Consider the following 918666-nt stretch of genomic DNA (forward strand, 5'->3'; position numbering starts at 1 on the left):
CGGTTTTGCGCGCGAAGTCGCCGACCCCAGCCGCTCCGCCATGCTCGTCACGCTCATGGATGGGCGCGCGTGGACGGTCGGCGAGCTGGCGCGGCAGGCCGGGATCGCCCGCAACACCGCCAGCGGGCACGTGCGCCGGCTGGTCCGCGCCGGGCTCGTCACCGAGAGCCGGCAGGGCCGGCACTGCTACCTCACGCTGGCCGCGCCGCAGGTCGCCGACGCGATCGAGGCGATCGGCCTGGCGACCGGCACCCTGCCGCCGACGCGCAGCCTGCGCGGTCGCCGGTTCGACGACGAGCTGGCCGCCGGGCGCACCTGCTATCGGCACCTCGCGGGGCGGCTCGGCGTCGGCCTGCTCGACGGGGCAGTCGCCCGCGGACTCGTCACCGGCGACTGTGCGCTCACCGACCACGGCCGCGCCTGGTGCGAGGCGCACGCCATCGACACGGCGCCGTCGCGCCGCCCGCTGCTGCGGCCGTGCATCGACTGGACCGAGCGCCGACCGCATCTTGCAGGCGCCCTCGCGGACCGGCTGGCCGCGGCCGCCTTCGACCGCGGCTGGATCGTGCGCGGCAGCCACCCTCGGGCCGTGCGCTTCACGCCCACGGGCCGCTCAGCGATCGACGCCTGAGTTGGAGCATGTCCGACGACTGATTGAGTTTGGTACTAGATTCGACACCGACAATGGTACTGTTACTGGTATGCCAGCGCTGAATGTCCCTTTCACAGACGATGAGATGGAAGCAGTGCGCGCGGGCGCCGCCGAAGCCGAGCAATCGCTGCGCATGTTCGCTCACGACGCCGTCCTGAGCGCTGCCGATCAGCATAAGAAGCGTGTGCGCGAAGCGGCCGCCCTCATCGCGAGCCGGTCCAGCGAACTCAACCGTCGTCTCGCGTGAGCGACCACCTCGACCGTGAGGATGTCCTGCACGCGGGGTCGATCGCGGTCGGACACCGCCTCGACGTCCGTGACTACGGCCTCTTGGATGCGGCGGTCGCTCGTCCGCGCGCAACGGTGTTCGGCATCGACGCCTACGAGGGCGATTTCGAGAAAGCGGCAGCACTGCTGCAGTCGCTGGCCCGCAACCATGCGTTCGTCGATGGCAACAAGCGCACAGCGTGGGCCTCAGCTTGGGTATTCCTGCATCTGAACGGGCATGAGCTGGACCCTTCGTTCGATGTGGACGGCGCCGAAGCCTTCATGGAGCAGGCCGCCACGCACTCAGAAATGGAAGTCCCGCAACTCGCATCCCGTCTCCGTGGCTTCGCCCTGTCTGCCGACGACTGACCAACCAGCGGGCCGTTGGGGCACCACAGATCCCTTCCTGCCGTCCGGGCGCTCCGCGGTCTGCCCGACCGGCCACCGGCGCCCGCCGTCCTTCGCGTATTCCCGCCCCCAGGCGGGCGTCCACTGCTACCGTCCGGGTCACGACCCCTTCTGCGCCGGCGTCCTGCCCGAAAGGCGGTTCCCATGCCCGTCTACCAGTTCCGATGCGACTCGTGCGGGCCCTTCGACGCCGCCCACACCATGGCGACGGTCCCCGACGCCGACGTGTGCCCCGAGTGCCGGGCCCCGTCGCGCCGCACCATCACCTCCCCCGCCCTCGGCCGGGGCGGCTCCGCATCGATGCGCCTGCTCGACGCCACCGCGCGTTCGGCCTCCGAGCCGGCCGTCGTCACCGGTACCGCGCCCGGCCGCCGGCGTTCCCCCGGCACGCCGGTATCCACCGATCCGCGGCACCGCGCGCTGCCGCGACCCTGATCTGAGAAAGCGAGGAACCCGCCGTGCCCCAGAACCTCTTCCCCCTCGACTCGGCCAAGCCTTTCACCGACCAGCAGATCACCGGCCACAACCGCTGGCACCCGGACATTCCGCCGGCCGTCACCGTCCGCCCGGGCGACGAGTTCCGCGCCGACTGCCGCGAATGGTTCGACGGCCACATCCGCAACGACGACTCGGCCGAGGACATCCGCACCGCCCCGATGAGCAAGGTGCACGCGCTGTCCGGGCCGTTCCGGGTGGAGGGCGCCAGGCCAGGCGACCTGCTGGTGGTCGACATCCTCGAGGTGGGCCCCATCCCACAGGAAGATTCCGGCCCGCTCGCCGGCCAGGGCTGGGGCTACACCGGCATCTTCGCCAAGGCCAACGGCGGCAGCTTCCTCGTCGACCAGTTCCCCGACGCCTACAAGGCCGTGTGGGACTTCTCCGGCCGCACGGCCACCTCCCGGCACGTCCCCCACGTGACGTTCACCGGAATCACGCACCCGGGACTGATGGGCACCGCGCCGTCGGCCGGCATGATCGGCAAGTGGAACGCACGCGAGGCCGCACTGATCGCCACCGACCCGGATCGATTGCCACCGCTGGCCCTTCCTCCGGAGCCGCAGGACGCCGTCCTCACCACACTCTCCGGAGCCGACTTCGACCGCGTCGCCGCCGAGGCCTGCCGCACCGCGCCGCCACGGGAGAACGGCGGAAACATGGACATCAAGAACCTCACCGCCGGCAGCCGGGTGTTCTACCCGGTATACGTCGACGGCGCGAATCTGTCCGTCGGTGACCTGCACTTCTCGCAGGGGGACGGCGAGATCACCTTCTGCGGCGCCATCGAGATGGGCGGGTTCATCGACCTGCGCGTGGACGTGATCAAGGGCGGGATGGACACCTACAACATCCACGAGAATCCGCTGTTCATGCCCGGGAACACGCCGCCGCAATACTCGGAGTGGCTCGCGTTCTCCGGCACGTCCGTCACCCTCGACGGCGAACAGCGCTACCTCGATTCGCAGCTCGCCTACCAGCGCGCGTGCCTGCACGCCATCGACTACCTCACCACCTTCGGATACAGCCCCGAACAGGCGTATCTGCTGCTGGGCGCGGCGCCGATCGAGGGCAGGTTCTCCGGTGTGGTCGACATCCCCAACTCGTGCGCCACCGTCTACCTGCCCACCGCCATCTTCGATTTCCCCATCGCCCCGTCCGCGGACGGGCCGGCGACGATCGACCCGGGGATCGGTGCGCCGCGGGCCTGAACCGGACCACACGGTGACCGAACAGGCCGGCCCGGCCGCGCCCGCACCGGCCCCCGGAGTGGCAGGCCTGCGCCGGGCCGACCGCGACCCCGCGACGCGCTACCGCGGCCTGCGCCCGGCGCTGCGGCGAACTTTCATCGACGCCGACCCCGGCCGCATCCGTCTGCGCACCGCATGGACGACGGCGCTGGCCGTCCTCACCGCGATCGCGGCGATGGGCGCGGTGGCGAAGTCCACCCACCAGGGCCCGGAGCTCGTCACGGTCTCCGGGTTCATGGCGATGCAGACGGTGGCCCTCGTCAACGACGCGACGCTCCGGCAGCGGCAGGTGACGATGGCCCTGACGATCCTGCCGTCCGCCGCGGCGGCGACCATCGCCTCGGTGACCATGCTCAACCCCGTCTCCAGGGATGTGGGCATCGTGATCGTCGTGTTCTGCGCGGTGTGGCTGCGCCGCTACGGGCCGCGGGGCTCCGCGTGCGGGGTCATCGGCTTCTTCGCCTACTTCTTCACCATCCTCACGGATACGAAACCCCACGCCCTGCCGATGCTGCTCGCCGCGATCGCGGTGGGGGTCGGCTCCGCACTGTTCGTACGCACCGCCGTGGTGCCCGAACGCCCGCGCGCGCAGCTGCGCACCCTGCTGCCCGCACTGCGCGACGCCTCGACGGACCTGCTCGACGCGGCGGCCGCGGAGGTTCCGGAGTGGGCGACCGCGACGACGCTCGGTGCACGCTGGGACGCGCTGGGCCGGGCGGCGGCCGCCGTCTACGACTGGCAGGACCGGTTCGACACCCCCCAGCACACCGGTGTCACCGCGCGGGAACTCGACGGGATCGTTTTCGACGTGCAACTGTCGATCGAACACGCCGCGCAAGCCCTGCTCCGCGTCGGCGCCCAGGGTTCGCGCCCGGCCCCGCTGACCGCCTCGGTAAACGCGCTGCGCGCGGTGATGGCCACGGCGCCGGCCACCGCGGCCCGGTCCGCTCCGCCGGCTGCGTGTGCCGCGTGGGAGGCCATCGACGCCGCGATGTCGCTGCCCGCGGAGGCCGGCGACGCCGCGCGGGCGGTGCACCGGGCCGCGCAGGCGCAGGTCAGGCTGCGCTCGGTGCGGGTGACCCCCGGAAAGATGCGGCGCATTCTGCCCGGAGTCCACGCACCCGGGCCGGCGGTGCCCGAGGCGCCCCCGTCCCGGACCGCCGACGTGCCGGCCGCAGCACCGGCGAACTCTGCGGCACAGGTGCATTCTGCTGCCCCTCCCCACTCTGCAGCCCCGGCGAGCCCCGCGGCCCCGACCGGTCGGCCCGCACCGGTCTGGCGATCGTGGGACGCGGCCACCCGGGCCGCCGTGCAGTGCTCCGTCGCCGCCGCCGCGGCGGCACTCGTCGGGCGGGCCATCTCCGCGGACCGCTGGTATTGGGCGGTGCTGACCGCGTTCATGATCTTCTATGGCGCCACCACCAGCGGAGACGTGCTGGCGAGGGCCTGGCGGCGCATGCTCGGCACGGTGCTGGGCGTCGTGGCCGCACTCGTCATCGTCTACGCGATCGGACACCATCCCGACGTCCTGCTACCGCTGATCGCCGTCTACGCGCTGCTCGGCCAATACTTCGGCCCTCTCAACTACGCATACCGCATCTTCTTCATCACCCTGATGCTCGCCAGCCTCTACGAACTGCTCGGCATCTTCGACCTGCGCGTCATGGAGGTCCGCATCGACGAGACCCTCGCCGGCGCCGCCGTGGGCATCGCGGCCGCGTTCTTCGTGCTGTCGACCAGGTCCACGCCCGTTCTCGCCACGCGGATCGGCGACTACCTCACCCGGCTGGGCGTCCTGGTGTCGGATTGCGGCGCGGCGGTGCTCGACGGGCGCGCCCCGCGCGACCTGCGCGCCGCCACCCGGGAGCTTGATGCCGCCCTCGCCGCGGTGGGCAAGGCCGCCGACCCGCTGGAGACCGTCGGCAACCGGCGGCACCGCCGCCAGGCCGCGCGATGGAATCGACGATTGCAGGCGAACAGCCGGTTCGCCCACGAGCTCGTCGGTGCCGTCCTGCTCGAGGCCTGGCCCGACGGCACGGTCCGGCCGCCGGACCCCCCGGCCGCGTTCGAGCCGGCGCTGCACCGCGTGCTCGACGACATCGCCGCCGCCACACGCCGATTCACCGACGCAGACTCGCCCGCCGACGGCGACCCCCCGCCCGCAGCCTCGCCGGGCACCGACGCGGACCGGCTCGTCGGGGACGTGCTGCACGCTCTTCCCCCGGCGGGCCCCGGCGTAGACCCGGCCTACCGTGTCCGCAGTGCCGCCTACGCGCTCGGCGGCGTCGCCAGAACCCTGCCGGACGCCGAAGACGCCATCTTCCGCGCGTGATACACGCCGGTCCGGGCATTCAATCGAACGCGCCGTGCCGCCCCTCTCCGCCGGCGAAGCGGCCGGCGCCGTCGATCCCGTCGGCCGCCAGGGAGCGCATGCCGATGGCGAACTCCCCGGCCATCGCGTCGCGCTCGGACGAGCCCCACTGGGCCAGCACCGACGAGCGGTCGCCGCGCATGCACGTCTGCGGGAACTCGGCGATGCGCTCCGCCATGTGCTGCGCGTACTCGAGCGCCGTCCCGTCGGGCACCAGCCGATTGACCAGCCCCATGTACTCCGCCTCGGCCGCGGGCACGGGCCTGCCGGTGAGGATCATGTCCATCGCGCGGGATTGCCCGATCAGCCGCGGCAGCCGCACCGTGCCACCGTCGATGAGCGGCACGCCCCAGCGGCGGCAGAACACGCCGAACACCGCCGACTCCTCGGCCACCCGCAGGTCGCACCACGCCGCCAGCTCGAGGCCCCCTGCGACGGCGTATCCGCTGACGGCGGCGATCACCGGCTTGTCCAGGTGCATGCGGGAGATCCCCATGGGGCCGTCGCCGTCCGCGGCCAACCGGTTGCCGGACGGGGTGCCCACCGCCTTGAGATCCGCGCCGGCGCAGAAGGTGCCGCCCTCGCCGTGGAGGACGGCGACGCGTGCGTCGGAGTGCTCGAACGCGCGGAACGCGGCCGCCAGTTCCGCCGCCATCCGGCCGTCGACGGCGTTGCGCCTGTCCGGACGCGCCATCGTCACCGTCGTCACATGCCCTTCGGTATGCACGGTGATGTCGTGGAAACCCTGCGTGCCGCCGTCACCCCAGCGCCCGGCCACCACATTGTGGCCCGTCATGCCGCCGCCCGTCGCACTGCCGTCACCAGTCCCGCTGCCGTCGTCTGTCGTGCTGTCGTCATCCGCCATGTTCCTGCCGCCCGTCTCCGGTCCGCCCCCTGATTTCCGTCCGTCCAGCGTTGCTCGCCCGTCGCGGCCGCGCCTGTCACGCTTCGCCCTGCAACCGGGCCCGCAGCTCGCGCCGGAGCAGCTTGCCCACGGCCGACTTCGGTATCGCGTCGACGAAGCGCACCGACTTGGGCACCTTGTAGCCGGCGAGGTGTTCGCGCACCAGGCGCTGCAGCTCAGCTTCCGTGGCCTCCGCGCCGGGCACGAGCACCACGAACGCCGTCACCGCCTCCACCCAGGTCGCGTCCGGCGCGCCCACCACGGCGCATTCGGCGACCGCGGGATGGCGCAGCAGGGCATCCTCGACCTCGCGGGGGTAGACGTTGTATCCGCCGGTGATGATCATGTCGCTGCTGCGGTCCACCAGGTAGACGTAGCCGTCCTCGTCGGACCGGGCCATGTCCCGGGTGCGCAGCCAGCCGTCGGATGTGCGCATCTGCGCGTTGAGCCCGTCGGCGTCGTAGTAACCCTGCATCACGAACGGCGCCTGCACCTGCATTTCGCCGATTTCACCCGTCGGCACGGGAATGTCGGATTCATCGGCGATGCGCAGACGCACGTCCGACGACGGCCTGCCGCACGAACCCCACAGTCCGGCATTCCGGTGGTCGTCCTTGGTGAGCACGGTGATCGCCAGCGGCGCCTCCGTCTGACCGTAGTACTGGCAGAAGATCGGGCCGAACACCTCCATGCCCCGCTCCAGGACGGGCCGCGGCATGGGGCTCGCCCCGTAGATGACAGTGCGCAGCGACGACAGGTCGGCCCCCTCCGCGGCGCCCGAGTTGAGCAGCATCGCGAGCATGGTCGGCACCAGGTTCACCTCGGTGGCCCGCGTGCGAGCGATCGCGTCGACGAACCCGCGCGGTTCGAAGCCCGGCAGCACCGCCGCCATCCCCCCGCGCGCGAAGTAGGGCAGCACGAAGGTGCCGCTGGCGTGGATGAGCGACGCGGCGTGCAGCATCACCGAATCCGGCCCGGGGTCCAGCAGGTTGGCCAGGATGTTGTCGGCGATGGCGCCATAGGTGGCGTGCGTGTGCACGACGGCCTTGAGCGTGCCCGTCGTCCCGGAGGTGTACAGCAGCAGCATCGGATCGTCGGGCGCGATGTCCACCCGCGGCTCGCCGGCTGCGGCGAAGCGGATGTCCAGGACGTCGCAGCCGGCCCCGTCGGCGGGCAGGCAGTCGAGTCCCAGTGTGCGCAGCCCCGGCATCCGGGCGAGCAGTTCCGAGGCCCGGGCAGCGCTCGGTGCGTCGTGCACGATGACGGACACGTCCGCCTCGTCGAGCATCCGCGCCTGCTCGTCCGTGGCGAGCCGAGGATTCATCGGGACGCGTACCAGGCCGCACTTCATCGTCGCGAAGTCGACGGGCACCGTCCACAGGCTGTTCCCGTAGAGAAGGCCCACGTGCTCGCCCTTGCGCAGCCCGGCCTCGCCGAAGGCGGCGCCTATCCGGTTCGACAAGTCGTCCACCTGCTGGAAACTCAACGTCCTGTCGCCGAAACGCACCGCGGCGCCGTCCCCGTGTTCCGCCACGCCGCGCCGCACGAATTCCAGGGCCGGAGTCATCGTCACCTCGCACATTCTCGTCGGGGCCCGCACCGGCGGGCCGCGTCATCGCTCCACTATCCCGCCTGCCGCCGACTCCCGGTGCCGATTCCGCGACCTTCGCGGCGACGCCGAAAAGTGCGGCCGTCCCGGTCAATCGTCCGTCTCGCCGGACGCGGACACGCGTCTCGACTACTGTCCGACAGTATGGGCACATTCACCGAAGCCGAACTGACCGACGCCTTCACCGCCTTCCTCGCCGAGGTCGACGACCTGCACAAAGCCGGGCAGTGGGAACGCTTCGCCGACCTGTTCACCGACGACGTCGTCTACATCGAGCACGCCTTCGGGCGGTTCACCACGCGCGAGCAGGTGCGCGACTGGTCGGTGAAGACCATGACCTCGTTCCCCGGCAACCACATGACCGAATTCCCGCCGCTGTGGTACCTGGTGGACGCGGAACGCGGACGCATCGTCGCCGAGGTGGACAATCCGATGCGCGACCCCGGCGACGGATCCGTGCACACGACCACCAACATCTCCATCTACACCTACGCGGGTGACGGAAAGTGGTCCGGGGAGGAGGATGTGTACAACCCGATGGAGTTCGCGCAGATGGCCATGGGCTGGTGCGAGCGCGCCCAGGAGCTGGGCACCCTCACCGACGAGGCCCGCACGTGGATGGAGAAGATGCGCAAAGTGCTCCCCCGCTGAACCGACGGACGGAGGCCCGGCATGACGAGAGACGGGACGGTGCAGAACGCATCCGCCGCGACGCCGACCACCCTGGAGCAGGCCCTGCCGCACTACCGCAGCGCCTATCTGCTCACCGTGTCCGACGCCGCCCGGCCGCACGTGGTCGAGGTGACCGCGCAACTCACCGCCGGGCTGCTCGAGGTGCGCGGGCACGGACGCAGATCCATGTCCAACGCCGAGGCCCGGTCGGAGGTCACCGTGCTGTGGCCGGCCACCGACCCCGACGGCCGCGCGCTGATCGTGGACGGGCGCGCCTCCGTGGCCGAGGACCGGCTGTTCCTCACCGTCGCGCGCGCGATCCTGCACCGTTCCGGAGATGCGACGCGCGACGCGGCGCCGGCGGATGCGTGCGTTTCCGACTGCGTGGAACTGGGCTTCGCACGGGCGTGACGGCCGCGCCGCCCCGGGCGCATCACGGCCGATCGCACATCACGTCCCCTGGGGCATCACGATCCACAGCACCAGGTACAGCAGGACCTGCGGCCCGGGCAGCAGGCAGCTGAGCACGAACACCAGCCGCACAGTGCTCGCCTTCCACCCGAAGTTCTCCGCGATCCCTCCGCACACGCCGGCGATCATCTTCTGATCGCGGCTCCTCGCCAGTGTCACCATGGCCTCCTCGTCGACACGCGACTGCACGCTCCACTCACCGATCCAGGGTGTCCGCAGGCCGTTCCCCGCGCATCCGGGAACTCCCTGAATCGCGACCCCAGTCCCCCGCGCGGGCACGGATCCGCGCTCAGAAGAGCATCGGCTCCGGCTCGCGGTCCGCACGCGTGCGCTCCGTCGTCCCGGCCGCCCCCTCGCCCGGACCGGCGCCGCGCTCCGGTGCGCCACCGTGGCCGCTCACGAGCCTGTGCTTGTCCAGCAGCGGCGTCACGCGCTCGCGCAGCCAGATCTTGTACTCCACCGGCACGTACGCGCCCCGGCCATACAGCCGCCGGTAGCGTCCGACCAGCTTGGGGTGTTCGTCGGCCAGCCACTGCATGAACCACCCGCGCGTGCTGCCGCGCAGGTGCATGGGGATCACCGTGACGGACCGCGCGCCGGCCTCCGCGACGGCCGCGAACAGTGCGTCGAGCTCGCGCTGCCCGTCGCTGATGTACGGGATCACCGGGGCCACCATCACGTGCGGGGCGAATCCCGCCTCGCACACCGCGCGGATCAGCTCCAGGCGCGCCGCCGGCGAGGGCGTGCCCGGCTCGATGGCCTTCTGCACCGACGGGTCGAGCATCGCCAGCGACACCGCCACGGACACGTCCACCCGCTCGGAGGCCGCGGCGAGCAGCGGAAGGTCACGGCGCAGCAGCGTGCCCTTCGTGAGGATGGAGAAGGGCGTGCCGGAGCCGGCGAGCGCACGGATGATCCCCGGCATGAGCCGGTAGCGCCCCTCCGCACGCTGGTAGGGGTCTGTGTTGGTGCCCAGAGCCACCGGCTCGCCGTGCCACGAGCGCCGCGCCAGCTCGCGGCGCAGGACGGCGGCGATGTTCATTTTGACAACGATCTGGGTGTCGAAGTCCTTCCCCGCGTCCAGTTCCAGGTACTCGTGCGTGGGGCGGGCGAAGCAGTACCGGCACTGGTGCAGGCATCCGCGCATGGGGTTGATGGTCCAGCGGAACGGCAGCCGCGCCCCCTCCGGCACCTTCGACAGGGCGCTCTTGCACAGCACCTCGTGGAACGTGACCCCTTCGAACTCCGGCGTGGCGACGGTGCGCACCAGGCCTGCCCGCCCGAGCCCCGGCAGCGCCCCGTCCTCCACATCGAGCGTCTGTTCGATCCACCGCATGCACACAGTCGAACAGCTGTTTGGCGTCCCTGTCAAGCGTGGCGGCGGGTCCGCAGCCGGAACTACCCCGTGATCTCGCGGACCTGCGCGCTCGTCACCGCCGAGCCCGCGTGCCCGCCCCCGGTCGCCTGGATGGCCCTGTGCAGAGGCCGCTCGGCCAGCGGAGTCCCCACCGCCTCGGCGCGCAGGTGGGCCTTGAGCAGGTCGGCGAGCTCGGTCAGCGAGGCCGGGCCGTCCCCGGGCCCGGCGCCGGCCGCCGCGTCGTCCGCCTCGGGCTTGATCACCTCGTGGCGCGCGAGCGTGTCGGCCGCGCGCAGCCCCCGTTCCAGCGCCGCCACCGCGTCGATGGGCAGCTCGCGGCCCCGCTCCCCCGAATACACCGCGAGGGTCACGGCCACGTTGTCGGCGCGCAGCATCGCCTGTTCCACCCGCGACCGGTTGACGGTGATCGTCACCGAGTCCGCCGTGGCCAGGTCCACCACCCGGGTGGGTCCGGACCGCGAGGTGAGCACCGTGCCGTCGATCGACTGGTTGCGCCGCATCCCGGCGACGGCGATGACCACCAGCGGCACGGCGATCACCAGCGCGACGATCACACCCGCCCACCAGGTGAAGTTGATCCCGAAGAACATGCCCAGGATCACGCCGACGCCCACCGCGATGAGCAGCAGGCGCTGCAGCTTGGGCCGCACCTCTGCGGGCGCGACCAGGTTGATGTTGACGGCGCCGTCACCCAAGGCGATCACGCACCTCGGCCACGGCGGCGCCGAGCTCCACCGGCGTCTGCTCACCCGTCGACAGGTCCTTGACGCCGACGACGCCCTGCTCCAAGTCGCGCTCGCCCAGCACCAGCGCCAGCCGCGCACCCGACTTGTCGGCGGCCTTCATCGCTCCCTTGAGCCCGCGGCCGCCGTAGGCCATGTCCACCCGGACCCCTGCGGCACGCAGGTCGCGGCCCAGCACCGCCATCGTGCGCGCGGCGGCCTCGCCCAGCGGCACGCCGAACACCTCGCAGCGCGCACCGGCGCCGGCCACGGCGATCCCCTCGGCCTGCAGCGCCAGCATGGTGCGGTCGACTCCGATGCCGAATCCGATGCCGGACAGCTCCTGGCCGCCGAGCTGCGCCATCAGCCCGTCGTAGCGTCCGCCGCCGCCGATCCCGGACTGTGCGCCCAGCCCGTCGTGCACGAACTCGAACGTGGTCTTGGTGTAGTAGTCCAGGCCGCGCACCATCCGCGGGTTGAGCTCGTAGGGCACGCCCATGGCCTCCAGGTGCCCCAGCACCCGGTCGAAGTGCGCCTTGCAATCCTCGCACAGGTGATCGCGCATCAGCGGCGCGTCGGCGGTCATGGCGCGCACGTCGGCGCGCTTGTCGTCGAGCACGCGCAGCGGGTTGATCTCCGCCCGGCGCTTGGTCTCCTCGTCCAGGGGCAGCGCGAACAGGAAATCCTGCAGCGCCTGCCGGTAGCGCGGCCGGCACTGCGCGTCGCCCAGCGAGGTCATCTCGAGGCGGAACCCGCCGAGCCCCAGCGCACGGAAGCCGGCGTCGGCCACGGCGATCACCTCGGCGTCCAGCGCCGGGTCGTCCACGCCGATGGCCTCCACGCCCACCTGCTGCAGCTGACGGTAGCGGCCGGCCTGCGGGCGCTCGTAGCGGAAGAACGGACCCGCATAGCTCAGTTTCACCGGCAGCGCGCCGCGGTCCAGCCCGTGCTCGATCACCGCGCGCATCACCCCGGCGGTGCCCTCCGGGCGCAGCGTCACCGAGCGGTCGCCGCGGTCGTCGAAGGTGTACATCTCCTTGGACACCACGTCCGTGGACTCCCCCACGCCGCGGGCGAACAGCGCGGTGTCCTCGAAGACGGGCAGTTCGACGTGCCCGAAGCCCGCCAGCCGCGCCGCACCGGTGAGCGCGTCGCGCACCGCCGTGAACGCGGCCGAGTCCGGCGGGTAGTAGTCGGGGATCCCCTTGGGGGCGCGGAAGATGCTGCTCGAGCTCACTGTGGCGTAGCGCCTTTCGTGGAGAAGGTCGTGGGTGCGGGGCCGGATCAGCCGACGCTCAGGCCGGCCAGGAACGGGTTGGTGGCGCGTTCGCGCCCGATGGTGGACTGGCCACCGTGGCCGGGCAGCACCACCGTCTGCTCGTCCAGCGGCAGCAGCCGCGCGGCGATCGAATCGAGCAGCTGCTGGTGGTCGCCGCCGGGCAGGTCGCTGCGTCCGATGGAGCCGGCGAAGAGCGTGTCCCCGGTCAGCGCCACCGGCACCGGGCCCTGCTCGGTCTGCGCGGTGGTGAGGAAGTCGACCGAGCCCTGCGTGTGCCCCGGGGTGTGCAGCACGTCGAACGCCAGGCCGGCGAGCTCGAGATGGTCGCCCTGCACCAGCGCGATGACCTCGTCGGGCTCGGCGAACTCCGCGTCGCCGATGATCCGCGCCATGCCCGGCCCCATCCCGCGGCCCGGGTCGGCCAGCATGTGGCGGTCCTCCGGGTGGATGTAGGCGGGGATGGAGAACTCCGCGCACACCGGCGCGACGGACCACGTGTGGTCGAGGTGCCCGTGGGTGAGCAGGACCGCGACCGGCGTGAGTCCGTGCTGGGTGAGCACCTCGCGCAGCGGTTCCACCGCGTCCTGGCCGGGGTCGACGACGACGCACTCGCCGCCGTCGCCGGGGGCGACGAGGTAGCAGTTGGTCTGGAACATTCCGGCGGCGAATCCGGTGATGAGCACGGCGCCCTCCTCTCGCTGCCGGCCGGTCGGCCGGTGTTCTGCGGGCCGCCCGGCGGCGTGCTGCCCGACGGGGTCTCGGGGCCCAAGCCTATGCTGCTCGGCGGGGCCGCTCGACCCCGGACCGCCGGCGTGTGCGGGCCACCACCGCCAGCGGACCCCGCGACGGAAGGAGCCGCGATGCGCACGGTGCCGCGGCGTCGCGCACGGCCCCGCCCCCGCGCCGTCCCGGCCGCACCGTCCGTGGCCGCCGCCGTCCTCACCACCGCCGTGCTCGCGGCGGCGTGCTCGTCGGGCGGCCCGGCCGCTCCGGACTCCGCGGGCGCTCCGGAGCAGGCCGACGGCATCTCCTGCTCCTACCCGGACTCCGGATCCCCAGCGCGCCCGGTGGAACGCCCGGCGAGCCTCGGCGTCCCCGACGCCGGCACGCTCCCGGTGACGCTGCGCACCAGCGCCGGCGAGATCGGTGTGACCCTGGACCGCGCATCGGCCCCGTGCGCCGTGCACAGCCTCGCCTCGCTGGCCCGCCAGAAGTTCTATGTGCACACCCCGTGCCACCGTCTCACCACCCCGCCGGCGGCCGTGTTCCTGCTGCAGTGCGGCGATCCGACGGGCACCGGGGCGGGCGGCCCCGGCTATGCCGTGCAGGACGAGCCGCCTGCGGGGCTCGCCCCCGCGCCCGGCGCCACCGGCAAGGCCGTGTACCCGCGCGGCACGGTGGCGTTGTCCAACCACGGGGTGCCGGATTCGGGCGGCAGCCAGTTCTTCCTGGTGTACCGGGACAGCCCGCTGCCGCCGACGTACTCCGTCCTGGGGAGCGTCGATGCGGCGTCCCTGCCGGTGCTCGACGCGATCGCGGCAGCGGGCACCGACGGCGCCTCGTCCCCCGGCGACGGTCGCCCGCTGAAGCCGGTGATGCTGCGCTCGATCGTCCTGCCCTCCGGGTGAGGCCCTCCCGCCGCGCCACCGGCCGGGCCTACGACGCCGACGTCACCCGGTAGACGTCGTAGACGCCCTCCACGTTGCGCACCACCGCCAGCACGTGGCCCAGATGCTTCGGGTCGCCCATCTCGAAGGTGAACTTGCTGATGGCCACCCGGTCACCCGAGGTCGTGACGGCGGCGGACAGGATGTTGACCTTCTCGTCCGCGAGGACCTTGGTGACGTCCGAGAGCAGCCGATGCCGGTCGAGCGCCTCCACCTGGATCGCCACGAGGAACACCGACGACGAGGTGGGCGACCAGGACACCTCCAGGATGCGGTCGGACTGTTCACGCAGCGACGACGCGTTGGTGCAGTCGACGCGGTGCACGCTCACCCCGCCGCCGCGGGTGACGAAGCCCATGATCTCGTCGCCGGGCACCGGGGTGCAGCACTTGGCCAGCTTGGTCATCACCCCCTCCATGCCCGTCACGAGCACGCCGGTGTCGCTGCTGGCGGGCTTGTGCGCGGGCACCGTCGACGGGGTGGAGCGCTCGGCCAGCTCCTCCTCCACGTCGCCGATGCCGCCGAAGTGCGCGATCAGCCGGCTCACCACGTGCTGCGCGGACACCTGGTGCTCGCCCACCGCCGTGTACAGCGCCGTCACATCCTGGTAGCGCAACTCCTTGGCCACCGCCGCCATCGAGTCGGCGTTCATGATGCGCTGCAGGGGCAGGCCCTCGCGGCGCACGGCCTTGCTGATGGCCTCTTTACCCGATTCGAGGGACTCCTCGCGGCGCTCCTTGGCGAACCACTGCCGGATCTTGGCCTTGGCGCGCGGCGAGACCACGAAGCTCTGCCAATCGCGGCTGGGCCCGGCATTGGGGGCCTTGGAGGTGAACACCTCGACCACCTCGCCGTTCTCGAGCTGCCGCTCGAGCGCCACCAGGCGCCCGTTGATGCGGGCGCCGATGCACTTGTGGCCCACTTCGGTGTGCACGGCGTAGGCGAAGTCCACCGGGGTGGAGCCGGCGGGCAGCGTCACCACGTCGCCCTTGGGGGTGAACACGAAGATCTCGCGCACCGCCAGGTCGTAGCGCAGCGATTCGAGGAACTCCCCCGGGTCCGCCGCCTCCCGCTGCCAGTCGAGGAGTTGGCGCATCCACGCCATGTCGTCGAGCTCGGAGGAATCCTTGCCCGTCTTGGCGCCGTTCTTGCCGCGCAACTCCTTGTACCGCCAGTGCGCGGCGATGCCGAACTCGGCGGTGCGGTGCATCTCATGGGTGCGGATCTGCACCTCCAGCGGCTTGCCCTCGGGGCCCACCACGGTGGTGTGCAGCGATTGGTAGACGCCGTAGCGGGGCTGGGCGATGTAGTCCTTGAACCGCCCGGCCATCGGCTGCCACAGCGAGTGCACCACGCCGACGGCGGCGTAGCAGTCGCGCACCTCGTCGCACAGGATCCGGATGCCCACCAGGTCGTGGATGTCGTCGAAGTCGCGCCCCTTGACGATCATCTTCTGGTAGATCGACCAGTAATGCTTGGGCCTGCCCTCGACCACCGCCTGGATGCGCGAGGCCACCAGGTTGCGGCTCACCATGGAGCGCACCTTGGCCAGGTAGGTGTCGCGCGACGGGGCGCGGTCGGCCACCAGGCGCACGATCTCGTCGTACTTCTTGGGGTGCAGGATGGCGAACGCGAGGTCTTCGAGCTCCCACTTGACCGTGGCCATACCCAGCCTGTGCGCCAGCGGCGCGATGACCTCGAGCGTCTCCTTGGCCTTGCGGGCCTGCTTCTCCGGCGGCAGGAACCGCATGGTGCGCATGTTGTGCAGCCGGTCCGCCACCTTGATCACCAGCACGCGCGGGTCGCGCGCCATCGCGATGATCATCTTGCGGATGGTCTCGGCCTCCGCCGCCGCACCGAAATCCACCTTGTCCAGCTTGGTGACGCCGTCGACCAGGTGCGCCACCTCCTCACCGAACTCGGCGGTGAGCTGCTCGAGGGTGTAGCCGGTGTCCTCGACGGTGTCGTGCAGCAGCGCCGCGGTGAGCGTGGTGGTGTCCATGCCCAGTTCGGCGAGGATCGTGGCCACCGCCAGCGGATGGGTGATGTACGGGTCGCCGGACTTGCGCATCTGCGTGGCGTGCCGCTCGGCGGCCACGTCGTAGGCGCGCTGCAGCTGCGAGAGGTCCGCCTTGGGGTAGACCTCCCGGTGCAGGGCGGCCAGCGGCTCGAGCACCGGCGCGACCGCCGCGTGCCGCTGGCCGGTGATGCGCCGGGCCAGCCGCGCCCGCACCCGGCGCGAGGCGGACGCCGAGGCCCCTGGCCCCTGCGAGGCGACCGGCGCTGCCGCACCTGAGGCGGGTGTGCTCCCGGGCTTCGCCGCGCCCGACGCGGGCTTTCCGCCCGATGAATCGGCTGCGCCCGCCGGGTCGTGCGCGCCGCCGGCACCCGTGGTGCCGGACCGGCCCGCGGCGTGGTCCGGCCGCGACGCCGTCACGCCGGCATCGACCTTCTTGCCCACGAGGCCACCTCCTGCCCACCGGATCGTCGTGCTGCCACGACTCTATCGCTCAGACCGTGGTCAGGCAGTGCAGTCCCACACCGTCGAGGCGCTCCCGGCCGCCCAGCCCCGGCACCTCGGCGACCACGGCCACCGCTTCCACGATGGCGCCGCAGCGCTCGAGCAGATCCACCGAGGCCCGCAGCGTGCCTCCGGTGGCCAGCACGTCGTCGACCACCAGCACGCGGCGCCCCTCGAGCGGGATCGCCTCCGCCGGGACCTCCAGCGCGGCGCTGCCGTACTCCAGGGCGTATTCCTCGCCGTGCACCGGCGGGGGCAGCTTGCCCTTCTTGCGCACCGCCAGAACCCCGGTGCCCAGTTCCAGGGCCACGCCGGCCCCCAGCAGGAAGCCGCGGGCGTCGATGCCGGCGACGAGGTCCACCCGGCCCACCGCCGGCGCGGCCAGCGCGCGCATGATCGACCGGAGCGCCGGCCCGTCCGCGAACACCGGGGTCAGGTCGGTGAACAGCACTCCCGGCTGGGGGAAGTCGGGAACGTGGCGCGCGAGCCGCCCGATGCTCTCGACCGCCGCCGCCACCTCCGCGCGCGCATCGAGCGGATCCGGGGCTGTCACTTGAGTACCATCCACCGGTCCATGTTCCACCCGGCGCCCGCCCATGATGTCGTCGGGGCCCCCGCATGCAGGCCGCCGACGAAGGACGTCTGCCGGGGCGTGCGGTACAGCGGCAGCGTCGGCATCTCATCCCACAGGATCTGTTCGGCCTCGCGCGTCAGCCCCAGGGCGTCGGCGCCGTCCGGGGTGACCTGCAAACGCTCGACGATCTCGTCGAAGCGGCCGTGGGAGAAGCCGCCGATGTTGCCCGATGCGCCGGTGGTCAGCGCCGCCAGCCGCGCCACCGGGGTCGCCGGTCCACGCGGCGGACCCGCCTGCGACCCGCCCGTGCCGCCCAACACCGCGTCGACCGTGCCGTCCGTGAGCGCCTGCGGGGTGAACGCGGCCGCGCCGGCATCTTCGATCCGGATGCCGGCCGGCGCGCACGCCTCCGCCATCAGCGCCACCACGGCGGCCCGGCGCGCATCCGGCGCCCGGTAGCCGACGCGCACCGTGAGCCCCTCGAGCCCCGCCTTGTCCAGCGCCGCCTGTGCGGCCGCCACGTCCGGTTCGACGAACCCGCCGCCCGCAGTGCCCGCGACGAACCCGTAGGCGAGCGTGCCGGGAAGGGTGCTGCGCGAATTCTGCACCGGCGAAGCGTCGACGGCTTCCGCTTCCGACTCTGTGCCGCCTTGCTTCGGGCCGTCCGGGGCAGAGCCGTCGGCGGCAGAGCCGTCGGGGGCGGAGCCGTCGGGCGCGAACTCGGCGGCGATCCGCCCGCGCGGCACGCACGCGGCCACCGCCCGGCGCGCCGCTGCAGTGGCCAGCGGGCCACGGTCGGCGAAGACGAGCTGTTCGACGTCGTCGGTGGCGTGCACTGTCGTCGCGTAGCCGTCGCCCAGTGCCATCGCCTGCTTGGCGCCGGCCCCGGTGTCGACCACCTCCACCTCGCCGTCGGAGACGAGGGTGTTCACCGATGCGTTGCGCGGGTGGATCGCGATCCGCTCGGTGCGGGCCTCGTCCCCCCACCATGACGCGTTGGCGACCAGTTCGATGCTGCCGTCCTCGTCCACCGAATCCAGCCGGTACGGGCCCGACGACACGAACACGTCCGGGTCCACCGTGCCCGCAGTCAACGTGAAGGCGGTGTTCCAGTAGTCCGCGACGGTCCGCAGGACGTCGAGGTCCCTGTCCCGCACCGCCTGCACGATGTTCACACCGGCGGCCGCCGGCGCGGCAGGCGTCGCGCTCGCTCCGCCGTCCGCCCCGTCCGTGTCCTCCGCCCCGGCCCCCGGGTCGATCCCCGCGGCGCCCTGGGCGACGATGTGCGACGGGAGCATGCTCGTGGCGCCGAACGCGGACCGCCAGTCCGTCACGGCCCGCTCGCCCTTGTAGTGCACGACGGCGTCTCGGCTTCCCGGTTCGCAGTCGATCGCGGCGATCTGCTCCATCACCGGGTCCACCGGGGCGTCGAAGAGCGCGACCGGGGCGCCGTCCGCGCCGGGGACGGTGAACATTCCGCTCTGCGCCGCCCAGGCCAGCACCATGTCGTCGCAGACGACGGGCGCCCCGTCCGAGTACCGCGCCGCCGGGTTGATCCGGTACTGGATGCTCGAAGGGTCTCCGGGCACCGGGGTGACGGTGCCGAAATCGGTGTCCGCGATGGTCTCACCGTGCGGCCCCGGGTAGCTGAAGCCCGTCTGCACCCGGACGAACGCCTGCCGCGCCGCGGAGTCCGCGCCGGTGGTCGAGGCGACGTTGTAGGTGGGCACCGCGCCGTCGATGACGTATCCGATGCCCGCGGCCGGCGATCCGCCCGACGAGCACGACGCGACCAGGCCCACCGCCGTACCGGCCGCCACCAGCGCCGCGAGTGCCCTCACCGGCCGCCGCGCCCGCACGGTCAGCGCCGCTTCCGCCGCTTCGATGCGGGCCGCGCTCCCGGCCGCGGCTTCGTCGCCGTGCCGGAGACCCCCGCCCGCGGCCTGCCGCCGCCGGCCGCACCGCCGCCGCTCGCGTTCGCGCCGTCGCGCGCGACATCCCCGGAATCACCATCGGCGGAGTCGCCCTCACCGTCGGCGACGTCATCGTCGTCGGCCGCGGCGTGGCCCGCCGCCGCGCGCTCCTCGGCGCGGGCGCGGCGTTCGTAGACCTTCTTGTTGTGGCCCTTGATCTTCGCGTGCATCTCTTTGAACGTCACGAGCAGCGGCGTGGCCGTGCAGATGGACGAGTAGGTGCCCACGGTGATGCCGATGAGCAGGACCAGTGCCAGGTCCTTGAGCGTGCCGACGCCGAGCATCCACACCGCGATGACCATCAGAGCGAGGATCGGCAGAATCGTGGTGAGCGAGGTGTTGATCGAGCGCATGAGCGTCTGGTTGACCGCCAGGTTCGCCTGCTCCGCATAGGTGCGTCTGCGTTGGTGGAACAGTCCCTCGACGTTCTCCTCCACCTTGTCGAAGACCACCACCGTGTCGTACAGCGAATAGCCGAGGATCGTCAGCAGACCGATGACCGTCGCCGGCGACACCTCGAATCCGACGAGCGAGTAGATGCCTGCCGTGACGATCAGGTCCAGCAGCACCGCCAGCAGCGCTGCGAAGGCCATATCCCGTTCGAACCTGATGGCGATGTACACCCCCACCAGCACCAGGAAGACGACGAGGGCGAAGATCGCCTTCTTCGTGATCTCCCCGCCCCAGGTGGAGCTGACGGCCGAGACGCCGATCGTGTCGATCGTGGGCGTCCCGTCTGCGCCCACCGGTTGGAAAGCGTCGAACAGCGCCTGTCGGAGCTCGACGGACTGCGGCACGCTCAGCGTCTCCGCCTGGATGAGGAACGACGACGAGCCGCCCGAGCCGACCGTCTGCACCGACACCGGCTCGTTCCCGATGGCCTCTTCGAACACATCGGCGACCTCGCTGGTGGTGGCCTGCGGGGTGGTCGGGAAGGTGATGCGCGACCCGCCCTCGAAGTCGATGCCGAAGGTGAAGCCGCGGATCGCGATGCTCAGGATGCACACCAGCACCACGACGCCGGTGACGATGTAGAACTGCCGGCGCCGGGAGATGATCTGGAACGCTCCGGTACCCGTGTAAAGCTTGGAGAAGAACCCCCGGCCCCCACTCGAGGGCGGCGGGGTCTTGACCGCTGCGGTGGTGTTCTCGCCCATCTCAGCTCTCCTTCGCGGCCGCGGCCAACGCCGCCGCCTTGCGTTCGCGGGCCACGTCGGACATCGCTCCGAGTCCGTTCCAGCGGGGATTCGCCGCCCACTGCTTGGTGGACGCGATGTGCAGCAGCGGGTGCGTCACCAGGAACACCACGACTAGGTCGAGGATCGTCGTGAGGCCCAGCGTGAACGCGAAGCCCTTGACGTCGCCGATAGCAAGGAAGTACAACACCGCAGCGCCGATGATGCTCACCGTGTTGCCGGACAGGATCGTGCGGCGAGCGCGCGCCCACCCGCGCGGCACTGCCGAGCGGAAGCTGCGCCCCTCGCGTATCTCATCCTTGACGCGTTCGAAATAGACGACGAACGAGTCGGCCGTGGTGCCGATGCCGATGATGAGACCCGCGATGCCGGCGAGATCCAGGCTGTATCCGATCGATCTGCCGAGCAGCACCAGCAGGGCGTAGACGAGGATGCCGGACAATATCAGCGACAGCGAGATGAGCACGCCGAGCGCCCGGTAGTACGCCAGGCAGTACAACAGCACGAGGATCAGGCCCACCAGGCCGGCGATGAGGCCCGCCTTGAGCGAGGACAGCCCCAGCGTGGCCGAGACGGTCTTGGCGTCGGACTGCGAGAACGACAGCGGCAACGAACCGTACTTGAGCTGGTTGGCCAGCGACTGCGCCTCGGACTGCGAGAAATTGCCGTAGATGGACGTCGCGCTGCCCGCGGGCGTGACGCCCTGGATGACCGGCGCGCTGATCACCTCGGTGTCGAGGACGAAGGCGGCGCGCTTCTGCAGGTTTTCGCGGGTGAAGTCCGCCCACACCTGACTGGCGTCCGGCTTGAACTCCAGCGAGACGATGTAGCCGCCCTGCTGCTGGTCGAACTGCGACTGGGCGTTGGCGATCTGTTCGCCCTTGATGATGGCCGGGCCGAGCAGCAACACCTCCTGCCCGTTGGCGTTGCAGGCGACGAGCGGCAGCGTCGGGTCGTCGTTTCCGCGCAGCGGGTCCTCGCCGACGCACCCTGTGGCGGCGAGGTCGCTCATGGATTGCTGCTGCACCGCAGGGTCGGTGCTCTGCCGGGTCTTCTTGGCGGCCTCGATCTCCTCGCGGGCCTTGTCCGTCATCGCCGCCTCCGCCGGCGACTGCGCCGACACGCCGGGCGCGGTCGATGCATCGCCGCCCGAGGGTGCCGGCGTCGGCGCCGGGGCTTCCGGCGCGTCCTCCCCGGACGCGGGCGCAGGCGTGTCGCCGGGCGCGGCGAGCGGGTAGACGCGGTTCTGCGGGGCGGGGGCCCCGTCCGATTCGGCCGGCGCCCCACCGGACGTTCCCGGCGCGGGCACGGAGGGCGCGGACGGGTTCTCCGGCGCGGACGGGGCAGCGGGGTTCGCGGGAGCCGGCGGCGCCCCGGCGCCCGCGCCGACGGGCTGCGACTGCAGGACCGGTCGGATCGTCAACTTGGCCGTCTGCCCGAGGCTCTTGGCGGCCTCGCCGTCACTGCCGGGGACGGTGATGACGATGTTGTCGCCGTCCACCACCACGCTGGCGCCGGAGACGCCCAGCCCGTTGACACGGGACTCGATGATCTTGCGCGCCTGGTCCAGACTCTCGTCGCTGGGGCTGCTGCCGTCCGGCGTGCGTGCGGTGAGCGTGACGGACGTCCCGCCCTGCAGGTCGATACCCAGCTGCGGCGTCGGCTCGCGGTCGCCCGTGAAGAACACGAGCGCGTACAGCACTGCCACGATGACGCCGAACAGCGCAAGGTAGCGGGCGGGATGGAACTGCCCGGATTTTTTCGCCACGACGCGCGAATCCCCTCGGTGGTGTCGGTGGAACGGTGATGGTCTGGTTGTGCCGGGGCAAGCCGCACCCCGGTTCCCCCCTACCGAACCGGACGCGCCCCACGGCTACGCACCGGCGGACACCCCTGTGGCAATCTACTCGACTGTCCCGCCACGGGGGTGATCCGCGTTGCGCCACCGGTCAGATTGTCACGATTCGGCCACGTCCCCGTCGCGGCGGCCGCGGTCCGATCCGCGGCATGCCCCGTCGCCCTGCGCGTCGCCCGCGAAGTCCTCGGGCGTGAGGTCGTCCGCAGAGAAACCCTCGATGTCCTCCTCGGTGAAACCGTCCTGCGCATCGTCCTCGTCGGACTGGTCATACCCGGCGTCCGCGTCCTCGGCGGAGTGGCCGGTGAGGCGCTCACGGATGGCGATGCGCTCCCAGCGGGTGACGACGCCGGGCGCGATCTCGAGATCGACCGTGGTCTCCTGCAGGCCCGTGACCTCCGCGTGCATGCCCGAGGTGGTCATCACCTCGTCGCCGATGGCGAGGTTCGCCTGGGTCTCCTGCGTCTGGCGCATCGCCTTCTTCTGGCGGCGCGTCGTCAGGAACAACGGCACCATGAGCACCAGAAGGATGAGAATGAAAATGATTCCGTCCACGCGATCGACCTCGCCCAACTCTCGAAACGTCACTTCGTGCGCGTGATCGCACGAACCACCAGTGTGCCACCTGCGGCGTCGGCGCGCCGCCACGGTACCGCCGGATCACTCCGCGGGCCGCACCTCGATCCCGCCGTATACAAGCCCCTCCGGCGGAGTGAGACCCAGATGATGCCAGCCTGCCGCCGTGGCGACCCGGCCGCGCGGCGTCCGCGCGATCATGCCCGCCCGCACCAGGAACGGCTCGCACACCTCCTCGACCGTGCCGGACTCCTCCCCCACCGCCACCGCCAACGTGCCGACGCCGACGGGGCCCCCGCCGAAGCTGCGGACGAGCGCGGCCAGCACCGACCGGTCCAGCCGGTCCAGCCCGGCCTCGTCGACGTCGTAGACCTGCAGCGCCGCCCGGGCGACGGCCAGCGTGACCGTGCCGTCGGACCGCACGTCCGCGTAGTCGCGCACCCGGCGCAGCAGCCTGTTGGCGATGCGGGGCGTGCCGCGCGAACGGCCGGCGATCTCCCGCGCCGCAGAGGGCTGCAAGTCCACCTCGAGGATGGTGGCCGAGCGCCGCAGCACGTGTTCGAGTTCGCCCGGCTCGTAGAAGTCCATGTGGGCGGTGAAGCCGAACCGGTCGCGCAGCGGCCCCGTCAGCGCGCCCGACCGTGTGGTGGCCCCCACCAGGGTGAACGGGGCCACGTCCAGTGGGATCGACGTGGCGCCGGGGCCCTTGCCCACCACCACGTCCACGCGGAAGTCCTCCATCGCCAGGTACAGCATCTCCTCGGCGGGCCGGGCCATGCGGTGGATCTCGTCGATGAACAGGACGTCGCCCTCGACCAGGTTGCTCAGCATGGCGGCCAGGTCGCCCGCACGCTCCAACGCCGGCCCGGAGGTCATCCGCAAGGACGTGCCCAGCTCGGTGGCGATGATCATGGCCAGCGACGTCTTGCCCAGCCCCGGCGGGCCGGACAGGAGGATGTGGTCCGGCGTGACGGACCGCTTCATCGCGCCGGAGAGCACCAGGTGCAGTTGTTCCCGCACCCGCGGCTGGCCGATGAAGTCGTCGAGCGTCTTCGGCCGCAGACCGGAATCGGTGTCGCCGTCGCCGGAGACCATCGTCGCGCGCATCGTCTCGTCGGCGAAGGCCCCGCCGTCCCCAGGCCCAACGTCAATGGCCCCGTCGTTCAGTGGGCCGTCGTTCAGGGGGCCGGCATCGTATGCACCGGCATCGGGCCCGTATCCGTCCGCGCTCATCGCGCGCGCCCGAGCTTGGACAGCGCGCTGCGCAGCACCGCGGCGACGTCCTCCGAACCCGGGGTGCCGGTGGACTCGGCGAGCACCGCGTCCGTGGCCTGCTCGGCGCCGGCAACCGGGAAGCCCAGCCCCACCAGGCCGTCGACCACCTGCTCGCGCACGCCGGACAGCACGGGCGGCGGGACACCCGGCACCCCGGACCGCGCCGGGCCGGACACCGCGGCCACCTTGTCGCGCAGCTCGACGATCATCCGCTCCGCCGTGCGCTTGCCGATGCCCGGCACCCGCGTGAGCGTCTTGACGTCCTCGGCCCCCAACGCGGCGGCGAGCGCATCCGGCTCCAGCACGGCGAGGATCGCCATCGCCAGGCGCGGCCCCACCCCGGACACCGTCTGCACCAAGGCGAACAACTCACGTGACGGCGGGCCGTCGAACCCGTAGAGCATCATCGAGTCCTCGCGGACCACCAGCGTGGTGGTCAGCGTGGCCTGCTCGCCCCGCCGTAGCGTGCCCAGCGTGGCGGGCGTGGCGTGCACCCGGTAACCCAGGCCGCCCACGTCGATCACCGTGTGGTCGAGCCCCACGTGCAGCACCTCGCCGCGCACCGAGTCGATCATCGCGCGCCCGTCACCCCTTCATCGCTCGTCGAGACTGTCCATCCTTCGCCCGGCGGCACCGCCTGCTCGCGGCCGAACGCCCCGCAGGGCTCGCTGTCATCACGGCACCACTATCACCGCTGCGCCCCCGCCTGCCGCCGCGCGCGCCGCTCCCGTGCCAGCCGCGCCTTGAAGGCCTTCTCCTGCTCGCGCGCCCGCCTCTCCGCCTCCGCCATCCGGGCGATCATGGGCGCCCGCCAACAGTGGCAGATGGCCAGGGCCAGCGCGTCCGCCGCGTCCGCGGGCGACGGCGGCTTCTGCAACCCCAGGATGCGCGTGACCATGGCCGTGACCTGCGCCTTGCCCGCGGTGCCGTTGCCGGTGACCGCGGCCTTGACCTCACTGGGGGTATGGAAGCACACGTCGATGCCCCGGCGCGCCGCCGCCAGCGCCACCACACCCCCCGCCTGCGCAGTGCCCATGGCGGTGCGCACGTTGTGCTGGGCGAACACGCGCTCCACCGCCACCACCTGCGGTGTGTGCGTATCCATCCAGTACTCGGCGGCGTCCGCCACCCGCAGCAGCCGCCGGGCCAGGTCGAGGTCCGACGGCGTGCGCACCACATCCACGTCCAGCGCCGTGACCGCGCGCCCCGTGCCGCCCTCAACGAGGGACATGCCGCAGCGTGTCAGCCCGGGGTCGACGCCCATCACCCGCACGCGAGCACCTCGCTCACCCTGCCCACGCTCCCCTCGCCACCACACAGCACCGAACTACTGTTCGAGACACTAATGCACGACACCCCGTACGTCGAACACCGTCGACGTACGGGGTGTCGCGCGGGCCCGGTCCGATCCGCACGCGGGTTGATCAGTCCTCGTCGAGCGCCGCGAGGACCTCGTCGCTCAGGTCGATGTTGCTGTAGACGTTCTGCACGTCGTCGCTGTCCTCGAGCGCATCGATGAGGCGGAGGACCTTCTTGGCGCCGTCGACGTCCACCGGAACCGACACGGACGGCAGGAAGCTGGCCTCCGCCGAGTCGTAGTCGATGCCGGCCTCCTGCAGCGCGGTGCGCACCGCGACGAGGTCGGTGGGCTCGCTGATGATCTCGAAGGTCTCGCCCAGGTCGTTGACCTCCTCGGCCCCGGCCTCGAGCACGGCGAGCAGCACGTCGTCCTCACTCTGGTCGCCCTTCTCCAGCTGCACCACGCCCTTGCGGGTGAACAGGTAGGACACCGAGCCGGGGTCGGCCATGTTGCCGCCGTTGCGGGTCATCGCGGTACGCACCTCGCCCGCGGCGCGGTTCTTGTTGTCCGTCAGGCACTCGATGAGCACGGCCACGCCGTTGGGCCCGTAGCCCTCGTACATGATGGTCTGCCAGTCGGCGCCGCCCGCCTCCTCGCCGCCCCCGCGCTTGCGTGCGCGCTCGATGTTGTCGTTGGGCACCGACGACTTTTTGGCCTTCTGGATGGCGTCGTAGAGCGTGGGGTTGCCGGCGGGATCACCACCGCCCGTGCGGGCGGCCACCTCGACATTCTTGACGAGCTTCGCGAACATCTTGCCGCGCTTGGCGTCGATCGCGGCCTTCTTGTGCTTGGTGGTGGCCCATTTGGAGTGGCCCGACATGCAGTACGCCCCTTCCGAGGTTCCTCTAGCATCGGTTCCTCTCGCATGCGAGAGCAGCCGGAACCACACGCCAGGCGGTGGCCGACTGTGCTGACACTCGATTCTATGCGGCAGCCCGCACCATATCGACAAACAGCCCATGAATCCGGAGGTCGGCACCCATCTCGGGGTGGAACGACGTGGCCAGGGCCGTCCCCTGGCGCACCGCCACCGCCCGCTCCGCACCGCCGCGGCCCACCGACGCGAGCACCTCCACGCCGGGCCCGACACGCTCGATCCACGGTGCGCGGATGAACACGGCGCGCACCGGGTCCCCCGTGATCCCGGTGATGCGCAGGTCCTCCTCGAACGAATCCACCTGCCGGCCGAAGGCGTTGCGCCGCACCGTCACGTCCAGCGCGCCGAAATGCACCGCGTCGTCGCGCGTATCGAGCACCTCGGCGGCGAGCAGGATCATCCCCGCACAGCTGCCGTACACCGGGAGCCCGTCCGCCACCGCCCGCTGCACGGGACCGGTCATGTCGAACACGCGCAGCAGCCGGCTCATCGCCGTCGACTCGCCACCGGGAAACACCAGCCCCGACACGGAGCCGAGGTCCTCCGCCGTCCGCACCGGCACCGCCTCCGCACCGCACGCGCGCAGCGCCGCGAGGTGTTCGCGCACGTCCCCTTGCAGCGCCAGCACGCCGATCCGGGGTGCGGTCCCGCGGCTGCCGGAGTACCGCAGCGCCGCGTGCAGCGCGCCGCCGGTGCGCTCGGTCTCCGTCGTCGTGGTCATGCACGGTCCTTGTCGCTTTTCGCGCCGTCATTGTTGATGATCGACTCCCCGCCGCCGGGGGCCACGGGCCGCATGAGCCCCTCCTGCACCACCGCGGCAGCCAGCCTGCCGTCGAGAGTGAAGATGCGCCCCTGGGTCAGCGCACGGCCGAAGCCCGCCGACGGCGAAGTCTGGTCGTACAGCAGCCACTCGTCGGCGCGGAACGGCCGCAGGAACCACATGGCGTGGTCCAGCGACGCGTTGGCCGTCTCCCGGTCACGATGCGGGACCTTCGCCGAGTCCAGCAACGTCATGTCGCTCATGTAGGCGAGCGCGCAGATGTGCAGCACCGGGTCGTCCGGCAGGGCCTGGCGGTGCCGCATCCACACCCGCTGACGCGAGGCGGTGCCGGATGTCGCCGACTGCTCGGCGGGCACCATGCGCAGGTCCCAATCACCCCACTCCTGGCCGAACCACAGGCCGTCGTCCGGGTCGCCGCTGCTGCGCAGATCCGGCAGCTCCTCCGGCCCCGTCACGTCCGGCATGCGGTCCTGGTGCTCGAGCCCGTTCTCGTGGACGTGGAACGACGCGGACATCGCGAAGATCGTCTCGCCGTCCTGCACGCCGCTGACTCTGCGCATGCAGAAGCTGCGGCCGTCCTTGACCCGGTCGATCAGGTACACGGTGGGCATCGCCGGATTGCCCGGCCGCAGGAAGTTCGCGTGCAGCGAGTGCACCTGGAAGCGCGGATCCACGGTGCGTTCCGCCGCGACGAGAGCCTGCCCGGCCACCTGGCCGCCGAAAGTGCGCTTGAGGAGGGTGTCGACGACGGGCCCGCGGTAGATGTCCCGTTCCAGGCGTTCGAGATCGAGGACCGCGCGGATATCCGTCATTCGCCCAGCGTAGTGCAGGCCGGCCCGGGCCCGGCAGCGGGCGTCGGGTGATCGGCACGATGCACCCGACGCCCGCCGACGCGGCACGCAGGCCGGAGTCGGAGCCTCTCAGTTCACCAGCCGCGCTCGGCCAGGCGGTGCGGCTGCGGGATGTCGTCGACGTTGATGCCGACCATCGCCTCGCCGAGGCCCCGGGAGATCTTGGCGAGCTGATCCGGATCGTCGTAGGAGGCGGTGGCCTTCACCACGGCGGACGCGCGCTCGGCGGGGTTGCCGGACTTGAAGATGCCGGAGCCGACGAACACGCCCTCGGCGCCCAGCTGCATCATCATCGCCGCGTCGGCCGGCGTGGCGATGCCGCCGGCGGTGAACAGGGTGACGGGCAGCTTGCCGGCCTTCGCGATCTCGGCCACCAGCTCGTACGGCGCCTGCAGCTCCTTGGCGGCCACGTAGAGCTCGTCCGGGGCCATCGCGGTGAGCTTGGCGATCTCGGCGCGGATGCTGCGCATGTGCGTGGTGGCGTTGGAGACGTCGCCGGTGCCGGCCTCGCCCTTGGAGCGGATCATCGCCGCGCCCTCGGTGATGCGGCGCAGCGCCTCGCCCAGGTTGGTGGCGCCGCAGACGAACGGCACCGTGAACCGCCACTTGTCGATGTGGTTGGTGTAGTCGGCGGGGGTGAGCACCTCCGACTCGTCGACGTAGTCGACGCCGAGCGACTGCAGGATCTGCGCCTCGACGAAGTGGCCGATGCGTGCCTTGGCCATCACCGGGATGCTGACGGTGTCGATGATGCCGTCGATCATGTCCGGGTCGCTCATGCGGGACACGCCGCCCTGGGCGCGGATGTCCGCAGGGACCCGTTCGAGCGCCATGACGGCGACGGCGCCCGCGTCCTCGGCGATCTTCGCCTGCTCCGGGGTGACCACGTCCATGATCACCCCGCCCTTGAGCATCTCGGCCATGCCGCGCTTGACGCGCGCGGTGCCGACAGTCGACTCGGAACCGTTGGTCGAATTGTTCGCGGAGTTGGTCACGAAGTGCTCCCTGGTATGTCGTAACGGGGTGTCGGGTCCATCCTATGCCGAGCCCCCGGCACCCCGGTTGCGCGGTCGGGGCGCCGGTCAGCGGATGGTGCGGACCTCGCGGGGACCCCGGCCATCGAGGCAGTCGAGCGCGTCGGAAAGCAGCGCGGCGAGGTCCTGCGGGTAGACCGTGGCGCCTGATCCCGCCAGGTCCGCGAGCGCGCCGGCGGAGAACCACCGGTGCCCCAGGAGCGCGTCGCGCTCGAGCTCGGTGCGCGCCCCCGGCTGCGGTTCGAAGGCCTCCGTGCGCAGCACGAAGAAGTGCTCCTCCGAGTGCATCATCGACCCGTTCCAGGGGAACAGCGACAACCGGCGCCAGATCGGCCCGCACAGCTCCTCGGGCCGCACGCGCAGGCCGGTCTCCTCCCACAGTTCGCGCACCGCCGCCTCCCGCAGCGACTCGCCCGCCTCCACCCCGCCGCCGAAGGTGAACCAGAACGGCGCGTCGGAGCGGTGCGGGTCGCGTCCGCGGGCCAGCAGCACCCGCGCCGCGTCGTCCACCAGCAGCACCCGGGCCGAGACCCGATTGCCGTCGCCGGTGGATACGTGCGCATCCCGACCGCTCTCCGCGTCGTCGGCGCCGCTCGCCCCGGCGGCGGGGTGCGCGGACACCGCGTTGCGCAGCGACTCCTCGGTGATGTCGAAGTAAGCGGGCATCTGCGCGGTGCCCCCGAGCCGCAGCCACCGCACGAGCCGCCGGCCTTGCAGCGCCCGCGTGTCCCGGACTGCATCGTTGTGGAAGCGGCGGGCGATGAGCACGCGCGCATCGGCGTCCGCGAGCTCCGCCGCATGCACGGCGCGCACCGCCGAGGCGTCGACCCCCGCCAGCGCGCGGGAAAGCGCGTTCTCCGCCCGTTCCCGGTCGGACCTGTCGGCGCGCTCGGCCCGCAGCGACAGGTCCACGAGCGCCGCCGCCGCGCCGCCGCCGCGTGCCACGGCGGATTCAGTTCCCGCCGCCGGCTCGCCCCCCGCCGACGGCTCTCTGCCCGCCGACGGCTCTCTGCCCGCCGAAGACTGCTCGAGGTCGTGCGCGAGCGACCGGACGACGACGGAGCGCCGGGCGAGCGCCGCGTCGAGCGCCTGCCAGGCCAAGTCCGTGCGCACGTGCAATCGGTCGAGCCGGTTCGCCGTGCCGTATGCCCACAACGCGGCGAGCACCAGCAGCGCGACGACGAGGCCGACGACGGTGATGGTCAGTGCGGAGATCGTCATTCGCCCACCGCCCGCACGCGCCTGTCGCCCACCATGACGGTGTCATACACCCGCAGGATCTGATCGGCGACCACGGGCCAGTCGTAGCCGCGCACCACGCGGTCGCCGGCGGCCACCAGGCCGTCGCGCACGGCGGTGTCGGTGAGCACCCGGTCGATCCCGGCGGCCAGCGAACGCGGATCCCCGATCTCGGTGAGCACCCCCGCCTCGCCGTCGCGCAGCACCCGGCGGAACGCGTCGAGACGGCTGGCCACCACCGGGGTGTGCGCGGACAACGCCTCGACGAGCACGATGCCGAAACTCTCGCCGCCCAGGTTGGGCGCCACGTAGACGTCGGCGCTGCGCATGGCCGACGCCTTCTCCTCGTCGCTGACCTGACCGAGCAGGCGCAGGTGCCCGGCCAGGCGTCCGGCGCGGGCGCGCAATTCTTCCTCGTCGCCCCTGCCCACCACCAGCACCTGCAGGTCCGGATGGCGCTCCACCAGCGCGGGCAGCGCGTCCAGAAGCACCCCCATGCCCTTGCGCGGCTCGTCGTAGCGGCCGAGGAACAGCACCGTCCCGCCGCTCCGCGGATACCCGTCCAACACGGGGGCGTCCGCGAATGAGGACACGTCCACCCCGTTGGGGATCTCCACCGCGTCGGCACCGAGTGCCTGCACCTGCCAGCGCCGTGCCAGCTCCGACACGGCGATGCGCCCGGAGATCTTCTCGTGGTAGGGCCGCAGCACGCCCTGGAAGGTGGCGAGAACCAGCGACCGCGTGGTGGACGTGTGGAAGGTGGCGACGATGGGCCCCTCGGCCACCTTGAGCGCCAGCATCGACAGGCTCGGCGCATTGGGCTCATGCACGTGCAGCACGTCGAAATCGTTGTCGCGGATCCACCGGCGGATGCGCGCATAGGTGCCGACGCCGAAACGCAGCCGCGCCACCGACCCGTTGTAGGGTATGGCCACGGCGCGCCCGGCCGACACGACGTACGGCGGCAGCTGCACCGACTGCGAGGCCGGCGCGAGCACGCTCACGTGGTGGCCGCGCGCGAGGAACACCTGCGCCAGCTCGCTCACGTGCGCCTGCACCCCGCCGGGCACGTCGAACGAGTACGGGCAGATCATCCCGATGCTCAGCCGGCGCCCCGGATCCGTCTCGGCCACCGTCGCCTACCTGATGCCGAGCCGCGCGCGACGCTCGTCCGACAGGTCAGACCACCACAGCGGCTGCAGCATGTGCCAGTCGGCCGGGTGCGCGGCGATGTTCGCGGCGAAGACGTCCGCCACCGATTGTGTGGCCGCCTCCACGCCCCGGGAGGCATCGACGGGCGGCGCGATGGAGAAGCCCCAGCCGCCGTCGGTGAACCAGCAGTGCACCGGCAGCAGCGCGGCGCCGGTCTCCGCCGCGAGCCGGGCCGGGCCGGCGGGCATGCTCGTGCGCTCGCCGAAGAAGTCGACGGGGATGCCGCGGCCGGTGAGGTCGCGTTCGCCCAGCAGGCACACCACCTTGCCCTGCTCGAGCCGTGATCGCAGCGCACCGAACGGCGGCTCCTCGCCGCCACTGAGCGGGAACACCTCGAAGCCCAGGCGCTCGCGGTAGTCGACGAATCGCTGGAACAGCGATTCGGGTTTGAGCCGCTCGGCGACGGTGGCGAACTGCCCCCAGGCGTGCACAAGCCACACGCCGGCCACATCCCAGTTGCCGGAGTGCGGCAGCACCAGCACCGCGCCCCGGCCGGCGTCCATCGCGGCGTTCAGATGCTCCTGGCCCTGCACCGCCGAGTCGACGTCCGCCGCCATCCGCGCCAGGTCCATCGACGGCAGCCGGAAAGCCTCACGCCAGTACCGCGCGTACGAGCGGAGCGAGGCGCGGATCAGGGCGTCCGGCACCCGCTCGGGCGCCGAGCCCATCACCCGGGCCAGGTTGGCCCGCAGCTGGCCCTGCCCCGCACCACGCCGCCACGCCAGGTCGGCGCCCAGGTCGAAGCCGCCGCGCGCGACCCGCTCCGGCAACAGGCGCACCGCCCGCCAGCCTGCCGCGTACCCGGCGTCGCTGAACTTCTCCGAACGGCTCGTCTGCGCGGCCGGCCGCGACTGCGCTGCAGGACGCGGCTGCGCGGTCACGACTGTTCCTCCGGTGACGGGCGGTCGAGCGGGATCAGGTCACGTGCGCCGGGCGAGTTGCGCACCGACCGCATGCGCTGCCCCACGGTGATCACGCTGCCGACGGCGAGCAGCCACATGGCCGCGAAGAGGATCCACGGTTGGTCGAAGATCCCGGTGAAACCGGCGCCGACCAGCACGATGATGAGCCTGTCCGGCCGCTCGATCAGACCGCCGTCGCCGTGGAGCCCGCTGGCCTCCGCGCGGGCCTTCGCGTAGGAGATGACTTGCGAGGTGACCAGGCAGATCAGAGTGGCCACGAGCAGCAGCCGGTGCGCCGTCGTGTCGTCGAGGCTGTAGACCACCCACCATGCGAGCCCGGCGAAGATGGCGCCGTCGGCGATCCGGTCGCACGTGGCGTCGAGGACCGCGCCGAACCGGGTGCCGCCGCCCCGTGCCCGTGCGGTGGCACCGTCGAGCATGTCGAACATGACGAAGAACCAGATCACCAGGGCGCCCCAGAACAGGTGCCCCATCGGGAAGAGCGTCAGCGCCGCCGCGATGGACGCCACCGTGCCGGCGATCGTGATGACGTCGGGCGTCACGCCCATGCGCACGAGCTTGCGGCCCATCGGCAGCGTCACCTTGGACACCGACGCGCGGGCGAAGACGCTCAGCATGCGGACCATGCCTCGGCGAGCAGCGAGCGGGTGTCGCCGAGCAGTTGCGGCAGCACCTTGGTGCCGCCGACGACCGTGATGTAGTTGGCGTCCCCGCCCCAGCGCGGCACCACATGCTGGTGCAGGTGCGCGGCCAGCGATCCCCCCGCGGCGGAACCCAGGTTGATCCCCACGTTGAACGCGTGCGGGTGCGACACGGCGCGGATGGTGCGCAGCGCCTGTTGGGTGAACGCCATGAGCTCGGCGCTCTCGCCCTGGTCGAGGTCCTCGAGCCCCGCGACGTGCCGGTACGGCAGCACCATCAGGTGCCCCGGGTTGTACGGGTACAGGTTGAGCACGGCGTAGACGGACTCGCCGCGCGCGACGACCAGGCCGTCCTCATCGCGCATGCGCGGGATGTCGCACAGCGGGCATCCGCTGGACTCGCCGGGCGGGATGGTGGGCGCCTCGGCCACATACGAGAGTCGGTGCGGCGTCCAGATGCGCTCGAGCCGGTCGTCGTCCCCCACCCCCGTGGACCGGATCCCCGCGCCCCCGGCACCGCCGAGCGGGTCCGGACCGGCGTCCGCCGTGCGTTCGCGGCCCGCCGCCGGGCTCTCCCCCGTCACTCCGGGCCCTCCCCCTGCTCGAACGACGCCTGCATCGCTTCCGCCGTGGGCGAGGCGTTCTCGCGCCTGCCGACCCACCCGGTGATGAGCGCGACGGCGTCGTCCACCGGCACCCCGTTGACCTGGGTCCCGTCGCGGAAGCGGAAGCTCACGGCGCCCGCCTCCACGTCGCGCTCGCCGGCCAGCAGCATGAACGGCACCTTCTGCGTGGTGTGCGTGCGGATCTTCTTCTGCATGCGGTCGTCGGAGGTGTCCACCTCGGCCCGCACGCCGGTCTTCTTGAGCCGCGAGGCGATCCCGAACAGGTGGTCCTCGAACGCCTCCGCCACCGGGATGCCCATCACCTGCACCGGCGCGAGCCACGCGGGGAAGGCACCGGCGTAGTGCTCGGTGAGCACGCCGAAGAAGCGCTCGATGGAGCCGAACAGCGCCCGGTGGATCATCACCGGGCGGTGCTTGGCGCCGTCGGAGCCGGTGTACTCGAGCTCGAAGCGCTCGGGCTGGTTGAAGTCGAGCTGGATGGTGGACATCTGCCAGTTGCGTCCCAGCGCGTCCTTGACCTGCACGGAGATCTTGGGCCCATAGAATGCGGCCCCGCCCGGGTCCGGCACCAGCTCCAGGCCGGAGGCCTCGCCCACCTCGCGCAGGGTCTCGGTGGCCTCCTCCCACGTGGCGTCGTCGCCGACGTACTTGTCCGGATCCTTGGTGGACAGCTCCAGGTAGTAGTCGTCCAGGCCGTAGTCCTTGAGCAGGTCCAACACGAACTCGAGCGTGCGGGCGAGCTCGGCGCGCATCTCCTCGCGGGTGCAGTAGATGTGGGCGTCGTCCTGGGTCATCCCGCGCACGCGGGTGAGCCCGTGCACCACGCCGGACTTCTCGTACCGGTACACCGACCCGAACTCGAACAGCCGCAGCGGCAGTTCCCGGTACGAGCGGCCCCGCGAACGGAAGATCAGGTTGTGCATGGGGCAGTTCATGGGCTTGACGTAGTAGTCCTGCCCCGGCTTGCGCAGCGTGCCGTCCTCGTTGTACTCCGCGTCGAGGTGCATCGCGGGGAACATGCCCTCGCGGTACCAGTCCAGGTGGCCGGACACCTCGTACAGGTTCCCCTTGGTGATGTGCGGGGTGCTGACGAACTCGTAGCCCTCCTCGATGTGCCGGCGGCGCGAGTAGTCCTCCATCTCCTTGCGCACGATCCCGCCGCGCGGGTGGAAGACCGGCAGCCCCGACCCGAGCTCGTCGGGAAAGCTGAACAGGTCCAGCTCCGCTCCCAGCCGGCGGTGGTCGCGCTTCTCCGCCTCGGCGAGCAGCGCCAGGTACTCGTCCTGGCGCTCCTTCGACTCCCACGCGGTGCCGTAGACCCGCTGCAGGTCCTCGCGGCTCTGATCGCCGCGCCAGTAGGCGGCCGAGCTGCGGGTGAGCGTGAACGCCGGGATGTGCTTGGTGGTGGGGATGTGCGGGCCACGGCACAGGTCGCCCCACACGCGCTCGCCCGTCCGCGGGTCGAGGTTGTCGTAGATGGTCAGCTCCTTGCCGCCCACCTCCATGACCTCCGGGTCGTCGAATGGCGACATGTCGCCTGTCGATTTATCACTGATCAACTCGAGCTTGAACGGCTCGGACGCCAGCTCCGCCCGGGCGTCGTCGAGATCGTCGACGACGCGGCGGGAGAACCGCTGCGCCCCCTTGATGATCTTCTTCATCCGCTTCTCGAGGCGGGCGAGATCCTCCGGGGTGAACGGCTCGGCCACCTGGAAGTCGTAGTAGAAGCCGTTCTCGATGGGCGGGCCGATGCCCAGCTTGGCTTCGGGGAACTCCTGCTGCACCGCCTGGGCCAGCACGTGCGCGCACGAGTGGCGGATGACGCTGCGCCCGTCGTCGGTGTCCGCCGCGACGGCTTCCACCTCGACGTCGACGTCCGGCACCCAGGCCAGGTCGCGCAGCTGGCCGTCGCCGTCGCGCGCGACGACGATCGCGTCGGGGCCCTTGCCCGGCAGGCCCGCATCGTGGACCGCCTTCCCGACGGACGTCCCGGCCGGCACCCGGACGGTCGGGGCGGCAAGGCTGTTCACGGCTCCGGAAGACACGGCTGCGGGGCTCCTACTCGCTCGTCGCGGCGACTGCATACCCGGCAGCCGCCTATCCATACGATCGTATCGGTACTCGAGCGCGCCGCTGCAGGTGGCGCGCCCGAGTACCGTCCGCAGCGGATACGGCGCCGGTGGCGGGCGGACGTGGCCCGTCACCGGCGGCGGATGTCAGGCGGTGGCCACCGCGACGCCGTCGGACAGATCGTTGAGCTCGTAGGCGCCCTTGCCGTCGATCGACTCGCGGATGATGTCCGCGTGCCCGGCGTGGCGTGCGTACTCCTCGATGGCGTGCAGAGCCACCCAACGCAGCGGCCACGACTCGAGATCGTCGGGGAACCACGGCTGGTCCGGCACCGGGACAGGCCGCTCGAGGTCGGCCGTGGCCAGGTGCTCCTCCACCCAGTCCGCCTGGGCCCGCAGCCCGTCGATGAGCGTCTGCGCCGTGTCGCCGTCACGGATCGCGCCGGGCTGGATGCCGCCCGCCGCCCAGTCCGCGTCGTCGTACGCGCCGGCGTCGGGGACGAAGTCCGCGTCGAGCTGCGCCAGCAACCCCTTCGACGACACGAACAGCACGTGCCGGGCGAGCGCGCCCAGGCTCATCTTCGACGCGCTCGGGGTGGAGCGGATCTGCTCGTCGGACAGGCCGTGCAGGCTCGCCGCGATCTGCCGCAACTGTTGGGCGGCGAAGGTGGACAGCCCGTCGCTTTCGCTGGTGACGGTTCGGGTGAGGAACGGCATCATGCACTCCTTCAGCGTGGATTCCGAGGTGTCTCGGCTTCTGATTGGTCCTGCAAGAAACACTCTGGACCCCTTTCCGGACAGTATCGGTCCGTTGATTCGTGCGATCGTGGATCCATGACCGACACCGCCGCCCGCCTGCTCCGGCTCCTGGGTCTGCTCCAGGCGCGTCCGTACTGGTCCGGGGCCGAGCTGGCGCGCCGCCTGGAGGTCACCGACCGCTCGGTGCGCCGCGACATCGACCGGCTCCGGGGACTCGGCTACCCCGTCGAGTCCGCGCACGGGCGCGGGGGCGGCTACCGACTGGCCTCCGGGAGCGCCATGCCGCCGTTGGTGTTCGACGACGCCAGCGCCGTCGCGGTCGCGGTGGGCCTGCGGCTGGCCGCAGGCACGGGCATCGACGGGCTCGGCGAGGACTCTCTGCGCGCGCTCACCGTGCTCGACCAGGTGATGCCCGCCCGGCTGCGCCCCGTCGTCTCGGCCCTGTCCGGATCCACCTCGGTGCTCCCCCGCGGCCCGGAGACGGTGCGCTCCGAGGTCCTCCTCGGCTTCGCACGCGGCGCACGGGCCAAGGTTCGCGTGCGGTTCACCTATCAGGACCGCACGGGCACGGAGACCGAACGCGACGTGGAGCCGTACCACGTGGTGTCGCTGCACCAGCGTTGGTACCTCATGGCCTTCGACACCGGGCGCGGCGACTGGCGGACGTTCCGCCTCGACCGTGTCTCCGCAGATTCGCTGTACACGACCACCTTCGGCTTCACACCGCGCCCGGCCCCCGACCCCGACGAGTACATCCGGAAATCGGTCACCGGAGGCGCCGACGAAGTGGTGGCGCGGATACGGGTGGGGCTGCCCGCCGACGCGGTACGTCGGGTGGTCCCGACGCATGCCGGCACCGTCCACGACGACGGGCCGGAGCAGTGCCTGCTGACCACGCACACCCGCGACCTGCCCTGGCTCGCGTTCCAGCTCTCCGCGTTCGCGGCACCCGTCGAGGTGCTCGAACCGGAATCACTGCGGGAGACGATGCGCACCATGGCCGTGCGGCTCAGCGCGGCGGCGGAGGCGGGGTGACGGCGCGCATGGGAAGGGGTGCGCGGGAGGACGGTGTGTGCGGGGTACCGCCGTGGACCCGCAGACGAAAAAAGAGCGCAGGCCTTACGGCCTGCGCTCTTTCAGGAGTGGTCCCGGCTGGGTTCGAACCAGCGACCTTCCCGGTGTGAACGGGACGCTCTTCCACTGAGCCACGGGACCGCGAACGATCCCGCATCGGCGGGCCGTTCCGAGGAGGAACACTAACACGGTCGGATCCCGACGGTGAAATCGCCAGGCCAGCGCGCGATCCGGCCGTGGGCGCCGCCCCGCTTCGCACGCGCTGCGACCGTCGATGACCGTCATGGCCGGCCGTCGTCGCTACGCGCAGCGACCGGCGCCAGGCACACCTTCAGCAGGACCGGATCCCGGCGGGGATGACACTGCCACGATGCCGGGCACGGCCGGCCGACACCTCCACCACATGGCTTCGGACACGCCGTGACCAGTCGATTTGTGAATCCGCGACCGCGTCCATTAATGTTCTTCTCGCACCACGGAGAGCGCAGCTGGCGGCTGGGCCTCTCTTGGAGCGTGCGGACGTGGCGCAGCTGGTAGCGCACAACCTTGCCAAGGTTGGGGTCGCGGGTTCGAATCCCGTCGTCCGCTCGAGAGGGTCCGCAAACCCTCGCGGTGGAGTGGCCGAGTGGTGAGGCAACGGCCTGCAAAGCCGTGAACACGGGTTCGATTCCCGTCTCCACCTCGCAGTGAGGTCCCGCGCGATTAGCTCAGCGGGAGAGCGCTTCCCTGACACGGAAGAGGTCACTGGTTCAATCCCAGTATCGCGCACCACGAAGGCCGGGCACCCTTATCGGGTTCCCGGCCTTTCTGTCGTCGGCCGGGCTGTTGCCGTTCAGCACTTCCGTGTTGCTCGACGGGTCCCGTGGAGCACGCCGGTCCAGCGCCCTGGCGAGCGCCGGGTGCTCCTCGCGAACCCGGCCGCTCCCCGCGAGCAGATCTCCCCCTCGCGGGGCGGACTGCACGGCGCGCACCGAATCACCAGGGCATCCAGCCCAACCCGCACGCGCACCGTCGAACGGCACGCGAACCCGACGACATCCGGCACGCACACCGCAGGAGCGCACTCGATTCACCCGCGCACTCGCCCGCGCACGGACGACCCGCACTCACCACGCAGAACGGCTCGCGAGCCCGGGCCCGCCCACTCCCCTGCGATTCCCCCCGGCCCCCCACGGCCGCCGCCCCGCCCCCGCTTTGTGCGCCGGCACCCGCGTCCGCTAGTGTTCTCTTCGCACCACGGAGTGCGTCGGCCACGCGGTCGCCGCCGGCGGTGCGGTATGCGGACGTGGCGCAGCTGGTAGCGCACAACCTTGCCAAGGTTGGGGTCGCGGGTTCGAATCCCGTCGTCCGCTCCACAGCGAGAGCCCCGCGTTCGATGCCGGACGCGGGGTTTCTGCGTCCCCGGGTCGCGACGCTCCAGGCGCCCCGAGCCGCCGCTCTCCCGCCACGCCGTCACGTGTTGGACGAATGACCGGCTTTTTCCGGGCACTGTGACGCGCATCGCCCCCGCGGTGGTTCAATCGACGGGTGAGCACCCCGCCCCCACCCTCGAAGCCCTCGCCGTCGAATCCCCGACCGTCCACTCCGAATGCGGCTGTCCGCACCGGGCACGGCAGCCTCCGGCGCCCGCGTATCGCCGTCTCGGTCGCGTTCGGGCTCCAGGGGTTCACGCTCTCGATGCTGCTCACCCTGCTGCCGCAGTTCCGCGACAGGTACGGCCTGGACGATGCCGCGATCGTCGGCGTCGTGGTGCTCGCTTCGGTCATCGCCGGCGCGGGCAGCCTGCTCGCCGAGGCGCTCGCTGCCCGCACCGACAGCCGCGCGGCACTGCGCACCGGGTTCGCCGTCATCATCGCGGCCGTGCTCGCCGTGACGGTGGCACCGGGGCTCATCGTGTTCATCACCGGATTCGCCGTCTACGGCGTCGGCCTGGGCATGGTGGATGCCGCGACGAACATGCAGGGCGTGTCCCTCCAGCACCGCGCGGGACGGTTCATCATGTCGTCGTTCTATGCGGCCTGGAGCGTGGGCGCTATCGGCGGCGCCCTGTGGGTGGCAGCGTTCTCCGGCCTGAACCTGGGGCTGCAGGCCACGCTCTTCGCGGGCATCGGACTCGTCGCGCTCGCCGCGTTGGCCGTGTCGCCGCGGCTGTTCCGGCCCACCGACGGAGCGGCGCCGACGAAGAACGCCACCACGACGGACAATGACGCCCCGGCGCATCCGCGCATCCCCTTGTGGCCGTTCCTCGCGCTCGGTTGCGCGATGGCGCTGTTCTACGGGATCGACTTCGCCGTCGGCAACTGGTCCGCACTGTTCATGACCGACGTGGTCCTCGCCAGTTCCGGCACCGCCGCGCTCGCGATGGCCGCGTACCAGGTGGCCGCGTTGATCTCACGGCTCACGGGCGACCTGTGGGTGCGCCGGTTCGGCGAGATCGCCGTGGTGCGGGCCGGCGCCGCGGTGGCGATCGCCGGGCTGGCGCTCGTGGTGGCCGCACAGTCGATTCCCATGGCTCTCGCGGGCTTCCTCATCGTCGGCCTGGGCGCTCCGCTGGTGGCGCCGCTGTGCTTCGGCGCGGCGGGCCGGTTGGCCCCCGGACAGGCGGATGCCGTCATCGCCCGCATCAACCTGTTCAACTATGCGGGCACGATCATCGGCGGCGGCATCGTCGGCGGCGTGGCGGCGGTCAGCAACCTGCGGGTGGCCTTCGTGCTGCCGTTGCTGTTCGCCGTCGGACTCGCCGCGCTCGCCCCCGCGTTCCATCCGCGCCGCCGCACCGCCGGCACGGCGCAGGGCGCACGGACATCGCCATGAACCCCGTCGCCGGTGTGCTGCTCGCGGCCGGGCGGGGCCGCCGTTTCGGGCGGCCCAAGGCGCTCGTCAGACTCGACGGCGAGCCGCTGGTGGCACGCGCCGCCCGCACCCTCGCGCAGGGCGGTTGCGCCCCCGTCGTCGTGGTGCTCGGGGCCGCGGCGGACGAGGCGTCCGCCCTGGTGCCGCCGGACGCGCGCACGGTGATCGCGGCGGACTGGGCGGCGGGCCTCGCCGCGTCGCTGCGCGCCGGCCTCCGCGCCCTCCCCACGGGCGCCGGTGCTTCCACTGCGGCGCTCCTGCACCTCGCCGACCTGCCGGACGTGGGGCCGGACGTCGTCGCACGCCTGCTCGAATCCGCACAACACGCACCCGACCCGTCCGGCGTGCTGGCGCGCGCGACCTACGGCGGCCGGCCCGGCCACCCCGTCCTCGTCGGCCGTCGGCACTGGGCGGACCTGACCGCGTCCGTCACCGGCGACCGCGGCGCCGGCCCGTGGCTGCGCCGCCGCAGCGACGTGCGCCTCGTCGCGTGCGACGACCTCGCGACGGGCGACGATGCCGACACGACCGATGCGCTGCGGCGCCACGGCCGGGTCACCTAGGCTCGCACCGTGACCGCCCCACGCTCGCCCCAGGACCTCGCGCAGGCCCTCGACACCACCGGGTACCTCGCCGGGGAGGGCCTGTCGGTGGCGGCGTTCCTGGCGCTGGAGCTCCAACGCCCGCTGTTCTGCGAGGGCGAGCCCGGCACCGGGAAGACCTCGCTGGCCACCGCGCTGTCCGAGGCGCTGGGGCTGCCGCTGATCCGCCTGCAATGCCACGAGGGAATCGACGCCACGCAGGCGCTCTACGACTGGGACTTTCCGCGGCAGCTGCTGCACCTGCGCACGCTCGAGGCCGCCGGCGACCTGGACCCCGAGGCCGCCGAGCGCTCGCTCTACACCCGCCGCTTCCTGCTGGCCCGGCCGCTGCTGCAGGCGCTCACCGAAGCGCCGTGCGTGCTGCTGATCGACGAGGTGGACCGCGCCGACGACGAGTTCGAGGCGTTCCTGCTGCAGGTGCTCGACGAGAATACGGTGACCATCCCGGAGTACGGCGAGGTGCGCGCGGCAACTCCCCCGTTGGCGGTGCTCACGTCCAACCGCACCCGCGACGTGCACGACGCCCTCAAGCGCCGGTGCCTCTACCACTGGCTCGACCATCCGGATCTGCCCCAGGAGGTGGCGATCCTGCGGCGGCGGATCCCCGGCATCAACGCCGCCCTCGCCACACAGGTGGCCTCCGCCGTGCAGGCGCTGCGCCGCATGGAACTGCTCAAGCCGCCGGGAGTCGCCGAGTCGCTCGACTGGGCCCGCGCACTGTCCGCCCTGGGCAGGGACGCGCTCGACGCGCAGTCCGCCGCCGCGACGCTCGGAGCGGTGCTCAAATACCGCGAGGATCTCGACCGGGTGGCCCGTCAGGGACTCGACGCCCTCCTCGCTCGCTGAACCCCTGACCGCTCCACCCCTGACCGCCTAGCCTCGGGAAGAGGATCCCACCCCCTATCCGCGGGATTCGGGTGACAATGCACACATGGGCTGTGATGAACGGGCGGCCGACCCGCTGACGGGGGCCGTCGGCTTCGCGCGGGTTCTGCGCGCGGCCGGCGTGCCCGTGGGCACCGACGCCGCAGGGCGCTACCTGCGCGCGCTCGGCGCGGTGGACCTGGCCGAGCGGCGCCAGGTCTACTGGGCCGGCCGCGCCACGCTGTGCCGGGGCCCGGAGGACATCCCCGTCTACGACCTGGCCTTCCAGAGCTGGTTCGGCGACGCGCCGCCGCCGGGGGCGGCGCGTGGCGGGCGTGTCCGCGAGGCCCGGATCGCCGGGCTCTCGCCCGTCCCCCGTGGCGGCGCGGGCCGGGAGGACGAGGCCGACGGGGAGGCCCTGCGCGTCGCGGCCGGCGATACGGAGATCCTCCGTCACCGCGACATCGCCGAGCTCACTCCGGCCGAGCGCGCCCACCTCGACCGCATGCTCGCCGGGCTGCGTGCGGGCCCGCCGACCCGCCCCGCGCTGCGCCGACGGCCGGCGCGCACTGGACCGGTGGACCCCCGCCGCACGCTGCGGCGCACCGTAGCGGCCGGGGGCGAACCCGTCCGCCCCGTCCACCACCGGCGCGCCCGCCGCCCGCGGCGTGTGGTGCTGCTCATCGACGTCTCCGGTTCGATGCGCCCCTACGCCGACGCTCTGCTGCGCTTCGCCCACGCCGTCACGCACGGCGCGTCCGGCGGCGGCGCGCGCACCGACGTCGAGGTGTTCTCGCTGGGCACACGCCTGACCAGGCTCACCCGCGCCTTCGGATCGCGCGACGCCGAGACGGCGCTGGCCGCCGCGGGCCGCGCCGTCCCCGACTGGGCGGGCGGCACCCGTCTGGGCGAAACGCTCGGCGTGTTCCTCGAAAGACACGGGCGCCGCGGCATGGCCCGGGGCGCGACGGTGGTGATCTTCTCCGACGGGTGGGAACGCGGCGACTCCGCGCTGCTGGGCACACAGGTGGCCCTGCTCCGGCGGCTCGCGCACGCGGTCATCTGGGTCAATCCGCACGCGGGCGCCGCGGGCTTCCAGCCCGTGCAGTCCGGAATGGCGGCCGCGTTGCCGCACGTCGACCGACTCCTGGCCGGGCACAGCCTGGCCACCCTGCAGCGGCTGCTCCTGGAGGTGCGTGATGCGTGACGTGATCGACGAACTGGACCGGCGCTACCGTGCCGGCGAATCCGTGGGCCTGGGCACCGTGGTGGGCACCTTCAGCTCGTCGCCGCGCGACCCGGGCGCCGCCATGCTGGTGGCGCAGGACGGCACCGTCACCGGCAGCGTGTCCGGCGGGTGCGTCGAGGGCGCGGTGTATGAACTGGCCGAGCAGGCCATCGCCGACGGGGCCCCCGTGCTGCAGCGTTACGGGGTCTCGGACGAGGACGCCTTCGCCGTGGGGCTCACCTGCGGCGGCATCATCGATATCTTCGTCGAGAGGGTCGACGAGCGCGGATACGCCGAGCTGCGCGAGGCCATCGACGCGGTGCGCGGCGACGTGCCGCTGGCGATCGCCACCGTCACCGCGCACCCCGACGGAGCCTTGGTAGGGCGCCACATGCTCGTCTACGACGACGCCGTCACCGGCAGCCTGGGCTCGCAGCGCAGAGATGACGCCGTCGTCGACGACGCCCGCGGGCAGCTCGACAGCGGCCGCTCCGGCACGCTGCACTACGGCCCGGACGGCCAACGGCGCGGCGAGGGGTTGTCGGTGTTCGTCAACGTGTTCCGGCCGCCGCCGCGGCTGCTCGTGTTCGGCGCCATCGACTTCGCCGCCGCCATGGCGCGCATCGGCGCGTTCCTGGGCTACCGGGTCACCGTGTGCGACGCGCGGGCCGTGTTCGCGACGCACACCCGGTTCCCCGAGGCCGACGAGGTCGTCACCGACTGGCCGCACCGCTACCTGGCAGCCGAGGCCGCTGCCGGGCGCGTCGACCGGCGCACCGTGGTCACAGTGCTGACCCACGACCCGAAGTTCGACGTGCCCCTGCTCGAGGTGGCGCTGCGGCTGGACCTCGCCTACGTCGGGGCGATGGGGTCGCGGCGCACCCACGACGACAGGCTGGACCGCCTGCGCGACGCCGGCATGTCCGAGGACGAGCTGGCCCGGATGAGCTCGCCGATCGGCCTCGATCTCGGTGCGCGCACGCCCGAAGAGACGGCTGTGGCCATCGCCGCCGAGATCATCCAACTGCACTGGGGCGCCGCCGGCGCGCGGCTCACGCACTCGAGCGGGCCGATCCACGGCGGCTGACCCGCCGACCCGCACCGGTGGCGGCGGGCGACGCCGCAAAGGCGCGCGAGTTTCGTCAATCCGGTTGTCCTCTGACCCGATCCGGGGAAGAGTTGCACAGTGATACTCCTCACAACCGCGTCAAGCCGGAGGTTTCCATGCGCATCTCTGTTGTGGTCGACGGCACCAGATACTCCGACGATGTGGAGCCGCGGACCCTGTTGGTGCACTATCTGCGCGAGCGGATCGGCAAGGTCGGCACCGTGTCCGGCTGCGACACCAGCAATTGCGGCGCCTGCACGGTGCATCTGGACGGGCGCAGCGTCAAATCCTGCTCGGTGCTGGCGGTCCAGGCCGACGGGCACGAGGTGACCACCATCGAGGGGCTGGCGCAGGACGGAGCGCTGCACCCGGTGCAGGAGGCATTCCACTCGCACCATGCGCTGCAGTGCGGGTACTGCACGCCGGGGATGATCATGCAGTCCGTGGACCTGCTCGGCGAGAACCCCGATCCTGACGAGCAGCAGATCCGCGAGGGCCTCGAGGGCAACCTGTGCCGCTGCACCGGCTACCAGAACATCGTCCGGGCCGTGCAGGATGCGGCGGTCCGCATGCGTGAGGGTTCCGCCGCACAGACCGGAGGTGCCCGATGACCTCCGTCGCCGAACCCCAGGCCCACTCCGGTGAGATCGGCCGTTCGCGCACCCGCAAGGAGGATGCGCACCTGATCACCGGCCGCACCCGGTGGACCGCCAACATCACGTTGCCGGGCATGCTGCACATGGCGGTGCTCCGCAGCCCCGTCGCCCATGCGCGCATCACCGGCATCGACGTCTCCGAGGCGCGCGGGATGCCGGGGGTCGTCGCCGTCTACACCGGCGCGGACCTCGGTGAAGAGCAGGGCAGCCTGCCCAATGCGTGGCCCGTCACCCCCGACCAGAAGGCGCCTCCCGCCCCGCCGCTGGCGGTGGACACGGTGAACTTCGCCGGCGATGCCGTGGCCGTGGTCGTCGCCCGCAGCGACTACGAGGCGCACGACGCGCTCGAGGGCATCGACGTGGACTACGAGGACCTGCCCGTCGTGCTCGACCTCGAGTCCGCCGTCGCCGACGGGGCCGAGCTGGTGCATCCCGCACTGGGCTCCAACGTCAGCGCCGTGTGGTCGCTCGACTCCGCCCAGGCGGGCAGCGGCGACGATGTCGACGCCGCCATTGCCGAGGCCGAAGGTTCTGCGGAGCACATCGTGGTGCGCCGCACCCTGCACCAGCAGCGGCTCATTCCCGCGTTCATGGAGCCGCGCGCCGTCGTCGTGGACCCCACGGCCGAGCAGATCACGATGTGGTCCGCCACGCAGATCCCGCACATCCTCCGGCTCATGCTCGCGATGACGCTGGGACTGCCGGAGCACAAGCTGCGCGTCATCGCGCCCGACGTGGGCGGCGGCTTCGGCGGCAAGCTCCAGGTGACCCCGGAGGAGGTGCTCACCCTCGTCGCCGCCCGCCGGCTGGGCAAACCGGTCAAGTTCGCCGAGACCCGCGAGGAGGCGATGGCCACCGGCCACCACGGCCGCGCGCAGGTGCAAAGGCTCACCCTGGCGGCCCGGCGCGACGGCACCGTCACCGGACTCAAAGTGGACCTGCTCGCCGACATGGGCGCCTACCTGCGCATCCTCACCTCGGGCGTGCCCATCCTGGGCGGGTTCATGTACAACGGCATCTACAAGATCCCCGCCTACCGGTTCACCTGCACCAACGTGTTCACCAACAAGGTGCCCACCGACGCCTACCGCGGCGCGGGACGGCCCGAGGCCACCTTCGCCATCGAGAGGATGATGAGCGAGCTGGCCGCGGAACTCGGCATGGACCCGCTGGCCGTCCGGGAGAAGAACTGGATCCGGCACGAGGAGTTCCCTTACACCACCGTCGCCGGGCTCACGTACGACACCGGCAACTACGAGGCGGCCACTGCGAAGTCCCGTGAACTGTTCGACTACGACGCGCTGCGTCGCGAACAGGCGGAGCGGCGCGAGCACGGCGACGCCGTCCAATTGGGCATCGGGGTATCCACGTTCACGGAGATGTGCGGGCTGGCCCCGTCGCGTGTGCTCGGCTCGCTCGATTACGGCGCCGGCGGCTGGGAACATGCGTCCATCCGCATGCTGCCCACCGGCAAGGTCGAGGTGGTCACGGGCATTTCCCCGCACGGGCAGGGCCATGTCACCGGCTTCAGCCAGCTGGTGGCGGACAGGCTCGGCGTGCCCTTCGACGACGTCGAGATCATCCACGGCGACACGCAGGCATCCCCCAAGGGCCTCGACACCTACGGTTCCCGCTCGCTCACCGTCGGGGGCGTCGCCGTCGCACACGCGGTGGACAAGGTGATCGCCAAGGCCCGCCCCATCGCCGCCCACATGCTCGAGTGCGCCGAGGACGACCTGGACTTCGCCGACGGCGGTTTCCGCGTGCGCGGCACGGAGGCCGCCGTCGGCATCGCCGACGTGGCGCTGGCGGTCTTCGCCGCGCACGACCTCCCCGACGGGGTCGAGCCGAGCCTCGATTCGCAGGCCACCTACGACCCGGAGAACTTCTCGTATCCGCACGGCACCCACCTGTGCGCGGTGGAGGTCGACACCGACACCGGCCGGGTGGCGCTGCGCTCCTATGTGGCGGTCGACGACGTGGGCACCGTGGTCAACCCGATGCTCGTGGAGGGCCAAGTCCACGGCGGCCTCGCTCAGGGGATCGCGCAGGCGTTGTTCGAAGAGGCCGTCTACGACGATTCCGGGACTCTGCTCAGCGGTTCGTTCGCCGAGTACCTGCTGCCCTCGGCGGCAGACCTGCCCTCATTCACCACCGACCGCACCGAGACGCCCGCCACCAGCAACGTCCTCGGCGTCAAGGGCGTCGGCGAGGCGGGCACCATCGCCTCCACCCCGGCGGTGGTCAACGCGGTGCTCGACGCCGTCCGCCACCTCGGGGTGCAGGACATCGACATGCCGTGCACGCCGATGCGCGTGTGGAAGGCCATCCAGGAAGGTGCAGGTGCACGATGATCCCCTCCGCATTCGACTACACAGCGCCGGACACCGTCGACGACGCCCTGCGCGCCCTCGCCGACGCCGGCGACGACGCCAAGATCATCGCCGGCGGCCAGAGCCTCATGCCGGTGCTGCGCCTGCGCATGAACGACCCGGCGGTGGTGGTGGACCTGGGCCGCATCGCCGAGTTGCGCGGCGTGCGCGACGACGGCGACGCGGTGGCGATCGGCGCGATGACCACCCACCACGACGTGCTGCACGACCCGCTGGTGCGCGACCACGCCCGGCTGCTGGCCGAGGCCGCGGGCACCGTGGCGGACGCGCAGATCCGGCACCGGGGCACGCTCGGTGGGGCGCTGGCCCACGCCGACCCGGCGGGCGACCTCCTCGCCCCCGCCCTGGCGCTGGACGCGACGATGACCATCGCGGGGCCGCAAGGCCGGCGCCAGGTGCCCGCGGCCGAGTTCTTCAAGGACCTGTTCACCACCGCGGTGGGGCCCGACGAGATCCTCGTCGAGATCCGCGTGCCCAAGCACACGGGGTGGACGGGACACTACGAGAAGTTCAACCGGACCGCACAAGCCTGGGCCATCGTCGCCGTCGCGGCCGCGCTGAAGGTGTCGGACGGGCGTATCGCGGAGGCCCGGGTGGCGCTGACCAACATGGCGTCGGTCCCCGTGCGCGCCCGCGGGGTCGAAGAGGCATTGGTGGGCCGCCCCGCCGACGCCGCCACCATCCGCGACGCCGCCGCGCGTGCCGGTGAGGGCACCAGCCCCACCCCGGACGGCAACGCCGACGGGGAATATCGCACGCACCTGGCGCAGATCCTCACTGCCCGGGCGGTGGCGGCCGCCGCCGGCACGTGACCCGACCCCCGTTCCCCGGCCACGCCCGGTGCGAACCTCCCGCCCACCACCGTGATGCAAAGGAGAAGACCCAGTGGAACTGGAGCACTCGTTCACCGTGCCCGCGTCCGTCGACGAGGTCTGGCAGGCGCTGCTCGACCCCGAACGCGTGGCACCGTGCATGCCCGGCGCCACGCTCACCGGGGTGGAAGCGCAGACGTTCACCGGTAAGGTCAAGGTGAAGCTCGGCCCGGTGTCAATGCAGTACAAGGGCACCGGCGAATACATCGAGACCGACGAAGCCACCCACACCGTGGTGATCAAGGCCGCCGGCAAAGACGCCAAGGGCAACGGGACCGCGGCAGCCACCGTGACGCTGCGGCTCACCGGCGACGGGGAACGCACCTCCGGAGCCTCCACCACCGACCTCACCGTCACCGGGAAGCCGGCACAGTTCGGGCGGGGCATGATCGCTGAGGTCGGAGGGAAGATCCTCGAACAGTTCGCCGTCAATCTGGGCGACGCGCTCGCAGCATCCGACGGCCGAAGCTCCGAGGGGCAGGACGACTCCGAGGGGCAGGACTCCGTGGGCCCCGGCACCGCCGGCGACGCCGGGGGCGGTTCCACGGACGGCGGTGGCACGGTGGGCGCCGCCGGAGCGGACGCCGCCGCACCGGCCGCCCCGCTTTCCACCGGAGACGGCGCGGGCCCCGCCGGCCGCCCCGCCGCCGCGCCACGTGAGACGGAGGCGCTCGACCTGTCGGAGTTCGCCCGCGGCGCGGTGCTCAAACGTGCACTGCCGCTGATCGGGGCGGGCGCCGTCGCCGCGCTGATCGTGATGGTCATCCTGCGGTGCCGCCGGGGTGAGGACGACTGACGGGTGCCATGCTGGGCGGCATGACACTGCAGGCCGGATCCGGCATCACCCGCGCCGCGCCGGCGCACGCCGACGAGCTCGCCGCCCTCGCCGCGGTGACCTTCCCCCTCGCCTGTCCGCCCGGGGTCACCGAGGCGGACGTGCGCGTGTTCGTGGCCGAGCACCTGTCCGCCGCCCGGTTCGCCGAGTACCTGGCGGACCCGCGCCGCACCCTGCTGCTGGCGCGCGAGGGCGGGTCCGCGGTGGCCTACGCGATGCTCGTGCACGCTCCACCCGCCGACGCGGCGATCGCCCGGCTCATCACACATGTCCCGGCGACGGAGATCAGCAAGTTCTATGCCGACCCCGCCGCCCACGGCACCGGCGTCGCCGGCGCCCTCATGCGGGCGGTGCTGGAGTCGTGCCGCGCGCGGGGCGACGCCGGCGCATGGCTGGGGGTGAACCAGGAGAACACGCGGGCGCAGCGGTTCTACTGCAAGCACGGTTTCGCCGTCGCGGGCACCAAGACGCTCCGCGTCGGCGCGGACGTGCACGACGACTATGTGATGACCCGCACGGTATAGCAGCCGGACACCCGGCCGACGTCACCCCGCGGAGGCGACGCTGAACCGCGAGAGCGCCAGCAGCCGCGAGGTGGCGCGCAGGTACTTCTTGCGGTAACCGCCGGAGAGCATCTCCTCGGTGAAGATCTCGTCGAGACGGGCGCCCGCCACCGTGACCGGCACCCCCGCGTCGTAGAGCCTGTCGGCCAGCACCACGAGCCGCAGCGCCACGGCCTGGTCGCGGGCCGCGTGCACGCCGTCGATGAACACCGCGGACACGCCCTCGACCAGCTTCTTGTACCGCGACGGGTGCAGCTTGGCCAGGTGGTCGCACAGCGCGTCGAACTCGTCCATGCTGGCGCCCTCCGTGGCCTCCGCCAGTTCGTGCAGGCGGTCCGACGTCACCGGCTCGGGCGCCGGCGGGAGGTCGCGGTGGCGGTAGTCGGGCCCGTCGACCCGGATCGTCTGGAAGATCGACGACAGGCTGCGGATCTCGCGCAGGAAGTCCTGCGCGGCGAAGCGGCCCTCCCCCAGCTGGCCGGGCAGCGTGTTGGAGGTGGCCACGATCGACACGCCCTGCGCGGACAGCTCGGTGAGCAGGCGCGAGACGAGCATCGTGTCGCCGGGGTCGTCCAGCTCGAACTCGTCGATGCACAGCACGCTGTGCCCGGAGAGCTGCTCGACCGCGTTGTTGAAGCCCAGCGCGCCCACCACGTGCGTGAGCTCGACGAAGGTGCCGAACGCCTTGGGCGACGGAGCCGCGTGGTAGATCGACGCCAGCAAGTGCGTCTTGCCCACGCCGAACCCGCCGTCGAGGTAGAGCCCGGAGCCGGTGGCGGTCTTGCTCTTGCGACCGAACAGGCCCCGTCTGCCCTTCTTGTCGCCCAGGCCGCTCGCGAACTTCTCCGCCGCCCGCACCGCTTCGGTCTGCGACGGTTCCGCCGGGTCCGGAATGTACGAGGCGAAGCTGACGTCGTCGAACATCGCCGGAGGCGTGAGCTGGCCCACGAGCTGGTCCGACGGGACCTGGGGGTTGCGGTCGACGAGATGCTGGAGCATTTCGGCAGTTTAAGCGATGTGATGTGATCGACCTCGTGCACCGTGACAGTAATGCGATCCAGTTCACAGCCTTGGATGCTCCCGCCGGGGGCCATGCACCGTCCCCCGCCGGCCCGCTCTCCCCGGACCGGCTGGCCGCGCTGTACGCGTACCCGGAGGCGCACGGCCCCTGGATGCGGGTCAACTTCATCACCAGCGTGGACGGCGCCGTGGCCGTCGACGGCCGGTCCGGGGGGCTCGGCGGCCCCGGCGACCGCCGTGTGTTCGGCCTGCTGCGCGCCCTGGCCGACGTCATCGTGGTCGGCGCCGGCACCGTGCGGGCGGAGAACTACGGGGGTGCGCGGATCCCCGCCGAGGACCGCCGGCGGCGGGTGGCCGCGGGCCGGCCGGAGATCCCGCGGATCGCCGTGGTCAGCGCGACGGCGCGCATCGACCCGTCGCACCGGCTGTTCCACGACACCGCGGTCCCGCCCCTCGTCATCGTCTCCTCGGCGGCCGACCCGGTCCACGTGCGGGCGCTCGAGGAGGCGGGCACGGAGATCGCGGTGCTGCCGGACCGGCCCCGGGAGTCCGGTGCCGGGCCCGGCGCTGCACGGCCCGACGTGGCCGGCATCGCACCGATACTCGCCGCCCGCGGGCTGACCCGCATCCTGTGCGAGGGCGGCCCCAACCTCACCGGCCGGTTGCTCGCGGCGGGGGCGGTGGACGAGCTGTGCCTGACCGTGGCGCCGGTCCTCGTCGGGGGCAACGCGCCGCGCATGGCGGTGGGGCCGGCATCGACGCCCGCGCCGCTGACCCGCCGGCACCTCCTCGCCGGCGACGACGGCGCGTTGTTCACCCGCTGGACCGTCGCACGGGGCCGGGACGAGCGGTGAGGGCCGGCGGCTGGCACGCTCGTGGGGTGCGTCGATCAGACAAGTACCCGTCCGCCGGCATCGCCCTCGCGGGAGCGGCCCTCGCGGGAGCGGTCCTTTCGGGGTGCGCGGCGGGGCCTTCCATGCCCCCGGACTATGCGGTCGCCGGCCAGGCGCAGGGATCACCGGCCACGCCGACCACCACCGCGCCTCCCCCGCCGCCGCACGCCGGGGTGCCGCAGCAGCAGCCGCGCTGGCGGCCCTGCCGCACCGACCCCACCGTCGGGCTCCCCCCGGGCCCGGACGGCCTCGTCATCGAATGCGCGACGATCACCGGCCCGCTCGACCCTGCCACGTCGCAGTCGGACGTGGGCATCGACCTCACCCGCGCGCGCACCGCGGCGACCCCCCAGGACGCTGCCCCGCTGGTCCTCATGGCGGGAAGCGACCAGTCCTCGCGCAGCGCGCTCGCCGGCCTGGCGACAGGCACGGGCGGCGCGGTGGTCGACGCGCGCCCGGTGGTGGCCGTGGACCGCCGCGGCACCGGGCCGTCCACCGATCCCGCCTGCTTCACCGGCACCGACGCCGCCGACCTCACCGCGGCGGGGCGCGGAGGTGACCCGGTGGCCCGCGCGCAGTCCATGATGGACACCGTCAACCGCGTCACCGTCTCGTGCACCGACGTGCTGCGGCCCGCCGTCGACGCGTTCGACGCCGTGCACGCCGCCTCCGACATCGACACGCTCCGCAATTACTGGGGCGTCGACAAGATCGCGCTGCTCACCCTGGGCGACGCGTCCGACGTGGCATTGGCGTACCAGGCCAATGTGCCCGGCCACTTGGCGCGCCTGATCATGGACTCGCCCGGCCCGCTGCGCGTCGACGCCGCGACCACCGCCGAGCGCAGGGCCCAGGCCGATCAGGCGGCGCTCGCCCGGTTCGTCTCCGACTGCACGGCCACCGGCTGCGCAGCGGGTCCCGACCCGGCGCGCACCCTCGGCACGCTGCTCGACTCGGCGGAGATGGGCCTGATCCGGGGCGTGAGCAGCGGCTCGGTGCTCACCGTCGTCCGGCAGACGCTCGCCGACTCCGCGCGGCCGTGGGACCAGCGGGTGGCCCGGCTCGGCGAGCTCATCGGCGGAGCCGCGCGCGGCGAGGTGGACGCGTTGCGCGTGTTCGCCGATGCGCAGGCCGTCACCAGCGGCGAGTTCGTGGCGCAGTGCAGCGACGCGCCGCCGCCGGCCACGCCGGACCAGTCGCACACCGCGCAGACGGACTGGGCGGGCAAGTACCCCGTGTTCGGCGCGGACGCCGCCGTCCGGATGCTCACCTGCGCGTCCTGGCCGTCGCACCAGGAGCCGGATCTGCCCGAGGGCTTCGACGTGCCGGTGCTGCTGTTCTCCGGCGCGGCGGACACCGTGGTGGGTTCCGGCGCGGTGGATTCGGTGACCGCCGCGATCGCGCGCACCGGTTCGCCTGCTGCGACCGTGACCTGGGAGGGGGTGGGACACGGGGCACTGTGGGGATCGGGCTGCGCCGTCGAGCAGCTCGGCCGCTATCTCGACGATGCCGCGATCCCCCCGGGGGGCACCGCCTGCCCGGTCTGATCCGCGCCGCCCGCCGTACGGGGCGTGACGGTGCGTGACCGGCCGCGCCGCGGCGTCCCCCGCCTCTTACAGCGTGCGGCCTCGGTCACCGACGGGGTGTCCCGGCGCACCCCCGCGGCGATACGCGATACCGTGCACGCGTGCCGTCGACCGATCTCCTCCTGCCCCGCACCGCATGGACCCGCTCCGCGGCCATCAAGGCCGCGATGTGGCCGATCGCCGTGTTCACCGTGCTCCACCGCGTGCTGTCGCTGGCGGTGCAGGGGGCGCACACCGACGACTTCAACCCGGTCTACGACGCGGCATGGCGGTTCTGGCAGCACCTGCCCATCTACGGCGGCGACCTCGACACCGTCACCCCGCACTACCTGTACCCGCCGGGCGGGACCCTGCTGCTCTCCCCGCTGGGCCTGATCAACTACGAGTGGTCGCGGTGGCTGTTCATCGCGGCCAACGCCGTGGCGATCATCATCGCCGGCTACCTGCTGCTGCGGCTGTTCGACTACGGCATCCGGTCCGTGGCCGCGCCCGTACTGCTGTTCGCCATGTTCTTCACCGAGACCGTGTCGAACACTCTCATCTTCAGCAACGTCAACGGGATCGTTCTGCTCTGCGAGGTCCTGTTCCTCACGCTGATGGTCCGCGGACACCACCTGTGGGCCGGCGTGCCCATGGGCCTGACCATCGCGATCAAGCCGGTGCTGGCGCCGATCCTGCTGCTGCCGCTGCTCAAGAAGCAGTGGCGCCCGTTCGTCGCCGCTCTCGGCATCCCGCTGATCCTCAACGCCGCGGCGTGGCCCCTGATCACCGACTCGACCGAGTTCATCAACCACACGCTCCCCTACCTCACCGAGGCGCGCGACTACTTCAACAGCGCCCTCGTCGGCGCGGGCGCCTACTTCGGGGTCGCCGAGCCGCTCGTGTGGGTGGTGCGGATCCTCCTGGGGCTGACGGTGCTCGTGTCGCTGTATCTGCTCTTCCGCTTCCACCGCGCCGACGAACGGTTCTACCTGTGCACAGGCACCGGCGTGCTGCTCACGGCGTCGTTCCTGCTGGGGTCGCTGGGCCAGCAGTACTACTCGATGCTCGTGTTCCCGTTGATGATGACGGTGGTGCTGCGCAACTCCGTGGTGCGCACCTGGCCGGCGTGGGTGGCGGCCTACCTGTTCCTCAGCTTCGACAGCTGGTACTCGTCGCGGTTCATCATGACCGGCAAGACCATCGAATCGCTGCGGGCCACGTTCGGCTGGGCCCTGCTGCTCGTGGTCATCTTCACGGTGCTGCTCAACCGGTACCTCGCGGCCCGGGCGCAGGGTCGGCTCGACGGCGGCATCGACCCGCTCCCGCCGGACGGACCCGCCCGGAGTGCCTCCGCGCAACGTCGCCCTCACGACCGCGGAGACGAGCAGGACCGGGGCGCTCCGGCCGGGGCGCCTTCCGCGGACGGCGACGGGACGGACGGGCGGGACGAGAACTCCGGCGATGGCCCGGCGGGTGCGCAGAGTATTACCGTGGGGACATGACTTCCGGACAGTTGCCAGCCCCCCAGGTCGAGCGCTCCGATGCGGAGTGGCGCGCGCAGCTCACCCCCGACGAGTACGCGGTGCTGCGGCAGGCCGGCACCGAACGCCCGTTCATCGGCGAGTACACCGACACCACAGACGAGGGCGTCTACGAGTGCCGCGCCTGCGGCGCCGAGTTGTTCCGCAGCACCGAGAAGTTCCACTCGCACTGCGGCTGGCCGTCGTTCTTCGACCCCGCACAGTCCGACGCGGTGATCCTGCGCGAGGACGCGAGCATGGGCATGGTGCGCACCGAGGTGCTGTGCCGCAACTGCCACAGCCACCTGGGCCACGTGTTCACCGGCGAGGGCTATCCGACGCCCACCGACCAGCGGTACTGCATCAACTCGATCTCGCTGCGCCTCAAGCCCGCCTAGCCGGCCCGGCGGGCCGACGACGTGCGGGCCGTACGCCCAGGCCGCGGGCCCGTGCGCACGGCCCGCACGTCCGGGGCCCGCGAGGTCAGGGCAGGGCTTCGATGAGCCGGGCGGCCGGCACCCGCGGCCCGGTGAAGAACGGGACCTCCTCGCGCACGTGCAGCCGGGCTTCGCTGGCGCGCAGGTCACGCATGAGGTCCACGATGTCGGCCAGCACCGGCCCCTCGAACGCGAGGATCCACTCGTAGTCGCCCAGCGCGAACGCCGGGACCGTGTTGGCCCGCACGTGCGGGTAGGCGCGGGCGCCCATGCCGTGCTCCGCGAGCATGCGGCGCCGGTCCTCGTCGGGCAGCACGTACCAGTCGTAGGAGCGGACGAACGGGTACACGCAGACGTAGTCGCCCGGATCCTCGCCGGCGATGAACGCGGGCACGTGGCTCTTGTTGAACTCGGCGGGACGGTGCAGCGCGGCGTTGCTCCAGTACGGTGTGCTGGCGCGCCCCAGCGCGGTGGTGCGGCGCAGGTCCGTGTACACCTTCTGCAGGTCCTCGATGCGCTCGGCGTGGGTCCACATCATCCAGTCGGCCTCGGCGCGCATGCCCTGGATGTCGTAGAGCCCGCGCAGCTCGACGCCGCGCCCCTCGAGTCCGCCGAAGAACTCCTCGGCCTCGGAGATCGCCGCCGAACGGTCCTCCCCCAGCTCGCCCGGCGTCACATGGAACACCGAGAACATCAGGTAGCGGACGGTGGAGTTGAGCTTCGCGTAGTCGAGTTTCGCCATGCCCTCATCCTGCCACCGACGACGGCGAGGCGGCCGTCGCGGACGTCACACCGCGGGAGTCAGCGTGTGATGTCCCCCACGACCGATTCCGCCGCCGCGCGCGCCCCGCCTATGCATGCCGGCACGCCGACCCCGTGCCAGGCGCTGCCGGCGACGCCGAGCGCGGGCAGCCCCGCCACCGCCGTTTCGATCGCGGCGACCCTGTCCTCGTGACCTGCACCGTACTGCGGCAGCCCGCCGCGCCAGCGCTGCACGTGCACGTCCACCGGTGCAGCGTCGACGCCCAGCAGGGCGTACAGGTCGCCGCGTGCCCGGGCGACGAGGTCCCCGTCGGATTCGCCGACGACCTCCGCGGCGCCGTACCGGCCGTACGACAGCCGCAGCAACCGGACGCCCGCCTCGTCGACCGGGGCGAGGTGCGGCCATTTGTTGCTCGACAGGGTGCAGGCTTTGGCGCCCACCCCCCGTTCCCCGGTGGCGACCAGCACCCCCGACGCGTCGGGCAGCGCGGTATCGAAGGGCAGGGCGAGCGCGACGACGGCGGAATCGGCGAGGGGTATCCGCGCGGCCTCGGCCGCGGCCACGGCCGCCGCCGTCCGCAGCAGCCGCGCCGCCCGGGGCGCCGGCAGCGCCAGGATCACCGCGTCGACGTGCAGCACACGCCGGCCACGGTCCGACCCGGTCCCGTCCGCGGGCTCGACGACGAGCCGCCAGGCTCCGTCCGCCGATCCTCCGGCCCGCTCGACCGCGGTCACCGCCGTGCGCATGCGGATCTCCGCCCCGCTCTGCCGGGCGAGGGCGTCGACGAGCCGGGAGTACCCCCCGCGCAGCGCCCCGAACACCGGCCCGGTGCCGGCGGCCCGCCGGGATTCCTCCGCCGCGGCGGCCACTGCCCGTCCCAGCGACGGCGCTCCCGCGTCGAGCGCCCGGGCCAGGCCGGGCAGCGCCGCCCGCACGCCGATCGTCCCCGCCGACCCCGAGTACACCCCGCCCAGCAGCGGGTCGACGCACCTCTCCACCACCGCGGCGCCGTAGCGGCACCGCACCAGCTCCCCCACCGTGGTGTCGAAGCCGGGTGCCCACGACATCGGGGCCGCGTCGCGCCGCGCCGCCTCCGCGGCGGACGCGCCCAGCAGGCCGGACAGCGACGCCGGGTCGGCGGGGATCCCCATCAGGGTGCCCGTCGGCACGGCACGCAGCCGGCCCCCGGCGCGCAGCAGCGGGGAGCGACCCGCAGGGTGCACCACCTCGCCGTCCAGCCCCAGCTCCGCCAGCAGCGCCGGCACCTCGGGACGGCGGGCCAGGAAGGCCTCCGCGCCGACCTCCATGGGCACACCGGCGAGCGGAACGGTGCGGAGCTTGCCGCCGAGCCGCCCCGACTGCTCGAACAGCGCGATGCGGCAGGCGCCGCCCAGCAGCGAACGGACGCGGTGCGCCGCCACCAATCCGCTCACCCCGCCGCCCACGACGGCGACGCGCAGCGGCGCGCCCGCGCCCATTGCGACCGTGCCGGTTGCGGCTGTGTTCGTTTCCGCTGCGCCGTGGCGGTCCGCCATCAGTACTCGTGCACCCATTCCACGAGCCGGGTGAGCATGTCCGGATCCGTGTCCGGCAGCACCCCGTGCCCCAGGTTGAAGACGTGCCCGGCCGCCCCCGCCCGCACGGCCCGTTCGCCCGCCTCGAGCACCTCCACTGCCTTGCGGCGCACCGTCGGCGCGTCGGCGAAAAGCACCGCCGGGTCCAGGTTGCCCTGCAGGGCCTGGCCGCCGCCGATCCGCCGGGCGGCGTCGTCCAGCGGCACCCGCCAGTCCACCCCCACCACGTCGGCGCCCGCGTCCGCCATCTCCGCCAGCAGCTCCCCGGTGCCCACGCCGAAGTGGATGCGCGGGATGCCGGCCCCCGCCACCTCGGCGAACACCCGTTCCGAGTGCGGCTTGACGTATTCGCGGTAATCGGCGAGAGACAGCGCGCCCGCCCACGAGTCGAACAGCTGGACCGCGTCGACCCCCGCCGCGATCTGCGCGCGCAGGAAGGTGATCGTGTTGTCCGTCAACAGGCCCATGAGGGCGTGCCAGGTGTCCGGTTCGCCGTACATCAGCGCCTTGGTGTGCTCGTGGTTGCGGCTGGGACCGCCCTCCACCAAGTAGGACGCGAGCGTGAACGGAGCGCCGGCGAAACCCACGAGCGGCACGCGCCCCAGCTCGCCCACCAGCAACCGGATCGTCTCGGCCACCGGGCCCACCTGCTCGGCCATCAGACGCGGCAGCGCGTCGACCCCGGCGCGGGTGCGCACCGCCTCCGCCATCACCGGGCCCCGCCCGGCGACGATGTCCAGGTCCACCCCGGCGGCCTTGAGCGGCACGACGATGTCGGAGAACAGCACCGCTGCGTCCACGTCGTGCCGGCGCACCGGCTGCAGCGTGATCTCGCAGGCGAGGTCGGGGGTGAAGCACGATTCGAGCATGCCGATGCCTTCACGGACCCGCCGGTACTCGGGAAGCGAACGGCCCGCCTGCCGCATGAACCACACGGGGCGGCGCGAGGGCGTGCGCCCGTGCGCCGCGGCGATCAGCGGCGCGTCGGTGAGGTCGCGGCGGGCGGGGCCGGGCCGGCCCGCAGGCGGCGTCGCGGCGTCGGAAGCGGGGGTCGGGAACTCAGCCATGGTCACATCATCTCCCGGTATCGGTCGCCGCGGAAATCCGCGGCCGCGCTCGTCCCCCGCAAGGGTGCCACGCCGCCGGGCGGGGCCGGTGCACCGCGGATCACGGGGCGGCATGCGCGACGGATCCGTATACTCCACGGCGCGCCTCCCCGCCCGCCGGGTACAACGGGTTTAGCGTCCGGGGCGTGATGACTTCCGGACTGCAGGCGGAACCCGCGGTCTTTCGCGTCGCCGTCGACGCGATGAACTCCGCGTCGGTCCGCCGCGAGATCGCACTCGGACCGATCCGCCCACCCCAGCGCCTCGCCCCCTACAGTTACGCGGTCGGCGCCGAGGTGCGGCACGACGACGCCGACGCCGCCCCCGTGCCGGAACAGTCCGAGGGCGACGCGTTCGGCCGGCTGATCCTGCTGTACGACCCGCAGGGCGACGACGCCTGGAACGGCACATTCCGGCTCGTGTCCTACGTGCAGGCGGACCTCGACTCCGCCGTCGCCTCGGATCCGCTGCTGCCCGAGGTGGCCTGGAGCTGGCTGCAGGAGGCGCTGCAGCAACGCGGCGTCGTGATCAACTCGCTCGGCGGCACGGTCACCTCCACCACGTCGGTGCGCTACGGCGACATCGCCGGCCCGCCGCGTGCGCACCAGCTGGAGATGCGCGCCTCGTGGACTCCCGACCAGGCCGCGATCACCGCGCACGTGGAGGCCTTCTGCGAGCTGCTGGCGCAGGCGGCCGGCCTGCCGCCGGAGGGCGTCACCGATCTGGCAGGGCGCGGCCGCTCCTGAGCAGCGACCATTCCAGGAAGCGGGCCGCCTGGCGGACCACGGCCACCGTGCGCACCGACGGGAACACGTCGAATGCGTGCTGGGCGCCGGGGATCTCCGCGTACACCACCGGCTGCCGCGATTCGGCGCGCAGCTTCTCCGCGAAGATCCGCGCCTCCTGCGCCGGGATGAACACGTCGTTGCTCCCGTGCACGACGAGGAACGGCGGCGCATCGGCGTTCAGGTGCGCCAGCGGCGACGCGGCGCGGTAGGCGTCGGGGAACTGCGCCCCGCGGCCCAGGACGATGGGACTCAGCGGCGAGTGCACGCGTTTGCTCGTGGCGCGGATGCCGGTCTCGGCGGCGAAGTCGTAGACCCCGTACATCGGCACCGCGGCCTGCACCGCCACGTCCTGGTCCTCGAAGCCCGGCTGCAGGTCCGTGTCGTGCCCGGTGAGCGCAGTCATCGCGGTGAGGTGCCCGCCGGCCGAGCCGCCGGTGACGGCGATGAACTCCGGATCCGCACCCAGGTCCGCGGCGTTGGCGCGCAGCCACGCCACGGCCTTCTTCACCGCGATCAGGTGCTCGGGCCAGCGCGCGCGGGGCGAAAGCGGGTAGTTCACGGCCGCGCACACCCACCCGCGCGACGCCATCTCCTCCATCAGCGGGATGCCCTGCTGGTCCTTGTTGCCGATGACCCAGCCGCCGCCGTGGATCTGCAGCAGGATCGGGGCGCCGCCGGGACTGTCGCTGCGGCTGTAGACATTGAGGCGCGTGCGTTTGGAGCCGTCGCCGTAGGTGAGGTTGCGGCGGCGGAACACGCCGGGCCGCGCCATCCGGAACGGGTTGACCAGCGCCCGGTACGGGATCGCCGTGTCCACGGCGGGGATCTCGTCCAGGAGAGCGCGGTCCGCGTCGGGCAGGTCGGCCTCGAACGCGTCCTGCACCGCGCCGCCGGCACGGCGGCTGATCGCCAGCGACGCCCCGAACCCCGCGGCCGCGGCCGCCCCCAGCGCCAGGCCCGCCCTGTCCGCCCCGCCGCGCAGTCCGTGCCGGAGCAGGTGCTGCCCGCTGTCCACCGCCAGCGCCGCCAAGGCGTGCGGGGCCAGCTCCGCGCCCAGCCAGCCGCCGAACATCGCGAACACCGACGTCGCCATCTCCTTGGGCGGCGCGAGCACGTCCGCTGCCACCGCGGCCGCCGCCGCCTGCCTGATCAGATACCCGTTGGCCATGACCATGACGATAACGCGTTCCCGGCCGCGGCCGGTGCACTCGCCGCAGTGACCGCGGCACGGCGCCGCGCGGGCAGTGACCATACATTGCACACGTTGAATGTCGACCCATTACGATCGAAGCATGGAACGCCTCAGCGGCTTGGATGCCAGTTTTCTCTACCTCGAAACGCCGTCGCAGCTGCTGCACGTCTGCGGCCTGATCATCGTCGACGGGTCCACCGTCGAGGGCGGCTACACCTTCGACAAACTCAAGGACGAGCTGGCGTCGCGGATCAAGGCGATGCCCGGCTTCCGGCGCAAGCTGCAGGATTCCTTCCTCAACCTCGACCACCCGGTGTGGGTCGACGCGGACGACTTCGACATCGACCACCACTTCCACCGCGTGGCGGTGCCCGCGCCCGGCGGCCGCGAGGAGCTGTCCGAGCTGTGCGCGCAGATCGCCGGCAAGCCGCTCAACCGGACGCGCCCGCTGTGGGAGATGTGGGTGATCGAGGGCCTGGCCGACGGCAACGTCGCCGTCATGTCCAAGATGCATCACGCCACCGTCGACGGCATCACAGGCGCCAACATGATGTCGCAGCTGTGCAGCCTCACCCCCGAGGCCCCGCCGATGGATCCGGACCTGATCGCGCAGCGCGTGGGCGGGGCCGACACCCTGTCCCTGGCCGTCACCGGTATCGCCTCGGTGGCCCGCAGGCCACTGCGCCTGGCCAAGATCCTCCCGGGCACCATCGCGGTGGTGCCGCGCTGGATCAGCCGGGCTCGGGACGGGCGCGCCATGCCCGTGCCTTTCTCCGCGCCGCGCACCTCGTTCAACGGCACCATCACCGGGCACCGTTCCATCGCGTACACCCAGGTGCCGCTCGATGCGGTCAAGTCCGTCAAGAACGCCTTCGGGGTCAAGGTCAACGACGTGGTGCTGGCCATGGTGGCCGGGGCGCTGCGCACATACCTCGACGGCAACGACGAGCTGCCGGACACCCCGCTCGTCGGCATGATCCCGGTGTCGGTGCACGGCAAATCGGACCGCGCCGGCACCAACCAGGTCACCGGGATGTTCACCGACCTGGCCACCAACATCGCAGACCCCGACGAGCGCATCCGGTACATCGCCGAGCACAGCGACATCGCCAAGGAGCACAAGGACGCGATGAGCGCGACGCTCATGCAGGACTGGGCGCAGTTCTCCGGCGCCAACATGTTCGGCGTGGCCATGCGCGCCTACGCCAAGCTGCGCCTGGCCGAGCGCCACCCCGTGGTGCACAACCTGGTCATCTCCAACGTGCCCGGACCGCCGATCCCGCTGTACTTCCTGGGCGCCCGCATCGAGGCGATGTACCCGCTGGGGCCCGTCTTCCACGGCGCGGGCTTGAACATCACCGTGTTCTCACTCGCCGGTCAGCTCAACATCGGGCTCATCGCCTGCCGCGAACTCAGCCCCGACCTGTGGAGACTCGCGGAGAGCATGGACGGCGCGCTCGACGACCTCGTCGCCGCGGCCGAGGCCGGGCCGGCCCCCGTGGACGACGCGCCCGCGCAGCCCGCCGACACCCCGAGCTGATCGGAAACGATGCCGCAATCACCACAGGACAGTGACGCCCCGGCGGACGAGGACGCCGCGCCGCCCGCCACTCCGCTCCGGGCCCCGCGCGAGGGCGTCCCGCCGCTGCTGACCTCGGCCGCCGAGGTGGCGGCGTTCGCAGCGCGCCTCGCCGAGGGCACGGGCCCCGTCGCCGTCGACACCGAGCGTGCCTCCGGCTACCGCTACTCGGGCCGCGCCTACGTGGTGCAGCTGCGCAGGACGGGGGCGGGCAGCGCGCTCATCGACCCCACCGGGGCCGGACCGCTCGATGCCCTCGCGCGCGCCCTGAACCCGCTGGAATGGGTGCTGCACTCCGCCGACCAGGACCTGCCGTGCCTCGCCGAGATCGGCCTGCGCCCCGCGGCGCTGTTCGACACCGAACTGGCCGGGCGCCTGCTCAACCAGGGGAAGGTCAACCTGGCCGCGATGGTGGAACGCGAGTTCGGCCTGCTACTGGCCAAGCAGCACGGCGCCGCGGACTGGTCCCGCCGGCCCCTGCCCGCCGATTGGCTGAACTACGCCGCCCTGGACGTCGAGCTGCTCGTCGAGCTGCGCGACGCACTGGCCGAGCGGCTGCGTGCACAGGGCAAGGCGGAGTGGGCCCGCCAGGAGTTCGAGCACATCCGCACCGCGCCGCCGCCCGCGCCGCGGCCGGACCGGTGGCGCAAGACCTCCGGGATCCACAAGGTCCGCGGGCGGCGACGCCTGGCCGCCGTCCGGGCGATGTGGACCGCACGGGACACGCTCGCCGAGTCCCTCGATCGCGCCCCGGGCAGGGTGCTGCCCGATTCCGCCATCGTCGAGGCCGCGCGCGCCGACCCGGCCACCGTCGGCGAACTGCGTGCGCTCACGGTGTTCGGCGGCCCGCGTCAACGCAAGCGGTCCGCGCTGTGGCTGGGCGCCCTCGCGGAGGCGCGGGCACTGCCCGACTCCGCCCTGCCGCCGCAGCGTCCTGCCGGGGGCGTCCCCCCGGCAGGACGTTGGCCCGCCGCCCGCCCGGAGGCCGCCGACAGGCTCGCCGCCACACGCGAGGCCGTCGCCGCCGTCGCCGAGGCGCACGACCTGCCGGCCGAGAACGTCCTCGAACCGAAAGTGTTGCGGGAGCTGTGCTGGGACGGGAGCGAAAACCCCTCCGGCGACGGCACCGGCGCGGGGCCCGCGGCGCGCATCGACGCCCTGCTGCACGCCGCCGGCGCGCGCGACTGGCAGCGCGCCCTCACCGCGGAGGCACTGGCGGCCGCGTTCCGGCAGCACGCCGGACACTGACCGACGTCCCGGGTGCCCCGCCGTGCCCCGGGAGGGGCGTCAGCCGGCCGCGATGTGCCCGCGGCCGGTGTCCGTGGGCAGCGCCGCGGCGGGCGACCCGCCCAGGCCCAGGTGCGCGACCCACTCTGTGACCTCGCGCGCCACCGCCTCCGGCGTCAGCCCCAGGTCCGCCAGCACCTCGCCGCGGGAGGCGTGGTCGAGGAACCTCTGCGGCACCCCGATCGACCGGCTGGGCACGTCCACTCCGGCAGCACGCATCGCCGCGGACACGCCGCTGCCGATGCCGCCGTGCACCCCGCCGTCCTCGAGCGTGACCACCATCGCATGCGTCCGGGCGAGCGCCACCAGGGCCTCCGGCGTGGGAATGACCCACCGCGGGTCCACCACCGTCGCCGAGATGCCCTGCATCCGCATCCGCTGGGCCGCGTCGACGCCGATGGCGGCGAACGGCCCGACGCCGACGAGGAGCACATCCGCGCCCCCCGCCGCCGGCCCGCCCGCGGTCTCCCCGGTGCGTGCGAGCACGTCCACGCCGCCGATCCGTTCCAGCGCCGGCAGCTCGGCGGGCAGCGCGCCCTTGGGGAAGCGGACCACCGTCGGACCGTTGTCCACCGCCAGCGCCTCGTCGAGCTCCTCACGCAGCCGTGCGGCGTCCCGCGGCGCCGCCACCCGGATGCCGGGCACGATCCCCAGCAACGACATGTCCCAGACCCCGTTGTGCGAGGCGCCGTCCGACCCCGTGACCCCGGCGCGGTCGAGCACGAGCGTGACCGGCTGTTCCAGAAGCGCGACGTCCATCAGCAGCTGGTCGAACGCCCTGTTGAGGAAGGTCGAATAGATGGCCACCACCGGGTGCATGCCGGCGAGCGCCAGCCCCGCCGCCGACGCCACGGCGTGCTGCTCGGCGATCCCGACGTCGAAGAACCGGTCCGGGTAGGCGCGGCCGAACGCCGACAGCCCGGTGGGCCCGCCCATCGCGGCCGTGATGGCCACGAGGTCCTCGCGGGCCGCGGCCCGCTCGATAAGGTGGGCGGAGAAGGCCGACGTCCAGTCCGGGTCCGAGGCCGACTTGGCCAGCCCCGTCGCGGGATCGATCACCCGCACCGAATGCATCTGGTCGGCCTCGTCGTTCTCCGCGGGCGCATAGCCCATGCCCTTGCGGGTGACCGCGTGCACGATCACCGGTCCGCCGAACTCCTTGGCCATCCGCAGCGCGGACTCCATCGCCTCCATGTCGTGGCCGTCCACCGGGCCCAGGTATTTCAGGCCCAGGTCGGTGAACAGCACCTGCGGACTCACCGCGTCCTTCACGCCCGTCTTGACGCCGTGCAGCACCTTGTAGGCGGCCTCCCCCACCACGGGGACCCCGCGCACCAGGCGCCGGCCGTTCTCCAGCACCCTCTCGTATCCGGGCTGCAGCCGCAGGCCGGACAGGTGGGTGGCAAGGCCGCCTATGGTCGGCGAATAGGAACGGCCGTTGTCGTTGACCACCACCACCAGCGAACGGTCGACGCCTTCGGCGATGTTGTTGAGCGCCTCCCAGCACATGCCGCCGGTGAGCGCGCCGTCGCCGACCACCGCGACCACGGTGCGGTCGGCCTGTCCGGAGACGGCGAACGCCTTGGCCATACCGTCCGCGTACGACAGCGAGGCGGAGGCGTGGCTGGACTCGACCCAGTCGTGCTCGCTCTCCGCCCGCGACGGGTAGCCGGACAGCCCGCCCTTCTTGCGCAGGGTGGCGAAACCGTCGCGGCGGCCCGTGATGATCTTGTGCACGTACGCCTGGTGGCCGGTGTCGAAGATGATCGGGTCATGCGGCGAGTCGAAGACCCGGTGCAACGCCAGCGTCGTCTCCACGACGCCCAGGTTGGGGCCGAGGTGCCCGCCGGTGGCCGACACCTGCTGCACGAGGAACTGCCGGATCTCGTCGGCCAGCGACTCCAGCTCGCCGCCGCTCAGCCCGCGCAGATCTGCGGGCTCCTGCACGCGGTCGAGCATGCTCATCGTCGCCTGTCCTTCCCACGAATGCCTCCGTCCGGACGAACGTCCGGACGCCGCACTGCCCTGTACTACCCTGCGCAGCGTGTACTGCTCTGTTCCGCCGGGTCATGCGGGTCGCCGCACGACTCCATGCCCCGGTCCACGTCCGATCCAGTCTACGGAACACGCAACCGGAACCGTGCGCGCACGGACATGTCCTGCGCCACGGGCATGTCCCCGCACCCGCTCCGGGCACCGTGCCGCCGGATTCACGTTACCCACCGTCACGTCTCGACCCGTACGGTGCCGCATCCCCCGTCGTCGCGGCCCGTCGTGGCAGCGCGGACCCGCACCGGCGGATCAGCGCACCAGGAGCGCGAAGCTCTCGAAGTGGTGGGTCATCGGGAAGCCGTCGAACGCGGCCAGCTCCTCGACCCGGAAACCCGCCTCGCCGTAGAGCCCCAGGTCGCGGGCGAACGACGCGGGGTCGCACCCGACGTGGACGACCCTGGCGACGGCCGTCGCGGACAGCGCCCCGATCACCTCGCGGCCCGCCCCCGCACGCGGGGGATCGAGCACCACCGCATCCGGCGCGCGGCCGGCGCCCGCGAACTCCTCGAGCGCGTGCCCCACCCGCGTGTGGTGGAACCGCACGGCATCCAGATCGGCCAGCGCGTCCCGGCCGTCGCGCACGGACTGCGCGGACGACTCGACCACCTCGACGCGGCCCGCGTCGCCGACGTGGGCGGCCATCGCCGCCGCGAACACCCCGGCGCCCCCGTACAGGTCCCACGCGGTGTCGCCGCCGCGCAGGCCCGACCATGCGCCGACCAGGTCCGAGTACGCCTGCGCCGCCGCGGTGTGCACCTGCCAGAACCCCGTGGGCGCCAGCCGCCACTCGCGTCCGTCCACGCGTTGCACCGCGCTCCCGCCGCCCTCGACGATGTGCTCGGCGCGGCGCTGCGACCGGGCCGCCCGCCGCGCGCTCGCCCCTCTGCGCCCCGCCCGGCGGTGCGCGGCCCGGGTGAGCGGAGGCGGGGCGATTTCGACCACATGCCGGCGGCCGTCGTCGTCCACCGCCACGGCCAGTTCGGCGCCGGCCCGCCAGACGGTGTCCTGCAGCCCCTCGAGCGCGCCGGGGATCTGCTGCGGGCAGCGCAGGTCCGCCACCACCTCGGAGCCCCGGTAGCGGCGGTATCCGGCGCGGCCGGCGTCGTCCACCGACAGCCGGATGCGCGACCGCCACCCTGCGGCCGCCCCCGGATCCCCGGCACCCGTGCCACCGGCGCCCGGGTGCATCCCGGGCGCGGCGACCGGGTGCATCCCGGGCGCGGCGACCGGGTGCATCCCGGGCGCGGCGACCGGCAGGGGCGTCACCGGGACCTGCCGCGGCAGGTGCGCGATGCGGGCGAGCTGCTCGGCGAGGACCTCCTGCTTGAGCCGCCGCTGGGCGTCGGGGGCGATGTGCGAGAAGTCGCAGCACCCCGCGCCGGCGAGCGCGGCCGGGCAGGCGTCCGCCACCCGGTCCGGGGCGGCCTCCAGGACGTCGGTCGCCTCGGCCCGGCAGAATGAGCCGCCTTTGTCCTCGGTCACGCGCGCGCGGACCCGCTCCCCGGGCAGCGCGCGCCGCACGAGCACCACGCGGCCCTCCGAGCGGGCCACGAACACGCCCCCGTGCCCCACGGCGTCGATGCGCAGCTCGAGGATTCTCCCGGTCCAGTCCATGATCGATCAGTCCCTTCCGCGCCGCGACGCGCCGCCGGCCTGCCGGGGCGCATCGTCCGCCGCCGGTCCGTCGGTGAAGCCGCGCCGCACCGCCCCGGGCGCCGCGGTGCCGCGCAGACGCGACCGCACCCGGGCGGACGACTCGAGTTGCCAGGGCACGCTGGCCACGATCACGCCACGCTGGAACAGCAGCCGGCTCTTGAGCCGCAGCGCGCTCTGATTGTGCAGCACCTGCTCCCACCAGCGTCCCACCACGTACTCCGGGATGAACACCATGACGACGTCGCGCGGCGCGTCCCGGCGCAGCCGTTTGACGTAGTCGAGGACCGGCCGGGTGATCTCGCGGTACGGGGATTCGATCACCTTCAGCGGCACCCGGATATCGCTGTTCTCCCACTGCCGGACGAGCTCGCGGGTGTCCGCGTCGTCCACGTTGACGGTGACGGCCTCCAGGGTGTCCGGCCGGGTGACGCGCGCGTAGGCCAGCGCGCGGAGGGTCGGCTTGTGCAGCTTGGACACCAGCACCACCGAGCGGGTGCGGCTGGGCAGCACCGCGTCCCAATCCGAACCGGACAGCTCTTCGGCCACCGCCGCGTAATGCCGCTGGATGCCCCGCATCATGAGGAACAGCAGGATCATCAGGACCAGCGCGATCCACGCGCCGGCCGCGAACTTGGTGACCAGGACGATGACCAGCACGGTGCCGGTGAGGACCAACCCGATGCAGTTCACCAGGCGCGACCGGCGCATCCGCGCCCGCTCCCGCCGCGACTGTGCGTCCGCCAGCAGACGATTCCAGTGCAGCACCATCCCCGCCTGGCTCAGCGTGAACGAGATGAACACGCCGACGATGTACAGCTGGATCAACGCGGTGACCTGGCCGCCGAACGCGACGACGAAGCCGATGGCCGCGGCCGCCAGGAAGAGGATGCCGTTGGAGAACGCGAGCCTGTCGCCGCGGGTGTGCAACTGACGCGGCAGGTAATTGTGCTGCGAGAGCACCGAGGCCAGCACGGGGAAGCCGTTGAACGCCGTGTTGGCCGCGAGCATGAGGACCAGGGCGGTCGCGATGGCCACCACGTAGAAGCCGACGGGGAATCCGGAGAACACCGCCTGTGCCAGCTGCGCCATCATCGTCTTCTGCTGGTAGCCGTCGGGCGCGCCGACGAGCTGCTCCTCCGGGTTCTCCGCGATCTTCACGCCGGTCTTCTGCGCCAGCACGATCATCCCGATGAGCATGGTGATCGCGATCCCGCCGAGCATGAGCAGCGTCGTCGCAGCGTTCTTCGATTTGGGCCTGCGGAACGCGGGGACGCCGTTGCTGATCGCCTCCACGCCGGTGAGCGCGGCGCAGCCGGAGGAGAACGCCCGCGCGATGAGGAACACCAGCGCGATCCCGTAGAGGTGGCTGTTGTCGGAACGCATGCCGAAGTCCGCGGACTCCGCCTGCACGTCGGCGCCGAGGATGAACGTGTCCACCAGTCCCCACACCAGCATGATCAGGACCGAGACGATGAAGATGTACGTGGGGACGGCGAAGGCCTTGCCCGCCTCCCGCACGCCGCGCAGGTTTCCCGCCGTGAGCAGCACGATCGCCAGCACCGCGAAGATCACCTTGTGGTCGCCTATCACGGGGACCGCCGCGCCGATGTTCGACACGGCCGCCGCGATCGACACAGCCACCGTGAGCACGTAGTCCACCAGCAGCGCACTCGCCACCGTCAGCCCCGCGGAGGGCCCGAGGTTCTTGGTGGCCACCTCGAAGTCCCCGCCGCCGGACGGGTAGGCGTGCACGTTCTGCCGGTAGCTCGCGACCACCACGACCATCACGACGGCCACCGCGATGCCGATCCACGAGGTGTACGCGTAGGCGGAGATCCCGGCCATGGACAGGACCAGGAAGATCTCCTCCGGCGCATAGGCGACCGAGGAGACCGCGTCCGAGGCGAACACCGGCAGCGCAATACGCTTGGGCAGCAGCGTGGCCCCCAGCGTGTCGCTGCGGTACGGCCGCCCCAGGATCAGCCGTTTGGCGGCTGTGGAAATCTTGGACACTCGGGCCAGCGTATGCCCTCCCCACGCGCGGCGCGCCGCTAACCCGCCGCACCGTCTCGCGACCGGTTCCGGGCACCCTGCACCCCGGTGGCGGCCCGGGTTGTAGCGTTCGTGGAACACGCCGCGGCGGCGTGCGCCCGCGCTCGCCCGCCGCAGGACCGGTGCGCATCCGCGCCGGCCCCCCGCATCGCAGGAAGGGAGTCCGCCAGTGCACGTCGTCGTCATGGGCTGCGGCCGCGTCGGAGCCTCGCTGGCGGCCTCGCTGTACCGGGTCGGCCACGACGTCGCCATCATCGACCGCGATCCGCAGGCCTTCGACCGGCTCGCCACCGACTTCCCCTCGGAGCGGATCGTGGGGATGGGCTTCGACCGTTCCGTGCTCATCCGCGCCGGCATCGAGAAGGCCGACGCCTTCGCGGCCGTCAGCTCCGGTGACAATTCCAACATCATCGGCGCCCGCGTGGCACGCGAGATGTTCGGCGTCGACCGTGTCGTCGCGCGCATCTACGACGCCAAACGCGCGCGCGTCTTCGAGCGCCTCGGGATCCCGACCATCGCCACCGTCCCGTGGACCACCGACCGCTTCCTGCAGGCGATCACGCAGGATTCGCCGTCCGACAGCTGGCGCGACCCGTCCGGCAACGTCGCCGTGGTGGCCGTCAGCCCGCATGAGGACTGGATGGGCCGCAGGACCTCCGCGCTCGAGGACGCGCTCGGCGCCCGGGTCGCCTTCCTCATCCGCTACGGCGAGGGGGTGCTGCCCGACGCCCGCACAGTCCTGCAGGCCGACGACCAGGTGTACATCGCCGCCGTGGCGGGGCGCGTCGCCGAGGCCGTGGCGCTGGCCGAGGCACCGCCGCCCGCCGAGCTGTGACGCGCAGCCGCCGGATCCACCGACGCACGACAGACCGGAACGAGTGACGAGGGTGTCCCGATGAGAATTGCCATTGCCGGAGCGGGCGCGGTGGGCCGCGCCATCGCGGGCGAGCTCCTGATCAGCGGCCACAGCGTGATGCTCATCGAGCGCAAGGCGTCCGCTGTCACCCCCGAGGCCATCCCGGGTGCGCGTTGGGTGCACGCCGACGCCTGCGAGCTCGGCCGCCTCGAGGAGGCCGAGCTGCAGAACATCGACGTCATGATCGCCGCCACCGGCGACGACAAGGCCAACCTGGTCACCAGCCTGCTCGCCAAGATCGAGTTCGCCGTGCAGCGGGTCGTCGCCCGCGTCAACGACCCCCGCAACGAGTGGCTCTTCGACGAATCGTGGGGCGTCGACGTGGCGGTCTCGACGCCCCAGATGCTCGCCTCGCTCGTCGAGGAGGCGGTGACGGTGGGCGACCTGGTGCGGCTGATGACCCTGCGCCAGGGCAGCGCCAACCTCGTCGAGGTGACCCTGCCGGACGACACGCCCCTCGCCGGCAAGCCGGTGCGCAGGATCCCCCTGCCCCGGGACGCCGCGCTGGTGACGATCCTGCGTGGCGGCCGCGTCATCGTGCCGGAGCCGGACGACCCGCTCGAAGGCAGTGACGAACTGCTCTTCGTCACCACCGACGGCGTCGAGGACGCACTGCGTCAGGCCCTGGGACTTGGCTCGCCGGAGGGGTACGGTTCGCCGGCACGGTAGCCGGACCCCGGCGTGCCCCCTGCCGCGGGCCTCCCGCCGCCGGCCGCATCGTCGTCGACGGCGTCTTCGACAGTGTCCGCCGCCGACGGCCCATCACCGCTGACCTCACCGCCAACCTCACCGCCTGCAACGTCATCGCTTGCAACATCGTCGACGGCGATCCCGTCGTCGGGCGACTCCTCCTCCGGGGCACCGAGGACCTCGAACACCGCGGAGTCCGCGCGCCGGATCGCGTAGAACGTGACGAGCAGCGCGAGAGCCGCCAATGGCCACCCCATGGCGATGCGCGCGAAGGCGAGCCACCCCGTCTGGTCCGACTCGTAGAGCTGCGACTGCACCAGGTAGCGGGCGGCGAACACGACGGCCCAGCCGATCGTCGCGACGTCGTAGAGGGTGCGGGCCCGCCGCACGCTGCGCCAGCGCGACGACACGCCGTTGAGCCCGTTCCAGATGACCCCCACCAGCGGCCATCGCACCAGAACCGACACCAGGAACACGCCCCCGTAGACGAGGGAGGTGTAGATGCCGAAGAGGAAATAGCCCTTGGCGGTGCCGGTGCGGTGCGCGATGTACGCGCAAATGCCGACGCCGATGAACCCGGAGACGGCGGGCTGGATCTTCTCACCGCGGACGAGCCGCCACACGAGGATGGCCGCCGCGACTCCCAGCGCCGCGAACAGGGCCGGCTGCAGGCTCCAGACGGCGTTGACGGGCACGAAAACAAGGATCGGCAGCGTCGAGTAGACGAGCCCGCCGATCCCACCCATCTGCTCGAGAAGGGTCTCTTTGCGTTCCTGCTCCTGCGTCACCGTTCGAGGGTGCCACACATGCGCGCGCCGCGGCTGGCCGCCCGGCCGCGCCTCACGGCTCTCCCTGCAGCTCGTACAGGGGGTTGTAGAGCACCTTCGCGCCGTCGCGATCGCCGAGCCGCCCGCGCACCGACACGGTGCGGCCGGGTTCGATCCCGGGAATGCGGCGGCGGCCGAGCCACACGAGCGTCACGGTGTCGTGGCCATCCCACAGCTCGGCCTCCATGCCCGCCGCGCACCCGCGCGTACCCGCGGAGACCGTGCGCAGCCGGCCGACCATCGTGATCTCCTCGCCGCGGACGAAGTCCGTGCACGGGCGGACCCCCGCGGCCTCGGTGGCCGCGACCATCTCCTTGGTGTCGAGGTCGTCGATGTCCTCCGTCAGCCGCTGTGACAGCCGACGGAAATAGCCCTTAGCCGCGGTGGCCATGACGCGCTCCTGATGACGCTTCTCTCACGCGGTTCGCCCGCCTTGCACCGCCACCCTAGACCCGCCTGCGGGGCAGGTTCATCCGGGCTGGAAGATCGTCACGTGCCTGTGACCTACGACGCCCCGATCGCCGTCCTCCTGCCTGGTACGGGCTCCGACGACGACTTCGCCCGCCGCGCTCTCGCCCCCGCCGCCACGGCCCTCGGCGCCGGCCGCATCATCGCCGTCACGCCGCGCCCCGCGCTGATCGACGGTTACCACCGCGCACTCGACGAGGCGGCCCGTGCCGCCGGAGACGGCGGGCGCATCCTGATCGGCGGCGTGTCCATCGGCGCGATGGCGGCGGTGCAGTGGGCGCTGCGCTCGCCGGGGCGTGTGGCCGGGATCATCGGCGCGATGCCCTCCTGGTGCGGGCGGCCGGACGGCAACGTCGGTGCGGCGAGCGCCGCCATCACCGCGCAGCGCGTGGCCGCCGACGGGGTGGAGCCGACGATCGCGCAGATGCGGGCCACCTCGCCCCGCTGGTTGGGCGACGAACTCGCCCGCTCGTGGCGCGCCCTCGGGGCGGACCTCGCCGGTGCGATGCGCGCGGCGTCCGCCTACGTGGCACCGACGCCAGCGCAGATCGCGGGCCTCGATGCGCCGCTCGGCGTAGTGGGGGTCATCGACGATCCGCTGCACCCCGTCGAGGTGGCCCGCGCATGGGCCCGCGCCGCGCACCGCGGCGCGGTGTCGACCATCACGCTCGACGAGCTGGGCGCCGACCCGTCCGTGCTGTCGACGGCCGGGGCGGAGGCGCTGCGCCGCGCCGCGCGCACGCGGTAATCACCGCTGCACGAGAGGCTCGCCCGCGGCATGCCCCGTCCGGCCGTACCGCCCCGTAGCCCGATCAGGCGCCGTTGCCGCGCCGGAACTGCTGCATCGCCGAGCCGTTGGGGTTCTGCCGGGGCGCCTGCGGCGCGGCACCGTCGCCGCCGGCCTCCGCACCCCCCTGCCCGCCGTGGGACGCCTCGCGCAGCGCGTCACTCATCTGCTGCTGACGCTGCTGCAGCTGCTCCATGGCCGCGCGCTGCTGCTCCGCCTGGGTCTGCGCCGCGCGCTGCTGCTGGGCCTGGGCGAGCTGCTGCGCCAGCTCCTGGGGCAGCGTCACCGTCAGCGGCGAGCGCACCGGCATGGGCTCGGTGCCGCGGCGCACGACGGCGCCGCTGATCATCTCGCGCGCCACCCCGGTCAGCTCCGCGTCGTCGCCGACGGAGCCGGTGGGGCCGATGGCGACACCGCGCAGCATCCACCGCGGCCCGTCGACGCCGATGAAGCGCACGTCGCCGTTCGCCGAGGCCGCGTGCAGCTCGCGCCCCCACGGGCCCGTGCGCACCGAGGCCGTCGCGCCGTCGCCCCGCACCGATTCCGCCAGCTCGGTGATCACCGACCGCCACTGGCCCGGCGACTTCGGCGCCGCGAACGCCGCCATCGTCACCCGGCCGCCGCCCACCGTGACGAACACGCCGTTGACGCTGCCGTTGGGCGCCATCTCCACCTGCACCTGGCCGCCCTCGGGCACCGGGATGAGCACCGAGCCCAAGTCCAGCACCCGGGTCTCCGCCGCCAGCTCGTCGAGGCCCTCCACCTCGGTCTCATCGAACGGGCCGTCGCTGCGGTCCTGGGCCTCGGCCGGTTCGTCCTGCGTCGCACCGGGGGCGCCGTCCTCGGAAGCCCCCTGGTCCGCGGCGTCCGCGGCGGCCCGGGCTTCCGGCGCGTCCTGGGCCGGCGGGGCGTCCGGCGCCGTGCCGGCCTCCTGCTGCTTCGCGGGGATCTGCCCGGGCTGCCCGTCTTCCGTCGCCTGGGCCTCGTTCCGCTTCTTGCGCCCGAACACCGTCACACTCCCTGTTCCGTCGACTCGCCTGGGCCGTCGCCGCTGCCGGAACGTCCGTCCCCGAGCGCCGAGTGCCCTCCGCTCGATCCGTAACCGCCATCGCCCCGCGATGTCGCGTCCAGCTCGTCGACCTCCACGAAGTCGACCAACTCCACCCGCTGCACGACGAGTTGCGCGATCCGGTCTCCGCGCGTGATGTCTATGGCCGTCCGCCTGTCGTGATTGATCAGGCAGACCTTGATCTCACCACGGTAACCCGCATCGATGGTGCCCGGGGTGTTGACGATCGACAACCCGGTGCGCGCGGCCAACCCGGAGCGCGGGTGCACCAGTCCCACCGTCCCCACGGGCAGCGCCACCGCGATGCCGGTCCCCACCAGCGCCCGCTCCCCCGGCGCGATGCGGACGTCCGTCGCGGAGCACAGGTCCACCCCGGCGTCGCCCGGGTGCGCGCGGCGCGGCATCGGCAGCCCGGCGTCCAGGCGCCGCAGCCGCACGCGTCCCGGCGGCGCGCCGGAATCACCGGATCGCGGGGCGCCGGCGGGGTCGTCACGGCCGGCGGGGACAGCAGAATCAGTCGACACAGCCGGCCAGACTATCCTGGTGGCGTGTCCAACGCTTCACAGTCCACCGATACCGGCAGCCGGCCGGCCCCCGACGTCGTCTACAGCGAACGGCTGTGGATCCCGCTCTGGTGGTGGCTCATCGGCGCGGCCGTCGCCGCACTGCTCGGCTACGAGCTCCATCTCGCGTTCCCCTCGGTGCCCACCTGGGTGCTGATGGTCGCGATGCAGCCCATCTCCCTCGCCGCGGGCGCCTGGCTCAGCCGGTCGCGGCTCACCGTCACCGAGGACCCCGCCGGGCGCGAGTTCCACATCACCGGCCGCGCCCATCTGCCGCTCAGCGCGGTGTCCCGTGCGGTGGCGGTGCCGCGGTCGGCCAAGCGGGCCGCCATGGGACGCCAACTGGATCCGGCCGCGTTCGTCTTCCAGCGGCCCTGGGTGGGGCCACTGGCGCTGATCGTCCTCGACGACCCCGACGACCCCACCCCATACTGGCTGGTGAGCTCGCGGCGGCCCCACCGCCTCCTCGACGCACTGGGCGCGCCCCAGGCGTCGATCGAGGGCGACCGGACCGCACGCACGTCACCGGCCGAATAAGGCCCGCATCCAGGGGCCGCCCCCGCACGAAAGCGGCCGCCCCGGCGCATCTCGGGTTTCCGAGTCGCGCCGGGGCGGCCGTGCGTTTCCGCGCCGCGGGCCTCAGCCTGCGCAGTCGCGGCAGAGCAGCTGGCCGTCCGGGGTCACCTCCGCGAGCCGCGACCGGTGGTGCACCAGGTAGCAGCTGCTGCAGGTGAACTCGTCCTGCTGCCGCGGCACCACGCGTACGGACAGCTCCTCACCGGACAGGTCCGCACCGGGCAGCTCGTAGGACTCGGTCGTCTCCCCGTCGTCCACGTCCGCGGACGCGGCCTGCGCGTCGCCGCGACGGGACTTGAGCTCCTCCAAGGAGTTCTTTCCCACTTCTTCCGAGTCGCCGCGCCTCGGGGCGTCGTAGTCGGTAGCCATTGTTCCTTCCCCTGCCTCGCCGCACGGTGTCGCCGTGCCTGATGCTCGTGTCGAACGCGAGCGCCTTGTCACGCCGGGTTCGAACGCCTTGGCTGCATAACGTGCTGCTACCACGTTTTGTGCCCGCATATGTCCTGAGTCGAAAGTGATGTTCATCACATTCTCCACCTGCTCGACGCGGGCGTGCAGCACCCGGATCGGCCGGTCCGGGCGGCAAGACGATAGCGAACGCTCCCGCGCCACACTGCACCGCCCCCACCCCGTCCGGCCACGCGCGCCGGAAACCCCGCCGCACAGGGCGCCCCCGACCCGATCCGCCGGCGCCGGCGTGCCGCCCGTGCGAACGGGGTCGGTCCCGATCACCCCGGGTTCAGCGTGTGTCGCGCTGCCCCGGGCCCGCCCTCGCGCATAGGGTGGGTGACACCGGTCGCTGCAGGCGGGCCCGCCTGCAGCGCGAGCGCCGCCCGTCTCCGCCCCCTGCGGAGAACGACGATGCGCATACGGTGAACGACAACAGGAAGCCGCCCCCGAGGGCGCGAGGAAAGGCCCACAGCCCGTGGTTGCACTGATCACCAACGGTCACTCGACCGACTGGCGCGGCCGCCCGTTCCGGCACCGCAACCGGCTGCCCGCCCTCATCGTCGCCGTCGTCCTCGTGATCCTCGTCGCGATCGTCTGGACTGTGGCGTTCAACACGAACGGCAAGGATGCCGCGGCCGCCGCCTGCAATCCGCCGGACCCCGGCGGGGCCCCGCTCGGCCACAAGGCGGACGGTTCCCTGCGCGACGTCGACCCCGCGCCGCTCGCCGACACCCGCATCCGCGTGTTCAACGCCAACGGGCAGAGCGGCCAGGCCGCGCACGTGGCCGCGGGGCTGAGCGACATCGGCTTCCACCCCGCCGCGGACAACGCCGTCGCCAACGATCCCGTCTACCTCAACCAGACGCTGCAGTGCCAGGGCCAGATCCGCTACGGAGAAAACGGGGCGGCGACGGCCAGCGCGCTGTGGCTGGTCGTCCCGTGCGCCGAGCTGATCCGCGACGACCGCACCGACGCCACCGTCGATCTGGCCCTGGGCACGCTCTTCCACGATCTGTCCACCAATTCCGACGCCGAGGCAGTACTCAAGGCGCTGCGCGTCGCTCCGGGCGGCTCCGCCCCCGCGGTGGACCCGGCGCTGATCGCCGGTGCACACGACGTGCGCTGCTGATCTCCCGCGCTGCTCACCTCCCGCACAGCGGGACTCCGCGCCGGCCCGGGTCAGTCCGCCGGAATCGGGTCGAGCCCGCCCGCCTGCTCCAGGATGCGTCGCAGCGCCGCCGCGACCCCCGGCGCCGCGGCCAGCGTGACCGCCCCCTCGCCGCTGGTCGAATCGGGGCCCGGCACGTGCACGACCGCGCCCGCCTCGCCGGCGATCAGCGCACCGGCCGCCCAGTCCCACGGGCTCAACCCGTGCTCGAAGTGGGCGTCGACCTGTCCTGCCGCGACCATGCACAGATCCAACGCCCCGGCACCGATCCGCCGGATGTCCCGCACCTGCGGCAGCAGCTCCGCGAGCACGCGCCCCTGCCGCACACGCCGCGACCTCTCGTATCCGAAGCCGGTCGCCACCAGCGCCACCGCCGGGTCGGACACGGCGGTGACCCGCAGCGGTGTCACCGTCCCGTCGTCGTCCGTCACGTGCGCGCCCCCGCCCGCCGTGGCGGTGTAGAGCCGCCGGCCCGCCACGTCGACGACCGCCCCGGCCACCGACCGGCCGTCGATCTGCGCGGCCAGCGAGACCGCGTAGGCCGGAATGCCGTACAGGAAGTTCACCGTCCCGTCGATCGGGTCGACGACCCACCGCACCGTGCCCGGCAGTGCCGCAGCGCCGCCGGCCTCCTCCCCCAGCACCGCGTCGCCGGGGCGCAGCCGTGCGAGCATGGACCGCACCAGGTCCTCCGACTCGGTATCGACGACTGTGACCGGGTCGGTCGGCGTGCTCTTGGCGCGCACGGCTCCGCCGTCGCCGGCCGCACCCCGGCCCGGATGCCCCCCGCCCGGGCCACCGAACACCTGCGGCCTGCGCGTCCGTACATGCGCGGCGGCGGCCTGCGCCACGTCCACGGCCACCGTGAGCAGCGCACGCACCTCCGCCGCCGAGACGGCCGGGGCCGCCCCGGAGCCCGGTCCGTACCTGTTCTCGGGTCGATCCTCGAAGCCAGTCACCCCTCCATCGCAGCACACGGCACCCGCCGCGTCGACGCCGGTGCCGTATGCCCGCGGCGGGTAATGTGATGTCCGCGACTCGGTGCGGTGCGTCCGCCCCCCGCCGGTGCGCAGGCCTGTGCCGGGCGTGCGCACCCGGCCGGCGGGGCGTCGGCACGTACCGCGGACTCTGCGACGGGAAGGGATTGCCGTGGGCGTGACGCCGGAACTCGGTGCGGATCGGAGCGGGGACAGGCCGGGGGCCACGGCGCCGGCCTCCCACGAGGTCGCCTTCGGAGTCGACATCGGCGGCAGCGGCATCAAGGGCGCCATGGTGGACTTGCGCACCGGAGACTTCGTCGACGCGCGCATCAAGATCCCGACGCCGTCGCCCGCCACGCCCGACGCGGTGGCGGACACGGTGCGCACCATCGTCGACCGTGCCCAGTGGGCGGGCCCGGTGGGGATCACGCTCCCGTCGGTGGTGCGCGGGGGCATCGTGCGCACCGCCGCCAACATCGACCCGTCGTGGATCGGCGTTCCGGCCACCGCGCACTTCAGCGACGCGCTCGGCCTCGACTGCACCGTCCTCAACGACGCCGACGCGGCGGGCATCGCCGAGGACCGCTACGGCGCAGCCAGCGACGTCGACGGCGCCGTCATGCTGCTCACCTTCGGCACCGGGATCGGGTCGGCCCTGCTCAACCGCGGCGTACTCGTCCCCAACACGGAGTTCGGCCACCTGGAGGTGGATGGCAAGGAGGCGGAGCATCGCGCCGCCTCGTCCGTGCGCACCCGCAAGAACCTGAGCTGGAAGCACTGGAGCGCAGAGGTGTCGCGGGTGCTCGTCACGATCGAGCGCCTGGTCTACCCCGACGTGTTCATCGTCGGCGGCGGCATCAGTCAGGACTCGGACAAATGGGTGCCCCGCCTCACCAACGCAACCCCGGTGCGCGTCGCAACCCTGCACAACCGGGCGGGCATCGTCGGCGCCGCGCTGATGGCCGCGGCGCCGCAGGCGGTTCTCCGTCCGTAGCCCCGGTCCCCCGGTCCGTGGCCCCCGCCCGAGGCTGTCCGCCGCCACTGCGCGGGATTGCGGGCCCGGCCGGCGCAACCGCAGGTGCAACGCCGGATCCGCAGGCCCGACGTGCCGCTGCGCCGGTGCGCGGGTCACGTCCACGACCACCGGCCCCCGTCGATCGTTACAATGGCACACAGTCCGGCTCGTTCCGGAAGATCCGCTCAGACTCTCCGCCGGGCACCGCCGGTGTGATTTTGCACGACATCGTCATGAAAGGGCGTACGTGGTAGCCACCGATACCCGTCCCACACCCGACGGCTCTACGGAGTCCTCGGCACCGTCCGACGCCGACGCCGCACCAGTCAAGAAGGCCGCCAAGAAGACGGCGGCGAAGAAGACCGCCGCCAAGAAGGCGCCTGCCAAGAAGGCCGCGAAGAAGGCCCCGGCGAAAAAGGCCGCCGCCAAGAAGGCGTCCGCCAAGAAGACCGGCGCTGAGGGCGACGCACACGAGGTCGAGGACATCGATCCGGCCGAGATCCCCGTGGACGACGAGCCCGAGGAGCCTTCCGAAAAGGACAAGGCCTCCGGCGACTTCGTCTGGGACGAGGACGAATCGGAGGCGCTCCGCCAGGCACGCAAGGACGCCGAGCTCACCGCCTCCGCCGACTCGGTCCGCGCCTACCTCAAGCAGATCGGCAAGGTGGCGCTGCTCAACGCCGAGCAGGAGGTGGAGCTGGCCAAGCGCATCGAGGCCGGACTGTTCTCCACGCACAAGCTCGGCGAGTACAAGGAACGCGGAGAGCGCCCCACCGTCGCCGTGCGCCGCGACCTGATGTGGATCTCACGCGACGGCAACCGCGCCAAGAACCACCTGCTCGAGGCGAACCTGCGCCTGGTCGTCTCCCTGGCCAAGCGGTACACGGGCCGCGGCATGGCCTTCCTGGACCTGATCCAGGAGGGCAACCTGGGCCTGATCCGCGCGGTCGAGAAGTTCGACTACACCAAGGGCTACAAGTTCTCCACCTACGCCACGTGGTGGATCCGCCAGGCGATCACCCGGGCCATGGCCGACCAGGCCCGCACCATCCGCATCCCGGTGCACATGGTGGAGGTCATCAACAAGCTCGGCCGCATCCAGCGCGAGCTCCTCCAGGACCTGGGCCGTGAGCCCACGCCTGAAGAGCTGGCGAAGGAAATGGACATCACCCCGGAGAAGGTCCTCGAGATCCAGCAGTACGCCCGCGAGCCGATCTCGCTCGACCAGACCATCGGCGACGAGGGCGACAGCCAGCTGGGCGACTTCATCGAGGACTCCGAGGCCATCGTGGCCGTGGACGCCGTGTCGTTCACGCTTCTGCAGGACCAGTTGCGCTCGGTGCTCGAGACGCTGTCCGAGCGGGAGGCCGGCGTGGTCCGGCTGCGCTTCGGCCTCACCGATGGGCAGCCGCGGACCCTCGACGAGATCGGCCAGGTCTACGGCGTCACCCGCGAGCGGATCCGGCAGATCGAGTCGAAGACGATGTCGAAGCTCCGGCACCCCTCGCGCTCGCAGGTCCTGCGCGACTACCTCGATTGAGACCCTGGCAGGCCCGATGAGCGGGCCCGCCGCGGTTCCGGCCGCCGTCCCCTGCACGGGGCGGCGGCCGGAGTCGTCGCACCGCCGCCCGCGCACCGCCGCCCGCGCACCGTCGGTCACTCGCCCGCGGGTTCGGGAGCCCCGTCGGCTCCGGCGCGGCGGCCGCCGTCGCCGGCCGCTCCGGCCGTGCCGGTGCCACCGGAAAGCGGCTCGGCCTCTCCCGCCGGCTCCGACAGGTCCTCGGCCCGTGCGCGCCTGCGCCTGTTCCGCCGCCGCGCGGCCCTGTCCTGCAGCCCCCGCGCGGCGGGCTCTGCCACCTTGGCCAGCACCGGCCCCAGGACCGCCATCAACAGCACGTAGGCGCTCGCCATGGCGGCCAGCTCGCCGTTGACGGCCCCTGCCGCCACGGCCAGCCCCGCGATGACGATGGAGAACTCGCCGCGCGCCACGAGCGTGGTGCCGGCACGGAGCTGACCCATCCGGGCGACGTTGGCGTGCCGCGCGGCCACGACACCGGTGATGATCTTGGTCACGGTGGTCACGAGCGCCAGCGCCAGCGCCCAACCGAGCACCGGGGGGATCGTCGCGATGTCCGTGTTGAGCCCGAAGACGACGAAGAAGATCGCCGCGAACAGGTCCCGCAGCGGTTCGAGCAGTTTGGCGGCGTTCCGGGCGGTCACCCCCGACACGGCGATACCCAGCAGGAACGCGCCGACGGCCGCGGAGACCTGCAGAGCCTGCGCCAGCCCGGCCACCAGCAGCGCCGCGCCGAGCATCTTGAGCAGGAACGTCTCCTTGTCCGGGCTGGCGACGAGCGCGGAGACGAACCGGCCGTAGCGCAGGGCGATCACCATGACCACGCTCACGGCCAGCAGCGCGATGCCCACCGCCTCGAACCCGCCGAGCACGCTGACGCCGCCGATCACCGCCGTGAGGATCGGCAAGTACACCGCCATCGCGAGGTCCTCGAAGACGAGGATGGACAGCACCACCGGCGTCTCCCTGTTGCCGTAGCGGCCCAGGTCCAACAGCACCTTGGCGATGATCCCGGTGGACGAGCTGTATGTGACGCCGCCCATCACGAGGGCGCCGACGGGCCCCCACCCGAGCAGCAGCGCCAGCCCCGCCCCCGGGGCCGCGTTGAGAACCACGTCGAGCACGCCGCCGAACCATGAGCGGCGCAGCCCGGTCATGAGCTCGGCCGCCGAGTACTCGAGTCCCAGCAGCAGCAACAGCAGTACCACGCCGATGTCTGCGGCCAGGTCGCTGAAGTCGCCGATGTCGCCGAGCGAGATCAGCCCGCCGTTGCCGAAGGCGAGCCCGCCCAACAGGTACAGCGGAATGGGCGAAAGTCCGAAGCGGCCGGCGAGGCGCCCCACCACGCCGAGCACGAAGAAGACGCCACCGAGCTCGAGGAGCCCGAGCGTTGCGGCGTCCACAGGCGGCCTAGCCTCGGTGCAGGATCTTGGCCGCGGCCTCGATGCCCTCTGCGGTTCCGACGACGATGAGAAGATCCGCGCCGATGATCGTGAAGTCCGGCCGCGGCGAGGGGTATATCTCGCCGGCGCGCATGACCGCGACGATCGACGCGCCCGTCCGGGTGCGGATCTGGGTGTCGCCCATCTCGCGGCCGTCGAACGGCGAATCCTCCGGCACGGAGATCTGGCGGGTGGTGAGCCCCGGCAGGTCGCGGTGCTCATCGCGCAGCTGCTCGACCAGTTGGGGCGCGCCGAGCAGGTTGCTCAGCGTCGAGGCCTCCTCGGCCGTCAGCGGGATCGAGGCCATGCAGGCGTCGGGATCGTCCGAACGCGACAGGATCAGGTCCAGCCCGCCCTCACGATGCGTGACGACGCCGATCCGCCGCCGTGCTGAGACCTCGAAGTCCTTGCGGACGCCGATCCCCGGCAGGGGCGTGACTTCAACGTTCATCGGCTCACCCTAACGCAGCACAAGCGGCCGTCCTCGACGCCGGGGTACCGCCCGTCCGGCGGGCCGCCGGATTGCGCCGCACCGGTGCGGCCTGCGGCATCCACCTCGATCCTTCTCCGTCCGCACCGATCCTGCCGTTGACCGAGCGAAGGTGCACCCCCTCCCGGCAGTGCGCGTGCCCTGCCGGCCACCACGCCCGCGGGCGGATTTCGCTATCGGCGCAATCCGCGGGGCCGCGCACCTGAACAGCAGGTTCGGCCCAGGCGGGACGCGTGCGGGCATGCCCTCGGTCACACGCCGGTGCGTGCGGGAACAACGCGGACCTCCCACGCGTCTGGCACAGTGAACGGACAGAACGTCACAGCCGAGTTCGCGTTCACGCAACCGGATGGTCCCGGACCCGAAATCCATCGGGGTCGGGAACCCGCTGAGACGCACCCATCGGGTGTCGAGGACGGAGGAGTCATGACAGGCACACTGATCAGCACCCCGCTGACCGCCGCCGACCGCTGCGATCGCTGTGGTGCGGCCGCCAAGGTCCGCGTGACGCTTCCCTCCGGCGGCGAACTCCTGTTCTGCCGCCACCACGGAAACGAGCACGAGACCCGCCTCCGCGAGATCGAGGCCACCATCGACGCACAGCCCGTCGACGCCTGAGCCACGCGGCGGCACCACTGCCGGCCGACCACGCTTCCGCCCGGGCGGGACCGATCCTTCGGCCCCGCCCGGGCGTTCTGCATCCCCGGGCGTTCAGCACGCGGGACCGACGGCCGGGCGCGGCCGGCGGTCAGTGGTTGCGCAGGTGCGCGATCCGCGCCTGCAGCTGCTCTGCCGAGGCCAGTGCGGTGGGCGGGCCGCCGCAGACCCGCCGCAGCTCGCCATGGATGACGCCGTGCGGGCGGCCGGTGCGGTGATGATTGAGTCCCACGAGCGCATTGAGTTCGCGCCGCAGTTCCGTGAGCCGGCGCCGGGTGTCGGTGCCGCCGTCCCCCGCGGGAGCCGGCACGTCCGGCCCGGACCGGGCAGCGTCCGCCCCGGGCGCCGCCGCGCCCGCGGAGGATGACCGCTCGTCGAGCTGTTCGCTCTGCCGCCGCCGCAGCAGGTCGCGCATCTGGTCGGCGTTGAGGAGCCCGGGCAGCCCCAGGTAATCGGCCTCCTCGTCGGATCCGGCGAACGTCGCGGTGCCGAACGACGACCCGTCGTAAATGACCTGGTCGAGCTCCGCGTCGGCGCCGATGGACGTGTAGGCCTTCTCCTCCTCGCCCGGCTCGTCCTTCTGCTTGTTCGCGTCCGCCAGGAGCTGGTCGTCCAGCCCCTCCTCGCGGTGCGGCTTGCCCAGGACGTGGTCGCGCTGGGTTTCGAGCTGGCTGGCGAGGTCGAGGAGCACAGGCACCGACGGCAGGAACACGCTGGCCGTCTCCCCCGGCCTGCGCGAGCGCACGAAACGCCCGATCGCCTGGGCGAAGTACAGCGGCGTGGACGCGCTGGTGGCGTAGACCCCGACGGCCAGGCGCGGCACGTCGACCCCCTCGGAGACCATGCGCACCGCCACCATCCACCGGCTGTCGCCCGCTGCGAACTCCTCGATCCGCTGCGAGGCCGTCGGGTCGTCGGAGAGCACCACCGTGGGCGTCTCACCGCAGAGGGCGCCGAGCACCTTCGCGTAAGCCCGGGCGGTGGCCTGGTCGGTGGCGATGACGAGGCCACCGGCGTCGGGCATCCCGCCGGCGCGCAGCTGCCCCAACCGGGTGTTGGCGGCGGTGAGCACGGCCGGGATCCAGTCGCCCGCAGGGTCCAGCGCCGTCTTCCACGCCCGCGCCGTCTGCTCCGCATTGAGCGGCTCCCCCAGCCGCGCCGAGTACTCCTCGCCGGCGCTGGTGCGCCAGCGCGCCTCGCCCGAGTAGGCGAGGAATACCACCGGCCGCACGACGCCGTCCGCCAACGCGTCGGAGTACCCGTAGGAGTGGTCGGCCTTCGAGCGCATCAGGCCGTCGCCGTCCGGCTCGTAAGTGACGAACGGGATGGCGCTGTCGTCGCTGCGGAACGGCGTGCCGGTGAGCGCCAGGCGGCGGGCGGCGTCGTCGAACGCCTCGCGGATACCCTCGCCCCAGCTCTTCGCGTCGCCGCCGTGGTGGATCTCGTCCAGGATGACCAGTGTGCGCCGGTTCTCGGTGCGGACGCGGTGCCGGAACGGGTGCGAGGCCACCTGCGCGTAGGTGACGACCACGCCGTGGTAGTCCCCGGACGTCTGCCCCACCGAGTTGGAGAAGTCCGGATCCAGCGCGATACCGGCGCGGCGTGCGGACTCCGCCCACTGGTACTTGAGGTGTTCGGTGGGCGCGACCACCGTGATCTGGTCCACGGTGCGGTCCGCCAGCAGCTCGGCCGCCACGCGCAGGCCGAAGGTGGTCTTGCCCGCGCCCGGCGTGGCCACCGCGAGGAAATCACGCGGACTGGTCGTCAGATACCTGGTGAGCGCCCGGCGCTGCCAGGCGCGCAGCGCACCCTTTTCCACCCGGGCATCCGCGTTGGCCGCCTCCGCCGTTTCCGCATCCTGCACCTCGGAGACCCCTGTACCGACGACCAACTGCTGCCACACCTCTTCCGCATCGGCTCCCCCGCCGATGATGGAGCCTACCGCCCTGCGGGCCGCCGCGCGCGTGCGGCCGAGCGTGGTTTGCGGCACCTGTCGCGGTCCGGCAGCAGCCCGGTGACGCCCCGGCCGCGCCCCCTGCGGACGACACGCCGCCGACCTTCATGGCAGGTCCAGACCGGGGTCGGGGATGCTGGAGGGTGACATGGACGAACACGGACAGGCCGACGGCGCCCCCGCGCACGCGGCAGGATGGGCGCGCAGGGTGTGCCGCGGGGTCCTCGGCGCCCTGGCCACGGTGTGGCGGGTGATCGCACGCGTGTCCGTCAAATCGTTCACGGAAGGGATCTTCGGCCGGTCCGCACAGGCCGCGTTCTGGCAGACGTTGTCGCTGCCCCCGCTGCTGCTGGGGCTGCTCGGTTCGCTCGGCTACATCGGCGGGCTGTTCGGCCCCGACACGGTCGACCTCATCGAATCGAAGATCGTCACCGCAGCGCACACGGTGTTCACCGACAACGTGGTCGACCAGATCATCCAGCCGACCATCGTGGACATCCTCGCCCGCGGCCGCGGCGCGATCGTGTCCGTGGGCTTCGTGCTGTCGCTGTGGGCCGGCTCGTCCGCCATCTCCTGCTTCGTCGACGCCATCGTGGAGGCGCACGGCCAGAAGGAGGAGCGCCACCCCGTCTGGCAGCGTGTGGTGGCGCTGTTCCTCTACCTGTTCTTCCTGCTGCTCAGCGTGATCACGCTCCCGCTGGTGGCGCTGGGCCCCACCTACATCGCGCAGATCATGCCGGACTCCTGGTACGGGTTCGGCTCGCGGCTGATCGACATCGCCTACTTCCCCGCCGTGGGGGTGCTGCTGGTGGCGGGGCTGACCACCCTCAACAAGCTGGCCCTGCCCCGGTCGCTGCCGTGGCACCGGCTGCTCGGGGGCGCGGTCCTCGCCGGCGTGTTCTTCGTTCTCGCCAGCGCCGGGCTGCGCTTCTACCTGACCCTCGTCACCCAGACCGGCTACAGCTACGGCGCGCTCGCGACGCCGATCGCGTTCCTGCTGTTCACGTTCTTCCTGGGGTTCGCGGTGGTGCTCGGGGCGCAATTCAACGCCGTGATCCAGGAGTTCTGGCCCGCGCGCCGCACCCGGATCGACCAGCTCCGCGACTGGCTCAGCACGCAGTCCGACACGCTGGACGGGCTCTCCGGCGCGGCGGCGACCTCACCGCTGCGCCGCATCGCCTCCGCGCCCCGGCGCACCACTGTCCAGCGGCATCCCGCAGCGCGCCCCGAAGAACTCGCCCGCCCGCCGGTGCCGGACCGCCCGTCCCCCGGCGGCCCCCGCGCCGGCACGGCGCAGGGGGGCGAGGTGCGTCAGCTTCCCGACGGCAGGGTCTCGTAGACCTTCTTGCACTCGGGGCACACCGGCGAGTTCGGTTTGGGCGACTTCGTCACGGAGAAGACCTCGCCGCAGAGCGCCACCACCTGGGTGCCCATCACGGCGCTCTCCGCGATCTTGTCCTTGCGCACATAGTGGAAGAACTTGGGTCTGTCGTCGTCGGTGCGTTCGTCCTCGACGACCTCGGGCTCCAGCAGGCCGGTCTGCCCGGCGGTTTGAGTACTCACGCACTCCATGATGCCGGAAACCGCGCCCCGAGTACCAGCCCCGGCCAGTGCGCCCGCCGCCGCGCAGTGGGAGCATGGAGGCATGGCATACGACGGCGGCTACGAGGATGCGGGGCCCGGCGAGCAGTACCGCGGCGAATCGGGCTTCGACGGCACCGGGTCGGACCTGTCCTCGGCATCCGCATCACGCAGGCCGCCGAGGATCACCGAGGCCCAGGAATCGTTCGAGGCGCAGCAGCGCGTCCGCATACGCAAGTACGCGATCCTCATGGGCTTCCGCATCCCCGCGCTGGTGGTCGCGGTGATCGTCTACAGCACCTGGAACAACGTGTGGGCCGCGCTGATCATCGTCGCCATCTCCATCCCCCTGCCGTGGATCGCCGTGCTCATCGCCAACGACGCCCCGCCCCGGCGCAAGGACAAGCTGCGCCGCTACGCACGCCCGTCGCACGAGCGGCAGTTGGACGCGCGCACCCACCGCACCATCGAGGGGTGACCGCGCGGCCCGCGCCGTACGTTGCGCCGGGCCTCCTGAAACAATCCGTGCATGAGCATGCACACGCCCGGCGCCTCTCCCCTCGTCACGCTCGCACCGCGGCTGCGGGAAGCGTTCCTGGCGCAGGGCTACGACGCCGACACCCTTCTGGCGATACTCGGCGACGACGGGCATGACGCACTCGGCCGGGGCGAACCGGTACCGGTACGGCGGGCGGCCGCCGGCGCCGGGCACGCCAGCACGCTCATCCGCCTGCTGCTCGTCGGCGACGACTGCCCGCGCGGCGAGGCCGCCGCCGCCCTGGCCCCCGTCGACATCGACGAGGCCGTCGCGGCGGGCCTGCTGGAGGCCGACGGCGACAGCGTCCGGGCGGCGCTCGACGTGCGCCCGATGGACCTGGGGGCCGGGACCCGGTGGATGATCTCCGACCTCGACGGCAGCATGCGGGCGCGCGCCACCGCGCCCGACCACGTCCTGGGGGTCGGCCACGCGTCGCTGTCGCTGCTGCGCGCCACCCCCACGGCACCCGCGGACGCGGTGCTGGACGTGGGCACCGGGTGCGGCGTGCAGGCCGTGCACGCCGCCGGCTACGCGCGCCGCGTCGCCGCCACCGACGTGAGCGCGCGCGCACTGGAGTTCGCGGCGGCCGGCTGCGTCCTCAACGACGTCGACGTCGAGCTGCTCCGCGGCCCCTGGTACGGGCCCGCGGCGGGGCGCAGGTTCGACCGCATCGTGGCCAACCCGCCGTTCGTCGTCGGCCGCGGCACCGTCGATCACACCTACCGCGACTCCGGCCTGCCCCTCGACGGCGCGAGCGAGACGATGATCTCCGGCGCGCTCGCGCACCTGGCGCCGCACGGGGTCGCCACGATGCTCGCGTCCTGGGTGCACCTGCGCGGCGAAGATTGGCGCTCACGTGTGGCCGGGTGGCTGCCCGACGACGGGCTCGAGGCGTGGGTCGTCCAGCGCGACGTCGCCGACCCGGCGCTGTATGTGGGCACGTGGATGCGCGATGCGGGGCTCGACCCGCGCGACCCCGCACACGCGGCGCTCGCGGACGACTGGCTGGCGCACTTCGAGGCCGCCGGCGTCGAGGGCGTCGGCTTCGGCTTCGTCTATCTGCAGCGCACCGACGAGCCGACGTCGGTGACGGCCGAGGACCTGCGGCACGGGTTCGACGACCCGCTGGGCGACGAGGCGCTCGACCACCTGGCCCGCGCGGCGTGGCTGCGCCGCGCCGACGTGGCCTCCTCCCGCTTCCGGTTCGACGCGGCGACCGCACTCGAACGCGTGCTGCTCCCCACCGCCGCCGCCTCGTCGCCCACCGGCTCCCCCGGCGCCGCTCCAGGGCGGGACGCACCGACCGCGGACGAGGCCACGTGGCGTGAAGCGGTGACGCGACTGCACCGGGGCGGCGGCCCGCGCTGGCAGCACGAGGTGGACGAGGCGTCGCTCCAGCTGCTCACCGGCCTGGGCCGCGGCGAGCTGACCACGGCGCAGGTGGCCGGGCTGCTCGCCGCCGCCCGGGGAGCCGATGCCGACGCGCTCATCGGTGAGGCCACCGCGCTCGTCACCGCGCTCGTGCGGCATGGTTTGCTGCGGCCGGCCGCGGGGAACCCGTGAGCACGCCCCGCCGCCCGGCGGCGCGGGCGCGGCGGAGCCACCCTGAGAGCGCGCGCGTCCGTCCACATCGAACTCTCAGCAACTTCTCAGACAGTGCGCCGCAAACATGCAGGTCACAAGGCATGGGGCTGCGGAACGCCGGGAACTAAACCGCCCCCGCCGCGCGTTGAACGGTGTGAGACATCAACGAGGCAGGAGGCACCCCATGAGTAGCCCCGACACCGGCGTTTCCAAGACCCACCGCCCCCGCGCGATGAGCCGCGCGGATCTGGATGCCCAGAGCCCGTCGGCCGACCTGGTCCGCGTCTATCTCAACGGGATCGGCAAGACTCCGCTGCTCACCGCGGCCGAAGAGGTGGAGCTGGCCAAGCGCATCGAGGCGGGCCTGTACGCGCGGCACCTCTTGGAGACCCGCCCGCGGCTCGGTGCGGCCAAGAAGCGCGACCTCGCCACGATCGTGCGCGAGGGCCAGGCGGCCCGCCAGCACCTGCTGGAGGCCAACCTGCGGCTGGTGGTGTCGCTCGCCAAGCGCTACACGGGCCGGGGAATGCCGCTGCTGGACCTGATCCAGGAGGGCAACCTGGGTCTGATCCGCGCGATGGAGAAGTTCGACTACGCCAAGGGCTTCAAGTTCTCCACCTATGCCACCTGGTGGATCCGGCAGGCCATCACCCGCGGCATGGCCGACCAGGGCCGCACCATCCGCCTGCCGGTCCACCTGGTCGAACAGGTCAACAAGCTCGCCCGCATCAAGCGTGAGCTGCACCAGCAGCTGGGCCGTGAGGCCACCGACGACGAGTTGGCGGAGGAGTCCGGCATCCCCAAGGAGAAGATCTCCGACCTGCTGGACCACAGCCGCGACCCGGTGAGCCTGGACATGCCCGTCGGCACCGACGAGGAGGCCCCGCTGGGCGACTTCATCGAGGATTCCGACGCCACCGACGCGGAGACCTCCGTGATCGCCAACCTCCTGCACTCGGACGTGCGCTCGGTGCTCGCCACCCTCGACGACCGCGAGCAGCAGGTGATCCGGCTGCGCTTCGGCCTCGACGACGGGCAGCCGCGCACGCTGGACCAGATCGGCAAGTCCTTCGGCCTCTCCCGCGAGCGGGTCCGGCAGATCGAGCGCGAGGTGATGGGCAAGCTGCGCCAGGGCGACCGTGCGGAGCGCCTGCGCGCCTACGCCGTCTGACGCCCGCGGGCCCGGTGCCGCGGCGCCCCGGGCCTCCCCCAGCATCGGGGCGCATGGTTCCCGCCCCGATTCCGCGCGGTTCCCCTGGCCGCGTAGCCCGCCCCCTCGGCCTCCCTTCCGAGGGGGCGGGCGCCTGTCCGGCGCACCGCCACGCGCCGCGGGCCGGGACGGATCACCGCAGGCGCCGCGGCCCCAGGTCCACCGGGCGCGGCTCGTGACCGATGCGCACCTGCGTCTCCAGCACCGCCACGCCCTCGGCGGAGGCCAGGATCGGCTCGCACACCAGCTCGCGCACCTCGGGGATGTCGTCGATCAGCGCCGACACCCGGTGCACCATGTCCACCAGGGCACCCTTGTCCACCGGCGCCCCGAACCCGTAGCCGTGCAGCAGCGGCGCACCCTTGGGCGCGTCGATGAGCTCGAGGGCCTCGTCCTCGGTCACCGGCAGCACGCGGTAGGCACGGTCGCCCAGCAGCGTCGAGATGACACCGGCGAGCCCGAACGAGATCACCGACCCGAACGACGGATCGTCCTGCACGGAGATCACGCAGTTGATCCCCTTGGGCGCCATCTTCTGCACCTGCACGACGTCGCTGCCCGAGAGCTCCGACACGTCCGCGTAGGCGTCGCCCACCGCCTCGGCCGACGACAGGTCCAGGCGCACCCCCATCAGGTCCGGCCGGCGCCGCCAGTCCGCCGCGCGCGCCTTGAGCGCCACCGGGTAGCCGATGTTCTCCGCCGCCTCGCGCGCGGACGGGCCGTCCGCCACCTCCACGTACGGCACCACGCCGATCCCGTAGCAGGCCAGCAGCGACGTGGACTCGCTGTCGGTCAGCTGCCGCTGCCCCCGCTCGGCGAGCCAGCCGTGCACCAGCGCCCGGGCCCGCTCGGTGTCGATGCCGTCCGGCCGGGTCATCGTCGACACGGGCACGTCGAGCCACCGCGAATACCGCCAGGCTCGTGCCAGCGACGTGGCGGCACGCTCGGGGCCCGGGTAGGACGGGACGGAGCCGCGGGCGGGGTTGCCCCCGTCGTCGTGCACGGCGAGCATGTCCGGTATGCCCTCCTCGGCGAGGAACGTCGTCACTATCGGCTTCGCCGACTCCTGCGCGGCGTCCCGCAGCGCGGCCGCATACGGCTCGGGGGCCACCGCGATCGGCGGCACGAACACGGCCATCACCGCGTCCACCCACTCCGAACGCACCGCCGCGGTCACCGCGTCGGCGAACTCCTCCGGCGTCGCCCGGGCCCCCAGGTCCACCGGGTCCCCCGCGTCGAGCCCCTCGCTGCGCACCGCGTCCGCGGCAAGGACCCCGAGCGCGGTCGAGTTGCCGACGATCGCCACGCGCGGCCCCCGGGGCAACGGCTGGTAGGCCAGCACCTGGGCGCAGTCGAAGAGCTGCGCGATGGAGTCGACGTGGATCACGCCCGACTGCTCGAACAGCGCCCGCACCGTCGCGTCGTCGATCTCCACGCCGGTGGCCGCGAGCGCCGGCGGCACCGCGTGCCGGCCGCTCTTCACCGCCACCACCGGCTTGCCCCGCGCCACCCGGCGGGCGATCCGCGAGAACTTGCGCGGGTTGCCGAAGCTCTCCAGGTAGAGCAGCACCACGTCGGTGTCCGGGTCGGTGTCCCAGTACTGCAGCACGTCGTTGCCGGAGACGTCGCCGCGGTTGCCCGCCGAGACGAACGTGGACAGCCCCAGGCGCCGCTTGGCCGCGCCGTCGAGGATCTGGATGCCCAGCGCGCCCGACTGGCAGAAGAAGCCGATCCGGCCGCGCCCCGGCAGCACCGGCGCCAACGTGGAGTTGAGCCCTACCGCCGTGTCCGTGTTCGCCACGCCCAGGGCGTTGGGGCCCACCACGCGCATCCCGTGCGCCCGGGCGGCCCGCACCAGCCGGCGCTCCTGCTCCTGACCGTCCGGCCCCGTCTCGCTGAACCCGGCGGAGACGACGACGAGCGCCTTGACCTCCTTGGCCAGGCAGTCCTCGAACACCTCGTCCATCGCCTCGGCGGGGACCGCCACCACCGCCAGATCGAGGTCGTCGGGGATGTCGCGCACCGAGGCGTAGGCGCGCACGCCGCGGACCGAGCGGTGCTCGGCGTTCACGGGGAACACCGGCCCGGTGAACCCGGCGCCCAGCAGGTTGCGCAGCACCGCGTGCCCCACCTTGGACGGGTCCGTGGAGGCGCCGATCACCGCGATCGACCGCGGGGTGAGCACGTTGCGCACGCTGCGCGCCTCCGCCGCGCGCTCGCGGGCGTTGCGCACCGACAGCAGCGCCTCGGTGGGGTCGATGTCGAACTCCAGGTGCACCACGCCGCCGTCGTAGCTGCGGCTGACCTGGTAGCCGGCCTCGCGGAACACCGACACCATGTGCCGGTTCTCGGCGAGCACCTCCGCAACGAACCGTTCGAGCCCGTTCTCCGCCGCCGCGCCGGCGAGATGCTCGAGCAGCACCGGGCCCAGCCCGCGGCCCTGGTGGTTGTCGGCCACCACGAAGGCGACCTCCGCGGACTTGCCGTCGTCGACGTTGTCGAGCCCCTCGTAGCTGCCCACGGCGATGATCTTGTCGCCGAGCTCCATGACCATCCCCACCCTGCGCACATAGTCGAGATGCGTGAAGTGGCGGACGTCGCGCGTCGACATCGTCGGGTAGGGCCCGAAATAGCGCAGGTACCGGGTGCGCTCGGACAGCGTCGAGTGGAACTCGACCAGCTTGTCGCCGTCGTCCGGCGTGATCGGGCGCATGCGCACGGCCCGACCGTCCGACGCGAGGACGTCGGCCACCCAGTGCTCGGGGTAGTGGTAGACCTTCCCACTGGGGGCGGTGGCGTCGAGGTCTGCGGGTGCGGGCGTGTCAGTCTCGTGGGTCATCCGGGTCCAGTCCGAGTAGGGGGAATACGTTGTCGCGGGTGTCGGCGATGGCCGCGTCGATGCGGGCCAGGTCGCGCTCCGCCTTGTCGATCTGGGTCACCGCGCTCAGCGGCAACGGGTCGGACCGGCCGCTCCACGGCTCGAAGTCCACCTCGCCCCCGTCGCCCATCGTCTCCGGCGCCTCGGCGCTGAGCATGAGCTCCGGCGACGCCGATTCGGCGACGGCGCGCGCGGCCTCCCGCCACGGTTCCGGCGTGGGCGTGTCGACGGGGACATCGACGTCGAGGACCGTGGCGAGCAGGTGCGTCCACGACCGCGGCACCACCCTCGTGACGCCGTATCCGCCGCCGCCGGTGGACAGCCAGCGCCCCTCGCACAGCTCGTCGGCCAGGTCGCGGATCGCGCGGAAGGCCGCACGGTGCCCGTCGACGGTGAGGTTGAGGTCCGCCAGCGGGTCCTCACGGTGGCTGTCCACCCCGCATTGGCTGACGATGATCTGCGGGCGGAACGCGCGCAGCGCCCCCGGCACCACCGCGTGGAAGGCCCGCAGCCACAGCGCGTCGGCCGTGCCGGGGAGCACCGCCAGATTCACCGCAGACCCCTCCGCATCGCCGAAACCCGTCTCCGCCGGCCAGCCGGTGTTCGGCCACAGCGTCGCCGGGTGCTGGTGGATCGACACGGTGAGCACGCGCGGGTCGCCGACGAACGCGCGCTGCACGCCGTCGCCGTGGTGCACGTCCACGTCGACGTAGCCGATGCGGTCGAAGCCGTTGTCCAACAGCCAGGAGATGGCGATCGCACAGTCGTTGTAGACGCAGAACCCCGCGGCATGGTCGGACATCGCGTGGTGCATGCCGCCGCCGATGTTCACCGCCCTGCGCGCCGCCCCGGAGGCGATGGCCCGCGCCGCGGCGAGCGATCCGCCCGCCAGGATCGCGCTGGCCTCGTGCATGTGCGCGAACACCGGGTTGTCGTCGGTGCCCAGGCCGTGCTCCACCCGGCCGTGCGGATCGCGCACCGCCGCGATGTACCCGGGCGTGTGCACGCGCAGCAGCTCGCCGTCCGAGGGCTGCGAGGGGCGGAGCGTCTCCGCCCCGTCGAGCACGCCGAGTTCCCGGGCCAGACGCATCGTCAGGTCGAGCCGCGCGGGATTCATCGGGTGGGTGTCGCTGAGCCGGTAGGACAAGTACTCGTCGGTCCAGACGACCGCCGGCCGCCGGTTCCGGGCCGCCCGACCGGCGGCCCGGAACCGCCGCTCGCGCGCAGCGGGCCGGCCACGTCCGGCTCCGTGTGAGGTGACATGCACCCGACGCTACTGCCCGCCGGGCTCCGACGGGCACTGCGCGGCGGATCGCCCCGGCTGTGGCGTGCACCGCACGATCGCGGCGCACTGCGCGTCCGGCTCGCACCGCCCCCGACCGATCGTCCACAATGGTCACTCCCGTCGCAGCGGACGACGATAGACTGGCGAGGACGTGAGGGGACAACCTAGTGAAGGATCCGACAGAGTGAAAGATCTGGTGGACACCACGGAGATGTATCTCCGCACCGTCTACGAATTGGAGGAGGAGGGGGTCGTCCCGCTGCGCGCCCGCATCGCCGAGCGCCTCGAGCAGTCCGGCCCCACCGTCAGCCAGACCGTCGCACGCATGGAGCGCGACGGACTGATCCGCGTGGGCGCGGACCGCCGCCTGGAACTCACCGACTCCGGCCGCGAGATCGCCGTGTCCGTCATGCGCAAGCACCGGCTGGCCGAGCGGCTGCTGGTCGACGTGATCGGGCTCGACTGGGAGGAGGTGCACGCCGAGGCGTGCCGCTGGGAGCACGTGATGAGCGAGGACGTCGAACGGCGCCTGGTCTCGGTGCTGGGCCGGCCCACCACCTCGCCCTACGGCAACCCCATTCCGGGGCTCACCCAACTGGGCATGGAGCAGGCGGCCGTGACACCGCCGTCGGAGTTGACGCGGCTCAGCGAACTGCCGCAGGGCACGCCGACCGCCGTGGTGATCCGCCGCCTGGCGGAGCACGTGCAGGTGGACACGGAGACGCTCGGCGCGCTGCGCGATGTGGGCGTGGTGCCCAACGCGCGCGTCACCGTCCACGTGGACGGCGACGGCGTGCGCATCACCGCCGTCGGCCACGAGTCGTTCCGCCTGCCCGACGACCTCGCACACGCCGTCCAGGTGGAGAAGATCGCATGACCGGCGGTGACCGTCCGGCACCGATGCGCCTGCTCGTCACCGGCGGCGCCGGCTACGTGGGCAGCGCGTGCGCGACCCTGCTGCTCGAGCAGGGGCACCACGTGACCGTGCTCGACGACCTGTCCACCGGCAACCGCGATGCCGTGCCCGACGGCGCCGACTTCGTCGAGGGGGACACGGGCGCGGACGCCGCACGGGTGCTCGACGCGATGGCCGCGGACGGCCGCGGCCCGGCCGACGGCGTGCTGCACTTCGCCGCGATGTCGCTGGTCGGCGAGTCGGTGGAGGCACCGGCGCAGTATTGGCAGCGCAACGTGATCACCACGCTGGCCCTGCTGGACGCGATGCGCGCCGCCGGCGTGCCGCGGCTGGTGTTCTCCTCGACCGCCGCCACCTATGGCGAGCCGCAGCGGGTGCCGATCACCGAGGACGCGCCCACCGCGCCCACCAATCCCTACGGCGCGACCAAGCTGGCGATCGACCACGCGATCACCTCGTACGCCGCCGCCTACGGGCTGGCCGCGGTGAGCCTGCGGTACTTCAACGTGGCCGGGGCATACGGCGCCGCGGGCGAGAACCGCGCGGTGGAGACCCACCTGATCCCCCTCGTGCTCCAGACCGCCCTGGGCCACCGCGAGTCGATCTCCGTGTTCGGCCGCGACTGGCCCACCGAGGACGGAACGGCGGTCCGCGACTACATCCACGTCCTCGACCTGGCCGAGGCCCATGCGCTGGCCCTCGACCAGGCCACCCCCGGCAGCCACGCGATCTACAACCTCGGCAGCGGAGCCGGCTTTTCCGTCCAACAGGTGATCGACGCCTGCGCACGCGTGACCGGCCGCGACATCCCCGTCGTCGACGCCCCGCGACGCCCGGGCGACCCGGCGGTCCTCATCGCGTCGAGCCGCAAGGCCGTCGACGGGCTCGGCTGGCGCCCCTCGCGCACCGGCCTGGACGAGATCGTCGCCGACGCGTGGCGCTACCTGCAGGATCTGGGTCCGCGCGCACGGTCCGCGCCGCGGCAGCAGTCCCCGCAGCGGTAGCACCCGCACGCCGTCACGACGCCGCGCCCGCGGCGGCCTCACCGTCGCCGCGGGCAGCCTCCCCGTCCCCGTCGCGCCACGGCACGACGAGGCCCTCGGCCGCACTCGACTCCACCGCGTATCGGGCGAGTTCCCGGATCCGCTCCGGGTGCAGGCCCATCGCCAGCGCCTCGTCGAGCAGCCCGGCGAGGCCGTGCGTAGGGCACTCGGCCAGCGCCGTGTCCACCGCGACGCCCGCCATGGTGCCGTCCCCGGCCGCGTAGGCGGTGAACGCGAGCAGCGCGGCCGCCTCGGCGCGCAGCATCCCCTCGAGGCGGCGTGCGAGGATCCCCCACAACCGCCGCGCGGCCTCCGCCCGGCCGCCGACGGCCAGCCCCATCGCCGCGTCGCGGACCTCGGGGGACCCGAGCGCCAGCGCCGCCCGCGCCGCCTCCCCCACGTTCAGGTCGCCGCACCGCTCGACGCCCACGACGGCGGCGAGCACGTCGTCGAACTCGGCGGCCGGCGCCTCCGCACCGTCGATCCGGCGCTGCGTGAGCACCGTGCCGGCCAGGCGGCCCAGCTCGTCGAAGAGCGCGTCGCGCAGTTCCGGCGGATCCGGCGCCAGCACCGCCTCGAGCTCCGCGCGCGAGCCGTGGATGGTGCGCCCGTGGAACACGTGCGTGGCGTTGAGGTCGGACGCGTGCGGATCCGGCACTCTCCCGCACCTCTCCCCGTCCGGAAGCTCGGTCCATGGGGCGCCGTTCGCCACCGCCGAGGCCACCACGGCCCCCACCACGGCGATCGGCGACGCACCGAACCGCATGAGCAGCTGCTGGATCAGCCAGTCGTGACACGCCTCCGGAGCCGAGGGCCCCTCCCAGGCGCCGTCCACGATGACGGCGAGCACGTCGAACTGCTCGTCACGGCGCATGCCGCGCAGCCGGGCGGCGAGGTCGTCCACCGCCTCGGGATGCGCCAGCAGCACGGGCAGGTCCTGGCGCAGCGCCGCCACCACCTGGCGGCCGGACCCGCCGCCCAGCAGCACGAGGACGAGCGAGTCCTCCGGGACGAAGCCGAGCAGCCCGGGCAGCGCGGCGATGAGGTCGCCGGGGCCGCCGAGGCCGATCCGGTCAGGCAGCGGGGGCGTTGCGTCGTCGGGGCGCGGCGGGGTGTCTGATCTCCATGTCGTCATGCCCACCACAGTGCGGCACCGCACGCACGCCACCGCCCGCTCGGCCGAGCAGCCGCCTGGGGCTTTGCAGGAATCTGTGGACAACGGCGCCTGTGGAAAACCGGGAGCCGGCGAGGCCGCCTATCCGGCGCGCACGGTGTCTATCGCGTCCGCGAGCAGCCCCGAAAGGTCCTCGACAGACGGCGGCCGGCCGTGCTGGTTCATCCCGACCACGAAGATCCGGACGTCGTCGACCTGCGCGGCCAGCGTCGTCGACCGCTGCTCGATGGACGGTTCGCCCGCGCCGGACCGCACCCGTTGCTCGTAGGCCACCACTTCGTGGTCCGCGACGTCGGGGACGTCGAGTGTCGTGCGCGTGATCGCGGACTGCGCGCCGAAACGGGTGGACTCCACCTCCGTGCATCCGTCGATCCGCGCCCCGAACTCGGCGAGGTCCGTCGGCACCCGCTCGAGCTGCACGGCCATCGTCGTGTTGTCGGCCGCATTGGTGGCGGTGATGACCGCCAGGTCGTCGGCCTGCGGGGGCTCCGCGCTGGGCGAGCACCGGACGGGCCGGGTCCGCGCCCCGCGCTGCACGCCTGCCAGGTCCTCCGACGCCGACACAGCGTTGTGATGCGACAGGACAGTGGCGCTGTCCGCGAACCCCGCGGGGAAGGCCGCGGGCCGGGGCAGGAGCCTGTCCAGCGCGCCGGCCGGCGCATCGGGGGCCGACGTGGCCGCCTGCGGCGGCGTGGTGGGCGTCGCCGTCCCAGACGTGCCGGGAGCGGAGGTGCCGGGCGGCGCGGGAGACGTGGCCGACGGCGTCCGGGGGGCCGCACCGGCGCCCTCCGCCGGAAACGCCTGCCCGTTCACCGTCGAGCCGCAGCCGGCCGCCAGCAACGCCGCCCCGCAGCACAACGCGGCGACGCCGCGGGCGGCCCGGGCCGGACGCCCCGGACGCCCCTTCATGCGCCGAATGCCATCGACGGCAAAACCTCTCACGCGTTCCTCCGGCCAGTCGCGGTTCGCGGTCCACATCCAGTCCCCCAACCATAGGCACACGCCGCGCCCGCATCCGGCAGGACATCCCCGCGCCCCGCACACCGCACGCCCGACACCGCCGCACGGCACCGACCTCTACTATGGGCCCCGGGGATCGGGACCGGCGCGCAGCCGGGTCCCGACCGGCGCCGCGGCAGCAGACCGCGCCCGCCACCTGACACGCCGGGAGCCGTATCGGACCCGGTCACGGACGCGGAATGCGCCCCGCGCCGAGGAAGGGGATGAACGTGGATCAGGATTCCGGCATGTTCGAGCTGGAGTTCCCGCTGCCGGATGTCACCACGCCCGACGGCACCGGGCCGCTGTTGCTGCACGCCCTCGAGGGATTCACCGACGCCGGGCACGCCGTCCGCATCGCCACTGCGCATCTTCTGGACACCCTCGATTCCGAGCCGGTGGCCGCCTTCGACATCGACGCGCTGCTCGATTACCGCTCGCGGCGCCCGGTGATGACCTTCCGGGACAACCGGTTCACCGACTACGCCACACCGCGCCTGGAGCTGCACCGGCTGCTCGACGCCGACGGCGTTCCGTTCCTGCTGCTCTCCGGCCTGGAACCGGACCTCCAATGGGACCGCTTCACGCGGGCCGTGTGCACCCTCGTCGAGGAGCTCGGGGTGGAGCGCACCATCGGTCTCAGCGCGATCCCGATGGCAGTGCCGCACACCCGCCCCACCGGCGTCACGGCGCACTCCGGCAACAGCGCGATCCGCGGCGACTACCACAAGTGGGACGGTGAGATGTCGATCCCCGGCAGCGCCGCCGGACTGCTCGAGCTGCGCCTGACCGAGCTCGACCACCCCACCCTGGGCTTCGCCGTGCACGTGCCGCACTACCTGGCGCAGTCGGACTACCCGGGCTCGGCGGAGAAGCTGCTCGAGTGCGTGATGGAGAACACGGACCTGAAGCTGCCGCTGACCGAGCTGGGCACCGCCGCGGCGCGCGTGCGCGAGCAGATCGACGGCCAGGTGCAGGGCAACGAGGAGGTCGCCGGCGTCGTCAAGGCGCTGGAGAACCAGTACGACGCCTACGTCACCGCCGAGGAGCGCCGGTCCTCGCTGCTCGCCGAGGAGGGCGACCTGCCCAGCGGCGACGAACTGGGCGCCGAGTTCGAGCGCTTCCTGGCCGAGCAGCTCGGCGGCAAGCCCGGCGACCAGCCCGGCTCGCCGTTCGACCCGGGGCCCGGTTCCGGCCGCCCCGGCGACGGCAATGCAGGCGGCGCGGCGGACGGCGGGGCCGACGATGGCGGCTCCGGCGACGACGACACCGACTCCTGACCCGCCCACCGGCCGCGCACCCACCCCGGGCGGCGGCGCGCCGGACACCGCCTAGGCTGGACGGATGCTGCTCAGCGACAGGATCCCCGTAGACCCGCTCGACGAGGACGCACTCTACGAGCGGTTCGTCGAATGGGCCGAGGACTTCGGCATCGCGCTGTATCCGGCACAGGACGAGGCGGTCATGGAGCTCGCCTCCGGGGCCGGCGTGATCCTGGCCACCCCGACCGGCTCCGGCAAGTCGCTCGTCGCGGTCGCCGCCCACTTCATCGCGCTGTGCCAGGGCCGCCGGACCTACTACACCGCCCCCATCAAGGCGCTGGTCTCGGAGAAGTTCTTCGCGCTGTGCGAGGTCTTCGGCGCCGACAACGTGGGCATGATGACCGGCGACGCCGCCGTCAACGCGGACGCCCCCATCATCTGCGCCACCGCCGAGATCGTGGCCAACCTGGCCCTGCGCGGCGGTCCGGAGTCCGACATCGGCCAGGTGGTGATGGACGAGTTCCACTACTACGCCGAGCCGGACCGGGGCTGGGCGTGGCAGGTGCCGCTGCTCGAACTCCCGCACGCGCAGTTCCTGCTGATGTCCGCCACGCTCGGCGACGTGACGTTTCTGCGCGAGGACCTCACCCGCCGCACGGGGCGCAGCACCGCACTGGTCGCCGGGGCGGAACGCCCCGTGCCGCTGTCGTTCTCCTACGCGATGACGCCCGTGCACGAGACCATCGAGGAGCTCGTCGCGAAGGACCTGTGCCCGGCCTACGTCGTGCACTTCACCCAGGCGGCCGCGCTCGAACGCGCCCAGTCGCTCACCAGCATCAAGCTCGCCTCGAAAGAGCGGAAGGCCGAGATCACCGAGGCGCTGGCGGGATTCCGCTTCACCACCGCGTTCGGCCGCACGCTGCGGCGCCTGCTCCAGCACGGGATCGGCGTGCACCACGCGGGAATGCTGCCCAAGTACCGACGGCTGGTGGAACGGCTCGCGCAGGAAGGCCTCCTGGCGGTCATCTGCGGCACCGACACCCTCGGCGTCGGCATCAACGTACCCATCCGCACCGTGCTGCTGACGGGACTGTCCAAGTACGACGGCGTACGAACCCGCCACCTGAAGGCACGGGAGTTCCACCAGATCGCCGGACGCGCGGGGCGCGCCGGCTACGACACCGCGGGCACCGTGGTGGTGCAGGCGCCCGACCACGACATCGAGAACGCCCGGCTGCTCGCGAAGGCCGGCGACGATCCGAAGAAGCGCCGCAAGGTGCACCGCAAGAAGCCGCCCGAGGGTTTCGTGTCCTGGAGCGAGCAGACCTTCGACAAGCTCGTGGCCGCAGACCCGGAGCCGCTGGTCTCCCGCTTCGCGGTCACCAACGCGATGCTGCTCAACGTCGTCGCGCGGCCCGGGAACTGCTTCGACGCCATGCGCGCGCTGCTGGAGGACAACCACGAGCCGCGGGCCCGTCAGCGCAAACACATCCTGCAGGCCGTCCGGCTCTACCGGAGCCTGCTGCACGCGGGCGTCGTGGAACGCCTCGATTCCCCGGATGAGGACGGGCGGTGGGCCCGGCTCACCGTGGATCTGCAGGCCAACTTCGCGCTCAATCAGCCGCTGTCGCCGTTCGCCCTCGCGGCCTTCGAGCTGCTCGACCCCGAGTCCCCCGCCTACGCCGCCGACGTGATCTCGGTGGTGGAGGCGACGCTCGACGACCCGCGCCAGGTGCTGCGCGCACAGCAGCATGCCGCACGCGGCGAGGCCGTGGCCGAGATGAAGGCGGAGGGCATCGAGTACGAGGAGCGCATGGAGCTGCTGGAGGAGGTCACCTGGCCGAAGCCGCTCGAAGAGCTGCTCGCGCCGGCGTACGAGACCTACCGCGAATCACACCCGTGGCTCAGCGAGTTCGCGCTGTCGCCGAAGTCGGTGGTGCGCGACATGATCGAGAACGCGATGACCTTCTCCGACCTGATCTCGCGCTACGGCCTGTCTCGTTCCGAGGGCACCGTGCTGCGGTACCTCGCGGACGCCTACCGGGCGCTGCGCCAGACCGTCCCCGTGGAGATGCGCAGCGACGAGCTCGACGACATCATCGCATGGCTCGGCGAACTGATCCGCCAGGTCGATTCGAGCCTGCTCGACGAGTGGGAGGAGCTGGTGGACCCGTCCGCCCCCTCGCAGGAGGCCGCGGAGAAGGCCTTCCACGGCGAGACCACGCGCTCGATCACCGCCAACCCGCGCGCGTTCCGGATCATGCTGCGCAACGCCATGTTCCACCTGGTGCAGACGATCGCTCGCCGGGACTGGACGGCACTGGAGCAGTGGGAGTTCGATCCCACGGCCGACGAATGGGCCGAGGCGTTCGCCCCGTTCTTCGACGAGTACGGCGAGATGCTCACCGGCCCCGAAGCGCGCGGTCCTCAGATGTTCAGCGCGTCCGAGACCACGAACGAGGACGGCGAGCCCACCTGTCGCCTGCGGCAGACGCTCGACGACCCCGACGGCGACCACGGCTGGGCCCTGGTGGCCGAGGTGGACATGGCCGCGTCCGAAGACTCCGGCGAGGTGGTGCTGGACACCCTGTCCGTCGTCGCCGGGTGAGCGGGCGGGCGCAGGGCGCTACTCGGCGCCGCGCCGGCGGCTGATCCGCCGGTTCTCGGCGCGCACCCCGGCCTGTACGTCGCGTTCACGGCGCAGCCACTCCGGCCTGTCGGCGAGCAGCGCGTCGATCTGTGCGGTGGTGAGGGCCTCGTCGACTCCGGCGCGGGCCAGGCCCGCGATCGACACGCCCAGCTTCTCCGCGACGACCGGCCGCGGATGCGGCCCTTGCGCGCGCAGGTCCGTGAGCCACTGCGGCGGGTCCTGCAGCAGCGCAGCCATCTCCTCACGCGAGACCGTGCCGTCCCGGAACTCGTCGGGTGTGGCGGGCAGGTGGATGCCGAGCTTCTTCGCGGCCGTCGACGGCTTGAGCATCTGGGGTTTCTTGCGCGCGGTCATACCGCAGAGCTTATCCGCCCGCTTCGATCCCGCCCGGACGCCCGGCCCGGATACCCTCGCACCATGGCCGACATCGTCGTGGGGATCCTCGCCCTGATCGTGGGCGCCGTGTTCTGCTTCCGCGGGCTCGCCGCCATGCGTGTGGTCATCGCGCTGTGGGGCGGTTTCGCGGGCCTCTCGCTCGGGGCCGGCGTGGTGGCCTCCGCCACCGGCGACGAGTTCCTCGGCACCGGGCTCGGGTGGGCCGTCGGCATCGCCGTGGCGATCGTGTTCCTGCTGCTCGCCTACCTGTACTACGCGGTCGCCGTGATCGTCGCGATGGCCGCCGTCGGCTTCGCTCTCGGGGCCGCCGCGATGGTCGCGGCCGACGTGGAGTGGAACTGGGCCGTCATCCTCGTCGGCGTCCTGCTCGGGCTGCTGCTCGCCGGGGTGGCGCTCGCGGTGGACCTGCCCGCCGTCCTGCTGGTGGTGGTCAGTGTGCTCAGCGGCGCGGTGACCCTCGTCGGCGCGGTGATGCTGCTCACCGGCACCCTCGACACCGCCGACTTCCACCGGGCCGCCATCACCACGGCCATCGAGGACGGCTGGTGGTGGTTCGCGCTGTATGCAGCGCTGGTGGTGCTCGGCGGTGCAACGCAGGCGCGGGCGTACGGCCGCGCCCCCGTGATCCGGGAGCGGTGGCGCTCCGGCCGCCGGTGACGGGCCGGCGGACCCGCGCTCAGTCCTGGAACACCGCCGCCCGGCCCTCCTTGCGCGCCGCCGTGGCTTCCTCGAAGTTCCCGGTGAGCAGCCGGATCAGCAACTGCCCCAGGCCCTCCTGGTTCATGTGCTGCGCGAGGCTCCCGGCGTCCATGCCCGACCACAACGTGCGCTTGGTCAGCTCGATACCCGGTCTCGAGAACCCGGCGATGGCCTCGCCCATCGCGAAGCACGTCTCGAGCAGGTCGTCGGGCTCGGTGAGACGCGAGACCAGCCCGATCCGTTCGGCCTCCTCGGCGCCGACGTCGCGGCCGGTGAGCATGATCTCGGAGGCCCGCGAGGTGCCGATCGCGCGCGGCAGCAGATAGCTCAGGCCCAGTTCGCTGGCCGTGAGCCCGTTGTTGATGCCCGCGGCGCGGAAGTACGCGGCGGTGGAAGCCACCCGGATGTCCGTCGACAGCGCCATGCACAGTCCCCCGCCGATCGCCGCGCCGTTGATCGCGGAGATCACCGGCTGGTGCATCGACCGCAGAGTGGTCACCACCTGGTCGAGGATCTCCATCGACCGCAGCGCGACCGTGGCGCGGGTCAGCCCCTCGGTGTGCGGGATGCGGCCCGCCGACTGCTGGTCGGCGCCCGAGCAGAACCCCGCACCGGCCCCGGTGAGCACCACAGCGCGCACCGAGTTGTCGTTGCTGATGCGTTCGAGCTCGTCGCGCAGCGGAACCATGACATCGAAGGCCATGGCGTTCATGCGTTCGGGGCGGTTGAGGGTGATCAGCGCGATCTCCGGGCGTGGCCGGTCCACGAGAACGAATTCCATTCTCCGGACACTACGGGCGATCCCGCGGCGCGCGGGAGATTTCGCGGCCCGGCACGCCGCGGGGATCCGGCGGGACGCTCGCGCCCCGCCGGCCCCCGGCGCAGGAAGGTGCCGATGAGGAAGCGCAGCCGGTCTGCGGCGCGATAGAACGTCTCCAGGCCGTCCCACGCGAGCTCCGCCCCGTCGTCCGTCGGCACCCACTGGCACCACAGACCGGGCAGCTTCGGTTCGTCCACGCGCGGCACCCACGGTTCCGTGCGCCTGGACATGCCCAGCGCGTCCTGATTCAGCGGCAGCAGGTCCCGGCTGCGCGTCTCCAGGGTCCCCTACTCGTGACGGATGTTCGCGAACCACCGCAGGTGGTCGCGCTCGTCCTCGTTCCAAGGCGGTTCGACCGTGAACCGCCCCGTGAACTCCGTCGTGTATCCCATGTCCTGCCCCTCGGCACTACTACTGAGACGCACGCCGGGGCGGCCGCGGTTCCGTCCTCCGCACCGCCGGGAACGGCCCGGCCCCGGTATTCTGGCGCGGTGCCCGACTCCCCGACTCCCCCCGACGCCGGCGAGGCCGCGGCGCCGCGCTTCCGTCTCGCCTTCACCCCCGGTGCCACGCCCGGCAAGTGGGCCCGCGTGTGGGAACAGCGCCTGCCCGACGTGCCGCTCGAGCTGATCCCCGCGGCGAGCGCCGACGGCCTGGCCGCGGTACGCGCGGACGACGCCGACGCCGCACTGGTGCGCCTGCCCATCGACCGCGAGGGCCTGCACGCGATCCCCCTCTACACCGAGGTCACCGTCGTGATGATGCCCAAGGACCACGTGCTGACACTCGCCGAGTCGCTCACCCCGGAGGACCTCGACGACGAGATCGTCCACCACCCGCTCGACGACGTGCTCGACTGGAACGCGCCGCCCGGCACCCCGTCCTATCAGCGTCCCGCCACGATCCCGGATGCGCTCGCGCTGGTGGCAGCGGGGGTGGGCCTGGTGGCGCTTCCCCAGTCGCTCGCCCGCCTGCACCACCGCAAGGACCTCGTCTACCGCCCCTTGGAGGAGCCCGACTCGGCCACGCGCAAACGGGTCGCACAGTCCCAGGTGGCCCTGGTGTGGCGGGAGGACCGGTCGACCGAGCTGATGGACGAGTTCATCGGGATCGTGCGCGGCCGCACCGCCAACAGCTCGCGGGGCACCGGCGGGCCCGCGCGCCGGTCCGGCGGTCCCGCGCGGAAGGGGTCCGGAGGATCGGCCGGCGCCGGGGGGACGAAAGGTGCCAAGGGGAACGCGGGCGGCAAGGGTTCCGCCGGCGGCAGGCGCACCTCCGGGCCGCGCCGTGGCCGGCCGGCGGGCCGGCCCAAGCGCAGGCGCCGCTGATCGCTCGCCACGCAGCCCCTTTCGCGGCAGTCGCCAGCCCTGTGGACGCAGGTGCGGTTCAGTCGACCGCGTACGCCCGGCCGGCCGGTGCGCATGCCGCCAGTTCGACCGCCAGCGAGCGGAAATCGTCGTGCCGCCCCGTGGACTTGCGGTAGACCAGCCCGATCGTCCGTCCCGGCGCCGGGTCCGCGAACCGCGCCGTCGCCAATCCGGCGCGCGTGGTCTCCGCCGGCACCGCCGACTCCGGCACCAGGGTGACCCCGAGTCCTCCCCCGACGCACTGCACCACCGTGGCCAGCGACGTAGCGCGCGTGTCCCCCAACGCCGGCGTGGCGCCCACGAGCCGGCACAGGTCGAGCGTCTGGTCGCGCAGGCAGTGCCCCTCGTCGAGCAGCAGCAACGGCAGTTCGTCGAGCACGTCGGCGGACAAGTCGTCCCGGCCGGCGAGCGGATGCTCCTCCGGAAGGACGAGGACGAAGTCCTCGTCGAACAGGGGGATCTCCACCAGGCCCGCGGCGCCCGACGGCAGTGCGATCACCGCCACGTCGAGCGCGCCGCCCCGCAGGGCGTCGAGGAGCCGCTCGGTCTGGTCCTCCACCAGGTGCGGGTGCAGGTCCGGGTAGGCCGCCCCGAGCGCGGGCAGCGCCGCGGGCAGCAGGTAGGGGGCGACGGTGGGGATCATCCCGATCCGCAGTCCGCCCACCATTCCGCTGCCGATTCCCGCTGCCGCGGTGACGAACCCGTCCACCGCCTCCAGCGCGGCGAGCGCCTTGCCGAGCAGCTCCCGTCCCGCCTCGGTGACCAGGACCTTGCGGGTGCTGCGCTCCATGAGCACCACTCCGAGCCCCGATTCCAGCGATGCGAGCGCCTGCGACAAGGTGGGCTGACTCACACCCAGACGCTGTGCCGCGGTACTGAAGTGGCGATACTCGGCGACCGCGACGAACGCCCGCAGTTGCGCCACCGTGGGACGATAGGATTCATCAATCACAGCAATGAGTCTACATCAACCTAGAGGCTTTACCTTTTCTGGTTTCTGGTGCATAGTGGTGAAGGGAGTTCGGAGCAGGTCGGACGACCACAACGTTCTGCGGCGTGGATCACACGCCGTGGCGGGCCATCGTCCGCCGTTCCCGGACCTTCGGCCGGCGCACCCCACGCCGGCACCGACGCGGCGGACACCCCGCCGCACCACAACGACAAGGAGTTATCCCAGTGGCTCTCCTCACCATCGGCGACCAGTTCCCCTCCTACAGCCTCACCGCCCTCATCGGCGGCGATCTGTCGCAGGTCGACGCGCAGCAGCCCGAGGACTACTTCTCGACGGTCACCAGCGACGACTACGCCGGCAAGTGGCGCGTGATCTTCTTCTGGCCCAAGGACTTCACCTTCGTGTGCCCCACCGAGATCGCCGCCTTCGGCAAGCTCAACGACGAGTTCGCCGACCGTGACGCGCAGGTGCTCGGCGCCTCGGTGGACAACGAGTTCGTGCACTTCCAGTGGCGTGCGCAGCACGAGGATCTCAAGACCCTCCCCTTCCCCATGCTCTCCGACCTCAAGCGTGAACTGGTCGAGGCCACGGGTGTGCTCAACGCGGACGGCGTCGCCGACCGGGCGACCTTCATCGTCGACCCCAACAACGAGATCCAGTTCGTCTCCGTGACGGCCGGCTCGGTGGGGCGCAACGTCGACGAGGTCCTCCGCGTGCTCGACGCGCTGCAGTCCGACGAGCTGTGCGCCTGCAACTGGAAGAAGGGCGACCCGACGATCGACGCCGGCGAGCTGGTCAAGGAAGCACTCTGAGCATGAGCATCGACAACCTGAAGAACTCGCTGCCCGAATACGCCAAGGACCTCAAGCTCAACCTGAGCTCGCTGTCGCGCTCCACGGAGCTCAACGAGCAGCAGCTGTGGGGCACGATGCTCGCGGCCGCGGCCGCGAGCAAGTCGGCCACCGTGTTCTCCGAGATCTCCGATGAGGCGCGCGGGCACCTGTCGGACGCCGCGTTCGACGCGGCGCTCGGCGCCGCCACCATCATGGGCATGAACAACGTGGCCTACCGCGCCAAGTCGTTCCTCGGAAGCGACTACGCGCAGGTGAAGATGGGCCTGCGGATGAACATCATCGGCAATCCCGGCGTGGAGAAGGCCGACTTCGAGCTGTGGTCGCTCGCGGTCTCCACGATCAACGGCTGCCACGATTGCACGGCCGCGCACGACGCCACCGTCCGCAAGGAGGGGCTCACCAAGGAGCAGGTGTGGGAAGCGGTCAAGGTGGCCGCGACCATGGCGGGCGTCGCCCAGGCCGTCGAGATCGAGGCCGCCAAGTAGCGCACCAGCCCAGCAGCAACCGCCGCGCGGCGCCGCAGGCACCGGGAACGGCTCCGCACCTCACGACGGTGCGGAGCCGTTCCCGCTTTACTCCCCGCTGTCGCTCTCCCTGTTCTCGGGAACCCGCACCGCGATCTCCGCGCCCAGTTCGACGCCGGGCACCAACGGCAGCCTGTCCCCGCTCCAGAATCGCCCCGGGTCGTACCAGCCGGAATCGCGGCCGCGGCGCAGCAACCCCATCTGCTCGTAGGTGTGGGCGACGACCTGCGCACAGTACGCGCTCTCCCACGTCACGGCCGACGCCGCGCTGCCACCTCCACGGGAGGGCCGCCGCGGCACGCGGCCGCGGAACCACCGCGCGGCCAACCGTGCCGTCGACGGGAACGGCGTGCCGTCCAGGCGCGCGACGGTGCGCAGCAGCGCATCCTCCTGCGGCGCCGTCACCTCCACACTGATCTGCCGCAGCCACGCGCTCTGCCCGTATCGGTGTGCCCAGACCCGCACGGCGTCCCGCAGGTCGTGCAGCTGGACTCCGCGGTGCCGGGTGCCGGTCCACATGTCCGGGAGCGACTTGCCCATCTCCGCGTGCCACAGCAGCGGCGGCAGATCCTCGAGCACCACGGCCATGCCCACGTGGTTGACCGGGCTGTTGGTGAGCGCGCGGATCGCCTTGTCCGCGCCCGAGACGCCGCGGAAGATCCAGATGTCGCCGGTGCGGGCGGCGCCGGCGGCCTCCTCGAGGGTGATGCCGTTCGCGTGCAGTGCCATTCCGCGATCCTGCCATGGCCCCGGCCACGCCGGCGTCGCCCGGCCGCATCGCACATGCGGCATCATCGTGATCATCCCTCGATGACCGACGGGCACCGCAACAGGAGGACGGAATGCGCAAGGACACCATGTGGAAGGCGCTCGGGCTGGCGGGCGCCGCCGGCGTCGTCGCATCGGGGGTGCTGGTGGCCCGGTCGGAGAGGTCCCGGCGCGCCTACTCCCCCGACGAGATCCGCGAGCGCCTCCATCAGCGGCACGCGCGCGCGGCGGCGACGGAGACGGCCGGCGTGCCGCTCGCCGCCGAGCGCCGCCGGCCGCTGTCCACCGTCCGACGCGCATTGTCTTCCCTGCGCCGGAACCGTCGATAGCCCACGGCAGCAGGAACCGCATCCCCGGCGATCACCGGTCCCCGGTGATCACCCGCACGGGAACTTTGTGCGGGGCGCCCGACTCCTCCGGAGGCTCCTCGCCTGCGGCGGCCACGGCCTGCCGAATCGCCTCCGCGCCGAGCTCCTCCGGCTGCTGTGCGATGTCCGCGTTGATCGTCCCGGCGTCCACCGCGGCCAATCCCTGCGGTGTGCCGTCGAATCCGACCACTTTCACGTCCGTCCCGGCGCGTGCCCCCAGCGCCTTGACGGCGCCCAGCGCCATCTCGTCGTTCGCCGCGAACACGCCACGGACATCCGGATGCGCCTGCAGCAGGTTGGACATCACGTTGAGGGCCTTCGTCCGATCGAAGTCCGCGGGCTGCCGCGCCACCACCTGGATCTGCGGGAACTTCGCGATCTCGGAATTGAAGCCCTCGCCCCTCTCGCGCGCCGCCGACGTGCCCGGCGTTCCTTCGAGCACCACGACCGGGCCCGCACCCACCAACCGCGCCAGCTGCCGCGCCGCCAGGCGGCCGCCCTCGACGTTGTCGGACGCGACGGTGGTGACCACGATCCCGCCGCTCGGCGCGCGGTCCAGCGCGATCACCGGGATGCCCGCGGCGTTGGCGGCGTTGACGGACGGGACGATCGCGTCGGAGTCCACGGGGTTGACGACGATGACGTCGCTGCTGCGGGCGATGGCGTTCTGCACGTCGTTGGCCTGGCGGGTGGCGTCCGAGCCCGCATCGGTCACCGACAGCGCGACGCCCTGGGCCGCCGCCTCGCGCTCCGCGCCGTCCCGCACACCGACGAAGAACGGGTTGTTGAGCGTGGACAGCGACATCGCGATGCGCACCTGTCCCGCGCCGCCCGAGCCCTGCCGCGCGACGGCGCCCCAGATCGCGCCGATCAGCACGAGCACCAGCACGATCGCCCCGCCACGGCGCACCGCCTTGGACCGCAGGATCCCCCCGCCCGCACCGGAACGACGGCGGCGGCGCAGCGTGTCGAACAGCACCGCCAGCGCGATGACCGCGCCGATCACGAACTGCTGCCAGAACGCCGAAACCTCCAGGAGATTCAGTCCATTGCGGAGCACCGCGAGGATGAGCGCGCCCACCAGGGTGCCGATGGCGGTTCCCGCGCCGCCGACGAGGCTGGCGCCGCCGATCACCACGGCCGCGATGGCGTCGAGCTCGTAGCCCGTGCCGGCCTCCGGCTGCGCCGATGCCAGCCGTGCCGCCAGCAGGATGCCGGCCACCGCCGCGAACAGCCCGGACAGGGCGTAGATGAGCAGCTGCTGGCGCGACACGCGGATGCCGGACAGACGCGCGGCCTCCTCGTTGCCGCCGATCGCATACATCGCGCGCCCGGCGTAGGTGCGGCGCAGGATGAAACCGGTGAGCAGCGCGGCGGCGATCAGGACCAGCACCGGATACGGCAGGAAGCCGAACAGCTCGCCGCTGCCCATGGTCGCGACCCAGCCGCCCACCCCGATGGGCCGCCCGTCGGCGACCACCAGGGCAAGCCCGCGCGCCATCGACAGCATCGCCAGGGTGGCGATGAACGGCGGCACGCGGCCGGCGGTGATGAGCAGCCCGGAGACCACCCCCGCGACGGCGCCCGCCGCCAGCCCGGCGAGGACCGCCAGCCACAGCGGCACCCCGGCCGAGGTGACGGTCCACCCCATGACGATGCCGGACAGGCCGGCGACCGACCCCACCGACAGGTCGATGCCGCCGCTGACGATGACGAAGGTCATGCCGAACGCCAGCACCGCGACCACCGACGCCTGGATGCCGACGTTGAGCAGGTTGTTCGACGTCAGGAAGTCCGGGGATGCGATCGCGAGCGCCAGCACGAGCAGCACGAGCGCCGCGACCGGGCCGCCGGTGCTGCGCAGCGACACCGACGGCCGCCAGCCGCGGATCCGTTCCAGCGGACCGCGGTCCTGGTCTGCGGGCGGAACGGGGTCGTTCGGGTTCTCCGACACCGTCGTCATCCTTCCGTCACTGCGAGCGCCATGACCCGCTCCTGGGTTGCGTCGTCGCCGGAAAGTTCTCCGCGGATGCGCCCGTCCGCCATCACCAGTACGCGGTCGCTGAGCCCCAGCAACTCCGGCAGGTCACTGGAGATCACGAGGATCGCAGCGCCCTGCGCGGTCAGCTCGCCGATGAGCGCGTAGATCTCGGCCCGCGCGCCCACGTCGATCCCCCTGCTGGGCTCGTCGAGGATCAGCACGCGAGGACGGGCCATCAACCACTTGCCGATGACGATCTTCTGCTGGTTGCCTCCGGACAGCGTCATGGCGGGCTGGTCGACGCTGTGCACCTTGATGCCCATCCGCCGCACGGATTCGACGGCCTGCCGGCGCTGCTCGCGGCGGTCCACCAGACCCAGGCTGGTGCGTTCGGCCAGCGTGGCCAGGCACAGGTTCTCCTCGACGGAGGCGCCCAGCACCAGGCCCTGCCCGGCGCGGTCCTCCGGCACCAACGCGATGCCCGCCCGGTAGGCGGCGACGACATCGCCGCCGCGCACCGGCGCGCCCGCCACCGCGATGCGCCCCGCGTCGTAGTGGTCTGCGCCGAAGACGGCGCGCGCCACCTCCGTGCGGCCCGCTCCGACGAGCCCGCCGATGCCGACCACCTCGCCGGCGCGCACCTCCAGGTCCACCTCCTCGAACCGGCCGGCGCTGGACAGGCCGGTCACCTGCAGCACCGGCTCGCCGACGGGGTTGTCGCGCCGCGGATACTGCTGGTCGATGGTCCTGCCCACCATCAGCCGCACCAGTTCCTCCACGCCGGTGGACGCCGGCACCTCGCCCACCTTGCCGCCGTCCCGCAGCACCGTGACCCTGTCGCCGATGCGGGCGACCTCGTCGAGCAGGTGCGAGATGAACACGACGCCGACGCCGCGCGAGCGGAGGTCGTCGACGATGGCGAACAGCGCGTCGACCTCGCCCGCGCTGAGCACCGCGGTGGGTTCGTCCATCACGAGGATGCGGGTGTCGATGCTGAGGGCCTTCGCGATCTCCACCAACTGCCGCTGCGCCACGCCCAGGTCCGACACCGTCGCATCCGCGTCGATCGCCAGCCCGGCCTCGGCGAGCAGCTCCCGCGCCCGGCGGCGCATCGTCCGCACGTCGACGATCCCCAGCCTGCGCGGCTGACGCCCCAGGTAGATGTTCTCGGCGACGGTGAGCTGCGGGACCAGCGACATCTCCTGGTGGATCGTGGAGATGCCCAGCGCCTCGGCACCGCCCGGCCCGTGCAGGTGCACGGGCCGCCCGTCCACGCGCATCTCGCCGCTGTCCGGCCGGTGCACGCCCGCCATCATCTTGATCAGCGTGCTCTTGCCCGCGCCGTTCTCGCCGAGCAGCACGTGCACCTCGCCGCCGTGCACGTCGAAGTCCACCCCGTCGAGCGCCCGCACGCCCGGGTAGACCTTGCCGACGCCGCGCAACTGCAGGTGCACCGGCGACGTGTCGTCGGCGTCGCGTTCGAGCGTGTTGGGGCCGTCCGTCCGCCGTGCCCCTGCCCCGCGGCCCCACATCATGCCGTCTCCAGCTGCGCTGCGGTGGGCATGGCGGACTGCGCGCCCGCGCCCGTCACCGCGATCGCCGCCGCGCGCACGGCCCAGCGCACCGCGTCCTCCAGTGCCTCGCCGCGCACGAGGGCGTCGGTGAGCGCCCCGCAGAAAGTGTCCCCGGCACCGGTCGGGTCCACCACCGTGGGCACCCGCACCGCCGGCACGTGCACCCGCGTGCCCCCGTCGACCAGCGCGCCGTCGGCTCCGAGCGTCACCACCACCGCGCGCGGGCCGTCCACGCCCGCGGCCAGCGCGGCGGCGTCATCGACAGTCCGCGGTTCGGGAGCCCCGGCGATCGCGCCGAGCTCGGAACGGTTGACGATGAGCACGTCCACCCGCGCCATCACCTCCGGCGGCACCGGCCGCACCGGCGAAGGGTTGAGGATCACCCGGCCGCCGGCCTGCCGGACGGCCTCGGCCACCGCGTCCTCCGGAATCTCCAGCTGGCACACGACCGCGGCCGCCCGGGCCAGCAACTCCCGCGCCCCGCGCACGTGCGCGGTGGACAGCGAGCTGTTGGCCCCCGGCGCGACGACGATCATGTTCTCCCCGGACTCGTCGACGACGATGAGCGCCGCCCCGGACCCGCTGCCGGCGGTGGAGCCGAGATGATCGACCCGCACGCCCTGCGCGGTCAGCGCCTCCCGGATGCGCCGGCCCGCCGGGTCGTCGCCGACCCTCCCGACGAGCGCGACGCTGCGCCCCAGCCGCGCCGCGGCCACCGCCTGGTTGGCGCCCTTGCCGCCCACCGACTCGCCGGTGTCCCCGCCCAGCACCGTCTCCCCCGGAGCCGGCAGCCTGGGCACGTGCGCCGTCGTGTCGAGGTTCGCCGAGCCGACGACGACGATCTCCGCCGCCCGCTCCCCGGGCATGTGCTCGACCATGCGGTGGACCTCCTGGCTCACGCCGCGCGGCAGGTGCTCCGCGTCCGTGCGGCGTCGGTTGACGGGTCGGCCGTAGTCAAACACGGAACCGGCGCGCGCGGGCCACACTCGCGCCACTTCGCTCCGGCCGGGCCGGTTTCCGCTGCGTCGCACGCCGCGCCGATCACGTCACACGCGGGCACGGCCGATCATCGCCGGCCGTCCGGCACCGTTAGCCTGGAACGGAGATGACTCCGAAGCAACCGCCGCCCGCCGGCGCCTCAGTATCACGCCGCCGCCGCGGTGGACGGCGGCGTCGCGGCCCGCAGGGCCCCTCCGGCGCACCGGAGGCGCCGCAGCGCGACGACGGACCCGAGGCCACGGCACGCCGGCGCGCACTGCGCGCACGGCTCGACGCGGTGATGCTCCGCGACGAGCACCGCCTGCGGCGGCGCATCGACGGCGCACCCGCACTCGCCGAGCTTGCCGCGGTGGACGACCTGATCACCGCCTCGCAGCAGCGCGTCGAACGCAGACGCGCGTCGGCGCCCGCGGTCTCCTATCCCGAGGCGCTGCCGGTGAGCGCCCGGCGCGACGACGTCAAAAAGGCCATCGCGGAGAACCAGGTGGTCATCGTCGCCGGCGAGACCGGCTCCGGCAAGACCACGCAGCTGCCGAAGATGTGCCTGGAGCTGGGCCTGGGTGTGCGGGGCCTGATCGGACACACCCAGCCGCGCCGCATCGCCGCGCGCACCGTCGCCGAACGCGTCGCCGAAGAACTCGACAGGCCCCTGGGCGACACCGTCGGTTACACAGTGCGCTTCACCGACCACGTCACCGACGACACGTTGATCAAGGTGATGACCGACGGCATCCTCCTCAACGAGATCCAGCGCGATCGGATGCTGCGGCGCTACGACGTCCTCATCATCGACGAGGCCCACGAGCGCAGCCTCAACATCGACTTCATCCTCGGATACCTCAAGCAGCTGCTGCCACGGCGCCCCGACCTCAAGGTCATCATCACCTCGGCCACCATCGACCCGGAACGCTTCGCCGAGCATTTCGCCGTCGACGGCGCTGCGGCGCCCATCATCGAGGTCTCCGGGCGCACCTTCCCCGTCGAGATGCGGTACCGCCCGCTCACCGTCGAGCGCGGCACCGCCGATGCGCCGATGCTCGTGGATCGGGATCCGCTCGAAGCGATCGGCGCGGCGGTGGACGAACTCGTCGCCGCCGGGCCGGGCGACATCCTGGTGTTCCTCGCCGGCGAACGCGAGATCCGCGACACCGCCGACGCCTTGCGCGAGCGCCGATACCGGAACACGGAGATCCTCCCGCTGTACTCGCGACTCTCGGCCGCCGAGCAGCACCGCGTGTTCACCGCCCACACCGGCCGGCGCATCGTGCTGTCCACCAACGTGGCCGAAACCTCCCTGACCGTCCCCGGGATCCGGTACGTCGTCGACCCCGGCACGGCCCGGATCTCCCGGTACTCGGTGCGCACCAAGGTGCAGCGGCTGCCGATCGAGCCGATCTCCCAAGCCTCCGCGCGCCAGCGCGCCGGTCGGTGCGGTCGCGTCGCGGACGGCATCTGCATCCGTCTGTATTCGGAAGACGACTTCGAAGCGCGTCCCGCCTTCACCGAGCCGGAGATCCTGCGCACCAACCTCGCCGCAGTCATCCTGCAGATGACCGCGCTGGGCCTCGGCGACCTCGCCGCGTTCCCCTTCGTCGAACCCCCCGACCCGCGGGCCGTGCGGGACGGCCTGACGCTGCTCGAAGAGCTCGGCGCCATCGTCCGAGGCGGGCAGACCGGGCGTGGCGCGCAGCACCGGCTCACCGACACCGGCCGGTCGCTCGCGCGGCTGCCGGTGGACCCGCGGATGGGCCGCATGCTGCTCGAGGCGCAGCGCACAGGGTGCCTGCGTGAACTGCTGATCATCGTCTCCGCCATCTCGATGCAGGACGTGCGTGAGCGGCCCGCCGACCACCAGCAGGACGCCGACGCCCGGCACGCCAGGTTCGCCGTGAAGGGGTCGGACTTCCTGGCCCGGCTGCGGCTCTGGGACTACCTGCGCGAGCAGCGCAATGCGCTGGGCTCGAGCGCGTACCGCAGGATGTGCAAGGCGGAGTACCTGCACTTCATGCGCATCCGGGAGTGGCAGGACCTGCACGGGCAGTTGCGGCAGATCGCGCGCGAGATGGGCTGGCAGGCCAACGATGCGCCGGCGTCCGAAGACACGATCCACCAGGCGCTGCTGTCCGGCCTGCTGTCGCACATCGGCGCCCGCGACGGCGACAAGCGCGACTACCTGGGGGCCCGCGGCGCCCGGTTCGCCATCTTCCCCGGGTCGAGCCTGTTCAAGGGCCAACCGCGGTGGGTGATGGCCGGAGAACTCGTCGAGACCTCCCGGCTGTGGGCGCGCGAGGTGGCCCGCATCGAGCCCGAATGGGTGGAGAAGCTCGCGCCGGACCTTGTCAAGCATTCCTACTCCGAGCCGCACTGGTCGATCAAGCATGCCGCGCCGATGGCCTACGAGAAGGTGACGCTCTACGGCGTCCCGCTCATCGCGCGGCGGCTCGCACCGTACGGCCGGGTGGACCGGGAGGCTTCGCGCGACCTGTTCATCCGCCACGCGCTGGTGCAGGGAGAGTGGCGGTCCGACCACGCCTTCCTCACGCACAACCGATCGCTGCTCGAGGACGCGCTCGACCTGGAGGACCGGGCCCGCCGGCGCGACATCGTCGTCCGCGACGACGACCTGTTCGACTTCTACGACCGACGCCTGCCCGCCGACATCGTCTCCGGCCGCCATTTCGACTCCTGGTGGAAGAAGGCGCGGCGCACCGACCCGGCGCTCCTCGACTTCACCGCGGACACCGTCACCAACGACGACGCCGATACCGTCGCAGGCGCCGACTATCCCGACGCCTGGCTGCAGGGCGGAGTGCGCCTCGAGTTGGACTACCGATTCGAACCCGGCCACCCGGAGGACGGCGTGACCGTGCGGGTTCCCGTGGAGCTTCTCCCGCAGGTGCGCACGGCCGGGTTCGACTGGCTCGTGCCCGGCATGCGCGAGGAACTCGCCACCACACTCATCCGCTCACTGCCCAAACAGCTGCGGCGCGCGGTGGTCCCCGCACCCGACTTCGCCGCGGCGGCGCTCGCGCGCGTGCAGCCCCGATCGGAGCCCCTGGTCAATGCGCTGGCACGGGAACTCTCTCGACTCGGTTCGTGCCGTATCGCGCCGGAGGACTTCCGCAGCGCCGCGTTGCCCGACCATCTGCGCGTCACATTCGCGGCGGTCGACCGGCGCGGCCGTGAGCTCGGCCGCTCCAAGGACCTCACCGAGCTGCGGACCCGGCTGGCGCGCCACATCAGCGACACCGCTGTGCGCGACGGCCAGGAACACGCGCGGCCGGCCGCGACGGTGTGGACGTCCGAAACGCTCGGCGACGTGCCCGAACAGGTGACAAGCGAGGTGGCGGGCCAGAAGGTGGTGGGGTTCCCGACGCTGAGTGTCCGGGAACCGGCGACTCCGGCAGGTCCGGCTGCAGTGGCGGTCACGGTGGTGTCGACGCGCGCGGAACAGTCCGCCGCGATGCGCACCGGTACGCGTCGACTGCTGCTCAATGCGGTTCCGGGAGTGGGCAAGCGCCTGCTCTCGATCTTGTCGACGGCGGACCGCCTCGTCGCCGGGCAGTACCCGTTCGGCGGGCTCGACGGGCTCGTCGCCGACGTGCACGAGTGCGCCGTCGACGAGGCGATGATGCGGGCGGGCGGGCCCGTGCGTGATCCGGATGCGTTCGAGCGCTTGAAGAGCGCGGTCGGCCCCGCTGCGCGTGCCGCAGAGCCGGCCATCGTCACTGCCGCCGTGGAGATCGTCCGTCGCCGGGACGAGCTGCAGGTGAGGCTCGGCGAGGCGGCCGCGTCGACGGCGGTGTCCGAATCGACGGTGGACGACGTCCGCCAGCAGCTCGCCGACCTGGTCCGGCCCGGCTTCCTGCTGGAGGCGGGCAGTGCTCGTGCCGCCCAGATCCCGCGGTACCTGCGCGCGGCGACCCTGCGTCTCGAATCCGCACCGACCTCCGGACCGCGCGAACACCAGGGCATGGATACGCTGGATCGCGTGTACGGGGCGCTGGAACGCTATCTTGCACACTGCCCGCCGGGCTCCGCCGAGTCGCCCGCCGTCCAGGAAGTGTTCTGGATGATCGAGGAACTGCGTGTGGGACTCTTCGCGCAGAAACTGGGGACCGCTCGGCAGGTCAGCGAGAAGCGCATCCTGCGCGCCATCGACACGCTCCCCCGCTGACGACGCGCTGATCGCGTCACCGTGCGGGCGCGGGTTCCTCCGATGCGGCCCCGTCGGCCCCTTCGCGGTGCAGCCGCAGCTCTTCTATCGCGGTTTCGAAGTCCTCGGCCGAGCTGAACGAGCGGTAGACCGAGGCGAACCTGAGGTATGCGACCTCGTCGAGGTCACGCAAAGGGCCCAGGATGGCCAAGCCGACCTCCTGGCTCGGGACCTCCGGGGAACCGGTGGCGCGGATGGTCTCTTCCACCGTCTGCGCAAGCAGGTGCAGAGCGTCATCGTCCACGTGCCTGCCGCGGCAAGCGCTGCGGACGCCCCGTACCACCTTGGCCCGGCTGAACGGCTCCTTGACCCCGCTGCGCTTGACCACGTAGAGAACGGCGGTCTCCACCGTGGTGAACCGACGCCCGCAATCCTGGCACTGCCGCCGACGTCGGATCGCCTGTCCCTCGTCGGCTTCGCGCGAATCGACCACGCGGGACTCGGGGTTCCGGCAGAACGGACAGTGCATGGGGGCTCCTTCATCGCTGCTGCCCATGCGCGGCGCGGTCACACCGTCCCGGGGCCGTCCATCCTGGTGCGCGCGCATATCAGCTAGCGGTCACTTTCTCCACGCCGATGATACGGGAAAGCACGAAGGGGACCGACGCCACCGATCGTCCGGCCGCCACGATGCCGCAGGCCTCGCCGCCGCGCGGAGCGTCATCGTCCGTACGCCCACGGCACCACCAGACTCTGGCCGGCGTGGACGGCCGCACTGTCGAGCCCGTTGAGCGCGATGATGCGATCCACCATCTGACCGACAGGGACGTCGGGGGCCGCCTGCCGCGCAATCGAACTCAGCGTGTCACCGGACGAGACCTCGACAGTGTTCACATCGCCGGGCATCGTCGTGGCGCCGATCGACCGCACCTGCGCGGCAGCGAGAATGACGAGGGCGAGCAACACGGCGACCGCGACCGCCGCGACCAGCCCGCGCCTGTCGGCCACCCCCACTGCGGGGGCGTGCCCCGCCGTGGACATCCGCACGGCGCGCCGGGGAAGTACCGCCGGAGTCCCGGCGGGACGCCGCCAGACCTCCGACCTGTCGATCCCCCGCCGGCGGAGAGGCCGGCGAAGTTCATACGGTGCGCCCGCCACCTGTGCACGGGCCCCGCCCATCGTGCGCCCCGAAGCGCTCTGCCGCTCCACCACAGCGTTCATGCCAGCCTCCCGGTTCCGCCGCCGATGCGTCCGCACCGGCTTCTCCATGCCGCCGTCCCGGTCGCTCGTCTCCGCGCCCCACCGAAGCACCTTCGCGCGCCGGCGACGGTCATTAGTACATGTGTTCGCTCGCCTGTGCATGCTATCGCCCACTCATTCGATAGATCAAGGGTTCGACAGAATCCCGCTCGCGCAGCGCACGCGGGCTCGCCACGGCGCCCCGCCGAAGCAGGGGAAGGACCGCGCCGCGACGCGCGAGTCGGCCGGTTCGCGATTCCGTTCGATGTACACACGTTCGGGTTGTATCAACCCGAACCGACAAAACCACCCGCCCGTGCCCGCCACCTGCGCCGACCGCACCCTCGACCACCGCCGACGGACGCGGTCGGCACTGCGCGCCGCGCGAGACACACGTCGAACAGATGTTTGTCGATTCCGCCGATCGGCGCTACATTCGAATCACGCCGCAACCCCTGCGGGGAAGGGCTTCGCAAGGCACGGACGCCGCTGCGGGGGACGGGCCGGATCCCGAGCGGGGGCGCACCGGCGGATTGTCGCGATACAGCAGGGAGGACCAGGGCCGATGGCGAAGAAGGACTTCAATGTGGCACTGGACGGCGGGAGGCCGTCCATCGAGTCGCTCACCGACCGCCAGCGCAAGGTGCTCGAGGTGATCCAGACCTCGGTCCGCGAGCGCGGCTACCCGCCGAGCATCCGCGAGATCGGCGATTCGGTGGGGCTGGCCTCGACGTCGTCGGTAGCGCACCAGCTGCAGTCCCTGGAAAAGAAGGGGTTCCTGCGCCGGGACCCCAATCGTCCGCGCGCCGTGGACGTCCGCGGGGTCACGCCGCTCCGGTCGGCGGAGGATGCGCCGGAATCCGGCCCGGCGGCCGACGGCGCGGACGCGCCGCCGCGGCCCGAGCCCACCTTCGTACCGCTCGTGGGGCGGATCGCCGCCGGCGGCCCGATCCTCGCCGAGCAGAATCAGGAGGACGTCTTCCCGCTGCCCAAGGAGCTGGTGGGCAACGGCACGTTGTTCATGCTCAAGGTCGTGGGCGAGTCTATGGTGGACGCGGCGATCTGCGACGGCGACTGGGTGGTGGTGCGCCAGCAGAGCGTCGCCGACAACGGCGACATCGTCGCGGCGATGCTCGACGGCGAGGCCACCGTCAAGACCTTCAAGCGCGACGGCAAGAACATCTGGCTGATGCCGCACAACCCGCACTTCACCCCCATCCACGGCAACGACGCGACCATCCTCGGCAAGGTGGTCACCGTCATGCGGAAGGTGTGACGCTGTGACGAATTCCAGTGCGGCATCGCACGCGCCCCGGCCCGGTGGGTCGGTGGGCGCCGGGACGCCCGGCGCGGTCGCAGACGGCACCGGTTCCGGCGACTCGGCGGTGGACGTGATCGCGCGGGCGGCACGCGAGGGCCTGCCCACGGTGACGATCCGCCGCCAACTTCAGTGGCCGGACACCGACGCATCCGGACACCAGCACTTCTCCGTGGTGCGCCAGTGGGCTGAGGAGGCCGAGGGCGAGTTCCTCGAGTCCATCGCCCGGCCGGAACTACTCAAACACCTGCCGCGGGTGCGCTACGAGGCCGATTTCCGGCAGCGGATGTGGCTGCGCGAGAACCTCGAGGTGCGCTTCGCCGTCGTCGCCGTGGGCGCCTCGTCGGTCACCTACCGGTTCGCCATCATCGGCGCACGCGGAACGGCGGCCGACGGGACCATGATCGCCGTGCACACCGATGGCAGCGAGGGCGGCCCCGTGCCCTGGCCCGACGACCTGCGCGCCGCGTTCACCGGTTCCCTCCCCCCTGCGATCTGACAGCGCTGCGATCTGAACGCCGGATAGTCCGTCCCCCTGTCCAAACCGAGTCCGGGCGCGCCCGGCCTTCCGGACAGTGCCGCGCGCCCGGCTATCCCGCCAGCGCCGCGCGTGCGGCCTCCCGCGCTGCGGGCGCGCTCGGCGCCCAGGACCTCGACGCGTGAGCCGGTCTGGCGCGCGCAAAGGCCCCGCGCGCTAACCGCCCTGGGCGCCGTCCACGGTGTACGGCGCGAGGGCGGCGGCCAGCGCGCGGGGCACCTCCGCTCCGATCTCCGTGCCCTCGGCGCCGTGCCGCTCGGAGTCCACGGTGCCCTCGGCGTGGATGCGCGCCACGAGGTCCCCGCGCGAGTACGGCACGAGGACGTCGACGCGCACCCCCGGCCCCGGGAGCCGCTCGGTGAGGTGCGCCCGCAGCTCTGCGATGCCCTCCCCGGTGTGTGCGGAGACGAAGTGTGCGCCGTCGAGCACGCCGCGCAACCGCGTGAGTTCCACCGTGTCGGCCGCGTCGATCTTGTTCACCACCAGCAGCTCCGGCGGCGCGTCCGCGCCGGCCTCCCGCAGCACGTCGGCGATGACCTCGTTGACAGCCCGGATCTGCTCGAGCGGGAACTCGTCGGAGCCGTCCACGACGTGCATGAGCAGGTCCGCCCCCGCGACCTCCTCGAGCGTGGAGCGGAAGGCCTCCACCAACTGGGTGGGCAGGTGGCGCACGAAACCGACGGTGTCGGTGAGCACGGCCTCGCGTCCGTCGTCGAGCACGGTGCGCCGCGTCGTCGGGTCGAGCGTCGCGAACAGCGCGTTCTGCACGAGCACCCCGGCGCCGGTCAGCGCGTTGAGGATGCTCGACTTGCCCGCGTTGGTGTAGCCGACGATCGCCACCGACGGCACGCCGGTGGTGTGGCGGCGGTGGCGTTTGACGTCGCGGGCGTTCTTCATGTGGGCGATCTCGCGGCGCAGCTTCGCCATCCGCGAACGGATGCGCCGCCGGTCGGTCTCGATCTTCGTCTCGCCCGGGCCGCGCAGGCCCACGCCGCCGTTACTGCCCGCACGGCCGCCCGCCTGGCGCGACATCGACTCGCCCCAGCCGCGCAGCCGCGGCAGCATGTACTCCATCTGCGCGAGCGACACCTGCGCCTTGCCCTCGCGGGAGGTGGCGTGCTGGGCGAAGATGTCGAGGATCAGCGCGGTGCGGTCCACCACCTTCACTTGAACGACCTTCTCCAAGCTGGTCAGTTGCGCGGGGCTGAGCTCGCCGTCGCAGATCACCGTGTCCGCCCCCGTGGCCATGACCACCTCACGCAGCTCCGCCGCCTTGCCGGAGCCGATGTAGGTGGACGCGTCGGGACGGTCGCGCCGCTGGATCAGCGCTTCGAGCACCGTCGACCCCGCCGTCTCCGCCAGGGCGGCGAGCTCGGCCATGCTCGTCTCCGCCTGCGCCGCGGTGCCCTCGGTCCACACCCCCACCAGCACCACGCGCTCCAGGCGCAGCTGGCGCTGCTCCACTTCGGTGATGTCGGCGAGCTCTGTCGACAGCCCCTCCACGCGGCGCAGCGAGCTGCGTTCGGCCAGCTGCATCTCACCGAGCGAGGGCTCCTGCGCTCCGCCGCTGCTCGCGTGCACCTCGTCTGACACCGTCCGGTCCGGCTCGTCCGATCCCGTCATCACGCGGCCCCGGCGTCGACTGGCCGCGCGGCGTTCTGCGCATGTCGCCACCAGCGATCGTCGACGACCCCCGACGCCACGAGTACCGACGGCCCCTCGAGAACGGCGCGGCCGTCCACTCCGATCGTCACCGTCACGGCGCCGCCCGGCACGCCGACCTCGACGGTTCCGGCGGACACGTTCTCCGCGCGCAGCGCCGCGAAGGCCGCCGCGACGGTGCCGGTGCCGCACGAGCGTGTCTCCCCCACGCCCCGCTCGTGCACGCGCATGGCGACGGCGCCGGCGCGCAGCGGCGTCACCACCTCCACGTTGACGCCGTCCGGGAACAGTACCGCGTCGAAAGCGGGCGCGGACGCGATGTCGAGTTCCGCGAGCCCCGCCTCATCGAGCCCGGCCACCACGCTGACCAGGTGCGGGTTGCCCACATCCACCGCCACACCCGGCAGTGTCGTGCCGCCCGCACCGCCCAGGACCACCGAGGAATCCCCGAATCCCCTCACCGGGCCCATCTCCACGGACACCCGCGCCTGCGCTGCGAAGTCCCGCGGGCCGGCCATCGTCACCGCCCGAGCGCCGGCGCGGGTTCCGACAACGAAGGCGTCACGCTCCTCACGGCCCGAGGCGCACAGGTAGTGCGCGAACACGCGCACGCCGTTGCCGCACATCTCCGCCGCCGACCCGTCCGCATTGCGGTAGTCCATGAACCAGTCGTCCTCGCCGACCCCCTCGGGGAGACCGGGCGCGAGGACGCCCGCCGCCCGCAGCGCACCGGCACGTGCGACCCGCAGGACCCCGTCCGCCCCCAGCCCGCGGCGCCGGTCGCACAGCGCCGCCACCGCCGCGGGCGCGAGGTCGATCCGCGCGTCGTCGTCCGGCAGCACCAGAAAGTCGTTCTCCGTGCCGTGCCCCTTGACGAAGTCCATGGTTCACAGCGTAGTTCGCGTCGACGGAGGTCATGCGGCGCGGGATCGCCCGGGGATGGGAATCGCGCACGATCCGCGCTACGATTTCACTAGGCAATCGATAATTTTCACATTGTGGAAACTTAGGCGACATTCGCACCGTGCCGGAGCCCTCCGGACCGGACGCATCGACTGCCCCCGTCACCCCGAAAGCGAGGAAGCACCGTGACCGATCGCGAAACCATCGGCGGCATCCAGGTCGACCGAGTCCTCTACGACTTCATCAACGACGAGGCGCTGCCCGCCGCCGGCGTCGACAAGGACGCGTTCTGGCAGGGCACGGCGCAGATCTTCGCGGACCTCGCCCCGAAGAACCGCGCACTTCTGGACACCCGCGCGCAGCTGCAGAAGAAGATCGACGAATACCACGACGCGGCCCCGGGCCCGGTGGACCCGGCCGCGTACAAGAAGTTCCTCACCGACATCGGCTACCTCGTCGACGAGCCGGCGCAGTTCTCCATCACCACCGCCGACGTGGACACCGAGGTCACCGAGACGCCCGGCCCGCAGCTGGTGGTCCCGGTGCTCAACGCCCGCTTCGCGCTCAACGCCGCGAACGCGCGCTGGGGATCGCTGTACGACGCGCTGTACGGCACCAACGCCATCCCCGAGGACGGCGGGGCCGAAAAGGGCTCCGGCTACAACAAGGTGCGCGGCGACAAGGTGATCGCCTGGGCGCGCGGGTTCCTCGACGACGTGCTTCCGCTGGCCGAGGGCAGCCACGCCGACGCCGTCACGTACGCCGTGGACGGAGAGTCGGTGCAGGTGACGCTGGCCGGCGGGGCCACGACGGGCCTGCAGGACCCCGGCGCGTTCGTCGGCTACAGCGGCGACGCGTCCGCGCCGACGGGCATCCTGCTGCGCAACAACGGCCTGCATCTGGAGATCCAGATCGACCCCGCCGACCCGATCGGCAGCACCGACGCCGCGGGCGTCAAGGACATCTGCATGGAGTCCGCCGTCACCACGATCATGGACTTCGAGGACTCCGTCGCCGCCGTCGACGCGGAGGACAAGGTCCTCGGCTACCGCAACTGGCTGGGCCTGAACACCGGCACGCTCACCGAGCAGGTCACCAAGGGCGGCAAGACGTTCGAGCGCACCCTCAACCCGGACCGCACCTTCACCTCCCCCGGCGGCGGCGAGCTGACCTTGCACGGGCGCTCGCTGAACTTCGTGCGCAACGTGGGCCACCTGATGACGAACCCCGCCGTCGTCGACGCCGACGGCGCCGAGCAGCCCGAGGGCATCCTCGACGCCATCGTCACCAGCCTGTGCGCCATCCCCGGGCTGGGCGCGGGCAACGCGCTGGGCAACAGCCGCACCGGTTCGGTCTACATCGTCAAGCCCAAGCAGCACGGCCCGGACGAGGTCGCCTTCACCACCGAGCTGTTCGCGCGCGTCGAGCAGGTGCTGGGCTTGCCGGAGAACACGCTCAAGGTGGGCATCATGGACGAGGAGCGCCGCACCACGGTCAACCTCGCGGCGTGCATCAAGGCCGCGGCCGCGCGCACCGTGTTCATCAACACCGGCTTCCTCGACCGCACGGGCGACGAGATCCACACCTCGATGCACGCCGGTGCGATGATCCGCAAGGCCGAGATGAAGAAGTCCCACTGGATGACCTCATACGAGGACTGGAACGTGGACAAGGGCCTGGCCTGCGGTCTTCCCGGGCACGCCCAGATCGGCAAGGGCATGTGGGCGATGACCGAGCTCATGGCCGAGATGCTCGAGCAGAAGATCGGCCAGCCCATGGCCGGGGCCAACACCGCCTGGGTGCCCTCGCCCACCGGCGCCACCCTGCATGCCACCCATTACCACCGGGTCGACGTCTTCGCGCGGCAGAAGGAGATCGCCCCCAGCGTGCCGCGCGTTTCGGTGGACGACATCCTGCAGCTCCCGCTGGCCCCGGCCACCGACTGGAGCGACGAGGAGAAGCGCAACGAGGTGGACAACTCCTGCCAGTCGATCCTCGGCTACGTGGTGCGCTGGATCGACCACGGCGTGGGCTGCTCCAAGGTGCCGGACATCAATGATGTCGACCTCATGGAGGACCGGGCGACGCTGCGCATCTCCAGCCAGCTTCTGGCCAACTGGGTGCGCCACGGGATCGTCACGGCCGACTTCGTCGTCGAGTCGCTCAAGCGCATGGCCGCGGTGGTCGACCGCCAGAACGCCGGCGACGCCGACTACAAGCCCATGGCGCCGGACTTCGACACCAACATCGCGTGGCAGGCCGCCAAGGAACTGATCCTCGAGGGCCGGGACCCCAACGGCTACACCGAGCCGATTCTGCACCGCCGCCGCCGCGAGTACAAGGCCGCCAACGGCCTGTGACCGTCGCCTGACGGCCGAACCGGACACGTCGGCCCCGCATCGCCCCGCGGCGGTGCGGGGCCGACGCCTTCCAGAGCCACGACCGCCCCTGAGCACGCAATGCCGTTCGCCGGGCGTCACCCGGCGGCGAGCCGCGTGACCGCCTCCCGCAACAGCGGGATCACCGCGTCCCGCCGGTCCTTGCTGAACCGCGACGCGGGCCCCGACACGGACAGCGCGACGGGCGCGGACGACTCCGTCGCGGCGGCCACGCACCGCACGCCCATCTCCTGTTCCGCCTCGTCGAACGCGTAGCCGAGCGTACGGATCTGATCGAGCTGCGCGAAGAACTCGGCCTCGGTGGTGAGTGTGTTCGGGGTGTACTTGGTCATGGCGTTGCGCCGCAGGATGCCCCGGACCGCCTCGTCCGGCAGCCCCGCCACCAGCGCCTTGCCCACCGCCGTGCAGTGCACGTCCACCCGCCGGCCCACCTCGGTGAACATCCGCATCGAGTGCCGCGACGGCACCTGCGCCAGATACACCACCCGGTCGCCGTCGAGCATCGCCATGTTCGCCGTCTCGCCCGTCCGCTCCACCAGCGAGGCGAGCGTGGGCCGTACCCAGGAACCCAGCAGCCGCCCAGCGCTGTCGCCCAGGCCGACCAGCTTGGCTCCCAGCGCATACCGCCGGGACGGCTCCTGCCGGACGTATCCGGCGTCGCGGAGCGTGGCCATCAGCCGGTGGATCGTCGGCAGGGGCAGGCCCGTGCGTTCGGCCAGGTCGCTCAGTGTCGCGGTGCCGCCGCCGTCCGCCATCTCCTCGAGCAGCTGCAGCGCACGATCCACCGATTGCACGCGGCCGGGCGAGCGCACGGCCGCGCCGCCGGAATCAGGGTGCGCACCGTCGGTCATGGTCGCGATCCTATGCTCCGCCACACCCGGGCTCCGCGTTCCACTCGGCGACGGCCCTGTCCACCAGGCCGGGTGCGGCACCGTCCAGCCAGCGCACCCTGCCGTCCTTGCGGAACCACGAGCGCTGCCGGCGCACGTACCTGCGCGTGCCGGCTTCGGTGAGCGCCACGGCCTCATCGCGGTCGAGTCCGCCGTCGAGCAGCGCGAGCACCTGCTGGTATCCGATGGCACGGCGCGCGGTGACCCCCTCGCGCAGCCCCGCCCCGAGCAGCCCGCGGACCTCCTCGACCAAGCCTTCGTCGAACATCGCCCGGGTGCGCGCGGCGATCCGCGCATCCAGGTCCGCGGTGTCGCGGTCAATCCCCAACATGACGGTGCCCCACCGCGGATCCCCGATGACGGGCTTGGACGCGGCGTACGGGCGCCCGGTGATCTCGACCACCTCGAGCGCGCGGACGATGCGCCTGCCGTCGGTCGGCAGGATGTGGTCCGCGGCGTCCGGGTCGGCCGCGCGCAGCTCCCCGTGCAGCGCCGCCGCACCCGTCTCCGCGAGACGCGCCTCCCACCGCCGCCGCACCGCCGGGTCCGTGTCCGGAAAACGCCAGCCGTCGATGAGCGCCTGCACGTACATCATCGAGCCGCCCACGATCACGGGAACGCGCCCGCGCCCCCGGATCCGCTCGACGTCCTCGCGCGCGGCGCTCTGGTAGGCGGCGACCGACGCGGTGTCCCGCACGCCCAGCACGTCGATCTGATGGTGGACGATGCCGCGGCGCTGCGCGGGCGGCGTCTTCGCGGTGCCGATGTCCATGCCCCGGTACAGCTGCATCGCGTCGATATTGACGATCTCGCCGCCGAGCCGTTCGGCCAGCTCCAGTGCGAGGTCCGATTTGCCGGTGGCGGTGGGCCCGATGACCGCCACCGGTCGGGGGCCGACCGTCACACCGACCACAGCCCCGTGTAGTAAGCGACGCCGTACGGCCACTGCACGGACTGGTGGCCCGTCTGCACGCGGTCGTCGCCGACGAGGCCCGCCGCCACCTGCAGGGGCGCCCGCACATCGAGGCCCACCCGGGCGCACTGCCGCGGATCGAGGCGGATCAGCGCCGCGGCGTCGCCGTCCGTCAGCGCCGCGGCGACCTCGTCCGCCAGCGGCCGTGCGCGTTGGTCGAAGGCGCCGGGCGCCTTGGCGGTGAGCGTCGACGGCCCGTCCCCGATCACCAGCACCCCGGTGCGTTCCGGGCGTGCGTCGATCTCCCGCCGCAGCGCCCGCCCCGATTCCACGCACTTCTCCCGCGGTGCCGCACGTCCCACGCGCATGCCCCGCACCGGGTGCCGGGGACGCAACTCCGGCGCCACCGCGCCGCGCAGCCACCCGGCGATCAACAGCGGGAGCGCCATCGACGCGGCGGGTGCGGACTCCGCGCCGCCGTCCAGCGTCACCCGCACGTCCACGCCGAATCCGACGAAGCTGCCCGTCGACGGCGCCGCCGGGTAGCGGGAGATGCCGTCCTGGGGCAGCCCGTCGCCCGCCTCTCCCGCGCCGACGACGAACCATGCGTCCGCGCCGGCGGACATCGCGCCCACCGTCGCCAGCACACGCCCGCGCAGCTCCGGCAATGCGCCCTCGGCACCGCCCACGCGCGGAACCAGCAGCGGGGTCGCAGGGACTACGCACACAGAGGTCAGCACGATCGTCCACGCTAGCCGATCGTCCGCGTCCGCCCCGCGTGACGCCGCCGGCGCCGCCGACAGCGCCGCCGGCGGCGTCCCCGACGGAGCACTGGCGAGCCCCGGGTCGCGGGATCGTTGCGGGTTTCGATGGTCACCGAACGCGCGAACAGGTTGAATGGTCACCGGAAACCCCACCGGGCCGGGTGCGCGACGCATTCCGGCCGGCAGCATCGGCAGCCGTGACGCGCGGCAGAGACGAGGTCCCATGAACAGCAACGAGAACCCGTCCGGGACGGGCGAGGATCCGGGCGCGGCCGCCCGCCCCGTGCCGGGGCCCGGGCCCGCCCGGCCGCAGGCGCCGGGGCCGGACCGCGTTCCCCGTCCGGCACCGGTTCCCGGGCGCCCCGCGCCCACGCCCAACGCCGTCGCCGAGCACCTGCTGCCGCCGCACCCGAATCCGGAGGCGCACGTGGCGCACGTGCCCACGGTGCCCGCCAACGATCCGGCGAAGTGGGGCCGGATCGACGAGGACGGGGCAGTCTGGGTGCGCACCGCCGACGGTGAACGCAAGATCGGCGAATGGCAGGCCGGCGATGCGGACGAGGGCCTGGCGCACTTCGGCCGCAAGTATCAGGACCTGGCCACCGAGATCGAGCTCCTCGAATCCCGGATCGAATCCGGCACCGCCGACCTGGGCAAGACCCGCTCCAGCGCGCAGGCGTTGCTCGAGTCGGTGCCCACCGCCGCGGTGATCGGCGACGTCGATGCGCTCACCCGCCGTCTCGAGACCGTCTGCGCGCACTGCGACGTCGCCGTCGACGAGGCCCGCAAGCGTAAGGACGCCCGCCGCACCGAACAGATCGCGCGCAAGGAGGAGCTGGCCGACGAGGCCGAGAAGATCGCCGCCGAGGGCACCCAGTGGAAGCAGGCGGGCGACCGGTTGCGCGCGATCCTCGACGAGTGGAAGACGATCCGGGGCATCGACCGCAAGACCGACGACCAGCTGTGGCGCCGCTACTCCAAGGCACGCGAGGCGTTCAACCGCAGGCGCGGCTCGCACTTCGCCGAACTCGACCGCCAGCGCGCCGGCGCCAAGCACAAGAAGGAGGACCTGGTCCAGCGCGCCGAGGCGCTGGCCGATTCCACCGACTGGGGGCCGACGGCCGGCGCGTTCCGCGACCTTATGGCCGAGTGGAAGCAGGCAGGCCGCGCCCCGCGGGAGATCGACGACGCGCTGTGGGCGCGGTTCAAGGCCGCACAGGACACGTTCTTCGGCGCCCGCAAGCAGATGAACGCGGAGATCGACGCGGAATACGCGGAGAACGCGGAGGCGAAGGAGCAGCTGCTCGCGGAGGCCGAGCGCATCGACCCCGCCGCCGACCTGGACTCCGCTCGCGCGGCGCTGCGCGGCATCCAGGACCGCTGGGAATCGCTCGGCAAGGTGCCCCGGGACCGCATGCACGGGCTCGAAGCCCGCATCAGGGCCGTCGAGACCCGGGTGCGCGAGGCCGCCGACGCCCAGTGGCGCCGCACCGACCCCGAAGCGCTCGCACGCGCCGCGCAGTTCCGCGAACGGGTCGAACAGTTCGAGGAACAGGCGCGCAAGGCGGAGGCCGCGGGCCGCTCCGGCGACGCCGAGAAGGCGCGCGCACAGGCCCGGCAGTGGCGCGAATGGGCGAACACGGCCGAGACCGCCGTCGACGACCGCTGATCCGCCCACGCGAACGGCTCCGGCGCCCCCGCATGCATGTGCGGGGGCGCCGGACTTCGCACGGCCGACCCCGCACACGCGGCGCCGGTGCCGGCGGAATCAATCCTGGTAGGGGGCCTCGGGGCGTCCCAGCCGCGCCTGATTCATCCACGCGTCCTCGTCCTCGGCCGCGTGCTGTCGACGCTCCTCCTCCGCCGCCAGCTGCAGCGACGTCTTCGACCAGGCCACCCCCACCCACAGGTAGGTGAGCACCACCAGCAGAATGAGACCGGCGACGATGCCGACGCCCGGACCGGACAGGTCCGCCAAGGCGGCGTCCTGCGCGTCGAGGACCCCGCTGGGGGTCTGCCGCGACCAGATCGCCAGCACGCCGAGGAAGATCCCGACGGCGCAGCCGGCGGCCGTCACCCATGCCAGCGTCCACCGGCGCGTCAGCAGCGTGATCATTCCGGTGAACGCGCCGAAGACCAGGGCGAACCACACGAACAGCTGCGAGGTGATCGCGACCGCCTCCCCCTGCGCCGCATCGTCGTGCACCAGCACGTCCCACCCGTTGACCGAGCCGGTGTGCGGGAGCAGGAACGACGCCAGCAGCAGCAGGATGGCGACGGCGATGCCGACGCTGCGCATGCCGGGGTCGATCTCCCCGGCGACCTTCTTCTCGGCCTTGTCGAAGTCCTTCTGGAAGTGCTGAAGGTCCTCGGGAATCTGATCGCTCATCGCCCTGTCCTCATCGCCCTGGTCTCGGCCCTGTTCTCGTCGCTTCCCGGCCTCACGCCGGTACGGTCACCGCTGCCGCGCGCGGGCACGCCGACTCCCCATACTCCCACGCGCCTCCGTGCGGGGCCATGGCGCCGGAGCGCACGTCCGCTCACAGCCCGCAGCCGGGGCGACCGGCGCCGCCGGCGCGGCAGGCGCACCCACCGACGGCATGCCCAGCCCCACCCCCACCGGCGCGGTCTTCGGCGACCGGCCCGCCTCGTACGCGTCGCCCGCGCGCGTGCGCCTGTGTGCGCGCACACCGGAGTCCGCGATGAGATGGTGCGGTGCGGCATCGGTGACGGTGACGGTGACGAAGTCGCCGGGACGGATCGCCCCGGATCCCCCGTTCGCACCGGCCGCCTCGCCGCGCCGCGGATCGAAGTGCACCAGCCGGCCGTCGCGTGCGCGCCCGCTCATCCGCTCGGTGGCCGCGTTCTTGCGCCCCTCGCCCGCGGCCACCAGCAGCTCCTCCTCGCGCCCCACGCGGGTGGCGTTCTCCGCCAGGCTCACCTGCTCCTGCAGGGCGATCAGTCGCTCGTAACGCTCCTGCACGACGTCCTTGGGCACCTGGTCCGGCATGTCGGCCGCCGGCGTCCCGGGGCGGATGGAGTATTGGAATGTGAACGCGCTCGAGAACCGGGCGCGGCGCACCACCTCGAGCGTCTCCTGGAAGTCCTCTTCCGTCTCGCCGGGGAAGCCGACGATGATGTCGGTGGTGATCGCAGCCTCCGGCATCGCGGCGCGCACCCTGTCGATGATCCCGAGGAACTTCCGGCTCCGGTACGACCGCCGCATGGCGCGCAGCACCCGGTCGGAGCCGGACTGCAATGGCATGTGCAGCTGCGGGCACACGTTGGGGGTCGCGGCCATCGCGTCGATGACGTCGTCGGTGAACTCGGCCGGGTGCGGCGAGGTGAAACGCACGCGCTCGAGCCCGTCGATGTCCCCGCATGCGCGCAGCAGCGCCGCGAAGGCGCCCCTGTCGCGCGGGAGCGCCGGATCCGCGAACGACGCGCCGTAGGCGTTGACGTTCTGCCCCAGCAGCGTCACCTCCTGCACGCCCTGGTCCACGAGCGCGCGCACCTCCGCGAGGATGTCGCCGGGCCGCCGGTCGACCTCCTTGCCGCGCAGCGTCGGAACGATGCAGAAGGTGCACGTATTGTTGCAGCCCACGGAGATGGAGACCCACCCCGAATAGGGGGAATCCCGCCGTGCCGGGAGCGTGGAGGGGAACGCCTCGAGCGACTCGCGGATCTCCACCTGCGCGCGCTCGTTGTGCCGGGCACGCTCCAGCAGCGCCGGCAACGAGCCGATGTTGTGGGTGCCGAAGACCACGTCCACCCACGGCGCCCGGTCGACGACGATGCCGCGGTCCTTCTGCGCCAGGCATCCGCCCACCGCTATCTGCATCTCCGGATTCGCGTCCTTCGCCGGCCGCAGGCGCCCGAGGTTGCCGTACAGCTTGTTGTCCGCGTTCTCGCGCACCGCGCAGGTGTTGAACACGACCAGGTCAGCGGCGCCGTCGCCCGCCGATTTCACGTAGCCGGCGTCCTCGAGCAGGCCCGCCAGCCGCTCGGAGTCGTGCACGTTCATCTGGCAGCCGAACGTCCGGATCTCGTAGCTGCGGGCGTGCGGCCTCACCGACCGCACGCCCGTGCCGCCCGCGGGCGGCACCTGGTCGCTGGGAAGATCCGACATGACCCGTTGTTCCTCGTTTCCTGGTTTCCTCGATACCGACGGCGCCGGGCGGGCAGCCCCGCCGGCGGCCGCTTGCCGCGGCCGCACCCCGGCCGGCCGATGCGATTCGCGTGCGCGGTCCGTGCGCCGTCACGGCCGGACAGCCTCTAGTGTAAAGACCCATGACGACGACCGATCCGGCCACCGGTCCCGCAGGGGCCCCTCCGGCCACGCCGATGATCGATATGCGCTCCGTCGACAAGCACTTCGGCGACCTGCACGTGCTGCGCGGCATCGATCTGCAGGTGCCCGCCGGCCAAGTGCTGGTGCTGTTGGGCCCCTCCGGCTCGGGCAAGTCCACCCTGTGCCGCACGATCAACAGGCTCGAGACCATCGACTCGGGCACGATCAGCATCGACGGCACACCGATGCCCCGGGAGGGCAAGGACCTGGCGCGCCTGCGCGCCGACGTCGGCATGGTGTTCCAGCAGTTCAACCTGTTCGCGCACAAGACGGTGCTGCAGAACGTCATGCTGGCGCCCATGAAGGTCCGGGGCACGGACAAGGCCGCCGCCCGCACCCGCGCGCACGAGCTGCTGGCGCGCGTCGGGGTGGACAGCCAGGCGGACAAGTATCCGGCGCAACTGTCCGGCGGCCAGCAGCAGCGCGTGGCCATCGCCCGCTCTCTCGCGATGGGCCCCAAGGTGATGCTCTTCGACGAGCCGACCTCCGCGCTGGACCCGGAGATGGTCAACGAGGTCCTCGAGGTGATGGTCGAGCTGGCGCACGAGGGCATGACGATGATCGTCGTCACCCACGAGATGGGTTTTGCCCGGCAAGCCGCCGACCGGGTGATCTTCATGGCCGACGGCGCGATCGTCGAGGACACCACCCCCGACGCGTTCTTCGACTCGCCCCGGACCGACCGCGCCCGCGATTTCCTCAGCAAGATCCACGGACACTAGCGGACCGTGGGCGTCCGACCCGGCCCCCGTCCAGCCCCGATCCCCCGCACGACCGCGTTCCCCGCGGACGAGAGGCTCCTCATGCACCTGACACCACGCCGCCGCCGCAGGCTCGTCGCAGCGCTGGCAGCGGCACTGTCCGCCGTCATGCTCTCGGCGGTGGCCGGCTGCGGCAGCACCGAGCCGCGCGACCCGCTCGCGGATGCGCGCGACGGCCACCTCACCATCGGCGTGAAGTTCGACCAGCCCGGACTGGGACTGCGCGAGCCGGACAAGGAGATGACCGGCTTCGACATCGAGGTGGCCGAATACATCGCGCAGTACCTGGGCGTGCCGCCCGACGGCATCACATGGAAGGAGGCCCCCTCGCCGCAGCGCGAAACGCTGATCAAGAACGGCGAGGTGGACTTCATCGTCGCCACCTATTCGATCTCCGAGTCGCGTCTGCGGGCCGTCGACTTCGCGGGCCCGTACTACATCGCCGGCCAATCGCTGCTGGTGCGCAAGGACGAAACCGACATCACCGGCCCGGAGTCGCTGGAGAACGGCAAGAAGCTCTGCTCCGTCGCGGGGTCCACGTCGGCGCAGAACGTCAAGGAGATGTATCCGGGCGTGCAGCTGCAGCAGTTCGACAGCTACTCGTCGTGCGTGGAGGCGCTCTCGCGCGGCAAGGTGGACGCGCTGACCACCGACGACATCATCCTCGCCGGCTACGCGGCGCAGTACCCCGGCGAGTTCAAGCTGGCGGGCGAGGCGTTCACCACCGAGAAGTACGGGGTGGGCCTGGCCAAGGGCGAGGACGCGGCACGCGACGCCATCAACGATGCCATCGAGGACATGATCGACACCGGCGCGTGGCGGGCCGCGTTGGAGAAGACGATGGGCAAATCCGGCTTCCCGCTCCCCGACCCCCCGCAGGTGAACCGGTACTGATGACCCTCCGCCACCGCATCCACGTATCCGTCCAGGGAGGTGACCGGCAGTGAACTCGCTCTTCGACACGTACGGCGACGCGATGCTCGACGCGTTCTGGGTGACCATCCGGCTGACGTTCTGGTCCGCCATCGGCGCCACGGTCTGGGGGACGATCCTCGCCGGCATGCGGGTCTCGCCCGTCCCGGTGCTGCGCTTCGCCGGCACCTGGTACGTCAACCTGTTCCGCAACACCCCGCTGACGCTCATCATCGTCTTCTGTTCGGTGGGGTTGTACCAGAACCTGGGCATCCACTTCACCAGCGAGAGCTCACCGACGTTCATCCGCGACAACGGCTTCTGGCTGGCGGTGCTCGGTTTCGTCCTCTACACCTCCGCCTTCGTCTGCGAGTCGCTGCGGTCGGGCATCAACACGGTCCCGCTCGGGCAGGCCGAGGCCGCGCGGTCGCTGGGCCTCGGCTTCCGCCAGACCCTCACTCTGGTGGTGCTGCCACAGGCGTTCCGCTCGGTGATCGCACCGCTGGGCAGCGTTCTCATCGCGCTGGTGAAGAACACGACGATCGCCTCGGCGATCGGCGTGGCCGAGGCAGCGCTGCTGATGAAGGAGATGATCGAGAACGAATCGGACCAGTTGTTCTCCGTGTTCGGCATCTTCGCCGTCGGCTTCATGATCCTGACCCTGCCGATCGGATTCGTGTTCGGCTACGCGAGCAAGAAGTTGGCGGTGAAGCGGTGAGCAGCGAACCGAGCGTTCTGTACGACGTCCCCGGCCCGCGCGCACGGTGGCGCTATCGCATCGTCGCGGTGGTGTTCTGCCTGGTGGTGGTGGTGCTGGTGGGCCTCGCCGCCCGCACGCTCGCAGACAACGGCCAGTTCGAGGCGCGCAACTGGGAACCGTTCACGATCGGCACCACGTGGACGACCTACCTGCTGCCCGGCCTCAAGGGCACCCTGCTGGCCGCGGCGATCTCGATCGTTTTCGCCCTGATCCTCGGGGCGGTGCTGGGCATCGGCCGGCTGTCGGCGCGCCGCCCGGTCCGGTGGGTGTGCGGGGCGGTCGTGGAAGTCTTCCGCGCGATCCCCGTGCTCATCATGATGATCTTCGCCTACCAGGTGTTCGCGTTCTACGGCGTGTTCCCCTCGGGCCAGCTGCCGCTGGCCGCCGTCGTCGTGGGGCTGACGCTGTACAACGGGTCGGTGATCGCGGAGATCCTGCGGGCCGGCATCCTGTCGCTGCCGCCGGGACAGCGCGAGGCCGCGTCGTCGTTGGGTCTGCGCCGCGGTCAGACGATGCGCATGATCGAGCTTCCGCAGGCCGTGACGGCGATGCTGCCGGCGCTGGTCTCGCAGATGGTGATCGCGCTGAAGGACTCGGCCCTGGGCTATCAGATCGGCTTCATCGAGCTGATCCGCAGCGGCCAGCAGTCCGCGTCCTACTACCGGAACTTCTTCGCCGCGCTGATCGTGGTGGGTGTGATCATGGTGGCAATCAACTTCGCGTTGACGACGTTCGCGACGTGGCTCGAACGGCGCCTGCGCACCCGCGGCGCGGGTTCCGGCCGCGCCGCCGGGGCGCCGGCCGTCGCCGCGGCCGACGCGGACATGTTCGACGGGGCCCGGGTGTGGACGACTTCCCGGAGGAGCGCGGGGCCGGGCGGCGGCCGGACTGAACGCGCTCCCGCCCGCGCGGGCTGCTCAGCCGCCGTCGGCAGCGCGCTCCTCGGCGGCCGCACGCCATTCATCCATCACGACCCCGTAGGCGAGTTCGCTGCCGTAACCCTTGCGCGCGAGCATGCCGACCAGCCGGCGTTGCTCGCGCCGCGCCGCGTCCGCATCGTCCGCGACCGGCGCCCGCCGCCGCGACAACGTGCGCCGTACCAGTGCCGCGGCGCGGCCGCGCTCGTCGTCGTCGGAGATCTGGGCGACGGCCTGCTCGATCACCGCATCGTCGACGCCCTTCCGGCGCAGCTCCACGCCCAGGGCACGACGCGAACGGGCGCCGTCCCTGTGCCGGAAGTACACCCACTGCTCCGCGAAGTCGGCGTCGTCGAGCAGCCCTGCACGTTCGAGGTCGTCGAGCAGTGGGGCGACGACCGTGTCCGCGTGACCTTTGCGGTGCAGGCGTTCCGCCAGCTCGGCCCGGCTGCGCGCGCGTGCCGCCAGCAGGCGCAGCGACGCGTCGTAGGCGCGGTTGCGCTCGTGCCCGGCGCCGCCGTTCTCAGTGTGATTCTGAGACACCGCGCTCAGAAATCGACGGGCGTGACAGCCGCGTCCTCGTCCGTCAGGACGGCGCCGATGCCGAGCTTCTCCTTGATCTTCTTCTCGACCTCGTCACGGATGTCGATGTTCTCGAGCAGGAACTTGCGCGCGTTCTCCTTGCCCTGCCCCAGCTGCTCCCCGTCGTAGGTGTACCAGGAGCCGGATTTGCGGATGAACCCCTGCTCCACGCCCATGTCGATCAGCGACCCCTCCTTGCTGATGCCGCGGCCGTAGAGGATGTCGAACTCCGCCTGTTTGAACGGCGGCGCCACCTTGTTCTTGACGATCTTGGCCCGCGTGCGGTTGCCCACCGCGTCGCCGCCGTCCTTGAGCGTTTCGATACGGCGCACGTCGATACGCACCGACGAGTAGAACTTGAGCGCCTTGCCGCCGGTGGTGGTCTCCGGTGAACCGAACATGACGCCGATCTTCTCGCGCAGCTGGTTGATGAAGATCGCCGTGGTGCCCGAGTTGCTGAGGGCGCCGGTCATCTTGCGGAGCGCCTGGCTCATCAGCCGCGCCTGCAGGCCCACGTGGCTGTCGCCCATCTCGCCCTCGATCTCCGCACGCGGCACGAGCGCCGCGACGGAGTCGACGACGAGGATGTCCAACGCGCCGGAGCGGATGAGCATGTCCGCGATCTCCAGCGCCTGCTCGCCGGTGTCCGGCTGCGAGACCAGGAGGGCGTCGGTGTCCACGCCGAGCTTGCGCGCGTAGTCCGGGTCCAGGGCGTGCTCGGCGTCGATGAAGGCCGCGATGCCGCCCGCGGCCTGCGCGTTGGCCACCGCGTGCAGGGCCACGGTGGTCTTGCCGGAGGACTCCGGGCCGTAGATCTCCACGACACGACCGCGCGGGAGCCCGCCGATGCCCAGGGCCACGTCCAGTGCGATCGACCCGGTCGGGATCACCGCGACGGGCTGACGCGCATCGTCGCCGAGGCGCATCACCGAACCCTTGCCGAAGTTCTTGTCGATCTGCGCGAGCGCCAGCTCGAGCGCCTTGTCACGGTCGTTCGCCTGAGCCATCGTGCCTCCTTGTCGAACACGCCCCGCGGGCGTGTGCCTGTCCCTGTGCCGTACGTTCCCGGCCGTCCTCACGTGCCCCGCGGCCCGCGCCACCACCGATACCGCAAGGCTAAACGCCGACACCGACAGCTCCGCGCTCCACGCGCCGCATCCCGGCCGGGTTTGTGGAAAACCCGGCCGAACAGCCGAGGCTGTGGACGGCCGCCGAGTGAAGCGCGCCCCGGGCGCGCATCCGTGGTAGAGGAGCGCGCCGGAAGCGCACATACCGCTGTGCAGGTGTCCGCGCGGGTTCGCACCGCGTGCGCTGTAGAACCCGACTATATAAGAACGCGTGTTCGATGTCGATCATCGCGTCCGCGACACGCCGATGCCGCCGCACGGTCGGCGCACCGGCGCCGGATCACCCGCTCCCGCAGGCCGGCCGGGTGCTCACCACCGCGAACGCGGCACGTCGAAGTCCTTGCACAGCGCGCGCCAGACCTCCCGCGGCGCCACGCCGTCTTCGATGGCCTGCGACGCCGTGCGGCCGCCCAGATCGGTCAGCACGTGATCGACCAGCATCGACGTCGCGGTCAGCCTCCCGAACTCGTCGTCCACCAGTTCACGGAACTCCGAAAGTCGCACACCACACGGTAACCCGCTGTCCGGCCGGCGTCGCGGCCGCCGCGGGCCCCGCGGTCACCCCCGCCGCGCCGCGGCGCGCACGCACACCTCGACGGGGTCCACCGTGCGCTGCGCCCCGGCGCGCGCGCGTTCCACGGCGGCCCCGAACTGCTCGCGGCGCTCGAGGATCGCGAGCACCGCCGCCGTCAGTGCGTCCTCGGTGAGGGGGCGCACCGTCACGGCGATCCCCTGCCGCTCGGCCCGGCACGCGAGCTCCCATTGGTCGCCGCCGCCCGGCACCGCCACCACCGCGGCCCCCGCGTCGACGGCCTTGGCCAGCATCCCGTGCCCCGCGCCGCAGATCACCACCGCCGCCTCCCGCAGTGCCGCGTCCTGCCGGGTGCGGCCCGCGCGCGCCCACGCGGGCAGATCCTCCGGGATCTCGCCGAACGTGGTGATGACCACCCGTACGGCGCTGTCCCCCATCCGCTCGGGGGCCAGCGCGCGCAGGGCGACCTCCGCCATCGGAGTGTCCGCGTTGGTCGCGGTCGACGGGGCGACGAGCACCAGCGGCCGGTCGCCCGGCGGCAACTCCGCGTCCCCCTCCGCCGGATCCCACACGAGGGGGCCCACCACGTACGCCCCGTCGGGCCAGTCAGGCCTGTGCGGCTCAAGGGCCGGCAGCGTCGCGACCAGCCGCGCATCCGGGCCCGGCTCACGGCCGGGAAGCCCGATGCCGCGGCGCGCCGCCTCCCGCTGGCGCCGACCGCTGCGCAGCTGCGGGCGGGTGGCCGCGCGCAGCAGCGCGTCGCGCAGCCGTCCCCGCACGCCCTCGCCGGGCGCGAGCCCGCTGCCCAGTGGAGGCAGGCCCCGCGACGGAATGTAGAGCGGATGCGGGATCAATTCCACCCACGGGACGCCGAGCAGTTCCGCCGCCATGCCGCCGGCCACCGTGATCGTGTCCGCCACCACCAGGTGCGGCCGCAGCGCGCGCACGTCGTCCACGATCAGCGCCGCCATGCGGGCCGCACGGGCGTGCAGTTTGGTGCCTTCGTCCGCATCGTCGTCGTCCACGACCGGCGCGAGCCCCCGCAGGAGCGCGAACTCCACCGACTCGGCTCGCGCCGAATCCGCCCACCGCCGCCCGGTCATGAGCACCGGGTGCGCCCCCGCCGCCGCCAGCCTGCGGCACAACTCCATGGCGGGGATCGCATGACCGGCCTCGGGCCCGGCGATCACGACGATGCGGACACCGCGGGCCGTGTACGCAGTGGTTTCCGACACCGGCTCACTCTAGCGGCACCGCGCCGGCCGATCGCACGCCGCGCACAGCACCGGGCCGCCGGCACCGCAGCTCACCGGCGCCTGTCGGCAGTCGGGTCGGAGGAGCCCGAGAACATCTTCACCAGCAGGTAGACGCCCGCGGCGATCACCGCGACGGTCACCAGCCAGAACAGACCCTTGAGGATCACGCCCAGCAGTACGAACAACAGCCATACCGCGATGATCCCCGCCAGCACCTTCCAGAACATCTTCCATCCACCTCTGCTCTTCCGGCACCGGAGACTCCACCGCTCCGGCGACCACGACTCCAGCATGCCCGCTCACGACCGCCCGTCGGTACTCCCCGCTGCCGGTCCGGGGGAAAGATCAGGGACTTCCCCGAGCATCGCGGCGCGGCACCGGGGCTCCCGCACCGGCGGGCGCCCCGGTCCACATCCGCGCCGACGCAATATGCTGGGAACGTCCGCCGGGCCCGGCCCGGGCCCGGCGTCACGACAGGAGCCGACAGCTGTGACCCGACGAACCTTCACCGCCCCGCGCCTCACCGCGCGCGACCTGGCGCAAATCGCCGTGTTCGCGGCGCTCATCGTCGCGTTGGGCCTGCCGGGCCAACTGTCGATCGGTTCCTCCGGGGTGCCCATCACCCTGCAATCGATGGGCATCATGCTCGCCGGCGCGATCCTCGGCGCCCGCAAGGGCACGCTCGCCGTCCTCGTCGTCTTCGTCCTGTCCATCGCCGGTCTTCCGGTGCTCGCCGGCGGGCGCACGGGCCTCACATCATTGTCGTCGCCCACCGCGGGGTTCCTCATCGGCTGGATCCCCGCCGCGTTCGTCATCGGCCTGCTCACCGCGCGGATGATGCCCCGATACCGTTTCTTCACCGGCTTCGCCATCAACATCTTCGGCGGAATCGCGGTGATGTACGCGTTCGGCATCGCCGGAATGCTGCTGCGCACCGACCTGGGTGTCGGCGGCGCACTGCTGGCCAACCTCACCTTCGTTCCGGGCGATGTCATCAAGGCCGCCGTCACCGCAGCGGTTGCGGCACAGGTGCACCGCGCATACCCGGGCGTCATCCCCACGCCCGCGCGCCGCCGCCCCGACCCCGCGCTCGCCGCGCACTGACACGCATGGGTGAGATCCGGTTCGACGGTGTCCACCACACCTTCGGCGAGCGCCCGGTGCTCCGCGGCATCGACGTCACACTGACCGAGCACCGCGTCGGCATCGTCGGCTGCAACGGCAGCGGCAAGTCCACGCTCGCCCGCATGATCAACGGGCTGCAATCCCCCACGCGCGGCCGGGTGCTGGTCGACGGGCTCGACACGGCACGCAAGGCTGCGGCCGTCCGGCGGCGCGTGGGGTTCGTCTTCACCGATCCGGACAACCAGATCGTCATGCCCACTGTCGCCGAAGACATCGCATTCTCCCTGCGGAGAAGCGGGCTGGACAAGCACGCGCGACGCCGGAAGGTCGACGAGGTCCTCGACGTGTTCGGCCTGCACGATCACGCAGACCACCCGTGCCATCTGCTTTCCGGCGGGCAGAAGCAGCTGCTGGCGCTCGCCGCCGTCCTCGTCACGGAACCCGACATCCTCGTCGCCGACGAGCCCACCACACTGCTCGACCTGCGCAACGCCCGCAGGTTCGCCGAGACCCTGGCCGGTCTCCGCCAGCAGGTCGTGGTAGTGACGCACCAGCTGGAGCTGCTCGCGGACTTCGACCGGGTGCTCGTCATCGACGAGGGGCGCGTCGTCGCCGACGACGCGCCCGCGCCCGCGCTGCGCCACTACCGAGGCCTGGTGGGATGAGCGCCCTCGGCGTCTACATCCCGGGCACGTCCGCGATGCACCGGCTGCCCGCCGGCGTCAAACTCACCGGCCTCGTCGTCCTCATCGTCGCCATGTCGGTTCTCGTGCGCCGCCCCTGGGAACTGCTCATCCCCGCCGCGGTCGTGGCCGCCGTCGCCGTCGTCGCGCGGATCGGCCTGCCCACCCTCGTGCGCCAAGTGCGTCCCGTGCTGTGGATGCTGCTCGTCATCGCGGTGTTCCAGCTCATCCTCACCGACTGGCGACGGACCGTCGTCATCTGCGGGGTGCTGTTGCTGTCGGTGGTCGGCGCCGCGCTCGTCACCCTCACCACCCGCGTGACCGACATGCTCGACCTGACCACGCGCATCGTGGGGCCGCTGCGCCGGTTCGGCGTGGACCCCGACCGGGTGGGGCTGGTGCTGGCCATGACCATCCGGTGCATCCCGCTGCTGGGCGAGCTGGCCACGTCGGTCTCCGAAGCGCGGCGGGCCCGGGGGCTCGGCTTCTCTCTCCGCGCATTCGCGGTGCCGGTGGTGGTGGGCGCGCTGCGCCGCGCGGACGCGCTCGGCGACGCGCTCATCGCGCGCAGCCTCGACGACCCGGCCGCTCCCGCGCACGGAGCCGACGAGAACGGCACGAGCCGCTAGAACGACGGCGGTCCCGGTTTCCGCGGCGGTGCACCGCCGCGGAAACCGGGACCGCCGTCGCAGCCGGGTCTACGAACCCGTCTTGTCCCCGGTCTTGCCCTGGCCGATCTCCCCCTGCATCGATGCGCGGATCTCCTGCAGGCGGCTGTGGCCGGCCATCTGCACCGAAGCCTGCTTGACCTCCTCCATCCGGCCCTGCACCGAACCCTTGGCGAGCTCGGTGGAGCCGAGGGCGGTCGCGTAGCGGCGTTCGATCTTGTCGCGCACCTCATCGAGCGACGGGGTGTTCCCGGGCGCGGAGAGTTCGGTCATCGAGCGCATGGAATCGCTGACCTGCTCCTGCATCTTCGCCTGCTCGAGCTGGCTGAGCAGCTTGGTGCGCTCGGCCACCTTCTCCTGCAGGCGCATCGCGTTCTGCTCCACGGCCTTCTTCGCGTTGGCCGCCGCGCCGAGCGCATTGTCATGCAGCGACTTGAGGTCCTCCACGTTCTGCTCGCTCGAGACGAGCTGCGCCGCGAACGACTCGGCGGCGTTCTCGTACTCGGTGGCCTTCGCCTCGTCCCCCGCACCGCGGGCCTGGTCCGCCATCGCCAGCGCCTGGCGGGCATTGCCCTGCAGCTTTTCCACCTGCTCCAGCTGGCGGTTGAGCTTCATCTCCAGCTGGCGCTGGTTGCCGATCACATTGGCGGCCTGCTGCGACAACGCCTGGTGCTGACGCTGCGCATCCTCGATTGCCTGCTGGATCTGCACCTTGGGGTCGGCGTTCTCGTCGATCTTGGCGTTGAACAACGCCATCAAATACTTCCAGCCCTTGACGAATGGGTTGGCCATCGCTTAGTCCCCGTCTCCTCTAGGTTCAGTGCCGCCGCCGTGCGCGGTGCCGACGGTGGTCGTGTGCAGCGCCGCATGCACGGCGGGCCGGGTACCCCGGGGTGCGGCCGCCGCCATGCGCGGCGCCGGCCACGCCGGACCCGGAATGTCCGGTGCCCAGCATATGCACAACACCCCGCCTGCGCGCTACGCCGCGAACACCGGCACGTCGATCTTGCCCTGCGGGATGACCATCCTCGGCGCCGCTGCGCCGACGGCGTCCGCGGCCGCGTCGGCGGTCACCGGGACCGGCGCGTCGCCGGACATCGACACGCTCACCTCGAACAGCACATCGGAGATCGGCACGTCGAGCGCTTTGCAGATGGCGGCGAGCAGCTCGCTCGAAGCCTCCTTGCGGCCTCGCTCGACCTCGGAAAGGTAGCCCAGGCTGACCTGCGCGGACGTGGAGACCTCGCGCAGTGTGCGGCTTTGAGTCGTACGCCGACGGCGCAGACTGTCGCCGATGGCCTCACGCAACAGCAGTGTCATCTCGCCCTCCACTCTGGACCCTTTCACCTACTACAACGCATCCGCCGCGCCTTCCGTTCCCGCCGGCGGTCCGCCGGCGGTTCCGGGGGACGGGCCCGTCACCGCCTCGAGCAACGCCGCCAGCGCCTCGGCGACCGCCGCCCGCCGGATCTGCCACCGCGTGCCGTGCAGCCGGAGGCGCACCACGTTACTCGCCCCCCGGCCGGCGAGGCCCAGGAACACGGTGCCCGCCGGGTGTCCGTCCTGCTCCGCCGGACCCGCCACCCCGGTGAGGCCCATCCCCCAATCCGCGCCGCACGTGTCCCTCGCCCCCTCCGCCAGGGCCGCCGCGGCCTCACGCGAGACCGGTCCATGCGCGTCCAGCACCGGCCACGGCACCCCCGCAAGCCGCTCCTTGAGCTCCGTGGCATACACGATCAGCCCGCCGCGCAGGACCAGGCTCGCGCCGGGGACACCCGCGATCGTGGCCGCCGCCAGGCCCGCCGTGAGCGACTCCGCGGTCGCCACCGTCTCACCGCGCCCGGTGAGCGCCCGCACCAGCCCCGACGCCACAGTGCCGGGCACGAGCGGGTCTGCGGCAGGATCGCCCGTCACGACGCTGCCACGTCCTCGTCCTCGTGCCCCTCGCCGGGAGCCGCGGCGGCGGCGCCCGCCGTCCCGGGGTCCCCCGCTGGTCGTTCTGCAGCGCCGGCGCCGCCCGATCCGGCATGCGCCGCCCGCCCGCCGCGACGCAGCCGGACGGCCTGCACCACGTAGTCGATGCCCGTCGCCAGCGTCAGCGCCACCGCAATCCAGATGAGCGCCAGCAGGTACGGTTCCGCTGCCGCGGGGAGCGGAAGCAGGTAGAGGAAGATCGCGGCCACCTGCACGAGCGTCTTGAGCTTGCCGCCGCGGCTGGCCGGAATCACCCCGTGCCGGATGACGATGAACCGCAGCAGGGTCACCCCGAGCTCGCGTACCGCGATGAGCCCGGTGATCCACCAGCTGATGTCTCCGAGCGCCGACAGCCCCACCAGGGCTGCACCGATGAGGGCCTTGTCCGCGATCGGGTCCGCGATCTTGCCGAAATCCGTGATCAGCCCGCGCCGCCGTGCCACCTCGCCGTCGATACGGTCGGTGAGCGCGGCGATCGCGAACACCGCGGCCGCACCGATCCGCGCGGCGGTGTCATGCCCGTCGCCCAGGAACAGCACGACGAGGAACACCGGCACCAGCAGGATGCGCAGAACGGTCAGGATGTTGGCGAGGTTGACCACGGGCACGTCCGGGCGTGCGCCGGCCGGGACCGACACGCCGCCCGGACGCGGCGCCGGGGGCCGGGGCTGCGCCGCGTCGTCGGCCGTCATCCCGCGGCTCCCCGCACAACGCATGACCCGAACGGAATCGGGGGGTGGCGACGCGTCATCGGCAGCAGAACGGGCACGTCTCAGAGCCTATCGGGTGGGCCGGTCGCTACGCTGAGTGCATGACCACCAGTCGGCAGTTCCGCCGCGACGCCGGTGCACCCCCCGCCGCCGGGGGGTCCGCCGCGACGGCCGCGCAGGCCGGACGCCTGCATGTACGGCGCGCGGGCACGGCGGACGTCCCCGGCATCAAGCGGCTGGTCGACTACTACGCGGGCCGCATCCTGCTGGAGAAGAATCTCGTCACGCTGTACGAAAGCGTCCAGGAGTTCTGGGTGGTCGAGCACGACGGGGCCCTGGTGGGCTGCGGCGCGTTGCACGCGATGTGGTCGGACCTGGGCGAGGTGCGCACCGTGGCCGTCGACCCCGCGGTCACGGGCATGGGCGCGGGCCACCTGCTGATGGTGCGGCTGCTCGACACAGCGCGGGAACTGGGCCTGACCAAGGTCTTCGTCCTCACCTTCGAGGTCGACTTCTTCCGTCGCCACGGCTTCGAAGTGATCGAGGGGACCCCGGTGACGGCCGAGGTCTACGAGGAGATGTGCCGCTCCTACGACACGGGCGTCGCCGAGTTCCTCGATCTGAGCTTCGTCAAACCGAACACCCTCGGCAACACCCGCATGCTGGCCACCCTGTCCTGAGCTCCCGCCCCGGGGCCGGGGCCGCCCGGCGCGCACAGGGGCGTTCCCCCGAGGCGCAGGAGCAGCGCCCGGCCCTGCTCAACGCCCGGTGCCGTCGCCGTCCGGGTCCGGCGCGGCCTTGCCGGAACTGTTCGTAGCGGTCGGCCCGTCGACGGCGTCGGATCCGGTTCCCGGCGCCGGGTCCGCGGAGGCCGCCCCGGCGGCGGCCTGGTCCTGCCCACCACCGCGACGCGACTTGAGCAGGCTCGCCACGGTGGCGACGAGCAGCGTCGCCGCGATCACCCCGAGCGAGAGTCCGGTGGAGATCTCCGGCACGTGCACCGGCTCGCCGCCGTTGATGAACGGAAGCGTGTTCTCGTGCAGCGCGTGCAGGATCAGCTTGACGGCGATGAACGCCAGGATCACCGACAGACCGTGCGAGAGGTACACCAACCGGTCGAGCAGGCCGCCGAGCAGGAAGAACAACTGCCGCAGACCCATCAAGGCCAGCGCGTTCGCGGTGAACACCAGGTAGGGCTCCTGGGTGAGCCCGAAGATCGCGGGAATCGAGTCCAGAGCGAACAGCACGTCGGTCACACCGATGACGACCAGCGCCCCCAGCAGCGGCGTCGCCATCCGGTGCCCGTCCACCTTGGTCACCAGGCGATCGCCGTGGAATTCGGTGGTGGTGGGCAGCACCTTGCGGACCATCCGCATCACGCGGCCGCCGTCCGCGTCGCCGTCGTCCTCGGCCTCTTCGCCGGCGAGCGACTCGCGCATGAGCTTGAGCGCCGTGTAGAGCAGGATTGCGCCGAAGATGTAGAACACCCAGGCGTAGGCGTTGATCGCGGCCGCGCCGAGCACGATGAACACCCCGCGCAGGACCAGCGCGATGGCGATGCCCAGCAGAAGAGCCTTCTGCTGGAGCTCACGCGGCACGGCGAACTTGGCGAAGATGATGACGAACACGAAGAGGTTGTCCACCGACAACGCCTTCTCCGTCACATAGCCGGCGAAGAACTCCCCGCCGTAGGTTCCGCCCCACACCCACCAGACCACGAGACCGAACACGCAGGCCGCTGCGATGTAGACCAGGGACCAGGTCGCAGATTCACGCAGGCTCGGTGCGTGCGGGGTGCGGACATGCGAGTAGAAATCGAACACGAACACGCCGATGACGGCGATGATCGTGATACCCCAGACGAGCATGGAAACGTCCACGTCGATAGACCTCCGGTAATCCGTACAAGACTGCCGGAGGTCTCTCCCACCGCCGCGGCTCTGGGCTGCGGCGACCGATCACGCCGGTCCGCGTCCTGCGGCACGTGGGTGCCGAGGGTTGCGAACGTGCTGACGACATGGTCGCGGGTGCGGGGATACTCCCCTCCATCGGCTTCCGATCCTACAGGGTCCGTCGGCGACGGCGCGCACCACGGCGGCGGCCGGCGCCCCTGCTCAGTGCACCCCTTCGTGCACCGGTTCCTCCGCGGGTTCGGGGCCGCCACCCTTGATCGACCACAGCAGACCGTCGAGCTCGTCGGGCTTGACCAGCACCTCGCGCGCCTTCGACCCTTCGCTGGGGCCCACCACGCCGCGCGTCTCCATCAGGTCCATCAGACGCCCCGCCTTGGCGAACCCCACGCGCAGCTTGCGCTGCAGCATCGAGGTGGAGCCGAACTGGCTGGTGACGACCAGCTCCACCGCCTGGACGAAAGCGTCGAGGTCGTCGCCGATGTCGGGGTCGACGTCCTTTTTCTCGCCCGCCTTAGCGGCCGTGACGCCCTCGGTGTAGTCCGGCTCGGCCTGGTTCTTGGTGAAGTCGACGACAGCCTGGATCTCCTCGTCGGTGATGAAGGCTCCCTGCTGGCGCGTCGGCTTCCCCGCCCCCATGGGCAGGAACAGCGAATCGCCCATGCCGATGAGCTTCTCGGCGCCGGGCTGGTCCAGGATCACGCGCGAATCCGTCAGCGACGACGTACCGAACGCCAGCCGCGAGGGCACGTTGGTCTTGATGAGACCGGTCACCACGTCCACCGAGGGGCGCTGCGTGGCCAGCACCAGGTGGATTCCCGCGGCGCGCGCCTTCTGCGTGATCCGGACGATCGCATCCTCGACATCGCGCGGCGCCGTCATCATCAGGTCCGCCAGCTCGTCGACGATCGCCACGATGTACGGGTACGGCCGGTAGACGCGCTCGGACCCGAGCGGCGTGGTGATCTCGCCGCTGCGGACCTTCTTGTTGAAGTCGTCGATGTGCCGCACCCGGCTCGCCTGCATGTCCTGGTAGCGCTGCTCCATCTCCTCGACCAGCCACGCGAGCGCGGCGGCGGCCTTCTTGGGCTGCGTGATGATGGGGGTGATCAGGTGGGGCACCCCCTCGTACGGAGTGAGCTCCACCATCTTCGGGTCGATGAGGATCAGCCGCACGTCCTCGGGCCGTGCCCGCGCGAGCAGAGAGACCAGCATCGAGTTGACGAAGCTCGACTTGCCCGAGCCGGTGGCGCCCGCGACCAGCAGGTGCGGCATCTTCGCGAGGTTCGCGCTGATGTAGTTGCCCTCGATGTCCTTGCCCAGGCCGATCACCAGCGGATGCCGGTCCTTGCGGGTGGAGGGGGCCGCCAGCACGTCGGAAAGCCGCACGATCTCGCGGTCGGCGTTGGGCACCTCGATGCCCACCGCCGACTTGCCGGGGATCGGCGCGAGCAGCCGCACGTTGTCGGTGGCCGCCGCGTAGGCGATGTTGCGGTGCAGGGCGGTGATCTTCTCGACTTTCACGCCGGGGCCCAGCTCCACCTCGTACCGGGTGACCGTGGGCCCGCGGGTGAAACCGGTGACGGCGGCGTCGATCTTGAACTGCTCGAGCACGCCGTCGATCGCCTCGATCATCGCGTCGTTGGCCTTGCTGTGCACCGTGGGCGGGTCGCCCGCGATGAGCAGGTTGGCCGGGGGCAGCACATAGTTCTCGTCGCCTTCGCGGGGCGGGTCGGGGATCAGCGGGCCGTCGTCGTCCGCGTCGTCCGTCTCCGCGGCCGGCTGCGGCGCCGGTGCGGGCGTCGGCGGGGACGTGCCCGCGGCGGTGCCGCAGCAGCCTGCGCCGCCGCGCCGCGGCGCGCCCGCGGCCCGTGTCGCCGGCGGTGTCGAGCTTGAGGGTCGGCTGTTCGTCGTCGTGGGCGTGGGCCTCGTCCGCCGGGCCGCCCCCGTCCTCGGATTCGTCGAGCGGGTAGTTGTCGTAAGGCGACCGGTCGTACGGGGACGGGCCGTCGTCGTAGTCGTCGAACTCGCCATCGTCGTCCGGGCCGTAGCGGCCCCTGCGGCCGCCGGCCAGCGCGGCCGCGCCCGACAAGGCCTCGCGCACCGTGAGGCCCGCGATCAGCAACGCGCCGAAGACACCGATGATCACCAGCAGCGGGATCGACAACCACGCCGTGAGCCCCGTGGTGAGCGGGCCGCCGGCAGCGAACCCCGCATACCCGGCCGCAGCGGCGCGCCCCGCCGCATCGGCGGGCATCCCCGCAGCGACATGCCAGATACCCAGGACGGCCCCGGCGATGAGGATCGAACCGATGACCAGACGCGGACGCGCATCGGGGCGCGGCTCGGAGCGCATCAGCGCCACGGAGGCGCCGACGAGGATCACCGGCAGCAGCACCGCACCGGTGCCGATGACGTACCGGACCCCGGCGTCGACCCACTCCCCCACCGGACCGCCCGCGTCGATCCACGACGCCGCAGCGACCACCAGGGCCGCGGCGATGAGCGCGAGCGCGATGCCGTCGCGCCGATGTCCGGCGTCGATATCTTTGGCACGGCTCGCCGCGCGGGTGGTGGCGCCCACTCCGCGCGCCGTCGCCGACCACACCGAGCCGGCGGCCCTGCGCACCGCTCCGCCCGAGCCCTTCCGCGGGGCACCGCGGGAAGCGCCGCCGCGCGCGCCGGACCCGGACTTCGCCCGGCCCGTCGACGGACGGGAGGACGAACGCCCCGACGGCCGGGACCCCGACGCGCGGGCGCCGGAGGCCCGACCCTTCGCGCCGCCCGAGCGAGACGCCGGCCGCGTCGCATTGCGCGCGCCGGTCGACTTCTTTGCGGGGCTCGAGGTGCTCGACTTTCCTGCCATGCCACTCAGGCTAGTCGCAGAGGCCCCACGACACCCATCCGCAACACGGCCGGGGACGGATCCCACTGCCGCGCCGCGCCCGCCGCGACAGGCACGGCGGGCGCCTCCCCTGCGTATCGGCGCAGGTCAGAGCTGACTGACGGCGACCACGTTGGGGACGATCATCGGCCGGCGGCGGTACTTCTCCGCCACCCAACGGCCCACCACGCGCCGGACCGCCTGCGCGATGCGGTGCGTGTCCGTGATGGACTCCGCCGCGAGGTTGCCCAGCTCGGCTTCGACCAGCTTGACCGCCTCTGCAAGGGCATGCGGGTCATCGGAGAAGCCACGGCCCGAAAGCTGCGGGGTGCTCACGGCGCGGCCTGTGTCGCGGTCGACGACGACCGAGATCGAGATGAACCCGCCCTCGCCGAGCACAAGGCGGTCCGAAAGCGTGGATTCGCCCACATCGCCCACAGACAGCCCGTCGACGTAGACGTGCCCCACCGGCACCTGGCCGGTGATCGTCGCCGAACCGTCCACCAGGTCGACGACCACGCCGTCCTCGGCGAGCACGATCCGGTCCTCCGGCACGCCCGTCGCGGCCGCCAGGGCCGCGTTGGCCCGCAGGTGCCGCCACTCGCCGTGCACCGGCATGGCGTTGCGCGGCCGCACCGCGTTGTACAGGTACAGCAGCTCGCCGGCGGACGCGTGCCCCGAGACGTGCACCTTGGCGTTCTGCTGCGTCACCACCGTGGCGCCCCGCTTGGCCAGACCGTTGACCACCGTGAACACGGAGTTCTCATTGCCGGGGATCAGCGAGGACGCGAGCACGACCAGGTCCTCGCCGCGCACGTTGATCTGGCGGTGATCGCCGCGCGCCATCCGGGACAGCGCCGAGAAGGGCTCGCCCTGCGAACCGGTGGAGATCAGCACGAGCTTGTCGTCCGGCAGGCTCGCCGCGGTGTCGATGTCCACCTCGATGCCGTGCGGCACCGTGAGATAGCCGAGTTCCTCGGCGATGGCCATGTTGCGCACCATCGACCTGCCGACGAAGCAGATGCGCCGCCCGTACCGGTGGGCGACGTCCACCACCTGCTGGATGCGGTGCACGTGGCTCGCGAACGACGCGACGATGACGCGCTGGCGCGCCTTGCCGATCACCGTGTCGAGTGCGCCGCCGATGTCGCGTTCCGGCATGACGAAGCCGGGCACCTCGGCGTTGGTGGAGTCCACCAGGAACAGGTCCACGCCCTCGTCGCCGAGCCGTGAGAATCCGCCGAGATCCGTCAGGCGCCCGTCGAGCGGCAGCTGATCGAGCTTGATGTCCCCGGTGTGCAGCACGCGGCCCGCCGGAGTGTCGATCGCGACGGCGATGGCGTCGGGGATCGAATGGTTGACGGCGAACCGGCAGCGGAAATTGCCGTGCGTGGTCTCCTCGCCCTCGCTGATGAGCACCAGGTTGGGGTGCTGGGCGGTGCTCCCGGCACTTGGCCGACACCAGCGCGAGGGTGAACTGCGCGCCGACGATGGGGATGTCCTCGCGCAGGCGCAGCAGGAACGGGATTGCGCCGATGTGGTCCTCATGCCCGTGCGTGAGGATGATCGCCTCGATGTCGTCCGCGCGATCCTCGATGTAGGAGAAGTCCGGCAGGATCAGGTCCACACCCGGCTGCGCGTCCTCGGGGAAGAGCACGCCGCAGTCGACGATGAGCAGCTTGCCGCGATACTCGAACACCGTCATGTTGCGGCCGATCTCCCCGATGCCGCCGAGCGCGACGATGCGCAGCCCGTTCTTCGGCAGCTTCGGCGGCGAGCCCAGCCGGGTGGCCGGCGCCGTGCCGATCGCGCCCCGCGGGCCGTCGGCCTTGGCCTGCGGGCGCCCCGGAGCGCGGCCCTGCGGCTTACGTGACGGGCCGCCTCTTCCCCTGCCCTTTCCACCGGCGTTGGCAGGCTTGTTTCCGCCGCCGTTCCTGCCGCTCATGCCAGCACCCCCGCTGCGCGCATATCCGCCTCCAATGCCTCGATTTGCGGTGGTGTGGGGGGGATCTGAGGGAGACGCGGCTCCCCCACGTCGATGCCCAGCAGTCGCAGGCCCGCCTTGGACGCCGATACGCCGCCGAGGGCGCTCACGGCGTGCACCAGCGGAAGCAATGACGCGTTGATCTCCCGTGCGCGGGCCAGGTCGCCCGCGCGCACCGCGTTGTGCAGGTCTCGCAGCCGGCCCGCCGCCAGATGCCCGATGACGCTCACCATCCCCACCGCGCCCACCGCCAGCCAGGGCAGGTTGAGCGGGTCGTCGCCCGAATAGAACGACAGCGGCGTGTTCGCGATCAGGTCGGCACCCGCGTTGAGATCGCCCTTGGCGTCCTTGACCGCGAGGATCTGCGGGTGCTCCGCCAGCAGCCGGAGCGTGTCCGATTCGATGGGCACGACCGACCGCGGCGGGATGTCGTAGAGCATGATCGGCAGGTCGGTGGCGTCGGCCACCGCCATGAAGTGTTCGTACAGTCCGCGCTGCGGCGGCCGCGAGTAGTACGGCGTGACCACCAGCAGCCCGTGCGCGCCGGCCGATGCCGCATCGCGGGCCAGCTCCACGCTGTGCGCGGTGTCGTAGCTGCCGGCCCCCGCCACGACGCGCGCCTGGTCCCCCACCTCGGACAGGACCACGTCGAGCAGCTGCATCTTCTCGGCCTCCGTGGTGGTGGGCGACTCGCCCGTGGTCCCCGCCAGCACGAGGCCGTCGCAACCGCTGTCGACGAGGTGCCGCGCCAGCCGTGAGCCCGCCTTGAGGTCCAGCGTGCCGTCCGCGGCGAAGGGGGTGACCATGGCGGTCAGAACCGTGCCGAACCGGGCCTCGGCGGCGCGCGACGCGCTAGCAGTGCTCATGGCCGTCAACGCTACCCGGTCCGCCTACGGCGAGAGCAGGCACACGCCGCGCGCGATGCTCACCCCTCGAGCACGAAGGGGCTCGTGGCGACTTCCGTGCCGTCGGGCAGTGTGGAAATGTCGAAATCACCGAAGACGGTCGGCGCCATCGCGGTGAGCTGCCGCAGGCATTCGATGGCCAGCTGGCGCATCTCCACGTCGGCGTGCTCGGTGGCGCGCATGGCGATGAAGTGCCGCCAGCTCCGCAGGTTGCCGGTCACCACCAGCCTGGTCTCGGTGGCGTTCGGCAGCACCGAGCGCGCCGCCTGCCGCGCCTGCTTGCGCCGCAGGATGGCGTTGGGGACGTCCGCGAAGCGCTCCTCCAGCGCGTCGAGCAGTTCCGCGTACGCCGCCCGGCTCGCCTCCGTCGCACGCAGGAAGATCGCCTCGAGCTCCGGGTCGTCCCGGATGGCGGGCGGGGGCACCACGTTGGCGTCGTGCTCGGGCACGTATCGCTGCGAGAGCTGGGAGAACGAGAAATGCCGGTGCCGGATCAGCTCGTGCGTGCACGAACGCGACAGTCCGGTGATGTAGAAGCCGGCGGACGCGTGCTCGAACACCGACAGGTGGCCGACCTCGAGGATGTGCCGCAGGTAGCCGGCGTTGGTGGCCGTCCGCGGGTTCGGCTTGTCCCACGTCTCGTAGCAGGCGCGGCCCGCGAACTCCGCGAGCGCCTCGCCGCCGTCTGCATCGGTCTCCCACGGCACACCGGCGGGCGCGAAGAAGTCCGTCTTCGAGATCAGTTGGACGCTCAGCGGAACGGTTCGGGGCACGTGTCCTCCTCACGGGATCGGAGCCCAGCCTATCGGCGTGCACGCCGGGCACCGCACGCCCCCGGCGCGTTCGGCGCACGTGATCGGACGATTGTTGGCATGATGGGCGGCGGCCGCGGGCGGAGGGTCCCCGGCCGGTGCACGGTGCCGCCGCTCCGCAGCGGCGCCGGACGCGCGACACACGACGAAAGCAGGGGACGACCATGGCAGTCACGGGCCACTCCGAGATCGAGATCGCCGCCACACCGGCCGAGGTGATGAACGCCATCGCCGACGTCGAGGCACTGCCCACGTGGTCGTCGTCGCACAAATCGGTCACCGTCGAGGAGCGCTACGACGACGGCCGGCCCAAGCGCGTGCGCAGCACCATGAACGTGATGGGCATCAACGACGAGCAGGTGGCCGAGTACTCTTGGAACGGCGACGTATCCGTCTCCTGGTCGCTGGTCGAGAGTTCTCAGCAGAAGTCCCAGGAGGGCAAGTACGTCCTCGAGGCCGCCGGCGGGGGCACGAAGGCCGTCTTCGACCTCGCGGTGGAGACCAAGATCGCGATCCCCGGGTTCATCGTGAAGAAGGCGCAGAAATCCGGCGTGGAGACCGCCACCAAGGGCCTCAAGAAGTTCGTCGAGAAGGGCTGAGAAGCGCTGAACCGGCGCACTCCCCCGCTGGCGGCCGCTACCCGTCCATGAGCTGCGCGGCGACGGTGGCGCCCAGTTCCCAGCAGGCGTCGAGATCGTCCTTGCCGGGCTTCGCCGAGCACACCACGTACCCGGCCGCCTTGGTCCAGCCCATGCCTGCGGTGATGCGGTCCACCGCGGACTCGGCGCCCTCGGTTCCCTCGTTGCCGTGCACGTACAGCCCGTACGGCCGCCCGCGCGTGGAGTCCAGGCACGGGTAGTAGCAGGTGTCGAAGGCATGCTTGAGAGCGCCGCTGATGTAGCCGAGGTTCGCGGGCGTCCCCAGCAGGTAGCCGTCGGCGGCGAGCATGTCGGAGGGGGTCACGGCCAGCGCGGCCCGCCGCACCACCTCGACCCCCTCGATCTCCGGGTCGGTGGCGCCGCTGATCACCGCCTCGAACATCGCCTGCATGAACGGGGACGGGGTGTGGTGCACCACCAGCAGCGTCGAGCTCATGGCCTCACCCTAGTGGTGGACCGCCGGGAGTGCGCATGCCTACGGAATCGGGGTGCAACCGTGGGCATGCGCACACTGCCGAGGCCGCCCCGCGGAGCTCATGCTCAACCTTGGGAGCGTTCCGGGGGCCCGGCGGATTCGCCGGTGGCGTCCGCCTTGCGCTGCAGCCCCTCGAGCGCCACGGCCCGCTTCATAATCTCGCGCGCGCGCTTGCGGTCGCCGGCCACGTCGTAGGCGCGCGCCAGCCGGTAGTTGCTGCGCCAGTCGTCCGGGTCCGCCTCCCATTCGCTCTTGACCTGCGCGAACAGCGCGTCGGCGGCGTCCCGCTCGAACCGCCCGGACGGCCGCCGCGGCAGGTCGTCGGTGTCGAGCTCCCGGCCCTCCTCGGCAATCCGGTGCGCCAGGCGATCGTGCGCGAAGGCGGAGCGCAGCGTGGAGTAGATCATCCATACACCCAGCAGCGGCAGGATGAGCACCGCCACGCCCAGCACGACCATGCCCGCGCCGCCGTCGCTGATCAGCTCCACCGCGCGCCGGCCCAGCACGAAGAAATAGACGGCGAGCGCCACTACGATGACCGCGATGGCGGACTTGACCTTCACCGCCGCACCTCCATCACCGGCCGCGCCCGCCTCACAGGTCCAGCAGGTTCTCGAGGCCCACGGTGAGCCCCGGACGCGACTGCGCCCGCCGCACGCCCAGCAGCACGCCGGGGGCGAACGATCCGCGGTCGATCGAGTCGTGCCGGATGGTCAGCGTCTCGCCCTCTGTGCCCAGGAGCACCTCCTGGTGCGCCACCAGGCCCGCCAGGCGCACCGAGTGCACCCGCACCCCGTCGACGTCCGCGCCGCGCGCGCCCTCGCGCTCTTGACTCGTCGCGTCGGGCGACCGCGCGGGCAGTCCCGCCGCGCGACGGGACTCCGCCACCAGCCGCGCCGTGCGGTCCGCGGTGCCGGAGGGGGCGTCGGCCTTGTGCGGGTGATGCAGCTCGATGACCTCGACCGAATCGTAGAACCGCGCCGCCCGCTGCGCGAAGAGCATCGACAGCACCGCACCGATGGCGAAGTTGGGGGCGATGAGCACGCTCACCTGCGGCGCGTCCGCCAGCCATCCGCGAACCCGCTCCAGGCGCTCCTCGTCGAAGCCGGTGGTGCCCACCACCGCATGGATGCCGTGGGCCACCGCGAACTCGAGGGTGCCCATCACCACGTCCGGATGGGTGAAGTCCACGATGACCTCGGCGCCGGCGTCCACCAGCGCCTCGAGCGCGTCGTCCTTGTCGATGCGCGCCACGAGCTCCAGGTCGTCCGTCTTGTCGACGGCGTGGCAGATCGCCTGACCCACCCGTCCGTCCGAGCCCACTACGCCGACGCGAATTGCCACGTGTCCACCCTTTCCGTGCCCGGAGGTCCGGGCCGTGCCTCGATCACCACCTGCGTGGCCGCCGATCCCCCGACGAGCCTACGCAGTGCCCGCACGCCGCATGCACGCCCCTGCCGCATGCAGGCGGGGGCGTCGCCGCGGGCGCCTCATGGCGCCGGCGCCGTCCCGAGCACGTCGGTCAGCGCGGCGGGCAGTTCCGCCGCATCGGCGAACGGGCCCACCACCACCGCGCTGCGCGGCCGGCCCAGCAGATCCCGGGCGACGGACCGCACGTCCTCGCGGGTGACGGCCGCGATCCTGTCGAGGCTCTCCGACAGCGGGGTGTGCTGACCGCGGGCCAGCTCGGCCGCTCCGAGCCGGTTCATCCGCGCGCCGGAATCCTCCAGCCCCAGCACCATGCCGCCGCGCAGGGCGCCGCGGCTGCGCGCGCACTCGTCCTCGCTGAGCCCGTCGCGGCCGACGGATTCGAGGATCCGGTGCACCTGCACCGCGACCTCGGCGAGGTTGTCCGGCCGGCACCCGGCGTACACCGAGAACACCCCGGCGTCCGCATAGGTCTCGATGCCCGAATACACCGAATACGCCAGGCCGCGGGACTCCCGGATCTCCTGGAAGAGCCGCGAACTCAGCCCGCCGCCGACGGCGTGGTTGAGCACGGCGAGCGGCCACCGCAGCTCCGCCTCGCTGCGGCCGAAGGTGGGGATGCCGATGGCCAGGTGCACCTGCTCGCCGTCGTGCGGATGGACGACGAGTCTTCCGCCGTCCGCCACCGCGGCGCGACCCGACCGGATCGGCGCCGGGGCCGCAGCCTCCGCCGCGTCCCCGCCGGTGGCCGCCAGAGCGCGGCGGACGACGTCGTCGTGGTCGATACTCCCGGCGACGGCCAGCACCATCGACTGCGGCCGGTACCGCCCGCGGTGGAAGGCGCGGATCCGCTCCGCGGTCATCGATTCGATCGATCCGGCCGAGCCGATGACCGGCCGGGCCAGCGGGTGCCCGCCCAGGACAGCCTCCACGAGCAGGTCGCCGACGAGGTCCTCCGGATCGTCCTCGCGCATCGCGATCTCCTCGAGCACCACCTCGCGCTCGAGGTCGACGTCCGCCGGGGCGCAGGCGCCGCGCAGCGCGACGTCGGCGACGACGTCGATCGCCAGCGCGGCGTCCTCGTCCAGCACGTGGGCGTAAAAGCAGGTGTACTCCTTGGTGGTGAACGCGTTGAGCTCTCCGCCGACGGCGTCCATCTCCACCGCGACCGACTGCGCGGTGCGCGTCGGCGTCCGCTTGAACAACAGGTGCTCGAGGAAGTGGGCCGCGCCCGCCTCGTCCGGCCCTTCGTCGCGCGAGCCGACCCCCACCCACAGTCCCACCGCCGCGGAGCGGACGCCGGGCAACCGCTCGGTGACCACGCGCATGCCGGACGGCAGGACGGTCCGCCGAACGCCCTGAGGGGCCTCCCGGTCTTCGCCTGGGAGGCCCCTCAGGGCGTCTGTCGTCGTGCTACTCAGCGGAGGCCTCCGCCGTTGCCGCGTCGGCCGGCTGATCGGCGTCGTTCTCGTCCACGGGGACGAGGCTGATCTTGCCGCGGTTATCGATGTCGGCGATCTCCACGCGGATCTTGGTGCCCACGTTCACGACGTCCTCGACCTTGTTCACGCGCTTGCCCTGGCCGAGCTTGGAGATGTGCACCAGGCCGTCGCGCCCCGGCAGCAGCGAGACGAACGCGCCGAACGCGGTGGTCTTCACCACCGTGCCGAGGAAGCGCTCGCCCACCTTGGGCAGCTGCGGGTTGGCGATGGCGTTGATCTTGTCGATCGCCGCCTCCGCGGACGGGCCGTCCGCGGCGCCCACGTACACCGTGCCGTCGTCCTCGATGGAGATGTTGGCGCCGGTCTCCTCGGTGATCGAGTTGATCATCTTGCCCTTGGGCCCGATCACCTCGCCGATCTTGTCCACCGGGACCTTGACCGTGGTGACGCGCGGCGCGTACGGGCTCATCTCGTCCGGGCCGTCGATGGCCTCGGCCATGACGTCCAGGATGGTCAGGCGCGCGTCCTTGGCCTGGGTCAGCGCACCCGCCAGCACCTGCGACGGGATGCCGTCGAGCTTGGTGTCCAGCTGCAGGGCGGTGACGAAGTCCTTGGTGCCGGCGACCTTGAAGTCCATGTCGCCGAAGGCGTCCTCGGCGCCGAGGATGTCGGTGAGCGCCACGTAGCGGGTCTCGCCGTCCACCTCGTCGGACACCAGGCCCATCGCGATGCCCGCGACCGGCGCCTTCAGCGGCACGCCCGCGTTGAACAGGCCGAGCGTGGACGCGCACACCGAGCCCATGGACGTCGACCCGTTGGACCCGAGCGCCTCGGAGACCTGGCGGATGGCGTAGGGGAACTCCTCGACGCTGGGCAGCACCGGGATCAGCGCCCGCTCGGCGAGCGCGCCGTGGCCGATCTCGCGGCGCTTGGGCGAACCGACGCGTCCGGTCTCACCGGTGGAGTACGGCGGGAAGTTGTAGTGGTGCATGTAACGCTTGGACTTCTCCGGCCCCAGCGAGTCGATCTGTTGGGCCATTTTGACCATGTCCAGCGTCGTGACGCCCATGATCTGCGTCTCGCCGCGCTCGAACAGCGCGCTGCCGTGCGCCCGCGGCACCACGGCCACCTCGGCGGACAGCGAGCGGATGTCGGTGATGCCGCGGCCGTCGATGCGGAAGTGGTCGGTGATGATCCGGCGGCGCACCAGCTGCTTGGTGAGCGACCGGAACGCGGCGCCGATCTCCTTCTCGCGGCCCTCGAACTGCGGGCCGACGGCCTCGAGCAGCTCCGCCTTGATCTCGTCGGTGCGGTCGTCGCGCTCCTGCTTGCCGGCGATGGTCAGCGCCTGCGACAGCTTGTCCGCCGCGGCGGCCTCCACTGCCGCGAAGACATCGTCCTGGTAGGCGGGGAACAGCGGGTAGTCGCCGGTGGGCTTGGCCGCCGACGCCGCGAGCTCCTGCTGGGCGCGGCACAGCTCGGCGATGAACGGCTTGGCCGCCTCGAGCCCCTGGGCGACGACCGCCTCGTTGGGGGCCTGGGCGCCCGCATCGATCTGGCTGATCGCGTGGTCGCTGGCGCCGGCCTCGACCATCATGATGGCGACGTCCGCCGGGGTGGACCCGCTGGCGGGCGTGACGATGCGGCCCGCGACCACCATGTTGAACACGGAGTTCTCGAGCTGCTCGACGGTGGGGAACGCGACCCACTGTCCGGCCGGGTTGGCCTCGGAGGTGACGAGCGCGACGCGCACGCCGCCCACCGGGCCGGAGAACGGCAGGCCCGCGATCTGCGTCGACGCGGACGCCGCGTTGATGGCGACCACGTCGTACTGATCCTGCGGGTTCAGGCTCATCACCGTGATGACGACCTGGATCTCGTTGCGCAGGCCCTCGGTGAAGGTGGGGCGCAGCGGGCGGTCGATCAGACGGCAGGTGAGGATCGCGTCCGTGGACGGGCGGCCCTCGCGGCGGAAGAACGACCCGGGGATGCGGCCCGCGGCATACATCCGCTCCTCGACGTCCACGGTGAGCGGGAAGAAGTCGAGGTTGTCCTTGGGCTGCTTGGAGGCCGTGGTGGCCGACAGCAGCATCGTCTCCTCGTCCAGGTATGCCACGACCGAGCCGGCGGCCTGCTTGGCCAGCCGGCCCGTCTCGAAGCGGATGGTGCGGGTGCCGAAGGACCCGTTGTCGATGACGGCGGTCGCCTCGTACACGCCTTCATCGAGGTAATCGTTTTCGCTCATGAACTCTCTTCTCGTGTGGTGCCCACCCGCCGGCTCTGTGCGTGCGGTGGACAGGATGCTGCGCTTGCGCCGCCGGACGCCGCGTGCCGGATGCGGTACGTCGGATCCCGTGCACCCGGTGCGGTCGGAGCGGAGGTCGTCGATCGAAGCCGTCGGAGCCGGTGCTGCGCGCATTCCGGCACGGTGGGCAGCGGATGCCCGGCCCGTGCCCGGCGCGATGCAACGCGTCCGGCGGCCACTACCGAGGACCAGCCGCACGCACACGGGTGGATCCGGCGAACCGGAATGCCGGTGTCCGCCGCGCCGTGGGGATTCCACCCCCCGGCGGGCAACCGCCGCCGTCCGCTCCCCGCGGGGACCGTGCGGCCGGGCTGCCTGGTCGGCGACAGCGCTGGTGGCCAGTACTGGGTCGATGAAATTGTCGTCGGCTCGTAGCGTATCCAGGCCGACTCGTCATCGAGCGGCCACAACTTCCGGGTCCGTTCGCCGCGAGTCCGGCGCCGGCTGTCGCCGGACTCGGACGCGGCACGTGCCGGAAACCGGCCGAACCTGGTCCGACGTTACCACCGCCGCCCCCGCGAGGGGGACGGCGCGCCACGGACGGCGACACTCCCCGGTCCCGTGCGCGCCGGGAACGGCGCGCACGGGACCGCGGGCCCGCCACCGTGCGGCGGCGGGCCCGCGGCCTACGCGATCCGGCCGGGGAGGCTCAGCGGCGCAGCCCCAGACGCTCGATCAGCGAGCGGTACCGGTTGATGTCCACCTGCTGGAGGTACTTGAGCAGGCGGCGACGGCGGCCGACCAGCAGGAGCAGGCCACGACGCGAGTGGTGGTCGTGCTTGTGCTCCTTGAGGTGCTCGGTGAGCCCGACGATGCGCTTGGTCAGCAACGCGACCTGCGCCTCCGGCGACCCGGTGTCCGTCCCGTGCAGGCCGTACTCGGTGAGGACCTGCTTCTTCTCATCGGTGGTCAATGCCACGGAGATGCTCCTGATCACTATGGTCCGCGCACGTGATGCCGGCCTGCCGCGACACCCCGCTCCCCCTGCCTCCGGCCTGGGCGATCCGGGACCCCGCGCACGGTCCGGCGGCGCAGCCACCGCGAACCGCAGCCACGCCAGCGCGAGAGTCTACCACCGCGTCGCGCGGGCCCATCCGGCCCGTCGAGGCGGCTCAGCTCGAAGCGCCGTCCGCGGCGAGCGCAGTGCGCGCACGCTCCACGTCGCCGTCCATCGCCTCGATGAGCGCCTCGACCGAGTCGAACGGCTCCATCGGGCGGACCCGTGCGACGAAATCGACGGCGACGTGCTGGCCGTACAGGTCGACGTCCTTGTCCAGGACGAAGGCCTCGACCGTCCGGACCTGCCCGGAGAAGGTGGGGTTGGTCCCCACCGACACCGCGGCCGGGTACGGCACGCCGGCCGCGAGAGCGTCGCCGCCGGTGTCGTAGCCGTACCGGGTGAACCATGCGGCGTACACGCCGTCGGCGGGGATCGCGGTGAACGGGGCGCTGTCGACGTTCGCCGTCGGATAGCCCAGGTCGCGTCCGCGCCGCTGCCCCCGCACCACCACGCCCTCGACCCGGTGCGGGCGCCCCAACGCCGCACGGGCCGCCTCCACGTCGCCCGCCGCCACGCACGAGCGCACGTACGTCGACGACACCGTCACTTCGTCCTCCGAGAGCAGCGGCACGCCGCGGACGGTGAACCCGAAGCGCTCACCGAGCTCTGTGAGCACCGCGAGGTCGCCCGCCGCCTTGTGCCCGAACCCGAAGTTGTCGCCCACCACGACCTCGGCGACGTGCAGGCGCTCCACCAGCAGCTCGTGCACGAAGCGCTCGGGCGAGAGCTTCGAGAGCTCCTGGTTGAACGGCAGCACGAAGAACACGTCGATGCCGAGTTCGCCCGCGAGTTCGGCGCGGCGGGCCAGGGTGCTCAACTGCGCGGGGTGGCTGCCCGGCCGGATCACCTCGGACGGGTGCGGGTCGAAGGTCATCAGCACCGAGCGGATGCCGCGCCGCCGCGCCGCCTCCACGGCGGCGCCGATCAGCTCGCGGTGCCCGCGGTGCACCCCGTCGAACACGCCGATCGTGACCACGCACCGGCCCCAGTCCGCGGGGATGTCGTCGAGTCCTCGCCACTTCAACACGGCACGAATCCTACGTCGGGTCACGACCACCGCTCCCGCGGCCTGCGGTGGGCACGCGCGGCGCCACCGCATAGGCTCGACTCCGATGACCGACGACGCCATTGCACCCACTCCCGCCGACCCCGCCCTGCGGGCGCGCGCCGAGGACCCCGCGGCGCCGGAATCGCCCTCGGCCCGCGGCCGCACCGCCGCGGACAATCCGGCCGCCGCCCTCACGCCCGTGGCGCAGGACTACCTGAAGGTCATCTGGACGGCGACCGAATGGGACGACGAGCCGATGTCCACGAAGCTGCTGGCCGAGCGGTTGGGCTCCGCGGCGTCGACGGTGTCGGAGACGGTGCGCAGGCTCGCCGACCAGCACCTGGTGGACCACGTGCGCTACGGCGCGATCACGCTGACTCCGGCCGGCCGCGCCGCGGCGCTGGCGATGGTCCGCCGCCACCGGCTGATCGAGACTTTCCTGGTGCGCGAGCTCGACTACAGCTGGGCGGAGGTGCACGACGAGGCCGAGGTGCTCGAGCACGCGGTGTCGGACGTGCTGGTCTCCCGCATCGACGCCAAGCTGGGCCATCCCGAGCGCGACCCGCACGGCGATCCCATCCCCCGGGCGGACGGGACCCTGCCGCAGATCCCCGGCCTGCGGCTGACGGACCTGGCCGGCGGCGCGTCGGGGTCGATCACCCGCATCTCCGACGAACACCCCGACATGCTCCGCTACTTCGACGGACTCGGCATCGCGCCCGGCGTCGTGCTTCAGGTCCTCGAACACCGCGACTTCGCCGGCACGATCTCCGTGCGGGTGCACGGCTCCCGCGACGCCGGCACCGGCCGCACAGTCGAGCTGGGCCGCCCTGCGGCCGACGCGATCTGGCTGGTGCGGCAACCGGCGGATCCGCAGCCGTCCCGATAGCTCGGCCCGCGCCGGTCACCGCAGCATCACGGTCACCGCAGCGTCGCCGGGCGCACCACCATCACCGAGGCGGCGCGCCGCCCGCTCTCCTTGACCAGCGCGATCACGCGTCCGTCCGGGTCGACCACCCCGTAGGTGCCCTTCATCCCCACCGGCTCGAGCCACCGCCCCTGGCTGATCGATTCGGCCTCCGCCGCCGAGATATCGCGCAGGGGGAAGGCCGTGCGGACGGCGTCGTCCATGCCGAGCCCGATCGATGGCGCCGCCTGGACGTCGACGAGCGGGCGCGCGTCCTCGACGCGGAACGGACCCACCCGGGTGCGCCGCAGCGCGGTGAGGTGCCCGCCCACGCCCAGCGCGGCACCGAGATCGCGGGCCAATGCGCGCACGTAGGTCCCGGAGCTGCAGTCCACCTCCACGTCGAGGTCCAGCACGTCGCCGCTGCGGCGCTCGGCGACGATGTCGAAGCGCTGCACCGTCACCTGCCGGGCGGGGATGGAGACATCCGCGCCGTCCCGGATCAGCGCGTGCGCCCGCCGCCCTCCGATCTTGATGGCGGACACGCTGGAGGGGACCTGCTGGATCGTCCCCCGCAACCGCTGTGCCGCGGACTCGTAGTCGACGACGCCCACGCCGTGCGCCGGCGCGCCGCCCACCCGGTCTCCGGTGGCGTCGTCCGTGCTCGTCGCATAGCCCAGCCGAATGGTGGCGGTGTAGGACTTGGTGGTGAGCGCCAGCAGGCCCAGCAGCTTGGTGGCACGCTCGATCCCGATGACGAGCACGCCCGTCGCCATCGGGTCCAACGTCCCCGCATGGCCTACGCGACGCGTGCCGAACGCCTTGCGGCACCGCGCCACCACGTCGTGACTCGTCGCCCCCTCGGGTTTGTCGACGATGACGAGCCCGGCGTCCGCCAGGCCGGCCTGAGATTTCCCACGCTTGGACACAGCGCAGAATTACACCACGACGACAGCGGTGACCACCAACCCGCCGGCCGCGATCCACCGTCCGTGGAGCGTGTCGAGCCGTCCGCCGTCGACGGTGTGCCCGGGCACGAGGATGCGCGTGCAGAACGTCCCCGTCACGGCGCCGCCCTCGTCGGCCGGACCGTCGGCCGCGACGGTGATGTCGGCGTCCTCGAAACCGAGCCACCTCCGGGTCAGCGGGAACCACGCCTTGTAGGTGGCCTCCTTGGCACTGAAGAGCAGCCTGTCCCACGGGACCTGCGGATCCGTGGCGGAGTCGCGCGCGATGCGGTCCCGTTCCGCGGGCAGGCTCACCGACGCGAGCACACCGTCCGGCAGCGGGCCGTTCTGCTCCGCGTCGATGCCCACCGACCGCACCTGCAGCGCGAATCCTAGTGCAGCCGCGCGATATCCGGACGTGTGCGTCATGCTGCCGACGATGCCCCGCGGCCAGCGCGGCGCGCCCTTGTCGCCCTTGGGCAGGGCGACGGGCTCCACGCCGAGACGCCCCATGGCCGTGCGTGCGCAGTGACGGACGCTCGCGTACTCGGCACGGCGGCGTGCCACGGCGCGCGAGATCTGCTGCTCCTCCGCGGGGAACAGCGCGACGTCCGGCGGGTCCGCGAAAAGCTCGGCGGCCTCGATTCCCCGCGGCAGGATCTCCTCGATCATCCGCGCAGCCTCGCCTTGAGCCGCTCGAACTCGGCCTCCTGGCGTGCGCTGACCGGAAAGTGTCCGCCCCACTTGTTGAGATCGCCGGGGCCGTACCGCGGTTCGGGGAGGATCTGACGCAGCACCGGCTCCTGCAGGCCGCGCCGACGCCATTCACGCGGGTATCCCACCGACACCTCCTCGAATCGCACGCCGTCGTAATACGTGGTGCGCGGAATGTGCAGGTGCCCGTAGACGGCGCACACCGCCCGGTAGCGCCGGTGCCAGTCCGCCGTCTCGTCGGTGCCGCACCACATGGCGAACTCGGGGTGCATGAGCACGTGCGTCGGCTCGCGCACCAGCGGAAAGTGGTTGACCAGGACCGTCGGCAGGCCCGGGTCCAGCGCGTCGAGGCGGCGCCTCGTCTCGCGCACGCGCGCCGCGCACCAGGCCTCCCGGGTGGCGTACGGCTGCGGCGAAAGCAGGAATTCGTCGGTGGCGACCACGCCGCGTGCGCGGCCCTCCGCCAGCCCCGCGGTCTTGTCCGCCGCACCGGTGGGCAGCCAGCTGTAGTCGTAGAGCAGGAACATCGGCACGACGGTGGCCGGTCCGCCGTCGCCCTCCCACACCGGGTACGGGTCCTCGGGGGTGACGACGCCGATCTCCCGGCAGTCGCGCACCAGCCGCTCGTACAGGTCCACCCCGTGCAGCTGCACCGGGTCCTTGGCGGTGGTCCACAGCTCGTGGTTGCCGGGCGTCCAGATGACTTTGGCGAACCTGCCCGCCAACAGCTCGAGGGTCTCGGCCACCTCGTCGGTGCGCTCGGCCACGTCCCCGGCGACGATGAGCCAATCGTCGTCCGCGCCGGGCCGGAGCCCGTCCGTCACCGGCCTGTTGCCCCGGTGGCCCACGTGCAGATCACTGACCGCGAGCAATCGCCCCACGCGTCCTCCTCCGTTCGCCGTGCCCGCCTCGCGGGCTGTGCCTGTGCCGGCGCGCTACGCCGGGGCCGACCCGGGTACCGCCCACCCGCCCGACGCGGCCCGGGCCACGACCGCGCCGAGCCGCACCACGAGGAACGCCACCAGCCCACACCATATGCCGCGCAGGCCCCAGTCCCAGACGAGGGAGGCCCAGATGATCGGCAGGAAGCCGCCCAGCGCGCCGAGGAGCGTGGCCGTGCGCAGGAACCGCGCGTCCCCGGCGCCGAGCAGCACGCCGTCGAGCGCGAAGACGACGCCGCCCAGCGGGATCAGCGCCACGAACAGCCACCACACGCTCCCGATCCGGCCGAGCACAGCGGGGTCGTCCGTGAAGACCGCCGGCACCGCCGCGTACCCTGCCGCGAACAGCGCGGCCAGCAGCACCGAAAGCGAGGCCGACCAGCGCGTGATCCGCCAGGCGAGCGCACGGGCGCCCGCCACCCGGCCGCCGCCGAGCGCCGCGCCCACCAGCGCCTGTGCCGCGATGGCCAGCGAGTCGAGGACGAGCGTGAGGAAGTTCCACAATTGCAGCACCACCTGGTGCGCCGCGAGCGACGGTGCGCCGAACCGCGCCGCTACGGCGGCCGCGGACAAGAAGCAGGCCTGGAAGCCGAGGCTGCGCAGGATGAGGTCGCGCGCCATTCCCGCCTGCGCGCGCATCACCGTCCACCGCGGACGCAGGCCGATGCCCACCACCCGCCGTTCCCGCCACAGCAGGACCAGGAACGCGGCGGCCGCCACCGTCTGCCCGACCAGGTTGGCCACGGCCGAACCGACCAGCCCCAGCTCCGGCATCCCGGCCGCACCGAACACGAGAAGGGGACACAGGACGGCGGACACCGCGAACCCGGCGACCACGCACACGAGCGGGCGAACGGTGTCCTGCACTCCGCGCATCCAGCCGTTTCCTGCCATGGAAACGAGGATCGCCGGCACCCCCAGGACGGCGATCCGCAACCACAGCACCGCGTCGCCGGCGATGGCGGCGTCTCCGGCCAGCAACCGCAGCAGCGGCCCCTCCAGCGCGAACACCGCGGCCGCCAGCACCACGCCGACGCCGACCGCGAGCCACGTGGCCTGCACACCCTCCCCCACGGCCCCCGCGCGGTCGCCCGCGCCGTGCAGACGCGCCGCCCGCGCCGTGGTGCCGTAGCTCAGGAACGTCAGCTGGCTGCCCACCACGCTGAGCACCAGCGCGCCCAGCGCGAGCCCGGCGAGCGCGTCCGCGCCCAGCCGGCCCACCACCGCCACATCCAGCAGCAAGTACAGCGGCTCGGCCGCCAGCACGCCGAGCGCCGGCAGAGCGAGGGCGAGGAACCGGCGGACGGTCACGCGGCCGGGACCGCGCTCGGTCACCCCGCCGGAGACTCCTCCGGCGCGCGCATCCGTGGCCGGCGGTGCACCCGCGGCCTCGGACTCATCGGCCGAGGGCTGCACGCAGTTCCGCCAGCACGTCGTCGTGCGAGCCCGCCGCCGGATAGCCCGCAGCCGCCCGGTGCCCGCCCCCGCCCAGGCCCCGCGCCACGGCGGCGACGTCGACCGTCCCCCGCGACCGGAGCGACACCGACCACAGCCCGTGTGGAGCGCCGTCGTGCGAGGGCCTTTCCTTGAGCACCACGGCGACCTCGGCCTCGTCGCTGGTGCGCACGATGTCGATGACGCTCTCCACCTCTTCCCACTCCACACCGCGGGCATCCTCGAGGTGGATCGCCGTGTGGACCATGCCGAGACCCCCCACCGCCTCCCGGTCCAGGCGCGCGCGGGCCAGGACCGTGCCGAGCATCGGCAGCCAGGCGAACGGATGCGAATCCATCAGGCCCCGCAGCAACGCGGGGCCGTCGAATCCGGTCTCCAGCAGGTCGGCGGTCAAGCGCAGCGAGGCGGTGTCGGCCCGCCGCAGGCCGCCCGTGTCGGTGACGAGCCCGGCGTAGAGGCACTGGGCGATGTCGGCATCCACCGGCGTGCCCCACGCGCGCAGGATCCGTTCGACGATGACGGTGGTCGACTGGGCCTGCGGGTCGACCAGTGCGACGTCGCCGAATCCCGTGTTCGTGCTGTGGTGGTCCACCACGAGCGCGGTGCCGGAGGAGTCAAGCACACCGGCGAGTTCACCGAGGCGGTCGCTGCTGCTGCAGTCCACCGCCACCGCCACCGCACTGTCCGCGGGGACTTCCTCCGGCGGGCACAGCAGGTGCGTCCCGGGCAGCAGCGTCAGCGACCGGGGCAGCCGGTGGGGCGCCGGGAACGACGTGCGCACCGGTATTCCGGCACGCTCGAGCGCGAGCGCCAGCGCCAGCGCGCTGCCGATCGTGTCCGCGTCCGGGTTGACGTGCGAGAGCACGGTGACCGAGGACGCCGCGCGCAGCAAACGCGCCGCATCGTCGGCCCCCACCGGCCGCGCCACCTCCGTGCTCACGACTCAGCCCGCGTCGCCGGCCGGCCCGGCACCGTCCGCGGCGTCGTCGGTGTCCTCGCCGGCGGGACGGCGGTACGGGTCGGCGTCCCCGGCCGGGCGCGCACCGACCGCGCCGCGCGCCACCGCCTCGTCGGCCTCGCGCGCCCGCGCCAGCAGCTCCTCCATGCGCCGCGCGGTGTCCGGGACCGTGTCCGCCACGAAGGACAGCGTGGGCGTGAACCGCACACCCGTGCCCGCACCGACGAGGGTGCGCAACTGTCCCTTCGCCCGTTCCAGTGCCTCGGTGGCCGCCTGCACGTCGGGCTCCGCGTCCACCGACTCACCGCGCACGGTGAAATAGACGGTGGCGTCGTGCAGATCGTTGGTGACCCGTGTGTCGGTGATGGTGACGTACTCGAGCTGAGGGTCCTTCACCTCGTGTTGGATCGCCGTGGCCACGATCGCGCCGATCCTCTTCGCCAGCCTCCTGGCACGTGCGTGATCTGCCATCACCCTCACCCTTCTTGCGCTGAAAACCTGCACCACCGGGACGCCGGCGGATCGGACCGCCTCCGCGGCCGCGGTGTCCTCGATGTTCCACACCGGGTCCCTGATGTTCTACTCCGGGCACGGCGAAAGCACTACGCCGGCTCCGCTGGCGGTCGCCCGTGCCCCGCCCGGGAACGCACCGGTGCGGGTGCCGCGCCTCGCGCCACCCGCACCGGTCCCGTGCTCTATCGCCGATCAGTCCCGCGGCTTCTCCCGAAGCTCGTAGGTGTCGATGATATCGCCCACCTTGATGTCCGAGTACGACAGCGTCATGCCGCATTCGAACCCGTCGCGGACCTCGGTGGCGTCGTCCTTCTCGCGCCGCAGCGACTGGATGGTGACGTTCTCCGAAACCACCGCGCCGTCGCGGACCAGCCTGGCCTTGCCGTTGCGGCGCACACTGCCCTCGGTGACCATGCAACCCGCGATGTTGCCGACCTTGGACGACTTGAAGATCGCCCGGATCTCCGCCTTGCCCAGCTCGACTTCCTCGTACACGGGCTTGAGCATGCCCTTGAGCGCCGACTCGATCTCGTCGATCGCCTGGTAGATGACCGAGTAGTACCGGATGTCCACGCCCTCACGGTTGGCCAGCTCGGTGGCCTTACCCTCCGCGCGCACGTTGAACCCGAGGATCACCGCGTCCGAGGCGGCGGCGAGGTTGACGTTCGTCTCCGTCACCGCGCCCACGCCGCGGTCGATGACCCGCAGCTGCACCTCGTCGTCGATCTCGATACCCAGCAGCGCCTCCTCGAGCGCCTCGACGGTGCCCGAATTGTCGCCCTTGATGATCAGGTTGAGCTGGCTGTGCTCCTTGAGCGCCGAATCCAGATCCTCGAGGCTGATGCGCTTGCGGCCACGCGCGGCGAGAGCATTGCGCTTGCGCGCATTGCGCTTGTCCGCGATCTGCCGGGCGACGCGGTCCTCATCGACCACCAGCAGGTTGTCGCCGGCACCCGGGACGGAGGTGAAGCCCACCACCTGCACCGGTCGCGACGGCAGCGCCTCGACGACGTCGTCGCCGTTCTCGTCGACCATGCGGCGCACGCGGCCGTAGGCGTCGCCGGCGACGATCGAGTCGCCGACACGCAGCGTTCCGCGCTTGATGAGCACGGTGGCCACCGGGCCGCGGCCACGGTCCAGGTGCGCCTCGATCGCCACGCCCTGAGCCTCCATGTGCGGGTTGGCCCGCAGGTCCAGCGACGCATCCGCCGTCAGCAGCACGGCCTCGAGCAGCTCGTCGATGTTCAGGCCCTGCTTGGCGGAGATGTCGACGAACATGCTGTCGCCGCCGTACTCCTCAGGGATCAGCCCGTACTCGGTCATCTGACCGCGGATCTTGGCCGGGTCCGCGCCCTCCTTGTCGATCTTGTTGACCGCGACGACGATGGGCACCTCGGCGGCCTGGGCGTGGTTGATCGCCTCGACCGTCTGCGGCATCACTCCGTCGTCGGCCGCCACCACGATGATCGCGATGTCGGTGGCCTGCGCACCGCGGGCACGCATGGCGGTGAACGCCTCGTGGCCCGGGGTGTCGATGAAGGTGATGACACGGTCGTTGCCCTCCAGGTGGGTCTCCACCTGATAGGCGCCGATGTGCTGGGTGATGCCGCCGGCTTCGCCCTCACCCACGTTGGCCTTGCGGATCGTGTCGAGCAGCCGGGTCTTGCCGTGATCGACGTGGCCCATGACGGTGACCACCGGGGGACGCTGTTCGAGGTCCTCGTCGGTGCCCGCGTCCTCTCCGAAGGTGAGGTCGAAGCTGTCGAGCAGCTCGCGGTCCTCGTCCTCGGGGCTGACGACCTGGACGACGTAGTTCATCTCGGAACCGAGCAGCTCCAGCGTCTCGTCCGCCACGGACGCGGTCGCCGTCACCATCTCGCCGAGGTTGAACAACGCCTGCACGAGCGCTGCGGGGTTCGCGTCGATCTTGTCCGCGAAGTCCGACAGCGATGCGCCGCGGGCGAGCCGGATGGTCTCACCGTTGCCGCGCGGCAGCCTGACGCCGCCGACGGCGGGCGCCTGCATCGAGTCGTATTCCTGGCGCTTCTGCCGCTTCGACTTGCGGCCGCGACGCGGTGCACCGCCCGGACGCCCGAACGCGCCGGCGGTGTTGCCGCGCCCGCCACGGCCGCGGCCGCGGAACCCGCCGCCGCCACCGCCACCGGGGCGGAACCCGCCGCCGGCCCCGGGGCGACCGCCGCCGCCCGCACCGGGACGGCCGGGCCGCCCGCCCTGGGGGCGCGCCGCGCGCTGCGGCATCGCACCCGGGCTCGGACGCTTCGGCATCGACGCAGGCGACGGACGCGGACCGCCCTGGCCCGCGGGCGGACGGCCGCCAGCACCGCCCTGCGGCGGACGCGGCCCCCCCTGCCCCGGCCCCGGGCGGGGACCGCCCGGGCGCGGTGCCGGACGCGGCGCGGTCGAGTACGGGTTGTTGCCCACCCGCGGGGCGCGCGGACCCGGCTTGGGGCCGGCGCCCTGTTGACCGGCGGACGCCGCGGCGCCTGCGGGGTCGCGCGACGCGGCGGCACCGGCTTCGCATGCTGCTGCGCGGGCGCGCCCGGCTTGGGCACGGGCTTCGCATGCTGCTGGGCGGGCGCGGGCCGGCCCTGCTGCTGCTTCGGCGCAGGCTTGGGCTCCTGCGCCGCCGACTCCTGCCGCGCGGCGGGCGCCGCGGGCTTCGCCGACGGCTTGGGGCCGGGCTTCGGCGCCGACGACGACGGCGACGGCACCGGGGCGCCGCCCGGCTTCGGGGCCGCCGGCTTGGCCGCGGGGGCCGCACCCTGCGACGGCGCGGCCGGCTTCGGACCGGGCTTCACCGCCCCGCCTGCCGCCGCCCCGCCCGCGGGCGTATCGAATGATTGGCGGAGCCGCCGCGCGACGGGCGCTTCCACCGTCGACGAAGCGGACTTGACAAACTCGCCCTGGTCCTTAAGACGGGCGAGAACTTCCTTGCTTGTGACACCGAGTTCCTTGGCCAACTCGTGCACGCGGGCCTTGCCTGCCACTACTCTCCTCACTGGTGAGGCCGAGCGGCTCAGGCCCGCACGACCCCGGGTTACCGATGGACGTTCATCGCTGGTACTTCACGGTGTGCTCATGAGTTTCAGTCAGTCCTTCTCAAGAGGTCCTTCTTCTTGCCTTCGCGGCCGCGGCGGAACTCCTCCGCCCCGGCCACCCGGCGCCGATCGCCCGCGGGGTTCCGCGGTCACCGACCGTCCGCCCCGTCGCGCACCGGCACCGTCTGCGCCATGTACTCGACCAGCGGGCGCGTGTCCGGGTTTCCCCGTACACGCAAGGCCCGGGCGAATGCACGCCGCCGCTCCGCAGCGCGCATGCACTCCCAGGCGGGGTGGATCCACGCTCCGCGGCCCGGCAGCCTGCGCCGCGGGTCGGGGACGACGCTCGCGGCAGCCGCATCATGCGGAGCGCTCACGCCTGCTTTCGCCTCCCGCCCCGGACGGAACACCACCCGGAGCAGATCGGACCTGAACCCGCGACCACGACATCCCACACAAGTGCGCACCGGCGCGGCGCTCTCGCCACTCCGGTGCCGTGCTTCCGTGCCGAATCGGGCCATCAGAGAGTCTACCGCTCCGGATCGGTCAGTGGCGAACCCGGCTCGGATCCGCGTGCCACGCTCCCGTCCGGACCGGTGACCGGCGACGCCTCGGGCTGCTGCGCGCCGTCGGCCGGAACCGCAGGCTCGGCGTCGCTGCGGATGTCGATCCGCCAGCCGGTGAGCCGGGCCGCCAGCCGCGCGTTCTGCCCTTCTTTGCCGATCGCGAGGGACAGTTGGTAGTCGGGGACGACCACGCGCGCCGCCTTCGCCGCCGCATCCACCACCGTCACCGAGACGACCTTCGACGGCGACAGCGCGTTGCCGACGAACACCGCCGGATCCTCGTCGAAATCGATGATGTCGATCTTCTCGTCACCGAGCTCGCGCATGACGTTGCGCACCCGCTGCCCCACCGGGCCGATGCACGCCCCTTTGGCGTTGAGACCGTCGGCCGTCGCATGCACGGCGATCTTCGAGCGGTGCCCCGCCTCCCTGGCCACGGAGAAGATCTCGACCTCGCCGCGGTCGATCTCCGGGACCTCCAATGCGAACAGCTTGCGGACGAGGTTCGGGTGCGTGCGGGACAGGGAGATCTGCGGGCCGCGCTGCCCCAGCGACACGCCGACGACGTAGCACTTGATGCGGTCGCCGTGCTCGTACGTCTCGCCGGGAACCTGTTCCGCCTGCGGGAGGATGCCCTCCACCGCGCCGGTGTCGTCGCCGATGCGCACGACGACCATGCCGCGCGCGTTCGCCCCGGAATCGCGCTGCACCACTCCGCCGACGATCTCGCCCTCACGCGCCGAGAACTCCCCGTAGGTCTTCTCGTTCTCCGCGTCCCGCAGGCGCTGCAGGATCACCTGCCGTGCGGTCGTCGCCGCGATGCGGCCGAACCCCTCGGGGGTGTCGTCCCACTCCGAGACGAGGTTGCCGTCGTCGTCGGTCTCCTTCACGAGGACCCGCACGGCGCCCGTCTTCTCATCGATGTCGATGCGCGCATCGGGGTGCGCGCGGGTGTCGTGCCGGTCGGCCGTGTGCTTGTACGCCGTGAGCAGCGCCGTGCGCAGGGCGTCGAGGATCGCGCCGCGGGGGATCTCCTTCTCCTGCTCCAGCGCGTTGAGCGCACCCAGATCGATATTCATTTGTCCTTCTCCTTCGCTGCAGTGCCCGGAACGGCCCGCTGCGGGCCGTCGGGCGCCGTGTCCGCCGGCCCCCCGGAAAGCGCGATCTCCCGCGGGTCGGGCTTCGAGAACTCCACCTGCACGACGGCGCGGACGACGCGGTCCAACGTGATCGGCCGCACGGCCGGACCAGCGCGGCCGGGGACCACCAGGTCCACGACGGCGGGATCCTGCGCGGTGTCCAGCCCGCCGACGCGCCCGATCAGCGTCTCCTCGTCCGTGCGGACCTCCGCGCGGCGTCCGCGGGCGCGCCGCCAATGCCGGGGCAGTGTCAGCGGGCGGTCGACCCCCCGTGAGGTGACCTCGAGCGTATACGGGCTCCGCCCCGTGTCCGCACCGTCGAGCACCCCGGAGACCAGGTCGGTGAACTCGACCACATCGTCGAGCGACAGGCCGTCTTCCGCGTCGAGGATCACGCGCACCACCGACTTGGCGCCGGCGGCCGTGACCTCCACGTCCTCCACCTCCGCCCCATCGCGCCGGACGGGCTCGGTCAGCAGCGCCATCACCTGCTCGCGTGTCGGGACCGGCATCGTCTCGTTCTCCTCACTCGATACGCGCCGCGGCCGCCCGTCCAGGGTGCCGCGTACCGCGATCACATGCCGGACGCGGACGCGGCGGCGCGGTACACGCTACGGGTGTCCAGACTATCGCGCCAATACTGGCAGACTGTCCCGCGTGCGTCTGCTTCCCACACGAACCCCGCACGGCACCGCCGGAGCCCCCGGCACGCCGTCGCCCCACGTCACCGCCCCCGCACACCGGGAGTCCGCGGCCCCGAGACCGGCCGCCGCGGTGTCGAGGCGGTCACTGCTGCGGACCTCGGGCGCGGTGATGCTCGGCGGCGGCGCACTCGTCGCGGTGGGCGCCTCCACGGCCGCGTGCACCGTCGGCTCCCCTGCGCCGGAGGTGGATCCGCTCCAGGCGCTCGCCGATCAGGCCGGGGCCGACGCCGCCTACGCCGCACGGCTGGCCGCCGTGGATCCGGACCGCGCACAGGTGCTCCAGGAGATCGCCGCCGAGCGCCGTGCGCACGCGGACGCGCTCACCGCGGAGATCCGCCGCGCGGCCGGAACCACCCCCGAGGCCGCCGACGCGACCACGGCCGCCCCCGCCTCCGGTCCTTCCGCGCCGCCGCCGACGCTCGACGGAATGCGCGCGCAGCTCGCGGATTCCCGGCGCTCCGCCGCGGACACGGTGCCGGACCTGGCCGGATACCGTGCCGGCCTCGTCGGCTCCGTCGGCGCGTCCTGCGCCGCAGAACTGAAGGTGCTTATCCCGTGACCGAAACCTCCACCCCCACAAGCGCTCCCGTCACCGCCGCGGCGGTGACGGACCCCGCGCAGCTCACCGACGCCGACATCACCGCACTGACGTCCGGCTTGGGCGCCGACGACGCCGCTCTGTACGCGTACGGCACGGCCACCGCGTTCGCGCGGCCCGACCGTCTGCCGCAGATCGCCGAGCACGCCGCCGCGCATCGCGCCCGGCGCGAGGCGGTGATCGGGATCCTCACGGCCGCGGGCGCGCCGGTGCCGCCGTCCGCCGCCGGCTACACGCTGCCGTTCCCGGTGGACGACCCGGTGTCCGCGGCCCGCCTCGCCGTCGCGGCCGAGCACGATTGCGCCGTCGCCTGGCGCTCAGCGCTGGAGCACGCGGACTCCCCCGGCGTCCGCGATTTCTCCGCCACCGCCCTCGCAGACGCCGCGGTCCGGGCCGGAAAATGGCGCGTGGCGCTGGGGACCGTGCCCGCGACGGTGGCCTTCCCCGGCACACCCGACGCCTGAAGGGCACCCCCTGGAGTCCGAGGCGTCGCAGGTCGCGTCCCCGGCCCCGCCGGCTAGCGGCCTATCGCGGCGCGGATCTCCGCGGCGGCCTGCTCCGCGGGGATCGTGCGGGTCTCGCCGCTCATCCTGTCGCGCAGCTCGACCGTGCCCTCGGCCCAGCCGCGCCCCACCACGACGACCAGGGGCACGCCGAGAAGCTCGGCGTCCTTGAACTTGACGCCCGGCGAGGCCTTGCGGTCGTCGAGCACCATCGTGACGCCGGCCGCGTCGAGCGCGGCGGCGAGCTCTTCGGCACCGGCCTTCGCCTGCGCGTCCTTGTTCGCGATCACCAGGTGCACGTCGGCCGGGGCCGCCTCCGCCGGCCAGCGCAGACCCTTGTCGTCGTGATGCTGCTCGGCGAGGACCGCCACCAGCCGCGAGATCCCGATGCCGTACGAGCCCATCGTGGGCCGCACCGGCTTTCCGTTCTCCCCCAGCACATCCACGGCGAAGGCGTCGGTGTACTTGCGCCCCAGCTGGAAGATGTGGCCGATCTCGATGCCGCGCGCGGCGCGCAGCACCCCGCCGCCGTCCGGCGACGGATCGCCGTCGCGCACCTCGGCGGCCTCGATGGTGCCGTCGGCGGTGAAATCACGGCCGGCCACCAGGCCCACCGCGTGCCGCCCGTGTTTGTCGGCGCCGGTGATCCACCGGGTGCCGTCGGCGACCCGCGGGTCGACCAGGTACCGCACACCGTGCTCGGCGAGAGCCCGCGGGCCGATGTAGCCGCGCACCAGGAACGGATGCGCCGCGAAGTCGTCGGCGTCGAGCATCGCCACCTCGGCCGGTTCCAGCGAGGCCTCGAGGCGCTTGCCGTCCACCTCGCGGTCGCCGGGGACGCCCACCGCCAGCAGCTGCCACTCACCGCCCGGCTCGCGCAACTTGACCAGGATGTTCTTGAGCGTGTCGCCCGCGGTGACGGGACGGCCGTACTCATCCGCGACGCCGCCCGCACCGTTCGCCCAGTCGACGAGGGCCTCGATGGTCTCCGTGCCGGGGGTGTCCAGCACCCGCGCCGCGGGGGCGTCGTCCCACTCCCGCGCGGGCGGCGCAGGCGTGGTGACGGCCTCGACGTTGGCGGCGTATCCCGTCTCGGCGCAGCGCACGTAGGTGTCCTCACCGGCCTCGCTGACCGCGAGGAACTCCTCGGATGCGCTGCCCCCCATCGCGCCCGAGGTGGCCGAGACGATGACGTACTCGACGCCGAGGCGGTCGAAGATCCGCTGATACGCCCCCCGGTGGGCCTGGTACGACGCGTCCAGTCCCGCGTCGTCGAGGTCGAACGAGTACGAGTCCTTCATGACGAACTCGCGCCCGCGCAGGATCCCGGCGCGGGGCCGCTCCTCGTCACGGTACTTCTCCTTGACCTGGTAGAGCGTGACCGGGAAGTCCTTGTACGAGCTGTACTCGCCCTTGACCGTGAGCGTGAACATCTCCTCGTGCGTGGGGCCCAGCAGGTAGTCGGCGCCCTTGCGGTCCTGCAGCCGGAACAGCGCGTCGCCGTATTCGGTCCAGCGATGGCTGGACTCGTAGGGATCGCGCGGCAGCAGCGCGGGCAGCGAGATCTCCTGCGCGCCGATGCCGTCCATCTCCTCGCGGACCACCTGTTCGACCCTGCGCAGCACCCGCAGGCCCAGCGGCAGCCATGAGTAGACGCCCGGCGCGATCCGGCGCACGTATCCGGCGCGCACCAGCAGCTTGTGGCTCGCGACCTCGGCGTCGGCGGGATCGTCGCGCAAGGTGCGCAGGAACAGGTGGGACAGGCGAATGATCACAGGCGCCCAGCTTAGTAGGCGGGCGCGCGGGCCGCGCACCAGCCACCGGCGCGCCGCCGGACGCGCCGGCGGGTGCACTATCGTCATCACTCGTGTTCGTGCTCCTGCCCCCGTCCGAGACCAAGGCCCCCGGCGGCGACGGCCCCGCCCTGGACCTGTCGACGCTGTCCCTGCCCTCCCTGACCGATACCCGCAAACGCCTGGTCACGGCCCTGGTGGAGCTGGCCGACGATCCCGACGCGGCGATGGCGGCGCTCAAGCTCGGCCCGCGGCAGGCCGGGGAGGTCGAGCGCGACCGCCGGCTGTGGGAGTCGCCGACTTTGCCGGCCCTGGACCGCTACACGGGGGTGCTTTTCGACGCGCTCGACGCGCCGTCGTTCACGGACGCGCAACGCCGCCGCGCCGCCGCCCGCCTGGGCGTCGGTTCGGCGCTGTTCGGCGCGCTGCGCGCCGGCGACATGATCCCCGCGTACCGGCTCTCGGCCGCGTCGCGGCTGCCGGGGATGGGCACGCTGGCGGCGCAGTGGAAGCCGGATCTGGCCGAGGCGATCCGCGCCGCGGCGGACGGCGGTTTGATCGTCGATCTGCGCTCGGGCGGGTACCGGGCACTGGGCCCTGTGCCCGAGGCCGTGACCGCCACCGTGCTCACCGAGATGCCGGACGGCACCCGCAAGGTGGTGAGCCACTTCAACAAGCATCACAAGGGGCTGCTGGCCCGCGCGCTGGCCACCGCGCCGGCGGCGCCGTCCGACCTCGACGGGGTGGCGCACGCCGCGGAATCCGCGGGATTGCGCGCGGAGATCACCGGCGCGCGCGAGCTCGCCGTCATCACGGCCTGACGACCCGCACGGCCGGTATGCAGCCCCCGCCTCTCCGGTCGATCAAGCGCCGGACTGCTCCCGCTCGCCGACACGTGCACCGACGGCCACCACCGGGCCGATCACGGTGACCGCCGGCGGCCGCACCCCGGCCTCCTCGGCGCGTCGTGCGATCTCCACCAGCGGCGCCCGCACCACCCGCTGATGCGCCGTCGTGCCCTCTTGAATGATCGCCGCGGGCGTGTCCGCGGGACGCCCGGCCGTGATGAGCGCCTCCGCGAACTCCGCCAGCCTGCGCACGCCCATGAGGATCACCAGCGTGCCGGACAGCCTGCCCAGCGCGTCCCAGTCGACGAGCGAATCGGCGTGGCCGGGGGCCAGATGCCCGCTCACGACCACCACCTCGTGGGCCACGCCGCGATGCGTCACCGGCACATCCGCCGCCGCGGGCACCGAGAACGCACTGGTGATGCCGGGGACGACCGTCACCGGGACGCCCGCTTCCGCGCAAGCCAGCAGCTCCTCGAACCCCCGGCCGAACACGTACGGGTCGCCGCCCTTGAGCCGCGCCACGAACCGCCCGGCGCGAGCATGCTCGATCAAGAGCGCGTTGATCCGCTCCTGCTGCATCGACCGGCCGTACGGGAGCTTGGACGCGTCGATCACCTCGGTGCCCGGCGCCAGCTCCGCGAGCAGTTCGGCGGGGGCGAGGTGGTCGGCGATGACGACGTCGGCGCGCGCGAGCAGCCGCCGCCCGCGCACAGTGATCAGCTCGGGATCGCCGGGACCGCCGCCGATCAGCGCCACCCCCGCGGCAGTCGGTCCTTCGCCCGCGGCGGACAGGCCCGACTGCAGCGCGCCGCGCAGCGCCGTGCGCAGGGCGGCGGAGCGGCGGTGGTCGCCGTGCGCCACCACGCCGACGGTCGCGTCGCCGTGCCGCGTCGTCGCGGGCGTCACCGCGCTGCCCCTCGACCCCGCGTCCGAACGCACGCAGAAGATCCGGCGCTCCTCCGCCTCGGCGGAGGCGGCCTCATTGACCGCGGAGTCGTCGGTGGCCACGATCACATACCAGGCGTCGACGAGGTCGCCGTCGCGGTACTCGCGCGCCACGTGGCGCACCCGGCCCGCCGCCGCCAGCGCCTCGACCGCGGCGGTCACCCGGGGCGAGACCACCGTCACCAGCGCACCCGACTCGAGCAGCAGCGGCAGCCGGCGCTGCGCCACCGAACCGCCTCCGACCAGCACCACCGGCCGGCCCTGCAAATGCAGACCGGCCAGATAGGCCGCGCCGGCGGGCTCCACGCCGTGCCGGCTCACCGGGTCGCCGGACACAGGGTCGCCGGACACAGGCCCCTCAGACACCGGCGGGCTGGGCCGGCGTCGGCGCCGGCACGTCCAGCTGGAGCGCGGAGTCGGTCCACTTCCAGACCTCGTCGAACAGTGCTTTGTCGTCCGCGAGCGATACGCCCAGCGACGGCACCATCTCCTTGAGCTTGGACTGCCAGCCTGCAAACCGCTTGGGGAAGCACCGCTCGAGGACGTCGAGCATCGCGTGCACGGCCGTCGACGCGCCCGGCGAGGCGCCCAGCAGGCCGGCGATGGTGCCGTCCGCCGAGTTGAGGACTGCAGTGCCGAACTCGAGCGTTCCGCCCATGCCGTTGCGCTTGATCACCTGCACGCGCTGGCCTGCGGTGATGAGCTCCCAGTCCTCGGACCGGGCATCGGGTACGAAGGCCGCGAGCGTCTCGATGCGCCCCTCCTCGGACTTGGCGAGCTCGCCGATGAGGTACTTGGTCAGACCGAACTCCGTCAGCCCCACGCCCACCATCGACATGAGGTTGTTCGGCTTGACCGACAGCGGCAAGTCGGTGAACTTTCCGCTCTTGAGGAACTTCGGCGACCAGCCCGCGTAGGGGCCGTACAGCAGCCCGCGCTTTCCGCCAATCACGCGGGTGTCCAAGTGCGGCACGGACATCGGCGGCGCACCGACGCCCGCCTTGCCGTACACCTTGGCGGCGTGCTGGGCGATGAGCTCGTCGTTGCTGCAGCGCAGGAACTCGCCGCTGACGGGGAATCCGCCGTACCCCTTGGCCTCCGGGATGCCGGACTTCTGCAGCAGCGGGAGCGCTCCACCGCCCGCGCCGACGAAGACGAACCGCGCGTTGATCGAGTACTCCTCGCGGCTGCGCAGGTTGCGCACGCCCACCTTCCAGCTTCCGTCGGAGAGCTGCTTCAGCCCCGTCACCTTGGTACCGAAAGTGAGCGTGGCACCGTCGCGGCCCAGGTTCGCCAGCAGCTGCTTGCTGAGCGCGCCGAAGTTCACGTCGGTGCCCGCGTCGGTCCAGTTGATCGCGACCGGGTCGGAGAAGTCGCGGCCCCGCGCCATCAGCGGCAGGCGGCGCGAGAACTCGTCCTCGCTGGTGGAGAACTCCATGCCCTGGAACAGGGGGTGCCCGGCGAGGGCCTCGTACCGCTTGCCCAGGTATTCCACGTCGTCCGCGCCGTGGACGAAGCTCATGTGCGGGATGGGGTTGATGAACTCGCGCGGCTCCGGAAGGATTCCGCGCTCCACCGCGTAGGACCAGAACTGGCGCGAGATCTGGAACTTCTCGTTGACGCCGACCGCCTTGGTGATGTCCACCGAGCCGTCCGCCGCCTGCGGGGTGTAGTTGAGTTCGCACAGTGCCGAATGGCCGGTGCCCGCGTTGTTCCAGGGATCACTGCTCTCGGCGCCGGCGGCGTCGAGCTTCTCGACGAGCGTGATCGACCACTCGGGCTGCAACTGCCGCAGCAACACGCCCAACGTCGCGCTCATGATGCCCGCCCCGACGAGGACGACGTCGGTCTTCACTCCTTGGGGGCTGCGCCTTGCACCTGAGGGATTCGCCACGGGAACTCAACTTCCTCGGTCTGTGTGAGACATGGATCGTCCCCGAGGTTACTCGGGGGTCGCCGCCAATCCGAACCGGACCGCACCCGCAGGGCGACCACCATCACCCCCGGTGCGGCGGCACGCCCCGATAGCCTGAAGCCATGACGTCTGCTGCGTGGCACCCTGACGTGCTCGGCCCCGGCTTCGAGGCGCTCGGGATCCCCCTGGGCGACGACCCGGACGGTGAGGGCGAGATCACTGCGACCCTGGTACGCCGCCTCCCCGCGGAGTCGGGCGCCGCGCCCGCCGGCGCCGCCCCGCCGGGCGGGGGCGCGCCGTGCTGTACGTGCACGGGTTCACCGACTACTTCTTCCAGCGCCACCTCGCCGAGCACTTCGCTGCCCGCGGCGTCGCCTTCTACGCCCTGGACCTGCGCAAGTGCGGGCGCTCCCTGCGCCCCGGCCAGACGCCGCACTTCGCCCGCGACCTGGCGGTGTACGACGAGGAGCTGACCCGCGCCCTCGCACGGATCCACGCGGACACCGGCGCGCAGGTGCTGCTCATGGGCCATTCCACCGGCGGGCTGGTACTGCCGCTGTGGCTCGACCGCATGCGCCGCGACGCCGCACCCCCGCCCGCACCGGTCAGCGGCCTGGTGCTCAACAGCCCATGGTTCGACCTGCAGGGCCCGCCCTCTCTGCGTTCGGTGGGCACCGTCGCCGTCGACGTGCTCGGCCGCACGCGCCCGGCGACGATCATCCCCACCGCGCTGTCCGAGGTCTACGGCGCGGCGCTGAGCGCCACGCACGGCGGGGAATGGACCTACGACCTCGATTGGAAGCCGCTCACCGGCTTCCCGGTGACGGCGGGGTGGCTGCGCGCCGTGCGCCACGGCCACGCCCGCCTGCACCGCGGTCTCGACGTCGGCGTGCCGTCGCTGGTGCTGCGCTCGACGCGCAGCGTGTTCACCACCACCCCGTCGCCGGCGACCCGCTCCGCCGATACCGTGCTGGACGTCGACCAGATCGCCCGCTGGTCGGGCTGCCTGGGCGGGCAGAACACCGTCGTGCCCATCGACGGCGCGCTGCACGACGTCTTCCTTTCCGCGCCCGGCGTGCGTGCCCACGCCTTCCGCGTGCTCGACCGCTGGGCCGACGCCGTCCTCCCCGGCGCCGGCCGACCCCGCGCCGGTTCCGCCGACGCGGACCGCACCGCCCCCGGGACCGCGCCGGCCCCGGGGGAAAGCCATGACCGCCCCGCCATCCACGATCACACCGAGGAGAACGCCCGATGACCGATCCCGCCCCATCCTCCGCAGACGCCGCCGCCGCGAACCCGGCCCCCGCAGATACCACCGGCGCCGAGCACTTCGACGTCGCGGTGATCGGCACCGGCTCCGGGAACACCTTCCTGGACGAGCGCTACGCCCACCTGAAGGTCGCGCTGCTGGAGGAGGGGGTGTTCGGTGGCACCTGCCTCAACGTCGGCTGCATTCCCACGAAGATGTTCGTCTACGCGGCGGACGTGGCCGAGACCGTCCGTGGCGCCGCACGCTACGGGGTGGACGCACACGTGGACGGGGTGCGGCGGGCCGACATGGTCGGCCGGGTCTTCGGCCGGATCGACCCGATCTCCGAGGGCGGCCGCACGTACCGCGTCGAAGACTGCGACAACGTCACCGTCTTCGAGGGGCACGCGCGGTTCGTCGCCCCCCGGACCCTCGACACCGGCACGGGCAGCATCATCACCGCCGACCAGGTCGTGCTGGCCACCGGGTCGCGGCCGGTCATCCCCGACGCCATCGCCCGCTCCGGCGTGGACTACCTCACCAACGAGGATGCGATGCGTCTCGAGGCGACACCCGAGCACGTCCTCATCGTCGGCACCGGGTTCATCGCCGCCGAATTCGCGCACATCTTCTCCGGGCTGGGCTCGCGGGTGTCGATCATCGGCCGCAGCGGACGGATGCTGCGCCACCTCGACGACGAGATCTCCGCGCACTTCACCGGCCTCGCCGCGCAGCGGTGGGACCTGCACCTGTCGTCGCCCGTCCGGTCGGCGCAACGGCGGGCCGACGGCACCGGGGCGGAGGTGGAACTCGACGACGGCACGCTGTTGTCGGGCGACGCGCTGCTGGTGGCGGTGGGCCGGGCCCCCAACGCCGACCTCATCGGCGCCGCCGCTGGCGGGATCGATCTCACCGCAGACGGCCGGGTGCAGGTGGACGAGTACCAGCGGACCACCGCCGACGGCGTCTTCGCGCTGGGCGACGTGTGCTCGCCGCACCAGCTCAAGCACGTCGCCAACCACGAGGCGCGCGTGGTGGGCGACAACCTGCTGGCCGAGCGGGCCGCCGGGGGACGGCCCGCGGAACTGCGCGCCGCCGACCACCGCTTCGTGCCGTCCGCGGTGTTCACCCACCCGCAGATCGCGGCCGTCGGACTCACCGAGGCGCAGGCACGCGCGCAGCACGCGAACGTCACAGTCAAGGTGCAGCGCTACGCCGACGTCGCCTACGGGTGGGCGATGGAGGACGACGAAGGGCTGTGCAAGGTGATCGCCGACCGCGACACCGGCGCACTGCTGGGCGGGCACATCATCGGCGCCCAGGCCTCCACGCTGATCCAGCCGCTGATCCAGGCGCTGTCCTTCGGGCTGGGCGCCGCCGAGATGGCGCACGGGCAGTACTGGATCCACCCCGCACTCACCGAGGTGGTCGAGAACGCGCTGCTCGGCCTGGATCTCTAGCGGCGGGTCCCCCGGGCGCGGAGGGCGCCGGCCGCCGAGCGGCGGCCGGCGCCCGGCCACGCCTCACCAGGGGTTGCTGCGCAGGATGATCTCGGTGGCCAGCCCCGCCGCCAGCGCCTCGCCCCACTGTGCGGCGTCCCCGGACTGCGCGGCGCCCCGCAACTGCGCCCCGCCCCCGGCCGGCTCCACCACCCGGAAGTCCGAGTAGACGTGCCGCCCGCTCGCGTACGCCTGCGCCCGCGCCTCGGCCGTGGTGAGCACCAGCGTGGTCGCCACGTCCACGGCCGGGCAGCCCTGATCGAGCACCGCGCCGTCGGCGTCCGCGACGGCGGGGTGGCCGCCGTCGAGCACCACCAGGCTGCTCACCCGGCCGAAGTGCCGCGCGGCCGTCTCCCACGCGGCCGGCGCCGCGTCGCCCGTCCCGACGAGGTTCACCCAGTGCAGGCCGAGCTGGTCGAGCGCCGACGCCACCTCCTCGTGCGTGGGCGCCGGGGAACCCGTGTCCCACACGAAGCTCTGCAGACCCGAGGCCTCCAGCCGCTCGGTCAGCGGCGCGATCCGCGGCACCGGGGCGCCGTGCGCCTCGCCCGCGAGGATGAGCACGCCGGGCGCGCCGTCCGCCCCGCCGACGACTACCGTGCGGGGCTGCCCGCTGATCGTGATGCTCCGTTCGGTCATGGGAGACCACGGTACGCGGTGACAGCCTGCCCGGGGGCATGTCCCGGCGTGCGGCGCGCCACTCCGGCATACGCTCCGGATCCGTACCGGCGGGCGCCGGTGCACCGCTGCCGGGCGCGCACGTCCGCAGCCGTCAGGGCAGCGTGAGGATCTCCGCGCCGGAGCCCGTGACCACCAAGGTGTGCTCGAACTGCGCCGTCCACGAGCGGTCGGCGGTGACCACGGTCCAGCCGTCGTCCCACATCTCGTAGTCGACCCCGCCGAGGGTGATCATCGGCTCGATGGTGAAGGTCATGCCCTCTTCGATCACCGTGTCCACGTTCGGCTCGTCGTAGTGCAGGACCACGAGGCCGTTGTGGAAGGTGGGGCCCACCCCGTGCCCGGTGAAATCCCGGACCACCCCGTAGCCGAAGCGGTTGGCGTAGGACTCGATCACCCGGCCGATGATGTTGAGCTCCCGGCCGGGCTTGACGGCCTTGATCGCCCGCATGGTGGCCTCGTGCGTGCGCTCGACGAGCAGTCGCGCCTCGTCGTCCACCTCGCCTGCGAGGAAGGTCGCATTGGTGTCGCCGTGCACGCCGTCGATGTAGGCGGTGACGTCGATGTTGACGATGTCGCCGTCGGCGATCACCGTCGAGTCGGGGATGCCGTGGCAGATGACCTCGTTGAGCGAGGTGCAGCACGACTTGGTGAATCCCCGGTACCCGAGCGTGGACGGGTAGGCGCCGTGGTCGCACATGTACTCGTGGGCGATGCGGTCGAGTGCGTCGGTGGTGACGCCCGGCGCCACGGCGGCGCCCGCCTCCGCCAGCGCCGCAGCGGCGATCTTCGAGGCGGTGCGCATGGCCTCGACGGTGTCAGCGTCCTGCACCCACGGTTCGCTGCCCTCGCGCGCGGTGGGCTTCCACGCGTACTCGGGACGCTCGATGTCCTTGGGGACGGAGCGTACGGGGGTGGGGTCGCCGGGTGTGAGCGGTGCGCGTCGGGCCATGGTTGCGAGCCTATCGCCGCGCCGCGGTGGCGGGCGCACCGGAGGCTCCGCCACCATGGGGGCCGTGACCGACGCCCCGCTCGTGCGCAAGACCTCCACCACGCTGTCCGACGGCCGCGGCCTGCACTACTTCGACGACACCGAGCCGTACCTGTCCGGCCGCGCCACCCGAACCCCGCACGACCCGAGGCCCCCGTCCCCGCGCGCCGCCGCCGGCGAACCGCGGTGGGATGCGCGCACTGGCGAATGGGTGACGATCGCACCGGCCCGCATGGACCGCACCCACCTCCCCGCGCCGGGAGCGAACCCGCTGGCACCGTCGACGGCCCTGCGCAGCACCGAGATCCCCGCGCACGACTACGACGTGGTGGTGTTCGAGAACCGGTTCCCCGCGCTCCCCCGCTGCGAGGTGATCTGCTACTCGTCCGACCCGGCGGCCACCGTCGCGTCGCTGCCCGCGCGGCGGATGCGCACGGTGATCGAGGCCTGGGCGGACCGCACGGACGCGCTGGGCGCGGCGGACGGGGTCGAGCAGGTGTTCTGCTTCGAGAACCGCGGAGTGGAGACGGGCGTGACGCTGACCCACCCGCACGGGCAGATCTACGCGTACCCGTTCGTGCCCCGCGAGGCCGCGACGGTGCTGCACCGGGCACGCGAGCACCGCGCGGCCACCGGCGGGAACCTGCTGCGCGAGCGGATGCTCGGCGAGTTGGACGCCGGCGCCCGCGTGGTGGTGTCCGGACGGCACTGGGCGGCCTACGTCCCGCACGCGGCCCGCTGGCCCGTGGAGGTGGAGGTGGCACCGCTGCGTGACGTGCCGGACCTGTGCGCGCTCGACGACGACGAGCGCGCCGAGCTGGCCGTCCTGTACCCGGAGCTCATGGCGCGACTGGACCGGTACTTCACCACCGCCGACGGCACGCCGATCCCGTTGCCGTACATCGCCGCCTGGTACCAGGCCCCCGCCTCCGACCACGGCGGCGACTTCCGGCTGCACCTGCGGATCATGTCGATGCGCCGCTCCCCCGACAAGCTGAAGTACCTGGCCGGATCCGAATCCGCCATGGGCGCGTGGATCAACGATGCCGTCCCCGAGGAGATCGCCGCCCGCCTGCGGGAGGCGGCGCGGTGACGCCCCACGGCCCGGAGGGCGCGATGACGACGGAACCGCGGTCCGCCGCCGAGGGGGCGCGGCGCGCCGACGCGCTGTTCCGCCGGGTGTTCGGCGGTACGCCCCGCGGCGTCTGGTCCGCGCCCGGCCGGGTGAACCTGATCGGCGAGCACACCGACCACAACGGCGGGCTGTGCCTGCCGATCGCCCTCGGACACCGCACCTACGTGGCGCTGCGTGCCCGCGCAGACGGCGCGGTGCGCGTCGTCTCCGCCCAGCACCCGCACGACGGGCCCGCGACGCTCTCCTCCCCGGTCACGCCGGGACGCGCGGCCGCCGTGACCGGCTGGCCGGCCTACATTTTCGGCGTCGCCTCCCTGCTGCGCGCGCACCTGGGCGCAGCCGATCCGGCCGCAGCCGTGCCGGGCGCAGCCGTGCCGGGCGCGGACATCGCCATCGACTCGTGCGTGCCGCAGGGCGCCGGACTGAGCTCGTCGGCGGCCCTGGAATGCGCGGTGGCGTGTGCGCTGGCGGCCGTGGCGGGCGCGGACATCGGCGATCCGCACCTGCGCAGTGTCCTGGTCGACGTAACCCGGGCCGCAGAGAACGACGTGGTCGGGGTGCCGTCGGGCGCGATGGACCAGTCGGCCGCGCTGCTGGCGGCCGCCGGGCACGCGCTGCTGCTCGACGCCGCCGACGGAACCGCGACGCCGGTCCCCTTCGACACCGCGGCGATGGGCGCGTCCCTGCTGATCGTCGACACCCGCACGGCGCACGCCCTCGTCGAGGGCGGCTACGCGACCCGCCGCGCCGAATGCGCCGCCGCGGAGCGGGCCCTGGGGGTGCGCACGCTGAGCGGGGCGGACGATGCCGACGTGTGGGGCTCGCCGACCCGCTCCTGCGGGCCCGTGCGCGGCACGTGCTCACCGAGAACGCCCGGGTGCGCGCGTTCGTCGAAGAGCTGGCGGCGCCGGTGCCCGCGCCGCAGCGGCTCGGCGCCCTGCTCGACGCTTCGCACGCCTCTCTGCGCGACGACTTCGCCGTCTCCACCGACGAACTCGACTGTGCGGCGGACGCGGCGCGGGAGGCCGGAGCGTTCGGCGCCCGCATGGTGGGCGCGGGGTTCGGCGGCGCGGTGCTGGCACTCGTGCCCGCGGACGGCGCGGCGCGCATCGCCGAACGGATCACAGACGCCTTCCGCGCGGCCGGCCTGCCCGACCCCGCCTGCTACCCGGCGCACCCCTCGGCACCGGCCCGCAGCGAGCGTTGAACGGCGGTGCCCGCGCGGCCCAGCGGTGCCACGGATCCCTGGGAGCCGCCCCGGCCTCACCGGATCTGAATCAGTGCGGGTGACACGCGCGAATGGACATCTGCGCATCGCGGTCGGCCCCTGCCCGATCAGCCGCGGTCGACGCAACGCGTATCGGACGTTTGCGGTCCCGAGCACGGTTGACATGGTTGCCGCCACGGATCCAAACTAGGTTGACAAGGTTGACGCACGGGGGAGGCAAGGACACGTGGACACCATCGAACACGGCCCGCACAAGCAGACGGCCGACGAGTTCAAACGCGAACTGCGCCGGTACGTCGACGAGCGCATCGACGCGCTCCAGATCCCCACGGAGCACATCGACCTCCTCGACGCTCGGGCCGTCGCCGGCCATATGATCGCCTCGATACCCGCCCTGCACCTGCACCCGTACGACGAGGCCGCAGGCCCCTTCTACGACTCCGCAGGACTCGAGAAGTGGCTCGGCGTCAGCCGACAGGCCATCAACAAGAGGGTGCACAGCGGCACACTCATTTCCGCCCGGCTCGGCGGCGGCAAGCACGTGTATCCGGCATGGCAGTTCATGCCGAACGGGCAGGTGTACCCGGCGCTGCTGCCTGCGTGGCTGCTGCTGCGGAAGCACAGCGACGCGTGGACCGCGATCTTGTGGCTTTCCGCAGACGATCCCGAGCTGGACGGGCACAGCGCCGCCGACTGGCTGACCAGCGACCGCGACCCGGAACCGGTCTATGCCGCAGCCCGTGCCGACGTCGCCCGGTGGTCCGCGTGAGCCGCGACCAACCGGCGATCGAATCCCCACGGGGCCGGAACCTGGCCGGATTTCCCTGTGCCCGGATCAACACGGACGTCACCGTTTGGCGAGGCCACAATCGCCATCGCGGCCCCTGGTGGTTCTCCTCCGCAGGCGGACGTTTCGACTTGCCCGCACCGCATGGCACCTGCTACCTGGCTTATGACGAGCAGACCGCGGTCCGCGAGACCATCGGCGACAAGCTCGCCGCCCACCAGGTCATCACAGCCGAATTCGCGGCCGGACGGGTCGTCTCCGCTCTGCGGCTACCGCACCCGTTCTCAACTGCAGACACCTGCCACACGGATGCCGCCGGATACGGGCTTACGCGGGAACTGTGCACCATCACCCCCTACGACATCCCCCGAAAGTGGGCCGCCGCGTTCCGCGAGGCCGGCTACGGCGGTATCCAGTACCAAACCCGATTCACGACCGGTGCTGGGCCCAACGCCGCCGCAACCTTCGGAACCGCGGGGGAGGCGAACTGGGGCGCCGACCCCGCGCCCGCATCATTCTCGCGCGCCGCCCGGCGAGCCGGCATCGCCGTCGCAACCGTACCCGGCCGCGTCCGCATCACCATGCCGCCCGGGGCCTGAACGTCGGGAGGATGCTCCGACCTCCTCGCATCAAGAACGACCTCAGAGGCTACGACCACCCCGCATCGCCGGTCAGGCCATGTACCCGTCGGGCAGGCCCAGGAACATCTCGCGCACCACCGCGACGGCGTTGTCGGAACTGCCGCCGCCCACGATCAGCGACGCGAACGCGATGTCGCCGCGGTACCCGGCGAACCAGGCGTGCGACCCGCCCTCGTACTCGGCCTCTCCAGTCTTGCCGTACACCTCCCCCTGGTCGGCGATGCGCGATCCGGTGCCGCTGGTGACCACCTGACGCATCATCAGCCGCAGTCCGTCCACCATCTCGGGGGTGATCGGTTCTCCGGCGTCCTCCACCGTGGTGGGGTGCCCGCTGATGAGCTGCGGCACCGGCGTGGAGCCGTGGGCCACCGTCGCCGCCGCCAGCGCCATGCCGAAGGGGGTCACCAGATCGCGGCCCTGGCCGAAGCCGTCCTCGCTGCGCTGGACGATGTCCGCGGCGGGCTGGATCCGGCCGGTCAGCGTTGTGATGCCGTCGATGCCGTAGTTCACGCCGATGCCGTACATCGCGGCGGCGTCCGGCAGCGCATCGGCCTGCATGCGGCTCGCCAACTCGGCGAAGGTGGTGTTGCAGCTGGCCGCGAAAGCGGTGCGCATCGGCACCGTGCCCAGCGCGAAGTGCGCATAGTTGGGGATGGTGCGCGTCCCGATCGTCACCTCTCCCGGGCACGCGAGCATGGTCTGGGGCGTCGCCAGCCCCTCCTCGATGGCGGCGCCCGCGGTGACGATCTTGAAGGTGGAGCCCGGCGGGTACAGGCCCTGCAGCGCGATGGGCCCCTTCGCGTCGGCCGCATCGTTCTGCGCCACCGCGAGGATCTGGCCCGTGGACGGCTGGATCGCCACGAGCACCGCCGGCTTGTCGGTGATCCCGACCGCCGTCTGCGCGGCGATCTGCACCGACTTGTCCAGGCCCACGCGGACCGCGGGCGCGGGCACGGGGGCGGTCTCGGTGAGCACGTCCACCACCGCACCGTCGCGGTTGACGCTCACCACCCGCCAGCCCGGCGTGCCGTAGACGTCGTCGCGCACCACCGATTCCAGGTTGCCGACCACGTCGTTGGCCAGCAGCGGGTCCGTAGGGATCAGGTCCGGCTGCTCGGACAGCGCCACCCCCGGCAGCGCCTCCAGTTGCGGCCGCAGCGCATCGGCCTCGTCGGACGTCAGGCGCGTGATCGCGTAGTTCCCGTCCAGCGAGGACGCCTGCTCCGCGATGGACTGGGCCGACACCGACGGGTCGGCGGGCTTGAGCAGGCGTTCCAGCGCGGACGCCGTCGCCCCCAGCGCACGGCCTGCCTCCGTCGCGGACACCAGCACCTGCACGCTGATCCCCGGTTCCAGCACCGGCGCGCCGTCGTGCCCGATCACCGGCGCGCGCGGCGCCGCGATGGTGCGCAACGACATGGTCTGATCGCCGCCCAGCCCCGGGTTGACGGCGGCGGGAGTCCACCGCACCGCCCAGTCGCCCTGTGTGCGCACCAGGGGCAGCGTGCCCGTATACCGCCAGACCCGCCCCTGGGGCAGCGTCCACTCGTAGGTGTATTCGGCCCGCGCCGTCGCCCCCTCGGTACGCACCGCCCCGATGGAGGCGGTCATCGACTCGGCCTGCAGTCCGTCCCACGCCGCCGCGAGTCCCGCGCGCGCGTCGTCGGGCGCGTCGGTCTGCGCCGCGGCACGATCGACGTCGTCGTCCGCGAAGCCCGCCGCGAAGTCCCGGGCCGCCGAGCCCGCCGTCTCCGGACCGTCCGCGCACGCCACCGACCCCAGCAGTACCAGTACGGACGCGGCGCACGCCCCGGCCAGCCGGACACGCAACACCCGTCGGGGGCCGGCCGTCCGGCAGTGGTGAACAGTCATCGCGGCAATGATAAGTCGCCGCGCGGCGCCGCACCGATCCGCCGCCGCGCGCCGTCAGTCGATGAGGACCGTCGCGAACGTCGCCACCTGTCGGAATCCGATCCGGGCGTAGGAGGCCCGGGCGGGCGCGTTGAAGGAGTTGACGTACAGGCTGGGCGTGCGGCCGGCCGCACGCAACTCCGCGCACACCGTCGCAGTGCCCCGCGTGCCCAGTCCGCGCGCGCGTTCGCCGGGCCGCACCCACACGCCCTGGATCTGCCCCACCCGGTCCGAGTACGAGCCCACCTCGGCCTTGAACAGCACCCGCCCGTCGGCGATGCGCGCCCAGGCGCGGCCCGCGCGGATCGTGGCGGCGACGCGCTCCCGGTAGCCCTGGCCGCCGTCGTGCAGCCGCGGGTCGATGCCGACCTCCTCGATGAACATGGCGACGGCGGCCTCCAGGTACGGCGCGAGGTCGTCCATCGTCACCCGCCGCACCTCGGGGTCCGGCATCACCGCCGGGGCCCCGTCGAGCGCGAGCAGCGGCTGGTCGGAACGGACCTCGCGCGCAGGACCCCAGCGCGGCTCGAGCACCGCCCACATGGGGATGGCCAGCTCGCTGCGCCCCACCAGCGAGGTGCACAGGCGCGGCCCGCGCAGCGCCCGGTCCGCGAAGGCCTCGACATCGTGGCGGGTGCCGGCGAGCGGCACGAGGTTGCCGCCGGAGAAGCACAGTGCCCGCTCCGGGCCGCCCCGGGTCCACATCTCGCCGCCGAGGGCACTGCGCCCGAGGCCACGCTGTTGCACCCGCGCGGCGATCATGCATGCCGCCACCGGGTCCGCGCCGAGGGCGCGCACGACCGCATCACGTTCCCGCGTCCCCAGCACCCTGGTCCCCAGCAGCTTCAGCACCGGCCCACTCCGCCGCTCGCGTGCGGGCCGCCCGTCCGTTCGGACGGCCCCGTCCTGTCAACATTGCCACGCGCGGAGTCGATCCGCCCGCAAACCCCGCCCTGACGTCGCGGTAAGGCGACGCGGTGCGCTCAGGACACCGTGACCGACGGTCCGGTGCCCGCCGCTGTGCCGTCCTCAGCGCCGTCGCCCATCTCCTCGGCGATGCGCATGGCCTCCTCGATGAGCGTCTCGACGATCTGCGCCTCCGGCACCGTCTTGATCACCTTGCCCTTGACGAAGATCTGGCCCTTGCCGTTGCCGGACGCCACGCCCAGGTCGGCCTCGCGCGCCTCGCCGGGGCCGTTGACGACGCACCCCATCACGGCGACGCGCAGCGGCACCTCCATGCCTTCCAGGCCCGCCGTGACCTCGTCGGCGAGCTTGTAGACGTCCACCTGCGCGCGCCCGCAGGACGGGCACGAGACGATCTCGAGCTTGCGGGGGCGCAGGCCCAGCGACTGCAGGATCTGCGTGCCCACCTTGACCTCTTCGACCGGCGGGGCGGACAACGACACCCGGATCGTGTCGCCGATCCCCTGCGACAGCAGGGCGCCGAAGGCGACTGCCGACTTGATGGTGCCCTGGAACGCCGGGCCCGCCTCGGTGACGCCCAGGTGCAGCGGGTAGTCGCACTGCTCGGCCAACTGCCGGTAGGCCTCGACCATCACCACCGGGTCGTTGTGCTTGACCGAGATCTTGATGTCGTGGAAGCCGTGCTCGGCGAACAGCCCGGCCTCCCACAGCGCCGATTCCACCAGCGCCTCCGGCGTCGCCTTGCCGTACTTCTTGAGCAGACGCGGGTCCAGCGACCCCGCGTTGACACCGATGCGGATGGGGACGCCGGCGTCCCCCGCCGCCCGCGCCACCTCGCCGACGCGGCCGTCGAACTCCTTGATGTTGCCGGGGTTGACGCGGACCGCCGCGCACCCGGCGTCGATGGCGGCGAAGATGTAGCGCGGCTGGAAGTGGATGTCGGCGATGACCGGGATCTGGCTCTTGCGGGCGATCGCCTCGAGCGCGTCCGCGTCCTCCTGCCGCGGGCACGCCACCCGGACGATGTCGCACCCCGACGCCGTCAGCTGGGCGATCTGCTGCAACGTGGTGTTGACCTCGTGCGTCTTGGTGGTGGTCATCGACTGCACGGACACCGGGAAGTCGCTGCCCACGCCCACGCTGCCCACGTGCAGCTGGCGCGTCTTGCGGCGCGGAGCCAGGACCGCGGCCGGCCCGGTCGGCATTCCGAGACCCACGGGGCTCGTCACAACTATCATCCTCTCGAAGGTGAGCACCTGCGCTCCGGCTTGATCCGCCGGGGCTCTGCTCCGATTGTCCTCCACTGCGGCCGCCGGCTCCACGGTCGCCCGTGATGGTGACGTTCGCCACGTCCCGCGGCACGCTCGGCGCCGCAGGGTGCGGGCCGCTCAGAACACCCGGATCGGGTTGACGATGTCCGCCGTCACCGTCAACAGCATGAACCCGCCGAGCACCACCGCTATCGCCAGGGTGACGGGCATGAGCTTCATGTAGTCGACCGGAGCGCCCGCCGCCTTGCCCCGCATCCTGCGCACGGCGTCGCGGATCTTCTCGTAGATGACCACGGCGATGTGGCCGCCGTCGAACGGCAGCAGCGGCAGCACGTTGAGCAGCGCGAGGAAGAAGTTCAGCTGCGCCAGCAGAAAGACGAAAGCCTGCCACATATCACGTTCGACGAACTCGCCGCCGAGCCTGCTCGCCCCGACGACGCTCATCGGGGTCTCGTCGCTGCGGTGCCCGCCGAAGATCGACTCGACCAGGTTGGGCACGCGCGAGGGGAAGTCCAGCAGCGCGTTCCAACTGAGCACGGCGATCTCGCCGGTGAACTCGAGCGACCCGGGCACCGCGGTGAGCGCGTTGAAGTGCTCCAGCCCCGCCACCGACCGCCCGGCGCCGATCGCACCGACGGTCTCGCTGCGCTGCGCGCCGGTCGCGGGGTCGGTGACCTGCCGCTGCACCTGCTCGACCTGCACGGGGATCGTCAGCGTCTCGCCGCTGCGCTCGACGACGAACGGCACCGTGCCGGAGCTGTCCCGCACGGCGGCGACGAGGTCCGGCCAGGTCTCCACGGCGGTGCCGTCGATCTTCTTCACGACATCGCCGGATTCGAGCCCGGCCTGCTGCGCCGGCCCGGTGCCCGTGCAAGGCACCAGGGTGCCGTCGGCCCGCTGCTCCGGCGACGAGCACGACAACGTGCCCAGCTTCGTCTGCGGGGCGTCGATCTGCGGCAGCCCCGAGCCCAGCGCCAGCCCGTAGATGAGTACGAGGCCGATGAGGATGTTCATCACCACGCCGGCGAGCATCACGACGATCCGCTTCCACGCCGGGAAGCGGAACATGGCCCGGTCCGCCTCGTCGGGCGCGAGCTCGTCCATCGCCGTCATGCCTGCGATGTCGCAGAACCCGCCCGCCGGCACCGCCTTGAGCCCGTACTCCGTCTCCCCCCTGCGGAAGGAGAACACCTTGGGGCCGAAGCCGATGAAGTAGCGGCGGACCTTCATCCCGAACAACTTGGCCGCGCCGAGATGCCCGAACTCGTGCAGCGCGATCGAGACGCCGATGCCGAAGGCGAACAGGATCACGCCCAGTACGAAATCCACTGCCCGTCAGCCCTCCTGCCCGACCAGCGCGGCGGCGCGCCCACGCGCCCACTGCTCCGCGGCCAGCACCTCGTCGACGCCGGCCGGATCGGCCGCCCACCGGTCGCCCTCCGCGAGCACCTCGGCCACCGTGCCCACGATCCGCGGGAACCGTATGCGGCCGGCCAGGAACGCCGTGGCGGCCTCCTCGTTGGCCGCGTTGAACACGGCCGGCATGCACCCGCCCGCCATGCCCGCGCTGCGCGCCAACTCCACCGCGGGGAACACCGCGGCGTCGAGCGGCTCGAACTCCCAGGTGGACGCGACGGTGAAGTCGCACGCCCGCGCCGCGCCGGCGATGCGCTCGGGCCAGCCCAGCGCCAATGCGATCGGCAGGCGCATGTCCGGCGGGCAGGCCTGCGCAATCGTCGAGCCGTCGTGGAAGGTCACCATCGAGTGCACCACCGACTGCGGGTGCACGGTGACCGCGATCCGGTCGTAGGGCACGCCGAAGAGCATGTGGGCCTCGAGCAGCTCGAGGCCCTTGTTGACCATCGTCGCAGAATTGAGGGTGTTCATCGGGCCCATCGACCACGTGGGGTGCGCCCCGGCCTGCTCGGGTGTGACGTCCGCCAGCTGCTCCGCCGTCCAGCCGCGGAAGGGGCCGCCCGACGCCGTGAGCACCAGGGCCGCCACCTCGTCCGCGCGGCCCGCACGCAGGCACTGCGCCAACGCGGAATGCTCGGAATCGACCGGCACGATCTGCCCCACCGCCGCGGCGGCCAGCACCAGCGGGCCGCCGGCGATGAGCGACTCCTTGTTCGCCAGCGCCAGGCGCGCACCCGTCTCCAGGGCCGCGAGCGTGGGCCGCAGCCCCAGCGAACCGACGAGGCCGTTGAGAACCACGTCGGCCTCCACGGAGCGCACCAGATCCTCCGCCGCCGACGGACCCGACCGGACGGGGAAGCCCACGACATCGGCCAGGCGGGCCGCCGCTGCGGGGTCGGCCACGGCCACCTCGCGCGCCCCGGTGGCGCGGATCTGCCGGGCCAGCAGCTCGACGTCGGCGCCGCCGGCGGCGAGGCCCACCACCTCGAGCCGTTCCGCGGCCGCGGAGATCACCTGAAGTGCCTGGGTGCCGATGGAACCGGTGCTCCCCAGGAGCAGTACACGCGTTCTCGTCACCGCACCATTGTTCCCGACGCCCCGACCCGCGGCCACCTCCGGGCCCGGCGCACACTCCCCGCAGGCCGGCCCCGCTGTTTACGACCCCGTGTCGTATCCGGCCCCGGAATGTGCCAGGATTGGGGCCGACACAGTGACACCAGGAGGTTCGGCCGTGGCCACACAGCAGCAGGTGCATCCCTCCCTCGAGAAGGCCATCGAGGAATCCCGCATCGACCCCGCGGACGAGCCGTCGGTCGGCTGGGGCTGGCACGGCCAGGCCACCAAGACCTTCCGTATCGCCGGCTGGTTCTTCGCGCTGTTCCTGCTCCTGATGATCTTCAACAACATCGAGACGGCGACGGCCATCATCTACCTGTGCGTCTCCGCTGCGGTGGTCGTCGGTTTCCTGCTGATCGACATCTACACGCGGCACAACCGCTGGAACCGCTGACCGGTCTCTGACACCGTGCAGGACCGGCCCCGGAGCATCCGGGGCCGGTCCTGTCTCTTCTGCTCTACCTCTCCGTCGCGGCGAGCTGGCCGCACGCGGCCGCGATCTCCTGGCCGCGCGTGTCGCGCACAGTGCAAGAGACACCCGCCGCACGCACCCGCCGCACGAACTCGCGCTCGACCGGTTTGGGGGCCGCGTCCCATTCGCTGCCCGGAGTGGGGTTAAGCGGGATGAGGTTCACGTGCACGAGCGACCCGAGCGCGGCGCGGAGCTTCTTGCCCAGCAGATCTGCGCGCCACGGCTGGTCGTTGACGTCGCGGATCAGCGCGTACTCGATGGACACACGGCGTCCGGTGCGGTCCGCGTAGTACCGGGCCGCGTCGAGCACCTCCGCCACCGACCACCGATTGTTTACCGGGACGAGGGTGTCGCGCAGCTCGTCGTCCGGGGTGTGCAGGGACACGGCCAGCGTCACCGACAGGCCCTCGTCCGCGAGCTTGCGGATCGCCGGGGCCAGCCCCACCGTCGACACCGTCACCGACCGTTGCGACAGCCCGAAGCCGTCCGGCGCGGGGTCGGTGATCCGCCGGACCGCGGCCACCACCCGCTTGTAGTTGGCCAGCGGCTCCCCCATGCCCATGAACACGATGTTCGAGAGCCTGCCCGGACCGCCGTGCACCTCGCCGTCGCGCATCGCCGCCGCGGCCGCACGGACCTGATCGACGATCTCCGCCGTGGACAGGTTCCGGTCGAGGCCGCCCTGCCCCGTCGCGCAGAACGGGCAGGCCATCCCGCACCCAGCCTGGCTGGAGATGCACAGCGTCGCGCGGTCCGGGTACCGCATCAGCACGCTCTCGAGCAGGGTGCCGTCGCCCGCCCGCCACAGGGTCTTGCGCGTGGTGCCGTCGTCGCAGGCGATGTGCCGCACCGCGGTGAGCAGCGGCGGGAACAGGGCCTCCGACACCGATTCGCGCATCGCCGCCGGCAGATCCGTCATCTCGGCCGGGTCCGCGACGAGCCGACCGTAGTATTGGCGGGCCACCTGATCCGCACGGAACTTCGGCAGACCCAGCTCCCCCATCGCCGCCCGGCGACCCTCTGCGTCCAGATCCGCCAGGTGCGTCGGCGGAAGCCCGCGCCGCGGCGCCGAGAACACCAGGCGGACGGGCGTGCTGGCGCCCGCCGCTCCGGGACTGTCCGTCGTCGGCTCCGCCGGCCCCGGGGCGGCGGACTGCGCGTCCTGCGTGGATGGATGCTGCGTACGACCGGCCATGATCACCGATTGTCCCAGATCGCCGGCGGAATCGCCGCCCCGCCCCGTCTGACGCCCGACCCGCCCGGTGCGCCGAGAACCGTGCGCGCGGTGCCGCTGTGGGGGATCATCGGGGCATGAGCACCGACGACCAGTACGGCACACCGCCCACGCCGTCGACGGGTACCGACACTCCCCCCGCCGGCGCCGACGCCACGCCGTCCGCGGCGCACACGAGCCCCGCAGGCGCAAGCGCGACCGCCGCCACCACCGCGTCGGGTTCGACCAAGCAGGGACGCAAGCGCGTCGACCTGGCGAAGAATTCGCGCACCGCCCGCGCCTGGTCGGCGTGGATCGTCGGCGCGATCATCCTGATCTTCCTGCTCGTCTTCATCATCCAGAACTCCGACTCCACCCCGGTGCAGATCTTCGGGTGGGAGTTCTCGCTGCCACTGGGGGTGACGATCCTGCTCGCCGCGATCGGCGGGGCGCTCATCACCGCACTGATCGGCGCCGCGCGGATGCTCCAGATGCGCCGGGCGGCGCGCAAACAGCGCTAGACGCCACCGACGATCAGAACGCGAGTCCCAGCACCACCCACACGGCGACCGCCGACGGCAGCGCCGAATCGAGCCGGTCCATGATCCCGCCGTGTCCGGGCAGCAGCGCACCCATGTCCTTGATGCCCAGGTCCCGCTTGAACTGCGATTCCACCAAGTCGCCGAGCGTCGACGTCACCACGATGACGGCCCCGAGGATCGCCCCGACCCACCAGGCCTCGCCCAGGATCAACGTCACGGTGAGCACGCCCCCGACGACGCCGAAGAGCAGCGATCCGCCCAGCCCCTCCCACGACTTCTTGGGGCTGATCGCCGGGACCATCGGATGCTTGCCCAGCAGGACTCCGGCGGCGTATCCGCCCACATCGGAGCACACCACGCCGATCATCAGGCAGAACACCTTGCCGGCGCCGTTGTCGCCGTCGAGCACCAGCAGCGCGCCGATCGACGCGAACAGCGGTATCCAGGCGGCGACGAAGACGCCGACGGCCATGTCGCGCGTGTAGTTCCGGGGGGTCGCGTCCAGGCCGGCGCTCACCAGCCGCCAGATCATGATGACCAGCACGGTCACGGCGAATGCGCCGAACGTCGCGGACGCGCCGTACGGCCAGGTCAACCAGATCATCGCCTGGCCGCCGATCAGCAGCGGCACCAGCGGCACGTCTATTCCGCCCTGGCGCAGCCGTGCGCACACCTCCCAGGTGGCGATCGCGGCGGCGACGGCGACGACGGCCACCCAGGCGGTGGGCGCGAACAGCAGCACGCAGATGACGAGCGCGCCGAGCGCGACCCCGACGCCGATCGCCGCGGGCAGATTGCGCCCCGCCTTCGACGGCGGCTTGTCCGGCTGCTGCTGGGTGGCTTCGCCGCCTGCCGTCACTGGGCCTCCTGGTGTGGTCTGGTAGTCACGCATGTCGTCGAACCGCCCCGCGCACGGCGCACCGACGGCGGGACCGCCCGGCGCCCGCGCCGGTCAGACCTCCAGAAGTTCGGATTCCTTGTTCTTGACCATCTCGTCGATCTGGCCGACGTACCGGCCCGTCGTCTTGTCGAGTTCCTTCTCGGCGCGGGTGACATCGTCCTCGCCGGCGTCGCCGTCCTTCTGGATCCGGTTGAGCTCGTCCATCGCCTTGCGGCGCACGTTGCGCACCGCCACCCGGGCCTCCTCGGCCTTGGCCTTGGCCTGCTTGACGAACTCGCGACGGCGCTCCTCGGTGAGCTGGGGAACCGACACCCGGATGATCGTGCCGTCGTCGGTGGGGTTCACGCCCAGGTCCGAGTTGCGGATGGCCGTCTCGATCGTGCCGAGCATCGACACCTCGTACGGCTTGATGACGACCATGCGCGGCTCCGGCACCGAGATGCTGGCGACCTGGGTGATCGGGGTCGGGCTTCCGTAGTATTCGACGACGACCCGGGAGAACATGCCGGGGTTCGCCCGGCCGGTGCGGATGGAGCCGAGATCATCCCGGGCGACCTCGATCGCCTTCTCCATCTTCTCCTCGGCCTCGAAGAGAGTTTCGTCGATCACGGCATTCCTCCGTCGGTTATGGGTCTGCGCCGGGCGCCGGCCGGCACTGTCACTGCGCCGGCCTACGGTGTCCGTCCGGCAAAACTATCGCGCCCCGGCCATGCCGGGGGTATCGGCGGTCACGAACGCACCAATGTACCGATCTTCTCACCTGACACGGCCCGCGCGATATTGCCTTCCGTCAGGAGATTGAACACCAGCAGCGGCATGGCGTTGTCCATGCACAGGCTGAACGCCGTCGCATCCGCGACCTTGAGGCCGCGCACGAGCGCCTCCTCGTGGGTGATCTCGTCGTACATCGTCGCGTCGGGGTCCTGACGCGGGTCCGCCGAGTACACCCCGTCGACGGACTTGGCCAGCATCACCACCTCCGCGCCCACCTCGAGCGCACGCTGCGCAGCGGTGGTGTCGGTGGAGAAGTAGGGCATCCCCATGCCGGCGCCGAAGATCACGACCCGCCCTTTCTCCAGGTGGCGGACGGCCCGGCGTGGGATATACGGCTCGGCCACCTGCCCCATCGTGATGCCGGTCTGCACGCGGGTGTCGATGCCCCGCTTCTCCAGGAAATCCTGCAGGGCGAGCGAGTTCATCACCGTGCCGAGCATGCCCATGTAGTCCGAGCGCGACCGTTCGAGACCGCGCTGCTGCAGCTCGGCGCCGCGGAAGAAGTTGCCGCCGCCGATCACCACGGCCACCTGCACGCCGTCGCGCACGATCTCGGCGATCTGCGTGGCCACGGCCTCGACCACATCGGGGTCCAGGCCCACGCGCCCGCCGCCGAACATCTCGCCGCCGAGCTTGAGAAGCACGCGGCGGTAGCCGTTGGGGTTGTTCGCCATGCTCAGTCCTGACTTCTTCCCGGCCCCACGGACCTTCGAATGCGCAATCCCACCGGATACGCCGGGACGGGACCGTCCACGGGCCACTTGGGCCCGGGACGGTCCCGCCGGCGCATCGTCATCGGCCCCAGCCGATCAGGCCTGCCCCACCTCGAAGCGGTGGAAGGCCGTGACCTCCGCGCCCGACTCCGCGAGCACGGCCTTGACGGTCTTCTTCGAGTCCGACACGGACGGCTGCTCGAGCAGCACGACGTCCTTGAAGAACCCGTTCACCCGGCCCTCGATGATCTTGGGCATCGCCTGCTCGGGCTTGCCCTCCTCGCGGGCCGTCTCCTCGGCGATCCGACGCTCCTTGGCGACGGTCTCCTCGGGCACCTCGTCACGGGAGGTGTACTTGGCCTTCATGGCCGCCACCTGCATCGCGGCACCGCGCGCGGCCTCCGCCGCGGCATCGCCCTCGCCGGTGTATTGCACGACGACACCCACAGCCGGCGGCAGGTCGGTGCTGCGGCGGTGCATGTACACGGCCACCTGCCCGTCCAGGGAGGCGACGCGGCGCAGCTCGAGCTTCTCGCCCAGCTTGGCCGACATGGCCTGGACGACCTCGCCGACGGTGCTGCCGTCCAGCGGCAGCGCCTCGAGGGCGGCGACGTCGGCCGGACGCGCCTCCGCAGCGGCAGCGACGATCTTGTCCGCCAGCTCCTGGAACTGCTCGTTCTTGGCGACGAAGTCGGTCTCGCTGTTGAGCTCGATCAGCACGCCGCCCTTTTCGGCGACGAGCCCCTCGGCCGTGGCGCGCTCGGCACGCTTGCCCACGTCCTTGGCGCCCTTGATGCGCAGGAACTCGACGGCCTTGTCGAAGTCGCCGCCGTTCTCCTCCAGAGCCTTCTTGCAGTCCATCATTCCGGAGCCGGTGAGCTCCCGGAGCCGCTTGACGTCAGCGGCGGTGTAGTTCGCCATCGAGGCGAGCCTCCTCGGTGATTGGGCCCTCGGCCGGGCCGTGCGGGTCTCTACTGCTGGGCGTCGGCCGGGGCCTGCGCCGCCTCTTCGGCGGGCTTGCCGGCCTCGGCGGCGGGAGCGGACTCCTCGGCGGCGGGAGCCTTCTCTGCATCACCGGAGAGCAGCTCCTGCTCCCACTCCGGCAGCGGCTCGCCGGCTGCGGCCTCCGGCTTGTCGTCGCCGGCATTGCGGGCGGCGCGCGACTGCACGCCATCGGCCGCGGCCGTGGCGACGACCTTGGTCAGCAGCGCGGCGCTGCGGATGGCGTCGTCGTTGCCCGGGATAGGGTAGTCGACCAGGTCCGGATCGCAGTTGGTGTCGAGGATGGCGACGACCGGGATGTTGAGCTTGCGCGCCTCGGAGACCGCGAGGTGCTCCTTGTTGGTGTCCACGATCCACACGGCGGACGGGATCTTCGCCATGTCGCGGATGCCGCCGAGCGTGCGCTCGAGCTTGTTCTTCTCACGCGTGAGCATGAGGATTTCCTTCTTGGTGCGCCCCTCGAAGCCGCCGGTCTGCTCCATCGTCTCGAGCTCCTTGAGGCGCTGGAGGCGACGGTGCACCGTCTGGAAGTTGGTGAGCATGCCGCCGAGCCAACGCTGGTTGACGTACGGCATGCCGACGCGGGTGGCCTCCGCGGCGATGGACTCCTGCGCCTGCTTCTTGGTGCCGACGAACAGGATGGTGCCGCCGTGGGCGACGGTCTCCTTGACGAACTCGTACGCCTTGTCGATGTACGTCAGCGTCTGCTGCAGGTCGATGATGTAGATGCCGTTGCGGTCGGTGAAGATGAACCGACGCATCTTGGGGTTCCACCGGCGGGTCTGGTGCCCGAAGTGGGCGCCGCTGTCGAGCAGCTGCCTCATAGTCACTACGGCCATGGTGATGCCATTCCTTTGTTCACGGTTGCCGCGGCGACCGGCCGGTCGCCGCCCTGGCGCCCGCGGATCCACCGAACCCGCATCGGACGGACCTGGGATCCGTCCGCGCTGCGGGACCGTCGGCGGTCCTGGTACCGGCACCGGAGTGCCGGGGGTGCGGACGCGCGAAGTCAATCCGCCCGGGGACGGATCGCCGGTCCAGTGTACGTCGTCGGCGCCCCGGCAAGAAACCGAGTCCGCCCGGGCGCCGGTTGTCAACCGATCCGGTGTTCGATGGGGACGGCGGCCCGGTTGTCCACAGCCGCGCCCGGCGACGCCGCCGCGCTGCGCCCGCACCGTCGACACTGGGCGCATGCCCGCCCCCCGCAGCACGTCGCCGCCGCAGCACGCGGCCCCCCGCACCCCTGCACGCTCTGCCGGGCGGATCGCCGCGGCGCTGTGCCTCACCGCGGCATGCGCCGCCCCCGCGCTCGCGGTACCCGCCGCGCCGCCTGCGGCCGGCATCGACGGATCCGCGCAGGCGGTCACGCGGCCGACCGGAACCCGGCCGGCCGTCTACGACTGGCCCCTGGGGGGGGCTCCGGAGGTGACGCGGGGCTTCGACAAGCCGCAGTTCCGATACGGTCCGGGGCACCGCGGAGTGGACCTGGCCGCCGCCCCGGGCGTCCCCGTGCGCGCCGCCGGCCCGGGGGTCGTCGCCTTCGCCGGCCCCGTGGCGGGGCGGGGGGTGGTGTCGATCGACCACCCGACCGGGCTGCGCACCACGTACGAGCCGCTGACACCGGCGGTGCACGCGGGCGATCCCGTCACCACGGGCACGGTGATCGGCCGGCTGTCGGCGGGGCACACGGGCTGCCCCCGCGCAGCGTGCCTGCACTGGGGCCTGCGAGACGGCCGGGACTACCTCGACCCGCGTTCGCTGCTGGGCACGATCACCGTCCGGCTGCTGCCCGTGTAGCCGGCACTGCCGCGGCGTGCGGAGTCAGGCCCGGGGATGCGCCCTGTCGTGCACTGCCCGCAGCCGCGCCACCGACACGTGTGTGTACAGCTGCGTCGTGCTCAGGCTCGCATGCCCGAGCAACTCCTGGACCACGCGCAGATCGGCACCGCCTTCGAGCAGGTGGGTGGCCGCGGAATGGCGCAGCCCGTGCGGGCCCATGTCCGGCGCGCCCGGGATCGCGGCGAGCACCTCGTGCACGGCCGTGCGGGCCGCGCGCTGGCCGAGCCGCCCGCCACGCACGCCCAGCAGCAGCGCCGCGCCCGAGCTCCCCGCGGCCAACGCGGGGCGGCCGTGGCCCAGCCACTCGTCGAGCGCGGCCTGTGCAGGGGCGCCGTACGGCACCACGCGCTCCTTGTCGCCCTTGCCGATCACTCGCAGCACGCGCCGTTCCGTGTCGACCGCGTCGATGTCGAGGGAACACAGCTCGCCCACACGGATCCCGGTGGCGTAGAGCAGCTCGACGATGAGACGGTCGCGCAGCGCCACCGGGTCGCGTTCACGGGCGCCCGACTCGGCCGCGGCGAGCGCATCGGCCGCCTGCTCTGGCCCAGCACCGGCGCAGTGTGCGGTGCGGCCGCGGCGCCGCCAGGCGCGTGCCGTCGTCGCGAACCGACCAGGCCACGACGGGACGCCCACGACACGAAGGTCCGGGCCACCGACGTGCGCCGCGCGAGGGAACTGCGTGCCGCACCCGCCGACGCCGACTCCGCGAGCCACCCGCGCAGGTCCGCCAGCGACAGCGCGTGCAGCAGCGCGCGCCCGTCCACCGTGTTTCCGTCCCCCGTGCTCCCGTGGCCCGTGTTCCCGGCGCCGGAGGCCCCTTCGTGCGCCCGGACCGCATAGCGCAGGATCGACTCGACGTCGCGGCGGTACGCGCGGCGCGTATGCGGCGACAGGCCGCGCTCGAACTCGAGGTGCGCGCCGAACTCGTCCACGACACCGGTCAGGTACGCCGGAAGCGGCCCCGCGGCCGGGTCCCTCCGCGCCGGATCGGCATTCGAAAGTGACGCCATGCGCACAGCATGCCACCGGTGTCACGGGCGGGGCGGCGGCGGAGCACAATCGGCACAATGCCGCCGAAGACCACGCCCGCCGGGCCCGCACGCGCGATCCCGGTGCCGACCCTCCTGACGCTGGCCCTGGTGTCCGCGATCGCTCCACTGGCCACCGACATGTATCTGCCCGGGCTGCCGCAGGTGGGCGTCGACCTCGCCGCGGACGATGCGCTGGTGCAGCTCACGCTGATGACGTTCATGCTGGGGCTCGCGGCGGGACAGCTCGCCATCGGGCCGCTGTCCCGACGGCCTCGGGCGGCGCCGGCCGCTGCTCGCCGGGACGGTGCTGCTGGCGGCGGCCGGACTGGCGTGCGCACTGGCGCCGTCGATCACGGTCCTGGTCGTCGCACGGTTCCTGCAGGGTTTCACCGGCGGCATCGGCGTGGTGCTGGCGCGTGCGGTGATCGCCGACCGCACCTCCGGCGACCGCGCGGCCCGGCTGTTCAGCATCATGATGATCATCACCGGGGTGGCACCGGTGGTCGCGCCGCTGCTGGGCGGCGCGCTCGTCGGCCCCCATCGGCTGGCGCGGCGTGTTCTACGTGCTCACCGGCCTGGCCGTACTCATGCTGTTGTGCGCGTGGCGTTTCGTGCCGGAGTCGCTGCCGGCCGCCCGCCGGCATCCTGTCGAACCGCGCGCCGTGGGGCGGAGCATCGGCGCGGTCCTGGCCACACGCGTCTACCTCGGCTACGCCGCGACCTTCGCGGCGGCCTTCGGCGCGCTGTTCGGCTACATCTCCGCGTCCCCGTTCATCCTGCAGGGCATCATGGGCTTCTCCCCCGGCGTGTTCTCGGTGCTGTTCGCCCTCAACGCCGTCGGCCTCACCGGCGCGAACGCGGTCAATTCCCGCCTGATCGGGCGCTTCCGGCCGCACACCTTGCTGTCGTTTGGCGTCGGGTCGCTCGTCGCGGTCTCCGTCGCGATGCTCGCGGTCGTCCTGGCCGACTTCGACGCGCGGTGGCCGCTGCTCACCGTGATGTTCCTGCTGACCTGCTCGATCGGTTTCATCTTCGGCAATGCCACCGGGCTGGCCCTCGACGCAGTGCGGACCCGGGCGGGAACGGGCTCGGCGGTGCTCGGCGCACTGCAGTTCACCGTGGGCGCCGTCGCAGCGCCCGTCGTCGGCCTCGGCGGCGGGGCGTCGGCGGTGCCCATGGCGATCACCGTCGCCGTGTCCGCGTGCTGTTCGGCGGTGGCGTTCAGCACGACGGCGGCCGGGCGGGGACGCCGCCGCGCCCCCGCCCGCGGTTAGCGCGCGGCCGGTCCCCCGGCGCGCGCCAGCGCCCAATCCTCGCCTGCGCGGACCGCGAGCCCGTGGAGCTCGAGAACCGCCAGCGCGCCCATCGTCTGTCCCAGACTCACCCCGGCCTCGACGGAGATCTCCTCACTGGACCGGGCGCCCCGCGCGGGCAGACCGTCGTGGACGGCCAGCTGCACGGCGGTGAGTCCATCCGTCGGCCGTGCGGGCCCGCCGGCTCCCGGCGGGGCCCCGAGCGCCCCGAACGGACCCGCCACCTCCATCACGTCCTCGGCGTCCGCGGCGAGGTTGGCCCGGTCCTGGCGCAGGAGCATGTGGCAGCCGGCGGACGTCGCCGAGGTCACCGGACCCGGTACCGCCAGCAGGCTCCGGCACATCCGCTCCGCCCAACCGGCGGTGTTCAGCGCCCCGCTGCGGCGCCCGGCCTCCACCACCACGGTGGCGTCGGTGAGCCCCGCCACCAGGCGGTTGCGCGCCAGGAAGCGGTGCCGCCCCGGGACGATGCCGGGCGGATACTCCGAGAGCACCGCGCCGGACTCGGCGATCGCACGCAACAGCCGCGCGTGCCCCGCCGGGTAGGCGCGGTCGACGCCGCAGGCGAGGATCGCCACCGTCGTCCCACCCGCGCCGAGGGCCGCCCGGTGCGCCGCCCCGTCGATCCCGTAGGCGGCGCCCGACACCACCAGGTAGTCCTGCGCGGCGAGGTCCCCCGCGATCTCCGCGGCGACGTGCTCCCCGTACCCGCTCGCCGCGCGGGTGCCGACGATCGCCACGGCGCGCGATTCCAGGCGCCCGAGCGCCATGGCACCCACCGTCCACAGCGCCACCGGCGGCGATCCGTCCACGGCCGCATCCGGCAGCCCGAACTGCTGCGTCCGCAGCAGCGGCCACTCGTCGTCGTCACGGGTGACCAACCTCCCGCCGAGGTGCGCGATCGCCGCCAGGTCACGCTCGGCGGAGTCGACGGCGTACCGGGCGCGGGTCGCCGACGCGACCGCGTCCGGCAGTCCCGCGCGGGAGCGGACCGCCTGCGCGGCGGCCACCGGATCGCCGCGGTGCTCTGCTCGATGAACTCGAGCAGCGCGCCGCATGGCGCCTCCGCCACGCGGGACAGGTACGCCCACGCCGCCAGCCGCCGGCGTGCGGCCGGCCCGCCGCGGGGGAGCCCGCCGGGTCGGTGTCGAGGTTCATGCCGCGCTCCTGTCCCGCAGATACAGCGCCGTCGCGGTGTCGTCGGCCGTGGGCACCGTGTGTCCGGCCAGGTCGGCGAGGGTCCACGCGACGCGCAGGCACCGGTCGACGCCGCGCGGAGTCAGCCGGCCTCGCCGCAGAGCCGTCTCGATGGGCGCCCGCGCCGGCGCGGACGGCCGGAACTCCCTGCGCAGCGCCGAACCGGGCACCGCGCTGTTGGTCGTCCACCCTCGGCCCCGCCAGCGGGCGGCCGCCGCGGTGCGTGCCGCGGTGACCCGCTCGCGCACCCGGGCGGACGACTCCCCCGCCTCGTGCGTCAGCATTCCGCCCGTCGGCCGGCGCAACACCAGGCGCAGGTCGACCCGGTCCAGCAGCGGGCCCGACAACCTGCCGAGGTATCTGCGCCGGACGGTGGGGGTGCAGATGCAGTCGACGTCCTTCGCCGGCGCGCACGGGCACGGATTGGCCGCCAGCACCAGTTGAAACCGTGCGGGGTAGCGGGCTACCCCGTCGCGCCGGGCGATCCGCACCTCACCGTCCTCCAGCGGGGTGCGCAATGCCTCGAGAACGGCCGGCGGCAACTCCGGGCATTCGTCGAGGAACAGCACCCCGCGATGCGCGATGCTCACCGCCCCGGGCCGTGCGTAGCCGGCCCCGCCGCCGACCATGGCGCTGACGCTCGTCGTGTGGTGCGGCGCGACGAACGGCGGATGCACGACCCGCGGCGCCGCCGCCGTGAGCATCCCGGCCGTCGAGTGGACCGCGGTCGCCTCCAGGCTCTCCTCCTCCGTCAGCGCCGGAAGAATCCCCGGCAGCCGCTGCGCAAGAAGTGTTTTCCCCACCCCGGGGCTCCCGGTGAGCATGAGGTTGTGCGCCCCGGCCGCGGCGATCTCCAGCGCGCGGCGCGCCTCGAGCTGGCCGACGACGTCCGACAGGTCCGCCACCTCCGCCCGCGCCGGTGCGGGCGCCGGGCCCGGCGACGCGAGCGCGGTACCGCCCCGCAGCCACGCGGCGAGCTCGGCCAGATGCACGGTGCCGTGCACCGCGATGCCGCGCACGGCCGCGGCCTCGCCGAGGTTCTCCGAGGGGACCACGACGGCCCGGCAGCCCGCGTCACGCGCGGCGAGCACCGCCGGCAGCACCCCGCGGACGGCGCGGACGCGGCCGTCGAGTGCGAGTTCCCCCAGGAGCACCGTCTCGCGGAGTCGACGCGCGGGCAACCCCGCCTGCGCATTCAACACTGCGCAGGCCAGGGCCAGGTCGTAAAGCGACCCGACCTTGTGCAGGGTGGCCGGCGAGAGCGCCAACACCACCTTGGTGCGGGGCCACTGCTCCCCCGCGTTGGCCACCGCAGCGCGGATCCGGTCACGCGCCTCCTGCAGTGCCGTGTCCGGAAGCCCCACCAGGTGCACACCCGGCAGGCCGCCGCCGACATCGGCCTCCACCTCGACGATATGGCCCGCAAGCCCGGTCAACGCCACGGAATACGCCCGGCCGAGCGCCATCAGAGAGCACCTTGGTAGTGCTCGACATAGGCCGTGTCGTCGGTGACGACCACGCCGACCACGTCGAGACGCACCTCGTCGACAGACCATGCCTGCTCGCTGAGCCAGCGTGCAGCGAGCCGGCGCAACCTGCGCGCCTTCGCCACCGTCACCGCCTCCGCCGGCGCGCCGAACCCCTCGCCGCGGCGGGTCTTCACCTCGACGAACACCACCGCGTCACCGTCCATGGCGACGATGTCGAGTTCCCCTTCCCGGCAGCGCCAGTTCCGTTCGAGCACCGTCATCGCATCCTCTTCGAGGTACGCGGCCGCGACGTCCTCGCCGAAATCCCCCAGTTCACGCGTCGTCCATGCCGCCGCCCCCGGAGCGGGCGTGTGCCAGACGGCGCCGCCGATCCCGGGCGCCTTGCCGGTCACCAGCGTCTGTGTGCTCCCCCATGCCTGTGCGCGGTGCATCCGCCCCCCTCGTGTCGCACGCGGCCGGCGCGTGCGACGCCGGCCGGCGGCATCATCGGGCGATGCCGCCGACGACGATCCTGCCCGGACAGTCCCCCCGTTCCGGCGCCGAACGCGCACCCGGACGAAATCTGTGGAGTACCGATCCGGTTGTGGAGAACCCGGCCGTACGGGGCCGTTCGCGGGCGGCGCCGCGACGCCGATGTGGTATTGCCGGTGACCGCCCGGGGCACGGGGAGACCGCGCGGGGCTGTGGGGAGGACGGCGGGACGAGACCGCGCGGGGCGGCTACCGCCCGAAGTCGCCGCCTTCGGGCAGGTCGAGGTCGGGTTTGTCGACCTCTTCGATGTTGACGTCCTTGAAGGTGAGCACCCGGACGTTCTTGACGAACCGCGCGGGACGGTACATGTCCCACACCCAGGCATCCGACATCCGCAGCTCGAAATAGACCTCGCCGTCCGCGTTGCGGGGCAGCAACTCGACCGAGTTGGCCAGGTAGAACCGCCGCTCGGTCTCCACCACATAGGTGAACTGCCCGACGATGTCCTTGTACTCCCGATACAGCGAGAGTTCCATCTCGGTCTCGTACTTCTCGAGGTCCTCGGCACTCATGGGTGCTGTTGCGCTCCTCCCGTGACTCCGTTGCGGCGCTGCCGCCGGTCCGCCCGCGATGTGTACGGGCCCGGACCCCAGACTAGCCTTGCGCCGCCCGCGCTCCATCCACGGCGGACCCCGTGGCGCAGCGTGCGGCCGACGACGCGATGTTGGCGTAGGAGAAGCGGTGCACGCGGCTGGGCCCCATCTCTTCGAGCGCGGCGCGATGCGCCGCCGTCGCATACCCCTTGTGCACGGCGAAACCGTATCCGGGCACCTCCGCGTCCAGCGCGGCCATCGCCCGGTCCCGCGCCACCTTGGCCAGCACGCTGGCGGCCGCCACGCACGCCGACGCCCCGTCGCCCCCGATCACCGACAGCGACGCCGACGGCATGCCCGCGACACGGAAGCCGTCCGTCAGCACGTACCCGGGCGGCCGGCCCAACCCGGCGACCGCACGCCGCATCCCCTCGATGTTCGCGGCGTGCACGCCGGATTCGTCCACCTCGTCCGGACCGATGAACACGATGGCGTGCGCGACGGCGAGCCGCTGGATCACCGGGAACAGCTCCTCGCGTGTGCGCGCCGTGAGCTGTTTGGAATCGTCGAGCCGGGCCAGGGCGGCGTGGCGCCGCGGGCCCAGGATGCACGCCGCCACCACCAACGGCCCGGCGCAGGCACCCCGGCCGGCCTCGTCGACGCCCGCCACCGGCCCCAGGCCCGCCCGGTACAACGCGGCTTCCATCGCGCGCAGCCCGGATGCGCCGCGCACGACGGTCCGCGGCGGCCACCGACCGTCACGCCGGGCGGTGCGGCGTCCCGTCTCCGTCACGGCCGCCCCGTCATGACTGCCACGTCACGACTGCGGGTCGGGCGACGGGATCGAGCCGATGCGGCTGAACGGCAGAACGATCCAACGCGCCTTGCCGATGATGTTGTCGACGGGAACTGTCCCCGACGCGGCGTCGCCCATGTGATAGCGGGAGTCCGCCGAATCGGTGCGGTTGTCCCCCATCACCCAGACGTGGTCCTTCGGCACCGTCACGGGCCCGAAGTACGGCCCCTGGCAGGGAGAATCCGCTCCGGGCAGCGGCGACGGCGGATTCTTCACGTACGGCTCGTCGAGCAGCGTGCCGTCCACGGTGACGCCCTTGTCACCGGGGAGGCACTGCACCGTTTGCCCTTCCACGGCGATCACCCGCTTGACCAGGTCGTTCTCATCCGGCGGCACAAGGCCGATGAAGGAGCCGACCTCTTGCAGCCCGCGGATGAAGGTGTTGGACGATCGGTTGGAGTCGAAGTGCTCGTTCCACGACGGCGGCCCCTTGAACACCACCACATCGCCCGGGCGCGGGTCGGTGAAGCGGTAGGTGAGCTTGTCGACCACGATGCGGTCGCCGGTGCAGCCGGGGCATCCGTGCAGGGTGGTCTCCATCGATTGCGAGGGGATCAGGTAGACGCGGGCCACGAACGTCTGCAGCAGAACGCTGAGCACGACGGCCACGACGACGAGAATGCCGATCTCGCGCACCGCGCGGACGAACCGGCGCGGCTTCTTCTTGCCGCCGGAATCGCCGCCGGCGCCGGAATTGCCGCCGGCGCCGTCATCCGCCGCGCCCGGCGCTGCGGCGGGGCCTCCCTCGGCGTCGTCCGGCCGGTCCTGATACGCGCCATCCGCAGCACTCGCGTGCTGCGGATGGTCGTGTGGCCCGTTGCGGGCGGATCCGTGGGGCGTCGTTTCGTCGGTCACTACGACAGGCTAGACGACGCTCCGCCGGGGATCGGCGCGCGTCAGCGCTTCTCCTTGATCTTGGCGGCCTTGCCGTGCAGATCACGCAGGTAGTACAGCTTGGCGCGGCGCACGTCACCGCGGGTGACGACCTCGATCTTGTCGATGTTGGGGCTGTGCACCGGGAAGGTGCGCTCCACGCCGACGCCGAAGGAGACCTTGCGGACGGTGAAGGTCTCGCGGATTCCACCGCGCTGACGCCGGATCACGACGCCCTTGAAGACCTGCACGCGCTCCTTGGAGCCCTCGATGACCTTGACGTGCACATTGAGGGTGTCGCCGGGGCGGAAATCCGGGATGTCGTCACGCAGCGACGCGCTGTCGATTGAGTCCAGGGTGTTCATCGTCGATCCATCCTTGTCAGATGCGCTCGAGCAGAGGAACCCGGCGGCCGGGGCTCGACCGGTTCATGCTCCGAATCAGTATGTGCGCCGCCACCGCGTGCGCCGGGGGCCGTGCGTCCTGCAGATGCTCGAGACCTGCAGGCTGCGCGTCCGGTGGATGCGCCCCTTCGGCACGTGCGGCGGCGTGCGGCGGACGGGCACGCGGACGCACCGCACCCGCCGCAGGCAACCACGTCATTGTGCCAGAGCAGCCGCCCGCCCGCGAAATCGGCCTGTGCGGGACGCTGCGGCGGCCGGGCGGGCGCGATATGTTCCCGGCCGGAGCGGACCGGGATCGCGGTCAGCGCAGACCGGCACGGCGCAGCGCGTCGGCCATCGCGCCGCCGCCACCGTCACCGCCCGCGGAGCGCTTGCCCCGGCCGCGCCCCCATCGCGGTTGCCTGCGCGCTTGCCGCCGTCGCCTTTACCCTTGCCGCCGGCCCCCTTGCCCCCGGCGCCCTTGCCCCCGGCGCCCTTGCCGCCGGGCGCGCGGGCCCCTCCACGCGAGCCCGGCTCGTCATCGAGGCGCAGGGTGAGGCTGATGCGCGAACGCTGTTCGTCGACGTCGAGGACCTTCACCTTGACCACCTGCCCCGACGACACGACCTCGTGCGGGTCCGAGACGAACCGGTCGGACATCGCGGAGACGTGCACGAGGCCGTCCTGGTGCACGCCCACGTCGACGAACGCGCCGAAGGCCGCGACGTTGGTGACCACGCCCTCGAGGACCATGCCGGGCCGCAGGTCCGTGATCTTCTCCACGCCCTCGGCGAACGACGCCGTGACGAACTCCGGTCGCGGATCGCGCCCGGGCTTCTCGAGCTCGGCGAGGATGTCGGTGACGGTGGGCACACCGAAGCGCTCGTCCGCGAAGTCCTGCGGCCGCAGCCCCCGCAGCAGCGCGGACCGCCCCATCAATCCCGGCACGTCATGCCCGGTGGCCTCGAGGATGCGCCGCACCACCGGATACGCCTCGGGGTGCACCGCCGAGGCGTCGAGCGGGTCGGCGCCCGCGGGAATCCGCAGGAACCCGGCGCACTGCTCGAACGCCTTGGGGCCCAGCCGGGCCACGTCGAGAACCTCCTTGCGCGTGTTGAACGGGCCGTGGGCCTCGCGGTGCGCGACGATGTTCTCGGCCAGCGTCGTCGCGATCCCGGACACGCGGCGCAGCAGCGGCGCCGAAGCGGTGTTGACGTCGACGCCCACCGCGTTGACGGCGTCCTCCACCACCGCGTCGAGGCTGCGCGCGAGCTTCGTCTCGGACACGTCGTGCTGGTACTGCCCGACGCCGATGGACTTAGGGTCGATCTTGACCAGCTCGGCCAGCGGATCCTGGAGCCGCCGGGCGATCGACACCGCGCCGCGCAGCGACACGTCGAGATCCGGGAACTCGCGCGCTGCGTACTCGGATGCCGAGTACACCGATGCTCCCGCCTCGGACACCACCACCTTGCGCAGGGGCGCCGCACCGCCCGCCGCGGCGAGCAGCTCGGCTGCCAGCGCGTCGGTCTCGCGCGAAGCGGTGCCGTTGCCGATGGCGATCAGCTGCACGCCGTGCTTGTCGATCAGCGCCGCGAGCGCCGCCAGGGCCTGGTCGTGGCGCCGCTGCGGCGGATGCGGATAGACCGTCGCCGTCTCGAGAAGCTTGCCCGTGCCGTCGACGACGGCGACCTTGACGCCGGTCCGGAAGCCCGGGTCCAGTCCCATCGTCGCGTGATTGCCCGCCGGGGCCGCGAGCAGCAGGTCCTTGAGGTTCTGCGCGAACACGTCCACCGCGGCGGATTCGGCGTTCTGGCGCAGCCGCAGCCGCAGGTCGATGCCCAGCGACAGCATGAGTTTGGTCCGCCATGCCCAGCGGACGGTGTCGGCCAGCCAGCCGTCCGCCGCGCGGCCGCGCGCGGCGATCCCGAACCGCGCCGCGATGGCGGTCTCGTACACCGACACTGGCCTCGCGGCCGGGTCCGCCGCCGTGTCGGTCTCCCCCGGCTCCGGGTCGAGGGTGACCCGCAGGACCTCCTCCTTCTCCCCGCGGAAGACGGCGAGGATCCGGTGCGAGGGCAGCGTGGTGAACGGCTCGGAGAAGTCGAAGTAGTCGGAGAACTTCGCGCCGGCCGTCTCCTTGCCGTCGCGCACCGCGGTGGACAGGCGCCCGCGGCCCCACATGGTTTCGCGCAGTTCGCCGACCAGGTCCGCGTCCTCGGCGAAACGTTCCACCAGGATGGCCCGGGCCCCCGCGAGCGCGGCGGCGGTGTCGTCGATGCCCTTGTCCGCGTCGACGTACCGCGCGGCGGCCGTGTCCGGATCGGTGTCGGGGTCGGTGAGCAGCAGCTCGGCGAGCGGCCCGAGGCCCGCCTCCCTGGCGATCTGCGCCTTGGTCCGCCGCTTGGGCTTGTAGGGCAGGTAGATGTCCTCCAGCCGCGACTTGGAGTCCGCGGCGACGACGGCGTTCTGCAGCGCCGCGGTGAGCTTGCCCTGCGACGCGATGGACTCGAGCACGACGGCGCGCCGCTCGTCCAGCTCGCGCAGGTACCGCAGGCGCTCGTCGAGCCGCCGCAGCTCGGTGTCGTCGAGGCCGCCGGTGGCCTCCTTGCGGTAGCGGGCGACGAACGGCACCGTCGCCCCGTCATCGAGCAGCGCCACCGCCGCGGCGACGCGGGATTCCGCCACCCCGAGCTCGTCGGCCACCCGCACCGTCACCGTCGGCAGGCTGCACAGCGCGGCCGCGGCCTGCGCGGCCGGGTCGTGCGTCGCCTGCTCCCCCGTCGTGGCGGTCTGCGTCGTCTCGGGCGTGTCGGACACCGTCACCCGGGCCCCCTTCGTGTCGTCGGTCGTGTTCGGTCCGCCTCCGCCAGCAGGGCGTGGTCGGCCGGGCCCAGTTCCGCGGACTCGAGCAGTTCCGGGCGCCGCGCCGCCGTGCGCAGCAAGGACTGCTCCCGCCGCCAGCGGTCCACCCGCGCATGGTCCCCGGACAGCAGGACCTCCGGCACGTCCAGGCCCCGCCACGAGTGGGGGCGGGTATAGCTGGGCCCCTCGAGCAGCCCGTCGGAGAACGAATCGTCCTGGTGCGAACGCGCGTTGCCCAGCACGCCGGGGCGCAGCCGGGCCACCGCCTCGATCATCACCATGGTGGCGACCTCGCCGCCGATGAGCACGTAGTCGCCGATGGAGACCTCCTCCACCTGCACCCGCCGCGCGGCGTCGTCGATCACCCGCTGGTCGATGCCCTCGTACCGGCCGCAGGCGAAGACGAGGTGGCGTTCCCGGGCCCAACGCTGCGCCGTCGCCTGGGAGAACGGCCGGCCCGCGGGGCTGGGCACGACGAGCAGCGCGCCGTCCGGGCACACGTCGTCGAGGGCGGCGCCCCAGACGTCCGGCTTCATCACCATGCCGGGGCCGCCGCCGTACGGCGCATCGTCGACGGTGCGGTGGACGTCGTGGGTCCACTCGCGCAGGTCGTGCACGCGCACCTCGACGAGCCCGCGCGCCGACGCCTTGCCCAGCAGCGATGCGCGCAGCGGCTCGAGGTACTCGGGGAAGATCGTGACGATGTCGAAGCGCCCGGGCGACCGCTCCGAGGCCGCGCTGTCGTGTCCCTCGCCGCACGGACCCCCGTCGTGTCCGGGGGCCGTCACCGCCCGTCCCCCGGCGCCGCATCGGGCGCCGCCGAGTCCGCCTCGGAGAAGTCGAGCAGCCCCCTCGGGGGGTCGATGCGCACGAACCCGTCGGCGAGGGACACCTCGGTGACGATCGCGGAGACGAACGGCACGAGCACCTCGCCCGGATCTCCCGGGCCTGCGCTGCCGCGTCGCTCTCCGGCGTCCCGGCGGATCGCGAGGAGCTCGCCGCCGGCCGTGTGCACCACCTCGGCGACGACGCCCAGGCGGCCGCCGTCGACCAGCCGCGCCTCGAGCCCTTCGAGCTCGTGGTCGTAGAACTCGTCGGGGTCCGACGAGCGGGGAAGGTCGTCGCTGTCGACGACGAACAGCGTGCCGCGCAGCGCGTCCGCCGCCGCCCTGTCGGCCACCCCTGCCAGACGCAGCAGAAGCCGCCCGGCATGTTCCCGGGCGGCTTCCACCGTGTACTCCTGTGCCGCGGACTCGCGCGGGCGGCGCCCGCGCAGGATCGACCCGACCGCGAAGCGCTCGTCCGGCGCATCGGTCCGGATCTCGACGGCGAGCTCGCCGCGGATGCCGTGCGACTTGGCGACGCGCCCGATCACAAGCTCCATGACAGTGTCCGTCCTCTGCTGCTCAGCTCGTGCGTGCGCCGCTCCGCGCGGGACGGACCCGGCGGCCTGTGCGGTCCCGGCGTGTCTCAGCGGTCGGTGTCGACGACATCCACGCGGATGCCGCGGCCCCCGACGCTCGAGACGACCGTCCGCAGCGCGGTGGCAGTGCGGCCCCCGCGGCCGATGACCTTGCCCAGGTCGTCGGGGTGCACGTGCACCTCGACAGTCCGTCCACGGCGGCTGCTGACGAGGTCCACCTGGACGTCGTCGGGATTGTCCACGATGCCGCGCACCAGGTGGTCCACGGCGTCGGCGACGACCTCTGCGTTCACTTGTCCGCGGCCTCGCCGGCGTCGTCGGACTTCGCCTCGTCGGCGGGCGCCTCGTCCGCCGCGGCCTCGTCGGCCTTCTTGGCGGACTTCTTCTTGGCGGTCACGGCCTCGGTCACCGGGGCGCTCTCCGCCTCTGCCAGCGCGGCGTTGAACAGGTCCAGCTTGGAGGGCTTGGCCTCGGCGACCTTGAGGGTGCCCTCGGCGCCCGGCAGGCCCTTGAACTTCTGCCAGTCGCCGGTGACCTTGAGCAGGCCCAGCACCGGCTCGGTGGGCTGCGCACCGACGCTCAGCCAGTACTGCACGCGCTCAGAGTCGATCTCGATGATGCTCGGCTCTTCCTTGGGCTGGTACCGGCCGATGGTCTCGATGGCGCGGCCGTTGCGGCGCGTGCGGGAGTCGGCCACGATCACGCGGTACTGGGGGGTGCGGATCTTGCCGAGACGGGTGAGCTTGATCTTGACAGCCACTGCTGTGGTCTCCTTGGTGATGTCACGTGCAATTCAGCGGCGCCCCACGGCTCGGGACGCCCGGTTTTGCCTCTTTCCTGTGACCGCCGCGCGGCACGGAACCGGAAGCGGCGAGCGCCTGACATTCTGCCAGACCCCTCGCGACGGCAGAAATCCGGTGGCCCGTCGCGCTACGCGTGCACGCCGGGAGCGACCGGCATCCCGCCCGCGACGATGAGGGCGGGCGCGCGGAGCACGCCGGGGTCGTCGCGCGGGTCGGCGGGATAGACCACGAGGTCGGCCCGCGCATCATCGCGGTCCAGCCCGTAGAGCCCCGCATGCGACTCGTCCGCACCGGTGAGCCACCTGCGCCCGCGCCACGACGCCGCGGCCACCGCGGCCGCGTCGCCGAGACCGGCCGCGGCCAACGCCTCGACCTCGTCGACGATGCGGCCGTGGTCGATCATCCCGCCGGCATCCGTCCCCGCATACACCGGGATGCCCGCATCGAGCACCGAACGCATGGTTTCGCCCAGCCGCCCGTGCAGCGCCCGCATGTGCGCGGCGTAGACGGGGTACTTGCCGGCGCCGTCGGCGATGTCCGGGAAGTTGGCGATGTTGATCAGCGTGGGGACCAGCGCGGTGCCCTGGCGCCGCATCATGTCGATGGTCTCGGCGGTCAGCCCCGTGCCGTGCTCGATGCAGTCGATCCCCGCGCGCAGCAGGCCCGGCAATGCGTCCTCGCCGAACACGTGCGCGGTGACCCGCGCGCCGGCCGCGTGCGCCCGGGCGATGGCCCGGGCGAGGATGTCGTCGTCCCAGAGCGGGGCCAGGTCGCCGACGGAGCGGTCGATCCAGTCGCCCACGAGCTTCACCCACCCGTCGCCGGCCCGCGCCTGCTCCTCGACCGCGTCCGGCAGTTGCGCCGGATCGTCGAGGGCCAGCCCGAGCTCGCGCAGGTAGCGCTTGGGCCGTGCCAGGTGCTGCCCGGCGCGGATGATCCGCGGCAGCCCGGGGACCGCGTCGAGGCCCCGGGTGTCGACGGGAGCGCCGCAGTCGCGGACCAGCAGGACTCCGCGGTCGCGTTCGAGGCGTGCCTGCGCGAGGCATTCGTCGGGGCCGACGCCGCGGCTGCCGCGCCCGACGCCGACGTGGCAGTGCGCGTCCACCAGTCCGGGGAGCAGCCAGCCGCCGTCGCCGAGGTCGCGCGCCCCGGCGACCGGCGCGGTGGTGAGCCGCCCGTGGTGCAGATACCACTCGACGCGCTCACCGCCGGGGAGCGCGGTGCCCCTGATCCGCCACGGCCCTTCGTCGCCGAGGCCCGGCGCGCCGGGCCCGGTCACTTCGCCTTCCCGTCCTTCCCGGGCAGATCCAGCTGCGACAGGTCGATGCCCTCAAGCCCCGGGGGCAGCTTGTCGAGGCCCTTCGGCATCGACGACAGGTCCGGCATCCCGCCGGGCATCCCACCCGGCATGCCCGGGAATCCGCCCGGCATGCCGCCGGGGAAGCCGCCCTTGACCTTGGGCGGCGTGGGACCGCGCCCGCCCTTCTTGCCCTTCTTGCCCTTCTTGCCCCGCTTGCCCTTGCCCTTGCCGTGGCCGCCCGGGCCGCCCATGCGGCCGGCCATGGCCGACATCATCTTGCGCGCCTCGAAGAACCTCTCGACGAGCTGGTTGACCTCGGTGACCGTCACCCCGGACCCGTTGGCGATGCGCAGCCGGCGCGAGCCGTTGATGATCTTCGGGTTGTCGCGCTCGGCCGGGGTCATGCCGCGGATGATCGCCTGAACCCGGTCGAGCTGCTTCTCGTCGACCTGGCCCAGCGCCTCCTTCATGTCGCCGGCGCCGGGGAGCATGCCGACGAGGTTGGCGAGCGGACCCATCTTGCGGATGGCCATCATCTGCTCGAGGAAGTCCTCCAGCGTGAGCTCGCCGCTGCCGATCTTCTGGGCCGTGGCCTCCGCCTGCTGCGCGTCGAAGACCTGCTCGGCCTGCTCGATGAGGCTGAGCAGGTCGCCCATGCCCAGGATGCGGCTCGACATGCGATCCGGGTGGAACACGTCGAAGTCGCCGAGCTTCTCGCCGGTGGAGGCGAACATGATCGGGCGGCCGGTCACCTGCCGGACGCTCAGCGCGGCGCCGCCGCGCGCGTCGCCGTCGAGCTTGGTGAGGACCACGCCCGTGAACCCGACGCCCTCGCGGAAGGCGTCCGCGGTGCTCACCGCGTCCTGGCCCACCATCGCGTCAAGCACGAACAGGACCTCGTCCGGCTGCACGGCGTCGCGGATGTCCGCGGCCTGCTTCATCAAAACCTCGTCGACGCCCAGCCGTCCGGCGGTGTCGACGATGACGACGTCGTGGACCTTGGTGCGGGCCTCCTCGACACCCGCGCGCGCCACCGCGACCGGGTCGCCGACACCGGCCCCCTGCGCCTCGCCCTCGCTGCTCGCGCCGGGATGCGGCGCGTACACGGGCACCCCGGCCTGCTCGCCGACCACCTTCAACTGCGTGACGGCGTTGGGCCGTTGCAGGTCGCAGGCGACGAGCATCGGCGTGTGCCCCTGCTCGCGCAGCCACACCGCCAGCTTTCCGGCCAGCGTGGTCTTGCCCGCGCCCTGCAGGCCCGCGAGCATGATCACCGTGGGCGGCGTCTTCGCGAGGTTCAGCCGCCGGGTCTCGCCGCCGAGGATGCCGATGAGCTCCTCGTTGACGATCTTGACCACTTGCTGCGCCGGATTGAGCGCACCGGAGACCTCCGCCCCTTTGGCGCGTTCCTTGATGTTCTTGATGAACTCACGGACCACGGGGAGTGCGACGTCGGCCTCGAGCAGGGCCAGGCGGATCTCGCGGCAGGTGGCGTCGATATCGGCGGGCGACAGCTTGCCCTTGCCGCGCAGGTCCTTGAGCGACGAGGTGAGTCTGTCGGAGAGGGATTCGAACACCGGTTGCGCTCCCGTTCGCTTGCTCTGGTGGTGTATCGGGGTGCCGCACGCAGGACTGCGGCACCCCGACAGCCTAGCGAGTGCGCCGCCACCGCCGCGCGGGCGCACCGCGCGGGCCCGGAAGTACACCCCCCAGCGGAATCACACGGCCGGGCGGGATCACACGGCCGGGCGGGATCACACCGCGTCCGCGCCCAGCTCCCCGGTGCGCACCCGCACCACCTGCTCGACCCGGGTCACCCACACCTTGCCGTCGCCGACCCGGCCGACGTCGCCGTCACCGGACCGGGCCGCCGCGACGAGCGCGGCGACCACCGCGTCGACGGCGGTATCGGCGACGACCACCTCCACCTTGGCCTTCGTGTGCATGTCCACCGCGAACTCGCTGCCGCGGTAGAGCTCGGTGTGCCCCTTCTGCCGGCCGCGGCCCCGCACTTCGGTCACCGTCATCCCGTGCACCCCCGCGGCACTCAGCGCCGCCTCGACCTCATCGAGCGCCACGGGGCGGATGATTGCGGTCACGAGCTTCACGTGGACTCCTTCGTCGTGGCCCCAGGTCAGGGGTTCCGGAGGCGCCGAGGATACCGTCGCGACGACCGCCGCCCGACGCAGCGGCACCGCCGGCGAGTGCCTCACGACGGCCCGCGCCCGCCACCGGTCACCGCATACTCACGATCCTGCCCCGCTGCGGCCGGATCGGCACCCCGGACGCCGGACTCCGCGGCGGAATGGTCGATTCCGGCGTGCCCGGGGCTTGGCACCTGCCGGCCGGCGGTGCGGCCCCAGTCGTAGGCGGACTCGGCGTGCTGGCTCAGATCGATCCCGGCGATCTCGTCCTCCGGGTCCACCCGCAGCCCTATGCATGCCCGCACCGCCAGGGCGATCACCGTCGTCACGACGGCGGCGTAGACCATCACCGCCGCGGCTCCCACGGCCTGCCGCCACAACTGGTCGGCCCCGCCGCCGTAGAACAACCCGTCCACGCCGGTGGGCGCGGCGGACGTGGCGAACAGCCCCACCAACAGCGTCCCGATGAGCCCGCCGACCAGGTGCACACCGACCACGTCGAGCGAATCGTCGTAGCCGAGGCGGAACTTGACCCCTACCGCCAGGGCGCAGGCCGCACCCGAGACCACGCCGATCACCAACGCCCCCACCACGTCGACCGACGCGCACGCGGGGGTGATGCCCACCAGGCCCGCGACGACCCCGGAGGCCGCGCCCAGCGTGGTGTGGTGGCCGTCCCGGATGCGCTCGACCACCAGCCAGGCGAGCATGCCGGCGCACGCCGCCACGATCGTCATCACCAGCACCGACGCCGCCGCGCCGTCGGCCGCCAGCGCGGACCCGGAGTTGAACCCGATCCACCCGAACCACAGCAGCGCCACGCCGATCATCACCAGCGTCAGGTTGTGCGGCCGCGACGGGTGGGTACGCCACCCCCGGCGCACGCCCAGCACCGTCGCGAGCACCAGCGCCGCCACGCCGGCGTTGATGTGCACCGCGGTGCCGCCGGCGAAGTCGATGGCGTGCAGGTCCGAGATGATCCAGCCGCCCTCCCCTGACACGAGCCCGTCCGCGGCGAACACCCAGTGCGCCACCGGGAAGTACACCAGCACGGCCCAGATCCCCGCGAACACCAACCACGCGGAGAACTTCATCCGGTCCGCGACGGCCCCGGAGATCAGCGCCACCGTGATAGAGGCGAACATGAGCTGGAAGATCACGAAGGCCGCAGCCGGGATGGTGCCCACCAGCGGGGCGTCGCCCGCGCCCTCGGGGAGGATGCCGCCGAGCGCGGCGAAGTCGAGCGGGTCGCCGATGACTCCGCCGACCGAATCGCCGAACACCGCCGAGAAGCCGAACAGCACCCAGAGCACCCCGACGACACCGAGCGCGCTGAAGCTCATCATGATCATGTTCAGCACGCTGCGCGCCCGCACCATGCCGCCGTAGAAGAACGCGAGCCCCGGCGTCATGAGCATGACCAGTCCCGCACTGATCAGCACCCACGCCGTGTTCCCCGCGTCCGGCGACCCCGCGCCGACCGCCTGCAGCACGACCCCGTCCGGGGCGACCGCCTCCCACACCGATCCCGTCATCACCGACACGCGGACCACCGTCCCTCCCGGCCGGGACCGCGCCCGGCCGTGTCATGCGGAGGGGCCTGCCGCGGAATGCGCCACCGGCTACCGCAGGACGACCCCGACCCTCTTCTCCGTCGGGAACCATCCTGCGCAACCCGTGTTACGGGTTCGCAGGCACGATGTTGCGGCTGTGCAAACTCTGCGGCCCGCCGTGTTACGCCGATGTGACGCGCGGTCGGGTCACCCCAGCAGCGCGTCCACGAACGCGCCCGGGTCGAAGGGCGCGAGGTCGTCGGGCCCCTCCCCCAGGCCGACGAGCTTGACCGGCACGCCCAGCTCGTGCTGCACCTGGAACACGATGCCGCCCTTCGCCGTGCCGTCGAGCTTGGTCAGCACGACGCCGGTGATGTCGACGACCTCCGCGAACACCCGGGCCTGCGTGAGCCCGTTCTGCCCCACCGTGGCGTCGAGCACCAGCAGCACCTCGTCCACCGGCGCCTTCTTCTCGACGACACGCTTGACCTTGCCGAGCTCGTCCATCAGGCCGGTCTTCGTGTGCAGCCGGCCCGCGGTGTCCACCAGCACCGCGTCGACGCCCTGCTCGATGCCGCGCGCCACCGCGTCGAAGGCCACCGCGGCCGGGTCGCCGCCCTCCTTGCCGCGGACCACCTCGGCACCGACCCTGTCGGCCCAGGTCTCGAGCTGGTCGGCGGCAGCGGCGCGGAACGTGTCCGCCGCGCCGAGCAGGATGCGCCGGCCGTCCGCGACGAGTACCCGCGCGAGCTTGCCGGTCGTCGTGGTCTTGCCGGTGCCGTTGACGCCGACGACCAGCAGCACCGCGGGGCTTCCGCTGTGCGGCAGCGCGCGCACCGACCGCGCGTTGGCGGTCTGGAGCTCGTCCACCAGGACCTCACGCAACAGCGCGCGCGCCTGGTCCTCCGTCCGTACCGACCGGGTCGCCATCTGGTCGCGCAGCCGCGTGACGATCTTGTCCGTGGTGGCGGCGCCGAGGTCGGCGATGATGAGCGTGTCCTCGACCTCTTCCCAGGCGTCCTCGTCCAGGTCGCCGCCGCCGAGCAACCCGAGCAGCGACTTGCCCACCGCCGATTGCGAGCGGGACAGGCGGCCGCGCAGGCGCTCGAGCCTGCCATCGGTGGGCGCGATCTCCTCCGCGGGCGCCGCAGGGGCTGCGGGCGCTGCCGGGGCCTCGGGCGCGGCAAGGGGCTCGGGTTCTGCGGGGGCGGCCGGAGTCTCCGGTTCCGCAGTGGGGACGGGCGTCCCCACGGGCGCTTCCGGCTCCGCCGGCGCTTCCGCCGGCTCAGCGGGGGCCTCGGGCTCTGCGGGGGCGGTCGTCGCACCGTCCACCGGCGGTGCGGTCTCCACCGGCGGTGCGGTCTCCGCCGACGGTGCTGTCTCCTCCGCGGGGGCCGCGGGTCCTTCAGGGACAGCAGGCTCTACAGGAGCGGCAGGCGTAGCGGAAGCAGTCGACGCGGCCGGGGCGGCAGACTCCGGCGGAACGACCGGCGCCGGCGACTCCGGCCGCGCGGCGGGTTCCGGTTCCCGCGGACGCTCGGGCGCCGCGACGCCACCGGAACCCCCTGAGCCCTCGCTGAAGTCGAACCCGGACGAGGTCGTATACCCCCCGGGCTTCGCCTTGCGCTCCTCGATCCCGGCTTCCGGCGGCGGGGTGAAGCTGATCTGCCGGCGCCGGTAAAGCACCGCCCCGGCGACGATGGCGATGACGACCAGCGCCGCCACGACTGCGATGACGATCCAGAGTGCTGAGTTCACGCGCCCCATCATCGCAGCAGCCCCGGACCGGCGTCACATCCGCTCCGGCGCCCCGGCGCTCGCGCACGCACCCGACGCACCGACCTCTTGCATGCGACATTCGGTCACACTAAACTGTGTGACACAGGTAACGTTCCATCGATCGTTTCGGGAGGCCGGCATGACTCTCCAGGATTCCGACACCGCGGTGGACCGCCGCGCCGCCCACGCCCCCGGCCTGTCGCCGCAGTACCGGCGGATGCTGCGCACCCTTTCGGAGGGGTCGGTGGACAAGCATTTCCACCCGTACCTCGACATCGACTGGGACAACCCCGCCCTGGCGCTCGACCCGCAGGATCCGCGCTGGGTCCTCTCGCCTGCGATCGACCCGCTGGGCGCCACACAGTGGTACCAGGACCAGCCGCTGGACAGCCGGATCGCCATGGGCCGCTGGCGCCAGGCCAATGCGATCAAGGTCGGCGCATCGTTCGAGACCATCCTCATCCGCGGCCTCATGCATTACGTGACGGCACTGCCGAACAACTCGCCGGAGTTCCGCTACTGCCTCCACGAGATGACCGAGGAGTGCAACCACATCCAGATGTTCCAGGAACTCGTCAACCGCATCGGGGTCGACGTGCCCGGAATGCGGCCGGCGTTCCGGCGCGCGTCCCCGTTCATCGGCCTGGCCGGCGGATACGCCTACGTGGTCCTGTTCATCGGCATCCTCGGCGGCGAGGAGCCCATCGACCACTACCAGAAGTCCCTGCTGCGCCACGACGTCGAACTGCCGCCGCTGGTCCAGCGGGTCATGCAGATCCACATCGCCGAGGAGGCGCGGCACATCTCCTTCGCCGGCGATTTCCTGCGGACGCACATGCCCCGCATGGGCCGGGCGTCACGGGCCACGTGCTCGGTGCTCTTCCCCGTGGCGATGCGGTGGCTGGCCGGCGAGATCATGACCCCGCCCAAGGAGTTCGCCCGCAGGTTCGACATCCCCGACGCGGTCATCCGCGAGGCGTTCTGGGACAGTCCGCGTTCGCGTCAGATCATGTCCGGCTACTTCGACGACATGCGCACGCTGGCCGACGAGCTGGGCCTGATGAACCCGGTCTCCCGGCGGCTGTGGCGCGGGCTGGGGATCGACGGCCGCCGCGCCCGGTACCGCGGCGAGCCCGACCGGCGCGACTTCGCCGCCTGACCGCACGCCACCGGCGACGGTCCGGGCTGCTCACTCGGTCACGGGCACGTCACCCAGGTCCACCCCGCGCATGCGCTGGGAGATGACCTGGGTGATGCCGTCGCCGCGCATGCTCACCCCGTACAGGGCGTCCGCGATCTCCATCGTGGACTTCTGGTGCGTGATGACGATGAGCTGCGAACGCTCGCGCAGCTGCGTGAACAGGCTGATCAGGCGGTTCAGGTTGACCTCGTCGAGGGCGGCCTCCACCTCGTCCATCACGTAGAACGGCGACGGACGTGCACGGAAGATCGCGACGAGCATGGCCACCGCGGTGAGCGACTTCTCCCCGCCGGAGAGCAGCGACAGCCGTTTGACCTTCTTGCCCGGCGGGCGCGCTTCCACCTCCACGCCGGTGGTGAGCATGTCCTCCGGGTCGGTGAGCACCAGGCGCCCCTCGCCCCCGGGGAACAACGTGGCGAACACGTCGACGAACTCGCGCTCCACGTCCGCGTAGGCGTCGGTGAACACCTGCAGGATGCGCGCGTCCACTTCGTCGACCACGTCGAGCAGATCCTGGCGCGCCTTCTTCACGTCCTCGAGCTGCGTGGCGAGGAAGTTGTAGCGCTCCTCCATGGCCGCGAACTCTTCGAGCGCGAGCGGGTTCACCTTGCCGAGAGTGCGCAGGTCCTTCTCCGCCTGCTTGGCCCGGCGCATCTGGGTGGCACGGTCGAACGGCATCGGCGCCGGCGCCACCACCTGTTCGCCCCGCTCCCGCGCCTGCTCGTACTCGGAGATCTCGAGCTCGGACGGCGGCAGCGGAACGTGCGGGCCGTACTCGGACACCAAGTCGTCCGGTGCCATGCCGTTCTGTTCGAGGATCTGCTCCTCAAGCTGTTCGATGCGCAGTGCGATCTTCGCCCGCGCCATCTCGTCGCGGTGCGCCGCGTCGGTGAGCGTGTGCAGCGTCTGCGTCAGCTCCGTCACGCGCCCCCGTGTCTCACGCACGCGCTCGGACCGCTCGACGCGCTGCGACTCCAGGCCGTCGCGCTCCTGCGCGGCCCACGACACCTCCGCCGCGAGCCGCTCCGCGACCACCGCCCCCGTCTCGGAGACCGCTGTGGCGACGCCGGCAGCCCGCCGGCGCCGCAGCCGGGCCCGTTCGGCCCGTTCCCGCGCCTGACGTTCGGCCGCCGCCGCGCGACGCAACCCGTCGGCCCGCCCGCGCAACGCCGCCGCACGCTCTTCCGCGGTCCGCAGCCCCAACCGGGCCTCCACCTCCACCGCGCGCGCCTCCGATACCGCGGCCACCGCATCGTCCCGCGCCTCGGCCAGCGCGCCGTCGCCCGCCTCCTGCTCATCGTCACCGGGAACGGACTGTTCGGCAAGGCGCAGCCGTTCCTCCAGCCCGGTCAGCGCGGCGACCGTCTCCTCGCGGCCCGCCTCGGCCTCCTGCCGCTGCGTGCTCAGGCGTCCGTGCTCGGCCTCCGCGGCGCGGGCCGCCTGCCCGAGCCGGCCGAGCTGTTCATACACCGCCGACATGGACGCGTCCGACTCCGTCAGGGCCGCGAGCGTCACCTCGGCGTTCTCGCGCCGCACATCCGCCTCGGCCACCGCCCCGGCCAGCGCTGCGGCGAGCTCCTCGGCGCGCGCGGACGCGGCCACCGCGGCCTCGCCCGCCTCGTCCACCGCAGCCTGCACCTCGAGCATGCTCGTGGCCGACTCCGAGCCGCCCACCGACCAGCCGTGGCCCACCAGGTCGCCGTCGCGCGTGGCGACGCGCACCGCCGGCGACGCCTCGACCGTGCAGAAGGCCGCCGCCAGATCGTCGGCGACCGCCACCCGCGACAGCAGCGACCGCACCGCCGCGCCCAGGTCGCCGTCGACGTCCACCAGGGTCTCCGCCCACACCGCGCCCCCTGCGAGCGCGCCGTCGTCGGGCCCCGGGCCAGGCCCGGCCTGCGCCGGACCGGCGGCCGGGGTGATGAACGCGGCCCTGCCCGCCTCGCCTTCCTTGAGCGCCGCGATGGCGCCTGCCGCCGCGTCCGCGTCGCGCATCGCCACCGCTTCCGCCGCGGGTCCGAGCGCCGCAGCGACGGCCCGCTCGTACCCGGCCCGCACGCGCATGCGCTCTGCGAGCCTGCCCACCACGCCGTCGGCGGACCCCTGCGCGGCATCGGCCGCGTCGGTGGTGGCGGCCGCGTCGCCCGCGGCGTCACCGAGACCCGCCCGCTCGAGCACCCATGCGGCGCCGTCCTTGCGCGCCAGGCTCATTTCCAGGGCCTCGATGCGGGCGCGCAGCGAGACCACCTTCTGCTCCGCCTCCCGCTCGCCGGCGCGCAGCTCGGCCACCCGCGCCTCGGCCGCCTCATACTCCGCGGCGGCGTGCTCGTGCCGCTCGTCCAGGGCGGCCTCGTCGCCCTCCAGCTCGTCGGCCTGCGCCTGCGCCTGCGCGAACTCGTCGTGCGCCGCGGCGGCGCGCTCCTGCGCCTGCACCATCGCCTCGGTGAGGCGCGTCACCTCCGCGTCCACCGATTCCGTGCGGCTGCGCAGCGTGTTCACCTCGCCCACCAGGCGCGCGAGCCCCTCCCGCCGGTCGGCCACCGCCCGCACCGCCGCCACGTGGGCGCGCTCTGCCTCCGCGGCGACCTGTTCGCGCTCGTCCAGCGCCTCCCGCGCCGCGGCGAGCACGTCTGCCGCCGATTCCACCGACTGCTCCAGCTCGGCCTCCTCCTCGGCCGCTCGCTCCGCCTGCCGGTCGAGCTCGTCGGGGTCGCGTCCCGGTGCGTCCTGCTGTTCCGTAGCGAGAGTGGCCGCGCGATCGTGTGCGATCCGGACGGTGGCGTCGACCCGCTCCGCCAGCGCCGACAGGCGGAACCAGGCTTGCTGTGCCGCCTTCGCCTCCGGCTCCAGACGGGCGAGCGCCTCCTCGTCCTCCGCGAGCCGCCCGGCGGCGTCGTCCAACTCGGCCTGCGCGGCCTCGAGCTGTGCGCGCAGCTCGGCCTCCTGCGCGGCCCCCTGCTCCATCTCGGCGCGCCGCGCCACCAGGTCGTCCGCCGCCAGCCGCAGACGCGCATCGCGCAGGTCGGCCTGGACGGTCTGCGCCCGGCGCGCCACCTCCGCCTGGCGGCCGAGCGGCTTGAGCTGGCGGCGCAGCTCCGTCGTGAGATCCGTCAGCCGGCTGAGGTTCGCCTGCATCGAATCGAGCTTGCGCACCGCCTTCTCCCGGCGGCGGCGGTGCTTGAGCACCCCGGCGGCCTCTTCGATGAAGGCCCGGCGTTCCTCCGGACGCGATTCGAGGATCCCGGTGATGCGGCCTTGACCGACGATCACGTGCATCTCGCGGCCGATGCCGGTGTCGCTGAGCAGCTCCTGCACGTCCATCAACCGGCACGACGAGCCGTTGATCTCGTATTCTCCGCCGCCCTCGCGGTACACTCGACGCGTGATCGACACCTCGGAGTACTCGATGGGCAGGGCGCCGTCCGCGTTGTCGATGGTCAAGGTGACCTCGGCGCGGCCCAGCGGGGAACGCCCGGACGTGCCGGCGAAGATCACGTCGTCCATCTTGCCGCCGCGCAGCGCCTTGGCCCCCTGCTCGCCCATGACCCAGGTCAGCGCATCGACCACATTGGACTTGCCCGAGCCGTTGGGACCCACCACGCAGGTGATCCCCGGCTCGAACCGCAGCGTGGTCGACGAGGCGAAAGACTTGAAGCCCTTGAGCGTGAGGCTCTTCAGATGCATCCGCCACCGCTCCCGACGACGACGCACCCGCTCCCGACGATCATGGTCCTGAACCTTACCGGCAGGTACCCGGTGCGGCGGCGCTCATCGTTCGACGAACCCGTCGAGCCCGCCGCGCGGCGCGCCCCACGAGGCGACGACGTTGTCGACCCGGCCGGGCGTGCGGCCCGATTCGAGCAGCTCCAGCAGCCTCCCGCACGCGGCCGACGGCCCCTCGGCGACGACGAGCACGCGCCGGTCCACCGTGTTCGTGGCGCTGCCGACCAGCCCGAGCTCGAGCGCCCGCGACCGCGTCCACCAGCGGAAGCCGACCCCCTGGACGTCACCGTGCACCCACGCGGTCAGCCGCGCGGGGTCCGGTATCGGATCGGAGGTCACGAATCCACCTGGATCTCGAGGTCCACCTCGGCGCCCCGCTTGACGGTGCGCCCCACGGTGCACACGCGGTCCACCGCGCGCTCGACCACCACCAGCAGCCGCTCCTGCGCGTCGGGCGTGAGCTCACTGAGGTCCAGCTCGAGAACCTCGCTGAGCACCGGGTACCACTCGTTGTCCCGGTCCGCATCGCCGGACACGCGGACCGTGGCGTCGTAGTCGTCCCCCAGCCGGCGCGAGAGCGGCTTGTCCGAGCTCATCGCCGTGCATCCGGCCAGGGCGATCTTGAGCAGCTCGCCCGGGGTGAACACGCCGGGCACGTCCTCGGAACCGATGAGCACCTCGGCCCCCCGTGAACTGCGGCCGGTGTATCGCCTGGTGCCCGTGCGCTCCACCCGGAGTTCGGTGTGCGCGGGGGCGTCCTGTTCAGTCATGTCCGACATTGTTCCACTCCGGCGCCGTTCCACCTGTGCATGCCGACGCCGCGGCGCCGGGATCGGCATCGTCCATCGGCGCCGGTCACCCCGTCGCAGGTCAGTCCGGACGCGACGCGCGGGACACAGAGCCCAGGCGTGGCGCGATCCCGTCGGCCATCATCGTGATCTCCCGCTCACGGATACCGTTTGCGCGGGCCGACTCCTTCCACCCCGTCAGCGCACGCGCAATGAAGCCCATCCGTTCCCGAGCCTGACCGGGCGTCAGACCACATTACTCAGCGAACGCGAGCAGTGCGTCAATCTCATCCGGCAGACCGTCCGCGCCCATGATCGACGTCGACCGGTTCTGCCACGGGTCCGGGTTGGGATTCACATCGAATGCAGGACTCAGTGTCCAATGGCCTCGCGCGGCGAGGAAGCCGTGATTGCGCAGATGGTCGTCAGTGTTCCCCAGCGCCACGGAAGCGACGACGCGGTCGAAGAGCTCGCGGTGGTCCGCCTTCACGGAAAGTGAGAGGTCGCGGACGGCCTGGGCGATCTCGGCGTAGTCGCGACGGTCACCGTCCGACGCACTCACCGCGGTCATCGCGCTGATGTAGCCGACGCGATGTCCTTCGTCGGTACGGTCGAATCGCCGCAGCACGAGCACGCTGCGCTCTCCCCCTCGCGCGAGCCGTCGCGTCGGTGTCCGGACGCCTGCGGATTCCAGCAGATCCAACGCGGTCGCCTTCCAGGCCATGACATCCCACTGGTCGCTGCAATGCGGGAACTTCGCGATCGCCAGCGCGCCGTCGTCCAGGCGCACGGACGCTTTGGGGCGCGCTCCGCCCAAGCCGGTCGTGCCCGTGTCGAGCAGCTCCTTCACGGCGGCCGTCGGATCCTCGTCCGTGGCGAGCTCGTCGGAGGCGCGCAGCAACTCCGGGAGCGACACCAGCGGTGGAACATGCGACGGTGGGCCGACGAACGCCACGCTGCCGGCGACCCGATACCGCAGATCTCCTTGACGTGTGTCGTCACTGACTCCCCGGAGGAAGTCGAGGTCGTCCGCGGTGCCTCGTGAAATGCGCCTGGCCCACCACGACCGGTCCTCCCGCCCTGCCGGCGTAGACCTCGACGGTGGTCATCGTGCGCGCTTCTTCGCGAGATTGCCCGCTCGTAGCCGGCCGATGTCGCTGCCAAGCGGGTCTACCGCCTCGACGACCTGCCCGAGTACGCCGAGGGCGCGGAGCACCTGAGCGACGTTGCCGAAGCCCACACCTGCGTTGCCGGATTCGATCTTGCGCAGGGTGTCGCGGGTGATACCGGCGCGCTCCGCCACCTGCTGGGCGGTGAGCCCCAGCACCATGCGCCAACCACGCACATGCTCGCCGAGCTCCGTGAGCTCACGGTCGATCCGGTATCCAGCCTTGCCACACTCCTGATGCTATGACGAGGATGACAGGCGCAACTGATAGTTATGGCGAGAGCAATATTCGTACCGCCGGTCAGAGCCTCACGCACACGGTGCCGAGAACATCCGACTGTCTCCGCAAACCCATCGCACATGACCGGCTCGACAGACCTGAGGAGCCAAGCCGCAACGTGGAGTTGGTGCGCGGCGTCGGTGGCGATGACGGGCTGGTGATGGGCGAGCCGACTTCGCCGCAGAGGGAGCCTGCCCCTGCAGCTCTGGATCACCGACAAGTCGACATGATGGGGGCACGATTGCCGATGAGGCGGACATTCGTGCACGCCGGTGGCGCACTGACGGACTGTTGTGCGCTCACAGTGCGACAGCGTCTTCGAGGGCAGAGGCGAAAACAGTTGATGACGGCCCGAAAACAGGCCGCGTGAGCAGGTTGCCGTTCTTCGGCGTCATCCCGACGAGGGTGTCGACGTTGGAGCCGCAGTGCGCGGCGCCAATAGCGACGGAACCGAAACGCCTCGGGTCGGTCGCACCGAACTCGAGCGGGCTTGTGCCATGCGACGTCGCCCCTCCTCCTCGCTCAGCTCTCGAATCCCGGTCCTGACACGATTCCGAACTGCGCAACATGTCGGTGTGTATCGGTATCAATGGGACATGGCTCAATCCTCGTCTGGCCGAAGGCCTCCCGCCGTCACCGACCTTTCCGTAGCTGACGCAGCCAAGCGCAGACAGCATGCGTCGCATCGGACGCAGCGCGTGCGGATCCGGGGGCTTGTGCTGGATCCACCCGGCTCAGCCGGGCCGGTCGAAGTCTGCGTCCATCACCAGTCCGACTGGGAGCTGATTTACAGAAACCCCGCGATCCGCGTGAAATGCCTCGTCACGTCCTGCGACACTCTGCTCACGGCGAAACGGATGAGCCGCAGCGGGCTGAGGTTCCTCGCGGTCCGTACCGGAGGCTGCTCCCACAACCTGGTGGAGATGCGCGTGGGGCGGGGAGACGTCGAACAGAATCCGTCCGATCTCGTCGGCGGCGGCGGGCCGGAGGGCGATGAGCACCGCTGGATGAAGGGCCGACTGTTCTCGATCGCGCGGAGCCTGGGTGCCGAGGCAGTAGTGGAGCACTCGCTGACGCGCGCGGACGTATTCCTTCCAGACCACGACCTCGTCCTCGAGTACCAGCGATGGTGCACGGATTTCCGCGCGCGAACGGCGCAGCGCTCGTCGACAGGGGCAGCGCGCACTGTCTGGATGTTCCCCTGGCAGCCACCCGATGCGCGTCGGACCCGCACACTCCAATCGTTCAACAACGAAGTCTTCGAGCATGGCGGCATCTACGTGGCCGTGCGGAACAAAGACAACCCCAGTGAGTTGCAGAAGCCGTGGGAAGACGCCTCGCAGGATCGCACGGCGCGTCTCTACGCGAGCGGGTCGATCGCGGTGTTCGACGCCGACCGCGCAGCATTGGTCCGTAAACAACTCTCATTGGCAACGGTCCTCGCAGAGATCATGAGCGGCGAGCGAGTCCTGACCCACGCCGTAGTGCTGACGAAGAGCAGCGGACGTAGGACACGAAAGCGCGTCTGGGTGCTGCGCGACGACCTCGCCCACGCTGAAGCAGCGCGGGAGAAACGACGACGCGCCCTGTGCGAAGCCCAGGTCACGAAACAACAAGCGGAGCCGCCGATCGAGCAGGCGGTCCAGACAGACGGTGTTTCAGCCGCAGAGCAGCGACACCCACCGCCTCGCGTCGACGTGCAGGTATCAGCTACATCGGTCGGGCTCCCCGCCAGCCCGCCAGCGGCCGAGACGCCGAACGATGGCTGCAGCGCGTCCGAAGGAGCTGCCGGTGAGGCCCTTACCGTGAACAGCACGAACCTGGCCGCCCGGCCGCCGACGAACCAGCGGCCCACGACACGTGGAACATGGTGGAAATCGATCGCCGACTGGCTTCGCCGACCATGACGGACCGGCCGGACACCATCCACGACAGGAACTGGGACGAGGAGAGGCACGTGTCGCGCGACCTCGTTCGCCTCCGACCGCGGCGGATCAATGTCGTGGCGTTGCCGGAGGACACTGGCCCCAGAGCAGCGGCGTCAACTGTGTCTCAAGCACCCCCGCCGGCCCGAAGGCGCCATTCGCCGACCGCGACGGCGATCACGTCACGCCATTCCGCGACGGCGCATTCGGGCGCTCCGGGTCGCCCCGCCACGGCCGCTGTGCTGTCACGACGAACACGTGATAAGTGTCGCCGACCGGCTGCGACCGCGGGGGCCGAGCTCGTGCTCATGCCGGTCGAGGGTTCCGCGCACGAGCACACCGACCGACGAACACGTCGACGTGCAGCCGATCGGAGGTACCACCGACCGGCACGGCAGAATCGCGGGATGTGTCGCGATACGCCGGACAGCACTACTGGCGCCTCCCCTGTTCAGCCCGTGGTCCGCGCTGACACCTCGGGCAGAAGTAGCTCGAGCGGTTCATGAACTGCGCCCGTGCGATCGGCGTGCCGCACCGCTCGCACGGCTCCCCCGTACGCCCGTAGGCGTTGAGGCTCCGGGAGAAGTATCCGGACTGCCCGTTGACGTTGACGTAAAGCGCGTCGAAGCTGGTGCCGCCCTGCGCGAGCGCGTCGGCCATGACCGCGCGCGCGGCTTCGACGACGCGGGTGAGCGCCGGGCGGGTGAGTGTGTTCGCCGGCCGGCCGCCGTGCACGCGCGCCCGCCACAAGGCCTCGTCCGCGTAGATGTTCCCGATGCCGGAGACCACCGTCTGGTCCAGCAGCAGGCGCTTGACCTCGGAGCGCTTCGACTTGAGCACGCGCACCACAGCGGCGACGTCGAACCGCGGGTCCATCGGATCGCGCGCGATGTGGGCGACCGGTGCGGGCACCGCCGTGCCGTCCACATCGACGAACGGCGCAGGCAGCCACCAGCCGAACGTCCTCTGGTCGACGAACTCCACGCGCACCACGTCCCCCGGCTCCGGGCCGCCGCCCAGGTCGAGAGCGGCCCGCAGGTGCCGGTGCGCAGTGACACGCTCCGCCGGGGGCGCGGCCGGGGCCGCACCCACCGGAACAGGAACCTCCGACACTGGAGCATCCGCCACGGGGCCGCCTGCCGCGCTACGGACGAGCATCTGCCCGCTCATGCCCAGGTGCACGACCAGCGCGGACCGCCCGTCGTCTTCTTCGGAGCGACCCGGTACAGAAAGCGGCACGCCGTCCAGCTCCAGCCACAGATACTTGCCGCGGCGGCCCACGCCGGTGACGACGGCCCCGCCGAGCCAGGACGCCATCGCCTGTGCACCCGGCTCGAACCGCCGCGCCGTCCGCTCGCTGTGGACGGCCGCGGAGACCACGCGCCGCCCGAGCACATGCGGCGCCAGCCCGGCGCGGACCACTTCCACCTCGGGAAGCTCAGGCATGGCCCTCTGTCAGCCTTCGCCCACGCCGGCCTCGTCCGGTGCGGGGAACTCCTCGGTGATCCGGTTCCACGCCTCCGCGGCGGCCTTCTGCTCGGCGACCTTCTTGGTGCTCCCCACCCCCACGCCGAACGCGCGCTCGGCGACGACGACGGTGGCGGTGAACTCGCGCTGATGGTCCGGGCCCGTGCCCTCGATCTCGTACCGCGGCACGCCGAGGTCCTTGACTGCGGTGAGCTCCTGCAGACTCGTCTTCCAGTCCAGCCCGGCCCCCAGGCGGGGCGCCCGCTCGATGAGCCCGGCGAAGAGCCGCAGGACCATCTCACGCGCGGTCTCCAGGCCGTGCTGCAGGTAGACGGCGCCGATCAGCGACTCCATGCCGTCCGCGAGGATGCTGGATTTGTCGCGTCCGCCGGTGAGCTCCTCGCCCTTGCCCAGCCGCACATACCGGCCGAGCCCGCCCGGCCCCAGTCCGCGCGCGACCTCGGCGAGAGCGTTCATGTTGACGATGCTCGCGCGCAGCTTGGCCAGCTCGCCTTCGGGCCGCTCGGGAAAACTCCGGTACAGGTGTTCGGTGACGACGACGCCCAGCACCGAGTCGCCCAGGAACTCGAGGCGCTCGTTGGTGGGCAGGCCGCCGTGCTCGTGCGCGAACGACCGGTGGGTCAGCGCAAGGGTGAGCAACTCACCGTCGACATCGATGCCGACCGCGGTCACCAGTGGACCGTGGTCGGCATCGTGGGTCGACGCACCCCGCCGCGTCATACGGCCGAGGTGACCTGGCGCCCCTTGTACGTCCCGCAGGACGGGCAAGCCGTGTGCGGGGGGATCTTGGCGTCGCATCCACGGCCGGCGCAGGTGACCAGCGTGGGCGCGGAGGTCTTCCACTGGCTGCGGCGCGACCGGGTGTTGGAACGCGACATCCTGCGCTTGGGAACGGCCACGGCTTAACTCTCCTCGGTTCGGTGGTCTGTGTCTTCCGGGGCGCCGCGGCGGGGCGAACTCCGCCCGCGCTCCACGTCCCGGTCCTCGGGCTGCACCGCCGCATCATCGAACTTCGCGGCGAGGGCGGCCCAGCGAGGATCCATTGTGTCATGCCCGTGCTCGGGACCTGCAATCGCCAGGTCGATTCCGCACACGGAGCACAGTCCGGGGCAGTCGTCCCGGCACAGCGGCTGCAGCGGAAGCTCCACACCGACCCCGTCGACGACGGTCTGCGCGATGTCGATCAGGCCGTCGACGACGCGGGGAACCTCGTCCTCGTCGGTGGTCTCCTCGGTGACGCTGTCCGGGAATGCGAACAGCTCGGTGAGGTCGAGCTCCACCGGCTCTTCGACCGGTTTGAGGCACCGGGCGCACTCGCCGACGGCCGTTCCGGACACCGTGCCGGACACGAGGACGCCCTCCATCACCGATTCGAGGCGCACGTCGATGTCCAGCGGGGCGCCCTCCTCGATGGCGATGAGGTCCAGTCCCAGTCGCTGCGGCGCGCGTGCGGTCCGGTGCGCGGCCTCCATCTGCCCCGGACGTCGGCCCAGCGGCCGCACGTCGAAGACGAAGGGGCTGTCCGCGTCCGGGCGCGCGGCACCGTGCCCCTCGGTCGAGCGGGGGTCTTCAGGAACGTCGTTGCGGGGCACGAGCCTCTCCGTGGAATCAGGGGTGGAAGATTCTGGGTTTGGGGATATCAGGGGCGGGATCGATGCTCCGAGCGCTGGTGCTTCAGCGTGCCGGGCGTGGCCCGCGGGGAAGCGGCGCCGGACGTCGAACGCGGCCGGACCAGGCTACTCGATCCGCCCGGCCCGCGCCCGCGGGCACTGTGGCGCTAGCGGGTGTTGCCGTATCGCTGCCCCGCGCCGAAATCGGGCTGGCCGGTGCTGCGCAGCTGCTGACGGCCCCGCCCCACCGAGCGCAGCGTCCCGGAGAGCAGATCCTCGAACTCCGCCAGCTTGGTGTCGACGTACACGTCGCATTCGCCGCGCAGCCGCTCGGCCTCCTCGTGCGCCTCGTCGACGAGCCGGGCGGACTCGGCGTGCGCGGACTGGACGACCTCGCTCTGCGAGACCAACCGCTGCTGTTCGGCCGCGCCCTCCGCGATAGCGCGCTCGTACGAGGCGTTGCCGGCCTCCATGATCCTGTCGGCCTCGGTGCGGGCCCGTCCCGTCGTGGCCTCGTACTCGCGGCGCCCGGACTCCACGGCCCGATCGGCGTCCGCCTCCGCGGCGGCCACCAGCTCCGCCGCGTGCGCCCGCGCGTCCTCGACCATGCGGTCGGCCTGGTCCTTGGCATCGGCGACCATCCTGTCGGCCTGCTCACGCGCGTCGGCCAGCGTCGCGTCGGCGTGCTCGTTGGCCCGCCCGACCAGGTGGTCGGCGTTCTCCCGGGCCTCGCCGAGCATCCCGTCGCGCCGGTCGAGCACGTCCTGCGCGTCGTCGAGCTCGGGCGGCAACGCCTCCTTGATGTCGTCGAGCAGGTCCAGAACGTCACCGCGAGGCACGACGCACCCCGCGGTCATCGGCACCCCGCGCGACTCCTCCACGATCACGACCAGCTCGTCGAGCGCCTCGAATACCCGGTACACCCTTACCCCTTCTCGTCGGATCCCGTCCGCCTTGCCGCGCCGGTGTTCCCCGGTCCAGTCTGCCCGCATCACCGCCCCGGCGTGCGACGACGGCGCCGGTGTGTCGCGGCGCGCCGGCCGCCGGGGCCGCCTACCGGTGACGCGGCACGTCTGGCCCTCATGGTGCGAGATGCCTCACAGACCGCGGCCGGCGGCACCGTCAGCGCGCCGCGCGCTCCGCCAGCCGCCGGAGCAGCGTCGCGTGCACGTGGTCCGGCAGCATCCCCTCCACGTCGCCGCCGAAGGTCGCGACCTCCTTGACCAGCGAACTCGACAGGTAACCATACTGCGGGTCGGCGGGCACGAAGAACGTGTCCACTCCGGTCAGCGCCCGGTTCATCTGGGCCATCTGCAGCTCGTAGTCGAAATCGTTCGCGCCGCGCAGCCCCTTGACGATAGCGGTGACGGCGTTGTTCTGCGCGTATTCGACGAGCAACCCGTGCCAGGAGTCCACCCGCACGTTGGGCAGGTCTCGCACGGCGTCCTCGAGAAGTTCGATGCGCTCGTCGACGCTGAACATGCCCTGCTTGGACTTGTTGATCATCACTGTGATGATCACCTCGCCGAACTGCGCGGCGACGCGCCGGAAGACGTCCAGATGACCGTTTGTCACCGGGTCGAAGGACCCGGGGCACACCGCGATGCTCATGAGCCCAGACCGTAACAGGTGGCGATCTCGATCCGGGTCTCTCCGTAGCGTTTGACGGCGACATCGCCGTACCCCTCGGGCCACGGCGTCGCCGCACCGCGGGACGCGCGTTCCACGACCACGAGCGCCTCGGCCGCCAGCCATCCGGCCGCGAGCGCCTCGAGGGCCGCGGCGACCTGCGCGTCCGGCACCGAGTAGGGCGGGTCGGCGAACACCAGGTCGAAGCGCCGCGGCGCCGGCTTCGCCAGCGCCGCCGCGACGGTGGACCGGCGCACATGCACGCCCCGGAGCCCGGTGGCGGTGATGTTGGCCGTGATCACGCGCGCCGCCCGTGCGTCGGACTCCACCAACAGCGCGCCCGACGCCCCGCGTGAGAGCGCCTCGAGGGCCAACGCGCCCGAGCCCGCGTAAAGGTCGAGCACCTGCAAGCCGGTGAAGTCCACCCGTGCGTCGAGAGCGCTGAACAGCGCCTCACGGACGCGATCGGAGGTGGGGCGGGTGCCGGCCCCCGGCACCGCGAGCCTGCGGCCCCGTGCGCTGCCGGTGATGATCCGCATCAGGATTCGATCTCGACGAGCAGGTCGCCGCCCTCCACCTGGGCGACCTGCGTGATCGCGGTACGTGCGACGGTGCCGGCCACCGGTGTGGTGATCGCGGCCTCCATCTTCATCGCCTCGATGCTCCCGACGACATCGCCCGCCGACAGACGGGCCCCGGCCTGGACGGCCAGGGTGACCACCCCGGCGAACGGCGCCGGTACGTGGCCGTGGTTGCGCGGGTCGGCCTTCTCGGCGCGCGGGCGGGTGTCCTCGACCCCGCGGTCGCGCACCTCGACGGGGCGCAGCTGCCCGTTGAGCGTGCACATCACCGAACGCATGCCGCGCTCGTCGGGCTCGGAGATCGACTCGAGCCCCACGATCAGCGTCTTGCCCGGCTCGAGCTCGATCCGGTGCTCGACGCCCGGGATGAGCCCGTAGAAGAACTCCGCCGACGGCAGCACAGAGGTGTCCCCGTAGGCGGCGCGATGCTCGGCCAGTCCCCGGGCGGGCCCCGGGAACAGCAGCTCGTCGAGCATCGCTCTGCGCTCGGCCGGCTGCCCTTCCAGGGCTTTCCGCTGGTCGTCGGTGATCGCGGCCGCCTGCTCGGGCGCCGCGCGCCGACCGCCGAGCACGGCCGTGCGCAGGGGTGCGGGCCAGCCGCCGGCGGGCTCGCCGAGGTCGCCGCGGAAGAACCCGGTCACCGAGTCCGGGATGTCGAACGAGCGCGGGTCGGCGGCGAAGTCGGCGGCCGTGGCACCGGCGCCGACCAGCGCCAGTGCGAGGTCGCCGACGACCTTGGACGACGGGGTGACCTTGATCAGCCGGCCCAGCATCCGATCGACCTCGGCGTAGGCGGTCTCGATGTCCTCGAACCGGTCGCCGAGCCCCAGCGCCACCGCCTGGGTACGCAGATTCGACAGTTGCCCGCCCGGAATCTCGTGGGTGTACACCCGGCCCGTCGGGGCGGGCAGCCCGGCCTCGAACGGCTTATACACCCCGCGCAGCGCCTCCCAGTACGGCTCCAGCGCGCACACCGCCGCCAGATCGATACCGGTGTCCCGGTCGGTGTGCGCGGTCGCGGCGACGATCGCCGACAACGACGGCTGACTCGTCGTCCCGGCCAGCGGCGCCGCCGCCCCGTCCACGGCGGAAGCGCCGGCCGCCGCCGCGGCCAGATAGGTGGCCAGCTGGCCGCCCGCGGTGTCATGAGAATGCACATGCACCGGCACCTCGAACTCCTGTACGAGCGCTCCCACGAGGCGCGTGGCCGCCGCGGGGCGCAGCAGCCCGGCCATGTCCTTCACCGCGAGGATGTGCGCCCCGGCGGCGACGAGCCGCTCGGCGATGCGCAGGTAATAGTCCAGGGTGTACAGGTCCTCGGCCGGGTCGGCCAGGTCCCCCGTATAGGCGAGCGCGGCCTCGGCGACCGCGGTGCCGGTGGCGCGCACCGCGTCGATCGCCGGGCGCATCTGATCGACGTTGTTGAGGGCGTCGAAGATGCGGAAGATGTCGATGCCGGTGGCCGCGGCCTCGGCGACGAACGCGTCCGAGACGTCCGTGGGGTACGGGGTGTAGCCGACGGTATTGCGGCCGCGCAGCAGCATCTGCAGGCAGATGTTCGGCGCCGCCTGCCGCAGCCGGGCGAGCCTGTCCCAGGGGTCCTCGCGCAAGAACCGCAGCGCCACATCATAGGTGGCCCCGCCCCACGCCTCGATCGACAACAACTCCGGGGTCGTCCGCGCCACATGGCGGGCCGCCGTGACCAGGTCATCGGTGCGCACCCGGGTGGCCAGCAGCGACTGGTGCGCATCCCGGAACGTCGTGTCCGTCACCCCGAGTGCCGACTGGTCGCGCAGCGCCGCGGCGAAGCCCTCCGGCCCCAACGCGGCCAGGCGCTGCCGCGACCCGCCGGGCGGGTCCACCGGCACGTCGCAGACCATCTGCTCGGCCGCGGGCAGCTTGTCTGCCGGACGCACGCCGGCGGGCCGCTCACCATGGGGCTTGTTGACGGTGACATCGGCGAGGTACTCGAGGATCTTGGTGCCCCGGTCCGCCGACCGGCGGGCGGTGAGCAGCCCCGGATGGGCGACGATGAATCCGGTGTGCACCGCGCCGGCGGCGAAATCGGCGTCGGCGAGCATCGCCTGCAGAAACGGGATGTTCGTGGCAACCCCGCGGATGCGGAATTCCGCCAGCGCCCGCCGCGCCCGCGACAGAGCGCTCGCCCGGTCGGCGCCCCGGCAGGTGAGTTTGACCAGCATCGAATCGAAATGCGCGCCCACCTCCGCCCCGACCGAGGTGCCACCGTCCAGGCGGATGCCCGCCCCTCCCGGGGTGCGGTACGCGGTGATCCGGCCGGTGTCCGGGCGGAAATCGTTGGCCGGGTCCTCGGTGGTGATCCGGCACTGCACCGCGGCGCCGCGGATCCGCACCGCGTCCTGGGTCAGGCCCAGATCGGCCAGCGACGCCCCGGCGGCGATCCGCATCTGCGCGCCCACCAGGTCCACGTCGGTGATCTCCTCGGTGACGGTGTGCTCGACCTGGATCCGCGGATTCATCTCGATGAACACATACCGGCCCGCCGCGTCGAGGAGGAACTCCACCGTCCCGGCACACCGGTAGCCGATGTGCCCGGCGAACGCGACCGCGTCCGCGCACATCCGCTTCCGCACCGCCGCATCGAGATCCGGGGCGGGCGCTTGCTCGATGACCTTCTGATGGCGGCGCTGCACCGAGCAGTCCCGCTCGTACAGATGCACCACCGCGCCGGTGGAATCACCGAGGACCTGCACCTCGATATGCCGCGGATCGATCACCGCCTGCTCGAGATACACCGCCCCGTCCCCGAACGCCGTGGCCGCCTCACGCGACGCCGCCGCGGCCGCCGCCGGCAACCCCGCCGGATCATCGACCCGTCGCATGCCCCGCCCGCCGCCACCGGCGACGGCCTTGACGAACACCGGAAACTCCAGCGAACCGGCCTGTGCGGCGAGCGCATCGATATCGGTGGTCGGCGCGGTCGACGCGAGCACCGGCAATCCCGCGGCGCGGGCCGCGTCGATCGCCCGCGTCTTGTTGCCCGCCAGCCGCAGGATGTCCGCGTCCGGGCCGATGAAGACGATCCCCGCCGCCGCACACGCATCCGCGAGGCCGGGATTCTCCGACAAGAACCCGTAGCCCGGATACACCGCGTCCGCCCCGCACTCGCGGGCCACCCGCAGAATCTCGTCGACGTCCAGATACGCGCGCACGGGATGGCCCGGCACCCCGATCTGGTAGGCCTCGTCGGCCTTGAGCCGGTGCAGCGAGTTGCGATCCTCGAACGGATACACCGCGACCGTCTGCACACCGATCTCGTACGCCGCGCGGAACGCGCGGATCGCGATCTCACCGCGATTGGCCACCAGAACCTTTGTGAGCATGCCTGCAAACCTACCTTCCGTGCACCAGGCTCCCACCCCGCGCGCAGGAACCACAGCAGCTCAGGCGCGGAAGAGGAACTCGCCGCGCTCGGTCCCCTCCACCGTCGAAACCATCTCCGCCAGTCCGGGATGCCGGGTGAGTCCCGGATCACGCTGCACCATGTCCGCGGCGAACTCGCGGGCGTCGACGATCACATCCTCGTCCTCGAGCACCGACAGCAGCCGCAGCCCGCTGGTGCGGCCGGACTGCGCGGTGCCGACCACGTCGCCTTCGTGGCGCAGTTGCAGGTCCAGCCGGGCCAGCTCGAAGCCGTCGGTGGTGGCCGCGACGGCTTCCAGGCGCGCGCTCGACGGCGCTCCGGCCGGGCGCCCGCTGATGAGGATGCACAGGCCCGGGGCCTGCCCCCTGCCGACACGTCCACGCAGCTGGTGCAGCTGGCTGACCCCGAAGCGTTCGGCGTCGAGGATCACCATGACGGTGGCGTTCGGCACGTCCACGCCGACCTCGACGACGGTGGTGCTGACCAGGACGTCGATGTCCCCTTCGGAGAATCGGCGCATCACGGCGTCCTTCTCCGCGGACGGCATCCGGCCGTGCAGAAGTCCCACGCTCACCCGGGCCAGGGCACCCTGCACCAGCTTGTCGTACACGTCCACCACTGCGTTGGCATCGGGCTGCGGAGACTTCTCCGCGCCGGCGCCCGAGCCGCCCGGGGCCGCGGGCTCCGGGGGCGGTGCGGCTACGGCTGACGGTTCGGAGGGCGGGTCGCCGATCCGCGCACACACGATGTACGCCTGCCGGCCGTCCGCGACCTCCTCGACGATCCGCTCCCACGCGCGCTTGACCCACCGCGGGTTGTCGGGCATCGACACCACCGAGGTGCGGATCGGGGAGCGCCCGCGCGGCAACTCACGCAGCGTGGAGGTGTCCAGGTCGCCGAACTCGGTGAGCGCGACCGTCCGCGGGATCGGCGTCGCCGTCATCACGAGCAGGTGCGGAGCGAACCCGGCACGCGCCTTGCCGTGGAGGCGGTCGCGCTGGTGCACGCCGAACCGGTGCTGCTCGTCGACCACCACAAGGCCCAGGTCGAAGAACGTCACCGCGTCCTCGAGCAGCGCGTGGGTGCCGACCACGATGCCGGCCTCGCCCGAGGCGATATCCAGCAGCGCGCGCCGCCTCTCGGCCGTGGTCATCGACCCGGTGAGCAGAGTGACACGCGTGCCGTCCTCCGCCCCGTCGAGCTCGCCCGCGCGGGCGAGCGGACCGAGCAGCTGCCGGATGGACCGGGAGTGCTGCACCGCCAGCACCTCGGTGGGCGCCAGCATGGCGCACTGGTGGCCGGCATCGACCGCCTGCAGCATCGCCAGCACCGCGATCACGGTCTTGCCCGATCCCACCTCGCCCTGCAGCAGACGGCGCATGGGGACGGCGCCCTCGAGGTCGCGGCGCACCTCGGCGAGCACCTGCTGCTGCCCATCGGTCAGCTCGAACGGGAGTCGCGCGGTGAACGCGTCCACCGCCGCCCCGGGCCGCCGGGCGCTCGCCGGCGCCGTGCCGCGCTGCTCGTCGGCACGGCGCCGGGCCAGCATGAGCTGCATCGATGCGGCCTCGTCGAAGCGCAGCCGGCCGCGCGCGGCCTCCGCCTCGTCCTCCGACGACGGCCGGTGGATGCCGCGCAGCGCGGCATCGAGCGACATGTGCCCGTACCGGGCGACGATGTCCGGCGGCACCGGGTCCGACACCGGCTCGAGCTGATCGAGCACCTGGCGCACGCACCGCATGATCGTCCACGTCTGCGCTTTGGCGGACGCGGGATAGATGGGAAGCAGGGCGCGGTCGAGGTCCGCGGCGGACAGGCCGTCGCCCGAATCCTGCAGGGCCTCCGCCATCCGGGCGAGCGAACCGCCGCCCTGCACCCGCTGCCCCGGGGCCAGCAGCGCCCCGCCGCCGGCGCGCGCCTGCGCGGAATCCGGCAGCAGCAGATAGTCGGGGTGCGTCAGCGTCAGCCGGCCGTTGAAGGTGCCCAACTGCCCGGAGAACAGGCCGCGCCGCCCCACCGCGATGTGATGGCGCACCTTGTGCGGGCTGAAGAACGTCACGCCGAGGCGGTTCCGGCCGTCGTCGAGCACCGCCCGGAGCAGCTTGCGGCGCGGATCGCGGCGGATGGGTCTGATATCCGCCTCCACCACCCGCGCCGCGATGGTGACGTGTGCGCCGGAGGCGAGGTCCTCCGGCGCCATCAGGGAGCCGGCCCGCAGGTACCTGCGCGGATAGTGCCGCAGAAGATCCCCGGCGGTGCGCAGCTCGAACTGGTCCGCCAGCACCGCCGCCGTCGCGTCACCGAGCAGCAGGTCCAGCCTGTCCGTGAGCGTCGCCACCGCCGCCCCCTCCGTTCTCCCGCATCAGGATCCGCGGGGCCGTCACTCGACCCCGATCTGCAGCACGTCGCCCGACTGCAGACCCGGGAACACCGACAGCTCCACCGCCGGATGCCGCTGCTCCACGTGCGCGCGAGCAGCCGACACCAGCTCATCATCCGCCGCGGCACCGACAAGAAGCGTCACGAGTTCCCCGCCCGTGCCGAGCATCAAGTCCAGCAGGGTCGCCACCGCCGTCGACGCGCGGGGCTCGACCACCATCACCTCGCCGCCGATCACGCCCAGCGCATCGCCCGGTTCGCATGTGCCGGACCACGTCAGCGCGCGGGTGTCGGCGATGCGCAGGTGCGCGCAGCGCGTCGCGGCGGCCGCCTCCGCCATCGCGTAGGTGTCGTCGCTCGACGGGCGGTGCGGATCGTGCACCGCGATCGAGGCCAGCCCCTGCACCGCGGACGAGCACGGCAACGGCAGCACCTGCTGCCCCTGGCGCCGGGCGGCGGCGCTGACCACCACGAGGTCCTCGGAGCGCACGAGCCCGTTCGGCAGCACGAGGACCTCGCCGGCGTCGGTGTCGCCGACGGCGGCGAGCAGAGCGGAGCCCGAGGCGGAGCCGTCGACGGGCAGCACCCGCGCGCCCGCCGCCTCGAACAGCGGCACCGCGCCCGCGCCGTCGACCACCGCCAGCACCGCGCGCCCGGGGCGCAGACCCGTGTGCCGTCGCTGCTGCACGCCCAGATGGGTGATGCGGACCTTCCGGATCCGGCCGGCCTCGAGCCCGCAGTCCACGGCCCGGCCCGCGTCCTGCAGGTGCACGTGCACGGACCGGCCGCCGGTGCCGTCGCCGACGATCACCACCGAGTTCCCCGCCGCCTCCAGACTGCGGCGCAGCGTGGACACGGCGGCGTCGTCGGCGTCGTCGAGCAGGTACATCACCTCGTACTCGTCGGCCCCCGCCGCGCAGCCCTGCGCAGCGGGGGCCGCCGCCGCGTCGGACAGGTCCAGCCTGGTGATCGCGGCGCCGGAGCGCCCCAGTGCCGCGTCGACCGACCGGACGAACGTCGGCCGCTGCACCCGACGCCCCGACAGCGTCTCGGCCAGGCAGTCGAGAACCACCAGCAGGCCCAGGCCGCCCGCATCCACCACGCCGGCCGCCTCGAGGACGTCGAGTTGGCGTGTCGTCCTGCCGAGAGCCTCGTACGCCGCCTCGGCCGCGGCGTGCGCCGCAGCCGTGAGCGTCCCCTCCCCCGCGCACCCCTGCGCGGCCGCGTCGATCACGGTGAGCACAGTGCCCTCCATCGGCATGCTCACCGCGTTGCGGGCGAGCAGCGCCCCGTGCGCCAGCCCGGCGCTGAGCCCCCGGCCGTCGAGGGCGCCGGTCCGGCCGTCGTCGGCCGCCTCCTGCGCGAGACCCACGAGCACCTGCGACAGGATCACGCCGGAGTTCCCGCGTGCCCCGTCCACCGCTCCCGCGGCGAGATCCTGCAGGGCGGCCGCGGCCGTCGGCGCCCCGACGTCCCCCCCGGAGGCCCCGGAGCCCCCGGCGACCCGGCCGGCCGCGGCGGCGAAGGTGTGCATGATGTTGGTCCCCGTGTCCGAATCCGGCACCGGGAACACGTTGAGGGCGTCGATCTCGCCGCGCCTGCAGGTGAGCGCGTCCACGCTCGCGTCCGCCCAGCGCCGGACCGTCGCCGCATCGAATACGGGATCACGCACAGCCGGATTCCCCCTTCGCTGGTCCTGGCCGCGGGCCGCCGCCACCCGCACCGCAAGGCTAGCCGCGGCGGGCGCGGTTTGGCGCGGACGGCCGCGGGGCGCTATTCTTGCACGGTTGCCTCGACCCGAGCACGGCTGCGCGCCACCCGCGTGCAGCCGTATCGCACGGGGCCGCTATCCTCTTTGCCGGGAAGGCTCGACTGCTCCGCCGGTAGGAAGAGATCGACTTACCTGCTTGCAGGAAAGACCTGACAACAACCATCCAGACTATTCGAGGAGTTCGACGACTATGGCTGCCGTCTGCGACGTCTGTGCCAAGGGACCCGGCTTCGGAATGTCCGTCTCGCACTCGCACCGGCGGACCAAGCGCCGTTGGAACCCCAACATCCAGACCGTGCACGCACGCCTGGGCAACGGCACCCGTAAGCGCATGAACGTGTGCACCTCGTGCATCAAGGCCGGCAAGGTCGCGCGCGCCTGACCCGCACGTAGGCACCGACTCCCTGTGCCCCGGACCCCCGCCACCGCACGGTGACGGGGGTTTTTCCGTGCACGGGCGCGCTACTGCAGCGCCCAGTCAACGGGGGCGGCCCCCTGCGCGATCAGCAGCTCGTCGGCCCGGCTGAACGGCCGGGAGCCGAAGAACCCCCGCGACGCGGACAACGGCGACGGGTGGGCCGACTCCACCACGGGAACGTCGCCCAGCCACGGCGTGAGGCTCTGCGCGTCGCGCCCCCAGAGGATCGCCACGAGTGGCCCGCCACGTGCGACCAGCGCCCGGATGGCCTGTTCGGTCACCTCCTCCCAACCCTTGCGGCGGTGCGACCCCGCCTCGCCCGGCCGCACGGTGAGCACCCTGTTGAGCAGCAGCACTCCGTTGCGGCTCCACGGCGACAGATCGCCGCTGTCCGGCACCGGCAGGCCGAGGTCCTCGGAGTATTCGCGATAGATGTTCGTCAGGCTGCGCGGGATCGGCCGCACCGACGGGTCCACGGAGAAGCTCAGTCCCACCGCGTGCCCCGGCGTGGGGTACGGGTCCTGCCCCACGATGAGGACGCGGACCCGGTCCATCGGCTCCGCGAACGCGCGCAGCACCGCGTCGCCCGCGGGCAGGTAGCCGCGCCCATCGGCCAGTTCCGCGCGCAGGAACTCGCCTATCGCTGTGATCCGCGGGGCCACCGGCTGCAACGCCGGCACCCAGGTGGGGTGGACGAGACCGTCGAGCGGTTGCGGTGCCGCACTGCGCACGCCCGTCACCCGATCCTCCGCAGCGCGGTCCGGTAGTGCTCCGCGTTCGCCGCATACATGTCGACGTTCACCTGCAGGTGCCCCTCCGGCACCGTGAATCCCTCGCGGACGCGCGCGGGCACCCCCAGCGCCATCGAACGGCCCGGCACCACGGCGCCGAACGGCACCACCGCGCCGGCCCCCACGACGGATCCCGCGCCCACGTGCGCCCCGTTGAGCACCACCGAGCCGGACGCGATGAGCGTGTCGTCCTCGATCACGGCCCCCTCGACGTGGGCGTTGTGCCCCAGCACGCAGCGCGCCCCGATGAGCGTCGGGTCGACGGGCGTGCAGTGCACCACCGTCCCGTCCTGGATGTTCGTCGCCTCGCCCACCTCGATGCGGCCGTAGTCGCCGCGCAGCACCGCGTGCGGCCACACGGAGGCGCCGGCGGCCAGGGTGACCGCGCCGATGACCACCGCGTCCGGATGCACGTATGCGGACTGGTGGATGTCGGGGACTCTGTCGTCCAGTGCGTAGATCGCCATTGCAGCAATGTATCGCCTCACCGGCCGAAGGCGACCCACCCCGGTGCGCCGCCGTAGGCGGAGTCCCCGAAAAGCACCGCCGGCCCGACGGGCGTCCGGCCGCCGCCCTCGGGCGCGTCACCGGGGGCGTGCACCGTGCCCACCGTCCGCCACCCCTCCGGCAGCGGCCCGGCCGCAGGGAACGTCGCCGCGAGCGCATGGTCCTCGCCGCCGCCGAGCACCCAGTCCCGCGGGTCCGCCCCGAGCGCGTCCGCGGCGGACTGCAGGTCATCGAACCGTGCCCCGCCGCCGGCATCCCCCCGCAGACCGGCGGGATCGACGCGGAGCACCACGTCGGAGTCCTCCGCGATGTGCCCCAGGTCCGCGGCCAGGCCGTCGGAGACGTCGATCATCGCCGTGGCGCCCGCGGCCGCCGCCTGCGGTCCCGCCGCGTACGGGGGCCGCGGGCGCCGGTGCGCATCGGTCAGCCGCGCCGCCACCGCATCGTCGAGCGCCACGGCGCACCCCGGCGCACCCCACCCGGCCTGCAGCAGCGCCAAGCCGGCCGCGGAGGCGCCGGTGCCCCCGCACACCGCGAGCACGTCGCCCGGGCGTGCGCCGCCGCGCCGCACCGCACGCCGTCCGCCCAGGGTGCCGAGTGCGGTCACGCTCAGCACGAGCTGCCGGGCCTGCACCAGATCGCCGCCGACGATCGCCGCACCTGCGCGCGCCGCCTCCGCGCGGGCCCCCGCCGAGAGCTCCTCGAGCACCCGGACGGGCGTCGACGGCGGGCAGCCGAGCGCCACCAGGAAGCCGGTGCAGACGCCGCCCATCGCCGCGATGTCCGCGGCGTTCTGGGCGATCGCCTTGCCGCCCACGTCCGCGGGCGCCGACCAGTCCAGCCGGAAGTGCCTGCCCTCCACGAGCATGTCCGTGCACGCCACCACCCGCGAGTCCGTGGCGGCGAGCACCGCGGCGTCGTCGCCGGTGTCGACGAGCACGGTCCGATCCCCTGCGGGCGGGCGCTCGCCGACCAGCCGCCTGATGACGCCGAACTCCCCCACCTCGGCCACCGTCGCTTCGTCCACTGCTGTGCGCATCCCCTTCCATGACGGGCGGCGCCGGCGGGCATGGTGCACGCCGGGGTGACCCCGCCTACACGGGTACCGTGGTCGCCGGTCGCGATACTAGCCGGGGACCATGCGGTGCCCGCGCGGCCACCGATCGCCCGCCCCGCGCCGCACCGCCGGCCCGGGGCCCCGAGGATCCCCCGCACCCACGAGGAAACCCACGCACCCATGACGAAACCCGACGGCAGCCCTTCCCCCGACGACTCCCCGGACCCCGCCGGGACCCCGGCCGGGCAACCGGCGCTCGGGGAGCACCGCTTCCACCCGGCGGTGATCGCCACCGCCATCGCGTTGCCCATCGCGCTGATCGTCGGCATCGTCGTCGCCGGGGTGCTGGTGGCGGGCTCCGACGACGCTTCCGACGACACCGGGCCCGTCGCCGTCAGCGGCGCCGTGCCCGCCCCGGAGTCCGGATCCGACGCGTGCGCAACGCTTCTGGCGGCGCTGCCGGACACGCTCGGCGACTACACCCGCGCCGAGCTCGCCGAGCCGGCCCCGGAGGGCGCGGCCGCGTGGCGGCCGGACTCCGGATCCGACGATTCCGCGGACCCCGCCGCCGCCGAGCCGATCGTGCTGCGCTGCGGGCTGGACCGGCCCGCCGAGTTCCGCCAGGGCGTCGGCATCCAGCAGGTGGACGCGGTGCAATGGTTCGAGGTCTCCGGCGCGGAGATGGGACTCGCGTCGTCGACGTGGTTCGCCGTCGACCGCCCCGTGTACGTGGCGCTGACGCTCCCGAACGGCTCCGGCCCCGCCCCCATCCAGGAGATGTCGTCGCTCATCGCGCAGGCACTGCCGGCGCAGCCCATCGACCCGGCCCCCGCCGCGTCCGCGCCGCCCGCCGACGGAAACTGAGCACCCCGCCCGGCCGGCGCGGGCCGGGACGGACGGGGGTTGAGCGCGGGCAGATGGTCAGCGCAGGCCGGTGCCGCGCGCGGCGGCGGTGTCGATCATTGCGGTGAGCAGGTCGGCGTAGCCGGTGCCGGCCGCCGCCCACATCTTCGGATACATCGAGATGGCCGTGAAGCCGGGCATCGTGTTGATCTCGTTGATGACGGGCCCGTCCGCAGTGACGAAGAAGTCCACGCGGGCCAGCCCCTGGCAGTCGAGCGCCCGGAAGGCGCGCACCGCCAGGGCCCGGACCTCGTCCGCCACCGCGTCGTCGAACATGGCGGGGATGTCGAACTCGCAGACGTCGTCGAGGTACTTCGTGTCGAAGTCGTAGAACGCCCCGTCGTCGGCTCCCGCCGCATCGGCCTCGGCCTCCGGCATGCGGATCTCGGCCAGCACGCTCGCCGACACCGTCCCGTCCGCGCGCTCGAGCACACCGCATTCGACCTCGCGGCCGACGATCGCGGCCTCCACGATGACCTTCGGGTCGTGGCGCCGGGCCTCGGCGAGCGCCGCCGGGAAATCCTGCCATGACCCCACCCGCGTGATGCCGATCGACGATCCGCCGCGGGCCGGTTTGACGAACACCGGCAGGCCGAGGCGCTCGCGCTGCGGCGCGGTCAGGGCGTCCTCGCCGCGGCGCAGCACCACCTGGGTGCCCACGGGCAGGCCGTCCGCGGCGAGCAGCTTCTTCGTGAACTCCTTGTCCATGCCTGCCGCGCTGGCCAGCACCCCCGGGCCCACATATGGCACGCCGGCGAGCTCGAGCAGGCCCTGGATGGTGCCGTCCTCGCCGAACGGGCCGTGCAGGACGGGGAACACCACGTCGACCTCGTGCAGGATGTCGCCGGCCTCCCCGTCCGCCAGCGACAGCAACGCGCCTGCGCGGGTGGGGTCGGCGCTCAGGGCCACCGGGGTCCGGGTGGCGTCGACGGCGGGCAGGCTCCGCCCCCGGGGGGTCAGCTCCGGCACCGCGCCCTGCGTGCAGTCCGGACCCAGCACCCACCGTCCGTCCTCGGCGATCCCCACCGCGATCGGCTCGAACCTGTCGCGGTCGAGGTGCGCGAGGACGCTGCCCGCCGACACGCACGACACCGAGTGCTCGCTGCTGCGCCCGCCGTAGACGACCGCGACCCTTGTACGACGATTGTTCACGTCCAGCACCGTACCTGCCGCCCCGCGCGGTCCGTGCCGCCTATTCCGGCTTGATCCGCCGTCCGAGAAGCTGCACCAGCGCCTGCGACACCGGAACCTGCTCGTGGCACACCGAGTGCACGGCCTCGGTCAGGGGCATCTCCACCCCGTAGCTGCGGGCGAGCTCGAGGATCGACGAGCACGACTTGACGCCCTCGGCCACCTGCCCGTGCGTGGCCTGCTGCGCCTGTTCGAGGGTCTCCCCCCGGCCCAGCCGCTCGCCGAAGGAACGGTTGCGGGACAACGGCGACACGCAGGTGGCCACCAGGTCTCCGACGCCGGCGAGCCCGGCGAGCGTCTTGGGACGCGCGCCCAGCGCCACCCCCAGCCGCGTCATCTCCGCCAGGCCGCGGGTGATGATTGCCGCGGACGTGTTCTCGCCCAATCCGATTCCGGCTGCCATCCCGCTGCACAGCGCGATCACGTTCTTGCACGCGCCGCCCACCTCGCACCCGATCACGTCGGTGTTGGTGTACGGCCGGAAGTACCCGGTGGCGCACGCCCGCTGCACGGCGACCGCGCGCACCGAGTCGGGGCACGCGATCACCGTCGCGGTGGGCTGCTCCGCCGCGATCTCCTTGGCCAGGTTCGGCCCCGACAGCACGGCGACCCTGTCGGCCTCCGCGCCCGTGACCTCCGCGATCACCTGGCTCATCCGCATGAGCGTGCCGACCTCGACCCCCTTGGCCAGGCTGAGCAGCGTGGCCGAGGCAGGAAGATCCCCCGACCATGCGGCGAGGTTGCCGCGCAACGACTGCGACGGCACCGCGAGCACCACCACATCCGCGCCGTCGAGGGCCTCCGCGTGGTCGTGGGTGGCGCGCAGCCCCTCGGGCAATCGCACCCCCGGAAGATAGTCCGGGTTGACCCGTCGCTGCGCGACGGCGTCCGCGACGTCCGCACGCCTGGCCCACAGCGTGACCTCGGTGCCCGCGTCCCGCAGCACCTTCGCGTAGGCGGTGCCGAACGAGCCCGCCCCCATCACCGCTGCCTTGACCACCCGTCCCCGTCCTTCCTGGCGCGCCGTGCACGGCAGCACCGCGTGCGGGCCGCCGGCGGACGCCTTCGCCTCCCGACGTCCCTGACCGTACCGGCCCGGCGGCGCGTCCGTTCGGCGCAGATCCCGCAGTGCGGCCACGGCCCCGCATGCTGGCATGATCGGAACCATGCCGACGCACGCGATCGCCGCCCCGCGCGTGCACGTCGTCGTTCCGGTGAAGAGCCTCGCCGACGCCAAGTCCCGCTTGTCCGCAGAGGTGCATGAAGCGCTGCGCCGCGAGCTGGTGCTCGCAATGCTCCAGGACACGCTGCGGGCGTTGCTGGAGTCCCCCGCCGTCTCCGCCGTCACGGTCGTCACGCCCGACGCCGCGGCCGCCGCCGTCGCCGCCCGGTGCGGAGCGTGCAGCATCGACGAGCGGCGGGCGCTCGCCCGGGCCGGCGGCTCCGGCGCCGGACCGCCCGCCGGCCTCAACGCCGCACTCACCGGCGCGGCGTACCGGGTGCGTGACACCGTCGCACCGGACCACCTCGCTTTCGTGCAGGCCGACCTGCCGTCGCTGCGCTCCGGCGAGTTCACCGCGGCCGCCGCGTCGGCCATCGCATCGGCCAGCGCACCGGCGGGACCGCCGGGCGTCCCGCCTCGCACCGGAATCGGGCCCGGCCGGGCGTACATCGCCGACCGGTCCGGGGCCGGCACCACCGCAATGTTCGTGTGCGGTGCGGCGACGCGCCTCCGACTCGGCTTCGGCGACGATTCCGCACTGCGGCACGCGGAGCAGGGCGCCGTCGCCCTCCCGGGTGCGTGGCCGGGGCTCCGCGCCGACGTCGACACCGTCGCAGACCTGCGCCATGTCGGCCGGCTCGGCACCGGGGCGTCGACCGAGGCGCTCCTGCGACGCGTCGGCGTCCCGGGCGCGAAGTCGCGATGAACAGTGCGAAAAATCGGGCCGGGCATCATGCACGACGCGCCGCGATGCGGAAGGATCGACACGTGCACGACGAAACAGACGGGGCCCGGTCCGCCGGCGCCGGAACCACAGCCCTCGACCCTGCCGCCGCCGCGACGGGCACCGGCGCGCCCGCGGGCGATCCCGCCCCGGGCGCCCCGCCACCTGCGGCCACCCCGGCGGCGCCCCCCGCCGCGACCATGCGCACCCCCCGCCCGGACACCGACCTGCCGCACGACCGGTACCTCAACCGCGAGCTGAGCTGGCTGGACTTCAACTCACGGGTGCTCGCCCTCGCCGAGGACTCCTCGCTTCCGGTGCTCGAACGCGTGAAGTTCCTGGCGATCCACGCGTCGAACCTCGACGAGTTCTACATGGTCCGCGTCGCCGGACTCGGCCGCCGCGACGAGGCGGGTCTGCCCGTCCGCTCGGCCGACGGGCTGACTCCGCGGGAGCAGCTGCAGCTCATCGGTCGCCGCACGCAGGTCACCGCCACCACGCACGCGCGGGTGTTCCTCGACCACGTGCTGCCCGAGCTGGCAGACGCGGGCATCCACCTGACCCGCTGGGAGGAGCTCGACGACGACGTCCGCAAGGGCCTGTCCGAGTACTTCCACGAGCGCGTCTTCCCCGTGCTCACCCCGCTCGCGGTGGACCCCGCCCACCCGTTTCCCTACATCAGCGGGCTGAGCCTCAATCTGGCCGTGACGGTCCGCGACGGCACCACGGGCAGCGAGCATTTCGCCCGCGTGAAGGTCCCGAAGAACGTCGACCGTTTCGTGCCCGTCGGCACCGTTTCCGACGGCGGGTCCGGCCGCGGCGATGCGGTGACCTTCCTGCCCATCGAGGATCTCATCGCCGCCCACCTCGACGTGCTCTTCCACGGCATGCAAGTGGTGGAGCACCACGTGTTCCGTGTGACGCGCAACGCGGATTTCGAGGTGTCGGAGGACCGGGACGAGGATCTGCTGCAGGCCCTCGAACGCGAGCTGGCCCGTCGCCGGTTCGGTTCGCCCGTGCGCCTCGAGGTGACCGACGACATGAGCGAGCACATGCTCGAGCTGCTGCTGCGCGAGCTCGACGTCAGCCCCGCGGACGTCATCCGCATCCCGGGCATGCTCGACCTGACGGGACTGTGGCAGCTGCACGGTCTGGACCGACCCGCGCTCAAGGACGCCCCCTTCGTTCCCGCCACCCCGCCCGCCTTCGGGGAGCGCGAGACCGCCCGGAACGTCTTCTCGGCCCTGCGCCGCGGCGACGTGCTCGTGCACCACCCGTACGACTCGTTCTCCACCTCGGTGCAGCGGTTCATCGAACAGGCCGCGGCCGACCCTCAGGTGCTGGCGATCAAGCAGACGCTGTACCGCACGTCCGGCGATTCGCCCATCGTCGACGCGCTCGTCGACGCCGCGGAGGCCGGCAAGCAGGTGGTGGCCCTGGTGGAGATCAAGGCCCGCTTCGACGAACAGGCCAACATCCGCTGGGCCCGCAAGCTCGAGGAGGCCGGCGTGCACGTGGTGTACGGGATGGTCGGCCTCAAAACGCACTGCAAGACCTGCCTGGTGGTGCGGCGCGAAGGCTCGGCCATCCGCCGCTACTGCCACATGGGCACCGGTAACTACAACCCCAAGACGGCGCGGCTCTACGAGGATGTGGGACTGTTCACCGCCGATCCGGAGATCGGCGCCGACCTCACCGACCTGTTCAACTCGCTCACCGGGTATTCGCGGGTCAACCGCTACCGGAACCTGCTGGTCTCGCCACACGGGATCCGGCGCGGCATCGTCGAACGCATTGCAGCGGAGATCGACGCCCACCGTGCGGGGCGGGCCGCCGGCATCAGGCTCAAAGCCAACGCGCTCGTGGACGAGCAGATCATCGACGCGCTCTACCGCGCGTCGCAGGCGGGCGTGCCGGTGGACATCGTCGTCCGCGGCATCTGCTGCCTCAAGCCGGGCGTCCCCGGCCTGAGCGACAACATCCACGTCCGCTCGATCCTGGGCCGGTTCCTCGAGCATTCGCGCATCCTGCACTTCGTCGGCGCCCAGGAGTACTGGATCGGCAGTGCCGACATGATGCACCGCAATCTGGACCGCCGGGTGGAGGTCATGGCCCGCATCACCTCCGAGGAGCTCACACCGGTCCTCGGCAGCATGTTCGACCTGGCCCTCAGTGCGGACACCCGCTGCTGGGTGCTGGGCGCCGACGGCACGTGGAGCGCCTCGCCGTCCGGCGACACCGACGTGCGCGACTACCAGGAGACTCTCCTGCAGGCCAGCCGCAGCGGGCCGATCGACTGATCCCGCGCCGCAGGCCGGGCGGAGGGCCGGATGCCGCCGGGCACCGGACCATCGCGCACAATCGGACCGTGAGCATCCAGAGCGGCCCGGCACCGCGATCGAGCACCGTCCACGCGGCCGGCACGGTGTTGTGGCGGTACCGCGGGGACGGACCGAAGCGGGAGTTCGCGGTGGTGCACCGGCCCGAGTACGACGACTGGTCCCTGCCCAAGGGCAAGCTCGACCCCGGCGAGCCGGCGGCCGCCGCGGCCGCGCGGGAGACCGTCGAGGAAACCGGATACACCGCCGGCCTCGGACGTTTCCTGCAATCGGTGTCCTACCCGCTCAACGCACGCCGGACCAAGGTCGTCGACTATTGGGAGGCGCGGGCGGCCGGCGGCGGGTTCCGCCCCAACTCGGAGGTCGACGAGCTGCGCTGGGTGCGGTTCCGGGACGCCGTCGAACTGGTGACCCACGACCTCGACCGCGCCGTCCTCGCCCGGTTCCGTGCACGGCGCCCGGGCGACGCCATGATTCTTCTCCTCCGCCACGCCCGCGCCGGGCGCCGCGGAGCGTTCGACGGACCCGACACCGCCCGGCCGCTCGACGACAAGGGAGCAGAGCAGGCTCGCCTGCTCGCCGCCCAGACGGCCGCGTTCCGTCCCACGACCGTGCATTCCGCCGACCACGTACGGTGCGTGGACACCGTCGCGCCGCTTGCCGGACACCTGCACACCGACGTCGTCACCGAGCCGACATTGTCGGAAGAGGCCTACGCGCTCGATCCCCAGGCGGGACGACGGCGCCTGCGCGAGATCGCCGGAGCGGGCGGGGTCGCGGCCGTGTGCAGCCAGTCGGGGGTGATCCCCGACCTGCTGCGATGGTGGTCCGCCCGCGACGGGCTGGCGCTGCCGTCCACCGAAACCCACAAGGCCGACACCTGGGTGCTGACGCTGCGCGCCGGGCGGCTCATCGCCGCCGACCGGCTGCCGGCGCCCGCTCCCGGCCCGCGCTGACGGCGGCTACTTTCCGGCGGACTTCTTCGCGGGCGACTTGCGCGGCGTCGACTTCTTCGCGGCCGCAGTGGTCTTCTTGGCGGCCGTGGACTTCTTCGCCGCCGTGGTCTTCGTCGCCGTGGTCTTCGTCGCGGTCGACTTCTTCGCCGGAGTCGCCTTGGCGGCCGTGGATTTCTTGGCGGCCGTGGATTTCTTGGCGGCCGTGGTTTTCTTGGCCGCCGTGGTTTTCTTGGCGGCCGTGGTTTTCTTGGCGGCCGTGGACTTCGTCGCGGTCGACTTCTTCGCCGGAGTCGCCTTGGCCGCCGTCTTCTTGGCGGCGGCGGACTTCGTGGCCGCCGTCTTCTTCGCCGCCGTGGACTTCTTGGCCGCCGTGGACTTCTTGGCCGCCGTGGACTTCGTCGCGGTCGACTTCTTCGCCGGAGTCGCCTTGGCCGCCGTCTTCTTGGCGGCGGCGGACTTCGTGGCCGCCGTCTTCTTGGCCGCCGTGGTCTTCTTGGCGGCCGTGGACTTCGCCGCGGTCGACTTCTTCGCCGGAGTCGCCTTGGCCGCCGTCTTCTTGGCGGCGGCGGACTTCGTGGCCGCCGTCTTCTTCGCCGCCGTCGCCGACGTCGCAGGCAGCGTGGGCGCACCCGAGCCGCGTTTGACCGCGACCCCGGAGGAGCTCAGCTTCTGTTTGCCGGCAACGAGTTCCTTGAACTGCGCCCCGGGACGGAAGGAGGGAACCCGCGTGGCGCGGACCCGCACAGTCTCGCCCGTGCGTGGGTTCCGTGCGACACGCGGTGCTCGCGCACGCTTCTCGAAGACGCCGAAACCGGTGATGGTCACGTTCTCGCCGGCGTGGACCGCGCGGACCACCGCGTCGACGAATCCTTCGACCACCGCCGTCGTCGTGCGACGGTCCGTGCCCAGCTTGTCGACCAGACCATCGATGAGTTCTGCCTTGTTCATCAGAAAGACCTCCCCTGACCGTGGTCCCGTCTCGGACCGTTTGCACGCCACGATAAACCGGGTCCGCCGCGCCCGTGGGCTTCCGCAGCAAACTTGGTCCGGAATTCTAACGCGCAAATACGTTCTGGGCAGGTTCTCGGCGGTCTTTTCCTCCCGACCGGCCGCGGCCCGCGGCCGGTCTCAGCCGGCGGCGGGCTCCGTCAGCGTGCGCGGCTTCCACTGCGGGCGCTGACGTTCGAATGCGTCGATCGACTCCGCGACGCGCAGTGTCAGGCCGATGTCGTCCAGCCCCTCGAGCAGCCGCCACCTGGTGTAATCATCCAGTTCGAAGGGAACGACGAGGGTGCCCGCGCTCACGGTCTTGGCCCGCAGGTCCACCGTCAACTCCGTGCCGGGGTGCTCTTCGATGGCCTTCCACAGCAGTTCGACGTCATGCTGTTCCACCTCCGCCGCGACGAGCCCCTGCTTGCCGGCGTTTCCGCGGAAGATATCGGCGAAACGTGACGAGACGACGACGCGGAAACCGTAATCGGACAGCGCCCACACCGCGTGCTCACGCGAGGATCCGGTTCCGAAGTCCGGGCCCGCCACCAGTACCGAACCGCGATCGTACGGCGGCGTGTTGAGAATGAATTGCGGATCGCTGCGCCACGCCGCGAACAGCGCGTCTTCGAAGCCGGTGCGCGTGACCCGTTTGAGGTACACCGCCGGAATGATCTGGTCGGTGTCCACATTGGAACGTCGCAGTGGCACACCGATACCGGTGTGGGTGGTGAAGGGCTCCATCGTCTCGATTCCCGTCTGTGCTGTGCGTGCGGATCAGGGTGTGCGCGCCGGGCGCGCGGGCGCGGCTAGCCGAGGTCGGCGGGCGCGGAGAGCGTGCCGCGCACGGCGGTCGCCGCCGCCACGGCCGGTGACACCAGATGCGTGCGCCCTCCCTTTCCCTGCCTGCCTTCGAAATTGCGGTTGGAGGTGGAGGCGCACCGCTGGCCGGGCGAGAGCTGATCCGGATTCATTCCCAGGCACATCGAACATCCGGCTTGACGCCACTCCGCGCCCGCCGCGGTGAAGACCTCGCCGAGGCCCTCCTCCTCCGCCTGCGCGCGCACGCGCATCGACCCCGGCACCACCAGCATCCGGACGCCCTCGGCGACTGTGCGTCCGCGCAGCACGTCGGCGACCACGCGCAGGTCCTCGATGCGGCCGTTCGTGCACGACCCGACGAAAACGGTATCGACGGCGATGTCGCGCAGCGGCATTCCCGGACGCAAGTCCATGTACTCCAGGGCCGACGCCACGCTGGCCGCCTCGTCGGCGTCGACGATGGCCTCGGGATCAGGCACGGAGCCGCCCAGCGGCGCCCCCTGGCCCGGGTTGGTCCCCCACGTGACGAAGGGCGTCAGCGTTGCGGCGTCGATGCGGACCTCCTTGTCGAAGACGGCGTCGTCGTCGGTGCGCAGGCCCCGCCAGTGCGCCACGGCGGCGTCCCAGTCCGCCCCCTGCGGTGCGTGCGCGCGGCCCTCGATGAACGCGAAGGTGGTCTCGTCGGGCGCCACCATGCCCGCCCGGGCGCCGGCTTCGATGGACATGTTGCAGATCGTCATCCGTGCCTCCATCGACAGTGCCCGGATGGCCTCGCCCCGATACTCGATGACGTGCCCCTGGCCCCCGCCGGTGCCGATCTGCGCGATCACGGCCAGGATCAGATCCTTCGCCGTCACTCCGTCGGGCAGGATTCCGTCGACCGTGACCGCCATGGTCTTGAACGGGCGCAGCGACAGCGTCTGCGTCGCCATCACGTGTTCGACCTCGGAGGTGCCGATCCCCATGGCCAGTGCGCCGAACGCACCGTGCGTGGAGGTGTGGCTGTCGCCGCAGACTACGGTCATCCCCGGTTGCGTCAGGCCCAGCTGGGGTCCCACCACGTGCACGATGCCCTGCTCGATGTTCCCCATCGGATGCAGACGCACGCCGAACTCCTCGCAGTTGCGGCGCAGGGTCTCCACCTGCGTGCGCGAGGTGGGATCGGCGATCGGCTTGTCGATGTCCACCGTCGGCACGTTGTGGTCCTCGGTGGCGATCGTGAGGTCGGGCCGGCGCAGTTTCCGCCCCGCCAGGCGCAGGCCCTCGAACGCCTGCGGACTCGTGACCTCGTGCACCAGGTGCAGGTCGATGTAGATCAGGTCCGGCTTGCGCTGCGCGCCCTCGCCCTCCCCCTTGACGACGACGTGCTCGTCCCAGACCTTCTCCGCGAGAGTGCGAGGCGCCGACGCCCGAGTTGCTCCATCACTCATGCCACTCAAATCCCTTCAACGCGCCGTCCCGCGGTCCGGTCGTCCGGACCCCGACCGTGGTGTCTCAACATACGAGACGATAATATCGTTCTGTGAGACATCATAGCGGCATCGGCGTCCTCGACAAGGCCATGGGGGTCCTCCTCGCGGCGGCCGAACGCCCCTGCAACCTCTCGGATCTCTGCGAACGCACCGCACTGCCCCGCGCCACCGCCCACCGACTCGCCGTGGGGCTGGAGACGCACGGCATGTTGCTGCGCAACGGGGACGGACTGTGGCAGATCGGCCCCCGGGTGGGCGAGCTCGCGTCCGCGGTACAGGACCCGCTGGTGGACGCCGCCGCACACGTCCTGCCCCGGCTCCGCGACATCACGGGCGAATCGGTGCAGCTCTACCGCCGTGACGGCACCGAACGCGTCTGCATCGCGAGCGCTGAGCCGCCTTCCGGGTTGCGCGACACCGTCCCGACCGGCACCCGCCTGCCCATGACGGCCGGCTCCGGCGCGAAGGTGCTCGCGGCATGGTGCGCCGACCACGTGCGCAAGGATCTGCTCACGGGGGCGCGGTTCACCGAGCGGACCCTCGCCGAGGTCCGCCGCCGCGGATGGGCACAGTCGAGCGCCGAGCGGGAGCAAGGGGTGGCGAGCGTCGCCGCGCCCATCCGGGATCCCCGCGGCACCGTCGTGGCCGCGATCTCCGTGTCCGGCCCCACCGACAGGATCGGCCGCCGCCCCGGCACGCGCTGGGCGGACGACCTCCTCGCCGCCGCCGACGCACTGCAGCGCAGGCTCTGAGCCGCCCGACGCCGGTAACGAAGCAGTAACCGCGCCGATATACTCTTCGGGCGGCGCGGCTGCGGTGACGTCGCTCCAGTATCCGTACGCACCGAAGTGCAGTCAGGAAAGGACCCGCCCATGCCTATCGATGAGATCGTCGGCTCCAGTCTCGGCATCCCCTCCTTCTTCATCGTCAAGCTCGCTCAGCTCTCCGTGGTCATCCAGGGGCGGGCCGGGCTGGATTCGCTGCTGAGCTGATCGGCGCGCAGATCACCGCCCCCACCGGCCACGGCCGTTGGGGGCGTTCGTGATTTCGGGGGATCTCACCGATTGCGCATCCCCCGCAGCAGAAAGCGGGCCCACCCCGGAAACGAGGTGGGCCCGCTTGTGGTAGCCCCGACGGGATTCGAACCCGCGTTACCGCCTTGAGAGGGCGGCGTCCTAGGCCGCTAGACGACGGGGCCAGGAACTTGCCGTATCTTCATTTGTCACCAGCATTCCCGGCCGCGGCACCATCCGCACACAGAGCGAACCATCGCACTGCACTCGGTGGGCCCCAGCCAGTTTAACCGGCTCGAATCCGCTCTCCAAATCGCCTCCGCGCCGAAACCCTGCACGTGGCATCTCCGGGCCGTGACGCCCAGAGACGGTGGGAGCGAACTCGTCGCTGGGGTACCAGGACTCGAACCTAGAATGGCTGAACCAGAATCAGCTGTGTTGCCAATTACACCATACCCCATCACTTCGACCGGGCACGCGAACGATCCGGCCTTCGCCGGTCTCTCGCTCTCCCGCTCGAACGATGAGAACACTACCAGGGCCTCCCCCCGTTTACACAAATCGACAGGTGGTGGCGCCCGTCACCCGGCGGCGCACGGGGTCGGGCCGCGCCGTCGGGGCCCCGGCGGCGCCGGGGCCCCGACGGCGCGGAGGGTCATTCTTCCGCCGCGGCTGCCGCGAGTTCCCGAGCCGCCGCGAGCCGGCGCAGGCTCCGCTCACGGCCGAGCAGCTCCATCGATTCGAACAGCGGCGGGCTGATGTGCGACCCGCTCACGGCCACGCGGACCGGCCCGAAGGCCTTGCGCGGCTTGATGCCCAGACCGTCGACGAGCGCCCCCTTGAGGGCCTGTTCGATGGCCTCGGTGTTCCACTCCCCCAGCCCCTCGAGCGCGGCGGTGGCGGCCTCGATCACCGGCACCGCCTCCGCCTTGAGATTCTTCGCGGCGGACTTTTCGTCCACGACGAACTCGGCGTCCGGGGCGAACAGGAAACGCAGCAGCCCCCACGCGTCGGACAGGACCACGATCCGCGTCTGCACCAGATCGGCCGCCGCCCGCCACACGGCCTCGTCGACGTCCCCGGGGAGCTGCCCCGCTGCCGTGAGGAATGCGCGCAGGCGCTCCGCGAAGTCGGCCGGCTCGAGCAGCCGGATGTGCTCGGCGTTGATCGCGTCGGCCTTCTTCTGGTCGAACCGGGCCGGATTGGAGTTGACCGCACCGATGTCGAAGGCCGCGACCATCTCGTCCATGGAGAACACGTCGTGGTCGTCGGAGATCCCCCAGCCCAGCAGTGCCAGATAGTTCAGCAGCCCCTCGGGGAGGAAGCCGCGGTCGCGGTGGTGGAACAAGCTGGACTCCGGGTCGCGCTTGGACAGCTTCTTGTTGCCCGCGCCCATCACGAACGGCAGGTGCCCGAACCGCGGGGTGAACTCCGCCACGCCGATCCGCTGCAGGGCCGCATACAGCGCGAGCTGCCGCGGCGTGCTGGAGAGCAGGTCCTCGCCGCGCAGCACGTGGGTGATGCCCATCATCGCGTCGTCGACGGGGTTGACCAGCGTGTACAGCGGCACGCCGTTGCCGCGGGTCAGGGCGAAGTCCGGCACGCTCCCGGCCCGGAACGACACTTCCCCGCGCACGAGGTCGGTCCACGTCAGATCCTCGTCGGGCATCCGCAGGCGGACCACCGGCCTGCGCCCCTGCTCCACGAACGCCGCCCGCTGCTCCGCGGTGAGGTCGCGGTCGAAGTTGTCGTAGCCCAGCTTCGGGTCGCGGCCGGCGGCGCGGTGCCGCTCCTCGACCTCCTCGGGGGTGGAAAACGACTCGTAGGCGTCGCCCGACTCGACGAGCCGCCGCACCACGTCCAGGTGGAGGTCGCGCCGCTGCGACTGCCGATACGGCGCGTGCGGGCCGCCGACGTCCGGCCCCTCGTCCCAGTCGATCCCCAGCCACTGCAACGCGTCGATGATCGCGTGGTACGACTCCTCGCTGTCGCGCGCGGCGTCGGTGTCTTCGATCCGGAAGACCAGCTTGCCCCCCGTGTGACGGGCGTAGGCCCAGTTGAACAGCGCGGTGCGCACGAGCCCGACGTGCGGCGTACCGGTGGGCGAAGGGCAGAATCTGACGCGGACTTCAGACGGAGTGCTCATGCCCGGAAGCCTAGTCGGCGCATGTCAGGTCCCCCGCAGCCGCGCCCTGCGTCCGCCGGGCCCCGCTCTACCGTCATCCCTGCACCCGCGAAGTGCGGCCTTCCCACTCCTTGTCGCGCAGTGCGTTCTTGCGGATCTTGCCGGTCGAGGTCGTGGGCAGTTCCACCACAAACTCCACCGCCCCCGGCGCCTTGTACCGCGCGATGCGGGCCCGGACGTGGTCGATCAGATCGACTGCCGCCACGTCGGCCCCGTCCGCGAGCACGACGAAGGCCTTCGGCCGTTCCCCCCATTTCTCGTCGGGCACCCCGACGACGGCCACATCGCGCACCGCCGGGTGCGTCAGCAGCGCCTGCTCCACCTCGATGGTCGAGATGTTCTCGCCGCCGGAGACGACGACGTCCTTGGCGCGGTCGAGGATCTGCACGTACCCGTCGGGGTGCATGACCGCCAGGTCCCCCGAGTGGAACCATCCGCCGCGGAACGCCTCGGCCGTCGCCTCGTCGCCGCGGAAGTAGCCCTTCATCACGCCATTGCCCCGCATGACGATCTCGCCCATCGTGGCGCCGTCGCGTGGCACGTCCACCAGTTCGTCCCCCGGACGCTGTTCGACGACCCGCATCCGGTCCCCGCTCACCATGCCGATGCCCTGGCGCGCCATGAGCGCGGCACGCTCGTCCGCGGGCAGCCCCGCCCACGCCGGCTGCGGCTCGCACGACGAGTAGGGCCCGTACGTCTCGGTGAGCCCGTAAACGTGGACGACGGTGATGCCGAGGGCCTCGAACTTCGCGATGATCGTCGGCGACGGCGGCGCCCCCGCCGTCACCATCGACAACGCGCCGCCCATCGGGCGCGCGTCGGAGGACGCCGCCATCGTGTTGAGAACGGTGGGCGCACCGGCCATGCGCGTGATGCGTTCCTCGCCGATGAGCCGCCAGACGTCTTCGCCGCGCACGGCACGCAGGCACACGTGCGTTCCGGAGACCGCCGTGAGCGCCCACGTGGTGCACCAGCCGTTGCAGTGGAACATCGGCAGCGTCCACAGGTACCGGGTGAGCGGCGCGAGGTCCTGCGTGACCACCTCGCCCAGCGCGTTCAGATACGCGCCCCGGTGCGTGTACATCACGCCCTTGGGCCGGCCGGTGGTGCCCGAGGTGTAGTTGACCGCGATGGTCGCGGTCTCGTCGTCCACCTCCCACGCGTACGGCGCCGCCGGGGCCAGTGCGATCCAGTCGGCGTACGCCTCGACCCGGTCCGCACCCGGGCCACCGCCGGTCCGGAGTGCGCCGGGGCCGCCGCCGGCGTCCGGGTGCACCACGACGGCACCCACTCCGTCCGGGACCCCCGCCGCCACCACGGGTGCGAGCAGTTCGGCGTCGCCGAACAGGAAGCGAGCCCCGGAATGCTCGAGGATGTACCGGACCTCGGGCACGGCCAGCCGGGTGTTCATCATCACCAGTACGCCGCCGGCCAGCGGCACCGCGTAATGCGCGATCAGTGCTTCGGCACTGTTGGGCGCGAGCACCGCCACGGTCTCCCCGGCGGCGAGGCCCCGGGCGCGCAGGCCCGCCGCCAGGCGTTGCACGGTGTCCGCCATCTCACGATGGCTGAACCGCCGCGGTCCGTCGACGATCGCCTCGGCATCCGGGTGCGCCTCGAGCGAGCGCTCCAGGAATCGCAGCGGGGTGAGCGGTGTGTCCAGGCCGGCCATGACGACTCCTCGATCTCAGCGGGTGTTCGCTACCTGCACTGTGATCCTCGGCACGCGCATTGTCACCCCCCGGTCGGGGTCATTCCGAGCGGTCCGCTCCCGCCCGCGGCGCCACGCCGCTCAGGCCCGGTCGGCGACGGGGTTGCGCAGCAGGCCGATGCCGTCGACCGCCACGCCCACCGTCTGCCCGGCCGACATCGGCCCCACCCCGGCGGGCGTGCCCGTGAGGATGACGTCGCCGGGCAGCAAGGTCATCACGTCCGAGATCCAGGCGATGAGGGTCGGGATGTCATGCAGCAGCAGCGACGTGTTCGAGTCCTGCACCACCTCCCCGTCGAGCGTCGTGCGCAGGCGCACCGCGGAGGCGTCGAGGTCGGTTTCGATCCAGGGGCCCATGGGGCAGAACGAGTCGTGCCCCTTGGCGCGGGTCCACTGGCCGTCGTGGCGCTGCTGGTCGCGGGCGGTGACGTCGTTGGCGCAGGTGTACCCCAGCACCACCTCCAGCGCACGCTCGGCCGGCACCGACTTGGCCACCTGGCCGATGACGACGGCGAGTTCGCCCTCGTAGTGGACCTCCTGGGAGGTCGGCGGCCGGTTGATCGGCACGTCCGGCCCGATGATCGAGGTGGACGGCTTGATGAAGATCACCGGGTCCGCCGGTGGCTCGCTGCCCATCTCGGCAGCGTGGTCTGCGTAGTTCTTGCCGACGCAGATGACCTTGCTGGCGAGGATCGGCGCCAGCAGCCGGACCTCCGCCAGCGACCAGCTGCGGCCGGTGAACGTGGGGGTGCCGAACGGGTGGTCCTTGATCTCGTGCGCGCGCATCTCGGCGGGCACGCGGCCGCTGGTCATGTCCACGTCGCCGTCGTCGATCTTGACGAAGGCGACACCGTCCGTGCTGATCACTCGTCCCAGTCGCATGCGCTCATCCTAACGGCGTCCCACCGGACGGCGTACGACGGCGACGGCCCGCCCCCGATCGTGCCGGGGGCGGGCCGTCGCCGTGCCGCAGAAGCGGTCGCCGCGCCTCAGATGCGCGCGATGATGCGTTCGCCCGTCTCCGCGGTGCCCGCGGACCCCGTGCGCTCGCGCAGGTCCGCGGCGACGGCCTGCTCGATGCGTGCGGACTCCTCGGTGCGTCCGAGGTGTTCGAGCAGCAGTGAGGCCGACAGGATCGCGGCGGTGGGGTCGGCCTTGTCCTGACCGGCGATGTCCGGAGCACTGCCGTGCACCGGCTCGAACATGCTCGGATTGGTGCCTGTGGCGTCGATGTTGCCGCTGGCCGCCAGCCCGATGCCGCCACTGACCGCGGCCGCGAGGTCGGTGATGATGTCCCCGAACAGGTTGTCGGTGACGATCACGTCGAACCGTCCCGGGTCGGTCACCATGTGGATGGTGGCGGCGTCGACGTGCATGTACGCCCGCTCCACATCCGGGTACTCGGCGCCGACCTCCTCGACCGTGCGGGTCCACAACGTGCCCGCGTAGGCCAGCACGTTGTTCTTGTGCACCAACGTGAGGCGTCCCCGGCGCGCGGACGCCTTCTCGAACGCGTAGCGCACCACGCGCTCCACACCGAACCGGGTGTTGGTGCTGACCTCGGTGGCGACCTCGTGCGGCGTATCCACCCGGATGGCGCCGCCCGTGCCGGTGTAGGGCCCCTCGGTGCCCTCGCGGACGACGAGGAAGTCGATCGTCGGCGTCCCGGACAGCGGGCTCGTCACGCCCGCGTACAGCTTGGACGGGCGCAGGTTCACGTGGTGGTCCAGCGCGAACCGCGTATTGAGCAGCAGGCCGCGCTCGAGCACGCCGCTGGGCACGGACGGGTCGCCGATCGCGCCGAGCAGGATCGCGTCGTGCCCGCGGATCTCGTCGAGCACGCCGTCCGGCATGAGCTCCCCGGTGCGGTGATACCGCTGGGCGCCCAGGTCGTACTCGGTGGTCTCCACGCCCGGAACCACGGTACGCAGCGCCCCCAGGGCCTGGCCGACCACCTCGGGGCCGATCCCGTCGCCTGCGATGACGGCGAGTTTCATCGTTTCCTCACTTCGCATGGTCCGCGGAGCACCGGGCGGCGCGCCGCGTATTCGTCAGTAGGACACGCCGCCGGTCCGCGGCGGCAGCGGTGGGCGCGGGCCGGCCCCGCCGCGTCGTCAGGACAGCTCGACCTGCTCGACGCGGGAGGCGGACACGGCGTCCTTGAGGCCGGTGAGCACGTCGTCGGACGCCGTCTCGGAGAGCCGCAGGATGATCGTGGCACCGGTGCCCTCCGCGTCGTGCGAGAGGGCCGCGGCCTGGATGTCGATGCCCGCGTCGCCCAGCACCGTGCCGATCTTGCCCAGCGCGCCCGGGGCGTCCGCGTAGCTGATGAGCACGTTGTTGCCCTCGGCGCGGATGTCGAAGCTGCGGCCGTTGATCCTGACCAGCTTCTCCACCTGCTGCAGCCCAGTGAGCGCGCCCGCCACCGACACCACGCCGCCGTCCGCCGTGACGGCCTTGACCTCCACCACGCTGCGGTGCGTGCTGCTCTCGGTGTGCGTGTCCACGCTGACGGTGACGCCGCGCTGCTCGGCCATCTGCGGCGCGTTGACGAAGGTGACCGCGTCGTCGGTGATCGCCGAGAACATGCCGCGCAGCGCGGCGAGCCCGAGGATCTCGACGGTGGCGGAGGACAGCTCGCCGCGCACGTCCACCTGCACCGTGCTGGGCGCGCCCTCCGAGAGGATCCCGGCGACCAGGCCGAGCTTGCGCACCAGCTCGAGCCAGGGCGAGACCTCCTCGCCCACAGGGCCTCCGGAGACGTTGACGGCGTCGGGGACGAACTCGCCGGCCAGCGCCAGCAGCACGGACTTGGCGACGTCCGTGCCCGCGCGGTCCTGCGCCTCCGCGGTGGACGCGCCCAGGTGCGGGGTCACCACCACCTGGTCCAGGGCGAACAGCGGGGAATCCGTGCACGGCTCGGTGGCGTAGACGTCGAATCCGGCGCCGCGCACCCGCCCGGAGACGATGGCGTCGTGCAGGGCGTCCTCGTCGATGAGGCCGCCGCGCGCGGCGTTGACGATGATGGCGCCCTCCTTGATGCCCGCCAGCTGCTCCGCGCCGATGAGGCCCTTGGTCTCCGGCGTCTTCGGCAGGTGCACGGTGATCATGTCCGCGCGCGCGAGGAGCTCGTCCAGGCTGAGCAGTTCGATCCCGAGCTGCGCGGCGCGCGCGGCCGGCAGGTAGGGGTCGTAGGCGACGATCTTGGTTTCGAACGCCGCCAGCCGCTGCGCCACCAGCTGGCCGATGCGCCCGAGGCCGACGATGCCGACGGTCTTGTCGAGCAGCTCGACGCCGTTGAAGCTGCTGCGCTTCCACTCACCGTCGCGCAGCGTCTTGTCCGCCGCAGGAATCTGCCGCGCCGTGGACATGAGCAGCGCGATCGCGTGCTCCGCCGCGGAATGGATGTTGGAGGTGGGCGCGTTGACCACCATCACGCCGCGCTCGGTGGCGGCGGGGATGTCGACGTTGTCCAGGCCCACCCCGGCGCGTCCCACGATCTTCAGGTTGGGGGCCGCGGCGAGCACCTCGGCATCCACCGTCGTCGCGGAGCGCACCAGCAGCGCGTCCGCATCCGGGACCGCGGCGAGCAGCTCGGGCCGATGGGGACCATCGACCCAGCGGACCTCGACATCTCCCCCGAGCGCCTCGACGGTCGACTGGGCCAGCTTGTCTGCGATCAGGACTACGGGACGGCCTGACTGGGTCACGGGTGTGTCTCCCCTGCGGTAGTGGAATATCTGGACCGCCCCAGCTTACGGCCCCGTGGCCGCAGTCCCGACGTCGCATCCGGCGCCGCCCGCCGCCGCGCGCCTCTTGTAGCGGTGACACGGATTGTGCTCCCATACGATGGCACCATCCGCGACGAATGCGGACCGGTCGAGACGAGGGGATCACCCGTGCACGTTCTTTCCCGCACACACAACCCGCGCTTCCGCGCGCGCACGGCGCGTCCGCACCGGATGCGCAGGGCGTGGACGGCCGCGGCCGCGGCGGTCGTCACGGCGGCATCGGCGGTCTCGCTGGCCGCGCCCGCCACGGCCGCACCGGCCCAGGCGGTATTGGGCGGCGGCTCCGGGATCCTCCTGGTGGACGGGGCGGGCGACATCGCGGCATGCACGCTCACGACGATCGGGCAGGACGGCGGCGGCCGGCTCGTGGGCCTCACCGCCGGGCACTGCGGCGACCCGGGCGACGCGGTGGTGCCGGAGTTCGGCTGGGACGGCACACCGGTCGGCACGATCGTCGACGAGTACCCGGCGCTCGACGTCGCCGTCGTGCAGTTCGACCCCGCGTTGGTCGTCCCCGTCAACGAGGTGGGCGGCATCACGATCACGCGCACCGGCAGCCCCGTCAACTTTCCCGGCGTCGCCTGCAAGGACGGGCGCACCACCGGCGTCACGTGCGGCGTCACCTGGCTCACCGACACCGTGCGGCACGAGACCTGGACCCAGATCTGCGTCATGGAGGGCGATTCCGGCGCGCCCGTGGTGGTCGGCACGACCCTCGTCGGCATGGTCAACGCCTTCATCCAGGTGCCCTGCCTGAGCCCCACCGTGGGCACCACCATGGTCGCGGCGCTGGACGCGATCAACGCCGCCGGCGGTGTCGGCGCCGGGTTCCGGCCCATCTGACCGGCACGCACGGTCACGCACGGTCACGGACCGGGAACCTCCGCAAACGACGACGCCGCCCGCCCCCACTGCCGGGGGCGGGCGGCGTCGACTGCGCGCGGTGCGCCTGCGTCCGCGCGCGGAGGGGCGTCAGGCCGTCTCGGTGATGGGGCGGTCGACCCAGCTCATGAGGCTGCGCAGCTTGCCGCCGACGACCTCGATCTGGTGCTCGGCGTTCTCCTTGCGCAGCGCCTCGAGCTCCTTGTTGCCGCCCTCGACGTTGGCGACGAGGCGCTTGACGAACTCGCCCGACTGGATGTCGGCGAGCACCTCGCGCATGCGCTCCTTGGTGGACTCGTCGATGACGCGCGGACCGGACAGGTAGCCGCCGAACTCCGCGGTGTCGGACACCGAGTAGTTCATCCGCGCGATGCCGCCCTCGTACATCAGGTCGACGATGAGCTTGAGCTCGTGCAGCACCTCGAAGTAGGCCATCTCCGGCGCGTAGCCGGCCTCGACCATCACCTCGAAGCCGGTCTGCACCAGCTTCTCCGTGCCGCCGCACAGCACCGCCTGCTCGCCGAACAGGTCGGTCTCGGTCTCTTCCTTGAAGGTGGTCTTGATCGTGCCGGCGCGCGTGCCGCCGATGCCCCGGGCGTAGGACAGGCACAGCGCCTGGCCCTCACCCTTGGGGTCCTGCTGGACGGCGATGAGGCAGGGGACGCCCTTGCCGTCGACGAACTGGCGGCGCACCAGGTGGCCGGGACCCTTGGGCGCGACCATGCCGATGGTGATGTTCGCCGCCGGCTTGATCAGCTCGAAGTGGATGTTGAGGCCGTGCCCGAACAGCAGCGCGTCGCCGTCCTTGAGGTTGGGCTCGATGTCATTGGTGAAGATCGACGCCTGCGCGGTGTCCGGCGCGAGCAGCATGATGACGTCGGCCCACGCGCTGACCTCCGCGGGGGTGCCGACCGTGAGCCCCTGCTCCTCCGCCTTGGCCCGCGACTTGGACCCCTCCTTGAGGCCGATGCGCACGTCCACGCCGGAGTCGCGCAGGCTCAGCGAGTGCGCGTGCCCCTGGCTGCCGTGGCCGATCACAGCGACCTTGCGGCCCTGGATGATCGACAGATCGGCATCGTCGTCGTAGAAGATCTCGACTGCCACGTTGATTTCCCTTCATAGAGTGTTCGGCGGTGCTGCCAGTGCCGAGGACGAGCATTGTGCGTGCGGTGCGTGACCGGAGTCTCCGGCCGTGTACCGGTGAATCTATCGGGTCGCCGTGATCGACTTGGGGCCGCGGCCCACCGCGACCACCCCGGACTGGACGATCTCGCGGATGCCGTAGTCGTCGAGCATCCGCATCAAGGCCTCGAGTTTGTCGCGCGTGCCGGTGGCCTCGATGGTGAGCGCCTCCGGCGACGCGTCGATGACCTTGGCGCGGAACAGGCCCACCGCCTCGATCACCTGTGAGCGCACGGTGGCGTCGGCGCGGACCTTGATCATCACGAGCTCGCGGGCCACCGAGTTGGCCGGGTCCTGCTCGACGATCTTGATGACGTTGACGAGCTTGTTGAGCTGCTTGGTCACCTGCTCGAGCGGGAAGTCCTCGACCGTCACGACGATCGTCATCCGTGAGATGCCCGGCACCTCGGTGCTGCCGACCGCGAGCGAGGCGATGTTGTAGCCGCGCCGCGAGAACAGCGACGACACGCGCGCGAGCACGCCCGGCTTGTCCTCGACCAGGACGCTCAGCGTGTGGGTGGTGCTCACTTGTCGGTTCCCTCCGTCTCGGTCTGCGCCGTCTCGCCGCCGGCGGCGGTGAGCCGGTGCCGATCCTGCGCCTCGGCGGCCGCCTCGATGGCGGCCGGCTCCGCGGTCTCGTCGTCGTCGAACAGCGGCCGGATGTCGCGGGCCGCCATGATCTGGTCGTTCCCGGTGCCGGAGGCGACCATCGGCCACACCTGGGCGTCGGCGCCCACGATGAAGTCGATGACCACCGGGCGGTCGTCGATGGCGCGGGCCTGCGCGATCACCGCCTCGACGTCCTCCTCGCGTTCGCACCGCAGTCCCACGCAGCCCAGCGCCTCGGCGAGGGCGACGAAATCGGGGATGCGCCGCGAGTGCGTGGCCAGGTCGGTGTTGGAGTACCGCTCCTCGTAGAAGAGCGTCTGCCACTGGCGGACCATGCCCAGGTTGCCGTTGTTGATCAGCGCGACCTTGATCGGCACCCCCTCGATGGCGGCGGTGGCCAGCTCCTGGTTGGTCATCTGGAAGCAGCCGTCGCCGTCGATGGCCCACACCTCGGTGTCCGGCATGCCCATCTTGGCGCCGAGCGCCGCCGGGATGGCGTAGCCCATGGTCCCCAGACCGCCCGAGTTGAGCCACGTGCGCGGCTTCTCGTAGTGCACGAACTGCGCGGCCCACATCTGGTGCTGCCCCACGCCGGCCACGTAGACGGCGTCCGGACCGGCGGCCTTGCCGACCGCCTCGATGACGTACTCGGGGGACAGCGCGCCGTCGGCCGGCCGGTCGTAGCTCAACGGGTACGTCGCCCGCAGGCCGTCGAGGTAGGCCCACCACTCGGACAGGTCCGGCGCGGGCGCGGACGTGCGCTCCTCGCGGATGGCGCGCAGCAGCTCGACGATCACCTCGCGGCAGTCGCCGACGATGGGGACGTCCGCGTGCCGGTTCTTGCCGATCTCGGCCGGATCGATGTCCGCGTGGACCACCTTGGCATGCGGCGCGAACGAATCGAGCTTGCCGGTGACGCGGTCGTCGAACCGGGCGCCGAGGGTGACGAGCAGGTCTGCGCGCTGCAGCGCCGCCACCGCGGACACGGCCCCGTGCATGCCGGGCATGCCGCAGTGCTGGGGGTGGCTGTCCGGGAAGGCGCCGCGCGCCATGAGCGTGGTGACCACGGGGATGCCGGTGAGCTCGGCCAGCTCCAGCAGTTCCGCCGAGGCCTCCGCCTTGATGATGCCGCCGCCCACGTAGAGCACGGGCGCCTTGGCGGCGGCGATGAGCCGCGCCGCCTCCCGCACCTGCTTGACGTGGGGTTTGGTGACCGGGCGGTACCCGGGCAGGTTCATCTCCGGTGGCCAGATGAAGGTGGTCTGCGCCTGCAGCACGTCCTTGGGAATGTCCACGAGCACCGCACCCGGCCGGCCCGACGACGCGATGTGGAACGCCTCGGCGATCACCCGGGGGATGTCCGCCGCGTCGCCGATGAGGAAGTTGTGCTTGGTCACGGGCATGGTGATTCCCGCGATGTCGGCCTCCTGGAACCCGTCGCTGCCGATGAGGGTCCGCGCCACCTGGCCGGTGATCGCCACCACCGGCACCGAGTCCATCTGCGCGTCCGCCAACGGGGTCACCAGGTTGGTCGCGCCCGGCCCGGACGTCGCCATGCACACTCCGACGCGACCCGTGGCCTGGGCGAACCCCGTGGCCGCGTGGCCGGCGCCCTGCTCATGCCGGACGAGGACGTGGCGCACGCGCTGCGAGTCGAACAGCGGATCGTAGACCGGCAGGATCGCACCGCCCGGAATGCCGAAGACCGTGTCGACGCCGAGCTCCTCGAGCGACCGGACGACCGACTGCGCGCCGGTCACGATCTCCGGGGGCACGGTGCGGCGGCCGGAGACCGCCGCGGCGGTCTCCTGGGCGGCGACGAGCGTGCCGTCGGACGTCGAATCATCGGCACTGGTGGACGTGGCCTTCCGCGGCTGCGGCTGCGGCCGCGCGGTGGGTGCGCTCACTGCATGCTTCCTCTGGTCGGGCCCGCCGCGCAGTGTTTCCGTGCGCGGGGACGGGGGTGGTCGGTGCTGGGGACAACAAAAAACCCCCGCCAGCAGAAGCTGCTGTACGAGGGTGGCGCGTCGAAGCGGGAACGGCTCAGGTGACTGGTCGGTTCACGCTTGGCCGCGCCAGCCGATTACGAGCAATTCCGAGTGCTTCATGCCCATGACAGTATGCGCGCAGCGGGCGCATAGTCAACTCCAGCGGCATCGAAGGACGACCGGGCGTGCCGGACGCCATCTGCTACCGAACCCGCACGAGGGGTGTCCCATGGTGAGGGAGCCCGAGGCCGGGATGCGAGGATCGGGATCGTGTCGCCCTCGCATGACGTTCCCCCCGATGATACCCCGGCGGAAGAACAGCCCCCCGCCGCTCCCGCGCCCGCGGTGTTCCGCATCCCCGGCAGCGGCTACTTCGTCGTCGCCTGCCTGGCCGCCCTCATCCTCATCCCCGTCCTGAACTGGCCGGCCTACACGGGCTGGCTGCTGCTCATTCCGGTATTCCTCGCGTGGTGGGTGGCGCGCATGCGCACCACCGTCTCGCCCGCCGGGGCGGAGGTCCGCACCACCACCGGCCACCGATCCGTGCCGTGGGACCAGGTGCGCGGCGTCGTGTTCCCGCACCCGCGGGTGTTCGGCATCAGCTGGGCGCGCGCGTATCTGCGCGACGGGACGGTGGTGCGGCTGTCCGCCGTCACCTGGAACGACATCCCACGGGTCTCGCAGGCCAGCGGAGGGCGCCTCCCCGACCCCACCGTGCTGCGCTCGCAGGCGCCGGCCGACGACCCCGGCGACGACGCCCCGGCCCGCGCCGACCGGGTCGAAGAGGACCCCGAGTAACCTCCGCAGCGGGCCATCACACCCCGCGAGACGCCCCGGGTCCCGGGACGCCCCGGGTTCCAGAACGACGAGCCACGAGACGACGAGGTCGAGCATGCCACCACTCCGCTCCAGAACCACCACCGCCGGCCGCGGGGCCGCGGGCGCCCGCGCCCTGTGGCGCGCCACCGGAATGACCGATTCGGACTTCGGCAAGCCCATCGTCGCGATCGCCAACTCCTACACCCAGTTCGTCCCCGGCCACGTGCACCTCAAGGACGTCGGCGAGATCGTCGCCGAGGCGGTGCGCGCCGCCGGCGGCGTGGCCAAGGAGTTCAACACGATCGCCGTGGACGACGGCATCGCCATGGGCCACGGCGGCATGCTCTACTCGCTGCCCAGCCGCGAGATCATCGCCGACTCGGTCGAGTACATGGTCAATGCGCACACCGCCGACGCCCTCGTGTGCATCTCCAACTGCGACAAGATCACCCCCGGCATGCTCAACGCCGCGATGCGCCTGAACATCCCCACCGTCTTCGTCTCCGGCGGCCCCATGGAAGCCGGCAAGGCGGTGGTGGTCGACGGCGTGGCGCAGGCGCCCACGGACCTGATCACCGCGATCTCCGCGAGCGCCAGCGACGCCGTCGACGACGCCGGCCTGGCCGAAGTCGAGGCGTCCGCGTGCCCCACCTGCGGGTCGTGCTCGGGGATGTTCACCGCCAACTCCATGAACTGCCTCACCGAGGCGCTCGGCCTCGCCCTGCCCGGCAACGGCTCCACGCTCGCGACGCACGCCGCGCGCCGAGCGCTGTTCACGGACGCCGGCCGCACCGTCGTCGACATCGCCCGGCGCTACTACGGCGACGACGACGAGTCCGTCCTGCCCCGCTCCGTCGCCTCGCGCGAGGCCTTCGCCAACGCCATGTCGCTGGACGTGGCCATGGGCGGGTCCACGAACACCGTGCTGCACATCCTCGCCGCCGCGCAGGAGGGCGAGATCGACTTCGACCTCGACGACATCGACGCCATCAGCCGCCGCGTGCCGTGCCTGTCCAAGGTGGCCCCGAACTCCGACTACCACATGGAGGACGTGCACCGGGCCGGCGGAATCCCCGCGCTGCTGGGCGAACTGCACCGGGCGGGCCTGCTCAGCAAGGACGTGAGCACGGTCCACACCCCCACCGTCGACCAGTGGCTGGGCGCCTGGGACATCCGCTCCGGCACCGCCACCGACGAGGCGCTCGAGATCTTCCACGCCGCGCCCGGCGGGGTGCGCACCACCACGCCGTTCTCCACCGACAACCGGTGGTCGTCACTCGACACCGACGCCGCGGGCGGCTGCATCCGCGACCTCGCGCACGCGTACACCGCCGAGGGCGGGCTGTGCGTGCTGCGCGGCAACATCGCCGAGAACGGCGCGGTGCTCAAGACCGCCGGCATCGACGAGGACCTGTTCAGCTTCACCGGGCCCGCGCACGTCGTCGAGTCGCAGGAGGAGGCGGTCTCCGAGATCCTCAGCAAGAAGGTCATGCCCGGCGAGGTCGTCGTGGTGCGCTACGAGGGTCCGGCGGGCGGCCCCGGCATGCAGGAGATGCTCCACCCCACGTCGTTCCTCAAGGGGCTCGGTCTGGGCAAGGTGTGCGCGCTCATCACCGACGGCCGCTTCTCCGGCGGCACCTCGGGCCTCTCCATCGGGCACGTCTCCCCCGAGGCGGCTGCGGGCGGTGCCATCGGCCTGATCGAGAACGGCGATCAGATCCGCATCGACGTCGCCTCCCGCACGCTCGAGGTGCTCGTCGCCGACGAGGAGCTGGCCCGCCGCCGCGCAGCCATGGAGGCCTCCGAACAGCCGTGGACGCCCGTCGGCCGCGAGCGGACGGTCACCAAGGCGCTGCGCGCCTACGCCACGATGGCCTCGTCGGCCGACAAGGGCGCGGTGCGCATCGTCGACTGAGGCGCCGACCCCGGGACGCCGAAACGGCGCGCAGCCCCTCCCCGCCGGGAGGGGCTGCGCGCCGTTTCAGGCCACGGGCGTCAGCCGAAGGGGTTGGCCCCGTTGAAGACCACCCAGATCACCACGCCGGCCGCGACGCCGAGCAGAAGGAAAGCGAACGAGCCGAGGAACGGACGCCGGGTCCACCCCCGATTGACGTCCAGCGACAGCAGGCCCGCGCCGGTCAGGGTGACCCCCACGGCCACGGCGAGCAGCATCGTCTCGAACTCCACGCCAGAGCCGGCCGCCCCCGACTGATTGGTGAAGAACTGCAGGCCCGGCGTCGACGCCTGCATGAAGCACCACGCGTTGATGAGGATCGCCACCGCGCCCGCGGCCGCCAACGGCGTGAGGAACCCCACCACGAGCAGTGCACCCACCACCACCTCGCCGACAGGACCCGCGATCGAGAGCGCGTGCGCGTAGTTGAAGCCGCTGGACTCCAGCACGGTGCGGAACCCGTCCAGGTCGGGTCCGCCCCACTTGCCGGTGAGCTTCTGCAGCCCATGGGCGAACAGGATGCCACCGAGCACCACCCGGATCACCAGCAGGCCGATGTCGAGAGTGCCGCGCTTGGCCTTCACCGGGGAGTCCGTCAGCGCCTGGTCCATCGCGGCGGCGATGTCGGCGGGTTCACGCCGGGCGGGGTCCGGGGCGCCCGCGCTCAGTTCCTCGTACGAGGGGATGCGCGTGGTCTGCTGCTCGTCGCCGCCGGGGCCGAACACGTCGTCCTCGCGGCTGATCACCTGCCTGCGCGGGATCACCCGGGTCTCCGGGTCCGGCTCGTCCGCGCCGATACCGCCCCACCCGGGGCCGCCCGTGGCCGGCGGGAACTCGCCGGTGGGCTCGTCGAACGGGCTGGTGCCCACGCCCATGGCCGAGGTGTCCGCGCCGCCTTCCCGCGTCGCGGCCCCCGTCCGGGCGCCGCCCTGCTGCGGCGGCTGTGGCGCGGAGCCGCCGGTGGCCGGGATATCGCCTGCGTCGTTGCCGTCTGACGGCCGGGATGCGTCGTTCACAGCCCCACACTAGAACGCGCGCGCGTCCCCGTCGGGGACCTCGTGAGGGCGTGGCGGGCGGCGGACGGCCCGGCGCGGGCCCGATCGCCCGGGATTCCGTAAGGTTGGCGGGCGTGGAGTGGAACTCGTCGACGCGCCTGCGGTCCCTGAGGCCGGTGGCCACGGGGGCCGCCGCCGTCGTCGCGACAGTGGGGCTGCTCACCGGTTGCGCGCGCTTCGGCGGCGCGGAGACCGCACCGTTCCACGCCGTCCCGGAGACCGTGTCCGGCGCGGGGATCCAACCGGAACAGCCGCCCCCCGGGCAGGCCCCGCAGCCGCCCCCGCCGCCGGGGCAGAGCACTCCCCCGCCGCCGCCCGCCGGCCCCTGCGACGACCCCGACCCGTCCGTCATCGCCACCTGCCTCGACACCACCGGGGCCATGGTGATGCTGCCGGACGGCAGCACAGCGCTCGTCGCCGAGCGGACCACGGGGCGCATCATGACGGTCCCGCGCGACGGCGACCCCGCCGAGTACGCGCGCATCCCCGTCGACCCGGTCGGCGACGGCGGGCTCACCGGCCTGGCCCTGTCGCCCACCTTCGCCGAGGACCACCTCGTCTACGCCTACATCACCACGCCGCAGGACAACCGCGTGGTCCGCTTCACCCAGGGCGACGCCCCCAAGCCCATCCTCACCGGAATCCCCAAGGGGCCCACCGGCAACGCGGGTGACCTGGTCTTCACCGAGCCCCGCCGACTGACCATCCTCACCGGCGACGCGGGCGGCGGCGCCGATCCCGCGTCGCTGTCCGGCAAGCTGCTCCAAGTGCAGGACCCGGCCCCCGGAGCGCGGAACCCCACCGTGATCGCCGGCGGATTCGGCACCGCGGGCGGGCTGTGCCGCGACGCGCAGACCGGCGCGCTGTGGATCACCGACCGCGCGCCGACGATGGACCGGCTGCAGCGGATCACCGCCGACGGCTCGACGCCCACACTCGTGTGGTCGTGGCCGGACAAGCCGGGCGTCGGCGGCTGCGCAGCCGCGGACGGCACCGTGGTCACCGCCCTCGACGGCGCGAAGTCCGTCGCCGCGGTGACCGTGAGCAAGGAGAGCGGCGCCGTCACGGGCGACCCGCTGGTGCTCGCCGAGGACAAGTACGGCCATTTCGGCGCCGCGCTCATCGCCGGCGACGGCACCATCTGGGGCTCGACGGTCAACAAGTCCTCGGGCGGCGCGGTGGCCACCGACGACCGGGTGGTGGTCATCCCGTTCGCCGGCGGCGGGGGCAGCCGGGTCTGACCCGGGGCCGGCGGGCCCGGCCCGTCGACTCCGATCAGCCGTCCGCCTATGCGCAGGCCGCGAGGACGAGTTCCTGCACCCGGGCCGGGTCGGCCTGGCCGCGGGTGGCCTTCATGACGTCGCCGACGATCTTGCCCGCTGCCTTGACCTTTCCGCCCTTGATCTTCTCGACGATGTCCGGGTTTGCGGCGAGCGCCTCATCGACCGCCTTCTGCAGGGCGTCGTCGTCGCGCACCACCTCGAGGCCGCGGTCGGCCATCACCTGCGCGGGGCCGCCCTCGCCCGCCAGCACGCCGTCGACCACCTGGCGGGCCAGCTTGTTCGTGAGCTTGCCGTCGGCGACCAGGCCGATCACCTCGGCCACCTGCGCCGGGGCGATCGGCAGCTCGGCGAGCTCCACGCTCCGGGCGTTGGCCTGCTGGCTCAGGTACGACACCCACCAGGAGCGGGCCGCGTCCGCAGGGGCGCCCGCATCCGCGGTGGCCGCGATGAGGTCGAGCGCGCCGGCGTTGACGAGGTCGCGCATCTCCTCCGCGGAGAGCCCCCACTGCTCCTGGATACGGGCCCGGCGCAGCCACGGCATCTCCGGCAGCGTGGCACGAAGCTCCTCGACCCACGCGGCGTCCGGGGCCACCGGCTGCAGATCCGGCTCCGGGAAGTAGCGGTAGTCCTCCGCCGTCTCCTTGCGGCGGCCCTGACGGGTGCTGCCGTCTGCCTCCTGGAAGTGGCGGGTCTCCTGCGTCACCTCGCCGCCGCCGGCGAGCACAGCGCCCTGGCGGCGCATCTCGTACCGCACCGCCACCTCGACCGACTTCAGCGAATTGACGTTCTTCGTCTCGGTACGCGTGCCGAACTCGGCCGCGCCCTTGTCCATCAGCGACACGTTGGCGTCGCAGCGCAACGAACCCTGGTCCATGCGCACGTCCGAGACTTCGAGCGCCTTGAGCAGGTCGCGCAGTGCCGTCACGTAGGCCCGGGCCACCTCGGGCGCCCGCTCGCCGGCACCGACGATGGGCTTGGTGACGATCTCCACCAGCGGCACACCGGCACGGTTGTAGTCGATGAGCGAATGGCTGGCCCCGTGGATGCGCCCGGTCTCGCCGCCGACGTGCGTGAGCTTGCCGGTGTCCTCCTCCATGTGGGCGCGCTCGATCTCCACGCGGAACGTCTCGCCGTCGTCGAGCACGACGTCCAGGTACCCCTCGGTGGCGATGGGCTCGTCGTACTGCGAGATCTGGTAGTTCTTCGGCTGGTCGGGGTAGAAGTAGTTCTTGCGCGCGAACCGGCCCCACGGCGTGATCGCGCAGTTCAGGGCCAGCCCGATGCGCACGGCCATCTCGACGGCCTTGTTGTTGACCACCGGCAGCGCCCCCGGCAACGCCAGACACACCGGACACACCTGGGTGTTCGGCGCGGCGCCGAACGCGGTGGGGCAACCGCAGAACATCTTGGTGGCGGTGCCCAGCTCCACGTGGACCTCCATGCCCAGGACCGGGTCGAAGCGTCCGATCACGTCGTCGTAGGACATGAGCTTGGCGGCGGTGGCTGCAGTCATGGCCCGAGTCTATTCACCTGGCGGCGCCCTCCGGCTACCGGGCGCGCCCACCCCCACGGCGCGCCCGCGCGCTCAGCCGAAGAAGACCCGCGCCTCCCGGTACAGCTCCAGCGGCACCGTCTTGAGCTCGCGTACCGCCTCCGCCAACGGGGTGAGCTCCATCCGCGTGCCCCTTACTGCCGCCATCGTCCCGAAGCGGCCTTCGTGCACCGCGCGCGCCGCGTGCGCGCCGAGGCGGCCGGCCAGCACCCGGTCGTACGAACTGGGCGTGCCGCCACGCTGGATGTAGCCGAGCACCGTGGTACGCACCTCCACGCCGGCCGCCCGCTCGATCAGCGGTGCCATCTGCGCTGCCACGCCGGTGAAGATCTCGTGGCCGTACTCGTCGACGCCTCCGTCGCGCAGCACCATCCCGCTGCCCTCACGCGGAACCGATCCCTCGGCGACGACGCCGATCACGTGCCGGTCGCCGCGTTCGAAGCGGGCCCGGATCAGCCCGCAGATCTCATCGATGTCGAACGGGTCCTCGGGGATGGTGATGATATGCGCTCCGGTGGCGATGCCCGAGCGCAGAGCGATCCACCCGGTGTGCCGGCCCATCACCTCGACGAGCATGACCCGCCGGTGCGATTCGGCGGTGGTGTGCAGGCGATCCATCGCCTCGGTGGCGATGGACACCGCGGTGTCGAACCCGAAGGTGTAGTCGGTGCCGCCGATGTCGTTGTCGATGGTCTTGGGCACGCCCACCACCGGGACGCCCTCGTCCGAGAGCCACAGGGCCGCCTTGAGCGTGCCCTCGCCGCCGATGGGGATCAGCGCGTCGATGCGGTTGCGCTCAAGGGTGGCGCGGATGTCGCCGAGCCCCGCCCGCAACCGTTCCGGATGCACCCGGGCCGTGCCCAGGATGGTGCCCCCACGCGGCAGGATGCGGTCGAGACGCTGGCCGCCGGACATCTCCCGGTGACTGTCGGTGAGCAGGCCGCGCCAGCCGTCGTGGAAGCCGACCACCGTCGACCCGTACTGGTCGAGCGCCGCCCGGGTGATGCCGCGGATCGCCGCGTTGAGGCCCGGACAGTCGCCGCCGCCGGTGAGGATTCCGATGCGCATGGCAGATGACCACCTCCCGCTTCCAGCCTGCCAGGCCGGCGGCCGCTGCGGGGCGCTCGTGCGCGCGGCTTCGCAGCGCTGCCGCTTCAATCCAGCGATCCGGGTACGTTTCCGCGCGGCGGGCGTGCCTGGATCGCTGGATCGGGCGCGGGTGCTCCTCCTGTCAGTTGAGCGAACCGAACAGGTTCCCCAAGCTCCCCGCCAACTGGCACACCGAACCGGTGCAGATCGTGTAAGAGATGGTCACCGACGGGGCCTCGTCCTCGCCGGCGAGAGTCATCGTGCCGCCCTCGGGGACCAGCGACGATCCGCCGCCACCGCCACCGGCGTGCCAGCCGTCGCTCACGGCACCGCCGCCGCCACCGCCGTACCAGCCGCCTCCGCCGCCCCCGGCCATGTTGAGGGCGCTGACCCATACGCCTGCACCGCCGTTGCCGAACTCCCCGTCGTGGCCACGATGCTCGCCCAAACCACCGCCTGTGCCAGGGGCGTCGACGCTGGCAGCGGTGCCCGCGCCATCACCCGAACCATCCTCGCCGGCGTTCCCGCCATCACGGTCGGTTCCGGCTCCGCCACCGCCCGCCGCGACGATGAGCCTGGAATCCAGGGCGTCGGATATCCGAACATCGGAAGCACCGCCCCCACGACCGTTGCCGTAGCCACCGCCGTTGAATCCGCCGTCGCTACCGTTGCCTCCGACAAGTACCCGGATATCCGCGCCTGACTGCACATCGACCGTCCCGTCGACCTTCGCGCCGAGGCCCCCTGGATTATTCGTGCTCTGCCCCTGTCCCCCGATCGCCGTCACGTCGAGCTCACTCACCCCGTCCGGCACGTGGAAGGTCTGCGCGGCTCCGGTGTAGTCGAACTCGCACACCACCCGCGTGGAGGCGAGCGGCGGCGTGTACGCGGTGCAGTTGCTCGGCAAGGGAGCCGCCCCGGCAGCCCCCGGCAATGCCACCGCCGCGGCCCCCGCGAGCGCCATCGTCGCGAACCCCACTCCCGTCTTCGCGGCCGTCCTGCCGACCGATCGCCGTCGATGCATCACGTTCTCCTCACGCTTGGATTCCGATGGACCCCTTCACCATGTGCCGCGCGAGGCCGCGATACATCCGCCATATGGCGGATCTTTTCAACCTGTTTTCATCACGATCGAATAACGGAGCATCGGGAGCCGCTCACCTGCCGACCAAGCGGATAGTGCACGCCAGCACCCCGGATCGTGCAGAAAACGCTTGGTCGACGGGAAGACCGGACGCACTCACCCCGGGGTGACGACGCCGCTCTCGTAGGCCACCACCACGGCCTGGGCCCGGTCGCGCAGCCCCAGCTTGGCCAGCACCTTGCCCACATGCGTCTTCACCGTCTGTTCGGACAGGAACAGCGTCTGGGCGATCTCGCCGTTGGAGAGCCCGCGCGCGACGTGCTCGAGCACCTCACGTTCGCGCGGAGTGAGCTCTGCGAGCCCCGGGGGCAGGGACCGGGGCGCGGAGCGCCGACGTACCGATTCGCTGATCATCCGCCGGGTGATGGACGGGGCCAGCAGCGCGTCCCCGCCCGCCACCACCCGCACCGCCCGCACCAGCTCGTCGGCGGGCGCATCCTTGAGCAGGAACCCGCTGGCTCCGGCGCGCAGGGCATCGTAGACGTAGTCGTCGATGTCGAAGGTGGTGAGCATCAACACGCGCACCGGCGGGTCGAGGCGCGCGTCCATGATCGTACGGGCGGCGTCGATGCCGTTCATCTCCGGCATACGCACGTCCATCAGCACCACATCCGGCCGCAGGCGGCGCACCTCGGCGACGGCCGCGCGCCCGTCCGCCGCGTCGCCGACCACGCTGATGTCGGTCTGGGCCGCCAGCAGCGCGCCGAAGCCCTGCCGGACCATCGCCTGGTCGTCTGCGATGAACACCGTGATCGTCACCGGATCATCCTGCCTGACGCGCAGTCTCGGCGAGGGGAAGCGCCGCACGGACGACGAAGCCGCCGTCCTCGGCGGGGAGCGCCGACAGTGTGCCGCCCACCGCGGCGGCGCGTTCCCGCATCCCCGGAATGCCGTTGCCGCCGCCGGATTCCGTCGCCGGCGCGAGTCCCGGTCCGTTCACGATCTCCACCATCACTTCGTCGTCGTTCTCGTCCGCCCGCAACGAAATCCGCACCCGCGCCCCGGGAGCATGCCGGGTGGCGTTGGACAACGACTCCTGCACGATCCGGTACAGCACGACGCCCGCAGCGGTGCGGATCCGCGCGGTGTCGCCCGACTCCTCGTAGTGCGCGTCGATCCCCGCACGCCTGCTGCCCTCGACCAGTTCGCCGATCCTGTCCACGCCCGGCTGCGGCGCCCGTTCCGCCGTGTGCTCGTCGCTGCGCAGCACGCCGAGCATCGCACGTACCTCGTCGAGGGCCTCGCGCGCCGTGCCGGCGATCGAATCGAACTCGGCGGTCGTCGCCGGCTCGAGCCCGCCGAGCCGGTACTGCGCCGTCTGCGCCTGCACCACGACGAGCGACATGTGGTGCGCGACGACGTCGTGCAGGTCGCGGGCGATCCGTGCCCGCTCCTCCAGCACCGCCCTGCGGCTGCGCTCCGCCCGGCTGAGCTCCTCCTGCCGTTCGAGCTGACGCCGGGAGAGCCACAGCCGCCGCAGCAGGACGGTGAACACGAGGAGCGTGGTGAGCCCCACCACCCAGCCGAACCAGTCGGAGCCCGGCGCGTACACCGCGAAAACGATGACGGTGCCGACCCACACGGCGGCCACCCGCTCGCGTTGCTCCGTCAGACACACCGCTATGTACAAGGCAAGCAGGACGAGTATGTGCACCACCTGCCACGGCGGCCCGCCGGGCGCCTCGGGCGTGGGATCGAACGCCACCGGGATGACGATGGCCGCCGCGATCGAGATGCTCCAGCCCAGTACGGGATTGACGCGCACCAACAGGAAGGGGAACGCGGCGAGTGCGGCGATCACCGGTTGCAACGGCGGAGGCACCTGGTGGGTGAGATGCAGCGTCGGCCAGGCGACCGAGTAGAGGATCGCCGTGACCACCACGATGAGCGTGACCTCGCCGCGGCCCGCGAACGCGGCCCGCACGCGGCGCACGCCCCGGCGGGGCTTCGACGCCGCACGCTTTTCCGCGCGGCGCTGCAGGCGGAGTTCCTTGCGCGACCGGCCGTCGACCGCACGACGCCGCCGCAGGTAGCGGCGCCTACGATCGACGCCGCCCTGCTCACGTCCGCGCGCCCGCCGCCGAAACCTCACGCGCCCGAGTCTAAGTTCGGCGTCCTGCCCGCACATCACTCTCCGGTATCGGACCGCCCGGTACCGGAGAGTGACTCGGATGCGCCCGAGTCCCCCGCCGGTGCCGGCGGGAACGGTCCGTGTGCGTGATGTCCCCGTCTGCCACGCGTTCATAACGTCACCGTCATGACCACATCACTGCAGGCCACGATGCCCCGGGTACGGACGGTGCGCTCCGTCGCGGTGTTCCTCATCCTCGCCGCGGCCGCCACCGTCGCGCTCGCGTTCTCGATGCCGGCCCAGGCCGTGGGAGGCCCCGGCGCTGGCCCGGCACCGAGCGGAGCCGACGGCGCCGCCTCGGACGCCGGCCGCGCCATCGATGCGTTGCTGCACGCCGACGCACAGGACGCCCTGCACCGGATTCCCCCGGGATTCGCCGACTACGCGGGGTACCGGCCGGCCGTGGAGGACGGGTTGCTCGTGAACCCCGCCGGCGGCTGCTCCTCGCCCGTGCCGCTGCCCGCCGCGTTCGCCGGCGCCTGCCGCGCGCACGACCTGGGCTACGACCTGCTGCGCTTTGCCGACGCGCAGGGCGGACCGCTGGGCCCGTGGGCTCGGCGCGGCCTCGACGCGCAGCTCGCCGAGCGGTTCCACGCCGTCTGCGCACCGCACGACACCGCCTGCCGCGCGGCGGCCGACACGGCCGCGGCCGCCGTCGACGTCAACTCCTGGCGGCAGGGCTACGGCGTTCCCTTGCACGAGGACGTCGGGCTGTACGCGCTCGGCGGGGTCGGCGCCGCGGGCGCCCTGTTCGCCGCCGGATCCGGGGCGCTGGGGGCGGTACGCGGACCCCGACGCGCATCGGCTCTCCGGCGTGCGGGCGGCACCGGACGCGTGCGGACCGGCAGTCGCCGGGCGGCCCGCGCGGGCGCGGGGGTGACGGCATGACGGCCGCCCCAGCGCTGCACGTCGTCACGCCGGGCACCGTTGCGCGCACTCCTCGCCCCCGCGTCACGCGGACACGCGCCTCCGCCCTCGCCCGCGCGCTCGCCCCGCGGACGCGCACCGTCCTCGGCGGCTCCGCCGGCGCCGTGGCGGGCGTCTATCCGGGGGTCATGTCGCGCAGCGTGTGGGTCGAGGGCGTGACGGTGGGCGCGTTCGCGGTGATCGGCGTGGCGCTGGCCGTGCTGGTGACGTGGCTGTGGGCGCGGGCGATCCGCCGCCCGGGCGGGTCCCCGGGCCGCTCCCGCGCAGGAATAGCCACCGCCATCGGGAGCATCGGCGCCGTGACCGCTGCGGCGGCATGGTCGGCGCAGTGGGCCCGGGTGTCGACATCCGCAGTGGACAGCGGATCCGGCGGCTACTGGGCGGCGGTGTGCGTCGTCGCCGCGACCGTGTGCGCGGCGGCGCTCGGCGCTGTGCGGCTGGTCCGCGCCCGTCCACGGGCTGTCGCGGCGCTGGCGGTGGTGCTCGCAGCGTTCGGGTCCATCTCGGGCGCGTCAGCTCTCGACGGCCTGCACGCCGCCTCGGCCGCCCCGACCACGATGAGCACCCGCTCGGGCGGGCCGGGATCACTCGTCGCGTGGGACTCGCTCGGCGACCACGGGCGCAGGTTCGTCGGCGACACCTCGCATCCCGGGTCGATCCGCACCTACGCGGGTCTGGACTCGGCCTCCGACGTCACGGCCCGCGCCGCTCTCGCCGCCGACGACATGGTGCGCGCCGGCGGCCTGGACCGACAGGCCGTGGTGGTGATGGTGCCGACGGGCTCCGGCTGGATCGACGGCACGGCCGCGGCCGGGTTCGAGGAGCTCTTCGGCGGCGACGTCGCAGAGGTGGGGATGCAGTACTCGAGCACACCCAGCTGGGTGTCCTACCTTTTCACGCCCGACGACGCCGCCGCGGCCGCGCACGCGCTGATCTCCGCCGTCGCCGACCGCGTCCGCAGCGTGCCCGCGCCGCAGCGGCCGGAACTGTACGTCTACGGCGAGAGCATGGGCGCCGCAGCCGGCGCGCGGGCGCTCGCCGACGCCCCGCAGGCCCGCGGAATGGTGTGCGGGGCACTGTGGGTGGGGCCGCCGGCGCGCTTCACCGATCCGGTCCCCGAGCGCTCGAGCGTGGTGGTGAACGCCTCGGATCCGGTGCCCCGCTGGGACCCGGCGCTGGCGCTGCACCCGGCCGGGGGCGCAGCGGAGGCTGCGGCTCCGCCGTGGCTCCCCGGCGTGAGCTTCCTGCAGAGCAGCGTGGACGTGATCGTGTCGCGATCGGGCCCGCCCGGCACCGGCCACGTCTACGGGGACGGGCAGGTGCGCGGCCTGCCGACGTGCGGATGAGGCGGCCGCGGGGTCGCCCGCTACAGCTCCGGGTACGCGACTGCCCCGCGGGCGGCCTCGTATGCGGCGCCCACGCGGTAGAGCCGGTCGTCCGCCAGCGCCGGCGCCATGATCTGCAGGCCTACGGGAAGCCCGTCGTCGGCGGAGACGCCGGAGGGCACCGAGATGGCGCAGTTGCCGGCGAGGTTCGTCGGCAGCGTGCACAGGTCGGACAGGTACATCGCCAGCGGGTCGTCGACCTTCTCGCCCAGCTTCCACGGGGTGACGGGGCTGGTCGGCGACACGAGGACGTCGACCGATTCGAAGGCCTTCGCGTAGTCGCGAGCGATGAGCGCGCGCACCTTGAGCGCCTGCCCGTAGTACTCGTCGTAATAGCCGGCCGACAACGCGTAGGTGCCGATCATGATGCGCCGCTTGACCTCCGGGCCGAAGCCGGCGGACCGTGACGCGGCCATGACCTGTTCGGCGCTGTGCGCGCCGTCGTCGGACACGCGCAGTCCGTACCGCATGGCGTCGAACCGCGCGAGGTTGGAGGACACTTCGGAGGGCATGACCAGGTAGTACGCGGCCAGCGCGTGCTCGAACGCCGGGCACGAGACCTCGACTACCTCGGCCCCGAGGGCCTTGAGCTGCTGGACGGCCGCGTCGAAGGAGCTCAGGACTCCTGGCTGGTAACTGTCCGAGTGCAATTCGCGCACCACGCCGACCTTCACGCCCGCCAGGTCGCCGTGCGCACCGGCGCGCGCGGCGTCGACCACCGCCGGGGCCGCCGGGTCGATGGAGGTGGAATCACGCGGATCGTGCCCGGCGATCACCTGGTGCAGCAGCGCCGCATCGAGCACCGTGCGGGCGCAGGGCCCCGCCTGGTCCAGCGACGAAGCCGCGGCGACGAGCCCGAAGCGCGACACGGTGCCGTAGGTGGGCTTGACGCCGACGGTGGCGGTGAGCGCCGCGGGCTGACGGATCGACCCGCCGGTGTCCGTTCCGATGGTGAGCGGGGCCTCGAACGCTGCGAGCGCGGCCGCCGAACCGCCGCCGGAGCCGCCGGGGATGCGGTCGGTCCCCCACGGATTGCGCGTGGGTCCGAATGCGCTGTTCTCAGTGGACGAGCCCATGGCGAACTCGTCCATGTTGGTCTTGCCGAGGATCGGGATCCCGGCCGCGCGCAGCTTGCCGACCACCGTCGACTCGTACGGCGACACCCAGCCCTCGAGGATCTTCGACGCGCACGTGGTGGGCATGTCGGTGGTGGTGAGGATGTCCTTGAGCCCCAACGGCACACCGGCGAGCGGCGATGCGGGTTCGGCGCCGCCCGCGAGGTCGGCGTCCACCTGCCCGGCGGCGGCGAGGGCCTGCTCCCCCGCCACGTGCAGGAACGCGCCGACGGTGCCGTCGACCGACTCGATCCGGTCGAGGTGGGCACGGGTGGCCTCCACCGACGAGACCTCGCGCGCGTGGATCTTCGAGGCCAGTTCGGAGGCGGCCAGGCGGGTCAGGTCGGTCACTGCTCTTCTCCCAGGATCTGCGGTGCGACGAAGCGCTCGTCCTCCACGGACGGCGCGCCGGAGAGCGCCTCCGCGGCGGTGAGGCCCGGCGCGATGACGTCGGCGCGGCCCACGTTGGTCACGCCGGTGAGCTCGGACAATGGGGGCACGTCGGCCGTGTCGGCCCCGGAGACCGTTTTGACGTGGCCGAGGATGGCGTCGAGCTGGCCGGCGAACTCGTCGAGCTCGCCCTCGGTCAGGTCGAGTCGCGACAGCATTGCGAGGTGTGCGACCTCGTCACGGGAGATCTCCGGCACCCGATGCCCCTTTCCGGCCGACGCGGCGGCCTGCCTACCGGCGGGTCGGCTGCCGCCGTACGGCCCGTCGCTGACGGACCCGGCATCGATCCCGCCCGACGCTGGTTTCGCTCAACTCTACGGCCCGGATCCGGGGCGACGCGCACGGCCTCGCCGTCGCTCCCGCACCGCGGCCGCGGTGCGACAATGGCCCCGTACCGCAAGTGAACTGCTGAGGAGCCGGCTTTGTCGTACCTGTTGCGCGTGGTGCTCCCCGACCGCCCGGGCACGCTGGGCCTGCTGGCCCTGGCGCTGGGCGAGGCCGGGGCGGACATCCAGTCCCTGGACGTCATCGAGCGCAGCGGCGGCTACGCGGTGGACGACATCGTCGTGAACCTTCCCACCGGGGCGCTGCCGGACGTGCTCATCACCGCCGCGGAAGCGCTGGACGACACCGTCGTCGACGCCATCCGCCCGTTCGTCGGCAACCTCGACACCCATCGCGAACTGGAGCTGATCGAGCTGGTGGCGGGTTCGCCGCGGCGCGGGCTGCAGCGGCTCGTCGACGCCGCGCCCCGCGCCCTCCAGGTGCACTGGGCGGCGGTGCTCGATCACGGCGCCGGCGCTGCGGGCGCCGCACCGCTGTACGCGAGCCCCGGCACCCCGGAGACCTGGCCCGACGGCCCTGTGTCGGAACAGGTGGGCACGGCCCAGGTGGTCCGCACCGACGCGGACTGGGTGCCGGAGGTCTGGCGGGCCGGTGAGATCGCGCTCGCGGCCGCGCCCATCGGCGACGGCGGGGCCGTGCTGCTGCTGGGCCGCAACGGCGGCCCGCAGTTCCGCCCTGCCGAAGTGGCGCGGCTCGGCTACATCACCGGCATCATCGCCACCGTCTTGCAATAATCGCCGCCTTCCGGCGGGCGCCCGCCCGGCGTCCGGCGCCGCCGGTCACTGCTCCTGCTCCGGCGGACGCACCGCGTCCGGGCCGTCCGCGAGCAGTCGACGGAATCCGTCCGCGTCGAGCACGGGGACCCCCAGCGACACCGCCTTGTCGTACTTGGACCCCGGGGCGTCGCCCACCACCACGAACGCCGTCTTCTTCGACACCGACGAGGCCGCGCGCCCGCCGCGGCTCACGATCGACTCCTTCGCGCTGTCGCGGGTGAAACCCTCGACCGTGCCCGTGACGACGATCGACAGGCCCTCCAGCGTCCGGGCGATCGACTCGTCGCGCTCGTCGGCCATGCGCACCCCCGCCGCGCGCCACTTGTCCAGCAGTTCGCGATGCCAGTCGACGCGGAACCACTCGATGATGGCGGCCGCGATGGTGGGCCCCACCCCTTCGGTGGCGGCCAGCCGCTCCTCGTCGGCCTGGTCGATGGCCTCGAGGCTGCCGAACTCGGCGGCCAGGGCGCGCGCCGCCGTGGGGCCGACATGCCGGATGGACAGGGCCACGAGCACCCGCCACAACGGCTGGTCGCGCGCGGACGCGAGGTGCTCGAGCAGCGTGGTCCCCGTCGCCGACACGGCGCCGCCCTTGTTCGTGTACACCGTCGTCCGGCGCAGGGCGTCGGTGTCGAGGGTGAACAGGTCGCCCTCGTCTGCGATCACGCCCGCGCGCAGAAGGTCGGCGGCCCCCTCCATGCCGAGCATCTCGATGTCGAACGCGCCGCGCCCGGCCAGGTGGAACAGCCGCTCGCGCAGCTGGGCCGGGCAGTGGCGGGTGTCAGGGCAGCGCAGGTCCACGTCGCCGTCCTTGCCGGCGGCGATCCGGCTGCCGCACTCGGGGCAGTGCGTGGACATGATGAACACGCGCTCGTCGCCGCGGCGCGCGTCCGCGACGGGCGCGAGCACCTCCGGGATGACGTCGCCGGCCTTGCGGATCACCACCGTGTCGCCCACCCGCACACCCTTGCGGTCCACCTCGGAGGCGTTGTGCAGCGTCGCCTGCGCCACGGTGGAGCCCGCCACCAGCACCGGCTTCATCAGAGCGAAGGGCGTCACACGGCCGGTGCGCCCCACCCCCACCCGCACGTCGAGCAGCAGCGTGTTGACCTCTTCCGGCGGGAACTTCAGCGCGATGGCCCAGCGGGGCGCCCGCGCCGTCTCGCCGAACTCGTCGTGCAGCGCCATGTCGTCGACCTTGACGACGAAGCCGTCGATCTCGTGCTCGATGTCGTGGCGGTGCTGCGCCCAGTAATCGGCCCGCTCGAGCACCTTGTCCGCGCCGCGCACGCGGACGGTGTGGTTCGACACCGGAAGGCCCCAGGCCGCCAGCGCCTCGTAGGCGTGGAACTGCGACACCGGCGCGAAGCCTTCGCGGCGGCCGATGCCATGGCAGATCATGCCGAGCCGGCGGCGTGCGGTCACCGCGGGATCCTTCTGCCGCAGGGAGCCGGCCGCGGAATTGCGCGGGTTGGCGAACGGGTCCTTGCCCTCGGCCACCAGCGCCGCGTTGAGCTCCTCGAAGTCTTCGAGGCGGAAGAACACCTCGCCGCGCACCTCGAGCACCGCCGGCACGGGGAACTCGTCGGTGCCGGTGAGCCGGGTGGGGATGTCCTCGATGGTGCGGGCGTTGAGGGTGACGTCCTCACCGACCCGGCCGTCGCCGCGGGTCCCCGCCCGGGTGAGCCGCCCCTGCTCGTAGACCAGGTCGATCGCGACGCCGTCGATCTTCACCTCGCACAGGTAGTCGACGGCCTTTCCGGCCTGGGCCTCCGTGCGGTGCATCCACGCGCCCAATTCCTCGGCGCTGAAGACGTTGTCCAGGCTCAGCATCCGCTCGAGATGCTCCACGGGCGCGAACTGCGTCGTGAATCCGGCGCCGCCGACCAGCTGCGTGGGCGAGTCCGGCACCCGCAGGTCCGTGTATTGCTCCTCCAGATCGTTCAGTTCGTGCAGAAGTGCGTCGAACGCGGCGTCGGAGACGGTCGGCGCGTCCTTGACGTAGTAGCGGAACTGGTGTTCACGCACTTCGTCGGCCAACTCCCGCCAGCGCGCCCGGGCCTCGCCGGGCGTGGGTCCCTGCCCGGCGGCAGCGCCCGCGGCCGGCGCCGGTGCGGTGTCGGATGCGGTCTCAGCGTGGCGATCGGTCACCGGTCCAGGTTAGCGCCGGGGCGCGCCGCGGCACCCGTGGCGGCCGCCGCCCCGCCGCCGGCGTCCGCGCCCGCGGCGAGCACCGCGTCGAGCAACCCCGGAAAACGCGCGTCGAGGTCGGCGCGGCGCAGCGTGAGCACGCGGTTGCGGCCCTGCGGTTCGTTGCGGATCACGCCGGACTCGCGCAGCACCTTGAGCATGTGCGACTTGGTCGACTTGGGCACCGGCCCGCCGTCCGCCGTGCAGCGGGCCGCGGTCAACGGCCCCTGCTGCAGTTGCAGGACTATCGAGAGCCGGTCCGGCGCGCTGAGCGCGAAGAGCACGTCGCCCAGGTCGATCGCGTCGCGCGCCGGGTGCTGGAGATCGGTTCCGCCCACCATGGTTCCATCATAGTTGAACCAACGGGTCCGGTCGGTTAGCCTGAAACAGTTCGGACTTCTTCGAACCGAAGATCTCCCGGCACCGACAGCCTTCTCCCCATCGACGGAGGCCCCGTGACTTCACTCACCACCCGGAGCGACTCGCCCGCCGGTGCGCCGCCCGCGGCGCCCACGGCACCGCCACGCAGGCGGGCCGGGCTGGCCCTCTCCGGCACCGCGCTCACCGTCCTGCTCATGGCCGCCTCCGCGCCGTCGCCGTTCTACCCGCGGATGCAGGAGCGCTTCGGGCTCTCCCCCGTCGGCATCACGCTCGTCTTCGCGGTGTACGCGGTGGCGCTGCTCGCGACGCTGCTCACCGTCGGCTCGCTGTCGGACCACATCGGGCGGCGCCCCGTGATCACGACGGGATTCCTGGTGCTCGCCGGCGGCATGGTGCTGCTGTGGACGGCGCAGTCGTCCGCCGGCCTGTTCGCGGGCCGGGCCGTGCAGGGTCTGGCCAGCGGATTTCTGTTGTCGGCGCTGTCCGCGTCGATCAGCGACTTCGCCCCTCCCGTGCGCCCGATGCGTGCCGCCCTGCTCAATGCGGCCGCGCCGATGGTGGGCCTGTCGCTCGGCGCACTGTCCGCGGGAGTCGCGCTCGCGGTCTCCACGCACGCCGAGGCGATCGTGTTCGGCACCCTGGCGACCGCGTACTGCCTCGTCGCCGGGGCAGTGTGGCTGGTCCCGGAGACCTCGGCGCGCGTCGCAGGGTGGCGGCGGTCGCTGGTCCCCCGGATGTCCGTGCCGCAAGGCGTTCGCCGCCTGTTCCTCATCAGCATCCCGATCATCGTGGCCGGCTGGGCGACCGGCGGGCTGTTCTTCTCGCTGGGCCCCGACATCGCCGCCGAGCAGCTCGGCATCCGCGGCCCGCTCGCGCAGTCGGCCGTCATCGCCGTGCTCCCCATCGCCGGCATGCTCGCCGTGTTCGCCATGCACGCCCGCCCGCCGCGCACCGCCATGGTGTTCGCGGCCTGCACCCTGGGCGCGGGCACCCTGGTGAGCCTCATCGCGCTGCAGACCGGGTGGCTTCCGCTCTACGTCGCCGCCGTCGCCGTCACCGGCACCGGTTTCGGCACCGGTTTCATGGGGGTCATCGGCTCGATCGCCCCCGTCGTGCCGCCGGAACGCCGGGGCGCGCTCTTCGCCGCCCTCTACACCACCGCGTACCTGTCGTTCGGTGTGCCGACGGTGATCGCGGGGGCGCTGGTGTCGGCGCTGTCACTGTCCACCGCCACCGTCATCTACGGCATCATCGTCATCGCGGCCGCCGCGATCGCCGGAGTGAGCCGGGCCTTCGTCGTCCGCGACTGATCCCGTCCGCCCCTCCGAAGGTCCCGGCCGCCCCCTACAGGGCGTCCGGGTCGCCGGCGAACTCCGCGGCGATGCGCCCCGCCAGCGACAGCGCCGTGCGTGCCCATTCCGGGTCGGAGCCCGCCAGCCCGCACTCTGGGGTCACCAGCACCTGTTCGGCCAGGACCCGCCGCGGGAACCCCAGCATGTCGGCCAGCCGCACCGCGGGCAGGGCCAGCGGATGCCAGTCCGGCGGCGGCCCGCCGGGGCGCCGGGCGGGCACCAGGCCCAGCGCCAGCGTCCGACCGGAGTCGAGCCACTCCCCCAGCGTGTCCAGCGCAGCGGGATGCTCCGCGAACCCCGCGTCCGTCATCGGCACCGCCGCCCCGGCGACGGGCAGACCCCGGAGCAGCCCCAGCGACTCCAGGGGCGCGCCGGGCGCACAGCAGTGCACCAGCACCGGCGCTCCGCCGGCCGCACCGATCACGCCGTCCAGCAGGCCGCTCGCCTCCTGCTCCGGCAGCACCCGCACCGGGTCGAACCGCGTGGGCCCCGGCACCGCGCCGGCGAGCGCGTCCGGCAGCCGCGGCTCGTCCAGCTGCAGCACCGGCTCCATGCCGAACCGCCGGCGCACGGTGCGCACGTGCGCGCGCAACCCCTCGGCCAGCGACGCGCTCAGATCGCGCACGGCGCCGCGGTCGGTGAGCACCCGCCGCCCGGAGCGCAGCTCCAGCTCGACTGCCGCGGTGACCGGGCCGCAGGCCTGCAGCTTGATCGGCGCCCCGCTGCCGCGCACCCCCGCACGCTCGCAGGCCTCCTCCGCCGCGTCCAGGTCGCGGGCCAGGTGCGCCCGCGCCGTCCGCAACACCGAACCCGGGCGGTCGGCGAGCCGATAGCCGGTGACGGAGCGGTCCACCGGCAGGTCCACCAGCAGGGCCGCCGTGCGGCCGACCATGTCCGCACCGATGCCCCGCCCCGGCAGTTCCACCAGATGCGGCAACTCCCCCAGCTCGCCCACCACGGTGCGGGCCGCCTCGCGTTCGTCGGTGCCGGGCCACGAACCGACCCCCGTCGCCGCCCCTCCCGGCACCGCCCCCGGCAGAGTCTCCGGAAGCGTCACCGCGGCTCCGCCGCGGACGCCGCAGCCGTCGCGGGGGCAGCGGCGCTGATGGTGCCGCTGCCCAGCACCACGTCGCCCGCCGGGTCCGGCCGGTAGAGAACCGCGGCCTGGCCGCGGGCGACTCCGGTGAGCGGTTCCGCCAGGTCGATGCGGATGGCATCGCCGACGGCCTCGGCCTCGGCGCGCGCCAGCCCGCCGTGCGCGCGCACCTGCACGACGCACGCGAACCGCCCCTCCGGCGCGTTGCCGGTCCACCGCGGAGCGCGGGCGCTGATCGACCACACGTCGAGCTGTTCGGCCCCGCCGACGGACACCGTGCCCGTGTCCGGGTCGATCCCGGTGACGTACCGCGGACGCCCGTCGGGCGCGGGCCGTTCCAGGCCGAGCCCCCTGCGCTGTCCCACCGTGAATCCGTGCACGCCGTCGTGGCGGCCGAGTTCGGCCCCCGATTCCGCGTCGACGAGCGCGCCCGGCCGCACGCCGATCCGGGCGCCGAGGAACGCGCGCGTGTCCCCGGTGGGGATGAAGCAGATGTCGTGGCTGTCGGGCTTGTCCGCCACCGCCAGGCCGCGGCGCGCCGCCTCCTCGCGGATCTGCGGCTTGGGCGTGTCCCCCACCGGGAACATCGCGCGGCCCAGCTGATCGCCGGTGAGCACGCCGAGCACGTAGGACTGGTCCTTGTCGGCGTCGACCGCCCGCCGCAGCACCCCGCCCTCGAGCCGCGCGTAGTGGCCGGTGGCCACCGCGTCGAAGCCCAGGGCGAAGGCACGCTCGGCCACCGCCGCGAACTTGATCTTCTCGTTGCAGCGCAGGCACGGGTTGGGGGTCTCGCCCGCGGCGTAGGCGTCGACGAAGTCGTCGATCACCTCCTCGCGGAACCGCTCGGCGAAGTCCCACACGTAGAACGGGATGCCCAGCACGTCCGCGGCGCGCTGCGCGTCCGCCGCGTCCTCCCGCGAGCAGCACCCGCGGGACCCGGTGCGCAACGTGCCGGGCGCGCTGGACAGCGCCAGGTGCACGCCCACCACGTCGTGGCCGGCATCGACCGCCCGGGCCGCGGCCACCGCCGAATCGACGCCGCCGCTCATCGCCGCAAGAACCCTCATCGCACACTCTCTCGTCGTTCGCCCGCCGGCTCCGCCCCGCGCCGCCGGTGCCCGTCGGCCATACCCGCCGCCCGCGCCCGTTCCACCACCGCCGGCAGCACCTCCAGCAGCCGGTCGACGTCCGCCGCCGTCGAGGTGTACCCGAGCGAGAACCGCAGCGAACCGCGGGCCGTCGACGGGTCCATGCCCATGCCGATGAGCACGTGGCTGGCCTGCGGGACGCCCGCGGTGCACGCGGACCCGGTGGAGCACTCGACGCCGGCCGCGTCGAGCAGCATCAGCAGCGAGTCGCCCTCGCAGCCGGGGAAGGTCAGGTGGGCGATCGTCGGCAGATCCTCGGCGGCGCGCGCACCGTTGACGAGCACGTCCGGGATCCGCTCCCGCGCGCCGGCCACCAGCGCGTCGCGCAGAGCACCCAGGCGGTGCGCCTCGCCCGCGCGCTCGCCGCGGGCCTCCGCAGCGGCCGCGGCCATGCCGGCGACACCCGCGACATCGACCGTGCCGGAACGCACCTCGCGCTCGTGCCCGCCCCCGTGCATCAGCGGTGTGCACGGCACGTCCCGGCGCAGCAACAGCGCGCCGGTGCCCTGCGGCCCCCCGAACTTGTGCGCGGCGACGCTCAGCGCGGACAGCCCGGGGATCGCGAAGTCCACCGGCACGTGGCCCACGGCCTGGATGGCGTCGGTGTGCATCGGCACCCCGCACTCCGCGGCCACCGACGCCAGCTCGCGCACCGGGTTGACGGTGCCCACCTCGTTGTTGGCCCACATGACAGTGACCAGCGCGGCCTCGTCGGCGTGGGCGGCGAGTGCCGCGCGCAGGACCGACGGCAGGACGCGACCCTGGGCGTCCACGGGCAGCCAGGTGATATCGGCGCCCTCGTTCTCGGCCAGCCACTCGACCGCGTCGAGCACCGCGTGGTGCTCGACCGCGCCGGCGAGGATGCGGCGGCGGGCCGGCTCCGCGTCGCGCCGCGCCCGGAAGATCCCCTTGACGGCCAGGTTGTCCGACTCGGTGCCGCCGGCGGTGAAGAGCACCTCGGACGGGCGCGCGCCCAGGACCGACGCGAGCGCCTCGCGGGATTCCTCGACGCGGCGCCGCGCCGCACGGCCCGAGCCGTGCAGCGACGCCGGGTTGCCGACCCGCCCGAACGCCTGGGCCATCGCCTCCGCAGCGGCCCGGCGCATGGGGGTGGTGGCGGCGTGGTCGAGGTAGACCGGTGTGCCCGCGGACCGGCTTGCGTCCGGGGATACTGCGGGTGCGGCTGCGGCGCCAGCAGGCTGGGCGGGTGGCGTCGCGCCATCCCCGCCGCCGGCGCTCGGTTCGGACGGAATCATTGCCCGACCAGCATAACCGTGCGCGCTCCCCGCCCGCCGCCGCGGGCCCGTCGCCGCGTGGCCCGCGTCTCCCCCACCGAACGCTGCGGCCCCGCCCCCTGGCAACCAGGGTGCGGGGCCGCGGACGGTGCGCCGGGGATCAGCCCTTGTGCGCCTTGACGGCCTCGGTGAGCTGCGGGGCGACGTTGAACAGGTCGCCCACGATGCCGTAGTCGGAGATCTCGAAGATCGGGGCCTCCTCGTCCTTGTTGATCGCGACGATCGTCTTGGACGTCTGCATGCCCGCACGGTGCTGGATGGCGCCCGAGATGCCCAGGGCGATGTACAGCTGCGGCGAGACCGTCTTGCCGGTCTGGCCCACCTGGAACTGGCCCGGGTAGTAGCCGGAGTCCACGGCGGCGCGCGAGGCGCCCACCGCGGCGCCCAGCGCGTCCGCGAGCGGCTCGATGACCTTCTCGAAGTTCTCCGCCGACGCCACGCCGCGGCCCCCGGACACGACGATGGTGGCCTCGGTGAGCTCGGGGCGGTCGCCGCCGACGACCGGCTCGCGCTTGGTGATGACGGTGGCGTTCTCCGCGGCCTCGGGCACGGCGACGTCCTCGCGGGCGCCGGCGCCGGCCTGGGCCTGCACCTCCACCGACCCGGGGCGGACGGTGATCACGGGCAGATCGCCCGTGGCCTTGGCGTCCACCGTGAACGCGCCGCCGAAGATCGAGTGCACGACGGAGCCGTCGCCCTTGACCTCGACGACGTCGCCGAGCAGGCCGGAGCCGATGCGCGCGGCCAGCCGGCCGGCGACCTCCTTGCCCTCGACGCTGGCCGGGATGAGCACCGCGGCCGGGGACGCGGACTCGGCCAGCCCCGCGAGCACGTCGACCTTGGGCGTGACGAGGACGCCGTCGACGGTGTCGGACTCGGCGGCGTAGATCTTCTCGGCGCCCGCGGCGGCGAGCGCGTCCGCCAGCGCGTCGGTCGTGCCCGCGGGCCCGGTGACGACGGCGGCGGGCTCACCGAGCGCGCGCGCCGCGGTGAGCAGTTCGGTGGTGACCTTCTTCAGCGCACCCTCGGCATGTTCGACGAGGACGAGTACCTCTGCCATGTTCTTTATCTCCTTGACTGGTCTGGTGGTGTGGCGAGGGCCGGGATCAGATGATCTTCTGGCCGACCAGGTACTTGGCGACGTCGTTGCCGCCCTCGCCCTCGTCCGCGACCTTCTCGCCGGCGGTGCGCGGCGGCTTCGGAGTGGAGGCCGTCACCGCGGAGCCCGCGTTGGCCACGCCGACCGTCTCCGGATCCACGCCGATGTCGGCGAGGGAGAAGACCTGCACTTCCTTCTTCTTCGCGGCCATGATGCCCTTGAAGGACGGGAAACGCGGCTCGTTGATCTTCTCGGTGACGCTCACGATCGCCGGCAGCGCGGCCTCGAGCTCGAAGGTGCCCTCGTCGGTCTCGCGCTCGCCGGTGGCCTTCCCGTCGGCGATGGTGAGGCTGCGCATGTGCGTCAGCTGCGGGATGCCCAGGTACTCGGCGATGATCGCCGGCACGGCGCCGGAGCGGCCGTCGGTGGCCTCGTTGCCGGCGATGATGAGCTCGGCGCCCTCGATCTGCCCGATGGCGGCGGCCAGCGCCCAGGAGGTCTGGATGGCGTCCGAGCCGTGCAGGGCCTCGTCGTTGAGGTGGACGGCCTTGTCGGCGCCCATCGACAGCGCCTTGCGGATGGCCTCCGTGGCGCGGTCGGGGCCGGCGCACAGCACGGTGACCTCGCCGCCCTGCGCCTCCTTGATCTGGAGGGCCTCTTCGACCGCGCGCTCGTTGATCTCATCCAGCACGGCGTCCGCAGCCTCACGGTCCAGGGTGAAATCGCCCTCGGAGAGCTTGCGCTCGGACCAGGTGTCCGGAACCTGCTTGATCAGTACGACAATGTTTGGCATCGGTCTTCTCCGACCTCCTGTGGTGTCTGCGGTCACCCTCGCACCGCATGGTTGAACGCCTGCGCGGGCGTGCCGGTGGGGTGAAACTGCCACTGCCAGTTCTAGCGCATGTCACAGTCTTTCCGCCACGCAACCCCCATCCATATGTTACCGATGGGTAACATGATTGCAACCCCTGATCGCCGTACGCGCGACACCTTGAATCACCCGGAAGCAGAGGACCTACTAGCGTGCAACGAGTGACCGACTCTGCAGATGATGCGGCGCGCGCCGCTGCCGGCGACTCGCCCGCACTCCCGCTCACCGGCGAGCGCACCGTGCCCGGGCTCGCCGAGGAGAACTACTGGTTCCGCCGGCACGAGGTCGTCTACCTCGACCTCGTCGAGGCGTGCCGCGGACGCATCGTCGTCGACGCCGGCTTCGGCGAGGGCTACGGGGCGGCGCTGCTCGCCGACGTCGCCGCCGGCGTGATCGGCGTCGACTACGACCTCTCCGCCACCGCCCACGTGGCACGCCGCTACCCGGCCGTCCAGGCCACCCGTGGCAATCTCGCCGCCCTGCCCCTGGCCGACGGCGCGGTGGGCGCCGTGGTCAACCTGCAGGTCATCGAGCACCTGTGGGACCAGGACCAGTTCCTGCGCGAGTGCCACCGCGTGCTCGCGCCCGGCGGACGGCTGCACATCAGCACGCCCAACCGCATCACCTTCTCCCCCGGACGGGACACCCCGCTCAACCCGTTCCACACCCGCGAGCTCAACGCCGCCGAGCTGACCGCGCTGCTCACCGACGCCGGCTTCACGGTCGAGTCGATGCGCGGCGTGTACCACGGCCCCCGCCTGGCCGCCCTCGACGCCAAGTACGGCGGGTCGATCATCGACGCGCAGATCGAGCGCGCACTCGCCGGCGAGCCGTGGCCCGCCGACCTCTGCGCCGACGTGGCGGGCGTGGCCGCGGACGATTTCGTCCTGCGCGACGACGACAGGAACAACCGCGACGGCGGCGGCGACTACGACAGCGGCTCCCCGGGCAGAAGCATCGACGCCAGTCTGGACCTGGTGGCGACAGCGGTGAAGGCGCCGTGACGGGCGCCGGGGCGCCGGCGACCGAGCCGGGCATGTTCGCGCTGGTGCTGCACAGCCACCTGCCCTGGTTGGCGAACCACGGCCGCTGGCCCGTCGGCGAGGAGTGGCTCTACCAGTCGTGGTCGGCCTCGTACCTTCCCGTGTTCGACGCGCTCGGCCGCCTGGCCGACGAGGGGCACACGAACCTGCTCACCTTCGGCATCACGCCCGTGCTCGCCGCGCAGCTCGACGACCCCCACTGCCTCGCCGGCATGCACCATTGGCTGGGCAATTGGCAGCTGCGCGCGCACGAGGCCGCGCTCATCGACAGCGCGGCGGGGGCGCCCGGCACCGCGAGCAGCGTCGCCGCGCTGCGCGAGCTCGGCGCCCGGGAGCACCGCGCATCCGCCTGGGCCCTGGACCAGTTCGAATCGCGGTGGCGGCACGGCGCCTCCCCCGTGATCCGGCCGCTGGTGGAGTCCGGGGTGATCGAGCTGCTCGGCGGGCCGCTGGCGCACCCGTTCCAGCCGCTGCTGGACCCGCGCATGCGGGCGTTCTCCCTGGAGGAGGGCCTCGAGGACGCACGACGCCGCTGGAATCACCGTCCGCGTGGCCTGTGGGCCCCCGAGTGCGCCTTCACCCCCGGCATGGAACGCGACTACGCGCGCAGCGGAGTCGACCACTTCATGGTGGACGGGCCGTCGCTGCGCGGCGACACGGCGCTGGGGCGCCCCGTCCGCGGCACCGATGTCGTCGCCTTCGGCCGCGACCTCACCGTCAGCTACAAGGTGTGGTCGCCCAAGTCCGGCTATCCCGGGCACGGCGCGTACCGGGACTTCCACACCTACGACCACGACACCGGCCTCAAGCCGGCGCGCGTGACGGGCAAGACCACCGCGCCGCCGGACAAGAAGCCCTACGATCCCGACCTCGCCGCGGCCGCCGTCGACAAGCACGTCGCCGACTTCATCGAGGTGATCCGCGCCCGGTTGCGCTCCGAGTCGGAGCGCATCGGCCGCGACGCGCTCGTCGTCGCGGCCTTCGACACGGAACTGTACGGACACTGGTGGCACGAGGGGCCGGTGTGGTTGGAGAAGCTGCTGCGCGCGTTGCCGGAGGCGGGGATCCGCGTGGGCACCCTCGCCGACGCCCGCACCCAGGGGTTCGTGGGCGAGCCCATCGACCTGCCTGAATCGTCCTGGGGCTCCGGCAAGGACTGGCGGGTGTGGGCCGGGGACCAAGTGAACGACCTGGTGGCCCTCAACGCGGAGGTGGTGGCCGAAGCGCTGGCGCACGTCGACGCGCTGCCCTCCGGCCTGCGCCGCCGGGACCCCGTCGCCGACCAGGCGGTGCGTGAGGCGCTGCTGGCCATCGCCAGCGACTGGGCTTTCATGGTGAGCAAGGACACCGCCGCCGGCTACGCCCGCGACCGCGCCCACAAGCACGCGCACGCGATGCGGGAGATCGCCGCCGCGGCCGCCGCGGGCGACGACCGCCGGGCCGAGTCGCTGGCCGCGGCCTGGCGCCACGCCGACGGGCTCTTCGCCGACCTCGACGCACGACGGTTGCGGCGCACGACGGCGACCGCCGCCGCCCCGGCCGGGGCCGCACACGCACAGGAGGCGGCGCGGTGAGGATCCTCATGGTCTCGTGGGAGTACCCGCCGGTCATCGTCGGCGGGCTCGGCCGGCACGTCCACCATCTGGCGACGCACCTGGCCGCGCAAGGACACGACGTGGTGGTGCTCTCGCGGCACCCCTCCGGCACCGACGCGCACTCGCACCCCACCGTGGACCGCACCGCGGAGGGCGTGCGCGTGGTGGCGGTGGCCGAGGACCCGCCGCACTTCGTGTTCGGCGAGGACATGATGGCCTGGACCCTCGCCATGGGGCACGCCATGGTGCGCGCGGGCCTGGCCCTGGGCGCGGGCCTGCTGGACGGGCCGCGCGCCGGCGTGCCCTGGACCCCGCAGATCGTGCACGCGCACGACTGGCTGGTGGCGCACCCGGCGATCGCGCTGGCCGAACACTTCCGCGTGCCGCTGGTGAGCACAATCCACGCCACCGAGGCCGGGCGCCACGCGGGCTGGGTGTCGTCCAACATGAACCGGCAGGTGCACTCGGTGGAGTGGTGGCTCGCCAACGCCTCGGACTCGCTCATCACCTGCTCGGAGTCGATGCACGACGAGGTCACTACACTGTTCGGCCCGGACCTGCCGGCGATCGCCACGATCCGCAACGGCATCAATCTGCAGACGTGGTCGTTCCGGCCCCGTTGCCGGTCCGCCGCGTCCGAGGGGCCACCACGCCTTCTGTATGTGGGGCGCCTGGAGTACGAGAAGGGCGTGCAGGACGCCATCGCCGCCCTGCCCGCCATCCGCGAGGAGCATCCCGGCACCACGCTCACCATCGCCGGCGAAGGCACCCAGCACCGGTGGCTGGCCGACTGCGCGGACGAGCACGACGTGGCTGGCGCGGTGGAGTTCCTCGGCCGGCTCGACCACGACGAGCTCCTCGAACAGCTGCACGCCGCCGACGCCGCGGTGCTGCCCAGCCGCTACGAGCCCTTCGGCATCGTCGCGCTGGAGGCGGCGGCCACCGGCACGCCGCTCGTCGCCTCCACCGCGGGAGGCCTGGGCGAGGCGGTGGTGGACGGGCGCACCGGCTACTCCTTCGCCCCCTCGGACCCCGACGACCTCGCCAAGGCGGTGTGCCGGTCGCTGGAGGACCCCGACCGCACCCGGGACCTCGCACGCGCCGCGCACGTGCGCCTGACCACCGAGTTCACCTGGGAGCACGTCGCGGCGCAGACGGCCGACGTCTACGCGTCCGCCGCGTGGCACGAGCCGAAGCCGCTGGGCCGGCCGGTCATCGTCGCCCGGCCGCTGCCCGACCGGTGACGCTGCCCGACCGGTGACGATACCCAGGCGCGCGGCGGGGACCCGGTCAGCCGCCGAGGGCACAGTCAGCCGCCCGGCGCGGTGCGCAGAGCCTGCTCCACGGCGAGGGCGATGACCAGCTGCCCCGCCGCGGTGGGGTGGAACGGCGCCGGATCGTCGACGCCCTGCACGTACGGCTGGGCGCTGCAAACCCCGTGGCCGTCGAAATCGGGGGACGCGGTGCGGAACCCCGCGGCGGCGGCGGCCTTGGCCAGCACCTGGTTGAGCGCGTCGAGGTCGCTGTGCAGGGCCTCCACCTTCTCGTCGGTCACCCCGAGCCCCTTGAGGCAGCCCGTGCCCCCGGAGAACGGGTCGTAGTACTCGTTGATGATCACCGCGGGATGGCGCGGCAGCTGCTGGAGCTGCGCCGCCAGCTGCAGCAGGTCCTGGCTGAAGTCCGCCAGTTGCTGCTGGTAGTAGGCCTGCAGCGCGCTGCTGGCGCAGTCGCCGGTGCCCGCGCACAGGCGCAGCATCCACGACCAGTTCACGTCGTTCGCCCCGATGCTCACCACCACCAGGTCCGCCTGCGCCACCGCATCCGCGCTCACCTGCGGGGGGAGGCTCATCCCGCCCGCCTGCTGCGGCCCGAGCAGCCCCGCACGGATCGTCGCGCCCGAGCACGCGAGGTTGGTCACATCCCAGCCGTCCGCGCTCTCCAGACTGACCGCGAATGCGTTGCGGCTGCGCCCGCAGGCCGTATCCGCCGCGGTCGGGTTCTGCAGCGGCGGGTTTCCCAGGCCGGCAGCGGTGGAATCGCCGATCACCGCGACCCGGGAGACCTTCCCGCCCACGGGCCGCGGGGGCCCGGCCACGTCGGGCAACGGCACCGCCCCCGTGAGCGCGGTGAGCGAATCGACCTGCCGCAGCTTGTCCGGTGCGCTGTAGGCGGTGACCATGATCGCGCCCAGGTTGAGCCCCTCCGTCACCATCAGCCCCACCAGGATGATGACCACGCTGCGCCGCCACCCGCGCCGCGCCCACCCCGCCAGCGCGCCGAAGAGCACCAGCGCGGCCAGCCCGGCCACGACGACCTGCCAGACGAAGAACCGCTTCCACCCGTCCACCAGCGCGTCCTGCAGCCGCCCGGCGGCCGCGGCGGGATCGCCGACGAACTGGCTCAGCTGCGCCCCCATGGTGATCCGGTCGAGCGCCAGGCGTGGCCGCACGGGGCCGGCGAAATCGATCGCCGTGGGGATGCGCTGGCCGAACAGGTCCAGCTCGCCCGGCCCGGACAGTGACCACGACGGGGCCGTCACGCCCACCCGGACCGTCTGCCCCGCGGCACTGACCTGTTGCATCGGCGTCAGCCACAGCGACGCCGCGATCGCCCCCGCGGCGACCCCGACGATGAGCACGACCCAGGCCGCGGTGATCGCCGTTCGGCGCAGCACTCGCGACACTCCGCGCTCCTCTCCCGGCCGGGAGCACACCCGGCCGCGCCGCTCACCCCGCGGACTTCTTCCTTTCTATATCCGCCAGCGCCGCTGCGAGCGCGGCCCGCTCGTCCGCGGCGTCCTCCCAGTCCTGCACCCGGTTGCGCACCACGCGGGCGGGCGCACCGACCGCGATGGAGAAGTCCGGGATGTCCCCCTTGACCACGGCGTGGGCGCCCAGCACGCAGCCGCGGCCCACGATGGTCCCGCGCAGCACCGACACTTTGGCCGCCAGCCAGTTGTCGGGGCCGATCCGCACCGGCGCCTTCACGATCCCCTGATCCTTGATGGGCAGGTGGATGTTCTCGGTGACGTGGTCGAAGTCGGTGATGTAGCACCAGTCGGCCACCAGCGTGGAGGCGCCGATCTCGATGTCCAGGTAACAGTTGACCACGTTGCTCTTGCCGAAGACCGCCTTGTCGCCGATACGGAGCGAACCCTCGTGGCAGCGGATGGCATTGCCGTCGCCGATGTGCACCCACCGGCCGATCTCCAGGCGCGACAAGCCCGGCGTGGAGTGCATCTCGACGTTCTTGCCCAGGAACACCATGCCGCGCAGCACCACGTGCGGGTTGGCCAGGCGGAACCGGAGCAGCCGGTAGTACCGCACCAGGTACCAAGGGGTGTACGCCTTATTGCGCAGAACCCAGCGCAGTGAGTCCGCGGTGAGGAAGCGCGCCTGCTGCGGATCGCCGAGCCGCGTCCCCTGCCAACGCGTACGGAATGGTGCGCCCCACATGCTCGTCATGGTCCGCCAGCCTAATCCCACTGCCGCGTCCCGCCGCCACACGCCCACGTCCGAAGGCCCGCCCACCCGCGCGCGATAGGCTCACTGCGCATCGCCGCCGTCCGAGGAGCCCTTGCATGCCGCCATTGTCGCACCGCCCGGCCGCGCGTGCCGTCGTCTCCGCGGTGGCCGCGGCCGGCGTCGTCCTGCTGACGGGCGCGTGCGCCGGTGTGGCGGAACCGATCCCCGCCTACCAGGACGGATGGTCGGCGGTGCACGGCCAGGCGGACGGCTCCAACGCGGTGCAGGTGGACGGACCGCGCGCACCCGCATTCCAGTGGTCCCGCGACCTGGGCGCCCCACCCACGGGCTTCGCCGCGTCGGGCCCGGACGGGCAGCTCATCGTCTCCGCACGCACCGACACCGGTTGCCAGATGTTCGCGTTCGATCTGGACACCGGCCGCAAGCAATGGTGCGGCTGGCAGAACATCGGCCCCGGGTCGATGTCGCCGTTGGTGGACCAGATGGCGGGCGTGTACACGGGCAACATCGGCAGCGCCGACTCGTTCGACGTGTTCGGATCGGTCCGATGGCATACCCCCGTCATCGGCACGCCGCAGCCGCTCCAGTTGCTCGCCGACCGCGCCGTGCTCGCCGTCACGCACCTCGGGCAGGTCAACGTGCTCAGCACCGTCAGCGGACGCAAACTCGCAGGCTCCGTCGCGCTCGCACCGACGGACTGGCCGCCGCCGCCCGACCAGGGCCTGGAGGACTGCGCGACCGCCGGCCCCGGGTGCCCCGTGGCCTTCGCGCCGGCCGTCGACACCGGGACCGACGACTTCTACTTCCCCTTCCGCGCACCCGGCACGGACGGCGCGGTGCTCGTCGCGATGAACTACACGCCCGGCGCCGGGCACGGGGCGGACATCAACCGCGCGAACAGCGATGCCGACGCCGACGGGACCATCGCCGAGCTGTGGCGCTCGCAGCCCCTCCCCGGCGGCGTGTCGTCGGCCCCCGCTCTGTCCCCGGACGGGAGCACCGTCTACGTGCTCGACGGGCGCGGCACGCTGTGGGCGCTGCGCGCGCAGGACGGCTCCCCCCGCTGGCGGACGCCCCTGCACCTGACGGAGCCGTCCACCGTGTCGGTGTCGCCCGACGGGCTCGTGCTCGTCGCACCGCAACGGCCCAGGGGCACCGGGCCGGAAACCGATGCGGAAACGGGAACCGGAGCGGTGATCGCGGTGCGCGACGAGGGCGACGCCGCACGCGTCGCCTGGCAGCGCCCGGAGATCCGCGCCACCGGCCCCGTCGCGATCTCCGGCAACGGCTACGGCTACATGGTCACCGAGGCGGCCGAGGGACGGGCCGAGCTGACGGTCCTCGACCTGGGTGCCGGCCGCACGCTGTCCACCGCACCGCTGGCGCCGGGCACCGGGCCCGGCGGGGTCGTCGTCGTGACCAATGCCGGGCGGGTCGTCGTCATCGGCGCCGGCGGGCTCGTCTCCGCCTTCGAGTAGAACCGGCCGCGGAGCGGCACGGCCAGGTCAGCCCCGCCCCGTGCACTCCGGTCAGTTCCCGCCCACCGTCGGCTCGCACACGAACGCCGTCGCGGCCCTGCCGACGCGGGTCACCACCAGGCTCAGCGACCGCGTTCCGCGCGGCTTGAGCCTGCGGCGCAGCGCGTCCGGGTCGACGTCCACCCCGCGCACCAACACCTCGAGCGCCCCGCACTCGTGCGCGCGCAGCGCCTGCCGCAGCGGCTTGTCCGCGAACCGCACCTGCTCGAGTATCCGGTGCCCCCGCGCCCCGGCGGGCACCGCGTCGCCGGTGAGGTAGGCGATCCGCGGATCGAGTTGCCACAGCCCGTGCGCGGCGGCGTAGTGGCGGACGAGCCCGGCACGGACCACGGCGCCGTCCGGGTCGACGATCCACCGCCCGGGCGGGGCCTCCGGGATGCCGTCCGGCAGAGCATCGGTGTACTGCTCGTCCGCGCCGGCGCTGCGCAGCACCGTCGCCCTGCGGCGTACGCCATCCTCCGCAAGCGACTCCGACCACAGGCACGCCTCACGCACGCCGCCGTCGAGCGAGACCACCTCGACCTCGCCGCGCCAGCCGAGCGCCTCCGCATCCAGCCCCGGTGCGCACTTGATCACCAGGTCGCGGCCGGCGTACACGTCGATCAGTGCGGGCAGCGGCGGCATCAGGGCGGCCGGGTCGTGCTTCCGGCGCCCGCCCGCGCGGCGGGCCGGGTCGGCCAGCACCACGGTGCCCGCGGTGACGGGGGCCAGAGCGTCCGCCCGCAGCAGGGCGATATCCGCGCGGTCGCCGGCGCTGGTGCCGGCGACGGCACCCATGTTGTGCTGCGCCATCGCCAGCCGCACCGGGTCGATGTCGCTGCCGACGACGTACGCACACCGCCCGGCGAGCGCGGCCAGTTCGGCGCCCACCGAGCAGGTGACGTCGTGCACCCGCCGTCCGGCGAGCCGTCGCGCCCGCGCCTCCGCCACGGGGTGCGGTGTCGCCTGCTGCAGCGCGTCGTCGGTGAGCAGCCAGCGGTCCGCCTGCTCCAGCTTCGCCGACGCCTTGCGCCGCAGGCGCACCGTCTCGATCAGCGCGGGCGCCCGGGAGCCGAAACGCGCACGCACCGCGGCCAGGTCGGCCAGGTGCGTGCGCGTCGTCAGCGGGTGGCGCGCCACCTCGACGAGCGCGTCGCCGCCCTCGTCCGAGCGCAGGTACGCGACGTCGTCGCCGGTGAACCCGAACCCCACCGGTGCGGTGTCAGCCCTGCGGCTTGGCGCCGGTGATGAGCACGTTGTAGAAGAACGCGCGCGGCACGAACCGCTGCAGGAGGTTCTCATCAAGCCAGGTGAGGCGCTTGTAGCCGCCGAAGGCGAACCGCGCCCAGCCCCAGCCCAGCTTCCCCGCGGGCACGGCGGCCTCGAAGGTGCGCACCGGCCAGCCCAGCATCGCCGCGGCGAATTCCTCGGTGACCGCCTGCACGTGCTCTCCACCCGCCGACCGGGCGAGGTCTTCCAAGTGCGCGGGGTCGAAGGTGTGGATGTCCACGACCGCCTCGAGCGCCGCGGCGCGCGACGACTCGTCGAGCTCCTCCTGCGTGCGCCGCCACTGCCCCAGCCCGGGAAGGCGGGTCACGTTGGTGGCCGCGGCCCACGTGGCGCGGCTGAGCCAGCGCGCGTAGAAGTCGCCCACCGTGGACGGCTCGCCGGCGAAGACGAACCGCCCGCCCGGCTTGAGCACCCGCAGCACCTCGCGCAGCGACTTTTCGACATCCGGGATGTGGTGCAGCACCGCGTGACCCACCACCAGGTCGAAGGTGTCGTCCTCGTACGGGATCGTCTCCGCATCCGCCACGCGCCCGTCGACGTCCAGCCCCAGATTCTCGGCATTGCGCAGGGCCACCTTGACCATGCCGGGCGACAGGTCGGTGACCGAGCCCTTGTCCGCAATGCCGCTCTGCATCAGGTTGAGCAGGAAGAACCCGGTGCCGCAGCCCAGTTCCAGGGCCCGCCCGTACGGCAGGTCGGCCTCCGGCACCGCCTTGTCGAACCGCCCCCGCGCGTACTCGATGCAGCGCTCGTCGTAGGAGATCGACCACTTGTCGTCGTAAGTCTCAGCCTCCCAGTCGTGGTAGAGCACCTGGGCCAGCTTGGTGTCCTGGTAGGCGGCCTCGACCTGTTCGGCGGTGGCGTGCGGGTTGGGTGCCGGGTCGGATGCGCCGGCGATGGAATCCACTGTCATGCTTTCACTCTCCTCGGCGGCGCTCAGCGGCCGGTGAACTGGGCTTTGCCGGGACCGTTCTCGACGAACGACTGCATGCCGATCTTCTGGTCCTCGGTGGTGAACAGTGCGGCGAACAGGCGCGCCTCGATGCGCAGCCCCGACTCGAGGTCGGTGTCGAGCCCCTCGTCGATGGCCGCCTTGGCGGCGGCCAGTGCACGGCCCGCCGCACCGACGAACTGCCCCGCCCAGCGACGGGCGGCCTCGTAGACGTCGTCGGGGGCGACGACCTCGTCGACCAGCCCCATCGCCAGCGCGTCCTCGGCGCCCACGTGCCTGCCGGTGAAGACCATCTGCTTGGCCTTCGCGGGGCCCACGAGCCGGGCCAGGCGCTGCGTGCCGCCGCCGCCGGGGATGATGCCCAGCTGGATCTCCGGCACGCCCAGCTTGGCGTTGTCGCCGGCGATGCGGCGGTCCGCGCTCAGCGCCACCTCGAGACCGCCGCCCAGGGCGTACCCGGTGACGGCGGCGACGGTGGGCTTGGCGATCTCGGAGACGACGCCGATCGCGCGCTGCAGACCGAGCGCCAGGCGGTCCATCTCCGCAGCCGTCATGCCGTCCATCTCCTTGATGTCGGCGCCGGCGGCGAAGAGCTTCTCCCCGCCGTAGACGATGACGGCGGCGACGTCGTCACGCTCGTCGGCCTCCCGCGCCGCCGCGACCAGCTCGCGCTGGACCTGGCGGTTGAGTGCGTTCATCGGGGGTCGGTGCAACCGGATGGTGCCGATGCCGGCGTCGACCTCGAGCGTTACGAATTCAGCCATGCACGCAGATTACCCGCCGCCGCCGGGGCGGCTTTCCGGTACCCGCGGGCACGTTCAACGCGGCATCGCCGCCAGGTACCGCTCACCTCCGTCGAAGTCGACACGCCACCCGGTGTCGGTGCGCACCAGGTCCGGTTGGACGGCGAAGATCTCGGGTTCCGCGGCCATCACCGCGGCGACCGAGTCGAATTGCGCCAGCGTGTCCAGCTGCGACCAGGTGGGCGGCAGCAGCATTGAACCGCCGGCCCGCCAATGGTCGATGGCCGCGGCCGGTGTGCTCCACAGCACCTCCGCCGCCTCGGACGTCTGGCCGTCCGCCTGCTGCCCGTCCGGGAGCGCCGCGACGAAGAAGTAGGTGTCGTACCGGCGCTTCTCGCCGATCGGGGTGATCCAGTGCGACCACGGCCGCAGCAGTTCGGTGTCGAAGGTCAGGCCCTCACGGGTGAGGAACTCGGCGAAACCGTAGCTGTGCGCCTCCAGCTCCGGGCGCGCGCCGGCGTAGGGGGCCGTGTCCACCACGGCCGTGCCCGGCTCCGCGCCCGCCAGCAGGACGCCGCACTCTTCGAACGTCTCGCGCGCCGCGGCGCACACGAGCCGGCGCGCGCGTGCCTCGTCGACGCCCAGCCGCCCGGCCCACCAGTGCGCCTCCGGGCCGGCCCAGGCCAGCGAGGCGTCGGAATCCGACCCGTCCACCCCGCCGCCGGGGAACACCGTCATCCCGCCCGCGAACGCCATGCCCGCCACCCGGCGCACCAGGAACACCTCGATGCCCGCCGCACCGTCGCGCAGGAGCATCACGGTGGAGGCGTCCTTGGGCTCGGGGACGGGGGCGTCCGCGTCGACGTTGAGCGGCAGTGACATGTGGCACCTTCCTCTGGAGTCCGATCCGTCTCGCGGGCCGTGCGGTGATCCGCGCGCGGCGGCCCGGCCCGCGTGGCTCACGCCCGGTGGCGGCCGGCCACCCGGCTGCGGCGGGCGAAGTAGCGGCCGTCCACCGCGTCGAGCGCGATGGATTGCCGGAACGCGGCCGAAAGGTTCTCGGCGGTGATCACGTCGTCGATCAGCCCCTGGGCCACCACGCCGCCCTCGCTGAGCAGCAGCGCATGGCTGAACCCCGGCGGGATCTCCTCGACGTGGTGGGTGACGAGCACCGTCGCGGGCGCGTCCGGGTCCGCAGCCAGCACTGCCAGACGCGCCACGAGGTCCTCGCGCCCGCCCAGGTCCAGCCCGGCCGCCGGCTCGTCCAGCAGCAGCAGCTCGGGGTCCGTCATCAGCGCGCGGGCGATGAGGACGCGCTTGCGTTCGCCCTCCGACAGCGTGCCGTACATGCGGTCCGCCAGATGCTCGGCGCCCAGGCTCTCGAGAAGCTCGTGCGCGCGGTCCACATCCATCCGGTCGTAGGATTCGCGCCACCGCCCCAGCACCGCGTAGCCCGCGGAGATGACGAGGTCGAAGACCGTCTCCTCGCCCGGGATGCGGGCCGCCAGCGCCGACGACGACAGCCCGATCCGGGGGCGCAGTTCGGAGGTGTCGACCCGCCCCATCACCTCGCCGAGGATGTGCGCGGAGCCGGCGGAGGGGAACTCCTGTGCCGCCGCCAGCCGCAGCAGAGAGGTCTTGCCGGCGCCGTTGGGGCCCAGCACCACCCAGCGCTCGTCCAGCTCCACGCGCCAGCTCAGCGGGCCGACGAGCGTGGCACCTCCGCGGCGCAGGTGGACGTCCTGCAGGTCGATGAGAAGATCAGGATCAGGTTCACGCACACCCCCATCTTGGACCAGTACGAAAACAGCGGCGCGGACGGTGCCCGGTTGCCCGCGTCACCGCGTCCCGCGCCGCAGTGTCCGGCCCGTCAGTCCGCACCCGCCCGTCCGCACCCGGAAGCGCACCGACATGACCCGTCCTCCCGCAGAGCCCCCGCCCGGCGCCGCCGCCGCGCTGCTCCGCATCCTGCGCCTGGAGCACCCGGATCCGCACGCCGTGCTCGGCGCCTTCCCGCATGCCGGCGGGACCGTCGTGCGGGTGCTCAAACCGGGCGCCACCGCGGTGGCGGTGCGCACCGCGGACGCGCTGCACACGCTCGCGCCCGTCGATCCGCGCCCCGCCGACGGGCGCGGCGGGGCGCATCCCGGCCTGTTCGCCGCCGTCCTCCCCGTGGCGGCCGGTGAGGACTACCGGCTCGTCGTCACCTACCCGCCGGGCCGCACCTACGTGATGCCCGACGGCTACACCATGCCCATCACCGTCCCGGGGGACACGCCCCGCCGCCTCGCCGCGGGCACGCACCGCCGGCTGTGGGAGGCCCTGGGGGCACGTCCGACGATGATGGGCACGCCCACGGGCGCGGTGTCCGGCACCGCATTCGCCGTGTGGGCCCCGCATGCGCGGGGGGTCGCCGTCATCGGCGGGTTCGACGGCTGGTCGGAGCTCGGCGCCCCCATGCGCCGGCTACCCGGCACCGGGGTGTGGGAGGTGTTCGTGCCCGGCGTCGGACCGGGCGAGCTCTACAAGTTCCGCATCCGCGCTCCCGACGGGACCCTCACCGACCGTGCCGACCCGATGGCGCAGTGGGCGGAGGCGCCGCCGAACACCGCCTCGCGCGTGACCGCCGAGCGGCACCGGTGGCGCGACGACGCGTGGCTGCGGCACCGGGCCGCCGCCGATCCACGGCGCCGCCCGATGTCCGTCTACGAGGTGCACCTGGGCTCGTGGCGTCCCGGGCTCGACTACGACGGGCTCGCCGCCGAGCTTGTGCCGTACGTCGCGCGCCTGGGTTTCACCCACGTGGAGCTGCTGCCGGTGGCCGAGCATCCCTACGGCGGTTCGTGGGGTTACCAGGTGACCTCGCAGTTCGCCCCCACCGCCCGCTTCGGCGAACCCGACGGTCTGCGCAGGCTGGTGGACGCCTTCCACGCGGCCGGAATCGGGGTGATCGCCGACTGGGTCCCCGCGCACTTCCCGCGTGACGGCTGGGCGCTCGCCCGCTTCGACGGGGCCGCGCTGTACGAGCCGGACGATCCGCTGCGCGCCGACCACCCGGACTGGGGCACGCTCACCTTCGACCTCACCCGTCCCGAGGTGCGCGCGTTCCTGCTGTCCTCCGCGCTGTACTGGATCGAACGGTTCCACCTCGACGGCCTGCGCGTCGACGCGGTGGCCTCGATGATCTACCGCGACTACTCGCGCCGGGCGGGGCGGTGGACGCCGAACGCGCGCGGAGGCCGCGAGGACCTCGCCGCGACCGGCTTCCTGCGGGAGCTCACCGCCACCGTCTGCCGCCTGCACCCCGGGGTGAGCCTCATCGCCGAGGATTCGTCACTGCGGCCGGGCACCACTGCCCCCGCCGCGCGGGGCGGCCTGGGGTTCACCTTCCGGTGGAACCTCGGGTGGATGCACGACACCCTGGGTGCGGGCGGACCGCTGCCCGGCGGGGGCCCGCCTGCCGGCAGCGTCCGCACCCTCGACTACGCCTGCGACGAGCACTACGTGCTGCCGATCAGCCACGATGAAGTGGTGCACGGCAAAGGAACGCCGTGGCAACGGTTCTCCGGACCGCCCGAGCAACGTGCGGAGCGGGTCCGCGCGCTGCTGGCGGCCATGTGGGCGCACCCGGGCAAGAAGCTGCTGTTCATGGGGCAGGAGTACGGCCAGGCCTCGGAGTGGTCCGACCTCTACGGCCCCGACTGGGGACAACTGCGCGACCCGCTGCACGACGATGTGCGCACGCTGGTGGCCCGGCTCAACGCGCTGTACCGGTCGATCCCTGCGCTGTGGCTCGACGACGGCACGCCCGGCGGCGTCACCCGGCTCGCCGCGGCCGCGGACCCCCGGGTGCTCGCCTTCGCCCGCCACACCGCGCACGCCCCGGCGCTCGCGTCCTCGGTGATCTGCGTGGCGAACCTGTCGGACCTCCCCGTGGACACGCGGATCCGGGCCCCCTTCGCCGGCGCCTGGCGGGTCGCAGTCGACACCGGACACCGCGAGCCCGCCCGAGTCCGCATCGACGGGGGTGTCGACGGCGGCGACGGCGGCGACGGCGCGGACGCGGCGGGGGCGCTCCGGATCCGCGTCGCCTTGCCCGCCCGCAGTACCGTGTGGTTGGTCCGCGACCCGGCGGGCCGATCACCCCGTTGAGGAGCACCATGCCGACGAGGCCCCCGCGAGCCCGCCGTCCGCGGCGCCCGTCGGCCCGGGCGGCTGCGGCGGCGGCAGCGGCGTGCGCCCTCATCGCCGCGGGATCGGCGTGCACCGTCACCACCGACGGCTCGGCCCGCCCACAGGCCGCATCCCCCGACACCGTCGCCGGCATGCCGGTCACCCACGGCCCCAGCGGCCCCCGCGCCGACGCGCCCGCCCCGCAGGTGCAGGTGGCCGGAGGCACGCACGGCCCTATCGACACGCTCGCCGCGTCCGCCGTGGACGACCTGGGCCGGTTCTGGGCCGAAACGTTCCCCCGTGACTTCCACCGGCCGTTCACCCCGGTCGCGCGTTTCGTCTCGTGGGATTCGGCGGACCCGTGGACGCCGGGCCCTCTGTTCTGCGGCGACCCCACCACCGGCGTCGCCAACGCCGGCTTCTGCCTCTCCCGCAACGAGATCGGCTGGGACCGCGGACCGCTGTTGTCGGACCTCGTCGCGCAGTACGGCGACCTCGCCCCCGTGGTGGTGCTGGCCCACGAATACGGCCACGTGGTGCAGTACCAGACCGGGGTGCGCACCACGCAGGCGCCGACGATCGTGCTCGAGCAGCAGGCCGACTGCTACGCGGGCGTGTTCCTGCGCCACGTCGCCGAGGGCGGCTCCGCGCACTTCACCATGAACACCACCGACGGCCTGGAATCCGCGCTCGCCGTGCTCGTCGGGATCCGCGATTCCCCCGACGACGCGGGGTTCGGCGGCTCCGAGCACGGGTCCGCCTTCGAACGGATCACCGCGTTCCAAGAGGGCTTCACCGGTTCCGCGTCGGCGTGCGCGGATCTCGACGCCGCGGACGTGGACGCGCGCCGGGTGGCAGTGCCGCTCGCGGCGCTCGGGGCCGGCGACCCCGCCCCGCGGCCGGTGGACAAAGCCGCGCTCGACGCCGTCGCCGCGTCGTTCGCGGCGATGCTCTCCGATACACGGCTCCCCGAGGTGCGGCTCCCGGAACCCGACACAGACGACCCCACCGGCGGATGCGACCGGTCCACCTCGCCGGCGACCTTCTGCGCCTCCACCGGCGCCGTCGCCGCGGACCTGCCCGCATTGGCCGCGCTGGCCGACGGCGGGCCGCAGGGGCTCGGCGGCGACTTCACCGCGCTCAGCGCCGTCGCGTCCCGGTACGCGCTCGCCGCCGCCGACGCGCGCGGCGCCACACTGACCGGTGGCCGGGCCGCCCTGCGCACGGCCTGCACGACCGGCGCCTGGTCCGCCCATCTGGGACAGGACTCAGGAGGCGCGGCCACGAGCGGCGCCGGGCCGCAGGCCGAAGGGCTCCGACTGCGCCCCGGCGACCTGGACGAGGCTGTGGCCGGGCTGCTCGACGGCGGGCTCATCGCCGCCGACCTCGACGGCACCACCGTGCCGAGCGCGTTCGCCCGGCTCGACGCCTTCCGCGACGGCTTCACCGGCGGCGTGCACACCTGCCGCACGATGTATCCGTGACGTGCACGATGCCGACCTGACGCCGGTGCGCGGACTCCGCCCGGCCCCGCTCAGTACAGTGCGTTGGCCAGGCCCCGCCGCGCCCGGATGACGTGTTCGTCCGCGGGGTCGAACAAGTCGAGCAGCTCGAGCAGCCGCGTGCGGGCCGTCGCCTTGGCCTCGGGCGTTCCGGTGCGCACCACCGCGATGAGCCGGCCGAACGCGGCGTCCGGCTGCTGCGCGAGCAGCTCGGCGTCCGCCGCACGCAGTTGCTTGTCCACCTCGCCCGGCGCGGCGTCCGCCGCCGCGACGGCGTCCTCGGGGACCTCCTGCGCCCGCACGAGGAATCGCAATTGCCGCACGGCCGCGGTCGCCTCCCCGTGGCCGGGCTCGTCGGCCAGGATCTGTTCGTAGGCCTCGATGCTGCCGGGCAGATCGCCCGCGTCCATGAGCTCCTCGGCGGCGACCAGGCGCGGGTCACGGGCGGGCTCGCCCTCCTCCGCCGCCGGGCGCGGGCCGGAGAGCTGCCCCGCGGTGGCGTCGAGGATCCCGGAGATCCACTGGTCCAGCTCGGCCTCGGAGATCATCCCGGCGAACGCGTCCACCGGCCGTCCCGCCGCGACGGCGAGGACCGTCGGCACCGATTGCACCCCGAACGCCTGCGCGATGCGCGGCGCGCTGCGGATGTCCACCGTGGCCAGGACCCACCGGCCCGCGGCGGCCACCGCCGCCTGCTCCAGCGTCGCGTCGAGCTGCACGGACTGCGGATACTCCGCCGCGCCGATCGACACGACCACCGGGACCTGCATGGAGCGCTGCAGGACCTCCGCCTCGAAGTCGGCCTCGCCGACGGCCACCACCGGGCGGACGCCGCCGGGCCCCGCCGGGGGCTGCTCCTGCGGAGGGCGCTGCGGCTGGGCGAGCCCGGCGAGATCCACAGCACCGGACATCGCTGCCGCCATCGACGCGGACGGGGGCCTGGAACCTGGACTAGTCACGGGTGCAAGTCTGCCACGGGCGCCGGTTCAGGCGCGCGCCCCGGCCTGGTCCTTCTGCGTGTCACCGTCCTGCTCGCCCGCCGCGCCCTGCGACGAAGAAAGCGACAGCTCGGCCAGCAGCCCGTTGCTCGCCGCCCAACGCTCGAACACGATGGTGCCGAACGGCGGCACCGACGAGATCAGCGCGAGCAGCGTCACCTTGGCGTTCCACTTGAGCGCGCGTGCGGTGGCCAGCGCCACCAGCACGAAGAGCATGAAGCCGGTGATCCCGTGCAGCATCCCGGGGATCTTGACGGCCTCGTCGTATCCGAACCCCCACTTGAACACCATCGCCACCAGCAGGGCCAGCCAGGTCACGGCCTCCCAGAAGGCGACGAGGCGAAAACGCTTCGCCGGGGTGGAGAGGTCAAAGAAATCGGCCATGGCGCCCATTGTGCCCGGCCGGCGCCGGGGCGGATACGCCTCCGGCGTGTGATGTGCGTCAACGCACGGCCGCCCGCCGTACGCGGCGGGCGGCCGTGCGGCCGTGCGGCCGTGCGGCCGACTCTACTGTGCGGGAACCGTCACGATGAGGGCGTCGCCCTGCCCGCCCCCGCCGCACAAGCCCGCCGCGCCGGTGCCGCCACCGCGGCGACGGAGCTCGTTGACCAACGAGACCACGATGCGCGCTCCGGACATGCCCAGCGGGTGGCCGATGGCGATGGCGCCGCCGTTGACGTTGACCTTCTCCGGGTCGATGCCCAGCTGCCGCGTGGACGCGATGCCGACCGCCGCGAACGCCTCATTGATCTCCACCAGGTCGAGATCCCCCGGCTCGATCCCCTGCCGGGCGCAGGCCTTGGCGATCGCGTTGGCGGGCTGCTGCTGCAGCGTCGAATCGTCCGGCCCCGAGACCACGCCGTGGCGACCGATCTCCGCGATCCAGCTCAGCCCCAGCTGCTCCGCCTTCTCCTTGCTCATGACCACCACGGCGCAGCCGCCGTCGGAGATCTGCGAAGCGGTGGCCGCGCTGATGGCGCCGTCGGAGCGGAACGCCGGCCGCAGCCGCGACAGCGATTCCGCGGTGGTGTCCGCCCGGATGCCCTCGTCCTCGCGGACCTCCAGCGGCTCGCCCTTGCGCTGCGGCACCGAGACCGGCACGACCTCGTCGGCGAAGAGCCCGTCCTTCCACGCGCGGGCCGCGTTCTGGTGCGACGCCGCGGCGAAGGCGTCCATGTCCGCACGCGTGATGGGGTCGGCATCGTTCTTCTGCTCGGTGAGCAGGCCCATCGACTGATCGGTGAACACGTCCTCCAGACCGTCGTGGTTCATGTGGTCCACCAGCGCGGTGTCACCGAACTTCACCCCGGACCGGCTGCCCAGCAGCATGTGCGGGGCCTGGCTCATGGACTCCTGGCCGCCCGCCACGACGACGTCGAACTCTCCGGCGCGGATGAGCTGATCGGCCAGCGCGATCGCGTCCAGCCCGGACAGGCAGACCTTGTTGACGGTCAGGGCGGGGACGTCCATCGGGATACCGGCCTTGACCGCGGCCTGGCGGGCAGGGATCTGCCCCGCGCCCGCCGTGAGCACCTGCCCCATGATCACGTACTCGACCTGGTCCGGGCGCACACCCGCCTTCTCGAGCGCCCCGGCGATGGCGATACCGCCGAGATCGGCCCCCGAGAAATCCTTGAGGGCGCCCATCAGGCGGCCCACCGGAGTGCGGGCCCCGGCGACGATGACTGAACTGCTCACGAAGAATCCTCTCGTGTTTCGACTGCGGCCGCGCCGCGGCACCGGAGCTGTCGGCCCCGGATCGTCCATCCCGGGCCGGGCTCGACCGCGGAACGCGGGTGGCGCGCGCGGCTGCTCCACCCGCCACGATACCGTCGGGACCATGACAGAGAACACCGCCACTGCGGGCAGCATCACCGGGCGCTACGTCACCGCCATCGACCACGTGGGCATCGCCGTCCCCGATTTCGACGCCGCCGTCCAGTGGCACCGCGATCACCTGGGCCTCGTCCTCGCCCACGAGGAGATCAACGAGGAGCAGGGCGTCCGCGAGGGAATGCTCTCGCCGGTCGGCACCGCGTTCGGCACCGACACCGCGATCCAGATCCTGGCGCCCCTCGACGACGAGTGCGCGATCGCGAAGTTCATCGCCCGCTCCGGGCCCGGCCTGCAACAGCTCGCCTACCGCGTCACCGACGTCGAGGCTCTGTCCGCCGAGCTGCGCGCAGCGGGAGTCCGGCTGCTCTACGACGCCCCGCGGCACGGCACCGCGGACTCGCGCATCAACTTCATCCACCCGAAGGACGGCGGCGGCGTGCTCATCGAACTCGTGGAACCGGCGGCCGCCGCACACTGAACCGACGGGCGCTGCGACGCGCCGCCGGGTACAGGCGGGTCACGGGGCGGGCACGGCGAGGTCACGGTGGCCTGGCCCGCCCGGCGATCCGTACGCGCCTCCGGCACCGCAGCGCTTCTCGGCGGTACCGTGGCAGGCATGTCGTACTCGCCAGATCCGTCGGCCTTCTCCAACCGCTTCGACATCGTGCGCAAGGGCTACGATCGCGACCAGGTGGTCGAGTTTCTGCGCCGCCTCGACGCCGAGCTGCGCCTCACCGCCACCGACCGGGATGCCGCGGCCGCGCAGGCGAGCGACCTCGCGGCACAACTCGACGATGCGCGCGACGAGATCGACCAGCTGCGCAGCGAGATCGACAGGCTCTCCGTGCCCCCCACCACCGCGGAGGGCATGAGCGACCGCATCTCGCGCATGCTGCGGCTCGCCTCGGACGAGACCGCGGAGATGCGCGCCCGCGCGGAAGCGGAGGCCGCGGAGATCCGTTCGGTGGCCACCCAGGACGCCGACGAGCTGAGGAAGCGGCACGAGGGACGTCTGCGTGATCTCGAACGCCGCCGTGAGGCGCTCGAGTCCGAGCACGAACACACCATGGAGCTCGCCCGCACCCAGGCCGGTCGCACTCTCGAGGCGGCCGAGGCGGAACGCGACCGGCTCGATGAAGAGGCCCGGGTGCGGAGGGACCGCACCTATGAGGACCTGCAGAAGCACATCGAGGAGACCAAGCGCGTCGCGGCCGCCGAGGCCGACAGGCGTATCAAGGCGGCCACCCAGGAGGCCGGCCGGCGGATCACCCGCGCACGCGCGGATTTCGAGTCGCTCCGCACCATGCGCTCGCACGCCCTGGAGCAGCTCATGGAGGTGCGGACGTCGCTCGACGACGTCGCCGCCGTGCACCAGCGGGTCCGGGCCGAGCGTGCCCCGGCCGAATCCGACTTCGACTGGTACGAGCAGAACGCCGCCGAGTCCGCCGACCAGGGCGCGCCCGCGGAGGATGCCCCGTCGAACGGGTCGACAGCGCAGGAAGCCGCCGGGCACGGCCCCGGCGAACAGGATGATCCGGCTCCGGCGCGCGCGGACGGTCGGACTGCACCGGCGCCCGGCCCGGGAACGTCCGCGGCCCGGAAACCGCGCACCCCCGGCGGCAAGGACGGGGATTCCGGCGGCGACGGGCCGTCCACCCGCACCATCGCCACGGCCACCTCCGCGCGCCGCTGACGAGGCCGGCCGTCACGACCAGCGACGGGTGACCCCGCGGGTGCGTCGGGAACGCCAGCAGCCGGAGTGCCAGTGCCGGCGCTCGCCGGCCCCGCCGAAGGCGTCCTCCGGCCAGGCCACGACGTGCGCCACCGACGGCGCTATCTCGTGGTCGCACCCCGGGCACCGGTAGCGCTTGACCGCGCGCGCTGCGGGGATCCGCCGGACGTGGAAATCCGTGCCGTCCGGGCCGGGCTCGACGTGCGCGAACGCGTCGACGCGCAGCGGGGCCGCCGGCCGCGCCGCACCACGACGGTGCTTCCTCCTGGACACTGGCCGAGTGTAACCGCCCGGCACCGCACGCTCAGAACAGCCGGAACTCGTCGCTTTCGATGCCGCGGAGCTCGTCGTAGTCGAGGACGACGCAGCGTATCCCCCGGTCCTCGGCGAGCGTGCGCGCCTGCGGCCTGATCTGCTGTGCGGCGAAGACGCCCTGCACCGGGGCCAGCTGGGGGTCGCGGTTGAGCAGCTCGAGGTAGCGCGTGAGCTGTTCGACCCCGTCGATCTCCCCGCGGCGTTTGATCTCGACCGCGACGGAACCGCCCCCGGAATCCCGGCACATCAGGTCCACGGGGCCGATCGCGGTGGGGTACTCCCTGCGCACCAGCGAATACCCGTCGCCGAGTGTCGTCACGTGCTCGGCCAGCAGCTCCTGGAGGTGGGCCTCGACGCCGTCCTTGATCAGGCCGGGATCCTCGCCCAGTTCATGCGTGGAGTCGTGCTCGATCTCCTCGAGGAGAATGCGCAGCGTGTCGCCGGTCTTGTTCACCACGGTCCACTCGCCGTCCCCCTCGGTGATCCAGCACGGGGGCGTCATCCAGTTGAGCGGCTTGTACGCGCGGTCGTCGGCGTGCACGCTGATCGAGCCGTCGGCCTTGAGCATGAGCAGGCGACGGGCCATGGGCAGATGGGCGGTGAGCCGGCCGCTGTAGTCGACCTGGCACCGGGCGATGACGAGGCGCACCCGACCACCTTAAGTCCCACCGCCCCGCGCGCAGCGACCCGCTCCCCTATGCTCGGCAACCATGCAGGCGGGGAGGGTGAGGATCAGGCGGCGAGCGCACGCACCGCTGGGGTCGCGCATCCTCGGTTCGGACGACGAGTCCACCGTGCGCCGCCGAATCCGGGTCCAGACGCTGCTCACCGTCGTCCTGCTCACCTGCAACCTCGTCGGTGCGGCCACCGCGATCGTGCTTATCGCCGTGGTCGTCCCCGGCCCGCCCGTCTTCGCCTCGCAGCTGTGGGTGCTCGACTTCGCGCTGGTGCCCGCGGTGACGGTCGCCGCCTTCGTGATCGGGCTGGTCTGGATCACCCGGGGCTCACTGCGGAGACTGCGGTGGGCGATCCAGGGCGTCCCCGCCACCGCGCGGGATCTGCGCACCACCCTCGCGATGCCGTTTCGGATCACCGTGCGGCAGGCGGTGCTGTGGTATGCGAGCGCCGCGATCATCACGGCCGCCTACGCCACCCGCGACGTCGACTACATCGCCCCGATCGCGTTCACCGTCGTCTTCGCCGGCACCGTCACGTGCGCCACCAGCTATCTGTTCAGCGAGTTCGCCCTGCGCCCCACCGCCGCGCAGGCACTGGCGTCGGCCCCGCCCACGCGCGTGCGCCGCACCGGCGTGACCACGCGGATGGTGGCCGCGTGGCTGATCGGCACGGGCATCCCGGTGCTGGGCCTGATGATCATCGCGGTCACCACGCTCACCGTCGGATCGCGATCGGTGGCCGACCTGGCCATCCCCGTCTTCGCCCTGGGCGGGGTGACGCTGGCGGTGGGGCTGCTCCTGACCCTGCTGGTGTGCGCGTCCACTCTCGCCCCGATCAACTCGGTCCGGTCGGCGATGGCGGAGGTCGAACGCGGACGCCTGGACGCCGAGGCGGTCGTGTTCGACGGCACCGAGCTGGGCGAGCTGCAGCGTGGCTTCAACGAGATGGCGCGCGGACTGCGCGAGCGCGAACGCATCCGCGAGGTGTTCGGGCGGCACGTCGGGCACGAGGTCGCCGCCTACGCGCTGTCCGGCGACTTCGACGCGGCCGGGCGCGAGGTCGAGGTCGCGGTGCTGTTCGTCGACCTCATCGGGTCCACCGCGCTCGCCGCCCACCGGCCGCCGGCCACGGTGGTCGCGCTGCTCAACCGGTTCTTCGCGGTCGTCGTCGACGAGGTCGAGCTCCGTCACGGGCTGATCAACAAGTTCGAGGGGGACGCCGCCCTGGCGGTATTCGGCGCCCCGGCGCAGGTCGCCGACCCGTGCACGGCGGCCCTCGCGACAGCGCGGATCATCAGCGCCCGGCTCCACGCCGAGGTGCCCGAACTGGCAGCAGGCATCGGCGTCTCCTTCGGCTCCGCGGTGGCCGGGAACATCGGCGCGCACCGCCGCTACGAGTACACGGTGATCGGCGACGCGGTGAACGAGGCCGCCCGGTTGTCGGAGTACGCAAAGGGGCTCGATGCGCTCACCGTCGCGGCGGAGGCGTCGTGGCGGAAGGCGAGCCCCGCCGAGCAGCGGTTCTGGCAGGCGGCCGGCGAAACCGAACTGCGCGGGCGCGCAACCCCCACCAGGCTGTTCGTTCCGTACGACGGCGGAACACAGATCAACGATTAAACCGTTCGGCTGACATCGACTCCCCGATTCGGGAACCGATACGGGCATTCTGTCGGTGACCGGGTGCACAATCTACGTCATAGACACCAAGGCGGCCGGCCGGTCGCCGCCCGATACCGATGCCTGCGCCGTTCTCGACGCCCGCAGCCCAGTCGGGACGTACAGCGTTGCCCGGACGTGTTCCGCCCGCATCGCGTTGCGCCTCGCCCATGCAGGGTCGCCACGGCCGCAGCGGTCCGACGTCGTCGGGTCCGACGGCGGTGCGGGCGGCGGCGTACGGCCACGGGAGGAAGCCCCATGGATTTCGAGATCAACGCGGAGACCGGCTACAACTACGGCACCGCATCCAACACAGCGTTCTACGAGCTCATGCTGGCGCAGTACTCAGCGGAGCTGGCCTCCGGCACCGCCTCGACAGATAGCGACCCGGGTCTGCTGTGGTTGACATTCGAGGGCATCGCGCGTCGCGACGCGCGGGTCGACTGGTCCGCACATCGCGGAGCGCTGGCCGGAAACCGCTGGCTTCCCATCCTCTACGAGGTCGACGAGGACTGCGGCCTCGGCGACACCTCGATAGACGACGAATACGACCCGGCGCTCTTCGACGAGGACAGCCTCGTGGGATGCCGCACACGCCTGACCGCGCTCCTGTCGCTGGCGGACGGGCCGGGGGTCACCGACAACTTCGACCTCGTCGAGCTCGCCCGGGACATCCACGCGGCCACCGGCGGATACGACCCGCTCGCGCTGGCACGCGCCGACCTTCTGATGCTGGCCGAGGGGCGCCGCCGCGCCGCGCATTGAGCACCGACACGCTCAGCGCAGAACTTCCGGCAGGTGGCTCTCTCGACCCGGCGCGGGTCATTCCCGCCTCGAACGGTCGCCGTCGCACCGGGGTGAGCGTGCACGCCGACGATGAGTTCGGGCCTCGCCGCCGGTCCAACCTTGCACCGACAGTGTCCATGACACTGCCGACGGGCACTTGGCGGCACAGTAGAAGGGGCACGACCATGTCTGAACTGCTCGTAGACTTCATCACCACGCTCGACGGCTACGCGTCGGGCCCCTGGCCAGGATGGTGGGGAATGGAAGGCCCGGAATACCTCGGTTGGGCCGGCGGACAGGCCGAGGCCACCTACCTTATGGGGGCGAACACTTACCGGCAGATGTCAGGCTTCGCCGGCGGCGACGTGCCGGCAGGCGTAGACGAGTTCAGGGCAGAGGAAGAAGCGTCCGTCGACGGGTTGACGCGAGCGTCCAAGGTGGTGTTCTCCTCCTCACTCGAGGATCCGCTGACATGGGCCAACTCCACACTCGTCCGCGGCGATGCCGTCGAGACGGTCCGTGCCATGAAGGAGGACGGCTCGGAACCTCTGAGTACGATCGGCAGCCTGAGCCTGTGCCGGAGCCTGCTGAAAGCCGGTCTCGTCGACCGTTTCCGGGTCGTCATGTTCCCGGTGATCACCGGGGCCACAGGTGCGGAGCGGATCTACGACGGCTACCCGGATGTAGCCCTCGAGATGATCGATCACCGAACCTTCGATGACAGTATCCAACTGGTGGAATACCGCCCCACGGTTCTTGCGGCCCGGGGCACCTGAGAGACACACGCCCAGCATGGGGCCGGTGCCCGGTCGGCATTCTCGGGGTGTCCGGCGAGGCGATCATCGACGACTTCGTCGCATCGAACACATACAACCGTGAGCACAACGAGAAGACCTACAAGTACCTCGAGGGCAAGGGCGTGGACATCTCGCTGGTCAAGCCGCTGATGGAACAACGCCCCAGCCAGATCAAGCCCGTCCTCGATGCGGTGCACAACACCTACGGCGGCTGGGACACGTTCGCCCACGACGTGCTCGGACTCGACTCGCAAACCCTGGCACAGCTACACGACAAGATGCTCGCAAAAGCCGTACCCGGACCGGGCGCCGCGGACAGAGGCACGACCCCACGGCGTCCGCGGCATATCCATCCGACATTCGGGGCCGCTATCAGCCCGACGGTGAGGCCGATCAGAGCGTTCTGCACTCGCGGGCCGAATCAGCTCCCACGCAGAACGCTCGAAGCATAGCCGGCACACCGGCCCCGCCCGCATCCACTACTACGTCTCGTAGTATTCCTGGTCACACTCTATGGACGGATACCCTTCCCCCAAATAGATTCGGGCCATGGGCATTTCACCGCAGAATCTTCAGGTCATCCGCGCGTCGCTTCCCGCCGTCGCCGGCGCGATCGGCGAGGTCACTCCGCTGTTCTACCGGTCCATGTTCGCCGCGCACCCGGAACTCGAACGCGACCTGTTCAACCGCGGCAATCAGAGCCAGGGCGAGCAGCAGAAGGCCCTCGCCGGTGCGATCGTCGCATTCGCCACCATCCGGACGGGCACCGATCCGGAGCGGGCGCGGTCCATCATCTCGCGGATCGCCCACAAGCACGCGTCCCTGGGGATCACGGCCGACCAGTACGCCATCGTCCACAAGCACCTGTTCGACGCGATCGCGGAGGTCCTCGGCGCTGCGCTCACCAGCGAGGTCGCGGCGGCGTGGGACGAACTGTACTGGGATATGGGCCAGTGCCTCGTCACCGAGGAGAACCGCCTCTACGCCGAGGCGGGGGTGGCTCCAGGGGACGTCTGGCGCGCGTTGACGGTGGTGCGCCGCGTCCAGCAATCCGCAGAGACGGTCACCTTCGAGCTGGCCGACGCCGGCGGCGCACCGCTTCCGCAGCACCGCCCCGGCCAGTACATCTCGGTGCAAGTACCGCTACCCGACGGCGCGCGGCAGATCCGCCAGTACAGCCTCGTCGGCGCGCCGAGCGCCCCGAACTGGGAGATCAGCGTCAAAGCCCTCCCGTCGGCCGTGCTCGGCGATGGGACGACGGCCCCTGAAGGGCAGGTCTCCCATCACCTGTACCGCAACGTTTTCGAGGGCGACACGCTGCGCGTGTCGATCCCCTTCGGCGACCTGGTCCTGGACGACGGCGACTCCCCCGTCATGCTCGTCTCCGCGGGGATCGGCTGCACCCCGATGATCGGGATGCTCCACCACCTGGCCGACACCGGCAGCACGCGTCCGGTGTCCGTGCTCCACGCCGACCGGTCACCGTCCCACCACGCCCACCGCGCCGAGCTCACCGAACTCGTCGGCCGCATCCCCTCCGCAGTGCTGCACCGGTGGTACGAGGATCTCGGCGCCCGTTCCGCCGCGCCGACCATCGCCAGCGGCCGGGCCAACGTCTCCGGGATCGGCATCGAGGACGGCACCACCGTCTACATGTGCGGGCCGATGCCGTTCATGCGGTCGATCCGGCAGTCGCTGATCGCCCGTTCCGTGCCGGCGGAGTCGATCCACTGCGAGGTTTTCGGCCCCGAAGCCTGGGACGATGCCGACCGCGGCACGGCGCTTGCGTCCGCCTCGTCGTAGTCCCCGACCGCGACCGCCGCGCGCTGCGGTGTCCGCGGCGGTCGCAGGATCACCCGAGCGCGGCACGCACGAGGCGGGCGATCTCCGGGTCCGCGGTCACCAGCGTGACCACCTCGACGTCGCACCGCGCCTCGCCGAGGGCGCGCACGGCCTGGTCGACCGCGTCGCCGCGCGGCCAGGCCCCCGGGCCCGAGGCGAGCAACGGGCACGCCACGGTGCGTGCGCCCACCGATTCCGCGACCAGCAGGCAACGCCGGTAGGTGTCGCGGAGGACGCCCGCGCGGTCCTCGCGGCGCGAATACCGGGGGCCCACCGTGAGGATCACCCACCGCGCAGGCAACTCCCCTCCCCGTGTGGCCACGGCGTAGCCCACCTCGAGACCGCGAGGGAAGGTCGTCTCACGCAGCAATCGGCATGCGTCCCGCATGCCCGGCCCCGCCCGCCGCTGCACGGCTCCGGACGGGCCCGCGCCGACGCGCAGGTCCTGCCCGGTGGGCACCACCACCGCGTCCACCGCCATTCCCGCGGCATCCGCCACCGTCACGTCGATGAGAGTCATCCGCGCCCCTCCCCTGCAGAGGTCGTTGACCCCACGGTATAACGCGGGTCACACCGCCCGGGTCGTATCGGTGCAGCAACGCCCCCGGCCCCGTGTCAATCCGCGGCCGCGCACCAGAGCTCGCGCAGCCGATCGCGCGCCACGGCCGGCGCCACGGCTCTGCGGCCGCCGGCCCCGTCGGGCTCCGTCAGGCCCAGGTCCTCGAGCGTCGCCAGGGCGTCGTCCGCAGCGAACCGGAACTCCCTCCCCCGCTGCAGTTCGGGCCGGCCCTCGACCGCGGCGGCGAGCGCGTGCGCGGTCAACGGCTCTCCGGCCGCCCGCAGCTCACGGTAGGCGAGCATCGCCAGCGCGTACTCCGCATCCTCGGCCGCCCCCAGGAGCCGGTAGAACACCCCGGCGTCGTTGTCGAGATTGCGGTAGTACAAGTTGTCCGTCAGCGTGTTCATGAACTGCAGCCGCCGGCGCGTGTACTTGCGGTACTGCCTGGCCACGTAGCTGCCGAGGGCCACGAGGCCCGCGCCCACGGTCACCAGCGCCGCCTGGTTCACCTGCACCGGGGTGTCGCGCAGCCCCACCCAGAACGCCAACAGGAGCACCAGCAGCCCGACGGCCGAAATGAGCTTGGTCGCCACCAGCGCGATGCCGGAAACCAGCGCGGGGATGACGATGAGCAGCTTGTCCGTCCACCGCATGCGCGGGCGGACCCCCGGCAGGAGCATCTCGATGTCGTCCTTCGGGACGTCCTCGAACAGTTTCAGCGCCGTGACCTCGCCGGTGTGCACATACACCAGCACGCGCGAGAAGCGTTCGTACTCGATGTCCTTCGTCCGCAGCCCCCACCACGTGCGCACCCGGGCCGTCGCGGACACGCGGCCGCGCCGGTACAGCACCGCGCCGACCAGCGTCCGTTCGGGAATCTCCATCCGCACGCGCAACAGGGCGTGCGACCGCATCGACGCCGCGAGCTCCTCCTGGGTGATCCGGGTGTACCCCGCGGTGTCGGCCAGCCCGTCGAGCAGGTTTTCCAGCCTGGTGCGCGCCCGGGCGCGCGCCTCGTCCGCGGGCGGTGCGTCCCTGCGCGCGTACTCCGGGGGATGCAGCAGGAAGTAGTCCGCCTCGACCTCCCGCAGCACACGCCGATACCGCTGATGCAAGACGCCGGCGAGCAGCCGATGGACCTCCATGGCCGTGTCTCGGTCCCCGGTCGCGGCGTCCGCCGCGCACAGGGCCGTCACTTCCGACCGGAGGAACGGAATGAATCGCTCGTCGCTCACGGGCTCCCCTCGCACGCTGATGCAACTGCTCACCCTAACCGGTGCGCCCGCACAGCGGCCCGTACCGGCACCACGACCGGGCCGGCGTCGGTAGCATCCGCACCGTGACCGAACAACCGACAGGAATCCGGAACTGGCGCGACCTCGGCGGGATCGCGACGGTCGACGGCCGCATCGTCCGCCCGGGCGCATTCTTCCGCTCCGCCGAGCTGAGCGCCGTGTCCGAAGACGACCGCGATGCGCTCTCCCACCTGGGCATCGGACCGGTCTTCGACCTGCGCACCGACGCCGAACGCACGGGCGCGCCGGACGACCTCCCGGACTCCGCGACGGTGGTGCCGCTGGACGTGCTGGCGGACAAGTACGCCGCCGCGGTCCCGACGAAGATGCAGGACTTCCTGACCTCGCCGCAGGCCGTCGAGGCCGCGCTGGGCGGAGGACGGGCCGCGGAGATGATGGCCGAGAATTACCGTGCGATGGTCACCATCCCCAGTGCGGTGCGCTCCTACCGCGCGATGGTGCGCGACATCGCGGCCGACCCGCGACCGGCGTTGGTGCACTGCACCAGCGGCAAGGACCGCACAGGCTGGGGCACTGCGATCGTGCTGTTCGCGGTGGGCGCCGACGAGCAGTCGGTGCAGACCGACTATCTGCGCACCAACGAGCTGTATCTGCCCACGCTCACCGACACCTTCGCCAAGTTCGAGGCGGCAGGCGGCAACCCCGACGACCTGCGCGCGCTGCTCGGTGTGCGGCCGGAATACCTGCAGGCCGCCCTCGACGAGGCCCGCACGGTGCACGGTTCGCTGGAGGCGTACCTGTCCGAGGCCCTCGGCATCGACGACGCCCTGCGCGAGGCGCTGCGCGCACGCCTGCTGCTGCCGGACTGAGCCGACCCCGCCGGACTGGCCCCGCCTGCGTCGGCAGGATCCGCGGTCCCCCACCGCGGGATGCGGCACTATCGAACCGTGACGTCCGCGCTCGATCTCTTCTCCGCACCCACCCGCGACTGGTTCGCAGAGACGTTCGGCACGCCCACGCCGGCCCAGGAGCAGGCGTGGGCGGCGATCGCGTCCGAGGCGCACACCCTCGTCGTGGCACCGACCGGCTCCGGCAAGACGCTCGCCGCGTTCCTGTGGGCCATCGACCGGCTCGCCGGCCGCGCCCACGACGACGCGGCCGACCGCGCGGGCACCAAGATCCTCTACGTCTCACCTCTCAAGGCGCTGGCCGTGGACATCGAACGCAACCTGCGGCGGCCCCTCGCCGGCATCGCCGACGCGGCGGCCCGGGCCGGCACGCCGCGGCCGGGCATCACGGTCGGCGTGCGGTCCGGGGACACGCCCCAGTCACGGCGGCGCGCCCTGGTGCGCACGCCCCCGGACATCCTCATCACCACGCCGGAATCGCTGTATCTGATGCTCACCTCCTCGGCCCGCGGCACCCTCACCGGCGTCGAGACGGTGATCGTGGACGAGATCCATTCGGTGGCCGGCACCAAGCGCGGTGCGCACCTTGCGCTGTCGCTCGAGCGTCTCGACCTGCTCACGCCCCGACCGTGCCGGCGCATCGGCCTGTCGGCCACCGCCCGGCCGCACGAGGAGGTCGCACGGTTCCTCGGCGGCGGCGCGCCCGTGACGACCATCGCGCCGGCCGCGGACAAACGCTGGGACCTCACCGTACGGGTGCCCGTCGACGACATGACGGATCTGTCCGCCCCCGCCTCAAGCCCGACCGGGGCCGGCGAGAGCACCTCTGGGCCCGGTGAAGGCACCTCTGGGCCCGGTGAAGGCACCTCTATATGGCCGCACATCGAGCAGCTCGTCGCCGCCCTCGTCGACCACCATCGCAGCACCATCGTGTTCTGCAACTCCCGGCGCCTGACCGAACGGCTCACCGCCAGGCTCAACGAACTGGACGCCGAGCGCCGCGGCGTCGAGGTGGACCGGCAGGCGCCTCCGCCCGCGCTGCTCGGCTCCACCTCCGACGCCGCGTTCGCCGCCGACGGGCACGGGGCGCAGTTCGCCCGCGCCCACCACGGCTCGGTGAGCAAGGAACGCCGCGCCGCCATCGAGGCGGACCTCAAGGCCGGCGCTCTGCGCTGCGTCGTAGCCACGTCCAGCCTCGAACTCGGCATCGACATGGGCGCGGTCGACCTGGTCGTCCACGTGGAGTCGCCGCCGTCGGTCGCGGGCGGGCTGCAGAGGATCGGCCGTGCCGGGCACCACGTCGGCGACGTCTCCCGCGGCGTGCTCGTCCCCAAGCACCGCGCGGACCTTCTGCATTGCGCCGTCACCGCCGACGGCATGCTCGCGGGGGCCATCGAATCGCTGTCGGTGGTGTCCAACCCGCTCGACGTGCTGGCCCAGCAGACCATCGCCGCCGCGGCGGCCGCCGGAACGCTCGACGTCGCCGGATGGTTCGCGGCCGTGCGCCGCAGCGCGCCGTTCACCACGCTGCCCCGGTCGGTGTTCGACGCGACGCTGGACATGCTGGCCGGCCGGTACCCGTCCGACGAATTCGCCGAACTGCGCCCGCGGGTGGTGTGGGACCGCGACTCCGGAACGCTCACCGCGCGGCCCGGCGCCGCCCGGTTGGCGGTGACCTCGGGCGGGACCATCCCGGACCGCGGCGCGTTCGCGGTGCACACCCTGGGCGAGGGCGCGACGCGCGTAGGCGAACTCGACGAGGAGATGGTCTACGAGTCCCGCGTCGGCGACGTCTTCGCCCTCGGCACCAGCAGCTGGCGCATCGCGGAGATCACCCACGACAGAGTGCTCGTGACGCCGGCGGCGGGACGGGCCGGACGCCTGCCCTTCTGGCACGGCGACGGGCCCGGCCGGCCGGCCGAGTTCGGCGCCGCCATCGGCGCTTTCACCCGCGCCGTCGCCCCGTCCGCCGCGACGGGCGCGCCGGGCGACGCCGCCCGCGCGCGGCTCGCCGCCGCCGGGCTCGACGAACGCGCGGCCGCGAACCTGCTGGGACTGCTCGTCGAGCAGCGCGGCGCGGTGGGCACCGTTCCCGACGACGTCACCCTGGTGGTCGAGCGGTTCGTCGACGAGCTCGGCGACTGGCGGGTGGTGCTGCACTCCCCCTACGGGCGCCGGGTGCATGCCCCGTGGGCGCTCGCGGTGGGCGCGCGGCTCAGCGACGAACACGGCGTCGACGCGCACCCCGCGGCCTTCGACGACGGGATCGTGCTCCGTATGCCCGCCACCACCGGCGACCCGCCGGGCGCCGGGATCTTCGCCGTCTCCCCCGCGGAGATCGACCGGATCGTCGCGGATTCGCTCGGCGGCTCCGCGCTCTTCGCCTCGCGCTTCCGCGAGTGCGCGGCCCGCGCCTGCTGCTCCCGCGCCGCGACCCCGGCCGCCGGGCGCCTCTGTGGCAACAGCGCCACCGATCCGCACAGCTGCTGGGCGTCGCGCGGCGGCACCCGGAGTTCCCCATCCTGCACGAGACCGTGCGTGAATGCATGCAGGACGTCTACGACCTCCCCGCGCTGCGCGGCGTCCTCGGGCGCATCGACGACGGCGCGATCCGGCTGCACGAGGCCGAGACCGCGGCACCGTCCCCGTTCGCGTCCTCGCTGCTGTTCGACTACGTCGCGGCGTTCATCTACGACGACGATGTGCCGCTGGCCGAGCGCAAGGCGGCCGCGCTGAGCCTCGACCCCGGCCTGCTCGCACAGCTGCTCGGCGAGGTCGAGCTTAGCGCGCTGCTCGACCCGGACGTGGTGCGGGACACCGAGAACGCGCTGCAATGGCGGCCTCCGCACCGTCGTGTCCGGGACGCCGAGTCGTTGGCCGACCTGCTCCGGATCGTCGGCCCGCTCACCGACGCCGGCATCGCCGAGCGCGCCGCCGGGGACCCCGCCCCGTGGCTCGGGCAGCTCGCCGACGCCCATCGCATCTTCCGTTTCGGGCGCGGCGGCACCCGCTGGGCCGTCGTCGAGGACGCGCCGCGGCTGCGGGACGGCCTGGCCGCGCCGGTGCCGTCCTGGCTGCCCGAGTCGCTCGCGCAAGCGGTCGCCGATCCGCTCGGCGACCTCGTCGGCCGTTACGCGCGGACGCACGGCCCGTTCACTGCCGCCGAGGCCGCGGCGGCGCTGCCCGTGGGCGTCGCCGTCGCCGCGCAGACGCTGGAACGACTCGCGCACGCGGGCAGGATCGTCCGCGTCCGGTTCCGTCCGCCGCCGGAGCACGCTGCCACCGGAGACGACGTTACCGATGAGGATGAGCCCCAGTGGTGCGACGCAGACGTGCTGCGCACGCTCCGGCGCCGCTCGCTGGAGCGGGCCAGGGCACGGCTCGCCCCCGTGCCGAAGACGACGCTGGGCCGGTTCCTGCCGTCGTGGCAGCACGTGGGCGGGACGGCCGCACTGCGCGGCGTCGACGGATTGTTCGCAGTGATCGACCAGCTGGCCGGGGCCGTGCTGCCCGCATCCGCCCTCGAGACCCTCGTCCTCCCGGGACGCGTCGCCGACTACCGCCCGGAGATGCTCGACGAGCTCACGTCGGCCGGGGAGGTCTTCTGGACCGGGTGCGGCCGTGCGGGCGCCCGCGACGGGTGGATCGCGCTGCACACCACCGACTCCGCTGCCACGTCGATCCGCCCGCCGACAGGCGCCGACCGTGACGGCGGAGGCGACGGCAGGCTGCGCGCCGCCCTCCAGTCCACGCTCGGCGGCGGCGGGGCCTTCTTCTTCCGAGCCCTCGCCGACGCGGCGCGGGCCGCCGCCGACCGCCCCGCGGCCACCGACGCGGACGTGCTCGCGGCCCTGTGGGATCTGGTGTGGCAGGGGCACGTCACCGGCGACACCCTCGCCCCGCTGCGGGCCCTGCAGTCGGGTGCCTCCCGCCGCCCTTCATCCCCCCGTGGCCGGCGCGGCCGTGTCGCCCGCCCCCGCCTACCCGCGCAGCCGGCCCTCCCACGGCGTCGGGGCGCTGGTCCCTGGTGCCCGCCGCCACCGCCGACGCCACCGTCCGCCTGCACGACACCGCCCGCCGGCTCTTGGACCGCTACGGCGTCGTCACGCCCAGCGTCGCCGCGGCCGAGCAAGTCGACGGCGGCTTCGCCCGCCTGTACCGGGTGCTCGGCAGATTCGAGGAGATAGGCCAGTGCCGACGTGGTTACGTCATCGAAGGCCTCGGCGGAGCCCAGTTCGCGGCGCCGGAGTCCATCGACCTGCTGCGCGCGGCCGCCGACGACAATTCCGTCGGCACGCCACTGGTTCTGGCCGCGGCCGATCCCGCCAACCCCTACGGAGCGGCCGTCGACTGGCCGCGGCCGCACGCCGAGGGGCACCGCCCGTCGCGCGCGGCAGGCGCCGTGGTCGTGCTCGTCGGCGGCGCACCGCGCGTCTTCGTCGAACGCGGCGGACGCAGCATCCTCACGTTCTCGGAGGATCGCGGGCAGATCGTCTCCGCCCTGACCGCGCTCGCCGCCGCGCCGCCGCTGCGCGCGGGCGTGCGAAGTCCGCTCGTCGTCGCACGGTGGAACGGGGAGTCGGTGCACGGCAATGCCCATGCGGCACCTCTCGCCGACGCCGGTTTCCGGCTCACCCCGCGCGGCTACCGCGCAACCTGGTGACGGGCCCTGCCGGGAAGCCTAGGAAAGCGCCTCGAACAGCGCCCGGTTGAGTTTGCTCAGCGACCGCAGCGACAGGCGCAACGCCCCCGGGGCATGCGTCGCCGAGAGCATCACCGCCAGCACCGGCACCTCGGCATCGCGCTCCGGACGCTTGATCTTCCGGCCGGTGGCGCTCCGGCGCACCAACTCGACCCGCTCGCGCACGGATTCCGCGGCCGCGCGCAGTTCCCGCACCGTCTCCGCACCGGGCGCCGTCGAGGCATCCGCACGTGTGGCCATGACCCCCGCCCTGGCAAGCTGGTGGGCCGCACGGTTGATCACGGTGAGGGCGCGCGTGAACCGCCGCACGCTCCGCCTGCTGCGCACCGCCGGGCGCAGTCGCAGCGGTTCCGCAGCCTTGAGAACGTCCTGCAAGGCGCCGTCCAGCACCCGCGTCGATTCCACGATCCCGTGGCCGGTGCCGGGCACGGCCACCGACGCGACAGCTTCCGAGATCACCTTGTCCAACTGCGCAAGATAATCGACGGTCTTCGCCTCCAACTCGCCCTGTGTGGAGGTCGCCAGGATGAAGTATGCCGACGCGAGCCCGACGACAGCGCCGACCGCAGTCTCGGCGATCCGCAGCCCCAAGACCTCGATGCTGAACACCCCGAGCAGACCGTAGAGCATCGCGAGGAGCACGGTCACGCAGAACGTGAGCAGCGCATAGGCGACGGGGGCGAAATAGAACGCGAAGAAGATGCAGACGATGATCAGCACCATCTGCACCGGGGGGTTGTGTCCGACGAGCGCGGCGATGACGACGCCGGCCACCACTCCCGCGACCGTGCCCACGATCCGGTGCCCGGCCCGCGAGAGAATCTCGCCGCGCGTGGAGGCGCCGTTGAACACGAGGAAGGCCGTCAGCACGGCCCAGTACCAGCGGTCGGGTGAGACAAGCTCGCCCAGCAGGGTCGCGGCGCTCGTCGCGACGGCGACCTGGATCGCGGCCCGCGTACTCGGCTGCCACCCGGCCGCCCGGCCGGCGAGCGTGCGTGCGGAACCGCCCGCCCCTTCGGTCGGCGCGTCCGCCGAAGGGGCGGGCGCGGACTGTCCGGCGCTCTGGTCCCGCCCCGGCACCGCTTCGCCGCCGCCCGGACCGCGATCGTCCGTTGACGTCGCGCCGTGCACCCGCCGTGCGCCGCGTGCCGGCAGCCATGCCGGCGGGCCGAACAGCAGCGCCGCGCGCACTGTGATGCGGTGGATCGCGATATGCGCCTGCACCGCGCGGTGCGCCACCACCGTGGCGATACCCGCGGGATCCGATGCGTCCGCCTCCCGCGCCGCCGCCGACGCCACATCCGCGGCCGCGCGCAGTTCTTCGACAGTCGGCCGATCATGCAGCACCACCCCCAAGGCGACGGTCGCCCGTTCGAGTCCCGCCGGCCAGCGCACCTGCGGATCCAGGTTCCACAGGGCGCTCGCGAGCTGTTCCGTGGCGATCTGCGCGTCGAACACCATCACAGAGAAGGACCGGCCGGTGACGCTGACGAGTTCCGCGCCTTCGTGCCGGTCGATCCAGTCCTCGATCATCAGCGCGGTCTCGCCCAGACCGTCGAGACGCCCCCGAAGCCGGCCGAGGTCGCAGTGGGCCCGGTCGCTGGCCGCGTCCACCGCCTCGATCGACGCCGCACGCAGCGCGCGGGCGAGTCGCCGGATCTCGAGACGGGGCCGTTCCGGAAGGACCACGACGCGGATCAGGAGGGTGCACGCTGCGCCGACGATGATCGCCACGCAGAACATGGCGATGTCGTCGACGGTCGAATGGAGGAACAGGCTGAAGAAGTACGCGATGAACGCCACCATGCCGAGCGCCTCGCCGCGCGGCCCCCACCGACGCACCCACACGGCGCAGAAGAGGACCGCGATGAAACCGATCTCGGCCAACGGGTCGACGGTGAGAAGCCCCGTCGCCAACGTGACCGCGGCCGCCGCCGGCAATGGTATGAGCAGCGTCGTCGTCACGCGCGCCCGCTGGGTCGAGTCCTTGACCGCGGCCGCCGCCTGGACCGCGATCACCGTGCCGAGAAGGGCCACCGTGATGGGCTCGTCATAGGAGGAGGTGACCAGGATCAGAACGGCCATCGCCAGCGCGGCCGAGATCGCCACGGTCGCGGCCTTCCGGAGCCGGAGCTTCCCGGGGTCGCTCACTGCGAGCGTCCGCAGGCGCGCCTGGGTGTAGTCGACGACCGTCATCACATCAGGCATTGTCCGTCATCACCGCGGGCGGCGCGCGGTCACCATCGACTCCCCCGACCCGTCACGTCCGGCCCGTACGCCCGGGCGCTCCGCCTCCCGGGCGGAACGAGCGGAACATGAAGGTACCGTCGGCATCCCTCGGAGGCCCGGCACGGCCGCAACACAAACGCCTCGGGCCCGGTCCCCCTTGTCAGGGGGCCGGGCCCGAGGCGTTCTATCAACAAATTGTGCGGCAGTGACCTACTCTCCCACACCCCACGGGTGCAGTACCATCGGCGCAGTAAGGCTTAGCTACCGGGTTCGGAATGGGACCGGGCGTGACCCTCACGCTATAACCACCGCAACACCATGCGACACACACCAACACACACGGTGCGGGTGTTGCCTCAGACACCGGACAGTGGACGCGAAACACAAGAACATAATTGTGGGTAAGCCTACGGCCTATTAGTACCGGTCACCTCCACCCCTCACAGGGCTTCCAGCTCCGGCCTATCAACCCCATCATCTCTAGGGGGCCTTACCCCACACAGGGGGAAAGAAACCTCATCTTGGAACAGGCTTCCCGCTTAGATGCTTTCAGCGGTTATCCCTCCCGAACGTAGCCAACCAGCAATGCCCCTGGCGGAACAACTGGCACACCAGAGGTTCGTCCGTCCCGGTCCTCTCGTACTAGGGACAGCCTTCCTCAAGTTTCTCACGCGCGCGGCGGATAGAGACCGAACTGTCTCACGACGTTCTAAACCCAGCTCGCGTGCCGCTTTAATGGGCGAACAGCCCAACCCTTGGGACCTACTCCAGCCCCAGGATGCGACGAGCCGACATCGAGGTGCCAAACCATCCCGTCGATATGGACTCTTGGGGAAGATCAGCCTGTTATCCCCGGGGTACCTTTTATCCGTTGAGCGACACCGCTTCCACAAGCCAGTGCCGGATCACTAGTCCCGACTTTCGTCCCTGCTCGACCCGTCAGTCTCACAGTCAAGCCCCCTTGTGCACTTGCACTCAACACCTGATTGCCAACCAGGCTGAGGGAACCTTTGGGCGCCTCCGTTACTCTTTAGGAGGCAACCGCCCCAGTTAAACTACCCACCAGGCACTGTCCCTGAACCAGATCATGGTCCGAGGTTAGAAGTCCGATACGATCAGAGTGGTATTTCAACAACGACTCCACACCGGCTGGCGCCGGCGCATCACAGTCTCCCACCTATCCTACACAAACCGAATCACACACCAATACCAAGCTATAGTAAAGGTCCCGGGGTCTTTTCGTCCTGCCGCGCGTAACGAGCATCTTTACTCGTAATGCAATTTCGCCGAGCCTGTGGTTGAGACAGCAGAGAAGTCGTTACGCCATTCGTGCAGGTCGGAACTTACCCGACAAGGAATTTCGCTACCTTAGGATGGTTATAGTTACCACCGCCGTTTACTGGGGCTTAAATTCTCAGCTTCGCGGCCCGAAAGCCACTAACCGGTCCTCTTAACCTTCCAGCACCGGGCAGGCGTCAGTCCGTATACATCGTCTTACGACTTCGCACGGACCTGTGTTTTTAGTAAACAGTCGCTTCTCTCTGGTCTCTGCGACCACACCCAGCTCCCACCGCACGGGTGTTCACCAGACATGGCCCCCCTTCTCCCGAAGTTACGGGGGCAATTTGCCGAGTTCCTTAACCACAGTTCTCTCGATCGCCTCGGTATTCTCTACCAGACCACCTGTGTCGGTTTGGGGTACGGGCCATGACACCACTCGCTAGAGGCTTTTCTCGACAGCATAGGATCACAGAATCCCCCACACCGGGGTCGCATCACCTCTCAGGCACCATGAGGCACGGATTTCCCTGCACCTCGCCCTACAGGCTTACACCAGTATCACCACTGACTGGCCCTGCTACCTTCCTGCGTCACCCCATCGCTTGGCTACTACCAGATCAGGTCCCACGCATCCACCACACGCCCTGCACCCGAAAGTGCACGACACGGGCTTCAGGATGGTTAGTCTCACTGATTCACCACGGGCGCGATATCACGGGTACGGGAATATCAACCCGTTGTCCATCGACTACGCCTGACGGCCTCGCCTTAGGTCCCGACTCACCCTGGGCGGATTAACCTGGCCCAGGAACCCTTGGTCATTCGGCGGACGAGTTTCCCACTCGTCTTTCGCTACTCATGCCTGCATTCTCACTCGCGCAGCCTCCACGACTAGATCACTCTGCCGCTTCCCCGGCTACACGACGCTCCCCTACCCACCCACACGGCTGCACACCCACCCGCAGGCAGATGCGAACCAACATGTGAGTGCCGCGGCTTCGGCGGTGTACTTGAGCCCCGCTACATTATCGGCGCAGGACCACTCGACCAGTGAGCTATTACGCACTCTTTCAAGGATGGCTGCTTCTGAGCCAACCTCCTGGCTGTCTTCGCAATCCCACATCCTTTCCCACTTAGTACACGCTTAGGGGCCTTAGCCGGCGATCTGGGCTGTTTCCCTCTCGACTACGAAGCTTTTCCCCGCAGTCTCACTGCCACGCTCTCACACCACAGCATTCGGAGTTTGGCTGACGTCAGTAACCCGGTAAGGCCCATCAGCCAACCAGTAGCTCTACCTCCATGGTGAAACACGCGACGCTGCACCTAAATGCATTTCGGGGAGAACCAGCTATCACGGAGTTTGATTGGCCTTTCACCCCTACCCACAACTCATCCCCTCAGTTTTCAACCTAAGTGGGTTCGGGCCTCCACGACGTCTTACCGTCGCTTCACCCTGGCCATGGGTAGATCACTCCGCTTCGGGTCTAGAACATGCCACTCTGGCGCCCTCTTCGGACTCGCTTTCGCTACGACTACCCCACACGGGTTAACCTCGCGACATGCCACTAACTCGCAGGCTCATTCTTCAAAAGGCACGCCATCACCCACCGCAGACCAAACTACGCGCAGGCTTTGACGGATTGTAAGCACACGGTTTCAGGTACTCTTTCACTCCCCTCCCGGGGTACTTTTCACCATTCCCTCACGGTACTATCCGCTATCGGTCACCAGGGAGTATTCAGGCTTACCGGGTGGTCCCGGCAGATTCACAGCAGATTCCACGGGCCCGCTGCTACTCGGGCACCACGACAAGGCAGACACACAGCTTTCACGTACGGGACTCTCACCCACTACGGCAGGCCATCCCAGACCACTTCCGCTAACCATGTGTTTTCTCCAACTACCCGCCGGCACGGCAGCACCGGCACATCGCAGCCCCACAACCCCACACACACAACCCCTGCCGGGTATCACATGCGCATGGTTTAGCCTCATCCGCTTTCGCTCGCCACTACTCACAGAATCACATATTGTTTTCTCTTCCTACGGGTACTGAGATGTTTCACTTCCCCGCGTTCCCTCCACACGCCCTATACATTCAGGCGCGGGTAACAGCGCATCACCGCTGCTGGGTTTCCCCATTCGGACATCCTCGGATCACAGCTCGGTTGACAGCTCCCCGAGGCTTAACGCAGCCTCCCACGTCCTTCATCGGCTCCTGGTGCCAAGGCATCCACCGTGTGCTCTTACACACTTACAACACAAAGATCAAAGATGCTCGCGTCCACTGTCCAGTTCTCAAACAACACACACACCCACCAGCCCGCCACACCGCACAACCAACCCCGCACAACACCCGGAACCAGCCACACGACACCACCGACGGGCCCGCCGGCGCATCACATCAAGACAACCCACCACACACAAACGCGCAGCGTGTTCCCTCAAAGCCCAACAGCATGCCGACTAGCGCCCCCACCCCACACGACACCCACCACCCACGGCGGGCCCGAACGAGGCTCCTGCAATCAAAACGCGGCCAGTGTCCACCCATGAGCAACCCCAGACCACACACACGGCGGTCACTGAGGCACTGTAATGCTCCTTAGAAAGGAGGTGATCCAGCCGCACCTTCCGGTACGGCTACCTTGTTACGACTTCGTCCCAATCGCCGATCCCACCTTCGACGGCTCCCTCCCACAAGGGGTTGGGCCACCGGCTTCGGGTGTTACCAACTTTCATGACGTGACGGGCGGTGTGTACAAGGCCCGGGAACGTATTCACCGCAGCGTTGCTGATCTGCGATTACTAGCGACTCCGACTTCATGGGGTCGAGTTGCAGACCCCAATCCGAACTGAGGCCGGCTTTAAGGGATTCGCTGAACCTCACGGTCTCGCAGCCCTCTGTACCGACCATTGTAGCATGTGTGAAGCCCTGGACATAAGGGGCATGATGACTTGACGTCGTCCCCACCTTCCTCCGAGTTGACCCCGGCAGTCTCCTGCGAGTCCCCACCATTACGTGCTGGCAACACAGGACAAGGGTTGCGCTCGTTGCGGGACTTAACCCAACATCTCACGACACGAGCTGACGACAGCCATGCACCACCTGTACACCAGCCACAAGGGAAACCGTGTCTCCACGGCGATCCGGTGTATGTCAAACCCAGGTAAGGTTCTTCGCGTTGCATCGAATTAATCCACATGCTCCGCCGCTTGTGCGGGCCCCCGTCAATTCCTTTGAGTTTTAGCCTTGCGGCCGTACTCCCCAGGCGGGGTACTTAATGCGTTAGCTACGGCACAGAACCCGTGGAAGGGCCCCACACCTAGTACCCACCGTTTACGGCGTGGACTACCAGGGTATCTAATCCTGTTCGCTCCCCACGCTTTCGCTCCTCAGCGTCAGTTACTGCCCAGAGACCCGCCTTCGCCACCGGTGTTCCTCCTGATATCTGCGCATTTCACCGCTACACCAGGAATTCCAGTCTCCCCTGCAGTACTCAAGTCTGCCCGTATCGCCCGCACGCCCACAGTTAAGCTGCGAGTTTTCACGGACGACGCGACAAACCGCCTACGAGCTCTTTACGCCCAGTAATTCCGGACAACGCTCGCACCCTACGTATTACCGCGGCTGCTGGCACGTAGTTGGCCGGTGCTTCTTCTGTACCTACCGTCACTTCCGCTTCGTCGGCACTGAAAGAGGTTTACAACCCGAAGGCCGTCATCCCTCACGCGGCGTCGCTGCATCAGGCTTGCGCCCATTGTGCAATATTCCCCACTGCTGCCTCCCGTAGGAGTCTGGGCCGTGTCTCAGTCCCAGTGTGGCCGGTCGCCCTCTCAGGCCGGCTACCCGTCGTCGCCTTGGTAGGCCATTACCCCACCAACAAGCTGATAGGCCGCGGGCCCATCTCACACCGCTACATAACGCTTTCCACCACACCCCATGCGGCATGTGGTCCTATCCGGTATTAGACCCGGTTTCCCAGGCTTATCCCAGAGTGCAAGGCAGATCACCCACGTGTTACTCACCCGTTCGCCACTCGAGTACCCCCGAAGGGGCCTTTCCGTTCGACTTGCATGTGTTAAGCACGCCGCCAGCGTTCGTCCTGAGCCAGGATCAAACTCTCCGTTGAAAGATCAACAACCCGCCGCCCGCCGACACCACCACACACAGCAGCAGCACCGACACCACGACGAATCAGTCAAATCACATCGAGAAATCCACTAGCAAAACAAACCTAGCTTCAAAAAACATCGAGCCGCACCTCCCGACAGGGAATGGAAGACACGACCCGCAAACAGCCACACCCTGCCACAAAGACAAGGCATGACATGCCAAAAAATTTTGGCACTGGCATTCATCGACACACTGTTGAGTTCTCAAAGAACACGCACAACCACCACCACCCGGAACACTCCCCGGCGAACTGCGGCCGCACCTGCTTTACCGACTGTAGCACATCCGATTTCCGTCTCCGGCCCTCATTTGTGCAACTCTTCCACTGTACCCCCTCATCCCCACCGGCGCAAACCGGCTGCTGGTTCCGAAGGAGTGGATAGTCAGCGAATCCAGAGGATCTTCCCGGCGCTGCCGGGCGTTTCGCTCTGACTTGAACCAAGGTACGCGACGACGTGCGCCATGCCAAATCGGGGGCCCACGCACGTCCGATCGGCATCATTCCAGGTCGCGAACGCTTTCCGCGGGCCGCGGAGCCACACGCCCACTTCTGGAGATCAGTGACGCTCGGCACAGAAGGCGGTGCTGCGGGCCTCGACTGCCCGCGACACCGCCTCGCCTTCGCTACCGCTGCACGCGCCGGATGCCGGCGAAGTTCTTCTTGCCCCGCCGCACGACGAGCCACTCCCCGTGCAGGAAGTCGCTCGCCTCCGGCGCCCAGTCCTCCTCGCCTATCCGGAGATTGTTCACCGAGACGCCGCCCTCGCGGACGGTGCGGCGCGCGGCCCCCTTGCTGGCCGACAGGCCGCCGGCCACCAGCAGATCGACGATCGAGTCCGGCGCCCCCGGTTCGAGCACGGCCACCGGCGCCTCCGCCAGCGCCGCGGACAGCGTGGCGGGGTCGAGCTCGGCGAGGTCCGCCCTGCCGAACAGCGCCTGGCTCGCCGTTTCGACCGCGCGGGTCTGCGCATCGCCATGCACCAGCGTGGTCATCTCCCGCGCCAAGCGGCGCTGGGCGGTGCGGGCGTGCGGCCGCTCGTCGGTCTCGCGCTGGAGTTCGTCCAGCTCGCCGCGCTCGAGGAACGTGAACCACCGCAGGTACTTGACCACGTCCGAGTCCGCGGTGTTGATGAAGTACTGGTACCAGGCGTACGGGCTGGTCATCTCCGGGTCCAGCCACAGGCTCCCGCCGCCGGTGGACTTGCCGAACTTCTGCCCGTCGGCGGACGTCACGAGCGGCACCGTCAAGCCGTGCGCCGTCACGCCGTCCAGCTTGCGGTTGAGGTCGACGCCCGCGACGATGTTGCCCCACTGGTCGGATCCGCCCACCTGCAGGCTGCATCCGTGTTTGCGGCGCAGCTGCACGAAGTCGTTGGCCTGGAGCAGCATGTAGCTGAACTCCGTGTACGACATCCCGTCGGCCGCCAGCCGCTTGCGGACTGTGTCCCGCGCCAGCATGACGTTGACCGAGAAGTGCTTGCCGACGTCGCGCAGCAGGTCGATCGCCGACATCCGGTCGGTCCAGTCCATGTTGTTCTCGATGACGGCGCCGGTGGGCGAGTCGTCGAAGTCCACGAACCTCTCGAGCTGCGCGCGGATCCGCTGCGCCCACTGCGCGACGGTGTCCGCCGAGTTCATCGAGCGCTCACCCACGTCGCGGGGATCGCCGATCATTCCGGTGGCGCCGCCGGCCATCACGATCGGCCGGTGGCCCGCACGCTGGAATCGCTTGAGCGCCAGCAGCGGGACGAGATGCCCGGCGTGCAGGCTCGGCCCGGTGGGGTCGAATCCCGCGTACAGGGTCACCGGCCCGGCGGCGAGTGCGGTCCGCATCGCGTCGAGATCGGTCGACTGCGCGACCAAGCCGCGCCATTCGAGTTCGTCGAGAATGTTCGCAGTCACGGCATCGATCCTCCCGCATCCGCGCTGCGCGGGCGACACCGGTCGGTCCGCCGCGGTCTGCGCGCCACCGGCCGGCGGGGTCAGCCGCGCGGCGGATCCGCGCGGGACTGCGGCGGTATGCGGACACCGCGCGGCTGCCGTCCAACCACAACCGCCAGGGCGCATCGGCGTTGACGCTGACACCGACGCGCGGCCCGCTCCGCACCGCCGCCTCGTCGACGGCGCCGGGCGGGGCGAGCGTCAGGCTGATCGCCGCCCCCGGGGCCAGCAGGTCCGCGCCGCCATCGCCGAGCCCGATGCCCAGCGCGCTGCCCAGGTTGCCCGGTCCGCGGCCCAGCGCGGCGTCCGTGCGGGCGGCGGGGCGGCGCTCCACCGCCGCGGCGCGCCCTTCGACCACCTCGCCGGCACGCAGCAGCACCGCCCACCCGGTGCCGTCGACGCCGGCACTGACGTTCATGCAGGTGTGGATGCCGTAACTGCGGTAGACGTACAGGTGCCCGGCCGGGCCGAACATCACGCGGTTGCGCGGGGTCATGCCCCGGTAGGCGTGCGACGCGGGATCCGCCGAGCCGCGATACGCCTCCACCTCGACGATGCGCACCGCCACACCGTTCGCGGTGAAGCGCGCGCCCAGCAGCGCGCGGGCCGCAGTGAGGGGCTCGGCCGCCAGCAGCGCACGGGCCGCCTCACCGCCCACCCCCGCTCCGGCGTCGCCACCCGTGCCCGTCACGATGCGGCGATGAGCGACGACCGCAGCTCAGGAGTCAGCTCGGTGTAGTGCCCGGAGTCCCGGTCGTAGCCGAAGACCCCGTCCCCCGCCGCGGGGAGGCCGTCCGCCACGAACCCCGCGCTGATGGGGCGGTACCAATGCGTGCGCGGGATCGATTCGACAACGCGGACGACGGCGGGGCGGTTGCCCGCCGGGAGCATGGAGACCGCCTCGTCGAGGTCGGACGCCTGCAAAGTGTCACCGGCACGGACCGTCACGGCAGCCACTGCCGCCTGCGCCCCGCCCGCATCGACGCCGTACGCCACCGCCCCGGTGACCTCCGGCAGACGGCCGAGCGCATCGACCACGGGCAATCGGTAGACCGGCCCGTCGACCCCGTGCACGACGCCCTGGACGGTGTCGATCATCCAGTAGTCGCCGTCGGGGTCCAGGTAGAACAGGTCATGCGATTGCGCCCACGCATCGCCCGATTCGAATACGCCGCGCAGCACCGTCGCAGGAACGTCCATGTCCGGGAGCACCTTCGAAAGCAGTCGGCCCACCTCGCCTTCGCGCGCCTGCCGTACGAGCCCGTCGTCGTCCTCCAGGTAGGCGCCGGCCTCGACGTCGAAGGCGGCCAGCCGCACCGGCGCGCTGCCCGGCAGGGGGCGGCCCTTGGCGCCGGGCTTCCTCTGCGACAGATTCGCGAGGACGGCGCCGCCCTCGGTGGACGCGTAGAACTCCACCACCTGGGCGGGCGCGAACGCCTCGGTCACCGACTCCCACAAGCCTGCCGGCATGCCGGATCCGATGAACATGCGGATGGGATGGTGCGCACCGAGTGCGGGCGCAGAATCATCGACCAAGTCGCGCATCTGCGTCCACGTGTAGGACACGACCGTGACCCCGTACCGCGGCACCTCTTCGACGAACCGCGCCGGATCGAACCTGCCGGTGAGCGCGATCCGCGCCCCGCCGGCGACCGCGCCGCCCACGCTGGTGAGCAGCCCGGACGGGTGGTTCAGGGGCGTGAGGCAGTAGACGGTGTCGCCGTGGCCGAGCGCGGCGGCGCTGGCCGTGCCGAAGGCGGACAGCGCCCAGCGCCGGTTGGTGATGCGCCGCGCCTCCACCTGACCGCCCGACTCGGCGAACATGATGAAGGCGAGATCTCGTGCCAAACCCGGGTCCGGCCGGTACCACTTGGGCATGCGGACCGTCGCCGGGTCGATCTTCTCCATGTCCACGACCTGGTCACGCCCGCGCAGGTCGAGTTCGCGGGCGTCGCCGCCGCCGAGCACCAGGACCCGGCACCCGGCCTCCGCGGCCTCCTCGAGGCTCTCCGGATCCGCCAGCACCGTGCTCACCGAGGTGAGCGCCACCGCCGGCCGGAGCCCCCCGCCCATCGGCAGGAGCACGGCCACCGCGCCCAGCCGTGACAGCGCCGCGATCGCTACGAGCGCACTCGGACGTGTCTCCATCAGGACGCCGACCTCCGCCCCCTGGCGCACGCCGGCGTGGATGAGCCCGCGGACCACGTTGTCGATGCGCTCGTCGACGGCCTTGTTGGTGTGCACCCGGTCCTCGAACAGGAAGCACTCGCCGTCCGGCGCCGCCTGCGCCTGCTCCGCGAGAAGCCGGCCGAAGGAGATGCGCGTATGCGACTGCATCTCGCCGAGGCGCGCCAGCCGGGGCAGAGTCCGCGCCGCCTCCTCCGCGATCGCGACCGCGCTACGGGTGACTCCGAGCGTGAGACCGACGATGCTCCGCGTGGCGCCGATGCCGGCCTCGGTGAGCGTCGTGACGCCGTGCGACAGGCGGGAGGCCACCGTGACGCCGGAATCGCCGGGCTCGCCCTCGTCCGGCTCCATCGGGTGGATGCGCTCACTGAGTTCCGCCGCACCGTTCCGCCCGCCGGACTCCTGCCAGAGGATCCACGACGCCGTGCCCGGCCACGTCAGGTCCGCCGCCGTGGAACCGACGACGAGGCCGAAGTGCCCGGACGGCAGGCGGTGCTCGTAGACGTCCGCCTTGGGCGCCGCCTTGACGATGCCCTGCACGGCCACCGGCTGGCCGATGTCGTCGACGTCGCCGACGAACGCCAGGACCGGGCAGGTGATCTCGGCGAGGCTCACGAGCCGGCCGTCGATGACGAATCCGCCGGTCATCATGCGGTTGTGCGCGATGAACTGCTTGAGCAGCTCGGCGATGGCAGGCCCCGCATAGGCGACGAAGCCGTCGTTCTCCAGAAACCTCCGCTGCGGCTCCCGCGGCAGGAGCGCGTCGCGGTCGTGCAGCTGACGCACGAAGTCCAGCCGCGACTTGGCCGTCTTCACCGGGTCGAGCAGCTGGAACCCCAGCCGTGCCCCCCAAGCCGGCAGGTAGAGGTGGCTCAGCACATGGTCGGCCAGCAGGTCGGCGCCGCGGGTCGCCAGGCCGACGGGCAGCCCGAAGGGCAGTCCGGCGAGTGTGTCGACCGGGCTCCCGAAGGTGATGACGCTGGCGAGACCGGCCGACTGGCGGTAGGCGGCCGCCTGGTAGGCGAACATGCCGCCCTGCGAATACCCGGCGAGGTGGACGTCGCGTCCGGTGCGCTCGCGGATGGTGTCGACGGCCTGGCTCACCGCCACGATGTGGTCGGCGAGGTTGCGGCCCAGGCCGCCGGCCTCCGTATCGGGGGAACCGAAATCGATGACCCAGGGGTCCACCCCGTGGTCGTGCAGCACGCCTGCCCCGCCCTTGTCGCGGGTGACGTCGTAGACCTCGGCGTCGAGCATCATCGGCGGGATCAGCAGGATCGGCGGCCGGTCCGACGCCTCGTCGACGGTGTGCACGGACTCCGGGAAGTACCGACGCAACCGGTACATCGGGCGCCGCTCGACCACCTCGAAGGGGGACTTCTCCGGTTCCATCTCCAGCCCGCCCAGGCGCAGGACCTCCAGGCCGTTCTGCGCGGTGGCGAGCACCCTGTTCACGGTGTTCGCCACCGACCTGCCACCGATGATCACCTGCGCACCTGCCTCTCCCCTGGTCCCGCGTGCCACGGGGGCCGCTTCACCGCACCGGCCCCCGTCGTGGGCGCACGCCCGCCGGACGCCGGGAACCGCTCCGTGTCAGGAACCGCTGTGCGCCAGCTCGCGCCGCAACGATGAAAGTGTCTCACGTACGCCTGCGAGCTGTTCGGTGACGCGCGCCTCCGCGGTACCGCCCTTCGCGTCGCGCGAGGCGATCGACCCGCCCACCGACAGCACCCCGCGCACGTCGGGCGTGAGATGGGGGTCGACGGCGGCGAGTTCGTCGTCGGACAGGCCGTCCAGGCCCACGCCCTTCTCCTCCGCGGCACGGACGCATCCGCCGGCGGCCTCGTGCGCCACCCGGAACGGGACGCCCTGCCGCACCAGCCACTCGGCGATGTCCGTCGCGAGGGTGAAACCGGCCGGGGCCAGCGCGGCCATCCGCTCCTCGTGGAACTCCAGCGTGGAGACGAGGCCGGTCACCGCCGGCAGCAGCAGCTCCAGCTGCGCCACCGAATCGAACACCGGTTCCTTGTCCTCCTGCAGGTCGCGATTGTAGGCCAGCGGTTGCGCCTTGAGGGTGGCCATGAGGCCGGTCAGGTTGCCGATGAGCCGCCCCGTCTTGCCGCGCACCAGCTCGGCGACGTCGGGGTTCTTCTTCTGCGGCATGATCGACGAACCGGTGGACCAGGCGTCGGCCAGGGTGACGTATCCGAACTCCGCGGTGGACCAGGTGATGATCTCTTCGGACAGCCGCGAGAGATCCACCGCGATCATCGCGAGGACGAAGGCCGCCTCGGCGGCGAAGTCGCGCGCGGCGGTGCCGTCGATGGAGTTCTCCGAGGACGACGCGAAGCCGAGGTCGGCCGCGATCGCCTCCGGATCCAGCCCCAGGGACGACCCGGCGAGCGCGCCCGAGCCGTACGGGGACACCGCCAGCCGCCCGTCGAGATCCGCCAGCCGCTGCACATCCCGCAGAAGCGGGTGCGCGTGCGCCAGCAGGTGATGCGAAAGCAGGATCGGCTGCGCGTGCTGCAGGTGTGTGCGCCCCGGCATCGGCGCGCCCATGTGCGCGTCGGCCTGATCGGCCAGCGCGGCCACCACGTCGAGCACACCGGCGGCGACCCGCCGCGCGGCCTCCCGCAGCCACATCCGGAACAGCGTCGCCACCTGGTCGTTGCGCGAACGGCCCGCGCGCAGCCGCCCGCCCACCTCGGGACCGACGCGGGCGATGAGACCGCGCTCGAGGGCGCCGTGCACGTCCTCATCGGATGCGGCCGGGCCGAAATCGCCGGAGGCGACGTCGTCGGCCAGCTGCCGCAACCCCCGGAGCATCTCCGCGTGGTCGGCGTCGGAGAGCAGCCCGGCGCGGTGGAGCACGTCGGTGTGCGCCTGCGAAGCGCGCACGTCGTACGGGGCCAGGACCCAGTCGAAATGCGTCGACTTACTCAGCGCGGCCATCGCCTCCGCCGGGCCCGAGGCGAAGCGGCCGCCCCACAGCGCCCCCTCGTTGGTGCCGTGCGCGTCCTCGTGCGTGTTGCCGGGATTCTCCACCGCGTCCTCCGCATCCACCGTGTCCTCCGCATCCACTGTGTGCTCCGTGTCCACCGTCTTCTCCGTATCCACCTTGTGCTCCTCGACGTCCCGTGACGGCGCGGTCCCCGGAGCGGCCGTCGCCGGCTGCGCCGGGGACCGGCGGATGCGATCGCGGCCGCGGGCCTACAGGCCCAGGTCGCGCTTCGCCGCCACCTTGCTCGACAGACCGTGGATCTGGACGAAGCCCTTGGCGGACGACTGGTCGAACGAGTCGCCCTCGTCGTAGGTGGCCAGGTTGAAGTCGTAGAGCGACTCGCCGCTGCGCCGGCCGTTCACCGTGATCCCGCCGCCGTGCAGGACCAGGCGGATGTCTCCCGAGACGCGCTCCTGCGTCTTGTCGACGAACGCGTCGAGCGCCGTCTTGAGCGGCGAGAACCACAGGCCGTCATACACCAGCTCGCCCCAGCGCTGCTCGGTCTGCCGCTTGAAGCGGCCCAGCTCGCGCTCGAGGGTGACGTGCTCGAGTTCCTGGTGCGCGGTGATGAGCACCATCGCGCCGGGCGCCTCGTAGATCTCGCGGCTCTTGATGCCGACGAGACGGTCCTCGACCACGTCGAGGCGGCCCACGCCCTGCGCGCCCGCGCGGCGGTTGAGCTCCTCGATCGCGTCCAGGACCGACACGGGGCGGCCGTCGATCGCCACCGGGCGGCCTTTGTCGAAGGAGATGATCAGCTCGTCCGGCGCCTGCCAGTTGATGGTGGGGTCCTCGGTGTAGCTGTAGACGTCCTTGGTGGGCGCGTTCCACAGGTCCTCGAGGAAGCCCGTCTCCACCGCGCGGCCCCACACGTTCTGGTCGATCGAGAACGGCGACTTCTTGGTGACGTTGATCGGGATGTCGTTCTGCTCGGCGAAGGCGATCGCCTTCTCCCGGGTCCAGGCGTAGTCGCGCACCGGGGCGATGACGTCGAGGTCGGGGGCGAGGGAGGCGAAGCCCACCTCGAAGCGCACCTGGTCGTTGCCCTTGCCGGTGCAGCCGTGCGCCACCGTGGTGCCGCCGTGCGACCGGGCCGCCTCGACGAGGTGCTTGACGATCAACGGCCGGCTGATGGCCGAGACCAGCGGATACCGGTCCATGTACAGCCCGTTGGCGGCGATCGTGGGCAGGCAGTACTCGTCCGCGAACTCGTCGCGGGCGTCCACCACGACCGATTCGACGGCGCCGCAGTCCAGTGCGCGCTGCCGCACCGTCTCCATGTCCTCGCCGCCCTGGCCGAGGTCGATCGCCACGGCGACGACCTCCTTGCCGGTCTCCTTGCCGATCCAGCTGATGGCCACCGAGGTGTCCAGCCCGCCCGAATAGGCGAGAACCACGCGCTCAGCCATGGTGTGCGCTCCTTGTCTTTCCGATGTGGTCGTTCCGAAGTGTCGTCTGCACAGTTCCGTTGTCCGCGGCGGCGGACCGTCCGGCGCCCACGCCGTTCCGTCCGGGCCCCGCTCCGCCCGCCAATCGTGTCACGTCACCGCCCCGTGAGCGCACTCAGGCGGTCCGCCAGTTCCACGCCTGTCGTGGGGTCGCGCGCGATCACCGCGATGGTGTCGTCGCCGGCGATGGTGCCCACGACCTCCGGCAGCCCGGCGCGGTCGAGGGCGCTCGCCAGAAACGAGGCCGCGCCCGGCGGGGTGCGCAGCACCGCGATGTTGCCGCTCGCGTCCGCGGAGACCAAGAGCTCGCCCAGCAGCCGCGCCAACCGGTCGGTGCCGCCGACCGCCCCGCGCACCGGGCTGCCGTCCTCCGGCACCACGTAGACGCCCACCCCGCCGTCGACACCGCGCAGCTTGACGGCGCCCAGATCGTCGAGGTCACGGGAGATCGTCGCCTGCGTCGCCCCGATGCCGTCCTTCGCGAGCAGCGCCTGCAACTCCGGCTGACTGCGCACCTGGTGGGCGGTCAGGATCGACACGATCCTGGCCTGCCGTGCGGCGCGCGTCGCGGCCGGGCGCGGTTCCTCGCTCATCTCCGGCCCCGGCTCACTGGTGGTCCAGCAGCCAGACCATCAGCGCCTTCTGGGCGTGCAGCCGGTTCTCCGCCTCGTCCCACACCACGGCGCGCGGCCCGTCGAGCACGTCGGCGGTGATCTCGTTGCCGCGGTACGCGGGCAGGCAGTGCAGCACGATCGAATCGGGTGCAGACAGTGCCACGATCGCGTCGTCGAGCTGGTAGGGCCGCAGGTCGGCGAGCCTTCCCGCCGCCTGCTCCTCCTGCCCCATCGACACCCAGGTGTCGGTGACGAGCACGTCCGCCCCCTCCGCGGCCGCCCGCGGGTCGGTGCCGACGGTGACGCTGCCGCCGGTCTCCGCGGCGCGGCCGCGCGCCGCGTCGACGACGGGCTCGGCAGGCAGGTACCCGCGGGGCCCGGCGATGCGCACGTGCATGCCCGCGGTGACGCCGCCGAGCATGAGCGAGTTCGCCATGTTGTTGGCGCCGTCGCCCAGGTAGGTCAGCGTCAGCCCCGCCGTGTCCCCCTTGTGTTCGCGGATCGTGAGCAGGTCGGCCAGCACCTGGCACGGGTGGAAGTCATCGGTGAGCGCGTTGATCAGCGGCACCGTCGCGTTGCGGGCGAACGCCTCCACCCGGTCCTGCCCGTAGGTGCGCCACACGACCATCTCGACGTACCGCGACAGGACCCGCGCGGTGTCCTCGATGGTCTCCCCCTTGCCGATCTGGGTGCTCGACGACTCGACGACGATCGCGTGACCGCCGAGCTCCGTGATCCCCGCGTCGAAGGACATGCGGGTGCGCGTGGAGGTCTTGTCGAACAGCACCGCCACCGACCTGGGCCCGTCCAGCGGCCGCCGCGAGAACGGCCGGGACTTCAGCGTGACGGCCAGGTCGAGCACCTCAGCCTGCTCCGCCGGGGTGAGGTCGTCGTCGCGGAGGATATGCCGTGTCATGCGCGCTTCCCTTCCGTGTCCGTGGCGGCTTCCGAGACCGCGTCCGCGGCCGCCGCATCGGTCGCCGCGTCGAGCAGCCCCGGCAGCGCGACGACGAAACCCGCCGCCTGCTCCCCGCTGAGGATCAGCGGGGGCGCGATGCGGATCACGTCCGGACGCGGCGCGTTGATCAGGTAGCCCGCGGCGCGTGCCGCCGCCTCCGTCTGCTTGGCCACCGGCGCCGTCAGAACGATCCCCAGCAGCAGGCCTTCGCCGCGGACGTGGTCGATCCTGGGGTGTCCGAGCGCCTCGACATCCGACGTGATCGTCCGGCCCAGCTGCGCGACGTGGCCGAGCAGACCGCCGGATTCGATGGTCTCCAGCACCGCGAGCGCGGCCGCGGCGCACACCGGGTTGCCGCCGAACGTGGTGCCGTGGTGGCCGGGCCCGAACAGCTCCGCGGCGTCGCCGACGGCGATGCACGCGCCGATCGGCAGTCCGCCGCCGAGGCCCTTCGCGAGCGTGACGACGTCGGGCACCACGCCGGCGCTCTGGTGCGCGAACCACCGGCCCATGCGCCCGACACCCGTCTGCACCTCGTCGAGCATGAGCAGCGCACCGCGTTCGGCGGTGATCCGCCGCGCCGCCGCCAGATACCCGGCAGGCGGCACGACCACGCCGATCTCGCCCTGGACCGGCTCGAGCATCACCGCCGCCGTCCGCTCGTCGACCGCCGCCTCCAGGGCGGCGACGTCGCCGAACGGGACGAACTCGACGCCCGGGGGCATCGGTTCGAACGGCGCGCGCTTGTCCGGCTGCCCGGTCATGGCGAGCGCGCCCATGGTGCGGCCGTGGAACCCGCCCTCGGCCGCGATGATCTTGGGCCGTCCCGTGCGCCGGGCGATCTTGAACGCCGCCTCGTTGGCTTCGGTGCCCGAGTTGCACAAGAACACCCGGCCCGGCTGACCGAGCTTGCCCAGCAGCGCCTCCGACAGGGCGACGGGCGGCTCGCTGGCATACAGGTTGGACACGTGGCCGAGCGTGGCCATCTGGCGGTGGACCGCATCGACCACGGCGGGATGGCCGTGGCCGAGGCAGTTGACGGCGATGCCGCCGAGCAGGTCCAGGTAGCGCTTGCCGTCGGCGTCGGTGAGCACGGCGCCCTCGCCGCGTGCCAGTGCCACCCCGGGCACGCCGTAGGTGTTCATCAGCGAGTCCGACCAGCGGTGCTGCAATGGTCCGGTCATGCGCGTGCAGTCTCCTGTCGTGAATCCCCCGGGTCCGCCGTCGGCGTGACCATGGTGCCGATGCCCTCTTCCGTGAGCAGCTCGAGCAGTACCGAATGTCCCAACCGCCCGTCGATGACGTGGGCGCTGGGCACCCCGCCGTGCACCGCCCGCAGGCAGGCCTCCATCTTGGGCACCATGCCGGAGTCCAGGCGCGGCAACAGCTGTTCCAGCGCCGCCGCGTCGATGCGGCTCACCAGCGAATCGCGGTCGGGCCACTCCGTGTAGAGCCCCTCGACGTCGGTGAGGACGACGAGCTTCTCCGCGCCGATCGCCGCGGCCAGCGCGCCCGCGGCGGTGTCGGCGTTGACGTTGTGCACCACGCCGTCCGCGTCCGGCGCCACGGTGGACACCACCGGGATGCGCCCGGCGTCGATGAGGTCGAGGACCGCGTCGGGGTTCACCGAGGCGATGTCGCCGACGAGGCCGATGTCGGTGGCCACGCCCTCGACCATCACGCTGCGCTGCGCCGCCGTGAAAAGGTGGGCGTCCTCGCCGGAGATGCCCACGGCGTACGGCCCGTGCGCGTTGATCAGGCCCACCAGCTCGCGGCCCACCTGGCCGAACAGCACCATGCGCACCACGTCCATCACCTCGGGCGTTGTCACGCGGAAGCCGCCCTTGAACTCGCCTTCCATGCCGAGGCGCGTCAGCATCGAGCTGATCTGCGGGCCGCCGCCGTGGACGACCACCGGCTGGATGCCCACCGTGCGCAGGAACACCATGTCTGCCGCGAAGGCGCGCTTGAGGTCGTCGTCGATCATCGCGTTGCCGCCGTACTTGACGACGACGGTGCGGCCGCGGAACTGCTGCAGCCAGGGCAGCGCCTCGGCGAGGACATAGGCCTTGTCCATCGCGGTGAGCGCGCCCAGCGCCGGCGACGGCGCCGTCGGCCTGTGCACGGTGGTCCCCTCGTCCCGCGTCATTCCGCTGTCCCCGTCCTCTGCATCCTCTGCGTCGTGTCCTGTGCGGCCTGGCCGTCGCCGTTCACGACGAGTAGGCCGAGTTCTCTTCGACGTACGCGTGCGACAGGTCGGTGGTGCGGATGGAGGCCGCGCCGCCGCCCATGCCCAGCTCGACGAGCACGTGGATGTCCTCGCCGCTCAGGTCCACCTGCCGCGCGCCGGGCGCGCCCATGCCGTCGATGCACACGGGGGCCCCGTTGAACGACACCCGGATGCGGTCGGGGTCCAGCGCGATGGGGGCGATCCCGATCGCCGCCAGCACCCGCCCCCAGTTGGGGTCCGAGCCGAACAGCGCGGTCTTGACCAGGCTGTCGCGGGCGATGGTGCGGGCACCGATGAGCGCCTCGTCCTCGGTGGACGCGCCCTCGACCGTGATGCGCACGCGCTTGGTCACGCCTTCGGCGTCCGCCATCATCTGCTCCGCCAGGTTGTCGCACACCGCCAGCACTGCGGCATCGAGCTGGTCCTGGGGCGCGCTCACCCCGCTCGCACCCGACGCGAGCAGCAGCACCGTGTCGTTGGTGGAGGTGGCGCCGTCGATGTCGAGCCGGTCGAAGGTGCGCGCGGTCGCTTTCCGCAGCGCCTCGTCCAGCTGCCCGGGCGCCGCCGCCACGTCGGTGGTGAGCACGCACAGCATCGTCGCCAGCGAGGGCGCCAGCATGCCGGCGCCCTTGGCCATTCCGCCCACGTTCCACTTGCCGGCGTGGTGCACGGCCGCCTGTTTGGGGACGGTGTCGGTGGTCATGATGGCCCGTGCGGCCGCGTCGCCTCCGGTGAGCCCGCCGCCGAGCTCGTGCACGATCTCACGCACCCCGGACAGCAGCTCGTCCATCGGCAGCCTGTCGCCGATGAGCCCGGTGGAGCACACCGCCACGTCGCCCGCACCCGTCTCGCTGCCCCAATCGCTCAGCGCCGCGGCCGCCTCCTCGGCGGTGCGGTGCGCGTCCTGGAATCCCGGCGCGCCCGTGCAGGCGTTGGCGCCCCCGGAGTTGAGGATCACCGCCCGCAGTCGCCCGTCCTGCAGGACCTGCGACGACCACAGCACCGGCGCCGCCTTGACCTTGTTGCGCGTGAACACGCCCGCGGCCGCGAAGTCCGGCCCCTCGTTGAGCAGCAGGGCCAGGTCCGGGCGTCCGCTCGCCTTGATCCCGGCGGCGATGCCCGCCGCGCGGAACCCCGCCGCGGCCGTGATGCCCTGATCGGTCACCACCCTGGTCTCCGCCTGCGCGTGCTGCGCGGCGCCCGCGGACTCGGCCGGATCCGTTCCATCCACTGAATCGGTCATGGTGCCACCCCTGCGATTGGCAGGCCCTGGGTCTCCGGCAGCCCCAGGGCGAGGTTCATCGACTGGACCGCGCCGCCCGCGGTGCCCTTGGTCAGGTTGTCCAGCGCGGCCAACGCCACCAGGCGCCCCGCACGCTCATCCACGGTGACCTGCACGTGCACGGCGTTCGATCCGACGACCGAGCTGGTCTGCGGCAGCTGTCCCTGCGGGAGCACGTGCACGAACGGCTCGTCGGCGTAGGCCTTCTCGTACACCGCGTGCATCGCGGCCTCGTCCGGTTCCACGCCGGGCGCGAGCGGCGCCACGCACGTGGCCAGGATCCCGCGTGCCATGGGTGCGAGGACGGGCGTGAACGACACCGACACCTCGGAGCCCGCGAACCGCGAAAGGTTCTGGATGATCTCCGGCGTGTGCCGGTGCGCCCCGCCGACGCCGTAGGCGCGCGCCGAGCCGATGATCTCCGAGCCGAGCAGATCCGTGCGCAGCGACCGCCCGGCACCGGACGAGCCGCTCACGGCCACGACGGTGACCTCCGGCTGCACGAGCCCGGCCGCCACGGCGGGCGTGATCGCGAGGTTCGCCGTGCTGGGGTAGCAACCGGGCACGGCGATCCGCTTCGCCCCGCGCAGCGCCTCCCGGTTGCCCGGCAGCTCCGGCAGCCCGTACGGCCACGTGCCGGCGTGGTCGCCGCCGTAGTAGCGCTCCCACTCGGCGGCCTCCCCCAGCCGGAAATCCGCGCCGCAGTCGATGATCGTCACCGTTTCCGGCAGCACCGCGGCGATCTCGGCCGACTTGCCGTGCGGCAGGGCCAGGAAGACCACGTCGTGACCGCGGAGCACCTCGAGGCTCGTGTCCTCCAGCACGCGGCCCGCCAGGGGCGTCAGGTGCGGTTGCAGCGAACCCAGCGACGCGCCCGCGTTGCCGCCGGCCGTCAGCGCACCGATCTCGATGGAACCGTCCTGGACGCCCGGGTGCCCCAGCAGCAGGCGCAGGATCTCCCCTCCCGCATAACCGCTGGCACCGGCGACCGCAACCTTCGTCGTCATACGTATGAGTATGCACGCCCCCGAATCTTCATGCAAGATCCGCGTACGCCCCGCCCGGCGCCCCGCGTCAGCTGCGGAGCTCGGCCCCCACCGTGGCGGCGGCCGCGGCCACCGCCGCCTCGCGGTGCACACTGACCTCGTCCTCGGTGAGCGTCCTGTCGCCGGCGCGGAAGGTGAGCGCATAGGCCAGCGACTTGCGCCCGCCGCCCAGCTGGTCGCCCGTGAACACGTCGAACAGCGTCAGGTCCTCGAGCAGCGCCCCGGCGCCTTCGCGCAGTGCAGCCTCGACCGCCGCCGCGGGTACGTCGGCATCCACCACGACCGCCACGTCCTGCAGCACCGCCGGATACGCCGAAATGGTGGGCGCCGGATAGTTCTCGGTGATCGGCAGCGCGTCCAGATCGATCTCGACCGCACAGGTGCGGGCCGGCAGGCCCGCGCGCTCGAGCACTGCGGGATGCAGCTCACCGGCGTACCCGACGGTGCGCCCGCCCACCGACAGCCGCGCGCACCGCCCCGGATGCCAGGGAAGGTGCTGCGCGGCCTCGATCTCCAGCGCCGGCCCCGCGGTGCGGGCGATGAGCCGCGCCGCGTCGATGGCGTCGGCCGCGTCGGCCGGGCGCCCCGCCCCCCACTGCCCCCGCGGCTCACGCAGCCCGGTGAGCACCGCGCCGACGTGCACCGGCTGGTCCGGCAACGAGTCGATGAGCATGCTGATCTGCGCGTCGCTGGGACGCCGGTCCACCGGGAGCGCCGGCACCGGTGCGGTGCCGGGATGCGGATGGACGACCTGGGCGATGGAGAACAACGACAGGTCGCGGCGGCCGCGGGCCACGTTGCGGGCGACGATCTCCAGGAGCCCCGGCAGCAGGGTGGTCGCCAGCGCGGGGCGGTCCGCCTCCAGCGGGTTGAGCACCTCGGAGGTGACACGGCGGGGGTCGTCGGCATCCAATCCCCAGGTGTCGAAGACCGCGGCCGGCAGGAACGGGCTGGGCAGCACCTCGACGTATCCGCCGTGCGCGAGGGCACGCCCCACGGACCGGCGGCGGCGCTGCCGCGGGGTGAGCCCCCGGCCGGCGGGGGTCGCCGGCACCACCGACGGGATCTTCTCGAGGCCCTCGAGGCGCAGCACCTCCTCCACCAGGTCGGCGGGGCGGGTCAGGTCGGGGCGCCAGGTCGGCGGCGTCACCGCGAGCAGGTCCCCGTCGGCGCGGACGTCGCAGCCGACCTGCCGCAGCCGGTGCTCCACCGCGCCGGGCGCGTAGCCGACGCCGGCGACCTGTGCGGGCAGCTCCGAGGCCATCGTGATCGCGGCGGCCTCCGGCACGCGCCCGACATCCGTGAGCACGGGCTCCACGCGGCCGCCGGCGATCGCGACGAGCAGCGCCGCGGCACGGTCGAGTGCGGCGGCGGCAACCGCCGGGTCCACGTTACGTTCGAACCGGCGGCTCGCCTCGCTGGGCAGCTTGTGGCGCCGGGCCGTTTTGAACACCGCGAGCGGATCCCAGCAGGCGGCCTCGAGGAGGATGCGGGTGGACGCGTCACGGACCTCGGTGGACTCGCCGCCCATCACCCCGGCGAGCGAGACGGGGCCGGAGTCGTCGCAGATCACGACATCCTCGGCGTCCAGCGTGCGCTCGACCCCGTCCAGCGTGGTGAGGGACTCGCCCGGCGCCGCGCGCCGCACGACCAGCCCGCCGCGCACCCTGTCCGCGTCGAAGGCGTGCAGAGGCTGCCCCAGCTCGAGCATCACGTAGTTGGTCACGTCGACGGCCGGGGAGATGGGCCGGATGCCGGAGAGCAGCAGGCGCCGGCGCATCCACCACGGCGTGAGCGCCGCCGGGTCCACTCCCGAGACTTCGCGCATCGCGAAGCGCAGGGCGCCGGTCTCGGCGCGCAGCTCCACCGCAGGCCCCTCCGCCTCCGCGGGCAGCGGCCCCACCGCCGCCGGATCGGCGAAGGACAGGTCGAAGCCGCAGGCCAGCTCCCGCGCCAGGCCGCGCAGGCTCAGGCAGTAGCCGCGGTCCGGCGTCACCGCGAGCTCGAAGACGGAATCGTCCAGCCCGAGCAGCGGAAGGGCGTCCTCCCCCGGCGCATGCCCGCCCGTCGTGCCCGCCGTCGACGCGAGCACGAGGATCCCGGAGTGATCGGCCCCCACGCCCAATTCGGCCGGCGAGCAGATCATGCCGTCGGAGATCTGGCCGTAGGTCTTCCGCGAGGCAATGGCGAAACCGCCGGGAAGTTCCGCCCCCGGCAGCGCGACGACGACCAGGTCTCCCTCGGCGAAGTTCCGGGCGCCGCACACGATGCTGCGCGGCTCCGGCTCGCCCACCTCCACCTGGCAGTGCCGGATGGGCTTCTTGAAGCCTTCGAGTTCGACGATCCGCGCCACCCGGCCCACGACGACGGGACCGCGGACGGCCTCGAAACCGGTGACCTCCTCCACCTCGAGGCCCACGCGCACGAAGCCCGCGTCCAACTCGTCGGGCGTCACCTGCCAGCCCGCGTTGGCCTGCTGCAGGACCTCGGTCACCCAGGATTGCGCTACTCGCACGTTGCTTCGCTCTCTCGATCGTGGAAGTGGTGTTTGTCGATCGTGGAAGTGGTGGTTGTCGATCGCGGATCAGGTGTTCGCGGTCTCCGCGGCACCCTCGACTGCCCGGAGTCCTACACTTCGACCCCGAACGGCAGCGTGAAACGGGCGTCGCCCTCGACGATGTCGCGCATGTCGGGGATGCCGTTGCGGAACTGCAGCGTCCGCTCGAGCCCCATGCCGAACGCGAATCCGGAGTACACCTCGGGGTCGATGCCGCACGCGATGAGCACGTTCGGGTCGACCATGCCGCAGCCGCCCCATTCCACCCAGCCGGCGCCGCCCTTCTTGCGGGGGAACCAGACGTCGACCTCCGCGGAGGGCTCGGTGAACGGGAAGTAGTTGGGGCGCATACGGGTCCGCGTCTCCTCGCCGAAGAGCGCGCGGGCGAACGCGTCGAGCGTGCCCTTGAGGTGGGCCATGGTCAGCCCCTTGTCCACGGCCAGCCCCTCGATCTGCGAGAAGACCGGCGTGTGGGTGGCGTCGAGCTCGTCGGTGCGGAACGTCCGCCCCGGGCACACCACATACAACGGTAGGTCGCGGCTCAGCATCGAGCGCACCTGGACGGGCGAGGTGTGCGTGCGCATCACCTGCCGGGAGCCCTCCGGCGCGATGTGGAAGGTGTCCTGCATGGTGCGCGCAGGGTGATCCGGCAGGAAGTTGAGGGCATCGAAGTTGAAGTGCTCGGTCTCCACCTCCGGCCCGTCCGCCACCTCCCAGCCCATGCCGACGAAGACGTCGGTAATCTGTTCGGTGATCAGCGTGATGGGGTGCCGGGCGCCGACGGGGCGACGGGTCGACGGGGCGGTGACGTCGATCGCCTCGGAAACCAGGACGGCGGCGTCACGCTCGGCGAGCAACACGGTCCGACGCGCCTCGTAGGCCTTGTGCACGCGGCCCATCGCCATGTTGACGGCCCGCCCCGCCTCCTTGCGGTCGCCCTTGGGCAGCGAGCCCAGCCCGCGCTTGGCCGACGGCAGGACCGCACGGTCGCCCAGGTGGGCGTGCCGGGCCTCCGCGAGACCGTCCAGGTCCGCGGCGCCGGCGAACGCCGCCTCGGCCGATTCCGCGGCGGCGGTCAGTCGCTCCTCGGCGTAATCGGACCGCGATACGGCGGCCTGCCCGTCCTGCTCGGTCTCCACAGCCACTGGGGAACACTCCTCGTCGGTTCTCGGCCGGCCCGGGCCGGCGGCACGGATGAAGTTTATGGGACCCGCGGGACAGGGCCGTCAGCCACGGGTGCCCGCGCGCCGCTGCGCACGGGCGGACGCGTGCAGGCAGATCGCCGCCGCAGTGGCCAGGTTGAGGCTCTCCGCGCGTCCGCCGATGGGAATCCGCACGCGATGGTCCGCGGACGCCACGTCCTCGGCGCCCAGTCCGTGCGCCTCGTTGCCGAACAGCCACGCGGTGGGCCCGGACAGCAGCTCGTCGGCGGCGTCGACGTCCACCTCGCCGTCGGCGGCGGTGGCCAGGATCCGCACTCCCCGCGCGCGCAGCTCCGCCAGCACTCCCGCGGTGTCACGTCTGCGCGTGATCGGCACGTGGAAGACGCTGCCCGCCGACGAGCGCACGCACTTGCCGTTGTGCGGGTCGACGGTGTCGCCCGCGAGGACGACGGCGCGCGCGCCCATCGCGTCGGCGATCCGGATGATGGTCCCGGCGTTGCCGGGGTCCGCGACGCCCACCGAAACCGCGACCAGCCCGGGCGTCGACGCGCCCAGCGCCGCGTCGAGGCCGACGTCGAGGAGGCGGCACACCGCGACGATGCCCGGCGGGGTGACCGTCTCGGACAGGCGCGCGGCCGCACGTTCGGACACCGGCCGGACCGGGACGCCGTGAGCGTGCGCTCGGGCGAGCACGTCATGGTTGACGGGCCGCGCAGCGGCCGTCGCCGTGTAGAAGATCTCGGTGCAGACGGGCTCCCCCGCATCCCCGCCGAGGTCGGATTCCAGCGCGGAGATCACCGCGTTGGCGCCCTCCGCCAGGAACAGGCCGCGCCGGCGGCGTTCCGCCGCGCGGTGGAGCTTGACAGCCGACACGACCCGCGGATTCCGCTCAGAGAGCGGATCCGCGGGCCGTGTCCCGGCATCCGCGCCCCGTGCCGAGTCGTCCGTACTCCGGGGTGCCAATGCGGGTGCGTCCTTCCGTGCGACCGTGGGCCGGCCCGTCAGGCGGCGTCGCCGGCCGGAGCGTTGACGTCGGCGGGCAGCGCCGCCTTCGCCACGGCGACGAGGCCCGCGAAGGCCTCCGGGTCCGCGACGGCCAGCTCGGCGAGGTTCTTGCGGTCCACCTCGACGTCAGCGGCCTTGAGGCCCTGGATGAAGCGGTTGTAGGTCATGTCGTTGGCGCGGGCCGCGGCGTTGATGCGCGCGATCCACAGCTTGCGGAAGTCTCCCTTGCGCGCCCGGCGGTCGCGGTAGGAGTAGGTCATCGAGTGGAGCATCTGCTCCTTGGCCTTGCGGTACAGCCGCGAACGCTGACCGCGGTAGCCCTTCGTGGACTCGAGAACCGTACGACGCTTCTTCTGGGCGTTGACCGCCCTCTTCACGCGTGCCACTTGAAAGATCCTGTCGAACTCAGGGGCGCTGCGCGCCCGGAGGGGATGTCGGGACTACTGCCGCTGCGAACGGCGGCCGGTCACTTGCCGAGCAGGCGCTTGACGCGGGCCGTGTCGTTCTTGTGCACGTCGGCGGTGCCTTCCAGGCGCCGGGTGCGGCGGGACGACTTGTGCTCGAGCAGGTGACGGCGTCCGGCGCGCTCACGGCGGAGCTTGCCGCTGCCGGTGACCTTGAAGCGCTTGGCGGTACCGCTGTGGGTCTTGGCCTTAGGCATGGAATCCTCGAACTTTCATGGTTGTTTGCCCTCCCGGGCCGCGGACGCGTTCGTTCCGCGCCCCGGTGGGGGGTCCTGTCGAAATCGGACCGCAGCGCCTACGCGCCGGCCCCCTGCGCATCCGCCGGCTGCTTGCCGCTGCGGCCGCGACCGCCGCCGTCCTGCTTGGCCTGACCGCGCGTCTTGGCGTTCTTGTGCGGCGCCACGACCATCGTCATGTTGCGACCGTCCTGCTTGGCCGGGGTCTCGACGAAGCCGAGCTCCTCGATGTCGGAGGCGAGACGCTGCAACAGCCGGAAGCCCAGCTCCGGACGCGACTGCTCGCGGCCGCGGAACATGATCGTGACCTTGACCTTGGAGCCCTGCTCGAGGAAGCGGACGACGTTCTTCTTCTTGGTCTCGTAGTCGTGATCGTCGATCTTGGGCCGGAGCTTCTGTTCCTTGATCACAGTCTGCTGCTGGTTACGGCGCGACTCCCGGGCCTTCTGCGCGGCCTCGTACTTGAACTTGCCGTAATCCATGATCTTGCACACCGGCGGACGGGCCGTGGGCGCGACCTCGACCAGGTCCAGGTCCGCCTCCACTGCCAGCCGGAGTGCATCCTCGACACGCACGATCCCGACCTGCTCTCCGCCCGGTCCGACGAGACGGACCTCCGGTACGCGGATGCGGTCGTTGATGCGGTTGTCAGCGCTGATGGGGCCTCCTCGGTAGGTACTGCGTTCTCTGCACGGCCGCGAGCAACACCACAGAATCCACCGCCGGCACGCGCGCCGACGAAATGGCGCCTCACCTCAGCAGTAGGGCCCCTGCGCATGCCCGGGCTGACGCCCGGACCCGCCAGGGGCCCGTCACCGACCGTTCCACGGCCCGACGCGCGGGGGCCTCGGAGGCTGCGGGGCGCCTGCAGCGGCGCACGCAGTCCACGAGGGTCCGCACAGACGCGGGGTGGACCGGACCGCGCAACCGTCGTATCCGTCGCCTCGGGGGCGTCGCGGTACAGTCGTCGAGCGGTGGGAGCGGGACTCCACTTGTTGCCCCCGGTTGTTCCGGGGGCGGTCGTGAGTGCAAGGCTACCAGGCATGACCGATCACTCCCAGCCGACCCCCGTCCCCGGCGCGGATTCCCCGGCCGACGCCGAGGCGCCCGTCCGCGCACTCGATTCCATCCCCGCCATCGAGGTGATCTCCCGCGCCGCCGTCATGCTGATGAGCGCCGCCGCGGAGAAACTGGGCCTCGCCGACGAGGATCCGGACGCCAGCCCGCGTCGCGACCTCGACGAGGCGCGGCGGCTCATCCAGGCGCTCGCGGGCCTGATCACCGAGTCCGCGGAGTACCTCGGGCCGCACGCCGCACCCCTGCGCGACGGTCTGCAATCGCTGCAGCGCGCATTCCGCGAATCCTCCGCGATCCCCGACGAGCCAGGCAAGGGCCCCGGCGAGCACCTCACCGGACCGGTCCGCTGAGTTCTCCTCGCGCCCTGCGCCACCACGCGTCATACTCGGTGTCATGAACGCGCACGCCCGGACTCCCGCCGCCCAGGCTGAGGGCCTGGTCAAAACCTATGGTTCCGGAGCCACGGCGGTGGTGGCGTTGGGCGGGGAAGGCCGGGCGGGGGTGGACCTCACGCTGCCGCGGGGGGAGTTCACTGCGATCATGGGCCCGTCCGGCTCCGGCAAGTCGACTCTGATGCACTGCCTCGCCGGCCTGGACTCCCCCACGTCCGGCTCCGTACGCGTGGGCGAGACCGAACTGCGCGGCCTAGGCGACAAGGAACTCACCGCGCTCCGTCGCGACCGGATCGGCTTCGTGTTCCAGTCGTTCAACCTGGTGCCCACGCTCACCGCCGCGGAGAACATCACCCTGCCCGTGGACATCGCCGGGCGCACGGTGGACCGTGACCTCTACGACAACGTGGTCGACCGCCTCGGGCTGCGCGACCGCCTCGGGCACCGACCGTCCGAGCTTTCCGGCGGGCAGCAGCAGCGCGTCGCGTGTGCCCGGGCCCTCGTCGGGGCCCCCGAGCTGGTCTTCGGCGACGAGCCCACCGGCAACCTCGACTCGCGCTCGTCCGGCGAGGTCCTCGGCATCCTGCGCGACGCGGTGGACAGGCTCGGGCACACAGTGGTCATCGTCACCCATGAACCGACGGCCGCGGCCTACGCCGACCGCGTCGTATTCCTTGCCGACGGGCGCATCGTCGGCGAGATGCGCAACCCCGCCGCGGACACGGTGCTGGACCGGATGAAGGTCCTGGATTCGTGAACTGCGCGCGGGTCCGGGCGGGAGCCGGGCGCACTCCAGCACTTCGCCGGGTCGCACTGCGCACTCTCGCCGCCAACCGGGTTCGGTTGGCGCTCACCGTGGTCGCCGTGGTCCTCGGCACCGCGTTCGTCGCCGGATCCTTCGTCTTCACCGACACCCTGCACAAGGCGTTCGACGGGGTGTTCGCCGACGTGGCCGAGGGCGTCGACGTGCAAGTCTCCACGGAGCACCCAGGCGCGGGCGGCGTTCCCGACGCGTACGGCCCCTTGCTCCGCGGCCTCCAGCACGTCGCGGACGTCACCCCGCAGGTGTCGGGGCCCGTGGTGCTCGTCGACGCCGACGGGAAGCCCGTGCAAACCGGCGGCGCCCCCAGCATGGGCCTGTCCTACACCCGCCCCGGGACGGCGCCGGGGGACCCGGAGCCCATCGTGGCGGGCGCGCCGCCCTCCACCGACGGTGAGGTGATGCTCAACGACGCCGCCGCGCGCGCGGCGGGCCTGCACGTGGGCGACCGCACACAGGTGCTCGTCCCTGCAAAGGGGCTCCAGGACGTCACCGTCACCGGGATTTACTCCCCCGCCGCGGACACCGGCGGCTACGTGGGGGTCGAGTTCACCGCGGAACAGGCCCGGGCCCTGTTCACTGACGGCTCCCACGTTGGGGCGTTCCAGGTGACCGCCACCCCCGGGACCGCACCCGCGACGCTGCGCGACGAGATCGCCGCGGCCCTGCCCGGCACCCCGGAGCTGCGGGTCGAGACCGGCGCGCAGGTACGCGAGCGTGTGCAGTCGCAGCTGGACGACGCGCTGCGCTTCGTCAACTATTTCCTGCTCGCCTTCGGCGCGATCGCGCTACTCGCCGGGACCTTCATCATCTACAACACCTTCTCAATGATCGTCGCGCAGCGCATGCGCGAGCTGGCGCTGCTGCGGGCCGTCGGCGCAGGCCGTCGGCAGATCCGCCGCTCGGTGCTGGGCGAGGCGGCGGCGGTGGGCCTGGCGGGCAGCGCGGTAGGCCTCGCCGCGGGGATCGGACTGGCCTATGGACTGCGCGCCGCACTCAATGCCGCCGACCTGGGCCTGCCCCGCGGTGACCTGGCTGTGACCGCGAGGACGGTGGTGGCCGCACTGATCCTCGGTGCGGTCGTCACCGTCGCCAGCGCCTGGGTGCCGGCGCGGCGTGCGTCCGCGGTGCCGCCTGTGGCCGCAATGCGCGCGGAGTTCGCGTCCACCGGGACGTCGCTGCGTCGGCGCACGGCGGTCGGCGCGCTGGGGATCGCCGGCGGCACCGTCGCTCTCGTACTCGGCGCGCTGGCGGAGACGACCCCTGTGGCCGCGTCGGTCGTCGGAGCCGGCGCGGCCACAGTGCTGGTCGGCGCGCTGCTGGTCTCGCCCGCGCTGTCCTCGCCGGTGATCCGGATCCTCGGCGCCGCCGTCCCACGGGTGTTCGGCGCACCCGGACGCCTCGCCGTCACCAACGCGACCCGCAACCCCCGCCGCACCTCGGCGACCGGGTTCGCCCTCACGCTCGGGCTCATGCTCGTCACCCTGATCGGAGTGTTCGGAGCCTCCGCCCGCAGCAGCGTGGACGCGCTCATCGACACCGGGATCCGCGCGGACTTCGTCCTCACCGGCATCGGGCCTTCCGGCATCCCGCCGCGCGCCGCCGATGCCGCCGCAGCGGCCCCCGGCGTGGGCGCGGTGGTCCGGTTCCACCCCGTGCGCGCGGAACTGGACGGCGCATCGACCGCCGGGCTCGCCGCCTCGGGCCCGGTGGCGGATCTCCTGCGGATGGATATCGTCTCCGGGAACGCCGAGCTCACCGGCGACGGGATGCTCGTGTCCACCGACGCTGCCGCCCGCCACGGCTGGACTGTCGGCGACGCCGTCGAGCTGACCGGGCCGGACGGCACCGTGTTCCGCAGCGTCGTCCGCGGCACGTACGCACCGCAGTCCGCGCTGGGCGACTGGGTGGTCGGCGAGGCCGCGTACCGCGCGCTCGTGCCGGAGCTCGCGCGCCGAGACGTCCTCATGCTCGTCGACGCCGCGCCCGGCACCACGCCGGCCGCCCTGCGGGAATCGCTGACGTCGGCCACCGACCCGTACCTGGTGGTGCAGGTGCAGGACCGCGACGAGTTCCGCGGTGCGCAGGCCCGGCAGATCGACCAGATGCTGGCCGTGCTCTATGGCCTGCTGGCGCTCGCGATCGTCATCGCGGTGCTGGGGATCGTCAACACGCTCGCACTCTCCGTGGTCGAGCGGCGCCGGGAGATCGGCATGCTCCGCGCCATCGGAACCCACCGCGCCCAGGTGCGCCGGACCGTGTACCTCGAGTCGACACTCATCGCCGTGTACGGGGCGGTGGTCGGCGTGGTGCTGGGCCTGGCCTTCGGGGCGGCCTTCGTGCACGCGCTGCGCAATGAGGGGATCGATCACCTCGCCATCCCCTGGGCACAGTCGCTGGCAATGCTCGCCGGCTCCGCCGCCGTGGGCGTGGCCGCGGCGGTGTGGCCGGCGTCCCGCGCGGCGCGCACCGACCCGCTCACGGCCATCGACGAGCCGTGAGGCGGCGCGCGATCAGCGCAGCATCGGCTTGAGGAAGCGGCCCGTGTAGCTCTCGGGCGCCGCAGCGATGTCCTCGGGCGTGCCGGATGCGACGACGGTGCCCCCGCCGGCCCCGCCCTCCGGGCCCATGTCGATGATCCAGTCGGACGTCTTGACCACGTCGAGGTTGTGCTCGATGACCAGGACCGTGTTGCCCTTGTCCACCAGGCCACCGATCACCGCCAGCAGCTTGCGGATGTCCTCGAAATGCAGGCCCGTGGTGGGCTCGTCCAGCACGTAGACGGTGCGCCCGTTGGAACGCTTCTGCAGCTCGGCGGCCAGCTTGACGCGCTGGGCCTCGCCGCCCGAGAGCGTGGGCGCGGGCTGGCCCAGGCGCACGTAACCCAATCCGACGTCGACGAGAGTGGCCAGGTACCGGTGGATCGACGTGATCGGCTTGAAGAACTCCGCCGCCTCCTCGATGGGCATCTCGAGGACCTCGGCGATCGTCTTGCCCTTGTACCGGACCTCAAGGGTCTCGCGGTTGTACCGGGCGCCGTGGCACACCTCGCACGGCACATAGACGTCCGGGAGGAAGTTCATCTCGATCTTCAAAGTGCCGTCGCCGGAGCAGGCCTCGCAACGCCCGCCCTTGACGTTGAACGAGAACCGCCCGGGCTGGTAGCCGCGCACCTTGGCCTCCGTCGTGGCGGCGAACAGCGACCGGATCTTGTCGAACACGCCCGTGTAGGTGGCGGGGTTGGACCGGGGAGTCCGGCCGATCGGCGACTGGTCCACCTGCACGAGCTTGTCCAGGTTGTCCAGGCCGGCGACCCGTTTGTGCCGCCCCGGCACCTGCCGCGCGCCGTTGAGCCGGTTGGCCAGCACGGTGGAGAGGATGGTGTTGACCAACGTCGACTTGCCCGAGCCGGACACGCCCGTGATCGTGGTGAGGACGCCGAGGGGGAACGCGACGTCGATGTCGCGCAGGTTGTTCTCGCGTGCGCCGACCACCGTGAGCATCCGACCGGGGTCCACCGGACGGCGGGCCTCGGGCAGCGGGATCCGCTCACGCCCGGCCAGGTATGCGCCCGTGAGCGATTCCGGGTTGTCGAGCAGGTCCGCGAAGCCCCCGCTGTGCACGATCCTGCCGCCGTGCTCACCGGCCATCGGCCCGATGTCGACGATCCAGTCTGAGGCACGGATGGTGTCCTCGTCGTGCTCGACCACGATGAGCGTGTTGCCCAGGTCGCGCAGCCGCGACAGCGTCTCGAGCAGCCGGTGGTTGTCGCGCTGGTGCAGACCGATCGACGGCTCGTCGAGCACGTAGAGCACACCCACCAGGCCCGAGCCGATCTGCGTGGCGAGCCGGATGCGCTGCGCCTCCCCGCCCGAGAGCGTGGCCGCCGGCCGCTCCAGCGACAGGTATTCCAGCCCCACGTCCAGCAGGAACCCCAGGCGCGCCTGCACCTCACGCAGCACCTGCCCCGCGATGGCCTCCTCGCGCCTGCCCAGCGTGAGGCCGCCCAGGAACTTCGCGCAATCGGAGATCGACAGGGCACAGACCTCGGCGATGGATTTGCGCCCGCTCTGTCCGCCGGACAGCGTCACCGACAGGATCTCCGGGCGCAGACGGGCACCGCCGCACGCGGGACACGGGACGTCTCGCATGTAGCCCTCGTAGCGCTCCTTCATCTGATCCGACTCGGTCTGCTCCAACCGGCGGTGCAGGAACGGGATCACGCCCTCGAAGGCCGCGTAATAGGAGCGGGTGCGTCCGTAGCGATTGCGGTACCGCACGTGCACCTGGGCGTCGCTGCCGTGCAGCACCGCGGTCCGCACCTTCTTGGGCAGCGACCGCCAGGGCGCGTCGACGTCGAACTCGAGCTCCCCCGCCAGGCCCGACAGCAGCCGGCCGAAGTACTCGGCGCTCTGGCCCGTCGACCACGGCGCCACCGCGCCCCCCGCGAGGCTCAGGTCCGGGTCCGGCACCACGAGGTCCGGGTCGACCTCCTTGTGGATGCCCAGGCCCGCGCACTCCGGGCACGCGCCGTACGGGGAGTTGAAGGAGAACGACCGGGGCTCGAGGTCGTCGATGGCCAGCGCATGGCCGTTGGGACAGGCCAGCTTCTCCGAGAACCTGCGCAGGCGGTCCGGCGCGTCGTCGTCCCGGTCGACGAAGTCGAGCACGACGATGCCGTCCGCCAGCCGCAGCGCGGTCTCCACCGAGTCCGTCAGCCGCTGCTTGGCGGACGCCTTGACGGTGAGCCGGTCGACGACCACGTCGACGTCGTGCTTCTCCTGCTTCTTCAGCTTCGGCGGGTCGGTGAGCGGGTAGACCTCGCCGTCCACACGCACGCGGGCGAAACCCTGCGCCGCGAGCTGCTCGAACAGGTCGACGAACTCGCCCTTGCGCGTACGCACCACAGGGGCCAGCACCTGGAACTTGGTGCGCTCCTCCATGTCCAGCACCTGGTCGACGATCTGCTGCGGTGTCTGCCGCGTGATGGGCTCACCGCACTGCGGGCAGTGCGCCGACCCCGCACGCGCGTAGAGCAGACGCAGGTAGTCGTACACCTCCGTGATGGTGCCCACCGTCGACCGCGGGTTGCGGTTGGTGGACTTCTGGTCGATCGACACGGCCGGCGACAGGCCCTCGATGAAGTCGACGTCGGGCTTGTCCATCTGGCCGAGGAACTGCCGGGCATAGGCGGACAACGACTCGACGTAGCGACGCTGCCCCTCCGCGAAGATGGTGTCGAACGCGAGCGACGACTTGCCGGACCCGGAAAGCCCGGTGAACGCGATCATCGCGTCCCGCGGAAGATCCAGGTCCACCCCGCGTAGGTTGTGCTCGCGGGCGCCCCGCACGATCAGCCGATCACTCACCGGTCACGTCCTCCCAGCGTGTTCGGTCCCGGACCCTTCCGGACACCACATCTCTCGAACGCAGATTCTAACGGAACCATTCCCCGGCTTCACCCCGGGACCCGACGCACCCCGGCGGGGGCACGACCGCGCGCGGGAAGAATCTGTAGCGTGTGGGAAATGACGACCGCACCGTTGAAGATCGCCGACGAGTACACGGGCACCCTCTCGCCCGGCGGAACACCCCAGCGCCGCACGCTGAGCGGAGCCACCATCATCAAGGCCTCCGTGGGGCCGATGGACAACAATGCCTACCTCGTCACCTGCACCGAGACCGGCTCCGCCGTGCTCATCGACGCGGCCAACGACTCCGAACACCTCATGCGCATCATCGACGAGAACGCCCCGGAGCTGAGCCTCATCGTCACCACCCACCGGCACCCGGACCACTGGCAGTCGCTCGAGGACGTCGTGGCCGGATTCGCCTCGCCCACCGCCGCCAGCGCGGTGGACGGCCCGGAGCTTCCGGTGACGCCGGACCGCACCGTGGCGCACGGGGACGCGCTCTCCGTCGGCAAGCTCACGTTCACGGTGATCGCACTGCGCGGCCACACCCCCGGGTCGATCGCCCTGGCGTTGAAGGCCGACGGCACCACGCACCTGTTCACCGGCGACAGCCTCTTCCCCGGCGGGCCGGGAAAGACAAGCGGTGCAGACGAATTCGGTTCGCTGATGTCCGACCTGGAGCAGCGTGTGTTCGGCGTTTACGACGACTCGACGGTGGTATATCCGGGGCACGGGGCGGACACGACTCTCGGCGCCGAGCGTCCGCACCTGACAGAATGGCGTCGACGCGGTTGGTGACCACGGCTCACCGCGTTCTCCGCGCCGCCGTGCACAGTGGCGTCCGCCCGGGGCGCCGGACCAGGAGGTAGCCATGCTCGTCCGCAGAATCGCCCGGCCCATGCTCGCATCGATCTTCGTGGTCATGGGTGCGGACGCGGTCCGGGACCCGTCCGGGCGCGCCGTCGCCGTGACCGGGTTCGCGGACACCTACCGCGACGTCTTCCCAAGCGGTGTGCACGACGCGATCGCGTCCGACCCGGAGAACCTCGTCCGGGCGAACGGGCTGGTGCAGGTCGGCGGCGGGCTCATGCTCGCCGCGGGAAAGTGCCCGCGCGCCGCCGCCGGCACCCTGGCGGGTTCCATGGTTCCGACCACGCTCATCGGCCACGACTTCTGGAATGAAACCGACCCCGCCCAGCGCAAGGCGCAGATGGTCCAGTTCCTCAAAAACGTGGGCCTCACGGGCGGACTGCTGCTGGCCGCCGTCGACACCGAGGGCAGGCCGTCGCTCGGCTGGCGCGCGCGGCGCGCGGCCCGCAAGGTGCAGGACGCCGTCGCCACCGCACACCCCGCCGGCACGGACGTCGCCTCGACGCACGGCGCCGAGCTCACCGAGGCCGCCGCCCAGCGCGGGGCGGAGTGGGCGGATGCGGCACGGCGTTGGGGCGGCGAGGTCGCCGACGCCGCGGGCTCCGCCGGACACCGGGGCTCCCGGTTGGCGGACTCCGCGCTGCACCGCGGCGCGGAGTGGGCCGGCACGGCGCGCAAACGCGGTCTCGAGCTGGCCGGCGCGGCGGAGTCCCGCGGCGCCGATTGGGCGGACGCCGCCGGGGAATGGGCCGAGGCCGCGGGGCACAGGGGCGGCGCATGGCTCGAGCGCGCACAGGCCCGCGCGCACGCCGAGGCTCCGGATCTGGGACGCCGGGCGCAGGCGCGCGCCGAGGATGCGGCCCGCCGCTCCGCGCGGGCGGCCGGCTCTCTGTCCGACGAGGTCAAGCGGAGCGGCATCCTCGGCCGGTCGAGGTAACCCCCGCCTCTCGTCTAGACTGGCGTGTCGCCGTCCACCGCCCGGCCCGTCGGCCGTGCGTGCGGTCCGGCCCCGTAACCGCCCGTCAGGAGAGTGCACCCCCGCCTTGTCCGACAATGCACCTGTCGACCCCGCACAGTCCGCCGAGATCCCGCGGGAGCAGCGCGCGCTCGACGCCATGTACACCCGGCTGGACCACCTGCGCAGTGATACGCGTGAACGCTTGAGCCGGGTGCTCCTCGAGAGCGGCGGCACCCCCCAGGCCCGCTCCGAACGCGAGTCCTACACACAGCTCTACACCGACGACATCGTCCGGTACGACGCCGCCGAGCACGGCCTGTGCTTCGGCCGCCTCGACATGGCCGACGGCGAGACCCGGCACGTCGGCAGGATCGGCATCCGTGACGAGGACGATTACGCCACCCCGTTGCTCCTGGATTGGCGCGCCCCGCTGGCCCGCCCCTTCTACCTGGCCACCGCACTCTCCCCGGACGGGGTGGCGCGCCGTCGGCATCTGCGCACCCGCAATCGCCGCGTGACCGGGCTCAGCGACGAGCATCTCAGCGGCGACGGCGCCACGGCCCCGGGTGGCACAGGAGACGCTGCCTCCGCCGGTGTGGCCGGCGAGGAGGCGCTGCTGGCGGCCCTCGACCAGGCACGCACCGGGCGGATGTCCGACATCGTCGAGACGATTCAGGGCCAGCAGGACACGATCATCCGCTCCGGACACCGCGGGGTCCTCGTCGTCCAGGGCGGCCCCGGCACCGGCAAGACCGCCGTGGCCCTGCACCGCGCCGCCTACCTGCTCTACACCCACCGCAAGCAGCTCGCACGCAGCGGCGTGCTGGTGATCGGGCCCAACCCCACGTTCCTCGAGTACATCGCCCGCGTGCTCCCGTCGCTGGGCGAGACCGGCGTGCTGCTGTCCACCATCGGCGACCTCTACCCCGGGGTCACGGCCACCGCGTCCGAGGATCGCACCGCCGCCGCGGTGAAGGGCTCGCTCGACGTGATCGCCGTGCTCAAGAAGGCCGTGCGCGATCGCCAGACCGTGCCCGCCGATCCGGTCACCGTACGGTTCGACGGCTACCCCCTGCGCATCGACAAGAAGATCTGCACGAAGGCCCGGGGACGCGCGCGTTCGTCCCGGCGCCCGCACAACCTGGCGCGGCCGCTGTTCCGCTCGATGGTCATCGACGCGCTGGCCGATCAGCTGGCGGAGACCATCGGCACCAGCGTCGTCGACGGCTCGAACCTGCTGAGCGCCGCGGACCTGTCCGACATCCGGCGCGACCTGCGCCAGGACGAGGCGGTGCGCGCCGAGATCGACGCGCTGTTCCCGGAGCTCACCCCGCAGCAGGTGCTCTCGGAACTGTTCGCCTCCGAGGACCGGCTCCGCTCGGCGGCGCCCGGGCTCGACGACGAGCAGGTCGCGGCCCTGCTGCGCCCGGTCGCGTCCGGGTTCGCCGACGCCGACGCCCCGCTGCTGGACGAGCTCGCGGAGTTGCTCGGAGTCGACGATTCCGCCGAGCACGAGCGCGAACGGTCCCGGTGGCGCCGGCAGATCGCCGACGCGCAGGGGGCGCTCGACATCCTCACCGGTTCCGCGCCCCAGGACCTCGAGGACGAGCTGGACCCCGAGATCCTCATGGCCTACGACCTGATCGACGCAAGCGAGCTGGCCCGCCGTCACGACACCGCGGAGAGTCGCACCGCCGCCGAGCGTGCGGCCGAGGACCGGACCTGGGCGTTCGGCCACGTGATCGTGGACGAGGCGCAGGAGTTGTCGCCGATGGCGTGGCGCATGCTCATGCGCCGCTCGCCCAACCGCTGGATGACGGTGGTGGGCGACACCGCGCAGACGGGTGCCGTCGACGGCGCCGCGTCCTGGGACGATGTGCTCTCGCCCTACGTGGCGCAGCGCTGGCGGCTGGCAGAGCTCACCGTCAACTACCGGACGCCCGGGGAGATCATGACGGTGGCCGCCCCGCTGCTCGCCGCTATCGACCCCGATCAGACTCCGCCGGTGTCCGTGCGCGATGCGGGGCACGCCCCGGAGAGCATCGCCACCGAGCCGGAACGGATCGACCAGACCGTCGCCGCCGTCGTCGCCGCACTGCCCCCCGTCGGCACCGCGGCGGTGCTGTGCCCGCCGGATCTGGTCGACAGCCTGCAGCACCTCGATGGTGAGCGCGTCGAGGTGATGCCCGTGGCGGACGTCAAGGGCCTCGAGTTCGACTCGGTGATCGTCGTCGAACCGGACGCGATCATCGGCGGGTCCGAGCGCGGCCGCGCCGACCTGTATGTCGCGCTGACACGAGCGACCCAGCGCCTGGTCGTGGTGCACAGCCGGGCGCTGCCACGTGAGCTCACCGGACTGCGCGCCGTCGACGACGGCGCCGCATACTCGGTCTCCTCGGCAGACCCGGCTTCCGCCACAGGACCTGACACGATGCAGGCCGCCGCGGGGGCCGCGCGGTGACGGGTGGGCGTACCGTGCCACGCGCGATGGCCGCGGCCGTGGCGGTGCCTTCTGCAATGATGATCCTGGCCGCGTGCGCAACCGGCGGCGGCGCGGAATCCGCCGCCGCACCGCCGCCGGTCGCGACCGCACCCCCGGCCGCGGCCACGCAGCAGCCGCCCGCGCAAGAGGCGGATCGGACCATGGCCGCACCGGCCGCCGATTTCACGCGTGCCCTCGCCGACCGCGGCGTGCCCGCTGCGCAGATGGGCGACGCCGCGACGCTCGCCCAATTGGCACGCGGAATCTGCGCCCAAGTAGCCGCAGGCACCCCGGACGCGGAGATCCGGGAGCGTCTGGTCCCGGTGCTCCGCTACGCACAGTCGCTGATGGGCGACGCCATGGACGAGGACACGCTCGCCGCCTCGTTCATCGATTCCGCACGGCAGGCCGGCTGCTGACCGGTCACGGCCAGCGCCCCGCGGCCCCGCGCTTCGCCCGCCGTCAGCGCACGGTGTGCACGATGAGGACGTCGCAATGCGCCTTGCGCGCCGCGTCCGAGGGCACCGACCCGAGGAGCCGGCCGGTGATCGTGTTCAACCCGCGGTTGCCGACCACCAGCAGGTCTGCCGACACATCGTTGGTCAGCTTGAGCAGCGACTCCACCGGCGGCCCGACGACGGAACGCTCCTCGATGTTCGTCGCGCCCGCCCCACGCGCCCGTTCATTGGCGGTACGCAGGATCTCGTAGGTGGGGGCTGCTCCATGCACCTGGTAGGCGTCCTCGCGGAGCTGATCGGATGCCGACTCCACGCTGCGCGGGTCCGACGGGAAATATGCACAGGCTATGACGAGCTTGGCCGTCGACCCGGCGATGCTCGCTGCGCGCTGCACTGCCTTCAGGGACGATTCCGATCCGTCGGTCCCCACCACGACGGTCGTGTATTCGCTCATGCGTTCCTCCATGTCGGGGCGGCGGTCCCGCGGCCTGCGCCGCGCCGGTCCCGTGCCCGGCGGTTCCTGATGCGGCGGCCGCCCGTTCGACCACCGCGTGTGCGGTCCCCCGGCGACACGGCGTGATCGGCCGTGCCGCGGCTTCCCGCGTCCCCAGGTGACTTTATCGTCAGTCGGCCGTCCACACATACTTTTACGCGGCACCGCACACCGCTCGTCTCAGCCGATGCCGGCCTCGTCCATTCCGCGCAGTTCCTTCTTGAGTTCGCCGACCTCGTCGCGCAGCCGTGCGGCCAGCTCGAACTGAAGGTCGCGCGCGGCGGCCATCATCTGGTCGCTGAGCTGCGCGATGAGATCGGCCAGCTCGGCCCGCGGCATCGACGAGGTGTCGCGGCCCTCGTAGATGCCGGCGCTCACCGCGCGGCCCGCCTCCCCCTGGGCGCGCCGGCCGCGGCTCGCATTGCGCCCGGAACCGCCCACCTCCACCAGCTGGTCGACGTCGTCGGCCTCCTCGTAGACGCGGTCGAGGATGTCCGCGATCTGCTTGCGCAGCGGAGTGGGATCGATGCCGTTCTCAGTGTTGTAGGCGATCTGCTTCTCACGACGACGCTCGGTCTCCTCGATGGCCTGCGCCATCGAATCGGTGATGCGGTCCGCATACATGTGCACCTCGCCCGAGACGTTGCGCGCCGCACGCCCGATCGTCTGGATGAGGCTGCGGGTACTGCGCAGGAAGCCCTCCTTGTCCGCGTCGAGGATCGCCACCAGCGAGACCTCGGGCAGGTCCAGGCCCTCGCGCAGCAGGTTGATGCCCACCAGCACGTCGTACTCGCCCAGGCGGAGCTCGCGCAACAGCTCCACACGGCGCAGCGTGTCGATGTCCGAGTGCAGGTACCGCACCCGAATGCCGAGCTCGAGCAGGTAGTCGGTGAGGTCTTCGGCCATCTTCTTGGTCAACGTGGTGACCAGGACGCGCTCGTCGCGGGCCGTACGCTCCCGGACCTGCTCCACGAGGTCGTCGATCTGGCCGTCCGTAGGCTTGACCACCACCTTGGGATCCACCAGACCCGTCGGCCGGATCACCTGTTCGACGAACTCGCCGCCCGTGCGGCCCATCTCATAGTCGCCCGGAGTGGCCGACATGTACACCGTCTGCCCCACCCTGTCGGCGAACTCGTCCCAGGTCAGCGGTCGATTGTCGGTGGCCGACGGCAAGCGGAACCCGAAGTCCACCAGGTTCCGTTTGCGGGACATGTCCCCCTCGTACATGGCGCCGATCTGCGGCACGGTCACGTGCGACTCGTCGATCACCAGCAGGAAATCCTCGGGGAAATAGTCGAGCAGCGTCGCGGGCGCCGAGCCGGCCGGGCGGCCGTCGATGTGCCGCGAATAGTTCTCGATGCCGGAACAGAACCCGACCTGCCGGATCATCTCGAGGTCGTAGTTGGTGCGCATCCGCAGCCGCTGCGCCTCGAGGAGCTTGCCGCGGTTCTCCAGGTCCGCCAGGCGCTCCTCGAGCTCCGCCTCGATATCGCGCACCGCCCGCTCCATGCGCTCCGGGCCGGCCACGTAGTGCGTGGCGGGGAAGATCCGCAACGCGTCGACCTTCTTCACCGCCTCGCCGGTGAGCGGATTGAGGTAGTAGAGCGCGTCGATCTCGTCGCCGAAGAACTCGATGCGCACCGCCAGCTCCTCGTAGGCGGGGATGATGTCGACCGTGTCGCCCTTGACCCGGAACGATCCGCGGGTGAACGCCATGTCGTTGCGGGTGTACTGCACGTCCACGAGCAGCCGCAGCAGTTGGTCGCGCGGCACCTCCACACCCACCTCCAGCGGGACGGAGCGGTCCAGGTAGGACTGCGGCGTGCCCAGGCCGTAGATGCAGGACACGGAGGCGACCACGACGACGTCGCGGCGCGAGAGCAGGCTCGACGTGGCTGAGTGGCGCAGGCGCTCGACGTCGTCGTTGATGGACGAATCCTTCTCGATGTAGGTGTCCGTCTGCGCGATGTACGCCTCGGGTTGGTAGTAGTCGTAGTAGGAGACGAAGTACTCCACCGCGTTGTGCGGGAGCATCTCGCGCAGCTCGTTGGCCAGTTGCGCGGCGAGGGTCTTGTTGGGCGCCATGACCAGCGTGGGCCGCTGCACCTTCTCTATCAGCCAGGCCGCGGTGGCGGACTTGCCCGTGCCCGTGGCACCGAGCAGCACGACGTCGCGCTCTCCCCCGTCCAGGCGCCCGGAGAGCTCGGCGATGGCCTTCGGCTGGTCGCCGGAGGGCGTGTACTCGCTGACGACCTCGAAATGGCCGTCGGCACGCTCGATCGACCCGATGGGACGAAACTCCGACTGCGCGACTACGGGATGTTCCGACGCGAATGCCATGCACCCAGGCTAACCGCCGGGACCGACAACAACGCCGGGTCGTGCGCGCCGCCGGTCGGGCGGGTGGCGCACGGGACGAGCGCGTCACCATCCGTCGCAGACCGACACCGGCCGTCACCGTCCACGCGCGGCGGTGAGCTCCTCGATCTCCCGCTCGACCTGACTGCGGCAGCCGAGGGCGTTCCAGTCGCCGGAGTCCGCCTCCTCGCCGAGCCGGTGCAGATCGTCGGCGAGCAGCATCCGGCCGCCGGTGCGGCCGACGAGGCCGTCGATGCGGTCGTCCAGTGATTCCGCGCGCTGCGCCGCGCTCTCCGCGCGCAGCCCCGCATCGAGCCGCCCCATCGCCTCCGCGATGCGGTCGAAGGACACGAGTCTTTCCACGAGCCGGTCCCAGACCGGCCGCAGCGCCCGTGAGCGCGCGTCGATCTCCCCCAGCGCCCGCCCGCCGGACGCCGCGGACCGGGCCGCCGCCAGTTCACCGGCCAGGCTTTGCAGCTCTGCGGCGTCCCGCGCCAGCTCCACCAGCTCCCGTGCGAGGTCCACGCGGCCCCGATGCACCGCGAAAGCCTCCGAGTTCCACGCCTCCGATCGCCGGATGCTGTCGAAGTACCGGCCGCACAAGTACACGAGGGTCTCGTACGAGTCGTGGAACGACGCGCCCGGCTGCGCGTGCTGCGCCTGCTCCCCCGCACCCGCCCACCGTTCGATGCGCTGCAGCGCGGCCGGCACCGCGGCTGCCGCGGCGCCGCGCGCGGAGCCCTCGCCCCGGTCGGCGGCGGCCCTGCGGCCGGCCGCCGCATCCCACTTCGCCGCCGCCATGTCCACCAGATCGGTGACCGCCGCCTGCCCGAAACCGACTATGCGTCCGCGTCCCTGCGACACCGGCGCCGGGGTCCAGCACAGCAGCCCGAACACCTGCTCACGCTGGTCCAGCGTCAGATGGATGCCCTCGCGACGTTCCCGCCGCACACCGCGAAGCCCGCCCCCGTGCACGATCAGCGACGCCGCCACCCGCGACCGGGTGGCGCCGAGCCGGCGTCGCAGCAGATCCGCGCGGTGGTTGCGCAGCATCGCGCGCGCCCCGCCCGGCGCCGCCCCGGCGCCCGTATCGCATGCACGCAGCCGTTCCGCATCGTCGCGCAGCCGGGTGTAATCGCCGATGGCCGGCACCCCGATCCCCGCGCGGGCCCGCACGGTGAGCACCTCGCGCAGCGCGTCACCGGAACGCCCCGCCGCGATGTACAGCGCGGCAAGGTCGGACAGATCCGGAACCGGGCCCGGGACCACGGATCGCGCACACCACGTGTGCAGCGCCGCCACCCGTCCGGCCCGCTGCGTGTCCCCGTCCTGCTGCGGCGCGCCGGGCACCGGCCCTCGGTCCATCGACATTCCGCCTCCCGTTCACCGCGTTCCCGTCCAGAATGCCGGAATCGCCGGCGGCGCGCACCGCGCGGAAGAACCCACCGGGCGGCCGCGGACGTGCGATGCTGATGGTGCCATGAGCGACGCAACCGCCCGAGCCCCGCAGGCCGCCGCACACCCTCCCAAGCACGAGACCTTCGACCTGCGCGGGCAGACCAATACCGACCCCAAGGGTTTCGTCCGGCCGGTCGACGAGTACCGCGTCGAGGCCTGGGGGCTCTACATGGCGCGCCCGGCCGACCACGAGCGGTTCCACTACCTGGAATCCTGGCTGCTCCCCGACCTGGGCCTGCGCGCATCGGTCTTCCACTTCACGCCGGGCAACGAACAGGACCAGGACCACTACGTGGACATCGGCGTGTTCGAGGACCACGGCGGGCGGTGGACGTCCGAGGACCACTATCTGGATCTGGTGGTCCGGACAGGCATGGGCACCGAGGTGCTCGACGTCGACGAGCTCTTCGACGCCGTCGCCGCCGGTTTCCTCACCGCGCACGCGGCGGAGACCGCGGTGTCGCGGGCGTTCGCCGCCGTCGACGGCATCGCCGCGCACGGCCACGACCTCACCGCATGGCTCGCGGCGCGGGGAATGCCCATCGCGTTCCGCGATTGATCCCGATCCGCCGTGGAGGAGCACGGTCCGCCACCGAACGGCTCGCGCCTACGTGACGACGTCGACCGTCGCCGCAGCACCGGGGTCCGCGCTGCGGAACCGCGACGCGCCGGCCGGGACGAGTCCCGCCCCCCGCATCCGCGCCGCCATCGCGTCGGCCGTCACATCACCGGACACCCGCACCGTTGCCGCGACTCCCTCGCCGTCCGCATGCGCGGCAACCTCCGCCGCGTCGCCGCCGAGCGCCGTCCGCAACCGTTGCGCCAGACGGCGCGCGGCCCCCTCTTCCCCGTCGGGATTCGCGGCGACGGCGGCCTCCGGCACGGGCTGCGCCACCTCCCCCGCCGCAAGGTTGCGCGCGAAGGGCACCAGCCGGTGTTCCCACAACCGCCCGACCGCGGGGTCCAGCGCGCCCGGCCGCCCGGAGTTGTCCAGCCACACGTCGGCCGCCGCACGCCGCTGATCCTCGGTGGCCTGTGCCGCGATACGCGCGCGGGCGTCGGCCTCGTCCAGCCCGCGGCTGCCGACGAGCCGCGACACGCGGGTCTCCTCGTCGGCGTCGACCACGACCACCAGGTGGAACAACGGACCCATCGCCCCTTCCACCAACAGCGGAATGTCCTGCACCACAATCGATCCGGCGGGCGCTGCGTCGATACGCTCCTGCGTGCGGGCGCCGATCAGCGGATGCAGGATGGCGTTGAGGCGCAGCCGGGAGGACTCGTCGGCGAACGCCACCGACGCCAGCGCCGGCCTATCGAGCGTGCCGTCCCCGGCGAGGATCCCGCCGCCGAATTCCGACGCCAGCTCGGCCAGCCCGGGCGTGCCCGGCTCGACGACCTCGCGGGCGATCGCGTCGGCGTCGATCACCGTCGCGCCCGCGCGCGCCAGCACCTTCGCCACCGTCGACTTGCCCGCCCCGATACCTCCGGTCAACCCCACTCTCAGCACGCCGTCGAGTCTTCCACACGGCGGGCGCCGACCACCGTGACGGGGCGGCGTCCGCACATAGGGCAGGGCCCCGGATCCGTCACCCGGATCCGGGGCCCTGCCTGCATTCCGCCGGCGTGCGCCGGGGCGTGCGTCGATCAGTTGTTGCCGGCGAGCTTCTCGCGCAGCGCGGCAAGCTGCTCGTCGCTGGCCAGCGAACCGCCGGACGCGGCCGGAGCCGGGCTGCCCGACGACTGCGACGCGGAGGACGGCGCACCGTCGCCCTCGCCGCCCGACGAGTAGCTGCCGCCGCCCGCGGCCTCTTCCGCCGCGTCGGCCGCCATCTTCTCGATCTGCGCGGTGTGCAGACGGTGACGACGCTCCGCTTCCTGGTAGCGCGCCTCCCACGCCTGACGCTGCTCGTCGAAGCCCTCGAGCCACTCGTTGGTCTCGGGGTCGAAGCCCTCGGGGAAGATGTAGTTGCCCTGCTCGTCGTAGCTGTCGGCCATGCCGTAGCGCGACGGGTCGAACTCCTCGGTGTAGTCCTCGTTGGCCTGCTTGAGGCTCAGCGAGATGCGGCGGCGATCGAGGTCGATGTCGATGACCTTGACCATCGCGTCGTCGCCCACGGACACGACCTGATCCGGGACCTCCACGTGGCGCTCGGCCAGCTCGGAGATGTGGACGAGGCCCTCGATGCCCTCCTCGACGCGGACGAACGCGCCGAACGGCACCAGCTTGGTGACCTTGCCGGGCACGATCTGGCCGATGGCGTGCGTGCGCGCGAACTGACGCCACGGGTCTTCCTGGGTGGCCTTGAGCGACAGGGACACACGCTCGCGGTCCATGTCGACGTCGAGCACCTCGACGGTGACCTCGTCGCCCACCGTGACGACCTCGGACGGGTGGTCGATGTGCTTCCAGGACAGCTCGGAGACGTGCACCAGGCCGTCGACACCGCCGAGGTCGACGAACGCGCCGAAGTTGACGATGGAGGACACGGTGCCCTTGCGGACCTGCCCCTTCTGCAGCTGGTGCAGGAACTCGCTGCGGACCTCCGACTGGGTCTGCTCCAGCCAGGCGCGGCGCGACAGGACCACGTTGTTGCGGTTCTTGTCCAGCTCGATGATCTTGGCCTCGATCTCCTTGCCGACGTACGGCTGCAGATCGCGGACGCGGCGCATCTCCACCAGCGAGGCGGGCAGGAAGCCGCGCAGGCCGATGTCGAGGATCAGGCCGCCCTTGACGACCTCGATAACGGTGCCGGTGACGGCCTCGTCCTTCTCCTTGAGCTCCTCGATGGTGCCCCAGGCGCGCTCGTACTGGGCGCGCTTCTTCGACAGGATCAGCCGGCCGTCCTTGTCCTCCTTGGTGAGGACGAGGGCTTCGACCTCGTCGCCGACGGCGACGACCTCGTTGGGGTCGACGTCGTGCTTGATCGACAGCTCACGCGAGGGGATCACGCCCTCGGTCTTGTAGCCGATGTCGAGCAGCACCTCGTCGCGGTCGACCTTGACGATGGTGCCCTCGACGATGTCGCCGTCGTTGAAGTACTTGATCGTCTTGTCGACTGCGGCGAGGAAGTCCTCGGCGGTGCCGATGTCGTTGACGGCGACCTGCGGCGAGGTGGAAGTAGAGGTGGGCATTGGGTGAGTAGCTCCGAAGGGGTGTGTGGTTGTGTTGGCCGGCCCGCCCTGCAGTGCGGTCCGACGCATCTGTCGGTCAAGTGGCATCCCGGGCGCTGCCGGGACAATGGTATCCCGGGCGTCGCCGGGACGATGCTGCAGCCGTCGCGCGCGTCCCCCGCGACCCGTTTCCAGGCCCCGCCCGCAGTGGACCAACCGGGGACATGCGCACCGCGCGACATTACTAGAGTTGCGTACGTGCAGGCAAATGTGCATTCGAACGGAGAAGGAAGCGGTGAACCCGACCGGCATCGGGGCGCCGAAGACACGCTGGGTGCAGGTCACGTGGTGCGCCTCGATCTGGGTTCCCGGGACAGCGAGCGGGCCAGCCGGCTGTGGTGGGACGCCGACGCCGACGACTACCACCGGACCCATGCCGGGTTCCTCGGCGTGGATGCCGAGGACGGCGATTTCCTCTGGTGCCCCGAAGGGCTGCGCGAGGCGGACGCACAGCTGCTCGGCCCCACCGCGAGCCTGGCCGGGATGCGGATCCTGGAGGTGGGCTGCGGTTCGGCGCCCTGCGCCCGGTGGCTTGCCGCACAGGGCGCGGACGTGGTGGCGCTGGACCTGTCGATGGCGATGCTGCGCCGCGGCGCACAGTCGATGGCGGACGGGCGACGGGTGCCGCTGATCCAGGCCGGCGCCGAGCGCCTGCCGGTGCGCGCGCACAGCTTCGACGCGGTGTGCTCGTCGTTCGGCGCGGTGCCCTTCGTCGCCGATTCCGCGGGCCTGATGCGTGAGGCGGCGCGGGCACTGCGTCCCGGCGGCCGGTGGGTGTTCTCCGTCAACCACCCGATGCGCTGGGTGTTCCCCGACGACCCCGGCCCCGTCGGCCTCACCGCGGCGGTGCCGTACTTCGACCGCGCCCCGTACGTGGAGGTCGACGACGACGGCCGGCCGATCTACGTCGAGCATCACCGGACCATCGGCGACAGGGTCCGCGAGATCACCGCGGCCGGCCTGGTGCTCGAGGACATCGTGGAACCCGAGTGGCCGGAACACCTCGAACGCGAATGGGGCCAGTGGAGCCCGCTGCGTGGACGCCTCTTTCCCGGCACCGCGATCTTCTGCTGCCGCAAGCCGGAGTGACGCGGAGCCGGAGAACCACCCCGGCGTCCTCGCCCCGCCCCCTCAGAGCAGCTTGGACAAGAACGCCCGGGTGCGCTCGTGCTGCGGGTCTTCGAGCAGCGCGCGCGGCGGCCCGGATTCCACCACCACTCCCCCGTCCATGAACACCAGGGTGTCCGCGACCTCGCGGGCGAACGCCATCTCGTGCGTCACCACCACCATCGTCATGCCCTCGGCGGCGAGGTTCTTCATCACCCCGAGGACCTCGCCCACCAGTTCCGGGTCGAGTGCGGACGTGGGTTCGTCGAAGAGCATCAGCTTGGGCTCCATCGCCAACGCCCGGGCGATGGCCACCCGCTGCTGCTGGCCGCCGGAGAGCTGCGCAGGGTAGGCGTCGGCTTTGGCGGCGAGTCCCACCTGTGCGAGCAGTGCGGAAGCCCTCTCGACGGCGTCCTTCCTGCGCAGCCTCCGGACCAGCATGGGCGCCTCGATCACGTTCTCCAGCGCGGTGCGGTGCGGGAACAGGTTGAAGTGCTGGAACACCATGCCGATATCGCGACGCTGCCGGGCCGCCTTTTTGGGGTGCAGCTCGTAGAGGCGGCCGCCGCGCTCGCTGTATCCGACCAACTCGCCGTCGACGTAGAGACGCCCGGCGTCGACCCTCTCGAGGTGGTTGATGCACCGCAGGAAGGTGGACTTGCCGGAGCCGGACGGACCGATCAGGCACAGCACCTTTCCCCGCTGCACCTCGAGCGAGACGCCCTTGAGCACCTTGAGAGCCCCGTAGTTCTTGCAGACCTGATCGGCGAGCACCATCGGCGGCGCCTGCTCGCCGGCGCGCGCAGTCGCCTCTTCCCGCGTGGTCCCCTCGTCGTTCGTCATCAGTGCGCCCCCGTCGCCTCGGCCTGTTCACGCTCGAGCGCCCTCCGCTGGCGTGCGGTGAGCGTGCGGCTGGCCCCCTTGGAGAAGTACTTCTCCAGGAAGTGCTGCCCGATCATGAGCACGCTCGTGATCGCCAGATACCACGTGGCGGCGACGAGCAGCAGCGGGATGGGCTCGAAGATCACCCCGGCGATATCGCGTTGACGGCCGTAGAGCTCGAGCGTGTACGGCACGGCGCTCACCAGCGACGTGGTCTTGAGCATGCCGATCAACTCGTTGCCGGTCGGCGGGATGATCACCCGCATCGCCTGCGGCAGCACCGTGCGCCGCATGGTCTGCCACCAGGTCATCCCCAGCGCGGTCGAAGCCTCGGTCTGGCCCTCGTTGACCGACGAGATGCCGGCACGGACGATCTCCGCCATGTAGGCCGCCTCGTTGAGCCCCAGCCCGATGATCGCGAAGACGAACGCCGCATTGAGGTCCTGCAGATCGATGTGCGTGAATTGGTAGACGAACGGGATCCCCAGATCGATCCGCTTGTAGATGGCCGGGAACAGCCCCCAGAACACCAACTGCACGTATACCGGCGTGCCGCGGAAGAACCACACGAACAACCACGACGAGCCGCGCAGGACCGGGTTGGGCGAGAGCCGCATCACCGCGAGCGCTACGCCCAGGACGATCGCGAGCAGCATCGACAGGACCGTCAGCTGAACGGTGTTCCACGCCGCGCTGCTGATGCGTTCGTCGAACAGGTAGCGCCCGTAGGTTCCCCACCCGTACGCCTCGTTGGTGGCGGCGCCGTAGACGAACAGCGCGAACAGCACCACGATGATCACGGCCGCCGCCCAACGCCCCGGGCGCCGCAGCGGTACGGCGCGGATGGGTGCGGGCTCGGCCGGCGCCACGGTGCGCGCGCCGGGCCGGGATGCGTCGGGACCGGTCATGATGCGGCCGCGTTGATCCGCGAGGTCGTGATCATTCCTGCCTCCACTCCCCAGTCGTCGGCGATGGTGCGGTACACGCCGCTGTCGATGAGATGCTGCATCGCCTGCTGCAGCGCGGGCCCCAACGGCGAGCCCTTGCGCACCGGCCAGCCGTACGGCGCGGAGTCCTTCACCGGGCCCGCGAAGGCCAGTCGGCCGTCGGCGCGCTTGATCGCGTACGCCGTCACCGGCAGGTCAGCGGAGAACGCGTCGACCCGGCCGAGCAGCAGCGCGTTGGTGGCGTCCGCCTGGCTCAGGTATTTGATCTTGTGCACGGGGGGCTTCCCCGCCGCTTCGCACGCCGCGCTCACCTCGGGGACCTCCACGATGTCCTCGGTGGTCCCGGTCTGCACCGCGACGCGCAGGCCGCAGGCGTCGGCGGGGTCGATGTGGTCGCCGGTCTGCTGCGCCCACCGGATGCCGGACCGGTAGTAAGTGACGAAGTCGACGGCGTTCTCCCGCTCGAGCGTGTCCGTGAACGACGACATCCCCAGGTCGTACGTGCCCGCCTGAACCGCGGGGATGATCTTGTCGAAGTCGGCCTGCTCGTACCGCACCGTCAGGCCCAGCACCGCCGCCACCGCGTTCATCAGGTCCACGTCGAACCCGACGATCGTGCCCGACGGGTCCTTGAACTCGTTGGGCGCGTACGGCGGGTTGGTGCCCACCACCAGCCGGCCGGCGGCGCGGATCTGCTCCGGCACGAGCGCAGCGATGGACGCGACGGGCTCGATGTGCAACGGGGTGCGCTCCGGCACGGTGCCGTCGTTGTTCTTGACGCAGCCCGCCAGCACCAACGCCAGCGCGCCGACCAGGGCGATGCACGCGGCCGACCACCGCACAGGACGGCGTCCCGCTCGGGGCCCGTCCTGCGCGGACACCTCCACTGAACTGCGCTCCGGCACGCGGACAGGGTACGCGTTACGCGCGCCTCCGCCGCACACCGACCTACAGCGACAGGGCGATGCCCACGCGCATCGCCTCGGCCCGCCCCTGCCGAAGACCCGCCTCCGCGGCCGGGCCCCGCGTGGAAGGATCCATCGGGTCGACGCCGATGGCGTTGAGCGACGCGGCATCCGGGTCGATCACCGCGCTGCGCACGGCGGCGCCCAGCTCGGCGAGCTCGGCGTCGAGCCCCGGTCCCACCAGAGACACGGTGAACGGCGCGACGACGAGGACTTCGGTGCATCCGGCGGCCTGGCCGGCGTGCGTGGGCGACGCCATCCCGCCGTCGAAGTACTGCCGCCCGTCGACGGTGACCAAGGGGAAGATGCCCGGGACCGCGCACGAGGCGGCCACCGCCTCCTCAATCGCCACGCCGGAGTGCCGGTCCCACACGCGCACCGCGCCCGTCTGCGCGTCCACACCCGTCACGCGCAAGTCCACGTCCTGCGGCCAGGCGCCGGGCACCATGGCCGCCATGGACGCGACGTACGGCCCCTCCGGCACGGTCTGCGCGGCCCGCGCCAGCGCGCCCATGCGGCGCAGCAGCTCGTCACGTGGGCCCGGCGTGCCCAGCAGCTCCGCCCACGCGTCCGCGTCCGCCGTCAGCGGGGCCCTGTCCGCGCGGGCCCCGTCGCCGCCCGACGTCCGTGGATGGCGCTGCTGCTCGAGCAGCTCCGCCACGTCCACCCCCGCCGCCAGCGACGCGCCCACCACCGAGCCCGCCGAGGTTCCGACGATCCGGGAGACGCCACCCAGGTGCACGCCGACCTCCGCGAGGCCCGCGATCACTCCGACCTCCCACGCGATCCCGGCCACCCCGCCACCCCCGAGCACCACTGCCAGCGTCATCTGCCGCCTCCTGACCTCGCGCGCCCCCCGCACACCCCGCCCGCCCCTCGAAACCTACCTGCAGCACCCGCCGGTCGTCCGCGCATTCGTCCGCAACCGGGTTCCAGCGCCCGCACACCCGGTAGGTTCATCGATGCGGCGGGTGGCGACACGATCGCCCCGCCGGAACGAGCGTTCCGACGCGGCGAGGAGGGAACGATGGGGACCGGGGGTCCGGAGACGGTGGTGCTGGCGCAGACGTCCACGCCGCTGGAACGCCGGCTGATCGAACAATGGCTCAGCGAGGGCGCCCCCGGGCACGACGGGATCGCGCCGGGCACCGTCGTGCGCAGCCTGCCGCTGTCGGCACGCCGGCTGGCTTGCGCGCTGGTGGACCGCACGGACGATCCTCTGCTGCTGCCCGCGAAGATCACCTGGCTGCCTCCGGAGCGGGGCGGCAGCCGCAGCGCCCGCATCAGCGACGTCATCGCGTTGACCAACCCGCGCAATCCCAACCGGCTGATCCAGCGGCACATCGTCAAGTCCGCCCCCGACCGCTGGCGGGTCGTCACCGGCGAGCCCGCGCCGCTGAGTGAGCTGCGGGCGCGCTTCTCCGCCCTCTCGGAATGCGACGACGACGGGTCGCCTGTCGCGGGCGCTGCAGGCGCGGCGGGCACGGCGGACGCTGCGGGGTCGGCGTCGGTACCGGCGCGGACCATCACCACCGCGCAATCCGGCGCGTTCGCGCGGTTCATCGTCAACACCGCGGTGGTGACGCTCGCGCGCAGCGAACGCGAACTGCTCGGCGAACGCTACAAGGTGCCGCGGGTGGTGGCCGAACAGATCATGGATTCGCCCCGGTTCCGGCACCGCGTCGAGGAACTGGGCCGGGAGAAGGGCCTGACGGAGAAACAGGCGCTGGAGCATGCGCAGGCCAGCCTGGACGGCCTCGTCGCCGTGCAGAGCCGCCTGGTCTCCGACGTCTTCACTCAGATCATGCACCCGCTCTACGGCAACGCGTGGACGGTGGACGCCGACGCATCGCGGCTGGCGGAACTGCGCGAGCTCAACAAGGCGCGGCCGCTGGTGTTCCTGCCGTCGCACCGGTCCTACGCGGACGCCTTCGTACTGGGCGACGTGCTGGCCCGCAACGACTTTCCGCGCAATCACCTGCTGGGCGGCGCAAACCTGCAGTTCTGGCCGATCGGCGCCATCGCCAAACGCACCGGCACCGTATTCATCCGGCGCAGCTTCGGCGACGACACCATCTACAAGGCCGCGCTGGAGGAGTACTTCGCCCACCTGCTGTCCAAGCGGTTCAACCTGGAGTGGTACTTCGAAGGCGGGCGCACCCGCACCGGCAAGCTCCGCAAACCCAAGTACGGTCTGCTCGCCTACGTCGCGAACTCGGTGCGCAGCGGCAGGGTCAACGATGCGCTCCTCGTTCCGGTATCCATCACCTACGAGCGCATGGCCGAGGTGGGCGCGGTGGCCGCCGAGCAGATGGGCGCAGCCAAGCAGCCGGAGGGGCTCAAGTGGATGGCCCGCTATGCCCGCGGGCAGCAGCGGCGCGCAGGGAACGTGTACGTGCGGTTCGGCGATCCGCTCTCGCTGCGCGACCACCTCGCCGCCGCCGGCGACCCGGACCTGGCGCCCGGACCGGACGCCGGGGAAACGGCCGACGAGCGCGACGCCCGGGCACGCCTTGCACTGCAGAAGACGGGGATAGAGGTGGCGGTGGGCATCAACCGGGCCACCCCGGTCACCATCAACTCGCTGGTCACCCTGGCACTGCTGGGTGTCCGCGACCGCGCGCTGACACTGAGCGAGGTGGCCGCCGTCATCGCGCCCGTACGCGAGTACCTGGACCGGCGCGGCATCCCCCAGGGCGAGCTCTCCGTCCTCGACACCGACGCCGGGCTGGCGAACGTGCTCCGCAGACTGGCCGACGGCGGCGTCGTCACCGTCTACGACGGCGGCGTCGAGCCCGTCTACGCCATCGAACCAGGCCAGCACATCGTCGCCGCCTTCTACCGCAACAGCGGCATCCACTGGTTCGTCAACCGCGCGATACTCGAGCTGGCCATCGTGCACGCGCACCAGAGCTCCTACAGCGACCCGGCACGCGCCGGCTGGGAGGAGTCCAAGCGGCTGCGCGACCTGCTGAAGTTCGAGTTCTTCTTTCCAGAGCGCGACACCTTCGAAGCCGAGCTGAACGCCGAACTCGAGCTGGTGGCACCGGAGTGGCGCAGCGCGATGCCGTCGGCCGACGTGGTGCTCGAACGGCTGGTCGGCACCGGGTTCTTCATGGCCCACCGCACGCTCCGCTCGTTCTTCGGCGCCCAGCTCGTGGTCGCCGAGCGGCTGGCGGCCAGGACGCCCGGCACGCCGTTCGACCGCGCAGCATTCCTCGCCGAATGCTCGGCTGTGGGCCGCCAGATGCTGCTGCAGGGGCGCCTGTACGGACCGGAATCACTCTCACTGGAACTGTTCGCCGCCGCGGTGGAGCTCGCCCACAACCGGGCCCTGCTGGGTCCCGGTGGCCCGGAGCTGACGGGAAGGCGTGAGCAGTTCGCGGAACAGCTCCGGTCGATCAGCCGGGCACTGGCCGTCACCGAGTCCCTCGACGTCTCCAACAGGAAGGAGCAGCCGTGACCGCCGACGACACCGCGATGCAGCCGCTCGACGCCGCGCTGGCACGCATCGCCGCCGCCCCCGACGGTCCCGGTGTGGCGGCGATGTTCGACTTCGACGGCACCATCGTCCACGGGTACTCCGGCGTGCACTTCTTCCGCGACCGCCTGACGGCGGGCAAGGTGGGGCCGCGCGAACTCCTCGGTACGGCCGTCAACGGGCTGCGCGGCACGGACAGCGAGGCCGAGTTCGAACGCTTCGTCGCCGTCGCGTTCCGCGCGTGGGCCGGGCACACCGAGGACGAGCTGCAGCAGGTGGGGCGCGGCGTCTTCGAGAACACCCTGGCGGGGCTGGTCTATCCGGAGGCCTGGCGTCTCATCGAGGCGCACAAGCGCAAGGGGCACACACTCGTCATCGCATCGTCGGCGTCGCGCTACCAGTTCGAGGCCGCAGCCGAGGCGCTGGGCGTGGACCATCTGCTCTTCACGCCGCTCGAGGTGGTGGACGGGGTCCTCACCGGGAAGGTGGACGGCGCGTCGCTGTGGCGCAGCGGCAAGGCCCGGGCCGCACGCGCGTTCGCCACCGCGCACGACATCGACACCGCCGCGAGCTTCACCTACTCCAACGGCGGCGAAGACGTCGAGTTCCTCGCCACCACGGGCCACCCCACGGCGGTGAACCCGGACAAGAACCTCACCCGCGCTGCCGACGAACGCGGCTGGCCCGTGCTGCGGTTCCGGCCGCGCGGCGCGTACAACGTCAAGGACCTCGCGCGCACCGCCGTGTCGCTGGGCACGCTCGCCGGGTCGGTGGGCACCGGTGTGGGGCTGGGTTTGCTCAACCTCGACCGCCGTCTGGGGATCGACGCCGTGTCCGCCATCGCGCCGGAGACGATGCTCGCGACGGCCGGGGTGCGCGTGGACATCCACGGCGAGGACAACGCGTGGAAATCGCGGCCGGCGGTGTTCATCTTCAACCACCAGAGCTTCCTCGACACCGTGCTCATCGCCCGGGTACTGCGCGAGGGGTTCACCGGGGTCACCAAGAAGGAGATGGCGACCAATCCGCTGTTCGGCCTGCCGCTGCGCATCGCCGGGGCCACCTTCGTGGACCGGCAGAACACGGACAAGGCCAAGGAGGCCCTGCGGCCGGTGGTCGACACCCTGCGGTCGGGCACGTCGCTGGTCGTCTCCCCCGAGGGCACCCGCTCGCTGACCCCGTCGATCGGCCGGTTCAAGAAGGGCGCGTTCCACATCGCGATCCAGGCCGGCGTGCCCGTCGTCCCCATCGTCATCCGCAACGCGGGCGAACTCATGGCCAAGGGCGCCAAGCTGGTGCGCTCGGGCACCGTGGACATCGCGGTCCTGCCCCCGATCGACGTCTCCGAGTGGGACCCTGCGGACCTGCAGCCGCACATCGATGCGGTCGAAACCCTCTACCGCGATACGCTCAACGACTGGCCGCGCGGATGAGAAGGTGATCGTGCGAAGCCAAGGGGCCCGAACCGGCCCGGCGCCGCGCGTTCCACGGGCGGTGTCATCCCCGTAGCCGCACCAGGGGCGCATGGGCGGCGACGGGGCACATACGAGGAAGGGAACGCGATGACACAACCGGCCGACGCCGAACTGTCGCCGGGCCGCGAGGCCTGGTCCAGACGTTCGGTATTCATCCTCGCCGCGATCGGGTCCGCCGTGGGCCTGGGCAACATCTGGCGCTTCCCGTACGTCGCCTATTCCAACGGCGGCGGCGCGTTCATGATCCCCTACCTGGTGGCGCTGCTCACCGCGGGCATCCCGCTGCTGTTCCTGTACTACTCGATCGGCCACCGGTTCAAAGGCTCGCCGCCGCTGGCCTTCCGGCGCATGTCCAAGCGCGCCGAAGGCCTGGGCTGGTGGCAGGTGGGCATCTGCTTCATCATCGCCGTGTACTACGCGGTCATCATCGCCTGGGCGGCGCGCTTCGCCATCTTCTCCGCAAAGGGCGATCTGTCCAACCCGGAGAAGGCGGGCGCGGCCTTCTCGAACCTCACCAAGGCCGACCAGTCGACGTTGGGATTCGACTATGTCGCGGGGGTCGCATGGCCGCTGCTGATCACGTGGATCGTCGTCATCGCGATCCTCGCCTTCGGCGTGCAGAAGGGCATCGGCGCCACGTCGCAGTTCTTCGTGCCGGTGCTCGTGCTCCTGTTCATCGCCGTGGTCATCCGGGCGCTGTTCCTCGACGGATCCGGCGCCGGTCTCGACGCCCTGTTCACGCCCGATTGGGGCGCGCTCACCGACTCGTCGGTATGGATCGCCGCGTACGGCCAGATCTTCTTCTCGCTTTCTGTCGGCTTCGGCATCATGATCACCTACTCGTCGTACCTCAAGCGCAAGACCAACCTCACCGGCGCGGGCCTGGTGGTCGGATTCTCCAACAGCGCGTTCGAGATCCTCGCCGGCATCGGCGTGTTCGCCGCACTCGGCTACATGGCCGCGGTCCAGGGCGTGCCGGTGATCGACGTGGCGGACAGCGGCATCGGACTCGCCTTCGTCGCCTTCCCCACGATCATCTCCACGATGTGGGGCGGCTCGATCTTCGGGCTGCTTTTCTTCATCTCGCTGATCTTCGCGGGGATCACCTCGCTGGTGAGCATCATCGAGGTGATCATCTCCGCCGTGCGCGACAAGACGGGAATGGGCCGGGTGCCTGCGACGTTCCTCGTCGGCGCCGCGGCGACGATCGTCTCGATGGTCTTCTTCCCCACCCGCAGCGGCGTGACGGTGCTCGACACAGTCGACCACTTCGCCAACGAGTTCGGCATCGTCGGGGCCGCGCTGACCTCGGTCGTCGTCGTCACCTGGCTGCTGCGCAGGCTGCCGAGCCAACGCGACCACCTCAACGGGGTGTCCTCGTTCAAGCTCGGCTGGATCTGGATGGCCTGCGTCGGCGTGATCACCCCGATCGTCCTGGCCTACATGCTCATCGACCAGATCATCGACACCGTGAACAACGGGTACGGCGACTACGGCGGCGGGCTCGTCGCCGGATTCGGGTGGGCGCTGCAGATCGCGCTCATCGTCATCGCGGTGGCGGTCGGGTTCACCGGGTGGCACAAGTCCGCGGACACCCCCGTGGAATCCGACGACGCCGTCGCAGTGAGGGAGCTGATCATGGGCGCATCCGCCATCGTGATGATGATCGTGGCATTGGTGACCGTGTGGGGCGGGCTGCTGGTCAGCGTCATCCACCTGCACAACCACCCGGACGAGGAGGAATAGCCGGCCGGGCCCCGTCCCCCGTGAACCCCGAGTGGGGCGGTCTCCGGTGCCGATCGCGATGTCGGCACCGGAGACCGCCCCACTCGGCGTCTGCGGGTGCTGTGGCCGCGGCTAGTGCGCCGCCTCGTCCCACGTGCGGCCGGCCCCGATGGACACCTCCAACGGCACCGACAGTTCGACGACGCCCGACATCTCCGCGCGGAGCAGCTCCTCGACCCGCGCACGCTCGGCCGCCACCACCTCCACCACCAGCTCGTCGTGCACCTGCAGCAGCACCCGCGAACGCAGCTGCTCGGCGCGGCGAGCGCGCGCTGCAGGTTGATCATGGCGACCTTGATGATGTCGGCGGCACTGCCCTGGATCGGCGCGTTGAGGGCCGCCCGCTCGGCGATGTCGCGACGCTGACGGTTGTGGCTGTTCAGGTCGGGCAGATAGCGACGCCGGCCGTAGATGGTCTCGGTGTAGCCGTCCTTGCGGGCCTGCTCCACCACCTCGTGCAGGTAGTCGCGCACCCCGCCGAACCGCGCGAAGTACGCGTCCATCTGCTCCTTCGCCTCGCCCGCGGAGATCTTGAGCTGCTGGGCCAGGCCGTAGGCGCTGAGCCCGTACGCCAGGCCGTAGCTCATCGCCTTGACCCGGCGGCGCAGGTCCGCGGTGACCTCGTCGATGGGCACCCCGAAGGCCCTGGCCCCCACGAAGTTGTGCAGGTCCTCGCCGGAGCGGAACGCCTCGATGAGCCCCTCGTCGCCGGACAGGTGCGCCATGATGCGCATCTCGATCTGCGAGTAGTCGGCGGTGACGAGCGTGTCAAACCCCTCGCCCACCACGAAGCCGTGGCGGATCTGCCGGCCCGCCTCGGTGCGCACCGGGATGTTCTGCAGGTTCGGCTCGGTGGACGAGAGCCGCCCGGTGGCCGCGACGTTCTGGTTGAACGTGGTGTGGATGCGACCGTCGTCCGCGACTGTCTTGAGCAGCCCGTCCACGGTGACCTTGAGGCGGGTGGCGTCGCGATGCTCCAGCAGATGTTCGAGGAACGGGTGCCCCGTCTTCTCGAACAACGTCTGCAGCGCGTCGGCGTCGGTGGTGTAACCGGTCTTGGTGCGCTTGGTCTTGGGCATGTCGAGCTTGTCGAACAGCACCGCCTGCAGCTGCTTGGGCGATCCGAGATTGATCTGTTCGCCGTCGATGGCCGCATAGGCGGCGTCCGCGGCCTCGGCGACCCGCGCGGCGAACTCGGAGCGCAGGTTGTGCATGTGGTCCCCGTCGACGGCGATGCCGGCGGCCTCGAGCTCCGCGAGCACAAACAACATCGGCAGTTCGATGTCCGAGAGCAGCGGGCCCGCCTCGATGGCGTCCAGCTCGGCGTCGAACGCCGCGGCGAGATCGAGCGTGGCCCGGGCACGCAGCATCTGCTGCTGGGCGTCGCGCTGCAGTGCCGACTCGTCCGCGTCCGGGTCGGCCGTGCCGCCGGCGTCGAGCAGCGTCATCTGTGCATCGTCGCCGGGGTCGTCGGCCCGCAGCTCGCGCTGCAGGTAGCGCAGCGACAGGTCCTCCAGGTCGAACTTGCGCTGGCCCGGCCGCAACAGATAGGCGGCCAGCACCGTATCGCTGGTGACCCCGCCCAGCGTCCAGCCCCGCCCGCGCAGCGCGTGGATCGCCCACTTTCCGTCGTGCAACGCCTTGGGCCGGGTCTCGTCGGCGAGCCATGCGCCCAGCGCCTCCTCGTCCCCCGGGGAGAGCTCGGTGGTCCGCACGTAGCCGCCGGCGCCGTCGGCCGCGGCGAACGCCAGCGCCTCCGCATCGGCGCCGTACACCGTGTGCGGCGAGACCACGGTGATCCCGTGCCGCGCGCCAGGGCCGGCATGCTCGGACAGCCACGCGGAGAGCGCGTCGGGGGCGATCACCTCGCCGTGCACGTCGAAGCCCTCGTCGGCCTCCGGCTCGGAGGACGTGAGGGCGGCGAAGAGGCGGTCGCGCAGGACCGCGAACTCGAGCCGGTCGAACACCTCGTGGATCCGCTCGCGGTCCCACGGGGCCACTTCGAGCTGGTCCGGCGTGTACTCCAAGTGCATGTCGCGGATCATCTCGGTGAGGTCGCGGTTGGTGAGCACCTGTGCAAGATTCTCGCGCAGCGAATCGCCCACCTTGCCGCGCACCTCGTCGGCGTGCTCCACCAGGCCGTCGAGAGAGCCGTACTCGCGGATCCACTTGGCGGCCGTCTTCTCCCCCACCCGCGGGATGCCAGGAAGGTTGTCGCTGGGGTCGCCGCGCAGCGCCGCGTAGTCCGGGTACTGGGCCGGGGTGAGCCCGTACTTGCCCTCGACCTCCTCCGGCGTGAAGCGGACCAGGTCGGAGACCCCCTTCTTGGGGTAAAGCACCGTGACGTCGTCGGTGACCAGCTGCAGCGAGTCCCGGTCGCCGGTGCACACCAGCACCCGGTACCCGAGCTGCTGCGCCTGCGTGGCGAGCGTGGCGATGATGTCATCCGCCTCGAACCCGTCCACCTCCATCGTGCGGATGTTCAGCGCCTCCAGCACCTCCTTGGCCAGCGGCACCTGACCGGAGAACTCGTCCGGCGACTTGGCACGGTTGGCCTTGTACTCGGGGAACTTCTCGGAGCGGAACGTCTTGCGCGACACGTCGAACGCCGCGGCCACGTGCGTGGGGGCCTCGTCGCGCAGCAGGTTGATGAGCATCGAGGTGAACCCGTAGACGGCGTTGGTGTGCTGGCCGGTGGAGGTGGAGAAGTTCTCCACCGGCAGGGCGTAGAACGCGCGATACGCCAGCGAATGCCCGTCCAGCAGCAGCAGAACCGGGCGCCCGTCACCCGACCCGGATGCGGATGCCGGCGCTGCGCCGGTGACGTCGGGCTTGCTGGACGCGGGGCTCTTCGCTGCGGGACTCACGCCGACGAGTCTATGTGCCCGCTCCGACGTCCACCGCCCCCTATGTCGAGTCACCGATGGTGTCGACGATCGTCCTCGCCACCGCCTTCATGGTGGTGCGCCGGTCCATGGCCGCGCGCTGGATCCACGCGAAGGCCTGCGGCTCGGTCATCGCGTCGGCGGCCATGAGCACGGATTTTGCGCGCTCGATGAGCTTGCGGGCGTCGAGGCGGTCGGCCAGGTCCTGCACCTCGCGTTCGAGCGCGTGCAGCTCGGCGAACCTGCTGACCGCGAGCTCCACAGCGGGCACCAGGTCTGAGACGAAGAACGGCTTGACCAGGTAGGCCATGGCGCCGGCGTCACGCGCGCGCTCCACCAGCTCCCGCTGACTGAACGCGGTGAGGATCACGACCGGGGCGATGCGGCGCGACGCGATCTCCGAGGCCGCGTCGATGCCGTCGCGGCGGGGCATCTTGACGTCCATGATGACCAGGTCCGGCTTCAGCTCGGCAGCCAGATCCACGGCCCGCTGCCCGTCTGCGGCCTCCCCCACCACCCGGTAGCCGACCTCGGTGAGCATCTCGACCAGGTCCAGGCGGATGAGGGCCTCGTCCTCTGCGACAAGCACCCGACGGGGCTGCTGTGCCGTCCGATACCTACCGGCGTGCGCGGAGTCGTCCGCCATGTGCCCTGCCCTCCGCCCTCGTCGATCGCCTGGATGCACCGGGCCCGAGACCGTGCACCGCGCTCCGGAACAAATCCTATGGCCCGGGCGCCCGGTCCGGACGCGGGAGGCGCGATCGGCCCGCCGCACCCGACCCGCTAGGCTGCTAATCGCGCACTGCGCACGCAGTACCGTGGCACAGCGGAGCCGCACGCCCCCGTAGCCCAATTGGCAGAGGCAACGGATTCAAAACCCGTCCAGTGTCGGTTCGAGTCCGACCGGGGGCACCAAGAAAGCGCTGGTAGATCGGGTTGCCAGTGCGCTGCGGCGGTGGGGCGTGGTGAATTATCCCACCCCCGCCCCGCCCCGCGAGCGCGGAGCCGGAGCCAAGGCCAACCCCCTGGACTAGCCGGGGGGCGTGGCAGGGTCAGCGGCATGTCAGCCGAGGCGCGGACAGCGATAGCGGCATGGGTTACACCCGGAATCGCGCTCTCGACGGTAGTGGTTGCTGGCATTCACTCCTGCAAGCAGGTCAATGAAGCTCGTCGGCAGGTAGTCGAAGCCCGCCGTACCCGCGAGAAACAGGCACAGCCCAACGTCGTTATCTTCACCGAGCCCAACCACGCGGTCTGTCACGTCCTGGAAGCTTGTGGTGAAGAGCTTCCGGACGACTCTTGCCCGCAACGTCACGTTCGGCTTGAATCCGGAGCCGTGTGTCAGTCCAGCGCACGCTGGCGCCGACTTCCAAGCCGCATGGAAATCAAGTGTTCACCCGCTGGTAGAACTTGACACAGCCCCGAACCGTACGCGCACCGCAAGTTACGCAGTCGGTAATCGAATTCAGCGTGGAGACGCGACAATACCGGACCATTCAGACGACGGTGGACCGGCCCGCACCGGGCCGGTCCACCGTGTCGGTTCTTCCATCACAGTCCGAGAGTGCTCCCGAGTCCGCCGAGCAGTGTCCCCACCGTCGCCGCGAGCGTGGCACCGAGTGAACCGAGAAGCATGTCGTCTCCTTTTCGTCGGAATCGCCTGACTCCTTCATGGTGCGAACCGCTCCGCGGAGCTGTCAAAGGATCACCATCCTCTGAATCGAGGAATCGCTCAGGCCATGCGTACGACAACGCCGCGGGGCCCACCGCAAACGGCAGGCCCCGCGGCGAAGGCGAATCAGAGGCCGAGCGTACTTCCGAGCCCGCCCAGCAATGCCAGAACTGCGCCGCCCAGTGTGATTCCCAGCGAAGCGAGGATCATGCCATTCCTTCCGTCGAAGATTCCTACGCCTTTCATACTGATATCCCGATCGGCAGAAGTCAATGCATCCGACGACACCCGGGCCTTCCCATTCCAACCAAACAAATACTCTCAATCAATACCCGCCGTCCGGTCGGGGAGATGCCCGCACTCCGTCCACCGCACGCGCCGGAGGCGACCGCATGCCGTTTCCACTAGACTCCGCGTCGATGGGCACGGCAGGAGGGCACGGAGCGACGCAGGACCCGCGGGACCACTCCACCGCACCCACCTCCGTCGGAGGTGCACTCGTTGTCACCCGCTCCATCACGGTGCCACCATCGGCACTGCGTTGGCGGTTTTCGCGATCCAGCGGCCCCGGTGGGCAAGGCGTGAACACCACCGACTCGCGCGTGGAGCTGTTGGTGCGCCTCGACGAGGTCGACTCGCTCACCGAGCAACAGCTGGCCCGCATCCATGCGGCACTGTCGCACCGGATGATCGAGCGCACGCTCGTCATCGTCGCTGCCGAGCACCGCTCGCAACTGCGCAACCGGCAAGCCGCCCGTGACCGGGCCGTCGACCTGCTCCGGCGCGCACTCACCATCCCTGCGCCGCAGAAGCGCAAGGCCCGCAAGCCCTCTCGTGCGGCCAAGCAGCGGCGTCTGGAAGCGAAGAAGCGCCGCGGGCAGACGAAGTCACTGCGCCGCCGACCCGACCTCTGAGCCGGATGAGCGGGTCAGACCCTGCTCGACCCCCGCACCTTCTTGACGATCCACAGGAGAATGCTCGCGCCGGCCAGGCAGGTGAGGAAGCTGAACAGCCAGCCGCCGCTCGCCACGTCCACCCCGACCCAGCCGAGGATCCAACCGCCCACAAGGCCGCCGACCACGCCCACCACGATGTTGAGGAAGATGCCCTGCTGCGCGTCGGTGCCCATGAACTTCGAGGCGATCCACCCCGCCAGGCCCCCGATGATGATCCATCCGATGATGCTCAGCGACAGTGTCATGACGGCACTCCTCCACGGGCGGGGCCGGTGCGGGTCGCTCCCGGCGGCGTGCACCCAGCACACCATCCCGCGCGGCGTTCCGCAGCGGATACCGTCGCAGACGTGCGACCGGGCTTCCCGGCTCCTACCTCGTGCGGCGCATCCGATACCACCAGAATTCGGCATTGCGCATCGGCCCCTTGCCTGTGCCGGCCGGTGCGGGCGCGGCGTTCACCGTCTCCCACCCCGGCCCCAGCAACGCCGAGATCCCGTCCTCGTTGATTCCCTTGGGCCCGGGCCCCTGCCGGGGTTGCGCCGCGGCCACCACGATCTCGGCGCCCGGCGCGGTGTGGTCCGTCACCCACCGGGTGTAGGCGCGGCGGGAGACCTCCGGCAGACCGTGCAGACATCCGACGTCCGTGACCAGGTCGAAGACTTCGCCGGAGAGCGCCTGATCGAGCCGGGCGACGTCGGCGGAGACGAATCGGACGCGGTCGGTGACGCCGTCCTGCTCAGCACGTGCTCTCGCCCGGGACAGCGCCTTGGCGACATAGTCGACCCCCACCACCTGCCAACCCCGTTCGGCCATCAGCACCGAATGCCGGCCGGTGCCGCAACCGACGTCCAGCGCTCGGCCCGGCGACCGGGCGTTGAGCACGTCGGGCAGCGGTCCGTAGTCCGCCTCGCCCTCCCACGGTGTGTATCCGATGCCGTACATGAGCGAATACATGCTGACCATGGCAGACTCCCTGAGCGCCCGGACCTGTACCTACCCATGATGCGCCGGTGCGGCGCACAGCACAATGCCGTGCGCCGCACCGTGCGGGGACTCCTCCCGGAGGTCAGCCCTTCGCGAGGTCCTTCGCCGCCAAGTGCGCGAACACCATCGACGTCCCGATGGGGTTGCCCCCGCCCGGGTAGACGTACCCGCTGGGGGCGGCCATCGAGTTGCCCGCCGCATACAGTCCGCGGATCACCTCGCCGTCGGCGTTGAGCACACGCCCAACGGTGTCGGTGCGCATGCCGCCCTTCGTGCCCAGGTCGGACAGCCCGAACTGCGCAGCGTGGAACGGTCCTTCGGAGATCGGGGTCAACGGCAGTTTCCCCTCGGAGAAGGCGCGGTCGTAGGGCTCGTCGCCGCGGAGGAAGTCGTCATCGTGTCCGTTCTCGACGAAACCGTTGAAGCGCTCGACCGTGGCTGCCAGGCGATCGGCGGGCACGCCGATCTTCCCCGCCAACTCCTCAAGCGTGTCGGCGGTCTTCCACAATCCCGCGTCGACGTACTTCTCCGTCTCCTGGATCGACACGTTCGGCGCCTGCACCGGGGGGCGCTCGCCGTCGCGGTCGTCGTAGATCATCCAGAACGGCAGGGTGAGCGTACCGTCGGCGATCTGGTCCAGCGCGGCGCGGCCGAGCCTGTCGTAGGCGGCCGACTCGTTGACGAACCGCTCGCCGTCCTGGTTCACGAAGATGCCGCCGGTGAACCACAGCGCGAACGCCGAGTTGCCGTCCGGGTGGGTGAGCCCCGGCGACCACCACGCCTGGTCCATCAGGTCCGTGTCGGCGCCTGCGGCGATGCCGGCCGCGATGGCCTTGCCCTGGCTGCCTGGAGGGGCCATCGAATCGCGGGCCACGCCGGGCACGCCGTACTGCGCGCGCATCGCGTCGTTGCGCTCGAAGCCGCCCGACGCGACGATGACGCCGCGGTTCACCTTGATCGCCGTGCGCTTGCCGTCGACGGTGGCCAGCGCGCCCACCACGGCGCCGTCCTCGACCACGAACTCGTCGATGGGGGTGTTCAGCTGCGTGCGCGCGTTGGGGTACTGCTGCAGCGCCAGCAGGAACCGGCCGATCAGCGCCTGTCCGCCGATCACCTGCGGCGGCAGATCCCAGCCCAGCCAATCGGTGTCCAACGGCGGGCGCAGCACGTCCCGCAGTGTGCCGAGCTTCTCGGGCTTGAGCGGCACCGGCATGATGTGGCGGCCCTTGGCACTGGCCTTGGGGGCCTTACCGAAGTAGTCGGGCCAGGGCAGCTCCATGAACTTCAGGTTGCTGTCCTGCTCGAGGTAGTCGATCAGGGGCGCGCCCGCGCGGACGTACGTCTCCTGCAGGTCGGCCGGGGTGCGGTCGCCCACCACCGCGCGGTAGTAGGTGAGCGCATCCTCGATGGTGTCCTCGTCGCCGTTGCGCTTGAGCACGGCGTTGGTGGGAAACCACATGCCGCCGCCGCCCGAGTAGGAGGTGACGCCGCCGAAACGGTCGGTCGCCTCCACCAGGAGGGTCTCGAGGCCCTCGCGCGCCGCCGTGTACGCACCGGTGACGCCGCCGCCCCCGGAGCCCACCACCAGCACGTCGCACTCGTCGTCCCACTGCACGTCTTGCTGCACCGCCACTCACCCTTCGCTACGGAAACCTCTCCCCTGGAAGGTTCCACGGGGGCGCCGACGGTGGCAGTGGCTTTTCCCGGTCACAGGGACGAGCGCGTGCGCTCAGCCGGCGACCGGCGCGCCCTCCGCGTGGGCCATGCCGGGCTTGGCCGACGAGCGCGGCGTGTCCAGCGCCACCCGCACCGCGCCGATCCACACCAGAGCGGCACCCATCAAGTGCAGCACCACGACGAGTTCCGGCAGGTGCGTGAGACTCTGGAAAATCCCGATGGCGCCCTGCAGCAGGAGTACCCCCAGGAACGTCGCCACGCGCAGCCGTGCGGTCCGCGCCTGCGGCGGCAGAGCCCGCATCAGCAGGATCGCCACAGCCAGCGTGGCCGCCGCTGCGATGCCGTGCACCCAGGTGATGGCCGCCCAGTCGATGGGGATCCGGTGCACGTCGCTGCTGTCGCCGGCGTGCGGCCCGGCGCCGGTGGTGATGGTGCCCAGCACCACGACCACCGCGCTCGTCCCGAGCAGCACGCGGCCCAGCAGGTGGGGGCGGTCGCCGACGGCGACGGGCGTCGGGGCGTCCATGGCGCGCACTCGATGCCAGGTGAACACCGTCGTGGTCAGCAGAGCCGTCGCCGCGAGGAAGTGCCCGGCCACGATGTACGGGTTGAGGCCGGTGAGCACGGTGATGCCGCCGATGACGGCGTTGAGCATGACCATCCAGAACTGCGACCAGGCCAGCCTGGTGGTGATGAGGTCGTGCGGCTTCTGCAACCGCGAGGCGATGATGGCCCAGCCCACCGCGGCACTGAGCACCCACGTGAGCATGCGGTTGCCGAACTCGATGATGCCGTGCAGGCCCATCGCGGCCGTGGTGGTGAGCGAATCGTCCGTGCACGACGGCCACTCCGGGCATCCGAGACCCGATCCCGTCACGCGCACCACGCCGCCGGTGACGATGAGCACGACGCTCATGAGCATGGCGGCCGTCGTGGCCCAGTACAGCCCTCGGCGCCCCACGGTGAAACGGTCCGCCAGCAGCGTGAACGGGGTGACGCGCGGCATCGGCAGCCACGGGCGCACCCGCGGTGCGCCCGTATCCGCGCGCTCGTCCGCCGCCGGAGACGGCCCGGGGTTCAGCGGAGTGTGGGACATGTGCGGCACGACCTTTCCTGCGCAGTGGCCGGGGCCGAGTCTATCGGCCGCCGCCCCTCGCGCGGCCGGGAGCCGCCTCCGGGGAGAGCGTCGTCACAGGCCGGCCCGCATCCAGGTGCCGCGCGGCGCGAAGTGCCGCACGATGCCCTCCTGCACCACGGTGGCCTGCGTGGTGCCGTCCGGGGCGAAGAACGTTCCGGTGCCGGTGCCCCGCGAACCCGCCGCCACCGGAGACGTGCTGGCGTAGAGCAGCCACCGGTCGAACCGGACGGGCCGGTGGAACCACAGCGAGTGGTTGAGAGTGGCGGCCAGGACGCGGTCGATGCCCCAGGACAGTCCGTGGCCGGTGAGGATCGTGTCCAGCACCGTCATATCGGACGCGTAGGCCAGCAGCGCCGCGTGCAGGAGCGGATCGGCGGGCAGCTCCCCCGCCGGGCGCATCCACACGTGGTTCTCGGTGCGCGCCTCGCCCGTGTCCTTCTGCACCCACGGCGGGTCGTGGGCGTAACGGAGATCGACGGGATGCAGCGCGCCGGAGAACGCGGCCAGCGGCTTCTCGAAACCGCGCAGCGACTCGTCGAACACCGGCAGGCCCTCCGGCGGGGGAACCTCGGGCGGCACCCGGCCGTGCTCGAGGCCGTCCGCGGGCCCGGCGAACGCCGCAAGCATCGTGCACACCAGCGCGCCGTCCTGGGTGACGTCCACCCGCCGGTTGGCGAACCCGCGGCCGTCGCGCAGTCGCACCACCATGAAGTCGAGGTCACGCCGCGGGTCGCCGCCGCGGATGAAGTGGGTCTGCGCGGAGTGCACGTCCCGGCCGCCGTCCACCGTGCGCCCCGCGGCCACCAGCGACTGCGCCAACAGCTGACCGCCGAAGGTACGGCTGAAGGTGGTGCGTTCCGGGTGGCTGCCGACGAAGCGCTCGGCGCCGACCCGTTCGAGGTCCAGCAGCGCCAGGACTGCGGGCAGATCGTCTTCGCGGCCCGGCGGCGCCGTCACCACGGGGTCAGCGGTCCTCGGTGCCGATGCGGTGCACGTGCACCATGTTGGTCGACCCCACCGTGTGCGGCGGCGACCCGGCCACGATGACGACCACGTCACCCCGCTCGTAGCGCTCGAGCCCCAGCAGCGCGCGGTCCACCTGATGCATCATCTCGTCGGTGGACTCGACCTTGTCCACCAGCACCGACTCGGTGCCCCACGACAGCGTGAGCTGGTTGTAGACGTCCTGCAGCGGCGTGAAGGCCAGGATGGGCAGCCAGGTGTGCAGCCGGGAGACGCGCCGCACCGTGTCGCCGGACTGGGTGAACGCGGCGAGCGCGGCCACGTCCAGGCGCTCGCCGATCTCGCGGGCCGCGTCGGTGATCACGCCCCGCTTGGTGCGCGGCGCGTGCGTGAGCGGGGGGACGTCCACCGAGTCCGCCTCCACCGCCGCGATGATCCGCCCCATCGCCTGTACCGCCTCGATGGGGTACTTGCCCACGGACGTCTCGCCCGAGAGCATCACCGCATCCGCCCCGTCGAGCACCGCATTGGCCACGTCCGACGCCTCGGCACGGGTGGGACGGGCGTTCTCCATCATCGAATCGAGCATCTGGGTGGCGACGATGACGGGCCGGGCGTTCTCACGGGCCACCTGGATGGCACGCTTCTGGACCAGCGGCACCTCCTCCATCGGCAGCTCCACGCCCAGGTCGCCTCGGGCCACCATGACCGCGTCGAACGCGAGCACGATCGCCTCGAGATCCTCGATGGCCTCGGGCTTCTCCAGCTTGGCGATGACGGGGACTGTACGCCCCACCCGGTCCATCACCTCACGGACCAGGTCCACGTCCGACGGCGCGCGCACGAACGACAGTGCGATGAAGTCGACGCCCATGTTCAGCGCGAACTCGCAGTCGGCCACGTCCTTCTCCGACATCGCGGGCACCGACACGTTCATGCCCGGAAGCGACACGCCCTTGTGGTTGCTCACCGGCCCGCCCTCGACCACCTCGCAGACGACGTCGTCGCCGTCGACCTCGGTGACCACGAGCGCGACCTTGCCGTCGTCGACCAGCAGTCGGTCGCCCGCCACCGCGTCCTGCGCCAGCCCCTTGTAGGTGGTGGAGACGCGGTCGTGCGTCCCCTCGACGTCCTCCACCGTGATGCGCACGGTCTCGCCCGTGTTCCACACCGTCGCGCCGTCGGTGAACCGGCCGAGGCGGATCTTGGGCCCCTGCAGGTCGGCGAGGATGCCCACCGGGCGGCCGGCCTTCGTCGCCGCCGCGCGCACACGCTGGAACGCCACCTCGTGGTCGGCGTGATCGCCGTGGCTGAAGTTGAGCCGGGCGACGTTCATGCCCGCCGCGACCAGCGCGTCGAGCTGCTCAGGCGAGGAGGTTGCGGGGCCGAGGGTGCAAACAATCTTTGCGCGTCGTGTCACACCCACCACCCTAATGGGTCACCGGTACCGCGCGGCTACCGCACGACGGGCCGGAGGCCCGCCGGGACGGCCGGCCGCGACCCTCCCCGGCACCGCGGCCACCGGTCAATCGCGCAGCGGGCGCCCCTGGGAGTCCGGCACGTTGCCCATGAGGATGAGGATGCCGTCGATCAGCGGCCACAGCGCGCCGATGCCGCACGTGAACACGCTGACCAACAGCTGCGCCACGCCCATGCCGTTGTCGCCGAGGTAGAAGCGGCCCGCGCCGGTCCAGCCGACGAAGATCTGCAGCAGACCGGCCACCAGCTTCTGCTTGTCCGAGTAGGCCTCGCCCGTGACGGGGTGACGGCCGAAGGGCGCCGCCGGGTCCGGCGCCCACATTCCCGGCCCGTACGCCGGCCAGGACCCTGCTGCCCCGTATCCTGCCGACCCGTACCCCGCGTTCCCATACGCCCCGGGCGCATACCCGGGGCCCTGGCCGGACGGCCCGTCGACCGGGGGCCCGTAGCCCGGGTGGCCGTAGGCGCCGCCTGGCGGCGGGGGCTGCATGCCCGGAGGTGGCGGCGGCGGGGGCATGCCCGGGCCGGGCCACGGCGCGCCCGCGTCGTGGCGGGTCGCCTCGTCTGCGATGGGATCCGAGTAGTCGGGCTCCGCGGTGTCGGCCTCGGGGTCCACGGGCGCCGATTCGGCGGCCTCGACCGCGTCGGCCTCGTACCGGGCCGTCTCCCCGTAGGAGGTGCCGAACGGGGTGGCGTCCGACTCGTACAGCGGCGCGCTGCCCCATCCGGGACCGCTCCCGGCGCCGGCCTGGGTGGTCCAGCCGGGGCCGGGCGATTCCTTCCGGATGGTCCACGCCTCGTCGGCGTCGTACCCCGTTGCCGGACCGTCGGAGCCGGCCCCGCCCGAGTCCGCGGCGTCCTGACCGAAGGCGGTGTCGTCGTACGGCGATCCGCGGCGGCCGAGCGCGTCCAGGTCGGCGGTATCGCCGGTGCCCGGGGCGTCGTCGCCGTAGGAACCGCGTGCGCCGCCGGATGCGCCCGGTGCGTCGTCGTCCGATCGGTCCTGCGGTCCGGTGTCCGTCATTGCGCACCCCCGTGCGTGTCGGCTTCGTCAGTACTGCCCTGCAGCGTCTCGATGCGTCCGCCGCCCGATCCGCCCGCGCCGGACCCGCCGTCATCGGGGCCCGCGTCATCGGCGTCGCCCGCCTCATGGTCCGTGCCGACGCCGCCGCGGCCGGCGGACTCGGCGGCGATCTCCTCGCGCGCCGCCCGTGAGAGCAGGTCGTGCGGGTTCTCCCGGCCCCGCCGCGCCCACATGAAGTACGCGACGGCGAGGACGAAGACGACGGCGGAGGTGATCGAGTTGATCCGGACGCCGAGCACGTGCGTGGCGTGGTCGTCGCGCAGCAGCTCGATCCAGAACCGCCCGAAGCAGTATCCCGCCACGTACAGGGCGAACAGCCTGCCGTGGCCGATGACGAACTTGCGGTCGATCCACACCAACGCAAGCACGACGAGCACGTTCCAGATGAGCTCGTAGAGGAAGGTCGGCTGCACCACGGCGATGACGTTGCCGTTGGAGACGCCGTCGAGCATGTCGATATGCCCGTCGCGCACCCGCTCGGTGATCTCCAGCCCCCAGGGCATCGAGGTGGGGCGGCCGTACAGCTCTTCGTTGAAGTAATTGCCGATGCGCCCGATGCCCTGCGCCAGCAGGATCCCCGGCGCGATCGCGTCGCCGAAGGCCGGCAGCGGGATCCCGCGCACCCGGCACCCGATCCAGGCGCCCAGCGCGCCGAGCGCGACAGCGCCCCAGATGCCGAGGCCGCCGTCCCAGATCTTGAGCGCATCGATGGGCTGTGCGGTGGCGTCCGCGCCGAAGTAGGTGCTCCAGTCCGTGAGCACGTGGTACAGCCGCCCGCCGATGAGCCCGAACGGCACCGCCCAGATGGCGATGTCGAACACCGTGCCCTTCTCGCCGCCGCGGGCGACCCAGCGGCGGTCGCCCCACACGATGGCGATGATGATGCCGATGATGATGCAGATGGCGTAGGCGCGGATGGCGACGGGACCGACGTACCAGACGCCCTGGGGCGGACTGGGGAATGAGGCGAGAAGGGTTGTCGTCACGGTGCCACGGTAGCCGAACGCACGCCCTCGGCGAGTTCACGCGTGAGCGCCTCCACCGCCGCAGGCCCCTCCGGCACGCGCGCCACCAGCGCCGACCCGACGATGACGGCGTCGGCGAATCCGGCGATCTGCGCGGCCTGTTCCCGGGAACGCACGCCGAGGCCCACGCCGACGGGGATGTCGGAGTGCTCCTTGACCCGCGCGACGAGCCGGGGCGCGGCCGTCGACACCGCGTCGCGCGCGCCGGTGACCCCCATAGTGGAGGTGGCGTAGACGAAGCCCCGGCTGGCCTCGACGGTGCGCGCCAGACGCTCCTCGGTGGAGGAGGGCGCCACGAGGAAGGTGCGGCCGAGCCCGGTCGCGTCGGACGCCGCGATCCACTCGTCCGCCTCGTCGGGGATGAGGTCCGGCGTGATGATGCCGAGCCCGCCGGCCGAGGCCAGATCACGCGCGAAGGCGTCGACCCCGTAGTGCAGCACCAGGTTCCAGTAGGTCATCACCACGGCGTTGCCGCCCGCCGCGACGATCTTCTCGATCACGCGCAGGGTGTCGCGGACCCGGAAACCCGCCTCCAACGCCGTGGTGGCGGCACGCTGGATGGTGGGGCCGTCCATGACCGGGTCCGAGTACGGTACGCCCACTTCGATGAGATCCGTCCCGCCGTCGATGAGCGCCCGGAACGCGTCGACCGACCCGTCCACCGTGGGGTATCCGGCGGGCAGGTATCCCACCAGCGCCGCCCTGCCCTCCGCGCGGCACGTCCCGAAAACGCCGCGCAGTGTCGCCTCGCTCACTTCGTTCCTCCCTGTGCGGCGTCCGCCGCACCGTCTTCCGCCTCGTCGTCTGCGCCGGGGAGCATGCCGAACCAGCGCGCCGCGGTGTCCACGTCCTTGTCGCCGCGCCCGGAGATGTTCACGAGCACGGTCGCGTCCGGTCCCAGCTCGCGTCCGAGCGCGAGCGCGCCGGCCACCGCGTGCGCGGACTCGATGGCGGGGATGATGCCCTCGGTCTCCGAGAGGGTCCGGAACGCCTCCATGGCCTCGGTGTCGGTGACCGGCCGGTACTCGGCCCGGCCGATGTCGTTGAGCAGCGAATGCTCCGGGCCCACCCCCGGGTAGTCGAGACCCGCGGAGATCGAATGCGATTCGATGGTCTGGCCGTCGTCGTCCTGCAGCAGGTAGGAGAACGCGCCGTGCAGAGCGCCCGGCGACCCGCCGGTGATCGTGGAGGCATGCCTGCCGGTCTCCACGCCGTCGCCGCCCGCCTCGAGTCCGACGAGCCGGACCGCGGGGTCGTCGAGGAACGCGTGGAAGATGCCGATGGCGTTGGAACCGCCGCCCACGCAGGCCGCCACGGCGTCCGGGAGCCGGCCCGTCATCTCCAGGACCTGGGCACGGGCCTCGAGCCCGATGATGCGCTGGAAGTCGCGCACCATCACGGGGAACGGGTGCGGCCCGGCGACGGTGCCGAAGCAGTAGTAGGTGTCGTGCGCGTTGGTCACCCAGTCACGCAAGGCCTCGTTGATCGCGTCTTTGAGGGTGCGCGAGCCGGTGAGCGCGGGGACGACCTCCGCCCCCAGCAGGCGCATGCGGGCGACGTTGAGCGCCTGGCGCTCGGTGTCCACCTCGCCCATGTAGACGACGCATTCGAGGCCCAGCAGCGCGCACGCGGTGGCGGTGGCGACGCCGTGCTGTCCCGCACCGGTCTCCGCGATCACGCGCGTCTTGCCCATCCGCTTGGCCAACAGCGCCTGGCCGAGGACGTTGTTGATCTTGTGCGAGCCCGTGTGGTTGAGGTCCTCCCGCTTGAGCAGCATCCGGGCGCCGCCCGCGTGCTCGGAGAGCCGCCGCGCGTCGTACACCGGCGACGGGCGGCCCGTGTAGTGGCGCTGGAGCCGGTCGAGCTCGCTGAGGAAGCCGGGATCCAGGCGGGCCTTGCCGTACTCCGCGGTGACCTCTTCGATGACCGCCATGAGGGCCTCGGGCACGTACCGGCCGCCGTAGGCGCCGAAGTGCCCGCCCTCGTCGGGCTCGTGGGAGGTGCCGGCGAGTCCGGCGCTGGCCTGCGGCACGGCCGTTCCGCCGCCGTCGAAGCTGCGATCGTCGAAAGTCACGCCTCAAGTATGCCTGCGGCCTCCGGCACATCGCCGGGAGGGAGGGGGCACCGCCGCGGGCACCACGGCGCCCGGGCGGGGGCCGTCAGCGCGCCGGCTTGGGGCAGGACGGGTGGGAACCGGCGGCGACGAGGTCCGACACCATCACGCGCGGGTCCCCTGCCGTCACCAGCCCCTCGCCCACCAGCACCGCGTCCGCCCCGGCTCCGGCGTAGGCCATCAGGTCGGCCGGGCCGCGCACGCCGGATTCCGCGATCTTGACGACCTCCGGCGGCAGCCCGGGCGCGATCCGCGAGAAGTTGTCGCGGTCCACCTCGAGCGTCTTCAGGTCACGGGCGTTGACGCCGATCACCGAGGCGCCCGCCTCGAGTGCGCGGTCCGCCTCCGCGGTGGTGTGCACCTCCACCAGGGCCGTCATCCCCAGCGACTCGGTGCGGTCGAGCAGCGCCGTGAGTGTGCTCTGGTCCAGCGCGGCGACGATGAGCAGGATGATGTCCGCGCCGTGCGCGCGGGCCTCGTGGATCTGGTAAGGGCCGACGATGAAGTCCTTGCGCAGCACCGGCACCGAGACCACCTTGCGCACGGCGTCGAGATCGGCGAGGGACCCGTGGAAACGCCGCTCCTCGGTGAGGACGCTGATGGCATGCGCCCCGCCCTCGGCGTAGGCGGCGGCCAGCTCGGCGGGATCGCCGATGTCGGCCAGCGCGCCCCGTGACGGGCTGGCCCGCTTGACCTCGGCGATCACCGAGATACCGTCGCCGCGCAGCACCGCTGCCGCGTCGAGCGGCGCCGGTGCACGGCGGGCGAGTTCCTTGACGGCCTGCAGATCGCACTGCGACTGGCGGGCCGCCACATCCTGGCGTACTCCGTCGATGATCGAGTCGAGAACACTCATCGTGGCCGCATCCCTTCACACTGCCCGTCATCCCGCACCCCGGCGCTCCCCTCCGCCGCGGCGCCACTGGGGCTCAGACTAGCCATCGGCCCTGCCGCCGCCGACGGCGGGATCATCATCCTCGGTGGGGTCGGTCCCCGAGTCGAGCGCCTCCCACATCAGCCGCTGCGTCATGTCGTCGTCCGCAGCCGCACCGGCCGCACCCCCACCGGCCGCCCCGGGTGCCCGCCCGCGCCGCGCCGCCATCGCCTTGGCCACCGAATCGCGTCGGGCGGCGGGCGTCTCGTACTTCGACGGCAACTCCCGCCGCGGCCGCGGCCGCACCACCATCAGCAGGCCGGCCGCGGCGGCGAGCACGCCGCCGACGATCGCCAGCACGATCGGCCCGGGATGCGTCTGCGCGGCCGTGACCACGGCACCGGCGCGCAGCTCCCCCAGCCTGACGACCTCGGCCGGTTCGGCCGCCGAGGTGAGCGCCATCGCCGACCGGACGACGACCGTGGCGCCGGCCGCGGTGACGATGAGCCCGATCACTCGCTGAGCCCAGCCGCGCACGGCGAACAACGCGGCGATCCCCGCCAGCAGCACCAGCGCCAACGGCGTCAGCTCCGACGCCCAGGCCGCACCATCGAAGGAACCGTCCACCGGCGGCTGCAGGCCGTTCTCGTAGGTGTAGCCCACCCAGTCCATCCGGCCGGCCGCCCACGTGGCCAGCGCGCCCAGCGCGAGCAACCCCGCCACCGCCGCCATCCGGCGCGCGTCACCGCGGCGCGCCGCCGCCCCGGCCCCGTCGCTCACCGTGCACCGCCCTCGGCCGTCGCGCCGTCCCCTCCCAGACTCGTGATCGTCCCGGCCGCGGCGATCGCGCGCAGCACGGCGGACGCCTTGTCACGCGTCTCGCGCTCTTCGCTTTCGGGGATCGAATCCGCCACCACTCCGGCGCCCGCCTGCACGTAGGCGGTGCCGTCCTTCATCACCGCGGAGCGGATCGCGATCGCGGTGTCGGCGTCACCCGCGAAGTCCAGGTAGCCGACGATCCCGCCGTACACCCCGCGCCGCGTGGTCTCGAGTTCCTCGATCAGCTGGAGGGCGCGCGGCTTCGGCGCGCCGGACAGCGTGCCCGCCGGGAAGCACGCGGTGACGGCGTCGAGCGCCGACGTGTCGTCGCGCAGCCGTCCGGACACCGTGGACACCAGGTGCATGACGTGGCTGTAGCGCTCGACGTGCCGGTAGTCGCCCACCTTCACCGTCCCCGGCTCGCAGACCTTCCCCAAGTCGTTGCGCCCCAAGTCCACCAGCATCAGATGCTCCGAGTTCTCCTTCTCATCGTGGGACAGCTCCTTGGCCAGCAACTGGTCCTCCTCCTCGGTGGCGCCGCGCCACCGCGTGCCGGCGATGGGGTGCGTCGTCGCCGTCCCGTCGGCCACCGTCACCAGCGCCTCCGGACTGGAGCCGACGATCGTGAACGCGCCGTGCCCGCCGCCCGCGCCGCCGGGCACCGCCGGCACGTTGAGCAGGAACATGTACGGGCTCGGGTTCGATGCCCGCAGGATGCGGTAGACGTCCAACGGGTCGGCGTCCGTGTCCATCTCGAACCGCTGGGAGAGCACCACCTGAAAGGCCTCCCCGGCGCCGATGTCGTCGATCAGCCGACGCACCCCGGCGTGGTACTCCTCGGCGGTCCGCTGGCGCCGGTACTCCGGCTCCGGCCGCTGGTACGCCGCCACCGTGGAGGGCGCGGGCGCGGACAGTGCGCGCGTCATCGCGTCGAGACGTGCCACCGCGTCGTCGTACGCCTCGTCGACGCGCTCGTCGCTGCCGTTCCAGTTCACCGCGTTGGCGATGAGGGTGATGGCGCCCTCATGGTGGTCCACCGCGGCCACGTCGGCGGCCAGCAGCATCACCAGCTCCGGCAGCTCCAGGTCGTCCACTGTGGAGTCGTCCAACCGCTCGATCCGCCGGACGATGTCGTAGCCGAGATAGCCGACCATCCCGCCCGTGAGCGGCGGCATCCCGGGGATCCGTTCGGACTCGAGCAGGCGGAGCGTCGTGCGCAGCGCGTCGATCGGGTCGCCGCCGGACGGGGCGCCCGCCGGCACGTTGCCCTGCCAGGCGGCCTGCCCGTCGACGACGCTGAGCGCGGCCGGGCTGCCGGCGCCGATGAACGACCATCGCGACCACGACCGCCCGTGTTCGGCGGACTCGAACAGGAATGTGCCCGGCCGGCCCGCCGCGAGCTTGCGGTAGGCCGACAGCGGCGTCTCCGAATCCGCCAGCACCTTGCGGGTCACCGGCACCACGCGATGTTCCGCGGCCAGCGCACGGAACGTCGCGCGCGAGGTGGTCAGGTGCCGCGCGGTCGCACTCATCGCCTCCATGCCGCCCATACTCCCAGGGGCTCGGTCATGCCTGCGAAAGCGGTACCCCGCCCACGCCCCAGGCCTCGCGCGGGATGTCGGTGACGGTCACCCACACCGCGCTCTCGGGCTTGCCCGAGGCCTTCGCATAGGCGCGGGTCACCTCGGCGATGACAGCGGACTTCTGCTCGTCCGTGAGGCCCGGGGTCTGGGAGATCTGGATCAGCGGCATGGCACCGACGGTACCGCCGCCCCTGGCCGCACGCCCGCGCTCAGTCCTCCGGCAGGTCCGCGAACGCCTTCTTCATGTCGTTGTACCAGCCCATCGCCTTCTTCGGGTGGATCCAGCGCCACTTCATGTCCTTCCGTGCCTGCTCGTGCGTGCTGTCCCCCGCCGCCACCGCCTCTTTGAGGTGCCGGTCCTGCGCGTTGATCACGTCGTCGGCGGTCTCGCCGTGGTGCTGCAGATCGCAGGGGCCGCCGAGCTGGCTGCAGGTCATCGTCTTCATCATCGGTCCTCGTCCTCGTGTGTGCGCGGTGCGGCAGCCGCCGCATCCGTTCGAGCGGTGCGCTCACCACGGTGACGTATCGGGCGCGGAAAGTGTGACCGCCGCCGAAGGCCCGGGGTCACCGAGGCGACGGCCCCGTCGTCCGGTCCGTCCCGCCCTCCCCCGATCGAGTGCGCCGCACGCCGCCCGCACGCCGCGTCAGCGCACCGAGCACCGAGCTCTCCGCCCGGAACTCGATGCCCTGCACCTTGCCGCGCGCGACAGTGAAGTCGAACGCCACGCGCGGGCGCCCCCGCAGGAACCAGGCCGCACCCGGGCGTCCCTCGACGAACACGGGCAGGGCCGCCTTCGCGGCGCCGTCGAACATGGCGGCCACCGCCTCCCGCCCGTCCAGGCGTGCGGGCGTCCCCGTCGCGACGGCGTCCGCGTCCGCGGTCACCGTCGCGTCCGGAGCCAGCAGCGCGAGCAGCCGCGCGAACTCGCCCTCGCGGGCGGCCACGAGGAAGGCGTCCACGATCTCCCAGTCCGTCGGCGTGACGGCGGATTCCGGCGCCGAAGCCCCCGGGCCGGCGGCCTGCCCCAGCCGGGCCCTGGCGCGCGAGGCGCGTTTGCGGGCCGTGGCCGGGGTGCAGTCGAGGATCCGCCCGATCGCCGGGAAGTCGAAACCGAAGCTGTCGTGGAGCACGAACGCCACCCGCTCGGCGGGCGTGAGCGCGTGGAGCACCACACGGAGCGCGGCGCCGACATCGTCGGCCGACTCGGCCGCGTGCGCGGGGTCGCCGTCCTGGAACCGGTTCCGCCCCTCGCCGTCCACCGGCCACTCGTCCTCGCCGACGTCGGCCTGCGGAGCAGCCCGCCGTGCCCGCAGAACATCGAGGCACAGCCGGGTGGTCACCGTGGTCAGCCATCCCGGAAGGTTGCCGATGGCCGCGGCGTCCGCGCCGTGCAGCCGGATCCAGGCCTGCTGGACGACGTCGTCGGCCTCCGCCTCGTCGTCGAGGATGCGGGCCGCGATGCGCCGGAGCCGCGGCCGCTCGTCCTCGAACATCCGGGTGTGCCCGGGCGATCCCTCCCCTGAAACTGTCATCCGGCCCCTCTGTGTCCCGGTCACCCGGCGCTGCGCGCCTCGGCGAGGCGCCGCGCGCCGGCGGCCGCCTGATCGAAATAGTCCAGTGCGGTGCCGTCGAGCAGCCGCCGGGCGATCCCGGCGGCCGCCTCGTAGGCGGCGAACATGAGCGCACCGCCCACCGACACGCGCGCGGCCCCCGCCTCCGCCAGCGCGGGCAGCGAGTGCAGGCCCGGCCGGGCGAGGACGTTCACCGGCCGGTCGACGGACGAGACGACGGTACGGACGTCGCGCAGATCGGTGATGCCGGGGGCGTAGAGGACGTCGGCGCCGGCCTCCTGGAAAGCCTGCAGGCGGGCGATCGTGCCGGCCAGGTCCGGGTTGCCGTGCAGGAAGTTCTCCGCCCGCGCGGTGAGCACCAGTCCCGGCCCCCGGCGGGCGGCCTCCGCTGCGGCCGTAATCCTGTCGACCGCCGCCTCGAGGCGGTGGATCGGGTCGTCGGGGCGGCCCGTGAAGTCTTCGATGGAGCAGCCCGCCAGGCCCGACTCCACCGCCGCCGCCACCGTGCCGGCCACCTCCGCCGGGGAGTCGCCGAAACCGTTCTCGAGGTCGGCCGTCACGGGGATATCGACGCAGCCGACGACGGCCGCCGCGTACGCGAGCGACGCGTCGCGCCCGGCCTCGCCGTCGCCGCGGCCCGCCGCGGCCGCGAAGCCGCTGCTGGTGGTCGCGAGAGCCCGGAACCCCTGTGCGCGCAGCATCTGCGCGGAACCGACGTCCCACGGGTTGGGCACCACGAGCGGGTCACCGGGAACGTGCATTGCGAGGAACGCCGCCCGGAGCCCCGGCGCCCGGTCGCTCACCCCGCCACCGCCGGCTGCTCGGGAAGGTCCGCGCGCACGGCCACATTCATCCGGTTCCACACGTTGATGGTGGCGATGGTCATGAGCAGTTCCAGCGTCTCCTGCTCGCTGAACACGGCCCGCACCTGCGACCAGACCTCGTCGGACACGCCCTGCTCGCTGATGAGCGTGACCTGCTCGGTCAGCGCCAGCGCCGCACGCTCACGGTCGTCGAACAGCGCCGGCGCCTCCCGCCAGGCCGCGATCAGGTCGATCTGCCGCTGCGGCGCACCGGCCCCCCGCGCCTCGGCCACGTGCATGTCCAGGCACCACGCGCAGTGGTTGATCTGCGAGGCACGGATGTCGACGATCGCCCGCAGACGCGCGCCCACGGTCCCCGCGTTCACATACTTCTGCAGCCCCAGGACCGCCTTGTATGCTCCCCCGTCGACCTCGCCGATCGACATCCGCTGCGTAGCAGACATTCCCGTCATCTCCTCGCCGAGTACCGCACCGTCGAACCCCGTTACCGGACAGGGTCGCCGGACTGGGTTGCCGAACAGGGTTGCCGGACCCCGATGGCACGCCCGGAGTTCCTGTGGCCCGAGCCACCGGAGTCGATGCTACGCCGCCGGAAAGCCCCGGTGGCTACCCTGGAATCAGCGGGTGCGGTCCGGCTCCCCGGCACTTTCGAACCCGGCACCTCCGAACCCGGCACGGACGATCGGCGGGACAGGCAGGCCATGGCAGGCAGACACCGACGCGGCGCCCCCGGCAGTGCGCCCCGGGCGGCGGATGCCCGCGCCGCCATGGTGGCCAGGTTGCGCCGGAAGGGGCTCACCGATCCGCGCGTGCTCGCGGCGATGCACACCGTCCCGCGCGAGCGATTCATCCCGGAGCAGTACGCCGACATGGCCTACGCCGACCGGCCCGTCCCCATCGGCTCCGGACAGACCGTCTCCGCACCGGACATCGTCGCCCTCACCGCATCCGCGCTGACCCTGACCGGAAGCGAGTCGGTGCTCGAGGTGGGCGGCGGTTCCGGGTACGCGGCGGCGGTGCTGGCGCAGTGCGCATCACGGGTGATCAGCATCGAACGGCGCGCGCACCTGGCGGAGCGCGCGCGGGCCGTGCTCGGCGACCTCGGCTACGACAATGTGGAGGTCCGGCACGCCGACGGCATGGCCGGCGCGCCCGACGCGGCCCCCTTCGACGCCATCGCGGTGGCGGCCATGGCCCACGAGATCCCGCCGGCCCTTCTCGACCAGCTCGCCGCGGACGGGATCCTGGTGTGCCCGGTGGGCGACAGGTCCGACGGGGAGTTCCTGCGCCACGGCGCCGGCCGCAGCGAATCGCTCAGCCGGGTCAGCTTCGTCCCGCTGGTGGAGGGTCTGGACAGATAGGCGCGCACCGCTCCTGCGGGAACGCCGTCAGCCGTCGCCCAGCAGCAGGTCCGCGTCGAAGCAGGTGTGATCGCCCGTGTGGCAGGCGCCGCCCTCCTGGTCGACGACCAGCAGCAGCGTGTCGCCGTCGCAGTCCAACCGCACCTCGTGCACGTACTGCGTGTGCCCGGACGTCTCGCCCTTCACCCAGTATTGTCCTCGGGACCGCGACCAATAGGTGGCCTTGCGGGTGCGCAGGGTGCGGGCGAGAGCCTCGTCGTCCATCCACGCCACCATGAGGACATCCCGGGTGGAGCGTTCCTGCACCACGGCGCAGACGAGGCCTTCGGTACTGCGCTTGAGGCGCGCGGCCACCGCCGGGTCGAGGGCGGGCTCCACGGGGTCGCGTGCCGCGTCGCCGGAGTCGTTCACCGGACCACCAGCCCCTCCGCCGCCATCGCGGCCTTCACCTCGCCGATCGACACCTCGCCGAAGTGGAAGATGCTCGCGGCCAGCACGGCGTCCGCCCCGGCACGCACCGCAGGCGCGAAATGCCCGGCATCTCCGGCCCCACCGGAGGCGATCACCGGCACGTGCACCACCGCGCGCACCGCCTCGATGAGCGGCAGGTCGAAGCCGTTCTTGGTGCCGTCGCCGTCCATCGAGTTGAGCAGGATCTCCCCCACGCCCAGCTCCGCGCCGCGCTGCGCCCACTCGATGGCGTCCACCCCGGCGCTGCGGCTGCCGCCATGGGTGGTGACCTCCCAACCCGACGCTGTGGGTGCGCCCCCGGACGGCACGCGTCGGGCGTCCACCGAGAGCACCACGCACTGCGAGCCGAACCGCCTGCTGAGCTCCCGGAGCAGCTCCGGCCGCGCGATCGCCGCGGTATTGACGCTCACCTTGTCCGCCCCGGCGCGCAGCAGCTGGTCCGCGTCGTCCACCGAGCGCACTCCGCCGCCCACCGTGAGCGGGATGAACACCTGCTCGGCGGTGCGCGTCACGACGTCGAGCATCGTGCCCCGCCCCGACTTGGACGCCGTGACGTCGAGGAACGTCAGCTCGTCGGCCCCCGCCGCGTCGTACGCCGCGGCCAATTCCACCGGATCGCCCGCATCGCGGAGCCCCTCGAAGTTCACCCCTTTGACCACCCGGCCTGCGTCGACATCCAGGCACGGGATCACTCGGACCGCCAACGTCACTTGCAGCTCCGTTCGTACTCGTCCTACGGGAAAACCTCGCCGGGCTCCGGGAGGAAGTCCTCCGGATCGCCCAGGTCCAGGAACACCTGCAGCATCTCCTGCTGCGCGCCGGGCGCACCCACCACCACCGACGGTGAGCGGATGTCCCACTCGCACCCCGCCAGGTCGGTCACCACCCCGCCGGCCGCACGCACCAGCGCCACGCCGGCGGCGTTGTCCCAGGGGTGGTCGCCGAAGCCCACCGCGGCGTCGAGCACCCCGGCCGCCGTGAACGCCAGATCCGCGCCGGTGCTGCCGTGCATGCGCATGCGCGACACGCGGCGGCTCAGCTCACCGAGCGCGGCGATCCGGTAGCGCCCAGGATACCGGCCGCGGCCCTCGATGTTCAGTGCACCGAGCGCGATCACCGAATCCGCGAGCCCACGTGGCTCCAGCGGCGGCAGCGGCACCCCGTTGCAGACCACCGGGCCGTCCACGGTGGCCGCGATCCGCTGGCCCACCAGCGGAAGCCACGTCAGTCCCAGCACGGGCACGCCGTCGTGGATCAGCGACAGCAGCACGCCCGCCATGGGCAGACCCACCGAGTAGTTGTACGTGCCGTCCACCGGGTCGAGCACCCAGACGGTGCCGGTGTCCAACCGCGGCCCGCCGAACTCCTCACCGTGCACGGGGATCCCGGTGCGCTCGAGGAGGCTGCCGCCGAGGCGTCGCTCCAGCTCGAGGTCCACCTGCGTGGCGAAGTCACGGCCGCCCTTGTCGATCTTGCCGGGCGCGCCGACGTTGCTGCGGAAGTGCTCGACGACGCCGTCGAGCAGCCCCGACGCCACGGCGAGCAGGCGCCGGGGGTCGTCGGGCAGCCCGGAGGGGACCCGCGGGGACTCGTTCACCGTCATCGTCGGGTCCGTGCGGGCGGGGTCAGTCCGCCACCGCGGCTAGCGCCTGCGGCAGGGAGAACCTGCCCGCGTAGAGGGCCTTGCCCACGATGGCGCCCTCGACGCCCTGCCCCGTCAGCTCGGCTATGGCGCGCAGGTCGTCCAGCGTGGACACGCCGCCCGAGGCGATCACCGGAGCGTGCGTCTCGGCGCACACCGCCGCCAGCAGCTCCAGGTTGGGCCCCTGCAGCGTGCCGTCCTTGCTCACATCCGTGACCACGTAGCGCGAGCAGCCCTCGCGGTCGAGGCGCGCCAGCACCTCCCAGAGGTCTCCGCCGTCGCTGACCCAACCGCGCCCGCGCAGCCGCCACTGGCCGTCAATCTGCTTGACGTCCAGGCCCACAGCGACGCGGTCGCCGTAGTCCGCGATGGCCTTGGCGCACCACTCGGGGTCTTCGATCGCCGCCGTGCCCAGGTTCACCCGCGCACAGCCGGTGGCCATCGCCGCGTCGAGCGAATCCTGGTCGCGGATGCCGCCGGAAAGCTCCACCTTGACGTCGAGCTCACCCACCACCTGCGCGAGCAGCGCGCGGTTGGAGCCGCGGCCGAACGCCGCGTCGAGATCCACCAGATGCACCCACTCCGCACCGTCCGTCTGCCACTGGAGGGCGGCATCACGGGGCGCGCCGTAGGAGGTCTCACTACCGGCCTCCCCTTGAACAAGGCGCACGGCTTGACCATCGGCGACATCGACTGCAGGCAGCAGAACAAGACTCACGCCGATGAGCCTAGCCAGTGCGCGGCGGCCGCCCCCGGCCGGGTTCGGCATGCCCGCCGTCGGCACCCCCGCCGTCGGAACCGGTGCCATCAGTCCCCCTGCCGGCGCCCGGCGTCAGGAAACGCCCCGTGAGGCGACGGGAGATCTGTGCAAGCGCCACCACCGCCAGCACGACCGCCGCGGCGACGATGACCAGCCCCCACACCGGTGTCGGCTTGACCACGACGATGAGCACCGTGGCCACCGCGAAGACCACCGCCACGGCGGCGACGCTCCACAGTGCGAGACGCACGAAATACCCGACGAACTGCGGGTCCATCCCCTGCCGGTGCTGTTGACGTCCCCCGTCTGCCCCGTTCACGCATCCGAGCCTGCCACACGGAGCCCCCGGATGCGGGACGCTGCGCCGTGGGGCCCGGTCGTCAGAGTCCGTCGATCCAATTGCGCAGCAGGTGCGCGCCCGCGTCGCCCGATTTCTCCGGGTGGAACTGCGTGGCGCACAGCGGCCCGTTCTCCACGGCGGCGACGAACGGCTCGCCGTGCTCCGCCCACGTGACCAGGGGCGGGGAGAGCACGTCGGACTCGGGCATGTCCCAGGTGCGCGCCGCGTAGGAGTGCACGAAATAGAACCGGGTGCCCTCGTCCAGCCCGCGGAACAGCCGCGACCCCTCGGGCGCACGCACGGTGTTCCAGCCCATGTGCGGCAGGACCGGGGCCTGCAGGCCGTCGACGGTGCCCGCCCACTCTCCACAGCCCTCGGTCTCGATGCCGAACTCCACGCCCCGCTCGAACATTATCTGCATGCCCACGCAGATGCCCAGCACGGGCCGGCCGCCGGCGAGGCGCTTGCCGACGATCCGCTCGCCGCGGATCGCACGGAACCCCGCCATGCACGCGGCGAACGCGCCCACCCCGGGCACGACGAGGCCGTCCGCGGCCAGCGCCGCGTCAGGGTCGGCCGTGACGGTCACCCGGGCGCCGGCACGCACGAGAGCGCGTTCGGCCGAATGCAGGTTGCCGGAACCGTAGTCGAGCAGGGTGACGGTCTTCGCGGTCATCGCTGCCTTTCGTGCGTTCGTGGGTTCACAGTTCTGCGGCCTCCGCGAAGGCGGGCGGCACGCGTCAGACTTCGCCGACGAGCTGGAGCACGCCGCCGGCCGCCGCCAAGACCGCGAGCACCGCGACGACCCCCGCGCCCACCTTGCTCACCTTCAGCAGGCTGAACGCGCCGCCCGCCAGGAACCCGGCCAGGATGAACAGGCCGTAGATGGCGAAATCCTTCACAGGGCTCCCTTGGTGGACGGCACGCCGCGCACGCGCGGGTCGGGCTCGACGGCGGCCCGCAGCGCACGTGCCACCGCCTTGTATTGGGCCTCGGTGATGTGGTGGGGGTCGCGCCCGTACAGGGTGCGCACGTGCAGCGCGATCCGCGCGTTCGACGCGAGCGTCTCGAAGACGTGCCGGTTGATCACCGTGTAGTACGGCACGCCCGGGTACCCGCCGATCACGCTGTGCGTGAGCTGCTCCGGCTCGCCCGTGTGCACGCAGTACGGCCGGCCGGACACGTCCACGGCGGCGTGCGCGAGCGTCTCGTCCATGGGGATGAAGCAGTCGCCGAACCGCCGGATGCCCTTCTTGTCTCCCAGCGCCTGCAGCAACGCCTGGCCCAGAACGATGGCCGTGTCCTCCACGGTGTGATGGGCGTCGATCTCCACGTCGCCCTGCGCGTGCACCGTCAGGTCGAAGCTGCCGTGCACGCCGAACGCGGTGAGCATGTGGTCGAAGAACGGCACGCCGGTGGAGACGTCGACGACGCCGGTGCCGTCGAGGCCCAGTCCCACCGTGATGGACGATTCGCTGGTGACGCGCTCGACGCGCGCCGTGCGTCCGGTCACTGTCATCCCCTGTCCCTGTTCATGTCCCTGTCTCTCCGCCCGTCCCTATCCATGCCCTCGGCCTCGACGCCGGGCATGTCCCCGTCCGCCGGTGGCGGCGGGCCGTCGAGGGCCGTCGCGGCGATCTCGCGCGCCGCCGCGAGGAACGCGTCGTTCTCCGACGGCAACCCGATGGTCGTGCGCAGGTGGGCATCGATGCCCACGTCCCGCACCAGCACCCCGCGGTCGAGAAACATCCGCCAGCCGGCGTTCGCGTCGGCGAAGCGCCCGAACAGCACGAAGTTCGCGTCGCTGGGCACCACCTCGTACCCGTAGCCTGCCAGAGCCTCGCACACGCGCTCGCGCTCGGACACCAGAGCCGCCACGCTGCCCAGCGTCTCCTCGGCGTGCCGCAGCGCCGCCCGCGCCGCCACCTGCGTGAGCACCGACAGGTGGTACGGCAATCGCACCAGCAGCAGCGCCTCGACCACGGCCGGCGCCGCTGCCAGATAGCCCAGCCGGCCGCCCGCGAACGCGAACGCCTTGCTCATGGTGCGCGAGACGACGACGCGCGACGGGTACTCGTCGATGAGCGACACCGCGCTGGGGGCGGCCGAGAACTCGGCGTACGCCTCGTCGACGATGACGATGCCGGGCGACGCGTCGAGGATGGTGCGCAGATCGTCCAGCCCGATGCTGTGCCCCGTCGGGTTGTTGGGGCTGGTGACGAACACGACGTCGGGGCGCTGCTCGGCGATCACCGCGGCGGCACGGTCGGCGTCGACGGTGAAGTCGTCGCGGCGCGGAGTCGGCAGCCAGCGGGTCTGCATGCCGGACACCAGGATCGGGTGCATCGAGTACGACGGCACGAAGCCGAGCGCCGTGCGCCCCGGCCCGCCGAACACCTGCAGGAGCTGCTGCAGCACCTCGTTGGAACCGTTCGCGGCCCAGAGGTTCTCCGTCGCAAGCGGCACTCCCGTCTGGCGGCTCAGATAGGCGGCGAGGTCCGTGCGCAGCGCTACGGCGTCGCGGTCCGGATAGCGGTTGAGGTCCGCGGCGGCGGCGCGCACCGCTTCCGTCACCTCGGCCACCAGCGCGGGGCTCGGCGGGTGCGGGTTCTCGTTGGTGTTGAGTCGGTAGGGCACGTCCAGCTGCGGGGCGCCATAGGGCGACGCACCGCGCAGGTCATCGCGGATCGGCAGCGACTCGAGCCTGAGCGCCGCACCGGGAGCCCGGCCGGCGGGCTTCGGGGAAGTCATGGGGATGGTCCTCGTGGAAGGTCAGTTGCGGGGGGACGGCGGCGCGAAGCGCAACCGCACCGCCTCGCCGTGGGCGGGCAGGTCCTCGGCGTTCGCCAGCGCGATCACCTGATGTCGGACGTCCGCCAGCGCCTGTTCGGAGTAGTCCACCACGTGGATGCCCCGCAGGAAGGTCTGCACGCTCAGGCCCGACGAGTGCCGCGCGCACCCCGCCGTGGGCAGCACGTGATTGGAGCCGGCGCAGTAGTCGCCCAGGCTCACCGGCGCCCACGGGCCCACGAAGATCGCGCCCGCGGACCGGACACGTGCCGCCACCGCGCGCGCATCGCGCGTCTGGATCTCGAGGTGTTCGGCGGCGTAGGCGTCGACCACGGTGAGGCCCTGCTCGACGTCGTCGACCAGCACGATCCCCGACTGTCGCCCGGACAGGGCCGTCGCGACGCGTTCGTCGTGCCTGGTGGTGGCCAGCTGGGCGTTCACCGCGTCGTCGACCGTGTCCGCAAGGCCGGCCGAGGTGGTCACGAGCACGCTGGCGGCCATCACATCGTGTTCGGCCTGGCTGATCAGATCCGCCGCGACGTGCACGGGGTCGGCCGTGTCGTCGGCGAGGACCGCGATCTCGGTGGGCCCGGCCTCGGCGTCGATGCCCACCACCCCGCGGCACAGCCGCTTGGCCGCGGTGACGTAGATGTTGCCAGGGCCGGTGATCATGTCCACCGGGGCGAGATCGTCCGTGCCGTCGACCGTCGCAGTGTCCGTGCCGCCGTAGGTGAGCAGCGCCACGGCTTGCGCGCCGCCGACCGCCCACACCTCGTCGACGCCCAGCATCGCCGCCGCCGCCAGGACCGTCGGGTGCGGGAGCCCGTCGAACTGCGCCTGCGGCGGCGAGCACACCACGAGCGAGCCGACTCCGGCCTCCTGGGCGGGCACCACGTTCATCACGACCGACGACGGATACACGGCGTTGCCGCCGGGCACGTAGAGCCCCACCCTCTCCACGGGCACCCAGCGTTCCGTCACCGTGCCGCCGGGGACCACCTCGGTGGTGACGTCGGTGCGGCGCTGGGCCGCGTGCACGGTGCGTGCCCGCGCGATCGACGTCTCCAAGGCATCACGGACCGCCGGATCGAGATCCGCAAGGGCCTTGTCCAGCTGCGCGCGCGGGACGCGGATCGTCCCAGGCCGGACACCGTCGAACTTCTCGCTCAGGTCCAGTGCCGCCGCGCTGCCGCGCTCACGCACGTCGTCCACCACCGGTTGCACCCGATGCAGCACCGCGTCCACATCCACTCCGCCGCGCGGCAGCTCGGAGCGCAGCCGTGCGCGTGAGGGGGTGGCGCCTCGCAGGTCGAGACGTGCGAGCTGTACGCGGGCGGGCATTCTGATCCTCTCGGGAGGTGGCGTCTCATTCGGGGCGTGCACCGGCCGGGGCACGCCGACGGGTCACGGCGCGCACGGCACCGGTGAACACCCAGGATAGACCGCATCGCGCGACCGCCTGCGCCGCCCTCACCGCGGCCGGGGCCGGGCGCGATCCCGTCACATGTCGAGGCCCAGGTCCAGCACCCGCACCGAATGGGTGAGCGCGCCGACGGCCAGATAGTCGACGCCGGTCCGCGCGTAGTCGGCCGCGGCCTCGATGGCCAGACCGCCCGACGACTCGAGCCTGGTCTCCGGCGACGCACCGTCGCGCCGCTGCACCGCGATCTGCGTCTGCCACACCGGGAAGTTGTCCAGCAGCACCAGCTCGGCACGCTCGGCGAGCACGGCGTCGAGCTGTTCGAGGGTGTCCACCTCCACCTCGCAGGCCACGCCCGGCGCCGCCGCGCGCACGGCCTGCAGCGCGTCCACCACCGACCCGGCGGCCGCCACGTGGTTGTCCTTGATCAGCGCCTGGTCCCCGAGCCCCATCCGGTGGTTGACTCCGCCGCCGACGCGCACCGCGTACTTCTGCAGGTCGCGCAGGCCTGGCAGCGTCTTGCGGCTGTCGCGGATGCGGCACTCGGTTCCCTCGACGGCCGCCACCCACCGGGCCGTCTCCGACGCGATCCCGGAAAGGTGGCACAGCAGGTTGAGCATCGTGCGCTCCGCGGTGAGCATGCCGCGCGTCGGCGCGTCCAGGCGCAGCACCTCCGTGCCGGGCGCGACGGCGGTGCCGTCCTCGGCCCGGGCGAGGACACGGTACCCGTCCGGGCCCAGCACCTCGTCGAGCACGAGCAGCGCCACGCCGACGCCCGCGACCACGCCGTGCTCACGGCTCACGACAGCCGCCTCGCCGCGCGCGTCGGCGGGGATCGTGGCGTCGGTGGTGACGTCCGGCCCGTAGCGCAGGTCCTCGTCGAGGGCGACGCGGATCAGCGTGCGCGTCGCCTCCACGTCGTACCCGTGCTCCGCTGCCCGTGCGTCGGCGTCCTGCGTCGTCATCTGTCGGCTCCTGCGGTCTCGAGGCGGAACTCCATTGCCGGCCCGCCGGTCGGGGAATCGGGCAACACGGGACGGGGCATCGCACCCTCCCCCTGCTCGAACACGATGCTGCGCGCCCATTCCGGGCGTGCCGCGGGATGGTCGTCCCGAGTGTGACAGCCGCGGGTCTCCGTCCGCAGCTCCGCCGCCGTCAGCACCGCGGCGGCCGCTATCGTCAGCGCGGCGTCCTCGGCACCGGACCGGGTGCGCACGATCGCGGGCCGCGCCGCCGTCGTGATCCCGGCCGCGGCGGCGGCAAGGCCGTCGGCGGAGCGTGTCACGGAGCAATGCGCGGTCATCATCTCCTGCACACGTCCCCGCGGCGCTGCGGGGGCCAGCCGGAACGCGGCGTCGAGCACCTCGGGGTTCATCGCCGCCCGCCCCACCGCCGCGAGCCCGGCGCGCTCGCCCACCACGAGCCCCTCGAGGAGGCTGTTGGAGGCCAGCCGATTGCCGCCGTGCAGGCCGGTGCGCGCCACCTCGCCCGCGGCGAAGAGGCCGGGAACCCCGGTGCGCCCGTGCACGTCGGTCACTACGCCTCCGCAGGAGAAGTGCGCCGCGGGTGCGACGGGGATGCGGTCCGCCGTCGGGTCTACCCCGATCCGGCGGCACGCCGCGGTGACCGTGGGGAACCGCGCGGCGAAACCCTCGACGGCGCGGGCGTCGAGGAACACGTGCGCGGCCCCCGTCTCCCGCATCCGCGCGGCGATGGCACGCGCGATGACGTCGCGCGGCGCCAGGTCGCCCATAGGGTGCACGCCGTCGGTGACCGAACGGCCGCGTGCATCGACGAGCACCCCGCCCTCTCCGCGGACCGCCTCGCTGACGAGCGGGCTGCGCCCCTGCGCTCCGGGGACATACAGCGCCGTCGGGTGGAACTGGACGAACTCGAGGTCGGCGGCCTGCGCCCCGGCGTCGAGCGCCAGGGCGATCCCGTCGCCGGTGGCCGCGGCCGGGTTGGTGCTCACCGAGAAGAGGCGGCCCAGGCCGCCGGTCGCGAGCAGCACGGACGGCGCATGCACCACGCCGTGCCCGTCCGCGGTCACGACCAGCACGCCCGTCACCCCGCGGTGGTCGGTGCACACCCGCAGCACCGTCGCACCGGTGACACGGGCGATGCCGGGCTCCCCCGCGCCGCAGGCGGCGTCGAGGGCCCGCTGGACCTCCGCTCCCGTGGCGTCTCCGTGCGCGTGCAGGATCCGGCGCACCCGGTGGCCGCCCTCGCGCGTCGCCGCGTAGTCGCCGTCCGGGGCGCGGTCGAACTCTGCGCCGGATTCGACCAGCCAGGTGAGCACGCGCGGGCCGTCGGCGACGATCGACTCGACGGCCGCACGGTCGCACAGCCCCGCACCCGCATCGCAGGTGTCGTCGGCGTGCGCGTCCGGAGTGTCGTGTCCCGCCCGGGCCACCGCGACGCCGCCCTGGGCGAAAGCCGTGGACGTGTCCGCCGACGCATCCGTGCCACGTTGCGGTGGGACGCCCTTCTGCAGCACCAGGACCGCGAGCCCGCGCCGGGCCGCCGCCCGCGCCGCGCTGAGCCCGGCCGCTCCGCCGCCGACGACGACGAGATCCGCGTGCGCCTCCCACTCGACCGTGGGCACGGCCGGGCCCACGGCCCGGCCGGCACCGGTCATCACTCCCCGCTGCCGGGGTTGCCGTGCTCGATCATGCGCTCGACCGAACGCCGGGCGGCGTCCGCCGTCTGCTCGTCCACGTGCACCTCGTCCGCGCCCGCGGCGAGGCTCCGCAGCAGAGCCGCGGGCGTGATCATCTTCATGTACGGGCACGCGGCGCGGTCGTTCACCGGCTGAAAGTCCACCTCCGGCGCGGCCTTGCGCAGTTGGTAGAGCATGCCCACTTCGGTGGCGACGAGCACTTTCTTGGCCGCCGTCTGCGACGCCTGGTCCAGCATCCCGCCCGTGGACAGGATCTTCACCCGCTCCTCTGGAACGGTGCCCTCGCCGGCCAGGTAGAGCGCCGACGTGGCGCAGCCGCACTCGGGATGCACGAACAGCTCGGCGTCGGGGCTGGCCTCCACCTGCGCGGTGAGCTCGTCGCCGTTGATCCCGGCGTGCACGTGGCACTCGCCCGCCCAGATGTGGATGTTGTCGCGGCCGGTCACCCGCTTGACGTGGGCGCCCAGGAACTGGTCCGGCAGGAAGAGCACCTCGCGGTCCGGGTCGATGGATTCGACCACGTCGACCGCGTTGGACGACGTGCAGCAGATGTCGGTCAGCGCCTTCACCTCGGCCGTCGTGTTGACGTAGGAGACGACGACGGCGTCAGGGTGCTCGGCCTTCCACTCGCGCAGGTCGGCGCCGGTGATGGAATCGGCCAGCGAGCAACCGGCGCGTTCGTCCGGGATGAGGACCGTCTTCTCCGGGCTGAGGATCTTGGCCGACTCGGCCATGAAGTGCACGCCGCAGAAGACGATGGTCTGCTCGGGCGCCGCGGCCGCGGCGCGGGCCAGGGCCAGCGAATCGCCTACGTGGTCGGCGATGTCCTGGATGGCCGGCAGCTGGTAGTTGTGCGCAAGGATCGTGGCGTTGCGCAGCTTCGCCAGGCGGCGGACCTCCGCGGCCCACTCCGGTCCTGCCTCCACCCCGGTGTAACCGCCAGGGCCGTCGACGATCCGTGCGGCCAGCTCCGATTCGAGCCGCACCGGCTGGGTCAGCGTGGTCGTCATGGCTTCACTCCTCACCGAAAGATGCCGCGGGGCATCGCACGTGCCGCCCGCACGGTCGGTGAACCGACGCGGGCCCGGTCTGGGACCGCCCGTGCGCAGAGGCGCGTTTGAAGGCGGTCGGGTTTTCGACTTACAATCGAAAACATGCCACATGATAGCACCATGCAGCACGAGGTACTGGTCGCGGTATTCCAGAAACGCGGTGACGAGCTCTGCGTGCTCCTGTGGCAACGCGCACTCGCACCCGAGTCCGGCACCTGGTCGCTGCCTGGCGGGGCACTCGGCGCCGACGAGGATCTGCCCGCCTCCGCCACCCGCCAGCTGGCGGAGAAGGTCGACGTGCAGGAACTGGCCCACCTCGAGCAGCTGTCGGTGTTCAGCGACCCGCACCGCGTACCCGGGCCGCGCACCATCGCCTCGACGTTCCTCGGGTTGATCCCCTACCCCTCCGATCCGCACCTGCCGCCCGACACCCGCTGGCATCCGGTGTCGGACCTGCCGCAGACGAGCTTCGACCACGGCGTCGTCCTCCGGCACGCGCGCCGCCGCCTGGCCGCCAAGCTGTCCTACACCAACATCGCGTTCGCCCTGGCCGCCGAGGAGTTCACGATGTCGGCGCTGCGCGACCTGTACACGTGCGCGATCGGCCATGCGGTGGACACCACCAACCTGCAGCGCATCCTGCGCCGCCGGGGAGTCATCACACCGACGGGGAGGACCGCGCCCCCGGGGCGCGCAGGCGGCAGGCCCGCCGCGCTGTTCCGGTTCACCGAATCGCGGTTGCGGGTGACGGACGAGTTCGCGGTGCTGCGTCCTCCGGTGTGAGGCGTGCGAGCGCACAGCGCATCGGCCGGTGCCGCGCCGTGCTGACGCCGCCGGCCCCGGTCCTCACCAGTCGAGCGCACGTTCATAGCGGAACCAATGACCGTCGAGCGGCTCATGGGTGCCGTACGACGGTTCCGGCGGGCCGTCCACCGAGTACGCCCATCCCTGCTCGAGGTTGAACATCGTATTGCGGGCGTCCACGAAGTACACGTCTCCCGACCGCACATACACCCTGCCCACCTCGAACCGACCGATCCTGAAACCATCTGGGCTCGTTGGCATTCCGGCGTCCAGCGCCTGCATGGCCGCAGCGTCGAACTCCGGGCGCGCATCGGCGAACTCCGGAGGCACGACGACGAGCGCGACCGTCGACCCGAGAGCCGTGACGACCGGCCACAGAAGCTGCCACCACGACCAGGACCGACGGTATCCGATCGTGTACACCGTCGAGATCGCCCAGCACAGAGCCGCCAACGCCAGCATCGCCCAGCCTGCTGCCGCAGTGAACATCCAGGCGAAGCCCCGCGGCCACCAGTGCCCCATCGAGAGGAGAAGCAGAATCAGCGCGGCGGCCGTACCGGCCATGGTGACCGCCCACCTGACGTGGTGCCCGCGTTCCTGCGCGACGCGACGGCCCGAAAGTCTTCTCACAGCCGACATCCTTGCCGATACGTGCGACATTTCCGACGACGATGAAGGATCGTCCGCATGTCGTAACCTTTCCGCCGTGGCCTACGACGCGCTGGCGGAGAGCATCGCGCTCATCGAATCGAGAACGCTCACGCCCGTCCTTCGGCTGAGCCGGCGCCGCCGATTCGCCGCGATGGCCTTCGACGTGGACGGCGACGTCGCCGCCACCATGTTCCTGCGCCGCGGCGCAGGCCGCGTGCACGAGGAGATCCACATCCTGACTCTGCGCGGGTCCACCTGGCATCTTCTCGGCGGCGGCGGAGCGGCTGTGAGTCTCGATGACTGCGAGGATCTCCTTGCGGAACGGCCGTCCACGCCGCCCCTGGCGACGACGAGTTCCTCCAACGCTCTCCACGGCATCAGCCGGCGGACGATGACGGCGGGAGGTTCGGGACGGATTCGAGACGACGCCGGACGCGCCGGGCCCCGGGCGTGGCGGGGACGATGGATCGGCTACTCCACGGTGCTGGCGAGTCGGCGCGTCGAGTGGGTGCGAGTCGACGACCGCACCATCCCCGTCCCCTGGCACGGCCGGGTGCTGATCGCCCGGAGAGACCGCCGCCCCCTGAACGTCGTCGCGTTCGACGCCAACGCGACGGAGCTCGGTCTGGCTCGACTACCCGAGACATGACGGAGACAGCAGAACCGGTCCCAGCCTCGCCTGCCGTCGGCGTCGGCGTCGGCGAAATGCCTACTGCCACTCCCGGATCACGGTGTGATCGACGATCCGCCGCAGCCATGGTCGGCCACCGACCGTGCGGGGCCCGGCCCGGCGCCCGACTCGGAACCGTCGCCTGTCGGCGTCACCGGCTGCGCCCCGCCTGATCCCAGGTCCGCGTCCGGAGCGAGCAGCACGGCGACCAGATAGACCAACCCCGCGGCCAGCGGCTGCATGACCAGAGCGATCCACAGTTCCACCGACGGCGCCTGCACCACCACCTGCCCCACCATCGAGTCCAGCGCGGACGCCCCCGGCCAGTCGAACCTGTTCTGCGCAATCAGGTCCCCCATGCCCGCCGCGAGCCACGCGCCGGCCACTCCGCCCACGATCACCGCCACTGCCGTCAACGGTCCGCGAATGCTGCGCCAGGCCCAGGCGGCCGCGCCGGTCACGACACCGACGACCACCGAGATCCACACGAAGATCGCCAGCGCGTCGAACTCGTGGTTGGCCGACATGTCCACGGACAACAACAGTCCACCATGGGCCACCACCTGCGTCCGCCCCGGTGCCAGCAGGCCCCAGACGACGCCGCCGAGCACCCCCGCGAGTGCGCAGCCGATGCCGACGAGAGTGGCGCCCCGCGCGGGCGAGAAAGTCCTCACCCGGCCAGCCTAGAGGGTCAGTCGCCGACGACGTCGACGGCGCGGCGGGGTGCCCACGCTCCGCACATTCTGGGCCCGCAATTCCACATCAGAACACTCTTGCGATCGAATGCGTGTTCCTCAATTCCCGTATGCAAGGGGATCGGGGGATGCCATGGGGTTGGACACGCAGGAGAGCGCAGCGCAGGGGCACGCGGCGCGGCGGACCGTTTTTGAGCAGGCTGCAGCCAGCGACACCTGTGTCCTCGACGGGAACGCCACCGTGGTGGGGCCCGATGCGTCACGGCGTCGCGACAACATCGGATCATTCGCCGAGCTGGTGATGGCGCCGCTTTCCGAAGGGCTGTGGCAGCACTCCGAGAAAGAGCTGGGCGCATGGACCGCCGAGATCGCCGCCTGGGAACTGTCCCTGCAGGTCGGGAAGCTGCGCATCTGCGCCGAGCAAGTCACCCGTCGCACCGACGTCCTCGGTCTGAGCGAGACCCGCGCGATCAACCGCACCGGCGACGAGCTCGCCGCACGCAGCCGCATCGGCACCGGCAGCGCCCGTTCCACCGTCGTCTTCGCCGTCGCCGTGTCCTCCCGCCCCGCCGTACTCGCCGCCATCGCGCGTGCCGAGGCCACCGAGGCACAGGCCAAGGCGATCCTGCGGCTGATCGCCTCGCTGCCCGAGGACGACCCCGATTCCATCGCGTTGGCCGACCAGATCGAGGCGGTGCTCCTCGACACCGCCCGGTCCTGCCGCAGCGCCCAGTCCGGTGCATTCGCCGACGCGGTCACCAAGTTCGACGCGGTCCTCAACCCCGACGGCACGCCGCCCGCCGACGACCCCGAACGCAACGAGTTCTCCGTCGCCCGGTTGCTCAACGGCCGCTACCGCGTCCGCGGCGACGTCGACGCAGAGACCGGCGAGCAGATCCACGCCGCGCTCTCCCCCCTGTCCGCACCGCGGCCGGAGGACGACGGCACCCGCGATCGCCGCGGTGCCGCCCGCCGCCGTGCGGATGCGCTCGCAGAGATCATCCGCCGGTACCTGTGCGGCCTCGGCCCCGACGACCAGCCGGATTCTTCCAGCGGAGCCCCCGCGGGAGACGCCCCAGGTGCGGAGAACACCGACGGCGGGAGCACCGCCGGCGATGCGGACGAATCCGCCGACGGAGCGGGGACCACCGCTGCCGACGAGCCGGCGGAACGCTCCGGGGGCAGCACCGACCACGGCCGTGGCCGCCCGCAGTGCGAGGTACTGCCGGGAGGCAACGCCCGCCCCCAGGTGCACGTGCACATCCGGGCCCGCGACCTCGCCGACCTGCCCGCCGACCAGGACCAGCTGCTGTCGCTGCTGCGGCAGGGGCGGGTCCACGACATGTTCACGCTGCTGCAGTCCGGCTGGACCGGACACCACGGCACCATGTCCACCTCCGTACTGCGGCGGATGGCGTGCGATTCTGCCGTCACCCCCATCCTCATCGACGGCCGCGGCACGCCCCTCGACCTGGGCCGCACCGCACGGCTGGCCTCCCGGGCACAGCGCCGCGCACTCGCGGCCCGCGACCACGGCTGCGCATTCCCCGGCTGCACGCGGCCCATCGCCTGGACCGACGCGCACCACATCATCCACTGGGCCGACGGAGGGCCCACCGACCTCGACAACCTCGTCCTGCTGTGCACCGCGCACCACCGGGCCGTGCACAACGACGGCTGGGACATCGCCATGTCGGAGCACCGCCGGCCCGTGTTCCGGCCGCCTTCCGGCATCGACCCCTTCCGGCGGTGGATCGACCACGAGGGGCTCACCACGGCGGAACCCGACGGGCCGCCCGACATCCACGGCAGTGCTCCATAGCCCCCAATAACGCCCCCACAGCCCCCTGACGCCGAACCCCCGCGCCGCACGGCGACACGGGGGCAGGGGTGCGCGCGCAGGCCTCAGCGGCGCCCGACGTCGGTCGTCTTCTCCGCCACTGCGGTCAACAACGCGATCACGAGTATCCCCAGGAACGCGTTGAGCACCGCGGTGATCAGCCGCGCCACCCAATCGGTACCGCTGAGGAAAGGCAACACCACGGCCGCGAACACGAACAGACCCGCGATCCAACGGAAGAACGTCAACGGCGACGGAACCAGGTTGAGGAACATCCACAGGACGGCGCCGGCGACCAGCCCGCCCACTCCCCCGATCAGCGCCGAATCCCACGGGTCCTGCTCCCCGTCCACCCACGCCGAACCGAGAGCGTGCGAGGTGTAGACGGCGTTGATGATCGCAGTGACGACGAACCCCGCCACCGCCGCGACCAGCGCCGTGGCCACCGCGCCCGCCGCGAACTGCGCGTGATCGATGACGGCGCCGTTCGGCGACTTCTCCGGACCTCCACCCGGCGCGGCCCGTCGCCCCGTCCCCTCGTTTCCGGCGGGACGTCCCGCGTAGGCCTGCGTCTCATACGCCTGGGTCTCGTACCCGCGATCGCGGTATTCGGGCCCCTGCGGATACCCCTGCCCCTGATAGCCATGCCCCCGGTATTCGCGGCCGTAGTTGTCGGTCATGAGTTCCCCGTTCCCGTCGACACCATGCCCCGAGGATAAAGAACCGCACGCGGATAAAGAACCCGCCGCGCAGAACCCGCCGGCGCGTGTCGGAATCATGCCCGCCTGCCACGACGTGCCATGATCGTTCGATGCGCGACCAGCGACTGATCCGACGGCGCACACCCGAATCACGGGCGGTCGCCGAGCGGACGCAGACCGTGATGGAGCTGACGTCCCGCCTGAACACGCTGCTCCACAGCGACATCGAGGCCCGCACTGCGCTTCTCGACCGGATCCTGGGGCGCCCTGCGCCGGGCACATTGACCCTCTACCCGCCGTTCTACTGCGACTACGGCCTGGGGCTGGAGTTCGGCGAGCACGTGTTCGTGAACCAGAACTGCTCGTTCTACGACATCGGGGGAATCGCCATCGGCGACCGGGCGATGATCGGCCCCGGGGTCACGCTGACCACTGCCGGTCACCCGGTGGAGCGGGCCCGGCGATACGACGGGATCACCGCCGCACCGATCGTCATCGGCGCGGACGTCTGGATCGGCGCGAACGCCACGGTGGTGCCGGGCGTCCGCATCGGCGCCGGCTCCGTCGTCGCCGCGGGCGCCGTGGTGGCGAAGGACGTCCCTGTCGATCACCTCGTCAGCAGCGCCGGCCACATCGCGCGACGCGACCTCGCATCCGCCACCACGCCGCGGGCACGTCGGCCTCCGACACCCTGATCAGCGCAGGTCCAAGGCCGAAGAGTCCACCCGCCCATGCCGGGAGCACTGCGCCCACCAGCCGTCGGGCCGCACCTGCACCACCATGCGCCGCGCGCACACCCCGCAGTACCGCGGCGGCTGCAGGCATTCCGCCACCCGCCCGGCGAGCCCCGCCGCCTGTGCTTGCGCACCCGACTCGATCTCCGCACCCGTGTTCACGTCGAACCGCTGCGCGCCCACGTCCAGCGGGCCGCCGACGAGCAGCTCGGCGCCGGACCCCTCCGCGATGATCACAGCGTCGCGTTGAGCGCCTTGACGGGCATGGTCAGCTCGCCCAGCAACGCGAGGTCCGTCTCCGGCGGCCGGCCCAAAGTGGTCAGGTAGTTGCCCACGATCACGGCGTTGATGCCGCCGAGAAGGCCCTTGCGCGCGCCCAGGTCGCCCAGGGTCAGCTCCCGGCCGCCGGCGAACCGTAGCATGGTGCGCGGCAGAGCCAGCCGGAACGCGGCGACGGCGCGCAACGCATCCGCCGCCGGCATCACGTCGAGGTCGCCGAACGGGGTTCCGGGGCGCGGGTCGAAGAAGTTCAGCGGCACCTCGTCGGGCCCCAGGGCCGTCAGGTCCGCCGCGAACTCCGCCCGCTGCTCGAGGGTCTCGCCCATCCCGAGGATCCCGCCGCAGCACACCTCCATCCCCGCGTCGGCCACCATGCGCAGGGTCTGCTCCCGTTCCTCCCACGTGTGGGTGGTGACGACCTGCGGAAAGTACGACCGCGCCGTCTCCAGATTGTGGTTGTAGCGGTGCACGCCCATGGCTGCGAGCTCGTCGACCTGCTCCTGCGTGAGCATGCCCAGCGAACACGCGATCTGGATGTCCACCTCGTCCCGGATCGCCTCGATTCCGGCCGCCACCTGCGCCATGAGCCGCTCGTCGGGCCCGCGCACCGCGGCGACGATGCAGAATTCGGTGGCGCCGCTCTTCGCCGTCTGCTTCGCGGCCTCCACCAGGCTCGGGATGTCCAGGCGGGCCGCACGCACGGGCGAGGCGAAGAGCCCCGACTGCGAACAGAAATGGCAGTCCTCGGGGCAGCCGCCGGTCTTAAGGCTGATGATGCCCTCCACCTCGACTTCCGGCCCGGCCCACTTCAGGCGCACCTCGTGGGCCAGCTCCAGCGCCTCGTCGAGGCGTTCGTCCGGAAGCTGCAGCACACGCAGCACCTGGCCCCGGTCCAGCGGTTCGCCGTCGCCGAGCACCTGCGCGCGGGCAACGGCAAGGATGCCGCCGTCGGCGCGGTCCGGGGCGTGCACAGGGGCCGCCGTCGCTTCGGTCACGAAGTCTCCTCAGGTCGTCGCGTGGTCGATCACCGCCGGGCGTCCGTCGCACCCACGGCTACTTGAACGCTGTACAAGTTGTACGTCGTTCAAGTTAGGGCGCGGATGGGTAGGGTGTCAAAGGGCCCGGTCCGCGACACTCAAGGAGGCAATCCATGCAGCTGCGCCGCCACGACGTGCTCGCGGGCGCCATCGCGATTCTCGACGAGTACGGCCTGGCCGACCTCACGATGCGCCGTCTCGCGTCGTCACTGGGCGTGCAGCCGGGCGCGCTGTACTGGCACTTCCCCAACAAGCAGACGCTGCTGGCGGCCATCACCGACGAGATCCTGGCGGCAGCGGCGGCCCCGCGATCACCGACGGAGCAGTCACCGGCAGGAGCCGGTGCCGAGTGGGACGATGCCCTCGCCGCGCTCGCCCGCCGGATGCGCGACGCACTCCTGTCGCACCGCGATGGCGCGGAGGTCGCCTCCGCCTCCTACGCCGCACGCCTGGCTTCGGACGCACCGCAGGCGGCGCTGGCCGCCGAGTGCATCGACGGCGGCCTCCCCGCTCCTGAGGCCGCGATGGCCGCCCGCGCGCTGTTCTCCTACATCCTCGGGCAGACCATGGACGAACAGTCGCGCATACAGATGGATTCGCACGGGGCGCTGGAGGAAACGGCTTCGCCGTTGTTCGAGTCCCCCACCGCCGCCGAGGGTTTCGAGTACGGATTGGGTTTGTTCATCGGCGGCGTCCGCACACTCCCCGCCGCGCGCGATCTGCGGTTATCCTGAATCGGACGCCCGCCCGAGGCCGCCGTGACGCGCGGCCCTGCACTCCCCGTGGAGCACCCTGTGGCACCGATGATCGAAGCCCATGACCTGGTGAAGAAATACCGCGACGTGACAGCGCTCGACGGACTGGATTTGGCGGTCCCCGAAGGCACCGTCCTGGGCCTCCTGGGACCCAACGGCGCCGGCAAAACCACCGCGGTGCGCATCATCTCCACCCTGCTCATCCCCGATTCCGGCACGGTGCGCCTCGCCGGCGTGGACGTCCTCGCCGAGCCCGACGCCGCCCGCGCGCGCCTGGGGCTGTCCGGCCAGTACGCCGCCGTGGACGAGCACCTCACCGGCTTCGAGAACCTCGAGATGGTGGGGCGCCTCTACGGCTTCCGCCGCAGACAGGCCCGTGCCCGCGCCCGCGAGCTGCTCGCCCAGTTCTCGCTCTCGGACGCCGCCGACCGCCCCTCCAAGACGTACTCCGGCGGCATGCGCCGGCGCCTCGACCTGGCCGGCGCCCTGGTGGCCGCACCCCCGGTCCTGGTCCTCGACGAGCCCACCACGGGCCTCGACCCGCGCAGCCGCAACGAGATGTGGTCGGTGATCCGCTCCCTCGTCGCCGACGGCACGACGGTCCTGCTCACCACCCAGTACCTGGAGGAGGCGGACAGCCTGGCCGACGACATCGTCGTCATCGACCACGGCCGCGCCATCGCCCACGGCACCGCCGACCGGCTCAAGCAGGACTTCGGCGCCGACCGCATCGAGCTGGTCGTCACCGACGCGGCCGACATCCCGCGGGCCCGCGCCGCCCTCGCCGCCGGGACCGCCGACGCGGTCCAGGTGGATGAGCCCACCCGCACGCTGGCGGTGCCGGCGCCGGGAGGCGCTGGGGCACTGATGGACACGCTCCGCAGGCTCGACAACGCCGGCATCGACGTGTCCGACATCGGCCTGCGGCGCCCCACTCTCGATGACGTCTTCCTCGCGCTCACCGGCCACGCGGCGCAAGAGGATACCGGGGTGCCGGACCCCGCTCCGGCCGGCCACGGCGGCCCGACGGCAAGCGAGGCGAACCGATGACCACGACGGCCCTTCCCACACCCCGCCGCGGCCGCACCCGCGTGTTCACCGATTCGGTGGTGATCGCCAAGCGCAACCTGATCAAGATCATCCGCGTGCCGGAAGTCCTGGTGTTCGTGCTGATCTCGCCGATCATGTTCGTGCTGCTGTTCGCGTACGTCTTCGGCGGAGCCATCGACCCGGGCGGCGGCGTGGACTACCGGGAGTTCCTCATCGGCGGGATCTTCGCGCAGACGGTGGTGTTCGGCGCCACGTTCACCGGGGCGGGACTCGCGGAGGACATGCAGAAGGGCATCATCGATCGGTTCCGGTCGCTGCCCATGTCGCGGTCGGCCGTGCTCATCGGCCGCACCGTTTCCGACATCGCCTACAACCTGCTGTCGATCGCCATCATGGCCGTCACCGGGCTGCTGGTCGGATGGCGCATGCGCGGCTCCTTCCTCGACGCGGTCGCGGGATTCCTGCTGCTGCTGGTCTTCTCATACGCCTTCAGCTGGATCATGGCCTACGTCGGCCTGCTGGTGCCCAGCGTCGAGGTGATCAACAACGCCTCGTTCGTCGTGATCATGCCGCTGACGTTCGTGTCCAACGCCTTCGTCCCGCTCGAGTCGTTCCCCACCGTCCTGCAGTACTTCGTGGAGTGGAACCCGGTCTCGGCGGTCACCCAGGCGGTGCGGGAGTTCTTCGGCAACACCAACCCGGCGATCCCCGTCTCGGACGCCTGGTCGATGCAGCACCCCACCGCCTACACGCTGTGCTGGGTGGTGCTCATCCTCGTGATCTTCATGCCGCTGTCGATCGGCCGATACAAGCGCGCCATCAAGTAGCGGCGCGGAACACAGCGGCGCGGAACACAGCGGCGCGGAGACATCCACGGGACGGACCGCGACCACCAAACAATCACCCATGCTTGTTTCTGGCAGACGACGCTGTTAGCGTCGGCACCGTCCGTGCCCCACGTCACATCCGGGGCCACCGAAGCACGCGTGAGGTGACGATGCGCCCCGACCTGTCCGGCATCCCCGAGATCGACATCAACCTGGCCACGCGCGTCGCCGCCGGGGATGCGCTGGTGCGCGCGGCCGCGATGTTCGGCTCGCGCACCGCGATCGTCGACGGCGATGCGACCGTCACCTATCGCACGCTCGACGCGGCGTCCGACGCGCTCGGGCACGCTCTCCTCGCCGGCGGACTGCACCGTCAGGAGCCCGTCGCGATGCTCATGCGCAACTCGTGGCGCATGGTCGCCTCGTATTTCGCGTGCGCCAAGACGGCACTGGTGGCGATGCCGGTCAACATCGCGCTCGCCCCGGACGACATCGCCTGGATCCTCGCGGACTCGGGCAGCCGCACCGTCATCGTCGACGACGATGCGCTGCCCCTGCTGCACGGTTTCCTGCAGCATCCGCCGGCGGGGCTGCGGATCGTCGTCGCCGGCATCGGCTCCGTTGATGGGCATCACGTCGAATCCTGGGACGAGCTCGTCGCCGCCGCCCCGGCCGGCCCGGTGGAGGTCCCCGTCGACGACAGGGACACCGTGCAATGCCTGTACACCTCCGGCACCACGTCACGGCCGAAGGGCGTGCTCACCAGCCATGTCGCGGTGGTCATCGGCGCCATGACGAACGCGATGCAGATCGGCCACCAGTGGGGGGACACCCCCTCGACGCTGCTCAACATGCTGCCGATGTTCCACACGACCGCACTCAACACCCTCGTCATCCCGGTGCTGTTCACCGGCGGAACCGTGGTGCTGCACGCTTCGTTCGACCCGGCCGCGGTCCTCGCCGACATCGAACGGCACGCCGTCACCCACACGATGGGCCTGCCGATGATGTACCGCGCGATGGTCGCGGCGCGTGGCGACGCCGGCCCCATCAGCACACTGCGCACCGCCGTGTACGCGATGGCGCCGATGCCCGCGGACCTGTTGGGCGACGTCGAGGCGCTGTTCCCGTCCGCGTCGGTGATCCTGGGCTCCGGGCAGACGGAGGTGGTGCCTGCGACGGTGCTGCAGTGGCCCGCCCACCAGCGCACCAAACCGGACTCCTGGGGGCCGGCAGTACCCACGGTGCGGACGGCGATCCTCGGCCCCGGCGGCGAACCCGTGCGCCCGGGTGACAGCGGGGAGATCGTCTATCGCGGCCCGCACGTGATGTCCGGGTATTGGAACAACGGACCCGCCAACCGCGAAGCGTTCGCGCACGGATGGTTCCACAGCGGCGACATCGGCCACCTCGACGACGAGGGCGTCGTGTGGTTCACCGACCGGCTCAAGGACATCATCAAAACCGGCGGGGAGAACGTCTCCTCGGTGGACGTGGAGCGTGTGGTGGCCGCCGTCCCGGGCGTCGCCGAGTGCACCGTCATCGGCGTTCCCGACGACCATTGGGGCGAGGCCGTGTGCGCCGTCGTGGTCGCCGACGGCCCGGCGTCCGCCCCGGATCCAGGCCCGGCCACCACCACGGCCGACGATCTGGCCGAGCGCGTCCGCTCCCACGCCCGCACGCACCTCGCCGCCTTCCAGGTGCCCAAACGGGTCCTCGTCGTCGACGAGCTCCCGAAGACCGCCACCGGCAAGGTCCGCAAGCACGCCGTGCGCGCCGGCCTCGACCGGCCCCGAACACCCTGAACCCCCCGCAGCCGGGAACGCATCCGACCATCCCACCACCGACGAACACCAGGAGCAGCACCGTGGACCAGCAGCCGCAACCGTTCTTCCCCGTCCCCCGCGAGACCGACCTGCCATCGGGCCTGCAGAAGCTCTTCGGCAAGGCCCGCGAGCAGATCGGCTTCCTGCCCAACGTCTTCCTGGCCTACGCGCGGCGACCGGAACGGTTCTCCGCCTGGTTCAACCACTTCCGCGAGGTGACCGCACCCACCGAGACCCTCGACGCGGCAGACAGGGAGATGATCGCGGTGGTGGTGTCCAACATCAACCACTGCACGTACTGCATGGTCTCGCACGGCTACTCGCTGGCGGAGGCGCTGGGCGACCGGGCGCAGGCGGACCTGATCTCGATCAACTGGCGGCACGCCGGGCTGGACCCCCGTCGGCGCGCCATCTGCGCCTACGCGGAGAAGCTCACCTCGGCGCCGGACACTGTCGAGAGGCAGGACCTCGAGGACCTGCGCGCGGCCGGTCTCACCGACGACGACATCTGGGACGTCGTCGAGATCGCGGCGATGTACAACTTCACCAACAGGGTCTCGTCGGCCATGGGCCACCGTCCCAACCCCGAGTACCACCGCCGGCCGCCCGCCGCCGCGGAATGAGGCCACCTGCCGGTTCGCCGCAGGTGGGGCCGATCACCTCGTTAGTATGTGCGGAATGGATTCCGTCGACGAGGCCATAGTCTGGTTCAACGACAAGTACGGCTATGTGCTGATCGTCCTGCTGGTCGGCGCCGGACTGTACTTCGGCGCCCGCACCGCCGTCGTGCAGCTCCGCATGCTCCCCGAGATGGCGCGGACGCTGCGCGAACGGCCGGCCCGCGCGCAGGGCGACACCGGCCCCGGCGCCATCTCCGCGTTCCGCGCGTTCTGCATCTCCGCCGCCTCCCGCGTGGGCACCGGCAACGTCGCCGGTGTGGCCGTCGCCATCACCGTCGGCGGCCCGGGGGCGGTGTTCTGGATGTGGCTGCTGGCCGTCATCGGCGGCGCCACCGCGTTCGTCGAGTCCACCCTGGGCCAGCTCTACAAGGTGCGCGACGGCCGCGACTACCGCGGCGGCCCCGCCTACTACCTCAGCCGCGGCATCAAGAACCGCAAGGCCGGCCTGGCGATGGCGTTCCTGTTCGCCGTCGCGATCACCTTCACCTACGGCTTCGTGTTCAACGCCGTGCAGTCCAACTCCATCACCAGTGCGTTCGAGCTGGCCGTCGGCTCGGATGCCGACTGGATGCCGGCCGCCATCGGCGTCGCGCTCGCCGTCCTGGCCGGCCTGGTCATCTTCGGCGGCGTGCACCGCATCTCCGGCGTCTCGCAGATCGTCGTGCCCGTCATGGCGGTGCTCTACGTGGGGATCGCGCTGTTCGTCATCGTCACCAACCTGCCGCACCTCCCCGCGGTGATCACCGACATCGTCGAATCGGCGTTCGGCATCCGGCAGTTCGCGGGGGCCGGCATCTGGGCGGCGATGATGCAGGGCATGCGGCGCGGACTGTTCTCCAACGAGGCCGGCATGGGCTCCACCCCCAACGCCGCCGCCACCGCGGCCGTGTCCCACCCGGTCAAGCAGGGCCTGGTGCAGACCCTCGGCGTCTACTTCGACACCCTCGTGGTGTGCTCGGCCACCGCGTTCATCATCCTGCTGTCCAACCCCGATTTCGGCAGCGACATCGAGGGCGTCCAGCTCACCCAGACCGCCCTGCAGGAGCACATGGGCAGCTGGGCCGCGCCCGTGCTCGCCGTGATCCTGTTCTTCCTCGCCTTCAGCTCCATCATCGGCAACTACTACTACGGCGAGACCAACATCGCGTTCTTCACCCGGAGCAAGGCGGTGCTGCTCGTCTTCCGCGTCCTCGTCGTCGGCTTCGTGTTCTTCGGCGCCATCGCGCAGGTGAGCCTGGTGTGGAACCTGGCCGACGTGTTCTCGTCGCTCATGGCCACGATCAACATCCTCGGGCTCTTCGCGATCGGCGGGGTCGCTGTCGTTCTGCTGCGCCACTACACGCGGCAGAAGTCCCGCGGGCTCGACCCGGTGTTCCATCGCGACGACGTCCCCGGGCTGCGGAACGTCGAATGCTGGGACGGCACCGACCCGGAGACCGCCCGCGAGCCCGTCGATGCCCGGTAGCCCGCAGTCTCCTCCCCCGCAGACCCCTCCGACGCCGGACGGCATGCCCGACGCGTACCTCGTGATCGGCCGCGACGTCGACGTGGAGACGGAGGTGCAGAGATCCCGGTTCCTCGCGCGCCTGCGCCGGGTCGAGGACGAGGACTCCGCACGTGACGTCATCGCCCGGGCGCGCCGCGAGCACCGCGCCGCCCGCCACCACTGCACCGCTTTCGTGATCGGCCCGCGCGGGCGCCTGCAACGGTCGAACGACGACGGCGAGCCCGCGGGCACCGCCGGGGCGCCCATGCTCGAGACACTGTGCGGCCGCGCGGTGAGCGACGTGGTGGCGGTGGTCACCCGCTATTTCGGTGGGATCAAGCTGGGCACCGGCGGCCTGGTCCGCGCCTACGGCGACGCGGTGACGGCGGCCCTCGACGCCGCGGGCACCCGCACCCGCCTGAGCGTGGAGTACCGGACGGCGACGGTGGCGGCGGCCGACGCCGGCAGGCTGGAGAACGAGCTGCGCGCCGGCGGGCTGCGCATCGTGGCCGTCGACTACGGCGTGGGCCCCGGAGGCGCGGACGCCGCCCTCACCGTCGCCGTGCCCGCCGACGACGCGCCCGGGTTCGGCGCGCTGATCGCGTCGCGCACCGGCGGCAGCGCCGCGGTGGAGCTGGCCGGGCACGGGTGGGTCGACGGCGACGGATAGGCCGACGACGTCGGGCGGGCATTGCTGCGCGGATCGCACCATCCCGGATCCCGCACATGCTGCGCCTCCGCCGCGAACTCCGCGCGCCCCATCGCGCCCGCGCCCGCGCGCAGCCCGCCGAGCACCGGCACCCCGGTCTGGGCGGGCAGGTCGCGAAGGTTGCACCGCATGGCCAGGTCGGGCGCGTCCGGCCAGGAACCGATGACCAGCCCCGCACACGGCACGCCCGCCGCGTGCAGCGCCCGCACCGTGAGGTCGGCGTGGTTGAGCGCGCCCAGCGCCGGGTCGACCACGACGACGGCAGAGACGTCTGCTCCCGCCTCGCCGAGCTCCGCGGCCACGTCGGCGAGCGTGAACCCGCCCGCGCCGAGCCGCACCAGCACGCCGCCGGCCCCCTCGACGAGCACGTGGTCGTGCCGGGCGTCGAGCCGCCGCACGGCGTCCACGACGTCCGCGCACCGCAGCAGCGGCATCCCGGCCCGGCGCGCGGCCGTGTCCGGCGCCAGCGGATCCGGATACCGGGCCAGCTCCACGGTGGTCACCGCGCCGGCGAGGCGCACGACATCCGCGAGATCCCCGGGCTCCCCCGGCCGCAGCCCCGTCTGCGCGGGCTTGCACACCGCGACGCTCCCGGACCGCGCGAGCACCGACGCGAGCGCCGCGGTGACGACCGTCTTGCCGACGCCGGTGGACGTGCCCGTGACGAACAGGATGCTCACGCGGACACCCCCGCTGCGACCGCCGTCAGCACGCCGCGTACGACGGTCATGTCCTCATCGGTGAGGTCGGCCCGCGCCGTCAGGCGCAGCCGCGAGGTCCCCGCCGGCACCGAAGGCGGCCGGAAGCAGCCCACGCGCAGCCCCCGGCCGGCGCACCAGCGCGCCGCGTCGACGGCCCGTTGCGGGTCGCCGAGCACGAGCGAGACCACCGCCGCCTCCGGGCGGTCCCCGCCGCAGATCCGCGCCAGCTCGTGCGCCCGGCGCAGCACCGCCGCGGCGCGCTCGGGTTCACGGCGCAGCACCCCGAGCGCCGCCCGCGCCGATCCGACCGACGCCGGCGCCAGACCGGTGTCGAAGATGAACGTCCGCGCGGCGTCGATGAGGTGCTCCCGCACGCGCGGATCGGCGAGCACGACGCCGCCCTGGCCGCCGAGCGATTTCGACAGCGTCGCTGTGACCACGATGTCCGGCACGCCGGCGAGCCCCAGTTCGTGCACCAGCCCGCGGCCGCCCTCTCCGCGCACGCCCAGCCCGTGCGCCTCGTCGACCAGCAGCATCGCGCCCCGCCTACGGCACGCCCGGTGCAGGGCGCGCAGCGGCGCCAGGTCCCCGTCGGCGCTGAACACGGAGTCGGTGATGACGAGCGCCCGGTCCTCGGCGCGGCCGGCCAGCTCCCGATCGACCGCGTCGGCGTCGGCGTGCGTGGTCACCACCACGCGGGCGCGGGAGAGCCGGCAGGCGTCGACGAGCGACGCGTGGCTGCCGGCGTCGGACACGATGAGCGCACCCCGGCCCGCCAGCGCCGTCACCGCGCCGAGGTTCGCCGTGTAACCGGAGGAGAAGACCAGGCCGGAACCGGCGCCGGCGAACGCCGCGAGCTCGCGTTCGAGCGCCGCATGCTCCTCGGTGGTGCCGGTGACCAAGCGCGATCCCGTGGAGCCGGCGCCCCAGCGCCGCGCCGCGTCGACCGCGCCCGCGATCACCTCGGGGTGGGCGCTCAGCCCCAGGTAGTCGTTGGAGGCGAGGTCTATCGCGCCGGAGCCCGCCCCGCGCGCACCCGCCGTGCGGGGCGCGAGCTCCCGGTGCAGGCCGGCGGCACGCCGGTGCGCGGACGCGTCATCGAGCCAGGCGAGCGGGTCCGCGCCGACCGACAGGGCCGGGGCATGTGCGTGTGTCTCGGTGGGCATGGACCCACCGTACACAAATTGAACGCCGTTCAAGTAGCAGGGTGTGCTGCCCAGACGTCCGGTTCAGCCCGGGACTTCTCCCTGCGACTGACTCGCTGCGGCCGCCACCATCGCGCCGGTGACGGTCGTCAGATCGTCGGGCGTGCTGATGTATGGCGGCATCGCGTAGATCAGAGTCCGGAACGGCCGCAGCCACGCCCCCGCGTCCACGGCGGCGTCCGTCGCGGTGGCCATGTCCACGGGCGAATCGAGCTCGATGACGCCGATCCCGCCGAGCACGCGCACATCGACGACGTTCGGCAGATCCCACGCCGGCGCCAGCCCCGCAGTGAGCCCGTCCTCCAGGTCGGTCACCTCGGTCTCCCAGTCCCGCGAGAGCAGAAGCTCCAGCGACGCCGCGCCCACCGCGCACGCCAACGGGTTGGCCATGAACGTGGGCCCGTGCATGAGTCCGCCCGCCTCGCCCGCGCTGATGGCACGCGCCAGCTCCGGCGTGCACAGCGTCGCCGCCAGCGTCATGTATCCCCCCGTGAGGGCCTTGCCGACGCACATGATGTCCGGACGTACGTCGGCGTGGTCGGCCGCGAACATGCGTCCGGTACGGCCGAATCCGGTGGCGATCTCGTCGAAGACGAGCAGCACGCCGTGCCGATCGCACGCGTCGCGCAGTGCCTGCAGGTACTGCGGGTCGTGGAAGCGCATGCCGCCGGCGCCCTGCACCACCGGCTCCACGATCACCGCCGCCGTCTCGTCCGCCTGCGCCGACAGCAGCAACTCCAGGTTCAGCACGTAGTCCGGGTCGTAGTCGCGCGGCGGCATCGGGGCGAAGATCTGCCGCGGGAGCACGTCCGACCACAGAGCGTGCATCCCGCCGTCCGGGTCGCACACGCTCATCGGCCCCATCGTGTCGCCGTGGTACCCGCCCCGCCAGGTGAGCAGCCGGTGCTTGCCCGGCCGCCCCTTGGACCGCCAGTACTGGATGGCCATCTTCATCGCCACCTCCACCGACACCGAGCCGGAGTCCGCGAAGAAGACCTGTTCGAGGCCGTCGGGGGTGACATCGGTGAGCAGACGCGCGAGCCGGGCGGCGGGTTCGTGGGTGAGGCCGCCGAACATCACGTGGCTCATCCGGCCCAGCTGCTCGCGCACGGCCGCGTCCAGGTCCGGGTGCCGGTAGCCGTGGATGGCCGCCCACCACGAGCCCATGCCGTCCACCAGCTCGCGGCCGTCGGCCAAGCGCAGGCGGGTGCCCGCCGCGCTGTCCACCACCAGCGACGGCGTCGACGGCGGGAACGCGCCGTAGGGATGCCAGATGTGCTCCGCGTCGATCTCGGTGATCTGCCGGGCGGTGAGCTCCGTCCGGGCCGCCATGCGCTCGTCTGTCACAGCGACGACCCTAACCAGACGACCCTCACCACCGGTCGGCGCACTGCGCGTCCCGGCTGACGGGATCCCCTTTCCCGCTGTCCGGGACATCTCCACCACCGGCGCCCGCGCGCGTGGCGAACTGGAGGGCATGACCGACTCCGACACGGCGACCCTGATCCGTGAACTCTCTGATCGCCTGGCCGTCCTCGAGGACCGTCAGGCCATCGTCGACCTGATGACCTCCTACGGCCCCGCCATCGACTCCGGCTGCGAAGAGGCGGTGGCGCGCGTGTGGACCGAGGACGGCGTCTACGACGTCGACACCGGCATCATGCGCGGTCACGCGGAGATCACGGCGATGGTCCGCGGCGGGAACCACCAGGGGTTCATCACGAACGGCTGCGCGCACGTGCTCGAACCGGGCAACGTGATCGTCGACGGCGACACCGCGGTGGCCACCTGCAAGTCGCTGCTGATCCTGGCCCGCCCCGACAAGTCGGCGTTCACCGTGCTGCGCGCCACGGCGAACCGCTGGGAACTGGTCAAGACCGCCGACGGCGAGTGGAAGTGCACCCGCCGCACCAGCCGCGTGCTGGACGGCCGCGACGAGGCCCCCCGCGTGCTGGCCGAGGGCGTGCCCGGGCCCGACGGCACCCTCGAGCACGGCGCGGGCGCCGGCACCGTCGGGAGGGCGTGACGATGAGCGGAACCGCCCCCGAGTCCCCCGCCGCGTCGCCGATCTTCCGCCCGCTGAGCATCCGCTCGCTGGAGCTGAAGAATCGCCTGGTCATGTCGCCGATGACCCGCTCGCACTCTCCGAACGGCGTGCCCGGCGCCGACGTGGCCGAGTACTACCGCAAACGCGCCGAGGGCGGCACCGGTCTGCTCATCACCGAGGGCGTCACCATCGACCACCCCGCCGCCGTGGAGAACCCGTCGGTCCCCCACATGTTCGGCGACGAGGCGCTGGCCGGCTGGCGCCGCGTGACGGACGGCGTCCACGCAGCGGGCGGCAGGATCATCCCTCAGCTGTGGCACGTGGGCCCGTTGTGGGGAGCGATGGGCCGCCCGGACCCCGCGATCAAGCCGATGCGCCCGTCCGGCCTGTGGGGCACACCCGGCGTCACCTCGTACCCGGAGAAGCTCGTCGCCCGCTACTCCCCCGCCACCGAGCCGATGACGGCGCAGGACATCGACGACGTGCTCTCCGCGTACGTGCGCTCGGCGCGCAACGCGGTGGACGCGGGCTTCGACGGCATCGCCATCCACGGCGGCCACGGCTACCTTCTCGACGCGTTCATGTGGGCGGACACCAACCGGCGCACCGACCGGTGGGGCGGGAGCCTCGAGGCGCGTGCGGCGTTCCCCGCCGCCGTCGTCGCGGCGATCCGCGCGGAGATCGGCGACGACCTGCCCATCTTCTACCGCTTCTCCCAGCACAAGCAGCAGGACTACAAGGCCCGCATCGCCGACACGCCCGACGAGCTCAAGGTGCTGCTGGGCGCCCTGGTCGACGCGGGCGCGGACGTGCTCGACGCCTCCATCCGGCGCTTCGACGCCCCCGCCTTCGACGGCGACCCGTGCTCGCTGGCCGGCTGGGCGAAGAAGCTCACCGGCGCCCGCACCATGGCCGTCGGCAGCTTCGGGCTGGGGAAGACGCTGCGCGAGGGTCGCGGCGCAGGCACCATCCCCGCCGAGGACAACCGCGAAGAGCTGCACCGGCGCCTCGCCGCCGAGGAGTTCGACCTGATCGCGGTGGGCCGGCTGCACCTGGCCGACCCGGACCTGGCGCAGCACCTGTACGAGGGCGGCCCACTGCCGGAGTTCGACCGCGACAAGCACGAGCGCGTCCTGCACTGACACGGCCGCGCCCGCGCCCTCTGCGACGGCGGTCCCGTTCCAATGGGACGTCTCGGTGGGCACCAGCGACGCTTCCCGATAGTTTGGTCTCTGTCATCGTTGTTGACCCACACACGCGGCCGCGAGGAGACGCACCGGTCGCAAGGAAGGCAGAGCATGAGCAGAAGCGAGGGACGATTCGCGGGGAAGGTCGCCTTCATCACCGGCGCGGCGCGGGGCCAGGGCCGCGCCGAGGCGGTGAAGTTCGCGAACGAGGGCGCGGACATCATCGCCGTCGACGTGTGCGCGGAGTTCCGGTCCACGCCCTACCCCGGCGCCACCCAGGCCGATCTGGACGAGACCGTCCGGCTGGTGGAGGAGGCCGGCGGGAAGATCGTCGCGAGGGTCGCCGACGTGCGCGACTTCGACGGGCTGGCCGCCGCGTTGCAGGAGGGGCTCGACGCGTTCGGCCGGCTCGACATCGTCATCGCCAACGCGGGCATCTGCTCCGGCCGCATGAGCTGGGAGGTCTCGGCCGAGGACTGGAAGGAGACCGTCGACGTCAACCTGACGGGCACCTTCAACACGGCCAAGGCGGCCATCCCCTACCTGATCGACCAGGGCGAGGGCGGCGCGATCGTGTTCACCAGCTCCGTATCCGGGCTCAAGGGCACGCCGTTCACCGGCCACTACGCGGCGACCAAGCACGGCATCACCGGCCTCGCCAAGACCATGGCGAACGAGCTGGGCGAACACAAGATCCGGGTCAACACGATCCACCCCGCCGGCGTGGAGACCGGGATGAACATGGCCTCGGACATGGGGCCGCTGTTCGCGCAGCACGCCCACACTCTGGCGCCGATCTTCATGAACTCGCTGCCCTACGCGCTCACGCAGCCCGAAGAGATCGCCGACGTCGTCGCGTGGGTGTGCTCCGACGAGGCCAAGTACATGACCGGCGTGCAGGTTCCCATCGACATCGGCAACCTCAACCGCTGACCTGGACGCGGGGTCGCATGCGACGCGCGTGCGGCCCCGCCCCATCCGGCTATTCGACTGTGATGGGCTGTTCCATCCCCAGCATGTAGTGGGGCTTGCCGGTGGACGGATCGACCACGAAGCACACGAGCAGATAGTCGCCTGCGTCGAGCTTCAGCGTGGTCTGCTGCTGCACATCGGGCGCTGCCGCAGCAACGCCGCCGTAGGTCTCATAGGGCGGCGGCCCCGGCGAGGCGCCCTCCGGCGCCGACAACGCCGCCCGCACGTCGTCCATCGTCTTGCCGTCGGCCGGCGCCAAGACGGCCAGCTCGTGCGGTTGGTCGCCGTCGTTGACCACTGTGATCGGCTTGTTCCAGTCGATCGACGACGGTTCGGAGAACGCGAAGTCGGTCATCTTCACGGTGGCGTCGGTCTTCGGCCACCCGTTGCTCTGCGCCGTGGCCCCCGTGGTGAAATGCGCGATCATCCCCAGCGCGTAGTGCGGTGTGCCACCGGGCCCGGGAATCTGGCAGATCACCATGTAGGTGGATCCGGGGTCCAGGTGCACGATCACGCTGGACTCGTCGCCGGGCATGACCGCGTTGGGGCCGCCCGCGAAGTCGGCCAGCGGAACCACCGCGCCGACACCCGCCGGCGTGGCGAGCGCGTCGGTGAACTGCTCGACCGTGACGCCCGGATGCAGCTTCAGCAGCTGCGCCTGGTGCGGCATCATGGTGTCGTTGTTCTTCAGCGTGACCATCACCGTGCCGGCGGGGGCCTCCGCGGACGGCAGGGTATAGGACATCGCGCCGGTGGCGGTGGTGGCGTCGGCATCGATCTCGAAGCGCGGCAACGAATCCACCGACACGGTACCCGCAGCAGCGGCACCGCCGCCGGCTTCCTGAGTACCGGTGGCGGTGGCCGCCGTGGCGCCGGACGTGTCCCCGCCACCGTCGCTGCCGCACGCGGCGAGCAGCCCGGCGATGGCCATCAGTCCGCAGGCCGCCAGGGCGGCCCGCCTACCCCGACTCCGCCCACACCGCGCCCGACCATGCTGCGGCGCTGGCGCTTTCCGCCCGGCCTCTCGTGCTCCCCATCGAACCGACAACATCTTCCGTCATCTCCTACAACGGGTCTCCCGCTCCCTGCCGGACACCCACGTCGTGATCATGGCACGCGACATGCGGACGGCCATGGCCGAACACGGCACGCGCTCCGCAGTAGTGCGCCCCGAGCCGACGGCCGGGACCGATCCGATGTCATCCGGGAAGGCGTTGGCACACGTCCAGCGCTGCGGTGACGACTCCGCCCCAGTGAGGCGGCTCAGCATCTGGGGACGGCCGCCACCGGGCGGCCTCTGCAGCCTGGACGGCGTTCTTCACGACTGTAGACGATACTCCCACCGGTACCGACGCTCAAGAGGCCGAATTGCCGTCCGCCGACGCCGCGTCCTGCCCCGTCGGGCGAGGGCGCAACAGCACGAGTATCGCCGCACCCGCGCACGCCAACAGCGCGGCCGTGGACCCCGCCGCCACGTGCATGCCGTTCACGAAGGCGTGCCGGGCCGAGTCGAGCAGCACGTCGCCCTGCGCGCCGCCGATCTCGCCCGCAACGCGCACCGCACCGCCGAGCGTGTCACGCACCGCGGTCGCCTGCACCGCTGCGAGCCCGGCGACGTCGACACCCGCCCGGTAGATGCCCATCACCACGCTGCCGAGCACCGCGACTCCCGCCGCGACGCCGAGCTCGTACGACGTTTCGGAGATCCCCGAGGCCGCGCCCGCCCGCTCCGGCTCGACCACGTCGACGACGACCGCCGACGTGAGCGTGAGCCCCAGTCCGGTGCCGAGCCCCACCACGACGAAGCCCACGACGAACACAAGCGCCCGGCCGTCGACGCCCAGCGCCATGAGCAGGACGGCGCCGGCGGCGGCGAACAGGATCGACCCCGCCAACGCCAGGCGCACCCCGATCCGACGCGCCACCGCCGCGGCCAGCAGCGCCGAGACCATGCTCGCGGCGGTGCCGGGAGCCGCGAGCAACCCCGCCTCCAGCGGCGAGTATCCGAGCACCATCTGCAGGTACTGGGTTCCGAAGAACAGCACCCCGGCGAGCCCGAACACCGACAGCAGGTTGGTGAGGATCGCCGTGGAGAACACCGGGTTGCGGAACAGGCGCACGTCGATCATCGGGTCGGCGGCGCGGCGCTGCCGGGACACGAACGCCCACCCGCACAGCACGCCCGCCACGACGAGGGCGCCGGTGCGTGCGCTCAGCCCGTGCGACGCGGCGTCCTTGAGCGCGTAGATCAGCGGTGCCAGGGCGCCCACGGACAGCAGCACGCCGGGGACGTCGAAGCGGCCGGGGCGCGGATCACGCGACTCACGCAGCACGAACGGCATGGCGACGAGCATCACGAGCAGAACCGGGACGGCGACGAGGAACACCGAGCCCCACCAGAAGTGCTCCAGCAGCCATCCGCCCACGAGCGGCCCGCCGGCCGCGCCCCCGCCCCACATCGCGCCCCACACGCCGATGGCCGTGGCCCGCTGGCGGCCGTCGAGGAAGGTGGCGCGGATGATGCCGAGCGTCGACGGCATGAGCATCGCCCCGAACAGGCCCTGCAGCACGCGGGCGGCGATGAGCATCCCGGGCGACACGGAGAATGCTGCGAGCACCGATGCCGCGCCGAACCCCGCGACGCCGAGCATGAGCAGCCTGCGGCGCCCCACCCTGTCCGCCAGCACGCCCATCGTCACCAGCAGCGCGGCGAGGACGAACGAGTAGATGTCGATGATCCACAGCAACTGCGCCGTGGTCGGTTCCAGGTGTTCCGAGATCGACGGCACGGCCAGGTCCAGCACCGTGGCGTCGATGGCGATGATGAGCACCGCCCCGCACAGCACTGCGAGTCCCAGCCAATCGCGCACGCCGGCTCGCGTCGCTCCGCGTTCGACCATTGTCGTCGACATTTCCCGCACCTTCGACTTCCCGCCGCGCCCCGTTGCGCGACGCTCGCCAGCTCTCAACCGTCCGGACGGTACAGAGAGTAGCAGCGAACCGTCCGGACGGTACAGTTCCGTGTAGGGTGATGCTCATGACCACGCCGCAGACCACTCCCGACCGAATCCTCGACGCGCTGGAACGCGTGCTGCTGCGCGAGGGGCCCGGGGCGGCGACCCTCGAGGCCGTCGCGGCGGACGCCGGCGTGTCCAAGGGCGGGCTGCTCTACCACTTCTCCACCAAGGAGGCGATGCTCGCGGCGATGGTCCGTCGCCTCGGCGCCCGCTCGGACGCGGAACTTGACGCCGCAGTGGCAGGCGGGACCACCGTCGCGGAGTTCTACCTGCAGGCGCTCGACAACGACTCGTTCAGCGACAAGCCGCTCTACCAGTCGGCCATCGCCGCGCTGCGCGGACTCGACGGGCGGCACGAGGACGTCCAGGCCGCGATGACCGAGGTGCTGCGCGGTTGGGATGCAGGGCTGCAGAAGGAGTTCGACGACCCGGTGGACGCCGAGATCGTCCGCCTCGTCGGCGACGGCATCCTCTTGTCCGCACTGCTGGACCTGCCGGCACCGGACCCCGACCTGCACGCACGAGTCGTGGCGCGGCTCCTCGGCCGCGCATGATCCGCGGCGCCGCCGCGCGCCGTCAGGCCACGGCGGACGCCGGGCCGAGGGTCACGTCAAATAGCGGTACGCCGGCGACCCCGGCACCAGCCGATCCACCTGCATCGCCGACGCCTCCATGCGCGCCAGCAGCGGAGCCAGAGCCTCGCGTTCGCCCAGCTCGACGCCGACGAGCGCCTCGCCGGTCTCCCGATTGTTGCGCTTGACGTACTCGAACAGCGTGATGTCGTCGTCCGGCCCCAGGACCTCGTCCAGGAAGCGGCGCAGCGCGCCCGGCTCCTGCGGGAAGTCGACCAGAAAGTAGTGCTTGAGTCCCAGGTGCACCAGCGAACGTTCGAGGATCTCCCCATAGCGCGAGACGTCGTTGTTGCCCCCGCTGATCACGCACACCACGGTGGAGCCCGGCTCCAGCCGCATCTGCTCGAGCGCCGTCACCGCCAGCGCCCCGGCGGGCTCGGCGATGACCCCCTCGGTCTGGTAAAGGTCCAGCATCGCGGTGCACACCGCGCCCTCGTCCACCTGCAGCATGGCGATCCCGCCACCGTCGGCGCGCGGGACGGTGGTCGTGACCATGGGCAGCGACGCGTGCGTCACCACGTGCGCGCCGGCCGCCAGCAGCACGTCGTAGGGCAACGCTCCCACCCGCCGCACCGCGGCGCCGTCGACGAACGGGTCCACCTCGGACAGCGTGACCGGCCCGCCGGCGGCGAGCGCCGCCGTCATGGAGGCCGCACCCGCCGGCTCCACACCCGCCACGTACACCCCGGGGGCGCGGTCATGCAGGTAGGACACCAGCCCCGCCATGAGCCCGCCGCCGCCCACCGGGACCACCACCGTGTCCGGCGCCCCGCCGAGCTGTTCGACGATCTCCGCCGCCACCGTGCCCTGGCCGGCGATGGTGCGGGGGTCGTCGAAAGGCGGGACGATCGTCGCGCCCGTACGCTCCGCGTCCGCCTGGGCCGCGGCCGACGCGGCGTCGAACGTCGTCCCGGTCACCACCAGCTCGACGTACTCGCCGCCGTGGGCGCGGATGCGATCCCGCTTCTGCTTGGGGGTGTTCGTCGGCACGTAGATCCGGCCGTGGATGCCCAGCGAACGGCAGGCGTAGGCGACGCCCTGCGCGTGGTTGCCCGCGCTCGCGGCCACCACACCCGCGGCACGCTCGTCGTCGGCGAGCTGCACCATCAGGTTGAACGCGCCGCGGATCTTGTAGGAGCGGACCCCCTGCAGGTCCTCGCGCTTGAGGAACACGCGCGCGCCGGTGGCCGCCGACAGACGCTCGCAGTACTGCAGCGGAGTGCGCACGACGACGTCGGCGATGCGCGCGGCGGCCGCGTCGATGTCGCCCGCCGCGGGCAGCTCGCCCCGCCCGCCGCGCGCCCCGGAACCTGCCTGCGTCTGCTCGTTGGTCGTCACAACCCCCGATTCTCGCACCCCCGCGGGCGCGCCCGCAGGCCGGTCTCAGGCGCCCAGGCAGCCGGCGCCGAGCAGCGCCTTGAGATCGCCCATGAGCGCCGAGGTGGGATCGACGCGCAACCGCTCGTCCAGACGGAACAGACGCACCCTGTCCCCTTCGCCGCTGACGAGCCGCAGGTGCACATCCGAGGTGCCCGGGTGCCGCGTGAGCACCTGGCGCAGTGTCTCGACCTTGTCGGGGGTGCACATGCGCGTCGCCATCGTCACCGCCAGCGGCCGCGCCACGCCCACCGACGACAGGTCCGGCACCGCCAGGTCGTTGACGATGAGCGAGCGCCGCTCGTCGCGCTCGGAGATGCGCCCCTTGAGCAGGACGATGGCGTCGTCGGCGACGTCCATGCCCAGCACCGAATAGGTCTTGGGGAACAGCAGCACCTCGATGCCGCCGGTGAGGTCCTCGAGCTGCGCCGACGCCCACGGCAGGCCCTGCTTGTTCACCCGCCGGTTGACCGACGAGAGGATGCCGCCCACCGACACCTGTGTGCCGTCCTTGACCTTGCCCTCGAGGATCGCGGGGATGGACGTGTCCGATTGGGCGGCCAGAACGTGCTCGACACCGTTGAGCGGGTGGCCGGTGACGTACAGGCCGAGCATCTCGCGTTCGAGGGCCAGCCGGTGCTTGGTCTCCCATTCCTCGTCGGGCACGGGGATGTCGAACACCGAGGAGTTCTCCTCCGCGGCTCCGTCCCCGCCGAACAGGTCGAACTGACCGATGGCCTCGGCCTTCTTGGTGCCCATCACGGCGTCGACGGCGTCGGAGTGCACCAGCAGCAGCCCCTTGCGCGGATGCCCGAGCGAGTCGAAGCCGCCCGCCTTGATCAGTGACTCGATGGCCTTCTTTCCGCAGGCCGCGGCGTCCACCTTGCCCAGGTAGTCCGAGAATCCGGTGAACGCGCCCTTCTGCTCGCGCGCCGCGATGATCGACGACACCACGTTGGTGCCCACGTTGCGCACGGCGGACAGGCCGAAGCGGATGTCCTCGCCGACCGACGCGAAGTACGTCCCGGACTCGTTGACGTCCGGCGGCAGCACCGTGATGCCCAGGTGCCGGCAGTCCGCGAGGTAGACGGCGGCCTTGTCCTTGTCGTCACCCACCGACGTGAGCAGGCCCGCCATGTACTCGGCCGGGTAGTTCGCCTTCATGTAAGCGGTCCAGTAGGAGACGAGCCCGTAGCCGGCGGCGTGCGACTTGTTGAACGCGTAGCCGGCGAACGGGAGGATCGTGTCCCACAGGGCCTTGATGGCCTCCTTGGAGTAGCCGTTGTCCTGCATGCCCTTCTCGAAGCCCTCGAACTCGGCCTCGAGCACGGACGCCTTCTTCTTGCCCATGGCCCGGCGCAGGATGTCGGCTCGGCCCAGCGAGTACCCGGCCACCTTCTGCGCGATCTGCATGATCTGCTCCTGGTAGACGATCAGGCCGTAGGTGTCGGCCAGGATCTCTTTGAGCGGCTCCTCGAGCTCCGGGTGGATGGGCGTGACCTTCTGGCGGCCGTTCTTGCGGTCGGCGTAGTCGTTGTGGGCGTTCATGCCCATCGGTCCGGGCCGGTACAGCGCCAGCACGGCGACGATGTCCTCGAACCCGGTGGGCTGCATGCGCCGCAGCAGGTCGCGCATGGCGACGCCGTCGAGCTGGAACACGCCCAGCGTCTCGCCGCGCGCCAACAGCTCGTAGGTCTTCGCGTCGTCCAGCGGCAGCGTGTCCAGGTCCAGCTCGACGTCGCGGTTGGCCTTGAGGTTGTCGAGCGCGTCGCCGAGCACAGTGAGGTTGCGCAAACCCAGGAAGTCCATCTTGAGCAGGCCGATCGCCTCGCACGACGGATAGTCCCACCCGGTGATGATGGCGCCGTCCTGGGCGCGTTTCCACAGCGGGATCGCGTCCATGAGGGGCTCCGAGGACATGATCACCGCGCACGCGTGCACGCCCGCGTTGCGGATCAGCCCCTCGAGGCCCAGTGCGGTGTCGTAGATGGTGCGCACATCGGGATCGGTCTCGACGAGCGCGCGCACCTCGGCCGCCTCCGCGTACCGCTCGTGCTCCGGGTCGGTGATTCCGGCGACGGAGATGTCCTTGGCCATGACCGGCGGCGGCAGGGCCTTGGAGATCCGGTCGGCGATCTGGAAGCCGGGCTGGCCGAAGTGCACGCGGGCGGCGTCCTTGATGGCCGCCTTGGTCTTGATCGTGCCGAACGTGATGACCTGGGCCACCTTGTCCTCGCCCCAGCGGTCGGAGGCGTAGCGGACCATCTCGCCGCGGCGGCGGTCGTCGAAGTCCATGTCGATATCGGGCATCGACACGCGCTCCGGGTTGAGGAACCGCTCGAACAGCAGGCCGTGCGGCAACGGGTCGATGTTGGTGATGCCCAGCGCGAAGGCCACCAGCGAGCCGGCCGCCGACCCGCGGCCCGGCCCCACGCGGATGCCCACCTCGTGCGCATGCCGCACCAGGTCGCCGACCACGAGGAAGTAGGCCGGGAACCCCATCTGCTCGATGACGCCGATCTCGTAGTCCGCCCGATCCAGGTACGCCTGCGACGGCCCCGACGGGAAGCGGCGCCGCAGCCCGGCGGCCACCTCCTCGCGCAGCCACGAACCCTGCGTGTGTCCGTCGGGGACCGGGAAGATCGGCATCCGGTCGTGGTGGGTCCACACCTGCTCGTACGACTCGACGCGCTCGGCCACCAGCAGCGTGTTGTCGCAGGCGCCGGGGACCTCGTCGTCGAAGAGCGCACGCATGTCCGACGCGGGCTTGAGGTAGTAACCGTCGCCGTCGAACTTGAACCGGGTCGGATCGTTGAGCGTCTTGCCCGTCTGCAGGCACAGCAGCGCCTCGTGCGTTTGCGAGAAGTCCTGCTTGACGTAGTGGCAGTCGTTCGTGGCCAGTGGCGGGATCCCCAGCTGCCGGGAGATGTCCATCAGCCCCGAGCGCACGCGGCGCTCGATGGACAGGCCGTGGTCCATGACCTCCATGAAGAAGTTCTCTTCGCCGAAGATCTCCTGCCATTTCGCGGCGGCCTCGAGCGCCTCGCGCTCGTGCCCCAGCCGTAGGCGGGTCTGCACCTCGCCGGACGGGCACCCGGTGGTGGCGATGATGCCCTCGGCGTGCTCGGCGATGATGTCGGCGTCCATGCGGGCCCACTTGCCCAGCTGCCCCTCGATCGAGGCCAGCGACGACAGTTTGAACAAGTTGCGCAGACCCGTCGCGTTGCGGGCGACCATCGTCATGTGTGTGTAGGCGCCGCTGCCCGACACGTCGTCGGACTTCTGGCCGGGATCGCCCCACTTGATGCGCTTGGTGTTGAAGCGCGACTCCGGGGCAACGTAGGCCTCGATGCCGATGATCGGCTTGATGTCCGCCTTGACGGCCTGGTTGTAGAAGTCGCTGGCGCCGAACATGTTGCCGTGGTCGGTCATGCCCACGGCCGTCATGCCCAGCCGGTGCGCCTCCGCGAACAGCGCGTCGGTCTTGGCGGCCCCGTCGAGCATCGAATACTCGGTGTGATTGTGCAGGTGCACAAACGAACTGGAATCCCTCGACTGCACCGCGTCCGCCACGTCCTGCCCGGTCCTTTCGCCGACTGCGCCCGGCCGGCGGAGACCACCACCGGCTGCCGACGAGTCTAGGCCGTCGCCGACGTCGGCGTCCCACCCGTCCGCGCGCCGGATCGGCGCCCGTGGTCAGTCCAGGTACTGCACCGGCGGACGCACCGCGAAACGGCCGAACACCGCGTCCGCGGGCAGCGCCTCCACCGCCAGGACGCCCGGCCGGTCGGCGACCGCGCGCAGGTCGCCGAGGGTTCCGTGCACCACCAATGCCATCACGCACGCGCAGCCGCCGCGGAGCCCGTCGACCACCGCGGCCGCCGTGGTGCTCCCCGCCCCCGCTGCGTTCCCCGCCCCCGCTGCGTACCTGCCCGCCGCGGCGAGCCCCGTGCGCTGTGCGACGACGTCGGCCGCGCGGGACTGGGCGCGCGCCACCATCGCGGCCGGGTCGTCGGTGGCGGGGACCTGCACCGGAGTCACCGGCGTCTGCGCCCCGTCGACGGGCACGTGACTGAGCACCTCGGATATGCGCACCGGCGCCACCGCCCGCGCCGCGTCCTCCGCGCCCACGCCCTGGTCGAACGAGACCAGCGCCCAGTGCAGCGCCTCCGACGGGCCGTGCTCCGCGTCCGGCGTGCCGCGCGGCTGCAGGCTCGCCGCCGCGCGCGCCGTGTACTCCGCAGCGGTCTCGCCGGCGGCAGGGCCGAGCGCGTCCGTCGTCACGGGCGGGGGCGGGATCGGGTTGGCCTTGCCCACCAGGAACACCGCGATGACCACGGCGACGATCACCACCGCCGTCCACACCTCGGCGGGGACACGCCGCAGCGCCGTCACGCCGCCTCGCGCAGCGCGTCCAGCCCGTACTGCAGGTCGTCCGGATACTCGCTGGTGAACTCCGCCCAGCGGCCGTCCCCGGGGTGTGTGAACGCGAGCGACCGGGCGTGCAGCCATTGACGTTCGAGCCGCAGGCGCTTGGCCAGCACCGGGTCGGCGCCGTAGGTCATGTCGCCGCAGCACGGGTGGTGCACGGCGGCGAAGTGCACGCGGATCTGGTGGGTGCGGCCGGTCTCCAGGTGCACGTCGAGCAGGCTGGCGGCCCGGAACGCCTCCACCGTGTCGTAGTGGGTGACGCTGTGCTTCCCGTCGGACCGCACCGTGAACTTCCACTCGTTGCCGCGGGCGTGCCCGATGGGCGCGTCGATGGTGCCGCTGGACGGATCCGGGTGCCCCTGGACCAGCGCGTGGTAGCGCTTGTCCACGGTGCGCTCCTTGAACGCGCGCTTGAGCCGGGTGTAGGCGACCTCCGAGGTGGCCACCACCATGACTCCCGAGGTGCCCACGTCCAGCCGATGCACGATCCCCTGGCGCTCGTGCACGCCGGAGGTGGAGATGCGGAATCCCGCGGCGGCCAGCCCGCCGACCACCGTGGGCCCGGTCCAGCCGACGCCCGCGTGCGCCGCGACTCCCACGGGCTTGTCCACGACCACGATGTGCTCGTCGGAGTAGAGGATGTCCATGCCGGGGACCGGTTCGGCGTCGATGGTCGGCGGCCGCTCAGGTTCGGGCATGTCCACGTCCAGCCACACGCCGGCGCGCAGCCGGTCGGACTTGCCGCAGGCGGCGCCGTCGATGCGCACCGAACCGGACTCGGCCAGGTGTGCCACCGCCGTGCGCGACAGTCCGGTGAGCCGGGCGAGCGCGGCGTCGAGCCGCATCCCGTCCAACCCGTCGGGCACGGGGATCGTGCGGGTATCAGGCATCGCGGGGCAGGTCCTTCCCGTCGGTGGTGTCGGCAGGCCCGGCGGCGTCGGACCCGGCATCGTCTGCGGAATCCGCTTCGTCTGCGGTGTTGGCATCGGACGCAGTGTCGGAATCGGATGCGGTCTCGGCATCGGACGGGGACCCCGTATCCCCTGTGGCCTCGGCATCCCCGACCGACACCGCATCGTCCGCGGACCCCGCCACGGGCCGCTGCTGCGGCTCCACGCCGAACAGCGCCAGCGCCGCCAGCAGGATCGCGCCGACGGTGATCCCCGAATCGGCGATGTTGAACACCGGGAACGAGCCGACCGCGATGAAGTCGACGACGTGCCCTTCGAGGGGCCCCGGCGCGCGGAAGAGCCTGTCGACGAGGTTGCCCAGAGCGCCGCCGAGCACCAGTCCCAGGCCCACGGCCCACCAGGCGGAGGTGAGCCTGCGGCCGTAGCGGATTATGCCGACCACCACGAGCAGCGCGACGATCGTCAGTATCCAGGTCATGCCGGTGGCCATGGAGAAGGCCGCGCCCGGATTGCGGATGAGTGTGAAGCGGATGTCGTCGCCGAGCAGCGGCACCGGCCGCCCCGGGGTCATCTCCGCGACGACGACCACCTTGGTGACGATGTCGAGCGCGAGCACGATCACGGCGATCGCGGCGAGCACCAGGGGGCGGCTGACGCGGCGTCCGCGCGCGTCGCCCCCGCCGTGGTTCTGCTCGCCGGTCATGCTCTGCACGCCTCGTTCACCCGATGCTCCCTCGCTCACCGTTCCATCATCCCCTACCGTGCGGACCGCTGGCGGATGCGCCGCACACGCCACGGTGGCGTCGCCCGCGAGGGCGACGCCACCGTGGCGGCTGTGTCGGTGCAGGATCAGGCCGGGCAGGCCGGGCTCTGCACACCGATCACCGTGGCAAGGCCGCAGACGAAGTTGCCGTCGAGGCGCCACGTGCCGTCGACAGCGATGAGCGTGGCCTCGCCGGTATTGGTCTGGCCATTGAAGTTCGCGCTGAACGGCACCGACAGCACGTCGCCGTTGGGCGGCAGGATGGGGCCGACGACGGCGATGTCCTGGAGCGAGCCGTCCGCCTTGGCCGCGGCGATCTTGTCCGAAAGTGTCTGCAGCAGCTGCGGGTCGGCCTCGAGGCCGGTGACCAGGTCCTGCTTCTGCTCGACCGGTACGGCCGGGTCCAGCGCTGTCTGCAGCTGGGTGTTGAGCTCGTCGACCGTCGGCGTCGGGGGCAGTGCGCTGTCCTGGGCGCCGTCGGCCGCGCCGGTCGTCTGTTCCGCCGCGGTGGTGGTGGGCGTGGTCGTGTCGCCGCCGTCCGAGCCGCACGCGGTCAGAGTCAGTGCGATGGCGGCACCCGCACCCAGTGCGGCGGCGGTTTTACGGAGATTCACAGGCGAGTCCTCGTGGTTGGTTGACCGGAGCGTTTCCGGGTCTGCGAGCAGGTCCACCCGACGCGCCCGCACCGGCGGAAGCCGACGCCGACCCCCGCCGACCCGGCACCCGCGTCGGAATACTCGTACCACTATGCCAAATCGGTCCCCGCGCCCGCCGGATCTGTGTCGTCTGCCACATTCCACCATTCGGGCCAATCCAGGCTCGCCACTGGATCGGCGACCGCGAGCGCGGGGTCCCCCGCGGGCAGCGTGACGACCGGGCCCGGTCCGGAGCTGCGGGTCTCGAACCGGACGGTGACCACGCCGTGTCCGCTCCCCTGCACCCAGCCGTGCCCGCGATCCGGGTGCCGCACATCGTCGCCGGCGCTCAGCGGCCTCCGGGCAGCGGCACGCGCATCCCCCGCGCCGACACCCACATCACCGCCGCTGCCCACATCATCGCCGCCGCCCACACCACCGCCGCCTCGGTCACCCGATTCATCGGCGTCCGCGGAGTCGAATTGCGGGAACAGGACCGTCTGCTGCAATGCCGTCAGCCCGGCGAAGCCCACGCCCACCAGGCGGATGGGCCCCACCTCGCCGGGATCGACGGCCGCCTTCTGCGCGGCCGCGATGAGCACCGCCCGGTCCGTCGTCGCATACGCGAGGGTCTTCGACCGCGTGACGGTGGACATGTCCGATTTGCGGAACTTGGCGATGACCGTCCGGGCGCCGCGGCCGTCGTGCAGCAGCCTCCGGTGCGCCGCCTCACCGGTGGCCTGGACGGCGTCCCGGATCTCGCGACGGGTGAGCAGGTCGGCGGCGAAAGTGGTCTCGGCGCTGACCTGCTTGGCCTCCGCACGCTCGGCGACGGGCCTGTCGTCGACGCCGCGCGCCAGCGCGTGCAGCGCCGGTCCCACCGTCGATCCCAGCAGCGAGACCACCTCCGCGTGCCCGAGAGCGGCGAACTGCCCGATCGACTCCACGCCCACCTTGCGCAGCCGCTCGTCCGCGACCGGCCCGATCCCCCATAGCTTGCGCACCGGCAGGGGGTCCATCTCCGCCCGCTCCCGCGACAGCGCGATCACCCGCTGCCCGCGCGGCTTCGCCAGGCCGGACGCGATCTTCGCCACCTGTTTCCCCGAACCCGCCCCCACGGAGGCGACGAGCCCCGTCTCCTCGAAGACGGCGTCCCGCAGGCGCGCGCAGAAGCGTTCCACGTCCGCCGTGCCCGCGCCCTCGAGTTCGCCGGGCTCGGCGAAGGCCTCGTCGAGCGAGAGCTGCTCGATCACCGGGACCAGGCCGCGCACGACGGCGAACACGCGCCGGCTGGCCAGCCGGTAGAGGCGGCCGCGGGGCGGCACCACGACCGCCCGCAGACCCACCAGGCGCCGCGCCTGATGCATGGGCATCGCGGAATGCGCACCGTAGGCGCGGGCCTCGTAGCTCGCCCCCGCGACGACCCCGCGCGGGCCCGCACCGCCGACCAGCACCGGACGGCCGCGCAGCGTCGGCCGCGTCAGCTGCTCCACGGACGCGAAGAACGAGTCCATGTCCATGTGCAGCACCCAGCGCTGCGTGCCCGTCACCACACCGTCACCGCCGCCGACCGGTCACCGCCGCCGCGCAGCCTGCGGAGTCACACCCTGTCCAGCACGGCCCGCACGCCGTCGCCCAGGTCCACCGCCGCATCGTCGCCGTCGACCCTGGCGAAGGCGAGCTCGGTGGCGAGGACCTCGCCGGCGATGAGGTCGCCGTGCACGCGCGCACGCTCCGCGAACCGGTCCGGCACGTCGAGAGTCAGGCGGATGCGGTCCGAGATGTCCAGGCCCGCGCTGCGGCGGGCGTCCTGCAGTTCGCGGATGCGGTCCTTCGCCCAGCCCTCGGCCTCGAGCTCCTCGGTCACGGTCGTGTCGAGCACCACGAGGCCGGCGCCGCCGGGCAGCGCCGCGGTGGAGTCCTCCTCCGCGGCGACGAGCCGGCTGGTGAACTCGCCGTCGACGAGCGCGATGCCCGCCGCGACGACGGTGCCGTCCGCCTCCTGCGCCCAGTCGCCGGACTTGACCGCCTTGATGACCTTCTGCACGTCCTTGCCCAGGCGCGGACCCGCGGCCCGCGCGTTGACGACGAGTTCGAACCGGCCGTGCGTGTCGACATCCGTGGTGAGTTCGACGTTCTTCACGTTCACCTCGTCGGCGATGAGGTCGGTGAACGGCCGCAGCGCACCGGACCCCTCGGCCGCCACGGTGAGGAACCGTAGCGGCAGGCGCACGCGCAGCTTGTTGGCCTTGCGCACGCCCAGCGCCGCGGAGCACACGCCGCGGACCTCGTCCATGGCCGCCACCAGCTGCGGGTCGGCGGGCAGCAGGTCCGGTTCCGGCCAGTCGGTGAGGTGCACCGAACGTCCGCCGGTGAGCCCGCGCCAGATCACCTCGGTGGCCAGCGGGAGCAGCGGCGCCGCCAGGCGGGTGAGCACCTCGAGCACCGTGTGCAGCGTGTCGAACGCGTCCGGCTCCGCCTCGCCGCCCGCCCAGAACCGCGGCCGCGAGCGGCGCACGTACCAGTTGGTGAGCGCGTCGCAGAAGCCCCGCAGCAGATCGCAGGCGCGCGCCACGTCGAGATCGTCGAGTGCGGCGGTCATCTCGTCGCGGCACAGCGCGAGCTTGGCCAGGATGTACCGGTCGAGGACGTGCTGAGAATCGGTGCGCCACTCGCCCGGGCGCTCAGCGTAGAGCTGCAGGAAGCCCCACGAATTCCACAGCGGCAGCAACGCCTGCCGCACGCCCTCGCGGATGCCCTGCTCGGTGACGACGAGGTTGCCGCCGCGCAGAATCGGTGACGACATGAGGAACCAGCGCATCGCGTCGGAGCCGTCGCGGTCGAACACCTCGGAGACGTCCGGATAGTTGCGCTTGGACTTGCTCATCTTCTGGCCGTCGTCGCCGAGCACGATCCCGTGCGACACGCACGTGCGGAACGCCGGCCGGTCGAAGATCGCCGTCGACAGGACGTGCAGGGTGTAGAACCATCCGCGGGTCTGCCCGATGTATTCGACGATGAAGTCGCCGGGGAAGTGCGAGTCGAACCACTCGCCGTTGTCGAACGGGTAGTGCACCTGCGCGTACGGCATCGACCCGGAGTCGAACCACACGTCGAGCACGTCCGGGATGCGCCGCATCGTGGCGCGCCCCGTCGGATCGTCCGGGTTGGGGCGGGTGAGCTCGTCGATGTACGGACGGTGCAGGTCGGCCGGGCGCACCCCGAAGTCGCGCTCGAGCTCGTCGAGGCTGCCGTACACGTCGACGCGGGGGTGCTCGGCGTCGTCGGACACCCACACCGGGATCGGCGTGCCCCAGTAGCGGTTGCGGGAGATGGACCAGTCGCGCGCACCCTCGACCCACTTGCCGAACTGCCCGCGGCCGATGTGCGACGGATACCAGGTGATCTGTTCGTTGAGCTCCACCATGCGGTCGCGGAACTCGGTGACCTTGATGAACCAGGAGGACACCGCGCGGTAGATCAGCGGGTTGCCGCACCGCCAGCAATGCGGATAGGAGTGCTCGTAGGTCTCGTGCCGCACCAGCCAGGCGCCGCCCGCCGCGACCGGGCCCGAGGCGTCCTTCAGGTCGCGGATGATCCGCGGGTTCGCGTCGAAGACCAGCTCGCCCGCGTAGTCGGGCACCTGCTCGTCGAACCGGCCGCGCGCGTCCACCGGCGTGACCGGGGTGATCCCGGCGGCGTCGGTGACCACCTTGTCGTCCTCGCCGTAGGCGGGCGCGATGTGCACGATGCCGGTGCCGTCGTCGGTGGTGACGTAGTCGGCCGCGAGCACCCGGAAGGCGTTCTCGGCACCGGCGAAGTACGGGAACGGCGGCACGTAGCGCAGACCCAGCAGCTCCTCGCCGGTGAAGTGCGCGAGCACCTCCGGGCTCTCCCCCAGTTCCTTGGCGTAGGCGCCCACGCGCGCTTCGGCCAGCAGGGCGCGCCGCCCGCCCGGTCCCGCCACGAGCACGTAGCGGACCTCCGGGTGCACGGCGGCGGCCATGTTGGACGGCAACGTCCACGGCGTGGTGGTCCACACCAGCAGGTGCGCCCCGTCGAGCCGCTCGAACGGGCCCGCGCCGTTGCCGTCGACCCGGAACCCCACGGTGATCGCCGGGTCCTGGCGCGACTTGTAGACGTCGTCGTCCATCCGCAGCTCGTGGTTGGACAGCGGCGTCTCGTCGCGCCAGCAGTACGGGAGCACCCGGTAGCCCTCGTAGGCCAGCCCCTTGTCGTAGAGCTGCTTGAACGCCCAGATCACCGATTCCATGAAGGTGACGTCGAGCGTCTTGTAGTCGCGGTCGAAGTCGACCCAGCGCGCCTGCCGGGTGACGTACTCGCGCCATTCGTCGGTGTACTTGAGCACGGAGGTCCGGCACGCCTCGTTGAACGCCGCGATGCCCATGGTGTCGATCTGCGACTTGTCCGTGATGCCCAGTTGACGCTCGGCCTCCAGCTCCGCGGGCAGGCCGTGCGTGTCCCATCCGAAGCGCCGGTCGACGAGCTTGCCGCGCATGGTCTGGTACCGGGGCACGATGTCCTTGACGTACCCGGTGAGCAGGTGCCCGTAGTGCGGCAGGCCGTTGGCGAACGGGGGCCCGTCGTAGAAGACGAACTCCTCGGCGCCCGCGCGCCGGCGCATGCTCTCCTGGAAGGTGCCGTCCGCGGCCCAGAACGCGAGCACGCGCTCCTCCATCGCCGGGAAGTCGGCGGAACCCTTGCTGTGGCCGCCGGTGAGGTCTACACGCGGGTAGGCCGCGCCGACGGTACTGCTGCCGCCGGATCCGGGGTGTGCGGGGTCGGTCACTGTTCAGGCTCCCTACGTGCCAGTTTCCTCGTGCGCCCGCGATGCGGGCCACCTTGACTCGGCACGGGGACGACGCGCCTGCGCCGCGGTACCACCCCGCTTACCCGGCCGCGCCGTGCGGGCAGGGTCGCTCGTGAGGGCTGTGACGGGCCCGCCCGTCCGGGTCTACTGGGCGGCGGACGCCGACCCGCGGTGCGGGCCGGCGTGCGTGCCGCTGTTCTTCCGGAGGCTCCCCGGTGATCGCCGGATCATCGCCGCGGTCCCGATGGGGGGGACCGCACTCATGCCGACTCTAGTCGGCCTCGTCCTGCGCGCCGTGACCGGCGGCCACCTCATCGCCGTCGTCACCGGTCCCGTCGCCGCGTTCCTGCTGCGCCTCGTCGTCCGCCGCGGTGCCGTCACCGCCGCGCCGCCCGCGGATGATGTCGATCACCAGCAGCACGAATCCGACGATGCACACGCCGATGCACGCCCAGGCGAAGGCCACCGAGCTGATCACCAGCGCGACGACCAGCAGGACGAACCCGACGAGGGTCACGACCAGGGCTGCGATCAGCATCGGGTCCTCCTGAGTGTCCGGCGGCGCACGACGGGCGGGCGCAGCGCGCGGGTACGGCTGCTGGCGGTCACTACTTGCGGTCGCGGACCTCGGACGAGTTGTCCACCGGTGCGGCGGACCCGCGCTGGTTCAGCTCCTCGAGCTGCCCCTCCAGGTAGGTCTTCAGGCGTGTCCGGTACTCGCGCTCATAGGTGCGCAGCGACTCGATCTCACCTTCGAGCTTGGTGCGCTGCTCGTTGATGGTGCCCATGACCTCGGTGTGCTTCTTCTCCGCATCCGCCTGCAGCGCCGCGGCCTTGTCCTGGGCCTGCTTGAGCTGGTTCTCGGAGCGGGTGCGCGCATCCGCCAGCAGCGCCTCGGACTTCTGCCGGGCCTCGGCGAGCATGGAGTCCGCCTTGGTGCGCGCATCGGTGACCATCTTCTCCGAGTTGGCGCGGGCGTCCGAGACGAGCTTCTCCGACGTGCTGCGCGCGTCGGAGAGCGTCTTGTCCGACTCCGACTTGGCGTCGCCGGTGAGCCTGTCCGCCGTCTCCTGCGCGAGCGCCAACAGCTTGGCAGCCTGCACGTGGGCGGCCTCGGTGGCCGCCGCCACCGAGGAACCGGATGCGGCGCCGGCCGACTTGTCCGACGAGGACTGCTCCTTGACGTCTGCCGTGACACCCGACGACGAAGCACCCGTCGAGGCGGGGGTCGACGTCGGGGAGGGCGTCTGGGCGGCCGGGGCCGCCGTCGCGGCGGCGGCGGACGCGCCGGTGGCGGACGAGGCCTTCTTCTCGGCGTCGGCCAGCTCGGATTCGAGCTCGGAGACCCGCTGCGACAGGTCCGAGTTCTCCTCTACGAGCCGGGCCAGCTCGGCCTCGACGAGGTCGAGGAACTGGTCTACCTCGTCCTCGTTGTAGCCACGCTTGCCAATGGGCGGCTTGCTGAACGCCACATTGTGGACGTCGGCCGGAGTAAGCGGCATTGGAGTGTTCCCCTATCGCATACATGGGCAGCCGAGAGAGACCCGGCCATCGCAGTTCACTGCCGCCCATCCTGTCACATCAGGTCACGATCGTGCATCACGAACACCGCTCATGCGTACATGAAACGCCCCACGACGCTGATGAGCACGAACAGGATCAGCATCAGCACGAGGATCGACAGGTCCAGTCGGACCTGCCCCATGCGCACCGGCGGGATCAGCTTGCGCAGCAGCTTCACCGGCGGATCGGAGATCGTGAACAGCGCCTCGAGCAGCACCACGAGGATCCCCTTGGGGTGCCAGTCGCGCGCGAACGAGCGGATGAACTCCACGATGACGCGGCCGATGAGGCAGAACCAGAAAATATAGAGAAGGACGTAGACGACCTCGAGCGCAGCCATGCCCATCACTCTGCCCGAAAGCGGCGGCGCACCCCACGCCGGGTGACCGGCGCGACCGTCCGGCGCGCCCGCCGCGCACGCCCCCGGGCCATGACATGCGGAACCCCCGCCGCGCGGACGCGACGGGGGTTCCTGCCGGCGGGACTCACTTGGAGTAGAAGCCCGTCTCCACCAGCCGGCGACGGTCTTCCGCGGAGACGTCGATCTCCGCGGGTGAGAGAAGGAACACCTTCGTAGCCACCTTGTCGAACGAGCCACGCAGGGCGAAGGCGAGGCCTGCCGCGAAGTCGACGAGGCGCTTCGCGTCGGCGTTGCTCATCTCGACGAGGTCCATGATGACGGGCACCCCGTCGCGGAACTGCTCGCCGATGGTGCGGGCCTCGCTGTAGTCGCGGGGGCGGAGGGTCGTGATCTTCGCCATGCCCCCGGACTCGTCGAACAGCGAAGCGGCACGGCGCGGCTCCACCCGCGGCTCCGGCCGCGCATCCATCGCCAGCGCGCCGCGGGTCCCCGCCATCGGCGCGGGCCGGCTCCCGCCCCGCGGCGGGACCGACTCGAGCCGCCCACGCCCCGGCGCGTAGCGGTCGTCCTCGTATCCGCGGGGTCCGGCGGGGTAGTCGCCGCGCATGCCGTCGTACTCCCGGTCGTACTCGTCGTAACCGTCGTCCAGCCCCCGGCGCGGCCCGGGCTCGTCGAGGTAGTCGTCATCGAAGTCCTCGAGCGGCACCATCCCGAAGTACGCCTTGAACTTTTGCAGGCTGCTCATCGAATAGACCTTCCTTGCTGCGGCGGATCGTGGCTGGGCTGTGGACTGTGCACTGCGGACGGGTTGTGCTGCGGTCCGGCGGGAGGACCGTGGATCCCGCCGTTCATGGCGAGACTATCGGCCGCGCACCCATGATCGCGGTACCGACACGCACACAGGTCGATCCGTGTGCGATGGCCGATTCGAGGTCGCCCGACATCCCGGCGGACAGGCCCCCGGCCTGCGGATGGCGCCGGAGGAACGCCGCGCGGACACCGGCGAGCCGGGCGAACGCCGCGTCCGGTTCCTCCTGCCGCGGCGCCACCGCCATGAGCCCCGCGAGCCGCATGGATTCCGCCGCCTCCACCTGATCCGCGAGCTCGTCGAGGTCGGCGGCGGACACGCCGCCGCGCGCCGGGTCGCCGTCGAGGCTCACCTGCAGGTAGACCTCCAGCGGCGCGGTCCGCTCGCCGGCGTCCAGCGCCGACGCCGTCGCACGCGCGAGGGCGTGCGCGAGCCGGAGCGAATCCACGGAATGGACGGCGTGCGCCCAACGGGCCGCCGCCCGCGCCTTGTTCCGCTGCAGCCGGCCCACCATGTGCCAGCGCGGCGGCGCGCTCGGTCCGCCGGCGGCGGACAGAAGCCGGGCGCAATCCTCCGCCTTGGGCCCGGCCTCCTGCTCCCGCGATTCGCCGAGGTCCTCCGCGCCGAGCCGCGCGAGGGCCGCCGCGTCCGACGCCGGGAAGCGCTTCGTCACCGCGATCAGCGTCACCGAACCCGGGGCGCGGCCGGCCGCGGCGCACGCCCCCGCGATGCGCTCGCGGGCGGCGGCGAGACCGCCGGCCAGTTCGGCCGCGCGGTCGCCGCCCGCCTGCGCGGTCATGACCGTCCCCCCGTGGTCGACCCCCCCGTCGCCGGGCCCCCCGCCGACGGCCGCCAGACGACTCCGGCGAGACGTCCGGTGGGCGCGCCCCGCCGGTGGCTGAACAGCGTCGTGTCCTCGATGGTGCAGCGCGGGTCCACCACGACCGATTCCACGCCCGCCGCGCCCAGTTGCCGCGCGACCCCGGCGCGGATGTCCAGCCCCGTCGTGGCCTTGCGCGTGCGGCAGGCGCTGCCGGGCAGATACTCCTCCACGTCGGCCTGCATGTGCGGCGGCACCTCGTAGCAGCCGCCGCACGCCGCCGGACCCAGCAGCGCGCCGATCCGTTCCGGCCGCGCCCCCAGCCCGGCCATGGCCTCGATCGCACGCGGGACGATGCCGATGCGCGCGCCGATCCGGCCCGCGTGCACCGCCGCGATCACGCCCGCCTCCTCGTCCGCGAGCAGGACGGGCACGCAGTCGGCCGTGAGCACCACCAGCGCGAGGTCCGGCTCGGTCGTGACGAGCGCGTCCGTCACCTCCACTGCCCAGCCCACAGGCCCGTCCACGACGGTGACATTGCGCGAATGCACCTGTTCCATCCACACCAGCCGAGGCGGGGCGAGCCCCAGCGCGCCGGCCAGCCGCGCGCGGTTGGCGGCGACCGCGCCGGGATCGTCTCCCACATGGTCGCCGAGATTGAACGAGTCGTAGGGCGCATCCGAGACTCCGCCGGCGCGCGTGGTGAACACCATGCGCGCCGGCGGGCCTGCGTGCACCGCTCCGGTGACTGTCCTCACCTCCGCATGAACGGCGGGACGTCGACGTCGTCGTCGAGGTCGTCGATCACCTCACGCTCGGCGCCGCCTCGCTCGGCGCCGCCTCGCTCGGCACCGCCGCGCACCCCCCCGCCGCGCTGGGCCGACTCAGCGGCGGCCCCGGAGGACGCGGGAGCGGGGAAGGTGACCGGCTGCGGCCGGTCGGACGCGTCGCCGGAGGCTCCGGCCCGCGACTGCCCGATCTGGCCGGCGCGGCCCGCGTCGATCGTCGAGCGGCCGCGCGATTCGACCCCGGCGTCGATCTGCTTGTTCTGCGGCGCACCGCCGTCGAACCCCGCGGCGATGACCGTCACCCGGACCTCGTCGCCCAGCGAATCGTCGATCACCGTGCCGAAGATGATGTTGGCCTCGATGTGCGCCGACTCCTGGACCAGCGAGGCGGCCTCGTTGATCTCGAACAGCCCCAGGTCGCTGCCGCCGGCGATGGAGATGAGCACGCCGTGCGCGCCGTCCATCGACGCCTCGAGCAGCGGCGAGTTGATCGCGGACTCCGCCGCCTTGAGCGAGCGCCCCTCCCCCCGCGAGGAGCCGATCCCCATCAGGGCGCTGCCGGCCCCGGACATCACCGACTTGACGTCGGCGAAGTCGACGTTGATCAGCCCCGGGGTGGTGATGAGGTCGGTGATGCCCTGGACGCCGTTGAGGAGGACCTCGTCGGCCGAGCGGAACGCGTCCATGAGGCTCACCGCAGCGTCGCCGAGCTGCAACAGGCGGTCGTTGGGGATGACGATGAGCGTGTCGCACGACTCGCGGAGGGTCGTGATGCCCGCCTCGGCCTGGCCGCCCCGGCGCTTGCCCTCGAACGAGAACGGCCGGGTGACGACCCCGATGGTGAGCGCGCCGAGCTTGCGCGCGATGCTCGCCACGACCGGGGCCCCGCCGGTGCCGGTGCCGCCGCCCTCACCGGCGGTGACGAAGACCATGTCCGCCCCCTTGAGGAGCTCTTCGATCTCGTCCTTGGCGTCCTCTGCGGCCCTGCGCCCCACCTCGGGGTCGGCACCGGCGCCGAGTCCGCGCGTGGAGTCGCGACCGACGTCGAGCTTGACGTCGGCATCGCTCATGAGCAGGGCCTGCGCATCGGTGTTGATGGCAATGAACTCCACCCCCTTCAGTCCCTGCTCGATCATCCGGTTGACGGCGTTGACCCCACCGCCGCCGATTCCGACGACCTTGATGACGGCGAGGTAATTGTGCGGGGGCGTCATGTGCTCTCGCCTTCCATGTTGCTCGATCTACGTCTGTCTTCCCGAAGCGTCCGGTGCTGCGACTGCGGCCGCCGCGTCGCGGCGCGGCGCACATCCGACCCGAAAACCCTCAACCTCAACCAAAGGGTTAGAGTTATGTCAAGTACCGAACTATGCGCAGACGCTATGCATCGCCGCGCGCTGTTGCCAGGAGGCGCGCCGAACACGACGGAGTTTGCCTCCCCCGCCGCCGCCGCGCACCGCCCGACGCTCACTTGGTGGTGGGGAGATTGGGGCTCGACACGTCGACCGTCTGCCCCGGCTGCTGCAGGACCGCGAGCGCCACAGGCGCCTTGAGCCCGCTGCGCTCCACGCTCCCCCACACCAGCGTGCGGCCGTCGGCGAGCCCGAAGGAGATGTCCGACGGCGAACCGACGTCGATCGACGTGATCTGCCCGCGCAGCTCCGGCGGCAGCCCGCCGACCACCTGCAGCACCGAACGGAGCAGCTCGGCGTCTCCGTGATCCGCCATGGTGATCTTGGGCAGCCCCGGCGGCGGTGGTTCCGCCGCGAAGTCGATCCCGGAACGGTCCAGCAGGTGGGGCCCGTCACCGGTGTCGCGGAACGCCACCGGCACCCGTTCCGTCACATCGACCCGGATCGTGGACGGGAACTCCCGGTGCACGCTCACCCGGGCGACCCGCGCGATTCCGGCCACCCGGTGCGCGGCGGCGGAGGTGTCCACCTGCATCAGCGGGGTTCCCGCCGGCACCGCGAGTGCGGAGACGACCTCGGGCTCGGTCAACCGGTCCAGCCCCGTCACCTCGACCGTCCGCACCGACATCGCCGGAGTGAACCACAGCACGCCTACGGCCACGAGCGCCGCGGCCACCGCGGCGGTCACGGCCAGCAGCACCCGGTTGCGGCGACGCTGTGGCAGGACCGGGCGTCGCAGCAGACGCCTCACCGGCGCCCCCGGCTCCCGGCGGTGTCGTCACGCGCCGTGGACCCCAGGGCGGTCAGGATCTCGGGGCCCGACATCGTGATGTCGCCGGCGCCCATGGTGATCACCAGGTCGCCCGCCTGCGCCAACTCCGCGATCTGGGCCGGCGCCGCGGACAGGTCGGGCTGGAAGTACGCGATGCTGGTGATCTTCTCTGCGATGAGCAGGCCGCTCACCCCCGCCACCGACCGCTCCCGTGCGCCGTACACGTCGAGCACCACTGCGATGTCCGCCAGGCTCAGCGCCGCTGCGAACTCCGCGGCGAATGCCGCCGTCCGCGAGTACAGGTGAGGCTGAAAGGCGACGATCACGCGGCCGTGTGCACCGGATCCGCGTGGGCCCACCATGTCGCGCGCCGCCTGGAGCACGGCCTCGACCTCCGTCGGATGGTGGGCGTAGTCGTCGATCACCCGCACACCCGCGACCTCTCCCCGCAGCTGGAAGCGACGGTGCACGCCGCCGAACCCCGCCAGGCCGTCGAGGGCCCGGTCCAGCGTCGCCCCGGCCTCCCGCGCGGCGAGGAGCGCGCCCACCGCATTGACCGCCATGTGGCGGCCGGCCACGGACAGCGTCATCGGCCGCGGATGGTCCTCGCCCGCGATCTGCAGCTCGCCGACGCCGCCCGCGCCCGTCGCCGTCCACCCGGCCAGGTGGGCGGCGACCGGCACGGGGCCCGTGTAGGCGGTGTGCGCGAACTCCGAGCTGTAGCCGAGCACCCGGACGCCCCGGGACAGCGAACGCTCGGCGAGGGCCGCCGCACCCGGGTCGTCGAGGCAGGCCACCAGCACGCCGCCCGACTCGATGCGTTCGACGAAGTCGTCGAACACCCGTCGGTAGGCCTCGAGCGAACCGTAATGGTCGAGGTGATCCACATCGACGTTCGTGACGACGACGATGTGCGGCCGGTACTGCAGCAGCGACCCGTCGCTCTCGTCCGCCTCCGCCACGAACACCTCTCCCGTGCCGTGGTGGGCGTTGGTGCCGGACTCGTTGAGCTCCCCGCCGACGACGAACGACGGGTCCATCCGGCAGTGCTGCAGCGCGACGACGACCATCGACGTGGTCGAGGTCTTGCCATGGGTCCCCGTCACCAGCAGCGAACGGTAGCCGCGCATCAACGCCGCCAGGACCGCCGGCCGCAGCAGGACGTCGACGCCCCGCGCCGCCGCCGCCAGGAGCTCCGGGTTGTCCCGCGGGATCGCGCTCAGTGTGGAGACGACCGACGTGGGCCCGCCCGGAAGCAGGTCCAGCGCCTCGGCCGCATGCCCGATCCGGACCTGCGCGCCGCCGGCGCGCAGCGCCAGCACGCCGCGCGACTCCTTGGCGTCGGTCCCCGACACCTGCCCGCCGCGGGCGAGGAGGATCCGTGCGATCCCGGACATCCCGGCCCCGCCGATACCGATCATGTGCACGCGTTCGAGGTGCGGGGGGAGCGCCGCGCGCTCCGCCGCATCGTCCGTCACCAAGGGGTCCGTCGTACCGTCGTGCACCGGCCCCGCGCCCCCGCTCACCGGCCCTGCCCCCGCACCGGGTCCTCATCGGCGCGCGCAGTGTGCGGATCCGTACCCGCCCCGCCGCCGCGCGCGGTGTCCACCACGATCCGGGCGATGCGCCCCGCACTGTCGCGGTGCCCCGCGTCGCCGGCCGCGGCCGACATGGCGGCGAGCCGCTTGTCGTCGCGCAGCAGCGGCACCAGGCGGTCGAGCACCGCCTGCGCCGACAGGTCCTCGTCCCGCACCAGCATGCCGCCGCCCGCCTCCACCACGGGCAGCGCATTGAGTTCCTGTTCGCCGTTGCCGTGCGGCAGCGGCACATACAGCGCGGGCAAGCCCACCGCGGAGACCTCGGCCACGGTCATCGCACCGGCCCGGCAGATCACCGCGTCCGCCGCGGCGTAGGCCAGGTCCATCCGCGTGATGTAGGGCACCGCCACGTAGTCCGGGCCGCCCTCGGCGCGGTCCACACTGACGGAGTTCTTGGGCCCGTGCGCGTGCAGAACGCCGATGCCCGCCGCCGACAGGTCGCGGGCCGCCTCCGTCACGGCCGTATTGAGCGAGTGCGCCCCTTGCGATCCGCCGAAGACGAGCACGGTGGGCGCGTCCGGGTCCAGCCCGAAGCTGGCGCGCGCCTGCGCGCGCAGTGCACCGCGGTCGAGGTCGGTGATGGCCCGGCGCAGCGGCATCCCCACCACCTCGGCGCGGGGCAGGCCCGAGCCGGGGACCGCCGCGAGAACGCGATCGGCCCCCCGCGCACCCGCCTTGTTGGCCAGCCCTGCGCTCGCATTCGCCTCGTGCACGATGACCGGGGTGCGCCTCCGCCCCCCGACCAGTCCAGGCCGCGCCGCCAGGTAGGCGGGCAACGCGACGTACCCACCGAAGCCCACGACCACGTCGGCCCGGCAGGCGTCGAGGATCGCGCGCGTCCTGCGCACCGACTGCCGCAGCCGGCCTGGAAGGCGTGCCAGATCGGCGCTGGGCTTGCGCGGCAGCGGGACCGGCGGGATGAGTTCCAGCGGGTAGCCGCGCTCCGGCACCAGCGTGGTCTCCAGGCCGCGCTCGGTGCCGAGGACCGTGATCCGCGTGCCCGGGGCCAGTTCGGACACCGCGTCCGCCACGGCGAGCGCGGGCTCGACGTGCCCGGCCGTCCCGCCGCCCGCCACCACGACGGACAATGTGGAATCCGATCCGGTCACCACCGGTCTCCTCGCTTCCTGCTCTCCGGGCCGCCGTGCTGAAACTGCGACGACCCGCCTTGTGGCCTGCGTGCACCCATGCCGGTCCGGCCGGCGCCGCCGCGCCCCGCCGCCGGCCCGCCGGGCGCCGCTCCACTCCGACGATACGGCGTTCCACCCGCGGGACGCCCGTGGGTGCCGCGGGGCTGGCGCAACCGTGCCTCCCGGGTGGGTTGGGCCCCCCGCGCCTGGCCCGACCGTGGCCCGCCGGCGCGCGCGGCCGCGTCGCCCGCCTGCGGCGCAGGTGCTGCTGGGCGCGTTGGGCCCGCTTGTCGTGTGTCGCGGCACGGACGACGCCGCCGCGCTCCGGCCGGTAGGGCTCCGGAAGCGGCAGCCGCAGCAGCTTCGGCAACCCGCGACTCCCGGCCCGAGCGCAGCGCCGCGACCGCCTCGGGTTCGTGTCTGGCCGCGTTGGCCATGAGCCCGAACGCAGCGAGCGTGATCGTCGTCGACGAGCCCCCGGCCGAGATGAGCGGCAGCTGCAGGCCGGTCACCGGCAGCAGACCCACCACATAGCCGATGTTGATGAACGCCTGCGCGATGGTCCACACGGTGATGCCGGCGACGAGCAGGGCGCAGGAACGGGTCGGCCGAGCGGAGCATGATGCGCAGGCCGGCGTACGCGAACAGCACGAACAGCGCGATGACGACGAGCCCGCCGACCAGGCCCAGCTCCTCGCCGATGATCGCGAAGATGAAATCGTTGTGCGAGTTGGGCAGGTAGTTCCACTTGGCGCGGCTCTGGCCCGGCCCCCGGCCGAACAGCCCGCCGTCCGCCAGGGAGAACTTCGCCTGCAGCGCCTGGTAGCCGCCGTGCTTCGGGTCCGACCCGGGGTTGAGGAACGACTGGATGCGCTCGGCGCGGTAACCGGCCGAGAGGCCCAGGACCAGCGCCAGCGCGCCGCAGATCGCCGCCAGGACAGCGAACGACTTGACCGACAGTCCGGAGAACCACAGCAGGGCGCCGACGATGAGCGCGAGGGCGATCGTCGTCGACAGGTTCGGCTGGAGCATGACCAACGCGAACGTGAACACCGACACGAAGCCGAGCCGCAGCCGGGGATCGCCGAGCAGTCCCGGCATCGTCTTGCCGCGGGTGAGGATGTGCGCGCCCCAGATCACCAGGACGAGCTTCATCACCTCGGACGGCTGCAGCGAGAACGGACCCAGGTCGATCCAGCGCCGGGCGCCCTGCACCTCGACGCCGATGCCCGGCACGAGGACGAGCACGAGCAGCAACACCGCGACGCCGATGGCCGGGGTGGCGAGCCGGCGCACCCACGACACCGGGACGCGCATCGCCAGGTAGAACAGCATGGCGCCGATGATCGAGTACATCAGCTGGCTGTTGAACATGCTGTACGCCGAGCCGTCCTCGGTGTACGAGGCCACGCTGGACGCGGAGAGCACCATCGCCAGGCCGGACAGGGTCAGCAGCGCTGTCACAGTGACGACGAGGTGGAAGGACATCAGCGGCCCGCTCAGCCACACCGCGATCCCGCTGCGACCGCCCGCGGGTGCCCCGCCCGAGGCGGGCTTGCCGGCGGGCTGCGCCGCGCGGTCCGCCGATCCCCGCCGTGCGGCCTGTCCGGATTCTCCTGATCCCACGGGGCCGCTCACCCGCCCGGCTGCAGCCGGGCCACGGCGGCGGCGAAACGATCGCCGCGCTCGGCGTAGTCACGGAACATGTCCATCGAGGCCGCGGCAGGCGCGAGCAGGACCGTGTCTCCGGCGCGCGCATACTCCGCGGCGGCGGAGACCACTGCATCCATCACGCCGCCCTCCCTCGCATCCGCATCCGTGCGGGACGTGTTGCTCGAGCCGGTCACCTCGCCATCTTCGCCCGCGGCGACCTCGGTGACGGGGACATCGGGCGCGTGTCGCGCGAGGGCTTCCGCGATCACGGCCCGGTCGCGGCCGATGAGGACGACACCGGCGAGCCGCAGCGCCACCGCGGCGACCAGGTCGTCCACCGACGCACCCTTGAGCAGTCCCCCGGCGATCCACACCACGCGGCGCCGCCCGGCGATGGAGGCCAGGGCGGCATGCGGATTGGTGGCCTTCGAATCATCCACGTAGTCGACCCCGGCGACGGTGGCCACGTGGGCGGCGCGGTGGGCGCCGACGGTGTGCGCCGCGAGCCCCGCGGCGACCGCATCGGCGCCGATGCCGGCCGCCCGCGCCAGTGCCGCCGCGGCCAACGCGTCGAGCACCCCCGCGGAGCCGCCGGGCACGATGCGATCGGCCCCGACGAGCGCGACCGCGTCCCCCTGCGCCGCCCCGTCTCCCCCGTGCGCGCCGAACGCGCGATCGACGAGCATCCCGTCACGCACCCCCAGCTCGCCGGGGGCGGGCGCGCCGAGCCGGAAACCGACCGTCCGCGCCGCAGTCGACGTGCCGCTCAGCCCGGCCGCGACCGGGTCGTCGAGCCCCACCACGGCGACCCGCCCGCGCAGCACCTGCGCCTTGGCGCGCGTGTACGCGTCCATCCCCCCGTGCCAGTCCAAGTGGTCCTCGGCGATGTTGAGGACCACCGCGGCGTCCGGCACCACGGACGGCGCCCAGTGCAGCTGGAACGACGACAGCTCGACGGCGAGCACGTCCGCGCGCGTCTCCGCCGCCAGCGCGTCGAGGATCGGCAGGCCGATGTTCCCGCACGCCGCGGAGGCCACGCCCGCCGCCTGCAGGATCGACTGCAGCATCGAGGTGGTGGTGGTCTTGCCGTTGGTCCCGGTGACCGCCAGCCACCGGCGGGGCGGTCCGTAGACCTGTGCCCGGTCGAGCCGCCAGGCCAGCTCCACGTCGCCCCACACCGGCACGCCCGCGCGCTCGGCCGCGGCGGCCAGCGCGTTGGCGGGCCGCCACCCCGGGCTGGTCACCACGAGCGCGTGGCCCGACATCCCGGCGGCGGCGTCGGCGGTGCCGAGCACGCGGCCGTGCTGCTCGTCTGCGGAACCCGCCGCGCCGTCGTCCACCAGGGTCACGGACGCCCCGAGCGCGGTCAGCGCCCGCGCGGCGGACCGGCCGGAGATGCCGGCGCCCGCCACCAGGACGGTGCCTCCCACCAGCTCGCGCGGGTCCGCCGGGCCGCCGGCCCGGTGGACGGGCGCGATCACGAGCCGACCGCCGTGAGGTACTCGCCGTAGAACAGCGCCAGACCCACCGCGCTCGCTATGCCCGCGAGCAGCCAGAACCGGATTATGACCGTCGTCTCCGGCCAGCCGCCCATCTCGAAGTGGTGGTGGAACGGCGCCATCCGGAACACTCGGCGCCCGCTGGTGCGGAACACCGCGATCTGGATGACCACCGAGGCTGCCTCCGCCACGAAGAGGGCGCCGAGCACGACCGCGAGCAGCTCGGTCTTGGTGGTCACCGACAGCCCGGCGATGAGCCCGCCCAGCGCCAGCGAGCCGGTGTCGCCCATGAAGATCTTGGCCGGCGCGGCATTCCACCACAGGAAACCCAGGCAGGCGGCGCCCGCAGCCGCGGCGATGAGCGCCAGGTCCAGCGGTTGGTCCACGTGGTAGCAGCCCACCGCCGCCTCGGCGTCGATCCTCGAGCACGCGTTGCGGTATTGCCAGAACGTGATGATCACGTACGCGCCCAGCACCATCGACATGGCGCCGGCCGCCAGTCCGTCGAGCCCGTCGGTGAAGTTGACCGCGTTGGACCACGCGCTGACCAGCACGAGGCAGAAGATGACGAACACGACGCCGTTCATCGTCACCGTGTCGATGTCACGGACGTACGACAGCGCCGCGTCCCCTTCGGTGTACACCCAACGCAGGACGAGCACGGCGAAGATGACGGCGGCGATGAGCTGGCCCACCGTCTTCGCCGTCTTGTTCAGCCCCAGGTTGCGCTGCTTGCGCACCTTGAGGAAGTCGTCGAGGAAGCCGACGATGCCCAGCACTGTCGCCAGCCCCAGCACCAGCAGGCCCGACGCGGACGGCCCCTCGGCCTCCAACCCGATGCCGACCAGGTGTGCACACCAGTAGCCGGCCCACATGCCGACGATGATGGCGACGCCGCCCATCGTGGGCGTCCCCCGCTTGGCCTTGTGGCTCTCCGGCCCCTCCACGCGGATCTCCTGGCCGAAACCCTGGCGCGAGAACACCTTGATCAGCAGCGGGGTGAGCAGGATGGCGACCAGCAGCGCCACGCCGCCGGAGATGAGGATCAGTCTCACGCGTGCTCCTCCTCCTGCGCCAGCAGCGACTCCGCCACCGTCCACAGCCCCACGGCCTGGGACGCCTTCACCAGCACGATGTCGCCCGGCTCCACCTCGGAACGCAGCAGCGCCAGCGCCGCGTCGGCGTCCGGGACCAGCATCGCCTCATCGCCCCACGACCCCTCCATGACGGCCCCCTTGTGCAGCGCCTCCATGGTGCGGGCCGCGCCGACCGCGACGATCTTCGACACGTCGAAGCGCACCGCTGCACGCCCGATCGCGTCGTGTTCGATGATCGCGTCCTCGCCGAGTTCCGCCATCTCCCCGAGCACCGCCCACGTGCGCCGCTTGCCGCGCGGCGGCATCGGCACCCCGTGTGCGGGCGCGGTGCACGACATCGCAGCGAGGGCGCGCAGTGCGGCACGCACCGAGTCCGGGTTGGCGTTGTAGGAATCGTTGATGACGGTGACCGCGTCGGGACGCGTGCGCACATCCATCCGCCGGGCCGACGACGCGTGCGCTCCGCTCAGCGCCGCGGCGACCTGCGGGACGTCCAGGCCGCATTCGAGACCGACGGCCGCCGCCGCCAGCGCGTTGCCCACCTGGTGTTCACCGTGCACCGCCAGGGACACGCCGGCGGATCCGGCCGCACATTCGAGGGTGAACGCGGCCCGCGCCTCGCCGTCGAGCACGACGCCCGCGGCGCGGATGTCGGCGGACTCGGACTGCCCCACCGTCACCACCCTCGCCGTCGTGCGCGCGGCCATCGCGGCGACGCGGGTGTCGTCCGCATTGAGCACGGCCACTCCCCCCTCCGCCGCCGACGGCAGCGCCTCGACCAGTTCTCCCTTGGCCTGCGCGATGGCATCCCGGGAACCGAACTCCCCCAGGTGGGCGGTGCCGACGTTGAGCACCACCCCGATACGGGGCGGTGCGATGCCCGCGAGCCTGCGTATGTGCCCCGCACCGCGGGCGGACAGCTCCAGCACCAGGGACCGGGTGGACCCGTCCGCCTGCAGCGCCGTCCACGGGTGGCCGAGCTCGTTGTTGAACGAACCGGGCGGCGCCACGACCGGACCGAGCGGCCGGAGCACCGCCGCGATGAGATCCTTGGTGGAGGTCTTGCCCGACGATCCGGTGACGCCGATGACGTCCATGCCCGCCCCGGCCAGCTCCGTCACGCTCCGGTACGCGAGCCGCGCCAGCGCGTCGAGGACGGCGGCGGCCGAGCCGTCCACATCGTTGTCGAAGGTCACCGCACCGGCGACGACGAGATCGGGGCGGGGCTCCACGACGATCGCAGGGACTCCCACGGCGCGCGCCGCGAGCACCGCGACCGCCCCCGCGTCGACCGCCGCGGCCGCGTGATCGTGGCCGTCGGACCGTGCGCCGCGGAGGGCGAGGAACAACCCGCCCGGCGACACCTTGCGCGAGTCGAACTCGACGGCACCCGTCACCTGCGCGTGCGGGTCCGGCACGTCGGCCAGCCGCCCGCCCACGGCGTCGGCGACCTGCGCCAGCGTCATCGGAATCACTCGTCGTCCTCGTTCTTCGCCATCGTCTCCGCCCGTCGCACCGGGTCCCCGGCGCCCGCACCGTCTTCGGCGGCCGGCACTCTGTGCCGCTCGATCGCCGCCGCCACCACTTCCCTGTCGTCGAACGGGTGGATCACACCGCCCGCATTCTGGCCCGTCTCGTGGCCCTTGCCCGCGACCAGGATCGTGTCACCTGCCCGCGCCCAGGACACGGCCAGGTCGACGGCCGCCGCGCGGTCCCCCTCTTCCCGGATCTCCGCGCCGACGCCGCCACGCACGGCCTCCCGTGCACCGTCGATCAGCGCCGCACGGATCGCCGCCGGGTCTTCGCTGCGCGGATTGTCATCGGTGACCACGACCAGTTCCGCGCCGCGGGCCGCGACCGCGCCCATGCGGGGACGCTTGCCCGCGTCCCGGTCGCCGCCCGCCCCCACCACCACGGCCAGCCTGCCGGACGTCTGCGCCCGCAACGTGGCGATCACGGCCTCCAGCGCGCCGGGTTTGTGCGCGTAGTCGACCACGGCGAGGAAAGACTGGCCGCGGTCGATCCGCTCGAGCCGGCCCGGCACCGCGACCGAGGCGAGTCCGCCCGCCGCCGTGCCCGCGCCGACGCCCACCGCGTCGAGGATCGCGAACGCCACCAGCGCGTTGGCCGCGTTGAATCGGCCCGGCAGCGGAAGCGACACCGCGGACTCGCGGCCGCCGGGCGCACGCACCGCGAAGTGCTGCATGCCGGTCCGGTCGACGGTGGACGCCCCCGCGTACCACTCTGCCGCCACGGTGGTCTCGGTGTGTCCCCGCGATTCCGGCTCGGTGCACACCGTCGTCGTGGACACCGGCGGCGCGGACCGAGCCAGCGCGGCCATCCGGCGGCCCCACTCGTCGTCGACGCACACCACCGCCGCGGAGGCGCGCACACCGGAGCCCGGTGCGAACAGCCGTGCCTTTGCGGCGAAGTAGTCCTCCATGTCGCGGTGGAAATCGAGGTGGTCCTGCGAGAGGTTGGTGAAGCCCGCGACGGCGAACGAACAGCCGTCGACGCGCCCCAGCGCCAACGCGTGGCTGGACACCTCCATGACCACCGCGTCCACCCCCTGTTCGACCATCACCGCCAGCAGCGCCTGCAGGTCCGGGGCCTCGGGGGTGGTGAGCGCGCTCGGCGTCCGGCGCCCGTCGATCCGTGTCTCCACGGTGCCGATCAGGCCCACCCGATGGCCGGCGGCCATCAACCCGGCCTCCACCAGGTAGGAGGTCGTCGTCTTGCCCGCCGTCCCCGTCACGCCGATGAGCGCGACCGAATGCGACGGTTCCCCGTAGACCGTCGACGAGACCGCGCCCAGCACCGATCGCGGCTGCTCGTGCACCAGCACCGCTATCCCGCCGGCGATCTCCGACTCGTCGATCATCCGGGCCCCCGCCGGGTCGGTCAGCACCGCGACGGCGCCACGGGACACCGCGTCCGCCGCGAAGGCCGCCCCGTGCGCGCGTCCCCCCGGAAGTGCGGCGAAGAGGTCGCCCGGAAGTGCGTCCTGCCCGCGCAGCACCACACCGGTGACCGTCGCCTGCGCCACGTCTTCCGGCGTCCCGCCGCCGGTCAGCGTCACCGTCGCGGGAGCGATACCCGCCGCCGTGCACACGTCGGCCAGCGCCGTACGCGGCGGGTGCGCAGGACGCAGCCGCCCTGAACCTGGTTCCTCTGCCACCGAGGGCGGCCTCCCTTCTCATCCCGCAGCCGTCGTCCGGCCCCTGTTTCCGTCGTCCATGCGTACCGGCCCGACATCGGCCGGTCTGCGGCCGGTCAGGCCGACCGTGGCACTACCGCCGAACCCGTACGAGGCCACAGATTACCGGCATCGGAACATCGCCCCGACCACGCCGCACCGGTCGTCGCCGGGATGTGATCCGCAGCGCACCGACACGGCGCGCACCGCGCCCGCTCACCCGGCCTGCAGGACAAGCCGCGGAGCCGGGGGCGACAACGGCACTTGCTCCCGCTGCAGCAACCACGAGGCGATGTCGTGGAACAACGGGGCCGCAGACATGCCGCCGGAGCCGTCAGCACTGCGCTGCGGCCGGTCCATCATCACCGCCACGACGAAGCGGGGATCCTGCGTGGGCGCCATCCCCGCGAAGGTGATCCAGTAGTCGGAGTTGGAATAGCATCCGCACTCCGGGTCGATCTGCTGTGCGGTGCCCGTCTTCCCGGACACCTGGTACCCCTCGACCGCCGCCGGCACGCCCGTGCCGCGCTGGTTCCCGTCGTCGTCCTGGACGACCGCGCGGAACATGTCGCGCACTGTGCGCGCCGTCTCCGGGCTCACCACGCGGACCGGCTCTGGCTCCTCGGGCGTCGTCACCTGTCCGTCTGGCCCGACGATCTTCTCGACGATCCGCGGCGGCACGCGCAGCCCGTCGTTGGCGATGGTCTGATACATGTCGGCCATCTGCAGCAGGGTCATCGACAGCCCCTGGCCGATCGGCAGGTTCGCGAAGGTCCCCGCCGTCCATTGGTCCTCCGGCGGCACGGCGCCCGCGCTCTCCCCGGGCAGGCCCACCCCCGTGCGCTGGCCGAGGCCGAACTTCTTGACCATCTGCGCGAACCGGTCCTGTCCGACCCGCTGCGCGAGCATTAGGGTGCCGACGTTGGACGACTTCCCGAAAATGCCGGTGGTCGTGTAAGGAGCGACGCCGTGCGGCCAGGCGTCGGACACGGTCACCCCGTCCATCGTGATCGACCCCGGCACCTGCAGCACCTCTTCCGGGGTGGTGAGCCCGTACTCGATCGCCGCGGACGCGGTGATGATCTTGTTGACCGACCCCGGCTCGAACGGGGTCGTCACGGAGGGGTTGCCCAATTCGGCATGATCGTTGGCCGGATCGCCGACCCCGATCGACGGGTCGAACGTGTTGTCATTCGACATGGCGAGAACATGCGCCGTGTCGGCGTCGAGGACCACCGCGGAGACGTTCTTCGCGCCCGAGGCGTCCTTGGCCTTCTGCACGGCGTTCTGCACGAAATACTGGAGATCGGAGTCGATGGTGAGCCGCACCGTGGAACCGTTCTGCGCCGGGTGCACGTCGCGCACGCTGCCGGGGATGATGTCGCCTCCCGAGCCGCGGTCGTAGGTCTTCGACCCCGCTGTCCCCGCCAGCACCGATTGCATCGACGATTCCAGCCCGATCAGTCCGCTGCCGTCCCAACGGGTGGCGCCGAGGATGTTGGCGGCCAGCGCGCCGCCCGGATACTCCCGGATGTTGTCGGGGTCGCTGCCGATCTTGCTGAACTCCTCGGTGATCGCCGTCGCCTTGCGCGGATCCACCTGGCGGGCCAGATAGACGAACTGCTTGTCGGAGGTCATCTCCTTCCGCAGCTCGCGCGCATCGACCTTGTCGCCCAGCATGGCGCTGAGCTTCGCCACCGCCTTGTCGATGTACTCCTCGGCCGTCGGCGCCTCCGGGTCCTTCGCATGCGCCTCCGCCAGCTCGTCGCGCACCCGCACCGGTTGAAAGGTCAACGCCCGGGCATCGACGGTGTAGGCCAGCGGCTTGCCGTTGGTGTCGACGATGTCGCCGCGCGTGGCCGGCAGCTTCGTCGTCACGGTGCGCTGGCTCGCCGACTGCGCGGACAGCTCCGGAGCGCGCACCACCTGCACCCACATCAGCTTGCCCACCACCGCCACGAGCATCAGTGTCATCAGACCCGCGGCGATACGCGTGCGATGGCCGAAGCTCCAGCTGTGGGTCCCGGCCCGGTTCGGGCGTGCTGCGGTGCCGGACGGGCGGCCGCCCGCCCGCGGCCTGGCCGGGTGCGGACGGCCCGGACGTCCCTGCGGCCGGCCGCGGCCATGGCCACGAGGATGTCCGGACGGCGGTGTCACTCGCTGCAGCCCCCTGCTCTACTCGTCGTTCTTCTCCGGTCCGCGTCGGTGGACCCGCCGTTCGTGCATCGCGGCCATCGACCCGCTCAGTGTGCACCTTCGGCGGGCGCACCTGCGGGACCGTCGGCCCCGCGAGCCGCGTCCGCCGGCGGGACGGAGGCCGCATCGGCCGGCGGGACGGGCGCCGCGTCCGCGGGCGGCAGCACGCCGTGCGCCGGCCCCTCGGCGGGGGCGGCCGGAGGCGGGGCCGGAACGGCCATGACCGTCGCGTCCGCCGGCGGAATCGGTGCGGCGTCGGCGGGCGGCAGCACTCCCTGGGCCGACGGCGCTCCCGCGCTCGGCGCCACCGTGTCCGGCACGGCGGGGACACGCGCGAGGTCGCCGGGCTTGGGCCCCTCGGCCGGCTTGGGCTCGCCGTGGACGGTCACGGAGCCGTCCGGCGCCACCACCAGACGCGCGACGTCCTCGGACTGGACCATCCCCAGCTCGGCGGCCTTGCGTGCGAGCTCCGGTGCGGAGTTGCCGGCCTGCACGACCTTCATCAGCGACTCCTTCGTGTCCTCGAGCCGCGTGTTCTGCTGTCGGGCGTCGGCGATCTCATATGACCGCGCCGTGGCATTGGTCGTGAGCCACAGAGTTATGCCGATGCCTGCGAGGAACAACAGCATGACGAAGACGACGAACGGGATCCGCCGGGCGAGTTCGCGCGGACCGGCGAACCGCAGAGCCGACTCGGCCGCGGCGCCGGCACCCGCACCCGCACCCGTCCCACGGCGTTGGCGCCGGTCGTACGCCTTCCGCGACGCTGCGGAGGACCCGCTGCCCCGGCGCCCGGATCGCCGTCCGGCGTCTGGACGCGGCGAGTGCGCCCGTCGAGACGGCTCCGAGCGGGTGTTCACGCGTGTGGTGATCGTGCTCGTCATCTCAGCTCCCAGCAATCCGTCGGGCACACCGCAACCGGACAGGCGCCGATCGCGGATTCTCGGCGATCTCTTCCTCCGTGGCGCGCTCGGCGCCCCTGGTCACCAGCTGGAACTCCGGACCTGTACCCGGCAGTTCCACCGGAAGATCCTGAGGACTGCGTGAACGCGAACGGTCGGCCAATGCGCGCTTGACGATGCGGTCCTCCAGCGACTGGTAGGACATGAACGCGACGCGACCGCCCACCGTCAACGCGTCCAGCGCCGCCGGTACCGCGGCCCGCAGAGAATCCAGTTCCCCGTTGACCTCGATCCGCAGCGCCTGGAACGTCCTCTTCGCCGGATGGCCGCCGGTGCGCCGCGCGCCCGCCGGGATCACGTCGTAAAGAAGCTCCACGAGCTGCCCGGTGGTGCGGAACGGCGCGTCGGCACGCCGCCGCACGATCGCCGCCGCGATCTTGGCCGCGAAACGCTCCTCGCCATACGTGCTGAGGACGCGGCGGAGGTCCGCGGCCGCATAGGTGTTGACGACCGTGGCGGCCGTGAGTTCGGCTGACGCATCCATGCGCATGTCCAGCGGCGCGTCGACCGAGTAGGCGAAACCCCGCTCGGACTCGTCGAGCTGCAGGGAGGACACGCCCAGGTCGAACAGGATGGCGTCGACGCCGCCACGCTCGGCGATGCCGACGGCGCCGAGCGCCTCCGCGATGCCGTCGTAGCGGGTGTGCACGGCGGTGAAGCGGCCGGCGAAGCCCGCGAGACGCCGCGAGGCCGTGTCGATCGCCTGCGTGTCGCGGTCCAGACCGATCACCCGCAGCCCGGGGAAATGTTCGAGGAAGAACGCGCTGTGTCCACCCATGCCCAGGGTGCAGTCGAGGAACACGGCCCCCTCGCCCGCCGTCTCGATCGGCGGCCCGAGCAGGTCGGCCGCACGGTGGAGCAGCACGGGGACGTGCCCGAACTCGCCGGACCGCCGCCGCACGCCGCCTGCTCCGTCGGTCATCGTCTGCTCCAGTGGTCGGTCACGTCGGTCTGCTGCCGGTCAATCTGTCCTGGTAATGACTGCTGTCCCGGTAAGGCTCGGAAAACGCAGCGGCGAATGTCCTGGGGTCTCCGGCCGACCGTGCCTGGCGTTGGGGAAGTACGTCAGGACCGTTCGGGCGGAGGCCTCGTGACATTCGCCGAGACCGCGTCGTGCGATCAGGCTGCGCTCAGAAGATGCTGCCGAGCGATTCATCGCGCGCCTGCGAGTAGCTCTCTTCGTTGGCCTCCAAGTAGTTCTGCCATGCCTCGGCGTCCCAGATCTCCAGGAACGTCACCGAGCCGATGACCACGCATTCACGCGAGAGATTCGCGTAACGGCGGTGGTCCGCCGACAGGGTGATCCGTCCCTGACCGTCCGGACGCTGCTCATCCGTTCCGGCAGCGAGCGCACGCACGAACGCCCTCGCCTCCGGGTTGGTCCGGGATGCGGAAGCCGCCCGGGTGGCCAACTCGAGGAACTCGTCCCGCGGATACACCGCAAGGCTGTGATCCTGGCCCTTCGAGACCATGAGACCTCCCGCCAGTGCGTCGCGGAACTTCGCCGGCAGCGTCAGCCGACCCTTCTCGTCGAGCTTGGGTGTGAAGGTTCCGAAGAACATCCGACACCTCCGACTCGACCGCCTCCCACATGTCCGAACCGGATTGCACCGGGCCCTCCGTGTGTGGAGACCGTTGGCGGATGCCTTGATGGCGACCCGTTGGCACCACAGTACCCCACTTCTCCCCACTTTCAACCCCAACTGCCGCCACGTTGCGCGACTCCGCATGAAATGCGCTGGTACAGACGCCATAGACGGTGGGGTGCGAGCCCTGGACACGCCCTCTCCGCCGGAGGAGCGAGGATCCACGCAGAACGCATATCCGCAGATGGATGAGATTTCGAGACCGAGGCAGCCGATCGGGTCACACCACCAGGGCACCCCGTGGGTCCCTGCCGCCACCGGGGTGGCGGAAAGTGGGGAACCACGGTGGGGCGGAGTGGAGGACCGCGGTGGGGCGGAGTGGAGGACGGAGCCGGGGCGCGGGGGGCGCGGGCGACGAGACCCTCCCGGGCCGGCCTACGAAAGACCACCCGGGCGCGGGGCCGTCGTCACGGCCCCGCGCCCGGGTGGTCGGTGTTGAAGTGTGCTGTTCGGCAGATCAGCCTTCGAAGCGCCGCCGGAAACGCTCCTCCATACGCTCGGTGAAGCTGCCCGCGGACTTGGGCTTGCTGAAGCGGCCCTTGAGCCCCTTGGCCCCTCCGCCCTTTCCGGAGCCGGCGCCGGCGCGGCCCGGCGCCGACGGGGAAGCCGGAACCTTGTCGCGCCCCCACGGCGTGCCGAGCATGAGCATCACCGCGCCCAAGAACATGACGACGAACCCGATGACAGCGAGAACGGGGAAGCCGCCGATGTGCAGTGCGCTGGTGGCGACCCCCACTATCAGGAGTGCAAGCCCGACCAGGGCGATGAACAACGCCTGAATACGCCGCTTGGCGTTGGGGGTGCCGAACCGGCGGCCCCGGACCTGCGAAGCGAACTTCGGGTCTTCCTCATACAGAGCATTCTCGATCTCGTCGAGCATCCGCTGCTCGTGCTCGGAGAGTGGCACGGCACCTCCCCCGGCTTCTCGTCATGACGTCCAGCTGCCGAACCGAACGCGCCAGCCCCCGTCCATTACGGGCGCCTAACACCGATAATACTGTTCGGCATCGGACCGTACCACCGAATACCCCACTCCCCGGATCGAATAAACCGTCGGCACCGCGCAGCACGTGCGCCACACGCCCCGGCAGGATCAGCCCGCCCGCAAAAGGGGGTGGCCGGCCGGGTGGTCCCCGCGGCCGGAACCAGGCTCCGCCGCGCCGCCCAGGTGCGACTCGACCACGTTGAGGAAGTCCCCGACAGCACCGGCCAGCGCATCCGCCGCCGGGCCGTCGACCCTGCTCGTGACCCCGGCCTCGACAGCCGCACGCGTGGACGAGAACTGCGCGAAGTGGTCCGCCCACACCTTCCAGCCGGGGCCGACCGAGGCCAACCTCGCCCATGCGCTGCGCGATGCACCCCTGCGGGGCTGCGGCGGCGACGCGGCCAACACCGCGGCGGCACCGCGCACCGCCGCAACGTAGGCGGTGGCGAACCGCTCCGCCGGCCGGTCCACCGCACCGCACAAGGCCTCCGACAGGAGCGTATCGGCGCGGCCGAGCAGTGCGGCCGCATGTGGCGACCGCGGACGCGACGGCATGGATCCTCCACCCACACGCGGTGGCGGCATCCACTGCCCGTGGCCCTGCGTTCCCGCGGCCGCGCCTGCTGCACCCGTGCTCATCGTCCTCATCGCCTCTCCTCTTCCCGCTCGCACCCGCCCGCGATCCGACTCCGCAGTGCGGGCCCGACCCTGCGGTACCGTGCCTCCGTCAGGCCCACGCCCGGACTACACGGGCCCGGCCCGCCAGACCCGGCGGACCATACGCCCGGTACGACCCGCTTCCCTCGGGCCGCACCGGACGGTCCGGCATCGAACAACGGTTCGATGGTGGCAATGCTAAACAGACTCTCCGACAACTTTGTCTCCGCACAGAAAGTTCGCTGCTCATGAGCCTGCTCGTCTCCGAGATCCCGGCTCCGGTCCTGCGCGCACGCCTCTACGAGGCCCTCGAGATCTATGTGGCTGCGATGCACTACCCGCGCGGAGTCGAACACAGCCGCGCACCCATGTGGGCCGAGCACATGCTCCGGGACGGCTGGCGGGCGGTCGCGGCCTTCGAGATTCCGGACAACGGCCCCCGAGCGACTACGACGATGGACGATGTGGCCACGACGACGGACGATGCGACCGCGATCCCTGATGGGGCCAGGCTGGTCGGCATCGCTTACGGATACCACGGCGCCCCCGCGTACTGGTGGGACCGGCAGGTGCGTTCCGCGGTGCGCGACACCGCCGGGCCACCGGGCACCCGGCTGATGTCCGACTACTTCGAGCTCACCGAGATCCACGTCGCACCCTCCGCCCAGGGCAAGGGGATCGGCGCCGCGCTGCTGACACGGCTGCTTTCCGGCCTCACCGAATCACGGGTGCTGCTGTCGACACCCGAAGTGCCCGACGAGCGGAACCGCGCATGGCAGCTGTACCGGCGGATGGGGTTCGAGGACGTCCTGCGCCACTTCCGGTTCCTCGGCGATCGGCGCGATTTCGCCGTACTCGGTCGCACGCTGCCGCTGCCCTGACCCCGCCGGATACCCTGTCGGAGTGTTGGATGCGATCGTCGTCGGCAGCGGCCACAACGCCTTGGTCGCCGCCTGCTACCTCGCCCGGGAGAGCTGGGCCGTCGAGGTGCTCGAGCGGGACACGGTCCCCGGGGGCGCGGTGTCGACCGTCGAACGGTTCCCAGGCCACCGGGTGGACCGCGGTTCGTCCGCGCACCTGATGATCCGGCAGAGCGGGATCATCGAGGAGCTCGACCTTGCCGGCCACGGACTGACCTACATCGACTGCGACCCGTGGGCGTTCGCCCCGGGGCCACCGGAGTCGCCGGGGCGCCCGGGCATCGTGTTCCGCACCGACCTGGCCGCCACCTGCGCGTCCATCGCGGCGGCGTGCGGCAAGCGCGACGCCGACGCCTACCGGCGTTTCGTCACCGAGTGGACCCCGCTCGCCCGCAGCGTGATGCGCGCCTTCTCCCGCCCACCCGGCGTCGCCGGACTGTCCCGCGCGTTCGGTCCGCTGGGTATGCCCGCCTTCCTCGGCGGCGGGTTTCCGCCCACAGCCCTGGCGCGCAGGTTCCTGGGCACCGGCGATGCACTGCTCGACTACTACTTCGACGACGAGCCGCTCAAGGCCGCGCTCGCGTGGTTCGGGGCGCAGTCGGGTCCCCCGATGTCCGAGCCCGGCACCGCGCCGATGATCGGGTTCGCCGCTCTGATGCACCAGGCGCCGCCGGGGCGCGCAGTCGGCGGCAGCGGATCCTTGGCCACGGCGCTCGTCTCGCGCCTGCGGGCCGACCGGGGAACCGTGACGACGGGCGACGCCGTGACCGCGCTGCGCCGCACCGACGGCGGGTGGTCTGCCACCACCGAGCACGGGCGGACGGTGCGGGCCCGGACGGTGGTGGCCGGATGCCACATCCTCACCACCATCGGTCTGCTCGCGGACGGCGGCGCCGTCTCCGCCTCCGCCGCGACGGAGTTGCGTCGCGGCATCCGCGTAGGCCCGGGCATCGGCATGGCCGTCCGGCTGGCCACGGACGCGTTGCCCGCGTACCCGTCGGCGCCGGACTGCGGGCCCGGCCCCGGCGTGCACGCGGGCCTGCAATTGCTCGTCAGCGACAGGGCCCACCTGCGCACGGGGCATGCCGCCGCGCTCGCGGGCCGGCTCCCGCCGCGTCCCGCCGCCCTGTCGATGACATTCAGCGCGCTGGACAGGTCGCTGTGCCCGGACGGTGAACACCAGATGACGCTGTGGTCGCAGTGGCATCCGTACCGGATCGCCGACGGCACCCGCTGGGCGGACGTGGCCGAAACGGAGGCGGACAGGGTGGTCGACGAGATCGAGCGGTTCGCCCCCGGGACCCGCGAGACGGTGACGGCCCGCCACGTCCAATCGCCGGCCGGGCTCGAAAGCGAGCTGGGCCTGATCGGCGGCAACATCATGCACATCGAGATGTCGCTCGACCAGATGCTGGCCTTCCGTCCCACCGCGGAGCTCGCGGGCCAGCGGTTGAGCGGCCTCGCCGCCGACGCGGGCCGCGGGGATCCGCTCGCCGGGCTGTATCTGACCGGCGCATCGACGCACCCCGGCGGCGGCGTCAGCGGTTACAGTGGCCGCTCCGCCGCCCGGCTCGCGCTCCGGGATGCCCGCGCCGGGACGCTGCGCCGCCTGCTGCCGGCCGCGCGGAGCCGTGTGCGCCGCCGTTAGGCCCAGTGGCCGGACCATCACGATGTACGTGGTTATGGGCCCCGCGCGGGCCGCGCGGACCGCCCCCCAGCGGCGGCGCGGGACCCATGAGGCGACGCGGGGCGTGCCACTCCCACGTTCGCCGGGACGGACCTGGCACGATGACTTCCGTGCCCATCACAATCCGGCCAGTCCCGTCACGCATCCGCATCGCATCGCACACCGGTGCGGACTCGCCCGCCCCTCCCCTCGGCCCCCGTCCACGGCTGCCGCGCCGGTCGCGGCGCACCGTGTCCGGCGTGCTTCTGCTCGCGGTACTGCTGCCGCTGCTCAGCGGCTGCCTGCGCGTCCAGGTGACGATGGGCGTGTCGAAGAGCGACAGGGTGACCGGGCACATCGTCGCGGCGACCATTCCGAAGTCCGGCGACGACCGGGGCCCGCAACTGACGGTGCCGAAGGGCCTCGAAGACAAGATCCGCGTGCAGGACTACCGCCAGGACGGATATGTGGGCACCGAGGCCTACTTCCGCGACCTCACGTTCAGCGAAGCGCGCGATCTCGGCCGCATGATGCCGGACCACAGCAGGGACTTCGGCCTGACATTCACGCGGACGGGCGACACGGTGACCTTCGACGGCCGCGCCGACCTGTCCAACGTGCCCGAGGGCGCCGACGTGGAGGTCAGCATCAACTTCCCGACCCGCCCGGCCACCACCGACGGCACCCGCGACTCCGACACCGGCGTCACCTGGAAGCTGCCCACCGGCGAGCAGACCAGCATGCACGCCGTCGTCAACTACGAGGATCCGGCGTCGAAGGGACTGACGTTCTGGGTCGCCATCGTCTCCGTCGTCGCGCTGGCGGCCGCCGCCCTGGCCGGATACGTCGCGTGGCGCAGCCGGGACACCTCGCCCAAGCCCGGGCAGTGACCCGCCCTGCGGCGCGCGGTCAGCTCGCCGCGGGCGCCGCGACCAGCCCGAGGTTCTGCAGCACCTCGCGCGTGGCGCGCGAGAAGTTGAGCGTGATGAAGTGCAGCGCGGGGATCCCCTCCGCGATCAGCCGCTCGGCCATCCCGGTCGCGAACTCGATGCCCACCTCGCGCACGGCGGCGCGGTCCTCCTGCGGTCCCGTCCCTGCTGCCGCGGACAGGCTCTCCTCCAGCGCGGGCGGAAGCGCGGAGCCGGACAGCTCCACCATCCGCCGCACGGAGCGCAGCGAGGTGATCGGCAGGATCTCCGGGATGATCGGCTTGGCGCCCTGCTCCGGGTCGGCCGCCGCGACGCGATCACGCAGCTGCAGGTAGTCGTCCACGTCGAAGAACACCTGGGTGATCGAATACTCCGCCCCCGCGCGCAGCTTGCGCACCAGATAGCGGGTGTCGTGTTCGAGGTCCGGCGACCGGTGGTGGCCCTCCGGGAACGATGCGACACCGAGGTGGAACCCGCCCAGCTCGCGCACCAGGTGCACCAGTTCCTCCGCGTAGTGCACCCCGTCCGGATGCGCGCACCACTCACCCAGCGGGTTGCCCGGCGGATCGCCGCGCAGCGCGAGGATGTTGCGGATGCCCTTGTCCGCGTAAGAGCCGATCATCGCGCGCAGCTCGTCGATGCTGTGGTCCACGGCGGTCAGATGCGCCACCGGCGTGAGGGTCGTGTGCTCCGCGATCTCGCCGGTGATACGCACAGTGCGGTCCCTGGTGCTCCCTCCGGCGCCGTAGGTGATCGAGGCGAACGCGGGCCTGAGCTGCTCGAAGTCCCGAACGGTCCGCCAGAGCCGCGCCTCGGCGGCCTCGTCACGCGGCGGGAAGAACTCGACCGAGAAGGGGGTCTTGCCGGAGTCGTGCGCAGCAATGCTCTCGACGACGGACGGCATGCCCGTCACCTGCAAGGCCATAAGATTCCCCCGATCGCGCCGATTCCCATTGCACGATCATAAGGTCAGTGCCGCGGAGGCGGCCACGCCCGCACCCGGCGGTGACCTGCGACACGCATCCGTGGCGCGCCCCACATCGCGTCGCGACGTAGAGTTTTCCGCGTAGCGCGTATACGCGGGGCCGCGGCCGGCCGCAGCGCCGCACCGCCCCGCTGACGCCTGGTCGCCGCAGCGCACTATCCGACGCTGCACACCTAGGAGGCTGCCCTGACAACCGGAGAAGACTCGCTCGGCCCCTCTGAGAAGGCGGACGCCCCCGCGGGACAAGCGGACGCCCCCGCGGCGGTGCGCGGTGCCGTCGACGCCGCGCTCCGGGACTTCTTCGCCTCGCGCAGGACCGTCGTCGCGGGCGTCGGAACCGAGTTCGCCGAGGCCGCGGACCTGCTCGAGGAGTTCGTCCTGCGCGGCGGCAAGCGCATGCGCCCGCTGTTCGCGTGGACGGGCTGGCTCTGCGCGGGCGGGCCGGCCACCGGCGATTCCGCCGACGCGATGCTCCGGGCATGCTCCGCTCTCGAGCTCGTGCAGGCGTGCGCGTTGATCCACGACGACTTCATCGACTCGTCCGATACCCGCAGGGGCCACCCCACCGTGCATGTCGACGTCGCCCGCCGGCACCGCGAGGGCGGCTGGTCGGGCGACTCCGCGCATTTCGGCGCGGGCGTCGCGGTGCTGCTCGGCGACCTCGCACTGGCGTGGGCCGACGACATGCTGCGTGAATGCGGCCTGCCGGCCGACGCACAGGCACGGATCTCGCCGATGTGGTCCGCGATGCGCACCGAGGTCCTGGGCGGCCAGCTCCTCGATGTCGTCACCGAGTCGCGCGGCGACGAATCCTTCGACGCGGCGATGCGCGTCAACCGGTTCAAGACCGCCGCCTACACGGTGGAGCGTCCCCTGCAACTGGGCGCGAGCGCGGCCGACGCCGATCCGGCGATGCTCGACATGTTCGGCGGGCTCGGTATCGACCTCGGCATCGCCTTCCAACTGCGCGACGACCTGCTCGGCGTCTTCGGCGACCCCGCTGTCACCGGCAAGCCGTCCGGCGACGACCTGCGCGAGGGCAAGCGCACGGTGCTGCTCGCGCTCGCGCTCGCCCAGGCGGACTCGGCCGACCCCGATTCCGCCGCGCTGCTGCGCAGCAGCATCGGCACCGACCTCACCCATGCACAGGTCGCCGGCCTGCGAGAGATGATCTCGGGCCTCGGGGCAGTGGACGAGGTGGAGCGCATGATCGCCGAGCTCACCGACCGCGCGCACGCCGCGCTGGACGCCGGCGGCGCCACCGGAGAGGGCGCGCATCTGTTGCGGTCGATGATCACGGCGGCCGCGCACCGGCGACTGTGATGCGCACCGTCACCGGCCCGTCCTCCCGGGTCGTGATCATCGGCGCCGGGTTGTCCGGGTTGTGCGCGGCCATGCATCTACTCGGTGCGGGGCGGCAGGTCACAGTCCTCGAACGCGACGCCGAGCCCGGCGGCCGGATGGGCGTCCTCGACGGACCCGGCTACCGCGCCGACTCCGGAGCCACCGTCCTCACGATGCCGGAGCTCATCGACGATGCTCTCGCGGCCGTCGGGATGACGCGTACCGACACCTCGCCGGTGCTGCGCCTGACGCGCCTGGCCCCCGCCTATCGGGCCAGGTTCGCCGACGGCACGGCCTTCGACGTGCACAGCGACCCCGACGAGATGACCGCGGAGATCGCCCGCGTCTTCGGCGACGCCGAGGTCGAGGGCTACCTGCGGCTACGTTCGTGGCTCGAGCGCATGTTCGCCGCCGAGTTCGACCGCTTCCTCGACGCCTCCTTCGACTCGCCCCTCGACCTCGTCGGTTCTCCGGGGGCGCTCGCGGACCTGGCCAGGGTGACGGCGCTCGGCGGTTTCGGCCGACTGGGGCCGCGCGTGGCCCGCTTCATCCGCGACCCCCGTCTGCGGCGGGTCTTCACCTTCCAGGCGCTGTACGCGGGCCTCGCGCCCCGCAAGGCGCTGGCCGTCTACGGCGCGATCCCGCACATGGACACCTCGCTGGGCGTGTACTTCCCCGCCGGCGGGATGCACGCGGTCACCAAGGCGCTCGCCGACGCCGTGGTCCGTGCGGGCGGGACCATCGAGTACTGCGCACAAGCACGGTCGGTGGACATCGCCGACGGCCGCGCCCAGGCGGTGCTCACCTCCGACGGCCGCATCCACGACTGCGACGCGCTGGTGCTCACCCCCGACCTTCCGGTGGTCGACGCGCTTCTGGCCTCCGCGGGCACGCCGCGACATCACACGCTCGCCGGAGGACGGCTCCGCCGCACGCAGTGGTCGCCGTCCGCGGTGGTGCTGCACGGAACGATCCCGCGTGACACCGCACGGGCGGGAAGCGCCTGGGATCGCCCGCACCATCACACGATCGACTTCGGCGACGCATGGGACGAGACCTTCGCGCAGATCTGCGCGCGTCCCGGTCGCGGCTCGTTGATGACCGACCCCTCGCTGCTGCTCACCAGGCCGGGGCTGACCGACCCGGGGCTCGACCCGCAGTCCTCCACCGGCCCGCGGGAGTTGCTGTCGGTCCTGGCGCCGTGCCCCAATCTGCACAGCGCCCCGCTGCCGTGGGACGAGCTGGGGCCCTCCTACGCCGACGACATCCTGTCCGTCCTCGAGCAGCGCGGTTACATCGGCATCTCCGACCCGGACCGCGGCCTGCGCGTGGACCGCCTGTTCACCCCCGCCACCTGGGCCGCACAGGGCATGGGTGCGGGCAGCCCGTTCTCGGCCGCGCACACCTTCCGGCAGACCGGACCGTTCCGGCGCCCCAACCTGGTCCGCGGACTCGACAACACGGTGCTCGCCGGGTGCGGGACCACCCCCGGCGTGGGCGTGCCCACGGCGCTCATCTCCGGCCGTCTTGCCGCCGAGCGGATCACCGGCGGATGCGCTCGGCACCGGGGGCGCCCGCAGGGGGGCGTCGCAGACCGCTCGGGTACCGTTGGCCGTTCACGTCCATCCGCCCCGGCGATCGCCCCGGGGGGCACACAGGGGGCTGATCAGCGCTGATGAACCTGCGCCCCCTGGCATCGCCGGCATCCGGCCCCGCCGCGGACGCGGAGCGGGGCGCCCCGCCCACCCCCGCGGGCCGTGTGCGCCAGGCGGTCGCCTTCGTCCTCCACGGCCCCGGCCGCATGGCCTGGCCGGGCTTCCTCGGCGTCGTACTGATGGTGTTCGGCGGATTCGGCTCGGGCGCGCTGCGCCGGCAGGACCCGCTGCTCGACACGGTCTTCCTGTCCTGGCTGCGCTACGGGCACGGGAAGATCCTCTCCGGCGCACTCGTCTACGTCGGGCTCGTGCTCATGTTCTACTCCTGGGTACGCATCGGCCGTGCGGTACGCGCCGGCGGGTTCACCCCCGCCCAGCTCGGCGGCCTCGCGGTGGCGTGGGCGGTGCCGATGCTGTTCTCCGTGCCCCTGTTCAGCCGCGACGCGTATTCCTACCTCGCGCAGGGGGCTCTGCTCCGCGACGGCTTCGACCCGTACGCCGTGGGCCCCGCCGTCAATCCAGGGCCGCTGCTGGACAACGTCAGCACGGTGTGGACGACGACCACCGCGCCGTACGGCCCCGCGTTCATCCTCATCGCCCGCGGGGTCACGATGATCACCGGCGACAACGTGGTCACCGGCACCATGGCGCTGCGACTGGTGATGCTGCCCGGACTCGCGCTGCTGTTGTGGGCGATCCCCCGGATGGCGCGCAACCTGGGCGGGTCTCCCGCCATCGCCATGTGGGTGGCGGTCCTCAACCCGCTGGTGCTCGTGCACCTCATCGGCGGCGTGCACAACGAACTGCTCATGGTCGCGCTGCTCACCGCCGGAATCGTCGCGGTGCTCGAGCGTAAACACCTGCTGGGCATCGCCGTGATCTCGCTGGCAGTCACGGTGAAGGCCACAGCCGGCGCCGCGCTGCCGTTCATGGTGTGGATCTGGATGCGCCACCGGCGCGACGACGACCGCGCACGCGGCACCGTGTCGCCACACTGGTTCCGCGAGTTCGTGCGCACGGCCGTGCCGTCGGTGCTGGTCTTCGCAGCCGTGTTCGCAACGGCCACGGTCGCCGCGGGCATCGGCGTGGGCTGGATGACGGCACTGTCCGGGGCCAACAAGATCATCAACTGGCTTTCCCTGCCCACCGCGACCGCACAGCTCTACACCGTCGCCACATCCTGGTTCACGGGGGTCGGGCTCGCCCCGGCGCTGGAGATCGCCCGGCTCATCGGCGAGGCGGCCCTCGTGGTGATCGTCGTGCTGATCGTCGCCCGCTTCCGCCACTCCGTCCACGAGGCCATGCACGGCGTCCTGTATTCGATGGTCGCCGTCGTCGTGCTCTCCCCCGCCACCCTGCCCTGGTACTACACGTGGCCGCTCGCGGTGGCGTCCGGACTTGTGGTCTCCGGCCGTGCGATGTCGGCGGTGGCCGCGTTCAGCGTGTTCACGATGATCATCTTCCGGCCCGACGGCTCCATCGGGATGTATCAGTGGTACCACGTGCTCCTCGCCGCCGGCTGCGCCGCCGTCGCGGCCGTCGCCCTGCACCGCGAGGATCCGCTCCGGCTGCGCAGGTTCCTGAAGGGCGACGGCGGAGCGCCGGACACCCCGGCCCGTCCGCGCGCAGCCGTCGCGCCGCGTGCCGCCGCCGGCGACGGGGATGGCTGAGCCGTGCTCCACGAACCCGTGCACCACCCCCGGCGGGGCCCGGTGCCCGCCACCGAAGCGCCCACGTTGCGCGACTCGTACACGCATTGCGGGCGGATCGCGGCCGCACACGGCAAGAGCTACCACTTGGCCGCGCGCATGCTGCCCCGGCGGCGGCGGCCGGCGGTGAGCGCGCTGTACGCGTTCGCCCGGAGCGTCGACGACCTGGTGGATCTGCCGCCTGCCGGCGTCTCGCCCGGGGAGCTGTCCCGCCGGCTCCAGGACATCGACGCTGCCGTCGCCGATGCTCTCGCCCATGACACGGACGGCCGGATCCCGCATATGGACCGCCGGGTCTCCTCGGCCTTCCTCGACACCGCACGCGGGTACCGCCTGGACCCGGCCCTGTTCTCCGCGTTCCCTCGACTCGATGCGGATGGACATCCCCGGTACCGCCGAGCACGTCGCCCACTACCCCACGATGGCGACACTGGACAAGTACATGCACGGCTCCGCGGCGGTGATCGGATTGCAGATGCTTCCGGTGCTCGGCGCCGGGGAGGCCGCCGCCGAGCCCGCGGCAGCGCTGCTCGGCGTCGCGTTCCAGATGACGAACTTCCTGCGCGACGTCGGCGAGGACCTCGACCGGGGCAGGATCTATCTGCCGCTCGACGGGCTGGCGGAGTTCGGGGTGGACGCGGAGCGCCTCCGCGCGGCACGCAGGTCAGGCCGCCCCGACGCCGCGGTGCGCGCCGCGCTGGCCCATTTCGCCGAGCGCGCACACGAGCACTATCGGAGGGCGGAACCGGGTGCTGCGATGCTGGCGCCCCGCCAACGGATGTGCGTCCGCGCCGCCACGGCGGTGTATTCGGAGATCCTCACCGCCATCGAGCGCAGCGGCTTCCGGGTGTTCGACAGGAGGACCGTCGTGCCCCCGGCCCGCCGGTTCCTGCTGGCGGCGAGTGCGGCCTGCCGGCCGCACCGCGGGGCGGGTGGCGTCGGCGCGCCGGTCAGAACGCCATCGCCTGCGCCCGCCTCACCACCTCACGTGCGTGATCTCCCCGCAGCACGTCGGCGGGGCGACCGGGCAGCGACGGGTCGTCGGTGAACAACCAGCGCAGGATCTCGCCATCCGCGTAGCCGCCGTCGCGGAGCAGTGCGATCGTCCCCGGAAGCGACCGGACGACCTTTCCCGCCTGCCCGTCGTCCGTCAGGAACTGGGCGGGCACGCCGACGACACCGTCACGACGGATCGCGATGAACTCGTGCCGACGCAGCAGTTCGTGGGTGTGCGTGACGGGAACCGACAGCATTTTGGCCACATCCGGCAGCTGCAGCAGCTCGACGGACTCGTCCAGTATGTCTTCGCAGACGGGGAAGGTGCTCACGCCACCACGGTAGCGGCACCGTCCGGACACCGGTTGCGCCCGCCCCCGGAGCCGACGGCCCCGGACCGTGGAGCTGACAACCCTCCGTGCCGTGGAGCTGATAACCCTCCCTGCGGCGGAGCTGATAACCCTCCCTGCGGCGGAGCCGATAATATGGTTGGCCGGTCCGGAACCAGGAGGTGCACTACTTGAGCCCTAGAGTGAGCCGACTCGTCGGCATGGTGCTCGACAACCGCTACCTCATCGAGGCGCCCATCGCCCGCGGCGGGATGTCCACCGTCTTCCGCGGGACCGATCAGCGCCTGGGCCGGCAGGTGGCCGTGAAGGTGATGCACGCGGAGTTCGCCGCGGACCCGGCGTTCGTGTCCCGTTTCGAGTTCGAGGCCCGGTCGGTGGCCGGTCTCAAGGACCCCGGCCTGGTGTCGGTGTACGACCAGGGGATCGACGGTGAGCATGCGTTCCTGGTCATGGAGCTGGTGAGAGGGGGCACTCTGCGGGAGCTCCTGCGCGAGCGGGGCCCCATGCCGCCGCATGCGGCCACCGCGGTCTCCCGTCCGGCGCTCGCGGCACTCGCGGCGGCGCACCGTGCGGGACTGGTGCATCGGGACGTCAAACCGGAGAACGTGCTGATCTCCGACGACGGCGACGTCAAGCTGGCCGACTTCGGCCTGGTGCGCGCCGTCGCGGGCACGCACGCGACGTCGAGCAGCGTCATGCTCGGCACGGCGGCGTACCTGGCTCCGGAGCAGGTCAGCACCGGGCATGCGGGGCCCGCCAGCGACGTCTACGCGATGGGCGTGCTCCTGTTCGAGATGCTCACGGGCCGCACGCCGTTCACCGGCGACACCAATCTGGCCGTCGCCTACCGGCGCATCGAGGAGGACGTGCCCGCCCCGGGCAGCGTCATCGAGGGGGTTCCGCGCGAGTTCGATCAGCTGGTGCGCCGCGCCACCGAACGCGATCCCGCCGCCAGGTTCCAGGATGCGGCGCAGATGGGGGCGGCGCTCGAGTCGGTCGCCGGCCGCCTCCGCCTGCCGCACTTCCGGGTGCCCGCGCCGCGCAACTCCGCACAGCACCGTTCGATGGTGGTGCCGCCCCCGCGGCAAGACGATGCGACGACGGCCTTGGGAACGGAACGCCCGGCCGGCGGCGCGGACGGATCCTCCGACTCGACCACAGTTCTACCGGCCGGGGCCGGCGTCGCCGCTGCGGCCGGAGCCGCCGGTGCGGCTGCGGCCGGCGACGGCGCACCGGGGCCCGAGTCATGGGCCCCGGACGGCGCCGGACCTTCCGCGACCCGCCAGTACACTGCGTTGCACCCCCGCGAAAATCCCCCTGCCGACGCCGGATTCGGTCCGCCGCCGGACCATTCCCCCGACGACGTCCCCCCGGCGGACGACGGCCCGTACGATGGCGCCGCCACCCGCCAGCGGCGCCGCTCGCGACGGTCCGCGATGGTGTGGGCGGCACTGATCGCGGTACTCGCGATACTGCTGGGGGTGGCAGGCTGGTGGTTCGGGTCCGGCCGGCTCACCACCGTGCCCACCATCACCGGCATGGACAAGGCGGCGGTGCTCGCAGCGGTGCAGGACGCGAACCTCGACCCCGATATCCGCGGCGTGTACTCCGATTCCGCACCCGTCGACCAGGTTCTGGGCATCAATCCCTCCGGTGGCACCCGCGTGTCCCGCGGGTCCACGGTCTCCGTCAGCGTCTCGCTCGGCCGCCCTTCGATTCCGCAGCTCAGCGGGGACACCTCCGTCCGCGCCGTCATGGCGCGGTTGAAGGAGCGTTCCCTCAAACCCACCATGGGTTCCGACGAGTACAGCGTCACCGTCCCCGCCGACCACGTGATCCGCATCGCCCCCGCGTCCGGCACGGTGGTGCCCGTCGGCTCCGCCGTCACCGTCACGGCGAGCAAAGGGCCGCCGCCGGTCCACATCCCCGACGTCGCGGGGAAGACCCCCGAGGAGGCGACGAAGATCCTCGCCGACGCGCACCTGCGTGTCGGCGGGCAGCGGACCGCCTTCGACCCCGAGGTCGACGGGGGACGCGTCTCCGCCACCGACCCGGCCCGCGGCGAGGTGGTCGACGCCGACAGCCGCGTCACGCTGGTCATCTCGAATGCCATCACCGTCCCCGACGTGTCCGGCAAGTCGCCGTCGGCCGCCCGGTCGGCGCTTGCGGATGCGGGTATAGAGATGGTCGACGGCGGCACCACGTCCGGGACGGACGCCCGCGCCGGAACCGTCGGTAAGACCGCGCCCGCCGCCGGCGAGCGGGTGGACCCCGCGCACGCGCAGGTGACCGTCTACGTCTCCGACACCACCGTGGTACCGAACCTCGTCGGCGACACGGTGGGGTCCGCCCGGTCGACACTCGCAGGCCTCGGCGTCGACGCCCGCGTGCGCCAACTCCTCGACTCCGACAACTCGCTGGTCATCGCCCAGTCGCCGTCGTCCGGCACGCACATCAAGCCGGGCGACACGGTCACCATCACCGCCGTGCCCTGACCACGCACGCCGATCCGGCCCGGCCGGTCAGCCGCGCAGCATCTCCGCCACCAGGAAGGCCAGCTCCAGCGATTGCTGGGTGTTCAGGCGCGGATCGCAGGCCGTCTCGTAGCGGCCGCCCAGGTCCATGTCGGAGATCGCCTGCGCGCCACCCAGGCACTCGGTGACGTCCTCGCCGGTCAGCTCGATGTGGATGCCTCCCGGGTGCGTCCCCAGCCGGTTGTGCACCTCGAAGAAGCCCTGCACCTCGTCCACGATCCGATCGAAATCGCGGGTCTTGTATCCGGTGGACGACTCGTGGGTGTTCCCGTGCATCGGGTCGCACTGCCAGATCACCTGGTGGCCGGTGGATTCGACCTTCTCTACGATCGCCGGGAGGACATCGCGCACCTTGGCGTTGCTCATGCGCGAGACGAGCGTGAGGCGGCCGGGCATGTTGTCCGGGTCCAGCCGCTCGACGTACTCGGCCGCCATCTCCGGTGTGGTGCCGGGCCCGATCTTCACCCCGATGGGATTCGACAGCAACTCGGCGAAGGCGATGTGCGCGTCGTCGAGGCCGCGCGTGCGCTCACCGATCCACAGGAAGTGCGCGGACAGGTCGTAGAGCCGGGGCTGGTCGGCGGTCTCCGTGTCCAGCCGCAGCATCGCGCGTTCGTAATCGAGGACGAGCGCCTCGTGGCTGGCGTAGATGTCCGAGCTGTACAGCGCCGGATCAGTGACGCGGCAGGCGTCCATGAAACGCAGACCGCGGTCGATCTCCCCGGCGAGGGCCTCGTACCGCGCGCCCGCCGGCGAGGTCCGGACGAACTCCTGGTTCCAGTCGTGCACCTTGCGCAGGTCCGCCATCCCCGAGCTCGTCACCGAGCGCACCAGGTTCATCGCGGCCGCCGCGTTGGCGTAGGCGCGCACCAGGCGGGACGGATCGTGGACGCGCGCCGCGGCGTCCGGAGCGAACCCGTTGACCATGTCGCCGCGGTAGGACAGCAGGCCCAGCGCGTCCGTATTGGCCGACCGGGGCTTGGCGTACTGGCCGGCCACCCGCGCGATCTTCACCACCGGCATGCTTGCGCCGTAGGTGAGCACCACGGCCATCTGCAGCAGCGTGCGGATGTTGCCCCTGATGTGCGGCTCCGTGTTGTCCGCGAAGGTCTCCGCGCAGTCGCCGCCCTGCAGCAGAAACGCCTCGCCGCGGGCCACCTCCGCGAGCTTGTCCTGCAACGATTGCACCTCGGCGGGCACCGTGATCGGCGGCACCGACTCCAGCACGGTGCGCATGGCCCGCGCGTGGTCCGGGTCCCACCCGGGCTGCTGCGCGGCGGGCTTGGCCAGCGCCGCGTCCAGTTGCTCCCGCATGCTCTGCGGCAGCGGGGGAAGATCGGGCAACAGGTCGATGGGCACGTCGACAGTCCAGTTCACCCCACCAGCCTATGCGGCGGCGGGACCCGGGCGCATGCGAGGTCCTAAGATGCTCCCGCCGCCCGCCCCACCGACGCCGGACCGCCCTGTCGCCCGCCGGCGAGGGCCGCGTCGATGGCGCGGTACTTGGCCAGGTTGTGCCTGGCGTCGGCCAGCGCGTCGTGAGCATCGCCGGGCGCGGGCGGCAACGCCGGGCTTCCGCACTCCTGCCAGCGCTGCTTGAGCTCGCGGGTGAAGCGCGGCATGTACCGGGGCAGGGCGGTCATGTCGCCCCACAGCTGGCACAGCACCACGTGGTCGTACGCCCCCACCCACGCCCAAAGCTCGATCTCCCCGGGCCGGACGCGCCGCGGATCGCGCCCTTCCAACAGGAAATCGGCGAGGTCGTCCCGGATGCGGCCGCGCGAGCGGTACGCCTGCGACGACGGAGACGGAAGTTTGTCCAGGACGTTGGCCCGCACCCACCGGCCGGCGCGTGACGGGTCGAACTCCGTGGACACCGCGTAGAACTCGCGCCCGTCCTCCGCGACGACCCCGATCGACACCAGATCGATGGTGGAGCCGTCTTCGATGAACTCGCAGTCGTAGAAGTAGCGCACCCGCCCACAATAGTGGCGGGCCACGCCGCCCGGGATTCCGGTCAGCTCGCCTCGGTGTCGGGGATGCGGGGCTGCAGGGCGGCCTCCCGCGCCGCATCACGCGCCGCGACGGCCCCCGCCTTCGCCGGGCCGCCGTCCTTGAGGCTGGCGGCGTAGATGTCGACGTACTCCTGCTCGGAGAGGTTCATCAGCGCGTACATGATCTCGTCCGTCACGGCGCGCTCGATGAACCTGCTGCCCTCCAGCCCCTCGTAGCGGCTGAAGTCCAGCGGCTCGCCGACCCGGACCGTGATCTTGGTGGGCCGGTAGCTCTTCGAACCGATGGGGTTCATGACGTTGGTGCCCATCATGGCCACCGGAATCACCGGCACCCCGCACTCGAGCGCCATGCGCGCGATCCCCGTCTTGCCCTTGTACAGCCGCCCGTCCGGGGAACGCGTGCCCTCCGGGTACAACCCCAGGAGGTTGCCCTCCTCCAGCACGCGGCTGGCGGTGCGCAGCGCGGCCTGCGCGGCCTCACCGCCCCGCCGATCGATGGGCACCTGGCCGGAGGCCGAGTAGAAGAACCTGTTGATGCGCCCCTTGAGCCCGGGAGTGGTGAAGTACTCGCTCTTGGCGAGGAAGGTGATCCTGCGCGGCACCATCAGCGGCAGGTACAGCGAATCCACGACCGCCAGGTGGTTGCTCGCCAGAATCGCGGGGCCGTCCACGGGGATGTTCTCCAGGCCCTCGATGCGGGGGCGTCCGAGGACGCGCAGTAGTGGACCGATCAAGATCTGCTTGAACAGCCAATACCACATACCCCACTCCTCCGTTTGCCTGATCGCCCGACCTCGACGGCCCCCGGGTACTCTACCGAGCTGCGGTGCACGTCACCACAGAGGCACCGCCGCACTCCATTCACCCCGGCGCCCGCCGACGTGCGACGGACGACGCCTGCCGACGCCCCCATTGTGCGCCACATCACGGATCCACGGCCGGTCCGCCGGCGTTCCGGGCCGCCTCCGCCGCGGCCGCCTCCCGGCGCGCCAGCTCCGCGGCACCGATCATCGCCGCCGCGACACCGAGCTCGCTGCGTCGGATACGGGCCAACCGCCTGTGCCCCGCCCCGGTGACGAGCCCCGCATACGCGCGGCGCGCGTCGTCCAGGAACAAGGGCGCCGACGAGGCGACACCGCCCGCGACGACGATCAGATCCGGGTCGAACACGTCCGCCACGATGGACAGCCCCACACCGAGCCAGTGCGCGAAGTCCGCCATCGCCTCGAGGGCCACCGCATCGCCGGCCGCCGCGGCATCGGCCACCGCCGCGCCCGTCACCCCCACGTCGGCACGCGCGAGCATCGACGGGCGGCCCGGGTGCGCGGCGAGCAGTTCCGCCGCGGTGGCCGCGAGCGCAGTTCCGCTGCAGTACCGCTCGAAGCACCCCGACTTGCCGCACGCGCACGGGCGGCCGCCGGGGACCACCGGCAGATGCCCGAGCTCTGGGGCCACGCCGTTGGAACCCCGGTACAGCGCCCCGTCCACGAGCAGTGCGGCACCGATCCCCGTACCGATCGCCACGACGGCGACGTTCTCCCCCGCCCCCGCCGGGCCGAAGCACGCCTCACCCCAGGCGGCCGAGTTCGCGTCGTGCTCCAGTACCACCGGCAGCCCCACCCGGTCCGCGATCCGTGCCGGGACGGCGGCGTCCCGCCAGGGCAGGTGGGGCGCGAACCGGACCACCTGCCGGTCGCGGGAGACGAAACCCGCCACGGCGAGCCCCACCGCGGACACCTCATGCCTGCCGGCCAGCTCGCCGATCACCTCCACGAGCGCCCCATCGAGCGCGTCGGGCTCCGCGGGCGTGACCGCCGAGACCACCTCCACCGCGGCCCCGGCCGCGTCGACGACCGCCGCGCGCAGATTCGTCCCGCCGACGTCGATGCCGATGGCCGGGCCCGCTCCGGTGCCCGCCTCGCGGTCGGGTTCCGTCATGGCGGATCCCCGTCGCCGGGATCGTCCACCGTGACCGTGATCGGCTCGAACCGCGGGGCGCGGGGCGCCGGCGGCTCCGCCCGGCCGCCCGTATCGGCGGTGCCGTCCCGCGCGGGCCCGCCGGACGACCGGTCCGCAGTGGCGTCGCGCCCTCCATCGGCACCGGCGGCCGCGGCGCCACCGGGTCCCGAGGCGGTTTCTCCGCCGACACCGGCTTCGGCGTGGTCGCGGACCGAGTCGGCGAGCAGGTCCCGCAGCGCGGTGAGCAGGGCCACCCCCTGCGTGCCGAGCGCCGTCAACAGCGGATGCTGTTGCCCCTTCGACAGGGCGACGAGCGCGCAGAGCGGGCACCAGGTGCACGACGACTCCGGAGCGGCGGGTCCCGGGGCGAGCTGTGCGACCAGCGGGGTGACCGCCGCGAGGAACCCCGCGAGCGCCTCACGCACCTCGTCGCTGATCTGCGCGCCGCCGTGATCCCCGTGGTCGTGCGGGCCGTTTCCGGATGCGTTCACAGCGGCCACACCTCCGGATCCGGCCGGAAACGGATGCGCAGGGCGCCCTCGCCCAGTGCCGCGTCCTGCACGGTGCACCGGCGCAACACCGGCGCCAACGGCACGCGGCGGCGCACGCAGTCCACGGTGAGGACCAGGTCGTCGCCGACCCTCCCCGCCTGCACCTCGTCCGCGAACGGCAACCGCACCGACAGCGTGTACACGGAATCGAGGCCGGCCCCGGATTCGAGGCACACGCTCGTTGCGGGCGCGGAATCCCGCACGGACGACGCCGTCGCCGCGGCTGGACCCGCTGCACGGCCGAGCGCCGCGGAGAGCCGGACGAGCGCCGCCACACCGACCGGCTCGTCCTCGACCTCCGGTACCCGCACCACGCGCAGGCCGTCGTAGACCTCCGCCTCCGCCCCGTCCACACCGCGGGAACGATTGACCACCACCGAATGCACCGGCGGCCCCGCGAGCCCCAACGCCGTGAGCACGCGGCGGGTCTCCGCGGCCGCGACGCGCCCGGGCGCGGTGACCACCGTCACCGCGCTGCGCGCGCCGTCGCCCACGAGCGCCCCGATGCGCGAGACCGACGACTCGAGCTGCTCGGCGGCCCCCACCGCCGCGAGCATGCGTGCGGACGAGGGGATGCGCCCCAGTCGACGGTGCCGCGGCCAGAGCCTCTCCAAGTACGCCGACAGGGCCGTGGGAACCTCGAGCATGCGCAGCGCCGCCCCCGTGGGCGGGCAGTCGATCACCACCCGGTCCCAGCGGCCGCTGCCGGCCAGGTCCGCCACCTCGGCCATGCCCAGGAACTCCTGGACGCCGGGGACGGTGGTGAGCTCCTCCGGCAGCAGCTCGCCCGCCGTCTCCGCGATCCGGGGGCCCAGAACCGATCCGGTCAGCGCGCCCCACCTGTCGGCCGCGAGGGCCAGGGTGTCCACCTCGCGGAGCTCCAACGAGCCGGGCCCCACGACGCCGGTCACACCGGCGCTGTCGGTGCTGTCGGCGCCGAACACGTCCCGCAGAGAATGGGCCTCGTCCAACGAGACGAGGAGAACGCGCTCCCCCGCTCGCGCCGCCGCCACCGCCGACGCGGAGGCGATCGTCGACTTGCCCACGCCGCCTTTCCCGACCACGAAGCGCAGCCGGGTCCCCGCGACGTCCTGCTCGCTCAGGCCTCCACCCGCTTCTTCAGCTCGCCCAGCGCCGTGTTGATGATGACCTTCTCCGCCTTGCGCTTGAGCAGGCCGATCATCGGGATGTGCAGGTCGACGGCAAGCTGGTAGACAACTTCGGTACCGCCGTCGCGACGGGCCAGCGAGTACGAGCCGTGCTGCGACTTCTGCAGTTGCCCCTCGACGAGCTCCCAACGCACCGACATCCCGTCGGCGGCCCAGTCATAGGCCAGCACGTACGTGTCCTTGACCATCCCCGCGTCCATGACGAACCTGGCCGTCCGGATGCGCCCGTCCGCCCCCGTCTCCAGGACTTCGACGGAGGTGACCGCCGATACCCACTCCGGATAGGCCGCGAGGTCGGCGATGGTCGCCATCACCACGTCCGGAGACTCCGCCACGGTGATCGCACCGCTCGTACTGTCTGCCATCGTCAGATTTGCTTCCTCTCCATCGGCACCGCTGCCGCGGCCCCGCGGGTGCAGGCCGGGCCCCGCGGGCGGCCCGGAAACACCGCCCGCAGCCCCCGGACCGCGGCCCCGGGTGCGGCCGATCCGGCTGGAATCTACCCCGCCGCGCGATGCCGCGGCGGCTCCCCCGCTGCCCTTCCTGCCTCCAGGACCGACTTGACCTCGAACACCATCGCCTTGCCGTCCACCCTGCGCCGTCTGTTCTCCGCCGCGTGTCCGCCCGCGGATGCGGACGGATCCACCGGCTCCGCGTGCAGGAAGTAGTGGATCACCACGCCGTCGAGCACCGGCTCGAGCCACACTTCCATCGTGCCCTCGAGCGGCCCGGACACCGCCCAACGGACGCCCTTGTCGCCGCGGTCCTCCCTGATCCGCAGCCGCAGATCCGGCCACCAGCGCCGCCAACTGCGCGCATTGCGCACCGAGGCGGCCACCTCGTGCGCCGGAGCGGCGATGAAGCCCTGATCCGCGACCTGGATACCTGTCACGGAACGAGCATCACACAACACGGTGAACGGTCACACATCGCCCCCGCGCACGGGGCTGCACCGCACGGCCCAGGCCCCCGTGCGGCCGGAAGTCCGCGCCGCTGCCCGTGGACACCGCACCGCCTGAGAGGCCCACGGGTTAAGCTGCCTGAAGGAAAGGTGACCGTCGGGTCAGGAGTCCGGTCCGTCCGTGGTCGGCCCCGGCCCGGCCGGCCACGCGGGGTCAACGGCCCCATACAGCTCGGCCCAGATTGTTCGGCAAGGAGTTCGTCGCGCGCGGATCGGCCTTCAGCATTGCGGAGCCCGGCACTGCGAATCCGTCACGCACGGCGCTCTCCAGCGCTCGGGAGGACCTCAGGTGCAAGAATTCACGACTCCAGCGACGTTCACCGTCGCCGATGACGCCTCGGCCGTCGACGCGGTCTTCGACTTCGCCGCCACCGACCCCGCATTGGCGGTGTTCGACCGGCTCGTCGACGGCAGGTGGACCCCGGTGCGCGCCGACGACTTCGCGGGACAGGTGCGTGCAGCCGCCAAGGGGCTCGTCGCCTCCGGCGTGGAAGCAGGCGACCGCGTGGCACTCATGTCGGCCACACGCTACGAATGGTCTCTGCTCGATTACGCGATCTGGGCCGCCGGGGCCACGACCGTCCCCGTGTACGAGACCTCGTCCACCGGCCAGGTGGAATGGATCCTCGAGGACTCGCAGGCCAAGATCCTCATCGTCGAACACGACGAGCACACCGCGACCGTCGCGCCGATCCGAGACGCGGCGCCGGCGCTGAGCGCGGTGTTCCAGATCGATCCCGGCGGCGACACCCCGGACGGCGCCGTCGCGGGCCTCGCCGAGCGCGGCAGGGACGTTGCGGACACCGTCATCGACGACCGCGTCCGCGGACTCACCGCGGACAGCCCCGCCGTGCTCATCTACACCTCCGGCACCACCGGCCGCCCCAAGGGCTGCAGGCTGACGCACCGCAACCTCCTGGCCGAGTCGCACGGCGCCATCGCCGCGTTCCACACCGAGCTGCGCAGGGGACGCCGCTCGTTGATGTTCCTGCCGATGGCGCACGTCCTCGCGCACGCGATCAGCATCGCCGCGTTCCAGAGCAAGGTCACGCTGGGCCACTTCTCCGACATCCCCACGCTGGTGCCCACGTTCGGGGAGTTCAAGCCCAACTTCATCCTCTCGGTGCCCCGCGTGTTCGAGAAGGTCTACAACACCGCCCGGCAGAGCGCGCACGACGACAGCCCTCTCAAGGGCCGGATCTTCGACCGGGCCGACGAGGTGGCGGTGGCCTGGAGTATGGCGCAGTCCGACGGCGGCCCGGGGCTGCTTCTGCAGGCGCAGCACACGCTGTTCGACAAGCTCGTGTACTCCAAACTGCGCGCGGCGCTCGGCGGCGAGTGCGAGATCGCGATCTCCGGCGGCGCACCGCTGGGCGCCCGGCTGGGCCACTTCTTCCGCGGCATCGGCGTGACCATCTACGAGGGCTACGGGCTCACCGAGACCACGGCCGCCGTCGCCGTGAACACCGTCGACCACATCAAGGTGGGCACCGTCGGACGCCCGCTGCCCGGCAATTCGGCGCGCATCGCCGAGGACGGCGAGATCCTGGTGAGTGGTCCCGTCGTATTCGACGGCTACTGGCGCAACGAAGCCGCCACCGCCGAGTCGCTCGAGGACGGCTGGTTCCACACCGGCGACCTGGGCTCGCTCGACGCCGACGGCTACCTGTCCATCACGGGCCGCAAGAAGGAGATCATCGTCACCGCCGGCGGCAAGAACGTCGCCCCCGCGGGGCTCGAGGACAGCCTGCGCAGCCACCCGTTGATCAGCCAGGCCATGGTGGTGGGCGACCAGAAACCGTTCATCGCGGTACTCGTCACGGTCGACGAGGACGCGTGGCCCGCTTGGAAGGAACGCAACGGCAAGCCGGGCGACGCCACCGTGGCAGACCTGACGGCGGACCCCGACCTGGTGGCGGAGATCGATGGGGCGGTCAAGGCCGCCAACCGCACAGTCTCGCACGCGGAGTCGATCAAGAAGTTCCGGATCCTGCCGAAGGACTTCTCGGAGGAGACCGGCGAGATCACCCCCACCATGAAGCTCAAGCGCAATGTGGTTGCGGCGTCGTACGCCGGCGAGATCGAGGCGATCTACGCGAAGTGACGCGCAGGCCGGCCGCCCCGCGGGCGGCCGGCCTGATCCGGCCCGTGCCGGGCGGGCCGTTCACAGCAATTCGCGCAGGCGCCCCGCAAGCACGTCCCAGCGCCAGTTCTCGCGCACCCATTCGCGCCCGGCGGCCCCCATCCGAGCGGCCCGATCGGGGTCCTCGAGCACCCCCGCGACCGCGCCGGCGATCTCCTCGACGTCGCGCCCGTCGACCACCCGCCCGGTCTCACCGTCGAGCACGGTCTCCGGGGCTCCGCCCGAGTCGCCGGCCACCACCGGCACGCCGCACGCGGACGCCTCCAGGAAGACGATGCCCAGGCCCTCCACGTCCAGCCCCGCGCCGCGCGTGCGGCACGGCATCGCGAAGACGTCCGCCACGTTGTGGTGCGCCACCAGCTCGCCGCCCGGCACGGATCCGGTGAACACCACATGGTCCTCCACGTCCATCCGCCGTGCCAACGCGTGCAGCGTGTCCGCGGACGGTCCGCCGCCGACGATGAGGAGCGTCGCGCCGCTGACCCTCGCCCGGATGCGGGGCAACGCGCGGATGAGCATGTCCTGCCCCTTGCGCGGCACCAGCCTGGACAGACACACGATGACGGGCCGTTCCCCCAGCCGGTAACGACGTCGCAGCGCGGTGCGCGCGGCCGGGTCGGGGCGGAACCCGTCGCTGTCCACGCCGGGCGGCAGGTGTTCCAGCGCGGCATTCGGGCCGAAGGCCGCGGCGAACCGGCCGCGGGTGTAGCGGCTCACGTAGGTGATGACGTCGGCGTCGTCACCGATCCGGCGCAACGACTGCCGCGCGCCGGGCAGCATCGACCAGCCCACCTCGTGGCCGTGCGTGCTCGCGACGATCCGTTCGGCGCCCGCCCGCCGCATGGCGGGCCCCAGCAGTGCCAGCGGCGCTGCCGCGCCGAACCACACGGTGCGGCAGTCGTGCGACCGGATCAGCTGCCGCGCACGCCGGGCGACGGACGGGGTGGGCAGCATCAGCGTGGTGGGGTGTCGCACCACCTCGAACGGCTGCTGCGCATCGAAGCGCACGTGCGAATCGCCCCGCCACCGCGGCGCGTACACCACAAGGGACTCGGGTGGGAGTTGGGAAGCGAACGTGTGCAGGTAGGACTGGATACCGCCCGCCCGGGGCGGAAAATCGTTGGTCACCAGCAACGTCCTGTGCATGGTCACACCGTATGCGGTACCGGCCGGTCCGGCCGATCCGCCCCGCGCCGTCCCCCGCGGGGTCAGCCGAACTTGCCGCCCAGCCACCGGGACCAGCCTCCGGCGAACTCGTTCATGTCGACGCCGATGGCCTTGTTCAGCGCCGCGTCCTGCGCGGCGGGGTCGAGTCCGCCCACACCGAGGGCCTGGTGCACCGCGCGCAGGCCGTCCTCCCCGTAGGTGGCGACGATGTAGTCGGCCGCCGAGCGCGCAAGCTCGTAGGCGAGCGCGGCGTTCGCCCCGGTGAAGTCCTTGTTCTGCGGCAGCTCGTCGGGCGCCCCGTGTGCGGAGACCATCGCGGCGACGAGCGGCAGCGAGGCCGGGGCCGACGCTCCGCCCACCGGCCGCTGCGCGACGTAGTCGGCGGTCCCCTCGAGCAGCCATGTGGGCGCGCCGCGCCCCACGTCCGTGCGCACCGCCGCGTGCGCGAGCTCGTGCTGCAACACCATGTGCGCGTCGCCGGCGGGCATCCGGCTGAGGGCCCCGGGCGCGAAGACGATGCGCTGGCCGTGCCCCGGCGTGTCGGAATCGAGCGAGATGGTCGCCGCCGCCACGTCGGTCCTGTCCGCCGGGTTGCCCGTGAGGCCGGAGAACTCGTCGGCGCTGTCGGCGATCTCCACGACCATGGTGCGGTCCCAGTGCGTGCCCCAGAAGTCGGATACTGCGGCGACGGCGCCCGGCAACATCTCCCGCACCCGATCTGCTTCCGCGCCGTCCGCGGGATGGCTCAGGACCAGCGACGCGCCCGCCCCGTCGATGTGGACCGGGGTCTGCGTGACAGGTCCGTACTCCCACGGGCCGGCGGGCAGGGTGGCGTGGGTCCCGCCCTGAAGTTCCCGCGTGCTCACGAGTGTCCAGCGATCCCCGTGCCGCGCCGCGATCAGGCCGACGGGCGTGTGGATCATCGCCTCGTCGACGCCCTCGAGTCGGAAATCCAGGTATACCGGCGGCCCCCACGAGTCGATCGCGCCGAGCCGTTCGGCTATCGACGCGGGGACGAACACTTCCGGGTCGTCGCCGATGTGGAATCCGAAGTCCGCGAAGTCGACGGAGGCCAGATTGCGCGCCAGTTCCAGTTGCGACTCGAGGAACCCGGGCGCCGCCTGCGCGTCGATCAGCCCGCGGAGTGCGTCCTCATCGTCGTTCCGCAGCGCGGTCGCCCACGAGGCCAGGAGCGCGTCGACGCCGTCGTGCCGCTCCTTCTGAAAGGGTGAGAGCCGCTCCGAGGTCGCAGCAGTGCCGCCCGCCGCTTGCTGTCCATCGCCGGGGGCGCAGCCGCCGAGGAGCACGATCGCCGCAGCGGACAGGGCCACCGCGGCCTTCGCGAGACGGGCGCTCACCGCTCCGGCCGCGCCGGACTTGTCCGCCCGGTTCGTGCCGGGCTCGTGTGTCCTCGTGGTGCCGGACATGGCGGCCTAGTAGCGCCGGACGTTGTGGATCGGGAACGAGTCGACGGCCTGCACCTTGACAGGCACCCCGAAGGTGGAGGCGTGCACCATCATCCCGTTGCCTGCGTAGATTCCCACGTGTGACACGTCGTCGTAGAAGGTGACCACGTCCCCCGGCCGCATGTCCGCCGGATCCACGGGAGTGCCTCCCCGCGCCTGCTGCTGGCTGGTGCGCGGGACGTCGATGCCGACCTGGGCGTAGGCCCATTGGACAAGGCCGGAGCAGTCGAACTGGTGCGGACCGGTGGCGCCCCAGACGTAGGGGTCGCCGATGCGGGTCAGCGCCACCTGCAATGCCGCGAATTCCGGCCCCGCGCCGACGATCCCGGCGATGTCGAATCCGGCCGGGATGAGCGCCCCTGCGAGCTGCGCGCGGGCGGCGCCCGTCATCTGCCCGTACAGTCGGCGCACTTCGTTGATCCGGCCCTGGAGCGCGTCCTGCTTGTCACGCAGTCGGGCTTGCGCGTCCTGGGCTGCCGCTGTGGCCTGCGCGGCCTGGTCGGCCGCCTTCGCCGAGTCCGCACGGGCCGCACGCGCTTCGGCTTCGGCAGACTTGTACGCGGCGAGCCGCCTCTCGGTCTCGAAGGTGATCTGGTCGAGAACCGACATCTGATCCAGCAGTTGCTGCGGCGACTTGCTCAGCATCAACGCGTACAGCTTGTTCACCTGCACGCCTTGGTAATTGGCGGCGGCGACCCGGTCCGCGGTGTCGCGGTACCGCTCCACCGCGGCCTGCGCCGCATCCACCGCGGCCTGCGCCGCATCCCTGCGGGCCTCGGCCGCCTGCTGGTCGGCCACCGCCGCGTCGACCTTCTGCTGCTGCGCGAGCACCGCCTGATTGGCACGCTCGGCCTCGTGGGACAGCGTGATGATCTGATCGACAGCCGCCGCAGGGTCCGTGGGAGCGGGCGGCACCGCGAACGCCGCGGCGGGGTCGGGCGCCTCGCGGCGCGCACGGTCCGCCGCTGGAGCATCCGGCACGGGCTGCGCGTCGACGACCGGCACGGCGGGATCCGCCTGCGGTTCGGCGCCGGCCTGGCCGACGATGGACCCGCAGACCACCGCCACGGCGAGCGCCGTGACCGATCCGCGCACCGTCGGCCTGTTGTGTTGGAAGACCACCGCGCGCGCTACCCCCCGTCCGGTTCACCCGGCCGCGGAGCACGGCCGGTCATCAGATGCGACCCCCGGCCTCCCGGCGCGGCCCCAGGATCGATGCGTGATCTTCCGCGCCGGGCGGCGGAGCCGCGCGGATCAGACGGATCCGACTGCATGTCGTGATCGGGACGCCGCGCGGCACGGTCGCGAACAGGCTACGAAATCCGCCGACGACTGTCCAACCCCATGGGGGCGTACGTCAGATGCGGCGTGCACTCACGGCATTCATGACGTTGAGGTCCGCGTACTTCACGGGGACGCCCGACGTGGTCGCGTGCACGATCTGACCGTCGCCCACGTACAGGGCCGCGTGACCGCCGCCGCTGTAGATGACGATGTCGCCGGGCTGCAGGTTGCTGAGCGACACGGCATGCCCTGCGGTCGCCTGGTCATAGGTGGTGCGCGGAAGCTGCACGCCGGCCTGCGCATAGGACCACTGGATCAGCCCGGAGCAGTCGAACGCGTTGGGCCCGTTGGCACCCCAGACGTAGGGCGATCCGACCTTGCTCTCCGCGGCGGCGAGCGCGCGAGCACCGACGCTGCCCTGCGTCGAGCCGAGGGAGTCGCCCGTGGAGGAGTCGCCCAGCGAGTCGCTGACGCCGCGGTCGACGAGGATGTCCGGCAGATCGATGCCCGCCGGAAGCGTGAACCCGCCCGGCGCCTGCGACAGCATCGCGTCGGTCGTCGGGATATCGGGGAGCGTGACGCCTTCGGGAACGTCGAACGTCCCGACGCCCTGCACGGTGACCGTGTCCGCGGCGGCCGGCGCTGCGGCGAGTCCGATCGTACCGGCCGAGACGGCGCCGACGGCGAGGGCGCTGCGCGCGGTGGTGCCCAGCGCGCTCTGCTTCTTCAACCTGTGTTTGGCCACAGCCCAGGTGTCTCCGTTTCTTCCTTCTACCGCCGACCGGGTTAGCTGACGGGTTCGGGCTAGGAAGACTGCCCTACCGCGAACGTGCTTGCACACGCTGCGGATTCACCCCAGAACTCGAGTGGGTCCCCGATTCGATGCCCTGCATCGATTAGGCGGTGACCTGCGCCCCGCGCCGGGCGGCACGGCGTTGCATCGCAAGGTCTCGGAAAGATTACGAAACGGATACCTTTTGTGTCCAGCCGCCGCGGCGGCGATTCTCCGATCCGGGCCCGCGGGCTCCCCTGAACGGCTCGATCGTTCACCCGGACGACGGTCGCGCCGGCGGCGCCGCGCAATCTCGCCCGCGCGGCATTACGGCGCGAACCCCCAGCTCAGCGTCACCGTCGAACCGTACCCACGAGCATGGCGGAGCGTTGCGGCGGCGCCGACCCGGCCGCTGGACCGGCCCGATGTGACGCTCGTCGCTTTCCGTCCCATACGTCGGGATCGACCGCCTGTCGGAGGTCGCGCCTATTCTGGTCGCCGTGACGGACCCAGCGACGACCACCCGTGGTGCGACGGGTGAACAGCTGCGGCTGGACCGTATGGACGCCGCGCTCAGCGCGACCACGTTCGTCGTCGTCGACCTGGAGACGACGGGAGGACGCACCGGCACGGACGCGGTGACGGAGATCGGCGCCGTGAAGGTCCGCGGCGGCGAGCTGCTGGGCGAGTTCGCCACGCTCGTCGACCCCGGCCGCGCCATCCCGCCGTTCATCACGCGGCTCACCGGCATCTCGGATGCGATGGTCGCCGGCGCACCGACGATGTCCGCGGTGCTGCCCTCATTCCTGGAGTTCGCGCGCGGCGCCGTCCTGGTGGCGCACAACGCGCAGTTCGACGTCGGGTTCCTCAAAGCGGCCGCCGCGGCCACCGAGACGGCATGGCCGCAGTTCCCGGTGCTGTGCACGGTGCGTCTGGCGCGACGGGTACTCGGCCGCGACGAGGCGCCGTCAGCCAAACTCTCCGCACTCGCACGGTTCTTCGACGTCAGTACCCCGCCCACCCACCGTGCCCTCGACGATGCCCGCGCCACGGTCGATGTGCTGCACGGCCTGCTGGGCCGCGCCGGTAGCGAGGGGGTGCACACCTTCCCGGATCTGCTCGCGCACATGTCGCCGGTGAGCAGGGCCCAGAAGACAAAACGCCACCTGGCCGACCCGCTTCCGCACGCGCCGGGCGTCTATCTGTTCCGCGGCCCGTCCGACGAGGTGCTCTACGTCGGCACCGCGGTGGATCTGCATCGCCGCGTGCGGACCTACTTCACCGGATCGGAGAAGCGCGCCCGCATGAAGGAGATGGTGGCGCTCGCCGTCCGCATCGACCACGTGGTGTGCGCGCACGGTCTCGAGGCGGAGGTCCGCGAGCTGCGACTGATCGCCGCGCACGAGCCGCCCTACAACCGCGCATCCAAGCAGCCCTCGCGCAGCTGGTGGGTGGACCTCTCCGACGAGCCGTTCCCACGCTCCGTCGTGCGCCGTCGCTGCGGTCCGGATTCGCTCGGCCCGTTCCGCAGCCGGGGCGCCGCCGCAGAGGCCGCCGCGGCGCTCGCGGAAGCCTGCGGCATCCGCACGTGCACCCACCGCATCCCCGCGGCGGGGGTGCACGGAGCCGACTGCAGCACGCTGGGTGCGGTCGGCGGATGCCCCGCGGCCCCCCGGCGCGCCGGGGGCCCGGACGGCGACGCGGCGGGTCGGCGCGGGGAGACACGCGACGAGTACGCCGCGCGCCTCGCACCGGTGCGCGCCCTCATCCGCGGCCTCGACGACGCGCCGCTGGAGTCCGCGAGGCTGCGCATCGCCGAGCTGTCGGCGTCGTGCCTGTTCGAATCCGCCGCACGCAGACGTGACGGGCTGCATGCGCTGGTGTCCGCGCTGGCGCGCAGCCAGCGACTCCGGGCGCTGGCCGCGCTCGACGAGGTGGTCGTCGCCAGACCGGACGGCTCCGGGGGGTGGCAGTTCGCCGTCGTCCGGTCGGGACGCCTGGCCGCGGCCGGATGCGCGCCCCGGGGAGCCGCCCCCATGCCCGTCGTCGACGCCCTGACCGCCGCGGCCGAGACCGTCCTGCCCGGACCCGGCCCGCTGCGCGGCGCCACCGGCGGCGAGGTGTCGATCGTGGCGCGCTGGATAGACCGCCCCGGCTCACGCATCGTCCGCTCCAGCGGCGGGTTCGGCACACCGATCCGCGGTGCGGGGCGGTGGGCCGACTGGGCGCAGCTGGCCCGCGAGGGCCGCGCCGCGGCGGACTACGCGGGGTGACCCCCGCCGCCGGAGACGTACAGGGGACAATGGCGACGAGCCGCACAGACCAAGAGGAGTCGAGCAACGATGATCACCGCAATCGTCCTGGCCGCCGTGGAACCCGCCACGATCCCCGAGGCCGCACAGGCCATTGCGGACATCCCCGGCGTCGAGTCCGTCTACTCGTGCGCGGGCGACGTCGACATCGTCGCCGTGGTCCAGGTGCGCGATCACGAGGCCGTCGCGGACGTGGTGACCGGCCGGATCAACAAGATCACCGGCATCGTCCGCACCACCACGCACATCGCATTCCGCTCATACTCGAGCGCCGACGTCGAAGAGGCGTTCTCGATCGGCGAGTGAGGCTGCAGCCGGGTTCACGCAGCAGCCGGGTTCACGCAGCAGCCATGGCCGGTACGAGGACGTGGCCCCGGCCGGGTGTGCTCGGCTAGGAGGCGGACGAGTCCTCGTCGGCCGCCGCACGCCCGCTGACGTCGACCCACCGCGCGAGCAGTGCCGCCGCGGCCCCGGAATCGACGGTCTGCGCGGCCGTCGGGTAGTGCGCCGCGATCCTCTCGGTCGCTGTTCCCGGACCGCCGTGGAACGCGGCGAGCGCGGCTGCCGAGTTGAGCAGCACCGCGTCCCGCACCGGCCCCGGCTGGCCGGCGAACACCGCGCGCGCCACATCCGCATTCTCCTCGGCGTCACCACCGCGGAGCAGGTCGAGCGACACCCTCTCCACACCGAGCTCGCGCGGGTCCAGCGTCTGCTTGGACACCGTTCCATCCTCCACGAGATAGACGGTGGAGGTGGTCGAGGTGGTGAGCTCGTCGAGCCCGTCGTCGCCACGCACCACCAGTGCGGACTGGCCGCGTTCGGCGAACACCCCGGCCACCGTCTCGATGAGATCGGGGAATGCGCAGCCGATGAGTCCCGACCGCGGGCGGCCCGGATTCGTGAGCGGGCCGAGGACGTTGAAGACGGTCGGAATCCCGATCTGCCGCCGCGGCAGGCCCGCAAAGCGCAGCGCCGGGTGGTACAGAGAGGCGAAGCAGAAGCCGATGCCCGCGTCGCGGATGCACCGCGCGACGCCCTCCGGCCCCAGGGCGATGGTCACCCCCAGTGCCTCGAGCACGTCCGCGCCGCCCGATTTGGAGGACGCCGCCCGGTTTCCGTGCTTGACCACCGGAGCCCCGGCCGCCGCGACGACGATCGACGCCATCGTGGAGATGTTCACCGTGTTGGCGCGGTCGCCGCCGGTGCCGACGATGTCGATGCCGTCGCGGGCACCGTCGACGAGACGCGCGTGCGCGAGCATCCCGTCGGCCAGCCCGCGGAGCTCGCCGGGGGTGGGCCCCTTCATCTTCAGCGCCACGCCCAATGCGGCGATCTGCGCGGGCGTCGCGTTGTCGCCGAAGATCTCGTCGATGGCCCACCGGGTGTCACCGGCGTCGAGTTCGGCGCCGTCCACCACGCGGCCCAGGATGCCGGGCCACGAGCGCTGCTCCGGAGCCGTTGCGGCCACCTGTGCGTCCCGATCCATCTCCACCCGCCTCATCCGAGTTCCCACGTACGCCTGCAGCCGCTGCGCGTCCGGCGGTGATCTCCCCGGGGCACCGGCCGGGACCGGCCTTCCGGATCCGAACGGACGCCCTGGGCTCCACATGTCCAGCGACGATGCGGGCTGCGCGCTGGTCTTGGCTCCAGGGTCCTGCGCGCGCCCGCGAGGACCAGCCTATCGGCACGCGGTCCGCGGCAGGTCCGGCGGTCCGCCCGGTTACTGCAGCGCGTCCCATCCCAGTACCGTGCCACCGAACCGCTGCGCCAGCCCCGCCATCCGCGCGCGCTCCTGCGCCAGGTGCAGCGCGTCGAGCCTTTCGACCCGCACCAGTCGCACGGCTCTGCGATCGTCGCCGCCGCCGGACGGAAACGCGCCGGCCGCTGCAAGCCCGCCCGCGAACTCCGCATAGCCGGTCTGCGCCCCGATGGCCACGATCTGCTCCGCCGCCCCCTCGGGGACCAGAAGCAGATGACGCGACACCGCGGGCGCACCGCCGTCCCAGGCCGGGTCCGTCGACGCGGCGCGCTCGAGGATGGCGCTGCACGCTTCCACCTCGTCCTCCGACGACGCCACCACCTTCAGCCCCGGATCGGCCGGATCCGGGGCGGGTCCTCCGCGGGTGCCGCCGAACCGTCTGCGCCACCAGCCCCGCACGCCGCTCCGATTCGACATCCGTCGCCCTCCTTCGTCGTCGCCGGCCGTCCGCCGGCATCGCCGCGCACCCTGCCGGCCCCCGCAGCGCGGCGGGCGCGGCGTCCTCGAACACGCGGCGCGACCGGCGCCGCAGCGCCGGGGGACTTCCCGCTTGACACCCCGAGACACACCGTCCCGCTCCCACGACGGTACCGAAACCGCAGGTCACCATGCCCGGGAATTATTGCCGAGAGGCAATTTCGGACCCGATTGGGCAGAAGTTACTACGAGGGGTCATACTTCCATCTGTGACGAGCGCAGTAGGGACATCAGGATCCGCCATCAGCCAACGGGTGCACTCGCTGAACCGACCCAACATGGTCAGCGTGGGGACAGTCGTCTGGCTCTCGAGCGAGCTCATGTTCTTCGCCGGCCTGTTCGCGATGTACTTCGTCGCGCGCGCCCAGGCGACGGGCGGGTGGCCGCCGGAGCCCACGGAACTGAACCTGCCGTATGCCCTGGTCTTCACCATCATCCTCGTGGCGTCGTCGTTCACGTGCCAGATGGGCGTCTTCGCCGCCGAGCGGGGCGACGTGTTCGGCCTGCGACGCTGGTACTTCATCTCGTTCATCATGGGCCTGATCTTCGTCATCGGCCAGGCGAACGAGTTCCGGGAGATGGTCGCGCACGGCACCACGCTCGCCAGCAGTTCCTACGGCTCGGTCTTCTACATCACCACCGGCTTCCACGGCCTGCACGTCATCGGTGGTCTGATCGCGTTCCTCTTCCTCATCGCCCGCACGAAGATGAGCAAGTTCACGCCGGCCCAGGCCACCGCGTCGATCGTCGTCTCGTACTACTGGCACTTCGTCGACATCGTCTGGATCGGACTGTTCCTCACGATCTACATCATCCGATAGCGCTTGACCCGCAACCGGTCGGGAACGAACACCGCAAGGCGATGTTCAGTCCGTCCCGCGATACACAAAAGGGATACCGATGAAATCATCTCCCCCACCTGTCGCCGGTGAGCCCGGTGATGACACACAGGCACCGGACCCGGCCCGCGCCAAGCGCCGCCGCAAGATCCGCCGCCGCGCGACGGGCGGCGCCTTGCTGCTCGGCGGGCTGTCCGGCGCCGGGCTGCTCGCCGCGGTGCTGACGCCCACCCCGCAGGTCGCGACTGCGAACGAGGAGCAGACTGCGCTGGTGCGCGAAGGCGAGCAGCTCTACGACCAGTCCTGCATCACCTGCCACGGCGCCAACCTGCAGGGCGTCGACGGCCGCGGCCCCAGCCTCATCGGCGTGGGCGAAGCCTCGGTGTACTTCCAGGTCGCCAGCGGCCGCATGCCGGCTTCGCAGCTGGGCGCGCAGATGCCGCGCAAGAAGGTCGAGTACTCCGAGCAGCAGATCGACGCCCTCGGCGCGTTCGTGCAGGCGCACGGCGGCGGCCCCACCGTCCCGCGCAACGCCGACGGCGAGGTCGCCAGCGACTCGCTGCGCGGCTCCGGCCGCGGTGAGGACATGCTGCGCGCGTCCGACGCCGCAGTCGGCGGCGACCTGTTCCGCCAGAACTGCGCGTCCTGCCACAACTTCACCGGCCAGGGCGGCACGCTCTCGTCCGGCAAGCACGCGCCGGACCTCAACAACGTGCCCGAGGCGCAGATCTACACGGCCATGTTGACCGGCCCGGAGAACATGCCCAAGTTCTCCGACCGGCAGCTCACGCCGGACGAGAAGAAGGACATCATCGCCTACGTCAAGGGTGCCACCGAGGCGCACGAGCCCGGCGGCCTCGCGCTCGGCGGATTCGGCCCCGCGGCCGAGGCAGGCGTGATCTGGGCGGTCGGCATCGTCGCCGCCGTCGGCGCCGCGCTGTGGATCGGAGCCCGTTCATGAGCAACGACGACACCAATCGCGACTACACGGACGAGGAACTGGCACAGATGAGCCAGGACGAGCTGGTCAAGCTCGGCACCAACCTCGACGGCGTCGACGTCGCCTACCACCGCAAGCGCTTCCCCATCCCCGGCACCAAGGCCGAGAAGCGCGCCGAACGCACCGTGGCCATGTGGTTCATCATCGCCGGCCTCGCCGCTGCGGCGTTCTTCGGCATCTACATCTGGTGGCCGTGGCAGTACAAGGGCGTCGGCGACGAGGGCGAGTTCATGTACAGCCTGTACACGCCCCTCATCGGCGCCACGATGGGCATCGCCATCCTCGCCGTCGGTATCGGCGCGGTGCACTTCACCAAGAAGCTCATCCCCGAAGAGGTCTCGATCCAGCAGCGTCATGACGGCCCTTCCCCCGAGGTCGACCGTCAGACGATGTCCGCGCAGCTGCAGGACTCCTACGAGGCCACGGGCCTGGCTCGCCGCAAGATGCTCAAGGGCACCCTCGGCTTCGGAGCCGTGGCGGTGGGCATCATGGCCATCCTTCCGCTCGGCGGGCTCATCAAGAACCCGTGGAAGAAGCACCCGATGACCAACCTCGGGGACGGGACGCTGCACACCAGCGGCTGGACCCCGCACTTCGAAGGCGAGAAGATCTTCCTGCGCCGCGACGTCGGCGACCCGCACGTGGTCGAGAAGATCCGACTCGCCGACCTCGAGGCCGGCGGCATGGAGACGGTCTTCCCGTTCCGCGAATCGGACCTCGTCGACTCGCCCGGGCATCCGTCCGAGGAGAAGCTGCTCAACGCCATGCGCGGCAGCCGCAACCCCGTGATGCTCATCCGCCTGCGCACCGAGGACACCGCCAAGGTGATCAAGCGCAAGGGCCAGGTGAACTTCAACTACGGCGACTACTTCGCCTACTCGAAGATCTGCACCCACCTGGGCTGCCCGACCTCGCTCTACGAGCAGCAGACCAACCGGATCCTCTGCCCCTGCCACCAGTCGCAGTTCGACGCCCTGCAATGGTGCAAGCCGATCTTCGGGCCGGCGGCGCGCGCGCTGCCGCAGCTGCCCATCACCATCGATGAGGACGGTTACCTCGTCGCCAACGGTGACTTCATCGAGCCCCTGGGCCCGGCATTCTGGGAGCGTAGGTCATGAGCAACGCACACCTCGCCAAGGCGGCGAACAACATGGACGAGCGCTACCGGCTTTCCGCCGGCATGCGCCGACAGATCAACAAGGTCTTCCCCACCCACTGGTCGTTCCTTCTCGGCGAGATCGCCCTCTACAGCTTCATCGTCCTGCTGATCTCGGGCATCTACCTGTCGCTGTTCTTCGACCCGTCGATGGCCGAGACCACCTACAACGGCGTCTACCAGCCGCTGCGCGGCATCGAGATGTCCAAGGCGTACGAGTCGGCCCTGAACATCTCGTTCGAGGTGCGCGGCGGCCTGTTCGCCCGTCAGATCCACCACTGGGCCGCGCTGATGTTCGTCGCGTCGATCATCGTGCACCTGTGCCGCATCTTCTTCACCGGCGCATTCCGCAAGCCGCGCGAGGCCAACTGGGTCATCGGCTGCGTCATGCTGCTGCTGTCGATCGCCGAGGGCTTCTTCGGCTACGGCCTGCCGGACGACCTTCTCTCCGGCACCGGCCTGCGCATCACCTCCGGCATCATCCTGGGCCTGCCGGTCATCGGCACCTGGCTGCACTGGGCGGTGTTCGGCGGCGACTGGCCCGGCACCATCATCGTGCCGCGCATGTACGTGCTGCACATCCTTTTGATCCCGGGCATCCTGCTCGCGCTCATCGGCGCGCACCTGGCGCTCGTCTGGTACCAGAAGCACACCCAGTGGCCCGGCGCCGGCCGCACCGAGAACAACGTCGTCGGCGTCCGCATCCTGCCCGTGTTCGCGTTGAAGTCGGGTGGCTTCTTCGCGGTCACCTTCGGCATTCTGGCCATCATGGGCGGCGTCTTCCAGATCAACGCCATCTGGAACCTGGGCCCGTACAACGCGTCGCACATCTCGGCAGGTTCGCAGCCGGACATGTACATGCTGTTCACCGAGGGTCTGGCCCGAATATTCCCGGACTGGGAGCTGTACCTCGGGCCGTACACGGTGCCGGCAGTGGTCTGGGTCGCGGTGGTCCTCGGCGTGGTGTTCGCGCTGCTGTTCACCTACCCGTGGATCGAAGCGAAGCTCACCAAGGACACCCAGCACCACAACCTGCTGCAGCGTCCGCGCGACGCCCCGGTCCGCACCTCGCTCGGCACGATGTCGCTCGCGTTCTACCTGGTGCTCATGTTCTCGGGCATGAACGACGTGATCGCGCTGAACTTCGACATCTCGCTGAACGCGACCACGTGGATCGGCCGTATCGGCGCGGTGGCACTGCCCCCGATCGTCTACTTCGTGACCTACCGGTTCTGCCTGGCGCTGCAGCGCAGCGACCGTGAGGTGCTCGACCACGGCATCGAGACCGGCCACATCAAACGGCTGCCCCACGGCGAGTACATCGAGGTGCACCAGCCGCTCGGGCCTGTCGACGAGCACGGCCACCCGATCCCGCTCGAGTACCAGGGCGCTCAGCTGCCGAAGAAGCTCAACAAGCTCGGCGCGGCCGGCCGCCCGGCACGCGGCGGCTGGCTCACCGCCGACCCGGAGGACGAGGCGCGGGCGCTCGACGACGCCGAGCACGAAGGCGAAGAGCGTCAGCTCGACATGCTCCGCGAACGCCAGGAGCAGGACCAGGGCATCGGCCACCGCGGCTGACCCCCTGCGGCCACGACACGACGGGGCGGGCCCCGGATCGCACAGCGATCCGGGGCCCCCCTCGTTGCGCATGCCGGAGGTGCGGGGCCGAAGGAGTCCGCCCGCCCGCAGCGCCCCCTCCCCTCCCCTACCGCGCTCTCCTCATCGACGGACCGCATCGCCGGGTGTCCGGGCACCGCAGCGTGCGCCCGTGCCGATACTGTGTCCACAAGGCGACCACGGCCGTCGCTGCGACCGCGATGAGAGGAAGCGTGCGGATGCCCCCATTCCCCCGTATCCGAGTAGTCGGCGCCGGCACGATGGGCCGCGGGATCACGCAGCTCGCCGCCGGAGCCGGGTGCATCGTGGAGCTCACCGACGTGTCCTCCACCGCCGTCGACGATGGCGTGGCGTTCGTGTCCCGCATGCTGCACCGTGCCGCCGCGAAGGGCCTGACCACCGCGGCCGAGGCCGAAGCCGCCATCGGCCGGATCCGTACCGGAACGGACCCCACCGCACCCTCCGAGGACGTAGACCTGGTCGTGGAGGCCGTGGTCGAACGTCTCGACGTCAAACAGCGCCTGTTCGCCACGTTGTCCGGTGCCCTGCCCCGGGCGGTCCTCGCCTCCAACACGTCGTCGTTGTCGATCACCGCGATCGCATCCGTCGTCGCCGACCCGTCGCGCGTGATCGGACTGCACTTCTTCAACCCGGTGCCGCTGATGAAGATCGTCGAGGTCGTTCCGGGCACGCGCACCTCCCCCGACGTGCTGGCCGCCGCACGCGCCTTCGTCGAGCACACCGGCCACACGCCTGTGCAGGCCAAGGACAGCCCCGGCTTCCTCGTCAACCTTCTCGGGCGCGGCCTGCCGACGGAGGCGCTCGCCGTGCTCGACGAGGACGTCGCCGACGCCGCGGACATCGACCGGATCGTCCGCGACATGCTTTACCTGAAGATGGGCCCTTTCGAGCTCATGGATCTCTCCGGGCTCGATGTGTCCCACCCCGTGCTGGAGAGCATCTGGAAGGGCTTCTACGGCGACGAGCGGCTCCGCCCGGCCGGAAGCACCCAGGTGCGTGTTTCCGCCGGCCTGCTCGGCCGCAAGAGCGGCGAGGGGTTCTACCGCTACGCCGACGGGGTACCGCAGGTGCCGGCCGAACACGCCGCCGCACCCGAACCGTCCGCCGTCGCATTGCACATCGTCGGCGGAGGCCCGCTTGCCGATCTGCTGCGCGCGCGGGGCGTGACAGTCTCCGACGGCCCCTCGGATTCCGCGGTGTCGGTCGTCCAGCCGTTGGGCCGCCCCGCCTACCTCGCCGCGATCGAGCACGGCCTGGATCCGCGCCGCACCCTCGGCGTCGATCCGCTCGGCGTCCCGTTGCTCACGGGCGAGCACAACGTCGGTGGCGACGGCGGCGTCCATCGGGCCCGGCTCGCGGTGATCGCCCCGTTCACCGTCGACCGGGACGCCGGGCGCCGGGCGGTGCGCGCGCTCGCGTCGCTCGGCTGCGCGATCACCGTCACCGCGGACGGCCCCGCCCCGGTGGCGCAGCGGATCGCGGCGTCCATGGTGAACGTCGCGTCGATGGCGGCGGAGAAGGGGCTCGCCAACCCGGACGACATCGACCAGGGCGCACGCCTGGGGCTCGGCTACCCGCTGGGCCCACTGGCCATGGGGGACAGCATCGGTCCGCAACGCATCCTGGCGATCCTCGACGGGCTTCTCGACTACACCGGGGACCCCCGCTACCGAGCGTCCGGATGGCTCCGCGCCCGCGCCGACCTGAGACTGTCGCTGCTGGACCCGGCGGCGCGGCCGCACGACCTGCTCGGCTGAGCCCCTGCCCGCCGGATCACGGACCGGATTCCGCCGACTCCCCGCGCCGCGGGCCCACCGGCCGCCGGCACGAAAAGCGGCGATGCCGCACCCCGTGGTGAGGTGCGGCATCGCCGCGGTGCAGCGTTGCGCTCGTCAGTAGCCCCGCGCCCCCGGCGACGCGCCGGAGACTGGTATCGGGTTCAGTGACGCTCGGGGCCCACGTGGTACTCGAACACGAGCCCCGCGGCCGCCATCAGGATGAGCACGATGGCGAAGATGAACAGCCACGGCAGCCACAGCGCGAAGCCGATGGCGAAGATGCCGGCCGAGAACGCGACGAGGATCGGCCACCAGCTGTGCGGGCTGAAGAAGCCCAGGTCGCCGGATCCGTCGCTGATCTCGGCGTCCTCGTAGTCCTCCGGGCGCGTGTCCAGGCGGCGGGCGACGAACCGGAAGTACGTGCCGATGATCATCGCCAGGCCCGCCGCCAGCACCATCGCCGTCAGGCCGGCCCATTCGAGTTCACCGTCGATGGCGGTGAAAACGCCGTACACGATGGCGATGATGATGAAGAACACCGTCACCAGTTCGAAGATTCTTGCTTCGACCTTCATGTCAGTCCTCGTCCTAAATCCGCAGGTGGGCTGCTACTTGCCTTCGGTCGCAGCCGCTGCTGCCTGATTGAACCGCTGCTCGAACGGGTGCGTGGTGATCGCCGTCGGCGTGCACACGTCCGTGCCGTTGTAGTCGCACATGTTGTCCTCGGCGGCCGGATTGACGGCCTTGGAGTGCCGCTGCTGCAGCGCCGCCAGCGCGTCCGCGTTGGACACCTGCTTGCCGCCGTTGCGCTGCGGGTCGCGGATCTCCATGTACTCGCTGAACAACGGCTCCGGAACGGCCCGGACCTCGAAGTTCATCATCGAGTGGTAGGTGCCGCACATCTCCGCGCAGCGTCCCACGAAGGCGCCCGGGTGGTCGATCTTGTCGATCGTGAACACGTTCCGGGACTGGTTGGCCTCCGGGAAGGGCATCACGTCGCGCTTGAACAGGAACTCGGGAACCCAGAACGAGTGGATGACGTCCCTGGACGCGAGCGTGAAGCGCACCGACTGGTCGACGGGCAGGACCAACACCGGGATCTCGGTTGTGGAGCCGACAGTGGTGATCTGGTCGTCATAGAGGTAAGACCAGTCCTCGCGCATGCCGGTCTGGCCGCGGTCCTTGGCCTCCTGGACCTCGGGGCTGACGTCGAAGTGACGGTTCAGCTTGCGGTCCGGATCCTCCGCGCTCGGGTCCGGCGGGTTGTTGTAGCCGGCCGTGTGCGCCTGGCGGTAGCCGAACTGCCAGTTCCATTGCAACGCGGTGACGTCGACCGTGACATCCGGGTTCGACGGGTTCTCGTTGACGTAGTTCTGCGTCTGCACGGTGAAGAAGAACAGTACGGCGATCGCCACGAACGGCGCCGCGGTGTAGGCGAGCTCCAGCGGCACGTTGTACTGCGTCTGGCGCGGGAAGTCCGGGGAGTTCTTCTTCTTGCGGTGGAACAAGAGCGTCCAGAAGACCAGACCCCAGACGATCAGGCCCATGGTCATCGCCGCGACGATCGACCACGTCCACAGCTCGCGCATGCGCTGCGCCTCCGGCGTGACGCCGTCCGGCCAGCCCGCGCGCAGAATCGGGTTCTTGATATCCGTCAGGGAACACCCCGCGAGCGCCATCCCTGCAAGGCCCAAAGATGCCGCAAGCCCTATGCGTCGGACGAGCCGACGCCGACCACCGTGTGCCACGTTCACGCCTTCCTGCCTTGCTTCTGCCGAGTGTTGCTGCCCATCGGAATACTACGCAGCGTAGACCACGGGACCGGGAGAACCCGAACTCGGCCCTGCGACCAGCGGGACGCACGCTGCGTCAGGCTCCGCCGACGCGCCACGGCCTCCGGCGCCGTCGCCTCGCGGCACGGGGTCGCACCCGACGTCTCCGATCATTGTGCGGCATACTCTGCTTGCGAAAACGCCGAATCGGCTTCTCCGCGCAGTCCACCGCCCCCCCAGGGGCGCGGGCGCCGGGGAACCCGTCAACGATCTGCGAGGTGTGCAGCCCCTGTGTGTGGCCTTCTCGGACTCGTCAGCGCCGACGCGGCAGCGCCGCCGGCGGCCATCGACAGGGTGCGCGCCGCCCTGACCTGCCAGCGGCACCGCGGCCCCGACGAGTCGGGCGTGTGGACCGAACCCGCCGCGGCCGGCGGCGAGGCTGCCCACGGCCGCGTGGTGTTCGGCTTCAACCGGCTGTCGATCATCGACATCGGCCACTCGCATCAGCCGCTCACCTGGGGCCCTGAGGACGATCCGGAGCGCTACACGCTCACGTTCAACGGTGAGATCTACAACTATCTCGAGTTGCGCGCGGAGCTCGAAAAGGAGCACGGCGCGGTTTTCCGCACCGAGGGCGACACCGAGTCGATCGTCGCGGCCTTCCACTATTGGGGGCCGGCCGCGGTCGAGAAGCTGCGCGGCATGTTCGCGTTCGCCCTCTGGGACAGCCGCGAGCAGACGATGTTCCTCGCCCGCGATCCGTTCGGCATCAAGCCGCTGTTCTATGCCACCGGGCCGCACGGAACGGCGTTCTCCAGCGAGAAGAAGAGCCTGATCGCGCTGGCGGACGTCCTGGGCGTCGGCCTCGAACTGGACCCGCGCGCCACCGAGCACTACATGGTGCTGCAGTACGTCCCGGAGCCGGAGACGCTGCACGCACGGATCCGACGGCTCGAATCGGGCACGTACGCGACGGTCCGGCCGGGCGGCGACGTGGAGCCGCACCGCTATTTCGCGCCGCGATTCCCGGTGCGTCCGGTCCCGGCGGGCGGCGAGGAGGCCCGCTACCGCGAGGTCGCCGAGGCCCTCGAGGACTCGGTGGCCAAGCACATGCGGGCCGACGTGACCGTCGGCTCGTTCCTGTCGGGCGGCATCGACTCGACGGCCATCGCCGCCCTGGCCATGCGCCACAACCCGGACTTGATCACCTTCACCACCGGGTTCGAGCGCGAGGGATATTCGGAGGTCGACGTGGCCGCCGAGTCGGCGGCCGCGATCGGCGCCCGGCACGTGGTCAAGGTGGTCAGCCCCGCGGAGTTCGCCGCATCGATCCCGGCGATCATCTGGTACCTGGACGACCCGGTGGCCGACCCCGCGCTGGTGCCGCTGTACTTCGTCGCACGAGAGGCACGTAAACACGTCAAGGTGGTGCTCTCCGGGGAAGGCGCGGACGAGCTGTTCGGGGGCTACACGATCTACCGCGAGCCGCTGTCGCTCAAGCCGTTCGAGCGCCTGCCCCGGCCGCTGCGGCGCGGCGCGGGCAGGCTCTCCGAGCGCATCCCCGACGGGGTCCGCGGCAAGAGTCTGCTGCACCGCGGGTCGATGACGCTGGAGGACCGCTACTACGGCAATGCGCGCAGCTTCAGCGACGCCCAACTGCGGTCGGTGCTGCGCGGCTTCCGGCAGGAGTGGACGCACCAGGACGTCACCGCGCCGATCTACGACATCTCCCGCGGGTGGGACCCGGTGGCACGCATGCAGCACCTGGACCTGTTCACCTGGCTGCGCGGCGACATCCTTGTCAAAGCCGACAAGATCACCATGGCCAACTCGCTGGAACTGCGCGTGCCGTTCCTCGACCGCGCGGTGTTCGAGGTCGCGCAGTCCCTGCCGCTGGATCAGAAGATCACGCGGCAGACCACGAAGTACGCGTTGCGCCGCGCGCTCGAGGGCATCGTGCCGCCGCACGTGCTGCACCGCGCCAAGCTCGGCTTCCCGGTCCCGCTGCGGCACTGGCTCGCGGGCACCGAGCTCTACGACTGGGCGCACGCCGTGATCGCGGAGTCGGGTACCGACCACATCTTCGACAAGGCCGTCGCCGCCCGGATGCTGACGGACCACCGTGCCGGCGTGGCCGACAACAGCAGGCGGCTCTGGACGATCCTCGCCTTCATGATCTGGCACGGGATCTTCGTCGAGGAGCGCATCCACCCGGACATCGACGAACCCGCCTACCCGGTCGAGGTCTGACGCCCGCCCCCCGGCCCCTCGTGCATGCGAGGGCCCGCCCCACGGCGAGCGCCGGTGCGGGCCCGCGTGACACGTGCCCGCACCGGCGTTCTGCGTCGGTACGCCGCCGGGATCAGCCCGGCAGCAGGGCGGCCAGGTCGGCGGCCGCATCGGGGCCGTAGGCCGCACCGAGGCGCGCGGTGGCCGTGTCCTTGTCGAGGGACCATTCCTGCGTGCCCGTCGTCTCCAACACGTGCACGGCGACCAGCGACCCCAACTGGCCCGCCCGCTCCAGCCCCAGCCCGGCGGTCCGCGCCGCGAGGAAGCCTGCGCGGAATGCATCACCGACGCCGGTGGGATCCACCGGCTCCGCCGACGGCACCACGTCGACCTGCACGGTGGAGCCGTCGGCGTCCACCATCACCGCCCCCTTGGCGCCCAGCGTCGTCACCCGCAGGCCGATCATCGCGGAGACCTCCTGCTCGGTCAGTCCGGTCTTCTGCAGCAGCAGGCTCCACTCGTATTCGTTGCTGAACAGGATCTCCGCGCCGTCGATCAGCTCACGGGCCTGCTCGCCGGACAGCCGCGCCAGCTGCTGCGACGGGTCGGCGGCGAACGGGATGCCGAGTTCCCGGCATTCCCGGGTGTGGCGGATCATCGCGTCCGGGTCGTTGGCGCCGATAAGGACCATCTCCAGTGGCCCGTGCTCCTGCGCGAGCGCACCCATGCCGATCTCGCGCGCCTGCGACATCGCCCCGGGGTAGAACGACGCGATCTGCGCCATCTCCGTGTCCGTGGTGCACACGAAGCGCGCGGTGTGCGCCGTCTGCGACACGAGGACCCCGCTGCAGTCCACACCGTGCTCCTCGAGCCAGGCCCGGTACTCGGCGAAATCGACGCCCACCGCCGCGGCGAGCAACGGCCGCCCGCCGAGCACGCCCATGGCGAACGCGATGTTGCCGCCGACACCCCCTTTACGGACGACGAGGTCGTCGACGAGGAAGCTCAGCGAAACCTGGGCGAGATGCTCGGCGAGCAGCTGTTCGGAGAACTTCCCAGGGAACCGCATGAGGTGATCGGTGGCGAGGGAGCCGGTGACGACGATGGTCACGAGAGTGGCCTTTCGGGTTCGGGTACAGGCGCGCAGGCCCCGCCTGCATTCGGGGCCCGCCGGCGCTCGGGCGCATCCGGGGAGTGCACGCCGGACGCCGAGCGGACTTCACCGTACTCGGCCGGGCCGGCGCGCCGTCGCCCGGAAACGCGTGCGGGGCCGGCACCCGAGACGGGTGCCGGCCCCGCACGGGGTGCCGCTGCGTCAGTTGAACGAGTCGCCGCAGGCGCACGAGCCGCCCGCATTGGGGTTCTCGATGGTGAACCCCTGCTTTTCGATGGTGTCCGCGTAGTCGATCGAGGCGCCCTCGAGGTACGGGCCGCTCATCCTGTCCACGACAAGCTTGACGCCGCCGAACTCCGCGGCGAGGTCGCCGTCGAGGGCACGGTCGTCGAAGAACAGCTGGTAGCGCAGCCCCGCGCACCCGCCGGGCTGGACGGCGATGCGCAGAGCGAGGTCGTCACGGCCCTCCTGGTCGAGCAGTGCCTTGGCCTTGGCGGCGGCCTCATCGCTCAACGTCACGCCGTGGGTGGCGGTGGTGCTCTCGACAGTCATGAAATCTCCTCAGCTTGTTGCGACGCACGCCTATAGGGACAACGGTACCGCCCTCCGCAACATTCCCGCGGCCTGCGGGTCCGGGAATATCCGGGGATCACGCCGTCCCGGCCATGGCCTGCGCGGCCCGCCGCGCAGCCTCGGCCACGTGCGCCGCGGGATGCGCCATCGCCGCGTCGACGGACCCGCGGCCTCGACGGCCGACCACGCCTCGTCGACGCCCATGCGTCGCAGGTCCGGCTCCGCCAGCGCGATCCGCCCGGCGATGACGACCACCCGCGCGCCGTGGCGGGCCGCCTCCTCGGCAAGGTGGCCCACGACCTTGCCGCGCGCGGACCCGGCGTCGACGCACCCCTCGCCGGTGAGCACCACATCGGCTTCACCCACCGCCGCACCCCTGCCGGTGACCTCGCCGACGATCCCGGCCCCCTGCCGCACCCGCGCGCCCAGGGCCATCAGCAGCCCGCCCAGTCCTCCCGCCGCGCCGGCGCCCGCGCCATCGCGCACGTCCACTCCGGTGTCGGCGAGCAGCACGGCGCCCCACTCCCGCAGGCGCTCCTCGAGCAGGCGGACCGTATCCGCGTCGTCGGCGCCCTTCTGCGGCCCGAACACCGCGGCCGCACCCTCGACACCGAGCAACGGGCTGCGCACATCGACGGCGGCGGTCAGCTCCACCCCTCCGAGCGCGCCGCGCATCCGGCGCACGCCGCCGAATGCCGCCGCCGCGCCGGCCCCGCCGTCGGTGCAGGCGCTGCCGCCGAGGCCGACGACGACGCGTTCCGCGCCCTCGGCCACCGCCCGTGCGATGAGCTCGCCGACCCCGAAGCTGGTCGCATCCATGGCCGTGTCCCGATCCGGTGGCCGGCCCAGAAGCCGCAGACCGCACGCCTGAGCCGACTCGATGAAGGCGGTGTCGCCCGCCCGGAGCCATCGAGCGCGGGCCGGAGCCCCCAGCGGACCGGTCACGTCCGCCCACCGTGATTCCACGTGCGCCGGGCCGATGCCGCGCCGGAGCACGTCGATGAACCCCGGGCCGCCGTCCGACTGCGGCGCGAGGGCCAGTTCATCGCGCCCCCGGGCGCGGGCCCACCCCTCCGCCATCGCGGACGCCGCCGCGGCGGCGGTGAGCGTCCCGCCGAACCCGTCGGGCGCCACCAGCACGCGGAGCGGACGCGTGCGGGGTACACGGCGCATCGCCTCCATCCCTCCACGGTAGCCGGACCGCGCCGGGCGCCGGCCAGGATCGTCGACCAGGGTCAGGGCCAAGGGCGCCGTCCCTATAGCCTGATGGGGTGAAGTTTCTGCGCCGCGGGGCATCGGATGCACAGCCGACGCCCGACGATCCCGCCTCGGACACCGCCGACTCCCCGGACGACTCCCCCGCCCCGGACACGGGCGACGCCTCGGACGGAGGCTCCGACCGTGCCGGCGGCGGAAGGGTCACCGAGGGGAAGGGCCGGCCCACCCCCAAGCGCAACGCCTCCGAGAAGCGCCGCGGCCCCGTCGGGCCCGCCCCGATGACGGCGAAGGAGGCGCGCGCCCGCCGCCGCACCCACCGCGACGGGTCCAAGAAGTCCCGCGAGGAACGCAAGGCCGAGTCGGCGGAGCGGCGCGCCGCGATGGCCGACCGGCGCGAGCGCATGATGGCGGGCGAAGAGAAGTTCCTGCCCGCGCGCGACCGGGGCCCGGAGCGCCGCTACGTCCGCAATATCGTCGACTCCCGCCGTCACCTGGTGGGCCTGTTCATGCCGCTGGCCATCGTCATGATCCTGTCGCTGTTCCTCGCACCGAACATCCAGGCCCTGGTCAGCTTGTTCATGCTCATCATGGTCGTGCTGATGATGATCGAGGGCTTCTTCTTGAGCCGGCGCACCTACGCCCGCGTCGCCGAGCGGTATCCGGACGTGGCGGACAGCCGCTTCTCGCTGGGCTGGTACGCGTTCGTGCGCGCGTCGCAGCTGCGGCGCATGCGCACCCCGCGTCCGGAGGTCTCCGTCGGCGATGAGGTCTGAGGTGGGCGCGGCCGCGGCGGAGCTCGGTGCGACCTTCCCCACCGTCATTCCGCCGGATGCACAGGTGCTGCGCGACGCGCAGGCCCGCCAGCGTGAGCTCACCAAACCGCCCGGCTCGCTCGGGCGGCTGGAGGACGTGGCCTGCTGGGTCGCCGCGTGCCAGGGTCAGTGCCCGCCACGCGCACTCACGCGGGTGCGCGTCGTCGTCTTCGCCGGCGACCACGGGATCGCCCGTGCCGGCGTCTCGGCTTTCCCGCCCGATGTGACCGCGCAGATGGTGCAGAACTTCCGCCGGGGCGGTGCCGCCGTCAACGCGATCGCGGACGCCGTCGGCGCCGGTGTGCGGGTGGTCGACATGGCGGTCGACGACGGCTTCCCCGGCGCGGATTCCGGCGCCGGTGAGGTCGGCGCTCCGGCAGCGGGAGGAGACCCGGTGCGGGCGTACAAGGTGCGCTCCTCGTCGGGAAGCATCGACCGGGAGGACGCGCTGACCGCCGCGGAGACGATCGCGGCCATCGGCGCCGGCCGCGCCATCGCGGACGAAGAGGTGGACGCCGGGACCGACCTGCTCATCGCCGGCGACATGGGCATCGGCAACACCACGCCGGCCACGGCGATCGTCGCCACCCTGACCGGCCTGGAACCGGTGGTGGCGGTGGGACGCGGCACCGGCATCGACGACGCCGCGTGGATGCGCAAGACCGCGGCGATCCGCGACGCGATGTTCCGCGCCCGGCACTTCGTCGGCGACCCGGTCGCGCTGCTGCGGACGATCGGCGGGGCGGATCTCGCGGCGATGGCCGGGTTCCTCGCCCAGGCGGCGGTGCGCCGCACGCCCGTGGTCCTCGACGGTCTCATCGCCACTGCTGCGGCGCTGGTGGCCGCGCAGCTCGCCCCGGGCTGCGCGGACTGGTGGCTCGCGGGCCATCGTTCCGTGGAGCCGGCGCACGACGCGGCGCTCGAACGGCTGCACAAGCCGCCCTTGCTCGATTTCGGCATGCGGCTGGGCGAGGGCACCGGGGCGCTCACGGCCGTTCCCGTGGTGCGCGCGGCGGTCGCCACGCTGTCGAACATGTCGACATTCGCCGACGCCGGCGTCTCCGGTGCCGCGGACTGACGGGGACGACGGCCGCCCGCACCGGCTCCGCAGCGTTCTCGACGGCCCCACGCTGGCGCTGTCCTGGCTGACGGTGCTGCCCGTCCCCGCTCCCCGCGGCCGGATCGACAGGACGCGCGCCCGCCGCGCCATCGCCTCCGCCCCGGCCGTGGGCGCGCTGCTGGGCGCGGCCGCCGCCGGAGTGCTCTGGTGCGCACTGGCGGCGGGGATGGCCCCCGCGCTCGCTGGTCTGGCCACCGTCGGGTTGCTGGCGCTGGCCACCCGGGGCATGCACGTGGACGGGCTGGCCGACACCGTCGACGGGCTCGGATGTTACGGGCCGCCCGAGCGTGCTCTCGAGGTGATGCGCTCCGGCGGGGCAGGGCCGTTCGGCGTGGCCGCGCTGGTGGTCGTCCTCGGCTGCCAGGCCCTCGCGTTGGGGGTGTTGGCCGACGCGTCGCGGTGGGCCGCCATCGCGGTCGCCGTCGCCGTGGGACGCGTGGCCGTCGTCGTCGCATGCCGCCGCGGCATCGCACCGGCCGCTGCCGGCGGCTTCGGCGGACTCGTCGCCGGCACGCAACGGGCCGGCGTGCTCGCCGCCTGGTCCGTCGTGGCCGCCGCCGCGGCGGTGGTCGCGGTGCCGGAACGGATGTGGCAGGGGCCGGCCGTCGTCCTCGTCGTCCTGACCGCGGCCGTCGCCTTCACCGCCCACTGCGCCCGGCGCTTCGGCGGCATCACCGGGGATGTCCTGGGCGCCGTCATCGAGGGCGCCGTGGCGATCGCCGCGGGGGCCCTGACGCTCTGAGGCGCTCCGCCCGACCGCATCGCGTCGATCCGTGCCGGGCCACGGTGCGCCGGGTCACGGGCCGTCAGGCCAGCCGGGTCATCCAGCCGTGCGTGTCCGCGAAGGTGCCCCGCTGGATGCCGGTGAGGGTGTCCCGCAGCGCCCGCGTGACCTCGCCCGCCTCGCCGTCGGCCACGGTGAACTCGCCGGAAGCGTGCTTGACCGTCCCGACGGGGGTGATCACCGCCGCCGTGCCGCAGGCGAAGACCTCGGTGATCTCGCCGGAGGCGCAGCCGCGCTCCCACTCGTCGGCGCTGATGCGGCGCTGCTCCACGCCGTAACCCGCGTCCGCCGCCAGCTGCAGCAGCGAGTCCCGGGTGATGCCCGGCAGCAGCGAACCGGACAGCTCCGGGGTGACCAGGCGCGCGTCCGAGCCGGAGCCGAAGACGAAGAACAGGTTCATCCCGCCCATCTCCTCGATGTACTCGCGCTCGACGGCGTCGAGCCAGACCACCTGGTCGCAGCCCTGCTCCGCAGCTTGCGCCTGCGCGATCAGAGAGGCAGCGTAGTTTCCGCCGAACTTGGCCGCCCCCGTGCCGCCGGGGGCGGCGCGCACGTACTCGTGCGAGAGCCACACGCTCACCGGCTTGATGCCGCGCGGGAAGTACGCGCCGGCAGGCGAGGCGATGAGCACGTACCGGTAGTCGTCGGACGGGCGTACGCCCAGCCCCACGTCGGTGGCGAGCATGAACGGCCGCAGATACAGCGATTCCTCGCCGCCGGCCGGCGGCACCCACGCGGAGTCGACCGCGAGCAGCTGCCGCAGCGATTCGAGGAAGAGCTCCTCGGGCAGATCGGCCATCGCGAGGCGCTCCGCGGACGCGCGGAACCGGCGGGCGTTGGCGTCCGGACGGAACGAATGGATGCCGCCGCCCTCGTGCCGGTAGGCCTTGAGCCCTTCGAAGATGGACTGGCCGTAGTGCAGCACCGTCGCGGCCGGGTCGAACGTCAACGGCTCGTAAGGGCCCACCACCGCGTGGTGCCAGCCCTCTTCGGGCGAAAAGTCGACGGTGACCATGTGGTCTGTGAAGAACTTCCCGAAGCCGGGGGCGGCCAGTACGCGCTCGCGCTCGACGTCCGAATGCGGTGCGGGATGCGGTGTATGCGCGAATTCGGGAAGACCGGTCATGCGCGTCATCGTATCGCAGGCGGTCATCGGACCCGGCTCGGCAGGAACGGCGGCGAAACCACCTCGCACCGCAGCCCGCGGCCGCGCACGTCCACGGTCACGACGTCGCCCGCCCGCGGCGCGGTCCGTGCATCCACCAATGCCAGTGCGATCCCCGCGCCGAGGGTCGGCGAGTACGTGCCGGACGTGCAGACGCCCAGCACCGCCCCGTCGCTGCCCCGGACCTCCTGCCCCGGGCGGGGGATGCCCCTGCCGACGGCCCGCAGAGCGCGGAGCCTGCGCGGCGCGCCGCCCTCGCGCATCGCGCGGAGCGCGGCGCGCCCGCGGAAGGCGGGCTTGTCCCAGGCGACGGCCCAGCCGCACCGCGCCTCGAGCGGCGAAATACTCTCGGAGAGTTCGTGTCCGTGCAGCGGATACGCCATCTCGGTACGCAGTGTGTCGCGCGCACCGAGACCCGCGAGGACCCCGCCCTGGTCGTCGACCGCCGTGTGCAGCGCGTCGAACACCGCGCCGGCCTGCGCCCACGGGACGATCACCTCATACCCGCGCTCGCCGGTGTAGCCCGTGCGCCCCACGCGCAGATCCACCGGCGCACCGCCCACCGCCACGGTGCGGTCGGCGAACCGCATGTAGTCCATCTCCACCGGCAACCCCACGGCCGCCAGCACCGCGGGCGAATGCGGACCCTGCACCGCGAGCACCGCCCGTGCGCGGTGCCCGTCGACCACCTCCACCCCGGTGGGCGCGCCCGCGCGCAGCACCGCCGCGACCGCCTGCGCGTTGGCCGCGTTGGGCACCAGGAACACCTCGTCGGCGCCGACCCGGTAGGCGAGCATGTCGTCCACGACGCCGCCGTCCTCGGTGCAGCAGAGCGTGTACTGGGCTGCGCCGTCGCCGAGCGCACCGAGGTCCGCGGTGAGCACGGTGTCGGCGTACGCCGCCGCGCCGGGTCCCCGCACCGTCAGCTTGCCCAGATGGGAGACGTCGAACAGTCCCACCCGCTCGCGCACGCCGGTGTGCTCGGCGACGACCCCGGTGAAGGAGATCGGCATCTCCCAGCCGCCGAACCCGCCGAACGTCGCGCCGAGCGCCGCGTGCCTGTCCTGCAGCGGACCGTGCTGCAGGCCGTGCCGCGGGCCGGAGGCCGCGGCGTCCGTGGAGTCCATGCCCCGACAGTATCGCCGCGAAGGCCACCGGCGTGGTCGATACGATGGCCCCGTGCACCCGCCGGCCCGTTCCGGCGGGCCTGCACCGGCCGCTCCGGAAGCGGAGCGCGCCGCATCGCCCCGTCCGGCAAGGCGACCCCGCCGGCAGGACCTCCCGTCCTGCAGGACGCCGCCGGCCACGACCCACCAGGAGCCGCAAGTGAGTGCCTCGCACACCGCCCCCGCTTCGTCGACGTTCCCCGCACCGGCACCCCGGCTCGCCGCGGTGACCGCCGTCGACCCCGCCGCCGAGGTCCTCGTGGTGGGCCTATCCAAGGGGGAGGAGGGGCCGTTCCTGGCAGATCTCGGCCCGCTGTCCGGCGGGCTCGCCGCCGACGTGCTCGCACGGCTGGAGTCGGTGGGCGCGGACGGCGCCGCCGCCACGGTGCACCGGGTTCCGGCCCCGCCGGAGCTCGGGGTGGCGAGCGTCCTCGCCGTGGGCCTCGGCGATGCCGCCGAACCGCCGGCGGAGCCCGACGACGCTGCCGCGGCGAGGCGGAAGAGCGTCTCCGCCAGGCCGCGGGCACCGCCGCACGGGCGCTCGACGGCGTGGAGCACGCGGTCACCACGCTGTCGCTGCGCGGGGCGGGCCCCACAGCCGAGGGCTTCGTGCTGGGCGCGTACCGGTACACCGCATTCAAGTCCGCCCCAGGCCCGTCGCCCGTAGGGCGGGTCGACCTCCTGGTGCCGGACGCGGGCGGGTCCGACGACGGCGTGGGCGCGGATCCCGCCGCGCAGGTCGAGCACGCCGCGGCCGTCGCCGCCGCCGTCGTCGTGGCCCGGGACTTCGTCAACACCCCGCCCAGCCACCTGTATCCGGCCGAGTTCGCCGACCGTGCACGCGCCCTGGGCACGGCCACGGGCCTGGACGTCGAGGTGCTCGACGAGGACGCCCTGGCCGAGGGCGGCTACGGCGGGATCCTGGGCGTCGGCAAAGGTTCGTCCCGCCCGCCGCGCCTGGTGCGGATGGCCCACCGGGGCGGTCAGGCGTCAGGGCCCGGCGTCGCCTTGGTCGGCAAGGGTGTCACCTTCGACTCCGGCGGCATCTCCATCAAGCCGGCCGCGGGCATGGAGAACATGACCTCCGACATGGGCGGCGCCGCGGCGGTGGTCGCCACCGTGGTGCTCGCCGCCCAGCTGGGCATCCCGCTCGACGTCACCGCGTACGTCCCCATGGCGGAGAATCTCCCGTCGGCCACCGCCCAGCGGCCCGGAGACGTACTCACCCAGTACGACGGCACCACGGTCGAGGTCATCAACACCGACGCCGAGGGGCGGCTCATCCTGGCCGACGCCATCGCACGCGCCTGCGAGGACTCGCCCGCCTACCTCATCGACACCGCGACGCTCACCGGCGCGCAGATGGTGGCACTGGGTTCACGCACCCCCGGCGTGATGGGCACCGACGAGTTCCGCGACCGTGTCGCCCGGATCTCCCGGACCGTCGGCGAGAACGGCTGGCCCATGCCCCTGAGCGAGGAACTGCGCGCCGACTTGGATTCGAAGGTGGCCGACCTGGCCAACGTCACCAATCACCGTTGGGGCGGCATGCTCGTGGCCGGGCTGTTCCTGCGCGAGTTCGTCGCCGACGGCGTCCAGTGGGCGCACCTCGACGTGGCGGGGCCCGCCTACAACACCGGCGGCCCGTTCGGCTACACGGGCAAGGGCGGCACCGGCGTGCCGGTGCGCACCATGATCGCCGTGCTCGAGGACATCGCCGCGAACGGATGACGCCCGGCCGCCCGCCGCGTGCCCGTGCGGGTGCGCGGCAGGCGCGTGCGGCCCGGTGGGCCGGCGTTCATTCCACCGGATCACGCTCCGAGGAGCCGCGCCCCGAGCCCGGTCCCCCGAGCAGTTCCGCGCGCAGTTCGCGGCGCCGCCGGATCCGCGCGCGCTCGATGTGATCACGCATGCGCTGCGGGTAGCCGACCTTGGTCACGTCGTAGATCGGGATGGCGGCCTCGCGGCCCACCCGCGCGGCACCGCGGGCGCCACCGGGCGCCCGCCGGGTCCAACTTCCGTCCTTGTCGACGAGGACGATCGTCACCGCGTTGAAGGAGTTCTCCGGCTCCACGAACCCTTCCACGCCCTCGTGGGACGTGGCCCAGGCCACCAGGTACGCGCGGTCCGTGTCGGTGCGCGCGCGCTTCTCCTTGGCCGCCTGCCCGCCGAACAACCCGTCCAACAACCCCATCGAGCAACCCCATCGTCACGTTGACAATCCTCGTGGCGCCTCCTGGCGCCTCGCCGCACCCGCCTCGCGCCGACACGTACCCGGATTCCCGCACAATTCTGCCACCGGAACCGGGGGGCACGCCGCGCCGCCCGGATCCGCCGCACACCGAGTACGCAGCGGTCGGCGGAACGCGCCGCCCCGTTCCTGCACGAGGGAAACGAACCTACCGGCGGGTCGGTTTCGATGCGCGACTTGTACAGCACACCCACCACGAGCACAAATCGCGCACGGGTGCAAGGATGGACGCCGGAGATGCCCGACGGCTCCGGCAACGGCAGCGCGGGTGCGGCCTTGCGACGACGACGAGCAACGCCCGCCCGCAGAGCCCGTGCCGCTCTTCGGCAAAACGGCACCTCCAGGCCCACCGGCCAGCCCACAATGAAACCGTGCCCGCCGACCGGGCAGCAGCACGGCGCAGAGCGACCCCGAAGAACACATACACAACTTTCAGGAGTCAGACGACATGGCCTTCTCCGTCCAGATGCCGGCCCTCGGCGAGAGCGTCACCGAAGGGACCGTCACGAGGTGGCTCAAGCAGGAGGGCGACACGGTAGAGGTCGACGAGCCCCTGCTGGAGGTCTCCACCGACAAGGTCGACACCGAGATCCCCTCCCCCGCGGCCGGCGTTCTCACCAAGATCGTCGCGCAGGAGGACGACGTCGTCGAGGTCGGCGGCGAGCTCGCCTCCATCGGCGACGCCGGTGAGTCTCCTCAGAGTCAACCGGCACAGCAGCAGCAGGAGGAGGCCCCTGCGGCGCAGCAGGACTCCGCACCCCAGCAGGACTCGGCGCCCCAGCAGGACTCGGCACCCCAGCAGGACTCGGCACCCCAGCAGGGTTCCGGCGGCAACGCAGGCGGCGCCGATGACGGTAGCCCGGTGACGATGCCCGAGCTCGGCGAGTCCGTCACCGAGGGCACCGTCACCCGGTGGCTCAAGTCGATCGGCGACGACGTGGCGGTGGATGAGCCGCTGCTGGAGGTCTCCACCGACAAGGTCGACACCGAGATCCCCTCCCCCATCGCCGGCACCCTGTTGGAGATCACCGCACAGGAGGACGAGGTCGTCGAGGTCGGCGGACAGCTCGGCGTCATCGGCTCCGGCTCCGCGGGATCCGAACAGCAGCAACCGCAGTCCCAGCCGCAGGCGCAGCCGCAACAGCAGCAGGCGCCTGCTCAGCCCGCACCCGCGCAGCAAGAGGCACCCCGGCCGCAGGCCCCCGCCCAGCCGGCCCCCGCGCAGCAGCCGCCGGCACCGGAGGCACCGAAGCAGCCGGCCCCGGCGCCGAAGGCCCCGCAGCAGCCGGCCGCACAGCCCGCGGCCACCGCACCGGCCTCGTCGGGCAGCACGCCGTACGTCACCCCGCTGGTCCGCAAGCTCGCGGGCGAGCACGGAGTGGACCTGAACGCCGTGCGCGGCACGGGCGTCGGCGGCCGCATCCGCAAGCAGGACGTACTGGCCGCAGCCGAGGACAAGAAGGCCGCCGCGGCGGCCCCCGCGGCCGCCCCCCGCCGCCTCCGGGTCCGGCGCTCCGGCCTCCGCGCCCCGGCCGGAGCTCGCCCACCTGCCCGGGACCACGCAGAAGGCCAACCGCATCCGGCAGATCACGGCGATCAAGACGCTCGAGTCGCTGCAGACCACCGCCCAGCTCACCCAGACCCACGAGGTCGACATGAGCCGGGTGGCCGCTCTGCGCACGCAGGCCAAGGCGTCCTTCGCCGAGCGGGAGGGCGTCAATCTGACGTTCCTCCCGTTCTTCGCCAAGGCGGTGGTCGAGGCTCTCAAGGCACACCCCAACGTCAACGCCAGTTACGACGCGGACGCCAAGGAGATCACCTACTACTCGGCGGTGCACCTCGGCATCGCGGTGGACACCGAGCAGGGACTGCTCTCGCCCGTCATCCACAACGCGAGCGACCTGTCGCTCGCCGGGCTCGCACGCGCCATCGCCGACATCGCCGACCGCGCCCGCGGCGGCGGCCTCAAGCCGGACGAGCTCACCGGCGGCACGTTCACGATCACCAACATCGGCAGCCAGGGTGCGCTGTTCGATACGCCGATCCTCGTCCCGCCGCAGGCCGCGATGCTGGGCACCGGCGCCATCGTCAAGCGCCCCGCAGTGGTCAAGGACGACGCGGGCAACGAATCGCTCGGCATCCGGTCGATGTGCTATCTGCCTCTCACCTACGACCACCGCCTGGTGGACGGCGCGGACGCGGGGCGCTTCGTCAGCACCATCCGCCAACGGCTCGAGGAAGGCGCGTTCGAGGCCGACCTGGGCCTCTAGGGGGTCGGCCCGCGCACGGGCCGTCCCCGCGCCTGCGCGCGCGACCGCAGTAACCCACCGCACCCGGGTCGTCATCGATACGATGAGACCCGGGTGCTGTGCGTCCACAGGAAGGGGTGCCGTGCGATGCGAGTGGCGATCGCGGGATCGTCGGGCCTGATCGGCACGGCCCTCGCCGCCCGACTCCGGGCGGAGGGTCACCGGGTGTTGCGCCTGGTGCGTCGCCCCGCGCGCGGCGACGACGAGATCCCGTGGAGCCCGGCCACCGACCACCTGGACGCCGCACAGCTGGACGGCGTCGACGCCGTGGTGAACCTGTGCGGCGTGGGCATCGGCGACCGCCGCTGGACCGGCGCCCGCAAGCAGCTCATCCGCGACAGCCGTGTCGAGCCCACCGGGGTGATCGCCCGGGCCGCCGCCGCTGCGGGCATTCCCGCGTTGATCAACGCGGGCGCCGTCGGCTACTACGGCGACACCGGAGACCGCGTGGTGGACGAATCCTCCCCCGCCGGTTCGGGTTTCCTCGCGGGGGTGTGCGTGGACTGGGAGAGCGCCGCCAGCGCCGCCGTGGACGCGGGGATGCGGGTGGTCACGTGCCGCAGCGGCGTGGTCCTCGCGCCGCGCGGAGGAATGCTCGCCCCCCTCAAGCGGCTCTATTCGCTCGGGTTGGGCGGACGGCTCGGCAGCGGTCACCAATACATGTCGTGGGTCTCGCTCGACGACGAGATCCGCGCGATGATGTTCCTGCTGCGCAATCCCGACGCGCGCGGGCCGGTCAACATCACCGGCCCCGCCCCCGTCACCAACACCCAGTTCAACGCCGCGCTCGGGCGCCGGCTGCACCGCCCCACCCCATGGATCGTCCCGGCACCGGCCTTGCGCGCGGTGCTCGGCGAGTTCGCCTCCGAGGGGGTGCTCACCGGACAGCGCGCCATCCCGCGTGAACTCGAACGCCTGGGGTTCGACTTCCAGCACGCCACCATCGGGCAGGCGCTCGACGCCGCCGTCTGACCGCGCGGGCGCGCCCTCGCCCGCGCCACTCGCCGACCCGCCCCGCGCGGGGCCGCCGGGACCGCTCCTGCCGCGGCGTACTGTCGTCTGCATGCGCAGCGCCACCGAATCGATCCGCTCGTCCGCCAGCCCCGTGGCCGTCAGCGAGCAGGGGCGCATCGACTACCTCGAGGCGTGGGACCGCCAGCGCGCGCACCTCGACGCGCGCGCAGCGGGCGGGCCGGATGCGATGCTGCTGCTGGAGCACCCTGCGGTGTACACGGCGGGCCGGCGCACCCTCCCCGAGGAGCGCCCCCGGGACGGGACGCCGGTGATCGATGTGGACAGGGGCGGCAAGATCACCTGGCACGGCCCGGGACAGCTCGTCGGCTACCCCATCATCGGGCTCGCCGAGCCCGTCGACGTCGTCGAGTACGTGCGCCGGCTGGAGCAGGCGCTGATCTCCGTGTGCACCGGGCTGGGGGTGCGGTGCGGACGCGTGCCCGGCCGTTCCGGCGTGTGGCTGCCGGCGGACACCGGCGGGGCGGGCGGGGCCGTGCGGCCCGAACGCAAGATCGCCGCCATCGGCATCCGCGTCGAGCGCGGCATCACCATGCACGGCTTCGCGCTCAACTGCGACGCCGACCTGACCGATTTCTCGTCGATCGTCCCCTGCGGAATCGCCGACGCGGGCGTCACCTCGCTGACCATCGAGCTGGGCCGGAACGTCTGTTCGTCGGAGGTCCTCCCCGCTGTGCGCGATGCGGTGCCCGCGGCCCTCGACGGCCGGCTGCCCGTGGCCGAATGCGACATCCCCCGGCGCACCGCCGAGGAACTCGCCGGCGCGGCGTCGCCGTCGTTCATGGAACCCCTCCGGCTGGGCTGACGCCGCCGCACGGCGCGTAGCATCGGCCGTGTGACTGTGGCCCCAGAAGGACGCAAGCTCCTGCGCATCGAAGCCCGGAACGCTCAAACACCCATCGAGCGCAAGCCGGAGTGGATCAAGACCCGTGCACACATGGGTCCGGAGTACACCGAGCTCAAGGGTCTCGTACGCAGCGAGTCGCTGCACACCGTGTGCGAGGAAGCCGGCTGCCCCAACATCTACGAGTGCTGGGAGGACCGCGAGGCGACCTTCCTCATCGGCGGCGACCAGTGCACCCGGCGGTGCGACTTCTGCCAGATCCACACCGGCAAGCCCCAGCCGCTCGACACCGACGAGCCCCGCCGCGTGGCCGAGTCGGTGCGGTCGATGGGCCTGCGGTATTCGACGGTGACCGGCGTGGCCCGCGACGACCTGCCCGACGGGGCGAGCTGGATCTACGCCGAGACGTGCCGGATGATCCACGAGCTCAACCCGGGTACCGGCGTCGAGCTTCTCATCGACGATTTCCAGGGCGACGCGGACGCACTGCAGGCGGTGTTCGACGCGCGCCCCCAGGTGCTCGCGCACAATCTGGAGACCGTCCCCCGCATCTTCAAGCGGATCCGGCCGGCGTTCCGCTACCAGCGCAGCCTCGACGTGCTCACGGCGGCCCGCGAGGCCGGGCTGGTGACCAAGTCCAACCTGATCCTGGGGATGGGCGAGACCACCGACGAGGTGGTCGAATCGATGCAGGCGCTGCGCGACGCGGGCTGCGAGATCCTCACCATCACGCAGTACCTGCGGCCGTCGGCCCTGCACCACCCCATCGACAGGTGGGTCAAGCCGCAGGAGTTCGTCGCACTGTCCGACGCCGCCCGCGGCATGGGGTTCTCCGGAGTCCTCGCCGGGCCGTTGGTGCGCTCGTCGTACCGCGCCGGCCGGCTGTACGCGCAGGCTGTGCGCGAACGCGGCGAATCGCTGCCGGACAACCTCGCACACCTCGCCGAATCCGGCAGCACATGGCAGGAGGCGGGCTCGGTGCTGGCGAGGATGCAGCAGGCCTGATCGCCTCGCGACCGCGCCGCGGACCGCGGGCACGGCGCGCCCGCGCGGACCCGTATCCTGAGTGGCATGGCGAAGGGCAAACCCACCAAGGAAGAGCGCAAGGCGGCGAAGGCGGCCTCGCGCGCCGCGTCCAAGGAGCGCCGCACGCAGATCTGGCAGGCGTTCCAGATGCAGCGCAAGGAGGACAAGGCGCTCCTGCCGCTGATGGCGGCGACGCTGCTCGTGACCGTCGGCGTGCTGGTGGGGCTGAGCTTCCTGGTGGGCATCGCCTGGTGGGCGGCGCTGGTGCTGGGGATCATCCTCGGCGCGCTGCTCGCGTTCATCGTCTTCGGCCGGCGCGTGCAGAAGAACGTCTACCGCAAGGCGGACGGGCAGGCGGGCGCCGCCGCGTGGGCGCTGGAGAACCTCAAGGGCGCCTGGCGCGTGACGAACGCCGTCGCCGCCACCACGCAGCTCGACGCGGTGCACCGCGTCATCGGCCGTCCGGGCGTCATCCTCGTGGGCGAGGGCGCTCCGCACCGGCTCAAGCCGCTGATGGCGCAGGAGAAGAAGCGCGCCGCGCGGCTGATCGGCGACACCCCGATCTACGAGTTCATCGTGGGCAACGGGGAGGGGCAGGTGCCGCTGGCCAAGCTGCAGCGGCAGATCACCAAGCTGCCCAAGAACATCGACACCAAGACCCTCGACAGCATCGAAGCGCGCATGACGGCACTGCAGAAGAAGGGCGGCGCGGGCGCGGCGATGCCGAAGGGGCCCGTCCCGGGCGGCGCCAAGCAGAAGGGCATCCAGCGCACGGTCCGCCGGCGCTGACCGGCTGAGTCCTGCCGCCGGCGGGGGTTCAGCGCGAGCTGATGACCGCCGTCTGGGTGGCGCGGTCGTGCAGGCCGCGCCCGTCCTCGTCCATCACGAGTGGCGGCAGGATGAAAAAGGTGAGCAGCACGCGGAAGAACGCGCGCGGCAGGCCGACGGGAACCTCGGCGTCGACCCGGGCGACCCCCAGGCCCATCGCCGTCTGGCCGGGGGTGGCCGCGAACAGCCACACGCTGACCACGCTCACCACCGCCCACACGACGGCGCCCGTCGTGGCGGGACCGCCGGGCAGCGGAAAGAAGGCGAGCAGGAGCATGGCCACGCCGTAGCACAGCAGCCAGTCGATGAGCAGCCCCGTGACCTTGCGGCCGGTCCCGCCCACCGAGCGGGGGCCGGACTCGGGAAGGCCGAGCCGCTCCCCGCGGTACTTGACCACGCTGCCGTCCTCACCCTTGGGGAGGGCCGCGGCGGGGCCTGAAAGCCAGGATCCGGTCATTCGACGCATGGGCACCAGGATACGGAACGCCGCGGCGCCCGGCCGCCGCGGACCGCGCGCGACCAGCCCCGTACCCGTGCGGGGCGGGTCGCACGTCGCGGCCCGAGACGAATGTCACGCCCGACACGTATCGTGTAACACCGTCGCAACATCCGGTTGACTGACGGGCAACACCGCGTCTATACCGTGATTCGCGTACACCCGGTCGCCGCACCGCGACGGGTCATGACTGAGGAGCCTTACATAGTGTTCACTTCTGCCGAACAGGTACTCGCCTATATCCGTGACGAGAAGGTCGAGTACGTCGACATCCGCTTCTGCGACGTCCCCGGCGTCATGCAGCACTTCTCCATCCCGGCGGGCGCATTCAGCCACGACGTGTTCGAGGACGGCCTCGCCTTCGACGGTTCGTCCGTGCGCGGATTCCAGTCGATCCACGAATCCGACATGCAGCTGTTCCCGGACGTCACCACGGCCACGGTGGACCAGTTCCGCAGCGCCAAGACGCTGAACATGAACTTCTTCGTGCACGACCCGTTCACCCGCGAGGCCTACAGCCGCGACCCGCGCAACGTCGCACGGAAGGCCGAGGAGTACCTCAAGAGCACGGGCATCGCGGACACCTGCTTCTTCGGCGCCGAGGCCGAGTTCTACATCTTCGACTCCGTCCGCTTCGACTCGTCCGTCAACGGCAGCTTCTACGAGGTCGACTCCATCGAGGGGCGCTGGAACAGCGGGCTCGCCACCGAGCGCGACGGCAGCCCCAACCTGGGCAACAAGATCCGGGTCAAGGGCGGCTACTTCCCGGTGGCCCCGTACGACCACACCGTGGACCTGCGCGACGCGATGTCGACCAACCTCACCGAGGCCGGCTTCGAGCTCGAGCGCCTGCACCACGAGGTGGGCACCGGCGGCCAGCAGGAGATCAACTACAAGTTCAACACCCTGCTGCACGCCGCCGACGAGCTGATGCAGTTCAAGTACATCATCAAGAACACCGCCCACCAGCACGGCAAGACGGTCACGTTCATGCCGAAGCCCCTCTACGGCGACAACGGCTCCGGCATGCACGCGCACCAGTCGCTGTGGAAGGACGGCGAGCCGCTGTTCTACGACGAGTCCGGCTACGGCGGCCTATCCGACATCGCCCGGTACTACATCGGCGGCATCCTGCACCACGCGCCGTCGCTGCTGGCGTTCACCAACCCCACCATCAACTCCTACAAGCGCCTGGTCCCCGGCTACGAGGCCCCCATCAACCTGGTGTACTCGCAGCGCAACCGCTCGGCGTGCGTGCGCATCCCCGTCACCGGCAACAGCCCCAAGGCCAAGCGCATCGAGTTCCGCTCACCCGACTCGTCCGGCAACCCCTACCTGGCGTTCGCCGCGATGATGATGGCCGGCCTCGACGGCATCCGCAATAAGATGGAGCCGGCCGAGCCGATCGACAAGGACCTCTACGAGCTTCCGCCCGAGGAGGCCGCGAGCGTGCCGCAGGCCCCCACCTCGCTGGAGGCCGTCATCGACAACCTCGAACGCGACCACGACTACCTCACAGAGGGCGGCGTGTTCACCACCGACCTGATCGAGAAGTGGATCGAACTCAAGCGCGACGACGAGATCGGCCCGATGAACCTGCGTCCGCACCCGTACGAGTTCGACCTCTACTACGACTGCTGATCCGGGGTTTTCCAGCCTCCGTCAGCTGTCGCCGAGAACGACCCCTGACCTGCGCAAACGCCTTTGGGCGTCTGTCAGCGTCAGGGGTCGCTTATCGTTGTTCTGCGGCCCCACCGCGGCCCCTGGATCGTGCGTCCGGGCCAGGTCCAGCCCCCCACCCGCGGCCCGGAGAGAAGGATGACGCATGGGCAATCCATTGAACGCGCGCCCGGACGATTCGTAGCTGGCCCGCCGACCACTCCGAGCCGACAGAGGCGTCGCATGGCACACGCTGAACGTCGCGATCGCAAGGCTGCCGACGGAACCATGATGCGGGCTTACAGGGTCCGCTGGCGCGAGCCCGACGCCGGCAAGATCCCGTTCGAGACCTACGGCCACGCCGACCCCGGCTTCACACTGCGGACCTGTACCCACCTGATGGAAGGCAGTTCCACTCTGGTCCGCCTCCTGACCCACACGGTCAGACCAACCAGATGATTACGTTTTCCGCTAGTATTGTCATGCGTTAGGATGGTGCCGTGATCCGGTCCTTCAAGAACACCGACACAGAGAAGGTCTGGAACCGTGAACACGTCCGAGCCCTCGGACCCGAACTGCAACGCGCCGCGCAGAAGACGCTCCGCCTCCTCAACGCGGCCTCAGAATTGAACAGCCTGCGAGTGCCGCCCGGCAACCGCCTGGAGAAGCTGGTCGGCGACCGAGCCGGACAGCACTCCATCCGCATCAACGACCAATACCGGATCTGCTTCGTTTGGACCGACAACGGCGCAGACGACGTCGAGATCACCGACTACCACTGATCAAGAGAGGAGACCGATCATGGCTGAGACGACCAAGGCACACGACCCGATCACTCCCGGCGAGATCCTGCTGACCGAGTTCTTGGAGCCGCTGGGCATCACCCAGTACCGCCTCGCCCAGGCCACCGGGCTTCCCCAGACCCGGATCAGCGAGATCGTGCGCGGCAAGCGAGCCATCACCATCGACACTGCACTGCGACTCTCCAAGACCCTCGGCGTCGACGACCGCTTCTGGATCAACATCCAGACCGACTACGACCTCGAGGTCGAGCGCGACCTGCACGCCGACGAACTCGCCAAGGTCACCCCCCTGGTCGCGAGCTGAACTCGGCGACGTGCGACCCCGCCGAGGCCCCAGCACCAGCGGAAACCGCGTCTGCGCAGGTCAGCGCGGGCGTCCCCACCGCTATTACGACTGCTGAGATTCCCAGCGCGCTGACCTGGCGACCGCGTCCTGGATCGCCGGGTCGGTACCCAGTCAGTCCCCCGTGCGTCCGCAGCAGAATCGGCCCGGGCCGCGATCACCGACCCCGACCGTGGCGCGGGCCGCTTTTCGCCGCCCGTCCATTCAGTACGGCCTGCTAATTCAACACGCGGACGCTTTATCGCCTCGTTAGCATCCAGGTGTGACCGGTACCAGTGGCCCAGATCACGCCGACAACGAGCCCGCCGCCCGGGGCCCCCGGACACGTGCGGGCGGGGCCGTCCGATTACTCTCGGGCATCGGCGCGCTGCTCGTGCTCGCCGGTGTCGCGGCGTGGTCGGTGCTGAGTCTGCACCCGCCGGCGCCCGCGGGCGTCGATGCACCACCCGGCTCGTTCAGCGCGGACCGCGCGATGGAGCAGGTCGAGCAGAGCGCACGGGTTCCGCATCCCACCGGCTCCGTCGCCAACGACGAGGTCCGCGCCCACCTCATCGACCGGCTCACCGGGCTCGGGCTGCAGCCGCGGGTGAACAGCGCGCTCGGCGTCGTCGTCCGGGGCCCGGACCGGGTCAACGCGGCGGCGGTCGACAACGTCGTCGCCGTCCTCCCCGGCACCGACCCCACCGGCAGGATCTTCCTCGCCGCCCACTACGACTCCGCGCAGTTCTCCCCCGGCGCCGGGGACGATTCCGCCGGGACGGCGGCGATCCTCGAGATCGCGCGGGCACTGCAGGACGCGCCGCCGCTGCGCAACGACATCGTGCTGCTGTTCACCGACGCGGAGGAGTCCGGGACCATCGGTTCCGAGGGGTTCCTCGCCTCCTCCCCGCTCGCCGCCGACGGCGGGGTGGTGCTCAACTTCGAGGCCCGCGGCGCGTCGGGGCCGGTGGTGATGTTCGAGACCTCGGAGGGCAACGCCGCGCTCGCACGGCTCTACGCCGCCACGGCCCCGCACCCCGCCGCCACGAGCGCCGCGGTGGAGGTCTACCGCCGCCTGCGCAACAACACGGACTTCACCAACTTCCTCAAGACCGGCGACTTCACCGGGATGAACTCGGCGTTCTTCGACGGCGCCGCCGTCTATCACACCCCGCAGGACGTGCCCGAGCGGCTGAGCGGGGCGAGCCTGCAGGCGATGGGCGACAACGGGCTCGCGCTCACCAGGGCGCTCGGTTCCGCCGATCTCGCCGACTACGCGCGGCCCGCGCCGCACGACGAGACCTACTTCACCGTGCCCGGCGCGGTCGCGCACTACCCGGGCTTCTGGGTGTGGCCGCTCGCGGGGCTCTCGGTCGCCCTCACCGGCGCGGTGGCCGCGATCGCGTGGCGCACCCGCCGGGCCACGATCCTGCGCCTCGTCGCGGGCAGCGCCGCCGCGCTCTTCCCGCTTGTACTCGCCCCGCTCGCCGCGTACGGGGTGTGGCGGATGCTCGTGCTCATCCGGCCCGGGTACGGCAGCGTGCTCGACCTCTGGCGGCCGGCTGTATTGCGCATCGGGGTCATCGTTCTCGCGGTCGCGGTGTTCCTCGCGTTTCTGGCCCTGGCCCGGCGACGGATCGGGGCGACCGCCGCGACCTTCGGCTGCCTCGTCTGGCTCACCGTCCTCGGCGTCGTGTTCTCGGCGCTCGCCCCGGGCGCGGCGTACCTGGCGACACTGCCGGCGCTCGCCACCGGCACCGCCGCCGCCGTTGCCCTGTCCGCCCGCATGCCCGGGCTGCGGGCGGCGGCGACGCTCGCCGGCTCGGTCGTCGCCGTCCTCGTGCTCGCCCCCGCGATCGCGATGTTCTTCGCCTCGCTGGGCATGCCGATGGCCGCCGGGCCCGCATTGTTCACAGTGCTGCTGTGCTTCGCGGCCACACCGACGCTGGACCTGCTGTTCACCGGCAGCACCGCCGACGACGCCGTCACCGCCACCGCCGAGAGCACCACCCCCGGCAGACGACGGCATCGTCTGGCCACCGCCGCGGTGCCGCTGACCGCGTTCGCGTCCGCCGCGGTGCTGCTGGGCGTCGGCACCGGAATCAACGGCTTCGACGCCCGCCATCCCGAACCGGCCCAGCTCATGTACGCGCTCGACGCCGACACCGGCAGCGCGCACTGGCTCAGCGAGAACGCGCCGACCGACTACACCCGGCGATATCTGGACTCGGAGGCCGACGCCGGCGACTATCTGCCCTTCACCCGCAGCGGGCGCGACTCCGGCCCCCTGGAGCCGGCGGAGGTGTCCGGCTACTTCCCGTACATCCATCAGACGGTGCACGTGGGCCCGGCCCCGACTGCCGCGCTGCCGACGCCGACACTCGATGTCGTCTCGGACGCGCGGGCCGGCGGAGTCCGCACGATCACCGTCCACGCGTCCCCGGGCCGCCCGGTGCGGATGATCACCGTCGGCGTCGACACCGACGGGGGCACCGTCGAGGGCGTGCGCCTCGAGAGCCCGGGCACCGCGGGCAGGGACCTCGCCGGGGACGCGGTCGGCTCGTCCACCAGCGCGGTCACCTTCCACGGCCCGACGCCCCAGGGGATCACGCTGCGATACCGGATCTCCGGAGACGGCCCCGTGCGGGTGCGGGCCGTCGGCGGCAGCGACGGCCTCGACGGGCTGCCCGGGTACGTCGCTCCCCCGGACGGCGTCGACATCGCCGGAACGCACAGCTCGGGGCTGCTCATGGTCGCCACCGAGAAGGTGCTCGACTAGCCGCGGCCACCGATCATCACAGTCCGGTAACGGTATTCACATCTGTCACACGTAACCCCTTCGCCGCCACCGGAGACGGAGCAGAGTGACGGGTGGACGGCCGGTCGGCGACTCGCGACCGGGGGCCGATGTCAGCGGAGGGGTCGGATTCGGCAGGAAAGGCGCACCCGGTGCTCAGCGATCTATGGGACTTCGTCTCCTCACGGCGCGAACAACTCCTCATCGACTCGTACCAGCACGTCAGCGCCGTCATCCAGTGCGTCCTGATCGCCACGGTCATCGCCGTCGCCGTGGGCGTCCTCGTCTACCGCAGCCCGCTCGGATCGGCTGCCGCCACCGCCCTGTCGAGCGCGGTGCTCACCATCCCGTCGTTCGCGCTGTTGGGCATCCTCATCCCCGTGGTGGGGCTCGGCGTGCCGCCCACCGTCATCGCCCTGGTCCTCTACGCACTGCTGCCCATCATCCGCAACACCATCGTCGGCCTCGGCTCCATCGATCCCGGCACCACCGACGCCGCCCGCGGCATCGGCATGGGCCGCCTGCATGTACTCGCACGCATCGAACTGCCCCTCGCGTGGCCGTCCATCCTCACCGGCATGCGCGTGAGCACCCAGATGAGCATGGGCATCCTCGCCATCGCCGCCTACGCGAAGGGCCCGGGACTGGGCAACCTGATCTTCTCCGGGCTCTCCCGTGTGGGCAGCCCCACCGCCGTGCCGCAGGCGCTCACCGGCACGGTGCTGATCATCATCCTGGCGCTCATCCTGGACGGCATCTACATCGTCATCGGCAAGCTCACGACATCGAGGGGACTCCATGCCTGACCACGGTTCCGGCGCGGGCGCCGCGACGACCACCGCCGCCAAGACGGTCTCCGGGGTCGAGATCGTTCTCGATGAAGTCACCAAGCGCTACCCCGGCAGCAAGACCCCCGCGGTCGACCGGGTCTCGATGACCATCCCGGCCGGCGAGATCGTCGTGTTCGTCGGCCCCTCAGGGTGCGGCAAGACCACCACGATGCGCATGATCAACCGGCTCATCGAACCCACCTCCGGAAGGATCACGATCGCCGGCCGGGACGCGCTGTCGATCAAGCCGGACAGGCTCCGCCGCGGCATCGGCTACTCGATCCAGCAGTCGGGGCTGTTCCCGCACATGACCATCGCACAGAACGTGGGCATGGTGCCGGGTCTGGTGGGGTGGAAGAAGAAGCGCATCGCCGAGCGCGTCGACGAAATGCTGGACCTGGTGGGGCTCGAACCCGACACGTACCGCGGGCGCTACCCGCGGCAGCTCTCCGGCGGGCAGCAGCAGCGCGTGGGAGTGGCGCGCGCGCTGGCCGCGGATCCGCCGGTGCTGCTCATGGACGAACCCTTCGGCGCCGTCGACCCGATCACCCGCGGGCTCCTGCAGGACGAGCTGCTGCGGCTGCAGTCCGAGCTGGGCAAGACCATCGTCTTCGTCACGCACGACTTCGCCGAGGCCGTCAAACTGGGCGACCACATCGCGGTGCTGGGCGGGCAGTCGAAGATCCTCCAGTACGACACGCCTGAGGCGATCCTCGCCAATCCGGCCGACGACACCGTCGCCGGCTTCATCGGGTCCGGTGCCTCGCTGCAGCAGCTCACCCTGCTGCGCGTGCGCGACGTCGAGCTGGAGCACTGCCCCACCGCCCACGAGTCCGACGCGCCCGACTCGCTCCGCGCCGCCCTCGGCACACGGCGACGGACCTGGGGCCTCGTGCTCGATGCACGCAATCGGCCGGTGGCCTGGGTCCACGCGCGCCACCTCGCCACCGCGACCACGCTGCGCGGGATCGGAGACCCGATCGGCGAGGTCGTCAGCACCCAGTCGACGCTGCAGGACGCCCTCGAAGCGCTGCTGGCCGCGTCCAGCGCGTCCACCGTCGTCACCGGCAGCCGCGGACAGTACGAGGGCCTGATCAACATCGACACGCTCATCCAGACGGTGCGCACGCTGCGCGAGGAGTACTCCGACGACGACGATGGCACAGGCGGTGACACTGACGGCGACGGCGGCGGGCACGGCGGGGCGGGCGACGCAGGGGGCACTCGCACACCCCCGACGGTGATCGGAGGCGAACCGGAATGACCATCACCCAGGACACCGTCACTGCCGGCGAGAAGGTCGCCGACCCGGTGGACAGCACCGCCGCCGGGCGGCGCGGCGACAGCATCCGCATGCTGGCACAGCCCGTGGTGGCGGTGGGCGGGGCCGCGGCGATCCTCGTCTGGGCATTCGCCTTCAACGACCTCAACGCCACCCAGCGCGAAACCCTCAACGCGTCATCGCTCGGCACGCGGCTGGGCCAGCACATCGCCATCACCGCCGTCGTCACCGCGATCGTCGTCGCCCTCGCCGTTCCGCTGGGCATACTGCTCACCCGCCGGGGGTACAAGGCGCTCTCGCCGGTGTTCATCGGCATCGGCAACATCGGTCAGGCCTCCCCCGCCATCGGCCTGCTCGTGCTGCTGTTCCTGTGGACCGGCAAGACCGGCTTCTGGATCGGCGTACTGCCCATCGCCTTCTATTCGCTGCTGCCGGTGCTGCGCAACACCATGCTCGGCATGCAATCCGTCGACCCGTCGCTGATCGACGCCGGCCTCGGCCAGGGCATGTCGCCGATGACGGTGCTACGGCGCGTCGAGTTCCCGCTGGCGGTGCCGTTCATCCTCGCCGGCCTGCGCACATCGCTGGTCCTCGCCGTAGGCACCGCCACCCTGTGCTTCCTCGTGGGCGCCGGCGGCCTGGGCGTGCTCATCGACACCGGCTACAAGCTGCGCGACAACCCCACGCTCTACGTCGGCGCGGTGCTGGCTGTCGCGCTGGCCCTGTTCATCGACTGGCTCGGGGCACTCGCCGAGCGCTTCATCGGCCCCAAGGGGCTGCGCTGATGGACACCGCACCGGCCTCGCCCGCACCGACGGCGCCCGGCCTTCCGGCCTCCCGCCGGCCCCGCGGCGGCCCGCTCCCGCGCGCCGCCGCGTTGGTCGCCGCGCTGCTCACCACCATGCTGCTGGCCTCGTGCGGGCTGCAATCCGGCGGCGCACTGCCCCTGTCGGTGGGGCCGGGCAGCATCACGACCGACCCCGGACTCGAGGGCGTCAAGCTCACCGTGGGGTCGAAGGACTTCACCGAGAACATCATCCTCGGCTACATCGCCGAGTTCGCGCTGGCCGCCGCGGGCGCCGAGATCCGGGATCTGACGGACATCCAGGGATCGAACAGCGCGCGCGCCGCCATGGAGGCCGGCCAGGTGGACCTCTACATCGAGTACACCGGCACCGGCTGGATCAACTACCTGCACAACCAGCACCCCATCCCCGACGCCCAGGAGCAGTTCGAGGCGGTGAAGAAGGAAGACCTGGAGCGCAACGGCATCGTATGGGCCGCACCCGCGCCCATGGACAACACCTACGCGCTCGCCGCGAGCCGGAAGGTGGTCCAGGACACCGGCGTGCGCACGCTGTCCGACTACGCGAACCTCGTCAACACGCATCCCGGGTCGATCACCACCTGCATCGAGACCGAATTCAACAGCCGCCAGGACGGATTCCCGGGCATGGCCGCGGCGTACGGCTTCAACCCGGACGACGCCGGCAAGAAGATCCTGCAGACGGGCATCATCTACCAGGCCACCGCCACCGGCGGCGAGTGCACCTTCGGCGAGGTGTTCACCACCGACGGCCGCATCAAGGGCCTGGACCTGTACGTGCTCGAGGACGACAAGCAGTTCTTCCCCCACTACAACGCGGCCGTGACCATGCGCGAACAGGTCTACAGAAGCCATCCGGAGATCGTCACCGTCCTCGCTCCCGTGATGAAGGAGATCACCAACGACGAGATCTCCACGCTCAACGCGAAGGTGGACGTCGACGGCGAGGAACCGGCCGACGTCGCACGGCAGTGGCTGGTGGACAAGGGTTTCGTCACGGACGGCTGAACCGCACCGGCCCGCCCCGGAATGTGATCTGCCCCGCGGGAATCGGCACCGGGGTTGCGCATCGGCCACGCGCACGGAATCCTTCTCCGGATGTCCGACTTCGTCGCGAGCATCACGGACTCGCTGGCCGGTCTCGGCCCCGCCGGATACATCACACTCGTCGTCGCCGTGAGCGTCGTGTGCCAATGGTTCGCGTGGCGCATCCGCATGCCGTCGATCCTGCTCATGCTGCTCGTGGGCTTCGGTCTCGGACAGATCGTCTCCGCCGAAGAGGTGCTGGGACGCGACCTGCTCTTCGACGGGATCAGCCTCACCGTCGGCATCATCCTGTTCGAGGGCAGCATGTCGCTGCGCCTCAAACACGTCCAGGACCTCGGCCGTCCCGTGTGGCGCCTGTGTTCGGTGACCGTCCTCGTGGCCTGGTCCCTCATCACGCTCGCCGCCTGGCTGATCGGCTTCGACATCAAGGTGGCGCTGCTGGTGGGGGCGATCCTCGTGGTCACCGGCCCCACCGTGATCGCGCCGATCCTGCGATCACTGCGCCCTACCCGGCGCGTGTCGTCGCTGCTGCGGTGGGAGGGCATCGTCGTCGACCCGATCGGCGCGGTCCTGGCGCTGCTGGTGTTCCAGGGGATCGTCAGCGGCGAGGGCGGGCAGGCCGCCTCCGCCGTGCTCATCGCGCTGGGCAAGACGCTGCTCATCGCGTTCGGCATCGCCCTGCTCATGGGCGTGGCCATCGAGTTCGTCATGCGGCGCCGGGCCGTGCCCGACTTCCTGCACGGCGTGTTCTTCCTGGCCGCGGCGATCACGGCGCTCGTCGCGTCCAACGCTCTGCAGCCGGAGTCGGGCCTGCTCACGGTGACGATCCTCGGCATCTACCTGGGCAACCGGCCGGAGCTGCACCTCGAGCACGTGGCCGAGTTCAAAGAGCACCTGCAGATCCTGTTCGTCGGCGCACTGTTCATCGTGCTCGCGGGGCGCATCAGCCCCCAGCAGATCATCGACGTCGCGCCCAAGGCGCTGATCTTCATCGCCGCCCTGGTGCTCGTCGTACGCCCGGTGAGCATCGCCCTCGGCCTGCTGCGCACCAAGGTCACCCGGAACGAGCGGATACTGCTGGCCTGCATGGCGCCGCGCGGCGTCGTCGCCGCCGCGGTGACGAGCATCTTCGCCCTCGGGCTCACGCAGTCGGCGGACGCGCTCTCGGCGAAGGCCGACGCCGCCACCGGAGACGACAAGCAGGCCCTCGTCGCCCAGGCCGCCGATCTGCAGCGTCTCGCGGGGCAGGCCGCGGAGATGGTGCCGCTGGTCTTCGTCCTCATCGTGTGCACCGTGGCCATCTATGGACTGAGCGTCGGCAGGCTCGCCGAGCGACTGGGCCTCGCCTCCGCGAACCCGCAGGGCGTGGTGTTCGTCGGCGTCAACCGCTGGGTGGTGGACGCCGCCAAGCTGCTGCAGGACTCGGGCATCCCCGTACTGGTGGTGGCGCGCAACTACGTGACGCTCTCCGGCGCCCGCATGGCCGGGCTGCCCACGATCACCGCGAACATCCTGTCCGAATACGCGGTGAAGGACATGGACCTGTCCGGGATCGGCTACTTCATCGCGTGCACGCCCGAGGACGAGACCAACGCCACCGCCGCCCGCGAGTTCTCCCACATCTTCGGCCGCGCCAACACCTTCCAGCTGCACAGGGGGGCGAAGTCGACGGGCACCGGCAGCACCCGGCGCGACACCGCCGGGCACCTCAGCGCCCGCTACGCCTTCGTCCCGCCGCTGTCGCGCGCCGAGCTCGACCGCCGGATGATGGCCGGCATGGCCGTCAAGAAGACCGCGCTGAGCAGCAAGTACACGCTGGCCGACTTCCGTCGGCAGTACGGCGACGACGCGGTGATCCTGTTCGTGCAGCGCGGCGGCGTCACCTCCGTCGCCCACGAGACGACCAAACTGCCGTCGGCGGAGGGCACGCTGATCGCAATGGTGCCGGTGACCGAGGACGCCGGCGCCGCGCGGCGACCATCCGCCCAGGCGCCGGCCGTCGACGCCTGACCCGGCGGCGGTTCCGGAGCCGGAAGCTCAGCCGAAGACCCGCTCCACCACCGCCCGGGCCCGGCGGGTCACCCGCAGATAGTGGTCCAGGAACTCGCCCGCGTCGTCACCGCGCCACCCGGCCGCGTACGCGACGGCGGCGAGCTGGTCGCCGGTGCCCGGAATCTGGTCGCCCGCCTTGCCGCGGGCCAGCACGATGGCGTTGCGCGCCCGGGTGGCCAGCAGCCACGACTCGGTGAGCATGCGCACGTCGTCCGCCTCCAGCAGCCCGATCCGCTCGATGGCCTCGAGGGTCTCGAGTGTCGACGTGCCGCGCAGCTCCGGATTCTCGTGCGCATGCTTGAGCTGCAGCAATTGGACGGTCCACTCGATGTCGGCGAGACCGCCGCGTCCGAGTTTGGTGTGGGTGGCCGGGTCGGCGCCGCGGGGCAGCCGCTCGGAATCCACCCGGGCCTTCATGCGCCGGATCTGCAGCACCGTGCCCGCATCGATGCCGCCCGGCGGATAGCGGAACTCGTCGATCATGTGCAGGAATCGCAGCCCCAGGTCGGAATCTCCGGCGACGGTGGTCGCGCGCAGCAGCGCCTGCACCTCCCACGGCTCAGCCCACTTGCGGTAGTAGGCCTGGTACGACGCGAGCGTCCGCACAAGCGGCCCGCTGCGCCCCTCCGGCCGCAGGTCCGCGTCCACTTCCAGCGGCGGGTCGACACTGGCGCGGCCCAGCAGCGAGCGCACCCTGTCGGCGATCCCCGACGCCCACCGGACCGCTTCGGCGTCCGACGGCGCGGGCGTTCCGGGCTCTCCGGGCACCGGTTCGCAGACGAACAGCACGTCGGCATCGGAGCCGTAGCCGAGTTCTCCGCCGCCCAGCCGGCCCATGCCGATCACGGCGATCCGGGCGGGCGCGGGGCGCCCCGACTCGGCGGCGTCCGCACGGCTCACCGCATACAGCGCGGCCCCGAGCACCGACACCCATACCGACGACAGCGCGCGGCACACCTGCCGCACCTCGAGCATGCCCAGCACGTCGGCCGACGCCACCCGGGCCAGCTCGGCACGCCGCAGCGACCGCGCCGCCGCGATGGCCCGCTCCGGGGACCGGTGACGCGCCGCCGACCGGGTGAGCCCTTGCGCCACCACGGTGTAGTCGACGGCGAGCAGCTTAGGTCCGGACGCCCCGTCCGCGTACATGTGCACCACGTCGGGCGCGCGCAACAGCAGGTCCGGGATGTAGCGCGACGACCCGAGCACCAGCATGAGGCGCTTGGCCAGCGCTCCCTCGTCGCGCAGCGTCCGCAGGAACCACGGATGGTCGGTCATCGCTTCGGACAAGGTGCGGTAGGCCAGCAGGCCCGCGTCCGGATCGGGCGTCTCGCCCAGCCATTCGAGCAGGGTCGGCAGCATGAGCGACTGGATGCGCCCCTTGCGGGTGGCGCCCTTGGTCAGGGCCGTCAGGTGCCCCAGGGCGTTGCGCGGCGCCCGGTAGCCGAGCGCGGCCAGCTGACGTTCCGCCGCCTCCGGGCTCAGCCGCAGCGCCTCCGAATCGATCTGCGTGACCGACTCGAGCAGCGGGCGGTAGAACAGCTTGGCGTGCAGTCGGCGGATGTGCTGCGAGTGCCGCCGGATCTGACGCTGCAGCTCGTCCACGACGCCGCGCCGGGCCTCCGAGCGCACGTGCGCGGCGCGCGCCAGCCAGCGCAGCGCCTCGGTGTCGCCGGGCGGGGGCAGCATGTGCGTACGCTGCAGGCGCTGCAGCTGCAGGCGGTGCTCCAGCAGCCGCAGGAACACGTAGGACTCGATGAGCTGGGCGGCGTCGCCCCGGCCCACGTAACCGCCGGCCGACAGCTGCGCCAGCGCGTTGAGCGTCGACTTGGAGTGCAGCGTCTCGTCCGCGCGCCCGTGCACCATCTGCAGCAGCTGCACGGCGAACTCCACGTCGCGCAGGCTCCCCGTGCCCAGCTTGATCTCACGCTCGCGGACGTCGGCCGGCACCAGCTCCTCCACCCGGCGGCGCATCGCCCGCACCTCGGGCACGAAGTCCTCGCGCTGCGACGCCGTCCACACCATCGGCCCCACCGCCGCGGCGTACTCGCGCCCCAGCTCCAGGTCTCCGGCCGCCGGCCGCGCCTTGAGCAGCGCCTGGAACTCCCAGGTCTTCGCCCAGCGGCGGTAGTAGGCCAGGTGCGAATCAAGGGTGCGCACCAGCGCGCCCTGCTTGCCTTCGGGCCGCAGCCCGGCGTCGACCTCGAAGAACGCACTGGAACCGATGCGGATCATCTCGCCGGCAAGACGCGCCGTGAGCGCGTCGGCCGGCTCGGCGACGAAGACCACGTCCACGTCGCTGACGTAGTTGAGCTCGCGGGCGCCGCACTTGCCCAGCGCCACCACCGCCAACCGCGCTTCCACCGTCTCTTCGCGGCACACCGTCGCCACCGCGACGGCGAGGGCGGCCGCGAGCGCGGCGTCGGCCAGGTCGGACAGATGCCTGCCGACGGCCCGGAACTCCAGGCCCGGCTCGTTCTCGATCGTCGGGGCGAGGTCCACTGCTGCGAGCAGCAGCAGGTGGTCCCGGTAGCGGGTGCGCAGCGCCAGCACGGCCTCCGGCCCGGTGACGGCGGACCGATGCAGTCCGTGCGCCCCCTCTGGCACGGCATCGACTGCGGCGAGCAGGTCCGCCCGGATCTCGTCGCGCACAGGCAGGTCCGGGGCCGACGCCAGGCGCCGCCACGAGCCCGGAAAGTGCGCCAGGTGGTCCCCCAGCGCGGTGGACGAGCCGATCACCGACAGCAGCCGGGCTCGCAGGCGGCTGTCCGAGTGCAGCGCCTCGTCCAGCGCGTCCCAGCCGCCGGCGTCGGACTCGGCGGGCACGGCGCCGCCCCGGGCCGGGTCGGGCGCGTCGAGCGCCTCCTTGATGCGCACGAGGGTGCGCAACGCCAGCCCCGCGTCCGGGGCGCGCGAGAGCGCCCACAGCACCGCGACGTCGTCCGCGCCCGTCCAGCCCAGTGCTGCGAGGTCCTCGGCCGCGTGCGCCTCGACCAGCCCCAGCCTGCCCGTCGAGGGGATCCGCCCCCTGGTGGTGCGCGCGGGCACCGTCACAACCCCAGGTAGTTGGCGATCTCGAACTGCGTGACCTGCCCGCGGTAGTCGGCCCACTCCTGCCGCTTGTTGCGCAGGAAGAAGTCGAAGACGTGCTCACCCAGCGCCTCGGCCACCAGCTCGGAACGCTCCATCGCCTTCAGCGCGTCCCCCAGACTCGTCGGCAGCTCCCGGTACCCCATCGCGCGGCGTTCGCCGGGCGTGAGCGCCCACACGTCGTCCTCCGCCTCCGGGGGCAGCTCGTATCCGCCCTCGATGCCCTTGAGTCCGGCGGCGATGAGCACCGCGAACGTGAGGTACGGGTTGCAGGCCGAGTCCGGGTTGCGCACCTCCACGCGGCGCGACGACGACTTGTTCGGTGTGTACAGCGGCAGACGCACCAGCGCCGAGCGGTTCGCCCGCCCCCACGACGCCGCGGTGGGCGCCTCGCCGCCGTGGATGAGCCGCTTGTAAGAGTTCACCCACTGGTTGGTGACCGCGCTGATCTCGTGGGCGTGCTCGATGATCCCGGCGACGAACGACCGCGCCGTGGCCGACAGCTGCATCGGATCGTCATCGTCGTGGAACGCGTTGTTCTCGCCCTCGAACAGGCTCATGTGGGTGTGCATGGCCGAGCCCGCGTACTCGCTGAACGGTTTGGGCATGAACGTGGCCCGCACGCCCTCCTGCAACGCCACCTGCTTGACCAGGTAGCGGAACGTCATGACGTTGTCCGCCATGGACAGCGCGTCCGCGTAGCGCAGGTCGATCTCCTGCTGGCCCGGCGCCGCCTCGTGGTGGCTGAACTCGACGGAGATCCCCATCGATTCGAGCGCGTCGATGGTGTGCCGGCGGAAGTTGGGCGCCTGGTTGTGCACGGCCTGATCGAAGTACCCGCCCTGATCCGCAGGCGTGGGGCGCCCGGAGGCGTCCAGCCCGGCCTCCAACAGGAAGAACTCGATCTCCGGGTGCACGTAGCAGGTGAAGCCCGCGTCGCCCGCCTTGCCCAGTTGGCGGCGCAGCACGTGCCGCGGGTCCGACCACGACGGCGACCCGCCGGGCATGAGGATGTCGCAGAACATGCGCGCGGTGGGCTGGCGGCCGTCGTCCGAGACCCACGGCAGCACCTGGAACGTCGACGGATCCGGCATGGCGACCATGTCCGCCTCGGACACCCGGGAGAAGCCCTCCACCGCGGAACCGTCGAAGCCGATCCCCTCGGTGAACGCGCCTTCCAGCTCGGCCGGGGCGATGGCCACCGACTTGAGGTAGCCGAGGACGTCGGTGAACCACAGCCGGACGAACCGGATGTCCCGCTCCTCGAGCGTGCGCAGCACGAATTCCATCTGACGATCCATAGGCACGACCCTATGCACTCGCCGCGGACGGTGCGCGCGAACGTCCCCGGGCCGCACGGGCGCACCAGGTGAGATGGGTCACCGACGCATGGATGCCGGGCGGCGTCGGTGGCAGACTCTCGTGCGTCACCACCTTAGGAACCCGGGGACCCTGCAGCAGGGCCTCGAGGCTGAGAAGAGGATCAACGATGACCGACACATCTCCGTACGGCGCCGCGCCCGCGGGCGGCCGACCTGCCCGCAGGCCCGTCATCCGCACCCACCACCTGCAGAAATGGAAGCAGGAGGGCAAAAGGTGGGGCATGCTCACCGCCTACGACCACTCCACCGCACGCATCTTCGACGACGCCGGCATCCCGGTGCTGCTCGTCGGCGACTCGGCCGCCAACGTCGTCTACGGCTACGACACCACCCTGCCGATCGACTCCGACGAGCTGATCCCGCTGGTGCGCGGCGTCGTGCGCGGTGCCCCGCACGCGCTCATCGTCGCCGACCTGCCCTTCGGCGGCTACGAGGCGTCCGACGCGCAGGCCCTGGCCACCGCGGCCCGCTTCTGCAAGGAGGGCCTGGCGCACGCGGTCAAGCTCGAGGGCGGTGTACGCGTCGCCTCGCAGATCACCGCCCTGTCGCAGGCCGGAATCCCCGTGATGGCGCACATCGGCTTCACCCCGCAGAGCGTCAACGGGCTCGGCGGGTTCCGCGTGCAGGGCCGCGGCGAGGCCGCGCAGCAACTCCTCGACGACGCACGCGCAGTCCAGGACGCCGGCGCGTTCTCCGTGGTCATGGAGATGGTGCCCGCCGACGTCGCCGCCGAGGTCACCGCCGCACTGTCCATCCCCACCGTGGGCATCGGCGCCGGCGCACAGTGCGACGGGCAGGTGCTGGTGTGGCAGGACATGGCCGGCTACACCTCCGGGAAGACCGCCACGTTCGTGCGCCGCTTCGGCGAGGTCGGCACGGCGTTGCGCGACGCCGCCGGCGCCTATGCGGCCGCGGTGGAGGACGGATCGTTCCCCGCCGCCGAGCACTCGTTCTGACCGGGACGGCGCCCCGGTGCCCGCGCCCCGTCCCGGGCGCGGGCACCGGGGTTTCCGTATCCTCGGCCAGGCACCCGCCCCCGGCGCACGCCGCCGACGACGAAGGAACGTGAGCATGAGCCCCGACACCGCCCGGCGACGCGCCGCCCTCCGCACCGCGGCCCGGCCCCCGGCGTTGCGCCGTGCGCTGCCCGCGGCCGCCGCCGTCACCGCCGCGGCCGCCGTCCTGGCCGGGTGCTCGGCGGCGGGGCAGTCCGACTCCGCCACCAAGAACGCCGCGGACACCTCCGTCACGGCTTCCCCCGCCGCGCCCGACACGGGTTCGGCCGAGGCGGCGGGAGGGCTCCCCGCCGGCATCACCCCCGCCGCGGCCGACGCGCTGTGCAGCAGCCTCGGCGATCAGCTGCAGTCGATGCGCACGTACACCATCACCCCCGGCAAGGTGACGCTCAACGGCGTGGTCGTCACCTGGGCGGCGCAGAACGGCGTGAACCTGGTCGACCTGGCCCAGCACCGCGAGAAGATCGACCAGACGCTCACAGTCAGCTGCCCCGACGTGCGCGACGGGGTGACCAGCGCCCTCGAGGTGCCGGACGTCGCCTCCGCACTCGTGGGGTTCTAGGCCGCGGTCCCAGTGGGGCGCGGGACGCTCAGCCGTTCTCCCACGTGTCGTCGGCGGCGTCGGCCTGCGCGTTGCGCGCCTTCGCGATGTCCAGGGCCTGGCGCGCGGTGGCCTCGTCCGGGTACGGGCCCATGCGGTTCAGGGCGCGGGAGTCCTTGCCACGGTGCACGGTGTGATCGTCCAGGCTGAAGTACCACTCTTCGTCGCTCATGGGCCCAGTGTGCCGCAGTCTCCGATGCCGCGCCGCGCGATCTTCCGTGCCGCACGCGGGCGGGCGGCCGCCGTGTCGCCGCCACGACCAAGCATTCTTCGCACGCCCACGGACCCGAATCGACCGAAAGCACTTGCTCGACGTCGCCCACGCCTCGCCCTGGCGAAACCGACGTTCACGATGACCGAGCAGCCGCGCACCGTGGCCCGCGAGCACCTGGCCGGCACCATCGGAACTGTCGACGCCGCGACCATGCGTGCGGTGGACGGCTGGATGCGGGACTTCCTCGCGCTGCCCTGACAATCGAGCGCCCGCACCGCGCGCCGACCGGGGGCGTGCGCGGGATCGGGCGGACGAGCCGGTGTGTAAGCCGGATTTCGTTCCCGCACCGCACCGGCGAACCGGGGCGGCGAGGGCGGCGACCATCCATCTGGACACACCGTCGCCGGGTGCCTCGAGCAGCCAACCCGCAGGCTCGGGCGAGCAGCCCTCGATCACCTGCGCAGCCGCACCCGATCCGCAGTGGATCCGGTGCGGCCTTCGGCCTTGCTCCGGGCGGGGTTTACCGAGCCGCTGCGGTCACCCGCAGCGCTGGTGCGCTCTTACCGCACCGTTTCACCCTTACCGGCCCGCGCCCCGAAGGGTGCGCGCCGGCGGTCTGTTCTCTGTGGCACTGTCCCGCGGGTCGCCCCGGGTTGCCGTTGGCAACCGCCCTGCTCTGTGGAGTCCGGACTTTCCTCGACCCGGGCCTGGACGCACTGGCGCCGGTCCCCGTGCCGCGGCCGCCCCACCGACTCGTCCGCACGGGCAACAATACGTGGCGCGGCGCGGCGGCGTCCGCCCGCCCGGTCACCCCAGGTGGGCGGTGTCGTTGACCAGGCGCACCGACGACCCGCCGTCCGGATAGAACTCGGCCACGCTGAGCGAGGCCAGGTCCAAGTGCAGCTTGTAGAGCAGCGGGTATCCCACGTCGAGCGCCGCCCGCAGCACGAGCTTGATGGGAGTGACGTGCGAGACGAGCAACACCGTCGCGCCCGGGTGTTCCGCGGCGACGCGTGCGCGCGCCCGCGCCACCCTGCCTGCCACCTGCGTGAAGCTCTCCCCGTTCGGCGGTGCCACCGTGGGGTCGCCCAGCCACCGCGCGTGCAGCTCCGGGTACTGCTGCGCCGCCTCACGGAAAGTCAGGCCCTCCCACTCGCCGAAGTCGGTTTCGATGAGGTCGTCGTCGATCCCGACCGGCACGCCCAGGGACGCGGCCGCCGCCTCGGCGGTGGCCCGTGCGCGCGCCAACGGCGACGACACCACCGCGTCGATGCCGCCGCGCGCCCCGATGCGCCGCGCCGCCGCGGCCGCCTGGGCCAGTCCGGCCTCCGTCAGCGGAGCATCTCCGCGGCCCGAGTAGCGCCGCTCCACCGACAGGGCCGTCTGCCCATGGCGGAGCAGCACCAGCCGGCACGGGTCGCCTGTGGCCCCGGTCCACCCCGGCGCGGATCGCGCCGACGCCGACGTCGCGGCCTGTCCGTCACCGCCTTCCGGCGTCGCGGCCTGCTCCTTGTTCCCGTCCATGGCCTCGTTGGCGAGCCGGTCGGCGTGCCCGTTCTGCGCACGCGGAATCCACGTGTAGGACACCGCGCCGACCCGCGCCGCCGCCTTCCGTGCCCGGTCGGCGAGCGGAATCATGTCCGGGTGCTTGACCTTCCACCGGCCGGACATCTGCTCGACGACGAGCTTGGAGTCCATGTGCACGGCCGCCGACGTCGCGCCCTGCGCCGCCGCCGCCTCGAGTCCGGCGATGAGCCCGCGGTACTCGGCCACGTTGTTGGTGGCGTGCCCTATCCCCTCGGCGCACTCGGCCAGCACCGTGCGCTCGTCCGGGTATCCGGATGCGTCGAGCACGACCGCACCGTAACCGGCCACGCCGGGATTGCCGCGCGAGCCGCCGTCGGCCTCCACGATCACCTTCACAGCACCGGCTCCTTCTGTGAGTCTCCGTCAGGCCCCGGCGGAGGCGCCCAGACCGGATTCGCCCGTGCGCACGAGGATCGCGCCGCACTCCTCGCAGTGCACCACCTCGGCCGGATCGGCCGCCTTGATGCGTTCGATCTCCGCGCGGTCGATCTCCATCCGGCACGCCCCGCACCGGCGCGCGCGCAGCAATGCCGCCCCGATGCCGGAGCTGGACCGCTGCCGCTCGTAGTCGGCGAGCAGCTCGTCCGGCAGGCCGGCTGCGAGCAGTTCCGTCCGCCGTGCGCGAGCGGATTCCTCGGAGGCCGTCAGGTCCGCCTCCGCCTCGCGGAGCAGCCGCTGGGCCTCTTCCAATTCCTGGTCCAGCACGTCGACCTGGGCGCCCGCCCTGTCGAGGTCCTCGCCTGCGGCCTCGCGCTGCTCCATCACGGCGAGCAGATCGTCCTCCAACACGCCGCGACGGCGCTGCAGGCTGGTGTTCTCGTGCTCCATCTCGCTGAGCTGCTTGGCGGGCACCCCGCCCGCCGCGAGGCGGTCGGCATTGCGCGCCTCACGTTTGCGCACGGCGTCCACCTCGCCCTCGAGCTTGCGGATGTCGAGGTCGAGGTCCTCCAGGCTCATCTCCACCTTGACGGCGGCGTCCTTGTGCGCGTTGCGTTCCGTCTCGATCCGCAGCGCCTCCTGCGCCTCGGGGAGATTGCGGCGCCGGTGCGCTGCCTGGGCCAGCCCGGTGTCGATCTCGGCCAGGTCCAGCAGCCGGCGCTGCACATCCGGTTCAGCTCTCACGCGCATATCTCCATTCGTCTCGACGACGCTCAGGCCGCGACCCCGTCGTGTGCAACCGTACCGTGGCGCCGGCCGCCCGCCCCCGGCATCCGCCGTCGCCGCGCCCGCCGGGTGCGCCGCCCGCCCGCCAGGCGTCGTCAGCGTGGTTCCGCGGCGGACGCCCCCACCGTCCACGGGTCGGTCCGCACGTCTGAGACGGCGACCGCCAACCGGTCTCCGAAGGCCGCCCTGAGCACGCCCGCGGCCTGCGCGCACCACGGGAACTCGCTGGCCCAGTGCGCGACATCCACCAGCGCGGGCCCGCCCGCGCGCAGGTGCTCGTCCGCGGGATGGTGCCGCAGGTCCGCGGTGACGTACGCGTCCGCCCCGGCAGCGGTCGCGGCCCCGAGCATCGAGTCCCCGCTTCCTCCGCACACGGCGACCCGGCGCACCCTGCGATCCGGGTCGCCGGCGGCCCGCACACCCCAGGCCGTCGCCGGCAACGCCTGCGCGACCCGGTCGGCGAACTGCGCCAACGTCATTTCCTCGGGCAGGTCGCCGACGCGGCCGAGGCCGCGCGCCGACGGTTCCGGCGCCAGCTCGATCACATCGTAGGCGGGTTCCTCATACGGATGCGCCGCGCGCAGAGCCGTCCGGACCCGCTCACGCAGGGCGCGCGCCGCCACCATCTCCACGCGATGCTCGCGCACGTGCTCGAGCGCGCCCACCGAACCGATGGCCGGATCCGCACCGGCGAGGGGACGGAACTGCCCGTCGCCCTCCACCGACCAGCTGCAACTGTCGTAGTCGCCGACACGCCCCGCGCCGGCGTCGAACATCGCGGCCCGCACGCGATGCGCCCCGGAAACCGGCACCATCACGGCCCACTTGTCCAGCGCGGCACCGGGCAGCGGATCGAGCGGCCCGGTGTTCGTCAGGTCCAACGCCGCCGCCAGCGCGTCGGACACGCCGGGGTCTGCGCTGTCGGCGTTGGTGTGCGCGGTGAACAGGGCGCACCCGGACCGGATAAGGCGGTGCACCAGCGCCCCTTTGGGCGTGTGGGCACCCACCGTGTCCACCCCGCGCAGCAGCAGCGGGTGATGCGCGACGACGAGCTGCGCGCCCGAACCGACCGCCTGATCCACCACCGCGGATGTGGCGTCGACGCACAGCAGCACCGACTCGACCGGCTCGGCCGGATCCCCGCACACCAGGCCCACCGAATCCCACGACTGTGCCAGAGACGGCGGGTAGGCCTCATCGAGCGCCGCGATGATCTCGCCCAGGGGCACGGCACCCCCGTCCTTCGTCGCGGGTTCCCCGTCCGCCGCACCGATCACGTTCGCGCTCCTCATCGCCGCCGGCCTTCCCGGCCGCGCCGGCGCCGTCCCGGGCCCGGCACGCTCCGGACTACCGCTGTGCACGCTACCGCCTCGGCGCGCCCCGCCGGGACCGCCGGGTGCCCGGCACCACACCCGGCGTCCCCGGGCGCCGGGTACGCATCGAACCGGGGACAATGCGGGCATGCCTGGCATTTCTCCGTCCGCTCCCCTGGCACTGTTCGACCTCGACGGCACGATCATGGATTCGGCCGACGGTGTCGTCGGATCCTTCCGCGCCGCGCTCGCACGCCATGGTGTCCCCGAGCCCGACGGCGACCTCCGCTCGCAGATCGTCGGACCGCCGATGGCCGAGACGATGGCCGGGCTCGGCGTGGCCGCGGAGCAGGCGCGGGAGCTGTTGGCCGCCTACCATGCCGACTACTCCGCCTCGGGGTGGAAACGGTCGACGGTGTTCGCCGGCATGGCCGACGTGCTCGCCGACATGGCGGCGCGCGGCGTGCGGCTGGCGGTCACCACGTCGAAGCAGGAGACGGACGCGCGCCGGATCCTCGACGCGCACGGGCTCGCCGGGCACTTCGAGGTGATCGCGGGCGCCGCCGGCGAGCGGCGTGCCAAGGCCGACGTCGTCGCGCACGCGCTGGGCGCGCTCGGCGTGGACGATCCCGCCCCGACGGGCGGGCCCGCCGTGGTGCTCGTCGGCGACCGCAGCCACGACGTGGCCGGCGCCGCGCAGCACGGCATCCCCGTGGCGTTCGTCCTGTGGGGGTACGGCACCCGCAGTGAGGCGCAGGGCGCCGCGTGGGTGGTCGACGCGCCGGAGGATCTGCGCGGCGCCGTGCTGCGGTACCTCGAGCGGCGGTCCGATCCCGACGGCGCCGCGGAGCCGCAGTCCGCACGCGCCGCCCCGTCCGGCACCGTGCACGTGACGTTCGTGTGCACGGGCAACATCTGCCGGTCACCCATGGCGGAGCAGATCGTCCGCGAACATCTCCGCCGCGCGGGCCTGGCGGACGCGGTGCACGTCACCAGCGCGGGCACCGGCGACTGGCACGTGGGCGACCCCGCCGACCCGCGCGCCCGCCACGAACTGCGCGCACACGGCTACGGCGTCGACCACGCGGCCGCGCAGGTCGGCCCGGCGCACCTGTCCGCGGACCTCATGGTCGCGCTCGACTCCGGCCACCGGCGCGCGCTGCTGGGCGCCGGCGCCGCCCCCTCCCGGGTGCGCATGCTGCGCAGCTTCGACCCTCACGCGACAGGGACCGACGTCGCCGACCCGTACTACGGCGCCGACGACGGTTTCGCCACCGTCCGCCGGCAGATCGAGGCCGCCGCGCCGGGGATCGTCGACTGGGCCCGAACCGCCGCGTCCGGCCGCGCCGATAACCCAGTAGAGAACCTCGCGGACCTCCCGTGACCAGCGCCGTTCCGGCCATCGACTACCGTTGACGCCGTGCGACGTCTGAGTTTCCTGCTGCGGCCCGGGTGGCTGGCGTTGATCGCGCTCTGCCTCGCCTTCGCCTACATGTGCTTCACGGTTCTCGCTCCGTGGCAGCTGGGAAAGAACTCCCGCAACTCGGACCGCAACGACAAGATCGCCGCCTCACTGCATGCCGACCCGGTCCCCGTCGGCCAGGTTTTCGATGGCACCACCGCCGTGGCCGACGCCGACGAGTGGCGCCCCGTCGCCGCCACGGGCACCTACTTGGCGGACAAGCAGGTGCTGGTGCGGCTGCGGTCGATCGAGGGCGACCCGGCGTACGAGGTGCTCGCACCGTTCCGCCTGGACGACGGGCGCACGATCCTCGTCGACCGCGGATACGTGCGCCCCGACCAGCAGATGCAGCCGCCGCAGATCGCCCCTCCCCCCGGCGGGACGATCACCCTCGACGCGCGCGTGCGACAACCGGAGCACGCGACAGGCGACCGCCCACCGGTGCACGAAGCCGGCTGGACTCAGGTGTACGCCATCGACCCGGGCAAGGTGGGTGCGCTCACGGACGTCGACCTGCTGCAGGGGTACCTGCAGCTGGAGGCGGACCAGCCGGGCGGCCTGGGGGTGATCGCGCTGCCCCAGCTCGATTCCGGCCCCTACCTGTCCTACGGCCTGCAATGGCTGGCCTTCGGCATCATGGCGCCGCTGGGCGTCGGCTACTTCGTGTGGGCGGAGCTGCGGGAGCGCCGCCTCCGCCGCGCCTACGACCAGGCCGTCTCCTCCGGCGCGTGGCCGCCGCCCGGTGCCGGCCCGGAGCCGGGCCCGAGGGAGGGTTCCGACAGCGCTGCCGGCGAACCCGGCGGCGCCCCTGCACAGGCACCCCGCACGCCGGAGCGGAGCCCCGCAGTGGATGAGGAGGAGTTCGCGCACGTCATGCGCGGCCGCAGGAAGCGCCGCGCCCACACCCCGATGCCCGTGCGGACCCCCGAACGCACGCGCGTCGAGGAGTTGCCCGAGGCCCAGCGCCGCACCCTCGCGGAACGCTACGGCAAGAAGCCCTGACCGCGCCGGAGCCCGCACCGGTGGGCGTTCTCTCGGCGGAGCCGGGCACGGGGCGGGGTGGTTCGCCTACGATGTGGTATGGCCGTTGACAGGAGCACTTCAGCAGACAGGACCGCCCGCGCCGGCGCTTCGGCTGCCGCGCTCGGCGGTGACGACCTCGACACGATGACCGACGCCGACCGCGCGGACCAGTCCACGCCCACCGACGACGACCCCGGCACCGCATACCCCGACGACCCGGTGGGCGAACGGTTCGTCGATGAAGCCGACGCGCTCGATCAGGAACGCGAAGAACCGCTCGACGACGCCGACGAGTACCAACCGGAGTAGGCGCACACCGACGCGACCGACACGAAGCCCCTCACCCGTCAATGCAGGTGAGGGGCTTGGTCGTTGCGGTGGGCGCGACTGGGATCGAACCAGCGACCGCCTGTGTGTAAGACAGGAGCTCTACCGCTGAGCTACACGCCCCGGCACCGGCCCGCCCTACCGATCGGGCGTTCCGGTGCGTCCAGCAATCTAGCGCATTCACTCGGCCAGCGCCGCAAGCGCCTTCTCCCACACGCTCTGGTCGCGCGGCTCGCCGGGCCCGTTCATCTCGGCGAAGCGCACGACGCCCGTCTTGTCGATGACGAACGTCCCGCGGTTGGCGATGCCGGCTTCCTCGTTGAACACGCCGTAGAGCTGCGCCACCGCGCCGTGCGGCCAGAAGTCCGACAGCAGGGGGAACGTGTAGCCCTGCTCCGCGGCCCAGATCTTGTGCGTGGGCGACGGCCCCACCGACACCGCGAGGATCTCGGTGTCGTCGTTCTGGAAAGTGGGCAGGTTGTCGCGCACCCGGCACAGCTCTCCCTGGCACACCCCGGTGAACGCCAGCGGGTAGAACACCACGAGCACGTTCTTCCGGCCCCGGAACGACGACAGCGTCACGGGCTGGTTGTCCTGGTCCTTGAGGGTGAAGTCCGGCGCCTCGTCCCCCACCTCGATGTTCGGACCCCCCGGCACGGTCTGCGATCGATCGGTCATCGCTACCAGTCCTTCCTGTTCAGCACGCCCGGCACGCAGTCAGCGCTTGATGGCCCGCGACGTGGGCTGGACGAGGCGGCTCGCAGTCCAGGCGCCGAGCTTGATCGACGACGTCTGCATGAGGCCGGCGGTGGGGGCGGACTCGGCGATCTCGCTGGGCTCGACGTGGCCGTCACTGCCGGTCTTCGGCGTGAGCACCCACACGAACCCCTCCTCGGACAGCGGGCTGATGATGTCCATGAGCTCGTCGACCAGGTCGCCGTCCCCTTCACGCCACCACAGGAGCACGACGTCGACCACCTCATCGGTGTCGACGTCCTCCATCTCGCCGCCGATCACGGACTCGATGGCCTCTCTCACCACATCGTCGGTGTCGTCGTCCCAACCGACCTCCTGCACCACCGTATCGGCGTCGATGCCGAGCATCTGCGGGTAGTTCTGGGCGTCCGCGGCGACCACGGTGGTCATCTCCATTCTTTCGAAGGTCTCGGGCGGTTTTCGGCCGCCCGATCAGGCTCCCGGCGGATACCGGTCACCTGAAAGCGAACATGGTCTGAGCCACGAGCGCAACCACAACGGTAGGCGGTCACGCCCGTGTCGTCGTATTCCCGTGCCGGGATCACACCGGATCACGGGATCCGCCGCAGGTGACCCCTGCCCAGGATTGTCGTCCACTCCACCGTTCCGCGTGGCGGTATCGTCGCCTTCCCGCCCGCTCTTCTCCGCGCGGGAGTCCTCTCCGCGCGAGGGCCGTGTCGGCAGCCCCGCGCCCGCAGAGCCCTGACACGTTTGTTACCGACCAGACTGTGGGAACTCATGCGGCATCCGCTGTGCATTGAGGCACGATGGACAGTGACGCGGTCGCGCGGTCACTCTGTGGTGCCCGCAGCAGGCCGTGCCGGTACCGACACCGACACACGGTAGGCGCGCGCCCACACCCCCGGGGGCGCGCCAGGACACGGGCGCACACCAGCGCCCTCGCGCATCAAGGAGTACGGCTTGTCGAACGAAGTCCAGGATCCGGCCCGCGCTGCACAGGGGCAGCCGGCGGTCGACGGTAAGGCAACCACGCCGGGAACCGGCGTGCAGGACGGGGCGCACCGCCCGTCGCGCGGCAGCGACAACCGGGTGCGCGTCATCCGCGAGGGCGTCGCCTCCTACCTGCCGGACATCGACCAGGAGGAGACCGGCGAGTGGCTCGAGTCGCTCGACGACCTCCTCGAGCGGTCCGGCCCCGGGCGCACCCGTTATCTGATGCTGCGCCTGCTCGAGCGCGCCGGTGAGCGGCACGTGGCGCTCCCCTCCCTGACCTCGACCGACTTCGTCAACTCGATCCCCACCGAGAACGAGCCCTGGTTCCCGGGCGACGAGGACGTGGAGCGGACGTTCCGCCGCTGGATCCGGTGGAACGCCGCGATCATGGTGCACCGCGCGCAGCGCCCGGGCATCGGCGTCGGCGGCCACATCTCCACCTACGCCTCGTCCGCGGCGCTCTACGAGGTGGGCTTCAACCACTTCTTCCGGGGCAAGGACCACCCCGGTGGCGGCGACCAGGTGTTCATCCAGGGCCACGCCTCCCCCGGCATCTACGCGCGCGCCTTCCTCGAGGGGCGCATCCCCGCCGAGCAGCTCGACGGCTTCCGTCAGGAGAAGAGCCACGCCGCCAAGGGCGCGCTGCCCAGCTACCCGCACCCGCACCTGATGCCGGAGTTCTGGGAGTACCCCACGGTGTCGATGGGCATCGGGCCGATGAACTCGATCTACCAGGCGCGGTTCAACAAGTACCTGCACAATCGCGGCATCAAGGACACCACGCAGCAGCACGTGTGGGGGTTCCTGGGCGACGGCGAAATGGACGAGGCCGAGTCCCGCGGGCTGGTGCACGTCGCCGCCATGGAGGGCCTCGACAACCTCACCTGGGTGATCAACTGCAACCTGCAGCGCCTCGACGGCCCGGTGCGCGGCAACGGCAAGATCATCCAGGAGCTCGAATCGTTCTTCCGCGGCGCCGGCTGGAACGTGATCAAGGTGGTCTGGGGCCGCGAGTGGGACGCCCTGCTGCAGGCCGACAAGGACGGCGCCCTGGTCAACCTCATGAACGCCACGCCGGACGGCGACTACCAGACCTACAAGGCCAAGGACGGCGCCTACGTCCGCGAACACTTCTTCGGGCGCGACCCGCGCACCAAGGAGCTCGTGAAGGACCTCGGTGACGAGCAGATCTGGAACCTCAAGCGCGGTGGCCACGACTACCGCAAGGTCTATGCGGCGTATGCGGCGGCGATGCAGCACACCGGCCAGCCGACGGTGATCCTCGCCCTGACCATCAAGGGCTACTCGATCACCCACTTCGAGGGCCGCAATGCGACGCACCAGATGAAGAAGCTCACCCTCGACGACCTCAAGGAGTTCCGCGACAAGATGCGGATCCCGGTCTCGGACGGCGAGCTCGAGCAGGATCCGTACCTTCCCCCCTACTACCACCCCGGCGACGCCGCACCCGAGATCCAGTACATGCGGGACCGGCGCAGCAAGCTGGGCGGCTTCGTGCCGGAGCGGCGCACCGCGGCGACGCCGCTCACGCTCCCCGGCGACAAGGCCTACGACGTGGTGCGGAAGGGATCGGGCAAGCAGGAGGTCGCCACCACGATGGCGCTCGTGCGCGTGTTCAAGGAGCTCCTGCGCGACAAGGAGATCGGCTGGCGGATCGTCCCGATCATCCCGGACGAGGCCCGGACCTTCGGCATGGACTCGTGGTTCCCGTCTCTGAAGATCTACAACCCCAACGGGCAGACGTACACGTCGGTGGACGCCGACCTGATGCTGGCCTACAAGGAGTCCGAGTCCGGGCACATCCTGCATGAAGGCATCAACGAGGCCGGCGCCGTCGCGTCGTTCACCGCAGTCGGCACCTCCTACGCCACCCACGGCGTGCCGATGATCCCCGTCTACATCTTCTATTCGATGTTCGGCTTCCAGCGCACCGGCGACGGCTTCTGGGCCGCGGCCGACCAGATGACGCGCGGTTTCGTGCTCGGCGCCACCGCCGGACGCACCACGCTGACCGGCGAGGGCCTCCAGCACGCCGACGGCCATTCGCTGCTGCTGGCCGCCACCAACCCCGGCACCGTCGCCTACGACCCGGCGTACGCCTACGAGCTCGGACACATCATCAAGGACGGTCTGCGCCGGATGTACGGGGGCACGGTCAACCCCGACGGCTCGCTGGCCCCCGGGTTCGGCGGCGAGGACGTCTTCTACTACCTCACGATCTACAACGAGCCCATGGTCCAGCCCGCCGAGCCCGACGACCTCGACGTCGAGGGCCTCCTCAAGGGCATCTACCGGCTCGCGAAGGCGCAGGGCGACGGCCCCCGCTCGCACATCCTCGCCTCCGGCGTGGGCATGCCGTGGGCACTCCGCGCGCAGGAGCTCCTGGCCGACGAGTGGGGCGTGTCGGCGGACGTCTGGTCGGTGACCTCGTGGTCGGAGCTGCGGCGGGACGGCATCGAGTGCGAACGCGACGCGCTGCGCGATCCGTCCGCCGAGCCGCGCACGCCCTACCTGCAGCACGTGCTGGCCGGCGAGCAGGGGCCGTTCATCGCGGTGTCCGACTGGATGCGCCAGGTGCCCGATCAGATCCGCCAGTGGATCCCCGGCGACTACACCTCGCTCGGCACGGACGGCTTCGGCTTCTCCGATACCCGCGAGGGCGCCCGCCGGTTCTTCAACGTCGACGCCGAGTCCGTCGTCGTCGCCGTGCTGCAGGCGCTCGCCCGCGAGGGCAGCGTCGACGCCTCCGCACCCGTGGAGGCCGCGCGCAGGTACCGGATCGCCGAGGTGCTGCCCGCGCCCGAGCAGAACACCCCGGCCAACGTCGACTGACCGGGCTCCCACGGCGGTGCACCGGCCCGAGACGCCCCGCGGCGTCCCGGGCCGGTGCGGCCGGGGACGGTAGCGTTCAACCATGACCGGCGCGCCGCATGAATCGATCCTGTCCGAGGCCCTGCTGCGGCGCATCAAGCGCAATTCGCGGCGGCTCGCCGTCGAGGCCATGCGCTCGATGGAGTCGCAGCTTCCGTTCGTCACGGCTCTCGACGCCTCCCAGCGCGCCGATGTGCAGATGGTGGTGCAGACGGCCGTCGCGAACTTCGTCGACTGGCTGCACGACCCCGACGGCGACATCTTCTCCACGGTGGAGGCCTTCCGTGTCGTGCCCCAGGACCTCACCCGCAAGGTGCGCCTGAGCGAGACCGTCGACATGGTGCGCGTGGCCATGGAGTTCTTCGAGCAATGGCTTCCGCTGATGGCCCGGGACGACGACCAGCTGGTCGCGCTAACCGAGGCCGTCCTGCGCTACGGCCGCGACCTCGGGTTCGCCGCGGCCGCGGTGTACGCCTCGGCGGCCGAGTCCCGCGGCGCCTGGGACACCCGGCTCGAGGCGATGGTGGTCGACGCGATCGTCCGCGGCGACACGGGACCGGCCATGCTCTCGCAGGCCGCCACCTTGAACTGGCAGCCGAGCGCCCCGGTGACCGTGCTCGTCGGAGCGCCGGCCATCGACTACAGCGGTGAGGCCGTGGAGCGCGTGCACACGCTCGCCCGGGCGGACGGCCGCTCGGTGCTGGCGGTGGTGCAGGGGTACCGGTTGGTCGTGGTGGTCAGCGGCGAGGTCTTCGCCGGTGGGACGTTCATCTCCGGACTCCTCGACTCGTTCGACGACGGCCCGGTGGTGGTCGGCTCGACGGTGCCGGGCCTGGCACTGGCGCACGAGAGCGCCGTCGAGGCGCTGCGCGGATACCAGAGCGCGGTGGGCTGGCCGGCGGCGCCGCGGCCGGTCCCCGCGTCGGACCTGCTGCCGGAACGCGCGTTGATCGGCGACAGGTCCGCACTCGACGAACTCGACCGTGTCGTCGTCCAGCCGCTGCTGGACAGCGGCGGCGGACTGCCCGAGACGCTGGACAGTTATCTGGACACCGGCGGTTCGATCGAGGCTTGCGCGCGCGAGTTGTATGTCCATCCAAATACTGTCCGGTACAGGCTTCGGAAGATCACCACCGTCACCGGGCGGGACCCCGCCGATGCGCGCGACGCCTACGTCCTCCGTGTTGCGTTTTCGGTGCACCGGATGAGGAAAGCGGGGGTCAAGCTACTCACATCGGCCACTTCAGTCACACTCTCCCCATGATGTAACACAATGACCGCTGTGACAGATGGGTGCGCAAATGCGCTGGTTTTGTAGGTATCCTACAAATTCAGCGGTGTACGTTCGTTTCCGTCGACACTCCGGAAACCCCCGTCGACAGTGTTGTCTGTACTACGTGAAAGCACTGCTCGCCCCGGGACAGGGGTCCCAGAAGCCCGGAATGCTGACGCCGTGGCTCCAGGCGCCCGGCGTCCGTGACCGGCTCACCGCGTGGTCCGAGATCGCCGGGATCGACCTCGTCCGGCTCGGCACCGTCGCCGAGGCCGACGAGATCACCGACACCTCCGTCACCCAGCCGCTGGTCGTGGCGTCCGCCCTCGTCGCGTACCGGATGCTGCGCGACGGCGACGGAACCGGAAGCGGCACCGGCGACGACGCAAGCGCGGGAGCCTCCGGCTCCGGGATCACCGCGGGGCATTCCATCGGCGAACTCGCCGCGGCCGCCATCGCCGGGGTGCTCACCGACGAGCAGGCCGTGCGTCTCGCCGCGGTGCGGGGCCGGGAGATGGCCCGCGCCTGCGCCATCGAGCCCACCGGGATGACGGCGCTGCTGGGCGGAGACGAGGCCGAGGTCCTCGACCGCCTCGCCGAGCTCGACCTCACGCCCGCCAACCGCAATGCGCAGGGCCAGATCGTCGCCGCCGGCACGCAGGCGGCGCTCGACGAGCTCGCCGCCGCGCCGCCCGCCCGCGCACGTCTGCGCCCACTGGCCGTCGCCGGCGCCTTCCACACCCGCCACATGGCGCCCGCCCGCGAGGCCTTCGCGCAGGTCGCCACTCAGATCACCCCGTCGGACCCGGCCATGCCGCTGCTGTCCAACAAGGACGGCGCCCTGGTCACCACGGGTGCGGACGCGATGCAGCGTCTCGTCGACCAGATCACCAGCCCCGTCCGCTGGGACCTGTGCTCCGCCGCGTTGCGCGACGCCGAGGTGACCGCCATCGTCGAGCTGCCGCCCGCCGGCACGCTGGTCGGCATCGCCAAGCGCGCGTTGCGCGGCGTGCCGTCGGCGGCTGTCAACGCCCCCGCGGACCTCGACGCCCTGCCGGTGCCCGCCTGACGCGGCCGCCCCCCTGAACTGCGCACCCGGATCTGCGCATCCTCATCCGATCCGGAACCCGGAACCACAACGCACACGAACAGAAGGGACCACCACCGTGGCCATCAGCCAGGAAGAGATCGTCAAGAACCTCGCCGAGATCATCGAAGAGGTCACCGGCATCGAGCCGTCCGAGGTCACCATGGAGAAGTCCTTCGTCGACGACCTCGACATCGACTCGCTGTCCATGGTCGAGATCGCGGTCCAGACCGAGGACAAGTACGGCGTGAAGGTCCCCGATGAGGACCTGGCCAACCTGCGCACCGTCGGCGACATCGTCGAGTACATCCAGAAGCTCGAAACCGAGGGCGGCGCCTCGGTCGACGCTCAGTGACCGCTGCGGTGACGCACTCCGGTCTGCGACTGCACCCGGTTGTGGTGACCGCGATGGCGGTCACCAGCTCCGTCGGCGGTGACCTCGAGACCACGTGGTCGGGTTTGCTCGACGGCCGCTCGGGCATCGCGACGCTCACCGACGAATGGGTCGAGCGGTTGGACCTGCCGGTGCGCATCGCCGGGCGCCTCGCCGCAGATCCGACCGAATCGCTCAAGAAGGTCGAAAAGCGCCGCCTGGACTACATCGAACAGCTTGCGCTGGTGCTGGGCCGGGACGTCTGGGCCCGCGCGGGCAGTCCCGCGGTGGAGGCGGAACGCCTCGGCGTCGCCGTCGGCACCGGGATGGGCGGCATCGAGACGCTGCTGGAGAACACTGCGAAGCTCGAGGCCGAGGGGTACCGCAAGGTCTCGCCCATCGCGGTCCCCGCGATAATGCCCAACGGGCCCGCCGCCACCATCGGGCTCGAGATCGGGGCGAAGGCCGGGGTGCACACCCCGGTCTCCGCGTGCGCCTCGGGCTCCGAGGCCATCGCCATGGCCTGGCGCATGATCGCCATGGGCGAGGCCGACGTCATGGTCACCGGCGGGGTGGAGAACCGCATCAGCGCGTTGCCGATCGCGAGCTTCGCGATGATGCGGGCCACGAGCTTCCGCAACGACGACCCCGAGGCCGCGTCCCGCCCGTTCGACAGGGACCGCGACGGCTTCGTGTTCGGCGAGGCGGCCGCCATGCTGGTGCTCGAGCGCGAGGACCACGCGCGTGCCCGCGGCGCCACGATCCTCGGCCGCGTGCTGGGCGCCGGAACGACGTCCGACGGCTTCCACATCGTCGCCCCGGACCCGGAGGGATCCGGAGCGGCACGTGCCATGTCGAAGGCCATCGAGTACGCCGGGATCGCCCCCGGCGACGTGGCACACGTCAACGCGCACGCCACGTCGACGAGCGTCGGCGACCTCGCCGAGGCGAAGGCCATCCAGGCCGCCGTCGGGGGGCACCCGTCGGTCTACGCGCCCAAGAGCGCGCTGGGGCATTCCATCGGGGCGGTGGGGGCCCTGGAGGCGGCGCTGACGGTGATGAGCCTGCGCGAGGGCGTCATCCCGCCGACACTCAACCTGGAGAACCAGGATCCGGAGGTGGACCTGGACGTGGTCGCCGGCGGCCCCCGCACGGGGACGTTCGACGCGGCGATCAGCAACTCGTTCGGGTTCGGCGGGCACAACGTGTCGCTCGCCTTCGGGCGGGCCTGACGCCGGACGCCTCCGCACACGGGCACCCCCACGGCGGGCCCCGCCACGGCTCCTCGAGCCGCGGCGGGGCCCGCCGTCGCATCCGCGGCACGCCGCCGACCGGCCCAGGGCCTCACCGCGCGCCGGCACCGTATACGGTGTCTTTCGATCGAGTCACCGACGCACTGTGCCCCGCGGAATCGACGCGCTTGACGCACCGACGGGCCGTGCCGAGCCGACAACCGAAGGACCCCCGTGCCCGACACCCCTCCGAGAGTCACCGTCGTCGTCCCCACCTACAACGAGCGCGAGAACCTGCCGCGGCTGGCCGTCGGGCTCGCCGGGCTGGGGCTGCCCGCCCTGCGCCTGCTCGTGGTCGACGACGGCTCGCCGGACGGCACCGGGCAGGTGGCCGAGGGCCTTTCCGACACGCTCCCCCTGCAGGTGGACGTGCTGCACCGGACGGTCAAGGACGGCCTCGGCCGCGCATACGTGGCCGGGATGCTCCGCGCCCTCGACGACGGCGCGGACGTCGTGATCCAGATGGACGCGGACCTGTCGCACCCCGTCGGCGCCATCCCGGAAATGCTCGACGTGCTCGCCCGCAGCGACGCCGCGGTGGTGCTGGGGTCGCGCTATGTCGCCGGCGGCTCCGTCGCCGAGGACTGGGCCTGGCACCGCAAGCTGCTCTCACGCGGGGCCAACCGCTACGTGGACACGATCCTGCGCCTCGGCGTGCGCGACGCCACCGCCGGCTTCAAGGCGTGGCGTGCGGACGCGCTCAGGTCCGTCGGCCTCGACACGATCGAGAGCAACGGATACTCGTTCCAGGTGGAGATGAACCACCGCGCGGTGCGCCAGGGGCTGCGGATCGCCGAAGTCCCCATCCGCTTCGAGGAACGCACCGAGGGCGCCTCGAAGATGACCCTCGCCGTGCAATGGGAGTCCGCGTTGATGCCGTGGCGGCTGCGCTACGGGCGCGGCTGAGCTTCCCGGGTCCCTTCGCTTCGCCCCCGCGCGTGCGAACTCCGGCGTGTGCCGATCAGCCGACGTCGCGGCCCAGCAGCGTGATGTGATCACCGTCGCACCCGCGGAACTCTTCCAGGGCGTCGTCCCACGCCGTGCCGAGCGCGGTCTCCAGCTCGGACGCCAGGCTGTCGGCCCCCGCCGCGAGCATCGCGCGCAGGCGCTGCTCTCCCAGGACCACGTCGCCGTTGGCGCTGGTGCTGCCGCGCCAGAGCCCCAGACCGGGGACGTGACTGAACCGCTCGCCGTCCACGCCCTCGCTGGCGTCCTCGGTGATCTCGAAGCGCAGCATCGACCACTCCCGCAGGGCGCCGGCCAGACGCGCGCCGCTGCCCACGGGGCCGACCCACTCGATCTCGGCGCGCAGCAGCCCCGGCGCGGCGGGCTGCGCCGACCATTCCAGGTCCGGGGCGCTGCCCAGGACGCCGGTGAGCGCCCATTCGATGTGCGGGCACAGCGCAGCGGGCGACGAGTGGACGTACACGACGCCGGTCGTCGCTTCGGCGAACTGGTTCAGGTTGCGCACGGCAGACCTCCGTTGTAGACGAGGGACGTCTTCCCCAACGACCTCGTGTCTTGCACGGATGTCCGGTGCCGCGTGTGCTATGCGATGTACAAGTTACCAGTGCGCAACGTGTGGCACCAGTGACGCCGCGGCTCCCCGGTGCAGCGATCAGCTGTGGTACCCGGTGATCTCGATGGCACCGGTCGCCAGAGCACCGAGCACCACCGACGCCGACACGGCCGCCATCACCCGCCGGCGCGCGAGCACGTTGCCCTCATGGAGCCGGTGCTTCTGCAGGCTGTCGCCCCGCCGGTAGCAGCCCAGGCCCAGCACCACGAGGATCCCGACACCGACAAGGGGCGCGATCGCCGCCTTGCCCCAGCCGACCTCCGCCGCCTGGCGCAGCATCAGCGCGGCGACCACCATGGCCGACAGCGCCGTACGCCGCCAGGACAGCGCGGTGCGCTCCGGCTGCAGCCCGGGATCATCGAAGGCGGCGCTCACCGCGCCACCGGAACGGTCGCGCCGGGCCTGCCCGCCGCGGCCGTTCGCCGATCGGCTGCCACGGTCATAGAAGGATCACCGTGACCGCGGCGAACAGCGCGATGACCGTCGCCCCCAACGCCAGGATCGGCACCAGCGTGGACCCCGGCAGCGGCATGCTGCGCCGCATCGCCTGCTGCACCGAGCGCCAGTGGAAGTACGAGCCCGCCGCCACCGCGATGGCGAGGATGACGCAGCCGAGCGCGATGACCGTGCGCGCCCCCTCGACGTGCAGCGGCTCCACCAGTTGGTGCACCACGACACCGCCTGCCACCAGCCCCAGCGACGTCCGGATCCATGCGAGGAACGTGCGCTCGTTGGCCAGCGTGAACCGGTAGTCCGGCTCCTTCTCCTCCGGGAGGTCCGGGGTCTGAGTGCCGCTGCTGTCGTCAGGCATCGGCGTCGCTTCCCGTCCCCTTACCGTCCCCCGCAGCGGACCCGTCCCCACCGGTGACGACGGCGTCGGACAGGGCCGGCCAGAGCGGTGTGGCCCATGCGCCGAAGGCGCGGTCGGTGAGCGCGACGCAGGCACAACCGGCCACCGGGTCCACCCACAGGAAGGTGCCCGACTGTCCGAAGTGGCCGAAGGTCTCCGGCGAGTTGCGGCCGCCGGTCCAGTGCGGGCTCTTGCCGCCGCGCAGTTCGAAGCCCAGGCCCCAGTCGTTGGGGCGCTGCATCCCGTACCCGGGGAGCAGCCCGTCGAGCCCCGGGAATTGGACCGTCGTCGCCTCCGTCAGCGTCGTCGGGTCCAGGAGAGTCGGCCGCTGCAGCTCGGCGGCGAAGCGTGCGAGGTCGGCGACCGTCGAGCGCGCCCCGTGCCCCGCGGGGCCCCACAGGACCGTGTCCGCCATGCCCAACGGGGCGAAGACGCCTTCGGTGAGGTACTCGGCGAAACCGATGCCCGTCTCTCCCGCGACCAGCCCCGCCAGCACCTCGTAGCCGGCGCTCGAGTAGATCCGCCGCTCCCCCGGCTCGGCGCGCACGCGGTGCTCGTCGAAAGCCAGGCCCGACGCGTGCGCGAGCAGGTGCCGGACGGTGGACCCCGCGGGCCCGGCCGGCGCGTCGAGCTCCACCGCGCCTTCCTCGACCGCGAGCAGGACCCCGACGGCCGTGAGCAGCTTGGTCACCGAGGCCAGCTCGAACACCGCGCCGGCGTGGCCGTGTGCCGACACCGTCCCGTCCGCGGCGACCACCGCGGCCGCGGCGTTGTCCACCGGCCAGTCGTCGATCATCCGCAACGCCGCCACAGGATCCCCCGCACCGCGACGCGCGCCCACGGCTCCGCCGCCCGCATGCCGATTGTCCCGATCGAGTCGCTCCACAGTCACAGCGTAGGAGATGAGTGCGTCGCGGGAGAGTCACGGGCCGCCCCCGGGGACGGCGTCGCAGCCACGCCGTCGGCCACGGACGTCCAGGTGTCGGGGTCTGCGGCCTCCACGGCTCGGTCTTGGCCGACGGCGTCCTCCGGTACGTCGGAACGGGCGGGAAGCATCGTCTCCACCTTCGGCTCCGAGTAGACGTACTGTCCGCCGCGCAGCCACGAGGCGACGGCGGCGATCAGGCAGGCGACGATCGCGAATCCGAACGCCACTGCGAGGCCGTCGGCGAACGGGCCGGAGATGAGCTGCGGGAAGAAGCTGCGCCCCGTCAAGTAGTCGGCGTGCCCCGGCGGCAACTGCGCGAGCACGTCACCGCCCAGGAGCGAGCCGATGGGGTTGTACCCGAGCAGCGAGGCGAACAGCACCGCCACCGGCGGCAGGGCCGCGATCTGGTCCGCTTTGACGGCCGGGACGCCTTGGGCGATCAGGCCGGAAGACAGCGTGTCCGGAAGAGAATGCGACAGCCCGGTGATGATGAGGCTGAAGAAGATGCCGATCGAGAGCACCATGGCGGCGTTCTGGAACGTCGTGGACATTCCGGCGCCCACACCGCGGCGGTTCGGCGGAAGGCTGTTCATGATGCCGGCCCGGTTCGGCGCCGCGAAAAGGCCCATGCCCAGCCCGTTCACCAGCAGGATGAGAGCGAACTGCCAGTAGACGAAGTCCACCGGCAACACCATGAGCAGCACGAAGGTGGCGGCGGCGATGACCATGCCGCCGGTGGCGAAAAGGCGGGCGCCGAAGCGGTCGCTGAGCCATCCGGATACCGGTCCCGCCACCAGGAAGCCGATCGTCATGGGGACCATGTAGATGCCCGCCCACAGCGGCGTCGACTCGAAACTGTATCCGTGCTGCGGCAGCCAGATGCCCTGCAGCCAGATGATGAGGATGAACATCAAGCCGCCGCGCCCCAGGGCGGACAGCAGGCTGGCCAGGTTGCCGGCGGTGAACGCGCGGATGCGGAACAGGCCGAGCCGGAACATCGGCTCCTCCACCTTCGTCTCGACGAGGCAGAAGATCCCCAGGACGACGCCCCCGCCGATCAGGGCCGTGAGCACCCACGGGTTGGACCACCCCATCGTGTGCCCGGCGTACGGCTGGATGCCGTAGGTGATGCCGACGAGCACGGCGATCAGGCCCACCGCGAACGTCAGGTTGCCCCACGGGTCGAGCTTGGTGCGCTGACGGATGCCGGTGTCGTGCAGCCGCAGATAGGCCCACACCGTGCCGAACAGGCCGATGGGCACGGATACGAGGAACACCAGGCGCCAGCTGATCGGGGCCAGCACCCCGCCCAGGACGAGCCCGATGAACGAGCCGGCGATGGCGGTGACCGCGTTGAGGCCCAGCGCCAGGCCGCGCTGGTTGGTGGGGAACACGTCGGTGATGATCGCGGACGAGTTCGCCATGAGCATCGCACCGCCGACCCCCTGCAGCACGCGCATGACGATCAGCCACCACGCCCCCGCCGTGCCGCCCATCCAGGTGACCGAGAGCATCACCGAGAACAGCGTGAACACCGCGAACCCCGCGTTGTACATCCGCACGCGGCCGAACATGTCGCCCAGGCGGCCGAAGCTGACCACCAGCACGGCCGTCACCACGAGGTAGCCCATGATCAGCCACAGCAGCAGGCTGGTGTTGCCCGGTTCCAGCGGATTCACGCCCAGCCCGCGGAAGATGTCCGGCAGGGCGATCAGCAGGATCGACGAGTTGATGGTGGCGATCAGGCTGCCGAGCGTCGTGTTCGACAGGACGATCCACTTGTAGTGCGGCTTGCCTGTGTCGCGTTCAGCGCGGGCGTGTCTGCGTGTCTGCCGTGTCGGAGCCGTCATGCCCGACCTTCCTCTATCGACTTTCGTGGTCTCGGGGCCGGGCCCACGGTAGTCCGCACTCAATGCATCGTGCACCTAAGTATCTCGCGAATCGGGTGTGGTGGCGACACCCGGACGTCCGGATGCGGGCGCTTCGCACCCGTGGCCGACCGCCGGTGGCCGTCTTGTACTGTGATGCTGCACGCGTCGGGGGCAGTAGCTCAGCTGGTCAGAGCAGCGGACTCATAATCCGTCAGGTCGTGGGTTCGAGCCCCACCTGCCCCACCATCGGATCGATTTTCCCTCCACACGGTCGAACCCACACGCATGCCTGAAGGCACGTGCGCCGCAGCGTGTTCCCACCTCCGTTCTGGCGCCTTCCTGTCACGGCGAGAACGTCGACGGATCCGTAGCGTGGAACACAGTCGCGGAGGCCGGCTCCCGCGCAGCAGCCCCTACGCCGGTCGGCCCCACTCCCGCGCGCACAGATTCTCCCGGCACCCGCACATGCCCGGCGGTGTGTGAAGGGAGACGGTATCCGGAATCAGGAGGTGCCTGTTGGCAAGGCAGTCCCTTGCGGCCCGGTTCCGCGGGCAAATCCCGCTGGAGGCGAAGCATGCCGCGCTCTCCGCCCTGAACACCCCGTTCGACCTGCATCGGACCACACAATGGCCCACCACGGAGAGCAGGAGCAGCAGCGTGCAGCTTATTGCCTCGATGTCCAGGGCGCGCCGCTTCCGGACTCCCCTGGGAGTGCTGAACCATGCGCTCTCCTGCGCGCCCGCAACCGGCCTGGTGGCAGAGTTCGGCGTGTACTCGGGGGCGACGCTGCGACGCATCGCCGCGCGGCGCCCAGGCGCACACGGGTTCGACTCGTTCGAGGGATTACCCGAGGACTGGCGCGGTCCGTACCGCCGCGGCACCTTCGCAGTCGACCGCATCCCGCAGGTCGACGATGCGACGCTGCACGTCGGGTGGTTCGAGAACACCGTCGCACCGTTTCTGGCCGAGACGCCGGGCCCGGCCGCGTTCCTGCACTTGGACGCGGACCTCTACAGCTCCACCGCCACGGTGTTGAGCGCTTTCGCGGACCGGATAGTCCCCGGGACGGTGCTGGTGTTCGACGAGTACTTCAACTATCCGGGCTGGCAGGCCCACGAACACAAGGCGTTCTCGGAGTTCGTCGCACGCACCGGCGTGGGATTCGACTACCTCGCCTACAACAGCCGGGGCCAGCAGGTGGCCGTGCGGATACGCGATACCTTGCACGAGTAGCGCACGCAGCGCGCGCCTCGCGGCGCCGTTATCCGGCTTGTCTCCGGTGACGGATTGAAGCTGGGCGCGGACTTGAATGCCGTCGAGGTCGAAGTAGCGGTACTCGACGGCATCACAGGCATCCTGGCGACCCACGGCGTCGGTGTGGCCAATCGGCTTCCAGCCGGACGGTGTCGTGAAGGTCTCCACGACCGGCACACCCCCGGATCGTGCGATGGTCCGACGCGCGTCGACTTGATGCTCCTATTGTTGTCAGTCCCGCCCCGTACGGTTCGAGAAAATGCGGCGACCTAGGACGGTGGCGCCCGCATCACCACTATCGGAGGGCCGGGGCAATGAACAGGCACAACGTGCTCAGCGTGGTTGGACTCGGCGGACTGGCCGTCGGCATCGGGCTCGGCGTCGTGAACGGCCGATCCCCCTGGGAGACGGGCGCGTGGACCGCATCGTGGGTGGCACTCGCCGGCGCCAACGTGTGGACCGCGCGGCAGCGCACACGCGAAACAGACCTGTAGCCGGCCGGGGCTGCAGCGGTTGCTGTCACCAGGTCACGATCGTGGCCGCGCTGCACGCCGCCACCATTACAGACCAGACGACCGTCTGCACCGGTTTCGATATGCGCTCGCGGACGAAGGCCAACGACACGAATGTTGTTGCGACTGCGAATATAGACGGGTGTCCGTAAATGCCCCATGTATCCAGGTCAGGCACCACGAGCCAGGCGATCAGAGCCGCAATCACGCCTGCCGCATATGGCACGAAGCTCGCATACCAGCTGAATTCGAGCTCCGGTGTGGTGACGACTTGTCCGCCAGCGCTGGTCACGGTGCCCCGTGACCTGTAGATGGCTGCCCAGGACACGATGATCACGAGTGCGGCTACGACGACAAGGATGGTGGCAGTCACGTCCCGGATGCTAACCCGGAGGCGGCGCATGGGAGCCCCATCGGAATGACGCGCACGGGTGCCGGTGCCGGACCCCGGAACCACCTGGGCGCATTGTCGCGTGAAACTGCGGCCGCCGGCCGGCATTCCATCCTTCCGCCCCATCCCTAGTGCCGCTTGGGTGGCGAAAGCGCAAGAAAGGCACCCTCGAAAGGGTGCCTGACCTGAGATTATGCTTGCTCCCCCGACTGGACTCGAACCAGTAACCCTTCGATTAACAGTCGAATGCTCTGCCATTGAGCTACGGGGGATCACACCGGCGACAGGCGGTGCCCGCGCCGATGTCAGACTCTAGCGCACACCACACCCGGCATGCCAAATCGCCCCCGCCCTCCACCCGGATCCCGTCCGGTGCGGCGAGCGGCGTCCGGCTCCGGCACCCACTATCCTTGCTGGAAGTATGGGCCCGGGCCTTGTGCCCGAACCTGGGGAGCCGGCCGCCGCGCAGGCGGACGGACCGCGTCGACGGAGGAGAGCCGATGATCGGGATCGTGTTCGCGGCGGGCGCCGGCTATGTGCTGGGCACCAAGGCCGGACGGCGCCGCTACGAGCAGATCAGCCGTGCGGCCAAGGCCATCGCGGAAAGCCCCGCCACGCGCACCGCCCTCGACGCCGGACGTCAGCGGCTGTCGGAGGCGCTGAGCACCGAGCCGCGGTTCACGAGGATCGAGTCGATCGACGACGAAACCTCGGTGTACATCCCGGAAGCGGAGGAGCAGCGCCGCTGACAGCAGGCGGCGCGGTCAGCGGGCAGCCCGGTCAGCCGATGGGCACGTCGTCGCGCGCCCCCACCGCCTGGTCCAGCAGCCCCCGCCGGTACTGCTCCAGTGCCACCAGATCGCCGAACAGCGCCCGATACCCGTCGGCGTCCTCGGCCGGGGACATGCGCTGCAGCTTGGACTTGAGGTCGGCGATCTGCTCGCCCACCCATACCTCCTGCAACCGAGCCAGCACGCCGCCGATGTAGCGGGGCACGTCCGCCTCCGCCACCTGCATGTCCTCCACCGCCAGCTCGGAGACCAGCGAACGCACCTGTGCGCCGGTCATCCGCGGCGTCCCGTCGCCGGGACCGCCGACGAGGCCCTCACCCGCGACGGACACCGCCTCCACCCACTGCCCGCCGCCGAGCCCGGCCGCCGTGCCGCCGGCCGCCTCGATCGCCGCCCGGACCGTGGCGTACGCCGGGTGCGTGAAGCTGTCCGGGGGGAGCGAATCGAACACCGCCCCGGCGATGCCCGGCTCCTGGAGCGCGGATTTGAGGGATTCGCGCTGCGGCCACAGCGCCGGGTCGCGGCGGTCCGGCCGCGGCACGGCGGGCGCCTCCTGCGACTGCTCGTCCTCCGCACCCGGCCGGCCCGGACGCGCCGTCCCCGCGGACCCGCGCCGCCCGCCGCGGCGCGACTCCTCGCGCACCCGGCGCACCACCTGCGGGATGTTCGGCCAGCCCACCCAGTGGTCCGCGAGGCGTGTGGCGTAGCCGTCGCGCAGGGCAGGATCCTTGATGCGGGCGACGATCGGCACCGACCTGCGCAGCGCCTCGACCCTGCCCTCCTCCGTGTCCAGGTCGATGCCGGCGATGATCGACCGGATCGCGAACTCGAACATGGGCACCCGGCGCGCGATGAGGTCGCGCACCGCGACGTCGCCGTCGGCGATGCGCAGCTCGCACGGGTCCTGCCCGTCCGGCGCGATGGACACGAACGTCTGGGCGGTGACCTTCTGGTCGCCGTCGAACGCCTTGAGCGCCGCGGCCTGCCCCGCACTGTCGCCGTCGAAGGTGTAGATGATCTCGCCGCGGAAGTAGCTGTCGTCCAGCAGCAGCCTGCGCAGCAGGGTCAGGTGGTCGCCGCCGAAGGCCGTGCCGCACGCGGCCACCGCCGTGGGCACGCCCGCCAGGTGCATCGCCATCACGTCGGTGTACCCCTCGACGATGACGGCCTGGTGCCGCTTGGCGATCTCCCGCTTGGCCAGGTCCAGCCCGAAGAGCACCTGCGACTTCTTGTACAGCAGCGTCTCCGGCGTGTTGACGTACTTGGCCTGGATGGGGTCGTCCTCGTGCAACCGGCGCGCGCCGAACCCGATGACGTCGCCCGTCAGGCTGCGGATGGGCCACAGCAGCCGGCGGTGGAACCGGTCCATCGGCCCGCGCTTGCCCTGGCGGGACAGCCCCGCGGCCTCGAGCTCCTTGAATTCGAACCCCTTGCTCAGCAGGTGCTTGGTCAGCGTGTCCCACCCCGCCGGCGCATACCCGCAGCCGAACATCCGCGCGGCCTCCGCGTCGAAGTCGCGTTCGCTCAGGTAGGCGCGCGCCGCCTCCGCGTCCGGCTGCGCGAGACGTTCGGCATAGAACTCCTGCGCCGCGGCGTTGGCGGCGACCAGCCGCGCGCGCGTTCCGCGGTCCCGGCGGATCGCCGTGCCGCCACCCTCGTAATTGATCTGGTAGCCGGTCTTGTCGGCCATCTGCTCGACGGCCTCGACGAATCCGATGTGCTCGATCTTCTGCAGGAAGCTGAAGACGTCGCCGCCCTCCCCGCACCCGAAGCAGTGGAAGTGGCCGTGGTTGGGGCGCACGTGGAACGACGGGGTCTTCTCGTCGTGGAACGGGCACAGGCCCTTCATCGAATCGGCGCCGCCCCTGCGCAGCGCCACGTACTCGCCGACGATGTCCTCGATGCGGACGCGCTCTCGGATCGCTGCGATGTCACGTTCAGGGATTCGGCCGGCCACACGTGCAGTGTAGGCATCGGCGTCCCTGCCTGTCGGCCGCCCCGAACCGCCCGGCATTCCGCGCATCCAAGGCGCAGGTTCATGCACGCCCTGCCCGCGGGAAACGGAGCTCGGACCGGGCGCGGTCAAGGCTTCTTGAGTGGTGTATCACGGTGTTGCCAGGTTTCCTGCTGGTCGCGTGGGAGTCAGGCGGCGATCGCCGCGGGGTCGGTATCGTCGGTGAGTGCCTCGCTGTCGGCGCGCTCCGCCACCACCAGCACCAGCGCCGCTGCCCCGGGAGTGTCGAGCGGCGCCGGCCCTTCGACTGTCCGGGACACCAGCCGCGCCCATCTCGCCGGGGCGGGCGCGTTCAGCCTCGACGCACTGACCGGTTCCGATGCGCAGAAGGTAGCCGGCGATGCCTGATCAGCACTTGACCGCCGACGACATGCCCCTGTTCACCCGGCTGCGGATGACCGCGTTCGGTGAAGCGGTCATCGACATCGCGAACGATCCCGCATAAGACCAGTGGACGTTCTCCCAGAAGATCCGGCACGCTCCCGACACCGAGACCACCGCCCGTGCCGAACGGCGAGTACACAAGCTCTTCGCAGCGTCGCGCACCCCGAATCCGGCCGCGTGCATCGAGGACATCCACTACATCGACGGGCGGACGCTGAGCCGTGACGTCGTCGCCCGGCTGGCCGCGTGCCGGTGGATCGAGCAGGCCGGCAACCTGGTGGTCCTCGGCAAGTCCAGTGTCGGAAAGTCCTACCTCGCCCAGGCACTCGTAAACGCCGCATGCCGGCGCGACTACACCGTGAAGTACTTCCGGCTCGACGACCTGGCGAACCAACTCGCTGTCTACCACCGTAAAGACGCCCACCGGCTGCGGTTCCTTGACACGCTGCACGCCTGCGATGTTCTCGTCCTCGACGACTTTCTGACGACCTCCATCACCGGGGAAACCCCCGCCGAGTTGCTGAACATCCTTGCCGCACGAGAAGGCAGCGGATCGACCGTCGTGACCAGCCAGTTCGATCCCGAGGACTGGTACCGGTCGCTGCACGACGCCGTGATCGCCGAGTCGATCCTCAATCGCATCGTCTCGACCGCCGAACTCGTCCAGCTCGACGGCCCCAACATGCGCCTACACACCCACCGGGCCAGGGCCCCGGAAAGGTCGGGTAGCGGCGCTGCGACCTCGAACTTCGCTGTGGCGTGAACTGCGTGGCCGCTGGGAAGGATGTGACCTACGGGATTGGATGGGGGTTGCGACACCAATCCACCAAGCCCGAGGTCACGTCCGCATGACATCATCGCCCACGCCGCTCAACACCGCGACACCGACTCGCCGCGAGCGTCTGCTCGAGGTTCTCGCGGCCGTCCCTGACCCGCGTGACAGGCGCGGTATCCGCTACCCGCTCGCCGGGGTGCTGGCGCTCGCGGTGGCGGCCACGATTGCCGGTGCCCGCTCGTTCGCCGCGATCGGCCAGTAGGCCGCCGCGGCGACCTCCGAACATCTCGACGCATTCGACCTGGGCAGGACGACCATCCCGGACGAGTCGACGCTGCGCAAACTATCCGCCCGCCTCGACGGCGACGCCCTCGACTCCGCGGTCGGCGTATGGCTATGTACACGCACCTTCCATACCGGCGGGCGCCGCGTGATCGCCCTGGACGGCAAGACCGTCCGCGGCGCCCGCGACCGCAAAACGGACGGGCGTGCCCCGCACCTGGTCGCCGCGTTCGACCACGACGCCGGGGTCGTACTCGGCCAGGTCGCCGTCGACGCCAAGAGCAACGAGATCCCCGCAGCGCGAACCCTGCTCGCCCAGTTCAACCTTCACGGGGTCACGGTCACGCTCGATGCACTCCACACACAGACCGCGACCGCCGCGCAGATCACCTCCGCTGGAGGTGATTATGTGCTGACGGTCAAAAGGAACACGCCCACGCCTCATCGCAACACGGCGGCACTGCCCTGGAAACACGTTCCCGCGACCCGGACCACCAGCACAGGCTGCGGCCGGCGCGTCACCCGCACAATCAAGGTCGCCGACGTCCCCGCGTGGATCGTTCTCGCGAAGCCGCGCAGGTGGCCCAGCTGCGTGGTACCGTCACCGGCCGTGGCACGAAGTCGATCGAGGTCGTCTACCTGATCACATCGGCCGACCATGCCGTAGCTCCGCCGGGGGTGCTGGCCGCGTGGGTCCGCGGGCATTGGGGTATCGAGGCGCTGCACCATGTTCGCGACGTCACCTTCGGTGAATACCTCTCCCAAGTGCGCACCGGACAGACGCCCCGGGTCGTGGCCTCCTGCCGCAACCTCGCCGTCAGCATGCTGCGCATTGGCGGCTGGAGCAACATCGCAGCCGGGCTACGACACCACGCCCGATGGCCCGACGACGCACTCACACTGGCGCTGACCTGACCAAACCCGACTATTCCGGGGCCCACCGGGCCGACACCGTATGACCGACAGCGCGGGTGCAGTGGCCGCTACCCGGACCCACGCCCGCGCTACCAGATCATTACACGCGCGCCACCAAACGCACCGACTAAACACCGGGCCACGGATCATTCGCTGAGCTTCTTCGTCGCCGCCGAATTTGACTGCTCCTGCGCCAATAGACAGAAGTCATCGTTCAGCTTGATGACGAGGGCGATCATCAGCCGGAGTGCGATAATGTGGGCATGGAAGTGCCGTTCCTCCCCCTCCCCATTGGCCTGTGAACCATGGAGATACTTGTTCCGCAACTCCGGCCCATTGCTGAAGTCCACTTTGTTCAGGAAATAGTTGAAATACCGCCCCTCAGCGTCCGTAAGCAATGAGGTACGACGCTCTACCCAGCCACGCTGCACCATGGCCTCGACTTCCGAGCGCCCGTAGGCTGATAGATGGTAGTAACTGCAGGCTTCAGTCAGAAACAATGATTCGAGAATGAGGAACTGTTCTGCATTCGCGATCTGCACACGACCTCCCGCGTCCTTAAGGATGCCAAGCGCAAACAACCGATCAATGGCGGGTCTCTGGTGCTCGTGGTAGTCATCGTAAGAGACTTCGTTTTTCAGGAGCAGTTCAGCAGCGTTGTCGCCCGTGAACTCGTCACTGACGTACGCCAGCGGCGACTGATCCGAGAACAACGCATCCAGGATGCCGGCAATGTCCGGGCACTGGGTGGAATAGACATACTTTCCAGGTAGCAAGCTGGGGACTTGCTTGTAGCGAACCTGATCTGAGGTGATCGCAAGCAGCTCCGGATCGAGTTCTCCATTCTCGACCCAAAGACTGAACTGCGCCACGACACTTTCCATTTCGGAGAATAGGTGCCGAACGCGTTCCAGGTAGCTGGCACTGCGACTCGAGGGTCGAAACGAGAAGTTGTGGGCGTGGAACTCGTTGACGAGATAATTCTCAAAGAACCAGGAGATAACTTCCTCGAGGTCCTTGCCCTTTCTCTCCAGGTAGTGCCGGTACAGTAATATCTGAAGGCGACTGCTTGTATCGACTGCATGAAAACCTGCACCCACCTGATAGTGGGTCCTGCCATTAACCCCGATGATCCGCTCAAAAACCCCCAACTGTGCCCGGTAAGCTGGAAAGGTGAGGAGCACCTGCCGGTCCGCGAACTCGAAGAGATGCTGGAAATTGTTGAGAAAACTCGGGTTGTCTAGTGTCTCGTCCAGCCACCGACTGCTGTACGTAAAACGAGTTATGATCCCGTCGGACTCATCAATCTCGAATATCACGGGCTCGTCCTGGATGTCGGACAGCTTCACCTCGATTCCGGTCTTGAGCCCAGGATTGCTCTCAAAGAAACTCTCAGTCATTTCGACGTTTCGGCGCTTCGCCCGCAGCTTAAGCTTGGCGTCAATGCCAGTATCTGCTTTAACGGGCGCGGACTCGATCAGGCGTATATAGTTGAGATTGGCGTCCGCGCTATCGACGTACCGCACAAGGAGGGCACCTGCATCTTCCTGAGTAAGACTGCGGGGAAGATACACCTCGTCACGAACATCCCTCTGGAGGTACTTGCGGACCACATATTCGGCGTTTTTCGGCGCGGCAAGTAACAAATCGCGGACTTCGGCATCGTACGCCTCCACGAGTCTCTTGCATGCCAGCAATTCGCCTAAGTGGACGCCAGCCTGATCAAGCACTTGCAGCATCGTGGTAGCGTCACAGCACTCAAACGCCTTGTTTCGACCGAGGAGCTCAAGAAGAACCGTGTGGTACTCATGACCAACACCTCCGATCAGCGCGGCACAGTTGGCATTGTTTACCGAGGAGAAGAACCTGGCCACGATGCTGCGGATTTGGCCGATCCGGGAACTTGCTACAGCGCGCTGTGACTCGGTGTATTCGCGCGGGATCAGGTCGTACTCAAGAAACTGCTGAACGTTGTGGAGTTCGAGGATGTCCATGACATCAGTTGGAGCATGCTCTGGGTCAAACTGCTCTACGAGCTCAGCGACGCGTTTGATGTACCAGCCGACGGATAGGTCGTCGACACTGAAGAACCGGACGCGTCGCATGTTGTCGTCCTCGTTGCTCACCTACACGTCTCCACTTTCAGCACCCGCTCAGCACGTACCATTGCCAGTGCGCCCACCGGTCGTGCTCGATCGCGGCGAGCCTGTCGACCGTCTGTTTCCTCTCGAGGACCCCTCGGATCCGGTCAAATGAGGGCATTAGATTAGGTCCTTCTTCACGAGTGCCCAGTAGTGTTGGCCGAGAAAGGTAAGTTCGCATTTCTTCGACTCCATCGCCGCGTGCCACATGTGGGGCGCCCCGACCGGGCGAACGAGGTTCACCTTCACTAGTGCCTGCAGCACCGCGAAGTCCGCGTTCTTAGCCGGGTCCGGTGGAGGGGTCGAGGCCTGTTCCTTGCCGGACCGTTCGGGTTCGTAACCGGGATCGAGCCGGAGTTGCGTGGACGGCTCCTCAAATAGGACTGTAAGCTTCTGAAGCTGCGTCAGCTCGATCGGCGCGTCTGTCGACCTGAGCGAAACGAACTTCTTGACATTCGTCTTGAACACCGGCCGTTGCGCCCAAGGCCCAAGCGACTGATCGATGTGCGCGTAGACGCTACCTGGCGTCACCTCGCCCATAAGGTTGGCGGCCGCACCGTTGAGCGCGTCGACGAGGAGGCTCGTGAATACACCCGAACCGCCGGTCTCCATGGCGTACTGATTAGCCGCCGAAGCCGTCAGGATCGTGACGCCCTCCTTGACCTCCGCAATCTGCGGGATGCCCGGATGCCCACCCGCAACTCCGCTGTGGCAACTGTCGAGAATGATCACTTTGTTCTTCGCAGGCGAGCTATTCGCGTACGTCATCACATCGGTCAGCGATAGCCCGTCATGACCATTCGCGCAGTCGCTTGCGCACAAGTAGCCCCCCGCTCCGTCGATGTAGCCATGCCCGGAGAAGTAGAACAACGAGATTTCCGCGTCATCCTTGAACAAGTCTTCGACGGCATCACGCAGCTGAGTGCGAGTGACGGTTGCTCCTGGGCCAGTGCCGGTCAGCAGTAACGGCTGCGTGAAATTGAGGGTGCCGTCCGCGTGACGGTCCAGCACGTTCTTGATGCTGTAGGCATCGTTCACCGCACCATTGAGGGAGCCGATCTGAACATAGTGGTCGATCCCGACGATAAGTGCTTTACGCATGTCGGCGCACCTCAGAGCGAGTCGATGAAGCCGGAGATGTTCGCATCACTCCACACGACCGTCCGGACCCCAGAAAGGGAAGTCCGATCGTTCGAGTAGGCCCATACACCCAGGAGTGGCTTGCCCTCTTCCTTGGCGCACTGGATCTCCCACTTCTGCCCAGAAGACGTGAGCGAGTTCTTGCTCACGAGAGCGATCACGCCATGGGAGCGACGGATGCGTGTGCAGACTTTGTCCTTCCAGCCCGAGTCATAGGGTTCCTTCACCGACATGTCCGTGAACTCGTACGGTGATCGCGGGCCCAAGGACTGTCCCTTGAGGAAGTCTCTCTGCCGTTCGTCTTCGATGGCGAATGCGACGAATACGACCTTCTTCTCAGCCATGTCTGGGCCTCCTCATGTGTTCGAGCCGCGACACAGGCTGGTCGCACCCAAGCTCACCCCGACCTTAGCGAAGAGCACTGACACTTTGGCGTCCCCGACCGGAGTGCATCGAACGTTCGACCGTCGATGCATCCTCATCGCGCGGTGCAATAGGCTGCACGCAAGCACCACCCCCGTGACCGCATTTCAAAGGATTTACTTGCGAGGGCTCACGATGCGACCCTGAGGTCACCTCATAGCGTAGAACGCCAAAGCTGCTGCCGCTGTCACGTTCAACGAGTCGGCTCCGCCCATCATCGGGATCGTCGTCTGCGCTGGTCAGCGGCGAGTTCCGGATGGGGCATTTTGGGCCCACACATGTTCAGTATGTCGGGGTTCATCGCCCGCCCGAGCGCCGGCGTGTAAGAGTCGGTGGCGGACTCGGAGCAGCTCTCCCACTACTTCACCACCGGCGGCGCGCGGCCGGCTCGAAGCCGGCGCGCAAGTGAGTTGGGACTTCCATGACTTCCCCGGCGCGTTCCAGGTCACCGTCGCGGATGCCGAACCTCCGCGAAGCATCGTGATCCGCTGGGACGCCGGCGCGACATCCACCCGGAGGACGGCCACACCACTGTGGTCTTCGGTTTTGACCCCGTCGACGGCGACACCCGGACCCGGGTCACCATCACGGAGTCGTCATGGCGCCCCACCGCCAACGACGCGCAGCGGGCCTTCGGCAACTGCATGAGCTGGACGGGGATGCTCGCCGCGATGAAGGTGTGGCTGGAGCACGGGATCAACCTCAGGGAGAGCTTCTACAGTTAGCCTCAATGCCGCGCAGTTAGTTGTCGTGTCTGGTGTCAATGATGCCCGGTAGGTGTGTCGTGATGCGGGTCCGATAGTTCGTGCGGTCGACGTTGCCTTTCGCGCGGTGTTTGGAGATGGCCCGTTTCGTGACTCTGGGGCTCGAGCGTGATCGGCGGGCGGGCATGACCGCTGCCAGTGCTGCTCGCCCGATGCGGCCGGTCAGGTCGGTGCAGGGCCCGGCGAGGATGAGACCCGCATCGTGGATAGCGTCGCGGGCGGTGGTCAGGGCGATGGTGAAGCTGAGCCGGTCGGGAGCGATGTCGCCGGCGGCCAGGGCGGTGTCGGCGATCGCGGTGCGCAGCGCCTGGTGGACGATCAGGACGGCGTAGACCTCCTGGGCGACGCCGGCCGGGGTGCGTGCTCGCAGGACCCGGCCCGCGAGGATCGTCGCTTTGGTCTCCCGGTAGCTGGTCTCGATCTCCCATCGCTGGTGGTAGAGCTGCACGATCTGCCGTGCGGGGTAGCGGTCCGGGTCGGTCAGCGTGGTGATCAGACGGTAGGTGCCGGTGCGCCGGCCGCCGGCCGGGTCGAGATCGACGGTGATCTGGGCGTCGATCAGGCGCACCCGCAGATCGCCGATGGCCACGATCTGGGTGCCGTCGTCCAGGCGCTCGAGGACCTCGAACCTGCGGGCGTTCTTGCACCGTATGAGCAGGTCTGCGCCGGTGGCGGCGAACTGCTCGATCAGGGCGGCGGCGGCGAAGTTGCGGTCGCCCAGCAGCAGCATGCCGGGGCGCAGACTGTTCGTCAGGGCGGGGGCGTAGGTGGTCTCCCCGGCCCGGTAGGAGCCGAACACGGCGTCGATGACCGTGCGGGTGCCGCATGCGACGATGCTCACCAGCCGCAGCATCGGGTATCCGGCCGGTGCGTCAGGGCGGCCGGACTGGCGGCCGAACGCGCCGGTGTTGGCGCCGGTGTCCGCCACGAACATCGTGGTGCCGTCGATCGCGCACACCAGCAGGCCCCGCCAGCGCGAGGACCCGGCCGCCGGGCCGCGGACCAGGTCGAACAGTTCGGCAAGCGGGCCGGTGCCGATCCGCCGGAACGCCTGGGACAACGCCGAGCTACCGGGCGTGGTCAGGCTCAGGCCGGCGCCGCGGGCCAGGCGCGCCAGTACCTGCTGGTAGCCCACGCCAGTGAACAGCACCCCCGCGAGCAGCACGTACATCACCACCCGGGTGGGCAGGCGGCGCACCCGTTTCTGCGCCGCTCCGGCAGCCTCGATCGCCGCGTCGACCAGATCGAATGACACGATCCGGGTCAACTCGCCGAGATGACCCGCGGCGAAGGGATCCGCCGGCGCGGGCAGCGGGGCAGGGATGACAGACTGGGACGGCAACGGAACTCCTTTGGTAGCAGGGCGTCTTGTGAGGACACCCCTTGCCTACCGTGGAGTTCCGTTGCTCTTCGCCCGACACGCCGCAGTCACACTTGCCACACCAGCCACACCACTAACTGCGCGGCATTGCAGTTAGCCCCCGGCCAGCCGACCGGATCCGAGCACCTCATACCCGCTGCTAGCACCTTGGATTCAAGCGCCGCACGGAGAAAACAGCGCGCGGATCGAGATGTCGGGCCCCTACGCCCAACCGGCCTGGTCGGCGCGGCCCTCGCGGTCGATGCGCTCGAGCCGGCTCTCGGTGTACGAGGCGATCTGGTCCACCACCACCCGCACGCGGCGCGCGTCGTCCGGGGCGCGTTCCCAGTCGGCGCGCAGCATCGGATCCAGCGACCCCGGCGCGGTGCTCAACAGCCACTGCGCGGCCCTGTGGATCCGCTCACGCTCCCGGTCCTGCCGCTTGCGGTGACCGGGATCCGACATCACGTACCGCAGTGCCACCGTCTTGAGCAGCAGCACCTCCGCCGCCACCACGGCCGGCACCTGCAGGTCGGCGTCGTAGCGCCGCAGGCGGCCCTTGCCCGCGACGGACCGCGTGCCGGCGATCGCCGCGGAGGTGAACCGGCCGACGAGTTCGCTGGTCATCCGCTTGAGCGCCACCGAGGAGGGCAGGGAGCCGTCGTAGACGCCCACCGATTGCACCACCGGCAGCACGGACAGCCGCTGCGCGGCCTCGATCAGCTCGTTCTCCCCCACCGCGGAGAACTCGGACCAGCCCATCGTCGCGAGGGCCCGCTGTTCGGCGGGGTCGGCCAGGGCGCGCAGGTCGATGCGCCCGGAGATCACCCCGTCCTCGACGTCGTGCACCGAGTAGGCGACGTCGTCCGCCCAGTCCATCGCCTGCGTCTCCAGGCTCTGCCGCCCCTGCGGCGCGCCCTGGCGGACCCAGGCGAGGATCGCGGCGTCGTCGTCGTAGGCGCCGAACTTGGCGCCGGGGGCCTGCCGCAGCCACGGGTACTTCATCGCCGCGTCGAGCGACGCCCGCGTGAGGTTGAGGCCCAGTCCCTCCCCCTGCGGGCCCAGGACCTTCGGTTCGAGGCGGGTGAGGATGCGCAGGTTCTGCGCGTTGCCCTCGAACCCGCCGCACTGCGCGGCCACCTCGTCGAGCGCCCGTTCGCCGTTGTGGCCGTAGGGCGGGTGGCCGATGTCGTGGGCCAGCCCGGCCAGGTCCACCAGGTCCGGGTCGCAGCCGAGTCCGTCGGCGATGCCCCTGCCGATCTGCGCCACCTCGATGGAATGGGTGAGGCGCGTGCGCGGGGTGTCGCCCTCACGCGGTCCCACCACCTGGGTCTTGTCCGCCAGGCGGCGCAGGGCCGCGCTGTGCAGGACGCGGGCGCGGTCGCGTGAGAACGCGCTCCGATGCTCGGCGTCCGCCCCGGTGAGGCCGGCCGTCTTGGGCGCCTCGTCCCCGATGCGCTCGAGGTCTGCGGGTGTGTATCCGCTCACCGGCGTACCTGGCCTTCCCTCGTCTGCGTCCCGCGTGCACCGCTCGCGGTGTCGTGTTCCGACGCCCGCGCGTCCGGCGCCGTCACTCCTTGATCACATCAGGAAAGTCGGCCTGATAGTGGGTGAGCTGGTACCACAGCAGCGCGCCCGTCTCCCGCACGATGCCCTTGATCTGCGCAGACCTCGTGGTCACTGCCGGCCCGCTGCGGGTGGGGGCGACTGTCGCCTCCAGCCCGGAATCGCGTGCCATGGTGCGCGCCCGCAACGAATGCCACGGGTCGGAGGTGATCACGATGGAGCCGACGCGCCGACTCTGCAGCATGGCCGACACCGCGTCGATGCTGCCGAGGGTGTCGGACCCGACCGCCACTGCGAGCACACTGTCGGCGGGCACGCCCTGCTCGATCAGATACTGCCGCCCCGCCTCCGCCTCGGTGGTGGAATCACCCTGGATCTTTCCCCCCACGGTGACGATCGTGGGCGCGACGCCCTCGTCGAACAGCTCCGCGGCCATGTCCAGCCGCGCCTGGAACACCGGCGACGGCGTGCCGTTGTACTGCGCGGCGCCCAGAACGAGGATCGCCCCCGTCGGCGTCCGGTCGTCGATTCGGGCCACCTGCCACACGCGGAATGCGGTGCCGGCCACCAGCAGCACGCCGACGATCAACACGCCCGCGACTCCGCGACGCAGCCACCGTGCCAGCGTGCCGCCGACCCCCAATCCAGTGTTCATCGCCGACCAGTCTGCCAGCGCACCCGCGCGCGCCGCGACGCCGCACCCCGGGCCGTTACCTCACCCTGGCCTTACAGCTAGGTTCTGGGTATGCGTCTCGCCCGCCCCCGCACACCCGGACCCGCCCCCTGCGCACCCGCCGTGACGTGTCCCCGCACCGCCGCGCGGGTCGTTTCGGCATCCCGCCGGGTGGTCACCGCCGCGGCCGCGCTCGCCGTGGCGTTCCTGCTGGCCTGCGCCGGGCTGCTCGCCCAGCCCGCCACCGCGGAGGCGGAGGCCCCGTTCCGCCTCCCGCAGCAGATCACCGACCATGCCGGCGCACTCGGGGATCGCGCCGGCGATGTCCAGAACGCGGTCGACGACCTCTTCGCGCAGCACCACGTGCAGCTCTGGGTGGTCTACACCGATTCCTTCGACGGCATGGACGGCGAGCAGTGGGCCCGACAGACCGCGGCGGCGAGCGGCCTCGGATCCGACACCATGCTGCTCGCCGTCGACACGGGCGACGGCGCGTTCGGTTTCACCGGCTCGGTGACCGGCCTGAGCGACGCGCAACTGTCCTCCGTCATGAACGACGACATCGTCCCGAAGCTCCGCGAGCACGACTGGGCGGGGGCGGCGATCGCCGGGGCGGGCGGCCTGTCCTCGGCGCTCGACGGGCCCAGCTCTGCGCCGCTGATCGTGGGCGTGGTGATCCTCGTGCTCATCATCGGCGGTGCGCTCGTGTGGGTGCAGCTCCGCAAGCGCCGTCGCCGGCGGGCGGAGGCCGCCGCGGCACGCGACACCGACCTCACCGACCCGCGGAACCTCGCCGGGCTGTCCACCGAGGCGCTGGACACGCGCTCGCGGGAACTGCTGGTGGAGACCGACAATGCGCTGCGCACCAGCTCCGAGGAGCTGCGGGCGGCCACCGACGAGTTCGGCACCCGCGCCACGGAGCCGTTCCAGTCCGCGCTCACCGCCGCGCAACGGGCGCTGTCCGAAGCGTTCGGCATCCGCCAGCGGCTCGACGACGCCATTCCCGAGACTCCGGACCAGCGGCGCAGCATGCTCACCGATCTGCTCGTACACACCGGCCGCGCCAATGCGGCACTGAACGAGCAGGTCGAGAACTTCGACACGATGCGCGATCTGGTGATCACAGCTCCGGTCCGGTTGGACGCGCTGACCGAACGGCTCGTCGCCCTCAAGGCGCGCCTGCCGAAGGCCCGGTCCACCTTCGCAGACCTGCAGTCGCGGTTCGACGCCTCCGCTCTCGCCGCCATCGCACCGAACATCGGCATCGCCGAGCAGCAGGCAGACTACGCCGACGAGGGCATCGCGGACGCGCGCACGGCGGTGTCCGGCCCGGGCGGCGCCCCCACCGACGCGGTACGCGGCATCCGGGCCGCCGAGCGCGCGCTGGATCAGGCGGGAGCGCTGCTCGACGCCATCGGCACCGCGGAATCCGATATCCGGCACGCCGTCGCCGAGATGGCGGCGACCATCGCGGACGCGCAGCAGGGCGCGGACGTCGCCCGGAGCCTGTCGGATTCGGGTGCGATCCGTGTCGAGGCCAACCGTGCCCGGCTCGACGAGGCGCGTGCACGCGTCGAGGCGGCACTGGCCGACGCGGAGAAGCACAAAGAGTCCGACCCGCTGGGCACCTACGAGGCGGTCGTCGAGGCCGACGCGGAGCTCGACACCGTCTACGCGGACACCACCGATCGGGTGCACGCCCACGCGCGCGCCCGGGACCTGGTGGATCAGACCCTCCACAGCGCCCGGGCGCGGCTGGACGCGGCGGAGGACTTCATCGGCCCCCGGCGCGGCGGCATCGGACCGGAACCGCGCACCCGCCTGTCCGAGGCGCACCGCCGGTTCGACGAGGCCCGCCGCCTGCGCGACACGGACCAGCAGGCGGCCCAGCGCGAGGCACACGCCGCGGCCTCCATGGCCCAGCAGGCGCTCGACCTCGCGCAGCGGGACTTCACCCACTGGTCCGGACCGGGCGGGTTCGGCGGCTACGGCGGCTATCGGGGCCGGCGTTCGTCCGGCGCGGGCATGATGCTCGGCGGGATCCTCATCGGCTCGATCCTCGGCGGCGGGCGCGGCGGGGGCTTCGGCGGCGGCGGTTTCGGCGGCGGGGGCTTCGGCGGCGGCGGGGGCGGCGGTTTCGGCGGCGGGGGCCGGTTCTGACCGACACGGACGGCGACCGTCCGCGGCCGGCCGGGGACGACGGCGACGGGTTCGGCGGAGCACCAGCAAACGTTGCGCACGCCGCGACGGCCGCGTTCCGGGACACCATCGCCGTCGGCTTCGGGCTCTTTCCGCTGGGGCTGGCCTTCGGCGTGCTGCTCTCCCAGTCGGGGCTGGCGTGGTGGTGGGCGCCGGTGTTCTCGATGATGATCTACGCGGGGTCGCTGGAGTTCCTGGCCATCGGGCTGCTGCTCGCCATCACGCCGCTGGCGCAGGTGGCGTTGACGGCGTTCATGGTGAACTTCCGGCACGTCTTCTACGCCCTGTCGTTCCCGTTGCACAAGGTCCGCGGTCCGCTCGCCCGGACATACAGCATGTACGCGCTCACAGACGAGTCGTACGCCGTGACCGCGACCCGTCCGGAGGCGGAGCTCACCGGCGGGCGGGTGCTGGGCATCCAGATGTTCTGCCAGCTCTACTGGGTGGGCGGCGGTCTCGCCGGGGCCCTGGTGGGATTGGCGATCCCCGGCCGGGTGGAGGGGCTCGACTTCGCACTGACCGCGCTGTTCGCGGTGCTCGCCGTCGACGCCTTCCGGGTGCGCCGAGACATCCCCACACCGGTGCTGGCGCTCGCCTGCGCGATCGGCGCGCTGTTCGTCCCCTCCGGCGCGTTCCTGGTCGTCGCGATGGGCGCGTTCACCGTCGTCCTTCTCGCCCGGTACGGCGTGCGGCGCACTAGGCTGCGGCGCAGTGCGCCACGGGTCAGGCCGTCGACGCAGGACGCCGGGAGTCCCGACGGGCCGGACGCCCGGAAGGGGGACGCGTGACCATGCCGTCCACCGGATACCTCCTCGGCGCACTCACGGTGATCCTCGTGGTGACGTTCGGTCTGCGCGCGCTGCCGTTCGCCTTCGTCGCGCCGGTGCGCTCGTCGTCGCTGCTGCGGTTTCTCGGAGCGCACATGCCCGTGGGCATCATGGTGATCCTCACCGTGTACACGCTGGCGGGCACCCCGCTCACCGTCGCGGGCGCGGCGCCCGCGGCTGCGGCGCTGGCGGCGAGCATCGGACTGCACCTGTGGCGCTCGCATGCGCTCGTCAGCATCATCGGTGGGACGGGCCTGTACGTGCTGCTGGTGCAGCTGTGGGGCTGACGGGCCCCATCACCCGCAGGGCCCGCCGCTTGCGGGGCCCGTCACAGCCAGCCGTTGCCGTCCGCCAGCAGCACCGCCTCCGCACGCGTGCGCGCACCGGTCTTGCCGATGGCCGACGACAGGTGGTTGCGCACCGTCCCCTCCGACAGGTGCACCCGCCGGGCGATGTCCGCGACGGTGCCCCCGGTGCGTGCCGCGCGGAGCGTGTCGGCCTCGCGCGGGGTCAGCGGCGAGTCGCCCAGCACCAGCGACTCCGCCGCCAGCGCCGGATCCACGACCCGCAGGCCCGCGTGCACCCGGCGCACGGAGTCGGCCAGTTGCCGCGCCGGCGTGTCCTTGACGACGAAGCCGGCCGCCCCCGCCGCCATCGCCCGCCGCAGATAGCCGGCACGCCCGAAGGTGGTGACGATGAGCACGCGGCACCACGGCGCCTCGTCGCGGATCGCCGCCGCCACGGCGATGCCGTCGGCCCCGGGCATCTCCACGTCGAGCAGGGCCACGTCCGGCCGGTGCGCGTGCACCGCGTCCAGCACCTCGTCGCCGCGGCCGACGTCGGCGACCACCGCCATGTCCGGCTCCATCTCCAGCAGTGCGCTGAGGGCGCCGCGCACCAGCGCCTGATCGTCGGCCAGGACGAGTTGGATGGCGGCCGCACCGCCGGCCGCGTGTTCCGATGGCCCGCTGGTCACATGACCTCCAGTTCCAGCCGCATGCCGCCGAGGGGCCCGCGCCCCAGCCGCAGGACGGCGCCCGCCGCCTCGGCCCGCGCGCGCAGTCCGCGCAGCCCCGAACCGCCCGGCCCGACTCCGTCGCCGCGCGGCCCCACGGGAAACGTGCCGTCGTCGTCGACGGTGATCCGGCGCGGGCCGAGAGTGACCGCACACCGGCCGGCGCCGCTGTGGCGGACCACGTTGGTCACCGCCTCGCGCAACGCCCAGGCGAACAGTTCGCGGCGCACCGCCGGAACGATGTCCCCGCTCCCGGGAAGGTCCGCCTCGATTCCGGCCGCCGCGAGCGCCGTACGCGCGGAGGCCAGCTCCCCGTCGAGGATGACCGAGCGCATCTGCGCCACTGTGCGACGGACGTCGGCGAGCGATTCCCGCGCCAGGTCCTCGATGTCGGACACCTCGGCCCGGGCCCTGGCACCGTCGCGCGCGCCGATCGGCCCCTCGCCCTGCAACAATCGGCCTGCCAGCTCGGCCTTGATCGCAACCACCGACAGCGAGTGGCCCAGGATGTCATGCAGGTCACGCGAGACCCGTTCGCGTTCCGCGACCACGGCCAGTTCCGAAAGGCTCTCCCGCGCCGCCCGCAGTTCGTCGTTGCGCGTGATCAACTGGCCCACCCCCCACGCCGCCACGGCGCCCAGGACCAACTGTGCCAGGAACATGTCCTCGCTCTCCCACCCCGGCACGGTGTGCGTGAGCACGGCCGCCGCGACGATCACCGCCCCGGCGACGGACCAGCCGAGCCGCGAGGGCAGCACCATCACCGCCAGGACGACGATGTACATCATCGCCCCCACGACGTCCTCCCCCACGACCGGCGCGACGGCGGCGAGCAGCACCGCCATCATCGCCAGCCCCGTGGCCGATTCGGAGATCGACACGGACGGCGGGCGTCCTTCTCGGTTCCAGGTGCGCGCGCGCATGAACGTCCCGACGAACACGGCCGCGAACAGCGCGAGCCCCACGAGCGCGGCGATCCGCGCCCACAGCTCCGGATAGCGCCACGCCTCCACCGCGGGATAGATCAGGTAGAGGAGCCACACCACCGCGAAGATCCAGGGACGCCGCCCCCACGCCCGCCCCACCGGGGCGGGTACGGGCATTTCCGCACCACCGGCCGGGCCGTGCGCAGCAGCCTGCGCGCGGCCCGATCCGGTCGCATCCCGGCGGACGGTGTTCACCGTCATCACGCTATCCGGTGCGGCGCCCCGAACCACACCGTGCACCTCACACCCGGCGGGTGTCGCGACGGAACAAGTACGCAGCGCCCACGATGAACACCGCGGCCCACACCACCAGGTTCAGCACCGCCAAGGCAATACTCGCGCCGTCGCCGCCCGTCAACGGGTAGCGGGCCAGCTCGGCCAGGCCGTAGGTGGGCATGAACGCGGCGATCGTGCCGAACACCCCGCCGTCGATCGGCACGAACAGCCCACCGGCGAACGAGAGCAGCGCCAGGCCCGGGCCCAGTATCTGCATGACGTTCTCCGACGGAAGCAGATAGCCCATGAACAGGCCGAAGGCGGCGAACACCAGCGATCCCAGCCACGCGATGAGGGGCGCGGCGATCCACACGGCGCCGGAAGCCTGAGCGCCGGTGAACGCCCCGACGATGAACACCACGACGACCGACGCCAACCCGAGCGTCATCGCCACGAGCGCCTTGGTCGCGATGTACGCCACGGGCCGCAACGGGGTCAGCCGCAGCTGGCGGCTCCACCCCAGTTCCCGCTCCACCGAGACCATCGCCCCGCCGCTCGTCGTCGCCAGCATGGCGCCGTAGACCGCCATGCTGATGAGCACGTACATCGTCACGTTGCCGCCGCCCGGCCAGTCGTCGGGAAAGTCGGTGCTGTAACTCTGCGTCAGCCCGAAGATCAGGTAGAAAACCGGGGGCATGGCGATCGCGAAGATCAGCACGCGCCGGTTGCGCAGCAGCCGGCGCAGTTCCAGCCGCAGGAAACCGAGGCTGAATCCGCCCCGCGCGGGCACTGCCCGCGGCGCCCGGCCCGCGACCGCCGTCCCGAATGCGTGCTCTTCCGTTGTCATCGCCCGCTCCTGATCGTCTGGTCGGCCCGTTCCGCTTCCGCGTCGGCGCCTGCGCTCACCGGGTCCGCGCTCCCGGGGTCCGCGCCGGTCGTCAGCGCAAGGAAGGCGTCCTCGAGGTTCCGGGACGTCACCTCCAGGTCGTGCGCCGCGGTCTGTGTGAGCAGGTACCGTGCCACCGCATCGGAGTCGGCGGTGTGCACCAGCACCTTGTCGCCCCGCAGTTCCACGTGGTCGAATCCCGGGGCGGTCGTCAGTCGTGCCGGGTCGGCGCCCGGGAGGGTGGCGGACACCGTTCTGCCCGCCGCCAGATTCTTGATCTCCGCCGCACTGCCGTCCGCGACGATCCGGCCCGCGCGGACGAGCATGATCCGGTCCGCGTAGGCGTCGGCCTCGTCGAGGTAGTGGGTGGCGAACAGCACCGTCCTGCCGCGGCGGGAGTCCTCACGCATCGCCGACCAGAAGTCGCGGCGCCCCTCGACGTCCATGCCGGTGGTCGGCTCGTCGAGCACCATCAGGTCCGGATCCGGCAGCAGCGCCATCGCAAACCGCAGCCGCTGCTGCTGCCCGCCGGAGCACTTGTGCACCGGCCTGGCGCCGATCCCGTCGATGCCGGCCCGCGCCATCACCTCGTCGACCGGGCGCGACGACGCGAAGAGCGACGCGAAAAGGTCGACGGTCTCCCGCACGGTGACGTCTCGCAGCAGGCCGCCGTTCTGCAGGACCGCGGCCACCCGCCCCGCCGCCACTGCCGCGGACGGGTCCCCGCCGAACAGCCGTACCTCTCCCGCATCGGGTGTCAGCAGGCCCAGCAGCATATCGATCGTGGTGGACTTGCCCGCCCCGTTCGGGCCGAGGAAAGCGACGATCTCGCCGGGCCGCACCGTCATGCTCAACCCGTCCACGGCGGCCACCGGGGGCGCGCCGCGGACGGTGAATTGTTTGCGCAGATCGTGCAACTCTATTGCCGGTGCGGTGTCCATGTTCCGATCATGCCGCCCGCGCCCGGCGGACACCCCGTCCGTCGGTCACGGATCAGGCGTGACAGATGTCATGATCACAGCGGTGGCCGTGCGCGCCCCGGCGTCCGCCGGTCCGCCCGTACCAGCCCACACCGACCCGCCCGCAGTCCAGACGAAGGCCTCAGATGACGCTTCCCAGCGAACCCCTGCCCCGCACCCGCCGGCCGCGCAATCCGCTCTCGGCGCTCGCCCGCCGCCTGGGCCGGCACGAGTGGTTGATGCGGCTGGCGCCGGCGATCATCCTGGTCGAGTCGTTCCTGCGCCGCTGGAGCGGAAACCGGATGAGCCTCGTGGGCATCGCGGGACTGCCGTCGGTGCAGATCACGGTGCCGGGCAGGCGCACGGGCATCCCGCGTACGACGGCGCTGCTGGCGGTGCCGCTGGACGACGGCTTCATCGTCACCGGGTCCAATTGGGGCCGCGCCGAGGCGCCCGCCTGGGCGTGGAACGTCGGCGCTGTCGAGCATGCCGAGGTGCACGTCGGCGCGCGCGCGGTGACCATGCGGGTGCATCGCGTCCGCGAGGCCGAACGCCCGCAGTACTGGGCGGACATCGTGCACTATTGGCCCGGCTATGCGATGGAGCAGCGGCTCGCGCCGGACCGGCTGTTCCCGATGTTCCACCTGCGTCAGTGTGGCGGTACCGCGCCGCCGGGCCCGGCGACGCACGGCGCCGCCCCCGCCGACGACGAAGCGGCGGGGGCGGCGGCCGGACGGCGCGGAAGCGGCCGGCCTGACACGCGGACGCGCTGCGCGGTCAGCTCAGCCCGGAGATCGAGTCGAACAACCCGGAGCTGCCCAAGCCGGAGCTGCCCAGCCCGAGATCGGTGCTGCCGAGCCCCGACTGCGCGAGCGCGGTGCTGCTGCCGGCGCTGAAGAGTTGGAAGATCACGTTGATGGTGACCGGCGTGTCCCCCGAGACGACGTTGTTGGGCACGATGTCCTGCTTTCTTGTGGTGTGACTGGTGGTGCAGCGGGGACCGGGCGCCGTTCCGGGACTCCGGCGGCGGCCCGGGCCGGGGCCCGGCAGCCTTAGACGAGGCCCGCCGGGGTGACGCCGTCGACCGGGCCGGTGTCTCCCGGCGTCGTCGCGGCGTTGCCGTTGCCCACCGAGCTGCTTCCCATGTTGAACAGCTGAAGGATGACGTTCGAGACCGCGGCGATCGCGCCGCTGGTAGGGCCGTTGATCACGGATACTCCTGAACTGTGTGAGGCGGACGCCGGGCCGGGCGGGCGGTCGTCGGAGAACTGCGAATCCGGCGACGACGCGCTGCCCCGGCCCGGCGCTTCCGCTCGGGAGCGGAGGTCAGCTGGCGAACAGGCCTCCGCCGTCCTGCGAACCCGTTCCACTGCTGCCGGCGTTGAAGAGCTGGAGCAGGGTGTCGAGCATGACGGCGATGACGCCGTTGTTCTGGCCGTTGTTCACGTTGTTGCCTTTCGTAGCGGAAATGTGTCGTGGTGCTTGGCACCGCGGTCAGTTCTATCCGCCCGCCCGGCCGCAGCGTAAGCCCCACGGACGCTCGTTCAGATATCTCTTAAAACACGATGTGACGGCTCACAGCAGGGCTTGCTCGTCCGACGCGGCGGTGCATATGCAAGGACGAGAACACGTTCTGGCCATCAGGACGTACGTCCTATACAATGGACTGGACATTGTGATGTGAGTCACTTCTCGTAACGTTCGCGCAACAGGGCACGATGCGCCCCGTCCGGGCCGCAGCAAGGCCGTCCCCGGAGCCGGGCGCGGCCCGGTGCCGCCGTCACGGAAGCCTCACGGACTACCGACCACGGGGGGTCGAGATGACACGAACCGCAATGGACCGCGGCCGCACCATGATGCTGAACGGCACGCCCGCCTCGCATGCCCTGGCGGATTCCACCGCCCTCGCCGAGGAGGTTCTGCAGCACCACGCGGCCACCAGCACCGACTACCGCCTTTACCGGATGGCGGACGTGCACACGGACATCGTCCGCTCGCTCGCCGCCGGCTTCCGCCTGGCCGCGCGCCTGCTGGACGGCGGCCCGCTGCCGACGGAGGACGAGCTCTCCGGGATCCTCACGTTGATCGCGGAGAAGGCGTTGGTGGGCGTCCCCCTCAGCGCCATGATGGCGCTGACCGACGAGACCGTCGGCAAGCTGCGCGCCACCGTCCTCGCCCCGGCGCACGCGAGCGACAACGAGGACCTGCGCGAGATCAACGACCGCATTTTCGCGTTCGCCCAGCACATCCACACGACGATCCCGATCTGCTACGTCAACGCCGCACGCCGCCCCGGAGGCCCCGGCACGGCGTCATCGCTCGCGGAGGCCTTGCTGGCGGGACGGGCGCCGACGGGGGACGTCCCCCGCGGCTACCTGGTGGTGCGGCTGGTGGTGGATCCGTGGTCTTCGGCCGACCCCGGCCTGCCCGCCGCGACCGGGCCGGCGCGCACGCGCGTGAACAGCACCCGGACGGTCCCGCCGCATCTCGCGATCAAGGCCGGTCACGACCTCGACGAGGCCGGCCGCCAGCTCAGCGCCGCATTCCCCGGCACGCTCATCGCGCCCGCGCCGCACCGGGGGCTGCTTCTCGCGCAGGCGCCGGTGGAGGCGCTGCGCGAGGCACTGCGCGAGATCGGCACGGTCCTGGGCGCGGAGATCACCGCGGTGACCGACACTGTGGCGACGGCCCAGATCCCCCGCGCGGCGGAGGACACCCGGGAGCTCGCGCGGATCGTCACCCGCCTGCGCTACCCGGCCGGCGTCTACACGTTCGGCGACCTCGCGGTGGAGTACCAGCTCACCCGCCCGGGTCCGGGTCGCGACCGGCTCGCAGCGGCGCTCGACCCGCTCACCGCCAATGCGGGGCTGATCGAGACGCTCGGCGTGCACATCGGCAACAACCTGGACCGGAGGCGCACCGCCACCGCTCTGGGCCTGCACCCGAACACCGTCGACCATCGGCTCAAGCGCATCGCCAAGCTCACCGGGCACGACCCGACGCGACCGCACGGCCTGCGGCACCTGCACGCTGCCACCGTGATCGACAGGTTCCTGCGCGCACCGATGCCCCGCGCCGCCCACCTGGAACAGGCGGGCGGCACCCGCTTCAGCAGCCGATGAGACGCTGGGCCAGGTAGCCCTCCACCTGGTCCAGCGCGATGCGCTCCTGCGCCATCGAATCACGCTCGCGGATGGTCACCGCCTGGTCCTCGAGCGTGTCGAAGTCGACCGTGATGCAGAACGGCGTGCCCACCTCGTCCTGGCGGCGGTAGCGGCGGCCGATGGCCCCCGCATCGTCGAAGTCGACGTTCCAGTTGCGGCGCAGCTGCTGCGCGAGGTCCTTGGCCTTGGGCGTGAGATCCGCGTTGCGGCTCAGCGGCAGCACCGCGGCCTTCACCGGCGCGAGCCTGCGGTCCAGTCGCAGCACCGTGCGCGTGTCCACGCCGCCCTTGGCGTTGGGCGCCTCGTCCTCCGTGTACGCGTCGACGAGGAAGGCCATCAGCGACCTGCCCAGCCCCGCCGCCGGCTCGATGACGTACGGCGTGTAGCGCTCGCCGGCCGCCTGGTCGTAGAAGCTCAGGTCCGCACCCGAGTGCTCGCTGTGCGTCGAGAGGTCGAAATCCGTCCGGTTGGCGATGCCCTCGAGCTCGCCCCACTCGCTGCCGGCGAACTCGAACCGGTACTCGATGTCGATGGTGCTCTTGGAGTAGTGCGAGAGCTTCTCGGCCGGGTGCTCGTAGAGCCGCAGGTTGTCCTTGTTGATGCCGAGGTCGGTGTACCAGCCGAACCGCTGGTCGATCCAGTACTTGTGCCAGGTCTCGTCCTCGCCGGGCTTGACGAAGAACTCCATCTCCATCTGCTCGAACTCACGGGTCCGGAAGATGAAGTTGCCGGGCGTGATCTCGTTGCGGAAACTCTTGCCGATCTGGCCGATGCCGAACGGCGGCTTCTTGCGCGCGGTGTTGAGCACGTTCGCGAAGTTGACGAAGATCCCCTGGGCGGTCTCGGGGCGCAGGTAGTGCAACCCCTCCTCGCTCTCCACCGGCCCGAGGAAGGTCTTGAGCATCATGTTGAAGTCGCGCGGCTCGGTCCACTGCCCCTTGGTGCCGCAGTCCGGGCAGCCGAGCAGGTCCATGGCCACGGTGTCCGGGTCGTCGATCCCGTGCTTGGCGGCGTACGCCTCCTGCAGGTGGTCCTGCCGGTGCCGCTTGTGGCAGTTGAGGCACTCCACGAGCGGATCGTTGAACACCGCGAGGTGACCGGAGGCCACCCACACCTGGCGCGGCAGGATCACCGACGAGTCGATGCCGACGGTGTCGTCGCGGCCGGTGATCATGCTCCGCCACCACTGCCGCTTGATGTTCTCTTTGAGCTCCACGCCGAGGGGGCCGTAGTCCCAGGCAGAGCGGGTTCCGCCGTAGATCTCGCCGCTCGGGAACACCAGGCCGCGACGCTTGGCCAGGTTGACGACGGTGTCGATACGGTTGGACTTGCCTGCCACTGACTTACCTGCCAATCGGGGTGAGCTGAGAGGTGCGGGGCCGCGGCGCGGGCGCGCTCGCGATACCCGGTCAGCCTATCGGGTGGCGCCGCCTCTCCGGGGACCACCCGCCGCGGGACACCGCCGCGTTGACATGCGTGAGACTGCATATGAGAATGATTTGCATGACGACGGCGCAGTTGCACGACGACCGACCCCCTCGGCACGACCCGGGCCGCACCGACCACCGACGGTCGGCCGAGGCTCCGGATGCGGCGCTGCTCGATGCGGCCGGTGCCCTGCTCCGTGCGCTGTCCGCACCAGCCAGGATGGCCATCGTCCTGCGGCTGCGCGAGAACGATTGCTGCGTCCACGATCTTGTCGACGCGCTCGGGCTGCCGCAGCCGCTCGTGAGCCAGCACCTGCGCGTACTGAAGTCGTCGGGCGTGGTCACGGGCGAACGCGCCGGCCGGGAAGTGCGCTACCACCTGATGGACGAGCACCTCGCGCACATCGTGACCGACGCGCTCGAGCACGCCGACGAGCTGCAATCGCAGCCGGTGGACGCCGAGGACGGGGGCGCATCGTGACCACCGCCGGCCGCCCCGCCGTCGGCGTGCGGGCCACCAAGCAGCGCAGCGCGATCACCGCGATGCTCGAGGAGATCACGGACTTCCGGTCCGCGCAGGATCTGCACGACGAGCTGCGGCGCCGCGGCGCGGCGATCTCGCTGACCACCGTGTACCGGACGATGCAGTCGCTGGTCGACTCCGGCGAGGTCGACGTGCTGCGCACCGACACCGGCGAATCCGTCTACCGCCGTTGCTCGTCAGGGCACCACCACCACCTGGTGTGCCGGCGCTGCGGCTACACCGTGGAGATCGACGGCCCCACTGTGGAGGCGTGGACACGCACGGTGGCCGCCGAACACGGATTCACCGAGCCGGGGCACACCCTGGAGGTGTTCGGTGTCTGCTCCGAGTGCGCCGGCGCCGGCTGACCCGCGCACCGGCGGGATCACAGCATCGGCCGGGTCACTCCCCTGCTCCCGCAGGATCAGGGATCTCGTGCGGCCGGTACCGCGGCAGGCGCGACGCCGGCAGGATCGCGGTGGCGCTGAGGATGGCGAGCACCAGCAGCCCGTACTTGAGCGTCCGCAGCCGCACGTCCTCATTGACCTCCACAGCTCGGTCGATCTGCTGCGGCGAGGCGTCGGTGGTCGATTCCAGGTGCTCGCGCAGCTGGTCGTTGCGGACGAAGTCGACCTTGTCCAGGTCCACCTGCGCCACGAGTGAATCGGGAACACCCGTCTGATGCGCGACAGCGTTGCCGATGCCGATCGACAGCAGCGACACCAGGATGGCGCCGATGACCGCCGTCCCCACCGCCGAGGCGAGGTTCTGCGTGGTGCCGCGGATGGAGCCGACGTCGCCCGCGAGCTCCTTGGGGGCGCTCGTGACCAGCACGTTGAACACGAGCGTCACCAAGGCGCCTTGACCGATGCCGAAAACGATCAGTCCGATGATCGTCGGCGCGGTCTCCCAGTTGTTGCTCACCACGTATGCCAGCCACACCAGCGCAGCGGTGGTGAGGACGAACGACGCCACGCCGATCACGCGCGGGCTGTACCGCTTGTAGAAGCGCACGACCAGCGTGGCGGTGATGAAGACGGTGAGGTTGAACGGCAGCATCGCCAGCGACGTGTCGAACGCGCTGCGCCCCTGCACGATCTGGATGTACAGCGGCACGGTGAAGTTGAGGGCGGCCTCCATGGCCACGACGATGAACATCGCGTAGACGGCGGCGCGCTCGCTGGACGAGCCGAGGACCGACAGGTCCACCAGCGGGGTCCTGCCGGCCCGCACCCGCGCGCGCGTCCACAGGAAGAACCCTTGGCCGACGACGAGACCGACGAGCACGAGAAGCGGGGCGGGCGACACGCCGACGATGTCGAAGGGCGCGTCCGGCGATGCGAACCACACGCCCCACGCGTTGAGGTTCTGGAATCCGACGGTGATGAGCACGATCGCCGCGCCGATGAGCGCCGCGGCGACGAAGTCGATCTCGATGCCCGCGTCGCCCTCGTCGCCGCGCAGCGTGAAGCTGAGCAGGAAGACGACGACGGCGATGCCCAGCACGATGGCGAACGACGGGCGCCAGCCGACGGTGCTGGCGAGCGCGCCGCCGATGAGGAACGCGCTCACCCCGGACAACGCGCGCGCCGAACCGAGCGAACCGACCGCCGTGGCCTGCTGGCTTCCGCGGTAGTTCTCGGCGATGAGCGCCACCAGCGCAGGGACGATGATCGCCGCCGAGGCGCCCGCGAGGCCCTGGCCCGCGATAGCCCATCCCACGCTGGGCGCGACGAGCATGACCACCGACGACACGGCGAACAGCACGATCACCGCGCGGAACACCCGCAGCCAGCCGAGCTTCTGGCCGATCTTGGCGCCCACCATCACCAGCGCTGCGACGACCAGCCCGTAGACGACGATGGTCCCGGCGACCGTCGTCGGCGAGGCGCCGAACGAGTCGACCATGCCGCCCAGCGACACCGGCAGCACCGCCACATTGAACGACATGAGCATCTGGGCCAGGAAGAGGCCGATCATCGGCGTCCACGGGGCGCGTTCTGCAGTCACCTCCGGTACCGCGGTCGACGAACTCATACCGTGCCTTCCTTCCCCAAGCTGTTTTCGGCCGCACCGTGCGCCGCCGACGCGAACAGGTTGAGCCCCAGCGCCCGCGAAAGGTAGGCCGTGGCCCGCTGGCCCCGGACACTGTTCCCCGCACTGTCGAGGCGGGGCGAGAAGGTCCCGATGGCGCCCTTGCCCGGCGCGATCGCGACGATGCCGCCGGCCACCCCGGACTTGGCGGGGAGCCCCACCTCGAACATCCACGTGCCCGAACGTTCATACATCCCCGTCGATGCGAGCACGGCGAGCGTGTCGCGCGCGGTCTGCCCCGACACCACGCGCTCGCCGGTCACCGGGTTCACGCCGCCGTCCGCCAGCGTGGCGCCCATGACGGCGAGGTCGTGCGCGGTGACGCGCAGGGAACACTGCCGGGTGTAGACGTCCACGAGCGAGACGGGATCGACCTCGACGCGGCCGTAGCTTTCCAGCAGTTGCGCGAGGGCCCGATTGCGGTGGTTGGTGAGCATCTCGGAGTGGTAGGCCTCGCCGTCGAGTTCCAGGCTGCGGCCCGCGAAGCGCGAGAGCCCGGTGCGCACGCGCTCCCACTGCTCGGCGGGCGTCGCCCCCGGCACGAGCCCGGTGGTCGCGAGGGCGCCGGCGTTCACCATGGGGTTGCGCGGGTGCCCGTCGCCCAGTTCCATCGCGATGACCGAGTTGAACGGCAGCCCCGTGTTGTCGACGCCGACCCGCTCCCGCAGCACCATGTGTCCGTGCGCCTCGCAGGCGAGCGCGAAGACGAAGGCCTTCGAGATCGACTGGATCGTGAACCGGTCGCCGACGTCGCCGACCTCGTGGACGTCGCCGTCGGTCTCGGTGACCGCGACGGCGAACAGGTCCGGGTCGGCCGCGGCGAGTACGGGGATGTAGTCCGCGACGGCGCCGTCCTCGAGCGGCAGGTATCTGCTGTGCGCCGCCTCGACGATCCGGTCGATCCGCGCCGGCGGCGGCAGCGCGCCGGTGGACACCGCCTGTGGGACGTCGCGTAATTCTCTGTGCACCACTACCTCTCCGCAGTCGGATATACCGGTAGAATCGTCGCATAAAAGTGCCGTGCAGGACGAGGGAAACCGGCATGAGGCGCGCACCGGCGCCCGGCTCCCCCCCGATCGGGGTGGACTACTCCCCGAGTGCGGCGAACACGGCGCGGGCTTCCGCGGCGCCGCCCAGCACCAGCAGCAGCAGGGTCCGCAGGGGCTCGTCGGCCAGGCCGGAACCCGGAAACGCGTACTGCAGCACCACATCAGCGCTGTCGCCGCCTCCCTGCGCCACCGCGCGCAGGGTGCCGAACTGGGCGCGTTCCCGCGCAGCGGCCAGCAGCGCACCGAGGCGCTCGTCATCGGGCACGTCCCAGGCCACCACGCAGGTCACCGAGACCATCTCGAGTCCGTCCGCGATCTGCGCCACGTGCACTGCGCACGGTGCGCCGCCGAAGTGGAAGCTCACCGAACCGTCCCCGTTGGATTCCCGTGCCGGCGACTGCACCTCCGCGTCGTCGGCCACCGAGGCGAGCGCGCGCGCGACCCGTCCGCGCAGCCGTGCCACCGCGTCGACGTGGCCCCCGCCGTCCTCGCTGCCCTCGGGATCCCCTGGCAGGCGGCTCACTTGACACCCCCGAACCGGCGGTCGCGCCGCGCGTACTCGAGGCAGGCCGCCCACAGGTCGCGTCTGTCGAAGTCGGGGAACAGCGTGTCCTGGAAGACCAGCTCGGCGTAGGCGGACTGCCACGGCAGGAAGTTGGACGTGCGCAGTTCGCCGGACGGTCGCAGGAACAGGTCCACGTCGGGCATGTCCGGTTCGTCAAGGTACCGCGCGAACGTCTTCTCGGTGATCTTCTCCGGGTCGATGCGCCCGGCCGCCGCCTCGCGGGCGAGGGCTCGGGCCGCGTCCGCGATCTCGGCACGCCCGCCATAGTTGACGCACATGGTCAGCGTCATCACGGAGTTGCCCGCGGTGAGCTCCTCGGCGGCTTCGAGCTCGGTGATCACCGACTTCCACAGCCGGGGCCTGCGCCCGGCCCAGCGCACGCGCACGCCCATCTCGTTCATCTCGTCGCGGCGCCGGCGGATGACATCGCGGTTGAAGCCCATCAGGAAGCGGACCTCCTCCGGGCTGCGCTTCCAATTCTCCGTGGAGAAGGCGTAGGCGGACAGGTGCGATACGCCCATGTCGATGCACCCGCACACCGTGTCCATCAGGACCGCCTCGCCGCGCTCGTGCCCGGCCGTGCGCGGCAGGCCGCGTTCCTGCGCCCACCGCCCGTTGCCGTCCATCACCAAGGCCACGTGGCGGGGCACGAGCGCGGCGGGGATGTCGGGCGGCGTCGCGCCGGAGGGGTGCGGGTCCGGTGGCCGTGGCGCCGCGGCTGGGCCCGGCCCCGCGGCGGCCGCCGCGTCAGCGCCGGTCCGCCGCGTTCGTCGTCGCTGGATCACGCACCTCATCCTGCCCTGACACCGCGCCCGCGCGCACGTCCACCCCGCGCGCCGCCGGGTGCGGCGCGCCACGCTCGATCATCGGCAACGTCCGCAACTGGCGCTCCAGGTGCCACTGCAGATGTGCGGCGACCAGGCCGCTGGCCTGGGACCGGGCCTGTGCGGGTGCGGCCTCGGCGACGTCCCAGACGCCGCGCTCGAGCGCCAGCATGAGCTCGAGCACCCCCTCCGCCGGGGTCGCCGATCCGGGCGGGCGGCAGTGCACGCACACCGCCCCGCCGGCGGCGACGTGGAAGGCGCGGTGCGGCCCGCTCTGCCCGCACCGCGCGCATTCGGTGAGCGCCGGCGCCCACCCGGCGACGGACATCGCCCGCAGCAGGTACGAGTCGAGGATCAGCCCGGCCGGCCGGCGGGCCGACGCCAGCGCCCGCAGCGCACCGACGGCGAGGAGGTACTGGTCGCGGACCGGGGCGTGCTCCTCGCCCGCCAGCCGTTCAGAGGTCTCCAGCACCGCCGAGGCCGTGGTGTAGAGGGCGTAGTCGGCCACGATGGGGTCGGTGAACGCGTCGAGGATCTGCACCTGCGTGACGGTGGCGAGCCCGCGTCCGGGATTGCGTCCCGGATAGAGCTGCACGTCGATGTGCCCGAAGGGCTCGAGCCGCCCGCCGAAGCGCGAACGGGTGCGCCGCACGCCCTTGGCCACCGCGCGGACCAGGCCGTGGTCGCGCGTGAGCAACGTGATGATGCGATCCGCCTCGCCCAGCTTGTGCCGGCGCAGCACCACCGCCCGATCCCGGTACAGCCTCACCGATCGACCTCCACCGGACCATCCTAGGCCGCCCGGCGCGCGGCCATGCACTTCCTCCCGTTCGTTCGAACGAACAGTGCTAGCGTCGGGTGTGGAGAACCGATGACGGAGGTGCCATGACCGAACCCCCCGCAGCAGCCGCATCCCCCGCGGACGGCGGCTCCGCCCGTGCCGGGTCCCCGACGATCGGCGACCTGCGTGCGGAGCTCGACGCCGGCACCGTCTCGTCGGTGGACCTGGTCGCCCGCGCGCTCGACGCCGCGGAGGAGGCCCGGCCCACGCTCAACGCGTTCCGCTATCTGCGGCGTGCGCAGGCCCTGGCAGAGGCGGCGGAGGCCGACGCCCGCCGCGCGCGGGGCGACTGCTCCCCGCTGCTCGGCGTCCCCGTGGCGATGAAGGACGACGTCGACATCGCAGGGCTGCCCACCGCCTTCGGCTGCGACGACTCCGGCCGGGCCCCCGCCGCCGCCGACGCGGAGATGGTCCGCAGGCTCAAAGCCTCCGGCGCGATCATCATCGGCAAGACCAATTCGCCCGAGCTCGGTCAATGGCCGTTCACCACCGGCCGGTTCGGGGTCACCCGCAACCCGTGGAGTCCCGTGCACACGCCGGGCGGGTCCTCCGGCGGAAGCTCCGCCGCCGTCGCCGCCGGCATCGTGCCCGCGGCGATGGGGTCGGACGGCGCCGGTTCGGTGCGCATCCCCGCCGCGTGCACCAACCTCGTGGGCATCAAACCGCAGCGCGGCCGGATCCCCTCCTACCCCGAGGCGGAGCAGTTCCACGGGCTCACCGTCATGGGACCGCTGGCGCACACCGTCGCCGACGCCGCCCTGCTGCTGGACACGCTGTCCGGCGGCCACCCCGGCGACAGGCATCGCCCGCCACCGGTGTCCGCCTCCGAGTGGGTGGGCCGCGACCCGGGCCGCCTGCGCATCGGGCTGTCGTTCGATTCCCCCTTCACCGCCACCCCCGTCACCCTGGACCCGGACGTCGTCGCCGCGACCGAGCGCGTCGCCAACGCCCTCGTCCGGCTCGGGCACGACGTGGTGCTCGACGGGCCCCGCTACGGCCGGCTGCTGGGCCTGAACTTCCTGCCCCGTTCGATGGCGGGCCTCGAGCAGTGGCGCCGCCGGTTCCCGGACCCGTCCGTCCTCGATCCGAGGACGCTCGGCAATGCCAGGAACGGGCGCCTCCTCGGGGGCGTCCCGCTGGCCGCCGCGCGCAAGGCCGAGCCGCGCATCCGCCGGCGCATCGGGAAGGTTTTCGACCGGGTCGACGTGGTGCTGGCCCCCACCACCGCGACGCCGCCCCGCCCGGCGGACGCCATCGACGGCCTCGGCGGCTGGGACACCGACAAGGCCATCACCGCCTTCTGCCCGATGACCTGGCCGTGGAACGTCCTCGGCTGGCCGGCGGTGAACGTGCCCGCCGGGTTCACCGGCGACGGACTGCCCTTGGGGACCCAGCTCATGGGCCACGCGGGCAGCGAACCGCTGCTGGTGAGCGTCGCCGCGCAGCTGGAGGCGGAACTGCAGTGGCACCGCGTCACCCCGGACCGATGGTGGTGACCGGCCGCGGCCCGGCCGGCGCGTCCGCCCGGGACCGCATACTCGCCGCGGTGCTCGACGTGGTCGGCGCCGCCGGGATCCCGGCGGTGACCAACCGGCGGATAGCGGAGGACGCCGGCGTGTCTCTCGGGTCGATCACCTACCACTTCGCCACCCGGACCGACATGCTGCGCGCCGCCCTGCTGCAGTTCGTCGACGCGGAGTCCCGCCGCCTGGCGGACCTGGCGCACGCCTCCCGCCGGCGTGTCCCCGACGGCGCGGCGCCGGACCTCGCCGCGGCGGCGGCGCTGGTCTCCGAAGTGGCGAGGGCCTGGCCTTCACTGCCGAGCAGGTGGCCTCATTCGAGCTGTACGTGCAGGCCGGACGCGATCCCGCGCTGCGCGACGCCGCCGCCGCGTGCTTCGCCGCCTACGACGACCTCGCGGTGACGGTGCTGACCGCGCTGGGCCTCCCGGACCCGGACGCCCTCGCCCCCGCCGTCGTCGGCATGATCACCGGCCTGCAGTTGCGGCGGCTGGCGACCGGCGAGCCCGGGCGCCGCGTGGGCGAGGCGCTCATGATGCTGCTGGCCACGTGACCGGCCACGCGGTCCGCCGGCACTGCGTCGGACGCCGCGGCGTCAGAACCCCAGCCGGCTGAGCTGCTTGGGATCGCGCTGCCAGTCCTTGGCCACCTTCACGTGCAGGTCCAAGTAGATCTTCGTGCCCAGCAGGGCCTCGATCTGGGTGCGCGCGGCGGTGCCCACCTCGCGCAGCCGCGCACCGCCGCGCCCGATGACGATGCCCTTCTGGCTCTGCCGCTCCACGAAGAGGATGGCGTGGACGTCGAGCAGCTCCCCTTGCTCGGGCCGGCGGCCCTCTCGCGGGATGATCTCCTCGATCACCACCGCCAGCGAGTGCGGAAGCTCGTCGCGCACGCCCTCGAGCGCGGCCTCCCGGATGAGCTCCGCCATCAGTGTGGTCTCGGGCTCGTCGGTCAGCTCGCCGTCCGGATAGAACGCGGGCCCCGGCTCCATGGCGCCGACGAGCACGTCACGCAGCACCCCCACCTGCTCGCCGGAGGACGCCGACACGGGGACCACGTCGGCGTCGCCGCCGAGCAACTCCGACAGCGCCACCAGTTGCGCGGCCACCTGGTCGCGTCCCACCTTGTCGATCTTCGTGACGATGCCGATGAGGCGCGTGCGCGGCGCGGACGCGCGGACCTGCTCGAGGATCCAGCGGTCGCCGGGGCCGATCTTCTCGTCGGCGGGCACGCACACGCCGATGACGTCCACCTCGGCGTAGGTCTCGTGCACCAGGTCGTTGAGCCGCTTGCCCAGCAGCGTCCGCGGCCGGTGCAGGCCGGGGGTGTCCACGAGGACCAGCTGGGCGCCCGGGGTGTTGACGATCCCGCGGATGGTGTGCCGGGTGGTCTGCGGGCGGTTCGAGGTGATCGCCACCTTCGTCCCCACCAGCGCGTTGGTCAGCGTCGATTTGCCCGTATTCGGCCGTCCCACGAAGCACACGAACCCCGAGCGGAACTCCTCCGCGCCGTCGCCGTGCCGCCGAGCGTCATCGCCCATCGCCTGAACCCTCCGTCGTGTCGTCGGATGCGGCGCGGCCGCCGCCGTTGTCGTGGTCCCCGCCGACGTGTTCGGCGGGGCGGGCGTCCGGGTCCCGCGCCGCCAGCACGGTGGAGATCCGGATGCGCCCGCGCGGATCGGTGCCGCCCTCCGCGGTGAGGACCAGCCCGCCGGTGCGCACCGTCGAACCGGGCAGCGGGACGCGGCCGAGCGCGTGCGCCAGCAGCCCGCCCGCGGTATCCACCTCCGGGTCGTCGAGGTCGGTGCCGAACAGCTCGCCCAGGTCGTCCAGCGGCAACCGCGCCGACACCCGGAAACCCCCGTCGTCCAGCTCCGTCACCGGCGGGGTTTCCGCCTGGTCGTATTCGTCGGCGATCTCGCCGACGATCTCTTCGAGCACGTCCTCGATGGTGACGAGACCGGAGATCCCGCCGTACTCGTCCACCAGCATCGTCATGTGGTTGCGGGTGCGCTGCATGTCGTCCAGCAGCCCGTCGAGCCGCTTGGAGTCGGGGGCGAAGACGGCGGGGCGCATGAGCTCGCCCACCGTGACGCTGCGGCCGCCGTCCACGGAGTAGTAAGTGCGGGTGACGAGGTCCTTGAGGTAGACGACGCCCAGCACGTCGTCGGCGCTGTCGCCGATCACCGGAATCCGCGAGTGCCCGCTGCGCACCGCAAGCGACGTCGCCTGGCCTGCCGATTTGAACTGCTCTATCCACACCATCTCCGTGCGCGGCACCATGACCTCGCGCGCCGGCGTATCGCCCAGGTCGAACACGGACTGGATCATCCGGCGCTCCTCGTCCGCCACCACGCCGCGCTCCTGGGCCATGTCCACCAGCTCGCGCAGCTCGATCTCGGTGGCGAACGGCCCTTGCCGGAACCCGCCGCCCGGCGTGATGGCGTTGCCGAGCACGATGAGCAGCCGGCTGATGGGGTGCAGCAGCGTGCCCAGCCACTGCAGCGGCAACGACGACGCGAGGGCGATGGCGTAGGCGTGCTGGCGCCCCAGCGTGCGCGGGCCCACGCCGATCACGACGTAGCTGAGCACCACCATCACTGCGGCCGCCGTCACCAGCGCCCACACCTGCGGCAGCGCGTCGAACAGCACCGCCGCGAGCATGACCGTCGCCGCGATCTCGCAGACGATGCGCAGCAGCACCAGCAGGTTGATGTAGCGGGGGCGGACGGCCACGACCCGCCGCAGCCGCACCGCGCCCGGACGCTCCTCCTTGACGAGTTCGTCCAGGCGCGCCGGCGAGATGGACATGATCGCGGCGTCGAGCGCCGTGAACACGCCGCCCAGCGGGATGAGCGCGATGACGCAGACGACGAGGACGATGCTGTCGACGGCCACCGTCAGGCCCGGCCCCGCGCCCCGCCGCCGCCGGCGGGACCCATGCCGTCCGATCCTCTACCGCCGTCGGACTCGTCGGCGGCGAGGAATCCCATGCGGCCCAGCAGACGGCTGTCCCGTTCCGCCAGGGCGACGCGGCGCGCAGAGTCCTCCTGCTCCCGGTACCAGCCGGAGAGCAGCTCGGCCTGCAGGGCGAACATCTCGCGCTCCTCCTCCGGCTCCGCATGGTCGTAGCCCAGCAGGTGCAGGACCCCGTGCACGGTGAGCAGCGCCAGCTCGTGTTCCACCGGATGACCGGCCTCGCGCGCCTGGCCGTCGGCGAACTCCGGGCACAGGACGATGTCGCCCAGCACCACGGGGCCGGGCTCGGTGGCGTCGGGCCGCCCGCCCGGAGTCATCTCGTCCATGGGGAAAGACATGACATCGGTGGGCCCGGGAAGGTCCATCCACCGCACGTGCAGGTCCGCCATCGTGGCGATGTCCACCATCGTCATCGACAGCTCCGCCGCGGGATGCACGTCCATGCGCGCCAGCGCATATCCGGCCACGTCGATCAGCCCGGCCTCATCGACTTCCCAGCCGGACTCGTTGGCCACCTCGATACTCACCGTCGGCTACTCACTTCTGCCGTCCACCTGTCCTTCCGGCGTCCACCGGTCGCTGTCCGTTCTCCGCAGTCCACGCGGGACTCACCGCCGCGGCGAGGCGTGGCGCCCCTGGCCCGCCCGCCGCTGTGCCCTGGTGCCGGCGAAGTCGGCGGCGTGGGCGACGCCGCCCTCCGCCGCGTCGTTCTCGAAGCGTTCGTAGGCGTCGACGATGTCCGACACCAGCCGGTGACGCACCACATCCTGGCTGGTCAGCTGGGTGAAGTGGATGTCATCGATGCCGCCGAGGATCTGTTCGGCCGCCCGCAGGCCCGAACGCGCGCCGCCGGGGAGGTCCACCTGCGTCACGTCGCCGGTCACCACCACCTTGGAGCCGAAACCCAGGCGGGTCAGGAACATCTTCATCTGTTCGGCGGTGGTGTTCTGCGCTTCGTCGAGGATGATGAAGGCGTCGTTGAGCGTGCGTCCACGCATGTAGGCCAGCGGCGCCACCTCGATGATCCCGGCCTCCATGAGCTTGGGGATCGCCTCCGGCGCCATCATGTCGTGCAGCGCGTCGTACAGCGGCCGCAGGTATGGGTCGATCTTCTCGTTGAGCGTGCCCGGCAGGAAACCGAGCCGCTCGCCGGCCTCCACGGCCGGCCGCGTCAGGATGATGCGGTTGACCTGCTTGGACTGCAGCGCGCTGACGGCCTTCGCCATGGCCAGGTACGTCTTGCCCGTGCCCGCGGGGCCGATACCGAAGACGATGGTGTTCGCGTCGATCGCGTCGACGTAGCGCTTCTGCCCCAGCGTCTTGGGGCGGATGGTCTTGCCGCGCCGCGACAGGATGTCGAGGCTGAGGACCTCCGCCGGCGACTCCGGCGCACCCTCGGTGAGCATGCCGACGGTCCGCCGCACCGTCTCCGGGGTGATCTGCTGGCCCGCACGGCCGATGCGCACCAGCTCGGAGACTGCGCGCTGCGCGAGGGCCACCGCCTGGTCCGTGCCGGTCAGGGTGATGTCCGTGCCCCGTACGTGGACATCCGCCTCCAGCCCCTCCTCGAGGACCCGCAGATTGCGGTCCGCCGTGCCCAGAAGCGGGCGGACGGCATCCGGATGCAACGTCATCGTGGTCTGCACCGGCTCCGTTGCGGCCGGCTGCTCTGGCACGGTGTTGATCTTGTCGGTCACGGAGTTGATGCGTCCTGCTTTCGATCGGAAGGGTGCCGGTGCCGGAAGAGTCTCGCGCTGTCAGCAATGCAAGAACTGTCATCGGTACCGGCGCACCGCCAGTCTACCGCCTCACCCGCCGTGTTCGAGCGGAGAGCCGTCCCACCGGCTGCTCAGCACGCCGATCGCCCCCAACGCCACGGCCGCCGCGGCGGATGTGCGCAACACCTCCGGTCCCAGGCGCACCGGCCGCGCGCCCGCCTCGGTGAGCGCGGCGATCTCCGCGCCGTCCACCCCGCCCTCGGGGCCGACGATCAGCATCACGTCGCCCGCGGCGGCGATCGCATCCCGCGGCAACGTGCCGGTGGCCGACTCGTGCAGCACCAGCACGAGCCCGCCCGCCTCGGCGGCGGCCCGCACCCGGTCCACCAGCACAGGAGTGTCATGCAGGGGCTCGATCCGCGGCACGCGCGGCCGCCGGGCCTGCTTGGCCGCGGCCCGGGCCGTCGTCGCCCACTTGGCCAGCGCCTTGCGCGCCTTGTCCTCCGTCTTCCACCGCGCCACGCACCGTGCGGCCGCCCAGGGCACGAGCACGTCGGCGCCCGCCTCGGTGGCCAGGTCGACGGCGAGCTCAGCGCGCTCGGACTTGGGCAGCGCCTGCACCACCGTCACGCACGGGCGCGGCGGGTCGACGGTGCGCACGCGTTCGCAGCGGACGTCGAGCGAGTCGCGGGCGGCACCCTCCACGACGCACTGCGCGACCGTGCCGCGGGTGTCCGACAGCAGCAGCCGGTCCCCCGGGCCGAACCGCCGCACCGTGGCCGCATGCCGGCCTTCAGGCCCGTCGAGGGTCAGCAGCCCGCCCTCGGCGGGCAGCCCCTCGACGTAGAAGACCGCGAGCGCCACGGATCAGCGGCCCGAGAACACGTCGCGGAGCCGGGAGAACAGGCCCGCACCATTCTGGCTGCGGGAGCTGACGACCTCCGGCCCGTCGGCGCCCGCCGCCTCGCGGAACGCCGCGAGGGCCTCCGTCTGCTTGCCGTCCAGGTGCGAGGGGACGACGACCTCCAGGTGCACGACCAGGTCGCCACGCTGGCTCGAGCGCAGCCGCGGCATGCCCAGCCCCTGCATGCGCACGGTCTGGCCCGGCTGCGTCCCGGCCGCGATGTCCATCTCGACGGGGCCGTCGATCAGCGTCTCCAGCTGCATCGTGGTGCCCAGCGCCGCGTCGGCCATGGGCACGCGCACCGTGCAGTGCAGGTGCTCGTCCTCGCGCACGAAGATGTCGTGCGGTTTCTCGTCGACCTCCACGTACAGGTCGCCCGCCGGGCCGCCGCCGGGGCCCACCTCGCCCTGGGCCGCGAGGCGGATGCGCATGCCGTCGCCGACCCCCGCAGGCACCTTGATGGTGATCTCGCGCCGCGTGCGGACGCGCCCGTCGCCGCTGCACTTGCGGCACGGGTCGGCGATGATCTCGCCGACGCCGCGGCAGCTGGGGCACGTGCGCATCGTCACCATCTGGCCCAGGAACGAGCGCTGCACCGACTGCACCTGGCCCGCACCGCCACAGGTGCCGCAGCGGGTGGGCTTGCTGTCTCCGTTCGTGCCCTTGCCGCTGCACAGGTCGCACAGCACCGCGGTGTCCACGGTGATCTCGCGGGTGAGCCCGGTGGCGCACTCCTCGAGGGTCAACGACATGTTTAGCAGCGCATCCGAACCGGGCTGGACACGGCTGCGCGGGCCCTGCGCACCGCCGCCCGCGGCCCCGCCGAAGAACGCCTCGAAGACGTCGCCGAGCCCGCCGCCGCCGAATCCTCCGAAACCCCCGCCGCCGAAGCCGCCCGCGCCCGCGGACTCCATCGGATCGCCGCCCATGTCGACGATGCGCCGCTTCTCCGGGTCGGTGAGGACCTCGTAGGCCGCGGTCACCTCGCGGAACCGCGCCTGCGCGGCCTCGTCCGGGTTGACATCCGGGTGCAGTTCGCGCGCGAGCTTGCGGTAGGCCCGCTTGAGCTCCTGGTCGCTCGCGTTCTTGTCCACGCCCAGAATCGCGTAGTAGTCCCGTGCCACGTCCAGTCCAGTCCTCACCTGATCGAAACCCATGTCATGCGCCGGCCCGCATCGGCCGGCCCGCATCGGGGCCGGCCGTCACCGTCCGGCGATGGCCTCGCCCACATACCGGGCGACCGCGGCCACCGCAGCCATTGTCCCCGGATAGTCCATGCGGGTCGGACCCAGGACCCCCATTCCGCCGAACGTCGTGCCGGCGGCGCCGTATCCGGTGGTCACGACGGAGGTGCCGCGGATCTCCTCGGCGTTGGTCTCGTCGCCGATCCGCACCAGCACCCGGCCGTTGTCATGCGCCGATTCCAGCAGGCGCAACATGACCACTTGTTCCTCCAGCGCCTCGAGCACCGACCGCAGCGAGCCCGGGAACCCCACCCCGGGGGCGAAGTCCTGCACATTGCGGGTGAGGTTGGCGGTGCCGCCGAGCAACAGGCGCTCACGCGGATCGTCGACGAGCGTCTCGATGAGCGTCGTCGCCGCCCGCACGACGGCATTGCGCAGGTGCGGCGGGGCGGTGTCCGGCAGCTCCGCCACGGCGGTGGAGGCGTCGGTGAGCTTCTTGTCCGCCAGCGCCCCCACGAACATGTCGCGCAGCGTCGCCAGGTCGTCGTCCGTGACGACGTCGCCGAGTTCGACGATGCGCTGGTCCACCCGCCCCGAGTCGGTGATGAGCACGAGCAGCAGCCGCACGGGGGTCAATTGCACCACCTCGAGGTGCCGCACCGACGAGGCGTTGAGCGTGGGGTACTGGACGACGGCCACCTGATGCGTCAGCTGCGCCAGCAACCGGACGGCGCGCCGCAGGACGTCGTCCAGGTCCACCGCGCCGTCGAGGAACTGCGCGATCCCCCGCCGCTCGGCCTGCGACAGCGGCTTGATCGACGAGAGCCTGTCGACGAACTGCCGATAGCCCTTGTCCGTGGGCACGCGCCCGGAGCTCGTGTGCGGCTGGGTGATGTAGCCCTCGGCCTCCAGCACTGCCATGTCGTTGCGCACCGTCGCGCTGGACACTCCGAGATTGTGGCGGTCCACCAGGGCCTTCGATCCCACCGGCTCCTGGGTGGCCACGAAGTCCGCGACGATCGCCCGCAGGACCTCGAACCGTCGATCCTCGGTGCTGGACACCGGACTTCCACCTCCTGGCTGCGACCGTGCAGAATGTCCCCGCACGAAGCTATGTCCCCGCACGAAGCTATGTCCCCGCACGAAGCTATGTCCCCGCACGAAGTTCCCGAGTGCACGCCCACCCGTCAGGCGCGCGGAATCGTGCGTCGTACGGCCAGTCTAGTCGGAACGCACCGGCAGGCGGCCGGGCCGGATGGCGCGCCGCCCGCCGCGGTTCCCCCGCCGCCGTGCGCAGGCCCTGTGCGGCGAGACCTGTTCGTGACTATCCTGCGACATGGCTGTTGCATCCCCGGCGGGGCGTCCTGCGCCCGGCCGGTCGGGGAGGACGGGACAACCGATACGAGCAGGCGCGGCACGAGCTGACGCGGACTGCTGAGGCGACCAGCGAGGACGGCGCGATGATCTTCAAGGGAGTCCGGGAAGGCAAGCCCTACCCCGAGCACGGCATGTCCACACGGGACTGGTCGAAGATCCCGCCACGACAGGTCCGGCTGGACGAGCTCGTCACCGTCACCACGGTGCTCGCCCTGGACAGGCTGCTGTCCGAGGACTCCACCTTCTACGGCGACTTGTTCCCGCACGTGGTCCAGTGGCAGGGGACGCTGTACCTGGAGGACGGGCTGCACCGTGCGGTCCGCTCCGCGCTGCGCGGGCGTCCCGTGCTGCATGCGCGGCTGTTCGACTACGACCAGCTCGCGCCCGCGCCCGCGCAGCATGGCGGGGCGCCCCGGTTCGCCCTCGAGGACCTCGCCGAGTAGCCGGCGCGCACCGGCGCCGCGACGGCACGCCCGTCGCTCACTCCAGGATGTCGCGCACCACCGCATCGGCCAGGAGACGCCCGCGGTCGGTGAGCACCAGACGGCCGCCGGTCAGGACCGCGAGTCCGTCCTCCGCCGCCCGCGCCGCGGCCGTCCGCTCGGGCCCGGTCAGCTCCGCCAGCGGCAGGCCCGAGGCCAGCCGGATTGTGAGCAGCACGCGTTCCACGTGGCGGTCGTGCGCCTCGAGGACCTCGGTGCCCGCCACGGGCAGCACCCCCTCCGCCAGCGCCGCCGAATACGAGGCCGGGTGCTTGACGTTCCACCAGCGCACCCCACCGATGTGGCTGTGCGCGCCGGGGCCGGCGCCCCACCAGTCGCCGCCGTCCCAGTAGCCGATGTTGTGCCGGCACTCGCCACCGGTCCGCGCCCAGTTCGACACCTCGTACCAGGCCATGCCGGCATCCCGCAGCCGGCTGTCGACCATCTCGTAGCGGGCCGCGAGCACATCGTCGTCGGGCTCCGGCAGCTCACCGCGCCGCACCTTGCGCGCCATCGCCGTGCCCTCCTCGACGATCAGCGAATACGCCGAGACGTGGTCCACCCCGGCGTCCAGCACGGCGTCGAGAGAGGCCGCCAGGTCCTCGTCACGCTCGCCCGGGGTGCCGTAGATCAGGTCCAGGTTGACGTGCTCGAAGCCCGCGGCGAACGCCTCGCGGGCGGCGTCGACGGGGCGCCCCGGAGTGTGCACCCTGTCGAGCGCGGCCAGAACGTGCCGCGCCGAGGACTGCATGCCCATCGAGATGCGCGTGAAGCCGCCGTCGCGCAACCGCTCGAAGAATCGCGGGGACGTGGACTCCGGGTTCGACTCCGTGGTCACCTCGGCGTCCGGAGCGAGGCCGAAGGTGTCGCGCACCACGTCGAGCACCTCGACCAGGCGGTCCGCCCCCAGCAGCGACGGGGTGCCGCCGCCGACGAACACCGTCTGCGCGGCGGGCGCATCGACGCCGCGCCCCGCGAGCAGCTCGACCGCCGCGTGCATCTCCCTGCGGTACGCCTCCGCCCAGGACTCCGGCGACGCGGACGTGCCCAGCTCGCCGGGGGTGTAGGTGTTGAAATCGCAGTACCCGCAGCGCGTCGCGCAGAAGGGCACGTGGATGTACACGCCGAACGGGCGCCCCGCGCCCCAGCCGGCGCCCGGCCCCGCCGGCCCCGGCAGCGCGGAGTCCGGCAGTTCCAACGGCACCGTCCGCGCGCGCCTCATGCTCGTGTCCACCCGCGCACCCGCTCCTTCATCCGCCCGCATACTTCACTCTCCAGTGTCCCGGTGCCGGGGCGGCTCCGCACATCCGGGCACCCGGTGCGCAGGCACGACTGCGGCCTGCACTGTGCCGTGCATCACGTGACCATGATCATGTGTGACCGGACTCTCCTGGCCTGGAACATTCGGAGATCGGCCGCATCCATGGCAGACTGTCCCCCGTGATCGGAAACGGAGTGTTGCTGGCGGCCCGTCGCCACGTCGACCTCAAGCGCACCTGCAGCGGCATGTGTATGCCCTGCGGCATGTGTCGCATGCACATGCCCTCGATGCACTGATCCGTTCTTTCCTCTTTTCTGAACGATTCATTTTCTGCATCTGTGCGCAATCCACGGTCACGTGCTCTGCAGCGCCGTCCCGTGAGTGATGCCGTACGCCGCCGGCCACACCAGGGTCCCGCCCCGCCGGTCGCGCTCCCATCGCCGCGAACGCCACGCATCGCCGTCGTCCCGGCGCCCCTTCGCGGCCGCCGCTCCCCAGGATTCCGCACCGGTGCAGTGGAACCGGGAGCCCCACCATGTCACCGAAACCCCCTGCCGCCGGCGCCACCGCGGTGTCCGGCACCTCCGGCTCCGCAGCGCCCCAGGCCAAGCGCCCGCGCCCCAAGAAGACCCGCTCGGAAGGCCAGTGGGCCAAGGGATACCGCGAACCGCTCAACCCGGTGGAGCGGTTCAAACGCGACGACGCGCCGCTGAACGTACGCGACCGCATCACCGACCTGTACGCCGAACTCGGCCACGGCAGCATCGACGCGAACGACCTGCGCGGGCGCTTCCGCTGGATGGGTCTGTACACCCAGCGCGCCGCCGGCTACGACGGCACCTTCACCGGCGACGATAACGCGGACCTGCTCGAGTCGCAGTACTTCATGATGCGGGTGCGCGCCGACGGCCAGAAGCTCGACCTGGACCGGATGCGCACGATCGCCGGCATCTCGAAGGATTTCGCGCGCGACACGCTCGACATCACCAACCGGCAGAACTTCCAGTACCACTGGATCGAGGTCGAGAGCGTCCCGGAGATCTGGCGGCGCCTCGGCGAGGTCGGCATGCAGACCACCTCGGCGTGCGGCGACTGCCCCCGCGGCATGCTCGGCTCGCCGCTGGCGGGCCTGGCCGTCGACGAGGTGCTCGACGCCAGCCCCGCGCTGGACGAGATCGTCCGCCGCTACATCGGCGACCCCGAGTTCGCGAACCTGCCGCGCAAGTACAAGACCGCGGTCTCGGGCCTGCAGGACCTGCCGCACGAGATCAACGACATCGCGTTCGTCGGCGTGCACCACCCCGAGCACGGGCCGGGCCTGGACCTGTGGGTGGGCGGCGGACTGTCGACGGTGCCGCACTTCGCGCAACGCCTGGGCGCGTGGGTTCCGCTCGACGAGGTGCCCGACGTGTGGGAGGCCGTGACGAAGCTGTTCCGCGACTACGGCTACCGGCGCCTGCGCAGCAAGAACCGGCTGAAGTTCCTGGTCAAGGACTGGGGCCCCGAGAAGATCCGCGAGGTGCTCGAGACCGAGTATCTGCACCGCGAGCTCATCGACGGCCCGGCACCCACGCCGCTGACGAAGGTCCGCGACCACGTGGGCGTGCAGAAGCTCAAGAACGGACTCAACGCGGTGGGCGGCGCGCCGGTGTCCGGCCGCATCTCCGGCACGCAGCTGGCAGAGCTGGCCGACGCCGTCGAACGGGCCGGCGGCACCGAGGTGCGCACCACGCCGTACCAGAAGCTGGTCGCGCTGGACATCGCCGACGACAAGGTCGACCAGCTCGTCGCCGACATGGAGCGTATCGGGCTGCCCACCGACCCTACGCCGTGGCGCCGCAGCATCATGACCTGCACCGGCCTGGAGTACTGCAAGCTGGCCTTCGTCGAGACCCGGCGCCGCGCCATTTCGCTGCTGCCGGAGCTCGAGGAGCGCATGGCCGACCTCAACTCCCAGCTCGACGTCCCGGTGACGGTGCACCTCAACGGCTGCCCCAACTCGTGCGCGCGCATCCAGACCGCGGACATCGGCTTCAAGGGCCAGCTCATCGAGCAGCCCGACGGCACCAAGGCCGAGGGATTCCAGGTGCACCTGGGCGGCAGCCTCGGCGAAGACCTCGGCTTCGGTCGCAAGGTGCGCCAGCACAAGGTGCTCTCGAGCGAACTGGGCGACTACATCGAACGCGTCGTGCGCAACTTCATCGCACAGCGCGCCGAGGGCGAACGCTTCGCGCAGTGGGTGGCGCGGGCCGACGAGGAGGACCTGCGATGAGCACGGCTGTGCGGAGAAGGCTCCTGGGCTCCGACGAGCTGCGGCGCATCGCCGAACAGGGCGCGGCCCTGGTGGCGGCCGGCGAGCTCGACGAGACCGACCCCGCGGCGCTGCTCGCCTGGACGGTGGAGCAGTTCGGCGACGGGTTCCTCGTCGCCTCCAACATGCAGGACGCCGTCCTCGTGGACCTGGCGGCGCGCGCCAAGCCGGGCGTGGACGTGCTCTTCCTCGAGACCGGGTACCACTTCGCCGAAACGCTGGGCACGCGCGACGCCGTCGTCTCCACCTACGAGGTGAACCTGGTGGAGGCCAAGGCGGAGGCGTCGGTGGCCGAGCAGGACGCCGCCGAGGGCAAGGACCTGTTCGCCCGCGACCCCGGCCGCTGCTGCCACCTGCGCAAGGTGGTGCCGCTCACGAGGACGCTGTCCGGCTACGACGCCTGGGTCACCGGCATCCGGCGCGTCGAATCGCCGACGCGGGCGCAGGCCCCGGCGATCTCGTTCGACGAGGGCTTCGGGCTGGTCAAGATCAACCCGATCGTCGCGTGGGACGACGACAGGTTCCAGCAGTACATCGACGACCGCGGGGTGCTGGTCAATCCGCTCGTGTCCGACGGGTACCCGTCGATCGGGTGCGCGCCGTGCACCGCGAAGCCACTCCCCGGATCCGACCCGCGCAGCGGGCGGTGGGCCGGTTCGACCAAGACAGAATGCGGGTTGCACTCATCATGACCATCGATCTGACAGACCAGTTCACCACCGAGACCGCCTCGGACATCGACGCACTGTTCGCCGGGCGGACGGCGCCGGAGGACTTCGACACGCTCACCGCGCTCGAATCCGAGGCGATCCACATTTTCCGCGAGGTGGCCGGCGAGTTCGAGCGCCCCGTCATCATGTTCTCCGGCGGCAAGGACTCCACGGTGCTGCTGCACCTGGCCATCAAGGCCTTCTGGCCGGCGCCGATGCCGTTCCCGGTGCTGCACGTGGACACCGGACACAACCTGCCGGAGGTGCTCGAGTTCCGGGACCGCCTCGTGGAGAAGCACGGCCTGCGCCTCGTCGTCGCCAGCGTGGAGGACTACCTGGCCGACGGCAGGCTGCAGGAACGTCCGGACGGCATCCGCAACCCCCTGCAGATCCAGCCGCTGCTGGATGCGATCGCCGACAACCGGTTCGACGCGGTGTTCGGCGGCGCCCGGCGCGACGAGGAACGGGCCCGCGCCAAGGAGCGGATCTTCAGCCTGCGCGACGCCTTCGGCCAGTGGGACCCCAAGCGCCAGCGCCCGGAGCTGTGGAACCTCTACAACGGCCGGCACGCCCCCGGGGAGCACGTGCGCGTGTTCCCGTTGAGCAACTTCACCGAGCTGGACATCTGGCGCTACATCGCACGCGAGGATATCGCGCTGGCGTCGCTGTACTACGCGCACGAGCGCGAGGTGTTCCACCGGGACGGCATGTGGATGACGCCCGGCCCGTGGGGCGGCCCCGACGAGGGCAGCCCCCTGCAGACCAAGTCGGTGCGCTACCGCACCGTGGGCGACGGCTCCACCACCGGCGCCGTGCTCTCCGACGCGGCGGACAACCAGGCCATCCTCGACGAGCTCACCGTCAGCCGCCTCACCGAGCGGGGCGCCACGCGCGGGGACGACCGGGTCTCCGAGGCCGCGATGGAAGACCGCAAACGCCAAGGCTACTTCTGAACCGATGGGGACACCTCTGATGAGTACTGAAACGACCGCGCAGCCGGACCTGCTGCGCCTGGCCACCGCGGGCAGTGTGGACGACGGCAAGTCCACGCTGGTCGGACGGCTGCTGTACGACACGAAATCGGTGCTGGCCGACCAGATCGACGCGGTCACCCGCGCCTCGGTGGACCGCGGCCTCGCCACACCGGACCTCTCGCTGCTCGTGGACGGGCTGCGCGCCGAACGCGAGCAGGGCATCACGATCGACGTCGCCTACCGCTACTTCGCGACGCCCAGCCGCACCTTCGTGCTCGCGGACACCCCGGGGCACGTGCAGTACACGCGCAACACCGTCTCCGGCGCCTCCACCGCACAGCTGGTGGTGCTGCTGGTGGACGCGCGCAACGGGGTGGTCGCGCAGACGCGCCGCCACGCCGCGGTGCTCGCGCTGCTCGGCGTGCCGCGGCTCGTCCTGGCGGTGAACAAGATCGACCTCGTCGACGACGCGGCGGCCGTGTACCGGGACATCGCGGCGGAGTTCGCCGAGCTCACCGCGAGCCTCGGCTGGGACCCGTCCGCGGTGCAGTCCATTCCGGTGTCCGCACTGCACGGCGACAACGTGGCCGTCCGCTCGGAGAACACCCCTTACTACTCCGGCCCGACGCTCATCGAGCACCTGGAGTCGGTGCCGGTGGACGCCGAGCCGGACACCGTGGGCCTGCGCTTCCCCGTGCAGTACGTCATCCGTCCGCGCACCCCCGAGCACCCCGACTACCGCGGCTACGCCGGTCAGGTGGCGGTGGGCACCGCGCGGGTGGGAGACCCGGTGGTGGCGTTGCCGTCCGGCGTGCGCAGCACCATCGGGCGCATCGACACCGCGGACGGACCGCTCGACGCAGCGCAGCCGGGGCGCAGCGTCACGATCGTGCTCGCCGACGACATCGACGTCTCGAGGGGTGACGTCATCTCGTCCGTCGGCGATGCACCCACTCCGGTGCGGGAGTTCGCCGCCACCGTCTGCTGGCTGGCCGAGCGCCCGCTGCGGACCGGCGCGCGTGTGCTCGTCAAGCACGGCACGCAGACGGTCCAGGCCATCGTCGACACCGTGGAATCACGGTTCGACGAGCAGGCGCTGGCCGTGGCTCCCGCACCGGAGGAGTTGGGGCTCAACGATATCGGACTGGTGCACCTGCGCACCGCGGGCGAGCTGCCGGTGGACGACTACCGGGCGAGCCGGCGCAGCGGATCGTTCCTCCTCATCGACCCCGCCAGCGGCAACACGTTGTCCGCCGGGCTCGTGGGAAACGCGCTCGAGGCGGTCCGCACCGTCGCGGGCCAGCCGGCATGAACGGCGCCGGGCCCGCCGGCGGACCCGCGCCGGACGGACCGCCGCTGATCGCCGTGGCGCACGGCAGCCGGGACCCGCGGTCCGCGCAGACGGTCCACGCGATCGTCGACGCGCTGCGTGCCACCGCCCCGGGGATCGCAGTCCACGTGGCGTTCCTGGACCTGTCCGTGCCCTCCCTCGGCGACGTGGTGGAGACGGTGGCGCGCGCCGGCCACCGTCGCGCCGTGGTGGTCCCGCTGCTGCTGGGCAGCGCCTACCACTCGCGGGTGGATCTTCCTGCGCTGCTCGCCGCGGCGTCCGCGCGGCGGCCGGGGATGGAGTTGATCCAGGCTCCTGTCCTCGGCGACGACGAGCGTCTCGTCGCGGCGGTACGCGACCGCATCGTCGGCGCCGGGGCACCGGCGGACGATCCGTCGGTGGGCGTGGCGCTGTCGGCCGTCGGCTCGTCGTCGGCCGAGGCCAACGCCGTGACGCGTGCCCTTGCCGCCCGGGTGTGCGCGGGCACCGCGTGGCACGGCGCCCGCGCATGCTTCGCGGCCGCGACGGAACCCACCGTCGAGTCGGCGATCACGGACCTGCGGGCGCGCGGCGCGCGGCGGATCGTGGTGGGCTCGTGGTTCCTCGCGCCGGGCCTGCTCACCGACCGGGTCCGGCGCCGTGCGCTCGCGGCCGACCCCTCGGCGCTGATCGCCGACCCCATCGGGCCGCATGCGCTCGTGCCGCAGGTGATCGTGGACCGGTACCGGCGGGCGGCTGCGGCGGCGGCCGCCCGTACGTCGCGCACCGCCGCAGCGTGACCGTCCCCTACAGGTCCTCGGCCCGCAGCTGCTCGGGGGTCTTCGGCGAGAGCAGGCCGGGCGCCACGTCGTACAGCGTCTTGGCGCCGACCTCGCCGCGCACGTTCATCCGGTGCGCGGCGCGTGCGTAGGCCACGAGCACGCTGGACGTGAAGCCGGGGTTGCTGCCGAGCTTGAGGCTGAATTCGTAGACCTGCCCGGAGGAGTCGTCCGCCGGGCCGGTCTCGCCGCTGCGGATAACGAAGCCGCCGTGCGGGATTCCGGCGTGATCGCGGGCAAGCTCTTCCGCCGTGATGAAGTGCACCGTGGTGTCGTAGGGCTCGAAGTAGTGCGGCATGGTCACGATCGCCTCGCGGACCGTCTCCGCGTCGGCGCCGTCCTCGAGCACCACGAAGCACTCGCGCACGTGCTTGTCCCGCGTGGACAGCTCCGGCCGGTCGCCGCGCCGCACCGCCTCGACCGCCTGCTCCGACGGGATCGTGTACTGCACGCCCGCGGCCACGCCGGGAACCTTCCGCACCGCGTCCGAGTGGCCCTGGCTCACCCCGCGCCCCCAGAAGGTGTACGTCTCCCCGGATGGCAGGATCGACTCGCCCAGAACACGGTTGAGCGAGAACAGTCCCGGGTCCCAGCCGGTGGAGATCACCGCCGTCGTCCCGGCCGCCCGCGCGGGGCCGTCCACCGAGGCGAAGTACTCGGGGATGCGCGCGTGCGTGTCGAAGCTGTCCACGGTGGTGAACCGCGCCGCCAGCGCAGGCCCCTGCTGCGGCAGGTCCTCCTTGGACCCCCCGCACAGGATGAGCACGTCCACCGCGTCCTCGAACCGTGCGAGCGCGTCCCACCCGTACACGCGGGTCCCGTCCGCCTGCGGCGTCACCGCAGCGGGATCGCGCCGGGTGAATACGCCCACCAGTTCCATGTCGGGCGTGCGCGCCACGGCGGCCTCCACCCCGCGCCCCAGGTTCCCGTACCCCGCGATGCCGATCCGGATCTTCTCGCCCACTGCCCCGTTCTCCTCCTGACGTACGTCGTGGCGCACGCCCGCCGGCGGCCCGCCACACTGCGCCGGGGTCCCGGCACATCGACGATCGAGGCTACCTCCCGCCGCGCTACCTCACGCCGCGCCACCTCCCCCGCGCCCGGCTCCCCGGACCGTCAGGGTGCCGGCATGACCCCTGTCTCCCGCGCCGCCTCGAGCAGCCGCAGCCAGGCCTCGGAGACGGTGGGGAATACGGGCACCGCGTGCCAGAGCGTCTCCAGTGGCACCTCCGCCGCCACCGCGATCGTCGCGGCATGCAGAAGCTCGGCCACCTCCGGCCCCACGAACGTCGCACCGACCAGGACGCCGCGGACCCGGTCCACCACCCACTGCGCACGCCCGGTGTAGCCGTCGCGCTGGAGTGCCGCCCCCGCCACGGCGCCCAGGTCCACCGCCACACTGTGCGCATCGATCCCGGCCGCGCGGGCACGGGCCACCGTGAGGCCGGTCCACGCCGCCTGCGGGTCGGTGAACACCACCTGCGGCACCGCCGAATGCCCTGGGCCGGCCTGGAAGCGCGGCGCCTCCGTCGGCCGGCCCTCCGCCCGTGCCGCGGTGACATCCCCGCACACCCGCGCCTGATACTTGCCCATGTGGGTGAGCGGCGCGCGGCCCGTCACGTCGCCCACCGCGTAGAGCCCCGGCACCCCGGGCACCGCCATGTGCGCGTCCGTGGGGGGCGCCCGGTGCGGGTCGAGCCCCACGGCGTCCAGCCCCAACCCGTCCACCGCCGGCCGCCGGCCGGCCGCGACCACCAGCTCGTCGACGGACACGGTCCCCGCCGAGCCGCCGTCGCCGCCGTGCCCGGACGGCTCGATGCGCAGCGTCACCGGCACGCCGCCGGCCACGCCCGGCGCGTGCGCCGCCACCGCGTCACGCTCCACCTCGTACGCCTGCGTGCCGAACAGGATCCGCACCGGCCGGCGCCCCGGCCCGCCCTGTTGCAGTGCATCGGCCACCAGCGCCCCCGCGAACGGCTCCGCCCCGCCGAGCAGCGCACGCCCCCGCACGATGAGCGTCACCTCGGCCCCGAGGGCGCTCAACCACGTCGCCGCCTCGCACGCCACCACCCCGCCGCCGATGATCGCCACCGACCCCGGCACCGCCGTCATCGCGGTGACGTCCCGCGAGGTCCACGGCCGCGCCTCCGCGAGCCCCGGGATCGAGGGAAGCGTGGCGGCCGAACCGGTCGCCAGCACCACCGCCTGCCGCGCCGTGAGCGTCGCCGCGCTGCCGTCGGCTCCGTCGGCCGGCGACACCGCGACCGTGCGCTCTCCGGTCAGCCGTCCGCTGCCGCGCACCACGTCGATCCCGGCGCCGCGCGCCCACCGCACCTGGCCGGAGTCGTCCGGCAAGGGCGACCCGCCGTCGCGGCCGATGAAGGTGTCGCGGCGCGCCAGGACCGCCTCCGCGTCCAGCGGCCGGTCTCCGACGAGCTCCGCCGTGCCGGGCAGCGCGGACGCCGCGCCGCGGACGGCGGCCGGATGCAGCAGCGCCTTGCTGGGGATGCACGCCCAGTACGAGCACTCGCCGCCGACCAGCTCCGGTTCGACGATGATCGCAGTCCGGTCGCTGCCGGCGATCGCGTAGGCGGCGGCGTTCTCACCGGCCGGCCCGCCGCCGAGGACGACCACGTCGTATTCGCGGACGGCGGGCCCCTCGGCCGCATGGCCCCCGGTGGCGCGTCGAGGTTCTGACCACATGCACTCAGACTAGGTGCTGCACGTCGCTCCGGATGCCGTTCCGGCCCCACGGCTGCACGCGCCGCCCCACCGGTCCGCTACTCGTCGGCCTCGTCGAAGATCGTCGTGATCGCCCCGTCGTCGCCGTCGAACAGCTCCTCCTCCACCGACTCCCATCCGCCCAGGTCTTCGATGGTGTGCAGTCCCGCGGGCCGCGGGAACTCCCCGGCGAACTCCGCCGCCACCCCCGGGTCGACGGGCCGGAACCCGCTGCGCGCCCAGAGCCGTTGCCCCTCGGTGGAGTACAGGTAGTTCATGAACGTCCGCGCGGCGCCGGGATGCCCGCTCCGCGCGGAGACGGCGAACGGGTACGCGACCCTCATGCTGCCCTCCGGGACCGCGTAGTGCACCGGGGCGCCCTCCGCCGCAAGACGCTTCGCCTCGCTCTCCACGGTGAGGAGCACGTCGCCGGTGCCGTCGAGGAACTCCTCGGACGCGGCGCGGACCGTGGCCGGGACGGCGGCCAGGTGCCCCGCGACGAGCGCACGCACGAAGCCCAGGCCCGCCGCCGGGTCGCCGTCGGCCCCGCCGGCGGCCGCGTAGGGCGCCAGCAGACTCCACCTGCCCGCGCCGGAGGTGCGCGGATCGGGGACGACCGCGTCGACGCCCGCGCGCAGCAGATCGTCCCAGCCGTCGATGCCCGGCGGATCGCCCTCGCGCACCACGAGGACCACCACGGACCCTGCCGGCACCCCGCGCGTGGCGTCCTCATCCCACGTCGGATCCACGACGCCCGCGCGCACCACCCGTTCCATCCCGGGCCGCGCCGCGAAGGCGACCGCATCGGCCGGAAGCCCGGCGGCCACCTTTCTGGACTGGTCGCCGGACGCACCGTACTCCGGGGTCACCGCCAGATCCGCGCCCTCCTCGCCGTCACCGAAGCCCTCGATGACGGCGTCGAAGCCGGGTTCCATCAGCGACGCGGCGACCAGCACCAGCTCCGTCGGCCCGTCGGGCGCCCGGACCCCCGGTGCGCCGTCTCCGTCCCCCACACCGCAAGCGGTCGTCGTCAACGCCGCGGCCACCACCATGACCAGCGCCTTCGATGCGACCGTGCGGCGGCGCCCGGCATCGGCCGTCACCGCCGGGAGCCCTCACGCGCAGGCGCGGCCACCGCCGTCACAGCAGGCTGACCAGCCAGGCCACGACGACCAGGACCAGCAGCAGCAATAGCACCAACGTCACGCGTGACCTGGGCATCAGTCCTCACTCTCGGTGGTGTGCGGGTGCCGGCCGGCGACCGGATCCGCACTGTCGTCGTCCTGGCCGCGTGGGCCGTCGCCGCCGTCGCCGCGCTCGTCGGGCGGGTCGCCGCGGCCGACGAGGGCGAAACACTTGGTCACGACGACGTCGAGGGCCACGGCCACGAGCCCGGCCAGCGGGACGAGCACGACCATCACCACGAGGACCTGCAGGGCGAACGGCAGCCCCGTCACCCACAGTTCCACGCCGTCCCACCAGCGCCCGATCGCCTCCACGGGACCAGGGTAGACATGTGCACCACACGGCCGGTCACCGGTCGCGCACCGGATGGCCGCCGTCTCACCGACGCTGTTCACGCAATCCGTGGACGAGACGGACGCCGCGGGACAGTATGGGATGCATGGCACATCAGGACAGCACCTCGCGCACGAAGACCCGCACGGGAGCACCTGGCGTCGAAGGGAACGGCGCCCCCGACGCCCGCGGATCCGCCGGCGGGGTCGCGGTGCCGCCCGCGGACGTGGCCGCCTTCCCGCCGATCGCCGACTACGCCTTCCTGTCGGACTGCGAGGCGAACTGCCTGGTCGCCCCCAGCGGCTCCGTCGAATGGATGTGCCTGCCGCGGCCGGACTCCCCCAGCGTCTTCGGCTCGCTCCTCGACCGCAGCGCGGGGCACTTCCGCATCAGCCCCTACGGCGTCACCGTGCCGGCGGCGCGCCGCTACCTGCCCGGCAGCATGATTCTCGAGACCACTTGGCAGACGGGCACCGGCTGGGTGATCGTGCGTGACGCACTGGTGATGGGCCCCTGGCACAACCGCACCCGGCGCTCGCGGACCTACCGTCGCACGCCCGACGACTGGGACGCCGAGCATGTGCTGCTGCGCACGATCCGCTGCGTCAGCGGAACCGTGGAGATGGAGCTGACCTGCGAGCCCGCGTTCGACTACCACCGCAGCTCCGCCCGGTGGTCCTACATCGGGGACGACTACCACCAGGCGGCGGCGGAGCCGGTGCCCGCCCCACGCGACCGCCCGCGACCGTCGGACCTGCGCACCGACGCCGACGGCGGCGAGCCGCAGCACGACTCCCCCACGCTGACCCTCACCACCGACATGCGGCTGGGTCTGGAGGGACGGGACGCGCGCGCCCGCACGCGTTTGGTCGAGGGCGACCAGCTCTACGTGGCGCTGTCCTGGTCCGCGCTCCCCCCTCCCCACACCTACGACGAGGCGGCCGACGCGATGTGGCGGACCGCCGAGTATTGGCGGCAATGGATCAACATCGGCTCGTTCCCGGACCACCCGTGGCGGGAGTATCTCCAACGCAGCGCGCTGACGCTCAAGGGCCTCACCTACGCCCCCACCGGCGCCCTGATGGCCGCGGCCACGACCTCCCTGCCGGAGACGCCGGGCGGGTCGCGCAACTGGGACTACCGCTACACCTGGGTGCGCGATTCCACGTTCGCGCTGTGGTCGCTCTACACACTGGGGCTCAACCGCGAGGCCGACGATTTCTTCGCCTACATCGCCGAGGCCAGCGGGTCCGACGACGGCTCGGAACGGCCGCTGCAGGTGATGTACGGGATCGGCGGCGAGCGCACGCTCACCGAGGGGACCCTCGACCATCTCGGCGGCTACGAGGGGGCGCGGCCGGTGCGCATCGGCAACGGCGCCTACGACCAGGCCCAGCACGACATGTGGGGAGCGCTGCTGGATTCGATCTACCTGCACCTGCGCTCGCGCGACCAGATCCCCGAGTTCCTGTGGCCGCTGATCGTCGAGCAGGTGGGCAAGGCCATCGACAACTGGCGCGAACCCGACCGCGGCATCTGGGAGGTGCGCGGCGAGCCCCAGCACTTCACCGCCTCGAAGGTCATGTGCTGGGTGGCGCTGGACCGCGGCGCACGGCTGGCCCGCATGCACGGCGAGTCGGAGTACAGCGCGCAGTGGTCGAAGATCGCCGACGAGATCCGCGACGACGTCCTCGAACACGGGCTCGACGAGCGCGGCGTGTTCACCCAGTACTACGGCGGCACCAGCCTCGACGCGTCGCTGCTGCTGGTGGTGCTGCGCAGGTTCCTGCCGCCGGACGACCCGCGCGCCCGCGCCACCGTCCTCGCCATCGCCGACGAGCTGACCGTCAACGGCCTGGTCCTGCGCTACCGCACCGATTCGACCGACGACGGGCTCGACGGCGAGGAAGGCACCTTCACCATCTGTTCGTTCTGGCTGGTGGCGGCGCTCGTCGAAATCGGCGAGGTCGCCCGCGCACGGCGCCTGTGCGAGCGGCTGCTGTCCTTCGCGAGCCCGCTGATGCTCTATTCCGAGGAACTCGACCCGCACACCGGCCGGCACCTGGGCAACTTCCCGCAGGCGTTCACCCACCTGTCGCTGATCAACGCGATCGTGCACCTGATCCGCGCCGAACGGCGGGTGGCCACCGGACGGTTCCGGCCGGCGCACCGCGGGTGACCGGCACGGTCACCCCAACCGTGCCAGCAGTTCCTCCGCGTCGGCGGCGATGCGCCGGACCACGTCGCCGGCCGGCTCTGCCGCGGCCACCAGGCCCGCGGCCTGGCCCGCATTGACCACGCCGAGGTCGGGGTCGTCCTTGTCATAGGACTCGGCGAGCTCCTCGTCGGCGACGCCCGTCCGGCCCGCCCACCGCCGGGTGAAGTCGTTGACGATCACCCGCGCGCCCCACCGCTGCGGCCACGGCTGGCTGCGGGCGCGGTCGAAGACATCGGTGTAGACGGTGTCGGTGCCGCCCGCCGACACCACGCGCCGCCGGGAATACTCAGGGCCGTCGGCCTCCGGGCTCGCCAGCAGCGCGGTGCCCACCAGCGCACCGGCGGCGCCCGCCGCCAGCACGGCTGCCAGGCCGCGGCCCGAGCCGATTCCGCCGGCGACCACCACGGGCAGGTCCGTCGCCTCGAGCACCATCTGCATCAACGGCAGGGTGGCCACCCGGCCGGTATGGCCACCGGCCTCGCCGCCCTGCGTCACGACGAAGTCGACGCCCGCCGACTCGACCACGCGCAGATCCTCCAGCGAATTGATCTGGGAGCACACCAGCGCGCCCGCGTCGTGCGCCCGCCGCACGTACGGCTCCGGGTCGCCGAAGGAGAGCGAGACCAGGTCCGGCCGCTGCTCCAGCGCGGCGGTCAGCAGCGTGTCGTCCGCGTCCAGCGACCACGTCATGAGCCCGATCCCGAGGCGCCCGCCGCCGTGCTCGCGTGCCGCGGCCGACTCCTCGGCGATCCACTCGGGCGTGGTGTAGCGCGCGGCGCCGAGCATGCCGATCCCGCCGGCCCTGCTCACGGCGCCGGCGAGCCTGCCGCCCGCACGGCCGCCCATCGGCGCCCCCACGAGGGGCACGTCCAGCCCCAGCCGCTCGGTCAGCCACGTCGAGATCACTGGATTCTCCTCACCGGGTAGGCGTCACTTTTTGGGCTTGTCCCCGGCTTCGCTCGACAGCGCCGCCACGAAGGCGTCCTGCGGGATCTCCACGCGCCCGATCGTCTTCATCCGCTTCTTGCCCTCCTTCTGCTTCTCAAGCAGCTTGCGCTTGCGGGAGATGTCGCCGCCGTAGCACTTGGCCAGGACGTCCTTGCGGATGGCGCGGATGTTCTCGCGCGCGATGATCCGGGAGCCGATCGCCGCCTGGATCGGCACCTCGAACTGCTGACGGGGGATGAGCTCCTTGAGCCGCAGTGCCATCTTGTTGCCGTAGGAGTACGCGGCGTCCTTGTGGACGATGGCGCTGAACGCGTCCACGGCCTCGCCCTGCAGCAGGATGTCGACCTTGACCAGGTCGGACAGCTGCTCGCCGGCCTCCTCGTAGTCCAGGCTGGCATAGCCGCGGGTGCGCGATTTGAGCGAGTCGAAGAAGTCGAAGATGATCTCGGCCAGCGGCAGGGTGTAGCGCAGCTCCACGCGCTCCTCGGACAGATAGTCCATCCCGCCCAGCTCGCCGCGCCGGCTCTGACAGAGCTCCATGATGGAGCCGATGAACTCGCTCGGCGCGATGATCGTCACCTTGACGATGGGCTCGTAGACGGCGCGGAGCTTGCCCTCCGGCCAGAACGACGGGTTGGTCACCTCCAACTCCGTGCCGTCCTCCTGCTCGACCCGGTAGATCACGTTGGGCGCGGTGGAGATGAGGTTGAGATTGAACTCGCGCTCGAGACGCTCACGGGTGATCTCCATGTGCAGCAGGCCCAGGAAACCGCAGCGGAAGCCGAAGCCCAGCGCCACCGACGTCTCCGGCTCGTAGCTGAGCGCGGCGTCGTTGAGGCGCAGCTTGTCCAGCGCGTCGCGCAGCACCGGATAGTCGGATCCGTCGACCGGGTACAGGCCCGAATAGACCATCGGCTGCGGTTCGCGGTAGCCGGTGAGCGGCTCCACTGCCCCGCCGCGCGCGGTGGTGACGGTGTCGCCCACCTTCGACTGGCGCACGTCCTTGACGCCGGTGATCAGGTAGCCGACCTCGCCGACGCCGAGGCCCTTCGTCGCCTTGGCCTCCGGCGAGACGATGCCCACCTCGAGCAGGTCGTGGGTGGTGCCGTTGGCCATCATCTCGATCTTCGCCCGCGGTTCGATGCGGCCGTCCACCACGCGCACGTAGGTGACCACGCCGCGGTAGGCGTCGTAGACCGAGTCGAAGATCAACGCGCGGGCGGGCGCGTCCGGGTCGCCTTCCGGCGGCGGGACGCGTTCGCAGACGCGGTCGATGAGTTCGGCCACGCCCTCACCTGTCTTGCCCGAGACCCGCAGCACGTCCGCCGGATCGCAGCCGATGATCCTGCCGATCTCGTCGGCGTACCGGTCCGGATCCGCCGCGGGCAGGTCGATCTTGTTGAGCACCGGAATGATCTCGAGGTCCTTGTCCATGGCCAAGTAGAGGTTGGCCAGGGTCTGCGCCTCGATGCCCTGTGCGGCATCCACGAGCAGCACCGCGCCCTCACAGGCCTCCAAGGCGCGGGAGACCTCGTAGGTGAAGTCGACGTGGCCGGGGGTGTCGATCAGGTGCAGCACGCGCCGGGCGCCCTCGAACTCGCCTCCGGTCACCGTCCAGGGAAGACGCACGTTCTGCGCCTTGATCGTGATGCCGCGCTCACGCTCGATGTCCATCTTGTCCAGGTACTGCGCGCGCATCAGGCGTTCCTCGACCACCCCGGTGAGCTGCAGCATCCGGTCCGCCAGCGTCGACTTGCCGTGGTCGATGTGCGCGATGATGCAGAAGTTCCGGATCATCGACGGATCCGTGAACGTCGTCTCGGCAAAGTTGCTGGTCAAACGCTGTTCCTTCGTCTCATTCGTCCCAGGGGCGGTCGATGGCGGCCGACGAGCGGGACTCCGCCATCGCCGGACCCCGCATCGACGACCCGGGACCGGTCATGCTCGCCTCCAGTGTGACACCTGCGAGGTTCACCGGGGCTACCGGTCGACGATGCCGGGACCGCCGGGCCGCCCCCGCGCCGTGCACGTCAGCCCGGGCGGAGGTTCCATCGCCCGCCGTTTGGGTGTGCCGCACGCCGCTGGTACTCTCGACCACTGGCGTAGGCGCGTGCCCACTGCAGGGTGCGCTTCTGCCGTCGACAGACGTCCCGGCCGGCGTCCTCCCCGGAGGGCCCGGCCAGCAAGCAACCCAGGTCGGCCCCGCCGGTCGGCCGCAGCACAGCCAAGACAGAGGTAATCACGCGTGGCCAACATCAAGTCCCAGAAGAAGCGGATCCTGACGAACGAGCGCGACCGTCTCCGCAACCAGTCGGTGAAGGCATCGCTGCGCACCGCCATCCGCAAGTTCCGCGGCGCGGTGGCGGCCGGCGACAAGGACGCCGCTCAGACGCTGCTCGTCAGCACCAGCCGTGACCTGGACAAGGCCGCCGCCAAGGGCGTCATCCACCGCAACCAGGCCGCCAACAAGAAGTCGGCGATGGCGAAGGCCACCCAGCAGCTCGGAGCCTGATCGCCCGCTGTCGACGGACAGGCGACCCGCAGCATTTTCCACGAGGGCCACCCCGCACCGCGGGGTGGCCCTCGTCGTGCTCGGGTCCGGCACAGGACGGCCGGGCCGCGCGTTCACCCGCCGCGCAACTCGCAGACACGCAGCACGGCGCGTTCCAGTGCGTAATCCGGCTCCGGCGAACCGCCCTTGACGTCGCCGTTGAGGGTGGCCACCACCTGCAGCGCACGCCCGATGGTCTCCGGGCGCCACCCGCGCAGCTGGGCCTGCGCCTTCTTGATCTTCCACGGCGGCATCCCCAACGACCCGGCCATGGAGTACGGGTCGCCCCGGCCCGCCGCCCCCACCCGGGCGATGGTGTGCACCGCGTCCGCCAGCGCGTCCGCCAGCGGCACGTGCGCGGTCCCCCGCTGCAAGGCCCAGCGCAATGCTTCGAGGGCGGCCGCCCGGTCGCCCGCGACGGCCTTGTCCGCCACGTCGAATCCGCTCACCTCGGCCCGGCCCGCGTAATACTTGCGCACGGCCGCCGCATCCACCCGGCCGCCAGTGTCCGCCACCAGCTGCGAGCACGCCGACGCCAACTCACGCAGGTCGGACCCCACCGCTGCGAGCACCGCCTCGACCACGTCCGGCGCGGCGCGCACACCGGCGGAACGGAACTCTCCGCGGACGAAGTCCCCGCGCTGCTGAGGCTTGAGCTTGGCGCAGTCGTGCACCTGCGCGCCGGCCTTCTTGAGCGCGGGCACCATCGACTTGGCGCGGCCACCGCCCGAGTGCAGCACCACCAGGTACACGCCGTCCGGCAGGTCCGCCGCCGTGTCCGCGACGAGCTTGGCCGGTTCCTTGCCCGCTTCTCCCGCCGCGTCGAGGACGATGATGCGGTCCTCGGCGAACAGCGACGGACTGAGCATCTCAGCCAGCTCATTGACCGCCACCTCGCCGGCGCGCAGCCGGGTGGCCTGCAGGTTCTGCCCCTCCCCCGAGGCTGCACGTACGGCGGCCAGCACCCCGCCCACCGCACGCTCGATCAGCAGGTCCTCGTCGCCCAGCACCAGGTGCAGGGTGGCGGGAGCGGCGCCGTCCACGCCGGCTGCGCTGGTATCGACTGCCGTGCGGTTCCGAGTGGTCACGGCACAATGCTGCCACGGCGGTCCGACAGGGAGGCGGGCCGCCTGGCCGCCAGCCGACACGTCCCCGCAACGAGTCGCCATGCCCGGCCGTCACCCGAATCCCGTCCAGTGCGCGGGCAACCACACCGCCTCTGCCGCTGCCGTGGCCACCACCGCGCACCACCGGAATCGGCGGCTGCCGTACCAGCCGCAGACGCCGACGATCGCCGCCCCGCTCAGCACCGCGCCGGCGGCGCCATCGGGGACCGCGATCCGCGCCCACGGCAGCCCGGCGCACCACTCGGCCACGTGGACCAGCCACCATGCCGGCGGACCCGCACACGCCACCGCCAGCTCCGCCGCCCACGGCCAGACGCCCGCGAGCGCCGCCGCCACCGCGCCCGCGATCGTCGCCGGCGCCACCGCGGGCGCCGCCAGCACATTGGCCACGACGGCCACGGTGCTCACCCCGCCGGAGATCGCGGCCACCACCGGAATCGTGACCAGATGGGCCGCCGATGCCACCACCACCGCCTGCACGGTGGCGGACGCCCCGCGGCGGCCACGCAGACGGTCCGCCCACACCGGCGCCACCACCACGAGAGCCGCGGTGGCGGCGACCGACATGGCGAACCCCGCATCCACGGACAACGCCGGTTTCCAAGCCAACAGCGCGAGCATCGCCGCGCCGAGAGCAGGAAGCGCCTGTCTGCGCCGCCCGGTCACCAGAGCGAGCAGCCCGATCAGCCCCATCGCCGCCGCGCGCAGGACGCTGGGCGACGGGCGGACGAGCACGACGAACCCCACCACCGTGAGCGCGGTGAGCACCGCGGCGGGCCGCGGGCCCAGCGGACGCACCGCCAGCAGCACCAGCCCGCACACCAACGCGAAGTTGCTTCCGGACACCGCGGTGAGGTGGGTGAGCCCCGCCGTCGTGAACTGCTGGTCGGCCTGCGGTGACATTCCCGCCGTGTCACCGAGCACCAGGCCGCGCACGAGCCCCGCCTCGCGGGCGCCGAGCGTATGCGAACAGAGTTCGGCGAAGCGGGATCGGACGCCGGCCGCGACACGCTGCATCCACGACGGCGCGCTGACCGAGCTCGGGGATCCGCGGGCGCGGATGGCCGCCACGGTGAGGTCACGGCGGTCGGGCGCAGCGACCCGGCCGTAGAAGCCGACCCGCTGTCCCGGAAGCAGACCGCTCCAACCGTCGGCCGGCGCGAACACCACGACGGCGCCGGTGGCCGCGCGGTCGCGGCCGCCCGCGCGCACCGACACCAGCTCCCCGCGCGCGAGAACCCGCGGCGGCCCGTGGCCGCCGCCCACCTCCACTCCGATGCGACGCGGGTCAGCGTCGAGGCGCACCGTCACGTGGGCGTTCTCTCCAAACAGACCGGCGATCGGATTGGCCTCCACGGCGTGCGCGCGCACCGCCGTGGCCGCGGCGAACCCGCACGCCGCGAGCAGGACCGCAGCCAACGTCCATGCTGTCCCCCGGCCCCTGCGGTCGCCCTGCTCGCCGGCTCCACACGGTGACCGGCCCGCCGTGCGACGGCCGCCGCGCACACGCCGCCCGCGCCGGCGGCCAGGGCAATGGCCCATGCGGCCGCGGCCCCGCACCACACTCCGGCCGCCGTCGCGCACCAGCACGCGAACGCCGCCGTCGCCAGGCGCGCGTCCAGGCGCCGATGCCGTTGCTCCCCGGCCCCGCCGCCCCGGATCCCGCTGGCGACCGGAGGAGGGGTCACACGGTCACCGCGTCCCGCAGCCGCTCCAGCGTGGCCGGGCCGATGCCCCGGACCTCGGTGAGCTGATCGACCGAGGCGAACCGCCCGTTCTGCTCACGCCACTGCAGGATCGATTCCGCCGTCACCGGCCCCACCCCCGGGAGCGCCTCCAGCGCCGACCGGTTCGCCGTGTTCAGGTCGACGGGCGCTCCGGCCGCGGCCCCGGAGCCGGACGCGGATGCACTCCCCCCGCCGGAGCCGGCGGCCGCGCCCGCAGGGATGGTGGCGCTGCCCAGGCGCGGCGCCCCGCCGTCCTCCGGCGCCACGCCCACGAGAACCTGGTCGCCGTCGTCCAGCCGCTGTGCAAGGTTGAGGCTGAGCAGATCGGCGCCCTCCGTCGGCCCGCCCGCCGCGTTCAGCGCGTCGGCGACACGTGCGCCACGCTCGAGCCGGACCAGGCCGCCGTGGTGCACGAGTCCCTGCACCGATACGACGATCTCCTCGGGGACCGCGGCTGCGCGCTCGCCGGCCGGGGCGGTCTTGCCCTGCGCCGACGCGGCCGAGGCACCCGACGACGGCTCGGCTCGGCCGGCCGCCGTCCCACCCGGCGCGCCGGCGCCCGTCGGGTCCGCGCCGTCGAGCGCCACCGTCGCCGGCGCGATCTCCGGCACCGGTAGCGCCGCGGGCCGGTCTCGCAGCACGCCCACCCCCGCCGCAGCCGCCGCCAGCAGCCCCACCACCGCGAGCACGACGGCTCCGCGGCGCCCCACCACGAACCGGGTGCCGCGCCAGCGGTCCGGCACGCGGGCCGCCCACCGCTCCCGGTGGCCGGTGCGTGTCCTGACGGCCGCGCCGGCCGGCAGCGGCGACGGCGGCCGGTCCGCATCGGAATCGGCGACTTCCGCACCCGCGACATCCGCACCTGCGACATCCAGGCCGGAAGCGCCGACGGCTCGCGTCCCCGCACCGAAGACCCCGCGACCGTCGCCGTCCAGCCACGCGGGCCGCGGCGCGCCGCCGGGGCCCCCCGCTGTGACGCCGGAGAGCCGGTCCATGGACGGTTGTGACGAGGTGGAGGTGCGCATGCCCCGACGCTAAGCGGCGATGTCACGAGGGCCCGCCGGTCGCGCACCGCCCACCTGAGGATTTGCAGAAACCTGTGGACAATCATCGCCTGTGGATAAGCGGGGTCGCCGGACGATCGCACGCGGCCGCCGTCGGCTCCTGCCGGGACGCCGTCAGTGCACGCCGGGCAGCACCGACACCCCCGCGGCGCCCGGGCCCAGGTGCAGCCCCAGCACCGGACCGAACGCGCCCCGGTGCACTGTCACCTCGTCGCCCAGCCGCTCCCGCAGCAGGTGCTCGAGCGTGTCCGCACGGTCCGGCGCCTCCCAATGCTGCACCGCGATCTCGGCGCGCGTCCCCTCCGGCTGCGCGTCGAGTTCGGCGACGACGTGCTCGACGAGCTTGCGCATGCCCTTGCTGGGGATGCGCAGTTTGTCCCGCAGCTCGAGCGTGCCGCCGCCGATGCGCAGCAGCACCCGCACCGACAGCGCCGATGACACGAACATCGCCGCGCCCCCGACCCGGCCGCCGCGACGCAGGTCGTCGAGCCGGTGAATGTAGACCACGCCGAACGCGCGCGCACACGCGGCCGTGGCCGTCTCATAGACTTCGTCCAGCGACGCCCCGCCGGCCGCGGCCCGCGCCGCTTCGAGCACCGGCATGCCGACGGTCATGCCCGCCCCGCCCGAGTCGACCACCCGCACCTTCGGCCCCAACCGGTCCGCGGCCTGCCGGGCCGCATCCCACGTCCCGGACAGCGCCCGGGACAGGTGCACCGCGACGACTCCGTCGCCCCCGCTCGCGTCGAGCGCCTCCGCGTACACCCGCTCGAGCTCGCCGGGCGACGGCCCCGCCGAGGTGTAGTCGTCGGGCTTGGGCGGGCGCGGCGGCACCTCGTCGACGCCCTCGCGGTAATCCTCCGCCCCCACGAGCACGTGCAGCGGGACGATGCGCAGGCCGTCCCCGCCGGCGGGCCCGCCGTGCAGGCCGGCCGTCGAATCGGTCACGACGATCACTGGCACGGGACTACCGTATGCCCTCGGCCGTCGACGCATCGGCGACAGTCGTGATCCGCCCGAGCGCGGCGAGCATGGCTTCGGCCACGGCCTGGTGGCCCTCGAACCCCCAATGGATCCCGTCCGGATTGCCCCGGCCGGCCAGCACGTGTGCGCCGGTCGCCTCGCCCAGGTCCACCAGCGGCACGCCATGCTGCCCGGCCCAGCCCTCGATGGCGCGCACCGTCCCGGCCCGCCCCGCGTGCACCCGTCCGTAGGCGTCGCAGATGTGCCGCGACGGCAGCGTCGCCACCACCGGCAGGCCGGGGCGCAGGTGCGCCAGCGCGCCACGGCATTTCTCCAGATAGTGCGCCGTCAGCTGCGGCGGCAGCGCGAGCGGCCGTCCCAGGCGCGCCAGCCGCGGCTGCAGAAACTGGTAGCCGGCGCGCACGGCGCGGCGTACCGGCTCCGGCCGCAGGTAGCGGATCTGCTCGCGCAGGGCGGTCGGCAGCGGGGACGGCAGCGAATCCATCCCGGACACGCCGAAGACCACCGCACCGGCGCGGGGCACCGCCGCCCACACCCGCGGGTCCTGGGTCAGCGCCCACCACGCGTCGCGGGTGGTCCAGCCGACGCGGGCGACCAGCTCGACCCGCCAGCCCAGCCGCGCGGCGACAAGATTGGGCCAGATGCGCGGATCGTCGGCCGCGAGCCCGCCCCGCGGACCGTAGTAGGACAGCGAATCGGCGAGGACGAGCAGCACCGGCCGCTCATCCCGCCCGTCGTCCACCGTCGTGATCGTCTCAACCGACATCGTCCGCACCGCTCCCCGCATCCGCGTTCCACACGTTCAACCGCCACGGCGGCGACGACCGCCCTCTCCGCGAAGTCAGTTCGGTCCAGCCGGTGTTGCCGATGCCGCCGATCACCGGCCAGGTGTCCACCGGCAGCCCCAGCAACGCCGCGGTCACCGCCGCGATCACCCCGCCGTGCGCCACCACCAGCAAGGGCCGGTCCGCCCACGTACCGCTGCGGTCGATCTGCGCGACGAACTCCTCGATCACCGGCACCGCGCGCGCGGCCACGTGGACCCGCGACTCGCCGCCGGGCGGGGCCCAGGTGGCGTCCGCGCGCCAGTGGTCCCGCGCGCCCGGGTACACGGCGTCCACCTCGTAGTGGGTGCGCCCCTGCCACTCGCCCAGGTGCGTCTCACGCAACCGGGGATCCGTCTGCACCGCGACGCCCGTGGCCGCGCCCACCGCGAGCGCGGTGTCGTAGGCCCGGTGCAGGTCGGAAGCGACGATGGCGTGCGGGCGCATCGCCGCGAACGCCACGCCGGCCGCGCGCGCCTGGCGCCCGCCCAGGTCCGACAGCGCAGTGTCCAGCTGGCCCTGCATGCGGCTTTCGGCGTTGTGCTCGGTCTGGCCGTGACGCAGCAGGACCACCCTGCGTTCTGTCACCTGGCCGACTCCACCTGCCCGGCAGTCCCGTCGAGGGGCACCTCGGGGCAGTCCTTCCACAGCTTCTCCAGCGCGTAGTACTCGCGTTCGTCGTCGTGCTGGATGTGCACCACCATGTCGACGTAGTCGAGCAGCGCCCAGCGGCCCTCACGCACGCCCTCGCGGCGCGCCGGCCGGTGCCCCGCCTCCCGCAGCTTCTCCTCGACGTTGTCGACGATCGCGGAGACCAGCCGCTCGTTGGGGGCCGACGCGATCACGAAGCAGTCGGTGATGACGAGGCGCTCGGAGACGTCGAGGATGCGCACGTCGGTGGCCTTCTTGTCCGCGGCGGCGGCTGCGGCGACCCGCGCCATCGAGGCGGCCTCGGCGGTAGCTGTCACGAGTGGTTCTCCCCTGTGTCGGCGGTGGTGTGCGGCCCGGCAAGGCGCGGTGCCGAGGTGCGGGCGGTGCCGTCCGCGCGGACGGCGTGTGCGGGACGGTACAGGTTGCGCTTGGCGATGTACTGCACGACACCGTCGGGCACGAGGTACCAGACGGGCCGGGACCGCGCCGCACGCTCCCGGCACTCCGTCGAGGATATCGCCAAGGCCGGGACCTCGACCACGCTGACCGTGTCTTCGGGCCGACCGCGCAGCATCTCCTCGAGCGGACCCACATCGAGGTCGTAGCCGGGACGGGTGACGCCGACGAACTTGGCCAGCTCGAACAGTTCCTCCCAACGTTGCCAGGTCAGGATCGTCGAGATCGCGTCGGCCCCGGTGATGAAGTACAGGTCCGCGTCGCCGTGCTGGGCGCGCAGGTCGCGGAGGGTATCGACCGTGAAGGTGGTGCCCGGGCGGTCGATGTCCACGCGGCTGACCGAGAAGCGGGGGTTCGACGCGGTGGCGATGACCGTCATCAGGTAGCGGTCCTCCGGCTGGCTGACCCGGCGCGACGCCTTCTGCCACGGGTTGCCGGTGGGCACGAAGACCACCTCGTCGAGATCGAACAGGCCGGCCACCTCGCTGGCCGCCACCAGATGGCCGTGGTGGATCGGGTCGAAGGTGCCGCCCATGACGCCCAGCCGTCGCCTGCGTCCGCCGGGTGAGGATTCCATGGATGACGAGCTTACGGACTGCTAGATCGGCAGCAACCGCGAGATCACCCCGGTCAGCTGCTCGGCGGTCCGGCACTCGTACATCGGCACGACGGTCCCGTACGCGGTGGCGACCGAATCGCCCGTGCCCCACTGGCCCGCCGGTTCGGGGTTGAGCCAGTGCGTCTGCCGCGCGGCCTGACGCATCCGCTGCAGCGCGGCCAGGTTGGGGTCCCGGTAGTTGTTGCGGGCGTCGCCGAGGATGAGCAGTGACGACTTGTCGGTGAGCGCGTGAGCGTACTCCTCGGCGAATCCGCCCAGCGCATTGCCGTAGTCGGAGTGCCCGTCGTAGGTGATCAGCCGGGCCTCGCGCACCATCCGCGACATCGCGACGCCCAGGTCGGAACCGGCCTCGAAGAATCCGCTCACCTCGTCGGTGGTGTCGATGAACGCGAACACCCGCACGCGCGAGAACTGCTCACGCAACGTGTGCACCAGCTGCAGCGTGAAATGGCTGAAACCGGCCACCGAGCCGGACACGTCGCACAGCACCACCAGCTCGGGACGCGCGGGCCGCGGCTTGCGCAGCACGAGGTCGATGGGCACCCCTCCCGTGCTCATCGACTTGCGCAGCGTGCGCCGGACGTCGATCTCGCCTCTGCGCGAGCGCCGCCGGCGGGCCGCCAGCCGGGTGGCCAGGGCGCGGGCCAACGGCACCATCGTCTTACGCAACGACTGCAGGTCGGCATCCGAGGCCCGCAGGAAGTCCACCTGCTCCGCCAGTTGCGGCACCCCGTACTGCGCCACGCGGTCACGCCCGAGCCGCTCGGCGCTGCGCCGGCGCGTCTCGCCTTGCACCATCCGGCGCAGCCGGTCCATCCGCTCGAGCGCGGTCCGCAGCGCCACCTCGTTGCGATGCACCTGACGGTGGCCGGACTCGTCCTGCGACGGGCCGAGCATGCCGTCGAGCATCCGGCGCAGGATGTTGTCGCCGGACAAGCCGCGCATCGCCTGGTACGCGGAGAAGGATTCGCCCGAGTAGCCGTCGTAGCGGCCGAGCCGGTCGACGATGTCCGCCACCAGCCGGTCCATCCGCTCGCGCCCCTCCTCGCTCTCATCGGCGAGCAGGTCCGCCAGCAGCTCCTCGAGCGCCTGCCGGTCGAGGTTCCCGTCCTCGTCGACAGGCAGCTCGGTGGGCGCCCCATCCGCATTGTCGCCCTCACCCCCGTGGCCGTCGCCCGCTCCGCGCCGCGCACCGATCCCCGACGGAAACCATAGGTCGAACAGCACGTCGAAGGTGTCGCGGTGCACCGGCCGGCGCAGCAGCGCGCTGGCCAGCCCCTCGCGCACCGCCTCGCGGTCCAGCGGGTCGAGCACGGCGAGCACCCGCCCGGCGTCCACCGTCTCCGACGTGCCCACCGCGATGCCCTTGCCGCGCAGCGCGCCGATGAATCCCACAAGATGCCCCGGGATGCCGTGCGGGGCAAGCGGTCCGGACGGCGGCCGGGACCGCGGGGGGCGGGGGTTCGACATGACTGCTCTGGTGCCTTTCGGTCAGTTCAACCGGAGCTCGGCGGCGGCGCGTTCCTGGTCGCTGCGGTGCTTGAGGATCACCCCGAGGGTGGCGCGCACCGCGTCGTCGTCGATGGTGTCCAGGCCCAGCGCCAGCAGCGTGCGCCCCCAGTCGATCGTCTCGGAAACCGACGGCACCTTCTTGAGCTGCATGTCCCGCAGCACGCGGATGGTGCGGACCAGCTGCTCGGCCAGCGCCTCGGGCAGCTCCGGCACCCGGCTGAGCAGGATACGGCGCTCCAGCTCCTCGTCGGGGAAGTCCAGGTGCAGGAACAGGCAGCGCCGCTTGAGCGCCTCGGAGAGCTCACGGGTGGCATTGCTGGTGAGCACCGTGAACGGCCGGGCCTCGGCGGTGATGGTGCCCAGCTCCGGGATCGTGATGGCGAAGTCCGCGAGCACCTCCAGCAGCAGGCCCTCGATCTCGACGTCCGCCTTGTCGGTCTCGTCGATGAGCAGCACCGTCGGCTCCTCGGCACGGATCGCGGTGAGCAGCGGCCGCGAGAGCAGGAACTCCTCGCCGAAGACGTCGTCGCGGGTCGCGTCCCAGGCCTCCGATTCGCCCGCCTGGATGCGCAGGATCTGCTTGGCGTGATTCCACTCGTAGAGCGCCCGGGCCTCGTCGACGCCCTCATAGCACTGCAGCCGCACCAGCTGCGAGTCGGTGGTCTGTGCGACGGCACGGGCCAGTTCCGTCTTGCCGACGCCCGCCGGTCCCTCGATGAGCAGGGGCTTGCCGAGCCGGTCGGCGAGGAACACCGTCGTGGCTGTGGCCTTGTCCGCCAGGTAGCCGGTGTCGGCCAGGCGGTCGACGACGTCGTCGACACTGTCGAAGCGGGGCTTGATGGCCGGTGCTGCGCGATCCACGCGGACGCCTTTCTCGTTGCTGATCACTGCTGCCTGCGCGCAGGAATGCCTGCGTCGGCGGCTCAGGCGGGACGGGTGTGGCCGTCGCCCCACACGATCCACTTGGTGGAGGTGAGCTCGGGCAGGCCCATCGGGCCGCGGGCGTGCAGCTTCTGCGTGGAGATGCCGATCTCGGCGCCCATGCCGAACTGCTCGCCGTCGGTGAACGCCGTCGACGTGTTGACCATCACGGCGGCGGCATCGACGCGGGCGGTGAACGCGCGGGCCGCGGCCAGGTCGGCCGTGACGATGGACTCGGTGTGCTCGGTGCCGAAGCGGTCGATGTGCTCGACCGCCGCGTCGAGACCGTCGACCACCTTCACCGCGACGTCGAGGGAGAGGTACTCCGTCGACCAGTCGTCCTCGGTGGCCGGCACCATGCCCGGCCCGTCGCCGTGGACGGTGACGCTGTGCATCTGCAGGGTCTGCGTGAGCTGCGGGAGGAAGTCGTCGGCGATCGCGCGGTCCACCAGCACCGTCTCCACCGTGTTGCACACGCTGGGGCGCCGGGTCTTGGCGTTGACCACGATCTTCTCCGCCATCTCCGTGTCGGCCGCGGAATGCACGTAGATGTGCACCACGCCCGAGCCGGTCTCGATGGTGGGCACCTGCGCATCCCGCACGACGGCGGCGATGAGGCCGGCCCCGCCGCGCGGAATGACCACGTCGACCAGCCCCCGCGCCTGGATCAGGTGCCGCACGCTCGAGCGGTCCTCGGCGGGCAGCAACTGGACTGCGTCGGCGGGCAGCCCCTTCGCCGCCAGCGCCTCGCGGATGATCCCGACGAGCACCGCGTTGGAGCTCTTCGCCGACGAGGAGCCGCGCAGCAGCACCGCGTTGCCGGATTTGAAGGTGAGGCCGAACCCGTCGACCGTGACGTTGGGGCGGGCCTCGTAAACGATGCCGACGACGCCCAGCGGCACCCGCACCTGGCGCAGCTCCAGGCCGTTGGGCAGCGTGCTGCCGCGCACCACCTCCCCCACAGGGTCGGGCAGGGCGGCCACCTGCCGCAGCCCGGACGCGATGCCGGCGATGCGGTCCGCGTCGAGCCGGAGCCGGTCGATCAGGCTCGCCTCGGTGCCGGCGTCCTCCGCCGCGGCGATGTCCTCTGCATTGGCCGCGAGGATGCGGTCCGCGCCGTCCTCGAGCGCGCCCGCCGCCGCGGACAGGGCCGCGTTCTTGTCCGCCGCGGACAGCAATGCAAGGGTCCGGGACGCAGTCCGGGCCGCGCGGGCTGCGGAGTGCACGGCCTCGCGCATCGGGTCCGGTACCCCGGCGCCGTCCCGTGCGGCGCCGCCCTGCCCAGTGCCACTCTGCCCAGTGCCGCCCTCTGCCACCGGTGTGCTGATGCTCATACGCTCCAGGGTAGCGAACGCCGTGGCGGCCTCAGCGGCGCTCGACGTCCAGTGTGAACCCCCGGGAACGCAGACGCTCCGCCAGCGGCTGCCCGATCCCGGTCGCGGGGGTCAGGACCCCGGCCGCCTCGGGTGCCGCGGCCCGGTCCAGCGCCAGCGCCAGCGCGCTCTCGCCGAGCATCACGGCGGTGGCCGCATAGCCCGGGTCACCGTGCGCCGCGACGCGCGAGCGGTAGTGGGCGCCGGTGCTGGTCGTCGCATAGACGTCGACGGCGAAACGGCCGTTTGCCCGCGCCTTCTCCCCCGGGCCGTCGCCGGGCGCCGGCAGCACGCGATCGAGCAGCGCGCGGGTGGGGCCGAAGCCGAGCCCTGCGACGAGCCCGCCCATGCCCGCGGTGACCGCGGCGGCGGGCACCAGCGACAGCGACGACGAGCCCACGGCCATGACCTCGCGGTAACGGAAGCGGCGGCCGTAAGCGTGGCCGAGCAGCGCGGCGGAGCGCCGCACCACCCTGGTGTTGTAGGGGCCCATGAAGAACGGCGCGAGGAAGCCGCCGAGGCCCGGGGCGATGTCGGTGCCGCGCACGATCGCCGCGTCGGACTGCCGTCCCAGGTCCGGTTCCGTCGCGCTGTCGGGGCTCAGCGAGTAGGGGCTCAGCCCGGTCTTGCGCGCCTGCTTGTCCTTCTTCATCGCGTCGATCTGCATGCGCAGCGAGTCGACGGTGCCGCCGCTGATCCCGCCGCGCAGGTCCGAGACCACCAGGGTCGTGTCCGTCAGCTCCCCGGCGCCGTCCTCGGCGACCCGGCGATGGAGCCGGTACACGCCCAGGTCGGAGGGCACCGAGTCGAATCCGCACGAGTGCACGATCCGCGCCCCGGTGCGCACCGCCGTCTCGTGGTAGCGGTCGATGCTCTCGCGGTGGAAGAGCACCTCCCCCGTGAGGTCCACGTAGTCGGTCCCGGCCTCCGCGCACGCGCGCACCAGCGGGAGCCCGTAGCGCGCGTAGGGGCCGACGGTGCTGATCACCACCCGTGCCGAGCGCGCCAGAGCGTCGAGGGACGCGTCGTCGGCGGCGTCCGCGACGAGGATCGGCCAGTCCGCCGCGCCGGCGCCCAGCCCGTCCCGGATCTCCGCGAGCCTGCCCCGGTTGCGCCCGGCGAGCCCGAGCCGCACGCCCTCCGGTGCGTGTTCCGCCAGGTGCCCCGCCACGAGCCGCCCGACGAACCCGGTGGCCCCGTAGACGACGAGGTCGACGTCGCGGGACTTCGCCGTCTCCGGCTCCTCCGTCGTCCCCCCACCTGACTTCGAACGCGGATCGTTGTCGTTGCTCATCGGTCCATGACAGCACACCGCCGGCCGACCGTCGACCGGGTCGACCCCCGCCCTGCGCCTGTGGATAACCCGCGCACTCCGGCCGGGTGCGTCGGTCCGGCAAGGCACCATGGAACCCATGGGGACCACAGATCTGAACGCACCGGCAACCTCCACCGCGGATCGCATCGCTTGGGCCGACGACCACGGCTCCGCAGTCCAGGACGACGCCGAAGTCCAGGACGACGCCGCCGCGGACGCGCGGCGGCGCGCGGCATCGCGATCGCGTGCGGATGAGCTGCTGCAGGACCTCGCCGGGGCGGGCGCCACGCTGCGCGACGACCAGTGGTCCGCCATCGAGGCGTTGGTGGTCGACCGGCGGCGGGCGCTGGTCGTGCAGCGCACCGGCTGGGGCAAATCGGCCGTCTACTTCATCGCGGCGAAGCTGCTGCGCGAGGCGGGACGCGGCCCCACCGTGATCGTCTCGCCGCTGCTGGCGCTCATGCGCAACCAGGTGGCCGCCGCCGAGCGCGCGGGGGTGCGCGCGGCCACCATCAACTCCGGCAACATCACCGAATGGGACGGCATCCACGAGCAGATCCGCGCCGGCGGGGTCGACGTACTCCTCGTCAGCCCCGAGCGGCTGAACAACCCCGACTTCCGCGACAACGTCCTCCCGCACCTGGCCGACGACGCCGGCCTGGTCGTGGTCGACGAGGCGCACTGCGTCTCCGACTGGGGCCACGACTTCCGCCCCGACTACCGCCGCATCCGCACGCTCGTCGCCGACCTCGGCCGCGACACCCCCGTACTGGCGACCACCGCCACGGCCAACGACCGTGTGGTGGCCGACGTCGCGGCGCAGCTCGGCGTGGGCGCCGACGCGGATGCCGACGGGGAAACCTCCACCCTCGTCCTGCGCGGCGGGCTCGACCGCGCTTCCCTGCGCCTGTCGGTGGTGCACGTCGCCGATTCCCGCGACCGCGCCGCGTGGCTCGCCCAGAACCTCGGATCCCTGCCCGGCTCCGGCATCGTCTACGCGCTCACCGTCTCGGCGGCCGAGGACCTCGCCGCCGTGCTCTCGGAACAAGGCCACACCGTGGCGGCATACACGGGCCGCACCGACCCGGCAGAGCGCGAAACTTTGGAGGCGGACCTGCTGGCGAACAGGGTCAAATGCCTGGTCGCCACTTCGGCCCTGGGCATGGGCTTCGACAAGCCCGACCTGGGCTTCGTGGTGCACGTCGGAGCGCCATCGTCGCCCATCTCCTACTACCAGCAGGTGGGCCGCGCCGGCCGCGGCACCGACCGCGCCGAGGTGATGCTGCTCCCCGGCCCCGAGGACGAGCAGATCTGGCGCTACTTCGCGTCCGTGTCGTTCCCCGACGAGCAGACGGTGCGCGCGGTGATCGCCGCCCTGGGCGACTCGCCGACATCCACCCCGGCGCTCGAGTCCCGCGTGGACCTCGGCCGCAACCGCCTGGAAATGGTGCTCAAGGTGCTCGACGTGGACGGCGCCGTGCGGCGCGTCCGCGGCGGCTGGGTGGCCACGGGGAACGAGTGGGAGTACGACGCGGAACGGTACGAGGGTCTGGCCCGCGCGCGGCGGGCGGAACAGCAGGCGATGCTCGACTACGAGCGCACCTCCCAGTGCCGCATGCGGTTCCTCCGTGCGCAGCTGGACGATCCGCTCCTGGCCGGCGAGTCCGGCGGCTGCGGCCGCTGCGACAACTGCACCGGCGACGCCCGCGCCGCGGCGGTGGACCAGGCGGCCGCGCGTACCGCCCGCGACCGCCTCGACCGGCCGGGCGTGGACCTGGCGGCACGTCGGCAGTGGCCCACCGGCCTGCCGCGGCTGGGCCTGGAGCTCAAGGGCAGGATCGCTGACGGCCCGGCCGTGGGCCGCGCGCTCGGCCGGCTGACCGACCTCGGCTGGGGGACGCGCCTGCGTTCCCTCCTGGCCGAGCCGGACGCGCCCGCGCCGCAGTGGCTGATCGACGGCTGCGTCGCAGTGCTCACGTCGTGGCGGTGGGAGGTGCGTCCGGACGCCATCGCCGCGCTGCACTCCGAGTCGCACCCGCAGCTGGTGCAGTCCGTCGCCCAGGGCCTCGCGGCGATCGGGCGCCTCGACCTGCTGTCCACCGTCTCCCGCTCGCAGGACCTGCCGCCGGTGACCGCGGCCAACTCGGCCTTCCGCGTGGCCCAGATCGGCGAGGATTTCGCCGTGCCGCAGCCGCCCGCGCCCGGCTCCACCGTCCTGCTCGTCACCGACCTCGTAGAGACGGGCTGGACGGTCACGATGGCCGCCCGGGCCCTGCGCGGGGCGGGCGCGCGGGGCGTGCTCCCGCTGGCCCTCGCCACCCGTTCGTGAGCGACCGCTCATCCTGCTATGCGGCCCGCGAGTGACCCTCCTCACACCGACGTGCTGACCTGCAATAGCCCCGGCAATTCGGGTCCCGATTCCCCGGCGGGGGCGATTTTGCTGGTCAGCGTTGTTAGTCTGGTAGACGCATGAGGCTCCCAGAAAACGAAGTACCCCGTCAGAAAACCTCCACCGAGGCCCCCTCTGCGGATGCTGTCGAATTCCGCGCGCCGCGCGTACCGGACGGCATCAGGCTGTGGGAGATCGCCCGGGATTCGGCCGTGCTCGATCTCAACTCGAGTTACGCCTATGTCCTCTGGTGCCGCGATTTCGCACGCACCTCCATCGTCGCCGTCGTCGACGGCCGTGTACACGGCTTCGTCACCGGCTACCGGCGCCAGGACCGCCCGGACACGCTCATGGTGTGGCAGGTGGCCACCGACGAATCCCAGCGTGGCAAGGGCGTCGCCGGTCGTATGCTCTCCGGTCTGCTCGACCGGCTCGCGCCGGACGGCGTCACCCGGCTGGAGACCACGATCAGCCCCGACAACACCGCGTCACAGGCGTTGTTCACCGGCGTCGCCCGGCGCCGCGGCGTGGGCATCCGGCGGGAGGACCTGTTCCCCGCGGACGCGTTTCCGGACAGCCACGAGCCGGAGGATCTCTACATCATCGGGGACCCGGCCGACGCGCCGTAGCGCCGCGCACCGCGTCAGCCCTGCGTGTAGAGGTGCCGCTTTCCGGGTACAAGGGCACCGCAGGCCTCTGACCGAACACGCCAACGATTCCGACAATGAGATTGACAGCGGCATCCGCTATCACTGAATGAGGTAATCGCCATGACTGTGATCGACAAGATCGACACCACCATTTTCGCCAAACGCGAGTCCGAGGTCCGCAGCTACAGCCGCGGCTGGCCGACGGTGTTCGACACCGCCAAGGGCAGCTGGATGCGCGGCGAGGACGGCCGCGAGTACCTGGACTTCTTCGCCGGCGCGGGCACGCTGAACTACGGCCACAACAACCCGCTGTTCAAGCAGGCCCTGCTCGACTACATCGAGCGCGACGGCGTCACCCACGCCCTCGACATGGCCACCGTAGCCAAGCGCGACTTCCTCGAGTCCATCGACCGGAACCTGCTCGAGCCGCGCGGACTCGACTACAAGGTCATGTTCCCCGGCCCCACCGGCACCAACGCGGTCGAGGCCGCGCTCAAGCTGGCGCGCAAGGTCACCGGGCGCGAGTCCGTCATCAGCTTCACCAACGCCTTCCACGGCATGACGCTGGGCTCGCTGTCGGTCACCGGAAACTCGATGAAGCGCAACGGCGCCGGCATCCCGCTGGTGCACGCCACGCCGATGCCGTTCGACAACTACTTCGGCGGCGTCGCCGAGGACTTCCAGTGGTTCTCCCGCGTCCTCGACGACTCCGGCTCCGGGCTCAACAAGCCGGCGGCGGTCATCGTCGAGACCGTGCAGGGCGAGGGCGGCATCAACGTTGCGCGACCCGAGTGGCTCCGCGCTCTGTCCGAGCTGTGCGCCGAGCGCGACATCCTCATGATCGTCGACGACGTCCAGATGGGCTGCGGCCGCACCGGCCAGTTCTTCTCGTTCGAGGCCGCCGGGATCACCCCGGACATCGTCACGCTCTCGAAGTCCATCGGCGGCTACGGCCTGCCGTTGGCGCTGACGATGTTCAAGTCGGAGCTCGACGTGTGGACGCCGGGCGAGCACAACGGCACCTTCCGCGGCAACAACCCCGCGTTCGTGACCGCCACCGCCGCGCTGGACAACTACTGGGCGGACGACGCGTTCCAGAAGGAGACCCTGCGCAAGGGCGCGCTGGTCCGCGAGGGGCTCGACACCATCGCCGACTCCTACCCCGGCGTGTCCACCCGTGGCCGCGGCCTGGTGCAGGCGCTGGCCTTCGAGCAGGCCGACAAGGCCTCCGCGGTGTGCGGTGCGGCGTTCGAGTCCGGACTGCTGCTCGAGACCTCCGGCCCCGAAAGCGAGGTGGTCAAGCTGCTGCCGCCGCTGACCACCACCGACGACGAGTTCCGTCAGGGCCTGTCGATCATCGCCGAGTCCGTGGCCAAGGTCATGGCCTGACGACGTTCCCCGCAGGGCCCGGGCCCCGCATGGCGCACGGCGCTGGCGGGGCCCGGGCTGTGTGATCATCCGCCAATCCCGTACACCAGAAAGGCAGCAGAACATGATCGTCCGCACCACGGCCGAAATCTCCGGCACCGACCGCGAGGTCCGCCCCGAGAACGACAACTGGGTGAGCAAGCGCATCATCCTGGGCGGCGACAAGGTGGGCTTCTCGTTCCACGAGACCACCATCAAGGCCGGCACCGAAAACTTCTTCCACTACGCCAACCACGTCGAGGCCGTCTGGCTCGTCGAGGGCGAAGGCGAGCTGGTGGACCTCGACAACGACAAGACCTACCCGCTCGCCGACGGGACGATGTACCTGCTCAACGGCCACGAGCGGCACAAGGTGATCGCCAGGACGCAGCTGCGCATGCTGTGCGTGTTCAACCCGCCCGTCGTGGGCACCGAGGTGCACGACGAGAACGGCGTCTACCCGCTCGTCGAGGTCGAGGACTGACCTCCCTCCCCGCACAACGCTACGGCGCCGGCCCGGTGGATCATTCCACCGGGCCGGCGCTGTTTATCTGTAGTGGCGAGGCGGTGTCCGTCACTTTGGATCACTACTGTCAATCGCTTGTGGGTTACGCACGTCCGTGGGTGGTGTTACTGACTAGCCCTCGTCGCCGAAGCTCACCGCAGTCGCTACCAGCGACTGCGGCGGCTGGAAATCGGAAAGCGCCGCGACGACGAACTCGTGAAACACGCACCTGAGCTACTCGCCCGTCACGCCAAGGCAACTCGTCAAAACGCTGCGTGACAGCAATCTGGATCATCCACCCCGCCGAACTCAACTGTCGACCGCGAGCTTGTGACTGGCGGATGCGCCCGGAGTGACGTTCAGATTCGTGGTGACCGAAGGGACATGGTGACAGTGATTGCCGCGCGCACCGAGTTGCAACAGCGACTGAACGCAACGGTCACTGTGGAGGGGGCAAGCGCAAACTGTAGCGCATGGGAAATCATTCGCATGGTGACTTCTTCGGAGTGTGGCCCTCGAACTCGAAGGAGGGGGGTGTTCGGTCCCGCCCTAGTAGCGGGTGACCACGCAACTGTTTGGAGTCAGGCGGTGTTGGCATATCGATCGGGATCGGCATCGAAGAGGGGACCACAGGCGGCGCAGCAGAACCAGTACCGCTGGCCGTTGTGGTCGCAGAAATATCCGGCAGCTTCTGCTTGGGCCTTGACCACCGGGGTACCGGCCATGACCGGGCAGGCAGCCATCTCAGTTGCTGGGGAGGCGGACAGTTCTTCGTCGCTGGGCGAGTGGCCGCAGCATCTTCCTCCCGCGAGGACCGAGGTATCGGTGAGGTTGAGGTTCTCGTGTGCAGTCATCTGGTGTGTCCTTTCTCGTTGGGTGATGACAGATGGATGGATCAGGCGGCCACCGGCTCGCGGGCGAGGGCCGGTCCGGCCGGGGACGGGTCGCTGGTGTCATCGGCGCGGGCCTTGAAGGTCCGCAGTCTCAGGCTGTTCGAGACGACGAACACCGAAGAGAGGGCCATCGCTGCGCCCGCGAGCATCGGGTTGAGCAGTCCGAAGGCGGCCAGGGGGATCGCGGCAGTGTTGTACGCGAAGGCCCAGAACAAGTTCGTCTTGATCGTCCGCAGTGTGCGCCGGGCCAGCCGGATCGCGTCGGCGGCGGCGCGCAGGTCGCCGCGGACGAGGGTAATGTCGGCGGCCTCGATCGCCACATCGGTGCCGGTGCCCATCGCCAGACCGAGGTCGGCCTGAGCGAGGGCGGGGGCGTCGTTGACGCCGTCGCCGACCATGGCCACGACCGTGCCGTCGTCCTGGAGCTTTGCGACGACGTCGACCTTGTCTTTGGGCATGACCTCGGCGATGACCTGATCGATGCCGACCTCGGCGGCGACCTGTTCGGCCACGGCCTGGTTGTCGCCGGTCAGCAGCACCGGGGTCAGCCCGAGTTCCTTGAACTGTGCGATCGCTTGAGTGCTGGTGGGCTTGATCTGGTCGGAGACGACCAGCACACCGCGTGCGGCGCCATCCCAGGCTATGGCTATCGCGGTCTTGCCCTCGGCTTCCGCGGCCTGTTTCGCGCCCCGGAGGTCGTCGCCCAGGTGGATCGACCAGTCTGCCAGCAGCGACTCCCGGCCGGCCAGGACGGCGTGGCCGTCGATCACTCCTTGGACACCCTTGCCCTCGATGTTCTCGAAGGACTCCGGCGCCGGAAGGTCACCGACCTCGGTGGTCGCGCCGGTGGCGATGGCATGGGCGATGGGGTGCTCGGAGTAGCCCTCCAGTCCGCCGGCGACTCGCAGCAGCTCGTCACGGTCAACCCCGTCAGCGGTGATGACGTCGGTCAGGGTCATCTTCCCCGTGGTGACGGTGCCTGTCTTGTCCAGGACGATCGTGTCGACCTTGCGGGTGGATTCGAGGGTTTCGGGGCCCTTGATGAGCACACCGATCTGCGCGCCGCGCCCGGTGCCGACCAGTAGGGCAGTCGGTGTCGCCAGGCCGAGAGCACAGGGGCAGGCGATGATCAGCACGGCGACGGCGGCGGTGAAGCCGGCCGCTAGCGGGAACCCAGCGCCGATCCAGGCCCCGAGGGCCGCGACGGCGATCGCGATGGCGATCGGCACGAACACCCCGGAGACACGGTCGGCCAGCCGCTGGATCTCTGCCTTGCCCGACTGGGCGTCCTCGACCATCTTGGCCATCTGTGCCAGCTGGGTATCCGAGCCCACCCTGGTTGCCTTGACCACGAGTCGGCCGCCGGCGTTGACGGTCGCGCCTGTGACAGGGTTGCCCTCTGAGACCTCGACCGGGACGGATTCGCCGGTCAGCATGGAGGCGTCGATCGCGGAGTTGCCGGAGGTGATGGTCCCGTCGGTAGCGACCTTTTCACCGGGACGGACGACGAACTCGTCGCCCACTGTCAACTCGTCGATGGAGACACGCTGTTCGGTGCCGTCGCGCAGGAGCGATACTTCCTTTGCCCCCAGTTCCAGCAGTGCACGAAGTGCGGCACCGGCGCGGCGCTTGGAGCGCTTCTCGAAGTAGCGGCCCATCAGGATGAACGTGATCACCCCGGCGGCCACTTCCAGGTAGATGTTCCCGAGTCCGTCGGAGCGGGAGATGGTCAACTCGAAGGCGTGGGTGACGCCGGGCTGGCCGGCGGTGCCGAAGAACAGCGCGACGATCGACCAGATCATCGCCGCGCCTGTACCCACCGAGATGAGCGTGTCCATCGTGGCTGCACCGTGCTTGAGGTTCATCCATGCGGCCCTATGGAAGGGCCAGCCGGCCCAGACCACGACGGGGGCGGCCAGGACGAGAGAGGCGAAGCCCCAGTAGTCGAACTGCAAGGCCGGGATCATGGCCATCGCGATCACTGGCACCGCGAGGACGGCGGAGCCGATGAGGCGCTGACGGAGGGAACGCAGCTCTCTGTCCTCGGCCGACTCGCCCTCATCCTCTGAACTGTCGCCGTTGCCCTTGGCAGGGGCCGGAAGTGCGGCGGTGTAGCCGGTCTTCTCGACCTCCGCGATCAGGGCCTTCGGGTCCAGGTCGTCGGGGCCGGTGACGCTGGCCTTCTCGGTCGCGTAGTTCACCCTCGCGGTCACACCGTCGAGCTTGTTGAGCTTCTTCTCGATCCGGTTCGCGCACGAGGCGCACGTCATGCCACTGATCTGCAACTCGATGCCGGCGACCGCGGTGCTGGAGTTCTCAGTGGCCATGGTCTCCTCTTTCCGGATGCTCTCCACCAGTGCCCGCTTTCTGACCTGCACTACCGGCGGAGTGCCCGCCGCCGCTCTCGCCCTTGCCGATGGCCGTATCGATCACCAGCGGGGCGGTGTGGACTTCGCCGTCAACTTGGAAGTTCAGATACAGCAGGTAGCGACCCTGGGTGGGTGCTGTGGCCTCGAACACGATCTCCGGACCAGACGTCTCGCCGGCCTGCGGCTCGTCCCCATGAGGGTGGACGTGCAGGTAGGCCAGGTCCCCGTCCCGCAGGGCGACAAGGTGGCCGAAGGCCCCCAAATAGGGCTCCAGTTCGGTGACGGGTTCCCCGGCGCGGGAGATGGTCATGGTCAGCGTTGAAGCCCGAGGTGCCTCACGTAAAAGTGAGCGCGAAGCGGGTGGCCGGTGCCTCACGCAGTGTGAGCGCGTGGGAGGCTTGCGCTACTTCGCCTGGGCCAATCGGTTGATTGACGGTTGTAATGCTTCCAGGTCCATGTGGCGGGCGGCGGCGAGGGCTTCGGTCTTGTCTCGCGCCAGGTCGAGTAGCTGCATCTGGATGGCGTTGATCTGCCGGGTCAAGTCGGCCGGGTTGATCCCGTCGATCCGAGCCGAGACCCGCGAAAGTTGTTGTGCATCAAGGGTTCCCGAGTCTTGCAGGCGCTGCCATGGGGTGGCCGGCTTGTCGTAGATCCGCTTTCTGCGGCCGTCCGCGCCGGCGGTGTAGCCGACGGCTTTTTTCGTGGGGGTGAAGAAGTTCAACCGCAGCGACACCAGCCGCCACAGCCGGTCGAGCAGCTCGAGTTCGTCGGCGGTGTCGTAGCGCCAATAGAAGGCGTGTTTGCGCACGACGTGGTTGTTCTTCGACTCCACGTGCGCCTGGTCGTTCTTCTGGTACGGCCGAGAGCGGGTCTGTGCGATGTCGCGGTCCTGCAGCCACCCGGCGACCTCATGGTTGATGAACTCCGAACCGCAGTCGCTGTCGAAGGTGGTCATGGCGAAGGGAAACCAGCCCTGCAGCTGTTCGATCCCGTGGAGGATCCACTTCGAGGCGTTGTTGCGGATCGAGCAGTTCTCCGTCCACCCGGTCACAATGTCGGTCATCGTCAGCGTGCGGGCGAACTCGCCGATCAGCGTGGGGCCGCAGTGCGCCACGGTGTCGGCCTCGATCACCCCTGGCGTGTCGGGTGCCTCGTCCGTGCAGGTACGGATGGCAATCGAGTTCCGCAGCAGCGGTGACGGCGTCGTCGTCGATATGCCCTTGATCCGCATTCTGTCGCGTGCCGGTTTCAAGTACCGGTCAACGGTCGCGGCGCTCATCGCTTTCAGTTCCGCGGTCGTCTCGTCGGTGGCGAACGGCGTGTCCAGATCACCCGCCTCGGCCAGCAGCGGTAGCCACAGATCGACCATGACGACCAGATACTTGCCGCACGGCATGCCCATCAACGCCCACACATGCTCAAGCAGGGTCCTGGCGTCGTCGCTGAAGCGCCGAGTGCGCAGTGTGCGTCCGTCGACCTGCTCGGCCGGGTCCGGCAGCGCAGGGCCGCGAAGCATCCGCCGTGCGGTCGAGCGGCCCATACCCGTGGTCTCCACCACGCGGTCGAGGATCTTGCCTTTGTCCGCCTTCGACGCCTTGCGGTACTGATTCCGCAGCTTGTTCGTCACCTGCCGTCTCGCGGCCATGTCGATCTTGCCTTCCACATCGGGCAAGCTTTCCTGGCTACGCGCTCAAAGTAGGTGAGGCACCACCCGGCGCCACGCGCTCAAAGTAGGTGAGGCACGCCGAAGCCTCGCCTGCGGTGAGATCACCCTCTACGCTGACGTCAAAGCCGTCGACGGTGGTCCTGGTGACCGGCTCGCTGGCTGACGCGGGCTCGTAATCGCCGCCCACCTGCACCGAGGTTGACAAGGTGAGTCCTTCCCCGGTCTTCGCGGGAACGAAGTCCGCGAAGACCCGGTAGGACCCGGCCGCCTCCCACTGCCAGGGGATCGTCCAGGCGCCATAGTCGTTCATCTCTGGATGGACATGGCGAAAGTACTGCCCGTCGGCGCGAACGGCGATCAGATGCAGTTCCTTCTCGTGCTCCAGCTCGAAGTCGGTCACCGGGTGTCCGTCCGGGCCGGCGACCGTGAGGGACAGCCTTCCTTCGGTACTGACGTCGGTGGGAGCGGTCACGGCGGTGAGTTGGTAACCGTTCTGCGCGACACCCAGGCCGAGGGCTGCCGTGTCGCCTGTGTGCTCGCCCTCGTGCCCGGCGGTGTCCATGGTGTCTCCTTCGTCGTGGTGAGAGTTCTGCGCGGTGTCTGCTGCCCAGTTCTGCACGGTCTCCTCGGGGATCACCGCACTCGCCGTGAACCCAGCCGCGGCGAACACGGCCACGAGGACCAACCCGTACAGGCCCAGCCGTGCAGGTGCCTTCACCTCAGCTCCTGACAGCGGTGTATCCGGCCTCGTCGACCGCCGCGAGGACCGCGGCGTCCTCAACCGGTTTGTCGGTGGTGACGGCCAGCCGGCCGGTGGCTGCGCTGATGTCGATGTCGGTGACGCCGGGGATCTCGGAGACTCCGGCGCGGATCGAGGTCTCGCAGTGTCCGCAGTTCATCCCGGTCACCTGGTACTCGGTGGTGTTCGTGCTCATGACCAAAACTCCTTCGCCAATGTATGACTTCATCCAAGAGATACCCGGGGAGGGTATCTGTCAATGGGCGGGTGCTGGTGATTGCGTCCGGTTGCGTCCGGGGATGGCGATAGCGGCGATGGCGGTGGCGACGATCGCCGCGATCGCAGCGGCCAGGAAAGCCCGCTGGAACCCGGCGTCACCGCCACCGATGAGGCTGACGGCGGCGATGCTGGAAACGGTCGCGACGCCGACCGATGCGCCGATCTCGTGGAAGGTACTCAGCAGCCCCGATGCAATGCCGGCCTCCTCCGGTGCGACATTTCCGAGCGCGGTGGCCGAGGCGACCACGAAGAGCGCACCGATACCGAGCGAGCCGAAGCTGATCCCGATGGTCGTGGTCAGCGTCGTCGACCACAGTGCGGGAACCAGCAGTCCGAGGGCACCGACGATCATGCCGATCGCCCCGAGCTTGCGGGCGCCGAGGCGACCAACGAGCTTGCCTGCCACCTGCGCGCCGGCCATTGTCGCCAGTGCGATGGGCAGGAACAGCAGGCCGGTAGCAAGTGGGCCGTAGCCGGCGTACTGCTGAAAGTAGAAGGTGCCGAGGAAGAACACCGCGACCATGAGCGCGGTGGCAATCCCGAGAACAAACACTCAGGAGAGCACCGGACGTCGGCCGAGTAGGGAGAGGTCCATCAGTGGCGAGCGCGTCGTCTTCTGCCACCAGCCGAACGCCAGGTATAGGGCGACAGCAATACCCGCGATGATGAGTGTCCGCGACGCCGTCCAGCCGATTTCGCCGGCGACTGTCAGTGCGTAGATTGCGAGCCCGGTGGCGCCGGTGACGAGGATGGCTCCGAGCACGTCGAGGCGTGCGCGGGCGCCGGGCTGCGGCGGCAGGGGCGGGAGGACGCGCAGCAGGCCGATCAGGACGGCGGCTCCGACGGGCACGTTGATGAAGAACACCCACGGCCAACCCGGGCCGGCTGAGATGAGGCCACCGAGCAGGACGCCGACGGAGGCTCCGCCACCGCCGAGTGCGGACCAGATGCCCAGGGCGCGGTTGCGCTCATCGCCCTCGAAAAGCCGCACCACCACGGACAGCGCCGCCGGTGAGAGCATGGCTGCTCCGATGCCTTGGGCGATGCGACCGGCCAGTAGCACGGTTCCGGTGTCAGCAAAGCCGGCGGCCAGAGAGCCGGCGACGAAGGTGAGCAGGCCGATGTAGACGATGCGTTTGGCACCGAACAGGTCGGCGCTTCGACCACCGAGGAGCATCAGCCCGCCGAAGGCGACCGTGTATGCCGCGACGACCCAAGTTAGCGACTCGCGAGAGAGCGCAAGGTCGGCCTCCATCTGTGGCAGAGCGATCGCGACGACAGTCACGTCGAGGATCAGCATGAACTGGGCCGCGCCCAGCAAAGCGAGTGCGAGCCAACGTCTCGGGTAGGCCGACGTCGTGCTGTCGGGTGGTGTGCGTGTGGTCATCTCCGACTCCTAACTCAATCATCGGGGTACGAGTTACAACAGCTACACTATCTCATACATCAACGTACGACTTATGAGGTGGACGATGCCGACGAAAAAGGCTCAGGTGACCCGGGGCGAGCGACGCGCTCCTGCGACAGCGAATCGCGCAGCTAATCAGCGCGCCGACGCCCAGCGCAACCGGGCGAAGATCCTGGCGGCAACGGTCACCGCGATCCGCAAGAACCCGGACGCCTCCGTTGCCGATATCGCCGCGGAGGCCGGTGTGGGGCGGATGACCCTCTACGGGCACTTCCAGAGCCGCGCCGAGCTCATCGAAGCGGCCCTCCTGGATAGCCTCGAACAGGGCGAGGAGGTCCTCGAAGGGGTGCCGCTGGACGGCGATCCAGCCGAGGCTTTCCAGCGCCTGGTCGCCTCCAGCTGGGTCCTTGTCGATCAGTCCCGCGCGTTGTTGGCGGCCGCGCAGAAAGAGCTGCCTACGGCCCGTATCCGTGCGATGCACGAGAGCGCGGAAGCCCGTGTGCGCGGCCTGTTGCTGCGCGGGCAGCGGGAGGGCGCGTTCCGCATCGACCTGCCCGTGTCCTGGCTGCTGACCACGACCCACGTGGTGATGAACGGTGCCGCCGAAGAAGTTCGTACAGGACGCCTTGATCCCGATGACGCGCCGTGGTTCATCGACGCGATCCTGCTCCCGGCGTTCACCCAGGACCCAACCGAGGCGGGGGAGGCATGAAGACCTCGAAGGTCGGAATCATCGGCACTGGCGCGGCTGGAATCGCCGCCGCTATGGCCCTGCACGCCTCGGAGGCTGACGTCGAGGTTGAGGTGTTCGCCCGCGCCGGTGCCCAGCCTTCCAACCGGACGCTCGTCAACAAGGGCGTGGCCATTGTGGGCTGTGTGAACCCCGCCAAGTAAAGCTCCCTGATGCTGGGGTCCAGCCCGCCGTCCCTTCCCCGCAGCCCCGTCTGCCACGCATTGCCCGATGCGCAGTGAGGCCGTGGCCGGCCAGCGCCGTACTCAGCGGCGCAGGTCGGCGGGTCAGGCGTGTGGGGCCGGGCCAGGGTCGATGTGCTGGTCGTGGAGGACGCCGTGCAGACGGGCGATGGTGTCGTCGCGGCGACGTAGCTGCGCTTTCAGGTCCGCGATCTCGGAGTCCTTGACCGTCAACTGGTGGCGCAAGGCGGTGACGATGCTGGTTTCGGCGCCGGTTGCCGGTTCCGCGGCGGGCACGGCGCGGGAGTAGGCGCGGATCGCGTCGCATAGGTCCGGATTGTTGTAGATGGTCTTGCGGGACACGCCCGCCTTCGCGGCGACAGCGTTGATATTGATCGGAACGTTCTTGGCCCGCAGGGCGCGTTGGATGCGGCGGCGTGCGTCGGCGGCACGCTTTCTCGCGTGCGCGGTCAACGCTGCTACCGCCTTGTCCGAGGGCGGCGTCACGGCTGATCGCTTCCGGTGCGGCCCGCACTTTGCAGGGTCGAGTCGTGGCTTCCCCGTGTCTGGATCTGCAGCAGCGGGAGGCGCGGGCCGGTTCCGGCACCCGCCACCGCCCCCGCCGCTGACGCGGCGTCGGGCTCCGGGGCGTCGGTGTCGAGCCGCTCGATGATCGCGTCGAGGGAGGTCAGCTCGCGGAGCCGCGCGTGGATCCACACGTTGTCGTCGGTCAACGCCCGCCCGGTGCGGTCCTGGTACTGCCGGCGGCGCAGGTCGATCAACGCCGCGGTTCTCGCGCGTTGCTAGGACAGTACGTCAAGGTAGGTCGCGTCGGTCGCGAAGTGCCCGCACGACAGGCAGGCGTTGCCCTTATCGCAGATCTTCAACGGCGGCAGCAGACACACACCATTGGGAAGGACGCGGTCGGTGCGGCTGGACAGTTGCGTCATGTCGAACACGTCGGACGGGCTGATGCCGATGTCGACGCCGCCGGCCGCGATCTTCTCGTGTTTGAGGAACTCGGCTTCGGCCGTCGCGGCCAGGGTTGCGGCGTACCGCAGCGTCATCTCCGGTGGGGCGTGGCCGAGGTAGCGTTGCACCATGTGTGAACCGTCCTGGGTCGAGGCCAGGCCCCTGCGGGGTGGGTCTGCGGCCCAGCCTCGACGCCGGCTGCGGGCGGCGCCGCGGAGCCGGGACGGGAAAGCCCCGCAGCGAGGCGCCGGTCCAGCAAAATCAGACCTCCACGGTTACAGGGAATTGCCACTAGCGGGAACCAATGGGATGGGCAGCCCCGGCGTGGCGTAGGAAGCAACAGGGAAACCGCCGTCTTGTTCGGCGACGGTCAGATCGTCGCCGACCCCGCCCCGATACTTGCCCGGCACATCGACTCCGTCGATCGCATCGACGGCAGCACCTTCCGCGTGAACTACGCCTTCTACGATGGACCTGCAGCGGCCAACCGGACCACGTCGGGGAGCGCGACATTCCATTGGGACGGATCACGGGTCATCGTCACCGGCAACACGCTGCCGCTTAAGCAGAACGACGTCGCGGAGCCACTCGACATCGACAACTTCCGCTAATGAAGACGCACACGCCCGGCGTGCTGCAGGAGTAGCCGCAGAACGATGCCTCACAACGGCACCAGGTCGTCGGCGTGCACCACAGCGTGCCGGAGATCCTCCGGGAGTTCGCCGGTGCTGTGCCCGATCATGTGCGGCAGCTCGGAGGAGTCGTAGGACACCACGCCCCGGGCCACGGCGGCGTCGTCCGGCCCCTGCAGCACCACCACGTCGCCCTCCGAGAAGTGGCCGCTGACCCCGGTGATGCCCGCCGCCAGCAACGAGCGGCGGCGCTGCGCCACAGCGCGCACCGCACCGGCGTCGAGGTGCAGCGCCCCCGACGTGTCCGCGGCGTGCCGCACCCAGAACCGGCGGGCGGACATGCGCTGCGGACGGGCGGCGAACACGGTGCCCGCCTGCCCTCCCGCCAGCGCCTCGGCCGCCGTCGACGCGGAGGCCAGCAGCACCGGCACGCCGCCGTCCGCTGATAGCACCGCGGCCGACAGTTTCGTGGCCATGCCCCCGGTGCCCAGCGTGCCGCCGGTGCCGGCGATGACCTCGTCCAGGTCCTCGGGGCCGCGCACCTCGTCGATGAACCGCGCGTCGCCCTTACGCGGGTCGGAGTCGTAGAGCCCGTCGACGTCGGAGAGCAGCACCAGGGCGTCGGCGCTCACCAGGTGCGCCACCAGCGCGGCGAGGCGGTCGTTGTCGCCGAACTTGATCTCGCTCGTGGCGACGGTGTCGTTCTCGTTGACCACCGCGACCGCGTGCAGGGTACGGAGCCGGTCCAGGGTGCGCTGGGCGTTGCGGTGGGCGTCGCGGCGCGCGAAGTCTCCGGCCGTCAACAACACCTGCGCGACGGTGCGGTCGTGCCGGGCGAACGCGCGCTGCCACTCCCCCACCAGCGCCAGCTGCCCCACAGCCGCCGCCGCCTGCTTGGTGGCCAGGTCGCGCGGACGGTGCCCCAGCCCCAACGGGGCGATCCCGGCGCTCACCGCCCCCGAGGAGACGATCACCACGTCGGAACCGGCCCGCATCCGCGCCTCGATGGCCTCCGCCAGCACGCCCAGGCGTGCCGCGTCGAGCCCGCCGTCCAGGCTGGTCAGCGCGGAGGAGCCGATCTTGACCACCACGCGTCGCGCGGCGGCGATGGTCTCGCGGGTGCCCGTCGCCTCGCGGCCGGTCATTGCTCCTCCGGATCGATGCCCTCGAGGCCTCGCCGGACCCGGTGCGCGTGTTTGCGCTCCTGCGCGGACACGCGCTCGGTCTGCTCGAGGCGCGCATCGGTGCCGCGGCCGGTCAGCGGCACCTCGACGCCCGCGGGCAGAGTCGGCTCCCATTCGAAGGTGACCTCGCCGATGGTGACGGCGTCCCCGGGCTGCGCGCCGAGCTTCTCGAGCTGCTCCTCCACGCCCAGCCGCGCGAGCCGGTCGGCCAGGTAGCCGACGGCCTCGTCGTTGTCGAACGGCGTCTGCCGCACCCAGCGTTCGGGGCGCGCACCCCGCACGACGAAGTCGCCGCGCTCGGAACGGTCGCGTTCGACGGTGAAGCCGGAATCGTCGCGGGCGACGGGGCGGAGCACCTGACGGGACGGCTCGGGCGGCGGATTGTCGCGCCGGAACGTCTCGACCATCTCGGCAAGCGCGAACGTGAGCGGCTTCAGCCCGTCGCGGCTCACCGCCGAGACCGTGAACACGGGCCAGCCCCGGGAGGTGAACTCCTCGGTGACGAACTCGGCCAGTTCGGCCGCCTCGAGCACGTCCGCCTTGTTGAGCACCACGATCCGCGGCCGGTCCGCCAAGCCCACCAGGCCGTTGTCCTCCGACAGCGCCGGCCGGTAGGCGACCAGTTCCGCCTCGAGCGCGTCGACGTCCGACACCGGGTCGCGGCCCGGCTCCAGCGTGGCGCAGTCGACCACGTGGGCGAGCACGGCGCACCGCTCCACATGCCGCAGGAAGTCGAGTCCCAGGCCTCGGCCGTCGGACGCGCCGGGAATGAGGCCCGGGACGTCGGCCACGGTGAAGGTGGTCTCCCCCGCCGAGACGACGCCGAGGTTGGGCGCCAAGGTGGTGAAGGGGTAGTCGGCGATCTTCGGCTTGGCCGCGGACAGCACCGATACCAGGGACGACTTGCCGGCGGACGGGAATCCGACCAGGCCGACGTCGGCCACGGACTTCATCTCCAGGACGAGATCGCGCGACTCACCCTCCTCGCCCAGCAGCGCGAAGCCGGGCGCCCTGCGGGCCCGGGAGACCAGGGCGGCGTTGCCCAGTCCGCCGCGGCCGCCGCGCGCCGCCACCATGCGCGTGCCCGCGCCGACGAGGTCCGCGAGCACCTCGCCGTCCTCCCCGAGCACGACCGTGCCGTCGGGGACCTTGAGGACCAGGTCGCCGCCGCGGGGCCCCTCCCGGTTCGAGCCCATGCCGGGCTTGCCGTTGGTCGCCTTGGCGTGCGGGTGGAAGTGGAAGTCGAGCAGGGTGTGCACGCCCAGGTCGACCTCGAGGACCACCGAGCCCCCGTGCCCTCCGTTGCCGCCGTCCGGCCCGCCGAGCGGCTTGAACTTCTCACGGTGCACGGACGAGCAACCGTGGCCGCCGTTGCCGGCGCTCACGTGCAGGACGACACGATCGACGAATCGGGACACCGTGTGTCCTCCTACTCACTGGCGGGACCGCGTGCCGCGGGTCGGCACGCGTGCCGGGGATGTCCGGGCCGGCGGCCGTGCGGCCGGCATGCCCGGGGGCGTTCGACGAACAGACGACAGGGGCGGACGGGATGATCCCCTGCCCGCCCCTGCCGTCGGAGCCCTACGTGGTCGCTGCGGGCCGTCAGGCCTGCGGCAGCACGATGTTGACCGTCTTGCGTCCGCGCTTGGTGCCGAAATCCACCGCACCCGCGGACAGGGCGAAGAGGGTGTCGTCCTTGCCACGGCCGACGTTCTCGCCGGGGTGGAACTTGGTGCCGCGCTGACGCACGAGGATCTCGCCCGCGCTGACGGACTGCCCGCCGAAACGCTTCACGCCGAGGCGCTGGGCATTGGAATCGCGACCGTTCTTGGAGCTGGACGCGCCCTTCTTGCTTGACATCTGAACCCTCCTGCAGGATCCGTACCGGCCCGGGCGGACCTAGTTGTTGATACCGGTGACCTTGAGGACGGTCAGCTTCTGACGGTGGCCCTGACGCTTGTGGTAGCCGGTCTTGTTCTTGAACTTGTGGATGCGGATCTTCGGGCCCTTGGTGTGCTCGACGATCTCGCCGGTGACGGTGGCCTTGGCCAGCGCGGCCGCGTCGGTGGTCAGGTTGGCCCCGTCCACCACGAGCGCGACCGGGAGATCCACCGAGGCACCGGGCTCGGCCTCGATCTTCTCGACCTTGACGAGGTCACCAACGGCGACTTTGTACTGCTTGCCGCCGGTCTTGACGATCGCGTACATGGAGGGCTACCCCTTGCTAGTCGTAAACATTCCCACCAGCCGCGGCACGCGGCTGCTCAACTCTGCTGCGGGACGGCGCAGCCGATCACCGCGGCCTCGGCCGACGGCTCATCTCCATCGGCTGGAACCCGTACTGTCACCCGGAACATCCGGGGACCGACGGCGGGAAGACTCCCGCCGTGCGATTCCGGAAACACACAGGCCGGACTCGAACGGATCTGACACGGACTCGGAAGCGCCGGGATCAGGCACGCGAGCGCGCCGTCGCCCGACAGCGACCGTTCAAGATTACGCGACCGCTGCGAACGCGGTCAAACCGCCCTCGGGCGGCCGCGCGCACCGTCACTCTTCGCCGTCTTCCGGGGGCCCCGCACGCCGCACGGCGGCCCGCCGCCGGGGCCGGCGGACCGGAGCCTGCTGCGGCGCAGACGCCACCGGCCCGCCGCCGTCGCCGGACGCGTCGTCCGACGCCGCCGCGGCCGCGGGCGGCGGTGCCTGCACGATGATCTCCGAGCGGATCGGCTCACTGGGGGCCGCCCCATGTTCGGAGGGGGCCGCTGCAGGCCGCGATGCCCGCCGCGAACGCCTCCGCGATGCGGCCGGAGCGCCCGGATCGACGGCGGGCTCCGGCGTGGCCGCCTCCCGTTCGTGCGCCGCCGTGCCCCGCACGGCGGCCTCCTCGACCGCCTCGGCGGCCGGGGACTCCGGCGTGGCCGCGGCCGTCTTTCCGGCCGTCGCACCGGACGCCGCAGTCGCGTCCGTCATCGGCGCCCGGGCGGGCGCCGACGCGGTGTCCGCCTCGGCCGCGTCGCCCTGCCCGCGGGGCTCCTGCCCGCCTTCTGCTTCCGATCCGCCGCCCTGCGGCCGCCGCGCACGCCGACGCCGCGGCCCGGTGCTACGCGCCACAGCCGCTTCGATCTTCGCGATCGCCGCCGACTTGTCCGCACCGCCGGACTTGCCCTCACGCGGGTCCTCGTCGTCGGCAGTGGCCTTGCTTTCCGCAGTGGCCTTGCTGTCCGCGGCGCCGCGCGGACCGGAGGCCGCGGGCCCGCCGTGCGGCTCGTCCTCGGCCGGTCCGGCCTCCGCCATCGCCTTGAACATCGGGTGTTCGGAGTGGTGGTGCGCAGTCTGCTTCTGCGCCTCCTTGGTCTCCTTGGGCGGCTGCTGGCCACCACCGCCGGACTTCTTCGACGACTTGCGGCCGCGCCGGGACTCGCCCTTTCCCTGTCCGCCCGTGTCCGGCTCTGCGACGATCGGATCCTCGTGCAGCACGAGTCCGCGCCCGTGGCAGTGCTCGCACGGCGTGGAGAACGCCTCCACCAGCCCCGTGCCCAGACGCTTGCGCGTCATCTGGACGAGACCGAGCGACGTCACCTCGGACACCTGGTGGCGCGTGCGGTCGCGGCCGAGCGCCTCGGTGAGACGGCGCAGCACCAGGTCGCGGTTGGATTCGAGGACCATGTCGATGAAGTCGACGACGATCATGCCGCCGATGTCGCGCAGCCGCATCTGGCGCACGACCTCCTCGGCCGCCTCCAGGTTGTTGCGGGTGACCGTCTCCTCCAGGTTCCCGCCGGAGCCGGTGAACTTCCCGGTGTTCACGTCGACCACCGTCATGGCCTCGGTGCGGTCGATGATCAGCGTGCCGCCGGACGGCAGCCAGACCTTGCGTTCGAGCGCCTTGGCCAGCTGTTCGTCGATCCGGTAGGCAGCGAACACGTCGACCGAGCTTCCGTTCCGGTCGTACCTCTCCACGCGTTCCATCAGGTCCGGCGCCACACGTTCGATGTACGACGAGACCGTGCCCCACGCCCCGTCGCCCTCGATGACGAGCTTGCCGAAGTCCTCGTTGAACAGGTCGCGGATCACCTTGACCAGAAGGTCCGGCTCCTCATACAGCGCCTTGGGCTGCGTCGACTTGGCCGCCTTGGCCTCGTCGGCCGCGACCTTGACCTCTTCCCACAGCGCCTGGAGCCTGTCGACGTCCCGCCGCAGCTCGTCTTCGCTGACCCCCTCGGAGGCCGTGCGGATGATGACGCCGGCGTCGTCCGGCACGATCTGACGCAGGATGGACTTGAGCCTCTTGCGCTCGGTGTCCGGCAGCTTGCGGCTGATGCCGGTGGACGTCCCGCGCGGCACGTAGACCAGGAAACGACCGGCCATGCTGATCTGGGTGGTCAACCGGGCGCCCTTGTGCCCCACCGGATCCTTGGTGACCTGCACCACCACTTGATCCCCGGGCTTGAGCGCCTGCTCGATCTTGCGCGCCGAACCGCCGAGTCCGGCGGCCGCCCAATCCACCTCGCCGGCATAGAGCACGCCGTTGCGTCCGCGGCCGATGTCGACGAAGGCGGCCTCCATACTGGGCAGCACGTTCTGCACGCGCCCCAGATACACGTTGCCCACCATCGACGGCGTGGCGGTGCTGGTGACGAAGTGTTCGACGAGGACCTTGTCCTCGAGCACCCCGACCTGCGTGATCGGATCGCGGCCGTCGTCCGCCGGCTTCTCCCGCACCACCATGACGCGGTCGACGGCCTCGCGCCGTGCCAGGAACTCCGCCTCGGAGAGGATCGGCGGTCGCCGTCGGCCGGCCTCACGCCCGTCCCGCCGCCGCTGACGCTTCGCCTCCAGCCGCGTGGAACCGCTGATGCCCTGGACCTCGTCCCGGCTGCTGCGCTTGCTGCGCGGCTCACGCTCGTGGACGACGGTGTTCGGCGGGTCGTCCTGGGACGAGCCGTCTCCGTCGCCGCCGCGGCGGCGCCGCCGGCGGCGACGACGCCGCGACGACGCGCCGTTGCCCTCCCCGTTGCCGTTATCGTCGCCGTCATTGCCGTCAGTGCCCTGAGCGCCGCCGTCGCCCTCGTCGGACTCGGCAGGCGTGGCGTCGCCGTCCGCGGCGTCGGGCTTGCCGCCCTTCGCGCCGGACTTGCCCGCGCCGCCGCCGGAATCCTGCACTCCGCCGGAGCGTCCGCCCCGCCGCGACTTGCCGGACCGGCCGCCCTTGCCGTTCCCGCCGTCCGACGCGGTGCCGGCGCCGGCAGCGTCGGCCGCCGCCTCGTCGTGGCCTTCCCGCGCCGGGTCGTCCTTCTTGCCCGCCGATGCGTCGTCGCCGGAGCCCGCCCCGTCACCGGTGTCGGCACCGGCTGCCGCAGCGTCGTCGGAGCCGTTCTGCGGCTTGTCACCGTTCTGCTCGCCGCGCCCGCGCCCGCGGCCGCGGCGTCCGCGGCGCCGACGGCGCGAGGACCGCCCGCTGCCGCCCTCGGACTCGTCGGCGGTGTCCTCGGCGGTGCCGTCGTCCGCACCCTGCCCGTCGCGCGTTTCCTCCGCCGGTCGATCGTCCGAAGCGCTCTCCTGCCCGCGCTGCGGTGCCTGCGACCGGACGTCCGGATCCGGCTGCAGGAACAGCGGTGCCACGAATGCGGGGCTCCCCGCGCCTTCCGGTGCGTCGCCTTCCTTTGCGTCGCCTGCCTCCACCGTCGCCGGAGCCTCAGCAGCGGGGGGCGTCGCCGGTTCCGGCGTCGCGGCGGTCTCCGTCGCAGTGGCCGGCGCGGGCTTCCTTCTCTGCGACTTCCGCGGTTGCGCCTTCTGCGGCGGCTCGTCCTGCGCCGGCGTCTCCACTGCCGCCGGCGTGGCCGGCGCTGCGGCCGCGGGTGCGAACGCGTCACGGACGCGTTCCCCTTGGTCCCGCGTCACGCTCGAGTGCGCGGTCCTGACCTCCTCGCCGAGCTCGGTGAGCTTGGCGAGGACCTCCTTGCTGGTGACCCCGAGCAGCTTGGCGAGCGCATGCACGCGCAGCTTCACGGGGATCTCCACCGTCGCGGCGGAATCGATGTTCTGTTCTTCGGGCGGCGCCTTGTCGGCCACGTGGTCTCCTCGGGCCCCCGGGCGCGTCGTCCAACCCGACGTGGCAGTTGGCTCCACGAGTTGGTCAGCGCGGCCACACGGGGGCGGCATCGTTGCGGTCCCGCACCGCGCTGGTGCGGGAACGAGTGGTCTCGCGCCGCACGCTCACACGGGCGGCGCCTTGCTGGACAACCCGGCGTCACACTCATCATCCAGCGTCGGCACGCGCACGGGGCGTTGCCCCCTGCCGCACTGCGGCGATGACCGAGCCAGTACCCGGGCAGAATCCTGTCGCGACACGTCACACTCGCATCTGACGACTGCGTCCAGTATCCCACACATTCATGCCGAGCCCGACCTCTTCCCCGCACGGACGCCACTGACCGGCGTCCGTGCAGGTGAGCCCCTCAGCCGAGCTGCGGGAACCAGATCGCGATCTCCCGCGCCGCGGACTCGGGGGAATCCGAGCCGTGCACGAGATTCTCCCCCGTCCCCAGTCCGAGGTCGCCGCGGATGCTTCCCGGCACCGCCTTCTCGACGGGGTCGGTGCCACCGGCCATCTGCCGGAACGCCGCGATGGCGCGCGGCCCCTCGACCACGAGCGCCACCAACGGCCGCGCCGTGATGAAATCGAGTAGCCCCGCGTAGAACGGCTTCCCCTCGTGCTCCGCATAGTGGGCCGCGGCGACGGCCTCCGTGGCCGTACGCATCTCCATCGCGGCGACGGAAAGTCCCTTGCGTTCGATCCGCGAGACGATCTCGCCGATATGCCCCCGGGCAACGGCGTCGGGCTTGATCAATACCAGGCTGCGCTCTGTCACGGCCGTCAGACTAGTCGGCTCCGCCGCGCACGCCCACACGGACCCGCGTACGAACCGCCGCGAGACCCCGCCAGCCGCGCGGAGCAGACGCTCAGCCGCGCTGCCCCGGCAGCAGCCCGCGCCGCTCCCGGTCGCGGATGTCCGCGCTCAGGTACAGCAGGTACCCCCACACCGCAGCGAACAGGAGCCCCACGACGCCGATCGCCGGGTGCACCCACCAGCCGGCGACCACCAGCACCTGCAGGAGCAGGTCGAACTTCACGGCCCACCGGCGGCCCTGGACGCCCGCCCCGAGCACCATGAGCACGACGAGGCCGATCACATACCCGCCGCGCGCCGCCGTGAGCCCGCCCCCGACGGTCGCCACCACCGGGATCGCCAGGCCGATCACGATCGCCTCGAGGATCAGCAGCCCGGACAGCACTCCGCGGAAACTCTTCCACGGGTCCTTCGTCGGCGGACGTATGCCGCCCTGCTCCGGCGCACCGTCGCGCGCGCCCGCGGGATCGTCGTTCACGTCGGTTCCTTTCCCAGCATCGTGCGCGCCAGCCCCGCGGTGACCACCGACCCGGTGATCACGACGCCGGAACCGGAGATCTCCTCGCCGGGCCCCGACACCTCCTCGGCCAGCTCCACCGCGGACTCCAGGGCCGCGGGCAGGGACTGGGCCACGTGCACCCGGTCGTCGCCGTAGACGTCGGCGGCGAGCTCGGACAGCTGCGCCGGGGACATGCACCGGGGGCTGCCGTTGTGGGTGACCACCAGCTCGTCGAACACCGGCTCGAGCGCCTCGAGGATCCCGCGCACGTCCTTGTCCGCCATGATGGCCACCACGCCGACGAGCCGGCGGAAGTGGAACTCCCCGGACAGCGCCGCCGCGAGCGCCCCCGCGCCGTGGGGGTTGTGCGCGGCGTCGATGAACACGGAGGGCGCCGTGCGCACCGGTTCCAGCCGGCCGGGATTGACGAGCGCCGCGAATCCTTCGCGGACGGCGTCGTCGTCCAGTTTGCGGTCCATGCCCGCGCCGAAGAACGCCTCCACCGCCGCGAGAGCCAGCGCCGCATTGTGCGCCTGGTGCTCGCCGTGCAGCGGCACGAACACGTCGTCGTACACACCGCCGAGCCCCTGGATGCGCAGCATCTGGCCGCCGACCGCAGTGCGGCGTTCGAGCACCGCGAACTCGGAGCCCTCGCGCGCCACCGCCGCGTCCACCTCCACGGCCCGCCGCAGCAGCACCTCGGACACCTCGGGACGCTGCTCGGACAGGACCGCCACGGACGTCGACTTGATGATGTCCGCCTTCTCGCCCGCGATCCCCGTGATCTCGGTGCCCAGGTATTCCGCGTGGTCGAGTCCGATGGGGGTGATCACCGCCACCTGCGAGTCGATGACGTTGGTCGCGTCCCAGCGGCCGCCGAGCCCGGTCTCGATGACGCCCACGTCCACCGGGGCGTCGGCGAAAGCGGCGAAGGCCATCGCGGTGAGCACCTCGAACTTGCTCATCCGCGGGCCGCCCGCCGCCACCGAGCTGTCGTCCACCATCTGCACGTACGGCTCGATGTCCCGGTAGGTGCGCACGTATCCGGCCGGCGATATCGGCTCGCCGTCGATGGCGATCCGCTCGGTGACCGACTGCAGGTGCGGACTCGTCGTGCGCCCCACCCGCATGTGCATGCGGGTGAGCAGCGCGTCGGCCATCCGGCACACCGACGACTTGCCGTTGGTGCCCGCCACGTGGATGGTCGGATAGGCCCTCTGCGGCGACCCCAGCAGGTCCATCAGCGCGGCGATCCGCGTCAGCGACGGCTCGATGCGCGTCTCCGGCCACCGCTCGTCCAGCTCCGCCTCGAGCGATTCCAGCGCTGCCAGATCCTCCGGGGCCGCGGCCCCCGCCCGGGCCTCACTCACCGCGCGCCGCCTGCACGGTCTGCCCCAGCTCGGCCAGCCGGGCGGTGAGCCGCTCCACGTCGGCCGCGGCGACGTCGCGCCGGCCCCGGATCTTGTCCACCACCTGCGCGGGCGCCTTGCCCAGGAAGGATTCGTTGCCGAGCTTCGCGGTGGTGCCCGCCAGCTCCTTGCGGGCCGCGGCGAGATCCTTGGCGAGGCGGCGCTTCTCGGCCTCGACGTCCACCGTGGTGGAGGTGTCCAGGTCGACGACGACCGTCGCCGCACTGAGCCGTACCTCGATGGAGGCGGTGGCGGTGAACCCCTCCTCCGGTGCGGTGACACGCGCGAGTGAACGCACCGCGTCCTCGAGCGGGACGAGCCCGGCGTCCTCCAGCGCACCGAGGCGGGCCGGCACCCGCTGGCTGGGCTTGACGCCCTGGTCGGACCGGAATCGCCGGATTTCGGTGATGAGCTTCTGCGCGTCCGCCACCTGACGGGCCGCCTCGGGATCGGCCACGGCCTGCGCGTCCCCTTCGGGCCACGCGGCGATGACCAGCGACTCGCCGCCCGTGAGCACCTTCCACAGGGTCTCGGTGACGAACGGGATCATGGGGTGCAGCATGCGCAGCAGCGCGTCGAGCACGGTGCCGAGCACGGTGCGGGTGGCATGCGCCCGGAACTCGGCTTCGTCGCTTCCGTCGGCTCCTCCGGAGAACTGCACCTTGGCCAGCTCCAGGTACCAGTCGCACACCTCGTCCCACGCGAAGTGGTACAGCGCCTCTGCGGCCTTGCCGAACTCGTAGCGCTCGTAGGATTCGTCGACCCCGGCCCGCACCTGCTCGAGCCGGTCGAGGATCCACCGGTCGGCGGCCGTGAGCCGATCACGCGGCGGCAGCGCGCCCGGCTGCGCCCCGTTCATCAGCGCGAAGCGGGTGGCGTTGAACAGCTTGTTCGCGAAGTTGCGCGACGACTGGGCGTTCCCCTCGCCCACCGACAGGTCCGAGCCCGGGTTGGCGCCGCGCGCCAGGGTGAACCGCAACGCGTCCGCGCCGAAGCGCTCGACCCAGTCCAACGGGTCGATGCCGTTGCCGCGGGACTTCGACATCTTGCGGCCGTGTTCGTCGCGCACCAGGCCGTGCAGGAACACGTCCTGGAACGGCACCTGGCCGCGCGGGCCCAGCACGCCGCCGCCGTCGCCGTCGTGCTCGCGCGCCACGTAGGTGCCGAACATCATCATCCGCGCCACCCAGAAGAACAGGATGTCGTATCCGGTGACCAGCACCGAGGTGGGATAGAACGTGGCCAGATCATCCGTGGCGTCCGGCCAGCCCATGGTGGAGAACGGCCACAGCGCCGACGAGAACCAGGTGTCGAGCACGTCCGGGTCCTGGACGTATCCCTCCGGCGGGGTGTCGCCGGGACCCACGCACACCGTCTCCCCCTCCGGCCCGTACCAGACGGGGATGCGGTGCCCCCACCACAGCTGACGGGAGATGCACCAGTCGTGCATGTCGTCGACCCACGAGAACCAGCGCGGCTCCTGGGAGGCCGGGTGGATGACGGTGCCGCCGCTGCGCACGGCGTCGCCCGAGGCCTTCGCCAGGCTCTCCACGCGCACCCACCACTGCATGGACAGGCGCGGCTCGATGGGTTCGCCGCTGCGCTCCGAATGGCCGACGCTGTGCAGGTAGGGCCGCTTCTCCGCGACGATCCGGCCCTGCTCGGCCAGCGCCTCGCGCACGCGGACGCGCGCGGTGAACCGATCCATGCCGTCGAACCGGGTGCCGGTGTTCTCGATCTCGGCCGTCTTGCTCATGATCGACGGCATCGGCAGCGCGTGCCGCACGCCCATCTCGAAGTCGTTGGGGTCGTGCGCCGGGGTGATCTTCACCGCGCCCGTGCCGAACTCGGGGTCCACGTGCGCGTCCGCGATCACGGGGATCTTCCTGTCCAGGAACGGATGCGGCAGCGCGGTGCCGACGAGGTCGCGGTACCGCTCGTCGTCGGGGTGCACGGCGATGGCGGTGTCACCCAGCATCGTCTCCACACGCGTGGTGGCGACCACGATGTGCGGCTCCGCGTCGTCGAGGGACCCGTAGCGGAAGCTGACCAGCTCGCCGTCGACGTCCTCGTACTTGACCTCGATGTCGGAGATCGCCGTCTGCAGCACCGGTGACCAGTTGACCAGCCGCTCGGCGCGGTAGATCAGGCCGTCGTCGTAGAGTCGCTTGAAGATGGTCTGCACGGCGCGGGCCAGCGCGTCGTCGAGCGTGAACCGCTCCCGCGACCAGTCGACGCCGTCGCCGAGCTTGCGCATCTGCCCGCCGATGGTGCCGCCGGACTCGGCCTTCCACTGCCACACCCGCTCGATGAAGGCCTCGCGGCCGATGTCGTCGCGGGTGAGCCCCTCCGCGGCCAGCTGCTTTTCGACGACGCTCTGCGTGGCGATGCCGGCGTGGTCCATGCCCGGCAGCCACAGCACCTCGTAGCCCTGCATGCGGCGGCGGCGCGCGAGCGCGTCCATCAGCGTGTGGTCGAGCGCGTGGCCCATGTGCAGGCTGCCGGTGACGTTCGGCGGCGGAAGGACGATCGAGAACGGCGGCTTGCCGCTGTGCGGGTCGGCCGTGAAGTATCCGGCATCCACCCAGCCCGCGTAGAGCTCCGACTCGACCGCGCCCGGCTCCCAGCTCTTTGCCAGGGCATCTGCCGGGCTGCCGCCCGGATTCGCGGCGGTATCGGGCTCACGGGTCACTGAGGGGTCCCTTCTCCAGGCTGGACTGGTCACCGCACGATTCTATGCGTCGCACCCCTGACCGGCGCGCTCGCCCGTCGGCCCCCGTGGCGGCCGCCACCTGCCGGCGCAGCGGTCAGTCGCCGCCCCCCTGGCCGGGCACCGGACCGGGCAGGTCCACCGGGGCCTCGCCGAGGGCGTCGTCGACCGAGGCGAACTCCCGGTCCGCCGGCACCGCGAACACCGACCCGTCACCGGAGTACTCCGCGCAGCCCAGAGTCGCGCCCTCCTCGATGCCGGCCGCCTGCTCTCCGCCCAGTTTCCGCGCGGCGTCGAGGTCCACCCCCATGCCCTCGATCATCTTCTTCATCCCGTCCGACGCGGGGCCGGTCGTCTTCATGCCGCCCGGCTCGTCATCGGACCACAGATAGGTGACGCCGTCGACGGTGAGCACGTGCCCGGCGGACGGCCCGGTGCCGCTGTCGATCCGCATGCGGTCTTCGCCGTGGACATATGCGGTCACCGTGTCGTCGGAGTCCTTCGCCGTGCACTCGATGAACTTGTCGCCGGCCATCGCCTGGGTGATGAGCCGGTGCGCGACGGTGTCATACAGCGCCCCGTCGGCTGGCGATGCGGAACCGGGCGGCGCGGCCGGGGAGGCCTGCGTGGACGGCGCCTGATCGGACGGCGCGGACTGCCCTGCCGCACCGTCGGAGGCCCCCGCCTCCGGGTCCGACGAGCCGCACCCGGCCAACACCGCCGCCGCCGCGACCGCCGCCGCGGCGCGCATCGCCGTGCGTACCGATCCGTCCATCCGTCCGCCTCCCACGCCGCGGGTCGCCGCCTGCCGTCCGGGCACCACTACTACACGAGACCGCCGCCGGCGGCTACGGGACCGTCTGGAACTCCACCTCGTCCGGCGCCACGAGCTTCGCGTCCACGTCGCCGTCCGCGGCGCATTCCATGTCCACCGTCGGCGAGGCCTTCTCCTGGTCGATCGCCTCCTGGATGTTGGGCAGAGTCATGCCCGTCTGCGAGTCGGCAGTCGTCTTCATGCCGGTGCCGCCGCCGTCCTTCCACACGTACACGTCGGAGCCGTCCCGGAGCAGATTCACCGTCTCGCCGTCGGACTGCGCCAGGATCCGGTAGCGGTCGCTGCCGGCGATGCTCATCGAGCCCGGCTGCTCCGCGTCGGTGATCTCGCAGGTGACCGCGCCCTCGCCGTCCATGGCCGACTGCATCATCGCCACCGCGTCACCCCCGGTGGCGGTGCCGCCGGAGTCCGACCCGCACGCCGCGAGCGGGAATGCCACGGCCGCGACCGCACCGAGCCCCGAAACGACACGGACGATTCCACGTGTGTGCATCACGCACTTTCCCCTCTGATCATGGGGCACCCGCCCGACCGGGGCCCGTTGCAACCTCGGCCCGGCGCTGCGCACGGGCCCACGCCCCCTCACGGGCCGACGACGGATCACACAATGCCATGGCCTCGGGCCGCGCGCGCATCTGCGGGGGTGTTGACGTTGAACACCGCCCGCGCGTCCGCTCCGCCGAGCACGACCCTGTGCACGGTCGCGCCCTCGAGGAAACCCCGCATACTCCGCCTCCCGGACCGGACGACCGCGTCGATCTCCTCGGCCAGGGCCGTCCTGTACACCCCGGCGAGGGGGTGGTCCCGGCCGCCGGCGACGGCGATCACCGCGTCGGGGGCCCCCGACGCGTCGGCAGGCCCTGCGGCGACTCCCTCGAGCAGCCGGCCGACCACCGCGGCGGTGAGGAGCGGCATGTCGGTGGCCGCCACGAACGCCCACCGGTACCCGGCGGCGCCGCCCGCGCGCAAACCCGCCTCCAGCCCGCGCAACGGACCCTCGTCCGGCACCGAGTCCACGACCATTTCGGCGCCGGCCGGCGCCGGAACCCGCTGACCGTCGGCGGCGACGACGAACACCCGCGGCAGCCGCGCGCGCAGCACCGCGACGACCGATTCGAGCATCGTCGCACCGCCCCACGCCATGGTGGCCTTGTCGCGCCCCATCCGGCGCGAACGGCCCCCTGCGAGCACGACCCCGCAGGCGGCGGTCGCGGACCCGGCGTGCACAGTCACTGCGCCGTCACCTCACCGTTTGCCGCGGGTCGGCGTCACGGCTGCTGCGGCTCGCGCCACATGCCCCACAGCGACGGCCCGTCCGGCACCCGGATCTCTCCGGTGGTGACGAACCCGAAACGCTCGTAGTACGGCAGGTTCCCCCGCTTGCTCGACTCGAGATAGGCGGGCGTGCCCTCCGCGTCGCACCGTTGCAGCCGGGAACGCAGCAGTGCCGACCCGTGGCCCAGTCCGCGCGCCTGGCGTCCGGTCCCGATCTCCGAGAGGTACCAGTGCGGCTCCGCGGGATGCGCCTGCGCCAGCGCATCGTCGACGACGCCGGCGAGGCGGGCCGCCCGGCCGAGCGCCAGCAGTTCCGCCGGCACCGACAGCAGCTGCGCCGCATGCGAGGCCTGCCACCGGCCCGGCGGATTCCACACCGCTGCACCCGCGAGGCGCCCGGACGGGCCGTCGGTGACCTCGACCCCGCCCAGGCCCAGGTGGTGGAACCGCAGCCCCACCACGAACATGCGCTGCAACGCCCCGGGCCGGGCATGCTCATCCGGGACGATCCACGACATGAGCGGATCGTCGTGGAACGCGTCCGCCAACACGCGGGCGACGCCGAGGACATCGTCACCGGTGGCAGGGCGGACACTCACCGCGGGACGGGATGGGATCTTCTGCGTGGGAGACACCGCACCAGGATGCCACTTCCCCGGCGGCACGCGCGTCCCGAACGCACGCGCACGTGTACCCGGGAACGGGTGTGCATCCGGCGCCGCCGCGGTCCAAGATGAGGGGCATGGGCCGCGTCACCACCCGCCGGCGGATCGTCCGGCGCACCCCCGAAGGGCACCACACCCGCCAGGACACGCTGGTGGTCGAGGAGCCGCTGCAGATCCGCGTGGACGGCGCCCCGCTGACCGTCACCATGCGCACTCCCGGCGACGACATGGACCTCGTGCACGGGTTCCTGCTGGCGGAGGGGATCGTGACCGAACGCGAGCACGTGCACGTCATGCGGTACTGCGCCGGGGCCGACGACGACGGCGTCAACTCCTACAACGTCCTCGACGTGCAGCTGGGCGCAGGTGCGGCGGGCGTGCACCGGCAGCGGTCGTTCCTCACCAGCTCGGCGTGCGGGGTGTGCGGCACCACCTCGATCGACGACGTCGAGACCATCAGCGCGCACCCGCCGGCCGCCGACCCCGCCGCCGTCGACGCCGCCGTGATCACCCGGCTGCCCGGGCTTCTCCGCGAGCGCCAGAAGGTGTTCGCCTCCACCGGCGGGCTGCACGCGGCGGGGCTCTTCAGCGTCGACGGCACGCTGCTGCGCCTGCGCGAGGACGTCGGCCGGCACAACGCGGTGGACAAGGCGCTCGGTGCCGCGCTGCGCGACGGGGAGGTGCCGCTGTCCGGGCGCGTGCTCATGCTCAGCGGCCGCGCCTCGTTCGAGCTGGTGCAGAAGGCCGCGATGGCGGGGGTTCCGGTGGTCGCCGCGGTGTCCGCGCCGTCGTCGCTGGCGGTGGATCTCGCGGAGCGCGCGGGCGTCACGCTGATCGGGTTCGTGCGCGACGGCGGACTCAACGTCTACTCGCGGGCCGACAGGGTCACCGGCGCGTAGGCGCCGGTGACCCCGCTGCGCCCCACGTTCGGCGTGTTCTTCGGTGAAATCCGGCCGCCGATCACCGAAGAACACACCGACCGGAGCACGCGCGCGGCCGGGCACTGTTCGCTCACCGGCCCGGCCAGCCGGTGTACCCCTCGGCGAGGAAACGGCGACCGGACTCGGATTCGACCAGCGTGCGCAGTTCCCCCACCTGCCGACGTTCATCGAACGGGGTGACCTCTGCCGACGGGTCGAGCGAGTGCATCATCGTCGTCATCCAGTAGGAGAAGTGCTGCGCCTTCCACACCCGGTCCAGAGCCCGGTCGGTGTACTCGTCGAGGGCGGCCGGGTCGCCGCCATGCACGGCGCGCTCCAGGATCTCCGCAAGCAGGCGGACGTCCGCAAGCGCCAGGTTCAGCCCCTTCGCGCCCGTCGGCGGCACGGTGTGGGCGGCGTCGCCCGCGAGCAGCAGGTATCCGTACCGCATCGGCTCCTGCACGAAGCTGCGGAACGGCAGCACCGTCTTCTCCGCGATCGGCCCCGTCTTGAGTTCGAACCCGTCCCCGCCGGCCACCCGCGCCTGCAGTTCGGTGAGGACACGGTCGTCGGACCACGCATCGGGGTCCTCGCCGGGCGAGCACTGGAAGTACATCCGCTGCAGGTCCTCGGTGCGCTGGCTGATCAGGGCGAAGCCACGCTCCGAGCGGTTGTAGATCAGCTCCGGCGCGCTGGGCGGCGCCTGCACCATCACGCCGAACCACGCGAACGGGTACTCGCGGAAGAATCGCCGCCGCAACGTCTCCGGCACCAGTTTGCGGCACGTGCCGTGGGATCCGTCCGCGCCGACGACGTAGTCGCACCGCAGCTCCACACGCGCCCCGTCGGCGTCGGTGAACCGCACTGTCGGCGTCTGCCCGGCGCCGCCGTCGATTCCGGTCACCGCGGTGCCGGAGACGCCGAACCGCACGTCGCCGCCGTCGCGCTCGCGGGCGTCGGCGAGGTCGATGAACACATCGGTCTGCGGGTAGAGGTAGGTCGACGCGCCGGTGAGTCCGTGGAAGTCGATCCGATGGTTGCGGCCGTCGAAGCGCAGCTCGATGCCCTTGTGCTCGTGCCCATCCCGCAGAACCCGGTCGGACACCCCGGAATCGACGAGCAGACGCATGCTGTCCTGTTCGAGGATTCCGGCGCGGTGCGTCGTCTCGATCTCATGACGCGTGCGGACGTCGATCGCGACGGTGTCGATACCGGCCCGGGCGAGCAGGTGGGCGAGCATCAATCCCGCAGGCCCTGCCCCGACGATGCCCACCGTCGCGCGTTCGATCGTCGTTCCCATGAACTCAGTCCTCGCCTTCGACATCCGCCGAGTGACCGCTGTTCGCCGCGTCCCGGTCGCCTGTATCCCGTAGTTCCGCCAGGACCCTCGCGGCGATCTGGTAGCCGTGATTGGCCGCCGGCACCCCGCAGTACACCCCGCATTGCAGGATGACCTCCGCGATCTCGTCCTCGGTGAGCCCGTTGCGCACGGCCGCCGCGACGTGCATGGCGAACTCGTCCCAATGCCCGTGCGCCAGCAGCGCGGTGAGCGTGATGACGCTGCGCGTGCGGCGCTCCAGCCCTGGCCGGGTCCAGACTTCCCCCCACGCGTAGCGCGTGATGAAGTCCTGGAAGTCGGCGGTGAAGGCCGTCGTGTTCTGCTGCGCACGGTCCACGTGGGCGTCGCCGAGCACGGCGCGGCGGACCGACATTCCGGCGTCGTGGCGCGCGGCGTCCATGGCACCGTACGGCGCAGCCGGGTCTTCGCCAGTGGGCACAGTCATTAGTTTCCTCCCTCGATCGTGTGCGCGAAGCGGTCGAGCACCCGCTGCGTGATGCTCCGCGCCGCGCCCAGATACTCTCCCGGTGACGCGGGAGGCGGTCCCGACGGAAGTCCGGCGGGAATCCCCCGAGGTTCGGCGAGCAGGCCGTCGGCGAAGGTACGCACATTGCGTTCCATCGCCGCCGTATCGACGGCGAGTTCCGCGGCCAGCACGGCCGCCTGCGCGGACGCGGTCATCGTGGTCGTGAGCAGATCCTGCAGGGCCGGCCATTCGGCGTGCCAGGCGCCGTCGGGCCGCTCGTCCACCGCCTGTCCGGCGGCCGAATGCAAGGTCGCCGCCTGGTGCGGAGCGCGCAGCGCGGCGGACCGGATCAGCACCGAGAGCACCGGGTTGCGCTTGTGCGGCATCGTCGACGACCCGCCCCGGCCTCCTCCGCCTCCTTCATGCAGCTCCCCGATCTCCGGGCGGGACAGCGTCGCGACGTCCGCGGCCACGACGCCGAGTCCCTGGCACGCCGTCGCCAGCGCGTCGCCCAGCCGCGTGATCGGGGTGCGCACCGTATGCCAGGGGACGCCCGGGTCGGCGAGCCGGAGCCGGCGGGCCAGCTCCGACTCCGCGTCGAGCGGATCCGCGACGAGGATTCCCGCCAGCGAGAGCGTCCCCGCCGCCCCGCCGCATTGGACCGGCAGCCCGTCGCGCGCCGCGGTCACCGCGTCGAGCCCGTCGAGAACGCCGGAAAGCCACCGGGCGGCTTTGAGCCCGAAGGTGATCGGCACGGCCGGCTGGGTCAGCGTGCGCCCCGTCATCACCGTCGTCTCGTGTGCGCGGGCATGACCCGCGAGCGATTCCGCTATGCTGCGCAGCTCCGCCGCAATCCGTGCGGCAGCGTCGCGCGCCACGAGCATCAGAGCGGTGTCCAGTACGTCCTGGCTGGTCAGCCCGCGGTGGACGCGGTCGGCTGCCGCCGGGTCCTGCTCGGCGACGGCGGCGCGCAACGTGGAGACCAACGGCACCACCGGATTACCGGCAGATTCCGCGGACTCCGCGAGCACCGCCGCGTCGACGCCTCCGCTCGCCCCGCCGGCGAGCCGCTCGCACGCGCCGGTGATCGCGTCCGCCTGCTCCGCGCTCGCCGCTCCCCCCTCCTGCAGGATCCGCGCCCACTCCGACTCGACGCGCAGCATCGCGGCGATCACCGCGCCGTCGTCGACGATCCCGGCCGCCCGGTGCGCGCCCGGCTCGAGGATTCCGCCCGCCATCTCAAGCACCGGGGACGCGGTGGCGGGGAAAGTCGAGGAACACCGTCTCCGGGCCGTCGGCGGAATCCTGCAGCCGGATGTCGAACCGAAGCGCGCCGCCCGCTGCTGCCGCACCCGGCATGTCCTCGCGTACCGCGATCAGGGTGTCGCGCCGCTCCGGCGGCACCGACGACAGGACCGGGTCGGCGGCCGATGCGGCATCGTCGTCCGGCACGTACGCCCGGGTGAAAAGCCTGTCGAGCAGGCCGCGCGCGAACACCGTCACCGCGAAGAACGGCGCGCCGTCGGCCGATCCGGGGGCGAGCGTGACGAACCGGTACCGGCCCGCCGGGTCCGCACACGTGCGTCCCCAGCCGGTGAACACGGTGCCGTCACGCCGGATCGCTCCCTCGATCTCCGGCACGACGCCGCGTTCGTCCGCCTGACGGATTTCGATCAACGCGTCCGGAACCGACTGTCCCGCACCGTCGTACACCGTGCCGTGCAGCACGACCGCGCGCGGGTGCGTCGGCGGCACCAACTCGTTGTCTCCGACGTAGGACAGTCCGTAGCGCGCGCCGGGGTCGGAGAAGAACGGTCCGATGGTCTGCCCGGGCGTGGGGTGCAGGTCAGGCATGGTCTTCCTCCAACGGCGTGGCATGGCTGCCGGTGAGCACGATGTCCCACCGGTATCCCAGCAGGGTCTCGTGCACCGACAGGTCGTGGTCGTAGGTTCCGACGAGCCGGCGCAGCGCGTCGGCGTCGGTGACCGACTGGGCGATGGGGTCGAGCGCCATGAGCGGATCGCCCGGGAAGTACATCTGGGTGATCAGCCGCTGCGTGAACTCGGTGCCGAAAAGCGAGAAGTGGATGTGCGCGGGCCGCCACGCGTTGAGGTGGTTCTTCCACGGGTAGGCGCCCGGCTTCACGGTGGTGAACGAGTAGGTGCCGTCGTCGTCCGTCAGGCACCGGCCAGTACCGATGAAGTGCGGGTCCAACGGCGCATGGTGCTGGTCGCGGCGGTGGATGTAGCGTCCGGCGGAGTTCGCCTGCCAGATCTCCACCAGCTGGCCCCGCACCGGGCGACCGTCGCCGTCGAGCACGCGGCCGGTCACCCTGATGCGCTCGCCGAGCGGCTCACCCGCCGGATGCAGGGTGAGGTCCGCCTCGAGCGGGTCGACGTCCCCCGGCCCGAAGACCGGCGCGGACAGCTCGGCCGCCTCCGGGTCCACGAGCGTGAGGGGTTGGCGCGGGTGGCGCAGTCGCGAGCTGCGGTAGGCGGGGAAATCGCGCAGCGGCATCGTCGACCTCGGCGGGGCCGCGGCACGTGTGCGCTCGATGTCGGCGCTGATGACCGATTGCGTGTCCAGCGCGGATGCGTGTGGGCTCATGATGCGGACGGTATGCGCTGTGATGAGACGCACGCCAGCGTAGTCTTTCACTGAGCGAATGGATCGGCGGGAGGTGAACGCATGGCCGGCAATACCTCCACCCCGGGGGCGAGCGTGATCGGACGCGCGCTCGCCCTGCTCGGCGCATTCGATGCCCGGCACCGGCGCCTCACACTCGCGGAACTGGCGCGGCGGGCGGACCTCCCCGAGCCCACCGCCCACCGCCAGGTGCGCGAGCTCGTCGCCGGCGGCGCGCTGGACCGCGAGCCCGACGGGCGCTATGTCGTGGGCAGGCTGCTGTGGAATCTCGGGCTCTTGGCCCCGGTGCAGACCGGGCTGCGCGAGGTCGCGTCGCCGTTCCTGCACGACCTGCACGCCGCCACCCGGGCGACGGTGCACCTGGCGGTGCGCGAAGGCGACGCGGTGCTGTACCTCGACCGGCTTTCCGGACATGCCTCCGTGCCTGTGGTGAGCAAGCTCGGCAGCACGCTGCCGCTGCACCCCACGGGCGTCGGCAAGGTGCTGCTGGCCCACGCCCCCGGACGCGTGCGCGCGCGGGTGCTCGCCGGCCTGCGGCCGATCACCGCCCACACGGTGGTGCAACCCGGTGTCCTCGCCGCCCAGCTCGAACGTGTCCGGCGCGACGGCTACGCCACCACCGTCGAAGAGATGACCCTGGGCGCCTGCTCGGTGGCGGTGCCGATCCGGCGCGGTGCCGACGCCGAGGCGCCGGTCGTCGCGGCGCTGGGGATCGTGGTGCCCAGCCTGCAACGATCGAAGACGCGGCTGGTGTCGGCGCTGCAGGTGGCGGCGCGGGGGATCTCACGGAGCCTGTGACGGGTGTCCCCGCTCGCATCGTGCCCCGCGACCAAGCGGTTTTCGCACATTCCGGCCGGCCGATGTGCGCAATCCGCTTGGTCACGAGCGGAGTACGACGATCACGGCTCGATGGCGCGAATGCGTGACCCACACGGCCGCTGCGGGCAACGATCCGGCCCCGTCGCCACGGCCTCCCCATGCCGGCCAGGACCTCCTTCGCCCGGCTCTACGACGAGGACGGTCCCCTCGGACGCGTCGCCCTCGCGCTGACCGTCCGCCCCCGGTGACGACGCCGAAGCCCGCCTTGTCCCCGCTCCCCGGCGCGGCCGCGGACGCCGCGGTTCCGTCGTTCCGGTTGTAGCGTCGACGCCACCGACAGCCCCGCCGCGACGCGAAGGACTTTCCTGATGACGCTCGACGACCTGCTCGCACAGCTCAATGCCGGACGCACCATCCCCGGCGGCTCGCCGCTGCACGCGGTGATGCACGCGACCGCGCAGGAAGCGCTGCGCATCACCAGCGAACTCAACGGCGGCTACCACGAGCCGGAACAGGTCCGGGAGCTGCTCTCCGAACTGACGGGCACGTGCGTGGACGAGACCGTCACCGTCTTCCCTCCGCTGCGCGCGGACTTCGGCAAGAACATCCGGCTGGGCAAACGGGTGTTCATCAACTCCGGCTGCGTCTTCCAGGACCAGGGCGGCGTGACCATCGGCGACGACTGCCTCATCGGCCACAACGCGACGCTCGCCACCCTCGACCACGACCTCGACCCGGCCCGGCGTGCCGACATGCACCCCGCACGCATCACGATCGGCCGCAACGTGTGGATCGGCGCGAACGTCACCGTCCTGCGCGGCGTCACGATCGGCGACGACGCCGTCGTCGGCGCCGGGTCCCTCGTGACCAAGGACGTGCCGGCCGGCGCCGTGGCAGTCGGCTCGCCGGCGCGGGTGGTGCGGTCGGTGTCCGGGTGACCGGCGGCCGGCCGCTGCTCAGAACGGATAGCCCGGCTGTGCTCCCCGCGCGGTGATCCACCGGGTCTCGGTGAACGCGTCGATGTTGGCCTCGCCGCCGAAACGGGATCCGGTGCCCGAGGCCCGGACTCCGCCGAAGGGTGCGACGGCCTCGTCGGAGACGGTCTGGTCGTTGATGTGCACGATGCCGGTGGGGATCTTCTCGGCGATCTCGAGCCCCCGCATGACATCCGAGGTGAGGATCCCCAGTGACAGCCCGTACTCGGAGTCGTTCGCCAACGCGATCGCCTCGTCGACCGACGAGAACGCGCGCACCGGGGCCACCGGGCCGAACACCTCCTGCGCGTAGGCCGGGGCATCGTCTCCGACGTCCGCCAGCACCGTGGGCCGGTAGAACAGTTCCTCGTACGTGCCGCCCGCCGCCAGCCGGGCGCCGCCGTCGACGCTGCCGGTCACCAGTCCGTGGATCTTGTCGCGCTGCCCGGCGTCGATGATCGGCCCCATCGCCACCTCCCCCGCCGCCGGATCGCCGACGGTCATCCCGTCCGCCTTCGCCGCCAAGCGCTCGACGTACTCGTCGTAGACCCTCTCGTGCACCAGGTGACGCCCGGTGGTCATGCAGATCTGCCCCTGGTGGAAGAACGAACCCCACGCGGCCGTGGAGATCGCGGCGTCCAGGTCCGCGTCCGGCAGCACCAGCATCGCCGAGTTGCCCCCGAGCTCGAGATGCGCGCGCTTGAGGTGGCGCGCCGCGGCCTCGCCGACCTTCCGGCCCGCCGCCGTCGACCCGGTGAAGGAAATGACACGCACGCGCGGGTCCTCCACGATGGCGCCGCCCGTCTGCGCGCCCCCCGGAACCAACGAGAGCACCCCGGCCGGCAGCCCGGCCTCCTCGAACACCCGCATGATCGACACCCCGGCGCACACCGCGGTGCGCGGGTCGGGCTTGAGCAGGACGGCGTTGCCGAGCGCGAGCGCCGGCGCCACCGACCGGATCGCGAGGATCAGCGGGGCGTTGAACGGAGCGATCACGCCGACGACCCCCGCCGGCACCCGCTTCGCCATGCTCAGCCGCGGCTCGGCGCTCTGCAGGATCTGCCCCGCCGGCCGCGAGACCAGCGCGGCGGCCTCGTAGCATTCCTGCGCTGCGACGTCGGTCTCGAAGGCGGCCTTGCCCGGGATCGAACCCGCCTCGCGGATCAGCCAGTGCTGGACATCCGCGGCATGCTCCGCGAACAGGTCCCCCGCCCTGCGCAACACGGCGGCCCGCTCGGTGTAGGGCAGCTCCGCCCATGCGCGCTGGGCGTCGGCGCCGGTCGCGGAGGCCGCGGCCACGTCGGCCTCGTCAGCGATCCCGACGCGCTCGAGTACCGCACCCGTCGCGGGTTCGACGACGTCGGCCGCGCCGCCGTGCGATGCGGTCCAGCCGCCGATATTGATCGTGCCGGTCCACGCTGCGGGGTCGAGAAGGGACATGCCGGCGGCTCCTTCGCTGTGGGAATGATGCTGACGTGTGACGCCGCACCGCCGGTGCTCCGGCGGCGCGCCCTCCCAGTACATCCCCGCCGCACCGCCGCCCGCCATCGCGGTCTTCTGCTGAGCGAAAGGAAATGGCTCCCGGGGCGCCGACCAAGCGGATTCTGCACGATCCGCGCCGGAAACGTGCAGAATCCACTTGGTCGAGGTTGCCGGCCGCCGCTACCGCGCGAGCACCGCGGCGAGGGCGTCGGTGAGCGACCGCGCCGCCTCGGCACTGTCGTCCGGTGCCGCCGCGACGCGCCACGCCACATGCCCGTCGGGCCGGACCAGCAGCACCCCGTCCTCGTCGACCTCGCGCAGCCGTGCCCACGCGCCGTAGGCGTCCCGCATCCCGGACGCGCCGATGCGCAGTGTCCGCACCGGCAGGCCCAGCTTCTCCGATGCGGCCTCGGCCGCCGCCTCCCACGCACCGCCGGACAGCCCGGTCACCACCGTGAACGCGCCCTTGCCCACCAGGTCCAGCGTGGACACGCGGGTGCCGTCGTCGCCGACGAGCCAGGCATGCGGGATCTTCGCCCCCGGGCGGGTAGTGGGCCGCGCGTAAAGCTCCGCGTCGCGGGCGAAGACCTCGGGGCCGCTCTCCTCGTCGCGCAGCACCGCGCCCGAGGCGTACCGCTGGTTCATCTCGACGCCGTGCGCGTTGAACTCGTAGTTCTTCAGCGCGATCGCGTCCTCGAGCGCCGCACGCCGCCGCGCACCCTCGCGCGTCCCGGCCCGGCAGGCGGCCAGCCCCGCCTCGATGCCCTCCTCGTCTCCACCGCCGGCGATGCCGAGGGCCTCGAAGATCGGCCCGAACTGGTCGCGGCTCAGGTTCGCCCGGTCCACGATCTGCTTGCCCACCGGCGCCCTCTCGGCGGTGTAGCTGTCCAGCAGCCCGGGCCCCGCCTCGCCGCGGAGGACTGCCGCGAGCTTCCAGGCCAGGTTGAACGCGTCCTGGATCGACGTGTTCGATCCGAGCCCGTTCGACGGCGGATGCCGGTGCACCGCGTCCCCCGCGCAGAAGACCCGGCCCGCGGAGTACTCGGTGGCGTAGCTGTGGTTGACCTCCCACAGCGACTTCGAATCGATCCGCACGTCCAGGTCCGGGTCGCCCAGCAGGTCCAGCACGATGCGCCGCGCCTCCTCGACGGTCAGTTCCGGCCGCTCGCCCTCGATGTCGTAACCCCAGGTGAGCAGCCACTCGTTCCACGGCCGGACCATGCGGATCAGCCCCATGCCGATCCCGCCCTTGTCGGCGCCGGGGCGCATCGCCCAGTACAGGACGCTGGGCCGGTGCGCGGCGTACTGCGACAGGTCCGCGGTGAAGCAGATGTTCATGCTGCCGCCGACGCCGCTGCGGCCGGCGATGGGCAGGCCCGCCTGCTCGGCGACGATGCTGCGCGCACCGTCCGCGCCGATCAGGTATTTCGCGCGCACGGTGAACTCGTCGCCGCGCAGCCTGTCGCGCAGGGTGGCGGTGACTCCGTCGGCATCCTGAGTGAAGGACAGGAACTCGGTGTCGAACCGGCACTTGGCCCCGCGCTTGGCGGCGTTGGTGACGAGGATCGGCTCCATGTAGGTCTGCGGCAGGTCGATCATCGGGCAGGGGCTGGCGTCCGCGTACTCGGACAGGCTCGCCGGCCCCGACCCCCAGGTGCTGATCCGGCCGATCTCCTCGCCGGCGAGCGAGGTGCACAGCACCGTGTCGCCCATCAAGTCCTGCGGCGTGCCCTCGGCCAGGGCCTGGCCTTCCACGCTCAGGTCCCGCAACACTTCCAGGGTGCGCTGATTGGTGATGTGGGCGCGCGGCGTGTTGGCCACCCAGCCGTACTTGTTGACCATCATCGCGTCGATGCCGTAGGTGGCGAGCAGCAGCGCGGCCGAGGCGCCGGCGGGGCCGCTGCCGATGATGAGCACGTCGGTGTCGAATCCGGTGCCGCGTGCGGGATCGTTGGTGTTCATCGCGTGTCTCCAGGTGTCGGGCGGAAGAGCGGGGAGGTTCGGGACGGCCGGGGCCGCGGGTGTGCGCAGTTCACATCCCCTCCGGGGCCAGGACGATGTCGAACCGGCTGCGCGCCCACGTGCGCCCGGCAAGGTCGCGCCCGTCGGGGGCCGGGGCGCCGGGCGCCTGCGGCTCGAACTTCTTGACCAGCGAGTCTTTGATGCCGAAGACCGCGTCGCCGATGGGCAGCTGCGGGTCGTCGGCGTCGAAGATGTGGGTGACCAGGGTCCGCAGACCCGGGGCGGTGACCATGAAGTGCAGGTGCGCCGGCCGGACCGGCGAGCGGCCCGTCGCCGCCAGCAGCCGACCCACGGGGCCGTCATGCGGGATCGGGTACGGCGTGGGCGTGAGCCCCCAGAAGCGGAAGCCGCCGTCGGCGTCCGTCTCCATCCAGGCGCGGCCGGCCACCCGGCCGTCGGTGTACTGCGCGTCGTAGAAGCCGTCGTCGTCGGCCTCCCACACCTCCACCCGCGCGCCGCGCACCGGGTTGCCGTCGGTGTCGCGCACGGTGCCCTCCACCCAGCACGGCTGCCCGGAGGCGCCGCCGGACACGTCCCCGCCGAGCTCGATGCGCGGCGCGTCCTCGGCGAAGAACGGCCCGAACACCGTCGACTCGGTGGCGTCGCCGTAGGTGGGGTTGTTGACGGCGATCATCTGCATCGACGCGCCCAGCACGTCGGAGGCCAGGATGAACTCCTGACGCTTGTCGTCGGTGATGTCGCCGGCGTCGGTGAGGAACCGGATCGCCGCGTTCCACTCGTCCTCGGTGAGCCGCACCTCGCGGATGTAGGCGTGCAGGTGCCGCACCAGACCCGCCATGAGTTCGGCCAGGCGGGTGTCGGTGCACCCGTCGAACGAGGCGAGGACGCGGTCGGTCACGTCCTGCTCGGCAGCGGCCTGCGCGGAGGACGTGTGCGCGGCGAGGGTTCCGGTTGCGGCTTCATCTGTGGCGGTCATGGGAATGCTTCCTTCATCGGCGGTGGTGTCGTCAGGGGTGGTCGGGCGCGGGTTGATCAGTCGTGGGGCGCGGCGGCCGGTTCCGTTCGTCGTCCGCATGCGGCCGCTCACAGACCCCACGCCGCGCGGTCGCCGTTCTGCGCCGCGGTGAGCAGCCCGACGAGTTGTCGCTCGGCGGCGGGCCGCGGATTGGAGTCCGGGACGACGGCGGCCACCAGGCGCGCGGCCGCGGGGATGTCGGCGGCCGCCATGCCGTGGTCGGCGAGCGCGCTGGGCGCGTCCACCGCGTCGTACAGCGCGGCGAGCCCCGACATCGCCGAGTCGGAGCCGAACGCCTCCGCGAGCCGCCGTTGCGCCGCCGGCGCGGCGGGCCCGTTGAACGCGAGCACGTGCGGCAGGACGACGGCGTGGGTCTCGGCGTGCGGCAGGTCGTAGGCGCCGCCGAGCACGTGGCAGATCTTGTGGTGCAGCCCCGAGCCCGCCGACGCGAACGCGACCGCCGCCAGGTACGCGCCGTACAGCACCTGCTCGCGGCCCGCGTCGGCATCCGGATCCCGGTGCAGCAGCGGCAGTCCGGCCGACAGCGCGCGGGCGCCCTCGGCCGCGAGGGCGCCGTTGATCGGGTCCGCGCGCGGCGCCCACAGCGAGTCCACGCAGTGTGCGAGGGCGTTGAGCCCGCTGGCCACTGCCATGGCGGGCGGGAGCGACGCCGTCAGCTCCGCGTCGTAGACGATCGACGCCGGCAGCACCGCGTCGTCGACGCCCGTCGTCTTGCGCCCGTCCTCGGTCATCCCCCACACGTTCGTCGCCTCGGAGCCGGCGAACGTGGTGGGCACGGCGATGATCGGCAGGCCCGTCGTCAGCGCGACCGCCTTGGCGAGCCCCGTCGTCGACCCGCCGCCGACGGCCACCACCACGTCGGCCTCCGCCGCGGCGGCGGCCGCGCGGGCGCGCTCCGCCACGTCCACGGGCACGTGCATGGCCACATCGCCGTGCCATGACAGCCGTTCGACCCCCGCCGACTCCTCCAGCCCGCCGACCACCTGCTCGGCCATGGCGCGTTCGCGGTCGCCGGCGAGAATCAGGGGCCTGCGCGCACCGAGGCGGGCCAGCTCGCCGGCAAGGCCTTCGCGCGCAAGTCCGGCGCCGAACAGCACCCGCTGGCCCAGGGTCACATGCGTGAACTCCACCGTCACGCACCCCCGTCCGCGCGGGGCCGGCCGATGCCGAAGTGCATCAGGTCCTCTCCCACCACGAGATTGCCGGTGAAGTCCTGCTGCGCGCGCTCCCACACCGACCGCGGCGCATTGCCCGGCACCAGGTGGGTGAGCACCAGCGTGTCCACGCCCGCCTTCTCCGCCTGCACGCCCACCTGCTCCGCCGAGGTGTGCGCGGCGAGCATGTGCTGCAGCAGGTGCGCGTCGGGGCGCGGCGAGCCGGGACCCAGCAGCGAATCCGCCCAGTCCAGATCGATGCACTCGTGCAGCAGCAGGTCCGCCCCCTCGGCGAGGCGCACCAGGTTGGTGCACACGCCCGTGTCTCCGGAGACCACGATCGCGCCGTCGTCGGTGTCGAAGCGGAACGCGTAGGCGGGGAACACCGGGCGGTGATCCACCAGGATGGCGCTGACTCGCACGTTCTCGTCCTCGTAGACGGTGAACGGCTCCATGTCCGGGGAGGGGTCGCGGTTCGGGTCGTCGCCGACGCCGTCGGGCAGGACGATGTCGGACACCTCGAAGATCTCGCGCAGGTCCTGTTTGGCGTTGTCGCGCATGCGGTCGTTGATGTCGGTGGCGTAGGCGGCCAGCAGCTTGCCCGTCGACTCGACGATCCCCGGCGTCGGCGATTCCGGGCAGAACACCTCCGGCGGCGTATCGCGCTCGCCGAAGATCGGCGGCAGCATGCCGCGGTCGCCGGGGCCGATGATCCGGATCGGCTGCCGCAGCCCGTTGGAACCGTTGTGCCAGGCCAGCACCAGCAGGTTGGGGTAGTCCACCGTGTGGTCGGAGTGGTGGTGGGTGATGAACACGGCGCGCAGGTTGTCGATGCCGTGCTCGAAGCCGTCCGGCCCCAGCCCGGCACGCCGGTACTGCGGGCCCCAGCCCTCGCCGCAGTCGATCAGGTACACCGCGTCCCCCACCTTGATCGCGGTGGAGATGCCGGTGCGGTCCGAGCCGTCCCACCAGGGCGGCCCGCCGGCAGTGCCCAGCAGCGACACCCGGGTGCGGTAGGCGCGGGCCTGGTCGAGGGTCAGCGGTTCATGAGTGGTGCGCATCGGAAGTGCAGTCCTTGCCTTGCGGGGATACGGGTCTGAGGTGCGGCGGGCCGGCTCACCGGGCGGCGACCGCGTGCGAAGTCGCGTCCTGGATGAGCCGGAACACCTCGAGGCGCAGGCGCGCGTACTCGGGCAGCGCCTTGGTCTCGGCCTGGTCGCGCGGGGCCGGCAGGTCCACAACGATGTCGCGGGTCACCGTCGTCGGCGCCCCGGACAGGACGATCACCCGGTCGCCCAGGTACACGGCCTCGTCGATGTCGTGGGTGACGAAGACGATCGTCGTGTCGAAGTCGCGGCGCACCTTGAGTACGAGGTCCTCGAGCTCGATGCGCGTCTGAGCGTCCACGGCAGCGAAGGGTTCGTCCATCAGCAGCACGTCCGGCCGGTAGGCGAGGCCGCGGGCGATGGCGGCGCGCTGCTGCATGCCGCCGGACATCTGCCACGGGTACAGGTCGCCCTTGCCGCCGAGCCCCACCGATGCGAGGACCTGGTCGATCATCGGGCCACGCTCGGCGCGCGGGAACTTGTTGCGCATGGGCAGCTCGATGTTCGCCCGCACCGTCATCCACGGCAGCAGCGAGCGGCTGTAGTCCTGGAACACCACGGCGAGCTTCGCCGGCGGCTCGGTGACCTCGGTGCCCTCGAGCACCACCCGTCCCGCCGTGGGCGCCAGCAGCCCGGCGACGCAGCGCAGCAGCGTGGTCTTGCCGGAGCCGGACGGCCCGACGATGCACACGAACTCGCCGCGGCGGATCGACACGTCGATCGAAGCGAGGATCCGGGCGGCCGACGCGCCGGTGCCGTAGGTCTTCTGCAGATCGTCGAGCTCGAGCACGACGTCGGTCCGGCCGCCGGGGCCGGGATGCGCAGGGGTACTGACGTCCGGGGTACGGATGTCCGGGGTTGCCTGTGTCATGTGTCTACTCGCTTCCGGTCGCATTGCGGCGCCCCTCCTGCCAACGCAGGACCCGGCGCTCGAATCGGATGAACAGCAGGTTGGCGACGTACCCGAGCAGCCCGAGCACGATCGTGCCCGCCCAGGTGTCGGTGACTTCGAAGGTCTGCTGGGAGTTGAGGACGTAGAAGCCGATGCCGCTCGTCGAGGCCACCATCTCGGAGACGACGATGAGGATGATCGACATCTGCAGCGTCGTGCGCAGCCCGCCGAAGATCTGCGGCGCCGCGCCCGGCAGGATCACGTACCGGATGCGCTGCACGGGCGTCAGCCGGTAGGAGCGGGCCATGTCGGTGAGCTCGGATCCCACACCCCGCACGCCGTCGATGGTGGCGAGCAGGGTCGGCCACACCGCGCCGAGCACGATGATGGCCACGTTCATCGTGGCGCCGATTCCGAACAGCAGCAGCCCGATCGGCAGCAGCACCGGCGGCGGCAGCGACCGCAGGAACTGGATCACCGGCTCCGTGGCGGCGCGCAGCACCGGTGACAGTCCGATCACCAGGCCCACGGCCACGCCCAGGACCGCAGCGATGGCGAATCCGATGAGGAACTTCACGACGCTGGGCGCCGCGTCCTGCATCAGGTGCGGACCGAGCCAGTCGGCGCGCAGGTTCTCCACGATCGCCTGCAGCGACGGGAAGTACAGCGAGTCGGTGCCGGCGGTGGCGAACCACCAGACGGCGACGATCGTCACCGGCAGCCAGGCGCGCAGCGCGAACAGCTTCGCAGCGGACACCAGGCGCGCGGTTCCGGCGGTGCGGGACGCGCCGGCACGTGTCCCCTCGGCGAGCGCGGTCATCAGCGGGCCTCCCTGTGGTGGGACGGATGCCAGAACAGCAGGGGCCGTTCGGCACAGCGGAAAAGTGCATTCACGGCGAGGCCCAGCAGCCCTGTCGCGATGATCAGCGCGTACATCCGCGGCAGCGCGTTGGCCGACTGCGCCAGAGTGATCTGCTGTCCCAGGCCGGCGGCGCCACCGATCATCTCGACCACGACGGCGATGATGATGGCGATCGATGCGGACACCCGCAGGCCCGTCATGCCGAACGGGAGGATCGAGGGCACCACGATCCTGCTGGTGGTCTTCCACCAGCCGAGCCGATAGCTGCGGGCCATCTCCAGTGCCACGCCGTCGATCTCGCGGACCCCGTAGACCACCTGGGTGAGCAGCGGCCACACCGAGCCGAGCGCCACCAGGTAGAGCTTCATCTCCGGCGACGGCCCCCACAGCAACAGGCCCAGCGGGATGAGCGCGACGGGCGGGATGGGCTTGAGGAACTCGACGAGGAACCAGGTGGACTCGCCGATCCACCGGACGCGGCCGATGAGCAGCGCCGCCGGAACGGCGAGGACGACGATGACCGCCATCCCCAGCAGGGCCACCGACACCGTGTCCCACATGGCCGACCAGAACTCCGACGACGCGAGCTCGCCCGTCCCCGCCTCGATCACGCTCGCCGCCGACGGGATCGATGCCCCGGGCAGGACGCCGGTGGCGGACAGCAGCTGCCAGGCCGCGAGGATGCCGAGCACCGTGGCCGCGCCGATCCAGTTCCTCCCCGGCATCAGGCGGGTCGCGGTGCCCCGTGTCCGCGACCGTCGGGGCGCCGCCACGGCCGGCCGCAACGTTTCCGCCGCGGTGCTCACGAGACCACCGCCTGCGCCGCGTCGACCGGTTCCGGCATGAAGCCGAGCTCCACCATCACCGTCGACATGTCGTCCAGCGCATCGACGTCGAGCCGCGGCCCGTAGCCGGGCAGCGTCATCTCCTCCGCCACCGCGGGATCGACCTTGCCGTATTCGACCAGCACGCGACGTACCTCCTCGGGATCGTTCTGCGCGTCGACGCTCGCCCGGTCGATCGCGTCGGCGAACCTGCGGACCAGCTCCGGGTTGGTTTCGACGAACGGCTCGGCCGTGAACAGCAGCGAATACGTACCGCCCGGGGTGAACGCGTCGACGTACGGGTTGGCGATCGACCGGAGCCCCTGGCCGGCGCCGATGGTGACGAACGGCTCGACGACCGACGCCGCGTCGACACGGTGGGCGGCCAGGGCCGTCATCATGTCCGGGAAGGGCATGGCGACCCAGGTCACGGCGTTCGGGTCGCCGCCGTCGCGGCGCACCGACTCGGCCGCCGCCACGTGCACGATCGAGTTGAGGGCGTTGACGGCGACGGTTCTGCCTTGCAGGTCGGCCGGCCGAGCGATGTCCGACCCCTCGGCCACCAGCAGCCCCGACGCGTCGTCCTGCGCCGAGTGGCCCACGTTCGCCTGGTTGGCGACGGCCTCCAGCGGCAGCCCCTTCTGCGTCGCGGTGAGGAACGGGCTGGCGGCCGCGGTGCCGAACTGCAGCTGGCCGTTGAGCACCGACGGGGCGATCGCCGCGGCGTTCTGCATCACCTGCAGTTCGACGTCGATCCCGGCGTCGGCGAAATAGCCCTTGTCCACGGCGATGTAGACCGGCGCGAAGTCCGCCACCGGGATCACCCCGATGCGGACCGGCTGTCCGTCGTCGATCTTGATGGCGCTGCCGCGGCCGACGCTGCACGCGGCGAGCAATGCCGCCACCGCGCACAACGCGATGACGAGGGTGGATCTGCGCACGACCGGCTCCTTCGGAGTCTGCGGAACGACTGTTGCCGTCGGTTCCACACCAGTGTGTCGCTGGTCACTCGTATATATCCAATACTATTCTCGTGGCATCGTCATATGCTTCATGTATGGAACTTCGCCAACTGCGCTACTTCCTTGCGATCGTCGACGCCGGGTCGTTCACGCAGGCCGCCGAGGAACTGCACATGTCGCAGCCGCCACTGAGCCTCGCCGTCAAGAATCTGGAGCGCGACCTCGGCGTCACGCTGCTCGTACGCACCCCCAAGGGGGTGCGTACCACCGAGGCCGGGCGCCACCTGGAGCAGACCGGGCGGCGGCTGCTGCACGGCTTCGACGACCTGACGCAGAGCCTCCGCGACCTCGGCGAGGGGCGCGCCGGGCGGCTTCGGGTCGCCGCCGTCCCCTCGTTCTCCTGGGCCCACCTGGCACCCCTGGTCACCGAGTACGCGGAGCGCGCACCGGACGTGGAGATCGCCCTCGCGGACCCCGCGCCCGCGCAGGTGCTCCGCGCCGTCCGCGAAGGCACCGCGGACGTCGGCATCGTCGCGTGCGCCGATCCGGCGACGCTGGCCCGGAACCTCCGCGGCGAGCTGAACGCTGTGCCCGCACGGGAGCTGCCGCTGGTGGTCGCCCTGCCGCCGCGCCTCGCCGCAATGAGCGCTCCGAATCAGCCCATCGACCTGCGTGCGCTCGAGGACGAGCGGTGGATGATCCCCGGCGAGGTCGCCGGCTTTCCGGGGCTTCCGGAGCTCATCGAAACGATCTGGCTGCGCCTGGGGATCCGGCCCGCCAAGCTGCGCGAGGTGTCGACGTTGCAGACGGCGGTTCCCCTCATCGCGGCCGGCGCCGGCGTGGCCCTGGTCCCGGATACCATCGGCCGGATCGCGCAGGACTCGGTGGCGCTGCGGCCGATCGCCCAAGCCGTGCCGCCGCTGGTGGCCACCGTGCTGTGGAGCGCCGAGGGGGTGCTGACACCGGCCGCCCGGCGCTTCGTCGAGCTGGCGACGCGGGGGGCGGGCGCCTGACGCTGATGGCGTGCGGCCGAGCAGCGGCGCCGGTACTCCGCGCGGTGTCGGACGCGTCGACTAGGTTGGGGTACGTGTCTAGATCAGAGCCGTTGGATTCGTGCCATCGGGGTGGCGGGTGATCGCGCCGTCCCACCAGGGCCATGTCAGTACGCGCGACGCGAATGCACCCTATCGACTGTCGTTCACCACCGGCGGCTTGCTGAGGTCGCCCGCTACGGCGATCGCTGCGATGCTGATCGCGTCTGCAGATGCCTCGACAGTCCGCACCGACGCGGTCGAATGGAACATCGTTCAGCAACGTTCCGCCGCATCGACCGTGCGTGTGACTCGTGAAGTTATGCAGCGTCTCGCCGAATTACCGCAGCCTGGACTGGAGCTTGTCGCCGACGGCTCGGTGGACGGCGACGCAGCTCGGCCTCGACGGAGACCTTCAGTTGCAGGTGCCGCGGGCACTGCACCGCCTGCGGATGCAGGGTGCCGGCTACCAGTACGTGCACGGGGGTGCCACCCTGCAGGAGATCGTGGTGCCGTTGGTGACGCTCACGCAGTCCCGCAGCAAGGACATCAGCAAGGTCACAGTCGACGTCAACGTCAGCAGCCCCAGAATTACCGCCAGCACCGTGTTCGTCGCCCTCCTGCAATGCGAGGCGTCCACCGGTAAGCGCCGCGGCCGGACTCTCATCGTCGGTGTCTACGCCGAAGACGGCGCGGCACTGTCCGGGGAACGCACCGTCGTCGTCGACAGCGCCGCGGACGACCTGCGCGACCGGAACTCTACAGTCGAACTCGTCCTCGGTGAGGCCGCCGAACGGTACAACGGACAGACCGTACATATCCGTGCCGACGAGGAGACCAACGGCACCCGCACCGAGTACCGTCACACCACCGCAAGCCTCAATCGAGGGTTCGGCGGATTCTTCGATCCACTCTGATTGCGGTTTCAGTACGCGTTTCGTAGGGTTATAGCCTACGTATGACGTACTGAAGGAGTGACGTGGAGCAGTTGCGCGGGACGCCGTTGCCAGCCGAGCTGACTCGCACCGCCCTGCGCACTCTCCGCCCTCGGGACGCCGGTGGCATCTACGCCCACCCCCGCCCTGAATTGGCTCGGCTCACCGACCGGGGCGTCCTGCACAGGGTGGCGCGCGGCTACTACATCGTCGTACCCCAGGAGCAGGTCGGGCGCTCCTGGCTGCCCGGGCTCGAAGCCGCCGCCGCGGGCATAGCGTCGACGATCTATGGCGCAGACCGCGCGCTGGTGATGGGCGTGAGCGCCGCCCGACTGCACGGAGTGATCCCGAGGGCACTCGCGACCGCCGTCGTCGCCGTCCCCAGGCAACATAAGCCGATTCCGCTGCTTGACCGGTCGGCCACCGTCCTGTTTGTTCAGCGCGATACCGCGGCGCTCGATGCCGAACGCATCGACACTCCCCTCGGCGGCACCCTCGTCACTACGCCCGAACAGACTGTGCTCGACCTGGCCAGGCGCCCCCGGCTCGGGAACGCGGATGCCGAGGTCCCGACCGCCGTCGCAGCACTTCACCACCGCTGCGACCACGACCGTCTCGAAGACCTGGCAACGAAGCAGCGGATGGTTGCGAGCCTGCGGCGGGCCGAGATCTGGGCGGGAGTAAGTCCGTGATCCCCGACGAACACGATGAGGTAGCCACCCGATTCGGTGTCGCACCGGAGCAGGTGGAACGCGACCACCTCATCTCACATCTCCTGGCCGTCCTATCCGACCGATTCGCGGACCGACTGCATTTCATCGGCGGGACCGCGCTTGCCCGCACCCACCTGCCGAACGGGCGTCTCAGCGAGGACATCGACCTCGTCGCAGGTGGCGACCGCACCGCACTTGCCGCCGAACTCGATGCGGCCCTGCCCCGTGCAGTGGCGCGCACGTTCGGCCGGCTGGCTTGGGAACCGGCACTCGGCGCCGTCCGAGACTCCGATTCCGCCCACCTCCGCACCGCCGGCGGACTGTCCGTGAAGATCCAGTTGCTCTCCGCCAAGGGCCGGACTCTGTGGCCTGTCGAGAGGCGGCATCTCGAACAGCGATACAGCGACGCTCCGCCCGCTCGATTGGCCGTTCCCACGCGTACTGCGTTCGCTGCGTCGAAAACTGCAACCTGGCACGACCGCAGCGCTGCCCGAGACCTGTGGGATCTGTGGGCGCTCGCGGAGATCGGCGCAATCGACGACGAAGCTGCAGCGATGTTCGCGCGACACGGTCCGACTAACCATCCTCCCAGCCGGCACATGTTCCTCGCCGCACCGCGTGAGGAGGAATGGACCGCGCAATTGGCGGGCCAAACCCGTCTGAGGATCAGCGCATCCGAGGCCCTGATCACCGTCCGCGATGCCTGGGAATGTGTGGCTGAACGTGACGCGACGCAAGAAGCTGGAGAACCGTGACCAACAACTTAGCCGACACCGCCGATGCCCCCCACTCACTGCTCTCGATGCCAAAGCGAACACCGAGTTCCCCGGGCTGGTGGTCCGCAAAGACCTGATCGGTCGCGTCCGCGGCAATGCCGTCGTCCCCGGCTACGTGCTCGAGTTCCTCCTCGCCCAGTATTGCGCCACCGATGACGAAGCCACGATCGACGCCGGCATCGAGAGCGTCCGGGATATCCTCGCCCAGCACTACGTGCACCGCGGCGAGGCCGAGCTGATGAAGTCCACGATCCGCGACCGCGGGCGGCACCGCGTGATCGACAAGGTCACCGTCGTACTCGGCGACAAGTAGGACATCCACACCGCCTCGTTCTCCCACCAGGGGCTCAAGTCGGCGCCTATTGACGACCGCACCGTCAAGCAGCATCCCAAGCTGCTCACCGGCGGCGTCTGGTGCATGGTCGACGTCGAATACTCCGGCGGCGACTCCCTCGATGACCGCTGGATCATCGCTGGTCTCAAGCCGATCCAGCTCGGCCAGTTCGATGCCGGCGTATACCTCGCCGCGCGCGCGAGATTCAGCACCGACGAGTGGATCGACCTGCTCGTGCAGAGCATCGGATTCGACCCGGAACGCCTGTCGCCGCGCGGCAAACTCCTCCAGCCGGTGCAGCTGATCCCCTTCGTCGAACGCAGCTACAATCTCGTCGAGCTCGACCCCAAAGGCACCGGCAAGTCGCACGTGTACTCGGAGTTCTCCCCGCACGGCATGCTCATCTCCGGCGGAGAGTTCACCGTCCCGAAGCTCTTCGTCAACACCTCCAACGGACGCATCGGGCTCGTCGGCTTCTGGGATGTCGTCGCCTTCGACGGGTTCGCCGGGCAGAAACGAGTGGACAAGGCCCTCGTCGACATCCTGAAGAACTACCTGGCCAACAAGACGTTCTCCCGCGGCGTCGAGACCATTCCCGCCGAGGCGTCGATGGTGTTCATCGGGAACACTTCCCGGCCCGTGCCGACGATGCTCGCGCACTCCGACTCGTTCGAGGTGCTCCCCGAGGCCTACTACGACGCCGCCTACCTCGACCGGCTGCACTTCTACCTTCCAGGCTGGGAAGTCGAGATCATCCGGCGCGAACTGTTCACTGACGGCTACGGATTCGTCGTCGACTACCTCGCCGAAGCGCTCCGGCACCTACGACGCCGGAATCGTTCGAGACGCTGCGGACCGGCGCGCTCGACATTCCCGACAACGCAATGGGGTACTCGTACGCCGACCTGCTGATACCGCACCTGCGCGGCGCACAGCGGATAGAGATCGTCGACCCCTACATCAGGGCCCCGCATCAGCTGCGCAATCTCAACGAGCTGCTGGTAGCGATCATTGCCGCGAAACCGGCTGAAGATGCAGTCGCCGTGCATCTGACTACATCCGTGGAGCCGGAACGCGAGGATAGACACAAGGCACAGATCGTCGGGCTGTCGGAGATCAAGGACGCTGTCGCCGAGGGCGGCGTGGAGTTCACCTGCGATTTCGCGGACGGACTGCACGATCGGCAGATCACCGCCGACACCGGATGGCGGATACAGCTCGGTCGCGGCCTCGATATCTTCCAGCCCTTCACCAGCGCCAATCGGTACGACATCCGCGTTCGGCGACAGGACTGGCGGCGCACCAAGTCCTGCACGATCACCTCACTGAAGGAGTAACCGGAACGGCGACGCGGCTCCACCTGGTCGGTCCGTCCACTGCACGCACGTGGTTTGTGAAAGTTGTCGGTCCCGCTCGATACCGTGCGTTCCGACGCTGCAGGCCGCCGACGGCCGCGCCTACCGCATCGGAACGGAGGAGTCATGACGCACGCGCCCGAGGAGCACGACGAGCTCAAAGGACTCGATGGGCTGTGGGAATCCGCGCTCGCGCACGGGCGGGCGCCGTTGTCCGCAGCGCTCCTCCGATTCGTACGGAACTTTCCGACGATCGCCGCCTACAACGCGGCCATGATCGGCATCCAGCGGCCGGGCAGCCGCTACGTGCTGACGGCGCGGCAATGGCGGGACCGTTTCGGCAGGCAGGTCGTACCGGGGGCGAACCCCCTGGTGATCCTCAAACCATTCGGTCCCGTCGAGTTCGTCTACGACGTATCCGACGTCGAGGGCGATCCGCTGCCCGCTGAGGTACTCGACCCCTTCGCCAGCAGCGGACCGGTCACGGACGAGGGGCTGACCAGGTTCGCGCTCGGTCTGCCCGTCTCCGGTATCGCCTACGCGGAATCGCAGCAAGGACCCACGGCCGCGGGACACATCGTGCGACTGAGCGAGCCCCGCAAGAAGCGGATGGGCAATGCCGAGAAAGTGATCCTGTTCGATCTGGTGGTCAATCGCAGCCTCGACGCCAACGCGAAGTTCGCGACGGTCGCGCACGAACTGGGTCACCTGTACTGCGGCCACCTCGGCGAACTCACGCGGGATGCGTCCACGGAGGACGACCGCGCCGGAAAGGGCCGCGCGGTCGTGATCAAAGATCGATCATCCCTGCCGCACGAGGTGCAGGAGTTCGAGGCGGAAGCGGTGTCGTGGCTCGTCTGCGGGCGGATCGGGGTCACCAGCCCCGCAGGCGAGTACCTCGGCAACCTGCTGGCCGGCTCGGAGCCGCCTCCGGTCTCGTTCGAGGCGATCCTCAGCGCGGTGCGCCGGGTGGAATCCCTGGGGCACGGCACCGCCCAGCTCGGCGTGACGCTTCGCGATGACCGGCCCGCGCTGTTCGCGCCGCATGCCTTCGGACAGCACTCAGCCGGGCAGCACTCAGCCGGACAACGCGCGGCTCCGGATACCGCACTTCCGCGGTGGCAATCATTCACGGCCGCAGCCCTGCAGGACAATCACCCGACGGTGGACGTCTCGCGGTCCCGCGGCCGCACCCAGACCCGGTAGGCCCCGGCCAGCAACGCCAGCCACACCGCGCCCACGATGATGGCCACGCGGGTGTCCGGGAAGTACGCGAGCACCCCGCAGACGAACACGATGAACGCGATCGTCGCTATGGGCGCCACCGGCCACAGCGGCACGGGGAACCGCAGCGCGGCGCGCTGCTGCGGCGTCATTCGGCGGCGCGAGGCCACCTGCGACGCCACGATCATCAGCCACACCCACACCGTGGCGAAGGTGGCGATCGAGGCGACGACCACGAACACCCGGTCCGGCATGAGGTAGTTGACCACCACGCCGACCAGCAGCGCGGCGACCATCAGCGCGACGGTCACCCACGGGACGCCGCCCCTGGTCAGCTTGCCCAGCGCGGCCGGGGCGTGCCGCTGCTCCGCCATCCCGAACATCATCCGGCCCGCGCCGAAGATGTCGCTGTTGATCGCGGACAGCGCCGCCGTGATGAGCACGATGTTGAGTACCGTCGCCGCCGCGGGCATGCCCAGCGACGTGAAGATCGAGACGAACGGGCTGGACTCGGAGTCGACCTCGCTCCACGGCATGATCGCCATGATCACGCCCAGGGCCAGCACGTAGAACAGCAGCACCCGCAGCGGGACGGTGTTGACGGCCCGCGGGATCGCCTTCTCGGGATCCCGCGCCTCGCTGGCGGTGAGCCCGATGATCTCGGTGCCACCGAACGCGAACATGACGATGGCGAGCGAGGCGATCACGCCGCCCACCCCGTGCGGCGCGAACCCGCCGTCAGCCCACAGGTTGCTCATGCCGGTGGCCCCGTCGTCCATGCCGAAGCCGAACACGATGATCGCCGCGCCGCCCGCGATCATCGCCACGATCGCGACGATCTTGACGATGGTGAACCAGAACTCCAGCTCGCCGTACACCTTGACGCTGACGAGGTTCACCGCGCCGAGCAGCAGCACGATGGCCAGCACCCAGATCCACCTCGGCACGTCCGGAAACCACAGTCCCATGTAGACGCCGAACGCGGTGACGTCCGCGATGCACACGATGACCATCTCGAACACGTACGTCCACCCGGTGACGAACCCCGCCAGCGGGCCCAGGTGCTTGCGCGCGTACTCGCCGAACGACCCCGCCACCGGGTCGCTCACCGCCATCTCGCCGAGCGAGCGCAGCACCGAATACACCACTGCGCCGCCGATGATGTAGGCGATGAGCACGGCGGGGCCCGCGGCCTGGATCGACTCGGAGGAGCCGTAGAACAGCCCGGTGCCGATCGCGGAGCCGAGGGCGATGAAGTTGATGTGCCGCGTGGACAGGCCGCGTTGGAGGCGCCGTCGACGTTCGGGAGGCGCCGGGGGCGCGTCCGTCGCGGCGTCGGCCGGGGCCTGATCGGTCATGCCGGTCATTGTCCCCGGGCCGTCCATGCGCATTGTCCTCGCCCGCCGCCGACGTCGCGCGGATTACACCCGCACGGCGTCCGGCACGCGAAGCGGCGATCCCGTCGCGGCGAGGACGTCGTCGACGGAGACCCCCGGGGCCACCTCGACGAGCACGAACCCGTCGTCGGCCACGTCGACGACGGCCATGTCCGTGATCACCCGCTGCACGCAGCCCGCACCTGTGAGCGGCAGCGTGCACGCGTCGACCAGCTTCGGGTCGCCCTTTTTGGTGACGTGATCGGTGAGCACCAGCACCCGGCGGGCGCCGTGCACCAGATCCATCGCGCCGCCCATCCCCTTGACCATGGCGCCCGGCACCATCCAGTTGGCCAGGTCGCCGTTGCGCGCCACCTGCATGGCACCCAGCACCGCCACGTCCACCTTGCCGCCGCGGATCATGCCGAACGACTGGGACGAGTCGAAGAACGACGCGCCGGGCGCTACGGTGATGGTCTCCTTGCCGGCGTTGATCAGGTCCGCATCCAGCTCGTCCTCCGTCGGATACGGCCCCACGCCCAGTACGCCGTTCTCCGAGTGCAGGATCACCTCGACGTCGTCGGGGATGTGGTTGGGGATCAACGTCGGCATGCCGATGCCGAGATTGACGTACTGGCCGTCCGCCAGCTCACGGGCGGCACGGGCCGCCATCTCGTTCCTGGACCAGCTCATGAGTGGGCCTCCTTCTGTCCGGCCTCCCGCAGCGTCGTCTTCTCGATCTTCTTCGGCCCGGTCACGGGAACGTGCACCACCCGCTGCACCTGGATGCCGGGCACGTGCACCGCGTCCGGATCGATGTCGCCAGGCTCCACCAGCTCCTCGACCTCGGCGATCGTGATGCGGCCGGCGCTCGCGGCCGGCGGGTTGAAGTTGCGGGCGCTCTTGCGGAACACGAGGTTGCCGTGCCGGTCGCCCTTCCAGGCGTGCACCAGCGCGTAGTCGGTGACGATGGCGCGCTCGAGCACGTAGGCCTCCCCGTCGAACTCGCGCGTCTCCTTGGGCGGGGACGCGAGCGCGACGGACCCGTCGGCGGAGTACCGGCGCGGCAGGCCCCCGTCCGCCACCTGGGTGCCCACGCCCGCGGGGGTGAAGAACGCAGGGATGCCCGCACCGCCGGCCCGCATCCGCTCGGCGAGGCTGCCCTGCGGCGTGAGCTCCACCTCGAGTTCCCCGGCGAGGTACTGGCGGGCGAACTCCTTGTTCTGCCCCACGTACGAGCTGATGGTGCGGCGGATGCGACCGGCGGACAGGAGCACGCCGAGCCCGAAACCGTCGGTGCCCAGGTTGTTCGAGGCGATCTCCAGATCACCGGCGCCCTGCTCGAGCAGTGCGTCGATGAGGGCCTCGGGCACACCGACCAGGCCGAATCCGCCGACGGCGATGGACGCCCCGTGGGGCACATCGGCCACGGCCTCCGCTGTTGTGGGTATCACCTTGTTCAACACGCGACCCAGGCTACCCCAGAAAGTTCGCCTTGTGAACATGCATTCGCTATGCGAACATCGAATGGGATACGCAGCCGCAAGCCGCACGCAGTCCGCACCACGCACAAGGAGGAGCGATGACCGTCGCACTTGCCCACCGCATCGACGGCCCCGGGAATACCGACGCGCCCACCCTGGTGCTCATCGGCTCGCTCGGCTCCGACCTGACCATGTGGGAGCCGCAGTACACGACGCTGTCGGAGGAGTTCCGCGTGGTCAGCGCGGACCTGCGGGGACACGGCGGCTCACCCGTGCCCCCCGGCCCCTACACCGTCGACGAGCTCGCCGGCGACGTGCTGCAGCTCATCGCCGCCGTCGGCGGGCCCGTGCATCTGGCGGGCCTGTCCCTGGGCGGCGCCGTAGCGCAGCGGATCGCGGTGCGCGCACCGGGGCAGGTCCGGTCCCTCACCCTGCTGTGCACCGCGGCGCGGTTCGGCGACGCACAGCCGTGGCTCGACCGGGCGGCGGCGGTGCGCCGCGACGGCACCGGTGCGATCGCCGAGTCCGTGGTGGGCCGCTGGTTCACTCCCGGCCTCGCCGCACGCGCCCCGGACCTGGTCGCCCGCGCACGCACCATGGTCGCCGCGACACCCGACGAGGGCTACGCCGCCTGCTGCGAGGCGCTCTCCGCGTGGGACGGTCGCGCGGATTTGCCTCGCATCACCGTCCCCACCCTCGCCATCGCCGGCGCGCAAGACCCCGCGACGGGCCCCGACGCACTGAAGGCCATCGCCGACGCGATCCCGGGCGCCGCACTCGAGGTCCTCGATCCCGGCGCACACCTGGCCAACCTCGAACAGGCCGCAGCGGCGAACGCCCTGATCACCGAGCACGCGCACCGTGCCGGGGCGGGCGGCGCGCGGTGAGCCCTGTCGCCCCCGACACCGAGACCACGACGCCGCCCCCCGACCGCGTCCAGTCGCTCGCACGCGGGCTGGCGGTGATCCGCTCTTTCGATGCGGACAACCCGACCCGCACGCTCAGCGACGTGGCACGCGCGACGGGTCTCACCCGCGCCACGGCCCGCCGCTTTCTGCTCACGCTCGCCGACCTCGGCTACGTCCGCAGCGACGCCGGCGTGTTCTCGCTGACGCCGCTGGTGCTCGAGCTCGGCTACAGCTACCTGTCCGGCCTGCGGATGCCCGATCTCGCCCAGCCGCACCTGCGGGACCTGTCGGGCCGGGTGGGCGAGTCCACGTCGGTGTCGGTGCTCGACGGCGCCGACGTCGTCTATGTCGCGCGCGAGCAGGTCAGCCGCATCATGGCCGTGTCCATCAGCATCGGCACGCGCTTCCCCGCCCACGTCACCTCCATGGGGCGGGTGCTGCTGGCGGGCCTGCCCCCTGCGGAGCTCGACGCGGCGATCGCGGCCTCGTCGTTCGAGCGCCGCACCGATTCGACCGTCGCCGACGCCGATCAGCTGCGCCGCGTCCTCGACCGGGTGCGTGACGACGGCTATTGCCTCGTGGATCAGGAACTCGAGCCCGGCCTGCGCTCCATCGCCGCCCCTATCCGCCACGCCAACGGCACCGTCGCTGCCGCGGTAAACATCTCCACCCCCGCCGGCCGCTACGACGTGGCCGAGCTCAGCGGCAGGATGCTGCCGCTGCTCGTCGCCACCGCCGCCGCCATCGAGGCCGACCTGCGCCGCGCCGGCCCGGGCTGACGTCCGCGCAGCACCCCTGCCGTCACCTGTCCCTTCCCCACCAGCCCCTTCCCCACCCAGGAGGTCCCCATGTCCGACGCCGTCATCTGCACTCCGCTGCGCACCCCCGTCGGCCGCTTCGGCGGCGTGTTCCGCGACGTGCGCGTCCAGGATCTCGCCACCACCGTGATCCGCGCCGTCGTCGAGCGCTCCGGCATCGACGGGTCCGTGATCGACGACGTCATCCTCGGCCAGGGCTACCCCAACGGCGAGGCACCGGCGCTGGGGCGGGTCGCCGCACTGGACGCGGGCCTGGGCATCGATGTGCCCGGCATGCAGGTGGACCGCCGCTGCGGCTCGGGGCTGCAGGCGATCCTGCAGGCGTGCATGCAGGTGGCCACCGGCGCGTCCGACCTGGTCCTCGCCGGCGGCGCCGAGTCGATGAGCCAGACCGAGTACTACGTGACCGGCATGCGCTGGGGCGTCAAGAAGCCGGCGCTGGACCTGGCCGACAGGCTGGCCCGCGGCCGCGTCACCGCCGGCGGCGACGACTTTCCCGTGCCCGGCGGCATGATCGAGACTGCGGAGAACCTGCGCGCGCAGTTCGGTATCGGCCGCGAGGCCCAGGACGCCCTCGCCGCCCGCTCGCACCAGCGGGCCGTCGCCGCCCAGCACGATGGGAGGTTCGCCGACGAGATCGTGCCGGTGATGGTGCCGCAGCGCCGGGGCGAGCCGCTGGTGGTGGACACCGACGAGCACCCGCGCGCGGAGACGACGCCGGAGTCCCTGGCCGGGCTGCGCGCAGTGCGCTCGAAGGTGGACCCGGACTCGACGGTCACCGCCGGCAACGCGTCCGGGCAGAACGACGGCGCCGCCGTGTGCATCGTCACCACTCCGGAGCGGGCCGCCGAGCTAGGGCTCACGCCGATCGTCCGCCTGGTCTCGTGGGCTGTCGCGGGCACCGAGCCGAAGACCATGGGCCTGGGCCCGGTGCCCTCCACTGCGAAGGCGCTCGGTCGCGCCGGGCTCGCGCTCGACGACATGGGCGTGATCGAACTCAACGAGGCCTTCGCCGCCCAGGCCCTGGCCGTCCTCGCCTCGTGGGGGCTCGACGCGGAGGACGAGCGGATCAACCCCAACGGCTCGGGCATCTCGCTGGGGCACCCCATCGGCGCCACCGGCGGACGCATCCTCGCCACACTGGCGAACGAGATGGTCCGCCGCGAGTCCCGCTACGGGCTGGAGACCATGTGCATCGGCGGCGGGCAGGGACTGGCCGCGGTGTTCGAGGCGGTGTAGGCGGCCCCGCTTACCGCGCGTTGTCACGCCTCGATATCGGTTCCGGCTGCTCACCGAACAGTGCCCGGAGTCGGGACAGGTCATCGACAACCGGCTTCAGCGTGGCCTCGGACAGACTCCCTCCGACTTCTGGGGCGGAGGGCCCCGAACGAAGGACTGCAGGTGATTCACCGCGCGCAAGCCCCGCGATCTCTCCAGCCAGCGAATACCCCGCCTCCTGCGCCGCTGGAACACGTCCCTCCGCGCGGTCGACAGCATAGGCTGATACCCCGTCGGCAAGCCGGTCGGCGGCGGATGCGACTGGAAGCCAGGCCGCGGCGGCGACGTCAGCAGGAGGCGGCTCCGACAGCGCCCGTTCGATACGGGCTTGCAGGTCGGAGAGCGCGCGGTATGCAGTCCGTCGGGCGCTCACCAGAGTCTCGTGTCGATGGTGGGCCGCCTCCGGGTTCTCAGGTACCGGCGACGCCGCCGTCTTGAGTTGCAGTCCGATAGCGCCCATCGCTTCCCGGAACGTCTCGGCCATCCACGCTCGACGGCTGTGCGGCCAGATCAGATACCCGAAGATGATCACCACCCCGGCACCGATGGCAGTAGCACCGATGCGCTGCCAGGAATAGTTCGCCGTCTCGCCGCCCGGTTCGATCGAATCCACCAAGAGGATTACTGCCGGGGTGATAGCCACCGCCTGCAACGCATACGAGCGCATCATCAACCACGGAACGAATGCCGCAAACAGGCCGATCACGATCCCGATCGCGAACCCTTTCGGAACAATGATGAGCAGGATTGTCGCCACACCTGCGGCGATCACGGTTCCTACCACGCGCTGCAGTGCACGAGCGAACACGGAGCCAAAATCCGGCTTCATGATTAGGGCCACCGTCAGCGGGACCCAAAACCAGTGGTCAAACGGAAAGTACTCCTTGGCCGCGATGGCTATCCCATAGCAGAGCGCCAAACGGCACGCAGCAAGCATCACCTCCCGGCCGACGACCGGAGAGATCAGCTTCTCCGAAAAACTCTCACCGACCCCCGCCGCCAGGGCTGTCACCAAAGTATCGACCCGGCGTACCGTGCCGCCGGCACGGCACTCCGGCGACTCGTCACGCGGTCTTGCGCCGTCATGCGTCTTCAACCTGTCGACCAACACCGCCAACGACACTTCTGCGGACGCAAGTTCAATCACATCGTTCTCGGCGACAAGGAATGCCGCGACACTTTCCGCAGCGTCCACCACCTCAGCGTCGAGCACCCAATCGCCGGCCGAGCCCGCCCTCCGAACAGGTATCTCGGCAACACGGGCCCTCGCGGACTGGCAGGCACTCGTGGCGACCTTACGTGCAGAAGCCGTGCGCTCATTCCCTCCGTCCGCGAGGTCTGCGCGACGCGCATGAGCCAACTCCGCCAGACTCGTCAGCAATGCGAGAACGATGACTCGCTGGGGACGTCTGGGGTTCATCAGCATCTCTACGGCCAACAGGGCCGCATAGATCACACCGCCGACCAGGTACATGAGAATGGGCTTCCACCAGTCGATACCGGGTACGCCGAGAGCGATAGCCGATACCAGCAGGAACTGCATGCCCGCCACCGAGAACGCCGGACCGAAACCCGCGATGACACCGGCGAGGAAGGCAAGGATCACCATCACTGGTATCAGCGCCGCCAGCGGAAGATTCTGCGCGAACCCCAGAAGATACCCGCACGCGGCGATGGGCGTGGATACCGCAATGATCCAGAAGTTCAGCCGGTATGTGCCCTCTCGTTCCCCCGCAGCCAAGAGCAACGCAGCCAGGCCTATCCACATGCCGGTGATAACTTGCCCCGCAAGCGCACCGACCACGAACGGGCCTCCGACGGTCAGACCGGATCGAATTGCGTGACCGACTGGGAACGAAGCAGGCTTGATCCGCAATGCTTCCACGATCCACCGAGCCGGCCGGGTCACACTCGCCTGGCAGTCCGCCGATACATCTCCCGCCACAACCCCTCCCGCGCAATGACCCGAACACCGACGAAGAGGCCACTTTCGCCGACCTCCCCAGCGTCTACACTAAGCTGGCGCGCTGGCACGCGTCGGATATCCCGCAATTAGAATGCGAAGTGGCTGGAGATGCAGCGCCAAATTCGCTGCGAACTTACAAATGGGTCCCTACGCCGACTTCTCCCGGCGTTCCTCGCCAGACGAGCGCGGCACGATCGTCGGGTTGACGTTCTCGCGCACGGTATCGCCGTCCACCACCACCTTGGCCACGTCGTCGCGGCCCGGGATCTCGTACATCACCGGCAGCAGGACCTCTTCCATGATCGCGCGAAGGCCGCGGGCGCCGGTGCCCCGCAGGATGGCCTGGTCGGCGATGGCCTCGAGGGCGTCGTCGGTGAACTCGAGCTCGACCTCGTCCATGTCGAACAGGCGCTCGTACTGCTTGACCAGGGCGTTCCGCGGCTCGGAGAGAATCTTGACCAGCGCATCCTTGTCCAGGTCGGTCACCGTGGCGACCACCGGCAGGCGCCCGATGAACTCGGGGATGAGGCCGAACTTGATCAGGTCCTCGGGCATGACGTCCGCGAACCGGTCCCCCGCCTCGGCGCTGGCCTGCGCCTGCGAGCGCACCTCCGCGCCGAAGCCCAGTCCGCGCTTGCCGGCCCGGTCGTCGACGATCTTCTCGAGCCCCGCGAACGCACCGGCCACGATGAACAGCACGTTGGTGGTGTCGATCTGGATGAACTCCTGGTGCGGATGCTTGCGGCCGCCCTGCGGCGGGACGCTCGCCTGGGTGCCCTCGAGGATCTTCAACAGCGCCTGCTGGACGCCCTCACCGGAGACGTCGCGCGTGATCGACGGGTTCTCGCTCTTACGGGCGATCTTGTCGACCTCGTCGATGTAGATGATGCCCGTCTCCGCGCGCTTGACGTCGTAATCGGCCGCCTGGATGAGCTTGAGCAGGATGTTCTCGACGTCCTCGCCCACGTAGCCGGCCTCGGTGAGCGCGGTGGCGTCGGCGATGGCGAACGGGACGTTGAGCATCTTCGCCATCGTCTGCGCCAGGTACGTCTTGCCGCACCCGGTGGGTCCCAGCATGAGGATGTTGGACTTCATCAGCTCGACGGACTCGCCGTGCGCGTCGCGCGACTTGTCGCCCGCCTGGATGCGCTTGTAGTGGTTGTACACGGCGACGGCGAGGTTGCGCTTGGCATCGTCCTGCCCGATGACGTACCTGTCGAGGAACTCGTGGATCTCGCCGGGCTTGGGCAGCGCGTCCAGCTTGACGTCACCGGTCTCGGCCAGCTCCTCCTCGATGATCTCGTTGCACAGGTCGATGCACTCGTCGCAGATGTACACGCCGGGGCCGGCGATGAGCTTCTTCACCTGCTTCTGGCTCTTGCCGCAGAAGGAACACTTGAGCAGGTCGCCTCCGTCACCAATGCGTGCCATGTCCGCCGTCCCCTACTTTCTCGCTTGCCCGCGATCGTGCACGTCCTACGCCGCCGCCGTATCACCGCGGCCGTCCTCGGCTCTGCCCTGCACCGGCGGCGCGGACGCCGTCCGCGCCGCAGTGGCGCGGGACCGGTTTTCGGCCGGCCCCGGCGCCCCGTCCTCATCCGCCGGTCGCCTACCGACGGTACCCGCTCGCCGCCACCGGCGGCGGCATTCGACGCCCGCATGGCGCGCTACCGGGCCCCGTCGGTCACGCCAACGGATCGCGGGAGCGCCACTGCGCCGGGAGGCCGGGCGGCGGCCCGGCGTCCGCTCCGCCTGCTATGACCGCCTGCTACGACTGCGCCGAGAGCTTGCGGTACTCCAGCACGGTGTCGATGAGGCCGTAATCGCGGGCCTCCTCTGCCGTGAGGATCTTGTCGCGGTCGGTGTCGATGCGGATCTGCTCGGCGTCCTTGCCGGTGTGGCGCGCCAGCGTGGTCTCCATGGCGCGGCGCATCCGCTCGATCTCCGTGGCCTGGATCTCGAGGTCGGACACCTGCCCCTGCATCCCCTCGGTGGCCGGCTGGTGGATGAGCACGCGCGCGTTGGGCAGCGCCATGCGCTTGCCCGGCGTGCCCGCCGCCAGAAGCACCGCTGCGGCCGACGCCGCCTGGCCCAGGCACACGGTGGTGATGTCGGCGCGGACGTACTGCATCGTGTCGTAGATGGCCATCAGCGACGTGAACGAGCCGCCCGGCGAGTTGATGTACATGGTGATGTCGCGATCCGGGTCGAGCGACTCGAGCACCAGCAGCTGCGCCATGACGTCGTTGGCGGAGGCGTCGTCGACCTGCGTGCCGAGGAAGATGATGCGCTCCTCGAACAGCTTGTTGTAAGGGTTCGACTCTTTGACGCCGTAGCTGGAGTGCTCGACGAACGACGGCAGGATGTAGCGGGCCTGCGGCATCATCGGTGCACCGCCGCGCGGTCCGGGGTTCTGCGGAGCAGGGTTCTGCGAAGAGTGGGTCATCGGATTCTCCGTGTCTGCGGTAGCGGGATTGACGTGCGGACGGGGGCGGGCCGTGCTCAGCTCGCCCCGGTGCCGCCGGCGTCCTTGGCCCGGCTGATGACGTGGTCGACGAAGCCGTACTCCAGCGCCTGGTCCGCGGTGAACCACCGGTCGCGGTCGGCGTCCCGGGTGACCTCCTCCACCGAGCGGCCAGTGTGCAGGGCGTTGAGCTCGTTCATCTCGCGCTTGGTCTGCGCGAACTGCTCGGCCTGGATGGCGATGTCCGCCGCGGAGCCGCCGATGCCGGCCGACGGCTGGTGCATCATGATCCGCGCGTGCGGCAGCGCGTAGCGCTTGCCCTTGGTGCCGGCGGCCAGCAGGAACTGCCCCATCGACGCGGCCAGGCCCATCGCGTAGGTGGCCACGTCGCATTCCGCGTAGGTCATCGTGTCGAAGATGGCCATGCCGGCGGTGACCGAGCCGCCCGGCGAGTTGATGTACAGCGAGATGTCCCGCGTGGGGTCCTCCGCCGAGAGCAGGAGGATCTGCGCGCAGAGACGGTTGGCGATCTCGTCGTCCACCTGCGACCCCAGGAAGACGATGCGCTCCTGGAGCAGGCGCTCGAAGACCGAGTCGCTGAGGTTGAGACCGGAGGCGCCGGAACGCATGGCGGGATTCTGCAAACTCACGGGCGTGCCTTTCGAGTGCGTCGTGTACTGCGAACTGCGGTCGGGCGGTGCGCGACCGCCTTGCGGTCCCGGGCACCCCGCGCGATGCCGGCCGCGCCGGGAGCCCCTTCATCGACCCTAACGAAAGCGGGCGGCACCGTAGTCCCGGTACCGCCCACTTTCGCTGTCAGCGTGAAAGCCCCTCGGGGTCAGTCCTTCGCGTCCGCGCTGTCCGCGTCGTCGCCGGACTCGTCGACGGGCGCCGCCTCTCCGGCCGCCTCCACCTCGTCGTCCTTGAGGCCCAGCAGGTCGGCCACGTCGATGACGGTGCCGTCGGTGTCCTTGGCCGTGACCTTCTGCACGATGTCGGCGAGCGACTTGCTGCGCCGGACCTCCGCGTAGAGCACGCCCAGGCGCCCCGCGTCCTGGATCTGCTGCGCCAGCTGGTCGGGCGCGATGTTGCCGCGGCGGGCCTCGAACAGCAGGCGTTCGGTGAGCTCCTCCTGACTGACCTGCACGTCCTCCGCGTCGGCGACCGCGTCGAGCAGCAGCTGCGCCTTGACCGCCTTGACGGCCGACTCCCGGGCGTCGGCCTCGAACTTCTCGCGGCTCGAGCCCTGGGCCTCGAGAAGCTTGTCGAGCTGCTCCTCGTCGTGGTCGAGGCTGTGCACGACCTCGTGGATCTGGTTGTCCACCTCGGCCTGGACGATCGCCTCGGGAAGCTCGAACTCGACCTGCTCGAGCAGGTCCTCGAGCACCTTGTCGCGGATCGCGCCGGCCTGCTCGGAGCGCTGCGACTGCTCGACCCGCTCGCGCAGGCTCGTGCGCAGCTCGTCGATCGTGTCGAACTCGCTGGCGAGCTGGGCGAACTCGTCGTCCGCCTCGGGGAGCTCGCGCTCCTTGACGTTGTTGACGGTCACCGTGACCACGGCCTCCTGGCCCGCGTGCTCACCGGCGAGCAGCTTGGTGGTGAACTCGGCCGACCCCTCGGCCTCGACGCCCACCACGGCCTCGTCCAGGCCGTCGATCAGCTGACCGGAGCCCACCTCGTGCGAGAGCCCCTCGGCGGTGGCCTCGGGCACCGGCTCCCCGTCGACGGTGGCGGCCAGGTCGATCGAGACGAAGTCGCCGTTCTGCACGGCACGGTCCACCCCGGTGAGGGTGCCGAAGCGCGCGCGCAGCGCGTCGAGCTGCTCGTCGACCGCCTCATCGGTGACGGCGATCGGGTCGACCTCGACCGCGATGGCGGAGAAGTCCGGCAGGTCGATCTCGGGGCGCACGTCCACCTCGGCGGTGAACTCGACGTGGTCGCCGTCCTCGATGTTGGTCACCTCGATCTCCGGCTGCGAGATGGCCTTGATGTCGTTGGTGGTGACGGCCTCGGTGTAGCGGCCGGGCACCGCGTTCTGCAGGACCTGCTCGATGACGGCCCCGCGGCCGACGCGGGTCTCGATGATCCTCGCCGGCGCCTTGCCCGGGCGGAACCCGGGCACGCGCACCTGCTGCGCAAGCTGGCGGTAGACGGCGTCGAAGTCCGGCTTGAGTTCCTCGAAGGGCACCTCAACGTTGATCCGGACCCGCGTCGGGCTGAGCTGCTCGACGGTGCTCTTCACGGACTAGCTCCTTCGTCGTTCCGCGGACCCGGTCCCGGGACGCGGTCGTGTTCGATGTTCTCCGGCAGGGTGCAGGCGGCCTCCGCGACCGTCTGCACCACGCGTACTGCCAGTCGGGGTGACAGGATTCGAACCTGCGACCCTCCGCTCCCAAAGCGGATGCGCTACCAAGCTGCGCCACACCCCGTGACCACTGGGCACCTGCCCGGCCGCGTTCGATGCGCCCGCGCGGCTGAAACCCACCGGGCGTGCCCGCCGCGGCCGGTGTTCCGACACGAAAACCGCATCCGGGCACAGCCGGGCCCGCACGCTGGATCGTACGGGTCCCGATCCTACGGCCCGGCCCCCCGCTGGTGATACCGGGCCCGGATTGGGTACAGTTCTCTTTGCACGCGAGCCGCATGCGACTCGCAGTTGCAGCATGCGGGTGTAGTTCAATGGTAGAACCTCAGCCTTCCAAGCTGATGGTGCGGGTTCGATTCCCGTCACCCGCTCCACGCAGGTCAGAGCCGGTTTTTATACCGCCCTGACGGCATCGCACACAGCCGGTATCCGGCGCACATGCCCCACCGTGCGCCAGTCGATACCCGGCGCCGCTCAATTGATGTGCCGCTGATCGCTCTGGTGCAGTGTCCCGAACTCCTGGCGGATGTAGTCGGCGTTGTCCGCCCGCCACTGCCGCACCGCCGCGTCTTCGCCGTCGGCGCCCGCCGCGTTGATCGCCGCTTCCAGCGATTGCAGCCGCTCGTCGTCGATGGTGAACCCCGACGCCACGGTCGCGAGGTTCGGGTGGTCGTCGCTGAATCCGGCGCGCGCCGTGATGTGCAGATTCTCCGTGGACCCCAGGGACCCCTTCGGGTCCTTCAGGTCCTTGAGGTCGTAGCGGCTGTACGCCCAGTGCGGATGCCAGAGCGTGACGACGATCGGCCTGCGTTCGGCGATCGCCGCACCCAGATCGGCCGCCATCTGCTCGGCGGACGACTCCTCCACCCGCATCACCCCGCCCAGGCCGTAGTCGGGGATCACGTGGTGCTCCGTGCGGTCCATGATCCCGGCTCCCGCTTCGATGCCGGTGATGACGCCGCCGAACTCGCCGGCGTGGTCCTTGAGGTCTGCGATGGAGTGCACATCGGTCACATACGACGGAACCGCGAGCTCGAGATTCGCGTTGTCGTACCAGACGCCCAGGTCCTCGAGCCGGTCTCCGTATTCGTCCCAGTACTTCTGATGGGTCAGGGGCAGCCAGGTGTCGAGGAACATGTCGATCTTGCCGTCGGCCATCGCCGCGAAGAGCGCGCCGACGTCGTCGAACCTCGTCGTCTCCACCTGGTAGCCCGAGTCGCTGAGCTGCTGGTCGAACAGCGCCGTCAACGCCGTGTCCTCGGCCCAATCGATGTAGCCGATCTCGACGGTGTGCGCCTCATCGACCGGGGTGTCCGCGCCGGATCCGCAGCCGGCGGCGACGAGGGCCGCCGTGGTGAGCGCGGCGACGAGCCCGGCCACCCTGCGTGGGCGGCGACGGCGATCCGTGTTCCGGCGCCGCGCGCGGCCGCCTGTCCGATCCCCCGTGTCCGGCGCACCCATCGCTGCATCTCCCTTCCGCCCGGCCCCGCCGCCGGGCTGCGCACACCAGCCCGCACTGTCACTCGACGTGGCCGTCGTCGTCGGTCCTCACCTTGAGGTTGCCACTCCGCCGGGGTCGTTCTCAGGACTTCCGGCACAACGCCCGCGCCTGGCCGACGCGACACGGGCGTGGCCGGGACCCATGAGGGTTCCCGGCCACGCCCGTGTACCGCGTGCCGCGCCCGAAGCGTGGTGCTCACGCGGCTGTCGGCCTATCAGTCCTGCTTGAGCGATCCGAACTTCTCGTCGACGAAGGCCTGGTTGTCCTTGGTCCACTGCGTGACCGCGTCGGCGGTCTTGCCCTTGCCGGCCGAGTTGATGGCGTCCTCGAGCGACTGCAGGTGCTCGTCGTCCATCGTGAAGTTCGAGGCCATCTCGGCGATCTTCGGGTGTGCCTCGCTGAACCCGCCGCGCGCGGTGATGTGCAGCTTCTCCGCCTCGCCCATCGCCTTCTTCGGATCCTGCAGGTCCTTGAGGTCGTAGCGGCTGTACGCCCAGTGCGGATGCCACAGGGTGACCACGATCGGCTTCTTGTTGCTGATCGCCTTCTCCAGCTCGGCCAGCATCGCGGGGGTCGACGACTGCTGGACCTTCATCACTCCTTCGAGCCCGTACTCGGGCACCGCGAAGTTCTCGGCGCGGTTCATGATCCCGGCGCTGGGCTCGATGCCGGTGATGACCCCGCCGAACTCGTCGGCGTGGTCCTTGAGGTCGGCGATGGAATTCACGTCGGTCACGTAGGACGGCACCGTGAGCTCCAGGCTGGCCTTGTCGTACCACACGCCCAGGTCCTCGAGCTGGGCGCCGTACTTGTCCCAGTACTCCTTGTGCGTGGTGGGCAGCCAGGTGTCGAGGAACATGTCGACGTCGCCGTTGGCCATGCCGGAGAAGATCGCGCCCGCGCTGAGCTGCGTGGTCTTCACGTCGTACCCGGCCGCCTCGAGCTGCTGCTCGAACAGGTTGGTCAGGGCGATGTCCTCGTCCCAGGCGATGTAGCCGATGGTGATGGTCTCATCGCCGCCGCCCCCGCTGCCGCCGGGCGCCTGGTCGCTCGATCCGCACCCCGCGGCCACCATCGCGATGGCGCCGAAGATCGCAACCGCCCCGGTCAGCAGTCCGCGGCGACGCCCCTTGCGGCGCGCCGGCACGCCCACCGGCTCCGGATTCTCCCCTGATTCCATGTTTTCTCCCTTTCTCGATTGCTGGTTCCCGCGGCGACGCCCGACCTCGCCGCGCGGATCACCCTGCCGTCACCGTGGTCCTGTCGGTGTCGGCCGGAGTCTGTTCATCGTCGGCGGTCCGGCTCCTGCGCAGGATGCGGAACACCGCGCCCATGCGGCTGAATACGGAGCGGTTGCCGAACGCGGCGCTGAGACGGTCGAGGTAGATCGCCAGGATCACCACGGCGATACCGGCCTCGAAGCCCGCGCCCAGCTGGAGTCGCGTCACGGCGCCGAACACTTCGGTGCCCAGCCCCGGCGCGCCGACCATGCCCGCCACCACCTGCATCGACAGCGCGAGCATGATCACCTGGTTGACGCCCGCCATGATCGAGGGCAGCGCCAGCGGCAGCTGGATCCCGGTGAGGATGCGCCACGGCGAGGTGCCGAACGCTTCGCCTGCCTCGACCATCTCCGGATCGACCTGGCGGATGCCCAGCTCCGTCAGCCGCACCCCCGGCGGCAGCGAGAACGCGACGGTGGCGACGATGCCGGGGACGGTGCCGATGGAGAAGAAGAAGATCACCGGGATCAGGTAGACGAACACCGGCAGCGTCTGCAGAAAGTCCATCACCGGACGCACGATGCGGCTCACCGCCGCGTTGCGCGCCGCCCAGATGCCCAGCGGCACGGCCAGCACCACCGCGATCACCGCGGCGAAGAGCACCTGCGCCAGCGTCTGCATCGTCGCTTCGAACTCGAGCATCCCGTCGATGATCCCGAAGCCGATCACCGAGACCACAGCGGCCTTCCAGCCCCTGATCCACAGCGCGAGCACCGCGAAGATGATGATCATCCCCCACGGCGGCAGGTACGTGAGCACGTCGGTGAGCCAGTCGACCGCGCCGGACACGACGGTCGAGATGAAGTCGAAGAGCGGGCCGACGTTGTTCGTCAGCCACGTGACGATCGTGTCGAACCAGTCGCCCACGTGGATGCGCGGCACATGCCAGGTGTCGGCCAGAAGCGCGACCCCGTCCTGGGCCAACGCCGTACCGTCGCTCACTCCTGCGTTCACGATGCCGCCCCCGATGCCTCGACGATGTGCTCTGCCGGATCCGGCGGCGCGGCCGCCGCCTCGCCCGCCGCTCCGAGGAGCCGGTCCTGCGAGATGGTGCCGCTGAGCCTGCCGGCCTCGTCCACCACCGCCAGGGGATGGTCGCTGGTCGCGGAGCTGCGGAAGAGTGACCGCAGTGAGGCGTTCTCTGGCACCTCCACCACGTCCCGGTCGACGGCGGGTGCGCCCGTGCCGACCACGGAGCCGTCCGCCGAATCGGAGCCGATGACCCCCACCGGGCGGCCCGACTCGTCGACGACGAACACGGTCCGGCGTCCCGGTGCGGCCGCGATCTCGTCCCACTTGGCGTCGAGCGCCGCCGCCGTGACGGTGACCGCCTGCCGGTCCATGACGTTCTCCGCGGTGAGCACCCGCGTGCGGTCCACGTCCTGGATGAACTCCTGCACGTAGGCGTTGGCCGGGGAGTCGAGGATCTCCCGCGCGGTGCCGACCTGCTCGATCCGGCCGTCGCGCATGATCGCGATGCGGTCGCCGATCCGCATGGCCTCGTCCAGGTCGTGGGTGATGAAGATGATGGTCTTGTTGAGAGTCTTCTGCAGCTCCGTGAGCTGGTCCTGCATGTCGCGCCGGATCAGCGGGTCCAACGCGCTGAACGCCTCGTCCATCAGCAGGATGTCCGTCTCGGCAGCGAGTGCGCGCGCCAGGCCCACGCGCTGCTGCATGCCGCCGGACAGCTGGCCCGGCATGTGGTCCTCCCAACCGGCGAGCCCGGTCAGTTCCAGGGCGCGCGCCGCCTTCCGGCGCCGCTCGGCCTTGTCGACCCCCTGGATCTGCAGGCCGTACGCGGCGTTGTCGAGCACTGTGCGGTGCGGAAACAGCGCGAAGTGCTGGAAGACCATGCTCATGGTGCGGCGCCGCAGGTGGCGGGCCTCGCGGTCGGACATCGCGGTGAGGTCCTCCCCGCCCACGAGCACGCGCCCCGAGGTGGCCGGCAGCAGACCGTTGAGCATGCGCAGCAGCGTCGACTTGCCCGAGCCGGACAGCCCCATCACCACGAACGTCTCGCCCTCACGGATGTCGAGGTTCGCGTCGATGACCGCGGCCGTCGCGCCGCCGGTGTCGATCTCCGACCGCGCGGCGCCGCCTTCCAGCGCCGCCACCACCTTGTCGGGGTTCCGCCCGAACACCTTGTAGAGCTTCTCCGTCTTGACGGTTGCCACCGTGTCCTCCGTGCCCGCGATGATGCGCCGGGGAACACGACCCCGGGACGGGCCGGAGCCGCGCCGCCGTTCGGAACCGGCCACCGTGCCCGCGCGCCGCGGGCATCCAGGGATCTCCCACGCCCGCGCACCCATCACCGCTTATCGAAAATTGTGCAATCTGCGATTCGCAGCTGACCGTATCGCAGGTCGCAGACAGGATAGGGCTCCGCCGCCGAGCTGTAACCTTTGTACGAACGTCCCACACAGGAGCGGAAGCGCCTCCGCCCAGCGCACAGCGATACCATGACCACCGTGGGTTCGCCTGTGCTTTTCGTCGCACTCTTCGTGCTCGTCGCGCTCGTCGTCGCGGTCGTCCTCGCCCGCCGGGCGCAACGGAAGGTCGCCGCACGGGATGCGGCGAGGCACGACGGAGACGCCGCACGGCCGGGTCCGTGGGTGGTCCGGCTGACCGGGCAGCTGGACGGCCCCGCCGCGGTCACGGCACACTCCCCTGCCGCCCACGCATGCCTCCAGCGCGCCGGCGAATGCAGGTCACGCGCGGCCGGCCTGCTTCCCCGCGCCGCCACGCCCGCCCTGGCGCTGCGCGCCCAGGAGGGCCGCCGTCGCGGGGTTGCACTTCGTGCGGGCCGCGCGCATCGCCGACGGTGCGGGCCCCGGCGCGCCGCTGCCGCCGCTCGCCGGGGCGGACACGGCCGGTGCCGTCGGCGCGACGCGGACGGTGTCCTGGGGCGGGCGCGAGGCCTCCGCGTCCCCCACCGCCTCGGACGACACGCCGCACTACTTCCCGGGCGGGCGCGTGCGCGGCCGGCCGGTGCCCGCGGGCTGGTACTCCGAGCGCTGGTGGTCCGCGGCCGACACGCCCGAGGGCTGGTCCGACGATGCCGCCGGGTACTTCGACACGCTGCTGGCAGGGCTACCGGGCGTCCCCTACGACGGCGACGACTTCGAGCGCGGCCACGGCGTGGACCCGGGGGTCCGGAACCCCACCTGATTCCGGCATCGGCGCCCGGTCGGCAGCCCCATCAGCTCTGGCAGTGCGGGCACCAGAACAGGTTGCGCCCCTGCAGCTCCGTGCGCAGCACCGTCGCCCCGCACACCCGGCACGGGCCGCCCGCGCGCCGATAGACGTAGGTCCGCGGCTTGCCCTTGGCGTAGGCGGGGTCGCCGTGGTCGTGCTCGTCGCGCACCACGACGATGCCGCCCGCCGTGACGCCGACGGCCATCAGCGCCGTCAGGTCCGACCACAGTGCGTCCCACTCGGCGCGGTCCAGCGACCGCCCGGGGCGCATCGGGTCGATGCCCTGCCGGAACAGGACTTCCGCGCGGTAGACGTTGCCGACGCCGGCCACCACCGACTGATCCATGAGCAGGCCGCCGATCGGGGCGCGCGACCGTGCGATGCGTCGCCACGCCCGCTCCGGATCCGCGTCCGCACGCAGCGGGTCGGGGCCCAGGCGCGCGCGCAGCCGCTGCACCGCCGCGTGATCGATCACCTCGCAGCGGGTGGGCCCGCGCAGATCGGTGCCGGATTCCGCACCGATCATGCGCATGCGCACCTGCCCGCGCGGCGGGTCCATCGGCACCGACTGCTCGTCGAAGACCCCGTAGATGCCCAGGTGCACGTGCACCGCCAGGTCGACGTCGTAGAAGTGCAGCAGGTGCTTGCCGTAGGCGTCCGCGCGCTCGAGCACCCGGCCGTCCACCAGCCGCGCCTCCTCCGCGAAACGCCCCTGCGGGCTGCTCACCCGCACCGGGCGCCCCGCGAACCGCTCCTGGTGGATCACGGCGAGACGGTGGACGGTGTGCCCCTCCGGCACGGCCGCGCGCGGTTCAGGCGCCGGGGACGGCGGGAGCCGTGCCGGAGCGCTCGTACTCGGCGAGGACGTCGATGCGGCGCTGGTGACGCTCCTCCTGCGACCACTGCGCGGACAAGAAGGCGTCGACGATCTCCTTCGCCTCGTCCGGCGAGTGCATGCGCCCGCCGATGCCCATCAGCTGCGCGTTGTTGTGCTCGCGCGCCAGCCGGGCCGTCTCCACGCTCCACGCCAGCGCGCACCGCGCACCCGGCACCTTGTTGGCCGCGATCTGCTCGCCGTTGCCGCTGCCGCCGATGACGATGCCCAGGCTGCCCGGGTCGGCCACCACCTTGCGCGCCGCGTCGATGCAGAACGCCGGATAGTCGTCCACGGCGTCGTACTCGAATGCGCCGCAGTCGACGGGCTCGTGCCCGGCCGCGGTCAGGTGCTCGATCAGCGTGGCCTTGAGTTCGAATCCGGCGTGGTCGCCGCCGAGGTATACGCGCATGGCCACGATTGTGTCAGCACGCTCCTGGTCCCGCTCCCGGGGCCGTGCGGCGGGCCCGGCCGCAGCCGGGCCCGCCGGGGACGACGCGCAGTCACTGACCGGTGGATCCGGCTTAGGGTGTGCCCACCATCTTGGCGGGGTCGACGATCTCGTCGAACCGGTCCGCCCCGATGAATCCGGTCGCCAGCGCCGCTTCGCGCAGGGTGGTGCCCTCGTCGTTGGCCTTGTGCGCGATCGCCGAGGCCTTGTCGTAGCCGATGACCGGGGACAGTGCGGTCACCAGCATCAACGAGCTTCCCACGAACTTGCCGATCTGTGCCCGGTTCAGCTCGGTCCCCGCTATGCAGTATTCCCGCAGCTTCACCGATGCGTCGCCGAGGATCCGCGCCGAATGCAGCACGTTGTTGAGGATGATGGGCCGCATCGCATTGAGCTCGAAATTGCCCTGGGTGCCCGCGATGGCGACACCACTGTCCTCGGCGATCACTTGGATGCAGACCATCACCATGGCCTCGCACTGCGTCGGATTGACCTTGCCCGGCATGATCGAACTGCCCGGTTCGTTCGCCGGCAGGACGAGCTCACCGAGACCGCAGCGCGGACCCGAGGCCAACCACCGGATGTCGTTGGCGATCTTCATCAACGGCACCGCTACCGCACGGAGCCCGGCGCTTGCGGCTACCATCGCATCCAATCCGCCCTGGGCGGCGAACTTGTTCTCCGCGGTGACGAACGGACGCCCGGTGAGCTCGGCGATCTTCGCCGCGACCTCGACATCGAACCCGGGTGGGGCGTTGAGCCCAGTGCCCACTGCGGTGCCGCCCATCGCAAGTTCGTAGAGGCCCGGCAGCGATGCGCGCAGGCGTTCGATGCCCTGCTCGATCTGCCGGGCGTACCCCGACCACTCCTGACCCACCGTCAACGGTGTCGCGTCCTCAAGGTGCGTCCGGCCGGTCTTGACCACCTCGCGCCACTGCTCCGACTTGGCGAGGAACTCCTCGTGCAGCGCGCTCAGCGCCGGGATCAGCCGCTCGAGGATCTCGGTGACCACGGCGATGTGCATCGCGGTGGGAAAGGTGTCGTTCGAGGACTGGCCCATGTTGACGTGGTCATTCGGGTGCACCGGGGTCTTGCTTCCGAGCTTTCCGCCGACGAGTTGGATCGCGCGGTTGCTGATCACTTCGTTGGTGTTCATATTCGACTGTGTGCCCGAGCCGGTCTGCCAGACGTACAACGGGAAACTCTCATCGAGGTCCCCGGCGATCACCTCGTCCGCCACATGCGCGATGAGCTCGGACTGCCAGGCCGGCATCCGGCCCGCCGCGCCATTGACCAGAGCTGCTGCCTTCTTGACGTATCCGTAGGCGTGGTAAACCTCGTGCGGCATCTTGTCGTTGCCGATCGAGAAGTGCACCAGCGAACGCTGGGTCTGGGCGCCCCAGTACCTGTCCGCGGGCACGTCGATCCCGCCCATCGAATCGGTCTCGTGCCGGGTGCCGGACGCATCGATTCCGATGCCGATATCGAGCACCTTCGGCGCTTCGTCGGTCATGCCGGGTCCCCCTGGTAGACCGGCTGCCACATCGCGTCCTGGACCGCCTGGACCAGGTTGTCGTACTTCTTCGTCGCCACCCCGTCGGCCATCGCCTGCTTGGCGACCGCGATCGCCACCGTGGCCGACGAGGCCCGCAGATCGTCGACCGGCGGCAGCAGCGACGCGCCCGGACCGCTCGGGTCCACCTGCACGGCCACCGCCTCGGCCGCCGCGAGCAGCATGCCGTCGGTGACCCGGCTCGCCCCGGAGACCACGATTCCCAGCCCCAATCCCGGATAGAGCAGCGCATTGTTGGCCTGGCCGATGTGATAGACGGTGCCGGCATAAGTCACCGGGTCGACCGGAATGCCGGTGGCGATGAGCGCCTTGCCCTTCGACCATGGCACGGCGTCGGCGGGCATGACTTCGATGCGCTCGGTCGGGTTGGACAGCGGCAGCAGGATCGGCCGCTCGACGCCGGCGCACAGCGCCTCGACGACCTCCTTGGTGAACGCATTGTGCGCGGTGGAGGTGCCGATCAGGATCGTCGGGCGCGCTTCTTCGATCACCGTGCGCAGATCGATCTTTCCGTCCGCACCGCGCGCGTAACCGGCGACCTCCGCCGCGGGACGCGCGTACGCCTGCTGATAGTCGGGCAGACCGGACATGTCGTCGGTGACCAGCCCATCCCTGTCCACCAGCCACACGCGGGCCTTCGACTCCTCGTCGGTGAGGCCGTCGCGGCGCATCGCGGCGCTGATCTGATCTGCCATGCCCGTGCCCGCCGTGCCTGCACCGAAGACCACCAGCCGCTGCTCGGCGAAGGACTCCTTGGTCACCTTCAGCCCGGACACCACCGACGACATGACGATCGCACCGGTGCCCTGCATGTCATCGTTGAAGATGCGGTAGCTGTCGCGGTACTTCTCCAGGATGCGGCGAGCATTCCCCGGCCCGAAGTCCTCGAAGTGCAGCAGCGCGTTCGGGTACAGGTCCGAGGCGGTCGCCAGGTACTGCGCGATGAAGGCGTCGTACGCCTCGCCGGTGATCCGGGCATGCCTGTTGCCCAGATACGCCGGGCTGTTGAGCAGTTCCTCGTTGTCGGTGCCCACATCGAGGTTCACCGCGATCACGCGCGCGGGGTCGATGCCCGCGGCGGCGGTGTAGATGGCGAGTTTGCCCACCGCGATATCGGATCCGTTGACGCCCCAGTCTCCGATGCCCAGGATCTCTTGCGCATCGGAGACGACGATGAGGTCGACGTCGTCCGGCCCCAGCCCGAGCGTCTCGAACGACGCCCGCATGTCCTCGGGGTGATCGATCGACAAATAGACGGCCCGGGAGATCCGGTAATCCAGACTCCATTTTTTGATCGCTTCACCGATCGTGGGATCGTAAACGACCGACAAGAGTTCTTCCAGGTGCTCCGAGATCACTTTGTAGTAGAGCACTTCATTCCGATCGTGGAGCTGATCGAGGAAAATGTACTTCTCCAGATCGGTCGCATACGAGCTCAGTTGCGCGTAGGAACGCGCCGCCTGCTCTTCCAGGGTCTCCACCCGGGACGGCAGGCGCCCCGTCAACCCCATCCGCGCCCGCTCCTCACGGGTGAAAGCGGTTCCCCTGTTCGTCAACGGATCGGTGAGAACGTGCGGTTTTTCTGACACTGGTCGCCTCGGCTTCCTTCGGGATTTCACAGCACCTTCGAGGACCAAGCTAGCCACAGTCTGAAAATAAAGTCACGATTTGGGAGTTTCTTCAGGAAAAACTGAATCCGGGTGCGGAGGCGGATCCTGGATGGTTGACTTGGACAGTTGGCTTGTTTTTCCCGGGCGCAACCGCAGCGCCGTCCGCCGGATCACCTCGACCACTGCACCCAGCGCGGTCGCCTGCGCGGCGGACGCCGGGCCGGAGCTCTGGGACGCGCGCCGGGAAGTTTCCGGCGCACCGCCGGGTTTCTTTGAATAGGGTCCGGCCGTGCGCGGGTTCGACAGGCCGCGTGTCCGGACCGGCTTGAACGGTTGCCACGGAAGAAGGAGTTTCAGCATGACCAGCATGGACTCGGTACGCACATCCGACACGGTCGTCATCGTCGGCGGAGGCCTCGCGGGCGCCAAGACCGCGGAGGCACTGCGCGCTGAGCAGCACACCGGTCCCATCGTCCTCGTCTCCGCCGAGCAGCACCTGCCCTACGAGCGCCCCCCGCTGTCCAAGGAGTATCTGGCGGGCAAGCAGTCCCTCGACGATTTCACCGTGCATCCGCGCGCCTGGTATTCGGACAACAATGTGGATCTGCGCGTAGGCGTGACCGCGACCGGTATCGACACCGCGCTGCGGTCGGTCACCCTCTCCGACGGTTCCGCCGTGGGGTATTCGTCGCTGGTGCTGGCCACCGGTTCGCGCTCCGCCCGCCCGCCCATCGACGGCGCCGACGCCGAGGGAGTGCACTACCTGCGCAGCATCGACGACGCCGCAGCGCTGTCCGGTGCGATCACCGACGGCACCCGGGTGGCGGTGATAGGCGGGGGCTGGATCGGCCTGGAGGTGGCCGCCGGCGCCCGCGGACGCGGCGCACACGTCACCGTCGTGGAGGCCGCCGACCAGCCGCTCAAGGCCGCGCTGGGGCCCGAGCTGGGCGCCGTGTTCGCCGCCCTGCACCGCGAGCACGGGGTGGACCTGCGGCTGCAGGCGACCGTCGCCGCCGTCACCACCGAGGACGACCGTGCGACGGGGGTGCGTCTGGGCGACGGCGAGCAGATCCCGGCCGACGTGGTCCTCGTAGCCGTCGGCGCCCGCCCCAACACCGAGCAGGCATCGGAGGCCGGCATCGCGGTGGAGCACGGGGGCGTGCTCGTCGACGCGGGCCTGCGCACGGCGGCGCCCGGGGTGTATGCGGTGGGTGACATCGCCGCCGCGCAGCATCCGCTGTTCGGCATGCGGATCCGCACCGAGCACTGGGCCAACGCGCTCAACCAGCCCGCGGTGGCGGCGGCCAACATCCGCGGCGGCAACGCCGAGTACGCACGGCTGCCGTACTTCTTCACCGACCAGTACGACCTCGGCATGGAGTACTCGGGCCACGCCGAGGGGTACTCCCGCGTGGTCTACCGAGGCGACGTCGACGGCCGCGAGTTCATCGCGTTCTGGGTGGATGAGGCGGGCGTCGTGCTCGCCGGCATGAACGTCAACATCTGGGACTCCACCGACGACATCAAGGCGCTCATCTCCGCCCGACGGCCGGTGGACCTGGGGCGCCTTGCGGACGCTTCGGTGCCGCTGGGCGAACTTGCGCTCTGACGTCCGCGACGGGCGCCGAGTCCGTGGTCATTCGGTGCTCTGAGCGTCTGGATCACCGACGAGCCGCCAACTCGGCGCGAACCCACGCCTTAGTCGAAGGCGGGTTCCTCGTCCCGACCCCGCTTGAGCTCGAAGAATCGACACAGATTTCGGACCAGCACGTTTCGGAAACATGCAGGTCCGGGCGTTACGCGGACACTGCCGATTACGTTGGTTACGGGCGCTCTATACCCTCCTGCGGGACCAGTGCGGGACGAGACAACGGCAACGCGGCTCTTGGTCCGGGGTCGCTGGGCTGGCACCTGATGGCCAAGAGCGCCACGGGCTAACGTTCGATCACCACGCCACAGGACTCCATCCACATCACGCGACCGACCTGATTAAATACCCGGATGGACCTCCACGAGAAACCCGCATGGTCACGGAAGCGGCTTCGTGTTCTCGGAGAGGCGCTGCGCGAAGGAGTCCCACCACCCAAAAGTTGCCCCTCCTACGCAGAGGTGATGCTCTGGCATCAAGACCTCGCATCCGAGGTGGCGGCACGTATCTTCACTACCAAGTGGGAGTCGTCAGACGTCGATCAATTCCTCATCGCCGCGCGATCGAAAACGCGCGATACCCTCGTCCAGAAACTCCAGAGGATGCAGATCGCGCTGGACTCCGTCCAGGACCTGGCCGGAGTCCGAATTGACGCAGATCTCTCGCTTGATGAACAGACCGGCCTCGCCACCGAGATAGCCACGCACTTCGGTGCTGAGTCCCAAGTGAAAGACATCCGCGAACACCCACACAGTGGGTACCGCGCCGTCCACGTCTGGCTCCGACTGCCAGCCGGCCGAGTCGAGGTTCAAATCCGGACCTTGCTACAGAGCGCCTGGGCAAACCTCTATGAACGGCTCGCAGACTGGGTCGGACGCGGAATACGCTACGACGAGACCCACGCGAACGCGAAGGTCAACGAGATCGTCTCCGCGCTCCACGAGATGGCGCGCACCGTGGAGCGCGTCGAACAAGCTCACCAGGCAGTCCTCGACTTCGAGGAGACGCTCGCGGCGAACCTCGCCTCGGGTGATGTGAACACTGTCACGATGGCCGCGGAATCCTATGCGGAACTGGCCCGGATGAAGGATCATGTGGAGTCTCAGCGGCAGCGCTACGCGGAAGCCTTCACTGAGGCGCTGCGTACACTCGAAGAGATGGAGGTGGGCTAGCAGATGCAGAGCTTCGTCATCGAGTTCAACCGGCACACGCGCGAGCGGACAGTGCACGCCATGGCTACCCCTCGTGAAGCGATCGAGTACCGGCTACGCCTGGAGCAGAACCGTGAGGACTCCAACATAGAGATCGTCGTTCTGACAAGCGCATCGTTGGAGACGCTTGAACGAACTCACTCGCGGTACTTCACGGGCAAGGAACGCCTCACCGCATAGACCACGCACAGTCGAACGGGGCGCAGTCATCACGATTGCGCCCCGTTCGACTATGGTCGGCCCCCGTACGTCGTCCACGCGCGGGGGCCGGGGTGGCCGCCACCCCTCTGAGCTGCGACCAGCGCGCATTCTACCCCGACCGTGTTCCATCAGCGGCAGGAATACGGCAACCCGCGCCTTCTTATAACGCCCGACGCAACACCCGCCGCCGCTGTGCGCGCACGACGCGGCCCCGGGCGCGGGGCCGGTCGGCCGGCACTGCCGATCACGCAATGTCCAGCTACCCCTGATCGTAGGCCGACCACTACGGCCGAGCCCAGTGATAGATCGGAGCGCCGCGCCCGGCCGGTCCGCCACCCAGCAGGAGCGCGGCGCCCCGGCATGCTCCGGCCCCGCCCATGGTTGGAACGCCTCAGGCGGGGCCGGTCCCGGCATCGGGGTGCCAGGGATACGCCGCCCCATGGGAGGGGTGGAGCGGCGCAAACCACACCCTAAAACGGGACGGACACCCCGGTACTGTGCGGCATCCGTTGGGCGGGAACAGGTACCGGACCCGTCACTCGGGGACCTTCGTCGCGTAAACCGTGCCGTCGAACGTTGCCGTCGTCACCGACGAGCCCCCTGAGATCTGTACCTGCACCGCCTCCGGGCCCGTCACCACAGACGCTGCCGTCGGCGAGCTCGCCGCACAGTGGGCGGCGCGCGGTGGACGGGACAACACGGCCGCCAATCGGCGCTCGCTCACCCTGAACCTGGGCGAACTCGCCGACATGCCCGTGTGGGCCGTGCGCGCCAGCCACATCGAGGACTGGCAGGCCCTCCTCGTGGCCGGGCGTCCGTGGGCGCGGAGAAAGCCGCTGGCCGCATCGTCCGCGGCGATCATGGCCGGCCAGCTGCTGTCCATCCTGCAACGCGCGCGGCGTGACGGGCTGATCCTCGCCGTCCCCGAACCCGATGTGCGCACGTCGCCGAGCGACACGGCCGTGCGCCGCGGCGACCTGCTCACCACCGACGACGTCGCCACGCTCGTCGCCGCCGCGCGCACCCCGCTACCCCGCTCCCCCTCGCGCCCGTGGCTGGGGCGGATGGTGCTCGTCGCCGCGGGGTCCGGGCTACGTGTGTCCGAGCTCGCCGGGCTGCGCGTGCGGGACGTCGACTTCCTGCGCCGCGAGATCCACGTGCGTGCCCAGGCGGACACCGCCGGCCGGGAGCATGCGGATCTGAAGTCGGAGGCGTCGGCGCGGACCGTGCCCGTGCCGCAGGGCGTGGTCGACGTGCTCGCCGAGCAGCTCGCCGCCTCGCCGCGCCGACCGGACGAGACGGTGTGGGCGCGCGACGACGGCGGCATGCACAACCGTGGCAGCGTCGGCCGGCCACTGCACAGGGTGATCGTGCAGCACAAGCTGCGCGGCGCGACGATGCACGATCTGCGGCACTTCTACGCGTCGGCGCTCATCGCCGCCGGCGTCCCGGTGACCGGGGTGCAGGCGGCGCTCGGGCACGCGTCCGCGGCGACGACGCTGCGCGTCTACGCGCACCTGTGGCCGGGCGCGGCGGACGTCACGCGGGCCGCTGCGGCGGGCGCTTTCGCGCTCGTGCGGGACGGATGCGGGACGGGAGCCAATCACGCCGCCCCTGACGACGCCGACAGTGCAGGTCAGCGCAGGTCAGAGGCCTAGTCGAAGGCGGGTTCCTCGTCCCGGCCCCGCTTGAGCTCGAAGAAGTGCGGGTAGGAGGCCATCGCGACCACGCCGTCCCAGAGTGTGCCGGCCTGCTCGCCGCGCGGGATCCGCGAAAGCACCGGCCCGAAGAAGGCGACGCCGTTCACGTGGATGGTCGGGGTGCCCACATCGGCGCCCACCTTGTCCATGCCCGCGTGGTGGCTCGCACGCAGCGCCTCATCGTGCTCGTCGGTGTGTGCGGCTTCCGCCAGTTCCGCGGGCAGTTCCAGCTCCGCCAGCGCACCCGCGATGACCGATTCGAAGTCCTTGTTCCCCTCGTTGTGGACGCGGGTGCCCATGGCGGTGTAGAGCGGTGCGAGGATCTCGTCGCCGTACTTCTGCGCCGTGGCGACGGCCACGCGCACCGGGCCCAACGCGGGCGCGATCTTCTCGCGGTATTCCGGGGTCAGGTCGTCGTTGCGCTCGTTCAGGACGACCAGGCTCATCACGTGGAAGCGCACGTCGATGTTGCGGACCTGTTCCACCTCGAGGATCCAGCGTGAGGTGATCCAGCACCAGGGGCACAGCGGGTCGAACCAGAAGTCCGCGCGATCGCGGGTGGCGCCGTCCGCGGGTGCCGTCGTCGTTGCCGCCTCTACCGTCCCGGTCATCTCCGTGCGCTCCTTCTGTCGACCATGCTGATTCCCCCGTCATCCACTACGGTCCAACGCCTGCATCACCGGTTCTCTTCCCCCGAAGTCTCCGCGGGCCGGAAGAAGCCCGCGCTCAGCGGCGCGTGGCGAAGACGGTGCCGACGCCGGGATCGACCTGGGCGACATCCCTGCCGAGCCCGGCGGTCATCGCGTTCCAACTGCGGAACACGGTGTCCCAGCCGATGTCCTGCAGCCAGCGCTCCACCTCGTCCTCCGCCCGGCCGGCGGCATCCGGCCCGCCCCACGGGCCGGGCGTAGACGCGCGCTCGGCCGCCGCTGCTTCGCCCACCACCTTCTTGCCCGCCCCCTTCTCCCTTGCTCCCTTCTCCCCTGCTCCCTCCTCTCCTCCGACGAGATTCCGATACTCGCGATACTGCGGACTCTCGGCGTCGACCGCGAACCGGCCGACCCCGAACCGGCTGCCGGCGGCGGACATCGCCGTGAGGTCCTCCACAAGCCGGCGTTTCCAATCTTCCGTCGGGTTCCCCAGCGTGCCTTCCTCGATCCACTGAGTGCGGACTTCCGGGCGGAACCCGCTCTCCAACAGAGCGCTCCGCCACTCGGAGCGCAGATCCGCCGGAACGACGTGCCGTGTGCAGGCGGGGGCCGCGCCCGCTCGCTCGAGAACCGGCTCCTTGAAGGCGAACGTCTCCGGGAGATCGAGCTCGAACACGACCGCATCCGGCGGCAGCCCCATCCGGAATGCCCGCGTGTCCAGTCCCGCGCCGAGCAGCACGAACTGTCGGATGCCGTGGTCGAGCGCGTCCCGGACGGTGCCGTCTACGAGGCGCACCCCGACCGTGCGCCCGTCGTAGAACCGCCCGGCCAGCGCCTCCAACCGTTCCCACCGCTCCCGCGGGAAGCCCGCCCGCGCCGCGTCCACGAAGGCCCGTGCCAGCGGATCGGAGTAGAGGCGGTCCGGCCGCGCGTACTCGCGGGCGCGGATCACCGCCACGCCGATCGCCGTCACCACGATCCCGTCCACCGGAACCGCGTCCCCCTCGCCCGCCGCATCTGCCATCCGCTCCGCTCCCCTCGATCGTCGGTGCCGGTCGGCAGTCTTCCACGCTCCGGCGGGCGACGCGTGCAGTTCCGGCATCGCCCATACCGTCAACGCCCGTACCGTCAACGCCGGTTCGACCGACGACCCCGGCCGCACTCCACCGCCTCCGCGCATACGTGCGCTTCGTCCGCCGCGCATGCCCCCGGAATCTGCGGCGCGCATGATGGGATGGAAACCGATTCCGCAACCCCCAGGTGAAGGAGCATCCCCTGTGGCCCAACCCAACCTCACCCGCGAGCAGGCGCGCCGCCGCGCCGAGGCCGTCACCACGTCCGGCTACCGCGTGGAGCTGGACCTGACCGACGGCGCAGGCGCCCCCGGCGAGCGCGCGTTCCGCTCGCGCACCGTGATCACGTTCGACGCCGTCGCCGGTACCGAAACGTTCGTGGAGCTGATCGCCGAGACGATCCACTCGGCCACCCTCAACGGCGCGGCCGTCGACACCTCCGGGTACACCGAGGAGCACGGGCTGCCCCTCCCGCCGCTGGCCGAGAACAACGAGCTGGTGGTGGACGCCGATTGCCTTTACTCGAACACCGGCGAGGGGCTGCACCGGTTCGTCGATCCGGCCGACGGCGAGGTCTACCTGTATTCCCAGTTCGAGACCGCCGACGCCAAGCGGATGCTCGCGTGCTTCGACCAGCCGGACCTCAAGGCCCGCTTCGAGCTGATCGTCACCGCCCCGAAGCACTGGCACGTGGTGTCCAACGCCGCCGTGGCCTCCACCTCGGAGGGCCCCGGCGGCGCCGCCGTCTCGCACCTCTACCCCACCGAGCCCATCTCCACCTACCTCGTCGCCCTCATCGCGGGCCCGTACGCCGAATGGCGCGACACGTTCAGCGACGAGCACGGCGACATCCCGCTGGGGCTGTACTGCCGCGCCTCGCTGGCCGAGCACATGGACGCCGAGCGACTGTTCGCCGAGACCAAGCAGGGCTTCGGCTTCTACCACGCGCGCTTCGGCGTGCCGTACCCCTTCGGCAAGTACGACCAGCTCTTCGTCCCCGAGTTCAACGCCGGCGCGATGGAGCATCCGGGCGCGGTGACGTTCCTCGAGGACTACGTGTTCCGCTCCCGCGTCACCCGCTACCGCTACGAACGCCGCAACGAGACGATCCTGCACGAGATGGCGCACATGTGGTTCGGCGACCTGGTCACCATGCGCTGGTGGGACGACCTGTGGCTCAACGAGTCGTTCGCCACCTTCGCCTCGGTGCTCACCCAGACCAGCGCCACCGAGTACACCAACGCGTGGACCTCGTTCGCGAACATCGAGAAGTCGTGGGCGTACCGCCAGGACCAGCTGCCGTCGACTCACCCGGTGGCCGCGGACATCCCCGACATCGCGGCCGTGGAGGTCAACTTCGACGGCATCACCTACGCCAAGGGCGCCTCGGTGCTCAAGCAGCTCGTGGCATACGTGGGCCTGGAGGACTTCCTCACCGGGCTGCGCGCGTACTTCGCCGAGCACGCCTGGGGCAATGCGACCTTCGGCGACCTCATCGCCGCACTGGAGGCCGCGTCGGGCCGCGACCTGTCGGATTGGGGCGCGCAGTGGCTCAAGACCACCGGCATGAACACGCTCGAGCCCGATTTCGACGTGGACGACGAGGGCCGCTTCACCCGGTTCGCCGTGCTGCAGGGCGGGGCGCAGCCGGGCGCCGGCGAGCTGCGGCGGCACCGTCTCGCCGTCGGCGTCTACGACGATGACGGCTCCGGCCGCCTGGTACGGACGCAGCGGGTGGAGCTGGACGTCGACGGCGAACGCACCGAGGTCCCCGAGCTCGTCGGGGCGCCCCGCGGCGCGCTGATCCTGGTCAACGACGACGACCTCACCTACTGTTCGCTGCGCCTCGACCCCGGCTCGCTGGCCACGGTCACCGACCGGATCGCGGACATCGCCGAGCCGTTGCCCCGGACCATGTGCTGGTCGGCCGCATGGGAGATGACCCGTGGCGCGCACATGCGGGCGCGGGACTTCGTCGCGCTGGTCCGCTCGGGTATCCAGGCCGAGTCCGAGGTGGGCGTGGTGCAGCGGCTGCTGTTGCAGGCGCAGGCCGCCCTGGCCTCCTACGCCGAACCGGGCTGGGCCGCGTCCGAGGGCTGGCCGGGCTTCGCCGACAGGCTCCTGGAGCTGGCGCGCGCCGCGGAGCCCGGCTCCGACCACCAGCTGGCGTTCGTCACCGCCCTGTGCGGCTCGGTGCTGGAAGCCCGGCACACCGATGTGCTGCGGTCCGCTCTGGACTCGGCCGATGCGGCGGCACTTCAGGGCCTGACGGTGGACACCGATCTGCGGTGGCTCATCGTGCAGGCGCTCGCGCGCGCGGGCGTGGTCGACGCGGACGGCGCCGACACGCTGTTCATCGACTCGGAGCTCGCCGGCGACGACACCGCGGCGGGCGCCCGGCAGGCGGCGCTGGCATCGGCCGCGCGCCCGCAGCAGTCGGTCAAGGACCGGGCGTGGACGCAGGCCACCGAGGACGACGAGATTCCCAACATCACGGTGCGCGCGATCGTCGCCGGCTTCACCGCGGTGGGGCAGTCCGCGCGGCTCGAGCCGTTCGTCGGCCGCTATTTCGACACGATCGCATCGGTGTGGGAGCGCCGGTCCAGCGAGGTCGCGCAGACGGTGGTGGTGGGGCTGTACCCGTCGTGGTCGGTGCACGAGGAGTCGGTGGCCGCCGCCGACGCCTTCCTGGCGGCGGACCACCCCGCGGCGCTCAAGCGGCTCGTCTCCGAGGGACGCGCGGGCGTGGTGCGGGCGCTTGCGGCCCGCAGGTCCGACGCCGGCTGACCGCCGCCGCGCATGCGAAGACCCCCGCCACCGTGACGGTGGCGGGGGTCGACGCAGAACTGATCAGACGCGGACGGGGCTGACCGCCGCGGCCATCACGCGCACCGCGCTGACGAGCCCGTCGATCAGGTCGCCCCGCTGGAACGACGAGATCGCCGCCGACGCGCCGAGCTGGGCGACCCGGTCGTCGAAGCGGTGACCGACGGCGTCGCCGCCGACGATCTCGATGCTCTTCTCGTTCGGGGAGACCGCGATGAGCACGGACTCGTCCGGCCGCGGAAGCGTGGAGTGCAGCTCGCGCGCACGGTCTGCCGGGGCCGCGCCGAGCTCACCGATGCAGATGGTCCACAGAATGCGGGTGCGCCGCGTCGCCTGCGTGAGGGTGCGGTCGATGCGGTTGCGGTCCACATGCGTGAACGGCGAATCGTCGTACGTCTCCTCACCCGGGTGCCGGACGCCGGACACCCGGCCGCTGGAGGTGACGACGAAGCCGGAGGGCAGTGCGGACTCGTCCACCGCGGGGTAGGTCAGCTCACCACTTGCCACTTGCCGCTCCTCCGCTCGCACCGGCCTCGATCGAGCGCACGGTGCCGTGTGCATGCCAGGGGGCCTCGTCGACGGCGCCCCACCACACGGTGCCGCCGGTCCACTCGTCGCCCAAGGTGTAGTACTTCGGCTTGACTACGTGGGCGGTCAGACCCCAGATCGCCATCACGATGGTGATGAGCAGCGGGGCGCCCAGGTAGACCAGCACTGTCTCCCAGATGGTCACGCCATGAACTTATCGCACCCGCCGCCCTTCGCGGAAGCGGACCGCCCCGCCGCCGGGCCCGGGCCGCGGGCGTGCCCGCTCAGGCGGCCCCCTGCCCCAGGTACGGCAGCCACTGCGGGTCCGGGTCGGGCACCTCCGAGAGCACCCGCCAATGCCGGCCCCGCGGCGGGGTGGGCGGCCGCGGCAGACGCCAGCCGATCTCCTCGAGCAGCCGGTCGGCCTTCTTCCGGTTGCACGCCCCGCAGCTGGCCACGCAGTTCTCCCACGAGTGCCCGCCGCCACGGCTGCGCGGCACCACATGGTCGATCGTGTCGGCCCGGCCGCCGCAGTAGACGCACCGGCGGCCGTCGCGCGCCATCAGCCCGGCGCGGGTGAGCGGCGACCGCGCCTGGTAGGGGACGTGCACGTACACGGCGAGCTGGATGACGGAGGGGAACGGCACCACGAGGCGCTCCGAATGCAGCAGCCGGCCGTCGTCGGTGGGGGCGACGAGCTCGGCCTTGCCGCACACCACCATCACGACCGCCCGCTGGAACCCCACGGCCCCCAGCGGCTCCCAACTGGCGTTGAGCACCAGCACGCGGCGCGCGAGACCGGACTCCCCTCGGCACGCATCTTCCCCGCGCGCGCCGGAGGCACGGCGCACGCCGGGTGCGGATCGCGTGTTGTTTCTCGATTCCGTCATGGTGGTCTCCCGGGCGCCGCACGCTCGCCGCGGCGTTGCTCCCAGCGGCATTATGTACGATCCGGCGGCCTCCGCGCAGCGTTCACACGCTGACCGGGCGGTATCCGCCCGGCCGGCACGCCCTGCCCCGCCGTCCCCGCGGCCGCCACCACCGGGCACCATGGGGTGTATGGCCTCTCCGCGTCAACCCTCGACCTTCTACGACGAGGTGGGCGGCGCCGCCACGTTCGCCGCGCTCGTCCACCGCTTCTATCAGGAAGTGCGCGAGGACGAGATCCTGCGCCCCCTGTACCCGGAGGACGACCTCGACGGGGCCGAGCGGCGTTTGCGCATGTTCCTCGAGCAGTACTGGGGAGGGCCGCACACCTACAGCGACGAACGCGGCCACCCCCGCCTGCGGATGCGGCACGTGCAGTACCGCATCAGCCCCATCGAGCGCGACGCGTGGCTGCGCTGCATGCACACCGCCGTGGCGTCGATCGGCGACGACGTCATGGACGCCGAGCACAGGGAGGCGTTCCTGCGCTACATCGCCATGGCCGCCGAGACCCTGGTGAACGCGCCCATGTGACGGTCCGCCGGCGGCGTTCTCAGGTGATCAGCAGCGGGATCTCGCCGCCCACGCGCAGCGCCACCGAACCGAAGCGGGCGTCGAGGCGCACCCACGTGCGCGTCGCGCGCACCCGCACCGGCTCGCCGGCCGGCACGCGCTCCACGTCGACGACGCCGGTCACCGGGTCCTGCACCGCCTGCGGTACGAACCCCATCGCGGTGAGCGCGAAGACGCTGCGCAACGGCACCTCCACGTGCCGCCCGCCGCCGTCGACCTCCAGGACGGTCTGGTCTAGAAGTGAACGCGGCGGCCCCGTCATCGTGCTGTTCTCGCGTGCCACCTGCGCGCCCTGCACCGACAGCGCCACCACGTCGCGCGCGGGCACGTCGTCGATGTGCTCGAAACCGTCCGCCGGCGGCAGCGACCCGCGCCACGCCGTGTCCATCGGCAGGCCGGGATCCACGGTCACGGTGCCGTCAGAGCTCTCAGTGCCCGCGTCGCCGTCGCCGGCGCCGACGGCCGATCGGATCTCGCCCGCCAGCGGCTCGGCGCCCACGCACACGTCGCTCGGCGCGATCCCGACCTGGAAGGTGCGCCCGGCGAGCGTGTCGAATCCGGCCGTCGTCGTCCACACCGCGACCCCGTCGCCCCGGCGCACCATGCGGACCAGCGCCGCGGAATCGAGCCGCGCCGCACGCGACAGGAAAGCGTGCAGGTCGGAGCGGGTGGACGCGTCGGGGATGCGCAGGTAACGACCGCCGGCGCCGGGCGCGTCAATCACGTCGGAACTCCTCGAGGTAGGCGCGCTCGGCCGGCGAGAGCCGGCGGATGCGCTGGTTCTCCAGGTCGACGGCGGCCAGTTGTGCGTGGCTGACCACCGATGCGGGGTCGGCCTCGTCGGCGCCCTGCGGGCGCAGCTCGGCGACGATCGTGAAGTCCGCCGCCCGGATCCGACTGATCCACATCACCACCTCGACGGGGCTGTCCTCGAGCACGAGCTGCCCCCGGTACCGCACGCGCAGGTCGGCCAGGAACACGCCGTCGGCCAAGGCCGCGGTGGGACGTTCCGGCGCGAAGAGCCACGGGATGCGCGCCTCCTCGAGCAACGTGACCACCGCCGCGTTGTTGATGTGCCGGAACGAGTCCATATCCGACCAGCGTGCAGCGACCGTCGTCCGGTAGCCGACCTCCATGCAGCAGTTCCCCCACCCGGGCCCGGCTCACCCGTCAGACGTGCCGGAAGGACGGGGCGGGTCCGGCCGCACCGTCGAGACGCCGACCATGCTACGGAACTGCCGTGCCGCCACCGACAGCGATGCGAGGTCCGGCCGGCCGCGCTCGGCGATCTCGGCGAGCATCATCCGCGCCCTCCCGATCCGGGAGGTGTTGCCGGATTCCCATTCCCGGATCATCGTCGGCGGATCCTCGCCCGGCTCGCCGCCCCGCAACACGTCCTCGGTGAGCATCCGCATCGCGCTGTAGAGGTCCTCGCGCAACGTCAGGCGGGCCAGCGCGTGCCAGCGGTCGCCGCGCGCGAGCTCCGAGACGGCCACCTGGAAATCGTCCATGCGCAGCCGCTCGGCCAGGGCGAAGTACACGCGCGTCACCTCCTCGGCATCGCACTCGAGGACCTCGGCGGTGGTGCAGATGTCCAACAGCGCGAACCGGTCCAGCTGCCCGGCGACGTCGCGGGCCAGCTCCGGCGGCACACCCGCCTGCGCCAGCTCGGCGGCACGCTCCTCATAACGGGTGCGGGCCGCTCCCCCCACCACCTGCGGCACCAGCGGCGTCAGCGCCGCGATCTGCTTTTCGAATCGCCGGATCTCCGCCGCCACCTGCAGCGGCTGCGGGCGGTTCGCCAGCAGCCAGCGCGACGCCCTGTCCACCAGACGCCGCGTCACCAACGTGAGATGGTCCGCGGTGCGGGCACTGATGTCGGCCGCGTCGATGCGCTCCCACAGCTGCTGCAAGCCGAAGACGCTCTCGACCGTGAGGAACGCGCGGACCGCGTCGCCCACCCCGGCCCCCGCGAGCTCCCCCAGGCGGAACATGAACGTGATCCCGGCGCGATCCACCACGTCGTTGGCGACGACGGTGGCGATGATCTCCCGCCGCAGCGGGTGGTCGGCGATGTCGGGGGCGAAGCGCTCGCGCAGCACCGCCGGAAAGTAACCGGGCAGCCGCCGCGCCAGCACCGCCGATTCCGGGAGCGACCCGGCCAGCAGTTCCCGCTTCATCGCCAGCTTGACGTAGGCGAGCAGCACCGACAGCTCCGGCGAGGTGAGCCCCTCCCCGGTCTCCTCGCGCCGGTCGAACTCGTCGGGCCCGGGCAGGCCTTCGATGGCGCGGTCCATCCCGGCGTGCGTTTCAAGCCAGTCCACCATCCGCTGGTAGACGCGCACCATCGCCGTCGCCTGCCGACGGTCCGCCCCGAGCACACGATTCTGGCTGATGTTGTCGGCCAGCACCATCGACGCGACGTCGTCGGTCATCGACGCCAGCAGCGCGTCGCGGTCGCCGACGCGCAGACGCCCCGCGTCGATAGCGTGTCGGAGCAGGATCTTGATGTTCACCTCGTGATCGGAGCTGTCCACACCCGCCGAGTTGTCGATGGCGTCGGTGTTGATCGCGCCGCCGGCGCCGTCGGGGCCGCCCCGCTGCGCGTACTCGATCCGCCCGTGCTGCGTCACCCCCAGATTGCCGCCCTCGCCCACCACGCGCACCCGTAGATCGGCTCCGTCGACGCGGACCGCGTCGTTGGCCTTGTCCCCCACGTCCGCGTCCGTCTCGGCCCGGGCCTTCACGTAAGTGCCGATGCCGCCGTTCCACAACAGGTCCACCGGCGCCAGCAGCACCGCGCGCACCAGCTCCGGCGCCGGCAACTCCGTCACATCGTCGGCGAGCCCCAGCGCCGCGCGCATCTGCGGGCCCACCGGAATCGCCTTGCTCGTCCGCGGCCACACGCCGCCGCCGGCGCTGATCTGCGATGTGTCGTAGTCGGCCCACGACGAACGCGGCAGCGCGTACAGGCGCCGGCGCTCCGCGAATCCGGCCGCGGCGGACGGGTTCGGGTCGACGAAGATGTGCCGGTGGTCGAACGCGGCGACCAGCCGGATGTGCTCGCTGCACAGCATCCCGTTGCCGAACACGTCGCCGCTCATGTCGCCGACGCCGACGGCCGTGAAGTCCTGAGTCTGGGTGTCCACGCCCGATTCGCGGAAGTGCCGGCGCACGCTCTCCCACGCGCCGCGGGCCGTGATGCCCATCTCCTTGTGGTCGTACCCGCTCGACCCGCCGGACGCGAAGGCGTCGCCCAGCCAGTAGCCGTAGTCCGCGGCCACCCCGTTGGCGATGTCCGAGAACGACGCCGTCCCCTTGTCTGCCGCCACCACCAGGTAGGTGTCGTCGCCGTCGTGGCGGACCACCCGCGGCGGCGGCACCGCACGCCCCGTCGTGGTGTCGAGGTTGTCGGTGACGTCGAGCAGGCCGCCGATGAACGCGGTGTAGCAGGCGATGCCCTCCGCGCGCAACGCATCCCGGTCCGCCGCCGCGTCGCCCGTCGCCGCCGGCGGCCGTTTGACCACGAACCCGCCCTTGGCGCCCAGCGGCACGATCACCGCGTTCTTCACCGCCTGCGCCTTCACCAGGCCCAGCACCTCGGTGCGGAAGTCCTCGCGGCGGTCAGACCAGCGCAGCCCGCCGCGTGCCACCGCCCCGTACCGCAGGTGCACGCCCGCCACCCGCGGCGAGTAGACGTACACCTCGAACATCGGCCGAGGCCGGGGCAGTTCGGGAATCTCCTGCGCGGCGAGCTTGAACGACATGGCCTGGCGCGGTCGGCCCTGCCCGTCGAGCATGTAGTAGTTGGTGCGCACCGTGCCGGCCATCAGGTGCAGGAACGCGCGCAGCACCCGGTCGGTGTCGATGCTGAGGATGCGGTCGAGCTCGTCGGACACGGCGGCGGCGATCTGTTCGGAGCGGTCGCGCCGCGCCGCATCCGCCGCGCGCTGATCATCGCCGTCCGGCCCGTCGCCGTCCCCTTCCGGCCCCGGCGTGAACCGCGCGCGGAACAGCTCGACCAGCGACCGCACCACCTCCGGGTTGTCGCACAGGACGTTCTGGATGTGCTCGAGGCTGTAGGAGAACCGCGCCTGACGCAGGTACCGGCCGTAGGCGCGCAGCATCGCCGCTTCGCGCCAGCCGATGCCCGCGCGCATGACCAGCTCGTCGAAGCGGTCGGTCTCCGCCCGCTCGTTCCACACCGCCTCGAAGGCCTCCAGGAACCGGCGGCCCACGTCGCCCTCGGGGGTGATGTCGCCGCGGGTCCTCAGATCCTCCACCACCACGATGCCGAACGAGTAGACCCAACACCGGGCCCCGTCCGGCCGCACCAACGGGTAGGGCCGCTCGAAGATCACGTCGACGCCCAGGCTCTGCAGCACGGGGACGATCCGGCTCAGCGAAATCCCCCTGCGCGCCAGGTAGATCATCAGGCGCCACTGCCCGGCGCGCCTGCGCGGGTCGCGGCGCCAGGCGGCGTGGATCGCGCCCGGCTCCAGCGACTGCAGCACGTCGATGTCCTCGGCCGCGTCGGCCGCCGTGAAGTCCTCCTTGTACGAGTCCGGGAACGCGCGGGCGTACCGGCGCACCAGTGCCCGGCCCGCCGCGGTCTCCCCCGATTTCTCCATCAGCGCGTCGTCCCAGCTGCGGGTCAGTTCGGCCAGCCGCTCCTGGATCTCCAGCACGCGCCGCGCGCTCACGTCCAGACCGTCGTGCCCGTCTCCGTGCTCGTCCCACGCCGCCGGCGCCTGGATGGTGTAGTGCACCATCGCCAGCGCCGACTCGGTGATCCGCGCACTGTAGTCGGCGTCGGTGCCGCCGAGCTCGTCCAGCAGCACGTCGCGCATCGCCAGCCGCGTGGTGGTCGTGTACCGGTCACGCGGCAGGTATACGAGCGCAGAGATGAACCGCCCGTTGCGGTCCCCCCGCAGGAACAGCCGCACGCCGCGGCGCACACCCAGGTCCAGCACCTCGTCCACCACGTGCAGCAGCTGCGCGGTGGACGTCGCGAACATCTCGGTGCGCGGATACGACTCGATGATCTCGACGATCGACTGCCCGTTGAAGCTGTCGACGGCGTACCCTGACCTGTCGAGGACGCTGCGCGCCCGACGGCCCAGCACCGGGATGTCGAAGACGCTCTGGTGCATCGCCGACATGGTGAAGACGCCGAGGAACCGATGCTCCCCGCGCAGCCGTCCCCCCTCGTCGTACACGCGCACACCCACGTAGAACGGGTGCAGCACGTGCATCGCGATGGTCGACGACTGCCCCTGCGTCAGCGTCAGCAACTGCGCCGCGGCGGCACCGTCGGGCGCGGCCGCGTCCTTGCCGGCGCCGGTGACCACGCGCAGGCGCGCATCGGTGAACTCGCCCGAATGGAACACCCCCAGCCCCGTCCCGGGCACCGCGGTCTGCACGGCGGTCGACCCCGCACCGTCCGGCGCATCAGCGGCGGGGGCCTCGTCGTCGGAGGCCTCGTCGTCGGAGGCCTCGTCGTCGGGGGCATCGTCGGGGTCCACGACGTACCGGCGGTAGCCGAGCAACGCCAGATGCCCCGAGGACATCCACCGCAGCAGCTCGGCGCTCTCGCGGGCGGCGGTCTCGTCCGCCGTGCCGATGCCGCGGCCGTGCTCGACGTCGTCGGCGACGGCGCCCATGATGTCGTGCATCGCCGTGGTGTCCTCCACGACCCATCCGATGTCGGCGAGCAGCGCGCGCACCCTGTGCTCGACATCGCGGCGCAGGTCGGGAGGCAGGCCGGTGAGCTCGAGGTGGATCCAGGACTCCACCCGCCCGCCGTCGTCGCCCCCGCTCGGCGTGCGGCCGTGCGCATTCCGCTCAGACGCGGTTCCACGATTCTCGCGCGTGGTCGCGTCGCCCTCGATGGCGGCCAGTCGCCCGCCCCCGTCGCGGCGCACCCGCAGGATGGGATGGACGATGTGGTCGACCGCGATCCCCGTGCTGCCGAGCAGGGCGATCAGCGACTCCACGAGGAACGGCGCGTCGTCGGTGACCACCTGCAGCACCGCGCCCGCCGGGTGCTCGCCGGACGTTTCCGGCCCGTCGCCGGCATCGGGCAGCAGGCGCAGACTCACCAGCGCCTCACCCGCCGCGCGCGTAAGGCCCACGCGGACGTGATGCCTGGCCATCTCGGAATCGAGGCGCCCCGGCACGCCGATCCCCTCGTGCGTCTGCCGGTAGCGGGCGGTCAGCGCCGCGACCGCGTCGCCGAGCACGCCGTCAAGGTCGCCGCCGACAGCCGCGTCCGCGCCGGAATCTCCCAGCCCCATCGCGATCACCTCCCGCGGTCCGATGCGCACGGTAGGGGTTGCCTCGACCGTATGCCGCACCGGAGACGTTCGCGCGAAGTTCGACGGCCCCGGCCGCCGAAGCGGTCCGGGGCCATCGATGCGAGCGAAGAGGCTCAGGCGTCGAGGATCCGCTCCGTCAGCATCGCCCGGACGTCGTCGGGGATCGGGCGGGAGGTCTCCGTCTCCAGGTCCACCGCCACGGCCACGGCGTCGACGGTGGAGTAGAGGTTCCCCTGCGGATCGCGGATCCGGTGGCGCAGCGTGAATGAGCTCGTGCCCACCTTGAGCACCCATACGTCGACGTCGACGCCCTCGGCCGTGTAGTGCAGCGAGCGCTCGAAGTCCACCTCGATCCTGCGCACCACGATCGGGCCGATGGAGTGCGCCGCGGTGCCGCCGATCTCGCCCAGGAACCGCAGGCGCGCCTCCTGTGCGTATTCGAGGTACATCACGTTGTTGATGTGCCCCAGCTGGTCGCTGTCGCCCCAGCGCAGCTGCAGGCGCACGCGGTACGGCTCAGTCACCGTGCCCCTCAGTCCCTGGTCAGCTTGCGATAGGTGACGCGGTGCGGGCGCGACGCGTCCACGCCCAGGCGCTCGGTCTTGTTGGCCTCGTACCCCTCGAAGTTGCCCTCGTACCAGTACCACTGGCCCTCGGCGACGTTGCCCTCCCACGCCAGGATATGGGTGCAGGTGCGGTCCAGGAACCACCTGTCGTGCGAGATCACCACGGCGCAGCCCGGGAACGATTCGAGCGCGTTCTCCAGCGAGCCGAGCGTCTCCACGTCCAGGTCGTTGGTGGGCTCGTCGAGGAGGATCAGGTTGCCGCCCTCTTTGAGGGTGAGCGCCAGGTTCAGCCGGTTCCGCTCACCTCCGGAGAGCACACCCGCCGGCTTCTGCTGGTCCGGACCCTTGAATCCGAACGCGCTCACGTAGGCGCGCGAGGGCATCTCGTTCTGGCCCACCTCGATGTAGTCGAGGCCGTCGGAGACCACCTCGAACACCGTCTTCTTGGGGTCGATGTTCTCGCGGCCCTGATCCACGTAGCTGAGCCTGACCGTCTCGCCCACCTTGACGGTGCCGCTGTCCGGCTCCTCGAGGCCCACGATGGTCTTGAACAGGGTGGTCTTGCCCACGCCGTTGGGGCCGATGACGCCGACGATGCCGTTGCGCGGCAGCGTGAACGAGAGGTCCTTGATCAGGGTCCGGTCGCCGAAGCCCTTGGTGAGATTGTCGACCTCCACCACCACGTCGCCCAGGCGCGGGGGCGTGGGGATCTGGATCTCCTCGAAGTCCAGCTTGCGGAGCTTGTCCGCCTCGTCCGCCATCTGCTCGTAGCGCTGCAGGCGGGCCTTGTTCTTGGCCTGGCGGGCCTTCGCGCCGGAGCGCACCCAGGCGAGCTCCTCCTTGAGGCGGCGCTGCAGCTTCTGGTCCTTCTTGCCCTGCACCTCGAGGCGCTCGGCCTTCTTCTCCAGGTAGGTCGAGTAGTTGCCCTCGTACGGGTGCAGCTTGCCGCGGTCGACCTCGCAGATCCACTGCGCCACGTGGTCGAGGAAGTAGCGGTCGTGTGTGACGGCGAGCACGGCGCCCGGATAGCTCGCCAGGTGCTGCTCGAGCCACAGCACCGACTCCGCGTCCAAGTGGTTGGTCGGCTCGTCGAGCAGGAGCAGGTCCGGCTTGCTCAGCAGCAGCTTGCACAGCGCGACGCGACGGCGTTCGCCGCCGGACAGGTGCGTGACGGGCTCGTCGCCGGCCGGGCAGCGCAGGGCATCCATGGCCTGCTCGAGCTGCGAGTCCAGATCCCAGGCGTCGGCATGGTCGAGCTCCTCTTGGAGCTTGCCCATCTCCTCCATGAGCTCGTCCGAGTAGTCGGTGGCCATGAGCTCGGCGATCTCGTTGAAGCGGTCCAGCTTCACCTTGATCTCGCCGAGGCCCTCCTCGACGTTCTGCTTGACCGTCTTCTCCTCATTGAGCGGCGGCTCCTGCTGCAGGATGCCCACGGTGGCGCCCGGGTCCAGGAACGCCTCGCCGTTGCTGGGCTGGTCCAGCCCGGCCATGATCTTGAGGATGCTGGACTTGCCGGCGCCGTTGGGGCCGACGACGCCGATCTTGGCGCCGGGGTAGAAGCTCATCGTGACGTCGTCGAGGATGACTTTGTCACCGTGCGCCTTGCGCACCTTCTTCATGGTGTAGATGAACTCCGACACCTGCACACTCCCAACTGGGCTCTACGCCATACGGGGCCTACTGCGCCCTACTGATCTTCTGCCACCGGGCACTCCGCGGCGCCGTTCCGGCCGGCCCGCCGACGTCGCCTGCTCCCCCGGTGTCCGTGACCGCACGCGGACGGCCACCCGGGTCGCCACCCTACCGTGCCCGCGCAGCCCGCCGCCCGGCCGGATTCCGCGGCGAGACGCCCGTCTCAGCGCGGAACCCGGCCCCGTCGGCCCGCGTCAACGGGATCTCACGCCTCCACCGGCTCCGCCTCGCGGGGCACGTCCGGGGCCTCCGGAAGCCCTGCGTAGCCCGCCGCGCCCGGGTCCCGCTCCGGCGCCGCGCGTGTCCCTTCCTCTTCCCGAGCGGGGTGGACACCGCCGGGCTCCGCTACGTCCCCGGGCCCACTCCGGCGCTGCTGGTCGACGCGCTCCGCGAGGCATCGCGCCAGGTCCAGCCCCACGGAGACCGCACGCATCTCCATGACGCTGCGCCGCTGGCCCTCCTGCGTCGTGTACTCGCGCAGACGCACCGGGCCGTGCGCGATCACCGGCGCCCCCCTGACCACGCCGAGCGCGACACCGTTGACGAGGCGGCGCCAGCAATTCACCGTGAGGAACAGCGAACTGCCGTCGCGCCAGCTCTTGTCCTCCTCGGACCAGTACCGCGCCGTGCTGCCCAACCGGAAGCTCACGACCTCCCCCGCCGGCGTATCGCGCCGGTCCGGCTTGTTCGCCACGTTCCCGATCACCGTCATGTACGTCTCGAACACGCGCGAGACCCCCTCCCCTCAAACCGGTCCGCGCCGTGCGGCCGGGACGCCCGCGCGGACGCCGCCTACGACGATGCCGCACGCCGACGACAGCACAGGCCCGTTCTGCCCGCGACACCGCCCGGTCTGGGGATAACTCCGCGGCTGTGGACAACCCTGCGCACGGACTTGACTCCCGGGCGCGCGGGGTGCTCACGCCGGCAGCGGGTCACGTCGGACGGGTGGCGCCATCCTCAGCGGGATTGTTCGCGCCGTCCCGTTGCGCCGCGTCGTCCGCGTGGTCGCGTCGCGCCAGCTCCTGGAACATCGCGTTGTACGACTCCAGCTCGGCGTCGTGATCGCGCTCCTCACGCCGGTCGTGCTGCCGTGCCCTGCGCTGATCCGACCGGGACCATTGCACGCCCAGTGCCGCCATGATCAGCAGCAGCGGCAGCTCGCCGGACGCCCACGTGATGCCGCCGCCGGTCTGCTGGTCACGCAGCAGATCCGTCACCCACGGCAGGTTCAGACCGTGGTAGAAGTCGTAGCCCATCACCGTGTCGGTCATCATCAGCGCGATGCCGAAGAACGCGTGCAGCGGCAGCGTCGCCATCACCACACCCAGCCTGGTGACCGGCTCGAGCCTGCGCGGGGCCGGGTCCACCCCCAGCACGACGTAGTAGAACAGGTAGCCGCTGAGCAGGAAGTGCAGGTTCATCAGCACGTGCCCGGTGTGGGTGGACACGATGTCGCCGAAGATGGGCGTCAGGTACAGCCCGTAGAACCCGCTGACGAAGATCACCGCGGCCACTACGGGATGCGTCAGAAAACGGGAGACGGGGCTGTGCAGCGCCGCCAGCAACCATTCGCGCAGCCCGGGCACGCCGTCCTTGCCCGCCGGCTTCAGCGCGCGCAACGCCAGCGTCATCGGCGCGCCGAGCACCAGCAGGACCGGGACCAGCATCGACATCACCATGTGCGCGCCCATGTGCACGCTGAACATGGCCATCGTGTAGCGCCCCACCCCGGAACTCGTGGTGAACAGCAACAGGAATGCGCCGGCCAGCCAGGCGATGGTGCGGCCCACCGGCCAGGCGATGCCGCGCGAACGCAGCCTGCGCACGGCCAGCAGGTAGACCACCGCGATGACGATGGCGGCGGTGCCGTACAGCAGGTCGAAGCGCCAGTCGAACAGCAGGCGCATCAGGGTCGGGGGGCCGTCGAGGGTGTACCCCAGCAGCACCTCCTGAATGCTCAGCTCGCGCCCAGGGGGCGGCGGCGGGGCCCCGCCCAAGGCCACCGCCAGCCCGAAGGTCGCAGAGAACACCATCACCTCGACGGTGGCCAGCCGCACCAGAGGCCGCCGGGCCGACGCGTCACGCTGCAAGGCCCGCACCGACACCCGCCGCTGTTGCAGGCCGATGCCCGCCAGCACGACGAGCGCTGCGGCCTTGCCGACGATCATCCAGCCGTAGGTGGTGCTGAACAGGTCCGACGGTGTGACCCGCACGAGCGCGTTGATCACGCCACTGACTGCGATGACGATGAGCGCCACCGTGGCGACGTGCGAATAGCGCCGGACGACGACGTCGGTGTACTTGCCCTTGCGCCGTGCGTGCGCGAGCACCGCGAACAGTCCGCCCGCCCACAGCGACGCCGCCACCAGGTGCAGCACGAGAGAGTTGGTGGCCATGTCGTGGTTGCCGCCCGAGCCGGAGTGCCCAGTGATCGCGAGCGGCATCAGCGTGAGGATGCTCAGCGCGAGCAGCGGCGGTGTCCAACCCCAGCGCAGAATCAGCCGGCAGCCGATGGCCAGCACGACCGCGAAGATCGCCACCCACAGCCAGGCGCGTGACGCCTCCACCTGTTCGATGCCGCTCAGCGCGTTGTCCGGGAGCATCGCCTCTGTGAACGGGCGGCCGGACACCTCCGACAGCTGCAGCGGGATCATCAGCAGGGCCACCGCGGCCCAGACGATCGCCGCGACGGATGCCGTGCGCACCGCCCGATATCCGTCGACGTCGAGGATTCCGTTGCGCTGCGGCGGCGCCAGGAACGCCGCGAGCAGGAGCGAGCCGATCGCGACGACGGCGGAGATCTCCCCCGCCGCGCGCAGCACCGGGATGCCGTAGTCGGTGACCGCACCGGCACTCGCGATGCCGAGTGCGCTGAGCTTGGCCGTCAGCGACAGGCTCGAGAGCATCGCCGCGACGAGCGCCGCGATGCCCGCGCACACCACGACCAGGCCGCCGATCGACCCTCCGCGGGATCCGGGCCGCGGCCCGGCGGGCGCGCCGGTGGTCGTGTCGTCGGGGGCGGGTGCGGACGGGTCCTTCCCGGGCGACTCCGGGTCGCGCGAGTCCGGAGTCGAGACGAGGTCGGACGTAGCCATGCCTACAGGGTAAGCGGCTCCGCAATGCGCGCCACCTGCGAGGGGATCCCGGGTAGTCCCCGTCACCATGGACGTTTCGCGACCCCGCGTAGAATCTCGACTCGTCCCGGGACCGCTCGGGGCCGGCCTCCGTAGCTCAGGTGGATAGAGCAAGAGCCTTCTAATCTCTAGGTCGCAGGTTCGAGTCCTGCCGGGGGCGCCGTATCGTTGCAGGTGAGGCGGTGCATCTACCGTCCACCCTGCACGATGTGCCGCAGGAAAGCCGTTCGATCCGCCGTAAGCCCGCACCGACCGGCCCCGGCTCCCCCCTGTTCTCGCGATCCTCCCGGTGGAACCGCCGGCCGCGCCGCCGCGTCGTAGTAGTGGACGGCGCCGCGGGGGGTGGTGCCGTCGATGGGGGGAGGCCGTAGTGGGACCGAAGGATCCAGCCGGAACCGACACCGGGACGAGAACAGGTGACGCGCTGCTCAGCGTGGACGTGGATGCGCTCCGCGCCTTCGCGGCGTCGGCGTCGGAGGAATCGGCGGCCGTGGGGTCGATCGAGTCCGCGGCGCGGGTGTCCGCCGCCGCCGAGGCGCTCGCGGGGTCGGCCGTCGGCGCGGCGCTCGCGCGGGCGGCCAGGCCGCTCCGCGAGGCGCACCGCGCGTTCGCCGGAGACCTGTCCGGGATGGCCCGCTCGGCCTCCTCCAATGCCGACGACTTCACGCAGGCCGAAGAGACGATCGCCGGGGCCATGGCCTGGCCGACGGACGGGGGCACCCGATGAGCACGCCTGTGACCGCACCCCGCCGACTCAGCATCGCGGAGGTGCGGGCCCTCGACATCACCGGCGTGCGCGCCGCCGCCAACGCGGCCGACACCGGCGCCGTACGGCTGGGCTACGCCCACGACGACGTCGACCGGGCGGCACGACGCTTGTTCCGATCGTGGTCCGGGTATGCGGCGCACCGCGCGCGTGGTTCGGTCCGTTCCGCCCTGTCCCACGGTGATGCCGCAGCCGCCCGCGAGCACCGCGTCAGCACGTGCCTCGGGGACGCCTACCAGCGCCTGCACGTCGCACGATCGGAGGTCCTCGGCGAGGTCCAGGAGGCCGTCGTCGACGGCATCCTCGTCGACGAGGCGACGTCCACCGTCCGCGCCCCGATTCCCGAACCGGAGCTGGAGCAGCGGGCCGAGCTCGCCGCGCTCCGGATCGCGGACGCCCTCGACGGCTTCGCCGCGGTGGACGCGGATGCGGCCGCCGCAGTCGACGCCGCGATGGCCCGCGAGGACGCGGTGCGCGCCGCAGGCTGGGGCGACGGCAGCGTCGGCGCGCTGGCCGCCATGACGCACGCGGCGGGCTCCGCTCCCGCCGTGCCCTCCGGGACGCCGGCCGCCAACAACGAGTATTGGCGGTCGCTGAGCCCCGGCGAGCAGGCCGAGCTGATCGCGGTGCGCCCCGCTGCAGTGGGCGCGCTCGACGGAATCCCCGCGGACGCCCGCCACCGCGCCAACATGCATCTGCTCGACACCGAGCAGAACCGGCTCGAACGTGAAGCGGACAGCGCACGCCGCGCCCACGCCGATGGACAGCTCACCCGGGTGCGGGCGAAGCTCCGCGACATCGACGCCGTCCGCACTGTCATGGCCGCGAATCCGTCCGCCCGGCTCATGACCCTGGACATGCGCGGCGACGCCCGCGGCCGGGCCGCCGTCGCCGTGGGCGACCCGGATACCTCCGAGCACATCGCCGTGACCACGCCCGGCCTCAACACGACCGTCGAGGGCTCACTCGCGACGATGGTCGAGGAGGCCGGTGTGCTGCGCGCCGCCGCGGCGGCGCAGATAGCCGACGGCGACACGAGGACTGCGGGTGCGGCGGTCGACGACGTCGCCGCGATCGCCTGGATCGGCTACGACGCACCGCAGGTCGGGATCGACAGCGTCACCGAGGTCGTGTCCGGTCTGGCGGACACCGTCACGCCGGCCACGGCACGGGACGGCGCCGCGCGGCTGGCCCCGTTCCTGGACGGGCTCCAGGCCGCGTCGCAGCATCCTGATCCGCACATCACCGCGCTGGGGCACTCGTACGGTTCGACCACGACCAGCCTGGCCCTGCAGAACCCGGCTGTACACGGGGCGGTGGACGACGTCGTCTTCTACGGTTCCCCGGGAGTGATGGCCGATGACCCCGGCGACCTGGGGCTCGCTCCGCACCACGCGTACGTGCTGGAGGCGGACGGCGACGCAGTCGCGGAGATCGGCAAGCTGGAAGGTCCGCTCGCTCCTCCGCTGATCCGAGTTCTCGACAAGTTCGGCCCGGATCCCGGCACGCTCTCCTCGTTCGAGCAGCTGTCCACCGACGAGGCCACGACCCCCGGCGGCAGACATCTCGACGGCGCATCGGGCCACGGCGAGTACACGCGCCCCGGCCCGGACGGCGGGCTGCGCACGTCCACCTACAACATGGCGGCCGTGGTGGCCGGGCGCACCGGGAATCTCATCCGCAAGTAGCGCGCCCCAGGAGACTGTGGACGCGGCGGGGCTGCTCTCCGCGCGTCAGTGCCCACCCGCGTCGCGCACCACTACCAGCGGGCAGGGCGCGGCGTGCAACAGTGCGCGCGACGTGGAGCCGACCATCATGCCGGCGAAACCGCCGCGCCCGCGGTGACCCACCACCAGCAGCTGCGCGTCGTCGGCATGGCGGAGCAGGTGCCGCACCGGACGGTCGTGCACGACCTCACGGCGGATCGTCACCCCGGGAAACTGCTCCTGCCATCCCGCGAGCGACTCTGCCAGCACCGCGTCCTCACGCTGCTGGATCGTCTCCCACTGCAGGTGCGGCTCGTCCAGACCGGTCAGGGGCACGTCGCTCCAGGCGTGCACCACCTCAAGCACGGCACCGCGCGCCTGCGCCTCGACCAGCGCGAACTCGAGCGCGGGCGTGCAGTGGGCGGAACCGTCGACCCCCACCACGACCGGCCCGGCCCCCAGGCCCTCCTCGGCGCCCGTCCACCCCCGGACCACCGCGACAGGGCAGACGCCGTAGGCGATCAGCGCCGAGGTCACCGACCCGGCGGCACTCTCCGGGGACTCGCCCAGGCCGCGGTCGCCCAGCACCACCAGATCGGCGTCACCGGCCGCGGCTCGGATCGCGGGAATCGGCGGGCCCTCCCACAGGACGGTGCGCACCGGGTGCTCCGCTCCCAGCACGCCCCGCACCGCAGTCTCCGCCCGGCCGAGGGCCCGCTCGCAGCGCCCGCGCAGCGCATCGAGGAAGTCCGTGCGCGTGCTCCCCGCGGCGCCGGAGGGCACCGGCAACTGGACTGCGCAGCCGACCGTCAGCGGGCGATCGTGCCGGCGCGCGTGCAGGGCCGCCCACCGCGCGGCGCCGAGCGCCGCCGCCGAACCGTCCACCGCCGCAAGCACACCGACCTGCGCACGTGCATTCCCCGCGTGCTGCGTCATCGCGCCCTCGCTGTCATCCCGCCCTCGCTGTCATCCCGCCCTCGCTGTCATCCCGCCATCGCCGTCGTCGCGTCCCGACCGTTTCGCCGGGCCCGGCCCGCCGGCCTCAGACTAGTCCGAGCAGACCGGGCGGGCGTGCGAAACCGGGCGCGGCGGCCGGCGGTGCGTCATCCGCGCCCGCGACGGAGCATCGGCGTCGCGTCACGGGCGGCGATGTGCGGCGGACGCGGGGCCTTCGCCTCGAAAGGGTCGACCGGGGCGTTGTCCACGCTGTTGAACACCAGGAAGATGTTCGAGCGGGGATACGGCGTGATGTTGTTTCCGGAGCCGTGCATGATGTTCGAGTCGAACCACAGCCCGGCCCCGGCGGCGCCGGTGAACTGGTCGATACCGTACTCGGCGGCGAGTTCGGTGATGTCGTCGTGGCTCGGGACGCCGACGTTCTGCATGATCAACGACCGCCGGTGGTTCTCCGACGGCGTCTCCCCCCTCCCGGGGACGAAGTGCCGGTGCGAGCCCGGCATCACCATCAGTCCGCCGTTGAACGGGTAGTTGTCGGTGAGCGCGATCGACAGGCTCACCGCCCGGGGCGCGGGCAGTCCGTCCTCCGCATGCCACGTCTCGAAGTCCGAGTGCCAGTAGAACCCCTTGCCTTCGAACCCTGGCATGTAGTTGATCCGGCTCTGGTGGATGTAGACCTCCGAGCCGAGGATCTGACGTGCCGCGTCCAATACCCGCCTGTCCCGTGCCAACCCGGCGATCACCTCGGAGATGCGGTGCACCTCGAAGATCGACCGGATCGCCCCGGACCCCGGCTCGCGGATCACCCGATGATCGTCGGCGAGCGCCGGATCCGCAGTCAACCGCTCGAGCTCCGACCAGTACTCCTGCACCTCCGCCGGAGAAAGGAGGCCCGGAACGATCGTGTACCCCTTCTCTTCGTGGCTGCGCAACTCGCCGGAGCCGAAGGGCCCGTCGACGGCGGCGGAGTCCCCGTCCGCCGACCACACCACCGCGTGCAGCCGATCGATCCAGCGCACGCGGCCGCCCGGTTCCACGGACGCGGACGACCGGGTCGGGTACCGGTCTGCGACGCGCGGACGCCGGGCACGGCGGCTCGGCGCGGTCGTCGTCGCGCGGTGCGGGTGCTGATGGGAATCGGTACGCATTGTCTGACTGGACCTCCGCTCTTCAGTGCTGCTCCCGGGGGAAGTGCACGGCTGCGGCGGCCGACGGACCGAGATTGCGGTCCGGCAGCAGGCGCTCGCCGGACTCGCAGCGGCCCGTCCGGCATGCCGCTGCGGACCGCACGGTGTGCGCGGCCGGACGCGGCCAGGGTGCCCCGCGGGAGGCGGCGGCGCGGGCATCGGGTGCGGCCGGATCCGAATCCGCCGCACCCGCGGTGCCGCCGACGTGGGCCGTATCCCACCTATATCGCTTCACCGCACCGAATGCACGCCCGGGTGGGCGGCGCCGGACGGGCAACGCGCAGAACTGTATGCAACAAGTTGCACTGCAACCGCGAGCATAGGTACGGTTCCGGCGTGGCATTGGAACACGCGATCCTCGTGGCCCTGTCGGAGCGCGCCGGCAGCGGCTACGAGCTCGCGCGCAGGTTCGACAAATCCATCGGCTTCTTCTACGGCGCCAGCCATCAGCAGATCTACCGCACGCTCAAACGGATGACCGCCGACGGCTGGGTCACCTGCGAGGCGGTTCCGCAGAACGGGCGTCCGGACAAGAAGGTCTACGCCGTGGGCGGGCCGGGCGCCGCGGAACTCCGCGACTGGCTCACCCGCCCGTCGGATCCGTCGACCATCCGCGACGAGCTCAGCGTCAAGATCCGCGCGGCCTCGTACGGAGACGCCTCGGCGGTGCTCACCGAGGTGCGCCGTCACGGCGGCGAGCACCGCACCCGGTTGGCGGCCTACCGCCGGATGCTGGCCAAGGACTTCCCCGACCCGGGCGTCCTCGCCCCGAGGCAGCTCCACCAGTTCCTGGTCCTGCGCGGCGGGATCCGCATCGAGGAGTCCCTCGTCGAGTGGTGTGACGAAGTGGCCGCCGCGTTGGACGGCGCGCATCCCGACGCCGACGCTCCGGACGGCTCCACCGAGATCGCCCGCCCCTGACCCGCCGGCCGGCCCGGCCCGGCCCGACGAAAGGCCCGTCATGACCGCATACCCCGCCCTGTTCACCCCCCTGGATCTCGGTTTCACGACACTGCGCAACCGCGTGGTCATGGGTTCGATGCACACGGGCCTCGAAGACCGCGCCAAGAACATCGGCCGGCTGGCCGAGTTCTACGCCGAGCGCGCCCGTGGCGGCGCCGGCCTCATCGTCACCGGCGGGTACGCGCCCAACCACGAGGGCTGGCTGATCCCCTTCGGCGCGATGATGACCAGCCACCAGCACGCCCGGCGTCACCGGAGGATCACCGACGCCGTCCACGCCGAGGGCGGGAAGATCGCGCTGCAGCTCCTGCATGCCGGCCGCTACTCGTACTGGCCGCTGTCGGTGTCGGCGTCGGCCGTCCAGTCCCCCATCAATCCGTTCAAACCCCGCGCACTGAGCGGCCGGGGCGTCGAGAAGGTGATCCGCGACTTCGCCCGGTCGGCCCGCCTGGCCCGCGAGGCCGGGTACGACGGCGTCGAGATCATGGGCGGCGAGGGCTACTTCATCAACCAGTTCCTGGCCCAGCGCGTCAACAAGCGCACCGACCGGTGGGGCGGGTCCGCCGAGAACCGCCGGCGCATCGCGGTGGCCATCGCCCGCGCGGCGCGCGAGGCCGTGGGCACGGACTTCATCGTGATGTTCCGCCTCTCGATGGCGGACCTCGTCTCCGGCGGCCAGACCTGGGAGGAGATCACCGCGCTGGCACGCGAGCTGGAGGCCGCAGGCGTCACCATCATCAACACCGACATCGGCTGGCACGAGGCGCGGGTTCCCACCATCGTCACCTCGGTGCCGCGGGCCGCCTTCGTCGACTTCACCGAGCGGATCGCCAAAGAGGTGCGCATCCCGGTGTGCGCGTCCAACCGGATCAACATGCCGGAGACCGCGGAGGAGATCCTCACGACCAGCGCGGTGGAGCTCGTGTCGCTGGCCCGCCCGATGCTCGCCGACCCGGACTGGGCCCGCAAGGCCTCCGCGGGGCGGGCCGACGAGATCAACACCTGCATCGCCTGCAACCAGGCCTGCCTGGACCACACCTTCGAAAACAAGACCGCGTCGTGCCTGGTCAACCCGCGCGCCTGCCACGAGACCATCCTCACGCTGGGTCCCACGCGTACCGCGAAGTCGGTCGCCGTGGTGGGCGCGGGGCCCGCCGGACTGGCGGCGGCCACCACGCTCGCCGAACGCGGGCACACGGTGACCCTGTTCGAGGCGTCCGACCGCATCGGCGGGCAGTTCGAGATCGCACGGCGCATCCCCGGCAAAGAGGAGTTCGCCGAGACCATCCGCTACTTCACCCGCCGCATCGCGCTCACCGGCGTGGACCTGCGCCTGGGCACGCGCGCCGGGATCGACGACCTCGCCGGCTTCGACGAGGTCGTCATCGCCACCGGAGTCGCCCCGCGCATTCCCGGCATCGAGGGGATCGACCACCCCAAGGCCGTCACCTACTCGGACCTCGTGCTGGGCGCACGGCCCGCAGGCGATGCGGTGGCGGTGATCGGCGCCGGCGGCATCGGCGTCGACGTCAGCGAGTTCCTCACCCACGAGGCCTCACCGACGCTGGACCTCGACGAGTGGATGCGCGAGTGGGGCGTCACCTACGACGAGGATGCCCCCGGGGCGCTGACGAAGCCGCAGCCCGCTCCGTCTCCGCGCCGTGTGTACCTGTGCCAGCGCAAGACCAGCCGCATCGGCAAGGACCTCGGCAAGACCACCGGCTGGGTGCATCGCGCGGCGCTCAAGGCCAAGGGGGTCGAGCAACTCGCCGGCGTCGAATACCTCAAGATCGACGACGACGGTCTGCACCTGCGGATCGGCGACGACTACCGTGTGCTCGGCGTCGACACGGTGGTCGTGTGCGCCGGGCAGGAATCGGTACGCGACCTCGTCGGCCGGCTCGCGGACCGGGGCATCACCCATCACGTGATCGGCGGCGCCGACGTGGCCGCCGAGCTCGACGCCAAGCGCGCCATCAAGCAGGGCACCGAGGTGGCGGCCGCGATCTGAGCGGCCGGCGGGCGGCGGGCGGCGGGCGACCGCCCAGGCCGGGGATGCAGGCGACGCGATGGCACAGGCGAATCTCCGGAAACGCAGACGCCACACTATTTCATTCGTTAGGATTATCGGGTCCATCGCCTGACCGCACCCTGGCCGCGTCCGGTGCGGTTCCGCGGAACACCCGCCAGTGAAGGAACCGGACGATGACGTCCACCTCGAGGGCAGCCGCACGTCGCCTCTCCGCCTCTGCCTCGCCCGGATACCGGCGGCGGCATCGGTACCTGCGACCCATGGGAGTCATCGCCGCCACGACGGCCTTCACCGTCGCACCGCTGCTTGCCGCCCCGCCCGCGACCGCCCTTCCGTCGGCCGCGGCCGATCCGGTCCCGGCAGCGCTGCCCACGGACGGCAGTGTGCCGCCCCCGGGCGCGAACGACTGGAACTGCACACCGACGGCCGACCATCCGCGTGCGGTCGTGTTGGTGCATGGCACCTACAGCAACCAGGACGCCTGGAACGCCATGTCGCCGGCGCTCAAAGCCGAAGGGTTCTGCGTGTTCACCCTGAACTACGGCAAAGACCTCTCGAGTGTCGCCGGCCGGATCCCGGGGTATTTCGCCACCGCCGACATCGCAGAGTCCGCGGGGCAGCTCGCAGTGTTCGTGGACAGGGTCCTCGCCGCGACCGGAACCGGCAAGGTGGACATCGTGGCTCACTCGCAAGGGGGGCCGATGAGCCGGCAATACCTGCGCTTCAACGGCGGCACGAACCCGGACGATCCCGGACTGAACAAGGTGCTGCACCTCATCACCATCTCCGGAACCAATCACGGAACCACCGTCTCCGGCCTGGCCGCACTGATCGCGGGGGATCAATCGGCCGACGATCTCGTGGAACCGGTCGTCGGGCAGGCCGCCATGCAGCAGTTGGCCGGCAGCCGTTTCATCACTCATCTCAACGCCGGCGGCGATACTCGGCCCGGCGTCCACTACACGGCCATCGGCGACAAGGCCGACCTGGTGTCGACGCCCCCGGCGGCGACGTTCCTCACGGCCGGCCCCGGTGCGACCGTGCGCAACGTCTGGGTGCAGAGCCTGTGCCCGGGTGACACGACACGGCATGGCCGGATGCCGTTCGACCCCGCCGCCATCTTCATCGTGCTGGCGACGTTGAGTCCCGGCTACGCGGAGACGCATCACGTCGCCTGCCCGGCGCCGGGCACATCGTCCCTGCCGATGCCGATGCCGATGCCGCCCCACGTTCCAGGGCGATGATTCGGCGGTCCTCACAGCGGAGCGACGCGTCTGCGCAATCGGTTGCGGGCCTGCACCGGACCCGGCGTGCCGCAATCAGTGCCCAGGTCCCCCGAACACACGACTGCCGGCGGAGCGTCCGCCTGTACTAGCGTGATCCGATGAGGAATTCCACACCATGGATTCTGCTGGTCGCGCTGCTGCTCATGGTCGCCGGATGCTCATCGGGCGACACCGGCGAGGGGTCGACCGCCGCCACGGGCGGGGCGGCCGGCACGACCACCGCGCAACGGAGCATCCCCACCGCCCTCATCATCGACGCCTCGGGGTCCATGACGGAGAACGATGCGCCCGGCCCGAGGATCGACGCCGCCAAGCACGCGGCGGACTCACTGGTGGCGGGCCTCCCCGCACGCAACGACTTCACGCTCCTCGCCTACGGCACCCGCACCGGATCCGCCCCCGAGGACAAGGCCAAGGGCTGCGTGGACGTCACCACGCTCATCCCGCTCGGTCCACTCGACGCGGCAGCCGCCACCCGCTCGATCGACGCGATCACACCCTCGGGCTACACGCCGATCGCCGCGGCCCTGACGCAAGCGGCCAACCAGCTTCCCCCCTCCGGCGACCAAGCGATCGTGCTGGTCTCAGACGGCGAGGACACCTGCGGCACCCCGCCGTGCGACGTCGCCACCGACCTGCACTCCCGACGACCGGCACTGACGATCTCCACCATCGGATTCCGCACCGGCGGGGACGGCGACGACGATCTCTCCTGCATCGCCGCGGCCACCGGCGGCCTGTTCGTCACCGCGGACAACGCCGATCAGCTCACCACCCGGCTGCAGGCGACGCGCGACCTCGACTCCGCCCGCACGGCCCTCACCTCCACCGGCCGCGATGGCGTGGAGATCGGGCACAGTGCCGGGGAAATCCGTTCCGTCGCCAACGATCTGCCCCCTGTGCCAGGCTCCGGCACAGTGCAGGTGGTCTGGCGCGATTGCGACCTGACATTCACCGACGGCGTTCTCACGGCCATCGCACCGCATGACGGCGGCAGAACTATCGACGGCATCCACCCGGGGTCCACCGTGGGCGACGCGGCAAGTCTTTACGGCCGGCCCGTGCACTCCCAGACGAACGCCGACGGCACGCGCACCCTGGTGTTCGCCGCGGACAGCGATGCGGGAACAGGCTTCCAGACAATCGCGGACGGGGAAGGCGAAGGCGCCCGCATCACCACCATCGTGCTGTGCGCGTGCCTGCCGGAGACCGCTCCGGCCTCATCGAGTGCGCCGCACTCGAGCGCACCGGCCTCCGGCGCAGCCGCAGCGGCCGCGCCGGATCCCACGGCACTCACCTTCGGCGGAACGGCGCAGATCCAGGCGGGGATGAGTACGCAGGACCTGTCCGCCACGGGCCTCGTCGGCGCGGTCACCCGCTCCGTCACCTGCGACTCCTATCCGCTCAATGGAAGCGACGAAGTCGTGGTGCTCGCGAAGAACGGCACCGTCCTGGGAGTCTCGTCGATGTACCGGACGGGACAGGCCTCCCCGTCCGTGCACACCGCCGAAGGAGTGCGCGGCGGTGACACGGCCGGCGACGTTCGCCGGGTATACGCCGGCCATCCCATCACCGCCGGCCGAGGTCAGTTCCAGTCGCACATGGTCGTCAGCGGCGGCGCAGGAACGGCACTCCTGTTCACGCTGTCGAACGGCACCGGCGACGAATCGACGATCGTCGGCATTGAGGGCAGCCTCGAACAGGCCCCGATGAGCACCACCTGCACGGGATAGACGACATCGTCGAGTCCCACCCCGAGACCGGGCCGTCGAGCATCACCCGGTCGGCGCAGGGCTGCCCGCAGCCCTGACGCTCGCATCGGAGCCCCTGTACCCGCAGGGGCTACCCTTGCCTTGGCCCGATCCGGCAAGGCGAGGAGGAGCACCTGCATGCGCGCGACGATCATCCACGGCCCCCACGACGTGCGCGTCGAGGATGTGCCCGACCCCGTGATCGAACAGCCCACGGACGCCCTCGTGCGGATCGAGCGCGCGTGCGTGTGCGGATCCGACCTATGGTCGTACCGGGGTGAGCGCGCCACACCGGCGCCGCGCCCCATCGGGCACGAGTTCATCGGCGTCGTCGAGGAGGTCGGAGCGCAGGTCGAGCACGTCGCGGCCGGCCGCTTCGTCATCGCCCCCTTCACCCATAGCGACGGGACCTGCGAGAACTGTGCGCGCGGGCTGACCAGCTCCTGCGACAACCTCGGCGTGTGGGGCGCGGCGGGCACCGACGGACGGCAGCTCGGCGGCGCGCAGGCCGAGTACATCCGCGTCCCCTTCGCCGACGGCACGCTCGTGCCCCTGCCGCAGCAGCCCGAGGTGGGCGACTACCGCGACCTGCTGGCGCTCTCGGACGTCATGCCTACCGGCCACCACGCGGCACGCTGCGCGAACGTCACAGAGGGCGGCACGGTCGTCGTCGTGGGCGACGGCGCCGTGGGGCTCTCCGGGGTACTGGCAGCACAGCGGCTCGGGGCGGGCCGGATCGTCGCGATGTCGCGGCGGCCGGACAGGCAGACCCTGGCCAAGAGGTTCGGCGCCACCGACATCGTCGACCAGCGCGGCGACGAGGGCGTGGCCGCGGTGTGCGACCTGCTGGGCGGCCGGCTGGCCGACTCGGTCCTGGAATGCGTGGGCACCGAGGAGTCGATGCGCCAGTCGCTCGGAGTGCTGCGCCCCGGAGGGCACCTGGGCTTCGTCGGCGTGCCCGCCACCGACCCCGCGCTGCACATCAGCGCGCTCTTCCCGCACAACTTCCACCTGGCCGGCGGCATGGCCCCCGCCCGCCCCTACATCGACGAACTGCTGCCCGACGTCCTCGCCGGGCGCATCTCCCCCGGACTGGTCTTCGACAAGGCGGTGCCCCTGGACGAGGTGGGCGACGCCTACGAGATGATGACACTCCGCAAGTCCATCAAGACCATGGTCACACCCTGATCGCCCGAACCCTGGAGAAACGCATGAGCCTGCCCGCACCCACGCCCGAGGCCCGCGCCGTCGTCACGGGAGCGTCCTCCGGCATCGGCGAGGCGCTCGCCGCGGAGCTCGCGGCGCGCGGGCACAATCTGATCCTCGTCGCGCGGCGCAAGGAGGTCATGGACGGCCTCGCCGCAAGGCTCACCGACGAGTTCGGCGTGCAGGTCGAGGTGCGCGGAGTCGACCTCGCCGACCGCGACGCGCGCACGGTGCTGGTGGACGAGCTGTCCGGCCGCACCGTCAGCATCCTGTGCAACAACGCCGGTATCGCCACGTTCGGCCCGGTCTCCGAGCTGGATCCCGAGTACGAGCGCGCCCAGGTGGAGCTCAACGCCGTCGCGGTGCACGACCTGACGCTGGCCGTGTTGCCGGGAATGATCGCCCGCGGCATCGGCGGGATCCTCATCACCGGATCGGCCGCCGGGAACATGCCGATCCCCAACAACGCCACCTACGCAGCGACCAAGGCGTTCGCGAACACGTTCTCCGAGTCGCTGCGCCATGAGCTCCGCGGCACCGGCGTGCATGTGACGCTGCTGGCACCCGGCCCCGTCCGCACCGAGGAACCGGACCCCGCCGACGCGTCCATCGTCGACAAGCTCGTGCCCGACTTCTTCTGGATCTCCAGCGACTACACCGCCAAGCTCTCGCTCGACGCGCTGGCCGACAACAAGATGCGCGTCGTCCCGGGGGTGCTCGGCAAGGCCATGTCCACCGCTGGACAGTACAGCCCCCGCGCAGTGGTCGCCCCCGTCGTCGGAGCCTTCTACAAGAAACTCGGCGGATAGATCGGCTGTTCACACGGTGCGCGCACGCAGACCGGCCGGCGCGGATAAGGTGAGTCCCGTGCAAGACAAACTGGTGTGGATCGACTGCGAGATGACCGGCCTGGATCTGGGCTCCGACAAGCTCATCGAGATCGCGGCCCTGGTGACCGACGGTGAGCTGAACATTCTGGGCGACGGGGTCGACGTGGTCATCCACGCCGACGACGAGGCGCTGGCGAACATGCCGCCGGTGGTGCAGGAGATGCACGCCACATCGGGGCTCACCGAGGAGGTCCGCGCCTCCGCGGTGACGATGGCGGAGGCGGAGAAGACCGTGCTCGCCTATCTGCGCGAACACATTTCCAGCGAGGGCACCGCCCCGCTGGCCGGCAACACCATCGGCACCGACCGCGGCTTCATCGCACGCGACATGCCGGACCTCGACGGATTCCTGCACTACCGCATGGTGGACGTGAGCTCCATCAAGGAACTGTGCCGCCGGTGGTACCCGCGGATCTACTTCGGCAAGCCGGAGAAGGGCCTGGCGCACCGGGCTCTCGCCGACATCCGCGAATCCATCGATGAGCTCCGCTTCTATCGCAAGACGGCGTTCGTCCCCGACCCCGGGCCCACGTCCGAGGAGGTGGCCGAGATCGCCGCGGCCATGACGGCCGCCGACGATTCGGCGGGCGCCGGTTCGGATTCGCGACCTGCCGATTAGACCCCGGGCGTGCCCGCACGCTAGTATCGTCCGTGGCTTCGCGATGAGGAGCCGTCGGGTTTTCGCGCCCGGCGGAGTCTGATCGTGATCCGATGGTGGGCGTAGCTCAGCTGGTAGAGCACTGGGTTGTGATCCCAGATGTCGCGGGTTCGAGCCCCGTCGCTCACCCCACCAGGACAGGGCCCGGATTGCGGCCGAGGGTGCGCCCTCAGCCGCAATCCGGGCCCTGTCGTCGTTGGCGGGTCCAGTACGGCACGGTCCGTACTCGTGCGGCGCTGCGCCTGCCGCGACCCGGCCCCCTTCCCGCGAGTTGCTGCAGCGTCTCCCGCGATCCAATCTCCCACCCGCGCGCCGTTCTCCACCTCGCGAATCATTCTCGCGCGGCGAATCTGTGAAGCGGCGCGCAGGCTGATGGGGCGCTCGCAGCCGGACGGTCGAATGATTCTCGGATTGCAGAGCGGCTCGCACCCTGGCCGTCGGCTCGCCCGCACGGTGCAGACCGGCTCGCGAACTCCGACGGCCTGCATTCCGCTGCGTCCCGCCAATCAATCCGCGGATCCGCCTACGCTCGAAACAGCAACGCGCGCACATTGCAACCAGCGTGGAAAGGAGCCAGCGCATGGCGGACCGCCTCAGGTACGACGACGTCGCGGCGGCGGCAGCCAGAATCCACGGAGCCGTGCGCCCGGTCGTGGTCGTCCCCGCCGAGCCCGTCACCCCGACCGACGGGCCCTCCGTGTGCTTCGCCCTCGAGCAGCTCCAGTTCACCGGCACGTTCAAGGCCCGCGGCGCACAGAACTTCATCCGCGCCCACCACGAGGCCGGCTCCTTCCCTGCCGCCGGGGTGACGATCGCATCCGGCGGCAACGCGGGTATGGCCTGCGCATGGTCGGCGAGCCAACACGACGTCCGTGCCACGGTGTTCGTGCCGTCGTCGGTGCCGCAGCTGAAGATCGACCGGCTCAGGAGTTACGGGGCGGACGTACGCCTGATCGACGGGCCGTTCGCGAATGCATGGGATGCGTGCGACGCCTTCGCCGTGGAAACGGGCGCGCTCAAATCGCACGCCTACGACGACCCGTACATCGCGGCCGGGGCGGGCACCGTGATGCTCGAGATCGTCGAGCAGGTTCCGGAGCTGGACACCGTGGCGGTCGCCGTCGGCGGCGGCGGGCTGTTCTCCGGGATCGCCGCAGTGGCCGGGCATCATGGGATTCGCGTGATTGCCATCGAGCCTGAGCGCGCCCCCACCCTGCACACAGCCCTGGACGCCGGCGGCCCGGTGGAGGTCGAAGTGGGCGGGGTCGCCGCGGATTCGCTGGGCGGCCGTCGCGCGTCCGCAAGCGCCGTGGCTGCGGCTCAGTACGGCGACGTGCGCTCCGTTCTCGTCTCCGACGACGCGATCGTACGGGCCCGTCAACGCCTGTGGGACGAACATCGACTGGCGGTCGAGCACGCGGCAGGCGCAGCGCTCGCGGGAATCAGCGACGACGACTATCGACCGGCACCCGGCGAGCGGGTGTGCGTCGTGCTGTGCGGGGCGAACACGGATCCGTCGGACCTGCACTGACAACGAACGACGGAGCCCCGTCCCGGTCAGGCCGAGACGGGGCTTCGTTCTAAGTCGACCGGTCAGCTACCGACCATGTCCCCCAGAACGTTGCCGAGCACGTCGCTGAGGATCCCGCTGATCGATCCCTGCGGATCGGTCAACGACCCGAACACCTGGCTCGAGCCCGAGTTGACGGACCCGAAGCCCAATTTCTCAAGGCTGCCCTGACCAGACTCGACGATGTTCTTGTCACGAATCTTCAGGCAGGCGCCCTTGTCGAGCCATTCCTGGCTATCCCAGCCCACGGGACGGGCCTGCACCCCTGCTTGCTGTGTGGAACCGACCTCGGCATCGGCTGGAACCTTGAAGGTAGTCTTCAGCTCCACATAGTGACTGGAGTTCATATCCCACGTGACATCAGTGCGCTCCCAGTACAGATTCTTATCCGAATCCGAACGGAGGTTCGCGTCATACCAGGTCTGCCCGGGCCCGAGCGTCCACACGTTCACTCGCGCACCGTCCTGGAGCACAAACCCTTCCGGTGCTGCGATCCCGATTTCCTTAAGATTCCAACCACCCGAGGCCCGCGAGATCCGCGTGGTGTAGGTCACCACTTGGCCCGGGTAGGCCGCGGCGGGCGAGACGGTTTGCTGGGCCGTTATTTCTCCACCCTTGAAACTCTCGGTCGCATTGCACGACGAACTGTCCGCACTCGCCACACCCGTCCCCACCGCGACGCTCATCCCGGTGGCGATCAGGGCGGCGCTCGCGCCGGCGGCGGCGATCCGTGTCAGGGTCTTACGGCTCACTGGGTCTCCATTCCCTTGGCGTGACATGGCCCGGCCTCTCTGGGCCCGAGTCGTGTGACACCGCAGGCGCTCAGCATGAAGTCAGTCACACTGAGAAGAGACTATACGAACGTCCGGATCCTTTTGCAACACGTTTCAAGTTCTCGGCGCGGCCGGCTACGCCACGTCGGCGTTGCCCGCCTTCCACTTCTCCCACGGGATGTTCCAGTCGCCGAGCCCCTCGGTGCCGGACAGCGTGCCGCCCACCGTGTTCTTGACGACGACGATGTCGCCCCGCTTGAAGTTTTCGAAGAACCACTTCGCGTTCGCCGGGCTCACGTTGAGACAACCGTGGCTCGTGTTCTGGCTCCCCTGCGCCCACACCGACCACGGCGCGGAATGCACGAATATGCCCCCGTACGACATGCGGGTGGCCCACTCGACCGGTGTCTTGTATCCGTTCGGGTCATCGATGGGCAGGCCATACGTGGACGAGTCCATGATGATCTCGTCGTGCTTCTCCCCGATGATGTACGTGCCGTTGGGCGTCGGGAACATGTTCTTACCCATCGACGTGGGCATGGTCTTAATGACCTCACCATTACGCGAGATCGTGATCATCTTCGTATTGTCGTCGGCGACGGCGATCACCGAGTCGCCGATCGTGAACGTCGCGTGCGTGTCCTCCTGGCCATAGAGCCCGCCGCCGAGATCCTTGCCGTAGGTGTTGACGTCGACCGTCACGTCGGTGCCCGGCTGCCAGTACTCCTTGGGGCGCCAATGCACTTCCTTGTTCGACACCCAGTAGAAGGCGCCCTCCACCGGCGGATCGGCCGTGACGGTGATCGCTTCCTGCGCCGCCATGCGGTCCGGGATGGGTTCGTCGAACTGCACCACGGCCGGCTGGCCCACACCCACAGTCTGACCGCCGAACGGCAACATGTACGCCGCCGTCAGGTTGTCCGGCTGGACCGTGGTGAACTGCGCGGTCTCCGTGACGGGCCCCGCCTCGCCGCGAGCCTGGGCCTGCACGGTGTAGGTGGTGCCGTACCCCAGGTATTCGGCCGTGGTCCACGATTGGCCGTCAGGCGCCAGTTCGCCCACGACCTTTTCACCCTGCGGGTTGGTCATCGTCACGCCGGTGAGCGTGCCGTCGGCCACCGTGAGGGACACGGGCTCGATCGGCGAAATCCCGGTCGAGCCGTCCGGCACCGCGAATTCGACCTCCGCGGCGACCTTCTCCGGCGTCGCAGGCGCTGCGGCGGAATCGGAATCGCCGCCGACCGTGCACGCGGACGCGGCCCCCACCAACGCCACCAGACCGACAACGGCAACAGCTTGACGGCGCCCCCAAACGCGTCCCCAGCTCGCCTTCACACACGACTCCGTTTCACAATCGATAGACACGACGCCGACCGCCCCTACGCCAATCGGCCCCGTCTGCGTGCCCGGGAGTTCCCACCGTCACAGCAGACGTGCACCATATGATGCCATCAATGGGGCGACCTGCGGGAACACCGCGCCGCGTTAGCGACGTACACCACACGTCCACCCCACGCTTTTGTCATCGTCCACGGGCCTGATACTGTTTCCAACGCACCGAGCGAACGGGGTGCGGCGATGATCGTCGACTCGTTCGCCTGGCACGCACGCGCCGTTAGCTCAGTTGGTAGAGCAGCTGACTCTTAATCAGCGGGTCCGGGGTTCGAGCCCCCGACGGCGTACAGCCAAGCCCCCGTCCGGATCGTCATCCGGGCGGGGGCTTTCTCGTTCCAAGCCCAGGATCCATCCGGCCGGCACGCGCGTGAGCATCTCGATCCGCTTAGCGATCGCGACGATGTCGCGCGGCTTGGCGCGGTCGGTCTCCCACGCGGCGAGCGCCGCGGCGGTCGACCCGATCGCCTCGGCGAACTCCCGCTGCCCCATACCGGTGAGTCCGCGCACCTTCTTGATGCGATCCCCGACAGTCCACTCGGGGTAGATCGCCCTGTCGTCTTCTACGGTCGCGTTCATGCCGTGAGTATGACACCCCATGCAAACTAGGGCAACCCACGGCAATATCAACCGGCGACACGCCGTTCAATTGACAGCATCTATTTACGCATGCTTGTCTTCACCCCATGCAAAGTAAGTCTGCTCACTCCCCGGCGGAGGATCTGGTTCAGCCGCTCGTCGCGGCTCGGATCGCAGGTGTCTCCGTCGACACGATCAAGCGCTGGGAGAAGGCCGGGCGGATCTCGTCTATTCGCACCCCCACAAATCACCGCCGGTACCGGCGCGCCGACGTCGAAGCGCTCATCAAGCCGGCCTCGGCCGCGTCCTGACCCCAGCAATGAAAGGGCCCGCCCGGGCTTCCCTCCCGGACGGGCCACGACACACCAGCAAAGGAACGAATGTGTCTCACCAATCCTACCGACGGGGGCCCGCGATGCCTGACCGCCGCCCACACCACACCCCGCAGCTGCGCCCCGCGCACGTCCCCGACCCGCTGATGGTGCTCGCCGAGATCGAGGCCCGCCGCCGGCACCCCGCGGGCACCGGACGCCGCACGCCGATGGACACCGCCTGCGACTTCCACGACGAGGTCGACACGCAGACCGGGCGACTGCTCCCCCGCCGCATCCCCGGCGCCGTGGAACCGACCGCCTGCAGCTTCGGGTTCGAGCCGGTCACCGGCTGGGACCGGTGGTCGGACCTGTCCCGGTCACACAAGGCCGCACTGATCACTATCTCGGCGATCGCCTGCCTCATTGTCGCGGCAGCCATCGTCGGCTCGTGGGGGTGGTGACCGTGGTAGCGACCGTGGGAACCTGCCGCCCTGTCATTCCCGCCGACGGGCTCACCGTCGACGACGACACCGAGGAAGCCGCACGCCGCACCGTCTGCCGCAACGCCCGCAACGGCGCCGAGGCCGCCGAGTTCCTCGCCATGCTCGGCATCACCCCCGACAAGGCGGAAGCACGGTCCCGCCCGACGTCGCCGCTGTCGAAGAACCAGGCCGCCGCGCTGCGCGGCCGGACCAAAGCCAAGACGGTGCGGCTGAATGATCCGTGCGCGGGCGGCTGCGGCCAACTCCTCCGCCCGTACAAGATGCGCGCGGCGGAAGCACCGGGGACGGTCGGCGCGCAGGCCCGCGGCCTGTGTGCGGGCTGCTACCGCAAGGCCCGCGCGGGCGAGATCGAGGTGGTGCAGCCGTGACCGAGTACTGGCACGTCGATCAGATCCCCGACGGCACGCCCGTCGTCGAGTACGGCACCACCGAACGCCGATTCATCTTCCGCAATGGCCGGTTCGACGACGGAGTCCACCAGCTGCATGCCGCCGACGTCGAGTTCCCTCTCTTCCATGACACCGGAGACCACCCATGAGACCGCTGCTTCCGCACCGCATCCGCCCCTGGTACCCGCCGCGCACCGAAGCGCATCCCATGCGCCGGCCGGTGTCGGCGACGCCGATCTACGACCAGCTCGCCGCCGAGTACGGCTTCGACCCACTCGAGGAGGGGACACGATGACCCGTGCAGATGTGTGCGCGCGGTGCGGGCACGCCCGCGTGCTCCACGAGACCGTGCCGACCGATCACCGGTTCAAGTCCCCGCGGAAGAAGGATCGGGCGCCGGAGCCGCCGATCGGCCGGGACGAGCTGCGCGCGATCATCCGCGCCGAAGTGCGCGCCGAGCTCGCGCGGGCACGGCCGGAGATGGTGACGACGAACGAGTACCACGTACCGGAGCCGGTCCTGTCGCGTGATCAGGCGGTGCGCCTCGCCCAGGCTCCGCAGCCGGGCGAGTCGGCAGCCGACGCGGAGATCCGCCGCCGACTCGAGGGTTCAGCGCAGGTCGCCGAGATCATCGCCCGGGCACAGCGGGGTGATCGGTGATGCGCACGCTCCTCGAGTCCCTCGCGTCGACGCCCAGCCCCGCGTCCCCGCATGGCCGTCTCGGCGACCTCGACCGGGTCGGTGACGCCGCCCTCGAGGCGGCGGCGTGGATCCGCGAGCAGGACCCGCACGCCCTGCACGCCCTGCTGACCCGGATCGGTGGGGAACGGCCGGCCGCCCTCGCCGACGTGTGCATGGCGCTCGCGGCCCTGGTCGACCCCGACGAGACGGACGCCGCGCGGGCCGCGCGGGTGGAGGCGATCAGCGCGCCGCGGGTGCGTCTCGTCGGCCGCCGGTACGGGGGCGCGGCATGACGACCTCCTACACCCCGCGCGACGAGGACAGCATCGCCGACATGCTCGCTCCCCGGCCGATGCCGCTGGTGGAGGTGCACTACGAAGTGCCGCCGACCAAGTCGGATCAGCGGCCGTACCGCACGGTGATCGGCCGGGTGGCCCTGGTCGACGCCGGACTCGTCGTGGTCGACCGTGATGTGCCCACCCCGAAGGGGGTACGGACCACGGAGATCCCCGCGGCCCGCGTGATCCAGATCGACCACCTGCCCGCCCCGCCCGACCAGACGACGCAGGAGGGCTGATGGCAGCTGCTCGCCGCACCCACCGCCGCACCACCACGTGCGGCCGGTGTGAGGCGCCGATCGTGTGGGTGACCACGGCCAGTCGTGGCACCCGTCTCGCCCTCGACGCGTCCCCCGATGACCACGGTGTGTTCCAGGTGGTCACCGGCGGCGCCGACGGGTTGATCGGCCGGCCCCTGGCGGGCAGCGGCCTTGCCGCCGCGATCGCGGACGGCACGCCCCTGTTCATTCCTCATCGCCGCACCTGCACGGCGAACAAGTCCCACAACCCCATGCCAGACGACGTGCGCGCCGAGATCGCCCGAGCGTTGGGCCGCGCCACCTCAGGAGAGACACCATGACCACCCCCGATACATCCCAGACAGGGCCATCCGTCCCCGCGGACGAGAAGTGGCTGAGCGACGTCACCGCGGTCCCCATCGAGAAGATCGTGCCGAACCCGCGGAATCCACGGCGCGAGGTCGCGGTCGACGCGGACCTGGTCCTGTCGATCAAGGCGGTGGGCGTGCTGCAGCCGCTGATCGTCGTCCCGGACGGCCTGGCCGATCCTGTCGACGGCTGGGAGCGGTACATGGTGGTGGCCGGGCACCGGCGTCTGCAAGCCGCGATCAAGGCCGGCCTGGCCGAGGTGCCGTGCATGACCCTTATTGGCCGCGATGACGCGCCGGACCAGATCGTGGCGATGCTCGCTGAGAATAAGGACCGCGCCGACCTGACCGTGTCGGAGGAGGCTGGGGCGTATCAGGCATTGCTCGACCTGGGTCTGACGCCGGCGAAGGTGGCGAAGAAGACCGGCCGGTCCGCCGCGCATGTCGGGGATCACCTGGTGTTGGCCCGTCAGTCGGAGAGAGTCCGCGGCTACGTCGACAAGGGTCAGGCGAAGCTCTCCGACGTCGCCGCGCTCGACGAGTTCTCGGATGACCACGAGGAGTACGAGAAGCTGGCCGGTCTGATCGGCTCGCCGTCGATGTTCCAACTGCACCTCGAGTACGCCCGCCGGCGCCGCGACCGCGCCGCCGCCGCCAAGGCAGCCCGCGACGAGCTCGCCGGGCGCGGCATCAACGCGGTGACCCTCGACGAGCTCGGCGAAGAGATAGCCCAGGAGCAGATCGACTCGGGCGTGGATCCGGACGAGGTCGATGGGGCCGCCGACATCGACGACGTGTGGGAAGAACTCGACGCCGAACCCGACGACCCCAAGTCCGCGGAAGTGCGCGCCCTCGTCGACGTGCACGAGTCGGAGCCGGTGGTGTGGCTGCGCCGCCGGCCCACCCCCGAACCTGGCAGCGAGCAGGAAGCCGCACAGCGGGAGGAGTCGGCGGCGCAGGCCCGCCGCCGCGAAGAAGACCAGGCCATCAGGCAGCAGACGGAGGAAGTCGCCGCCGCGGCCCGCGTCCGCTGGCGGCACCTGGCCGAGCAGGCGCGCGGCGTGTCGACCGCGGCCCGCGCGGAGGAGCTGTTGCGGCCGGTGGTGGTGCATCTTGCCGCCGACCGGATGCGCCAGGCCCCGTTGAAGCACGAGTACGTGCGGGTGATCCTCGGTCTGCCGGAAGTCGAGATCACCTGGACGAACACCACCACCGCGACGCCGGACGCAGACATCGAGAAGGCGATCGGCCGGCTGAACCGACATCAGCTGGCCGCGGTCGCCCACCTGCTCGACGAGGGGCCGCAGTGGGAGATGGGCCTGCTCAATCCGCACAACTGGCGCGACGCGCAGTCGGCGCGGAACGGCACCGCGCTCGAGGACTGGAAAGAACGGCTCTCGCTCGAGTGGGGCTACGAGCTCGCCGACATCGAGCGGGCCCTGGTGATCGAGGGCGAGACGGCCCGCGCCGCCGCGGCCCTCGAGGCGGAGAACGCCGAAGACGCCCCCGCCGACGGAGACGTGGGCGATGGGGCCGCGTAGTGGATACCGCCGCCGCGGCCGACGACTGGTGGCATTCGCTGCCGCCGGATCGGCGGGTGCAGATCTGGCGGTGGGTCGACCGCCCCGCCGCCCCCGCGGAGACGCCCGGCCAAATGTCCATCCCCATCCGCTCATCGAGGAGGCGCCATGACCGCACCCACCGCTGATGCCCCGCCCGTCGCGCGCGGCGTCGACGTCATCGTCGGCACCAAGGACCTGCGGGCCGCCCTGGCATCGGTGCTCGCCCACGCGGGCGGGGACCCGGAAATGCCGGAGCGGCACCGAGTCGTCTGCGAAGTCGGGCCGGAAGAGCTGATCTGGTGGGCCACCGACGGCATGTCCGCGGGCTTGGCTTGGCACGAGGTGCACTCGCACCAGGCGGAGGGGCTGGGCCGGTTCGCGATCCTGCCGGCGGATGCGAAGAAGCTGCTGTCGATCTTCAAGGCGGGCAAGGAAGCCGACGACGATCCGCAGTTCATCGTGCAGATTCAGGTAGTCCAGAAAGGTGACGAGCAGTTCGTCACCGTGACGGACCAGTCCGGGCTGCTGCCGGGACGGTCGTACCGGGTGCCGCAGGTGTACGGGGCGGACTCGCCGGGGCCGGCTGTCGACCGACTGCTCGCCCGGCTGCATCACAGCTCGGCCGCGTGGTCGGAGGAGGCCGTCTTCAACGGCGAGGTGCTGGCCCGGTTCAAGGCGGCCACCGGCGCGTACCGGGCGCCGGTGCAAGTCGGCGCGGTCGCCCGGTCGAAGTCGTTGTTCGTCCGGTGCGGCGCGCACTTCATCGGCGCGCTGATGTCGATCCACACGGCCGAGGAGGAAGAGAAAGAACGCGCCGCCTGGCGCGAGGCGTGGGCCGAGCGTCTGCCCCGCCCGGCGGCGGGAGACCTGTCGTGACCGCCCCCGCCGCTGCTGCCGCTGGCCTGGTCGTGGCCGGCGTTGTCGCCGCGGCCACCACCGGCGCGGTGGCGGCGTTCCTGGCCGCTGACTTCGTGTACGGCGCCGCCGCGACCGTGTTCGGCCTGCGCCGCCTGCCCACCCGACCCGCACGGCCCACGCCGCGCCCCTACTCCCCGAGGAGTTTCCGATGACCCCACTGCACGTCACCCCCGCCCCTGCCTACGGCGACGGCCGCGACTGGACCACCTGGTACACGCTGATGCGCTGGCTGGCGTTCACCACGTGGACACGCACTGGATGGGGGTCCTGGTCGTGACGGCCCGTATCGCACCCCAGCCGCCCGTGTGGGTCACGGACCGCGTCGAACCCTGCCGGTCCTGCGGCACCGACATCGTCTGGTGCCGCACCGAGAAGGGCACGCTGATGCCCGTCGACGCGGCCCCGTCGACGGCCGGGAACGTCGCCGTCTCCCGTGTCGGGTCCGAGCTGCACGCCGGAGTCGTCCCGCCCCGGCAGGCCGACGGCATGCGCGCCGCCGGCCGCCCCGTGTTCCTCGCCCACTTCGCGTCGTGTCCGCACGCGGACCAGTGGAGGAAGAAGTGAGCCGCCCCGCGGCCGTGGGTGACCGGGTCACCGTGCGCCCCGGCGTCTACGCCCACATCACGGCAATCCGCCGCAGCCCGATTCCTTACGCCGAGCTCACCACCGAGCACGGCGACCGCATCACCATCCCCCTATCGAAGTTGGAGGTCTGATGTACGACATCGTCACGGTGCAAGGCGTGGGCGAGCGTGTGGGCCAGCCGCAGTCGCGCATGGCCGAGTACGTCCTCGAGCACCTCAACCACAGCCAGTTCCGCGAGGTGCCGTGCCTCGACTACGTGACCGTCGGGCCCGTGGGCGTGGACCCCGGCCCATCGCTGGACTTCGCGGTCGCCCGCGTCGCGCGCAGCCTGATCCGCACGATCTCCGACACCCCGAACCCTGCGGTGCTGATCGGGTACAGCGGCGGCGCACTGGTCGCCGGCAACGTCGCCGAGGAAATCGCCGACGGCCTGTACCCGGACCTCGACGTGCGCGGCGTGGTGCTGATCGCCGATCCGGCCATGCCGCGCGGGATCAGCCCGGACGGCTACGGCGTGTACGCGGACCGGGCTACCGGCATTCCCACGTTGTGGCTGTGGGATAGCCGCGATCCGATCTGCTGCGCGGGGGACCCGTCGCCGCTGCACACCCTGTCGGATCAGCTCGCGGCGCTGTCGTTCGGCGCGCCGGACGTGTGGGCCCAGGACCTGTACGACCGGCTCCGGTCGGGCCGGTGGCAGCAGTCGGCGTTCAACCTGTTCGACCTGTTCGGCACGTTCCGCCGCTACTCGCGGGCGATCGACCAGATGGGCTTCTACCTGACCGGCGGCCACTTCGAGGCGTACCGGTATCGCGGCCACGAGGCCGCGGCGTGGATCCGGCAGGTGACGGCATGAGGCGCATCGCGGCCACCGCTACGACGGTCGCCTTGGCCGGTGTCGGCCTGGCCGCCGGCGCCGTGCTCGTCGCCGCGTCGGTCGTCGAGGCCGTCGCCACCCGCCTCGAGGAGGCGGCGTGGTGACCACCTTCGAGTGCGGGACGTGCTTCCTGTCGGACGCCGACTTTCCCGCGGGCCGCGATCCGGCCCCGTTCTTCACGCGGCGCGGCGGCACGCAGTACTGCCTCGTATGCGCCGAGAACCACGACGAAGGAGACCCGCAATGACCACCCCCAAGAAGTTCCGCAAGCGACCGGTAGTCGTCGAGGCCGCCGTCTGGAACACCTACGGCGACCATCGTGCCGTCGACTACTACCGACACCCGCCGGTCGACCCCTCCACCGGCGAGATCGTCGGCGCCGGCGGCATTCTCATGGGCCGGATGAAGCACAGCGAGGTCCCAGACCGTTTCCGCCGTGCGACCTGCGAGGCGCTCATGGACGACCACGGGTGGATCGACACTCTCGAAGGCGGCCACACCGTCTGCCCCGGGGACTGGATCATCACCGGCGTCGCGGGCGAGTTCTACCCGTGCAAGCCGGACATCTTCGCGGCCACCTACGAGGAGGCCACCGATGTCTGACGACATTCTCGTCCGCGCCGAGCAGGCGATGGAGGGTGTGACGCCCGAACCGTGGTCGCTCTACGAATCGGAGGGGCACCAGGTCGCGGCGGTCAACCGCGACGTGAAGTTCTTCATCGCGCTACTGCATCCTGACGACTGCGGGACTGAGCCCGGCCCGAGCAACATCCGATTCATCGCCGCCGCCCGCACGCTGGTGCCCGACCTGTCCGCCGCGCTGCGGGAGGCGCGGATCGAGGTGGCTGCGACGCGGAGCCACGCCGGGATGCTCGAGGCGGAGGCGGGCATCCTGCGTACCCAGCGTGATGAGGCCCGGGCCGAGGTGGAGCGGCTCCGGGAGGGCGATTGGGCGCTGCTCTCGCGAAACCTCCACAACGCCGAGGCTGGGCGTGACGAGGCGCGGGCCGAGGTGGAGCGGCTGCGCGCCGCCGACCCGCTCTATCGCGTGCACCACGCGATCACGTGTGCGGGCGATGCTGCGGCCGCAATCCTGCAGGCGCAGGCCGAGCGTGACGAGGCGCGGGCCGAGGTGCAGTCGCTCGGTGACCGCGTGGATGCGCTGCGCGAGCATGTGGGCATCGAGGCCCGGGCGTGCGAGGAGTGGGAGTCGAACGCCGAGTCCGCCGAGGCTGGGCGTGACGAGGCGCTGGCAGCCATCGCACGGGTGCGGGAGGCCGTTGCCGGGCAGCCCGTTTGCGATGTCCACCCGGACGGCGACCCGATCGCCTGCGGGTGGAAGCGCGCCGTGGCCGACATCCGCCGCGCCCTGGACGGTGATGACCGTGGCTGACCTCGACTTGGCTGCGATCCGCCGGCGCATCCCGTCCGTGCCACGTGAGGACATGTCGCTGCATGAGCGGGATCGGGCCGACCTGCTGGCTGTCGTCGCCCGGGTGGAGGAGCTGGAGGCCACGCTGAGGGCCGACGTCGAGGGGCTGGACCCGCTCGTCATCGTGCCCGCCCATGGAGTGATCGAGATGCTCCGACGTGCCCTGGACGGTGGCGTATGAGTCCCCGCCTGATGACTGAGCCTCCGCTCAATCCACGCTGCCCGCTTGTCGACTGCGGCGGCGTGTAGCGGGCCTGCGTGCGGCCCTTTGGGCACGACGGCGAGCACCGGGCCGGTAGTGAGCCGATCGAGGAGACACGACGGTGAGCCCGGAGCATTGGCCGGGGGATGCCGGCGACCTCCTCGCCGCCGACCCGTTAGGCGTCGTCGCCGACCGCCTGTGGGAGGGGATCGTCCGCACGCTCGGCCTCCTCGAGGATGCGCTGGGCCTGCCGATGGGAACCGTGCTCGGCGAGGTGGACGCGTCCGAGTGGGTCCGCGAGGTGCTCGATGGACTCTGAACCACGCACCTGGGTGCTCGTCGCTGAGGTGCGCAAGCCGCCGATGACCGCGAACGAGCAGCGGCGCGCCACCTGGCGGACGATGCGCGCGGCGAAGTACGAGGCCGGCCAGATCGTCTGGGCGCTCGCCAAGCGGGCCAGGGTGCCGCGGCTGCGCCGCGCGCGGGTCGACGTCGTCTGGCACGCCCCCACCCGCACCCGCCGCGACGCCGACGCGCTCGGCCCGTTCCTCAAGGCCACGCTCGACGGGCTCGTGCAGGCCGGAGTCGTCGCGGATGACGACTACCGGTACGTGCCCCGCGTCGGGTTGGGCGTCGAGATCGACCGGGACCGGCCGCGCATCGAGATCACCATCACCGAACTAGGAGCCCCGGAGTGACGGAAGAGGAGATCGACGCCCTCGTCGACGCCCAGCTCGCCCAAGAGCCGTCCGGCTACGACAACAACCTGGGCCAGCCGGAGTGCCCGCATTGCGGCGACGATTTCCACGGGCTCGCGGTGACGGAGCGGATGCTGCAGATGCGGAGCTTCGGCGAGGTCGACCCGGACTATCGGTATGACGAGGACACGTCGCGGGTCATCTGTCCGGGGTCGTTGTTCATCGGCCCGCCCCCGCCGCCGCCTCACTCGACGTTCACCACGCGACCCACTGAGGCGATCGCTGTGGGCGGCGGGTACACGCTTAGCAGGCTGCAGCGCATGCGCGACGCATTGCAACCCTCGCAGGTCCACCCCGCCGTCCGCGTCGATCCTGCCGGTGCGGGCCTCGGCTTCCGCGGAGGACGCGCGCCGCGCTGGTGGCGCCTCGACGTCACCGCCGCCCTCTCCGATGGCTTGCACTTCAGCTGGGAGGAAACGAGGCCCCGGGGGCCGTGGAGCACCGCCGCTCTGGACCTGTTCATCGTCTTCCGGATGGACGGCAGCCAGTCGAGTTGTCCGCTGTCGCAGGACGTTGATGGCGACTCGATCTGCTACGAGATCGACGGGCGCGGGCGCCTCGCCGTGCTGGAGATCTACGCGCTGGCTCCACCGGCACTCGGCTCGTGGACACCCACCCGCAGCCTGGGCCTGTCCGACGCCCCGATCATCCGCGAGGCCGACCTGCCGGCGCCGATCACGATGCGCAGATGGCTCATGGAGGACGGGCTGCCGACCGCCTCCGACTGCTCGCCGCGCGCGCTGGCCCCGATCCCACCCACGAATAGGAGCACTGATGTCTGACCGGCCCGTGATCGTTGTCGATGTCGAGACGACCGGTCTCGACCCCGCGAAGCACACCGTGGTGGAGCTCGCCGCCGTCGATCTGGACACCGGGGACCACATGGTGATCGTCCCCGCGCTGCGCAAGGAGGACCTGGCCGCCGCGTCGCCGCGCGCGTGGACGGTGAACCGGTATTTCGAGCGGCGGGTGTACGAGCAGGCGATGGGCAAGTCGGCGCTCAACGACGCGCTGTGCGAGCTGTTCGGCTGGCTCGACGGGGCGACGCTGGCCGGGGCGAGCCCCGCGTTCGACGCGGCGTTCCTGGCCAAGCTGTTCGAGGACCGGTGCGACGCGGGAGTGCCGACGTGGCATCACCGGCTGGCCGACCTGTCCGCGCTCACCGCGGGAGCCCTGCGCACGGATCCGCTGCGGCTGCCGGGCCTGTGGGAGTGCTGCGAGCTGTGGGGTGTGGAGAACGCGGCGCCGCATACGGCGCTCGGCGACGCCCAGGCGACGGCCGAGTGCCTGCGCATGCTGCGCGCGCACTGCGATGGCCGCGGCCCGATCAGCCCCGACTACGAGGGCCACCAGCCGGCGCCGGAGCGGTACTCGGCGTCGGCGGCCGCGGAGGCGCGGCTGTGATGCCCGCCCCGGCCGGGCCACGCGCCCCACCAGCCCGCCTGTGACCTGTGAATGTTCCGGTTTTGCGCACTGAAATGAGGAGTGATCAATGTCGTCTGGTGGTGGCCCGTGGCGTGGCTGAGGATCGGCGACAACTCGATCACGAACCCCCGTCTGCTGCGGCTCTACGAGCTGCAGATCGACGGGATCACCCGCAACGCCGTGTTCGGGTTCCTCGTCGGCAGCGCGTCGCTCGCCGCCGCGCACCTGACCGACTACGTCGTCTCCTACGGCAATGCCCGCGTGGTCGGCGGCGACGACGACGCCACCGCGGTGCTGCTCGACCTGTGCGAGCGGGCCGGACTGATGGAGCGCATCACCGTCGACGGCACGGCCATGTGGAAGATCCCCGACGACCCGGAGTTCATCCACATGCGCACCCGCGAAGAGATCGAGTGGGAACGCCAACGCAAGTCCGACAACGCGAACCCGGAACTGGTGATCCCAGTCCGGCTCCGCGACGGCGACGGCTGCCGCTACTGCGGCCAGGTCGTCAACTGGAAGGCCCGCAAGGGCCGGCTGCGCGGCACTTACGACCACCGGCGGCCCGGTCAGGCCGCCACGGTCGAGACGATGGTCGTCGCCTGCCAGGGCTGCAACGCGTCCCGCTCCGACGATCCGCTGGCCGACGAGCGCCACAAGCTGCTGTCGGCCCCGACCCGGCCGTACTACTCGGCCCACACCCGTGACTGGATCGCCAATCACGAATGGGCCCGGTCGAACGGCTACAGCATCGACACCCGGCGCGGGCGAACCCTGCCGCCGGGAACGGTGCCCGACGACCGCCAAGCGGAAGTCGACCGCAACCAGGCAGCCCACGCGGCCGCCACCCCGGACGCCGGCAGCCAGCCCGCGCCCACCACCACGACGCCGGCGCCGCAGCCAGCGGCGCCGCACCCTGCTGCGGACCCACAGCCAGTGGGAGAGCGCGCACCCGTCCCGCCGCCACGGCCTGCGGACCCACACCCGGTGGGTGGACGCGACCAGGCGGGACCCACTACACGGCCTGCGGCCCCGCCTGACGCGGGAGGACGCGACCACGCTGCGGACCGGCACCCAGCCGGTGGACGCGCACCTGCTGCGGACCGGCACCCAGCCGGTGGACGCGCACCTGCTGCGGACCGGCACCCAGCCGGAGAACGCGCACCCACACCGCCAGCGGCCCCCACAGCCAGTCGGGAGAACGCGACGGTCACCTTGCCCCTACAACCCGGCAGCGGACCGGCAACCAGCCGGGGAGACGCGCCCACACCCCCGCCCCCACCAGCGCCAACACCTGACCTGCTGTACCCAGCAGATCCAGCAGAAGCCAGGTCTACAGGTTCTGGAAAGTCCGGGTCGGGACGGGACGGGTCGGGCCGGGTCGGTTCCCAGACGCGCACACGCGCGTCTGGGCCCGGCACGGTCTCGCCTCGTCGTCGTAGTCGCCGCCGATCATCCAGGAGCCGTACGTGACTTCCCACCAGACTGATACCGATGGGTTCTTCCTCGACCGTGTCGGGCAGAAGGAACTCCGAGATCTCCTCGAGCAGGTCCCCGGAGTCGTCGAGGACCTGGCCGTGACCATCGCCCGGCAGGACTGCTTCGGTCGGAGCCCGGGACGGCGGGGCCGCCTGTCCGCCTCGCCGATGCCGTTCAACCCGGAAGCCTCGGAAGCGGGCGACGAGCTGCGCGCCGTGCTGGCCGGGTGGGTGCGCCGCACCTGCGAGGCCCGGCAGCTCGACTACGGCGGTGCGAGCGACGTGCTGTCGATGGCAAGGTGGCTGCGCCGGTGGATCATCGCCGTGGCCCTGACCGACGGGGCCGAGCAGATCGTCGACGACGTCGGCCGCGTGCTGCAGCACTGCCGGCGCCTGTCGGACCGGCCGCGCGACCCGCGCACGTTCGTCGACCCCGCCACGGCGCGGGAGGCGGAGGCGCGAGCGCGGGCGAAGGAGCTCACCCCGGCGGGCGTGCTCGAGTTGGGCCGGTCGCTCGGCGCACCGTGGGACAAGCTCACGAAGGCGCGGATCCGCACACTGCGCATCGCGGGCAAGCTGCCGGTGCTGCGAGAAATCAGGATCGGGGCGGGCGATCCCATCCGCGTCTACCGGATGGGCGACGTCATGGACGCACACCTGGACCACCCGACACGCCAGGCCGCACCGGGTGCTTGACCTTAAACACCCCCACCCGGCTATGCTGAGCGCATTGCGCGGGACGTGGGCCAGAAGGACACCCCGCGCTTTCGTGTTCTTCCCGCGTCACGCCGGTACTCAGTCGGAGTGGATGACGGTCAAGCTCGGCCCATGACCCCGTTGATGAATCGGGTGAGGTCGTGCTGCGCGGGAACTTACTCCCTCGACTGCCCCCTGCTTTCAGTAGTCATTCGAGCTGCACCCCGCATGGCAACACGGTCCGGGTGCGGTCGAGGGAACCTACGCCTCGCCCCGGCGACCACCGTGCCCCCGCTCTGAACCCATGGCGGGGCACGCGCACGTCGACCCTCCCCAACTCGTGGTCGGGTGCGCGCTGGTGCGGCGAGGTTCACCCCCGTGGCCCGAGGAGGCGGTCGTGGACTCGGACTACCGGACCGCGCTCGTGCGCTTCGAGATGGAGCTGGCGCGCCGGTCCGGTGACCGCGGCCGCGAGCGCGAGCTGCAGTCGCACCTCAACCAGCTCGTGGCCGACGACTTGGCCGGGCAGCCGTGAGCCGCGCGCCGCTGCGCGTGTGCGCGGAGGACGGATGCCCTGCCATGACACCCGGGTACCACTGCCCCACCCATGCCCGCGCCAGGGAGGCGAGGGCACATGGGTCGACCCCCACCAAGGTCACCCGCACGTGGGCGGAGCGGCAGCGGCGGGCCGGGGTGGTCGAGTCGTGGCGGAAGTTCCGGGGCGATTGGTGCCCCGGGTTCGAGCGGCCGCCGCACCGGTCGTCGGATCTGACGGCCGACCACGTGACCCCGGTGGCCTCCGGTGGCGCGGCCGACGGTCCCCTCGGGGTGCTGTGCCGGTCGTGCAACTCCCGCAAGGGTGTTCGACTTTCGAGCGCGAGGGGTGGGGGGTACCCCCGTCGGAGGTGACGAGCGCCGCCTCGGGGGAGGGCGCTAAAAGGTGCGGAGGGTTCAAAAAGTCCAGGTGAGAGGCTTGGGCGCCTTGATGTTGGCGAGATGCCGATGGAGGTTTCGAGATGGCTCGGGGTGGTGCGAGGAACCGGTCCGGGCCCCCGGCGGAGGCAACGTCGGGCCGGAGCGAGCGGCGCGGGTTGGCGATGCGGTCGCTGCCGGCCGAAGGATTTCAGGGCAAGGTTCCCGACTGGCCGTTCACGAAGGGCTCGACCCGTGAGCGGTCGGTGTGGAAGAAGCTGTGGCGGACGCCGCAGGCGGTCGCGTGGGCCGACGAACCGTGGCGTTGGGAGACCATCGCGATGTACGTGCGGTGGAAGGTGCGCGCGGAGGCGGCGGACGCGGGCCCGGGGATTGCGACAGCGATGATCCGGCTGTCGGATCAGATCGGCATGTCGCCGGCGGGGCTCGCGGAGAACCGGTGGGCGATCGCGGACGCGGTTCCCGAACCGAAGCCGGAGCGCCCGTCGGGTGAGCCGTCGGAGGAGTCGTCGGGCGAGGCTCCGGTGCGACGGCTGAGGGCCGTCGCCGATGATTGATGACGGGTTCCTCGTCGACTTCCCCACGCTCGGCGACGTCGGTGAGGCGTGGGTGCGCCGGCACTGCCGGGTGCCCGACGGATACCAGCGTGGCGCCGAGTTCGAGTGGTCGGACTGGCAGTTCTGGTGTGCGGCGAACTACTACCGGGTGCGACCGGGAGCAGCGTGGACGGACTACCCGCTCGGCGCGCAGGCGTTCACCTACCGGCGTGCGCAGGTAGTCGCTCCCCAGAAGACGGGCAAGGGACCGTGGTCGGCGACGATGACGCTCCTCGAGGCGGTCGGGCCGTCGCAGTTCCTCGGCTGGGCGAAGGCCGGCGACGGGTACGCATGCAGCGATTGGGGTTGCGGCTGCGGCTGGGAGTACGAGTACCTTCCGGGCGAGCCGATGGGCATGCGGCACCCGTCGCCGGTCATTCAGCTGACGGCGTCGAACGAGGACCAGGTCGGCAACGTGTACCGGCCGTTGACGGCGATGATCCGTCTCGGACCGTTGGCGGATCTGCTGCTCGTGCGCGAGGGGTTCATCCGTGTGCTCGGCGAGGCCGGGGGCGAGGACTTCGACCGCATCGACGTGGTGACGTCGTCGGTGAACGGCCGCGTCGGCAACCCCGTCTCGTGGGTGCTGCAGGACGAGACCGGGTTGTGGACGAAGACGAACAAGATGATGAAGATCGCCGACGACCAGCGGCGCGGCGCGGCAGGCATGAACGGGCGCACGTTGGAGACGACGAACGCGTGGAACTCGGCGGAGAACTCGGTGGCGCAGCGCACCTGGGAGTCGCGCGCGGAGGACGTGTTCAAGTTCTTCCGGATCCCCCCGGCCCGGCTGTCGTGGGGGAACAAGCGGGAGCGCCGTCAGATCCTGCGGTTCGTCTACAAGGGCTCGCCGTGGGTGAACCTCGACTCGATCGAGGCGGAGGCCGACGAGATCGGCGAGACGGACCCGTCGCAGGCGGAACGGTTCTTTGGCAACCGGGTGACCTACGGGGCGGGAACGTGGCTGCCGGATGGGCTGTGGGAGTCGAGGTGGTCGGATGCTCTGGCTCCCAGCTCCTGACGATGCCACCGAGGTTGCGCTCGGCATGGACGGGTCGGAGTCCGACGACTGGACCGCGATCAAGGCGGAGACGCGCGGCGGGCTGTTGTTCACGCCGCGGTATGGGCCGGATGCGCGGCCGACGATCTGGGATCCGGCCGAGTGGGGCGGGAAGATCCCGCGCGGCGAGGTGCATGCCGCGGTGGACGAGCTGTTCCAGCGGTACCGGGTGGGTCGGTTCTACTGCGACCCGTTCGACTGGCGTTCGGAGATCGGCGACTGGTCGTTGCAGTACGGCGAGACTCGGGTGTCGGAGTGGCCGACGAACAGGATCGACAGGATGTGGAAGGCGTTGCGCCGGTTCGAGACCGACTTGACGACGGGCCGGATCACCCATGACGGGTGTCCGATCACGACGGTGCACATGCGGAACGCGCGGAAGGTGGCGAAGCCCGGTCAGAAGTACGTGATCGGCAAGCCGGAGCAGCACCAGAAGATCGACGCGGTGATCGCGTCGGTGATGGCCCATGAGGCGGCGTCGGACCTGCACACCGAGGGGTGGAGGGCGACGGGCGCCGGTGTGTCGACGGCGATGTACGGATTCAGCTGAGGGAGGTGGTCACGTGGCGGATGCAGCCGCGCTGGCGCGTGATTACCTCGACGTCGGTCTGGCTCGTCTGCAGGAGCAGGCGGCCGCGTGGGATGAGCGCGAGCAGTATCACCGGGGTGAGCAGCGACTGCCGTATGCGCCGCCGGGCGTCTCCGATGAGTACTTGGAGCTGCGCGAGCAGTCGTTGGCGAACTTCCTCGGCCTGGCGATGGCCGCGCCGGTGCAGCGGATGCGCGCGGAGGGGCTGCGCGACGGTACCGGGCAGATGGACAACGACACGTGGACGAACGTGTGGCAGCCGAACAAGCTGGACGACCGGCAGGCCATCGTCTACACGCAGATGCTGGTGCATGGCCGCGGGATCTGGTCGGTGTCGCGGAACCCGAAGCGGACGGATCGGCCGAAGGTGCGGGTCGAGTCGTCGCGGCGGGTGTGGATCGAGCCGAATCCGGAGGACCCGTTCGAGTCGCTGTTCGCGGTGAAGACGTTCACGGTCGACGATGCGCGGTCCCGGTCGCAGCTGTGGACGCCGGGCGGCCAGTCTGGGGCTCTGCATGTGGCGTACGTGTACACGGATACGTCGTGGTTCCGGTTCGAGCAGCGAGGCTCGGTCGCGGCCGGCGGGGCCGGGTGGGAGCCGAAGGGCTCCGGTGACCATGGGCTCGGCGAGGTGCCGTTCGTGCCGTCGGATGCGAACGTGGACGCCGATGGTGTGCCGCATTCGGCGATCGCCCCGCTGATCCCCCAGCAGGACGCGCTCAACACGATCCGGTTCAACACGCTGTTGGCGATGCAGTTCAGCGCGTATCGGCAGCGCGGCGTGTCCGGCTATGACCCGGTGGTGCGGGACGCGGCGGGGAACCCGGTGCCGAAGCGGGACAAGAACGGCGAGATCGTCCTGGACGACAACGGGCAGCCGGTGCCGGCTATCCGGCAGATGGGCCGCATCGGCGTGGACCGGCTGCTGGTGTTCCCCGGCTCGGATACGAAGATGTGGGACATTCCGGAGTCGAATCTGGCCAACTACATCTCCGTGTACTCGGACTTTCTGACGACGTTCTTCTCGACGGGCCAGGTGCCGCCGCAGTACATGCTCTCGCGCATGTCGAACCTGTCCGGCGATGCGTTGGCGGGCGCGGAGTCGACGCTGCAGGCGCTGGTGCGGGACTTGAAGGACGCGGCGGGCGAGGCGATCGAGACGGTGAACCGGCTGGCGAACCGGGCCCGCGGCCTGCAGGCGGAGGACTACTCGGCGGAGGTCGTGTGGGCAGACGCGGAGGCCCGTTCGTTCTCGCAGACGATCGACGCGATCACGAAGCTGATCTCGGTCGGCTTCCCGCGGCGGTCGGCGTTCGAGATGATCCCCGGGGCGACCCCTCCGAAGGTCGAGGGGTGGATGGAGCAGGCGCGCGAGGAGGCGCTTGATCCGATGCTGGAGCAGTTCACCCGCGAGCTCGACGCGCCGGCGGCGACGGGGGGGGTATGGACGCCGACGAGGTGAACAAGCGGTTTGATGCGGTCGGCAAGGGGGTGCGTGCCGGGGTGGACCCGGAGGACGCGGCCCGCCTCGCCGGGCTGCCGGACGTGGACTTCACCGGTGCGACGCCAGTGGCGCTGCGGCTGCCGGAGGAGCAGGCCCGCACGCTCGAGGACAAGTAGGTGGCGGCGCCGCCCGCGGCGGCTGTGTTCCATGCGCAGCGGCGCCGGGTGTTGATGGCGGCGCTGGGCGCGGCCGCCCACATGTGGGGGAAGACGGCGCCGGCTGATTTCGATGGCTGGTTCGACCGGAACGTCGACGAGCTGGTGGACGTGACGGCCAAGGCGCAGGAGCGCGCGGCGGAGCCTGGCGGCGCATACGTGGCGGAGGCGCTGCGGGAGCAGGGCACGCCGGTGGCGGCGGAGGCGGCGGTGCGGCCGCAGGCGCTGGCCGGGGTCGCATCGGACGGTCGGCCGTTGGATTCGCTGCTGTACGGGTCGGTGATCCGCGCCAAGGCGGCGATGAAGGGCACCGACGGGTCTGTGGCGGCGCAGAACCTTGCCTGGCAGGCGGGCCGGGACGCGCTGCTGCTGCGGGTGCAGACGCAGGTGTCGGATGCGTCGCGGGTGTCGACGGGGTTGTCGACGTTCGTGCGGCCGCAGGTCGGGTTTGTGCGGATGCTCGTCGGCAAGTCGTGTAGCCGGTGTGCGGTGCTCGCCGGCCGGAAGTATCGGACTCCCGCGTTCCAGCGGCATCCGGGCTGCGACTGCCAGATGATCCCCGAGCTGGATGCGGCCGACGATCTGACGACTGACCCGAAGATGTACTTCGATTCGCTGGGCGCCGAGGAACAGGACCGGATCTTCACGAAGGCCGGGGCGCAGGCGATCCGCGACGGGGCCGACCCGTCGCAGGTGGTCAACGCGCGCCGCGGTATGACGACGGCGTCGTCGGGGCGGATGGTCAAGGCGCAGATCTACGGCCAGCACATCGCGGCGACGACGGAGGGCATGACCCGGCGTGGCTTGGCGCACAAGGCGGTGCGCCGCCGGCATGGCGCGTTCGAGGAGATCCGCCCGGCGGGCGCCCGGTACACGATGGCGAAGATCCCGCGGCCGATGCCGGAGGCGATCTACGAGATCGCGGCGGACCGCGCGGAGGCGCTCCGGCTGCTGCGGATTTACGGCTACATCGACCCGTAGCCGGTTCGAGTCTTCCCGCTGAGATGGCGGGTTGCGCTGCGAGATGCGGCGTTTCTCCGAGATGGAGGCATGAATGTACAAGCTCAAGCCCTGGCTCCGATTCATTGCTGCACCCGAGGATGGTTCCGGTGGTGCCGCCCCGGATGGCGGTGGTGGCGGCGCCGGGGAGGGTGGCGGCGAGTCCGGCGGCGAGTCGGGCGGCCACGGCGATCGCGGTACGGGTGAGACGCCCGGAAGCGAGTCGGACGACAAGAACGACTCGTTCAAGTCGGAGCAGTCGAAGAACGCCGTCCTCACGGAGCTGTATGCGGAGCGTGACGCCCGCAAAGCTCTCGAGGCGAAGGTTCGCGCGTTCGAGGACCGTGACCTGACTGATCAGCAGAAGGCGCAGCGAGACGCTGACGCCAACAAGTCCCGCCTCGCCGAGGTGGAGCGGGACCTGTCTGCGGAGCGGCTGCGCGCGGACCGGCTCGAGGCGGCGCTCGCCGAGGGTCTGCCGGCGTCGTGGGCGCCGCGGTTGCAGGGCAAGACGCTCGAGGAGCTGCAGGCGGACGCGAAGTCGGTTGCCGCGGATCTGGGCTCTCGGGATACCCGGGAGACGCCGGGGGCCGGGGCGGCCGGCGGCACGGGCCTTGAGCCGACGACGCCGGGGCTCGGCAGTCTGCGCGCCGGCTACGCCACCACCAAGTAGTCCACGTACTCCCGCGGGTGATCCTGCGGGTCACCCGAAAGGAGGCCAGCGATGGCCATCACTCTGACCGAGGCCGCGAAGCTGTCGACGACCCATCTGCAGCGCGGCGTGCAGGAGACGTTCGTGCTGGCGTCGCCGGTACTCGACCGGATCCCGCTGATGACGATCCAGGGCAACGCGTACGCGTACAACAAGGAGAAGACGCTGCCGGGCGTCGAGTTCCGCAACGTCAACGAGGCGTATTCCGAGTCGACCGGCACCGTGTCGCAGCACTCCGAGTCCCTCGTCATCCTCGGTGGCGACGCGGACGTCGACCGGTTCATCGTGCAGACCCGCGGGGATCTGAACGATCAGCGCGCGGTGCAGACGTCGATGAAGACCAAGTCGGCCGCGTACAAGTTCCAGGACACCTTCTTCAACGGCGACGTCTCCCAGACGGGGACCAACGCGGAGAAGGGGTTCGACGGGCTCAAGGTGCGTCTGACCGGCGACCAGGTGATCGACGCGGGCACCAACGGCGCGAAGATCAACGCCGACGATGCGACCCGGCAGGACTTCTTCGACCTGCTCGAGGGTCTGATCGCGCAGGTGCCGGGGCTGACCGGCGGCAACGGTGCGATCTACGCGAACCGTTCGGTGCTGGCGAAGATCAAGTCGGCGGGCCGGCGGATCGGCGGCACCGAGATGGTGCGCGAGGACATGACCGGCAAGCGGGTGCTGATGTGGAACGGCATCCCGATCCTCGACCCCGGCGATACCGCGGACGGCACGCAGATCCTGCCGCAGACCGAGACGATGGGCACCGCCGAGGACACGTCCTCGATCTACGCGGTGCGGTTCGGGCAGGACGAGGGTGACCAGGCGGTCACCGGGCTGACGAACGGCGGCGTTCAGGTGTACGACCTGGGCGAGCTGCAGGAGAAGCCGGCCTACCGGACCCGCATCGAGTTCTATTGCGGCGTGGCGATCTTCGGCGGCAAGGCTGCGGCCCGGCTGCGCGGCGTGCAGGCGGCGTGACCATGGCCGAGGACAACGCGCAGGACGCTGCTGCCGCGGCCGAGGAGTCGGCGACGTCCGCCTCGGCCGCGGTGGAGGCGGCGGAGGCCGTGGCGGGCAAGCCCGCTGCGAAGAAGTCGACGCCGCGGAAGAAGAAGGCGCGTGTGGAAACGTACGTGACCACGCACGCCGATGGAACCCGGGTGCAGGTGACGCGAAACATCGACACGGGCGAGCGCGAGGCGAAGATCCTGTGACCGCCCCGGCCCCGCTGTTCGCGATCGAGGACGTCGAGAAGCAGCTCGGCGAGACGTTCGCCAGTGTCGAGCGCACGCAGGTCGAGTGGTTCATCACCCGCGCGACCGCGGAGATGCGCCGCGTGATTCCCCTGATCGACGACCGTGTCGCGACGGGAGAGCTCGACCCGGTCCTGGTGACCGGCGTCGGAATCGACGTGGTCTCCGGTGCGCTCGACGCGGTGCGGCGGGGCCGGGGTGTCCGTTCGGTGCAGTACCCGGAGTTCTCGACCGAGTACTTCAAGGCGGCCGCCGATGAGCTGATCGCGCTGTCGCCGTGGCAGATCGACCAGCTGTCCCCTGTGGTTGCGGAGCCGGGCGCGTTCAACCTGTCTCTGTCGGGCGGCGAGTAGCCGTGCGGTTCCCGGAGTCGTGGACGCTGTTGCGGGCCACTCCCCCGTCGCAGGATCCGGCGACGGGTGCGCGGATTCCGAATGAGGACGAGCGGTTCCCGTGGACGGGTCTGCTGCAGCAGCGGCAGCTCACCGGGTCGCCGGTCGGGGCTGACGAGTTCGAGCCGGGCCATTCGGCGTCCGGGTATCTGCTCATGCTCGACCCCGGGCTGGTGCCGTTCCCGCGGGATGAGGACCGGTTCGCCGGTCCGGGTGGGGTGGTCGTCACCGTGCAGGGCCCGCCGCGGCTGCGCAAGCCGGTCGGCAGCGGCCGGCCTGCCTACATCGCCGCGATCGTGCGGCATGCCCACGACGTCAAGGAGGCGTGATGGCGAAGAAGAAGCATGATCCGATCGTCGAGTACCGCACCGAGGACGGGAAGAAGGCGTTCACGGCGCGGGGCTCGGCCGACCACATCAAGAACCGTGACCGTGAGGTCAAGGCGCGGCCGGCCCGTGCCCCGCGGCCGGTCGAGCGCCCGGTGGCCGACGTGCACGTCGACGACGAGAAGCCGGGCGGGTAGATGTCGGCGCGGGTGACCGTGTTCCCGAAGAAGGCGAAGGCGCAGGCCCGGGAGACCACGGCGAACAAGCGCACCACCATCGCCCGCATGGCGGCCGCGCGGGCCCGTGCGGCGGCGCCGGTGCTCACCGGCGCCTATCGGGGCGGGGTGACGGTGCGCACGGCCGGTGATCGGGTGTTCCTTGAGGACACCGACGACACCGCGTTCTACAAGGAGTACGGCACGTCGGACACCCCGGCGCACGCGGCGCTCACGGACGCGGCCCGCGCCTACGGCAAGTATTCGGGGTTCCAGCCGCGATGAGCGTTGCCCCGTACCCGTATCCGGCCGCGGCGTTGCGGCAGTTCCTGCGCGGCCAGCCCGAGGTGCTCGAGCTGGTGCCGGAGGAGTCGATCACCACTGGTGCTCTGCCGGAGCTGATCACGGGCCCGTTCCTGCTGATCGCGGTCGTCGGCAACGTCGGCGAGGACCCGCTGCTGCGCCGGCCGATGGTGCAGGTGACTCCGTGGGTTCCGAAGTCGGAGGTGCTGCAGGCGGCGGATCCGGCGATGCGGATCAGCCCGGACGAGCTCGCCTGGAACATCGGCACGATCGTCGGCCAGCTGGTCGGCCGGGCCCGCAACATCTCGTGGCGCGGCGCCGCCTGGTCGGCCCGGTGGGTCGACGGGCCGGTGATGTTGTTCGACGACAAGCGCAGCGTCGATAACCGGCTCGTCTACGCGCCGGTGCGTTTCGAGTGCAAGCAGCGCGCCCCGCGCTGACGCCCCTACTGCCGCTGTGCGGCTCCTGATTGTTCCGCCCACGGGTGTGCGCGCCTGTCCACCCGTGGGCGGGGCTTCCCTGACCTACCGAGGAGGTACCCCATGAGCACTTATGCAGATCCCGAGAAGGCGTACGTCTGGCTCGACGGCGACGTGGCCCGCGCCCCCGCGGGCACCAAGCTGCCGGACGACCCGTTCGCGCTGCCCCCGGTCACGGGCGTGGACCCGGACACCGTCACGTGGGACATGTTCGGCGGCGTCGAGGCCGGGTTCGAGCTGACCCCGAACCGTGACGTGACCACGCTGCCGGTGTGGAACCGGCGCCGCGCCCCGTACAAGGTCGTCAAGTCGCCGCTCGAGGAGCGGATCAAGCTGCGCGCGGTCGACTACTCGAAGGCGACTGTGATGACGGCGCTGCAGGGCGGGTCGATCACCGAGCTCGGTTCCGGGTCGGGCCCGTACAAGTGGGAGCCCGGCGAGGATGAGGACTTCGCCGTGCTGTTCCTGCTGCGCGACGGCGGAGACACCGCGGGCTTCTACAGCCCGAAGGTGACGCTGACGACTCCGCCGCCGCGGGTGTTCGGCGGGGAGAACCTGGACGGCTTCGAGTTCGAGCTGCTCGCTCTCGACCCGTTCGTGCCGGTGACCAGCTGGAACCCGCTGGCGACGACCCCGTAAGGAGATGGATTGATGACAGGCGCACAGAAGACGGCGGCCGCGAAGAAGGCGGCGCCGAAGGTGGCAGCGAAGAAGGCCGCCGCCCCGAAGGTCCAGCCGGCGCCGAAGGTGGCCCGGCTGGACCTGACGGACGCTCTCGCTTTGGGCGGTAAGCCGCCGGTACCGGTCACGTTTCAGGGTGTCGACGCCGAGGTGCGCCGCGAGTACACGGGCGCGGAGGTCGTCGACTTCTACGAGGCGTTGCAGGACTCCCGGATCGGCGACGTGATCAAGATGATCGTCGGCGCGGATACGGCGGACGCGTTGTGGGAGAAGGTTGCGGCGCTTCCGCCTGGCCCGGCGACGGTGGTGGTGAACCGGCTGGTCAACCTCTCGGAGCTGGCCGAGGGGGAAGTAGTCGCGCCCTTGCCTGCCTTGCTGGGGATGGATGGGGCGCAGCCGTCGCAGGATTCCGCCGGCACTACGGGCTGAGCCTGCGCGACGCCTTGCGCGAGCTGCCGTGGACGGACACGGCGGCGATGCTGCTCGCCTCGGCCGAGTGGTCGACGCAGCAGGCGCGGGACTCCGAGAACGTGGCGATGCTCGTCGACCGGGACGACTTCTGGCTGACGTCGGAGTACCGGTCGTGGATCACTGACCCGGACGACCCGGAGGTCAAGCGGCAACGGGCGTTGCGCAAGAGGGACGGGCGCAAGCCCCCGGACCAGCCGCCGCTACGCCCGGTCGCTTTGCGGCCCGCGGAGTTGGACGACAAGCGGCGCGACGAGTACAAGGCGCGGGCCGAGCCGCCGGCGCCTGCCCGGCAAGACACGACCGAGATGACCGCGCGCGGGTTCGCGGCGCTGCTGAACATGTAGAGGAGGTGACTGATGGCCGGGGGCCGGATTGACATCGAAGTCGACATCGACGCGGGTAGCGTGCCGGGCAAGCTCGAGAAGGGTCTCGCCCCGGCCACCGGTGTAGCGGCGAAGTGGGCGAAGCGCACCGGCCTCGCCGTCGCCGCCGGCGTCGGCTTGGCGGTCGGCAAGACGGTCGCCGATGGGTTCCGGTCGGCGATCTCGGCGGAGAACACCGAGGCGTCGCTCAAGGGGCTGTACGGGTCCGCCGAGGACGCGGCGGACATGATGCGCCGCATCGGCGTCGTGTCGAAGTCGTCGCCGATCGACACGTCGACCTACGAGGATGCGGCGACGTCGCTCGCCTATCTGGGCGTGAAGGGCCAGGACGCGCAGGACATCATGCGCAACGTCGGCCTGGCGATCACCGCGGCCGGCGGGTCGTCGGAGCAGATGGACCGGGCGACGCTGGCGTTGACGAACATGGTCAACGAGGGTCGGGTCACCCGTGAGACGCTCAACCAGTTGTCCGGGGCCGGGGTGCCGGTGTTCACGGCGCTCGCGGACTCGATCGGAGTCAGCACCGAAGAGCTGTCCAAGCTGATCCACGACGGCAAGATCGAGCTGCCGCAGGTGCTCTCCGTGCTGCAGAACGGCACGGGTGAGCTGTTCCAGCAGATGATCGACGGCGGCAAGGCCGCGGAGAAGACGTTCGGCAATTCGTTCAAGGCCGCCAAGAACGCGGTGACCGACGCCGTCGGCAACGCGATGATCCCCGCCCTGAACTCGCTGACCCCGGTGATCCAGTCCATCGGCGCCGAAGCTCCCGCGGTGATCGCGACGGTCGGCACGACGCTCGAGGATCTCGGCGTGAAGGCGTCGGCGGCGTTCGCCCGGTTCCGGGAGTCGGACCTGGCGCACGACGCGGTGCAGCGGCTCGGCGGCGTCGTGTCGTCCCTGGCGGACACGGCCCGCGATGTGGGGCCCGCGGTCGCGTCGATCGTGCGGTCCCTCGCTGAGGCGGCGGCGGCGACGGGCGTGTCCACCTGGCAGGTGTTCATCGCCCTGCTCGAGACCGGGGCGCAGATCCTCGACGTGACGCTGGTGCCGGCGCTCAAGACGCTCGCGTCGTTGATGGAGTCGAACCAGACGCTGGTGAAAGGCCTGGCGATCGCGTTCCTCGCCTTTCGGACCGTGCCGGGCCTGTTCTCGCGGATCACCCGGGCGGTCGCCCCGGCGCGTACCGCGTTGCAGGGGTTCGGCGGTCAGATGCGCTTGCAGCAAGCGCTTGCGGCGGGGACCGGGCAGTCGATCGGCCGGGTCAGCGCGGCGATGGCCACTGTGGAGACTCGGCTGCCGGCGGTCGGCCGGATGACCGCCGCCTACCGTGGCGCTGCTGATGGGGCTGCACGGTTCGGTCGCAGCGCGGGTGTCGCCGCTGCGGGCGTATCGGCGCTGTCGTCGGCGGGGGCTGGGATCCGCCGCGGGTTCACCGCGGTCACCGGGGCGCTCGGCGGGCCTGTGGGAATCGGCTTGATCGCGGTCGCGGGGGCGGCGATGTCGGTTGCCTCGACCACGGCGACGCTCAAGAACGCCTCCGACGCCTACGAGAAGTCGGCGCGCAACGTCGCCGAAGCGCAGCATGCGGTGGCGGAGGCGTTCATCGAGTCGAACGGCGCGATGGACGACGCCGTGAAGTCGACGCTGGCGCAGCGGCTGAGCGCCGAACTGGACGGCCTCAAGTCGCAGGCATCCCAGACGGTCAGCCTGATGGATGGTGTCGGCGCGCAGATCAAGGACAAGCTCAGCTTCTGGACGCCGTTCACGCGGAACACCGACAACCAGGAGCAGCTCAACGAGATCAAGGATCGGGCTTCGGCGGCGAAGCAGGCGAAGGATGCCTTCGATTCGCTGAACATGTCGTCCGAGCAGATGCAGGACGCCTTGTACGGCTCTGACGCGGCGTTCAACGATATGTACGCGTCGCTGGCGAAGTACGGCGAGGGTGCGGGCACGGCGGCGGGGATCGCGCAGAAGCTGCGTAACGAGTTCATCAAGCAGCGTGAGGTGGCCAAGCAGCTCGGCCCCGGCGCGCACGAGATCGCGGAGGGCTTCAAGGTCCTCGGTGACGAGGCGGCGACCGCGGACGAGAAGGCGTCGGCGCTTAAGGCGACGCTCGCCGCGCTGGCGGGTGAGGCGCCGTCGCTGTTCGAGGCGGAGTCGAAGGTCGCGCAGGTCCACGAGGACGTCGCGCAGGCGGCCGAGCGGGCGATCGACGCGTCGAAGGGGTTCGGCGACGAGCTGGTCGACCAGTCCGGCCGGCTCAAGGGCACCACCGAGAACGGCCAGGCGTACGGGGACGCGATCCTCAAGGCGCGGGACAGCCTCGCCGACTTCGTCGCGGCGGGCGGCAACTTGGACGAGAAGCTGCCCGCGCTGATGGACGACTTCTACACGTGGGGCGCCCAGCTCGGATTGACGCGTGAGCAGGTCGACGCTGTCACCGCGTCGATGGGGCTGGTGCCGGACACGCTGCGCATCGCTGCAGAGGTGATCGGCGGCGGCGGGGTGCAGGCGGAGCTCGCGAACATCGCGACCCGGCTGGCGGCGCTCAAGCCGGGCGAACCGAAGATCATCAGGGTCGAGTCGCTGACCGACGCTGCCAAGACCGCCATTGAGGGTGTCGGCGCCACGGTGCGCAGGCTTCCGAACGGCCTCGTTGAGGTCCGGGCGGACACGCCGGAGGCTGAGGCGAAGCTGCGCACCCTGATCAGGGTCATCTCATTGATCCCTCCGGGGAAGACGATCGACACGTCGGCGCCGGGCGCGCAGGGCGTGATCGACGCATTCGAGGTCCTCGGCATCAAGGTGCACCAGGATAACGAGAAGCGGATCGTCGTCACCGACACGAGCAAAGCGGTGATGGATGCCCTCGACGCACTGAACGTCAAGACGACCACCCTTGAAGACGGAACGGTGGTCATCACCGACAACGTCGAGGACGTCAAGCGGGACATCAACACCCTCAACGGGATTCACACCACGTCGACGCACACGGTGTCGATCACCGAGCAGCTGCTCAACCCGGTGTCGAACGGGACGTGGTCGAACCTGCCCATGGCAGACGGCGGCGTGCTGCCGGACCAGGCGACGATCGCGCCGGGCCGCGGGCGTGGACTGATCCAGTGGGCGGAAGGTGAGACCGGCGGCGAGGCGTTCATTCCGCTCGCCGAGTCGAAGCGGGGCCGGTCGACTGCGATCCTCGCGGACGTCGCCGACCGATTCGGCTATGGCCTGGAGAAGTACGCGGCCGGCGGCATGCGCGGCGCGGTGGAGCGCACGGTGGCGTTCCTGCGTGGCGAGTCGGGCAAGCCGTACCAGTACGCCGGCATGGGAAACCCGTCGTGGGATTGCTCGTCCTACTCGTCGGCCGGTTACGCCTCACTCAAGGGCCTGGATCCGTATCAGCGGTGGTACACGACCGAGTCGGACTTCTATGCGCTCGGGTTCCGGCGGGGCCTGGACCCGTCGGGGCGGGGCATGGACATCGGCGTCTACAACGGTGGCGGCGGCATGTACTCGCACATGTCCTCGGCGTTGCAGGGTGTGCCGTTCGAGTCCGGCGGCAACGGCGTCATCTACGGGCCGGGCGCCACTCCCCCGTCGGATGGCCAGTTCCCGAACAAGTACCACCTGCCGGAGGGCGCGTTCGTGCCGCCGCCGTCGCCGGACGACGCCGCGGCCACCACCTCCACATCCGCTGCGCCGTCGACGGGTGAGCCGAAGACGCCGGCGCCGCCCGCGCCGGAGCTCGCGGGACGGCTGTCGGATGAGCAGATCGAGGCGCAGTCGCTCGAGCTCGCGGTCGCTGAGGCGCGGCGCCGCCGCGACGAGGCGTACGCGGACGCGGCGTCGACTCCGGAGGATCTGCTGCGCGCGGACCTGGCGTTGCAGCGGGCGCTCAATGCGCTTGAGGCGTCTAAGAAGGCCGACGACGCCTCGTCGAAGGGCGCGGAGGCCCCGTCGCTGGGTGGCCGGAAGGCGGCGTCGGTGCCGGAGTTGTTCGGCAATGCCGCCTCGGCCGCCGTGTCCGGGCAGATGAGCTCGCTGCTCAAGGAGCTGGGCGTGCCGAACGGCGGGTCTGGTGGCCTCGTCGGCGCGCTGATCTCGAATGCGGATGCGCTCGATGAGGCGTCGCGGAAGATCGCGCCCGCGTTCTCGCAGCAGGAGATCGCGAAGCAGGGGCCGGTGACGCCGGGGTCCCCGGGGTGGATCGAGGAGCTGATGAAGACGATCGACCTGCCGATGGTGCTGCGTGACTCGGGCGGCCCGCTGCCGCACGGGGTGGCGGCGCTGAACCTGTCCGGGGATACCGAGTGGGTGCAGACGGCTGATCAGAAGCGGGACCAGGATGCCGAGCTGGCGGCGCTGCGCGCGGGCAGTGGGGTGTCGTCGCGGGAGTTGGGTGAGATGGTGCGGTCGTTGCGTGAGCTGGTCGAGAATCCGCCGTCGCAGACGACGGTCAACGCGCCCGGCGGCGACGCGGATGCGATCGTGCGCAGGATCGAGCACGGCCAGCACATGGCGATGCTGTCGCGGCCGGGCGGGAGGATCCTGTGATTCTGCCGGAGTCGACGCTCGTCGAGATCGTCTCGGACCACGACCGGGTGACGATCAGCGGGCCGGGGCAGCAGGACGAGGGCATCGAGCTGCTGTCGAAGGTGAAGGGGCTCTATGACGCGCCGGTGAAGACGGTGTACACGTCGGCGGCCGCGCAGATCGGCGCCACGTACAAGGGCAAGACGATCGACGCTCGGCTGCTCACGTTCGCTGTCGCCTTGTCCCGCACGCGGGATGCGTCGATCGGCGAGGTGGAGGCCCGGTGGCGGGCGATGTGGGAGTACGGGCCGGACGAGTGGGACCCGGATGGCCGGCTGACGCGCATGGAGGTCACTACCGAAACGTCGGGGCTGCGGTGGATCGAGTTGGCGCTCGAGTCGTCGGTGGACTTGGAGCTCGAGTACGACCCGGCGACGGAGCCGACGATCCAGATGCCGATGTCGACGATCGGGCCGAAGCCCATGTGGGTGTCCGAGCCGGAGATGACGTGGTTCGAGACGTCCGCCTCGTCCGGCGCGGGCGAGATCGTGGCGTCGAATCCGACCGACCAGGTGATGGATCAGACGTGGAAGCTCACCCGCGGCATATGGACGATTCCGGACCCGTCGTGGACGGGGCCCAGGCGGGAGCGGGCGCCGGGCGGCAAGTACCCGGACCGGTCGATCACGCTGCGCCCGGTCACCGCGGAGCACGGCACCGTCGAGGTCACCCGTGACGGGGAGCGGCCGATGTTCCTCGACGCGGGGCGCACGAACGTGACCGGGCAGGTCGGCGGCGGCTACTTCCTGATGCACTCGATTCCCCCGCACACCCCGGAGACGCGACTGCCGATCAGCGTGACCGGCGCGCCGGCCGGGGGCGCGCGGGCGGAGCTGCACCAGCCGCGCTTGTGGTCGCGGATGCAGGGAGGTGAGTGAGGTGACGGCGCCGGTGCTCGACTTCACCGCCCCCCTGGCGGACCAGTTGGCCGAGGGGTCGCGGCTGATCGACCAGTTTCAGCGTGAGCTGGACCAGGCGCGGCTCGACGAGCCGCTGATCCGCGCGTGGAACGGCGTCCCGGAGCTGCAGCACATCATCCGCTACGACGATTCGGTCGACCTGTCGGAGATCGAGAACGACGTCGCGGGCGGCAAGATCGTTGTCGACGGGGACCATCCCGCGGCGTCGTGGCTGTGGAAGATCAAGAACCGGCTCGACGCGGGCGAGACGATCGACATCTTCATCACCGTCGACTACGTCGGTCTGCGCCCGTCGTATCGGGTGAACGACGTCGTCATGGACGTCGACGACTTGGGGAACGTGAAGATCACGGTCCTCCTCGAGCACGACTACGGCCAGCTCACCTCGCGCACCCTGTGGCCCACGCCGACGACGCCGGCGGGGTTTCAGCCGTTCAAGATCTGGCTGCTCGGCGGGCCGGCACATTGGGCGGCGGCGACGTCGCTGTGGATCAACCTGGCACGGGCGCACGGCTATCCGAACATCGGGTGGACGTCGGATCCGGTGTCGATCACCGACGCCGACTACCGGAACTGGCCGATCGTGATCAAGCCGTTCTCCTACAAGGAGGCGGAGGCACTCGGCGTGACCGACGGGCTCGTCGACTCCCGGATGAAGAACTGGCACGAAGCGTGCGCGGCGATGCTCAACGACGCGAACGTAACCACGGTGCTGCGCCGGTACTTGCCCGGGGATGAGCTGCCGTGGCCGGGGGCGAAGGTGTCTTACGGCACGCTGGTCGTGGCGTTCGAGTACCAGGGCGACATGGCCGACGACGTCACCGGCGGGCTCGCCGAGGGCATCGGCCAGCTGATCCGGATCTTCCTGAACTCAGTGGTCGAGGGGTTCGGCGGGAACAGTCCGCTGCCGGTGGAGACCGGCGAGGAGCTGCTCACCGGCCAGCCGGTGCCGCCCGCCTATCAGGAGCCGGGGAAGATCGGTTCAGTCCCGACCCGGCCGTACGTGTTCTTCCCGGCGGGGTCGCCGGGCATCCAGAAGTTCAAGGCGCAGGTCACGCTCGCGAGAGGCCGAAGATTCACGGCCGGAGGGCACTCGATGCCGGGGGTGGTTTCGCCCCCCTCCTGAAGCACGGAGGGGGGCGGAACCATCTGGACAAGCGAATGAATTGATAAGTGCCGCGGTGCAGGCGATCGGCGATGCTCTGGCCGCGATTCCCCTGGCCCCGATCCCCCCGCTCGGCGGCGTCGCCGATGCGCTGCTGAAGCCGTTCTACGAGGACACGATCGCCGCGTTCATGACGGTGTACCTGCTGCACCGGGCGGCGGGAACGTCGTGGCTCGGACCGTATGAGGAGTTCATCCCGGGCGCGGACCAGGCGTACACGCTGTCGGCGACGATGGTGCTGCGCACGGCGATCCGTGCGACGGACACCAAGTTCTCGGCGTCGATGGAGATCGTCGACGGCCTGCCGTGGCGCGTGGGCGGCGAGGGGCTCGGCGACATGCGGCTCGGCACGCGGATTCTGATGCAGGCGCCGGTCGCGTGGGATGACCGGATCTACTCGCAGCGGATCACGAAGCTGCAGCTGGTCCGGGACCGGGATACCAAGCCGACGTTCAAGGCGGTGGTCGGCGACATTGGTCCGGCCGAGGACGGGTTCACCAAGCAGATGCAAGCGATCGGCCGGCTGGTGTCGGCCGTGTCGCAGTTGGGAGTGTTCTAGTGGCCGTCGAGGACGAACGGATCCCCACCCGGGACACGTGTGATCTGTCGGACCCGGAGGAGATGTTCCTGTGGTGCTTCGTCGGCATGGCGCACGTGGTCGGCGCGATGCTCGCGTTCCCGCTCAAGTGGTGGCGGAAGGTGTCGGCCCACTTGGTGAAGTGCGGGGCGATGCTCAAGTGTCCGCAGTGCGGGTACGAAAAGCCGCCGGAGGTGCGGTTCCAGCTGCCGGTCGGTGACGCGATGCTCGGCGCGGCGGGCCGGTGGCTGCCGGCCGACGAGCCGGACGCCCCGGCCGATCCGCTCGGCGCCGAGCTGGCGAAGGTGGCGCCGGACGTGCTGCGCGAGACGGTGCGCCGGGTGCAGGCCGAGCATCCCGAATGGTTCGACGAGGAGGGCCAGTGATGGCGGTCAAGCTGTGGCCGATGGCGCGCGGCACGTTCTGGCTCTCGTCGGGGTTCGGCCCGCGGTGGGGTGTGACGCACCGCGGGCTCGACCTGGCGACGAACGGCGGCGTGTTCGGCACGCCGATCTACGCGGCCGCCGACGGCCTGGTGGTCCGGTCGGGGCCGGCGTCGGGGTTCGGGCATTGGATCGTCGTCGACCACCAAACCACGCTCGGCGTCGACACGGTGTACGGGCACATGTACGCGAAGGATCTGCTCGTCCGGGAGGGTGCGTGGGTGCGCGCGGGGCAGCACATCGCGAACGTCGGCTCGGATGGCGAGTCGTCGGGGCCGCACTTGCACTTCGAGGTGTGGGGTCCGCCGGGCCGGTTCGGCGGATCGTTCATCGACCCGGAGGTGTGGCTCGAGGACGCCGCGTATCCGGGCGAGCAGGAGGAGGTGTCGGGGATGGGCCCAGCGGTGCTCTCGGCGGCGATGGGAGGCAGCCTGTCGACATCCCGGTACGCCGAGCTGCTGCCGGGGTTCGTCGCGGCGATGCGCGCGGCCGAGATCAACACGGTGGACCGGGCGGCGATGTGGTGCGCGCAGATCGGGCACGAGTCGGCTGGGCTGCGGTACATGGAGGAGATCGCGTCCGGCGCGGCGTACGAGTACCGCACGGACCTCGGAAACACGTTCGCCGGGGATGGTGTGCGGTTCAAGGGGTCTGGGCCGATCCAGTTGACCGGCCGGCACAACTTCACCTTGTTCTCTCGGTGGTGCGCGGCCCGCGGCTACACGTCAGATCCGGGCGTGGTCGTGAACAACCCGGACATGGTGCGCGACGACCCGCGGTTCGGGTTCCTCGCCGCCTCCTGGTACTGGACGGTGGCCCGGCCGCAGATCAATGCGATGGCCGACCGGCGTGACCTCGAAGGGGTAACGCGCGCGATCAACGGAGGCTTGAACGGGCTGGCCGACCGGCGGGCCCGATACCAGCGGTGCCTCGTGATGGGCGAGTCTCTGCTACCGCAGGACGAGGAGGAGATCAGTATGTCCGCGAAGGACGACATCATCGGCTTCATCAAGGGGTACGTGGGCCCGGTGATCAGCGACGTCAAGGACGTTCGCGAGCAGCTCACAGGCGGGCGCGACTGGGGCGAGTTCCCGGGGTGGCCGCAGCTCGGGCAGAACGACGACGGCGCGAACATGACCGTCGTCGACTCGCTGGCCGATACCCGACGGCGGGTGATCGCCCTCGAGGAGAAGTTCGCTGCCGCGGCCGAGGCCGCAGGCTCACTTCCCGGAGTGCCTGACGAGGACGCCCCGGCGTAGCTCACCGAGACCGAGTCCCCTGCCCCCGCAGTGTCGGGGGCTTTCGCATATCTGGAGGTAGTCATGCTCGACACGATTCGCCAGCCCTGGTTCCTGCGCCGCGCGCTGTATCTGCTCGTCGGCGTGGCCGCGCTGATCGCCGGCGTGGTCGGCGTCGCCTCGCCGGGCCAGACTGCGGGGTGGGTGGACCAGGCAGGCCCGTGGATCACGACGGTCGTGACCTGGTTGGCTGCGTCGAAGGCGAACGCGGGGTCTGACCGGCACGTCGAGCGCCGCGGGGAGTAGCCGTGGTGGAGCTGGACGCGGCCGCGATCGCCACCCTGGGCGCGTCGGTGCTCGTGTTACTCGGGGTGATCGCGAAGTTGGGCGTGACGTCGCGGCACCGCGGTGCGGAGACGGAGCGGGCGAAAGCGGAGGCCGAGCACGCGCGGGCCGAGACGCTGAGCGCGTACGCGGCAGCGGGCGAGTCGACAGCGAACGCGGCCCATCAGATGACGGTCGCCGCGGCGGCGATGGTCGAGCCGCTGCGCACGGACCTGGCGGCGGCGCGGGCGGAGACGGCGGGGGTCAAGCAGCAGCTCGAGGACCACGTCACGTCGGACCGGGCGCAGAAGGCGGCGCGGGCGAAGGCGTATACGGCGCACGCGCAGTGGGATCAGCAGGTGACGGATCAGCTGCGGCAGGCCGGGATGGATGTTGCGGACCCGCCGCCGCTGCACGAGGAAGGCTGACTCATGACTACTCCGGGAGGTCAGTATCCGGAAGGCACTCATGGCTCGGATCTGTCGGGCCTGCGTGGGCTGTCAGAGTCCAAGTTTCGCGGCGACCTGGCCGGCCAAGTAGTCGGCACTGGTGGCGGGGGTGTCGGCTTCAACGGCATGTTCGGCGCGTTGGGGTCGCTGATCTTCAACACCGTCGACAACTCGTACATCGAGCAGCTGCCGATCATCAAAGAGCAGCAGAACTACATCACCGAGTTGCAGGAGGCTGTGGAGAAGCAGATTCTGCAGGGCCAGTCGGTCTACTATGACTCGAACAATACGCACCACATCAGCGATGGTGTGACGTCAATCGACTTCATCATCATCGGATCCGGTGGGGGCGGCGGTGGCGCAAAGTCGGCAGCATCGTTCTACGGCGGCGGTGGTGGGGGCGGCGGCGGGGAAGTGCACGTGAGCGTGCCCCGATCACTGCTGGGAAACAGAATCGAGATCAAGGTAGGCGCTGGGGGTTCTGGCGGCGGCCCCGGAAACGCTGGGTACGGCGGCACCGCGTCGAAGATCATCACCGAAGACGGCGAGGAACTGGCCGCTGGCGGGGGGATTGGCGGCGTCACGGGCAACACGAATGGCGCGCCGCGAGCTAACGGCGGCGCAGGCATGATCCCTGGTGGCCGCGGGGGAATATTTGAGGACCAGGCAGGCGGAAACTCCGTGTCCAACTACGACCTTCACGGCGGCGGCGGCGGTGGTGGGGGCGGCGCGGCGCTGTCGCAAAACGGAAAAAGTTCGGTCGGCGCGGGCGGAGGCGGAACTGGTGGCATTTTCGCCGGCGGTGCTCAAGGGCAGAACGGGAAGACTGCGCAAGGTCTCGCCCCCACCGGTGGGGGTGGCGGCGGTGGCGGTGGAACGAATAGCAATGGCGGGTCCGGCGGATTCCCGTCTGGCGGCGGCGGCGGGGGCGGCAGGCGAGGGTCGTTCCTTGGTACGGACGGGGCCGGCGGTAACGGCGGTAACGGTCGCGTGTATGTGATCGAGAGGATGGCGTGATGACCGCGCCCGGTCACCGCGAGTACTCGATCAACGTGCATGTGTTCATCGCGTCGGGCATCTGGCATAAGCCGCCGAACCTGGCGACGGTGTACGTGATCCTCCGGGGCGCCGGCGGCGGTGGCGGCGTTTCTTCCACGTCGGGAGGCGGAGGCGGTGGTGCTGCAGTCATCACAGAGAGGCTGCATGAGTCGCAGGTGGACGACACGGTCGCGGTCACGGTGGGCGCGTCATCGGCCGGCGAGGACGGGGGCGATTCGACGTTCGGCGACATCACCGCGCAAGGCGGCAAGGCTGGCGGCAGCAGTGGCCGGGCGATGGGGGGCGTTTCTCCGTGGCGCGGCGGCATGGGGGCCGAAGCGGGCAACAACGACGGCGAGTCGGTGTCGAACCTTCCGGTCGGAGCTCTCTCTGGCGGCGGTGGTGGTGCGAGCGGAAGCGGACACGGCGGGTTGTCCGGCCCGAACCTGCTGGTCGATGGCACCACGAGCGGAACCGCTGACCTGCTGTGGCCGGAGTGGTTGCAGTCCGGAAATGGGGGCTCGCTGCACCAGGGGCAGGGAAATACTTACCCGGCCGGGGGCGGCGGGTCACAGCAGGCCGGGGCGGCCGGGATGGTCACCGTGATGGAGACGCTCGTGCATGAGATACCAGGAGGACCATGAGATGAACACGGCAAAGCTGATGCTCGACGAGATCGGCGGGTTTGCCGGTCCGGCGCGCTGCTATGAGATGTTTCCGCCGTTGGCGGGACAGCGGTTCGTGACGGTGTTCACGTCGGAGGCGTTCAAGAATCGGGAGACGGTGGTCGTCCCGTCGTATGGGCCGGATCGTGGCGGCGCGGCGAAGTCGATGCAGCGGCTGCCGGGCAGTGTGAGCGGCTTCGCGCAGCACGAGTACGCCCTGTTCGTCGCCGGATACGCACTAGAGGAGGGCTGATGACTGACATCACCGGGACCCTGCAAGACGTGTCCGGCGAACCCGCCAACGGCACGATCAGCGTCCGCGCGGTCGCACCCCGCACGGGCGACAACCCGACCGAGATCGTAACCGAAGCGTGGCGCGACTTCCACATCACCGCAGGCGCATTCGCCATGACCGGATTGGACCCCGGCCCAGCAGAGGTTCGGATCCGCACGTGGCGGTGGCGGCAAACGTGGAAGATCGAAATCCCCGACAGTGCCACCCCGGTCACCCTGTGGCCGCTGGTCGACGCCGGCGTGCCCGCCCCGTCGCCGAACTCGGGGTTCGTCCGGTCGAACGAGATCACTCACCAGACGGTCCTCACGCAGTCGCAGTATGCGGCTCTGCCCACCCCGGACCCGTCGACCCTGTACATCATCACTGAGAGCGCATAGGAGAACTGACATGGCTGTGACCGCAAAGCTGTATGGCAAGGTGTTCGAGTCGCTGGGCAAGGGTGCCGTCGATTTGACGACGGGTACGACGAACCTGAAGGTCATGCTGCTGACCAGTTCGTACACGCCGAATCAGGATACGCACCAGTACCTGTCGGATGTGAACTCCAACGAAACGTCGGGCACGGGGTACACGTCGGGAGGGCAGGCACTCCAGTCCGTGGCCGTCACCTACAACGCTGGCAACAACGCGTTCATCCTGGACGCGGCGAACACGTCGTGGGCGAACAGCACGATCAGCGCGGCGTACGCGGTGGTGTACGACGACAGTGCGGCGACCGCCTCGGCGAAGACGCTGGTCGGATACGTCGACTTGGACGGCACCAAGTCGTCGACGGCGGCGACGTTCCAGCTCGAATGGGATGCGTCGGGCATCGTGAAGATCGCCGCAGCGTAGGGGGTTCCGGTGGCGGAATATTGGCGGGACACATCCATCGTCGGGGCCTACGCGGGCACTGACGCGGTGGTGCAGATGGCACTCGGTGCGCATGTCGTGTGGGATGGTACGCGGCCGGTCCTGGTGACGGTGCGTGCCGCGTCGGCGTCGGCGGGCATACCCGCGCCTGTGGTGCACGCGGGCCAGACGGTCGGCGTGGGCGCGGCTACGGCCGTGTCGGAGATGTCGCCGCCTGCCGTGTGCACCGGCGTCACGATCATGCCCCCGCCGATGTCCGCCGCCGGAACCCTGACTTCTCCGATGGTGGTGTCGGAGAATCTGATCGACGTCCCGCCAATGTCCGCGACTGGGAGCATGTGGCCTGCGCTCGGCTTCGAGGTGCAGGGTGTGTCGATCATCGTGCCCTGGCAGTCGGGTACGGCGGCGTTCATGCCTCCGGCTGTTACGGCGGCGGTCATTATCGGCGTGCCTCGGATGGATGCGTTCGGCGACATGGAGTCCCCGTCGTACGGGTCGCACTACACGGGGGCGATGGTGCCGATGACCGCGACCGGCAGCGTCTGGCCCGCCGTTGTGCACGCGGGCCAGACGCTCACGCCAGACAAAGTCCCCGGGAACACCTTCGGCGGGGTCATGTTCGGCGGCGGCTGGATCGAGCTCACGTCGTCGACCCCGAATGGCAACCCGGTCTTCCATCCCGCCCCTACGGTGCACGCGGGCGTCACCATTGGCGTGCCCACGATGACCGCGACTGGCAGCATGTGGCCCGCAGAGTTCACCGTCTTCTCTCCGATCAGCATCCTCAAAGACGGCAACCAGACATTGGCGTCGCAGTCCGTGTGGGAAACGATCCACCCGTGGACGAGCGAGACCGGCTACAAAACAGCACCGTTCAACGGCGATGGTGTGGATGTGCCGTCCGGAACCTACCGGATCGTCGCCCAGCTCCAAGGCAGCAACATCAGCTCCTACCGGGCTGGTATGCGCATCCTCTGCGACCAGAACGCGATAGAAACACTCGACGTTAGCGGCGGCGCCCCGTACCGCAACGTCGAAGGCGTCTACACCCTGCCGGGCGGCGTCGTGACGATGGAGGGCTTGTCGGGACGCGGAAGCTACTCGGATCGTGGCGTGATCGCCGCTGGAACGTGGATGCGCATCATGGACGCCGCCAAGGTCCAGTCGATCCACCTGGCAAGCACGTTCACCACCTCGGGGCTGGGTGATTGGAACACCCTCACCGGATGGGCTGCCGACACCGGCGACTATCCCAACACTGACCTGTCCGGCGATGGTCTCACGGTCACGCCCGGAACCTACAGGCTCGTTGCACAAGCCGAAATAAGCGGCATCGGTTCCTACTCCGCCGGGCTTCGCCTCCGCCTCGACGGCGATACCCTAGTGGAGGTCGACTATGCCGGGGGAGGTCCCTACCGCACCATCAGCGAGATAGTCACCATCACCACAGACGGGACGCTGACAGCCCAGGTCGAAGTCGGACGGTCCTCCGCATCCGACCGGCAGGTCTACGCCGACACCACCTGGATCATCATCGAACCCGTCTAACGGGTGAGTTTCTCGCGGATCGTGAGTGCCGCCACCTTCGCGATCACGGCACTGTTCCAAGCCCGAGCGAAGGCGCGTTGCGGCCAGGTGCGGCGGAGGGCACGTTCAAGGGCCGATTCAAGGCGCGCATCGTTCACCGGGCCCTCGCGTAGACCGGCGAGGTTCTCCTGAACAAAAACCTCCCGCGTCTTGTTCATCGGTATGCGGTCAAGCGCCTTAACAAGGTCAATCTCTGGCAGAGCAGCACACTCCGCACCCGCGACGTACACGTTGATTGCGGTGCGCACGCACTTATCGCACTCGCCGCAATTGCGGACGTCGTTACGATTCCAATAGCACACGCGAAGATGCGTCATGGCGGCGTCGCTATTCTTCACCATGCGAGCTTTGTCCACGCGGGTCGCATCGACACCACTCTGCAGGATTCGCACGCGGCTACTCGACCACAACGGGTCCAAGTCCGGGTGGCTGCCGTGAGGAACAAGATCAGGATGCGAACCATCGGCGGCAGGATTCTTATCGCAGTCTGAGGCGGGAACGTACATCGTGTGCACGTGCTCGGAGAGCAGCTCGGCGACGTGGACCATTGCTGCGCCATGCGCTTTGCCCCAGCCGCCGGTCTCCTTGTCGAGAACCCGAATGTTGCTGCGCAGCTCGATGAGCGTCTTGCCCATCTCCGCGGCGGCTTTCCGGAGACGGTCGACAGTCGTCTCGTAGTACTCCTCGTTGTTGAGGAAGATGTCGAAGCCGTGCACGAACACCAGGTGCGTGATCTCCGGCTGGTGCCGCACGGCGGTGTAGAACGAGTCGAGCCCGCCGGAGAAGAAACTCCCGACTCCGCGTTCGTGGCTCGCGGGGACGTCGGGCGTGGCCGTCGCATCGACCGGAACTTCGTGCATCGTCTCGGGCCACCAGGACGCCATGAGCCGTTGTGCTTTCGCCGCCCCCGCACGGGCTACGTCGTCCACGGTGCTGTGGATATACAGCTCGTGGTTGCCGTGCATCGCGGCGATGGTGGCCGGAGCGAGCCAGGACGTGCCGGACGAGCGCAGCGGAACGTTCGCGGACGTGGTGATGGTGTAGGTCTTGTCGTCGAACCGGAAGTCCGCAATTGCCTCATTGTGTCCGCAGGGGCGGGGTTCAACGTTAAGCATAGGGATTGAATATACACATGCGTCAAACGTGCTGCTGGCACCGGCAGTGCCGGCCGACCGGCCCCGCGCCCGGGAGTCCTGTAGCCCCTCGTGCCCGGGGCCGCGTCGTGCGCGCGCAGCGGCAGCGGGTGTTGCATCGGGCGCAATATGAAGCCTCGGGTTGCCGTATTCCTACCGCTGATGAAACGCGGTCGGGGTAGAGTGCGCGCTGGTCGCAGCTCAGAGGGGCGGCGGCCACCCCGGCCCCGTGTGTGGACGACGCGCGGGGCCGGCCGCTCACTCGGCCCACGTGATGGTGCGGGGATAGTCGGCGAGGTCGAGGGCAACCGCGGTGAGGCCGACGGCGGCGCAGTCCATCTTCCACGACCACAACTGTTCGCCGGGGTGGTCGCGCAGCCAGGCTTCGTTGGAAGGCCAGCGGACGAGACGAACGGTTTCGGTCTCCCCGAACTCGTCCTCCGGGTCTGGTAACGATTCAAGGACTTCGCCGATCCGGTCGGTGACGGCGGCCCACCGGTCCTGCATGGCGGCCATCGCGTCGGCGGGGGGCGGCCACGTCTCGTCGGGGGATTCCCAGCGGCGGACGGTGCGCCCGGCGACGCCGCATAGCTCGCCCGCGTCGTCGTGGGTGAGGCCCAGGGTTTCCCGCATGGTGCGGAAGAGGGCGGAATCGTCCATTCTGTCGTCTCCTGCTGTTAGTGTCTGTGGCGTGTTCCCCCTCGCGGGGGATGATCCGGTTTTGCCCATCCAGGCGGCGTCGGATTGCGAGTGTTCCCCGCTCCGGCGGGGCGGGCCCCGGCTCCCCTCGTGGGGGCCGGGGCCCTTTCGTTGTCACGTCAGGCTGAGGTCGTCCGGCCCGGCCCACCCGTCGCCGACGATGGTGAGCGCGTCCACGATCCGGTCGACGGCCTCTTGCTCGCCGGGGGTCTCCATGGCCTCGCGCTGGTCGGCCCAGTAGGCGACGTCATCGGCGTCGATGTCGCCGTCGATGCCGTGCAGCGCAGCGACGGCCGTGCCGTAGAGGCGGGCCTGTGAGCCTGCGATGGACAGGGAACGGGCGTGGTGCACGGTCTCGGTTCCCCCGGCGTCGAGGGTCTCGCGGATCTTGCGGGCGGCGGTGTCGCGGATGAGTTCGGCTTGTTGCTGCTGCCAGGTGAGGCGGCGGACGGCGGTGGTGCGGGTGATGGTCATGCAAGTCTCCTGCGGATGAAGGGATGGCGCCCCCCGGCCCGTGGTGGGTCGGGGCGTCGGGGATCAGCGGGTGTGGTCGGCGGCCCAGGCGTGGACTTCGTCCATGTTGAGCGTGTGCCCTTGCTCGGTGGTGTGTTCGGCGAGGATCGCGCGGGTGTCGAGGTCGCGGAGGCGGAGGGTCTGTACCCCGTGCTCCGTGGTGGAGATCAGGCGGGCGACGAACTGCTGGCCGCGTGCGATGTCGGCGGCGTAGCTGGCGGGGTAGGTGCCGGTGGCGTTGATGATCTGCATTGTCTTCTCCCTTGGAGGTTCAGCGGGCCTCGTGCCCTGCTGATGAATACAACCTATGTCCGACATGCGGACATTGCAACCCTTTGTTATCAAACCGTAACCAGGACCGTGGAACTGCGGCCCCGCCCGTCACGTCCAAGTCAGTGTCCGCATCCCCCCGCGGGCTGCCGGCGCGCACCCCCCTGCGCGGCGGCGACGGCCCCGGACCTTCTGTCCGGGGCCGTTCACGCGTCTCTAGCGCTGTTCCCCTGGTCATTCAGTTGCTCAGTACGACCGAGAGTTGCGCGCGTCCGGCTGTCTCCTTCTGGCCTGCGACTTCGCCGGTGTCGTAGTCGGTGATCGTCGTGGTGCACGTGCCGCGTGTCGGCCGTGTGGTGACCGTCAGCGGTACACGCTCAGTGTCGCTGGACGACAGCCCGTAGTTCCGGGAGAACGTCTTCGTCCCGCCGACCGACTGCGTGACGCTGTTGCGGCCGACGAGGTATTCGTCGTCGACCTTCCCGAAGTTGATGTGCACGCCCGCGACACCGTCCTCGCCGCAGTCGGCCTGAACGACGACGTTCGAGCCGACCACGATCGGCCCAGAGATCGACGTCGGAGCTGCACTGCGCGCAGGGGCGCTCATAGTGGGTTCGGGTGCCGATTCGGCGGTTGTGGAGCATCCTGCGATGGCGAGTGCGCCTGCGGCGGCGATCAGTGGCCCGAGTGTGCGTCGTGTCATGGGGTTCTGCTTTCGTCATGGCGGCCGGGGCGGGCCGTGTGTTCGTGCATCATGAATATCAAACGGGTGTGACTCACGCGGCGCGAAGCCCGGAACGGGCGGCGGAGGCGACGGTGCGTAGGACGCCTTGGGGGACGTCGGTGTAGATCTGGGTGGTGCGGATCGACGCGTGGCCGAGGAGTTCTTGGACGGCGCGGATGTCGCGGGATTCGCGGTAGGTGACGGTGGCGAACCGGTGCCGCAGGTTGTGGGCGGTCCACCCGTCGGGCAGTGCGCGGGAGACGAGCTTGCCCAGGTGGGCCGGCGATAGGTGGCCGTCGATCTGGCCGGGGAAGATCCAGCCGTCGCCGCGTTCGCGGATCATGGCGGCGAGGTCGCGGTCGACGGGGACGACGCGTTCGTGTCCGCCCTTGCCGACCACGCGCAGTTGCCACCCGTCGATAGATCGCTCGAGGTCGCGCGCGTGTATGGCGGCGACTTCGGCGCGGCGCAGCCCGGTCAGGGCGAGGATGTAGATCATCAGCCGGGTGCGGTGGTCGACCGCGCGCATGCCGGCGTCGACGACGTCGTTGGGTGCGGGCCGGGGTCGCACGCGGGGCAGGCGTATCGCGGGCAGGCTGGCGGCGGGGTCGACGGCGGTCCGGCCGGTGGCGATGGCCCATTCGTAGAAGCCGCGCACCGAGGCGCGGTAGGAGCGGCGCGTTTCGGGGGCCCAGTCGTGGGCGGCGAACCAGTACACGAGGTGCTCGCGGGTGATCTGCCAGGGGGTGGTGTCGCGGTGGTCGTGGCCGAGGCGGCGCAGGTGGTAGCAGCGTTGGTAGCGGGTGGAGCGGGGCCGGCCGATCGAGCGCAGTTCGGTCTCCCACGCACTGATCGCCTCCTCCCACGCGGGCACGATAGTGAGCATGTCCATACCGACTATTCGGGCAGGTGCGGAGTCGACACGCCAGCGGGTCGGCCGGTTTGATTCCAAAACGCTCCCCTTCCGTGGCCTGCTATGGCGTGGGTTACACGCGCCGGGCGGCGCGCCGGACCGCGGCGGCGACGGTGTCCCGGTCAAGGGTGTCGCCGCACAGTTCGGTGATGAGATCGTTGAGTCGGGCTTCGGCGTCGTGGTCGAGCTCGGCGGCGTCGCGGTAGATGCCGCCGAGCGCCGGCCGGGTCACGCCGCGTCCTTGTAGACGTCACCAGCGTCCTGGTGGAGGTAGGTGACCTGCGCGTTTCCCTCGCAGGACCTTAACCAGCGGGTCCGGGGTTCGAGCCCCCGACGGCGTACAGCCAAGCCCCCGCCTGGATCGTCATCCGGGCGGGGGTTTTGCGTTGCGGACGAGTTCGCGTCACACGGGGTGGTCCTGCCGCGTTCGGCCTCGATGCCGGCGACCTCGGGTACGGTGATCCCGCACCTGTCGACACCGGGGGGATCATTGACAGACAGCACCGACGAACTCGTCATCACTCAAGACGCCGTCGACACCATCGCGGGGGCATACGAACGCGCGGCGGATGAGCTGGAAATTCTCGCAGAACGATTCAAGTCGATCTATGGGCGAGAACCTTGGGGCACGCTCCCGTCGATCCTGCAGCTGCAACAGATGTATTTGGATCTCGCAGTAGGCGACCAAGGCTCCGCGGTCGTGCGGCTTCGGGAGTTCGCACAGGTCGCCCGCGATCTCGCGGCCTGGGTACGGTCCGGTGCCGCCGACCTCATGGACGCGGACTCCTCCACGGCACAGAGCCTGGAGGGCGCCTTGCTCTCCGACCGGCCGATCGGATGAGGACCCCTGTCATCGCGCTGGTGATCGCCTGCATCGCGCTGACCGCCTCGTGCACGAGCACTTCCCCCGCGACCGCACCGGCGACCGCATCACCGCCGGATACCACGCCTACAGGAATGCTGGCCGATCCCTGCACCGACGAGATGGTCACGTGGTTCGCATCGCGCGGCCTCACCCCCTCGCGAGCCGCAACCCCGTCGCGAGATCGGCGCACGAGCAACTGCACCTTCGGCAACGACCTCTACAGCGTGTCGGTCATGTCCCAGCTCGCCTCCCCCGACGGTTCGACCAAACGATGGGTGCAGCGGGTGCTGGAGGCGTCCGGCGAAGTCCTCCCGCTCGAGGTGGCTGGACGCCCGGCGGAGATGTCCATCCGCGACCATGACGGAATCAGGCAGGACTGCAACGTCTTGGTCACAGTAAGTTTCGGGTTTCTGCATGTCACAAGCAGCCCCCGCGGTGACGCCGACGTGAGCCCCGCCCGCGATTGCGACCAGACCCGCACTCTGGCGGCCGCTCTGGTCACGCGACTCATGGATCACTGAGAATTGCCACCCTGATGACACGAAGTCCACATTCCATGTACCTCGGATGCGGGGAAACCACCATACGAGGGGCACAGAATGTGGACTTCGTGTCACGGCGGGCGGTTCAACCTGCCGCATTGCTCTGCCGAGCGTGGGACAGCGCCGTCAGCGCACGATCTTGACCACCACGAGGCCCACGACCACGACGCCCGTGCCGATGAGCCCGTAGCGTACGGCCGGCGACGACACCGAGGCCATCACGCGCTGTTTCAGCGAGTCCGCCATGCGCTTGGGCCGGGTAGCCAGCTCGTCGAGTGTGGCGGCGAGTTCTTCGCGCGCCCGCTCGATGTCGCGCTCGATTGCGTCGGTGTCCCTGGCCACGTGTCCTCCATCGACTGTCGGGCTGTACGCGCATGTTCGCGGATGTACGACCAACACCGTAGAACAGGTGCGCCCGTCTTGTGTGGCGCGCATCGGTAATCTTCAGGATATGAGCGACGCAACGACCGCGCCCCGCCGGCTCGAGCCGGGCGATGAGGCCCCCGCATTCACACTTCCGGACGCCGACGGCAACGAGGTTTCGCTGTCCGACTTCCGCGGACGCAAGGTGGTCGTCTACTTCTATCCCGCGGCGTCGACGCCCGGCTGCACCAAGCAGGCCTGCGACTTCCGTGACAACCTCGCCGAGCTCAATGAGGCGGGCCTCGCCGTGGTGGGGGTGTCCCCGGACAAGCCGGCGAAGCTGGCCACCTTCCGTGACAATCAGAACCTCAACTTCCCGCTGCTGTCGGACCCGGAGAAGTCCACGCTGACCGCCTGGGGCGCCTTCGGAGAGAAGAAGATGTACGGCAAGACGGTGCAGGGCGTGATCCGTTCGACGTTCCTCGTCGATGAGGACGGGCGCATCGAGGTGGCGCAGTACAACGTCCGCGCCACCGGCCACGTCGCCAAGCTCCGGCGCGACCTGAAGGTCTGACCCTCGCGACTGCGCACCGCCCGTCCCCGGCAATGCGGGGGGCGGGCGGCGCGGATCAGGCATCGCCGGCCCGGCGTATCCCGACGAAGAACGTGCCCGCGTACGTCCCGCCGAAGGCGATCGAGCTCAGCGACAGCCCGAACAGCAAGGCGCGCGAGACGTCCTCTCCCAGAGCCAGCCAGATGATCTGCGTGATCGCCATGCAGACGGCTGCGGCCAGCAGCGCGGATGCGGCGCTGCGGGCGTGGTGTGCCAGGTGATGGTCCATCATGTTGCCTCCTGTGGTCGTCCCTTCCCGGGCGGGATCGCGATGACGACGCCGCGTCTACGCAGCACGCACTGGTTGTGACGCGGATAACAACGCCAGCGGATTCCGCGATCTCACCTATATCAGCCGCGAAGCGGACACCATGCTGTACGGAGGACCGACCCGATGCGCATACCGGGAAAGCTCGCACTCACCGGCGCGGCGATGCTGGCGCTGGGCGTCGCCGCCGCTCCCGCCGCCACCGCACTGCCGTCCACCGACTCGCTCGGGCCGCCCCCGGCCGGCTGCGCCGTGAACGCGGACCGGGTCGCCCAGGACACTCCGCCGCCGGAGGGCATGCCGACGTTCGAGGGCTGGGTGGTCACCGACCTGGCCGCCCCTTGCGGCAATCTCGGCTACATCGTCCTCGACACGAAGGGCGGCACCGGTTCGTCGCCGAGCGCGGTGCTGCTCTATCACCGCGGCACGCCCACCGCGACGCAACCGGAGCCGGGTCTTCCCGCGGAGGTCACCGGCAGCAGCGGTTTCCACGTCGTCGTGCAGCAGTGGACGGCGCCGCCGCCGGGGGTCCCCAACGCCGAGGCGCCCTCGCATTCGACGCTGTTCGTGTGGAACCCGTTCGCCGGTGATGTCGCGCCCATCCCGCTGCCCTGAAACGTGCCCGTCAGGCCGCGGCGCCGTGCGTGTCGCGCGAGCGGATCGCGCCGTCGACGAGTTCGATGGTCTCGTCCACGCCCGACGCCAGTCCGGGGCCGAGCGTCGCCAGGTCGTGGCTGACGATCACGGCCGCCAGGTCGCGTTCCCGCACGAGCCTGGCGATCAGCTCGACCACGGCGCGGCCGCGCTCGGTGTCGAGGGCGGAGGTGGGTTCGTCGACCAGCAGCAGCGACGGCCCGCCCATGAGTGCGCGCGCGATGTTCACCCGTTGGCGCATGCCGCCGGAGAGCTCGTGGGGGCGGCGGCCGGCGTTGTCGGCCAGGCCCACCTCGTCGAGCAGCGCCATCGCCTCGTCGCGGTGCTTCGCGCGGCGCATGCCCCGGATGTCCACGGCGAGCAGCAGCTGGTCGACGGCGGTGAGCGCGGGGATCAGGTTGTCCTGCTGGAACACGAAACCCACCTGTTCCCGGCGGATCCGCGCGCGTTCCTTCGCGTCTGCGCCGGTGACGGTGACGTCGCCGACGATCACGTCACCCGAATCCGGGGTGATGAGCGTGCCGGCGACGGCGAGCAGGCTGGACTTGCCGGACCCGGAGGGACCGGTGACCGCGACGAATCGGCCGGCCGGGACGTCGAGGCTCACATCGTCGAGCGCCGTCAGCCGGCCGCGGCCGTCGGGGTAGGTGAGGGTGGCGTGCGACATCTTCAGGCTCATCGTTGCTCCTTGACGGGGATCGGAAGGGTTTCGGGCTGCGTACGGATTCGGGCTGTGTGCGTCATCGCTGCATGGCCACCAGCGGATCCACCTTGGTGACCGACAGCACCGCCAGCAGCGCTCCCAGCAGCCCCAGTCCGGTCATTCCCAGCACGGGCACCAGCACCCCCGCGGCGGTGACGATGATGGGTACGGTGCCGGACGCCGCCAACGCGAGCAGCACGCCCGCGGTCACGCCCACGGCCTGCCCTGCCACGAGCACCACCACCGCCTGGCCGAGGCCGTCGCGCAGGAGGTAGGAGCGGTCGGCGCCCATCGCCCGCACCACGGCCAGGTCGCCGCGGCGCTGCTGCGTCCACACGGTGAAGAACGCGCCCACCACGAGGGCGGAGATCGCCAGCAGCATCAGCTGCATCGCCAGCAGCGAGCCGTGCTCGGAACCGTAGCCGGGGACGGCGTCGGTGATGCTCGACATCGCAAGCACCGTCGTCCCGTCCACCGCGGGGGCCTGGCCGAAGACGACGACCGCGCTCGTGCCCTGGTCGTGGGAAAGGGTCTTCCACGTCGCGACGGTGGTGTAGCCGACCGGGGTGTGCGCGAACGAGCCGGCGTCGCCCAGCCCGGAGACCCGCAGTGTGTCGGCCAGCCCGGAGACCCGCAGTGTGTCGGCGCCGGCGGTGACCGTGTCGCCCACTGCGACCCCGAGCTCGTCGGCCTGCGACTGCGACAGCAGGATCTCGCCGTCGCCGGGCTGCGCGCCTTCCTCGGCATGCGGCATGAGCGCCGGGTCGGCGCCGAACACGCTCAGCGCGGCGCTGGCCCCGTCGTGGCCCAGCCGCGTCGTCGCCACCCCCAGCCGCGCGGTCTGCGCATCTGTGGCGCGCACCTGGGAGACCGCGTCGGCGTCCAGCGTGCTCTCGCTGAGCGACGGCGACTGCCCCTGCGCCGGCGACTGCAGTACCACAGACTGCCCGGGCAGGCGTTCCACGGCGGAGATCGACTGCCCCTGCAGCCCGTTGGTCAGCGCGGACAGCGCGACGACCATGAAGCTCATCAACGCGATCACGGCACTGATGAGCGTGAATCGACCCCGTGCGAACAGGATGTCGCGGATTCCGATGAACATGTCCCTCACAATCTCCAGCTGCGCGGCGCCCTCTGCGGCCTGCGATACCCAGCCTTCCGCGCGCCGCCCGCGGATACATCGGAGAAGATGACGGTCTTCACGGATCGTCCGGTGGATGCGCGGATCAACCGAAAGTTGTAGAGCCTGGCCGTCGCCCGGATCTCGGGGATACTGGGTGCCGTGCCCGATCCCGGAAACGCAGCACGCTCCGCCGTGGCCGACCTCCCCGCACCAGGGGCCCGGCCCGCCCCCGTCGTCGACCGGTACGTTCTGATCGCCGGGCACGTCCTGTTCACTGTGCTGCTCGTCATCGGCGCGGTCCGGGCCGTGGCGGGCGGGCCGCTCACCGCCACCGGCCCCGTCGCGCCGCTGGCCCTGGCGGTCGCGACGGGCGGGTGGTACGGCGCCGGCGCCGCGCGGATCGCGGGCGACGCGACGGGCCGTCGCTCGCATGCATGGCTGGCCGGGCTGTTGATCCTGTGGCTGGCCCTCGTCGCGGTGTCGGGCGAGTTCATCTGGCTCGCCTTCCTGCTGGCGATGCTGGTGTGGCACTTGGTGCCTGCGCGGGCGGCGGTGCTCGTCGACATCGGCGTCGCCCTGGTGGCGGTCGTCGGGTTCGCCTGGCATCAGGGCGAGGTGCAGGCCGGGGCCGTGATCGGGCCCGCGGTGGGCATCGCGAGCGCCGTGGTGATGACGGAGATCTACCACCGGCTGCGCGCACAGTCGGAGGAGCGTCGGCGGCTGCTCGAGGAGCTGGTCCGCACGCAGGCCGCCCTCGCCGACCGGGAACGCACGGCGGGCCGCCTCGCCGAACGCGAGCGTCTGGCGCGCGAGATCCACGACACCGTCGGCCAGAGCCTGTCGAGCGTGATCCTCCTGCTGCGCGCCGCCCTGGCCGATTCCGTCCTGGCCGACTCGCGCACCACCGACATCGCCGACGGTCACGCCGACGGCGCCGAGCGCGCGCACGAGGCCCACCGCGTCCAGTTGCAGACGGCCCTCGACAGCACGCTCGCCGCGCTGGGCGAAACCCGGCGGCTGGTCCGCGGGCTCGACCCCGAGTCGATCGAGAAACACGGACTGCGCACCGCCCTCGAGGCCCTCGCGGAGGAGAACCGGGCGATGGGCGTGCGCACCACCTTCACCGAACACGGTGCACCGCACCCGCTCCCGCGCCGCGCCGAGGTGGCGCTGCTGCGCGCGGCGCAAGAGGCCGTCACCAATGCGCGCAAGCACGCCGACGCGGTTTCGGTGACGATCACGCTGACCCACCAGGAGGACGAGACGAGCGTGGACATCGTGGACGACGGCCGCGGCTTCGACGCGCACACCCCACGGCAGCGGCAGCCCGACGGCAGTGGCTACGGGCTCGCCGCGATGCGCGCGCGGATCGGCGAATGTTCGGGCAGCGTCGTGGTGGAATCAGGTGAGGGCCGCGGCACCGCGGTGCGCGCCACGGTCCCCACGATCGCGGCGCCGGACGCCCAGGAGGGATGAGGCATGACCGCACCGATCCGGCTGCTGCTGGTGGACGACCACCCCGTGGTGCGCGCGGGCCTGCGCGCTGTCCTCACGACGTCCGCGGGCGTGGAGGTGGTCGGCGAAGCGTCGACCGCCGACGAGGCGCTGTGCCAGGTCCGTTCGCTTCCGGCCGTCGACGTGGTGCTCATGGACCTGCGCCTCGGCGACGGCGCCGACGGGGTGGAGGCCACCGCCCGGATCCGGGCGCTGCCGCATCCGCCCCGGGTACTGATCCTCACCACCTATGAGACCGACAACGACATCCTGCGGGCGGTGCAGGCGGGGGCCACCGGCTACCTGCTCAAGGACGCCGACCCGGATGCGCTGGTGCGGGCCATCCGCTCGGCCGCCGCCGGGGAGACGGTGCTCGCGCCGATGGTGGCCTCACGCCTGCTCGACCGCATGCAGTCCCCGGCGACGTCGTTGTCCCCGCGCGAGCTCGAGATCCTGGGCCGGGTGGCCCAGGGCGACTCCAACCGCGACATCGCACGCGCGTCGTCGATCTCGGAGGCCACCGTCAAATCGCACTTGGTGCACATCTACAGCAAGCTCGGCGTGGACAGCCGCACGCGCGCGGTGATCGCGGCGCGCGAGCGCGGGCTGCTGTAGCGGCGGAGGGGCGACTGCGTGCCGGATGAATAGCCGTGACCGCCGGTGACACGCCGCGCGGTGGACACGGACCGCCCGGTCGGCCGATAATCTGGGCATCGTGGACACATCTCCGGAGGCAGCCGGCGCGCGGCGCCCCAGGACAGCCGCCGATGCGTCCGCCGTCAGCGCCGCGGCGACCGAGGAGTTGGTCCCCCGCCGCCGGCCGATCCAGGAGCGCAGCAAACGCCGATTCGAGACGCTGCTGTCCGCCTCACGCGCCCTGCTAGTGGACGTGGGATTCGAGTCGTTCACCTGCGAGGCGGCGGCGGCACGGGCCGGGGTGCCCATCGGAACCCTCTACCAGTTCTTCGCCAACAAGTACGTGATCGTGTGCGAGCTCGACCGCCAGGACCTGGTGGCCGTGCAGGCCGAGCTGACGAGCTTCGGCGAGGAGGTCCCGTCGCTGGACTGGCCGCGGTTGCTGGAGAAGTTCATCGACCACCTGGCCGGACTGTGGCTGACCGACCCGTCGCGCCGCGCCGTGTGGCTGGCCGTCCAGGCGACGCCGGCCACCCGCGCCACGGCCGCCATCCACGAGCGGGCGCTCGCCCACCAGGTGACGGAGGTGCTGGCCCCGCTGACCCCGCACGCCCGGGCGGATCGGCGCACGCTCATCGCCGAGGTGCTGGTGCACGCGGTCTATTCGATGCTCAACTTCTCGGTGCAGGACAGCCAGGACCACGGGGACGCGGTGCGCGAGCTCAAGCGGATGATGACGGCGTACCTCATCTCCACGGAGCGGGCTTCGGGTCCGGGCTGACCTGCGGCCCGGTCAGCCGCGGGCCGCGGCGACGTTGATCAGCCAGCGCAGCCCGAACCTGTCGCGGCACATGCCGAAGCTGTCGCCCCACGGCGCGGTGTCGAGCGGCTCGAGTACCTCGCCGCCGTCGATGAGGCGGTTCCAGCGTGCCTCCATGGCCGGGTAGTCGTCGCCCGTGAGCGCGATGCACACGGTGTCGCCGGCGTTGAACGGCATCGCGTCGGAGGCCATGAGCTCGAGGCCCTCGGCCCCGATCAGGCTGCTGTGCATGATCTTGTCGCCCTCGACGCCGTCGGGCACGTGCCCCGCCTGTTCGAAGGTCTGCATCTCGAGGTTTCCGCCGAAGATGTCGTGGTACAGCGTCATCGCCTCGCGGGCGCTGCCGCCGAAGTTGATGTAGGGGGTGATGGTCGCCGGCATGGTCACGCCTCTCGGATCGGGCTGGGTTCCGACCGCAAGCGTAATCCGCGGCCCCGCCCCGCGCGGGCGGTTTTCGGGTGTCCGCCGGCGCGGACGCCACCGGAGAATCACCGGCCCGGTGGACGCGGGTTTCACCCAGCCCGTTCGATGACCACATAGGCGGCGGCGACGTCGCCGTCGTGGCTGAGCGACACGTGCACCACCACCTCCCCCAGCGACGACCGCACCGCCGCCGCGACGGCGCCGCGCAGCCGGAGCGCCGGACGGCCCCACGCGTCGGCGACCACCTCGATCTCGCGCATCTCGGCCTCCGGCAGCACCGGGGGGCCGCCGTAGACGGCGGCCGACCAGGCCTTGATGAAGGCCTCCTTGGCCGCCCACCGTCCCGCAAAGTGTTTGGCCCGTGCCGAGGCATCCCGGTCCTGCCCCGCGCAGTCGCGCCGCTCCCCCGGGGTGAAGACGCGCGTGAAGGCGGTCCCGGGCCGAGCGAGCTGCTCGGCGAACCCCGGGACCGCCACCACGTCGATTCCGATGCCTGCGATCACCTGCCGATGATCACACACATGCGCTCAACATCCATTCCTGTCCGCGCTCATCCCTCCCCGCGCAGGCGGTATTCGCCCTCACTGTTGAGACGGGCCTGCGGTTCGAGGAGCATCGCGGCCTCGTGCTCCTTGATGGACACCGTGCCCGTGGCCGAGCATCCGAGCCCGTCGAAGCGCCGACCCTCGGGGCGCTCGTAGAGCTCCGCGCCGCCGACCATCGCCTGGGTGAGCCGGCGCGCGCCCGCCACCTGACGCTCGGCGGCCTTGGCGCGGTAGGCCTCCCGCGCGCTCTCGGGCAGCGAGGCGACGAACGCCTCCGGGTGCGCCACCGCGATGAGCCCGGCGACGTGCCCGAAGCCCAGGCTCGTGAGCAGCCCGGCCCGCAGCGGCATCTCGTTGCCGAACCGCAGCGGCTCCTCCCGGGTCCACACCAGCCGCGGGTACTCGGTGAAGGCCCCGTCGACGCAGTCCAGGCTGCGGTTGGGCGGAATGATGCCCGCACCGAGCACCTGGCACAGCCCGATCAACTGGAACGCCGCCGCACCGCCCTTGGAGTGCCCGGTGAGCGTCTTCTGCGAGACGACGAACAGCGGGTTGCCCGGGTCGCGGCCCAGCGCGTCGGCGATGCGCTCGTGCAGCTCCGACTCGTTGGGGTCGTTGGCCGCGGTGGAGGTGTCGTGCTTGGACACCACCGCCACGTCGTCCACCGTCAGCCCGACGGTGGCCAGCGCCTTCGCCAGCTGCGAAGTGCGGCCGCCGCGCGCCACACCCAGCGCGCCGATCCGGGGCGCCGGGATCGAGGTGTGGACGCCGTCGGCATGCGACCCGGCCCAGGCGACCACGCCGAGGACGGGCAGGCCCATCCGCGCGGCCACGTCGCCGCGCGCCAACAGCACCGTGCCGCCGCCGGCCGACTCGACGAACCCGCCGCGGCGCCGGTCGTTGGCCCGCGAGAAACGGCGCGGGTCGATGCCCTTGGCCGCCATGGCCTCCGAGTCGGCGGTGGCGGACATGTCGCCGAACCCGACGATGCCCTCGATGGACAGGTCGTCGAACCCGCCGGCCACCGCGAAATCGGCCTTGCCCAGCCGGATCTTGTCCACGCCCTCCTCGACGGACACGGCCGCCGTGGCGCAGGCCGCCACCGGGTGCACCATGGCTCCGTAGCCGCCGACGTACGACTGCACCACGTGCGCGGCGATGACGTTGGGCAGCGCCTCCTGCAGCGTGTCGTTGGCGTGCGGCTCGCCCAGCAGGTTGTCCACGTACAGCGCCCGCATGGAGGTCATGCCGCCCATGCCGGTGCCCTGCGTGTTGGCCACCTGCGTGGGGTGCACCCAACGCAGCATCTCGGCGGGGCTGAAGCCCGCGGACAGGAACGCGTCCACGGTGCACACCAGGTTCCACTGGGCCACGCGGTCGATCGCCTCGGCCATGTCCGCCGGGATGCCCCACACGGTGGGGTCGAATCCCGTGGGAATCTGGCCGCCGACGGTGCGGGTGAGGTTCACCCGGCGGGGCACGCGGATCTCGGTGCCGGCCTTGCGGGTGACCTTCCAGTCGCCCGTCTCCGGCACCGACGCCACGGTGGTGCGCTCCGGGTCCGCGTCGACGAACGCCCGCGCCTCCGCCTCGGACGACACCGTGAAGGTGAGGTCCTTGTCGAGGAATACCGACGTGAGCAGCGGCGAGGTCTGCTCGACCATCGCGCCGTCGTCGTCGAAGAGCCGGATTCCGCAGCGCTCGACCACGGCGTCGTGGTAGCGCTCCCAGATCTGCGCCTCGGGCACCTGGTCGCCCGACTCCGCGTCGTACCAGCCGGCCTTGGGGGTGGTCTCCCAGGTGACCATGCCGGTGCTCCAGGCGAGCTCGAGCACGCCCGCCGGCGACAGCTGCTCGTCCACCTCCATCTCGAAGCGGGTGCGCGCGGAGCCGTAGGGCCCCAGCTCGCCCGCGCCGACGATGACGACGAGCTCCTCCGGCGCCGCGGTGACCTCCGGCCAGCTCGGGGCGGTGGCGCTCAGCCGCAGCTCCGGCGGGCAGGGCAGCGCGTCGATCGTGGCCTGGACGCTGCCGGCGAACTCCTCCGCATCCGAGGATTCCGCGTCGGCCTCCTCCTGGGTGCCCGCCAGCTCGGCCAGGTCCAGGTCGGCCTCGCCGAGCCCGCCGGTGAGGTCCAGCGTCTGCGGGGCGGCCGCCGCGTGGTCGCGCGCCTCGTGCGACGCGGCGCCGAGCAGCTCCACGGCGATCTCGTCCGGCGCCCACGTGCGCACGCCCTTGGCCTCGACCTGCTCGACCAGCGGGTCGTTGCCGCCCATCAGCCCGGTGCCGCGCACCCAGCCGATGATCGCGTGCACCAACGTGACGCGTTCGCCCCAGCCGCGCTCGGCATGCCAGCGGTTGACCAGCGCGTCCAGCGAGGCCTTGGATTCGCCGTAGGCGCCGTCGCCGCCGAACGTGCCGCGGTTGGGCGAGCCCGGCAGGACCACGTGCAGCCGCGCGGCGATGTCGTGGTCGGCGCCGATACCGGAGAGCCCGGCGACGAGGCGCTCGACCGCCCACAGCAGCACGCGCATCTGCAGCTCGGACTTGGCGCCGGCGTCGCGCAGGTCCCCCACCACGCGGGGCGCGGCGAAGGGGAACAGCATCGTCGGCGTCATCGGCTCCTTGATGACGGTGGACTTGCCGCCGGCCGATTCGGTCTGTTCGGTGCCGATCCAGTCGATCAGCGCGTCCACGTCGGAGAACGAGGCCATGTTCACCGGCAGCACCCACAGCGCCGCGCCTTCGCGGGCGCTGGTGCGGTAGAGCTCGCGGAAGTAGGCGAGCTTCTTCTGCGTCAGCGACGAGGTGGTGGCGATGACGGTGGCGCCGCCGGCGAGCAGTTCGCCGACGACCGCGCCGGCGATCGACCCCTTGCCCGCGCCCGTGACCACCGCGGTGTCGGCAGCGAACTCGCCGGTGCGGCCCGCCGTGCGCGGGGCCGCGGCGATGGCGGCGTACTCGGCGGCCAGGGAATCGCGGCCCTCGCGCTCGGCGCGGCGCCGCCACCAGTCGGCGTGCGCGGCGACGGCGTCGTCGACCGTGGCGAACCCGTCGGCCAGCTCGCCGATCTCCTCGGCGGACGCCAGCCACATGCGGGCCAGGTCCTCGCGGGCGCTGGCCCAGCGGTCGTCGAGCAGCACCGCCTTGCGCGCGTCGAACGCGGGCGCCACCTGGCGGGCCCAGTCGGAGCCGAGCTCGTCGGAGATCAGGTCCGCCAGCTCGGCGCCGGACTGCTCGGCGCCGGCCTGCGCGTCTGCGACGTCGGCCATGCCGAGCTGCGCGAGGATGGTGCGTGCCGTCTCGGCGAGCACGCCCGCCGGTCCGGTGACCTTCTCCGCGAACTCGCCGAGCGCGGCCGAGTCCGCGACCCCGCCGCCGGCCGCGGCCGCCGGCTTGCTCACCGCGACGCCGCGGGCCTCGCCCACGGCGAGCACTGCCGCGTCGATCAGCGCGTCTGCCGCGCCTCCGTCGGTGACGGGGCCGTCGATGAGACCGCCCAGGTCGCCGCCGCGCACCGACGAGCCGTCGCGGGTGCCCAGGGCCAGCATGGCGGTGACGTGGCTGACCCAGCCGTCGCCCAGCTCCCACTCGCCGCGCACGCGGTCGCCGATGTGGGCGGGGCGCTTGCCCGACGGGCCGAACACGCGGCGCAGCTGGTCGCCGACGGCGTCGGTGAGCACCGGGCCGAACGGCTTGTAGGTGCGGGCCAGGCCCACCACCGTGCTCTCCAGCTGCGGCATGGCGGCCTCGGCCGCGCCGTCGATGGCGCCCAGGTTGAGCTCCGCCCCCAGGTCCACCAGCAGCTGGTTGCGGCGCGACGAGGCGCCGTCGGTGAGCGACTCGATGGTGTCGGCGCCGGTCATCTGGTCGGCGCGCAGTTTGGTCCACAGCGCGACGAGCGTGCGGGTGGCGTCGCCGGCGGTGAACGGGATGTCGTCGGGGCGCGGTCCGCCGGCCGGCGCCGCGGGGGCGGCCGGTGCGGCCGCGGCGGGGGCCTCCGCGGTTGCGGCCTCGGCGGAGGCGGCCGGCTCGTCGGCCGCCTCTTCCACGGGTTCCGGCTCGGTGTCGGTGCACAGCAGGATCGCACGTTCGCGCTCCGAGTTGAGCACCTGCGGCCCGGCGCCGACCCGCCCCGGCAGCTTGAGCGTCTGCGAGGCCAGGTTGGCGACCGTCGGCATGCGCCCCACGCCCACCTCGACGAACCGCTCGACGTCCAGCCCGCCGGTCTCCTCCTCGGAGAACAGCAGGTCCTGCGTCTCGATCCAGCGCACCGGGCTGGCGAACTGCCACGCGAGCAGCTCGATCAGCAGGATGCGGGTGAGCGCGGACGGGTCGGCCGCCCAGGTGTCGTAGTCGCCGAGCACCGCGTCGAGCGATTCGGCCGGCACCAGGTCGCGGATCTCCTGGACGAACGCGCGGTCCAGCGTGAACGCCCGCGGCACCAGGTTGGGGATGTACCGGCCGACGAGGATGGCCGGGTCGATGTCGTGCGGCACCAGCTTCTCGAGCGTCTGCCGGAACTCGGGAACACCACCCAGCAGCACGCGCGAGTGGAACGGCACGTCGATGCCGGGCACCAGGATGAACGCCTTCTTGCCGCCGCGCGCGAGCCGGCGCGCGTCGATGTCGTCGGACAAGGCGTCCAGGCCGGCGACGGTGCCGGCGATCGCGTACTGCGACCCGCGCAGGTTGTAGTTGACCACCTGCAGGAACTCGCCGGACTCCGCCGCGATGCGCTCCACGTAATCGGTCACGTCGTCGTCGGCGATACCCGCCTGGGACGGACGGATGGCGCCCAGCCGGTAGTCACTGCGGCCCTCCGCGTCGCGCGGCACCAGGTGGTGCATCGCGCTGCCGCGGTGGAACACCACCTCCAGGACGGCCTCCAGCGGCAGCACCTGGGCGACGGCGGCGAGGGCGTTGTACTCGCCCACCGAGTGGCCCGCGAACAGCGAGCCCTCGACGAAGGCGCCGGCCTCACGCAGCTCCGCCACCTGGGCGCAGGCCAGAGTGGCCATGGCGACCTGGGTGAACTGGGTGAGGAACAGCACGCCGTCCGGGTGCTGGTAGGTCTCGCCCTTGGCGGTCAGCGTGGTGGGGTTGTCGCGCACCACGGCGAGGATCGAGAAACCGAGCGCCGCGCGGGTGTGCTTGTCGGCGCGCTCCCACACCTTCTTGGCGGCCGGCGAGGAGGCGCGCGCGTCCAGGCCCATCCCCTTGTGCTGGATGCCCTGGCCGGGGAACGCGTACACGGTGCGCGGCGCGTCGAGCACGCCGCTGGCGATCATGACCAGCTCGCCCTCGACCCGGCAGGACACCTCGATGACCTCGCGGCCGGCGTCCAGGCCCACGCGCTCGACGCGCACGTCGATCTCGGCGCCCGGGCGCACCGGCGCGAGGAACCGCGCGGTCCACCCGGCCAGCGGGGTGGGCGCCCAGCCTGCCTGCTTGTCGGTGCCCTCGTACAGCGTGGCGGTGGCCACCTGCTGCGCCGCGGCCGACAGCCACATGCCGTGCACGATCGGCGAGCCCAGGCCCGCCAGCCTGGCCGCCGAGTCGGAAACGTGGATGGGGTTGTGGTCACCGGAGACCTGGGCGAACGCGTCCATCGCGATGGGCGCCTGCACGGTCACCTGGCGGCGGCGACGGCGGGGGCTCTCGTGCACCTCGCCCGTCCTGCCGCCCGCACGCTGCGGGTCGTCCAGTTCGCCGCGCCCGGCGCGCCCGCGGATGGCGAAGCGCTCGGTGAGCTCGGCGACGGGAGTCGATTCCAGGCCCAGGTCGCGGACGGAGCCGACCTTGACGGCGACCTCGACGACGCGGCCCAAGTCGGAGTCGGAGACCTCGGCGGCCTCGGCACGCACCGTGAGGATCGACGGCTCCGACGGCAGCGCCCCGGCCAGGCCGATGGCGTGGTCCAGGTGCACCAGGTCCAGCATGCCCTCGATGACGGACGCGGAGTCCGAGCCGGGCACGCGGGCGGCGCCGATGGCCGCGAACACGGCAGGCCAGCAGGCGCCCACGAGCACGTCCGGCACGCCCGCGGCGCCCGGGACGAAGTCGTCGGGCAGCCCCGCGGCGGTGACGCCGCCGTGGTCGGCGATGAGGTCGGGGGTCCACGCCAGGTTGATCCTGGCCACACCGCCCTTCACCTCGGGCAGCTCCTGGCCCGCGGCCACGCCGAGCAGCTCGGACATCGCCGCCTCCGCGTCGGCCGCGCTGACCAGCGGGGTCCCGCCGTCGACGGCGCTGGCCGGCACGGTGATGCGGATGCGCACGGCCTGCTCGCCCACCAGCGGCACGGTGAGCAGCAGCGCGGCGCCCTCGTCGGCGACGGCCAGCGTGGCACCGGTGAGCGGGTGCTCGGCGCCGTCGCCGGTGAGCCGCCACTCGGACGGCGCGCCCAGGCGGTGCACCGGGTTGATGGTGTGGCGGCCCGCCCAACGGATGTCCGGCGAGGCCAGCACGAGGTCCACGGCGTCGGCCACCGCGTCGCCGACGCCCAGGTGCCGGCGCGCCGGGATCGCCGCTGCGGCGCCGTTGCCGGCGAGCAGCTCGTCGGCCGTGGCCTTCTCGAACCGGTCGAGCAGCTCGCCCACCGGCTCGTCGGCGCGGGTGATCCCGGCGACGGACACCGGGCCGGGGATGATGCACACCTCGTCCGCGCCGTAGCGCGCGTCGTGGGCCTGCCACAGCGAGTCGGACCGCCACCAGCGGCGCACGTCCTTGTCGATGACCGGCACGAAGTTCACCGGCTTCCCAGGCGTACGGCACAAGTCGACGAAGAACGACACGTCCGCCGGGTGCAGCAGCGTGGAGGTGGCCGCCGGGTACTGCGCGACCAGCGCGTCCACCGCCGCCTCCGGGGCGTCCAGCGTCGCGGCGTCGGCGTCGAACAGCGTGGGGATGGGGCCGTGCTCGATGGGGCTCAGGCGGGCCTCCGCGCGGCGCAGCATCTCGCCGAAACGGTCGCGCCAGGTCACGTCCGCCCACACCGCGTCGCCGTCGGCCAGGTCGTGGCCCATGGTCAGCTCGACGTAGCGGCGCAGCCACCGCTCGTACGGCATGGCGGCGACGTCGCCGAAGTACGGCTTGGCGGTGCCCGCCATGGCGGCGATGATCTCGTCGCGCCGCTCGGCGACCGCGTCGGCGTCGCCGGCCACGTCGTCGAGCAGCCGGCCGCAGCGGGACGCGGCGTTGTCGATCTCGTGGATGTCGGCGCCCAGCTGGCTGCGGCCGGAGGCCATGCCGCCCTCCGCGGTGCCGGCGCCGATCCACCCGGGCGTGCCGGGGGTCTCGACGAGCATCCGCTTGACCTCGGGGGCCGTGGTGGCCTCGAGGGTGGCCATCGCGGCCGTGCCGACGAGGATGCCGTCGACGGGCATGGTGGGGAAGCCGTGCTGCGTGGACCAGCGGCCGGTGAGGTAGTCGGCCGCGCGCTCGGGCGTGCCGATGCCGCCGCCCACGCACACCACGATGTTGGCGCGCGCGCGGAGCTCGCCGTAGGTGGTCAGAAGCAGGTCGTCGAGGTCCTCCCAGGAGTGGTGGCCGCCGGCCTTGCCGCCCTCGACCTGCACGATGATCGGGTAGTCGGGCACCTCGGCGGCGATGCGCACCACCGAACGGATCTGCGCCACCGTGCCCGGCTTGAAGGCGATGTAGGGGATGCCGACCTCGGCGCGCTCCTCGATGAGCGCCAGCGCGTCCTCGAGCTCGGGGATGCCTGCGGTGACGATGAGGCCGTCGAGCGCGGCGCCGGTGGTGCGCGCCTTCTGCACCAGCCGCTTACCGCCCACCTGCAGCTTCCACAGGTACGGGTCGAGGAACAGCGAGTTGAACTGCACGGCGCGGCCCGGCTCCAGCAGCGCGTTCAGCTCGTCGATGCGGCCCAGGAAAATCTCCTCGGTGACCTGCCCGCCGCCGGCCAGCTCGGCCCAGTGGCCGGCGTTGGCCGCGGCCGCGACGATGCGCGCGTCGACGGTGGTGGGCGTCATGCCCGCGAGGAGGATCGGGGAACGGCCGGTGAGGCGGGTGAACGCGGTCTCCACGACGACGCGGCCGTCCGGCAGCGTCTTGGCCGTGGGCGCGAACTGCGACCAGGGCGACTCGACCTCCGGCGCGGCGCCGGGGGTGAAAAGGTTGCGCTGGCCGGCGCGGGTCGATGCCGGCACCACGCCCACGCCGGTGCCGCGCACCACGCCGGCGGTCATGCGTGTGAGCAGGTCTCCGGGGCCCAGGTCCAGGACCCAGCGGGCCCCGGCGTCGACGGCGGAATCGACCGAGACCACCCAGTCGACGGGGGCGACGAGGATCGCATCGGTCAGGCGAGCGGCCTGCTCGACGTCGAGCCCGCAGCGCTCCGCCCAGTCGGCCACCATCTGCACGGCCTCACGCAGACCGGGGTGGTGGAATCCGGCCTCGACGGCCACGTGCTCGAAGACCGGGGCGAAGGGGGCGCCGCCGGTGATCTTGTCGGCGCGCTCGTCCTTCTCCCGAGCGGCGATGCCCTCGCAGTGCGTGCGCAGGCGGGCGAGCTGGTCCGGGTCGCCGGTGAGCACGATACGGCGGCGGCCGTTGCGGATCGCGAGCACCGGGCGGTCCAGGGTGCGGGCGCCGAACACCTCGGTGAGCGCGGCTTCGATGCGCTCGGGGTCCACGCCGGAGACGGCGAGCATGGGGGAACGGTCGGTGGTGCCGATGAGGCCGCGCCGGCGCGACACGAGGGTGGCGGCGGCGCCGATGAGCTGGGCGAGCGCGAGCAGGCGCGCATCCTCACGTCCGCCGGCGGCGAGCGCCTCGGCGGCGAGCACGCCCTGCGAATGCCCGAGCGTGGCGACGCTGTGGGCGCCGATCTCGTCGGAGCGCAGGTCGAGGCCGTTCTCCGCCAGCGACCGCACCGCGGCCAGCTGGGTCAGCAGCACGCCGGGCAGCGAGATCGCCGCGGAGGTCAGTGCGGACTGCCGCGGGCGCGTCGCCTCGATGCCCCACCCGATGGGGTCGAAGCCGGACGGGCGCACCACGAGCAGCTCGGAACGCACCGGCGCCAGGATGCGCTCGGACTCCTCCACCAGCGCGGTGAGCTCGCCTTCGAGCTGGGCGTCGGTCGCCAGCTCGGTGAGCGAGTCCAGCCACGGGGCCCCCTGCCCGCCGAAGGCGACCGCGTACTTCTCCCCGCCCCGGAGCCTGTCGGCCAGGGGCGTGCCGCCGCGGGGCGCGGCGGCACCGTCGGCGGCGGCCGCGTCGGCTCCGGTGGAGTCGTCGTCGCGGCCTGATCCGAATGCCTCGATGGTCACGTGGGGTTCCTCTCCGTCGGCTCCGCGGCGGGCCTGGCGTGCGGCCGTGCGCGTGGTCTGTCGACATCCCGGACCCGGTGCGGCGGCGCTCTGCGCCGGTGGCCGCGCAGCCGTCGCTGCCGTCCGATCCACGGCGATGTCTCCGTAGAGAAGATTGCCACAGAATCATGAGGGACTCCTCACGTTTCTCGGCGCTATCGAGGTACCCACGAGTAGAAAAAGGGGTACCCACGGGTAGAAATCCGCTGATGTGCAGTGTTGGTTCGCGCTGTGTTTTCGATCACAATCCGGTCACGGACGGGCGCTTCGGCCGTGTCCGGGCGTTCCCACGATCAGGACGTTCGCCCAGGGAAGAGGGGTTGCAGTGAGGGCGTTCGACGACCCTCGGATGGATTGATCGAGGACATGGATCGAGGAAACGGTCGACCTTGCCGCAACGGCAGTGATTACGGTCGTTTGTCATGACCATTGCAATGATCGACAGCGCCTCGGACATGGACCGGATCCTGACAGCGGACGCGAAGGATCGCGCCGACCTCATCCGTGACATGTGGGCTCCGATGGCGGGGATGTACCACTTCATCCCCGGCGGCGTGGATATGGCCACCGTGCACCAGCAGAACTTCGGCTTCCGTCCCGACTCCGCGATCGAGCAGGTTCGCGAAGGTCTGGAATCCCTTGTCGCGGCCGATGCGTGGACCCGCATCGAGAAGGCCCTTGAGGACGGCCTCGCAGCGTTGGCGTCCGCCGATCCGGGTGTGAGCATCCCCGACCTGAACGTACTGCTCGTCCTGGGGGATCCGACCAGCAAGCACTTCATCGACGAAGTGCAAGGGATCTCCGGTTTCGGCGGCATCAGCGGCTACATCGCCCTCACCGTCTGGCCCGACTCACGCGTACTCGACCGCCTCGAAGCCATCGCGGTCCACGAACTGCACCACAACGTGCGCTACTCGCCCGGCGGGATCGTGTGGGACCCCCAGACCGTGACTGTCGGCGAGCATGTCGTATCCGAAGGGCTCGCCGACGTTTTCGCGTCCGAGCTGTACGGCGACGCGGGATACACCCACTTCGTGCGCGGCGAAACCCGCTCCGACGACCAGGTCTTGGCGAAGGTCGCGAGCGGTCTGGGCGTCACCGGCATGACAGACTTCGCAGCGTGGGTGCTCGGCGACTCCAGCGCGCGGCTGTTCGGTTCCGAGCCCGTCGGCTTGCCGACCGGGGCCGGCTATGCGGCCGGCGCTCGGCTTGTCCGGGCATACCTCGACGCCACGGGCACCACCGCCGCCGAATCTGTCAGAACGCCCGCCTCCGAGATCCTGCGCATCGCGCTGCCACGGCTGGGGCTGTCCGTCGACGCCGCACACTGAGCAGCACGTCGAACGTCCTCTCCCGGTCAGTACAGCTCGAGGTCAGTCCCGTCCGTCCCGGCCGCCGCGCGCCGATCGAGCCCTGCCGCCCGCCGCGCGGCCCCCTTTCCCGGCGCCCACCACGCCATGAACACCGCTCCTGCCACGGCGACGCAGGCGAGCACGAGTCCCGCACTCGACACGCCGTCGAGGAATGCCCGCTCCGCGACGGACACCAGCGCATCGCCCGACGGCCCGGCCTGTTCGGCCACGGCCAGCGCGCCGGCGAGCGAGTCGCCCACCGGCTCCCGCGCCACCTCCGGTAGGCGATCGAGCACGGGACCGATGCCGTTCGCATATCCGGCCGCCAGCAGGCTCCCCGCCACGGCGATGCCGAGGCTGGCCCCCACCTCCCGGGTGGCGTCGTTGACGGCCGCGGCGACGCCCTGCTTGTCCACGGGCGCCTCCGAGACGATCACGTTGGTGGCGGGCGCCGCGGTGAGGCCCAGCCCGGCGCTCATGATGAGCACCGGCCAGAGCACGTCGACGTAGGTGGAACCGGCGTCGATCGCGCGCAGCACGAATAGCCCGGCCGCGATGGCCGCCATCCCGACCACCATCACGGGCTTGAGCCCCGCCCGCGCCGCGATCCACGGCGACACCATCGCCACCAGCATCAGCGGGGCCATCATCGGGGCGATGGCCAGCGACGCGCCGAAGGGGCTGTACCCCAGCACCAGCTGCAGGTACTGGATGAGGATGAGGAACACCCCGAACGTGACGCCGAACTGCACCGTCAGCGACAGCGCACCGGCCGAGAAACCCCTGCTGCGGAACAGCCGCACGTCCAGCAGCGGCTCGCGCAGGCGCAGCTGCGCCGCCACGAACGCGGCCACCAGCATCAGCCCCACGCCGATGGTCGCGAGTACCGGCGCCGAGGTCCAACCGTGTTCGGGCCCCGAGATGATCCCGAACACGAGAAGCCCCAGGCCCGCGGCCACCAGCACGCTGCCGAGCACGTCGATCCGCGGCGGCACGGGCGAGCGCGATTCCGGGAGCGTCGTCGCGGCGAGCATCATCACCGCGCCGGCCGCGGCCAGCACGACGAAGATCGACTCCCACGACCACACCTGCACCAGCGCGCCGGAACCGACGATGCCCACCACGCCGGCCGCGCCCGCGACCCCGGCCCACAGGCCGATGACGCTCCCCCGGCGGTCCGCGGGCAGCAGCCCTGTCAGCAGCGACAGCGTGGACGGCATGACGGCCGCGGCGCCGACCCCCGCCAGCACGCGGGCGGCAATGATCCACACCGGCTGCTGCACCAGCAGCGGCAGCACCGATCCGGCGGTGAACACGGCGAGCCCGGCGACGAGCACCACCCGGCGACCGTACCGGTCTCCCACCGCGCCGGCGGGCAGCACAAGGCAGGCGAGCGCCAGGGTGTATCCGTCGACGATCCAGGTCAACTGCGCCTGTGTGGCGCCGGTGGACGTGGCGATGTCCGGCAGCGCGGTGTAAAGCGCGGCCATCGAGGCGATGATGATCGTCACCGCGGCACACGCGACGGCGACGATCCACCGGCGCGCGCCGGGTCCCGGCGCGGCCGCCACCACGGCCGCATGCTCGTCCACCACCACGTGCGTCATCGCTATGCTCCCTCAGCCGCTCCAACCCGTCCGCAACTTACGCTACAGACGGTATCGTTTCGATACAAGAAGTGTCGTTTCGGGGGTTGTGACGGTGCGCTCGAGGGAAAGCCGGGCCATACTGACGACGATGATTGCGAAGCAACCGCGCCCCGAACCCGCCGCCGACGGCCCCGGCGAGCCCGCCGAGGAGGACCCTCGGCGTCGGCGCTCGCGGTCGCGCCTGCTCGACGCCGCGACGAACCTCCTCAGCTCCGGCGGGGTGGAGGCCGTCACGGTCGAGGCGGTGACGAAGGCGTCCAAGGTCGCGCGCACCACCCTGTACCGGCACTTCGACAACAGCGCCGCGCTGGTCACCGCGGCCTTCGAACGGCTCATCCCGCCGGTCGCGGCGCCGCCGACGCAGGGAACCACCCGCGAGCGGCTGATCACCTTGATGGACGCCATCGCCGAGTCGATCGAGGGCGCGCCGCTGCATCTGACCGTGTTCGGGTGGCTGGCGATAGGCCCCGACCGCGCCGCGGCGGGCGACACGGATTCCGACCCCGACACCGACACCGCATCGCTGCGCGAACGGGTCGTCTCCCAATACCGCGAGCCGTTCGACGCCCTGCTCGACAGCCCGGAAGTACGCGCGGAGATCGGCGAGTACGACAACACCTTGGCCATGCTGCAGCTGACCGGCCCGCTGGTCTTCGCGCGGCTGGCCGCGCTGCCACCGGTCGACCGCGAACAGCGCGCACGGATCGTCGACGACTTCCTCGCGGCCCGCTCATCCCGAGACTGACCCATCGGCTTGCAGGTCCCGCTTGCCGAGCTGAGCAGAGGCTTGTACGACTTGCCATCTCCACGTGTCATGCGCCCGCCCCTGCATAGCTGGGCGAACTGTGTGATGTAGTCTGCATTTTGCGTGATAAGTGCAGGTACTCGGCCTAGACTGGGGGCAGTCGCCGAAATGACAGGCTTTCGCAAGCGACTCAAAGACGTCATTCACATTGCGGAGGATGCCGGCTGGTCGGTCCGCGAGACGGCCGATGGACATCCTCAACTTGTACCGCCGACGGGCTTGATCGATCCTCGCACCAACCGCCAAGCGCCTCCGGTGACGTTCGGGAAGACCCCTTCCGACCACAGGGGCGACAAGAACGCGAAGGCCCAACTACGTAGGTTAGGGTTGGACATTCCGCACCAGGGGTACACACCGAAGAAGCAGCAAAGGGAGTCGGGCCAATGACCTGGTACAACGTCTCGGTCGTAACCGCGCCGATCGACGATGATGACTGGAGCGCGCTTCGCCGGCTCACCGACCTGGTGCCTGGAACGATCCTTCTTGAAGATCCTCTCGAGCCGCTGCTGATCTTCCCCGTCAGTGAGGAGAATCAGGGGCGCGCCTACCTGTTCGTCGACGGCATTCTCAAGCTCGTAGGCGTCACGCCGGTCAAGGGTGAGATCGAGGAAGGCCCGGTCGAGGCCGAGGATTTCCAGTCGGACTGCCAGGAGACCGCGCCCACGCTGCCGGAAGCGACACGCCGCGTTGCGGAGTGGATGGAGCAGGTTCCACAGTCGCCGGCTGCATGCCACTGATGCGGATATCTGCGTCGCGTCGGCGAGTACGGCTGCCCTGAACCGCGCGCCGACACGGCGTATCCGGCCATCCGTCGTCACCAGAAATCGGATGGCCGGCGCGTTCAAGAGTGCGCGAGAAGGGACTCGAACCCTCACGTCCTAGGACACTGGAACCTAAATCCAGCGCGTCTGCCAGTTCCGCCACTCGCGCGTGCGGGGCTCAGCCTACGGCAGCCCACGCCGCACGCGCGCATCGCGTGCGCCCCGTCACCGTCCCCGGAGCGGCCACGGAGCCGCAGGTCAGGTACCGTCGTGATGTGGCACGAACTCGTCGAGGGCACCGGGTGACACTGATCGTCTTCGTCATCGCCGCCGCCGCCACCTGTCTCGCGCTGGGCTGGTGGCAGTGGGACCGGTACGAGTCGGCGTCCGGCACCGGACAGAACCTCGGCTATGCATTGCAGTGGCCGTTGTTCGCCGCGTTCTGCGTCTACGGCTACCGACGCTTCGTCAAACTCGAGGACCAGCAGGCCGAGATCGTCGACGCCGAGAGCACCGAGGGGTCCGACGACTCCGATGCGGCAGCGACCGCCCCCGTCGGCCCACGGCCCGAGGTGCCTGACTCCGGCCCCGGCAGGCTCGGGCGCCTGCTCGGGCGCGACTCCGCCCCAGCCGTCACCGAGATCCCGGCGGACCTGCTGCCGCAGCGCGGCGCCAACCCCGCGAACACGGCAGGTCCGGCCCCCGCCGAGCATGCAGCCTCGGACCAGCAGCTCCGTGAGTACAACGAATATCTTGCCCAGCTCGATGAGCGCTCTATGAAAGGACGCGGCCGATGACCGAAGCCGAGGACGCAACGCGCCCCGCCCCCGTCGGCGCCGAGGAGCCCGGCCCACTCGCAGCCGAAGAAAGAAAGATCCCCGGCGCACTCCTGCGCTACCGCGCGCTCGCCTGGATCACCGGCGTCTGGCTGCTGGCACTGTGTTTCGAGCTGATCGCCGCCTACGGATTCGGCGTCGAGGGTCTGAGCTGGATCGCCGTCGCCCACGGCTGGATCTACTTCGTCTACCTGCTGATGACGATGGACCTGGCGGTGCGCGTGCGATGGCCTGTTGCCCGTACCCTCGGCACTCTGATCGCGGGGACGATCCCGTTCCTGTCCTTCTATGTCGAGCACATCCGCACCAAGCAGGTCAAGGAACAGTTCGGGCTCAGCTAACTCCGGCTCAGCCGCCGCCTTCATGCCGGCGGCACCCATGCGGGGTCGCGGCCCATCCACGCCACGAGCTTCTGCGTGACGGTGGCGCCGCCCGGAACCCGCACCTCCGGCCCGAAGACGCCCGGCCCGCGCAGCACCTCCTCCGGCATCGGCTCGGCGAGCTTGTAGGAGAACGCGGCGACATCGGCGGGGATCTCCGCGTCGCGGCCCACGCTGTGCACGAGGTCCCACCCGTGCACGAACAGGTCGACCGCCGGGAACGACAGGCCCTCGCGCACCGACCGCGGACCACGCGGCGAGTCCATGACGGCATCCAGGTCCACCCCGTCGATGGCCCCGCGCGCCGGGCCCGCCAGGCCGGCCCACCACGCGTGCGGGTCGCCCTCGACGATGTCGCCGGGCCGGTCCGGGATCGACCACCCCGGTTCCTTCCCGCCTAGCAGGGCCGTGCCGAACCGCACCACGCCGCCCACGTGGCCAAGCACGTCCAGCGCCCGCCAGCCCTCGCACGGCGACGGATTCTGCCACTGGCCCGGCCCCACCGCCTCGACCGCGTCGGTGAAAAAGTGCAGCCCCCGGATGTACACCTCGTCCGCATCGATCGCCATGCCACCCAGGGTTCCACCGCGGCGCCCGGCGCGTGGGCGGAATCGGCGACACGGAACCGGAAATGCAGGCGTCCATCCTCTCCCGTCGGCGCGCCCGCAGGCCCCTACACCTCTGCGAGAGTGCGCAGGATGGGCACCAGTTGCGCCAGCGCCCGCGCCCGGTGCGAGTCGGCGTCCTTCTCCTCGGCGCTCATCTGCGCGGCCGTCCGGCCCTCTCCGGAGGGCACGAACACCGGGTCGTACCCGAAACCGTTGTCGCCGCGCGGCGCACGGGCGATCGCGCCGTGCCATTCGCCGTGCACGGCGGTTTCGTTGACCTCCGGCCCCTCCTCGCCGTCCACGTACTCGTCGGTGGGCACCACCAGCGCGCAGCAGGACACGAACGCCGCCTGGCGCCGGTCGTCCGGCACGTCCGCCAGCTGCGCCAGAAGCAGCGCCGTGTTGGCGGCGTCGTCGCCGTGCGTTCCGCTCCAGCGGGCCGAGAGGACGCCGGGCATGCCGTTCAGCGCCGCCACGGTGAGCCCCGAATCGTCGGCGATGCACGGCAGCCCCGTCGCGCGCGCGCCGTCCTGCGCCTTGACGAGCGCGTTCTCCTCGAACGTCGCCCCGGTCTCGGGGGTCTCCGGGTACCCGGCGACCTCGTCGAGCCCCACCACCTCGAGACCGGTGACACGCGCGGCCGACAGCACCCGGCGCAGTTCCATCAGCTTCTTGGGATTGCGGCTGGCCACCAGGATGCGGCGCATCAGTTGCCGAACGCCTTCTTCTTCGCCGGGGCGGCCGGCTGCGGGAGCGTCCCCGGATACGGCGCGGCGAGCGCCTCGCGCTGGATCGCGAACAGCCGCTCGCAGCCCGCCGTCGCCGAATCGAGCATCGCGTCGAGCGTGGAGCGGGCGAAGGTGGCGCCCTCGCCGGTGCCCTGCACCTCGACGAGCGTCCCCACGTCGGTGGCCACCACGTTCATGTCCACCTCGGCGCGCGAGTCCTCCTCGTAAGGCAGGTCCAGACGCACCCGGCCGTCCACCACGCCCACCGACACCGCGGCGATCGCGCACGACAGCGGCTGCGGATCCGCCAGCCGGCCCGCCGCGTCGAGGTAAGCGACCGCGTCGGCGAGGGCCACATAGGCGCCGGTGATGGACGCAGTGCGCGTGCCGCCGTCCGCCTGCAGCACGTCGCAGTCGATGGCGATGGTGTTCTCCCCCAGCGCCGACAGGTCGATGCACGCGCGCAAGGCCCGGCCCACCAGCCGGCTGATCTCGTGGGTGCGCCCGCCGACCTTGCCGCGCACCGACTCGCGGCCGCTGCGCGTGTGCGTGGACGAGGGGAGCATCGCGTACTCGGCGGTGAGCCAGCCCAGACCGGATCCGCGCCGCCACCGCGGCACGCCCTCCTCCACACTGGCCGTGCACATCACCCGTGTGCGGCCGAACTCCACCAGCACGGAGCCCGCAGGGTGGTCGGTGAAGCCACGGGTGATGGTGATGGGGCGCAGCTCGTCGTCGGCCCTGCCGTCCGTTCGCGTAGTCACAGTCACCCCCCGAGCCTAACGCCCTCGGCGGAGCGCCCCCCGGCGACGGGGCCGTCTCCCCCGACGCCGATCCGCCGGCGGTTTCCGTATGCGCCGCGGCTACCCGTGCGAGGCGAGCCGGTTCGATGCGGAGGCGGGGACGACGTCCGCGACGTAGTCCGGCGAGACGACGTCCACCGGGCCGTCGTACTCGGCGCGGGCCTCGGCGAGGACCTCCGCGCGCGGCGTCCACGGCGGGATGTGCGTGAGCAGCAGCCGCCCCACGCCCGCGCGCTGCGCGATCCGGCCGGCCTCCGTGCCGGACAGGTGCAGCCCCGGGGGCCGCAGCTCGGGCGCGTGCGTCCACGAGGCCTCGCAGAGGAAGACATCGGCTTCCCGCGCGAGTGCGACGACGTCGTCGCACATCGCCGTATCGCCGCTGTAGGCGAGGACGGCACCGTCGGCGGCGGTGATCCGCAGGCCGAAGGACTCCGGCGGATGGCACACCCGCCGCGGCTCCACGGTGAGGCGGCCGACGGTGACGGCGACGCCGTCCTCCCAGGTGTGCAGGTCGATGGTGTCGGACATGTCGTCGACCTCGCCCGCGATCTCCGCGGAGGCGACGCCCAGGCGGTGCGCGGTGTCCGCGGGCCCGTACATCAACGCCCGGCCCGCCGCGGTCCCCGGCCCGTACCGGCGCCACACGAGCAGCCCGGGAACGTCGAGGCAGTGGTCGGCATGCAGGTGGGTGAGCAGCACGACCGCCTCGCACGGGTCCGCGTGCCGCTGCAGCGCGCCCAGCACCCCGCCGCCGAAGTCGAGGACGACTGGCGGCGTGCCCTCGGCCGTGAGGAGGTACCCGGACGCAGGCGAGTCCGGTCCGGTCACGCTGCCGGAGCAACCCAAGACGGTCAACCGCATGGCGGTCATAGTGCCATGACCTCCTGCCGCACACTCATCGACCTCGTGACGATGACGCGTTCGTCACCGTCGCCGCCGCATCTGCGCACGACGTTACACGTGTGCCACGGCGGTGAGAGCGGGTCCGAGGAAGCGTCCCGCGAGCCGCGCGAACTGTTCCGGGTCACCGGTGGCCTGGAACTCCCGGCGCGGGGGTTCTCCGCCGTGCGGGCGCAGCAAGTCGTTCTCGGTCAGTACGCGCAGCACGTCCTTGGCGGTCTCCTCGGCGCTGGAGACCAGCGCCACCTCGTCGCCCATCGCCAGCTGGATGATCCCCGAGAGCAGCGGGTAGTGGGTGCACCCCAGCACCAGCGTGTCCACGTCGGCCTCCTGCAGCGGTGCCAGGTAGGACTGTGCGAGCCCCAGCACCTGGCGTCCGCTGGTGATGCCGCGTTCGACGAAGTCGACGAAGCGCGGGCAGGCCACGGAGGTGATGACGGCGTCGCGCGCGGCGGCGAAGCTGTCCTCGTAGGCGCGCGAGGAGATGGTCGCCGCCGTGCCGATCACGCCGATCCGGCCCGTATGCGTGGTGGCGACGGCGCGGCGCACGGCGGGCAGCACGACCTCGACCACCGGCACCGGATAGCGCTCGCGGGCGTCGCGCAGGCACGCCGCCGAGGCCGTGTTGCATGCGATGACGAGCGCCTTCACCCCGCGGTCGACGAGATCGTCGGCCACCGCCAGGGCGTGCCGGCGCACCTCGGGGATCGTCAGCGGCCCGTACGGCCCGTGGGCCGTGTCGCCGACGTAGCGGATGTGCTCGTCGGGAAGCTGGTCGATGATCGCCCGGGCCACGGTCAATCCGCCGACCCCGGAGTCGAACACCCCGATCGCGCCCTCGTCGCCGTCTGCCACCGCGCCCGGTCCTGCTGTGCTCACTCCCCGATCTTCCCCTGCGCGGTGCGCGCGGCACCGCGCGGGCCGCGGCCCAGCAGCCACGCCGCCACGAACCCGCCGACCGCGCCGGACAGGTGGCCCAGCCACGACACGTGCGGCGACGACGGCAGCACGCCCCACAGCAGCGAGCCGTAGGCGACGAGGATGAGCACGCCGACGACGATGTCGGCCCAGTGCCGGGTGAACACCCCGCGCGCCAGCAGGTAGACGAGCCAGCCGAACACGATCACCGACGCTCCGGCGACCTCCGTGCCGGCGGCGCCGAACAGCCACACCCCCGCGCCGCCGATCACCCACACGATCGCGGTCACGGCGGCGGCCCGTCCCACCCCGGACAGCGCCAGCACGTAGCCCAGCACCAGCAGCGGCAGCGTGTTGGCCAGCAGGTGCGGCCAGCCGAAGTGCAGCAGCGGCGCGAAGACGATCCCCCAGAGCCCGTCCACGGTGCGCGGCTCGATGCCCAGACTGTCGAGGCGGCCGCCCATGATCCAGTCGATCAGCTCCAGGAGGTAGAGCACCGCGACGAAACCGCCCACCGCGACGCCCGCGGACTTCCAGCGTGGCATCGGTGCCGGGGCCCGCCCGCCGGCGCCCGGCACTGCGGGCGGCGGGGAGCTCACCCGATCACCGCGCGGTAGGAGGGGATGCCGGCCACCGATTCGGCGGCGAGCACGGCGTGCACCACGGCGCGCTCGACGCAGTCCGCGGCCGGGCCGCACAGCGCCGTCAGCAGCGCCAGGTCCCCCGGCATCTCCGCGGGCGCCGGCGGGACCGCGCGCCGCCGGATCCGGAGCGCCGGCCGCCTCGTGCATGCCGGTGGCGACGGCGAAGAGCGTGTCGCCGTCCAGCGGCGAGTGCGCCGGGCGGATCGCCCGCGCCAGCCCGTCGTGTGCGACGGCGGCGAGCCTGCGGCACCCTGCCGGAGTCAGGGGGCGTCCGTGGCGACGACGCCGATGGTCGTGTTGAGCACCGTGCCCTTCGCCGCCAGCCCGGCGACGCGGGCGCGGACCTCGGGCCCCGGGTCGCGGCGCAGCCCGGCGAACTCGCCGGCCAGTTCGGCTCCCGTGCCCCACGGCACGCCGGCCGGATCGACGACGCTGCCGACCGGGTTGGCCACCACGAGCGCGCCCACGGTCACGCCGTCGGCCGGTCCGCCGTCGATCACCGCGCTGGCCGACCCGATGCCGCCCTTGAGTCCCCCGGCCCGCGCGCCGACGCCCGCGCCCACGCACCCGGCCGCGTCACCGCCGACGGTGGCGATCGCCGCCGCGCCGGGAGAATCCACCGCACCCGGCCCGCCCTCCGTCGCCCCGCCCGCCGGGGGCGAGTCCGCCGACGCGGCCGCCGCGGCCGCGTATCCGAAGGCGGCGTCCGGACGGTTGTGCCAGCCGCCCACGGGAAGATCGAAGATCACCGCGGCGGGCACGATGGGCACGACCTTGCCGGCGCCGCCCATCGGGATGCCCACGCCCTCGTCCTCCAGGCGGCGCATGACGCCGTCGGCGGCGGCCAGACCGAAAGCGCTGCCGCCGGTGAGCAGGATCGCGTGCGCCCGCTGCACGGTGTGCGCCGGGTCCAGCAGGTCGGTCTCACGGGTTCCCGGTCCCCCGCCGCGCACATCCACCGCCGCCACCGCGCCGCCGGGCGGCATGCGCACCACCGTGCACCCGGTGGCCCAGCCTTCGCCGTCCGACGACCCGTCCGCCGCGCCGACGGTGACGCCCGCGTCCAGCCGGTGGGCGTGCCCCACGCGGATGCCCGGGACGTCGATGAGCGCGTTGGCAGCGCCGGGCATGGCGCCGGTTCCCGTCACTGCATCATCACCTGCACCAGGCTGTCCTGCACCCACGTGGCCCAGTGGTAGATGTCCAGCTCACCGGCGCGCGGGTCGTCGTCGGGCAATTGCTCGGGGGTGTCCGCGTCGATGCCCAGCGCCGCACCCAGCGCCAGCCGCACGTCGTTGAGCGCGGTCACCCAGGAATCGGCCTGCTCCGGCGTCAGCGTGACCCGGCCGCCGCCCTGTGGCAACGACGCGAGCATCTCCCGCGCCACCCGCCGCTTCTCCGCGATGATGTCCAACTCGTGCAGGCTGCGCAGCGCGCCGTTGAGGTCCGCGCCCTCCACCGGGTCGGCCCCTTTGTCGTGCTCGGGCCGGTGGAAGTCCGGCAGCAGGCGGGCCAGGACCGGGTCGCTGGGCGCTTCGTTGCTGCCCGACTGCATACCGGTGAGCGCGGCGAGGTCGTCCTGCGGTGTCTCCTGTTCCCGCGCGTCGAGCATCCCCACCACCGACGTCACCATCGAGCGGAGCACCGCCGCCTCGTGGTCGCTGATGTCGGATCGGAACCGCACGCCCCCCAGCGAATGCTTCCTCGTCCACTCACGCACTTGGGTTCCCGACTCCGATCAGTTCGTATCGCGGATCAGCCCGCCCAGCTTATTCGCCCCGTTGCTCATTCGCCCCGTTGCATCGTCGCCCATAAACCGGCGGCGTGCAGGCGACGGACGTCGTTCTCCATCTTGTCGCGGCCGCCGGAGCTGACAACCGCCTTGCCCTCGTTGTGCACCTTCATCATCAGCTCGTTCGCCTTCTCCTTGCTGTAGCCGAACAGCTTCTGGAAGACGAACGCCACATAGTGCATGAGGTTCACCGGATCGTCCCACACGATGGTCACCCAGGGTTGGTCGATCTCCTCGAGCTCGTCGAGTTCCTCGTCCACCTGCGGTTCCGCGACGGGTGCGCTGGGCATCGGTGCAGCCATGCCCCAAGGGTACGGCGCGCCACCGCCCCGGGCTACGGGCCCGCCGAACCCGTGGGACCGTGGCCTGCGCCCCTCCACACCTCTTCGCGACCGGATTCTGGCGCGCCGCGCGCCGGGGGCCTTAGGTTGAGGGGGTGACCCCGTCTTCCGCCCCCGCCGCGCATGCGGACAGCACCGCGCTGCTCACGGACATGTACGAGCTGACCATGCTCCGCGCCGCGCTCGCGGACGGGACGGCGCACCGGCGCTGCGCCTTCGAGGTGTTCGCCCGGCGGCTTCCCGACGGACGGCGCTACGGGATCGTCGGCGGCACCGGACGCCTGCTCGACGCGCTGGCGCACTTCCGTTTCGGCGACGCCGAGCTGGAGCCGCTGCGCGGGGTCCTCGACACCCGCACCCTTGAATGGCTCGAGGGGTTCCGGTTCTCCGGCGACATCGACGGCTACCGGGAGGGCGAGCTGTATTTCCCGGGGTCGCCGATCCTGTCGGTGCGCGGCACGTTCGCCGAGTGCGTCGTGCTGGAGACGCTGGTGCTGTCGATACTCAACCACGATTCGGCCATCGTCTCGGCGGCCGCGCGCATGGCCCACGCGGCGGGTTCGCGCACCTTGATCGAGATGGGGTCGCGACGCACGCACGAGCAGGCCGCGGTGGCCGCCGCGCGCGCCGCCTACGTGGGCGGCTTCGACACCACCTCCAACCTCGAGGCCGTGCGCCGCCACGGCATCCCCGGCGCCGGGACCAGCGCGCACGCGTTCACCCTGCTGCACACCACAGGGGAAGGGCCGGACGAGTCGGCAGCCTTCCGCGCGCAGGTGGCGGCCTTGGGCACCGGGACCACCCTGCTGGTGGACACCTACGACATCGCCGAGGGCGTCCGGCGGGCGATCGCAGTGGCGGGCACCGGGCTGGGCGCCGTGCGCATCGACTCGGGCGACCTGGGCGAGATGGCCCGGCAGGTGCGCACCCAGCTCGACGGTCTCGGCGCCACCGGCACGAAGATCGTCGTCTCCGGCGACCTCGACGAGTACGGGATCGCCGCCCTGCGCGCCGAACCCGTCGACGCCTACGGGGTGGGCACGTCGCTGGTCACCGGCTCGGGCGCCCCCACCGCCGGCATGGTGTACAAGCTCGTCGAGGTCGACGGCGTCCCCGTCGCCAAGCGCAGCACGGACAAGACCTCGCGCGGCGGCGCCAAGCGGGCCGTGCGCGCCGTGCGCCCCACCGGCACGATCGTCGAGGAGATCGTCTACCGGGCCGGCGCCGGCTTCTCCGACCCGCACGACGCCGGAGACCTCGCGGGGCCGGGCCTGCACGCCGAGCACCTGCTGCGGCCGCTGGTGCGCGGAGGTGCGCCGGCGCCCGGGTTCGCCGGAATCGACGGTGCACGCGCCCTGGTGGCGGACCGGCTCACAGGCCTGCCGTGGGAGGGTCTGCGGCTCACGCACGGTCTGCCCGCGGTGACGACCCGGTTTCTGCCCTGACCACGGCCGCCGGAATCGGGTTCCGCCCGGTCGGTGGACTGCACTCCGGCCCGCGCGCACAGTGGAGGCATACCCGCAGGCGAAGGAGCACCGCATGACCGCCGACACCCGGGCCACGCCCGCAACGCGCCGCGAGCACCGGTCCCTGATCATCGTCGACGTCCAGAACGACTTCTGCGAGGGCGGCACACTGGCGGTGCCGGGCGGGGCGGCGGTCGCCGCATCGATCCGCCGATACTTGACGGAACACCGCCCCGAGTACTCCGCCGTCGTCGCCACCCGCGATCACCACATCGACCCCGGCCGGCACTTCGCCGCCGCCGGCACGGAACCGGACTACGTCACCACCTGGCCGGTCCACTGCCGCGCCCACACGCCCGGTGCCGATCCGCACCCGGAGCTCGGCGATCCCCCGCTCGACGCCGTCTTCTACTCGGGCCAGTACGACGACGGCTACTCCGGCTTCGACGGCACCACCGATGCCGATCTGGACGGAGACGACGGCGTTGCGCTCGGCGACTGGCTGCGCGGGCGCGGCATCGACACCGTCGACGTCGTCGGGATCGCGACGGACCACTGCGTGCGCGCGACCGCTCTGGACGCCGCGGCGGCGGGATTCCCCACGCGCGTCCTGCTCGAGCACACCGCGGGCGTCGCGGCGGACACCGTGACGGCGGCGCTCGAGCAGATGCGCGCTGCGGGCGTGGAACTGGTGGGCACGGTCCCAGGGCGATGACCTGGTGATGAGGCTCCGACGGGGACCGCCGCCGCCCCGGAACGCCGTTGTACAGCACGTTCGGGTGATTCGCGCGCATCTCTTCCAGGACGGATACCCGTGGACCGGCCGTTACCGGACAGTCGACATGTCCACAGGGGTCCCGAGTCACGTGTAGAGCCGGCAGCTTGGAATCAGGGGTCCATGCTCAGCAGCTCCGACCTGGGCGTCTACGTGCCGCGCCCGGAATACTTGCTCCCGGTGTTCCGTGAGTTCACGATACCGCGGCCATGTGCATCGGAGAGTCCTGCGCGGCCGCGTGAGGGCGGGAGAAGGGACCGACGACCAGCATCGGGCGACCCCGGCGTGAACGGATAGGCTCGGGTGATGCCGCAGCCTGCCGTCGACGCCGACACCAGTGGCACCGACGCCACTGCCACAGATTCCCCTGCCACCGCCGCCACCGGCACCGCGGAGGCGGCACCCGACGGGACCGTTCCGGCAACGGTCGCAGGCCTGCTCGACCTCGCCGTCGCGTCGGTCGGCGGAGCCCGGCGGCCCGGGCAGATCCGAATGGCGTCGGCCGTGGAACACGCCATCGACACCGGCGAGCACCTGGCCGTGCAGGCGGGCACCGGTACCGGAAAGTCGTTGGCCTACCTGGTCCCGGCGGTGGTGCACGCGGTCCGCACCGGCCGCACGGTGGTGGTCTCCACCGCGACCATCGCACTGCAGCGTCAGCTGGTGGAGCGCGATCTGCCGCGCCTCGCCGACGCCCTGGCGCCCGCGCTGCCCCGGCGCCCCGAGTTCGCCATCCTCAAGGGCCGCGGCAACTACCTGTGCCTCAACAAGCTGTCGTCGGGCGCGGCGGACGAACAGCCGGACGAGGAGCTGTTCGACCCGTTCGCCGTCTCCCGCTTGGGCCGCGAGGTCAAGCGGCTGCGGGAATGGTCCGACGAGACCGACACGGGCGACCGCGACGACCTGGCCCCCGGCGTCACCGATATGGCCTGGCGACAGGCCAGCGTCGGCGCGCGCGAATGCCTGGGCGCGTCGCGCTGCCCGCACGGCTCCGACTGCTTCGCCGAGCGCGCGCGTGCCGCCGCGGGCGGGGCCGACGTCGTCGTCACGAATCACGCGCTGCTGGCGATCGACGCCATCACCGGCGTCCCGGTGCTGCCTGAGCACGATGTGGTGATCATCGACGAGGCGCATGAGCTGGTGGACCGCGTCACCGGGGTGGCGACCGCCGAGCTCACCGGGCCCGCCGTGGCGGCCGCGGTCAAGCGGTGCGCGCGCCTGATCGAGGAGCAGGATTCCGACCGGCTGCAGGAGGCCGGGGAGAACCTGGCCGCCGCCCTGTCCGACTGCCCCGAGGGCGCGTGGCAGCGCGTGCCGGGCGCGGCGGGGTCCGCGCTCGCCGCGTTGCGTGACGCCGCGTGGGCGGCGCGCACCGCGATCGGCCCCGTCAAGCAGGGGATGACGGCGTCGGACCCCGAGGCGGCCGCAGCCCGCACCGCCGCGCTGGGCCAGCTGGACGAGCTGCACGACACCGCCGTGCGCGTGCTCGGCGCGTTCGACGATCCGGATCCGGCCCGGCGGCGGGACGTGGTGTGGCTGGCCGACGAGGAACGCCGGGGGCACGTGGTGCGCGTGGCGCCGCTGTCCGTGGCCGGGATGCTGCGCGCCCGGTTGTTCGGTGAGGCGACGACCATCCTCACTTCCGCCACTCTCACGGTGGGCGGATCCTTCGACGGCCTGGCCATCGACTGGGGCCTGCCTCCGGCCGCCCAGTCCCCCGCCGTCCGCACGATCGACCCGGATCTTGCCACGGGCAAGGAGGCGCCCGCGGACACGCCCGATTCCGAGCGAGCCGCCGCCGTCCGGTGGAGTTCGCTCGACGTCGGCTCGCCGTTCGATCACGCACGGGCCGGCATCCTCTACGTGGCCGCGCACCTGCCGCCGCCGGGACGCGACGGGCAGTCGACGGCGCTCCTCGACGAGATCGCCGGCCTCGTCTCCTCGGCCGGGGGTCGCACCCTCGGCCTGTTCTCGTCCATGCGCGCCGCCCGCGCCGCGGCGGAGGCGATGCGCGAACGGCTCGACACACCGGTGCTCTGCCAGGGCGAGGACTCCACCGGGCAACTGGTGCGCAGGTTCGCCGACGATCCGGCCACGTCGCTGTTCGGCACGCTCTCACTGTGGCAGGGGGTGGACGTGCCCGGTCCGTCGCTGTCGCTGGTGCTCATCGACCGCATCCCGTTCCCGCGGCCGGACGACCCGCTGCTGGGCGCCCGCCAGCGGGCCGTCGAATCGCGCGGCGGCAACGGGTTCATGGCCATCGCCGCCAACCATGCGGCGCTGCTGCTGGCACAGGGCGTCGGCCGCCTGTTGCGCAGCACCACCGACCGCGGTGTCGTCGCAGTCCTCGACTCGCGCCTGGCCACGGCGCGCTACGGCGGCTATTTGCGCGCGTCTCTGCCGCCGTTCTGGGAAACCAAGGACGGCGACGCGGTGCGCGGCGCGTTGACACGGCTCGGCGCCGGCTGACCGAGGCCCCCTACGGCAGGCCGTGCAGCTCGGCGATCACCGTCATCGACCCCGGCGCCACCTCGGTGAAGCCTGCGTCGCGCACCGCCACGGCCTCCCCTGCGCGCACCTGCTCTTGCAGCCGCGCCCACTGCTCCGGAGCCGCGTCGCGGACGCTGCAGGCGTAGTCGCGCCGCGCCCAGTTCCGCACCTGCTCGAAGGTCATGGCGCCCGCGAGGAGCATGGCCGCATGTCCCGCCTGCGCCGCCGCCTTGCCGGTGGACATGCCCAGCGCTGCGTCGATCCAGATGACGGGCAGCTTGGCGGCGGGCTCGCCCGGGTCGTCCTCGGGCAGGTCCGTGCCGCTGATCTGCAGCTTCTTCACCCGCGGGTCCAGCTGGCCGACGGGCCCGGGAACCAGTGCCCGCGCCTCGGCTCCCCCGCACGCCGCGGTGATCCCCGGGAGCGCCTGCACGTCCTCCCACTGCTTGCCGCGGGCGCGTCGCGTCACCTTGCGGATGCGCGCGCCCACCCAGGCGTGCACGGCCGAGCCCCACTCGCCGCCCGGCCCGCTCCGCTCGTCCAGGCACAGTGCGACCGCGACGGTGGCGGCGGCCGCGAGCAGTTCGCTGCGCGCCGGAGGGTCGCGCTTCTCGATGCGCAGCACCACCTGCATCGCCAGGACGTCCGCGGGGTCCGCCGGGTCGGCCGCCGAGCCGTGGCCGCGGGCGAGCACCCCGTGGCGGGCCTCGAAGGTGTTGGTCAGGACGGCCTGGTGCGCCTCGTGCGACGAGGGCGCGTTCTCGCCCGCATCACCACCGCGCAGCCACCGCCATGCCTTTTGCACCACCGAGCGTCCGCCGCCCGCATCCGTCCCCGTCACGCGTCATCCCTCCCGTGCTCCGCCTTCAGGTCAGTCTTCGATCGGCACCCGGCGCACGAGGCCGTCCACCGCGTCCGCCGCCTCCACCTCGTCCCGGGTGACCCCCAGGATGAACAGCACCGCGTCGAGGAACGGGTAGTTGAGCGACGCGTCCGCCACCTCCTGCAGCGCGGGCTTGCCGTTGAAGGCGATGCCGAGCCCCGCGGTGGTGAGCATGTCGATGTCGTTGGCCCCGTCGCCGACGGCCACGGTCTGCTCCAGCGACACACCCGCGCCCTCGGCGAACCGACGCAGCGCCACGGCCTTCTCGGCGCGGTCGACCACCGTGCCCACCACGCGCCCGGTGAGCCTGCCATCGACGATCTCCAGTTCGTTGGCGAGCGCGAAGTCCAGCTCGAGCTCGCGCGCCAGGCCCGCGATCACCTGCGTGAAACCACCGGACACCACGCCGCAGCGGTATCCGATGCGTTTGAGGGTGCGGATGGTGGTGCGCGCACCCGGCGTGAGTTGGATGGCCGCACCCACCTCTTCGACCACGGACGACGGAAGCCCCTTCAGCACGGCGACCCGCCGGTGCAGCGACTCGGCGAAGTCGATCTCGCCGCGCATCGCCGACTCGGTGACCGCCCGCACCTCGGCCTCCTTGCCGGCGTGGGCGGCGAGCATCTCGATGACCTCGCCCTGGATCAACGTCGAATCCACGTCGAACACGATGAGCCGCTTGGAACGCCGCGCCAGCCCACCGCGGTCCACCGCGACATCGACGTCCTGCGTGGCCGCGGCCTCCGCGACCGCCGCGCGCAGGGCGGCGTCCTCACGGACGCTGCGGCCCGGCGTGGAGACCTGCAACTCGAGCCCGGTCACGGGGTAGTCGGCGATCCCCCGGATCGCATCGATGTTCGCGTCGCAATCGGCGATGGCATGCGCGATGGCCTGGAACGCGCTGGCGGTCACGGGACGCCCCAGCACCACGATGGCATGGGTGGACACCTCGTGGCCGCGCGCCGGGTCCACGCCCAGCGCCACGTCCACGGTCATCCCGATATCGACCGCCGCCCGTTCGAGGTCGCCGCGCAGTGGCGCCGACTCGGCCGGCGCGGCCACCAGCACCCCCAGCGTGAGCCGGCCCCGGATGACGACCTGTTCGACGTCGAGAAGGCTCGCGTTGTGCGCAGACAGTACAGAGAACACCGCGGACGACACGCCCGGCCTGTCCGGGCCGGTCACCGTGACCAGCAGAGTGGAATCCGTTTCGGTCACCGACCGGAACCTCCTTACGCGCTCGCGTGCCCGGAAGAGGCACCGGCAGCAATCTCATCACGGACTGCGCGGCGACGAGGCGGCAACCCTCCCCGCTCGTGCCGCAGACTACATCCGGCAGCGCCGCCCCTGCCCCGATTGCGGCCCGGCTGACCGGCCCCGTCGACCCGGATCCGCGAATGCTGATCAGGAAAGACGAGGGCGGCCCCTCCCCGGCATGGGGAGGGGCCGCCCTCGTCGGCCGGGCCCGCGGTGCACCGCGCGGTGGCGGTGCACCGGGTGCCGGCTACTTGTCGCGTTCCAGTGTGGCGGTGCCGCCGCCGTGGCCGACGCCGACGAGCTCGTCGTCGTGGGCCCCGGAGCCCGGCCCCACGTGCGCCTCAGCACGCATGCGCTCGACCATGTGCGGGTAGTGCAGCTCGAAGGCGGGACGCTCCGAACGGATGCGCGGCAGCTCGGTGAAGTTGTGCCGCGGCGGCGGGCAGGACGTGGCCCACTCGAGCGAGTTGCCGTAACCCCACGGGTCGTCCACGGTGACGACCTCGCCGTACCGGTAGCTCTTGAACACGTTCCACAGGAACGGCAGCGTCGAGGCGCCGAGCACGAACGCGAAGATCGTCGACACCGTGTTCAGCGTGGTGAACCCGTCGCTGGCCAGGTAGTCCACGTAGCGGCGCGGCATGCCCTCGTTGCCCAGGTAGTGCTGCACCAGGAACGTGCCGTGGAAGCCGACGAACGTCGCCCAGAAGTGCCACTTGCCCAACCGCTCGTCGAGCATGCGGCCCGTCATCTTGGGGAACCAGAAGTAGATGCCCGCATAGGTGGCGAACACGATGGTGCCGAACAGCACGTAGTGGAAGTGCGCGACGACGAAGTACGTGTCGGTCACGTGGAAGTCCAGCGGCGGGCTCGCCAGGATGACGCCCGTCAGGCCGCCGAACAGGAACGTGATGATGAAGCCCACCGAGAACAGCATGGGTGTCTCGAACGTCAACTGGCCGCGCCACATCGTGCCGATCCAGTTGAAGAACTTGATGCCCGTGGGCACGGCGATCATGAAGCTCAGCAGCGAGAAGAACGGCAGCAGCACCGAGCCGGTGGCGAACATGTGGTGCGCCCACACGGCCATGGACAGCCCGCCGATGGAGATCGTGGCGTAGATCAGGCCGACGTAGCCGAAGCACGGCTTGCGGGAGAACACCGGGAAGATCTCGGAGACGATGCCGAAGAACGGTAGCGCCACCACGTAGACCTCCGGGTGACCGAAGAACCAGAACAAATGCTGGTACAAGATCACGCCGCCGTTGGCCGGGTCGTAGATGTTGGCGTTGAAGTGCCGGTCGATGATGAGCCCCAGCAGCGCCGCCGCGAGCAGCGGGAAGATGAGCAGCACGAGGAGGATCGAGGTGACGAGGATGTTCCAGGTGAAGATGGGCATCCGGAACATCGTCATACCCGGCGCACGGAGGGTGACCACTGTGGTGATCATGTTGACGCCGCCGAGGATGGTGCCCAGCCCGGAGAGCACCAGGCCCATGATCCACAGGTCCGCGCCGGCGCCCGGGGAGTACATCGAGTCCGACAGCGGCGTGTAGGCGAACCAGCCGAAGTCCGCCGCGCCGCCGGGGGTGATGAACCCGGCCAGGGTGATCAGCCCGCCGAACAGGTACATCCAGTACGCCATGGCGTTCAGGCGCGGGAAGGCGACGTCCGGGGCGCCGATCTGCAGCGGCAGGATGTAGTTGGCGAAGCCGAACACGATGGGCGTCGCGTACAGCAGCAGCATGATCGTGCCGTGCATGGTGAACAGCTGGTTGAACTGCTCGTTGGACAGGAACTGCTGTTCCGGCCGCGCCAGCTCGCCACGCATCAGCAGGGCCATCAGGCCGCCGACCATGAAGAAGGAGAAAGACGTGACCATGTAGAGGATGCCGATCGTCTTGTGATCGGTGGTGGTCACCATCTTGTAGATGAAGGAGCCCTTCAGCCCCTTGCTCGGCGGATACGGCCGAGTAAGGGTTGGCTTAGGCGCTACGGCTGTCAACTGCTCCTCCTGACTAGGCATCCCGGGCACGACGATTGAGTGCCCAGAGAACGTCAAACGGCTTGCGCTTGCACTGATCCTAAACCCTAAACCACCCCACACTCGACCGGGTCCTACAGTTCGTCGTATTCACGGGCTCCGACGCAGGTCATCGCGCACGGCGGCGCCTGCTCCCACCGGCCCGCGAGCGCCTCGGGAACGGCGCAGGACGGCGATGGCCCGGGGCGGGCGCGCACGGCGCCTCCGGCGGCGTGCGGCGGCGTGCTGGACGGAATTCGACAGTGTTCTGAGCGGACCTCGACAGTGTTACTGTCGGGCGTCATGGTTCCAGCCCCGCGCCGCACCGCGCCCCGTCACCGCATCCGCGGCGGAGCCGTCTCCCCCGCCCGCGTGCTCATCACCCTCGCCGTCGCCGGCCTCGCGTCGGCGGGATGCGCGAGCATGTCGACGACGCCCGTCGACAGCGACGGCGTCCCACGCAGCACCACCCGCATCGTCGGCGCGCCCGTGCTCGGCGTGGACCGCGAGCCCGGCGAGGCCTGCGGCCCGGAAGCGCCTCTGGACCCGGGGGCGTCCCCTTCCCTCGACGCCGAGCGGATCGTCGCGGTCGGGTATTCGGCGCTCGACACGCTGTGCGCGCTGGGCCTGCAGGACCGCGTGGTGGCCGTCGCCGCACCTGCCGGCACCGCCCCGCTCCGCTACCTGGGCGGGTGGGCGGCGCGCGCGCCCGCCGCCGGGACTGCGGAGGCGCCCGACGGGTCCGCGGTCCAGGCGGCCCGTCCCGACCTGATCCTCGTCGACCAGCAAGACGCCGCCGACCGGCAGGACGCTGCCGACGCCGGCTCATCCCGTACACGCACCGTGACCGTCCCGACCGCCGGCCCGTGGGAGGCCACGGTCGAGTCGGTCGCGGAGGCGGTGGGCCGCGGAGCCGCGGCGCGCGCGATGATCGGCCGCTTCACGGACACGGCGGCGACCACCGGCCACGACATCGCCGCCGCCCAGACGCAGGTCTCGCTGGCCCGGTTCACCGCCGACTCGCTGAGCATCCTCGGCCCCTCGTCCTTTGCCGGGCAGGTATTGCAGCAGATCGGCGTACACCGTCCCCCCGCGCAGCGTTTCAGCTCGCCGTCCGTGCGCCCGGTGCAAGGAGACGACCTGGCGGCGTTGGAGGGCGACGTGCTGTTCCTGTCGTTCGCGGGGAAGGACAGCGGCGATGCCGACGCCGGCGGCGACACCCCCGCCCTGCGGCACGGTGAAGAGGTGATGGACTCGGACGCTTGGACGTCGATCGCGGTGACCGAGAACAGGACGTTCACCGTGGACGACGGCGCGTGGGCGCGGGGGCGGGGCCTCGTCGCCGCCCGCGAGATCCTCGACGACGTCCGCGGGTCGCTCAACGCGTACGGCTGAGCCCCGGGGCGGCAGCGTCGCGGGTCACACCGGGGAAATTAGGGCTGGCTTACCTCAGTCGGTCGTCCAATGCCATGATGCTGTCATGGTGATGTCAACTCATGGAAAGTCCGCGGGCGCCGGGGGCCGTCGGGCCGCGCGCGCCGCCGCGAGCACACTGCTCGCCGCCGCCGTGGCCGCAGCACCGGCCATCATTCCCGCGACCGCCGTCGCCGCGCCGCCACCCCCTGCGCAGCAGTCCGTCGAACAGCCGGTCATCGCGGTCTTCGCCGCCGACGGAACGACGCCCCTGGGCGACACCACCGTCCAGTCCGGCGACACCATCGTCGTCAAGGGCCACGGCTTCGACCCGAGGGCGAACACCCAAGGGCTTCCCCTGCCCGTGCTGCCCGGCACCCCGCACGGCGTGTTCGTGGCATTCGGGGCCTTCGCCCCGCAGTGGCGCCCGTCGCAGGGTGCACCGTCCGATGCGCGCGACGGGCAGAACCGCTCGGCCACCGCGTGGGTGATGACCGACGAGGCACTCGCCGCCGTGCCCGACGCGCCGTTCGACCTTCGCCGCACCATCCGGCAGCAGTGGGTGCCGATGGACGACGACGGTTCCTTCACCGCGCGCCTCACCGTCACCCCGCCCGCCACGGTCCCGGACGGCGCCCGGTACGGGGTGTACAGCTACGCCGCGGCCGGGGCGGTGAACGCCGCGGAAGAGCTCTTCGTGCCCGTGAGCTTCGACCCGGCCCCCGGTCCGAACACCCCGGTGCCGCCGGAGCCGGATCTGGTGTGGGGCTTCGCCCCCGGGTTCGACGGCCTCGTCACGGACACCCTGATGGGTGCGACCGACGGGGACGACGGTGCCGCCGTGCGTGACGACGGGCGCTGGACGTTCCGGTCCGCAGGCGCCGACATCGACCCCGCCACCGGGTTCGGCACCGTGCGGTACGAGGGCACCGTGGTGCTGTCGACAAAGTTCCACCTGCTCGAGATCGCCGTGTCCGACCCGTGGATCGAGTTCACCCCGGACGGCACCTGGCTGTCCGCCGAGACCTCGACGGGCGCGATGGTGGGGACCGACTCCATGAGCCGCGTCCGGCTCGCCCGACTGGACCTGCCGGCCGACGCCGAGCGGCGGTCCGTCGAGGACGTGAGCGGCACCTTCACCGTGCCTACGGGCCAGCCGGACATCCTGCTCCCCTACTCGGGGCAGCCGATAGCACCGTTGGACTTCACCTACTGAGGCGACGCGCCCGCTCCGGCACGGCAGCTCAGGCCCGGCGCCTCAGGCTTCGACGGGCCGGAGCGGGTGCAGCGCGGGGGACCCGGCGAGGTGTTCACGCAGCGCCGAGGCCGCGAACTTGAGGTTCAGCCCCCGCATGTGGGCGTCCAACGCGCCCTCGTCCGCCCACGTCTCGATGGTGACGAAGGTACCCGGCGCGGCCGTCGAGGCGAACACCTCATAGGACACGCAGCCGTTCTCCGCGCGGCTCTTGCCTGCGAGCCCGGTGAGCACGCGCTCCACCTCCGCCCCCGCGCCGTCCTTCGCCTCCATCGTGGCCACGACCTTCACCTGCGGCATATGCCGTCCTCCTTCGTCGTCAACAAGATCCATCAACCCATCGCCGCGCGCGTGATCGGCGGGGCGTCGCCGATTGTCAGCCGTCGTCCACCGTCAGGCCGAAGTCGCGCGCGTGCTCGAGCAGGGACTGCGCGCGTGCCAGGCGGGGCCGGTCGCTTCCGTCGGTGATGCGGCTGCCGTCCGCCCCCAGCCGCGCGATGAGCTCCCGGGCTTTGGCTATCTCGTCGGCACCGGGGCTCAGGTGGGAGTTGATCGCGGCGGTCTGCGCAGGGTGCAGCGCCAGCTTGCCGGTCATGCCCATGTCCGCGGTGACCGCGGTGTCGCGGGCCAGCACCTCCGGGTCGGCGTCCATCGTGGGGCCGTCGATGGGCGGCGCGCAGCCGGCGAGATGGCTGGCCAGCACCAGCTGAGAACGCACGTACGCGAGCGCGAGCGCCCCGCCGCCGATGCCGGTGTCGCGCCGGAAGTCGTTGAGGCCGAACGCGAGCCGGACGACGGCGGGAACGGCCGCGATCTGCTTGGCCGACTCCAGCCCGGCCGCCGATTCGATGAGGGGGACGACGGGCACGCCGGCGCCCAGTTGCGCGGCCGTGCGGTCGACGTCGCGCGGCGTGGAGCTCTCGGCCAGCACCACGCCCGCCAGCCCCGGCCGGCCGCGCAGCGCGTCGACGTCGTCTCGCCAGTGCGTCGTGGTGACGGCGTTGATCCGCACCCACGATGGTCCCGACTGGAGCCGGCGGACGACGTCGTCGCGCGCGGAGTCCTTGGCGTGCTCGGGCGTGCCGTCCTCGAGGTCGAGGATCACCGCGTCGGCAGACGAAGCTTCCGCCGCCGCGATCCCGTCCGCGTCGCACGCCGGCACCAGGAGCCACGAACGCGCGAGGGCCGACGGAATCGTGCTGCGCCCGCCCACCGGTCCGGTCATGCGTTGCACGTTATCCGACTGCGCCGGGCCGGTGGGCCGATTCGCACGGGGCGACCGGCGCCGCTAGAAGTCCCAGTCCTCGTCCTCGGTGTTGACCGCCTTGCCGATGACGTAGCTCGAGCCGGATCCGGAGAAGAAGTCGTGGTTCTCGTCGGCGTTCGGGGACAGTGCCGAGAGGATCGCCGGGTTCACATCGGTCTCGTCCTTGGGGAACAGCCCCTCGTAGCCCAGGTTCATCAGCGCCTTGTTGGCGTTGTAGCGCAGGAACTTCTTGACGTCCTCGGTGAGGCCCACCTCGTCGTAGAGGTCCTGGGTGTACTCGACCTCGTTCTCGTAGAGCTCGAAGAGCAGCTCGAAGGTGTAGTTCTTCACCTCCTCGCGCTCCGCCTCGGTGAGCTTCTCGAGGCCCTTTTGGAACTTGTAGCCGATGTAGTAGCCGTGCACCGCCTCGTCGCGGATGATCAGCCGGATCACGTCCGCGGTGTTGGTGAGCTTGGCGTGGCTGGACCAGTACATGGGCAGGTAGAAGCCCGAGTAGAACAGGAACGACTCGAGCAGTGTGGAGGCCACCTTGCGCTTGAGCGGCTCGTCGCCCCGGTAGTAGTCGAGGACGATACGCGCCTTGTTCTGCAGGTTCGCGTTCTCCTCCGACCAGCGGAAGGCCTCGTCGATCTGCGGGGTGGAGCACAGCGTGGAGAAGATCGTCGAGTAGCTCTTGGCGTGCACCGACTCCATGAACGCGATGTTGGTGTACACCGCCTCCTCGTGCGGGGTGATCGCATCGGGGATCAGGCTCACCGCACCCACCGTGCCCTGGATGGTGTCCAGCAGCGTCAGCCCGGTGAACACGCGCGTGGTGAGCTGCTGCTCGTACTCGGTCAGCGTGGCCCACGACGGGATGTCGTTGGAGACCGGCACCTTCTCCGGCAGCCAGAAGTTGCCGGTGAGGCGATCCCACACCTCGGCGTCCTTCTCATCGGGCACGCGGTTCCAGTTGATCGCCGAGACGCGGTCGATCAGCTTGACCCGCTGCCCGTCCGCCGGGCTGTGGGCTGTGGGTGCGGACATGTTCAACTCCTGCTTCTCTCTTGCCTGTACTGCTTCTATTGTCTGCGGGATGCCATCGACCGGTCGACCCGGCGGATGTACGCCACCATGAGACGCTCCGTCGCCACGCTGCGGCGCACTGCTCCGTGATCACCGGAATCGTCGTTGCCGCACTCCGGCGGGCGGAAGCCGAACTCGGCATACAACGCGCGGGCCCGGGTGTTCGACGGCGCGACGGAAAGCGAACATCGCACGATGCCCCGCCGCAACGCCTCGTCCAGCAGAGCCCTCAACAGATTCCGACCGATTCCCTCGCCCCGCCATCCGTCAACCACACCAATGGAGAGCTCCGGCACGTCCGATCCGATGTAGGCGTAGCCGTGCTTCCCATCGTCTGCGAAGATGAGCCACGCGCACCCAACCGGGACTCCGGACACTTCCGCGACGATTCCGAAGTCTCCCCGACCAAGGTTAATGTTCGTGTAAATACCCAAATCCGGACTCGCCATTACCGTCCGCAGTACCGCGTTCGGGTTGTCGGTCAAGACGTTACCCAGAACGGTGCAGTAGAGCAGGAATCTATCAGTAGCGGGCTCGATCGGGCGGATGCGGATCCGCTCACCTGAGTCTCCGAGGAAAGCTCGGTTCACCTGGCGACGCGGATCTCGCTGCGCGACGAAACGCACACGGCTGATAGCGGCGATCTCCCGCGCCGCCTCTTGATCGATCGCCGCAGCGATCAGCAGGCAGTCCGCCAGTCGTGCTTCAGGGTCGACCGCAAGAAGATTCTCAGAATGGGCGATGCGGTTGCGCAACTCTCGTATTCGTTCCATCGCCTTTGCCACACGGACCGGATCGCCGCCACGGCATCGCGGAAACGCACGAGAGACGGCCTCATCCCACAGCAGCCACCGACCTCGATTCTTACTCGATCTGCACTCGCGCGGCAGGAGAGATACCCACACACCGAAGCTGAGCTGGGCAACGATGTCATCATTCGTTGCGTGCCCGCGACGGCTCACACGGCCGTACGCCTCCTTCGCCTTCTGATTGACGATCCCCCGCAATGGACTTGCTGCGTGGTCAGGGAAGGCCCAGCAAGTACTCGGAGAGGCCTTCGCGCTGAAACGCCGGCCGTCTTGAACGAGATTCCAGGCGCGCAGTGCCGTGTCAACAGACTCCCGAACACAGCATTCAACGTGGCCGACCACCTCGAGGAACGCCGAACCCAGCTCTGAGTTCCACCGGTAGAGTTCCTCAGCCGAAGCGCCTGTCCTGGACGCTTCCGTCGAATAGGTGAGCCAACGCGCGGCCGACAGGTGCGGCTCCATCCCCTCCACGTTGACCTCCCCCGTGGTATCGAATACTCTTGGGTTCACACCGGCGGACAAGGATCGCCGTGTCTACACCGTCAGGGCCCGAGGGCATCGTCCTCGGGCCCTGGCTGCTTCCGCATCCGCCTCAGAGCATGCAGCTGACGCAGCCCTCCACCTCGGTACCCTCGAGGGCCATCTGCCGCACGCGGATGTAGTAGAGCGTCTTGATGCCCTTGCGCCAGGCGTAGATCTGCGCCCGGTTGACGTCGCGGGTGGTGGCGGTGTCCTTGAAGAACAGCGTCAGCGACAGACCCTGGTCCACGTGCTGCGAGGCGGCCGCGTAGGTGTCGATGATCTTCTCGTAGCCGATCTCGTACGCGTCCTGGAAGTACTCCAGGTTGTCGTTGTCCATGTAGGGCGCCGGGTAGTAGACGCGCCCGATCTTGCCTTCCTTGCGGATCTCGATGCCCGAGGCCACCGGGTGGATCGAGCTGGTCGAGTTGTTGATGTAGGAGATCGACCCCGTGGGCGGCACCGCCTGCAGGTTCTGGTTGTAGATGCCGTGCGCCATCACCGACGCCTTGAGCTCGCGCCAGTCGTCCTGCGTGGGGATGGCGATGCCGGCGCCGTCGAACAGTTCCCGCACCCGCTCCGTCGTGGGCTCCCACACGCGCTCGGTGTACTTGTCGAAGAACTCGCCGCTGGCGTACTTGGACTCCGGGAAGCCGGCGAAGTGGCTGCCCCGCTCGATGGCGAGGCGGTTCGACGCCCGCAGCGCGTGGTACAGCACCGTGTAGAAGTACATGTCGGTGAAGTCCACGCCCTCGTCGGACCCGTAGTGGATCCGCTCGCGGGCCAGGTACCCGTGCAGGTTCATCTGGCCCAGCCCGATGGCGTGCGATTCGCTGTTGCCGCGCTCGATCGACGGCACCGAGTCGATGTGCGTCTGGTCGGACACCGCGGTGAGCGCCCGGATGGACACCTCGATGGTGCGAGCGAAGTCCGGCGAGTCCATGGCCTTGGCGATGTTGAGCGAGCCGAGGTTGCAGGAGATGTCCTTGCCCACGTGCGCGAAGGTGAGGTCTTCGTTGAGCTGCGACGGCGTGGACACCTGCAGGATCTCCGAGCACAGGTTGGAATGCGTGACCTTGCCGGCGATCGGGTTCGCCCGGTTCACCGTGTCCTCGAACATGATGTAGGGGTAGCCGGATTCGAACTGCAGCTCTGCGAGCGTCTGGAAGAACTCGCGCGCCTTGATCTTGGTCTTGCGGATGCGCTGGTCGTCCACCATCTCGTAGTATGTCTCGGTGATGTTGACGTCCGCGAACGGCGTGCCGTACACCCGCTCCACGTCGTACGGGGAGAACAGGTACATGTCGTCGTTGCGCTTGGCAAGCTCGAAGGTGATGTCGGGGATGACCACGCCCAGCGAGAGCGTCTTGATGCGGATCTTCTCGTCGGCGTTCTCGCGCTTGGTGTCGAGGAACCGGTAGATGTCCGGGTGGTGCGCCTGCAGGTAGACCGCGCCGGCGCCCTGCCGCGCGCCCAGCTGGTTGGCGTAGGAGAAGGAGTCCTCCAGCAGCTTCATCACGGGGATGACGCCCGAGGACTGGTTCTCTATCTTCTTGATGGGCGCGCCGTGCTCGCGGATGTTGCTCAGCAGCAGCGCCACCCCGCCGCCGCGCTTGGACAGCTGCAGCGCCGAGTTGATCGAGCGCCCGATGGACTCCATGTTGTCCTCGATGCGCAGCAGGAAGCAGGACACGGGCTCGCCGCGCTGCATCTTGCCGGCGTTGAGGAACGTCGGCGTCGCCGGCTGGAAGCGGCCGTCGATGATCTCGTCCACGAGCTGCTCGGCCAGGACGGTGTCGCCGTCGGCCAGGCTCAGCGCCACCATGCACACACGGTCTTCGAAGCGCTCCAGGTAGCGCTTGCCGTCGAACGTCTTGAGCGTGTACGAGGTGTAGTACTTGAACGCACCGAGGAACGTGGGGAACCGGAACTTCTTGGCGTAGGCGCGGTCGAACAGGCTCTTGACGAACTCACGCCCGTAGCGGCCCAGGACCTCGGGGTCGTAGTAGTGCTTCTCCACCAGGTAGTCGAGCTTCTCGTCGATGTTGTGGAAGAAGACGGTGTTCTGGTTGACGTGCTGCAGGAAGTACTGCCGCGCGGCCGCCCTGTCCTTGTCGAACTGGATGCGGCCGTCCGCGTCGTACAGGTTGAGCATGGCGTTGAGGGCGTGGTAGTCCAGCTCCGTCTCGTCGCCGGCGACGGTCACGTCGATGCGCTCGCGGCCGCCTGCAGGTGCCTCGTCTGTGATGGTCGGTGCCACTGGTCGCTCTCCTGGAAGTGTTGCAGGCCCGCGCGGACGCGCTCGATGTCCTCCGCGGTGCCCATGAGTTCGAAGCGGTACAGGTACGGAACCTGGCATTTGTATGCGATCACGTCCCCTGCCGAACAGAACGAGTCGCCGAAATTCGAGTTGCCGGCGGCGATGACCCCGCGGATCAGCTGCCGGTTGTGGATGTCGTTGAGGAACTTGATGACCTGCTTGGGCACGTACCGCGTGTCGCGGCCCGTGGCCGTGGTGCCGCCGCCGTAGGTGGGGCAGACGAGCACGTACGGCTCATCCACCCGGAATCCGCCGGGCGGCATGTGGAGTGGGATGCGCACGGCCGGAAGGCCGAGTCGCTCGATGAATCTGTGCGTGTTCTCCGAAACGCTGGAGAAATAGACCAATGACGGCATGGGGGACCTCCACGACGTGAATCGATGACCGGCCCCCGGTGACCACCGGGAGTCTTCCCTGCCCGGCCGGCGGCCGGGCGCCCGGTCAGGCCGCCATCGCGGTGAGCGCCTTGATGCGGTCCGGACGGTAGCCGGACCAGTGGGAGTCGCCGACGACCACGACGGGGGCCTGCAGGTACCCGAGCGCCATGACGTAGTCACGCGCGTCGGCGTCCTCGGAGATGTCGACGACGTCGTACGCGAGGCCGGCCTTGTCGAGGGCCTTGTAGGTGGCGTTGCACTGGACGCAGGCGGGCTTGGTGTAGACGGTGATGCTCATCTCTGATGGACCCTCTCTCGACGGTGACTGCACCCTGATTACGACGTGTCAGGCGAGCCGCGCGGGAGCGCCTTCCCTTCCCCGAGAGAGCGCCTGTCCCTCAGTGCCCGCACCCCCGCTCCACTAACGTGGATCGGCCGGATTCGCAACCGGAAACCGGACGTTTCAAGGGGCTCGGATCCACCGGAACCGCTGTTGCCCTGCTGACGCCCTAGACACTACACCTAGTGGTGCCTTTTGCAAGACTTCCCATAACTTGTGAGTGACACGCATGATATTCGCTGGTCGGAGGGTCGCGCGGCACCGGTCGGACGGCCCCGTTCGGCGTGTCGCGCAGCGCCGCGGCCATTCGCCGCCGCAGCGCCTCCGGACCGACTAGATTGGCCGGGTGCGGGCCCCTCCGCGCACGCCGCCCGGGGGCCGCCGGAGGCCGGTGGCAGTCGAGTCCGGCAACCACAGCAGAGTACGAAAAGAGGTCCGACATGGCGACACCCGTCCGTGAAGACGAGGGCACCCTCACCGGTGTGGGCGGGGTGGAGCTGTACTGGCGCAGCTGGACGCCCACCGAGGCTCCGCCGAAGGGCCTCGTCGTCCTCGTGCACGGCATGGGCGAGCACTGCGGGCGGTACGACCACGTGGCCGACGCCCTCCTCGCCCGCGGCTACGCGGTGGCCGCGCACGACCACCGCGGGCACGGCCGCTCCGGCGGACGCCGCAGCTACATCGACCGCATGGACAACCTCGTCGCGGACATCGGCACCGCGTTCGATCGTGCCCGCGCGACGGTGCCCGACGTCCCGGCGGTGATGGTGGGACACAGCATGGGAGGACTGTCCTCGGCACTGTGGGCCGTCGACAACCAGGACCGGCTGGCCGGCCTGGTGCTCAGCGGACCGCTCGCCGCCATGGACCAGGCCAACGCCGTCACCAAGGCCGTCGCCCGCGCTCTGTCCGCGACGGTGCCCACGCTGGGCATGGTCGCCGTCGACGCGAGCGCGCTCAGCCACGACCCCACCGTGGGCGAGGACTACCGGGCGGATCCGCTCGTGTTCTCCGGCAAGCTGCCCGCGCGGACGGCCGCCGAGCTGATGGGGGCCGTCGACGCCGTGCAGCACCGCGCGCCCGAGCTGCGGTTGCCGTTGCTGATCATGCACGGCGAGCTCGACACCCTCGCCCCGCCCCGCGGCTCGCAGGAACTGTTCGACAAGGCCGTCTCCGCCGACAAGCACCGCACCGTCTACGACGGCATGTACCACGAGATTTTCAATGAGGTCGACCGCGCGCGGGTGCTCGGCGAACTGACCGACTGGGTCGACGCGCACATGGTCTGACTCCGACTCTCCCCGTTTGGTGGACTTTTTGCTGGTTTTCCGCCGGATTCCGACCAAATGTCCACCAAACGCCGGAGCGATCGCGGCGCCGGACACCGCTATTTCGTGCGGACGAATCCGGGGCTGCCTGCGTGGGTGACGATCGACGCGCCCTTCATCGGCAGAGCCCACACCGAGGCCGCCGGCATGCCGGTCAGGCGGAACGCCGCGGTCGTCACAGTGTCTTCGACGTCTGCCGACACCAACTCGAGCCGACCGGCCAGCTGCGGGTCCGCGGCCAGCACGTCGGCGACCGCATCGGCATTCCGCTGCGCATCCGCCGCGCTCGCCTGGTGGTAGGCGACGATCAGGCGCGGCGCACCGCTGGAATGGCTCAGGCCCACTCCCACCGCATCGAACGCCGCGGGCATCGAACACGCATCGCCGGACGTACGGTCCGGCAGCATCGCCGAGTAAACATGCCGGGCGTCGAGCGCTGACGCCACCGCAGCGCGACCCCGTGTCGTCGACAGCGGTCGCAACGTCGCCGTTGACAAGCGCATTCAGGGCCTCGGCCGAGGTGGAGACCGCCAGATCCTGCCCCAACATCGCCATGTGCAGCGGCGCACCGTTCCAGCGCGCTGCGGTGGAACGGCTCAGGTCCGTCACTTCGTCCTCACCCGAACCGAACGTCCACATCCCGTTCATCTGCTCCCCCGCCGCCGCGTCTACAGCTGCCGCCAGATCGATCGGCTTGCCCACACTTGCGGAGACCACGGCGAACCGTGATTGATTCGCAGCGTCTGCAGCGAAACAGCCGACGTCTGCGATGCCCACGCCGATCTCGTCCGCTACAGCAGCTTGTTGCCCAGCGGGAACGGAGAACACGGCGGGTGTCAACACGGAGACGACACGGCCCTCGTCAGCGGTGCCTCCGCTGCCCGTCGCTCCGATCGCCTCCAGCCACGCCGACACGGCCGCCGGATCGCTTCGCTCCGGGCGCTGCGTTCCGGCCGCCGCCGTGGCCGCGTCCAGATCGCCCGTGGTCAAGTACCCATTGTCACGGGTATCCGGCGCAGGCAACCGCGCAAGTGCCCCGGTCACGGTGCACAGCGGGTCCGGGGCGGACGCGCCGTCCGCAGCTACGGACTCGCCGGTTGCGGCCGAACCCGCGGGCTCCACCGTGGGGGCACATCCCGCGAGCGCCACTGCCGCCGCCAGCGTGACCGACGCTGCGAGCAGAACATCGCGCTGCGAACTCATGGGCGTGGACTCTATCGGAACGTCCGAGAACCCTCAGCCGGCGCCGAGCCGCCCCGCGACCCATGCGCCCAGTTCCCGCGCACAGTGGTCGACCCTGTCGAGCCAGTCCATCGCCGACTCGTCCGCGTCATCGCTGACGTACTTGACCAGCCGCACCGGCGTGCCCAGCAGGGTGCACGCGCGGGCGACGGCGAAACCCTCCATGTCCACGAGGTCGGCGTCCTGCGCGAGCCGGGTGCGGACGGCCGGGTCCGAGACGAACATGTCGCCCGTCGCCAGCACGCTGCCGTCGCCTTCCGGCAGTGCGATCCGGTCGACCAGCGGATATCCCAGCGCGCGCAACGCCTCCGAGCTGATGTCGTGATTGGTCACCGCGGACGGGAGATACAGCCCCGAGTGCCCGTCGTGCAGCGCGCCGGCCGTGCCGACGTTCACGACGGTGATGTCCGCCGGTCCGTCGGCCCCGGTGCGCTCGACGGCGCGCAGGATCGCCGCCGTCGTCGCCGCCGCCGCGTCCACCTTGCCGATCCCGCAGATCAGCGTCTCCACGCCGTCCGGCAGGTGCGCCGCCTCGGACGCCGTCGCCGAGACCACCAGAACCCGCCGCGGGTCCGGAAAGCCCGAGTCCCCGCCGCGCCCCGTCGCTGCACTCACCACAGCCGCATCACCGTCCACCATCGTCGCGCCCCGTCGCCCCGCGTCCGGCCGGGGCCCGGTGCCGCCGACCGCACTACAGTCCACCACATGGACCGCACGAACGAACTTCAGCAGACGATCGCCCGCGAGCTCGGTGTGCGACCCGAGATCGACCCGGCCGCCGAGATCGCGGCGCGCATCGGCTTCCTCGCCGACTATCTGCGGTCGACGCCCGCGCACGGCTTCGTTCTGGGCATCAGCGGCGGCCAAGACAGCACCCTCGCGGGACGCCTGTGCCAGCTGGCGGCGGAACGCCTGCGCCGGGAAGGCATGGATGACGCCCGCTTCGTCGCCGTGCGCCTCCCCTACGGCACGCAGGCGGACGAGGACGACGCGCAGGCGGCGCTGCGGTTCATCGCGCCGGACGAGGCCGTGACTGTGGACATCAAACCCGGCGCGGACGCGGTGTCGGAGGCGGCGTCCGCGGCGCTGCGCACCCCGGCGGACGGTTCCGCGGAACAGCCGGCCGGGCTGCGGGATTTCGTGCGCGGCAACGTCAAGGCCCGGATGCGGATGGTCGCCCAGTACGCGCTCGCCGGGCAGCGCGGCCTGCTCGTGGTGGGCACCGATCACGCGGCCGAGGCCGTCGCCGGCTTCTACACCAAGTTCGGCGACGGCGCGGTGGACCTGACGCCGCTGACCGGCCTGACGAAGCGCCAAGGTGCGGCGCTGCTGCGCAGGCTCGGAGCGCCCCCGCAGATGTGGGAGAAGGTGCCGACGGCCGACCTCGAGGACGACCGCCCCGCCCTGCCCGACGAGGAGGCGCTCGGCGTCGCCTACCGCGACATCGACGACTATCTGGAAGGCCGGCCCGTCGACGACGACGCGGCCGCGCGCATCGAGCACCTATACACGATCAGCCGGCACAAGCGCGCCATGCCGGCGAGCCCGCTCGACACCTGGTGGCGCTGATCACAGATTTCGTCTCCGCCGGTGGGCCGCTCCGGATGTAACGTCATCGCGTGACTCGCAGAGCGCTCGGCGCACGACACCCGGCGAGGTTCGTCGTACTCGGATTCGCCGGGGCCGTCGCCGTCGGAACCCTCCTGTTGATGCTGCCGGTCGCGACGGCGGACGGATCCGCGGCCGCCCCGCTCACCGCGCTGTTCACGGCGACGTCCGCGGTGTGCGTCACGGGCCTGGTGGTGGTGGACACCGGCGGATACTGGTCGACGTTCGGCGAGGTCGTGATCATCGGCCTGATCCAGGTCGGCGGCCTCGGCATCATGGCGCTCGCGTCGCTGCTCGGGCTGCTCGTCGCCCGGCGCATGGGCCTGAAGATGCGCCTCGCCGCGCAGACCGAAACCAAGGCGACCGGGCTCGGCGACAGCCGCGTCGTAGTCCTCGGCGTCATCCGGCTCAGCCTCGCCGTCGAGGCCGTCATCGCCGTGCTGCTCGCCCTCCGCTTCGCACTGCACTACGACGAGCCGATCGGCCGGGCCGCCTACCTCGGCGTGTTCCACGCGGTGTCGGCGTACAACAACGCCGGATTCGCGCTGTGGCCGGACAGCCTCACTCGCTTCGCGACGGATCCGTGGATCCTCGTGCCGATCAGCGCGGCGATCATCATCGGCGGGCTCGGGTTCCCGGTCGTCATCGAGGTGATCCGCGCGGCCCGCCGCCGGCTGCGGCGTGAACGGCGCCGTCCCCACTGGTCGCTGCACACCAAGATCACGCTGATCACCTACGGGACGATCGCGCTCCTCGGCATCGTCGCGATCACCGCGATCGAATGGAGCAACCCGCGCACCCTCGGACCGCTCGGCACTCCCGGGTCCTTGTTGACCGGCGCCTTCAGCGCCATCTCGCCGCGCACCGCGGGCTTCAACGCCGTCGACATCGGCGAGATGCACCCGGCGACCCTGCTCATCACCGACGTCATGATGTTCATCGGCGGCGGCAGCGCCGGTACCGCCGGCGGCATCAAGGTGACCACCTTCGCACTGCTAGCGTTCGTCATCATCACGGAGGCCCGCGGCGAGCCGACCGTGCACGTGATGGGCCGCCGCCTCGCGGCGAGCGTGCAGCGCCAGGCCGTGTCCGTGGCGCTGCTCGGCGTCGGCGCGGTGTTCGCGTCCGCGGTGGCGCTCATGCTGCTCACGCCGTACAACCTCAACGACGTGCTGTTCGAGACCACCTCCGCGTTCGCCACGGTGGGCCTGTCCACCGGGATCACCGCCGACCTTCCCGGCGCCGCACAATTGATCCTGATTGGTCTGATGTTCGTCGGCCGGCTCGGCCCGATCACCTTCGCCTCAGCGCTGGCCCTCCGCGACCGCGGGCGCCGCTACGAACTACCCGAGGAGCGACCGATCGTTGGCTGATTCACATCGCATGACACGTATGACCGCGCCGGTGACGGTGCTCGGCCTCGGCCGGTTCGGCAGGTCGCTGGCGGAGGAACTGGAGAAGCGCGGCACCGAGGTGCTCGGCATCGACGCCGACGCGACGCTCGTGCAACAGGTGAGCGAGACGCTGACGCACGCCGCCGTCGCCGACACGACCGACCCGCAGGTGCTGGAACAGCTCGGCGTGCCCGAGTTCCGCAGGGCGGTCGTCGGCATCGGCACCGACCTCGAGGCGAGCATCCTCACCACCTCGGTGCTCGCCGACTTCGGGATACCGCACATCTGGGCGAAGGCCACCAGCCGCCAGCACGGGAAGATCCTCGAGCGCGTCGGCGCCAACCACGTGGTGCTGCCCGAGCACGACATGGGCGAGCGGGTGGCGCACTTGGTCACCGGCCGGATGCTCGACTTCGTCGCCTTCGAGGAGGACTACGCGATGGTGAAGACCACCGCACCCGCGGTCATCGCCGGCAAGACCCTGCTCGAAAGCGACTCGCGGCGCAGGTTCGGGATCACGGTGGTGGCCGTCAAGCACCGGGGCGCGGAGTTCACGCACGCGTCCGTGGATACGGTGATCGAAGCCGAGGACCTGCTCATCGTCGCGGGGCGCACACGGAAGGTCGAGGAGTTCGCGGAACTGAGCTGAGGCGCGCAGGAGCGGGCCCGACAGCGCGGGAACCGAACCCGAGGACCGCGTCGTCCGCCCGCTACTGCTCGGCGCCCGCACCCTCCGCAGCACCGTTGCTCCGTCGCAACGCCGCGATGAGGTCGTGGAACTCCACCGACCGCTGCAGCGCCGGGCTCAGCACCGCGCGCACCGGCACTCGCAGCCGGTGTTCGGCCTCGTGCAGCAGGCTCAGCCCGGCCACGGGTGTGCCGCCGGCCGACTCCGCGTAGAGCACCGTCCATGCGCGCGGCTGGGTGATGACCTCCAGCGACGCGGTGTGGTCGGCCGGAATCGGCGGCCCCAGCTGGACTTTGCGGCCGATCTCCCGGAACGCGCGCTCCACCACCTGATGGATGAGCACCTGGCTGTGCCGCGCCGGCAGCAGCAACGGATAGTCGCCCAGGGCGCGCAGGCCCACGGTGCCCGACCTGGCCAGCGGGTGCCGCCGCGACATCGCCACCAGCAGGTCCTGCATGCCCAGGCTCACCGACTGCAGGCCGGGGCGGTCCACCTCGCCCCGGATCAGCGCGACGTCCGCGTCGCCGCTGGTGACCGCGGCCATCCTGTCCGCGAAGTCCCGCAGGACGAATTCGATGTCGAGGTTGGGGTGCACCTCGCGCACGGCGGCGATCGCCTCGAGGCTCTGCGCGGCGAAGCTCATGTTGGCGGTGATCCGGATCCGATTGCGCGGCTCGCGGACGACCTCCCGTGCCTTCGCCTCGACAGCCAGGGCCTCGGCTGCCACCGGCATGAGACGCTCGCCCGCCGCCGTCAGCTCCACGTTGCGGGTGGAGCGGTCGAACAGCTTCACCCCCAGATCCTGTTCGAGCTTGGCGATCTGGTGGCTGATGGCCGACTGCGAGACGTAGCAGCGCTCCGCCGCCTGCGAGAAATTCCTGAGCTGCCCGACCGCGGTGAAGTAGCGCAGCTGCCGAAAGTCCATGAGCCCAGGATATGCAGCCGCGCCCGGCGGCCCGGGCGCCGGAGGGGGCGGCCCGCTCCCGCTGCCGGTCGGACCACTTATGACCGATCGAGATAGGAGCTTGCCGATATCTCCGAATCGGTGGTAAACCGCCGCGGCGCTCCATACGGTGAACTCATACGGGCGGAGAGCAGCTCCCCCGTCGACGCAGTTGAAGTCACCGGAACAAAAACCCCGGTACGGTGCCGCGCCGCCGGAACTCCGCCCCGTCGAGACCCGACAGCGCACAGAGGAGATGGAGGTCGCCGTGACGACACAGGTTGCGCAGAACGCACAGAACGCAGCGGACGCCGCCCGCAAGGATCGTGGGGACGTCGAGCGCACCGAGGCGGTCATCGTCGGTTCCGGCTTCGGCGCACTGGCCGCCGCGAAGAAGCTCGCCAAGGCCAAGGTCCCGTTCGTGCTCATCTCCGAGACCACCGAGCACCTCTTCCAGCCGCTGCTCTACCAGGTGGCCACCGGCGTGCTCTCGCCCGGCGAGATCGCCCCGCCCATCCGTGCGGTGCTGGCCAAGTACCCCACGGCCGACGTCCGCCTCGGCCGCGTCGTCGACGTCGACCCCGACCGCCGCGAGGTGGTCTACGAGGCCGGCGGCGAGCGGCTGCGACTCGGCTACACCACGCTGATCGCCGCCACCGGCGCCCGCCAGGCGTACTTCGGCAACGACCACTTCGCCGACGTCACCTACGCGCTCAAGACCATCGACGACGCCGAGCGGCTGCGCCACCAGATCCTGCGGTGCTTCGAGGAGGCGCACACCACCACCGACCCGCAGCGGCGGCGCGACCTGCTCACCTTCCTCGTGATCGGCGCCGGCGCCACGGGCGTAGAGCTGGGCGGCCAGATCAAGGAGCTCGCCCAGCGCTACTTCGCCACCTCGCTGCACGACCTCCAGCCCGAGGACGTCACGGTGAAGATCATCGAGGGCGCCGACAAGGCGCTGCCCCCGTTCGGCGGCAAGCTGAGCGAGTACGTGGCCGAGTCGCTGGAGAAGGACGGCGTCGACGTGGTGCTCGGCACGTTCGTCACCGACATCGACGCGCACGGCGCGATCCTCAAGGACGCGAAGACGGGCGCGGAGCGGCGCGTCACCGCCGAGACGATCATCTGGTCGGCGGGCGTGCAGGCCAACGACTTCGCCCGCGTGCTCGCCGAGCGCACCGGCTGCGAGGCCGACCGCGCCGGCCGCCTGCTGGTCAACGACGACCTCACGGTGGGCGGGCGCGCGGACATCTTCGCCGTGGGCGACATGATGTCGCTGCACGGTCTGCCCGGCCAGTCGCCCGTGGCGATGCAGGGCGGGCGGCACGCGGCCGCCATCGCGTCCGGCAAGCGCGACGCCGGCACGCCGTTCCAGTACCGCGACAAGGGGTCGATGGCCATCATCAACCGGTTCCGGGCGATCACCCGCATCGGGAAGATCGAGCTCACCGGCTTCGTCGCCTGGGTCCTGTGGCTGGCGGTGCACCTGATGTACATGGTGGGCTTCCGCAATCGGTACGTCGCCGTGATGTCCTGGGTGGGGTCGTTCCTGGGCCGCCACCGCCCGCACTTCCACTACTCGCAGCAACGCACGCCGGCGCCCGCTGCCCCCGCCGCGGACACCGCGGACACCGCGTCCGATGGTGGGGCCGACGGCGCGGACACCGCGCAGGCGCCCGCGCCGGTGGCGGCGCCCGCGACGATCACGGCCGAGCATGCCGAAGAGTCCGAGGCCTGGCGGCGCGAACGGGCCGAGCGCCGGATGCCGGCGCACTCGACCTCGTAGCCGCCGAGAGAACGGCACACCGAAGCCCGCGGGTCGGCACGCATCGTGCCGACCCGCGGGCTTCGCGCATCCGTCGACGGCGGCGATGCATCATCGGGCGCCCGTCGGCCGCCCGATGGCACTCCGGATCACAGACGCCATGTCCTGCTCGTACGAACCCGTCGTGTCCGGACGTCCGACATGCGACGAACAGCCACCGGCCCGAACAAGGGAGTCGCACACTGGTATTCGAAGCCGGCTGTGCACCACCCGCGGGGCGTCTACGGTCGGAGGATCCACGAAGCGGACGGAAAGGGTTCACCATGACGGATGCGCAGGGCCGGGCCGGAGGACGCGGGGTCATCGTGACGGGCGCCGGCAGCGGCATCGGGCTCGCCGTCACCGAACGGCTGCGGCGCGACGGCGACCGCGTCCTCGCGGTGGACCTGCATCCCGAGGCCGCCGGCGGCGACGTCCTCGCCGCCGACCTGACCACACGCGAAGGCAACAGGGCCGCGGTCGATACGGCACTCGAGGAGTTCGGCCGCGTCGACGCGATCATCGCGAACGCCGGATTCCAGCACGTCGCGCCGATCCGCGACTTCGACCCCGACGCCTGGGATTCCCTGCTCGCACTCCTGCTCACCAGCCCGTTCCTGCTGGCCAAGTATGGGTGGGACGCGCTCGCGGCAGCGCCGGACGGCGGCCGGTTCATCGCCGTCGCCTCCGCGCACGCGCTGACCGCCAGCCCGTTCAAGTCCGCGTACGTCTCCGCCAAGCACGGCGTGCTCGGCCTTGTCCGCACGATCGCGCTGGAAGGCGCCGAATCCGGCGTCACCTCGGCCGCCCTCTGCCCGGCGTACGTGCGCACGCCTCTGGTGGAAAAGCAGATCAGCGACCAGGCGCGCGCCCATCGCATGTCCGAGGACGAGGTGGTGGCGCGGGTCATGCTCGAGCGGCAGGCGGTGAAAAGGCTCATCGAGCCCGACGAGGTCGCCGACGCCGTCGCATTCCTGCTGACGCCGGCGGGGCGTGCGTTCACCGGTGCGGCGTTGCCGATGGACCAGGGGTGGACGGCCCGGTAGCGCCCTGTGCACAGTCCGCGCCGGGCCGCCTGCCCCGGCTACGGCCGCGGCAGCGCCGCCACGGCGCGCAGCCCCGGCAGCCAGTGCTCACGCAGTGCCGTGTGGCCCATGAACAACCCGAGGTGCCCGGCGTCCACCGATTCCCGGCGCGCCTGCTCCGGCGACGTCGCCGCGTACGTGTCCAGGGCCCACGCCTGTGCGGCAGGCGTGATGTGGTCGCGCGTCCCCGCCAGTATGAGCAGCGGCGCCGTGATCCGACCGAGGTCCACGCGCTCGCCACCGACGGTCAGCGTCCCCGCGACCAGCTCGTTCCGGACGAAGAGGTGCTCGACGATCCACAGGTAGAATGGGCCGGCGATGTCCTGGGTCCATTCGAACCAGTCGGTGAAGTCGTTGAAGCGCTCCACATGTGCGGGGTCGTCGATGTGCGCCCACAGGTCCATCACGCGCTCGGCCTCGCCGGCGGGCTCGAGCATCTTGAACGCCAGCAGCTGGTTGCGCCCGCGGTACCGTCCTCGGCCCAGTGCCACCATCGCCCGGTAGGGCCGCATCGGATCGCCGGCGCCCGTGGCCTTCATCCACTCGCGGATCGCCGAGCGCCCCGCGTGGAAGTCGATGGGAGCGCCGCCGACCGACAGCGAATGCACCGCCCCGGGACGCAGCGCTGCGTAGATGGAGGCGAGCCAGCCGCCCTGGCAGTCGCCGATGAGGTTGACCCGCCCGCCCAGCCTGCCGACCGCGTCGTCGAGGATCCCGACGTAGTCCTCGATGGTGGACCCGGCGGTCTCGGCGGTGGCGGGAAGCCAGTCCAGACAGTAGAGACTGTCCAGCCCGGCCTCCAGCGCGGTGCGGATCTGCGACTGCTCCGGCGAGTAGTCGACTATCGAGGAGGCGTGCCCGGCCTGCGGGGGAAGCACCAGGGTGGGCACCGCCGAAGTGCCGGTGGAGAAGTCGAGCAGCCGTGCCTGCGGCCAGTTCCGCACCACCGTGTGCTCCGTGCTCCACCCGGGGGTGCGGCGCCGGGTGACTGCGCGGAACCACACCGCCGTGTCGTTGAGCACGGTCGCCGGGCCGGCGCCGCGCCGTGCTGCCGAGCGCAGATATCCCGCCCAGCCGGACGTCCACGCGGACGAGATCTCCCAGGGCGCACGAGCCCAGGCGGTGCGCTGGGACGGGACACGGGTCTGCGTTGCCATCATCCGACTCCTGACGAAGAGACACCCCGCGGCTACTCGCGAGTATCCCCGACGTTAGCGGGTCCACTGCTAACGCGCTCGGATTCGCGCCGACGCGTTGTACCCGGTGCCGCGTCGTGGTGTGGCGTGCGGCGCGGCGGCTAACCCCGGCCTGCCGGTACGCGATGGAAGGGGAAAGACCCGATACGGGTCCACCGTGGATCGGAGAGGCCCCATGCACACCTTCACCCGCACCTTCGTCGGCGCCGCGGGCGCCGCCGCACTGAGCGCAGGCCTGTTCGCGGGAGTCGCCGGTGCCGCGCCCAGCGGTTCCATCGCGGACTCCCCCGTCGGCTTCGGCGCATTCGTGCTCACCAGCGGAACCGACGCAGCGGGGCTGATCTGCTCCCCGGACGTCGGCACCCATCCCGATCCGGCGCAGGCATGCGATTCCATCCGGCAGGCCGGCGGCAATTTCGATGCGCTTCCCCGAGATGCGCACGTGCTGTGTCCGATGATCTACATGCCCACCCCGGCGCGTGCGATCGGCGTGTGGGTCGACACGGGCGGGCCCCGCATCGTCGACTACTCCCACACCTACGGCAACGGTTGCGTCGCCAACGCGGCCTCCGGCGGCGTGTTCGGCTTCTGAGGCGCTGACGGTTGCGCGGACGGCCGCTTTCTGCAGCAGTCGGCGCCGGCATGCGACGTGCACTGCGCCCGTTCGGCCGCGGCGGAATCGGCACGGAGGCGATACTGGAATCGGCCCGGTCCGGGCCGCAGGCCGCCGACGGAAGCAGAACGCCATGTCCGCACACCGCCGCCTCACCGCCCCCGCCGTCATCGCCGCGCTGGTCACCGCGCTGATCGGCTGCACCTCGGCGAACGACCCGGCCGCGGCGATCCCCACGTCATCCGGGTCACTGGGATCGGCCGGACCCGGCGGCGGCCCCGCCGCGCCCGGCCCGGGCGGGCCGCTGACCGGCACGCCGGTGGACGTGACGACCGGGCTGGACGTGCCTTGGTCGGTCGTGTTCGCCGGTGCAATCCCATTGGTGAGCGAACGCAATACCGGCCGGATCCTCGAGATCACCGCCGACGGTTCCGCGCGCACGGTCGGCACGGTCCCGAGCGTCGTGACGGGCGGCGAGGGCGGAACACTCGGCATGGCCGTCGACGACGGCCGACGCCTCTATGTCTATTCGACGGGCCCGGATGGCAACCGCATCCAGCGCTTTTCCCTGCTCGGACAGCAGGGTTCCCTGGCGCTCGGCCCGCCGGAGACGATCCTCGACGGCCTGCCGTCTGCGACCATCCACAATGGCGGGCGCATCGCCTTCGGCCCCGATGGCATGCTCTATGCGGGCGTCGGCGACGCGGGCGAGAGGTCCCGTGCCCAGGATCTCGGATCGCTCGGCGGGAAGATCCTGCGCATGACGCCCGACGGGGCCGTCCCCGCAGATAACCCGTTCCCCGGATCCCTCGTCTACAGCTACGGACACCGCAACGTCCAGGGGTTCGGCTGGGCCGAGGACGGCACGATGTCCGCCTCGGAGTTCGGGCAGAACACGTGGGACGAGCTGAACGTCATCGAGCCGGGCGGCAACTACGGCTGGCCCGCCGTCGAGGGGATCGCGGGTGACGCCCGCTTCCTCGACCCGGTGCAGCAGTGGCGGCCGGCGGAGGCGAGTCCCAGTGGGATCGCGGTGGCCGACGGCACGGTCTTCATCGCGAACCTGCGCGGCGCGACGCTGCGCGCCGTCCCCGTCGACCAACCCACGACCTCCCGCGACTACTTCACGCACGAGTACGGGCGCCTGCGCGACGTCGCCGTATCCCCCGATCACTCGCTGTGGTTCCTCACCGGCAACACAGACGGCCGCGGGACGGTGCGCCCCGGCGACGACCGCATCGTGTCGATCGGCCTCGCCGATGCGAGCTGAGACCACGAACAAAAATCGACCGGAAGGCGATGAACCCTCCGGCCGACTAAAATCTGGTGGAGCTAAGGGGACTCGAACCCCTGACCCCCACACTGCCAGTGTGGTGCGCTACCAGCTGCGCCATAGCCCCGTACTGCAACCAGTGTAGCCGTTCGCGGAGCGTGCTCCTCGACCGCCTGCGTGGCCGCGTCCTGCTGCGCGGTTGCTCCCCGCGCTGCCTCAGCAAAGTTACACGATCCCGGCTCTCCGCACCAAATCGCCTGGGCAGGCGTCGATGGTCCGAGCATGCGCACCCGTCATCCGGCCGCAGTCACCGTCCACCGGTGGTCGGCACCGGCGAGGACACGGCGGGCGACGGCACCGACGTGGCCTGCGCGTTGAGCACGTCCGCCAGCCATTCCGAACGGGAGATCCTCACCTCGCTGGTCCCCTGATACACGGACGGCGTGACCGTGGAGCCGCCGGACAGCGCAGCCAGCGACGTCCGCGCCGTGGACGCCGCGGTCTTCTCCGCGTCCACCAGCGACCCGTCCGCGATGCAGGACACCGCCGGCCCATCGGCGCCGAGCCGCTGCGCCATCCGCGCCAGCTGAGCGTCGTCGAAGTCCGATTTCGCTCCCTCGTGGGGCTGCACACCCTTGGTGAACAAGGCGTCACGGAACTTCGAGTACGCGACGGCGTCCCCCGACTGCGCGACGCACCGCGCCGCAGCGGCCGCCCGCGTGGAGTAGTCGCCGGAGGGCGACTTGCCGTCGAGGATGGTGATCGAGTGGTAGCGCACCGCCAGCCGGCGTCCCGTGATCGCCGAGTACACAGAGTCCCCGTACAGGTCGGTGAACTGCCCGCACGCCTCGCAGAAGTAGTCCTCGTAGACGTCGAGGACCACTGGCGCGTGCGCGATCCCGAGGCGTATCGCGCCATCCGCGTCCACAGACACCGGCACGCCCACCACGGAGGCGATGCCCATCCGCGACAGGTCCGGCGTCGCGCCGCCTGCAGTGGAGGACGGCGAGTCGGCGGCGGTGGAGGAAACAGAGGCACCGGAAGCGGGCACGCCTGGGCCGGAGCCGCCGGCGCCCGATCCGCACCCGGCGAGCGCGCCGGCCACGAGCACCGCGCCGGCCGTCGCGGCGACGGCACGGCGACGCCCGGACCGCGGAGATCGCCAGGGTCGCCCTGCGTCGATCGTGCCGCCTGCATCCACCGTCTGTCCGCGCACTCCGCCTCCTCCCGGCAGGGTCGCCTCCCGGCAGGCCCGCCGCATTCCACTTTTCCATGTCCCTGCCCCGCCCGCGCGAGCAGCGCCGGGAAACGCATCCGCCCTGCCCCGTCCGATGCGGACGGGGCAGGGCGGAACGGCCGTCCGCCGTGCGCGGCGGTGGCGGGACGTCAGCGGGTCACTGCGCGGTGAGCTGCGTGATCCAATCGGCCGACTGGATGTTGACCTTCTTGCCGTCGTGCATGACGGTCGGGGTGCTCACCTGGCCGCCGGTCTGGTCGGACAGCTGCTGCATGGACGCCTGCGCGCCCGCCTTCGCCGCGTCGACCTTCGTGCCGTCGGCGATGCAGGAGACAACCCCGTCGTCCGCGCCGACCTGCTTGGCCACCTCGGAGAGCTGGGCGTTGCTGAGGTCCGTCGAACCGTTCTCCTCCGGCTTGACGCCGTCCTGGAACAGGGCGCTGTGGAACTTGGAGAACAGCGCGCCGTCGCCGGTGTCCGCCACGCACAGCGCCGCACCGGCCGCGCGCGTGGAATAGTCGCCGCTGGCCGAGTACTTGTTGAGGAAGTCCAGCATGTGGTACTGGACCGCCATCTGGCCGTTGTCGATGGCCTGGTTGATAGCGCCGCCGAACTGGTTCTCGAACATGGCACACGCCGGGCACAGGAAGTCCTCGTAGGCGTCGATCTTCACCGGTGCGTTCGGGTCGCCCAGCAGCACCCCGCCGCTGTCGATGACCTTGACCGGGGTGCCTTCCTGGACCGACCCGTACCCCTCGGCCTGCACCTCGGTGTCCTTGGTGTTCGGCAAGACCACGAAGATCACGATCAACACGATGATCGCAACGATCGCGACGCCGCCGAGCACGTAAGTGAGCAGGGCGTCGTTGCGCTTATCGTTCCCCAGCTTCGCGGCGTTGTACTTCTTCGGTGGTTTCTTGGAGCTCACCTTGCGTCATCCGTCCTTTTCTCCGGCCGGCCCCGCCGCGGGCGCGGCGGAAGCGGCTCGTCAATGGGTGTCGTCGGCCGGGCCCGGTCAGGCCCGGCGGGCGGGAGGATCCGCCGATGTGTCAGCGCGATACCGTTCCTGCCGCGCCCTCCGGCGCGTCCTCGTCCCGCGCGTCCACCGCGTCAACGCCGTGGTCCTCTGTGCCGTTGTCTTCAGCGCTGTCGTCTTCAGCGCCATGGCTCCGCGGGCCCAGTCCGGCTCGCGAACCGAACCCGAGGGCGAGCGGACTGCGCGGCCACAGCATCAACCACGCCGCCAGTATGAGGAAGCCGACGTCGCGCGCGATCTCCTCGGCGTAGTCCACCCAGGTGACCGACGCATCCTCCCCGCCGCCGCCGAAGCATCCGCAATCGATCTGCAAGCCGCGGGCCCACGCCGACGCGACGCCGGCGATGAGCACCACCAGCAGCAGCCCGGAGACGATCGCAGTCCATCGGACGGCGAGCCCCAGGATGAGCATGAAACCGAGGATCAGCTCCACGGCGGGCAGGCCGATCGCCACCGCGCGCACCATCGGGTCCGGGAGCAGCCGGTAAGCATCGACGGCCTCCATCGACTGATGCACGTCGGCGGCCTTCGCCCAGCCGGAGATCAGCCACACGGCGGCCAGCCCGAAACGGGCGAGCAGACTCACGATCGGTTTCCACACGCGGCCGAGGATACCGGCATGAACCGCATCCGCGCCCGTGCGCTGCACCCTGTCGGACGACATCCGGCACGGAAACGGCCGTCACGCAACGCGGAATCGGGGGCCGCGACGCCCGCGACGCGAGTGTTACGGTAGTGCTCATCATCAGTTTCGTATCTACGAACATCAATCGTGGGGCATGCGCATCAGGATGTGCACCGCCGATCCCCACGTGGCACACAGGCAGGAGTCCCGCAGTTGGCGACGACGACAGATCCCGCGGAGGCCGCCCGTCCTGGCACCCGGCGCCCGGTGTGGCCGCGGCGGCGCGATGCGCACAGGGTGGCGATGCTGTTCGGCCCCGCCTTCGTCGCCGCGGTCGCATACGTGGACCCGGGGAACGTCGCCGCGAACGTGACCGCGGGGTCCCGGTACGGATACCTGCTGCTGTGGGTGCTGATCCTCGCCAACGCGATGGCGGTGCTCATCCAGTACCTGTCCGCGAAGCTGGGTCTGGTCACCGGATCGTCACTGTCGGAGACTCTGGGCGCACGACTCCGGCCGGCGGCCCGGCGCGGGTTCTGGCTGCAGGCCGAGGTCGCTGCGGCCGCCACGGACGTCGCCGAGGTGATCGGCGGCGCCATCGCTCTCCACCTGCTCTTCGGCCTCCCCCTCGCCGCCGGCGGCGCGATCACCGGAGTCGTGTCGATGGCGCTGCTGGCGGTGGGCGACCGGCGCGGGCAGCGCCGCTTCGAGCTGCTCGTGGTGGGCCTGCTGCTCATCATCACGATCGGCTTCACCTGCGGGCTGCTGTTCGTCGACGTCTCCCCCTCGGCCCTCGTCGGCGGCATCGTGCCCCGCTTCGAGGGGGTGCAGACGCTGCTGCTGGCCGCGGGCATGCTCGGGGCGACGGTGATGCCGCATGCCATCTACGTCCATTCCGCACTCGCGCGCGATCGGCACCGCGCCGACCTCGTGCACCTGGAAGCGCGGGGGGCGGCCGACGGCCCGGCCGAGGGCTGCGGCGCGGATGCCCCGGATGCGGAACCCACCGCCCCCGTGCGCAAGGACGCCGGACGGGGCCACGCCGTCCTCGACAGGCTGCTGCGCGCCACCCGCTGGGACGTGGCGGTGGCACTGGTCGTCGCCGGGGGCGTGAACATCGCGCTGCTCGTGCTCGCCGCCGCCGCGCTGCACGGAGTCTCCGGCACCGACACCATCGCGGGCGCGCACCACGCCATCGAAGCCGCACTGGGCCCGGCCGTGGGCACCGTGTTCGCGGTGGGGCTGCTGGCCTCCGGCCTGGCCTCCACATCGGTGGGCGCCGCTGCGGGCGCCGAGATCATGTCGGGGCTGCTGCGCGTGCGTGTCCCGCTGCTCGCGCGCCGCCTCGTCACGCTGGTACCGGCCGTGGCCCTGCTCGCAGCGGGAGCCGACCCCACCTATGCGCTGATCCTCAGCCAGGTGGTGTTGAGCTTCTGCATCCCGTTCGCGCTCATCCCCCTGGTGCGCTATACGGCGCAGGTCTCGATGATGGGCGTGTACCGCAGCGGCCCCGTCGTCCGCGTCGCCTCCTGGGCGACGGTGGCCGTGATCGTCGCGCTCAATGCCGCACTGCTCGCCCTGACCATGCTCGGCGTCGATTAGCCGGCGGCGGGCAGCGGCCGGCGGGGCGGGCGATAGCCGGCAGGGCACAGCAACGGGCCCCGGCGGGTGGTCTTCGCCCGCCGGGGCCCGTCGTCGGTGGAGCTGCCGGGAATCGAACCCGGGTCCTCCGCAGTGTCACCGAGGCTTCTCCGTGCGCAGTCCGCTATGTCTCTGCTCGGGCCTCCGGATCTCGCGAACACGTCCGGATGACGACCCCAGTCGCTGTGGGATGTCCCGTCAATCTCCGCGACCGATTATGACGGTGAGCCCTCTAGCTGATGCCAGTACCCGGGCCGAGGGCGAACCCGGACTGACAGACTCACGCCTGCTGCTTAGGCAGCGAGGGCGAAGGAGTCAGCGCTCTGCTTGGAGTTGGCGCTTAATTGGTTGCAGCGACGCTTACGGTGGTCTCCTGCCTGCACCGGCACGCTTCCCTTGGATCTACTCACGCAGTCGAAACCGTTCAGCCCCTTTCCACGACTCTCGCAGCCGTGCGATTCTTCCTGCACAGCGAACGCCTGCCGCAGGATCGCGCTTCACGCGATCACCCATCAGACATCCGCAGCCCCACACGCATCCGCGTGGACAACACAGTCTAACGCGCGCGGACGCCGAAATCATCCCGTCGGCGACCCCCGCGGTGGAACCGCGCGTATTCCCAGGTCGACGGTGTGCATGCTCACTCGTCAACACTGTTGACGTGGCATTGTCAACGGTGTTGACTAGGTCGCATCGCCACAAGACTCCGTCAGGGGATGCAGTCATGAACGCAGAACAGCGGGACAGCCCGCGCGGCGACACCGCGCGCGAAGCCGACTACGCGGAGATCCTCGCCGACGACATCGAGGCGGTCGCCCCGACGCTCGGCGGGCACCGCCCCGCGCACGAGGCCCCACCGGGCACCGACGCCCCGGTGGGCCTCGCGACCATCGCGAAGGCCATGGTCTTCCCGCTGTTCTTCGTCGTCATGTTCGCGCTGTGCTACGTCAGCGCATTCCACAATCCCGCCCCGCACGACATGCGGCTGACCGTCGTCGGCCCCGGCTCCTCCGCGGCAGCGGTGGCCTCCGGGCTGGAACAGGGCTCGCCGGGTGCGTTCGACGTCGCCACCTCGACCGACCTGGACGGCGCGCTCGAGCGCCTCGCCGACCGCGACGTGCAAGGCGTGATCGAGCTCGGCAGCCCCGTGGTGGCGCACGTCGCCTCCGGGGGGAGCGCCACGGTGGCGCAGACGGTGCAGTCGGTCGCCGCTCCCCTCGCGCAGCAGACCGGGACCACTGTGACTGTCGACGACATCGCGCCCGTCACCGGAGGGGACGCCACCGGGATGGGACTGTTCTACTTCATGGTCGTCTGCTCCATCGCCGGCTACCTCACCGTCACGGTGCTGTCCCAGCTGGCGCCGAACATGACGCTGCGGAGGCAGCTGGGCATCCTCGGCGCCATGTCCGTGGCACTGACCCTCATCGCCTTCGCAGTCTCGTCGATCTTCACCGGCACGTACGGCGCCGGCGCGGGCGGTCTGACCGCGTTGCTGCTCATCGGCGTCCTCTACACGTTCACGATCGGGATCGTCGCGGTGCTGCTCAACAGGCTGCTCGGCCAGGCGGCGATCATGGCGGTGATGATGGTCGCGATCTTCCTGAACTTCCCCAGCGCGGGCGGCGCCATCGCGCCGTCGATGCTGCCGGCGGCGTGGGAGGCCGTGCATGCGTTCTGGATCGGCTCGGGCGCGATCCAGGCCATGCAGTCGGTGATCTACTTCGGCGGCAACGGCGCCGGGCACGGACTGCTCATCCTCGCCGGCTGGCTGGCGGTCGCCGCGGCCGGGCTCGCGATCACCGTGCGGCGCACGAGCAGGCACACCTCCGACGCGGCTGGAAAGACCCGCGCCGCGGCCGCGGAGGCTCCGGATCGGGAACCCGTTCCGGTGCGTTGATCCCCCAACCCCGTCACCCCCGCGTCCACCTGTGGGCTCAGCCGCGCATGCCCTTGACGCGGCGGCCGAGCTCGCGAGTGACCTCGCGTTCCATGGTGCGGCGCCGGATGTCCTGCCGCTTGTCGTATACCTGCTTGCCGCGCGCCAGCGCCAGTTCCAGCTTGACCTTGCCGCCGGAGAAGTACATCGACAACGGCACCAGGGTCAGGCTGCCCTCCTGGGTCTTGCCGATGAGCATCTCGATCTGGCGCCGGTGCAGCAGCAGCTTACGCACCCGCCGCGGCGCATGGTTGGTCCAGGTGCCGTGCGAATACTCGGGGATGTGCAGGCCGCGGAGCCACACCTCGCCGTCGTCGACCGTGGCGAAAGCGTCAACCAGCGACGCCTTGCCTTCGCGCAGGCTCTTGACCTCGGTGCCCACCAGCGCCACCCCGGCCTCGTAGGTGTCGAGGATCACGTAGTTGTGGCGGGCCTTGCGGTTGGTGGCGATCACCCGCCTGCCGTCGGCGTCCGCGGCCTTGGACTTCTTGCCGCCCTTGCCCTTCTTGGCCATGCTCAGCTTTCCCGTCTCGTCCCCGATGCGCCCGCCGCGTCCGGCGGCGCCGTCACTCCCGGCACCGTCACTTCCGGCGCCGTCATTCCCGCACGTACAGGCGCAGTGTGATCCAGCCGGTCACCGCCGCGAGCACCGCGCTCACCCCGATGAGGATCGGCGCCACGAGGCCGATGTCCGCATCCGTGATCCTGGCGATGATGTTGGAACTGTACAGATCCGACAGTACGTCCTTGATGAACAGGTTGTTCGCCGCGAACAGCCCGGCCACGGCGAGCACCGATCCGACCACGGCGGCCACCACCACCTCCAGCAGGAACGGGAGCTGCGTGTACCAGCGGGACGCGCCCACCAGGCGCATGATGCCCACCTCGGTGCGGCGCGAGAAGGCGGCGATCTGGATCATGTTCGCGATCAGCAGCACCGCGCCCACGCCCTGCACCAGGGCCACCGCGAACGCCGCGTTGCGGATGCCGTCGAGGACCGAGAACAGCCGGTCCACCAGATCCGCCTGGGTGCGCACGCGCTGGACGCCGGTCCGCTCGCTGAACTCGCGGTCGAGCTCCCCGAACAGCTTCTGGTCGTCCACCTTGACCTTGAACGACGCCGGCAGCGCCTCCGGGCGGACCAGCGAGAGCATCTCCGGGTCCGAGGCGAACTGCTGCTGGTAGATCTTGTAGGCCTCGTCGCGGCTGACGAAGGTCACCGACGACTGGCCGGCCGCCTCCGCCAGGTCCTGCCGCAGCTGCGTGCACGTGGCCTGGGTGCAGTCCGGGTCGTTGGTGGAGATGTCGTCGGTGAGGAACAGCTCGACCTCCACGCGGTCCAGATAGATCTGCTCGGTCGCGTGGCTCATCTGGACCACGAGCAGGCCGCTGCCGAGCAGGCCGATCGAGATCGCGGTGGTGATGATCATCGCCACCGTCATCGTGATGTTGCGGCGAAGCCCCTGGAGGACCTCGCTGAAGACGAATTTCGCGCGCATGGGTGTGTGTTCTCCGGTCGGTGGGGACGTCGGCGGTTCGGCGTGGGAACGGCGGCATGACGCGAGCGGCCCCGCCGCCCCGTCCGCCGCGCGGGCTACCTGCCCACGCCGTACACGCCGCGCTCCTCGTCGCGGACCAGCTTGCCCAGCTGCAGTTCCACGACGCGCCGGCGCATCGAGTCGACGATCTCGTGGTCGTGCGTGGCCATGAGCACGGTGGTGCCGGTGCGGTTGATCTTGTCGAGCAGCAGCATGATCCCGCCGGACGTATCGGGGTCGAGGTTGCCGGTGGGCTCGTCGGCCAGCAGCAGCAGCGGCCGGTTGACGAACGCCCGCGCGATGGCGACGCGCTGCTGCTCGCCGCCGGAGAGCTCGTGCGGCAGCCGATGCGACTTGCCGGCCAGGCCCACCATGTCGAGCACCTCGGGGACGACCTGTTTGATGTTCGCCTCGCGCTTGCCGATCACCTCGAGCGCGAATGCGACGTTCTCGTAGACGTTCTTCTGCTGCAGCAGCCGGAAGTCCTGGAACACGCAGCCGATGGTCTGACGCAGCTGCGGCACCTTGCGTCCCGGCAGCCGGTTCACGCGGGTCTCGCCCACGAAAACGTCACCGGAGGAGGGCACTTCGTCCTTGAGCAGCAGTTTGAGGAACGTCGACTTCCCGGACCCGGACGGCCCGATGAGAAAGGCGAACTCCCCCTTGCCGACCTCGACGTTCACCTTGTCCAGCGCGGGCCGGGTCGACGTCTTGTACGACTTGGAGACATTCACGAGACGGATCACGGAGAGCCAGTGTAGCCATGCCCCCGGGCGGCGCCGGTCCGCCGACTCCGGCGCGCCGCTCAGTCCTCGTCGGCGCCGGTCTTCGTCGGTGTCAGTCCTCGTCGGTGCGCATGCGCCAGCGGATGCCGGCCTCGATGAATCCGTCCAGCTCGCCGTCGAGCACCGTCTGCGGGTTGTTGACCTCGTACTCGGTGCGCAGGTCCTTGACCATCTGGTACGGGTGCAGGACGTACGAGCGCATCTGGTTGCCCCACGACGCGTTGCCGCCGGCGCCCAGCTCGTCCAGCGCGGCCTTCTCCTCCTGGCGCTTGCGCTCGAGGAGCTTGGCCTGCAGCACCTTCATCGCCGCCACCTTGTTCTGCAGCTGCGACTTCTCGTTCTGGCAGGTGACCACGATGCCCGTGGGGATGTGGGTGAGCCGCACGGCCGAGTCGGTGGTGTTCACCGACTGCCCGCCGGGGCCGGACGAGCGGTAGACGTCGACACGCACGTCGTTCTCCGGGACGTCGATGCTGTCGGTCGTCTCCACCACGGGCAGCACCTCGACCTCGGCGAAGGACGTCTGGCGGCGGCCCTGGTTGTCGAAGGGGCTGATGCGCACCAGGCGGTGCGTGCCCTGTTCCACCGACAGCGTGCCGTACATGTACGGATCCTTGACGGCGAAGGTGGCGCTCTTGATGCCGGCCTCCTCCGCGTAGGAGGTGTCGTACACCTCCACCTTGTGGCCGTGCTTCTCCGCCCAGCGCACGTACATGCGCATGAGCATCTCGGCGAAGTCCGCCGCGTCCACGCCACCGGCGCCGGAGCGGATGTTCACCAGCGCCTCACGCGGGTCGTACTCGCCGGACAGGAGCGTGCGCACCTCCATAGCCTCGATGTCCGAGCGCAACCGCGCGCGGTCGGCGTCGGCGTCCTCGAGGGCAGCGGCCGCCGCATCGCCCTCCTCCTCGTCGGCCAGCTCGTAGAGGACGGGCAGGTCGTCCAGGCGCGAGCGCAGGTCACGCGCCCGCCGCAGCGTCCCCTGCGCATAGGAGAGTTCGCTGGTGACCTTCTGCGCGTGGTCCTGGTCGTTCCACAGCTCCGGGTCGGCGGCCTGGTGCTCGAGCTCGTCGATGCGGCGGGCCAGCTCGTCGATGTCGAGCACGCGCTCGACCGTCGACAAGGTGGTCTCGAGTTCTGCGAGGTCTGCGGAAACGTCAGGTTGCACGGTAGACAAGGCTACCCGCCGTCCGCCGCGCCGACCCGGACGGAGTCGCCTGGCGGCGGCCGCGCCACGGTACGGTCATGGCCATGTACGCCGCCGACCTGGACCTTGCGCTGCGCCTGGCGAATCGCGCCGATTCGATCACCGGCAAGCGGTTCCGCTCCGCCGACCTGCGCGTGCAGGACAAGCCGGACATGACGCCCGTCACCGATGCGGACGTGGCCGTCGAACGCATCATCCGCGACATCCTGGAGATCGAGCGTCCGGACGACGCCGTCCTCGGCGAGGAGTTCGGGGGCGACCCCGCACCCACCGGCCGGCAGTGGGTGGTGGACCCCATCGACGGAACGAAGAACTTCGTCCGGGGCGTCCCCGTGTGGGCCACCCTGATCGCGTTGTTCGAGGACGGGGCGCCCGTGCTCGGCATGGTCAGCGCCCCGGCGTTGTCGCGCCGCTGGTGGGCGACCGCCGGCGAGGGCGCGTTCAGCACCTTCGAGGGCGGCCTGCCGCGCGCGCTGCGGGTCTCGGGGGTCCACGACCTCGGCGCGGCGAGCCTGTCGCTGTCGAGCCTGTCCGGTTGGCGCGAGCGCGGCGACCGCGACCGCGTCATCGCACTCACCGACGAGGTGTGGCGGCTGCGCGGCTACGGCGACTTCCTCTCCTACTGCCTCGTCGCCGAGGGCGCCGTCGACATCGCGGCCGAGCCGGAGGTGTCGCTGTGGGACCTTGCGGCCCTCGACGTCCTCGTCCGCGAGGCGGGCGGCCGCTTCACCGCGCTCGACGGCACCGTGGGCCCCGCGGGCGGCAGCGCCGTCGCCACCAACGGGCTGCTGCACGACGCGGTACTTGCGCGGATCGGGACGTGAGCCGCATCGGCGGGCAGTCGATGAGAAAGCTCTCATCGACCGCCCGCCGCAGGCGTGCGCCGACGCAGGGTGGGGGCATGCGTGAACGACGACCGTCGCCGGTGGCCGCCGCGGCAGGAGCCGCCTCCGCCGTCGGCGCCGCCGCGATCGTCGCGTGGGCGGCCGACGGGCGCGACGCCGTCAGCCGATAGCCCGTCGCATCGGCGGCGAGCCGCCGCGCGAGGTGACGGGTCGTATACGCCTTCTTGGCGGCCCGCAACCGCCCCGGGGACAGCGCTGCGCCGCGCTCCTCGCACAGCGATTCGTCAATGATCTGCACCGCGCCGGTGGCGCGCTCCGCAGCGATGGTCATGGCGTTCACTCCTGTTGTCCGTGCTGCGAGCGCCCTGCCCCCACGCTCGCCTCCCGTCGACCCCACCGACAAGCAAACGCCGGTTCAATGAGTGCACGATGACACCCCGATGAGAGTTCTCTCATCCGGTCCGCGGACGGTTCCGGGCGCGGATCCATGCGTGCGGAACGGGGTTTCAGTTCACAACCAACTTACTTTGGAGTAAGATTGGCTGCGAGAAGATCCGGGTCCGCCTTGCGACCCGGCAGGTGCGGGCGGCCTCGCCCTCCGCACACCCGGCCCTCACGGACAGATGGTGACTATGAGCAAGAACGGCAATTCCCCCGCGCGGCCGCGCCGCGCCGACTCCACCGTCGGACTCAACCCCGTCCGACGCGACGTCATCGGCACGGCCATGCGCGTGCTCACCTCCATCACGGGGTCGAGCCTCGCGGACAAGTACCGCATCCGCGAAACGGTCGACCGCGTCGCCTACGAGGGGACCAAGACCGGCTTCCGCACCCTCGGCGCCGCCAACCGCGTTTTCGACAAAGTGCCCGGCGGCGGCACGCCCGCCCGGCTGAAGTCGGCCAAGCCCGGCGGGTTCGACGTCACGCCCACCGATGAACAGCAGATGATCGTCGCGACGGTCAAAGACTTCGCGGCGGAGATCCTGCGCCCTGCGGCGTCGGACGCCGACGCCGCCGCGGCCGCCCCCGCCGACCTGCTCGGCCGGGCCGCGGAACTGGGCGTGACCATGATCAACATCCCCGACTCGCTCGAGGGGGTCGCCGAGGAGCGCGGGGCCGTCACCAACGCGCTCGTCGCGGAGGCCCTCGCCCACGGCGACATGGGACTGGCACTGCCGGTGCTGGCGCCCAGCGGCGTCGCCGTCGCACTCACGCAATGGGGCACCGACGAGCAGCAGCGAACCTATCTGCCGGCCTTCGCGGGTGAGAAGGTCCCCGCCGCGGCCGTCGTCGTCGCGGAGCCGCGGCCGCTGTTCAACCCGTTCGCGCTGCAGACCAAGGCCGTCCGCACCGCCGACGGTTACACCCTCGACGGCGTCAAGTCGATGGTGCCGGCGGCCGGCGCGGCGGAACTGTTCGTCATCGCCGCGGAGCTCGACGGCAAGCCCGCGTTCTTCCTGGTGGAGTCGGACTCCCGCGGCCTCGTCGTCGAGGCGGACCCGAGTATGGGCCTGCGCGCCGCGGGCCTGGGCCGGCTCATCCTCGAGGACGTCTCCCTGCCCCGGACGGCACTGCTGGGCGGGCCGGACGCGGACCCCGCCGTGCGCGCCCAGGAGTACTCCGACGCCATCGCGCTCTCCCGCCTCGGCTGGTCCTCACTGGCCGTGGGCACCGGGCAGGCCGTGCTGGACTACGTGACGCCGTACGTCAACGAGCGCGAGGCCTTCGGCGAGCCCGTCAGCCACCGGCAGGCCGTCGCCTTCATGGTGGCGAACACCGCCATCGAGCTCGACGGCCTGCGCCTGGTCGCCTACCGCGGGGCCTCCCGCGCCGACCAGGGGCTGGCCTTCCACCGCGAGGCGGCCCTGGCACGCACGCTCGCCGCCGACAAGGGGATGCAGATCGGCCTCGACGGCGTGCAGCTCCTCGGCGGCCACGGCTACACCAAGGAGCACCCGGTGGAGCGCTGGTACCGCGACCTGCGTGCCGCCGGAATCGGCGAGGGTGTGGTCCTCGTCTGACCGGTCCCGCACCGGCTCAGAGGATCCCGCAACCACGCCAGCGTCCACTCCCCACCATGGAGACACCATGATCAACCTCGAACTTCCGAAGAAGATGAAGGCCGCGTCCAACCAGGCGCACCAGGCCGCCGCGCAGATCTTCCGCCCCATCTCCCGCAAGTACGACCTCGCCGAACACGAACGCCCCGTGGAGCTCGACACGATGGCCAGCCTGGTCGAGGGCCTCGCGGACGCCGGTCAGGCCGCCTCCGGGGCCACCCTCGGCCGCGGCGCCGACACGAAGGCCCCCGAGGGCAACGTCAACGGCGGCAACATGTCGTCGCTCATGAACGTCATCGAAACCTGCTGGGGCGACGTGGGACTCACCCTCGCCATCCCCTACCAGGGGCTGGGCAACTCGGCGATCGCCTCGGTGGCCACCGACGAGCAGCTCGAGCGCTTCGGCAAGGTGTGGGCGTCGATGGCGATCACCGAGCCGGGCTTCGGCTCCGACTCGGCCGCCGTCACCACCACCGCAGTGCTCGACGGCGACGAGTGGGTGCTCAACGGCGAGAAGATCTTCGTCACCGCCGGCGAGCGCTCCACGCACATCGTCGTGTGGGCCAGCGTCGACCGCGCGAAGGGCCGCGCAGCCATCAAATCGTTCGTCGTCCCCCGCGACGCCCCCGGACTGTCGGTGGCGCGCCTGGAGCACAAGCTCGGCATCAAGGCCTCCGACACCGCCGTGCTGCTGTTGGAGGATTGCCGCATCCCCCGCGACAACATCCTCGGCAGCGCCGAGGTGGACACCGCCAAAGGCTTCGGCGGCGTGATGGCCACCTTCGACAACACCCGCCCGCTGGTCGCGGGCATGGCGGTGGGCGTGGCGCGTGCCGCGCTCGAGGAGCTCCGGCAGATCCTCACCGACGCGGGCATCGAGATCTCCTACGACGTCCCCGCCGTCAACCAGCCCGCCGCGGCCGCCGCCTACCTCGAGCTGGAGGCCGACTGGGAGGCCGCCCAACTGCTCACCATCCGGGCCGCCTGGATGGCCGACAACAAGAAGCCCAATTCGCTGGAGGCCTCGATGGCCAAGGCGAAGGCCGGCCGCATGGGCACCGCCGTCACGCTCAAAGCTGTCGAACTGGCCGGCAGCTACGGATACTCGGAGCGCTCGCTGCTGGAGAAGTGGGCGCGTGACGCGAAGATCCTCGACATCTTCGAGGGCACCCAGCAGATCCAGCAGCTCATCGTCGCCCGCCGGGTGCTGGGGCTCTCGTCCGCCGAACTGAAGTAGCAGCGCCGAGAACGGTCGTCGCCCCCGCAGAACAGCGGCCCCGGACCTCTCGGTCCGGGGCCGCTGGAGCTTTCCCCTCTCAGATGCCGAGGAGGCTTCCGAGGCCGCCGAGCAGGCCGCTGACGAGACCGGCGAGGGTGAGGCCGAGCGAACCGAGGATCATGACGTCTCCATTCAGTGTTTTGGTCTTTCGTTCAAGATATTGACCTGCGGTCTGCGGGAAAGTCAAACCCGCAGCCGCCGGGTCCGGGCTGTTCGCGGAGATGCTGCGCGGGACCGCGTCACAGCTCGATCCGGCGATCCACCCCGACCGCGCCGAGGAACCGAGCGTCGTGGCTGACGACGATGAGCGCCCCGGGCCAGCCGCGCAGCGCATCAGCAAGCTGCTCGACGGATTCGATGTCGAGGTTGTTCGTCGGTTCGTCGAGCATGAGCAACTGCGGGGCGGGCCGCCGGAACAGCACCACGCCCAGCGCGGCGCGCAGCCGCTCGCCGCCCGACAGCGCGCCGACGGTCTTGCCCGATGAGCGCCCCCGGAACAGCAGACGCGCCAGGTGCGCGTGCACGGTTTCGGCGTCCGCCTCCGGGCGCGCGTCCGCAACGGCCTCGGCCACCGTCACGCCGTCGTCGAGGAAGTCGAGCCGCTGCGGCAGGCAGGCCGCCGGAACCCGCAGACCGTCCGAGACGGCGATCGCCCGCAGCAGCGTCGTCTTCCCCGAACCGTTGCGCCCGACGACGCCGATCCGTTCCGGGCCCACCACCGAGAGCCCGTCCTCGTCGGCGCCGCGAGTATCGGTGGACACGGTCGATGGCGGCGACCGGAGCTGCGACGGAAGCGGGGGCCAGGGCATCGCCAGCACCTCGCGCCGCGGCGGCAGCGCGCACTCGGGCAGGTCGATCCGGATGCGCTTGTCGTCGCGCACCTGTTCGCGCGCCTCGTCCAGCGCCTCCGCCGCCCGCTCCACCTCCTCCTCGTGGGCGCCGCGCAACTTGCCCGCGGAGACCTGCGCCTGCTGCTTGCGCAGCCCCATGATGATCTTCGGTTCGCGCTTGTTCTCCTGCATCTTCCTGCCGTAGCGCCGGCGCCGGTCCAGTTTGATGCGCGCCTCGACCATCTCCGCACGCTGCTTGCGAAGGTCGCTGCGGGCATCGCTGACGCGCTGGGCGGCCGCCGCCTGCTCGGCCTCGATGACCTGACGGTAATGGCTGTACGGGCCGCCGAACAGCCGGATCCGGCCTGCGCGCAGCTCGGCCGTGGCGTCGACGGACTCGAGCAGGTCGAGGTCGTGACTGACGACGAGGACGGGCACCGTCAACGCGCCGAGGACCTCGCGCAGCCGGCCACGGGCCGCGACGTCGAGGTTGTTGGTCGGCTCGTCGAGCAACAACGCCTGCGGCTCGGCGAGCAGCAGCCCGGCGAGCGCGATCATCGTCGCCTCGCCGCCGGACACCGTGCCCACCGTGCGGTCGAGATCATCGAGCCGCAGGCCGAGCCGCCCGAGCATCGCGCGGCACCGGGCGTCGACGTCCCAATCCTCGCCCACCGCGTCGAAGTCGGCCGGGTCGACGGAACCCTCCTCGATGCGGCGCAGCGCCTCGCGCACGGCCGCCACCCCCAGCGTCTCCGCGACCGTCCGGTCCGCGTCGAGGGTGACGTCCTGCGGCAGCACCGCCACCGGCCGCGGAGCGGCGACCGAGCCGCGTTCCGGAGTCAGATCCCCGGCCAACAACCGGAACAACGTGGACTTGCCGGCCCCGTTGCGGCCGACCAGCGCGGTGCGGCCCGCCGGGAACACGGTGGTGAGACCGTCGAACACGACGGTGCCGTCGGGCCACCGGAACGTGAGGTCGGACAAGACGACGCTGTTGCTGCTCGCACCGCGGTCGCGGCCGGATCGCGCCGGGGCGGGTGTCGCGGACGGAGGAATCGACGATGATGCGGACATGGGTGCTCCCAGGAAGTATGCGGCTGTGCAGCTGCGGACTACCTCTGGTGGAGCACCGGCATCACTCGTCTCGCTCTCGGCGACAGGAACGGACTAGAGGCTAGCTCGACCGTCGGCGTACGGCAATGCTCTTGTTACCCGGCCCACCCCCTCGCCCATCGATAGAGTTTCAGGCCATAGGGTGAAACCCGGCACGTGCACCGAGCGTCACAGACAATTCCTGCGGCGCCGGCGCTGAGCGCGACGGGGCGCTGCAACCGCGCCGCCGTCCGTCGCTGCGGTTGCGCTGCCGCCGATCAGGAAGCTCCCGCGGGGAAGGTATACGCATGATCCAGAAGACCGCGCCGACCGATCTGTTCGCACACTACGGGGGCAAGGCCATGGAGGTCGCCCGCAGCGTGCGTGTGATGCAACGCGCCGGACTGGTTCCCTTCCCCCGCCTCGACCACGGCGTGCACTCGCTGATCGCGCTGAGCAGGTTCGGGCCGTTCGTCGGCGCAGCCAAGCACGCCGCGGCGCTCACTCCCGGCCGGGCCGCCATCATCGACGAGCTCGGCCCGCTGACCTTCCGCGAACTCGACGAACAGTCCAACGCGCTGGCACGGGCGTGGCAGGCGGACGGACTGGGCCAGGGTTCGGTGATAGCCGCGCTGTGCCGCGATCACCGCGGACTGGTCCTCACCATGCTCGCCAGCGGCAAGATCGGCGCGCGCCTGGTCATGTTCAACACCGGCTTCGCCGGCCCCCAGCTCGCCGACGTCGCGCGGCGGGAGGACGTGCGCGCGCTGGTGTACGACGACGAGTTCACCGAGCTGCTCAGCGCGCTTCCCGACGACCTGGCACGGTACTCGGCCTGGACCGACGGCGCCGCGCGCTCCGGGGCCCGGGGCGCCGGGCCCGTGCCGTCGGTGTTCACGCTGATCGCAGAACACTCCAGCGAATCGCTGCCCGCCCCCGCCAAACCGGGCGGCTTCGTGCTCCTCACCAGCGGCACCACAGGCACGCCCAAGGGCGCCCCACGCGACAGACTCACCGTGTTCGCTTCCGCGCAGTTCCTGGACCGCATCCCGCTGCGCAAGGGCGGCGTCACGTTCATGGCGGCACCGATTTTCCACGGCACCGGCGTCTCGCAGTTCATCCTTTCGATCGCGCTGGGCTGCACGGTGATCTTCAGCCGCAAGTTCGACCCGGAACGCACGCTCGTCGGCATCGCAGAGCACAAGGCCGACGCGCTGATCGTGGTCCCCACCATGCTGCAGCGCATCATCGACCTGGGCCCCGAGGTGCTGAGCCGGTACGACACCTCGACGCTGCGCATCATCTTCGCCGCCGGCTCGGCGATCTCGCCCGACCTCAGCCGGCGCACCGAGGAGGTGTTCGGCCCCGTGCTCTACAACCTCTACGGTTCGACGGAGGTGGCCGTCGCCACCGTCGCGACACCCGAGGACCTGCGGCGGGCGCCCGGCACCGCCGGCCGCCCGCCGGTCACCTGCGAAGTGCGGCTCTACGACGCGGACGACCGGGAGATCACCGCCCCCGATGTGACGGGCAGGATCTTCGTGCGCAGCGGGCTCAGCTTCGGCGGCTACACCGACGGCCGCAACAAGGTGATGATCGACGGCCTGCTCTCCTCCGGCGACGTCGGCCATTTCGACCGCGACGGACTGCTGTTCATCGAGGGACGCGACGACGACATGATCGTCTCCGGCGGCGAGAACGTCTTCCCTCTCGAAGTGGAGAACCTCCTGGTGGAACGCGACGACGTCCACGAGGCCGCCGTGGTGGGCGTGCCCGACGCCGACTTCGGGCACCGGCTGCGCGCCGCAGTCGCGCTGGCCGACGGGGTGCCCGAGGGCGACGCGGCTCAGGCGAAGGCCGACGAACTCAAGGAGTACGTCAAGGCCAACCTGGCGCGGTACAAGGTGCCGCGCGAGATCGTCTTCGTCGACCGGCTGCCCCGCAACGCCACCGGCAAGCTGCTCAAGCGCAAGGTCGCCGAACTGTAGAGCCGCGGGCGTACAGGCCGGGTGCGCGGGCAGGGGCTTCCTGTCGGACCCGTGCGGCATGCTGTGCGCCATGGACGAAGCCCGCATCGCCTGCGCCAACGCCGCGCTCGCGCCGATCCCGCCGAACTACTGCGCCGTCACCCCGGAGGACGTCGCCGCCCGGGAGAACGGCCACTCGTTCCACCGCGCCCTGCACATCGGCTGGGCCTGGGGCCGGGACGACACCGGTCGCGAGTACCTCGACCTCCTCTGGGAGCACCGGCACCCCGGCGCACATGCCTGCCGGTACTTCGCCGACGGGACGACCGAGGACATCGCCGTTCCGTACGGCGGCTACCCGATGGCGGAGGATCCCGTGGAGAACGCGGAGCGGGAGCAGTGGTATCTCGCAGAGAACAGGCGGATCTACGCCGATCTCCGGGCGCGGGGTCTCCTGCCCGACGTGGGCGGGAATGTGCCCTCGCAGGACATCAACGAGTTCCTGCGGTCCGGGGGCCTGGCCGACGACCAGTAGTGCGGTCGGGTGCTCCGTTCGGCCCGGTGGGCGCCGCCCCACCGGGCGCGATCACCCATCTGGAATGCACTCAGGCCCGGGAGATCGTGATCTCCCGGGCCTGGCCAGTAGCGGGGGCAGGATTTGAACCTACGACCTCTGGGTTATGAGCCCAGCGAGCTACCGAGCTGCTCCACCCCGCGTTGCGTCTCCTACAGTACACGGTCCGCCCCGCCTTCACGAATCGGGCCACCGGGGCCGGCCACGGATCCGGCGGGCGTGCCGGGAAAACACCGACGGTCACGCATCCGTTGCCGCCGAGGGTGATTCGCGCGCCGACCCACAGCGTGCGAGCCGGTCCCCCATACGCGGGCACGATCCCCGTCAGGCCGCGAGCCGGCCCCGCTCCTGCGAGCGGGATCACGTTCGAGCAGCGAGCCGGTCCCCCACCCGCGAGCGGGTGGGCGGAATAACCCCTCGGGAACGGCGCGCACGCTGCAGAACGACTCGCCGTTGGCGGACACGCCCGCGAACAGGCGGCGGGCTCGCCGGACGGAAGATGCGCGCCAGCCCCGGCCGCCGACGCACGCCCTGTCCGCCGGCTCGCAGCACCCGCACAGCACCCCGCCCCCGACTGGACAACACGTGGACAGCGAAAAGTCCGGGCCGGTCGTGACGACCGGCCCGGACTTTTCAGTGGTAGCGGGGGCAGGATTTGAACCTACGACCTCTGGGTTATGAGCCCAGCGAGCTACCGAGCTGCTCCACCCCGCGTTGCGAGAACCACGTTACACGGCCATACGAGCCGCGGGCAAATCCGCCCCGAATCCCTGAAATCATCCTTCCCATCAGGGATTTCGAGGCGGAACCGCACAGTCATGCCCGGTCAGCCACCAGTGTTCCCGGTCACCTTCTCGTAGTTCTCGATCGCCTTCTGGAGGTTCTCGAGCGCCTTGCCGTAGTCGCCGAAGTTGCCGCTCGACTGCGCCGACTGCAGGTTCTTCAGCGCCGAGTCGATTCCCTGTACCGCGGCCTGCTCGTCACCCCGCGCGGGCGGCGGTGTCGTCGGGGCAGGGGTCGGCGAAGGCGACGGGCTCGGTGCCCCGCCCCCGGCCTGGTCGCCGCCGGGCGCCGGGGTCGGTGCCGGCTCCACGGGGGCGCCGCCCTCGTCGACCTCGCGGGTGGCCAGGTTAGCCACGCCGGGACCGAAGATCTGCTTCAGCGCCTCGGATGCGGTGGGCGCGTACCCCACCTTCACCACGCCGTTGGGATCCGTGTAGCTCATGAGCACCCGCGACAGGCGCGGGAATGTATTGCCGGAGGTCGACTTCTGCTCGGTGTACAGCGGCTCGACGTACAGGATGCCGCCGTCGGCGATCGGCAGCGTCAGCAGGTTGCCGAAGGTGAGCGTGTTCGTCTGACCCAGCAGCGCGACGTCCTGCGAGACCTTGGAGTCCGAGGTCATCGAGTTCTGCATCTGGCCCGGGCCCTGCGTCTGCGTGTTGGTGGGCAGCGTCAGAACGGTGAACTGCCCGTAGGTCTTCGGGTCCGACGACACCGAGATGTACGCGGACAAGAACTCGCGCTGGTACCCGCGCATCGGGCTCGTCAGGTCGAACTGCGGCTCGGCCGTCTGCGGGTCGCCGCGCAGCACGTAATACGGCGGCTGGTTGGCGTCGGTGTCGGACGTCGGATCGCTGGGCACCGACCAGAACGCGTTGTTGGTGAAGAACTCGTTCGGGTCGTCCACGTGGTACTTCGCCAGCATCTCGCGCTGCACCTTGAACAGGTCCTCCGGGTACCGGAAGTGGGCACGCAGCTCGGGGCTGATCGCGCTCTCCGGCTTGACCACTCCCGGGAACACGTCCATCCAGGTGTTGAGGACCGGGTCGGACTGGTCCACCTGGTACAGGGTGACCGTGCCGTCGAACGCGTCCACGGTGGCCTTCACCGAGTTGCGGATGTAGGACACCTCCTTTTGCGGCAGCGGCCGGCCCGTGGCGGCATCGATGCTGTCGGTCATCAGCCCGGCGAGCGAACTGCGCTGCGCGTAGGGGTAGTTCTCCAGCGTCGTGTAGGCGTCGACGATCCACTTGATCTTGCCGTCGATCACCGCCGGGTACGCCGAGGTGTCCGTGGTCAGCCACGGCGCGACCTTCTTGACGCGGTCGCGCGGGTCGCGGTTGAACAGGATCTTCGAATCGTCGCCGATCGCGTCGGAGAACAGGAAGTTGCGTTCGGTGTATTTGACGGCGAACGCGAGACGGTTGAACCAGTTGCCGACGGACACACCGGCAGAGCCCTCGTAGGTGTAGCGCTCGCCCGTCTCCGAATCGTATTCACGGGGTTCGTCGCCGGCCGCGCCGACGATGGCGTAGTCGTCGGGGGTGTTCGAGATGAGCTCGCCGAAGTAGATCCGCGGGTTGTCCACCTCCAGCGCCGGGATGGTGGGCTTCGTGCTCAGGTCGCTGACCTGGTAGACGGGGTAGCCGCCGGCGTCGCCGTCCCCGTCGCCGCCGGTGCGGATCGTGTTCGCCTGCGCGGCCACGAATCCGTTGCCGTGCGTGTAGACGGTGTGCTTATTGATCCAGTCCGTCTGGTTGCCGGTGAGGCTCTGCGGGTTCAGCCCGCGCGCGGCGACGATGAAATCGCGCATCTCGCCGTCCACTTTGTAGCGGTCGATGCTCAGTGTCTTCGGGAAGCCGTAGAAGTTCTTCAGCTGCATCTGCTGGGTGAAGGTGGGCGAGATGATGTTGGGGTCGAGCAGACGCAGATTCTCCACCGTCGTCTCGTCCGCGGGCACGTCCTGCGGGCTCTTGCTGCCCACGCCCGCATACTTGACGTAGTCCACGTTGGCGTCGGTGATCCCGTAGGCGGCGCGGGTGGCGGTGATGTTCCGCTTGATGTACTCGGCCTCCTTCTGCGCCGCGTTGGGCTTGACCGAGAACTGCTCGACGATCAGCGGGTACACCGCGCCGATGATCACCGACGAGAACACCATGAGCGCCACCGCCAGGGCCGGGATGCGGAGGTCGCGCAGGACGATCGCGGCGAAGAACACGGCGGCACAGATCACGGCGATGGCCAGCAGGATCATCTTGCTGGGCAGCACCGCGTTGATGTCGGTGTAGCCGGCGCCCGTGAACATCGGGTACTTGTCCGTGCTGGAGAGCAGCGAGTACCGGTCGAACCAGTAGGCCACCGCCTTGAGCAGCAGGAAGACCCCGGCGATGATGGCCAGCTGCGCGCGTGCGGCGCGCGTGAGGTTGCCAGAACGGCCGGCGAGCCGGATGCCGCCGAACAGGTAGTGCGTGACCAGGGAGGCGAAGAACGACACGATCAGCGCCACGAAGAGCCAGGTCAGCACGAACTTGATGAACGGCAGCTCGAAGGCGTAGAAGCCGATGTTCTTGTCGAACTGCGGGTCGTTCACCGACTCGTCGAACGGCTTCGCGTGCAGGAACAGCTGGATCATCTGCCAGTCGCTCTGCGCGACCAGCCCGCTGATCAGGCCGACGAGGACGGGTACCGCGAGGCCGAAGGTCTTGCGCCGCGACATCACCAGTGCCCGGTACCGGGCGAGCACGTCGTGCTCGCCCGCCATCGGCACGAACACCGGCCGCATCCGGTAGGCCAGCACGATCGCGGCGAAGATGATCCCGCCGACGACGAGGCCGACGACCAGGAAAGTGATGATGCGCGTCCACAGCACCGTGCTGTAGACGGAGCCGAACCCGAGGCTCTTGAACCACTCCCAGCTGATGTAGGTGTCGATGAGCCGGGGGCCCACCAGGAGCAGCACGATCAGCGCCACTCCGATCCCGATGAGGATCTTGGACCTACGGGACAGCCTGGGGACACTGCCTGGCGGCCGCACGCTCACGACTTTCTCTCCATCCTCGTAGGACGGCCGCAGCCCCGCCCGGCGCCGCGCCGGAGGACTCCATGCCGCTTCCCGAAGGCGCTTTCCGCGCGCCGGCGGGACCTCGATCCTCTGCCCGTGTGCCCTGCCGGGCGCCGGCCGCCGCGCGGACCGGCCCGTGCCTGGCAGCACACACCCCGCCACACGTCCTGTGGTCGGATACGACTCTACGGAACCGCCCCGACACGGGCGGAATCACGGGTCACCCGACCAACGACCGGGGAGGCGGAGAGGTTCCCCGGCCGGGGTGCGAGGATGGACGTATGAGTGCCGACCGTGCCGATGCCGGCGTGAACGACCTCGGACGGAGCATCCGCGAGGTGGCCGAGTTCATCACGGCCGAGGGCGATCCGTGGGGCGAGCCGCCCCGGCTGTACGCACTGGTGCCCACGGCCGTCCTCGCCGAGACCGACCCCGCGCTGCTCGATCATCTCGACGACGCGGGGCTGACGCCGGTCGAGCAGGAACCGCTCTACGACGACGCCGACCTGCACCCCGCGGCGCTCGGCGAGATCCTCTCCGGGGTGTCGTGGCCGGACGCGGTGGCCGGCTGTCTGCTCGTGCGCGAGATCGTGGTGCTGCCCCCGGGAGCCGATGCGGACCCGGACGCGGCCGCGCGCGATCCGCGCCGTCGCTCCGCCCGCCAGTACACGGCCGCGTTGCGGGAGGGCGGCGGGCTGAGCCTGCTGCAGATGCGGCCGTCCCCGGACGGCGGGGGCGAGGATGGCGCAGGCGACGGCGATCCCGACGCGGTGGAGCTGCTGCGCTACGAGGGCCTGGGCGACGACCTGATCTCCGCGCTGCAGGCGACCTTCGACGCGGATGTCCCCGACGACGACCGGTGATCCGCGAGGCGCGGTGAACGGTCCAGCAGCTGACGGCGGTGCTGCGCCCGTCAGCAGTGCGGCGCCGGCCGCCCGGCTTCCAGCGCCTGCAGCCCGGAGATCGCGTCGTCGAGGGTGTCGACCTTGACCAGGGTCAGGCCGTCCGGAGCGTGCCGCACGGCCTCGGAGCAGTTGCCCGCCGGGACGAGGAACACCGTCGATCCGGCGTCGCGTGCCGCTCGCATCTTGTAGGGGATGCCGCCGATGGGCCCCACCTGGCCCGACGGATCGATCGTCCCGGTGCCGGCGACGAACTCCCCGCCGCTCAGCTCGCCCGGGCTGAGCTTGTCCACCAGCGCCAGCGAGAACATCAGGCCGGCGGACGGGCCGCCGATGTCGGTGAGGTTGAAGGTGACGTCGATGTCGGAGGGGACGGTGTCCGCCACGGTGATGCCCAGGACGCCCCCGGACGCCGCCGGGTCCGACGACGCGGAGAGGGTCACCGTCACAGTCTTTTCGGCGTCCCCCCGCCGGAAGGCCACGTCGACCGTCTCGCCGGGCGCATGCGCCGAGATCAGATCGGTGAGCTGCGACGCCGTGGTCACGTCGGTCCCGTCGACGGCGGTGATCACGTCGCCCGGCTCCAGCACCCCCTCGGCCCCGCTGTGCTGCACGATCTGTTTCACCACCACCTGCGACAAGCCCAGGTGGCGCATCGCCGCGACGGCGGCGCTATGCTCCGACTCGCTGAACGCCGCCTGATTGTGCTCGCGGATCTGCTCCTCCGACTTGCCCGGCGAATACACCTCGTCACGCGGCACCACGCCGTTGGCTCCGCCCGCCCACAGGCCCAGCGCGTCGAACAGCGTGATCTGGTCCCGGACCGCGACGGTGGTCATGTTGAGATGGCCGCTGACGGGGTCGACGGGCACGCCCTCGACCTCCACCACCGGAACCTCTTCGGTGGAGCCGTCCTGCTGCTGCAACGTGACGTCCCCGAGCGTGTTGAACGTGGGCCCCGGCCCCATCGCCACGAACGGCACCGTGACGGTGAAGCCGAGCACGACCAGCAAGACCAGCGGAACGAACAGCGCGATCAGCGTCAGGATGCGTCGACTCACCCGGCCCACGATATAGAGGGGGTGCGGCGGTCGCCGATTCCAGGGGTCCCGGCCCCGCCGGGGGCGGTGTGTTCGCCGTGAGCGTGACCGGCCGCAGAGTCGGCGCTCCGGCCGGTCGAGCTTGTACCGTTGAGGCATGAGTGACGTGCCGTTCGGCTTCTCGAATTCCGACGACTCCGGCGACGACCCCGAGCGCCGCGGTCGCGACGAGTCCTCAAGCGGTGACGCGTCCGGCCAGGGCGGGTCCGGGAGCGGCCAGGGCGGGTCCGGCCAGGGCGGGTCGCCGTTCGGCTTCGGCATGTTCGGCCTGCCGGGCGGCCAACCCGGCCAGGGTGGGCCCGGTGGCCAGGAGTTCGATCCGGCGATGCTCGGCCAGATGCTCTCGCAGTTCGGCCAGATGCTCAGCGGAATGGGCGGGGCGATGAGCTCCGGGCAGGCCGGCGCGCAAGGCCCCGTCAACTACGAGCTCGCGACCCGCACGGCGCACCAGCAGATCCCCCACAAGGGCCCGGTCTCGTCCGAGCAGCGCAAGGCCGCGGAGGACGCGGTGCGGCTGGGCGAGCTGTGGTTGGACGCCGCCACCACGTTGCCGTCCGGCGTCTCCAAGACCGATGTGTGGACCCCCGCCGAGTGGGTGGACAACACCTTCGAGAGCTGGAAGAAGCTGTGCGATCCGGTGGCCCGGCAGATGTCGACCATGTGGTCGGGCGCGCTGCCGGAAGAGGCCGCGCAGATGGCCGGACCCATGATGGGCATGATCACGCAGATGAGCGGGATGGCGTTCGGCGCGCAGCTCGGCCAGGGGCTCGCGCAGCTGTCGGTCGAGGTCCTCACCTCGACGGAGATCGGACTGCCACTGGGCCCGGTGGGCACCGCCGCCCTGATGCCGGAGGCGATCACCGCCTTCGGCGAAGGTCTCGACAGGCCCCGCTCGGAGGTGCTGATCTTCCTGGCCGCCCGCGAGGCCGCGCATCAGCGGCTGTTCAGCCACGTCCCCTGGCTGGCACAGCGCCTGTTCGACGCGGTCGACGCGTACGCCCGCGGCATCACCGTGGACTTCTCCGCCATCGAAGAGGCCGCGCGCGGGCTCGACCCGTCGGCGCTGATGGACCCGAGCGCTCTCGAGGGCCTGATGCAGGAGGGCACGTTCACACCCAAGGACACTCCGGAGCAGAAGGCCGCCCTGGAGCGGCTGGAGGTGCTGCTGGCGCTCGTCGAGGGGTGGGTCGCCACCGTGGTGCACGACGCGCTCGACGACCGCATCCCCGGTGCCGACGCGCTGGGCGAGACGCTGCGCCGCAGGAGGGCGTCGGGCGGCCCCGCGGAGCAGACGTTCGCCAACCTGGTGGGCTTGGAACTGCGCCCGCGCAAGCTCCGCGAGGCGTCGGCGCTGTGGTCGCGGCTGACCCGGGACGCCGGCATCGAACAGCGCGACGCGGTGTGGGGGCACCCCGATCTGCTCCCCGACGCCGGCGACCTCGACGACCCCGCCGGATTCATCGACCGCGCGATCGGCGGGGACACCTCGGCGATGGACGATCCGATCGCCGAGGTGCTGCGGATCGAGGAAGAACGCTCCCGCGACGGCGGCGGTACGGGCGGTGCCCCTGACGGAGGCGGCCTGAACGACAGCGGCCCGAACGAGGGCGACGAGGCGAAACCGGACGACGGGGACGACTCGAACGACGGGCGGTGACCGCGACGGGACCGGCGGGTCAGCCGGCCCCGTCGCACGCCGCAGCGCCGTCGTCCGCGTCCCACGCGCGCGCGGACGCGGGATCGCGCAGGGCCGCCGAACTGGCCTCGAGGTACCCGATGGCGCGTTCGGTGCGCGGGTAGCGCCGCACCAGCTCCCAGAATCGCGGGGTGTGCCCGCCCGGCGCCACCAGGTGCGCCAGCTCGTGCACCAGCAGGTAGTCGAGGACGTACGCGGGAAACCCCCGTGCCGCCTCGCTCACGCGGATGGTCCCGTCCGTCTGCGTGCACGATGCCCACCGCGACCGCATCACCGGCACCCATCGGACGGAGGCCGGCTGCGCGGCCCCGCCGAGCCATCGCTCCGACATCTCCTTCGCCCGCGTCATGAGCGCCTCGTCGCCCACGCCCGCCCGGCCGCGCCGGCGCCGCTCCGAGCGTTCCAGCTTGCCGAGCATGTCCTCGACCAGCTCCGCCTCGCGCGCCGCCGACAGCCCTGCCGGCATGAGGATCACCGTCATGTCCCCCTCGCGACGCGCGCTGACGGTGCGCTTGCGGCGCACGCTCCTGCGGATCTCGACCTTCCCCTGCACACTCACGCCCCTGACGCTAGCGCGCTGCCGGCGCCGCCGGTCGCACCAGATTCCCCGGCCCTCCGTTTCCCCAGGAAGACGACCATGGCGGCCTGTGGATAACCGCTCTGCGCGCGGCCGGACCGGGGCGGTCGGGTGGCACAGTCGGGTCATGGCCGCACCGAGAACCATGGCGACCGGCGCCGACGCCGCGCCGCCACGACGCAGACCCACCTCCGCAGAGCGCCGACTGTTCCGCTCCACCCCGCGCCTCGACGCACGCTTCCCGGTGCTGTTGCGCGGCGACGGCACGGTACAGATCGGCATGTCACCCGCGCTGGCCGTGGTGGTGCGGCCGCCGACCGGCTTCGGGCCACGGCCCCTCGCGGCGCTGCTGCGCCAGCTGGACGGGTCCACCCGGCTCGACCGTGCGTTGCGCCGCACCGGCCTGCCCCTCGCCCACGCCGGACCGATCCTCGACGAGCTCACCCGGGCCGGGCTGCTCACCTTGGGCCCCGAGGAACGTGTCCCCCGCAGCATGATCACTGTCCACGGCGCCGGCCCGCTGGCGGACAGGCTCCGAGAGCACCTTCCCGCCATCGGTGTGCGAGTCCGCGCCTCGGGCACGCACCCCGACGACGAGTCCTCCGTGGCGGCGGCCGCGTCGTCGGTGACGATCCTGGCGGGCCAGGCCGTCGTCGAGCCGGGGATCCGGCGGATGCTCCACGAGGCCGCGATGCCGCACATGCACGTGCGTCTGCGGGACGGTTACGGCGTCGTGGGCCCTGTGGTGCTGCCCGGGCGCACGGCGTGCCTGGGCTGTGGCGACCTGCACCGGCGCGACCGCGACCCGGCCTGGCCACGGCTCATGGTCCAGCAGATGGGCCGGCGCGGGCACGGTGACGCGCCCACGATCATGGTCACCGTAGGCGTGACGGCGGACCTGCTCCGGACCTACCTGCTCGCCGCGAGCCCCGCCCGGACGCTTGCTGCTGATGTGCCCGCGGGATCCGGCCGCCAGGTGGCGGTGGGCCCCGGCGGCACGTCGGTGACCACTTCCCCCTGGCTCCCGCACCCCGAGTGCCCGTGCCGCGCCACGCAGTCCGCGACGGCCGACGGAGCGCCGGGGAGCGCCCTCACCGGGGGTAACGCGACTCCCCCGCCCCGATCGTGAACAATGGTCCCGTGTCTGACATTCCTCGCCACGGTGCCGCGCGCACCGCAAGACTCGCGTCGTTGCCCCTGGGGATCGCGGGACGAGCCGCGGCGGGACTCGGGCGGCGACTGAGCGGCCAGACGGCCGAGGAGATCAACGCCGATCTCGCAGAGAAGGCCGCCGAGCAGCTCTTCGCCGTACTCGGCGAACTCAAGGGCGGAGCCATGAAGCTCGGGCAGGCGATGAGCGTGTTCGAGGCCGCCATGCCGGACGAGCTCGCCGAGCCGTACCGCGAGGCGCTCACCAAGCTCCAGCGCGACGCCCCGCCCATGCAGCCTTCGGCCGTGTACCACGTGCTCGACCACCAGTTGGGCACGGCGTGGCGCTCGCGGTTCGCCGAATTCGATGAGGTCCCGGCCGCCGCCGCCAGCATCGGCCAGGTGCACCGGGCCGTCTGGGCCGACGGGCGGGACGTCGCGGTGAAGGTCCAGTATCCGGGTGCGGACGAGGCGCTGCGCGCGGACCTGCGCCAGTTGCGGCGGCTCACCCCGGTCTTCCGACCGTTCGCGCCCGGCACGGACGTCCGGGCCCTGGTGGACGAGTTGACCACGCGCGCCGAGGAGGAGCTCGACTACCGCATCGAGGCCGGCTACCAGCGGCGGTTCGCCGCGGAGTTCGCCGGTGACCCGCTGATCTCGATTCCGCGCGTCGTCGCCAGCGCGCCCAAGGTGCTCGTCAGCGAATGGCTCGAGGGAACACCCTTGGCGCACACGATCGCCGAGGGCACCCCCGATGAGCGCAACGACGCGGCACTGCGGCTGTGCGAGTTCCACTTCTCCTCCCCGGCCCGGGTGGGCCTGATGCACACCGATCCGCACCCGGGGAACTTCATGATCACCGGGGGCGGACGTCTGGGCGTGATCGACTTCGGCGCGGCCGTGGAACTGCCGGACGGCCTGCCCAAGGTGCTCACCGACATGGTGCGCCTGGCGGTGCAGGACCGCCCCGACGATCTGGTCTCGCTGATGACGATGGCCGGGTACGTCGGGCGGGGCGACAGGCTCTCGGCGGAGGACGCGATGCAGTTCCTGCGGCCGTTCGTCGAGCCGCTGCGCCAGGAGACCTTCCGCTTCGACCGTGCCTGGATGCAGGGCATCGCGGAGACGTACACCAACCTGCGCGGCAAGGAGTTCCAGACCAGCCGCGCGTTCACGCTGCCCGCCGACTACCTGATGATCCACCGCGTGCTGAGCGGCTCGGTGGCCATTTTGTGCCAGCTCGACGCCGAGGCGCCGTTTCTCTCGGTGATCCGGCGCTGGGCGCCGGAGATGGTGGACGACCCGGTGCGCTGACCCCTCCCCGCCGGGCGGGGTCGTGCAGAGGCGGGGTCGGGTCAGGCGGGTTCGGGCGGCGCGCCGTCCGTGCCCGGCGGCCGGTCGCCCGCCACGATCGCCAGCACATCGCGGCCGAATCGCTCGAGCTTGGCCGCGCCGATGCCGGGTATGGCGGTGAGCGCCCGGTCGCCCGTCGGCAACTGCTCCGCGATGGCCGTGAGCGTGGCGTCGGTGAAGATCACGAACGCGGGCACGTCGAGCTCGCGGGACTTGTCCCGCCGCCAATCCTTGAGCGCGGCGAACACGTCGTCGTCGAGGTCCGACGGGCAGCCCGCGCAGCGCCCCAGCTTGGTGTCGGTGGCACCCACCAGGGCCTTGCCGCAGATCCGGCAGCGGGCGCGCTTGCGCTCGCGCCGCGGGGGCGCGATTTTCGACGCCGGTGACGAGTCGGGGATGAGCCCGTGCAGGAATCGCGAACGCCGGCGGGTCTTGCGTCCGCCCTCGTTGCGCGCCAGCGCCCACGACAGCGACAGGTGCACGCGCGCCCGCGTCACCCCGACGTACAGCAGCCGCCGCTCCTCCTCCACCGCCGCCTCGTCGTCGGGCGCGCCGCCCGAGCCGAGCGCGTGGGTGATGGGCAGCATCCCGTCGGTGACCCCCGCCAGGAACACCGCGTCCCATTCGAGCCCCTTCGCCGCGTGCAGGGAGGCCAGCGTGACCCCTTCGACCACGGGGGGATGACGTGAGTCCGCACGCCGGCCCAGTTCACGCAGGAGTCCGTCGAGCGTGAGGTCGGGCTCGTGGACACGCAGCTCCTCGGCGAGCGACACGAGCGAGCACAGCGACGTCCACCGCTCGCGCGCCTGCGCGCCGGGCGGCTCGGCGTCGGTCAGGCCGAGCGGCGCGAGGGCGGCGCGCACCAGTGCGATGAGGTTCTCGCCGCTGTCCGCCCCCTCGGGGAGGTCGTCGCGCGCCGCCGTCCGGCGCAGCGCGTCCGCCGCCTGCCGGATCTCCTGGCGCTGGAAGAAGCCCTCGCCGCCGCGCACCTGGTAGGGGATGCCGGCCTCGGTGAGCGCATTCTCGAACTGTTCCGATTGCGCGTTGATGCGGTAGAGCACCGCGATCTCGGAGGCGGGGGTGCCGTCCTTGATCAGGGCGGCGATGCGCTGCGCGACGGCCACCGCCTCGGCCGGCTCGTCGTCGTACTCGTTGAACCTCGGCTCGGGCCCGGGCGGTCGCTGTCCGACCAGCTTGAGGCGGGTGCCCGCGATGCGGCCGCGCGCCGCGCCGATCGTCTTGTTGGCCAGGTCGACCACCTGCGGTGTGGAACGGTAGTCGCGTTCGAGGCGGACAACGGTGGCATCGGGGAACCTGCGCGAGAAGTCGAGCAGGTGCTGCGGCGACGCGCCGGCGAAGGAGTAGATGGTCTGGTTGGCGTCGCCGACCACCGTCAGGTCGTCGCGCGGGCCCAGCCACGCGTCCAGCACGCGCTGCTGCAGCGGCGTGACGTCCTGGTACTCGTCCACCACGAAGCACCGGTAGCGGTCGCGGAACTCCTCGGCCACCGACGAGTTCTCCTCCAGGGCGGCGGCGGTGTGCAGGAGGAGGTCGTCGAAGTCGAGCAGGGTCGAGGACGCCTTGAGCTCCTCGTACCCCGCATACACCGCGGCCACCTGCTCCGGTGGCGCGGGCGTGTCGCGGTGCAGGCGCGCCGCCGCGACCGCGTACTGCTCGGGGACGATCAGCGAGGACTTCGCCCACTCGATCTCGCCCGCGAGATCGCGCACCGACTCCTTCGTGGTGGGCGCCCCGACCCTCGACGCCGCCTGCCCCACCGCGGCGAACTTGCGGTCGAGCAGTTGCCAGTCCACCTCGCCGACCACCCGCGGCCAGAAGTACTTGAGCTGGCGCAGCGCAGCGGCGTGGAACGTGCGCGCCTGCACGGCACCGCCGCCGCCGTCCACCCCGAGCGCGCGCAGGCGCATCCGCATCTCCCCCGCGGCCCGCGCGGTGAACGTCACCGCCAGCACCTGGCCCGCCGCGACGTGGCCGTGGGCGACAAGGTGCGCGATGCGGCGGGTGATCGTGCGGGTCTTGCCGGTGCCCGCCCCGGCCAGCACGCACACGGGCCCGCGCGGCGCGAGCACGGCGGCGGTCTGCTCGGGGTCCAGCCCCTGCAGCGCCGCGTCCGTGCGGCCGTTCCCTGCTCCGATCGTGCCTGCTCCGACGGTTCCGGCTCCCATGACCCCTGTTCCTGTCACCCCTGCTCCCGTCACCCCGGTTCCTTCGGCCCCTGGTTCTGCGCCCCCTGGTACTGCGGCCCCTGGTACTGCGGCCCCTGTTCCCACAGCCCCCATGCCGCCTGTCCGTCCCATTCCGCCATCATCGCAGCCACCCCCGACAGTCACCGTCCGGGTGGTCCGCCCCCGATGTTCCGGCGACGGCCGGGCGCCGCATCGGTCACATGCCGTCACCGGCACGGAACACCCCGCGCGCCGCCCGCGTTGTGCAGAACGTGAGCACCGAGACGGCCGCGCCCGCGGCACCCGTAACCCTGACCGTCTACACCACCGACTGGTGTCCCTTCTGCCTCAAGCTGAAGGCCGACCTGCGATCCGACGGCATCGAGTTCGTCGAGATCGACATCGAGCAGCAGCCCGAGGCGGCCGAGTTCGTCGCCTCCGTCAACGACGGCAACCACGTGGTGCCCACCGTGCACTTCCCCAACGGCGAAGTGGTGACCAATCCGCCGTTCAAGGGCGTGCGACGCCGGTTGGGGCTTGCACGCGATTGACCGTTCCGGGGTCGGGCGGTCCGGCGGGCCGCCCGCCCGCCGAACACCCGGCCGCAGCGTGTCAGCGCGGGTCCACCCAGGACTCGATCATCCCCCGCGCGATGGAGATGCTGCCGGGCAGCAGCAGCGGCGCGGCGGTGTCTGCGGCCCAATCCCCCAGTGCGAGGGCGTCACGCACCTCGTCCCGCGTGAACCAGCGCGCCTCGGCGATCTCGCCGTCGCGGAACCGGACGGGCGCGCCCGGATCGGCCGTCGCACTGAACCCCAGCATGATCGAGCGGGGGAACGGCCACGGCTGGCTGCCCAGGTAGCGGACGTCGCGCACCGGCACGCCCACCTCCTCGCCGATCTCGCGCGCCACGCACGCCTCGAGCGACTCGCCCGCTTCGACGAACCCTGCGAGCACCGAGAAGCGGCGCTCCGGCCAGCTGGGCTGGCGGGCGAGCAGTACCCGGTCGGCGTCGTCGTGCACCAGGCAGATGATGGCCGGGTCGGTGCGGGGGTATTCCTCGCGTCCGCACTCCTCGCACACCCGCACCCACCCCGCGTTGACGGGCACGGTGGCGGCGCCGTCGCGCGCGCAGAATCCGGCGCCGCGGTGCCAGTTGAGCAGCGCCAGAGCGGTGACCAACCACCTGTTCTCCACCGCCCCGAACACGGTGCCGTGGGTGCGCAGGTCTCCGAGCGACACGTCGATGTCGAACTCTCCGGGCACGGGCGCCGAGTCGAGGCCGGGCTCCGCCACGGCCCACACCAATCGACCCGCGTCGCCGCCGACGAGCACCGCACCGGCCGGCCGCGCGGCGGCGACGTCCATCGCCGGGTCGAGGCGGATGTGTGCCCCGTCGGTGCGCACTTTGCCGCGGCCGCCCACCCTCAGCACCCGCGCGGCAGGCCAGGCTGCGTCGAGGGCCGCGGCATCCGTGCGGTCGATCCGGTCGAGCGGGTCGGTGGCGTCACGGGACAGCAGGGGCGGCCGGTGCAGTGCGAAGGGAGTCACGTGCCCACTGTGCCATCCGGCGCCGTGGGTCAGGGCCACCCGGCCCCGAGCGTCAGGCCTTCCGGATGTAGAGCAGCCGGTCGTTCTCCTCGATCGAGTCGACGTCGGCGGTGCCGGCGCGCAGCATCTCACCGTTGCGGACCACCGCGAGGACGATGTCGCGCAGATGCCGCGGCGAACCGCCCACCTCGTCGGGTTCCACCTCGCGTTCGGCGATGGCGAAACCTTCGTCCGGGGTGAGGAGGTCCTCGATCATGTCGACGACGTTGGGCGTGGAGGTGGCCACTCCCAGCAGACGGCCCGCCGTCGCCGAGGAGACGACGACGGAGTCCGCCCCGGACTGCTCGAGCAGGTGCGTGTACTCGGATTCGCGCACCGCCGCGACGATCTTCGCCTTGGGCGCCACCTCGCGCGCGGTGAGGGTGACGAGCACTGCGGTGTCGTCGCGGTTGGCGGCGACGATGACCGCGGCGGCCCGCTGCGCGCCGGCGAGCCGCAGCACGTCCGCCTTGCTGCCGGACCCCTGCACGGTGACGAGCCCCGCGTGCGAGGCCTTCTCGAGGACCGCCGCGTCGGTGTCGACGACGACGATCTCGCCGGGCGGCACGCCGTCGCCGGTGAGCGCGTCCACCGCTGCGCGCCCCTTCGTTCCGTATCCGATGACGACCGTGTGATCGCGCAACCTCTGCCTCCAACGTTGGATCTTGAACGCCTGGCGGGACCGCTCCGTGAGCACCTCGATGGTCGTGCCGACCAGGATCACCAGGAACGCCATCCGCAGCGGCGTGATGACGAGGATGTTGACCAGACGTGCCGACTCGCTGACCGGCGAGATGTCGCCGAAGCCGGTGGTGGTCACCGACACCGTCGCGTGGTACATCGAATCGAGCAGTGTCATCGGTTTGCCCGCGACGTCCTGGTAGCCGTCGCGCTGCAGGTAGATGATGAATCCCGACAGGACGATCATCCCGACGCCCAGCACCACTCGCACGATGATGCTGCGGGACGGGCTGACCGGCCGCATCGGGACGCGGACGATGTTGACCAGGTCGTAGTCCGGGCGGTCCGTCAGCTCGTCGTCGAGGAACAGCCGTCTGCGGATCCGTCCGGGGCCGAGGCTACCGGCCATCGCAGCCGATCCCGCCGTGCACGCGATTGCTCATAACGGGGCAGCGTAGCCCGCCCGGCGCGCGGTGTCCCGGCGGCGGGGTATCCGGGGTCATCGTCACGATGCGTCAGCCCCGTTCCGTGAAGGCGACGGGCCCCGCGCCGTCCGCGGATGCGGGGGCCGCCGCCAGCAATGCGGCCAATTCGTCGGCGCCGGGCAGGTCCGGGGGCGCCACCGTGCGGCCGCTGCGCACGTAATGGAATGCGGCCCGGACACGGTCGAGCGCCGGGGCCGCCGCCGCGCCGCCGGGGCCGCTCCCGGTCGCGGGGGTCATGAGCTCGGCCCAGGCCAGCCGGTACACGGCGAGCTGGATCGCGACGGCGGGCTGTTCCGCGGGGGTGGGCGGTGCGCCGGTCTTCCAGTCGATCACCGTCCATCCGCCGTCGTCGTCGCGGAAGACCGCGTCGATGCGGCCGCGCAGGAGCACCCCGCCGATGACCGTCTCGAACGGCACCTCCACCTCCACCGGGCTGCGCACCGCCCACGGGGAGGCGAGGAACGCCTCCTGCAGGGCCTGCAGGTCCGCCCCCGGCTCGGCGCCCGTGTCCGCCGCGCCGGGCAGCTCGTCGAGGTCGAGCAACCGGGTGGCACCGAATCGCCGCTCCACCCACGCGTGGAACGCGGTGCCGCGGCGCGCAAGAGGATTCGGCTTGTACGGCACGGGACGGCGGAGCCGCTCCGCCAGCACGTCGGGATCGGCGCGCAGCTGCACCATCTGGCTGACGGACAGGCGCGCGGGCAGCGGGACGTCGAGCGCACGGTCGGCGGCGGCCGCGCGCTCGGCCAGAAGCAGATCGACGTCGCCCGCCCACCCGTCCGGATCGTCGGGTTCCGCACTCTCCTGCACCCCCCCGTTTGCGGCGTCGTCCGGAGCGTGCTCGGCGGCGTCCAGCTCGTCGAGGACCATCCGCGCGCCCTCTTCGACATCGCCCCGCCGGCCCGCAAGCGGGTCCACAGGCCACTGCGCCGTCCGCGGCTGCGCGGCCAGGGGGTTCTCGGTCTCCTCGGGCTCCGGCGACCACTGTTCGACGGTGCCGGCGCCCGATGCGAGGATGTCGCGCGCCTCCGTGAGGAAGTCCGAGGGGCCCTTGGCCTTGCCCGTCTCGGGCCAGTGGTGGCCGGAGAGCAGCAGGGTGTGCTCCGTGCGCGTGACAGCGACGTAGAATAGCCGGCGCTCCTCGTCCAGCCGGCGCCGGGCCAGCGCCTTCTTGTGCGCGTCGAGCGCGTTCTCGAGATCCTTGCGGGTGGCGCACCCGTCGAGGTCCAGCACCGGGACGCCTTCGCCGCCGTCCTCGGCGGCCCGGTCGCCGCGCAGCTGCGGCGGCAGCTCCGTGACATCGCCCAACCACGTGGACGTGCCCCTGTCGGCCGGGAAGACACCGCTCGCCAGGTGCGGGACCGCCACGACCTGCCATTCGAGCCCCTTCGACGCGTGCACCGTGAGGATCTGCACCCGGTGCGGGTCCAGTTCGACCTCGCCCGGGGTGAGCCCCTTCTCCACCGATTCCGCGGCGGAAAGGTATCCGAGCAACCCGGTGAGCGTCGCGTGCGGGTCGGCGGCGTACTCGGCGACGACCATCGCGAACGCGTCGAGCTGCTCGCGGCCCGCGGTGCCGCTGCGCGCGGCCACCTCGATCCCGATGTCCAGCGACCGCTCCACCTCCGCGGCCAGCTCGGTGAGCGGCTGACCGATGCGCTTGCGCAGCGACGCGAGCCGTCGTGCCAGTACCGTGATCCTGCGGTGCCCCTCCGGCGAATACCGCTCGGCCGGGCCGGGATCCGCGATGGCGTCGCCGAGCCCGGCCGCATCCCCCTCGTCGCCGGGAAGCGCGGCGGCCAGCGCGTCGTGCAGCTCGTCCTCATCGCTGAGCACCCCCTGCGATCCGGGCCGCCCGTGCCGGCCCAGCTCGCGCACGCGACGCGCCAACGCCGCCAGGTCGGCCGCACCGAGCCGGATGCGCGGCCCGGTGAGCACACGCATCGCGGCGGTGCCGGCGAGCGGGTCGGCCACGAGGCGGAGCGTGTCGACGACGTCGCGGACCTCGGGCTGCTGCAGCAGTCCCCCGACGCCCACCACCTCCACAGGCACGCCGCGTTCGCGCAGGGCATCGGCGATGGCGGTGGAGTCCGCGTTGCGGCGCACGAGCACCGCCGTGGTGGGCGGCGACTCGCCGGCCGCGCGCGCCGCATCGAAGCGGGCGGCGATGTGCTCGGCCAGCCATTCGCGCTCCGCTTCGACGTCCGGCAGCAGTGCCGCGCGCAGGTCGCCCGGCGGGACGTCCGGGCGGGGACGCAGCTCGCTCACCGGCACGCCCCGATCGCGCAGCGGGGCGGCGACCGCGTTGGCCAGCGTGAGGGCCTCGGCCGGGTTGCGCCAGCTGGTGAGCAGCTCGAGGATGCGGGCCGGGCGCGCACCGGTGGGGAAGTCGGTGGTGAAGTACGGCAGGTTCGCCGCCGACGCGCCCCGCCACCCGTAGATCGACTGCATCGGGTCGCCGACCGAGGTGAGGGCGACCGCGGCGTCGCCGTTGCCACCGGCACCGCCGCCGTCGTGGCCGCCGTCGTGGTCGCCGTCCGGGCCCGTGCGCCCGCCGCCGAACAGCGAGGACAGCAGGACCCGCTGCGAGTGCCCGGTGTCCTGGTACTCGTCGAGCATCGCGGCGCGGAAGCGTGCGCGTTCGGCCGCGCCCACCTCGGGATGGGAGGACGCGAGCCTGGCCGCCAGCGACATCTGCGACCCCGGGTCGAGGGCGCCCTGCGCCCGGAGTTCTTCGGCGAGCCGGCGCACCAGAGGCAGGAGCGCGACCCTGCGCTCCTGCACTCCCAGTGGGGCGGTGAGCTTCTGCGACGGCTCCTCGCGCTGCCGCGGCCCGGGTGGCAGCGTGAACACGAGGTGTTCGAGCTCCACGTGCGACCGGTCGACGTCCGCCGGATCCACCAGATGCTCGCCGAGCTGATTGGCCAGTTTGAGCACCTGTTCGGTGATCGTGGCCGGGCTCGAATCCGTGTCGATGTCGCCGTCCCACGTGCTGACCACCCGGTGGGCGATCTGCCAGAGCTCGGTTTCGCCGAGCATCCGCACCGACGGCTCCATCGGCAGCAGCAGGCCGTACTCCCCCAGCAGCCGACCGGCGTACGAGTGGTAGGTGCTCACCTCCGGTTCCGCGGAGCGGAGCCTGTCCCGGATCCCTCCGCCCGGGTCGACGCTGCGCAGCAGCGCCGACCCGGCGAGCCGCGCCAGCCTGCGGCGGATGCGGTCGGTCAGCTGACCGGCGGCCTTGCGTGTGAAGGTGAGCCCCAGCACCTGCGACGGCTCGACGAGCCCGTTGGCCACCAGCCACACCACGCGTGCCGCCATCGTCTCGGTCTTGCCTGCACCCGCGCCGGCCACGACGAGCACCGGCTCGAGAGGCGACTCGATCACCGCCGCCTGCTCGTCGGTGGGCGGGAACTGGCCGAGCGCCTCTGCGATCTCGGCCGCGCCGACCCGCGCGTCCTGCGACGCGGTCATTCGGTCACCTGCCTTCCGTCGGGCTGCGCCGGGCAGCTGGTCTTCACCGCGCAGTGCCGGCAGGTGTCGTTCACCTGGGCGGTGAACCCCGGGCCCCGCGTGGTCTCCGCCGCCTCGTGGATGACGTCGCGCCATTGCTCGATCCCCGCATCGTCGAGCGGGGCCTGGACCCGTTCCACGGCGACGCCGTCCTTGTCCGACTTCGCGACGAACACGAGCCGCCCGCCGCCCGGTTGCCCGCACTCGCCGTCGACGGCGCCGGCTGCGAGCGCCACCTGGTAGGCGGCGAGCTGCGCGTGGTCTGCGGCCTCGTTCTTCGTGACGGGATGACGCGCCGTCTTGACGTCGACGACGACGAAGCGGCCGTCCGGGTCGCGTTCGAGCCGGTCGATCCGGCCCCGCAGGCGCACCCCCGGCAGGCCGGACCCTTCCGGCGCCTCCAGCACCACGTCCACGGCGACCTCCACGCCAGATTCGGTCAGCTCGGTGCGGGTGGCCCGCAGCCATCCGCGGAACCCTGCGAGCATGCCGCGGTGCCGCTCGAGTTCGTGGCGCGAATACCATTGCGAGCCCAGGTCCACCTGCTGCCAGGCGGCGTCCATCTGGCGGGCGACCTCGTCCTCCGGCACATCGGCGGCCACCGCCTGGACCAGGGTGTGCACCAACGTGCCGGCGACCGCGGAGATCTGTGCGCCGTCGTCGCCGCCGTTGCGCTCGAGGAACCAGCGCAGGCTGCAGTTGCGCAAGGTCTCGACGTTGGACGGCGACAGCGCCACCGCTGCGTCGTCCGCTCCCCACAGCGGCGCGCCGGTGCTGACGGCGGCCAACCCGTACCACTGGCGCGGGTGCGCGCCCGGCACGCCCGCCCGCGCGAGGCGGGCGAGTTGGCGGGCGGCGCGCGGCGCCGGCGCTCCTGCGCGGCGGGGTCGGAGCCGACGGGCGCGGAGACCACGGCACGCAGCTCGCCCACCAGCGGGCCCGGCGCCAGCACCCTGCGTGCGCCGGGTTCGGCCGCGGGGATCGAGTCCGCGGCGGGCGCGCCCTCCGGCCCGGAGGCACCGTCCCCTGCCGCCGTGCCCGCCGCGCCTGCGGCCGGCGGTGCGGCGAGCCCCTCGAGGAAGCGTGAGGGGACGAGTTCCTCGCCGCCCTCCGAGTCCACGGCCGTCACCAGCAGCCGACGCCGGGCGCGCGTGCACGCCACCAGGAACAGCCGCCGCTCGTCGGCGAGGAGCTCCGCGGTGCGGGAGATGTGCAGGCGCGGCTCGTCGGAATCGGGGTGCGCGGTCCGGCCGTCCATGACGTCGACGAGGTCCTCGGCGCCGAGGAGGGTTCCCCGAGCCCGCAGATTGGGCCACAGTCCCTCCTGCACGGCCGCCACGGCGACGACATCCCATTCACGCCCCACCGCGGAGTGCGCGCTGAGCAGCGACACCGCATCGGTCGGCGCCGCAGCCGCGGTGCGCACCTGCCCGGGCAGCTCTTGGTCCTCGATGTACCGGACGAAACCCGACGGATGCGCCGCGGGCAGTCCGTCGACGAAGTCCGAGGCGGCGTCGAAGAGCGCGACGACCGCGTCCAGGTCGCGGTCCGCCTGCACGCCGGCCGGCCCGCCGCGGGCGGAGTCCGCCACCCATCGGCCCTCCAGCCCGCTGGTCTGCCACAGAGCCCACAGCACCTCCTCGACGCCGCCACCGGCGCGCAGCGCAGCACGCCCGGCGTCGAGGACATCGCGTACCCGTCGCAGCGGCGCGGACTCGACTTCGCTGAGTCCCCGGAGCGATTCCGCAGAAACACCACCGGCGCCGTCACCGCCATCATCGCCGGCGGCGAGCGTCGCGCGGATGACCTCGACCGAGTCGCGGTCACGGCCCGAGTCCAGCTCGGCCCTGCGGATGCCCCGCCGCAGCCGCCGCAACGCCACCGGGTCGGCGCCGCCGACGGGCCCGGAGACCAGGGCCAGCGCGTCGTCCGCGGTGAAACCGCCGGCCCCGCTGCCCCCACCGCCGGACGCGGTGACGGCGCGCAGCGCGATCAGCAGGGAGGACGCACCACGCTGGCGGGCGAGCGGCAGCTCGTTCGACGCGGTGGCCACCGGAACCCCCGCCGCGGCGAGCGCGCGTCGCAGCACCGCCGACGACGCCGGCACCGACCGCACGATCACCGCCATCTCCGACCACGGCACGCCGTCCCCCAGGTGCGCCCGCCGCAGCGCGTCGGCGATCAGCGCCGCCTCGTGGGACGGGGTGGTGAGGACGCGGACCGCCGCCGCGCCCGCCTCCGCGCCGGAGGCGGCGGAGGGCCCGCGCTGGGGGGCGGCGCCGGGGAGGCGCGCCGCCACGCGCGCGCCGAGATCCACCAGGGCGCTCCCGGAACGGTGGCACGTGGTGAGGACGATCCGCTGCGGGCTGCCCGCAGCCGCGACCGTATCGAGGTAGGCCGCATCCGCGCCGCGGAAGCGGAAGGCCTGCTGGTCGCCGTCGCCCGCCACCACCGACATCCCTGCGCCCGCGGCGACCAGCCGCACCAGCGCAGCGGCCTGCGGGTCCAGGTGGTGCGCGTCGTCGACCAGCAGACACCGCACGCGGTCGCGCTCGGCGGCGAGCAGTTCCGGATCGAGGGCGAACGCCTCCAGGGCCGCGCTGACGAGCTCGGCGGCGTCGAGCGCGGGCGCGCTCGCCTGCGGGGCCTCCATGCCCACCGATGAACGCAGCAGCATGGATTGTTCGTACCGGGCCGCGAACCTGCCGACAGCCTGCCAGTCCGCGCGCCGGTGCTCCTTGCCGAGCCGCACCAGGTCCTCGGGGCCGTACCCGCGCTCCGCCGCGCGCAGCATGACGTCGCGGAGTTCGCGGGCGAATCCGACAAGGCCGAGCGCCGGCTGCAGGCGCCGCGGCCACGCCCGGCGGGCGGCCGCCCCGCCCGCTGCGAGGTCCTCCGCGTCGCCGCGCAGCAGCTCGCGGATCACCGCGTCCTTCTCGGCGCCGGTGATGAGCTGCGGGGGCGGATTGCCGTGGGCCGACGCGTGCAAGCGCAACACACCGAACGCAAACGAGTGGACGGTCCGCACCATCGGTTCCCGCGTGGCGCGCGACGCGGTGTCCGGCCGTCCGGCGAACAGCCGTCGGGTGATCTCCGCGCGCATCGCCGCCGCCGCACGCGCGGACTGCGTCAGCACCAGCACGCTCTCCGGATCCGCGCCCGCCGCCAGCCGGGCCACCGCGGCGTCCACCAGCAGCGCGGTCTTCCCGTCCCGGGACCGCCGAGGACCTGCACCGCAGGCCGGGCCGCCGCCCCGGCGCCGCCTCGTGCCGTCGCCCCGGCGTCCGCCAGCAATGACGCGGCGTCCTCATCCCACACCCGCGGGATGGGCGCATCCCGCACCGCACGCACCAACCGCGCCCGCGGGCGCGGCGCGGCGACGTCCGTTCCACTCACTGCCATGCCGCCGGCCACCTCCGCTCACTCGTCATCGCTCCACCGCCCCCTGTTGGGCGGTCCGCCCTGCCGTACCACCCAGCAGCACTGCCGTCCACCAGCACTGCTGCCCAACAGCACTGCCGTCCGTCCGGAACGCCCTCGACCACCACGCACCATCACAGCACAGACCACCGACAGCCACGCGGCACCGCGATGCCCTCCGCCTCGCGCGCGGGTGACACAATCGGCGCCGTGAGCTCCCTGCATATGCACCGGTTCGGTCCGCCGGACGACGCGCGGCGACGCTCCCCCGACCTGCTCGCGCTGCACGGGCTCACCGGACACGGCAAGCGCTGGGAGAACCTGGCGCGCACGTGGCTGCCCGATCTCACCGTCCTGGCGCCGGATCTGCGCGGGCACGGCCGCTCCCCATGGGCTCCCCCCTGGACCGTCGACGCGCAGGTCCGGGACCTGGCCGCGGCGCTGCGTGAGGAGGACGCGGAGCCCCTCGTCGTCGTCGGACACTCCTACGGCGCGAACATCGCCGTGCGATTGGCATGCGCGCATCCGGCGGCCGTGCGCGCCCTGGTGCTGCTCGACCCGGCGATAGGGCTCGCACCGGAGAGGGCGCGCGACATCGCCGACGCCTACCTGCACTCGCCCGACTATCCGGATGCCGCCGAGGCGCGCGCCGACAAACTGCACGGCGGCTGGGCCGATGTCGCCCCCGCGGTGCTCGACGCGGACATCGCCGAGCACCTGGTCGCTTCGCCGTTCGGCGGCGTGACGTGGCGCGTCAGCGCTCCGGCGATGGTCGCCGCCTGGGCCGAGATGGCGTTGCCGGCAGTGACCCCGCCGGCCGTGCCCACGGAACTCGTCCGCGCCACCCGGGTGCAACCGCCCTTCTTGGCCGACGACGTGGTGGACCGCTGGAGCGCGGAGCTGGGCGGACTGCTCACGGTGCACTCCGTCGACTGCGAGCACATGGTGTCCCAGTCGCATCCCGAGCTCGTCGCGAAGCTGGTGCGCCGCACTATGGATTCGGAGTCCTGAACCGTGGCCGTCACCACCGAGGAACAGGTGGAACGGGTGCGCGAGCTCATCGCCGCGATACCGCGCGGGAAGGTCTGCACCTACGGTGCGATCGCCGCGGCCGCGGGGCTGTCGACGCCGCGCACCGTCGCCTGGATCCTGCGCGTGGACGGCGGCGGACTGCCCTGGCAGCGGGTGATCCGCGCGGACGGACGCCC

General features: G+C 71.4%; 822 protein-coding genes, 20 tRNA genes, 3 rRNA genes, 2 other RNA genes, 31 pseudogenes and 1 riboswitch (2 of these 879 running past the window's edge). Of the genes and pseudogenes, 358 read left to right on the forward strand and 520 right to left on the reverse strand.

Annotation, left to right across the window (positions count from 1 at the left end):
- The 6 genes from H4F70_RS11435 to H4F70_RS11460 all read left to right on the forward strand — a co-directional run.
- A protein-coding gene (locus H4F70_RS11435) for an ArsR/SmtB family transcription factor (protein WP_182357295.1) crosses the window boundary here: on the forward strand, positions 1–631 show its 3' portion. 47 nt of this gene lie to the left of the window's left edge; the window shows 631 of its 678 coding nt (coding positions 48–678); its start codon lies off the left edge, out of view; its stop codon occupies positions 629–631.
- Between the two features lie 70 nt (positions 632–701).
- Complete coding sequence (locus H4F70_RS11440; RefSeq protein WP_182357296.1) at positions 702–899, forward strand: antitoxin Phd; 198 nt, start codon at positions 702–704, stop codon at positions 897–899.
- On the forward strand, positions 896–1288 hold the full coding sequence (locus H4F70_RS11445) for a type II toxin-antitoxin system death-on-curing family toxin (protein ID WP_182357297.1): 393 nt from the start codon (positions 896–898) through the stop codon (positions 1286–1288). The genes H4F70_RS11440 and H4F70_RS11445 overlap by 4 nt, the downstream gene beginning before the upstream one ends.
- Positions 1289–1471: 183 nt before the next feature.
- Positions 1472–1762, forward strand: a complete 291-nt coding sequence (locus tag H4F70_RS11450; RefSeq protein ID WP_182357298.1) for an FmdB family zinc ribbon protein — start codon at positions 1472–1474, stop codon at positions 1760–1762.
- A 23-nt stretch (positions 1763–1785) separates the two neighbouring features.
- Complete coding sequence (fmdA, locus tag H4F70_RS11455; RefSeq protein ID WP_182357299.1) at positions 1786–3033, forward strand: formamidase; 1248 nt, start codon at positions 1786–1788, stop codon at positions 3031–3033.
- A gap of 13 nt (positions 3034–3046) precedes the next feature.
- A complete protein-coding gene (locus H4F70_RS11460; protein ID WP_182357300.1) occupies positions 3047–5404 on the forward strand; it encodes an FUSC family protein in 2358 nt (785 codons plus the stop codon).
- 19 nt (positions 5405–5423) lie between these two features.
- Here H4F70_RS11460 and H4F70_RS11465 read toward each other — a convergent pair whose 3' ends face one another.
- Together H4F70_RS11465 and H4F70_RS11470 are read right to left on the reverse strand one after the other, a co-directional pair.
- The gene (locus tag H4F70_RS11465) at positions 5424–6308 is read right to left on the reverse strand and encodes a crotonase/enoyl-CoA hydratase family protein (RefSeq protein ID WP_372497538.1); all 885 of its coding nucleotides are present in this window, start codon (positions 6306–6308) and stop codon (positions 5424–5426) included.
- Between the two features lie 76 nt (positions 6309–6384).
- A complete protein-coding gene (locus tag H4F70_RS11470; protein WP_182360353.1) occupies positions 6385–7914 on the reverse strand; it encodes an AMP-binding protein in 1530 nt (509 codons plus the stop codon).
- 186 nt (positions 7915–8100) lie between these two features.
- Between H4F70_RS11470 and H4F70_RS11475 the strand changes: the two genes are divergently transcribed.
- Positions 8101–8607 (forward strand): nuclear transport factor 2 family protein, encoded by a 507-nt coding sequence (locus H4F70_RS11475; protein ID WP_182357301.1) that lies wholly within the window; start codon positions 8101–8103, stop codon positions 8605–8607.
- A gap of 21 nt (positions 8608–8628) precedes the next feature.
- Positions 8629–9039 carry a hypothetical protein gene (locus H4F70_RS11480; protein ID WP_182357302.1) on the forward strand — a complete coding sequence of 137 codons (411 nt, stop codon included), beginning with the start codon at positions 8629–8631 and terminating at the stop codon, positions 9037–9039.
- Between the two features lie 39 nt (positions 9040–9078).
- Here H4F70_RS11480 and H4F70_RS11485 read toward each other — a convergent pair whose 3' ends face one another.
- From H4F70_RS11485 to H4F70_RS11505, 5 genes are all read right to left on the reverse strand, one after another.
- A complete protein-coding gene (locus H4F70_RS11485; RefSeq protein ID WP_182360354.1) occupies positions 9079–9261 on the reverse strand; it encodes a PspC domain-containing protein in 183 nt (60 codons plus the stop codon).
- Positions 9262–9388: 127 nt separating this feature from the next.
- A complete protein-coding gene (locus tag H4F70_RS11490; protein ID WP_182357303.1) occupies positions 9389–10435 on the reverse strand; it encodes an Rv2578c family radical SAM protein in 1047 nt (348 codons plus the stop codon).
- 62 nt (positions 10436–10497) lie between these two features.
- Entirely contained in the window at positions 10498–11172 is a 675-nt protein-coding gene (locus H4F70_RS11495; protein ID WP_182357304.1) for a hypothetical protein, read from the reverse strand.
- Complete coding sequence (gene hisS, locus H4F70_RS11500) at positions 11165–12436, reverse strand: histidine--tRNA ligase (RefSeq protein WP_182357305.1); 1272 nt, start codon at positions 12434–12436, stop codon at positions 11165–11167. Before hisS ends, H4F70_RS11495 begins: the two co-directional genes overlap by 8 nt.
- 47 nt (positions 12437–12483) lie before the next feature.
- Positions 12484–13161 (reverse strand): MBL fold metallo-hydrolase, encoded by a 678-nt coding sequence (locus H4F70_RS11505; RefSeq protein ID WP_182357306.1) that lies wholly within the window; start codon positions 13159–13161, stop codon positions 12484–12486.
- A gap of 177 nt (positions 13162–13338) precedes the next feature.
- Between H4F70_RS11505 and H4F70_RS11510 the strand changes: the two genes are divergently transcribed.
- Positions 13339–14106, forward strand: coding sequence for a peptidylprolyl isomerase (locus H4F70_RS11510; RefSeq protein WP_182357307.1), 768 nt, complete (start codon positions 13339–13341; stop codon positions 14104–14106).
- Between the two features lie 28 nt (positions 14107–14134).
- Here H4F70_RS11510 and H4F70_RS11515 read toward each other — a convergent pair whose 3' ends face one another.
- The 20 genes from H4F70_RS11515 to H4F70_RS11610 all read right to left on the reverse strand — a co-directional run bounded on the left by H4F70_RS11515 (position 14135) and on the right by H4F70_RS11610 (position 36448).
- Positions 14135–16606, reverse strand: coding sequence for a RelA/SpoT family protein (locus H4F70_RS11515; protein ID WP_235681065.1), 2472 nt, complete (start codon positions 16604–16606; stop codon positions 14135–14137).
- Between the two features lie 49 nt (positions 16607–16655).
- Positions 16656–17219: an adenine phosphoribosyltransferase gene (locus H4F70_RS11520; RefSeq protein ID WP_235681066.1), complete on the reverse strand. Its 564-nt coding sequence runs from the start codon at positions 17217–17219 to the stop codon at positions 16656–16658.
- Complete coding sequence (locus H4F70_RS11525; RefSeq protein WP_182357309.1) at positions 17216–19081, reverse strand: ABC transporter substrate-binding protein; 1866 nt, start codon at positions 19079–19081, stop codon at positions 17216–17218. Before H4F70_RS11525 ends, H4F70_RS11520 begins: the two co-directional genes overlap by 4 nt.
- Before the next feature lie 20 nt (positions 19082–19101).
- A complete protein-coding gene (gene secF, locus H4F70_RS11530; protein ID WP_182357310.1) occupies positions 19102–20370 on the reverse strand; it encodes a protein translocase subunit SecF in 1269 nt (422 codons plus the stop codon).
- A 1-nt stretch (position 20371) separates the two neighbouring features.
- Positions 20372–22177 (reverse strand): protein translocase subunit SecD, encoded by a 1806-nt coding sequence (gene secD / locus H4F70_RS11535; protein WP_182357311.1) that lies wholly within the window; start codon positions 22175–22177, stop codon positions 20372–20374.
- A gap of 189 nt (positions 22178–22366) precedes the next feature.
- Positions 22367–22819, reverse strand: a complete 453-nt coding sequence (yajC, locus tag H4F70_RS11540) for a preprotein translocase subunit YajC (protein WP_235681067.1) — start codon at positions 22817–22819, stop codon at positions 22367–22369.
- 105 nt (positions 22820–22924) lie between these two features.
- Positions 22925–23947, reverse strand: a complete 1023-nt coding sequence (ruvB, locus tag H4F70_RS11545; RefSeq protein ID WP_182360357.1) for a Holliday junction branch migration DNA helicase RuvB — start codon at positions 23945–23947, stop codon at positions 22925–22927.
- A gap of 122 nt (positions 23948–24069) precedes the next feature.
- The gene (gene ruvA / locus H4F70_RS11550; protein WP_182357312.1) at positions 24070–24690 is read right to left on the reverse strand and encodes a Holliday junction branch migration protein RuvA; all 621 of its coding nucleotides are present in this window, start codon (positions 24688–24690) and stop codon (positions 24070–24072) included.
- 113 nt (positions 24691–24803) lie between these two features.
- The gene (locus H4F70_RS11555) at positions 24804–25388 is read right to left on the reverse strand and encodes a crossover junction endodeoxyribonuclease RuvC (protein WP_182347695.1); all 585 of its coding nucleotides are present in this window, start codon (positions 25386–25388) and stop codon (positions 24804–24806) included.
- A 151-nt stretch (positions 25389–25539) separates the two neighbouring features.
- Complete coding sequence (locus H4F70_RS11560; RefSeq protein WP_182357313.1) at positions 25540–26295, reverse strand: YebC/PmpR family DNA-binding transcriptional regulator; 756 nt, start codon at positions 26293–26295, stop codon at positions 25540–25542.
- 103 nt (positions 26296–26398) lie between these two features.
- Positions 26399–27073: a pyridoxal 5'-phosphate synthase glutaminase subunit PdxT gene (gene pdxT / locus H4F70_RS11565; RefSeq protein ID WP_182357314.1), complete on the reverse strand. Its 675-nt coding sequence runs from the start codon at positions 27071–27073 to the stop codon at positions 26399–26401.
- Positions 27070–27945, reverse strand: coding sequence for an acyl-CoA thioesterase (locus H4F70_RS11570; protein WP_182357315.1), 876 nt, complete (start codon positions 27943–27945; stop codon positions 27070–27072). The genes pdxT and H4F70_RS11570 overlap by 4 nt, the downstream gene beginning before the upstream one ends.
- 113 nt (positions 27946–28058) lie before the next feature.
- Positions 28059–28979, reverse strand: coding sequence for a pyridoxal 5'-phosphate synthase lyase subunit PdxS (gene pdxS / locus H4F70_RS11575; protein WP_182357316.1), 921 nt, complete (start codon positions 28977–28979; stop codon positions 28059–28061).
- Positions 28980–29066: 87 nt separating this feature from the next.
- Positions 29067–30239 (reverse strand): NUDIX domain-containing protein, encoded by a 1173-nt coding sequence (locus H4F70_RS11580; protein WP_182357317.1) that lies wholly within the window; start codon positions 30237–30239, stop codon positions 29067–29069.
- On the reverse strand, positions 30236–31363 hold the full coding sequence (locus H4F70_RS11585; protein WP_182360358.1) for a glycosyltransferase family 4 protein: 1128 nt from the start codon (positions 31361–31363) through the stop codon (positions 30236–30238). The genes H4F70_RS11580 and H4F70_RS11585 overlap by 4 nt, the downstream gene beginning before the upstream one ends.
- Before the next feature lie 33 nt (positions 31364–31396).
- Positions 31397–32350: a phosphatidylinositol mannoside acyltransferase gene (locus tag H4F70_RS11590; protein ID WP_182357318.1), complete on the reverse strand. Its 954-nt coding sequence runs from the start codon at positions 32348–32350 to the stop codon at positions 31397–31399.
- A complete protein-coding gene (gene pgsA, locus H4F70_RS11595; RefSeq protein ID WP_182357319.1) occupies positions 32347–33009 on the reverse strand; it encodes a phosphatidylinositol phosphate synthase in 663 nt (220 codons plus the stop codon). The genes H4F70_RS11590 and pgsA (H4F70_RS11595) overlap by 4 nt, the downstream gene beginning before the upstream one ends.
- Positions 33003–33533, reverse strand: a complete 531-nt coding sequence (locus tag H4F70_RS11600) for an ATP adenylyltransferase (RefSeq protein ID WP_182360359.1) — start codon at positions 33531–33533, stop codon at positions 33003–33005. Before H4F70_RS11600 ends, pgsA (H4F70_RS11595) begins: the two co-directional genes overlap by 7 nt.
- Before the next feature lie 80 nt (positions 33534–33613).
- Positions 33614–35704: a threonine--tRNA ligase gene (gene thrS / locus H4F70_RS11605; protein ID WP_372497537.1), complete on the reverse strand. Its 2091-nt coding sequence runs from the start codon at positions 35702–35704 to the stop codon at positions 33614–33616.
- Positions 35705–35875: 171 nt separating this feature from the next.
- Entirely contained in the window at positions 35876–36448 is a 573-nt protein-coding gene (locus tag H4F70_RS11610) for a mycothiol transferase (protein WP_220471698.1), read from the reverse strand.
- A gap of 114 nt (positions 36449–36562) precedes the next feature.
- On the opposite strand from H4F70_RS11610, the gene H4F70_RS11615 reads away from it, so the two are divergent.
- On the forward strand, positions 36563–37522 hold the full coding sequence (locus H4F70_RS11615; RefSeq protein ID WP_182357320.1) for a helix-turn-helix transcriptional regulator: 960 nt from the start codon (positions 36563–36565) through the stop codon (positions 37520–37522).
- A gap of 108 nt (positions 37523–37630) precedes the next feature.
- Here H4F70_RS11615 and H4F70_RS11620 read toward each other — a convergent pair.
- Positions 37631–37702, reverse strand: a tRNA-Val gene (locus H4F70_RS11620).
- A 374-nt stretch (positions 37703–38076) separates the two neighbouring features.
- On the opposite strand from H4F70_RS11620, the gene H4F70_RS11625 reads away from it, so the two are divergent.
- The 14 genes from H4F70_RS11625 to H4F70_RS11690 all read left to right on the forward strand — a co-directional run bounded on the left by H4F70_RS11625 (position 38077) and on the right by H4F70_RS11690 (position 49496).
- Positions 38077–38149: transfer RNA gene (locus H4F70_RS11625), tRNA-Gly, on the forward strand.
- 23 nt (positions 38150–38172) lie between these two features.
- Positions 38173–38243: transfer RNA gene (locus tag H4F70_RS11630), tRNA-Cys, on the forward strand.
- A 14-nt stretch (positions 38244–38257) separates the two neighbouring features.
- A tRNA-Val gene (locus H4F70_RS11635) sits at positions 38258–38332 on the forward strand.
- A gap of 508 nt (positions 38333–38840) precedes the next feature.
- Positions 38841–38916: transfer RNA gene (locus H4F70_RS11640), tRNA-Gly, on the forward strand.
- A 172-nt stretch (positions 38917–39088) separates the two neighbouring features.
- Positions 39089–40375, forward strand: coding sequence for an MFS transporter (locus H4F70_RS11645; protein ID WP_235681068.1), 1287 nt, complete (start codon positions 39089–39091; stop codon positions 40373–40375).
- Positions 40372–40977 carry a nucleotidyltransferase family protein gene (locus tag H4F70_RS11650; protein WP_182357321.1) on the forward strand — a complete coding sequence of 202 codons (606 nt, stop codon included), beginning with the start codon at positions 40372–40374 and terminating at the stop codon, positions 40975–40977. The genes H4F70_RS11645 and H4F70_RS11650 overlap by 4 nt, the downstream gene beginning before the upstream one ends.
- A 9-nt stretch (positions 40978–40986) precedes the next feature.
- Entirely contained in the window at positions 40987–41862 is an 876-nt protein-coding gene (locus H4F70_RS11655) for an AAA family ATPase (protein WP_182357322.1), read from the forward strand.
- A gap of 85 nt (positions 41863–41947) precedes the next feature.
- The gene (locus tag H4F70_RS11660) at positions 41948–43087 is read left to right on the forward strand and encodes a vWA domain-containing protein (protein WP_182357323.1); all 1140 of its coding nucleotides are present in this window, start codon (positions 41948–41950) and stop codon (positions 43085–43087) included.
- The gene (locus tag H4F70_RS11665) at positions 43080–44195 is read left to right on the forward strand and encodes an XdhC family protein (protein WP_182357324.1); all 1116 of its coding nucleotides are present in this window, start codon (positions 43080–43082) and stop codon (positions 44193–44195) included. The genes H4F70_RS11660 and H4F70_RS11665 overlap by 8 nt, the downstream gene beginning before the upstream one ends.
- Before the next feature lie 137 nt (positions 44196–44332).
- A complete protein-coding gene (locus H4F70_RS11670) occupies positions 44333–44827 on the forward strand; it encodes a (2Fe-2S)-binding protein (protein WP_182347668.1) in 495 nt (164 codons plus the stop codon).
- Entirely contained in the window at positions 44824–47226 is a 2403-nt protein-coding gene (locus tag H4F70_RS11675) for a xanthine dehydrogenase family protein molybdopterin-binding subunit (protein WP_182357325.1), read from the forward strand. The genes H4F70_RS11670 and H4F70_RS11675 overlap by 4 nt, the downstream gene beginning before the upstream one ends.
- Positions 47223–48077, forward strand: coding sequence for an FAD binding domain-containing protein (locus tag H4F70_RS11680; protein WP_182357326.1), 855 nt, complete (start codon positions 47223–47225; stop codon positions 48075–48077). Before H4F70_RS11675 ends, H4F70_RS11680 begins: the two co-directional genes overlap by 4 nt.
- Positions 48078–48150: 73 nt before the next feature.
- Positions 48151–48933, forward strand: coding sequence for an SRPBCC family protein (locus H4F70_RS11685; RefSeq protein WP_182357327.1), 783 nt, complete (start codon positions 48151–48153; stop codon positions 48931–48933).
- Positions 48934–48953: 20 nt separating this feature from the next.
- Positions 48954–49496, forward strand: a complete 543-nt coding sequence (locus H4F70_RS11690) for a GNAT family N-acetyltransferase (protein ID WP_182357328.1) — start codon at positions 48954–48956, stop codon at positions 49494–49496.
- A gap of 21 nt (positions 49497–49517) precedes the next feature.
- On the opposite strand, the gene zapE is transcribed toward H4F70_RS11690, so the two are convergent.
- Positions 49518–50534 (reverse strand): cell division protein ZapE, encoded by a 1017-nt coding sequence (gene zapE, locus H4F70_RS11695; protein WP_182347659.1) that lies wholly within the window; start codon positions 50532–50534, stop codon positions 49518–49520.
- Between the two features lie 35 nt (positions 50535–50569).
- Here zapE and H4F70_RS11700 point away from each other — a divergent pair, with 35 nt between their 5' ends.
- The 4 genes from H4F70_RS11700 to msrB all read left to right on the forward strand — a co-directional run bounded on the left by H4F70_RS11700 (position 50570) and on the right by msrB (position 54934).
- Entirely contained in the window at positions 50570–51409 is an 840-nt protein-coding gene (locus H4F70_RS11700) for a pyrimidine reductase family protein (protein WP_235681069.1), read from the forward strand.
- A 26-nt stretch (positions 51410–51435) separates the two neighbouring features.
- Positions 51436–52995, forward strand: a complete 1560-nt coding sequence (locus H4F70_RS11705; protein WP_182357329.1) for an alpha/beta hydrolase — start codon at positions 51436–51438, stop codon at positions 52993–52995.
- 140 nt (positions 52996–53135) lie between these two features.
- Positions 53136–54518: a glycosyltransferase family 87 protein gene (locus H4F70_RS11710; protein ID WP_235681070.1), complete on the forward strand. Its 1383-nt coding sequence runs from the start codon at positions 53136–53138 to the stop codon at positions 54516–54518.
- Positions 54515–54934, forward strand: coding sequence for a peptide-methionine (R)-S-oxide reductase MsrB (gene msrB, locus H4F70_RS11715; RefSeq protein WP_182357330.1), 420 nt, complete (start codon positions 54515–54517; stop codon positions 54932–54934). Before H4F70_RS11710 ends, msrB begins: the two co-directional genes overlap by 4 nt.
- An 85-nt stretch (positions 54935–55019) precedes the next feature.
- Here the strand turns inward: msrB and hemQ are convergent, their stop codons facing one another.
- From hemQ to hemE, 3 genes are read right to left on the reverse strand one after another with little or no spacing between them, the layout of a single operon-like run.
- Positions 55020–55715, reverse strand: a complete 696-nt coding sequence (gene hemQ, locus H4F70_RS11720) for a hydrogen peroxide-dependent heme synthase (protein WP_182347653.1) — start codon at positions 55713–55715, stop codon at positions 55020–55022.
- Between the two features lie 59 nt (positions 55716–55774).
- Positions 55775–57214, reverse strand: coding sequence for a protoporphyrinogen oxidase (gene hemG / locus H4F70_RS11725; protein WP_182360364.1), 1440 nt, complete (start codon positions 57212–57214; stop codon positions 55775–55777).
- Between the two features lie 56 nt (positions 57215–57270).
- Positions 57271–58377, reverse strand: coding sequence for a uroporphyrinogen decarboxylase (gene hemE / locus H4F70_RS11730; RefSeq protein WP_182357331.1), 1107 nt, complete (start codon positions 58375–58377; stop codon positions 57271–57273).
- A 188-nt stretch (positions 58378–58565) separates the two neighbouring features.
- On the opposite strand from hemE, the gene H4F70_RS11735 reads away from it, so the two are divergent.
- A complete protein-coding gene (locus tag H4F70_RS11735) occupies positions 58566–59162 on the forward strand; it encodes a DUF3000 domain-containing protein (protein WP_182360365.1) in 597 nt (198 codons plus the stop codon).
- Here H4F70_RS11735 and H4F70_RS11740 read toward each other — a convergent pair.
- Positions 59131–60372, reverse strand: coding sequence for an alpha/beta hydrolase (locus H4F70_RS11740; RefSeq protein ID WP_182357332.1), 1242 nt, complete (start codon positions 60370–60372; stop codon positions 59131–59133). The genes H4F70_RS11735 and H4F70_RS11740 overlap by 32 nt on opposite strands.
- Before the next feature lie 124 nt (positions 60373–60496).
- On the opposite strand from H4F70_RS11740, the gene H4F70_RS11745 reads away from it, so the two are divergent.
- Together H4F70_RS11745 and H4F70_RS11750 are read left to right on the forward strand one after the other, a co-directional pair.
- Positions 60497–61936 carry a WS/DGAT/MGAT family O-acyltransferase gene (locus tag H4F70_RS11745; RefSeq protein WP_182357333.1) on the forward strand — a complete coding sequence of 480 codons (1440 nt, stop codon included), beginning with the start codon at positions 60497–60499 and terminating at the stop codon, positions 61934–61936.
- 9 nt (positions 61937–61945) lie between these two features.
- Positions 61946–63223 (forward strand): HRDC domain-containing protein, encoded by a 1278-nt coding sequence (locus tag H4F70_RS11750; protein ID WP_182357334.1) that lies wholly within the window; start codon positions 61946–61948, stop codon positions 63221–63223.
- A gap of 39 nt (positions 63224–63262) precedes the next feature.
- Here the strand turns inward: H4F70_RS11750 and dxs are convergent, their stop codons facing one another.
- From dxs to H4F70_RS11765, 3 genes are all read right to left on the reverse strand, one after another.
- Entirely contained in the window at positions 63263–65227 is a 1965-nt protein-coding gene (gene dxs / locus H4F70_RS11755) for a 1-deoxy-D-xylulose-5-phosphate synthase (RefSeq protein ID WP_182357335.1), read from the reverse strand.
- Positions 65228–65563: 336 nt separating this feature from the next.
- Positions 65564–66928 (reverse strand): class I SAM-dependent RNA methyltransferase, encoded by a 1365-nt coding sequence (locus H4F70_RS11760; protein WP_182357336.1) that lies wholly within the window; start codon positions 66926–66928, stop codon positions 65564–65566.
- 6 nt (positions 66929–66934) lie between these two features.
- Complete coding sequence (locus H4F70_RS11765) at positions 66935–68983, reverse strand: APC family permease (RefSeq protein WP_182357337.1); 2049 nt, start codon at positions 68981–68983, stop codon at positions 66935–66937.
- A gap of 208 nt (positions 68984–69191) precedes the next feature.
- On the opposite strand from H4F70_RS11765, the gene H4F70_RS11770 reads away from it, so the two are divergent.
- Both H4F70_RS11770 and H4F70_RS11775 read left to right on the forward strand, forming a co-directional pair.
- Complete coding sequence (locus H4F70_RS11770) at positions 69192–69857, forward strand: potassium channel family protein (protein ID WP_182347638.1); 666 nt, start codon at positions 69192–69194, stop codon at positions 69855–69857.
- 60 nt (positions 69858–69917) lie between these two features.
- Entirely contained in the window at positions 69918–70607 is a 690-nt protein-coding gene (locus tag H4F70_RS11775; RefSeq protein WP_182357338.1) for a potassium channel family protein, read from the forward strand.
- A 119-nt stretch (positions 70608–70726) separates the two neighbouring features.
- Here the strand turns inward: H4F70_RS11775 and H4F70_RS11780 are convergent.
- A pseudogene (locus tag H4F70_RS11780) lies at positions 70727–71374 on the reverse strand (DUF3159 domain-containing protein); the annotation flags it as partial.
- Between the two features lie 94 nt (positions 71375–71468).
- On the reverse strand, positions 71469–71846 hold the full coding sequence (locus H4F70_RS11785) for an OB-fold nucleic acid binding domain-containing protein (protein ID WP_182347636.1): 378 nt from the start codon (positions 71844–71846) through the stop codon (positions 71469–71471).
- Positions 71847–71948: 102 nt separating this feature from the next.
- On the opposite strand from H4F70_RS11785, the gene H4F70_RS11790 reads away from it, so the two are divergent.
- Positions 71949–72671, forward strand: coding sequence for an alpha/beta fold hydrolase (locus H4F70_RS11790; RefSeq protein WP_182357339.1), 723 nt, complete (start codon positions 71949–71951; stop codon positions 72669–72671).
- A gap of 64 nt (positions 72672–72735) precedes the next feature.
- Here H4F70_RS11790 and H4F70_RS11795 read toward each other — a convergent pair whose 3' ends face one another.
- Together H4F70_RS11795 and dut are read right to left on the reverse strand one after the other, a co-directional pair.
- Positions 72736–73725, reverse strand: coding sequence for a DUF3710 domain-containing protein (locus tag H4F70_RS11795; RefSeq protein WP_235681071.1), 990 nt, complete (start codon positions 73723–73725; stop codon positions 72736–72738).
- Positions 73722–74216: a dUTP diphosphatase gene (dut, locus tag H4F70_RS11800; RefSeq protein ID WP_268968397.1), complete on the reverse strand. Its 495-nt coding sequence runs from the start codon at positions 74214–74216 to the stop codon at positions 73722–73724. The genes H4F70_RS11795 and dut overlap by 4 nt, the downstream gene beginning before the upstream one ends.
- A 111-nt stretch (positions 74217–74327) precedes the next feature.
- On the opposite strand from dut, the gene H4F70_RS11805 reads away from it, so the two are divergent.
- Complete coding sequence (locus H4F70_RS11805) at positions 74328–74879, forward strand: DUF3093 domain-containing protein (RefSeq protein ID WP_182357340.1); 552 nt, start codon at positions 74328–74330, stop codon at positions 74877–74879.
- Between the two features lie 102 nt (positions 74880–74981).
- Here H4F70_RS11805 and H4F70_RS11810 read toward each other — a convergent pair whose 3' ends face one another.
- Positions 74982–75287 (reverse strand): DUF4193 domain-containing protein, encoded by a 306-nt coding sequence (locus H4F70_RS11810; RefSeq protein ID WP_182347633.1) that lies wholly within the window; start codon positions 75285–75287, stop codon positions 74982–74984.
- 556 nt (positions 75288–75843) lie between these two features.
- On the opposite strand from H4F70_RS11810, the gene cei reads away from it, so the two are divergent.
- The gene (gene cei / locus H4F70_RS11815) at positions 75844–76497 is read left to right on the forward strand and encodes an envelope integrity protein Cei (RefSeq protein WP_182357341.1); all 654 of its coding nucleotides are present in this window, start codon (positions 75844–75846) and stop codon (positions 76495–76497) included.
- A gap of 50 nt (positions 76498–76547) precedes the next feature.
- On the opposite strand, the gene H4F70_RS11820 is transcribed toward cei, so the two are convergent.
- On the reverse strand, positions 76548–77495 hold the full coding sequence (locus H4F70_RS11820; protein WP_372497536.1) for an inositol monophosphatase family protein: 948 nt from the start codon (positions 77493–77495) through the stop codon (positions 76548–76550).
- Positions 77496–77691: 196 nt separating this feature from the next.
- Between H4F70_RS11820 and ppgK the strand changes: the two genes are divergently transcribed.
- Complete coding sequence (ppgK, locus tag H4F70_RS11825; RefSeq protein WP_372497535.1) at positions 77692–78510, forward strand: polyphosphate--glucose phosphotransferase; 819 nt, start codon at positions 77692–77694, stop codon at positions 78508–78510.
- Positions 78511–78778: 268 nt separating this feature from the next.
- Entirely contained in the window at positions 78779–80071 is a 1293-nt protein-coding gene (locus H4F70_RS11830; RefSeq protein ID WP_182357343.1) for an RNA polymerase sigma factor, read from the forward strand.
- 116 nt (positions 80072–80187) lie between these two features.
- Here H4F70_RS11830 and H4F70_RS11835 read toward each other — a convergent pair whose 3' ends face one another.
- Together H4F70_RS11835 and H4F70_RS11840 are read right to left on the reverse strand one after the other, a co-directional pair.
- Positions 80188–81510, reverse strand: coding sequence for a cation:proton antiporter (locus tag H4F70_RS11835; protein ID WP_182357344.1), 1323 nt, complete (start codon positions 81508–81510; stop codon positions 80188–80190).
- A gap of 7 nt (positions 81511–81517) precedes the next feature.
- The gene (locus tag H4F70_RS11840) at positions 81518–82000 is read right to left on the reverse strand and encodes a cation:proton antiporter regulatory subunit (protein WP_182347629.1); all 483 of its coding nucleotides are present in this window, start codon (positions 81998–82000) and stop codon (positions 81518–81520) included.
- 465 nt (positions 82001–82465) lie between these two features.
- On the opposite strand from H4F70_RS11840, the gene H4F70_RS11845 reads away from it, so the two are divergent.
- The gene (locus H4F70_RS11845; RefSeq protein ID WP_182347628.1) at positions 82466–82657 is read left to right on the forward strand and encodes a DUF7455 domain-containing protein; all 192 of its coding nucleotides are present in this window, start codon (positions 82466–82468) and stop codon (positions 82655–82657) included.
- Between the two features lie 130 nt (positions 82658–82787).
- Here H4F70_RS11845 and H4F70_RS11850 read toward each other — a convergent pair whose 3' ends face one another.
- On the reverse strand, positions 82788–84560 hold the full coding sequence (locus H4F70_RS11850) for a DEAD/DEAH box helicase (protein WP_235681547.1): 1773 nt from the start codon (positions 84558–84560) through the stop codon (positions 82788–82790).
- Between the two features lie 238 nt (positions 84561–84798).
- On the opposite strand from H4F70_RS11850, the gene H4F70_RS11855 reads away from it, so the two are divergent.
- Positions 84799–85989, forward strand: a complete 1191-nt coding sequence (locus H4F70_RS11855) for a YihY/virulence factor BrkB family protein (protein WP_182357345.1) — start codon at positions 84799–84801, stop codon at positions 85987–85989.
- On the opposite strand, the gene H4F70_RS11860 is transcribed toward H4F70_RS11855, so the two are convergent.
- Positions 85962–86213, reverse strand: a complete 252-nt coding sequence (locus H4F70_RS11860) for a DUF3039 domain-containing protein (RefSeq protein ID WP_372497534.1) — start codon at positions 86211–86213, stop codon at positions 85962–85964. The genes H4F70_RS11855 and H4F70_RS11860 overlap by 28 nt on opposite strands.
- Positions 86214–86295: 82 nt before the next feature.
- Between H4F70_RS11860 and H4F70_RS11865 the strand changes: the two genes are divergently transcribed.
- The 3 genes from H4F70_RS11865 to H4F70_RS11875 all read left to right on the forward strand — a co-directional run bounded on the left by H4F70_RS11865 (position 86296) and on the right by H4F70_RS11875 (position 89524).
- On the forward strand, positions 86296–86709 hold the full coding sequence (locus H4F70_RS11865; RefSeq protein ID WP_182357347.1) for a DUF3099 domain-containing protein: 414 nt from the start codon (positions 86296–86298) through the stop codon (positions 86707–86709).
- A gap of 57 nt (positions 86710–86766) precedes the next feature.
- On the forward strand, positions 86767–88332 hold the full coding sequence (locus H4F70_RS11870) for a DUF7782 domain-containing protein (RefSeq protein WP_443735762.1): 1566 nt from the start codon (positions 86767–86769) through the stop codon (positions 88330–88332).
- 205 nt (positions 88333–88537) lie between these two features.
- A complete protein-coding gene (locus H4F70_RS11875; RefSeq protein WP_182357349.1) occupies positions 88538–89524 on the forward strand; it encodes a sigma-70 family RNA polymerase sigma factor in 987 nt (328 codons plus the stop codon).
- A gap of 172 nt (positions 89525–89696) precedes the next feature.
- Here H4F70_RS11875 and H4F70_RS11880 read toward each other — a convergent pair whose 3' ends face one another.
- Both H4F70_RS11880 and H4F70_RS11885 read right to left on the reverse strand, forming a co-directional pair.
- A complete protein-coding gene (locus H4F70_RS11880) occupies positions 89697–92402 on the reverse strand; it encodes a bifunctional acetate--CoA ligase family protein/GNAT family N-acetyltransferase (protein WP_182357350.1) in 2706 nt (901 codons plus the stop codon).
- Positions 92386–93558: an acetoin utilization protein AcuC gene (locus tag H4F70_RS11885; protein ID WP_182357351.1), complete on the reverse strand. Its 1173-nt coding sequence runs from the start codon at positions 93556–93558 to the stop codon at positions 92386–92388. Before H4F70_RS11885 ends, H4F70_RS11880 begins: the two co-directional genes overlap by 17 nt.
- 352 nt (positions 93559–93910) lie before the next feature.
- Here H4F70_RS11885 and H4F70_RS11890 point away from each other — a divergent pair, with 352 nt between their 5' ends.
- Positions 93911–94603 (forward strand): iron-dependent transcriptional repressor DtxR, encoded by a 693-nt coding sequence (locus tag H4F70_RS11890; protein ID WP_182347620.1) that lies wholly within the window; start codon positions 93911–93913, stop codon positions 94601–94603.
- Between the two features lie 23 nt (positions 94604–94626).
- On the forward strand, positions 94627–95646 hold the full coding sequence (gene galE / locus H4F70_RS11895) for a UDP-glucose 4-epimerase GalE (RefSeq protein ID WP_182360370.1): 1020 nt from the start codon (positions 94627–94629) through the stop codon (positions 95644–95646).
- A 13-nt stretch (positions 95647–95659) separates the two neighbouring features.
- Here the strand turns inward: galE and H4F70_RS11900 are convergent, their stop codons facing one another.
- Together H4F70_RS11900 and H4F70_RS11905 are read right to left on the reverse strand one after the other, a co-directional pair.
- On the reverse strand, positions 95660–96820 hold the full coding sequence (locus H4F70_RS11900; RefSeq protein WP_182357352.1) for a DUF4192 domain-containing protein: 1161 nt from the start codon (positions 96818–96820) through the stop codon (positions 95660–95662).
- Between the two features lie 120 nt (positions 96821–96940).
- The gene (locus H4F70_RS11905; RefSeq protein ID WP_182357353.1) at positions 96941–97768 is read right to left on the reverse strand and encodes a hypothetical protein; all 828 of its coding nucleotides are present in this window, start codon (positions 97766–97768) and stop codon (positions 96941–96943) included.
- 320 nt (positions 97769–98088) lie between these two features.
- On the opposite strand from H4F70_RS11905, the gene H4F70_RS11910 reads away from it, so the two are divergent.
- On the forward strand, positions 98089–99138 hold the full coding sequence (locus tag H4F70_RS11910) for a proteasome assembly chaperone family protein (RefSeq protein WP_182360371.1): 1050 nt from the start codon (positions 98089–98091) through the stop codon (positions 99136–99138).
- 64 nt (positions 99139–99202) lie between these two features.
- The gene (locus H4F70_RS11915) at positions 99203–101728 is read left to right on the forward strand and encodes a DEAD/DEAH box helicase (protein WP_182357354.1); all 2526 of its coding nucleotides are present in this window, start codon (positions 99203–99205) and stop codon (positions 101726–101728) included.
- A gap of 18 nt (positions 101729–101746) precedes the next feature.
- Here the strand turns inward: H4F70_RS11915 and H4F70_RS11920 are convergent, their stop codons facing one another.
- Entirely contained in the window at positions 101747–102124 is a 378-nt protein-coding gene (locus H4F70_RS11920) for a DUF5997 family protein (RefSeq protein WP_182347616.1), read from the reverse strand.
- Positions 102125–102187: 63 nt separating this feature from the next.
- On the opposite strand from H4F70_RS11920, the gene H4F70_RS11925 reads away from it, so the two are divergent.
- Complete coding sequence (locus H4F70_RS11925; protein WP_182347615.1) at positions 102188–102823, forward strand: DUF4203 domain-containing protein; 636 nt, start codon at positions 102188–102190, stop codon at positions 102821–102823.
- 19 nt (positions 102824–102842) lie between these two features.
- On the opposite strand, the gene H4F70_RS11930 is transcribed toward H4F70_RS11925, so the two are convergent.
- Both H4F70_RS11930 and H4F70_RS11935 read right to left on the reverse strand, forming a co-directional pair.
- Entirely contained in the window at positions 102843–103646 is an 804-nt protein-coding gene (locus H4F70_RS11930; protein WP_182357355.1) for an enoyl-CoA hydratase, read from the reverse strand.
- On the reverse strand, positions 103601–103915 hold the full coding sequence (locus H4F70_RS11935) for a hypothetical protein (protein ID WP_182357356.1): 315 nt from the start codon (positions 103913–103915) through the stop codon (positions 103601–103603). The genes H4F70_RS11930 and H4F70_RS11935 overlap by 46 nt, the downstream gene beginning before the upstream one ends.
- A 261-nt stretch (positions 103916–104176) precedes the next feature.
- Between H4F70_RS11935 and H4F70_RS11940 the strand changes: the two genes are divergently transcribed.
- Positions 104177–105013, forward strand: coding sequence for a LysR substrate-binding domain-containing protein (locus H4F70_RS11940; protein WP_182357357.1), 837 nt, complete (start codon positions 104177–104179; stop codon positions 105011–105013).
- A gap of 58 nt (positions 105014–105071) precedes the next feature.
- Here the strand turns inward: H4F70_RS11940 and H4F70_RS11945 are convergent, their stop codons facing one another.
- A complete protein-coding gene (locus H4F70_RS11945; RefSeq protein WP_182357358.1) occupies positions 105072–106004 on the reverse strand; it encodes a LysR substrate-binding domain-containing protein in 933 nt (310 codons plus the stop codon).
- A gap of 224 nt (positions 106005–106228) precedes the next feature.
- Here H4F70_RS11945 and H4F70_RS11950 point away from each other — a divergent pair, with 224 nt between their 5' ends.
- Both H4F70_RS11950 and ahpD read left to right on the forward strand, forming a co-directional pair.
- Positions 106229–106816: a peroxiredoxin gene (locus H4F70_RS11950; RefSeq protein ID WP_182357359.1), complete on the forward strand. Its 588-nt coding sequence runs from the start codon at positions 106229–106231 to the stop codon at positions 106814–106816.
- A 2-nt stretch (positions 106817–106818) separates the two neighbouring features.
- Positions 106819–107343: an alkylhydroperoxidase, AhpD family gene (gene ahpD / locus H4F70_RS11955; RefSeq protein ID WP_182347609.1), complete on the forward strand. Its 525-nt coding sequence runs from the start codon at positions 106819–106821 to the stop codon at positions 107341–107343.
- 87 nt (positions 107344–107430) lie between these two features.
- Here the strand turns inward: ahpD and H4F70_RS11960 are convergent, their stop codons facing one another.
- The gene (locus H4F70_RS11960; RefSeq protein ID WP_182357360.1) at positions 107431–108111 is read right to left on the reverse strand and encodes a hypothetical protein; all 681 of its coding nucleotides are present in this window, start codon (positions 108109–108111) and stop codon (positions 107431–107433) included.
- Between the two features lie 113 nt (positions 108112–108224).
- Here H4F70_RS11960 and H4F70_RS11965 point away from each other — a divergent pair, with 113 nt between their 5' ends.
- A complete protein-coding gene (locus tag H4F70_RS11965; protein WP_182357361.1) occupies positions 108225–108479 on the forward strand; it encodes a hypothetical protein in 255 nt (84 codons plus the stop codon).
- Between the two features lie 31 nt (positions 108480–108510).
- Here H4F70_RS11965 and H4F70_RS21180 read toward each other — a convergent pair whose 3' ends face one another.
- The 4 genes and pseudogenes from H4F70_RS21180 to H4F70_RS11980 all read right to left on the reverse strand — a co-directional run bounded on the left by H4F70_RS21180 (position 108511) and on the right by H4F70_RS11980 (position 112951).
- Entirely contained in the window at positions 108511–109323 is an 813-nt protein-coding gene (locus H4F70_RS21180) for a substrate-binding domain-containing protein (protein ID WP_372497543.1), read from the reverse strand.
- A 147-nt stretch (positions 109324–109470) separates the two neighbouring features.
- Positions 109471–110481, reverse strand: a pseudogene (locus H4F70_RS21185) (ABC transporter permease); the annotation flags it as partial.
- Positions 110478–112034: a sugar ABC transporter ATP-binding protein gene (locus tag H4F70_RS11975; protein WP_235681073.1), complete on the reverse strand. Its 1557-nt coding sequence runs from the start codon at positions 112032–112034 to the stop codon at positions 110478–110480. The pseudogene H4F70_RS21185 and the gene H4F70_RS11975, both read right to left, overlap by 4 nt.
- Entirely contained in the window at positions 112031–112951 is a 921-nt protein-coding gene (locus tag H4F70_RS11980; RefSeq protein WP_220471699.1) for a ribokinase, read from the reverse strand. The genes H4F70_RS11975 and H4F70_RS11980 overlap by 4 nt, the downstream gene beginning before the upstream one ends.
- Positions 112952–113352: 401 nt before the next feature.
- On the opposite strand from H4F70_RS11980, the gene hrpA reads away from it, so the two are divergent.
- A complete protein-coding gene (gene hrpA, locus H4F70_RS11985; protein ID WP_235681549.1) occupies positions 113353–117249 on the forward strand; it encodes an ATP-dependent RNA helicase HrpA in 3897 nt (1298 codons plus the stop codon).
- 16 nt (positions 117250–117265) lie between these two features.
- On the opposite strand, the gene nrdR is transcribed toward hrpA, so the two are convergent.
- Together nrdR and H4F70_RS11995 are read right to left on the reverse strand one after the other, a co-directional pair.
- The gene (nrdR, locus tag H4F70_RS11990; RefSeq protein WP_182357364.1) at positions 117266–117757 is read right to left on the reverse strand and encodes a transcriptional regulator NrdR; all 492 of its coding nucleotides are present in this window, start codon (positions 117755–117757) and stop codon (positions 117266–117268) included.
- Between the two features lie 191 nt (positions 117758–117948).
- The gene (locus H4F70_RS11995; protein WP_182357365.1) at positions 117949–118449 is read right to left on the reverse strand and encodes a LysM peptidoglycan-binding domain-containing protein; all 501 of its coding nucleotides are present in this window, start codon (positions 118447–118449) and stop codon (positions 117949–117951) included.
- 583 nt (positions 118450–119032) lie between these two features.
- On the opposite strand from H4F70_RS11995, the gene lexA reads away from it, so the two are divergent.
- The gene (gene lexA / locus H4F70_RS12000) at positions 119033–119743 is read left to right on the forward strand and encodes a transcriptional repressor LexA (RefSeq protein ID WP_182357366.1); all 711 of its coding nucleotides are present in this window, start codon (positions 119033–119035) and stop codon (positions 119741–119743) included.
- 4 nt (positions 119744–119747) lie between these two features.
- On the forward strand, positions 119748–120284 hold the full coding sequence (locus tag H4F70_RS12005; RefSeq protein ID WP_182357367.1) for an acyl-CoA thioesterase: 537 nt from the start codon (positions 119748–119750) through the stop codon (positions 120282–120284).
- 195 nt (positions 120285–120479) lie between these two features.
- On the opposite strand, the gene hflX is transcribed toward H4F70_RS12005, so the two are convergent.
- Together hflX and dapF are read right to left on the reverse strand one after the other, a co-directional pair.
- Positions 120480–121946 carry a GTPase HflX gene (hflX, locus tag H4F70_RS12010; RefSeq protein WP_182357368.1) on the reverse strand — a complete coding sequence of 489 codons (1467 nt, stop codon included), beginning with the start codon at positions 121944–121946 and terminating at the stop codon, positions 120480–120482.
- Positions 121946–122869: a diaminopimelate epimerase gene (dapF, locus tag H4F70_RS12015; RefSeq protein WP_182357369.1), complete on the reverse strand. Its 924-nt coding sequence runs from the start codon at positions 122867–122869 to the stop codon at positions 121946–121948. The genes hflX and dapF overlap by 1 nt, the downstream gene beginning before the upstream one ends.
- 204 nt (positions 122870–123073) lie before the next feature.
- On the opposite strand from dapF, the gene H4F70_RS12020 reads away from it, so the two are divergent.
- Positions 123074–125248, forward strand: coding sequence for a malate synthase G (locus H4F70_RS12020; RefSeq protein WP_182357370.1), 2175 nt, complete (start codon positions 123074–123076; stop codon positions 125246–125248).
- A gap of 116 nt (positions 125249–125364) precedes the next feature.
- Here the strand turns inward: H4F70_RS12020 and H4F70_RS12025 are convergent, their stop codons facing one another.
- The 3 genes from H4F70_RS12025 to H4F70_RS20600 are packed head-to-tail and all read right to left on the reverse strand — an operon-like array spanning position 125365 to position 127830.
- Positions 125365–126138: an IclR family transcriptional regulator gene (locus H4F70_RS12025; RefSeq protein WP_182357371.1), complete on the reverse strand. Its 774-nt coding sequence runs from the start codon at positions 126136–126138 to the stop codon at positions 125365–125367.
- 10 nt (positions 126139–126148) lie between these two features.
- Positions 126149–127081: a tRNA (adenosine(37)-N6)-dimethylallyltransferase MiaA gene (gene miaA / locus H4F70_RS20595; protein ID WP_182360374.1), complete on the reverse strand. Its 933-nt coding sequence runs from the start codon at positions 127079–127081 to the stop codon at positions 126149–126151.
- On the reverse strand, positions 127078–127830 hold the full coding sequence (locus tag H4F70_RS20600) for a class III extradiol ring-cleavage dioxygenase family protein (protein ID WP_182357372.1): 753 nt from the start codon (positions 127828–127830) through the stop codon (positions 127078–127080). The genes miaA and H4F70_RS20600 overlap by 4 nt, the downstream gene beginning before the upstream one ends.
- Positions 127831–128077: 247 nt before the next feature.
- Here H4F70_RS20600 and H4F70_RS12040 point away from each other — a divergent pair, with 247 nt between their 5' ends.
- On the forward strand, positions 128078–129523 hold the full coding sequence (locus H4F70_RS12040) for a DUF349 domain-containing protein (RefSeq protein WP_182357373.1): 1446 nt from the start codon (positions 128078–128080) through the stop codon (positions 129521–129523).
- A gap of 99 nt (positions 129524–129622) precedes the next feature.
- Here the strand turns inward: H4F70_RS12040 and H4F70_RS12045 are convergent, their stop codons facing one another.
- Both H4F70_RS12045 and miaB read right to left on the reverse strand, forming a co-directional pair.
- Positions 129623–130243 carry an Rv2732c family membrane protein gene (locus tag H4F70_RS12045; protein ID WP_182357374.1) on the reverse strand — a complete coding sequence of 207 codons (621 nt, stop codon included), beginning with the start codon at positions 130241–130243 and terminating at the stop codon, positions 129623–129625.
- A 66-nt stretch (positions 130244–130309) separates the two neighbouring features.
- Complete coding sequence (miaB, locus tag H4F70_RS12050; protein WP_182357375.1) at positions 130310–131983, reverse strand: tRNA (N6-isopentenyl adenosine(37)-C2)-methylthiotransferase MiaB; 1674 nt, start codon at positions 131981–131983, stop codon at positions 130310–130312.
- Positions 131984–132198: 215 nt separating this feature from the next.
- On the opposite strand from miaB, the gene H4F70_RS12055 reads away from it, so the two are divergent.
- The 4 genes and pseudogenes from H4F70_RS12055 to H4F70_RS12070 form a co-directional block, all read left to right on the forward strand.
- Positions 132199–132927 carry an amino acid ABC transporter ATP-binding protein gene (locus tag H4F70_RS12055; protein WP_182347723.1) on the forward strand — a complete coding sequence of 243 codons (729 nt, stop codon included), beginning with the start codon at positions 132199–132201 and terminating at the stop codon, positions 132925–132927.
- A 147-nt stretch (positions 132928–133074) separates the two neighbouring features.
- Positions 133075–133860: a glutamate ABC transporter substrate-binding protein gene (locus H4F70_RS12060; RefSeq protein WP_182360375.1), complete on the forward strand. Its 786-nt coding sequence runs from the start codon at positions 133075–133077 to the stop codon at positions 133858–133860.
- A gap of 49 nt (positions 133861–133909) precedes the next feature.
- A complete protein-coding gene (locus tag H4F70_RS12065; RefSeq protein WP_182357376.1) occupies positions 133910–134596 on the forward strand; it encodes an amino acid ABC transporter permease in 687 nt (228 codons plus the stop codon).
- Positions 134593–135406, forward strand: a pseudogene (locus H4F70_RS12070) (amino acid ABC transporter permease); the annotation flags it as partial. The gene H4F70_RS12065 and the pseudogene H4F70_RS12070, both read left to right, overlap by 4 nt.
- 149 nt (positions 135407–135555) lie before the next feature.
- On the opposite strand, the gene H4F70_RS12075 reads toward H4F70_RS12070, so the two are convergent.
- From H4F70_RS12075 to H4F70_RS12095, 5 genes are all read right to left on the reverse strand, one after another.
- Complete coding sequence (locus H4F70_RS12075; RefSeq protein WP_182357377.1) at positions 135556–136098, reverse strand: regulatory protein RecX; 543 nt, start codon at positions 136096–136098, stop codon at positions 135556–135558.
- A gap of 5 nt (positions 136099–136103) precedes the next feature.
- The gene (gene recA / locus H4F70_RS12080) at positions 136104–137144 is read right to left on the reverse strand and encodes a recombinase RecA (RefSeq protein ID WP_182357378.1); all 1041 of its coding nucleotides are present in this window, start codon (positions 137142–137144) and stop codon (positions 136104–136106) included.
- A 429-nt stretch (positions 137145–137573) separates the two neighbouring features.
- The gene (locus H4F70_RS12085; protein WP_182347582.1) at positions 137574–137768 is read right to left on the reverse strand and encodes a DUF3046 domain-containing protein; all 195 of its coding nucleotides are present in this window, start codon (positions 137766–137768) and stop codon (positions 137574–137576) included.
- Between the two features lie 54 nt (positions 137769–137822).
- Positions 137823–138947, reverse strand: a complete 1125-nt coding sequence (locus H4F70_RS12090) for a glycosyltransferase (RefSeq protein ID WP_182360376.1) — start codon at positions 138945–138947, stop codon at positions 137823–137825.
- A gap of 155 nt (positions 138948–139102) precedes the next feature.
- Positions 139103–139279 carry a hypothetical protein gene (locus tag H4F70_RS12095; RefSeq protein WP_182347581.1) on the reverse strand — a complete coding sequence of 59 codons (177 nt, stop codon included), beginning with the start codon at positions 139277–139279 and terminating at the stop codon, positions 139103–139105.
- 262 nt (positions 139280–139541) lie between these two features.
- Here H4F70_RS12095 and H4F70_RS12100 point away from each other — a divergent pair, with 262 nt between their 5' ends.
- The 3 genes from H4F70_RS12100 to H4F70_RS12110 are packed head-to-tail and all read left to right on the forward strand — an operon-like array spanning position 139542 to position 141489.
- Positions 139542–140156, forward strand: a complete 615-nt coding sequence (locus H4F70_RS12100; RefSeq protein ID WP_235681074.1) for a biotin transporter BioY — start codon at positions 139542–139544, stop codon at positions 140154–140156.
- 5 nt (positions 140157–140161) lie between these two features.
- Positions 140162–140842, forward strand: a complete 681-nt coding sequence (locus tag H4F70_RS12105) for an energy-coupling factor ABC transporter ATP-binding protein (protein ID WP_182357380.1) — start codon at positions 140162–140164, stop codon at positions 140840–140842.
- Positions 140839–141489, forward strand: coding sequence for an energy-coupling factor transporter transmembrane component T family protein (locus tag H4F70_RS12110; RefSeq protein WP_182347578.1), 651 nt, complete (start codon positions 140839–140841; stop codon positions 141487–141489). The genes H4F70_RS12105 and H4F70_RS12110 overlap by 4 nt, the downstream gene beginning before the upstream one ends.
- A 69-nt stretch (positions 141490–141558) precedes the next feature.
- Here H4F70_RS12110 and H4F70_RS12115 read toward each other — a convergent pair whose 3' ends face one another.
- The 4 genes from H4F70_RS12115 to pgsA (H4F70_RS12130) form a co-directional block, all read right to left on the reverse strand.
- Positions 141559–142320, reverse strand: a complete 762-nt coding sequence (locus H4F70_RS12115; RefSeq protein ID WP_182357381.1) for a PspA/IM30 family protein — start codon at positions 142318–142320, stop codon at positions 141559–141561.
- Positions 142321–142506: 186 nt separating this feature from the next.
- Entirely contained in the window at positions 142507–142848 is a 342-nt protein-coding gene (locus H4F70_RS12120) for a helix-turn-helix domain-containing protein (RefSeq protein ID WP_182357382.1), read from the reverse strand.
- 30 nt (positions 142849–142878) lie between these two features.
- Positions 142879–143442 (reverse strand): CinA family protein, encoded by a 564-nt coding sequence (locus tag H4F70_RS12125; protein WP_182357383.1) that lies wholly within the window; start codon positions 143440–143442, stop codon positions 142879–142881.
- On the reverse strand, positions 143439–144194 hold the full coding sequence (pgsA, locus tag H4F70_RS12130; RefSeq protein ID WP_182357384.1) for a CDP-diacylglycerol--glycerol-3-phosphate 3-phosphatidyltransferase: 756 nt from the start codon (positions 144192–144194) through the stop codon (positions 143439–143441). The genes H4F70_RS12125 and pgsA (H4F70_RS12130) overlap by 4 nt, the downstream gene beginning before the upstream one ends.
- Before the next feature lie 119 nt (positions 144195–144313).
- Here pgsA (H4F70_RS12130) and H4F70_RS12135 point away from each other — a divergent pair, with 119 nt between their 5' ends.
- Positions 144314–144892 carry an amino-acid N-acetyltransferase gene (locus H4F70_RS12135; protein ID WP_182357385.1) on the forward strand — a complete coding sequence of 193 codons (579 nt, stop codon included), beginning with the start codon at positions 144314–144316 and terminating at the stop codon, positions 144890–144892.
- Between the two features lie 78 nt (positions 144893–144970).
- On the opposite strand, the gene H4F70_RS12140 is transcribed toward H4F70_RS12135, so the two are convergent.
- The 5 genes and pseudogenes from H4F70_RS12140 to thyX form a co-directional block, all read right to left on the reverse strand.
- Positions 144971–146092 carry a TerC family protein gene (locus H4F70_RS12140; protein WP_182347572.1) on the reverse strand — a complete coding sequence of 374 codons (1122 nt, stop codon included), beginning with the start codon at positions 146090–146092 and terminating at the stop codon, positions 144971–144973.
- 234 nt (positions 146093–146326) lie between these two features.
- Positions 146327–148988: pseudogene (locus H4F70_RS12145) on the reverse strand (DNA translocase FtsK).
- A gap of 126 nt (positions 148989–149114) precedes the next feature.
- Positions 149115–150951, reverse strand: a pseudogene (locus tag H4F70_RS12150) (ribonuclease J).
- Positions 150948–151856 carry a 4-hydroxy-tetrahydrodipicolinate synthase gene (gene dapA / locus H4F70_RS12155; protein WP_182357386.1) on the reverse strand — a complete coding sequence of 303 codons (909 nt, stop codon included), beginning with the start codon at positions 151854–151856 and terminating at the stop codon, positions 150948–150950. The pseudogene H4F70_RS12150 and the gene dapA overlap by 4 nt, the downstream one beginning before the upstream one ends.
- A gap of 59 nt (positions 151857–151915) precedes the next feature.
- Entirely contained in the window at positions 151916–152668 is a 753-nt protein-coding gene (thyX, locus tag H4F70_RS12160) for an FAD-dependent thymidylate synthase (RefSeq protein WP_182349450.1), read from the reverse strand.
- 203 nt (positions 152669–152871) lie between these two features.
- Between thyX and H4F70_RS12165 the strand changes: the two genes are divergently transcribed.
- Positions 152872–153306: an SRPBCC family protein gene (locus tag H4F70_RS12165; RefSeq protein WP_182349449.1), complete on the forward strand. Its 435-nt coding sequence runs from the start codon at positions 152872–152874 to the stop codon at positions 153304–153306.
- A 37-nt stretch (positions 153307–153343) separates the two neighbouring features.
- Here H4F70_RS12165 and H4F70_RS12170 read toward each other — a convergent pair whose 3' ends face one another.
- The 7 genes from H4F70_RS12170 to H4F70_RS12200 all read right to left on the reverse strand — a co-directional run bounded on the left by H4F70_RS12170 (position 153344) and on the right by H4F70_RS12200 (position 161103).
- Positions 153344–153802: a flavodoxin family protein gene (locus tag H4F70_RS12170; protein ID WP_182357387.1), complete on the reverse strand. Its 459-nt coding sequence runs from the start codon at positions 153800–153802 to the stop codon at positions 153344–153346.
- Positions 153803–153906: 104 nt separating this feature from the next.
- Positions 153907–154404: a hypothetical protein gene (locus H4F70_RS12175; RefSeq protein WP_182357388.1), complete on the reverse strand. Its 498-nt coding sequence runs from the start codon at positions 154402–154404 to the stop codon at positions 153907–153909.
- A 31-nt stretch (positions 154405–154435) separates the two neighbouring features.
- Positions 154436–155185, reverse strand: a complete 750-nt coding sequence (dapB, locus tag H4F70_RS12180) for a 4-hydroxy-tetrahydrodipicolinate reductase (protein WP_182357389.1) — start codon at positions 155183–155185, stop codon at positions 154436–154438.
- Between the two features lie 146 nt (positions 155186–155331).
- Complete coding sequence (locus H4F70_RS12185; RefSeq protein WP_182357390.1) at positions 155332–156597, reverse strand: M16 family metallopeptidase; 1266 nt, start codon at positions 156595–156597, stop codon at positions 155332–155334.
- Between the two features lie 85 nt (positions 156598–156682).
- On the reverse strand, positions 156683–158956 hold the full coding sequence (locus H4F70_RS12190) for a polyribonucleotide nucleotidyltransferase (protein ID WP_182357391.1): 2274 nt from the start codon (positions 158954–158956) through the stop codon (positions 156683–156685).
- A gap of 709 nt (positions 158957–159665) precedes the next feature.
- On the reverse strand, positions 159666–159935 hold the full coding sequence (gene rpsO, locus H4F70_RS12195; RefSeq protein WP_182349443.1) for a 30S ribosomal protein S15: 270 nt from the start codon (positions 159933–159935) through the stop codon (positions 159666–159668).
- Between the two features lie 193 nt (positions 159936–160128).
- Positions 160129–161103 carry a bifunctional riboflavin kinase/FAD synthetase gene (locus H4F70_RS12200; RefSeq protein ID WP_182357392.1) on the reverse strand — a complete coding sequence of 325 codons (975 nt, stop codon included), beginning with the start codon at positions 161101–161103 and terminating at the stop codon, positions 160129–160131.
- An 85-nt stretch (positions 161104–161188) separates the two neighbouring features.
- Here H4F70_RS12200 and H4F70_RS12205 point away from each other — a divergent pair, with 85 nt between their 5' ends.
- Positions 161189–162013, forward strand: coding sequence for a metal-dependent transcriptional regulator (locus tag H4F70_RS12205; protein WP_182357393.1), 825 nt, complete (start codon positions 161189–161191; stop codon positions 162011–162013).
- Positions 162014–162045: 32 nt separating this feature from the next.
- On the opposite strand, the gene truB is transcribed toward H4F70_RS12205, so the two are convergent.
- From truB to rimP, 10 genes and pseudogenes are all read right to left on the reverse strand, one after another.
- Positions 162046–162960: a tRNA pseudouridine(55) synthase TruB gene (gene truB, locus H4F70_RS12210; protein WP_182357394.1), complete on the reverse strand. Its 915-nt coding sequence runs from the start codon at positions 162958–162960 to the stop codon at positions 162046–162048.
- A 9-nt stretch (positions 162961–162969) separates the two neighbouring features.
- Entirely contained in the window at positions 162970–163650 is a 681-nt protein-coding gene (locus tag H4F70_RS12215; protein WP_182357395.1) for a 4'-phosphopantetheinyl transferase family protein, read from the reverse strand.
- Positions 163647–164573 (reverse strand): metallophosphoesterase family protein, encoded by a 927-nt coding sequence (locus tag H4F70_RS12220; protein WP_182357396.1) that lies wholly within the window; start codon positions 164571–164573, stop codon positions 163647–163649. Before H4F70_RS12220 ends, H4F70_RS12215 begins: the two co-directional genes overlap by 4 nt.
- A gap of 54 nt (positions 164574–164627) precedes the next feature.
- The gene (locus H4F70_RS12225) at positions 164628–165968 is read right to left on the reverse strand and encodes an MATE family efflux transporter (RefSeq protein WP_235681075.1); all 1341 of its coding nucleotides are present in this window, start codon (positions 165966–165968) and stop codon (positions 164628–164630) included.
- Between the two features lie 61 nt (positions 165969–166029).
- Positions 166030–167028: a DHH family phosphoesterase gene (locus H4F70_RS20605; protein WP_235681076.1), complete on the reverse strand. Its 999-nt coding sequence runs from the start codon at positions 167026–167028 to the stop codon at positions 166030–166032.
- Between the two features lie 3 nt (positions 167029–167031).
- A complete protein-coding gene (gene rbfA / locus H4F70_RS12230; protein WP_182349436.1) occupies positions 167032–167517 on the reverse strand; it encodes a 30S ribosome-binding factor RbfA in 486 nt (161 codons plus the stop codon).
- A gap of 234 nt (positions 167518–167751) precedes the next feature.
- Positions 167752–170567 (reverse strand): annotated as a pseudogene (infB, locus tag H4F70_RS12235) (translation initiation factor IF-2).
- Between the two features lie 200 nt (positions 170568–170767).
- Positions 170768–171139 carry a YlxR family protein gene (locus H4F70_RS12240; protein ID WP_182357398.1) on the reverse strand — a complete coding sequence of 124 codons (372 nt, stop codon included), beginning with the start codon at positions 171137–171139 and terminating at the stop codon, positions 170768–170770.
- A gap of 8 nt (positions 171140–171147) precedes the next feature.
- Positions 171148–172263 (reverse strand): transcription termination factor NusA, encoded by a 1116-nt coding sequence (gene nusA / locus H4F70_RS12245; protein WP_182357399.1) that lies wholly within the window; start codon positions 172261–172263, stop codon positions 171148–171150.
- Positions 172260–172835, reverse strand: coding sequence for a ribosome maturation factor RimP (gene rimP / locus H4F70_RS12250; protein WP_182349117.1), 576 nt, complete (start codon positions 172833–172835; stop codon positions 172260–172262). Before rimP ends, nusA begins: the two co-directional genes overlap by 4 nt.
- Positions 172836–172980: 145 nt before the next feature.
- On the opposite strand from rimP, the gene H4F70_RS12255 reads away from it, so the two are divergent.
- Positions 172981–173586 (forward strand): hypothetical protein, encoded by a 606-nt coding sequence (locus tag H4F70_RS12255; protein ID WP_235681077.1) that lies wholly within the window; start codon positions 172981–172983, stop codon positions 173584–173586.
- Complete coding sequence (locus H4F70_RS12260) at positions 173583–174089, forward strand: ferritin-like domain-containing protein (RefSeq protein WP_235681078.1); 507 nt, start codon at positions 173583–173585, stop codon at positions 174087–174089. The genes H4F70_RS12255 and H4F70_RS12260 overlap by 4 nt, the downstream gene beginning before the upstream one ends.
- Positions 174090–174142: 53 nt before the next feature.
- Here the strand turns inward: H4F70_RS12260 and H4F70_RS12265 are convergent, their stop codons facing one another.
- A complete protein-coding gene (locus tag H4F70_RS12265) occupies positions 174143–175903 on the reverse strand; it encodes a proline--tRNA ligase (RefSeq protein ID WP_182357400.1) in 1761 nt (586 codons plus the stop codon).
- 92 nt (positions 175904–175995) lie between these two features.
- Here H4F70_RS12265 and yaaA point away from each other — a divergent pair, with 92 nt between their 5' ends.
- Positions 175996–176742: a peroxide stress protein YaaA gene (gene yaaA, locus H4F70_RS12270; RefSeq protein ID WP_182357401.1), complete on the forward strand. Its 747-nt coding sequence runs from the start codon at positions 175996–175998 to the stop codon at positions 176740–176742.
- Between the two features lie 42 nt (positions 176743–176784).
- Here yaaA and cobA read toward each other — a convergent pair whose 3' ends face one another.
- Complete coding sequence (gene cobA, locus H4F70_RS12275; protein WP_372497533.1) at positions 176785–178038, reverse strand: uroporphyrinogen-III C-methyltransferase; 1254 nt, start codon at positions 178036–178038, stop codon at positions 176785–176787.
- 37 nt (positions 178039–178075) lie between these two features.
- A complete protein-coding gene (mqo, locus tag H4F70_RS12280) occupies positions 178076–179572 on the reverse strand; it encodes a malate dehydrogenase (quinone) (RefSeq protein ID WP_268968323.1) in 1497 nt (498 codons plus the stop codon).
- A gap of 182 nt (positions 179573–179754) precedes the next feature.
- On the opposite strand from mqo, the pseudogene H4F70_RS12285 reads away from it, so the two are divergent.
- A pseudogene (locus H4F70_RS12285) lies at positions 179755–180887 on the forward strand (alpha/beta hydrolase).
- Positions 180884–182341 (forward strand): mycothione reductase, encoded by a 1458-nt coding sequence (locus tag H4F70_RS12290; RefSeq protein ID WP_182357402.1) that lies wholly within the window; start codon positions 180884–180886, stop codon positions 182339–182341. Before H4F70_RS12285 ends, H4F70_RS12290 begins: the two are co-directional and overlap by 4 nt.
- A gap of 63 nt (positions 182342–182404) precedes the next feature.
- Here the strand turns inward: H4F70_RS12290 and H4F70_RS12295 are convergent, their stop codons facing one another.
- A complete protein-coding gene (locus tag H4F70_RS12295) occupies positions 182405–183019 on the reverse strand; it encodes an alpha/beta hydrolase (RefSeq protein ID WP_182357403.1) in 615 nt (204 codons plus the stop codon).
- Between the two features lie 133 nt (positions 183020–183152).
- Entirely contained in the window at positions 183153–184010 is an 858-nt protein-coding gene (gene map, locus H4F70_RS12300; protein WP_182357404.1) for a type I methionyl aminopeptidase, read from the reverse strand.
- 55 nt (positions 184011–184065) lie between these two features.
- Between map and galT the strand changes: the two genes are divergently transcribed.
- The 5 genes and pseudogenes from galT to H4F70_RS12315 all read left to right on the forward strand — a co-directional run bounded on the left by galT (position 184066) and on the right by H4F70_RS12315 (position 187798).
- A complete protein-coding gene (gene galT / locus H4F70_RS12305; RefSeq protein WP_182357405.1) occupies positions 184066–185142 on the forward strand; it encodes a galactose-1-phosphate uridylyltransferase in 1077 nt (358 codons plus the stop codon).
- Between the two features lie 23 nt (positions 185143–185165).
- A pseudogene (locus tag H4F70_RS21190) lies at positions 185166–185720 on the forward strand (galactokinase family protein); the annotation flags it as partial.
- Positions 185721–185998: 278 nt separating this feature from the next.
- Entirely contained in the window at positions 185999–186391 is a 393-nt protein-coding gene (locus tag H4F70_RS20610; protein WP_235681079.1) for a hypothetical protein, read from the forward strand.
- A gap of 247 nt (positions 186392–186638) precedes the next feature.
- Positions 186639–187181, forward strand: a complete 543-nt coding sequence (locus H4F70_RS20615; RefSeq protein ID WP_235681080.1) for a hypothetical protein — start codon at positions 186639–186641, stop codon at positions 187179–187181.
- The gene (locus H4F70_RS12315) at positions 187178–187798 is read left to right on the forward strand and encodes an RES family NAD+ phosphorylase (protein ID WP_235681081.1); all 621 of its coding nucleotides are present in this window, start codon (positions 187178–187180) and stop codon (positions 187796–187798) included. The genes H4F70_RS20615 and H4F70_RS12315 overlap by 4 nt, the downstream gene beginning before the upstream one ends.
- Before the next feature lie 72 nt (positions 187799–187870).
- On the opposite strand, the gene H4F70_RS12320 is transcribed toward H4F70_RS12315, so the two are convergent.
- The 5 genes from H4F70_RS12320 to dxr all read right to left on the reverse strand — a co-directional run bounded on the left by H4F70_RS12320 (position 187871) and on the right by dxr (position 194442).
- Positions 187871–189712 (reverse strand): penicillin-binding transpeptidase domain-containing protein, encoded by a 1842-nt coding sequence (locus tag H4F70_RS12320; RefSeq protein ID WP_182357407.1) that lies wholly within the window; start codon positions 189710–189712, stop codon positions 187871–187873.
- Positions 189713–189766: 54 nt separating this feature from the next.
- Positions 189767–190603 (reverse strand): GNAT family N-acetyltransferase, encoded by an 837-nt coding sequence (locus H4F70_RS12325; RefSeq protein WP_182349106.1) that lies wholly within the window; start codon positions 190601–190603, stop codon positions 189767–189769.
- A 131-nt stretch (positions 190604–190734) separates the two neighbouring features.
- Positions 190735–191907 carry a flavodoxin-dependent (E)-4-hydroxy-3-methylbut-2-enyl-diphosphate synthase gene (gene ispG, locus H4F70_RS12330; protein ID WP_182357408.1) on the reverse strand — a complete coding sequence of 391 codons (1173 nt, stop codon included), beginning with the start codon at positions 191905–191907 and terminating at the stop codon, positions 190735–190737.
- Positions 191908–192066: 159 nt separating this feature from the next.
- Complete coding sequence (locus H4F70_RS12335; RefSeq protein ID WP_182357409.1) at positions 192067–193278, reverse strand: M50 family metallopeptidase; 1212 nt, start codon at positions 193276–193278, stop codon at positions 192067–192069.
- 6 nt (positions 193279–193284) lie between these two features.
- A complete protein-coding gene (gene dxr / locus H4F70_RS12340) occupies positions 193285–194442 on the reverse strand; it encodes a 1-deoxy-D-xylulose-5-phosphate reductoisomerase (protein ID WP_182357410.1) in 1158 nt (385 codons plus the stop codon).
- 154 nt (positions 194443–194596) lie between these two features.
- On the opposite strand from dxr, the gene H4F70_RS20620 reads away from it, so the two are divergent.
- On the forward strand, positions 194597–194875 hold the full coding sequence (locus tag H4F70_RS20620) for a DUF2631 domain-containing protein (protein ID WP_235681082.1): 279 nt from the start codon (positions 194597–194599) through the stop codon (positions 194873–194875).
- A gap of 64 nt (positions 194876–194939) precedes the next feature.
- Here the strand turns inward: H4F70_RS20620 and rlmN are convergent, their stop codons facing one another.
- The gene (rlmN, locus tag H4F70_RS12350; RefSeq protein ID WP_182357412.1) at positions 194940–196148 is read right to left on the reverse strand and encodes a dual-specificity RNA methyltransferase RlmN; all 1209 of its coding nucleotides are present in this window, start codon (positions 196146–196148) and stop codon (positions 194940–194942) included.
- A gap of 116 nt (positions 196149–196264) precedes the next feature.
- On the opposite strand from rlmN, the gene H4F70_RS12355 reads away from it, so the two are divergent.
- The gene (locus H4F70_RS12355; RefSeq protein ID WP_182357413.1) at positions 196265–196687 is read left to right on the forward strand and encodes a LapA family protein; all 423 of its coding nucleotides are present in this window, start codon (positions 196265–196267) and stop codon (positions 196685–196687) included.
- Between the two features lie 13 nt (positions 196688–196700).
- On the opposite strand, the gene H4F70_RS12360 is transcribed toward H4F70_RS12355, so the two are convergent.
- The 5 genes from H4F70_RS12360 to rpsB all read right to left on the reverse strand — a co-directional run bounded on the left by H4F70_RS12360 (position 196701) and on the right by rpsB (position 200937).
- Entirely contained in the window at positions 196701–197600 is a 900-nt protein-coding gene (locus H4F70_RS12360) for a phosphatidate cytidylyltransferase (protein ID WP_182349099.1), read from the reverse strand.
- A 60-nt stretch (positions 197601–197660) separates the two neighbouring features.
- Positions 197661–198218: a ribosome recycling factor gene (frr, locus tag H4F70_RS12365; protein WP_182357414.1), complete on the reverse strand. Its 558-nt coding sequence runs from the start codon at positions 198216–198218 to the stop codon at positions 197661–197663.
- Positions 198219–198337: 119 nt separating this feature from the next.
- On the reverse strand, positions 198338–199057 hold the full coding sequence (pyrH, locus tag H4F70_RS12370; RefSeq protein WP_182349097.1) for a UMP kinase: 720 nt from the start codon (positions 199055–199057) through the stop codon (positions 198338–198340).
- Between the two features lie 135 nt (positions 199058–199192).
- Complete coding sequence (gene tsf / locus H4F70_RS12375) at positions 199193–200017, reverse strand: translation elongation factor Ts (RefSeq protein ID WP_182357415.1); 825 nt, start codon at positions 200015–200017, stop codon at positions 199193–199195.
- A 50-nt stretch (positions 200018–200067) separates the two neighbouring features.
- Entirely contained in the window at positions 200068–200937 is an 870-nt protein-coding gene (gene rpsB, locus H4F70_RS12380) for a 30S ribosomal protein S2 (RefSeq protein WP_182349095.1), read from the reverse strand.
- A 352-nt stretch (positions 200938–201289) separates the two neighbouring features.
- Here rpsB and H4F70_RS12385 point away from each other — a divergent pair, with 352 nt between their 5' ends.
- Positions 201290–201895 carry a M23 family metallopeptidase gene (locus tag H4F70_RS12385; protein WP_182357416.1) on the forward strand — a complete coding sequence of 202 codons (606 nt, stop codon included), beginning with the start codon at positions 201290–201292 and terminating at the stop codon, positions 201893–201895.
- 24 nt (positions 201896–201919) lie between these two features.
- Here the strand turns inward: H4F70_RS12385 and H4F70_RS20920 are convergent.
- Positions 201920–202950 (reverse strand): annotated as a pseudogene (locus tag H4F70_RS20920) (tyrosine-type recombinase/integrase).
- A 325-nt stretch (positions 202951–203275) separates the two neighbouring features.
- Between H4F70_RS20920 and H4F70_RS21260 the strand changes: the two are divergent.
- Together H4F70_RS21260 and H4F70_RS21265 are read left to right on the forward strand one after the other, a co-directional pair.
- Positions 203276–203443: pseudogene (locus tag H4F70_RS21260) on the forward strand (Bcr/CflA family drug resistance efflux transporter); the annotation flags it as partial.
- 82 nt (positions 203444–203525) lie between these two features.
- The gene (locus H4F70_RS21265) at positions 203526–204245 is read left to right on the forward strand and encodes an MFS transporter (protein ID WP_338064857.1); all 720 of its coding nucleotides are present in this window, start codon (positions 203526–203528) and stop codon (positions 204243–204245) included.
- Here the strand turns inward: H4F70_RS21265 and dprA are convergent.
- The 17 genes and pseudogenes from dprA to ftsY all read right to left on the reverse strand — a co-directional run bounded on the left by dprA (position 204242) and on the right by ftsY (position 222002).
- Complete coding sequence (gene dprA, locus H4F70_RS12400; RefSeq protein ID WP_420883130.1) at positions 204242–205342, reverse strand: DNA-processing protein DprA; 1101 nt, start codon at positions 205340–205342, stop codon at positions 204242–204244. The two genes, H4F70_RS21265 and dprA, sit on opposite strands and share 4 nt — an antisense overlap.
- Positions 205343–205438: 96 nt before the next feature.
- A complete protein-coding gene (locus H4F70_RS12405; RefSeq protein ID WP_182357418.1) occupies positions 205439–206947 on the reverse strand; it encodes a YifB family Mg chelatase-like AAA ATPase in 1509 nt (502 codons plus the stop codon).
- Positions 206947–207342, reverse strand: a complete 396-nt coding sequence (locus H4F70_RS12410) for a YraN family protein (RefSeq protein WP_235681554.1) — start codon at positions 207340–207342, stop codon at positions 206947–206949. Before H4F70_RS12410 ends, H4F70_RS12405 begins: the two co-directional genes overlap by 1 nt.
- Positions 207343–207690: 348 nt before the next feature.
- On the reverse strand, positions 207691–208014 hold the full coding sequence (locus H4F70_RS12415; protein WP_182349088.1) for a DUF2469 domain-containing protein: 324 nt from the start codon (positions 208012–208014) through the stop codon (positions 207691–207693).
- An 82-nt stretch (positions 208015–208096) separates the two neighbouring features.
- Positions 208097–208828 (reverse strand): ribonuclease HII, encoded by a 732-nt coding sequence (locus H4F70_RS12420; protein ID WP_268968324.1) that lies wholly within the window; start codon positions 208826–208828, stop codon positions 208097–208099.
- A 24-nt stretch (positions 208829–208852) separates the two neighbouring features.
- Positions 208853–209746: a signal peptidase I gene (gene lepB, locus H4F70_RS12425; RefSeq protein ID WP_235681085.1), complete on the reverse strand. Its 894-nt coding sequence runs from the start codon at positions 209744–209746 to the stop codon at positions 208853–208855.
- 41 nt (positions 209747–209787) lie between these two features.
- The gene (gene rplS, locus H4F70_RS12430) at positions 209788–210129 is read right to left on the reverse strand and encodes a 50S ribosomal protein L19 (RefSeq protein ID WP_143908650.1); all 342 of its coding nucleotides are present in this window, start codon (positions 210127–210129) and stop codon (positions 209788–209790) included.
- A 340-nt stretch (positions 210130–210469) separates the two neighbouring features.
- A pseudogene (locus H4F70_RS12435) lies at positions 210470–212883 on the reverse strand (Tex family protein).
- An 86-nt stretch (positions 212884–212969) separates the two neighbouring features.
- Complete coding sequence (gene trmD, locus H4F70_RS12440) at positions 212970–213716, reverse strand: tRNA (guanosine(37)-N1)-methyltransferase TrmD (protein ID WP_235681555.1); 747 nt, start codon at positions 213714–213716, stop codon at positions 212970–212972.
- A gap of 80 nt (positions 213717–213796) precedes the next feature.
- A complete protein-coding gene (rimM, locus tag H4F70_RS12445; RefSeq protein ID WP_182357421.1) occupies positions 213797–214396 on the reverse strand; it encodes a ribosome maturation factor RimM in 600 nt (199 codons plus the stop codon).
- Between the two features lie 86 nt (positions 214397–214482).
- The gene (locus H4F70_RS12450; RefSeq protein ID WP_182349086.1) at positions 214483–214728 is read right to left on the reverse strand and encodes an RNA-binding protein; all 246 of its coding nucleotides are present in this window, start codon (positions 214726–214728) and stop codon (positions 214483–214485) included.
- Positions 214725–215195: a 30S ribosomal protein S16 gene (rpsP, locus tag H4F70_RS12455; protein WP_182349085.1), complete on the reverse strand. Its 471-nt coding sequence runs from the start codon at positions 215193–215195 to the stop codon at positions 214725–214727. The genes H4F70_RS12450 and rpsP overlap by 4 nt, the downstream gene beginning before the upstream one ends.
- Before the next feature lie 170 nt (positions 215196–215365).
- The gene (locus H4F70_RS12460; protein ID WP_182357422.1) at positions 215366–216517 is read right to left on the reverse strand and encodes an amidohydrolase family protein; all 1152 of its coding nucleotides are present in this window, start codon (positions 216515–216517) and stop codon (positions 215366–215368) included.
- Complete coding sequence (ffh, locus tag H4F70_RS12465) at positions 216514–218115, reverse strand: signal recognition particle protein (RefSeq protein ID WP_182357423.1); 1602 nt, start codon at positions 218113–218115, stop codon at positions 216514–216516. Before ffh ends, H4F70_RS12460 begins: the two co-directional genes overlap by 4 nt.
- A gap of 177 nt (positions 218116–218292) precedes the next feature.
- Positions 218293–218646: a P-II family nitrogen regulator gene (locus H4F70_RS12470; protein WP_182349083.1), complete on the reverse strand. Its 354-nt coding sequence runs from the start codon at positions 218644–218646 to the stop codon at positions 218293–218295.
- A 101-nt stretch (positions 218647–218747) separates the two neighbouring features.
- On the reverse strand, positions 218748–220217 hold the full coding sequence (locus tag H4F70_RS12475; protein WP_182360383.1) for an ammonium transporter: 1470 nt from the start codon (positions 220215–220217) through the stop codon (positions 218748–218750).
- A gap of 225 nt (positions 220218–220442) precedes the next feature.
- A complete protein-coding gene (gene ftsY / locus H4F70_RS12480) occupies positions 220443–222002 on the reverse strand; it encodes a signal recognition particle-docking protein FtsY (protein WP_276521109.1) in 1560 nt (519 codons plus the stop codon).
- Between the two features lie 151 nt (positions 222003–222153).
- Here ftsY and H4F70_RS12485 point away from each other — a divergent pair, with 151 nt between their 5' ends.
- Positions 222154–223173 (forward strand): AurF N-oxygenase family protein, encoded by a 1020-nt coding sequence (locus H4F70_RS12485; protein WP_182357425.1) that lies wholly within the window; start codon positions 222154–222156, stop codon positions 223171–223173.
- Positions 223174–223203: 30 nt separating this feature from the next.
- Here H4F70_RS12485 and smc read toward each other — a convergent pair whose 3' ends face one another.
- From smc to H4F70_RS12510, 5 genes are all read right to left on the reverse strand, one after another.
- The gene (smc, locus tag H4F70_RS12490) at positions 223204–226899 is read right to left on the reverse strand and encodes a chromosome segregation protein SMC (RefSeq protein WP_182357426.1); all 3696 of its coding nucleotides are present in this window, start codon (positions 226897–226899) and stop codon (positions 223204–223206) included.
- An 84-nt stretch (positions 226900–226983) separates the two neighbouring features.
- On the reverse strand, positions 226984–227277 hold the full coding sequence (locus tag H4F70_RS12495) for an acylphosphatase (protein ID WP_182357427.1): 294 nt from the start codon (positions 227275–227277) through the stop codon (positions 226984–226986).
- Positions 227274–227708: an OsmC family protein gene (locus H4F70_RS12500; protein ID WP_235681086.1), complete on the reverse strand. Its 435-nt coding sequence runs from the start codon at positions 227706–227708 to the stop codon at positions 227274–227276. Before H4F70_RS12500 ends, H4F70_RS12495 begins: the two co-directional genes overlap by 4 nt.
- A gap of 274 nt (positions 227709–227982) precedes the next feature.
- On the reverse strand, positions 227983–228642 hold the full coding sequence (locus H4F70_RS12505) for a type II toxin-antitoxin system HipA family toxin (RefSeq protein ID WP_235681087.1): 660 nt from the start codon (positions 228640–228642) through the stop codon (positions 227983–227985).
- A gap of 189 nt (positions 228643–228831) precedes the next feature.
- On the reverse strand, positions 228832–229104 hold the full coding sequence (locus tag H4F70_RS12510; RefSeq protein ID WP_268968399.1) for a helix-turn-helix domain-containing protein: 273 nt from the start codon (positions 229102–229104) through the stop codon (positions 228832–228834).
- A gap of 786 nt (positions 229105–229890) precedes the next feature.
- On the opposite strand from H4F70_RS12510, the gene H4F70_RS12515 reads away from it, so the two are divergent.
- The gene (locus tag H4F70_RS12515) at positions 229891–231081 is read left to right on the forward strand and encodes a hypothetical protein (protein ID WP_182357429.1); all 1191 of its coding nucleotides are present in this window, start codon (positions 229891–229893) and stop codon (positions 231079–231081) included.
- A 450-nt stretch (positions 231082–231531) separates the two neighbouring features.
- Here the strand turns inward: H4F70_RS12515 and mutM are convergent, their stop codons facing one another.
- The 10 genes from mutM to H4F70_RS12565 all read right to left on the reverse strand — a co-directional run bounded on the left by mutM (position 231532) and on the right by H4F70_RS12565 (position 243861).
- A complete protein-coding gene (gene mutM / locus H4F70_RS12520) occupies positions 231532–232545 on the reverse strand; it encodes a bifunctional DNA-formamidopyrimidine glycosylase/DNA-(apurinic or apyrimidinic site) lyase (RefSeq protein ID WP_182357430.1) in 1014 nt (337 codons plus the stop codon).
- Between the two features lie 9 nt (positions 232546–232554).
- Positions 232555–233307, reverse strand: coding sequence for a ribonuclease III (gene rnc, locus H4F70_RS12525; protein WP_182357431.1), 753 nt, complete (start codon positions 233305–233307; stop codon positions 232555–232557).
- Positions 233304–233486 (reverse strand): 50S ribosomal protein L32, encoded by a 183-nt coding sequence (rpmF, locus tag H4F70_RS12530; protein ID WP_143908691.1) that lies wholly within the window; start codon positions 233484–233486, stop codon positions 233304–233306. Before rpmF ends, rnc begins: the two co-directional genes overlap by 4 nt.
- A 3-nt stretch (positions 233487–233489) precedes the next feature.
- Positions 233490–234179, reverse strand: a complete 690-nt coding sequence (locus H4F70_RS12535; protein WP_235681088.1) for a YceD family protein — start codon at positions 234177–234179, stop codon at positions 233490–233492.
- A 185-nt stretch (positions 234180–234364) separates the two neighbouring features.
- Positions 234365–235120 carry a DivIVA domain-containing protein gene (locus H4F70_RS12540; RefSeq protein ID WP_182349546.1) on the reverse strand — a complete coding sequence of 252 codons (756 nt, stop codon included), beginning with the start codon at positions 235118–235120 and terminating at the stop codon, positions 234365–234367.
- 199 nt (positions 235121–235319) lie between these two features.
- On the reverse strand, positions 235320–235808 hold the full coding sequence (gene coaD, locus H4F70_RS12545) for a pantetheine-phosphate adenylyltransferase (RefSeq protein WP_182357432.1): 489 nt from the start codon (positions 235806–235808) through the stop codon (positions 235320–235322).
- Positions 235805–236368, reverse strand: a complete 564-nt coding sequence (rsmD, locus tag H4F70_RS12550; protein ID WP_182360385.1) for a 16S rRNA (guanine(966)-N(2))-methyltransferase RsmD — start codon at positions 236366–236368, stop codon at positions 235805–235807. Before rsmD ends, coaD begins: the two co-directional genes overlap by 4 nt.
- Positions 236365–239769 (reverse strand): pyruvate carboxylase, encoded by a 3405-nt coding sequence (locus tag H4F70_RS12555; RefSeq protein WP_182357433.1) that lies wholly within the window; start codon positions 239767–239769, stop codon positions 236365–236367. Before H4F70_RS12555 ends, rsmD begins: the two co-directional genes overlap by 4 nt.
- A gap of 60 nt (positions 239770–239829) precedes the next feature.
- Positions 239830–242148, reverse strand: coding sequence for an ATP-dependent DNA helicase RecG (gene recG, locus H4F70_RS12560; RefSeq protein ID WP_182357434.1), 2319 nt, complete (start codon positions 242146–242148; stop codon positions 239830–239832).
- A gap of 42 nt (positions 242149–242190) precedes the next feature.
- A complete protein-coding gene (locus H4F70_RS12565) occupies positions 242191–243861 on the reverse strand; it encodes a DAK2 domain-containing protein (protein ID WP_182357435.1) in 1671 nt (556 codons plus the stop codon).
- Between the two features lie 289 nt (positions 243862–244150).
- Here H4F70_RS12565 and rpmB point away from each other — a divergent pair, with 289 nt between their 5' ends.
- Complete coding sequence (rpmB, locus tag H4F70_RS12570) at positions 244151–244342, forward strand: 50S ribosomal protein L28 (protein ID WP_182348511.1); 192 nt, start codon at positions 244151–244153, stop codon at positions 244340–244342.
- 80 nt (positions 244343–244422) lie between these two features.
- Here the strand turns inward: rpmB and H4F70_RS12575 are convergent, their stop codons facing one another.
- The 3 genes from H4F70_RS12575 to H4F70_RS12585 are packed head-to-tail and all read right to left on the reverse strand — an operon-like array spanning position 244423 to position 246715.
- Positions 244423–245109 (reverse strand): uracil-DNA glycosylase, encoded by a 687-nt coding sequence (locus H4F70_RS12575; protein ID WP_182357436.1) that lies wholly within the window; start codon positions 245107–245109, stop codon positions 244423–244425.
- A 5-nt stretch (positions 245110–245114) separates the two neighbouring features.
- On the reverse strand, positions 245115–245636 hold the full coding sequence (locus H4F70_RS12580) for a gamma carbonic anhydrase family protein (protein WP_182348513.1): 522 nt from the start codon (positions 245634–245636) through the stop codon (positions 245115–245117).
- 17 nt (positions 245637–245653) lie between these two features.
- On the reverse strand, positions 245654–246715 hold the full coding sequence (locus H4F70_RS12585; protein ID WP_182357437.1) for a thiamine-phosphate kinase: 1062 nt from the start codon (positions 246713–246715) through the stop codon (positions 245654–245656).
- A gap of 198 nt (positions 246716–246913) precedes the next feature.
- Between H4F70_RS12585 and H4F70_RS12590 the strand changes: the two genes are divergently transcribed.
- Positions 246914–247597, forward strand: coding sequence for a DUF3515 domain-containing protein (locus H4F70_RS12590; RefSeq protein WP_182357438.1), 684 nt, complete (start codon positions 246914–246916; stop codon positions 247595–247597).
- 57 nt (positions 247598–247654) lie between these two features.
- Here the strand turns inward: H4F70_RS12590 and H4F70_RS12595 are convergent, their stop codons facing one another.
- Together H4F70_RS12595 and H4F70_RS12600 are read right to left on the reverse strand one after the other, a co-directional pair.
- On the reverse strand, positions 247655–248788 hold the full coding sequence (locus tag H4F70_RS12595) for a D-alanine--D-alanine ligase family protein (RefSeq protein ID WP_182357439.1): 1134 nt from the start codon (positions 248786–248788) through the stop codon (positions 247655–247657).
- A gap of 40 nt (positions 248789–248828) precedes the next feature.
- The gene (locus tag H4F70_RS12600) at positions 248829–249827 is read right to left on the reverse strand and encodes an NAD(P)H-dependent glycerol-3-phosphate dehydrogenase (RefSeq protein ID WP_182348517.1); all 999 of its coding nucleotides are present in this window, start codon (positions 249825–249827) and stop codon (positions 248829–248831) included.
- Positions 249828–249993: 166 nt separating this feature from the next.
- On the opposite strand from H4F70_RS12600, the gene H4F70_RS12605 reads away from it, so the two are divergent.
- The 3 genes from H4F70_RS12605 to H4F70_RS12615 all read left to right on the forward strand — a co-directional run bounded on the left by H4F70_RS12605 (position 249994) and on the right by H4F70_RS12615 (position 254068).
- Positions 249994–250755, forward strand: coding sequence for a CofC family guanylyltransferase (locus H4F70_RS12605; RefSeq protein WP_182357440.1), 762 nt, complete (start codon positions 249994–249996; stop codon positions 250753–250755).
- 44 nt (positions 250756–250799) lie between these two features.
- Positions 250800–253073: an RNA degradosome polyphosphate kinase gene (locus H4F70_RS12610; protein WP_182357441.1), complete on the forward strand. Its 2274-nt coding sequence runs from the start codon at positions 250800–250802 to the stop codon at positions 253071–253073.
- Positions 253074–253141: 68 nt separating this feature from the next.
- The gene (locus H4F70_RS12615; protein ID WP_372497628.1) at positions 253142–254068 is read left to right on the forward strand and encodes an NUDIX hydrolase; all 927 of its coding nucleotides are present in this window, start codon (positions 253142–253144) and stop codon (positions 254066–254068) included.
- A 210-nt stretch (positions 254069–254278) separates the two neighbouring features.
- Here the strand turns inward: H4F70_RS12615 and H4F70_RS12620 are convergent.
- The 3 genes and pseudogenes from H4F70_RS12620 to leuC form a co-directional block, all read right to left on the reverse strand.
- Positions 254279–255016, reverse strand: a pseudogene (locus H4F70_RS12620) (HU family DNA-binding protein); the annotation flags it as partial.
- Between the two features lie 180 nt (positions 255017–255196).
- A complete protein-coding gene (gene leuD, locus H4F70_RS12625; RefSeq protein WP_182348522.1) occupies positions 255197–255802 on the reverse strand; it encodes a 3-isopropylmalate dehydratase small subunit in 606 nt (201 codons plus the stop codon).
- 65 nt (positions 255803–255867) lie between these two features.
- Positions 255868–257310 (reverse strand): 3-isopropylmalate dehydratase large subunit, encoded by a 1443-nt coding sequence (gene leuC / locus H4F70_RS12630; protein WP_182357443.1) that lies wholly within the window; start codon positions 257308–257310, stop codon positions 255868–255870.
- 92 nt (positions 257311–257402) lie between these two features.
- Between leuC and H4F70_RS12635 the strand changes: the two genes are divergently transcribed.
- The gene (locus H4F70_RS12635; protein ID WP_182357444.1) at positions 257403–258104 is read left to right on the forward strand and encodes an IclR family transcriptional regulator; all 702 of its coding nucleotides are present in this window, start codon (positions 257403–257405) and stop codon (positions 258102–258104) included.
- Between the two features lie 370 nt (positions 258105–258474).
- Here H4F70_RS12635 and H4F70_RS12640 read toward each other — a convergent pair.
- The 7 genes from H4F70_RS12640 to serA all read right to left on the reverse strand — a co-directional run bounded on the left by H4F70_RS12640 (position 258475) and on the right by serA (position 265971).
- Positions 258475–258550: transfer RNA gene (locus tag H4F70_RS12640), tRNA-Glu, on the reverse strand.
- Between the two features lie 203 nt (positions 258551–258753).
- Positions 258754–258825 (reverse strand) — tRNA-Gln (locus H4F70_RS12645).
- Positions 258826–259020: 195 nt separating this feature from the next.
- Positions 259021–260511, reverse strand: coding sequence for a glutamate--tRNA ligase (gene gltX, locus H4F70_RS12650; protein WP_182357445.1), 1491 nt, complete (start codon positions 260509–260511; stop codon positions 259021–259023).
- A gap of 73 nt (positions 260512–260584) precedes the next feature.
- Positions 260585–262222 (reverse strand): AMP-binding protein, encoded by a 1638-nt coding sequence (locus H4F70_RS12655; RefSeq protein WP_182357446.1) that lies wholly within the window; start codon positions 262220–262222, stop codon positions 260585–260587.
- Positions 262223–262342: 120 nt separating this feature from the next.
- On the reverse strand, positions 262343–263143 hold the full coding sequence (locus tag H4F70_RS12660; RefSeq protein WP_182357447.1) for a fumarylacetoacetate hydrolase family protein: 801 nt from the start codon (positions 263141–263143) through the stop codon (positions 262343–262345).
- 107 nt (positions 263144–263250) lie between these two features.
- On the reverse strand, positions 263251–264258 hold the full coding sequence (locus H4F70_RS12665) for a 3-isopropylmalate dehydrogenase (protein ID WP_182357448.1): 1008 nt from the start codon (positions 264256–264258) through the stop codon (positions 263251–263253).
- Between the two features lie 117 nt (positions 264259–264375).
- Positions 264376–265971: a phosphoglycerate dehydrogenase gene (serA, locus tag H4F70_RS12670; protein WP_182348529.1), complete on the reverse strand. Its 1596-nt coding sequence runs from the start codon at positions 265969–265971 to the stop codon at positions 264376–264378.
- Between the two features lie 252 nt (positions 265972–266223).
- Here serA and H4F70_RS12675 point away from each other — a divergent pair, with 252 nt between their 5' ends.
- Positions 266224–266895, forward strand: a complete 672-nt coding sequence (locus tag H4F70_RS12675) for a S1 family peptidase (RefSeq protein ID WP_182360387.1) — start codon at positions 266224–266226, stop codon at positions 266893–266895.
- A 129-nt stretch (positions 266896–267024) separates the two neighbouring features.
- Here H4F70_RS12675 and ilvC read toward each other — a convergent pair whose 3' ends face one another.
- The 3 genes from ilvC to H4F70_RS12690 all read right to left on the reverse strand — a co-directional run bounded on the left by ilvC (position 267025) and on the right by H4F70_RS12690 (position 270632).
- A complete protein-coding gene (gene ilvC / locus H4F70_RS12680) occupies positions 267025–268038 on the reverse strand; it encodes a ketol-acid reductoisomerase (protein WP_182357449.1) in 1014 nt (337 codons plus the stop codon).
- A 102-nt stretch (positions 268039–268140) separates the two neighbouring features.
- Complete coding sequence (gene ilvN / locus H4F70_RS12685; RefSeq protein WP_182348531.1) at positions 268141–268644, reverse strand: acetolactate synthase small subunit; 504 nt, start codon at positions 268642–268644, stop codon at positions 268141–268143.
- On the reverse strand, positions 268641–270632 hold the full coding sequence (locus tag H4F70_RS12690; protein WP_182357450.1) for an acetolactate synthase large subunit: 1992 nt from the start codon (positions 270630–270632) through the stop codon (positions 268641–268643). The genes ilvN and H4F70_RS12690 overlap by 4 nt, the downstream gene beginning before the upstream one ends.
- Before the next feature lie 351 nt (positions 270633–270983).
- On the opposite strand from H4F70_RS12690, the gene H4F70_RS12695 reads away from it, so the two are divergent.
- Together H4F70_RS12695 and ilvD are read left to right on the forward strand one after the other, a co-directional pair.
- The gene (locus H4F70_RS12695; RefSeq protein WP_182357451.1) at positions 270984–271511 is read left to right on the forward strand and encodes a PH domain-containing protein; all 528 of its coding nucleotides are present in this window, start codon (positions 270984–270986) and stop codon (positions 271509–271511) included.
- Positions 271512–271605: 94 nt separating this feature from the next.
- A complete protein-coding gene (gene ilvD, locus H4F70_RS12700; RefSeq protein WP_182357452.1) occupies positions 271606–273447 on the forward strand; it encodes a dihydroxy-acid dehydratase in 1842 nt (613 codons plus the stop codon).
- A gap of 80 nt (positions 273448–273527) precedes the next feature.
- Here the strand turns inward: ilvD and H4F70_RS12705 are convergent, their stop codons facing one another.
- Complete coding sequence (locus tag H4F70_RS12705) at positions 273528–274502, reverse strand: DoxX family protein (protein WP_182357453.1); 975 nt, start codon at positions 274500–274502, stop codon at positions 273528–273530.
- 113 nt (positions 274503–274615) lie between these two features.
- Between H4F70_RS12705 and H4F70_RS12710 the strand changes: the two genes are divergently transcribed.
- Positions 274616–275782, forward strand: a complete 1167-nt coding sequence (locus H4F70_RS12710) for a PQQ-dependent sugar dehydrogenase (protein ID WP_235681091.1) — start codon at positions 274616–274618, stop codon at positions 275780–275782.
- Between the two features lie 46 nt (positions 275783–275828).
- Here H4F70_RS12710 and gatB read toward each other — a convergent pair whose 3' ends face one another.
- The 5 genes from gatB to H4F70_RS12735 form a co-directional block, all read right to left on the reverse strand.
- Positions 275829–277337, reverse strand: a complete 1509-nt coding sequence (gene gatB, locus H4F70_RS12715; RefSeq protein ID WP_182357455.1) for an Asp-tRNA(Asn)/Glu-tRNA(Gln) amidotransferase subunit GatB — start codon at positions 277335–277337, stop codon at positions 275829–275831.
- Positions 277338–277409: 72 nt separating this feature from the next.
- On the reverse strand, positions 277410–278444 hold the full coding sequence (locus H4F70_RS12720) for an ATP-dependent 6-phosphofructokinase (protein ID WP_182357456.1): 1035 nt from the start codon (positions 278442–278444) through the stop codon (positions 277410–277412).
- Between the two features lie 163 nt (positions 278445–278607).
- Positions 278608–279489 (reverse strand): glycine-rich protein, encoded by an 882-nt coding sequence (locus tag H4F70_RS12725; protein WP_235681092.1) that lies wholly within the window; start codon positions 279487–279489, stop codon positions 278608–278610.
- Between the two features lie 216 nt (positions 279490–279705).
- On the reverse strand, positions 279706–280368 hold the full coding sequence (locus H4F70_RS12730) for a response regulator (RefSeq protein WP_182357457.1): 663 nt from the start codon (positions 280366–280368) through the stop codon (positions 279706–279708).
- Between the two features lie 4 nt (positions 280369–280372).
- The gene (locus tag H4F70_RS12735) at positions 280373–281701 is read right to left on the reverse strand and encodes a sensor histidine kinase (RefSeq protein WP_235681093.1); all 1329 of its coding nucleotides are present in this window, start codon (positions 281699–281701) and stop codon (positions 280373–280375) included.
- 165 nt (positions 281702–281866) lie between these two features.
- Between H4F70_RS12735 and H4F70_RS12740 the strand changes: the two genes are divergently transcribed.
- Positions 281867–282628 carry a hypothetical protein gene (locus H4F70_RS12740; protein WP_182357459.1) on the forward strand — a complete coding sequence of 254 codons (762 nt, stop codon included), beginning with the start codon at positions 281867–281869 and terminating at the stop codon, positions 282626–282628.
- On the forward strand, positions 282625–284013 hold the full coding sequence (locus H4F70_RS12745; protein WP_182357460.1) for an alpha/beta-hydrolase family protein: 1389 nt from the start codon (positions 282625–282627) through the stop codon (positions 284011–284013). Before H4F70_RS12740 ends, H4F70_RS12745 begins: the two co-directional genes overlap by 4 nt.
- A gap of 20 nt (positions 284014–284033) precedes the next feature.
- Here H4F70_RS12745 and gatA read toward each other — a convergent pair whose 3' ends face one another.
- Positions 284034–285518 (reverse strand): Asp-tRNA(Asn)/Glu-tRNA(Gln) amidotransferase subunit GatA, encoded by a 1485-nt coding sequence (gatA, locus tag H4F70_RS12750; protein WP_182357461.1) that lies wholly within the window; start codon positions 285516–285518, stop codon positions 284034–284036.
- The gene (gatC, locus tag H4F70_RS12755; RefSeq protein WP_182348581.1) at positions 285515–285814 is read right to left on the reverse strand and encodes an Asp-tRNA(Asn)/Glu-tRNA(Gln) amidotransferase subunit GatC; all 300 of its coding nucleotides are present in this window, start codon (positions 285812–285814) and stop codon (positions 285515–285517) included. The genes gatA and gatC overlap by 4 nt, the downstream gene beginning before the upstream one ends.
- A gap of 225 nt (positions 285815–286039) precedes the next feature.
- Here gatC and H4F70_RS12760 point away from each other — a divergent pair, with 225 nt between their 5' ends.
- Entirely contained in the window at positions 286040–286696 is a 657-nt protein-coding gene (locus H4F70_RS12760; protein WP_182357462.1) for an ACT domain-containing protein, read from the forward strand.
- A 45-nt stretch (positions 286697–286741) separates the two neighbouring features.
- Here H4F70_RS12760 and ligA read toward each other — a convergent pair whose 3' ends face one another.
- Entirely contained in the window at positions 286742–288778 is a 2037-nt protein-coding gene (gene ligA / locus H4F70_RS12765) for an NAD-dependent DNA ligase LigA (RefSeq protein ID WP_235681559.1), read from the reverse strand.
- Between the two features lie 107 nt (positions 288779–288885).
- A complete protein-coding gene (locus H4F70_RS12770) occupies positions 288886–289269 on the reverse strand; it encodes an ArsR/SmtB family transcription factor (protein WP_235681094.1) in 384 nt (127 codons plus the stop codon).
- 114 nt (positions 289270–289383) lie between these two features.
- Here H4F70_RS12770 and H4F70_RS12775 point away from each other — a divergent pair, with 114 nt between their 5' ends.
- Positions 289384–290619 (forward strand): MFS transporter, encoded by a 1236-nt coding sequence (locus H4F70_RS12775; RefSeq protein WP_182357464.1) that lies wholly within the window; start codon positions 289384–289386, stop codon positions 290617–290619.
- A 34-nt stretch (positions 290620–290653) separates the two neighbouring features.
- Here H4F70_RS12775 and H4F70_RS12780 read toward each other — a convergent pair whose 3' ends face one another.
- The 5 genes and pseudogenes from H4F70_RS12780 to H4F70_RS12800 form a co-directional block, all read right to left on the reverse strand.
- On the reverse strand, positions 290654–291718 hold the full coding sequence (locus tag H4F70_RS12780) for a uroporphyrinogen decarboxylase/cobalamine-independent methonine synthase family protein (RefSeq protein WP_235681095.1): 1065 nt from the start codon (positions 291716–291718) through the stop codon (positions 290654–290656).
- Positions 291715–292824, reverse strand: coding sequence for a tRNA 2-thiouridine(34) synthase MnmA (gene mnmA, locus H4F70_RS12785; RefSeq protein ID WP_182357465.1), 1110 nt, complete (start codon positions 292822–292824; stop codon positions 291715–291717). The genes H4F70_RS12780 and mnmA overlap by 4 nt, the downstream gene beginning before the upstream one ends.
- Positions 292821–294065 (reverse strand): annotated as a pseudogene (locus H4F70_RS12790) (cysteine desulfurase family protein); the annotation flags it as partial. The pseudogene H4F70_RS12790 and the gene mnmA, both read right to left, overlap by 4 nt.
- Before the next feature lie 235 nt (positions 294066–294300).
- The gene (locus H4F70_RS12795; protein WP_182348548.1) at positions 294301–295260 is read right to left on the reverse strand and encodes an electron transfer flavoprotein subunit alpha/FixB family protein; all 960 of its coding nucleotides are present in this window, start codon (positions 295258–295260) and stop codon (positions 294301–294303) included.
- 46 nt (positions 295261–295306) lie between these two features.
- Positions 295307–296092: an electron transfer flavoprotein subunit beta/FixA family protein gene (locus H4F70_RS12800; RefSeq protein ID WP_182348549.1), complete on the reverse strand. Its 786-nt coding sequence runs from the start codon at positions 296090–296092 to the stop codon at positions 295307–295309.
- Between the two features lie 239 nt (positions 296093–296331).
- Here H4F70_RS12800 and H4F70_RS12805 point away from each other — a divergent pair, with 239 nt between their 5' ends.
- The 3 genes from H4F70_RS12805 to H4F70_RS12815 are packed head-to-tail and all read left to right on the forward strand — an operon-like array spanning position 296332 to position 300052.
- Entirely contained in the window at positions 296332–297174 is an 843-nt protein-coding gene (locus H4F70_RS12805) for a class I SAM-dependent methyltransferase (RefSeq protein WP_235681096.1), read from the forward strand.
- Positions 297175–297206: 32 nt separating this feature from the next.
- Entirely contained in the window at positions 297207–298787 is a 1581-nt protein-coding gene (locus H4F70_RS12810; protein WP_182360390.1) for a 1,4-alpha-glucan branching protein domain-containing protein, read from the forward strand.
- Complete coding sequence (locus tag H4F70_RS12815; protein WP_182357468.1) at positions 298784–300052, forward strand: glycosyltransferase family 4 protein; 1269 nt, start codon at positions 298784–298786, stop codon at positions 300050–300052. Before H4F70_RS12810 ends, H4F70_RS12815 begins: the two co-directional genes overlap by 4 nt.
- Positions 300053–300117: 65 nt before the next feature.
- Here the strand turns inward: H4F70_RS12815 and H4F70_RS12820 are convergent, their stop codons facing one another.
- Both H4F70_RS12820 and H4F70_RS12825 read right to left on the reverse strand, forming a co-directional pair.
- A complete protein-coding gene (locus H4F70_RS12820; protein ID WP_182357469.1) occupies positions 300118–301491 on the reverse strand; it encodes a GDSL-type esterase/lipase family protein in 1374 nt (457 codons plus the stop codon).
- 43 nt (positions 301492–301534) lie between these two features.
- Positions 301535–302272, reverse strand: coding sequence for an acyltransferase (locus H4F70_RS12825; RefSeq protein WP_182357470.1), 738 nt, complete (start codon positions 302270–302272; stop codon positions 301535–301537).
- Between the two features lie 116 nt (positions 302273–302388).
- On the opposite strand from H4F70_RS12825, the gene H4F70_RS12830 reads away from it, so the two are divergent.
- On the forward strand, positions 302389–303771 hold the full coding sequence (locus tag H4F70_RS12830; RefSeq protein ID WP_182357471.1) for a PQQ-binding-like beta-propeller repeat protein: 1383 nt from the start codon (positions 302389–302391) through the stop codon (positions 303769–303771).
- 51 nt (positions 303772–303822) lie between these two features.
- Here the strand turns inward: H4F70_RS12830 and H4F70_RS12835 are convergent, their stop codons facing one another.
- From H4F70_RS12835 to H4F70_RS12855, 5 genes are all read right to left on the reverse strand, one after another.
- Positions 303823–305022: a THUMP-like domain-containing protein gene (locus H4F70_RS12835; RefSeq protein WP_182357472.1), complete on the reverse strand. Its 1200-nt coding sequence runs from the start codon at positions 305020–305022 to the stop codon at positions 303823–303825.
- Between the two features lie 10 nt (positions 305023–305032).
- A complete protein-coding gene (locus tag H4F70_RS12840) occupies positions 305033–306013 on the reverse strand; it encodes a class I SAM-dependent methyltransferase (protein ID WP_182357473.1) in 981 nt (326 codons plus the stop codon).
- Positions 306014–306036: 23 nt separating this feature from the next.
- Positions 306037–306816, reverse strand: a complete 780-nt coding sequence (locus H4F70_RS12845; RefSeq protein ID WP_182357474.1) for an enoyl-CoA hydratase/isomerase family protein — start codon at positions 306814–306816, stop codon at positions 306037–306039.
- A 54-nt stretch (positions 306817–306870) separates the two neighbouring features.
- Positions 306871–307677, reverse strand: a complete 807-nt coding sequence (locus H4F70_RS12850) for an NUDIX hydrolase (protein WP_182357475.1) — start codon at positions 307675–307677, stop codon at positions 306871–306873.
- A 77-nt stretch (positions 307678–307754) separates the two neighbouring features.
- Positions 307755–308576 carry an ABC transporter ATP-binding protein gene (locus tag H4F70_RS12855; protein WP_182348560.1) on the reverse strand — a complete coding sequence of 274 codons (822 nt, stop codon included), beginning with the start codon at positions 308574–308576 and terminating at the stop codon, positions 307755–307757.
- Between the two features lie 130 nt (positions 308577–308706).
- Here H4F70_RS12855 and glgB point away from each other — a divergent pair, with 130 nt between their 5' ends.
- Together glgB and H4F70_RS12865 are read left to right on the forward strand one after the other, a co-directional pair.
- The gene (gene glgB / locus H4F70_RS12860; RefSeq protein WP_182357476.1) at positions 308707–310947 is read left to right on the forward strand and encodes a 1,4-alpha-glucan branching protein GlgB; all 2241 of its coding nucleotides are present in this window, start codon (positions 308707–308709) and stop codon (positions 310945–310947) included.
- An 8-nt stretch (positions 310948–310955) separates the two neighbouring features.
- The gene (locus H4F70_RS12865; RefSeq protein ID WP_182357477.1) at positions 310956–312452 is read left to right on the forward strand and encodes a neutral zinc metallopeptidase; all 1497 of its coding nucleotides are present in this window, start codon (positions 310956–310958) and stop codon (positions 312450–312452) included.
- A 50-nt stretch (positions 312453–312502) separates the two neighbouring features.
- Here the strand turns inward: H4F70_RS12865 and H4F70_RS12870 are convergent, their stop codons facing one another.
- The 3 genes from H4F70_RS12870 to H4F70_RS12880 form a co-directional block, all read right to left on the reverse strand.
- Positions 312503–313381: a tetratricopeptide repeat protein gene (locus tag H4F70_RS12870; RefSeq protein ID WP_182357478.1), complete on the reverse strand. Its 879-nt coding sequence runs from the start codon at positions 313379–313381 to the stop codon at positions 312503–312505.
- Positions 313382–313456: 75 nt separating this feature from the next.
- Positions 313457–313852, reverse strand: coding sequence for a DUF3817 domain-containing protein (locus H4F70_RS12875; RefSeq protein WP_182357479.1), 396 nt, complete (start codon positions 313850–313852; stop codon positions 313457–313459).
- A 123-nt stretch (positions 313853–313975) separates the two neighbouring features.
- A complete protein-coding gene (locus tag H4F70_RS12880) occupies positions 313976–315166 on the reverse strand; it encodes an acetyl-CoA C-acetyltransferase (RefSeq protein WP_182357480.1) in 1191 nt (396 codons plus the stop codon).
- A gap of 142 nt (positions 315167–315308) precedes the next feature.
- Between H4F70_RS12880 and mce the strand changes: the two genes are divergently transcribed.
- A complete protein-coding gene (mce, locus tag H4F70_RS12885) occupies positions 315309–315782 on the forward strand; it encodes a methylmalonyl-CoA epimerase (RefSeq protein ID WP_182357481.1) in 474 nt (157 codons plus the stop codon).
- 138 nt (positions 315783–315920) lie between these two features.
- Entirely contained in the window at positions 315921–316997 is a 1077-nt protein-coding gene (locus tag H4F70_RS12890) for a coiled-coil domain-containing protein (RefSeq protein WP_182357482.1), read from the forward strand.
- Between the two features lie 12 nt (positions 316998–317009).
- On the opposite strand, the gene H4F70_RS12895 is transcribed toward H4F70_RS12890, so the two are convergent.
- Positions 317010–317309: an ATP/GTP-binding protein gene (locus H4F70_RS12895; RefSeq protein ID WP_182348567.1), complete on the reverse strand. Its 300-nt coding sequence runs from the start codon at positions 317307–317309 to the stop codon at positions 317010–317012.
- Positions 317310–317340: 31 nt separating this feature from the next.
- Positions 317341–318000: an endonuclease NucS gene (gene nucS, locus H4F70_RS12900; protein WP_182348568.1), complete on the reverse strand. Its 660-nt coding sequence runs from the start codon at positions 317998–318000 to the stop codon at positions 317341–317343.
- A 61-nt stretch (positions 318001–318061) separates the two neighbouring features.
- Here nucS and H4F70_RS12905 point away from each other — a divergent pair, with 61 nt between their 5' ends.
- From H4F70_RS12905 to H4F70_RS12925, 5 genes are all read left to right on the forward strand, one after another.
- A complete protein-coding gene (locus H4F70_RS12905; RefSeq protein ID WP_182357483.1) occupies positions 318062–319645 on the forward strand; it encodes an adenylate/guanylate cyclase domain-containing protein in 1584 nt (527 codons plus the stop codon).
- 297 nt (positions 319646–319942) lie between these two features.
- Positions 319943–320449 carry a hypothetical protein gene (locus H4F70_RS12910; protein ID WP_182357484.1) on the forward strand — a complete coding sequence of 169 codons (507 nt, stop codon included), beginning with the start codon at positions 319943–319945 and terminating at the stop codon, positions 320447–320449.
- A 206-nt stretch (positions 320450–320655) separates the two neighbouring features.
- Positions 320656–321246, forward strand: coding sequence for a dihydrofolate reductase family protein (locus H4F70_RS12915; protein WP_182357485.1), 591 nt, complete (start codon positions 320656–320658; stop codon positions 321244–321246).
- A gap of 47 nt (positions 321247–321293) precedes the next feature.
- Positions 321294–321719: a tyrosine-protein phosphatase gene (locus tag H4F70_RS12920; RefSeq protein WP_182357486.1), complete on the forward strand. Its 426-nt coding sequence runs from the start codon at positions 321294–321296 to the stop codon at positions 321717–321719.
- 97 nt (positions 321720–321816) lie between these two features.
- Positions 321817–323070 (forward strand): globin domain-containing protein, encoded by a 1254-nt coding sequence (locus H4F70_RS12925; protein WP_182357487.1) that lies wholly within the window; start codon positions 321817–321819, stop codon positions 323068–323070.
- A gap of 49 nt (positions 323071–323119) precedes the next feature.
- On the opposite strand, the gene H4F70_RS12930 is transcribed toward H4F70_RS12925, so the two are convergent.
- Positions 323120–323629, reverse strand: a complete 510-nt coding sequence (locus tag H4F70_RS12930; protein WP_182348574.1) for a macro domain-containing protein — start codon at positions 323627–323629, stop codon at positions 323120–323122.
- 95 nt (positions 323630–323724) lie between these two features.
- The gene (locus tag H4F70_RS12935; RefSeq protein ID WP_182357488.1) at positions 323725–324903 is read right to left on the reverse strand and encodes a TMEM143 family protein; all 1179 of its coding nucleotides are present in this window, start codon (positions 324901–324903) and stop codon (positions 323725–323727) included.
- Between the two features lie 104 nt (positions 324904–325007).
- On the opposite strand from H4F70_RS12935, the gene H4F70_RS12940 reads away from it, so the two are divergent.
- A complete protein-coding gene (locus H4F70_RS12940) occupies positions 325008–325793 on the forward strand; it encodes a tyrosine-protein phosphatase (protein WP_235681098.1) in 786 nt (261 codons plus the stop codon).
- 60 nt (positions 325794–325853) lie between these two features.
- Positions 325854–330495: pseudogene (locus H4F70_RS12945) on the forward strand (ATP-dependent helicase).
- 18 nt (positions 330496–330513) lie between these two features.
- On the opposite strand, the gene H4F70_RS12950 reads toward H4F70_RS12945, so the two are convergent.
- From H4F70_RS12950 to infC, 21 genes and pseudogenes are all read right to left on the reverse strand, one after another.
- Positions 330514–332742 (reverse strand): FUSC family protein, encoded by a 2229-nt coding sequence (locus H4F70_RS12950; protein WP_235681099.1) that lies wholly within the window; start codon positions 332740–332742, stop codon positions 330514–330516.
- Between the two features lie 218 nt (positions 332743–332960).
- Positions 332961–333076 (reverse strand): 5S ribosomal RNA (gene rrf / locus H4F70_RS12955).
- Positions 333077–333160: 84 nt separating this feature from the next.
- Positions 333161–336304 (reverse strand): 23S ribosomal RNA (locus H4F70_RS12960).
- Between the two features lie 349 nt (positions 336305–336653).
- Positions 336654–338177, reverse strand: a 16S ribosomal RNA gene (locus H4F70_RS12965).
- Together the 16S, 23S and 5S rRNA genes form the textbook arrangement of a ribosomal RNA operon.
- 668 nt (positions 338178–338845) lie before the next feature.
- Entirely contained in the window at positions 338846–340123 is a 1278-nt protein-coding gene (gene tyrS / locus H4F70_RS12970) for a tyrosine--tRNA ligase (protein WP_182357489.1), read from the reverse strand.
- A gap of 103 nt (positions 340124–340226) precedes the next feature.
- A pseudogene (locus H4F70_RS12975) lies at positions 340227–340820 on the reverse strand (DNA-3-methyladenine glycosylase); the annotation flags it as partial.
- A 29-nt stretch (positions 340821–340849) separates the two neighbouring features.
- Positions 340850–343837, reverse strand: coding sequence for an AMP-binding protein (locus H4F70_RS12980; protein ID WP_182357490.1), 2988 nt, complete (start codon positions 343835–343837; stop codon positions 340850–340852).
- A 105-nt stretch (positions 343838–343942) separates the two neighbouring features.
- Positions 343943–345397, reverse strand: coding sequence for an argininosuccinate lyase (argH, locus tag H4F70_RS12985; protein WP_182360393.1), 1455 nt, complete (start codon positions 345395–345397; stop codon positions 343943–343945).
- Positions 345398–345562: 165 nt separating this feature from the next.
- A complete protein-coding gene (locus H4F70_RS12990; protein ID WP_182357491.1) occupies positions 345563–346762 on the reverse strand; it encodes an argininosuccinate synthase in 1200 nt (399 codons plus the stop codon).
- A gap of 134 nt (positions 346763–346896) precedes the next feature.
- Positions 346897–347394, reverse strand: a complete 498-nt coding sequence (locus H4F70_RS12995) for an arginine repressor (RefSeq protein WP_182349274.1) — start codon at positions 347392–347394, stop codon at positions 346897–346899.
- A gap of 13 nt (positions 347395–347407) precedes the next feature.
- On the reverse strand, positions 347408–348331 hold the full coding sequence (gene argF / locus H4F70_RS13000) for an ornithine carbamoyltransferase (RefSeq protein WP_182357492.1): 924 nt from the start codon (positions 348329–348331) through the stop codon (positions 347408–347410).
- Positions 348328–349557 carry an acetylornithine transaminase gene (locus tag H4F70_RS13005; protein ID WP_182357493.1) on the reverse strand — a complete coding sequence of 410 codons (1230 nt, stop codon included), beginning with the start codon at positions 349555–349557 and terminating at the stop codon, positions 348328–348330. Before H4F70_RS13005 ends, argF begins: the two co-directional genes overlap by 4 nt.
- Positions 349554–350522, reverse strand: coding sequence for an acetylglutamate kinase (gene argB, locus H4F70_RS13010; protein ID WP_372497590.1), 969 nt, complete (start codon positions 350520–350522; stop codon positions 349554–349556). The genes H4F70_RS13005 and argB overlap by 4 nt, the downstream gene beginning before the upstream one ends.
- A gap of 61 nt (positions 350523–350583) precedes the next feature.
- On the reverse strand, positions 350584–351846 hold the full coding sequence (gene argJ / locus H4F70_RS13015) for a bifunctional glutamate N-acetyltransferase/amino-acid acetyltransferase ArgJ (RefSeq protein ID WP_182357494.1): 1263 nt from the start codon (positions 351844–351846) through the stop codon (positions 350584–350586).
- Positions 351843–352892 (reverse strand): N-acetyl-gamma-glutamyl-phosphate reductase, encoded by a 1050-nt coding sequence (gene argC / locus H4F70_RS13020; protein ID WP_182357495.1) that lies wholly within the window; start codon positions 352890–352892, stop codon positions 351843–351845. Before argC ends, argJ begins: the two co-directional genes overlap by 4 nt.
- A 67-nt stretch (positions 352893–352959) precedes the next feature.
- A complete protein-coding gene (pheT, locus tag H4F70_RS13025; protein WP_182357496.1) occupies positions 352960–355446 on the reverse strand; it encodes a phenylalanine--tRNA ligase subunit beta in 2487 nt (828 codons plus the stop codon).
- Positions 355447–355559: 113 nt separating this feature from the next.
- Entirely contained in the window at positions 355560–356627 is a 1068-nt protein-coding gene (gene pheS / locus H4F70_RS13030; RefSeq protein WP_182360394.1) for a phenylalanine--tRNA ligase subunit alpha, read from the reverse strand.
- Positions 356628–356714: 87 nt separating this feature from the next.
- Complete coding sequence (locus H4F70_RS13035) at positions 356715–357524, reverse strand: TrmH family RNA methyltransferase (RefSeq protein WP_235681100.1); 810 nt, start codon at positions 357522–357524, stop codon at positions 356715–356717.
- 128 nt (positions 357525–357652) lie between these two features.
- Positions 357653–358042 (reverse strand): 50S ribosomal protein L20, encoded by a 390-nt coding sequence (rplT, locus tag H4F70_RS13040; protein WP_182349281.1) that lies wholly within the window; start codon positions 358040–358042, stop codon positions 357653–357655.
- A gap of 80 nt (positions 358043–358122) precedes the next feature.
- Entirely contained in the window at positions 358123–358317 is a 195-nt protein-coding gene (gene rpmI / locus H4F70_RS13045; RefSeq protein WP_143908834.1) for a 50S ribosomal protein L35, read from the reverse strand.
- A 98-nt stretch (positions 358318–358415) separates the two neighbouring features.
- Entirely contained in the window at positions 358416–359069 is a 654-nt protein-coding gene (infC, locus tag H4F70_RS13050) for a translation initiation factor IF-3 (protein WP_182349299.1), read from the reverse strand.
- Positions 359070–359399: 330 nt separating this feature from the next.
- Between infC and H4F70_RS13055 the strand changes: the two genes are divergently transcribed.
- The 3 genes from H4F70_RS13055 to H4F70_RS13065 are packed head-to-tail and all read left to right on the forward strand — an operon-like array spanning position 359400 to position 363146.
- Positions 359400–359783, forward strand: coding sequence for a DUF1844 domain-containing protein (locus H4F70_RS13055; RefSeq protein ID WP_182349282.1), 384 nt, complete (start codon positions 359400–359402; stop codon positions 359781–359783).
- A 43-nt stretch (positions 359784–359826) separates the two neighbouring features.
- Positions 359827–360582 carry an ABC transporter ATP-binding protein gene (locus H4F70_RS13060; RefSeq protein WP_182357498.1) on the forward strand — a complete coding sequence of 252 codons (756 nt, stop codon included), beginning with the start codon at positions 359827–359829 and terminating at the stop codon, positions 360580–360582.
- Positions 360579–363146 carry an ABC transporter permease gene (locus tag H4F70_RS13065; protein WP_182357499.1) on the forward strand — a complete coding sequence of 856 codons (2568 nt, stop codon included), beginning with the start codon at positions 360579–360581 and terminating at the stop codon, positions 363144–363146. The genes H4F70_RS13060 and H4F70_RS13065 overlap by 4 nt, the downstream gene beginning before the upstream one ends.
- 12 nt (positions 363147–363158) lie before the next feature.
- Here the strand turns inward: H4F70_RS13065 and uvrA are convergent, their stop codons facing one another.
- On the reverse strand, positions 363159–366014 hold the full coding sequence (uvrA, locus tag H4F70_RS13070) for an excinuclease ABC subunit UvrA (protein ID WP_182357500.1): 2856 nt from the start codon (positions 366012–366014) through the stop codon (positions 363159–363161).
- Between the two features lie 159 nt (positions 366015–366173).
- Here uvrA and H4F70_RS13075 point away from each other — a divergent pair, with 159 nt between their 5' ends.
- The 4 genes from H4F70_RS13075 (at position 366174) to H4F70_RS13090 (ending at position 370788) form a co-directional block, all read left to right on the forward strand.
- Positions 366174–366857 (forward strand): MBL fold metallo-hydrolase, encoded by a 684-nt coding sequence (locus tag H4F70_RS13075; RefSeq protein WP_182349285.1) that lies wholly within the window; start codon positions 366174–366176, stop codon positions 366855–366857.
- Between the two features lie 73 nt (positions 366858–366930).
- Positions 366931–367866, forward strand: a complete 936-nt coding sequence (locus H4F70_RS13080) for a DoxX family protein (RefSeq protein WP_182357501.1) — start codon at positions 366931–366933, stop codon at positions 367864–367866.
- A 178-nt stretch (positions 367867–368044) separates the two neighbouring features.
- Positions 368045–370348: a HelD family protein gene (locus H4F70_RS13085; protein WP_182360395.1), complete on the forward strand. Its 2304-nt coding sequence runs from the start codon at positions 368045–368047 to the stop codon at positions 370346–370348.
- A gap of 26 nt (positions 370349–370374) precedes the next feature.
- Positions 370375–370788, forward strand: a complete 414-nt coding sequence (locus H4F70_RS13090) for a DUF732 domain-containing protein (RefSeq protein WP_182357502.1) — start codon at positions 370375–370377, stop codon at positions 370786–370788.
- 43 nt (positions 370789–370831) lie between these two features.
- On the opposite strand, the gene H4F70_RS13095 is transcribed toward H4F70_RS13090, so the two are convergent.
- From H4F70_RS13095 to H4F70_RS13105, 3 genes are all read right to left on the reverse strand, one after another.
- Complete coding sequence (locus H4F70_RS13095) at positions 370832–371281, reverse strand: universal stress protein (RefSeq protein WP_182349288.1); 450 nt, start codon at positions 371279–371281, stop codon at positions 370832–370834.
- Between the two features lie 219 nt (positions 371282–371500).
- Entirely contained in the window at positions 371501–373663 is a 2163-nt protein-coding gene (uvrB, locus tag H4F70_RS13100; RefSeq protein ID WP_182357503.1) for an excinuclease ABC subunit UvrB, read from the reverse strand.
- 114 nt (positions 373664–373777) lie between these two features.
- The gene (locus H4F70_RS13105) at positions 373778–375052 is read right to left on the reverse strand and encodes a hypothetical protein (RefSeq protein ID WP_182357504.1); all 1275 of its coding nucleotides are present in this window, start codon (positions 375050–375052) and stop codon (positions 373778–373780) included.
- Positions 375053–375161: 109 nt separating this feature from the next.
- Between H4F70_RS13105 and H4F70_RS13110 the strand changes: the two genes are divergently transcribed.
- Positions 375162–375698, forward strand: coding sequence for a ribonuclease FAU-1 family protein (locus H4F70_RS13110; RefSeq protein ID WP_182357505.1), 537 nt, complete (start codon positions 375162–375164; stop codon positions 375696–375698).
- Between the two features lie 48 nt (positions 375699–375746).
- On the opposite strand, the gene coaE is transcribed toward H4F70_RS13110, so the two are convergent.
- Together coaE and rpsA are read right to left on the reverse strand one after the other, a co-directional pair.
- Positions 375747–376640, reverse strand: coding sequence for a dephospho-CoA kinase (coaE, locus tag H4F70_RS13115; RefSeq protein ID WP_308316836.1), 894 nt, complete (start codon positions 376638–376640; stop codon positions 375747–375749).
- 146 nt (positions 376641–376786) lie between these two features.
- Positions 376787–378274, reverse strand: coding sequence for a 30S ribosomal protein S1 (gene rpsA, locus H4F70_RS13120; RefSeq protein ID WP_182349293.1), 1488 nt, complete (start codon positions 378272–378274; stop codon positions 376787–376789).
- Between the two features lie 237 nt (positions 378275–378511).
- On the opposite strand from rpsA, the gene H4F70_RS13125 reads away from it, so the two are divergent.
- Positions 378512–379402, forward strand: coding sequence for a class I SAM-dependent methyltransferase (locus H4F70_RS13125; protein ID WP_372497591.1), 891 nt, complete (start codon positions 378512–378514; stop codon positions 379400–379402).
- Positions 379403–379444: 42 nt separating this feature from the next.
- Here H4F70_RS13125 and H4F70_RS13130 read toward each other — a convergent pair whose 3' ends face one another.
- From H4F70_RS13130 to H4F70_RS20635, 4 genes are all read right to left on the reverse strand, one after another.
- Positions 379445–380197, reverse strand: a complete 753-nt coding sequence (locus tag H4F70_RS13130; protein ID WP_182360397.1) for an amino acid ABC transporter ATP-binding protein — start codon at positions 380195–380197, stop codon at positions 379445–379447.
- A gap of 65 nt (positions 380198–380262) precedes the next feature.
- Positions 380263–381210, reverse strand: a complete 948-nt coding sequence (locus tag H4F70_RS13135; RefSeq protein ID WP_182357507.1) for an amino acid ABC transporter permease — start codon at positions 381208–381210, stop codon at positions 380263–380265.
- Entirely contained in the window at positions 381207–382091 is an 885-nt protein-coding gene (locus H4F70_RS13140) for an ABC transporter substrate-binding protein (RefSeq protein ID WP_235681561.1), read from the reverse strand. The genes H4F70_RS13135 and H4F70_RS13140 overlap by 4 nt, the downstream gene beginning before the upstream one ends.
- A 106-nt stretch (positions 382092–382197) precedes the next feature.
- On the reverse strand, positions 382198–383043 hold the full coding sequence (locus H4F70_RS20635) for a patatin-like phospholipase family protein (RefSeq protein WP_182357508.1): 846 nt from the start codon (positions 383041–383043) through the stop codon (positions 382198–382200).
- A 198-nt stretch (positions 383044–383241) separates the two neighbouring features.
- Between H4F70_RS20635 and H4F70_RS13150 the strand changes: the two genes are divergently transcribed.
- From H4F70_RS13150 to H4F70_RS13160, 3 genes are all read left to right on the forward strand, one after another.
- The gene (locus H4F70_RS13150) at positions 383242–385677 is read left to right on the forward strand and encodes a glycerol-3-phosphate 1-O-acyltransferase (protein ID WP_182357509.1); all 2436 of its coding nucleotides are present in this window, start codon (positions 383242–383244) and stop codon (positions 385675–385677) included.
- Positions 385674–387128 carry an HAD-IB family hydrolase gene (locus H4F70_RS13155; RefSeq protein WP_235681103.1) on the forward strand — a complete coding sequence of 485 codons (1455 nt, stop codon included), beginning with the start codon at positions 385674–385676 and terminating at the stop codon, positions 387126–387128. Before H4F70_RS13150 ends, H4F70_RS13155 begins: the two co-directional genes overlap by 4 nt.
- A gap of 129 nt (positions 387129–387257) precedes the next feature.
- Positions 387258–388916, forward strand: a complete 1659-nt coding sequence (locus H4F70_RS13160; RefSeq protein WP_182357510.1) for a methionine/alanine import family NSS transporter small subunit — start codon at positions 387258–387260, stop codon at positions 388914–388916.
- A 111-nt stretch (positions 388917–389027) separates the two neighbouring features.
- Here H4F70_RS13160 and polA read toward each other — a convergent pair.
- Both polA and H4F70_RS13170 read right to left on the reverse strand, forming a co-directional pair.
- Positions 389028–391822: pseudogene (polA, locus tag H4F70_RS13165) on the reverse strand (DNA polymerase I).
- 40 nt (positions 391823–391862) lie between these two features.
- Positions 391863–392486, reverse strand: coding sequence for an ANTAR domain-containing response regulator (locus H4F70_RS13170; RefSeq protein ID WP_182357511.1), 624 nt, complete (start codon positions 392484–392486; stop codon positions 391863–391865).
- Positions 392487–392678: 192 nt separating this feature from the next.
- Here H4F70_RS13170 and H4F70_RS13175 point away from each other — a divergent pair.
- Together H4F70_RS13175 and arfB are read left to right on the forward strand one after the other, a co-directional pair.
- Positions 392679–392755: transfer RNA gene (locus tag H4F70_RS13175), tRNA-Leu, on the forward strand.
- Positions 392756–394033: 1278 nt separating this feature from the next.
- Entirely contained in the window at positions 394034–394426 is a 393-nt protein-coding gene (arfB, locus tag H4F70_RS13180; protein ID WP_372497598.1) for an alternative ribosome rescue aminoacyl-tRNA hydrolase ArfB, read from the forward strand.
- Positions 394427–394440: 14 nt separating this feature from the next.
- On the opposite strand, the gene H4F70_RS13185 is transcribed toward arfB, so the two are convergent.
- From H4F70_RS13185 to H4F70_RS13270, 18 genes are all read right to left on the reverse strand, one after another.
- Positions 394441–394713, reverse strand: coding sequence for a GlsB/YeaQ/YmgE family stress response membrane protein (locus tag H4F70_RS13185; RefSeq protein WP_182348641.1), 273 nt, complete (start codon positions 394711–394713; stop codon positions 394441–394443).
- Between the two features lie 124 nt (positions 394714–394837).
- A complete protein-coding gene (locus tag H4F70_RS13190) occupies positions 394838–395431 on the reverse strand; it encodes a class I SAM-dependent methyltransferase (protein WP_182357513.1) in 594 nt (197 codons plus the stop codon).
- Positions 395432–395534: 103 nt separating this feature from the next.
- The gene (locus tag H4F70_RS13195; protein WP_235681104.1) at positions 395535–397085 is read right to left on the reverse strand and encodes an FAD-binding protein; all 1551 of its coding nucleotides are present in this window, start codon (positions 397083–397085) and stop codon (positions 395535–395537) included.
- A gap of 96 nt (positions 397086–397181) precedes the next feature.
- The gene (locus tag H4F70_RS13200; protein ID WP_220471705.1) at positions 397182–398225 is read right to left on the reverse strand and encodes a COX15/CtaA family protein; all 1044 of its coding nucleotides are present in this window, start codon (positions 398223–398225) and stop codon (positions 397182–397184) included.
- A gap of 93 nt (positions 398226–398318) precedes the next feature.
- Complete coding sequence (locus H4F70_RS13205; protein WP_235681105.1) at positions 398319–399227, reverse strand: acyl-CoA thioesterase; 909 nt, start codon at positions 399225–399227, stop codon at positions 398319–398321.
- A gap of 4 nt (positions 399228–399231) precedes the next feature.
- Positions 399232–400650, reverse strand: a complete 1419-nt coding sequence (gene pyk, locus H4F70_RS13210; RefSeq protein WP_182348637.1) for a pyruvate kinase — start codon at positions 400648–400650, stop codon at positions 399232–399234.
- 105 nt (positions 400651–400755) lie between these two features.
- The gene (locus H4F70_RS13215) at positions 400756–401733 is read right to left on the reverse strand and encodes a TM2 domain-containing protein (RefSeq protein WP_182357514.1); all 978 of its coding nucleotides are present in this window, start codon (positions 401731–401733) and stop codon (positions 400756–400758) included.
- Positions 401730–402779 (reverse strand): prolipoprotein diacylglyceryl transferase, encoded by a 1050-nt coding sequence (lgt, locus tag H4F70_RS13220; protein ID WP_182348635.1) that lies wholly within the window; start codon positions 402777–402779, stop codon positions 401730–401732. The genes H4F70_RS13215 and lgt overlap by 4 nt, the downstream gene beginning before the upstream one ends.
- Positions 402776–403573, reverse strand: coding sequence for a tryptophan synthase subunit alpha (gene trpA, locus H4F70_RS13225; RefSeq protein ID WP_182357515.1), 798 nt, complete (start codon positions 403571–403573; stop codon positions 402776–402778). Before trpA ends, lgt begins: the two co-directional genes overlap by 4 nt.
- Entirely contained in the window at positions 403570–404850 is a 1281-nt protein-coding gene (trpB, locus tag H4F70_RS13230) for a tryptophan synthase subunit beta (RefSeq protein WP_235681562.1), read from the reverse strand. Before trpB ends, trpA begins: the two co-directional genes overlap by 4 nt.
- 127 nt (positions 404851–404977) lie before the next feature.
- Positions 404978–405787: an indole-3-glycerol phosphate synthase TrpC gene (trpC, locus tag H4F70_RS13235; protein ID WP_182348632.1), complete on the reverse strand. Its 810-nt coding sequence runs from the start codon at positions 405785–405787 to the stop codon at positions 404978–404980.
- A gap of 78 nt (positions 405788–405865) precedes the next feature.
- Positions 405866–406585 carry a Trp biosynthesis-associated membrane protein gene (locus H4F70_RS13240; RefSeq protein WP_182348631.1) on the reverse strand — a complete coding sequence of 240 codons (720 nt, stop codon included), beginning with the start codon at positions 406583–406585 and terminating at the stop codon, positions 405866–405868.
- Positions 406582–408165, reverse strand: a complete 1584-nt coding sequence (locus H4F70_RS13245) for an anthranilate synthase component I (RefSeq protein WP_372497592.1) — start codon at positions 408163–408165, stop codon at positions 406582–406584. Before H4F70_RS13245 ends, H4F70_RS13240 begins: the two co-directional genes overlap by 4 nt.
- A 25-nt stretch (positions 408166–408190) precedes the next feature.
- On the reverse strand, positions 408191–408376 hold the full coding sequence (locus H4F70_RS13250; RefSeq protein WP_182357518.1) for a tautomerase family protein: 186 nt from the start codon (positions 408374–408376) through the stop codon (positions 408191–408193).
- A gap of 40 nt (positions 408377–408416) precedes the next feature.
- Positions 408417–408656 carry a hypothetical protein gene (locus H4F70_RS13255; RefSeq protein ID WP_235681107.1) on the reverse strand — a complete coding sequence of 80 codons (240 nt, stop codon included), beginning with the start codon at positions 408654–408656 and terminating at the stop codon, positions 408417–408419.
- Positions 408657–408771: 115 nt separating this feature from the next.
- Positions 408772–409740: a sigma-70 family RNA polymerase sigma factor gene (locus tag H4F70_RS13260; RefSeq protein WP_182357519.1), complete on the reverse strand. Its 969-nt coding sequence runs from the start codon at positions 409738–409740 to the stop codon at positions 408772–408774.
- Positions 409741–409760: 20 nt separating this feature from the next.
- Positions 409761–410582, reverse strand: a complete 822-nt coding sequence (locus tag H4F70_RS13265; RefSeq protein ID WP_220471706.1) for an isocitrate lyase/PEP mutase family protein — start codon at positions 410580–410582, stop codon at positions 409761–409763.
- Positions 410579–411046: a carboxymuconolactone decarboxylase family protein gene (locus H4F70_RS13270; protein WP_182348626.1), complete on the reverse strand. Its 468-nt coding sequence runs from the start codon at positions 411044–411046 to the stop codon at positions 410579–410581. Before H4F70_RS13270 ends, H4F70_RS13265 begins: the two co-directional genes overlap by 4 nt.
- 258 nt (positions 411047–411304) lie before the next feature.
- On the opposite strand from H4F70_RS13270, the gene H4F70_RS13275 reads away from it, so the two are divergent.
- Entirely contained in the window at positions 411305–411964 is a 660-nt protein-coding gene (locus H4F70_RS13275; RefSeq protein WP_182357520.1) for a protein-L-isoaspartate(D-aspartate) O-methyltransferase, read from the forward strand.
- A 27-nt stretch (positions 411965–411991) separates the two neighbouring features.
- On the opposite strand, the gene hisI is transcribed toward H4F70_RS13275, so the two are convergent.
- From hisI to nadA, 13 genes are all read right to left on the reverse strand, one after another.
- Positions 411992–412342: a phosphoribosyl-AMP cyclohydrolase gene (hisI, locus tag H4F70_RS13280; protein WP_182348656.1), complete on the reverse strand. Its 351-nt coding sequence runs from the start codon at positions 412340–412342 to the stop codon at positions 411992–411994.
- Between the two features lie 29 nt (positions 412343–412371).
- The gene (gene hisF / locus H4F70_RS13285; RefSeq protein WP_182348624.1) at positions 412372–413145 is read right to left on the reverse strand and encodes an imidazole glycerol phosphate synthase subunit HisF; all 774 of its coding nucleotides are present in this window, start codon (positions 413143–413145) and stop codon (positions 412372–412374) included.
- A gap of 23 nt (positions 413146–413168) precedes the next feature.
- Positions 413169–414038 carry an inositol monophosphatase family protein gene (locus tag H4F70_RS13290; RefSeq protein WP_182357521.1) on the reverse strand — a complete coding sequence of 290 codons (870 nt, stop codon included), beginning with the start codon at positions 414036–414038 and terminating at the stop codon, positions 413169–413171.
- A gap of 22 nt (positions 414039–414060) precedes the next feature.
- Positions 414061–414795: a bifunctional 1-(5-phosphoribosyl)-5-((5-phosphoribosylamino)methylideneamino)imidazole-4-carboxamide isomerase/phosphoribosylanthranilate isomerase PriA gene (gene priA, locus H4F70_RS13295; protein ID WP_182348622.1), complete on the reverse strand. Its 735-nt coding sequence runs from the start codon at positions 414793–414795 to the stop codon at positions 414061–414063.
- A gap of 10 nt (positions 414796–414805) precedes the next feature.
- Positions 414806–415156 (reverse strand): hypothetical protein, encoded by a 351-nt coding sequence (locus tag H4F70_RS13300; protein ID WP_182357522.1) that lies wholly within the window; start codon positions 415154–415156, stop codon positions 414806–414808.
- A 61-nt stretch (positions 415157–415217) separates the two neighbouring features.
- Entirely contained in the window at positions 415218–415853 is a 636-nt protein-coding gene (gene hisH, locus H4F70_RS13305; protein ID WP_182357523.1) for an imidazole glycerol phosphate synthase subunit HisH, read from the reverse strand.
- Between the two features lie 64 nt (positions 415854–415917).
- Positions 415918–416079 carry a hypothetical protein gene (locus tag H4F70_RS13310; RefSeq protein ID WP_182348619.1) on the reverse strand — a complete coding sequence of 54 codons (162 nt, stop codon included), beginning with the start codon at positions 416077–416079 and terminating at the stop codon, positions 415918–415920.
- Positions 416076–416690 (reverse strand): imidazoleglycerol-phosphate dehydratase HisB, encoded by a 615-nt coding sequence (gene hisB, locus H4F70_RS13315; protein WP_276529696.1) that lies wholly within the window; start codon positions 416688–416690, stop codon positions 416076–416078. The genes H4F70_RS13310 and hisB overlap by 4 nt, the downstream gene beginning before the upstream one ends.
- A gap of 2 nt (positions 416691–416692) precedes the next feature.
- Entirely contained in the window at positions 416693–417928 is a 1236-nt protein-coding gene (locus H4F70_RS13320) for a histidinol-phosphate transaminase (protein WP_182357524.1), read from the reverse strand.
- A gap of 21 nt (positions 417929–417949) precedes the next feature.
- A complete protein-coding gene (hisD, locus tag H4F70_RS13325; RefSeq protein WP_182357525.1) occupies positions 417950–419308 on the reverse strand; it encodes a histidinol dehydrogenase in 1359 nt (452 codons plus the stop codon).
- A gap of 159 nt (positions 419309–419467) precedes the next feature.
- A complete protein-coding gene (nadC, locus tag H4F70_RS13330) occupies positions 419468–420352 on the reverse strand; it encodes a carboxylating nicotinate-nucleotide diphosphorylase (RefSeq protein ID WP_182357526.1) in 885 nt (294 codons plus the stop codon).
- Positions 420349–422025 carry an L-aspartate oxidase gene (locus H4F70_RS13335; protein WP_182357527.1) on the reverse strand — a complete coding sequence of 559 codons (1677 nt, stop codon included), beginning with the start codon at positions 422023–422025 and terminating at the stop codon, positions 420349–420351. The genes nadC and H4F70_RS13335 overlap by 4 nt, the downstream gene beginning before the upstream one ends.
- Complete coding sequence (gene nadA / locus H4F70_RS13340; RefSeq protein WP_182357528.1) at positions 422025–423077, reverse strand: quinolinate synthase NadA; 1053 nt, start codon at positions 423075–423077, stop codon at positions 422025–422027. The genes H4F70_RS13335 and nadA overlap by 1 nt, the downstream gene beginning before the upstream one ends.
- A 144-nt stretch (positions 423078–423221) precedes the next feature.
- Here nadA and H4F70_RS13345 point away from each other — a divergent pair, with 144 nt between their 5' ends.
- Positions 423222–423902, forward strand: a complete 681-nt coding sequence (locus H4F70_RS13345; protein ID WP_182357529.1) for an NUDIX hydrolase — start codon at positions 423222–423224, stop codon at positions 423900–423902.
- Between the two features lie 63 nt (positions 423903–423965).
- Here H4F70_RS13345 and H4F70_RS13350 read toward each other — a convergent pair whose 3' ends face one another.
- On the reverse strand, positions 423966–424553 hold the full coding sequence (locus H4F70_RS13350; protein ID WP_182357530.1) for a hypothetical protein: 588 nt from the start codon (positions 424551–424553) through the stop codon (positions 423966–423968).
- A 76-nt stretch (positions 424554–424629) separates the two neighbouring features.
- Here H4F70_RS13350 and H4F70_RS13355 point away from each other — a divergent pair, with 76 nt between their 5' ends.
- Complete coding sequence (locus tag H4F70_RS13355) at positions 424630–425223, forward strand: hypothetical protein (RefSeq protein WP_182357531.1); 594 nt, start codon at positions 424630–424632, stop codon at positions 425221–425223.
- A 77-nt stretch (positions 425224–425300) separates the two neighbouring features.
- Here H4F70_RS13355 and H4F70_RS13360 read toward each other — a convergent pair whose 3' ends face one another.
- Complete coding sequence (locus H4F70_RS13360) at positions 425301–425918, reverse strand: DUF2567 domain-containing protein (RefSeq protein ID WP_182357532.1); 618 nt, start codon at positions 425916–425918, stop codon at positions 425301–425303.
- A gap of 154 nt (positions 425919–426072) precedes the next feature.
- Between H4F70_RS13360 and H4F70_RS13365 the strand changes: the two genes are divergently transcribed.
- A complete protein-coding gene (locus H4F70_RS13365) occupies positions 426073–427761 on the forward strand; it encodes an HNH endonuclease signature motif containing protein (protein WP_182357533.1) in 1689 nt (562 codons plus the stop codon).
- 83 nt (positions 427762–427844) lie between these two features.
- Here H4F70_RS13365 and H4F70_RS13370 read toward each other — a convergent pair whose 3' ends face one another.
- Positions 427845–428459: a hypothetical protein gene (locus H4F70_RS13370; RefSeq protein WP_182357534.1), complete on the reverse strand. Its 615-nt coding sequence runs from the start codon at positions 428457–428459 to the stop codon at positions 427845–427847.
- A gap of 131 nt (positions 428460–428590) precedes the next feature.
- Here H4F70_RS13370 and H4F70_RS20925 point away from each other — a divergent pair, with 131 nt between their 5' ends.
- Complete coding sequence (locus tag H4F70_RS20925) at positions 428591–429175, forward strand: DapH/DapD/GlmU-related protein (RefSeq protein WP_182357535.1); 585 nt, start codon at positions 428591–428593, stop codon at positions 429173–429175.
- Here H4F70_RS20925 and bsaP read toward each other — a convergent pair whose 3' ends face one another.
- Positions 429176–429451, reverse strand: a complete 276-nt coding sequence (gene bsaP / locus H4F70_RS13380) for a biotin synthase auxiliary protein BsaP (RefSeq protein WP_235681108.1) — start codon at positions 429449–429451, stop codon at positions 429176–429178.
- Positions 429448–430464 (reverse strand): biotin synthase BioB, encoded by a 1017-nt coding sequence (bioB, locus tag H4F70_RS13385; RefSeq protein WP_182360405.1) that lies wholly within the window; start codon positions 430462–430464, stop codon positions 429448–429450. Before bioB ends, bsaP begins: the two co-directional genes overlap by 4 nt.
- Before the next feature lie 179 nt (positions 430465–430643).
- On the opposite strand from bioB, the gene H4F70_RS13390 reads away from it, so the two are divergent.
- From H4F70_RS13390 to H4F70_RS21200, 7 genes are all read left to right on the forward strand, one after another.
- Positions 430644–431264 (forward strand): TetR family transcriptional regulator, encoded by a 621-nt coding sequence (locus tag H4F70_RS13390; protein WP_182357536.1) that lies wholly within the window; start codon positions 430644–430646, stop codon positions 431262–431264.
- A 60-nt stretch (positions 431265–431324) separates the two neighbouring features.
- Positions 431325–432335 carry an ATP-binding cassette domain-containing protein gene (locus tag H4F70_RS13395; protein ID WP_372497593.1) on the forward strand — a complete coding sequence of 337 codons (1011 nt, stop codon included), beginning with the start codon at positions 431325–431327 and terminating at the stop codon, positions 432333–432335.
- The gene (locus tag H4F70_RS13400) at positions 432332–433162 is read left to right on the forward strand and encodes an ABC transporter permease (RefSeq protein ID WP_182348604.1); all 831 of its coding nucleotides are present in this window, start codon (positions 432332–432334) and stop codon (positions 433160–433162) included. The genes H4F70_RS13395 and H4F70_RS13400 overlap by 4 nt, the downstream gene beginning before the upstream one ends.
- 170 nt (positions 433163–433332) lie before the next feature.
- Positions 433333–434967, forward strand: a complete 1635-nt coding sequence (locus tag H4F70_RS13405; protein WP_182360407.1) for a class I adenylate-forming enzyme family protein — start codon at positions 433333–433335, stop codon at positions 434965–434967.
- A gap of 62 nt (positions 434968–435029) precedes the next feature.
- Positions 435030–435611, forward strand: coding sequence for a peroxidase-related enzyme (locus H4F70_RS13410; protein ID WP_182357537.1), 582 nt, complete (start codon positions 435030–435032; stop codon positions 435609–435611).
- Positions 435612–435666: 55 nt separating this feature from the next.
- Positions 435667–437133, forward strand: coding sequence for an alanine/glycine:cation symporter family protein (locus H4F70_RS13415; RefSeq protein ID WP_182357538.1), 1467 nt, complete (start codon positions 435667–435669; stop codon positions 437131–437133).
- Positions 437134–437176: 43 nt separating this feature from the next.
- Positions 437177–437824, forward strand: a complete 648-nt coding sequence (locus tag H4F70_RS21200) for an IMPACT family protein (RefSeq protein ID WP_372497594.1) — start codon at positions 437177–437179, stop codon at positions 437822–437824.
- A 38-nt stretch (positions 437825–437862) separates the two neighbouring features.
- Here H4F70_RS21200 and bioD read toward each other — a convergent pair.
- The 3 genes and pseudogenes from bioD to H4F70_RS13435 form a co-directional block, all read right to left on the reverse strand.
- Positions 437863–438543, reverse strand: a pseudogene (bioD, locus tag H4F70_RS13425) (dethiobiotin synthase); the annotation flags it as partial.
- Positions 438540–439730, reverse strand: coding sequence for an 8-amino-7-oxononanoate synthase (locus H4F70_RS13430; protein WP_182357540.1), 1191 nt, complete (start codon positions 439728–439730; stop codon positions 438540–438542). The pseudogene bioD and the gene H4F70_RS13430, both read right to left, overlap by 4 nt.
- 63 nt (positions 439731–439793) lie before the next feature.
- Positions 439794–441101, reverse strand: coding sequence for an adenosylmethionine--8-amino-7-oxononanoate transaminase (locus H4F70_RS13435; protein WP_182360408.1), 1308 nt, complete (start codon positions 441099–441101; stop codon positions 439794–439796).
- A 145-nt stretch (positions 441102–441246) separates the two neighbouring features.
- Here H4F70_RS13435 and H4F70_RS13440 point away from each other — a divergent pair, with 145 nt between their 5' ends.
- From H4F70_RS13440 to H4F70_RS13450, 3 genes are all read left to right on the forward strand, one after another.
- Complete coding sequence (locus tag H4F70_RS13440; protein WP_182348600.1) at positions 441247–441795, forward strand: nuclear transport factor 2 family protein; 549 nt, start codon at positions 441247–441249, stop codon at positions 441793–441795.
- Positions 441796–441797: 2 nt separating this feature from the next.
- Entirely contained in the window at positions 441798–442958 is a 1161-nt protein-coding gene (locus H4F70_RS13445) for an oxidoreductase (RefSeq protein WP_182357541.1), read from the forward strand.
- 156 nt (positions 442959–443114) lie between these two features.
- Entirely contained in the window at positions 443115–443936 is an 822-nt protein-coding gene (locus H4F70_RS13450; RefSeq protein ID WP_182357542.1) for a mycofactocin-coupled SDR family oxidoreductase, read from the forward strand.
- Positions 443937–443985: 49 nt separating this feature from the next.
- Here the strand turns inward: H4F70_RS13450 and H4F70_RS13455 are convergent, their stop codons facing one another.
- Both H4F70_RS13455 and H4F70_RS13460 read right to left on the reverse strand, forming a co-directional pair.
- The gene (locus H4F70_RS13455) at positions 443986–444906 is read right to left on the reverse strand and encodes a cupredoxin domain-containing protein (RefSeq protein ID WP_182357543.1); all 921 of its coding nucleotides are present in this window, start codon (positions 444904–444906) and stop codon (positions 443986–443988) included.
- 424 nt (positions 444907–445330) lie between these two features.
- Positions 445331–446887 carry an MFS transporter gene (locus tag H4F70_RS13460; protein WP_182357544.1) on the reverse strand — a complete coding sequence of 519 codons (1557 nt, stop codon included), beginning with the start codon at positions 446885–446887 and terminating at the stop codon, positions 445331–445333.
- 125 nt (positions 446888–447012) lie between these two features.
- On the opposite strand from H4F70_RS13460, the gene H4F70_RS13465 reads away from it, so the two are divergent.
- A complete protein-coding gene (locus tag H4F70_RS13465) occupies positions 447013–447546 on the forward strand; it encodes a TetR/AcrR family transcriptional regulator (RefSeq protein ID WP_182357545.1) in 534 nt (177 codons plus the stop codon).
- Positions 447547–447597: 51 nt separating this feature from the next.
- Here H4F70_RS13465 and ilvA read toward each other — a convergent pair whose 3' ends face one another.
- The 30 genes and pseudogenes from ilvA to H4F70_RS13615 all read right to left on the reverse strand — a co-directional run bounded on the left by ilvA (position 447598) and on the right by H4F70_RS13615 (position 483610).
- Positions 447598–448905, reverse strand: coding sequence for a threonine ammonia-lyase IlvA (gene ilvA / locus H4F70_RS13470; protein ID WP_182360409.1), 1308 nt, complete (start codon positions 448903–448905; stop codon positions 447598–447600).
- 102 nt (positions 448906–449007) lie between these two features.
- A complete protein-coding gene (dnaE, locus tag H4F70_RS13475; RefSeq protein ID WP_268968326.1) occupies positions 449008–452574 on the reverse strand; it encodes a DNA polymerase III subunit alpha in 3567 nt (1188 codons plus the stop codon).
- Positions 452575–452697: 123 nt separating this feature from the next.
- A complete protein-coding gene (locus H4F70_RS13480) occupies positions 452698–453396 on the reverse strand; it encodes a hypothetical protein (protein WP_182357546.1) in 699 nt (232 codons plus the stop codon).
- Positions 453393–454322, reverse strand: a complete 930-nt coding sequence (locus H4F70_RS13485) for an RluA family pseudouridine synthase (RefSeq protein WP_182357547.1) — start codon at positions 454320–454322, stop codon at positions 453393–453395. The genes H4F70_RS13480 and H4F70_RS13485 overlap by 4 nt, the downstream gene beginning before the upstream one ends.
- Complete coding sequence (lspA, locus tag H4F70_RS13490; protein ID WP_182360411.1) at positions 454315–455046, reverse strand: signal peptidase II; 732 nt, start codon at positions 455044–455046, stop codon at positions 454315–454317. The genes H4F70_RS13485 and lspA overlap by 8 nt, the downstream gene beginning before the upstream one ends.
- 146 nt (positions 455047–455192) lie before the next feature.
- The gene (locus H4F70_RS13495; RefSeq protein ID WP_182357548.1) at positions 455193–455720 is read right to left on the reverse strand and encodes a WKL family lipoprotein; all 528 of its coding nucleotides are present in this window, start codon (positions 455718–455720) and stop codon (positions 455193–455195) included.
- 131 nt (positions 455721–455851) lie between these two features.
- A complete protein-coding gene (locus tag H4F70_RS13500) occupies positions 455852–457261 on the reverse strand; it encodes a DNA polymerase IV (protein WP_182360412.1) in 1410 nt (469 codons plus the stop codon).
- Between the two features lie 80 nt (positions 457262–457341).
- The gene (gene ileS / locus H4F70_RS13505) at positions 457342–460440 is read right to left on the reverse strand and encodes an isoleucine--tRNA ligase (RefSeq protein WP_182360413.1); all 3099 of its coding nucleotides are present in this window, start codon (positions 460438–460440) and stop codon (positions 457342–457344) included.
- Positions 460441–460843: 403 nt separating this feature from the next.
- On the reverse strand, positions 460844–461110 hold the full coding sequence (locus H4F70_RS13510; RefSeq protein ID WP_182357549.1) for a hypothetical protein: 267 nt from the start codon (positions 461108–461110) through the stop codon (positions 460844–460846).
- Between the two features lie 70 nt (positions 461111–461180).
- Positions 461181–462074 (reverse strand): DivIVA-like cell division protein Wag31, encoded by an 894-nt coding sequence (wag31, locus tag H4F70_RS13515; RefSeq protein ID WP_182357550.1) that lies wholly within the window; start codon positions 462072–462074, stop codon positions 461181–461183.
- Between the two features lie 110 nt (positions 462075–462184).
- Complete coding sequence (locus H4F70_RS13520; protein ID WP_182357551.1) at positions 462185–462475, reverse strand: YggT family protein; 291 nt, start codon at positions 462473–462475, stop codon at positions 462185–462187.
- Positions 462476–462620: 145 nt separating this feature from the next.
- Complete coding sequence (locus tag H4F70_RS13525) at positions 462621–463241, reverse strand: cell division protein SepF (protein ID WP_182348588.1); 621 nt, start codon at positions 463239–463241, stop codon at positions 462621–462623.
- A 103-nt stretch (positions 463242–463344) separates the two neighbouring features.
- Positions 463345–464103, reverse strand: a complete 759-nt coding sequence (locus H4F70_RS13530; protein WP_182357552.1) for a YggS family pyridoxal phosphate-dependent enzyme — start codon at positions 464101–464103, stop codon at positions 463345–463347.
- On the reverse strand, positions 464100–464837 hold the full coding sequence (gene pgeF / locus H4F70_RS13535) for a peptidoglycan editing factor PgeF (protein ID WP_182360414.1): 738 nt from the start codon (positions 464835–464837) through the stop codon (positions 464100–464102). Before pgeF ends, H4F70_RS13530 begins: the two co-directional genes overlap by 4 nt.
- 41 nt (positions 464838–464878) lie before the next feature.
- Complete coding sequence (gene ftsZ, locus H4F70_RS13540) at positions 464879–466126, reverse strand: cell division protein FtsZ (protein ID WP_182357553.1); 1248 nt, start codon at positions 466124–466126, stop codon at positions 464879–464881.
- 250 nt (positions 466127–466376) lie between these two features.
- Positions 466377–467072 (reverse strand): cell division protein FtsQ/DivIB, encoded by a 696-nt coding sequence (locus H4F70_RS13545; protein WP_182357554.1) that lies wholly within the window; start codon positions 467070–467072, stop codon positions 466377–466379.
- Positions 467069–468514 (reverse strand): UDP-N-acetylmuramate--L-alanine ligase, encoded by a 1446-nt coding sequence (murC, locus tag H4F70_RS13550; protein ID WP_220471825.1) that lies wholly within the window; start codon positions 468512–468514, stop codon positions 467069–467071. The genes H4F70_RS13545 and murC overlap by 4 nt, the downstream gene beginning before the upstream one ends.
- A gap of 101 nt (positions 468515–468615) precedes the next feature.
- The gene (gene murG, locus H4F70_RS13555; RefSeq protein ID WP_182357555.1) at positions 468616–469800 is read right to left on the reverse strand and encodes an undecaprenyldiphospho-muramoylpentapeptide beta-N-acetylglucosaminyltransferase; all 1185 of its coding nucleotides are present in this window, start codon (positions 469798–469800) and stop codon (positions 468616–468618) included.
- Positions 469797–470390 (reverse strand): FtsW/RodA/SpoVE family cell cycle protein, encoded by a 594-nt coding sequence (locus H4F70_RS13560; RefSeq protein WP_182357556.1) that lies wholly within the window; start codon positions 470388–470390, stop codon positions 469797–469799. Before H4F70_RS13560 ends, murG begins: the two co-directional genes overlap by 4 nt.
- Positions 470391–470475: 85 nt before the next feature.
- Positions 470476–471309 (reverse strand): annotated as a pseudogene (locus H4F70_RS20650) (FtsW/RodA/SpoVE family cell cycle protein); the annotation flags it as partial.
- A 146-nt stretch (positions 471310–471455) separates the two neighbouring features.
- A complete protein-coding gene (gene murD / locus H4F70_RS13570) occupies positions 471456–472952 on the reverse strand; it encodes a UDP-N-acetylmuramoyl-L-alanine--D-glutamate ligase (protein ID WP_235681564.1) in 1497 nt (498 codons plus the stop codon).
- Entirely contained in the window at positions 472952–474028 is a 1077-nt protein-coding gene (gene mraY / locus H4F70_RS13575) for a phospho-N-acetylmuramoyl-pentapeptide-transferase (RefSeq protein WP_182349550.1), read from the reverse strand. The genes murD and mraY overlap by 1 nt, the downstream gene beginning before the upstream one ends.
- Positions 474025–475545 (reverse strand): UDP-N-acetylmuramoyl-tripeptide--D-alanyl-D-alanine ligase, encoded by a 1521-nt coding sequence (locus H4F70_RS13580; RefSeq protein WP_182357558.1) that lies wholly within the window; start codon positions 475543–475545, stop codon positions 474025–474027. Before H4F70_RS13580 ends, mraY begins: the two co-directional genes overlap by 4 nt.
- Positions 475542–477248 (reverse strand): UDP-N-acetylmuramoyl-L-alanyl-D-glutamate--2,6-diaminopimelate ligase, encoded by a 1707-nt coding sequence (locus H4F70_RS13585; protein ID WP_182357559.1) that lies wholly within the window; start codon positions 477246–477248, stop codon positions 475542–475544. The genes H4F70_RS13580 and H4F70_RS13585 overlap by 4 nt, the downstream gene beginning before the upstream one ends.
- 234 nt (positions 477249–477482) lie before the next feature.
- Complete coding sequence (locus tag H4F70_RS13590; protein ID WP_182357560.1) at positions 477483–479240, reverse strand: peptidoglycan D,D-transpeptidase FtsI family protein; 1758 nt, start codon at positions 479238–479240, stop codon at positions 477483–477485.
- A 269-nt stretch (positions 479241–479509) separates the two neighbouring features.
- Entirely contained in the window at positions 479510–480346 is an 837-nt protein-coding gene (gene ftsL / locus H4F70_RS13595) for a cell division protein FtsL (protein WP_182357561.1), read from the reverse strand.
- Position 480347: 1 nt separating this feature from the next.
- A complete protein-coding gene (rsmH, locus tag H4F70_RS13600; protein WP_182357562.1) occupies positions 480348–481346 on the reverse strand; it encodes a 16S rRNA (cytosine(1402)-N(4))-methyltransferase RsmH in 999 nt (332 codons plus the stop codon).
- A 208-nt stretch (positions 481347–481554) separates the two neighbouring features.
- Positions 481555–481986: a division/cell wall cluster transcriptional repressor MraZ gene (mraZ, locus tag H4F70_RS13605; protein WP_182349556.1), complete on the reverse strand. Its 432-nt coding sequence runs from the start codon at positions 481984–481986 to the stop codon at positions 481555–481557.
- Between the two features lie 541 nt (positions 481987–482527).
- On the reverse strand, positions 482528–482977 hold the full coding sequence (locus H4F70_RS13610) for a DUF3040 domain-containing protein (RefSeq protein WP_182357563.1): 450 nt from the start codon (positions 482975–482977) through the stop codon (positions 482528–482530).
- Between the two features lie 186 nt (positions 482978–483163).
- Positions 483164–483610 (reverse strand): SAV_6107 family HEPN domain-containing protein, encoded by a 447-nt coding sequence (locus tag H4F70_RS13615; RefSeq protein WP_182357564.1) that lies wholly within the window; start codon positions 483608–483610, stop codon positions 483164–483166.
- A 350-nt stretch (positions 483611–483960) separates the two neighbouring features.
- On the opposite strand from H4F70_RS13615, the gene H4F70_RS13620 reads away from it, so the two are divergent.
- From H4F70_RS13620 to H4F70_RS13630, 3 genes are all read left to right on the forward strand, one after another.
- Positions 483961–484593 carry a GNAT family N-acetyltransferase gene (locus H4F70_RS13620; protein ID WP_182357565.1) on the forward strand — a complete coding sequence of 211 codons (633 nt, stop codon included), beginning with the start codon at positions 483961–483963 and terminating at the stop codon, positions 484591–484593.
- A gap of 22 nt (positions 484594–484615) precedes the next feature.
- Positions 484616–486280, forward strand: coding sequence for a phytoene desaturase family protein (locus H4F70_RS13625; RefSeq protein ID WP_182357566.1), 1665 nt, complete (start codon positions 484616–484618; stop codon positions 486278–486280).
- A gap of 149 nt (positions 486281–486429) precedes the next feature.
- The gene (locus H4F70_RS13630; RefSeq protein ID WP_235681109.1) at positions 486430–487188 is read left to right on the forward strand and encodes an LppM family (lipo)protein; all 759 of its coding nucleotides are present in this window, start codon (positions 486430–486432) and stop codon (positions 487186–487188) included.
- A gap of 19 nt (positions 487189–487207) precedes the next feature.
- Here H4F70_RS13630 and metF read toward each other — a convergent pair whose 3' ends face one another.
- Positions 487208–488131, reverse strand: a complete 924-nt coding sequence (gene metF, locus H4F70_RS13635) for a methylenetetrahydrofolate reductase [NAD(P)H] (protein ID WP_235681566.1) — start codon at positions 488129–488131, stop codon at positions 487208–487210.
- Between the two features lie 267 nt (positions 488132–488398).
- On the opposite strand from metF, the gene H4F70_RS13640 reads away from it, so the two are divergent.
- The 5 genes and pseudogenes from H4F70_RS13640 to H4F70_RS13655 all read left to right on the forward strand — a co-directional run bounded on the left by H4F70_RS13640 (position 488399) and on the right by H4F70_RS13655 (position 493968).
- On the forward strand, positions 488399–489535 hold the full coding sequence (locus H4F70_RS13640; RefSeq protein ID WP_182360417.1) for a polyprenyl synthetase family protein: 1137 nt from the start codon (positions 488399–488401) through the stop codon (positions 489533–489535).
- On the forward strand, positions 489535–491232 hold the full coding sequence (gene crtI, locus H4F70_RS13645) for a phytoene desaturase family protein (RefSeq protein WP_182357568.1): 1698 nt from the start codon (positions 489535–489537) through the stop codon (positions 491230–491232). The genes H4F70_RS13640 and crtI overlap by 1 nt, the downstream gene beginning before the upstream one ends.
- Entirely contained in the window at positions 491232–492881 is a 1650-nt protein-coding gene (locus tag H4F70_RS13650; protein WP_182357569.1) for an alpha-(1->6)-mannopyranosyltransferase A, read from the forward strand. Before crtI ends, H4F70_RS13650 begins: the two co-directional genes overlap by 1 nt.
- Before the next feature lie 138 nt (positions 492882–493019).
- Positions 493020–493214: pseudogene (locus H4F70_RS20840) on the forward strand (squalene/phytoene synthase family protein); the annotation flags it as partial.
- Positions 493215–493290: 76 nt separating this feature from the next.
- On the forward strand, positions 493291–493968 hold the full coding sequence (locus tag H4F70_RS13655) for a phytoene/squalene synthase family protein (protein WP_268968329.1): 678 nt from the start codon (positions 493291–493293) through the stop codon (positions 493966–493968).
- Here H4F70_RS13655 and H4F70_RS13660 read toward each other — a convergent pair.
- Positions 493871–494248 carry an Rv2175c family DNA-binding protein gene (locus H4F70_RS13660; protein WP_182357570.1) on the reverse strand — a complete coding sequence of 126 codons (378 nt, stop codon included), beginning with the start codon at positions 494246–494248 and terminating at the stop codon, positions 493871–493873. The genes H4F70_RS13655 and H4F70_RS13660 overlap by 98 nt on opposite strands.
- Positions 494249–494466: 218 nt before the next feature.
- Between H4F70_RS13660 and H4F70_RS13665 the strand changes: the two genes are divergently transcribed.
- A complete protein-coding gene (locus H4F70_RS13665) occupies positions 494467–496761 on the forward strand; it encodes a PASTA domain-containing protein (RefSeq protein ID WP_182360418.1) in 2295 nt (764 codons plus the stop codon).
- Between the two features lie 27 nt (positions 496762–496788).
- On the opposite strand, the gene H4F70_RS13670 is transcribed toward H4F70_RS13665, so the two are convergent.
- The 8 genes from H4F70_RS13670 to H4F70_RS13705 form a co-directional block, all read right to left on the reverse strand.
- Positions 496789–498177 carry a class II 3-deoxy-7-phosphoheptulonate synthase gene (locus tag H4F70_RS13670; protein WP_182346955.1) on the reverse strand — a complete coding sequence of 463 codons (1389 nt, stop codon included), beginning with the start codon at positions 498175–498177 and terminating at the stop codon, positions 496789–496791.
- 44 nt (positions 498178–498221) lie between these two features.
- A complete protein-coding gene (locus H4F70_RS13675; RefSeq protein WP_182346954.1) occupies positions 498222–498776 on the reverse strand; it encodes a polyadenylate-specific 3'-exoribonuclease AS in 555 nt (184 codons plus the stop codon).
- 41 nt (positions 498777–498817) lie between these two features.
- Positions 498818–499576, reverse strand: coding sequence for a lysophospholipid acyltransferase family protein (locus tag H4F70_RS13680; RefSeq protein WP_182357571.1), 759 nt, complete (start codon positions 499574–499576; stop codon positions 498818–498820).
- Positions 499577–499739: 163 nt separating this feature from the next.
- Positions 499740–500753 (reverse strand): ROK family protein, encoded by a 1014-nt coding sequence (locus H4F70_RS13685; RefSeq protein ID WP_182357572.1) that lies wholly within the window; start codon positions 500751–500753, stop codon positions 499740–499742.
- Positions 500750–501265, reverse strand: a complete 516-nt coding sequence (locus tag H4F70_RS13690; protein ID WP_182357573.1) for a hypothetical protein — start codon at positions 501263–501265, stop codon at positions 500750–500752. The genes H4F70_RS13685 and H4F70_RS13690 overlap by 4 nt, the downstream gene beginning before the upstream one ends.
- Entirely contained in the window at positions 501262–502389 is a 1128-nt protein-coding gene (locus tag H4F70_RS13695; RefSeq protein WP_268968330.1) for an ArsA family ATPase, read from the reverse strand. The genes H4F70_RS13690 and H4F70_RS13695 overlap by 4 nt, the downstream gene beginning before the upstream one ends.
- Positions 502390–502424: 35 nt before the next feature.
- The gene (locus H4F70_RS13700; RefSeq protein ID WP_182357575.1) at positions 502425–502859 is read right to left on the reverse strand and encodes an SRPBCC family protein; all 435 of its coding nucleotides are present in this window, start codon (positions 502857–502859) and stop codon (positions 502425–502427) included.
- Between the two features lie 134 nt (positions 502860–502993).
- Complete coding sequence (locus tag H4F70_RS13705) at positions 502994–503386, reverse strand: polyketide cyclase / dehydrase and lipid transport (protein WP_182357576.1); 393 nt, start codon at positions 503384–503386, stop codon at positions 502994–502996.
- A gap of 358 nt (positions 503387–503744) precedes the next feature.
- On the opposite strand from H4F70_RS13705, the gene H4F70_RS13710 reads away from it, so the two are divergent.
- Complete coding sequence (locus H4F70_RS13710; RefSeq protein ID WP_182357577.1) at positions 503745–505559, forward strand: AMP-dependent synthetase/ligase; 1815 nt, start codon at positions 503745–503747, stop codon at positions 505557–505559.
- Between the two features lie 60 nt (positions 505560–505619).
- Here H4F70_RS13710 and H4F70_RS13715 read toward each other — a convergent pair whose 3' ends face one another.
- The 4 genes from H4F70_RS13715 to H4F70_RS13730 all read right to left on the reverse strand — a co-directional run bounded on the left by H4F70_RS13715 (position 505620) and on the right by H4F70_RS13730 (position 510260).
- Positions 505620–506744 carry a glycosyltransferase family 4 protein gene (locus tag H4F70_RS13715; protein WP_182346946.1) on the reverse strand — a complete coding sequence of 375 codons (1125 nt, stop codon included), beginning with the start codon at positions 506742–506744 and terminating at the stop codon, positions 505620–505622.
- Between the two features lie 62 nt (positions 506745–506806).
- Complete coding sequence (locus H4F70_RS13720) at positions 506807–508192, reverse strand: hypothetical protein (RefSeq protein ID WP_182357578.1); 1386 nt, start codon at positions 508190–508192, stop codon at positions 506807–506809.
- Positions 508193–508198: 6 nt separating this feature from the next.
- Positions 508199–509326 (reverse strand): C40 family peptidase, encoded by a 1128-nt coding sequence (locus H4F70_RS13725; protein ID WP_182357579.1) that lies wholly within the window; start codon positions 509324–509326, stop codon positions 508199–508201.
- A 262-nt stretch (positions 509327–509588) separates the two neighbouring features.
- Positions 509589–510260 (reverse strand): C40 family peptidase, encoded by a 672-nt coding sequence (locus H4F70_RS13730; protein WP_182357580.1) that lies wholly within the window; start codon positions 510258–510260, stop codon positions 509589–509591.
- A gap of 15 nt (positions 510261–510275) precedes the next feature.
- Positions 510276–510428: riboswitch (cyclic di-AMP (ydaO/yuaA leader) on the reverse strand.
- A 359-nt stretch (positions 510429–510787) separates the two neighbouring features.
- Between H4F70_RS13730 and H4F70_RS13735 the strand changes: the two genes are divergently transcribed.
- The gene (locus tag H4F70_RS13735) at positions 510788–512560 is read left to right on the forward strand and encodes a DEDD exonuclease domain-containing protein (RefSeq protein ID WP_182357581.1); all 1773 of its coding nucleotides are present in this window, start codon (positions 510788–510790) and stop codon (positions 512558–512560) included.
- Between the two features lie 69 nt (positions 512561–512629).
- Positions 512630–512905: an Lrp/AsnC family transcriptional regulator gene (locus H4F70_RS13740; RefSeq protein WP_182346941.1), complete on the forward strand. Its 276-nt coding sequence runs from the start codon at positions 512630–512632 to the stop codon at positions 512903–512905.
- 85 nt (positions 512906–512990) lie between these two features.
- Here the strand turns inward: H4F70_RS13740 and trpD are convergent, their stop codons facing one another.
- Positions 512991–514085, reverse strand: a complete 1095-nt coding sequence (trpD, locus tag H4F70_RS13745; RefSeq protein ID WP_182357582.1) for an anthranilate phosphoribosyltransferase — start codon at positions 514083–514085, stop codon at positions 512991–512993.
- Positions 514086–514319: 234 nt separating this feature from the next.
- A complete protein-coding gene (locus tag H4F70_RS13750; RefSeq protein WP_182357583.1) occupies positions 514320–514775 on the reverse strand; it encodes a hypothetical protein in 456 nt (151 codons plus the stop codon).
- 269 nt (positions 514776–515044) lie between these two features.
- Here H4F70_RS13750 and ctaE point away from each other — a divergent pair, with 269 nt between their 5' ends.
- The 5 genes from ctaE to H4F70_RS13775 all read left to right on the forward strand — a co-directional run bounded on the left by ctaE (position 515045) and on the right by H4F70_RS13775 (position 521225).
- Positions 515045–515656, forward strand: coding sequence for an aa3-type cytochrome oxidase subunit III (ctaE, locus tag H4F70_RS13755; protein ID WP_182346938.1), 612 nt, complete (start codon positions 515045–515047; stop codon positions 515654–515656).
- 79 nt (positions 515657–515735) lie between these two features.
- Positions 515736–516635: a cytochrome bc1 complex diheme cytochrome c subunit gene (qcrC, locus tag H4F70_RS13760; protein WP_182346937.1), complete on the forward strand. Its 900-nt coding sequence runs from the start codon at positions 515736–515738 to the stop codon at positions 516633–516635.
- Positions 516632–517792 carry a cytochrome bc1 complex Rieske iron-sulfur subunit gene (qcrA, locus tag H4F70_RS13765; protein WP_182346936.1) on the forward strand — a complete coding sequence of 387 codons (1161 nt, stop codon included), beginning with the start codon at positions 516632–516634 and terminating at the stop codon, positions 517790–517792. The genes qcrC and qcrA overlap by 4 nt, the downstream gene beginning before the upstream one ends.
- Positions 517789–519408 carry a cytochrome bc1 complex cytochrome b subunit gene (gene qcrB / locus H4F70_RS13770; protein ID WP_182357584.1) on the forward strand — a complete coding sequence of 540 codons (1620 nt, stop codon included), beginning with the start codon at positions 517789–517791 and terminating at the stop codon, positions 519406–519408. The genes qcrA and qcrB overlap by 4 nt, the downstream gene beginning before the upstream one ends.
- A 257-nt stretch (positions 519409–519665) precedes the next feature.
- Positions 519666–521225: a 3-hydroxyacyl-CoA dehydrogenase NAD-binding domain-containing protein gene (locus H4F70_RS13775; RefSeq protein WP_220471708.1), complete on the forward strand. Its 1560-nt coding sequence runs from the start codon at positions 519666–519668 to the stop codon at positions 521223–521225.
- Between the two features lie 182 nt (positions 521226–521407).
- Here H4F70_RS13775 and H4F70_RS13780 read toward each other — a convergent pair whose 3' ends face one another.
- Entirely contained in the window at positions 521408–521821 is a 414-nt protein-coding gene (locus tag H4F70_RS13780) for a cytochrome c oxidase subunit 4 (protein WP_182346933.1), read from the reverse strand.
- Positions 521822–521854: 33 nt separating this feature from the next.
- Entirely contained in the window at positions 521855–522925 is a 1071-nt protein-coding gene (gene ctaC, locus H4F70_RS13785) for an aa3-type cytochrome oxidase subunit II (RefSeq protein WP_276520888.1), read from the reverse strand.
- Positions 522926–523309: 384 nt separating this feature from the next.
- Here ctaC and asnB point away from each other — a divergent pair, with 384 nt between their 5' ends.
- Complete coding sequence (gene asnB / locus H4F70_RS13790) at positions 523310–525268, forward strand: asparagine synthase (glutamine-hydrolyzing) (protein WP_182357587.1); 1959 nt, start codon at positions 523310–523312, stop codon at positions 525266–525268.
- 112 nt (positions 525269–525380) lie between these two features.
- Here the strand turns inward: asnB and H4F70_RS13795 are convergent, their stop codons facing one another.
- The 3 genes from H4F70_RS13795 to H4F70_RS13805 all read right to left on the reverse strand — a co-directional run bounded on the left by H4F70_RS13795 (position 525381) and on the right by H4F70_RS13805 (position 528179).
- Positions 525381–526358 (reverse strand): carbohydrate kinase family protein, encoded by a 978-nt coding sequence (locus H4F70_RS13795; protein ID WP_182346930.1) that lies wholly within the window; start codon positions 526356–526358, stop codon positions 525381–525383.
- A gap of 204 nt (positions 526359–526562) precedes the next feature.
- Complete coding sequence (locus tag H4F70_RS13800) at positions 526563–526913, reverse strand: HesB/IscA family protein (RefSeq protein WP_182346929.1); 351 nt, start codon at positions 526911–526913, stop codon at positions 526563–526565.
- Between the two features lie 30 nt (positions 526914–526943).
- A complete protein-coding gene (locus H4F70_RS13805; protein ID WP_235681112.1) occupies positions 526944–528179 on the reverse strand; it encodes a glycerate kinase family protein in 1236 nt (411 codons plus the stop codon).
- 26 nt (positions 528180–528205) lie between these two features.
- On the opposite strand from H4F70_RS13805, the gene H4F70_RS13810 reads away from it, so the two are divergent.
- From H4F70_RS13810 to H4F70_RS13820, 3 genes are read left to right on the forward strand one after another with little or no spacing between them, the layout of a single operon-like run.
- The gene (locus H4F70_RS13810; RefSeq protein WP_235681113.1) at positions 528206–528925 is read left to right on the forward strand and encodes a DUF3043 domain-containing protein; all 720 of its coding nucleotides are present in this window, start codon (positions 528206–528208) and stop codon (positions 528923–528925) included.
- Positions 528915–530042: a nicotinate-nucleotide--dimethylbenzimidazole phosphoribosyltransferase gene (gene cobT, locus H4F70_RS13815; protein ID WP_182357588.1), complete on the forward strand. Its 1128-nt coding sequence runs from the start codon at positions 528915–528917 to the stop codon at positions 530040–530042. The genes H4F70_RS13810 and cobT overlap by 11 nt, the downstream gene beginning before the upstream one ends.
- Positions 530029–530826 carry an adenosylcobinamide-GDP ribazoletransferase gene (locus H4F70_RS13820; protein ID WP_182357589.1) on the forward strand — a complete coding sequence of 266 codons (798 nt, stop codon included), beginning with the start codon at positions 530029–530031 and terminating at the stop codon, positions 530824–530826. Before cobT ends, H4F70_RS13820 begins: the two co-directional genes overlap by 14 nt.
- 64 nt (positions 530827–530890) lie before the next feature.
- Here H4F70_RS13820 and H4F70_RS13825 read toward each other — a convergent pair whose 3' ends face one another.
- Positions 530891–531994: a branched-chain amino acid aminotransferase gene (locus tag H4F70_RS13825; protein ID WP_182357590.1), complete on the reverse strand. Its 1104-nt coding sequence runs from the start codon at positions 531992–531994 to the stop codon at positions 530891–530893.
- Between the two features lie 23 nt (positions 531995–532017).
- Positions 532018–533160, reverse strand: a complete 1143-nt coding sequence (gene gcvT / locus H4F70_RS13830; protein WP_182357591.1) for a glycine cleavage system aminomethyltransferase GcvT — start codon at positions 533158–533160, stop codon at positions 532018–532020.
- Between the two features lie 199 nt (positions 533161–533359).
- Here gcvT and H4F70_RS21205 point away from each other — a divergent pair, with 199 nt between their 5' ends.
- Both H4F70_RS21205 and H4F70_RS13835 read left to right on the forward strand, forming a co-directional pair.
- Positions 533360–533866 (forward strand): hypothetical protein, encoded by a 507-nt coding sequence (locus H4F70_RS21205; protein WP_420883131.1) that lies wholly within the window; start codon positions 533360–533362, stop codon positions 533864–533866.
- Positions 533749–534930 (forward strand): leucyl aminopeptidase, encoded by a 1182-nt coding sequence (locus tag H4F70_RS13835; RefSeq protein WP_420883132.1) that lies wholly within the window; start codon positions 533749–533751, stop codon positions 534928–534930. Before H4F70_RS21205 ends, H4F70_RS13835 begins: the two co-directional genes overlap by 118 nt.
- A gap of 67 nt (positions 534931–534997) precedes the next feature.
- Here the strand turns inward: H4F70_RS13835 and H4F70_RS13840 are convergent, their stop codons facing one another.
- Positions 534998–535393, reverse strand: coding sequence for an oxidoreductase (locus H4F70_RS13840; protein WP_182346923.1), 396 nt, complete (start codon positions 535391–535393; stop codon positions 534998–535000).
- Positions 535394–535898: 505 nt separating this feature from the next.
- On the opposite strand from H4F70_RS13840, the pseudogene sucB reads away from it, so the two are divergent.
- The 5 genes and pseudogenes from sucB to H4F70_RS13865 all read left to right on the forward strand — a co-directional run bounded on the left by sucB (position 535899) and on the right by H4F70_RS13865 (position 541450).
- Positions 535899–537720: pseudogene (gene sucB / locus H4F70_RS13845) on the forward strand (2-oxoglutarate dehydrogenase, E2 component, dihydrolipoamide succinyltransferase).
- A gap of 126 nt (positions 537721–537846) precedes the next feature.
- Positions 537847–538731 (forward strand): TIGR01777 family oxidoreductase, encoded by an 885-nt coding sequence (locus tag H4F70_RS13850; RefSeq protein WP_182357592.1) that lies wholly within the window; start codon positions 537847–537849, stop codon positions 538729–538731.
- 91 nt (positions 538732–538822) lie between these two features.
- On the forward strand, positions 538823–539596 hold the full coding sequence (lipB, locus tag H4F70_RS13855) for a lipoyl(octanoyl) transferase LipB (RefSeq protein WP_182357593.1): 774 nt from the start codon (positions 538823–538825) through the stop codon (positions 539594–539596).
- A 30-nt stretch (positions 539597–539626) separates the two neighbouring features.
- Positions 539627–540640, forward strand: coding sequence for a lipoyl synthase (gene lipA / locus H4F70_RS13860; protein ID WP_182357594.1), 1014 nt, complete (start codon positions 539627–539629; stop codon positions 540638–540640).
- 66 nt (positions 540641–540706) lie between these two features.
- Positions 540707–541450 carry a DUF4191 domain-containing protein gene (locus H4F70_RS13865; RefSeq protein ID WP_182357595.1) on the forward strand — a complete coding sequence of 248 codons (744 nt, stop codon included), beginning with the start codon at positions 540707–540709 and terminating at the stop codon, positions 541448–541450.
- Positions 541451–541478: 28 nt separating this feature from the next.
- Here H4F70_RS13865 and H4F70_RS13870 read toward each other — a convergent pair whose 3' ends face one another.
- The gene (locus tag H4F70_RS13870) at positions 541479–541955 is read right to left on the reverse strand and encodes an RDD family protein (protein WP_308316867.1); all 477 of its coding nucleotides are present in this window, start codon (positions 541953–541955) and stop codon (positions 541479–541481) included.
- A gap of 216 nt (positions 541956–542171) precedes the next feature.
- Here H4F70_RS13870 and glnA (H4F70_RS13875) point away from each other — a divergent pair, with 216 nt between their 5' ends.
- The 9 genes from glnA (H4F70_RS13875) (at position 542172) to H4F70_RS13915 (ending at position 553561) form a co-directional block, all read left to right on the forward strand.
- Positions 542172–543626, forward strand: a complete 1455-nt coding sequence (glnA, locus tag H4F70_RS13875; RefSeq protein WP_220471709.1) for a type I glutamate--ammonia ligase — start codon at positions 542172–542174, stop codon at positions 543624–543626.
- Between the two features lie 518 nt (positions 543627–544144).
- Positions 544145–544426, forward strand: coding sequence for a type II toxin-antitoxin system RelE/ParE family toxin (locus tag H4F70_RS13880; protein WP_182346916.1), 282 nt, complete (start codon positions 544145–544147; stop codon positions 544424–544426).
- A gap of 19 nt (positions 544427–544445) precedes the next feature.
- A complete protein-coding gene (locus tag H4F70_RS13885) occupies positions 544446–544751 on the forward strand; it encodes a HigA family addiction module antitoxin (RefSeq protein WP_182357596.1) in 306 nt (101 codons plus the stop codon).
- A gap of 301 nt (positions 544752–545052) precedes the next feature.
- The gene (locus H4F70_RS13890) at positions 545053–547548 is read left to right on the forward strand and encodes a M20/M25/M40 family metallo-hydrolase (protein WP_182357597.1); all 2496 of its coding nucleotides are present in this window, start codon (positions 545053–545055) and stop codon (positions 547546–547548) included.
- A gap of 170 nt (positions 547549–547718) precedes the next feature.
- Entirely contained in the window at positions 547719–548372 is a 654-nt protein-coding gene (locus tag H4F70_RS13895) for an ABC transporter permease (RefSeq protein WP_235681114.1), read from the forward strand.
- Positions 548365–549660 carry an ABC transporter ATP-binding protein gene (locus tag H4F70_RS13900; protein WP_182357599.1) on the forward strand — a complete coding sequence of 432 codons (1296 nt, stop codon included), beginning with the start codon at positions 548365–548367 and terminating at the stop codon, positions 549658–549660. Before H4F70_RS13895 ends, H4F70_RS13900 begins: the two co-directional genes overlap by 8 nt.
- Positions 549657–550463 (forward strand): ABC transporter permease, encoded by an 807-nt coding sequence (locus H4F70_RS13905; RefSeq protein WP_182346911.1) that lies wholly within the window; start codon positions 549657–549659, stop codon positions 550461–550463. Before H4F70_RS13900 ends, H4F70_RS13905 begins: the two co-directional genes overlap by 4 nt.
- A gap of 116 nt (positions 550464–550579) precedes the next feature.
- Complete coding sequence (locus H4F70_RS13910) at positions 550580–551512, forward strand: glycine betaine ABC transporter substrate-binding protein (protein WP_182360420.1); 933 nt, start codon at positions 550580–550582, stop codon at positions 551510–551512.
- 90 nt (positions 551513–551602) lie between these two features.
- Positions 551603–553561 (forward strand): cation:proton antiporter, encoded by a 1959-nt coding sequence (locus tag H4F70_RS13915; RefSeq protein ID WP_182357600.1) that lies wholly within the window; start codon positions 551603–551605, stop codon positions 553559–553561.
- A gap of 27 nt (positions 553562–553588) precedes the next feature.
- Here the strand turns inward: H4F70_RS13915 and H4F70_RS13920 are convergent, their stop codons facing one another.
- Complete coding sequence (locus tag H4F70_RS13920) at positions 553589–556657, reverse strand: bifunctional [glutamine synthetase] adenylyltransferase/[glutamine synthetase]-adenylyl-L-tyrosine phosphorylase (RefSeq protein WP_420883133.1); 3069 nt, start codon at positions 556655–556657, stop codon at positions 553589–553591.
- The gene (glnA, locus tag H4F70_RS13925; protein WP_182346908.1) at positions 556654–557994 is read right to left on the reverse strand and encodes a type I glutamate--ammonia ligase; all 1341 of its coding nucleotides are present in this window, start codon (positions 557992–557994) and stop codon (positions 556654–556656) included. Before glnA (H4F70_RS13925) ends, H4F70_RS13920 begins: the two co-directional genes overlap by 4 nt.
- A gap of 188 nt (positions 557995–558182) precedes the next feature.
- On the opposite strand from glnA (H4F70_RS13925), the gene panB reads away from it, so the two are divergent.
- Positions 558183–559031 carry a 3-methyl-2-oxobutanoate hydroxymethyltransferase gene (gene panB, locus H4F70_RS13930; protein ID WP_182357601.1) on the forward strand — a complete coding sequence of 283 codons (849 nt, stop codon included), beginning with the start codon at positions 558183–558185 and terminating at the stop codon, positions 559029–559031.
- Between the two features lie 115 nt (positions 559032–559146).
- Complete coding sequence (locus H4F70_RS13935) at positions 559147–559653, forward strand: hypothetical protein (protein ID WP_235681115.1); 507 nt, start codon at positions 559147–559149, stop codon at positions 559651–559653.
- Between the two features lie 28 nt (positions 559654–559681).
- Here H4F70_RS13935 and H4F70_RS13940 read toward each other — a convergent pair whose 3' ends face one another.
- Complete coding sequence (locus H4F70_RS13940; protein ID WP_182346906.1) at positions 559682–559864, reverse strand: hypothetical protein; 183 nt, start codon at positions 559862–559864, stop codon at positions 559682–559684.
- Between the two features lie 180 nt (positions 559865–560044).
- Between H4F70_RS13940 and H4F70_RS20215 the strand changes: the two genes are divergently transcribed.
- Positions 560045–560164, forward strand: a complete 120-nt coding sequence (locus H4F70_RS20215) for a type II toxin-antitoxin system PemK/MazF family toxin (protein ID WP_220471710.1) — start codon at positions 560045–560047, stop codon at positions 560162–560164.
- Positions 560165–560214: 50 nt separating this feature from the next.
- Here the strand turns inward: H4F70_RS20215 and rnpB are convergent.
- The 4 genes from rnpB to H4F70_RS13960 form a co-directional block, all read right to left on the reverse strand.
- An RNA gene (gene rnpB, locus H4F70_RS13945) (RNase P RNA component class A) lies at positions 560215–560662 on the reverse strand.
- A gap of 51 nt (positions 560663–560713) precedes the next feature.
- Complete coding sequence (locus H4F70_RS13950) at positions 560714–561829, reverse strand: bifunctional RNase H/acid phosphatase (RefSeq protein ID WP_182357602.1); 1116 nt, start codon at positions 561827–561829, stop codon at positions 560714–560716.
- 27 nt (positions 561830–561856) lie between these two features.
- Positions 561857–562615: a zinc ribbon domain-containing protein gene (locus H4F70_RS13955; protein ID WP_182357603.1), complete on the reverse strand. Its 759-nt coding sequence runs from the start codon at positions 562613–562615 to the stop codon at positions 561857–561859.
- Positions 562616–562752: 137 nt separating this feature from the next.
- Complete coding sequence (locus H4F70_RS13960) at positions 562753–563949, reverse strand: Nif3-like dinuclear metal center hexameric protein (RefSeq protein ID WP_182357604.1); 1197 nt, start codon at positions 563947–563949, stop codon at positions 562753–562755.
- Between the two features lie 169 nt (positions 563950–564118).
- Here H4F70_RS13960 and H4F70_RS20990 point away from each other — a divergent pair, with 169 nt between their 5' ends.
- The 3 genes from H4F70_RS20990 to H4F70_RS13980 all read left to right on the forward strand — a co-directional run bounded on the left by H4F70_RS20990 (position 564119) and on the right by H4F70_RS13980 (position 566764).
- Positions 564119–565354 carry an arsenate reductase/protein-tyrosine-phosphatase family protein gene (locus H4F70_RS20990; RefSeq protein ID WP_308316877.1) on the forward strand — a complete coding sequence of 412 codons (1236 nt, stop codon included), beginning with the start codon at positions 564119–564121 and terminating at the stop codon, positions 565352–565354.
- Positions 565355–565390: 36 nt separating this feature from the next.
- A complete protein-coding gene (locus H4F70_RS13975) occupies positions 565391–566434 on the forward strand; it encodes an SURF1 family cytochrome oxidase biogenesis protein (RefSeq protein ID WP_182357605.1) in 1044 nt (347 codons plus the stop codon).
- Between the two features lie 78 nt (positions 566435–566512).
- The gene (locus H4F70_RS13980) at positions 566513–566764 is read left to right on the forward strand and encodes a hypothetical protein (protein ID WP_182357606.1); all 252 of its coding nucleotides are present in this window, start codon (positions 566513–566515) and stop codon (positions 566762–566764) included.
- 69 nt (positions 566765–566833) lie between these two features.
- On the opposite strand, the gene H4F70_RS13985 is transcribed toward H4F70_RS13980, so the two are convergent.
- The 3 genes from H4F70_RS13985 to H4F70_RS13995 form a co-directional block, all read right to left on the reverse strand.
- Positions 566834–566905 (reverse strand) — tRNA-Val (locus H4F70_RS13985).
- 57 nt (positions 566906–566962) lie between these two features.
- Positions 566963–567460, reverse strand: a complete 498-nt coding sequence (locus tag H4F70_RS13990) for a peroxiredoxin (RefSeq protein WP_182357607.1) — start codon at positions 567458–567460, stop codon at positions 566963–566965.
- 39 nt (positions 567461–567499) lie between these two features.
- On the reverse strand, positions 567500–567928 hold the full coding sequence (locus H4F70_RS13995; RefSeq protein WP_182347007.1) for a DUF3052 domain-containing protein: 429 nt from the start codon (positions 567926–567928) through the stop codon (positions 567500–567502).
- Positions 567929–568543: 615 nt separating this feature from the next.
- Here H4F70_RS13995 and aceE point away from each other — a divergent pair.
- From aceE to H4F70_RS14025, 6 genes are all read left to right on the forward strand, one after another.
- On the forward strand, positions 568544–571345 hold the full coding sequence (aceE, locus tag H4F70_RS14000; RefSeq protein WP_182360424.1) for a pyruvate dehydrogenase (acetyl-transferring), homodimeric type: 2802 nt from the start codon (positions 568544–568546) through the stop codon (positions 571343–571345).
- Between the two features lie 82 nt (positions 571346–571427).
- Entirely contained in the window at positions 571428–572648 is a 1221-nt protein-coding gene (locus tag H4F70_RS14005) for a PucR family transcriptional regulator (protein ID WP_182357608.1), read from the forward strand.
- Between the two features lie 133 nt (positions 572649–572781).
- The gene (locus tag H4F70_RS14010; protein WP_182357609.1) at positions 572782–573726 is read left to right on the forward strand and encodes an ACP S-malonyltransferase; all 945 of its coding nucleotides are present in this window, start codon (positions 572782–572784) and stop codon (positions 573724–573726) included.
- A gap of 97 nt (positions 573727–573823) precedes the next feature.
- On the forward strand, positions 573824–574099 hold the full coding sequence (acpM, locus tag H4F70_RS14015) for a meromycolate extension acyl carrier protein AcpM (RefSeq protein WP_182346898.1): 276 nt from the start codon (positions 573824–573826) through the stop codon (positions 574097–574099).
- Positions 574096–575349: a KasA/KasB family beta-ketoacyl-ACP synthase gene (locus tag H4F70_RS14020; protein WP_182357610.1), complete on the forward strand. Its 1254-nt coding sequence runs from the start codon at positions 574096–574098 to the stop codon at positions 575347–575349. The genes acpM and H4F70_RS14020 overlap by 4 nt, the downstream gene beginning before the upstream one ends.
- Positions 575350–575583: 234 nt before the next feature.
- Positions 575584–576315, forward strand: a complete 732-nt coding sequence (locus tag H4F70_RS14025; protein ID WP_182357611.1) for a polyprenol monophosphomannose synthase — start codon at positions 575584–575586, stop codon at positions 576313–576315.
- A 55-nt stretch (positions 576316–576370) separates the two neighbouring features.
- Here H4F70_RS14025 and H4F70_RS14030 read toward each other — a convergent pair whose 3' ends face one another.
- From H4F70_RS14030 to H4F70_RS14050, 5 genes are all read right to left on the reverse strand, one after another.
- A complete protein-coding gene (locus tag H4F70_RS14030) occupies positions 576371–576880 on the reverse strand; it encodes a DUF3145 domain-containing protein (RefSeq protein ID WP_182346895.1) in 510 nt (169 codons plus the stop codon).
- 147 nt (positions 576881–577027) lie between these two features.
- Entirely contained in the window at positions 577028–577363 is a 336-nt protein-coding gene (locus tag H4F70_RS14035; RefSeq protein ID WP_182357612.1) for a DUF202 domain-containing protein, read from the reverse strand.
- Between the two features lie 64 nt (positions 577364–577427).
- A complete protein-coding gene (locus H4F70_RS14040) occupies positions 577428–577799 on the reverse strand; it encodes a YidH family protein (RefSeq protein ID WP_182357613.1) in 372 nt (123 codons plus the stop codon).
- Complete coding sequence (locus tag H4F70_RS14045) at positions 577792–578649, reverse strand: serine hydrolase domain-containing protein (protein ID WP_372497599.1); 858 nt, start codon at positions 578647–578649, stop codon at positions 577792–577794. Before H4F70_RS14045 ends, H4F70_RS14040 begins: the two co-directional genes overlap by 8 nt.
- A 77-nt stretch (positions 578650–578726) precedes the next feature.
- Complete coding sequence (locus H4F70_RS14050; RefSeq protein WP_182357614.1) at positions 578727–580616, reverse strand: MFS transporter; 1890 nt, start codon at positions 580614–580616, stop codon at positions 578727–578729.
- Between the two features lie 189 nt (positions 580617–580805).
- Between H4F70_RS14050 and H4F70_RS14055 the strand changes: the two genes are divergently transcribed.
- The 3 genes from H4F70_RS14055 to H4F70_RS14065 all read left to right on the forward strand — a co-directional run bounded on the left by H4F70_RS14055 (position 580806) and on the right by H4F70_RS14065 (position 582385).
- Positions 580806–580883 (forward strand) — tRNA-Ile (locus H4F70_RS14055).
- 270 nt (positions 580884–581153) lie between these two features.
- Complete coding sequence (locus H4F70_RS14060; protein ID WP_235681117.1) at positions 581154–581870, forward strand: class I SAM-dependent methyltransferase; 717 nt, start codon at positions 581154–581156, stop codon at positions 581868–581870.
- A gap of 335 nt (positions 581871–582205) precedes the next feature.
- Positions 582206–582385 carry a hypothetical protein gene (locus tag H4F70_RS14065; protein ID WP_182357615.1) on the forward strand — a complete coding sequence of 60 codons (180 nt, stop codon included), beginning with the start codon at positions 582206–582208 and terminating at the stop codon, positions 582383–582385.
- A 25-nt stretch (positions 582386–582410) separates the two neighbouring features.
- On the opposite strand, the gene H4F70_RS14070 is transcribed toward H4F70_RS14065, so the two are convergent.
- Complete coding sequence (locus tag H4F70_RS14070; RefSeq protein ID WP_182357616.1) at positions 582411–582776, reverse strand: hypothetical protein; 366 nt, start codon at positions 582774–582776, stop codon at positions 582411–582413.
- Between the two features lie 218 nt (positions 582777–582994).
- Positions 582995–583066, reverse strand: a tRNA-Asn gene (locus H4F70_RS14075).
- A 228-nt stretch (positions 583067–583294) separates the two neighbouring features.
- Here H4F70_RS14075 and H4F70_RS14080 point away from each other — a divergent pair.
- The gene (locus tag H4F70_RS14080) at positions 583295–583543 is read left to right on the forward strand and encodes a hypothetical protein (RefSeq protein ID WP_182346891.1); all 249 of its coding nucleotides are present in this window, start codon (positions 583295–583297) and stop codon (positions 583541–583543) included.
- Between the two features lie 31 nt (positions 583544–583574).
- Here the strand turns inward: H4F70_RS14080 and dnaG are convergent, their stop codons facing one another.
- Together dnaG and H4F70_RS20845 are read right to left on the reverse strand one after the other, a co-directional pair.
- A complete protein-coding gene (gene dnaG / locus H4F70_RS14085) occupies positions 583575–585542 on the reverse strand; it encodes a DNA primase (protein ID WP_182357617.1) in 1968 nt (655 codons plus the stop codon).
- A gap of 185 nt (positions 585543–585727) precedes the next feature.
- Positions 585728–585859: a hypothetical protein gene (locus H4F70_RS20845; RefSeq protein WP_268968331.1), complete on the reverse strand. Its 132-nt coding sequence runs from the start codon at positions 585857–585859 to the stop codon at positions 585728–585730.
- 200 nt (positions 585860–586059) lie between these two features.
- On the opposite strand from H4F70_RS20845, the pseudogene H4F70_RS14090 reads away from it, so the two are divergent.
- From H4F70_RS14090 to H4F70_RS20230, 4 genes and pseudogenes are all read left to right on the forward strand, one after another.
- Positions 586060–586746, forward strand: a pseudogene (locus H4F70_RS14090) (ATP-binding protein); the annotation flags it as partial.
- Between the two features lie 85 nt (positions 586747–586831).
- Positions 586832–587020, forward strand: a complete 189-nt coding sequence (locus H4F70_RS20220; protein ID WP_220471711.1) for a transposase family protein — start codon at positions 586832–586834, stop codon at positions 587018–587020.
- Between the two features lie 72 nt (positions 587021–587092).
- Positions 587093–587683: an ISAs1 family transposase gene (locus H4F70_RS21210; protein WP_372497600.1), complete on the forward strand. Its 591-nt coding sequence runs from the start codon at positions 587093–587095 to the stop codon at positions 587681–587683.
- Positions 587593–587955, forward strand: coding sequence for a hypothetical protein (locus tag H4F70_RS20230; RefSeq protein WP_220471712.1), 363 nt, complete (start codon positions 587593–587595; stop codon positions 587953–587955). The genes H4F70_RS21210 and H4F70_RS20230 overlap by 91 nt, the downstream gene beginning before the upstream one ends.
- 146 nt (positions 587956–588101) lie before the next feature.
- Here H4F70_RS20230 and H4F70_RS14100 read toward each other — a convergent pair whose 3' ends face one another.
- The 3 genes from H4F70_RS14100 to H4F70_RS14110 all read right to left on the reverse strand — a co-directional run bounded on the left by H4F70_RS14100 (position 588102) and on the right by H4F70_RS14110 (position 591580).
- The gene (locus H4F70_RS14100; RefSeq protein ID WP_235681119.1) at positions 588102–590081 is read right to left on the reverse strand and encodes a hypothetical protein; all 1980 of its coding nucleotides are present in this window, start codon (positions 590079–590081) and stop codon (positions 588102–588104) included.
- A 135-nt stretch (positions 590082–590216) separates the two neighbouring features.
- Complete coding sequence (locus tag H4F70_RS14105; RefSeq protein ID WP_182357618.1) at positions 590217–591197, reverse strand: caspase family protein; 981 nt, start codon at positions 591195–591197, stop codon at positions 590217–590219.
- Positions 591198–591208: 11 nt separating this feature from the next.
- Positions 591209–591580 (reverse strand): TIR domain-containing protein, encoded by a 372-nt coding sequence (locus tag H4F70_RS14110; protein WP_182357619.1) that lies wholly within the window; start codon positions 591578–591580, stop codon positions 591209–591211.
- Between the two features lie 612 nt (positions 591581–592192).
- Between H4F70_RS14110 and H4F70_RS20660 the strand changes: the two genes are divergently transcribed.
- Entirely contained in the window at positions 592193–592384 is a 192-nt protein-coding gene (locus H4F70_RS20660; RefSeq protein ID WP_235681120.1) for an SRPBCC family protein, read from the forward strand.
- A gap of 16 nt (positions 592385–592400) precedes the next feature.
- Here the strand turns inward: H4F70_RS20660 and H4F70_RS14120 are convergent, their stop codons facing one another.
- The 3 genes from H4F70_RS14120 to H4F70_RS14130 form a co-directional block, all read right to left on the reverse strand.
- On the reverse strand, positions 592401–593765 hold the full coding sequence (locus H4F70_RS14120) for an IS4 family transposase (protein ID WP_220471713.1): 1365 nt from the start codon (positions 593763–593765) through the stop codon (positions 592401–592403).
- Between the two features lie 240 nt (positions 593766–594005).
- On the reverse strand, positions 594006–595271 hold the full coding sequence (locus tag H4F70_RS14125; protein ID WP_182346889.1) for a deoxyguanosinetriphosphate triphosphohydrolase: 1266 nt from the start codon (positions 595269–595271) through the stop codon (positions 594006–594008).
- 82 nt (positions 595272–595353) lie between these two features.
- On the reverse strand, positions 595354–596004 hold the full coding sequence (locus tag H4F70_RS14130) for a YdcF family protein (protein ID WP_182346888.1): 651 nt from the start codon (positions 596002–596004) through the stop codon (positions 595354–595356).
- 189 nt (positions 596005–596193) lie between these two features.
- On the opposite strand from H4F70_RS14130, the gene H4F70_RS14135 reads away from it, so the two are divergent.
- The 3 genes from H4F70_RS14135 to H4F70_RS14145 all read left to right on the forward strand — a co-directional run bounded on the left by H4F70_RS14135 (position 596194) and on the right by H4F70_RS14145 (position 599335).
- Positions 596194–598182, forward strand: a complete 1989-nt coding sequence (locus H4F70_RS14135; protein ID WP_182357620.1) for a TPM domain-containing protein — start codon at positions 596194–596196, stop codon at positions 598180–598182.
- A 107-nt stretch (positions 598183–598289) separates the two neighbouring features.
- A complete protein-coding gene (locus H4F70_RS14140) occupies positions 598290–599009 on the forward strand; it encodes an AzlC family ABC transporter permease (RefSeq protein WP_268968402.1) in 720 nt (239 codons plus the stop codon).
- Between the two features lie 2 nt (positions 599010–599011).
- Positions 599012–599335 carry a branched-chain amino acid transporter permease gene (locus H4F70_RS14145; RefSeq protein WP_182360429.1) on the forward strand — a complete coding sequence of 108 codons (324 nt, stop codon included), beginning with the start codon at positions 599012–599014 and terminating at the stop codon, positions 599333–599335.
- Positions 599336–599376: 41 nt separating this feature from the next.
- Here the strand turns inward: H4F70_RS14145 and H4F70_RS14150 are convergent, their stop codons facing one another.
- From H4F70_RS14150 to H4F70_RS14165, 4 genes and pseudogenes are all read right to left on the reverse strand, one after another.
- On the reverse strand, positions 599377–600024 hold the full coding sequence (locus tag H4F70_RS14150) for a response regulator transcription factor (protein ID WP_235681122.1): 648 nt from the start codon (positions 600022–600024) through the stop codon (positions 599377–599379).
- Positions 600021–601166 carry a sensor histidine kinase gene (locus tag H4F70_RS14155; RefSeq protein WP_182357621.1) on the reverse strand — a complete coding sequence of 382 codons (1146 nt, stop codon included), beginning with the start codon at positions 601164–601166 and terminating at the stop codon, positions 600021–600023. The genes H4F70_RS14150 and H4F70_RS14155 overlap by 4 nt, the downstream gene beginning before the upstream one ends.
- 124 nt (positions 601167–601290) lie before the next feature.
- Positions 601291–602112 carry an ABC transporter permease gene (locus tag H4F70_RS14160; RefSeq protein WP_182357622.1) on the reverse strand — a complete coding sequence of 274 codons (822 nt, stop codon included), beginning with the start codon at positions 602110–602112 and terminating at the stop codon, positions 601291–601293.
- Positions 602109–603017: pseudogene (locus tag H4F70_RS14165) on the reverse strand (ABC transporter ATP-binding protein); the annotation flags it as partial. The pseudogene H4F70_RS14165 and the gene H4F70_RS14160, both read right to left, overlap by 4 nt.
- Positions 603018–603412: 395 nt before the next feature.
- Here H4F70_RS14165 and H4F70_RS20995 point away from each other — a divergent pair.
- Positions 603413–603700: pseudogene (locus H4F70_RS20995) on the forward strand (nitroreductase family deazaflavin-dependent oxidoreductase); the annotation flags it as partial.
- A gap of 187 nt (positions 603701–603887) precedes the next feature.
- On the opposite strand, the gene H4F70_RS14175 reads toward H4F70_RS20995, so the two are convergent.
- Both H4F70_RS14175 and H4F70_RS14180 read right to left on the reverse strand, forming a co-directional pair.
- A complete protein-coding gene (locus tag H4F70_RS14175) occupies positions 603888–604067 on the reverse strand; it encodes a hypothetical protein (RefSeq protein ID WP_182346882.1) in 180 nt (59 codons plus the stop codon).
- 95 nt (positions 604068–604162) lie between these two features.
- Complete coding sequence (locus tag H4F70_RS14180) at positions 604163–604321, reverse strand: hypothetical protein (RefSeq protein ID WP_182357624.1); 159 nt, start codon at positions 604319–604321, stop codon at positions 604163–604165.
- A 609-nt stretch (positions 604322–604930) separates the two neighbouring features.
- Between H4F70_RS14180 and H4F70_RS14185 the strand changes: the two genes are divergently transcribed.
- The gene (locus tag H4F70_RS14185; protein ID WP_182357625.1) at positions 604931–606232 is read left to right on the forward strand and encodes a PucR family transcriptional regulator; all 1302 of its coding nucleotides are present in this window, start codon (positions 604931–604933) and stop codon (positions 606230–606232) included.
- Here H4F70_RS14185 and H4F70_RS14190 read toward each other — a convergent pair.
- Positions 606219–607613, reverse strand: a complete 1395-nt coding sequence (locus tag H4F70_RS14190; RefSeq protein WP_182357626.1) for a glycine--tRNA ligase — start codon at positions 607611–607613, stop codon at positions 606219–606221. The genes H4F70_RS14185 and H4F70_RS14190 overlap by 14 nt on opposite strands.
- Positions 607614–607777: 164 nt before the next feature.
- Between H4F70_RS14190 and H4F70_RS14195 the strand changes: the two genes are divergently transcribed.
- Together H4F70_RS14195 and H4F70_RS14200 are read left to right on the forward strand one after the other, a co-directional pair.
- Positions 607778–608182: an ArsR/SmtB family transcription factor gene (locus H4F70_RS14195; protein WP_182346878.1), complete on the forward strand. Its 405-nt coding sequence runs from the start codon at positions 607778–607780 to the stop codon at positions 608180–608182.
- Positions 608179–608592: a Fur family transcriptional regulator gene (locus H4F70_RS14200; protein WP_182346877.1), complete on the forward strand. Its 414-nt coding sequence runs from the start codon at positions 608179–608181 to the stop codon at positions 608590–608592. Before H4F70_RS14195 ends, H4F70_RS14200 begins: the two co-directional genes overlap by 4 nt.
- Positions 608593–608626: 34 nt before the next feature.
- On the opposite strand, the gene H4F70_RS14205 is transcribed toward H4F70_RS14200, so the two are convergent.
- The 5 genes from H4F70_RS14205 to recO form a co-directional block, all read right to left on the reverse strand.
- Positions 608627–610261: an MFS transporter gene (locus H4F70_RS14205; protein ID WP_182357627.1), complete on the reverse strand. Its 1635-nt coding sequence runs from the start codon at positions 610259–610261 to the stop codon at positions 608627–608629.
- Positions 610258–611289, reverse strand: coding sequence for a glutaminase A (glsA, locus tag H4F70_RS14210; RefSeq protein ID WP_235681123.1), 1032 nt, complete (start codon positions 611287–611289; stop codon positions 610258–610260). The genes H4F70_RS14205 and glsA overlap by 4 nt, the downstream gene beginning before the upstream one ends.
- Before the next feature lie 115 nt (positions 611290–611404).
- The gene (locus H4F70_RS20235) at positions 611405–611890 is read right to left on the reverse strand and encodes a hypothetical protein (RefSeq protein ID WP_220471714.1); all 486 of its coding nucleotides are present in this window, start codon (positions 611888–611890) and stop codon (positions 611405–611407) included.
- Complete coding sequence (locus tag H4F70_RS14215; protein ID WP_182357629.1) at positions 611887–612726, reverse strand: isoprenyl transferase; 840 nt, start codon at positions 612724–612726, stop codon at positions 611887–611889. The genes H4F70_RS20235 and H4F70_RS14215 overlap by 4 nt, the downstream gene beginning before the upstream one ends.
- Complete coding sequence (gene recO, locus H4F70_RS14220) at positions 612680–613525, reverse strand: DNA repair protein RecO (protein ID WP_182357630.1); 846 nt, start codon at positions 613523–613525, stop codon at positions 612680–612682. The genes H4F70_RS14215 and recO overlap by 47 nt, the downstream gene beginning before the upstream one ends.
- A 116-nt stretch (positions 613526–613641) precedes the next feature.
- Between recO and H4F70_RS14225 the strand changes: the two genes are divergently transcribed.
- A complete protein-coding gene (locus tag H4F70_RS14225) occupies positions 613642–615093 on the forward strand; it encodes an amidase (RefSeq protein ID WP_182357631.1) in 1452 nt (483 codons plus the stop codon).
- A pseudogene (locus tag H4F70_RS14230) lies at positions 615084–615670 on the forward strand (TetR/AcrR family transcriptional regulator). Before H4F70_RS14225 ends, H4F70_RS14230 begins: the two are co-directional and overlap by 10 nt.
- A 42-nt stretch (positions 615671–615712) precedes the next feature.
- On the opposite strand, the gene era reads toward H4F70_RS14230, so the two are convergent.
- The 7 genes from era to hrcA all read right to left on the reverse strand — a co-directional run bounded on the left by era (position 615713) and on the right by hrcA (position 622963).
- Positions 615713–616657: a GTPase Era gene (gene era / locus H4F70_RS14235; protein WP_182357632.1), complete on the reverse strand. Its 945-nt coding sequence runs from the start codon at positions 616655–616657 to the stop codon at positions 615713–615715.
- Positions 616647–618014 (reverse strand): hemolysin family protein, encoded by a 1368-nt coding sequence (locus tag H4F70_RS14240; RefSeq protein ID WP_372497634.1) that lies wholly within the window; start codon positions 618012–618014, stop codon positions 616647–616649. Before H4F70_RS14240 ends, era begins: the two co-directional genes overlap by 11 nt.
- Positions 618015–618016: 2 nt before the next feature.
- A complete protein-coding gene (ybeY, locus tag H4F70_RS14245; RefSeq protein ID WP_182346870.1) occupies positions 618017–618622 on the reverse strand; it encodes an rRNA maturation RNase YbeY in 606 nt (201 codons plus the stop codon).
- An 81-nt stretch (positions 618623–618703) separates the two neighbouring features.
- Complete coding sequence (locus tag H4F70_RS14250) at positions 618704–619729, reverse strand: PhoH family protein (RefSeq protein WP_182360432.1); 1026 nt, start codon at positions 619727–619729, stop codon at positions 618704–618706.
- 174 nt (positions 619730–619903) lie between these two features.
- Complete coding sequence (locus H4F70_RS14255; RefSeq protein ID WP_182357633.1) at positions 619904–620677, reverse strand: 16S rRNA (uracil(1498)-N(3))-methyltransferase; 774 nt, start codon at positions 620675–620677, stop codon at positions 619904–619906.
- Positions 620678–620680: 3 nt separating this feature from the next.
- Positions 620681–621841 carry a molecular chaperone DnaJ gene (gene dnaJ / locus H4F70_RS14260; protein WP_182357634.1) on the reverse strand — a complete coding sequence of 387 codons (1161 nt, stop codon included), beginning with the start codon at positions 621839–621841 and terminating at the stop codon, positions 620681–620683.
- Positions 621842–621919: 78 nt separating this feature from the next.
- Positions 621920–622963: a heat-inducible transcriptional repressor HrcA gene (hrcA, locus tag H4F70_RS14265; protein WP_182346868.1), complete on the reverse strand. Its 1044-nt coding sequence runs from the start codon at positions 622961–622963 to the stop codon at positions 621920–621922.
- Positions 622964–623361: 398 nt separating this feature from the next.
- Between hrcA and H4F70_RS14270 the strand changes: the two genes are divergently transcribed.
- The gene (locus H4F70_RS14270; protein ID WP_182357635.1) at positions 623362–623721 is read left to right on the forward strand and encodes a type II toxin-antitoxin system VapB family antitoxin; all 360 of its coding nucleotides are present in this window, start codon (positions 623362–623364) and stop codon (positions 623719–623721) included.
- 37 nt (positions 623722–623758) lie between these two features.
- On the opposite strand, the gene hemW is transcribed toward H4F70_RS14270, so the two are convergent.
- Positions 623759–624982, reverse strand: coding sequence for a radical SAM family heme chaperone HemW (hemW, locus tag H4F70_RS14275; RefSeq protein WP_182360433.1), 1224 nt, complete (start codon positions 624980–624982; stop codon positions 623759–623761).
- A gap of 574 nt (positions 624983–625556) precedes the next feature.
- Between hemW and H4F70_RS14280 the strand changes: the two genes are divergently transcribed.
- The 5 genes from H4F70_RS14280 to H4F70_RS14300 are packed head-to-tail and all read left to right on the forward strand — an operon-like array spanning position 625557 to position 631125.
- Positions 625557–627293, forward strand: a complete 1737-nt coding sequence (locus tag H4F70_RS14280; protein WP_182357636.1) for a nitrite/sulfite reductase — start codon at positions 625557–625559, stop codon at positions 627291–627293.
- Entirely contained in the window at positions 627290–628024 is a 735-nt protein-coding gene (locus H4F70_RS14285) for a phosphoadenylyl-sulfate reductase (RefSeq protein ID WP_182357637.1), read from the forward strand. The genes H4F70_RS14280 and H4F70_RS14285 overlap by 4 nt, the downstream gene beginning before the upstream one ends.
- Positions 628003–628995, forward strand: a complete 993-nt coding sequence (gene cysD, locus H4F70_RS14290) for a sulfate adenylyltransferase subunit CysD (RefSeq protein WP_182357638.1) — start codon at positions 628003–628005, stop codon at positions 628993–628995. Before H4F70_RS14285 ends, cysD begins: the two co-directional genes overlap by 22 nt.
- Positions 628996–629014: 19 nt before the next feature.
- Complete coding sequence (locus H4F70_RS14295; protein ID WP_182357639.1) at positions 629015–630328, forward strand: sulfate adenylyltransferase subunit 1; 1314 nt, start codon at positions 629015–629017, stop codon at positions 630326–630328.
- Positions 630325–631125: a sirohydrochlorin chelatase gene (locus H4F70_RS14300; protein WP_182357640.1), complete on the forward strand. Its 801-nt coding sequence runs from the start codon at positions 630325–630327 to the stop codon at positions 631123–631125. The genes H4F70_RS14295 and H4F70_RS14300 overlap by 4 nt, the downstream gene beginning before the upstream one ends.
- A 7-nt stretch (positions 631126–631132) precedes the next feature.
- Here H4F70_RS14300 and H4F70_RS14305 read toward each other — a convergent pair whose 3' ends face one another.
- The 4 genes from H4F70_RS14305 to H4F70_RS21000 form a co-directional block, all read right to left on the reverse strand.
- Positions 631133–632128: a diaminopimelate dehydrogenase gene (locus H4F70_RS14305; RefSeq protein ID WP_182357641.1), complete on the reverse strand. Its 996-nt coding sequence runs from the start codon at positions 632126–632128 to the stop codon at positions 631133–631135.
- 152 nt (positions 632129–632280) lie between these two features.
- Entirely contained in the window at positions 632281–633867 is a 1587-nt protein-coding gene (locus H4F70_RS14310; protein ID WP_182357642.1) for a dihydrolipoyl dehydrogenase family protein, read from the reverse strand.
- 77 nt (positions 633868–633944) lie between these two features.
- Entirely contained in the window at positions 633945–634988 is a 1044-nt protein-coding gene (locus H4F70_RS14315; protein ID WP_182357643.1) for an extracellular solute-binding protein, read from the reverse strand.
- A 117-nt stretch (positions 634989–635105) separates the two neighbouring features.
- The gene (locus H4F70_RS21000; protein ID WP_182360569.1) at positions 635106–635384 is read right to left on the reverse strand and encodes a hypothetical protein; all 279 of its coding nucleotides are present in this window, start codon (positions 635382–635384) and stop codon (positions 635106–635108) included.
- 125 nt (positions 635385–635509) lie between these two features.
- On the opposite strand from H4F70_RS21000, the gene H4F70_RS14325 reads away from it, so the two are divergent.
- Positions 635510–637582 carry a glycoside hydrolase family 15 protein gene (locus H4F70_RS14325; protein WP_182346858.1) on the forward strand — a complete coding sequence of 691 codons (2073 nt, stop codon included), beginning with the start codon at positions 635510–635512 and terminating at the stop codon, positions 637580–637582.
- 9 nt (positions 637583–637591) lie between these two features.
- Here the strand turns inward: H4F70_RS14325 and H4F70_RS14330 are convergent, their stop codons facing one another.
- Positions 637592–638527 (reverse strand): NAD(P)H-dependent flavin oxidoreductase, encoded by a 936-nt coding sequence (locus H4F70_RS14330; RefSeq protein WP_182357644.1) that lies wholly within the window; start codon positions 638525–638527, stop codon positions 637592–637594.
- Positions 638528–638551: 24 nt separating this feature from the next.
- Positions 638552–640366: a translation elongation factor 4 gene (gene lepA, locus H4F70_RS14335; RefSeq protein ID WP_182346995.1), complete on the reverse strand. Its 1815-nt coding sequence runs from the start codon at positions 640364–640366 to the stop codon at positions 638552–638554.
- A 448-nt stretch (positions 640367–640814) separates the two neighbouring features.
- On the opposite strand from lepA, the gene rpsT reads away from it, so the two are divergent.
- Positions 640815–641081 (forward strand): 30S ribosomal protein S20, encoded by a 267-nt coding sequence (gene rpsT / locus H4F70_RS14340; RefSeq protein WP_182346856.1) that lies wholly within the window; start codon positions 640815–640817, stop codon positions 641079–641081.
- Positions 641082–641194: 113 nt separating this feature from the next.
- Here the strand turns inward: rpsT and holA are convergent, their stop codons facing one another.
- The 12 genes from holA to H4F70_RS14400 all read right to left on the reverse strand — a co-directional run bounded on the left by holA (position 641195) and on the right by H4F70_RS14400 (position 653672).
- On the reverse strand, positions 641195–642163 hold the full coding sequence (gene holA / locus H4F70_RS14345) for a DNA polymerase III subunit delta (protein WP_235681571.1): 969 nt from the start codon (positions 642161–642163) through the stop codon (positions 641195–641197).
- 135 nt (positions 642164–642298) lie between these two features.
- Positions 642299–643666, reverse strand: a complete 1368-nt coding sequence (locus H4F70_RS14350; RefSeq protein ID WP_182357646.1) for a ComEC/Rec2 family competence protein — start codon at positions 643664–643666, stop codon at positions 642299–642301.
- Between the two features lie 265 nt (positions 643667–643931).
- Positions 643932–644999, reverse strand: a complete 1068-nt coding sequence (locus H4F70_RS14355; RefSeq protein WP_235681124.1) for a helix-hairpin-helix domain-containing protein — start codon at positions 644997–644999, stop codon at positions 643932–643934.
- 153 nt (positions 645000–645152) lie between these two features.
- A complete protein-coding gene (locus H4F70_RS14360) occupies positions 645153–646001 on the reverse strand; it encodes a DegV family protein (protein ID WP_182357647.1) in 849 nt (282 codons plus the stop codon).
- A gap of 4 nt (positions 646002–646005) precedes the next feature.
- Positions 646006–646788, reverse strand: a complete 783-nt coding sequence (gene octT / locus H4F70_RS14365; RefSeq protein ID WP_182357648.1) for a diglucosylglycerate octanoyltransferase — start codon at positions 646786–646788, stop codon at positions 646006–646008.
- On the reverse strand, positions 646778–647434 hold the full coding sequence (locus H4F70_RS14370; RefSeq protein ID WP_182357649.1) for a histidine phosphatase family protein: 657 nt from the start codon (positions 647432–647434) through the stop codon (positions 646778–646780). The genes octT and H4F70_RS14370 overlap by 11 nt, the downstream gene beginning before the upstream one ends.
- The gene (gene rsfS / locus H4F70_RS14375; RefSeq protein ID WP_182346849.1) at positions 647431–647814 is read right to left on the reverse strand and encodes a ribosome silencing factor; all 384 of its coding nucleotides are present in this window, start codon (positions 647812–647814) and stop codon (positions 647431–647433) included. The genes H4F70_RS14370 and rsfS overlap by 4 nt, the downstream gene beginning before the upstream one ends.
- Positions 647811–648530, reverse strand: a complete 720-nt coding sequence (nadD, locus tag H4F70_RS14380) for a nicotinate-nucleotide adenylyltransferase (RefSeq protein WP_182357650.1) — start codon at positions 648528–648530, stop codon at positions 647811–647813. The genes rsfS and nadD overlap by 4 nt, the downstream gene beginning before the upstream one ends.
- Before the next feature lie 21 nt (positions 648531–648551).
- A complete protein-coding gene (locus tag H4F70_RS14385; protein WP_182357651.1) occupies positions 648552–650042 on the reverse strand; it encodes a vWA domain-containing protein in 1491 nt (496 codons plus the stop codon).
- A 21-nt stretch (positions 650043–650063) separates the two neighbouring features.
- Positions 650064–650945, reverse strand: coding sequence for an AAA family ATPase (locus H4F70_RS14390; protein ID WP_182346846.1), 882 nt, complete (start codon positions 650943–650945; stop codon positions 650064–650066).
- Between the two features lie 62 nt (positions 650946–651007).
- Complete coding sequence (locus tag H4F70_RS14395; RefSeq protein ID WP_182357652.1) at positions 651008–652339, reverse strand: glutamate-5-semialdehyde dehydrogenase; 1332 nt, start codon at positions 652337–652339, stop codon at positions 651008–651010.
- A 31-nt stretch (positions 652340–652370) separates the two neighbouring features.
- Positions 652371–653672 carry a saccharopine dehydrogenase family protein gene (locus tag H4F70_RS14400; RefSeq protein ID WP_182357653.1) on the reverse strand — a complete coding sequence of 434 codons (1302 nt, stop codon included), beginning with the start codon at positions 653670–653672 and terminating at the stop codon, positions 652371–652373.
- Between the two features lie 118 nt (positions 653673–653790).
- Here H4F70_RS14400 and H4F70_RS14405 point away from each other — a divergent pair, with 118 nt between their 5' ends.
- The 4 genes from H4F70_RS14405 (at position 653791) to H4F70_RS14420 (ending at position 658623) form a co-directional block, all read left to right on the forward strand.
- Positions 653791–656022: a RecQ family ATP-dependent DNA helicase gene (locus tag H4F70_RS14405; protein WP_182357654.1), complete on the forward strand. Its 2232-nt coding sequence runs from the start codon at positions 653791–653793 to the stop codon at positions 656020–656022.
- 140 nt (positions 656023–656162) lie between these two features.
- Entirely contained in the window at positions 656163–656711 is a 549-nt protein-coding gene (gene ectA / locus H4F70_RS14410) for a diaminobutyrate acetyltransferase (RefSeq protein WP_182357655.1), read from the forward strand.
- A gap of 141 nt (positions 656712–656852) precedes the next feature.
- The gene (ectB, locus tag H4F70_RS14415) at positions 656853–658121 is read left to right on the forward strand and encodes a diaminobutyrate--2-oxoglutarate transaminase (protein ID WP_182357656.1); all 1269 of its coding nucleotides are present in this window, start codon (positions 656853–656855) and stop codon (positions 658119–658121) included.
- Between the two features lie 103 nt (positions 658122–658224).
- The gene (locus H4F70_RS14420; protein WP_182357657.1) at positions 658225–658623 is read left to right on the forward strand and encodes an ectoine synthase; all 399 of its coding nucleotides are present in this window, start codon (positions 658225–658227) and stop codon (positions 658621–658623) included.
- Between the two features lie 602 nt (positions 658624–659225).
- Here H4F70_RS14420 and H4F70_RS14425 read toward each other — a convergent pair.
- The 8 genes and pseudogenes from H4F70_RS14425 to H4F70_RS20245 all read right to left on the reverse strand — a co-directional run bounded on the left by H4F70_RS14425 (position 659226) and on the right by H4F70_RS20245 (position 665977).
- The gene (locus H4F70_RS14425; protein WP_182357658.1) at positions 659226–659498 is read right to left on the reverse strand and encodes a YHS domain-containing protein; all 273 of its coding nucleotides are present in this window, start codon (positions 659496–659498) and stop codon (positions 659226–659228) included.
- Between the two features lie 41 nt (positions 659499–659539).
- Positions 659540–661864, reverse strand: a complete 2325-nt coding sequence (locus tag H4F70_RS14430) for a heavy metal translocating P-type ATPase (protein WP_182357659.1) — start codon at positions 661862–661864, stop codon at positions 659540–659542.
- Positions 661854–662228: pseudogene (locus H4F70_RS14435) on the reverse strand (hypothetical protein); the annotation flags it as partial. The gene H4F70_RS14430 and the pseudogene H4F70_RS14435, both read right to left, overlap by 11 nt.
- Positions 662229–662309: 81 nt before the next feature.
- Positions 662310–663569, reverse strand: coding sequence for an integrase catalytic domain-containing protein (locus H4F70_RS14440; RefSeq protein WP_182360070.1), 1260 nt, complete (start codon positions 663567–663569; stop codon positions 662310–662312).
- Positions 663570–663588: 19 nt separating this feature from the next.
- On the reverse strand, positions 663589–664290 hold the full coding sequence (locus tag H4F70_RS14445) for a hypothetical protein (RefSeq protein WP_182357660.1): 702 nt from the start codon (positions 664288–664290) through the stop codon (positions 663589–663591).
- Between the two features lies 1 nt (position 664291).
- A complete protein-coding gene (locus H4F70_RS14450) occupies positions 664292–664507 on the reverse strand; it encodes a heavy-metal-associated domain-containing protein (protein ID WP_182357661.1) in 216 nt (71 codons plus the stop codon).
- Positions 664508–664567: 60 nt separating this feature from the next.
- Positions 664568–665113 (reverse strand): MFS transporter, encoded by a 546-nt coding sequence (locus H4F70_RS20240; RefSeq protein WP_220471715.1) that lies wholly within the window; start codon positions 665111–665113, stop codon positions 664568–664570.
- 30 nt (positions 665114–665143) lie between these two features.
- Entirely contained in the window at positions 665144–665977 is an 834-nt protein-coding gene (locus tag H4F70_RS20245) for an MFS transporter (RefSeq protein ID WP_220471716.1), read from the reverse strand.
- 85 nt (positions 665978–666062) lie between these two features.
- Between H4F70_RS20245 and H4F70_RS14460 the strand changes: the two genes are divergently transcribed.
- Both H4F70_RS14460 and H4F70_RS14465 read left to right on the forward strand, forming a co-directional pair.
- Positions 666063–666710 (forward strand): TetR/AcrR family transcriptional regulator, encoded by a 648-nt coding sequence (locus H4F70_RS14460; RefSeq protein WP_182357662.1) that lies wholly within the window; start codon positions 666063–666065, stop codon positions 666708–666710.
- Entirely contained in the window at positions 666707–666892 is a 186-nt protein-coding gene (locus H4F70_RS14465) for a hypothetical protein (RefSeq protein WP_182357663.1), read from the forward strand. Before H4F70_RS14460 ends, H4F70_RS14465 begins: the two co-directional genes overlap by 4 nt.
- A gap of 123 nt (positions 666893–667015) precedes the next feature.
- Here the strand turns inward: H4F70_RS14465 and H4F70_RS14470 are convergent, their stop codons facing one another.
- Positions 667016–667384: a hypothetical protein gene (locus tag H4F70_RS14470; protein WP_235681125.1), complete on the reverse strand. Its 369-nt coding sequence runs from the start codon at positions 667382–667384 to the stop codon at positions 667016–667018.
- 29 nt (positions 667385–667413) lie between these two features.
- Positions 667414–668016, reverse strand: a pseudogene (locus tag H4F70_RS14475) (tyrosine-type recombinase/integrase); the annotation flags it as partial.
- A 222-nt stretch (positions 668017–668238) separates the two neighbouring features.
- Between H4F70_RS14475 and H4F70_RS20675 the strand changes: the two are divergent.
- Positions 668239–668493 (forward strand): LppP/LprE family lipoprotein, encoded by a 255-nt coding sequence (locus H4F70_RS20675; protein ID WP_235681126.1) that lies wholly within the window; start codon positions 668239–668241, stop codon positions 668491–668493.
- 50 nt (positions 668494–668543) lie between these two features.
- Here H4F70_RS20675 and proB read toward each other — a convergent pair whose 3' ends face one another.
- From proB to H4F70_RS14545, 13 genes are all read right to left on the reverse strand, one after another.
- Positions 668544–669659: a glutamate 5-kinase gene (proB, locus tag H4F70_RS14485; RefSeq protein ID WP_182357665.1), complete on the reverse strand. Its 1116-nt coding sequence runs from the start codon at positions 669657–669659 to the stop codon at positions 668544–668546.
- A complete protein-coding gene (gene obgE, locus H4F70_RS14490; protein WP_182357666.1) occupies positions 669656–671116 on the reverse strand; it encodes a GTPase ObgE in 1461 nt (486 codons plus the stop codon). The genes proB and obgE overlap by 4 nt, the downstream gene beginning before the upstream one ends.
- Before the next feature lie 184 nt (positions 671117–671300).
- Positions 671301–671558, reverse strand: coding sequence for a 50S ribosomal protein L27 (gene rpmA / locus H4F70_RS14495; RefSeq protein WP_182346835.1), 258 nt, complete (start codon positions 671556–671558; stop codon positions 671301–671303).
- A gap of 39 nt (positions 671559–671597) precedes the next feature.
- The gene (gene rplU / locus H4F70_RS14500; protein WP_182346834.1) at positions 671598–671906 is read right to left on the reverse strand and encodes a 50S ribosomal protein L21; all 309 of its coding nucleotides are present in this window, start codon (positions 671904–671906) and stop codon (positions 671598–671600) included.
- 342 nt (positions 671907–672248) lie between these two features.
- Complete coding sequence (locus H4F70_RS14505; protein WP_420883134.1) at positions 672249–675773, reverse strand: translation initiation factor IF-2 N-terminal domain-containing protein; 3525 nt, start codon at positions 675771–675773, stop codon at positions 672249–672251.
- Between the two features lie 386 nt (positions 675774–676159).
- The gene (gene ndk / locus H4F70_RS14510; protein WP_182357668.1) at positions 676160–676573 is read right to left on the reverse strand and encodes a nucleoside-diphosphate kinase; all 414 of its coding nucleotides are present in this window, start codon (positions 676571–676573) and stop codon (positions 676160–676162) included.
- 91 nt (positions 676574–676664) lie between these two features.
- Positions 676665–677090 carry a DUF4233 domain-containing protein gene (locus tag H4F70_RS14515; RefSeq protein WP_182357669.1) on the reverse strand — a complete coding sequence of 142 codons (426 nt, stop codon included), beginning with the start codon at positions 677088–677090 and terminating at the stop codon, positions 676665–676667.
- Positions 677087–678481 carry a bifunctional tetrahydrofolate synthase/dihydrofolate synthase gene (folC, locus tag H4F70_RS14520; RefSeq protein ID WP_182357670.1) on the reverse strand — a complete coding sequence of 465 codons (1395 nt, stop codon included), beginning with the start codon at positions 678479–678481 and terminating at the stop codon, positions 677087–677089. Before folC ends, H4F70_RS14515 begins: the two co-directional genes overlap by 4 nt.
- A complete protein-coding gene (locus H4F70_RS14525; RefSeq protein WP_182357671.1) occupies positions 678474–681212 on the reverse strand; it encodes a valine--tRNA ligase in 2739 nt (912 codons plus the stop codon). Before H4F70_RS14525 ends, folC begins: the two co-directional genes overlap by 8 nt.
- A gap of 115 nt (positions 681213–681327) precedes the next feature.
- Positions 681328–682005 (reverse strand): hypothetical protein, encoded by a 678-nt coding sequence (locus H4F70_RS14530; RefSeq protein ID WP_182357672.1) that lies wholly within the window; start codon positions 682003–682005, stop codon positions 681328–681330.
- A 73-nt stretch (positions 682006–682078) separates the two neighbouring features.
- Entirely contained in the window at positions 682079–682504 is a 426-nt protein-coding gene (locus H4F70_RS14535) for a hypothetical protein (RefSeq protein WP_182357673.1), read from the reverse strand.
- Between the two features lie 161 nt (positions 682505–682665).
- A complete protein-coding gene (locus H4F70_RS14540) occupies positions 682666–683298 on the reverse strand; it encodes a molybdenum cofactor guanylyltransferase (protein ID WP_235681127.1) in 633 nt (210 codons plus the stop codon).
- Positions 683299–683333: 35 nt separating this feature from the next.
- Entirely contained in the window at positions 683334–683939 is a 606-nt protein-coding gene (locus tag H4F70_RS14545) for a GNAT family N-acetyltransferase (protein WP_235681128.1), read from the reverse strand.
- 143 nt (positions 683940–684082) lie between these two features.
- Between H4F70_RS14545 and fdhD the strand changes: the two genes are divergently transcribed.
- The gene (gene fdhD, locus H4F70_RS14550) at positions 684083–684904 is read left to right on the forward strand and encodes a formate dehydrogenase accessory sulfurtransferase FdhD (RefSeq protein WP_182357674.1); all 822 of its coding nucleotides are present in this window, start codon (positions 684083–684085) and stop codon (positions 684902–684904) included.
- 112 nt (positions 684905–685016) lie between these two features.
- Here fdhD and H4F70_RS14555 read toward each other — a convergent pair whose 3' ends face one another.
- The 5 genes from H4F70_RS14555 to pcaH are packed head-to-tail and all read right to left on the reverse strand — an operon-like array spanning position 685017 to position 689338.
- Positions 685017–686225: a 4-hydroxybenzoate 3-monooxygenase gene (locus tag H4F70_RS14555; RefSeq protein WP_182357675.1), complete on the reverse strand. Its 1209-nt coding sequence runs from the start codon at positions 686223–686225 to the stop codon at positions 685017–685019.
- A 4-nt stretch (positions 686226–686229) separates the two neighbouring features.
- Positions 686230–686709, reverse strand: coding sequence for a 4-carboxymuconolactone decarboxylase (gene pcaC, locus H4F70_RS14560; protein WP_182357676.1), 480 nt, complete (start codon positions 686707–686709; stop codon positions 686230–686232).
- Positions 686709–687968, reverse strand: coding sequence for a lyase family protein (locus tag H4F70_RS14565; RefSeq protein WP_182360438.1), 1260 nt, complete (start codon positions 687966–687968; stop codon positions 686709–686711). Before H4F70_RS14565 ends, pcaC begins: the two co-directional genes overlap by 1 nt.
- Position 687969: 1 nt before the next feature.
- The gene (pcaG, locus tag H4F70_RS14570) at positions 687970–688584 is read right to left on the reverse strand and encodes a protocatechuate 3,4-dioxygenase subunit alpha (protein ID WP_182357677.1); all 615 of its coding nucleotides are present in this window, start codon (positions 688582–688584) and stop codon (positions 687970–687972) included.
- Positions 688577–689338 carry a protocatechuate 3,4-dioxygenase subunit beta gene (gene pcaH / locus H4F70_RS14575; protein ID WP_182357678.1) on the reverse strand — a complete coding sequence of 254 codons (762 nt, stop codon included), beginning with the start codon at positions 689336–689338 and terminating at the stop codon, positions 688577–688579. Before pcaH ends, pcaG begins: the two co-directional genes overlap by 8 nt.
- Positions 689339–689419: 81 nt before the next feature.
- Between pcaH and H4F70_RS14580 the strand changes: the two genes are divergently transcribed.
- Together H4F70_RS14580 and H4F70_RS14585 are read left to right on the forward strand one after the other, a co-directional pair.
- Complete coding sequence (locus H4F70_RS14580; RefSeq protein WP_182357679.1) at positions 689420–690175, forward strand: IclR family transcriptional regulator; 756 nt, start codon at positions 689420–689422, stop codon at positions 690173–690175.
- 389 nt (positions 690176–690564) lie between these two features.
- Positions 690565–691134, forward strand: a complete 570-nt coding sequence (locus H4F70_RS14585) for a sugar O-acetyltransferase (RefSeq protein ID WP_182357680.1) — start codon at positions 690565–690567, stop codon at positions 691132–691134.
- 18 nt (positions 691135–691152) lie between these two features.
- Here the strand turns inward: H4F70_RS14585 and H4F70_RS14590 are convergent, their stop codons facing one another.
- The 9 genes from H4F70_RS14590 to H4F70_RS14630 all read right to left on the reverse strand — a co-directional run bounded on the left by H4F70_RS14590 (position 691153) and on the right by H4F70_RS14630 (position 701450).
- A complete protein-coding gene (locus tag H4F70_RS14590; protein ID WP_182357681.1) occupies positions 691153–692610 on the reverse strand; it encodes a benzaldehyde dehydrogenase in 1458 nt (485 codons plus the stop codon).
- 222 nt (positions 692611–692832) lie between these two features.
- Positions 692833–694614 (reverse strand): FAD-dependent oxidoreductase, encoded by a 1782-nt coding sequence (locus H4F70_RS14595; RefSeq protein ID WP_182357682.1) that lies wholly within the window; start codon positions 694612–694614, stop codon positions 692833–692835.
- Between the two features lie 70 nt (positions 694615–694684).
- Positions 694685–695611 carry a dioxygenase family protein gene (locus H4F70_RS14600; RefSeq protein ID WP_182357683.1) on the reverse strand — a complete coding sequence of 309 codons (927 nt, stop codon included), beginning with the start codon at positions 695609–695611 and terminating at the stop codon, positions 694685–694687.
- A 107-nt stretch (positions 695612–695718) separates the two neighbouring features.
- The gene (locus tag H4F70_RS14605; protein ID WP_182357684.1) at positions 695719–696807 is read right to left on the reverse strand and encodes a maleylacetate reductase; all 1089 of its coding nucleotides are present in this window, start codon (positions 696805–696807) and stop codon (positions 695719–695721) included.
- Entirely contained in the window at positions 696804–697886 is a 1083-nt protein-coding gene (locus H4F70_RS14610; RefSeq protein WP_182357685.1) for an MBL fold metallo-hydrolase, read from the reverse strand. Before H4F70_RS14610 ends, H4F70_RS14605 begins: the two co-directional genes overlap by 4 nt.
- 55 nt (positions 697887–697941) lie before the next feature.
- Entirely contained in the window at positions 697942–698802 is an 861-nt protein-coding gene (locus H4F70_RS14615; protein ID WP_182357686.1) for an ABC transporter ATP-binding protein, read from the reverse strand.
- Positions 698803–698806: 4 nt separating this feature from the next.
- Positions 698807–699643 (reverse strand): ABC transporter permease, encoded by an 837-nt coding sequence (locus tag H4F70_RS14620; RefSeq protein WP_182357687.1) that lies wholly within the window; start codon positions 699641–699643, stop codon positions 698807–698809.
- Entirely contained in the window at positions 699643–700410 is a 768-nt protein-coding gene (locus H4F70_RS14625; protein WP_182357688.1) for an ABC transporter permease, read from the reverse strand. The genes H4F70_RS14620 and H4F70_RS14625 overlap by 1 nt, the downstream gene beginning before the upstream one ends.
- A gap of 77 nt (positions 700411–700487) precedes the next feature.
- Positions 700488–701450: an ABC transporter substrate-binding protein gene (locus H4F70_RS14630; protein ID WP_182357689.1), complete on the reverse strand. Its 963-nt coding sequence runs from the start codon at positions 701448–701450 to the stop codon at positions 700488–700490.
- A gap of 116 nt (positions 701451–701566) precedes the next feature.
- Between H4F70_RS14630 and H4F70_RS14635 the strand changes: the two genes are divergently transcribed.
- From H4F70_RS14635 to H4F70_RS14665, 8 genes and pseudogenes are all read left to right on the forward strand, one after another.
- Positions 701567–702484 carry a LysR family transcriptional regulator gene (locus H4F70_RS14635; RefSeq protein WP_182357690.1) on the forward strand — a complete coding sequence of 306 codons (918 nt, stop codon included), beginning with the start codon at positions 701567–701569 and terminating at the stop codon, positions 702482–702484.
- Positions 702485–702602: 118 nt separating this feature from the next.
- A pseudogene (locus H4F70_RS21270) lies at positions 702603–702824 on the forward strand (hypothetical protein); the annotation flags it as partial.
- Entirely contained in the window at positions 702817–703419 is a 603-nt protein-coding gene (locus tag H4F70_RS21275; RefSeq protein WP_235681129.1) for a PglZ domain-containing protein, read from the forward strand. The pseudogene H4F70_RS21270 and the gene H4F70_RS21275, both read left to right, overlap by 8 nt.
- A gap of 62 nt (positions 703420–703481) precedes the next feature.
- Positions 703482–704129 carry a type IV toxin-antitoxin system AbiEi family antitoxin domain-containing protein gene (locus H4F70_RS14650; RefSeq protein WP_182357693.1) on the forward strand — a complete coding sequence of 216 codons (648 nt, stop codon included), beginning with the start codon at positions 703482–703484 and terminating at the stop codon, positions 704127–704129.
- A complete protein-coding gene (locus tag H4F70_RS14655; protein WP_182357694.1) occupies positions 704126–704905 on the forward strand; it encodes a nucleotidyl transferase AbiEii/AbiGii toxin family protein in 780 nt (259 codons plus the stop codon). The genes H4F70_RS14650 and H4F70_RS14655 overlap by 4 nt, the downstream gene beginning before the upstream one ends.
- A pseudogene (gene brxL / locus H4F70_RS14660) lies at positions 704850–706172 on the forward strand (BREX system Lon protease-like protein BrxL). The gene H4F70_RS14655 and the pseudogene brxL overlap by 56 nt, the downstream one beginning before the upstream one ends.
- Positions 706145–706597 carry an MIT C-terminal domain-containing protein gene (locus H4F70_RS20685; RefSeq protein WP_235681130.1) on the forward strand — a complete coding sequence of 151 codons (453 nt, stop codon included), beginning with the start codon at positions 706145–706147 and terminating at the stop codon, positions 706595–706597. Before brxL ends, H4F70_RS20685 begins: the two are co-directional and overlap by 28 nt.
- 144 nt (positions 706598–706741) lie before the next feature.
- Positions 706742–707821, forward strand: coding sequence for a hypothetical protein (locus tag H4F70_RS14665; protein ID WP_182357695.1), 1080 nt, complete (start codon positions 706742–706744; stop codon positions 707819–707821).
- On the opposite strand, the gene H4F70_RS14670 is transcribed toward H4F70_RS14665, so the two are convergent.
- From H4F70_RS14670 to H4F70_RS14680, 3 genes are all read right to left on the reverse strand, one after another.
- Positions 707770–709197 (reverse strand): amino acid permease, encoded by a 1428-nt coding sequence (locus H4F70_RS14670; protein ID WP_182357696.1) that lies wholly within the window; start codon positions 709195–709197, stop codon positions 707770–707772. The two genes, H4F70_RS14665 and H4F70_RS14670, sit on opposite strands and share 52 nt — an antisense overlap.
- Positions 709198–709260: 63 nt before the next feature.
- Positions 709261–709908, reverse strand: coding sequence for a CoA transferase subunit B (locus H4F70_RS14675; RefSeq protein ID WP_182357697.1), 648 nt, complete (start codon positions 709906–709908; stop codon positions 709261–709263).
- Positions 709905–710678 carry a CoA transferase subunit A gene (locus tag H4F70_RS14680; RefSeq protein ID WP_182360439.1) on the reverse strand — a complete coding sequence of 258 codons (774 nt, stop codon included), beginning with the start codon at positions 710676–710678 and terminating at the stop codon, positions 709905–709907. Before H4F70_RS14680 ends, H4F70_RS14675 begins: the two co-directional genes overlap by 4 nt.
- Before the next feature lie 119 nt (positions 710679–710797).
- On the opposite strand from H4F70_RS14680, the gene pcaD reads away from it, so the two are divergent.
- From pcaD to H4F70_RS14695, 3 genes are all read left to right on the forward strand, one after another.
- The gene (gene pcaD, locus H4F70_RS14685) at positions 710798–711586 is read left to right on the forward strand and encodes a 3-oxoadipate enol-lactonase (RefSeq protein ID WP_182357698.1); all 789 of its coding nucleotides are present in this window, start codon (positions 710798–710800) and stop codon (positions 711584–711586) included.
- Positions 711583–712386, forward strand: a complete 804-nt coding sequence (locus tag H4F70_RS14690) for an IclR family transcriptional regulator domain-containing protein (protein ID WP_182357699.1) — start codon at positions 711583–711585, stop codon at positions 712384–712386. The genes pcaD and H4F70_RS14690 overlap by 4 nt, the downstream gene beginning before the upstream one ends.
- A gap of 69 nt (positions 712387–712455) precedes the next feature.
- Positions 712456–713664: an acetyl-CoA C-acetyltransferase gene (locus H4F70_RS14695; RefSeq protein WP_182357700.1), complete on the forward strand. Its 1209-nt coding sequence runs from the start codon at positions 712456–712458 to the stop codon at positions 713662–713664.
- A 10-nt stretch (positions 713665–713674) separates the two neighbouring features.
- On the opposite strand, the gene H4F70_RS14700 is transcribed toward H4F70_RS14695, so the two are convergent.
- The 6 genes from H4F70_RS14700 to H4F70_RS14725 form a co-directional block, all read right to left on the reverse strand.
- Positions 713675–715507 carry an FUSC family protein gene (locus tag H4F70_RS14700; RefSeq protein WP_182357701.1) on the reverse strand — a complete coding sequence of 611 codons (1833 nt, stop codon included), beginning with the start codon at positions 715505–715507 and terminating at the stop codon, positions 713675–713677.
- A 309-nt stretch (positions 715508–715816) separates the two neighbouring features.
- Complete coding sequence (gene clpX / locus H4F70_RS14705; protein WP_182357702.1) at positions 715817–717100, reverse strand: ATP-dependent Clp protease ATP-binding subunit ClpX; 1284 nt, start codon at positions 717098–717100, stop codon at positions 715817–715819.
- A gap of 337 nt (positions 717101–717437) precedes the next feature.
- Complete coding sequence (locus H4F70_RS14710; protein WP_182346987.1) at positions 717438–718055, reverse strand: ATP-dependent Clp protease proteolytic subunit; 618 nt, start codon at positions 718053–718055, stop codon at positions 717438–717440.
- A gap of 116 nt (positions 718056–718171) precedes the next feature.
- The gene (locus tag H4F70_RS14715) at positions 718172–718762 is read right to left on the reverse strand and encodes an ATP-dependent Clp protease proteolytic subunit (RefSeq protein WP_143910746.1); all 591 of its coding nucleotides are present in this window, start codon (positions 718760–718762) and stop codon (positions 718172–718174) included.
- A 209-nt stretch (positions 718763–718971) separates the two neighbouring features.
- Complete coding sequence (gene tig, locus H4F70_RS14720) at positions 718972–720375, reverse strand: trigger factor (protein WP_182357703.1); 1404 nt, start codon at positions 720373–720375, stop codon at positions 718972–718974.
- 113 nt (positions 720376–720488) lie between these two features.
- Positions 720489–720562 (reverse strand) — tRNA-Pro (locus H4F70_RS14725).
- A gap of 236 nt (positions 720563–720798) precedes the next feature.
- Here H4F70_RS14725 and H4F70_RS14730 point away from each other — a divergent pair.
- Positions 720799–720872, forward strand: a tRNA-Gly gene (locus H4F70_RS14730).
- Between the two features lie 100 nt (positions 720873–720972).
- Here the strand turns inward: H4F70_RS14730 and H4F70_RS14735 are convergent.
- The 4 genes from H4F70_RS14735 to H4F70_RS14750 all read right to left on the reverse strand — a co-directional run bounded on the left by H4F70_RS14735 (position 720973) and on the right by H4F70_RS14750 (position 725456).
- A complete protein-coding gene (locus tag H4F70_RS14735) occupies positions 720973–721959 on the reverse strand; it encodes a glycine betaine ABC transporter substrate-binding protein (protein WP_182357704.1) in 987 nt (328 codons plus the stop codon).
- 254 nt (positions 721960–722213) lie between these two features.
- Positions 722214–723179, reverse strand: coding sequence for a glycine betaine ABC transporter substrate-binding protein (locus H4F70_RS14740; protein WP_182357705.1), 966 nt, complete (start codon positions 723177–723179; stop codon positions 722214–722216).
- Between the two features lie 58 nt (positions 723180–723237).
- Complete coding sequence (locus H4F70_RS14745; RefSeq protein WP_235681131.1) at positions 723238–724224, reverse strand: ABC transporter permease; 987 nt, start codon at positions 724222–724224, stop codon at positions 723238–723240.
- Positions 724225–724232: 8 nt separating this feature from the next.
- A complete protein-coding gene (locus tag H4F70_RS14750) occupies positions 724233–725456 on the reverse strand; it encodes a quaternary amine ABC transporter ATP-binding protein (RefSeq protein ID WP_182357706.1) in 1224 nt (407 codons plus the stop codon).
- A 622-nt stretch (positions 725457–726078) separates the two neighbouring features.
- Here H4F70_RS14750 and H4F70_RS14755 point away from each other — a divergent pair.
- Positions 726079–726450, forward strand: a complete 372-nt coding sequence (locus H4F70_RS14755; RefSeq protein ID WP_182357707.1) for a hypothetical protein — start codon at positions 726079–726081, stop codon at positions 726448–726450.
- A gap of 31 nt (positions 726451–726481) precedes the next feature.
- On the opposite strand, the gene H4F70_RS14760 is transcribed toward H4F70_RS14755, so the two are convergent.
- The 5 genes from H4F70_RS14760 to H4F70_RS14780 form a co-directional block, all read right to left on the reverse strand.
- Positions 726482–727276, reverse strand: coding sequence for an Fpg/Nei family DNA glycosylase (locus H4F70_RS14760; protein WP_182357708.1), 795 nt, complete (start codon positions 727274–727276; stop codon positions 726482–726484).
- A 13-nt stretch (positions 727277–727289) separates the two neighbouring features.
- Positions 727290–727763 (reverse strand): ribose-5-phosphate isomerase, encoded by a 474-nt coding sequence (locus tag H4F70_RS14765; protein ID WP_182346786.1) that lies wholly within the window; start codon positions 727761–727763, stop codon positions 727290–727292.
- A gap of 112 nt (positions 727764–727875) precedes the next feature.
- Positions 727876–729315 (reverse strand): class II fumarate hydratase, encoded by a 1440-nt coding sequence (fumC, locus tag H4F70_RS14770; RefSeq protein ID WP_182357709.1) that lies wholly within the window; start codon positions 729313–729315, stop codon positions 727876–727878.
- A complete protein-coding gene (locus H4F70_RS14775; RefSeq protein ID WP_372497585.1) occupies positions 729312–730994 on the reverse strand; it encodes an NAD-dependent malic enzyme in 1683 nt (560 codons plus the stop codon). The genes fumC and H4F70_RS14775 overlap by 4 nt, the downstream gene beginning before the upstream one ends.
- A 42-nt stretch (positions 730995–731036) precedes the next feature.
- A complete protein-coding gene (locus H4F70_RS14780) occupies positions 731037–731354 on the reverse strand; it encodes a hypothetical protein (protein ID WP_182357711.1) in 318 nt (105 codons plus the stop codon).
- On the opposite strand from H4F70_RS14780, the gene H4F70_RS14785 reads away from it, so the two are divergent.
- The 4 genes from H4F70_RS14785 to H4F70_RS14800 all read left to right on the forward strand — a co-directional run bounded on the left by H4F70_RS14785 (position 731353) and on the right by H4F70_RS14800 (position 735703).
- Positions 731353–732594 (forward strand): NAD(P)/FAD-dependent oxidoreductase, encoded by a 1242-nt coding sequence (locus H4F70_RS14785; protein WP_182360441.1) that lies wholly within the window; start codon positions 731353–731355, stop codon positions 732592–732594. The two genes, H4F70_RS14780 and H4F70_RS14785, sit on opposite strands and share 2 nt — an antisense overlap.
- Before the next feature lie 392 nt (positions 732595–732986).
- Positions 732987–733805, forward strand: a complete 819-nt coding sequence (locus H4F70_RS14790; protein ID WP_235681132.1) for a RelA/SpoT domain-containing protein — start codon at positions 732987–732989, stop codon at positions 733803–733805.
- 60 nt (positions 733806–733865) lie between these two features.
- The gene (locus tag H4F70_RS14795; RefSeq protein WP_235681133.1) at positions 733866–734024 is read left to right on the forward strand and encodes a hypothetical protein; all 159 of its coding nucleotides are present in this window, start codon (positions 733866–733868) and stop codon (positions 734022–734024) included.
- A gap of 584 nt (positions 734025–734608) precedes the next feature.
- On the forward strand, positions 734609–735703 hold the full coding sequence (locus H4F70_RS14800; protein WP_182357712.1) for a tyrosine-type recombinase/integrase: 1095 nt from the start codon (positions 734609–734611) through the stop codon (positions 735701–735703).
- Here H4F70_RS14800 and H4F70_RS14805 read toward each other — a convergent pair.
- Together H4F70_RS14805 and H4F70_RS14810 are read right to left on the reverse strand one after the other, a co-directional pair.
- Positions 735700–736356 carry a DsbA family protein gene (locus H4F70_RS14805; protein WP_235681134.1) on the reverse strand — a complete coding sequence of 219 codons (657 nt, stop codon included), beginning with the start codon at positions 736354–736356 and terminating at the stop codon, positions 735700–735702. The two genes, H4F70_RS14800 and H4F70_RS14805, sit on opposite strands and share 4 nt — an antisense overlap.
- Before the next feature lie 115 nt (positions 736357–736471).
- On the reverse strand, positions 736472–737419 hold the full coding sequence (locus tag H4F70_RS14810) for an SAM-dependent methyltransferase (RefSeq protein WP_182357713.1): 948 nt from the start codon (positions 737417–737419) through the stop codon (positions 736472–736474).
- Positions 737420–737672: 253 nt separating this feature from the next.
- Here H4F70_RS14810 and pepN point away from each other — a divergent pair, with 253 nt between their 5' ends.
- The gene (gene pepN / locus H4F70_RS14815) at positions 737673–740255 is read left to right on the forward strand and encodes an aminopeptidase N (RefSeq protein ID WP_182357714.1); all 2583 of its coding nucleotides are present in this window, start codon (positions 737673–737675) and stop codon (positions 740253–740255) included.
- 63 nt (positions 740256–740318) lie between these two features.
- On the opposite strand, the gene H4F70_RS14820 is transcribed toward pepN, so the two are convergent.
- The 3 genes from H4F70_RS14820 to H4F70_RS14830 all read right to left on the reverse strand — a co-directional run bounded on the left by H4F70_RS14820 (position 740319) and on the right by H4F70_RS14830 (position 741712).
- The gene (locus tag H4F70_RS14820) at positions 740319–740801 is read right to left on the reverse strand and encodes a DUF5130 family protein (RefSeq protein WP_182357715.1); all 483 of its coding nucleotides are present in this window, start codon (positions 740799–740801) and stop codon (positions 740319–740321) included.
- Positions 740788–741027 (reverse strand): aa3-type cytochrome oxidase subunit CtaJ, encoded by a 240-nt coding sequence (gene ctaJ / locus H4F70_RS14825; protein WP_182357716.1) that lies wholly within the window; start codon positions 741025–741027, stop codon positions 740788–740790. The genes H4F70_RS14820 and ctaJ overlap by 14 nt, the downstream gene beginning before the upstream one ends.
- Positions 741028–741106: 79 nt before the next feature.
- Positions 741107–741712 carry an HNH endonuclease gene (locus H4F70_RS14830; protein WP_182357717.1) on the reverse strand — a complete coding sequence of 202 codons (606 nt, stop codon included), beginning with the start codon at positions 741710–741712 and terminating at the stop codon, positions 741107–741109.
- A gap of 169 nt (positions 741713–741881) precedes the next feature.
- On the opposite strand from H4F70_RS14830, the gene H4F70_RS14835 reads away from it, so the two are divergent.
- Positions 741882–742283 carry a globin gene (locus H4F70_RS14835; protein ID WP_235681135.1) on the forward strand — a complete coding sequence of 134 codons (402 nt, stop codon included), beginning with the start codon at positions 741882–741884 and terminating at the stop codon, positions 742281–742283.
- Positions 742284–742302: 19 nt separating this feature from the next.
- On the opposite strand, the gene H4F70_RS14840 is transcribed toward H4F70_RS14835, so the two are convergent.
- The 7 genes from H4F70_RS14840 to H4F70_RS14870 all read right to left on the reverse strand — a co-directional run bounded on the left by H4F70_RS14840 (position 742303) and on the right by H4F70_RS14870 (position 753995).
- Positions 742303–743046, reverse strand: a complete 744-nt coding sequence (locus tag H4F70_RS14840; RefSeq protein WP_235681136.1) for a DUF8185 domain-containing protein — start codon at positions 743044–743046, stop codon at positions 742303–742305.
- Positions 743039–743458 carry an acyl-CoA thioesterase gene (locus H4F70_RS14845; RefSeq protein ID WP_182346776.1) on the reverse strand — a complete coding sequence of 140 codons (420 nt, stop codon included), beginning with the start codon at positions 743456–743458 and terminating at the stop codon, positions 743039–743041. Before H4F70_RS14845 ends, H4F70_RS14840 begins: the two co-directional genes overlap by 8 nt.
- Before the next feature lie 27 nt (positions 743459–743485).
- Positions 743486–748618 carry an NAD-glutamate dehydrogenase gene (locus tag H4F70_RS14850; protein ID WP_182357719.1) on the reverse strand — a complete coding sequence of 1711 codons (5133 nt, stop codon included), beginning with the start codon at positions 748616–748618 and terminating at the stop codon, positions 743486–743488.
- A gap of 134 nt (positions 748619–748752) precedes the next feature.
- Positions 748753–749163, reverse strand: coding sequence for an acyl-CoA thioesterase (locus H4F70_RS14855; protein WP_182357720.1), 411 nt, complete (start codon positions 749161–749163; stop codon positions 748753–748755).
- An 8-nt stretch (positions 749164–749171) separates the two neighbouring features.
- The gene (gene ettA / locus H4F70_RS14860) at positions 749172–750845 is read right to left on the reverse strand and encodes an energy-dependent translational throttle protein EttA (RefSeq protein WP_182357721.1); all 1674 of its coding nucleotides are present in this window, start codon (positions 750843–750845) and stop codon (positions 749172–749174) included.
- 257 nt (positions 750846–751102) lie between these two features.
- Positions 751103–751624: a single-stranded DNA-binding protein gene (locus H4F70_RS14865; protein ID WP_182357722.1), complete on the reverse strand. Its 522-nt coding sequence runs from the start codon at positions 751622–751624 to the stop codon at positions 751103–751105.
- A 208-nt stretch (positions 751625–751832) separates the two neighbouring features.
- Positions 751833–753995, reverse strand: coding sequence for a bifunctional copper resistance protein CopD/cytochrome c oxidase assembly protein (locus tag H4F70_RS14870; RefSeq protein WP_182357723.1), 2163 nt, complete (start codon positions 753993–753995; stop codon positions 751833–751835).
- A gap of 125 nt (positions 753996–754120) precedes the next feature.
- On the opposite strand from H4F70_RS14870, the gene H4F70_RS14875 reads away from it, so the two are divergent.
- The 3 genes from H4F70_RS14875 (at position 754121) to H4F70_RS14885 (ending at position 756488) form a co-directional block, all read left to right on the forward strand.
- A tRNA-Arg gene (locus tag H4F70_RS14875) sits at positions 754121–754194 on the forward strand.
- A gap of 210 nt (positions 754195–754404) precedes the next feature.
- Complete coding sequence (locus tag H4F70_RS14880) at positions 754405–754761, forward strand: hypothetical protein (RefSeq protein WP_182357724.1); 357 nt, start codon at positions 754405–754407, stop codon at positions 754759–754761.
- A gap of 8 nt (positions 754762–754769) precedes the next feature.
- The gene (locus tag H4F70_RS14885) at positions 754770–756488 is read left to right on the forward strand and encodes an alpha/beta hydrolase (RefSeq protein WP_182357725.1); all 1719 of its coding nucleotides are present in this window, start codon (positions 754770–754772) and stop codon (positions 756486–756488) included.
- A gap of 45 nt (positions 756489–756533) precedes the next feature.
- On the opposite strand, the gene H4F70_RS14890 is transcribed toward H4F70_RS14885, so the two are convergent.
- Positions 756534–757442 carry a universal stress protein gene (locus H4F70_RS14890; protein WP_182357726.1) on the reverse strand — a complete coding sequence of 303 codons (909 nt, stop codon included), beginning with the start codon at positions 757440–757442 and terminating at the stop codon, positions 756534–756536.
- Between the two features lie 167 nt (positions 757443–757609).
- Positions 757610–758482, reverse strand: coding sequence for an ectoine hydroxylase (gene thpD / locus H4F70_RS14895; RefSeq protein ID WP_372497584.1), 873 nt, complete (start codon positions 758480–758482; stop codon positions 757610–757612).
- Positions 758483–758986: 504 nt separating this feature from the next.
- Between thpD and H4F70_RS14900 the strand changes: the two genes are divergently transcribed.
- From H4F70_RS14900 to H4F70_RS14940, 9 genes are all read left to right on the forward strand, one after another.
- On the forward strand, positions 758987–759571 hold the full coding sequence (locus tag H4F70_RS14900; protein WP_182357728.1) for a PadR family transcriptional regulator: 585 nt from the start codon (positions 758987–758989) through the stop codon (positions 759569–759571).
- 40 nt (positions 759572–759611) lie between these two features.
- On the forward strand, positions 759612–761624 hold the full coding sequence (locus tag H4F70_RS14905) for an NADPH-dependent 2,4-dienoyl-CoA reductase (RefSeq protein WP_182357729.1): 2013 nt from the start codon (positions 759612–759614) through the stop codon (positions 761622–761624).
- Between the two features lie 281 nt (positions 761625–761905).
- Positions 761906–762889, forward strand: coding sequence for an esterase/lipase family protein (locus H4F70_RS14910; RefSeq protein ID WP_182357730.1), 984 nt, complete (start codon positions 761906–761908; stop codon positions 762887–762889).
- 140 nt (positions 762890–763029) lie between these two features.
- Entirely contained in the window at positions 763030–764664 is a 1635-nt protein-coding gene (locus tag H4F70_RS14915) for a vWA domain-containing protein (RefSeq protein ID WP_182357731.1), read from the forward strand.
- A 156-nt stretch (positions 764665–764820) separates the two neighbouring features.
- Positions 764821–765870 carry an alcohol dehydrogenase catalytic domain-containing protein gene (locus H4F70_RS14920; protein ID WP_182357732.1) on the forward strand — a complete coding sequence of 350 codons (1050 nt, stop codon included), beginning with the start codon at positions 764821–764823 and terminating at the stop codon, positions 765868–765870.
- 23 nt (positions 765871–765893) lie between these two features.
- Positions 765894–766697 carry a mycolate reductase gene (gene cmrA, locus H4F70_RS14925; protein ID WP_182357733.1) on the forward strand — a complete coding sequence of 268 codons (804 nt, stop codon included), beginning with the start codon at positions 765894–765896 and terminating at the stop codon, positions 766695–766697.
- Between the two features lie 58 nt (positions 766698–766755).
- Positions 766756–767397 carry an oligoribonuclease gene (gene orn / locus H4F70_RS14930; protein WP_182357734.1) on the forward strand — a complete coding sequence of 214 codons (642 nt, stop codon included), beginning with the start codon at positions 766756–766758 and terminating at the stop codon, positions 767395–767397.
- Positions 767398–767492: 95 nt separating this feature from the next.
- A tRNA-His gene (locus tag H4F70_RS14935) sits at positions 767493–767568 on the forward strand.
- A gap of 448 nt (positions 767569–768016) precedes the next feature.
- Positions 768017–768967: a threonine/serine dehydratase gene (locus H4F70_RS14940; RefSeq protein ID WP_182357735.1), complete on the forward strand. Its 951-nt coding sequence runs from the start codon at positions 768017–768019 to the stop codon at positions 768965–768967.
- Between the two features lie 62 nt (positions 768968–769029).
- Here H4F70_RS14940 and H4F70_RS14945 read toward each other — a convergent pair whose 3' ends face one another.
- Together H4F70_RS14945 and H4F70_RS14950 are read right to left on the reverse strand one after the other, a co-directional pair.
- Positions 769030–769758: a hypothetical protein gene (locus H4F70_RS14945; RefSeq protein ID WP_182357736.1), complete on the reverse strand. Its 729-nt coding sequence runs from the start codon at positions 769756–769758 to the stop codon at positions 769030–769032.
- Positions 769759–769914: 156 nt separating this feature from the next.
- Positions 769915–771054 (reverse strand): L,D-transpeptidase, encoded by a 1140-nt coding sequence (locus tag H4F70_RS14950; protein WP_235681137.1) that lies wholly within the window; start codon positions 771052–771054, stop codon positions 769915–769917.
- A 334-nt stretch (positions 771055–771388) separates the two neighbouring features.
- Here H4F70_RS14950 and H4F70_RS14955 point away from each other — a divergent pair.
- A tRNA-Lys gene (locus tag H4F70_RS14955) sits at positions 771389–771461 on the forward strand.
- On the opposite strand, the gene H4F70_RS14960 is transcribed toward H4F70_RS14955, so the two are convergent.
- Positions 771427–771750 carry a helix-turn-helix domain-containing protein gene (locus H4F70_RS14960; RefSeq protein ID WP_182357738.1) on the reverse strand — a complete coding sequence of 108 codons (324 nt, stop codon included), beginning with the start codon at positions 771748–771750 and terminating at the stop codon, positions 771427–771429. The two genes, H4F70_RS14955 and H4F70_RS14960, sit on opposite strands and share 35 nt — an antisense overlap.
- A 107-nt stretch (positions 771751–771857) precedes the next feature.
- Between H4F70_RS14960 and H4F70_RS14965 the strand changes: the two genes are divergently transcribed.
- The 59 genes from H4F70_RS14965 to H4F70_RS15255 all read left to right on the forward strand — a co-directional run bounded on the left by H4F70_RS14965 (position 771858) and on the right by H4F70_RS15255 (position 809679).
- Positions 771858–772061: a MerR family transcriptional regulator gene (locus tag H4F70_RS14965; protein WP_182357739.1), complete on the forward strand. Its 204-nt coding sequence runs from the start codon at positions 771858–771860 to the stop codon at positions 772059–772061.
- 104 nt (positions 772062–772165) lie between these two features.
- A complete protein-coding gene (locus H4F70_RS14970; RefSeq protein ID WP_182357740.1) occupies positions 772166–772525 on the forward strand; it encodes a hypothetical protein in 360 nt (119 codons plus the stop codon).
- The gene (locus H4F70_RS14975; protein WP_182357741.1) at positions 772513–772935 is read left to right on the forward strand and encodes a hypothetical protein; all 423 of its coding nucleotides are present in this window, start codon (positions 772513–772515) and stop codon (positions 772933–772935) included. Before H4F70_RS14970 ends, H4F70_RS14975 begins: the two co-directional genes overlap by 13 nt.
- Positions 772932–773105 (forward strand): hypothetical protein, encoded by a 174-nt coding sequence (locus H4F70_RS14980; protein WP_182357742.1) that lies wholly within the window; start codon positions 772932–772934, stop codon positions 773103–773105. Before H4F70_RS14975 ends, H4F70_RS14980 begins: the two co-directional genes overlap by 4 nt.
- The gene (locus H4F70_RS14985) at positions 773102–773251 is read left to right on the forward strand and encodes a hypothetical protein (RefSeq protein ID WP_182357743.1); all 150 of its coding nucleotides are present in this window, start codon (positions 773102–773104) and stop codon (positions 773249–773251) included. The genes H4F70_RS14980 and H4F70_RS14985 overlap by 4 nt, the downstream gene beginning before the upstream one ends.
- Entirely contained in the window at positions 773248–773616 is a 369-nt protein-coding gene (locus tag H4F70_RS14990) for a hypothetical protein (RefSeq protein ID WP_182357744.1), read from the forward strand. Before H4F70_RS14985 ends, H4F70_RS14990 begins: the two co-directional genes overlap by 4 nt.
- On the forward strand, positions 773616–773930 hold the full coding sequence (locus tag H4F70_RS14995; RefSeq protein WP_182357745.1) for a hypothetical protein: 315 nt from the start codon (positions 773616–773618) through the stop codon (positions 773928–773930). The genes H4F70_RS14990 and H4F70_RS14995 overlap by 1 nt, the downstream gene beginning before the upstream one ends.
- Positions 773927–774214, forward strand: coding sequence for a hypothetical protein (locus H4F70_RS15000; RefSeq protein ID WP_182357746.1), 288 nt, complete (start codon positions 773927–773929; stop codon positions 774212–774214). Before H4F70_RS14995 ends, H4F70_RS15000 begins: the two co-directional genes overlap by 4 nt.
- Entirely contained in the window at positions 774214–774555 is a 342-nt protein-coding gene (locus tag H4F70_RS15005) for a hypothetical protein (protein WP_182357747.1), read from the forward strand. The genes H4F70_RS15000 and H4F70_RS15005 overlap by 1 nt, the downstream gene beginning before the upstream one ends.
- Entirely contained in the window at positions 774552–776123 is a 1572-nt protein-coding gene (locus H4F70_RS15010; RefSeq protein WP_182357748.1) for a ParB/RepB/Spo0J family partition protein, read from the forward strand. Before H4F70_RS15005 ends, H4F70_RS15010 begins: the two co-directional genes overlap by 4 nt.
- A gap of 147 nt (positions 776124–776270) precedes the next feature.
- A complete protein-coding gene (locus tag H4F70_RS15015) occupies positions 776271–777020 on the forward strand; it encodes a hypothetical protein (protein WP_182357749.1) in 750 nt (249 codons plus the stop codon).
- Positions 777017–777214 (forward strand): hypothetical protein, encoded by a 198-nt coding sequence (locus H4F70_RS15020; RefSeq protein WP_182357750.1) that lies wholly within the window; start codon positions 777017–777019, stop codon positions 777212–777214. The genes H4F70_RS15015 and H4F70_RS15020 overlap by 4 nt, the downstream gene beginning before the upstream one ends.
- Positions 777211–777339 carry a hypothetical protein gene (locus tag H4F70_RS20850; RefSeq protein WP_268968333.1) on the forward strand — a complete coding sequence of 43 codons (129 nt, stop codon included), beginning with the start codon at positions 777211–777213 and terminating at the stop codon, positions 777337–777339. The genes H4F70_RS15020 and H4F70_RS20850 overlap by 4 nt, the downstream gene beginning before the upstream one ends.
- Positions 777306–777626 carry a hypothetical protein gene (locus H4F70_RS15025; RefSeq protein ID WP_182357751.1) on the forward strand — a complete coding sequence of 107 codons (321 nt, stop codon included), beginning with the start codon at positions 777306–777308 and terminating at the stop codon, positions 777624–777626. The genes H4F70_RS20850 and H4F70_RS15025 overlap by 34 nt, the downstream gene beginning before the upstream one ends.
- The gene (locus H4F70_RS15030; protein ID WP_182357752.1) at positions 777623–777778 is read left to right on the forward strand and encodes a hypothetical protein; all 156 of its coding nucleotides are present in this window, start codon (positions 777623–777625) and stop codon (positions 777776–777778) included. The genes H4F70_RS15025 and H4F70_RS15030 overlap by 4 nt, the downstream gene beginning before the upstream one ends.
- Positions 777778–778503 (forward strand): alpha/beta fold hydrolase, encoded by a 726-nt coding sequence (locus H4F70_RS15035; RefSeq protein ID WP_182357753.1) that lies wholly within the window; start codon positions 777778–777780, stop codon positions 778501–778503. Before H4F70_RS15030 ends, H4F70_RS15035 begins: the two co-directional genes overlap by 1 nt.
- Positions 778500–778628 (forward strand): hypothetical protein, encoded by a 129-nt coding sequence (locus tag H4F70_RS20855; protein ID WP_268968334.1) that lies wholly within the window; start codon positions 778500–778502, stop codon positions 778626–778628. Before H4F70_RS15035 ends, H4F70_RS20855 begins: the two co-directional genes overlap by 4 nt.
- The gene (locus H4F70_RS15040) at positions 778625–778771 is read left to right on the forward strand and encodes a hypothetical protein (protein WP_182357754.1); all 147 of its coding nucleotides are present in this window, start codon (positions 778625–778627) and stop codon (positions 778769–778771) included. The genes H4F70_RS20855 and H4F70_RS15040 overlap by 4 nt, the downstream gene beginning before the upstream one ends.
- Complete coding sequence (locus tag H4F70_RS15045; RefSeq protein WP_182360570.1) at positions 778768–779127, forward strand: hypothetical protein; 360 nt, start codon at positions 778768–778770, stop codon at positions 779125–779127. Before H4F70_RS15040 ends, H4F70_RS15045 begins: the two co-directional genes overlap by 4 nt.
- Complete coding sequence (locus tag H4F70_RS15050) at positions 779120–779917, forward strand: HlyD family secretion protein (protein ID WP_182357755.1); 798 nt, start codon at positions 779120–779122, stop codon at positions 779915–779917. The genes H4F70_RS15045 and H4F70_RS15050 overlap by 8 nt, the downstream gene beginning before the upstream one ends.
- Positions 779910–780137, forward strand: a complete 228-nt coding sequence (locus tag H4F70_RS15055) for a hypothetical protein (RefSeq protein ID WP_182357756.1) — start codon at positions 779910–779912, stop codon at positions 780135–780137. Before H4F70_RS15050 ends, H4F70_RS15055 begins: the two co-directional genes overlap by 8 nt.
- A 142-nt stretch (positions 780138–780279) precedes the next feature.
- Positions 780280–780477, forward strand: coding sequence for a hypothetical protein (locus tag H4F70_RS15060; RefSeq protein WP_182357757.1), 198 nt, complete (start codon positions 780280–780282; stop codon positions 780475–780477).
- Positions 780467–780856, forward strand: a complete 390-nt coding sequence (locus H4F70_RS15065; RefSeq protein ID WP_182357758.1) for a RusA family crossover junction endodeoxyribonuclease — start codon at positions 780467–780469, stop codon at positions 780854–780856. The genes H4F70_RS15060 and H4F70_RS15065 overlap by 11 nt, the downstream gene beginning before the upstream one ends.
- Positions 780853–781698, forward strand: a complete 846-nt coding sequence (locus H4F70_RS15070) for a hypothetical protein (protein WP_182357759.1) — start codon at positions 780853–780855, stop codon at positions 781696–781698. The genes H4F70_RS15065 and H4F70_RS15070 overlap by 4 nt, the downstream gene beginning before the upstream one ends.
- On the forward strand, positions 781691–782320 hold the full coding sequence (locus H4F70_RS15075) for a 3'-5' exonuclease (protein WP_182357760.1): 630 nt from the start codon (positions 781691–781693) through the stop codon (positions 782318–782320). The genes H4F70_RS15070 and H4F70_RS15075 overlap by 8 nt, the downstream gene beginning before the upstream one ends.
- 81 nt (positions 782321–782401) lie before the next feature.
- Positions 782402–783814, forward strand: a complete 1413-nt coding sequence (locus H4F70_RS15080; protein WP_182357761.1) for a hypothetical protein — start codon at positions 782402–782404, stop codon at positions 783812–783814.
- Positions 783811–784515: a hypothetical protein gene (locus H4F70_RS15085; protein ID WP_182357762.1), complete on the forward strand. Its 705-nt coding sequence runs from the start codon at positions 783811–783813 to the stop codon at positions 784513–784515. Before H4F70_RS15080 ends, H4F70_RS15085 begins: the two co-directional genes overlap by 4 nt.
- Before the next feature lie 397 nt (positions 784516–784912).
- Positions 784913–785050, forward strand: a complete 138-nt coding sequence (locus H4F70_RS15090; RefSeq protein WP_182357763.1) for a hypothetical protein — start codon at positions 784913–784915, stop codon at positions 785048–785050.
- 562 nt (positions 785051–785612) lie between these two features.
- Positions 785613–786005 (forward strand): hypothetical protein, encoded by a 393-nt coding sequence (locus tag H4F70_RS15100; protein WP_235681138.1) that lies wholly within the window; start codon positions 785613–785615, stop codon positions 786003–786005.
- Entirely contained in the window at positions 785998–787065 is a 1068-nt protein-coding gene (locus tag H4F70_RS15105; RefSeq protein WP_182357766.1) for a terminase, read from the forward strand. Before H4F70_RS15100 ends, H4F70_RS15105 begins: the two co-directional genes overlap by 8 nt.
- Positions 787043–787654 carry a terminase TerL endonuclease subunit gene (locus H4F70_RS15110; RefSeq protein WP_182357767.1) on the forward strand — a complete coding sequence of 204 codons (612 nt, stop codon included), beginning with the start codon at positions 787043–787045 and terminating at the stop codon, positions 787652–787654. Before H4F70_RS15105 ends, H4F70_RS15110 begins: the two co-directional genes overlap by 23 nt.
- A 13-nt stretch (positions 787655–787667) precedes the next feature.
- On the forward strand, positions 787668–789155 hold the full coding sequence (locus tag H4F70_RS15115; RefSeq protein WP_182357768.1) for a phage portal protein: 1488 nt from the start codon (positions 787668–787670) through the stop codon (positions 789153–789155).
- Positions 789137–789313, forward strand: a complete 177-nt coding sequence (locus tag H4F70_RS15120; RefSeq protein ID WP_182357769.1) for a hypothetical protein — start codon at positions 789137–789139, stop codon at positions 789311–789313. The genes H4F70_RS15115 and H4F70_RS15120 overlap by 19 nt, the downstream gene beginning before the upstream one ends.
- The gene (locus tag H4F70_RS15125; protein WP_182357770.1) at positions 789314–790333 is read left to right on the forward strand and encodes a hypothetical protein; all 1020 of its coding nucleotides are present in this window, start codon (positions 789314–789316) and stop codon (positions 790331–790333) included.
- A 73-nt stretch (positions 790334–790406) separates the two neighbouring features.
- Complete coding sequence (locus H4F70_RS15130) at positions 790407–791024, forward strand: hypothetical protein (protein ID WP_182357771.1); 618 nt, start codon at positions 790407–790409, stop codon at positions 791022–791024.
- A gap of 51 nt (positions 791025–791075) precedes the next feature.
- Positions 791076–792041 carry a major capsid protein gene (locus H4F70_RS15135; RefSeq protein ID WP_182357772.1) on the forward strand — a complete coding sequence of 322 codons (966 nt, stop codon included), beginning with the start codon at positions 791076–791078 and terminating at the stop codon, positions 792039–792041.
- 2 nt (positions 792042–792043) lie between these two features.
- Positions 792044–792277, forward strand: coding sequence for a hypothetical protein (locus H4F70_RS15140; protein ID WP_182357773.1), 234 nt, complete (start codon positions 792044–792046; stop codon positions 792275–792277).
- Positions 792274–792669: a hypothetical protein gene (locus tag H4F70_RS15145; RefSeq protein WP_182357774.1), complete on the forward strand. Its 396-nt coding sequence runs from the start codon at positions 792274–792276 to the stop codon at positions 792667–792669. The genes H4F70_RS15140 and H4F70_RS15145 overlap by 4 nt, the downstream gene beginning before the upstream one ends.
- Positions 792670–792671: 2 nt before the next feature.
- Positions 792672–793037, forward strand: a complete 366-nt coding sequence (locus H4F70_RS15150; RefSeq protein WP_182357775.1) for a hypothetical protein — start codon at positions 792672–792674, stop codon at positions 793035–793037.
- Positions 793037–793231 (forward strand): hypothetical protein, encoded by a 195-nt coding sequence (locus tag H4F70_RS15155; RefSeq protein WP_182357776.1) that lies wholly within the window; start codon positions 793037–793039, stop codon positions 793229–793231. The genes H4F70_RS15150 and H4F70_RS15155 overlap by 1 nt, the downstream gene beginning before the upstream one ends.
- Positions 793232–793534, forward strand: coding sequence for an HK97 gp10 family phage protein (locus H4F70_RS15160; protein WP_182357777.1), 303 nt, complete (start codon positions 793232–793234; stop codon positions 793532–793534).
- A complete protein-coding gene (locus tag H4F70_RS15165; protein WP_182357778.1) occupies positions 793531–793992 on the forward strand; it encodes a hypothetical protein in 462 nt (153 codons plus the stop codon). The genes H4F70_RS15160 and H4F70_RS15165 overlap by 4 nt, the downstream gene beginning before the upstream one ends.
- Positions 793993–794094: 102 nt before the next feature.
- Positions 794095–794670, forward strand: coding sequence for a hypothetical protein (locus H4F70_RS15170; RefSeq protein WP_182357779.1), 576 nt, complete (start codon positions 794095–794097; stop codon positions 794668–794670).
- Between the two features lie 12 nt (positions 794671–794682).
- Positions 794683–795141: a hypothetical protein gene (locus H4F70_RS15175; RefSeq protein WP_182357780.1), complete on the forward strand. Its 459-nt coding sequence runs from the start codon at positions 794683–794685 to the stop codon at positions 795139–795141.
- Between the two features lie 14 nt (positions 795142–795155).
- Complete coding sequence (locus H4F70_RS15180; RefSeq protein WP_182357781.1) at positions 795156–795527, forward strand: hypothetical protein; 372 nt, start codon at positions 795156–795158, stop codon at positions 795525–795527.
- A gap of 12 nt (positions 795528–795539) precedes the next feature.
- The gene (locus H4F70_RS15185; protein WP_182357782.1) at positions 795540–800126 is read left to right on the forward strand and encodes a tape measure protein; all 4587 of its coding nucleotides are present in this window, start codon (positions 795540–795542) and stop codon (positions 800124–800126) included.
- Positions 800123–801043: a hypothetical protein gene (locus tag H4F70_RS15190; protein ID WP_182357783.1), complete on the forward strand. Its 921-nt coding sequence runs from the start codon at positions 800123–800125 to the stop codon at positions 801041–801043. Before H4F70_RS15185 ends, H4F70_RS15190 begins: the two co-directional genes overlap by 4 nt.
- On the forward strand, positions 801036–802211 hold the full coding sequence (locus tag H4F70_RS15195) for a Gp37-like protein (protein ID WP_182357784.1): 1176 nt from the start codon (positions 801036–801038) through the stop codon (positions 802209–802211). The genes H4F70_RS15190 and H4F70_RS15195 overlap by 8 nt, the downstream gene beginning before the upstream one ends.
- A 40-nt stretch (positions 802212–802251) precedes the next feature.
- A complete protein-coding gene (locus H4F70_RS15200) occupies positions 802252–802809 on the forward strand; it encodes a Gp37-like protein (RefSeq protein WP_443735769.1) in 558 nt (185 codons plus the stop codon).
- Positions 802809–803213, forward strand: a complete 405-nt coding sequence (locus H4F70_RS15205; RefSeq protein ID WP_182357786.1) for a phage gene 29 protein family protein — start codon at positions 802809–802811, stop codon at positions 803211–803213. The genes H4F70_RS15200 and H4F70_RS15205 overlap by 1 nt, the downstream gene beginning before the upstream one ends.
- A complete protein-coding gene (locus H4F70_RS15215) occupies positions 803213–804529 on the forward strand; it encodes a peptidoglycan DD-metalloendopeptidase family protein (protein ID WP_235681139.1) in 1317 nt (438 codons plus the stop codon). Before H4F70_RS15205 ends, H4F70_RS15215 begins: the two co-directional genes overlap by 1 nt.
- Before the next feature lie 63 nt (positions 804530–804592).
- Positions 804593–804814 (forward strand): hypothetical protein, encoded by a 222-nt coding sequence (locus H4F70_RS15220; protein ID WP_182357787.1) that lies wholly within the window; start codon positions 804593–804595, stop codon positions 804812–804814.
- Positions 804815–804816: 2 nt separating this feature from the next.
- Positions 804817–805260, forward strand: a complete 444-nt coding sequence (locus tag H4F70_RS15225; protein WP_182357788.1) for a hypothetical protein — start codon at positions 804817–804819, stop codon at positions 805258–805260.
- Positions 805261–805263: 3 nt separating this feature from the next.
- Positions 805264–806298, forward strand: coding sequence for a glycine-rich domain-containing protein (locus H4F70_RS20860; protein WP_182357789.1), 1035 nt, complete (start codon positions 805264–805266; stop codon positions 806296–806298).
- Positions 806298–806963, forward strand: a complete 666-nt coding sequence (locus H4F70_RS15235) for a glycine-rich domain-containing protein (protein WP_182357790.1) — start codon at positions 806298–806300, stop codon at positions 806961–806963. Before H4F70_RS20860 ends, H4F70_RS15235 begins: the two co-directional genes overlap by 1 nt.
- A 1-nt stretch (position 806964) precedes the next feature.
- The gene (locus H4F70_RS15240; protein WP_182357791.1) at positions 806965–807237 is read left to right on the forward strand and encodes a hypothetical protein; all 273 of its coding nucleotides are present in this window, start codon (positions 806965–806967) and stop codon (positions 807235–807237) included.
- Positions 807237–807656 (forward strand): phage upper tail fiber protein, encoded by a 420-nt coding sequence (locus H4F70_RS15245; RefSeq protein ID WP_182357792.1) that lies wholly within the window; start codon positions 807237–807239, stop codon positions 807654–807656. The genes H4F70_RS15240 and H4F70_RS15245 overlap by 1 nt, the downstream gene beginning before the upstream one ends.
- 10 nt (positions 807657–807666) lie before the next feature.
- Complete coding sequence (locus H4F70_RS15250; protein WP_182357793.1) at positions 807667–808113, forward strand: hypothetical protein; 447 nt, start codon at positions 807667–807669, stop codon at positions 808111–808113.
- 9 nt (positions 808114–808122) lie between these two features.
- A complete protein-coding gene (locus H4F70_RS15255) occupies positions 808123–809679 on the forward strand; it encodes a hypothetical protein (protein ID WP_182357794.1) in 1557 nt (518 codons plus the stop codon).
- Here the strand turns inward: H4F70_RS15255 and H4F70_RS15260 are convergent.
- The 7 genes from H4F70_RS15260 to H4F70_RS15290 form a co-directional block, all read right to left on the reverse strand.
- Positions 809676–810833 (reverse strand): adenine nucleotide alpha hydrolase family protein, encoded by a 1158-nt coding sequence (locus H4F70_RS15260; protein WP_182357795.1) that lies wholly within the window; start codon positions 810831–810833, stop codon positions 809676–809678. The genes H4F70_RS15255 and H4F70_RS15260 overlap by 4 nt on opposite strands.
- 276 nt (positions 810834–811109) lie before the next feature.
- Positions 811110–811511 (reverse strand): helix-turn-helix transcriptional regulator, encoded by a 402-nt coding sequence (locus tag H4F70_RS15265; protein ID WP_182357796.1) that lies wholly within the window; start codon positions 811509–811511, stop codon positions 811110–811112.
- 153 nt (positions 811512–811664) lie between these two features.
- The gene (locus H4F70_RS15270; RefSeq protein ID WP_182357797.1) at positions 811665–812024 is read right to left on the reverse strand and encodes a hypothetical protein; all 360 of its coding nucleotides are present in this window, start codon (positions 812022–812024) and stop codon (positions 811665–811667) included.
- 63 nt (positions 812025–812087) lie between these two features.
- Positions 812088–812315 carry a hypothetical protein gene (locus tag H4F70_RS15275; RefSeq protein WP_182357798.1) on the reverse strand — a complete coding sequence of 76 codons (228 nt, stop codon included), beginning with the start codon at positions 812313–812315 and terminating at the stop codon, positions 812088–812090.
- A gap of 256 nt (positions 812316–812571) precedes the next feature.
- Positions 812572–812940: a hypothetical protein gene (locus H4F70_RS15280; RefSeq protein ID WP_182357799.1), complete on the reverse strand. Its 369-nt coding sequence runs from the start codon at positions 812938–812940 to the stop codon at positions 812572–812574.
- A gap of 169 nt (positions 812941–813109) precedes the next feature.
- A complete protein-coding gene (locus H4F70_RS20930; RefSeq protein WP_182357800.1) occupies positions 813110–813949 on the reverse strand; it encodes a tyrosine-type recombinase/integrase in 840 nt (279 codons plus the stop codon).
- 94 nt (positions 813950–814043) lie between these two features.
- Positions 814044–814202, reverse strand: coding sequence for a hypothetical protein (locus tag H4F70_RS15290; RefSeq protein WP_182357801.1), 159 nt, complete (start codon positions 814200–814202; stop codon positions 814044–814046).
- A gap of 180 nt (positions 814203–814382) precedes the next feature.
- On the opposite strand from H4F70_RS15290, the gene H4F70_RS15295 reads away from it, so the two are divergent.
- Together H4F70_RS15295 and H4F70_RS15300 are read left to right on the forward strand one after the other, a co-directional pair.
- Complete coding sequence (locus tag H4F70_RS15295; RefSeq protein WP_182357802.1) at positions 814383–814811, forward strand: hypothetical protein; 429 nt, start codon at positions 814383–814385, stop codon at positions 814809–814811.
- A complete protein-coding gene (locus H4F70_RS15300) occupies positions 814808–815356 on the forward strand; it encodes a DUF3558 family protein (RefSeq protein WP_182357803.1) in 549 nt (182 codons plus the stop codon). Before H4F70_RS15295 ends, H4F70_RS15300 begins: the two co-directional genes overlap by 4 nt.
- A 147-nt stretch (positions 815357–815503) precedes the next feature.
- On the opposite strand, the gene H4F70_RS15305 is transcribed toward H4F70_RS15300, so the two are convergent.
- Positions 815504–815719 carry a DUF3618 domain-containing protein gene (locus H4F70_RS15305; protein ID WP_182346754.1) on the reverse strand — a complete coding sequence of 72 codons (216 nt, stop codon included), beginning with the start codon at positions 815717–815719 and terminating at the stop codon, positions 815504–815506.
- Between the two features lie 109 nt (positions 815720–815828).
- Here H4F70_RS15305 and bcp point away from each other — a divergent pair, with 109 nt between their 5' ends.
- Complete coding sequence (gene bcp, locus H4F70_RS15310; protein ID WP_182346753.1) at positions 815829–816314, forward strand: thioredoxin-dependent thiol peroxidase; 486 nt, start codon at positions 815829–815831, stop codon at positions 816312–816314.
- A gap of 55 nt (positions 816315–816369) precedes the next feature.
- Here the strand turns inward: bcp and H4F70_RS15315 are convergent, their stop codons facing one another.
- Positions 816370–816585 (reverse strand): hypothetical protein, encoded by a 216-nt coding sequence (locus H4F70_RS15315; RefSeq protein WP_182357804.1) that lies wholly within the window; start codon positions 816583–816585, stop codon positions 816370–816372.
- A gap of 162 nt (positions 816586–816747) precedes the next feature.
- On the opposite strand from H4F70_RS15315, the gene H4F70_RS15320 reads away from it, so the two are divergent.
- Complete coding sequence (locus tag H4F70_RS15320) at positions 816748–817236, forward strand: hypothetical protein (protein WP_182357805.1); 489 nt, start codon at positions 816748–816750, stop codon at positions 817234–817236.
- A 10-nt stretch (positions 817237–817246) separates the two neighbouring features.
- On the opposite strand, the gene H4F70_RS15325 is transcribed toward H4F70_RS15320, so the two are convergent.
- Positions 817247–817954, reverse strand: a complete 708-nt coding sequence (locus H4F70_RS15325; RefSeq protein WP_182346750.1) for an ABC transporter ATP-binding protein — start codon at positions 817952–817954, stop codon at positions 817247–817249.
- 61 nt (positions 817955–818015) lie between these two features.
- Positions 818016–819080 carry an FtsX-like permease family protein gene (locus H4F70_RS15330; protein ID WP_182357806.1) on the reverse strand — a complete coding sequence of 355 codons (1065 nt, stop codon included), beginning with the start codon at positions 819078–819080 and terminating at the stop codon, positions 818016–818018.
- Between the two features lie 180 nt (positions 819081–819260).
- On the opposite strand from H4F70_RS15330, the gene H4F70_RS15335 reads away from it, so the two are divergent.
- The 3 genes from H4F70_RS15335 to H4F70_RS15345 all read left to right on the forward strand — a co-directional run bounded on the left by H4F70_RS15335 (position 819261) and on the right by H4F70_RS15345 (position 822012).
- Positions 819261–820577, forward strand: a complete 1317-nt coding sequence (locus tag H4F70_RS15335; protein WP_182357807.1) for a sensor histidine kinase — start codon at positions 819261–819263, stop codon at positions 820575–820577.
- 3 nt (positions 820578–820580) lie between these two features.
- Positions 820581–821210 carry a response regulator gene (locus H4F70_RS15340; RefSeq protein ID WP_182357808.1) on the forward strand — a complete coding sequence of 210 codons (630 nt, stop codon included), beginning with the start codon at positions 820581–820583 and terminating at the stop codon, positions 821208–821210.
- 100 nt (positions 821211–821310) lie between these two features.
- Positions 821311–822012, forward strand: a complete 702-nt coding sequence (locus H4F70_RS15345; RefSeq protein WP_182357809.1) for a TetR/AcrR family transcriptional regulator — start codon at positions 821311–821313, stop codon at positions 822010–822012.
- A gap of 12 nt (positions 822013–822024) precedes the next feature.
- Here the strand turns inward: H4F70_RS15345 and H4F70_RS15350 are convergent, their stop codons facing one another.
- From H4F70_RS15350 to H4F70_RS15360, 3 genes are all read right to left on the reverse strand, one after another.
- Entirely contained in the window at positions 822025–822432 is a 408-nt protein-coding gene (locus H4F70_RS15350) for a VOC family protein (RefSeq protein ID WP_182357810.1), read from the reverse strand.
- 131 nt (positions 822433–822563) lie between these two features.
- Positions 822564–822977, reverse strand: a complete 414-nt coding sequence (gene acpS, locus H4F70_RS15355; protein ID WP_182357811.1) for a holo-ACP synthase AcpS — start codon at positions 822975–822977, stop codon at positions 822564–822566.
- Positions 822978–823024: 47 nt separating this feature from the next.
- Positions 823025–832315, reverse strand: coding sequence for a type I polyketide synthase (locus tag H4F70_RS15360; protein WP_235681140.1), 9291 nt, complete (start codon positions 832313–832315; stop codon positions 823025–823027).
- A gap of 461 nt (positions 832316–832776) precedes the next feature.
- Between H4F70_RS15360 and H4F70_RS15365 the strand changes: the two genes are divergently transcribed.
- Entirely contained in the window at positions 832777–833685 is a 909-nt protein-coding gene (locus H4F70_RS15365) for a DUF2268 domain-containing putative Zn-dependent protease (protein ID WP_182357812.1), read from the forward strand.
- Positions 833686–833711: 26 nt separating this feature from the next.
- Here H4F70_RS15365 and H4F70_RS15370 read toward each other — a convergent pair whose 3' ends face one another.
- Positions 833712–835313 (reverse strand): MFS transporter, encoded by a 1602-nt coding sequence (locus H4F70_RS15370; protein WP_182357813.1) that lies wholly within the window; start codon positions 835311–835313, stop codon positions 833712–833714.
- 130 nt (positions 835314–835443) lie between these two features.
- On the opposite strand from H4F70_RS15370, the gene H4F70_RS15375 reads away from it, so the two are divergent.
- Positions 835444–836100, forward strand: a complete 657-nt coding sequence (locus tag H4F70_RS15375) for a TetR/AcrR family transcriptional regulator (protein WP_182357814.1) — start codon at positions 835444–835446, stop codon at positions 836098–836100.
- Between the two features lie 443 nt (positions 836101–836543).
- Complete coding sequence (locus H4F70_RS15380; protein WP_182357815.1) at positions 836544–836897, forward strand: hypothetical protein; 354 nt, start codon at positions 836544–836546, stop codon at positions 836895–836897.
- A gap of 111 nt (positions 836898–837008) precedes the next feature.
- On the opposite strand, the gene H4F70_RS15385 is transcribed toward H4F70_RS15380, so the two are convergent.
- A tRNA-Leu gene (locus H4F70_RS15385) sits at positions 837009–837090 on the reverse strand.
- 106 nt (positions 837091–837196) lie between these two features.
- On the opposite strand from H4F70_RS15385, the gene H4F70_RS21225 reads away from it, so the two are divergent.
- Both H4F70_RS21225 and H4F70_RS15395 read left to right on the forward strand, forming a co-directional pair.
- A complete protein-coding gene (locus H4F70_RS21225) occupies positions 837197–837718 on the forward strand; it encodes a transcriptional regulator (protein WP_182357816.1) in 522 nt (173 codons plus the stop codon).
- Complete coding sequence (locus tag H4F70_RS15395) at positions 837715–838098, forward strand: DUF3817 domain-containing protein (RefSeq protein WP_182357817.1); 384 nt, start codon at positions 837715–837717, stop codon at positions 838096–838098. The genes H4F70_RS21225 and H4F70_RS15395 overlap by 4 nt, the downstream gene beginning before the upstream one ends.
- A gap of 20 nt (positions 838099–838118) precedes the next feature.
- On the opposite strand, the gene H4F70_RS15400 is transcribed toward H4F70_RS15395, so the two are convergent.
- The 9 genes and pseudogenes from H4F70_RS15400 to clpS all read right to left on the reverse strand — a co-directional run bounded on the left by H4F70_RS15400 (position 838119) and on the right by clpS (position 844820).
- Complete coding sequence (locus H4F70_RS15400; protein ID WP_182357818.1) at positions 838119–838706, reverse strand: TIGR03086 family metal-binding protein; 588 nt, start codon at positions 838704–838706, stop codon at positions 838119–838121.
- 104 nt (positions 838707–838810) lie between these two features.
- Positions 838811–839452 carry an RdgB/HAM1 family non-canonical purine NTP pyrophosphatase gene (rdgB, locus tag H4F70_RS15405; RefSeq protein ID WP_182357819.1) on the reverse strand — a complete coding sequence of 214 codons (642 nt, stop codon included), beginning with the start codon at positions 839450–839452 and terminating at the stop codon, positions 838811–838813.
- Positions 839452–840237, reverse strand: a complete 786-nt coding sequence (gene rph / locus H4F70_RS15410) for a ribonuclease PH (protein ID WP_182360446.1) — start codon at positions 840235–840237, stop codon at positions 839452–839454. The genes rdgB and rph overlap by 1 nt, the downstream gene beginning before the upstream one ends.
- A 99-nt stretch (positions 840238–840336) precedes the next feature.
- Positions 840337–841137 (reverse strand): cyclic nucleotide-degrading phosphodiesterase, encoded by an 801-nt coding sequence (locus H4F70_RS15415; protein WP_182357820.1) that lies wholly within the window; start codon positions 841135–841137, stop codon positions 840337–840339.
- 93 nt (positions 841138–841230) lie between these two features.
- Positions 841231–842031 carry a glutamate racemase gene (gene murI / locus H4F70_RS15420; RefSeq protein WP_372497586.1) on the reverse strand — a complete coding sequence of 267 codons (801 nt, stop codon included), beginning with the start codon at positions 842029–842031 and terminating at the stop codon, positions 841231–841233.
- A 20-nt stretch (positions 842032–842051) separates the two neighbouring features.
- Entirely contained in the window at positions 842052–842639 is a 588-nt protein-coding gene (locus H4F70_RS15425) for a rhomboid family protein (protein WP_182360447.1), read from the reverse strand.
- Between the two features lie 50 nt (positions 842640–842689).
- Positions 842690–843868, reverse strand: a pseudogene (locus H4F70_RS15430) (P1 family peptidase).
- A gap of 14 nt (positions 843869–843882) precedes the next feature.
- Entirely contained in the window at positions 843883–844458 is a 576-nt protein-coding gene (aosR, locus tag H4F70_RS15435) for an oxidative stress transcriptional regulator AosR (RefSeq protein WP_182357821.1), read from the reverse strand.
- 65 nt (positions 844459–844523) lie between these two features.
- Entirely contained in the window at positions 844524–844820 is a 297-nt protein-coding gene (gene clpS / locus H4F70_RS15440; RefSeq protein WP_182346976.1) for an ATP-dependent Clp protease adapter ClpS, read from the reverse strand.
- Positions 844821–845023: 203 nt separating this feature from the next.
- Here clpS and H4F70_RS15445 point away from each other — a divergent pair, with 203 nt between their 5' ends.
- From H4F70_RS15445 to H4F70_RS15455, 3 genes are all read left to right on the forward strand, one after another.
- On the forward strand, positions 845024–846316 hold the full coding sequence (locus H4F70_RS15445; RefSeq protein ID WP_182360448.1) for a nicotinate phosphoribosyltransferase: 1293 nt from the start codon (positions 845024–845026) through the stop codon (positions 846314–846316).
- A 94-nt stretch (positions 846317–846410) separates the two neighbouring features.
- Complete coding sequence (locus H4F70_RS15450; RefSeq protein WP_182357822.1) at positions 846411–847052, forward strand: isochorismatase family protein; 642 nt, start codon at positions 846411–846413, stop codon at positions 847050–847052.
- A 366-nt stretch (positions 847053–847418) separates the two neighbouring features.
- Complete coding sequence (locus H4F70_RS15455) at positions 847419–849581, forward strand: ATP-dependent DNA helicase (RefSeq protein ID WP_182357823.1); 2163 nt, start codon at positions 847419–847421, stop codon at positions 849579–849581.
- Positions 849582–849591: 10 nt separating this feature from the next.
- Here the strand turns inward: H4F70_RS15455 and H4F70_RS15460 are convergent, their stop codons facing one another.
- The 3 genes from H4F70_RS15460 to ctaD form a co-directional block, all read right to left on the reverse strand.
- A complete protein-coding gene (locus tag H4F70_RS15460) occupies positions 849592–850326 on the reverse strand; it encodes a peptidyl-tRNA hydrolase (protein WP_235681578.1) in 735 nt (244 codons plus the stop codon).
- Positions 850327–850473: 147 nt separating this feature from the next.
- Entirely contained in the window at positions 850474–851703 is a 1230-nt protein-coding gene (serB, locus tag H4F70_RS15465) for a phosphoserine phosphatase SerB (RefSeq protein ID WP_182357824.1), read from the reverse strand.
- A gap of 286 nt (positions 851704–851989) precedes the next feature.
- A complete protein-coding gene (gene ctaD, locus H4F70_RS15470) occupies positions 851990–853747 on the reverse strand; it encodes an aa3-type cytochrome oxidase subunit I (protein WP_182357825.1) in 1758 nt (585 codons plus the stop codon).
- 321 nt (positions 853748–854068) lie between these two features.
- Here ctaD and H4F70_RS15475 point away from each other — a divergent pair, with 321 nt between their 5' ends.
- Both H4F70_RS15475 and H4F70_RS15480 read left to right on the forward strand, forming a co-directional pair.
- A complete protein-coding gene (locus H4F70_RS15475; protein WP_182357826.1) occupies positions 854069–855160 on the forward strand; it encodes an ABC transporter substrate-binding protein in 1092 nt (363 codons plus the stop codon).
- Between the two features lie 85 nt (positions 855161–855245).
- The gene (locus tag H4F70_RS15480) at positions 855246–856394 is read left to right on the forward strand and encodes an HtaA domain-containing protein (protein ID WP_235681142.1); all 1149 of its coding nucleotides are present in this window, start codon (positions 855246–855248) and stop codon (positions 856392–856394) included.
- 42 nt (positions 856395–856436) lie between these two features.
- Here H4F70_RS15480 and H4F70_RS15485 read toward each other — a convergent pair whose 3' ends face one another.
- From H4F70_RS15485 to nrdH, 7 genes are all read right to left on the reverse strand, one after another.
- Positions 856437–856733 (reverse strand): putative quinol monooxygenase, encoded by a 297-nt coding sequence (locus H4F70_RS15485; protein ID WP_182357827.1) that lies wholly within the window; start codon positions 856731–856733, stop codon positions 856437–856439.
- A 76-nt stretch (positions 856734–856809) separates the two neighbouring features.
- Positions 856810–857658, reverse strand: a complete 849-nt coding sequence (locus tag H4F70_RS15490; protein ID WP_182357828.1) for an HpcH/HpaI aldolase/citrate lyase family protein — start codon at positions 857656–857658, stop codon at positions 856810–856812.
- A 63-nt stretch (positions 857659–857721) separates the two neighbouring features.
- The gene (gene nrdF, locus H4F70_RS15495; RefSeq protein ID WP_182346727.1) at positions 857722–858726 is read right to left on the reverse strand and encodes a class 1b ribonucleoside-diphosphate reductase subunit beta; all 1005 of its coding nucleotides are present in this window, start codon (positions 858724–858726) and stop codon (positions 857722–857724) included.
- 35 nt (positions 858727–858761) lie between these two features.
- Positions 858762–860036 carry a GNAT family N-acetyltransferase gene (locus tag H4F70_RS15500; RefSeq protein ID WP_235681579.1) on the reverse strand — a complete coding sequence of 425 codons (1275 nt, stop codon included), beginning with the start codon at positions 860034–860036 and terminating at the stop codon, positions 858762–858764.
- A 130-nt stretch (positions 860037–860166) separates the two neighbouring features.
- A complete protein-coding gene (gene nrdE, locus H4F70_RS15505) occupies positions 860167–862353 on the reverse strand; it encodes a class 1b ribonucleoside-diphosphate reductase subunit alpha (protein ID WP_182357830.1) in 2187 nt (728 codons plus the stop codon).
- A complete protein-coding gene (gene nrdI / locus H4F70_RS15510) occupies positions 862296–862769 on the reverse strand; it encodes a class Ib ribonucleoside-diphosphate reductase assembly flavoprotein NrdI (RefSeq protein ID WP_182346725.1) in 474 nt (157 codons plus the stop codon). Before nrdI ends, nrdE begins: the two co-directional genes overlap by 58 nt.
- 85 nt (positions 862770–862854) lie before the next feature.
- Entirely contained in the window at positions 862855–863088 is a 234-nt protein-coding gene (gene nrdH, locus H4F70_RS15515) for a glutaredoxin-like protein NrdH (RefSeq protein WP_182346724.1), read from the reverse strand.
- 482 nt (positions 863089–863570) lie between these two features.
- On the opposite strand from nrdH, the gene H4F70_RS15520 reads away from it, so the two are divergent.
- Entirely contained in the window at positions 863571–864419 is an 849-nt protein-coding gene (locus tag H4F70_RS15520; RefSeq protein WP_182357831.1) for an alpha/beta hydrolase, read from the forward strand.
- Positions 864420–864517: 98 nt separating this feature from the next.
- Here the strand turns inward: H4F70_RS15520 and H4F70_RS15525 are convergent, their stop codons facing one another.
- A complete protein-coding gene (locus H4F70_RS15525; protein ID WP_182357832.1) occupies positions 864518–864829 on the reverse strand; it encodes a hypothetical protein in 312 nt (103 codons plus the stop codon).
- 865 nt (positions 864830–865694) lie between these two features.
- A complete protein-coding gene (locus tag H4F70_RS15530; RefSeq protein WP_235681143.1) occupies positions 865695–866315 on the reverse strand; it encodes a nucleosidase in 621 nt (206 codons plus the stop codon).
- 90 nt (positions 866316–866405) lie between these two features.
- Between H4F70_RS15530 and nadE the strand changes: the two genes are divergently transcribed.
- From nadE to H4F70_RS15545, 3 genes are read left to right on the forward strand one after another with little or no spacing between them, the layout of a single operon-like run.
- Positions 866406–867269 carry an ammonia-dependent NAD(+) synthetase gene (nadE, locus tag H4F70_RS15535; RefSeq protein ID WP_182357833.1) on the forward strand — a complete coding sequence of 288 codons (864 nt, stop codon included), beginning with the start codon at positions 866406–866408 and terminating at the stop codon, positions 867267–867269.
- 50 nt (positions 867270–867319) lie between these two features.
- The gene (locus tag H4F70_RS15540) at positions 867320–868681 is read left to right on the forward strand and encodes a TrkH family potassium uptake protein (protein ID WP_235681144.1); all 1362 of its coding nucleotides are present in this window, start codon (positions 867320–867322) and stop codon (positions 868679–868681) included.
- Positions 868682–868691: 10 nt separating this feature from the next.
- Positions 868692–869351: a potassium channel family protein gene (locus H4F70_RS15545; protein ID WP_235681145.1), complete on the forward strand. Its 660-nt coding sequence runs from the start codon at positions 868692–868694 to the stop codon at positions 869349–869351.
- Between the two features lie 61 nt (positions 869352–869412).
- Here the strand turns inward: H4F70_RS15545 and H4F70_RS15550 are convergent, their stop codons facing one another.
- Positions 869413–870315 carry a LysR family transcriptional regulator gene (locus H4F70_RS15550; RefSeq protein ID WP_182357834.1) on the reverse strand — a complete coding sequence of 301 codons (903 nt, stop codon included), beginning with the start codon at positions 870313–870315 and terminating at the stop codon, positions 869413–869415.
- Between the two features lie 373 nt (positions 870316–870688).
- Between H4F70_RS15550 and H4F70_RS15555 the strand changes: the two genes are divergently transcribed.
- On the forward strand, positions 870689–872122 hold the full coding sequence (locus tag H4F70_RS15555; RefSeq protein ID WP_235681580.1) for an NAD(P)/FAD-dependent oxidoreductase: 1434 nt from the start codon (positions 870689–870691) through the stop codon (positions 872120–872122).
- A 302-nt stretch (positions 872123–872424) separates the two neighbouring features.
- Positions 872425–873186: an SDR family oxidoreductase gene (locus H4F70_RS15560; protein ID WP_182357836.1), complete on the forward strand. Its 762-nt coding sequence runs from the start codon at positions 872425–872427 to the stop codon at positions 873184–873186.
- 38 nt (positions 873187–873224) lie between these two features.
- On the opposite strand, the gene H4F70_RS15565 is transcribed toward H4F70_RS15560, so the two are convergent.
- Complete coding sequence (locus H4F70_RS15565) at positions 873225–874385, reverse strand: alpha/beta fold hydrolase (protein ID WP_182357837.1); 1161 nt, start codon at positions 874383–874385, stop codon at positions 873225–873227.
- Positions 874386–874596: 211 nt separating this feature from the next.
- Between H4F70_RS15565 and H4F70_RS15570 the strand changes: the two genes are divergently transcribed.
- The gene (locus H4F70_RS15570) at positions 874597–875013 is read left to right on the forward strand and encodes an SSI family serine proteinase inhibitor (protein ID WP_182357838.1); all 417 of its coding nucleotides are present in this window, start codon (positions 874597–874599) and stop codon (positions 875011–875013) included.
- Positions 875014–875167: 154 nt separating this feature from the next.
- Positions 875168–876304, forward strand: a complete 1137-nt coding sequence (locus tag H4F70_RS15575; RefSeq protein ID WP_182357839.1) for a PQQ-dependent sugar dehydrogenase — start codon at positions 875168–875170, stop codon at positions 876302–876304.
- Between the two features lie 54 nt (positions 876305–876358).
- Here H4F70_RS15575 and H4F70_RS15580 read toward each other — a convergent pair.
- From H4F70_RS15580 to H4F70_RS15595, 4 genes and pseudogenes are all read right to left on the reverse strand, one after another.
- A tRNA-Ala gene (locus H4F70_RS15580) sits at positions 876359–876434 on the reverse strand.
- A 180-nt stretch (positions 876435–876614) separates the two neighbouring features.
- Positions 876615–877523 carry a DsbA family protein gene (locus tag H4F70_RS15585; protein WP_182357840.1) on the reverse strand — a complete coding sequence of 303 codons (909 nt, stop codon included), beginning with the start codon at positions 877521–877523 and terminating at the stop codon, positions 876615–876617.
- Between the two features lie 178 nt (positions 877524–877701).
- Complete coding sequence (locus H4F70_RS15590; protein ID WP_182357841.1) at positions 877702–878472, reverse strand: DsbA family protein; 771 nt, start codon at positions 878470–878472, stop codon at positions 877702–877704.
- A 256-nt stretch (positions 878473–878728) separates the two neighbouring features.
- Positions 878729–879181: pseudogene (locus H4F70_RS15595) on the reverse strand (MauE/DoxX family redox-associated membrane protein); the annotation flags it as partial.
- Between the two features lie 327 nt (positions 879182–879508).
- On the opposite strand from H4F70_RS15595, the gene H4F70_RS15600 reads away from it, so the two are divergent.
- Positions 879509–880807 carry an Nramp family divalent metal transporter gene (locus H4F70_RS15600; protein ID WP_182360453.1) on the forward strand — a complete coding sequence of 433 codons (1299 nt, stop codon included), beginning with the start codon at positions 879509–879511 and terminating at the stop codon, positions 880805–880807.
- A gap of 94 nt (positions 880808–880901) precedes the next feature.
- On the opposite strand, the gene ssrA is transcribed toward H4F70_RS15600, so the two are convergent.
- Positions 880902–881278, reverse strand: a transfer-messenger RNA (tmRNA) gene (gene ssrA / locus H4F70_RS15605).
- A gap of 292 nt (positions 881279–881570) precedes the next feature.
- Here ssrA and H4F70_RS15610 point away from each other — a divergent pair.
- A complete protein-coding gene (locus tag H4F70_RS15610) occupies positions 881571–882746 on the forward strand; it encodes an ABC transporter permease (protein ID WP_182357843.1) in 1176 nt (391 codons plus the stop codon).
- A gap of 37 nt (positions 882747–882783) precedes the next feature.
- On the opposite strand, the gene smpB is transcribed toward H4F70_RS15610, so the two are convergent.
- From smpB to prfB, 4 genes are all read right to left on the reverse strand, one after another.
- Positions 882784–883299 (reverse strand): SsrA-binding protein SmpB, encoded by a 516-nt coding sequence (smpB, locus tag H4F70_RS15615; RefSeq protein WP_182346705.1) that lies wholly within the window; start codon positions 883297–883299, stop codon positions 882784–882786.
- Between the two features lie 82 nt (positions 883300–883381).
- The gene (gene ftsX / locus H4F70_RS15620; RefSeq protein ID WP_182357844.1) at positions 883382–884284 is read right to left on the reverse strand and encodes a permease-like cell division protein FtsX; all 903 of its coding nucleotides are present in this window, start codon (positions 884282–884284) and stop codon (positions 883382–883384) included.
- A gap of 95 nt (positions 884285–884379) precedes the next feature.
- Entirely contained in the window at positions 884380–885069 is a 690-nt protein-coding gene (gene ftsE, locus H4F70_RS15625; RefSeq protein ID WP_182346703.1) for a cell division ATP-binding protein FtsE, read from the reverse strand.
- Positions 885070–885160: 91 nt separating this feature from the next.
- Complete coding sequence (prfB, locus tag H4F70_RS15630; RefSeq protein ID WP_182357845.1) at positions 885161–886276, reverse strand: peptide chain release factor 2; 1116 nt, start codon at positions 886274–886276, stop codon at positions 885161–885163.
- Between the two features lie 77 nt (positions 886277–886353).
- Here prfB and hisN point away from each other — a divergent pair, with 77 nt between their 5' ends.
- From hisN to H4F70_RS15645, 3 genes are all read left to right on the forward strand, one after another.
- Entirely contained in the window at positions 886354–887139 is a 786-nt protein-coding gene (hisN, locus tag H4F70_RS15635) for a histidinol-phosphatase (protein WP_182357846.1), read from the forward strand.
- Positions 887140–887783: 644 nt separating this feature from the next.
- Positions 887784–889181 carry an acyl-CoA dehydrogenase family protein gene (locus H4F70_RS15640; protein WP_182357847.1) on the forward strand — a complete coding sequence of 466 codons (1398 nt, stop codon included), beginning with the start codon at positions 887784–887786 and terminating at the stop codon, positions 889179–889181.
- A 67-nt stretch (positions 889182–889248) separates the two neighbouring features.
- On the forward strand, positions 889249–890457 hold the full coding sequence (locus H4F70_RS15645) for an acyl-CoA dehydrogenase family protein (protein WP_182357848.1): 1209 nt from the start codon (positions 889249–889251) through the stop codon (positions 890455–890457).
- A gap of 79 nt (positions 890458–890536) precedes the next feature.
- Here H4F70_RS15645 and H4F70_RS15650 read toward each other — a convergent pair whose 3' ends face one another.
- Positions 890537–890686 (reverse strand): hypothetical protein, encoded by a 150-nt coding sequence (locus tag H4F70_RS15650; protein WP_182357849.1) that lies wholly within the window; start codon positions 890684–890686, stop codon positions 890537–890539.
- Between the two features lie 52 nt (positions 890687–890738).
- Positions 890739–892403: an ABC-F family ATP-binding cassette domain-containing protein gene (locus tag H4F70_RS15655; protein ID WP_182357850.1), complete on the reverse strand. Its 1665-nt coding sequence runs from the start codon at positions 892401–892403 to the stop codon at positions 890739–890741.
- A gap of 326 nt (positions 892404–892729) precedes the next feature.
- On the opposite strand from H4F70_RS15655, the gene H4F70_RS15660 reads away from it, so the two are divergent.
- Together H4F70_RS15660 and H4F70_RS15665 are read left to right on the forward strand one after the other, a co-directional pair.
- Positions 892730–894409: an acyl-CoA synthetase gene (locus H4F70_RS15660; RefSeq protein ID WP_182357851.1), complete on the forward strand. Its 1680-nt coding sequence runs from the start codon at positions 892730–892732 to the stop codon at positions 894407–894409.
- A 70-nt stretch (positions 894410–894479) separates the two neighbouring features.
- The gene (locus tag H4F70_RS15665; RefSeq protein ID WP_182357852.1) at positions 894480–894923 is read left to right on the forward strand and encodes a hypothetical protein; all 444 of its coding nucleotides are present in this window, start codon (positions 894480–894482) and stop codon (positions 894921–894923) included.
- Positions 894924–895031: 108 nt separating this feature from the next.
- On the opposite strand, the gene H4F70_RS15670 is transcribed toward H4F70_RS15665, so the two are convergent.
- From H4F70_RS15670 to H4F70_RS15680, 3 genes are all read right to left on the reverse strand, one after another.
- A tRNA-Met gene (locus H4F70_RS15670) sits at positions 895032–895105 on the reverse strand.
- Positions 895106–895599: 494 nt separating this feature from the next.
- Positions 895600–895676: transfer RNA gene (locus H4F70_RS15675), tRNA-Met, on the reverse strand.
- 112 nt (positions 895677–895788) lie between these two features.
- Entirely contained in the window at positions 895789–898785 is a 2997-nt protein-coding gene (locus H4F70_RS15680) for a UPF0182 family protein (RefSeq protein ID WP_182346695.1), read from the reverse strand.
- A 302-nt stretch (positions 898786–899087) separates the two neighbouring features.
- Between H4F70_RS15680 and H4F70_RS15685 the strand changes: the two genes are divergently transcribed.
- On the forward strand, positions 899088–899669 hold the full coding sequence (locus H4F70_RS15685; RefSeq protein ID WP_182357853.1) for a PPA1309 family protein: 582 nt from the start codon (positions 899088–899090) through the stop codon (positions 899667–899669).
- Between the two features lie 50 nt (positions 899670–899719).
- On the opposite strand, the gene H4F70_RS15690 is transcribed toward H4F70_RS15685, so the two are convergent.
- Positions 899720–900769, reverse strand: coding sequence for a YlbL family protein (locus tag H4F70_RS15690; RefSeq protein WP_182346693.1), 1050 nt, complete (start codon positions 900767–900769; stop codon positions 899720–899722).
- A 136-nt stretch (positions 900770–900905) separates the two neighbouring features.
- Between H4F70_RS15690 and H4F70_RS15695 the strand changes: the two genes are divergently transcribed.
- Entirely contained in the window at positions 900906–902465 is a 1560-nt protein-coding gene (locus H4F70_RS15695; RefSeq protein ID WP_182357854.1) for a zinc-dependent metalloprotease, read from the forward strand.
- A 19-nt stretch (positions 902466–902484) separates the two neighbouring features.
- Here H4F70_RS15695 and H4F70_RS15700 read toward each other — a convergent pair whose 3' ends face one another.
- Positions 902485–903063: a M48 metallopeptidase family protein gene (locus tag H4F70_RS15700; protein ID WP_235681147.1), complete on the reverse strand. Its 579-nt coding sequence runs from the start codon at positions 903061–903063 to the stop codon at positions 902485–902487.
- A gap of 145 nt (positions 903064–903208) precedes the next feature.
- Here H4F70_RS15700 and H4F70_RS15705 point away from each other — a divergent pair, with 145 nt between their 5' ends.
- Entirely contained in the window at positions 903209–904210 is a 1002-nt protein-coding gene (locus tag H4F70_RS15705; RefSeq protein WP_182357856.1) for a hypothetical protein, read from the forward strand.
- 11 nt (positions 904211–904221) lie between these two features.
- The gene (locus H4F70_RS15710; RefSeq protein WP_182357857.1) at positions 904222–905544 is read left to right on the forward strand and encodes an ABC1 kinase family protein; all 1323 of its coding nucleotides are present in this window, start codon (positions 904222–904224) and stop codon (positions 905542–905544) included.
- Between the two features lie 41 nt (positions 905545–905585).
- Here the strand turns inward: H4F70_RS15710 and H4F70_RS15715 are convergent, their stop codons facing one another.
- Both H4F70_RS15715 and H4F70_RS20865 read right to left on the reverse strand, forming a co-directional pair.
- The gene (locus tag H4F70_RS15715; protein WP_276520845.1) at positions 905586–907706 is read right to left on the reverse strand and encodes an ATP-dependent DNA helicase UvrD2; all 2121 of its coding nucleotides are present in this window, start codon (positions 907704–907706) and stop codon (positions 905586–905588) included.
- A 92-nt stretch (positions 907707–907798) separates the two neighbouring features.
- Complete coding sequence (locus H4F70_RS20865; RefSeq protein WP_268968336.1) at positions 907799–907921, reverse strand: hypothetical protein; 123 nt, start codon at positions 907919–907921, stop codon at positions 907799–907801.
- 120 nt (positions 907922–908041) lie between these two features.
- Between H4F70_RS20865 and H4F70_RS15720 the strand changes: the two genes are divergently transcribed.
- Positions 908042–908320, forward strand: coding sequence for a mycoredoxin (locus tag H4F70_RS15720; protein ID WP_235681148.1), 279 nt, complete (start codon positions 908042–908044; stop codon positions 908318–908320).
- Positions 908321–908381: 61 nt separating this feature from the next.
- Here the strand turns inward: H4F70_RS15720 and nudC are convergent, their stop codons facing one another.
- From nudC to H4F70_RS15740, 4 genes and pseudogenes are all read right to left on the reverse strand, one after another.
- A complete protein-coding gene (gene nudC / locus H4F70_RS15725; protein WP_182357860.1) occupies positions 908382–909320 on the reverse strand; it encodes an NAD(+) diphosphatase in 939 nt (312 codons plus the stop codon).
- Positions 909321–909372: 52 nt separating this feature from the next.
- Complete coding sequence (locus H4F70_RS15730) at positions 909373–910449, reverse strand: potassium channel family protein (RefSeq protein ID WP_182357861.1); 1077 nt, start codon at positions 910447–910449, stop codon at positions 909373–909375.
- Positions 910450–910555: 106 nt separating this feature from the next.
- Entirely contained in the window at positions 910556–913999 is a 3444-nt protein-coding gene (locus H4F70_RS15735; RefSeq protein ID WP_182357862.1) for an ATP-dependent helicase, read from the reverse strand.
- A pseudogene (locus H4F70_RS15740) lies at positions 913996–917440 on the reverse strand (PD-(D/E)XK nuclease family protein). The gene H4F70_RS15735 and the pseudogene H4F70_RS15740 overlap by 4 nt, the downstream one beginning before the upstream one ends.
- Before the next feature lie 228 nt (positions 917441–917668).
- On the opposite strand from H4F70_RS15740, the gene H4F70_RS15745 reads away from it, so the two are divergent.
- Entirely contained in the window at positions 917669–918469 is an 801-nt protein-coding gene (locus H4F70_RS15745) for an alpha/beta fold hydrolase (RefSeq protein ID WP_372497583.1), read from the forward strand.
- A 3-nt stretch (positions 918470–918472) separates the two neighbouring features.
- Positions 918473–918666 carry the 5' portion of an MGMT family protein gene (locus H4F70_RS15750; RefSeq protein ID WP_182357864.1) on the forward strand. Its footprint extends 103 nt past the window's final position, so only the first 194 of its 297 coding nucleotides appear in the window; it begins with the start codon at positions 918473–918475; the stop codon falls past the right edge of the window.

It is taken from the genome of Tomitella gaofuii (assembly GCF_014126825.1).
GTDB classification, from domain to species: Bacteria; Actinomycetota; Actinomycetes; order Mycobacteriales; family Mycobacteriaceae; genus Tomitella; species Tomitella gaofuii.

Bases quoted from the DNA above. Each gene is read 5' to 3' on its own strand.
- H4F70_RS11440 (WP_182357296.1), top strand. From the start codon at position 702: ATGCCAGCGCTGAATGTCCCTTTCACAGACGATGAGATGGAAGCAGTG.
- H4F70_RS11450 (WP_182357298.1), top strand. From the start codon at position 1,472: ATGCCCGTCTACCAGTTCCGATGCGACTCGTGCGGGCCCTTCGACGCC.
- H4F70_RS11465 (WP_372497538.1), bottom strand. From the start codon at position 6,308: ATGGCGGATGACGACAGCACGACAGACGACGGCAGCGGGACTGGTGAC.
- H4F70_RS11470 (WP_182360353.1), bottom strand. From the start codon at position 7,914: ATGACTCCGGCCCTGGAATTCGTGCGGCGCGGCGTGGCGGAACACGGG.
- H4F70_RS11475 (WP_182357301.1), top strand. From the start codon at position 8,101: ATGGGCACATTCACCGAAGCCGAACTGACCGACGCCTTCACCGCCTTC.
- H4F70_RS11480 (WP_182357302.1), top strand. From the start codon at position 8,629: ATGACGAGAGACGGGACGGTGCAGAACGCATCCGCCGCGACGCCGACC.
- H4F70_RS11485 (WP_182360354.1), bottom strand. From the start codon at position 9,261: ATGGTGACACTGGCGAGGAGCCGCGATCAGAAGATGATCGCCGGCGTG.
- H4F70_RS11490 (WP_182357303.1), bottom strand. From the start codon at position 10,435: ATGCGGTGGATCGAACAGACGCTCGATGTGGAGGACGGGGCGCTGCCG.
- H4F70_RS11510 (WP_182357307.1), top strand. From the start codon at position 13,339: ATGCGCACGGTGCCGCGGCGTCGCGCACGGCCCCGCCCCCGCGCCGTC.
- secF (WP_182357310.1), bottom strand. From the start codon at position 20,370: ATGGGCGAGAACACCACCGCAGCGGTCAAGACCCCGCCGCCCTCGAGT.
- ruvB (WP_182360357.1), bottom strand. From the start codon at position 23,947: ATGCGCGCGACGATGGTCTCCGGCGACGGCGACACCGATTCCGGTCTG.
- ruvA (WP_182357312.1), bottom strand. From the start codon at position 24,690: ATGATCGACTCGGTGCGCGGCGAGGTGCTGCACGTGGGGCTCGACCAC.
- H4F70_RS11560 (WP_182357313.1), bottom strand. From the start codon at position 26,295: ATGTCGGGCCACTCCAAATGGGCCACCACCAAGCACAAGAAGGCCGCG.
- pdxT (WP_182357314.1), bottom strand. From the start codon at position 27,073: ATGACCACGACGACGGAGACCGAGCGCACCGGCGGCGCGCTGCACGCG.
- H4F70_RS11570 (WP_182357315.1), bottom strand. From the start codon at position 27,945: ATGACGGATATCCGCGCGGTCCTCGATCTCGAACGCCTGGAACGGGAC.
- H4F70_RS11580 (WP_182357317.1), bottom strand. From the start codon at position 30,239: ATGACGATCTCCGCACTGACCATCACCGTCGTCGGCCTCGTCGTCGCG.
- pgsA (WP_182357319.1), bottom strand. From the start codon at position 33,009: ATGCTGAGCGTCTTCGCCCGCGCGTCGGTGTCCAAGGTGACGCTGCCG.
- H4F70_RS11610 (WP_220471698.1), bottom strand. From the start codon at position 36,448: ATGATGCCGTTCCTCACCCGAACCGTCACCAGCGAAAGCGACGGGCTG.
- H4F70_RS11615 (WP_182357320.1), top strand. From the start codon at position 36,563: ATGACCGACACCGCCGCCCGCCTGCTCCGGCTCCTGGGTCTGCTCCAG.
- H4F70_RS11650 (WP_182357321.1), top strand. From the start codon at position 40,372: ATGAACCCCGTCGCCGGTGTGCTGCTCGCGGCCGGGCGGGGCCGCCGT.
- H4F70_RS11660 (WP_182357323.1), top strand. From the start codon at position 41,948: ATGGGCTGTGATGAACGGGCGGCCGACCCGCTGACGGGGGCCGTCGGC.
- H4F70_RS11665 (WP_182357324.1), top strand. From the start codon at position 43,080: ATGCGTGACGTGATCGACGAACTGGACCGGCGCTACCGTGCCGGCGAA.
- H4F70_RS11670 (WP_182347668.1), top strand. From the start codon at position 44,333: ATGCGCATCTCTGTTGTGGTCGACGGCACCAGATACTCCGACGATGTG.
- H4F70_RS11675 (WP_182357325.1), top strand. From the start codon at position 44,824: ATGACCTCCGTCGCCGAACCCCAGGCCCACTCCGGTGAGATCGGCCGT.
- H4F70_RS11680 (WP_182357326.1), top strand. From the start codon at position 47,223: ATGATCCCCTCCGCATTCGACTACACAGCGCCGGACACCGTCGACGAC.
- H4F70_RS11690 (WP_182357328.1), top strand. From the start codon at position 48,954: ATGACACTGCAGGCCGGATCCGGCATCACCCGCGCCGCGCCGGCGCAC.
- zapE (WP_182347659.1), bottom strand. From the start codon at position 50,534: ATGCTCCAGCATCTCGTCGACCGCAACCCCCAGGTCCCGTCGGACCAG.
- msrB (WP_182357330.1), top strand. From the start codon at position 54,515: ATGACTTCCGGACAGTTGCCAGCCCCCCAGGTCGAGCGCTCCGATGCG.
- hemQ (WP_182347653.1), bottom strand. From the start codon at position 55,715: ATGGCGAAACTCGACTACGCGAAGCTCAACTCCACCGTCCGCTACCTG.
- hemG (WP_182360364.1), bottom strand. From the start codon at position 57,214: ATGGGCGCGGGCGCGCCGCTGCGCGTCGCCGTCGTGGGCGGCGGGGTG.
- hemE (WP_182357331.1), bottom strand. From the start codon at position 58,377: ATGGCTGAGTTCCCGACCCCCGCTTCCGACGCCGCGACGCCGCCTGCG.
- H4F70_RS11735 (WP_182360365.1), top strand. From the start codon at position 58,566: ATGACTTCCGGACTGCAGGCGGAACCCGCGGTCTTTCGCGTCGCCGTC.
- H4F70_RS11740 (WP_182357332.1), bottom strand. From the start codon at position 60,372: ATGGCCAACGGGTATCTGATCAGGCAGGCGGCGGCGGCCGCGGTGGCA.
- H4F70_RS11745 (WP_182357333.1), top strand. From the start codon at position 60,497: ATGGAACGCCTCAGCGGCTTGGATGCCAGTTTTCTCTACCTCGAAACG.
- H4F70_RS11750 (WP_182357334.1), top strand. From the start codon at position 61,946: ATGCCGCAATCACCACAGGACAGTGACGCCCCGGCGGACGAGGACGCC.
- dxs (WP_182357335.1), bottom strand. From the start codon at position 65,227: ATGAGCATGCTCGACCGCGTGCAGGAGCCCGCAGATCTGCGCGGGCTG.
- H4F70_RS11760 (WP_182357336.1), bottom strand. From the start codon at position 66,928: ATGGACTGGACCGGGAGAATCCTCGAGCTGCGCATCGACGCCGTGGGG.
- H4F70_RS11775 (WP_182357338.1), top strand. From the start codon at position 69,918: ATGAGAATTGCCATTGCCGGAGCGGGCGCGGTGGGCCGCGCCATCGCG.
- H4F70_RS11785 (WP_182347636.1), bottom strand. From the start codon at position 71,846: ATGGCCACCGCGGCTAAGGGCTATTTCCGTCGGCTGTCACAGCGGCTG.
- H4F70_RS11810 (WP_182347633.1), bottom strand. From the start codon at position 75,287: ATGGCTACCGACTACGACGCCCCGAGGCGCGGCGACTCGGAAGAAGTG.
- H4F70_RS11840 (WP_182347629.1), bottom strand. From the start codon at position 82,000: ATGAACGTTGAAGTCACGCCCCTGCCGGGGATCGGCGTCCGCAAGGAC.
- H4F70_RS11845 (WP_182347628.1), top strand. From the start codon at position 82,466: ATGACAGGCACACTGATCAGCACCCCGCTGACCGCCGCCGACCGCTGC.
- H4F70_RS11855 (WP_182357345.1), top strand. From the start codon at position 84,799: ATGGACGAACACGGACAGGCCGACGGCGCCCCCGCGCACGCGGCAGGA.
- H4F70_RS11865 (WP_182357347.1), top strand. From the start codon at position 86,296: ATGGCATACGACGGCGGCTACGAGGATGCGGGGCCCGGCGAGCAGTAC.
- H4F70_RS11870 (WP_443735762.1), top strand. From the start codon at position 86,767: ATGCACACGCCCGGCGCCTCTCCCCTCGTCACGCTCGCACCGCGGCTG.
- H4F70_RS11875 (WP_182357349.1), top strand. From the start codon at position 88,538: ATGAGTAGCCCCGACACCGGCGTTTCCAAGACCCACCGCCCCCGCGCG.
- H4F70_RS11880 (WP_182357350.1), bottom strand. From the start codon at position 92,402: ATGACCCACGAGACTGACACGCCCGCACCCGCAGACCTCGACGCCACC.
- H4F70_RS11885 (WP_182357351.1), bottom strand. From the start codon at position 93,558: ATGAATCCCGCGCGGCTCGACCTGACGATGCGTCTGGCCCGGGAACTC.
- galE (WP_182360370.1), top strand. From the start codon at position 94,627: ATGCGCCTGCTCGTCACCGGCGGCGCCGGCTACGTGGGCAGCGCGTGC.
- H4F70_RS11900 (WP_182357352.1), bottom strand. From the start codon at position 96,820: ATGACGACATGGAGATCAGACACCCCGCCGCGCCCCGACGACGCAACG.
- H4F70_RS11905 (WP_182357353.1), bottom strand. From the start codon at position 97,768: ATGAAGGGGCGTCCGGGGCGTCCGGCCCGGGCCGCCCGCGGCGTCGCC.
- H4F70_RS11915 (WP_182357354.1), top strand. From the start codon at position 99,203: ATGCTGCTCAGCGACAGGATCCCCGTAGACCCGCTCGACGAGGACGCA.
- H4F70_RS11920 (WP_182347616.1), bottom strand. From the start codon at position 102,124: ATGACCGCGCGCAAGAAACCCCAGATGCTCAAGCCGTCGACGGCCGCG.
- H4F70_RS11925 (WP_182347615.1), top strand. From the start codon at position 102,188: ATGGCCGACATCGTCGTGGGGATCCTCGCCCTGATCGTGGGCGCCGTG.
- H4F70_RS11930 (WP_182357355.1), bottom strand. From the start codon at position 103,646: ATGGAATTCGTTCTCGTGGACCGGCCACGCCCGGAGATCGCGCTGATC.
- H4F70_RS11935 (WP_182357356.1), bottom strand. From the start codon at position 103,915: ATGTCCAGGCGCACGGAACCGTGGGTGCCGCGCGTGGACGAACCGAAG.
- ahpD (WP_182347609.1), top strand. From the start codon at position 106,819: ATGAGCATCGACAACCTGAAGAACTCGCTGCCCGAATACGCCAAGGAC.
- H4F70_RS11960 (WP_182357360.1), bottom strand. From the start codon at position 108,111: ATGGCACTGCACGCGAACGGCATCACCCTCGAGGAGGCCGCCGGCGCC.
- H4F70_RS11965 (WP_182357361.1), top strand. From the start codon at position 108,225: ATGCGCAAGGACACCATGTGGAAGGCGCTCGGGCTGGCGGGCGCCGCC.
- H4F70_RS21180 (WP_372497543.1), bottom strand. From the start codon at position 109,323: ATGTCGCTGTCCACGCTCAACAACCCGTTCTTCGTCGGTGTGCGGGAC.
- H4F70_RS11975 (WP_235681073.1), bottom strand. From the start codon at position 112,034: ATGATGTGGGGCCGCGGGGCAGGGGCACGGCGGACGGACGGCCCCAAC.
- H4F70_RS11980 (WP_220471699.1), bottom strand. From the start codon at position 112,951: ATGGTCGAGCACATGCCCGGGGAGCGGGCGGCGGAGATCGTCGTCGTC.
- hrpA (WP_235681549.1), top strand. From the start codon at position 113,353: ATGCTCCGCGACGAGCACCGCCTGCGGCGGCGCATCGACGGCGCACCC.
- nrdR (WP_182357364.1), bottom strand. From the start codon at position 117,757: ATGCACTGTCCGTTCTGCCGGAACCCCGAGTCCCGCGTGGTCGATTCG.
- H4F70_RS11995 (WP_182357365.1), bottom strand. From the start codon at position 118,449: ATGAACGCTGTGGTGGAGCGGCAGAGCGCTTCGGGGCGCACGATGGGC.
- lexA (WP_182357366.1), top strand. From the start codon at position 119,033: ATGGCGAAGAAGGACTTCAATGTGGCACTGGACGGCGGGAGGCCGTCC.
- hflX (WP_182357368.1), bottom strand. From the start codon at position 121,946: ATGACGGGATCGGACGAGCCGGACCGGACGGTGTCAGACGAGGTGCAC.
- dapF (WP_182357369.1), bottom strand. From the start codon at position 122,869: ATGGACTTCGTCAAGGGGCACGGCACGGAGAACGACTTTCTGGTGCTG.
- H4F70_RS12025 (WP_182357371.1), bottom strand. From the start codon at position 126,138: ATGACCGACGGTGCGCACCCTGATTCCGGCGGCGCGGCCGTGCGCTCG.
- H4F70_RS12040 (WP_182357373.1), top strand. From the start codon at position 128,078: ATGAACAGCAACGAGAACCCGTCCGGGACGGGCGAGGATCCGGGCGCG.
- H4F70_RS12045 (WP_182357374.1), bottom strand. From the start codon at position 130,243: ATGAGCGATCAGATTCCCGAGGACCTTCAGCACTTCCAGAAGGACTTC.
- miaB (WP_182357375.1), bottom strand. From the start codon at position 131,983: ATGTCGGATCTTCCCAGCGACCAGGTGCCGCCCGCGGGCGGCACGGGC.
- H4F70_RS12055 (WP_182347723.1), top strand. From the start codon at position 132,199: ATGATCGATATGCGCTCCGTCGACAAGCACTTCGGCGACCTGCACGTG.
- H4F70_RS12060 (WP_182360375.1), top strand. From the start codon at position 133,075: ATGCTCTCGGCGGTGGCCGGCTGCGGCAGCACCGAGCCGCGCGACCCG.
- recA (WP_182357378.1), bottom strand. From the start codon at position 137,144: ATGGCTCAGGCGAACGACCGTGACAAGGCGCTCGAGCTGGCGCTCGCG.
- H4F70_RS12090 (WP_182360376.1), bottom strand. From the start codon at position 138,947: ATGGAGTTGTGCCGCAGGCTGGCGGCGGCGGGGGCGCACCCGGTGCTC.
- H4F70_RS12095 (WP_182347581.1), bottom strand. From the start codon at position 139,279: ATGTTCTGGAAGGTGCTGGCGGGGATCATCGCGGTATGGCTGTTGTTC.
- H4F70_RS12105 (WP_182357380.1), top strand. From the start codon at position 140,162: ATGGGTGAGATCCGGTTCGACGGTGTCCACCACACCTTCGGCGAGCGC.
- H4F70_RS12110 (WP_182347578.1), top strand. From the start codon at position 140,839: ATGAGCGCCCTCGGCGTCTACATCCCGGGCACGTCCGCGATGCACCGG.
- H4F70_RS12115 (WP_182357381.1), bottom strand. From the start codon at position 142,320: ATGGCCAACCCATTCGTCAAGGGCTGGAAGTATTTGATGGCGTTGTTC.
- H4F70_RS12120 (WP_182357382.1), bottom strand. From the start codon at position 142,848: ATGACACTGCTGTTGCGTGAGGCCATCGGCGACAGTCTGCGCCGTCGG.
- pgsA (WP_182357384.1), bottom strand. From the start codon at position 144,194: ATGACGGCCGACGACGCGGCGCAGCCCCGGCCCCCGGCGCCGCGTCCG.
- H4F70_RS12135 (WP_182357385.1), top strand. From the start codon at position 144,314: ATGACCACCAGTCGGCAGTTCCGCCGCGACGCCGGTGCACCCCCCGCC.
- dapA (WP_182357386.1), bottom strand. From the start codon at position 151,856: ATGAGCACTGCTAGCGCGTCGCGCGCCGCCGAGGCCCGGTTCGGCACG.
- H4F70_RS12165 (WP_182349449.1), top strand. From the start codon at position 152,872: ATGGCAGTCACGGGCCACTCCGAGATCGAGATCGCCGCCACACCGGCC.
- H4F70_RS12170 (WP_182357387.1), bottom strand. From the start codon at position 153,802: ATGAGCTCGACGCTGCTGGTGGTGCACCACACCCCGTCCCCGTTCATG.
- H4F70_RS12185 (WP_182357390.1), bottom strand. From the start codon at position 156,597: ATGCGCGTGGTCACCGAGCGGTTGCCCGGCGTCCGCTCCGCGGCGGTG.
- H4F70_RS12190 (WP_182357391.1), bottom strand. From the start codon at position 158,956: ATGAGCGAAAACGATTACCTCGATGAAGGCGTGTACGAGGCGACCGCC.
- H4F70_RS12205 (WP_182357393.1), top strand. From the start codon at position 161,189: ATGACCGACGACGCCATTGCACCCACTCCCGCCGACCCCGCCCTGCGG.
- H4F70_RS12215 (WP_182357395.1), bottom strand. From the start codon at position 163,650: ATGATCGAGGAGATCCTGCCGCGGGGAATCGAGGCCGCCGAGCTTTTC.
- rbfA (WP_182349436.1), bottom strand. From the start codon at position 167,517: ATGGCAGATCACGCACGTGCCAGGAGGCTGGCGAAGAGGATCGGCGCG.
- H4F70_RS12240 (WP_182357398.1), bottom strand. From the start codon at position 171,139: ATGGCCCGATTCGGCACGGAAGCACGGCACCGGAGTGGCGAGAGCGCC.
- nusA (WP_182357399.1), bottom strand. From the start codon at position 172,263: ATGAATATCGATCTGGGTGCGCTCAACGCGCTGGAGCAGGAGAAGGAG.
- rimP (WP_182349117.1), bottom strand. From the start codon at position 172,835: ATGCCGGTCCCGACACGCGAGCAGGTGATGGCGCTGCTGACCGAGCCC.
- H4F70_RS12290 (WP_182357402.1), top strand. From the start codon at position 180,884: ATGACCGATCCCGCCCCATCCTCCGCAGACGCCGCCGCCGCGAACCCG.
- H4F70_RS12295 (WP_182357403.1), bottom strand. From the start codon at position 183,019: ATGACCGAACGGAGCATCACGATCAGCGGGCAGCCCCGCACGGTAGTC.
- map (WP_182357404.1), bottom strand. From the start codon at position 184,010: ATGGCCCGACGCGCACCGCTCACACCCGGCGACCCCACCCCCGTACGC.
- galT (WP_182357405.1), top strand. From the start codon at position 184,066: ATGGGGGCCGTGACCGACGCCCCGCTCGTGCGCAAGACCTCCACCACG.
- H4F70_RS12320 (WP_182357407.1), bottom strand. From the start codon at position 189,712: ATGACTGTTCACCACTGCCGGACGGCCGGCCCCCGACGGGTGTTGCGT.
- rlmN (WP_182357412.1), bottom strand. From the start codon at position 196,148: ATGGCCGGTCGTACGCAGCATCCATCCACGCAGGACGCGCAGTCCGCC.
- H4F70_RS12355 (WP_182357413.1), top strand. From the start codon at position 196,265: ATGAGCACCGACGACCAGTACGGCACACCGCCCACGCCGTCGACGGGT.
- H4F70_RS12360 (WP_182349099.1), bottom strand. From the start codon at position 197,600: ATGCGTGACTACCAGACCACACCAGGAGGCCCAGTGACGGCAGGCGGC.
- pyrH (WP_182349097.1), bottom strand. From the start codon at position 199,057: ATGGCGAACAACCCCAACGGCTACCGCCGCGTGCTTCTCAAGCTCGGC.
- tsf (WP_182357415.1), bottom strand. From the start codon at position 200,017: ATGGCGAACTACACCGCCGCTGACGTCAAGCGGCTCCGGGAGCTCACC.
- rpsB (WP_182349095.1), bottom strand. From the start codon at position 200,937: ATGGCCGTAGTGACTATGAGGCAGCTGCTCGACAGCGGCGCCCACTTC.
- H4F70_RS12385 (WP_182357416.1), top strand. From the start codon at position 201,290: ATGCCCGCCCCCCGCAGCACGTCGCCGCCGCAGCACGCGGCCCCCCGC.
- dprA (WP_420883130.1), bottom strand. From the start codon at position 205,342: ATGCGGCGCGCTGCTCGAGTTCATCGAGCAGAGCACCGCGGCGATCCG.
- H4F70_RS12405 (WP_182357418.1), bottom strand. From the start codon at position 206,947: ATGGCGCTCGGCCGGGCGTATTCCGTGGCGTTGACCGGGCTTGCGGGC.
- H4F70_RS12415 (WP_182349088.1), bottom strand. From the start codon at position 208,014: ATGAGTGCCGAGGACCTCGAGAAGTACGAGACCGAGATGGAACTCTCG.
- rplS (WP_143908650.1), bottom strand. From the start codon at position 210,129: ATGAACACCCTGGACTCAATCGACAGCGCGTCGCTGCGTGACGACATC.
- rimM (WP_182357421.1), bottom strand. From the start codon at position 214,396: ATGGAGCTTGTGATCGGGCGCGTCGCCAAGTCGCACGGCATCCGCGGC.
- H4F70_RS12475 (WP_182360383.1), bottom strand. From the start codon at position 220,217: ATGACGGGATCGGTGTGGGAGGCGGTCGCCCCGGACGGGGTCGTGCTG.
- ftsY (WP_276521109.1), bottom strand. From the start codon at position 222,002: ATGGGGCGCGTGAACTCAGCACTCTGGATCGTCATCGCAGTCGTGGCG.
- H4F70_RS12485 (WP_182357425.1), top strand. From the start codon at position 222,154: ATGACTCTCCAGGATTCCGACACCGCGGTGGACCGCCGCGCCGCCCAC.
- smc (WP_182357426.1), bottom strand. From the start codon at position 226,899: ATGCATCTGAAGAGCCTCACGCTCAAGGGCTTCAAGTCTTTCGCCTCG.
- H4F70_RS12500 (WP_235681086.1), bottom strand. From the start codon at position 227,708: ATGACTGAACAGGACGCCCCCGCGCACACCGAACTCCGGGTGGAGCGC.
- mutM (WP_182357430.1), bottom strand. From the start codon at position 232,545: ATGCCTGAGCTTCCCGAGGTGGAAGTGGTCCGCGCCGGGCTGGCGCCG.
- rnc (WP_182357431.1), bottom strand. From the start codon at position 233,307: ATGACGCGGCGGGGTGCGTCGACCCACGATGCCGACCACGGTCCACTG.
- coaD (WP_182357432.1), bottom strand. From the start codon at position 235,808: ATGAGCATCGCGGTGTGCCCCGGGTCCTTCGACCCGGTGACAAACGGT.
- H4F70_RS12555 (WP_182357433.1), bottom strand. From the start codon at position 239,769: ATGCTCACAAAGGTTCTGGTGGCCAATCGCGGTGAGATCGCGATCCGC.
- rpmB (WP_182348511.1), top strand. From the start codon at position 244,151: ATGGCTGCCGTCTGCGACGTCTGTGCCAAGGGACCCGGCTTCGGAATG.
- H4F70_RS12580 (WP_182348513.1), bottom strand. From the start codon at position 245,636: ATGGCGATCTACGCACTGGACGACAGAGTCCCCGACATCCACCAGTCC.
- H4F70_RS12585 (WP_182357437.1), bottom strand. From the start codon at position 246,715: ATGCGCACAGCAGTGGACGAAGCGACGGTGGCCGAGGTGGGGGAGTTC.
- H4F70_RS12590 (WP_182357438.1), top strand. From the start codon at position 246,914: ATGACGAAACCCGACGGCAGCCCTTCCCCCGACGACTCCCCGGACCCC.
- H4F70_RS12605 (WP_182357440.1), top strand. From the start codon at position 249,994: ATGCCGACGCACGCGATCGCCGCCCCGCGCGTGCACGTCGTCGTTCCG.
- H4F70_RS12610 (WP_182357441.1), top strand. From the start codon at position 250,800: ATGCGGAAGGATCGACACGTGCACGACGAAACAGACGGGGCCCGGTCC.
- leuD (WP_182348522.1), bottom strand. From the start codon at position 255,802: ATGGAGCCCTTCACCACCCACACCGGTATCGGTGTGCCACTGCGACGT.
- leuC (WP_182357443.1), bottom strand. From the start codon at position 257,310: ATGAGTGATGGAGCAACTCGGGCGTCGGCGCCTCGCACTCTCGCGGAG.
- gltX (WP_182357445.1), bottom strand. From the start codon at position 260,511: ATGAGCACTCCGTCTGAAGTCCGCGTCAGATTCTGCCCTTCGCCCACC.
- H4F70_RS12655 (WP_182357446.1), bottom strand. From the start codon at position 262,222: ATGGCCGGCCTGGACACACCGCTCACCCCGCTGCGATTCCTGGAGCGC.
- H4F70_RS12660 (WP_182357447.1), bottom strand. From the start codon at position 263,143: ATGCGACTGGGACGAGTGATCAGCACGGACGGTGTCGCCTTCGTCAAG.
- H4F70_RS12665 (WP_182357448.1), bottom strand. From the start codon at position 264,258: ATGAAACTCGCCGTCATCGCAGGCGACGGGATCGGCCCCGAGGTGGTC.
- H4F70_RS12675 (WP_182360387.1), top strand. From the start codon at position 266,224: ATGCGCAGGGCGTGGACGGCCGCGGCCGCGGCGGTCGTCACGGCGGCA.
- ilvD (WP_182357452.1), top strand. From the start codon at position 271,606: ATGCCACCACTCCGCTCCAGAACCACCACCGCCGGCCGCGGGGCCGCG.
- gatB (WP_182357455.1), bottom strand. From the start codon at position 277,337: ATGACTGCAGCCACCGCCGCCAAGCTCATGTCCTACGACGACGTGATC.
- H4F70_RS12720 (WP_182357456.1), bottom strand. From the start codon at position 278,444: ATGCGCATCGGAATCCTCACCGGCGGCGGCGACTGTCCGGGCCTCAAC.
- H4F70_RS12725 (WP_235681092.1), bottom strand. From the start codon at position 279,489: ATGCATCGACGGCGATCGGTCGGCAGGACGGCCGCGAAGACGGGAGTG.
- H4F70_RS12740 (WP_182357459.1), top strand. From the start codon at position 281,867: ATGACCACATCACTGCAGGCCACGATGCCCCGGGTACGGACGGTGCGC.
- H4F70_RS12745 (WP_182357460.1), top strand. From the start codon at position 282,625: ATGACGGCCGCCCCAGCGCTGCACGTCGTCACGCCGGGCACCGTTGCG.
- H4F70_RS12770 (WP_235681094.1), bottom strand. From the start codon at position 289,269: ATGGTGGGCGGAACCGATCTCCAGCACCCGGCGCGCGACGCGATCGAC.
- mnmA (WP_182357465.1), bottom strand. From the start codon at position 292,824: ATGAGGGTTCTTGCGGCGATGAGCGGCGGCGTCGATTCGGCGGTGGCC.
- H4F70_RS12795 (WP_182348548.1), bottom strand. From the start codon at position 295,260: ATGGCAGAGGTACTCGTCCTCGTCGAACATGCCGAGGGTGCGCTGAAG.
- H4F70_RS12800 (WP_182348549.1), bottom strand. From the start codon at position 296,092: ATGCCAAACATTGTCGTACTGATCAAGCAGGTTCCGGACACCTGGTCC.
- H4F70_RS12810 (WP_182360390.1), top strand. From the start codon at position 297,207: ATGTTCGCGCTGGTGCTGCACAGCCACCTGCCCTGGTTGGCGAACCAC.
- H4F70_RS12825 (WP_182357470.1), bottom strand. From the start codon at position 302,272: ATGACGAGCATGTGGGGCGCACCATTCCGTACGCGTTGGCAGGGGACG.
- H4F70_RS12830 (WP_182357471.1), top strand. From the start codon at position 302,389: ATGCCGCCATTGTCGCACCGCCCGGCCGCGCGTGCCGTCGTCTCCGCG.
- H4F70_RS12840 (WP_182357473.1), bottom strand. From the start codon at position 306,013: ATGACAGTGGATTCCATCGCCGGCGCATCCGACCCGGCACCCAACCCG.
- H4F70_RS12845 (WP_182357474.1), bottom strand. From the start codon at position 306,816: ATGGCTGAATTCGTAACGCTCGAGGTCGACGCCGGCATCGGCACCATC.
- H4F70_RS12850 (WP_182357475.1), bottom strand. From the start codon at position 307,677: ATGTCACTGCCGCTCAACGTCGACGCGGACGCCCCCGTCCCCGAGCCC.
- glgB (WP_182357476.1), top strand. From the start codon at position 308,707: ATGACCCGTCCTCCCGCAGAGCCCCCGCCCGGCGCCGCCGCCGCGCTG.
- H4F70_RS12865 (WP_182357477.1), top strand. From the start codon at position 310,956: ATGCCGACGAGGCCCCCGCGAGCCCGCCGTCCGCGGCGCCCGTCGGCC.
- H4F70_RS12870 (WP_182357478.1), bottom strand. From the start codon at position 313,381: ATGTCCGGTGCTGTGGATCTCGCCGGGCTCGCCCAGCCGCAGCGCCCT.
- H4F70_RS12875 (WP_182357479.1), bottom strand. From the start codon at position 313,852: ATGGCCGATTTCTTTGACCTCTCCACCCCGGCGAAGCGTTTTCGCCTC.
- mce (WP_182357481.1), top strand. From the start codon at position 315,309: ATGACAGAGAACACCGCCACTGCGGGCAGCATCACCGGGCGCTACGTC.
- H4F70_RS12890 (WP_182357482.1), top strand. From the start codon at position 315,921: ATGTCGTACTCGCCAGATCCGTCGGCCTTCTCCAACCGCTTCGACATC.
- H4F70_RS12905 (WP_182357483.1), top strand. From the start codon at position 318,062: ATGCAGGCGGGGAGGGTGAGGATCAGGCGGCGAGCGCACGCACCGCTG.
- H4F70_RS12910 (WP_182357484.1), top strand. From the start codon at position 319,943: ATGGATTTCGAGATCAACGCGGAGACCGGCTACAACTACGGCACCGCA.
- H4F70_RS12915 (WP_182357485.1), top strand. From the start codon at position 320,656: ATGTCTGAACTGCTCGTAGACTTCATCACCACGCTCGACGGCTACGCG.
- H4F70_RS12925 (WP_182357487.1), top strand. From the start codon at position 321,817: ATGGGCATTTCACCGCAGAATCTTCAGGTCATCCGCGCGTCGCTTCCC.
- H4F70_RS12930 (WP_182348574.1), bottom strand. From the start codon at position 323,629: ATGACTCTCATCGACGTGACGGTGGCGGATGCCGCGGGAATGGCGGTG.
- H4F70_RS12950 (WP_235681099.1), bottom strand. From the start codon at position 332,742: ATGCCTGATGTGATGACGGTCGTCGACTACACCCAGGCGCGCCTGCGG.
- H4F70_RS12990 (WP_182357491.1), bottom strand. From the start codon at position 346,762: ATGGCTGAGCGCGTGGTTCTCGCCTATTCGGGCGGGCTGGACACCTCG.
- H4F70_RS12995 (WP_182349274.1), bottom strand. From the start codon at position 347,394: ATGAGCGAGGAACCGCGCCCGGCCGCGACGCGCGCCGCACGGCAGGCC.
- argF (WP_182357492.1), bottom strand. From the start codon at position 348,331: ATGACACGGCATATCCTCCGCGACGACGACCTCACCCCGGCGGAGCAG.
- H4F70_RS13005 (WP_182357493.1), bottom strand. From the start codon at position 349,557: ATGACCGGACCATTGCAGCACCGCTGGTCGGACTCGCTGATGAACACC.
- argB (WP_372497590.1), bottom strand. From the start codon at position 350,522: ATGACGCGGGACGAGGGGACCACCGTGCACAGGCCGACGGCGCCGTCG.
- argJ (WP_182357494.1), bottom strand. From the start codon at position 351,846: ATGACCGATTCAGTGGATGGAACGGATCCGGCCGAGTCCGCGGGCGCC.
- argC (WP_182357495.1), bottom strand. From the start codon at position 352,892: ATGACGACGAAGGTTGCGGTCGCCGGTGCCAGCGGTTATGCGGGAGGG.
- rpmI (WP_143908834.1), bottom strand. From the start codon at position 358,317: ATGCCTAAGGCCAAGACCCACAGCGGTACCGCCAAGCGCTTCAAGGTC.
- H4F70_RS13055 (WP_182349282.1), top strand. From the start codon at position 359,400: ATGACCGATCACTCCCAGCCGACCCCCGTCCCCGGCGCGGATTCCCCG.
- H4F70_RS13060 (WP_182357498.1), top strand. From the start codon at position 359,827: ATGAACGCGCACGCCCGGACTCCCGCCGCCCAGGCTGAGGGCCTGGTC.
- H4F70_RS13075 (WP_182349285.1), top strand. From the start codon at position 366,174: ATGACGACCGCACCGTTGAAGATCGCCGACGAGTACACGGGCACCCTC.
- H4F70_RS13080 (WP_182357501.1), top strand. From the start codon at position 366,931: ATGCTCGTCCGCAGAATCGCCCGGCCCATGCTCGCATCGATCTTCGTG.
- H4F70_RS13085 (WP_182360395.1), top strand. From the start codon at position 368,045: ATGTACACCCGGCTGGACCACCTGCGCAGTGATACGCGTGAACGCTTG.
- H4F70_RS13090 (WP_182357502.1), top strand. From the start codon at position 370,375: ATGGCCGCGGCCGTGGCGGTGCCTTCTGCAATGATGATCCTGGCCGCG.
- H4F70_RS13095 (WP_182349288.1), bottom strand. From the start codon at position 371,281: ATGAGCGAATACACGACCGTCGTGGTGGGGACCGACGGATCGGAATCG.
- uvrB (WP_182357503.1), bottom strand. From the start codon at position 373,663: ATGGCATTCGCGTCGGAACATCCCGTAGTCGCGCAGTCGGAGTTTCGT.
- H4F70_RS13105 (WP_182357504.1), bottom strand. From the start codon at position 375,052: ATGTCGATGGACCGAGGGCCGGTGCCCGGCGCGCCGCAGCAGGACGGG.
- H4F70_RS13110 (WP_182357505.1), top strand. From the start codon at position 375,162: ATGAGCGACGCAACCGCCCGAGCCCCGCAGGCCGCCGCACACCCTCCC.
- rpsA (WP_182349293.1), bottom strand. From the start codon at position 378,274: ATGCCCACCTCTACTTCCACCTCGCCGCAGGTCGCCGTCAACGACATC.
- H4F70_RS13130 (WP_182360397.1), bottom strand. From the start codon at position 380,197: ATGGTGCTCGCCGATCAGGTCTGCAAGAACTACGGGGCTCTCAAGGTG.
- H4F70_RS13135 (WP_182357507.1), bottom strand. From the start codon at position 381,210: ATGACCGGTCCCGACGCATCCCGGCCCGGCGCGCGCACCGTGGCGCCG.
- H4F70_RS20635 (WP_182357508.1), bottom strand. From the start codon at position 383,043: ATGACGCTGGCAGTGGTGCTCGGGGGTGGCGGGGTGGCCGGGATCGCG.
- H4F70_RS13150 (WP_182357509.1), top strand. From the start codon at position 383,242: ATGGGGACCGGGGGTCCGGAGACGGTGGTGCTGGCGCAGACGTCCACG.
- H4F70_RS13160 (WP_182357510.1), top strand. From the start codon at position 387,258: ATGACACAACCGGCCGACGCCGAACTGTCGCCGGGCCGCGAGGCCTGG.
- H4F70_RS13170 (WP_182357511.1), bottom strand. From the start codon at position 392,486: ATGGCGGACGACTCCGCGCACGCCGGTAGGTATCGGACGGCACAGCAG.
- H4F70_RS13185 (WP_182348641.1), bottom strand. From the start codon at position 394,713: ATGACACTGTCGCTGAGCATCATCGGATGGATCATCATCGGGGGCCTG.
- H4F70_RS13190 (WP_182357513.1), bottom strand. From the start codon at position 395,431: ATGGTCAGCATGTATTCGCTCATGTACGGCATCGGATACACACCGTGG.
- H4F70_RS13200 (WP_220471705.1), bottom strand. From the start codon at position 398,225: ATGTCCCACACTCCGCTGAACCCCGGGCCGTCTCCGGCGGCGGACGAG.
- H4F70_RS13215 (WP_182357514.1), bottom strand. From the start codon at position 401,733: ATGACGGACACCGGACCGCAGGACCGATCGGACGACGACGCACCGGGC.
- trpC (WP_182348632.1), bottom strand. From the start codon at position 405,787: ATGAGTGTTCTCGACTCGATCATCGACGGAGTACGCCAGGATGTGGCG.
- H4F70_RS13245 (WP_372497592.1), bottom strand. From the start codon at position 408,165: ATGGAGGCGATGAGTGCGACCGCGCGGCACCTGACCACCTCGCGCGCG.
- H4F70_RS13250 (WP_182357518.1), bottom strand. From the start codon at position 408,376: ATGCCGCTGATCCAGATCTCCCAGACCCCGGGCCTCACGGACGAGCAG.
- H4F70_RS13255 (WP_235681107.1), bottom strand. From the start codon at position 408,656: ATGATGAAGACGATGACCTGCAGCCAGCTCGGCGGCCCCTGCGATCTG.
- H4F70_RS13260 (WP_182357519.1), bottom strand. From the start codon at position 409,740: ATGACAGTTTCAGGGGAGGGATCGCCCGGGCACACCCGGATGTTCGAG.
- H4F70_RS13270 (WP_182348626.1), bottom strand. From the start codon at position 411,046: ATGTCTGCTACGCAGCGGATGTCGATCGGCGAGGTCGACGGGGGAGCA.
- H4F70_RS13275 (WP_182357520.1), top strand. From the start codon at position 411,305: ATGGCAGGCAGACACCGACGCGGCGCCCCCGGCAGTGCGCCCCGGGCG.
- H4F70_RS13290 (WP_182357521.1), bottom strand. From the start codon at position 414,038: ATGACGGTGAACGAGTCCCCGCGGGTCCCCTCCGGGCTGCCCGACGAC.
- hisH (WP_182357523.1), bottom strand. From the start codon at position 415,853: ATGACCGCGAAGACCGTCACCCTGCTCGACTACGGTTCCGGCAACCTG.
- H4F70_RS13320 (WP_182357524.1), bottom strand. From the start codon at position 417,928: ATGACTTCCCCGAAGCCCGCCGGCCGGGCTCCCGGTGCGGCGCTCAGG.
- hisD (WP_182357525.1), bottom strand. From the start codon at position 419,308: ATGCCCGCCCGCGTACAGCTCGCACGTCTCGACCTGCGAGGCGCCACC.
- nadC (WP_182357526.1), bottom strand. From the start codon at position 420,352: ATGACGACGCAGGACGCCGACGCACGGGCAGCGGAGCACGGGTACGAC.
- H4F70_RS13335 (WP_182357527.1), bottom strand. From the start codon at position 422,025: ATGACCGGTGCCGGCCGGGCCGTGGGCCCGGCCGTGCCCACGGTCGAG.
- nadA (WP_182357528.1), bottom strand. From the start codon at position 423,077: ATGACGACCACGCTGACCCAGCCGGTGCGGCTCGAATCGGAGCTGGCC.
- H4F70_RS13345 (WP_182357529.1), top strand. From the start codon at position 423,222: ATGCCACATGATAGCACCATGCAGCACGAGGTACTGGTCGCGGTATTC.
- H4F70_RS13365 (WP_182357533.1), top strand. From the start codon at position 426,073: ATGGGGTTGGACACGCAGGAGAGCGCAGCGCAGGGGCACGCGGCGCGG.
- H4F70_RS13370 (WP_182357534.1), bottom strand. From the start codon at position 428,459: ATGACCGACAACTACGGCCGCGAATACCGGGGGCATGGCTATCAGGGG.
- H4F70_RS20925 (WP_182357535.1), top strand. From the start codon at position 428,591: ATGCGCGACCAGCGACTGATCCGACGGCGCACACCCGAATCACGGGCG.
- H4F70_RS13390 (WP_182357536.1), top strand. From the start codon at position 430,644: ATGCAGCTGCGCCGCCACGACGTGCTCGCGGGCGCCATCGCGATTCTC.
- H4F70_RS13400 (WP_182348604.1), top strand. From the start codon at position 432,332: ATGACCACGACGGCCCTTCCCACACCCCGCCGCGGCCGCACCCGCGTG.
- H4F70_RS13405 (WP_182360407.1), top strand. From the start codon at position 433,333: ATGCGCCCCGACCTGTCCGGCATCCCCGAGATCGACATCAACCTGGCC.
- H4F70_RS13415 (WP_182357538.1), top strand. From the start codon at position 435,667: ATGGATTCCGTCGACGAGGCCATAGTCTGGTTCAACGACAAGTACGGC.
- H4F70_RS21200 (WP_372497594.1), top strand. From the start codon at position 437,177: ATGCCCGACGCGTACCTCGTGATCGGCCGCGACGTCGACGTGGAGACG.
- H4F70_RS13430 (WP_182357540.1), bottom strand. From the start codon at position 439,730: ATGCCCACCGAGACACACGCACATGCCCCGGCCCTGTCGGTCGGCGCG.
- H4F70_RS13435 (WP_182360408.1), bottom strand. From the start codon at position 441,101: ATGGCGGCCCGGACGGAGCTCACCGCCCGGCAGATCACCGAGATCGAC.
- H4F70_RS13440 (WP_182348600.1), top strand. From the start codon at position 441,247: ATGACCGACTCCGACACGGCGACCCTGATCCGTGAACTCTCTGATCGC.
- H4F70_RS13445 (WP_182357541.1), top strand. From the start codon at position 441,798: ATGAGCGGAACCGCCCCCGAGTCCCCCGCCGCGTCGCCGATCTTCCGC.
- H4F70_RS13450 (WP_182357542.1), top strand. From the start codon at position 443,115: ATGAGCAGAAGCGAGGGACGATTCGCGGGGAAGGTCGCCTTCATCACC.
- H4F70_RS13455 (WP_182357543.1), bottom strand. From the start codon at position 444,906: ATGGCCATCGCCGGGCTGCTCGCCGCGTGCGGCAGCGACGGTGGCGGG.
- H4F70_RS13460 (WP_182357544.1), bottom strand. From the start codon at position 446,887: ATGTCGACGACAATGGTCGAACGCGGAGCGACGCGAGCCGGCGTGCGC.
- H4F70_RS13465 (WP_182357545.1), top strand. From the start codon at position 447,013: ATGACCACGCCGCAGACCACTCCCGACCGAATCCTCGACGCGCTGGAA.
- H4F70_RS13485 (WP_182357547.1), bottom strand. From the start codon at position 454,322: ATGCCTGATACCCGCACGATCCCCGTGCCCGACGGGTTGGACGGGATG.
- lspA (WP_182360411.1), bottom strand. From the start codon at position 455,046: ATGACCGGCGAGCAGAACCACGGCGGGGGCGACGCGCGCGGACGCCGC.
- H4F70_RS13500 (WP_182360412.1), bottom strand. From the start codon at position 457,261: ATGGACATGGACTCGTTCTTCGCGTCCGTGGAGCAGCTGACGCGGCCG.
- ileS (WP_182360413.1), bottom strand. From the start codon at position 460,440: ATGGAGGAGCGCGTGCTCGCGTTCTGGGCCGCGGACGGCACCTTCCAG.
- H4F70_RS13510 (WP_182357549.1), bottom strand. From the start codon at position 461,110: ATGCTGATCGCAGCCCTGGTCGTGACCCTCGTCGGGTTCGTCCTGCTG.
- wag31 (WP_182357550.1), bottom strand. From the start codon at position 462,074: ATGCCGCTTACTCCGGCCGACGTCCACAATGTGGCGTTCAGCAAGCCG.
- H4F70_RS13520 (WP_182357551.1), bottom strand. From the start codon at position 462,475: ATGGCTGCGCTCGAGGTCGTCTACGTCCTTCTCTATATTTTCTGGTTC.
- H4F70_RS13525 (WP_182348588.1), bottom strand. From the start codon at position 463,241: ATGAGCAGCCTGCAAAAGTTCAAGGCGTACTTCGGGATGGTGCCGCTC.
- H4F70_RS13530 (WP_182357552.1), bottom strand. From the start codon at position 464,103: ATGACCGCGCAGGCGGGCGGCGACCGCGCGGCCGAACTGGCCGGCGGT.
- pgeF (WP_182360414.1), bottom strand. From the start codon at position 464,837: ATGGTGTTCACCACGCGCGCCGGCGGAGTCTCGGATGCGCCCTACGAC.
- ftsZ (WP_182357553.1), bottom strand. From the start codon at position 466,126: ATGACGCCCCCGCACAATTACCTCGCCGTCATCAAGGTCGTCGGAATC.
- murC (WP_220471825.1), bottom strand. From the start codon at position 468,514: ATGATCGGTATCGGCGGGGCCGGGATGTCCGGGATCGCACGGATCCTC.
- H4F70_RS13590 (WP_182357560.1), bottom strand. From the start codon at position 479,240: ATGACACTGATGCTCGTGGCGGTGGTGGGCAAGCTGATGTGGGTGCAG.
- ftsL (WP_182357561.1), bottom strand. From the start codon at position 480,346: ATGACGAGCACGATCACCACACGCGTGAACACCCGCTCGGAGCCGTCT.
- rsmH (WP_182357562.1), bottom strand. From the start codon at position 481,346: ATGACCGACGGAGCAGGCGGCGTGCGGCGGCGGTCCGGCGAGTTCGGG.
- mraZ (WP_182349556.1), bottom strand. From the start codon at position 481,986: ATGTTCTTCGGAACCTTCACACCCAAGCTCGACGAGAAGGGTCGGCTG.
- H4F70_RS13615 (WP_182357564.1), bottom strand. From the start codon at position 483,610: ATGCCGTCGCGTCCGCGGTCGCCACATGCGGCCGCACTGCTCGGCCGC.
- H4F70_RS13620 (WP_182357565.1), top strand. From the start codon at position 483,961: ATGAGCCTGCTCGTCTCCGAGATCCCGGCTCCGGTCCTGCGCGCACGC.
- metF (WP_235681566.1), bottom strand. From the start codon at position 488,131: ATGCCGTCCGTCGTCGAGAGCATTGCTGCGCACGACTCCGGCAAGACC.
- crtI (WP_182357568.1), top strand. From the start codon at position 489,535: ATGCGCACCGTCACCGGCCCGTCCTCCCGGGTCGTGATCATCGGCGCC.
- H4F70_RS13650 (WP_182357569.1), top strand. From the start codon at position 491,232: ATGAACCTGCGCCCCCTGGCATCGCCGGCATCCGGCCCCGCCGCGGAC.
- H4F70_RS13655 (WP_268968329.1), top strand. From the start codon at position 493,291: ATGCGGATGGACATCCCCGGTACCGCCGAGCACGTCGCCCACTACCCC.
- H4F70_RS13665 (WP_182360418.1), top strand. From the start codon at position 494,467: ATGGTGCTCGACAACCGCTACCTCATCGAGGCGCCCATCGCCCGCGGC.
- H4F70_RS13680 (WP_182357571.1), bottom strand. From the start codon at position 499,576: ATGTGGTATTGGCTGTTCAAGCAGATCTTGATCGGTCCACTACTGCGC.
- H4F70_RS13685 (WP_182357572.1), bottom strand. From the start codon at position 500,753: ATGACGGAACCCGACCGCGAGGCGGGCACCGGAGCGGGCCCGGCCATC.
- H4F70_RS13700 (WP_182357575.1), bottom strand. From the start codon at position 502,859: ATGGCAGACAGTACGAGCGGTGCGATCACCGTGGCGGAGTCTCCGGAC.
- H4F70_RS13715 (WP_182346946.1), bottom strand. From the start codon at position 506,744: ATGCACAGGACGTTGCTGGTGACCAACGATTTTCCGCCCCGGGCGGGC.
- H4F70_RS13720 (WP_182357578.1), bottom strand. From the start codon at position 508,192: ATGTCCGGCACCACGAGGACACACGAGCCCGGCACGAACCGGGCGGAC.
- H4F70_RS13740 (WP_182346941.1), top strand. From the start codon at position 512,630: ATGATCACCGCAATCGTCCTGGCCGCCGTGGAACCCGCCACGATCCCC.
- trpD (WP_182357582.1), bottom strand. From the start codon at position 514,085: ATGGATCGGGACGCACAGGTGGCCGCAACGGCTCCGGAGCAGCGCTCG.
- H4F70_RS13750 (WP_182357583.1), bottom strand. From the start codon at position 514,775: ATGTCGAATCGGAGCGGCGTGCGGGGCTGGTGGCGCAGACGGTTCGGC.
- qcrC (WP_182346937.1), top strand. From the start codon at position 515,736: ATGAAATCATCTCCCCCACCTGTCGCCGGTGAGCCCGGTGATGACACA.
- qcrA (WP_182346936.1), top strand. From the start codon at position 516,632: ATGAGCAACGACGACACCAATCGCGACTACACGGACGAGGAACTGGCA.
- qcrB (WP_182357584.1), top strand. From the start codon at position 517,789: ATGAGCAACGCACACCTCGCCAAGGCGGCGAACAACATGGACGAGCGC.
- H4F70_RS13775 (WP_220471708.1), top strand. From the start codon at position 519,666: ATGCCCCCATTCCCCCGTATCCGAGTAGTCGGCGCCGGCACGATGGGC.
- H4F70_RS13780 (WP_182346933.1), bottom strand. From the start codon at position 521,821: ATGAAGGTCGAAGCAAGAATCTTCGAACTGGTGACGGTGTTCTTCATC.
- ctaC (WP_276520888.1), bottom strand. From the start codon at position 522,925: ATGGCGCTCGCGGGGTGTTCCCTGACGGATATCAAGAACCCGATTCTG.
- H4F70_RS13800 (WP_182346929.1), bottom strand. From the start codon at position 526,913: ATGACTGTCGAGAGCACCACCGCCACCCACGGCGTGACGTTGAGCGAT.
- cobT (WP_182357588.1), top strand. From the start codon at position 528,915: ATGAGGTCTGAGGTGGGCGCGGCCGCGGCGGAGCTCGGTGCGACCTTC.
- H4F70_RS13825 (WP_182357590.1), bottom strand. From the start codon at position 531,994: ATGACCGGTCTTCCCGAATTCGCGCATACACCGCATCCCGCACCGCAT.
- gcvT (WP_182357591.1), bottom strand. From the start codon at position 533,160: ATGGACTCCACGGACGCCGCGGCCTCCGGCCCGCGGCACGGCCTGCAG.
- H4F70_RS13840 (WP_182346923.1), bottom strand. From the start codon at position 535,393: ATGGGGTTGTTGGACGGGTTGTTCGGCGGGCAGGCGGCCAAGGAGAAG.
- H4F70_RS13850 (WP_182357592.1), top strand. From the start codon at position 537,847: ATGCGAGTGGCGATCGCGGGATCGTCGGGCCTGATCGGCACGGCCCTC.
- lipB (WP_182357593.1), top strand. From the start codon at position 538,823: ATGCGCAGCGCCACCGAATCGATCCGCTCGTCCGCCAGCCCCGTGGCC.
- H4F70_RS13865 (WP_182357595.1), top strand. From the start codon at position 540,707: ATGGCGAAGGGCAAACCCACCAAGGAAGAGCGCAAGGCGGCGAAGGCG.
- H4F70_RS13870 (WP_308316867.1), bottom strand. From the start codon at position 541,955: ATGCGTCGAATGACCGGATCCTGGCTTTCAGGCCCCGCCGCGGCCCTC.
- glnA (WP_220471709.1), top strand. From the start codon at position 542,172: ATGACTGAGGAGCCTTACATAGTGTTCACTTCTGCCGAACAGGTACTC.
- H4F70_RS13885 (WP_182357596.1), top strand. From the start codon at position 544,446: ATGGCTGAGACGACCAAGGCACACGACCCGATCACTCCCGGCGAGATC.
- H4F70_RS13900 (WP_182357599.1), top strand. From the start codon at position 548,365: ATGCCTGACCACGGTTCCGGCGCGGGCGCCGCGACGACCACCGCCGCC.
- H4F70_RS13905 (WP_182346911.1), top strand. From the start codon at position 549,657: ATGACCATCACCCAGGACACCGTCACTGCCGGCGAGAAGGTCGCCGAC.
- H4F70_RS13910 (WP_182360420.1), top strand. From the start codon at position 550,580: ATGCTGCTGGCCTCGTGCGGGCTGCAATCCGGCGGCGCACTGCCCCTG.
- H4F70_RS13915 (WP_182357600.1), top strand. From the start codon at position 551,603: ATGTCCGACTTCGTCGCGAGCATCACGGACTCGCTGGCCGGTCTCGGC.
- glnA (WP_182346908.1), bottom strand. From the start codon at position 557,994: ATGGATCGTCAGATGGAATTCGTGCTGCGCACGCTCGAGGAGCGGGAC.
- panB (WP_182357601.1), top strand. From the start codon at position 558,183: ATGACCGACACATCTCCGTACGGCGCCGCGCCCGCGGGCGGCCGACCT.
- H4F70_RS13935 (WP_235681115.1), top strand. From the start codon at position 559,147: ATGAGCCCCGACACCGCCCGGCGACGCGCCGCCCTCCGCACCGCGGCC.
- H4F70_RS13940 (WP_182346906.1), bottom strand. From the start codon at position 559,864: ATGAGCGACGAAGAGTGGTACTTCAGCCTGGACGATCACACCGTGCAC.
- H4F70_RS20215 (WP_220471710.1), top strand. From the start codon at position 560,045: ATGACCGAGCAGCCGCGCACCGTGGCCCGCGAGCACCTGGCCGGCACC.
- H4F70_RS13960 (WP_182357604.1), bottom strand. From the start codon at position 563,949: ATGAGGAGCGCGAACGTGATCGGTGCGGCGGACGGGGAACCCGCGACG.
- H4F70_RS20990 (WP_308316877.1), top strand. From the start codon at position 564,119: ATGCCTGGCATTTCTCCGTCCGCTCCCCTGGCACTGTTCGACCTCGAC.
- H4F70_RS13980 (WP_182357606.1), top strand. From the start codon at position 566,513: ATGGCCGTTGACAGGAGCACTTCAGCAGACAGGACCGCCCGCGCCGGC.
- H4F70_RS13990 (WP_182357607.1), bottom strand. From the start codon at position 567,460: ATGACCGATCGATCGCAGACCGTGCCGGGGGGTCCGAACATCGAGGTG.
- H4F70_RS13995 (WP_182347007.1), bottom strand. From the start codon at position 567,928: ATGACCACCGTGGTCGCCGCGGACGCCCAGAACTACCCGCAGATGCTC.
- H4F70_RS14005 (WP_182357608.1), top strand. From the start codon at position 571,428: ATGACCGGCGCGCCGCATGAATCGATCCTGTCCGAGGCCCTGCTGCGG.
- H4F70_RS14040 (WP_182357613.1), bottom strand. From the start codon at position 577,799: ATGCCTGACGACAGCAGCGGCACTCAGACCCCGGACCTCCCGGAGGAG.
- H4F70_RS14050 (WP_182357614.1), bottom strand. From the start codon at position 580,616: ATGACGGCTCCGACACGGCAGACACGCAGACACGCCCGCGCTGAACGC.
- H4F70_RS14065 (WP_182357615.1), top strand. From the start codon at position 582,206: ATGAACAGGCACAACGTGCTCAGCGTGGTTGGACTCGGCGGACTGGCC.
- H4F70_RS14080 (WP_182346891.1), top strand. From the start codon at position 583,295: ATGATCGGGATCGTGTTCGCGGCGGGCGCCGGCTATGTGCTGGGCACC.
- H4F70_RS20220 (WP_220471711.1), top strand. From the start codon at position 586,832: ATGACATCATCGCCCACGCCGCTCAACACCGCGACACCGACTCGCCGC.
- H4F70_RS14105 (WP_182357618.1), bottom strand. From the start codon at position 591,197: ATGCGTAAAGCACTTATCGTCGGGATCGACCACTATGTTCAGATCGGC.
- H4F70_RS14110 (WP_182357619.1), bottom strand. From the start codon at position 591,580: ATGGCTGAGAAGAAGGTCGTATTCGTCGCATTCGCCATCGAAGACGAA.
- H4F70_RS14130 (WP_182346888.1), bottom strand. From the start codon at position 596,004: ATGAACACTGGATTGGGGGTCGGCGGCACGCTGGCACGGTGGCTGCGT.
- H4F70_RS14145 (WP_182360429.1), top strand. From the start codon at position 599,012: ATGCCGTCCACCGGATACCTCCTCGGCGCACTCACGGTGATCCTCGTG.
- H4F70_RS14155 (WP_182357621.1), bottom strand. From the start codon at position 601,166: ATGCCCGTACCCGCCCCGGTGGGGCGGGCGTGGGGGCGGCGTCCCTGG.
- H4F70_RS14160 (WP_182357622.1), bottom strand. From the start codon at position 602,112: ATGACAACGGAAGAGCACGCATTCGGGACGGCGGTCGCGGGCCGGGCG.
- H4F70_RS14185 (WP_182357625.1), top strand. From the start codon at position 604,931: ATGACACGAACCGCAATGGACCGCGGCCGCACCATGATGCTGAACGGC.
- H4F70_RS14195 (WP_182346878.1), top strand. From the start codon at position 607,778: ATGACGACGGCGCAGTTGCACGACGACCGACCCCCTCGGCACGACCCG.
- H4F70_RS14205 (WP_182357627.1), bottom strand. From the start codon at position 610,261: ATGAGTTCGTCGACCGCGGTACCGGAGGTGACTGCAGAACGCGCCCCG.
- H4F70_RS14215 (WP_182357629.1), bottom strand. From the start codon at position 612,726: ATGAGGTGCGTGATCCAGCGACGACGAACGCGGCGGACCGGCGCTGAC.
- H4F70_RS14225 (WP_182357631.1), top strand. From the start codon at position 613,642: ATGACCGAACCCCCCGCAGCAGCCGCATCCCCCGCGGACGGCGGCTCC.
- era (WP_182357632.1), bottom strand. From the start codon at position 616,657: ATGGGCGATGACGCTCGGCGGCACGGCGACGGCGCGGAGGAGTTCCGC.
- H4F70_RS14250 (WP_182360432.1), bottom strand. From the start codon at position 619,729: ATGACGTTGCATCCGGATGCCGTCCGCCCGCTTCTGGGCACGGCGGAC.
- H4F70_RS14270 (WP_182357635.1), top strand. From the start codon at position 623,362: ATGATCTTCAAGGGAGTCCGGGAAGGCAAGCCCTACCCCGAGCACGGC.
- hemW (WP_182360433.1), bottom strand. From the start codon at position 624,982: ATGAGGCGCGCGCGGACGGTGCCGTTGGAACTGCCGGACTCCGCGCTG.
- H4F70_RS14280 (WP_182357636.1), top strand. From the start codon at position 625,557: ATGTCACCGAAACCCCCTGCCGCCGGCGCCACCGCGGTGTCCGGCACC.
- H4F70_RS14285 (WP_182357637.1), top strand. From the start codon at position 627,290: ATGAGCACGGCTGTGCGGAGAAGGCTCCTGGGCTCCGACGAGCTGCGG.
- cysD (WP_182357638.1), top strand. From the start codon at position 628,003: ATGCGGGTTGCACTCATCATGACCATCGATCTGACAGACCAGTTCACC.
- H4F70_RS14295 (WP_182357639.1), top strand. From the start codon at position 629,015: ATGAGTACTGAAACGACCGCGCAGCCGGACCTGCTGCGCCTGGCCACC.
- H4F70_RS14300 (WP_182357640.1), top strand. From the start codon at position 630,325: ATGAACGGCGCCGGGCCCGCCGGCGGACCCGCGCCGGACGGACCGCCG.
- H4F70_RS14310 (WP_182357642.1), bottom strand. From the start codon at position 633,867: ATGTGGTCAGAACCTCGACGCGCCACCGGGGGCCATGCGGCCGAGGGG.
- H4F70_RS14325 (WP_182346858.1), top strand. From the start codon at position 635,510: ATGGCACATCAGGACAGCACCTCGCGCACGAAGACCCGCACGGGAGCA.
- lepA (WP_182346995.1), bottom strand. From the start codon at position 640,366: ATGATCCGGAACTTCTGCATCATCGCGCACATCGACCACGGCAAGTCG.
- H4F70_RS14355 (WP_235681124.1), bottom strand. From the start codon at position 644,999: ATGCGCACCTCCACCTCGTCACAACCGTCCATGGACCGGCTCTCCGGC.
- octT (WP_182357648.1), bottom strand. From the start codon at position 646,788: ATGTCGGTTGAGACGATCACGACGGTGGACGACGGGCGGGATGAGCGG.
- nadD (WP_182357650.1), bottom strand. From the start codon at position 648,530: ATGGAATCCTCACCCGGCGGACGCAGGCGACGGCTGGGCGTCATGGGC.
- H4F70_RS14385 (WP_182357651.1), bottom strand. From the start codon at position 650,042: ATGTCGAACCCCCGCCCCCCGCGGTCCCGGCCGCCGTCCGGACCGCTT.
- H4F70_RS14395 (WP_182357652.1), bottom strand. From the start codon at position 652,339: ATGAGCATCAGCACACCGGTGGCAGAGGGCGGCACTGGGCAGAGTGGC.
- H4F70_RS14400 (WP_182357653.1), bottom strand. From the start codon at position 653,672: ATGAGCAACGACAACGATCCGCGTTCGAAGTCAGGTGGGGGGACGACG.
- H4F70_RS14405 (WP_182357654.1), top strand. From the start codon at position 653,791: ATGGGGACCACAGATCTGAACGCACCGGCAACCTCCACCGCGGATCGC.
- ectA (WP_182357655.1), top strand. From the start codon at position 656,163: ATGAGGCTCCCAGAAAACGAAGTACCCCGTCAGAAAACCTCCACCGAG.
- ectB (WP_182357656.1), top strand. From the start codon at position 656,853: ATGACTGTGATCGACAAGATCGACACCACCATTTTCGCCAAACGCGAG.
- H4F70_RS14420 (WP_182357657.1), top strand. From the start codon at position 658,225: ATGATCGTCCGCACCACGGCCGAAATCTCCGGCACCGACCGCGAGGTC.
- H4F70_RS14425 (WP_182357658.1), bottom strand. From the start codon at position 659,498: ATGACTGCACACGAGAACCTCAACCTCACCGATACCTCGGTCCTCGCG.
- H4F70_RS14430 (WP_182357659.1), bottom strand. From the start codon at position 661,864: ATGGCCACTGAGAACTCCAGCACCGCGGTCGCCGGCATCGAGTTGCAG.
- H4F70_RS14450 (WP_182357661.1), bottom strand. From the start codon at position 664,507: ATGAGCACGAACACCACCGAGTACCAGGTGACCGGGATGAACTGCGGA.
- H4F70_RS20240 (WP_220471715.1), bottom strand. From the start codon at position 665,113: ATGGTCGCGGTGTTCTTCCTCGGCACCTTCTACTTTCAGCAGTACGCC.
- H4F70_RS20245 (WP_220471716.1), bottom strand. From the start codon at position 665,977: ATGACCACACGCACACCACCCGACAGCACGACGTCGGCCTACCCGAGA.
- H4F70_RS14460 (WP_182357662.1), top strand. From the start codon at position 666,063: ATGCCGACGAAAAAGGCTCAGGTGACCCGGGGCGAGCGACGCGCTCCT.
- H4F70_RS14465 (WP_182357663.1), top strand. From the start codon at position 666,707: ATGAAGACCTCGAAGGTCGGAATCATCGGCACTGGCGCGGCTGGAATC.
- proB (WP_182357665.1), bottom strand. From the start codon at position 669,659: ATGACCGGCCGCGAGGCGACGGGCACCCGCGAGACCATCGCCGCCGCG.
- rpmA (WP_182346835.1), bottom strand. From the start codon at position 671,558: ATGTCAAGCAAGAAGGGCGCGTCCAGCTCCAAGAACGGTCGCGATTCC.
- rplU (WP_182346834.1), bottom strand. From the start codon at position 671,906: ATGTACGCGATCGTCAAGACCGGCGGCAAGCAGTACAAAGTCGCCGTT.
- H4F70_RS14530 (WP_182357672.1), bottom strand. From the start codon at position 682,005: ATGGACGGATCGGTACGCACGGCGATGCGCGCCGCGGCGGCGGTCGCG.
- fdhD (WP_182357674.1), top strand. From the start codon at position 684,083: ATGGGCCGCGTCACCACCCGCCGGCGGATCGTCCGGCGCACCCCCGAA.
- H4F70_RS14555 (WP_182357675.1), bottom strand. From the start codon at position 686,225: ATGGGAACGACGATCGAACGCGCGACGGTGGGCATCGTCGGGGCAGGG.
- pcaC (WP_182357676.1), bottom strand. From the start codon at position 686,709: ATGACTGTGCCCACTGGCGAAGACCCGGCTGCGCCGTACGGTGCCATG.
- H4F70_RS14565 (WP_182360438.1), bottom strand. From the start codon at position 687,968: ATGGCGGGCGGAATCCTCGAGCCGGGCGCGCACCGGGCGGCCGGGATC.
- pcaG (WP_182357677.1), bottom strand. From the start codon at position 688,584: ATGCCTGACCTGCACCCCACGCCCGGGCAGACCATCGGACCGTTCTTC.
- pcaH (WP_182357678.1), bottom strand. From the start codon at position 689,338: ATGAGCCCACACGCATCCGCGCTGGACACGCAATCGGTCATCAGCGCC.
- H4F70_RS14580 (WP_182357679.1), top strand. From the start codon at position 689,420: ATGGCCGGCAATACCTCCACCCCGGGGGCGAGCGTGATCGGACGCGCG.
- H4F70_RS14585 (WP_182357680.1), top strand. From the start codon at position 690,565: ATGACGCTCGACGACCTGCTCGCACAGCTCAATGCCGGACGCACCATC.
- H4F70_RS14590 (WP_182357681.1), bottom strand. From the start codon at position 692,610: ATGTCCCTTCTCGACCCCGCAGCGTGGACCGGCACGATCAATATCGGC.
- H4F70_RS14595 (WP_182357682.1), bottom strand. From the start codon at position 694,614: ATGAACACCAACGATCCCGCACGCGGCACCGGATTCGACACCGACGTG.
- H4F70_RS14600 (WP_182357683.1), bottom strand. From the start codon at position 695,611: ATGACCGCCACAGATGAAGCCGCAACCGGAACCCTCGCCGCGCACACG.
- H4F70_RS14610 (WP_182357685.1), bottom strand. From the start codon at position 697,886: ATGCGCACCACTCATGAACCGCTGACCCTCGACCAGGCCCGCGCCTAC.
- H4F70_RS14615 (WP_182357686.1), bottom strand. From the start codon at position 698,802: ATGACACAGGCAACCCCGGACATCCGTACCCCGGACGTCAGTACCCCT.
- H4F70_RS14620 (WP_182357687.1), bottom strand. From the start codon at position 699,643: ATGACCGCGCTCGCCGAGGGGACACGTGCCGGCGCGTCCCGCACCGCC.
- H4F70_RS14625 (WP_182357688.1), bottom strand. From the start codon at position 700,410: ATGCCGGGGAGGAACTGGATCGGCGCGGCCACGGTGCTCGGCATCCTC.
- H4F70_RS14635 (WP_182357690.1), top strand. From the start codon at position 701,567: ATGGAACTTCGCCAACTGCGCTACTTCCTTGCGATCGTCGACGCCGGG.
- H4F70_RS20685 (WP_235681130.1), top strand. From the start codon at position 706,145: ATGGGGTACTCGTACGCCGACCTGCTGATACCGCACCTGCGCGGCGCA.
- H4F70_RS14665 (WP_182357695.1), top strand. From the start codon at position 706,742: ATGACGCACGCGCCCGAGGAGCACGACGAGCTCAAAGGACTCGATGGG.
- H4F70_RS14670 (WP_182357696.1), bottom strand. From the start codon at position 709,197: ATGACCGATCAGGCCCCGGCCGACGCCGCGACGGACGCGCCCCCGGCG.
- H4F70_RS14675 (WP_182357697.1), bottom strand. From the start codon at position 709,908: ATGAGCTGGTCCAGGAACGAGATGGCGGCCCGTGCCGCCCGTGAGCTG.
- pcaD (WP_182357698.1), top strand. From the start codon at position 710,798: ATGACCGTCGCACTTGCCCACCGCATCGACGGCCCCGGGAATACCGAC.
- H4F70_RS14695 (WP_182357700.1), top strand. From the start codon at position 712,456: ATGTCCGACGCCGTCATCTGCACTCCGCTGCGCACCCCCGTCGGCCGC.
- clpX (WP_182357702.1), bottom strand. From the start codon at position 717,100: ATGGCACGCATTGGTGACGGAGGCGACCTGCTCAAGTGTTCCTTCTGC.
- H4F70_RS14710 (WP_182346987.1), bottom strand. From the start codon at position 718,055: ATGATGCCGCAGGCCCGCTACATCCTGCCGTCGTTCGTCGAGCACTCC.
- H4F70_RS14715 (WP_143910746.1), bottom strand. From the start codon at position 718,762: ATGCGTTCCGGCGCCTCCGGTCTCAACCTCAGCGACTCGGTCTTCGAG.
- H4F70_RS14735 (WP_182357704.1), bottom strand. From the start codon at position 721,959: ATGGGTGCGCCGGACACGGGGGATCGGACAGGCGGCCGCGCGCGGCGC.
- H4F70_RS14740 (WP_182357705.1), bottom strand. From the start codon at position 723,179: ATGGAATCAGGGGAGAATCCGGAGCCGGTGGGCGTGCCGGCGCGCCGC.
- H4F70_RS14765 (WP_182346786.1), bottom strand. From the start codon at position 727,763: ATGCGCGTATACCTCGGCGGCGACCACGCCGGATTCGAACTCAAGGCC.
- fumC (WP_182357709.1), bottom strand. From the start codon at position 729,315: ATGACCGACGAAGCGCCGAAGGTGCTCGATATCGGCATCGGAATCGAT.
- H4F70_RS14785 (WP_182360441.1), top strand. From the start codon at position 731,353: ATGGACTCGGTACGCACATCCGACACGGTCGTCATCGTCGGCGGAGGC.
- H4F70_RS14780 (WP_182357711.1), bottom strand. From the start codon at position 731,354: ATGCTGGTCATGCTGAAACTCCTTCTTCCGTGGCAACCGTTCAAGCCG.
- H4F70_RS14790 (WP_235681132.1), top strand. From the start codon at position 732,987: ATGGACCTCCACGAGAAACCCGCATGGTCACGGAAGCGGCTTCGTGTT.
- H4F70_RS14795 (WP_235681133.1), top strand. From the start codon at position 733,866: ATGGCTACCCCTCGTGAAGCGATCGAGTACCGGCTACGCCTGGAGCAG.
- H4F70_RS14805 (WP_235681134.1), bottom strand. From the start codon at position 736,356: ATGACCGGGACGGTAGAGGCGGCAACGACGACGGCACCCGCGGACGGC.
- H4F70_RS14810 (WP_182357713.1), bottom strand. From the start codon at position 737,419: ATGGCAGATGCGGCGGGCGAGGGGGACGCGGTTCCGGTGGACGGGATC.
- H4F70_RS14830 (WP_182357717.1), bottom strand. From the start codon at position 741,712: ATGACGGAATCGAGAAACAACACGCGATCCGCACCCGGCGTGCGCCGT.
- H4F70_RS14835 (WP_235681135.1), top strand. From the start codon at position 741,882: ATGGCCTCTCCGCGTCAACCCTCGACCTTCTACGACGAGGTGGGCGGC.
- H4F70_RS14845 (WP_182346776.1), bottom strand. From the start codon at position 743,458: ATGGAGGTCGGCTACCGGACGACGGTCGCTGCACGCTGGTCGGATATG.
- H4F70_RS14850 (WP_182357719.1), bottom strand. From the start codon at position 748,618: ATGGGGCTGGGAGATTCCGGCGCGGACGCGGCTGTCGGCGGCGACCTT.
- H4F70_RS14870 (WP_182357723.1), bottom strand. From the start codon at position 753,995: ATGGCTACGTCCGACCTCGTCTCGACTCCGGACTCGCGCGACCCGGAG.
- H4F70_RS14890 (WP_182357726.1), bottom strand. From the start codon at position 757,442: ATGACGCAGCACGCGGGGAATGCACGTGCGCAGGTCGGTGTGCTTGCG.
- H4F70_RS14905 (WP_182357729.1), top strand. From the start codon at position 759,612: ATGACCGCATACCCCGCCCTGTTCACCCCCCTGGATCTCGGTTTCACG.
- H4F70_RS14910 (WP_182357730.1), top strand. From the start codon at position 761,906: ATGGGAGTCATCGCCGCCACGACGGCCTTCACCGTCGCACCGCTGCTT.
- H4F70_RS14915 (WP_182357731.1), top strand. From the start codon at position 763,030: ATGAGGAATTCCACACCATGGATTCTGCTGGTCGCGCTGCTGCTCATG.
- H4F70_RS14920 (WP_182357732.1), top strand. From the start codon at position 764,821: ATGCGCGCGACGATCATCCACGGCCCCCACGACGTGCGCGTCGAGGAT.
- cmrA (WP_182357733.1), top strand. From the start codon at position 765,894: ATGAGCCTGCCCGCACCCACGCCCGAGGCCCGCGCCGTCGTCACGGGA.
- H4F70_RS14940 (WP_182357735.1), top strand. From the start codon at position 768,017: ATGGCGGACCGCCTCAGGTACGACGACGTCGCGGCGGCGGCAGCCAGA.
- H4F70_RS14960 (WP_182357738.1), bottom strand. From the start codon at position 771,750: ATGAACGCGACCGTAGAAGACGACAGGGCGATCTACCCCGAGTGGACT.
- H4F70_RS14965 (WP_182357739.1), top strand. From the start codon at position 771,858: ATGCAAAGTAAGTCTGCTCACTCCCCGGCGGAGGATCTGGTTCAGCCG.
- H4F70_RS14970 (WP_182357740.1), top strand. From the start codon at position 772,166: ATGCCTGACCGCCGCCCACACCACACCCCGCAGCTGCGCCCCGCGCAC.
- H4F70_RS14985 (WP_182357743.1), top strand. From the start codon at position 773,102: ATGAGACCGCTGCTTCCGCACCGCATCCGCCCCTGGTACCCGCCGCGC.
- H4F70_RS14990 (WP_182357744.1), top strand. From the start codon at position 773,248: ATGACCCGTGCAGATGTGTGCGCGCGGTGCGGGCACGCCCGCGTGCTC.
- H4F70_RS14995 (WP_182357745.1), top strand. From the start codon at position 773,616: ATGCGCACGCTCCTCGAGTCCCTCGCGTCGACGCCCAGCCCCGCGTCC.
- H4F70_RS15000 (WP_182357746.1), top strand. From the start codon at position 773,927: ATGACGACCTCCTACACCCCGCGCGACGAGGACAGCATCGCCGACATG.
- H4F70_RS15005 (WP_182357747.1), top strand. From the start codon at position 774,214: ATGGCAGCTGCTCGCCGCACCCACCGCCGCACCACCACGTGCGGCCGG.
- H4F70_RS15010 (WP_182357748.1), top strand. From the start codon at position 774,552: ATGACCACCCCCGATACATCCCAGACAGGGCCATCCGTCCCCGCGGAC.
- H4F70_RS15015 (WP_182357749.1), top strand. From the start codon at position 776,271: ATGACCGCACCCACCGCTGATGCCCCGCCCGTCGCGCGCGGCGTCGAC.
- H4F70_RS20850 (WP_268968333.1), top strand. From the start codon at position 777,211: ATGACCCCACTGCACGTCACCCCCGCCCCTGCCTACGGCGACGGCCGC.
- H4F70_RS15035 (WP_182357753.1), top strand. From the start codon at position 777,778: ATGTACGACATCGTCACGGTGCAAGGCGTGGGCGAGCGTGTGGGCCAG.
- H4F70_RS20855 (WP_268968334.1), top strand. From the start codon at position 778,500: ATGAGGCGCATCGCGGCCACCGCTACGACGGTCGCCTTGGCCGGTGTC.
- H4F70_RS15045 (WP_182360570.1), top strand. From the start codon at position 778,768: ATGACCACCCCCAAGAAGTTCCGCAAGCGACCGGTAGTCGTCGAGGCC.
- H4F70_RS15050 (WP_182357755.1), top strand. From the start codon at position 779,120: ATGTCTGACGACATTCTCGTCCGCGCCGAGCAGGCGATGGAGGGTGTG.
- H4F70_RS15065 (WP_182357758.1), top strand. From the start codon at position 780,467: ATGGACTCTGAACCACGCACCTGGGTGCTCGTCGCTGAGGTGCGCAAG.
- H4F70_RS15075 (WP_182357760.1), top strand. From the start codon at position 781,691: ATGTCTGACCGGCCCGTGATCGTTGTCGATGTCGAGACGACCGGTCTC.
- H4F70_RS15100 (WP_235681138.1), top strand. From the start codon at position 785,613: ATGCGGTCGCTGCCGGCCGAAGGATTTCAGGGCAAGGTTCCCGACTGG.
- H4F70_RS15105 (WP_182357766.1), top strand. From the start codon at position 785,998: ATGATTGATGACGGGTTCCTCGTCGACTTCCCCACGCTCGGCGACGTC.
- H4F70_RS15110 (WP_182357767.1), top strand. From the start codon at position 787,043: ATGCTCTGGCTCCCAGCTCCTGACGATGCCACCGAGGTTGCGCTCGGC.
- H4F70_RS15120 (WP_182357769.1), top strand. From the start codon at position 789,137: ATGGACGCCGACGAGGTGAACAAGCGGTTTGATGCGGTCGGCAAGGGG.
- H4F70_RS15130 (WP_182357771.1), top strand. From the start codon at position 790,407: ATGTACAAGCTCAAGCCCTGGCTCCGATTCATTGCTGCACCCGAGGAT.
- H4F70_RS15135 (WP_182357772.1), top strand. From the start codon at position 791,076: ATGGCCATCACTCTGACCGAGGCCGCGAAGCTGTCGACGACCCATCTG.
- H4F70_RS15140 (WP_182357773.1), top strand. From the start codon at position 792,044: ATGGCCGAGGACAACGCGCAGGACGCTGCTGCCGCGGCCGAGGAGTCG.
- H4F70_RS15155 (WP_182357776.1), top strand. From the start codon at position 793,037: ATGGCGAAGAAGAAGCATGATCCGATCGTCGAGTACCGCACCGAGGAC.
- H4F70_RS15160 (WP_182357777.1), top strand. From the start codon at position 793,232: ATGTCGGCGCGGGTGACCGTGTTCCCGAAGAAGGCGAAGGCGCAGGCC.
- H4F70_RS15165 (WP_182357778.1), top strand. From the start codon at position 793,531: ATGAGCGTTGCCCCGTACCCGTATCCGGCCGCGGCGTTGCGGCAGTTC.
- H4F70_RS15170 (WP_182357779.1), top strand. From the start codon at position 794,095: ATGAGCACTTATGCAGATCCCGAGAAGGCGTACGTCTGGCTCGACGGC.
- H4F70_RS15175 (WP_182357780.1), top strand. From the start codon at position 794,683: ATGACAGGCGCACAGAAGACGGCGGCCGCGAAGAAGGCGGCGCCGAAG.
- H4F70_RS15185 (WP_182357782.1), top strand. From the start codon at position 795,540: ATGGCCGGGGGCCGGATTGACATCGAAGTCGACATCGACGCGGGTAGC.
- H4F70_RS15215 (WP_235681139.1), top strand. From the start codon at position 803,213: ATGGCGGTCAAGCTGTGGCCGATGGCGCGCGGCACGTTCTGGCTCTCG.
- H4F70_RS15220 (WP_182357787.1), top strand. From the start codon at position 804,593: ATGCTCGACACGATTCGCCAGCCCTGGTTCCTGCGCCGCGCGCTGTAT.
- H4F70_RS20860 (WP_182357789.1), top strand. From the start codon at position 805,264: ATGACTACTCCGGGAGGTCAGTATCCGGAAGGCACTCATGGCTCGGAT.
- H4F70_RS15235 (WP_182357790.1), top strand. From the start codon at position 806,298: ATGACCGCGCCCGGTCACCGCGAGTACTCGATCAACGTGCATGTGTTC.
- H4F70_RS15240 (WP_182357791.1), top strand. From the start codon at position 806,965: ATGAACACGGCAAAGCTGATGCTCGACGAGATCGGCGGGTTTGCCGGT.
- H4F70_RS15245 (WP_182357792.1), top strand. From the start codon at position 807,237: ATGACTGACATCACCGGGACCCTGCAAGACGTGTCCGGCGAACCCGCC.
- H4F70_RS15250 (WP_182357793.1), top strand. From the start codon at position 807,667: ATGGCTGTGACCGCAAAGCTGTATGGCAAGGTGTTCGAGTCGCTGGGC.
- H4F70_RS15260 (WP_182357795.1), bottom strand. From the start codon at position 810,833: ATGCTTAACGTTGAACCCCGCCCCTGCGGACACAATGAGGCAATTGCG.
- H4F70_RS15265 (WP_182357796.1), bottom strand. From the start codon at position 811,511: ATGGACGATTCCGCCCTCTTCCGCACCATGCGGGAAACCCTGGGCCTC.
- H4F70_RS15270 (WP_182357797.1), bottom strand. From the start codon at position 812,024: ATGACCATCACCCGCACCACCGCCGTCCGCCGCCTCACCTGGCAGCAG.
- H4F70_RS15275 (WP_182357798.1), bottom strand. From the start codon at position 812,315: ATGCAGATCATCAACGCCACCGGCACCTACCCCGCCAGCTACGCCGCC.
- H4F70_RS15280 (WP_182357799.1), bottom strand. From the start codon at position 812,940: ATGAGCGCCCCTGCGCGCAGTGCAGCTCCGACGTCGATCTCTGGGCCG.
- H4F70_RS20930 (WP_182357800.1), bottom strand. From the start codon at position 813,949: ATGGACATGCTCACTATCGTGCCCGCGTGGGAGGAGGCGATCAGTGCG.
- H4F70_RS15300 (WP_182357803.1), top strand. From the start codon at position 814,808: ATGAGGACCCCTGTCATCGCGCTGGTGATCGCCTGCATCGCGCTGACC.
- bcp (WP_182346753.1), top strand. From the start codon at position 815,829: ATGAGCGACGCAACGACCGCGCCCCGCCGGCTCGAGCCGGGCGATGAG.
- H4F70_RS15315 (WP_182357804.1), bottom strand. From the start codon at position 816,585: ATGATGGACCATCACCTGGCACACCACGCCCGCAGCGCCGCATCCGCG.
- H4F70_RS15320 (WP_182357805.1), top strand. From the start codon at position 816,748: ATGCGCATACCGGGAAAGCTCGCACTCACCGGCGCGGCGATGCTGGCG.
- H4F70_RS15325 (WP_182346750.1), bottom strand. From the start codon at position 817,954: ATGAGCCTGAAGATGTCGCACGCCACCCTCACCTACCCCGACGGCCGC.
- H4F70_RS15330 (WP_182357806.1), bottom strand. From the start codon at position 819,080: ATGTTCATCGGAATCCGCGACATCCTGTTCGCACGGGGTCGATTCACG.
- H4F70_RS15340 (WP_182357808.1), top strand. From the start codon at position 820,581: ATGACCGCACCGATCCGGCTGCTGCTGGTGGACGACCACCCCGTGGTG.
- H4F70_RS15350 (WP_182357810.1), bottom strand. From the start codon at position 822,432: ATGCCGGCGACCATCACCCCCTACATCAACTTCGGCGGCAGCGCCCGC.
- H4F70_RS15365 (WP_182357812.1), top strand. From the start codon at position 832,777: ATGACCATTGCAATGATCGACAGCGCCTCGGACATGGACCGGATCCTG.
- H4F70_RS15370 (WP_182357813.1), bottom strand. From the start codon at position 835,313: ATGACGCACGTGGTGGTGGACGAGCATGCGGCCGTGGTGGCGGCCGCG.
- H4F70_RS15375 (WP_182357814.1), top strand. From the start codon at position 835,444: ATGATTGCGAAGCAACCGCGCCCCGAACCCGCCGCCGACGGCCCCGGC.
- H4F70_RS15380 (WP_182357815.1), top strand. From the start codon at position 836,544: ATGACCTGGTACAACGTCTCGGTCGTAACCGCGCCGATCGACGATGAT.
- H4F70_RS15395 (WP_182357817.1), top strand. From the start codon at position 837,715: ATGACCGAAGCCGAGGACGCAACGCGCCCCGCCCCCGTCGGCGCCGAG.
- H4F70_RS15400 (WP_182357818.1), bottom strand. From the start codon at position 838,706: ATGGCGATCGATGCGGACGAGGTGTACATCCGGGGGCTGCACTTTTTC.
- rdgB (WP_182357819.1), bottom strand. From the start codon at position 839,452: ATGCGCCGCATCCTGGTGGCCAGCCGCAATCCCAAGAAGCTGATGGAA.
- H4F70_RS15415 (WP_182357820.1), bottom strand. From the start codon at position 841,137: ATGCGGTTGACCGTCTTGGGTTGCTCCGGCAGCGTGACCGGACCGGAC.
- H4F70_RS15425 (WP_182360447.1), bottom strand. From the start codon at position 842,639: ATGCCACGCTGGAAGTCCGCGGGCGTCGCGGTGGGCGGTTTCGTCGCG.
- clpS (WP_182346976.1), bottom strand. From the start codon at position 844,820: ATGCCCAGCGCACCCGTCGCGGAACCGCAGGTGGACGAGGAACTCGAC.
- H4F70_RS15445 (WP_182360448.1), top strand. From the start codon at position 845,024: ATGTACGAGCTGACCATGCTCCGCGCCGCGCTCGCGGACGGGACGGCG.
- H4F70_RS15450 (WP_182357822.1), top strand. From the start codon at position 846,411: ATGACCGCCGACACCCGGGCCACGCCCGCAACGCGCCGCGAGCACCGG.
- H4F70_RS15455 (WP_182357823.1), top strand. From the start codon at position 847,419: ATGCCGCAGCCTGCCGTCGACGCCGACACCAGTGGCACCGACGCCACT.
- H4F70_RS15475 (WP_182357826.1), top strand. From the start codon at position 854,069: ATGGTTCCAGCCCCGCGCCGCACCGCGCCCCGTCACCGCATCCGCGGC.
- H4F70_RS15480 (WP_235681142.1), top strand. From the start codon at position 855,246: ATGGTGATGTCAACTCATGGAAAGTCCGCGGGCGCCGGGGGCCGTCGG.
- H4F70_RS15485 (WP_182357827.1), bottom strand. From the start codon at position 856,733: ATGCCGCAGGTGAAGGTCGTGGCCACGATGGAGGCGAAGGACGGCGCG.
- H4F70_RS15490 (WP_182357828.1), bottom strand. From the start codon at position 857,658: ATGACCGGACCGGTGGGCGGGCGCAGCACGATTCCGTCGGCCCTCGCG.
- nrdF (WP_182346727.1), bottom strand. From the start codon at position 858,726: ATGTCCGCACCCACAGCCCACAGCCCGGCGGACGGGCAGCGGGTCAAG.
- H4F70_RS15500 (WP_235681579.1), bottom strand. From the start codon at position 860,036: ATGGAGCCGCACCTGTCGGCCGCGCGTTGGCTCACCTATTCGACGGAA.
- nrdI (WP_182346725.1), bottom strand. From the start codon at position 862,769: ATGCCGTCATTGGTCTATTTCTCCAGCGTTTCGGAGAACACGCACAGA.
- nrdH (WP_182346724.1), bottom strand. From the start codon at position 863,088: ATGAGCATCACCGTCTACACCAAGCCCGCCTGCGTCCAGTGCAACGCC.
- H4F70_RS15520 (WP_182357831.1), top strand. From the start codon at position 863,571: ATGGCGACACCCGTCCGTGAAGACGAGGGCACCCTCACCGGTGTGGGC.
- H4F70_RS15525 (WP_182357832.1), bottom strand. From the start codon at position 864,829: ATGCCCGCGGCGTTCGATGCGGTGGGAGTGGGCCTGAGCCATTCCAGC.
- nadE (WP_182357833.1), top strand. From the start codon at position 866,406: ATGGACCGCACGAACGAACTTCAGCAGACGATCGCCCGCGAGCTCGGT.
- H4F70_RS15545 (WP_235681145.1), top strand. From the start codon at position 868,692: ATGACACGTATGACCGCGCCGGTGACGGTGCTCGGCCTCGGCCGGTTC.
- H4F70_RS15550 (WP_182357834.1), bottom strand. From the start codon at position 870,315: ATGGACTTTCGGCAGCTGCGCTACTTCACCGCGGTCGGGCAGCTCAGG.
- H4F70_RS15560 (WP_182357836.1), top strand. From the start codon at position 872,425: ATGACGGATGCGCAGGGCCGGGCCGGAGGACGCGGGGTCATCGTGACG.
- H4F70_RS15565 (WP_182357837.1), bottom strand. From the start codon at position 874,385: ATGATGGCAACGCAGACCCGTGTCCCGTCCCAGCGCACCGCCTGGGCT.
- H4F70_RS15570 (WP_182357838.1), top strand. From the start codon at position 874,597: ATGCACACCTTCACCCGCACCTTCGTCGGCGCCGCGGGCGCCGCCGCA.
- H4F70_RS15575 (WP_182357839.1), top strand. From the start codon at position 875,168: ATGTCCGCACACCGCCGCCTCACCGCCCCCGCCGTCATCGCCGCGCTG.
- H4F70_RS15600 (WP_182360453.1), top strand. From the start codon at position 879,509: ATGCTGTTCGGCCCCGCCTTCGTCGCCGCGGTCGCATACGTGGACCCG.
- H4F70_RS15610 (WP_182357843.1), top strand. From the start codon at position 881,571: ATGAACGCAGAACAGCGGGACAGCCCGCGCGGCGACACCGCGCGCGAA.
- smpB (WP_182346705.1), bottom strand. From the start codon at position 883,299: ATGGCCAAGAAGGGCAAGGGCGGCAAGAAGTCCAAGGCCGCGGACGCC.
- ftsX (WP_182357844.1), bottom strand. From the start codon at position 884,284: ATGCGCGCGAAATTCGTCTTCAGCGAGGTCCTCCAGGGGCTTCGCCGC.
- hisN (WP_182357846.1), top strand. From the start codon at position 886,354: ATGGCCATGTACGCCGCCGACCTGGACCTTGCGCTGCGCCTGGCGAAT.
- H4F70_RS15640 (WP_182357847.1), top strand. From the start codon at position 887,784: ATGGTGACTATGAGCAAGAACGGCAATTCCCCCGCGCGGCCGCGCCGC.
- H4F70_RS15645 (WP_182357848.1), top strand. From the start codon at position 889,249: ATGATCAACCTCGAACTTCCGAAGAAGATGAAGGCCGCGTCCAACCAG.
- H4F70_RS15655 (WP_182357850.1), bottom strand. From the start codon at position 892,403: ATGTCCGCATCATCGTCGATTCCTCCGTCCGCGACACCCGCCCCGGCG.
- H4F70_RS15660 (WP_182357851.1), top strand. From the start codon at position 892,730: ATGATCCAGAAGACCGCGCCGACCGATCTGTTCGCACACTACGGGGGC.
- H4F70_RS15665 (WP_182357852.1), top strand. From the start codon at position 894,480: ATGGACGAAGCCCGCATCGCCTGCGCCAACGCCGCGCTCGCGCCGATC.
- H4F70_RS15685 (WP_182357853.1), top strand. From the start codon at position 899,088: ATGAGTGCCGACCGTGCCGATGCCGGCGTGAACGACCTCGGACGGAGC.
- H4F70_RS15695 (WP_182357854.1), top strand. From the start codon at position 900,906: ATGAGTGACGTGCCGTTCGGCTTCTCGAATTCCGACGACTCCGGCGAC.
- H4F70_RS15705 (WP_182357856.1), top strand. From the start codon at position 903,209: ATGGCCGCACCGAGAACCATGGCGACCGGCGCCGACGCCGCGCCGCCA.
- H4F70_RS15730 (WP_182357861.1), bottom strand. From the start codon at position 910,449: ATGGCCGGTAGCCTCGGCCCCGGACGGATCCGCAGACGGCTGTTCCTC.
- H4F70_RS15735 (WP_182357862.1), bottom strand. From the start codon at position 913,999: ATGACCGCGTCGCAGGACGCGCGGGTCGGCGCGGCCGAGATCGCAGAG.